We start from the raw sequence: 890,014 nt of genomic DNA on the forward strand, positions 1-890,014 counted from the left end.
AGGAACCGCTGCGCGGTGCCCGCGCCGCCGACCACCAGCACGGCCGCGCCGCCGGTGGTGGCGTGCGCGCGCAGGTCCACGAGCGCGCGGTCGGTGTCGCCGCGGTAGGACTCCACCTCGTGCACGGGCGGGGCGAGCACGCCCTCCGCGCCGGAGAGCAGCGGGTTGAGCGTGACGACCGGTCGGCCCGTCGCCGTCGCGTGCTCCAGCACCACGCCCAGGTCGCGGTACGCCGACGCGCCGACGTCGACGGGCGCGTCGCCGCCGGCGCCGGCCGCGAACCAGGACGCCTCCAGGAACTCCTGCCCGGTGCGGACCAGATCGGCGCTGCGCGTGCGGATCCGCTCGGGGTCGGCCAGCAGCACCAGCGAGCCCGCCGGCAGCAGGTCGGTGAGCAGCTCCAGCTCGCCGCCGACCAGCGCCGGCACCAGCGACTCCATGCCCTCGCTCGGGATGCCCTCGGCCAGGTGCTCCAGCAGCTCCCGCAGCGGCGCGTTGTTCTCGTGCTCGCGGGCGAGCTTGCAGGCCCGCTCGCGCACGGGCTCGGTGAGCAGCAGCTCCCGGCAGCCCGGCGCCACCAGCTCGTCGACGGGCGCGACCGAGCGCTGGTCCGCCACGCCGAACGTGCGCAGCTCGCTCACCTCGTCGCCCCAGAACTCGACGCGCACCGGGTGCTCGGCCGTCGGCGGGAACACGTCGACAAGGCCGCCGCGGACCGCGAACTCGCCGCGCGCGGTGACCATCTCCACCCGCGTGTACGCCAGCTCCACCAGGCGCACGAGCAGCGCGTCGAAGTCGTACTCGGTGCCGACCCGCAGCTCGATCGGGTCCAGGGCGCCCAGCCCGGGCGCGATCGGCTGGATCAGGCTGCGCGCGGCCGCGACGAGCACGCGCGGCGGCGCGTCACCGGACAGCCTGCGGAAGATCGCGAGCCGGCGTCCGACGGTGTCCGGCCGGGGCGAGAGCCGCTCGTGCGGCAACGTCTCCCAACTGGGCAGCAACGCCACCGCCGACGCGTCGCCGAGCAGGTCGGTGGTGGCCGCCGCGAGGTCCTCCGCCTCCCGGTCCGTTGCGGTGACCGTGAGCACCGTGCGGCCCACGGCCAGGCCTGCGGCCAGGAACGGGCGCAGCGCGGCAGGCCCCTCCACCTGCAGGGCGGGGGTCTCGACCGCGCGCAGGTCACGCGCCGCGTCGACGACGGTGGCGAGATCAGGATCGGCGAGGGCGGAACGGAGCAGACCGGAGAGCTTGGCCACGGGAGGAGACAACCCCTTGAACAGCGATGGGCGCACGCGGACAGACCCCTGCCCAGGTCGAATGGCCCGGAGGGGTCGCTCCCACCAGCCTACGCCGCGCCACCACGGCCTTCGGGCCCGGCCGGAGGGCGCCCCGTGCGGCGAGTTGCCCGGATCAGGACCGCGAGTTGTCCAGTTCGGGACGGCGAGTTGCCCGGATCAGGACCGCGAGTTGTCCGGTTCGGGACGGGCGACTCGCCGTACCGAGACAGGCGACTCACCGTACCGAGACAGGCGACTCACCGTACCGAGACAGGGGACTCGCCGTACCAGGACGGGCAACTCGCCGACGCCGCAGCCGCAGCCCGGCTCGCGTCAGGGCTTGGTCCTGCGCCGCGGACGGGGTGGGAGTTCCGGGCGGCGCAGGGACGGGCGGGTGGCCGGGTCCGGTGGCGTGACGGCGGGGGTGGCGGCGAGGCGTTCCAATGCGACGTCGACGGCCCGGTCGAGCTGCGGGTCGCGCCCGGCGACCCAGTCCTGCGGGGTGATGTGGACCTCGATGTCGGGGTCGACGCCGTGGTTCTCGACGGACCATCCGGTGTCGTCGAACCAGAACCCGTAGCGGGGCTGCATCACGGCGGTTCCGTCGACCAGCGCGTGCCGGCCGTCGATGCCGACGATGCCGCCCCACGTGCGGGTACCGACGACGGGTCCGATGCCGAGGCGCTTGATGGCCGCGGTGATGATGTCGCCGTCGGAGCCGGACATCTCGTCGGCGAGCGCGACGACGGGCCCGCGGGGGGCGTCGAGCGGGTAGGTGGCGGGCTGCTGGTTGCGGATCACCTCCCAGCCGATGACGCGGCGCGCGAGCTTCTCCAGCACGAGCTGCGACGTGAACCCGCCGGCGTTGCCGCGCACGTCGAGGATCAGGCCGTCGTGGGCGGTCTCGCGCGTGAGGTCGCGGTGCAGCTGCGCCCAGCCGTCGGCAGCCATGTCGGGGACGTGCAGGTAGCCGAGCCGGCCGCCGGAGCGTTCGGCGACGGCGGCGCGCCGCCCGGCCACCCAGTCCTGGTAGCGCAGCGCGGCCTCCGACCCGAGCGGCCGCACGACCACCCGCCGCACCTCGCCGGGTTCGGTGTGGGCGGGCCCGCTGCGCACGGTCAGCTCGACGAGCCGTCCCGCGAGCGCGACGAGCAGCGGGGCCGGTCCGAGGGCCGGGTCGACCGGGCACCCGTTGACCTCGAGCAGCACGTCCCCGTCCCGGACGTCGACGCCGGGCGCGGCGAGCGGGCTGCGCGCCGCGGGCACGGACGTGTCGGGCGGCAGCACCCGCTCCACCCGCCAGCCGTCGTCGGTGCGGGCGAGGTCGGCGCCGAGGAACCCGGGACGGCCGTCCCCGCGCCCGTATCCGCGAGAGTGGACGTAGGCGTGCGAGGTGCCGAGCTCGCCCTGCACCTCCCACAGCAGGTCGACGAGATCGTCGTGGCTGCCGACGGCGTCGACGAGCGGGCGGTAGCGGGCGAGCTCTCCCGTCCAGTCGACGTCGCCCATGTCGGCGACCCAGAAGTGGTCGCGCATGAGCCGGCCGGCCTCGTCGAACATCTGCCGCCACTCCGCCGACGGATCGATGGTGACGGCGATGCGCCGGGTGTCGATCTCGTACTCGTCGGCGCCCGCGTCGCCGTCGTCGCCGGGCTTGCCCGAGCCGGAGCGGTCGGTCCGCAGCACCCGCAGCGCCGACCCCTCGCCGACGACGAGCCGTTGCCCGTCGCCGGACACGGCGTACCGGTCGATCGGGTCGGCGATCACGTCGAGCTTGCGGCGCACCAGGTCGTAGCGCTCCAGGACGGGGTGTTCGCCGTCGTCGTTCGGGGCGCGGCCGTGGCCGAGCACGCCGGTGACGGGGCTGCGGCACCACAGGAGGCAGTCCTTCCCGGCGCGCAGTGCGCTGTAGCGGCCCTCCTCCACCGGAACCGGGACGACCCGGGCGGCGAGCCCCTCGACGTCGACGACGACCTCCGGCGGGCCGTCCTCCTTCGGCCGCGCCGGCGGCGCCGCTTCCTCGCCTTCCGCCGGCACGTGCTCGTCGGGGGCGGCCGGCGGGTCCTCCGGGCCTTCCTCGGCCGCTGACACCGGCCGCCCGTCCGGGCTCGCCCCGAACGGCGACGGCGTGCGCGCGGCGAGCGGCACCACGAACGGCCGCCACGACGCCGGGAACGACAGGTCGAGCGAGTGCTGGTCGTAGATCGGGTCGAAGCTGCGCCGGGACAGGAACGCCAGGTACTTGCCGTCACTGGTGAAGACGGGGTCGGCGTCGCGGAACCGCGGCTCGGTGACGGCGACGGTGCGGCCGTCGGCGGGGCAGGTGAGCACGATGCGGCACAGGTTCGCCGGGGCCGGTTCGACGTAGGCGAGCCACGCGCTGTCCGGCGACCACGACACGTCGGTGATCTCGCCGTCGGCCGCGGCGAGCTCGCGGACGGCCCCGGCGCCGGCGTCGACGAGCAGCAGCCGGCCGTCGTGCGTGGTGAGCGCGACGCCCTGGCCGTCCGGGGCGGCGACCAGCGAGTGCACCCGACCGAGCTCGCCTGCCCCGATGCGCTGCACCGCGCCGGCGCGCGGATCGAGCGGGGCGATGCAGACGGCGTCCTCGCCCTCGGCGTCGTCGATCCACACGGCGCGGTCGTCGTCGAGCGGCTGGGCGTAGCGGGCGCGGGTCCCGGGCGCGGCGAGGAGCACCCGCGCCGGCCCGTCGCGGTGGGTGAGCCGGTGCACGGTGCCGCGGACGGTGACGATGCTGGTGCGCCCGGTGCGGTCGGGCGCGGCGGACTCGAGCCAGTCCGTCGCCGTGAGGCGGCGCGGCGTGCGGTCACTGCGCGGCCCCGCCAGGCGCACGTCGATCGGCTGCGGGCGGGCGGCGACGGCGAGCGACTCGAGCAGCCACAGCTGCCCCGCCGACTCGTAGACGACGCGGGTGCCGTCGGTGGCGGCGTGGCGGGCGTAGAACTGCGGCTCGCCTGCTGCCCCGTGGTCGGTGTGTCGTCGCAGGTCACCGCCGTCGAGATCGACCGAGTAGAGGTTCCCCCAGCCCTCGTGGTCGGACAGGAACGCGATGCGCGTGCGCCGCCCGGCACCCACCAGCACGGGGGAGGCGAGGTTCCCGTCGAGCTCGGCGAGGATGCGCGTGAACTCGCCGGGGCTGCCGCGGTCCGACCAGAGCTGGCCGCCCGAGCCGCCGCGGTAGCGCTTCCACCAGGCCATCTCCCGTTGCAGCGCGGTGCGGCGCAGGACGGTCGGCAGGCGGCTGCCCGGCCGCGCGGCGAGGTCGGACACCGGACCGAACGGCAACCGGCGACCGGGTCCGCCGGTCACGGGAACGGCGAACGCCCAGCTGCGGTGCGTGGGGTCGCCGACGGAGGTGGCGGCGACGACCTCGTCCGGCCCCGCCCAGCCCAGCACGGTGGCGCCGGGCGGCCCCCAGTGGGTGAGGCGGGTGACGCCGCCGCCGTCGAGCGCGCTGACGTACACCTCGGGGCCGCCGTCGCGCTGCGACGCCCACGCGACGCGGGTGCCGTCGGGCGAGATGCGGGGGGTGGCGGCGGGAACGTCGTCGTTGGTGACGCGGTAGGCGCGGCCGCCGGTGACGGGAGCGGTCCAGACGTCGTCCTCGGCGACGAAGACGAGTGAGTCGCCGTGCAGATGGGGGAAACGGAGGTAGCTGCGCGTCACTGGGCGACCCTAGTGGCCCGATCACCGCCCCCTGACTGGGCCCATACCACGTCGCGTGCAGGATGGTGACCATGGGTGGCTACCTCGCACGGCGCGCGGCCGCGGTGGCCGCCGCCTGCGCAGTGATCGTTTCGGGGGCGGCGTGCGGGGCGAGCAACGGCCGGTCGACGGTGCCGTCGGTGGCTCCCTCTCCGGCGCCCGTGGCGCGCACCGGGATCCCGACGCTGCGCGTCGACACGGTCGCGCGCGGCCTGACGCGGGTGTCCGACCTCGGGTTCCTGCCCGACGGCAAGATCCTGGTCACGCAGCTCGAGGGGCGCATGTCCGTGCTGAGCGGGTCCAGCCCCGGCGCCACGATCGCCCCGGTCGCCGCCGACCTCGGCGACGTGTGGGTGCGCGGCGACGCCGGCCTGCTGGGGCTCGCCATCCACGACGACTTCTCCACCACCCGCCGCTTCACCACCTGCCAGTCGCACGCCGACCGCGGCCAGCCCACGGACGTGCGGCTGGTCACGTGGGAGCTGTCGTCCGACGCCCGTTCGGCCCGGCGGGTGGTGGATCCGCTGGTCGGCGGGCTGCCGATCAGCAGCTCGACGGGCCTCCACGCCGGGTGCCGCCCGATGATCGCGAAGGACGGCGCGCTGCTCGTCGGCACGGGCGACTCGATGCGGGCCGGCGTGCCGCAGGACCTCGCCTCGCTCGGCGGGAAGGTGCTGCGCATCGACCTGGCCACGGGCAGCGCGCCGCTGGGCAACCCGTTCGCGACGGAGACGAACCCGGCCCTGCGGCTCGTGCTGACCTTCGGGCAGTCGAACGTGACGGGCCTGGCCGTCGAGCCGGTGACCGGCGCCGTGTACTCCGTCGACGCCGGTACGGGCCGTGAGGACGAGCTCAACAAGCTGGCGGCCGGGCAGAACTACGGCTGGGACCCGTCGAAGGGCGGGCTGCGCACCAGCGGCTACGACGTGACCACCCCGCCGACCGACCTGACCCGCTACCCGAAGGCCGTGGCCGCGACGTGGTCGTCCGGTGCGCCTGCGCCGGGCGTGTCCGGGGCGGCGTTCATCGAGGGACGTCAGTGGGGTGACTTCAACGGGCGCATCGCGGTGAGCACCACGGTCGGCCGCAAGCTGCTCGTCCTGCAGATCGGTCCCGACGGCAAGGTCGGCGACGTGCTCACCCCCGCTCCGCTCGACTCGGCGTTCGGGCAGCTCAGCGGCGTGCACGCAGGCCCGAACGGCGACCTGTTCGCGTTCACGGGCAACGGCACGGACGACAAGGTTCTCCGAATCACGCCCTCCTGACGAACGAACCGGACATACTGCCGCCATGCCCCGCCCGTGGTTCCTGCTCGGCGCCCTGCTCCTGGTGGCATGCGCGGCACCGCAGTCGGCGCCGACCGTGCCGGCTGCCGCCGGCTCAGCGGAGCTCGCGGTCGAGGTCGTCGCGGAGGGCTTCGAGAACCCGTGGGACATCGGCTTCCTGCCTGACGGGCAGGCCCTGGTGACCGAGCGCGGCGCACGGTTGTCGCTGCTGTCAGGGGCGCGGGTCACGCCGGTGCAGGCCGACCTGGCCGACGTGCAGGTGCGCGGCGAGGGTGGGCTGATGGGGCTGGTGGTGCACCCCGACTTCGCGCAGTCCCGCCGGTTCACCACCTGCCAGACCCATAACGGCCCCGACGGCAACGACATCCGGCTCGTCACGTGGCAGCTGTCGCCGGACGGCTCCTCCGCGGTGCGCGTGGTGGACCCGCTGGTCGGCGGGCTGCCGCTGAACCCGTCCGGCCGCCACTCCGGCTGTCGGCCCACGCTGGCCACCGACGGCAGCCTCCTGGTGGGCACCGGCGACACCGCCCGCGGTGCGCTGCCCCAGGACCTGACCTCGCTGGGCGGGAAGATCCTGCGGGTCGACCTCGCGACGGGCGGACCGGCCCGCGGCAACCCGTTCCTGATGCGCGACGACCCGCGCACGCGGATCGTGCTGAGCTACGGGCACCGCAACGTGCAGGGCGTCGCCGTCCACCCCGACACCGGCCGCGCCTACTCGGCCGAGCACGGACCCGACGTCGACGACGAGGTGAACCGGGTCGTGCCCGGCGCCAACCACGGCTGGGACCCGGCGCAGGGCGGCACCGCCGCGGGCTACGACGAGTCGGTGCCCATGACCGACACCCGCCGGTTCCCGCAGGCGGAGCCCGCGGTGTGGGCGTCGGGCAGCCCGACGCTCGCCATCTCCGGGCTGTCGTTCCTCACCGGCCAGCAGTGGGGCGAGCTGGACGGCGCGCTCGCGGTGTGCGCGTTGAAGGGGCAGAGGTTGCTGATCATGACCTTGGCGGCGGACGGATCGGTCGCCACGGTCACCCAGCCGGCCGCCCTCGACGGCACGTACGGCCGGCTCCGCGCCGCGCGTCAGGGTCCCGACGGCGCGCTCTACGTCACCACGGACAACGGCGGCGGTGACAAGGTCCTGCGGATCACTCGCCGCGGGTGAGGGTGTCGCGCAGCGCGTCGAGTCGCCCGTCCCAGTCGCGGGTCAATGCGGCCAGGAACTGCTGCGCGACCAGCACGGGCGCCGACCGCAGGCGGTAGCGCACCCGGCGGCGCTCCCCCGGTTCCGCGGTGAGCATGCCGACCTCGGCGAGCAGCGCCAGGTGCTTGGCGATGGCCTGGCGGGTGATCGGCAGCCGGGCGGCCAGGTCGGTGGCGGTGGCCGGCCCGCTCGTGGCGAGCGAGGAGAGGATCGCGCGTCGCGTCGGGTCGGCGAGCGCGACGAACACCTGCTCGGCGACGGCCTCCGCCGACGCCTCCGACCACCCGCTGTCCGCCGCCATCACGCAGCCAGGTAAGCGACCAGCTCGCCCAGCTCGCGCGCCCAGCCCCGCGTGTTGCCGTCGAACGCGGCGTGGTGGGCCGCGTCGGGCATCTGGGCGAACCCGGTCTCGACGACCGTGAGCAGCGTGCCGGGTCCGTCCGCCTCGAGGGTGAACTCGACGTACGTGCGCCGCGGATCGTCGTCGTCGAGCCCGTAGAGGGGCCAGGTGAACCCGAACGCGACCGGCTCCTCGACGCGCTCCACGCGGAACGCCCGCGTGGCCCCGTCCGGCCAGCCCAGCTCACCCGCACCGCCGGGCCGCAGGTCGATCGTGGCCTTGTCACCGAACCACGCCGAGAGCCCTTCGGACGTGGTGAGCGCGGCCCACACGGCGGCGGGCGGCCGCGGGATCGTGACGGTGCGTTCGATGCGGTCGGGGAAGCCCATACCAGGATGGTATAGCAACTCGCAAGTTGCGCCTATCGCCCGTACCGCACGGCGGCGCGCTCCCGCGCCTTCGCCGCCTCCACCTCGCGGTCCTTCGGCGGGGCGGTGGTGACGAGCGAGTCGAGCAGTTCGCGCGTCGCGGCCTCGACGGCGTCGACGGCGCGTTCGAACGCGGCCTCGTTGGCCTGCGACGGGCGCGTGGAGCCGCTCACCTTGCGGACGTACTGGAGCGCGGCAGCGCGCACCTCGTCCTCGGTGGCGGGTGGTTCGAAGTTGTGGAGGGTGCGGATGTTGCGGCACATGCCCTCGATCGTGCCGCAAAGGCCCGGCCCGCGTCAGTCGCCGGGATCGACTCCGGTCAGCGGCGCGACCGACAGCATCAGCTTCGTGACGTGGAACGCCTCGGCGTAGCGCGCCCGGCACTGGACACCGCGGGCGCGGGCGATGCCGCCGAACGCCTCGGCGTCGAACCAGCTGCGGTCGCGCTGTGAGCCGTAGTGCTCGTGCAGCTTGGTGATCTTCTCCCGCAGCACCGGCTCGGCCAGCGGTAGGAACACGTTGGCCCGGCCGAGGTCGCCGTCCCAGGTGAGCAGCTCGTAGCCGAGGGTCAGGTGGTCGCGGAACACCGTGGGCACGAGCTCCGCGAGCACCTGGTGGTCGGGGTGGGTGTCGCCGGGCGCCGGCGCGAAGATCACGTCGGGGTCGACGTGCGCGCGCAGCTCCTCCAGCACCAGCTTCGCCCGCTCCCAGCGCACGGGCAGCCGCCCGTCCGGCAGGTCCAGCACGGACATCTCCAGGCGCGCCCCGGGGCAGAAGGCGGTGAGCGCCGAGCGCTCCTCCTCCTCGCGCAGCGACCCGCCACCGGTCAGCACGATCGCGGACACGGCGACGCCGGGGTGCGCCCGGCACAGCTCCAGCAGCGCACCGCCGGCACCGATGGCGATGTCGTCACAGTGGGCACCGAGCAGCAGGATCCGATCCACCCGCTCGGGAACGAGGGTCAGCACCTGCGTGGCCGATGCGCTGTGTACACAGCGTCATTCTTCCATGCAGATCGTCGACCACACCCACACGAGGGGTGGTGATGGTTGCGCCGGTCAGTCCGACGTGCGCAGGCGCGCCAGTCGGGTCGGCGTCGGCCAGCGGACGTCGTGCACCCAGCCGAACTTCTCGAAGATCCAGATCAGCCGCGCGGAGATGTCGATCTGGCCGCGCAGCACGCCGTGCCGGGCGCACGTCGGGTCGGCGTGGTGCAGGTTGTGCCAGGACTCGCCCATCGACAGGATCGCCAGCGGCCAGAAGTTGACCGACCGGTCCCGCGACTTGAACGGCCGCTCACCCCACATGTGGCAGACCGAGTTGATCGACCACGTGACGTGGTTGCACACGGCCAGGCGCACCAGCCCGCCCCAGAAGAACCCCGTCACGACGCCCTGCCACGACCACGTGATCAGGCCGCCGAGCACCGCGGGCGCCACCAGGCTCACCGTGACCCACAGCCCGAACGTGCGCGCCACCTTCACGATCGCCGAATCCGCGAGCAGGTCGGGGATGAAGCGCTTGTGGTTGGTCTCGTCCCGGTCGAAGAACCAGCCCATGTGGGCGTGCAGGAAACCCTTCGCGACGGCCAGCGGCGACGTGCCGTGCAGCCACGGCGAGTGCGGATCGCCCTCGCGGTCGGAGAACGCGTGATGGCGGCGGTGGTCGGCCACCCAGTTGAGGACGTTCCCCTGGATGGCGAGCGAGCCCGAGATCGCCATCGCCACCCGCAGCCACTTCTTCGCCTTGAACGACTTGTGCGTGAAGTGCCGGTGGAAGCCGACCGTGATGCCCAGGATCGCCGGCACGTAGAACACCACCATCAGGGCGAGGTCCTGCCAGCCCACGCCCCAGCCCCACACCAGCGGGATCGCTGCGACCAGCGCGACCATCGGGACCGCCACGAACAGGTAGATGATCACGTGCTGCGTGGTGGTGCGGCGGCCGGAGATCACCGGGCTCGGCCCTCCCAGGAGCGGGTCGGGATGCACCACGGCCTCGGACGGCGATGCGGACATCGAGCTCCTTCGACGGGGAGAGGGCCTCGGTCGCGCCGAGGTTAGGCGATCCTGGCCGACCCGCGCACCCCTGCCGGGCGAACATCGGGCAAATCACCCGCGCTGCGCGGGGATACGCGCGCGACCCCCGCGCAGGCCGCATGCCAGGATGGAGGCCAGTCCGCCGTGGTGTAATGGCAGCACCTCAGATTTTGGTTCTGATGGTCCAGGTTCGAATCCTGGCGGCGGAGCACTGGTTGGGCCGCGCGGCGGCAGGCCGTGGATCAACCCCCGTTGCAGCCCGGCGGTGGAGCGGTGTTCGGCGGTCCGCGGTGATCAAGGGCAAACTGTCGCTAGTGGATCTTGAACGGCGACACTTTGCCCTTGATCACCACACCCGAGCCCCAGCCGCGCCACCGGTCCGCACAAGGTGATCGAGGCTGCGACTTTCGTCGGCAGCGCCGGAAGCACCACTTCCGCGAGGGTTGGCGGCATGACCGACACGACGAGGAACGTCATCGCCGTCGCCGACTACATCGGCTGCACCGCGGCCGAGCTGGCCGCGAAGCGCCGCGGTGACCGCATCGCGGCCGGCGTGGACCAGAAGGTGCTCTTCCACCGCCGCGGGCGGATCACCCTCACATCCGGCCGGTTGCTGCTCGAAGGCTGGGGCGACGAGGACCTGGTTCTGCAGCCGGCCGACGTGACGGCCGTGGAGAACCGCTTCACCGATCTGTACGGGCGGTTCATCGGCGGTCTGCTGAACGCGGGGAAGCCGTTGATCCTCACCACGCCGGTCGGCGAGATCTACCTGATGATCGACCACCGGACGTTCATGGAGACCACCGACAACCGCCGCTGGACGATGTTGATCAACGCGTGGCGCCGCGGTTGACCCCGGACAGCCCGCGGGGCGGGCCCGCACTCGCGGACCCGCCCCGTCGGACGTGTGAAGCTGCCCGGCTCAGCGACCGTTGGGTCGCGGCTGCGGCGGCGCGGGCGGACGCCCGTTACCGGTGCACATCATCTACCTTCCTCGCTTCCCGTCCGACCGATCACTGTTCGAGACCGGCTTCAAGCGTGATGGTGGTGCCGGTGAGCGCCTTGCTCACCGGGCAGGCCGCCTTGGCGGCTTCCGCGGCCTGGCGGAACGCGGCCTCGTCGAGACCGTCGACCTCCCCGCGGACGGTCAGCGCGATCCCCGTGATGGCGAACCCGCCTGCGGGGTCGGGGCCGAGAGTGACCTCGGCCGTGACGTCGAGGGCTTGCGGCGTGCCGCCGGCTTCGGCGATGAGGGCCGAGAGCTGCATGGCGTAGCACGACGAGTGCGCGGCCGCGATCAGCTCCTCGGGGCTGGTGGTGCCGTCGGCGTCGTCGGCCGCCCGCTTGGGGAAGCTGACGTCGTAGGTGCCGACCCCGCTGCTGCTGAGCTCGACCTGCCCGGAGCCCTCCTGCAGGCTGCCGTTCCAGGCCGTGCGGGCCGTGCGTGTGGGCACGTGTCCTCCTCACCAACTCGTCTGTGTCGTACAACCCGTATGACGTACGGACCGTGCCACGGGATACGTGGTAAGAGCCGACTGAACAATGATCGACGGCAAACGGTCGCGAACTGCCGTTCGGCCGCAGCTGTCCACCCGTCCGGGTGAACCGCCCAGCGGTCCCCGGACGGCGGTTGACCCGACACGTTCCGTCGCCTGATCTTTACAACGAGTGATGATCAGTGGTGGTTACGCGCCGTCCGGCCGTCGGAGGCGAACGACGTAGGATCGCCGGGTCCACCGCAGCCAGCCCAGGGAGAGGCCGCCATGCCCCACCCGACCGCCGCTGATCCCGCAGCCCAGGAGCACGTCCGACCGGCTGCCGTGATCGTTCTCGCCGCGGGCGAGGGCACGCGGATGCGCTCGTCGACGCCGAAGGTGCTGCACCGGCTCGGTGGCCGGAGCCTGCTGGGGCACGCGGTGCACGCGGCCGCGGGCCTCCACCCTGAGCACCTCGTGGTCGTCGTCGGGCACGGCGCCGACCGCGTCCGGGCCGAGCTGGATCTGCTGTCCGCCGAGCTGGAGCGACCGGTCGTCGCAGCCGTGCAGGACAAGCAGCTGGGCACCGGGCACGCCGTCGGCTGCGGGCTGGAGGTGCTGCCGACCGACCTCACCGGCCCGGTCGTGGTGACCTACGGCGACACCCCGCTGCTCGGCACCGCGACGCTCGCCGGACTGATCGGCGACGACCCGGTGTCGGTGCTGACCACCGATCTCGCCGAACCCACCGGCTACGGCCGCATCGTGCGCGCCGCCGACGACGCCGTCACCGCGATCGTCGAGCAGGCCGACGCCACTGCCGAGCAGCGCGCCATCACCGAGATCAACGCCGGCGTCTACGCCTTCGACGCCGCGTTCCTGCGCTCCGGGCTGGGCCGGCTCGACACGGCGAACGCGCAGGGCGAGCTGTACCTGACCGACCTGGTGGCGATCGCCGCCGCCGACGGCCGCCCCGCCCGCGGGGTCCGCTGCGCCGACGCGTGGCAGGCGCAGGGCGTCAACGACCGCGTCCAGCTCGCCGCCATGCGGGCGGAGCTGAACCGGCGCCTGCTCGACGACTGGATGCGCGCCGGCGTCACCGTGATCGACCCGGCCACCACCTGGGTGGACGTGCAGGTCGTGCTCGGGCAGGACGTCGTGCTGCATCCGGGCACGCAGCTGCTCGGGGCCACCACGGTCGGGGCGGACGCCGAGATCGGCCCGGACACCACGCTCACCGCGTGCACCGTCGAGGAGGGCGCGACGGTCGTGCGCACCCACGGCAGCGAGTCGGTGATCGGGCCGGGTGCGTCCGTGGGCCCGTTCGCGTACCTGCGGCCCGGCACGCGGCTCGCCGCGAAGGGCAAGATCGGCACCTTCGTCGAGGTCAAGAACGCCGAGATCGGCACCGGCAGCAAGGTGCCGCACCTCACCTACGTCGGCGACGCGACGATCGGCGAGTACTCCAACATCGGCGCGTCGTCGGTGTTCGTGAACTACGACGGGGTCACCAAGCGCCGCAGCACGATCGGCTCGCACGTGCGCACCGGCTCGGACAACACGTTCGTCGCGCCGATCACGATCGGCGACGGCGCGTACACGGGTGCCGGCACGGTCGTCCGCGAGGACGTACCGCCCGGCGCACTCGCGGTGTCGTCCGGGCCACAACGCAACGTCGCAGGTTGGGTCGAACGCAAACGGCCTGGTACACCGGCTGCGGACGCAGCGAAGCGCGCCGCGTCGACCGAGGAGGCCTGAGCTCTTGAGTGCGATGTCGGCAACCGCGAAGAAGAACCTGATGCTCTTCGGGGGCCGAGCGCATCCCGAGCTGGCCGAGCAGGTCGCGAAGCACCTCGACGTCACGGTGACGCCGCAGTCGGCGTACTCCTTCGCCAACGGCGAGATCTTCGTGCGGTTCGAGGAGTCGGTGCGCGGCTGCGACGCCTTCGTCGTGCAGTCGCACTCGGCGCCGATCAACGACCAGATCATGGAGCACCTGATCATGGTCGACGCGCTGAAACGGGCGTCGGCCAAGCGGATCACCGTGGTCATGCCGTTCTGGGGCTACGCGCGCCAGGACAAGAAGCACCGCGGCCGCGAACCGATTTCCGCCCGCCTGGTCGCCGACATGTTCAAGGTGGCCGGCGCCGACCGGATCATGACCGTCGACCTGCACACCGCCCAGATCCAGGGCTTCTTCGACGGCCCCGTCGACCACCTCTTCGCGCTGCCCGTGCTCTCCGAGCACATCAAGCGCACCTACGCCGACGCGCAGCTCGCCGTCGTCTCCCCCGACTCGGGGCGGGTGCGCCTCGCCGAGCGCTGGGCCGAGACCCTCGGCGGCACGCCGCTGGCGTTCATCCACAAGACGCGCGACCCGATGAAGCCCAACGAGGCCGTCGCGAACCGCGTCGTCGGCGAGATCCAGGGCCGCACGTGCGTGGTCATCGACGACATGATCGACACCGGCGGCACGGTGGCGAAGGCCGTCGAGGCGCTGCTGGAGCAGGGCGCGGCCGACGTGATCGTCGCCGCCACCCACGGCGTCCTGTCCGGCCCGGCCACCGAGCGCCTGGCCAACTGCGGCGCCCGCGAGGTGGTCTTCACCGACACCCTGCCCATCCCCGACGAGAAGCGCTTCCCGACGATGACGGTGCTCTCGATCGCCCCGCTGCTGGCCCGCGCCATCCACGAGGTCTTCGACGACGGCTCGGTCACCAGCCTCTTCGACGGCAACGCCTGATCACACCGGAGCCGACCAGCCGTCCTCGCGGTAGGCGATGCAGTCCATCTCCACCGCGGCGCCGAGGGCGAGCGCGGTGGTGCCGGTCGTGATGCGGGCGGGCGGGTCGTCGCCGACGAACTCCAGGTAGGCCTCGTTCATCGCGGCGAAGTCGGCCATGTCGGTCAGGTGGACGTTCACCTTGACGACGTCGGCGAACGTCCCGCCGCAGCCCGCGATGATGCGGGCGAGGTTCTCCAGCGTCCGGGTGGTCTCGGCCCGGATGCCGCCCTCGACGAGCTGCAGCTCCGCGTCGGCGCCGAGCATCCCGGAGACGTGCAGGTGCTGCCCGGCGATCACCGCGTGGGAGAACGCGGGCAGCCGCCCGACACCGTCGATGTTGACCCGCTGGGCGCCCATGCGCGGATCGTAGGGCTCAGGTCGGGAGCGTGGCGGTGACCGCCACCGCGTCGTAGCGCATCGCGAACGCGCCGCCCGCGTCGTCGACGGCGGCGCCGAGCCCGTCCAGCAGCTCGGCGAGCCGGTCCGGCGCGAGCCGACCGTGGCCGCCGTGGGTGGGCACCACGTCGAGCCACTCGGCGCGCGTGTACGTGATCTCGTGGTGCGCCCGCCAGCGCTCGGGTGTGCCGAACCCGGCCCCGACCAGCGCGTCCTCCACCGGGCCGAACCCGGCCTCGTACACCGCCAGCATCGACCCGCCGTAGGCGGGCAGCTCCGGCAGCACCCGCTGGTAGACGGCGGCGAACGCCGCAGTCAGGTCCGGTGGCGGCTGGGCGACGTTCCAGAACAGGGCGATCCGCCCACCCGGCCGCAGCACCCGCGCGGCCTGCGCCGCGCCGCGCACCGGGTCGACCCAGTGCCACGCCTGCCCGGAGACGACGGCGTCGAACGTGCGGCCGGCCGGGTCCCACTCCTCGAACGCGCCGACCTCGACGGCCAGTCCGCTGCGCCGGGCCGGCCCGACCATCCGCTCGTCGACGTCGAGGCCGAGCACGCGCGCGCCGGCCGCGCGGAGCTGGCGTGCGGAGATGCCGGTGCCGCAGCCGACGTCGAGCACGTCGGGGCCGGGACTCGCGGCGACGATCCGCTCGATGAGCTGCTGCGGGTAGGCGGGGCGAGCGCGGTCGTAGCGCTCGGCGTCGGTGCCGAAGGATTCGGCGACGTCGCGGCGCTCATGCGCAGGAGTGGGCATGCGCCCACTCTAGTGGGCGCGCGCCCACTCGGGTGCGACGTAGGGTTCCCCCGTGCCGACCGGGGTGAGCCTGCGCGACGCCCGCGAGCAGTTGCTCGCCGCCGCCGAACGCGTGCTGCTGCACGGCGGGCCGGCCGCGCTCACCACGCGGGCGATCACCAGGGAGGCCGGCTGCGCGAAAGGGGTGCTGCACCGGCACTTCACCGATCTCGACGACCTGCTCGTGGCACTCGTCCAGGACCGCATCGCCCGCCTGGACCGGCAGGCCGCGATCCTCCGCGCGGGTCGCGATCCGGTGGTGCCGACCGTCGCCGCAGCGCTGACCGAACTCTTCGGCTCGGTAGCCCTCCACGTCGTCGGCCTGATCATCGCCAGGGACGGCCTGCGGGCCCGGCTGCGCGCGATCTCCCCGAAGGGGGTGCCGCTGCTGACGGAGGCCGCGGCGATGCTCAGCGGCTACCTGGCTGCCGAGCGCGACCTGGGCCGGATCGAGCGCAGCGCCGATCCCGACACGCTCGCGATGACGCTGATCGGCACCGTCCACCTGGCCTTCGCCGGCCGGGACGGCGAGCTGCCGCCGCCCGCGGACGTCGAACGGCTGGTGGCGGGCGTGCTGGCCGGGAGCCTTCCGTAGTTCCGCGCTGGGTCGGCCTGCCGCTGCCGGGCAGGGTGTCGATCATGCGCACCGACTCCCCGCAGCCCTACGACGACGGCCTGTACGGGCTGCTCACGCTCTTCGTCGGCGGCGTCGCGCTCAGCATCGTGGTGGCGCACGCCGGCGCGCCCGCCCTGCTGGTCGGCTTCCCTGCGGTGCTCGCGCTCGCGGTGGCGCTGGAGGCGCTCGGGCGCCGGCAGGACCCGGCCCGCAGGTAGCCCAGGCCGCCCGGTCCAGTCCGTGAGGCGTCACGTAAACTCGTCGACAGTTCCGCGGCGAGGGCGGGCGGCACTTCAGCCCGCCGTGATCGACGTGAGGCCAGCTCCACCGGTCCTCGTCGCGTGTGCAGACACCACCGAGAGTCGACCGAGGAGTTCCCCCGTGTCCGAGGCACGCATCGCAGCCGAGACCCGCACGGAGTTCGGCAAGGGCGCCGCCCGCCGCACCCGCCGTGCCGGCAAGATCCCCGCCGTCCTGTACGGGCACGGCACCGAGCCGCAGCACGTCGCGCTGCCGTCGATCGAGTTCGCGCGCGTCGTGCGCGAGCAGGGCCGCAACGCCGTGCTCACCCTCGACATCGACGGCAAGCCGCAGCTCGCGCTCACCAAGACCGTCGTGGTGCACCCGGTCCGCCCGTACATCGAGCACGTCGACCTGCTCGTCATCAAGCGCGGCGAGAAGGTCGAGGTCCAGGTCCAGGTCGTCGTCACGGGCGACGCCGCGCCGGGCACGCTCGTCACGCAGGAGCTCAACCTGCTCGACGTCGAGGCCGACGTCTCGTCGATCCCCGAGTCCGTCGAGGTCTCCGTCGAGGGCGCCACGGCCGGCACCCAGTTCCTCGCCGGCCAGCTGCCCCTGCCCGCGGGCGCCACGCTGAAGGGCGACCCCGAGCAGCTCGTCGTCAACGTCGTGGGCGCGCCGACCGAGGCCGACCTCGAGGCCGAGCTCGACACCGAGGGCGCCGGCGTGGTCGAGGACGCCCCGCAGGCCGACTCCGAGGAGGGCGCCGGGGCGTCCGACTCCGCCGAGTCCGGCTCCTCCGAGGAGTGAGCGCGCTGCCGGGCCCGGCACTCGTGGTCGGGCTCGGCAACCCCGGCCCGGAGTACGCGGGCACCCGTCACAACGTCGGCTTCCGGGTGGTCGAGCTCCTCGCCGCCCGCGCCGGCGGCGGCAAGTTCAGCCGGCACCGCAAGGCCAACGCCGACGTGCTCGAAGGCCGGCTCGGTGAGCGCCGCGTGGTGCTCGCCAAGCCGCGCACGTACATGAACGTCTCCGGCGGCCCGGTCGCCGGGCTCCTCCAGTACTACTCCGTCCCGCTCGCCGACCTCGTCGTCGTGCACGACGAGCTGGACATCGACTTCGGTGTCATCCGACTCAAGCGCGGCGGCGGCGAGGGCGGGCACAACGGGCTCCGCTCGATCAGCGCGTCCGTCGGGTCGAAGGACTACCTGCGCGTCCGATTCGGCATCGGACGCCCGCCCGGCCGGCAGGACCCCGCCGACTTCGTCCTCAAGCGCTTCTCCGCCGTCGAGGCCAAGGAGCTGGACTTCGCCGTCGACCTCGCCGCCGACGCCACCGAGTCGCTGCTGGCCGACGGGCTGGAGCCGGCGCAGAACAAGTTCCACGCGCTGTCGGGCTGAGGTCTCGGCTGGGGTTGCTCGTTGATCATGGGCAAAACGCTGCTTGCCGATCTTGAACAGCAACGTTTTGCCCATGATCAACCTCGCAGGCGGCGGGCGGCTCCGGCGAGCTCCGCCACGCTGCACGGCCACAGCGGCGCCGGACGGCCGTTGCCCCCGCACACCGCGCACCGCCCGTCCGGTCCGGCGACGTGCGCGGCCAGCAGCCGCTCCACCACCCCCGGCCACCCCGCCACGATCGCCACTGCCTCGTCGAGCGATCCGCCCACCTCTGCTGCCATGCAGCAGTACGGTCCACACGGGACGGCACGCACGGTCGCGCGTTTCCGGGATCCCGGAACCGCGCTCCCGGATGTGACCATGTGCCACCGGCCGGACACTGGGGGGTACGTGCGCAACGGGACGCTCGTCCGCAAGCGGATGCTCGGACGACGGCTGCGGCGACTGCGCGAAGAAGCCGGGCTCACCCTGGAGGCCGCCGCGCCGGCACTGGACTGGTCCACCAGCACCCTCTCCCGCATCGAGACCGGCCAACAGGCGCCCAGCGTGCACAGCATCCGCAGCATGCTCGACCTCTACGGCGCCGGCGGGCCCATCTGGGACGAGCTGGTCACCCTCACCCGGCAGGTGCGGCAACGGGGCTGGTGGCGGGCCTACGGGCTGGGCGACGACAGCTACGTCGGGTTCGAGACCGAGGCCACCAGCGTCCTGGACTACACGATCGACTACATCCCCGGATTGCTGCAGACCGCCGACTACAGCCGGGCATTGTTCGCGGCTTCGATCGCGAATCGCTCCGCCGCGGAGATCACGAACGCGGTTTCGGTCCGCATGATTCGGCAGGAACGGTTGTCCTCCCCCGATCATCCGCTTGAACTGACCGCGATCGTCGACGAGTCAGCCCTCTACCGGCGTGTGGGCGGGACCGCGGTCCTCGAAGACCAGTTGCGGCACCTGATCAATATGGCCGGCCTGCGTGCGGTGACCTTGCAGGTACTGCCGATGGCCACCGGAGCGCGGGCCGCGATGGGATCCGGCCTCATGGTGCTGAGCTTCGGCGAGTTGGGCGAGCCGGACATGGTGTACATCGAGCACGCACTGGGTGCCACGCACACGGGGAAAGGGAACGCTGCGGCTGCTAAACTGATGTTCGACCGGCTGCGGTCCGACGCACTGTCCCCGGCCGATTCGGTGGCTCTGATTCAGCGACTGGTCGAGCGGTAGCCGGGCCGTGCGAGACGAACGGGAGCCGCCGTGGACGACAGTGCGCTCGACTGGCGCAAGAGCACCTTCAGCGGCAACAACGGGGGCGGCTGCGTCGAGTTCGCCCGCCTCCCCGACGGCGGGGTCGCCATCCGCGACACCAAAGACCGCACCCAACCCGCCCTCCGCTACACCGCAGCCGAGTGGACCGCCTTCCTGGCCGGCGTGCGGGCCGGCGAGTTCGACCTCACTTGAGCCGAGGGGAGCTGCCGTGGACGACACTGCGCTCGACTGGCGCAAGAGTTCCTTCAGCGGCAACGGCGGCAACGGCTGCGTCGAGTTCGCCCGCCTCCCCGACGGCGGGGTGGCCATCCGCGACACGAAGGACCGCACCCAACCCGCCCTCCGCTACACCGCAGCCGAGTGGACCGCCTTCCTGGCCGGCGTCCGAGCGGGCGAGTTCGACCTGACCTGACCGCTCCCCGAACGTGTTCGGGGGGTCGCGCTGCCGGCGCCGCTGTGACCCCCGACAATGTGCGGATGGCCGGTTACGACGACCAGACCAAGCGCCTCGGCGACGGCGGGCGCCCCGCGGCAACGCCGCAGATCAACGTGGCGAAGCTGTGGTCGGGCGGTGTGGCCACGGCGGTGGTCGCGGCGCTGATCGGCCTGGTCGGGGTGCTGGTGGTGCGGGTGCTGCTGCAGACGGTGCCGGGTGCCCGCAACGCCCCGGACTTCGACAACTCCGGCGCCATCGTGATCTGCTCGATGGCCGCGATCGCCGCGCTGATCGCCACCGGGCTGGCGCACCTGCTGCTGCTCGGCACGCCGCGCCCGCTGGCCTACCTGGGCTGGATCGTCGGGCTGTTGACGGCGATCGCGGTGGTGTGGCCGTTCCTGTCGAGCCGGCAGATCCTCGCGTCGGTGGCGCTGGCGGTGATCCACCTGGTCATCGGGCTGGCGATCGGCAGCCTCGTGACGGGCGCCGCCGCGGCGGCGACCCGCCGCCCCCCGCCCCGCCCGGCCTACGACGACCGGTACTGACTCCGACGTCACACACCGAGTGCGGTCCTCACACATGCCGCAACATGTGTGACGTCCCTACTCGCTGTGTGACGTCGAGCGGGCTGCCACCAGGTCGGCCGTGGCGGCGCGGCGCAGCTTGCCCGACGGCGTCTTCGGCAGGCTGCCCGGCCCGAGCACCACGACCTCCGCGGGCCGCACGCCGACCGCGGAGAACACCCGGCCGGTGACGTCCTTGCGGATCGCCGCCTCGGCGTCGGCGTCGCCCGCCTTCCGCGACTCGACGACCACGGCGAACGTCTCGCGCCGGCGCCCGTCACCGGCGGAGAGCCGGACGGCGACGGCGTTGCCGGCGCGCACGTCCGCAGCCTCGGCGGCGGCCCGCTCGATGTCGGTGGGGTAGATGTTGCGCCCACCCATGATGATCACGTCCTTGCGCCGGCCGCACACCACGACCTGCCCGTCGACGAGGTAGCCCTCGTCGCCGGTGTCGAGCCAGCCCTCGGCGTCCTGCGTGGCGACGGGCCCGTTCACGGTGAGGTAGCCGGGCGTGACGGACGGGCCGCGCAGCTGCAGGATGCCGACCTCGCGCTCACCGCGCACTGTGCCGTCGTCGGCGACCACCCGCACCTCGATGCCCGGGAGCGGCGGCCCCAGCTTCGGGAAGGTGCGTCCGGTTCCCGGCACGGCGCGGCGGTGCGCCTCGAGCTGTTCGGCGTCGATCTCGTCGACGTCGAGACCGGTGAACACCGGCGCGAACGCCACCCCGAGCGCGGTCTCGGCCATGCCGTACGCGGCCAGCACGGCCTCGGGGTGCAGCCCGAACCGCGCCCCCGCCTCGACGAAAGCCGCCACCGCGGTCGCATCGATCGGCTCGGCACCGTTGAGCGCGATGCGCAGGGTGGACAGGTCCAGGGGGCCGTCGGCGCGGGCGAGCTGGCGGGCCAGCACGGCGTAGGCGAAGTTGGGCGCCGCGGTGACGGTGCCGCCGTACTTCGAGATCAGCTCGGCCCACAGCAGCGGCCGGCCGAGGAAGTCGACGGGCGTGACCGTGATCAGCTCCAGGCCGGTGACCATCGGGACGGTCAGGAACCCGACCATGCCCATGTCGTGGAAGAGCGGCAGCCACGACACCATGCGGTCGTTGTCGACGTCGAGCTCCGCGGCCTCCATCATCGCCGTGATGTTGGCGTGCAGGTTGCCGTGGGTGATGCGCACGGCCTTCGGCTCGGCCGTCGACCCGCTCGTGAGCTGCAGCAGCGCCGTGTCGTCCGCACCGGCGACGGACGCGTCGGGCGTGATGGTGCCGGCGCCGGTCAGCTCGTCGAGCGTGCGGAACGCGATGCCGTGCTCGGCGAGCACCGGCGCCACCGCGTCGAAGGGCGCGCCCAGCAGCACCAGCTGCGCGTCGATCATCTTGAGGACCGCCAGCGTGTCCTCCGCCCAGGCCGCCAGGTCGGTGCGCGGGGTGGGCTGGTGCAGCATCGTCACGCTGCCGCCGGTCAGCCACACGGCCTGCGCGGCGGGGGCGATGGTGGCCGGTTCCCCGGCGAGCACGCCGACGGCGGCCCCGTGCACCAGCCCGGGCCGGTCGGCCGATCCGGCCTGCAGCGCGGCGGCCATGCCGAGCGCCGTCTCGTGCACCTCGGCCCACGTGCGGCGCACCGGCGCTTTGGGCTCGCCCGTGGTCATCCCACGGTCGGTGCGGACGGCCGCGTCGAGCAGCATGTCGAGGAACCGGGACATGGTCAGGAGCCTACGGGTCGAGGTGCGTCGTAGGCTCGGACCATGGCCCTCCGCGACGCCGTTTCGTCCGTTCTCGACGACGCCCGCACCGACCTCGAACGCCTGGTGCGCATCCCCAGCATCTGGGCCGATCCGGCGCACGCAGACGACACCCGGCGCAGCGCAGAGGCAGTCGCCGAGCTGGCCCGCGCGGCCGGCGCCGCCGACGTCTCGGTGATCTCGGCCGGCGGCGGCGCGCCCGCGGTCGTCGCGCACTGGCCGGCGCCCGAGGGCCAGCCGACCGTGCTGCTGTACGCCCACCACGACGTCCAGCCCACGGGTGGCGACGAGCTGTGGACCACCCCGCCGTTCGAGCCCGCCGAGCGCGACGGCCGCCTCTACGGCCGCGGCGCCGCGGACGACAAGGCCGGCGTCATGACCCACATCGCCACGCTGCGCGCCTACGACGGCCGCCCGCCGGTGGGGGTCACGCTGTTCATCGAGGGCGAGGAGGAGTCCGGCTCCCCCACGCTCACCACGCTGCTCGTCGAGCACCGCGAGGCGCTGGCCTGCGACGTCATCGTGATCGCCGACTCGTCCAACCCGTCGGTGGACGTCCCCGCGCTGACGACGAGCCTGCGCGGGCTGGTCGACGTGGTCGTCGAGGTGTCGATGCTGGAGCGCCCCGCGCACTCCGGGGTGTTCGGCGGCCCGCTGGGCGACGCGCTGACCGCGCTGTGCCACACCCTCGCCTCCCTGCACGACGAGTCCGGCGAGGTCGCCGTCCCCGGTCTGGTGCACGGCGAGGCACCCGCCGACGGGCCGGACATCTCCGAGGCCCAGCTGCGCTCCGACGCCGCCGTGCTCGACGGCGTGAAGCTGCTGGGTGACGGCACCGTGCTAGGCCGGATGGCGCACAAGCCCGCTGTCGCCGTCCTCGGCATCGACGCCCCGCGCGTCGCCGACGCGTCGAACGTGCTGCTCCCGCGGGCGCGCGCGTTCGTCAGCATGCGGCTCGCCCCTGGCGACGACGCGGCCAAGGCGCAGCTCGCGCTCAGCCGGCACCTCGAGGAGAACGTGCCGTGGGGTGCGCAGGTCACCGTCACCCCGGGCAGCGGCACGGCGGAGCCGTTCACGATCTCGACGGTCGGCGGGCCGTTCGACGTCGCCCGCGCGGCGTTCGCCGACGCCTACGGCAACGATGTCGTCGAGTACGGCATCGGCGGCTCGATCCCGTTCATCGCGGAGTTCGCGCGCGCCTTCCCGGGCGCGGCCGTGCTGGTCACCGGCGTCGGGGACCCGGCCAGCCGCTGGCACGGCATCGACGAGAGCCTGCACCTGGGCATGTTCGGGCGTGCGGTGCTGGCGGAGGCGCTGCTGCTGGAGGGTCTCGTCCGGTAACCAGCGACGTCACACACGGCTGGGCCCGTTCACACATGTCCGAACGTGTGTGAACGGGCCCAGCGATGTGTGACCTGCTCAGGCCGGCGCGGCCGTCCGCACGTGTTCGGCGACGAGCTCGGCCACCCGCTCCGGCCGGTCGATCGGCACGAACGTGCGCGCGCCGGGCACCCACTCGAGCCGCGCGCCCGGGATGTCGGCGGCGAGCCGACGCGCGAACGGTGGCTTGAAGAACGGGTCCGCGTCGCCCCACACCAGCAACGTCGCGGGCGCGGACCTGCGCAGGGCGGCGATCGCGCGCTGCGTCTCCCGGACGGTGATGCCGCGCAGCACCTTGCCGACGTCGTGGCGCACCCCGGCATCGCTCGCGTGGGCCGTCCAACCCGCGTAGAGGTCGGCCGGGATCCGGCCGGTGACCAGCACGTCGAACGATGCCTTCGCCACCCGGGTGTGGATCAGCTTCGCGGTCAGCCACAACGCACCCGGGATCCGCGGCAGCAGCTGCACCGGCCGGAAGGCGGGCGGGAGGAAGTTGTCGTAGGCGTCGCAGTTGGTGAGCACGAGCCGGGCCAGCCGCTTCGAGTGGTCGGCGGCGGTGATCTGGCAGAGGGCGCCGCCGGTGTCGTTGCCGACGAGCGTGACGTCCTGCAGGTCGAGCGCATCGAGGAACTCGGCGATGTGCGCGGCGAGACCCGCGGGCGAGAGGTCGGCGTCGGGGCGCATCGCCTCGCGGTGCGACCCGAGCGGGAGGTCCGGCACCAGCACGCGGTGCTCGCGCGCCAGCAGGGGCGCGACGCCGTCCCACAGCGTGCCGTTCACGAGCAGGCCGTGGATCAGCACGACGACCGGCCCGGACCCGGCATCGGTGTAGTGGACAGGACCTCGGGAGAGCTGGACGACCGGCATCACGTCCTCCTTTCACATACAACCTGTATGTGACGGCCACGCTAACATACAGCCTGTATGTCGACCAGGGACGCCCGCGCCGAGGAGACCCGCCGCGCGCTGCTGCGCGTCGCGCGGGACCTGTTCACGACCCGCGGCTACGCGGCCGTCGGCACGGAGGAGATCGTCACGGCGGCCGGCGTCACCCGCGGCGCCCTCTACCACCACTTCCGCGACAAGCAGGAGCTCTTCCGCGCAGTCCACGAGGAGCTGGAGGCGGAGATCGTCGCGCGGACCGCGGCCGCCGTCGCCGGCATCACCGACTTCGCCGAGCTCATCCCCCGCGGTATCGGCGCCTTCCTCGACTGCTGCACCGATCCGCGCACCGCGCGCGTCACGCTCGTCGACGCGCCCACCGTGCTGGGCTGGGCGACCTGGCGAGAGATCGACCAGCGGCACGGCCTCGGCCTGCTCGAGGCCACCATGGCGGGCGCCATGGACGCCGGGCTGATCCCGCGCCAGGACGTGCGCACGCTCGCCCACCTGCTGCTCGGAGCGCTCGGCGAGGCCGCGCTGATGATCGCGAACGATCCCGACCCCGCAGCCGCTCGGCTACGTGTGGAGCCCGCGCTGGTGGCGCTGGTCGGCAACCTGCGCGCTTAGCGCTCCACGAGGAGGTGCAAGGCCTCCCGCAGACGCCGGGCGTCGTCGGCCGCCAGCGGTTCGAGGAACCGGTCCTCGACCTCCTCGGTGACCCGAGCGCCCTCCCGCAGCACCCGCTCGCCCTGCTCGGTGACGAGCCGCTTGCGCCGGTCGCCCGGGGCGACCTCGCGGCGCACCAGGCCCTGCTCCTCCAGCTCGTCGACCAGCGCGACCATCGTCGTCCGGTCGATCCCCAGCTGTGCCGCCCCGTCCTGCTGGGACAGCGGCGGGCCGTCGGCGAACAGCGTCAGCAGCGCGACCTGCCGGCCCGTGACGCCCAGTGCCGCGTAGTGCGGCTCGGCCAGCTCGGCGAGCCGCGACTGGGCGTGCTTGAGCAGGTAGCCGAGGCGGCGGGTGACCGCGGACTGCCATGGCCACCTTCGGGCTCAAGCCACCCCAGCAGTTCGTCGGCATCGCCGCGCTCCGCGAGGTCTGGACGATCGCGGACGACGCCGGCTTCGACGGCTGCTGGGTCTTCGACCACCTCGCACCGATGGGCCCGGTCCGCGCCGGCGACGTCTTCGACGGCTGGACGCTCCTGGCCGCAATGGCGCAGGCGACCAGGCGCGTGCGGATCGGCTGCCTGGTCTCCGGCAACACCAACCGCCACCCCGGCACGCTCGCCAAGATCGCGGCAACGATCGACCACCTCTCCGGCGGCCGGCTCGACCTCGGCCTCGGCGCCGGCGGCGACGCCTACACCGACGCGATGATGGGCACCCCCACCCCGCCGGCCGGCGAGCGCGTGGAACGGCTCGCCGAGGCCCTCACCGTCCTCGATCTCCTGTGGACGCAGCCGGTCGTGGACTTCCGCGGCCGCCACTACACGCTGACCGGCGCGACCAGCGACCCGAAGCCGGTGCAGGCGAAGCTGCCGCTGTGGCTCGGCAGCAGCGGCGAGCGCCGCGGGCTGCGCGTGGTCGCCGAGCACGCCGACGTCTGGCTCAACGCCGCGCTCCCCGGCACCCCGATCACCGAGCTGCGCCGGCTCTCGGAGGTGCTGGACAAGCACTGCGCAGCGATCGGGCGCGACCCCGCGGAAATCGGCCGGGCCGTCCAGTTCCGCGTGCCTCACGACCCGGACGAGGCGCTCCGGCTCGCCGCGGACTACCGCCGGGCAGGGTTCCGTGAGCTGGTGCTGATGCCCGCCGGTGGGGACGACGTGGTGCGCGCGACCCACGAGGTCGCGGAGCTGCTGCCGCGCCTGCGCGATCTGGAGTGAACGCCGCCCCGGGGCCAGGCAGACTGTTGTCGTGCGGATCGGGCTGCTGGGCGCCGTCGAGGCGACCACCGGGGATGGGCGGGCGGTGCCTCTCGGGGGGCTCCGGCTGCGCGGGCTGCTCGCGCGCCTCGCCCTCGACGCCGGACGACCCGTCCCGTCCAGCACGCTCGTCGACGACCTGTGGGGCGGCGCGCCACCGGAGGACGCGGCGAACGCGCTGCAGGCGCTGGTGTCGCGGCTGCGCCGGGCGGTCGGCGCCGAGCACGTGGTGACCGATGCGCGCGGCTACCGGCTGGCGCTGTCGCCGGACGCCGTCGACGTCGGGCGGTTCGTGCAGCTCACCGGCAACGGCTCGCTCGACCAGGTGCGGGAGGGGCTGGCGCTGTGGCGCGGTCCGGCGCTGGCCGACATCGCCGAGCTGCCCTTCGCCGAGGCGGCCGCGGCCCGGTTAACCGACCGGCGGGCCGGCGCCGTGGAGCACGCCGCGACGCTCGCCCTCGAACGCGGCGACGGAGCCGGCGAGATCGAACGCCTCACCGCCCAGCTCGACGCCGCGCCGCTGCGCGAGACCACGGCCGCGCTGCTCGCCCGCTGCCTGCACGCCGCCGGCCGGCAGGCCGACGCGCTCGCCGTGCTCGACCGGACCCGGCACCTCCTGGTCGAGCAGCTCGGCGTCGACCCGGGCCCGGAGTGGGCCGCGGCCCGCCTCGCCGTCCTGCGCGACGAGCGCCCGCCGGGGCCCGTCCGTCCGCCGCAGCTGCCGTTGACCAGCTTCGTCGGGCGCGAGCGCGACGTCGAACGGCTGCGCGCCCTGCTGCCCAGCACGCGGCTGGTGACCCTGATCGGACCCGGCGGCGCGGGGAAGACCCGGCTGGCGGTGCAGCTGGCCGCCGAGTCCGGTGGCCGGGTCGCCGAGCTGGCCGCCCTCGGTGCGCCGGAGCAGTTGCCCGCCGCGCTGCTGTCCGCCGTCGGCAACGCCGAGATCGCCCTGCGCGGCCAGGACGATCCGGGCACCGACCTGACGTCGCGGCTCGTCACCCTGCTCGCCGGCCGGGACCTGCTGCTCGTCGTGGACAACTGCGAGCACCTCGTCGACGGGGTGGCGCAGCTCGTCGCGATGCTGCTGGCCGCGGCGCCGCGGCTGCGGGTGCTGGCCACGAGCCGGGAACCGCTCGGCGTGCCCGGCGAGGTGCTCCATCCCGTCTCCGCGCTCGCCGACGACGACGCGGTGCGGCTCTTCGCCGACCGGGCCGCGGCGGCGTCGCCCGCGTTCGCGCTCACCCCGGACGTCGAGAAGGCGGTGCGGGAGATCTGCCGCCGCCTCGACGGGCAGCCGCTGCCGATCGAGCTGGCCGCCGCCCGCACCCGCAGCCTGAGCCCGGCCGAGATCGCGGCCCGCCTGGACGACCGGTTCCGGCTGCTCACCAGCGGTGCCCGCACCGCGCTGCCGCGCCACCAGACGCTGCGCGCGGTGGTGGACTGGAGCTGGGACCTGCTCGGCGAGCCGGAACGCGCGGTGGCTCGCCGGCTCGCCGCCTTCGCCGGCAGTGCCGGTGCCGCAGCCGTCGACCGGGTGTGCTCCGCGCCGGGCGGGGTCGCCGCCGAGGACGTGTTCGAGCTGCTCGCCTCGCTCGTGGACCGTTCGCTGGTGGTGGCCGTACCGCAACCCGACGGCACCACGCGCTACCGCATGCTGGAGACGATCCGCGTCTACGCGGCGGAGAAGCTCGCCGAGTCCGGCGAGGAGGCCGCGGCCCGCGCCGCGCACGCCGCGTACGTCGTGGAGCTGGTGGAGGCGGCCGAGCCGCACCTGCGCGGCCGCGACCAGCTCACCTGGATCGAACGGCTGCAGGCCGAGGCCGACGAGATCGTCGTCGCACTGGACCGGGCGATCGCCGCGGCGGACACCGCGACCGCGCACCGGATCGTCGCCGGCATGGGGACCTGGTGGATCGTGCGCGGCATGATCGACGACGCCGCGCGCTGGGTCGACGCGGCAGCGCAGCTCGACGGCCCGGCGCCGCCCGAGGCGCAGGCGTTGACCCTGACGCTCGCCGGTCTCTCCGACATGGGCCGCAGCGATCTGACGTCCGCCAAGAAGACGTTCCAACGCGCACTCGGGATCGTCGAGGAGCTGCCGCGACCGTGGCACCCGATGATCGCCCTCCTCGGGCCCGCGTACGCCTACTACGCCGACGAGGACCCCGAGCCGCTGAGGCGCCTGGTGGAGGAGACGGACGACACGTGGCTGCGCGGGATGGCGCTGCTCGCGATGGTGCAGACCGCCGAGAACGAGGGCCGGCTCGACGAGCAGGTCCAGCTGCTGCGGCGCGCCCACACCGCCTTCCGCGAGATCGGCGAGCGCTTCGGCCTGGGCATGACGCTGCACTCGCTGGCCGAGCTGGAGGACCTCGCCGGCAACCACGAGGCGGCCGCCCGCACCTACGAGGAGGCCATCGCGCTCGCCACCGAGCTGGGCAACATCGACGATCTGCCGCAGTTCACTGTGCGCCGGGCGATGCTGGAGGCCCGCCGCGGCAACCCCGTCGTCGCTCGCGACCAGATCCGCGCCGTCGTGGCCGAGTACGGCAGCTGCGGCGACATCACCGGCCGCAGCGCCCAGATCGCACTGCTCGCCGAGGCCGAGCGCAGGGCCGGCGACATCCCCGCCGCCCGCGCCGCGATCGAGAAGGTCCGCGCCCAGGTGCTCGACACGCCGGCGGTCGCACCGCAGGTGCAGGCACTGATGGGCGTCGCGGAGCTCGGCATCGCCCTCGCCGTCGCCGATCTCCCTGGCGCTGCGGACGCCCTGCGCGCCGCCCTCGTCGGCGTCGAGGCGGCGCCGGACGGGCCGATCGCCGCTCTGGTGGCGGGCGCGGCAGCCCGGCTCGCGCTGGCGACCGGCGACGCCCAGGCGGCCGCCACCGCGATCGGCGTGTCCGTCCGCCGCCGCGGCGCCCCCGACCTCGGCGACGTGGAGACCGTAGCGACGCACACGGCGGTCGTGGCCGCGCTCGGCGAGCAGACGGAGGCCGCGATCGACGCCGGCCGCGCGCTCGACATCCCCGACGGGCTGGCCGTGCTGCGCGCGATCGCCGACTCGGCCGGCCCGGCTACCTGATCCCGCGCCGGGCAAGCAGGCCGGCGAGCACCACCGCCAGGATCTCGGGCAGCGCCTGCTGCACGTCGATGCGCATCGCGGTGAGATCGGGTCGAGCGGCGTAGGCCGCCTCCACGGCCGGTGGGGGCGTGGAGTGCACCCACAGCGCGTTCGCGGTCAGCACGGCCGTCTGCACGAACAGGGCGACGTCGTCGGAGGTGAGCTCGGGCAGGTGGGCGTGGACGATCGCGGTCACGCGCGCGAGCTGGACCGCCATGGCGTCCTTGAACGCGACCGCTGCCGACACGGAGATGTTGTGCTCGAGCACCGCCGCGGAGGCGCTGGACAGCTCGCACATCCGCGGTCGCGCGAGCAGTGACGCCGCGAGCGCGGCGGCGAACTGCTCGGCCCGCTGCACGACGGGCGCAGCCGGGTCGACGGCCGCAGCGAGCTCGCCCTCGATGGCGTCCACCCAGCCGGCGAGCTCGTCGGCGAGCAGGACGAGCAGGACCTCCTCGCGGGACTCGACGTAACGCAGCACGTTCGACTTGGCGAGCCCTACGCGGCGCGAGAGCTCGTTCAGGCTGATCTCCGCGACCGGCATCTCGGCGAGCATCTCGGCGGCCGTCGCGACGATCGTCGCCCTTCGTTGGGCGCGCTGGTCGGCGCTGCGCGCCCGCTGGAACGTCACCCGCCCATGTTACAGACCACCGGTCCCTTGTTAAAAGACCGCCGGTCCGCTAGCGTCGAATCAGCAACAGACCGTCGGTCTCTTCCAGGAGCAGCCATGTACATCGTCCCCAACCAGCGCGGGAAGCTCGCCGTCGTCACCGGAGCCAACAGCGGCACCGGCAAGGAGGCCGCCCGTCGGCTCGCCGCGGCCGGCGCCGAGGTCGTCCTCGCCGTCCGTACACCGGAGAAGGGCGAGGCCGCGGCCGCCGAGATCCGCGCCGCCCACCCGGACGCCGCTCTGCAGGTGCGCCGGATCGACCTCGCCGACCTGGCGTCCGTCGCAGCGTTCGCCGACGGGCTGGTCGCCGAGGGCCGCCCGATCGACCTGCTGCTCGCCAACGCCGGCGTGATGACCCCGCCCGAGCGCCTGACCACCGCCGACGGGTTCGAGCTGCAGTTCGGCAGCAACCACCTCGGCCACTTCGCTCTCGTCCAGCGGCTGCTGCCACTGGTGCTGGCTGCGCCCGCGCCGCGCGTGGTCACGATGAGCAGCACCGCGGCGAACTTCGGCCGCATCGACTTCGCCGACCTGCAGTGGGAGCGCCGCCGGTACCGCCCGCTCGGCACGTACGCCCAGTCCAAGCTGGCGAACCTGCTCACCGCCCGCCACCTCGACCGGATCGCGCGCGAGCGGGGTTGGAACCTCGTGAGCAACGCGGCCCACCCCGGCTACACGAGGACCAACCTGCAGACCGCCGGCGCCGCACTCGGCAGCGGTCGTCCGACCTGGATGAGCCGGGTGACCAGCATTCCGTTCCTGCCGTCGCAGGAGGTGGAGACGGGCGCCGAGCCGCTGCTCCTCGCCGCCACCGATCCCGCGGCCCGCTCCGGCGCCTACTACGGCCCGACCGGGATGCTCGAGATGGTCGGGCCGGCGGGCGAGGCGTCCGTGCCGCGCCGGGCCCGCGACCTCGACGCCGCCCGCCGGCTGTGGGCGGTGTCGGAGGAGCTGACGGGTACCCGCCTGCCAGCGTCGGTCTGACGCATCAGGTCCGGCGGCGGTACAGCGTCACCGCGAGCGGGGCGAAGACCGCCGTGATGACGGCCGCCGCGCCGAGGGCCGTGGTGGCCGGCCCGAGCACCGGACCGCCGGTCAGCAGGCCGCGCACCGCGTTCGTCACGGCGCTGACCGGGTTGACGTCGACGAACCAGCGCAGCCAGCCCGGCATCGTCTCGGCGGGCACGAACACGTTGCTGCCGAAGGTCAGCGGCAGGATCACCAGCACCGACAGGCCCTGCACCGAGCGCGGCTGGCCGACGACCAGCGCGAGCGCGGTGAACACCCAGCACAGCGCGAACGAGAACGCCATCACCAGAGCGAGGGCGGCGACCACCGACAGCGGATCGGTGCCGAACCGGAAGCCCAGCAGCAGACCCAGTGCCAGCATGATCACGCCGGACGTGAGGTAGCGCACCAGGTCCGCGCCGATCGCGCCGACCAGCGGGGCGGAGCGGGAGATCGGCAGGCTGCGGAAGCGGTCGAAGATGCCGGTGTGCAGGTCCTCGGCCAGCGCGACACCCGTGCCGACCGAGGCGAACACGACGGTCTGCACGAGCACACCGGGCAGGGCGAACTGCAGGTAGGTGGTGGTGTCGCCGGAGATCGCGCCGCCGAACACGTAGACGAACAGCAGCAGGAAGATCACCGGCTGCAGGGTCACGTCCAGCAGCGCTTCCGGCGAGTTGATCGTCTTGATCACGCCGCGCCAGGCGAGCGTCAGCCCGTGGCGCAGGGTGGAGGGCCCGGAGCGGGCCCGCTCCGGAGCCGCGGGTGGCACGGTCATGGGAGCTGGGATGGTGGCGGTCACGCCGCGACCTCCTCGGTGTCGTTGGCCGTGTGGCCGGTCAGGGTGAGGAACACGTCGTCCAGGCTGGGCAGGCGCAGGCCCAGCTCGGCGACGGCGATGAGCGAGCTCTCCAGGCGGCCGGCGACGGCGCTGAGCAGCTCCGGCCCGGCGCCGGCCAGCACGACCTCGCCGGACGGGGAGATCGACGGGGCGCGGCCGGCCAGCTCACCGACGATCGTGACGACGGCCGGCACGTCCACGCGGTCCATGGGCCGCACCTGCAGCTGGCGCCCACCGACCTCGGCCTTGAGCGACGCCGGCGTGCCGCGGGCGATGACCCGGCCCCGGTCGAGCACGACGAGGTCGTCGGCCAGCTGGTCGGCTTCTTCGAGGTACTGCGTGGTGAGCAGCACCGTGGTGCCGTCGGCGGCGAGGTCGCGCACGCTGTCGAGCACCTCGTTGCGGTGCCGCGGGTCCAGCCCGGTCGTCGGCTCGTCGAGGAACAGCACGTCGGGGCGGCCGATGAGGCTCGCGGCCAGGTCGAGCCGGCGCCGCATGCCGCCGGAGTAGGTGCGCACGCGCCGGCCCGCGGCCTCGGTGAGGCCGAACCGCTCGATCAGCTCGTCGGCCCGCGCACGGGCCTCGGCCCGCGACAGGTCCAGCAGCCGCGCGATCAGGATCAGGTTGTGGGTGCCGGTGAGCGCCTCGTCGACGGCGGCGTACTGGCCGGTCAGGCCGATCCGACGGCGCACGGCGTCCGGGTCGGAGACGACGTCGTGGCCGAACACGCTCGCCCGTCCGGCGTCGGGACGCAGGAGGGTGGCGAGCACGCGCACGGTCGTCGTCTTGCCCGAGCCGTTGGGGCCGAGCAGGCCCAGCACCGTGCCGCGACGGGCGACGAGATCGACGCCCGCGAGCGCGCGGGTGTCGCCGAAGTTCTTGACCAGGCCCTCGACCTGGATGACGGAGTCCATGGGGTGAAGCCTGCGGCGGGGCGCTGACACCGACCTGCCAGCGCACTGACATCCCGTATCAGCACGTCACACACCGCTGGGCCCGTTCACACACGTTCGAACATGTGTGAACGGGCCCGTGGGTGTGTGACGTCGATTTGTCCCGGCACAGCTTCGGCCCGCCACCTCCGTCGCGGGGTGGCGGGCCGACAGCTCCCCAGATGCGGCTCCCCGTGGGTCCCCCGACCCCGACCGCACGTCCGAGGTTAGTGATCTCGGCGGCCGAGGGGATCGGTCGAAAGTCGGATCCTCCTCCGTCAGAGGTGCCGGTTGACCGTCCACAGGTGACTCCACGGCTCGGTGCGGCCCTCCAGCAGGAAGATCGGCGTGCCCTGGGTGAGGTTGTTGACGCGCAGGTCGTTGGAGAGCGTGCCGACGCGGGTGACCGTGCGGAACGCTGGGGCTAGCGCGGCCGGGTCCCCGACGAACACCACCGTGTCGCTGTCCTCGGGCGGCACGCCGAACCAGGCGGCGCCGCGCGAGTAGGAGTAGCTGGGCAGGTCAGGGGCGTAGTGCTGCAGGGCCGACACCATCCAGTAGCTGTCGGCGACGACGACGGCGCGGGCGTCGCCCGCCGGCACGGCGGCGCGCACGTCGGCGACGAAGTCGGGCCAGCCGACCTCGTCGCGCTGGAAGGCGCCGATCACCAGCGGCTGGTCGGAGTGGATCGTCGCCGGCTTGATCGGCACCACGTTCATGACGCCGAGCACGACCAGCCCGGTCAGCACGTACGTGGGCCAGGTGGGCACCCACCGCCACCAGATCGCCAGCCGCCGTTCCTGGATGCGGGCCGCCGACGCCGCCCAGAGCAGCGGGAACAGCCCGGCGATGTAGTAGGGGCGGCCGCCGGTGACCAGGAAGAGAGCGGTGACGCCGAGCACGGTGGCGCCGAGCCAGCGCAGTGCCGGATCGCGCAGCAGCACGACCGTCCCGTGCACCGCGAGGACGGAGCCGATCAGCAGCCCGCCCAGCAGCAGCGCGAACGGTAGGAAGCCGAGCATCCCGCCGGCGTACCCGCTCTCCGCCGCGACGGCCTTCGTGAACTCCAGCTGCGGCCAGCCGTTGCGGGCCTGCCAGACGAGCGTCGGGAGCGTCGTGAGCACGGCGAGCGCGCCGCCGCCCCACAGCGCCGGCCGGCGCAGCATCTCCCGCGGGCCGAAGACCAGGACCGCGACGACCGCGACCACCCAGAACGCGACCAGCAGGAACTTGACCTGCAGCCCGATCGCCGTCACCGCGCCGGCGGCGAGCAGCAGCCGGTCGTCGCGCGTCCGCGTCCAGCGGACCAGCAGGTACGTCACCGCGATCCACATCAGCGGGTCGAGCGTGGAGGTGGCGAGCAGGTGCCCGGTGGCGAGGAAGTTCGGGGAGAGGGCGAACGCGCCGGCGGCGACCAGCTGGGCCCGCCGGGTGCCGCCCAGCTCGCGGGCCAGCAGGGCGGTGAGGACGAGACCGAGCATCGTCGCGAGCGTCGCCGGGATCCGCAGCACCTCGACCGACCCCGGTGCCACGGTGTCGGCCAGCAGCGCGAGCAGCGGCACCAGGGGCGGCTGGTCGGCGTACCCCCAGTCGAGGTGGTGGCCGGCGGCGACGAAGTACAGCTCGTCGCCGAAGTATCCGTAGCGCCCGCTCACCGCGGTTAGCAGCACGCCGACGGCCGCGGCGAGGCCGAGCACCGGTCCACGGGCGAACGTGGGCACGTCCCGGACACCGGCCGGGGCGGGGGCGGTCGTCGTCATGGCCATGACGCTAGGAACCGGGGCCGGGGAAGCGGGTCAACCGATCAGTGGATGGGGGGTCCACAACTCGGTGCGGCCGCGATGTCGAACGGCGGACTGCCCGTTCGTGGAGTCGGTGAAGCACCCGAACCCAGGAGGTCATCATGTCGAAGTCCGTGCTCTCGATGTCCGTCTCGCTCGACGGCTACATCGCCACACCCGACGACTTCCTCGGCGGTGCCGACGACGAGCGCCTGCACCACTGGTTCGCCACCGCCGACTCGGGGCCGGCCAAGGAACTGGTCGACGCGGAGAACGCCTGCGGCGCCGTGCTGACGGGCCGGCGCACCGCCGAGCTGATGGACCACTGGGGCGGCGACCACGCCGGCAACCCGATCTTCGTGGTCAGCCACCGCCCGCCGGGCCCGGCGGCCCGCTACTTCTACCCGAAGGTCCACTACGTCACCGACGTCGTGACGGCGATGGAGCAGGCGAAGGCCGCCGCCGGAGACCGCACGGTGGAGGTGCGCGGCGCCTCCGTCGCGCAGAGCGCGCTCGCCGCCGGCGTGCTCGACGAGATCGTCGTGCACCAGATCCCGGTGCTGCTCGGCCGCGGGCGGCGGCTGTTCGAGGAGCTGCCGGCCGAGATCGAGCTGGAGATCCTGCAGGTGGTGGACACCCCGGAGGCCACCCACATCCGCTACGGGGTGAAGCGTTAGCTCTCGGCCAGCTCCGCGGCCTCCAGCCACTCCAGCTCGACGGCCTCCCGCTCCGCGACGACCTCCTTGAGCTGGGCGCCCAGCTCCAGGAGCTTGCCAGGGTCGGTGGCCGCGGCGGCGAGCTGCTCGTGCAGCCGCGCCTCTTTCGCCGTGAGCGTCTCCATGCGGCGTTCGAGGCGGGCGGCCTCCTTCCGGGCGGCTCGCTGCTCGGCGGCGTTGGTGGTGCGCTGCGGTGCGGCGGGCATGCTCGCCGCCGCCAGCCCGGCGGGCCCGGACTCCTGGCCCTCCCGGATCCGCAGGTACTCCTCGATGCCGCCGGGCAGGTGGGTGATCTTGCCGTCGCCCAGCAGCGCGACGACCGTGTCGCACACGCGCTCGGTGAGGTACCGGTCGTGGCTGACGACGACGAGCGTGCCCGGCCAGCCGTCGAGCAGGTCCTCCAGGCGGGAGAGCGTGTCGACGTCGAGGTCGTTGGTGGGCTCATCGAGGAGCAGCACGTTCGGCTCGGCCATCATCAGCCGCGTGAGCTGCAGGCGGCGGCGCTCGCCGCCGGACAGCTCGCCGACCGGCGTCCACTGCCGCGACGCCGGGAAGCCCAGCCGTTCCAGCACCGACGACGCCGTGAGCTCCAGCTTCCCGAAGCGCACGTACTTGGCGACCTGCTCGGTGGCCTCCAGCACGCGCAGGTCCCGCGGCAGGTCCACCAGCTCCTGCGACAGCTGCGCGAGCTGCACGGTGGTGCCCGTGATCAGGCGACCACCGTCGAGCTTCCGCTCCCCGGTCAGCGAGCGCAGCAGCGTCGTCTTGCCCGAGCCGTTGACGCCGACGACCCCGATCCGGTCGCCCGGCCCCAGCCGCCACGTGACGCGGTCGAGCAGCACCCGGTCACCGATCCGGACGGTGGCGTCCTCCAGCTCCAGCACGGTCTTCCCGAGCCGGTTGGTGGCGAAGCCGAGCAGCTCGACGGTGTTGCGCGGCGGTGGCACGTCCGCGATCAGGGCCTCGGCGGCCTCGATCCGGTACCGCGGCTTCGACGTGCGCGCGGGCGGGCCGCGGCGCAGCCAGGCCAGCTCCTTGCGGGCCAGGTTCTGCCGGCGCTGCTCGGCGGCGTCGGCCTGGCGGGCGCGCTCGGCACGGGCGAAGACCCAGTCGGCGTAACCGCCGAGGTAGCTCTCCACGCGGCCGCCGGCGACCTCCCAGGTGCGGGTGCAGACCGCGTCGAGGAACCACCGGTCGTGCGTCACCACGACGACGGCGCAGCGGCGGCCCAGCAGGTGCCGGGCCAGCCAGCCGATCCCCTCGACGTCGAGGTGGTTGGTGGGTTCGTCGAGCACCACCAGATCGGGGTCGCCGGCGAGCGCGGCGGCCAGCGACACCCGGCGCTTCTCGCCGCCGGAGAGGCCTTCCACGGGACGGGCCAGGTCGGCGATGCCGAGCCCGTCGAGCACGTCGCGGACCTTCGGGTCGGCCGCCCACTCGTGCGTCGCGGCACCTTGCCAGGCGGCCAGCACGACGTCGCCGACCGTGGCGCCGGCCGGCAGCGTGTCGCCCTGCGCGAGGTGGGTCATGTGCAGCCCGCCGAGCCGGCTCACCCGGCCACCGTCGGGCGCGCGGTCGCCGGTCAGCACGTCGAGGAGGGTGGTCTTGCCGCCGCCGTTCAGGCCGACGACGCCGATCCGGTCGCCGCGCTCCACACCCAGGGACACGGCGTCCAGCAGCACCCGCGAGGCGTCGCCGGGCACGTGCGCGGTGACGCTCTCGAGGTTGACCAGGTTCTGCCCGCGCGGCGGCATCAGGCACGCACCGGCGGCCAGCTCGTGGGCGGTGGCGACGGCGGTTCCTGCTGCTCGACGATCCGCGCGCCCGGCACCGGGCCGTGCGCCACGCGCACGGTGCGGCAGACGCCGGCGCCGGCCAGCTCGGCGGCGACGTCGACGGCCGCATCGGCGGAGGAGCAGAGGAACGCGCAGGTGGGGCCGGATCCGGACACCACGCCGGCCAGCGCTCCCGCGTCGACGCCGGCTCGCAGGGTGCGGCGCAGGTCGGGCATCATCGAGACGGCCGCAGCCTGCAGGTCGTTGCCCAGCGACAGCGCGAGCTGCCGAGGGTCGCCACCGGCGATGGCCTCCAGCACCGGCTCGACGGGCCGCTCGCTCGCCGCCGCGGAGCCGCGCAGCCGGTCCAGCTCCGCGTACACCGAGGGCGTGGACAGGCCGCCGCGGTGCAGCGCGACCACCCAGTGCTGGGTGTGCCGGGAGAGCACCGGGACGATCTGCTCGCCGCGGCCGGTGCCGAGTGCTGTGCCGCCGTACAGCGCGAACGTGACGTCGCTGCCCAGCTCGGCGGCCAGCTCGGCCAGCTCGTCGCGGGGAAGGTCCAGCTTCCACAGCGCGGACAGCGCCACCAGCGCACCCGCCGCGTCGGCGCTCCCGCCGGCCATCCCGCCCGCGACCGGGATGCCCTTGCGCAGGACCATCCGCACGTCCGGTTCGCGCCCGGCGCGCTCGGCGAGCACCTGCACCGCGCGCCACGCCAGGTTCGTCTCGTCGGCCGGCACCTCCGAGACGCCCTCGCCGTGCACCTCGATGCCGGGGGCGTCGCTCTCCGCGACGGTCACCTCGTCGAAGAGCGAGACGGCGTGGAACACCGTGACGAGGTCGTGGTAGCCGTCGTCGCGCACGGGGCCGACGGCGAGATGCAGGTTGATCTTCGCTGGGACCCGCACGGTGACCTGGAGAGGCACGGCGGAGAGCACCCACCAACCCTACGGCCTCACCCCGACGGCCCGTCGGTACGGCCCGGTGGCGACGGAGGTCAGGCGACCCCCGCGTCCACCTGCTGGGACGAGCGGCGGGCCAGCGCGGTGGGCAGCTGGAACGCCGCGGCCGCCGCGAAGCCGATCAGCAGCACAGCGGCCGGCAGCAGGACGGCGTGCGACATCGCCGTCGCGAACCCGGCGTGCAGCGCGACCGGCAGGTGCGCGACCCCGGTCTCGGCGCCCCCGCCCGAGACCCCGGGCAGGTTGGCCGCGAGCTGGGACGCGATCAGCACGGCGATGGCGGCGCTGCCCAGCACCGACCCGATCTGGCGCGTCGTGTTGTAGACGCCCGCGCCGGCCCCGGCGTACCGCGGCGGCAGGTTGCGGGTGGCGGTGGTGGCCAGCGGCGCCCACACGAACGCGCTGGCGACGCCGAGCAGGATCGTCGGCAGGACGACCTCCCAGATCGGCGTGTCCGGGCCCATGATCGCGGACAGCCAGAACAGCGACACGGGCATGGCGAGCATCCCCGAGCCCGCGATCCAGCGCGGGTGGACGCGGTCGATCAGCCGTCCGACCACCGGCGCGAGCAGCCCGGACACGATCGACATCGGCGCGGTGAGCAGCGCGGCTCCCGTCGGGGACAGGCCGAGCACGCCTTGCGCGAAGAACGTCAGGGGGAACGCCATCGCCGTGATCCCGAAGCCGACCGTGGTGATCGCGACGTTGGAGAGGCTGAAGTTGCGGTCGCGGAACAGGTCCAGCGAGATCAACGGCTCGGGGCTGCGGCGCTGCCAGAACAGGAACCCGCCCATCACGACCACGCCGGCGGCGATCATCGCCCAGATCGCGCCGTTCCACTGGAAGGCCTGGCCCTCCTGGATGCCGAAGACCAGCAGGAACATCCCGACGGCCGAGAGAGCGACACCGACCCAGTCGAAGCGGTGCACGTGGGTGGGCAGATCAGGCACCAGCCGCCACGCGGCCACCAGCCCGATCACGCCGACCGGCACGTTGACGAAGAAGATCCACTCCCAGCCGAACGCGTCGACGAGCAGGCCGCCGAGCAGGGGGCCGACCAGCGTGGCGACCCCGGCCGTCGCACCCCACAGGCTCATCGCGCCGCCCCGCGACTCGACCGGGAACGTCCGGTTGATCACGGCCATGGTCTGCGGCGTCATCAGCGACGCCCCGAGGCCCTGCACCACCCGCGCCGCGATCAGGCCGCCGATCGAGCCGGTGAGCCCGCACCACAGCGACGCGAGGGTGAAGATCGCCAGCCCGACCAGGTACACCCGGCGCGGGCCGTAGCGGTCACCCATCCGGCCGGTGATCAGCAGCGGGACGGCGTACGAGAGCAGGTACCCGCTCGTCACCCACACCACCGAGTCCACGTCGGCGTGCAGGTCGCCCATGATCGCCGGCGTCGCGATCGACACGATCGTCACGTCGACGAGGATCATGAAGAACCCGATGACCAGCGCCCACAGCGCGGGCCACGGGCTCCGCTCCGCGTCGCTCACCGATCCGTCGACCATGTCAACTCCTTGCTCTCCAACCGGTCCAGCAGGCGGTTCAGCCAGCCCAGCTCGGCCCGGGTCATGTCGATCTGGAAGTGCGCGTCCAGGATGTGCGCCTCGGCCACTCCGCACTCGTACGCCTCGGCGACGAGGACCTCGTCCGTGGCGAGCAGGGCCTCGAGCCGGGCGATCCGCTCGTGCAGCAGCCCGACGACCTCGTCGACGGGCAGGTTGTGCGCCTCCCCCAGCGCCACGGGTAGCCGCGGATACTCGTTGACGGGCTCGGCGAGCACACCCCGCACCCACCCCGTCATCGCCTCCCGGCCGGCCGGCGTGATCGCGTAGGTGGTGCGCTCGGGGCGCGCCCCCGCACGGTCCGTTCCGGTGGCGACCACCATTCCGGCGGCCGCCAGGCGGTCCATCGTGTGGTAGAGCGACCCCGGCTTGATCTTGACGATGCGGTCCTCGTGCCGCCGCAGCATCAGCCGGTACATCTCGTAGCAGTGCATCGGCTGCTCGCACAGCATCGCGAGCATGCTCGTCGCGAGGGGGGTCAGCACGGCTCGGGCTCCGATGTTCGGCGCGGGTTATTCCACGCGGAATATTACGCGTGGAAGTCGGCGTGAGCGCAAGGTGGCGCAGCCCACAGGTGGGCGGGGGCTTGTCGGTGATCAAGGGCAAACTGTCGTCAGTCGATCTTCGGGCGCGACCTTTTGCCCTTGATCACCGAACCGACCCAGCCGCCGGGGCCGGGCGAGGCGCGCTGATCATGGGTGAACCGTCGCCGTTCGATCGTCCGGAGCAACGGTTTGGCCATGATCAACGAGGCGCCCGAGCCGCCGCTATCCGCGCGAACGCCCCGATGTCCAGTTGCTCCGCGCGCTCGGTGGGGGGCACCCCGGCGGCGCGCAGGGCCTCCTCGGCGGCGGCCGGCGAGCCCGCCCACCCGGCCAGGGCGCCGCGCAGCGCCTTGCGTCGCTGCGCGAACGCGGCGTCGACGACGGCGAACACCTCGTCGCGGGACGGACCGGGCGGCGGCTCCCGCCGCTCGAACGCCAGCAGGCCCGAGTCGACGCCCGGCACCGGCCAGAACACCGCCCGCGGCACCGGCCCCGCCCGCCGCGCCGCCGCGAACCACGCCAGCTTCGCGCTCGGCGCCCCGTACGTGCGGCTGCCGGGCTCTGCGGCGAGCCGCTCCGCCACTTCCAGCTGCACCATCACGAGCCCGCGCCGCAGCCCCGGCAGCTCGGCCAGCAGGTGCAGCACGACCGGGACGGCCACGTTGTACGGCAGGTTCGCGACCAGCGCGGTCGGCGGCGGCCCGACGAGGTCGGCGGCGCGCACGCGCAGCGCGTCCGCGGGTGTGACGACGAGCCGGTCGGCCAGCTCCGGCGCCCGCTCGGCCACCGTGCGCGGCAGCCGCTCCGCGAGCACCGGGTCGATCTCGACGGCGTGCACCGCGGCCGCGGCGGGCAACAGCGCGAGCGTGAGCGACCCGAGCCCCGGCCCGACCTCCAGCACCACGTCGTCGTCGGCGAGCCCGGCCGCCCACACGATGCGCCGCACCGTGTTGGGGTCGTGCACGAAGTTCTGCCCGAGCTTCTTCGTCGGCCGCAGCCCCAGCTCGGCAGCCAGCCCGCGCACCTCGACGGGTCCCAGCAGCCGCGACGTCACGCGACAAGCCTGCCCGGCCGGGCGCAGCAACCCCGCACGGGGTCGTTCACGCACACCGTGGAGTGGCCACGCACACGTCCGAACGTATGCGCCGGCGCGCGAGCGTGTGCGTGAGCGACGGGCTACCGGGGCAGGCCCAGCTTCGCCGAGCAGGCCGGCCAGGCGCCGTAGCCGCCGCGGGCGTCGCGCACCTTCGTGGCGATGGCGATCTGCTCCTCGCGGGTGGCCTGGTGCGGCAGCGGCGCGTAGTCGGTGCCGCCGAAGGCCCGCCACGTGCCGGCGTCGAACTGGAGGCCGCCGTAGTAACCGTTGCCGGTGTTGATCGCCCAGTTGCCGGTGGCCTCACAGTGCGCGAGACGGTCCCACACGCTGCCGTCCTCGACGAACGGGGCCTTGAGCGAGTCGTTGGTGCCGAGCCGGACGACGCGCGGCGTGGGCAGGGTCAGTGCGCCGGCGCGGACCTGCTCGCGGCCGACCTCCTGCCCGTTCTGCACGTGGACGCGCATGATCGCCGTCCGTTCGCCGGGCTTGCCGGGGTCGACGACGACCTTCTTGCCGCGGGGCAGGGTGTCGTCCTCCCGCACCTCCTCCGGCGGCGCGATCTGCTGGATCTCCACGATCTCGCCGACGCCGTTGCGGACGACCTGGACGGACGTGCCCGGCGTGAGCGGGGTGTCGGGCCCCGGGATCGCGACGTCGTCGACGCCGAGGGTGATGCCGTGCTCGGCGAGGAGTCCCGCGACCGTGCCCGACTCGGTGGTGACCTGCACCGGCGCGCCGGTGCCGTCGGTGAGGGTGGCGGGCCGCGGCACGCGCAAGGTGATGGACAGCCCGTCCAGCGGGACGACGGTGTCGGGCGAGGTCGACATCTGGATCGGCTGCGCGTCGACGCCGAGGCCGGCGAGCGCCTCGCCGACGGTTCCGGCGGTGGTCCACACGTCCCGCGTGCCGCCGCCCTCCTGCAGCGTGAGGCGCCGGGCCTGGTGGACGATCACGTGGTCACCGGTGGCGATCTCGTTGGGCATGGCGGGCTCGACGCGGTCCTGCGGAGCCGGCCGCAGGCCCGCGGACGCCAGCGCGGCGGCCACGTCCTTCCCGTAGGTGTGCACGACGCGGTCGACGCCGTCGACGGTCACGGTGATCGTCTTGTCGGCCACCAGCGCGGCCGCGCTGCCGCCCGCGAGCGCCAGCACCACGGCGATCACGACGAGCTGCAGCCACCGTCGCGGCTTCTCGGCCTCGGCCTGCTCGGCGAGCCGCCGGGCGGCGCGACGACCGGTCGGGGCCGACTGCGGTACCGGGGCGGCCGGCTCCGGCGCCGGAACGATCGCCGGCGCGGGTTCCTCGACGACGGGCAGCGGCGCCGCGAACGGCGCGGTGGGCGGCGCGAGGTCGACGACGGCGATCGGGCCGGTCTCCGGCTCGTCGAGGATGGTCGGGATCTCGCCCGTCTCCGCCGAGGGGTCGACACCGGGCGGGTCGTGCACCGGCAGCCCGGTGGTGCGGTCCGCCGGGCCCACCGACGGCAGCGCGACGGTCCGCTCGGTGGGCGCGAAGAACTGCGCCCCGGGGACGTGCGCGTCGATCTCCGGCAGGCGCACGTCCCACGCCTGGTATACGCCGGTGCGGTCGGACGGGGCGAAGAGGTCACCGCCGGGCAGGACGGGCAGCGCGTTGGTCCGGTCGGGGTCGTCGGCGGGCACGACGGAGCCGGCCGGCACCGGTGCCGGCGCGAGCCTGATGCGCGCCTCATGTCGCCGGGCGCGCGCGGAGACGTCGACCACGCGTGTCCTGACCTCGTCGGATCCGGGGCGGGGAGGTGCGGTGGATCAGAGGGGGAGCGCTCCCCGCCCCGGCTGAGCGATCACGGAACCGTAACGGGTAGTGACGAGCGTGATCACGCAATGACACACCGCGGTCGCCGAACGGCCCACTGGCTGGGCCGAACGAGCACCGGATTCACTCCATGGTGACGGACAGCGCAGCCGAACCGAAGACGCGTTGGGCCGTTCGGCGGGTGGAGTCGGCCACCGCGTCGGCGGTCGTACCGCGCAGCGCGGCGAGCGCGCGCACCGTCCACGGCAGGCAGTACGGCTCGTTCGCCTTCCCGCGGTGCGGGTGCGGGGTGAGGAACGGGGCGTCGGTCTCGACGAGGAACTGCCCGTCCGGCACGAGCACCGCGGCCTCCTGCAGCGCATGGGAGTTCTTGAACGTGACGGGTCCGGCGAACGACAGCACGTACCCGGCGTCGACGCAGGTCCGCGCCATGGCGGCGTCGCCGGAGAAGCAGTGGAAGACCACCGTCTCCGGCGCGCCCTCCTCGTCGAGGATGCGCAGGACGTCGTCGTGGGCGTCCCGGTCGTGGATCATCAGCGGCTTGCCCAGCCGCTTCGCCAGCTCGATGTGCCGGCGGAACGACGCCTGCTGGTCGGCGGGCGGGGAGTAGTCCCAGTAGTAGTCGAGCCCGGTCTCGCCGACGGCGACGACGCGCGGATCCGCGGCCAGGGCGGCGATCTCGGCGTGCTCGGCGTCGCCGATGCCGGCGGTGCGCGTGGGGTGCAGGGCGACGGCGGCGACCACGCGCTCGTCCCAGTGCGCGGCCTGGACGACCCAGCGGGCGGACGCCAGGTCGTCGGCGACCGTGACCGCGCCGATGATCCCGACCTTCGCCGCGCGGTCCATCGCCGCCCGCACGCCCTCGGCGTCGGTGGCACCGGTGGCGTCCAGGTGGGTGTGCGCGTCGACGGTCGGGGTGTCGAGCGGCTCAGGAGGAGGTGGCGGTTCGCCCCGCCCGTACGCGGTCACGCGGGGGCTCGGCGATCAAGGGCAAAAGGTCGCTGAACAAGATCGATGAACGACATTTTGCCCTTGATCACCGACACAACCTGCCGCCTCACTTCTGGATCGGGGCCCACTCCGGGCCCGTCTCCCCCAGCTCCGGGGCCAGCTTCGCGATGATCGGCGTGGGCTTCTGCAGCGGCCGGCCCACCTCGATGGGCGTGGACTCCCAGCGCGCGGCCTCCGCGGCGTAGTCGCCGGTCAGCACCGGGTACGCGGGGCCGTCGCCCAGGTCGTCGACCTCGCGGATCTCCGGCTGCGCCGCCCACACCCCGCTGCCGCCCAGCGCCTCGTGCACCTGCTGCGCCGCGTGCGGCAGGAACGGGGTGAGCAGCGTGTTCGCGTCCTGCACGACCTGCAGCGCGGTGTGCAGGATCGAGTCACGGCGGTCGGGGTCGTCCTTCCGCTTCCACGGCTCCTGGTCGGACAGGTAGCGGTTCGCGGCGGTCACCACCCGCATGGCCTCGGTGGCGGCCTGCTTGAACTTGCTGTGCCCGAGCAGCTCGCCGACGGTCGCGAACGCGGCGCGCGAGGTCTCCAGCAGGACGGCGTCGGCGTCCGCCGGAGCGACGGGCTTCGGGATCGCGCCGACGTTCTTGTGGGCCATGGAGATCGAGCGGTTGACGAGGTTGCCCCACTCGTTGGCCAGCTCGAAGTTCGTGCGGCGCACGAACTCCTCCCACGTGAAGTCGGTGTCCTGGTTCTCCGGGCCGGCGACGGAGATGAAGTAGCGCAGCGCGTCGGGGCCGAACTCGCGCAGGAAGTCGCCCACGTAGATGACGGTGCCGCGGCTGGTGGAGAACTTGGACCCGCTCATCGTCAGGTACTCCGACGAGACGATCTCGTTCGGCAGGTTCAGGGTGCCGAAGGCGCCCGGTTCGCCGCCGCGGTCGCCCGCGCCGTTCTGCCCGAGCAGCAGCGCCGGCCAGATCACGGAGTGGAAGACGATGTTGTCCTTGCCCATGAAGTAGAAGCCCTGGGCGGCCGGGTCGCACCACCACTGCTTCCACGCGTCCGGGTCCGGCCCGCGGCGCGCCCACTCCACGGACGCCGACAGGTAGCCGATCACGGCGTCGAACCACACGTACAGGCGCTTCATCGGCTGGTCGCGCCAGCCGTCGAGCGGGATCGGCACGCCCCAGTCGAGGTCGCGGGTGATCGCGCGCGGCTTCAGGTCGTTCACCAGGTTGGTGGCGAACTTGAGCACGTTCGGCCGCCAGTCGGTGCGCGTCTGCAGCCACGAGCCCAGCGACTCGGCGAACGCCGGCAGGTCGAGGAAGAAGTGCTCGGTCTCGACGAACTGCGGCGTCTCGCCGTTGATCCGGGACTTCGGGTTGATCAGGTCGGCCGGGTCGAGCTGGTTGCCGCAGTTGTCGCACTGGTCGCCGCGCGCGTGCGCGTACCCGCAGATCGGACAGGTGCCCTCGATGTAGCGGTCGGGCAGCGTGCGGCCGGTGGACGGGCTGATCGCGCCCATCTGCGTGCGCGGCACGACGTACCCGTTCTTGTGCAGCGCGAGGAACATCTGCTGGGTGACCTCGTAGTGGTTCGAGGTCGTGGTGCGGGTGAACAGGTCGTAGTTCAGCCCGAGGCCCTGCAGGTCCTCGACGATCACGCGGTTGTACTTGTCGGCGAGCTGCCGCGCGGTGAGCCCCTCCGCCTCGGCCTGCACCTGGATCGGGGTGCCGTGCTCGTCGGTGCCGCTGACCATCAGGACCTGGTCGCCGATCATCCGCCGGTACCGGGAGAAGACGTCGGAGGGCACACCGAAACCGGAGACGTGGCCGATGTGCCGCGGTCCGTTGGCGTAGGGCCACGCCACGGCGGTCAGCACGCGGGAACTCATGGTGACCAGCCTAGAGACAGCCTGCAACGGAGTAGACGGGCAGGTCGATGGCCGTCGCGGCGTCGTGGATCGGCCCCGTCATCTTCTCGACGAGCCGCTCGCGCCCGGGCAGCTTCGGCAGCAGCCGCATGACGACCATGCCCAGCCGGACCTGCAGCTTCGACGTCGGCACCATGCGCTTGATGCCGTCGCTCCCCAGCTTCTGGTTGACCTCCACGAACGCGCGCATGCGCTGCTCGTAGGCCGCGAACGCGGCCGCGTGGTCCCCTCCGGCGGCGGCCAGCTCCCCGGCCAGCACGTACGCGCCGACGAGCGCGAGGCTCGTGCCCTGCCCGGAGGCGAGGCTCGGGCAGTACGCGGCGTCGCCGACCAGCGCCACCCGCCCGCGCGACCACGACTCCATGCGCACCTGGCTGACGGAGTCGGCGTAGAAGTCGGGTGCGGCGTCGGCGCCGGCGAGCAGCCGGTCGGTCTCCCAACCGGCGCCGGTGAACGTCTCGGTGAGGAACGCGCGGCGGTCCGCGGGCAGGCCGTCCGGAGCGGGGAACAGGAACATCGCGGCCGCGTCGGTGCTGCCGGCCTCGCTGTACGCGCTCACGGTGCGTCCGACCGTCGAGTACAGCAGTTCCTCCCGGTCGAGGCCGAGGTGGTTGGGCACGCGGTAGATCGCGACGCCGTGCCCGAGGTCGTGCAGGTACTGCTCCTCCGCCCCGAACGCGAGCGCGCGGACCCGGGAGTGCAGCCCGTCGGCGCCGACGGCGAGGTCGAACGTGCGCGCCGGGGCGTGCTCGAAGGTGACCTCGACGCCGGCGTCGGTCTCGACCAGCGCGGTGATCGCGTCGCCGAGCAGGTACTCGACGTCGCCGGTCGCGTCGACGAGGATCTGCGCCAGCTTGCCGCGCATGATCTCGACGTCCTCCGCGCCGCGCCCCATGAACAGGTCGGACGGGAGCTCGGCGACCCGACGACCGGTGGCGTCGACGAACGACATCGTCCGCATGCCGGCCTCGTTCTCGCGGACCGTCTCGAGGATGCCCATCCGCTCGGCGACCTCGACCGCGGCACCGCGCAGGTCGATCTTGTAGCCGCCGGTGCGCGGGGCTGCGGCCCGCTCGACGACGGTCGGGGTGAAGCCGTGGCGGCGCAGCCAGTAGGCGAGCGCGGGGCCCGCGATGCCGGCGCCGGAGATGAGGACGGTGGTGGTCATCGGAAGCTCCTCGGGTCAGTACTGCGTATGCCTTACGCTTTGTTGCGTAAGTTATACGCAGTACGTAGGGTCGGCGTCAACACCCACCGAGGAGGAAGCGATGGCAGTGCAGAACTCCGGGGTCCTGCCGCAGAGCGTCGAGATCGCGTGGGGGCTGCGCGACCGGCCCACGAAGGGTCCGAAACCCGGCCTCTCCGTCGACCGGATCGTCGAGGCGGCCGTCCGGATCGCCGCTGCGGAAGGCCTCGCCGCGGTGTCGATGGGCCGTGTCGCGAAGGAGCTCGGCGTCGGCACGATGTCGCTCTACCGCCACGTCGGCGCCAAGGACGAGCTGCTCGTCCTGATGATGGAGGCGGCCTACGACGCGCAGCCGCCCGCGCCAGTGCCCGAGGAGGACTGGCGGGCCGGGCTCACCCGGTGGGCCGAGCAGCTGTTCGAGGTCTCGACGGCGAACGCGTGGGCCCTGCGGATGCCGATCGCCGGACCACCGGCGACCCCGAACCAGCTCGCGTGGATGGAGGCCGCGCTCGCGGTGCTGGCGGGCACCGGGCTGTCACCCGGGCGGCAGGTCGAGGTGGTGATGCTGCTCGCGGGGTTCGTCCGCACCGAGGCGACGACGACGAGCGACATCGCGGCAGCGCAGGCCGCGGCCGGCAGCTCCGACGAGGAGGCGATGGCCGCCTACGGGCAGCTGATGGCGAAGCTGGTCACGCCCCAACGCTTCCCGCACGTCGCGGCCGTGTTCGCCGCCGGGGTGGCCGAGGAGGAGGACAGCCCGCAGCAGCGGTTCGACTTCGGGCTGACCGTCCTGCTCGACGGGATCGCAGCGTTGATCAGTCGCTGTCCAGGAACGTCGTGATCGCGTCGACCACGCGGTCCGTCCGCGCGTACCCGAAGAAGTGCGTGGTGCCGGGGAACACCGCCAGCTGCGACGCGGGCACCCCGACGAAGTCGCCGTTGACGTCGCCGCCACGCAGCTGCAGGAACCGGACGGCGTGCTCCAGCTTCACCGCGTCGCAGTCGCCGACGGTCATCAGGGTGGGCGCGGCGATCCCGCGGATGTCGTCATCCGTCCAGTCGGGGCCCTTGACGTAGCCGCTGAGCTTGTTCAGCAGGGTCTGCAGGTGCTCCTTGTCGGGGTGCGGCGACTTCGCCAGGTACGCCTGCTCCATCGGCGTGCCGGCGATCATGTCGACCGACATCTCGCCGGCCGCCTCGAACTCGCCCCGCTCCCCCTCCGAGCGGAAGGAGACCGACGAGATCACGGCCCGCCGGACCAGCTCCGGGTGCTTGATCGTCAGGTACAGCGCCACAGCACCCCCGACGCTGTACCCGCACACGTCGACCTGCGCCACGCCCAGGTGCGCCAGCAGGCCGACGACGTCGGACGCGAGCGCCTCCGTGCCGAGCGGCCGGTCGATGTCGTTCGTCCGGCCGTGGCCCTGGAAGTCCGCGGCGATCACCTGCCGACCTTTCGCCAGCTCGGGGATCAGCGCGCCGAACTGCTGGTCGATGTCGAACAGCCCGCCGTGCAGAAGCAGCAGCGGCGTGCCGCCCTCTCCGTGCACCTCGTAGTACATCCGCAGGCCGTTGACGTCGGCGTACCCGCTGGTGCCCATGACTGCTCTCCTCGATTCCCTCGTCAGTGGTTCGGTCAGCAGATAGACCGAGCCACACCGACGATCTCATCGGCGAAGTGCGAACTTCGTCCGTTCATCAGATCCGGGAGCTTCCACCGCCTCAGCAGGCTCCTGAACCCCCACCACGTTCATCTCACCCGTGTCGATCATGAAACAGGCGCCGATGCGCCGAACCGGAGCTCCTCACTACTCCAAAGCCGCTTGAAACGGGGCCACCCACTCAGCCGGAGCTCTAAGCTGACCTTCCGCCGCCGAGGAGGTCCTCCATGCCCGTGATGCTGCCGGCCGACTCGATGTTCCTCATCGGCGAGTCGCGGGAGCATCCGATGCACGTGGGCGGGCTGCAGCTGTTCAAGAAACCGGCGGACGCCGGCCCGGACTACGTGGGTGAGCTGTTCCGCGAACTGCTCACCCACACCGACGTGCGGAAGCTCCTGCGCCGCCGCCCCGCCGACCCCGTCAGCAGCCTCGGGCAGCTGTGGTGGACCGACGACCGCGACATCGACCTGGAGTACCACGTCCGGCTGTCGGCGCTGCCGCAGCCGGGCAAGGTCCGGCAGCTGCTGGAGCTGGTGTCGCGGCTGCACGGCACGCTGCTGGACCGGCACCGCGCATTGTGGGAGTTCACGCTCATCGACGGGCTGGAGGGCGACCGGTTCGCCACCTACACGAAGGTGCACCACTCCGTCGTCGACGGCGTGGCCGCGATGGCGCTGCTGGACGGCACGATGTCGACCGATCCCGACGTGCGCGGCATCCCGCCGGTGTGGGCGAAGCGGCCCGGCGGCCGCCCGTCCACCGGCGGGGTCTCGCAGGGCATCACCGAGCTGCTGACGACCGCGGCGAAGGCGGTCCCGGCGGCGGTGCGCGACGTCGCCGGCGTGGCCGGGGCGGCGACCCGCCTGGCCGGGAAGGCGGTGCGCCGCGACTCGGCAGGGCTGCCGTTCCAGGCGCCGGCCACGATGCTGAACGTGCCGATCACCGGCGGGCGCCGGTTCGCCGCCGACTCGTGGCCGATCGAGCGGCTGCGCGCGGTCGGCCAGGCCGTGGGGGCCACGCTCAACGACGTCGTGCTCGCGATGTGCTCCGGCGCCCTGCGCCGCTACCTGGCCGAGCACCAGCAGCTGCCGGACCGCTCGCTGGTGGCCGCGGTGCCGGTGTCCGTGCGCGCCGAGGGCGCGGGCGCGGCCGGCGGCAACTCCATCGGCATGGTGCTGTGCCCGCTGGCCTCCGACCTGGCCGATCCCGTCGCCCGGCTGGTGTCGATCAACCGGACGATGACGGAGACCAAGCAGGAGCTGTCCGGGCTCTCCCCCGTGCAGGTGCAGATGCTGGCCGCCACGCAGGCGCTGGTGCCGATGCTGATCAACGTGCTGCCGGGGTCCAGCCACGTCGTCGCGCCGACGTTCAACCTGTTCATCTCGAACGTCCCCGGCCCGCGCCGGACGCTCTACTGGAACGGTGCCGAGCTGGTCGGCAGCTACCCCGTCTCGATCCCGTTCGAGAACCAGGCGCTCAACATCACCGTCACCAGCTACGCGGGCTCCATGGACTTCGGCCTGACCGGGTGCCGGCGCAGCGTGCCGCACCTGCAGCGGCTGCTCGGCTACCTGGAGGAGAGCCTCGCCGAGCTGGAGAAGGAAGTGCTCGTCGACTAGACGCGTCTGGCCTTGCGCGCCCGTTCCCCCACGATCGTGAGCGCGCCGCCCACGACGGCGAGGACGATGCTCGCCGGGAGCTCGAGCCCGTGCAGGAACGGCAGGTGGTTCACCAGGAACCAGCTCGGCTTTCCCCCCACGATGTTGTTGATCGCGCCGCCCACACCCTGCACGACCATGACGATCCCCAGTATCTCCAGCATCCCCGCGTCCCTTCGTTCTGCGTGTCGGGACGAGCGTGCCGGGGGTCGGGTGGCCACCGCGTCGGGCGATGGACCGATCTCCACCACCCGTGCGTACGACCTTCGATCGACGCGGCAACGCCGCCGACGTGCTGAGATGGGCTCGTGAGCGGAGGGGTGACCGGGCGGCGGTGGCTCGACGACCTGCTGCGCGCCGCGGCCTTCCTGGTACTGGGCCTGGTGCTCTGGCTGGTGGTCCCGGAGATCTCGATCAGCTGGTGGCCGCACCCGGTCGACGTCGGGCCGACCGCCACGGCGCTGACCATCACCGTCGCGAGCCTCGCTCTCGTGCTGCGCTCGCGGCACCCGCTGGTGAGCCTGTCCGTCACGACCGGCGTGCTGCTCGTCGGGGTGGTCGGCACCGGCCACACCGCCCTCGGGGTGGTGCTGTGCTTCGCCGACGCCCTGTACTCAGCGGTGCTGCTGGGATCCCGCCGCGCCGCGTGGACGGTGTCCGGGCTGGCCGCCGCGGTCACGCTGCTCGTCGCGCTCGTCAGCCTCGCCGACGAGGGCGGACGTGCCGCGGTGGTCTCGCTGCTCAACCTGGGGATGTTGCTGGCGGTCCCGGTGTTCTGGGGGATGGAGGTGCGCTGGCACGCCGAGATCGCCGACGCCGAGCGTGCCCGCGCCGAGCAGGCGAACCGGCTCGCCGCCATGTCCCGCGCCGCCGCCGTCGCCGCTGAACGCGCGCGCATGGCGCGCGACCTGCATGACGTCATCGCCGGCCAGCTGTCGGCCATCGCGATCCAGTCCGAGGCGGTGCTGTCGATCCCGGACGCCGACCCGGCGACCCTGCGGACGGTGCTCGCGTCGGTGCGCCGCGACAGCGTCGCCTCGCTCGGGGAGATGCGCACGATGATCGGGCTCCTGCGGGCGGACGGCTCCGGCGACACCGATCCGCGCACCGCCCCGGCCGGGCTCGACCGCGTCGACGAGCTGCTGGCCACGGCCCGGGCCACCGGGCTGGACGTCACGGTCTCGGACCGCCGCGACCCTGCCGATCTCGTTCCCGCGGCGACCGACCTCGCCGCCTACCGCATCGTCCAGGAGGCGCTGACCAACGCGGCCAAGCACGCGCCCGGCAGCGCGGTGACGCTGACGCTCGCGCAGGACGACGGCCGGCTGACCGTCGAGGTCACGAACCCGCTGGTGGCGGGCGCCCCGCCGGGCGGCGGCACCGGCACGGGCCTGCTCGGTCTGCAGGAGCGGGCGGGCGCCGTCGGCGGCAGCATCACGGCAGGGGCGGACGGCGACCGCTGGCGGTTGCGAGCCGTGCTGCCCGTCCCGGCGCCGGTCGGGAGCACGTCGTGACGATCCGCGTGCTCGTCGCCGACGACCAGGCCGCGATCCGCGCCGGCCTGGCGATGATCCTCGACTCGGCGCCGGACGTCGAGGTCGTCGCCCAGGCCGGTGACGGCCTCGCGGCCGTCGCGCTGGCCGCACAGCACCGCCCCGACGTCGTCCTGATGGACATCCGCATGCCCGGCATCGACGGTATCGAGGCGACCCGGCGGGTGGTGGCCGCCGGCGACTGCGACGTCCTGGTGCTCACCACCTTCGACCTCGACGACTACGTCGACGCCGCGCTGGCGGCGGGCGCCGCGGGGTTCCTGCTGAAGTCGGTCGAGGCGCCGGCGCTGCTCGACGCCGTGCGGGCGGTGGCCCGTGGCGACGGCGTCCTGGCCCCGGAGATCACCCGGCGGGTGATCGCGCGGCTCGGCCGGCCCGCGCGCCGCGTCGAGCGGCCCACCGGCCTGGACGAGCTCACCCCCCGCGAGCTGGACGTGCTCGGCTGCCTCGGCCGCGGACTGTCCAACGCGGAGATCGCCGCCGAGCTGGTGATCACCGAGGCCACCACGAAGACGCACGTGTCGCGGGTGCTGACGAAGCTCGGCCTGCGCTCCCGGGTGCAGGCGGCGATCGCCGCGCAGGATGCGGGACTCGTCCCGGACCGATGAGTGCGGCCGGTCGACCGGGTCTCCACGGCATGACCCACGCAACCGTGAACGGCCTCGACGTCCACTACTCCGAGCATGGTGCCGGCGACCCGCTCGTGCTCCTGCACGGCGGGCTGCTCACCACCGACCTGACGTTCGGCCCGGTCGTCGGCGAGCTCGCGAAGGACCGCCGGGTGATCGGCGTCGAACTGCAGGGGCACGGGCACACGCCCGACGTCGACCGCGAGTTCACCCTTGCCGACCTCGCGTCCGACGTCGTCGGTGTGCTCGACCACCTCGGGCTCGACCGTGCCGACGTGTTCGGGTTCAGCCTCGGCGGGCTCGTCACGATGGAGCTGCTCACCGGGCACCCGGATCGGGTGCGGCGCGCGGTGGTGGCGTCCGCGCACTACCGCGAGGGCGGCTACCGCCCCGAGATCTTCGACCCCGCGCAGGACTCTCCGCTGCTGCCGACACCCGCGGACTTCGCGGCGATGGTGGCCGCCCACGCCGAGGTGTCGCCCACCCCAGACCGCTTCGCCGAGACCGCCCGCAAGACCCAGCAGGCACTCAACCCGCTGCCCGGCTGGACCGACGACCAGCTGCTCGCCATCACCTCGCCCACGCTGATCGTGCTCGGCGACAGCGACTTCGTCCGGCTGCAGCACGCCGTCGACATGCACGAGCTGATCCCCGGATCGCAGCTGGCCGTCCTCCCCGACCACATGCACCAGCAGGTGCCGAACTCGCCGCTGATCACCCTGATCGTCGCGCGGTTCATCGCCTAAGGAACGGCCGCGATCACGTCGTCCAGCAACGCGCGGGACGCCTCCAGGGCCGCGATCGAGGTGTCGATGCGGGCGCGTTCCCGGCGGAGCACGGCGACCATGTCCGGGCAGATCGGCACCACCGGGTCCGTGCCGGCCACGCACGGCAGCACCTGGGCGATCGTCGCGGTGGACAGGCCGGCCGCGAGGAGGACCCGTACGCGGGCGACGGTGTCGACGTCGCTCTCGGCGTAGACCCGGTAGCCGCTGGGCAGCCGCTCGGGCTGCAGCAGGCCCTGCTCCTCGTAGTAGCGCAGGAGCCGCACGCTGACCCCGGTGCGGGCCGCGAGTTCCCCGATGCGCAGGCTTGACCCTCTCATCGGTGTCACACTTTAGCGTCGACCGCATGGATGCAGCAGTGGTGATCGGGGCCGGCCCCGGGATCGGGCGGGCCGTGGCAGCGCGGTTCGCGAAGGAGGGCTACGCGGTCGCGCTGATCGCCCGCAGCGCCGCCACCGTCGAACCGCTGGCCGCGGACCTGCCCGGAGCGCTGGCACTCACCGCCGACGCCACCGACGAGCAGGCGCTTCGCGCAGCGCTCGACCGAGCCGCCGACGAGCTGGGGCCGCCGGCCGTGGTCGTGCACAACACGGCCGTGATCCGCGCCGACGCCGTCGGCGAGCTCTCCGCGGCTGAGCTGCTCGACACGCTCGCCGTCAACGTCGGGAGCGTGCTCACCGCCGCAGCTCACACCCTGCCGGGCATGGCCGCGCGCGGCCGCGGCACGTTCGTCGTGACGGGCGGGATGCCCGAACCGGTGCCGGCCTACGTGAGCCTGTCGCTCGGCAAGGCGGCCGTCCGCACGGCGGTCGACCTGCTCGACGCCACCTACGGTCCGGCCGGCGTGCACGTCGCGTCGGTGACGGTCGGCGGGCCCGTCGCGCCCGGCACCGCGTACGACCCGGACGACATCGCCGAGCACTACTGGACCCTGCACACCCAGCCGCGCGCGGAGTGGGCGCGCGAGGTGCGACACGGTTGATCACCGCTCGGGGGCGTGGTGCAGTGGGTGCACGACCCGAGGAGGGGCCCTGTCCGCACTGGAGCAGCTCGCCGTCGTGCTCGCCGGCTTCGGCGCGGGCATCCTCACCTCCAGCGTCGGGGTGGCCTCGCTGCTGAGCTTCCCGGTGCTGCTCGCCGTCGGGATCCCGCCCGTGGTGGCCAACGTGTCCAACACCATCGGGCTCATCCCTGCCGGCATCGGCGGCGCGGTCGGCTTCCGCGACGAACTGCGCGAGGAACCGGCCCTCACCCGCCGCGTGGTCGTGCTGACCGGGATCGCCGGCGCCGCCGGAGCGGTCCTCCTGCTCGCGCTGCCGGAGACCGTGTTCGAGGCGATCGTGCCGTGGCTGATCCTCGGCACCTGCCTGCTCGTCGGGGTCCAGCCGCGCCTGTCGAGCTGGCTCGCCGCGCGGCGCGGTGGCGGCCAGCGGTACGCCCTCTCGCCGACGACCACGGTGTTCGTGCTGCTCACCGGCCTCTACGGCGGCTACTTCGGCGCCGGCGCCGGCGTCCTCATGATCGCCGTGCTGGCGCTGGGGCTGGACGTCGCGTTCCGTGTGATCGCCGCGATCCGCACCACGTCCGTCATGGCCGCCAACGTCGTCGCCGGGCTGGTGTTCGCCGCCGTCGCGCACGTCGACTGGCTCGTCGTCGTCCTGCTGGCCGGCGGCTCGATGGTGGGCGGCTACGTTGGCGCCCGCGTGGCCCGCCGCCTCCCGGCAACCCTCCTACGGACCCTGATCGTGGTAGCCGGAGTCGTCGCGGCCGCCCTCCTCTGGACGGGCACGGTCTAACCCCCCGCCCCCGCGATCCGCGAGTTGGCCATCTCGACAGGGCGAGTTGGCGCGTTCGCAGGGTGCGACGGGCCAACTCGCCCTGCTGAACCGGCCAACTCGCCCTGTTGAACCGGGCAACTCGCGGGGCGAGGGTGGGTCAGCCTGCTGCTGTGGTCAGCGCGCGCTTCGTCAGCACCCTCGCCAGGTGGCGGCGGAACTCTGCCGTCGCTGGTACGTCGGAGACCGGGTCCGTTCCCCGGTCCGCGAGGGCCGCGGCGTCCGGGATCGACGCGCCGTCGGCCAGCGCCGCCTCCGCCGCCGTCGCCCGCAGTGGGGTGGGTCCCATGTTGGCCAGCCCGATCCGCCCGTCGACGACGGCCACGGCGACGATCGCCCAGTCGTTGGCGCGGCGCACGAACTTCTCGTACGCCCAGCCGGCGCCGCCGGTGCGCGGCACCCGGATCTCGACGATCAGCTCGTCGGGATCCCGGACGGTGGAGAACACGCCCGTGTAGAAGGTGGTGATCGGGACGGTGCGCTCGCCGCGGGGCGAGCGCAGCACGACGTTGCCGCCGAGCGCGAGCACGGCGGCCGGCAGGTCGGAGGCCGGGTCGCCGTGCGCGAGGGAGCCGCCGATCGTGCCGCGGTGGCGCACCTGCGGGTCCCCGACGGTGCGCGCGACGGCGGGCAGCAGCGGGCACTCGGCGGCCAGCAGCTCCGACGACTCCAGGGTGCGGTGCCGGGTGCCGGCCCCGATGGCGATCGCGTCGCCATCGGCGCGGACGTACGCGAGCTCGGGCAGCCGGCCGATGTCGATCAGCACCTCGGGCGCGGCCAGGCGCAGCTTCATCACCGGCAGCAGCGAGTGCCCGCCGGCGAGCAGGCTGGCCTCCTCGCCGTGCTCGACGAGCAGCTCGATCGCCTCGTCGACGCTGGTGGCGCGCACGTACTCGAAGCCGACGGGGATCATGCGGGGCCTCCGGTGGAGAAGCCGGGAGCCGCCTCGATGCCCTGCCCGCTCGCGCCGGAACGGGCGGCGATGCCGGTGACCTCGTCGGGGTCCTGGCCGCTCGCGACGAGCACGGCGCGGACGATGTTGTGGTAGCCGGTGCAGCGGCAGAGGTTGCCCTCCAGGCCTTCCCGCACCTCGCGTTCGGTGGGCCGTGGGTTCTCCGCGAGCAGCCCGACGGCCGCCATCACCATGCCCGGGGTGCAGAACCCGCACTGCAGGCCGTGCTCGCTGCGGAACGCCGCGGCCACCGGGTGCAGGTCGTCGGCGTTCGCCGAGAGCCCTTCCAGCGTGGTCACCGACAGCCCGTCCACCTGCGCGGCGAGCACCGTGCACGACTTCACCGACTCGCCGTCGACGAGCACCGTGCACGCACCGCACGACGTGGTGTCGCAACCGATGTTGGTGGCCTTGAGGCCGAGCACGTCGCGCAGGTGGTGCACGAGCAGCGTGCGCGGCTCGACGTCGGCGTCGGTGTGCTCGCCGTTGACCGTGATCGCGATCTTCACGCGCCCTCCCTGGCCGCCTCGATGGCTTCCCACACGCGCAGCGGCGCGAGCGGCATGTCGATGTGCCGGACCCCGAGGTGGGCGAGCGCGTCGACGACCGCGCTCTGCACCGCGGGCGTGGCCCCGATCGTGCCGGCCTCGCCGATCCCCTTGGCGCCCAACGGGTTGTACGGCGTCGGGGTGGCCATGTCGACGAGGGTGAAGCTGGGCAGCTCGGCCGCGGACGGGAACGCGTAGTCGGCGAGCGTCGACGTGATCGGGTTGCCGTCCTCGTCGAAGCGCACCTCCTCCAGCAGCGCCTGCGAGATGCCCTGGGCGATGCCGCCGTGGCGCTGCCCGTCGGCGAGCAGCGGGTTGAGCACCGGGCCGGCGTCGTCGACGGTGACGATGCGGTCCACCACGACCCGTCCGGTCTCCAGGTCGACCTCGACGACCGCCACGTGCGCCCCGAACGGGAACGACGGCGCGCCCCCGTCGAACACGGTCTGCACCTGCAGCGGCTCGCGCTCGGCGAGCGCCGCGAGCGTGATCGCGGTCGTGGTGCCGCGCACGCGGACGGCCCCGTCGACCACCTCGAGGTCGTCGACGTTCGCCTCCAGCACGTCGGCGGCCCGGGTGCGGGCCAGCTCGGCCAGCTCCCCGGCCGCCTTGTGGACGGCGATGCCACCGGTCTGCAGGCTGCGCGAGCCCATCGTGCCGGAGCCCTTCGGGATCAGGTCGGTGTCGCCGTGCAGCACCGTGATCTTCTCGACGGGGATGCCGAGGTGCTCGCTCGCGAGCATCGCCCAAGCCGTGGCATGCCCCTGGCCATGTGGTGAGGTGCCGGTCAGCACCGTCACGGTGCCGTCGGGGTGCACCTCCACCGATGCGTGCTCGCTGTAGTCGCCGCCGCCGGTGATCTCGACGTACGCGGAGACGCCGATGCCCAGCGCGACCGCGTCCCCGCGCTCGCGGCGAGCGGCCTGCTCGGCGCGCAGGCCGGTGTAGTCGGCGGCCTCCAGCACCCGGTCGATCGCGGCCGCGTACTCGCCGGAGTCGTAGGTGGCGCCGCCCTTGTTGGTGAACGGGAACTTGTCCGGCGCGACGACGTTGCGCCGCCGCACCTGCGCGGGATCCATGCCGATCTCGGCGGCGAACAGGTCCATCGCCCGCTCGATCGCGGCCGTCGCCTCCGGTCGCCCGGCACCGCGGTACGCACCGATCGACGTGGTCGTCGTGACGACCATGCGCGCCCGCGACTCGACGCGCGGGATGTCGTAGACACCAGGTGCCATCTGGCGCGTGAAGAACGGCAGGAAGGCGCCGATCCGCGGGTAGGCGCCCACGTCGGCGAGGATGTCGAGCCGGTAGGCGAGCACGTCGCCGTCGCGGTTGCCGCCGATGGTGATCGTCTGCAGCTGGGCGCGGCCCTGCAGCATCCCGGTCATGTTCTCCGACCGGGACTCGTGCCAGCGCACCGCCCGCTCCGTCCGCTGTGCCAGCTGCGCGACCAGCGCGAACTCGGGGTCGGCGCCGATCTTCGCGCCGAAGCCGCCGCCGACGTCCGGCGTGATCAGGTGGACCCGGTCGCCGTCCACGTTCAGCCACGCGGCCACCGCTGCCTTCGCCGACTGCGCGTTCTGCGTCGACGCCCAGATCGTGAGCCGACCGTCGGCACCCCAGACCGCCGACGCCGCCCGCGTCTCCAGCGGCGCGGCGGCGAGGCGCTGGTTCACGATCCGCTGCGTGACGACCACGTCGCAGTCGTCGAACAGGTGCTCGTCGAACTCCTCGTCGTGGCCGAACCCGCCGACCAGGTTGGTGCCCAGGTCCTCGAACAGCACCACCTCGTCCGACAGCGCCGCCTCGAGGTCGACCACCGCCGGCAGCGGGTCGTAGTCGATCTCCACCAGGTCGGCGGCGTCCTGGCCCTGGTACAGCTCCTCGGTCAGGACCGCGACGACCGGCTCACCCACGAACCGGACCTTGTCGGTGGCGAGGAACGCGCGCGAGGTCTCCTTCGGCGCTCCCGGCCACAGGTGGGCGGGGGGAAGCCCGAGATCGGCGCCCGTCACGACGTCGACGACTCCCGGCGCCTCCCGCGCGGCCGCGACGTCGATCGACGTGATGCGCGCGTGCGCGACCGGCGACCGCACCAGCGTCAGGTGCAGCGCCCCGGCCAGGCGTTCGTCGGTGAGGTCGTCGGTGTAGACCGCCCCGCGCGTCAGGAACAGCGGATCCTCGACCCGCTGCACGCGGGTGCCCAAGATGCTCATCAAGGCGGGACTGTAATCCCGCAGATCAGCCGACGCTCCCCCCGTCCCACCATTCGCGCACCGCCCAGAGGGGCGACACCGGCCCGTGGCCACGGCCGAGGTCGTACGAGCGACGCACCGACTCGGTGACGAACCGCTTCGCCCGCGCCACCGCGTCCGGCACGGAAAGCCCCCGGGCGAGGCCTGCGGAGATCGCCGACGCCATGGTGTCGCCACCCCCGTGCGTGTTGCCGGTGACGATGCGCGGACCCGGGTACTCGGTGAACGACGTGCCGTCGTAGAGGAGGTCGACGCACTCCGACTCGTCCTCGACGAGGTGGCCGCCCTTCACGAGCACCCACTGCGGGCCCATGCCGTGCAGCACCTTCGCCGCCGCGTACTGCGCGTCGCGGTCGTGCACGTCGATGCCGGTCAGGAGGCGCACCTCGTCGAGGTTCGGGGTCACCACCGTCGCCCGCGGGAACAGCTGCGCGCGGAACGCGTCGAGCGCCTCGTCGGCCAGCAGCTGGTCCCCACCCATCGACGCCGCCACGGGGTCCACGACGAACGGTGTGCCGCCGCCCCCGCCGATCCCCACCCGGTCGCACGTCTCCGCGATCGCGGCGATGATGCCGGCGGTGGCCAGCATGCCGGTCTTCACCGCGTCCAGCCCGATGTCGGTGGCGACCGCCTCGATCTGCGCCGCCACCGTCTCCGGCGGCAGCACGTGCACGCCCGTCACGGCCACGGAGTTCTGCACCGTCACCGCCGTCACGGCCACGCACCCGTGCACCCCGCAGGCCGCCAGCGCGCGCAGGTCGGACGCGACGCCGGCGCCGCCGCCGGAGTCCGTGCCGGCGATCGTCATCACCCGTGGCGGGGTCACGCCCACCGCCCGTTCAGCCATGCCGCGACGGTAGACCGGGAACATCCAAGGCGCCCGCACGGTTGCCCCGATCATGCCGCTGACCGGAGAACACGTCACCAGCAAGCACCCCGACTGGGCCCAGGACCAGATCGACAAGATCCTCGAGACCGGCACCACCGAGGGGCTGGGCATCAACGGGATGGAGATCGTCCTGATCACCTACCGCGGCCGCAAGAGCGGCAAGCTGCGGCACCTCCCCCTCATGCGCGTGGAGCACGACGGCAGCTACGCGGCCGTCGCGTCGAAGGGCGGCGCGCCCGAGCACCCCGGCTGGTACTCCAGCATCCGCGACTCCGAGATCGTCGAGCTGCAGGACGGCACGGTGACGAAGGACTACACGGTGCGGGAGCTCTCCGGCGAGAAGCGCGACATCTGGTGGAAGCGGTCCGTCGCCGCCTACCCGCCCTACGCCGAGTACCAGGAGAAGACCGACCGGCTCATCCCCGTGTTCCTCCTCGAACCGACGGGCTGAGCCGCCAGACTCCGTCGCTGGACTCGCGGTACGGCGAGTTCTCGACGCACTGCTCCGTCGGCGTAGGTGCCCGTTCGACGCGGCGCACGAGCCGGCCGTGATGCTGTTGATCATGGGCAAAACGTCGCTCCACGAGATCGAACCACGACGTTCTGCCCATGATCGACGCGCGAGCCCCGGCCCGCGGTCCCGCCGCGCCCCGCCCCGCCCCGCGGGACCCCACCTCAGTCCGCCACCCGCTCCTGCGTGACCGAGCGCAGCAGCGGCCGGCTCGCTGCCGACGCCGCGATCACGAGCAGGATCCCGACCACCACCACCGATCCCAGGACGACCAGTCCGGGCGTGGCGAGGGCGGACGCTGCGGAGGCGATCGGCGACGCGCACAGCAGCCCGGCGGCCAGTGCGATGCCCGAGCACACGAGCAGCGGCCGCAGGGTCTCCGCGCGCCGCGCCGCGCCGATGACGGCCAGCGGGGTGCCGGCGAGGTTCAGCAGCCGCAGCGTCCGGCGCTGGTCCAGCACCCGCGCGGCCGCCGTCGTCCCGGCCGAGGTCGCAGCCACGAGGAACGTCGCTACCAGGACGATCAGGATGCCGCGGAAGATGTCCGCACCCATCTCGACGTTCGGTGCGTCGCGTTCGGCGGCCGAGACGACCGGTTCCCCGGCGAGCGGGGTGAGCGCGGTGCGCACCTCGTCGCGGTTCGTGCCGGGCGCCGGCTGCACCCGCGGCCCGGTGACCGAGCCGGTGACGGTGGCGGCCAGACCGCGCCGTTGCAGCTGGTCCTGCGCCTGCGCGACCGACACGGTCTCCCCCAGCCGGAGGTCCGACGATCCGGCGTAACCCTCTCCGACGAGCCCGCTGAGCGGGGCGAGGAACCCGGCGACGAACACGGCGAGCGTCAGCCCGGCGAGCGGGCGGAACGCGCCGCGCGGGTCGTCGAGCAGGCGGCGACCGGCGAGCATCCGCGGCACCGACCGCGACGAGCGCGCCATCGTGCCGCCGAGCAGCCGCATCACCCACGGCCCGATCAGCCACACGGCGCCGAACATCGTGAGCACGGACGTCCCGATGATGACGCCCACGAAGGCGACGTCGCTGTTGCGCAGCACGACCTGGACGATGCCGAACGCGCCGAGCGCGGCGACGACGCCGAGCAGGTGCCACCACCGCAGCCCGCGCGGCTGCTGCCGGCGCACCACGCCGAGCGGGCCGACGACGACGGCGCGCATCCCGCGCATCGCCGCCAGCGCGGCCAGCACCGCGACCCCACCGACGACGGCGAGCGCCACCAGCGGGGAAACCTGCAGGTCGGTGACGTACCAGCCGCTGCCGCCCAGCGGGATCGTGGCGAGCGCGGGCGACAGCAGCCACTCGGCGACGATGCCGACGACCGCGGCGACGGTCGCCACCAGCGTCACCTCGGTGACGGCGACGACGGTCAGCTGGCGGGTGGAGGCGCCGAGCAGGCGCAGCGTGGCGAGCCGTTCCGCGCGGCGCGACGCGGTGAGGCGCGCGGCCGAGCCGAGCAGGCCGAGCACCGGGAACAGCAGCAGCGCCACCGCGACGTAGGTGAGCTGGCGGTAGGCGAGGAGCATGGTGGTGCCGGCGGGTCGGGAGAAGCCGGCGACCGGGACGGCGTCCGCGACGGGTACCTCGTGGCCGACGACCGCCACGAGCTCCCCGGCGTCACGCAGGCCGGCCGGGCCGATCACGCCGGTGACCGGCCCGGGGAAGCGGTCGGCGAGCTGCCCCGGCGGCAATGTGCGGAGCAACTCGGCGAGCGCGGGCGACACCCACAGCTGCCCCGGCGCCGTGAACTCCCGCAGCCCGGGCGGAGCCGGCACAGGACGCGTGGCGCTCACGTCCACCACGTCCATGGGCCGGCCGGCGACCGAGTCGACGCGCACCCGGATCGCGCCGGCCGGATCGGCGGGTCTCGCCACCTGCCCGATCACCTCGGGGTCCGCGCGCCACCCGACGCGGCTCTCGCGGGCGTCCCAGCCGTGCAGGGCACCGAGGGTGACGGCGAGCAGCAACGTCGCCACGGCCACCCCGGCACCGACGAGCCCGGCCGCCGTGGCGGCACGGCGCCCCCCGGCGAGGAGCAGCCGGATGCTGAGCCCGATCACGCGGGCCACCCCGCCCGGTACTCGTCGAGAACGAAGTTGTGGTTGTTTTGAAACGATTCAGTCGACCGTAACTTCGTTCTCGATGCGGGACCGGTCATGCCGCAACCCCGGGCACCACTGCACCGTCGCGTAGCGCCACCGTGCGGCTGCAGCGGGCGGCGATCTCCTGGTCGTGCGTCACCACGACGAGCGCGGCGCCGGTGCGGGTGGTCAGCGCGGCCAAAGCCGCGAACACCTTCGCGCCGGCCGCGGAGTCCAGCGCGCCCGTCGGCTCGTCGGCGAAGACGACGGCGGGCTCGGTGACCAGCGCGCGGGCGATCGCCACGCGCTGCTCCTGGCCGCCGGAGAGCTGGCCGGGCCGACGGTCCTCCAGCCCGGCCAGCCCGAGCGGCGGGAACCACGCGGCCGCCCGCGCGACGGCGTCGGCGCGGCGCATGCCCGCGAGCATCAGGGGTACCGCCACGTTCTCGACGGACGGGAGCTCCGGCAGGAGCGCGGCGAACTGGAAGACGAACCCGAACCGGGAACCGCGCAGCGCGGTCCGGCGGGCCTCCGACCAGCGGTCGATGCGGTCCTCCCCGAACCACACCTCGCCCTCGGCCGGCGCGAGGATGCCGGCCAGGCAGTGCAGCAACGTCGACTTGCCCGACCCCGAGGGGCCGGTCACCGCCACCGTCTCCCCGGGGTGCACGACCATGTCGACGTCGCGCAGCACCGTCGTGGCGCCGTACCGGTGGCCCAGATGCGCGGCCCGCAGCACGGGCGTCATCGCTGACGGCCGAACGACTCGAGCAGCGGAAGTGCTGCCATCACCACCAGCACCAGGAGACCGGTCAGCCAGCCCGCCGTGCCGAGCACCGTCGAGATCACGTCCTGCATGCCGACCACGATGCCGCGGGACCGCCCGTCCACACCTCGGTCGCCGGTGCGAACCGGGCCCGTCGCACTCGTACTTCCGGTCGATCGGTGCCCGACCGGGTGACCCGGCGCCGCGTCGTACTTCCGGCCGAGGACGGTCCCGACGGCGCCACCTAGGCTGCCGGAGTGGTCCGCCTCCTGCGCCTGGCGTGGCGACACATCGGTCTGGCCCTCGAGCTCGCCGGTTACGCGTTCTGGTTCCTCATCGACATCGCTGCGGCCCTCTCCGACGGCGGTTGGCTGAGTGTGATCGCCGGAGTCGTCGTCCCCGGCATCGTGCTGCTGCGCCGCCGTCCCGGCATGCCGCTGACGACGATCGCGAGCGCGGCGCTGGGTGCCTCGCTGGTGTTCTCCGCGGTATCGGCGACGATGCACGTCGTCCTGCCGCGGACCAGCACGTCCATCGTCGACCTCTCGTTCACCGAGGACCTGGCGCTGGCCCTGCTGGTGATCCAGATCCTGCGGTCGCTGGAGCTGCGGCGGGCGCTGTGGCTCACCGGGGTCGCCGCCGTGGCCATCGTGTCCACGGCGGCGGCGCGCATCGTCGGCGAGTCGGCCATCCCCGCCTTCGCGACGCTGTGCGCGCTGGGTTGGGGCGGGTCGGTGGCGATCGGGCTGGCGCTGCGCGAGATCGACACCCGCCGCCGAGCCGCGCTCGACGACGCCCGGTCGAGCGAGCGCATGGAGCTGGCCAGGGAGCTGCACGACGTCGTGGCGCACCAGGTCACCGGCATCGTCGTGGCAGCTCAGGCGGCCGCGGTCGTCGCCCGGACGTCCCCCGACGAGGTCGACCGGGCACTCGCCGCTATCGAGGCCGCCGGCACGGACGCGTTGAAGGCCATGCGGCGGATGGTCGGCGTGCTGCGCGGCCAGGAGACCGGCGACGATTCCGCGGGCGCCCGCACCCCCGGCGCCGAGCTGGCCGATCTGCCGGCGCTGATCGACCGGTTCGATCCGGACGAGCAGCTGGTCAAGCTCACCATGGACGCCGGGCTGGAGCACGCCGTGCTCCCGGCCGGGGTGGCCGTCACGGGGTACCGCATCGTGCAGGAGGCGTTGACCAACGTGCGCCGGCACGCTCCGGGCGTGACGGCCGTCGAGATCGATCTGCGGATCCGGGAAGGGGCCCTGCTGGTGACGGTGCGCAACGACGGGAGCGAGGGCCGGCAGGCCCCGCTGGGCGGGACGGGCGGGTTCGGTCTCGCCGGCATGGCGGAGCGGGCCGCCGCCCTCGACGGCGAGCTGACCGCCGGCCCGATGGGCGCGGGCGTGTGGCAGGTCGCGGCCCGGCTGCCGCTGCGCGGTGCCGCATGACGACGGTGCTGCTCGCCGACGACCAGGAGATGGTGCGCACCGGGTTCCGGCTGATCCTCTCGGCGGAGTCCGATCTCGAGGTCGTCGGGGAGGCCGGGACGGGCGTCGACGCCGTGTCGAAGGCTCGCGCACTGAAGCCCGACGTGGTGCTGATGGACATCCGCATGCCCGAGCTGGACGGGCTCGCGGCCACCCGCGCGTTGATGGGTGACCCGAGCCCGCCGCGGATCGTCGTCGTCACCACGTTCGACCTCGACGAGTACGTGTACGGCGCCCTGCGCGCCGGCGCCTGCGGCTTCCTGCTGAAGGATGCGGGCCCGCGGCTGCTGGTCGAGGCCGTGCGGGCCGCGGCGAACGGCGACGCGCTCGTCTCCCCGTCGATCACGGTGCGGCTGCTGGAGCACCTCGCCACCCCGCGGTCGGCGCCTGCCCTGCCCGAGCCGCTCTCCCCGCGCGAGCTGGAGGTGGTGCAGGCCGTGGCCCGCGGCCGCACCAACGCGGAGATCGCGGCCGAGCTGTTCGTTTCGCTGTCGACGGTGAAGACGCACCTCACGAACGTCCAGGCGAAGCTGTCGGCGCGGAACCGGGTCGAGATCGCCGCGTGGGCCTGGGAGCACGGGATCGTCCGCTGATGAGCGTCTGCGCGGTGACCAGCGCGCCGCACAGCAGCGTCACGATCCCGATCGTGGCGAGCCCCGTGCCGGCTGCGCCGACGAACGCCTGGAGGACGGTGTCGTGCGCTACACCGGCCGCGGCGAACGCGCCGGCCACGGTGTGCGGTGTCCCGGCCGGGAGCGCCGAGGTGAACGCGCCGGTCAGCACCGTTCCGATGACCGCGACGCCGAGGGCGGAACCCAGCTCGCGGGTCGTCGACTGCAGGCCGCCGGCGACGCCGGCCTGCTCCGCGGGGACGGCCGCCGCGATGTCGGACGACAGCACGGGCATGGCCAGCGCGCCACCGGCGCCGATGACGACCAGCCCGGCAGCCCACAGCACGTACGGGGTGCTCACGTCGACGCGGGAGAGGGCCAGCAGGCCGCCACCGACCAGGGCGAACGCGATCGCGACCGTCGCGGTCGACCCGATCCGCGCGACGGCCAGCGGGCCCACCCGGGCGCCGAGGATCATCGGCAGCGCGAGCGGCAGGATCGACAGTCCGGTCGCCAGCACGTCGAAACCGCGGCCGAACTGCAGGTAGGACGCGTTGACGTAGAAGAGCGCGAAGAGGCCGAAGAACAGCACGGCGAGGCCGAGCGCAGCGCTGCGCAGCCGCGGGATGGCGAAGAGCCGCGGGTCAAGCAGCGGCTGCGCGGCGCCGAGTTCGGCGCGGGCCCATGCCGTGCCGAGCAGCGCCGCCGCGACGAACGCGCCGATCACGACCGGGTTGCCCCAACCCAGCTCCGGTCCCTCGATGATGCCGAACAGCAGCCCCAGCGTGGCGAGGGTCAGCAGGGACGTCGCAACGGGACGCAGCGGGCGCGGGGCCCGCGCCGACACCGGGACGGCGACGGCCACGACGACCGCCAGCAGCAGCGCGAGCGGCGCGACCGCACCGAAGAGCCAGCGCCAGCCGCCCGCGGCGAGCAGCGCCCCACCGCCGAGGTTGCCGATGCTGCCGCCGGCGCCGATGGCGGCCGCCCACACCGCGATGGCGCCGGCCCGCCGCTCGACGGGCACGGCGTGCACGATGCAGGCGATGGTGTTGGGCAGCACGGCCGCCGCGCCGACGCCGGAGATCACTCGGCCGACGAGCAGCACGGCGATGTTGGGCGCACCAGCAGAGAGCAGCGCCCCAATGGAGAGCAGCAGCAGCCCGGAGAGCAGCGCGCCCTTCCGTCCGAAGCGGTCGCCGGCGGCCCCGCCGGGGATGACGAGGCAGGCGAAGACGAGCACGTAGGCGTCGACGATCCAGAGCAGCGCCGACGACGAGGGACCCAGATCGCTGCCGCCGAGCATCGGCAGCGCGAGGTTGACGGACGCGACGAACCCGACGACGAGCGCGGCGCACGCGGTGACCGCGGCGACGGCGACTCCGGTGCGCGCCCGCGGCACGGGAGGGGAGGTGATTGCCATGCGGCCGACGCTAGGAAGCACCCATTGATGCGTCCAGTGCACAATTGATCAGGCAGACTTGCATAGGATGCAACTGTGGTCGCCGAGCTGGATCTGAACCTCCTGCGGGTGTTCGACGCGCTCGTGACCGAGAGCAGCGTCACCGGCGCCGCAGCGCGGCTGCACCTGTCCGTGCCGGCCACCAGCCGGGCGCTGGGCCGGCTGCGCCGCGCCGTCGCCGACCCGGTCCTCGTGCGCGCGGGCCGCGGCCTCACGCCGACGCCGTTCGCGACACGCACCGCACCGCAGGTCAGGGCACTGATCGAGGCCGCCGAGACGGTGTTCACCGCGGACCGCGAGCTGGACGTCGCGACCATGGAGCGCACCTTCACGATCCGCATCAACGAAGGGCCTGCCGCCACCCTCGCCCCGCAGCTCGTCCGCATGATCGGCGAGCGGGCACCCCGGGTGGTCCTCCGGTTGCTCGGCGAAGGGCTGGAGGACGTCGAAGCGCTGCGCACCGGAGCCGTCGACCTCGACGTCGGGGCCCCGCGGCCCGCGGCCGACCTGCGTGAGGAGCCGCTCTACGTCGAGTCGCTCGTCGCCGTGGTCGCGGCCGCTTCACCCGCCGGTCGCGCCGGACCCCTCACCGATGCGCAGCTGTGCGCCTTGCCGCACGTGTCGGCGTCGCGGCGCGGGCGGACGCGCGGCCCGCTCGACGACGTCCTCGCCGAGCGCGGCCTGGAGCGCCGGGTCACGGCCGTCGCCGGCTCGTTCGCCGTCGCGGCGATGATGGCCGCGGAGAGCGACCTCGTCGCGCTGGTGCCGAGGCGGCTCGCCGCGCGCTACGGGCCGGCGCTCGGGCTGCGGACCGTGGAGCTGGACGTGGAGCTGCCCCCGGTCCCGATCACGCAGCAGTGGCACGCGCGGCTCGACGCCGACCCGGCGCAGGTGTGGCTGCGGGCGACGGTGCGCGAGGCCGCCCGGGTCGGCTAGCTCAGCTCGGTCGGCACGGCGACGACGTCGACCATCGCCCCGTTGCGCAGCACCGTGACGGGCAGCGGCACGCCGATCGCGTCGCCGAACAGCTGCGCCTGCACGCCCTGCGCGTCGCGGACCTGGCGCCGGCCGACGTCGAGCACGAGGTCGCCGGCGCGCAGCCCGGCCTGCGCGGCGGGGCTGCCGCTGATCACCTCGGCCAGCCGCAACCCTTCGGTGCGGCCGTACTTCTCCGCCACGCTCGCCGGTACGGGCGCCGGCGTGCCGATCACCCCGAGGTACGCCCGGCGCACCCGGCCGTCGGCGAGCAGGGCGGCGAGGATCCGGCGCGTCGTCGCGTTGACGGGCACGGCGAGCCCCAGCCCGACCCCCGCGACCGCCGTGTTGATGCCGACGACCCGCGCCCGGTGGTCGGCCAGCGCGCCACCTGAGTTGCCGGGGTTCAGCGCCGCGTCGGTCTGGATGACGTCCTCGACGACCCGACCCGCCCGCCCGCTGCGGGTGGGCAGCGAGCGGCCCAGCGCGCTCACGACGCCCGCGGTGACCGAGCCGGCGAGCCCCAGCGGGTTCCCCACCGCCACCACGAGCTGCCCGACGACGAGCTTGTCGGCGTCACCCAGCTCGACCGGCTGCGGCAGCTCGTCGGGCCGGCGCGCGCGCAGCACGGCCAGGTCCGACAGCGGATCGGTGCCGGCCACGACCACGCTCGCCTGGGTGCCGTCGCCGAAGTCGGCGCGCCCGTCGCGCGCGTCCCCGACGACGTGGGCGTTGGTGACGAGCACCCCGTCGCCCGTGACGACGGCGGAGCCGCTGCCCCGCCCGATCCGCACCGCCGCAACCTTGCCGGTGATCTCCGCGGCCACCGCAGTGACCGTGCGGGAGTAGGAGTCGAGCTCGTCCACGGCACACCTCCGCGCTTACACCGTTACAGCTCCACGCTACGCGCGGAGGCGAGGTGCGGTGTTCGCCGAGAGCGAGCCCGCGGGGCTCAGACGTCCTCCGCCTTCTGCGTCGCCGGGTCCCACGTCAGGCCGGGTACGCCCCAGCCGGCCCGCTTGACGGCCTTGCGCGCGGCCCGCTGGTTGCGGCCGATGAGCCGGTCGACGTAGATGATCCCGTCGAGGTGGTCGGTCTCGTGCTGGAGGCAGCGGGCGAAGAAGCCGCGGCCCTCCACCTCCACCGGCTGGCCCTTCTCGTCGGTGCCGGTGACCTTGGCCCACTCGGCGCGCCCGGTGGGGTACTGCTCGCCGGGGACGGAGAGGCAGCCCTCGTCGTCGTCCTCGGGGTCGGGCATGGTCTCCGGCCGCTCGGAGGTCTCCAGCACCGGGTTCACGACGACGCCGCGGCGGCGTTCGCGCAGTTCGAGGTCGGGGCAGTCGTACACGAAGACGCGCTGGTCGACGCCGATCTGGTTGGCCGCGAGCCCGACGCCGTCGGCGGCGGCCATGGTGTCGAACATGTCGGCGACGAGGTCGGCGAGCGCGTCGTCGAACTCGGTGACGGGGCGGGTCGGGGTGTGCAGGACGGGGTCCCCGATGATCACGATGGGTCGTACGGCCACGTCGGAAGCCTATGTCCGGCGTGTCGCACCGCCTGCCGGAGGCCGTCGGCCGGTCGCCGATCACCCCATGGCGTGGCGCGTCCTTGACCAGGTTCGGTCGGTTGTGCGTGATTGAATGGCCTCCGCGAATCACACACGTGTCATTCGCCGAGCTGCGGAAGTTTCGAGGGAGCGCGATGGAGTCCGCCACCGAGTCGGCCGGGGCGAGGACCGCCTCCGGCGGGATGCGCGAGCTGGACCGTCGCGAACGGGAGATCCTCGCGTTCGAGGGCCAGTGGTGGAAGTACGCCGGCGCCAAGGAGCAGGCGATCCGCGAGTTGTTCGACATGTCGGCCACCCGCTACTACCAGGTGCTCAACGCGTTGGTCGACAAGCCGGAGGCGCTGGCCGCCGATCCGCTCCTCGTGAAGCGCCTCCGCCGGCTGCGCGCCAGCCGGCAGCGCACCCGTGCGGCGCGTCGGCTGGGCATCGAGCCCTGGTGACGTCACCATGATCGGCGACCGACCCGTCCACTGACGGGTGACGCGCCCCGCTGCGAGGAGCCAGACCGTGACCTCACCCGCACCGTCCGGAGGATCATCCCCGCTTCGGGTGGGTGGTCTCGCGCTCCTGGGCGTCGGCGCGGTGGCCGCACTGATCGGCGTCGCCAGCCTCGTCGGCGGCGGTGGCGGCGGGTCACCCACGGCTGCCGGCCCGACCCCCACGGCCGAGGTGACGGCTCCGGCGACGCCCGCTCCCACCGATCCGAACGCCGCCACCACGCCGGCCCCGGCCCCCGCACCGGCCACGACGCCACCCCCGGCGGCCACCCCCGCTCCCGGCGGCGTGCCCGTGCCCTCGTTCGGCGCGACCCCGAACGCCGTCGCCGGCCCGACGAAGGCCGCGCCCGCGCCCGCCCCCCGGACGGTGGCCAAGCAGCCGGTGCGCGTCTACAACAACTCGACGATCCAGGGCCTCGCCGCACGCGCGGCTGCGGACCTCCGGGCGGCCGGCTGGCAGGTCACGGAGATCAAGGGCTACCCGGGCGGGATCATCCCGACCAGCACGGTGTACTTCCGGCCGGAGAGCCCGGCCGAGGAGGCCTCGGCCCGCGAGCTCGGCGCGCAGTTCGGGCTGCGGGTGGAGCAACGCTTCGCCGGCATCCAGGACGCGACGCCCGGGCTGATCGTGATCGTCACGAAGGACTACAAGGCGAAGTGAGCCGGGCTCAGCGCTCGGCGCGCCGCTGCGCGTAGGCCTCCAGCGCGGCGAGCTGCGCCGGGTCCAGCGACGGCGGCACCACCGTGCGCGCCGCGGCGATGTGCGCGTCGGTGACCTGGGCGGCGTCGAGCGACTCGCGCATCGCGGTCAACGCGGCCTCGCGCAGGACGGCCGCGCAGTCGGCCGCGGAGTAGCCGTCCAGCGCGGCGCCCAGCTCGGCCAGGTCCACCTCCGGCGCGAACGGGGTGTTGCGCCCGGCCGCCTTCAGGATCTCGGTGCGCGCCTCGGCGTCCGGCGGCGGCACGTAGACCAGCCGTTCCAGGCGGCCCGGCCGCAGCAGCGCCGGGTCGATCAGCTCGGGCCGGTTGGTGGCGCCGACGACGATGACGTCGCGCAGCGGCTGCGCCCCGTCCAGCTCGGTGAGCAGGGCGGCGACGACCCGGTCGGCCACCCCGGAGTCGCTGGACTGACCGCGGCGCGGCGCCAGCGCGTCCACCTCGTCGAGGAACACCAGCGCGGGCGCGGCGTCGCGGGCCCGGCGGAACAGCTCGCGCACGGCCCGCTCGGACTCGCCGACGTACTTGTCGAGCAGCTCGGCGCCCTTCACCGCGATCACGTTGAGCTGCCCGGTGCCGGCCAGCGCGCGCAGCAGGAACGTCTTGCCGCACCCGGGCGGGCCGTACACGAGCACGCCGCGGGGCGCGTCGACGCCGAGGCGGGCGAACGAGTCGGGGTACTGCAGCGGCCACAGCACCGCCTCGGTGAGCGCCTGCTTCGTCTCGGCCATGTCGCCGACCTGGTCGAGCGTCACGCCACCGGTCTGCAGCGTGTCCGACGACGACATCGAGATCGGGCGGACCGAGCCGACCGCGTCCAGCAGGTCCTGCTGGGCGATCATCGGGTCGTCGGCGTGCCGCAGCGCCGCGGTCACCGCGGCCTCCCGGCGCACCGCCACCAGGTCGGCGACGACGAACCCGGGCGCGCGCTCGGCGATCGCCTTCAGCTCCACGTCGGCGGCGAGCGGCACCTCGGCCAGCAGGCGGCGCAGCAGCTCGGTGCGCGTGCGCAGGTCGGGCAGGGCCAGCCCCAGCTCGCGGTCGACGAGGTCGGGGGCGCGCAGGCGCGGGTCGATGCGCTCCGGCGCCGACGTGGTGACGACGAGGGCGAGACCGCGCGTCGCCACCGCGGCGCGCAGGGCGTCGAGCACGATCGTCGAGAGCGGCACCGGCTCGACGGGCAGCAGCGCGTCCACGTCGCTCACGACGAGGACGGTGCGCCTGCCCGCCTGCGCCGCGGCCCTCGCCGACCCGACCGTCTCGTGCACCCGCTGCGAGGCCGTCCCGGCCTCCAGTGCGGCCACGCCCGGAGCGGCCAGGGTGACGACCCCCGCGTCCACGGCCGCGGCGGCGCTGCGCGCCAGTGCGAGCTTCCCCACGCCCTCCGGCCCGACGACGGCCACCCCGAGCCGGGCCGATCCCCCGAGCCGTTCCAGCAGCTCAGGGCGGTCGAACGTCAGCTCGAGCCATTCGACGAGCCGGCGCGCCGGCTCGGTGTTGCCGATCAGCGCCTCGACGGGCAGCACGGGCTCCTCGACGGCTGCGGCAGGGGCGGCGGTCGGGCGCGGCGCCGGCGCCTGCCCCGTCACCGGGCCTGTCTCCCAGCCGACGACCGTGCTCGGGCGCACCGCGACCGCGCCGGCCGGCTCGACGGTGGCCACCGTGAGCAGCTCGGTGGTCCACGACGGGCCGAGCGCGCCGGCCACCTGCTGGCGGGTGGCGGCGGCGTTCATGCCCGGCGCGATGTCCTGCGGCAGCAACGAGACGGCGTCGCCGCCCGTCACGACCTTGCCGACGAGCGCCTGCCGCACGATCTCCGGGGTCAGCGAGGCCCTGGCCAGCCGCGAACCGGTCAGCAGGATGCTGCGGGCAGGCGCGACCTCGGCCGGCGTGACCACCACGGGGGCGCCGTCGCTCAGGCCGGTGTTCGAGAGCGTGACGTCGTCGAGGGTGACCTGCCCGGGCGGTCCGTCCCCAGGAGCGACCAGCACCGTGGTCATCCGGGCGCCGGTGAGGGTGACGGCGTCCCACGACCGCAGGCCCAGCGCGTCGAGCACCTCGGGATGCAGCCGCACCACCCCTCGTCGGGCGTCGGCAGCGGAGGCGGCCAACCGGGCGACGAGCGTGATCGACACAGTCACCGGCACACGCTATCGGGCAGCGATCAACGTCGACGGGCGCGGCGCAGTCCCAGCCGCAGCCGGTTGCCGCGCTGCGGCGCCGGTCCGGGCCCAGTGCGGGGCGTGCCGTTGCGCCGGATGACCGGCAGGCCCGGTTCGGTGTCGCCGAGCCGGCGCACCGCACGGGCGACGGCGCTGGCCCCGCCCGCCACCCGCCGGCGCAGCGGCGGCCGGATGCCCAGCCGGCGCGCGGAACGGGCCGCACGGGCGGCCGCCCGCCGCTCCCGCACGGGAACGTCCCACGCCTCGGGGTGCCGGGCGAGCCAGCGGTAGCGGTAGCCGGCGTACGGGATGAGCAGCAGGTACCCGATGGCGACGAGCGCGAGCCCGAGGTACGGCACGGTGACCAGCACCGCTGCCGCGATGCCCACCACGACCAGCAGCGGGGCGATCGCCGTGGCCGGCACGCGCACGGTCTTGAGCGACAGCGTGGGCAGCCGCGACACCATCAGCCCGGCCACGACCAGCGTCCAGCCGCCGACGAGCACCTCACCCGACCACCAGCCCTCGCCGAACTGCAGGGTCACGTACAGCGGGATCCCGGCCGACAGCGCGGCCGCCGGCGCCGGGACGCCGACGAAGAACTCCTTGGCGAACGGGTAGCGCTGCTCGACGTCGAGGAGGGTGTTGAAGCGGGCCAGGCGCAGCGCCATGCATACGGCGAACACGAGCGTGACGATCCAGCCGAACCGGCTGCCCTCCAGCGCCCACAGGTACAGCACCAACGCCGGGGCCACACCGAACGACACCAGGTCGGACAGCGAGTCCAGCTCGGCGCCGATCTTGCTCGTGGCGTCGAGGAGACGGGCGAGGCGGCCGTCGAGCGCGTCGCAGATCGCCGCGAAGCCAGTGGCGACGATGCAGAGCGACCACTGGCCGGCGAGCGCGAAGTAGACCGACGACAGTCCCGCGCAGAGCGCGAGCACGGTGACTGCGTTGGGCAGGAGGCGCACGCCCGCGGCGTACGCGGGCGGGACGTCCATCAGGTGTCCTCGGGCAGCACGGCCAGCACGGTCTCGCCGCCGATCGTGCGCTGCCCCACCGACACCTGCACGACTGCGTCGGCGGGCAGGTAGACGTCGACGCGGGAGCCGAAGCGGATGAGCCCGTACGTCTCGCCTGCGGCGACCTCGTTGCCGACGACGACGTCGCAGACGATGCGCCGCGCGAGCAGCCCGGCGATCTGCACGACCCCGATCTGCGCGCCGCCCGCGGTGCGCAGCAGCACCGAGTTGCGCTCGTTGTCGTCGCTGGCCTTGTCGAGGTCGGCGGAGAGGAACGTGCCGGGGTGGTAGGCGACGGCCACCACCTGCCCGTCGACGGGGATGCGCTGGACGTGCACGTCGAGCACCGACAGGAAGACGCTGACCCGCGGCAGCGGCACCGCCGGCAGGCCGAGCTCTGGCGGGGGCAGGGCGTCGCCGATGGTGGCGACGGTGCCGTCGGCGGCCGCCAGCACGGCGTGCTCGATCGGCGGCGGCACCCGCTCGGGCGAGCGGAAGAACAGCGCGGTGGCCGCGGTGGCGAGCGCGCCGACCCCGGCGCCGCGTCCGGTGACGAGCTTGACGAGCCCCGCTGCGGCGGCGACGGCCGCGACGATCGGGCGGCCGCCGGGGTGCATCGGCGGGATCGCGTCCCTGACCAGCCCGACCACGTGCGTCAGTGAGAAGCCGGACGGGCCGCTCGCCGTGACGGCCGGTGCCGGCCCTGCTGGGGTGGGGTCGGTCATGGGCGCCGCTTCACTCCTGCTGACGGGGGTGGCCCGCGTTGGGCCGGGTCGCGGCGGCTACGGTACGCGAGCACTTCGGCACGGGAACCGGCGGACGGCGTTGTTGATCGTCGGCTCGACACCCGGGCGCGCCGAACCGACAACTCCAGATCGCACCGGCAACGTCCCGCTCCGGCCAACTCGCCGACCCAGGACGGGCAACTCGCCGACCCAGGACGGGCAACTCGCCGTCCCGATCCGGGCAACTCGCGTGGGCGGTGAGACCCGACGGCCGAGCCGAGCAACCACGCGAGCCGGAGCGCCGTGGGCGCGACAAATTCAACACAGCAAAGGGCCGGGGCCGTCATCCCCCGAGACGACGACCCCGGCCGTGGAACCGCTCGTCCGCTCCCCAGCGACGGGCGGTAGGTCTTTGCTGTGTGACATGGATACCCATGCCGCGTGCCAAGTATTCCCGCTGACGCGTTCGATCGTCCAGCACACTTCCTGAGGAACCACGGAGAGTGCACCGATCGGCCGAACTTTCACCTGTAGGACGTCGTCGGGGGCCCGATTGTTGCATCCAGTCGGTGTGACGTACACCACTTCCACCCGAAAGAGTCAGTGGTGGAGCGGCCACACCTCCACCGGATGGCCCTCGACAGCCTCCGTGACGTCCTCGGGCAGCACGATGAGGCACTCCGCGCGGGCGAGCGCGCCCAGCCGGTGGGAGGCGGAAGTGCCGATCTCGCGGACCTCGCCGGTCTCGGTGAAGACGCCCCGGCGGTACTGCCGCTTGCCGGCCGGGGAGGTCAGACGCTCGGCGAGCACGGCGGTACGCACGGGCCGGTGGGGCTGCGGGTGGCCGAGCGCGGTGCGCAGCGCGGGCCGCACGAACACCTCGAAGGAGACGAGCGAGCTGACGGGGTTGCCGGGCAGGGTCACGACGGCGACGTCGCCCAGTTCGGGCACCCGCCCGGCGCCCTGCGGTCCGCCCGGCTGCATGCCGACCTTGGTGAAGGTGACCCCGCGTCCGGTCAGCGCGTCCTTGACGACCTCGTAGGCGCCGGCGCTGACGCCGCCGGAGGTGAGGACGAGGTCGACGGCACCGTCCCGGACACGGCGGGCGAGGGTGGCGAGGAACTCGTCGACGTCGTCGGGCACGAAGCGCAGCAGCTCGGCCTCGCCGCCCGCGTCCTCGACGGCCGCGGCGAGCATGGGTCCGTTGGACTCGTAGATCTGGCCGTGCTGCAGCGGGGTGCCGGGGGCGACGAGCTCCGAGCCGGTGGACAGGACGAGCACGCGGGGTCGGCGGCGCACGTCGACGGTGCCGGCACCGACGGCGGCGGCGAGCCCGATGTGCGCGGCGCCGAGGACGGTGCCGGCGGTGAGCACGACGTCACCGGCGACGGTGTCCTCGCCGGCGCGGCGCACGTACGCGCCCTCGTCCGGCTGGGCGTGCAGCCGCACGCGCTCGGTGCCGGCGTCGGTCTGCTCGACGGGCAGGACGGCGTCGGCGCCGTCGGGCATGGGTGCCCCGGTCATGATGCGGGCGACGGTGCCGGGTGCGAGCGGGGGCACGTCGGTGCGGCCGGCCGGGATGTCGGCCGCCACCGGCAGCTCGACGGGCGCCTCAGCGGTGGCGCCGGCGAGCTCCGCGGCGCGCACGGCGTAGCCGTCCATGGCGGAGTTGTCGAACGAGGGGATCGACACGGCGGCCACCACGTCCGTGGCGAGCACGCGGCCGCGCGCCCGGCCCAGCGGCACGGTCACGACGGGGGTGGGCGGCAGCAGCTCGGCGACGACCTCGGCGTGCTCCTCGACGGTGCGGATCCGTGTGCTCGACACGGCTGCATCGTGCCTCATGGGCGCCGCCTGCGGCCGGCGCGGTCGCTTGCACTCGACCTACCCGAGTGCTAAAACCGGCTTTGGCACTCGACACGGTAGAGTGCCAGTTGTCGAGCGGGTGAGATCGGCGCAGGGTTGCCGGTCGTCCGTCGCGGGCGCCGCGTTCGACGCACCTGACCTCGTGTCATCCCAATCGGAGGACCACACCCACATGGCGAAGATGATCGCTTTCGACGAGGAGGCGCGCCGGGGGCTCGAGCGCGGCATGAACACCCTCGCCGACGCCGTCCGGGTGACGCTCGGCCCGCGTGGCCGCAACGTCGTGCTGGAGAAGAAGTGGGGCGCGCCCACCATCACCAACGATGGTGTGTCGATCGCCAAGGAGATCGAGCTCGAGGACCCGTGGGAGAAGATCGGGGCCGAGCTCGTCAAGGAAGTTGCCAAGAAGACCGACGACATCGCGGGTGACGGCACCACCACCGCCACCGTGCTGGCGCAGGCGCTGGTCCGCGAGGGCCTGCGCAACGTCGCCGCCGGCGCGAACCCGATGGCGCTCAAGCGCGGCATCGAGAAGGCCGTCGACGCCGTCGCCGAGGCGCTGCTGAAGAGCGCCAAGGAGGTCGAGACCAAGGAGCAGATCGCTGCCACGGCCTCCATCTCCGCCGCCGACACCTCGATCGGCGAGCTCATCGCCGAGGCGATGGACAAGGTCGGCAAGGAAGGCGTCATCACCGTCGAGGAGTCGCAGACCTTCGGGCTCGAGCTCGAGCTCACGGAGGGCATGCGCTTCGACAAGGGCTACATCTCGCCCTACTTCGTGACCGACGCCGAGCGCATGGAGGCCGAGCTGGAGGACCCGTACGTCCTCCTGGTCTCCTCGAAGATCTCGACCGTCAAGGACCTGCTCCCGCTGCTGGAGAAGGTCATGCAGTCGGGCAAGCCGCTCGCCATCATCGCCGAGGACGTCGAGGGCGAGGCCCTGGCCACGCTCGTCGTCAACAAGATCCGCGGCACCTTCAAGTCCGTCGCCGTCAAGGCCCCGGGCTTCGGTGACCGCCGCGAGGCGATGCTGGGCGACATGGCCTACCTGACCGGTGGCGAGGTCATCTCGGAGAAGGTCGGCCTCAAGCTGGAGAACGCCGACCTGTCGCTGCTGGGCCGCGCCCGCAAGGTCGTCGTCTCGAAGGACGAGACCACGATCGTCGACGGTGCCGGCGACGCCGACCAGATCCAGGGTCGCGTCAACCAGATCCGCCGCGAGATCGAGAACACCGACTCCGACTACGACCGCGAGAAGCTGCAGGAGCGCCTGGCCAAGCTGGCCGGCGGTGTTGCGGTGATCAAGGCCGGGGCGGCCACCGAGGTGGAGCTCAAGGAGCGCAAGCACCGCATCGAGGACGCCGTCCGCAACGCGAAGGCGGCCGTCGAGGAGGGCATCGTCGCCGGCGGTGGCGTCGCCCTCATCCAGGCGGGCGCTGGCCTCTTCGAGGGCCTCGGCCTCGACGGTGACGAGGCCACCGGCGCGAACATCGTCAAGGTCGCGCTGGAGGCTCCGCTCAAGCAGATCGCGGTCAACGCCGGCCTCGAGGGCGGCGTCGTGGCGGAGAAGGTGCGCAACCTGCCCGCCGGCCACGGCCTGAACGCGGCCACCGGCGAGTACGTCGACCTGGTCGGCGCGGGCATCATCGACCCGGCCAAGGTCACGCGCTCGGCGCTGCAGAACGCCGCCTCCATCGCGGCGCTCTTCCTCACCACCGAGGCCGTCATCGCCGACAAGCCGGAGAAGGAGAAGGCTCCGGCCGGCGACCCGACCGGTGGCATGGGCGGCATGGACTTCTGAGTCCCTCCGCACCACCTGCTCCACGGAACGGGGCGGCACCCTTGCGGGTGCCGCCCCGTTCCGCGTCTGCAGGGCGACGTCACACACCTGCGGGCCCGTTCACACATGTCCGAACGTGTGTGAACGGGCCCAACGGTGTGTGACGTGCCTGGACCGTCCGCGTCAGACCGCGTCGTCGCGCAGCACCGTCTCGCCCTTCACCAGCCACGAGACGCCGAACGCGATGATCGCGAGGCTCTCCAGCCAGAACACCGGGTGGACGGCGTCGACGACGGCGCGCGGCAGCAGGTTGTCGGTGACCACCTGCAGCACCAGGCACACCAGGATCACGACGCCGGCCACCCGGTAGACGACGTTGCGCTGCAGCTTGCGCCGGGTGGGGTGGCCATCGGAGAGCGTGAAGAGGAAGAGCGAGAAGTACGCCGTGGTCAGGAAGAACGTGCCGGCGCAGATGAGGTGGATCACGCCGATCGCCACGTCGGTGGGGGTGGGGTTCGCGGGTTGGGTCGGGAACAGCGCCACCCCGATGACGGCGACGCCTGCGATGACCGCGGCGATGGTGTCGCGGCGGTCGTAGCGGTAGGACAGGAGGAACGTGCCCTGCATGAACAGCAGCCCGACCAACACGTTCCGCATGCTCGTGTAGTAGAACGCGCTGACCGACCCGGGCACGCCGGGCCCGTCGATCAGGAGCTTCCCGCCGAGCAGCAGGAACGGCAGCAGCACGGCGACCACGCCGACGGCGCGCCGGAGCCCGAGGTAGCTCATGACGAGGCCCGCCGTGGGGTCCTGCTGCTGGGTCATCCGGCACCTCCGGCGAGATCGTGGCACCGGTGTGCGCCCGCCGCAGCCGCGGCGCGCCGCCCGAGGCTCGCCCGCAGCTCGCCCGGAGCCACCACCTCGACGTCGGGCAGCAGCGACCAGAGGATCGCCTCGGCGTGGGCGGTGTCGACGAAGTCCACCTCCACCAGGTCGCCCAGCACGCGCGCGGAGCCGGCAGCAGCGAGGAACTCCGCCCGCCGGTGCGCGCGCACCCGCACCTGCACGGCCAGCCCCGGCCCGATGCTGAACCGCTCCTTGCGGGCCTCCCACAGCTCGGCGAGGTCGACCTCGGCCGGCCGGTCGGCGGGCTCGTCGAGCACCTCGGCGGCGTCGACGCGGGAGAGCCGGTAGGTGCGCTCGGCGCCGTCGCGCGTGGCGAGCAGGTACCAGGTCCAGCGGGCCCTGACCAGGCCGATCGGGTCGACGGTGCGCCAGCTCACGGCCCCGCCACGGGGCGTGTAGCTGATCCGCAGCCGGCGGCCGGCGAACACCGCCCTGCGGACGGTGGCGAGCACGTCCTCGTCGACGGCGTCCTCGGCGGAGGGTCGCCGGAAACCCTCGCCGCGCACGAGCACGCGCCCGGCGTCACGGGTCGCGCTGTCGCGGTGGAGGGCGGGCAGCGCGGCGACGACCTTGCGCATCGCGGACGCCAGCTCCGCGCACATGCCGAGGCTCGCGGACCCGGAGCCGGCGACCAGCAGCGCGCGGGCCTCCTCGTGGGTCAGCCCGGTGAGGTCGGTGGTGTAGCCGGGCAGCAGGGCGAAGCCGCCGTACCGGCCGCGTTCCGCGTAGACCGGCACACCGGCCGCCGAGAGCGCCTCGATGTCGCGGTGCACGGTGCGCAGCGACACCTCGAGCTCGTCGGCCAGCGCGGCCGCGGACATCCGGCCGCGGTGCTGCAGGAGCATCATGATCGCGAGGAGCCGGTCGGCGCGCACCCGTCGATCCTGGCACGGATACATGCCAGTAGACGGCATGTATCAACGCGAGGGTGGGTCCATGACCGAGCAGATCCCCGATCCCCGTCCGCTCTACGCCGGCGCGCTCACCTGGGTGCGCGGCCTCCTCGACGCCGTCCGGCCCGATCAGCTGGACGGGCCCACCCCGTGCCCCGAGTTCGACGTGCGCACCCTCGCCGGCCACCTGGTCGGCACGGTCGGCCGGGCCCGCGTGATCGGCGAGGGCGGTGACCCGCGCGAAGCGCCGTTCGTGGTCGACGGCATCGCCGACGACGGCTTCGCCGCCGCGTACGGCGAGGAGATCGACAAGGTGTTGGCCGTGTGGCGCGACGATGCGATCCTCGATCGCATGGCGACGGTGCCGTGGGGCACGTTGCCCGGGCGCGCGGCGCTCGCCGGCTACGTCAACGAGACCCTCGTGCACGGCTGGGACCTGGCCGTCTCCACCGGCCAGCCGGCCGAGGCCCCGCGCGAGATCGCGGAGGCCGCACTGGCGGCGGCGCCGCGGGTGCTCCCCGCGGAGCCGCGGGGCGGGCACGTCCCGTTCGCGGCAGTGGTGGAACCCGCCCCGGACGCCGGCCCGACGGAGCGGCTGGCGAACTGGTGCGGCCGCCCGCGCCGCTGAGGTTCCCCCGCCCGGCTCGTCGAGAACGACGTTGTGGTGATCAACAGGGCGATTCGATCACCGTAACTTCGTTCTCGACGCACACCCGGGGTCACACCGTGGGGGTGTCGACCGGCACCTCGGCCGCGGGCGTGGCCGGGGCGGGGTCGACCGGGGCCAGCGCCCAGATCGCGACGTAGATGACGGCCGCGGCGCCTGCGCCGAGGACGGTGAGGGCGACGAAGGCCAGACGCAGCAGCGTCGCGTCGACCTCGAGGGACTCGGCGAGGCCGCCGCACACACCGCCCAGCATCTTGTCGGTGCTGCTGCGGTGGAGCCGGAACGAGTTGAGGTTCTGCATACCTCGATGGTGTCCGCCGGACGGGGCTGCGGCATCGGGGGCGATCCCTGGTCGCACCCCGATGCCACCCCGAGAGCCGCTACTTCTGGTACGGCGCCTTGTAGGCCTTCGCCTCCGGGGAGGTGAACAGCGGCGCGACCTCGGTGATCCCGCCCTCGGCGGCCGGGTCGACCTTGCCGATGTAGACGCCGCGGGTGGGGGGCGAGCCGGGCGAGCTGTAGTCGAGCTCGGCGACCAGGTCGTCGGTCTTCACCGACTTCAGCTGGGTCAGTGCCGTCTGGACGCCGGCGCGGCTCAGGTCCTTGTTCTGGCAGGCCTGCTTGAGCACGGCCTCCCACACCTTGCCCTCCACGAACCCGACCGGCACGCCGCCGTTGAGCGGGCCGTTGGGGTAGGCCTTCTTGTACTCGGCCGCGACCTGCTGCGCCTTCGGCGTCTTCGACGAGAACGGCGCGCTGGACGCCGAGACGAACAGGTTGCCCAACGCGTCCTTCGCCGGGCTCTGCAGCAGCGCCGGGTCGAACGTCGGGTTGTTGCCCAGCACCGGCACGTTCAGGGCGAGCGCCTTGTTCGCGGCCATCACCGACGCGGTCTGGCCAGGGGTCGTCGTCAGCACGATGGCCTTGACGCCGGCGCCCTTCATCCCCGTGACGATGTTGGTGAGGTCGTTGTCCGTCGAGGTGATCTTGGCTTCGTTGATCTTCAGGCCGTGCGCGGCCGCGTACGCCTTCGAGCCCTTCAGCCCGTTGCCGCCGTACTCCCCGTCGATGTAGATGTGGCCGATCTGGTCGCCGTCCTTGATCAGGCCCTGCTGCTGGAAGTAGGCCAGCCCGTTGACGATCTCCAGGTCGTACGTGGTGCCGATCATCATGATGTTCGGGTTGTTGAGGATCTCGCTCGACCACGACGCCGGCGCCGCGGTGAGGTTGTCGCTCTGCAGGTTCTGCTTGAGCGCCGCGAGCACCGGCGAGCCCAGCAGCTGCACCATCCCGAGCACCTTCGGTTCCAGCTGCGGGTAGAGCGTCTTCGCGGTGTCGGCCTTGTAGCCGTGGTCCACGATCTCGATCTTGATCTGCCGGTTGCAGATGCCGCCCGCCGCGTTGACCTCGTTGGCCCACAGCTGGTTGCCGGCGTTGATCGCACCGCCGAGGTTCTTGAACACGCCGCTGGTGTCGCCCATGATCCCGAGCGTGATCGTCGTGTCGGTCACGCCCTTGTCGGTCTTGATGCCGCCGGCACCGGTCGCGCCGGCCCCGGTGTCCGCGGTGCTGCCGCAGGCCGCGAGCACCAGTCCGGCCGTGAGCGCACCGGCAAGCGCGCCCGCCCGTCTACGCCTCAGGATCATCGTCGTTCCTTCCGGGGGTGGGGGATGGTGCAGGAGTCCGGGTGAACCGGGCGGTGAGCCGGCGGCCGATCGCCGCCGCTCCGCCCGGCTCGAAGAGCACGACGAGCACCACCGCGGCCCCGTAGATCAAGGTGGAGACCACGACGGCGGAGAACCCGCCGAACTCCGCGTCGGCGAACCAGCCGAACTGGTTCGCACCGAGCAGGAAGAGCTGCTGGAGCCCGAACACGACGGCCGCCCCCACGACCGCCCCGGGCACGGAACCGAGCCCGCCGATGATCACGATCGCCAGGAAGGCGATCGAGACCGTGAGCGAGTAGTTGCCGGTGAACTCGTTCTCGTCCGGTTTCACCAGGTCGAGCCACAGCGCGAGCATCACGCCCGCGAGCCCGGCGTAGGCCGAGGACACGACGAACGCGCCGGCCTTGATCCGCCGCACGTCGACGCCCATCGCGGTCGCCGCGGCCTCGTTGTCGCGGACGGCCCGCCAGGCCCGGCCGATCCGGCTGCGCGTGGCCCCCCTCGCCAGCAGGTACGCGATCAGCGCCAGGACCAGGAACAGGTACCAGAGCCGCTGCTGCTGCTGGATCGCGACGCCGGCGATCGTCGGCGCCGGCGTCGTGTTGGCGAACCGGAAGCCGAACAGCTCGAAGACCGGCGCCGAGCGGCCGGACGACGTGCCGCCTGTGAACAGCTCGAGCGACTGCCCGAGCCACAGCCCCAGGAACACCAACGACAGCGACGCGACGCCCAGGTAGATGCCCCGCAACCGGCCGGACACCGGGGCGAAGGCGAACCCGACCAGCCCGCACAGGGCGACCGCGCCGATCATCGCCACGACCGGTGGCAGGCCGAGCGCGACCAGGTCGGTGGACTCGTCGGGATCGCCGGCCAGCACCGCGTAGGTCACCGCGCCGACGAGCACGAAGAACGGGTGCGCCAGGGAGAGCTGACCGGCCTGCCCCACCAGCAGGGTGAGCCCGATGCCGCCGACCGCGCCGATCAGCACGTACTGCGCCACCTTGAGGTAGCCGACGCCCGAGTTGCCGGTGATGATCGGCAGCGCGAAGAGCAGCAGCAGGAACAGCGCCGTCGCGACCGGTTTGACCCAGCCCCGCCGCGCCGGCGCAGCGAAGGCAGGTGGTGGCTGCGCCGGTGGCGCCTTCGGCTCGGTCACCGTCGTCTCAGACACGGGAGAGCTCCTTGGTGCCGAACAACCCGGATGGTCGCGCCACGAGCACGACGAGCATCACCAGGAAGACGGCGCTCTTGGAGAAGTCGAACGAGATGTACTGCGCGGAGAGGGCCTCGGTGAGCCCCACGATCACGCCGCCGACGATCGCCCCGCCGGTGGAGTCGAGGCCGCCGAGGATCGCCGCCGGGAACGCGATCAGCGCGATCGCGTGCGTGCCGCGGCCCAGTCCGGCACCGGAGAAGTCCTGCGTCGCCATGAACAGCACCGCCACACCGGCCAGCGCGCCGGCGATCAGCCACGCCGTCGCCGTCACGCGCGAGCTGCGGATGCCCATCAGCGCCGCCGCCTCACGGTTCTCGGCCTGCGCGCGCATCGCCACGCCCCAGCTGGTGAACCGGAACGCCAGCAGGAACGCGGTGATCAGGATCGCGCCCACGACCAGCGCGATCAGCTGCGTGCGGAACAGCGTGATGCCGGCCAGCTGCAGGGGCTGCGCGTCGTAGGGGTCGCCGATGAACGGGATCGCCACCCCGACCCGGCGGACGATCTCCTCGCTGACGACGACGTCGACGCCGATTGTGAGCAGCGCCAGGCTGTTGTGGTCGGCGGTGCGGGCCGCGCGCAGCAGGCGCTCGATGACCAGTGCCACGAGCCCGGCCGCGGCGATGCCGACGACGGCCGCGGCCGGCCAGCCGATCGAGTCCTTCAGCACGTAGACGCCGAAGCCGGCGACGAGGACCAGCGAACCGAGCGCGAAGTTCACCACCTCCGTCGCCTTGTAGACGATCACGAACCCGAGCGCCAGCAGCGCGTACACGGCGCCTTTGCCGAGCCCGTTCACGACCAGCTGCACGAAGGTGCCCATCAGCTGTCGTCCTCCGCCTCGTCGCTCTCGGATGTGCCCAGGTAGGCGCGGACCACGGCGGGGTCCTGCTGGACGTCGGCAGGCGCCCCGTCGGCGATGCACCGGCCGAAGTCGAGCACCGTGACCCGGTCCGCGATGCCCATGACCAGCCCCATGTCGTGCTCCACGAGCAGCACCGAGATGCCCAGCGCGTCACGCAGCTCGCGGATCGTGACCGCCATCTCCGCGGTCTCGGAGGCGTTCAGGCCGGCGGCGGGCTCGTCCAGCAGCAGCACCGTCGGCTCGCACGCCATGGCCCGGGCGATGTCGACTCGCTTGGCCACCCCGTACGGCAGCGCCGCGATCGGGCTGTACAGCCGGTCGGCCACGCCCAGGAACGCGCAGATCTCCTCGACGCGCGAGACGTGCCGGCGCTCGGTGCGGCGGGTGGCGGGCAGGCGCAGCCCGCCCGAGACGAACCCGCCCTTCGTCAGCGAGTGCCGGCCGAGCAGCACGTTGTCGAGGACCGTCGAGGTCGGGGACAGCACGATGTTCTGGAACGACCGGCCGATGCCGAGCCCGGCCAGCCGGTGCGGGCGCAGGTCGGTGAGCACCTGGTCGCCCAGCCGGACGCGGCCCTCCGTCGGCCGGTACAGCCCGCTGATCACGTTGAAGCAGCTCGACTTGCCGGCACCGTTCGGGCCGATCAGCGCGTGCACGGTGCCCGGCGCGACGGTGAACGACACGTCGTCGAGCGCCGTGATGCCGCCGAACCGCAGCGTCACGCCTTCGACGGCGAGCTCGCCGACGTCGTCCCTGATCGCGGTGGTCATCCCGACCACCTCGACAGCACCCGCGGCGCGTGCCGGCGGGCCGCCACCTGCTCGGCCTGCGCCTGCTCCTCGGACTCGGCGTGCCCGCCGAGGTAGAGCCGTGCCACGTCGTCGCTGGCGGCCAGCTCGGCCGCCGAGCCGGTCAGCGCGACCCTGCCGACCTCGAGCACCACCGCGCGGTCGGCCACCGACAGCGCCATCGTCGCGTTCTGCTCGACCAGCACCACCGAGGTGCCCTGCTCGTGGATCTCGCGGACGATCGCGGCGATCCGGCCCACCATCTTCGGGGCCAGCCCCAGCGACGGCTCGTCGAGCAGCAGCAGCTTCGGGTCCGACATGAGCGCTCGGCCGATCGCGAGCATCTGCTGCTCGCCGCCGGACAGCAGCCCGGCCCGCTGCCCCGACCGCTCGGCCAGCACCGGGAACAGCTCCGCGACCCGGGCGCGCGCCTTCGTGCGGGCTGCGGCGTCGCGGGCACCGAGACCGCCGGCCCGCAGGTTGTCCTCGACGGTCATGCGGGCGAACACCTGCCGGCCCTCCGGCACCGCGACCACGCCGCGGCGCACGATCACCGCCGGGTCGGCCCGGTCGATCCGCTCACCGTCGAAGGTGATCGTGCCGGCCGTGACGGCGCCGCCGTGCAGCTTGAGCGTGCCGGAGACGGCGCGCAGCAACGTGGACTTGCCCGCGCCGTTGCCGCCGAGCACGGCCAGCACCTCGTCCCCCGGGACGTCGACGTCGACGTCCTGGAGCGCGTGCACCGAGCGGCCGTAGCGCACGGACAGCCCGTCGACCCTCAACCCGCCCAAACCGGCTCCTTCGCCTCGCACGGACGCGGCACATGGTGGTCACCATCACATCCCCGACACACCCCCAATCGGAGAGGGGAAGGACGCAAACCGGTCACGGAACGGCCGCTGCGCGGGTCGTTCGTCGCGGCCCGCCGATAGTCCGACTACGGACGGTCAGAACTCGCGGGTAACTGTCGGTGCACTGGGCGAGGATCGGCCGATGAGTCGTCACATCCAGATCACCTTCGATGCGCACGACCCCCGGGCATTGTCGATCTTCTGGGGCGCGGTGCTCGGGTACGTCCACCCGGGCCCGCCCGGCGTCGAGCTGCCGGAGGGGGCCGACCCGCTGGAAGCGTGGGACGAGTTCCTCACCCGCATCGGCGTGCCCACCTCGCAGCACAACAGGCGCTCGGCGCTGGAGGACCCGGCCGGCCACGGCCCGCGGCTGTTCTTCCAGCAGGTGCCCGAGGGCAAGGTCGCGAAGAACCGCGTCCACCTCGACGTCCGCGCCGCCCCCGGCCTGACCGGCGAGGAACGGATGTCCGCGCTGGAGTCGGAGTGCGCGCGGCTCGTCGCGCTCGGCGCCACCCGGATCCGGCGCGAGGACCCCGCACCCCCGATGGCCTTCGGCCACATCATCATGGCCGACCCGGAGGGCAACGAGTTCTGCCTGGACTGACCGTGCGTCCCCCGCGGCCGTGGCAGGTGCGTGCTCGGCGGGCCGCGCGGTCGGCGGGCCGCGCGGTCGGCGCCACGGCACGGTCGGCACCACGGCACGGTCGGGCCCGAGAGCACGGCCGGGCCCGAGGCACGGTCCGCGGGAGGGCACGGTCCGCGGGAGGGCACGGTCCGCGCGACGGCACGGTCCGCGCGAGGGCATGGTGATCAAGGGCAAAATGTCGCTAGTTGATCTCCGCGAACGACCTTTTGCCCTTGATCACCACAACCCGCCGGCGGCCGCCCCGGTCCTCGGCCCCTGCGCGGACCACGGCAGGCTGCGGACACTGCAGCGCCGTCGGGATTCGCCGATCATGGGCAAACCGTCGCTTGTCGATCTCCGCGAGCAACGTTCTGCCCATGATCACCGCAACCACCGACGGGCCGCCCCAGCCAGCCGAACACCGCCGCGCTCCGGGCGCGGAGCGACGCTCGCGGCGGGGAGCCGTGCGGCCCGCTCCCGCCCAGCCGAGCTCGCCGATCAAGGGCAAAGTGTCACCTGTCGATCTCCGCGAACGACCTTTTGCCCTTGATCACCGCAACCCGCCGGCCGCCGCCCCCCAGCCCGCCGAACACCGCCGCGCTCGCGCAGGGGGTCTACAGCACAGACCCCCGCCCGGCCAGGCCTTGCCGATCATGGGCAAACCGTTGTTAGTTGATCACTGCGAGCCACGTTCTGCCCATGATCACCGCAACCCCGCAGCACGCTCCTGGCGCGGGGCGACCGCTCGCAGGGGAGCCGAGCGGCCCGCCCGGTCCGGCCGAACCTCGCCGATCAAGGGCAGAGCGTCGCCAGTTGATCTCTGCGAACGACCTTTTGCCCTTGATCACCGCAAACTGCGACCACCCGCCGCCCGACCGCCCGCGGCCGCCAGGGAGCGCGTCACAGCAGCCCCGCCTCCCCCGCCTTCCCGATGGCCTCCACCCGGTTGCGGGCGCCGAGCTTGTGCAGCGCCCCCTGCAGGTAGGTCTTCACCGTGTTGCGGGCCAGTCCGGTCGTCTCGGCGATCTCCGGGTTGGTGCGGCCCTGCGCGGCCAGGCGCAGCACCTCGTACTCGCGCCGGGTGAGGCCGCTGCGGGCCAGTGCGGCGGGGTCGGCGGCGGCGCGCGGCACGATCCGCGGGTCGGTGACCCGTTCGCCGCGCAGCACCTGCCGCAGCGCCGCGACGAGGTCGGTCGCGGCCGCGTCCTTCAGGAGCGCGCCGTGCGCGCCGGCGTCGAGGGCGGCGGCGACCCCGGCGTGGTCGCCGTGCGCGGTGAACACCACGACCTTCGCCGCGGGCACGGCGCCGCGCAGCGCGGTCACGACCTCGGGGGCGAGCATGTCGGGCAGCCGCAGGTCGAGCAGGACGAGGTCGGGGGCGAGCTCCGGAGCCCGCTCGATGGCGGCCCGCCCGCTCTCCGCCGACCCGACGACGACGAGCGCCGGCTCGGAGCGCAGCAGCAGCGCCACCCCGTCGCGGACGACCGGGTGGTCGTCGACCACCATCACCCGCGCCACCGTCATCGCGTCCTCCGCTGTCTCGTCGGCGTCGGCAGCACCATGCGCAGCGTCGAGCCGCCGTCCTCGTCGTGCACCAGGCTGACGCGCCCGCCGAGGCGCGCCGCCTTCTCCGCCAGCAGCCGCACCCCGAGCCCGCTGCCGGCCGGTTCCACCACGGGTTCGCGCACCAGCCCGTCGTCGGCGACGGCGACCCCGACGCCGTCGTCGTGCTCGCCGAGGCTCACCACGACGGTGCTGGCCTCGGCGTGCTTCTCCGCGTTGAGCAGGCCTTCGCGGACGGCCGCGATGAGCAGCGAGGTGCGCTCCTGGTCGAGCGGGGCGACGTCGCCGAGCTGGATGAACCGGCAGTTCACGCCGGTGCGGGCCTCGAAGCTGCGGCAGTGCTCGGCCAGCTCGATGGGCAGCGCCCGCTCCGGTGTGGCGTCCGACAGCGACAGCAGCGCCTCGCGCAGCGCCCGCGACGCCGCCGACACGTCCATCTCCAGGCGGCCCAGCCGGCTGGCCAGCAGCGGGTTGTCCGGCAGCGTGATGCGCAGGTCGCGCACCTGGGCGCCGATCGAGAACAGCATCGCGCCCACCGAGTCGTGCAGCGAGGTCTGCATGCGGGCGCGCTCCGCGGCCACCGCGGTGTCGCGGCTCGCGGCGGCCCGGTCGGCCAGCCGCAGCGCCTGCGCGGCGTCGCGGGCCACCGCCTGCATCGCCACCACCGCGTCGTCACCGAACCGGCCGGGCCCGCGCAGCGCCGCGTAGGCGACGGCGACGGTGCGGCCGGAGTCCAGCACCGGGACGGCGAGCATCGCGCCCATCGCCTCGCGCTGGACCTGGCCGTCGAACTGGTGGGTGATCGACGACGAGCTCACGTAGTCGTTGACCCGGACGGGCCCGCCACTGGCCAGCACCCGACCCCCGACGCCCTGCCCGCGCGGCACCACGAGGTCCTGCAGCGAGTTGGTGCGGTTGCCGGCCAGCCAGCGGATCACCGCCTGGTCGGTGCCCTCGACGTCGGCGACGAACCCGGCGTCGGCGCCCGCGGCGTCCCGGATCAGGTGCGCGGTGCCGCCGAGGGCCAGCACGCGGTCGAGCACGGCGAGCAGCCCGTCACGCTCCGCGAGAAGTGACGAGAGCAGCTGCTCCTGCTCGACGGCCCGCTCCCGCGCGGACCGTTCGCTCGACCCCATCCGCGGACGATCGCACACCACGCGTGGTGCGGAACACACCCGGATGCAGGGTCAGCGGCGGCGCAGCAGGCGTGACGCCAGCGACGGGAGCTCCCGGCGCTGCTGCGCCGGCACGTCGACCGTCCGCTGACCGGGCCGCTGCCGGTCGCGCTGGCGAACCATGCGCCCGAGCACCACGGCCACGACCACGGCGGCGAGGCACCACACCACGCCGCCCAGGACCAGCCACGCCGTCAACGAGATGGTTCCGCTCCTTCGCCCGAGCCTGCGGCAAGCATCCCGCACATCGAATCGGGGCGCAGCACCGACCACCCCGTGTCGCACGGGCATCGACCGTTCAGGGGATCTCCGGCAGGGCCGGTCCGAGCAGGTCGTCCGCGTCCACGATGCGGTACGCATAACCCTGTTCGGCGAGGAACCGCTGGCGGTGCTGGGCATAGTCGGTGTCGAGCGTGTCACGCGATACGACCGAGTAGAAGTGCGCCTGCCGCCCGTCGCCCTTGGGCCGCAACAACCGGCCCAGGCGCTGCGCCTCCTCCTGGCGCGACCCGAACGTCCCCGACACCTGCACGGCGACGCTGGCCTCCGGCAGGTCGATCGAGAAGTTCGCCACCTTCGACACGACGAGCACCGGGATCTCCCCCGCCCGAAACCGGTCGAACAGCGCCTCGCGCTCCCGGTTCTTCGTCGAGCCCTGGATGACGGGCGCGTCCAGCGCCTCGCCGAGCTCCTCGAGCTGCTCCAGGTAGGCGCCGATGACCAGGGCGGGTTCGCCCTTGTGCCGCTCCAGGACCGCCTTGACGACCGCGATCTTCGTGTGCGCGCTGGCGGCGAGCCGGTAGCGCTCCTCGGCGTCGGCGATGGCGTAGCCCATCCGCTCGTTCTCGGTCATCGTGACCCGGACCTCGGTGCACTCGGCCGGCGCGATCCAGCCCTGGTCCTCGATGTCGCGCCACGGCGCGTCGTAGCGCTTCGGCCCGATCAGGGAGAACACGTCGCCCTCCCGCCCGTCCTCGCGCACGAGGGTGGCGGTGAGACCGAGCCGGCGGCGCGACTGCAGGTCGGCGGTCATGCGGAAAACCGGCGCGGGCAGCAGGTGCACCTCGTCGTAGATCACCAGACCCCAGTCGCGGGAGTCGAACAGCTCCAGGTGCTTGTACTCGCCGCGGGTCTTGCGGGTGATGACCTGGTACGTCGCGATCGTGACCGGCCGGATCTCCTTGCGCTCGCCGGAGTACTCGCCGATCTCGTCCTCCGTGAGCGACGTGCGCGCCACCAGCTCGCGCTTCCACTGCCGGCCGGCGACGGTGTTGGTGACCAGGATGAGCGTCGTGGCCTGCGCCTGCGCCATCGCGGCCGCCCCGACGAGCGTCTTGCCGGCACCGCAGGGCAGCACCACCACCCCGGAGCCGCCGGCCCAGAACCCCTCGACGGCCTGCCGCTGGTAGTCGCGCAGCGTCCAGCCGTCCTCGGCCAGCGCGATCGGGTGCGCCTCGCCGTCGACGTAACCGGCGACGTCCTCGGCCGGCCAGCCGATCTTCAGCAGCGCCTGCTTGAGGTGCCCGCGCTCCGAAGGGTGGACGACGACGGTGTCGTCGTCGATGCGGGCCCCGAGCAGCGGCGCGATCTTCTTCTGGCGCAGCACCTCCTCGAGCACCGCGCGGTCGTTCGACACCATGACCAGCCCGTGCACGGGCGAGTTGGTGAGCGAGAGCCGCCCGTAGCGGCCCATCGTGTCGACGACGTCGACCAGCAGCGGCTGCGGCACCGCGTACCGGGAGAACCGCATCAGCGCGTCGACGACCTGCTCGGCGTCGTGACCCGCGGCACGGGCGTTCCACAGCGCGAGCGGGGTGACCCGGTAGGTGTGCATGTGCTCGGGAGCGCGCTCCAGCTCCGCGAACGGGGCGATCGCCATCCGCGCCTCGGCCGCTGCCGGGTGGTCCACGTCGAGCAACAGGGTCTTGTCGCTCTGGACGATGAGGGGCCCGCCGGTCATGTCTCCATGATTGCAGTGTCGCGTCGAGGCCCCGTCGACGACGAGGTCGGCCCCGTCACCCGGACGGGCGAAGGCCCTGGTTGCGCCGACCACTGACCGCACGTGACGGGTGCGCTCGCCGCGCGGGGGTGCGACGGTCGATCACCGAGCTGGTATGGCGGGTTACCGCCCGGCTACGGCTCGTCGCTGTTCAGCGATCCCGCTGGGGGCGAGACGTTGTCACCCGGCGGAGCTGCATGACTAGACTCCAAGCCGCACGAGCCCCCGACCGACACGAAGAAATCCGATCGTATCGGCATGCGGCGCGGCGGCCCTGGTTCGGGGACCTCCGGCGTGTCGCAGGCCGGAAACCGCCTGGTGCACCGGCCCTTCCCCGGGCCACACCGAGCCCGACAGCACGGACCCCCCAAACGTGATGCTTCCCGATCTGCACCGGCCCCTGGTCGGGTGCTGCCGTGCCGAAGGCCGTGACTTGGAGATGTCGTTGTGACAATGCCCGACGGGTCCGACGCACCACCGCCGACTTCGTGGTGGCAGCCGCAGAACTGGAGTCTCCGGGTCAAGCTCGGCGTCGTGGTGCTGGTACCGGTGGTACTGGCGCTGGTGCTGGGCGTGCTGCGGATCGCCGACCAGGCCGCCGTGGCCAACGACCTCGCGAAGGTCGACCGGGTCGTCACCGCGCAGGGGCAGGTGTCGGAGCTGCTGCGCCAGCTCGAGGCCGAGCGCGAGATCGCCGCGGGCTACGTGGCCGCGAACCGGCAGGGTGACCTGTCGCGCTACGACCAGCAGGCCTCCGCCGTGGACGGCACCGCAGGGCCGCTCGAGCAGGTCGTGCTCGACGTCGGCAGCGACGCCACCACGCAGGCGGGCGCCGAGGCCAGCCTCGGGCTCGGCAAGCTCAACGACATCCGCGCGCAGGTCAAGACCAGCGCGCTCGGCGCGGGCGCGATCGTCGGCCGCTACAACGAGGTCGTGAACCCGCTGCTGCGGCTCACCGACTCGCTGAGCCGGCAGATCGTCTCGCCGGAGGTCACCGGACTGTCGTTCGCCGTGCGGTCGCTCGTCGTGGCGCGCAACGAGGCGTCGCTCCAGCACTCGCTCACCATCGCCGCGCTGAGCAACCCGGTGCCGGCCCGTCCCGACGTCGCGCTCGTCCAGGGCGCCGACGCGCGGTACCTGGAGGCGATCAGCCAGTACGCCAGCGCGCTGGACCGGCGGCAGCTCGACACGTTCGGCCAGTTCACCACCGGCCCGGTCGAGACCACGCGGGCGCAGCTCGTCAGCCAGCTGGCCAACCTGCCGGACGCGCCGCCGATCGACCGCGCCGTCCTCGACCGCACGTACACCGACCTGCGCACCGATCTGGACCGGGCAGAGCGCGGCGTGCGGGGCGAGCTCGCCAACACCGGCATCACCCTGCAGAACGACGCCAGCAACGCGGCCGGCATCTCGTCCGTGATCCTGCTGCTCGCGCTGCTGCTCGCCGCACTCGTCGTCGTCCTCGTGGCGCGCGTGCTGGTGCGCTCGCTGCGCACCCTGCGGGCCGCCGCGCTCGACGTCGCCAACCGGCGGCTGCCCGAGTCCGTGGCCGCGATCCGGTCCGGTTCCGGCGCCCGTCCGACGGTCGTGCCGGTCCCGCTGCACACCACCGACGAGGTCGGCCAGGTGGCCCGCGCGTTCGACGCGGTCCACGGCCAGGCCGTGTCGCTGGCCTCCGAGCAGGCCGCGCTGCAGTCGAACGTCAGCTCGATGTTCGTGAACCTCTCCCGCCGCAGCCAGGCGCTCGTCGAGCGCCAGCTGCAGCTCATCGAGCAGCTCGAGTCCAACGAGCAGGACGCCGACCAGCTGTCGAACCTGTTCCAGCTCGACCACCTCGCCACCCGCATGCGGCGCAACAGCGAGAACCTGCTGGTCCTCGCCGGCACCAACCTCACGCGCCGCAACAGCGCGCCCGTGCCGCTGGTCGACGTGCTGCGCGCCGCGGTGTCGGAGATCGAGCAGTACCAGCGGATCGTGGTGCAGACGCCGCCCACGGCCACGGTCCAGGGGCGCGTCGCCAGCGACGTCGTGCACCTGCTGGCCGAGCTGCTCGACAACGCGACGAACTTCTCGCCGCCGTCGTCGCAGGTGGTCATGACCACCACGCGCACGCCGGAGGGCTCCGTCGTGGTCGAGATCGTCGACCGCGGTGTCGGCATGGTCCCGAACGAGCTCGCCGAGGCCAACAGCCAGCTGGCCGGGCCCACCACCGTCGACCTCAACGTGTCGCGCCGGATGGGCCTGTTCGTGGTCGGCCGGCTGAGCAACCGCCACGGCATCACGGTGCGGCTGGCCACCGGGTCGCCGGGCGCGCCCGACGCCGGCGTCACGGCCACCATCACCGTGCCGGCCGAGCTGATCCCGACCAGCGAGCCGTCCGAGGCCGACGCCCGGCCCGTGCCGCGGCCCGTCCCGGCCGCGGCCGAGCTGCCGGCGCAGCAGCTGGCGAGCAACGGCAACGGCGTCGCCGCATCGCTGTCCGCGCTGGTCGCGGGCACCGACGGCACGTCGAGCGGCTCGCTGTTCGCCACGCCCGCCACCAACGGCGTGCCCGCCGCCTCGGCGCCGGCACTGCCCAGCCGCCGGCCCGGTTCCACGCTGAACCCCGGCGGCCCCCCGCGCCGTCCCGACGACCCGGCGGCGCAGGCCGCGGCCGACCAGGCCGCCGCCCGCGAGGCCGAGGAGCGGCTGCGCGCCCGGCGGGGCGACGGGCCCGGCGACGTCCCGCCCGTCGACGGACCGGACTCCGAAGAGCCCACCCCCGACGAGCCGGCCGCCGAGTCCTTCGAGCCGGCCGAGGAGCCGTTCGCCGAGCGCACGGAGCGCACCGAGCGGGGTGGCCCCATCGCCGGGGCCGCCGCGAGCGCGACCGCGTTCGGTGCCGCCGCCGCGTTCGGGCGCGGCACCCGGGCCGCCGAGGAGCAGCGCGCCGAGGCCCCGGCCGTCGAGCCGCGCCCCACCGAGAGCGCGCCCGTGGCCGGCCCGGCACCGGCGGCCGCCGAGGCACCGGCCGAGGAGCCGACGAGCGACGGTCCGGCACCGCTCCCGCGGCGCACCCCGGCCAGCGGGCCCACCCTCGCCGAGCAGTACGGCATGGGCCGCTACGCGCCTGGCCGGCCGGAACAGGCACCGGAGACACCCGGCTCGGGCCTTCCCCGCCGCCGTCCCCAGCCGGCGCAGCAGCCCCAGCCGCAGCAGCCCCAGTCGACCGGTTCCGACGCGTTCGCCGGCCCCTCCCAGAGCCGTACGGCGCCTCGCCAGTTCCTCGCGGGCCTGTTCGGCACCGGGCGTCCCACCGGCCCGAACGTCCCGGCGGAGCCCACGGACGCGCCGCAGGCGAGCCCGGCGCCCGCCGCTGCGCCGCAGCCGGTCGCCGAGTCCGAGCCGGGCCTGGCCACCACTCCGCTGCCGATGATCGCGCGGCAGCCACTGCCGACCCGCCAGCCGGACGCGCCGCAGCCGCCCGTCCAGCAGGACGGCGAGCAGCCGGAGGCGACGGCAGCACCTGCCGAGGCACCGCAGCTCGACGCCCCGCGCGCCGACGCCGGCCAGCCGGAGGTCGAGGCGCCGGAGCCCGAGGCCGCACAGGTCGAGGAGGCGGTCGAGGCCCCGGAGGCGGAGGTCGAGTCCTCGACGGCCGCCGAGGATGCCGCCGGTCCCGTCCCGGCCGCCGACGAGCCGGTCGCTGCGCCGCAGGCCGCCCTGCCGATGGGAGCGCTGCCGCAGCGCATCCCGGCCCAGCCGACGGCGCCGCAGCCCGTCGCCGAGGCAGCGGCCGCCGCGCCGGTCGAGCAGCCCGCACCGGCCCAGCCGGCCGCGTTCGACGGCGACGCCGGACGCACCGAGGCACTGCCGCTCGTCACCCCGAAGCCGACCCCGGTCGCCGCCGAACCGGTCGAGCAGCCGGCGCCTGCGCCGCAACCCGCCGTCCAGCAGCCCGCGGCTGCCGCCAACGGGAACGGGGCCGGTGCGCCGGCGGAGGGTGGCGCGCTGTTCGCCGCGTCCGTCCCGACGCCGCCGGTCACGCCCGTCCCGACGCCGCCCGTCACGCCCGTTCCGATCGGCAGCGACGGGCCGGGCATCGGCGAGACGACGCCGATCTTCGAGGAGATCGCGTCGGCCTGGTTCCGCTCGAACCGTTCGGTGCCGGTCACCTGGGACACCGACCCGCAGCCGGCGCCCAAGAACGGCAACGGCTCGTGGCAGGCCCCGCAGCCGAAGCCGACCCCGCGGCCGGCACCGGGCAACGGGTTCCCGCCCGCGGCGCAGCCGCAGGAGCGGCCGGCGGCGCCGGCGCCCCAGCCGTACCCCCAGCCGCAGGCACGGCCGGAGCCGCAGCTCGCCCCCGCGGCGGACCTCGGGTTCGCCAGCCCCGCCGACGAGGGTTGGCGGGTCGCCGAGGACGTGGCGAGCGGAACGACCGAGGAGACCACCTCCGCGGGCCTGCCGAAGCGCCGGCCACGGGCCCGGTTGGTGCCCGGCAGCGCCGGTTCGGCAGTGTTGGCGGCACCGGCATCCGCCGGGCGCAGTGCCGACAACATCCGTGGGCGGTTGTCGTCCTACCAGCGCGGTGTACAACAGGGCCGAACCGGTCAAGACCGGTCCGGTGCCAGCGATCGCTTCCCCGGCCGCCCCAACCCGGGTGATCACGATGAGGAGTCCTCATGACAGCCCCCCGCACGCAGCCGAGTGACCTCGGCTGGGCGATCACCAAGTTCACCAGGGACGCGCCAGGGGTTGCGCACGCGATCGTCGTGTCCGCGGACGGCCTGCTGCTCACCGCTTCCGAGCGGCTGCCCCGCGATCGCGCCGACCAGCTCGCCGCCGTCGCGTCCGGTCTGGTCAGCCTCACCGCAGGAGCAGCGCGCTGCTTCGAGGCGGGGCAGGTCCGCGAGACGATGGTCGTGATGGACGGCGGCACCGTCCTGCTCATGTCGATCAGCGACGGTTCCAGCCTCGCCGTGCTCGCCTCGCGGGACTGTGACCTGGGCCTCGTCGGGTTCGAGATGGTGAACCTGGTGGGACGGCTCGGCGCGATGCTCACCCCGGAGCTGCGCTCGGAACTCCAGGGCTCGATCGGCTTCTAGCGAAGACCCCTCCCATGGAGCCCCCGGTACTGGCACGATGCGCCACCGTGCCGGCTCCCGCGAGAACCCCGACCGCACGAGACCGGCAGAAGGAAGGTGACGTCCGATGACCTCCGGTAACGACGACGACCGGCCAGTCACGGAGCCGACTTTCGCCGACATCATGAACGGGTTCAGCTTCGACGCCGGTCGCTCCCCGCGCCGCCGACGTTGGGGCCGCCGCCGCGGCAGCGACGACCCCGGACAGGACCCCGGTGCGGGTCAGCCCCCGGCCCCCGAGCCCGTCCCGTCCTCCCCACCCGACCCTGTGGTGCACGTCGGACCGCCGACCACACCGCTGGTGATCCCGGTGGTGGAGGACCCGGAACCGGCGGAGCCGTCAGCCGTGCGTCCGTACACGTGGACGCGCGGGCGCACCAAGTCCGGCCTGGACCTGGCGATCGAGACCCTCGTCTCGACCAGCCAGCGCGGCCGGGACCAGATCGGTCTGTTGCAGGTCGAGCACCGTGCGGTGGCCGAGCTGTGCGCAGAGACACGGTCGGTGGCCGAGGTCGCCGCCCTGATGAAGTTGCCCCTCGGTGTCGCCCGCGTGTTGCTGGGCGACATGGCGGGCCTGGGCGTGGTGACCGTCCACCAGACCTCCGGCAGTACCGGCAGCACGCCGGACATGGCCCTGATGGAAAGGGTGTTGAGTGGACTCCGTCGACTCTAGCTATCCGATGCGCGTGGGTCCGCCGCGCGAGATCGCGACGCGGGCCACGATATCGGCGAAGATCGTCGTGGCCGGTGGGTTCGGCGTCGGCAAGACGACGTTCGTCGGCTCGGTCTCCGAGATCATGCCGCTGACGACCGAAGCGGTGATGACCGAGGCGAGCGCGGGTCACGACGACCTGTCGGCGACCCCCAACAAGCGCACCACCACGGTGGCGATGGACTTCGGTCGCGTCTCCCTCGACGCCGACCTGATCCTGTACCTGTTCGGCACGCCCGGCCAGCACCGGTTCTGGTTCATGTGGGACGACCTGGTGCGCGGCGCGATCGGCGCCGTCGTCCTCGTCGACACGCGCCGGCTCGCCGACTCGTTCGCCGCGATCGACTTCTTCGAGGACCGCGGGCTGCCCTACATCGTCGGCCTGAACTGCTTCGACGGCGTGCTCCAGCACCGCATCGAGGACGTCCGCGAGGCGATGTCGATCGACTCGTCCATCCCGATCGTCAGCTGCGACGCCCGGCATCGCGATTCCACGAAGCAGACCCTGATCACGCTCGTGGAGCACGCGATGCAGGCGCGGATGGCGGCCGGCGCGCGCTGAGGTCGGCCAGCAGCTCCGGCGGAAGCGCCGGCAGGGCCGTGTGCGGGTCGTGGCCGGCGAACACCATGCCGATCACGAACCCGCCGACCTCCTCGAGCTGCCGGGCCCGCCGCAACGGGCCCAGCACCACCGGGTCGCCGCCGGCGTCGCGCACCAGCTCGCCGACGACGTCGAGCGCAGCGGGATCGTCGCCGGCCATCGTGACGGCGACGGGGCCCGAGCCCGGCTGCCACTGCTCGGCCGGGAAGAGGTGGAAGGCCTTCACGACGTGCGCGCCGGGCGCCCAGTCCGCGACGTGCTCGGCGATGGCCCGGCCGTCGCTGGTCAGCAGCTCGCCGACGCCGTGCTCGACGGCGTTCGTCGGATCGATCAGCGGTACCCCGGCCAGCGTTCCCTCGTGGGCGCCGGCCAGCCGCAGCATCTCGGGCAGGCCCGTCCACGTCACCGCGACCAGCAGGGCGTCGCGATCGCGCACCGCATCCCGTGGCGCGACGGCCCGCCCGCCGATCTGCTCCGCCGCAGCTTCCGCCCGCTCGGCCGACCGGCCCGCCACCAGCACCTCGTGTCCAGCCCGCGTCCATGCCGCACCCAGCGCGACACCCAGGTTTCCCGTTCCCAGCACTCCGATCCGCATGCCGGCTACGGTAGGAAAGTCGATGCGCACCGATCGGTAGGAGACGATGGACGACTGCGTCGAGCTGATCGCGGACTGTCGCCTGCGGGCGACCACCGACCTGTTCCTGCACCGCTGGGACCCGGTGCTGCTGGCCGCACTGGCCGACGGCCCGCGGCGGCGCGCCGAGCTGCTCACCGCGATCGGGGGGATCAGCGACAAGGTGCTCACCGAGAGCCTGCGCCGGCTGCTCGCGAACGGCCTCGTGGCCCGTACCCGTCGCGGCGGCGCGCCACCGCGCGTCGACTACGCCCTGACGGCGTTGGGCACGAGCCTGGTCGACGGCCCGCTCCAGGCGATGGGCCGCTGGACGTTGGAGCACGGCGACGAGCTGCTGGCCGCCCAGGAACTCGGCTCACGCACAGCGTGAGGCGCTCGCGCACATGCTGGGCAGTGTGCGCGGGCACACGACGGTGTGCGTGAGCGGGCCCCTCAGCTCTCCACCAGCGAGATGCTCGTGATCCGGTGCAGCGGGACGCGGTGGACGCCGCCGTGCACGCTGTCGCGGCCCTCCACCACCCCGCCGCCGACGCTCGTGGGTTCCAGCACTCGCTCGCCGGCCACCCCGTGGCCGTCGACGAACCCGATCCAGACGCTGCGGTTCTGCGCCGCGGCGAGGCGCAGCAGGTCGAGGGTGGAGCCGTTGGCGTAGGCCTCGGCACCGCGGCGCATCCCGACGAGTGCCTCGCCTGCCCGCATCCGGGAGATGAGCGCGGCGATCTGCTCGGTGCCGGGTTCGCGCGGCGCGCCGCGGTCGGAGGCACGCCGGCGGGGGGCGGTGCGGCGGCCGCGGTCGGTCAGGTCGAGCACGACGCCGCCGGTGTCCTCGGCGGTGGGGGTGAACCCGGCCTCGCGCAGCCCCGCCATGAGCTCGATCAGCGGCAACGGGCTGACGGCGACGGTCGGCGCGATCCGGCGCAGCTCCAGGCTCGGCGCGACCGGGTTGGCCAGCACCTCAGCGATGAGGATCTCGTCCTCGGAGCGCAAGAAGGATGCCGCGTTGCCGGCGCGCAGGCGGCCGTGCCGGCGCGCCACGTCGTCGACGAGGTAGGTGAGTCCCTGCGGGACGGGCGTGGCCGAGCGCGTGGCGAGCAGCTCGTGCAGGTCCTCGCGAGTGCGGCCGGCGTCGAGGGCGCGGCGGATGGTGTCCTCGGTGAACCGGAACACGGTCGCACCGCCGGACGACTCGACCTGCGCGACCAGTTCCAGCTCGTGGGCGAGGTCGGTGGCGAGCGGGCCGGGGGCGACCGCGGTGAGGTCGGCCTGCAGCAGGACGTGGTCGACGGGCTCGGGCAGGGCCGCGCGGACGGCCGGCACGACGCCCTCGCCGTCGAGCAGTGCCCGCCCCGGTGACGTCAGCGCGTCGAGGGCGACGATGCCGAGCACCGTCGCCTCGGCGAGCGTCCAGGCGACGGCGTCGTCGCGCAGCCGGCCACCGCGGCGCGGCGCCCGCCACGCCAGCAGCCGGGCCAGTGCCTCCGGCGATCCGGGGGCGCTGCCGGGCGACAGCTCGGCGAGGCCGGCCAGCACGCGGCGTCGGTCGCGCGGCGCGGTCGGCCGCCGAACCCCGTCGGAGAGCACCCCGACGGGACGGCCCTGGTCGTCCTTCGTGCCGACCAGGCCCGGCTGGCGGGGCAGGTCCAGCCATGCCCGGGCGAGCACGGACCAGCGCATCTCCGGCCCGCCGAGCGCCCACTCGTCGACGACGGTGGTGGGCACCCACTCCGGCGCCACGGCGTCGGTCGCGGCGATCAGGTCGGCGCCGGTCGCCACCTCGATCAGCAGCGCGGCGACGGCCTCGTCGGCGTCCATCTCGCGGGCGGTGCGCCGAAGCTCCCGCACGCCCAGGCCGCCGGAGCGCAGCACGGGCGGGGGCGTGCGTCCCCAGAACTCCAGGAGCTTCTCGACGCGGCGGAGCACCTCGAGCACCGCGCCGCCGGCCGTGCGGTCGACGACGTCGACGCCCCGGTCGCGCGGCTCCAGCCCCGGCGGTGCGACGTCCAGCACGCCCATCGGACGGTCCCCGCGCAGCGCGAGCCCGACCTGGCGGGGCAGCTCCACCGTCTCCGGGTCGACGCGCAGCAGCAGGCCCTTGGCGACGAGCCGGGCGACGGGCCCGTCCCGGTCGGCCCGCGAACGCCCGATCGGCGGGCCGGCGGCGAGCGCGTCGAGCACCCGGCGCTCCTCCTCGTCGACGGCGGCCAGCAGCTCCGGCAGCGCGGACGAGCCGGCCGGGCCCTGCGCCACCCGGCCCAGACCGCCGGGATGGCGCGGCACCACGTCCCGCGCGGCCGGGACGAGCTGCAGCTCGGCGTCCGGGCCCCAGACCAGTACGCGCTCCCGCAGGGCCGCCAGCGCCCGCGTGAGGGCCGTTGCGGGCACGTCAGGCCCGAGCAGGCGCGCCACCTCGGCCCGGGGGACGGCGGCGCTGTCGGCGTCGGCGAGGACCAGCGCCTCCAGCACGGCCAGCGACACGCGGTCCAGGTCGTCGCACGCGCGGTGCACCGACGCGCGCACCGCAGCCCGCGTGGCCAGCACCGTGAGGTCGGCGGGCGGCGGCACGCTCAGGTCAGGACGCAGCCGCAGCACGGCTGCGAGCACGGTGTCGTCCTGCGCGCGCAGCCAGTCGACCAGGGAGGTGGGCATCACCCTCAACGGTAGCCGCTGCGGTACGCGATACTGCGGGTCAGGACCCCGCACCAGGAGGACGAGTGGCCAAGCAGTTGAAGCCCGGGCGCATCGACCCGACGTGGCCGGAGCTGCCCGACGGTGAGCACCCCGTCAGCGAGCTCGCGAGCGATGCCCAGGGCTCGCTCTCCCCATTCGGCGACGTCCAGTTCCCGCTCGACACGGTGCCGTATGAGCACCCCGTCACGGAGCTGAACAAGTAGTCGCAGGGCTGCTCCTCGCGGCCGGCGCCGGGCGCCGGATGGGCCGGCCGAAGGCGCTCGTCGAGCTCGACGGCGAGCCGCTGGTCCGGCGTGCGCTGCGGGCGCTCGCCGACGGCGGCGCGACGCCCCTGCTGGTGGTGCTGGGGGCGGCAGCGGACGAGGTCCGCCCCCTGCTCCCGGCCGACGCGCGGGCGGTCGAGGCGCCTGACTGGTCGGAAGGCATGGGCGCATCGGTCCGCGCCGGCCTCGCCGCCCTCGCCGCACTTCAGCCCGTCCCGGACGCGGCCGTGGTGCACCTGGTGGACCTGCCGGGCATCCCGGCGGCCGCCGTGGCACGGCTGGCGGCCGGCGCCACCGCGACGAGCCTGCGGCGCGCCGCGTTCACCGGACGGCCCGGCCACCCCGTGCTGCTCGGCCGCGACCACTGGGCCGGGGTGAGCGCCCAGGCCCACGGCGACGCGGGCGCGCGCGGATACCTGAGGGGCCACCCGCAGCTGGAGCTGGTGGAGTGCGGCGACATCGCGACACCCGACGACGTCGACACGCCGGAGCAGCTGGCGGCGGCCGTGTCCCGGAGGCCTACAGCGTGATGTGCTGGCCCGTGACGATCCGGTCGGGTGCCGCCGCGAGACCGGGGTTCTTCGCCACGATCTCCTGCCAGCCGCCCTTGATCCCCTTCGCCGCCGCGATCCGGCCGAGGGTGTCCCCGCGCTGGACGACGTAGTCGCCGATCGTCGGCGCTGCGGGGGCGGCCTTCGGGGCCACCGGGGTCGACTTCGCCAGCACCCGCTTGTTCGGCTCGGCCTTGCCGGTGGCACCGATCTTGCGCGAGCAGGACGGCCACGCGCCCCAGCCCTGACCGGCCAGCACCCGCTCGGCGACCGCGATCTGCTGCTCGCGGCTGGCGGTGTGCGCCGAGCCCGTACCGCCGTACGCCTTCCACGTGCTCGGGGTGAACTGCAGGCCGCCGAAGAAGCCGTTGCCGGTGTTGGTGGTCCACTTGCCACCGCTCTCGCACTGGGCCAGCCGGTCCCACGTCGCGTCCGAGGCTGCGAACGCCGGCGTGGCCGTGCCGATGAGCGGGGCTCCGGCGACGGCGCCGGCCAGTGCGGTGCGGGCGATGGTCCGCCCGGCGGTGCTGGGTGCGCGGTGGCGTCCGCGGTAACGCGCCATCGAGTACGTCTCCGGGCGCTGCGATCCGACCTCGCCCAGCCGGGCACCGGCGGCCTCGGGGATGGCCGCCTCGGTCGTTCCTGTCCCACGCGGGGTTCGTGAGGCAACGGGGTCCGCCGATCGCCGGACAGGGGAGCGCTGCGATCGCCGGGGCCGTCACCGGTTCGGGGAGGTACCGGATGGGCCGCCGAGCACGCTACGTCGACGACGGCCAGGAGGGCACTAGCCCGAATTCCATAACGGGAACGTCACGAGCTGGTCCGAACGGATCAACGATGCCGGTTTCCCCCTGGCCGTGGCGATGAACGCAGAGACGGCCACGATCATGATCGGTTGCCGGATTGTGCCTCATATCACAGCAAGAACATGACGGGCGCCACCTGTCACGCCACCTGCGCCCGGGATGCGCGTCATGAGCCGGCGACTAGTCTCGGCGCCGTGGAACTGACCCACGTCGACGCCGCCGGCGCCGCGCGGATGGTCGACGTGTCCGGCAAGGACGCGACCGTCCGCACGGCGACGGCGACCGCCACGCTGCGCACGACGGCCGAGGTGATCGGGCTGCTGCGCCGCGACGGACTGCCGAAGGGAGACGCGCTGGCCACCGCCCGCATCGCCGGGATCATGGGGGCCAAGCGCACCCCCGATCTCGTGCCGCTCTGCCACCCGATCGCGATCAACGGCGTGACGGTCGACCTGGAGCCGGGTGCGGCGGAGGTGCGGATCAGCGCCACCGTCCGCACGACCGGGCCCACCGGGGTGGAGATGGAGGCGCTCACCGCGGTGGCGGTCGCCGGCCTGACGCTGCACGACATGGTGAAGGCCGTCGACCCGGCCGCTGTCCTCGACGGCTTGCGCGTGGAGCGCAAGGAGGGCGGCAAGACCGGGGTGTGGACGCGGCCGGAGGATCGGTCGTGAGGTCCGCCCGCGTCGTCACCGCCTCGAACCGGGCTGCGGTCGGCGTCTACGCCGACCGCAGCGGCCCGGTCATCGTCGCGTGGCTGCGCGAGCGCGGCTTCGAGTGCCCGGACCCGGCCGTCGTGCCGGACGGCGAACCGGTCGGGAGCGCGATCCGGGCCGCGGTGGCCGACGCCGTCGACGTCGTCATCACGACGGGCGGCACCGGCATCTCCCCCACCGACGCGACGCCGGAGGTGACCCGGGCGCTGCTGGACTACGAGGTGCCGGGGCTGGCCGACGCGATCCGCGCAGCCGGCGCGCCGATGGTGCCGACGGCGGTGCTGTCGCGCGGCGTCACGGGGGTGGCGGGGCGGACGCTGGTGGTGAACCTGCCCGGCTCCACCGGCGGCGTGCGGGACGGGCTGACCGTGCTGGACGGGGTGCTCGACCACGCCGTTGACCAGCTCCGCGGAGGAGATCACGCATGACAGCCGAGGTACTGCGGGCCGCCATCGGGGAGGACCCGCTCGACGTCGAGGAGCACGCCCGGCTGGTGGAACGCGCAGCTGCCGGCGCCGTGGTGACGTTCGCCGGCGTGGTGCGCGACCACGACGGCGGCAAGTCGGTCGCCGGGCTGAACTACAGCGCGCACCCGAGCGCGGCCGCCGTCGTCGCCGAGATCGCCGCCGAGGTGGCCGCGGCAGCGACGGGCGTGCGGGCGATCGCCGTCAGCCACCGGGTGGGCGAACTGAAGATCGGCGACGTCGCGCTCGCCTGCGCCGTCGCCGCCGACCACCGCGCCGAGGCGTTCGGCACGTGCGCGCACCTCGTCGAGGAGGTCAAGAAGCGGCTGCCGGTGTGGAAGCACCAGGCGTTCGCCGACGGCTCCGACGAGTGGGTCAACTCGGCCTGACGGCGCGCGACGGCCGCCCGCACGAAAGCGCGAGCGGCCGTCGGGGCCAGGTGGTCAGCGCAGGTCGAGCTGCTGCCCGACCTTGAGCAGGTTCGGGTTGCTGATCACGTCGGCGTTGCGGTCGAAGATGGCCTTCCAGCCGCCGGGGACGTTCTGCGCGGTCGCGATCTTGCTGAGGGTGTCGCCCGCGGCCACCGTGTAGTCGGCGCCGTTCTTCGCGACCGGCACGGCGGGGGCAGCGGGAGCCGCGGCGGCCGGCGCGGCCGGCTTCGGGGCAGCCGGCTTCGGGGCGGCCTTGGCCAGCACGCGCTTGTTCGGCTCCGCCTTGCCGCTGGCGCCGATCTTCTTCGAGCAGGACGGCCACGCGCCCCAGCCCTGTCCGGCCAGCACGCGCTCGGCGACGGCGATCTGCTCCTCACGGCTCGCGGTGTGTGCGGAACCGGAGCCGCCGTAGGCCCGCCACGTGCTCGGGGTGAACTGCAGGCCACCCGAGAAACCGTTGCCGGTGTTGATGTTCCACTTACCACCGCTCTCGCACTGGGCCAGGCGGTCCCACGTGCTGTCGTCGGCGGCGTTGGCGGTACCTGCGAGAGCAACCGGAGTTCCGACCACCACGGCACCCGCGACAGCGATCTGCAGGAGCTTGCGGCCGGCGTTGTACCCAGGTCGACGCGTCATCGGTGTATCTCCACTCACGCCTGTCGAGGAGGACGCTGCACGCGGGCGGGGGGTCGTGGCCCGCGAGTGGTCCCGGTCGTCGCCGTCGTGGCCAGTGGTGCGGCCGCCGGCTGTCTACGCCTCGGTCCTGTCCCGTCATCTGGTTCGACGGACCGGAGCCGCGGGACAGGACCACGGCGCGACGGCTCCGGATGCATTTCCGACCGCTCGGGGGAACGGCCGGACGAGAACGCTACGAGCCGATACCCGCATTTCGTCAAACATGGCTCCGGTGAGCGCAGTCACTATTCGGATGAACTCACACGCATGTTGTTCGATTTTCCCCAGGTCATAGACAGGTGATCACGAGAAGATAACGTTTTGATAACTACAACCAAACCGGAAGTATTGCTGGTTGGATGCTTGTCACCGACCGTGGATCGTGACGGGGCCCACGTGCCCGGGTAGCCGCTGCCCCACCCGTCCGTCATGCTGGTCAGGTGCCCGATCCGACCTCGTCCCCCGCCGCGCTGGCGACTGCGCTGCGTGACACCGGTTACCTCGCCGACGACGGTCTCGCAACCGCTGCGTTCCTCGCCATGCGGATGCACCGTCCGCTCTTCTGCGAGGGCGAGCCGGGCACCGGCAAGACCGCGCTGGCGCAGGCGCTGGCCCAGGTGCTGGGGGCCGAGCTGATCCGGCTGCAGTGCCACGACGGCATCGACGCGTCGCAGGCCCTCTACGACTGGGACTTCCCGCGGCAGCTGCTGCACCTGCGGTCGCTGGAGGCGTCCGCCGCCGCATCCGGGGAGAAGCTGGACGCCGACGCCGTCGAGCACTCGCTCTACGACCAGCGGTTCCTGCTCGCCCGGCCGATCCTGCGGGCGCTGCGCACCGCACCGAGCGTGCTGCTCGTGGACGAGATCGACCGCGCCGACGACGAGTTCGAGGCCTTCCTGCTCGAGGTGCTCACCGAGCACGCCGTCACGATCCCGGAGATCGGCGAGGTCAAGGCGGAGGCGCCGCCCGTCGTCGTCCTCACCTCCAACCGCACGCGCGAGGTGCACGACGCGCTGAAGCGGCGCTGCCTCTACCTGTGGCTCGACCACCCCGACCTGGCCCGCGAGATCGAGATCCTGCACTCGCGCATCCCCGGCATCCCCGAGCGCCTGGCCAGCGACGTGGCCAACGCCGTACGGAAGATGCGCCAGACCGAGCTGCTCAAACCGCCCGGCGTCGCGGAGTCGCTGGACTGGGCGCGTGCGCTGCAGCTGGTCGGCGCGCGGCACCTCGACGTCGAGAGCGCCGCGGCCACGCTCGGCGCCGTCCTCAAGTACCGCGAGGACGCCGACCGGATCCGCGCCCAGCTCGACACGCTGATGGCGTCCTGACCGGTGTCGGCCCCGGTCGCAGAGGAGGACCCGATCCGTGCGCTGGTCGGGTTCACCGTCGTGCTCCGGCACGCCGGGGTGGCCGTCACGACCGACCGGGTCAGCGCGTTCCTCGAGGCCGTCGACCAGCTCGACGTCACCAGCCGCACCCAGACCTACTGGGCAGGTCGGCTCACGCTCTGCTCCGATCCCGACGACGTGCCGCGCTACGAGCGGGCGTTCGCCGACTGGTTCACGCCGCCGCGCGCCGGCAGCCGGACCGAGATCGTCGATCGGCGGCCGCCGCCTCCGGCCCGCCTGGCCGCTCTGACCTCGCCGAACGGCCAGGGCGATGTGGACTCGTCCGCTGAAGAGCCCCCGCTGCTGGCCCGCGCGTCCGGCAGCGAACTGCTGCGCCACCGCGACCTCGCCGAGCTCTCCGCCGCCGAGCGCGAGCACCTGCGTCGGCTGGTCGCCCTGCTGAAGCCCGAACCGCCGCAGCGCCCGTCGCGCCGGCTGCGCCCGGCCCGGCGCGGTGCCCCGGATCCGCACCGCACCCTGCGCGCCGCGCTGCGCGACGGCGGCGAGATCCGCGAGCTGCGCCGGCGCGCGAGCTCCACCCGTCCGCGGAAGGTCGTCCTGCTCGTCGACGTGTCGGGCTCGATGGAGCCCTACGCCGACGCCCTGCTGCGGTTCGCGCACGTCGTGGTGCGGCGCGCACCCGCGTCCACCGAGGTCTTCACGATCGGAACCCGGCTCACCCGGGTGACCCGCGAGCTGCGGATGCGCGATCCCGAGCGGGCGCTGGCCGCCACCGGGCGGGCCATCCCGGACTGGTCCGGCGGCACCCGGCTGGGGGAGGTGCTGCGCGCCTTCGTCGACCGGTGGGGACAGCGCGGCGCGGCCCGGCGCGCCGTCGTCGTCATGTTCTCCGACGGCTGGGAACGCGGCGACACCGAGCTGCTCGGCGCGCAGTGCGCTCGGCTGGCGCGGCTCGCGCACCAGGTCGTGTGGGTCAACCCGCACGCCGGCAAGGACGGGTACGCGCCGGTGCAAGGGGGAATCGTCGCTGCGCTGCCACACTTGAACGAACTGCTGGCCGGCCACAGCCTGGCCACCCTGGAGCGGTTGCTGGAGGTGATGCGGCATGCGTGACGTGCTGCCCAAGCTCTCGGAGTGGTGGGGGAAGGGCGAGCCGGTCGCGCTCGCGACCGTCGTCGGCACGTTCTCGTCGGCCCCGCGGCAGACCGGCGCGTCGATGCTGGTCGGGGCACACGGCGAGGCCGTCGGGTCGGTGTCGGGCGGCTGCGTCGAAGGCGCGGTCTACGAGCTCGGCCAGCAGGTCCTCGCCGACGGTCGACCGGTCTGGCAGCGCTACGGCGTCTCCGACGACGACGCGTTCGCCGTCGGGCTGACCTGCGGCGGCATCATCGACATCTTCGTCGAGAAGGTCACGCCGGAGACGTTCCCCGAGCTCGGCGCCGTCGCCGACGCCGTCCGCGACGAGGTGCCGATCGCCGTCGCCACCGTGACATCGGGTCCGGCCGAGCGGCTGGGCCGGCGGTTGATCGTCCAGGCTGACTCCCTCTCGGGCACCACCGGCTCCGCCCGCCTCGACGACGCCCTCCGCGACGACGTGCGCGGGCTGCTCGACGTCGGCCGCAACGCCACCCTCACCTACGGCGTCGACGGGCAGCGGCGCGGCGAGGGGCTGTCGGTGTTCGTCGAGGCGTTCGCGCCGCCGCCGCGCATGATCGTGTTCGGCGCCATCGACTTCGCCGCGGCCGTCGCGAAGATCGGCAACTTCCTCGGGTTCCGCGTCACCGTCTGCGACGCGCGCCCCGTCTTCGCCACGTCGTCGCGGTTCCCGGGGGCCAACGAGGTCGTCGTCGAGTGGCCGCACCGCTACCTCGCCGCGGAGGCCGAGGCCGGGCGCATCGACGGGCGGACGGCCCTGTGCGTGCTCACCCACGACCCGAAGTTCGACGTGCCGCTGCTGGAGGTGGCGCTGCGGCTGCCCGAGGTCGGCTACATCGGGGCCATGGGCTCCCGCCGCACGCACGACGACCGCATCGCGCGCCTGCGCGAGCGCGGCATCACCGACGCCGAGATCGCCCGCATGTCCAGCCCGATCGGCCTCGACCTCGGCGCCCGCACGCCGGAGGAGACGGCGGTCTCGATCGCGGCGGAGATGATCGCCAAGCACTGGGGCGGGGCGGGCGTCCGGTTGTCGGAACGGGAAGGCCCGATCCACGCGGGGTAGGTCGCGGCGGGGGCGCCCGGCCGAGGTGTTCCGGTGATCAAGGGCAAAATGTCGTAGTTCGATCTTCGGGAACGACCTTCTGCCCTTGATCGACGCACCTCGGCTGGCGCACCCGGGCAACGGTTTGCCCATGATCAGCGCAACATGCCGGTGCAGCTCTGGGCCCGCGGTGCGCCTGTCCGGTACATACCGCCCCATGCGCATCTACGCCGAGCGACCGTTCCGCATCCTCCGCCAGCTCGTCGCCGATGTGCTGGCGATCGGCTGGGTCGTGGTGGTCGTGCTCGCCGCGCTGGCCGTGCGCGAGGTGATCCTGCGGCTGCAGCGCCCGGCCGCCGCGCTCGCCGATGCCGGCACGTCGATCGCCGGAGTGTTCAGCGGCGCCGCGCAGCAGGCCGGCAAGGTGCCGTTCGTGGGCGGTGACCTGGCGTCGGCGCTGGGCCAGGGCACGGGTGCCGGCGAGCGCATCGCGGCGGCCGGACGCGAGCAGGTGGAGACGATCGCCAGCGTCGCGACGGGCACGGCGGCCGTCCTGATCCTCGTCGGCGTGCTGCCGGTGCTGCTGATCTGGCTGCCGCTGCGGATCCGCTACGCGCGGGCCGCGAGCGCCGCCGTCGCCGTCCGCGATCTCGACGACGACCTGCTGGCACTGCGGGCCATGACCCAGCTCCCCGTGCGGAAGCTGCTGCGCGTCTCGCCGGACCCCGCGGCGGCCTGGCGCGCGAGCGACGCCGAGGCCATCCGCGGCCTCGCCGCGCTGGAGCTCGCCCGGCTCGGGCTACGCCGGCCGCGCGGATAGCTCGGCCGCAACCCGGCGCTACCCGGCGTCCGGTCCCTCATCCTCGACCTCGACCCCGGCCGGCGGGTCGCGGCGCTGTGGCGGCTCGCGGCGGCCCGCAGGCCCGCCGTTGCCGAAGCCGTCCGGGCTGTGGCCGCTGCCCCCGGCGCGGATGAACGCGGCGATCAGCAGGCTGAAGACGAGTGAACCGACGAACACGGCCAGAACCCAGAACACGACCCACAACGCCGTGCTCACGGCTAGCCCCCACCCTCGCCCTGTCCGGTGGGGGAGCCTAACCCACGGGGCGTCCGGCGAGTGATCGACACGGGATGGCAGGTTGGCCGGCATGCCGCTCTACTCGTTCGAGGGTCGCGCACCGGACGTGCATCCCACGGCGTTCATCGCCCCGACCGCCACGCTCGTCGGTGACGTGCGGATCGAGGCGGACGCCTCGGTCTGGTACAACGCCGTGCTCCGCGCCGACTTCGGTCCGATCATCGTGCGGGCCGGCGCGAACGTGCAGGACGGCTGCGTGCTGCACGGCGGCGAGGATCCGATCACCGAGATCGGGCCGGGCGCCACCATCGGGCACCTGTGTGTCATCCACGGCTGCGTGATCGGGGCGGAGGCCGTGATCGGCAACGGCGTCACCGTGCAGGACGGGGCGCAGATCGGCGCCCGCTGCCTGGTCGGCGCCGGCGCGACGGTCCCGCCGAACACCGTCGTGCCGGACGGGCAGCTCGTGCTCGGCGGCGTCGGGCGCGAGAAGGGGCCGCTCACGCCGACCGCGCAGCTGTGGGTGGACACCAACCCGGCGCTCTACCAGGAGCTGGCGCGCCGGCACCGGAACGGCGTCGAACCCGCGGGGTAGCCGTGTTGAGAACCGCGGCACCGCTCCGACCGGAGGGCAGAACCACCCACCGAAGGAGCCCCCGATGAGCCTCGTGACCTGCGACCTCTCCATCTCGCTCGACGGCTTCGCCGCCGGCACGGACCAGCGCCTCGACGCCCCGTTCGGCGACGGCGTCGGCGACGACGGCCACGACCTGCACCGCTGGATGTTCGACACGCCCGAGGAGCACGCCGCCGAGCTGGGCGCCATCACGGAGGCCGGCGCGTTCATCATGGGCCGCAACATGTTCAGCCCCGGGCGCGGCGCCTGGGACCTCGACTGGACCGGCTGGTGGGGCCCCAACCCGCCCTACCACGCGCCGGTGTTCGTGCTCACCCACCACGAGCGGGCACCCGTCGAGATGGAGGGCGGCACGACGTTCCACTTCGTCACCGACGGCCCGGAGGCCGCTCTGGCACGAGCCCGCGCGGCGGCCGGGGAGAAGAACGTGGCGATCGCCGGCGGCGCGGCCACCGTGAACCAGTACCTGGCTGCGGGGGCGATCGACGAGCTGCGCCTGCACGTCGCGCCCGTCATCGTCGGGCGGGGCGAGCGGCTGTTCGCCGGCCTGGGCCACACGCCGCTGCGGCTGATCTCGGCCAGGTGCACTCCGATGGTGAACCACCTGACGTACGGGAGGGCGTGAGGACGTTACTCCTCCCGCTCCGGGGACGAGGCCTGCGCCCAGTACCGCTTCGGGATGCGTCCGGCGTGCCGCGCCGCGTACCCCGCCTCCACGGCGAGGCGCATCGCGTGCGCCATCCGCTCCGGGTCGGCGGCGCGGGTGACGGCGGTGGCCAGCAGCACGGCCGAGCAGCCCAGCTCCATGGCCTGCGCCGCTTCCGACGCCGTGCCGATGCCGGCGTCCAGGACGACCGGCACGCCGGCGGCCTCGACGATCATCTCGATGTTGTGCGGGTTGCGGATGCCGAGGCCGGTGCCGATGGGTGCGCCGAGCGGCATCACCGCGGCGCAGCCGGCGTGCTCCAGCTTGCGGGCCAGCACGGGGTCGTCGTTCGTGTAGGGCAGCACCGTGAAGCCGTCGTCGACGAGCTGCTCGGCGGCGTCGAGCAGCTCGATGGGGTCGGGCAGGAGGGTGCGCTCGTCGGCCACCACCTCGAGCTTCACCAGTTCGGTGCCGAGCGCTTCGCGGGCCAGCCGGGCGGTCAGCACGGCCTCGGCCGCGGTGCGGCAACCTGCCGTGTTGGGCAGCACCGCGATCCCCAGCTTGCGCAGCAGATCCAGGACCCCCGTGCCGGTGGCGGCGTCGATGCGGCGCATCGCCACCGTCGTGAGCGTGGTGCCGGACGCCACCAGGGCCCGTTCCAGGATCTCCAGGTTCGCCGCCCCGCCGGTGCCCATCACCAGCCGGGAACCGATCTTGTGGTCCCCGATGACCAGGTCATCCACCTTGCACCGCCGTGAGCACCTCGACCGCAGCGTCCTCGCTGAGCTTCATCAGCACCCAGTCCGCCCGCGGCACCACCTCCCCGTCGACCGCGACGGCCACGCCGGAGCGGGGCGCGCCGATCGCCGTCACGGCGTCGTCGACGGTCGCGCCGGGCGCCAGCTCGCGGCGCTCGCCGTTGATCGTCACGTGCATTCGGACCTCCTCAATCTGCGGGGATCGGTGGGGGCCGGGGCGGAGCCGCCGGCCAGCAGGTCGAGCACCGCGTCCGCGGTCACGGGGGCGAGCAGCATGCCGTTGCGGTGATGGCCCGTGGCCACCAGCAGGCCGTCGGGACCGACGGGCCCGATGAGCGGCAGGTTGTCGGGACTGCCCGGCCGCAGCCCGGCGGCCGTCTCCAGCAGCGCGTACTCGGCGACGCCCGGCAGCACCCGTTCGGCGTCGCGGAGCAGGTCACGCACCCCGCCGACGGTCACCTCGGTGTCGAAGCCCGTCTCGTACTGGGTGGCGCCGAGCACCAGTCCGCCGTCGCGGGGCACCGCGTAGACCGGACGGCCGTCGACCAGGGCGCGCACCGTGCGCGTCGGCGGCGGTAGCGCGCCGGCGCGGTGGCCGAGCCGCAGGACCTCGCCCTTCACGGGGCGGACGAGCCCGGCGAGCGCCGGGTGCAGCCCGGCCGAGTGCGCGCCGGCGCAGACCAGCACCCGTTCGGCACCCAGCTCGCCTTCGTCGGTCCGCAGACCCGTGACCTGCGAGCCGTCGTCCAGCACCGCCCGGACGGTGGCGCCGACGAACCGCGCGCCCGCCCGGGCGGCCGCGTGCTGGAGTGCGTCCAGCAGCTGCCGGTTGTCGACGGCGAGATCGCCCGGCACCGAGAGACCACCGCGGACGTCCGGCCCGAGGCCGGGTTCGAGGCGGCGCAGCTCGCGGCCCGAGAGCCGATCGACGGCCCGCCCCAGGCGGGCGAGGTGATCGGCCAGGCCGTCCAGCTCGGCGCGGTCCCCCGAACCCGTCGCGACGACCACCGTGCCCTCGGTGCGCAACCCCGCCGGACGGCCCGCCGCCGCGCCGAGCTCTTCCGCGAAGGCCGGCCAGGCCGCGACGGCGGCCAGACCCAGTTCCAGCAGCGTCTCCTCGCCGGGCCACGCCTCCGTGACCGGGGCGAGCATGCCGCCGGCCACCCACGACGCACCTGAACCGGGCGCCGGATCCAGCACGACGACGTCGTGCCCGGCGCTCGCGGCGCGCCACGCGCACGTCAGGCCGATCACGCCGGCCCCGACGACGATCAACTCGATGCTCATCCCCATCCGCTCCCTGCGCCGGCATGACCCGGATCAGGTTCGACGGTCGGGACCGATCGAGTCCCCTCTCAGCCCACGCGGCGGGCTCCCGTGCGTCACCTGCCGTCGAGCGTACGCTCCCCCGTCGTGCCCGGATTCGACGCCGCTGCCCGCCGCGAGCGCCTCGCCGCCGCCCGCCTCTACCTCTGCACCGACGCCCGCCGCGACCGCGGCGATCTCGCCGAGTTCGCCGACGCCGCCCTCGCCGGCGGCGTCGACATCGTGCAGCTGCGCGACAAGGGCGCCGACGGCCCGCTGGAGGCGCGCCACGAGCTGGCCGCGCTGGAGGTGCTCGCCGAGGCGTGCGCCCGGCACGGCGCGCTGCTCGCCGTCAACGACCGGGCCGACGTGGCGCTCGCCGCCCGCGCCGACGTGCTGCACCTCGGGCAGGACGACCTCCCCGTCGGGACAGCTCGGCGGATCGTCGGTGACGACGTCGTCGTCGGGCGCTCGGCGCACTCCGCGGACGAGACGGCCGCTGCCGCCGTCGAGGTGGGGGTGGACTACTTCTGCGTCGGCCCGTGCTGGCCGACTCCGACCAAGCCTGGCCGCCCCGCGCCCGGGCTCGACCTGGTGCGCACCGTGGCCGGACGCGCCCCCGCCCGCCCCTGGTTCGCCATCGGCGGCATCGACGAGCAGCGGCTGCCCGAGGTGCTGGCCGCCGGCGCCGACCGGATCGTCGTCGTCCGCGCGATCACGGAGGCCGAGGACCCGAAGGCCGCGGCGCAGTCCCTCCGCGCCGCCCTCCCGAGCTGACACCGAGCCCTCCGCGAGTCGTGGTTTCGGTGTCCGCGAGTCGCGGTTTCGGTGTCCGCGAGTCGCGGTTTCGGTGCCCGCGAGTCGCGGGAACGAGGCCGCCGAGTTGCGGATCTTGGTACCCCCGCGCCGTCACGAGAACCGCATCTCGGCGTCACGAGAACCACGACTCGCCGACGCCAGAACCACGACTCGCGGTCAGTTGGTGGCGTGGACCAGGGTGGGCCAGAGGGCCGTCCAGGAGGCGCGCGGGCCGCTGCACACCTGGACGGTGTTGCCGGCCTCCTCGTCCGCGATGCCGTACGGGTTGCTGAGGACGGCGACCGGCGTGCACTGCGCGAAGGTCCTGGCGAGCACCGGTTCCGGCAGCCCGACGGTGACGATCTCGGTGGTGTCGGCGGGCGGCGGCCCCCACGTGCCGTACGCGTTGTGGCCGCTGTAGGCGCGGACGCCGGCGAGTTCCATGGCCGCCGCCTCCCCGTAGTTGGCCGTGAGGACGGGCGCGCCGGGGCGGGCGGCCGCGATCTGCGCGACGTAGGACGGCCAGCCGGGCGGGTCGGACAGGATCGGGTTGATCTCGACGAAGGGCAGGTGTCGCTGGACGTCGAGGGGAAGGACGGGCAGCGCGCTGGGCACGACGACGGCGGCCGCGGCCGCGAGGGCTGCGACGGCCGCGACCGGGCGGTCGTGCCGGCGCTCGACCACGATCCCACCGGCGGCGAACAGCGGCAGGTAGGCAGGCAGCAGGTAGTAGGAGCGGCCGCCGGTCAGTGCGAGCACCACCAGCAGGACGAGCCAGATCACGGCCAGCGGCCGGTAGGTGCGGGAGCGCCACAGCCACCACAGTCCCGCGATCCAGAGGGGTGCCAGCAGCGGGTTCATGGTCAGCACCTGCATGGGCAGGAACATCGGCGCTGCCGCGAGGCCGCCCGTCTCGTCGCTGACGGAGGCGGCGATGTCGAGCATCGGCCAGCCGTGCACCGTCTGCCAGCCGAGGTACGGGCTCGCGACGGCGACGGCGAGCACGCCGGCCACCCACGGCAGCGGTGAGCGCAGCCACGGCCGCAGCCGCGGCGTCACCAGCACCGCGACGACGAGGGCGATCGCGAGCAGCACGAGCGTGTTCTTGGCGAGCAGCCCGACGCCGGCGATCGCGCCGAACGCCAGCCACCACCGCCGGTCGGCCCCGCCCAGCAGCTTGACGAGCACGAGCAGGCAACCGGCCCACGCGACCTGGTCGAACGCGGACGGCCCGAACAGGTGGAAGAGCGACAGCGCGATCGTCGTGGTGGAGGTCGTGATCGCGGCGACGAGCTGCGCGGTCCGGCGTCCGCCCAGTTCGCGCGCGACCAGCGACGCGAGCACCGCGACGGCCGCCCCGGCCAACGCCGGCCACAGCCGCAGACCCACGAGGGACGCGCCGAACAGCTGCTGCGACAGCCAGGCCAGCGCCGGCGTCAGCGGGGGTTCGCTGACGAAGCCCCAGTCGAGGCGCCACGACTCGACGAAGAAGTACATCTCGTCGCGGTGCCACCCGTACCCGGCGGCGGCGACGAGGTGCAGCAGCACCGTGGCCGCGGCGACCAGCAGGACCGGGCGGGCGTGCCAGGTGCGGACGGTGGCGACGGGGGCGGCGGTGAGCATGCCCGAATGGTCGATGCCGCGGAACGCGCGCACATCGCCCTACGGGCGGAGCCGGCGTTCAGCCCACGGGAGGGGCTCAGACGAGGCCGTGGTCGTACGCCATCACGATGGCGGCGGCGCGGTCGCGGGCGTCGAGCTTGGTGAAGATGCTGCGGACGTGCGACTTCACGGTCGCCTCGGAGAGCACGAGCGCCGCGGCGATCTCGCTGTTCGTGGCGCCGCGGGCCATGCGGACGAGCACGTCGCGCTCCCGTTCGGACAGCTCGGCGATCCGGCCGGCCGCCTGCTGCGCCGGGGCCCGGCGCCGGTAGGCGGCCAGCACCCGCGGCGCGACGGCCGGGTCGAACCAGGCCCCGCCGGCTGCGACGGCCCGCGTGGCGGCGATGAGGTCGGTCGCGCTGGCGTCCTTGAGGACGAAGCCGGCGACGCCGGCGTCGAGCGCCGCCCACAGCACGTCGTCCTCGTCGAACGTGGTGAGGACGAGCACGGGCGGAGGGGCCGGCCGCGCCTGCAGCGCGCGGGTGGCGTCGATGCCGTTGACCTGCGGCATCCGCACGTCCATGAGCACGACGTCGGCGTCGAACGCGGCAGCCACGACCTCGGCGCCGTCGCCGAACTCGGCCACGACCTCGAACCCGTCGGCCGGTCCGAGGATCCGCGCGATGCCGGTGCGGACGAGCCGCTGGTCGTCGACGAGCACGACCCGGATCACCGAGCACCCCCGCACGGCAGCTCGGCCAGCACCCGCCAGCCGCCGGACACCGGCCCGGCGGAGACGGTGCCCCCGACGTTCTCCGCCCGCTCCCGCATCCCGAGGAGACCGTAGCGGGGGCGCTCGTCGCGGGCGGGCTCGACGGCACCGGTGCTGGTCACGTCGACGACGAGGGTGTCGGCGGTGACGGCGAGGTGCACGTGGGTGGCGGCCTGGGGAGCGTGTCGGCGTGCGTTGGCGAGCGCCTCGGCCACGATCCGGTAGGCGGCCAACCCGACGGCGGGTTCGGGCGTGTCCAGGTCGCCGTCGACGGCGATGCCCACGCCGGCGTCGGCGGCGAGGCGGACGACGTCGGCGAGACCGGGCACCGGCGCGTCGGTGCCGGAGTCGTCGGCCGCGCGCAGGAGGGCCATCACCGAGCGCAGCTCGGCCATGCTGCGCCGGCCCGCGCTCTCGGCCTCGGCGAGGGCCTCGTCGGCGGCGTCCGGATCGCGGCGCAGCACGTGGCGGGCGCCGGTGAGGTGCAGCAGCACGGCGGCGAGCCCGTGCCCGACGAGGTCGTGGACGTCGCGCGCGATGCGTCGCCGCTCCTCGGCGACGGCGACGGCGGCGAGCTCGCGCTGGGCGGCCTGCAGGCGCTCGGTGAGCTCGGCCTGGCGGTGCACCAGCCGGCCGGTGACCAGCGCGAACCCGATGCCGAGCACCCAGCTGAACACGCCGAAGGACTCCCGGGGCGGCAGCAGCACGAACGCGACGGCGGGCGCGATCGCGCACACCGCTCCGGTGAGCACGACCCGGACCTGCGAGGTCTCGAACCACGCCGCGACCAGCCCGGTCAGCGCGCACAGGAACAGCACCTGCTCGAGCTGTCCCGCGCCGGCGGCGAGCACCGCGGGTGCGGCGACGGCGACGGCGAGCACCGGGCTGGGCAACCAGGGCGTCCACATGCCCGCGACGGCCGCGGCGACCGCCACCGCGAGCCAGGCCAGCTCGGCTGGCCGGCCGGGATCGACGAAGGCCGTCACCACCCCGACGAGCACCGCGGAGGCCCCGAGCCCCATCCGCAGCCCGACCGGCTCGACGCGCATCACGTCGTGCAGTGTGCCCCGCCGCCACTTCGGTGAGGACTTCGTAAGACCTCGCCGCTCCGCGGCTCACTAGGCTCGGTGCATGGCCCGCGTCCTGGTCGTCGACGACGACGCGACCGTCCGCGACGTCGTCGGGCGGTACCTCGTCGACGCCGGCCACACCGTCGACCTGGCCGCCGACGGGCCGTCCGGGATGCGCGCGGTGCGTGAGCGCCGTCCGGACGCGCTGGTGCTCGACCTGATGCTGCCCGGCACCGGCGGCCTCGACGTGTGCCGCGAGCTGCGCGCTTCCGGCGACGACGTGCCGATCGTCATCCTGTCGGCGCTCGGGGAGGAGTCCGACCGGGTGCTCGGGTTGGAGCTGGGCGCCGACGACTACGTGACCAAGCCGTTCAGCCCGCGGGAGCTCGTCCTGCGCGTCGGGCTGGTGCTGCGGCGCACCCAACCGGCACCCGACGCGGGCCTCCTTGTCGACGGCGGGTTGCGCGTGGATCCCGCGGCCCGGTCGGCCACGCTCGACGGCGTCCCGCTCGCGTTGACGACACGTGAGTTCGACCTGCTCGTGTACCTGATGCGGCATCCCGGCCACGCCTTCACCCGCGGCGAGCTGCTGAAACTGGTGTGGGGCTGGGACTTCGGCGACCAGTCGACGGTCACCGTGCACGTCCGGCGGCTGCGGGAGAAGATCGAGACGGATCCGACTCAGCCACGCCGGGTGGCCACGATCTGGGGCACCGGGTACCGCTACGACCCCGTCGGGGCGTGACCGTGGGCGACGTGCTGATGGGCGCACCGCTGGCGCTGCTGTTCGCGCTGCCGGCGGCGCTGGTCGGCGCGCTGGTGGTGTACCGGGCGCGGTCGGCGTCGATCACGACCGTGACGGCGGCGCTGGTGCTCGTGCCGCTGGTCGCCGCGCTGGTGGGCGTGGTCGGGGCGAGCGGGTTCATGTTCACCCCGCAGCTCGGCGCGACGCTGGTCGTGGTGGCCGCCGTCGCCGTCGTGTCGGTGCCGGCCGGACTGCTGCTGGGCCGACGGATCGCGCGGGAGATGCTGTGGCAGCGGGAGGCGGAGACCGCGCGCCGCGAGCTCGTCGCCGGGTTGAGCCACGACCTGCGCTCGCCGCTGTCAGCGGTGCGGGCGATGAGCGACGCGATCACCGACGGCGTCGTCCACGACCCGCAGGAGGTCAAGGACTACCTGCTGCGGATCAACGCCGAGACCGTGCGGCTGGGCGACATGGTGGACGAGCTGTTCCAGCTCTCCCGCGCCACCGCGCCCGGGCTGCAGCTGCGGGTCGACCGGCTGGCGCTGGGGGAGGTGGCCTCCGACGCCGTCGCGGCCGTGGCACCGGTGGCCGAGCAGGCCGGCGTCACGATCGCGGCGGAGTCGCCGCAGTCGTGGCCGACGGTGCTCGCCAGCGACGCCGAGTTGACGAGAGTGCTGCGGAACGTGCTGGTCAACGCCGTCACGTACTCGACGCGCGGGGCGACGGTCACGCTGTCGGCCAGGGTGGCCGGCGGGCTGGCCGTCCTCGCCGTGCAGGACGGGTGCGGGGGCATCCCCGAGGCGGAGCTGGAGCTGGTCTTCGTGCCGGGCTACCGCGGCGAGCGCGCCCGCACCCCGGGAGCGCGGGCCGGGGCCGGGTTGGGCCTGGCCATCGCCCGGGCGCTCACCGAGGCCCAGGGCGGCACGGTGACGCTGCGCAACGCGGGGGCCGGGTGCCGGGTGGAGATCAGCCTCCCCCTCGCCTGACGACCTCACACACCGCTGGGCCCGTTCACACACGTTCGAACGTGTGTGAACGGGCCCGCCGGTGTGTGACGTGGTTCGGCGTGCGGCCCTACCCGTTGCGGCCCGGGTTCGCGTCGCCGGACCCGTTCGAGCCCCCGTTGCTGCCGAGCAGCCCGCCCAGCCCGCCGCTCGGCTCGGCCGACGGGGTGCTGCTGGGTCGGGGCGTGCCCGTCGTGGGACGGACCGATCCGCTGGGTTCTGTGGTGGGCTCGCTCGACTCCTTGTCGTGGTCGTACTGCGACTTGCCGGAGCCGCCGCTGTCGTCGTCGGAGTCGGACGGGTCCGGGGTCGGCGTGACCGATGCGCGCGGGCCGCCCTGCAGCACCCGGCCGACCGACGTGCCCGACTCGCCCTTCAGCAACGTCGAGCCCTTGAGCGCCTCGATGCCCGTGACCAGGCCGAGCGCGAGGCCGAAGCCGATCACGGTGGCCAGCACGTAGCCGACGATGCGCCGCCGGGAACGGCCAGGGAGGTCGGCGGGGGCGATCAGCTCGGTGGGCTGCTCGCCGGGCCGGGCAGGTGGTGCCATGACGACGGTGTCGAGGTCGTCGGTGCTGGTGGGGCCCTGCGACCGCAGCCGGGCGGTGACGACGCTGCGGGCGCGGTCGAGGGAGCGCTGGTAGAGCGTGGTGGCGACGGTCGTCAGCACGGCCCCGACGGCCGCGCCCAGCACCGTGCCGGCGACGCCGAACAGCGACCCGAGCACGGCACTGGTGGCACCGGCGCCGGCGACCGCGAGGACCTTGCTGAGCGTCAGGTCCGGGGCCGGCGCGACCGGCGTGACCGGTTCGACGGGCGGCTGCGGCGGGGTCTGGGTGCGGTTGCGTGGCGGCATAACGGTGGTGGGGTGTCCCATGTCTCCAGGTGCTCGGTTCCGGCGATCGCGGGGTCGGTTCTCACCAGTTCAGCGAACCGCAACCCTTGATCGTTGCAGAACGATCACCGATGGTGAGCACTCTCACCCCTCGACCCTCGAACCTAGCCGGGCGGCACCGGATGCCGGATCCCGGGGTGACCCGGCGGCAGCGCCGAACGCAGCAGCGGCCACGAGACGGCGATGCAGACGGCGACGAGCGGCCAGGTCAGCGCGAGGCGGGCGATCCCCAGCGCGAGCTCGGCGCCGACCAGGTAGAGCGGGACGAAGACGGCCAGCCGGACCAGGTACTGCGCGACCCACGCCCAGCTCGCCCGCTGGTAACCGGCCAGCAGGTGCGGGTCATGGCGCCACCGCGTGCGCTGGCCCAGCAGCCCGCCGACGATCACGCCGAGCAGCGGCCACCGGATCACGATCGACACGGCCCAGGCCAACGCGCTGCCCGCGTTGCTGATGATCTGCGGCAGGAAGAAGTCGATCGCCCGTCCGGTGTAGAACGCGATGGCGCCGGCGACCACCACGCCGAGCAGCCCGATCAGCACCGACCGCGGCCGCCGGCCCTGCGCCAGGCGCACCCCGGCCACGACGGCGGCGACGGCCACGGCCAGTCCACCGGCCCAGTACACCGGCTGCGGCGCCGGCAGATCCACGGCCTGGGCGATCACCAGCCCGATCACGAACCCGACGACGGGGAGCGTGGCGTCGACGGCGCCGCCGCGGCCGCCCAGGATCGCGCGCAGCGAGTCGGGCTCGGCCGAACGGATCTCCGCCATGAGGCAAGGGTGCCCTATCCGCCGCCCGCCCCGCACAGCCACTGGCGCGAATCACCTGCCGTGAGTGATATTGGGGAGATCCCCAGGGGGACGGATGATGTGCCGCAGGTGAACGGAAGGTGCGCGCGATGGGTGGGTGGAACAGCTTCGTCGCGCTCGGCGACAGCTTCACCGAGGGCCTCGACGACTTCCGACCCGACGGCTCCCCGCGCGGCTGGGCCGACCGCGTCGCCGAGCAGCTGGCCGCGGGCGTGCCCGGCTTCCGCTACGCGAACCTCGCGGTGCGCGGCAAGCTGCTCGACCAGATCGTCGAGGACCAGCTGCCCATCGCGGAGCAGCTGCGCCCGGACCTGATCACGTTCTGCGCGGGCGGCAACGACGTCATCCGGTTCACCTGCGACCCCGACGACCTCGCACGACGCTTCGACGCGGCCCTCGAGCGCGTCGTCGCCACGGGTGCCACCGTGCTCACGTTCACCGGTTTCGACCTCGGCCGCATGCACCCGCTGATCCGCCGGCTGCGCGGCCGCATCGCCTGCTACAACGAGCTGATCAGGGCCAGCGCCGAGCGGCACGGTGCCACCGTCGTCGACCTGTGGGGCATGGCCCCGCTCGGCGACCCGCGCACCTGGGGCCCGGACCGCCTGCACCTGCGCGCCGACGGGCACCGCCGCGTCGCCCTGCGCACGCTGGAGGTGCTGGGTGAGCCGATCACCGACGACTGGCGCACTCCCCTGCCGGCCGCCGAGCCCGTCCCGTGGCTCACGCGGCAGCAGGAGGACCTGCGCTGGGTGCGCGAGTGGGTGCTGCCGTTCGTCGCGCGCCGGTTGCAGGGGCACAGCACGGGTGACGGGTTCGCACCGAAGCGCCCCGAGCTGCTGCCGTTCGACGCGCTCCCGCACTGACGCGACGCGTTACCGCTCAGCGCATCAAACCGCCCGTTCGTCGTCAACTTTCGACCGTTCACCGCCGCCGGCCCGGCGGGCGCTAGTCCGCAACTCGATCGCCGCGGAGCGCTGCGCCCAGTCGGGGTGAGTTCGTCGGCCGCGCGGGTGGGAACGCCGTTCACCAGGCAACGGAGGGTCGCGCCGCGTCGAGCCCCTCGCCACGGAAATCCGCTGTGACGAGGGGACGAGCACAATGCCGTACGACATCCCGGCCTTCAACGAGAGGACCCCGCTGGGTCCGCCCGACAGCGCATTGCGCAAGGAGCAGGTCCGCCGCTGGTTCCGGCCGAGCCCGGATCCGGCCGCTCTCGTCTGGGCGCGGCGGCTGCTGTACGTGGCCGCCGCAGCGTCCGTCGCCTCCGTGGCGACGTTCCTCGCTGGACAGCCGATCGCCGCTGCCGTGCTCTTCGTCGGTGCGGTCGTGACCCTGATCCAGGGCCTGGCGACGCGGCACGACTACTGGCGCCGGCACGCCTGGGCCGAGCCCACGCCGCTGTCCGACGTGATGCGCGACGGCCTGGACGACGACCGCAACCGGGCCGCCGATCACGCCATGACCCGGTTCGGCCTGACCCCGGACCAGCTCCGCCTGCACGGGGGCGACGTCGGCATCGAGACGTTCGCCAAGCTGGCCGATCGACCGCTGACCATCATCGGTCCGGCCAAGGGCGCACGGGCCCGGCGCGGGCTCGACAGGGTGTGGCGCTTCACCGCGTACGACGTGATGGTGATCTGCCCGACCGAGCGGCTGTTCTGCGTCTTCGAGGGCACCCTGGACACGGTCACCGGCCGGATCGGCAAGGAGCAGACCCACGAGTACTACTACGACGACGTCGTCGCCGTGCTCACGAACCCCCGCACCGCGGAGGCGATGGAGCTGGTCGAGGCGTACCTCGACATCCGCCCCGCGCCGCTGCGGGACCTGCCGATGCGCTCGTTCGAGATCGTCGCCTCCAGCGGCGACCGGTGCGAGGTCTCGGTGATCATCGGGCCGCTGTACTTCGCCGAGTCGCGCTTCGACACCGCGATGAACGTCGTGCGGACGGTGCTGCTCACCGCGAAGAGGTGAACGAGGAACGGCCCTCCGATCCGGAGGGCCGTTCCGGCGCGATCAGACGGGGTCGAACGTGCGCGCGGCGATGTACTCCGGCCGCCGCCCCGGTGCCGCGTACGGCTCCACCAGCGCGTTCTCCACGCTGTTGAACACCAGGAAGATGTTCGAGCGCGGGTAGGGCGAGATGTTGTTGGGCGAGCCGTGCATGCAGTTGGAGTCGAAGAACGTGGCCGAGCCCGCCTCGCCGGTGAGCACGGCGATGCCGTGGCGGTCGGCCAGCGTGGCCAGGCTCTCCGGGTCGGGCGTGCCGATCTCCTGCTCGCGCAGCGACTCGCGGTAGTGCTCGGCCGGCGTCTCGCCGACGCACGCGACGAACGTCCGGTGCGAGCCCGGCATGATCATCAACGGGCCGTTGTAGGCATGGTTGTCGGTGAGCGCGATCGAGCAGCTGACCGCCCGCGGCACCGGCATGCCGTCCTCGGCGTGCCAGGTCTCGAAGTCGGAGTGCCAGTAGAACCCGCCGCCGCCGAAGCCGGGCTTGTAGTTGATGCGGCTCTGGTGGACGTAGACGTCGGAGCCGAGGATCTGCCGCGCCCGGCCGCCCACGCGCTCGTCGGCGACGAGCCGGGCGATCAGCTCGCTGATCCGGTGCACCTCGAACACCGATCGCACCTGCTGCGACGTCTTCTCGACGATCGTGCGCTCGTCGGCCCTGATCGTCTCGTCGGTGGCGAGCCGGTCCAGCTCGGCGCGGTAGGTCGCGACCTCGTCCGGGGAGAGCAGGGCCGGGACGGTGTGGAACCCGTCGCGGTCGTGCGCGACCAGGTCGTCGTGGCTCGCGAGGCCGGGCGTGGACGAGCCCCAGACCGTGGGTTCGGACCGCTCGATGAGCGACGGGCGGTCGGCGACCCGGGTCGGGTACGCGTCTGCGGTCGGTGCGTCCAGCACGGTCACGATGCCTCCTCCGCTCCTGCGACGGCCTCGGTGATCAGCGGGTACACGCCGTTCTCGTCGTGCACCTCCCGTCCCGTGACCGGCGGGTTGAACACGCACACCGTCGTCATCTGCGTGCGCGGACGCAACTGGTGGCGCTCGTTGCCGTTCAGGACGTAGATCGAGCCGGGGCCGAGGCGGTAGGTCCGGTCGTTGTCCTTGTCGTACAGCTCGCCCTCCCCGTCGGTGACGAAGACGGCCTCGATGTGGTTGGCGTACCAGAAGTCGTTGACGGATCCGGCGGCCAGCACGGTCTCGTGCACGGAGAAGCCGACGCCGTCGCTGGCGAGCACGATGCGCTTGCTGCGCCAGTTGGGCGTCTTGACGTCGCGCTCGGTGTCGGTGATCTCCTCGAGCGTGCGGACGATCATCAGCTGACCCCTTCCGTGACCGACCGCAGCGCCTCCCCCACGACGGCGAGCCCCTCGTCGAGCTCGTCGTTCGTGATCGTGAGCGGCGGCATCAGCTTCATGACCTCGTCGGACGGGCCCGAGGTCTCCATCAGCAGACCACGCTCGAACGCTGCCGCGCACACCTTCGCGGCCAGCTCGGGCTGGCCGAACTGCAGGCCACGGGCGAGGCCACGGCCCTTCGGCGTCAGCTCGACCGCACCGGACGCGGCCGCGAACCCGCTCAGCGCCGCCTCGATCCGCTCCCCCTTGGCGATGGTGGCGCGCTCCAGCTCGTCGTCGCGCCAGAACTCGTTCAGCGCCGCGGTGGCCGTCACGAACGCGGGGTTGTTGCCGCGGAACGTGCCGTTGTGCTCGCCGGGGCCCCACTGGTCGAGCTCGGGCTTGATCAGCGTGAGGGCCATCGGCAGTCCGTAGCCGGAGATCGACTTCGACAGGCAGACGATGTCCGGCTGGATGCCGGCGATCTCGAAGGAGAAGAACGGGCCGGTGCGGCCGACGCCCATCTGCACGTCGTCGCAGATCAGCAGGAGGCCGTGGCGCTGGCACAGCTCGGCGAGCCCCTGCAGCCACTCGACGCGGGCCGGGTTGATGCCGCCCTCGCCCTGCACGGTCTCGACGATCACGCCGGCCGGCTCGTTCAGTCCGCTGCCGGCGTCCTGCAGGAGCTTCTCCAGCCACATGAAGTCGGGCACGGTGCCGTCGAAGTAGTTGTCGAACGGCATCGGCGTGGCGTGCACGAGGGGGATGCCGGCGCCGCCGCGCTTCATCGAGTTGCCGGTGACCGACAGCGCGCCGAGCGTCATGCCATGGAACGCGTTCGTGAAGTTGATCATCGCTTCGCGGCCGGTGATCTTGCGGACCAGCTTCAGCGCCGACTCCACGGTGTTGGCGCCCGTCGGACCGGGGAACTGCACCTTGTAGTCCAGGCCGCGAGGCTGCAGCACGACCTCGGAGAACGTGCGGAGGAACTCGGCCTTGGCAATCGTGTACATGTCCAGGCCGTGCGTGATGCCGTCGCGCGCCAGGTACTCCAGCAGCGGCCGCTTCAGCGCCGGCGGGTTGTGCCCGTAGTTGAGCGCACCGGCGCCGGCGAAGAAGTCCAGATAGGACTTTCCGTCCACGTCTGTGATCCGGGATCCGACCGCCGTGTCGAAGACCACCGGCCAGGACCTGCAGTAGCTCCGGACCTGCGATTCGACGTCGTCGAACACGGTCATTCCTTCACCATTCCTCGATCGATGGGGGAGATCCGGTGGAGGATCTCCGGCTCGTGCTGGGGGCCGAGCACGTCACCGAACAGCTCGGAGCGCTCGACCTGCGCGCCGTGCCGGGCGGCGAAAGCCGCGAACAGGGCCCGGGAGGCTGCGTTGTCGTCGGTGACGGTTGTTTCCAGAGTCGTGACGCCGGGTACCCGAGCGACCAATGCATCCAGCATCCGACCGGCCACCCCGCCGCCGCGAGCCGCGGCGTCCACCGCCACCTGCCACACGAACAGCACGTCAGGCCGGTCCGGACGGCGGTACCCCGTCACGAAGCCGACGACGTCGGCTCCGCGGCGGGCGACGACCGAGGTCGCGGCGAAGTCGCGGCACCACAACACGTACGCGTACCGGGAGTTGACGTCGAGCACCTGCGAATCGGTGGCGATCCGGTGCAGCGCGCTGCCGTCGGCGACGACGGGGCTCTCGATCTCGATGGTCGACTCGTCGGCTGCCGTCACGAGTCGTGAACGTAACAAGGATATGTTCTACGCGCCCGAGTGATCGTCACGGAAATCGTCGATATCGTGATCGCCGTCACGTACGCGTTTGGATTGGCAGAGAAATGGCTACCGCCGTTCCGGCGCTGGTCGGAATGGGTGCCCGCACCGCGTCGACGATCTTCGCGGACGCCGTCGATCAGGTGACGCGAGACCGATCACAGAACCGCCCGGAGGCAGGCTGGACAGGTGCCGGCGCCGCGGACGAGGCTGGTGATCATGACCGAGCCCACCGCGCGCGAGCTGCTCTCCGACCTGTCCGCCCGCCGGGTGTCGGCCCGTGAGCTGCTCGACGCCGCGGCCGCTCGGGCGGAGGCCACGTCGGCGCTGGGCGCGGTGGTCGCCACCGATCTCGAACGCGCCCGGGCCGCCGCCGGAGCGATCGACGAGGCGCGTGCCCAGGGCACCGAGCTCGGCCCGCTCGCCGGTCTCCCGATGACGATCAAGGACGCGTTCGACGTCACCGGCCTGCCCGCGGTCGCCGGCAACCCGGCGCTCGTGGGGCGCGACCCGGAGGTGCCCGATGCCGACCTCGTCGCGACCGTGCGCGCAGCCGGCGCCGTCCCCTGGGCCAAGACGAACACCCCGTTCATGTGCGCTGACGTCCAGACCTTCAACGACGTGTACGGCACCACCCGCAACCCGTTCGATCCCGAGCGCACCAGCGGCGGCTCGTCGGGCGGCGCTGCGGTCGCGCTCGCCACGGGCGTCACGAGCCTGGAGATCGGGTCCGACATCGGCGGTTCCCTGCGCGTGCCGGCGGGCTACTGCGGCGTGCACGCGCTGAAGCCGACCTGGGGACGGCTCTCGCTGCGCGGGCACATCCCGCCGCTGCCCGGCACGCCGTACACGGCGGACGAGGACCTCGGCGTCGGCGGCCCGATGGCGCGCAGCGCCGGCGACCTGCGGTTGCTGTGGGAGGTGCTCGCCGGGCGCAGCACCGCGCCGACGCCGGCGACCGGGCTGCGGGTGGCGCTGTGGCTCGACGACCCGGTGCTGCCGCTCGCCGCCGAGGTGCGCACCGTCCTGGAGCGCGCGGCCGAGGCGCTGCGCGGCCAAGGCGTCGTCGTCGAGATCGCGGCCCCGCCCGTCGACGTCGACGAACTGATCGAGACGTACTTCGGCCTGCTCTTCCCGATCACCGCGTCCGGTTTCCCGGAGTCGCTGCTCGACCGGATGCGGGCGCAGCGGCCGGGCGCGCTCGCCGCCGTGGCCGCGGGCGCCTCGCGCTACCGCGAGCAGGCGGCGGTCGTGCTGTTCACCTCCGACGAGGAGGCGGTGCTGGCCGCGCGCGGCCGGCGGGCCCGCATGCAACGGGCGGTCGGCGCCTGGTTCGAGCGCTACGACGCGATCCTCGCGCCGATCACTCCCGTGCCCGCGATCCCGCACACCCAGACGGGCAGCCTGGCGGCCCGCAACATCGACGTCGACGGCGCGTCCCTGCCGTACCTGCACCTGTTCGACCGCATCGCGCTGGCCACGGCCCTGCACCTGCCCGCCGTCGCCGCGCCGGCGGGGCGGACGGTCGCAGGCCTGCCCGTCGGGGCGCAGCTCATCGGCCCGCCGGACCGCGAGGACCGGTTGTTCGACCTGGCCGATGCTCTGGAGCAGGCGCTGGGCCCGGCGGAGGCGCCGCCTCGGTCCTGGTGAGGCCGGGGTGGCGGTGATCAAGGGCAAAATGTCGTCGGTTGATCTTCGAGGACAACCTTTTGCCCTTGATCAGGCGCCGTTGGCTACACGCGCACCGGTCTCGGCGCGCCGGAACTCGGCGCGTTGATCAAGGGCAAAATGTCGTAGTTCGATCTTGCGAAGCGACCTTTTGCCCTTGATCAACGACATCCAACGGGCGCCGCGTCACCACCGCCCGGCCGTCACGATCCAGGCGGCCGAGCGGTAGGTGACGCCGTCCGGGCCGTCGTGCGCCGCCAACGAAGCGCGCAGAGCCGCGACGGCCTCGGCCCGCCGATCGGCGTCCAGATCGGTGAGCATGGCCCCGACGATCGACAGCGCCATCTCCTCGGCCTCGGCGGGCGTCCCGAAGAGCATCGGCTCGACGTGCCCGTCGATCCGCGGCGGCGCGAACCCGGCCGCGGTGAGCAGCCGTTCGATCTTCGCCGGGTCGCTCAGCGAGACCGGTGTCGGGCCCTCGGTGGGCAGCGGCGGGACGGGGCCGGCGACCCCCCGGAACATCTGCAGCCACTCCTGCTCCGCGTAGGGCTGCCAGACCTGCATGACCAGCCGGCCGTCGGGGCGCAGCATGCGGGCGAGGTTGGTGAACGCGGCCGGCGGGTCGCCGAAGAACATCGTGCCGTTGCGGCTGATCACGCGGTCGAAGCTGCCCAGGTCGGCGACTTGGACGTCGGCCCGCACGAACTCGACGTTCGCCACGCCGGCCGCCGCGGCGCGCCGGCGGGCCACGTCGAGCATGCCGGTCGAGAGGTCGCATCCGACGACGGACCCTGCACGTCGAGCGGCCTCGATGCTGGTCAGGCCGTTGCCGCAGCCCACGTCGAGCACGCGGTGGTCGGGCTGGAGCGCGGCGGCGGCCAGGAAAGCGTCGAGGTAGCGGGAGACGGCGCGGTCGTGCGCCTCGGCGTGCGTCACCCAGGCATCACCGGACGGCCCGTCCCAGGCGGCGGCGGACTCGACGTTGGACGGGTCGATCTCGGTCGCGGCGCACATGCCGGGCAGGATAGCCATTGACATGCAGCCAATCAGCTGCCTATTGTCGTCATGCAGCCAGACAGCTGCATGTGGAGGGACGAGATGGACGACGTGTTCCGGGCGCTCGCCGATCCGGGCCGGCGCCGCCTGCTCGACAGCCTCAACGCCCGCAACGGCCAGACCCTCGGCGAGCTGTGCGGCCAGCTCGACATGGCCCGCCAGTCCGTCAGCAAGCACCTGGCCGTGCTCGAGGCGGCCCAACTGGTCGTCACGTCGCGGCGCGGCCGCGAGAAGTTGCACTTCCTCAACGCCGCGCCGATCAACGCCGTCGCCGACCGCTGGATCAGCCGCTACGACCGGGCGAGGGCGCAAGCCCTCGCCGACCTCACAACCGCATTGGAGATCCCCGTGACCAGCACCGACTTCGTGTACGTCAGCTACGTCGCCACCACGCCGGACAAGCTGTTCAAGGCGCTGGTGGAGCCAGAGTTCACCCGCCGCTACTGGGGCGTCGCGCTGGAGTCCGAGTGGACCGTCGGCGCTCCCCTCACCTGGATCGAGGGCGACACCCGCATCGACCATCCCGACCAGCGCGTGATCGCCTACGAGCCGCCGCGCCGGCTCGCGTACACCTGGCACACGTTCACCCCGGAGTGGGCCGCGTCGACGGGCATGGGCGAGGAGTTCCGCGCTCAGGCCGCCGACGAGCCCCGCTCCACCGTCACGTTCGACATCGAGGACGCCGACGGCATCGTCAAGCTGACCGTGACCCACTCCGGGTTCCCGGCCGACAGCATCGTCCGCGACACGTGCAGCCAGGGCTGGCCGCACCTGCTGTCGAGCCTCAAGACGTTGCTGGAGACCGGTCGAGTGCTGGCACCGGCCTGATCGGCTCCTCCGCGAACAGCGGGGGCAGGAACCGCATCATCAGCACGGACCACACGAGGTGCGTGATCGCCGGCGCCTGCACCCCGCCCGTCGCCCGCCGCTGGACGGCGAACAGGGCGCCCATCAGCACGGACGCGAACACCAGCGCCGGGTTGCGGGTCGCCGTGGTCGCAGCCACGTAGGCGACGGTGGACGTCGCCAGCGGTCGCCGCCCGCCCGCAGCGTCGTAGACGGCTCCGCGGAAGTACATCTCCTCGGCGACGCCGTTGGCGACGGCCACCCCCACCACCAGCGGATCGATGCCCTGGGCCGCGTAGCCGAGGATCCGCGAGATCGCCCGCCGCGCGAACGGGATCCGCCGGGCCACCAGGCCGCCGGCGTAGAACACGCCGAACGCGCCCGCGCCGACGACGGCGGGAGCCAGCACGCGGCGGCTCCCCCGCCGGATCGGGCCCGAGGCCAGCGAACCGGCCACGTACGTGGCGGCGGTTGCGGCAGTGAGACCGTAGAAGCGGCCGGACCCGGCCGGCGCGGTCAGCCCGGCGCCGAGCAGCGCGGCACCGACGACGCCCGTCGTCACGACGGCGCGCCGACGGCGGGCCAGGGCAGCAGCACCGGCCTCCGGTGCGCTCATCGGGCCGCCCGCGCCCGTTCGCCGAGCGCCGCGAGCACTGCCTCGTCGTAGTCCATGGGCTCGAACGGTACGAGGTCGCGGACGGCCGCGTCGCGGACCACCACCTCGTTGGTCATCGAGTCGACCAGTGCCCGACCGGCCACGGTGTCGACGTCGGTGACGAGCGCGAGCCACGCCGACGACAGGCGCGGCGAGAGGAGCGGCACCCGCACCACGCGCAGTCGGCGGCCCTGGATGGCGGCGACCCGACGCAGCATGTCGACGTAGCGCAGCACGTCCGGGCCGCCGATGTCGAAGGACCGACCGGCGGCCGCCGCCGGTTCGAGCACCCCGACGAGGTAGCGCACGGCGTCGGCGACCGCGATCGGTTGGGTCCGGGTGTCCACCCAGCGCGGCGTGACCATCACCGGCAGCCGTTCGACGAGCTGCCGGGTCATCTCCCACGAGAGGCCGCCGTGGCCCACGACGATCCCGGCCCGCAGCGTGGTCACGGGCACCCCGGAACCGCCGAGCAGCCGCTCCACCTCGCGGCGGCTGCGCAGGTGCTCGGAGAGGTCGTCGCGGTCGTCACCGAGCCCGCCCAGGTAGACGATGCGGCGGACTCCGGCGTCGGCGGCAGCACGCGCGAAGGTGCGGGCGGCTGCCGCGTCGCGCTCGGCGAAGCGCGGGTCGTCGAGCGAGTGGACGAGGTAGTACGCGGCCGCGCACCCGTCGAGCGCGGTGGTGAGCGACGCCGGATCGTGCACGTCGCCGGCCACCGGTTCGCCCGCCCCGCGGTAGTCCTGCGGCCGGCGCGTCATCGCACGCACCTCGTGGCCGGCTTCGACGAGCGCGGGGCACAACCGGCTGCCGACGAACCCGGACGCCCCGGTGACGAGCACGCGCATGCCGGTCGCGTTCCCCGGCCCCCGCTCCGGCACACCTGGGTACGGTGCCGGGGTGCCCCGGGTGATCGCCTGCGACGAGTCGGGCTACGAGGGCGAGCACCTGGTCGGCGGGGTCACGACGGTGTTCGCGCACGCCGGCACCGATCTCGATGTGGCGACGGCTGCGGAGGTCGTCGCCGAGCTGCGGGCGCGCATCCGCTCGCCCGCGCAGGAGTACAAGGCCAACCACCTGCTGCGCGCCAAGCACCGCGACGCGCTGGTGTGGACGTTGCAGCGGTTGGTCGGGCGCGCGAGCGTCCACCTAGTCGACAAGGCGTTCCTGCTGGCCAGGGCGCTGGACGGGATCGCGCCACCGCTCGTGGAGGTGGAGCAGGTGCTGCGGGCCCGCACCCCGGCCGAGCTGGGCGTCGCGGTCGAGGCGCTGCGGGCCACGGCCCCGGAGATCGCCGACGCCGTCGGCGCGAAGCGGGCGGCGGAACTGGCCGCCCCGCCCCCGTTCCCCGCGCTGGACCCGTTGCCGGCCGCGATCGGCGCCACCGTGGCCCGCTGGAGCGACCGCGGGCCCGTCGAGCTGGTGCACGACCGGCAGACCACGCTGTCGGCCGCGCGGATCGCCGCGCTGCGGGCCGCGTTCCCGGCGCTGGCCGGGCTCACGCTCGTCCCGTCGCGGTCGGACGCGCGGGTGCAGGTGGCGGACTTCGTCGCCGGCGTCGCGTACCGGATCGCCGCGGACGCGCTGGCCGGCCGCGGCGACGCGGAGCTGCTGGCCCTGCTGGAGCCGTACGTGGACGGGGCGTCGGTGTGGCGCGACGCGGCGAGCGGCGCGGCCCTGGGCCTGCGCTGACCTCACACACCGAGCGCGGTCGTCACACATGCTGCAGCGTGTGTGACGACCGCACCAGGTGTGTGACGTCGCTAGACCACGGTCAGCTGGAACAGGACCGCCTGGTCCGGGTGCACCAAGGGGGCGGCCACCCCGACGTGCTCCAGTGCCGCGCCGGTGAGCACCGCGCCCTCGTCGCCCCACCACCGCGGCGCCCGCAGGCCCGACGGCGGGGCACCGACGAGCACCGGGCGGATGCGGTAGCGCCGCTCGGGGTCGAGGCCGCGGAACCGCAGCGCCGGGACGGGATCCGGGTAGAGGCTGTCGGCCGGGGCGAAGGCGAAGACCGCGCGTGAACGGTCCGGCGCCACGACGCCGTGCAACGACACGCCGGGGTAACCGTCCATGCGCACGAGGGTGCCGCCGAGCAGCAGGTCGCGGTGCTCGCGGTACCAGCCGATCCACGCTCCCAGCTCGGCGATCTCGGCGTCGGTGGCTTTGGCCAGGTCCCATTCGATGCCGAGGTGGCCGAAGACGGCGGTGGCGGCGCGGAAGCCGAGGTCGTGCACCCGGCCGGTCGTGTGCGAGCGCCCGGACGCGATGTGCGAGCCCAGGTACTCCGGCGGCACCAGCTGCGCGGTCCAGCGCAGCAGCCGCTGCCGGTCGTGCGGGTCGATGTTGTCGCTGACCCAGATGCGGTCGGTGCGCGCGAGCACCTCCAGGTCGACGCGCAGCCCACCCGACGAGCACGACTCGATCTCCAGCGCCGGGTGCGCGGCGCGCAGCTCGTCGACCAGCCGGTAGTACGCCTCGGTCTGCGCGTGCACGCCGGGGCGGCCGCCGTCGGTGCGGTTGCCGGCCTCGATGAGGTCGCGGTTGTGGTCCCACTTGATGTAGCCGATGTCGTACTCGTCGAGGATCGCGAGCATCTGGTCGCGGACGTGCGCGTACGCCTCGGGGATGCCGATGTTGAGCACCTGCTGGTGCCGGGCCGGGACGGGCAGCTCGGGCCGGGCCGCCATGATCCACTCGGGGTGGGCGCGCGCGACGTCGGAGTCGACGTTGACCATCTCCGGCTCGAACCACAGCCCGAACTCCATGCCGTGGCTGCGGACCCGCTCGATGAGCGGGTGCAGCCCGTCCGGCCACACGTCCTTCGACACGACCCAGTCGCCGAGGCCGGACGTGTCGTCGCGCCGGCTGCCGAACCAGCCGTCGTCCAGCACGAACCGCTCCACGCCGAGCGCGGCGGCGCGGTCGGCGAGGTCGAGCAGCCGCGGCAGGTCGTGGTCGAAGTAGACGGCCTCCCACACGTTGAGGGTCACGGGCCGGTTCGTGTCGACGCGTCGCGGGCGCGCCCGCTGGAAGCGGTGGAAGCGGCCGGCGATCGCGTCGAGCCCGTCGCCGTAGGCGCCGAACAGCCACGGGCTGGTGTAGCTCTCGCCCGTGCCCAGCCGGATCTCGCCGGGAAGCAGCAGCTCGCCGCCGCCCAGGAGGCTCGGCCCGGCCGCGGCCCGTTCCGCGTAGTGCACGTGGTTGCCGCTCCACGCCGTGTGCACGGCATGCACCTCGCCGCGCGCGAACCCGAACCCGGCGGCGCCGGCGTGCAGCACGAACGCGGTGTCGGCGCCGGTGCGGCCGCGGCGGTTCTCCCGCAGGTGCAGGCCGGTGTGGAAGCTGCTGCGCTGCGGAACGCGCTCCTGGTTGTGCCGGCCGCCGAAGTCGAGCAGCTCGTCCGCCGACGCCGGGACGGGCAGCGCGAGGCTCAGCCCGTCGACGGTGTACGGCTCGGCACCCGTGTTGGTGAGCTCCGCGCGCGCCCGCACCAGCCCGGACGGCAGCAGCGCGATCACCAGCCGCAGCCGCAGCTCCGCGTCGGTGTCCACGGCGTCGTAGACCACCTCGGCCGCGCCCGCGGCGGCGAACCCGTCGACGGGCACGCCGTCGACCTGCACCGACTCGACGCGGAACGCCGTCGACCACGCCCGCCCGCCGCGCGACCCGGACAGGCCAGGGCGCCCGCTCCACCCGGCCGACAGCTCGGGCAGGACCGCCACCCGCACCGGTTCGTCGGGGGTGCTCGACCCCGGTAGCGGCACCCCCGCCCCGACCAGCGCGGCCGCCTCCGCAGCCGTCATCTCGGGCAGCGCCGCACCCCAGTGCCGCACCACCGGCAGGCCGCCGTCGGAGTGCAGGACGAGGCCCACCCCGTCTGCAGCCAGGACCACCACCGTGTCGCCGTGACCGTTCACGAGCGTCAGTCTGCCAGTGCGCCGGCGCATTCCAGAGCCAGCAGGACCACCGCGGCGTCGAGGGGCACGGTGATGTCGCGGCCGGTGAGCTCCGCGAAGCGCCGCAGCCGGTTCAACACCGTGTTGCGGTGGCAGAACATCCGCGTCGCCACGTCCGCGACGGACCCGGACGCGGCGTAGGCGCGCACCGTCTCCAGCAGCTGATCCGGCGCCCCCGTCAGTCCCTGCAGCACCGGCTCGACCAGGTCGCCGGAGTTCGGGAGCCGAGCCGCCGCGACGGGGAGCCAGGCACCGGCCAGCTCGGTCGGGCCGGTCGCTCCGGGCACGGCGGCGACGATCTCGCAGGCCAGCCGGGCACTGTGCGGCATGCGCGCGATCCCGTGCGCGATCGGACCCACCCCGCACGGAACGCTGGCGAGCGCGGCCCGCACCGGCGCGCCGGCTCCCCCGTCCCAGCGCGCGATGAGCACGGTGAACCGGCCCGCCGGCTGGACGTGCACCATCCGTCCACCGCCGGCCAGCCCGTCGGCGGCGGTGCGCAGCGACCGCCCGGCGGACCCCTCGGCAGCGGCGACGAGCAGGTCGGCATCCACGTCGACGTCGAGCGCGACGGCCACCCGCGCGGCGTCGTCGGGATCGGGGTCCGCGGTGCTCAGCAACGCCGCCACCAGGCTCGTCCGCTCGCCGAGGCGCTCGCGCGCCAGCAGTGCGGCCTCCTCCTGGTAGCTGACCTGGATCTGCGTCGTGTACTCCTCGACGACCTTCCAGACGGTCTCGACCCGGCTCACCAGCAACGCCTCGTCGGCCGGCCCGGCATGTGCCCGAAGCGCGCCCCAGAGCACGGTGAAGTCGATCCGCACCGCGGTGAGCAGGTCGTTCAGCGGAACACCCCGACGAGCCCGGTCCCGACCGATCGCGCGTCCGGTGCCGGCCAGCCGAGCCGGAACGGTGTGGCCGGCGATGCGTCGCAGCAGGTAGTCGAACGAGTCGACGGCGTCGGCCTCCAACCGGTCCGTCGGCACCAGCCCGCGGCCGTAGGGCGGGATGGCCCGCACCCGTTCGACGAACGCCCCGACGAGCGCGTCGGCGTCGCCACGCACCTCGCCGATGAGCGCCGCCCACCGAGAACTGTGCATGTGCACATCTTAGAGCTGCGAAGCGGTGACGAATCGCCCTTCCACTGCAGGTGGCAGAGGCCGACACTGTGCCGATGCATCTCACGCCCCGTGAGCAGGAGCGGTTGCTGCTGCACAGCGGCGCCCAGCTGGCGCGCCGGCGGCTCGAACGCGGGGCACTGCTGGGCGCGCCGGAAGCCGTGGCGCTCGTCTGCGACGAGATCTGCGAGTGGGCGTGGGACGGGCTGCCCTACGCCGAGGTCGTGGCCCGTGCCCGGGCCGTCGTGACCACCGACCAGCTCGTCGACGGGGTCGCGTCGGCGGTGCCGTCGTTGCAGGTGGAGGCGCTGTTCCCGCACGGGAGCGTGCTCGTGCACGTGGACGCGCCGTTCGGGCCGGTCACTGCCGACGGTCCCGGCGCCGTGCAAGCAGCCGCCGGCGAAGTGGCGCTCGCACCCGGCCGCGAGCGGGCCACCGCCACGCTGCACAACACCGGCGACCTCGCGATCTGGGTCTCCTCGCACGTCCCGCTCGACGCGTTGAACCCGGCGTTGCGGGTACACGCACCGGAGGGCCGGTTCCGGCTCGACGTGCCGGCCGGCACCGCGCTGAGGATCGACGCCGGCGCGGAGCGCGTGGTCGACGTGGTGCGGATCGGAGGCACGTCGTGAGCATCGACCGCAGCTCCTACGCCGCCCGCTACGGGCCCACCACCGGCGACCGGATCCGGCTCGCCGACACCGACCTGTGGATCGAGGTCGAGGCCGACGACACCGAGCCCGGCGAGGAGCTGCTGGGCGGCTGCGGCAAGACCGCGCGGCACGGCGCGCTGGTCTCGAACTCAGCGGACCGCGCGTCGGCGCTGGACATGATCGTGCTGGGGGTTGTGCTGGTCGACCCGGTGCTGGGGGTGCGCAAGACCAACATCGGCATCAAGGACGGCCGGGTCGTCGGCGTCGGACGAGCCGGCAACCCGGACGTGCTGGACGGCGTCGAGCTCGAGGTCGACGCGCACACCGCGATGATCACCGGCGAGGGCCTGATCGCGACGCCGGGCATCGTCGACTCGCACGTGCACCTGTCCAACGCCGACCTCGTGCCGGCGGCGCTCTCGGCGGGCGTCACGACGATCGTCGGGATGGGCATCGGCGGGGTGTGGGACGTCGGCGCCAACCCGCGCGCCAACCTGCACACGCTCATCGCCGGCTGGGAGAGCGTGCCGATCAACGCGGCGTTCCTGGCCCGTGGCTCGTCGACGTCGACGGACCTGCTGGAAGAGGCCGTGCTCTCCGGCTGCGGCGGCTTCAAGATCCACGAGGACTGGGGCGCGACCCCGCCCGTGATCGACACGTGCCTGGGCGTCGCGGAGGCCGCGGACCTGCCCGTCGCGCTGCACACCGACACGCTGAACGAGGCCGGCTACCTGGGCGACACGCTCGCCGCCGTCGGCGGTCGCACGGTGCACGCGTACCACGTGGAGGGCGGCGGCGGGCACCCCGACCTGCTCTCGATCGTCTCCCGGCCGAACGTGCTCACCAGCTCCACCACGCCGACGCTGCCGCTCACGCCGTCGACGATCGCCGAGCTCGGTCCGATGACGATGACCGTGCACCGCGGCCACCCGCACGTGCCCAGCGACGTCGCGATCGCGGCCAGCCGCATCCGCGAGCACGCCATCTCGGCCGAGAACTGGCTGCACGACCAGGGCGCGATCAGCATCGTCAACTCGGATGCGCTGGGCATGGGCCGGGTCGCGGAGACGGCGCGGCGCACCTGGCAGCTCGCGCACGTGCAGGCCACGCTGGCCGGGGAGACCGGCCCGGACGTCGCCAACAACGCCCGGGTGCTGCGCTACCTGGCCAAGCTGACGATCAACCCGGCCGTCGCGCACGGGTTGGCGGACCACGTCGGCTCGATCGCGCCGGGCCGGCTCGCCGACATCGTGCTGTGGCACCCGGCTTGGTTCGGCGCCGAGCCGGAGCTGGTGATCAAGTCCGGGTTCGTCGCCTGGGGCGCGGCCGGCTCCGGGTCGGGCTCGACGCGGCTCACCCAGCCGCGGCGCATGCGCGCGTTCTACGGCGGGCAGGGCGCGGCGCCGGCGCGCCTGGCGCACGTCTTCGTCTCGCAGCACTGCCTCGACGACCCGGGCGCGCTGCCGCGTGGGCGCACCTACTCCGCGATCTCCCACAGCCGCGGCCTGACCTGCGCGGACATGCTGCACAACACCGCCACCCCGACCGTCGAGGTGGAGCCGGGGCCGGTCCCGGTGCGCGCGGACGGCCAGGAGATCGCCCTGCACCACTCGCCCGTCCTACCGCTGACCCGACTCCACCACCTGGGGTGACATGAGCACCTCAGCCGGTGGCCCAGCTGCGTTGATCAAGGGGAGAAGGTCGTCCAACAAGCTCGAGGAGCGACCTTTTGCCCTTGATCGACAGACCGCCGCCCGTGCACCCGCCGACGACAGCCCGGGCGACCACCGTGTGACGGCGATCAAGGGCGAAAGGTCGTCAACCAAGATCCACGAGCGACCTTTTGCCCTTGATCAACGCACACCCCAGCGGCCACCACGGGAGGTGCCATGAAGGTCGACCTGATCGTCCGCAACGCCGCGGTGCGCACCCTGGACGACGCGCACCCGCTCGCGCGCAGCGTCGCCGTGCACCACGGCCGGATCGTCGCGCTCGACGCGGACGGGCTGCGCGGGGAGACGGAGGTCGACGCGCAGGGGGCCGCCCTCGTGCCCGGCTTCGGCGACGCGCACAACCACATGGCGTGGTTCGGGCAGTCGCTCGCCGAGGTCGACCTGCGCGGGCTGACCAGCCTCGACCAGCTCTACACCCGGGTCGCCGAGCGCGCCGCCACGCTGGCGCCGGACTCGTTCGTGATCGGCGCCGGCTACGACGACACCGCGATCGGCGGCCACCCGCACCGTCAGGCGCTGGACCGGGCCGCGGACGGCCGACCGGTCGTGCTTAAGCACCGGTCCGGGCACGTCACGACCGTCAACACGCCGGTGCTGGGCCGGATCGGCGTGCTCGACGGCTCCGTCGCCGTGCCCGAGGGCGGCGTCGTCGTCCGCGACGACGAGGGCGAGCCGACCGGCACCCTCGAGGAGCAGGCGCAGAACCTGGCGTCCGCGCTGCTCGTGCCCGTCGCGACCGACGAGCTGGCCACGGCGATCGGGGCGGCGTCGGCGGTGTACGCGGCCGAGGGCCTCACGCACGTCACCGAGTGCGGCATCGGCGGCGGCTGGATCGGCCGCTCACCCCGCGAGCTGGCGGCCTACCAGCTCGCGCGCGACCGCGGCGACCTGCGCACCAGGGTGCAGCTCATGCCGGTGGCCGACACCTTGCACGCGCTGGCCGGGGATGACGGCGTCGGGCTCGATCTGGGCCTGCGCACCGGCTTCGGCGACGCGGTGCTGCGCATCGGCGCGGTCAAGATCTTCCTCGACGGCTCGCTGGTCGCGCGCACCGCGGCGATGCACGACGAGTTCTGTGACCGGCACTCCCACGGCTACCTCCAGAGCGACCCGGACGCGATGCGCGAGCTGATCGTCTCGGCACACGCCGGCGGCTGGCAGGTGGCCGCCCACGCCATCGGCGACCGGGCGATCGACCTGGCGCTCGACACGTTCGCGCAGGCGCAGGGCCGCCATCCGCGACCGGCGCGGCACCGCATCGAGCACGCCGCCGTGACGTCGCCGGCGCAGGTCGCGCGGATGGCCGAGCTCGGCGTCACGCCCGTCCCGCAGGCGCGGTTCCTGGCCGAGTTCGGCGACACGATGGCCGCGGCCCTCGGGCCGGACCGCGCGGACGGGCTGTACCGGCACGCGAGCTTCCTGCGCGCCGGGCTGCGGGTGCCGGGCAGCTCCGACCGGCCCGTGGCGGCCGGCGCGCCGCTGCTCGGCATGCAGTCGATGGTGCAACGGCTCGCCGCGAGCGGGACCGTTCTCGGGCCCGACGAGCGGGTCGACGCGCTCGCCGCGCTGCGCGCCTACACCGTCGACACCGCATGGATCGCCGGCGAGGAGCACGAACGCGGCTCGCTCACGCCGGGCAAGCGCGCCGACCTCACGCTGCTCGGCGACGACGTCACCGCCGTTCCCGCCGACCGGATCGGCGGGATCGAGGTGCTCGCGACGCTCGTCGGCGGGCGCTGCGTCCACGGTGCCACCACGTTCGGACTGGAGGAGTCATGAGCACCGCAGTCACCGACAAGCAGGCACGGACAGTCGCGTTCGGCGCGTTCGTCGGCACGGCCCTGGAGTGGTACGACTTCTTCCTCTACGGCACCGCGGCCTCGCTGGTGTTCAACCGGCTGTTCTTCGTCACCGGCGATCCCGTCGTCGCGACGGTCGCCGCGTTCGCGTCGTTCGCTGCCGGCTTCGTGGCCCGCCCGGTCGGCGCGCTGATCTTCGGGCACCTCGGCGACCGGATCGGGCGGCGGACCTGCCTGCTGATCACCGTCACGTTGATCGGGATCGTCACCGGGATCATCGGGTTGCTGCCGGACTACTTCACGATCGGCGTCGCCGCGCCGATCCTCCTGACGCTGATGCGCATCCTGCAGGGCATCGCGGTCGGCGGAGAGTGGGGCGGGGCCGTCACACTCGCCGTCGAGCACGCGCCGATCGAGCACCGCGGGCGGTACGCGGCCATGCCGCAGATCGGGTCACCGATCGGCACGCTGCTCTCTTCCGGTGCGTTCGTGCTGGTCTCGCTGCTGCCGCCGGAGAGCTTCGACGCGTGGGGCTGGCGCCTGCCGTTCCTCGCGGCGTTCCCGCTGCTGCTCGTCGCGCTCTACCTGCGGCTCAAGATCGAGGAGTCGCCGCTGTTCGAGCAGCTGCTGCGCGAGGACGAGCGCGCCTCGGCACCCGTGCGCGACGTCGTGCTGCGCGCGTTCCCGCAGCTGCTGGTGGGCGCCGGTTCCACCCTGCTCGGCGTCGGCGGGTTCTACCTGATCACCACCTTCGTGATCAGCTACGGGACCGGCACGCTGCACATCGACCGCTCGGTCCTGCTCGTCGGCACGCTCGTCGCCGCCGTCGTCGAGATCGGCGTGCTGATCGCGGGCGGGCGGCTGGCGGAGCGCCACGGCGCGGGGCGCATCACGCTGCTCGGCGGCCTCGCGTCGGCCGTGATCGCGTTCCCCGCGTTCTGGCTGATCGACACGACCGTCCCGCTGCTGGTGATCCTCGGCATCACGGTGGCCGTGGCGCTGCTGTCGGTGCCCTACGCGGTGTCGGGGGTGCTGCTGACCGACCTCTTCCCGGCAGAGCTGCGTCACAGCGGCGTCGCGCTGTCGGCGAACATCGCGTCGCTGATCAGCGGGTTCGTCCCGCTGCTGGCCACCGCGTTCCTGGCGGCCAGCGGTGGCCGGTCGTGGACGGCTGCGGTGCTGCTGATCGTGATCGCGCTGATCACCGCAGCCTCCGGGGCGCTCGCGCCGCGGATCGGGCTGAGCCGCGACGTCGAGGTGCTCGAGCAGAAACGCTGAAGGGACGTGCGGTGCGCGTCGGCGGCTGCTTGGGTGGCCGGATGCGCTCCGCTCTCTGGCTGCCGCTCTTCGACGAGCTGGCCGACCCGATCGTCCTGACCAGGCTCGCCGTCGAGGCCGAAGAGGCGGGCTGGGACGGCGTGTTCGTGTGGGACCACGTCAACTGGCACGGGCTCGCGGTGGCCGACGCGTGGATCGCGCTGGCCGCCATCGCGGGCGCGACGAGCACGATCCGGCTCGGCCCGATGGTCACCCCGCTCCCGCGGCGCCGTCCGGCGAAGGTGGCTCGCGAGACCGCGACGCTCGATCGCCTCTCCGGCGGGCGGCTGGTGCTCGGGGTCGGGCTGGGCAGCGACCGGTTCGGCAGCGAGTTCTCCGCACTCGGCGAGGAGACCGACGACCGGCGCAGAGCCGGGATGCTCGACGAGTCGCTCGCGATCCTGGCCGCCGCGTGGTCGGGCGAGCCGGTCCACCACCACGGCGAGCACTTCACCGTCGACGGGATGCAGTTCCGGCCCACCCCGGCGGACCGGATCCCGGTGTGGGCGGCCGGGTTCCCCGGCAAGGTGAAGCCGATGCGCCGGGCCGCGGCGCTGGACGGGTTCTTCCCGGTCAACCTGGCCGAGACCGACCAGCTGGCGGCGGTCACCGCGACGCTCGCAGAGCTCCGGTCCGGGCGCCCGGACCCCTACGACATCGCCGTCGCCCTGCCGGCCGACGCGGACGTGCCGGCGTTCGCGAAGGCCGGCGCCACCTGGTGGCTGGCCGAGTTCGACCACGAGCACACGTCCGCCGCCGACGTCCGGGCGGTGCTGCGCAACGGCCCGGCCTGATGGGTCGTTCGTGGTGGGGCTGGGGCACCGTCGAGGACGCGGTGACCGGCGCCGAGGCCGAGGCGCTGGTCACGCGCGCGGCTGCCCTGCTGCCCGGGCACGACCTCACCGACCACGAACCGCCGGACCCGGCCGACCTCGGGCTCCCCGAACCCCGGGTGCGACCCCCGGCAGCGCTCGCGGCCTTGTGCGTCGACGACCCCGTTACCCGTGCCGGGCACGCGCACGGCAAGGCGTTCCGCGACGTCGTGCGCAACCTGGAGGGCCGGCTCGACCACGTGCCTGACCTCGTCGCGTTCCCGCGGAACGAGCAGGACGTCGTCGACGTGCTCGACTGGGCCAGCCGTGACGGCGTCGCCGTGATCCCGTACGGCGGCGGCAGCTCCGTCGTCGGCGGGATCGAGCCGCGGTTCGACGGCCCGGCTGTCACGCTCGACCTCACCCCGCTCGACCGGGTGCTGGAGATCGACCGGGAGAGCCGAGCCGCGCGGATCCAGGCCGGCGTGCTCGGACCCGACCTGGAGGCGCAGCTGCGCCCGCACGGGCTCACCCTGCGGCACTACCCACAGTCGTTCGCGTTCTCGACGCTCGGCGGCTGGCTCGCGACCCGTGCCGGCGGCCACTTCGCCACCCTCTACACGCACATCGACGACCTGACGGAGTCGCTCCGCGTCGTCACGCCGGCCGGCATCAGCGAGTCCCGCCGGCTGCCCGGTTCCGGCGCCGGACCGTCCCCCGACCGGCTCTTCCTCGGCTCGGAGGGCGCACTCGGCGTGATCACCGAGGCCTGGATGCGGCTGCAGGAGCGGCCGCGCTGGCAGGTCACCGCGTCGATCGCGTTCCCGACGTGGCCCGCGGCCGTCGCCGCGACCCGTGCGATCGCGCAGGCCGGGCTTTACCCGTCGAACTGCCGGTTGCTCGACGCCGCGGAGGCGTTCCTGTCGACGGGCACGTCCGTCGACGGCGGGTTGCTGGTGCTGGCGTTCGAGTCCGCCGACCACCCCGTCGACGCGTGGCTCGACCGAGCGGTCGAACTCGCGCAGGACGGCGGCGGGACCGTCATCGCCCGGCGCTCACGGGACGAGGACGGGAGCGACGCCGCCGGCTCCTGGCGCTCGGCGTTCCTGCGCATGCCGTACCAGCGGGACGCGCTCGCGCGGCGCAGCGTGATCGTCGAGACGTTCGAGACGGCGTGCACGTGGTCCGCGTTCGCCGCGCTGGACGCCGACGTGCGGGCGGCGGTGGGCGGGCTGGTCACCTGCCGGTTCACCCACGTCTACCCGGACGGGCCGGCGCCCTACTACGGCGTCTACGCGCCCGGCCGCTGGGGCGACACGGTGGCGCAGTGGGACGAGATCAAGGCCGCCGTGTCCGACGTGCTCGACCGGCACGGCGCCACGATCACCCACCACCACGCCGTCGGCCGCGACCACCGCCCCTGGTACGACCGCCAGCGCCCCGACCCGTTCGCGGCGGCCCTGGACGCGGCCAAGTCGGCACTGGACCCGGCCGGGGTCCTGAACCCCGGTGTGCTGGTGCGGTGAACCCGTCGGCCGGGGGCTACTGCAACCCCGACAGCAGCTCCGCCACCTTCGTCCGGAACTTCGCGACCGCGGCCAGCTTGATGTCCTCGTACCCGCGGACCAGGTCGGCCGTCTCGGCCACCTCCACCACCTGCTCGACGGTGCCGGTGGCCAGAGCCGTGCGGACCGCCGCCTGGTACTCGCCGATCAGTGCCCGCTCGACCTCGCGCACCTCGGCGCGGCCGAACAGGTCCAGCGGGGTGCCGCGCAGCTTCCGGGCCGCACGCAGCGCGCGGAACATCGGGCCGGCCGCCCGCCCGTCGATCTTGATCTTGCGGTCCATGCCCAGCGCGCGCAGCACGGGCGGGTGCAGCATGACCGACACGCGGGCGTCGGGGCCGTACTCGGCCTCGCGGCGGCCCACCTCGACCGGGTCGAGGTGCAGGCGGGCCACCTCGTACTCGTCCTTGTACGCCATCAGCTTGTGCAGCCCCCGCGCGTACGCGACGCCGATCCGCCGGCCCGCGGCGTGCCCCGCCCGGTCGGTGGCGATCGCCGCGACCCGGCGGACCTCCTCCGCATACCGCTCCGCGTAGGCCCGGTCCTGGTAGCCGGTGAGGTCGGCGATGCGGGTGGCGAGCACGTCAGCAAGTTCCCCGTCGGCGATGCCCGCCGCCAGCGACGCGGCGTCGGCGCCGACCGCCACGACCGGCGGCTGCGGAACGGCCAACGCCGCCTCCACGGCAGCCGCGTCCAGGGCGGCCGCGCGCCCCCAGCGGAACGCCGTCAGCGTGTTCTCGACGGCCGCCCCGTTGAGCCGGATCGCGTCCTCGATCGCCTCGGCCGAGACCGGCAGCCCACCGTGCTGGTACGCGGCACCGATCAGCACCATGTTGGCCGGCATGTGGTCGCCGAACAGGGTCTCGGCGATCCGCTGCGCGTCGACGTGCAGCGCGTCCCGCGTGGCGGCGCCGATCCGCTCCAGCGCGTCGTCGACGGACCCGGGGAGCACCACGCGGTTGGTGACCATGGCCGCGGTCGGCACGAGCGCCGTGTTGAGGACGGCGACGGTGTGCCCGGGCCGGGCGACGGCGAGCGAGTCCGGCCCGGCCGCGCCGACCAGGTCCATCCCGATCAGGACGTCGGCGGTGCCGCGGGAGGCACGCAGGATGCCGGAGACGGGCTTGGTGGAGATCCGGATGTCGGAGACGACCGGGCCGCCCTTCTGCGCCAGCCCGACCTGCTCCAGCCCGGCCGCGTAGTGCCCGTCGAGGTGCGCGGCCATCTGCAGGATCTGCGACACGGTGACGACGCCGGTGCCGCCGATGCCGGGCATCCGCAGCAGCGTGGACGAGCCGTCGAAGCGACGCGTCGGCTCGACCAGCGCGACGGGCAGCGCGGGCACGGCTCGCCGCGCGACCGTACCGGGCGAAACCAGCAGGAACGACGGGCAGTCGCCCTTGAGGCAGGAGAAGTCGGAGTTGCAGGACGGCTGGTGGATGCGGGTCTTGCGGCCGAACTCGGTGGCCACCGGCTGCACCGAGAGGCAGGTGGACTGGTCGCCGCAGTCGCCGCAGCCCTCGCACACCCGCTCGTTCACCACGACCCGCTCGGCCGGCGTGGGCAGCTTGCCGCGCTTGCGCAGGCGCCGCTCCTCGGCGGCGCAGCGGTCGTCGTGGATGAGCACGGTGACGCCGTCGAGGGCGGCCAGCTCCTTCTCGGACTCGGCGAGCCGGTCGCGGTGCCGCACGGTCGCGATCGGGTCGATCGCGATGCTGCGGTACTTCTCCGGCTCGTCGGTGGTGATCACGATCCGGCGCACGCCCTCGATCGCGAGCAGCCGCGTGATCGCCGGGACGTCGAGGCGGCCCTCGGCACGCTGCCCGCCCGTCATGGCGACGGCGTCGTTGTAGAGCAGCTTGTAGGTCATCGTGACGCCGGCGGCGACAGCCGCGCGGATGGCGAGCGAGCCGGAGTGGTGGAACGTGCCGTCGCCGAGGTTCTGCACGAGGTGGCGGTCGTCGGTGAACGGCGCCATGCCGAACCACTGCGCGCCCTCGCCGCCCATCTGGGTCAGCCCGACCTGGCGGCCGCGGCCGTGGCCGTCGAGCGCGACCATGGCGTGGCAGCCGATCCCGACGCCGACGAGCGTGTCGTCGCCGGTGCGGGTGGAGGTGTTGTGCGGGCAGCCGGAGCAGAAGTACGGCACCCGCGCACCGAGGTCGCCGGACTTGCTGATCTCCAGCCCGATCCGGGACGGGCGCGGCGGGGCGATCGCGGCCAGGTGCTGGCGGGCACGGGCGGGCACCGCCGAACCACCGATCACGGCGTCGATGCGGGCGACGATCGCGCGGGCGACGTCCTCGCCGCCGAGCTGGCCGCGGGTGGTGAGCAACGGGCGGCCGGCCGGGTCGCGGCGGCCGACGACCACGGGTGCGTCGCCGCGGCCGTAGAGCGCCTGCTTGAGGTGTCCCTCGAGGAACGGCACCTTGTCCTCGACGACGAGCACCTCCTCGAGCCCGGCGGCCATGCCGGCGAGCGCCTCGTCGTCGATCGGGAACGGCATGGCGAGCCGGATCAGCCGGATGCCGAGCGCGTCCAGTTCGGCCTCGCCGAGCCCGAGGTCGTCGAGCGCGCGCAGCACAGTGGCGTAACCGGTGCCGGACGCGAGGATGCCCAGCCGCGCAGCACGGGCGTCGAACGTGACGCGGTTGAGACCGGTCTCGCGGGCGTACTGCCGGGCGAGGTCGAGCCGCCGGGTGAGCATGTCGTGCTCGGCGTCGAGGGCGGTGGGCCCGACCAGTGCACCAGGGGTGGTCCGCGCGCGGCTGGGCGGGGCCGGCACGGCCAGGACGTCGTGGGCGAGCGCGCCCAGGTCCACCGTGGTCGACGCGTCGGCGACATCGGCGATGATCTTCAGGCCGGTCCACAGGCCGGTGGCCCGGGACAGCGCCACGGCGTGCAGCCCGAACTCGATCACCTCGGCCACCGAGCCCGGCGCCAGCAGCGGCATGACCAGGCTCTCCGCCATCGGCTCGCACGAGCTCGGCACGGTCGAGGACTTGCTGGCGGGGTCGTCGCCGATGATGGCGACGGCACCGCCGAGGTGCGTGGTGCCGGCGAGGTTGCCGTGCCGGATGGCGTCGGCGGCACGGTCGAGGCCGGGGTTCTTGCCGTACCAGAACCCGACGACGCCGTCGTGGCGACGCCCGGGCACCGCGTCGAGCATCTGCGTGCCGGCGACGGCGGTCGCGGCCAGCTCCTCGTTCACTCCGGCCTGGAACACCACGCCGGCCGCGTCGAGGTGCTTCTTCGCGCGGAGCATCTCGCTGTCGAGCCCGCCGAGCGGCGAGCCCTGGTAGCCGGACACGAACATGCGGGTGTCGAGGCCGCGGACGGAGTCGGCGCGGCGCTGGTCGAGCGCCAGCCGCACGATCGCCTGCACCCCGGTCATGAGCGCCCGCCCCTGGGTCGCGACGTACTTGTCGTCGAGCGTCACGGCGCGCGGTCCATTCATGGTGGGCTCCTTCGCGGGCGTCGAGGCGGTCCGGACATGAGAACGGCCACATCGCCGGCCTGCAACAAACCTCGACGTTCTCGCGGGAAACTTTCCAGAATCAGTACGGTGGGCGCCTCGGATCGAGAAAAGTTTGCGAGGCGACATGGCCGACATCGACCGCATCGACGAGCGCCTGCTGCGCATGCTCACCGAGGACGGGCGGCGCACCTTCTCCGACATGGCCGACGACGTCGGGCTGTCCGTCGGGGCGGTGAAGCGGCGCGTGGACCGGCTGCGCGCGGACGGCGTCATCACCGGGTTCACCGTCAAGATCGACCAGTCGAAGCTCGGCTGGGGTGTCGAGGCGTTCACCGAGGTGCGCTTCGCCGGCCGCACCCGCGTCGCCGACATCATCGACACCGCCCGCGGCCTGGCCGAGGTGCAGGCCGTCTACACGATCGCCGGCGACCCGGACGCACTCGTGCAGCTGCGGGTGCGCGACATGAACCACCTCCAGGACGTCATCGACGGCCTGCGCCGGACCGGGCAGGTCACCGGCACGAAGACGCTGATGGTGCTGGGGCACTGGATCAGGGACTGAACGGAGCTTGTCGGAGTGAACATCGGGACTGAGACGTCGTTCACATACCCTCTACCCGTATCCCCTTGCCGCGCATACCCCATAGGGGTATACATCCAGGTATGACCACGACTGCGTACACCGTCACCGGCATGACCTGCGAGCACTGCGTCCGCTCCGTCACCGAGGAGATCGAGGCCATCGGCGGCGTCACCGACGTTCGCGTCGACCTGCCGACCGGCGACGTCACCGTCACGAGCGCCCAGCCCCTCGACCCGGCGCAGGTGCGCGCCGCCGTCGCGGAGGCGGGGTACGAGCTGGTGAGCTAGCCGTGCGCACCTCGACGAAGCTGATCGGCTACGTGGCCGGGCTCGCGGTGCTGGCCGGCGGCGCGTTCGCCCTCGGTGCGGGTGTCGGGCAGGTCCCCGCCGCCGCTCCCGCGCCGGACCAGCACGCCGCGATGTCCGGCATGGCACCGGCCGTGCACGCCGGCATGCCGGCGGAGGGCGCGCTGCCCGGCTTGGCCACTACGTCCGGGGGGTATACGTTCAACCCGGCCAGCACCGTGGTCGAGACCGGCGCCGCACATCCGTTCTCGTTCACGATCACCGGGCCGGACGGGCGACCCGTCACCGCCTTCGACGTGGAGCACGAGAAGCGCATGCACCTGATCGTGGTCCGCCGCGACGGCGCCGGGTTCGAGCACATCCACCCGGAGATGGCAGCCGACGGCACGTGGACGGTGCCGTACGCGGCTCCGCTCGCGGGCTCCTACCGCGCGTTCGCCGACTTCAAGCCCACCGGCGGATCGGCCACGACCCTGGGCGTCGACCTGTCGGCGGCAGGCGCGTTGACGCCGGTGGTCCCGACCCCCAGCCGGGTGTCGCAGGTGGACGGCTACACCGTCGAACTGGCCGGCGACCTGGTTCCGGGCGCCGTCTCGCCCGTCACGCTGACGGTCAGCCGCGACGGCAAGCCGGTCACCGACCTGCAGCCCTACCTGGGCGCCTACGGCCACCTCGTGGCGCTGCGCACCGGCGACCTCGCCTACCTGCACGTGCACCCCGAAGCGGGAACACCCGGCCCGGCGGTCCGGTTCGGTACGGAGGTACCCAGTGCCGGTACCTACCGGCTGTACCTGGACTTCCGGCACGGCGACGTCGTCCGCACCGCGGAGTTCACGGTCGCCACCAGCGGTACCGCCCCCGCCGCGCCGCCCCCCGCGCACGACGCGGGACACTGACCCGAGAGGAGCGATCACATGACCAGCACGGTCTCCACCAGCAGCGTCACCCAGATCGAGCTCTCGATCGGCGGCATGACGTGCGCGTCGTGCGCCAACCGCGTCGAGCGCAAGCTGAACAAGCTCGACGGCGTCACGGCATCGGTCAACTACGCCACCGAGAAGGCCCACGTGGCTGCCCCGGCCGGCGTCGACCCGCAGGTGCTCGTCGCGCAGGTGGAGGCGGCCGGGTACACCGCCGAGCTCCCGCGACCGCCGACGGCGGAGGAGCCGCCGGACGAGCCGGCCGCCGACCCGTTGAAGCAGCGGCTCGTGGGCAGCATCGTGCTGGCCGTGCCGGTGGTCGTGCTCTCCATGGTGCCGGCGCTGCAGTTCACCAACTGGCAGTGGATCTCGCTCGCGCTCGCCGCGCCCGTCGTGGTGTGGGGCGCGTGGCCGATCCACCGCGCGGCCTGGGTGAACCTGCGCCACGGCGGCGCCACCATGGACACGCTGGTGTCGATGGGCGTGCTCGCCGCGTTCCTGTGGTCGCTGTGGGCGCTGCTGTTCGGCACCGCCGGCGTGCCCGGCATGACGCACCCGTTCACGCTGACCATCGCCCCGTCCGACGGCGCCAGGAACATCTACCTGGAGGTCGCCGCCGGGGTCACCGTCTTCATCCTGGCCGGCCGGTTCTTCGAGTCGCGCGCCAAGCGCCGCGCCGGCGCCGCGCTGCGGGCCCTGCTCGACATGGGCGCCAAGGACGTCGCCGTGCTGCGCGACGACCGCGAGGTGCGGGTGCCGATCGCGGAGCTGTCCGTCGGCGACCGGTTCGTCGTGCGGCCGGGTGAGAAGATCGCCACCGACGGCGTGGTGGTCGAGGGCTCCTCCGCCGTCGACGCGTCGATGCTGACCGGCGAGTCGGTCCCGGTGGAGGTGGGTCCGGGCGACGCCGTCACCGGGGCCACCGTCAACGCCGGCGGGCGGCTGGTCGTGCGCGCCACCGGCGTCGGCGCCGACACCCGGCTCGCGCAGATGGCGAAGCTCGTCGAGGACGCGCAGAGCGGCAAGGCCGCCGCCCAGCGGCTGGCCGACCGCATCTCCGGGGTGTTCGTGCCGATCGTGATCGCGCTGTCCGTCGCCACGCTCGGGTTCTGGCTGGGCAACGGCGTCGGCCCGGCGGCCGCGTTCACCGCCGCCGTGGCCGTCCTGATCATCGCCTGCCCGTGCGCGCTCGGCCTGGCGACGCCGACGGCGCTGCTGGTCGGCACCGGACGCGGCGCCCAGCTGGGCATCCTGATCAAGGGCCCGGAGGTGCTGGAGCAGACCCGCACGGTCGACACGGTCGTGCTGGACAAGACCGGCACCGTCACCACCGGGCAGATGGCGCTCGTCTCCGTCCACACCCTCCACGGCGACGACGCGGACACCGCGCTGCGGCTGGCCGGTGCCGTCGAGGACGCGTCGGAGCACCCGGTGGCCGCCGCCATCGCCCGCGCCGCCCGCGAGGGCGGTGCTGATGCCCGCTCCGCTGGCGCTCAGCGGGGCGACCTGCCCGCCGTCGAGGACTTCCGCAACCTCGCCGGGCTCGGCGTGCAAGGCGTCGTCGAGGGGCACGCCGTGCTCGTCGGGCGGCCGGCGCTGATGGCGCAGTGGAGCCTCGCGCTGCCCGACGAGCTGGCAGCGCGGAAGGCCGAGGCCGAGGAGCTGGGCCGCACGGCCGTCGTCGTCGCCTGGGACGGGGAGGTGCGGGCACTGCTCGTCGTCGCCGACCGGGTGAAGCCGTCGTCCGCTGCGGCGATCGCGCAGCTGCGCCGGCTCGGGCTGCGGCCGATCCTGCTGACCGGCGACAACGCCGCCACCGCGCACGCCGTCGCGGCGGAGGTCGGCATCGACGAGGTGATCGCCGAGGTGCTGCCGGCCGACAAGCTGGCGACCGTGACGCGGCTGCAGGAGGAGGGCCGGGTCGTCGCGATGGTCGGCGACGGCGTCAACGACGCCGCGGCGCTGGCCAAGGCCGATCTCGGCATCTCCATGGGCACCGGCACCGACGTCGCGATCGAGGCCGGCGACATCACGCTGGTGCGCGGCGACCTGCGTTCGGTGCCGGACGCGATCCGGCTCGCCCGCCGCACCCTGCGCACCATCAAGGGCAACCTGTTCTGGGCGTTCGCCTACAACGTGGCCGCGCTGCCGCTGGCCGCTGCCGGACTGCTCAACCCGATGCTCGCCGGGCTCGCCATGGCGCTCAGCTCGGCGTTCGTCGTCGGCAACAGCCTGCGGCTGCGCCGGTTCACCGTCACGGGGGAGAGATCATGAGCGAGCACCACCACGCACCGGCGACCGGCCGCGAGCTGACCCGGTCCGCGATCCAGGCCACCCTGCACTGCCTCACCGGCTGCGCCATCGGCGAGGTGCTCGGCATGGTGATCGGCACGTGGCTGGGCTGGTCCAACTTCGCGACGGTCGTGCTGTCGATCGCGCTGGCGTTCCTGTTCGGCTACAGCCTCACGATCACGCCGGTGCTGCGCTCCGGGCTCGCGTTCAAGGCGGCGCTCGGCGTGGCGCTGGCCGCCGACACCCTCTCCATCACGGTGATGGAGATCGTCGACAACGTGCTGATGCTCGTGATCCCGGGCGCGATGGACGCCGGGCTGACGTCCTGGCTGTTCTGGGGAGCCCTCGCGTTCTCGCTGGCCATCGCGTTCGTGCTTACCGTCCCGGTGAACCGGGTACTGATCAGCCGCGGACGCGGACATGCGGTGATGCACCAGTACCACTGAGGCGGTAGGAATTGTGGCTGTGACGACGGAGCAAGGACACCCGGCCTCGAACGGCAAGGCGGTCGCGCAACCGCCCGGTGGCGTGCAGGGATGGGCGCTGCGCAACGTGGTGGAACGCGCGCTGCACATCCAGCACCCGCTGGTCACCGGGCACATCGCGAACATCCGTCGCAAGCAGCCGAACGCCACCCCGGCCGAGGTGATCACCGCGCTGGGCAAGCAGTACCAGGTGGCGGTCACCGTCACCGGCGGCGCCGGGGGTGCGCTGGCGATCGTGCCGGCGCTGGGCACGATCGCGTCGCTGGCGACGGCGAGCGCGGAGGCGCTGGCCGCGCTGGACGCCGCCGTGCTGTACACGCTGGCCGTCGCCGAGGTGCACGCGCTGCCCACCGACGATCCCGAACGGCGGCGGGCGCTCGTGCTCGGCGTGGTGGTGGGCGAGACCGGGCAGGCGGTCGTGCGCAAGATGACCGGGAAGACCGGCGACTGGGCCCAGCTCGTGACCGACAGCCTGCCCCTGGCCAAGCTCGGCCCGCTCAACTCCGGCCTGACCCGGTGGTTCATCAAGCGGTTCCTCGTCCGGCAGGGGTCGCTGGCGCTGGGCCGCGCGCTGCCGCTGGGCATCGGCCTCGTCATCGGCGCGGTCGGCAACCTGGTCACGGCGAAGGCCGTGATCCGGTCGGCCGAGCACGCGTTCGGCGCCCCGCCGGCGCAGTGGCCGTCAGCCTGACCCGGCTCAGCTCCGCGAGGCGGCGGTTGAGGTAGCGCTGCTCGGGCAGGCTCGTCGTCAGCCGGCTCGCCGTGCGGTAGGCCTCCGCCGCGGCCACGGGGTCGCCGGCCAGCTCCAGCAGGTGGGCGCGGACGGCGTGCGTGCGGTGATGGCGACGCATCGCCGGCAGCTCCAGCAGCGGGTCGAGCAGCTCCAGCCCGGCCAGCGGCCCGGCGTCCATGGCGACGGCGACGGCCCGGTTGAGCGTGACGGCCGGGCCGGGTGCGACCTCGTCCAGCATCGCGTAGAGCGCGCAGATCTGGGCCCAGTCGGTCTCCTGCGCGCTCGGCGCCTCGGCGTGCACCGCGGCGATGGCAGCCTGCAGCTGGAACGGGCCGACCGGCCCGCGCGGCAGGACCTGCTCCAGCAGCCCGACGGCCTCCGCGATCATCGCCCGGTCCCACCGTGCGCGGTCCTGCTCGACGAGCGGCACGAGGTCGCCGCGCGCGTCCACCCGTGCGGCAGCCCGCGCACCGGTGCACAGCAGCAGCGCGAGCAGCCCGCTCACCTCGTCGTGCGCGGGCAGCGCGGCGTGCAGCATCCGCACGAGCCGCAGCGCCTCCGCGGCCAGGTCGGTGTCGAGCAGGTCCGGCCCACCCGTACGGACGTGCGCCTCCGTCGCCATGACGTGGAGCACGTCCAGCACGACCGCGACGCGACCCGGCAGCTCACCCACCGACGGCAGCTCGAACCTGGCCCCGGCGGCACGCAGGGTGGCCCGGGCCCGGCTCAGCCGTTGCGCCATCGTCGCCGTCGGCACGAGGTGGGCGGCCGCGATCCGCCCGGTGGACAGGCCGGCCACCGACCGCAGCGTCAGCGCCACCTGCGCAGGCCGCGACAGCGCCGGATGGCAGCACAGGACGAGCATCGCGAGGCTGTCGTCCGTGCCCGACGCCGGCGGCGCCGGCTCGAACCGCTCCTCCCGGGCGACGCGGGCGCGGTCGCTGCGCGCCCGGTCGATCAGCCGGCGCGACGCGACCCGCACCAGCCACGCGCGCGGATCGTCGGGCGGACGCAACGCCCAGGCGACCGTGGCCTCGGCCGCGGCCTCCTGGACGGCGTCCTCGCAGTCGGCCAGGTCCCCGTGCCGGCGCAGGAGTGCGGCGAGCACAAGCGGCGACTCCTGCCGCCACACCTGCTCGACCAGAGCGGTCAGGACCCCTCACCGCCCGGCCACATGACCGGGCGGATCTCGACCGTCTCCCCCGGCCCGCTGAACCGGCGCCCGATCTCGTCGATGCGCTCGGGAGCCACATCGATCAGGAAGAACCCGGCCAGGTGCTCCTTCGACTCGGAGTACGGCCCGTCCACGGCCACCGGTTCGCCGTGCGACCAGCGGTGGATCCGGGCCGTCGCGGGATCGGCGAGCGCCTCGCCGCCGACGAGCTCGCCGGCCGCCTGCAGCTGCCCGAGCAGCTCCTCGAAGTCGCTCTGCAGGCGGTCCCGCTGCTCCTGAGGCAGCGACTGGTGCTCCGCGACGAAGTCGCTGGTCGGATGGCCCCACGGCTGCGGGTTGGAGTGGATCAGCACGACGTACTTCATCGGATCTCCTCGGTCGACGGGAACACCCGGCGCGCTCCCCACACCGAACGTCGGACACGCCCTACCAGGATCGACGATCACGCCAGTGAGCTGCATCACAATGGATTTGCCGAACCGGCAACGGCATGTGCGTCGCAGATGTACTGCGGCGAGGCTTGGGTCATGCCACGACGCCGCGACGCGCCACCACCCCGCACCGGGAACACCGAGGCCGAGGTGCTCCGCGCGTTCCTCACCTACCTGCGCGAGAGCATCGTCGCGAAGATCGAGGACGCGCCGGAACCGCAGGTCCGCACGCCCGGCGTGCCCTCCGGCACCAACCTGCTCGGCCTGCTCAACCACCTCACGCACGTCGAGGCGGCCACCTTCCTCGGAGTGCAGGTGCGGAGCTGGCCGGCCACCTTCCGGGCCGCGCAGGAGGACAGCGTCGCCGACGTCGTGGCGCGCTACCGGGCCACCGTCGAACAGGTCGACCGCGCGCTCGACACCTGCACCGACCTCGGCGATCCCGTCCGCCCAGCCGGGCCGTCGGTGCGCTGGGCGCTCACCCACATGATCGAGGAGACCGGCCGGCACGCCGGGCACGCCGACATCCTCCGCGAGCAGATCGACGGTGCTACCGGGCGGTGAGCGCCGGTACGTCGACGAACTCGGCACCGACCCCGGCCAGCCGCGCAGCCGCGTGCGCCGGGTCGATCAGCGACTCTGGCATGTGGATGCCGGGTCCGACCGGGTCGCCCTGCAACCCGATCAGCCGCTCCACCCCGAGCGCGATCCCGAGCGCGGTCAGCGGGCGCTGCCCGGCACGGTGGACGAGGTAGCGGGAGATCCGCCGCGGCTGGCCGGCCGCGTCGACGCCGTCGATCTCGACGAGGACCTCGACGGACGGCGCGCCCCCCGCGCGCCGGCCCGCGGACTCGCCGATGGCGAGGTCGACCCGCACGTCCGGCGCACCCGTCGCAGCCGCGATGCTCGGCACGTCGAGGACGGCGACGCTCGCGCCGTCCACGAGGACGCCGTCACTGGCCGGCACCTGAACGGCGGTCTCGTCGACCCAGGTGAAGACGCCGTCGCGGCGCTGCAGGCCGGCCGAGGTGACGGTCGCCCACCGTTCCAGGTCGGCGAGCCCGGCAGGGCCGCCGCTGTCCTCCTCGTCCATGATCGCGCCGACGCGCACGGCGTCGACCCGGGCGAGCTCGCGAGCCAGGTGGGCGACGGCGAGCACGACGGTGCCGGTGCAGAAGTGACTGGCGAGCAGGACGGGCGCCGCGCCCGGCCGCTGTGCCGCCACGACGATCTCGGGGGCGACGTCGAGGTACCCGCTGGAGATGCTGACGTACGGGATCCCCTGGTCCTGCGCGTACCGGAGACCGGTGTGGCGGCTGTCCCACAAGGCGGCGACGACGGCGGAGTGCCCGCCGGCCGGCAGGCCGAGGTCGGCGCGCTGCAGGTCGACGGTGGTGGCGGTCGCGCCGCCGAGCCCGTCGGCGACGCGTCGGGCGCGATCGATGTCGCGGCCGGCGATGGCGAGCGGGAGTTCGGGGTGCCACGTGCGCAGCATCTCGGCGGTGTCGCGGCCGGCCTGGCCCGTGCCACCCAGGATCAGCACCGGCTTCATGCGGTCCATCGGATCTCCTCCGGGTCGTAGCTACATTTTGTAACTTACATTTTGTAGCTTAAACTGGGAGGTGAGCGCAAGGAGCGTGATGGGAACCGCACAGACCCGTCTGTCCAAGCAGGCGCGGCGCGAGCAGCTGCTCGACGCCGCGCTCGGGATCGTGCGCACCCACGGCGCCGACGGGCTCACACTGGTGACCCTCGCCGAGGCCGCGGGGGTGAGCCGACCGATCACCTACGACCACTTCGGCACCCGCGCCGGCCTGATGATCGCGCTCTACCGATGGCTCGACGAGCGCCATCGCGCGACGCTGACCAGCGCGCTGCACGCCGCGGCCCCCGACGCGGCCGCCGTCGCGCACGTCCTGAGCACCGCGTACTTCGCCTGCGCTACCGACATGCCGGAGTTCGGTGCGCTGTCCGCCGCGCTCAAGGGCGACCCGGAGATGGAGGCCGCGCAGCACGAGATCCTCGACAGCTACGCGACCGAGCTGGTCGCGGTGCTCGGCCCGCACTCCGATCTGCCGGCGGACGCGTTCCACCTGCGGTGCATCGGCGTGCTGGGCGCGGCCGACGCGCTCGCCGCCGAGCTGACCCACGGCCGCGCCACCCCCGACGCCGCGGTCGCGGCGCTGTCCGCCCTGATCCTGGGCGGGCTGACCGCACCGCGCTGAGCCGTGCGCGGCTCGGGAGGTGCCGGCGCCGGGACACCGGCTCGGCGTGGCGGCGGACCGCCGGAACCGCCACACTGGGCGTATCCGACCCGTCCGTGAGATGTTCCCCCTGATGAGTGAACCGCCCCGCTGGAGCCCGCCCCGGCCCACTGCTCGCTACCCCGTCCATCCGCCGGTGGACGAGGCGCCGACCGTCCGGCTACCGGCGCTGCGGCAGCCGACCGCCGAGTACCGCGACGACCGCTACTCCGACGATTACTCCGACGACGACTACGGCAGGTACGACGACTACGGCAGGTACGACGACTACGGGCCGCTCGACGACCGTCGCGAACCCGTCGCGGAGCGTCCGCCCGCCCGCCGGTCGCACCGGCGCGGGCAGGTGTTCGCGTTGCTGGTGCTGGTGCTCGCCGTGGTCGACGCCGGCTTCCTCGGCGTCCTCGTCTACCAGCTGCTCGCGTCCGTCAACCTCACCGCGGCCCAGCCCTTCGGCGCGCTCGGCGGTCAGCTGAGCGCGCTCGGGCTGGCCGCGCTCGGCGCGCTCGTCGTGTTCGTGCTCGCCCTGATCGCGCTCGTCGTCGCGCGGCCCCGGCTGCTCGCCGGCCTGGGGCTGCTGGCGTCGGTGGTGCTGCCGGTCGGCGCGGTCGTGCTCGGCATCTGGTACGGCGGCGAGGTGCTGGCCAAGCACGTCGAGAACACCGTCAGCTCGGCCGGCCCCCGCGCCGCCGACGCCATCGCCGACCAGTTCGAGCGCGAGCTGGAACGCCGCGGCATCAACATCGGACCCCTGCGCGACCTGCTCCCGCGTTAGGAGCGCCAGACCCGGCACCCGACACGTTCCTGGGCCCGATGCGTCCGGCGCGGCGGAGACAGGGCCGCCTGGCGACTAGGCAGAATTCTGGATAGAATTCTAGGCATCGTGACGGGGACGGAGCCGCGGGATGCACGTAGACACGAAGGACCTCATCAGCATCAGCGAGGCCAACAGTCGAGGAATCTCCAAGCTGGTCACCGACGCCGAGAACGGACGTCCCCAGGTGGTGATCCGCAACAGCAAGGCCGTCGCCGCCATCGTCGGGATCGACAGCGTCGAGCGCCTCCAGCGGCTCGACGAGCTCGAGGATGACCTTCGCCTGCTCAGCATCGCTCTGGTGCGAGCGGCGGCCGATAGCGGCCGCCGCCACGACCTCGACGACGTGCTCGCCGAGGCCGGGATCGACCCGGACAGCCTCGACGAGGACTGAGGGGAAGGAACCCCGGTGGTCACGGCGAAGGTGACGCTGACCGATGACGCCCGCGACGACTTCCATGATCTCGATCGGTCCGCTCAGCGAATCGTCGCCGCCGGGCTCAAGAAGCTCCAGGAAGACCCCCACCTGCGCGGCCAGCCACTCGGCAGCCGCGCCGGTGGGGATCTCACCACGTTCCGCAAGCTCGTCGTGGGCAACAAGACGTGCCGGATCATCTACCGCATCGACCCCGACGGGACCGTCGTCGTCGTCTGGGTGATCGGGAAGCGTGCCGACGACGAAGCTTACGAGCTGGCGATGGCCCGCTTGAAGATGCACGCCGACACGAACATCCGGGGCCTCGCCACCAGCCTCGAACACGTCTGGGAGCGGTAGCTCACCCGTTCCGCCGGTCTCGGACCGTGCGCGGCTGGTGGGTGGCGATCCCCGTCGTTGACCTGCCCCGCAGCGGCCACCTAACGTCGGACGACCGAGGAGGGGGCCCGCATGACGGCGGCAGCCGCGACGTACGCCCGCCCGGCCACCTGGCCGGACGTGCCGGTGGTCGACACCGACGTGCACATCACGCCGCGCTCGATCGCGGCGCTGCTGCCGTACCTGCCGGCGCGGTGGCGCGCCTACGTCCGTGAGAGCGGGATCCGCGGGCTGGAGTCGGACCTGTACCCACCGGGTTCGCCGCTCGCCGCGCTGCCCGGCTCGCGACCGGTCGACGGGCCGCCCGGATCCGACCTGGACCTGCTGCGCGCTCAGCTGCTCGATCCGTGGCGCACCCACATCGCGGTCACGCACTGCATCTACGGCGTCGACGGCATCCACAACCCGGACTGGGCGGTCGCGATGGCGCGGGCGGTCAACGACTGGCAGCTCGCGGAGTGGCTCGCACCGGAACCGCGGCTGCGCGGGTCGATCGTCGTCGCCGCGCAGGACCCGGCGCGGGCGGCGGCCGAGATCGACCGCGTCGGCGACCGGCCGGAGCTCGTCCAGGTGATCCTGCCCGTACGGGCGGCGGCGCCACTGGGCACGCGCGCGAACTGGCCGATCTACGAGGCCGCGGAGCGCCACGGTCTCGCGCTCGCCGTCTACGCGGGCGGCGCCGGCCGGCACCCGGTCACACCCGTCGGGCGACCGACCTACCACCTGGAGGAGTACGTCGGCATCGCGCACGCGTTCCAGGCGCAGCTGGTCAGCCTGGTCTGCGAGGGCGTGCCGGCGCGGTTCCCGCGACTGCCGATCGTGCTGGTGGAGGCCGGTTTCACGTGGCTGCCGCCGCTGATGTGGCGGCTGGACAAGAACTGGAAGGGGCTGCGCCGCGAGGTCCCGTGGGTGGACCGGCTGCCGTCGGAGATCATCCGCGAGACGGTCCGGCTCACCGCCCAACCGCTCGACGGCCCGCCCGAGCCGCAGCGGCTGCTCGAGGTGCTCGACCGGCTCGGCAGCGACCGGATGCTGATGTTCGCCACCGACTACCCGCACCACCAGTTCGACGACGCCGAGCACGCGGTCCCGACCGGCCTGCCGGTCGACGCGCTGACCCGGCTGCTCTCGACCAACGCCGTCGACACGTACCGCCTCGGGAGCTGACGTGCCCCGCACCCGTCCGCCGCTCGTCGACTGCGACATCCACAACGAGCTCGCGCCCGGCTCGCTCGACCCGTACCTCTCCCGGCGTTGGCGCGAGCACGCCGCGACCTTCGGCGGGCGCGGCGACGGCGGCGCGTCCTACCCGAAGGGCTCGCGCAACGCCGCCCGCGTCGACGCGTGGCCGCCGTCGGGTCTCCCGGCCGGCGGTGACCTGGGCTTCATGCAGGCCCAGCACCTCGACGCGCACGACATCCGCTTCGGCATCCTCAACTGCCTCACCCCGGCCAACCGCGAGCCCAACCCGGAGTTCGCCGCCGCCCTGTGCCGCGCGGTCAACGAGTGGCAGGTGGCCGAGTGGCTGGAGAAGGACCCGCGGCTGCGCGCCGGCATCGTCGTCCCGTACGAGGAGCCGGACCTGGCGGCGGTGGAGATCGACCGGGCCGCCGCGCATCCTGGTTTCGTGCAGGTCCTGCTGCTGGTGCGCACCGACGAGCCGCTGGGCAGGCGCCGCTACCGGCCCATCCTCGAGGCGGCCGTGCGCAATGGGCTGCCCGTCGGGATCCACTTCGGCGGCGGCCGCGGCCCGGTGACGGGCACGGGCTGGCCCTCGTTCTACATCGAGGACCACACCGCCATGGCGCAGGCGTTCCAGGCGCAGGTCACCAGCCTGGTGATCGAGGGCGTGTTCGAGCGGTTGCCGCAGCTGCGGGTGGTGCTGATCGAGGGCGGCTTCGGCTGGCTCCCGTCGCTGATGTGGCGCATGGACGCGCACTGGAAGCGGCTGCGCAGCGAGGTCCCGCACCTGACGAAGGCCCCGTCGGAGTACGTGCGGGAGCACTTCTGGGTCACGACGCAGCCGATCGAGGAGCCGCCCGACCCGCGCCAGCTCCTCGCCGTGTTCGACAACCTCGGCGGCACCGGGCGGATCATGTTCTCCACCGACTACCCGCACTGGGACTTCGACGACCCCGACCGTGCCCTGCAGGTCCGGCTGCCCGACGCGGACCGCGCGGCGATCCTCGGCGGCAACGCCACCGCGCTGTACGGCCTCGCATGAGCGCGCACGTCGTCGGGACGACCGCCGAGATCCCGCCCGGCGAGCGCAAGATCGTCGAGATCGACGGGCGCTCGATCGGCGTCTTCAACGTGGACGGGCGCTTCTACGCGCTGCGCAACACCTGCCCGCACGCCGGCGCGCGGCTCTGCGAGGGCACGCTCTCCGGGCTGGTCGTGTCGACGGCTCCTGGCGAGTACAACTACGTGCGGGAGGGCGAGATCCTGCGCTGCCCGTGGCACGGCTGGGAGTTCGACATCACCACCGGACAGTCCTGGTTCGACCCGGCGCGCGTGCGCGTACGGGCCTACGAGACGACCGTCGAACCGGGCCCCTACCAGGCAGAACGCTACGACGTGGAGGTCCGGCACGACCTCGTCGTCGTGCACACCTGACCGGTCACACGCGCGGGAGGCGCGTGCGCAGCGCGGGGTGCACGCCGGGCGGGAGTCCGGCGTGGTCGACCAGGCGGTGCAGCATCGCGATCAGCGACGCCTGCTCGGCGGCGTCGAGCGGCGTCAGCACCGACGCCTCCAGCTCGTCGGCCACGGCGCGGGCGGCGTCGAGCGCGGTGCGTCCGCTCTCGGTGAGGTGGACGGCGTGGGCGCGCCGGTCCAGCGGGTGCCGGGCGCGCCGGACGTAGCCGCGGCCCTCCAGCGCGTCGACGATCCCCACCATGGCGTTGCGGTGCACCCCGAGCTGGTCGGCGAGCTCCTGCTGGCTGCGGCCGTCGCTGCGGGCCAGATGCGTCAGCACGCCGAACTGCGCCGGTTGCAGGCCGAGGGGTGCCAGGTCGTGGGCGAACCGGTCGGCCACGTGGTAGCCCAGGTGGGACAGCAGGTAGACGCCCCGGTCGTCGAGTTCCACCGCGCGATGTTAGCACGCACCGATACTGTCATTGTTGATGACAATCACGCAAAGGGCGCATATGGTGGACCGCATGACACGACCCGAGCAGCACCCGGTGGCCGGCGTGGACACCCCGATCACCCTCATCAACGCGATCTCCGTGCCGATGGCGCAGGGCGACCGCTTCCTGCGGCGCTGGCGCGGGAACGCCCAGCACATGGCGGACGCGCCCGGCCTGATCAGGGCCCGCATGTTCCGCGCGTTCAGCGACGACGCGGAGATCACCTTCTGCAACGTCGCCGAGTGGACGAGCGGGCTCGCCTTCGACGCCGCGCACCGGAACCCGGAGTGGCGGGCGGCGGTCCGGCGCCTGCTCGACGACCCCGAGCTCGACGTCGTCGCCCGGCCGATGGTCTACGACGTCGCCGTCGAGGTGACCCCGGGCGTCCGGCTGATCTGACCGGCGCTCACCATCCGCGCGCCACCCACTCGTCGAGGTGCGGGCGCTCGGCGCCGATCGTGGTGTCGGCGCCGTGCCCCGGCCGCACCCGCACGACATCGGGCAGCTCGAAGAGCCGGCGCACCGAGCCGATGATCGTCGGGAAGTCGGAGAGGCGGGTGCCGGTCAGCCCGGGCCCGCCGGGGAACAGCGTGTCGCCGGTGAGCAGGTCGTCGCCGACGAGCAGGCTGATCCCGCCGGGCGAGTGACCCGGCGTGTGCAGCACCTCGACGCGCAGCGGCCCGACCTCCAGCACCTCGCCGTCGACCACGGGCGTGCTCCGCCCGTCCCACGGCGGACCCGGCGGCGGGACGAGCAGCGCGGGGTCGCGCGCCAGGAGGTCCGCGGTGGCGGTGCCGGCGTCCCAGAACCCGGTGCGTGCGGCGACGGCGAGCTCGTCGGGCCACACCGGCGCATCGGCGGGGTGGGCGAGCACCGGCACCTGCCACCGCGCGGCCAGCTCGGGCGCGGCCAGCACGTGGTCGAAGTGGGCATGGGTCAGCGCGATCGCGACGACGTCCAGGTCGGCGGTCGCCGACGCGATCGCGGCCGCGTCGGCTCCGGGATCGACGACGAGCGCGCGCCGGTCACCCTCGGCGTGCAGCACCCAGCAGTTCGTGTCGAGCACGCCGACCACGACCGGCACCAGGACCGGGTTCATGCCTTGCGCAGCAGGTCGTCGTAGACGCTCGGGTCGTGCGCGTCGACGACCGGGAACCCGGCTGCCCACGGGCCCTCCCAGTGCACCTCGATGCCCGGGTTGGTGACGGTGGTCCCGTCCGGCAGCCGGAAGGTGGGGCTGCCCGCGATCGCGTCGGTCTGCGACACCGCGAAATCGGCCATGACGTCGGCGCGGTGCCGACCCGTGTCGAGCGCGGCGGCCAGCGCCTCGACGTCGACGTCGGGCAGCTCGGCGGCGACATCCAGGATCACCTGGCGATGGCTGATCGAGCGCGACCGCGTCCAGAACGCCCGCCGGAGCGCAAGGTCCAGCTCCTCGCCGGCCCGCAGGCCCTGCGCGCTCGCGGCGTGCACGGCCTCGGCGGCGAGCAGGACGGTGTGCGGGTAGCGGTCGTCCGGCTCCGTCCAGACCCGGAACTGCGCCTCCGGCTCGATCTGCCCGAGCCCGACGGCCTCGGTGTCGGTGCCGCGGCGCGGGTGCGGCCCGTTGAAGAGCTCCAACGGGAACGTGTGGTGCTCCAGCTCGACGTCCAGCCCCAGCCGCTCGCGGGCGCGCCGCAGCCGGAGGATGCCCACGTAGGCGAACGGGCAGAGCAGGTCGGACCAGACCTGGATCGTCGTCATGCGGGCTCCTCGTGCTCGGTGCCGGGCGGGTTGGTGGCGAACGACTCGGGGGTCAGCAGGACGGCCGTGCGCCGGTCGGCGGCCATCGCGCGGTCGTACTCGTCGAGGTCGGGGTGGTGGCCGCCGGCGGCGTGGTAGACGTCGCGCAGCAGTGCCGGCAGGTCGGCGAGGCCGGGCAGCTCGTCGTCGGGGCCGGCCAGCTCGACGCTGCCCCGCACGGCCACCCACTCCCAGCCGGACCGGAAGACGAGCGTCGCCGTCGGCTCGCGGCGCAGGTTGGCGAGCTTGGCCGTGGCGCCGCGCGCGACGAACGCGACGGTCGGCGCGCCGCTGACGGGATGGGGCAGCACGCCCGCGTTCACGACGCTGGTCGACGGGCGGCCGTCGGGCCGCTGGGTCACGAGCACCGCGAGCCAGTGCTCGGGGGCTCCGTACCGGCGGACCAGGTCGAGGCCCTCGGTGGTCGTCAGCTTCACGTCGAGCACGATACGGACTGCGGTCCGTTTATGTCCAGAGATAGAGTCGCCGACCGTGAGCAGCCCCGTCGACCTGCCGCTCGTGCGCGGCGGCGCATCGAGGGAACGGGCCGACGCCGCGCGCAACCGGCGCAAGGTGCTCGCGGCCGCGGCCACCCTGTTCGCCGAACGCGGCGTCGGGGCGGTCAGCATGGACGACCTCGCGGCCGCGGCCGGCGTCGGGAAAGGCACCCTGTACCGGCGCTTCGGCGACAAGTCGGGGCTGGCCGCGGCCCTGCTCGACGAACGCGAGTCCGAGCTGCAGGCCGCGATGATGAGCGGCCCACCGCCGCTCGGCCCTGGCGCGCCGCCGACCGAGCGAGTGGCCGCCTTCGTCGAGGCCTACCTGGCCTTCCTCGACGCGCACCTCGACGTCGTCGAGATGTCGCAGACCGCCAGCCGCGGCGCCCGCCTCCGCACCGGCTCGCACCGGCTGTGGCGCCAGCACCTCAGCGTCCTCCTCGCGGCCGCCGGAGCCCCCGACCCCGACCTCCGCGCCGGCGCCCTCCTCGCCGCCCTCACCGCGGAGCAGGTCCGGCACTGGCGCCACGACGAGGGCCGCAGCCTGCCCGAGCTCACCGCGGCGCTGGTCGGCCTGGCGCGGGCGGCGGCCGCTGGCTAGGCGCCCGGGGCAGCCGTCAGCGGCAGGCCCGGAGGCTCCGTTCGCGGCTGCCGCGTGGGCTCCGGGCGCGGTTCCTTCGTCTGCGTCGGCTTCGGCGTCGACGACGGGGTGGGTGGAGGCGTCGGCATGGCCTTGCCCGTCTCCGTGCAGAGGTAGAGCTTGCTCGTGCCGAGTTGGGTGCACTGGAGGACCTTGCCGGCCGCCGGCGCCGGCGCCGCGCTGGCAGTGGTCACGATGAGACCGAGTCCGAGCACGGTGAGTGCTCCGGTCGCGCAGACGAGCGCGACGTTGCGAGTCATCACGAAGGGCCTTTCGGGGGAGCGATCGGGCAGGCCGGCCGACCCGCGCGACGGTCCTTCGCGGCGATGCCGACCTGCGTTACGCGCCGTTCGGGTAGATGCCCCGCCCGGGCGGCCCGGGACGAGGCGCCCGTGCTGGCTGCTCGGCACCGTCGGCGAACCAGGCGACGGCGTGCCGCGTCCCCAATTCCCCGAGCAGGTAGCCCGTCACCGACGCGGCAACGACACCGAAATCGGTGGACCGATCAGCCGCATAGGCGCAGGCAGCGCGCTCATCGCGGAAGACGATCTCGACCACACCGACGTCGTCGGGCCTGGTCGCATGCACAGCGAAGATCCACTCATCGGCGACACCCACAGGCGCAGTCTTTCGGATTTCCGAAAGGCATGCAACCTAGCTTGCGAGGATGCCCGGCCAGGATCACTCGACAGGCGATCCGACCAAGCTGTCCGATGACCAACTCCTGGCCGCGATCCTCGACTCGGAGGAAGCGCGCCGCGCCGGCCGCGAGCGCACCGGTCGACTCCTGGCCGAGCTGTACCGCAGAGGTGGGCACTCCTGGCCGGCCATCGCCCGCCTGACCGGCATCCGCCAGACGACGGCGTACGAGCTGGCGCAGCCCTACCTCGCCGCCGATCCCGGGACCGAGCAGCCGTAGCGAGTACGCGAGTTCATAAACCTTGCTCTATACAACCCACAAGCTATACTGGGCACGTGGCGTGGGAGGTGATCCTCCTCGAGGACGTCGAGGCATGGCTACTGGACGAGATCGACGACGAGACGTACGACCTGGTCGCGGCAGCCATCGACAAGCTCGAAGCGGATGGTCCAACGCTGGGTCGACCGCTGGTCGACAGGATCAAGGGCTCCTCGATGCACAACCTCAAGGAACTCCGCCCCGGATCGACCGGTGCGTCGGAAGTCAGGATCCTGTTCGTCTTCGATCCGGCTCGACGTGCAGTCCTACTGGTGGCGGGGGACAAGTCAGGGCGGTGGTCGGAGTGGTACCGCCACTCCATCCCATTGGCAGAGAAGCGGTACGAGCGCTGGACGGAGGATGAGCAGAATGGCTAGCAACTGGCGCGAGGTCCGAGCCAAGCGAGCCCCGCGAGAGGGTCGCGTCGCCGCCCATCGCGCGCACCTCGACGAGCTCGTTCGCGCGCATCAACTGCGGGAGATCCGCACCGAGCAAGGCGTCACCCAACGCGAACTCGCCGACCGGATGCACGTGAGCCAGCCCTCGGTCTCGGCACTCGAGCGCGGCGAGCTCTCCAAGGCCGGCCTCGGCACGATCCGTGCGTACGTGGAGGCACTCGGGGGCACCGTGGACATCATCGCCAACTTCGGGGACCAGCGCGTGAGGCTGGGATAGCACCTGCCGGCCACCGATGTCCATTCGCGGCAATCAACTGGTTCTGTCGACGTCGGGTCGCGCGACATGTGGCGCGTAGAGGCTGACCATCCGCACTCGGGGTGATACTGGACGTCACAGAGGCCATTGTGCGATCCAGAACAGCGGGGGCAGTTCATGGAGCGGATGTCGGGGCGGTTGCTGTGTTACGTCGCGCCAAATAGGAAGGCCGATCTCGCGGTCGCCGTGCTTGCCGCGGCGCTGACAGGCAGGAATCCGGCGTCCGGGCTGGTGGTTCGCGGCCCGCAGACCGGGGAATTGCTTCGCGATCTTCGCCGCGCCAGGTTCGTTGGAGCTGCACAGCAGCCAGTGATCGTGGACCCGGGGTGCTGGACGACGACGGTCGCCACCCCAGACGCGCCGCTGGTCGTTGCCGCAGACGACGATGCGCTCTACCCGCTACCGCTGGACGAGCAGATGGCCTCGTGGTTGGACTCGGGCGCGGCCGGAGCATTCACGCCGTCGGGGTTCGTTCGGGACGGAGACTGGCCGGCGTTGAAGGCCGTGCTCGCCGCGGGCGCGCAGATGTCGGATCCGCGGGTGGCGACCCTGGTCGCGACCGAGGCGGCGATGCTCGGCCCGGCCCGACTCGAGACGTTCATGGCCGTCCTGGACGAGCAGCGCGGCGATCGGGAACTGGCGTTCGTGTTCGCCGCACGGTCGACATGGCTAGCCGGGAAGGGCCGAATGGCCGGGCTGCGCGCCATGTTGAACGCTTTCCCGGGCAGTCTCGTGGTGGGCACCGAGGTGCTCGCCGCTACCGACGTCCTCGCGCACGGCGGCGGGGCCGCGATCGGACTATTGGCCTCGCAGCGCCAACCCCGACCACCAGAGACGCGCAGGGGCGGCCCGAGGTCCGCAGGGTTCATCCCCGGCCTGTTCCTGCGCGAACTGTGGGAAACCCGGAACCCCTCGATCTACCGGGCCTGGTACGCGAACCGCGCCGCACCTGTGTGCGCGCGATGCGGTGACCGTGCTGCTGACTCGTTCACCACCGATCCCGCCGACAAAGAAGCGGTCCTGCTCCACAACGTCCACGCCTGGCTCGCTGTGCTCGACGAACTGCTCGACGACGAGTTCGTCGCCGGCCAGGTTGATCAGCGGACTTGGCTGGCCACGCAGCGTTGGAACGCCCGGGAGGCACACCGAGACCTCGGCACCCCAGGCAAGGGCGCTCCGGTCGATCCGCTGCTGGATGCATTGTGTGATCTGGACGGACCCCCGCAGCACCGCCTCGTACCCACGACCTGAACCAGCTGAACGAGCTCACGGTCGAGCCGACACTCCCTGACCGACTGGGCGCCCGCGAGGGACCGTTTCGGTCGGGGCGGCGGTTTGGGTCGTCTGCGCGAGCCACGCGGCATAGGCATGTTCGGCGAACTGCCACTTCGCCGGCTTCAGGTAACGCGACACGTAAGGCGCCGGCGTTACCGCCTCGTCGATTTCGCCGCAGTGATCACGTCCTGGACAGACGATCCACAGTCCGGTGCCGTCGACATCGGCCTCCCACGCAATGTCGGTGACCCGGCGCGGGGGGCGGGTCAGAAGCACGGTCCGCGCCGCGAACGGCTCGAACGTGGCTGCGCGCCGTAGCGCGGGCCGCCAGGTGGCGCCCCGCACGACAACCAGAGAGACCGCAGCCGCAGGGGTGTACCGGCGTCGGACCCGACTGCCACCATCGAGCCAATCCACGCAGCCAGTCGGAGCTTTGCCCAGCAGCCGAAGATTCACTTCGCCCAGGTCCTCGGTCGAAACCTCGGCGTGCAGCGGCAGGTGCATCAGCGCCTGAAGCACGCTGACGTCGAGGACAGGACCTAGCCCGGCCGCGATCCGGCGGGCGTGCTCCGTGGCGTCCACGCTGACGACCGCATCAGCACTCACTCCGACGACACGGGCTGCGCCCGGTACCGCGGCCGCGGCCAGCTCGCCCGGAGTCAGCCCGGTGGACCGTGCCGCCGAGCCGTCACCGTCCACGCCGTCATCGTTGCACCCTGCGCGCAATTATGCGAAGACGGGTTCAGCCGCGCGCGCAGCCATGCGATCCTGAACCTGTGTCCCCCGATCGCGGTGACGACGAGTTGGTGTCGCTACGCGAGCTGGCTCGCAGGACCGGAGTGTCGGAGGGGACTCTGCGCAACTGGGAGAAGCAACACGAACCGCGTCTGCGCATCAACCGCCGTGCACCGAGGTCGGCGACTTCAACCATCGCAGATTTACGCGCATTCTGCGCAGCTCACCCCGACCTGCCCGGAGCCAGGAAAGCGCTGGTCCGCCTGGACAGCCCCGCCGCCTTGATGGACGTCGAGACGCTGCGCTGGACCCTGGAGGCCGTGATCGTCGCCGTCCGCGCCACCATGGCCGCACACATCGAGCTGGCCGACAACACGACCACCGCTCACCGAGCCCATGCCACTGCGTTGACGGGCGCACTTCGCGGGCTGGACGACGCCCTCGCCCGCATCGCGCCCGCGGACGGACGCACAGAGGCGTAGCCGCAACGCGCTCAGGTGCGTCTGCTCCGGCCTGCAGCCCGAGCGAAGATCGCCGCAGCCGTATCGGAGCAGCGGTGACTCCTCATGCTCGGGCGCCGACACAACCCGGCATACGAATCGACCAAGCATGGAGCCGGAGGTCGGGATCGAACCGACGACCTACCGCTTACAAGGCGGTTGCTCTACCACTGAGCTACACCGGCACGGGGCCATCGTAGAGCCCACCTACCCTGGCGGTCATGGCAGAGGGGAACGGGGAGTCGCGGGGTCGGCTGTCGCGTCGCGTCCGCTCCAAGCTCGGGCGGGAGGCTCGGGAGCTGCTGCAGGCGGGGCCGCCGACGCTGGATCTGATGGCGCCGGTGGGGCCGCAGGTGCCGGACGATGCGCGGGTGCAGCAAGCGCTGGACCTGTGCATGCGGGCCGGTGAGGTGATGCTGTCGAGCGGCGAGGACGCCGCCGAGACGACGAACGCCATGATTGGGTTGGCGAACGCCTGCGGGCTGCCGACGGTCGATGTCGACATCACGTTCACGTCGATCACGATGTGCTGCCACCGCGGGATGGCGGCGACGCCGGTGACGTCGATGCGGTTGGTGCGGCGGCGCGCGCTGGACCTGACACGGCTGGCGGCGGTGCGCGACATCATGGCGCGCGTCGACCGCGCCGAGCTGGACGTGCACGGCGCCGCGACGGAGCTGGACGTGGCGGTGTCGGCGCACCACCCGTACCCGCGGTGGGTGGCGACGGCGGGGTGGGCCGGGTTGGCGGCGGCGATCGCGCTGATGCTGGGTGCCGCGCCGATCACGGCGGTGGCCGCGTTCCTGGTGACGGGCGCGATCGACCGGGCCGGCCGGGTGCTCACGCGCTGGGGGTTGCCGTCGTTCTTCCAGCAGGTCGTGGGCGGCATGTTGGCGACGGGTTCGGCCATCGCACTGTTCGCGACCGGCTTCTTCCCGGCGGGGACGCGGCCGTCGCTGGTGGTCGCGGCCGGCATCACGGTGCTGCTGTCCGGGCTCTCGGTGGTCGGCACGGTGCAGGACGCGATCGCCGGCTACTACGTGACCGCGGCCGGCCGGGCGGCGGAGATCGCGCTGCTGTCGGCCGGCCTGCTCACGGGCGTGGTGCTGGCGTTGAAGATCGGGCTGGAGTTCGGGCTGGTCCTGGAGGTCGCCGGGGAGCTGCCGACGGACGGCGGCCAGTACTGGCGGGGCATCGGCGCGGCCGCGGTCGCCGCCGCCGCGTTCGCGCTGGCCGGGTACGCCCAGTGGCGACCGCTGCTCATCGCGGGCGCGGCGGGGGCTGCGGGTTGGGGCACGTACGGGGCGTTGACGCAGTTCGCGACGGTCGGCCCGGTCGCCGCGACCGGGGTCGCGGCGGTGGTGGTCGGATGCGCCGCCGGCCTGCTGCGCCGCGACGGGCGGGTGCCCCCGCTGGTGGTCGTGCTGGCCGGGATCACGCCGCTGCTGCCGGGCTTCACGGCCTACCGCGGCTTCTACCAGCTGGCCGTCGAGGGCGTGGCCGACGGGCTGGTCACCGTGACGGTCGCGCTGGGCATCGGTCTCGCGCTGGCGGCCGGGGTGAGCTTCGGCGACTTCCTCACATCCCCGCACAAGCGGGCCGCACGACCCGCGGTGGAGCCCGTACCGCAGTAGGGTCGGAAAAGTGAGCGAAGTCGGGAACGAGGCCGAGTTCGTCGTCGTCGCCAACCGCCTGCCCGTCGATCTGGAGAAGCTGCCCGACGGCACGGAGCGCTGGAAGCGCAGCCCGGGTGGCCTGGTCACGGCGTTGGAGCCGATGCTGCGCAGCCGGGAGGGGGCGTGGGTCGGCTGGCCGGGCGTACCCGACGCCGACGCCGGGCCGTTCGTGGAGGACGGCCTGTCGCTGCACCCGGTGAACCTCTCGGCGAAGGATGTCGAGGACTACTACGAGGGCTTCTCCAACGGCACGCTGTGGCCGCTGTACCACGACGTGGTGGCCCCGCCGGCGTTCCATCGGCACTGGTGGCAGGCCTACACGCGGGTCAACCAGCGCTTCGCCGAGGTCACCGCGGAGGTGGCCGCCGAGGGCGCGACGGTGTGGGTGCAGGACTACCAGCTGCAGCTGTTGCCGGCGGCGCTGCGGGCGCTGCGGCCGGACCTGCGCATCGGGTTCTTCCTGCACATCCCGTTCCCGCCCACCGAGCTGTTCATGCAGCTGCCGTGGCGGTCGCGGATCATCGAGGGTCTGCTCGGCGCCGACCTCGTCGGCTTCCACACCGAGGGCGGCGCCCGCAACTTCGGCTGGCTCGCCACCCAGCTGACGTCGGCGACGGAGAGCGGCCGCGACGACGAGCTCAACTACCACGGCCGGACGGTGCGGCTCGGCGCGTTCCCGATCTCGATCGACTCCCGCGCGCTGGACGAGCTGGCCCGCTCGCCGGAGGTGCAGGAGCAGGCCAAGCAGATCCGCGCCGATCTGGGTGATCCGCGCCGGGTCATCCTCGGCGTCGACCGCCTGGACTACACCAAGGGCATCGACGTGCGGCTGCGCGCGTTCGAGGAGCTGCTGGCCGAGGACAAGGCCGGCGACACCGTGATGATCCAGCTGGCCACGCCCAGCCGTGAACGCGTCGAGCACTACCAGCGGATGCGGCAGGACATCGAGCAGGCCGTCGGCCGCATCAACGGGGCGTACGCGCGGGTCGGGCACCCGGTGCTGCACTACCTGCACCAGTCCCTGCCGCGCAACGAGCTCGCCGCGTTCTTCGCCGCCGCCGACGTCATGCTGGTGACGCCGCTGCGGGACGGGATGAACCTGGTCGCGAAGGAGTACGTGGCCTGCCGCACCGACGACACAGGGGTCCTGGTGCTCTCGGAGTTCGCGGGCGCGGCGATCGAGCTGCGGGACGCGTTGCTGGTGAACCCGCACGACACCGACGGCGTGAAGCTGGCGCTGCGCACGGCGTTGGAGATGCCGGACGCCGAGGCGTCGAAGCGGATGCGGAACCTGCGCAAGCAGGTGCTCACCCACGACGTGGACCGCTGGGCCCGCACGTTCCTGGACGCGCTGGGCCTGCCGCCTGCCGACAGTGATGAGTGAGCTGAAAGCGGCCCTGGACCGGCTCGCGTCCACCCGGCGGTTGCTCGTCGCCCTCGACTTCGACGGCGTGCTCGCCCCCATCGTCGACGTGCCGTCGGCGGCGCGGCCGCTCCCGGAGGCTGCGGCTGCGTTGAGTGACCTGGCTGCCCTGCCGAAGACGACGGTCGCGCTGGTGTCCGGGCGCGGGCTGACCGATCTGGCCACCGTCTCCGGGTTCGGGACGCCGATCAGGCTCGTCGGCAGCCACGGTGCCGAGTTCGACGACGGCGCGACGGCGATGGACGACGAGGCACGTGTCCGGCTCGAGCGGCTCGTCGCCGAGGTCACCGCGCTCGTGGGGCACGAGGCGGGCGTGCGGCTGGAGCACAAGCCCACCGGCATCGCCGTGCACGTGCGCGGCGCGGACGACGCGGTGGCGCAGCGCGTCCTCGACGCGGTCGGCGCCGGACCCGCCGCTGCTGAGGGCGTGGTCGCGACGCCGGGCAAGGCCGTCCTCGACCTCGCGGTCGTCGAGGTGTCGAAGGGCGCGGCCATCGACCAGCTGCGCGACCAGCTGTCCGCCGACGCCGTGCTGTTCGCCGGCGACGACGTCACCGACGAGACCGGGTTCGCCCGGCTGCGCGACGGCGACGTGGGCGTCAAGGTCGGCGACGGCGACACCGCGGCTGCGTTCCGGGTACCCGATCCCGCTGCCGTCGCCGACCTGCTGAAGCACCTGGTGTCTGCGCGCGCCTCGGCCTGACGATCAGTCGCTGCTGACCCGGCCCTCGGCGTCCGCCCAGGTCGGCGGGGTGTCGGCGGGGGCGGACCAGGTGCGGAACACCGACTCCGCCATGACCTTGCGCTGCCGCACCATCACCGATGCGTGCGGCTCGGTGCGCACCATCGCGCTGAGCGCGGCCTGATCGGTCCACTGCGAGAGCGTCCAGAACTCCTTGCGCAGCGGGTGCGCCCGCAGGGTCACGCCGATGATGCCCGGGCTGCGCCGGGCGAGCGCGAAGACGCGCATGGCGTCGAGGAAGAACGGCAGCACGTCGCGGTGGCGCCGGACGCGGAAGCGGGACGCCATGACGACCGAGTCGGTGGTGGTGGCGGGGGTCTGCGGACCAGCGGTCCACGGGAGTGTCGGCATCGGACGCCCTCTCAATCTTGTCACCGCCAAGATGCCCGAACGGCCAAATCTTGTCAACGTAAAGATCTGGGGTATCGTGGTGACGTGCCTTACCACCACGGCGACCTGCGACGCGCCCTGCTCGACACAGCCCTGGAGGCCGTCGCCGAGCACGGGCCGGCCGCGGTGAGCCTGCGGGACGTGGCCCGTCGCGCCGGCGTCTCCCACGCCGCGCCGACCCACCACTTCGGGGACAAGACCGGCCTGCTCACCGCTCTCGCTGCCGAGGGGTGGTCGATGCTGGCGGACGCGCTGGCCGCGACGGCCGAGCGCGACCCGTCCTTCGCCGAGCTGGGGGTGACGTACGTGGTGTTCGCAGTGGGGCATCCGGCGCACTACGCGGTGATGCGCGCGCCCGGCCTGGTCAAGAAGGCCGACCCCGAGCTGGTGGCCGCCCAGGGTCGGGCGTCCGCCCAGCTGCGGGCCGGTGCCACCCGACACTCCGATTCCGCCGCGGCGACCGATCCGACGACCGCCATCGCCGGCTGGGCGATGGTGCACGGCCTCGCCGCGCTCGTGCTGGAAGGCGCGATCACGCCGGAGCCCGACGTCGAGACGCTGGCCAGGGCGGTGACGAGCCGGCTCGGGCCGAGACCGTTCACCAGCCGCTGAAGAAGCGCTCCTCGCGGCGCGGTTCCCCGCTGGTGGCCCGCACGGTCAGCTCGGTGGGCAGCAGTACCCGGCGCGGCCGGTTGCGCTCGCCGCGTTCCAGCAGCAGCTCGCCCGCCGTCCGACCCTTCTCGCGCAGCGGCTGGCTGACGGTCGTGAGCCCGACCCGCTCCGCCTCGGGGATGCCGTCGAACCCGGTGACGGTGAGGTCGCCGGGCACGGAGAGCCCGCGGTCGGCCGCGTGCTGCAGAGCACCCAGCGCCAGCACGTCGGACGTGCAGACGATGGCCGTGAGGTCGGGGTGGGCGGCCAGCAGCTCGGCCGCCGCGGCCTGGCCGGCGTCGGGGCTGTGGTCGAACCGCTCGATGACGGGCACCCCGGCCCAGTCGACGCCGGCCTCGACGAGCCCGTCGCGCAGGCCGGCGAGGCGGTCGCGCTGCACGGGGTAGGTCACGCCGGCGAGCCGTTCGGCGTCGGCCGGGCCGTCGTTGTGGCCGGCGGCGAGGCGCATGCAGAGCACGCCGATCCGGCGGTGACCCAGGCCCGTCAGGTGCCGGGCCATGGCGAGCATGCCGGCCCGGTCGTCGACGCCGACGCGGTCGACGCCCTCGACGCCGACCGGCTGGTCGCACACGACCGTGGGCACCGGCCGTTCGAGGACGGCCATGAAGTGCGGGTCGTCCTCGCGCACGGAGTAGACGACGAAGCCGTCGACGCCCGCCTGGTGCACAGCGGTGACGTCGACGTGGTCGGGGCTGACCGGGATCAGCAGCAGGCCCTGCCCGGCCTGCTCGCAGGCGAGCGCGAGGCCCTCCAGGAAGCCGGTGGCCGCGGGGTCGCGGAACGCGTAGGAGAGCGCCTCGGTGAGCAACAGCCCGACCGCGCCGGCCTTGCGGGTGCGCAGCGATCGGGCGACCGGGTCGGGCCCGGGGTAGCCCAGCCTGCGGGCCGCTTCCAGCACGCGCGCGCGCAGGGGAGCAGACAGCTGATCAGGACGGTTGTAGGCGTTGGACACGGTCGTCCTGGAGACGCCGAGTTCAGCGGCGAGCGACGCCAAGGTGGCTGGTCGTCGCGTTGGAGGCGGCCCGGACACCTGCTGACCGTAACGGTTCAGTAGCTCACGAGGAAAGTTGGCCGGATCACTGTGGCAACAGTTCGAATCGAAAACGGTTATCAATGTAAGGTACGGGTTGCACGCCCGTTCCGACGCACAGGAGCCACCATGCCGATCCGACCCCGATCCGCGGGCCTCGTCGCCGCCCTCGGTGCGGCCGCAGCGCTGCTGCTCACCGGATGCGGATCCGGTGCAGCGCCAGCCGCGCAGCAGCCCGCGGGCGCCGCCGCGAAGATCCCGGTCGTCACCACCACGAACGTCTACGGCTCCATCGCCTCCGCGGTCGGCGGCGATCGCGTGGCCGTCACCTCGCTGCTCAACGACCCCAGCGCCGACCCGCACAACTTCGAGGCCACCCCGGCCGACGCCACCAAGGTCGCCGACGCCCGCATCCTCGTGATGAACGGCGGCGGCTACGACGACTTCGCCACCAAGCTGGCCCAGGCCGGCGGGGGAGACCGCAAGGTCGTCGATGTGGTGGAGCTCTCCGGTCTGAAGACGGCCGGCGACGCGGAGTTCAACGAGCACGTCTGGTACTCCCTGCCGACCGTCACGAAGCTCGCCGAGACCCTGGCCACCGACTTCACGGCAGCCGACCCCGCCGGCGCCAGCACCTACCAGGCGGGCGCCACCGCGTTCGTCGAGAAGGTGAAGGGGCTGCAGCAGCGCGTCGACGCGATCAAGGCCAAGGACGCCGGCCAGCGCGTCGCCGTTACCGAGCCGGTCCCGTTGTACCTGGTGGAGGCGGCCGGACTGGTCAACGCGACGCCCCCGGAGTACTCGGAGGCCGTCGAGGAGGACACCGACCCGCCCGCAGCGGTGCTGCAGCAGACGCTCGACCTGTTCAAGGGCACCCCGGTGCGCGCGCTGCTCCTCAACACCCAGACCCAGACCCCCACCACCGACCAGGTCAAGCAGGCGGCGCAGACTGCAGGGGTGCCCGTCGTCGACGTGAGCGAGACGTTGCCGGACGGGCAGACCGACTACGTCTCCTGGATGAGCAGCCAGATCGACGCGCTCGCCGCCGCAGTGAACCGGTAGGAAACTGACATGACCGCCCACCCGTCCGCGCCCGCGCGCAGCACGGCCCCGGCCCCGCCGGCCGGCGCCCCCGCGATCGAGCTGCGCGGTGCGCAGGTGCGCTTCGGCGAGCGGACGCTGTGGGACGGCCTGGACCTCGACGTGGCGCCCGGCGAGTTCGTGGCCGTCCTCGGGCCGAACGGATCCGGCAAGACGACGCTCGTCCGGGTGCTGCTGGGTCTGCAGGAGCTGTCCGCGGGCGAGGTGCGGATCTCCGGGGCGCCACCGCGCCGGGGCAGCCCCACGATCGGTTACGTGCCGCAGCAGAAGGCGCTCGAACGCGACCTGCCGCTGCGCGGCCGCGACCTGGTCGGCCTCGGCCTGGACGGGCACCGGTTCGGGCTCGGGCTGCGCGATCGGGCAGCGCGGCGGGCGCGCGTCGACGCGGCGCTGGCCGCGGTCGGCGGCACGGCGTACGCGAACGCCCCGGTCGGGCAGCTCTCCGGCGGCGAGCAGCAGCGGCTGCGGGTGGCGCAGGCGCTGGTCGGCGACCCGGCGGTGCTGCTGTGCGACGAGCCGCTGCTCTCGCTCGACCTGGCCCACCAGCGCACCGTCACCGACCTGATCGATGCGCGCCGGCGAACGGCCGGCACGGCCGTGTTGTTCGTCACGCACGAGATCAACCCGGTGCTTCCGCTCGTCGACCGCGTGCTCTACCTCGTCGACGGCCGGTTCCGCATCGGCCCGACCGCCGAGGTCATGACGTCCGAGGTGCTCTCCGAGCTCTACCGCACCGATGTCGACGTGCTGCGGGTGCGCGACCGGATCGTGGTCGTCGGTGCCGAGCACGCCGGCGCGCACTGCCACCCCGACGGGGAGGCGCTGCCGTGATCGAGCTGCTCGAGCGGCTGTTCACGTTCGAGGGACTGGGCCGCCAACTCAGCCAGGGGTTCGTGCACAACGCGTTCCTCGCCTGTGCCGTGCTCGGGCTCGCCGCCGGCCTGCTGGCACCCCTGATCGTCGCGCGCGGCATGTCGTTCGCCGTCCACGGCACCGCCGAGCTGGCGTTCACCGGCGGGGCCGCGGCGCTCGTGGCCGGCGTCAGCGTCGGGCTGGGCGCCGTCGCCGGCGCGCTGACCGCCGGGCTGGTGTTCGGCCTGCTCGGGCTGCGCCAGCGCGAGCGCGACTCGGTGATCGGGGTCGTGCTCGCCTTCGGGCTCGGCCTCGGCGTGCTGCTGCTGAGCCTCTACAAGGGACGCAGCTCCAACAAGTTCGGGCTGCTCACCGGCTCTGTCGTGTCGGTCGACTCGACCGACCTGACGGTGCTCGGCGTCGTCGCCGTCGTCGTGATCGCGACGCTCGCGATGCTCTACCGGCCGATGCTGTTCGCCAGCACCGATCCCGATGTCGCCGTCGCCCGCGGGGTGCCGGTGCGCGCGCTGTCGGTCGTCTTCGCGATGCTCGTCGGCCTCACGACCGCGCTCGCCGTGCCGATCGTGGGCGCCATCCTCGTGCTGTCGGTGATGATCGTGCCCGGGGCAGCGGCTGCCCGCGTCACGGCCAGCCCGGTGCGCGCCACCCTGCTCGCGGTGCTGTTCGCCGAGATCGCGCTGCTGGGCGGGGTGTTCCTGTCACTGGCGCCCGGCCTGCCCGTCTCCGGCTACGTCGCCGCGCTGTCGTTCCTCTGCTACCTGGGCTGCCGGCTGGCGGCCCGGCTGCGCGGCCGCACAGCCTGAGTCAGAGATCCGCGGCCAGCCCGACCAGCCGCGCGTCCACCGACAGGTGCCGGTGCGCCACCCGCGTCTCCGGGTCGTAGGAGAGGCTCCACGGGCTCTGCGGCCGCGACTTCACCAGGAACGTCATCGCGTCGTCCCCGGCCCACGAGACCCGGTGGAAGTCGCTGGCCAGCAGGTACCCGGTCGTCCCGACGCCGGCGCGCGTGCTGCGCACCTCCGTGACCGACGAGATCAGCCCGGTGCTCGGATCCAGGACCGCCGTGTAGCGCTCGTGCTGGTACTCGCCGCGCAGCAACGTCGTGCAGAAGTGGTAGCGGTGGTTGTGCACGCTGTCGGCGTAGCCCACCCGCCAGTCGCGCTGCGGCTTGTACTGGTGCAGCCAGAACGTGAACTCCTCGCCGGGCACGTCGCGCAGGCACCACTTGTAGTGCGTCGTGGTCTCGCGGGAGCGGTTGGAGATCGCGGCCAGCGAGTCGGCGGAGAGATCACCGAGGTGGTCGCGCAGGTCGTGGCGCAGGTCCCAGCGCGTCGACCAGTCGCGGAACCACTCGTGGACGAGTGGCCATCGCGTCGGCAGCGCGAACCCGGCGGCGTTGAGCCGGTCGCCGAGCTCCTCGAGCGCCGCGGAGGAGGTCGCCATCGTCAGCTCCCCAGCTCGGCGAGCGCGGAGAACTCGCGGCGGAACGCGTGGAACCTCGCCTCCAGGTCGGCGAACTGCCGCTGGGTGAGCCGGGAGTGCGTGACGTGCTCGAACTGGTCGACGAAGTCGGCTCGGGTGGTGTCGGGTCTGATCAGCATGTGAGTCGCCTCCCGAGATGTGCTGATCCGGGCGAACTCGGCGCGCTCCATCGTCGCGACGAAGGAGCCCTCGGAGAACCGCAGCGTGCGGGGGTAGAGCGTGCCGGCCGCGCTGCGGTCGCTGTAGAGCGTGATCCAGACGCTGTCGTCGAACAGCTCCAACCGGTCGAGCGGCGGGTCGGCGATCAACGTGATGTCGATGCGGCTGCACGCCGCGCGGGCCAGGTAGAGCCCGACGAGGCCCGTCCGGATCTCGTCGTGCAGGCGCGCCAGGATCGACTCCACGTCCGCGTTCGCGCCCTCGCGCCGCACCAGGTAGCGCGCGCGGCCACCGATCGCCGAACGCTCCGTCGGGTCGGCGACGACGGCGCGCAGCTCCCGGTCGCCGTGGGCGAGCAGCAGCCGCGCACCCGCGTGCCGGCCGGAGAACCCGCGGAACAGGTACTGGCGCGTGTCCTGCAGGTCGCGCATCAGCAGCTGGTTGAACCTGGGGTCGGGACGGTCGGTCGCCTCGAAGACGTCGGTCGGGAAGAACTCGCGGTTCAGCGACCGGTACTCCGCGCTCAACGCCTGCAGCGCGCGCCGGTTCTCCTCGATGAGCGGGGTGACCATCGCCCGTTGCGCGGCGGTCGCGGTGACGAGCGTCTGGCCGAAACCGACGATCGCCGTGATCATCGTGCCGGTGCCGAGCGCGAGGACGAGGTTCTTCGGGATGCCGTCGGGCAGGCCCGTCGACACGACCAGTGACGTGCCGCCGACGACGACGAGGAGCAGCAGGAGCAGGCCGTTGCGGGTCCAGAAGAGCTCGCGGACGGGGTTGCGGCCAAGATCAGCCTCAGCGCCCAACGAAGGTCACCTCCCCCGGTTGGAGACCTGAGCGACGAATACTGTGCGCATCCGATCTTGTGGAGCAGCAACTCTACAGAGGTCGCTGACCTGGGGATATCGGGAGACCGGGTGATCGCTTTAAGCGGCCCGGCTACTGGCCGTCACAATCGGCGAAGGGGTCAGCGGCCGGCGATCCGGCGCTGACGGGCCACCTCGGCCAGCACCACACCGGCGGCGACGGACGCGTTCAACGACTCGACGGGACCCGCCATCGGGATCGACACGGTGACGTCGCAGGTCTGGCGGACGAGCCGGGACAGCCCCTTGCCCTCCGACCCGACGACCAGCACGAGCGGGCCCGAGGCGAGCTCGAACTCGTCGAGGGTGACGCTGCCCTCGCCGTCCAGCCCGGCGATCATGAAGCCGGCGGTGGCGTACTCACGCAGGGTGCGGGTGAGGTTGGTCGCCCGGGCGACGGGCAGCCGCGCCGCGACGCCGGCGGAGGTGCGCCAGGCGACCGCGGTCATCCCGGCCGCACGCCGCTGCGGCACGACGACCCCGTGCCCGCCGAACGCCCCCACGGAGCGGACGACCGCGCCGAGGTTGCGCGGGTCGGTCACGCCGTCCAACGCGACGATCAGGCCGGGCTCCCGTGCCTCCGCGGCGAGTTCGAGCAGCTCGTCGGGGTGCGCGTAGACGTACGGCGGCACCTGCAGCGCGACGCCCTGGTGCAGCGCGCCGCCCGCGATGCGGTCGAGGTCGTTGCGCGGCACCTCCAGGATCGAGATGCCGGCCTCCGCCGCCAGCGCGACCGCCTCGGTGACGCGCTCGTCGACCGTCGCGCCGATCGCGACGTGCAGTGCCGTCGCGGGCACGCCCGCGCGCAGGCACTCGACGACCGGGTTGCGCCCGAGCACGGTCTCCGGGCCCTCGCCGTCACCGGCACGGCGCCGCTGCCCCGCGATCTTGGCGTCGGCGGCCCTGGCCCGTGCGTTCGCCTTGCGCTGCGCCGGGTGACCCTTGCGCATCTCGGCGGGCGGGGTGGGGCCCTTGCCCTGCAGGGCCCGGCGGCGCTGCCCGCCGGAACCGACGACCATGCCCTTCTTCGTGCCCTCCTTGCGCATCGCACCGCGTCGCTTGGAGTTGCCTGCCATCAGTTATCTCTCTCAGACGTCCTTGAGGGACCAGGTGGGGCCGTCGGGGCTGTCCTCGACGAGCACACCGGCCGCGGTGAGGCGGTTGCGCAGCTCGTCGGCTGCGGCGAAGTCACGCCGGGACCTGGCCGCGGCCCGCTGCTCGAGCAGGTCGTCCACCAGCGCGGTGAGTGCTCCGGTGGCCGCGTCGGCACCGGCGTCGCCGGCCGACCAGTGCGGGTCGAGCGGGTCGAGGCCCAGCACCCCCGTCATGGCCCGGACGGCGCCGGCGGCGGCCAGGGCCGCCTCCTTGTCGGACGAGTCGAGCGCGGTGTTGCCGTCACGGACGGTGTTGTGCACCGCGGCGAGCGCACCGGGCGTGCCGAGGTCGTCGTCGAGGGCTGCGGCGAACTCGGGCGTGACCGCGCCGACGCCGGGGTCCCCGAGCCGCTCCCGCACGCGGTGCACGAACGACTCGATGCGCCGGTAGGCCGACACGGCCTCCTGCAGCGCGCCCTCCGAGTACTCGATCATCGACCGGTAGTGCGGCCCGACGAGGTAGTAGCGCAGCTCGGGACCGCGGACGCGGCCCAGCACGGCCTCCACCGACAGGGTGTTGCCGAGCGACTTCGACATCTTCTCGCCGCCGAGCGTGACCCAGCCGTTGTGCAGCCAGTACTGCGCGAACGGGTCCTTCGCGCTGTGCGACTGGGCCTGCTCGTTCTCGTGGTGCGGGAAGATCAGGTCGATGCCGCCGCCGTGGATGTCGAACTCGTCGCCGAGGTAGAACGTGGCCATCGCCGAGCACTCGAGGTGCCAGCCCGGCCGGCCGGCACCCCACGGCGTGGCCCACCGGGGCTCGCCCGGCTTCGCCGCCTTCCACAGCGCGAAGTCGCGCGGGTCGCGCTTGCCGGTGGCGTCGGGCTCGCCCTGCTCCACGGCCTCGAGCTTCTGGCCCGACAGCGACCCGTACTCCGGGTCCGACGCGACCGAGAAGTAGACGTTGCCCTCGGCCGCGTAGGCGTGCCCGCCGTCGATCAGCCGCTGCATCAGCTCGATCATCTGCGGCACGTGCCCGGTGGCCCGTGGCTCGATCGACGGGGGCAGGCAGCCCAGCGCGGCGTACGCGGCCTGGAACGACCGCTCGTGCGTGGCCGCCCACTCCCACCACGGCCGGCCGGCCTCCGCCGCCTTCGCGAGGATCTTGTCGTCGATGTCGGTGACGTTGCGCACGAGCGTGACGTCGAGCCCGCCGTGGGCGAGCCAGCGGCGCAGCACGTCGTAGTTCAGGCCCGAGCGGACGTGCCCGATGTGCGGGTGGCCCTGCACGGTGGCCCCACAGACGTAGATCGACGCAGCCCCGGCCCGCACCGGGACGAAGTCCCGCTGCTTCCTGGAAGCGGTGTCGAACAGTCTGAGGGTCACCTGTCAAGGGTAGGCGACTTCCCTTACGTCCAAGACACGTGGTTCCGCTCACGCCACGCTGGGTGCATGAGCCACATCCAGAGCCTCCAGCCGAAGCTCGTCGTCGACGGTGCCGACAAGGCCATCGCGTTCTACGCCGCGGCGTTCGACGCGGTGGCGAGCGACCGGTTCGCCCACGGCGACCGCGTCGTGCACGCCCAGCTCACCGCGGGCGGCGCCCGCTTCACCATCAAGGACGCCGGCGACGGCGACCTGGCACCCTCCGCGGGCGGCGTCCCCGTGATCATGTCGCTCGTCGTGGACGACGCCGACGCCGTGTGCGCGCAGGCGCTCGCGGCCGGCGCGCACGTCATCTACCCGGTCGAGGACCACGACTACGGCGGCGGTCACCGGGACCGCGGCGGCCGCCTCGGCGACCCGTTCGGCCACCAGTGGATGGTGGTGCAGCCCCGCCCGTGAACGCGTCGAGAACGAACTTGTGGTGATCAACAGGGCCTGTTGATCACCACAAGTTCGTTCTCGACGGGCGCAGCAGCAGAGCGGTGGCCACTGCGGCTATGCCTTCGCCGCGGCCGGTGAGGCCCAAGCCGTCCGTCGTGGTGCCCGAGACCGCGACCGGGCCGCCGACGGCCGCCGAGAGCGCCTGCTCCGCCTCCGCCCGCCGCGTCCCGATGCGCGGGGCGTTGCCGATGACCTGGACGGCGGCGTTGCCGACCGTCCACCCGGCCTCGTCGAGCAGCCGGCGCACCTCGGTGAGCAGCGCGACGCCGCTCGCCGCTGCCCACTCGGGACGGCCGGTGCCGAAGACGGCACCGAGGTCGCCGAGGCCCGCAGCGGAGAGCAGCGCGTCGCACAGCGCGTGCGCGGCGACGTCGCCGTCCGAGTGGCCGGCGCAGCCGTCGACGCCCTCCCACCACAGGCCGGCGATCCAGCACGGCCGCCCGGGCTCGACGGGGTGGACGTCGGTGCCGATGCCGACCCTCATGCCTGCTCCCCTCGCAGCACCGCGGTCGCGAGCTCGACGTCGGCGGCCGTGCGCAGCGGGAGCGCGGCCGGGTCGCCGGCCACGGTGTGCACCTCGACCCCGGACGCGACGAGCGCCGGCCAGCGCGGGCCGGCGAGCTCGTCGAGCACAGCGGACCTGTACGCCTGCGGAGTCTGCACGACCCGCAGGCCGGCGCGGTCCGGGGTGCCGGCGACGAGCCCGGACGCAGTGACGTCCTTCACGGTGTCGGTGAGCGGCACCACCGGCACGACGGCGTCGTGGCCGGCGGCGAGCCCGGCGAGTACCGCCGGCAGGACATAGGGGCCGACCAGCGCCCACGTCACGTCGTGGACGACGAGCGCGTCGACCGCTCCGATTGTTCGACGGAGCGTGCCCGAACCGTTACTCGCTGGGCGGTTCGGGCGTTGAGTGATGTGTGGGTGCACCACGATCGGCCGGCCGGCGCACGCGTCCGACAGACGCGCGTGCTCTTCGGGCGCGGCCAGAACGTGGACACGACTGAACTCGCCCGCGTCGCGGAACATGTCCACGGCGCGGACGAGCAGCGGGACCCCACCGACCGGCGTCAACACGTCCAGGTCGGGCGCATCGCAGACCACCACGGCGGCGACGTTCACAGGAACGGGTACCGGGCGGACGACCGATCGGGCAGGGCGATCCAGGTTCAGGCGTTGGCGGTGGCGAGGACCTCGTCGAGCAGGACCTCGGCCCGCTCCTCGTCGGTGCCCTCGGCGAGCGCCAGCTCGCTCACGAGGATCTGCCGGGCCTTGGCCAGCATGCGCTTCTCGCCGGCGGACAGACCACGGTCCTTCTCACGGCGCCAGAGATCGCGGACGACCTCGGCAACCTTGTTGACGTCGCCGGAGGCGAGCTTCTCGAGGTTCGCCTTGTATCGACGAGACCAGTTCGTGGGTTCCTCGGTGTGCGGCGCGCGCAACACCTCGAAGACCTTGTCCAGACCCTCCTGGCCCACCACGTCACGAACGCCCACTACCTCGGCGTTCTCGGCGGGAACACGCACCGTGAGATCACCCTGCGCAACCTTGAGGACGAGGTACTTGCGCTCCTCGCCCTTGATCGTGCGGGTTTCGATGGCCTCGATGAGAGCGGCACCGTGGTGCGGGTAGACAACGGTCTCTCCGACCTTGAAAACCATGTGTCCTTAGCCCCTTTCGGTAGCTCCAGATTATCACGTCGGACTGCGGTGCCGCAGCCCGCCCCGACCTGTCCTCGCAGGTCAGGGGGTTGACATCCGCGCCGAAACGTGCAGGCGGCAGGCTCGTCGGGGGCCGTGGAACAGCGGTGACTAGGCTGATCGGTGCGCGTGGGCCCGCAACCACGCGTGACCAGCTCGAGCCGCGCTGCCGCCCGCAGCGCGACCCGCCCGGAAGGACGCACAGCCCGTGAGGCGCACACCGCGTATTCGCTCGACCGCTGCCGTGGTCGGCGCCGTGCTCGGCGCCGTCGTGCTCGCCGGGTGCGGAGCCGGCCAGGTCACGCAGACCTCCCGCCAGGTCACGGCCGTCGACGGGGCCAACGCCAACGCCGGCCCCATCGCCGTCCGGAACGCGCTGTTCCCGCTCGGCAAGAGCGTCGAGTCCGCCGTCGCGTACCCGCGGGGCAGCAGCGCGCCGCTGCAGCTGGTGATCGTCAACAGCGGCAGCGCGAACGACGAGCTGCTCTCCGTCAGCAGCCCGATCGCCGGGACGGGCACGGTCACCGGCAAGCGCGACGTGCCCGCCGGGCGGGCCCTCGTCGTCGAGGGCGCGCCGGCAGCCACGGTCGCCGCGACCCCGAGCGCCACCTCCAGCGCCACCCCCGCGGCCGCCGCCGGCGCCACGCCGAGCGCTACGCCCGCCGTCACGCCGAGCGCCACCGCGGCCGCGTCGAGCAGCACGCCGAGCGCAGGCGCGCTGCCCACCGACGCCCCCGACACCGCCGGCACCGCGCAGATCGTGCTCACCGGGCTGACCGACGACATCCGTTCCGGGATCACCTACGAGGTGGTGCTGAACTTCCGCAACGCCGGTCCGCTGAGGCTGGCCGTCCCGGTCGCGAGCTCCGAGGCCGAGCGCAAGGACGAGCACTGACCCCTCGCACCCGCAGCGCCGGCTACCGCTGCACGGCGTGCGAGCACCGGGTCGCGCAGTGGGTGGGGCGCTGCCCGTCCTGCCAGGAGTGGGGCACCCTCGAGGACCTCGGGCCCGCCCCGGCGACGCAGGCGCGGACCCGCGTCGTCGCGGCCGGCGCTCCGGCCACCGCGGCGCGGCGCATCGGTGAGGTCGCCCTCGACTCCGCCCGCGCGCGCCCGACCGGCGTCTCCGAGCTCGACCGCGTGCTCGGCGGCGGCCTCGTCCCCGGTTCGGTGGTGCTGCTCGCCGGCGAGCCGGGCGTCGGCAAGTCGACGCTGCTGCTGGAGGTCGCGGCCCGGCACCCCGGGCGCGTCCTCTACGTGACGGGGGAGGAGTCGGCCGGGCAGGTGCGGCTGCGCGCCGAGCGCACCGGTGCCGTCCGCGACGAGCTCTACCTCGCCGCCGAGTCCGACCTGGGCGCGATCGTCTCCCACCTCGACGACCTGCGCCCCGACCTGGTCATCGTCGACTCAGTGCAGACGATGTCCACCGCGGCCGCCGACGGCTCGCCCGGCGGCGTCACCCAGACCCGCGCAGTCACCGTCGGGCTCACGGGAATCGCCAAGGAACGCAGCCTGCCCGTGGTGCTGGTCGGGCACGTCACGAAGGACGGCAACATCGCCGGCCCGCGGGTGCTGGAGCACCTCGTCGACGTCGTGCTCGCGTTCGAGGGCGACAAGCACTCGACGCTGCGGATGGTCCGCGGCGTGAAGAACCGCTTCGGGCCGGCCGACGAGGTCGGCTGCTTCGAGCTGCGCGACTCCGGCATCGTCGGCATGCCCGACCCGTCCGGGCTCTTCCTCGCCCGCTTCGACGGCCCGCCGGTCGCCGGCACGGCCGTCACAGTGGTCCTGGACGGGCGCAGGCCGCTGCCGGCCGAGGTGCAGGCGCTCGTGACGGGCAAGGACATCCCGAGCCCCAGACGGGCCGTGAGCGGCCTGGACAACGCCCGGGTGGCGATGCTGCTCGCCGTGCTGGAGAAGCGCGGCGGCATCCGGCTGCACGACGCCGAGGTCTACGCCGCGACCGTCGGCGGCATGCGGGTGGTGGAGCCGGCGGCCGACCTCGCGCTGGCGCTGGCCGTCGCGTCGTCCCGCAGCGACGTCGCGTTGCCCCGCGACCTCGTCGTGCTCGGCGAGATCGGGCTGGCCGGCGAGGTGCGCCGGGTGGCGGGCGTCGACCGCCGGCTCGCCGAGGCCGCCCGGCTCGGGTTCACCGACGCGCTGGTGCCGCCGGGCAGCGGCTCGGCGCCGGCCGGGATGCGGCTGACCGAGGTGGACAACGTGGGCGCCGTCCTGCGCGCGCTCAAGCCCGTCAGGGGTTAGGAGGGCCCGGCAGTCGAGGGTCCGGGCTTTCGCCGCCCAGGCGGCCCCTCGCGGCGTTGCCGCCCTTGCAGAGACGCCCAGTCTGAGCTGCGGGCGGCGCCTTGCCAGGAACCACCTGGACACCGAAAGCCGCACGAACCCTCAACTGCCGGACCCTCCAAGCAGAAAGGGCACCGGCGCGCTGATGTCGTCGTCGAGGCGCGTCATCACCCGGTAGGCCCCCGCCGGCACGACCGTGCGCGGACCCGTGCAGCCCGGCACCGACGTCTTGCCGGCCCAGGTCACCGCCGAGACGACGGGCTGGGCGGGCACCATCGTGCGCAGGTCCACCCCGGCGACCGGCGAGCAGTCGTTGCTGGACCACAGCCGGGTCTTCCCGTCGCCGCTCCAGACCACGATCTCCTGCCGGGCCGGGTCGAGGTCGCGCACGCACGGCTGGTCGGTGGCGTTCACCATCACCAGCCGCAGCACCGGGTGCTCCCCGACGCGGTAGGCCGGGCGATCGACCTCGGCCGTCACGTCGAGCATCGCGTTGGTGCACGGCACCGGCCCGGTCGCCGGCACCGGTACCGGCGTGGCGACCGGGATCGCCCGGCCCGGGGTGACGTCCGGGCGCAGCTGCTCCGACGCGGTCGCCGCCGGCGTCGATCCGATCGACGCAGGTTCCGTCGTCCCCGACGCGACGGCCGAGGACGACGGACCCTGCTGGGGAGCGGACGGATCAGGGGCCGACAGGGCGACGTTGGACGGGGCCAGGATCGTGGTGCCGTCGGCGGTGGAGCCGGCGCCGCGGGGGCCGAGCAGTACCGCGGCGCCCCAGACGGCAGCGCCGATCAGCAGGACGGCGACGGCCACGGCAGTGCACCGCCGCCGCCAGTAGACCGACGCGGGCAAGGGCCCGACCGGCTCCCACATGTCACTGAAGGTATCTGATCGACTACCGCACGTTGCGGCATTTGGGGGTGTCGGCGAGTCGCGTCTTGCTCTGTTCGGTACAACTCGAAACACTCATGGTGTGATGCGCATGTTGCTGGAGGCCTTCTGGCCCAGCCGGCGCATCGACGCGTTCGACGAGTTCTGTCTCCTGGCCGCGTAGTCGGCGTACCTCGGTCGATTCGCGGCCGCAGTCTGCCCTCAGCAGCCCACATCCAGGAGACAACCCCACATGTCGGTCACCGACGAACTGCTCGCCAACAACGCCGCCTACGCCGCGTCCTTCCAGGGCCCGCTGCCGCTGCCGCCCGCCAAGGGCGTCGCGGTCGTCGCCTGCATGGACGCCCGGCTTGACGTCTACCGCATCCTCGGCCTCAACGAGGGGGAGGCGCACGTCATCCGCAACGCCGGCGGCGTCGTCACCGAGGACGAGATCCGCTCGCTGGCCATCAGCCAGCGCCTGCTGGGCACCACCGAGATCATCCTGATCCACCACACCGACTGCGGCATGGTCACGTTCACCGACGACGGGTTCAAGGCCTCGATCCTCGACGACACCGGCCTGCGACCGGCATGGGCCGCGGAGGCGTTCCCCGACGCCGACGAGGACGTCCGCCAGTCGATCGCGCGGATCAAGGCCAACCCGTTCGTGCCCCACAAGGAGTCGATCCGCGGGTTCGTGTTCGACGTGGCCACCGGCAAGCTGAACGAGGTGGTGTAGCACCATCTACGGCGTGTCCCCGGCCGCACTCGTCCACGACTGGTACCTGGCGAACGCCCGTGACCTGCCGTGGCGGCGGCCGGGGACCACACCGTGGGGCGTCATGGTCAGCGAGTTCATGCTGCAGCAGACGCCGGTCGCGCGCGTCGAGCCCGTGTGGCTGCGGTGGATGGCCGAGTGGCCGACGCCGTCGGCGCTGGCGGCGGCCTCGCGGGCGGAGGTACTGCGGGCGTGGGGCAAGCTCGGCTACCCGCGCCGCGCGCTGCGCCTGCACGCTGCCGCGGAGGCCATCGCGACGCAGCACGGCGACGTTGTCCCGTCCGACATCGACGCCCTGGAGGCGCTGCCCGGCGTCGGCAGCTACACCGCGCGGGCCGTGGCGGCCTTCGGCTACGGCCGGCGCTGCCCGGTCGTGGACACGAACGTCCGGCGGGTCGTCGCCCGTGCCGTCCACGGGGCGGGCGACGCCGGACCGGCCCGGGTGAAGGCCGACCTGGCCGACGTCGACGCGCTGCTGCCGCCCGACGACGCCACCGCGGCCGTCGTCTCGATCGGGCTGATGGAGATCGGCGCCGTGGTGTGCACGGCGCGCGCCCCGCGGTGCGGGATCTGCCCGCTGCACGCCGAGTGCGCGTGGGTGGCGAACGGGTCGCCCGCCTACGCGGGCCCGCGCAAGCCGGTCCAGACCTACGCCGGCACCGACCGGCAGGTCCGCGGCCGGCTGCTGGACGTGCTGCGCGCGGCCGAGGCGCCCGTCGAGCGGGCCGCGCTCGACGCTGTGTGGGACGACGCAGGGCAGCGCGACCGCTGCCTGCTCACGCTCCTGGACGACGGCCTGGCGGAGCAGACGGACGACGGCCTGTTCACCCTCCCGGCGTGAGCGGGGTGGCGTTGATCATGGGCAAAACGTTGCTTCCCAAGATCGAACGACCACGTTTTGCCCATGATCGACGAGGCGCCGCGTGGACGTCGTGACCTTCCGGCTCGACCCTGCCGCTCTCGATGCATTGCGCGGGCTGCGCGCGCGGGTGGGCGGGCCGAGCTCCGAGCCGCAGGTGCGGGTGGCGGCCGCCGCCTCCATCCCGCCCGCCGCCCGGGCCGCGCTGGCCGACGAGGTGCGGGTGCTGGCGCTGCCGTCGCTGTGGCTGGCCACGCTCGGCACCGTCGCCGGCCGGCCCGACGAGCTGGTGCTCGCCGCGGTCGTCGACGCCGAGCTGCTCGCCGTCCACCAGGCCGTGCACGACGCGCTGGCCGGGCGCGTGAAGGGACCGGTCGCGGCCTACCTGCCGGGCACCTGGCTGCCGCACTGCGTGCTGGCCACCAGGGACCCGGCGTCGGCGTTCGCCGCGCTACACCCCGTCGCCCCGATCCGCGCCCGCGTAACCGGTGTGGACGTCTCCGGCTGACCGGCCGCGGGTCGTCAGCACGCCGGCGACCACCACGACGATCCCGATGACGGCCGTCGCGATGATGTTGATGCGCTGGTCGGCGTCGAACAGCATGTAGACGAGCATCACCGGGATCACGACGATGACCGCCCACGTCAGGTACGGGTAGGCCCACATCCGCACGGGCATGGCGGTGCGGGAGCTCTCGAACTTGGCCCGCATCTGCAGCTGCGACACCGCGATCACGAGGTAGACCAGCAGCGCCACCGCGCCCGACGTCGCGAGCAGGACGTTGAACACGTCCTCCGGGAAGAGGTAGTTCGCGATCACGGTCAGGAAGCCGACCGCGGTGGACGCGAGCACCGCGACGCGCGGCACGCCGTTCTCGGTGGTCCGCATGACCGCGGCCGGTGCCTGGCCCCGCTTGCCGAGCGAGTAGATCATCCGCGACGCCGTGTAGAGGGCGGAGTTGAGGCAGCTCGCGACGGCGACCAGCACCACGACGTCCACGATCGCCTTCGCGCCCGGCACGCCCAGCGCCTGCAGCGCGGTCTGGTACGAGCCGGTGCCGTCGCCGAGTGCCTTGGTGTTCCACGGCACGATCGCGACCACCAGGAAGATCGAGGCGAGGTAGAACAGGCCGATCCGCCAGATCACCGAGCGGGTGGCCTTGCCGATCTTCTCGTCGGGGTGGTCGGACTCCGCGGCCGCGATCGTGACGATCTCGGTGCCCATGAAGCTGAACATCGTCAGCAGCACCGCCGCGACGACGGCGCCGAAGCCGTTCGGCAGGAAGCCACCGGTGTCCCACAGGTGCGCGACGCCGGAGTGGTCGCTGCCGAACACGCCGAGCACGGCCAGGATCCCGATCCCGATGAACGCGATGATCGCGATGACCTTGAGCAGCGCGAACCAGAACTCGAACTCGCCGTAGTTGGCCACGCTGAACAGGTTGGTGACCGTCAGGACGAGGGTCACCGCGAGCGCCCAGATCCACTGCGGCACGTTCGTCCAGCTCTCCAGGATGGTGGCAGCCGCGGTCGCCTCGACCGGGATGACCAGCACCCAGAACCACCAGTACAGCCAGCCGACCGTGAACCCGGCCCACGGCCCGATCGCGCGGTCGGCGTAGGTGGAGAACGAACCCGTGTCGGGGTTGGCCGCGGCCATCTCGCCGAGCATCCGCATGACCAGCACGACGAGCAGTCCGGCGAACGCGTAGGCGAGCAGGACGCCCGGCCCCGCCTTGTTGATCGCCGACCCGGAGCCGACGAAGAGCCCCGCACCGATCACGCCGGCGATGCTGATCATGGTGACGTGCCGGTTCTTCAGACCCGCCGACAACGCGTTCTCGGTGACGGTCATGTGGCCCCCTCCCACGATGTGATGGGCCATCCAAACACCCGATCGGGAGCAATGCCAACGGTCAGTTGATCTCGGTGAGGAACTCCTCGACGTGGCGTCGGTAGGCATCGGGATCCGCCGCATGGACGAGATGTCCTGTGCCGGACAGCCGCACGTGCCGCGCGTCCGGCATGCGGCGGGCCATCTCCGCCATGTGCCCCGCCGGCGCGACGCTCTCCTCGGCCTCGATCAACAGCGCCGGGCAGCGGACCTCGGGCAGCACGTCCCAGCGCGCGACGTCCGCCCACTCGGCGGCGATCTCCACCGTGTGCTCGACGGCGGCCAGCAGGTGGTAGCCGTCGGCGCGCTCCTCGACGCACTCGGCCATGTAGTCGCCGAACTCCGGCCGCGGGAACCCGAACACCTGCCGCACGTGGGCGAGCGACGCGAACGGCTGCGGCAGTGCGCCGAACCACGCGCGGGCGTCGTCGGCGCTGCGGTCGGTGAAGTCGACGGCGATGTCCTCCACCACCAGCGCCCGCACCAGGTCCGGGCGGCGGGCGGCCAGCACCAGCGCGTGCAGCGCGCCCATCGAGTGCGCGACGACCGTCGCCGGCCCCAGCGGCTCCAGCACCGCCTCGACGTCGGCGACGAGCCGGCCGGTCGTCCACGGGCCGTGCGCCTGGGAGCGGCCGTGCCCGCGCGCATCCGGCGCCACGACCTGCCCGTGCGCGACCAACCACTGCGCGACCGGCCACCAGGTGGTCGCCCGGCCCATCAGCCCGTGCAGCAGCAGGATGGGCGGCCCGTCGCCGCCGAACTCGACGACCTGCAGCTCGACGCCGTCGTCGGTCCGCACGGTGCGTCGCATGACTGGTTAGCCTAGGTCGCATGGCCGTCGTGAAGATCAATGCCATCTCCGTGCCCGAAGGTGCCGGTCCGGAGCTGGAGAAGCGGTTCGCCGCCCGCCTGCACGCCGTCGACGGGCAGCCCGGGTTCCTGTCCTTCGAGCTGCTGCGCCCGGTGTCGGGCGACACCCGCTACTTCGTGATGACGCACTGGGCCGACGAGGAGTCGTTCCAGGCATGGCGCACCGGCCCGGCGATGGAGGCGCACGCGGGTGAGCGCGCCCGCCCCGCCGCGCCCGGCATGACCGCCGACCTGCTGGAGTTCGAGGTCGTCCAGCGCTCGGTGGCGAGCACGGACTAACGCGCCTCCAGGAGGGCCGCCGTCTCCGTCTGGCCGAAGTGCTCGGCCCAGCCCAGCGGGGTGGCGGCGAAGCGGTGGTCGCGCACCTCCGGGTCCGCGCCCAGCTCCAGCGGCAGCCGCACCATCGCGACGTCGCCGGCGCCGGCCGCGTGGTGCAGCGCGGTCTCCCACGCGTCGTCGCCGGGGGTGTCGCTGCGCGCCAGAGCCGAGACGTCCCACCCCAGCTCGACGGCCAGCCGCACGGCGTCCGTGCGGCCCTGCACGGCCGCCCAGACCACCAGCCCCGGACGCGCCTTCCGCGCGGCGGCGACCGCACCGGAGCCGAGCCGGTCGACGGTGGCCCGGTCTGCCGCCAGCACCGCGGCGAGCACCTCCTGCGCCTCGTCCAGCTGCGGCGCCGCCACCCCACGCTCGACGAGCCACTGCGCGATCGCGAACTGGCCGCTCGTCACGGCCGCCTCGTACGGCGTCCGCCCGACGGTCGCGCCCCACCCAGGCAGAGGCGCGACGAGGTCGACACCGTGGTCGGCGAGCAGCGCCACGCGACGGTCGAACCCGTGGGTGACGGCCCACCCGAGCTGCTTGCGCAGCATGGTCTCCGGGGAGTCGACAGCGGCACCGAGCCGGCGCCGCCACGGCCCGCCGTCGCCGGTGCCGAGGCCGAACTCGAACAGCAGCTCGAGGTGGTCGTCGGCGGGACGGAACATGCGGTTGTAGAGGGCCTGGCCGTCGTTCGGATCGGCCCCGGCCCGCAGCAGTTCCCGCGCCAGTGCCGGGCCATGCGGGGGCGCGGGCTGCCCCTGCTCGCCGCCGCCGAACGCCCCGGTGAGCAGGGTGAACGGCGAGGTCAGGCCGTGCCACAGGTACCCGGAGTCGGGATCGGCGCCGTGGCGCAGCAGCACCCGCACCGCCCCCACGACGGCATCGGCGGTGAGCGTCGAGTCGTGCCGCGCGTAGGCGAGGTAGGTGATCGGCGGCCAATAATGCGGGCCGCCGAGCCGGGTCGCGCTGCCGGGGTCGGCGGCGAGCAGGCGCTCCAGCGCCTCGACGTCGGCGCAGGCCGCCGCCACCCACACGTCCGTGCGCGCGAGATCGTTGGCCACTGCCACCCGCGGATCGCCGTCTGACGATCCGTAGGTGAGGCAGGCGCGGCGCAGGAACTCCGTCGCCGGATCGTCCGACGGCGCGACGCGGTCGGGGTAGCGCCGGTGCTCCGCGATCACCCCGACGTGCCGGACGAGCGCCGGCCAGCTCGGGAACCCGTACATGCGGGCGACGACGAGCTGCGCGGTCGAGAGCTTCGCGTCGGCCGGTGCGCCGAGACCGGCAGCGAGTTCGACGGGTTCGGGTCGACCGGCCCGCAACGCCCGTCGCAGGTCCTTGGCCTGCTTGCGCAGCTGACCCAGGTCGGGGTCGTCGGGCAGGCAGAGGGTCGGCACGGCGGCCTCCTTCGCGTGGCCTGCGGTCCGCGTCGCAAGGCCGGAAGGAGGTGGCTTGCCTGCTGCCGGGGTGGAGCTGCTGGTGGGCTCTGCCCTTCCCGCGGACCGGGGGCGCCCATGCAACGCCCGCCACGACGATAGGGCACACCGCCCGATCGCAGTAGTGGAATTGTGTGGAACCACTCTTGGGCGCGTCTCCGTATCGGCATAGCCTGCCATCGCGATCTTCGACTCTGGGGGGACGATGAACGGATTCGCATCGAAGGCTCGACGTGCCGCGATCACGGCGGCGATCGGGTTGACGCTGGTCACCGGCACCGCAGGCCCGGCCGCTGCTGCGACCGATGGCTTCATCACCGTGCCACAGGGTGCCTGGAAAACACTGACGGAGTGCAAGCAGAAGGGGGCCGAGAAGTTCCCGGGGTCCGGCGCGGACAGCTGGTTCTGCCAGGCGCAGGGCTCGGCCTACTACCTGTACTTCATCTACCACACCTGATCGGCGCGAAATGCGCAGCGGAGTTCGCTAGCGACCGCGCGCAGTGAGGGCAACCTTTCGCGGTTCCACCGAAAAGATGGACCGGCGTCGGCACCGTTCCTAGCGTGCCGTGCACGTCGTTCGTCTGGATCCTGAGGGGTGGTTCATGCGTAGACCGACACGGTTCGCAGCCAGGGCAGCCGTCGCGGCAGCCCTGGCCTTGGCGGTGGTGGGCGGCACCGCGACACCGGCGCTCGCCGGGCAGAGCGGGGTGATCACCGAGCCACGAGGGAGCTACCCGACGGAAGGCACCTGCAGCGAGGCGGGCAGCCAACTCCAGCGTCAGGAGCACGCGGACAGGTACTTCTGCTCGAAGGTGAGCTCGACGCGGTGGGACCTCTTCCTGCAGTGGTACACGTGATCCGGCAGCTCGCCGCCGGCGCGCTGATCGCGCTCGCCGTGGTGGCCGTTACCGCCACCCCGGCGTTCGCGGAGGGGTCCATCACCCAGCACGTCGGCACGTTCCACGACCGCACGAACTGCGAGCACGACGGCGAGTACTACTGGAAGCAGAACCGGGGCGCCGACGACTACGTCTGCATCGAGGAGACGCCGACGCGGTACGAGCTCTACGTCACCTGGTACACCTGAGGCAACGCGACGGCCCGGACCACGACGTGGTCCGGGCCGTCACCTTTTCCGAACCTGCGGTAACTGCCCTTCCGGTCAGCCGCTCCTGCGAATCCGGGTCAGGTTGCCTTGCCTCACTCCCAGGTGAGCGCGGATGCTGGCGTGATGGGCGTCCTCGACCGGCTCTGCGCCGGTCACCCACTCGCCCCGGTGCTGCCGCTGCTGCGCCGGACCCTGGTCGAGATCGCCGACGAGACGGCTCACGTCCTGATACTGACGGACGGGCGCGGGCTCGTCCTGTGCCGGCTGGGCGAGCGGGGCCCCTTCGGCCCCGCGGAGCACGGCGCGCGCACCCGCCACCCGTGGACACCTGCCGCGGCGCCGATCCACGACCCGGACACCGGAGACCTGATCGGCGCCCTCGACGTCGACGAACCCTCCCTCACCGTCCATCCGACGACGTCCGCGCTGGTGGCCGCCGCTGCGGGACTGGCCGAGCGCCACCTCGCCGCCCACTCCGCCGCGCGGGACGGGCGCCTGCTGGTTCGCGGGCTCGCCCACCTGCGCGACGAGCCCGCCGCGGTGCTCGCGGCCAACGGGCGCGTGCTGGCCGCCCGCCCGGCCGGCTGGCTGCCGGCCCGGATCGCGCTGCCGGCCGGTGGTGACCGGGTGCGGTTCGACGGTGGCGAAGGGGTGCTGGAACCGCTGTCGGGAGGCTGGTTGCTGCGGTCGGTTCGCGCCACGGCGACCGCACTGCCGGTGCTCACCGTGCCGGTGCTGGGTGCGGAACGCCCGGTCGTGCACGTCGACGGGCGACCGGTCCGGCTACCGCTGCGGCTCGCCGAGCTGCTGACCGTGCTGGTCCTGCACCCGGACGGGAGCACCGCGGCGGAGCTGGCCACGCTGCTGCACGGCGACCCCGACGCGGCCCGGACCGTCCGCGCCGACGTGCACCGCCTGCGCGCCCACCTGCCCATGATCGTGCCGAGGACGCCGCCGTACCGGCTGCGGGCGCGGGTCGACGCCGACTTCCGATCGGTCCGCGACGCCCTGCTGGTCGGACGGGTCCGAGAGGCCGCACTCGCTTACCGCGGCCCGTTGCTGCCTGCCTCGACGGCCCCCGCGGTGCGGGACGAGCGGGAGCAGCTCGCCTGCGCGGTCCGTGCGGCCGTGCTCGGCAGCGGCGACGTCGACGCCATGTGGGCGCTGGCACGCACCGCCGCCGATCCCGAACTGCTCCGACATCTGGAGCAGCGGTTGCCGCGACGCGACCCGCGCCGCGTGGCCCTCGCCGCGCAGCTGGTGCCTGACGCCTGAGAGCGCTACTGCTCCTCGTGCGACGCCGGAGCAGGCTCCTCGTCTGCGGGACGGACGAACACGGTGTTGCCACCGCCGTTGACCGGGCGCTCGCCCCCGGTGCGGAACCACGACACCCGCGCCTCCGGCCCCATTGCCGAATCGCCGGATGCTTCGTTCGCCATGTGTGTGCCCTTCACGGGAGAGGCGCCGATGTTGCGCGGCACACTATCGGCCGTCACCCGAATGCCCGCCACCGGCCCAGGAAGACACGTCGGTGCAGGTCAAAGCGTTGCGGCCGCGATATCGGGTTGTGTCCAGACGAGTTCCGGCGGATGACCCGCGCGGACCGTCAGGGTGCGCCGTCCGGAGCGGTGCACAGCCAGCACGGGTGCCGCGCTGGCGCGCCCGATCGCAGGCGCCGGCCGGGGTGCGCGCCCGAGCAACGTCGTCACGAACAGGTGCCCGTCGCGGCCCAGGTACCGGCCGCAGTGCAGGACCTGCTCGCCGAGCTCGGCCGCCCGCTCCCGGGCCCGGGGCAGCAGCGAACCGGGGGCCGGGTCGATGCCGGACTCGGCCAGCGCCGCCAGCGCCGTGTAGGCGTGCCAGGCCGCGAACGTCTGCTCCATCGGCCATGCAGGCGCGGTCGCGGCCGCCCACGACGGGCGGAACGCCGGCGCCGTCCAGTGGCCGTCGGCCAGCAGCTCCCGGGTGACCCCGAGATCGAAGAACACCAGGTGGGTGCCTTCGTGGACCAGCGCCTCGGCGACCTCCGCCGGGCTCTCCGGCTCCGGGAGCACGATCAGTCCCGGGTGGTCCCGTTCCGAGGCCGAGCCGAGTCGGCCGGACCGGCGGCGGTCGGTCAGCGCGACGAGTGCGAGGTGCTGCAGCAGGTCACCGGCGAGCTCGGGCACCGCGTCCACGGCGAGCCGGATCCCCGCCAGGACGATCGGCAGCACGGACCGCACGCGGTCTCCGGTGACGACGAGCGGACCGGCGTCGTGGTCGCCGTGGGCACGCAGCGCCTCGCGCACCCCCCGTAGCGCAGGCTCGAGCAACCGCGGGGCGCTCGGCGTCGAGGCGACGCGCACCGGCCACCCCGCGACGTCGACGGCGCAGCCGCTCGCCACCAGCTCCGCGAGGTCCGTACCGGTGCCCGCCGGTCCGCCGTCGACGAACGCCGCACCGAGCCGTCCCCGCACGACCGGGTTGTCGAGCACGCCGTCCGCCGCCGCGGCGAGCGGGGAGCCGACGACCGTCGCCAGTGCCCGGAAGAGCACCCGCCGGTCGCGGACGATGTCGGCGGGCGTGCCGAACAGGCGGTGCGCGGCGACGAGCGCCGCGGCTCGGGACGGCATCGGGGCTCCGATCAGGCGGGGTCGGGGGCGAGCCGCCACAAGAGTGTCACCCCGTGCCCGGGGAGCATCCAGGAGTCCACGTTCTGCAGCAGCGGCTCGTCGAGCACCATCCACGCGCTGGGCGCGGCCACCGTGTTGCGCAGGGCCGAGCGCACGATCATGAACTCGTAGCGGCCCGCGGGCGGGGCCAGGTCGACGACGTCGAAGCTGATGTCGCGCACGAAGCACGGGTGCGGGACGGACCAGACGTACCAGCCCATGTCCGCGCCCGGCGTACCCCGGACGCGGACGGTGAGCTCCTCGATCGTGCGCGGGACGTGGTCGTCGTGGACGAGGTCCCACAGGTCGAACTGCACGATGCACAGGTCCTTGCGGTCCACGTCGTCGGGCAGGCCCACGTACTGGTCGAACCGGCGCAGCGGCACGAGCTCGCCGTCCACCGCGCGCGGCGCGATCCGGTGGATCCGGCCCGAGGTGTCGCGGTAGGTGATGCCCAGCCGGACGTCGTCGCGGACGCGCCGGACGAAGTCGTCGAGCTCGTCCTCCTCCTGCACCTGGAACGACTCGAACAGCGGGAACCGGCGCTCGGTCGCGATCGCCGCCAGTATCCGCTCGTCGTGCGTGGCGAAGACGACGAACTTGTGGCTCTGCCGCACCCCGGTCAGTTCGTGGGTCCACTCGGCCTCGTTCGCGCAGATGCCGTCGTCCACGGTCCAGAGGCGGAAGTGCGCGGTGGTGTTGCGGCTCACCGCCGTGTCACCACCGTCCAGGTCGCGGCCCGCGCCGCCGAGCACGCCGGCGAGCACGTCCTCGTGGCCCCTGGTGTCGCCGTAGATCCACGGCAGCAGGGACTCGAGCACGGTCCGCGGCGGCATGGCGCGGATCAGGGACGGGCTGGCCAGGTCGACGAGCCGGTCGGCGAGCAGCTGCTCGATCCGACGACGCGCGGCCCAGGCGAGCGCGCCGATCAGCAGGAACACTCCCGCGCACACGGCGAGCAGGTAGGTGAGCCGCAGCCAGAACGACGGGTCGTCCGGTCCGACGGCCGCCGCGACGACGAAGCACACAGCGGCGGCCGCCGCGAGCCCGACAGCCATCCGCCCACCCCATCGCCGATAACTCTCGGCGACATCATCGCCACTCGACCGGGCGATGCGCTACTGCTGGGCGGACACCGGCGCGTTCGTCAGTCGATCGCCGCGCCGGACCACTGCGGCTCGGCGTCGGACCAGCTCTCCGTCGAGTCGAGCGGTTCCTCGACGAGGTCGGGCAGCTCGTCGTAGAGGCGCTGCAGGTGGCTGTTCATGGCGGCGCGCGCACCGCCCGGGTCGTCGTTGTTGAGGTACCGGATGATCTTGTCGTGCTCGCGCGCCGCGCGCAGCGGCACACCGCGGCCGGAGTAGCTGTCGTAGCGCCACTCCCGGATGCGCTCGACGATCGGGACGTACGTGTCGAGCAGCAGCCGGTTGCGGCTGAGCTTCACGATCTCCAGGTGGAAGCCCTCGTCGGCCTCCAGCAGGAGATCGCGGTCCTCGCCGGCGTGCCGGAAGTCGGTGTTCCACTTGCGGACCAGCTCGACCTCGGCCGCGGATGCCCGGACCGCAGCCAGGCTGGCCGCGAGCCCTTCCAGGCCGATGCGCAGCTCGAACAGGTCGGCCGCGCTGTAGCCGCCGACCTCGAACAGCCCCGGACGCGCCGTGGACGGCGGGGTGCGCCGGACGTACCAGCCCAGCCCGCGTTTCACCTCGAGCAGCTCGAGCGTCTCGAGCCGCTGCAGGGCGGTGCGCACGGAGCTGCGCGCGACCTTCATGTTGCGGGCCAGCTCGGTCTCGTTGTCGAGGCGCCCACCGGGTCGGTAGTGGCCGGAGTCGATGAGTCCGCGGATCTTGTCGGCGATCACGTCGGGCAACGGACGGCCGGCATCGAGCGTCAGCTCGAAGGTGCGGTCACGGTCGGTGCTCATGGCTCTCCCGCGCGCCCGATCGTCCTCACAGCCCTCCATCGGCCGGATTCCCCGTGGCGCGCCGTTCCGGGACAGGCCGGTCCAGCCCTCGGCAGGGAGTCGTACGAACGGTAGCCCAGGCGCGGACATCAGTCAACGCTGAACGAACATCTGTCGTCTGATGACTTGTATCAGTTGACTGACAACCGACGTCAGGCTTCAATGGTGTCTCGAACCCCACCGGAGGTGACGTCATGAATGGAGCGTTCCTGGCACTGACCCTTCTAGCTGCAGTTCTCCTGGTCAACTGGCGGATCGTCCTGGTTCTGCTGTTCGCCGGCCTCATCGCCCTCGTCATCCTGGGCATGGGCGCTGTCCACCCGGAGAACCTGAACGCTGTCGGACTACCCGCCTTCATCACGACCGTCTCCCCCGGGGACATCGGTCCACCTCCGACGTGATGCACGCCGGGACCCCAGACAGAAGACCGGACCACGTCGGAAGACGTGGTCCGGTCTTCGCCATTGCGGGCGAGGTTGTCGGACAACCGCGGGAACGCCGAACGGCCCGCCCTGCAGCGCAGGACGGGCCGTTCGGGACGTGCTCGGAGCTAGCTCACTCCTCGCCGGACTTCGCCAGGTCGACCGGCGGGGCGTCGGGGACGCTGATCGGCTTCGGCTCGCCGCGGAAGACGAACTTCTCCTTCTCGTCGCCCTTCGCCTCGGCGTCCTCCTCGACGTCGACGATGACGATCTGGCCGGGCTCGACCTCGCCGAAGAGGATCTTCTCCGACAGCTGGTCCTCGATCTCGCGCTGGATCGTGCGGCGCAGCGGTCGCGCACCCAGCACGGGGTCGAAGCCCCGCTTGGCCAGCAGCGACTTCGCCGCCGGGGTGAGCTCGATCGCCATGTCCTTGTTCGCCAGCGCGCCCTCGACCCGGGTGATCATCAGGTCGACCATCTCGATGATCTGGGACTCGGTGAGCTGGTGGAACACGACGATGTCGTCGATGCGGTTGAGGAACTCGGGGCGGAAGTGCTTCTTCAGCTCGTCGTTGACCTTCGACTTCATGCGCTCGTAGTTCGAGCCCTCGTCGTTGGTCGGGCTGAAGCCGAGGCCCACGGCCTTCGAGATGTCCTGGGTGCCCAGGTTCGAGGTGAAGATGATCACAGTGTTCTTGAAGTCCACCGTGCGGCCCTGACCGTCGGTCAGGCGGCCGTCCTCCAGCACCTGCAGGAGGGTGTTGTAGACCTCCTGGTGCGCCTTCTCGATCTCGTCGAACAGCACCACCGAGAACGGCTTGCGCCGCACCTTCTCGGTGAGCTGGCCGCCCTCCTCGTAGCCCACGTACCCGGGAGGGGCACCGAAGAGCCGCGAGGCGGTGTAGCGGTCGTGGAACTCGCCCATGTCGATCTGGATGAGCGCGTCGTCCTCGCCGAACAGGAAGTTCGCCAGCGCCTTGGAGAGCTCGGTCTTACCGACACCGGACGGGCCGGCGAAGATGAACGAGCCCGACGGGCGCTTGGGGTCCTTCAGGCCGGCGCGGGTGCGGCGGATGGCCTTGGAGACCGACTTGACGGCCTCCTCCTGCCCGATGATCCGCTTGTGCAGCTCGTCCTCCATGCGGAGCAGACGGGTGGTCTCCTCCTCGGTGAGCTTGAACACGGGGATACCGGTCCAGTTCGCCAGCACCTCGGCGATCTGCTCGTCGTCGACCTCGGCGATCTGGTCGAGGTCGCCCGACTTCCACTTCTTCTCGCGCTCGCCCTTCTGGCCGAGCAGCTGCTTCTCCTGGTCGCGCAGGTGCGCGGCCCGCTCGAAGTCCTGCGCGTCGATCGCGGACTCCTTGTCGCGACGGACGCCGGCGATCTTCTCGTCGAACTCGCGCAGGTCCGGCGGCGCGGTCATGCGGCGGATGCGCATGCGGGCGCCGGCCTCGTCGATCAGGTCGATCGCCTTGTCCGGCAGGAACCGGTCGGAGATGTAGCGGTCGGCCAGCGTGGCCGCCTGCACCAGCGCCGAGTCGGTGATCGTGACGCGGTGGTGCGCCTCGTACCGGTCGCGCAGGCCCTTCAGGATCTCGATGGTGTGGCCGACGCTCGGCTCGCCCACCTGGATCGGCTGGAAGCGGCGCTCCAGCGCAGGGTCCTTCTCGACGTACTTGCGGTACTCGTCGAGCGTGGTGGCGCCGATCGTCTGCAGCTCGCCGCGGGCAAGCTTCGGCTTCAGGATGCTGGCCGCGTCGATCGCGCCCTCGGCGGCACCTGCGCCGACGAGCGTGTGCAGCTCGTCGATGAACAGGATGATGTCGCCGCGCGTGGAGATCTCCTTGAGCACCTTCTTCAGGCGCTCCTCGAAGTCACCGCGGTAGCGCGAGCCGGCGACCAGAGAGCCCAGGTCGAGCGTGTAGAGCTGCTTGTCCTTGAGCGTCTCGGGCACCTCGCCCTTGACGATGGCCTGCGCCAGCCCCTCGACGACGGCCGTCTTGCCCACGCCGGGCTCGCCGATCAGCACGGGGTTGTTCTTGGTCCTCCGGGAGAGGACCTGCATGACCCGCTCGATCTCCTTCTCGCGACCGATGACCGGGTCGAGCTTGCCCTCGCGGGCCGCGCTCGTCAGGTTGCGCCCGAACTGGTCGAGCACCAGCGACGACGAGGGCGTGCCCTCGCCGCGGCCGCTCGAACCCGACTCCGAGGGCTCCTTGCCCTGGTAGCCCGAGAGCAGCTGCAGCACCTGCTGGCGCACCCGGTTCAGGTCGGCACCCAGCTTGACCAGCACCTGCGCCGCAACGCCCTCACCCTCGCGGATGAGGCCGAGCAGGATGTGCTCGGTGCCGATGTAGTTGTGCCCCAGCTGCAGCGCCTCGCGCAGCGACAGCTCCAGGACCTTCTTGGCCCGTGGCGTGAACGGGATGTGCCCGCTCGGCGCCTGCTGCCCCTGGCCGATGATCTCCTCGACCTGCTGCCGGACGCCCTCCAGGGCGATCCCCAGGGACTCGAGGGCCTTGGCGGCCACTCCCTCCCCCTCGTGGATGAGGCCGAGGAGGATGTGCTCGGTGCCGATGTAGTTGTGGTTGAGCATCCGGGCCTCTTCTTGCGCCAGGACGACAACCCGCCTTGCTCGGTCGGTGAACCTCTCGAACATCGTTACTCCTCGCCTACTGCGCCGTACCGCGCCGCATAGGAACGTCCGCGACCGTGCCGTCATGTCGAGCGGCGCCCGCAGCGCCGCGTACGCCCGATACCACTGTATCGGCACGGGTGGCTCGGCCGCCCCGGTGCGCGACCACCACTTGCCGCTTACATTGCAACAACGTGCAGTGGACCACTCCGGATTCCCACCCGTGTTCGCCGTCGGCTGAACGGTGAGGGCGCAGCTCAGGCCGTGCCCGCCGCTTCCTCCGCCGCCGCGGCGGCCTCGTCGGCCTCGCGCTCGGCGCGCTTGTCGGCCTGCCAGCCGTCCTCGTCGCGGCCGCGGCGCCAGTAGCCCGACACGGAGAGGTTCGCGCGGGGGATGCCGCGCTCGGCGAGCAGGTGGCGGCGCACGGCGCGCACGAAGCCGGCCTCGCCGTGCACGAACGCGTCCACCTGGCCGGGCGGGAACTCCGCCGCCGCGACGGCTTCGACGAGCTGGTCGGGACGGTCGGGGCTGCGGTGGAGCCAGCGCACGTCCAGGTCGGCGGCGGACTTCAGCGGCAGCTCGTCCTCGGGACCACCGACCTCCAGCACGGCAAGTGCCGGCACGCCGGCGGGGACCCGCTCGAGCGCCGCGGCGATGGCGGGCAGCGCGCTCTCGTCCCCGACGAACAGGTGCCAGTCGGCGCCCTGGTCGGGCTCGTAGGCGCCGCCGGGCCCCATCAGGCGGAGCACGTCACCCGGCCGTGCAGCGGCCGCCCACGGGCCGGCCAGGCCCTCGTCGCCGTGGTGGACGAAGTCGATGGTCAGCTCGCCTGCGGCCGGGTCGAGCGCGCGCACCGTGTACGTGCGCACGGCCGGCCACTGCTCACGGGGCAGCTCGCGGGCCGTCTCCATGTCGAACGGTTCCGGGTAGCTGACGCCCGGCCGCGGGAAGATGATCTTCACGTAGCGGTCGGTGTGCGGGGTGTCGGGGAACTCCGCGATGTTCCCGCCGCCCGCGACCACCCTGATCATGTGCGGGGTGAGCCGCTCCGTGCGCCGAACCTCGAGAGTGGTCGTCCTCCGGGCCACGCCGTACCTCCTCATCGACCGAGTAAGGTCAGGCTAACCCCATTGGGAACCTGTGAGCGCTCAAGTGTGACGCAGGCGCTCAGTTCTCGGCGTGGAAGGCCTCGACGAGCCGGGCCGGGATACGTCCACGGTCGGAGATCTGCTCGCCCCGTTTGCGCGCCCACTCCCGGATTGCCTGGTTCTGCTCGCGGTCGATGATGGGCTTGCGGGCCGCGGGTGCCGAACCCGTGCGGCGGCGCCCACCCGAACGGCGGGCCGAGGCGACGAATTCGGAGAGCGCGTCCCGCAGCTTGCCCGCGTTGCTCGCGGAAAGGTCGATCTCGTACGACCTCCCGTCGATACCGAACGTGACGGTCTCGTCGGCGGGTTCGCCGTCGATGTCGTCGATCAGCCGGACCTCGCGGATCTCCGCCACGTCAGCCTCCGTACTTCAGCTCGAATCGCGACCGCGGGATCGGGTCGCCCATACCCCACGATAGAGCTATTCAGTCGATTGTGTCGAGACGGCCCACCGGGTTCGGTGAACGGTTACTCGGAACGCACGAGCGGGTACAGAATGGTTTCCCGGATGCCGACGCCCGTGAGCGTCATGAGCAGCCGGTCCACGCCCATTCCCATCCCGCCGGTCGGCGGCATTCCGTACTCCAGCGCCCGCAGGAAGTCCTCGTCCAGCTGCATGGCCTCCGGATCACCCGCGGCGGCCCGCAACGACTGCGCATGGAGCCGTTCCCGCTGGTCGACGGGGTCGACGAGCTCGGAGTACGCGGTGGCGAGCTCACCGCCGAAGATGAACAGGTCCCATGCTTCCGCGAGCCTCGGATCGTCGCGGTGCCGCCGTGTCAATGGGCGCACACCGATCGGGTAGTCGCGCACGAACGTGGGCTCGACGAGGGTGTGCTCGACGAGCTTCTCGAACAGCTCGAGCGCGATGTCGTCGGCTCCCCACTCGGGCTTGAGGTCCACATCACGATCGGCGGCGAGTGCCCGCAGGTCGATGACGGACGTGTCCGGTCCCACATCCTTACCCACTACTTCGGACAGGGCCCCGAAGAACGTGACCGAACGCCACTCGCCGCCGAGGTCGTGAACGGATCCGTCGGCATGGGTGACCTGCGTGGAACCGAACACGGCGCGAGCGCTCTCTTGCACGAGCTCACGGGTCAGCTCCGCCATCGTGTCGTAGCTTCCGTAGGCCTGGTAGGCCTCCAGCATCGTGAACTCCGGCGAGTGGGAGGAGTCGATGCCCTCGTTGCGGAAGACGCGATTGATCTCGTAGACGCGCTCGATCCCGCCCACGACTGCGCGCTTGAGGAACAGTTCCAGCGCGATGCGCAGGTACAGATCCTGGCCGAGCGCGTTGGCGTGGGTGACGAACGGCCTGGCGCTGGCGCCACCGTGCAGGAGCTGCAGGATCGGGGTCTCGATCTCGACGTAGGCCTGCCGTTCGAGCACCGCGCGCAACGTGCGGACGACGGTGGCGCGCGTGCGCACCATCTCGCGCGCCTGCGGCCGGACGACGAGGTCGACGTAGCGCTGCCGGATGCGGGTCTCCTCCGACAGCTCGTTGTGCGCGGTGGGCAGCGGGCGCAGCGCCTTCGCCGCCATCGTCCACGAGTCCGCCATCACCGACAGCTCGCCGCGGCGGGAGGTGATCACCTCGCCGTGCACGGCCACGAAGTCGCCGATGTCGACGTTCGCCTTCCAGCGCGCCAGCTCCTCCTCGCCCACGACGGCGAGGCTGAGCATGGCCTGCAGCTCGGTGCCGTCGCCCTCGCGGAGCGTGGCGAAGCAGAGCTTGCCGGTGTTGCGCACGAAGATCACCCGACCGGCGACGTCGACGATGTCGCCGGTGGCGGTGTCGGGCGCGAGATCGGGGTGGGCGGCGCGGACCTCGCGCAGGCTGTGCGTGCGGGCGATCTGCACCGGATAAGGCTCGATACCCGATTCGAGCATCGCCGCGCGCTTCTCCCGCCGGATCCGCATCTGCTCGGGCAGTTCGGACTCGGTCGGTTCAGGCGCGTTGCTGTCCACGCTCGAAGGGTAGTAACGCCGTCCCGGCCCCCTCGCACGGGTATTACCTTCGAGGAATGGATGATCGACAGGTGCGCAGCAGGTCGTTCGGCGCCGCGGCGGCGGCGTACGCGACCTACCGGCCCGGCTACCCGGACTCCGCGGTCGACCGGGCGCTCGCCGGTGCCCCCGGGCCGCACGTGCTCGATCTTGCGGCCGGCACCGGCAAGCTCACCTCGTCGCTGGTGGCGCGCCCGGACCTGCGCGTCACTGCCGTGGAGCCGGACCCGGAGATGCTCGCCGAGCTGCGTCGCCTCCTGCCCGACGTCGACTCGCGCCAGGGAACGGCCGAGGAGATCCCGTTGCCCGACGGCTCGGTCGACGCGATCGTCATCGGGCAGGCGTGGCACTGGATGGACCCCGCACGCGCGCTGGACGAGTTCGCCAGGGTGCTCCGGCCGGGCGGGACGCTCGCCGCGCTCTGGAACCGGGACGACGAGAGCGTCGAGTGGGTGGCCGGCGGCAACGCGGTGCTCGGCCTCGGGCCGCGCGGCGACGGCAACCACGGGTTCCCCGCGCATCCCGCGTTCGGCCCCAGCGAGCTGCACACCTTCCGCCACGCGGTCCCGCAGACCATCGACACCATGATCGCGAACCTGTCCACCCACTCGTGGGCGCTCGCGGCCGAGCCCGCCGAGCGCGACGCCGCGCTCGGGCGGCTGCGCGACTACCTCGCGTCCCGGCCCGAGACGGCGAGCGGGACGTTCGAGCAGCCCCTGTGCACCGACGTCCTGCGGGCTCAGAGGTTGCGCAGGTAGGTCAGGCGCAGACCGGCGAGCGTGAGCTCCGGGACGTACTCCGTGATCGTCTCGGAGATGCCGGCCATCAGCGGGGCGAGCCCGCCGGTGCCGATCACGGTGACGGGGCCGGCCTTGCTGCCCAGCTCCGCGACGATCCGCCGCACCAGCCCGTCCACCTGTCCGGCGAAGCCGTAGAGCACCCCGGACTGCAGGCACTCCACGGTGTTCTTGCCGATCACCGACCGCGGCCTGACGAACTCCACGGTGCGCAGGGCTGCCGCGCGGGTCGCCAGCGCGTCCATCGAGATCTCGATGCCGGGAGCCAGCGCACCGCCGAGGAACTCGCCCTTCGCGGAGACGACGTCGATGTTGGTCGAGGTGCCGAAGTCGACGACGACGCACGCCGTGTCGAAGATCGCGTGCGCGGCGAGGGTGTTCATCACGCGGTCGGCGCCGACCTCGCGCGGGTTGTCCACCAGCAGCGGCACCCCGGTGCGCACGCCGGGCCCGACGACGACGTGCGGGTCGTCGCGCCGGTCCAGCATCATCCGCAGCTCGCGCAGCAGGCTCGGCACCGTCGACAGCGCGGCGACCCCGCGGACGTGCGGCGCGTACGTGCCCAGCAGGGCGTCGAACGCGACCTCCAGCTCGTCGGAGGTCATGCGCGGGTCGGTGCGCATCCGCCAGTCCCGCACGACGGGTGGGCGGGGGCCGTCCAGCGATGCGTCGTAGACGCCGAGCGCGATCTGGGTGTTGCCGATGTCGACGCAGAGCAGCACCGGCGGCTACACCAGCGCGCCGGAACGGAGGCCCGACCCGGCCGGGGCGTGCGCGGGGTCGCTGCCCTGCTCGACGATCCGGTTGGCCGCGTCGACGAACACCACCCGCGGCGCGTAGCTCTCCAGCTCCTTCTCGTCGAACTGACCGTAAGCGATGAGGATCACCAGGTCACCGGGGTGGACGAGGTGCGCGGCGGCACCGTTGATGCCGATCACGCCGCTGCCCCGCGGACCCTCGATCACGTACGTCTCCAGGCGCGCGCCGTTCGTGATGTCGACGATCGCCACCTGCTCGCCCTCCAGCAGGCCGGCCGCGTCCATCAGGTCGCGGTCGACGGTCACCGAGCCGACGTAGTGCAGGTCGGCCTGCGTCACCGTCGCGCGGTGGATCTTGGAGGTCATCATCGTGCGCAGCATCGCCGGTCCTCTCAGAGCGCGATCGCGATGTTGTCGATCAGGCGGGTGCCGCCCAGCCGGGCGGCCACGAGCAGCCGGCCCGGCGCGCCGACCCGCGGCGGGCCGAGCTCGGCGTCGGTGAGCTCGAGGTAGTCGACGTCGAGCGCGGGCTCCTGGTCCAGCACCGCGCGCGCGGCGGCGAGCACGGCGTCCGGTCCGTTCGCCGAGACGCCCGCACCGGCCTTCAGGGCGCGGTGCAGCGTCGGGGCCCGCTCACGATCCTGCGGGGACAGGTACGCGTTGCGCGAGGAGAGCGCCAGCCCGTCCGGCTCGCGGACCGTCGGCACGCCCACGACGTGCAGCGGGAAGTCCAGGTCGCGCGCCATCTTCGTCACGAGCACGAGCTGCTGGTAGTCCTTCTCGCCGAAGAACGCGACGTCCGGCCCGACGATGTGGAACAGCTTCGCCACGACCGTCAGCACGCCGGCGAAGTGGCCGGGCCGCACCGCCCCCTCCAGGCGCGCGCCCAGCGGGCCGGCGTGCACCTTCGTCTCGGCGCCCTCGGGGTACATGTCCGCGACCTCGGGCACGAACACCAGCTCGACACCCTCCTCCCGGCAGGCGGCCAGGTCGGCCTCCAGCGGGCGCGGGTAGCGGGCAAGGTCCTCGTTCGGGCCGAACTGCAGCGGGTTCACGAAGATCGACACGACCGGGACGACGGCGCCGGCGGCGCGGCGGGCGTGCCGGATCAGCTCGCGATGACCCTCGTGCAGCGCGCCCATCGTCGGCACGAAGACGACCTTGCGGCCGGCCCCGCGCAGCGTGCGGGTGATCTTGTTGAGCTCCGCGGGTGAGCGGTGGACGGTCAGCTCGCCCGTGGTGTAGCCGCGACGCGTTGTGGTCACTCGTCCTCCAGGATGCTGCGCACGTCCTTCGCGGTGTGGTCGGGCAGCAGGCCGGCCGCCTCCGCCCGGTGCACGGTGCGCTCCGCCAGCGCGCGGTAGGTCCGCGCCAGGTCGGGGTCGGTCTCGGCGAGCACCCGCAGGTGCGTGCGGACGGTGTCGACGTCGCCGCGGGCGACCGGGCCGGTCAGCGCGCGGTCGCCGTGGCGCAGCGCGTTGTCCAGCGCTGCCGACAGCAGCGGGGCCACCAGCCGCTCCGCCGGCGTCACCCCGGCCCGTTCCAGCAGCTCGACGCAGTCGCGCACCAGCGTGACCAGGTGGTTCGCGCCGTGCGCCAGCGCGGCGTGGTAGAGCGGGCGCACGTCCTCGGGGATGCGCACCGGCTCCGCCCCCAGCTCGACGGCGAGCGCCTCGCCGACGCTCCAGCCGACCTCGTCGCCCAGCGCGGCGGTGACGCCGACGCAGCAACCGGCCAGCCGGGCGACGTCCTCCGTGCGGCCGGTGAACGTCATCGCCGGGTGCAGGGCCAGCGGGAGCACCCCGCGCTCCGTCGCCGGGGCCAGCGGCGCCACCCCGGAGGCGCCCGAGGTGTGCACCACGATCTGCCCGGGGCGGAAGCAGTCGGCCGCCGCCAGGCCCGTCACCAGGCCGGGGAGCACGTCGTCCGGCACGGCGAGCAGCACCAGGTCGGCGGCGGACGCCACCTCGTCAGGTGGCAGCAGCGGTACGTCCGGCAGGAGCACCTCGGCGCGGCGCACGGACTCGCGGGAGACCCCGGACGCACCGGTCACGTGGTGGCCGGCGGCCGCCCAGGCCGCGCCCAGAACCGCCCCGACCCGGCCGGCGGACACGATGCCCACCCCGAGGCGGGCAGGTCGGCCTGCAGCCATGCGCGTACTCCTTCGTTCCAGTCCCGCAGCTCGGGTACCGGACGATGCCGCACCTCCGTCGGTACGGCGAGCACAGGCTAGACGCGCGTGTCGCGGCGTGGCGACAGTGCGTGACGTCCTTCACGACGTCACACACCGAGTGGGGACCTCACACAGGTTGCAGCATGTGCGAGGTCCGCACTGGATGTGTGAGGTCGCTCAGCGGGGGCCGTGCGGCCAGCTCTGGGGCGGCAGGTTGGGCGGAAGCGGGCCGTAGTGCTGACGCTGGCCGCGGGCCGGACCGGGCGGGGGCGGCGTCCACTGCTGCTGCGAACCTGGCCGGGCGCCGCTGCGCGGGCCCCCGTGCCGCAGCGCGACGGTGAGCGCCTGCGGGTGCCCGACGGCCGCCAGCCGCGCCGACAGCAGCTCGGCCAGCGCCTCCTCGTGCCACAGCGCGCCCAGCTTGCCCGCCGAGCCCCGGTTCATCCGGGCCCGCAGGAACGCCATCTCCGTGACGGCCGCCTGGTAGCGCGCCACCGCCTTCTCCACGTTGCGCCCGGACTGGCGGCGCACCGCGGTCCGCCAGTTGCGCCGCCCCGCCAGGCTCGACAGCAGCGTGATCTCGCTCGGCGAGATCCACCCCGCCTGGGCGAACCCGGGTAGCTGCTCGACGACGGTGCGCTGCTCCCGGCGACGCTGCCACACGGCCAGCACGATCAGGCCGATGAACACCGGCAGCATGACGAACCCGTACACGCCGATGAACCCGCCGCCGCCCCCGAGCGTGCCGGACGCGTTCCACAGCCCGTGCAGGAGCACCGCCGCGACGTACCCGACGGGCAGCGCCAACCAGGACGCCGATCCCCGGCGGCCGGCGGCGACGATGCCCGCGGCGATGCCCGTCATCGACGTGAACAGCGGGTGCGCGAACGGGGAGAACACGCAGCGCAGGATGACGACGGTGAGGGTGGCCGGCCCCTGCGCGTCCTCGCCGAAGGTGCGGCCGATGTAGAGGATGTTCTCGGTGAACGCGAACCCGGCCGCGGTGATGCCGGCGTAGACGATCCCGTCGGTGATGCCGTCGAACTCGCGCCGCTTGAACAGCAGCAGCCCGACGACGAACGCGCCCTTGACCGCCTCCTCGACGATCGGCGCGACCACCGAGACCGTGATCAACGAGCCGGACTCGGCGCCCAGCCGCGCGTCGAGCAGCACGCCGGCGACGGAGTTGAGCACGATCGCGATGCAGGCCGCGACGCCGGCGCCCCACACGAAGCCGGACAGCAGCAGGTGCGGCGGTTCCGGCTCCCACCGGTCGATCCACAGGAACGCCGCCACCACGGGCCCGACGGGCAGCAGCGCGAGCAGTGCCCCCAGCAGCACGCCGCCGGGGCCCACCTCGGCCTGCACGATGCCGATCGCGACGAGCACGAAGAACGCGAGCACGACCAGCACCACGACCGGCCCGAGCACGAACCGGCGCTGCCGGGTCTGCGTCGGCATCTGCTGCGTGTACCGGGTGAAGCCGGTCATGACCTGCGCCATGTCGCGAAAGCCTACGGGGCGGGGTCGGGGCCGTCGGCAGGATCGTCCGGGGCGCGCAGGCAGTGCTCCAGCCACAGCGCGGCACCGACGAGCGCCAGCGCGCAGACCAGGCCGACGGCCGCCGATGCGGTGTCGTCGGCGGCGGCGGTGATGTCCGCGGCCCGCGGCGCCGTGTACGACAGCAGGCCCAGCCAGCAGCCGGCCAGCACCGCACCCGCGACCGACGACGCCTTCGCCACCAGCACCGCCCTGGCCGCCACCAGTGGCTGGACGGGGCGGGTACCCGGCTCGTGGCGGATGCGCGCCCGGAACAGGTACCCGGCGACGGCCTCGGCGACCGCGAGCACCCCGAACGTCGCGCCGGCGAGCAGCGGGAACGCGGGCAGCGAGCCGTAGGTCAGGCGGACGAGCAGGTTCGCGAGCAGCCCGACGACGAGCCCGATCGCGAGCAGATCCCGGGGCTTGGTGGGGGTCACGGCCGCCCCCCGTTGCGTTGATCATGGGCAAAACGTCGCTCAGGAAGATCCACTGGCCACGTTTTGCCCATGATCAACGCCACCTTCCGCGTCACACCAGCACCACGGGCGTGCGGCGCATGCCGGCTTCCGCGTCCGGGCCGAGCGCGGCCAGCAGGTCGGCGACGCGGCCGTGGCCGGGCAGCGCCGCCTCCGGGTCGACGTCGAGCCAGGGCCGCAGCACCGTCGCCCGGTCGGGGGTGCCCGGGTGCGGGAGCAGCAGCTCGGGGTCGTCGCTGGTGACGCCCTCGACGTGCACGACGTCGACGTCCAACGTCCGCGGCCCCCAACGCACCTCGCGCACCCGCCCGGACGCGTTCTCCAGCGCCTGACCGCGGCGCAGCCAGCCCCACGCGTCCGTGCCCGGGTCCGCGACGACGAGGACGGCGTTGAGGAAGTCCGGCTGCTCCACGCCACCCCAGGCCGCGGTCTCGTACACCGGCGAGGCGGCCACGAGCACGTCGGCGAAGCCCGCGACGGCGGCCCGCAGGTGCGCCTCCCGGTCGCCCAGGTTCGAGCCGAGCGAGAGCACCGCGCGGGTCATGCCCGACTCCGGTGCACGACCACGGCGACGTCGGCGAACTGCAGCGGGATCGGCGCGCTCGGCTTGTGCAGGGTGACCTCGACCGCCGCGACCCGCTGATCGGTGAGCACCTCGTCGGCGATCGCGCCCGCGACCGTCTCGATGAGGTCTCGCGGCTCGCCGGCGACGACGGCCGCCACGCGTTCGGCGAGCTCGCCGTAGTGCAGCGTCTGCGCCAGGTCGTCCGACGCCGCGGCCGGGGCGAGGTCGAGCCACGCCGTCACGTCGACGACGAAGTCCTGCCCGTCGCGGCGTTCGAAGTCGAACACGCCGTGGTGGCCGCGGACGGTGAGACCGCGCAGCTCGATGCGGTCGCTCACCGTGCGCCGTCCCACGCGGCCGCGACGGCGACGGCGTCGAGGGACTCGGCGACGTCGTGCACCCGCACCCCCCACGCACCGGCGTGGGCGGCCAGGCCGCTGATCACCGCGGTGGCGAGGCCACGACCCTCCATCGGCCGCTGGGTGCCGTCGGGGGCGGCCAGCAGCTCCCCGAGGAACCGCTTGCGCGAGGCCCCCACCAGCACCGGCAGGCCCAGGTCGGTGAACCGGTGCAGCCCGCGCAGCAGCGCCCAGTTGTGCTCGCCGTGCTTGGCGAAGCCGAGCCCGGGGTCGATCACCAGCGCCGCCGGGTCGACGCCCGCGGCCACCGCGGCGTCGATGCGCTGCCGCAGCTCGGCCCGCACCTCCTCGACGACGTCGACGTACTCCGCCCGCTCGCCCATCGTGGCGCTCGGGCCGCGGCCGTGCATCAGCACCCACGGCACCCCGAGCGCCGCCACCGTCTTGGCCATCGCGGGATCGGCCAACCCGGCGGACACGTCGTTGACCAGCACCGCACCCGCCTCGACGGCCGCCTCGGCCACCGAAGCCCGGGTGGTGTCGATGCTGACCTGCACACCCTCCGCGGCGAGGTCCGCGACGACGGGCAGCACCCGCGCCGCCTCCACCTCGAGGTCGACCCGGCCAGCACCGGGCCGCGTCGACTCCCCGCCGACGTCGACCAGGTCGGCACCCGCCGCGTGCATGCGCACGCCGTGCGCGACCGCGGCGTCGTGGTCGAAGAAGAGACCACCGTCGGAGAAGGAGTCGGGGGTGACGTTGAGGATCCCCATCACGACGCACCGCCCGGGCCGGGGCAGTGGCATCAACTGCCCCTGATCAGCGCGAGCGCCTCGGCGCGCGACGACGGGGAGGTCTGGAAGAGCCCCCGCACCGCCGACGTGGTGGTGGTGGAGCCGGGCTTGCGGATGCCCCGCATGCCCATGCACAGGTGCTCCGCCTCCATCACGACGATGACGCCGCGCGGGTCGAGCTTGCGCACCAGCGCGTCGGCGACCTGGCCGGTGAGCCGCTCCTGCACCTGCGGCCGACGCGCGTACAGATCGACCACCCGCGCGATCTTCGACAGCCCGGTGACCCTGCCCTCGGTGTTGGGGATGTACCCGACGTGCGCGTGTCCGTGGAACGGCACCAGGTGGTGCTCGCACGTCGAGAACATGGGGATGTCGCGCACCATGATCAGTTCCTGGTGCTGCTCGTCGAACGTCTTCTCCAGCACGGTGTCGGGCTCGGTGTAGAGCCCGGCGAAGATCTCCTCGTACGCGCGCGCGACCCGCGCCGGGGTGTCGCGCAGCCCCTCGCGATCAGGGTCCTCCCCGATCGCGATCAGCAGCTCCCGGACGGCGGCCTCGGCGCGTGGCCGGTCGACCCCCTGTGTGGTCTCGCTCAGCGCCTGCCGCCCTCGTCGGGCCCCGTTCCGCTGCCGTTGGTGTCGCGGCGCTCGGACTCGGGACGACCCGGGGCCGCCCACGGCGAGCCCGGACCGGTGACGGGCTGCGGCTCGGCCGGCGCCGGTGGCGCGACCTGCCCGCCCGGCTGCTGCCACTGGCGCTCCGCCGGCGGCCAGGTCTGCCCCGACGGCGTCGTGGCGGGCCGCCAGTCCGGTGGGGCACCGTAGTTGTGCGGGACGGCGCTGGGCCGCGGATCGGGCGCGGGCGCGCGCCCGTTCGGGCCCGGGACCGGCACCGCGCCGTTGCCACCGGGGTACGACCCGACGGGCGTGGGCTCGGGCTTGGCCTCGAGCTGCGGCGGCCACGGCTCGCCGCGCTCCTTCGCCAGCTCGGCCGGCGACTGGATCGGCGGCTTGTCGGACGGGGTGCGACCACCGAAGTCGTTGAACGCGGTGATGCGCGGGCGCTTCTCCACCGAGCCGAAGATGCGCTCGAGGTCCTTGCGGGTGAGCGTCTCCTTCTCCAGGAGCTCGAACACCAGCTCGTCGAGCACGTCGCGGTAGGTCCTGAGGATCTCCCACGCCTCGGTGTGCGCGGCCTCGATCAGCGCGCGCACCTCCTCGTCGATCTCGTGGGCGACCTCGAGCGAGTAGTCGGCCTGCTTGCCCATCGAGCGACCGAGGAACGGGTCGCCCTGCTCGCTGCCGTACCGGACGGCGCCGAGCCGGGCGCTCATGCCGTACTCGGTGACCATGGCGCGGGCGATCTTGGTGGCCTGGTCGATGTCGGACGACGCGCCGGTGGTGGGCTCGTGGAAGACCAGCTCCTCCGCGGAACGACCGCCCATCGCGAACACCAGGCGACCGATCATCTCGGAGCGGGTCATGAGGCCCTTGTCGTCCTCGGGGACGACGAGCGCGTGGCCGCCGGTGCGGCCGCGGGGCAGGATCGTGAGCTTGTAGACCGGCTCCAGGTCGGGCATCGCCCACGCGGCGAGCGCGTGCCCGCCCTCGTGGTACGCGGTGATCTTCCGCTCCTGCTCGGAGATGATCTTGCCCTTGCGCCGCGGGCCGCCGACCACGCGGTCGACCGACTCCTCCAGCGCGGCGGCCGTGATCAGCGAGCCGTTCTCGCGCGCGGTGAGCAGGGCGGCCTCGTTGATGACGTTGGCCAGGTCGGCGCCGGACATCCCGACGGTGCGCTTGGCCAGCCCGTCGAAGTCGACGTCGCCGGCGAACGGCTTGCCCTTCGAGTGGACGGCGAGCACGGCCTTGCGACCGGCCAGGTCGGGCGCGCTGACCGGGATCTGCCGGTCGAACCGGCCGGGCCGCAGCAGCGCCGGGTCGAGGATGTCGGGCCGGTTCGTGGCCGCGATCAGGATGATGCCGCCGCGCGCGTCGAACCCGTCCATCTCGACGAGCAGCTGGTTCAGCGTCTGCTCGCGCTCGTCGTGGCCGCCGCCCAGGCCGGCACCGCGCTGGCGGCCGACCGCGTCGATCTCGTCGACGAAGATGATGCACGGGCTGTTCTGCTTGGCCTGCTCGAACAGGTCGCGGACACGGCTCGCACCGACACCGACGAACATCTCGACGAAGTCGGAGCCGGAGATCGTGTAGAACGGCACGCCCGCCTCGCCCGCGACCGCGCGGGCCAGCAGGGTCTTGCCGGTGCCGGGCGGGCCGTAGAGCAGCACGCCCTTCGGGATCTTCGCGCCGAGCGCCTGGTAGCGGCCCGGGTTCTGCAGGAAGTCCTTGATCTCGTACAGCTCTTCGACGGCCTCGTCGGCGCCCGCGACGTCGGCGAAGGTCGTCTTCGGCATGTCCTTGTTGAGCTGCTTCGCCTTGGACTTGCCGAACGACATGACCCGGTTGCCGCCCTGGGCGTTGTTCATCATCCAGAACAGGATGAGCAGCACCACGCCGAGCGGGATCAGGTAGATCAACATCGTGACCAGGAACGAGTCCTGGCGCACGGCAGTGTTGAACTCCGGCTTGTTCGGGGCGTTCTGCAGGCTCTGCACGATCTGGCCACCGGTCTGCGCCGGGTACTGGCTGATGATCTTGTCGGAGCCGTTGTACGGGGAGGTGAGGTCGAGCCGGAGCCGCTGCTCACGGTCCTCGACCAACGCCTTCGACACCTTGCCCTGGTCGATCTGCTGCAGGGCGACCGACGTGGGCACCGGGGTGTAGCCGCGGGTGTCGTCGAAGAGCACGCTGAACGTGAAGTAGACCAGGATCGCGGCGAGGATCCAGACCAGTGGGTTGCGGAGAATGCGCTTGCGGTCCATGCGGCAGCGGCCGAGTGGCCTTCACCCTCCCTGGCTGATCTCTCATACGGCGCGGAACGGCGCAAATGGACCGACCCTGAGTTCGCCAGGATAGCGGGCCGCTGGTAGTGCTGCGTCGCCGCTCCGTGCGGGCGTCGGTGGCCCACGGTGCGTGTGCTGTCAACGGCCGGGGCGCGGCCCGTGTTCCCCTTGCGGCATTAACCACAATGGAGGCATATCCGTAGGTCCGCACGGTCGTTGGTACCCCAGTCGGGCCAGCGGGGGCCTGGGCATGGCGGAGGGGTGCACTGATGGCGTTCGGCACGCGCGGATTGGCTGCAGCAGCGACAGCGATCGGGGTGATCACCCTCAGCGCGGTCGCGGCGCCGATGGCGGCGGCAGCTCCCGTCGCGCCCACGGCGCCGGCGGCGAACGCCCCGATCCGGCCTGGCGTGAACACCACCACCGCCGGTGGCGGCACCTGCACCAGCAACTTCATCTTCACCAGCGGTGACACCACCTACCTCGGGCAGGCTGCGCACTGCGCCGGCACCGGCGACGCCACCCAGACCAACGGCTGCTCCGCCGGCACCGGCGGGATCGGCACCCCCGTCACGATCGACGCCGCCGACGGCACCAAGCGCGCCGGCAAGCTCGCCTACAGCTCGTGGGTCACGATGCAGAGCCGCGGCGAGACCGACCCCGACACCTGCGCCTTCAACGACTTCGCGCTGGTGGAGATCGCCGCAGCGGACGCCGACGACGTCAGCTCGAGCGTGCCGTTCTTCGGTGGGCCCACGGGCCTGCGCGACGCCGGGCTGCCCCTCGGCGAGCAGGTCTACAGCTACGGCAACTCGCCGCTGCGCCTCGGCATCGAGCTGCTCAGCCCGAAGGTCGGGGTGTCCGCGGGCGACGAGGGCAAGGGCCGCGCCCACACCGTCTACACGCTGACCCCGGGCGTCCCCGGTGACTCCGGCAGCGCGTTCCTCGACAGCAAGGGCCGCGCGTTCGGCGTGCTGTCCACGCTGAACCTGGCGCCGCTGCCCGCGAGCAACGGGGTGGCCGACCTCGCCAAGGCCCTCGCGTACGCCAACGAGCACGGCGACATCGGTCACATCCAGCTGGTGCCCGGCTCGCAGCCGTTCACGGCCACCCCGGTCGGGGTGCCGGCGATGGCGCTGGCGGCGCCGGCGGGCCCTGCCCTCGGCAGCTGAGTACCTACCGGTACACGGACGGGTCGAGCGTGCCGATGAACGGCAGGTCGCGGTAGCGCTCGGCGTAGTCCAGCCCGTACCCGACGACGAACTCGTTGGGGATGTCGAAGCCCACGTACTTGACGGGCACGTCGACCTTCACCGCTTCCGGCTTGCGCAGCAGGGCGCACACGTCCAGCGAGGCCGGGCCGCGCGTCTCGAGGTTCTTGAGGAGCCACGACAGCGTCAGGCCCGAGTCGATGATGTCCTCGACGATGAGGACGTGCCGGTCGGCGATGTCGCGGTCGAGGTCCTTCAGGATCCGCACGACGCCCGACGACGACGTCGACGAGCCGTACGAGCTGACCGCCATGAACTCCAGCTGCACCGGCAGCGGCAGCGCCCGCGCGAAGTCGGTCATGAACATGACCGCGCCCTTGAGGACCCCGACGAGGAGCAGGTCGGAGCTGGTGCAGCGGTCGGCGTAGTCGGCCGCGACCTGCTGGGCGAGCTCGGCGGTCTTGGCGCGGATCGCCTCCTCGGTGACCAGTTCTGCGGCGATGTCACCGTCGTACACGGGGGCTGTCCCTCCGGGGTCGGGGTGCGGTGGGGCCACCGGCCGGCCAGCCGATGGGGAGCACGTGGAGCCTGCCATGTGCGCGGTGCAGCTCGCAGCCGCCAGGTAGGGCGACGCCGGACGCGTCCCGCTGCCGGGTGACGAGCCGGTCCGCGGCGAGCAGGTGTTCTGCCGTGAGCCGGGTGACGCCGCGTTCACCCAGCCAGGTGCGCAGCGCGCGGCGGCGCAGCGCGGGCGCGGCAGCGGCGAGGACGGCGCAGTCCAGCCCGTCGCCGGCGCGGGCGGTGGCGAGGAGGTCGGCGGCCAGGGCGTCGAGCAGGTCGGTGTCCTCGCGGAGCTGGTCGGCGGTGCGGGCCAGCGCCTCGGCGACCCCGCCGGCCAGCACGTCCTCGAGGAGGGGCAGCACCTCGTGGCGCAGCCGGACCCGGGTGAACCGGGGGTCGCTGTTGTGCGGATCACTCCACGGCTCGACGCCGAGCTCGGCGCACGCGGCGACGGTGTCCGCCCGGCGCAGCCGCAGCAACGGACGCAGCCACGGCTCCTGCCAGACGCGCATGCCGGCGAGCGAGCGGGCGCCCGAACCGCGGCCGAGGCCGAGCAGGACGGTCTCGGCCTGGTCGTCGAGGGTGTGCCCGAGCAGCACCGGCGAGTCGGGGTGCGGGCGCGCGGACTCCAGCGCGGCGTAGCGGGCCCGGCGCGCGGCCGCCTCCAGCCCGCCGCTCCCCTCGACGCGGACGGCGTGCACCTCCGCCGGCACGCCCAACCCGGCCAGTCGCTCGACGGTGGCGGCCGCCTGCGCGGCCGATCCGTCCTGCAGCCCGTGGTCGACGACCGCGGCACGCGCGTCGTTCCGGACGGCCCGGACGGCCGCGGCCAGCGCGACCGAGTCCGCACCGCCGGAGCAGGCGACGAGCGGCGGCGCGGCGCGAACGGTCGGCGGCAGGGTGCCCAGCGCGTCGCGGACGGCGCGGGTGACGGCCCGCAGGCTCATGCCATGCCGTGCACTCGGCGCAGCCACGTGCCCGGCTCGGCCAGCTCCGCGCGCGTGGGGAGCGTGTCGGGGGTCTCCCAGACGCGGTTGAAGCCCTCCATGCCGGCGGCCAGCACGACGTGGTCGGTGAACGCCTTCCCCACGGCGTACTGGCGCACCTTCGCCTCCACGCCGAGCAGCGCGCGCAGGAACCGGTCGATGATGCCGCCGCCGCGCCGGCGCTGCGTGAACCGCGCGCGGATCGTGGCGACCGCGGGCACGACGTCGGGGCCGACGGCGTCCATGACGTGGTCGGCGTGCCCCTCCAGCAACGTGGTGACGGCCAGCAGCCGGTCCAGGACCGCCCGCTGCTCAGGGCCCTGCAGCGCCTCGACGACGGCCAGCGAGTCGCCCTTCGCCGCGCGCAGCGCCCTGACCAGCTCGGGCAGCCGTTCCGCGGAGAACGTGCGCTGCGCGTCGGCCAGCGACAGCAGCTTCGCCACCTCGCCGGCGAAGTAGTCCCGCAGCCACGGCACGGCGGTGAACTGCAGGCGGTGCGTGGCCTCGTGCAGGCAGACCCACAGGCCGAAGTCGGCGGCGGGCACGTCGAGCGCCACCCGTGCGGCGTGCACGTTCGGGGCGACGAGCAGCAGCCGGCCGCCCCCGTCCGGCCCGCCGAACGGGTCGTACTGGCCGAGCACCCGGCCACCCAGGTACGCGACCAGGCCGCCGATCTGCAGGCCCGCCGTGCGGCTCGTCACCACGCGGGCGACGTTCGGCACCTCAGGGATGACGGCGGCCGCGGTCAGCGTGGCCATCCCGGCGATCGCAGCGGCCGACCAGTCCTTGCGGTCCACCACGTCCGCCGGCAGCAGCGGCAGCCCGTGACCGAGCCCCGTCACGTCGCGGACGTGGCCCTCGGCGACCGCCGCGTCCGCCCGCAGCCGCCGCACCAGCTCGACCGCCTCGTCCCGGGACGTGTCAGGACCCGGCCCGACGAGCCGACCGGCCGTCCGCCTGGCCAGCTCCCAGTCGACCGGGAGGCCACGGGTGGTGCCGGGGGGCTGCCCGTCGAGGGTGTTGTCGACCGTCACTCCTACACGCTACGTGGCCTGGCCGCGCCCCGCCCGACCCTCACGGTCAGGCAACGGCCCAGCCGGACCCCGCGAGACTCGCCCCGCCGAACGCGGGACTCGCCCGCGGGGGCTATCGGCAGCCGCAGGCCGAGAGGGCGGCGGCGAGGTCGTCCAGCCGTGGGCGGACGGCGGCGGGCGAGCCGCCGTTCGACATGAGCGCGAAGACGAGGAGCCGCCCGTCCTTGTCCGTGACGACGCCGGCGAGCGAGCTGACGTCGGTGAGCGTGCCGGTCTTGGCGCGGACGACACCACGACCGTCGGCGGAGGCGGCGTCGTCGCCGAAGCGGGTGGCGAGCGTGCCGTCGCCGCCGGCGACGGGCAGGCCGGACAGGATCGGCCGGAGGAACTGCACGTCCTGCGGCCCCTTGGCAGGCGTGGCCGCCGCGGTGAGGACGGCGCCGAGCACCCGGGAGGAGACCCGGTCCTTCGTGGAGAGGCCGCTGCCGTCGAACATCTCGGTGCCGGTGGTGTCGATGCCGGCCTGGGCGAGCGCGGCGAGGCTCTCCTTGGCGGCGCCGGCGAAGTCCGCGGTGCCGCCGCGGGCCTTCGCGACCTCGTGGGCGAGCACCTCGGCCAGCACGTTGTCGGACGCGCGCAGCGCGTTCTCCACCAGCTCGCTGACCGGCGCCGACGTCACGGCGCCGAGCACCTTGGCGTTGGGGTTGGCGGTGGTCTCGGCCACCTGCTTCGCGTCGACGCCGAGCAGCTCGGCGAACGCCTGGCCGGCCGCCTTCGCCGGCTCGGCGACGCGTTCGCCGTCCTGGGCGGTGGGGTCGACGCGGCCCCCGTCGAGCATCAGCGGCTCGATGGGAGTGATGTAGCCGCCCTTGATGTCGGCCGGGTCCCAGCCGGGGGCGACGCGGTCGCCGGAGTAGCGGCTGGTGTCGATGAGCACGCGGGTGATCGGCGTCTTGACGGCGGCCTTCACCTTGCGGGCGAGATCGACGAGCCGCGCGGGCTCCGGGTAGACGCCCTCCTTGCCCTCGGGCAGCGCGGTCAGGGTGGGGTCGCCGCCACCGACCAGCACGACGGTGCCCGCGTCCGGGCCGGCCACCACCTTCGTGATGAGCCCGGAGGTGGTGTCGAGGGAGAGCAGCGCGGCGGCCGCGGTGATCAGCTTGCCGGTGGAGCCGGGGACCAGCGACCGCTCGGAGCTGTGGTCCCACAGCACCTCGCCCGTGTTGGCGTCGCGGACGACGCCGGTGACCTTGCCCGGGATGGCGTCGAGCGGCTTCTCCAGCGCGGACGCCAGCGCCGCCGCCGTCGGGACGGGCGCGGTGGCGGCGAGCGGGGCGAGCGCCAGCTGCGGCACGGGCGGCAGCGGCTTGTCCGCGGAACCGTTCAGCTTGGCCAGCACGGCGGGCGCGGCGAGGGCGATCGTGCCGCCGATCGCACCGGCCGCGACCAGCACGACCAGCACGATGGCCAGCCTGCGAAGGCCCCGACCGGGCACCCGCGCCGTGTCGCCGATCTTCCGGCCCAACCCCACGTGTCGCCTCCGCCTCGCAGCCGGTGCCCGTCGCGTCGGCCCGGTAGCCCAGAATAGGGGTAGGCGCCGGAGCCGGTCGCTGCGACCGGTGCCCGGGCGCATGCATGCCGTCACCGACAAAGCAGGAGAGCCGTAGCCGTGGACTTCGACGTCTTGATCGAGATTCCCAAGGGGGGGCGCAACAAGTACGAGGTGGACCACAAGACGGGGCGCATCCGGCTCGACCGGACCCTCTTCACCGCCACCCAGTACCCCGCCGACTACGGGTTCATCGAGGACTCCCTCGGTGAGGACGGGGACCCGCTCGACGCGCTCGTGCTGGTCCAGGAGCCGACGTTCCCCGGCTGCCTGATCCGTTCGCGCGCCATCGGCATGTTCCGCATGAAGGACGAGAAGGGCGGCGACGACAAGGTCCTCTGCGTCCCCAGCGACGACCCGCGCCAGGAGCACCTGCGCGACATCCACCACCTGCCCGAGTTCGACCGCGCCGAGATCCAGCACTTCTTCGAGATCTACAAGACGCTGGAGCCGGGCAAGAGCGTGGAGGGCGCCACCTGGGTGGGCCGCGCCGACGCCGAGCGGGAGATCCGCGCGTCGTGGAAGCGGGCGAAGGACGCGGCCGCGGCGGAGGGCGAGGCGGAGGGCGAGGCGGGCCACTGACCGCCGCGGACCTCAGCGGTCGGCGGTGTCCAGGCCCAGGAGCTGCTGGACCTGGGCCTGGCTGAGGCCCTGGGCCATCAGCTCCTCCACGGCGGCGGCGAGCGCTGCCTCCTTCTCCGTGACGTCGCGGCGCGCGGCCCGCAGCGCGTCGCGGGCCCGTTCGGCGTCGCCGACCACGGCGAGCGCCCGCTCGGGGTCGGGCAGCAGCATGGCGAGCAGCCGGTCCCGGACGTCGGGGACGGGCTCGGCGCGGTCCAGGACAGCCACGCGCACCGGCTCGGCGGCCCCGCGCGGGCGCGCGGGCTGCGCGGCCTCCGCCGGCACCGCGATCGGGGTCGCGGTCGCGTCGACGGTCTCGACGGGGCTCGCTGGAGCCTCGGCGGCGCGCTCGTCGGCGGCGCGGGCGTCGACGCCCGACTGGCTGCGCAGCGGCACCTCCTTCATCGCGAGCACCGCGACCAGCGCGAGCACCAGCACCGCGGCCGCACTGAGGAACACCACGCCGAGCGAGCCGGCGAAGCCCTCGAGCACCGGTCGGGCCAGCACCGGATCGGCGTGGCTGAGGAACGACGAGTCGTCCAGTGCCGGCGCGCCGCCGCGGGCGTCGAGGATCGGGGCGTTGGCAGGGTTCGCGAGCACCGCCGGATCGGCCAGCCGGGCCCGGAACGCCGGGTCGCCTGCCGCCGCGCGGAAGGCGTCGGCGACGCGCTGGCCGACGGTGCTGAACAGCAGCGTCAGGAAGACCGCCGTGCCGACGGTGCCGCCCATCTGCCGGAAGAACGTGGCGGAGGCGGTGGCCACGCCCATGTCGCGCGGCGGCATCGCGTTCTGCAGGGCGAGCACGAGCGGCTGCATGATGCCGCCCAGGCCCCAGCCGACCAGCACCATGACGAGCGCGACCTGCCAGTACGGCGTGTCGACGCCGATCCGGGAGAGCAGCGCGATCCCGACGATCATCAGGGTGACGCCGAGGACCGGCCAGACCTTGTAGCGCCCGGTCCGCGAGATCATCCGGCCGGAGGTGATCGACATGCTCATGATGCCGAGCACCAGCGGCAGCGACTGCAGCCCGGCCTCGGTCGGCGTGGCCCCCTTGACGATCTGCAGGTAGAGCGGCAGCAGCGCGATGGCACCGAACATGCCCATACCGGTGATGAAGCCGGCGAACGTGCCCCACGCGAACACACCGGTGCGGAAGAACCGCAGCGGGAGCAGCGCGTCGTCGCCCATCAGGCGCTCCACCAGCAGGAACGCGAGGATGCCGAGCGCGCCGACGCCGTAGCAGGCCAGCGCGAGCTGCGACGTCCAGCCCCAGGTGCGGCCCTGCTCGGCGACGATCAGCAGCGGCACCAGCCCGACGACGAGCGCGAGCGCGCCGAACCAGTCGATGCGCCGCACGCGCTTGGTGTGCGGGACGTTGAGCACCTTGGTGACGACGACCAGTGCGATCAGCCCGAGCGGCACGTTCAGCAGGAAGACCCAGCGCCAGCCGGTGATGCCGAGGATCTCCGGGGTGCCGGCGAACAGCCCGCCGAGCAGCGGCCCGGCCACGCTCGACGTGCCGAACACGGCGACGAAGTAGCCCTGGTAGCGGGCGCGCTCGCGAGGCGCGACGATGTCGCCGACGATCGTCAGCGCGAGCGAGAACAGCCCGCCGGCGCCGAGGCCCTGCAGCCCGCGGAACACCGCCAGCTCGTACATCGACCCGGCGAACGAGCAGGCAACGGAGCCGAGCACGAAGATCGAGATGGCGGTGAGGAACAGCGGCTTGCGACCGAAGAGGTCGGAGAGCTTGCCGTACAGCGGCGTGGTGATCGTCGCCGTGATCAGGTAGGCGGTGGTGGCCCAGGCCTGCAGGGACAGGCCGTGCAGGTCGTCGGCGATGGTGCGGATCGCGGTGGAGACGATCGTCTGGTCCAGCGCGGCGAGGAACATGCCGATCATCAGGCCGGCGAAGATCGTGAGGATCTGCCGGTGGCTGAGCGACGGGGTCGGCGCCGGGGCGGTCATGCGTGTGCTCCTCGGGACTTGTACTCCTCGAAGTCGGTCACGAACCGCCCCAGCAGCTCGGCGAGTGCGGTGCGGTCCGCGGGGCTCCAGCTCGCGAGCAGCTGCGCGATCGACGCGGTGCGGCGGGCGCGGTTGGTCTCCAGCACGCGGCGGCCCTCCTCCGTGGCGGCCAGGCGGCTGGCGCGGCCGTCGTCGGGATCGGCGGTGCGCTCGACGTAGCCGAGCTTGACGAGGTGACCGACCTGGCGGCTGATCGTCGACGGGTCGGAGTGGACGGCGTCGGCGAGCGCGCCGGCGCGCTGCGGCCCGTCCTTCACGAGGTGGACGAGCAGCAGGTACGTGGCCCGCTCGATGGCATCGGGTCCGTGCGGCTGGGCCTGGACGCGCTCCACGAGGCGGACCAGGCGGATCAGGTGGGAACCGACCGCCTCTGCGACGGCGAGTTCGGCCGGATCAGGCACGGGCCCCTCTTATGTGCGGCATACAACAACTTGTACCCCGCAAGCATGCATCGACGAGCGCCGGTCGGCAACCAGGATCCCCCGGAGGAGGTGACGCCCTCAGGCGAGCAGTTCGCGCCCCGCCGGCGTCAGCACCGCCGGTACCAGCGGCAACGACGGATCCGGCGCGACCAGCAGACCGGCCCGCACCAGGCGGTGCGCGGCGGCCGTGTCGGCGCAGAGCAGGCCGTCGACGAGCAGGACCGGCTCGCAGCCGGTGCCGAGCTGGCAACGGCCGTCGGCGACCGCGCGCAGCAACGCGCGATCGCGGCCGGTCAGCGTGAAGGTGTCCATGGCTGCCATGGTTCGACCGAACTCCTCAGGTCACCGTTCGCGTCCCGATGGAGAAGTCGTACCGAAGTCGACAGATGTTTCGGCGCCCGACAGGCACACGTCGCCGAACGGACCCGATCAGGCGACCTTCTCGAAGAGCGCCGCCAGACCCTGACCGCCGCCGATGCACATGGTCTCCAGCCCGTAGCGGGCGTCGCGGCGCACCATCTCCCTGGCCATGGTGGCCAGGATGCGGGCGCCGGTGGCGCCCACGGGGTGGCCGAGCGAGATGCCCGAGCCGTTGACGTTGAGCCGCTCGAAGTCGGCGTCGACGAACTTCCACTCGCGCGTGCAGGCCAGCGCCTGCGCCGCGAACGCCTCGTTCAGCTCGATCAGGTCGACGTCGGCGAGCGTCACCGACGCCGCACCCAGCGCCTTCGCCACGGCCGGCACGGGACCGATGCCCATGGTGGCCGGCGGCACCCCGGCCACCGCCCACGACACCAGCCGCACCAGCGGCCGCAGGCCCAGCTCCTGCGCCTTCTCCGCGCTCGTCACGACGCAGACGGCGGCGCCGTCGTTCTGCCCGCTCGCGTTGCCCGCGGTGACCGTCGCCTCCGGGTCGTCGCGGCCGAGGATCGGGCGCAGCGCGGCGAGCTTCTCCACCGACGAGTCGGGGCGGATGTGCTCGTCGTGCTCGACGACGGTGTCGGCCTTACGACCCTTCACCGTGATCGGCACTATCTCGTCGGCGAACCGGCCGGAGGCCTGGGCTGCGGCTGCGCGCTGGTGCGAGCGCACCGCGAACTCGTCCTGCTCCTCCCGCGGGATGCGGTACTCGCGGCGCACGTTCTCCGCGGTCTCCAGCATCCCGCCGGGCACCGGGAAGTTCTTGCCGCCCGCGGTGCTGCGGCCGCGGGCGAGCGCGTCGTGGAGCATGACGCCGGGCCCGGCCTTGGCGCCCCAGCGCATCGACGTCGAGTAGAACGGCGCGTTCGACATCGACTCGGCGCCGCCGGCCAGCACGACCTCGGCCGCGCCGGTCTGCACGGCCATCGCCGCGTTCAGCACGGCCTGCAGCCCCGAGCCGCAGCGGCGGTCGAGCTGCGAGCCGGGCACGGTGACGGGCAGGCCCGCGTCCAGCGCCGCGACGCGGCCGATAGCCGGCGCCTCGGACGTCGGGTAGCAGTGCCCGAGCATGAGGTCGTCGATCACGTCGCCGGACAGGCCGGTGCGCGCGATCACCTCCCGCACGACGGCCGCGGCGAGCTCGTGCGCCGGCACGTCCCGCAGGGAACCCCCGAAGCCACCGACCGGGGTCCGTATCGGCTCACAGATCACCGCGTCACGCATGTCGCCTCCGTAACCCTCAGAAGTACTGGCGGCCGAGCCACTCCGCGACCAGTGCCGGTCGCTCGGAGCCCTCGATCTCGACCGTCACGTTGTTGACGACCTGCAGCCCGCCACCCGCTTCGGTCACGTCGCCCAGCGCCACGACGGCGCGGATCTTGCTGCCGACGGGAACCGGTGAGGTGAAGCGGACCTTGTTGAGGCCGTAGTTGACCCCCATCTTGACGCCCTCGACCCGGTAGACGCCCTTGATGAGGGCCGGCAGCAGCGACAGCGTCAGGAAGCCGTGCGCGATCGTCGTGCCGAAGGGGCCTGCGGCCGCCTTCTCCTTGTCGACGTGGATCCACTGGTGGTCGTCGGTGGCATCGGCGAACAGGTCGATCTGCCCCTGCTCGACGGTGATCCACTCGCTGGCCCCCACCTCGGTGCCGGCCGCTGCTCGTAGTTCGTCTGCTCCGTTGAAGACGCGCATGTCACTCCTGACGGTCGCTGGGTGCGCTTTCCACTGTCACACGCTTGCTCGGTTCAGCCCTCGGTGATCTGCAGCACCAGCTTGCCGGTGTTGGCGCCGCGGAACAGCATCCGGAACGTCTCCGGGAACGCGGTGAGGTCGCCCTCGACGACGTGCTCGCGGCTGACCAGCCGGCCGTCGGCGATCCATCCGGCCATCTCCGCCGCGGCTGCGGGGAACCGCGCCGCGTAGTCGAACACGAGGAAGCCCTCCATGCGCGCTCTCGCCGCGATCAGGTTGAGGTAGTTGGCCGGCCCGGTGGGGCGGCCCTCCGCGTTGTACTGGCTGATCCCGCCGCAGATCGGCACCCTCGCACCGCGGCGCAGGCGGGCCAGCGCAGCGTCGAGGATCTCGCCGCCGACGTTGTCGAAGTAGACGTCGATGCCGTCGGGGCAGGCCTCGCGCAGCGCCCGGCTCACCTTCTCGGCCTTGTAGTCGATCGCGACGTCGAACCCGAGCTCCTCGGTGAGCCACGCGCACTTCTCCGGGCCGCCCGCGATGCCGATCGCCCGGCCACCCTTGATCTTCGCCAGCTGCCCGACGACGCTGCCGACCGCGCCCGCGGCACCGGACACCACGACCGTCTCGCCGTCCGCCATCGCACCGACGTCGAACAGGCCGAAGTAGGCGGTCATGCCGGTCATGCCGAGCGCACCGAGGTGCGTGGTGAGCGGGGCGAGCCCGGTGTCGACGCGGGTGACGCCGCGCCCGTCGCTGACCGCGAACTCCTGCGCCCCGAACGTGCCCGTGACGTGCGTCCCCTCGGGGAAGTCCTGGTGCCTGGACGCGACGACCCGGCCCGCGCCCAGCGCCCGCATGACCTCGCCGATGCCGACGGGTGGCAGGTAGCTGGGCCGGTCGTCGAGCCAGCCGCGCATGGCCGGGTCCAGCGACAGGTGCGAGATCGCCACGACGAACTCGCCGTCGCCGGGCTCCGGCACGTCCTCGGTCGTGAACTGCCAGATCTCGTCGGCCGGCTCGCCGGTCGGACGCTGCGCGAGCCGCAGCTGGCGGTTGCTCTGCTCGGTCATCCGCTGATACCCCATGTTCCGGTCCAGGTCTCGCCGGGCGCGAGAGTGATCAGCCCGGCGCCGGAGTTGAGCGCGTCGGGCGGGCAGGTCATCGGCTCGATCGCGACCGCGCGACCGCGGCCGGGGAACTCCGGCGGCGTGAACACCTGCACGTAGCCGAACGCCAGGTCCGCCCACACCTCCACGTGCCCGTCCGGGCCGTCGAGGCGGTGCCGCACCTTGTCGTCGCCGGCGGCCGGCGCGCACCCGCCGTACGCGTGGTCGACGACGAGCCCTGCCATCGGCTTCCCGCGCAGGTCCACGTCGGGGTGCTCGTCCAGCGGCGTCGCGGGGCCGGTCGGGATGCCGCCGTCGAGCGGCAGCACCGAGGTGGCGGAGATCGTGATCGTGCAGTCGTCGGTGGCGCTGGACCCGGCCCGCACGTACGGGTGGGCGCCGACCCCGAACGGGACGGCGGCCGCGCCGACGTTGATCACGGTGTGGGTCACGGTCAGGCCCGCGTCGGACACGGCGTACCGGATGCTCGTCGCCAGCGGGACCGGCCAACCCGGCTGCGGCGCGACCGTCGCGTGCAGGGTGATCGCATCCGTCGAGCGCTCCCCGACGCGGTAGAGGGTGAAGCGCAGCAGCCCGTGGATGGCGTTGCCGGCGTCGGGCTCGGTGAGGGCCAGCTGCTGGCCGGCGCCGTTCCACGTCCAGCGACCGCGGGCGACGCGGTTGGGCCACGGCACGAGCACCGTGCCGGCGCCCTTCGGCGGCCGGTCCTGCTCGTCGAACGTCTCCACGAGCGGCCGCGATCCGACGACGAGCGAGCGCAGGCCCGCCCCCACCTCGGTGACGACGGCCCTCGTGGCCCCGGAGACGATCTCGAACTGCTCGCCCGTCGCGGGCATCGGGGTGCGCACGGCCGGAGCCTACGTCCCCGTCACGGGGGTAGGCCGGTGCGGCGGGCGAGCAACGGGAGGAACTCCGTCACGGCCTCGCCCGCCTGCGCCCACGTGTGGCCGCCCGGCCGTTCGGACAGGGTCACATCCATCCCGGCGGCGCGAGTGGCGGCGGCCACCTGCTCGGCCTGCGGGCGGTACACCGGGTCGTCGGCGCCGACGAGCAGCAGGCCGGCGCTGCCCGGGTACCGGCGCGCGGCCAGCTGCGGCAGCGGGTTCACGGCGCGGAACGCCGCCTCGTCACCGCCGAAGGTGGCCGCGACGGTGCGGGCGTGGTCGCCCAGCGTCGGCTCGGCCTGCCCGGAGACGTCGAGGAACGTCGGGTAGACGTCCGGGCGCCGGACCGCGAGCTGCAACGCGCAGGTGCCGCCGAAGGAGAACCCGCCCACCGCCCGGCCCGGCCCGACCTGCAGGTGGCTGCCGATCCACGCCGGCACGTCGACGGTCAGGTAGGTCTCGGCGCGCCCGAGCCGCGAGTCCATGCACAGCGGGTTGGCCAGCGACGCACCCGTCGCGTCCGGTACGACGACGACGGGGGCGAGACCGGCGTGCGCGGCCGCCCACTGGTCGAGCACCTGCGCGAGCCGCCCGGCGAGCAGCCAGTCGTCGGGGCCGCCGGGCTGGCCCGGCACCAGCACGAGCACGGGCAGGAGCGGCCGGCTGCTCGCCAGGTAGGCGGGCGGCAGGTAGACCCAGGCCGGGCGGGCGGCGAACCCGGACGCGACGCCCGGCACGTCGACCCGGGCGATGCGACCGGTGCGCGGCATGTCCGGCGGCGGCACCCAGCCCGCCACCGCGGCAGGGGGCTCGGTCCGCGGCACGCTGTCGAACGGCACCTCGTTCGCGGCGGGCAGGCCGAGCACCCCGGCCAGGGTGGTGCGGTAGCCGTAGAACGCGTTGACCTTCATCGCGCACATGCCCACCACGAGCAGCGCCCCGACCAGGGCGATCACGACGTGCCGGCGGTCGACGAGCCGGCCGACCGCGGCCGCCACCGCCGCGACCCCGATGGCGATCCAGACCAGCACCCGCGGCGGCAGCGCGTCGGGGAACAGCGGCACGACCGCGAGCGCCACCGCGGTCAGGACCGCACCCAGCACGCCGACGCCGACGCTGATCGGCACCGTGCGCGTCCACCAGCGGCGGTCCCGCCGGGCGAGCAGCACGAGCCCGCCGATCGCCCCGGCCACCGCGATGGCGGTGGGCAGCGGGCCGGCGATCAGCGGCGCGTCGAGCACCGGCGCGAGCAGCGCGACTCCCTCCGTGACGGTCGTCGCGACGCGGGCGCAGGACCGGTCGGCTCGCCTACCGTGTGATGGCGTGCCCACATCTCGCCGGCTGCGCGCCGTGATAACCAACGACGACGGTATCGAATCACCCGGGTTGTGGGCGCTCGCCACGGCCGCCCGCGAGGCCGGGTTCGAGGTGACGGTCGCGGCGCCGCACGTCGACACGAGCGGTGCCGGTGGCTCCGTCCTCGCCGTCCGCGACGACGACGGGCACGTGCGCGTGCACCGGCGCGACCGCGACGGCATCACCGGCTACGCCGTGGAGGGCCACCCGGCGTTCATCGCGCTCTCCGTGGCCCGCGGCTGGCTCGACGCGCCGGACGTGCTGCTGTCGGGCATCAACCTCGGCCAGAACACCGGCCGCGCCATCCTGCACTCGGGCACGGTCGGCGCCGCGCTCGCCGCGGGGCTGCAGGGCATCCGGGCGCTGGCCGTCTCGCAGGGCATCGGCTGGCCACCCAACCCGAACCCGCGGTGGGACAGCTCCACCAGCCTCCTGCCGGGCGTGCTGGACACCCTGCTGGCCGCGCCCGAGGGCACCGTCCTCTCGCTGAACGTGCCCGACCTCCCCGTCGACGAGCTGGGCCCGCTGCGCGAGGCGGAGCTCGCGCCTGCGGGCACGGTGCAGGTCCGGGTCACCGAGGGCGAGGGACGGCTGCGCACGGAGTACCTGGGCTCGGGTCAGGAACCCGGCCCGGAGTCCGACGTCGCCCTGCTGGCGGCCGGCCACCCCACCGTCACCAGCCTCACCTCGGTGGAGGCGATCACCGGCCTGCTGGCGGGCTCCACCTGACGATCAATGGGCGTCCTTGCCGGTGAGCTCCAGCTCCAGCCGGTCGGCGAACTCGACGACGAGCCGGAACGGCTTCTCGAACCCGTCCAGCTCGGTGTCGCCGAGCGGGATGGAGTGGCGGAAGAGCACCAGGTCACCCTCGGCGATCACGCCACCGACGATCGATTCGCCCGCCCGCTTCAGCAGGACGGCGAGATCCAGCTCGTCCAGCTGCCCGATCGGCGAGGTGATCTGGGCCCACGGATGACCGTCCTCGCCGGTGACCGACAGGACCTTGACGATCTGGGTGCGCTCACCGGTGGTGGGCAGGTTGAACCACAGCTCACCGTCCTGCTGGCGCATGATCTCGTAGCGGACCCGCACATAGGTCACCAGATCGTCCCAGCCGGCCACGCTGCCTCCAGAGTTCGCGGATCCCGGACCGGACCGTACCGCTTGTGCCCGATTCGTCGAGCCTGCGGTTCGATCTCCGACATGGCGCACTTGCGGGGGATGTACGAGGACTTCGCGGGCCATCGGGTGCCGGACGATCTCGAGGTGGCGAGCGCGCTGCGGTCGGCGATGGTCGTGGTCGACACCAACGTCCTGCTCGACCTCTACCGCTTCAGCGACGCCACCCGCGAGGCGATGCTGAAGGTGCTCTCCCGGCTGGGTGGTCGGCTGTTCGTGCCGCACCAGGTGATGCGGGAGTTCTGGCGCAACCGGCTCGACGTGGTGAGCGGTCGCGGCCGGGCCGCCGAGGAGACGTTGGAACGGATCGACCTGCACCTGGGCGCGACCGCGACGACCGTCCGGGCCTGGGCGACCCCGGCGGGGGTGGCCGGACCCGTCCGGGACGAGCTGCTGGGACGGATCGCCGCGGTGCAGCAGGACCTGCGCGACGCGGTGACGGAGCAGCGGCCGGTGCCGGTGGACCCGCGTGGCGTCGCGGACCCGGTGCTGGACCGTCTGGAACGGCTGCTGGCCGGCCGGGTGGGCCCGGCGCAGGACGCCGCCGAGTGGGCGGACGCGATCGCCACGGGCCAGGACCGGATCGAGCGGCGGGTCCCGCCCGGCTACCTGGACGCCGAGAAGAGCGGGACCCCGGAGGGCGGCACCGGCGACTACCTGATGTGGAGCCAGTCGATCGCCGAGGTGGCCCGCCGCGGCACCGATGGCCTCGTGCTCGTGACCGGTGACGGCAAGCCGGACTGGTGGGTGCGCCGCGGGCCGGTGTTCGTGGGACCGCGCCCGGAGCTGTCGGACGAGCTGTGGACGGAGTGCGGCGCCGGGCTCACGCTGCTGCGGCCCGTCGACCTGCTGCGGCACGCCGGCGAGCTGGGCGTGCCGGTCACGGACGCGTCGATCGCGGAGGCGGGTCGGGTCTGGGCCCGCTCGCCGTGGACGGCCGACGGGATCGCCCTGTTGCTCGCGCGCTGCGCCGCGGAGGGCCTTCCGCACGCTGACGTGATCCGAGCGGCGGTCGCCCAGGGCGGGTTCGTCGAGCACGCCGTGCCGGATCCGGCGGCGTACGTCCGGCCGGTGGACCGGATCACCACGGACCTGCAGGTGGCCGGCCTGGTCGCCGCGGACGTCGCGCCGGCGTTGACCCCGGCGCGCGCCGCCGCGCCGGGGTTCCGGGTGGCCTACGAGTTCACAGCCCCAGCTGGCGCGCGATGAGCATGCGCTGCACCTCGGACGTGCCCTCGCCGATCTCGAGGATCTTCGCGTCGCGGTAGAAGCGGGCGACGGGGTACTCGTTCATGAAGCCGTAGCCGCCGAAGATCTGGGTGGCGTCGCGGGCGTTGTCCATCGCCGCGTTGGACGCGACGAGCTTCGCGATCGCCGCCTCCTTCTTGAACGGCTCGCCGCGCAGCATCTTGGCCGCGGCCGCGTAGTAGGCCAGGCGCGCGGTGTGGGCGCGCACCTCCATGTCGGCGATCTTGAACTGGATCGCCTGGTAGCGGCCGATGGCCTGGCCGAACGCCTCGCGCTCGCGGGCGTAGCGCAGCGACTCGTCGACGCAGCCCTGCGCGAGCCCGACCGACAGCGCGGCGATGGCGACGCGACCCTCGTCGAGGATCGAGAGGAACTGGGCGTAGCCGCGGCCGCGCTCGCCGACGAGGTTCGCCTCCGGCACGCGGCAGTCGTCGAAGAACAGCTCGCGGGTGTCGGACGCCGACCAGCCGACCTTCGAGTACTTCTCCGAGAACGTGAACCCGGGCGTGCCGGCAGGGATCAGGATCGCCGAGATCTCCTTGCGGCCGTCGCTCAGCCCGGTGACGGCGGTGACCGTGACCAGCGACGTGATGTCGGTGCCGGAGTTCGTGATGAACGCCTTGCTGCCGTTGACGACCCACTCGCCGTCGTCGACGCGGGCGGTGGTGCGGGTGGCGCCGGCGTCGGAGCCGCCGCCGGCCTCGGTGAGCCCGAACGCGCCGAGCTTGCGGCCCGCGGCGAGGTCGGGCAGCCACTGCTGCTTCTGCTCCTCGGTGCCGAACCGGTAGATCGGCATCTCGCCCAGCGAGACCCCGGCCTCCAGGGTGATCGCCACGGACGAGTCGACGCGGGCCAGCTCCTCCAGCGCCAGGCAGAGGGCGAAGTAGTCGCCGCCCATGCCGCCGTACTCCTCGGCGACGGGCAGGCCGAACAGGCCCATCTCGCCCATCTTCGCGACGATCTCGTACGGGAACTCGCCGCGCTCGTACAGGTCGCCGATGACAGGGGCGACCTCCTTGCGCGCGAAGTCCTCGACGGTGGCGCGCAGCGCCGCGTGCTCCTCGCTCAGTTCGAGGTCCATCTCAGTTCTCCGCTTCGACGATCATCAGGGTGGCGCCGCGGGCCACGGTGGCCCCGGCGCGGGCGCGCAGCTCGCGGACGATGCCGTCCACGGGCGCGGTGAGGGCGTGCTCCATCTTCATGGCCTCGACAACGGCGACGCGTTGACCTGCGGTGACGCGCTCGCCGTCGGTCACGTCGACGATCGTGACGGTGCCGGGCATGGGTGAGGTGACGGGTCCCCCGTCGCTTGCGTGGGCAGCCGCGGCGACGTCGGCCGTCTCCTGCTCGCGCACGGCCCACGCCTGCCCGTCGCGGCCGATCCACAGCGTCGGACCGTCCTCGGCGACCATGTAGTGCCGTGTCGTATCCGCGACGGTGACGGCCATCCTGTCGCCGATGCGACGTGCGCGCATCGGCATCGCCGGGCTGTCGCCGACCGCGACCTCGGCATCCGCCGCCCGGCCGCGGACCTTGACCGTGACCGGCTCGTCGACGGTGAGCCGGAACGCGGTCCACGCCGGCCCACCCACCCGCCAGGCGCCCGGCACGTCGAACGGGTCGACGACCGGGCCCGTGGGCTCGAGGGCGAGCAGGCGGTGGGCAGCAGCCGCGGAGAGCACGTCCTCGGGCAGCTCCGCGGCCACCCAGTCGTCGACCCTGCGGCCGACGAGTCCTGTGTCGAGCCGACCGGCGACGACGTCGGGGGCGGCGAGCATCGTGCGCAGGAACCCGATGTTGGTGCCGAGGCCGAGCAGCACGGTGTCGCGCAGGGCGGCGTCGAGGCGACGCAGGGCCTCGGCGCGGTCGCGGCCGTGCGCGATGACCTTGGCGAGCATCGGGTCGTAGTCGCTGCCGACCGTGCCGCCCGCGACGATGCCGGCGTCGACGCGCACGGTGCGCGGGAGGTCGAGCGCGAGGATGCGTCCACCCGTCGGGAGAAAACCGGCGGCCGGGTCCTCGGCGTAGACGCGGACCTCGATCGCGTGGCCATGCGGCTCCAGCACCGCGGGCCACGGCGCTTCCTCCCCGGCCGCCACCCGCAGCTGCAGCTCGACGAGGTCGACCCCGTACACCTCCTCGGTGACCGGGTGCTCCACCTGCAGGCGGGTGTTCATCTCCATGAAGAAGAACTCGTCCGGCCGGTCGGCGCCCACGATGAACTCGACCGTGCCGGCGCCCGCGTAGCCCACCGACTTCGCCGCCTCGACGGCCGCAGCGCCCATCGCCTCCCGCTGCTCGGGCGTGAGCAGCGGCGACGGCGCCTCCTCGACGATCTTCTGGTGACGCCGCTGCAGCGAGCACTCGCGCTCGCCGAGGTGCACGGCGTTACCGTGCGTGTCGGCGAGCACCTGGATCTCGATGTGCCGCGGGGTGGTGACCAGCCGCTCGACGAGCAGCGTGTCGTCGCCGAACGAGCTCTTCGCCTCGCGGCGGGCGGTGGCGATGGCGGCGTCGAGGTCCTCGGCGCGGTGCACCTCGTGCATGCCCTTCCCGCCGCCGCCCGCGCTGGGCTTGAGAAGCACCGGGAAGCCGATGTCGGCGACGGCCGCGGCCAGCTCCGCGTCGGACAGGCCGGCGCCGTCGGAACCGGGGACGACCGGCACGCCGGCCTTCGCGACGGTCTGCTTGGCGCGGATCTTGTCGCCCATCGCCTCGATGGCCGAAGCGGGCGGGCCGACGAACACGACGCCCGCGTCGGCGCAGGCCGCGGCGAACGCCGTGTTCTCCGACAGGAAGCCATAACCCGGGTGGATCGCCTCGGCTCCGGTGGCGCGGGCGGCGTCCAGCACGTCGTCGATGGAGAGGTAGCTGCCGATCCGCACGGCGACGTCGGCGGCGGTGACGTGCGGCGCGGCCGCGTCGGGATCGGTGTAGACGGTGACGGAACGGATCCCGAGGTCCCGCAGCGTGCGGACGACCCGCACGGCGATCTCACCCCGGTTGGCGACGAGCACGGTGGTGAACATGTGCCTCACATCCGGAAGACGCCGAAGGCCGGGTCGGCCACGGGCGCGTTGGCTGCGGCGGACAGGGCCAGGCCGAGGACGGTGCGGGTGTCCTTGGGGTCGATGACGCCGTCGTCCCAGATCCGAGCGGTGGAGTAGTACGGGTGGCCCTGGCGCTCGTACTGGGCGCGGATCGCGTCCGGGTTCGCACCGCTGCCGACCGTGCCCAGGACCGTCGCGGCCTGCTCGCCGCCCATCACCGAGATGCGGGCGTTGGGCCACATGAACAGGAACCGCGGCGAGTACGCGCGGCCGCACATCGAGTAGTTCCCGGCGCCGAACGAGCCGCCGATGATCACCGTGAACTTGGGCACCCGCGTGGACGCGACCGCGGTGACCATCTTCGCGCCGTTCTTCGCGATGCCACCGGCCTCGTACTCGCGGCCGACCATGAAGCCGGAGATGTTCTGCAGGAACACCAGCGGGACGCCGCGCTGGTCGCACAGCTCGACGAAGTGGGCGCCCTTCTGCGCCGACTCGGAGAACAGGATCCCGTTGTTCGCCACGATCCCGACGGGGTGCCCGTGCAGCCGCGCGAAGCCAGTGACGAGCGTGGTGCCGTACTCCGCCTTGAACTCGTGGAACCGCGAGCCGTCGACGATGCGCGCGATCACCTCGCGCACGTCGTACGGGGTGCGCGAGTCGGTGGGCACCACGCCGTACAGCTCGTCGGGATCGACGACGGGCTCCTCCGTCGGCACCACGTCCCACGGCCGCGGCGCGCGCGGCCCGAGCGTCGCGACGATCGAGCGGACGATCGCGAGCGCGTGCGTGTCGTTCTCGGCGAGGTGGTCGGTGACGCCGGAGACCTTGGAGTGCAGGTCGCCCCCGCCCAGCTCCTCAGCGGTGACGACCTCGCCGGTGGCGGCCTTCACCAGCGGCGGGCCGCCCAGGAAGATCGTGCCCTGGTTGCGGACGATCACGGCCTCGTCGCTCATCGCCGGCACGTACGCGCCGCCGGCGGTGCACGAGCCGAGCACCGCGGCGATCTGCGGGATGCCGAGCCCGGACATCGTGGCCTGGTTGTAGAAGATCCGGCCGAAGTGCTCGCGGTCGGGGAAGACGTTGTCCTGCTCGGGCAGGTAGGCGCCGCCGGAGTCGACGAGGTAGATGCAGGGCAGCCGGTTCTGCAGCGCCACCTCCTGCGCGCGCAGGTGCTTCTTGACCGTCATCGGGTAGTAGGTGCCGCCCTTGACGGTGGCGTCGTTGGCGACGACAACGCACTCCCGGCCGCTGATCCGGCCGACGCCGGTGATCATCCCGGCACCCGGGGCATCGCCGTCGTACATGCCATGGGCGGCGAGCGGGGACAGCTCGAGGAACGGCGACGACGGGTCGAGCAGCGTGTCGACGCGCTCGCGCGGGAGCAGCTTGCCGCGCTCGACGTGCCGGGCGCGGGCGCGCTCGGAACCACCGCGGGCGGCGGTGGCGAGCTGCGCGCGCAGGTCGGCGACGAGCGCGCGGTGGGCCTCGTCGTGCTCCGGCGACGGCGCCGCGGAGACGGCGAGCGGCGGTGCGGCCGTGGTGGCAACCATGCCGACAGGTTAACGCCCATTAACGTGACGTTCCAACCCCCATCTGGTGTGATGCGGTGAATGTTCGTTAACATCGAGCGGTGACCGGCCGGCGTGAGCAGATCCTCGGCGGCGCCGCGCAGCTGTTCGCCAAGCACGGCTATCACGGCGTGAGCATCGCCGACCTCGGCGCCGCCGTCGGCATCAGCGGGCCCGCGCTCTACCGGCACTTCCCCGGCAAGGAGGCGCTGCTGGAGGAGATGCTCGTCGGCATCAGCGAGTACCTGCTGCAGGGCGGGCAGGCGCTCGCCGACACCGTCGACGACCCGGAGGAGCGCCTCCGCGCGCTCGTCGCCTTCCACGCCGACTTCGCCACCCGCGAGCCCGAGCTGATCGTCGTGCAGGACCGCGACCTCGCCAACCTCGCCGCCGGGCCGCGCGCCAAGGTCCGCAAGCTGCAGCGCACCTACGTCGAGATCTGGGTGGACGCGCTGCGCAGCACGCGCCCCGAGCTCGACGACGCGCAGCGCCGCGTCGTCGCGCACGGCACGTTCGGCCTGCTCAACTCCACCCCGCACGCCGGGCGCGGCCGCGACGCCGCGGAACTCCTGCAGCGCATGGCGCTCGCCGCGCTTCGCCCGTAGGGTCACGCGGTGATCGACATCGCGTCCTGCCCCCTCGTCGACGACGCGGTGGCGGTGGCCGCCGGCGCCGCCCGGTCCGGCGGGTCCGTGCTGCTCGGCATCGACCGCACCAGCATCGACGTCGCCTTCAAGGACGCGCAGGTCGACATGACGACGTCGGCGGACCGCGCCTCGCAGGCCGCGATCGTCGCGGACCTGCGCGCCACGTTCCCCGACCACGTGATCGTCGGAGAGGAGGGCGCCGAGCCCGGCGCCGACGACGCGCACGTCTGGTACGTCGACGGGCTGGACGGCACCAGCAACTACGCCCACGGCATCCCGTGGTACGCGGTGTCGGTGGCGCTGCGCTGCCGCGAGCACGGCGCCGACGAGGTCGTGGCGGGCGCGGTGTTCGACCCGGTGCACGACCAGCTGTTCTGCGCCGGCCGCGGGCTCGGCGCCACCGGCAACGGCGAGCCGCTGGCCGGCTCGGCGGTCGCACCGCTGCGCGCGGCCGTCGTCGTCACGCAGATCCAGTCGGCCGATCCGGCGCGGATCAGCCGGCACGCCGGCACCGTCGAGCGGCTGCTCACGACCGCGGGCAGCGTCCGCAGCCTGGGCGCCCCCGCACTGGTGATGGCGCACATCGCGGCCGGACATCTGGGCGCGTACGTCGAGCGCGAGCTGGCGGCGTGGGACGTCAGCGCCGGCCAGCTGCTGGTCGAGGAGGCGGGCGGCCGCGTGACCGACCTGACGGGGGCACGGGTCGCGACCGCCGCCGTCACCGACGTCGTGGCCAGCAACGGAGCGATCCACGACGAGCTGCTCGACGCGCTACGCGGGACGTAGGCGCTCGCCCGTCCGGTACAGCTCCACGAGCAGCGGGCGCAGGGCGCGTCCGGTGTCGGTGAGCTCGTAGACGACGCGGGTGGGGAAACCGGCGCGCTCGTGACGGGCGACCAGGCCGCGCTCACGCAGCGCGGTCAGCCGCTCCACCAGCACCTTGTCGGAGAGCTCCGGCAGGCCGCGGCGCAGCTCGCCGTAGCCGAGCGGGCCGGCCATGAGGTCGCGCAGCAGGAGCGTGGTCCAGCGGCCGGCGATCGCGGCCAGCGCGACCTCGACCGGGCAGTCCGGCTCGGGACGGCGGGTGGCGCCGGCCGGGGTGGGCACCAGCACCGGTTCGGCGCTCACCGTTCGGTGAGCCACGGACCGGTGCGCTTCGGTGGCGGCATGACCCATCCGCCCACCATGCCCGAACTCCTGCCGCACGCGTTCGCCGCCGCGTTCACGAGCGGTGACCCCGTCGAGGCGTTCTACGAGCCGGACGCGGTGTTCGTCGACCGCTCCGGCACCGCGCTCACCGGCGCCGCCCGGGTTACCGCCAACACCGCGTTCCAGGCACTCGGCCAGCCGCTCGACGTGACACCGCGGCACGTGTTCACCGCGGGCGACGTCGCGTTGCTGGTGGTCGACTGGACGATCGGGGAGATCACCGGCACCGCGACGGACGTGGCCCGCCGCGGTACCGACGGCAGGTGGCGCTACGTCGTCGACAACCCGTTCGGCACCGCTACCGGCGCCGGGTGATCGCCACGCCGACGAGGCAGACCGCGCCGCCGACGATCGCGAGCAACGGCGGGAACTCACCCAGCACGATCGCCGACATCACCACCGCGACGGGCGGCACCACGTAGGTGCTCACACCGAGCCGGCCGGCGTCCATGCGCGCCAGCGCGTACGCCCAGGTGCTGAACGCGAGCGCGGTGGGCACCAGCCCCAGGTAGACGACGCCGAGCGTGGCCGCCGCCGGAGCCGTCGCCACGGTGTCGACCAGCGACGGCGCGAATGGCAGGCAGGCGACGGCACCGATCGCGCACGCCGTGAACGTCACCTGCAGGCCGGGCAGGCGGCGCAGCAGCGGCTTCTGCGAGAGCACCCCGATCGCGTAGGTGACGGCGGCGGCGAGGCAGAGCAGGACGCCGAGCAGGTCGGCGGTGCCGTCCGCGGTGGCCGCCCCGACGAGCACGGCCCCGGAGAACGCCACCAGCGCGCCGACGATCAGCCAGCGCGGGAACCCCTCGCCCAGCAGCAGCCCGGCGAACAGGGCGATCAGCACCGGGCCGACGTTCACCAGCATCGCGGTCGTCCCGGCGTCGACGCGGGTCTCCGCGTCGTTGAGCGCGAGGTTGTACACGGCGAACCAGGAGAGGCCGCACAGCGCGAGGAACCCCCACTCGCGCGCGGTCGGCGCGACCCAGCGCCGCCGGCTGACCAGCATCAACCCGCCCAGCGCCACGACGCCGACCAGCAGCCGGCCCAGCGAGAGCGCCCCCGGCCCGTACGTCGCGCCGACCGCGCGGATGCCGACGAACGCCGACGCCCAGGCCAGCACGGTGAAGCCGACGGCGGCGAAGGTCAGCCAGCCGGAGCGGGTGGCGGGGGGAGCGATGGTCACCCACCGACGTTATGCGTCCGAGCCCTCCCGAGGAGAGCGGTTTCCGGCCATCGCTGCCCCAGAAACCGCCACCGTGAGGTGCTCCCGCCCGAGAGCGTGGAGGACGTCGGCCGCGTCGAGCAGCGCACCCGGGGCGAGCACCCCGACCGCGCTGGCGCGGCCGTCGAGGATGCGCGCGACCGCCTCCACCACGATCGGTGCGGTCACGGCGTAGATGTCCTGCCCCGACGCGGTGACGCGGCGCTCGCCATCCGCGGTGCGGGCCACGACGTCGACGACGAACCGCTGGGCCGACCGGCCGTCCGCGTCGACGGCCTCGGGGGTGGGGGTGTCGGGGTCGCGCAGGTCCCGCAGCGCCGTGGCGGCGAAGAGCGAGCGGATCGTCGTCGCCTGCAGGTGCGACGCCATGGTGATGATCTCGGAGAAGGGCAGGTCGACGACCTCCTGCTCGTCGAACGGCGTGGGGAACGACCACGTCGTGGGCGGCGCGGCGACCAGCGGGGCGAGGCGGCCGTCCGTGACGACCAGCCGGGTCGCGGTGTTGCGCCGGCCCGTCAGTCGGGTGCCCTCCGTCGGCCACCACCGGTCGAGCGCGATCGCGACGGTGATCTCCTCGGCCGTGGTGCGGCCGTCCAGCGCGGCCGTCGCGAGCAGATCGGCCAGCCCGCCGAAGAACGCCATCGCCGGCACGACGGCGACGCCGGCTGCGCGGGCGTCCGCGGCGAGCTCGCGGTGCAGCGCGGCGGCGGCACCCTGCTCGGCGGAGACGTCGAGGTAGTGGACGCCGGCCCGGACGGCGGCGGTGGCCACCGGGGCAGCCGTGTCGAGGAACGGTCCGGCGGTGTTGATCACCGCGGCGCCGTCGAGGGCGGCGGCCAGCGCCGCGGGATCGTCGATCGCGGCCGGGCGCTGGTCGAGGCCCGGGAACCGGCTGCCCAGCTCGGCCAGCCTGTCCGCGTCGCGGCCGGACAGGACCGGTTCCAGACCACGCCGCAGCAGCTCTGCGGTGACGAACTGCCCGGTGTGTCCGTATGCGCCGTAGACGACTACTCGTTGCATGTCTCCATGGTCATCGGCCCTCCGCGACACCACGAGCGTCCGATCCGACCTCCTGCGTACAGTTTCCGACATGCACAAGGTCGTGATCGCGGTGCACGAGCACACGATGCTGCTCGAGCTGGCCATCGCGGCGGAGGTGTTCGGCGTGGACCGCTCCGACCTCGCCGCGAACGCCGAGTGGTACGAGCTCACGGCCTGGACCCCCGACGGAGCGCCGGCGCGCTGGCTGCCCGACGTCGCCCCGTGCGCGCTCGCCGACCTGCCCGCCGCCGACACGGTCATCGTCCCGTCGACGGACGACCCCGACGCGTCGTCGGACCCGGCGCTGCTGGCCGCCCTGCGCGCCGCCCACGACCGGGGCGCCCGCATCGCCGGGCTCTGCACCGGCGCGTTCGTGCTCGCCGCCGCCGGCCTGCTGGACGGGCGCGCCGCGGCCACCCACTGGATGCACGCCGACGACCTGGCCCGGCGCTACCCGCGCGTCGAGGTGCGCCCGGACGTCCTGTACGTCGACGACGGGCAGGTGCTGACCTCGGCGGGCAAGACGGCGGCGCTGGACCTGTGCGTCCACCTCGTCCGCCGCGACCACGGCGCGGCGACGGCGAACGGGTTGATCCGGCGGCTCGTCGGGCCCGGGTTCCGGCCGGGCGGGCAGGCGCAGTTCATCGCACCGCCGAGCGCGCCGCGGGTGGCCGACGGGCTGGCGCTGGCGCTGGACTGGGCCCGCGGCCGCCTCGACCGCCCGCTGACCGTGGAGGACCTCGCGCGGCGGGCCGGGCTGAGCAGCCGCCAGCTCGCGCGGCGCATGCAGGCCGAGGTCGGGGCGCGTCCCTTCGACTGGCTGCACCGCGAGCGGGTCGCGCTGGCGCAGGAGCTGCTGGAGTGCAGCGACGCGAGCGTCGAGCAGGTCGCAGCGCGCAGCGGCCTCGGCACGGCGACCACCTTGCGCCGGCACTTCCAGCGCGCGGTCGGCGTCAGCCCGACGACCTACCGCGCCACCTTCGGCCGCTCTGGAGGGTCTCTTACGCCGATCGCTCGGTGACCGCCCGCCGGGGCGCCCGGGGTCGGCTCGCCGGGATCACCGGGGTGGCCATGCGCGTCGGCTGGGTGCGCCCGCGGAGGGTGACGGCGTCGCCCAGTTCCCAGCGCCGGGCCTCCGTCGCGGACGCGAGCTCGACGGCGGCGGCAGCGGCCACCACGCGACCGTCGGTGGTCTTGGCGACGTCGGTGAGCCGGGCGGCCTCGTTCACCGGGTCCCCGATCACGGTGTACTCGTAGCGGCGCACGTCGCCGACGTTGCCAGCCACGACCTCGCCTGCCGACACGCCGATGCCCAGCCCCACCTCGGGGACGCGCTCGGCCAGCCGGGCGGCCAGGTTGCGCGCGGCGGCCAGCGCGGAGCCGGCCGGGTCGGCCAGCGGTGCCGGCGCGCCGAACACGGCGAGCGCGGCGTCGCCCTCGAACTTGTTGATCCAGCCGCCGTGCTCCTCGACGGTGCCCACCACCACCGCGAAGAAGCGGTTCAGCACCTGGACGACCTCTTCGGGCTCGCGGGACGCGGCCAGACCGGTGGAGCCCACGATGTCGACGAACAGCACGGCGACCTGCCGGCGCTCGCCGCCGAGGCGCACCTCCCCGGCCGCGGCGGCCGCCGCGGCGACCTCGTGGCCGACGTGCCGGCCGAACAGGTCGCGGATGCGTTCGCGCTCGCGCAGCCCCGACATCATCGTGTTGAAGCCCGACTGCAGCTGCCCGACCTCCGTGCCGTCGTAGACGGGCACGGTGACGGTGAGATCCCCCTCCTCGACCTGCGCCATCGCGCGGATGACGCCGTTGACCGGGTCCGCGACCGCGCGCGTCGCGCCGACGGTCACCAGGAACCCGCCACCGATCGCCACCGCGCCCACGGCGATCAACACGATGGCCAGCTGCGTCGTCGTCATGTCGTCGAACAGGAAGACCGCGACCCCGGCGAGGATCAGCCCGAACACCGGCACGGCCGAGCCGAGCGCCCAGAACACGAGCGATCGGGCGACGATGCCGGGCAGCCGGCGCCGGCGCATGGGCACGTCCCGCAGCACCCGCTCCGCGGTGCGCCGCAGCACGCGCTCGGCGAGCAGGTACGTCAGCGCGCAGGTGACGACGCCACCGAGCAGGATCGTCTCGCCGATGCGCAGCGCCAGGCGCGGCGAGTAGGCCAGGTTGAACGACGTGAACAGCACCGCCGCCACGAACCACAGCACCGACTGCACGATCACCAGGCGTAGCGGCCCGTAGAGCACGAACCGGCGCTCGCGGCGGCGCTGCTCCTCGTCGGTGCCGTGCTGCCACAGCTGGAACCGGCGGGCGCCGACGAAGGTGCCCACCGGCAGCGCGACGATCAGGTAGACGGCGAAGAGCAGCATGTTCGTGCCGCGCACGAACTCCGGATCCTCCAGGGGACCTTCCGGGATCACCCACGTCGCGAAGACGAACACGCCGGCGGACCCGAGCAGGTTGGCACCCATGAGCACGACGACCAGCGCGAGGCGGACGCGCAGGTCGATGACCCACCGTCGCTGCTTGCGCTGGAACGCACCCACGCAAGCAGTGTAGGTGGCGCCGCCGGGTGGCCCAGCCCACGTACACCCGTCGGTGGCAGCCGACGTCACACACCGTAGAGCCACGTCACACAGGTTGGGCGGTGTGTGCGGTGGCCGTGCGGTGTGTGACGTCGCCTTACCGGACGGTCGACGCAAGGTGGGGGACCCCCGAGCGCACGTCCAGTGCCCAGCCGTCGCCGAGCCGCTTCGTGCGCAGCTCGACCGTCGACGGCAGGAGCAGCGGCTTGGCGAACTCGACGTCCCAGGTCAGCGCCTCGGGCAGGCGCCCGTCCAGGCTGGCCAGCGCGTGCGCCGCGGTCCACATGCCGTGCGCGATCGCCCGCGGGAACCCGAACGCCTTCGCCGCCAGCGGCGAGAGGTGGATCGGGTTCACGTCACCGCTGACGCCGGCGTAGCGGCGGCCCGTGCCGGCGTCGACGCGCCAGGTCGCGGCGGGCGGGCCGTCGTCGAACGGCTGCGGGCCCGGCTCGTCGGGCTCCTCGTCCGGCGCGCTCGCGCCGCGCGCGAAGTAGGTGCTGCGCCCGTCGAACACCCGCTCGCCGGCCGCGTCGACGGCCGTGACGAGATCCACCTGCGCACCCTTGGGGTGGCTGCGCAGCCGCTCGGCGTGCACGGAGATCGCGAGCGTCTCCGCCGCGTCGACGGGCCGGTGCGCGGTGATGCGGTTGCGCACGTGCACCAGCCCCGGCAGCGCGAACGGGAAGGATCGGCTCGCCATGAGCTCGACCTGCTGCGCGAAGCCCAGGACGTGCAGGTACGGGACGGGCAGGGTGTCGCCGAAGCGGAACCCGCACACCCTGTCGTAGGCGGCGAGGTGGGCCCGGTCGATCGCGACGCTGCGGCGCAGCACGGTGTCCGGCAGCGTCGACGAGCGCGGGCCGACCGCGGTGGCGACGGCCTTGGCGTAGAGCAGCCCCAGCGACATCAGGCCCCCAGCAGGCTCTGCCCGCACACGCGGACGGTCTGACCGGTGACCCCGCCGTTCTCCGCGCGGGCGAGCCAGCCGATCGTCTCGGCGACGTCGACGGGCAGCCCGCCCTGGCGCAGCGAGTTGATCCGGCGGCCGGCCTCACGGGTGCCGAGCGGCATCTTCGCGGTCATCTCGGTCTCGATGAACCCGGGCGCAACGGCGTTGATCGTCACCCCGCGCTCGGCCAGCTGCGGCGCGAGCGCCCGGACCATCCCGATCACGCCTGCCTTGCTGGCCGCGTAGTTGGTCTGGCCGCGGTTTCCGGCGATGCCGCTGGTGGAGGCCACGCAGACGATGCGACCGGTGCTCGACAACACGTCGCCGAGTGCGGCGTTGATCGCGAGCTGGGCGCGCAGGTTCACCGCGAGCACCGCGTTCCAGCGGTCGGCGTCCATGTTGGCGAGCAGCTTGTCGCGTGTGATGCCAGCGTTGTGCACGACGACGTCGACGCGGCCGTAGCGCTCCTTCAGGTGCGTGACCAGCCGCTGCGGTGCGTCGGGTGCGGTGATGTCGAGCTGCAGCGCGGTGCCGCCGATGCGGTTGGCGACCTTCGCGAGTGCCTCGCCGGCGGCCGGGACGTCGATGGCGACGACGGTGGCGCCGTCGCGCGCCAGCGTCTCCGCGACGGCCGCGCCGATGCCGCGGGCAGCCCCGGTGACGGCCGCGATCCGCCCGGCGAGCGGCTTGTCGACCAGCGCCGGATCGTCCACCGGTGCGGGATCGACCGGCTCACCCACGGGCTGCGTCACGTGCACGACCTGCCCGTCGACGTAGGCGGAGCGGCCGGACAGGAAGAACCGCACGGACGGATCGAGCGCGGCCGGGTCGGTGTGCGGCGCAGTGACCAGCAGGTTCGCCGTCGCACCCGCGCGCAGCTCCTTGCCGATCGAACGGATCAGCCCGTCGAAGGCATGCGCGACGGCAGCCGCCTCGGGATCGGTGTCGTCGGGCTCGGGCGCGATCAGCAGCACCCGTCCGCACGGCTGCAGCCGGCGCATCGTCGGGGTCAGGAACTGCTGCACCTCGGCCAGCTCGTCGATCGTGCGGACGGCGGACGCGTCGAGCACGACCGCCGCGAGCTTGCCCTCGTCCCCGGCGTCGGCGATGCCGGCGGCCTTGAGCAGCGCGCGGACCGGCTCCGCGAACCGGCCCGCGCCGACCGCGCCGACGAGCGCGGGCCCGTCGAGCAGCGGCGCACCGGGCTCGTGCCTGCGCAGCACCGGGATGCGCGGCACGCCGAGCTGCTGCACCAGCCCGAACTGGCTGATGTCACGCAGGAGGTCGTTCGACATCTCAGGCCCCTTCCAGCAGCGCGACGACGCCCTGACCGCCGGCCGCGCAGATCGAGACGAGCCCCTTCGAACCCTTCCCCTTCTCGTGCAGCAGCTTCGCCAGCGTCGCGACGATCCGCCCGCCGGTGGCCGCGAACGGGTGCCCCGTCGCCAGCGACGAGCCGGTCACGTTGAGCTTGGCCCGGTCGATCGGGCCGAGCGGGGTGTCGAGGCCGAGGCGCTCCTTGGCGAACGCCGGGTCCTCCCACGCCTTCAAGGTGACCAGCACCGTCGAGGCGAAAGCCTCGTGGATCTCGAAGAAGTCGATGTCGGCGAAGGTCAGGCCGTTGCGCTCCAGGAGCTTCGGCATCGCGAAGATCGGCGCGGTGAGCAGGCCGTCCTTCCCGTGGACGAAGTCGACCGCCGCCGTCTGGGCGTCGACGAAGTGCGCGAGCACCGGCAGGCGGTGCTCCTGCGCCCACTCGTCCGAGCCGAACAGCACCGTGGACGCGCCGTCGGTGAGCGGCGTCGAGTTGCCCGCCGTCATCGTGGCGCCGGGACCGGAACCGAAGACCGGCTTCAGCTTGGCCAGCCTCTCCACCGACGAGTCGGCGCGCAGGTTGCCGTCGCGCGAGACGCCGAGGAACGGGGTGACCAGGTCGTCGAAGAAGCCGCGGTCGTAGGCGGCGGCGAGGTTGCGGTGGCTGGCCACCGCGAGCTCGTCCTGCGCCTCGCGGGGGATCTCCCACTCCTGCGCGGTGATCGCCATGTGCTCGCCCATCGAGAGCCCGGTGCGCGGCTCGGCGTTGCGCGGGATCTCCGGCACGATCTGGCCGGGCCGCAGACCGGCCAGCGCGGCGAGCCGCTGCTGCAGCGTCTTCGCGCCGTTCAGCCGCATGAGCACGCGGCGCAGGTCGTCGTTGAGGGCGACGGGTGCGTCGCTCGCGGAGTCGACGCCGGCGGCGATGCCGCTCTCGATCTGGCCCAGCGCGATCTTGTTGGCGACGAGCACCGCGGTCTCCAGCCCGGTGCCGCAGGCCTGCGCGACGTCGTAGGCGGGCGTGGTCGGCGCCAGGGTGGAGCCCAGCACCGACTCACGGGTCAGGTCGCGGTCGCGGGAGTGCTTGAGCACCGCGCCGCCGGCGACCTCCCCGACCTGCTGACCGGCCAGCCCGAAGCGGGCGGCGAGCCCGTCCAGTGCCGCGGTGAGCATGTCCTGGTTGGACGCCTCGGCGTACGCGCCGTTCGAGCGGGCGAACGGAAGGCGGTTGCCGCCGATGACAGCGGCCTTGCGGACGGTAGCCATGTGAACCCCTTACCCACGAGTAGCCGGTACTCAAAGTACACGGTACTCTCAGTTCCGTGAACGTGACGCGGGACAAGCGGACGACCCGGTGGGACGACCACCGGCGCAGCCGCCGCGCCGAGCTCGTCGACGCGGCGATCCAGGCGATCCGCGCGCACGGCGCCGGCGTCGGCATGGACGAGGTCGCCGCCCGCGCACGCACGTCCAAGACCGTCGTCTACCGGCACTTCGCCGACCGCGCGGCGCTCTACGTCGCCGTCTGCGAGCGGGTCGCGCAGGTGCTGGCCGACGGCATCCAGGCCGCCATCGAGACCGCCACCGGGGCGAAGGCGCGCACCGCCGCCGGCATCGAGGCCTACCTGCAGCTGATCGAGCAGGACCGTGAGCTCTACCGGTTCGTCGTGCACCGCCCCCTCGTCGACTCCACGCCGGGCGATCCGCTCGCCGACGTCGTCACGATGCTGGGCGACCAGGCCGCCACCGCCATCGCGGGCGAGCTGAGCCGCGCCGGTCTCGATCCTGCACCCGCCCCGACCTGGGGTCATTCACTCGTCGGGCTGGTTCGCGGCGCTGCCGACCAATGGCTCGCCGCGCCGGCGGGTACCACCAGGGCAGAGCTCGCCGCCCGGATCACCGAGTTCGCGTGGGCCGGCCTGTCCGGCGTCACCAGGGAGAAGCCATGAACACCACCGAACTGCAGAAGGTGCTCGACGGCCGGTTCGCCGAGATCCGCGCCGACGTGCGCGACCGGCTGGCGAAGGAGGACATGACCGCCGAGCCGGGCCTGTCCGTCGAGGAGTACCGCGCGTTGACGCTGGCCAACCTGCGCAAGCTCGCCGACAGCGGCCACCCGCAGCGCGGGTTCGCCGGAGACGTCGGCGGCGTGGTCACCGCGTTCGCGATGCTGGCGTTCGCCGACCTGTCGCTGCTGGTCAAGGCGGGTGTCCAGTGGGGACTGTTCGGCGGCGCCGTGCAGGTGCTGGGCACGTCCGCGCACCACGACGCGTACCTGCAGCAGATCATGGACGGCGAGCTGCTCGGCTGCTTCGCCATGACCGAGACCGGCCACGGCTCCGACGTGCAGCACCTGCGCACCACCGCCACGTACGACCCGGCCACGCAGGAGTTCGTCGTCGACACGCCGGACCCGTCCGCGCGCAAGGACTACATCGGCAACGCCGCCCGCGACGGGCGCATGGCCGTCGTGTTCGCGCAGCTGATCACCGGGGGCGTCTCCCACGGGGTCCATGCGCTGCTCGTCCCCATCCGCGATGATGACGGCAACGCGATGCCCGGCGTCACGATCAGCGACTGCGGGCACAAGGCGGGGCTCAACGGCGTCGACAACGGCCGGCTCACGTTCGACCACGTGCGGGTGCCCCGGCAGGCGCTGCTCAACCGCTTCGCCGACGTCGCCCCCGACGGCACCTACACCAGCGCGATCGAGAACGAGACCCGCCGCTTCTTCACGATGCTGGGCACCCTGGTGCGCGGCCGGATCAGCGTCGCGGGCGGCGCCGGCACGGCCACGCAGAAGGCGCTCACGCTGGCGATCCGCTACGGCAACATCCGCCGCCAGTTCGCCGACCCCGCCACCGGCGAGGAGAGCGCCGTCCTCGACTACCTGGTGCACCAGCGCAAGCTGCTGCCCGCGCTCGCGACCACGTACGCGCTGCACTTCGCGCAGGACGAGCTCGTCCAGGCCATGCACGAGCTGCAGGGGGCGGGCGCCGTCCCTGACGAGGCGCGGCAGCGCGAGCTGGAGACCAAGGCCGCCGGCATCAAGGCCGTCGGCACGTGGCACGCCACCCGCACCATCCAGACCTGCCGCGAGGCGTGCGGCGGCGCCGGCTACCTGTCAGAGAACCTGCTGCCGCAGCTCAAGGCCGACACCGACGTGTTCACCACGTTCGAGGGTGACAACACGGTGCTGCTGCAGCTCGTCGCCAAGACGATCCTGTCGGACTACGGGAAGCGGGTCGCGCAGCTCGACCTGGCGGGCAAGGCGCGGTTCGGCGCCGGCCTCGTGGCCGGGTTCGCGCTGGAGCGCACCGGGGCCCGCGCGTTGATCTCCCGCGGAGCGCTGCGCGACCGCGCGTACCAGCGGTACCTCTTCGTCGAACGCGAGGAGCACCAGATCGCCACCGCCGCCCAGCGGATGCGCGCCGCGCTCAAGCCCGGGGCCGACCAGTTCGCCGTCTTCAACGCGGCGCAGGACCACCTGCTGGAGGCCTCGCGGGCGCACGTCGACCGGATCGTGTTCGACGCGTTCGCCCGCGCCGTCGACGCGTGCAGCGACGCGCAGACGAAGGCCCTGCTCGCGAAGGTGCTGGACCTGCACGCGCTCTCGGTGATCGAGGCCGAGGCCGGGTTCTTCACCGGGCACGCCTACCTCACGGCGGGCCGGGCGAAGGCCGTCACGCACGAGGTCAACGCCCTGTGCGGCGAGCTGCGGCCGCACGCGCGCACCCTCGTCGACGGCTTCGCCATCCCCGAGGGCTGGCTCGCCTGCCCGATGCTGGCCGGCGAGCACGACGCCACCGCCGCCGCGACCAACCCGGTGCCGACGACGGAGGAGCCGAGCGACCTTTCGGCCGTCGGCTGAGGGGGTGCTGGCATCCCCTCGGCCCGCCGGGCAGCACGGGTGTATCAGCGGCGCCGTCCCGTGATCCTTACCCCCATGGACGTGGCTGTGCGTGGGACCGCCGGGACGGCGACGAGCCGTGCCCTCAAGCGGGCCCTCGACGTCACCGGAGCATTCGCGGGGTTGCTCCTGGTGCTGCCCGTCCTCGTCGCGGTGGCGCTGGCCGTCCGCGTCGAGGGCGGGCCTGGCGTGATCTTCCGGCAGCAGCGCGTCGGGCAGCACGGCCGCGTGTTCACGCTCTACAAGCTGCGCTCGCTCACCCCCGTCGCCGACGAGGGGGACGTGCGCTGGAACATCGACCACGACGCCCGCCTCGGCCCCGTCGGGCGGTTCATCCGGCGGACCAGCCTCGACGAGCTGCCCCAGCTGGTGAACGTGCTGCTCGGCGACATGAGCCTGGTCGGGCCGCGACCGGAGCGGCCGCACTTCGTCGAGCAGTTCTCCGCCACCGTGCCCGGGTACGCGGCGCGCCATCGCGTGCCGGTCGGGCTCACCGGGCTGGCCGTCGTGCACGGGCTGCGCGGCGACACGTCGATCCCGGAGCGGGCCCGCGTCGACAACCTCTACGCCGACACGTGGTCCCTGCGCCTCGACCTCGCGATCATCGCCCACACGGCGGCCCACGTGATCCGCTGCCTGACGGTCCCGACTCGCGGGGCCGGGCAGGGGCTCGACGGGGGCGGCTGCCCGGATCGGGTCAGGTGAACAGGGCGCGGAACTGCTCCGCCGACCGCGCGTGGAACACCGGGTTGGTCTGCTTGACCTCCGACAGGGCGGCCCTGGGCTCCGGCGAGTACAGGTGGCCGGGGTGGACGATCGGGTCGCCGGTGAGGGCGGCGAGCTGCTGCAGGCTGCGGTAGAGCGCGTCGGGGTCGCCGCCGGGGAAGTCGGTGCGGCCGCAGCCCTGCAGGAAGAGCGTGTCGCCTGCGACCAGCTTCCCGTCGACGAGGAAGCACTGGCTGCCGGGCGTGTGGCCAGGGGTGTGCAGCAGCCGGATCGGCACATCGCCGACGGTGATCTCGTCGTCGTGCTCGTGCGCGGTCAGGTCGCCGGCGGAGAGGCCGGTGGTGCGGCGCACCCACTCGACCTCCTCCCGGTTGACGTGCACCGGCACCGGCGTGGTGCCCAGTAGCTCGGCGAGCCCGACGAGGTCGAAGCCGAGCATGGAGCCGCCGATGTGGTCGGGGTGGTGGTGCGTGACGAGCACACCGGTCAGGCGCATGCCGTCGGCGGCGAGCACGTCGAGGATGTCGCCCGGCGCGTAGGCGGGGTCGACGACCACGGCCTCGCCCTTGGCCCGGTCACCGATCAGGTAGCTGAAGTTGACCATCTGCGTGGCGATCGGGTCGCCCACCGCGAAGTCGCGGCCGGAGAGCAGCTGCCGGAAGTACACCCCGTCGTCCACGCCCGCGAGCGTAGGCGAGTCTGTCGTCGTGGACCCCAGCACGCTCGACGACCCGTTCCTCGCCGGCGCCGCCACCTGCCGCGACTTCCTGCACGGTGCCGGTCTGGCGGCCCGGTGGGCGACGCCGAGCGCGCTGCCCGCGATGTCGACGGGCGCGCTCGCCTGCCACCTCTCCCGGCAGGTCACGCGCGCGGCCGAGCTGCTGGTCACCCCGTCCGACCTGCCGGTGCTCGACGCCGTCGACGAGCACTACGCGCGGGCCGCGTGGGTCACGAGCACCTCGCCCGACGATCCCGAGAACGACCGCACGACCGACGACGCCGAGGCCGCGCTCGGGCACGCGGCCATGCTCACCCGGCTCGACGAGGACCTGGCGACCGTCACGCGGATCCTCACGGGCCGCGCGGCCCTCGACGTCGTCCCGATCCCGTGGCAGGGCTGGGCGCTGCACCGGCCCGACTTCCTGTGCACCCGGCTGCTGGAGATCGTCGTCCACTCCGCCGACCTCGCGGCGAGCCTCGGCACGGCGGCGCCGGAGTTCCCCGACGCAGCCTTCGGGCCGGTGCGCGACCTGCTCGCGCGCCTCGCCGTGCGCCGGCACGGTCAGGCGGCGGTCGTCTCCACCTTGACCCGGCGGGAGCGGGCGCAGCCCATCAGCGCGTTCTGAACTCCTGGATCTCCGGGATGCGCTCGGCGATCCAGTCGGCGAGCCCGACGACGCGTTCGGCGATGCCGTCGCCCAGCGGGGTGAGGCTGTAGGTGACCTGCGGCGGCGTGGTGGGCGCGACCTCACGGTGCAGGAAGCCGTCGCCCTCGAGCGTGCGCAGCGCCTGCGCCAGCATCTTCTCGCTCACGCCGCCGATCCGCCGGCGCAGCTCGCTGAACCGCATGGGTCCGTCCTGCAGGGCCGCCAGGACGAGCACCGCCCACTTGCTGGTGACGTGGTCGAGGACGGCGCGGCTGGGGCAGTTCGTGTCGAACACGTCACCCCGCAGCTGTGCGCCGAGGCCGCTCACCTGCACGCTCACGTCCACTCCCTGCCCTTACGAAAAGGTATGTACTTTCGAAAAGTTAGCATGAATCGTACCGTCTTGCACATGATCACCGTCACCGGAGCCACCGGGAACCTCGGCAGCGCCACGCTGGCCGTCCTCCTCGACACCGTCCCCGCCGCCGAGCTGACCGCCGTCGTGCGCGACCCGGCGAAGGCCGCGGACCTGGCCGCGCGCGGCGTCACCGTACGCCAGGGCGACTACGACGACCCGGCCTCGCTGCGCGCCGCGTTCGCCGGCACGGACACCCTGCTGCTCATCTCCTCGCCCGACGTCACGCCGGGCGTGCGCCCCCGTCAGCACGGCAACGCCATCGACGCCGCGAAGGCGGCCGGGGTGGGCCGGATCGTCTACACCAGCGCCATCGGCGCGGACGACGCACAGGGCTTCCTGGCCGACCACACCGCCACCGAGGCACTGCTGCGCGAGTCCGGCGTCGCCTGGACCGCCCTGCGCAACACCTTCTACCTGCACTTCCTCGTCAACCCCGGGCTCGCGGCGGCCGTGGAGGCCGGCGAGCTGACCGCCGCCGACGGCGGGCAGCCGGTGAACTTCGCGTCGGTGCCCGACCTCGCTGCCGCCGCGGCGGCCGCCGTGACCACCGAGGGCCTCGAGAACACCGTGCACGAGCTGCGCGGCCCCGTCTTCACCCTCCCGGAGCTCGCCGAGACCCTCACCGCGGTCAGCGGCCGCCCCGTTGCGTACCGGGCCGTGCCGGCCGCGGAGTTCGGGCAGGGCGCGTTCATGTGGGACCTGATCTCGTCGGGCCTGTTCGCCGAGCCGTCCACCGACCTGGACAAGCTGCTCGGCCGGCCGGCGACCTCGCTGCGCGAGGCCGTGACGGCCGCGCTGGCCTGATCAGCGCGGGCGGCCCGCCGTCAGGATCCGCGGGCCGTCCTCGGTGACGGCGATGGTGTGCTCGGCGTGGGCGGCGCGGCTGCCGTCCTTGGTGCGCAGGGTCCAGCCGTCGGCGTCGTGGCGGTAGGTGTCGCGGCCGCCGGCCTGCAGCATCGGCTCGATCGCGATGACGAGCCCGGGCTGCAGGAGCAGGCCTTTGCGGCGCTTGCCCTCGTTCGGCACCTGCGGGGCCTCGTGCATGGCACGTCCGACGCCGTGCCCGCCGTGGTCGCGCAGCATGCCGAACCGCGCGCGGCGGGCCACGGTCTCGATGGCGTGGCCGACGTCGCCCATGCGGGCGCCGGGCACCGCGGCGGCGATGCCGGCGGCCAGCGCGGCCTCGGTGGTGTCGATGAGCACCTGGTCGCGCGGGCTGCGCGGCGCGCCGACGATCATCGAGAACGCGGCGTCGGCGCACCAGCCGTCCAGGTGGACGGCGAGGTCGACGGAGAGCAGGTCGCCGTCGGCGAGCGGGACGCCGGTGGGGATGCCGTGCACGACGGCGTCGTTGACGCTGATGCAGGTCACGGCCGGGTACGGGGTGGGCGCGAACTGCGGGTGGTAGTGCAGGAACGTCGCCTTGGCACCGTGCGCGGCGATCTGCTCGGCGGCGTGCATGTCCAGCTCGTCGGGCGTCACACCCGGGGCGGCCAGCTCGGCGACGGCGGTCAGGACGGCGCCGACGACGTCACCGGCGGCGGCGATCGCGTCCACCTCGCCGGGGGTCTTCAGCTCGATCATGCAGATAACAATACCGGTATTAGTATGACGGGCATGGTGCGCGTCCCCCTGACCCCCGCCGACCGCGAGCGCGGGGAGAAGCTCGGCCGCCTCCTGCGTGACGCGCGCGGCGCGCGCAGCATCGGCGAGGTCGCCGTCGCGGCCGGCATCTCGCCCGAGACCTTGCGCAAGATCGAGACCGGGCGCATCCCCACGCCCGCCTTCTTCACGGTCGCGGCACTGGCCGTGGCGCTGGAGCTGCCGCTGGACCGCATCGTGCGCGCCACGGAGCCGACCAGCGGACGCGCCACGGCTTGACGCTTGACCTGAAGTCGGCTTCACCGTTCACGCTGGCGCGCATGTTGAGTGTGACAGTGCGCGAGTTCGGTGGGCCCGAGGTGCTCGAGTTCGGCGAGGTACCGGATCCGGTGCCCGGGCCGGGTCAGGTGTTGATCGACGTGGCGGTCGCCGACGTCCTCTTCCTCGACACGATGCTGCGCTCCGGCGCAGGCCGGGACTACTTCCCGATCCGCCCGCCGTACGTGCCCGGCGCCGGGGTGGCCGGCACGGTCAGGGCGGTCGGGTTCGGCGCCGATCCGGCGCTGGTCGGGCACCAGGTCGCGGCCTACACCAGGACGTCCGGCGGCTACGCCGAGCAGGTCGTCGTCGACGTCGGCGCGACCGTTCCCGTCCCGCACGGGCGCGACCTCGCCGCGGCCGCCGCGCTGCTGCACGACGGCACCACCGCGCTGGGCCTGGTCACCGCGACCGGCATCGGACCCGACACGTCGGTGCTGGTGGTGGGCGCGAGCGGCGGGCTCGGGGTGTCGACGGTGCAGCTCGCGGTCGCGCGCGGTGCCCGCGTGGTCGCCACTGGGCGGAGCGCGAAGCTCGACCGCATCCGTCAACTCGGCGTGGAGGCCGTGGACAGCGGCGAACCGGACTGGACGACGGGCATCGGTCCGTTCGACGTCGTGCTCGACAACGTCGGCGGCGAGCTCGGCCGCGCCGCGTTCGAGCTGGTCGCACCGGGCGGCCGGTTCTCTGCGCACGGCACCCCCGGCGGCGGGTTCGCCTTCGTGGACCCGGCCGAGGCCGAGCGCCGCGGGATCACGCTGCACGGCATCGCCGACGTCCAGTTCGACCCGTCCGAGCAGTGCCGGCTCCTGGCCGAGGCGCTGGCCGAGCCCGCGCTGCAGCCGGTGATCGGGCAGACGTTCCCGCTCGCGAAGGCCGCCGACGCGCACCGCGCCATCGCCGAGCGCACGGTCTTCGGCAAGACCCTGCTGACGGTCTAGTACGGACCCACCGCTCACGCACACCGTCGCGTGCTCGCGCACATGTTGGGATGTGTGCGCGAGCACGTCAGCGTGTGCGCGAGCAGCTGGGCCGTTCCCGGTCCGAGCACCGGGGCTGGCAGACTGCCCGTAAGTGGCCGTCCTCCTCGTGAAGCTCCTGCTCGCCCCGGCGCTGGTCGTCGCGTCCTCGCTCGCCGGCCGGCGCTGGGGGCCGGGCGTCAGCGGCGCGATCGTCGCCTTCCCGATCGTGGCCGGCCCGATCCTGCTGGTCATCCAGCTGGAGCACGGCCCGGACTTCACCCGTGACGCGTCCGTCGCGTCGCTGCTCGGGCTCGCGTCGCTGGCCGTGTTCTCCGTGGTGTTCGCGCGGCTGGGGCGCCGGCTCTCCTGGTTGCCGACGCTGCTCGCCGGCTGGGTCGCGGTGCTGGTGGTCGACGTGCTCGCGGCGCTGCGACCGACCACCGCCCTCGTCGCGCTGGCCGCGGCGGTGGTCGCGATCGCGCTGGCCCTGCGGCTCATGCCCCGCTCCACCGGTGCCGGCGCCGACGCGCCCGTCCGGCCGCCGACGTGGGACCTCCCGGCGCGCGCCCTCGCCACGGCCGCGCTCGTCGTCACGCTGACGACCGTGTCGGGCGTCCTCGGCCCGCAGTGGACGGGCGTTCTGGCGACCTTCCCGATCGCGACGAGCGTGGTCGCCGGGTTCGCGCTGGCGCAGAACGGGCCGGCCAACGCCGCGCGCATGCTCGGCAGCACCCTCGTCGGGCTCTTCGGGTTCGCCGGGTTCTGCTTCACCGTCGCCGCCCTCGTCCACCTGATCGGCCTGCTCGCGTTCGCGTACGGCGTCGTGGTGGCGGTCGCCGTCCAGGTCGCCGTGACGGCGGTCCGGCGCGTCGCGGTCAGCCGCTGATGCGGATCGCGACCTTGCCCGTCGCGTGCCCCGACTCCACCGCGGCCAGCGCGGCGCCCGCCTCGTCGAACGGGTAGACCTCGGTGACGTGCGGATCGAGCGTGCCCGCGGCCACCAGCCGGGCCAGCTCGGTGAGCACCGCCGTGGTGCGGTTGCGCTCCACCGCGCGGCCGCCCAGCTCGGTTACGAGCGCGTGATCGGCGACGGACCGCAGCCTGGCCGGATCGGCAACCAGCGACGCCACCGTGCGCAGCGCATCGCCACCGGCGAGGTCGAACACGGCGTCGATCCCGTCGGGTGCCGCCGCTCGGATCCGCTCGACCACGCCGTCCCCGTAGGCGACGGGCACGCCGCCGAACCGGGCGATCAGCTCGTGCTTGCCGGGGCTCGCCGTGCCGACGACGCGCAGCCCGCGCGCCGCCGCCAGCTGCACGGCCGCGACCCCGACCCCGCCGCCGGCCCCGTTGACCAGCAGGGTGGCGCCGGCCGGCAGGTCCAGCTCCGCGAGCGCGTCGAACGCGGTACCGGCCGCAACCGGCAGGACCGCCACCGTCTCCGGGGCAACGCCCTCCGGCCGCAACGCCGCGAACGACGCGGTGACCAGCGCGAACTCCGCCCAGCCGCCGACCATGCCCGGGTTGCCGCCGAACACCTCGTCGCCCTCGGCGAACCCGCGCACGTCGTCCCCGATGCCCACGACCGTGCCGGCGCACTCCCGCCCCAGCACAGCCGGCGGCGGGATGCCGTAGGCGCCGTCGCGCACCTTCCAGTCGCCGGGGTTCACCCCGGCCGCGTCGACCCGCACGAGCAGCTCGTCGGGGCCCGGCTCGGGCACCGGCAGCTCCATGAACCCCTCGCCGTCGGCGGTGAACCCGTACGCCCTCACAGCGCGGCCTTCAGGTCGGCGAGCCGCTCGACGGCGGCGGTGAGCACCTCGTCCTTCTTGCAGAACGCGAAGCGGACGAGCGTGCGGCCGAGCTCGGGGTCGGCGCAGAACACCGACACCGGCACGGCCGCAACCCCCACCAGCTCGGGCAGCTTCCAGCACAGCTCCGCGCCGTCGGTGATGCCCAGCGGCGCAGTGTCGGTGACGATGAAGTAGGTGCCGGCGCTCGGGTACACGGTCAGCCCGGCCGCGGTGAGCCCGCCGGCGAGCAGGTCGCGCTTGCGCTGGAGGCCGTCGGCGAGGTCGGTGTAGAACGCGTCGGGCAGGGCGAGCGCGTTCGCGATCGCCGGCTGGAACGGGGCACCGCTGACGTAGGTGAGGAACTGCTTGGCCGCCTTCACCGCGGCCACCAGCTCCGGTGGGCCGGAGATCCAGCCGACCTTCCAGCCCGTCACGGAGAATGTCTTGCCCGCCGACGAGATCGTCAGCGTGCGCTCGGCCATCCCCGGCAGGGTCGCCATCGGCACGTGCGGGCGCCCGTCGAAGACCATGTGCTCGTACACCTCGTCGGTGACGACCACGGCGTCGAACTCCGCGGCGAGCTCCCCGATGAGCGTGAGCTGCGCCCGGTCGAGCACGGCCCCGGTCGGGTTGTGCGGGGTGTTGACCAACACGACCCGGGTGCGCGCGGAGAACGCGGCGCGCAGCTCGTCGGGGTCGAAGCCGAAGTCCGGGGGCCGCAGCGGCACCGGCTTGTGCACCGCGCCGGCCAGCGCGATCGTCGCCGCGTACGAGTCGTAGTACGGCTCGAACGTCACCACCTCGTCGCCCGGTTCGCACAGCGCCAGCACGGCGGACGCGATCGCCTCGGTCGCCCCGGTCGTGACGAGCACGTGCGCCGGGTCGACCTCCTGCCCGTAGAAGCGCTGCTGGTGGGCGGCCACCGCCTCCCGCAGCTCCGGGACGCCGATGCCGGGCGGGTACTGGTTGATCCCGCCGGTGATGTTCGCGGCGGCGTCGGCGAGCAGCGACGGCGGGCCGTCGGTGTCGGGGAAGCCCTGCCCGAGGTTGATCGCGCCGGTCCGCAGGGCGAGCGCGGACATCTCGGCGAAGATGGTCGAGGTGAAGGGGCGCATTCGCTCCACGAGCATGCCGACCACCTTAAGGTCATGCGCCTCCGGCTGAACGGCGGTGGGAGTCGTCACACCGGGGCACCCAGGGGAACACCCGGACGTTCCGGGGGCTTGATCGTGCGGTGAGCTCGACGTCGTCTTCTGCTGCTCCACACCGCCTGACCCTCATCCTCGTGCTCGGCGCGTTGGTCGCGCTGGGCCCGTTCACGATCGACATGTACCTGCCGGCGCTGCCGACCATCGCCTCCGATCTCGGCGCCGCGGCGTCGATCGCCCAGCTGACGCTCACGGGCACGCTGATCGGCCTCGCCGCCGGGCAGCTGGTCATCGGCCCGCTCTCCGACGCCGTCGGGCGGCGGCTGCCACTGCTGGTCGGCGCCGCACTGCACGTCATCGCATCCGTGCTGTGCGCGGTCGCGCCCAGCATGGCCGTCCTCGGTGGTCTGCGCGTGCTGCAGGGCATCGGTGCCGCCGGCGGCGCCGTCGTCGCCATGGCGATCGTGCGTGACCTGCACACAGGCCGCGCCGCGGCCACCCTGCTGTCCCGGCTGATCCTGGTGCTCGGCGTGTCGCCGGTGCTCGCGCCGACGCTGGGCGGCGAGCTGCTGCGGCTCACGGCGTGGCGCGGGGTGTTCGTCGCGCTCGCCGTGTACGCGCTGGTGCTGATCCCGCTGACCGCCTTCCTGCTGCCGGAGTCGCTGCCCGTCGAGCACCGGCGGTCGATGAACGTCCGCTCCGTCCTGCGGACCTACCGCGGCCTGCTCCACGACCGCGTCTTCGTCGGCCTCGTGCTGGTCGCGGGCCTGACGATGTCGGCGACGTTCTCCTACATCGCCGGCTCCTCGTTCGTCTTCCAGCAGCAGTTCGGACTCGACGAGCAGCAGTACGGCCTGCTCTTCGGCGCGTGCGCCGTGTTCCTGATCGGCGCCACCCAGCTCAACGCGTGGCTGCTGCAGCGCATGGAGCCTCGTCGGCTGCTGACGATCTCGATCGCGGCCGGCGGCGGGTTCGCCGCGGTGCTGCTGGTGGCGGCGCTCGCCGGTGCCGGGTTCGCCGGGATCGTGCTGCCGCTCTGGGGCACGGTGTTCTTCATCGGGCTCGCGCTGCCGAACGCGCCGGCGCTGGCCATGAGCCGCCACGGCGAGGCCGCCGGCACCGCCGCCGCCCTCCTCGGCGCCGCCCAGTTCGGCGTCGGCGCGGCCGTTGCTCCGTTGATCGGCATCCTCGGCAACGACGCCGTCGCGATGGGCGGGGCGATGACCGTCGGCCTGCTGCTCGCGATGCTGCTGCTGGTCACGGTCGTGCGGCCGTGGGAGCTCGCCGACCTGGAGACCGAGGAGCCGGTGCTCGAACCGGCCTGATCGTCAGACCAGATGGACCCGCGGATCGCCGGGGCGCTGCAGCAACGTGCAGCCCCCGGCGATCCGCTGTTCCAAGCCCGGGGCGGCGGCGAACCCCTCGATCGCCGCCGTCCAGTCCGGCCAGTCGCGCTCGGCTTCCCGGCCGGGCATGGCGTCGTCGGTCAGGTGGAAGTGCACCTGCCCGACGTCCTGCCGCGGGCCGGCGTTCACCAGTGCCGTGCCGCCGCGGCGGGCCAACACGTCCGCCAGCTCGGCGCGCAGGGCCGCGTGCCGCGGATCGGCCAGCGCCAGCACGTCCGGCACGGCCACCGACGGGACGGCGATGTGGTGGTAGGTGCCGTAGACGGGCCGCGGGTGCTCGTAGACGGCGACGAGTGCGCCCTCCTCCACCACCCGCAGCGGCAGCAGCCGCCGGGCGTGCGCGAACGCGAACCGGACCACCGCCCCGGCGATCGGGCTGCGGGCGGCCGCGAACAGGACCTTCTTCACCCCGCGATCCTCTCGCGGACCACCACCCACGGCAGGAAGGCCTGCGTCAGCGGGCCGACCGCGAGGGCGTACAGCACCGTCCCGATGCCGACCGTGCCGCCCAGCAGCCAGCCCAGCGCCAGCACGCTCACCTCGATGCCGGTGCGCACCCACCGCAACGGCCATGCCGTGCGGTGCACCAGCCCGGTCATCAGCCCGTCGCGCGGGCCGGGGCCGAGCCGCGCGCCGACGTAGCAGGCCGTGGCCAGCCCGTTGGCCACCACGCCGCCGACCATCAGCGCCACCCGCGCCCACAGCGGCTCCGGGGTGCTGATCAGCCGGAGCGCCACGTCCACGACGACGGCGATGACCAGCACGTTCGCCACGGTGCCGAGGCCCGGTCGTTCACGCAGCGGGATCCAGAGCAGGAGCACGACGACCCCGACGATGCCCGTGATCGCGCCGAACGACAGCCCGGTGCGCAGGGTCAGCCCTTCGTGCAGCACGTCCCACGGCGAGAGGCCGAGCCCCGCCCGCACCTGCATCGCCATGCTCACCGCGTAGAGCACCAGACCGGCGAGCAGTTGCGGCACCCGCCGGACGGGACGGTCGCGCGTGGGGAGGGGACGCAGGTCGACGGCTGCCACCACCCCATCGTCACCCGCGGCCTTCCGCGTTCGGAGGGCCAATCGGACAGCAGTGGCCTCGGCGGCCTGTGTGAGCTTCGTTGATCATGGGCAGAACGTCGTTGGTTGATCTTCGCGAGCGACGTTTTGCCCATGATCAACGCAAACCGCGGGCCCGGCACTGCCATGATGTGCGCCGTGCGCGCACCGCTCCGATCGTTCGCGGCCCTCGTCGCCGCTGTCGTCGTGTTGTTGCTGGTCGGTGGCACTGCCGCGCTGGCGGATCCGCCGTTGCGGGCCAGCGACCGGGTCACCGACCGGGCGGGGGTGCTCGACGCGGCGGGTCGGCAGCGGGTCGCGGCGGCGATCGAGGGGCTGCGCACGGAGGCGCGGGTCGACCTGTTCGTGGTGTTCGTGAACTCGTTCGACGGGCGGTCGGCCGAGCAGTGGACGCGGGCGTCGGGGCAGCTGACCGGTCTCGGCACCGACGACGTGCTGATGGCGGTCGCGGTGCAGGACCGCGCGTACAACGTGGTGCTCGGTCCGCAGATGTCGAAGGTGACGTCGAGCCAACTGACGGACATCGTCTCGCGCGACGTCGAGCCGCGGTTGGGCGCGAACGACTGGGCGGGTGCGGCGGTGGCGCTGGCCGACGGGCTGCGCCGCGGGGGTCCCGAGTCGGGCGGTGGGTCCGGGATCGGCGCGCTGGCCGTCGTCGGCGGCCTCGCGGTCGTCGGCGGTGGTGCGTACCTGATCTCCCGCAGGCGCCGGCGCAAGGACGCCGATGCGCCGACGGTGCCGGAGCCGCCGCGGGACGAGTTCTCCGACGTCTCCACCCAGGACCTGGCGTACCGCGCCAGCCAGGCGCTGCTCGACGTCGACAACGCGGTGCAGCGCTCGGAGGCGGAGCTCTCGGCGGCCCGCGCGCACTTCGGTGACGAGGCGGTGGCGCCGTTCGCGACGGCACTGGAGCAGTCGAAGGCCGACATGCTGCGCGCGTTCGAGATCCGCCAGCAGCTCGACGACGACGTGCCCGAGTCCGAGCCGCAGCAGCGCGCCATGAACGCCGACATCATCCGGGCCTGCGCCGCCGCGGACGAGCGGTTGGACGCGCAGGTCGCGGCGTTCGACCGGCTGCGCAGCCTGGAGGCGAACGCGTCCGGGTTCGTCGACGGGCTGGCGCAGCGACTGGGCCGCGTGCAGCAGCGGGTGCCGGCCGTGACACGGGCGTGGTCGGAGCTGCGCAGCCGCTACGCGACGTCGGCGACCGCACCCGTCGCGGGCAACGTCGAACAGGCCGCCCAGTTGATCGCCGGTGCCGCGACCGAGATCGACCAGGCCCGCGCCGAGCTGGTGCAGCCCGGACCCGCCGCGGCCGTGGTCTCGGGGCGCGCGGCGGAGGACGCGCTCACCCAGGCCGAGACGCTCCTGGACGGGATCGGCCGCCGGGATGCCGAGTTGGCCGATGCGGTGAAGCAGTACCCGGCGGCAAAGACGGAGATCGCACAGGACCTGGCCGAGGCCAGGGCGCTGGCGGAGCAGCCGGGTTCGGTGGGCGCCAGGGTCGGTCCACTGGTGGCGCGGGCGGAGGCGGCGATCGCGGCGGCCGACGAGGCGAGCGCCGCCGCGCAGCCGGACCCGTTCGAGGCACTGCGCCTGCTGGACGAGGCCAACACCGCGCTCGACGCCGGCATCGCCGACGCGCGCGCCGAGCAGGACCGGACGCGGCGCGCCGCGGCCGCGCTGGAGCAGGCGCTGCTCACCGCCCGGTCGTCGGTGGCGGCCGCGCAGGACTTCGTGACGACCCGCCGCGGCGCGGTCGACGGGCCCGCCCGGACCCGGCTGGCCGAGGCGCAGCGGCACCTGCAGCTGGCCCAGCAGGGCGACGATCCGTCGGCAGCGCTGCGGGAGGCGCAGATCGCCGACCAGATGGCGCAGGAGGCGCTGCGGCTCGCGCGGTCCGACGTGTCGCAGTGGTCGGGACCCGGGACGGGCGGCGGCCTCGGCGTCGACCTCGGCAGCCTCGTGCTGGGCGGCATCCTGTCCGGCGGGTTCTCCGGGGGCGGCGGCTACCGCGGAGGAGGCGGGTTCGGCGGCTCCCGCAGCAGCGGCAGCGGCGGATTCAGCACCGGTGGGCGTTTCTGACGGCTACGCCAGCAACTGCTCGAACCCGCCGTCGGCGTGGGCGAGGATCTCCAGCTCGTCCAGCGCGGCGACGGCCTGTGCCGCGGCGGCCGGGTCGCTCTCGACGAGCCCGCTCGCGGCGAACTCGTCCTCGTCCAGGCGCAGCACCTGCAGCCCGTCGGCGGACCGCCAGAGATCCAGGTCGAGGTCGTCGACGACGAGGTCGCCGCGCTCGTCGAGCACCGGCGGCCGGGTGACGTCGCAGTACCAACCCTTGAGCACGCCGTCGGCGTCGCGCACCTCGGCGATGCTGAACCACCGGTCCCGCCAGTAGTGCTCGCGGAACACGTCGCCGGGCTCGAAGCGGACGAACCCGAAGTCGCGTGCGCGCTCGCCGGCGAAGGGCGCGTCGACGATGATGTGCACGCCGTCGTCGGAGACCAGCTCCGCCGGGTAGTCGATCTTCGCCTGCCCCGCTTTGCGCAACCACACCCGCATACGTCGAACCCTACGGATGCCTGCCGTTCTCGCAGTACCGGACACCGCCTTCGGCGAGCGCGCCGAGCGCCGCCGCGATCCGCCGGGCCAGCCGCGGCACTGTGCGCGCCGGCACCTCGTCCGGCGTCACCCACGCCCACGACCGCAGTTCCCCGTCCGTGAACGTGATCGCGGCCAGCTCGGCTGCGGTGGGCGTCCCGCCGTCGAAGACGAACCGGACGTGCGGCACGCCGTCCTTCGGCGCCCAGTCGACGACGAGCAACGGACCCGGCTCGATCGTCAGGCCGAGCTCCTCGCGCACCTCGCGCACGCAGGCCGCGCGGGGCGTCTCGACGCCGTCGACCATCCCGCCGGGGATCTCCCACCCCGGCTTGTAGGTGGGCTCGACGAGCAGCACCCGTCCGCCCGCGTCGTGGAACAGGACCCCCGCCGCGGTGACTGCTCCCGGCCCGTCGACCTCTCGCATGCCGTGGCCCCTCTCGCCTCCGCAGGTATATGATTGTAGTAAGACAACTATCGAGTGGGGGATGCGTGCCGGACCGGTTCGACGCCGACGACGTGGCCCGCCTCCGCGCCGCACTCGCCCGCATCGCGAGGCAGCTCGACCGCCAGACCCGCGGTGCCTCGCTGACCAGGACCAGCGCCTCCGTGCTGGCCACGCTCGCCCGGCGCGGGCCGCTGCGCCCCGGCGAGCTCGCCGACATCGAGGGCGTGCACCAGACGATGCTCTCCCGCATGGTCGGCCGGCTCACCGAGCTCGGCCTGGTCGAGCGCACCCCCGATCCGGCGGACGCGCGCGCCGTGCTCGTCGCCGTCACGGAGGCGGGCGGGGAGCTGGACCGACGGCTGCGGGCCGAGCGCACCCGACTCCTCGCGGAGCACCTCGCTGCGCTCTCCGACACCGACGCGACCCGGCTGATGTCGGCGCTCCCCGCACTGGAGGCACTCGCCGCCGCGCTCTCCCCCACCACCTCGACTCGTTCCGACCCGCCCCGGCCTCCTTCGTCGGCCTTCCATCCCCCAAAGCAGGAGCACCATCGATGACGGCCACCGCGGAGACCCCGCAGGCCACCCGCCCGTTCAGCAGCCTCGGCCGCGACATGTTCGCGTCGCTGGCCAACCCGAACTACCGCCGCTACATCTCCGGCCAGGCGATCTCGCTGGCCGGCACGTGGATGCAGACGATCGCCCAGTCGTGGCTGGTGCTGGAGCTGACCGGTTCCCCCACCGCCGTCGGTGCCGTCGTCGCGACGCAGACGCTGCCGATGCTGCTGGCCGGCCCGTACGCGGGGGTGGTCGCCGACCGCGTCGACAAGCGCCGGTTGATGATCGTCCTGCAGTCGATGATGGGCGTGCTGGCGCTGGTGCTGGGTCTGCTCGTCGTCACCGGGCTCGTCCAGGTGTGGCAGGTGTTCGTGCTCGCGCTGCTGCTCGGCGTGAACAACTGCTTCGAGAACCCGGTGCGGCAGACGTTCGTGCTGGAGATGGTGGGGCCGGGTCACCTGCGCAACGCGGTGAGCCTCAACTCGGTGCTGGCGAACGCGGCCCGGGCGGTCGGGCCGGCAGTCGCGGGCATCGTCATCGCCGCGGGCGGGATCGGGCTGTGCTTCCTGATCAACGCGGCCACGTTCGTCGCGGTCGTGGTCTCGCTCGCGCGCCTGGACACCTCCGCGCTCTCCCCGACCGTGCCGACCCCGCGCGCACCGGGCCAACTGCGGGAGGGCCTGCGGTACGTGGCCCGCGAACCGCTGATCGCGGTGCCCCTCGCGATGATGGCGCTGGTCGGCTGCCTCGCCTACGAGTTCCAGGTCGTGCTGCCGGTCGTCGCCCAGAGCACGTTCGGCGGCGACGCCCGCGCCTACGGGTTCCTCACCGCGGCCATGGGCGCCGGCGCGGTCGTCGGGGGACTGCTGGTGGCGGCCCGCGGTCGCACCGGCCTGAAGTCGCTGGTCGTCGCCTCCCTCTGCTTCGCGACGGCACTGACCGTCGTCGCGCTCGCCCCGACCCTCACCGTGGCACTGGCCGGCATGACGCTCGTCGGCGCCACCAGCGTGGCGTTCCTGTCGCTCGGCAACAGCACGCTGCAGCTCGCGGCCGAGCCGACGATGCGTGGACGCGTGATGGCGCTGTGGGGTGTGGCGCTCCTCGGCTCCACGCCGATCGGCGGCCCGCTGCTCGGCGCGATCAGCCAGGCGTGGGGCGGCCGGATCGGGCTGGGTGTCGGCGCGGCATCGTGCGTGCTCGCCGCCGCGATGGGGGTGCTCGCGATGCGCCGGCGAGGCGCTACGGCTGCTTGAAGTCGTCCGGCGAGACGTCGTCGAGGAACTCGCGGAACTCGTCGATCTGCTCCTCGGGAGGCGCGTCGGTGCCGTCGGGGAAGATCTCCGACACCGGCTGGCCCACCTCGTCGAGGATCTGCTCGGCCATCCGGATGGGCAGGCCCTCGCGCACGGCGACGGCGAGGGCGTCGCTCGCGAGCACCTCGATGCGCTTGTCGCCGTCGAACACGAGCACCGCGACGAACACGCCGTCGGTGAGCGCGGTGAACTCGGCCGCCTCCAGCGTGTGGCCGAGCCCGGTGACCACCGGCACCAGCACGTCCATGGGCAGCAACGGGTCCCCGTCGGTGCGCTGACCCTCCGCGATGACGGTGGCCTGCGGCCCGCGGAGGAACACCGGCACGCAGCGCTCCCCGTCCCGCTCGCCGAGCAGGAGCATCGGCTGGCGGGTTCGGGCGTGCATGACCAGCCGCAAGGTCCGCATGTCGCGCATCCGTCGATTCTTGCCGGGTGTGACGTGGCGCACCAGTCGTCCTGGCGGGTCTGCGGCGGGTGACCACTACGGTCGCACCGTGGAGCTCGCAGCGATCGCGGCAGTCCTGTTCGACATGGACGGCACCCTCGTCGACTCCGACGCCGCCGTCGAACGCGCCTGGACGACGTGGGCGAACGACCACGGCGTCGATGCGGCGGCGACGATCGCGGGCGCGCACGGCAGCCCCGCGGAGAACACCGTGCGCCGCATGCTCCCCGACCTGGACGCGACCGGCGTGCGCGCCGCGGCGGACCACCAGTTGGAGCTGCAGTACACCGACGTCGCCGACGTGGTGGCCCTGCCGGGCGCGACCGAGCTCATCGCCGACCTCGACGCGCGCAGCGTGCCGTGGACGATCGTGACCAGCGCCGACGTCCGGCTGGCGAAGGCCCGGCTGGACGCGGCGGGGATCGCGGTGCCGCCGCTCATGGTCACGGTGGAGGACATCAGCGCCGGCAAGCCCGATCCGGAGGGTTTCCTGCTCGGTGCCCAGCGGCTCGGCGCCCCGCCGGACCGGTGCCTGGTGGTGGAGGACTCGCAGCCGGGCATCGCCGCCGGCCAGGCTGCGGGGTGCCCGGTGGCGAGCCTGCGCGGCCTGCCCGCCGACCTGGTGCTCGGCTCGCTGCACGAGCTCGTCGGCCGGATCGGGCCGGGCTAGTGGACTCCGCGCTGGCCATCCGGCTCTACCACGAGCACGCCGACGACCTGCGACGTGTGATCGGCGAGCTGGCCGGGTTCACCGCTCCTCGGCAGCTCGACGACATCGAGGCCGAGCTGACGTACCTGCTGCTGCGCCACCACCGCCCGGCGAGCGTGCTGGAGCTCGGCACGTTCCACGGCTGGTCGACGAACTGGCTGCTGCGGGCGCTGCGCGACAACGAGCACGGGCAGCTGCACTCGTTCGACCGGGTCGACCACGTGCTCCGCGCCGTGCCGGCGGTGCTGGCCGACCGCTGGACGTTCATCCACGGGGACGTGCGGGAGACGCTGCCGAAGGTGCCCTTCGACGTCGGCTACCTCTTCGTCGACGCCGACCACGGCGCCCGGTTCGCCCGCTGGTACCTGGCCGAGCTGTTCCCGCTGATGCCGGCCGGCATCCCGGTGAGCGTGCACGACGTGCTGTCCGGGCGGCGGCCCCGGCCGTGGTCGGAGGGCTCGGTGGTGACGGCGTGGCTGCGCGACCAGGGCATCACGCCGTTCACGGCGTCGCGACAGGCGGCGCCGGAGGTGTTCGCGCTCCTGCAGGAGGTGCGCGCCGAGCTGGGCATCACCGGAGCGCGGGGCACGACCCGCAACCCGATGATCTTCTTCAGCTTGCCTTGAGCACCGGCGCCGGGACGGGATCGGGCGCGCCCTCCTCCAGCCGCAGCGGCAGCCCGAACATCGGGAACCACGACGCGACCTCGAGGAACGAGTTGAACCCGACCAGCCGGCCGTCGGCGAACTCCAGCACCTGCACCGCCCACGCGTCGTGGCCGCTGCCCGTGGTGGAGCGGCGGTACTGGCAGAAGCCGGGCATGCCGTTGACCCGCACCGGGACCAGCCGCGACCCGGCGCAGGCCGCCCCCGGGCCCTCCCACCAGGTGCGGATGTGCTCGATGCCGGTGAGCCACAGCGGGTACGGCGGCATGGACAGCACCGCGTCCTCGTGCAGCAGCGCCACCATCGCCTCGATGTCGTAGCGCTGGAACGCGTCGGCGTAGCGGTCGAGCAGCTCCTGGTCCTGCTCGCCGAGCACGTCGCCGCGGCCGGTGTCGAGCTCGGACATCGTGGCGCGTGCCCGCTGCAGCGCGCTGTTGACCCCGGCCACGGTGGTGCCGAGCAGCTCGGCCGCCTCCGCGGCGCTCCACTGCAGGACCTCGCGCAGGATCAGCACCGCCCGCTGCTTGGCCGGCAGGTGCTGCAGCGCGGCGACGAACGCGAGCCTGATCGACTCGCGCGCCACCGCCAGCTCGGCGGGATCGCCGTCCTCCGGCACGACGAGCGCGTCGGGCATCGGCTGCAGCCAGGTGGCCTCACCGCGCGGATCACCCAGCTGGGAGACCTCGGGCTGGCCGGGGCCGCCGAAGTCCATGGGCCGGGCGCGGCGGTTGCGGCCGTCGAGCGACGTGAGGCAGACGTTGGTGGCGATGCGGTAGAGCCACGACCGCACCGACGAGCGCCCCTCGAACTTGTCGAACGACTTCCACGCCCGCACCATCGTCTCCTGCACGGCGTCCTCGGCGTCGAACGACGAGCCGAGCATGCGGTAGCAGTAGCCGGTGAGCTCGGTGCGGTAGGTGGCCATCGCCTGCTCGACGGTGCCGAGGTCGCCGGTACCGGCGTCGGCGGCGAGTTCGGTCATGCGCGGCCCCCTCGAGACGTTTCCGGGGCCACCCTAAGGGTTGACACCGACATTTCCGACCGTGCCCGTTCGAGGAACCGGCGTCCGGGTTCCGAGCCGGCCAGCTCCGCCGCCTCCGCGTACGCGCCGGCGGCCTCGGCGGATCGCCCGAGCCGGCGCAGCAGGTCCGCGCGCACGGCGGGGAGCTGCGGGTAGCGGCCCAGCTCGGGCACGAGCCCGTCGACGACGGCGAGAGCGGCGGCCGGCCCGGCCACCTCGGCCAGCGCCACCGCCCGGTTGAGCGCCGCCACCGGGGACGGGGCGAGGGCGAGGAGCTGGTCGTACAGCGCGAGCACCTGCCGCCAGTCCGTCGCGGCCGCCGTCCGGGCGTCGGTGTGCACGGCCTGGATCGCCGCCTGCACCTGGTACGGGCCGGGGCGCGCGCGGCGCAGGCAGCTGCGCACCAGCCCGTGCCCCTCGGCGATCAGGTCGCGGTCCCAGCGGCTGCGGTCCTGGTCGGCGAGGCGGACGAGCACGCCGTCGGCGTCGACGCGGGTCGCGCGGCGGGCGTCGGTGAGCAGCATCAGCGCGAGCAGGCCGAGCACCTCGGGCTCGTCGGGCATCAGTGCGGCCAGCAGCCGCCCGAGCCGGATCGCCTCCGTGCACAGCTCGGCGCGCACAAGCTCGGGGCCGGCGGACGCGGTGTGCCCCTCGTTGAACACCAGGTAGACGACGGCCAGCACGGACCGCAACCGGTCGGGCAGCTCCGCCGCAGGCGGTACCCGGTACGGGATGCGCGCGGCACGGATCTTGCCCTTGGCCCGCACGAGGCGCTGGGCCATCGTCGGCTCCGGCACGAGGAACGCGCGCGCCACCTCCGCGGTCGACAGCCCGCCGAGCATCCGCAGCGTCAACGCCACCCGCGCCGGCATCGCCAGCGCCGGGTGGCAGCACGTGAAGATCAGCCGGAGGCGGTCGTCGGGCAGCTCATCGGCGGCGAGCACGGCGTCCTCCGGGTTCTCCGACGGGACGGGGGTCAGCCGGACGGCCTCGACGTGGCGCTCGGTGCCGGTGGTCTCGCGGCGGAGTCGGTCGACGGCCCGGTTGCGTGCGGTCGTGACGATCCAGCCGGCCGGGCTCGGCGGAACGCCCTCGACGGGCCAGCGGCGCACGGCTGCGGCGAACGCCTCGGCCACCACGTCCTCGGCGACGTCGAGGTCGCCGGTGATCCGGGCGAGCACGGCGACGGCCCGACCGTGCTCGGCCCGGAAGATCCGTGCGATCTCGTCGGTCACGTGCTCACCGCGTGATCTCGACCGGCCGCACCTCGATGGCCATCGGGGCGATCAGCTCCGCCATGCGGCGCGTCCAGGCCAGCGCTTCGTCGAGGTCCTCCGCGGAGATCACGATGATCCCGCCCACGTACTCCTTCGCCTCGGCGAACGGGCCGTCGGTCACCAGGGCCTCGCCGTCGGTGCTGCGCACCACCGTGGACGCCGACGGCTCGTGCAGGCCGGCGGAGAACACCCAGGCACCGGCCGCCTCGATCTCGGCGTTCAGCTTCTCCAGCGCGACCATGTCCTGGGCAGGGGCGCCCGCGGACCTGGCGCCCTCCGGCTCGTAGATGTTCAGCATGTACTGCACGTGCGGCCTCCTCGGGGTTGCGTCCTACCCCCTGTACGAACGGGCGACGCGCGGATCGACACCTGCGTGCGATCCTGCTCCCATGACCGTCGACGAGTTGGCCGAGGAGCTCGCGCTGCACCCTGGCGACGTCCGTGTGCTGCTGGAGCAACTGGAGTCGCCGGTGCTGGACGGGGAGATCCCCGACGAGCTCGGCGGCGAGGTGCGCGACCGCGTCGACGCCCTCTGCGAGCGCAGCGTCCCCGGCTACTGGTGGCCGGGCAGCAGCGACCCGGACGCCGGCCGGGGCGCCACCAAGATGCGCTGACCGCACCCGCATAGGGTCGATGGCATGGAGTACAGGCAGCTCGGCCGATCCGGCCTGCGCATCTCGACCCTCACCCTCGGCACCATGGGCTTCGGCGGCACCGGGTGGGCCAAGAACGTCGGCACCATCGACGTCGACGGCGCCCGCACCCAGATCGACATGGCCCGCGCGGCGGGCGTCAACCTGATCGACACCGCCGACGTCTACTCCGCGGGGCTGTCCGAGGAGATCGTCGGGCAGGCGCTGGGCAAGAACCGCGACGACGTGCTCGTCGCGACGAAGGTGCGGATGCCGATGGGTTCCGGTCCCAACGACGCCGGCCTCTCCCGCCACCACGTCATCAGCGGCTGCGAGGCGAGCCTGCGCCGGCTGAACACCGACCGCATCGACCTGTTCCAGGTGCACGAGTGGGACGGCCAGACCCCGCTCGAGGAGACCCTCTCCGCGCTGGACACCCTGGTCACCCAGGGCAAGGTGCGCTACATCGGCTGCTCGAACTACGCCGCGTGGCAGCTGATGAAGGCGCTGGGCACCAGCGACCGGTTCGGCTACGAGCGGTTCGTCGGCCAGCAGGTGTACTACTCGCTGCAGAGCCGCGACATCGAGACCGAGATCGTCCCGGCGTGCATCGACCAGGGCGTCGGCATCCTCGTGTGGAGCCCCATCGCCGGCGGCCTCCTGTCGGGCAAGTACCGCCGCGGTGCCGACGGCAACCCGGAAGGCCCGGAGGGCAGCCGGCACCTCTCCGCGTGGAGCGAGCCGCCCGTCAACGACGAGGACAAGCTCTACGCCACGATCGACAAGCTGGTCGAGATCGGTGACGGGCACGGTGTGTCCGCCGCGCGGGTGGCGCTGGCTTACCTGCTGCGCAAGCCGGGCGTGACGTCGCTGATCGTGGGCGCCCGCACCACCGAGCAGCTCGCCGACAACCTCGCGGCCGCGGAACTGCAGCTCTCCGACGCGGACATGGCGGCCCTGGACGAGGTCAGCGGCGAGCCGCTGCGCTACCCGTTCTGGCACCACCGCAACACGGCGAGCGACCGCCTCTCCCCGGCCGACCTGAGCCAGCTCGCACCCCATCTGTGAGCCGCGCCACAGCTCGCCAACCGACCCGACGCTGAGCGGCTCTCCCCGGTCGAGGACCGACCGAGGAGAGCCCATGCATCCCGCAGCTCCACCCGTCCTGCGCCCGCTCGGCGGCCTCGCCGCCGCCACCTCGGTGATGCTCGGCATCGCCGCGGTGGCGTGGGCGTGGGCGGTGCACGTCTGGGCGTGGACCAGCTACGGCACCTACGCCCGGCTCTTCACCTCGGACGGCTTCGCCGGCGCCCCGGGCGTCTCGGCCACCGGCATCGGACCGATGAAGAGCAGCTCCATCGGGCTCGGTGTCGCGGTGCTCGTCTCCGCCGTCGCAGCCGGCCTGTTCATCGGCTGGCTCGTGCGGGCACGGGCCAACGTCGAGCCGTTCGGGCAGCATCGGCACACCGCGGGGTGGGCCGTCGGCGGCTGGTTCGTGCCGTTCGCCAACCTGGCGGTCCCCGGTCGCGTCGTCGCCGACGTGTGGCGCGCGAGCGCGGCCCGCAGCGGGCAGCCCGCCGGTACCGCGCTCGTGACCGCGTGGTGGCTGACGGCCACCAGCACGTGGGTGCTGTACGTGCTGGTCATGACATCGCGGATCGAGCCGACCGTGCCCGCGCTGCACACCGCTGCGGTGCTTGTGCACGGTCCAGGGCCTGCTGACCGTCGTCGCGGCGGGGCTCGCGATCGCCGTCGTCCAGCGGGTCACGCGCTGGCAGTCACTCCAGCAGCGGTAGCAACCAGGCCTCCTCGTCGTCGAGGTGGCGCAGCAGCTCGGCGGTCAGCCGGTCGACCTCCGTGACGACGTCGGCCGGCTCGCCGTCCAGCGCCGCCCGCAGCGCGGCGACGAGCGCGGCGATGCGCTCGTGGTCCACTCGCAGCCGGGCGATCAGCGACTCCGCCTCCGGGTACTGCGCGGCGAGTCCGGGGAACAGCATCCGGTCCTCGCCCAGGTGGTGGTTGCCGAGGCCGGTGCAGAGGGTCAGGCAGTTCACGCGCAGCTGGGCACCGATGGGAGCCCCGCTGCGGGCGGCCTCGGCGCGGATCAGCTCCAGCTCGCGACGGAACACGTCGTGCACGCCGCGCAGGACGTCCGCGAACGATCCGCCTGCGGGCGGGCCCGGCACGGAGACCAGGGCGAACACCGGCAGCTGCCGGCCGGACCGCTGCTCGTAGGCCGCCCAGCCGGGATCGGCCTCCACGGCCCTGGCGAACGCCGCGTCCCGCTCGGCGCCGACGAGCTCGACAGCGTCGGCGAGGTAGGTGAAGGCGCCCGCCTCCACCGTGGCCTGCGGGAGGGCCCGCAGGTTGTGCGCCCATGCGGGGTCGCGGGTCGCACCCCCGGCCGAGCCGATGACCAGCACCCGGCCGTCCCCGTCGGGGAGGTAGCCGAGCGGGACGGTGTGCCGGGCGCCGGTGCGCGCCCCCGTGGTGGTGAGCAGCAGCAGCCGGGCGTCGCGGAACCATCCGCCGACGCGGCCACCGTTGGCCCGGAACTCCTCGATCACCGGGCCGTTGACGTCGATCATGTAAGCGTTCTTCTCCTCTTCTCGGGCATGGCGGAGCGCCTGCGCGGACACGTGTTCACGCAGGTAGGGGGTATCGCGAGAGAGGAGGAACGGGCGGGCCACGGGCCCGCCGGGAGGTCACGCCGCGGCCGGGTGACCCATCCGCTCGTGGCTCGAGGCCGACCCGGCAGTCACGGAACCGACGCTACACGGCGCGCGTGTCACGCCGCCAGGTCACGCCCGGTCGGGGCCAGCCCGCCGGTCGCGGACGAGCCCCCGCCCCGACCGGGTCGTGCGTCCGTGCCCCAGCCTGCGAGGCCTTCGGACGAGCGCAGCCCGCTGCCCCCGCCGCCGCGCGTCGCCCGCTGCAGCAGGACCAGCAGCACCAGCCCGAGGACGACCAGGCCGTGCGACATCAGCCGCGTCGGGTCGACGCCGCCGCGGATCGCGTCGAGCACGCTGAGCACGGTGAGCACCCCGACGAACCCGGACAGGATCGGCACCAGGCCGGACGGGCGCGTCGAACCGGTGGCGGCCCACAGGAACCCGATGGCCAACGCGAGGTTCCAGGCGGCGCTCTCGTGGGTGAGGTGCGCGATGCCGGCGCCGGCCAGCTGCGCGGCGTCCATGTCCGCGTGGTGCCCGGCCACCACGATCCCGCTGATGGCGAGCCCGAACTGGCCCACCCCGACCCCGCCCAGCGCCATCCGCACGGGGAACGCGCGCAGCCGCCGGCGCGGCGGCGGAGGCGCGGCCGCGAGGACCGCCGCGACCAGGTCCGGCCCCGGCTCGGCGACCCGGGTGCGGGTGAGCCGGGTGATCCGGGCGGCCCGGTCGGCGTACTCCGCGCAGTCGGCGCAGGTCGCCAGGTGCGCGTCCAGAGCGGCCGACTCGCTCGGCTGCTCCTCGCCGTCGAGCCGGGCCGAGATCGCGTTGCGGAACTCCAGGCACCCCATGACCGAGAAGTCGCTCTCGGCACCCGCCTGGTTCCCGGGTTACGCTCCGTACGTGCACGACCGGTCCGACGACGCCCGAACCACGGCCTGCGCCGTCGCTGCAGGTACCGGCGACCGGGCGGCGCTCGCGGAGTTCGTCCGCCGCACCCAGCGCGATGTGCACCGGTTCCTGACCCATCTCGCGAGCCCTGCCGAGGCCGACGACCTCGCCCAGGAGACCTACCTGCGCGCGCTGCGGGCGCTGCCCCGCTTCGAGGCACGGTCCCCGGCCCGCACCTGGCTGCTCGCCATCGCCCGGCACGTCGCGGTCGACGCGGTCCGCGCCGCCCAGCGCCGCCCCCGCACCGACGGCGTCGACGACTGGGAGGCCGTCGCGGCCACCGCCCGTCCCGGCGCCGTGCGGTCGGCCGCCGACGAGGCGATCGTGCTGCGGGCACTGGTCGACGCGCTCGACACCGACCGCCGCGAGGCGTTCGTCCTCACCCAGCTGCTCGACCTGAGCTACGCCGAAGCCGCCGAGGTGTGCGGCTGCCCGGTGGGCACCATCCGGTCTCGGGTCGCGCGGGCCAGGGAGGACCTCGTCGAGGCGATGGCCGGCACCCCCACCGACCGGCAGGCCGAGGCCTAACGCTCGGCGATGTACTGCCTGGCGAGGAGCGTCGCCATCCCCGCGACGTGCTCGACGACCGTCTCGGCGTCGGTCTCGATCCGCCCGTCCTTCCACGCGGTGACGAGCTCGACGAAGCCCCCGACGGCGAGCAGCGTCGTCATGCGCACGGCGAGGTCGTCCGGCACCGTCAGGTAGGGCCGGGCCAGGCCGAGCAGCAGGTTGGTGACGGTCTCCAGTGCGCGGGCCCTGGCGTCGGTCAGGGGTTCGCAGCCGGAACAGTCGGCGAGCACGATGCGCGCGCGTTCCGGCGAGTCGTCGATGTGGCCGACGACGGCCGCGACAGCCGCCCGCAGCGCGGCGAACGGGTCGTCCTCGTGGCCGGTCATGGCGTCGACGATCAGGTCGGCGATGTCGTCGCGGGCCTGCTCCCACACGGCGACGAGCAGCGCGTCCCGGTTGGCGAAGCTCTCGTAGAAGTAGCGGTCGACCAGCCCGGCGTGCGCGCAGACCCCGCGCATCGAGACCGCCGCCCACCCCTGCTCCGCCCAGATGGCCGACGCCGACTCGACCAGCCGGGTCCGCCGCTCGACGCGCCGCTCCTCGGCGGTGCGCCCTCCGTAGATCCCGGTCCCGGTCGGCATCGGTCCATCTTGACGCAGATCCCCCGACCGCGTTCACCCTTCGTCGCGGAACGCGTGCGCGCGCCCGGGTCGCGGAAGGCCGGCACGACGCTGCCGTAGCGGGAGTGCCCGAACTCGGGTTTCCGCGAGCACGGCCATCACGACTTGACGTGGTCGCGTGACGGCGTTCACTCTGATGTCGGGCGCCATCAGAAGGCGCCCGACCGCTGACCGGTGGAGGACGACGATGACCGACGCCCTGGCCCGCAACCCGAGGTTGAGGGGTGCCGACGTCGGTATCCCACCCCGCCAGCTCGACTTCCGGCTGCCTGCGGAGCTGCCCCGCTGGGCCTACGCCGACAACGCGACGGCGACGTGCTTCCTCGCGATGCTGTCGGCGATCTTCCCGCCCGGGGAGGACTTCTTCGTGCGGTCGGTGGTCGCCTTCCGCGACCGCGTCACCGATCCCCGGCTGCAGGCCGAGGTGCGCGGCTTCACCGGCCAGGAGGTGATCCACAGCCGCGAGCACGACCGGCTCAACGAGGCGTTCACCGCGCGCGGCTTCGACCTCACGGTCGCCGAGAAGGCGATCGAGATCGCGCTGGGCGTGCTCGACCAGTTGCCGGCCCGCCAGCGCATCACGTGCACCGCGATGATGGAGCACTTCACCGCGCTGATGGGTGAGGAGCTGCTCGCCGACGAGACGTTCCAGGAGCGCATCCACCCCGACATCGCCGAGCTGTGGCTCTGGCACGCGCTGGAGGAGCTGGAGCACAAGTCGGTCACCTACGACGTCTACGAGACGATCGGCAACGTCCGCGGCGAGCGGGTACTCGCGTTCGGCCTGGTCACCGCGCTCGTGGCACCGGCGGCGCTGATCGGCTGGGCGGGGCTGATGATCCAGCAGCGGGTGTGGGAGCGACCCGGCGACCTCGCCGCTGGCATGGAGATGGTGTTCGGCCGCGGCTCGTTCCTGCGGCGCATCGTGGCGCGGATGCCGCTGTTCAACCGGGTCGACTTCCACCCCGACCGGCGGGACACCACCGCCCTCGAGGAGGCGTGGCGCGAGCGGCTGTTCGGGTCGGCCGGCACGCTCGCGGCGCAGCTGCGCCGCTGAGCCGGATCGGAGCGGTACCGGAACGGTAAGAGCGGGCTTACCCCGACGCGCGCGGAGTGTGCCTGCCGCGGGGAGAGTGCGGACGGGGTGCTCGGCGCGATCCTTTCTGCATGAACGACACCGCCACCCTCCAGCTCCCGGCCCTCCCCGCGCTGGCACTGCCCCAGCAGTCGGGCGCGCGGCTCGTCAAGCGGGCCATGGACGTGGCCGGTGCCCTGATCGGACTGCTGCTGGTGCTGCCGATCCTGCTGATCGCCGCCATCGCCGTCCGCATCGAGGGCGGCCCCGGCGTCATCTTCCGCCAGACCCGCGTCGGCCAGTACGGCCGCCACTTCACCCTCTACAAGCTGCGCTCGCTCAAGCCCGAGACCGGCGAGGGCGACGTCAAGTGGAACATCGACAACGACGCCCGCCTCGGCCGCGTCGGCCGCTTCATCCGCGCCACCGCCATCGACGAGCTCCCCCAGCTGGTCAACGTCCTGCTCGGCGACATGAGCCTCGTCGGCCCCCGCCCCGAGCGCCCGCACTTCGTCGACCAGTTCTCCGCCACCATCCCCGGCTACGCCGCCCGCCACCGCGTCCCCGTCGGCCTCACCGGCCTCGCCGTCGTCAAGGGCCTGCGCGGCGACACCTCCATCGCCGACCGCGCCGCCGTCGACAACGACTACGCCGACACCTGGACGATCGGGCTCGACCTGCTGATCATCGTCCGCACCGCGCTCTACCTGATCAAGCACTGACCTCCGCTGGGAACAGCTCGGTCGCGACGCCGGCCTGGAGGACCGTCAACCGGTCCGCCAGGCCGGCTTCCGCGTACGCCCTCGCGACCGTGCCGACGCTCTCGGTGAAGTGCAGCCAGCCCTCCGCGTGCACGGGGACGACCCGCCGAGCGTCCAACGCCTTGGCCGCGAGCACGGCGTCGACAGCGGTGAGGGTGAGGGCCTCCGCCATGTCGAGCCGCCGGGCCGCGCCGCAGAACAGCACCGCGAGGTCCACGGCAGGGAAGCGTTCGGCGATCCGTTCGACGATCCCGATCGAGGCGTTGTCCCCGGACACGTAGACGGTGGGCCCGGCTGCGGGCTGCAGCACGAACCCGATCACGGGGCCGACCACCGCTTCGGATCCGGGCGGGCCGTGCCGTGCCGGGACGGCGGTCACGACCATCGGGCCTTCTGGCGTGTCGATCTCGACGGCCTCCCACGGCGCGAGCCCGCGCACCCCGGGGATCCGCTCGGCGGCCGCCTCGGTGGACAGCACCCGGCCTGCGGCGGGCAGCAGCGCGCGGCCGGCGTCGTCCAGGTTGTCCGGGTGGTGGTCGTGCGACAGCAGGACGAGGTCGACGGTGCCCAGATCACCGGCCGCGACCGCCGGCCCGGAGAGCTTGACCAGCACCCGCGCTCCGACCGGGTGCGGGCCGGGCGGGTCGAACGTCGGGTCGGTGACGATGCGGATGCCGGACAGGTCGAGGACGAGCGTGGGCCCGCCGACGTGCAGAGCGGTAACGGTCATGGGTCCATCCCAACCTGCGTGCTGTTCCGCGAAAAGTGGCCCGGAGGTCAACACCCGTGCAGATCGGGCCACTCTCCGCGTATCGTCACCTCCGTGCCCCACAAGATCGCGGTGCTCGCGTTCCCCGGGATCAGCCCGTTCCACCTGTCGGTGCCGAACCTCGTCTTCCGTGCCGTCGACGACGACGGGGACGTCGACGAGGAGCTCGACGAGCCGGCCTACCGGCTGACGGTCTGCGCAGTGCGGCCCGGCACCCTGCCCACCCTGGGCGACGGGTTTGACCTCGCGGTCCGGCACGGGCTGGAGGCGTTCAAAGACGCTGACACGATCATCGTTCCGAGCTGGGACCCGCAGCGCGGGGTGCCGCTCGACCTGATCGGTGCGCTCCGCACCGCGCACCGCCGCGGCGCGCGGATCGTGTCGCTGTGCCTCGGGGCCTACGTCGTGGCCGCGTCCGGCATCGTCGAGGGTCGGGAGCTGACCACGCACTGGAAGTGGGCCGAGGACCTCGCCGTCCGACACCGCGGGATCCGGGTCCGGTCCGACGTGCTGTGGACGGATCTCGGCGACGTCGTCAGCTCGGCGGGCACGGTCGCGTCACTGGACTGCTGCCTGCACCTGCTCCGTCGCGACCTCGGCGCGGCCGTCGCAGCGCGCGTCGCGAAACGCCTGGTCATGGCCCCGCATCGGGACGGGACGCAGGCCCAGTTCGTCACGACCCCGATCCGCGCAGCCCGCGCCCGCGACGACATCGGCGCCGCGATGGAGTGGGCCGGCGCGCGGCTGGGCGAGCCACTGGACCTGGACGAGTGGGCGGCGGGCGGGGCCGGGATGTCCCGGCGCACGTTCACCCGGCGGTTCCGGGACCGCACCGGCGAGAGCCCCGGCCAGTGGCTGCTGCGCAGGCGCCTGGAGCTCGCCCGCACGCTGCTCGAGACCACGGATCTGCCGATCGAGACCGTCGCGCACCGCAGCGGCCTGGGCTCGGCCGCGTCGCTGCGCCGGTACTTCCGCGAGGTGCTGGGCACCAGCCCGAGCCGCCACCGCGAGCAGTTCGCGACCACCCGGTAGCCGAACGTCGCCGCCGCGGCCCGCGGTCGCCCTATCCTGAGCTGGTGAAGGGCCTGCTGCTGCGGCTGTCGGCACTCGACGTGGGCGCGGAGACAGCGGTGCGCGTCATCGCGTACTTCGACAACCTCATCGAGTTCCGGGCCGGCCCGGCCGAGCTGGTACGGGCCACCGCAGCGCTCGCCGAATGCCCGGCCGGCATGGAGCGCCCCGGAACACCGCTGCTGCGCTTCGCCCCCGACGGGACGCCCGTGACCGGTCCGGCCGAGCCGGCGGGTGCGCTGGACCTGACCGGCGGAGGGCGGGTCTGGCTGGAGCGGCCGGGCGGGCCGGGTCCGTTCGACGACCTGGTGCTGGAGCGCTTCGCGATCGCCGCCCGGCTGCTCGGCGGACCCGCCGCGCACCTGGCCGATCCGGCCCTCGTCGAGCTGGTGCTCTCCGAGCGGGAGGCGTCCGAGGACCGCGTCCGCGCCCTGCGGCTGCTCGGCGTCGATCCCGCCGCGCCGCTGCGGGTGCTCGCCGTCGCCGCGCCCGAGCCACGTGCCGCTGCCGTCGAGCTGCTCGGTCGCGCGGCTCCACTCCGCGTCGCGGTGATCGACGGGCTCGCCGCCGCGCTGGTGAGCGCGAGCGGGCCCGGCGAGCTGCACCCGGCCGCCGGCGTGCGCGTCGGCATCGGCGGGGCCACCGCGGGCGGCACCGCGCACCGGTCCTGGACGCAGGCCAGGCACGCCGTCCGGTTCGCGGTGGCCGGCGGGCCCGACGCCGTCGCCGCCTACGACGCGCTCGGGGTGGTGGCGCTGCTCGCCGAGCTCCCGCGCGAGCGGCTCCTGGCACAGCCCGACGTCGTCGCCCTCTCCGCGCTCGCCGGCACCCCGTCCGGCGTGCTCGACGTCACGACGCTGGAGACGTTCTGCCGCACGGGGTCACTGCGCCAGGCGGCGGCGCAGCTGCACCTGCACCACAGCTCGGTCGCCGCCCGCCTCGCGCACGTGGAGCAGGCGCTGGGCGTGCGCCTCGACGAACCCGACGGCCGGTTCCGGGCCCGGCTCGCCGTGCTGGCGCTGCGCCTCGGCCAGGACTGATCGGCCGTCAGAGGCCGAGGCCGCGGCGCAGCACCACGATCGCCTCGGCCACCTCGCGCTGCGTCACCGCGGCCTGCTGCACGATCGCGGACCCGTGGAACGTCCCCGGGAACAGGTGCAGCTCCGTCGGGATCCCGGCGGCCAGCAGGCCCTGCGCGTACGCGATGCCTTCGTCGCGCAGCGGGTCGAACTGCATGACCGAGATGTAGGCGGGCGGCAGCCCGGACAGGTCGGTCGCGCGTGCGGGCGCCGCGTGGACCGGCACGTCGGCACCGCCGCGGCGACCCGGCCCGCCCAGGTAGGAGTCCCAGCTGAACTCGGCCTGCGGCCGGCTCCACACCGGCGTGTCGACGAACTGGCGCATGCTGGGGGTCTCCAGCCGGTCGTCGACCTCCGGCACACCGAGGTACTGGAACGCGAGCGCCGGGCCGCCGCGGTCCCGGGCCAGCAGCGCCGTCGCCGCAGCGAGCCCACCGCCCGCGCTCTGGCCGTGGATGGCGATGCGCTGGGGGTCGATGCCGAGCGCGTCCGCGTTCTTGGCGGTCCAGACCAGCCCCGCGTAGCAGTCCTCCAGCGGCGCCGGGAACGGGTGCTCGGGGGCGAGGCGGTACTCCACCGACACGACGACGACGCCGAGCTCGCGGGCGAACTGGAGGTTGGCGGCGTGGTCGATGTCGATGCTGCCGATGATGAAGCCGCCGCCGTGGATGTCGTAGACGGCGGCGGGTGCCGTGCGCCGATGCGGCGTGTAGATCCGCACCGGGACGTCCGGGGCACCCTCCGGGCCCGGCACGAGCTCGTCACGGACGTCCACCCCGCTGGGGTCCGCGGACCCCAGCTCGGTCAACATCGCGTTGATGGTCGCGCGGGCCTCGGCGATGTCGTCGATCTCGACGTGGGGCAGCATGGCGATCGCCGGGGCGAGTTCGGGATCGAACGCGTAGCTCACGGAGTCCTCCAGGCGGTTCGGGACTCCGATCATCCGTCGACGCGTGCGCCCTGGCATCCGCCACACGTCGGGGATCCGACCCGCACGACCCGACGACCGCGGCTCCGCTACGCCGGGGCGAGTCCCAGCTGGCGCAGCAGCCCCAGCTCGTCGAGTCGACCCCACCGCTCCACGATGCGGCCGTCGGCGATGCGGAAGATGTTGATGCCGCGGAGCGTGACGGTCTTACCAGTGCCGGCGACGCCCATGAGCTCGCCCTGGTGGGTGCCGTGCGCGGTGAACCGCTCCACCACGATGTCGCCCTCCTCGACGAGCTGCTCGAGGTCACTGCGCCAGTCCGGCATCGCGGTGCGCATCATGACGGCTGCCCCACGCATTGATTCCGGACCGTCCGGCAGCCCGGGGAACGGCAGGTCGTGGTTGACGAAGTCGGGAGACAGGTACCGGTCGACGGCCGAGAGGTCTCCCTTGGTGAAGAGCTCCTGGATGAAGGCGTCGACGAGGTCCTTGTTGGCGGTCTGTGTGGTCATGCCGCAAGCGTCGAGCGTCGCCGCGTGCGGGGACATCCCAGCGATCTGGGGTTTTCGGCGGCTCACGCAGGCGTGACACTGGCCACATGGACAGCCGGCGGGAACGCACCGAACGCGCGGTGCTCCGCGCGTGCCAGGACGGTCTCGAGCTCGCCGACCTGCGCCGTCGGGTCCTCGCGACCCTGCGCTCCGCGATGACCGTCGACGCGGCGTTCTTCGCGACCGCCGACCCTGAGACCCTGCTGTTCACCTCGGCCGACAGCGAGGAACCGCTCGCCGCCCTGGCCTCGTCGTTCCTCGACAACGAGCTCGGCGGCGCCGACGTCAACACCTTCACGTCGCTGGTGCGGGCCCGCGGCCACGTCTCCTCGCTGGACGCCGCGACGCGGCGCGAGCGGATGGCCAGCGAGCGCTACCGCGACCTCATGCGGCCGATCGGGCTCGGCGACGAGCTGCGTGCAGCACTGGTCGTGGGCGGTGCGTGCTGGGGTTACCTGTGCCTGCACCGCGAAGACGGCGAACGCGGGTTCACCGCCGCGGACGTGGATCTCGTGCGCCGCGTCGCGCCGCACATCGCACACGGTCTGCGCCAGGCGGCGCTCCTGCACCCGCCGGCGCCGCCGTCGTCCCGCCGGCCGGGCGTCGTCCTGCTCGACGACCGGATGGAGCTGGTGGCGACGACGCCGGAGGCGGACGAGCTGCTTCCGCTCATCGGCCACGACGCCACCGGGCTGCCGCTCCCGCTGAGCGTCTACTCCGTCGCCGCTGCCCTCACGAGCGCGGACCCGACGGACCGGCCGCCCAGCGTCCGCGTGCGCGCAGCCGACGGCGGCTGGCTGAACCTGCACGCGTCCCGGTTGCGCGCCTCGACCGAGCACTCCCGGATCGCCGTCGTCGTCGAGCCGGCCGAACCCCACTCCACGCTCGGGATCCTGCTGGCCGCCTACGGGCTGACCGCGCGCGAGCTCGACGTCGCCCGGCTCGTGCTGCGCGGTGCCGCGACCCGGTCGATCTCCGAGACCCTGCACATCTCGCAGAACACGGTCCAGGACCACCTCAAGTCGGTGTTCGACAAGGTCGGCGTCCGCACCCGCCGCGACCTCGTGGGACGCCTGCTGGCCGGTAGTTGACCGGCCGGCTCACCGGTCCGGGACACCGCGGGAATCCACACCGGCGGGGTCAAGGACCGGCCGGTCCGCGGGGCGGCGCACCCGATGGACTCGGCGCGCGACCGGTGGCCGGCCACGCCAGCGCGTCCACGGCGAGCCACACCTCGGACGCGACACCGCCCGGCGTCATGCCGGTGAGCTCCTGCACGTCACGATGCAGGTGGGACTGGTCGACGTAGCCGCCGGCCGCGGCGGTCCCGGCCGGGTCGCCCCCGGCCGCCAGCCGGTGCACCGCACGGTCGAAGCGGACCAGCTTCGCCGCCCGTTTGGGCGGCAGCCCGATCTGCGCGCGGAACCTCGACCAGAGCCGTCGACGACTCCAGCCGAGGTCTGCCGCCAGCCCGTCGACGCGGACGCGGCCGCCGCTGCCGGTGATCCGCGACCACGCCCACGCGACCTCGGGGTCCACCGTCGGGCCCGCCGCACATCGGCGGGCGAGAACCGACTCGACCAGGTCGAACCGCTCGCTCCACGACCGCGCATCGCCGAGCCGTTCCCGCAGCTGCGCGGCGTCGCGACCCCACAGGTCGTCGAGGGTGACGGCGAGGTGGTCCAGCTCGGCTGGCGAGACGCCCAGCACCGCGTACGCGACGGTCGGCGACAACCGCACCTGCACGCACTCGACGGCCCGACCCCGCACCCGGACGGCGCTGTGCAGGTAGCCGACGGCGAGGTTCCCCCGCTCCTCCCGGCCACTGCGCGCGTCGACCACGAGCGGCCCGGCACCGAACTCGAACACCATGGACACGGCCGGGTGCGGCACCACCCGCACATCGACCTGACCCGCGCCGCCGTCCCGGAACCCGGCCATGCGAACCCCGGCCAGCCGATCAGCCCGCGGCAGCACCACTCCCCACCCGGCCGCGGACTCCATCAGCCCATGCTAGTGGCTCGGTAACTAGATAGCTTTACCGGCAGGCTGCTTCGCGGGATCATGGTGTGTGGCGTTGACTGTGTCGGTGGAGGTGCCGGGGCGGGATCGTGAGGTTCTGCAGTCGTGGTTGCGTGCTACCTCGATTCCGGCCGGGCTCGCGCAGCGAGCGCGGATCGTGCTGCTGGCCGCGGACGGGGTCGCGGTCAAGGACATCGTGGAGCGGGTCGGGGTATCGAAGCCGACGGTGATCGGGTGGAAGAAGCGCTACGCCGCAGAAGGCATCGCGGGTCTGGAGGATCGCCCGAAGCCGGGCCGGCCGGCGGTGATCGACGAGGTCGCGGTGGTGCTCGCGACGCTGGAACCGCCACCGGAGCGGCTCGCGGTGACGCACTGGTCGTCGCGGTTGCTCGGTGTCGAGCTGGGGATCTCGCACGTGTGGATCGGCAAGATCTGGCGCCGGTGGGGGCTGCAGCCCTGGAAGGCCGAGACGTTCAAGTTCTCCACCGACCCCGAACTCGAAGCCAAGGTCCGCGACGTCGTGGGTCTGTATCTGAACCCGCCCGACAAGGCCGTCGTGCTCTGCGTGGACGAGAAGTCCCAGGTCCAAGCCCTGGATCGGACCGCGCCGATCCTGCCGATCCGGCCCGGGATCCCGGAGAAACAGACCCACGACTACGTCCGCCACGGCACCACCACCTTGTTCGCCGCGCTGGAGGTTGCCACCGGCAGAGTTGAGCAGGTGTGCCTGCCACGGCACCGCCACCAGGAGTTCCTGCGCTTCCTCAAACAGGTCGCCAAGGCCTACCCGCGGCGGAAACTGCACCTGGTCGTCGACAACTACGCCACCCACAAACACCCTGCCGTGCGCGCGTGGCTGGCCCGCAACCCGCGGATCACCCTGCACTTCACCCCGACCTCGGGCTCGTGGCTGAACCTGGTCGAGGTCTTCTTCTCGATCATCACCCGCCAGGCCATCCGCCGCGGCAGCTACAGCAGCGTCAAGGACCTGATCGCCGCGATCGGCCGGTTCATCGACGGCTGGAACGAACGCTGCCACCCGTTCGTCTGGACCAAGACCGCCGACGACCTACTCGACCACTGCAGACCAGGTCAACGAACATCGTTTACGCGACACTAGGAGCGCCCACGTCGACGCTCTCGGCGGTTCACTCGACATCGTGGCCACCGTCGAGGATTGGACCTGGACGGTCGCCTGACTCCCATCAGGCGTGAGACGGAGCGGAAGCCGCTCACCGCGACGGCAGTTCTTGGCAGACGAGGCGCCCCGACGTGCCGACGTCGGGATCGACCCGGCAACCACTGCTTCATCGATCTTGGAAGACGATCTGCGTGATCTGCAATCGATGCAGGTCACGAGTGGAGCCGCCTGTCAGAATTGAACTGACGACTACGCATTACGAGAATTCTCCTCGGCGGGTTCACGGTGCACCTGCAGTCCATCCGTGCACGTCATTGGTCCCACCATGCGCACCCGAGCGCACCGTGCGCCGTTGTTGGAGGCCACGAAGGAGGCCACGGCCGTGGGTCGGTCACAACACCCCGAGCCGACAACTGCTGGCACGGACGCGCTTCGAGCAAATGCGTTCACATGCCGGCTATCTTCGGAGCATGAGCGCCGAGCGCGACGAGTTGAAGCGTCTGGTCGAGGAGCTACCCGACGACCGCGTTCCCGCCGTGCTCGCCGAGGCCCGCCGCCAGCAGGAGCCGACGCCGACCGCCGCGTGGCCCCCAGCGTGGTTCGCGTCGTTCTCCAGCGGCCGCACCGACCTCGGACGCAACCACGAGGATCTGCTCGCCGACGGCTTCGGATGCTCCTGAGTGATCGTCTGTGACACCGGCCCGCTCGTCGCCGCTGCCGACCGTGACGACCAGGACAACCGGGCCTGCACCGATCTGCTTACGGGCCTGCACCGGCCCGCCGCGCCATCCTCGTTCCAGCGCCGGTCGTTGCCGAGGTCGGCTACCTCCTGGCTCGCGCCGGCGGAGCCAAGACCGAAGCAGCGCTTCTGCGCTCCGTCGTCGCGCAGACCGTCACGATCGTCGACCTCGAACTCACCGACTACGAACGCATGGCCGAGCTCGTCGAGACCTACGCCGACTTCCCCCTCGGCACCACCGACGCGGCCGTCATCGCCGTGGCAGAACGCCTTGGCATCACCGAGATCGCCACCCTCGACCGCCGCCACTTCCACACCGTGCGTCCCCGCCACACCGACGCCTTCACCCTGCTGCCCTGATCCCAGCGGACCACCGGCCGCGCACGCCTGGAACTCCACGAATGCGTCGCTCACCGGCAACACGATCCGCCTCCGTGCGCCGACCTCCCTATCATCCCCAACGGCGGGGAGGCCCACGCCTGCAAGGCTCTGACCAGCGCGAACACCTGAACAAGAGGCAACGGAACCAGCCACGGGCTCGGCATGCCGAGGCCAGCGACGCTGACCAGGGACGCTGACCAGGGACAATGGAGCCGCCTGTCAGAATTGAACTGACGACCTACGCATTACGAGTGCGTTGCTCTACCGACTGAGCTAAGGCGGCGTGTGCGGTCCAGTGTATCGACCGCTCGCCAGCCGGTTCCGCCCGGGTGGGGTGCTCAGCCTCGGTGCAGCGCGGTCATCATCGCCTCGACCGCGATCTCGGGTTTGACGTTGACGTCGAGGGCGGTGCGGCAGGCGAGCACCGCCTCGAGTCGGCGCAGCAGCGACTCCGGCGACCAGTGGGTGGCGGCGGCGCGCACGTCGGACTCGCGGTCGGGGTGGGTGAGGGCGACCGCCGCGCCGGAGCCGGCGACGAGGGCGTCGCGGTAGAAGCCGGCGAGGTCGGTGAGGGCGCGGTCGATGGCGTCGCGCTGGGTCCGGGTGTGGCGCGACTTCTGCTGGCGCTCCAGTTCCTTCTCGGCGGCCTTCGCGCCGCGGGCGGCGGCCGCGACGCCCTTGCCGGTGCCGCCGGCGCCCATGGCGACGGCGAGCTCTTCGCGTTCGGCGAGGTCGCGGGTCTCGGACAGCTCCGTGGCCTCGGCCTTCGCGTCGCGCACCACGTCGCCGGCGAAGGCGAACGCGTCGCCGAGGCCGCGGATGCGCATCGGCAGGCCGAGGACGGCGTCGCGGTGCTTGCGGGCGGCCTCGTCGCGGGCGAGCCGGCGCGCCCGTCCCACGTGCCCGCCCGACACCGACGCCGCCCAGCGGGCCTGTTCGGGATCGATGCCGTCGCGGCGGACGAGCACGTCGGCGATCGCGTCCGGGGACGGGATGCGGAGGGCGATCGCGCGGCAGCGGGAGCGGATGGTGATGCGCACGTCCTCCGGGTGGTCCGACGGCGCGCACAGCAGGAAGATCGTCTGGTCGGGGGGTTCCTCGACGAACTTCAGCAGCGCGTTGGCCGCGTTCTCGGTGAGCCGGTCGGCATCGGTGATCACCAGGATCTGGTAGCGACCCATGGCGGGCTTACGCGCTGCCTGCTGCACGAGCGTGCGCATCGCCTTGACCGAGATCGACAGCCCCTCGGGCACGATCTCCCGCACGTCGGAGTGCGTGCCGGCCATCACGGTGTGGCACGACGTGCACTGCCCGCACCCGTGCTGCGGGCACTGCAGCGCCGCCGCGAAAGCGCGGGCCGCCACCGAGCGCCCCGACCCGGGCGGCCCGGTGAACAGCCACGCGTGGGTCATCGCCGACGGGTTCTCCGCCGCGGCCCGCAGCTCGGCGACTGCCGACGGCTGCCCGACGACCTCGTCCCAGACCGTCATTCGACACCTACCTCCGCCCCGGACGCCGTGACGGGGGGCAGCAGCGGCCGCAGCCCGGCGAGCATGCGGTCGACCACGTCGTCGCCCGCCGCGTCGACGACGACGTAGCGGTGCGGCTCGGCGGCGGCGACGTGGGTGAGCAGCCGCTGGACCCGCACGTGCTCGATCGGCCCGCCGGCCGGGGTGGCGGGCGGCGAGTCCAGCAGCACGGACACGTCCGGCCGGAGCCGGCCGGTGGCCCACGCGGCGAGGCTCTCCACCTCGGTCGCGTCCAGGCGAGCGCCGGACTGCTCCTCGATCGCCTGCATGAGCGGCCCGGAGAGGAACCGGTCGACGACGACCACCGCGCCGGCGGCCAGCGCCGGGCGGATCACCCGTTCCACCTGGTCGGCGCGTACGGCCGCGGCGGCGAGTGCTTTCGCGCGGCGGCCGGACAGCGCTGCCTCGCGGGTGACGGCGGCCCAGCGGGCGCGGTCGGTCTCGCCGTCGTCGGGCTCGACGACGGAGTGACCCTCCGCGCGCAGCCGGGCGGCCAGCTCCGCCGCGTGCGACGCGGTGGCCGCACCCTCGACGGCAATGAGCACGCCGTGGCCGTCGCGGGGGTCGCCGCGGCGCAGCGCCGCGAGCAGACCGGAGAGCATCGGCTCGGTGCGCCGGTCGTCCATCTGCCGGTATGCGAGCACCCCGACGACGGCAGCGACCAGGCCGCCGGCCAGCAGCACCACGCGGGTGCCGTCCACCAGGAACGACGCGCCGAACAGCTGCACGCGCTGCTGGTTGACGAGCCCGACGCCGAGCGGCACCAGCGCCATCGAGCCGAGCAGTGTCAGCCGCACGATCGACTGGACGAACGCCACCACCCGGCCGCGCACCTCGTCGGCCACCTGCGCACCGATGATCGTCAGCCCGGTGAGGAACGCGATGCCGGCGCAGCCCCCGACCACCATGACCGCGACCAGCGCGACGTAGAGGTGCGGGGCGAGCGCGACGAGCACCAGCGCCGCGCCGGCGGCGACGATGGCGGCGCCGAACAGCCGGTTGCGGGGGATCTTGTGCGCCATCCGGGGCGCCACGCCCATGCCGATCGCCAACCCGACGAACACCGACGCGAACAGCAGCCCGTACGCGGCGTTGCCGCCGCCGAGGCTCTTCGCGTACAGCGTGGCGGTGCCGATGACCGCGCCACCGGCGGTGAACGCGCCGACGATGCCGATGACGAGCCCGCGGACGAGCGGCGTGCGCGTCACGAACGTGGCGCCGTCGCGGATCATCGCGAGCACGCCGGGCGCCATCTCGCGCCGCTCGCGAGCCCGCCCGGAGATCTCCGGGATGCGCAGCAGCACGGTCAACGCGATCACCAGGTAGGCGAGGCCCGAGCCGCCCAGCGCGATCTGCACGGTGTCGAAGCGCGACCAGCCGAAGATCCGCTCGGTGCTCGACAGCAGCGTGAACAGGCCGGACGCGGTGATTACCGAGACCCCGTACGTCATCACGAGGTTGAGCTGGTTGGCCGTCTCCACCTGGTCGGGCCGGCGCAGCAGGTTCGGCACCGACGCGTCCTTGGCCGGGATCCAGAACATCGCGCAGATCTCGATGAGGAACGTGGCGACGAACAGCCAGGTCAGGGACCCGATCACGGGGATGGAGAAGAACAGCGCGAACCGGCTGAGGTCGCAGATCACCATCAGGCGGCGCCGGTCGAAGCGGTCGGCCAGCGCGCCGGCGAGCGGGCCCAGCAGCAGCGACGGCAGCAGCTTCGTGGCCACGACGCCGCCGAGCGCGAAGCTCTGCGCCTGGTAGCCGGTGGTCAGCTGGGTGGCCAGCGCCGACAGGGCGAGCAGCGAGAGCCAGTCGCAGATCCCGGCCACCGACGTGACCGTCCACAGCCTGCGGAAGGCCGGGATGGCCAGCACGCTGCGCACGCGGTGGGCCGTGGAGGCCGACAGCGGCGGCATCGGATCCGGACGGGGGTCGATCGCCGCCACCTCCTCAGCGCGCGCGGCTCCCGACCAGCGTAGTCGGGCGCCTCACGGCGCGGGCAGGTCGAGGTCCAGCCGGCGCGCGGCACCGTCGAGCAGCATGGACAGGCCGTGCCGGAACCGGTCGCGTGCGGTCGTGTCGCCGATGAGCTGGGCGAACACCTCACGGGGGTCCCTGCCACCGAACAGCGCCTGGGTGTGCGGGAACCGACCCGTCGCGTACTGGGTCTCCGCGAAGCGGACGGCAGCGTCGACGGCCGCGTCGTCGATGTCGGACGCGGACGCGGCCTGGAACTCGGCGGATCGGAAGGCGTTGCCGTGCACGTAGTCGTCGACGGCGGCGAGCAGGGCGAACTTGTCCGCCACGGCGAGCTCCGTACCGGCCAGTGCGGCGAGCGACTGCTCGAAGTGCCGCATGGCGTTCGGGCCGGACGACGCGTTCGCGAGTGACTGCATCACCCACGGGTGCCGCACCAGAACGTCCCAGGTGCGTTGAGCGACGGCGGAGAGCGCGTCGTACCAGTGGCTCGGGAACTCGTCATCGGGGATCAGGACCTCGCTCATGATCGCGTCGTCCATCAGCGCGACCAGCTCGTCCTTGGTGCGGACGTAGTAGTAGAGCGTCATCGTGCCGGCGCCCAGCTCGGCGGCGATGCGGCGCATGGACACCGCTGCGAACCCCTCGGTGTCGGCGATGGCCAGCGCGGTCGCGGCGATCTGGTCGCGACTGAACTTCGGACGGCGCGTGCCCGGTGGCGGCCGGGTCCAGATCAACGACGACGCGTCGCTCGACATCCGCACAACGTACCGACAAGAGTTGCTGGTACGGTGTACCAATAGAACGTACGATGTACGAACAGGGGGCGACATGGATGTCGATGTTCTCGTCGTGGGCGCCGGGCCGACCGGACTGACGCTGGCCTGCGAACTCGCCGTGCGCGGCGTCCGCTGCCGCATCGTCGATCGGGCACCGGCCTTCTTCGGCGGCTCCCGCGCCGACGGCATCCAGCCGAGGACGCTCGAGATCTTCGCCGACATCGGGGTGCTCGACGCGGTGCTGGCCGCGGGCGATCTCGGCATCGAGATGCGGGCCTACCAGGGAGAGGAGGTCGTCTGGTCCGGCCGGATGACGGAGCCGACCGCGCCCACTCCGTCGGTGCCGTTCCCGAACATCTGGTTCGTGCCCCAGTTCCGCACCGAGGAGATCCTCCGCACCCGGCTCTCCGAGCTCGGCGTCCAGGTGGAGTTGGGCGTCGAGCTCACCGACTTCGTCCAGGACGCCGACGGGGTGACCGCGACGCTGTCCGGCGCGGAGCCCGTGCGGGCCCGGTACCTGGTGGGTGCCGACGGTGGTCGCAGCACGGTGCGCAGGACGCTCGGCATCGCGTTCCCCGGCGAGACCGACGAAGCCACCACCACGCTGTTCGCGGACGCCCGCGTGGACGGCGTGGGCCGCGACCACGGCCGGATCTGGCAGGTCGGGGACGGTGGGGTCGCGATCGTGCCGCTGGCCGGAACCGAGCTGTTCGTGGTGACGGCGCGGCCGCCGACCGATGCGGGCGAGCCGATCCGCGACTACCTGCAGTGTCAGGTCACGGAGGCGACCGGCCGGTCCGACATCGTGGTCCGCGAGGTCACCTGGCACACCACGTGGCGGGCGAACACCCGGCTAGCCGAGCGGTTCCGCGAGGGCAGGGTCCTGCTCGCCGGCGACGCCGGACACGTGCACCCGCCGACCGGCGGCCAGGGCATGAACACCGGCATCCAGGACGCCTACAACCGCGGCTGGAAGCTGGCCGCGACGCTCGACGGCGCCCCGCCCGCGGTCCTGGACAGCTACGAGCTGGAGCGGATGGCCGCGGCGCGCGCGGCACTGGACATCAGCACGGGACTGCTGGAGAAGCACCGCCGCGGCGACGCCGACGCCCACGTGCGCGGTCCCGAGGTGCACGGCCTGGCGTTCGGCTACCGCGGCGGCCCGCTCTCCCGCGACGACCGCGCCGCACCGGGCGCGCTGCGGGCGGGCGACCGTGCCCCGGACGCTCCGGTGGCCACGGCCGACGGCCGGTCGATCCGCCTGTTCGACCTGTTCCGCGGCCCGCACTGGACGCTGCTGGTGTTCGGGTCGGCGGACGTCGCGGCACTGCCCGCGCAGCTGCCCGCCTACGCCGTGGTCCGGCCGGGGCAGCCGGTCGACGAGCACACCGTGGTCGACGTCGAGGGGCACGCGCGAGCGGCGTACGACGCGCAGGACGGCATCGCCGTGCTGGTCCGTCCGGACGGTTACGTCGGCATGGTCACGACCCTCGACGGCGTCGATCGTCTGGGGAGCTACGAGGGTCTGGCGGTCACACCGCGTGCACCATCGCCCAGATCATCTGGACGATGATCAGCCCGTACAGCGCGAGGATCGCGCCGCGGTAGACGCGCCGCCCGACCTTGCTGTGGGTGAACCGGGAGAACCCGAGCAGCGACGTGTCGTCGACCACGGGCGGGCGCGGGGCGGTCAGGTCGATCGGCGGGGGCGGTGGCCGGCGGTAGGACCGGAGCACGAGCGGGCGCCCCGGGACGGTCGGGGGATTCTGGCGTCGGCGCCGACCGGACGGCCACGGCTCGACGCGCACCTCGAGCGCATCGTCCGCGGCCATGGGCACCGATGGTAGGCCGCTGACCGGCGCGGGGGGCGCGAACGCGATCACGCGTCCGGGTCAGTTGCCGTCGCCGCCGCCGCCGTTGTCGCCACCACCGCCGCCGTCGCCCTCCGGGGGCGCGGTGCCGCTGGAGATGCTCAGCACGATCTGCTGGCCGGGCAGCGCGTGGTCCCGCGGGGACTGCTGGACGACGGTGCCGCGCGGGGCGCCGCTGTCGACGGTGAGGGTGGCGACCTGCCAGCCGGCGCGCTCCAGGACGCTGCGCGCGTCGTTCTGCCCGCGCCCGACGACGTTGGGCACGTCCTTCTCGGCGCCGCCGCGCACGAACCTCGGTTCGACCGGCGGCAGCGGGATCACGGGCTGCCCTTCGAGCAGCGGTGTCATGGCGCCGAACCAGGTCTGCGCCGGGGTCTTGCCGCCGAAGATGTTGCCGCTGCCGCACGCGAACGGGGCGCCGGCGCCGTCGCAGAGGGGTCGGGGCCGGTTGGAGTTGTCGAAGGTGATCACGGCACCGGCCATCTGCGGCACCACGCCGACGAACGCGGCGGACTTGTGCTGCTGGGTGGTGCCGGTCTTTCCGGCCATCGGCCGGTTCCACTTGACCTGCCGGGCAGCGCCGGCGGCGGTGCCGCTGACGTCGTCCTGGCTGAGCGCGGTGAGCAGCGTGTTGGCCAAGCCGGGCTCGACGACCTGCTCGCAGGGTGCCTCGGTGATCGGGACGGGCTTGCCGTCGCGGTCGGTGATCGAGTCGATGGGGCTGGGCGGGCACCACACGCCGCTGCTGGCGAGGGTGGCGCCGACGTTGGACAGCTCGAGCACGCTGGTCGGGCTCACCCCGAGGGTGAACGACGCCTGCTTCTGCGCCTTGGTGACCTCGGCGATCGAGCGGTCGGTCGGCCGGCGGGTCAGCGGGTCGACGAACTTCGTGGTGGCCAGCGAGCGCATGCCCAGCCTCACCGCCATGTCGACGACGTCCGGGACCCCGGTGAACTCCTCCAGCTTGATGAACGCCGTGTTCGGCGAGGTGGCCAGCGCCTGGGTCAGCGTCATCTCGCCGCCGTACTCGCCGGCGTTCTTCACCGGGATCGGCTTGCCGTTGCCGTCGACGTAGATCGGGGAGGCGTACCCGCTGGGCGGTACCTCGAGCACGTGGTCGATGCCCATGCCCTTGTTCATGGCCGTTGCCGCGGTGAAGATCTTGTACACGGAGCCGGCACCCAGGTTGACCGGCTCGTACGGCAGCCCGTAGCTGGTCTCCTGCTTGTCGGCGTCGAGCCCGAAGGTGCGGCTGGACGCCATGCCCAGCACCCGGTGCTTGTCCTTGCCGGGCTGGGTCACGGCCATCACGTTGGCCACGTTCGGCTGGGTCGGTGGCACCTCGTGGTCGAGGCTCGCCTTGATCTTCGCCATCACGTTCGGGTCGAGCGTGGTCTTGATCGTGTAGCCGCCGCGGTTGATCTTCTCCATGGTGAAGCCCGCGTTGGTCAGGTACTCGACGACGTACTTGCAGAAGTAGCCGGACGCGGCCGCGCCGATACAGCCGATCGGCTGGGTGACCAGCGGGCTCGCGATGCCCAGCGGGGTCGCGAGCGCGTCCCGGGCCTGGTTCTTGTCGATCATCTGCTGCTCGAGCATCTGCTGGATGACGACGTTGCGCCGCTCGAGCGCGGCCTGCGGGTGCTGCACGGGGTCGAACTGGGTGGTGCTGCGCACCATGCCGGCGAGCATCGCGGCCTGAGGCACGGTGAGCTTGTCGGCGGTGGTGTTGAAGTAGGTGCGCGCCGCCGAGGCGACGCCGGCCGCCCCGTTGCCGAACGAGACGATGTTGAGGTACGCGGTGAGGATGTCCTCCTTGGACATCTCCCGCTCCATCCGCAGCGCGATCTGCGCTTCCTTCAGCTTGCGCGCCGCGGTCTGCTCGGTGGCCTTGAGGCGCTCGGTCTCGGTCTGCGCGTTGACGTACAGGAAGTAGTTCTTGACGTACTGCTGGGTCAGCGTCGAGGCGCCCTGGACGACGTCGCCCGAGGTGGAGTTGGCGATCAGGGCCCGCATCGTGCCCTGCCAGTCGACCCCTTCGTGCTGGTAGAAGCGCCGGTCCTCGATCGCCACGATCGCCGCCTTCATCGCGGGCGAGATCTTGTCGGCGGTGAGCTCCGTGCGGTTCTGGTTCGGCTCGGAGAAGCGGGCGATCGGGTTGCCGGCGCTGTCGGTGATCGTGCTGGTGAGCGGCAGCGGCCCATCGACGACGTCGGTGGTGACGCTGGTGACGCTGTCGCCGGCCCGGTTGGAGAGCAGGCCGAGACCGGCCGCCGCCGGGAAGGCCATCCCGGCGACGAGGGTGCCGGCACCGAGAACGCACGCGGCCAGCAGTCCGATCGAACGGGCGACCCTGCGCTCACCACTCACGGGACACGAGGGTACGCGGCGGGATGTTCCGCCCACGTCAGCGCATACGGAGCGAAGTTGAGTACTTCTACTCGGTAGTGAGGGGAACCGACAGCTCCCAGAATCCGTCAAAGGTGGCCGTGCGGGCTCGAGCCCGACGACGTGACCATGGGAGGGGAACACTGATGATGGGGGCGAACTGGCGGAACGCGGCTCTGTGCCGCAACAGCGATGCCGAGCAGCTGTTCGTCACGGGCGCGGCGCAGCGCGAGGCCAGGCAGTTCTGCCGGACCTGCCCCGTCCGCACCGAGTGCCTGGCCCACGCGCTGGACCAGCGCATCGAGTTCGGGGTCTGGGGCGGCATGACCGAGCGGGAGCGCCGCGCCCTGCTGCGCACCCGACCCGACGTCCGGTCGTGGGCCGCCCTGCTCAACCAGGCGCGCGACGAGCACTACGCCGGGTCGGGCGAGCAGCGCCCGGCCGTCAGCGCGGCAGCAGCGCCCCGCCCCGCTTGACGGTGCGCACCACCGGCGCGGTCTCCACGTCGCGCACGCCGGCGAGGTGCTCGGTGAGCAGGCGGTAGAGGGCGCGGTTGTCCCGGCAGGCGACGGTGGCCACGAGGTTGGTGGCGCCGGTGGTGGCACCCACGAACGTGACGTCGGGGTGGGCCGCGAGCCGGGTCGCGGTCTGCACCAGGTCCCTCGGCGCCACCGAGAGCCACAGCCGGGCCTGCGTCCGCAGGCCCAGCACCTCCGGCACCACGTCGAGCTGGAACGACAGCAGCCCGGTCGTGCGCAGGTGGGCGATCCGCCGGCGCACGCTCGAGACCGACCGGCCGGTGCGGGCGGCGAGCTCCGCCGACGAGGTGCGGCCGTCGCGCAGCAGCTCGGCGAGCAGCGGCTCGTCGGCGGGTTCGAGGGTCAACGGCGAGTCGTCGTCCTCCGCCGCCGGCGGGCGCAGGGCAGCGGCGCGGTCCGGGTCGAGGTGCGCCAGCCGGCCCCAGTCCGACGGCAGCGCGAAGCCCACCAGCAGCACCTGCGCGGAGATGTCCAGCACCTGCTCGGTACGGGGCAGCTCGCGCAGCAGCAGCGCGTTGCGGGAGCCCGCGCTGGGCGCCTGGACGGCGACCACGACCTCGGTGCCGCCGGACACCAGGTAGATCCACGCCGTGTCGTCGCGCCGGGCCAGCGCGAGCGCCAGGGGCAGGGCGGCGTCCGGGGTGGCGCGCAGCCGCACCACCCACGTCTCGTAGCCGAGGCGGGCACCGTCCAGCGCACCGATCACCCGCAGAGCGCCCGCGGAGCGCAGCCGGCGGTAGCGGCGGGCCGCTGTGTTCTCCGAGACGTCCAGCGCCGCGGCGATCACGCGCATCGACGCCCGGCCGTCGATCTGGAGGGCGTGCAGCAGGCCGCGGTCGACGTCGTCCAGCGTGACGGGATCCACCACAGGATCGTATGTCGCTGACAGGAACGCGCACAGATCGTCGATCTCGGGACGAATCGACGCGCTCCACCTCATCGTCACGGCATGCGTACCTGGTGGCCGCTGGTGGCGGTCTGTCTCGGCTCTGCGGTGTTCCTCCTCGACACGACGGTGGTGACGGTGGCGTTGCCCGCCATCGGCCGGGATCTCGGGGTCCCCGTCGCCACCCTCGAATGGGTGGCCGGCGGCTACCCGCTGGTCCTCGCCGTGCTGGTGCCCTCGGCCGGCGCGATCGCCGACCGGGTCGGGCAGCGCCGCGCCTACCTGGCCGGGTGCGCGGTGTTCGCGGCGGCGTCGCTCGGCTGCGCGCTGGCGCCAACTGCCGCGGCGCTGGTGGCGGCGCGGATCGCGCAGGGCGTGGGTGGCGCGGCGCTGGCCGTCGGCGGGTTCGCGCTGCTCGCCGCGTCCTACACCGAGCCGCGCCGGCGGACGGCGCTCGGCGTCTTCTTCGCCGTCAACGGCCTCGCGGCGGCGCTCGGGCCGGTCGTCGGCGGGCTGCTCACCGACGGCGCGGGCTGGCGGTGGGTGTTCGCGCTCAACCTGCCGCTGCTCGCCGCCACCGCGGTGGCCACTCGCGCGATCGCGGCCACGCCCGGCCGGCCGGGCGGCCGGTTCGACGTCGTGGGGACGGCCCTGTTCGCGCTGGCCGCCGGGGCCGCCACGGCCGGCCTGACGCGCGCGGCCGAGAGCGCTGACCTCGGGACCGTCGGGTTGCTGGTCGTCGCCGCGCTCGCCGGAGCCGCGTTCGTCGCCGTCGAGCGGCGCCGCGACGGGGTGCTGGACGTTGGCCTGCTGGCCACCGCGGGGTTCGGCGGCGCGATCGCGGCCGCGGCCGCCACCTCGATCGTCTTCGCCGCGCTGCTCTACACCTCGGTGGCGGTGCAGGAGGGGCTGGATCCGGCGGCCGCCGGGCTCGCGCTCGCCCCGTTCGCCGTCGCGAGCGCGGTGACCTCAACCGTGGTGCGTCGGGTGCCGCCGTGGGCTGCGGTCGGCGGCGGGTTGCTGGTGATCGCGGCGGGTTGCCTCGCGCTGGATGCGAACCTGACGGTCGGGCTGGTCGTGAGCGGGATCGGGTTCGGCGTGGCCGCGCCGGCGGTCGCCTCCGCCGTGCTGTCCGCGGCCCCGCCGGAGCGGGCCGGAGCGGCGAGCGCGGCCATGGCGACGGCCCGCCAGCTCGGCCAAGTGCTCGGGATCGGCGTGCTGGGCGTGGTCTACGCCGCCGGCGGGACGGCGCCGGTCGGCGTCGTCGCGGCTGCGCTCACCGCAACGGCCGGGGCCACTGCCCTGCGCGTGCTCCGCCCCCACCCGGCTGCGTCGAGAACGACGTTGCGGTGATCAACAGGGCTTTTTGATCACGACAACGTCGTTCTCGACGCGTCAGCGGGCTGCGGGCTGCGGGGCGGGGTGCCCGGCCAGGCGCTCGCCGATCTCGCGGAGGCCGGACAGGTCGGCGATGTCGCCCTCCACCACCGGCACCTTGGTGACCGCGACCTCCGGGTGGGCGCCGCTGAAGCGGGCGAGCAGGCGTTCCTCGCGCTGGGAGAGGTCGACGCGGTCGGCGTGCAGCTGCAGGACCGCGGCGGCCAGCGGCGAGCCGCGCAGCTCCTCGGCGACCGCCCGGGCCTTGGTGGCGGAGAGGTCGGCGAGCACCGGATGCGTCCGGTTCAGCACGAGCCCGGCGAGCGGCATCCCGTCCGACGAGAGCCGGTCGACGAAGTACGCGGCCTCGCGCAGCGCGTCCGGCTCAGGCGCAGCAACGACGACGAACGCGGTGCCCGGCGAGCGGAGCAGCTGGTAGGTGGCCTCGGCGCGCTCGCGGAACCCGCCGAACACGCTGTCGAACGCCTGCACGAACGCCGACGCGTCGGCGAGCATCTGCCCGCCGATGATCGACGAGACGGCCTTGGCGAACAGCGTGAACCCGACGCCGACGACCTTCATGATCCCGCGGCCGGGAGCGGAGAGCAGCCGGATCATCCGCCCGTCGAGGAAGGTGGACATGCGCTGCGGGGCGTCGAGGAAGTCCAGCGCCGATCGCGACGGCGGGGTGTCGACGACGATCAGGTCCCACTCGCCGCCGGCGACGAGCTGGCCGAGCTTCTCCATCGCCATGTACTCCTGCGTGCCGGAGAACGACGAGGAGATCGTCTGGTAGAAGGGGTTGTCCATGATCGCCCGGGCGCGCTCGGGGGTGGCGTGGGCCTGCACCATCTCGTCGAAGGTGCGGCGCATGTCGAGCATCATCGCGTGCAGCTCGCCCGGCTCCACGGCCGTGACGCGGCCGGGCTCGTTGGCCAGCCGTTCGAGCCCGAGCGCCTGCGCGAGCCGGCGGGCCGGGTCGATGGTGAGCACCACGGCGCGGCGCCCGCGCTCGGCCGCCCGCACGGCCAGCGCGGCCGACGTGGTCGTCTTGCCGACGCCGCCGGAGCCGCAGCACACCACGACCTTCGTGGCCGGGTCGTCGATCAGCGCGTCGATGTCGAGCCGCGCGGCCGCCGCTCGGGGGCTCATGCGGTCACCTTCCCCACCCCGACGCCCTGTTCGATCAGGGCCTCGGCCAGCTCGTACAGCGTGCCCAGGTCCACGCCGCCGATCAGCCTCGGCAGCTCCAGCCGGGCCACCCCGGCGGCGCTGTTCAACCGCTCCTGGGCGGCCGCCTCGGACTCGATCCGCCGGGCGTGCTCGACGGTCTCGGCGGCCAACCCGTCGATGACGTCGGGCGGCAGGTCCAGGCCGGCGCCGGCCAGCGCGGACCGGATCCGCGCGGCGTCGACCCGGCCACCGGCGGCCGCCGCGACGGACCGGTCGGGCAGCCACTGCGGCCGCACCTGGTTGGCGATCACCGCGCCGGCCCGCAGGCCGGCGGCGGCGAGCTCGTCGACGGTCTCCAGGGTCTCGGTGACCGGCAGCTCCTCGAGCAGCGTCACCAGGTGCACCGCGGTGCGCGGCGAGTGCATCAGCGCGACGACGCCCTCGGCCTGCTTGTGGATGGGTCCGCTGCGGGCGAGGTCGGCCATCGCCGTGGTGACGTCGAGGAACGTGACGACGCGGCCGGTCGGGGGCGCGTCGAGCACGACGGCGTCGTAGACGGGGTGACCGTCGGCGCCGGTACGGGTGACGCACTCCTTGACCTTGCCGGTGAGCAGCACGTCGCGCAGGCCGGGTGCCAGGGTGGTGGCGAACTCGATGGCGCCCATGCGGCGCAGCGTCCGCCCGGCCATGCCGAGCTTGTAGAACAGCTCGAAGTACTCCAGCAGCGCGGCCTCGGCGTCGACGGCGAGCGCGCGCACCTCGCCGCCGCCGGGCGCGACGGCGATCTTGCGCTCCTCGTACGGCAGTGGCGCGGTGTCGAACAGCTGCGCGATGCCCTGCCGGCCCTCCACCTCGACGAGCAGCGTCCGGCGCCCGCCCGAGGCGAGCGCGAGGGCCAGCGCCGCGGCGACCGTCGTCTTGCCCGTGCCGCCCTTGCCGGACACGACGTGCAGGCGAGCAGCGGACAGCTCGCTGCTCCAGCCGGCACCCGTCGCCCATTCGGTCACCCTCTCAGGTTAAGCGCCCTGAACCGCCCGCCCGACCGGTGGTGACGAGAGGCGCACTACAGTTCGGGTGCATGAGCGAGCTTGCGAGCGAATCATCGGCCCCGCGCGCTCCCGGAGCTGCCAGGACGAAGTGGGAGTACCTCACCGCCCCGGTGCTGATCCACAACACCCAGGCCATCCTCAACAACTTCGGCCGGGACGGTTGGGAGCTGGTCACCGTGACGACCGGGCCCCGCGACGAGCAGCTCGTGGCGTGGTTCAAGCGGCCGGTCCAGTCGTGACGACAGCCACCGAGCGCCTCGCCGAGCTGGGCATCACGCTGCCGTCCGTCGCGGCCCCCGCCGGCTCGTACGTTCCGGCGCGCCGTACCGGCAACCTCGTCTACACCGCAGGTCAGGTGCCCTTCGTCGACGGCAAGATCGCCGCCACCGGCAAGGTCGGCGACACCGTCACGGCCGAGGAAGCGGCCGGGCTCGCCCGCATCTGCGCCCTCAACGCGCTCGCGGCCGTCGACGCGCTCGTGGGCATCGACGCCGTCACCGGCGTCGTGAAGGTCGTCGGGTTCGTCGCCTCGGCCGAGGGCTTCACCGGGCAGCCCGGCGTGATCAACGGCGCGTCCGACGTGCTGGCCGAGATCTTCGGGGAGGCCGGCAAGCACGCCCGGTCCGCCGTCGGTGTCGCCGAGCTGCCGCTGGGCGTGCCCGTCGAGGTCGAGCTGATCGTGGAGGTGGAGCCGGGATGACGCGGACGCCCGAGGCGGCATGCCATGACCTCCTGCTGCGACTGGCCGACCGGCTCCCCGACGAGCTGCTGTGGCGCCTGCGTGACTGGCTCGCCGCCGGAGGACGGGCAGCACTCGCGGCCACGCTGCCGCGGGAGCTGCTGCGCAACCGCATCGGGCTCAGCGACGAGGAGATGGAGCTGCTCGGCGCGTGCGCCGGCGCGTGGGGGGCCTCCCCGCGGCTGCTCGACTCGATCCTGCCCGCCGTCGGCTCCCCCGACATCCCGACGTTCGATCCGGCCGCCGACACGGCACTGGACGCCGCCGCGCTGGCCGTGCTCGCCGTCGTCCGCGACCACCCTGGCGTCACCCGGTTGCAGCAGTCCTGGCGGGTCGGACCGCACGGGCGGCAACGCATCGTCACCATCGAGGGTGGCGATACCCCCTGGGGGCTCGCCGCAACGGTCCAACGCATCCTGCGGGCGCATGGCGACCGCACACCGTGCGTAGAGGTGCTTCCACCGCACGAGGAGCCCTCCGCCTACCACCGGGCAGCCATCATCGGGAGCACGACGCTCTGGGGCGCGGCAGCACCGGAGCAGGCGAGCGTGTGACGTGGTGAGATCGGAGGCGGCCGGCATGGAGGGTCCCACGTACGAGTCGACCCACCAGCTGCTGCTCGGCCTCGCCGGCCACGTCGACGACGACCTGCTCGGCTGGGTGCGGGAGCTGGCCGCCGTGGGCGAGGAGGCGCGGGCCGTCTCGCTCGTCACCGCCGACGTGGTGGCCGAGCGCATCGCGCTGCCCGCGCCCGTCCGCACCGCGCTGGCCGACGCCGCACGCGCCGCCCGGGCGGGGATCGACCCGATCGAGCTCGCACCGGCCGCCGAACCCACCGTCGAGCACCGCTTCGCCGCGGCTCCGGCGGGCGCTGGCGACGTCGCCGCGGCGGTCCGGGCGCTGCCCGCGCGGCAGCTCCAGGGCACGTCGGTGCACCTCACGTGGCGGCTCACCCCTGCGGGCACGGCCCCCGGGCCGCTGCCGCACCCCGTCGTGATCGTCGAGATCGACCCGGTCCGCCACTCCGGCGAGATGCTGTCCTACCTCGTCGCGTCCGGTCTGGCCCGTGGGGGCGTGCACGCCTCCGTCGAGGTGATCGCCGCAGGTCAGGCGCCACCGCCGTACCAGAGGGCCGCGCTGGCGGCTGCGGTCCCGGTCGCCGTCGGCGGCGCGCCCGTGCCGGAGCCGATCACCGAGAACGTGCCGACGGTGCCGGCCCCCGAGACCACCGCCGTCACCGAGCCGGTGCGCATCGTCCGCCCGGTCGACAACGAGCCCACGGTCACCGAACCGGTTCCCGAGGCGGAGCCGGTCGCCGAGGCCGTCGAGCAGCCCGCCGACGAGGAGCCGGTCGAGCCCGAGCCGGTGCTCGACCCGAGCGAGCCGCACCCGTTCGCCGACATCCCGCCCGCGCGCCCGCGGCGCCGTCCCGCAGCCGACGCACCGGCCCTGTCCGCATTGTCCGACCCGCTGTCCGGGCCGCTGTCGGAGCCGCTGATGGCGCCGCTGCTCGACCCCACGATCCACGAGCACGACCCGCTCGGCGTCGACCACCTCGTCGGACCGTCCCGGCACCCGCTCGCCCCCGTGCCGGACGAGCCGGACGAGCCGGCCGAGGAGCCCGCGGCGGAGGAACCCGCGCCGGAGCCCGAGCCGTCGCCTGAGGACAGCTGGGCGGCGGAGTGGGAGTCCGGCGCGTGGGCGATGCCGCTCGACGAGCTGGAGAGCTCACCGGCCGAGCCGGCGGCCACCACCGATGACGAGCCGGACGACGGTGACGTCGACGACGACGTCGAGCGGGAGCCCGCGCCCCGGCACGGGCTCGACCTGCACGAGGAGCCTCCGGCTCCGGAGCCGCCACGACAGCTGCGCGCCCCCCGGCCCACCCCGATGCAGCCGAACCGGCGCGGCGAGCGGCCGGATCCGCCCGCCCCGCGCGGCCCCGAGTCGCGACCGGCCACCCGCCCGGAGCCGGCCAGGTTGAGCGACGCCGACCGCGAGCTGCTCGCGCGGTTGCAGGCCGAGCTGGTGCAGGGTCGCAAGCCCCGCCGGCCCGGTGCCTCGGCGACCGGTCGCCCGGGGTCGAACGGACGCGGGCCCAACCGGCGCACCGAGAACCCGCCCGACGCGTCGTAGGCCGTCAGCGCGCGAGCGCGCGCACGCCGTCCACGATCTCCTGCAGTCTTAGCCCACGGGCCGCATCGGCGACGGGCATCGGCCCGGTGCCGTGGACGGCCGCGAGGAACTCGTCGAGGAGGGCCTTGTAGCACTCCTGCGCGTCGGCGACCCGGCCGCGGAACACGTGCGTCCCGGCACCGCCGTACGCCGCGATCTCGATCTCCGACGGGTCGACGGGCAGCCGCAGCGACAGCACCGTCGTCGAGCGCGCGCCGCCGGCGTGGCGCAGGCCGAACCGCCAGAGGTCCGGCTCGTCGTAGCGGGCCCACTCGATGTCGACGACGGGCCCCAACGCGCTCTCGAGCAGGTCGACGACGTGCGGGCCGAGGTCGAGCACCGCGCCGTTGCCGGGCTCGGCCCGCCATCCCGACGTGGCGTAGGGCCCGCCGAGCAGCGCACCGGAGAGCCAGCGGGCGAGGCCGACGGTGTCCGGCGACGCCGGCTGATGGCCGAACCCGGCGAGCCACTCCTGCACACCGGCGTCGTGCCGCAGCGTCAGCACGACGGACGACACGACCCCCGCCGCAGCGACCGCGTCGACCACCTTGCGCGCGCCGGCCACGTCGGCGGCGAGCGGCTTCTCGCAGATCAGGTGCCGTCCGGCGGAGGCGGCCTCGATCGCGAGCCCGGCCTGCACCTGCGGAGGGACGGCGAACGCGACGGCGTCGACCGCGTCGACGAGCTCGGCGAACGAACCGGCGAGGGGCGCACCGAGACCCGCCGCAGCCTCGGGCCGGCGGGTCCACACCGCGGCGAACTCGACGCCGGGGTGCGCGACGAGGGCGGGCGCGTGGACGGTGCGGGCCCAGTGCCCGCCGCCCACGAGCCCGATGCGCAGGGGAGCGGAACGCGTCACACCGCCATCCTGCCCGCTGACGCCTACGCTGACTCGGGTGCCCGTTGTCCCCAAGCCCGCGGCGACCGTGATCCTCGTGCGTGACGCGCCGCACCTCGAGGTCTTCCTTCAGCGGCGCGTCGCCGGCATGGCGTTCGCCGGCGGCATGACGGTCTTCCCCGGTGGCGGGGTGGCCGACGACGACCGCGTCGCGACGGGATGGTCGGGCCGCCGACCGTCATGGTTCGCGGAGCGGCTGCGCTGCGACGACGAGCTGGCAACGGCGTTCGTGCGGGCCGCGGTGCGCGAGACGTTCGAGGAGTGCGGCGTCCTCCTCGCCGGTCCCGGGCCGGCGCCGGCGAGCGAGCGCGAGGAGCTGGTGGCCCGGCGGCGCACCCTCGACGAGGTGCTGGCCGCGGAGGGTCGCACCCTGGACGCCGACGAGCTGCACCCGTGGGCCCGGTGGATCACCCCGGAAGTGTCGCCGCGGCGCTACGACACCGCGTTCTTCGTCGCCGCGGTGCCGCCGGGCCAGGAGGCCGACGCGCGCACCACGGAGGCCGTGGAGGCCACCTGGTGGCGGCCCGAGGACGCGCTGGCCGGTGCGGAGCGCGGCGAGCTGGCCCTCATGACCCCGACCGTGACGACGCTGGAGGAGCTGGCCGAGCACCCGGACACCGCGTCCGTGCTCGCCGCGGCCGATGCGCGCCCGATCGAACCCATCACCCCCGGCGTGCTGCAGTTCGGCATCCGGCCGTCCGAGATCGCGCGGCAGCAATGACCGAACTCGCCTACGGCCGGTTGCGCGCCGTCACCCCGTTCGCGTCCGTGGTGCTGGAGCAGAACCCCGGCCCGATGACGCTCGACGGCACCAACACCTGGCTGCTGCGCGCCCCGGGCTCGGCCGCGTGCGTGGTGGTCGATCCGGGCGACGAGGATGTCCCGCACCTGGAACGGGTGGCGGAAGCCGCCGGCACCGTCGCGCTCGTGCTGATCACGCACTGGCACCACGACCACGTCGGCGGGGCGCCGTGGTTCGCCGACCAGACCGGCGCGCCGGTGCGGGCGCTCGACCCGGCACTGACCGTCGGCGGTGCCCCGCTCGTCGACGGAGAGGTGATCGAGACCGCCGGCGTGCGGCTGCAGGTCGTCGCGACGCCGGGCCACACCGCCGACTCGGTGTCGTTCCTGCTCGACGGGCCCGATGCCGACCCGGCGGTGCTGACCGGCGACACGATCCTCGGCCGCGGCACCACCGTCATCGCGCACCCGGACGGCGCGCTGGGCCCGTACCTCACGTCGCTGCGGCGGCTGGCCGAGCTAAGTCCCGGCACGGTCGTGCTGCCGGGTCACGGCCCGGAACTGCCGGACGCCGCCGCGATCGCGTCCGGCTACCTGGCGCACCGCGAGCAGCGGCTCGACCAGGTCCGGGCCGCGCTGGCCACGCTGGGCGCGGACGCGTCGCCTGCGCAGGTCGTCGAGCACGTGTACGCGGACGTGGACCGCTCGCTGTGGCGGGCCGCGGAGCTGTCCGTCCGGGCCCAGCTGGACTACCTGCGCAGCGCCTGATCAGGCTGCTGCCGGCGCCGGCTCGGCGACCAGGCTGCCCCGGCGCACCCACAGCAGCGCCGCGAGCGCGACCCCCGCCACCCCGCCGGCGAGGAACGCCGCGGGCGGTCCGGCCTGCTCGACGGCGATCCCCGCGATGGACGAGCCGGCCGCGATGCCGAGGGTCGCCGCGGTGATCACCCAGCCGAAGCCCTCGGTGGCCGCGCCGGCCGGAGCCGCGACCTCCACGGCCAGCGAGTGGGCCGTGACCTGCGGCGTGATCAGCGCACCGGCCACCAGCATGGCGACGACCAGCGGCACCAGCGAGGAAGCGAGCGCCGTCGCGGCCATCACGGCGCCCATCGCGCCGAAACCGGCCAGGAGCACCGGCAGGCGCAGGTGCAGCGGCCTGGGCCACGGCCGCAGCGAGTACAGCACGCCCGCCAGCACGGACGCGATCGACCAGACCGACAGCAGCACGCCGCCGAGGGTGGCGCTGCCGGCCGCCGTGGTGACGGCCGGCACCCCGACCTCGACCGCGCCCACGACGAGCCCGAACCCGAGCGACGCCACCGCGACCGTCCGCATGCCGGGTCGGGCGATCGCGCCGAGCATCCCCGCGCCCTCCGCCACCGGGGCGACCTCCTGGCGCCGCGCGGTCGGGCTCAGCGCGAACCCGACGGTGCCCAGGACGAGCCCCAGCACCGCAACCACGAGCCCCGTGCCCGGCCACGGCGCGGCGACGAGGAACGCGGCCAGCGCCGGCCCGAGGATGAAGAACACCTCGAGGCTGATGGCCTCGTAGGCGTAGGCGGCGTCACGGCGCGGGCCGGGCGGGACGAGCACGCCCCACAGCGCGCGTGAGGCACCCGGCAGCGCGGGCTGCGTCAACCCGACGAGGACGGCGAGCGCGACGAGCACCGCGACGTGCTGGCGGGTCTCGATGGCCCACAGCAGCGCGCCGGCCGCGACGGCGAACGCGAGCGCGGCCACGAGCAGGGGCCGGGCCGGGCCCAGCCGGTCGACGATCCGGCCCTGCCCGACCGATCCGAGCGCCACCCCGACCAGCGTGCCGGCCGACACCAGCCCGGCCGCGGCGAACGAGCCGGTGGTGCGCTGCACGTAGAGCAGCGTGGCCATTGAGAACATCGCGATCGGCAGCCGGCCGATCGCGGACGCGAGGACGGGTAGCCGTGCTCCGCGCAGGGTGAGCACGGCCCGGTAGTCGGAGAACGTGGAGGAGGCAGCCACGATCACCAGCCTCGCACGGACCCGGCCCCGATCAGGGCCGGGTTTCCGGAGTCAGCGCGCCCGGCGGGCCAGCCGCTCCGGCTCGAGGATGAGCACGCTCTTGCCCTCCAGCCGCAGCCAGCCGCGGTGGGCGAAGTCGGCGAGCGCCTTGTTGACGGTCTCGCGGGAGGCGCCGACGAGCTGGGCGATCTCCTCCTGCGTGAGGTCGTGCGTGACGCGCAGGAGGCCGGACTCCTGGGAGCCGAACTGGCGCGCGAGCTGCAGCAGCGCCTTCGCGACGCGGCCGGGCACGTCGGTGAAGATCAGGTCGGCGAGCGCGTTGTTGGTGCGCCGCAGCCGCCGGGCCAGCACCCGCAGCAGCTGCTCGGCGATCTCCGGGCGCTTGCCGATCCACTCGCGCAGCGCGGCCCGGTCCATCGTGTACGTGCGGACCTCGGTGACCGCGGTGGCGGACGACGTGCGCGGCCCCGGGTCGAAGATCGACAGCTCGCCGAACATGTCGGACGGGCCGGCCACCATGAGCAGGTTCTCCCGGCCGTCCGGCGACTTGCGGCCGATCTTCACCTTGCCGGCAGCGACGATGTAGAGGCGGTCGCCCGGCTCACCCTCGGCGAAGATGACCTGGCCCCGCGCGAACTCCGCCGGGTCGAGAGCCTGGGCGAGCGCCTCGGCCGCGTGCGGCTCGACACCCTGGAAAATCCCTGCCCGGATCAGAACCTCGTCCACTGCTCGCTCCTCGTCCCCGCCGCTGCCCCGCGGCTGATCACCCGCGGCAGTCTAGGGGGTCCGCCCACCGATGTGACCTGGCACTCACCGATGGCACCCCCGGAAGGGTTACCGGCGGTAGTTGCGCACGAGACTAGTACGTCCGTACTGGCAAGGCTCAGGCAGCCTTGTTGCGGCGCGGTGCGCGCCGGCTGCGCGGTGTCCGGTTGCGCAGCCGGAACAGCTCGAGCGCGCGTCCGGTGCCCTGGCGGAAGAGGGCACGGACCTCGTCGGGTCGTGGCCGGTCGAGCAGCTCCTCGAGCTCCTCCGGGCGCACGGTGGACTCCCGCAGCCTGGACTCCACGCGCTCCATACCGAGCGCGAAGAACATCACCAGCAGCGGCACGAGGACGGACAACCAAGCAGTCATGTCGGGGGAGATGCTCTCGCACCCGTCTGCGTTGTGCTGAGGCGGGGGTCCGCGCGCCACCGACCCGTTGCCGATTCGTGACCCGTACCTGCGGAGAGCCACCGAACGTGACCGTTCGGTGGCATCCGTGCCGGCCGGCACGCCCGCTCGGCACTTCCGTACATTGGACGGGTGACCACCAGCGTGCGCGAGGGCCTGCCCCGCGCCACCGCGCGGCTGGCCAAGCGGGTCGCGGCCGGCGAGCCGCCGCTCGGCAAGGCGCGGCGGGTCGGGCGGATGCTGCGCACGCTCGCCGCCACGCACACCGACGCGCACTGCGAGCTGGACTTCACCACGCCGCTGGAGCTGGCGGTCGCCACGATCCTGTCGGCGCAGAGCACCGACAAGCTGGTCAACCAGGTCACCCCGGCCCTGTTCCGGCACTACCGCACCGCGCTGGACTACGCGCAGGCGAACCGGGCCGAGCTGGAGACCGAGATCCACTCGACCGGGTTCTTCCGCAACAAGGCGGCCGCGCTCATCGGGCTCGGCGCCGCGGTCGTCGAGAAGCACGGCGGCGAGCTGCCCGCCACCCTCGACGAGCTGGTCGCGCTGCCGGGCATCGGCCGCAAGACGGCCAACGTGATCCTCGGCAACGCGTTCGGCGTGCCCGGCATCACCGTCGACACCCACTTCGGCCGGCTCGTGCGCCGCTGGGGCTGGACCGACCTCGAGGACCCGGTCAAGGTCGAGCAAGCCGTCGGCGCGCTGGTGCCGAAGCGGGACTGGACGATCGTGTCCCATCAGGTGATCTTCCACGGGCGCCGGGTCTGCCACGCCAAGAAGCCGGCCTGCGGGGCGTGCACGCTGGCCGCCGACTGCCCGTCGTTCGGCCTGGGTCCGATCGAGCTGGAACCGGCGGCGGCGCTGGTCAAGGGCCCGTCGCGAGCGCACCTGCTCGAGATGGTCGGCATCACCGACGCCGTTCCCGAGGCGCAGTGAGCGAGACCGGCACCCGGACGGGGCCACGCCGGGCCGAGATCATCTCGACGGTCGTGGTGATCGTGCTCGTCGCGCTCGCGGTGGTGGCGCTGTGGCCGCGCGATCCCGCGCCGCGCACCGCGGCCCCTGCGCCCGCGACGGACATCGCTGCTCTGCGCTCCGCGGCCGCGCTGCCGCCCTGCCCGAGCCCTGGTGCGGCGCCCGCGGCCGGCCCGCTCGCCGGGATCACCGTCACCTGCCTCGGCGACGGCGGCCGGGTCGACCTCGGCGCCGCGCTGGCCGGCCGGACGACGCTGGTGAACGTGTGGGCGTCCTGGTGCGGGCCGTGCCGCGCGGAGCTGCCGGCGCTGGCCGAGTACGCGGCACGCCCGGGCGCCGTCGCGGTGCTCGGCGTCGACGTGCGCGACGCCGACGAGCCGGCCCTCCAGTTGCTGACCGATCTCGGTGTCCGGCTGCCGTCGGTGGCCGATCCGGGCTCGGCAGTGCCGACCGCCCTGCGCTCGCCGCCGGGGGTGCCGCTCAGCTACCTCGTGCGACCGGACGGCAGCGTCGCGCTCGTCGACCCGCCCGTCCCGTTCGCGAGCGCCGACGCCGTGGCCGCGGCGGTGGAGCGGCTGTCGTGAGCGCCGCGCACAACGGTGACGGCCCCGCGACCGCGGTGCGGCCGGACCTCGCCCCGGCGTGGCTGGCCCCGCTCGTCGAGCGCGCTGCGGAGGTCGTGCCGGGCTGGATCGGCCAGCGCAGGCTCGTGCCGCCGGCCGGTGGCGGTCGCCCGGCATCGGTCCTGATCGCCTTCGGGGACGGCCCGCAGGGCCCCGACCTGCTGCTGGTCGAACGCGCCGCCACCCTGCGCGACCACGCCGGGCAGGTCGCGTTCCCCGGCGGCGGCGCCGAGCCGGGCGACGCCGACCCGGTCGCCACCGCGCTGCGGGAGGCCGAGGAGGAGACCGGCCTCGACCCGTCCGGGGTGGTGCCGCTGGTGCAGCTGCCCGACCTGTACGTGCCGCCGTCCGGGTTCGTCGTCACGCCGGTGATCGCGCACTGGGCCCGTCCGGTGGCGGTGCGCGCCGTGGACCTCGGCGAGACGGCGTCCGTGGCGCGGGTGCCGTTGGCGCAGCTCGCCGACCCGGCGAACCGGTTCACCGTGATCCATCCGGCCGGCTTCCAGGGTCCGGCGTTCGCCGCCTCCGGACTGCTCGTGTGGGGCTTCACCGGGGGCTTGCTGGCCGCGTTGTTGGATCTGGGAGGGTGGGCGCGCCCGTGGGACACCACGGTCGTCCGCACGCTCGACGACGCGTGGTCCTGGGCGAGACAGGTTCAGCAGGAGGTCGGTCGGTGAGTTGGGTCGACCTGGTCGTGATCGGGCTCGCCGTGATCGCCGCGGTGTCCGGGTGGCGGCACGGCATGGCGGTGGCCGCCCTGTCGTTCGTCGGCGTGCTCGGCGGGGCGATCATCGGCGTGCGGATCGCGCCGGTGCTGGCGTCGGGCATCGAGAGCCAGTCGACCCGCATCATCGTGAGCATCGCCGTCGTCGTGCTGCTGGTGGCACTCGGCGAGACCACCGGGGTGTTCCTCGGGCGCCGGATCCGTGACCGCATCACGGGCGAGCGGGTCCTCGCCGTCGACTCCACCCTGGGCTCGATCCTGCAGGCGATCACCGTCGTGCTCGCCGCGTGGCTGGTGGCGCTGCCGCTGGCCTCGGCCAGCTTCCCGGCGCTCGCGGCCGGCGTGCGGGGCTCGGAGGTCCTGCGCGCCGTCGACGGCGTCATGCCGGAGGGCGCCAAGGAGCTGCCCGACGAGCTGCGCAAGCTGCTCGACAACTCCGGCTTCCCGGACGTGCTGAGCCCGTTCGCCGAGACCCCGATCACCGACATCGGGCCGCCGAACGTGGCGCTGGCGAAGAGCCCCGCGGTCAAGCTCGTGGGTCCGAGCGTCATGAAGGTGCGGGCGAAGGCGCCGTCGTGCCAGCGGCAGATGGAGGGCACCGGGTTCGTCATCGGGCCGCGCCTGATCATGACCAACGCGCACGTCGTCGCCGGGTCGTCGAGCGCACTCGTGGAGGCCACGGGCGGGCGTGACCTCCCCGCCGACGTCGTGTACTACGACCCGCGCATCGACCTCGCCGTCCTGCGCGTGGGACGGGCACTGGGCGCCGACGCGCTGCAGTTCGAGCCGACACCGGCCAAGGCGGGCGACGACGCGATCGTGCTCGGCTACCCGCTCGACGGCGACTTCACCGTCACGCCGGCCCGGGTGCGGCAGAACATCAAGCTCAAGGGCCCGGACATCTACGAGTCGGGCGAGGTCGTCCGCGACGTCCTGACCGTGCGCGCGAAGGTGCAGAGCGGCAACTCCGGCGGCCCCATGATCGACCCGGCAGGCAAGGTGACCGGGGTGGTCTTCGGCGCGGCTGTCGACGACTCGGAGACCGGGTTCGTGCTGAGCGTCGACCAGGTGACCCCCGCGGTGCAGAAGGCGCTGGCCCTCGGCGACTCCCCGCCCGAGGTGCAGACCGGCAGCTGCGCGGCCTGAGGCTCAGCCCGGGATCGAGACCTCGACGCGGAACGACGTGCCGGGTCGCGTGTCGTAACGCGCGGCGCTGCCGAGGTAGCGGCCCTCGACCTGGACCGTCTCGCCGCGGTGGGCGCGCAGGGCCTCGCACACCGCGAACTCGTCGGGCACCGGCTGGCCGGCGATCGCGGTGAGGTAGTCCCCGCGCTCCAGCTGGCCCGCAGCCGCGGAGCCGTCGTCGACGGCGGACACCCACAGCCCCGGGGTCTCCTGCACGGTGACTGCGTACGCCTTGCGGTCACGGGACGGCACGAGATCGGCGTACAGGGGATCGCGCGGCGGCACCAGCGACCAGCCGACGTCGAGCACGCCCCGGCCGGCGGCCAGCTCCGGCAGCAGCTCGGCGATTCGCGACACGGGCACCGAGAACCCGGTGCCGGCAAGCGACTGCGACCCGGCGAGCGTGTTGATGCCGACGAGCCAGCCGTCGGCGTCGAGGAGCGGGCCACCCGAGTTGCCGGGGATCAGCCCGGCCGAGTGCTCGACCATGCTGCCCAGTGGCGGCCCGCTCGTCGGGATGCGGGCAGCGCGGTCGGCAGCCAGCGGTGCCTGGACCTCACCTGCCGTCGGGGTGGCGTCCGGGGCCCGCGAGCCGTCGTCGCGGACCGGGTAGCCCAGCGCCGTGACCCGGTCGCCCGTGCGCACGCCGCGCGACCCGTCGACGACGAACGCCCGCAGGTCGTCGGGCACGCTCTCCAGCCGGAGCACGGCCAGGTCGTCGCACGGCGCCTCGGCGAGCACCGTGGCCGCGAGCTGGGCGCCGCCGGAGGTGCGCACGCGTGCCCGTTGCGCACCGACGACGACGTGCGCGTTGGTCAGTACGAGGCCGCGCTCGAGGTCGACGACGGCGCCGCTGCCGGCCATGCCGACCCGGTCGGTGCCCTCGATCGTGCTGGTGATCTCGACGGTGGCGGCGCGGGCGTCGGCCAGCGGCTCGACGGCCGCGGCCCGGACGGGAGCGGCGACGGGTGCGGCGGGCAGGAGCAGGAGCAGCGCCAGGGCGAGGCCGGTGAACGGGAGTGCAGCGATGGCCCGCGCCCGCGTGTTCGCGGTGCCGGACGGGGCCGGCTCCGACCGGCGCTCGGCCCGAGCCACGAGCTTGATCACCGCAACCCCGCCGTTCACAGCAGTGGACAGGTCGGGTTCGAGGATATCCGGGCCGGGGCGGGCACGGGTCCGATTCAGGAGAACGGGTCGTGCAGAACGAGCGAGCCGGGCCGGTCGTGGAGGACCGGCCCGGCTCGGCGGGGTTCGCGCGTGCTGTGGTGGCTCGGCGGTCAGCCGTCCCCGCCGTCGTTTCCGCCGCCGTTGTCGCCGCCGTTGTCGCCGCCGTTGTCGCCGCCGTTGTCGCCGCCGCTGTGGTCACCGTCGCTGTTGTTGTTGCCGCCGTCGTCGCCACCGCCGTGGTCTCCACCGCCGTGGTCACCGCCGTCATCGCGGTTCCCACCGTCGTCGCCGCCGTGATCGCGGTCGCCACCGTTGTCATCGCCGCGGTCGCTATCGCCACCGTGGTCGCTGCCGTGGTCGCCACCGTCGTTGTCGCCGCGGTAGGACCGGTCTTCCGAGCCGTGGTCGGAGTCGCCGTCGGAGCTGCGCTCGTACTGGCGGTCGCCGTCGGTGTTGCGGTTGCCGTCGTTGTCGCCGTGGTCGTTCCACCCGCGGTCGCCATCGGAGTTGCCGTCCGAGTGGCTGTTGTCGTAGCTGTCGGGGTGATCGCCGCCGTAGTTGCGGTCGGAGCGGTCGCCGTTGGAGTCGTGGCCGCCGCTCTCCTGGTACGAGCGGTCGTGCTGCCCGGAGTCGTTGTTGTAGCTGTAGCTCTCGCTGTAGTTGTTGCCGGAGCTGCGGCTGTGGTCGTCGCCGTCGGAGCTGCGGTTCGAGTGCTGGTCGGAGTACTCGGAGTTCTGCGAGCCGTCCCTGTTCGAGCCGTCCCTGTTCGAGCCGTCCCTGTTCGAGCTGTCGCTGTGCGAGCTGTCCCCGTTCGAGCTGCCGTCGTGCGAGCTTTCCCCGTGCGAGCCGTCCCCGTCGGAGTCGGACCCGTAGCCGGCGTACTTGGCAAGCGCGGTGCGGGCGGCGCGCTCCCACTCCTCGTCGTCCATGCCCTCGTGCAGACCCACGGCGCCGGCCTTCTCCGGGTTCTCCGCCGTGTACTCCTTCATGATCTGGACGGCGCGGCCGACGACGGCGTCGTCGGTGCTCGACGAGTGACTCGAGCGCTCCGGTTGCGCCGACTCCCGCGTCGACTCCGATGGTTCATGCTCCGACGAGCTCGACCGCGGGCTGGACGAGCGAGCGGAGGAGTCGTTGCTCGACCGGTACGAGCTGGGCCGGTAGACGGCGTTCTGCTCGTCGGAGCTGCCCGAGTCGGACGCCTTCTCGTCGTCGTGGGACGTGCGCAGCTCGCTCGGACTGACGACGGCGGGCGATCCGCCGCCACCGAGCGTCTGCATGACGGGACCGGAGTCGGCGCTGTCCGAGCTGTCGGCGCTGTCGCTGCCGCTGTCGTCCGCAGCACCCCCGCCGATGCGGGCGGACTTGCCACGCGGCCGGGACGGTTCGTCGTCGGTCGAGCTGCGCCCGAAGCCGCGGAACACGGAGTCGTCACGGGACTGCTCGGCCTCCGCCGCGGAGCCTGCCGGCTCCGGCCCGTCGAGGGCGTCCGTGACGCCGCCGATCAAGCCCCCGGACGTGCCCGGCTCGGGGGCCGCGGCCGGGCCTCCGGCCTGCCCGTGGCCGCGCCCGATCCCGCCGAGCAGCCCGCCACCGTTGTCCGCGGTCGCGCCGGGCGCCGCGGCGTCGGCACCGGTGGGGCCTGGTTCGGCGGGCGCCGCGGCGTCGCGACCCCGGCCACCGCCGAGCACCTTCCCGAGGCCGTCGGTGGTCTTGCCGAGCACCCCCGGCGACTCGGGCGCCTTCTCCGCCGCACTGCCGGGCCCAGCCGGCCCACCGGGACCCGCCGGCTCCGCCTCCGAACCCGCGAGCCCCTTGCCCTTGCCCAGCAACCCCGGCGACTCCGGCGCCTTCTCCGCGGCGGGGCCTCCAGGACCCGCCGGCTCCTGCTCGGCGCCGCCCAGCACCTTGCCCAGACCATCCGTGACCTTGCCCAGCACCCCCGGCGACTCCGGCGCCTTCTCCGCAGCACTGCCCGACGCAGCCGGCCCACCAGGACCCGCCGGCCCCTGCTCGGCGCCGCCGAGCACCTTGCCCAGACCGTCCTTGGCCTTGCCGAGGAGCCCGCCGGAGTCCTCCGACTCCTCCGGCTGCGCGCCTCGCCGGTGCTCGTCGCCCGCCCGTCCGCCCGGCGGCTCGACGGGCAGCAGGCCGATCTCGGGGTCGTCGCCCGGCTCGCCGGTGGTGTGGTCGGGGTGGCGCCGCTCGTTCGACTCGCGGCCGCCGGCGACGACGGTCGGCGGGTCGTACGGGTGCTCGTCGCCGGGTTCCTCGTCGTCGTCCTTGTGGGCTTCGGGGTTCTCGACCAGGTCGATGACGGCGGCGGCCAGGTCGTGCGAGTCGTCGTCGGCCGTCGGGAGGGGGCTGCTCTTCGCGGACCGGGCGCCTTGCTCGAGCCGGTCCAGGTCCTCCTTCTTGGAGTCGCGGCGCCGCTGCGCCAGGTCGCGTTGCTGGTTCAGTGCGGCGAGCGCGTCGGCCTGGTCCTGGTCGCGGGTGGGGGTCGCGGACTCCTCGATGACGTCCTCGAGCTCGGCCACCTGCTTCTCGGCGGCGTCGAGCTCCGACTTCGCCGAGTCGACCTGCTTGACGGTCTCGACCTGCGACTGCAGCGCGGCCTGCTGCTGGAGCAGGAGGGACTTGCGCTGCTTGAGCCGGGTCACCGACTTCGGCGGGGTCTTGCCGGCGAACTGGGGCGCCAGGCGGGTCTCGTAGGTGGCCTCGGCCTGGTTGATCTGGTCGAGCTCGCGGCCGATCGCGGCCAGCCGGACCCCGGCCTCGGAGATCCACTGCGTGTTCGACGCCAGTGGCTCACCCGGCTGCGACGGCTGGATCGTGCCGCTCGAGCTGAGCCACCCGGCGCCCGACGCGATCATGCCCGTGATGCCGACGAGCGCCACCAACCTGCGGCGACGCCGCGCGGAACCGTCGATCCGGTCGGTGAGGGCGGCCAGCGCGGCCGCCGACACCGGGCGGCGCGGGCCGGGTACTGCAGCCGGGCGCTCGGGTGCCGAGCCGGCGGGCAGCGCAAGGGGACCGGGGGTGGGATCGGCGGAGTGTGCAGCGGGACCGCCGTGGGCCGACCGGTTCGCGGTGAGCGGCGCGAGCACGGCCGAGTTCGCGGCGACCGGCTCGAGCGTCCGGGAGCCGGCGTGCGCGGCCTCGGCGGCGCGCCGGCGGTTGATGACGCGGGCCCGCGCGCGATGCTCCGGCGAGCAGTAGCGGCGCGGTGGCCGCCCCGGGCTCACCGGCGGCAGCTCCGCCGAGCACCCCGGCAGCGCGCAGTGCGACACCTCTTCCACCCGATTTCCCCCTCGACGTGGAGTACTGCTCATCGCTTCACCGTCATTGCGCCGGATGACGTCCGCGGAACGCGTCGCGCCACCCCCGACAGGCGCACGATCTTCATCCGAACGCTGGACCTTACCCAGATCACACACGATCTGTCAGCCATTCGAGCGGAGTTGCCCGACGACAAAACAGCACGTCGGAGGCATATCGACCCTCCGCAATCGGGGCTATCGCCCTCCGTAGACGAGATCGCCGAACCCTTTACACACAGTTGGCCCAATGCCGTCCGAACGGCGTAATCGCACGCGTGATGTCGCGAGCGGCCGGGGTGGCGCTCCATCCGGTGCGTGATGGATGACACGATGTGCACCGACCCGTACGCCGCCGTGGACACGGCGCTGCGACCGGTACGGATGGAGGTCGATGTCTCGTGGGCTCCCCGCGACCCCCCGACGCACCGGGTGCCGCCCGCAGCCCGCGCCGCCGGACGCTGCCCGAGAAGATCGAGTACCTGTTCACGACGGTGCGCCCGCCCGGCGGGATGGGCCGCACCTACACGGTCCGCGAGATCGCCCAGCGGGCCGAGGCGGCCGGGCACGCCATCTCCCACAGCCACATCCACCAGCTGCGCCGTGATCCCAGCCGCAGCCCCACCGTGCGGGCGCTGGAAGCGCTGGCCGCCGGTTTCGGGGTGTCGGTGGCCTACTTCTTCAACGACGAGACGGCCGCCCGCATCGAGGAGGACCTCGAGCTGATCGCCGCGCTGCGCGACGGCCTGGTGCGCGACGTCGCGCTGCACGCTGCCGGCCTGTCGGAGGCGAGCCTCTCCTCGATCATGCAGATGATCGACCGGGCGCGGGAGTGGGAGGGGCTCGGCGACGTGCCCGTGGCTCCGCCCGACCAGCCGTCCTGACCCTGCCGTCACGGTTCCCCCAGCAGGTCGGCCAGTCCCCCGCCGAGCTCGGCGAGCAGGTGCTCGGCGATCAGCCGGCCGGTCACCTCGGCCTCCTGCTCCTGCTCGCCTGACCCGCAGTCGGCGCGCCCGAGCCAGCTCCGCAGGTCGCTGCAGCGCCCCATGATGGCGGTGATGTGCGCGGCCGACAGGCCGAGCTGCTGGTCGGCGAAGGCCGGCAGCGGGCCGGTCAGCTCCTTGCCGTCGACGGGCTGCGGCTCGTGACCGCACACCATGTGACCGAACTCGTGGCCGATGATGACCACCTGGTGCATCGGGCTGGTGCGGCGGTCGACCCACACGATGTCGCGGTGCCGCAGCTGCAGCCACAGCCCGGTCGGCAGGGCCAGGTCACCGGGATCGCCCACGACGACCCGGATGGGCCGCCCCCGCAGTCGCTCCAGCGCCGAGCGGAACCCCGCGATCGTGCGCGGCAGCTCGGGCAGCACCTCGTGCAGCCGCGTCCGGCACTGCTCGACGAGCTGCGCGGTGGGTCCCTGGTCGCTCACGGCGTCCCCGTCCTCGTCGTGGTGGTCACCGCTCGACCGCCGGTTCTGCTGGGGTGCGTGCGGCGATGCGACGCGCGGCGCCCGACACGTCCCGGACGCGCCGCGCCCGCGTGATCGCGGCCAGCCATCGGGCCTCCTCGGCGGGGGTGCGACCGCCGCCGAGCCGGCTCAGGTCGGCCGGGTCGGTGGCCCGCCCGTCCGGGTCGGCCGCTTCCGCCGAGAGGCCGATCTGCAGGCACACGGCGGCGGTGAACGCGCGGGCCGACGTTCCCGACAGCCGCAGCCGGCGGGCGTGCACGGCCGCCGCGGCGACCTGCGCACGGTCGAGGTGCTGCTGCAGCTCCCACATCCGGTCCCGGATCTCCACGAGCACGGGGAACAGCCCTTCGGACGGCGCCTCGACGCGCGGGCAGCCGAGCCAGTCGGCGAGCGCCGCGACCTCGTCGACCACCCCGCCGGAGTGCGCCGGACGCAGCAGCGGCATCGTGACCCCGACCAGGAACAGCACCACGAACGCCGACTGCAGCAGCAGCGTCAGGTGCGGCAGGGGACCGGCGGGTTCGGTGCCGGTCAGCGCCGCCACCTGCGTCAGCACGCCCAGCGCCGACGCCAGCCCGAGGCAGGCCGCGGCGAACAGCAGCAGCACCGTGGCCGAGCGCACGCTGCTCAGCGGCAGCACGCGCACTTCGCGCAGCTTGGCGAGGCCGATCACCGAGACGGCCGCGAGCAGCGCGGTGTGCAGCAGCAGCCAGTGCAGCGCGACGGCCGGGTGGGTGGCCGACGTGGACGCGGAGTGGGGCGCCGACAGCCAGGTCGCGACCAGCCCGACCACCGCGACGGCCGTGCCGCCGACCACCGCGGCCGCCGGGACGGGCCGGTGGTCGGCGCGGACGGACGCGTGCGCGAGCCCGCGCACCAGCACGGCCGCCGCGAGCACCGCCGTCACGTCGGCGAGGAGGGTCGCCAGCGCGCCGATGCCGGTGAGGTCGGCCAGGAGCTGCGCGTTCGACGCGATCGTGACCGTCGTGGTGACGGCCAGCAGCAGGCACGCCCACCACGTCTCGTCGAGGCGGCGCGCGCGGACCCCGCGCAGGATCACCACACCCCAGCACAGGATGGCGATCGCGCGGACGACGTCGTCAGCGGTGATCATCGCGGGAGCATCAGCCGCGCCGCCTGCGGAACGGGGAGCGCCGACCGGCCCGCTCCTGCTCCTCCAGCCGCTCGACGAGGGTGCGGACCGAGTCGAGCGACTCCGGGTCCTGCAGGTTCCCCAGCCGCGCGACGAGCCCGATCAGCGGGTTGTCCCGCATGTCCACGGCCCGGGTGAGCTGGTCGTGGATCTGCTCGGCCTGCGCGACCTCGGCCGAGCTCGCACGCGTCGGGTCGGTGGCGAGGTAGGCGATGACGGCGCTGGCCTGGCCCGGCGCGGACTCGGTGCGCGAGAGGTGCTCGAAGGCCCTGGCGATGGCGTAGGCGGTGTCGAGCGACGGCTTGTCGCGCTCGCCCGTGCGCAGCATGCGCAGGTACTGGCGGGTCAGGCCGGGGCCGCCGCCCAGCTCGGACGCGACGCGCGCGATGTCGCCGTTCGACCACTCCTCGCGCCGGCCGGCGGCGTTCGGCGGCTTGAGGAAGGCCCGGAACAACAGGTTGAGCCGGTCGGCGAACTGCAGCACCCGCACTCCTCCGGTCGGCCCGATCCGTTCGGGCAACGCGGCGAAGCGTAGGCGCGCAGACCCCGCCGTGACAACCATGGTTTCCCACTGACCTGCAGCGATTTTCTCAAACGCCCACGGGCCTCCCCGACCGCGCGCTAGCGTCGAGGACGTACGCCCCGAAGATCCACTTCGTACGTCCCCGAGAACAGGATGATCGTGCGCAACCCGGACGCCCCACGGCCGCACCGCGCTCAGCGGTCGCGGCGTGCGCTGTCCGCGGTGGCGGTCACGGTCGCGGCCCTCGCCGGATCCACGATCGGCACCCCCGCCGTCGCCGCGCCCGTCGCGTGCCCGTGGCTGGCCCGCGCCCAGCAGGTCCTCGACGATCTCCAGGGCAGCCTCGACCCGCGCGCCACCCGGCTCGTACCGGCGCTGCAGCGGGCGATCGCGACCTGCCCGAGCGGCACCGCCGAACGACCGTACTTCGCGAAGGCCGACTGGCTGTGGTCACCCATCGTCGACGACCCCGTGCTCGACCCCGATTCCGCAGCGATGGTGAAGGACCTCGCGTCCGGTGGTGAATACATCGCCAACATCGGCGACTTCGGCGTCACCCTCGTCGAGGCGGACAAGATCACCGACAGCACCCCGCGCTTCTCCATCAAACCGAGCCAGTACGGACCCGCGCTCAGCGACGTCCCGATCCCGGCCGACACCGAGATCGCCCCCGGCTCCGACGGCCACCTCGCCGTCGCCGACCCGCTGTCCGGCAAGGTCTACAACTTCTGGATCGCCAGGAAGGAGGGCGACGGCTGGACGGCGGCGGGCGGCGCCGCCACCGACCTCGACGGCGACGGTCGCGAGACCAGCGGCGGCACGTCCACCGGCTCCAACATCGCCCGGTTCGCGGCCGTCGTGCGGATCAGCGAGATCGAGCAGGGCGTCATCCCGCACGCCCTGTTCTTCTCCACCGACATGGCCAAGGCCGGCGAGTGCCGCTACCCCGCAGCCAAGACCGACGGCAGCAACGACGCCGGCCTGGGCAACCCCATCCCCGAGGGAGCGCGCGTCCAGCTCGACCCCGCCGTCGACGTCGACGCCCTCGACGCCACCCCCGCCGTGAAGATGATCGCCAAGGCGCTGCAGACCTACGGCGCGTACGTGGGCGACAACGGCGGCGCGCGCGTCGCCTTCCTCTTCGAGTACGGCCCCGACAGCCCCGTCTACAAGCAGGCGGGCCTGAGCGGCGGCTTCGCCCCCATCCCCGGCATCCCGTGGGACAGGATGCGCGTCCTCGCCGCCTGGAACGGGACGAACGACGGCGGCCAGTGCTCGGGGGGCGAGTGATGCGCCGGCACCTCGCGCTCGGTGGAGCGACCGCAGCCCTGCTCGCCGCCACCACGCTCTCCGCGCCGGCCGCGGCGGCGGCACCCGTGGACTGCTCGTGGGCCGCCACGGCGTCGCGGCTGCTGCAGAAGCTGGAGCAGGCCGGCAACCCGCAGGCGGCGGCCGGTATCCGGGCCCGGCTGCTGGAGCTCGGCTTCGCTGCAGACGGCACCCCGCCCGCCGACTGCACGAACAGCGGTGGTGGCAGCACGGGCGGCGGGCAGAGCGGTGACGAGCCGCTGCAGGGCGTGGCGGAGCGGGGGATCTTCACCGACACCGGGAACGGGCAGGTCATCTCCGTCGGCTCCGGCCAGTCGATCGAGTCGGCGAACCCGCAGCCCGGCGACGTCGTCGAGATCGCCGGGGGCGACTACCCGAGCTTCACGCCGAAGAACGGCGCAGAGGGCGCCTACGTCACCTACCGCGCCGCGCCCGGCGCCAAGGTCGTCATCACCGGTGGCGGCGACGGCGTCCTCGACCTCCAGAACGCCTCGTGGGTGCACCTCGACGGCATCACCGTGAAGGACGGCAGCCGCTTCGCCATCCAGATCACCGGCTCCGACCACATCGCGCTCACCAACTGCGAGGTCGACGGCTCCCAGGACGGCGGCATGCGCATCTACGAGACCAAGTTCCTGCACGTCGAGGGCTGCGACGTGCACGGCACCAACGCCAAGGGCACCTCCGCCGACAGCGAGGCGCTGTCCCTGGAGAAGGTCACCGACTTCGAGGTCTTCAACAACCGCGTGCACGACAACGGCGAAGAGGGCATCGACATCAAGTACGGGAGCTCCGGCGGCTCCGTGCACCACAACGCCTCGTGGAGCAACCGCGGCCCCAACATCTACATCGACGGCGCCAGCGACGTCGACGTCCACCACAACTGGGCGTGGGACACCACCGAGGGCAGCAAACCCGGGATCATGCTCGCCGCCGAGGCCCAGTGGTCCTCCGGGAACATCTCCGACATCACCGTGCGCGACAACGTCGTGTGGGGCAACGGCGGCGACGGCATCACCCTCTGGGAAGGCAACTTCAGCGGGATCAAGATCGTCGACAACGTGTTCGGCGACGGCGACAGCCCGCCGGGCAACGCCCCCGGCGGCGTGGAGCTCGCCGGCAACGTCACGGGCGCGATCCCGTCCGCTCTCGAAGCGATCACCGGTGGCGGCTCGTCCGCCGCGAAGGACAGCGCCGCGAACGGCAGCAGAGGAAACGGCCGCGCGAGCGGCGATTCCGGCAACGAGGGGAACTGAGCGATGCCCGGCCCGAACGAACTGATCGGCACCATCCTGGCCGCCGTAATGGGCGTGACCCCGGCGGCGTTCGCAGCACCCGGCCCGGCCGCGCCCGCCTGCCCCGCGCCCAGCGGTGGCAGCTCGACGTGGGAGCAGGACGCCAGGGACCTGTCCAAGATGCTCGTCGGGGTCGACGGCACCGAGGTCGACGGGCTGCGGCAGGAGCTCGACGCCGCCGGGTTCGGCAGCGGCGGGTCCAGCAGCCAGAGCACCGCCGGCGGCGGCGCGACACCCGGGCCGAGCAGCTCGTCCCGGGCCAGCACCAGCGGCGGCGGCACCGCCAGTTCCAGCAGCTCCGACGACGCCGGGTCCGGGGAGGACGCGGACGGGACGGAACCGGCCGCGGGGGTGGTGCCGGCCGCCGCCGGCGACTCCAGCAGGTGGAAGTCGTTGCTCGGGCGTCTCGTCACGGCGTTGAACGGCGCGGCGGACCCCGAGGCGCGCAACCTCGCCCGCTCGATCGCCGCGCTGAACATCAGCCCGGTGGCCGTGGTCGTGCCGGTCGCGGCGGACTCCGACGACGGCGATGACTCAGATGACTCGGAGGACTCCGACGAGTCGGGCGACGACTCGAAGAAGGACTCCGAGAAGGAGTCCGGCGACGAGGCCGACAAGGACTCGGACAAGAAGAGCGCGGACAAGGACGCGGACAAGGACTCCGACGAGGACTCCGGCTCCGGTTCGGCGAAGTCCTCGGCCAAGCCCTCCGCCTCGGCGAAGCCGTCCGCTTCGGCGAAGCCGTCGACCGCGCCGAAGTCGAACAACAGCACCAACCGGAGCACGGGCTCGGGCACCACGTCGCGGGGCGGCACCGGCGCCGACTGCGCCCCGTCCGGCACCAGATCCGGCAACGGCGGCACCGCTGACAACAGCACCAGCAACCAGAACCGCAACAACAACAACACCGGCACCCAGAACCGCGGCAACAGCGGCACCGGTAACACCGCCAACAGCAACAACTCCGGCACCGGCAGCAGCGGCAACACCTCCAACAACACCACCGGCAACGGGACTGCCAACAACGGCAATACCTCGAACAACAACACCGGCAAGGGGACGACGAACAACAACGGCAACACGTCGAACGGCAACACCAGCAACGGGACGGCGAACAACAGCGGAACCGGCACGAGCAACCCCGGCGCCGGCCAGAACGGCAACGGCAGCGCCAACCAGGGCAACTCCGGCGCGGGCACCGTCCAGCCCGGGTGCGCGACGGGGGCGGGCGCGTCGCCTGCGGTGTCCGCTGCGGTGTGGCGGCCGATCGCCCAGGCCTTGGCCACCGCACTGGCCGGCAACAAGGACCCGCAGGCGGTGGCGCTGGCCACCAACCTCGCCGAGGCCGGGTTCGCGCCGCAACCGGCGTCGACCGCGGGCACCGAACCGGTGGCCGGTCAGGTGAACCCAGGAGGCACCACCGACCTGTGCGGGCTCGTCGTCGCGGTGGTGCCGCTGACCTCGGGAGGTGGACGGTGACCGCCCCGTACGCCGGCGGCGACTTCTTCGTCCCGGCCGACGACCCACCACCCGCGCCGCAGCGCACTGCCGTGCCGACGCCGCCGGAGCGGCCGGCGGAGCGGTCCGGCCCGCTGCCGGTCTTCCGGGCCGCCTCCCCGCAGCCGGCGATGGCCGCGGCCTCCGCACCGGGCCTGATCCTGCCGCCGGGCGTCCGTTCGGTGGCCTCGGACGAGACCCCACCGCCCGCCCAGCGCGGGTGGATGCTGGGGTGGTCGACCGGTCCGTCGACGGACGACCTCGACAGCGACTACTACGCCGACGACGGCACCGACGACGAACCGGTCGAGACCCCGACCGACACGTCGGCGATGTGGCGGGCGGTGGCGGCACGTCCGGTCGAGGAACCCCAGCCACCGGAACCGCCTCGCAGGAACCCGGCCCCACCCCCGGAGCTGCAGCAACCGCCGTCCTGGGTCGCCACCCCGCAACCCCAGCCCCAGACTCCGCGACGCCGGATGGTCCCCACCCGGCCCGAGCGCGAGCAGCGGCCGCCGCGGCCCGAGGTCGACTGGAAGGGCAACGCCGTCTCGTCCGACCTCACGTCCGATCTCGTGCTGCGCCCGCGGCCCACCCCGCCGGAGGGGGGCTGGCGGCGCGCGGTCTACGACCTGACGGGCGGTCGCTGGAACCCCGGACCCGGCGCGGAGGCCGCGGCACGGACCGAGCGGTTGCGGCGCATCCAACGCCCGCTGCGCGGCTGCCACCGGATCGCCGTGCTGTCGGTGAAGGGCGGGGTCGGGAAGACGACGGTCGCGGCGATGCTCGGGCTCACGTTCGCCGAGCTGCGCGGCGACCGGGTGCTGACGATCGACGCCAACCCCGACCTGGGCACGCTGGCCGATCGGCTCACCGGCGACACCGAGGTGGGCATGCAGCACCTGCTGGACTTCCTGTCCGACCGGCCGGCCTTCTCGATCGCCGACATCGAGCACTTCATGAGCTCCACCGAACGCCTGCACGTGCTGGCCGGCAGCCAGGAGCCGTGCCACGGCTCGGCGTTCACGCCGGACGAGTACGAGGAGGCCATCGAGGCCCTCTCCAGCTGCTACAACGTGATGGTCATCGACACCGGCACCGGCCTGTCGCACGCCGCGCTGGCCGGGGTGCTGGCCACCGCGCACGGGGTGGTGATCGTCGGCGAGCCGACGGTCGACGCCGCGAGCCGCGCGTCGATGACGCTCGACTGGCTCGCCGGCAGCGGGTACGAGCAGCTCGCGGCCGGCGCGATCCTCGTGATGAGCCAGGACCGCGGCAGCTCCGACATCGACGAGGGCGTGATCCGCGAGCACTTCGGTCCCCGCTGCGCCGCCGTGATCGACATCCCGGCGGACCCGCACCTGGGCAATGGCGGCCGGATCGACATGTCGGCATGCCGCCCCGCCACCACCGACGCGTTCGAGGAGCTGGCGGCCGCGGTCGCGGGGTCGTTCCCCGAGCCGGGGCCGCGGCGTCGCCTGCCGGAGGGGCGTTAGATGAACCTGCAGACCGACGACGACGTCTACCGCGTCGACGCCGTGTGGCTCGGCCCGCCGAAGCTGACGTTCCCGTGGCGCGCCCGCTACGTCTCGTACGCGCTGGGGCTCGCGGTGCTGGTCGTGGTGATGGCGGTGCAGCGCAGGCTGGGCATCCCGTTCGGGGTGCTGTCGACGGTGTGGGCGCTGCTGGTCACGGTGGTGGTCGTCCGGCTCGTGGGTCGGCGCATCGACGACGAGCGCCCGCTCGGGCACCTGATCGGGTCGTGGTGGGCGGACGTGCGCACGCCGCGTCCGCCACGGGTGCGGCGATGACCGCGCTGCCGGCGCAGCCGCGGCTGGCCCTGCGCGGCATCTCGGGCAACCTCACGCGCACCGAGCGGCAGACGACGGCCTGGTACCGGTTGGCGACGCACCCGTGGAGCTTCCGCGGCGACGCCGAGCGGGAGCAGCTGATCCAGCTGATCGCGTGCCAGCTCGGGGCGCTGGCCGGGCGGCACCTGCGACTGCGCGTCACGAGCCGGCCGTACGAGGTGCGTCGCTGGGCGGAGGTGACGCACGGCAACGCGATCGACCGGCCGCCGACGCCTGCGGGAGCGCTGTCGTGGCCGCGGTTCCTGCAGGGCGAGCAGCAGCACCTGGCGGCAAGCGACCCGGCGGAGAAGGAGGTCTTCCTGGGCGTCGACCTCGCGACGCCGAGCCGGCTGCGCCGCAAGAGGTCCGGCGTCGAGTGGTCGCTGGCGGAGCTGACCGACCTCCTCGGCGGCCCCGGTCTCGCGGCCACCCCGGCTCGTCCGGGCGAGCTGTTGTGGCTGGTCATGCGCTCGCTGGGGCTGGGCCTGCCGGGCATGACGGTGCCGGAGCTGCCGCCGGGCACGCAGATCGGCGAGCCCGAACTTCTCGCGTTGACCGGGCAGGTGGCGCTGTGCGCCGAGCCCGGCGACCCGACGGTGACGGTGCTCGGCCAGGGCTCGGACGGCTCGGTCCGCCGCCGGCACCTCGCAGTCCTCACCGTGGGGCAGATGCAGCCGCTGCGGATCCCCGAGGTCGACGACCCGTGGATGCAGCGCACCGACCGGCTGCCGTTCCCCGTGGAGTGGTCGGCGCGGTTCACCGTGCGCCGCCCGGAGGACGTGAGCGGGGAGCTGCGCCGCCAGATGGGCAAGGTGCGCTCGCAGATGCGGCACTACGTGCTCGACCACGGCGAGGAGCCACCGACGTCGCTGCAACGGGCCGCCGAGCAGGTGCTGGCGATCGAGGACCAGCTCTCGGCCGGCCTGACGCAGATGCACACCCGGGCGTCGGGATGGTGGCGGATCGCGGTCACCGGCGCCGACGAGGCGGAAACGACGTCACGGGTGCAGCAGGTGCTGGACCTGTACCGGCCGAAGATCGCGATCGAGCAACCGCGCGGGCAGTTCCGGCTGGCCAGGGAGTTCGTGCCGGGCGAGCCGGTGGCGACGAGCGGGCACCGCAGGCGTGGCTCGGTCACGTGGGTCGCAGCCGCCATGCCGGCGGCCGCCGCGAGCATCGGCGACGACGGCGGGGTGCTGCTCGGACAGACGTGCACGGCCACGCGGCGGCCCGTGGCCTGGGACCCGTGGCTCGCGCAGGAGCAGCACCAGCGCTCCGGGCTCACCGCGATCGTGGGCGGGCTGGGCAGCGGCAAGAGCAACCTGGTCGGCACGGTCGTGCACAAGACGCTGCTGGCCGGTGCCCGCTGGACGGTGCTCGACCCGTCCGGTCCCTTGGCCCGGCTCACCGAGCTGCCGGAGATCGCGCCGTTCGCGCGGCACGTCAACCTGATGCGGGCCGCGCCGGGCGTGCTCAACCCGTACCGGGTGGTGGCCGAGCCGCACCTCGCGCACTTCACCGACACGGCGTCCGCCACGGCCGAGCAGCAGTGGCGCGACGAGCGCCGTGCCGCCGCGGCCACCCGTCGGCAGTTGGTCGTGCAGGTGCTGACCGGCCTGCTGCCGCACGACGTCGCGCGGATGCCGGAGACGCGCATCCGGCTGCAGCGCGCGGTGAAGCAGGTCGGCGGGGCACCCGACCGGCATCCCGGCCTGGTGGTCGACACCCTCCGCCAGCACGCCGTGGACGGTGACGAGCACGCCGGCATCGTCGCCGACTTCCTGGACGAGCGTCGTGATCTGCCGCAGGCCGCGCTGCTGTTCCCGACCGGCGACGGCGCCACCGACCCGTGGACGGGCGACGCCGACATCCGGCTCACCGTGCTGACGATGCAGGGCCTGACCCTGCCGCGGCCGGGCAGCCCGCGCGAGGAGTGGAGCGACACCGAGGCACTCGGCGTCGAGCTGCTCAACCTCGCGTCGTGGCTGACCCAGCGCACGATCTACGACGCCGACCCGAACGCGCGCAAGGGCGTCGCGCTGGACGAGACGCACTTCCTCTCTCAGGTCCCCACCGGCAAGGTGCTGATCGACCGGCTCGCCCGCGACTCCCGCAAGTTCAACGTCCGCGCCCTCTTCGCGTCCCAGCTGGCCGGCGACCTCCTGCGGGTGTCCGGTTTCGCGTCGCTGGTCGACGCCGTGTTCGTCGGCCGCACGGACGACGCCGAGGCGCAGGCCGACGCGCTGCGGCTGCTGCGGGTGCCGACGGGCGTCGGGTACGAGCCGCTGCTCGCCACCCTCTCCGCCCAGCACGGGCCCGACCACCCGCGCCAGTTCGTCTTCGCCGACGGGCGCGGCGGCGTGGAGGCGATCCGGATCGACCTGTCGGCTCCGCACCTGGCGCACCTGCGGGCGGCGCTCGACACCAACCCGTCGGCGGCGGTCGCGGACTCCGGCCGCTTCCGCACCCCGAGCGAGCTGCGGCGCCGGCCCATGGGGGTGCTTCCGGCCGCGGAGCCGGAGGTCGTCCACGACCTCCCGACGTGGCCCGGGCAGCGCACGCCGCAGCTCTCCTGGGACGTCTCATGAGACGCGTGCTCGTCGTCCTCGCGCTGGTCGCGGGGGCGTTCCTGATCGGGTCGCCGGCGTTCGCGCAGCCGTCGGGGGGCTGCGCGATCGCGCCGGAGCCGGACCGCCCGGGCAGCGGGCTGGTGGGGCTGCTCGACCCCACGCCGCCCGGCACGGGCGATCCGGCGTCGGTGTACGGCGAGGTCGGCTACGCGGGCACGACGTGGCGCACCTACGACCTGTGCAACCGCCCGGACGCGACGTCGGCCAGCACCGACACGTGGGTGGGCAACACCCTGTTCAACGCGGCCAAGGTGATCGTCGCCGCGGCCAACGGGCTGCATTACCAGCTGGGCACCGCCGACCAGCTCGACGGGCTCGACGAGCTGCTGCACACCGGCGTCGGCGCGATGTACCGCACCGTCTTCACGACGTGGGTGGGCGTGGCCGTGCTCGGTCTGGCGATCGGGCTGCTGTGGCTGGCCGCGCGGGGCGACCTCGCCCAGCAGGCGCAGCGCGTGCTGGTCGCGGTCGGCGCGCTGGCGCTGGGTGGGCTGGTCTACGCGGCACCGGTGTCGTTGCTGAAGGCATCGGACGCGGTGCTGTTCGACGGCGTCACGCAGATGCAGCAGGGCTTCCTCGGCGAGCTCGGCGTCGGCGACCACGACACGCTGCCGGAGACGCTCACCCAGGAGATCGTGTACGCGAACTGGCTGCGCGGCGAGTTCGGCTCCTCGGACGTGCCGCAGGCCCGTGACCTGGGCCGTGACCTGCTCCGGGCGCAGGCGTTCACCCGTGCCGAGATCGCGGCCGGGCAGGACACGGCCGACACCGCGGGCAAGAAGAAGCAGCAGTTCACCGAGCTGACGAAGAAGATGGGCGACCGGCTCGGCCACTTCCAGGGCATCGCCGGCAGCCGCGTCGGCACGGGCGGAACGGCGCTGCTCCAGGCCGTCACGCTGGCCGCCTTCCCGGCAGCGGCGAAGCTCGTCGTGTTCGTCGCGATGATCGTCCTGCGACTGCTGGTGCTGTTCGCGCCGCTCGTCGCCGTCATCGCGATCATGCGTTCGGACGTGCTGGTGGGGCTGTTCCGCGTGGTCGCCGGGGTGCTGGTCAACGCGGTGCTCGCGGCCGCGCTGGCGGCGGCGCACGCGTGGCTGGTGGTGATGATGCTGCGGCCGGGCAGCGGGATCGCGCCCGTGCTGACGCTCGTCGTGGGCGCGGTGGTGTCGGGCCTGTTCTGGATGGTCGTGCGGCCGGTGCGCCGGCTCACGTCGCTCGGCTCGATGGTCCTGCCCCGGCCGCAGCCGCCCGTCCGCGCCGCGCCGGATCCGCCTCCCGCGCCCGCGCCGGCGCCGATCACGCCCGTCAGAACGTCGCTGGCCGGCCCGGCCCCGCCCATCCGAGCCCTCGCCGAGGTGCTCCCGCGCCCGATCCCGATCCGTCCGCCCCTGCTGAGCCTCGCCCCCGAGAGGAGGGAACGCGATGACCAGAAGCTCCCCGCTCTCACGGGGCCGCTGGGTGCCGCGATCCCCGCTCCGCGCGGCGGTCCTGATCGCAGCGGTGCTGACGGCGACGGTGGCTGGTACGTGGGCGGTCGGGGCATTCTCGGCTGATCGGACCGCTGCGCCGCCGGCGGCCGTGCCGAGCGCAGCGGCCCCGGCGCCGGTGTGGACCGATCCGCCGGCGGCACCCGTGCCGCCGGAAGCGGTGGCCGCCGCCGAGCAGTGGGTGCGGGCATTCCTCGTGCGGCCCGGTCAGAGCCGCGCGCAGTGGCTCGCCCGGCTCGGCCCGCTGACCAGCGACGAGTACCTCGGCGTGCTGAGGACGGAGGCCGACGACCAGGCGGCACCACGCGCGGTCACCGGCGCCGCGACGGCCGCCGACGGCGCGCCGGGCAGCGCGGACGTCGACGTGCCCACCGACCTGGGCGCGGTGCGCGTCCAGCTCGTGCAGCAGGAGGACGGGCGCTGGCTGGTCACGGGGGTCGACCGGTGACGCTCACAGCACCCCCGGGCACGTACCGGCTGGTGGCGCCGCCGCCCCCGCCGCCCCGCCGCGGGTTCCTCGTGGCGGGGCTGGCGATCTCCGCCGTCGCCGTTGCGTCGGTGTTCGGGATCGCGGCGATGATGCTGGTGGCCGTCGCGCCGGCGCGGCCGGCGGGCCCGTGCGACCCGGCGCTGGCGTCTGCGGCGAGCACCCCGGTCGGCGGGTTCTCCGCGGAGCAGACGGCGAACGCGCGGGCGATCGTCGAGGTCGGGCGCGCGATGGGCGTGCCGGCCCGCGGCTGGACGGTGGCGCTGGCGACCGCCATGCAGGAGTCGACGCTGCGCAACCTCGACCACGGCGACCGCGACTCGCTCGGCCTGTTCCAGCAGCGCCCTTCGATGGGGTGGGGGACGCCGGCGCAGGTGCGCGATCCCGCGTACGCGGCGCGCAAGTTCTACGAGGGCCTGCTGAAGGTCGACGGATGGGAGGCGTTGCCCGTGACGGTGGCGGCGCAGCGCGTGCAGCGCTCGGCGTTCCCCGCCGCGTACGCGAAGTGGGAAGGGCAGGCGGCGGCGCTGGTCGCGGCGGTCGGGCAGGTCGCCGACGTGTCCGGGTGCGCGAGCGCGCCCGCGGCGGTGGAGGGCGTGGCCGCGCGGGTGATCGGGTGGGCGCGCCAGCAGCTGGGGAAGCCGTACCAGTGGGGTGCCACAGGTCCGGGCGCGTTCGACTGCTCGGGTCTGATGCTGCGCGCGTTCGGCGCGGCCGGGGTGACGCTGCCACGCACGTCGCGGGCGCAGTTCACGGCCGGCCCGAAGATCCCGCGCGCCGACGCCCAGCCGGGTGACCTGGTGTTCTGGGGTGCGAACCCGGCCAACCCGGCCACGATCTCCCACGTCGCCGTCTACATCGGGGACGGGCAGATCCTGGAGGCTCCGCAGGCCGGCCAGCCGGTGCGGACGCGGGCGTTGAAACCGACCGAGCACGGGCTGTTCCCGGTGGTCGTGCGGCCCGGGGCGGCGGCGTGATGCGCGCGCGCAGCGTGGGGATGGCGGCGGCGCTGGCCGTCGCCGCGAGCCTGCTCGTGCCCGGCACCGCGGCGGCCGCACCGGACGACCGCTGCTCGTGGCTGCCGACGGCGATCCGGCTGGCCCGCTCGATCGACGGCGTGACCGACCAGCACGCGGCCGAGATCCAGGCTGCGCTGCAGCGGCTCGGCGTCACCGTCGACACCCCGCTGCCGACGGGCTGCGGGAGCACCGCCCCGGACCCGAACGCGCCCCTGCCCGCCGGTGGCACGAAGGAGTGCGAGAAGTTCGGCTCGGCACCGACGCCGAGCGGCGGCTACGAGGTGCAGAACAACGTCTGGGGCTCCGACAAGCCGCAGTGCGTGCGGATCTTCGACACCGGCTTCGAGGTGCTCGACGCCGACCACGACGACCACGGCGGGGTCGCGTCGTACCCGTCGATCTGGTCGGGCTGCTGGCACGGCACCTGCACGGCGGGCACGGCACTGCCGAAGCCGATCGACCAGCTCGGCACCATCACCACGTCCTGGGCCGTGCGGATCCCCGACGACCAGGAGAAGTGGAACGCCGCCTACGACGTCTGGTTCAGCCCGACCGGCAACGACGAGGGCGCCGACGGCACCGAGATGATGATCTGGCTGGACCACGGCGACGTCGCGCCGATCGGCGAGCAGACCGCGACCGTGACGCTCGGCGGCATCGAGTGGCAGGTGTGGACCGGCACGAACGGCCCCGTCAAGGTCATCTCGTACGTCGCTGTGCAGGGCCGGCGCGAGGTCACCGACCTACCGTTGAACGACTTCATGGACGACGCCATCCAGCGCGACATGCTGGGCGCGAACTGGTCGCTCGCGGCCGTCCAGGCGGGGTTCGAACCGTGGACCAAGGGCGCGGGGCTCGCCACCACATCGTTCGAGGTCACGGGCGTGACGAAATGAGTTGTCCACAGGTTTCGCCGATCGGCCACGCGACGCCCTGGTGCTGACCAGACTTCCCGGCATGACGATTCCGAGCACCACCCCGCCACGCCTGACCGAGCCCGCCGACCTCATCACCGCGGTCCCCGTCCTACTGGGGTTCCGCCCGCGGGAGTCGCTGGTCCTGGTCACGATGCACCGCCAGCCGAGCGGCCGGCACCGGTTCGGCCTCACGCTGCGGGTCGACCTGCCCGCGCCCCGCCACGTCACCGCGGTTGCCGCCCAGACCGCGGACGCGCTGCTGGTGGACGCAGCCGTCGAAGCCGCCGTGATCGTCTTCGGCAGCGGGCCGGACGGGCGGCCGCCCGGCAGACCCAAGGCCCGGTCGCGCAAGCGCCGCCAGTCCGGACCGCTGCGCCGCGACGTCGCCAACGCCGCCGTCGGCGCGCTGCGCGCTCGCGGGATCTCCGCGCACTCGGTGATGTGGGCGCAGCGGTGCGCCGCCGGCGCGCCGTGGGCCTGCTACGACGGCTGCTGCTCGGGCACGCTCGCGGATCCGGGCAGCACCCCGATGGCCGCCCACGCCGTCGCCGAGGGGGCGGTGGTGTACGGCGACCGCACGGAGCTGGAAGCACTGGTCGCACCCGTCGCACCTGCGGTGCTCCGACGGCGGGCGCGGCTTCTGGCCACGGCCGTCCTGGACGTCGGGACAGCACGGCAGCGGTTCGACGACGCACTGGCGGCGGCGGCCCGCTGCGAGCTGCGCATCGACGACGACACCGTCGTCGCGCTCGCCGCGGCGCTCGAGGTGCCCGAGGTGCGCGACCAGGCGATCCTGCTCAGCGCCGCCGAGGACCCGGCTGCTGAACAGCTCTGGGGCGCCCTCGCCAGGGAGACGCCCGATCCACAGGCCGCCGTGCCCGCGGCGCTGCTCGCGCTGGCGGCCCTCGCATCCGGTCGGGGCGCACTCGCCGACGTGGCACTCCGTCGAGCCGAACTGGCCTGGCCCGGGCACCACCTCACCGGACTCGTGCGCACCGCGAGCGCCAGCCTGGTGCGCCCCGAGCAGATTCGCGCGTGGTTCGCGAGCTGACCACGCAATTGGCAAGCCTGTATCGGTCCAGGTGACGAGTGCGATGCCGGGCGTCGTGGACGCACTTCCCGCGGCGTCCGGCAACCGGTCGATCGAGTGAGAGTCCGATCACCTTCCAGGATTCCGACAAGGCCGTGACCAGCGCCTCAGTGCGAACGTGCCACTCGGAGAAATTCCTCGTCGGAATGCGTGCACGGCGCTTCTGAATCGATTACCTGATCGGTCTTGTGAGTCAGCCGACACCGCCCAGCGGTTGGGCGAAATCAAGAGCCGCCGGTACCGTCTTCTCTCATCCTCCGAGATTCCCGACCCGGGGCTGTCTAGCTTCGGGTCTAGCGGGTATTTCCCAGGAGGGTGACCGGGGCCGACGAGGAGCGAGGGTGACATGACGGTGGCGACCGTGCCAGGGATCGACCAAGGGCCGACCGAGAACACGAGTCTGCTGTCGTGGGTGCGCGAGATCGCGGACCTGACCGAGCCCGACGCGGTGGTGTGGGCCGACGGCTCCGACGCCGAGTGGGACCGCATGACGACCGCACTGGTCGACGCGGGCACCTTCAAGCGCCTCAACCCGGAGAAGAAGCCCAACTCGTTCTGGGCCGCCTCCGACCCCGACGACGTGGCCCGCGTGGAGGAGCGCACGTACATCTGTTCGGCGGAGCCCGCCGGCGCCGGCCCGACGAACAACTGGGTCGACCCGGCCGAGATGAAGTCGACGATGACCGAGCTGTACCGCGGCTGCATGCGCGGGCGCACGATGTACGTCGTCCCGTTCTGCATGGGCCCGCTGGACGCAGAGCCGCCGATGCTCGGCGTCGAGATCACCGACTCCGAGTACGTCGTCGCCTCGATGCGGATCATGACCCGTATGGGTGCCGCCGTGCTGCCGCTCCTCGACGCGGTCGGCGAGAACTTCGTGAAGTGCCTGCACTCCGTCGGTGCCCCGCTGGCGGACGGCCAGGCCGACGTCCCGTGGCCCTGCAACGACACGAAGTACATCTCGCACTTCCCGGAGACCCGCGAGATCTGGAGCTTCGGATCCGGCTACGGCGGCAACGCGCTGCTGGGCAAGAAGTGCTACGCGCTGCGCATCGCGTCGGCCATCGCGCACGACGAGGGCTGGCTCGCCGAACACATGCTGATCCTCAAGTTGATCAGCCCCGAGAACAAGGCGTACTACGTCGCCGCCGCATTCCCGTCCGCATGCGGTAAGACGAACCTCGCGATGCTGCAGCCCACCATTCCGGGCTGGCGCGCTGAGACCGTCGGCGACGACATCGCCTGGATGCGCTTCGGCCCCGACGGCCGGCTCTACGCGGTCAACCCGGAGTTCGGCTTCTTCGGCGTCGCCCCGGGCACCAACTGGAAGACCAACCCCAACGCGATGCGCACGATCGAGAAGGGCAACTCGCTCTTCACCAACGTGGCGCTCACCGACGACGGCGACGTGTGGTGGGAGGGTCTCGAGGGCGATCCCCAGCACCTCACATCGTGGCTGGGCGAGGACTGGACCCCGGATTCGGACAAGCCGGCCGCACACGCCAACTCCCGCTACACCGTGCCGATCGCGCAGTGCCCGGTCGTGGCCCCGGAGTGGGAGGACCCGCAGGGCGTGCCGATCTCGGCGATCCTGTTCGGCGGGCGCCGCAAGACCACGGTTCCGCTGGTCACCGAGGCTCGCGACTGGCAGCACGGCACGTTCATGGGCGCCACGATGTCGAGCGAGATGACGGCGGCGGCCAAGGGCGGGCTCGGCCAGGTGCGCCGCGACCCGATGGCGATGCTGCCGTTCCTCGGCTACAACGTCGGTGACTACTTCGCGCACTGGGTGAACGTCGGCAAGAGCGCCGACGCCACGAAGCTGCCGAAGATCTTCTACGTGAACTGGTTCCGTCGCGGCTCGGAGGGCCAGTTCCTGTGGCCCGGCTTCGGTGAGAACAGCCGCGTGCTCAAGTGGGCGATCGAGCGCATGGAGGGCACCGCGGCCGCGCAGGAGACCCCGATCGGTTTCGTTCCGACCGCCGACCAGATCGACCTCGAGGGTCTCGACGTCGACCGCGCCGACGTCGAGGCCGCCCTCGCCGTCGACGTCGAGGAGTGGAAGGCCGAGATCCCGCTGATCGAGGAGTGGTTCGACAAGGTCGGCGACAACCTGCCCACCTCGATGCGCGACGAGCTCGCCGCGCTCAAGCAGCGCCTCGGACTCTGACCTGAACGACGCGAACGGCCCGCCGTGCCCGGCGGGCCGTTCGCGTGTCTAGTCCTCGGGCAGCACGTCGTCCTGGCCGATGACGGCCTCGCTCACCCAGCGGTCGTCGGCGAAGAAGCCCGACTCGTCCTGCAGGTAGGCGGGACGGCCCTTCGTGCGGTCGCCCCCGCCACCGGCACCGGCGCCGGCCATCGGCGGGTACATGGAGCCGGCGCGGCCCTCGGCGGCGCGGGCCGAGCCGCCGAGGATCGGCTCCCCGGCCGGCCGGCCGCGCACCGGCGGTTCCGCCACGGCCGGTGGTCGCGTCGTCCGCGACTCGCCCGCGACGAGCTCGCGCCAGTTGGTGGGGTTCCGCGACGGCGGTCCGGTGGGCCGCTGCGGCTCGGGGAACGGCGCGGGCTTCACCCCGCGGCCACCCTGCCCCGGCGGCAGGTCGATGCCGGTGCCCCGCGGTGGCGGCACGGACGACGGACGCGGAGCACTGCGCGCCGACGGCATCGGGGCAGGTACCGGGACCTGAACCGGCGTCTGGCTGCCCGCCCGCGGCGGCCCGGGCTGGGCCGGCGCGACCGGCGTTGCAGGCGTGGTCGGGTCGGGCGGCCGCGGGCCGGTGGCCGGTGGGGCTCCGGGAAGAACCGGACCCGGCGTGCCACCCGGTCCCGCTGCCTGCGACGGGGGCAACGCCGGAGCCGGCGACCCGGCCGGTCCGGCGGCGTGCGGCTGACCGCCCGGCGCGCCCCCCGACGGCGCGTCGGGCGGACCGTGCGTGACCACCATCGTCGGTGGCGTGCTCCAGAAACCGAGCCCGTTCGCGCGCTGGACGGAGTCGTCCGCGTAGGACGCCATCAGCCGGCGCGCGTCCTCGGCCTCCGCGGTCGAGTTCCGCATGTCGTCGGCGGCCTGGTGGATCGGGTTGACCTGCTCCGGCAGCGCGGAGAGGCCCGGCGACGACGCGGTCACCACCTTCTCGCCGACGTCGATCACCGTGCTCGTGAACGAGCTCGGCCCCGGCATCAGCTGCCGCAGCCGGGCCGCGTGCTCACCCTGCGCGGCCAGTGCCGCGGCGATCCCGCCGGCGTCGTCGACCGCGGTGGCGCACCAGGAGGCGAACGGCTGCGCCGCCCCCTGCATCGCCTTCGCAGCAGCCCCGATCCACTCGTCGGCCGCACGGCCCAGCGCTGCGCGGAGGTTGGTGTGGCCGTCGTCGATGGCCTGCTGGACCTGGGTCCACACCTCCTCGTGGGCGCGCGACGCCTCCCGGCCCGGACCTTGGTTGACCAGGTCGTACAGCTGTTGGTGGCTCAACGCCTGCCACCCGGTGGGAGGGGTGGTCATGTCAGCTTCAGGACGAGGTCGGACTCGGTGTGCTGGTACTGCTTCTCCGCATCGGTGAGCGCCTCGACGGCCGCGATGATCTGCTCGCGGTACTTCACGATCGCCGCTAACATCCCGTCGGGCTCGTCGAGAACGTACTTGTTGTATGCGTCCGCGACACTGACGCTCACCGGGTCGTGCAACCATGGCTCGAGGAGTCGACCGTCTCGGCGCAGCTTGCGGAGTGGGCCTTCGATGTCATCGAGCATCTTGTTGAGCACCTCCCGAACGGCCGGGATCGCCTCCGGCGGCACCCGCAACTCGGCCACACCGAAGAACTGGTCGCCCATAGTTCCTCCCCCACCTGGTCTCGTGGCGAAGCGTAGAAACCACAGCCATGATCACGTGGGTGTTCCGGAGAACTCCTCGCTGGATCTCAGGCCCGCTGCAGCAGCTGACCCATCAGGAGATCCGCTGCCTGTTCAGCCCGGGTGCAGAGATCGTCCTGTGCGAGCTGCGGCTGATTGCCACCGTCTGAATAGGTGACGTCAAGGAGCTGGGCAGGATGGACGTCCACGACCACCGCGCATTCGTCGGTGAACTTGTTCTGCTTGACCAGCAGCGCAGGGAAGCCGGCGACGCGCTTCGGCGTCACGACTCCGTTGACGCGATCGGGTCGGTAGACGTCGACACCGTCCTGCAGCGCGAAGGCCACGCCGACAGCGAATCTCGTTCCCTCATCGCCGCGCGACCCGCATGACGGCACCTGACCTTGATAGATGCTGTCGCTACCCTTTTCCGCCATCAGCGGCCGCGTGATCCCCAACTGCTCCCGCACCGCCGGTGTGAACAGCGAGCAGGGGTCGATCGAGTCGAGCCGGATGTCACGGGGCCGGCCGGAGGGGGCCGCGGTGGGCCCGGACACGGGTTGCCCCGCCACCGGTGCACAGCCGGCCGCGATGAGGCACGACATCAGGACCAGCAGGGCGATCCGGCGCACCCGACGACCGTAGCGGGGCGCGCGGCCCGGCGGGCCCGATCGGCGCAACGCGGCACCGACTGCGCTGCTCGCGGCCACGCCCCCACGCAATTCGTGATCTCACCGTGTCCTCCGAACGGGTTCTCCTGCTTACGATGCCGCGGACCCAGTGTCGGAGAAATCGCAGGAGCACGTCATGTCGGAGACAGCGTCGTCGTCGCCGCCGGAACGGGAGGGGCTGCGCTGGAACGCGTGGAACCTCCTGTTGCTGGTGCCGTTCCTCATGCTCGTCACGCCGTGGATCAACTCCCTGGAGCCGCGGCTGTTCGGCATGCCGTTCTTCTACTGGATCCAGTTCGCGTTCGTGCCGGTCGGCGTCGTGTGCGTGCTGGTCGTCTACCTGATGACCAAGGACGAGCCGACCACGGTCGCCCCTGGTCCCGAGCCTGACGTCGACTCGCTGGACGAGGGGACCGCGCGATGATCCAGTGGCCGGAGCTGATCGTCTTCACCGTCCTGTTCCTGGCGGTGACCGTGATGGGGTTCGTGGCTGCGCGCTGGCAGCGCGGCGACACACTCGAGCACCTCGACGAGTGGGGTCTCGGCGGGCGCAAGTTCGGCTCGTGGATCACCTGGTTCCTCGTCGGCGGTGACCTCTACACGGCGTACACGTTCGTCGCCGTGCCGGCGCTGCTGTTCGGCGCGGGCGCGACCGGGTTCTTCGCGCTGCCCTACACCGTGATCCTCTACCCGATCGTCTTCCTGCCGGTGCTGCGGCTGTGGTCGGTCTCGCGGGTGCACGGCTACGTGACGCCCGCCGACTTCGTGCGCGGCCGCTACGGCTCGCCGACGCTGGCGCTGCTCGTGGCGATCACCGGCCTGGTGGCGACCATGCCGTACATCGCGCTGCAGCTGGTCGGTCTGGAGGCCGTGCTGCGCACGATGGGCCTCAACGCCGGCGGCATCGGCGGGCACCTGCCGCTGCTGATCGCGTTCGTGATCCTCGCGCTGTACACCTACCAGTCGGGGCTGCGGGCGCCCGCGCTGATCGCGTTCGTCAAGGACATCCTGATCTACATCGTGATCCTGGTGGCCGTGATCTACCTGCCCGCGCAGTTCGGCGGCTGGGAGGCGATCTTCGGAGCAGCGGAAGCCAAGCTCAAGACACCCAACCCGGCCACGGGTGCGCCGACGGGTTCGCTCCTGCTCACCGCGAACAACCAGCTGCAGTACATCACCCTGGCACTGGGTTCGGCGCTGGCGCTGTTCCTCTACCCGCACTCGATCACCGGCGTCCTGGCCTCCCGCGGGCGCGACGTGATCAAGCGCAACATGGTGGCGCTGCCCGCGTACTCGCTGCTGCTGGGCCTGCTCGCCCTGCTCGGCTACGTCGCGATCGCCGCGGGGGCGAAGCCGATCACCAATCAGGCCACCGGCCGTCCCGACACCAACACGATCATCCCGGTGCTGTTCGACAGCCAGTTCGGCTCGATCTTCGCCGGCATCGCGTTCGCCGCGATCGGCATCGGCGCGCTGGTGCCGGCGGCGATCATGTCGATCGCCGCGGCGAACCTGTGGACGCGCAACATCTACAAGGAGTACCTCAAGCGCGACGCCAGCCCGGCGCAGGAGGCCAAGCAGGCCAAGCTCGCGTCACTGGTCGTGAAGTTCGGCGCCGTGCTGTTCATCCTGGCCATCGACCCGCAGTTCTCCATCGACCTGCAGCTCATCGGCGGCGTGATCATCCTGCAGACGCTGCCGGCGGTGGCGATCGCGCTCTACACCCGCTGGCTGCACCGCTGGGGGCTGATCGCGGGCTGGGTGGCCGGCATGGCGCTCGGCATGTACCTGCTCTACGTGATCCCGAACGCGGCCGCGGGGCGCGCCCACTTCGGTGGTTCCGCGCTGGCGCTGGACAAGCTGTCCATCGTCGGCTGGCACCCGTTCGCCGGCTCGACCGTGCAGATCTACGTCGGGTTCGTCGCGACCGTCGTGAACCTGCTGGTCGCGGTGGTCGTCACGGTCGCGCTGCGGGCCGCCAAGGTGGCCGAGGGAGACGACGCCACACATCCGGCCGACTACCACGCGGACGAGGGATCGGCCCGGCTACGTCCGGTTGCCGAGGGCCACGGTGCGGCGCCCGCCGCCACCACGTCCACCTGACACATAGAGTGACGACGAGGCCGGACGGCGGGCGGGTTAGCCCTGTTCGCCGTCCGGCCTCGACCGCACGCCGTACATGATGGCCCTGTCGGCGCGCCGCCGGACAACGCCGTCCGCTCTACCACTCGAACGTGGCGAAGGCCACACCTTCGAGTGACCAGGCGGCGCACGCAGTCACCATCTCGGCGCGCACCGATTGCCGGGCCCGAAACCCGGATGCAACATTACGTAGACGACTGCGATACGAAGGGTGACCGTCGCCGCTGAGGCGATGGGCTCGCGGAGGTGACGTGGTGCTGGATGTCGGACCCTCGGGGGCACGCGGCGACGCAGACGCAGACCTCGCGGTCTTCGTCGACCGGATCGCCGCAGCCGGCTCCGACCCGGCCACGGGAGCAGCCCGCACGGCCATCCGCGCCGCGATCGGCGCCGGAACGGCTCCGCCAGGGTTGCGCAAGCTGGCCGAAGGGTTGGCTGCTTCCCTCGCCGCCCAGCCGCCACTGCCCCGTCATCCCGGCGAGGACTCCGGCTCCATCGTCTCCGCCGTCCGCAACGACGCGCTCGTCGTCCTCGACGGGTTCAGCGGCGCCGAGCTCGCCGAGGCCGTGGCCGGGCTCGTGGCCGACGGCCGTCGCGTCGTCGTCACCGGGCCGAGCGCCGAGGAGATCGCCGCGGTCCGTGCGGGGCTGCCCGCCGAGGCCGCCCTGCGCGCGCTCGACGGGCTGCCGGCGCTGCCTCCGGCCCGCCTGCGCGAGCTGCGCAGGCTCGTCGCCACGTCCACGGCGCGCCGGCGCGCTCGCGGCGCTCAGCAGCTGCCGCCCGTGGCCGCGCTCCCGCCCGTCGCGGAGATCGACAGGCTGTGCACGGCCGCCCGCCGCAGCAACGGGCGCGGGTACGACAGCGTCATCGCTTCGGTGATGTCCGGGCTGGCGCCCGAGCGGCGGGACGCCGTCGTGTCCGTGGCGCGCTGCGTCCGGGCCCGCCTGGACGAGCTGGAGCCGCGGGACCGCTGGGCCTGGGCGTGGTCGCTGCTCACCGACCTGATCTACGGGCGGCACCAGCCGGCGTTCGAGCGGATGCTCGAGGACACGGCGCAGGCCGTCGCTGCGCTGGAGCGCACCAGGACGGCCGTGCCGGCCGAGATCGTCGGCCCGCTGCCGGGCGACGCGCTCGACCTGCTCTACCGCTACCGCGACTTCCTCACCTCGGGCGGCCGCTCCCGCGCCTACTTCCGCTCCGCCGCGCAGCGCGACGTGCAGCCGGTGCTGCGCCTGCTGCTCGTCGACGGGCACACGCCGGGCACGGTCGACGAGGTCTCCCGCGCGATCGAACACGTCGAGCTCGGCCAGCGGCTGGCCCGCGTCGACGCCGGGTGCGCCGAGCTGCAGCTGTCGCCGCCGATGGGCGAGGACGACCTGCACGAGCTCGCCGACGGCCTGGTCAAGGTGGCCGCCGCCGTGCGGTCCGTCACCGCTCTGCGCCACGACGTCCTGTTCCTGGGCGACAACTCGCCGCTCGCCGTGCCGGACGTCGAGGCCGCCGGAGCGACCGCGTCCGCGATCCTCGAGTACGCCGAGCACGGGTCAGGCACGGAAGCCGGCATCCGGCTCGACGAGCTGGCCGACGCGCTCGCCGCAACCGTGCCAGCCAAGATCCGCTCGAGCGAGCACGAACGCGCCGTCATCGCGCTGCGCCAGCGCGACGCCGCCCTGTACGCCGACGCCGTCGACGCGCTGGCCGGGGCACGACGCGACGCGGGCGACGCCCGCCGCGAGGACGCGCTCATGGGCGAGCTGGCCGCCGCGGCCCCCCGGTTGGCCGAGGTGTGGCAGCAGCACGGCCGCGCCGGGTCACTGGGCTTCGTCGCGTTCTCCACCGCCGAGGAGCTGCTCGCCGCGCTCCCGGCGCCCGACAGCGCCGACGTCGTCGTGGTCGTCGGAGCAGCCGGTATGGGGGTCGAGCGGCTGCTGCTGGCCGGCGTCGCCCCGCGGCTGATCGCGGTGCTGCAGCCCGGCGAGGAGGCCGCGCCCACCCCCAGCATGCTCAGCGTGCTGCACCGGGCCGCGGCGCTGGTGATCCGGGGGCGCACCCAATCGGCCGCCCGCTCCGGCCACGGGCGCGTCGTGCGGCTCGATCCCGGCGAGCGCCGCGGCGGCGTCTCCGGGGCCGCAGCCGTCGGGTAGCCCGCGCTACCGGTGCGCCGCCAGCGCGTCGCTCAGCAGCTCGACGACGTCGTCACCCGAACGGCCCGCCGGCACCCACGTGCCCTTGTCGTCGCCGGGTCGGTACGCGACCCAGCGCCCCGTGGTCGGATCCTCCAGCCGCAGCCGCAGCAAAGGCCGCGACGCCCAGGCCGTGCCGAGCTCGGGATAGCGCGGTGCCCTGCGCTCCGTGATGGTGACCGTGTCACCCTGCACCGTGTAGCCCACCTGGCGGCGGCGCCGCTCCTCGCCGGTCACCTGAGCGGCACACCACTGCGACAAACGACGACGCGCTTCCTCGGCCAGCCCCATGGACATCGATGGTGACGCGCGGAACGGCTAACGTCGACCGCCATGAGTGAGCATGCGGTGAGCCGTTTCGGTCATGTCGAGCTGGATGACATGCCCGACGACCTCCGGGAGCGCATCGGCGCGATCGCCGAGAAGTCCGGGTTCGTGCCCAACGTGTTCCGGGCGCTGGCGCGGCGGCCCGCCGAGCTGCGGGCGTTCCTCGACTACCACGACGCGCTCGTGGAGAAGGCTCCCGATGATCGTGGCGGGCTCTCCAAGGCCGAGCGCGAGCTCGTCGTCGTCGCGACGTCGGGGGCGAACCACTGCACGTACTGCGTGGTGGCGCACGGGGCGATCCTGCGGGTCCGGATGAAGGACCCCGAGATCGCCGACAAGGTCGCCAGCAACCCGTGGGGCGCGCAGCTCTCGCCGCGCGAGCGCGCGATCGTCGACCTGGCGTTGCTCATCGCGACCGACTCCGCCCAGCTCACCGACGCCGAACTGGACGACGCCCGCATGGCGGGGCTGTCGGAGGACGAGATCTGGGACGTCGGCGCCATCACCGCCCTCTTCGCGATGTCGAACCGCCTGGCCCACCTGACGGCGCTGCGCCCGAACCCGGAGTTCTTCCTCATGGGACGGCTGCCGCGCTGAGGCCCGGTACCCGCCCCGCTGCGTCGAGAACGAAGTTGTGGCGAACCGTATCGATTCACAATCACCACAACTTCGTTCTCGACGGGGCGGGCGGACTGAGCAGGGTGCGCGGGTGAGCCGCCGCAACCGCGTCGACCCGTTCGGCGACCTGCACGCCGTGCCCGACCGCGGCCTGTTCACGGGCAACCGCGGCTGCCTCGTCGACGACGCCGAGCAGGTCGTCCGGCACCACCGCGGCAACCTGTGGATCACGTGCGTCACCGAGTTCCGCGGGCGGCGGTTCGGGCTCGCCCGCCCGAACCGCTGGACGCCGATCTTCTTCCTCGACGACGCCGTCGCGCTCGCCGCCGGGCACCGCCCGTGCGGCGAGTGCCGGTGGCCGGCCTACCGCGCGTACCGGGACGCCATCGATCCCGCGCTACGGGCCGGGGAGCTGAACCGGCGGCTCCAGACCGAACGGCTGCACCGCGGCCGTGGCCTCGCCCGCGCGGGCGACCGGAAGCTGTGGACCGGCACCGACCTGCCCGACGGCACCGTCGTCGTCACGGACGGGCCGCGGCTGATCCTCGATGGTCAGCTGTGGGCGTTCTCGTTCGCCGGCTGGCACGCGCCGCAGCCGGCGCCGGACGGGCCGCTGCGCGTGCTCACCCCGCCCACCTCGGTGGCCGCGCTGCAGGGCGGGTTCGAGCCGGTTGTCAGACGCGCACGACGTTGATCGCCAGGTCGCGACGGCTCGGCCCGCGACGCGAAACCCACATCTCGCCGTCACAGGATCCGCGACTCGCGCGCACCAGAACCACGACTCGCGCACCGGGGGTGACACGGGATCCGCTCGCGCACACCTCGTCGTGTGCGCGAGCGGAGGTCAGAGCACCTTCGACAGGAAGGCCTTCGTCCGCTCGTGCTGCGGGTTCGTCAGCACCTCGCGCGGGTTGCCGGACTCGACGATCACGCCCTCGTCCATGAAGACGAGGGTGTCGCCGACCTCGCGGGCGAAGCCCATCTCGTGCGTCACCACGACCATGGTCATGCCGCTCGCGGCCAGCTCGCGCATCACGTCCAGCACCTCGCCGACGAGCTCGGGGTCCAGCGCCGAGGTGGGCTCGTCGAACAGCATGAGCCGCGGCTCCATCGCCAGTGCGCGTGCGATCGCGACCCGTTGCTGCTGCCCGCCCGACAGCTGGCCGGGGTAGTTGTCGCAGCGGTCGGCCAGGCCGACCCGGGTGAGCAGCGCCAGCGCCTGCTCGCGGGCCTGTGCGCGCGGCGTGCGCCGGACGGTGCGCGGCGCCTCCATGACGTTCTCGATGGCCGTCATGTGCGGGAACAGGTTGAAGCGCTGGAACACCATCCCGATGTCGCGGCGCTGCGCCGCGACCTCGTTCTCGCGCAGCTCGTGCAGCTTGCCGCCGGCCTCGCGGTAGCCGATGAGCTTGCCGTCGACGCGCATCGTGCCGGCGTCGATCGTCTCGAGGTGGTTGATGCAGCGCAGGAACGTCGACTTGCCAGAGCCCGACGGCCCGATCACGCACGCCACCTCGCCCGGCTGCACGGTGAGGTCGATGCCGCGCAGCACCTCGACGTGCCCGAAGCTCTTGTGGATCTGGGTGGCTTCCACCATGGGTGTGGTCATTGGATGTGCCTCACGCGGGAGAGCATCCGACCTGCTGCGCCGGGACGGTTGCTGCGCCCGTAGTGCCGCTCGATGTAGTACTGCCCGACCGACATCACCGACGTGACGGCCAGGTACCAGATGGCCACCACGATGAGCAGCGGGATCGTCTGGAAGTTGTTGGCGTAGATCCGCTGCGCGGACGTGAGCAGCTCGAAGTACCCGATCACCACGACGAGCGAGGTGTTCTTCAGCATCGAGATCGTCTCGTTGCCGGTCGGCGGGATGATCACGCGCATCGCCTGCGGGAGCACGATGCGGCGCAGCGTCTGGGCCCGGGACATGCCCAACGCACCGGCTGCCTCACTCTGCCCGGAGTCCACCGACTGCAGGCCGGCGCGCACGATCTCCGCCATGTAGGCCGCCTCGTTGAGCCCGAGTCCGAGCAGGCAGGCCAGGAACGGCGTGATCAGCGTATTGGTGTCGAACGCGACGAACGTCGGCCCGAACGGGATGCCGACGCCCAGCTGCGGGTACAGCGCCGCCAGGAAGTTCCAGAACAGCAGCTGCGCGATCAGCGGGGTGCCGCGGAACAGCCAGATGAACGTCCACGAGACGCTGGACAGCACCGGGTTCGGCGACAGCCGCATGATCGCCAGTGCGACCCCGCCGACGATGCCGATCACCATCGACAGCACCGTCAGGACCAACGTGTTCGCCAGCCCGTTGAGGATCTGCGGGGAGAACAGGTACTCCCCGACCGTCGCCCACCCGAATCCCGGGTTGGTGATCATCGAGTTGACGAGCATCGCCGCCAGCACGGCGAGGACCGCGACGGCGAGCCAGCGGCCGGGGTGCCGGACCGGAATCGCCTTGATCGGTTCCGGCCGGGCACCCTTGGTCAGGGCCGGTGCGTCGGCCACAGGTCAGCCCTTGATGTCCGACGTGGTCACAGCACCGTCGGCGACGCCCCACTTGTCGAGGATCTTCTTGTAGGTGCCGTCGGCGATCAGCGCCGTGATCGCGCCCTGCACGGCCTTCGCGTAGTCCGGCTGGCCCTTGCCGATGACGAACCCGTAGGGCGCGGTGTCGTAGGGCTGCCCGACGAGCTCGAGCTGGCCGTTCGTGGTCTTCACGGCGTACGCGGCGACGGGCGAGTCGGCGAGCATCGCCACGACGCGGCCGGACGCGAGCGCCAGCGTGACGTCGGTCTGGGCCTGCAGCTCGGTCGAGTTGATCGCGGGCTTGCCGGCGTCGGTGCACTTCTTGCTGCGCGCGGCGATGTCGTCGACCTGCACGGTGCCCTTCTGCACGCCGACGTTCTTGCCGCACAGGTCGTCGGCGGAGATCTTGTCCGGGTTGCCCTTCTTGACCGCCAGGCTGGTGCCCGCCGAGAAGTAGCTGATCATCGTGACGGTCTGGGTGCGCTCGTCGTTGACGGTGAACGACGAGACCGCGATCTCGTACTTCTTCGCCGCGATGCCGGGGATGATCCCGTCGAAGGCGGCGTTCTCGAAGGTCGACTCCAGGCCGAGCTTCTGGCCGATGGCGCGACCGAGGTCGACGTCCATCCCGATGATCGTGGTGCCGTCCTTGTCGGTGAACTCGTTCGGCGCGTACGACGCGTCGGTGCCGAACGCGAGCTTGCCGTCGGCGGCGATCGCCTGCGGCACCAGCGCGGCGAGGGCCGCGTCCTTCTGGGCCGTCGGGATCGCGGCGCCGCTCGTCGGCGCCGCCGCGCCACCACCGCCACCGGCCGGGGCGCCGGTGCCGCCGCTGCCGCACGCGGCGAGGACGATGGCCAGTGCGGCCGCGGAGAGCACGGCCGGAAGCGAGCGGTGGACGTACACGGGACAACCTCCAGGTCTGCGAACCAGCGCACTCTGTCAAAACTTGGCGCTCGACGACACTGGTAAGCCGGTCACCGTTGCGTGACGTCACTCAGGGTGATAAGGCCGTCACGAGGTTTCCGGATGCGGCAAGGTGGGGTAGGACGCTTCCAGACACCCGACGGGGAGGGCACAACCATGCCGAAGCTGAGGAACCTGGCCGTGCTGGCGACGGCGGCCGAGGCGGCGCGACGCTACGCGCGCAGCAATCCGGAGCAGGCCGGCAAGTACCTGGACCAGGCCGCCGCCTTCATCGACAAGCAGACCAAGGGCAAGTTCTCGGACAAGATCACCAGCGCGACGCGATCCGTGAAGGGGGTCGCGGGCATCCCGACGACCCCGTCGGTCGCGCCGGCCGACCCGGCCAAGAACGGGCAGCTGCCGCCGGTCTCGGCCGAGCAGCAGACGACGCCGAGCCCGGCACCGCGCCCGCAGCCCTGAGCCGGTAGCACGACGGCCGGTGGCGCGGCCTTCCCGCCGCCACCGGCCGTCCTCGCGTGCCAGGATGGGCGCAGCGCCGGCCGGGTACCCCCGGCTCGCGCCGCCCGTCCCCCGGCTGCCACGAACGGCCGGGTTCCGCGCACGAGGAGGATGAGTCGTGTCCGACCCCCAGGACTGGACCCCGGCCACCGCCGATCCCGGCAACCGCAGGCCGAGCCGCGACCGCGTCGTCGCCGGGCTGAAGGCCACCGACGAGGGCGGGCCGGACCTCGTCCAGATGCTGACGCCCGAGGGTGAGCGCGTCGGCGATCCGCGCTTCGACTCCTACGCCGCCGACGTCGACGTCGAGGGTCTGCAGAACCTCTACCGCGACATGGTGCTGGTGCGCCGGTTCGACCGCGAGGCCAACGCGCTGCAGCGGCAGGGCCAGCTCGGCATCTGGGTGCCGCTGCTCGGGCAGGAGGCCGCCCAGATCGGCGCCGGCCGCGCGATGCAGCCGCAGGACATGGCGTTCCCGTCGTACCGCGAGCACGGCGTGGCCTTCACCCGCGGCATCGACCCCACCGAGCTGCTCGGCATCTTCCGCGGCACCGACCACGGCTCGTGGGACCCGGCCGCCACCGGCTTCCACCTCTACACGATCGTCATCGGCAACCAGTGCCTCAACGCCACTGGCTACGCGATGGGCCAGAAGTTCGAGTCCAAGGTCGGCGATGGGCCGGACGCCGAGGCCACCATCTGCTTCTTCGGTGACGGCGCCACCAGCCAGGGCGACGTGCACGAGGGCTTCGTGTGGGCCGCGGTCTACGACGCGCCCGTCGTCTTCTACTGCCAGAACAACCAGTGGGCGATCTCCGAGCCCACCGAGCGGCAGACCCGCGTCCCGCTGTACCGCCGCGCGCAGGGGTACGGCTTCCCCGGCATCCGCGTCGACGGCAACGACGTGCTGGCCTGCCTCGCCGTCACCCGGTGGGCGCTGGAGGAGTGCCGCACCGGCAACGGCCCGGTGCTCGTCGAGGCGTTCACCTACCGCATGGACGCGCACACCACCTCCGACGACCCGACCCGCTACCGGCTCGCCGACGAGCTGGAGCTGTGGAAGCTGAAGGACCCGATCGAGCGGGTGCGCGTCAACCTCGTGCGCGAGCACGGCGTCGAGCCCGAGTTCTTCGACGGCGTCGCCGCGGAGGCGGACGAGCTGGCCGCGCGGTTCCGCCAGTACTGCGTCGACATGCCCACACCCGGCCCGGAGCGGCTGTTCTCCGAGGTCTACGCGGAGCACTCCCCGACGCTGGACGCACAGCGGGAGGCCTTCCTCGCCTACCAGGCCAGCTTCGACACGTGAGCTCTCCCTAGCCGGGAACGACGTCACACACCGCGCGGCCACCGCACACACGTCACAACCTGTGTGCCGTGGCCACCGGGTGTGTGACGTCGCGTGGGGGCGGCCGCGCGAGAGCGGAGCCGCGCCGCCCCGACCGTGCCAAGATGACGCGGAAGCGACGCCGCCCGGGCCACCCACCGGGCGCGACCCGGACCGCCGACCCGTCACGAGCGGGTCGTCGGGCACCTTCGACGAGAGGACTCGGGACATGGCCGGTGCCACACTCACCCTGGCCAAAGCGATCAACGAGGGACTGCGCGCCGCGATGGAGCGCGACCCCAAGGTGATCGTGATGGGCGAGGACGTCGGCAAGCTGGGCGGGGTCTTCCGCGTCACCGACGGCCTGCAGAAGGACTTCGGCGAGCAGCGCGTCCTCGACACCCCGCTCGCCGAGTCCGGCATCATCGGCACGGCCGTCGGCCTGGCGATCCGCGGGTTCCGGCCGGTCTGCGAGATCCAGTTCGACGGGTTCGTCTTCCCCGGGTACGACCAGATCGTGTCCCAGCTGGCCAAGCTGCGCTTCCGCTCGCAGGGCAAGGTGCCGATGCCGGTGGTGGTGCGCATCCCGTTCGGTGGCGGGATCGGCGCCGTCGAGCACCACAGCGAGTCGCCGGAGGCGCTGTTCGCGCACGTCGCCGGGCTGAAGGTCGTCTCGTGCTCGAACGCGCTCGACGCCTACTGGATGATCCAGCAGTCCATCGAGAGCGACGACCCGGTGATCTTCTTCGAGCCGAAGCGGCGGTACTGGGAGAAGGCCGAGGTCGACACCGAGGCCACGCCGATGCCGCTGCACGCCGCCCGCGTCGTCCGCCCGGGGTCGAGCCTGACGCTCGTCGGTTACGGGCCCGTGGTGAAGACCTGCCTGGAGGCCGCGACCGCCGCGGAGTCCGACGGCCACGACCTCGAGGTGATCGACCTGCGCACGCTCTCCCCGCTGGACCTCGAACCCGTCGCGGAGTCGGTGCGGCGCACCGGCCGGCTGGTCGTCGTCGCGGAGTCGCCGTCGGAGGTGTCGGTGGCCGCGGAGGTCGCGGCGCGCGTGCAGGAGGAGTGCTTCCACTCCCTCGAGGCGCCCGTGCTGCGGGTCACCGGGTTCGACACCCCCTATCCGCCGTCGCGGATAGAGGAGGAGTACCTCCCGGACCTCGATCGCGTGCTCGACGCCGTCGACCGCTCGATGGGCTGGTGAGCAGCATGCGTCGCGAGTTCGCCATGCCCGACGTCGGCGAGGGCCTCACCGAGGCCGAGATCATCGCCTGGCAGGTCGCCCCGGGCGACACCGTCACCGTCAACCAGATCCTGTGCGAGATCGAGACCGCCAAGGCCGCCGTCGAGCTGCCCAGCCCGTGGGCCGGCACGGTGGGCGAGCTGCTGGTGGAGCCCGGCCGCACCGTCGACGTCGGCTCGCCGATCATCGTGATCGAGACCGCGGAGGCCGCGCCCGAGCCGGCCGCGCCCGCCGCTCCGGCGAAGGAGGAGCAGGGCGCCAAGATCGGCGAGGCCGGCAAGGACGGGCGCATCGCCACGCTCGTCGGCTACGGGCCGCGGCCCGGCTCGGTGACGCGGCGGCCGCGCAAGAACGCGGCCCCGGCGCCCACCCCGGCGCCGGCCGCCGAACCCGAGCCGCAGCCCGTCGCCTCCAACGGTGCCGTGCCGCTGGCCAAGCCACCGGTGCGCAAGCTCGCCAAGGACCTCGGCATCGACCTGCGCACGGTCACCCCGTCCGGCGCGGACGGCATCATCACCCGCGCCGACGTGGAGGCGCACGCCACGGCGCCGGCCCGTCCGGCGGTGTCGTCCGGCGGCGAGCGGCGCGAGCCGATCCGCGGCGTCCGGAAGGCCACCGCCGCGGCCGTCACGGGCAGCGCGTTCACCGCGCCGCACGTCACCGAGTTCCTCACCATCGACATCACGGCCACGATGGAGCTGCGCGACCGCCTGCGCGCCGACCGCGGCTACCGCGACGTGAAGCTGACGCCGCTGGCGTTCGTCGCGAAGGCCGTGTGCCTGGCCGCCGCGCGCACCCCCGACCTCAACGCCCGCTGGGACGAGGCCGCCGGGGAGATCGTCTACTACGACCGCGTGCAGCTCGGCATCGCCGCGGCCACCCCGCGCGGGCTGATCGTGCCCAAGATCCGTGACGCGGACACGCTCTCGCTGCGCGAGCTCGCCGTCGCGCTGACCGAGCTCACCGACACCGCCCGCAGCGGCAAGACGCCGCCCGCGGACCTGGTCGGCGGCACCTTCACGATCACCAACGTCGGCGTGTTCGGCGTCGACACCGGCACCCCGATCCTCAACCCGGGCGAGGCCGGCATCCTCGCCGTCGGCGCGATCAAACCGATGCCCTGGGTGGTCGACGGCGAGCTGGCCGTGCGGACGGTGTGCCAGCTGGCGCTGTCGTTCGACCACCGGCTCGTCGACGGCGAGCAGGGCTCGCGCTTCCTCGCCGACGTGGGCGCGCTGCTGACGGACCCTGGCCTGGCGCTGACGTGGTGAGCGAGACCGATCCGTGACGCCCCGGCGGGAGCGATCGGCGCACCTCGTTCGTTGAGGGGGCATGCCGTTCGTCCTGCTCTACCTCGTCGTCGAGATCCTCGCGCTGGTCGCGCTGGGTTCGGTGATCGGCGTCGGCTGGACGCTGCTGGTGCTGCTGGCCGGCGCGGTGGTCGGCGCATGGCTGGCCCGCCGCGAAGGCGTCCGGGCGGCCCAGGCGCTCGCCGAGGCCGTCGCCAGCCGCCGCGTCGCGCACGCCGAGCTCACCGACGGCCTGCTCGTCGCGGCCGCCGGGCTGCTGTTCATCGTTCCCGGCCTGGTCACCGATCTGGCCGGCCTGCTGCTCTTGCTGCCGCCCACCCGCGCGCTCGTGCGGCGCCGTCTGGTGCGCGCCGCGGAGGAGCGGGCGCCCGTGCTGCGCACGGCGCGCATCCGCGAGGGCAGCACGGTCGTCGACGGCGAGGTGGTCGACGGGGCGCCCGTCGTCGAGGGCGAGATCGTCCCCCGCTCCTGAGCGCTCTATCGCGATCTCTAGAACGACACCGAGAGAGCCCGATATCCGGCGATGCCGGTCGATCGGGCTCTCTTGCCGTTTCTAGCACTGCTGCAAGATCACCGGATACTGCCCGATCCGCGACACGCCATCGCACTCGATAGCCGCTTCTACGGTTCGATCAAGAAACGCCGATACCGTCGGATCGTGGACCCCGTGCGCAACCCGTTCGCCCCGGGCGCCGGCCAGCGCCCGCCGGAGCTCGCCGGACGCGACAAGGAGCTCGACGCGTTCGAGATCGTCCTGGAACGGGTCGCCCGCGGCCGCCCCGAACGCAGCCTGGTGCTCACCGGCCTGCGCGGTGTCGGCAAGACGGTGCTCCTCGGCGAGCTGCGGTCCATGGCCCAGCACGCCGGCTGGGGCGCCGGCAAGGTCGAGGCCCGGCCCGACGCCGACCTGCGCCGGCCGCTCTCGGCCGCGCTGCACCGCGCGATCCGCGACCTCGCCGTGCGGCACCCGCACGCCGACCGCGTCGACGAGGTGCTGGGTGTGCTGAAGGCGTTCGCGCTGCGCTCCGCCCCGTCCGACGCGAAGCTGCGCGACCGCTGGCAGCCCGGCATCGACGTGCCCGTCCGCAACGGCCGCGCCGACTCCGGCGACATCGAGATCGACCTCGTCGAGCTGTTCACCGAGGTCGCCGCGCTCGCCGCCGACGTCGAGACCGGTGTCGCCGTGCTCATCGACGAGATGCAGGACCTGCGCCCGGGCGACGTCTCGGCGCTCTGCGCCGCCTGCCACGAGCTCTCCCAGTCGCGGGCGCCGCTCGTCGTCGTCGGCGCCGGGCTGCCGCACCTGCCGGCCGTGCTGTCCGCATCCAAGTCGTACTCGGAGCGGCTGTTCAAGTACGTGCGCATCGGCCAGCTCGACCGCGCCGATGCCGACTTCGCCCTCCTCGCCCCCGCCGAGCGGGAGGACGCCACGTTCTCCCCCGAGGCGCTCGACGCCCTCTTCGAGGCCTCCAGCGGCTACCCATACTTCGTGCAGGCGTACGGGAAGGCCGCGTGGGACGCCGCGCCCCGCAACCCCATCGACGCCCTCGACGTCAAGGTCGCCGCGCCCGAGGCCGAGACCGAGCTGGCCGTCGGCTTCTTCGGCTCCCGCTACGAGCGGGCCACCCCCGCGGAGCGGGAGTACCTGCGGGCCATGGCCGAGCTCGCCGACGGCCGCGACGAGCCGGTGGCCACCGCCGACATCGCCGACCACCTCGCCCGGCGCGCCTCCTCCCTTTCGCCCGCGCGCGACAGCCTCCTCAAGAAGGGGCTCGTCTTCTCCGCGCAGCGCGGCCAGATCGCGTTCACCGTCCCGCACTTCGGGCGGTACTTGCTCAACCAGGCCTGATGCTCCGAACGAGTGAATCTGGCGCAAACCGGGAACTGAGGTAACACGGACCGTCCGCGTTTCGAATTCCATGTCAGCCCCGCGGTGCTGTCGGACCCCCGACCTGGCAGCCCCGCGGGGCTGTTTCGTACCCGTGGCCGTAGCATCCTTCGGGTGCAGGACCCGAAACTCGAGATCCAGATGCTGCACGACCGGGTCATGGTGAAGGCCGACGGGAACGGTGAGCGGCGCAGCACCGCGGGCATCGTGATACCCGCGACCGCCGAGGTGGCCAAGCGTCTGGTCTGGGGCGAGGTGTTCGGCGTGGGCAACCACGTGCGCACGGTCAAGGTCGGTGATCGCGTGCTGTTCGCGCGCGACGACCAGTACGAGGTCGAGGTGCAGGGCGCGAGCTACCTGGTGCTGCGCGAGCGTGAGCTGCACGCCGTCGCCACCGAGCGCACAGAGCACGGCACCGGCCTCTACCTGTGACCACGCGACCGTCGGGCACGGCCTGAGAAGCTGAGGGGAACCAGACGTCATGCCCGAGCGGCAGGCAACGCCCGGCGACACGACCGCGGGAGAGCGGGAGGCGCCCGACCTCGACGGGCCCACCGTCGAAGCCCCGCAGGATGCGCCTGCCGCGCCGTCGCCGGGTCGGGCGGACGGCCCGCCGGCACCCCGCCCTCGTCCCGCACCGAGCGGCCCCACGGACAACGACGACTTCGAGGTGCCGCACCCGCTGGCGCCTCAGCCCCGTCCCGGCACCGGCCCCATCCCCGCGCCGGCGGCTCCGGCGAACGGCGCGTCGAAGACCCCGGACGCTGCTGACGGCCAGTCGGGGGAGCCCGCCGGTGACGCCGCCCCGGCCGAGGAACGGCGCGACGTCCAGAACGGCGCGCAGCAGCCCTCCGGCACCGAGCAGACGGTGGTGCTGCGGCCCGGCCCGGCAAGCGCGTGGTTCGAGCCGTGGGCCGACGACCCGACGCAGGCCTTGCCGTTGACGGCCGCCGCTCCGCCGGCCGACGAGGGTCCCACGCGGCCCAGCGCGCTGCCCGGCCCGCCGAACCAGGCCCCGATCTCGCAGGCCATGGCCTCCGTCGACCCGATCACCGAGCGACTCCCGGTGACCCAGGCCCAGGAACAGCCGCCCACGCAGCTGCCCCCGTCGGCCGGGACGGACGGCGACCGGCCCCGCCGGCGCGGCCGGAAGATCCTGCTGACCGTGGCCGCGCTCGTCGTGCTGGCCGGTCTCGCCTACGGCGGGGACGTGCTGCTCAGCCAGGGCACGATCCCCCGCGGCGTGACGGTCGCGGGCGTGTCCGTCGGCGGGCTCGAGCCGGCCGCGGCCGAGCAGAAGCTGCGCGCGGCGATCGAGCCGCGCGCGAGCAAGCCCGTGCAGGTGCGTCTCGACGAGGCGACGAGCACGCTCGACCCGAAGGCTGCCGGTCTCGCCGTCGACTGGCCGGCCACGATGGCCGCCGCCGGCGAGCAGCCGCTCAACCCGATCACGCGCCTGACCTCGCTGTTCCAGTCGCGCGACGTCGACGTCGTGTCGACCGTCGACGCACCCCGGCTCGACGCCGCGCTCACCGAGCTGGAGCCGATCGTGAACCGGCCCGCGAGCGAGGGCAACGTGCGGTTCGACGGGCTCACCCCGGTCGCGGTCGCCCCGGCGCCCGGCCAGGAGCTGGACATCGCGGCCGCGGCCGCCGTCGTCCGTCGCGACTGGGTGTCCGGCACCACGATCCAGCTGCCGCTCGCCACGATCCCGCCGGTGACGAGCCCGCAGAGCGTCGAGAAGGCGATCGCGAGCGTCGCCCGGCCGGCGGTCGCGGCACCGTTCACGGTGACGGGCGAGGGCGGCACCTCGATCACCCTCACCCCGCAGCAGATCGCCACCGTGCTGGTGTTCAAGCCGGGCCCGGCCGGCGACCTGATCGGCGAGGTCAACCCGGCGGCGCTGGAGCAGGTCGCGGCCCCGGCGTTCGCGCCGTCGGAGAGGCCCGGCCGGGACGCGACGATCGACTTCGCCACCGGCGCACCCGTCGTCGTGCCCTCCCAGGACGGGCGCGGCGTCGACTACGCGGCCACCGCGGCGGCCATGGGCCCACCGCTGATCGGCACGGCCGGACGGCAGGTCGCGGCCGTCTACGCGGAGAAGCCCGCCGCAATGACGACGGAGAAGCTGAAGGAGCTCGGCATCACCGGGCTGGTCAGCGAGTTCACCACCCGCGGGTTCGCCGCCGACTCCGGGCAGAACATCAAGCGGGCCGCCGAGCAGGTCAACGGCACCGTGGTGCAGCCGGGAGAGACGTTCAGCCTGAACGCCCGGACCAACCCGCGGGACGCGACCAACGGTTACGTCGAGGCCGGCATCATCGAGGACGGGCACCCGTCGCGGGGCATCGGCGGCGGCGTGTCGCAGGTCGCGACCACGCTGTACAACGCGGCGTACTTCGCCGGGCTCACGCTGGTGGAGCACAAGGAGCACAGCTTCTACATCAGCCGCTACCCCCCGGGCCGCGAGGCGACGGTGTTCGACAACATCATCGACCTCAAGTTCCGCAACGACACCCCGACCGCGATCATGATCCAGACGGTGTGGACGCCGTCGTCGATCACGGTGCGGATGCTCGGAACGAAGTACTACGAGGTCACCTCGGCCACCGGGCCGCGGACCCTGCCCACCGAGCCGAAGACGGTCACCATCCCGAGCGGGGAGCCGTGCTCGCCCAGCAAGGGCGCGCCCGGGTTCACCGTGACCGACACCCGCACGCTGCGGAACCTCAAGACAGGCGAGGTGCGCACCGACCCCACGCGCACCGTGCGGTACAACCCGTCCCCGATCGTGGAGTGCGGTAGCTGACCCCAGCACTTTCGCGACGGACGTCACGTTCGTACCCTCGGAACTCATCGACGTCGACGAGATCGGGGACGCGCATGCGGATCGCGGACGTGTTGAAGGGCAAGGGCAGCGACGTGGCGACCGTGTCGCCCAGCACGACGGTGGCCGAACTGCTGGCGCTGCTCGCCGAGCACAACATCGGCGCGGTCCCCGTCGTGGACGGGGACACCGTCGTCGGCATCGTGTCCGAGCGCGACATCGTCCGCCGGCTGCACACCGACAGCACCGGCCTGCTGGAGACCGTCACGTCGGAGATCATGAGCACGCACGTCACCACGTGTGCGCCGGAGGACCGCGTGGCCGACCTGGCCAAGGTCATGACCGAGCGCCGGTTCCGGCACCTGCCCGTGGTGGTCGACGGACGGCTCGTCGGGATCGTCAGCATCGGCGACCTGGTGAAGGCCCGCATCGACCTGCTCGAGAGCGAGACGGAGCAGCTGCAGAGCTACATCGCCGGGTAGGACGTCACACAGCGCGCGGCCCCCTCACACAAGTCAGAACGTGTGTGAGGGGGCCGCGCGCTGTGTGAGGTGGGTCAGAAACCGGCCTCGTCGAGCTCCATGAGGCTGTTGTCGGCGTTCTCGATGATCGTCCTCTGCGGGGTGAGCAGCGGCAGCTGCGTCTTGGCGAAGAAGCGGGCGACCGCGACCTTGCCCTCGTAGAAGGCCTTGTCCTTGGCCGTCACCTCGCCGCCCAACGCGGCGAGGGCGATCTCGGCCTGGCGCAGCAGCAGCCAGCCGATGAGCAGGTCGCCGACGGCCATCAGCAGGCGGACGGTGTGCTGGCCGACCTTGTAGATGCTCGCCGGCTCCTCGACGGACTTCATCAGGTAGCCGGTCAGCGCACCGAGCATGCCCTGAACGTCGGCCAGTGCGGTGCCGAGCAGTGCCCGCTCCTCCTTGAGCCGGCCGTTGCCCGACTCGGCCGCGAGGAACTGCTGGATCTCCCCGGCCACGTGCCCGAGCGCCTGGCCGTTGTCGCGGACGATCTTGCGGAACAGGAAGTCGAGCGACTGGATCGCGGTGGTGCCCTCGTACAGCGAGTCGATCTTGGCGTCGCGGATGTACTGCTCGATGGGGTAGTCCTGCAGGAAGCCCGAGCCGCCCAGCACCTGCAGCGACTGCACGAGCTGCTCGGTGGCGCGCTCCGACCCGACGCCCTTGACGATCGGCAGCAGCAGGTCGTTGACCTTCTCCGCGAGCGTGCCGTCGGCACCGGTCTCGGCGGCGACGCGGATCTCGTCCTGGAACGACGACGTGTAGATGTACAGCGCGCGCAGACCCTCGGCGTAGGCCTTGTTCTGCATCAGCAGCCGGCGCACGTCGGGGTGGTGGGTGATCGTCACGCGCGGGGCCGACTTGTCGAGCATCTGCGGCAGGTCGGCGCCCTGCACGCGCTCCTTGGCGTACTCCAGCGCGTTCAGGTAGCCGGTGGAGAGGGTTCCGATGGCCTTCGTGCCGACCAGCATGCGCGCGTGCTCGATCACCTGGAACATCTGCGCGATGCCGTCGTGCACCTCGCCGAGCAGCCAGCCGACCGCCGGGACGCCGTGCTGGCCGAACGTCAGCTCGCACGTGGTGGACGCCTTCAGACCCATCTTGTGCTCGACGTTGGTGACGAAGGCGCCGTTGCGCTCGCCGAGCTCGCCCGTCTCAGTGTCGAAGTGGAACTTGGGCACGAGGAACAGCGACAGGCCCTTGGTGCCTTCGCGCGCGCCCTCGGGGCGGGCCAGCACCAGGTGCATGATGTTCTCGGTCATGTCCTGCTCGGCCGAGGTGATGAAGCGCTTGACGCCGTCGATGTGCCAGGTGCCGTCGGCCTGCTGCACGGCCTTGGTGCGGCCGGCGCCGACGTCGGAGCCCGCGTCGGGCTCGGTGAGCACCATCGTGGCGCCCCAGCCGCGCTCGATCATGATCTCGGCCCAGCGCTTCTGCTCGTCCGTGCCGTTGCGGTGCACGACGGTCGCGAAGTTCGGGCCGGCCATGTACATGAACGCGGCGGGGTTGGAGCCGAGGATCAGCTCGGCGGCGGCCCACTGGATGGTGGGCGGGATGCCGTAGCCGCCCAGCTCCTCGGGCAGGCCGAGGCGCCACCACTCGCCGTCGATGAGCGCCTTGTACGCCTTCTTCATCGACTCCGGCATCGTCACGGAGAAGGTCTTCGGGTCGTAGACCGGCGGGTTGCGGTCGGCGTCGGCGAACGACTCGGCCAGCGGCCCGACCGCCAGGGCGTTCAGTTCGCGCAAGGTGTCGCGCGCGCCGTCGACGTCGAGGTTGTCGAACGGGGCCGAGCCCAGCCGCTCCTGCACGCGGAAGACCTCGAAGAGGTTGAACTCGATGTCGCGCAGGTTGCTCTTGAAGTGGCCCATGGCCCGTCGCTCCTCACCACATGTGGCTACTCGTCGGTAACCCCATCATATTACCGAGCGGTAACCGCGACAAGCAGCGACCGGTAGTCGCACGTCACCGGTCGGGGGATCACACGTTCGGGCCCTCCCGTTGTGCGGTATCGAGCCCGTGACGCATGGTGCCGATGAGCACAGTGGGACTGATGGGACGATGGAGGCGGCGGGATGGCGCGTGCCGGGATTCCGCGGCGCCACCTCCTCGCGGGCGGCCTCGTCCTCGCGGGCGGTGCCGCGCTGATCGGCCCGGGCACCGCCGAGGCCGCACCGCCGATCCTCGACTGCGCCGCCTGGGGCGCCCGGCCACCCAGCGAACCCGTGAAGATCTGGGACCAGCGACCCGTCAAGATCCTCGTCCACCACACCGCCACCCCGAACGTCGTGGACTTCAGCGCCGCCGCGGCCGTCGCGCTCGCCGTCGCCATCCAGAAGTTCCACATGGACGGGCGCGGTTGGCTCGACACTGGCCAGCACTTCACGATCAGCCGCGGCGGCGTCGTCCTGGAGGGCCGGCACCGCAGCCTGGAGATCCTGCGCGGCGGGCGGCAGCAGGTCGAGGGGGCGCACTGCACCGGCCAGAACGTCGTCGCCATCGGCATCGAGAACGAGGGGATCTACACGGACATCGCCCCGCCGAAAGCGCTGTGGGACCGGCTGCGCGAGACCTGCGCCTACATCTGCAGCCAGTACGGCATCCCGCCGACCGAGCTCTACGGTCACCGCGACTTCAAGGACACCGCGTGCCCGGGCGACAATCTCTACGGATCGCTCCCCCGGCTGCGCAGCGAGGTCGCCGGGCTGCTGGGCCGGCGCATCGACGCCGTCGAGAGCGCGCCACCGCGCTGGCCGCTGCTGCGCACCGGCGACGTCGGACCCGCCGTGCGCGCGGCGCAGCAGCTGCTCCACGTGCCCGTCGACGGCGCGTACTCCCCGCAGACCGCCGACGCCGTGCGGCTCTTCCAGATCGCGCACCGCACCGAGGAGGTCAACGGCATCCTCGGCGGGGAGACCTGGCCGCTGCTCGTGGCGGGGGCGTCCAACGGGCCTGCGGTGCTGGCGGCGGCCGGCATCACCCCGCCGGACCCGTCGGCGACGGACCCGGCCGCAACTGGGCGGCGGTGACCGGCCGGCGGGGGGCATGCTGGGCGCCATGACCGACGTCGCGGCCAAGGCCGCTGAGCTCCTCCGCCTGCACACCGATCCCGAGCTGCTGACCGTCGTGAACGTGTGGGACGCGATCACCGCGAAGGTGGTGGCCAGCACCCCGGGCACGAAGGCGCTGGCCACGGCCAGCCACAGCATCGCCGCGAGCCACGGCTACCCCGACGGCGAGGCGATCCCGCGCGACCTCATGATCGAGGCGGTGGGGCTGATCGCACGGTCCGTGGACCTGCCCGTCTCGGCCGATCTCGAGGGCGGCTACGGCGACGCGGGCGGCACGATCGCGCGGGCGATCGACGTCGGGATCGTCGGGGCGAACCTCGAGGACCAGATGAAGCCGCTCGCGGACTCGGTCCGGGCCGTCGAGGCGGCAGTGGCGGCTGGGGAGAAGGCCGGCATCCCGTTCGTGCTCAACGCCCGCACCGACGCCTTCCTGAGGGCGGGCGACCGCGACCGCGAGGAGGTGCTGGCGGACGCGATCGAGCGCGGCCGCGCCTACCTCGGCGCGGGCGCGGCGTGCTTCTTCGTGCCGGGCCGGCTCGACGAGACGACGGTCGGGCGGATCGTCGAGGCCCTCGGCGAGCAGCGGATCAGCATCATCGGGGCACCCGGGTCCATCCCGCTGTCGACGGCCCAGCGGCTCGGCGTGGCGCGCGTGTCGTACGGGCCGTTCAGCCAGAACGTGGCGCTCACCGCGCTGCAGAAGCTGGTCGAGGACGTGCACGGGGGCGGCGGACTCCCCGCCGACATGCGCTTCCTCAACTGAACGTGACGACCCCGACGGGCGGCGTTCTGCGACCTCGGTAGCCTGACGGGAGAGCCAGACTCCGCAGCCGGGGGGAAACACGCGTCGTGACGACACGGGCGTCGGCGGCAGGCGGGTTCCGGCAGGGGGCCGCCGACCCTGGACCACCGGGTGTCGACGGGTCGCCGCCGGCCCTGCGTGCCGTACGGGACATCGCCGCTGCGCCCGAGTCCGTGCGACGGTTGGACGTCGTCGGGCCGGGCGGACACGGCAAGACCGTGCTGCTCGACGCGCTGGCCACGGCGTTCCGCGCCGCCGGGATCACCGTGCGCGCCGACCTGCCGTCGGACGGGCTGGACGCCGCGGAGGCCCTGCTCGTCGACGACGCCCACCTGCTCGACCCCGCGGTCCTGGCGGATCTGCGGCGGCTGGCCGGCCTGCCCGGCGGGTGGCTCGTGGTGGCCCACCGGCCGTGGCCGCGCTCGCCGGAGCTGGCCGCGCTGGGTGCGGTGCTCGCCGCCCGGCGCGCACCGGTCGTGCTGGGGCCGCTCGACGCGACCGGGGTCGCCGTGCGCGCCGAGCGGCTGCTGGGCCGGCGGATCGAGGACCGGGCCGTCGCCGCCGTCCTCGACCGGACAGGCGGGGTACCGCTGCTGGTCGACCGGTTGCTGACCGCGACCGACGGTGAGGCAGGGCTGGTCGCGCAGCTGGGATACACGCTGGCTGCGCAGCCGCCGGCCGTGAACGAGCTGCTGCTGCACCTCGCCGCCGGAGCCCCGCTGGATGCGGACCTGCTCGGACTCGGATCCGCCACCGAGCTGGACGAGCGGGTGGAAGCAGCGGTCGCCGCCGGTCTGCTGGGCGCGGACGGGCGGGCCATCCCGATCGTGTCCGCCGCGGTGCTCGCCCGCACCCCGCCCGCCACCCGGACGGCGGTGCGCCGCGCACTGGCCGAGCGTGCACTGGACCGCGGCGGCGACGTCGTCGTCGCGGCTCGGGGGTTGCTCGGCAGCGGCGCGGCCGGCCCGCGGATGGCGGAGGTGTTCACCACGGCAGGCGACGCGCTGCTGCGCGTGGGCGCCCCGGACGCGGAGGCGATGTTCGCCGCTGCGACCGCGGCCGGGGTCCCGCCCCTGGTCGTCGCCGCGCGGCGGGCGCACGCCGCCCTCGTCCGCGGGGACGGCGACGCGGCCATCGCCGAGGCCGACCGGGTGCTGTCGGCGGCCGACCAGGTGCCGCGCGAGGACGTCGCGCTCGCGGGCACCGTGGCCGCCGCCGTACTGGCGCGGCGCGGGCTGTTGGCGCGCAGCGCCGAGCTGTACCGCTACGTCGACTCGGTGACGGGCCGCGCGTCCGCGCTGGCGGTGCCGGTGCTGGTCGGCACCGGCGGGCCGGTCGCGGCGCCGCCGTCGCCCACCGGTGCGCCGACCCTGCTCGCCGGAGCGGAGGACCTCGTCGCCGACGGCGTCCGGGAGTCGGTCACCGGCTCCCCGACGGCGGCGCTGTCGCTGCTCACCCGCGCCGCGGCGATGATGGAGTCGGACGCGCGCGCGGTGCTGCTGCCCGACCAGCCCGCCGCGCTGGCGGCGATCGTCGCGGTGCACTGCGGCGAGCTGGACGTGGCCCGGTCGGTGCTGGAGCGGGCGCTGCGGGCACGGATGGGTGGGCGCGGGGCCGCGCCACGGCACCGGCTGCTGCTCGGCTGGATCGCGCTCGCCCGCGGCGCCGTCCCGGCGGCCAAGGCGGCGGTGACGGGCGTCGGAGCCGGGTTGGAGCCGCGCGACGAGCTGCTGGCCGCAGCACTGGAGGTGGCCGTCGCACGGCGCACCGGCGACCTGGCCGCGCTGATGCCGGCGTGGGGTCGGGCGCGCGAGGCGGTCGTGCGCCACCCCGTCGACCTCTACATGCTGCACGAGCTGGGCGAGCTGGCCATCGCGGCGACCCGCCTGCGTGAACCGAGCTGGGTGGCCCCGCACCTCGACGAGGCCGACGCGCTGCTCGGCCGGCTCGGGGATCCGCCGCTGTGGGCGGCGCCGCTGCACTGGGCGCGGCTGCAGGCCGCGATCCTCGCCGAGTCGCGGGACGAGGCTGCCCGGCACGCTGCCGCCGTCGGCCGGGCGGCGGGCGGCAGCCGCTACGCCGCCGCCCTGGCCGCGGCGGCGCCGCACTGGGTGCGGATGCTCGACCACGACGTCGACGCCGAGGCCGTCGAGGTGGCGGCACGCGGGCTGCACGCCGTCGGGCTGGCGTGGGAGGGCGGGAAGCTGGCCGGGCAGGCCGCGATCCGCACCCGGGACCGCAAGGCCATGTCGGCGCTGCTGCAGACGGCGCGGGCGCTGCAGTCCAGCGTCCCCGCCCCGGACGTGGCCCCCGACGCGGAGACGCCGCCGTCCGGGCTCGCCGCCGTCACCGCACCGCCGCGCGAGCCCGCGGAGGAGCCGAGCGGGCCGCTGAGCGAGCGGGAGCGCGAGGTGGCAGCCCTGCTCGTGGACGGCAAGACGTACAAGGAGATCGGCGAGCAGCTGTTCATCTCGGCGAAGACCGTGGAGCACCACGTCGCGCGGATGCGCCAACGACTGGGCTCCACGAGCCGCGGGGAGCTGTTCGCGCAGCTGCGCCAGATCGTGCAGTAAGGCGCCGGAGCACACCGCGAGTTGGCCATCTCGGCAGCGCGAGTTGGCCCGTTCGACAGGGCGAGTTGGCCAACTCGCGCAGTCGGGACGGCCAACTCGCCCTGTCGGGACGGCCAACTCGCCCTGTCGGGACGGCCAACTCGCCCGGTCAGGACGGCCAACTCGCGCAGTCGGGACGGCCAACTCGCCCTGTCAGGACGGCCAACTCGCGCGGTCGGGTTGGACCCGACGTCAGCGCGAGATCTGCGCCAGGATCCCCTCGCAGCTGCGCACCACAAGGCGCGACAGGTCCGACACGGCGCGGCTCGACATCGGGCTCTCCGCGCGACGGGCCCACCGCGACGCCGCGTCGAGGGCGGCCATGCGCAGCTCCTGCGGGTGCGCCGTCGGTTCGAGGCCGAGGCGGGCGAACGGGGTGCCGCCCTCGCCCCCGACCAGCCGCTCGGCCTCGGCGAGCACCTCGGCCGGCAGCACGACCGCGCCGGACCGCAGTGTCGAGAGCAGCCGCAGCTCGGCGAACTCGTGCGCACCGGACAGGATCCGCTCCACCTCGGCCGCCAGCGGCGCCGACGCCGGCCGCGGCTCCCTGGCCAGCACCAGGTCGATCGCGAGCAGCGCGGATCGCGCCTTCAGCAGGTCGCGGCGCTCGGCGAACTGGGTGGCCAGCACGGTGCGCAGGTCGTCGAGCCCGCTGCGCTTGACGAGCTCGGCGGAGATCGCGGTGGGGTCGGTCATGCCCTGCCGGATGAGCGTGGTGGCCAGCCGCACCCCGAACAGCCCGAACCGCTCCATCAGCTTCCCGCGCGTCTCCGCGTCGGGCAGGCCGGACCCGGCATCGAGCTCCATCGTGGAGAACCGGTCGACCGACAGCAGCATGCTGTCGATCTCGCTGCGCGGCATGCCGGCGAGCGCGGTCAGCGCGGCGAACTCGTGCTGGCGCATGGTGCGACCGGTCTCGGCGAGCAGCCCCGCGACCGCGACAACGGTCTGGCAGAGCGAGCGGATCTTCTCGTCCTGCCGGTAGCGGCGGGCGATGCGCCGGGCCGAGCTGAGCGCGTCGAGCCGGCCGACGCCGATCTCGTCGGCTCGCGAGAGCACGGCGATCGTGTTGATCGGGGTGGCCCTCGCGACGCCCTGGTCGTAGAACGACTCGAGGAAGTCCAGGTCGGTCGCGTGCAGGTGGCGCATCAGGTAGATGACGGCGTCGGCCTGGCTCGGCGAGTCGTCGGGAGCGAGGAACGCACCGGCCCGTGCCGAGGTGTCCTTCGACAGCGACGCGATGCCGGGGGTGTCGATGAGGGTCTGCGCGCGCAGGCTCTGCGACGGCCACTGCACCTCGAGCTTGTCGATCTGCTCGACGGGGGTGTGCAGCAGGTCGAACGAGAGGCCGCCCCCGGCCCGGCTGATCGTGAGCTGCTTCGGGGCCGCGTTGCGGGGGAACATCGTGACCTTGGGGACCGACGCGTCGACGTACCAGGTGACGACGCGGGTGCACTCGCCGGCGTCGGTCGGTGCGATGGCCTCCCCGACGAGCGCGTTGAGCAGCGTCGACTTGCCGGCCTTCACCTTGCCGGCGATGGCGACGCGCAGCGGCTCGTCGAACCGGGCGAGGTGGTGCTGCAGCCAGCCGACGGCGGCCCCGCTGTCGCGGTAGGTGTCGATGGTGCGCCGGAGCAGGACGCGCACCTCGGCGCCCAGCGAGGGAGCGGGAGCGCTCATCGGGTGGTCACCGCGACGGGCTGCGGCGCGGGCAGGTTCGCGACGAGCGCCCTGGCCCGGTTCGCGAGCCCGTCGACGCGGTCGATCTCCGCACGGAGGTCGCGGATGCGCTGGTCGCGCTCCCCGGTGGTGGTCTTGAGCGCGCCCTGCGCCGCCATCACCGACGCGCTGATCGAGGTGGTCAGCTCCTCGGCGACCGCGGAGAAGTGGTCGCGCAGCTGGCGCTGGGTGCGGCGCAGCATGTCGCGCGAGTCCTTGCCCACCTGGAACGTCACCTCGTCGATGTGCTTGCGGACGGCGGTCTTCGTCTCGGCCTGGCGGCGCTCCAGGTTCCGCTTCTTCTCGTCGCGGACCGTCTTCACACCGAACAGCAGCCCGGCCGCGCCGGAGATCGGGTTGAGCATGGCGAAGCCGGCGACGGTGCTGGCCATGCCGATCATCAGCATGCCGCCGTAGCCGCCGCGCGCGCCGGTCATGAGCTTGCCGAACAGCTTGTCGTCACGGACCTCGGGCCGTTCGAGCGCGTCGACCTTGCCGGCCATGCCCTCGTCCTCGAACCGCAGTTCGGGCAGCACCACCTCGATGCTCTCCGCGAAGTGCTCCGCCACCTGGCCGGCCAGCCACCGGGCCCGCTCGTGCGCCCAGACGAAGTTCGCCGACGCGGCTGCGGCGACCTGCTGGTGGAACCACTGCGCGAACTGGTCCCAGACCTCGGCCGGGTCGGCGTCGTCGATCAGCTGCTCGGCCTCGCGGCCGATGCTGCGCAGCCGGTCGCGCAGGTCGTAGTCGATGTCGGACTGCAGGTCGGCGACCCCGTCGTTCAACGTGATCTGCCAGCGGGCCGTGTTGCGCTTCAGGTCCTCCGCGCGCTGCTTGGCCCTGTTGAGCTCGGCCATCATCGCCTCGACGCGCTCGGGGTTCTCCTGCACCGACAGCTCGGACTTCATCTGCGCCGTCAGCTGGTCGCACACCAGCAGCACGTCCTGGCTGGTGGAGCGGCGGGCGAGGTCGTCGGCAGCACCCACGACCTGGCGCAGCAGGTAGTCGATGAGCTCGCGGAACCCGGACTCGGCCATCAGCGCGTCGTCCTTCGTCTGCGCCGCGTGCAGCCGCAGCATCGACGAGACGGGGAAGATCGGCGCGTTGACGCCGGCCCGGTCGAGGTGCCCGCGGTCGAGGTCGGCGATGCGCCGCCAGTGCGGGTACAGGTCCGTCTTGGTCAGCACGCACGCCACGTTCGGGCAGAGCTTGCGCGCGGCGTCGAGGAACTCCAGCTCGGGCCGCGTGTACTCCTGCGCGGCGTCCGACACGAGCAGGACGGCGTCGGCGGTGGGGAGCGCGGACATGGTGGCCGCGCCGTGCGCCGAGCCGAGCCCGCCGACGCCCGGGGTGTCGACGAGCACCATGCCGCCCGAGAGCAGCTTGCGCGGGATCGCGATGTCCGCGTACGCCAGCTGCGCCCGGTTGCCCGGGTTGCCGGCCTCCGAGACGTACTCGGCGAGCTTGTTCAACGGGATGTCGGTGCGCTGCGGCGGCGAATCGGGCGAGGACCCCTCACGCACCAGCGCGACGGACGTCGTCTCGGCGTACCGCACGGCAGTCGGCACGGCGGTGGCGATGTCGTCGTCCACAGGGCAGACGGGCGCGTTGACCAGCGCGTTCACCAGCTGGCTCTTGCCCTGCTTGAACTCCCCGACCACCAGCACCCGGATCGCGGGATCGGCCAGCCGGCGGCGCGCCTGCTCGAGCCGGACGGCGAGGTCCGGCCGTTCATAAGCTGTGGTCGCCTTGAGCGCGAGATCGACCAGGTCGATCGCTGCCGGTACCGCCACGACGTTCCTCCCTCGTCCCGCACACGACACCGGCCCCGCCACCCCGCGGGCATAACCCGATGGGTGGCAGGGCCGGCGGTCGCATCACCCGGAGGTTACTCCGGGCCACGACGTGACCGATCAGTTGTCCACGTTGAACGAGTCGTTCACGTGCGTGTCGGTGTGCGTCGACGTGCTGTGGTCGTCGTCCACCGAGACCGCGGTCGAGTGGTCGTCGGAGTAGTGCAGGTCGCTCTCGTTGTTGAACGAGTCGTCCACGTGCGTGGTGGTCGTCGTGTTGCCCACGTCGTGCTGCGAGACGGAGTGGTCGTCGGTGCTCGCGTTGCCCGCGCCGGAGAACGCGCCACCCGCGCCGACCGAGACACCGCCACCGACCGAGCTCACGGCGCCGGAGCCGAAGCCCGTGGTGTTGTCGTCACCGGTCACGGCCTGGTTGTCGTTGCCGACGACGTTGCCGGAGCCCTGCACGTTGTGGTCGCCGACCTGGTTGTGGTCGCCCGTGGTGATCGTCGAGCCGTCGATGTCGTCGCCGGCCACCACCGCGCCGTCACCGGAGTTCGACACGTTGTGGATGTCCTGGTTGAACGTCCCACCCTCGTTGTCGATGTTCTGGTGCACCGAGTTGTCGATGCTGTGGTCGTCGATCGAGTAGTTGTTCGTGATGTAGGTGTTCAGGTAGCGGACGGCCGCCTCGTGGTCGGACTCGCCCGGGTGCGGGTGGGGGTGCGGCGGCGGCGGGACGTGGACGTGGCTGCCGCCGTGGCCGCTGTCGCGGTCGTCGGCGAGCTCGATCGCGTCCTTGACGTCCTCGGGGGAGATGTCGCCGCAGGAGGCCAGGAAGCCCTCGGGGTCCTCCTGGAACGCCGCGCGCTGGGCAGGGTCCCGCAGCAGGCTCATGATCAGGTCGATCAGCGAGGTCGAGGTGGTCATCTGGGTCAGCTCCCTGGTTGGCTTCTGTCGGCTGCCGGTCGGAGTGCTCCGGCGTTGAGTGAAAAGTAGGGCTCCCGCAGCGCCGGGCCATCGGGGATCGCCCACAGTCCTGATCCCCCGCATACGGGGATCGCCGGCGCCGAATGTAGGGGCGCCCGGGGTGCGCGCCCACCCCCCGATCGGGCAACGGGGCCGTCACCGGGCCGAACGGCGCCTGTTTCGCCCGGTCGAGCGACGCCCGACGGCCCCGACACGCACGTCAGCCCCGCCGTGGGGCGGGGCTGACGGGGTCGTGCTGGCAGTTGTGGGGCCGGCCGGCTCAGCCGGGATGACCCGGCTCGTCGACCGGATGGTCGAACCCGTGTGGGTGGTCGAACGCCGGATCGGTACCGAACTCGTCGTACGAGCCGGGCTCGTCGAACACCGCCTCGGTCGCGCCGTGCAGGTCGGGATGGGCGTCCGGTTCGGGGTGCGTGGGTCCGAGGTCCGGGCCGAGGTCCGCGCCGACCGTCGACGGCACGTGGACGCCGTACCCGAACTCCGGTGCGCCGTGCCCCGGGTCGTCGACGGGAGCCGCGTGCTGCGGAGCGGTCACCGCGTACCCGTCGAGGTCGTCGATGTCGCCCGAGCCGTCCACGTCGAAGCCGGCGTGCCCGACGTCGAGGCCGGCGTGGTCGGCGAGGTAGCGCACCAGCGCGTCCGGGCCGTCCGGGTCGAACAGCGGCCCGGGATCGTGGTCGGGCTGGTAGTCGAGCGTGCGGGTGTCCTCCACGAGGAGGAGCGCGTCGCGCACGTCCTCGGGCGGGAGACCGTCGAGCCCGTGGTCGGCGAGCACCCCGTGCGGGTCGGCGGCGAAGTCGCCCCGCAGGTCGCCGTCGCCCGCGAGTCGCTGCACGAACTCGAGGAGCGAGAGGGGCTCCGACATGGCTGTTCCCTAGGGATCGACGAGTGGATCGCAGGCACCCGTGCCCCGCCGCGGGTGCGGCGGGGCGCCGGGCTCGTGCGGTGGAGCTGGATCAGACGTCGGCGTTGTACGAGTGGCTGACGTCGACGTCGGTGTGCGACGTCTGGTCGTGGCTGTCGTGGGTCGTCGACGCGTAGGAGTGGTCGTCGCTGATGTGCGCCTCGGTGTCGGTGTTGAACGAGTCGTCGTACGACGTGGTCGTCGTGTGGTTGCCCACGTCGTGCTGCGAGACGGAGTGGTCGTCGGTGCTGGCGTTGCCCGTGCCGGAGAACGCGCCACCCGCGCCGACCGAGACACCGCCGCCGACCGAGCTGACGTCGCCCGAGCCGAAGCCCGTGGTGTTGTCGTTGCCGGTCACGGCCTGGTTGTGGTCGCCGACGACGTTGCCGGAGCCGGCGACGTTGCCGTCACCGATCTGGTTGTGGCTGCCGGTGGTGATGGTGGAGCCGTCGATGTCGTCGCCTGCCACGACCGCGTTGTCACCGGAGTTCGACACGTTGTGGATGTCCTGGTTGAACGTCCCACCCTCGTTGTCGATGTTCTGGTGGATCGAGTTGTCGATGCTGTGGTCGTCGATCGTGTAGTTGTTCGTGATGTAGGTGTGCAGGTACTCGATCGGCGACTGGTCGTGGTGCACCGGCTGCGGCGCCGCGACGTGGTGGCCGCCACCGTGCCCGTGGTCCGACTCGTGCTCCGACGCGTCGCACATCAGGGACAGGCCGTCGTGCAGGTCTGCGGCGGAGACGTTGCCGAGACCGTGGGAGTTCAGGGTGCCCTGCGGGTCGTTCTCGAACTGCGAGCGCAGGCCGGCGTCGGCGAGCAGCTCACGGAGGAACTCGAGGAGCGAGGTGGCCATTGGTGTCTCCGAATCGTGTGGTCGAGCGGTGCGGGCCCGGGGTGGGCCGCCGTCATGACAGGAACGTTATGGGCCAGCGGTGGCGCCGCCATCGGGGATCGCGCAGAGTCCCCGCGGGCCCCATTGGGGGATCCGGGGCCCCGCGATAGGGGATCCGTCCGTCACGGACACGGACCGCGATCGAACGGCCCGGACGCCGGACGCCATACTGCACCTCGGAGGGGTGGTCCGTGCGCGGGCGCCGCGGGGGAGCACGCGAAAGGGTTGCGACATGAGTTACCGGCTCGGGATCGACGTGGGTACCACGTACACCGCTGCTGCGGTGAGCCGGTCCGCCGGCCAGGGCTGGTCGGAGCCGGAGAGCGTCACGCTGGGCACGCGTGGTGCCACCGTCCCGTCCGTCCTCTACATCGCCGACGACGGCACGGTCGTGGTCGGCGAGGCCGCGGAGCGACGCGCGGTGACCGACCCCGACCGGGTGGTGCGCCAGTTCAAGCGGCGCATCGGCGACCGCACCCCCATCGTGGCCGGTGGCCGCGCGTGGGCGCCCGAGGACCTGTCCGCCAGGCTGGTGCGCTGGGTCGTCGACCGGGTGGCCGAACGCGAGGGCGGCCCGGCCGACGCGATCGCGATCACCCATCCGGCGTCGTGGGGTCCGCACAAGAAGGACCTCTTCGCAGGCGCGCTCGGCGCGCAGGGCCTCACCGTCACGTTCCTGGCCGAGCCGCAGGCCGCCGCGCTGTCCTACGCGGCCTCCGAGCGCGTGCCCAACGGATCCACCATCGCCGTCTACGACCTCGGCGGCGGCACGTTCGACGCCGCGGTCGTGCACAAGGCCGAGGGGGCAGGCCCGGCCGGGTTCGGGCTGGTCGGCCGCCCCGAGGGCCTCGAGCGGCTCGGCGGAATCGACTTCGACCAGGTCGTCTTCGACCACGTCCGCGACGGGCTGCCGGAAGCGTTCGCCGAGCTCGACGACACCGACCCGGCCGTGCTGTCCGCCGTCGCGCAGATCCGCCGGGAGTGCACGGAGGCCAAGGAGGCGCTCTCCAGCGACACCGAGGTCTCCATCCCGGTGATGCTGCCGGCGTCGCGTGGCTCCGTGCGGCTGCACCGCAGCGAGTTCGAGGGCCTGATCTACCCGCAGGTCGAGGACACGGTCACGGCGCTGCGCCGGGCCGTCCAGTCGGCCGGACTCGCGCCCGAGCAGCTCACCGCGGTGCTGCTGGTCGGCGGGTCGTCACGGATCCCGCTGGTCGGGCAGCTGGTGTCGGAGCAGCTCGGCCGGCCCGTCGCCGTCGACGCCGACCCGAAGAACGCCATCGCCAAGGGTGCCGCGCTGGCCATCGCGCCGCGCCCGGCCGCGTCGCCCGCGCAGGCGACCGGCGGCCACCGCCGGCCCGGCGGCGCTGCTGCGGCTGGCGCCGCCGGTGCGGCCGGTCTCGCGGCCGGCGCCGCCGCCGGTTCGGCCCTGCCGCCTCCGCCGCGACCGGGCCGCGCGAGCCTGCCGCAGCACACCCCGCCCCCGACTCCCGTCGGGCCGCCGCAGCAGTCGTGGCAGCCGCCGCCCGGTGGCTCCCGGCACGGCTCCGCCCCGCCGCCGCGTCCGGTGCACGAGCCGGCCAACGCCCTCTTCTCCGCTGGTGACGAGCCGGTCCGCCCGTCGCGGCGGCGCGCCGAGCCGGAGCCGGCCGAGCAGGACTGGGACTACGACGACTACGACGGCCGGCGGCGCAGCAGCGGCCGCCCGAGCGGGTTGCTGCTCGGCGTCGGCGGCGTGCTCGCCGTGGCCGCCGTGGTGGCGGGTGCGCTGATCTGGAACGCGAACCGCACGACCCCCACCGGCAGCAGCAGCGCCATCGAGACCGGGGCGAGCTCCCCGCCCGCCGGCCAGAGCACCAGTCAGCAGCACCAGGCGACGAAGGCTCCCGGCAAGGCGACGCAGCAGCAGCCGCAGCCTCCGACCGCGGCCGAGAAGACGACCACGGCTCCGCCGTCCGAGAAGACGACGACAGCGGCACCGCCGCAGCAGAAGACGACCACCGCCGCGCCGCCCGCCAACAACGGCGGCACCAACGGTGGCACGGGCGGCACGGGTGGCGACACCACGCAGGGCGCCGGCCGGCCGGGAACCAACACCGGCGTGGCCGCGGTGCCCACGGGCGGCCCGGCCGGTGCGAGCCCGGTGTCCGACGGCAACGGGCCGGTCGTCCGCACTGCGTGATCTTCACGTACCGTAGTGGTACGGACACGGGCGGCCACGTCGATGTGACGATCATGGGTCTTGCTGCGATGAGTTCGGGGGTCGGCGCGGAGGGCACCGCGTCGGGGAGGCGAGGCAGGGACATGATGCTGCGCATGGGGACGGTCGTCCTCGGCATGGAGATCGCCGCGGTCGCGTTCGCGGTGTACGGGTTCGGCTGGCTGGTGCTGCTCATCGGCGTGCCGCTGATCGTCGGAACCCTGCTGATCGTGCTGGTCGCGACGGTGTCGGAGCGCAATCGCCGGATCCGCCAGGAACGCGCCGAGCAGGCCGAGCAGGCTCGCAAGCTCGACCCGGAGGGCACCGTGTACCTCGGGCGTGGCCTGATGAGCGGGTTCTTCGAGCTCCCGGGCTTGCCGGCCCGCCCGGACGGGCAGCAGGCCGCCCCGCCGATCCCCACCCAGCCGGGGCCGCCGCCCGCGCCGGGACGGATCCACCACTGAGTTCGGCACCGATCGTTATCGCCGCACAGGTGGGTCGCCCCGGCGCCGTCGACGAACGGCAGGCATGCTGACGGGGTGCTGATCGGGATCCTCTTCGCCCTCATGGCGATGGTCCTGAACAGCGCCGGGGCGCTCGCCGCCGGCGAAGCGGCCCGCAAAGCCACCAAGTCGCGGCCGCTGGCCGTGCAGCCGTTCTACCTCGGCGGCCTGTTCATCGACCTCCTGTCGTGGCTGTGCTCGGCCGCGGCGCTGCGCGAGCTGCCGGTGTTCGCGGTGCAGGCCGTGATCGGCGGCTCGATCGCGATCACCGCCGTGCTGGGCGCGCGCCGGGTCGGCGCCCGGCTCGACACGACGACCCGGTTCGGCGTCGCGGCCTGCCTCGTCGGGCTGGTGATCGTGGCGTCGAGCGCAGGCGACAAGCGGACGGCGGTGTCGTCGAACCTCGTCGACCTGGTGCTGATCGGGCTGGTCCTCGTACTCGGGGTGGCAGTGCTGGTGCTGCGCCAGTTCCGGCACGCATGGCCGCTCGCGATCATCGCCGGCGTCGGGTTCGGCGGCTCCGCGCTCGCCGTCCGGGCCGCCCACGTCGAGATCACCGCCGACTTCTCCCCGGCGGCCCTGCTGGCCCAGCCGGCGCTGTACCTCGTGGCCGGGTTCTGGGTCGTCGGCATCATCGGGTACTCGGCGGCGATCGGCCGCGGCGACATCGGCTCCGTCACCGCGGTCTTCATCGTCACCAACGTCGTCGTGCCGGGGCTCGTCGGCATCGCGCTGCTCGGCGACCCGGTCCGCGAGGGGTTCGCGCTGGTGTTCGTGATCGGGCTGGCCATCGCCGTGACGGGCGTCGTCGTCGTGGCCCGACGCCCGCCGCCCCGGCCGACCCACTCACGCGTGCGCTGACGCCGCCCACTCCTCGCGGGTCAGCGCGTAGCGGACGTCGCCGTGCTCGGCACCGGCCAACCCGACGGACGCGGGGTCCCGCCACGTCTCGACGAGCCGCAGCCCCACCTTCTCCATCACACCGCGGGAGCCGCGGTTGACCGTCATCGTCTCGGCGAACACGACCTGCACGTCGTGGTCGGCGAACCCGCGCGCCACCAGCGCTCGGGAGCCCTCCGTCGCGTACCCCTTGCCCCACGCGGCGCGCGTGAGGCGGTAACCGAGCTCGATCTCCCCGGGCACCGGGTCCGTGCGGCGCGGGCGGAACAGGAACCAGCCCAGCCACCGGCCGCTCGAGCGCTCGACCGCCGCCCAGTAGCCGAACGGGGTGTCGTGGAACGACCGGTAGTACGGCAGCAGCTCGGTGAGCACCCGCTCCCGCGTCTCGGTGAGGTCCGCGCTGAGGTGCCGCATCACCTCCGGGTCGTTGTGCAGCGCCACGAGGTGATCGGCGTCGTCGTCGGTCATGCGGCGCAGGTGCAGCCGTTCGGTGTCGAGCGTGTCCACTCGATCATGGTGGCTGCACCGTCCAGCGGAATGCCAGGATCGGTGCGTGGGAGCTCTTCGCACGGTGGCCCGCGCCGCGGTGGCGCACTGGTTCTTCGGCAACCTGTACGAGGAGGTCGTCGGTGTGCCCGGGCTGGTCGCCGCCGCGCCGCCGGGCAGGGTGCTGGCCGCCGGCAGCCCGGCGCGCTACTTCCTGCCCGCGGCGCCCGTCACCGTCGGCTCGGTGATCGCGCTCGCCGCCACGGAACGCACCCGGCCGGCCGTCACCGCGGCCGTGCTCGCCTCGGCGGGTGCCGCCCTCACGGCGCCGCTCGTGCGCACCGTCGCGCTCGACCTGATCACCGGCCGCACCACCGACCCTGTCGAGCAGGCCCGGCTGGTGCGGACGTGGCACCGGGTCAACCGGGTGCGACTCGCGCTCGTCGCAGGTGCCGCGGTGGCGCTGGCCCGGTCATGACGTTGCTCGACCTGGACGCGGGCTGACGGGTCACGACAGGCGCCGGCGCAGCCACTCCAGCAGCGCATCCGCCTGCACCTGCTGGAACTCCCGCAACCGCGGCAGGCCCGGCGGTGCCGGCCGCCGCGCCTGGTCGAGGAAGAAGCCCAGGCAGCCGGCGAGCGCCCCGTCCAGGACGGCGGGATCGACGGCGCGCGTGGCCGGGTGCGCGGCCAGCAGCGCGTCCACGTCGTGGCCGCCGAACCGGTCGACCTCCATCAGGAGCAGGAGCGTGTCGAGCCACGCCGGGCCCCGGCAGGCGTGCGGCCAGTCGACGAGCACGGCCCCGTCCGCGGTGAGCAGGACGTTGTCGGCCCGCAGGTCGACGTGCACCAGCGCGTCGCCGTCGAGAGCCGCGATCGCCGGCTCGACCAGCGCCGGGAGGTCCAGCCCGGCGACGGCGGCCGCGTCGATCCGGTGCACCCCGGCGAACATGTCGGTGATCCCCTTCCGCGCCGGCGCCAGATCCGGCACCGGGCAGGGCGCGCCGGCGAGCACCGCCAGCGCCTCCAGCACCGTGTCGAGCTCGGCCCGCTGCCACGGCAGCTGCGGGGTGCGGCCGTCGACGTCGGCGAACGCGAGCGCCACCCACCCGTCCGCGTCGTAGGAGCCGAGCAGGGGCGGGGCGGGCAGCTCCGGCGGGAGCGCGGCCGCCACGCGGGCTTCGCTCCGGTGCATGCGGACGCTGTCCGGGTTGAGGTCCGCGCTCACCGCCTTGACGAACGCCCGTCCACCGGCTGCCGTGCGGACCCGGTCGGCCGAGCCCGGCGAGAACCCGCCGGCCTGGGACTCCGCCTGGGTGACGGGCGAGCCGAGCAGCTCGTCGACCCACGCCCGCACCGCGGCCGGCAGCTGCGCCCACTGCAGCCGTGCGCCCCCGGAAGCGATCATCGCGCCAGGATGGCGCACGTATCCGCCCGGGCGCAGCCTCGTTTCCGCTGCAGAGGCAGACGGGGGGCGCCGATGCGGGTACGGGTACTGGGAGCGGTGCTGGTGGCGGCCGCGGCCGCGCTGATCGGTCCGGCGGCCCACGCCGCAGAGCCGCTGCACTACGTCGCGCTGGGCGACTCGTCGGCGGCCGGCCCGCTGATCCCCAACCAGATCGACCTGCCGTGCACGCGGTCCGACCGCAACTGGCCACACGTCCTCGCCGGGCTGGTCGGAGCCGCGCTCACCGACGTCACCTGCTCCGGCGCGAAGACCACGGACCTCGGCGGACGGCAGTTCGGGGTCGTGCCCCCGCAGTACGACGCGCTGAGCAGCGACACCGACCTGGTGACGCTCGCGATCGGCGCCAACGACATCGACATGGGCACCGTCGTGCCGTCCTGCGCTAGCCCCCTCCCCGACCCCGGCCCGGCCTCCTGCGCGCAGCGGTACACCCGCGGCGGGGAGGACCAGCTCGCCGCGCGGATCGAGGCCACCGCGCCGAAGATCGCCGCCGCGCTCGACGAGATCCACCGCCGCTCGCCCGACGCCGAGGTGCTCGTCGTCGGCTACCTCACCTACTGGCGTCCCGGCGGCTGCCACCCCGTCGACCCGATCCCCTCGGCGGACGCCGACTACCTGCAGGCCACGTTCGACCGCCTGATGGCGATGCTCGCCGAACAGGCGGCCGCGCACGGCGCCCGGTACGTCGACATCCGCACCCCGAGCGCCGACAGCGGGCTCTGTGCCGCGCCCGGCGAGCGCTGGGTGGAGGGCCTGGTGCCGACCGCGCCCGCGTTCCCGTACCACCCCAACGCGCGAGGCATGGCCGGAGCGGCCGGGATCGTCGCCGGAGAGCTCTAGGAGGGATCCACCCGGCCCGGCCAGCGCCGCGACGGGGCCGCCTTCCAGAACACCAGGAAGTACGAGTGGTTCTTGCGGGCGTGTCGCTGCCGCACGAGGCGGCTCACGCCCGGTCGCGTCGGCCGGGTGACGACGAACAGGTCCTCGGTCTGCAGGCCGTAGCTGGTGTACTCGTTGATGATCTCGACGTGGGTGAGCCGCTGGCGGTTGGCGCACACCTCGTCCTGGCACTTCACGATCGCGATGCCGCCGTCCCGCAGCACCCGCACGGCCTCCTTGCCGGCGGCGAAGTACAGCTCCAGCACGGCCTCGTGGTACTTCGCCGCGCCCGAGCCCGCGGTGGCGTTGTTGCGGTAGTACGCCTCGAAGTTCTGATGTCCCTGGTGGGCGCCCTGGCCGGGGGTGTGCATGTACGGCGGGTCCAGCACGAGGGCGTCGATCGAGCCATCGGCGTAGGGGAGCGACCGGCAGTCGACACCGTCGGCGAGGTCGGTGGCGAGCAGCGTGATGTCGGGCCGGTCGACGCGCCGCCAGAACGCGCCCGACCCGTACGTCACGTCGGCAACGGTCGCCCCCGACGCGACGTACAGGTCGAGGATCTGCGGGAACACGTCGCCGTTGACCCCGACGTGCGACGACATCACCAGGTCGTTCGTGGCGCGGCCCTGCTGGCGGCGGCCGCTGCGCACGTGGGGATCGGGCACGGGCGAAAGGTAGCCGATGCGGATCCGCCGCCCTCACGCCCGCGGCGTCGCCGCGTCCAGCGTCGCCCAGCCCGGACCGACGTCGGGCCAGCCGCCGTCGCCGGACAGGACCGCGATCGACGACGTCTTCAGCACGCACACCGCACCGGCGAGCTCGCCGACCAGTTCCTCCAGCCCGGGGTTGTGCGCGATGAACAGGACGGTCCGGGCGGCGTCCGGCAGCTCGCGCGCCACCGCGACCAGATCGTCCGGGAAGCCGGGGTAGAGGCGGCCGTCGACGCGGACCTCGGCGCCGAGCTGTTCGTTCACCGCCGCGCACGTCTCGCGGGCACGCCGCGCCGGCGAGCACACCACCAGGTCGACGCTCCCGAGGTGCTCATGGAGCCACTTCCCGGCCAGCGGCGCCTCCCGCCGGCCGCGCGCCGCCAGCGGGCGATCGCGGTCCGCGATCCCTTCCGGCCATTCGGACTTCGCGTGGCGGAGGAGGACGAGGCGGCGCATCGGCCCATTCTGTCGGGCACGCTCGACGCGTGACGGACGATTCGGCGAAGGCCTACCTGCACTCCTACCTGCGCGACGCGCGGACGGCGCTGGTCGGGAAGCTGGACGGGCTCGACGAGTACGCCGTCCGCCGGCCAATGACCTCGACCGGCACCAACCTGCTCGGGCTCGTCAAGCACGTGACGATGAGCGAGGCGCGCTACCTCGGGGACGCGCTCGGGCGGCCGTTCCCGGAGCGGCTGCCGTGGTGGGACGACGACGCCGAGCCGGAGTCCGACATGTGGGCCACCGCCGCGGAGTCCCGCGCCGGGATCGTCGACCGCTACCGGCGGGCCTGCGAGCACGCCGACGCGACGATCGCCGCGCTCGACCTCGACGCACCCGGGCACGTGCCGTGGTGGCCGCAACCGGACACGACGCTGTTCAAGGTCATCGTGCACGTGCTGACCGAGACCAACCGGCACGCCGGTCACGCCGACATCCTGCGGGAACACCTGGACGGCGTCGTCGGGCAGTTCGCGCCGGACGGCCGCGGAGCGGCCTACTGGTCGACGCACCGCGCGCGGGTCGAGGAGGCGGCGCTCCGCGCCGGCGCGACACCGCAGCCAGGTCCGTCTCGCGATGCACGGTCATGACCTCGCCGGAGTCCCGCTCGCGCGCGACGGCAGTCGCCCGGTCCACGCGCACCCCCGGTACGACGAAGGCCCAGGTTCGCGGTGAAACCGCCTCTGACCTGGGCCTTTGCGTGTGGAGCGGATGACGGGAATCGAACCCGCGTATTCAGCTTGGGAAGCTGATGTTCTACCATTGAACTACATCCGCAGTGCGTACAGGAGCCTATCACTTCACGCTCCGTCACCATCAATACCGTCTGCGTACCTCCGTTCGGGTGGTTCTCACCCCTTCGATACCTCTCTGCGCCAGCAGGTCTCGACGCTTATGGGTGACCCGAAGCACACTTGAGGGGCCAGCTCCCCCGGCGCAAGAGGACACCCCGATGACCGATTTCGACGCGTCCCTGGGTTCCCTCCCGCTGCCCGAACACGATCATGACGTGCTCCTCATCGCCGGCAGCAGGTCGGAGGTGGCCCGGCTCGCACCGGTGGCCACGGCCTTCGCCGACATCGATCGGATCCGTGCGGTCACGGTCGCCACGGGCCCGGACGCGATGGGCGTGCACGAGGCGTTCGAGGCGATGGGCGTGCCGGCCGACGTCACGATGCTGATCCGCGAGCCGATGGCACCGCACCCGGCCGGCGTCGCGTCGGTGCTGATGGGGCGGCTCGACGAGCTGCTGGTCGACCTCGACCCGTCGGCCGTGCTGGTGCACGGCGGTGGGATGACGGCGGTCGTCACCGCCATGACGGCGTTCTGGCGCCAGATCCCGGTCGTCCACCTGCAGGCCGGGGTGGCGAGCGACGACCTGCTCTGCCCGTTCCCCCAGGAGGCGAACCGGCGGATGATCGGGCAGCTGGCGTCGCTGTTCCTCACCACGGGCGGCGCAGCGGTGGGCGGGCAGCTCGGCCCGAACGCGATCCCGGTGGGCGACACCCTCAACGCGAACCCGCCGGCCACCGACCTGCGGTTCGCGCGGCTCGTCCGGCGCGTCCGCGCGTACGGCACCCGCGTGGTGCTGGTGGGCCTCGACCGCGCCGACTCCCTCGGCGTGCTGGCCGGCCTGCCGGACCTGCTGGACCGTGAGCCCGACATCGAGGTCGTGCTGTTCGGCGAGCTCGCCGCCCACGGCGCCGGCAGCCCGCTGCTCGACCATCCGCGCGCCACGGTCGCCCGCGAGGTCGCACTGCCGGACCTGGTGGGGTTGGTCGCCGCGAGCGTCGTGCTGGTGTCCGACGACCCCGAGCTGGTCGCCGACGCGCCCGGCCTCGGCACGCCGGCCGTGCTCGTCGACGGGCCGCACGCGCACGAGCCGGGCGACTCGATCCGCAGCATCGGCAGCCCCGCCGTGATGGCGACGGTGCGCCAGGTGCTGGCGGCGCGGCCGCTGCAGCAGCTCGAGGAGACCGACGGGCTGGAGGCCGCTCGCGTGGAGCAGGCCGTGGCGTGGATGTTCGGCCTCTGCCCGTCGCCGCTGCTCAGCTCGCCCCACCCCACGCCGACGGAGTACTGACGCCGGTTACGGTGGCGGCGTGCTGCTGTCGGACGGTGACCTGCGCAAGGAGCTCGAGTCGGGGCGCCTCGGCCTGGATCCATGGGATCCGGCGATGCTGCAGCCCTCCAGCATCGACGTGCGGCTGGACCGGTTCTTCCGGGTGTTCCAGAACTCGCGCTACACGCACATCGACCCGGCGCTGCAGCAGGACGAGCTGACCACACCGGTCGAGGTGGACCACGACGAGCCGTTCGTGCTCCATCCCGGCGAGTTCGTGCTGGGGTCGACGTTCGAGCTCGTCGGGTTGCCCGACGACCTCGCCGGCCGGCTGGAGGGCAAGTCGAGCCTCGGGCGGCTCGGGTTGCTGACGCACTCGACCGCCGGGTTCATCGACCCCGGCTTCAGCGGGCACATCACGCTGGAGCTGTCGAACGTCGCGAACCTGCCGATCACGCTCTGGCCGGGGATGAAGATCGGGCAGCTGTGCCTGTTCCGGCTGTCCAGCCCGGCTGAGCGACCGTACGGCACCGACGGCGTCGGCTCCCGTTACCAGGGGCAGCGCGGCCCGACGCCGTCGCGCGCCCACCTGAACTTCCATCGGGTCGATACGCGCCGCTGAGGGTCGAGTGACACAGGTCACATCGAGCCCCGGCATGCCCCCGCGCTCCCTGCTCGTCCGGGGCACCGCCACCATCGACGGCGTTTCCACGCCCAGATGCCGTCATCACCGTCACCCCCGACTACGTCGTGCTGCACGACTTCGAGACGACCATCCCGAGGCCGTCGCCGACCTCATCGCCACCCACGGCGACTCCCGCTGACCCGACCACGTCAGCCACCGGCCGCGTACCCTGCCCGACGATGGACGAGCGCCGCGCCGATCCCCCGCCACAGCTCCCGGCGGGGAGCCCCGCGCCGCCGCCGGACGGCCCCGGCGAGCCGCCACCGCGCGCCGGCTGGGGGCCACCGGAGCCGCGGCGCACCATCGACTGGCGCCGGTTCGTCAAGACCCCGCGCGCCGCCGTCGGTGCCGGGCTCGTCGCCGCGTTCGTGCTGCTCTGGCCGTTCTCCGGCTTCTCGTGGATCCCGCTCCTCGTCGGGTTCGGCGCCCTGCTCGTCGTGCGCATCCTGCGCTTCGACGGCCTGCTGCGCGGCTGGGACATCCCGCTCGCCGGCCTCGTCGTCGTCATCGGGCTGATGTGGAGCACCAGCCCCTGGGCGTGGGCACTGGCCGCCGGCATCGGCGTCCTCATCGCCGGACTGCTGCAACTGCCGGAGTGGAAGGTCGCCGTCGTCGGGCTGGCCATCTGCGTCGCCGCCGCCACCGGGTACGGCATCTCCAGCTACCGCACCGACGCCCAGATCCGCAGCGACCTCTCGCAGAGCAACGACCGGGAACGGGCGATGATCGGCGAGAGCCGGCCCGATCTCGTGCTGCCGGCGATGCTCAAGGCGATCGCGCTCGACGACGCCGACCCGCTCTGCCGGATCCTCCGGGACGAGGCCGAGCGCACGGTGGTCGGCGCGGTACAGGCACCGAACTGCGACGCGGCCGTCACCGAGCTGCATCGACGGGTCCCCGACCCGACCTACAAGGCTGCTTCCCTGCCTCAGCCCGTGCAGATCGGTACCGAGTGGCAGGTCGACGCCTGCGCCACGGGGTGGGCGCAGGCCGTCGGCCGCCAGCTGGGTCGCATCACGATCTTCCAGACGGCGCCGGACGTGCGCCGCTTCGCGGTCTCGGGTTTCAGCCCCTGCCCGTGAGCGTCAGCTCCGCGCGTCCTGCTGCTCCTCGGCGTCGGGCTGCCCGGCGTCGGCCGCGGGCGCGGAGCCGTTGGTCCCGCGGTCCCCGCGCTTGACGGCCGCGAGGAGCAGCTGCGCCACGTCCTGCACCTGCACGTCCGCACCGGCGCCCTCGCCCTGCTTCTGGGTCAGCCCGTCGGTGATCATCGTGCGGCAGAACGGGCAGCCGACGGCGATGGTGCCGGACTCGCCACCACCGGCCTCGGCCAGCGTGTCGAGGGCCTCGGTCGTGCGAGTGACGTTGACCCGCTGACCGATCCGCTCCTCCATCCACATCCGCGCGCCACCGGCGCCGCAGCACATGGAGCGGTCGGCGTGGCGCGGCATCTCCGCGATCGACGCGGACGCGCCCAGCGTGGCCCCGACGAGCGCGCGCGGCTCCTCGTAGACCTCGTTGTGCCGGCCCAGGTAGCACGGGTCGTGGTAGGTGACCGGCGCCTGCTCGTCAGCGGACGGCGCGGCGACGGGCACGAGCTTCCCCTCCCGCACCAGCTTGTTCAGCAGCTGCGTGTGGTGGAACACCTCGTAGTGCCCGTCGAGCTGCGGGTACTCGCGGCCGAGCGTGTTGAGGCAGTGCGGGCAGGTCGTGACGATCTTGCGGGTACCCGGCTCGCGGCCGTCGAAGACCTCGTTCAGCATCTCGACGTTCTGCTGGGCGAGCATCTGGAAGAGGAACTCGTTGCCGGAGCGGCGCGCCGGGTCGCCGGTGCAGCCCTCCTCGTTGCCGAGCACGACGTAGTTGACGCCTGCGCGGTGCAGCAGCTCGGCCGTGGCCTGCACGGTCCGCTTCGCGCCGTCGTCGAACGCGCCGGCGCAGCCGATCCAGAACAGGTACTCGGTCTCCGGCTTGAGCTCGCCGTCGAAGACGGGCACCTCGAAGTCGAGCTTCTTGGTCCAGTCCATCCGCTCGCGGGCGTTCTGGCCCCACGGGTTGCCCTTGTTCTCCAGGTTCTTGAACAGCACACCGAGCTCGGACGGGAACTCCGACTCGATGAGCACCTGGTGGCGGCGCATGTCGACGATGTGGTCGACGTGCTCGATGTCGACGGGGCACTGCTCCACGCACGCGCCGCAGGTGGTGCACGACCACAGCACGTCCGGGTCGATGACGCCGCCCTGCTCGAGCGTGCCGACCAGGGGCCGGGCGGCCTGCTCGGGCCCGGACCCGCGGACGCGCTCGAAGCCCGACTCGGGCACGCCGTGGTGCGTGGTCGCGCCGTCCTTGAGACCCGCGCCGAGGTCGAGCGCGGAGAAGTCGATCGCGCCCTCCTCCGGCATGTCCTTCTGCTTGAGGATGTAGGGCGCCTTCGCCATCAGGTGATCGCGCAGGTCCATGATCACGAGCTTGGGCGAGAGCGGCTTGCCGGTGTTCCAGGCCGGGCACTGGCTCTGGCAACGCCCGCACTCGGTGCAGGTGGCCATGTCCAGCATGCCCTTCCAGGTGAAGTCCTCGATCTTGCCGCGACCGAAGACGTCGTCGTCGCCCGGATCCTCGAAGTCGATCGGCTTGCCGCCCGAGGTCATCACCGGCAGCGGGCCCAGCGCCTTGGGCAGCCGCTTGGCCGAGACGTTGATCGGCGCCGTGAAGATGTGCAGGTGCTTCGAGTAGGCGACGATCACCAGGAACACCAGCATCACGCCGATGTGCAGGATCAGCCCGATCGACTCGACCACCTCGAGCGCGCCGTGCGGGATGCCGGAGAACAGGTGCCCCAGCCCGATCGACGCCCACGCACCCGACTCGTAGGGGAAGGTGCCCAGCGCCGACGACGCAGCGCGGAAGAAGAACAGCGTCCACAGGACGTTGAAGATCATGAACAGGATCAGCCACGCCCCACCGGTGTGGCTGCCGTAGAACCGCGACGCGCGCTCCTTGCGCTCCGGCGCGTTGCGCACCCGGATGATCGCGAAGACCACCAGCGAGAGCAGGCAGAGCACGCCGATCGTGTCCTGCAGGAAGCCCAGCACCGACCAGTGCCCGATCAGCGGGATCGCGAAGTCCGGCGTGAACAGCGCGCCGTAGGCCTCGATGTAGACCGTCAGCAGGATGATGAACGCCCACATCGTGAAGAAGTGGGCGAGCCCCGGGACCGACCACTTCAACAGTTTGCGCTGGCCGAGCACCTCGACGAACTGGCGCTTGAGCCGCTCGCCGACCTGGTCCTTGCGCGCGTGGTCGGGCTGACCGGACGTGATCAGCGCGTAGAGCGTGTACGCGCGCCTGCTGACGAGCGCCAGCGTGAGCACCGTCAACCCCAGGCCGATGACCAGTCTGACAATCACGGAGCTTCCTCCCAGGACAGGTCGGCGTGTGGTGGTCCGCCGACCGGATTCGCAGCCTAGACCGCAGGCCACGGCAATTGCCTGATGAACGCGTCGGGCAGTTCCCGGTGAACCTACTCGCCGGTAACCCCGCGCACCACATGCAGCGCAGCCGCATCCCCGCGTGGCCGCGGACGTCGCCGGACGTACCGGCGCCCACCTGGGTATATCAGCCACCCCGACGCTCTCCGGACAGGCAGAGAGCTTGGCCACACCCACCGGGTAGCGCGGCCCGACGGGCGCAGCACCCGCCGACGATCACCTCATCGGGTGTCACCAGGGCCGATCAGCTCGCGACCGCGCCCGCATTGCACGTCCGGACCCCGGATCGTGGCCGAATTCCCCTTCGCTCGATACACCGAGCTATCGACCGGTGGGCCGATCGGGTGGTTGACCAGGCACTTCCGCCGATCCGCTCCGGATCGCGCCGTGGCGAGCTACCGTGCCTTTCGGATCGACCTCCACCACTGCGGCCACGATCGGACCGCGAGCGGTGGACGGCGGCGAATCAGCACGACCGGGCGCACCGCCGGCAACGAGCAGATCCGCCCACCCGATCGTGATCGGAGCACCGACCGTGGAGCGCAGTGCCGCGCAGCCGTCCTCTTCGGAACGAGCGTGCTGCCTGCGGATGCCCACTCGGCGAGGCGCGCAGGCTGCCGGTCCCGCCCGTCTGCTCCGATCTGCCCGGCGGCGCGCGGCGACGGCCACCGAATTCCCGGTCGGAGTTTACGACCGGCAATTGCGAAATGGATTTCGAAGATCACGATCAGGAATATCGAGGAGCACGAACGTGCAACGCGCCGATCCGATTTCCCCGTCGCGCTCGGGGATTGTCCGGTGCGCCGGGCCGCCGCTGTCTCCACCGCGGTCCCCGGGCTACAATTCGACGGCCACGACATGTCCGGGTCCGGTGTTGCGTGCGGGACGACCGCCGCAGCCACGGGCGGCGTGGTCGGCCACCGGGGGTGACCGGTGGCTGCAACGGAGTGAGGAGTCGTGATGGTCGGACCGCAGCAAGCACTCGTGCTGGCGGCGCAAGGGGTGAACTCCGGTCCTCTCCAGACCTGGATCCAGGACAACATCGTCCCGCTCGTCCTGCTCGCGATCGCGATCATCATCCTGTGGATCGGCGGTCGCGGCGACAACGCCGGCGTCGCCCGGCGCAGTGTCGGACTGGTGATCGGCCTGGTCGCGCTGGGCATCGCGGTGTCCGGCCGGGCCGCCGACGTCGGTTCGTTCCTCGCCGGTCTCATCACCGGGTGAGGTCGTGCTCGTCCGTACCGACGACGAGGTGTACCGCGTCGACTCCGTCTGGCTCGGCCCCCCGCGGGCCACGTTCCCCTGGCGCGCCCGCTACGTGAGCTACGGCGTCGGCCTGCTCGTCATGATCATGATCATGTTCCTGCAGCGCCGGCTCGGGATCGGGCTCGACTTCTTCTCGGTCGCGTGGGCGCTCGTGCTCACCATCGTGATCACCCGCTTCCTCGGCTCCCGCATCGACTACGAGCGCCCGCTCGGCCAGGTGCTCGCGCTGTTCCGGCACGAGGTCACCGGGCCGCGCGGCACCACCGCCGCCGCCGGCGGCCCGGTCCGGGCCGGTCACGTCCGCGTCACCGCACCGCGCGCCACCGCGCGCACCCGCGCCGCGGAGCGGCCGTCGGGTGGCCGCGTCGAATGGACCACTGCCGATCGCCCGGCGCGCAGCGCGCGGGCGAAGCGGCCGAAGGGACGTGCACGTGGCAAGAAGTAAGGCGGCACGCAGCAAGCCGGCCCGCGAAGCCCGCGGCCGGCGAGGGCGGGCACTGGCGGGCGAGAGCGGCCTGCCGACCTACACCCCCGACATCGCCCTGCGCGCGATCGACGGCCACATCACCCGCACGTCCACCCAGGTCATGGCGTGGTACCGGCTCGCGGCCCAGGCGTGGAGCTTCCGCAGCGACTCGCAGCGCGAGGTGCTGATCCGCCAGATCGCCGCCCAGCTGGGTGAGCTGCAGGGCCGCTGGCTGCACATCCGGGTCACCACCCGGCCCTACCCCGTGCACATGTGGGCGGAGTCGTTCGACAACAACGCGCTCGGTCGCATGCCCGACGTGGCCGGCGCGCTGGGCTGGGACGGGTTCCTCGAAGGCGAGCAGCGCCACCTCATGGGCCTGTCGATGTCGGACAAGGAGGTGTTCCTCGGCATCGAGGTGTCCGGGCGCAGCATGCTCGACCGCTGGGTCGACGCCGCCTCCCCGGTGCTGGGCAAGGTCGCCCCCAAGACGGTGAGCGCGGAGCTGTCGGCGCTGCGGTCCGAGGTCGCGCACGTCGACTCGCTCGTCGCGGGCAGCGGCCTCGACGCCGTGCCCGCCTCCGCCGACGACGTCGCGTGGCTGATGCACCGCTCCTGCGCGCTCGGCCTGCCGGCGCCGCGCACCATGTCGATCGTGCCCGGCGGAGGCGGCCGCTGGGAGTCGGAGGACCTCGCCGCGTTCACCGACGGCGTCGACCTCTCCCAGGAGCCGTACGCGTCCACCGTGCGGGTGGTGGGCCGGATCCGGTCGCAGACCATGTCCCGGCACGTCGCGGTGCTGTCCGTGGGCCTGATGGACGACCTGCGCATCCCCGAGGTCGACGACCCGTGGATGCAGCACTCCGACCGCCTGCCGTTCCCCGTGGAGTGGTCCGCGCGCATCTACGTGCGGCGCCCCGAGGAGGTGGCGGGCGAGCTGCAGCGCCAGATGGGCAAGGTGCGCAGCCAGATCCGGCACTACACCCACGACCACGACCTCGACCCGCCCGTCTCGCTGGCCCGGCAGGCCGACCGCGTGCTGGAGGTCGAGGACGAGCTCTCCAGCGGCCTCACCCAGCTCAACACCCGGCTCTACGGCTGGTGGCGCATCGCCGTGGCCGGCAAGGACGAGGCGGAGGCGGTGAGCCGCGCCCAGCAGGTGCTCGACCTGTACGCGCCGAAGGTGCGCATCGAGCACCCGGAGGCGCAGTACCGCTACGCGCGCGAGTTCATCCCCGGTGAGCCGCTGGCGTCCACCGCGTACCGGCGCCGCGGCTCGGTGACGTGGGCAGCCTCGGCCGTGCCGGCCGCCACCGCGTCGGTGGGCGACCGCCGCGGCATCATGATCGGCGAGACCTGCACGGCCACCCGCCGGCCCGTGGCCTGGGACCCGTGGCTGGCCCAGGAGGTGCGCCGGGCGTCCGGGCTCACCGCGATCGTCGGCGGCCTGGGTTCCGGCAAGTCGTTCCTCACCGGGCTGATCGTCTACAAGACCCTGCGTGCCGGTGCCCGCTGGACCCTGCTCGACCCGTCCGGCCCGCTGGCCGCGCTCACCCGGCTGCCCGAGCTGGCCCCGTTCTCCCGGCACATCAACCTGCTGCGCGCCGACCCCGGCATCCTCAACCCGTACCGGGTGGTCGCGGAGCCGCGACCGGAGCACTTCCTCGACGAGGAGGACCCCGAGCGGGCATGGCGGCGCGAGCGGTCGCTGGCCGGAGCCACCCGGCGCCGGCTCGTGCTCGACGTGCTCACCGGCCTGCTCCCGTTCGAGGTGGCGCGCCTGCCGCACAGCCGGATCGTGCTGCTCCGCGCCGTTCGCGAGGTGGGTGGTGGCGCCGACCGGCATCCCGGCCAGGTCATCGACGTGCTGCGCCGGCACGCCCGCGAGGGCGAGGAGCACGCCGGCATCGTCGCCGACTTCCTCGACGAGCGCCGCGAGCTGCCGCAGGCCGCGCTGCTGTTCCCCGAGACCGATCGCGAGGACCCCTGGGCGGGCGACCGCGACTTCCGGCTGACCGTACTCACCATGCAGGGCATGACGCTGCCGCGGCCGGGCAGCCCGCGCGAGGAGTGGACCGACAACGAGGCGCTCGCCGTCGAGCTGCTCAACCTCGCGTCCTGGCTGACCCAGCGCACGATCTACGAGTCCGACCGCAACCTGCGCAAGGGCGTGGCCCTGGACGAGACGCACTTCCTCTCGCAGGTGCCCACCGGCAAGGTGCTCATCGACCGGCTGGCCCGCGACTCGCGCAAGTTCAACGTCCGGGCGCTCTTCGCTTCCCAGCTCGCCGGCGACCTCCTGCGCGTCTCCGGGTTCGCGTCGCTGGTCAACGCCGTGTTCGTCGGCCGCACCGACGACACGGAGGCCCAGGAGGAGGCGCTGCGGCTGCTCAAGGTGCCCACCGGCGTGGGCTACGAGCAGATGCTCGGCACGCTCTCCCCGCGGCCGCGGCACGACGACCGGCCCGACGACACCCCGCGCCAGTTCGTCTTCGCCGACGGCCACGGCGGCGTGGAGAAGATCCGCATCGACCTGGAGGCGCCGCACCTCGAGCACGTCCGCGAGGCCCTCGACACCAACCCCGACGCCAGTCGCGTCTCCTCGCGCGGCACGCCGTCGGCCGCGGTCCGCGCGCCCGACGAGCCGGCTCCCCGCGCCGTCCGGCCCGTCGTCGCGCAGCAGGTGCCGGCACGGCTCGTCGAGCTGGCCGACGACGACCCGGACGGCATCGACGAGTTCGCCGACCTCGACGATCCCGACGGCCTGCTCAGCCGCGCGTCCGCGCCGAACGGCCGGCACCGCACGCTGCCCGACCTGCAGGTCGGCGAGGACCTCGCCCTCGACGACGACCTCGACGAGCTGGACATCGACGGCGAGTTCGATCCCACCGGACGGGCCGACGAGGCCGTGCGCTGATGCCCGGATCGGTCTGGCTGCTGGTGCTGGGGGTGCTCGCTGCCGCCGTCCTGGTCGACGCGCGCCGCCGGCGCCGCGAGCGCGGCGTCGACCGACCCCGCCGGCGGCACGCCCTCGTCCTGGTGATCGCCATCGTCTGCGGCTCGGCGCTCATCGGGAGCCCGGCCATGGCGCAGCCGCTGAACTGCAAGGAGTCGCCGGAGCCGGACCGGCCGGGCACCGGCCTCGTCGGCTCGCTGGACCCCACCCGGTCGTCGGGGGGCATCGAGGGCAGCGTCTACCGGGAGACCGGCTACGCGGGCCTGATCTGGCACAACTACGACCTCGGCTGTGCCGGTGCCGCCGTGTTCAACCCGGCGAGCACCACCGACACTTGGTTGGGCAACCAGGTCTTCAACGTCTCGAAGTTCACCGTCGGCGGCGTGAACTGGTCGCACTACCTGATCGCCGAGGGCGGCGAGATCCTCGCCCCGCTGGACAACCTGATCGTCTCCGGCGTCACGGCGATGTACGAGTCGGTGTTCACGCCGTGGATCGGCGCCGCGCTGGCCGTCCTCGCTGCATTCGTGCTCGTCCTGACGGTGCGCGGCGACCTCGCGCAGCAGACCCGCCGGATGCTGTTCGCGATCATCGCGCTGGCCGTGGGATCGGCGGCGTACCTGTCACCCGTCGGGCTCTCCAAGATCGCCGACCAGTTCCTGCTCGACGGCGTCACGAAGATGCAGGAGGGCTTCCTCGCGCAGACCGGGCTCGGCAACACCGACACGTTGCCCACCGTGCTGGTGGACCAGGTGCTCTACCAGAACTGGCTGCGCGGCGAGTTCGGCGCGCCGGACGTGCCGCAGGCCCAGCAGCTGGGCCGCGACCTGCTGCGCGCGCAGGCGTTCACGATCGACGAGATCGACCAGCACCAGGACACCCCCGAGCTCGTCGCGAAGAAGAAGGCCGACTTCGCGACCATCGCCGGGCAGATGGGCGACCGCTACCCCTACTTCCAGGGCAAGGCCGGCAGCCGCATCGGCGCCGGGGTCCTGTCGTTCATCCAGGCCGTCTGCATCGCGGTCTTCCAGCTCATGTCGAAGCTGCTTGTGCTGGTCGCGATGCTGCTGATCCGGTTGCTGGTGATCGCCGCCCCGGCCATCGCGGTCGTGGCGATCCTCAAGCCGGACATCATGCCGGCGCTCCTGCGCGTGGGCGGCGCGGCTGTCGTCAACACGCTCATCGTGGGCGCCATGGCCGGGTTGCACGCGCTCGTCGTCGTGTCACTCTTCCGGCCGGGCTCTGGCATCGACCTGTGGCTGGCCATGCTGGTCACGGGCGTGGTGACCGTGGTGCTGTGGGCGGTCGCGCGCCCGTTCCGCCGGTTGGTGTCGATGGTGTCGCTCACCCGTGACCAGTTCGGCGGGATCGTGCCGGCGGCCGGCGAGGGCCCGATGTCGCGGGTGTGGCAGCGGTTCCGCGGCGCTCCGGCCGACGACCGCCAATCCCGCTGGTGGGACGAGCGCCGCGCGGCCGGCGAGACCGCCGGCGGCTACGGCGGCCTGCGCCCGGAGACGGAGTCGCCGGCCCGCGTCCGGGCCACGGCCACGCGCGTCACGCCGCGGGCCGCGGAGGTGGCGCCGGCCGCTGTGCCGCCGCTCGTGCCGGCGGCCCGGCGACCCGCCCTGCCGTCCGGTGGCGGGTCGGGCGCGCGCAGCACCACCTCGCCCAGCTGGGACGAGCCCAGCGGCATCGACGACCACACCATCTACCGCCGGCCCGACGCCCTGCCCATGCGGCCCGGCGGCGTGCGCGCCGTCGACGCCGAGCTGGTCGACGGCGTGCCCGTCTACCGGATCTACCGCCCGCGCTCGTCGCAGGTCCTGCGCTGATGCCGATCAGGACCCCGCACGGGCGGGCGGCGGCGTACCGCGCGATCTGGCAGTGGCCCCTGCGTTCGCCGGGCCGGCTGGCGGTGACGGCGGTCGTCGCGGCCGCGATCGTGGCGGGGGTGTCGTTCGGGATCGGGGCGCTGCAGCCGGAGCGCTCGGGGCCCATGACCGGCCCCCGGGCAACTCCAACGGCGCGCGCCGTGCCACCCGGCCAGACCCCGCTCACTCCGGCGCCGACGGCGCTGCCTCCGGTGGCCCCGCTGACGCCCACCGAGCTGCCCGTCTCGGCCGCCCCACCGGCCGCCGTGGAGCTGGCGCAGCGCTGGACCCGTGCCTGGGTCCGGCCGCCGCAGGGCACCACGGCCCAGCAGTGGCTGGACGGCCTGCGCCCGATGACCACGCCCGAGTACCTGGGCGTGCTGTCGAGCGTCGACCCGTCCAACATCCCGGCGACGCGGGTCACCGGCTCGGCCCACGCCGTGTCGGTGTCCCCGCAGTCGGTGCGCGTCCAGGTGCCGACCGACGCGTTGACGCTGGTCGTGGTCGTCGTCGACGACGCGGGAACGTGGCGGGTCGCCGACTACGACGAGGCCTGACATGCGCAGCCTCCGGCCGTTGCGGCTGCTCGTTCCCCTCGTCGCGATCCTCGCGGCGCTGGCGCTGTTCCTCGGCATCGGGTACGCCGTGTTCACCGCGAGCCTGGGCGCCGGGGGCGGGGGCGGCGGGTTCGGCTACTGCGACGTCGGGTCGGCCGGCGGTGGTGGCGCGACCGTCACGGCGGCGCAGCTGAGCGACGAGCAGCGGCAGAACGCCACGACGATCCTCGGCGTCGTCAAGCAGAAGGGGCTGCCGCCGCGCGCCGGACTCGTCGCGCTGGCGACGGCGATGCAGGAGTCGACGCTCAAGAACCTGAACTACGGCGACCGCGACTCGCTCGGCCTGTTCCAGCAGCGCCCGTCACAGGGTTGGGGTTCGCCCGCGCAGGTCACGGACCCTGTCTACGCCACGACGATCTTCCTGGACCGGCTGCTGCAGGTGCCGGGCTGGGAGACGATGCCGGTCACGGTGGCCGCGCAGACCGTGCAGCGCTCCGCGTTCCCCAACGCGTACGCCAAGTGGGAGCCGCTGGCCGCCGAGCTGGTGGCGCAGATCGGCGCCGTGGCCGCGGTCGCGCCGAACGCGGGTTGCGCTCCCGCCGTGCTCGCCGAAGGCGTGGCTGGGGCGGCCATCCAGTTCGCGCTCGGCGAGGTCGGCAAGCCGTACGTGTGGGGCGCGACCGGGCCGAACACCTACGACTGCTCCGGCCTCATGATGGCCGCCTTCCGCGCCGCCGGGATCACGCTGCCGCGGGTGTCGCGCCAGCAGTTCCTCGCGGGCGGGCACGTGCCCGTCCGCCAGGCCCAGCCCGGTGACCTGCTGTTCTACGCGTACGACCCGACCGACCCGGACACCATCCACCACGTGATGCTGTACATGGGCAACGACCAGATGGTCGAGGCGCCGTACAGCGGCGAGAACGTGCGGGTGCAGCCGGTGAACTGGAACTACCGCCAGCTCGTCCCGCTGGCGACGCGGCCCGGCACGACGGCGAACACGGCCTGACCGATCGGATCGCTGATGAAGCGCTGGTTCGTGCTGCTCTCCTGCGCTGCCGTGGTGACGTGCAGCGGCTGCAGTGCACCGATCGCCGGCAGCCCGGTCGCCGAGCGCGGCACGACATCGACGAGCCAGACCGCCGCCCTGGCCGACCCCGAGGGCCGGTTCTACACCGCTCCGGTTCCGTCCGGCCTGGTCGACGCCACGAAGCTGGTGCGCTGGAGCGAAGGCAAGCACGCGGTGCTGACGCCGAGGGCCAGCCCCCAGGACGCGCAGAACTACATCACCATCAGGCTCGACCCGGTCCTCAAGGGCGATCTCGCGGCCATCGAGCGGCAGCTCGCGCACCCGCAGGTGATCATGAAGGACGCGCCGCCCATGCGGTACGCGCGGAAGGCCGTCGACGGCCGCGAGTCGATCGTCCAGGACATCGGCCCGGCGGCGGCTCCGAAGGACCCGCGGGTGATGGTGACGCAGCGCGTCTTCTACATCCCGAGCAAGACGGGTCAGGGACCGCCGGTCACCGTCGCGTGCCGCTGGACCGACGCCGACAAGGCCCTCGCCGAGGCCGTCGAGAGCGGCTGCGGAACGTTGATCGATCGGATCCGGCTGAAGTAGGGCGGCCCGTCCCGACGGCGTAGGGTCGCGGGGGTTCGATCCCGGCCCTCACTGGAGCCCGCAATGCCCCCCGAACCACCCACCCCGGCCTCCACGACCCCGCTGCAGGACTACCTCGACCGTCCGGCGCCCGGCGCCATCCCCGGGTACGTGGTGGTGCCGCGGTCGCTCGCCCAGTCGATGCCGCTGCGCTGGCAGCAGGTGTTCGTCGGGCTCCTCGCCGACCTGCACGACGCGTACGGCGACCTGCCGTGGCCGGAGTACAACGTGATCCCCAGCCGCTGGGAGCTGCTCACCGACCTCGACGAGGACCAGCTCGCCCAGGCCGGGTTCCACGCCGACCTCGGGCCGGACGGCGAGCTGGAGTTCCGCGACCGGGCCGAGAACCTCGTGCCCGACCCGGGCAGCCACCGCGTGCTCGCCGCCGTCACCGACCCGCTGCCGAGCGTCGACGCCGGACGGGTGCCACCGCGGCCCGCGCCTCCGCTATGAGGTGAGGAGATCGGTCAGCTCGCGGCGCAGGTCGGCGCGGGTGGCCGGACCGACCGTCACCGTCGGCACGCCCCGCTCGCTGCGCCGGACCTGGCGGAACCGGCCCTGCGGGGTGGCGTGGAACCCGATCACGTACGGCGCACGGCGGGTCCGCGTGCCGTCGCCCGTGCCCAGGGTGGCGCCGAACTGGCCGCGCATCCGCACGTCCCGGCACATCCCCCACAGCAGCGCGGCATCGGTCTCCGACACCCCGCCGTCGGTGAGCTCCTCGACGAACCGGTACGAGCCGGGGTCGGCCGCCCGCCGCGCAGCGTCCAGCACGGCGGCCGGCAGCCGCACGTCCCGACCGGGCCCCGGGACGCCGGTGCCGGGCAGGTCCAGCAGCACGTCGACGGCGTCGTCGGCCGGCACGTCGAGCAGCGCGATCTCGCGGCCGTGCCGCACCGCCACCGTGGCCCGCTCGCCGCGCACCGCCGCGACCGCGGAAACCAGCGACTCGGCCACGTAGCGCACGTCGGCCGACCACCGCGGCCACGCCAACCGCTCCAGGTGCTCCTCCAGCACCGGGCCGAGGCGCCGGCCGAACGCCAGCCCGCGGGCCGCCAACCCGTCGATCGCCTCCGTGATCACCGCGGTGCGCTCGGCGTCGGTGAGGCCGCTGCGCGGCGGATCCAGCTGCCACGGGGTCTCACCGAGCCGCAGCAGCTCCCAGCACACCTCGAACTCGCTCGTCGTGACGACCTTCGCCGCCGACCACTCGATCATCCGGCGTCCTCCGCCTCGGCCCCGATCACGCCGTCGACGTGCGGCGGGAGAGCGACGTCGAACGCCTCCGACGTCGGAGTCCAGAACTTGGTGCGGCGCGTCGACGAGCCACCACCACCGGCCCCCATGCCCATCATCGGCGGCGGCATGCCCGACCCGGCCGCTCGACCGGCCGCGGTCGTCGGCGCCACCGGCTGACCGGGTCTAGCCGGAGCCGGCGCCGGCTCGGCCACCACCGGCAGCTTCGACCCGAACTGCCGGCCGTCCGGGACCGGGCCCGCGGCCGGTGCCCGTCCGCCGATCACGCCGTTGGTCACGTTGCTGGTGGAACCGTTCGTGAGACCCGGGATCCCGGACGGCGGTGGCACGGTGAGCGGTGCCGAGCGCCGGCCGTTCGGCGTCGGCGACGGACCGAGCGGCCCGAGCGGGGCGATCGGGCTCGGCGTGACCCGAGCGGGTCCTGCCGGCGCGCCGGTCGACGTCGGCGGTGGGACCGCCGACCGGGCACCGTTGCCGGTGTTCGCCGGACCTGCGGTGACCGGGCCCGGACCGCCGGCGTCGATCGGCGCCGCGCCGGGTGGCCGCGAGCCGGTCGGCACCGGCCCGGCGGGCATCCCCGCGCCGGGCGCGACGGGTGCCGGTCCGGCGCCGGCGCCGGTCGGGGCGCCACCGGGTGACGGCACCGACTGCGGGGCCGTGCCCGCGGGCGGCGCACCGGGGGTCAGGGTGGGGAACCCGTCGACGAGCTCGCGCGTGCGCTGCTCGTGGGCGCGCAGCGCGGCGTTGGCGGCAGCGTCGGCCGTGCGGTTCTGCTGCGCGGGGCCGAACTGGTCGGTCTGCACCGAGAACGGGTCGCCGGGCACCGGGGCGCCGGCAGTCGGGGTCGGCTGCCACGCTGCGTTCGGGTCCTCGAAGTGGACCTTGCGGCGCATCTCCTCGAACGACACGCCGTAGTCGCTGACGGCCGCGTGCCCGTCGTCGTTCGCCTGCCGCGCCGCCGTCGTGCGCTGGGAGGCGTTCCGCAACGAGCCCTGCGCGGCATCGGCGGCCTGCCCCGTCCACGCCGCGCCCAAGGCCTCGATGTTCGCGGTGAGGCGGGCGTGCGAGCGCTGGAACGTGTTCGCGATCAGCTGCAGCTTGGCCGGCAGCGGATCCCCTTCGCCGCCCGGGGCGGCGGCCAGCCAGGCCGCCTTCTGCTTCAGGTCGACGTTCTCGTAGTTGTAGTGGCCGATGCCCTTCATCTCCGCCAACGTCGGCTCCCCCCTCGATCCAGACCCACTTCGCGCAGCGTAGGAGCCACGGCCGGCCCGTGTGGGCGGTTCGGGAGAACCCGCGGGAACAACCTCGGACGGCCGCTCGTTGGACGGTTCGAACAAGTTGAGCGATCCCGGCTCAAGCCCACTTGCGGCGATCACCGGGGCTCGTGGCAAACTTGAGCGCAGTCAACGCAAGCACGCTCCAGCGTCAACCATCACGGAGGCAACAACCATGGCTCGTGCGGTCGGTATCGACCTCGGAACCACCAACTCCGTCGTCGCCGTCCTCGAAGGTGGCGAGCCGACGGTCATCGCGAACTCCGAGGGTTCGCGCACCACCCCCTCTGTCGTGGCGTTCGCGCGCAACGGCGAGGTGCTCGTCGGGCAGTCGGCGAAGAACCAGGCCGTCACCAACGTCGACCGGACGATCCGGTCGGTGAAGCGGCACATCGGCACCAACTGGTCCACCGACGACATCGACGGCAAGAAGTACTCGCCGCAGGAGATCAGCGCGCGCGTGCTGCAGAAGCTGAAGCGCGACGCCGAGTCGTACCTGGGCGAGGAGGTCACCGACGCGGTGATCACCGTCCCCGCCTACTTCGAGGACGCGCAGCGCCAGGCCACCAAGGAGGCCGGCCAGATCGCGGGCCTCAACGTGCTCCGCATCGTCAACGAGCCGACCGCCGCAGCGCTGGCCTACGGCCTCGACAAGGGCGAGAAGGAGCAGACCATCCTGGTCTTCGACCTGGGTGGCGGCACGTTCGACGTCTCGCTGCTGGAGATCGGTGAGGGCGTCGTCGAGGTCAAGGCGACCAACGGCGACAACCACCTGGGCGGCGACGACTGGGACGAGCGGGTCATCACCTGGCTCGTCGACAAGTTCAAGAGCAGCCACGGCATCGACCTCACCAAGGACAAGATGGCGATGCAGCGGCTGCGCGAGGCCGCCGAGAAGGCGAAGATCGAGCTGTCCTCGCAGAACAGCGCCACGATCAACCTGCCGTACATCACGGTGGACGCCGACAAGAACCCGCTGTTCCTCGACGAGACGCTGTCGCGCGCCGAGTTCCAGCGCATCACCTCCGACCTGCTCGACCGCACCCGTGCGCCGTTCAACCAGGTCGTGAAGGACGCCGGCATCTCCGTCGGCAAGATCGACCACGTGGTGCTCGTGGGTGGTTCCACCCGCATGCCCGCCGTCACCGAGCTCGTCAAGGAGCTGACCGGCGGCAAGGAGCCCAACAAGGGCGTCAACCCGGACGAGGTCGTCGCTGTCGGCGCCGCACTGCAGGCCGGCGTGCTCCGCGGTGAGGTCAAGGACGTCCTGCTCCTCGACGTCACCCCGCTGTCCCTCGGCATCGAGACCAAGGGCGGCGTGATGACCAAGCTCATCGAGCGCAACACCACGATCCCCACCAAGCGGTCGGAGATCTTCACGACGGCCGACGACAACCAGCCGTCCGTGCAGATCCAGGTGTTCCAGGGCGAGCGCGAGATCGCGTCCTACAACAAGCGGCTGGGCATGTTCGAGCTGACCGGTCTGCCGCCGGCCCCGCGCGGGGTCCCGCAGATCGAAGTCTCCTTCGACATCGACGCCAACGGCATCGTGAACGTCTCGGCGAAGGACATGGGCACCGGCAAGAGCCAGGCCATGACCATCACCGGCGGCTCGGCCCTGTCCAAGGACGAGATCGACCGCATGATGCGCGAGGCCGAGCAGCACGCCGAGGAGGACAAGAAGCGCCGCGAGGAGGCCGAGGTCCGCAACCAGGCCGAGTCGCTCGTCTACCAGACGGAGAAGTTCGTCAAGGAGAACGACGAGAAGCTCCCGGCCGACGTCAAGGACGGCGTGAACGCCGCGCTCGGTGAGGCGCAGTCGGCACTGAAGGGCACCGACACCGAGGCGATCAAGGCCGCCATGGAGAAGCTCGCCACGGAGTCCCAGAAGATGGGCACCGCGCTCTACCAGCAGCCGGGCGCCGAGGGTGCCGCTCCTGGTGCGGACGCCGGCGCCGCCGGGTCCGCGCAGGACCAGGGCGACGACGTGGTCGACGCCGAGATCGTGGACGAGGAGAAGGACAAGAAGTGAGTGACCACGACCGCAACGAGCGCGCCGGCAACGGCGAGGCCGAGCGGGTCGTGGTTCGGGACCGGCGCCGGATCGACCCGGTGACCGGCCAGGTGCGGACCCCGCCCGCCGCCGACGAGGCGGCGGCGGGGGCTGACCCGACCCACCCCGCCGACTCCGCAAGCTCCGCCGGCTTCCATCCCCCGGGGCCAGGTGCAACGCCCGAACCCGCAGGCCCGTCGGTCGCCGAGGCCGAGCTGGCCGCGCAGGTGGCCGAGCGCACCGCCGACCTGCAGCGCATCACCGCCGAGTACGCCAACTACCGCCGCCGGGTCGACCGCGACCGGGAGGCCGTGCTCACCTCCGCGCGCGTCCAGTTCGTGGGCGACCTGCTCACCGTGCTGGACGACCTGGAGCGGGCCGAGGCCCACGGCGACCTGACGGGCGCGTTCAAGTCCGTCGGTGACAAGGTCGTGTCCGTGGTGCAGAAGCTCGGGCTGGAGGCGTTCGGGCACGAGGGCGAGCCGTTCGACCCGTCCGTGCACGAGGCCGTCCAGCACGAGCCGAGCGACGCGACCGGGCCCACTACCACGGTGGTGGTGTCGGTGCTGCGCCGCGGCTACCGGATCGCCGACCGGGTGCTGCGTCCCGCGATGGTCACGGTCACCGACCGGGCCGAGAACGGCACGTCCGAGCCTGCGCCCGAGCCGGAGCAGGGCTGACCACGACGAGCAGAGAGGAGGCGGCATGACCCAGCGCGACTGGATCGAGAAGGACTTCTACAAGGAGCTGGGTGTCTCCTCGAGCGCGTCCGCCGAGGAGATCAAGAAGGCGTACCGGAAGCTCGCCCGCGAGCTGCACCCGGACGCCAACCCCGGCGACGCCAAGGCCGAGGCCCGCTTCAAGGCGGTCTCCGAGGCGTACGGCGTGCTGTCGGACGACAAGAAGCGCAAGGAGTACGACGAGGCGCGTGCCCTGTTCGGCAGCGGGGGCTTCCGCGGCGGCTTCCCGGGAGGGGGCGCGCAGGGCGGGAGCTTCGACCTCAACGACCTGTTCGCCCGCGGGGCGGCCGGCGGAGGCGGCGGGCTCGGCGACCTGTTCGGCGGCCTCTTCGGGGGCGGCGCGACCAGGCCCGGCCCCACCGCGCCGCGCTCGCAGCGCGGGGCCGACGTCGAGAGCGAGCTGACCATCGACTTCGGCGACGCCGTGCGCGGCGCCGAGGTGCCCATCCGGCTCTCGTCGCCGGGCCGCTGCGAACGCTGCGGCGGCACGGGGTCGCGGCCGGGCAGCATGCCGCGCACGTGCCCCACCTGCAACGGGGTCGGGCTGGTCAGCCGCAGCCAGGGTGCGTTCGCGTTCTCCGAGCCGTGCACCGACTGCCGGGGCACCGGGCGGATCATCGACGACCCGTGCCCCGAGTGCGGCGGCGACGGCGTCAGCACCCGCATCCGGTCGCTGACCGTGCGGGTGCCCGCCGGCGTGGCCGACGGGCAGAAGGTGCGGCTGAAGGGCCAGGGCGAGCCTGGGCGGGGCGGGGCACCGGCCGGTGACCTGTACGTCACCGTGCACGTCACCCCGCACCGGCTGTTCGGCCGCTCGGCGAAGAACTCCGACGACCTGACGCTCACCGTGCCCGTGACGTTCCCGGAGCTCGCTCAGGGCGCCACGGTCACCGTGCCGACGCTGGACTCCACGGTCACCCTGCGGATCCCGCCGGGCACCGCCAGCGGGCGCACGTTCCGGGTGCGCGGCCGCGGCGTCACCAAGCGCAACGGCACCTCGGGCGACCTGCTGGTCACCGTCGAGGTGGCGGTGCCGCAGCGGCTCGACGCCCCGGCGACGGAGGCGCTGGCGGCCTTCGCCGAGGCCACGAAGGACTTCGACCCCCGCGCCGACCTGCTCGGAGGTGCGCGATGAGTGGCCGGAGAGGGGCACGACCCTGCCGTAAAGGAGCGGAGGCGAAGTCACCATGACGGACGATCCGTCGCTGCCGCCCGGCGCGGGCGTCGACAGTCCGATCTTCGTCATCTCGATCGCCGCGCAGCTGTCCGGCATGCACGCCCAGACGCTGCGCAGCTACGACCGGCTGGGGCTCGTGCGCCCCGGCCGGTCGGCCGGCGGCGGGCGCCGGTACTCCGCCCGCGACATCGCGCTGCTGCGCGAGGTGCAGCGCCTCTCCCAGGAGGAGGGCGTCAACCTCGCCGGCATCAAGCGCATCATCGAGCTGGAACAGCTGGTCGACGAGCTGAAGGCGAAGGTCGACGAGCTGGCCAAGGAGGTGCTGGCCGCCCGTGCGGCGGCCGACCAGGCCGCGGCATCGGTGCACGCCTCCTACCGGCGCGACCTCGTGCCGGTGGAGCGCAACCAGGCGCTGGTCGTCTGGCGCCCGCCGAAGCGGCCACCTCGCGGCTGAGCCGAGCCCCGCGCCACCTCACACAGCCCGCGGCCGCTTCACACAGCGTCCAACCTGTGTGCGGTGGCCTTTCGCTGTGTGACCTCAGTCCATCGTGAACGGGTCGTACCGGATGCGGTCGAGGGGCGTGCCCGCCACCAGCATCCGCGACACCGTGGCCCGGATCATCGCCGGGGAGCCGCACACGATCGCGTCGTGGTCGGCCCACGAGCCGTACCGGGTGACGACGTCGGCGAGGGTGCCCACCTCGGCGCCGGTCTCTGCGCCGTCGCGCTCCACGACCGGGATCACGTCGAGCCAGGTGTTGTCGTAGGAGAGCTTGCGCAGGGCGGGGAAGTCGTACAGGTCGTCCCACGTGCGGCCGCCCACGAAGACCTGGGTGCGCGGCGGATCGTCGCGGCGGGCGAGGCCCTCCAGCAGCGACTTGATCGGGGCCGCCCCCGTGCCGCCCGCGACCATCAGCACCTCCCGCTCGGACCCGGGGTCGACACCGAGCCGGCCCATCGCCGGGCCGATCCGCCACGTGTCGCCGACGCGGGAGTGCGCGACGATCGCGCGGCTGACCCAGCCGCCGTTGACCGCGCGGACGTGGAACGTGAGGCTGCCGTCCTCGCGGGGGGCGTTGGCGGGTGACAGGTAGCGCCACAGCCGGGGCCGCTGCGGGGTCTCGACCGAGACGTACTGGCCCGCGCGGAAGGGCAGGGGTTCGCTCGTCTGCAGCGTGATCCGGGCGAGGTCCCAGCCGAGCCGCTCGTGCTCGACGACCCGGCCGAGCCACGACGCCGGCCCGCGCTCGGCCGCGGCGGCCACACTCATCGCGCTCGCGACGGTGTCGTAGGCCTCCCGCCAGGACTTCTCGACCTCGACGGTCCACGCGTCACCGGCGAACGCGCCGATCGCGGACAGCAGGGCGAACCCGACGGCGTCGTAGTGCTCGGTGAGCACGCCGAACTTGCGGTGGTCGCGGCCCAGCTGTTCGAGGAAGGGCATCAGGTCGCCCGGGTTGTCGACCATGTGCACGACGTGCACCAGCGCCCGGAGCAGGCGGCTGCGCTGCACCTCCATGTTGACCGGGAACAGCTCCCTGGTCTGCGGGGCGTGCGCGAACAGCGTGGCGTAGAAGTGCCGGGCCACGTCCTCCGACTGCGGCTCGACGAGCGCCCAGCTGGTGCGGATGGCCGCGACCGTCGCGGATTCCTCCCGGTGCGGCTCACCCACCGACGCCAGGTCGGCGGTGAGCAACTGTTCCGCGGTCATGGCCGGCCGACTTCCTTCTCTCGGGGCCCGCTGGGTGTGCGGGAGCACCTTCGGGGACGGTGCTTCGACGTGCCAGAGTAGCGCGAGGTCAACTCCTGAGGGTGACCTCGACGTTGCCGGAACCGCACAGCGCCCGGTCGTCGACGGCCAGTAGATCCTCGATGCCCCACTCGTCGGCCGAACGGGCCAGTTCGTTACCGCTGATCGCAGTACGAGGAACCGAGTTCCGGCCCAACGCCCGCTCCGCGTCGAGAACGAACTTGTGGTGATCAACAGGGCCTGTTGATCACCACAAGGTCGTTCTCGACGGATTCAGGGTTGATGGGAACAGGCTCAACTTTTCTGACGTTGTTCGTAGCGACGGGCACGATGGTGCCCACGCAGACGCAACGCAGGAGGAAGTGAGGGATGGACTCCTTCAACCCCACCACGAAGACCCAGCAGGCCATCTCGGCTGCCGTCCAGGCCGCGTCGCTCGCCGGGAACCCCGACGTCGGGCCGACGCACCTGCTGGGCGCACTGCTGGCGCAGGGCGACGGCATCGCGGCTCCGCTGCTCGCGGCCGTCGGCGCCGACGCCGCCGCGGTGCGCGCCGAGCTGACCCAGCTGGGCAACCGCCTGCCGTCCGCGTCCGGATCCACGGTCAGCGCGCCCCAGCTCTCCCGGCCGGCGCTCGGCGCGATCAACGCCGCGCAGCAGCTCGCCACGGAGATGGGCGACGAGTACGTGTCCACCGAGCACCTGCTGGTCGGGCTGGCGCAGGCGGGCGGCCCGGTGGCGGACCTGCTGACCCGCCACGGGGCCACGCCCGACGCGCTGCGGGAGGCCTTCGCGAAGGTGCGCGGCAGCTCGCGCGTGACGAGCCCCGACCCGGAGGGCACCTACCAGGCACTGGAGAAGTACGGCGTCGACCTCACCGAGCGCGCCCGCAACGGCGAGCTGGACCCGGTGATCGGGCGCGACCAGGAGATCCGGCGCGTCGTGCAGGTGCTGTCGCGGCGCACCAAGAACAACCCGGTGCTGATCGGCGAGCCCGGCGTCGGCAAGACGGCGATCGTCGAGGGGCTCGCGCAGCGCGTCGTGGCCGGTGACGTGCCCGAGTCGCTGCGGAACAAGAAGGTGGTCTCGCTCGACCTCGGCTCCATGGTCGCCGGCGCGAAGTACCGCGGCGAGTTCGAGGAGCGGCTCAAGGCCGTCCTGAAGGAGATCACCGAGTCGGCCGGGCAGATCATCACGTTCATCGACGAGCTGCACACGATCGTCGGGGCCGGCGCGACCGGCGAGGGTGCCATGGACGCCGGCAACATGATCAAGCCGATGCTGGCCCGCGGCGAGCTGCGGCTGGTCGGTGCCACCACGCTCGACGAGTACCGGCAGCGCATCGAGAAGGACCCCGCGCTGGAGCGCCGCTTCCAGCAGGTCTACGTCGGCGAACCGTCCGTCGAGGACACGGTCGGCATCCTGCGCGGGCTCAAGGAGCGCTACGAGGTGCACCACGGCGTGCGGATCACCGACGCCGCCCTCGTCGCCGCCGCCACGCTCTCCGACCGGTACATCACCGCCCGCTTCCTGCCCGACAAGGCCATCGACCTCGTCGACGAGGCCGCGTCCCGGCTCCGCATGGAGATCGACTCCCGGCCCGTCGAGATCGACACCGTGGAGCGCGCGGTGCGTCGCCTCGAGATCGAGGAGATGGCACTGGCGAAGGAGTCCGACGCCGCTTCCGCCGACCGGCTCGCCGCCCTGCGCGAGGAGCTGGCCGAGAAGCGCGAGGAGCTGACCGCGCTCACCGCGCGCTGGCAGAACGAGAAGGGCGCCATCGAGGCCACCCGTGAGCTCGCGGCCCAGCTGGAGCAGCTGCGCGGCGAGTACGAGCGGGCCGACCGCGACGGCGACCTCGGCAAGGCGTCCGAGCTGCTCTACGGGCGCATCCCCGAGGTCGAGAAGAAGCTCGCCGAGGCCACGGCCGTCACCCCGTCCGAGGACGTGATGCTCAAGGAGGAGGTCGGCCCCGACGACGTCGCCGACGTCGTCTCCGCGTGGACCGGCGTGCCCGCCGGGCGCATGCTCGAAGGCGAGACCGCCAAGCTCCTGCGCATGGAGGACGAGCTGGGCAAGCGCGTCGTCGGGCAGGTCGAGGCCGTGCGCGCCGTCTCCGACGCGGTGCGCCGGGCCCGGTCCGGCATCGCCGACGAGAACCGGCCCACCGGCTCGTTCCTCTTCCTCGGCCCGACGGGCGTGGGCAAGACCGAGCTGGCCAAGGCGCTCGCCGAGTTCCTGTTCGACGACGAGCGCGCCATGGTGCGCATCGACATGAGCGAGTACTCCGAGAAGCACTCGGTGGCCCGCCTCGTCGGCGCCCCGCCCGGCTACGTCGGCTACGACCAGGGCGGGCAGCTCACCGAGGCCGTGCGGCGCCGCCCGTACACGGTGGTGCTGTTCGACGAGGTCGAGAAGGCGCACCCGGACGTGTTCGACACGCTGCTGCAGGTGCTCGACGACGGCCGGCTCACCGACGGTCAGGGCCGCACCGTGGACTTCCGCAACACCATCCTGGTGCTGACGTCCAACCTGGGCAGCCAGGCCATCGCCGATCCGGGGCTCGACGACAAGGGCCGCAAGGAGGCCGTCATGGCCATCGTGCAGCGGCACTTCAAGCCGGAGTTCCTCAACCGGCTCGACGACGTCGTGGTCTTCCACGCGCTGTCGACCGAGGAGCTCACCCACATCGTCGACATCCAGCTCGACTCGCTGCGCACGCGGCTCGCCAAGCGGCGGCTCACCCTCGAGGTCAGCGACCCGGCCCGCGAGTGGCTGGCGCTCAACGGGTTCGACCCCGTCTACGGGGCGCGGCCGCTGCGCCGGCTCGTCCAGTCCGCGATCGGCGACCAGCTGGCCAAGCAGCTGCTCGCCGGCGACGTCCGCGAGGGCGACACGGTGCGCGTCGACCTGGACCCGACGGCGGACGGCGGCCTGGGCGGTCTGGTGGTGGGCCGAGGCCTCCCCGTCACGGTCTGAGACCGCTGGAGTCGGGTCAACAGGGCCACCTTCAGGACCGATCCGGTCCTGAAGGTGGCCTCGCTGTCATTCCGGCCGGCCGCTGTGCGCGTGTGCTGCACGGGCAACGCGCTCACCGGGACTACCCTCCGTGCTCGTGGGGCTCACTCCGACCGTGTGGTTCGTCATCGCCGTGATCGCGATCGTGATCGGCGCCGCGCTGCTGTTCGCGGACCGGTCCCGGGGCGGTGGGGGCGCCGGCGCCAAGGACCGCCGCAAGTGGGCGGCGATGCGCGGCTGGGAGTACCTCGACACCGATCCGGTGCTGCCGAGCCGGTGGCGCTACGGCACCATCCACCAGGGCGGACCCGGCGTGGCCCGCAACCTGATCTCCGGTGACGTGCCCACCCCGGACGGCCCGCGGCAGGCGTACGTGTTCGACCACGAGCAGGCCGGCCGGCTCAACTCGATCCTCGCCGCCGTGCAGGTGCAGGCCCAGCTCCCGGCCGCGGTCGAGCTGCGGCTGCCGTCCGCTCCCCTGCCCGACGACGCCGGGCTCGACCTGCTCGAGCCGGTCGGTGAGCGCTACGCGTTCGTGTCCGACCCGGATGCGGTCCGCCCGCTGCTCACCCGCCGGCTGGCCGAGGCCAGCGACGCCATCGGCGAGGACGTCGAGCTGCTGTGGGCCGAGGAGGCCTGGGTGCTGGCCACCGCGCCGCTCGGGTCCAGCGCCGACCGGGTGCAGGACCTCCTCGCCGACCTCGCCGAGGTGGCGACGGCCCTGGAGCAGGGCCTCGGGGCGAAGCACGGCTAGTCATCCCCGCTGGACGCGTATCCGGGCGCGGCGAGGCGAGCTTGACGCCCGGCACGTAGGGTCGGCGCCGTGCCGACTGCGTTGATCACCGGGGCCACGGCCGGGATCGGGGCCGCGTTCGCGCGCCGCCTCGCCGCCGACGGCCGCGACCTCGTCCTCGTCGCCCGAGACAAGGAACGCCTCGAAGCCGCCGCGACGGCCGCCCGGCGGGCCGGGGTGTCGGCGGAGGTGCTCGTCGCGGACCTGACGCGCTCGGCCGACCTGGACCGGGTGGCCGCTCGCGTGGCCGACCCCGACGTCGCCCCGGTCGACCTGCTGATCAACAACGCCGGCATGACCGTCGGATCGTCGCTGCTCGAGTGCACGCCGGCGGATCTGGCCCGCCAGCTCGACCTCAACGTCGGCGCGGTGCTGCAGCTGACCCGCGCGGCACTGCCCGGCATGGTCGGCCGCGGCCGCGGTGGCGTGATCAACGTGTCGAGCGTGGCCGGCTTCCTCGCCGGCCGCGGCACCACGTACGGCGCCGACAAGGCGTGGGTCATCTCCTTCACCGAGGGCGTGGCCGGCGCCATGGAGGGGACGGGCGTGCGGGCGATGGCGCTCTGCCCCGGCTTCGTGCGCACCGAGTTCCACGAGCGTGCCGGCCTCGACATGGGCGCCCGCACCGGGCCCCTGTGGCTCGACGCCGACCGCGTGGTCGACGACGCGCTGGCCGACCTGGCCCGCGGCCGCGTCGTGTCGGTGCCGTCGGTGCAGTACAAGGCGATCGTCGCCGCCGTCGACGTGCTGCCGCGGATGGTGGTGCGCCGGCTGATGGCGCTGGGGGACCGGGGGAACCGCACGTGAACATCGACACCGAACGCGAACAGCTCGCCACGCTCGTCCGCGAGCTGGGCGTGGTGCACGGCAAGGTCACGCTCTCGTCCGGCGCGGAGGCCGACTACTACGTCGACCTGCGCCGGGTCACCCTGCACCACCAGGCGGCTCCGCTGGTGGGACGGCTCCTGCGCGAGCTGACCCGGGACTGGACGTACGCGGCCGTCGGCGGGCTGACCCTCGGCGCCGACCCGGTCGCCGACGCCGTCCTGCACGCGACGGTGGCCGAGCGGATCGTCGACCCGACGATCGCGCCGGTCGACGCGTTCGTGGTGCGGAAGTCGGCGAAGCAGCACGGTCTGCAGCGCCGCGTGGAAGGCCCGGACATCGCCGGTCGCTCCGTGCTCGTCGTCGAGGACACGTCCACCACGGGCAGTTCGGTGCTGGAGGCGCTGACGGCTGTGCGTGAGGCCGGCGCCACGGTCGTGGGCGTCGCCGTCGTCGTGGACCGGGAGACCGGGGCCAAGGAGACCATCGAGGCCGAGGGCGTGCCGTACCGAGCCCTGCTGGGTCTGGCAGATCTTGGCCTTGCGTGATCATCTATCCGTTTTGTCCGTTTCTCGGGTGAATACGGAAACAGTGCCGCAACCGTTCGGCCCATGCCACGGCATCGTTCGTGGCGCATACTCGACAGGTCACGATCAGGTCACGCGGGGAGGTCGGATGGCGGCCAGCACCGGGTCGGCCCGGCGGTGGATCGCAGTTGCTGCGCTCACCGTCACGGTCGCCCTCGGGCTCATCGGCTGCGGAGCCCCGTCCTGGAACTACGTGACGAGCAAGGAGGAGCACACCTACGCCAAGGTGCCCGTCGCGTGGCGCGACGTCTCCGCCGGGATCCCGCCGAGCTCGTCGGTCTTCGGGCTCGACCCCAGCACCGTGAGCTGGGTGCGGGCCTACGACGCCGACGCGGCACCGTCGATCGACCACGCAACGGGCACCGCGGCCACCGCCGCGCCCACGATGGTCGCGGTCGTGTTCACGTTGCCGGAGCAGGCCCGCGGCGGGGTCAGTCTGGACTCGCTGCGCGACGTGATCTTCCCGATCTCCGAGCGGTCGCGGCGGCTGCTGGAGATGCAGCCCGGCTCCGCGCTGAGCGGCTTCAAGCTCTTCGGAGAACAGACACTGACGCCGGGCAACGGCCTGCGCGGCGTCCGCTCGATCTTCAGCTACAGCATCAACGGTGGGCAGGCTCAGGTCTTCGACCAGACCGCCTACACCAACGACGACGCCAGCAAGATCTACCTGATCATGGTGCGCTGCGCACTCGACTGCTTCGCCAAGAACAGCGCAGAGATCGACAACGTGGCGTCGTCGTTCACGGTCAGGGAGAAGCCATGAGTGAGCCGACGACCGACGTGACCGAGCCGCCCGTGCCCGAGTCGCCCGCACCCGAGGTGCACACGCCGGCCAAGAAGGCGGAACGCCCGACGCGCAAGCGGATGTCGCTGTGGGACCGGTCGCGGTTGCTGCTGCTGTTCGCCGGACTGTGGTTCGTGCTCGTGTGGGCGGACGTGGCGGACAACCCGCTGATCACGTTCGAGGACTCGATGCGCCTGCGCCTCGAGGACGGGCAGTGGCTGATCTGGCTCGCCGGCATCGAGCTCGTCCGGCAGCTGCACTTCCTCGTCAGCGAGCACTGGAGCGGCTACCACCGGTTCTGGACGCAGCGCGTCTTCGGCGGCAGCGAGCGGCTGATGCAGCGACGGCTGTCGGACTGGACCCGGTTCCGGCTCGCGCGGCTGATCAAGGTGCTGCTGCTGATCGCGCTGCTCGCGGTCGTCGCCGGGCAGGTCCTCGAGACCTCGCCGATCCTCGCGCTCTTCGAGGCGCCGGCGCTCCTCTGGAGCGCGATGCCGCTGATCCTGCAGCTGCTCTTCGCGTTCTTCTTCGTCGCGTTCCAGTTCATCGGCCTGTTCTGGCTGCTCACCCGCGGTGGCGTCGACACCTACTACCCCGACGACATCACCACCCGCTTCTCCGACGTGTGGGGTCAGGACCAGGTCGTCGAGCGGGTCAAGGAGAACATCGTCTTCCTCGAGGACCCGGACACGATCGAGGCCCGCGGCGGCTACGTGCCCTCGGGCATGCTGCTGTGGGGCCCGCCCGGCACCGGCAAGACCCTCATGGCCGAGGCGGTGGCCGGCGAGACCGGGAAGCCGTACGTGTTCGTCGACCCCGGCGCGTTCACCAACATGTTCATGGGCGTCGGCATCCTCAAGGTCAAGTCGGTGTTCCGCAAGCTGCGCCGGCTCGCGCTGCGCTACGGCGGCGTCATCGTCTTCTTCGACGAGGCCGACTCGCTGGGCAGCCGCGGGGCGCTCGCGCAGGGCGGCCCGCCCGGTGGCGGCCGCTTCGCGCCGTTCGACCAGTTCGGCTGCCACGGCGGCCACTACCTGTCCGAGCCGTCCCGCTACCTCGTCTCGACCGCAGGTCGCGACGCCGCCGAGCCGGCACCCGACCCCGACGCACGGCGCAGCCGGTTCGTCATGGGCGGCATGAACGGCATGGGCGGCGGCGGCATGGGCACGCTGCAGGCCCTGCTCACCGAGCTCTCCGGCCTGAAGAAGCCGCGCGGGTTCCTCAACCGCTACGGCCGCCGCGTGCTCGGCATGCGCCCGAAGCCGCCGCCCAAGTACCGGATCCTCGTCATGATGGCCACCAACATGCCGGAGGCGCTCGACGAGGCGCTGCTGCGGCCGGGCCGCATCGACCGCATCTACAAGGTCGGCTACCCGACGAAGGCGGGCCGCGTCCGCACCTACGAGGGCTACTTCGACAAGGTCGCGCACGAGCTGACCCCCGAGCAGATCGACAAGCTCGCCACCATCACCCCGTACGCCACCGGTGCGACGATCAAGGACCTCGTCAACGAGTCGCTGATCATCGCCATCCGCGACGGCCGCGAGGTGATCACCTGGCAGGACGTCACGAAGGCCAAGCACCTCAAGGAGCTCGGGCCGTCGCAGAACGTCGACTACGTGCAGCGCGAGCGGCACTCCGTCGCCGTCCACGAGGGCTGCCACGCGGTGGTCGCCTACCGGATCCGCGAGCACCTGCAGATCAACATCGCGACCATCGAGATCGGTGACACCTACCTGGGCATGGTCGCGAGCATCAAGCCGGAGGACCAGTTCACCACCTGGCGCTCGGAGTACGAGGCCGACATCCTCACCTCGCTCGCCTCGCTGGCCGGGGAGCGCATGTTCTTCGACGGCGACAGCACGTCCGGGGTGAGCGGCGACCTCACCTCCGCCACCCTCGTCGCCACCCAGATGGAGGCGCTCTGGGGGATGGGCACGACGGTCAGCTCGTACCAGTCGGCGTCGGCCTTCCAGATCGGCACGCCCGGCGGCCGCGGGCACGACGACGACGCGACGGCGTCGGCCCGGCGGGCGCTCGCCGACCGCATCGAGGACCACCTGTCCACCTCGCTGCGCAACGCCGAGGAGATCCTGCGCGACAACCGCATGTACGTGCTCGCCATCGCGCACGCGCTGGAGACCCACAAGACGCTCTCCGGCGAGGACATCGAGGCGATCATGAGCGGCACCGAGGGTCCGCTGGTGGACGGCCGGATCTACGCCGACCCCGAGTACCAGCGACAGCTCGAGGCCTACCACGACGAGGTCGTGCAGCTGCGCCGTGGCCAGACCGCCAAAGTGATCACACTGCCGCCCGTCCCGGAGCACGAGGAGGAGCCGACCCAGGCTGCGGCCTCCCGCGCCGACTGACGACCGTCCGGCGGGTTACTGTCTGGTTGTACAGATAGTATTCTGCCCGGGTGGCGACGGACAGCACCACGGACGGGCGGCGCATGCGCGGCCGCAGCACCCGGCGCGCGCTCGTCGACGCCGCGGTCGACACCGTGCTGGACCGCGGGTTCGCCGCGCTGACCCTCCGCGAGGTCGCCGGTCGGGCCGGCGTCTCCGCGGCCGCGACGACCTACCACTTCGGCACCGTCGACGCCCTGCTGGACGCGGTCCTCGACGAGCTGGCCACGCGCGCCACGCGGCGGCTGGCCGACCTGACCCGGCGCTCTCGCGAGGGCGAGCTCAGCCTCCTCGACGCCTGCACGACCTACGTCGTCGACCTGCTCGGTCCCGACCGGCGCACGCTACTGGCCCAGCTGGAGATCCGGCTGTCGGCCGCCCGCTCGCCCGACACCGGCCGGCTGCCGGACGGGCACGAGGAGCGGGTCGTCGACCTCATCGCCGCCTACACCGGCGACCGGGAGCAGGCCCGCGATCTGTTCACCGCCGTGTTCGGGTTCGCGGCGCTCGGCGTGCTCTCCCACCCACCGGACGCCGCCGCCGTCCGGGAGCACCTGCAGCGGCTGCTCGCCCGGCACGGCCTGCTCGAGGACACCCGCGCGCCCGCGAGCACGTCGTGAGCGCCGCCTCGTGGCCGAGCGGCCGCCGCTCGCGCGCCGCGGTCGTCGCCCGGTTCGGCGAGAGCCGGACGGCGCTGGTCGAGCGGGCACTGCGCACCGCCGACCCGCTCGCGGACGCCGTCGTCGAGGAGATCCACGGCGGCGGTCCGGCCGTCCGCGTGCAGCTCGACCTGGGCATCCGGCACGGCCTCGCGTCGCTGACCGACCCGCCGCCCGCCGTCGCCGCGCTGCTCACCGCCACCGAGACGCTGCCGCCCGGAATCGACCCGGCGATCGTCGACGCCGGCCCTGCGCCGATCTTCACCGTGCCCACCGTCGTCCGCATCCTGTCGCTCTCGGCCGGCGCGCTGCTGCGGACGTACGAGTCCCCGTCCATCGCAGTGCTGCTCGACACGACCGGGCGGCTCGTCGACGGCGCGGAGCGCCGCCTCCAGGACACCGGACGCTGGCTCCTCACCGCGACCCTGCCCGGCACCCTGCACCCCGGTGCGCCCGGGTACGTCGCGACCCTGCAGGTGCGCATGCTGCACGCGCACATGCGGCGGCTCGCCCGGGTCCGCGGGTACGACGAGCTCACCCACGGCGCCCCGATCAACCAGGTCGACCTCGCCCGCACCTGGATGGACTTCACGCTCGTCAGCCTGCGCGCCCAGGAGACGCTCGGGTACGACCTGACCGAGCAGGAGACGGCCCAGGTCTACCGCTACTGGCAGGTGCTCGCGCACCTGCTCGGCGTCGATCCCGACCTGGTCGGCGGCATCACGGGGAACGCGGAGGCGGCGCGCGTGGACGCGCTCCTGCAGGCCGTGACCGGTCCGCTCGCCGGGCATGCGCGCGCGCTCGCCGGTGCGCTCGTCGACGCGCTCGCCGTCCGGCTCGGGGAGCTGCTCCGGCTGCCCCGGCCCATCGGCCGGCAGCTGATCCGGTCGCTCGGCCGCCGCTTCCACGGCGACGCCGTCGCCGACGCCCTCGACCTGCGCCGCTCCCTGCTGCTCGACCTGGTCGTCGACGTCGTCGCGGTCGGGCTGCGGGCAGACCGCCGTCTCCGCAGGCGCGACGCGGAGCGGTGGGAGCGCGCCCGCATCGCGAACGTCGAGGCGGCCAGGGAGCTGCTCGACGCGCCCGAGGAGGAGACGCTCTACGAGGTTCACCGCGCGGAGCACCCGGACCGCGTCGCCGGCTGAGCCATCGCGAGGGGCATCATCGGTGCGTGACCGACGAGCACGCCGGCCCCTCCGAGTGGACGGTGCCGGACCAGATCGGCGTCGGTCCGTGGCCGGGTCCGTGGCCGGACGATCCGCGGCTCGACCCCGAGCTGCTGGCCAACGGCGACGCCCGCAACGTCGTGGACGGCTACCGCTACTGGCGCCGCGAGGCCGTGGCTGCCGAGCTCGCCGCCCGCGCCCACCCGTTCCACGTCGCGATCGAGAACTTCGGGCACGACCACAACATCGGCACGGTGGTGCGCACCGCGAACGCGTTCGCCGCCGCCGGCGTGCACATCGTGGGCCGCCGCCGCTGGAACCGCCGGGGCGCGATGGTGACCGACCGGTACCTGGCCGTGCACCACCACGACGACGTGTCCACCCTCATGACCTGGGCAGAAGCACACGGACTCACGGTGGTGGCCGTCGACAACACCCCGGGCGCGCAGCGCATCGAGACGGCGGACCTGCCGCGAGACTGCCTGCTCCTGTTCGGGCAGGAAGGACCCGGCGTGACCCCGGAGGCGCATGCCGCCGCGGCGCTGACCGTGAGCATCGCCCAGTTCGGCTCGACCCGTTCGATCAACGCCGGCGTGGCCGCCGGCATCGCCATGCACGCGTGGGTGCGCCAGCACGCCGACCTGAACTCCGCCTGGTAGGACCTCCTTCCTGCCGCTCAGCGCGGGACTCGCTGCGTCGCTACCGACACGCACCCCCTTCGTCGTGGGCTCGATCAGGGCCTGCTGGTGCTCGTGCCCGAGCTGCCGCCGGTCGACGCCGAGCAGCCGGCCACCGGTCGGCACCACCGAGCCCGCGGTGGGCCGCCTGCCCGTTCATCGGGCACCCCGCAGACCCGGCGGGACCAGCTCCTCGTCGGGCACCACGAGCAGCGCCGGCACGGGCGGCTCCCCCGGCCGCCGGTAGAGGTCGTTGGCGCCGAAGAGCCAGCTGTCGGACCGCGGCAGATCGAGCAGGTGGACCCGCCCCGGCCCGAGCGTCACCTGCTCGCACGCCCCGAACCGGCGGCCCGCACGCACCATCTCGCCCAGCTCGTTGAGCACCGCGGCGGCGGTGGTGTGGGTGGTGGCGAACAGGATCAGCTCGGGATGGCCGAGCCCGGTGAGGCCCACCGTGTAGACGAAGGGCGGCGAGTCGTCGTCGGCCAGCACGGCCTGCAAGGCCCAGCCGTAGCGTCGGATGGTGCGCCGCAGCCAGGCCTCGTGCTCGTCGCGGATCGAGGGGAGGAGCGCCGGAGGCTCGGGTTCGTCCATGGGTCGAACACTAGTTCGGACCACCGACAGAAATGCGCCCTCGGCGCGGATCACGGCTCATAGACTCCAGGCGTGCCCGATCGACTCACCCTCGTGTTCGACGCCGACGACACCCTGTGGGAGAACAACGTCCTCTTCGAGCGCGCCTTCGCCGCGTTCTCGGCTTGGTTGGCCCATCCCACCCTGGACGAGGCCGCCATCCGGGCGGTCCTCAACGAGGTCGAACGAGCCACCGTGGTCACGCACGGGTACGGCACGCTCAGCTTCCTGCACGCCCTGCAGGTGGTGTTCGAGCGGTTGCGGGAGCGCACCGCGACGGTCGACGAGGTGGCCGAGATCCAGGCGTTCGGCGCCGCGATGCTGCGCGGCGACCTCGAGCTGGTGCCGGGTGTCGTCGAGACGCTCACCGAGCTGGGCACCCGGCACGACCTGCTGCTCCTCACCAAGGGCGACGTCGAGGAGCAGCAGCGCAAGATCGACGCGTCGACGCTGGCGCCGCACTTCCGCAGCACCCACATCGTCCCCGACAAGCACGTCGACACCTACCGGCGGCTCGTCGGGGAGCACGATCTCGACCCGGCCCGCACCTGGATGATCGGCAACTCACCGCGCTCGGACATCCTCCCCGCCCGCGCCGCCGGCATGAACGCGGTGTTCATCCCGAACCCGTACACGTGGGAGCTGGAGATCGCCGAGCTCCCTCACGACGAGGGCGTGCTGCACCTGACGGCGTTGACGGAGCTGACGAAGCACTTCTGAGAGCGTCAGTCGCGGACGGCGCTGTACTCCTCCACCCGCGCCATCACCTCGGGGCCGACCTTGCTGGGGTGCCCGGCGTCGAAGGGCGGCTGCGGGTCGTACTCGATGTACGTCTGCGCCGCCTGGGCCGCCACGGTGTCGACCAGCAGCTCGACGAGGCGGATGCCCATGTCGATGCCCGACGAGACGCCTGCGGCGGTGATGACCCGCTCCGGCAGGTGCTCCACGACCCGCTCGGAGACGGGTACGGCGCCGAGCTGGCGAAGGAAGTCGAGGCAGCTCCAGTGGCTGGTGGCGGTGAGGCCGTCGAGGAGGCCGACTGCGGCGAGGACGAGCGAACCGGAGCAGACCGAGGTGGTGTAGCGGGTGCCCGGGTGCACGGCGCGCAGCCAGTCGAGCAGCGGGCCGCCCTCCAGCACCGAGCGCGTCCCGATGCCGCCCGGCACGACGACGACGTCCGGGGCCGGGACCTCGTCGTACGTGGCGTCGACGGAGAGGCCGAGCATGCCGTTCTCGGTGCGCACCGTGCCCTTCTCCGCACCGACGAACACGACGTCAAGGGCCGGGACGCGCTGCAGCACCTCGTACGGGCCGACGGCGTCGAGCGCGGTCAGTCGGGGGAAGATCGGGATCGCGACCTGCATGTCGAACCTCTCAACGGGATGGGACGACGGCGAACCGCCGCCGGTAGTGGTCGGGCGCGACGCCGACGCGTCGCAGGAACGCCTTGCGCATGGTCTCGGCCGAACCGAAGCCGCAGCGGGTGGCGGCAGAGGAGACCAGCACCGGCTCGGTCTCGAGCAGCCGGCGGGCCTCGTCGACGCGCACCTGCTCGACGTAGCCGCCCGGCGAGCTGCCCAGCGCCCGCGTGAACTCGCGGCTGAAGTGCCGCTCGCTCATGCCGACGCGGGCGGCGAGCACGGGGACGCGCAGGTCGGCGGCCGGGTCGGCGTGGATGAGGTCCTGTGCCGCGCGGATGGCGGGCTGGCGGGCGGGCGCTGTCCACACCGGTCCGGCGAACTGGCTCTGCCCGCCGGGCCGGCGGAGGAAGACGACGAGCTCGCGGGCGACCTGCTGAGCGACCTCGGCGCCGTGGTCGGCCTCGACGACAGCGAGCGCGAGGTCGATGCCGGCGGTGACCCCGGCCGAGGTCCACACCCGGCCGCTGCGCAGCCAGATCGCGTCCGCATGCACGTCGACGGCGGGATGCGCGCCGGCGAGTGCGCGGGCGTAGCGCCAGTGCGTGGTGACGGGCAGCCCGTCCAGCAGGCCGGCCGCGGCCAGCACGAACGCGCCGGTGCAGACCGACAGGACACGCCCTGCGGTCGGTGCTGCCGTCCGCAACCAGGTCACGACGGGTTCGGCGGCGCTGCTGCGGCGGGTCCCGGATCCACCCGGCACGAGGACCGTGTCGAACCCGCCGTCGGGGAGCGGCCCGTCGGGCAGCAGCCGCAGCCCGCTGTCGGCGCGCACCGGCGCGGAACCTGCGGCGACCAGCGAGACCCGGTACCCGGCATCGCCGAGCAGCGCGGTCGCCCCCATGAACACCTCGTGCGGCCCGGTCACGTCCAGCGGTTGCACACCGTCGAAGACGGGGACGACGACGTGGTGGGCCATGCGTCCACCGTCCCCGGCCGGGGCGGATGGCGTCAACGACGGGTATCCCACAGATTCAGCCAACGCGGGTCGGTGATCAAGGGAAGGTTGTAGCGAGTTGATCTCTGCGGACGACCTCTTGCCCTTGATCACCGCGACTCCGGCCGACCGAGCGAAGCGGCAGGCGGCGCGCGCCGGACCGGAGCGCCGTGGGCGCGACGCGTCGAGCACAGGCAGACTGTTCGGGTGGCCGACACGGACGTGGACTGGGCGGAGCGCGCGGCGATCGCCGAGCGCGCTGTCGTCCGGCGCCATCTCCGGCCGGTGGCGGGCGTGGTGCCGGGCACGGCGGTGGCGCGGGAGCGCTGGCCGCGGCCGTTGCCGTCGCTGCCCCGTCCATGGCATCCGTGGTGGCAGGCGCAGCTGCTGGAGTGCCTGCTGGACGCCCAGCAACGGTCGCCGACTACGGGTCGCGCACAGACCATCACCGCACTGGTGCGCGGGATCCGGTTGCGGAACCGGGGTCGGTGGACGACGCGTCGGCTGAGCGATGCGGCGTTCCTGGGGTTGGCGGTGCAGCGGTCGGGTTGGCTCGGCGGTCGCGCGGCGGCCGGTGCCGAGCGCGCGATCACGGAGGCGTTCTACCGCGGCTGGAGCGAGGCCGGTGGCGGCGGGCTGTGGAGCCGGCGCAACGCGCGGAGCGGCGTGAAGCCGGTGCTCGCCAACGCCCCGGCCGCGATCATGATGGCGCGCGCCAACCAGGTCGACTTCGCCGGTTCGATCATGGACTGGGTGTTCGACACCCTCGTCGATCCGCGGACGGGGCTGGTCAGGGCCGGTGCCGTGATCGAAGCGGACGGCCGGCTCGGCCGCATCGACCCCACCCTGCACGCCGGTGGGCAGGGCAGCTTCCTCGCCGCGTGCGTGGAGCTGGCGCACCGCGACGACCACACCCGCTGGGGCGACCGGGCGGTCGCGCTGGTGGACGCGGTGCAGCTCCGGTTCGCGAACGGGCACGGGTCACTGCCCGGCGCCGGGGCGGGCGACGGCGGCCTGCAGGCCGGGGTGCTCGCCCGCTACCTCGCCGACGCGGCGGTGCGCCGGCCGGAGCTGGAGGCCGCGGCGAGCCGCCTGGTGCTGGGTTGCGCCGAGCAGGCGTGGCTGGGCCGGCACGAGACCGGCGGGGGGCCGGTCTTCTCCGTCGACTGGGCGGTGCCCGCGGCGGCGCCCGGCCCGCGGGTGCCGGAAGCCGACCTGTCGGTGCAGCTGGCCGGCTGGATGCTGATGGAGGCCGCGGCGCGGTTGCAGCGCAGCGCCTGAGCGCCTACTTGGCGTGCGCGCCGCGCTTGGGCCCGTTGGCCCGGCGGGCGCGGAGGAACTCGACGATCATCGGCAGGACCGAGAACAGCACGACGAGGACGAGGATGCCCTCGATGTGGTCGCGCACGAACGGGATCTGGCCGAGGAAGAACCCGAGCACCGTGACGCCCGCGGCCCACGCGATGCCACCGATGGCGGAGTAGAGCAGGTAGCGCTTCGGGTCCATCCGCGCGACGCCCGCCATCACCGTGATGAAGGTGCGCACGATCGGCACGAACCGGCCGAGCACGATCGCGCGGTTGCCGTACTTCTCGAAGAACTCGTGCGTCTTCGCGACGTGCTCGGGCTTGAACAGCCGCGACTTCGGCCGGTCGAAGATGGCCGGCCCGGCGGCGCGGCCGATGTAGAAGCCGCACACGTTCCCGATGAACGCGGCCACCACGAGGATGAGGCAGACCAGCCACAGCGGGTACACGATCGCGCCGGTGGCGACGAACACCCCCGCCGTGAAGAGCAGCGAGTCGCCGGGCAGGAAGAACCCGAGCAGCAGGCCGCACTCGGCGAAGATGATGAGTGCCAGACCGACCAGCACCCACGGCCCCAACCAAGTGATGATCACGTCGGGCTGGAGCCACTCCGGACCGAGTGCGAGCGTCTGCGTCACGACGACCACGGTACCGGGATGTCCGAATCGGCCCTCAGCCGATAGGGGGAAGCGCCCCAGGCAGCCAGAACGACATCAGCGCGAGCACCGCGCCGAGCAGCGCGCCGGCGAGCAGCGCCAGCACGAGCGCGGTGCGCAGCGTGATCCCCGGGTCCGGCGCGGCCGCCCGCCGGACCCGCGGCGGCGCGTACGCCTGGCTCACGGACGGCCCGGGACGCTGCACGCCGACGGCCTGCGCGCGCAGGGCCTCGGCGAGCCGGCGTTCCGCGTCGTCACCTGTGGACACGCCGGCCATCATGCCTGGTGGCGCACCCTCACAGAGCGCCAGGGTTCATGACCCGGCCGACGGCGTCGAGCGCGCGGCTCGCCGTGGACTTCACGGTGCCCCTGGTGATGCCGGTGGCCTCGGCGATCTCGGCCTCGGACAGGCCGCCGTAGTAGCGCAGCACCAGCACCTCGCGCTGGCGGGGTGGCAGCGTGGCCAGCGCGTCGACGACGGCCTGGTGTTCGGCCGACAGCATGGCGAGCGACTCGGCGGAGCGGGCGTTGACCTGGTGCGGGGGCACGTAGTCGCGGGCCGTGCGGCGGCGGCGCAGCACCGATCGCGACCCGTTGACGACGGCGGTGCGCAGGTAGCCGACCGCGGCCTCCTCGTCGCGCAGGCTCGCCCAGTGCCGGTGCAGGCCGGCGAACGCCTCCTGCACGACGTCCTCGGCGGTGGCCGGGTCGTCGACGAGCAGCACGGCGAGCCGCACCATCCGCTGGCGGTGGTCGCGGTAGAGGTCGGCCAGCGTGCGGGGCGCGGCGGCCGGGGCAGGGCGCACGTGCGGCCGGTCATCGAGCACCCTCAGTCGAGTCAGGGTCTGCTCGACGGCGTTGTCTCCCACGTCGCCGCGCACGGTCTCACAGTAGTGGAGCGAGGTGCCGGCCCGCCGATGCGGGATACTCCTTCCTGAGAACGTCAACAGGAGGGTATGCCGTGCCGATCGCCACGCCGGAGATCTACAACGAGATGCTCGATCGGGCCAAGAGCGGCCGCTTCGCCTACCCGGCGATCAACGTGACGAGCACCGAGACGCTCAACGCCGCGCTGCGCGGCTTCGCCGAGGCCCAGAGCGACGGCATCGTGCAGGTCTCGACCGGTGGTGCCGAGTTCCTGTCGGGCACCGCGGTGAAGGACATGGTCACCGGCTCGGTCGGTCTGGCCGAGTTCGCGCACGTCGCGGCCGCGAAGTACGACGTCAACATCGCACTGCACACCGACCACTGCCCCAAGGACAAGCTCGACAAGTTCGTCCGCCCGCTGATCGCGATCAGCCAGGAGCGGGTCGACCGCGGCGAGAACCCGCTCTTCCAGTCGCACATGTGGGACGGCTCGGCCGTCGAGCTGGAGGAGAACCTCGCCATCGCGGCGGAGCTGCTCGACCAGGCCGTCAAGGCGAAGATCATCCTCGAGGTCGAGATCGGCGTCGTCGGCGGCGAGGAGGACGGCGTCGCCAACGAGATCAACGACAAGCTCTACACCTCCGCGAGCGACTACGAGCGCACCGTCGAGGCGCTGGGCGGTGGCGAGAAGGGCCGCTACCTGCTGGCCGCCACCTTCGGCAACGTGCACGGCGTCTACAAGCCGGGCAACGTGAAGCTGCGCCCCGAGGTGCTCAAGCAGGGCCAGGAGGTCGCCGCGCAGAAGCTCGGGCTGGCCGCCGACGCCAAGCCGTTCGACCTCGTGTTCCACGGCGGCTCGGGCTCGCTCATCGAGGAGATCCACGAGGCGCTCGACTACGGCGTGGTGAAGATGAACGTCGACACCGACACCCAGTACGCGTTCACCCGGCCGATCGTCGCGCACATGTTCTCGAACTACGACGGCGTGCTGAAGATCGACGGCGAGGTCGGCAACAAGAAGGTCTACGACCCGCGCTCGTACCTCAAGGCGGCCGAGGCCGGCATGGCCGCGCGCGTCGTCGAGGCGTGCGAGAACCTGCGCTCGACGGGCACGTCGCTCGGGAAGTAGGTCAGGTGGTGCTGGCCGCGTAGATCTCCGCGATCGACGCGGCCAGCACCCGGTCGAACTCGGCGTCGTCCTGGTCCGCGTGCAGGCCCTCCAGCAGCGCGCGGGAGAAGCTCGCGATCAGGTCGGGCTGGCGGGCCAGCCGCTGGCACGCCTCGTCCCGGGAGTAACCGCCGGAGAGCGCGACCACCCGCAGCACGCGGGGATGGTCGATGAGCGGACGGTAGAAGTCGTCCGCGTCGGGCAGCGACAGCTTGAGCATGACCTGCACGTCGCCGGGGAGATCTTCCAGGCGGGCGAGCAGGGCGGCGCGCAGCAGCGCGTCCGCCTCGGCCTTCGTGGGGCTGTGGATGTCCACCTCGGGTTCGAGGATGGGCACCAGGCCCGCGTCGAGGATGCGGCGGCCCAGCTCGAACTGCTGGTCGGCGATGGCCGCGATGCCGGCGTCGTCGGCGTGCTTGACGACCGACCGCATCTTGGTGCCGAACATGCCCTTGGCGCGGGCGGCGGCGAGGGTGTCGTCGAGGCCCGGGATCGGCTTCATGAGCTGGACGCCGTCGGCCTCGTCGGCGAGGCCTTTGTCGATCTTGAGGATGGGCACGACGCCCTTCACCGACCAGAGGTAGTCGCCGGTGTCGCGGCCCTCGACCTGCCGCCGCATCGTGTCCTCGAACAGGATGGCCGCGAGGACGCGCTCGTCGGTGAACGCGGGAGCGGTGAAGACCCGGGTGCGCATCGCGTGCACCTGGTCGAACATCTCCTCGTCGCCCGAGTACGCCTCCTGCGGCACCCCGTACTCCGCGAGCGCCTTCGGCGTGGAGCCGCCGCTCTGGTCGAGCGCGGCGAAGAAGCCCCGCCCCGAGCCCACCTGCTTCCACTGCCGGGCGTCCATGCCGGTCGGGTTACCCATGCCGTGCAGGATGGAACCCATGACCACTTCCGGCAACCTGCTCGGGCCCGAGCCGACGCTGCTGCCCGCCGACCCGGCCGCCGCCGACCTCGCCGCCGGCAAGCCCGCCGAGGACGTCGCCGCCGCGCACCCGACGTCGAGCCTCGCGTGGGCGTCGCTGGCCGAGCGCGCGCTGACCGACGGCGCGACGATCACCGCCTACGCCTACGCCCGCACCGGCTACCACCGCGGGCTCGACCAGCTGCGCCGCAACGGGTGGAAGGGCTTCGGCCCGGTCCCGTGGATGCACGAGCCCAACCAGGGGTTCCTCCGCGCGCTGGCCGCGCTGCACCGCGCGGCCACCGCCATCGGTGAGACCGACGAGGCCGAGCGCACCCGCACGTTCCTCGACGACTCCGACCCGGCGGCCGCTGCGGCCCTCGGGCTGTAGGGCGTTGCGCCGCCGCTTCCGCCGGCACCTCGCCCGGCGCGTCGAGCGGTTGCGCGCGTCGCTGTTGCCGATCCTGCAGTGCGCGGTGGCCGCCGGCGGTGCCTGGTTCGTCGCGAACAACCTGATCGGGCACCAGCGGCCGTTCTTCGCGCCGATCGCGGCCGTCATCTGCCTCGGCGTCACGCTCGGGTCGCGGCTGCGACGAGCCGCCGAGCTGGTCGTCGGGGTCAGCCTCGGGGTGCTCGTCGGGGACCTGCTCATCTCGGTGATCGGCAGCGGGTACTGGCAGATCGCGCTGGTGGTGGCGCTGGCGATGGCCGCTGCCGTGCTCGCGGACGGCGCCGCCCTGCTCGTCGCGCAGGCCGGCGCGTCGGCGGTGCTCGTGGCGACGCTGCTGCCGCCGGGCGGCACCGGCGGCCTCGACCGCTGCGTCGACGCGCTGATCGGCGGTGTCCTCGGACTGGCGGCAGCAGCGCTGCTGCCGACCGACCCCGTCGCGCCCGTGCGGCGCGAGGCCCGCATGCTCCTCGACGAGCTCGCCGGCGTGCTCGACGAGGTGGCCGACGCGATCCGCTCGGGCGACGTCGAGACGGCGAAAGGCGCGCTGAACCGGGCCCGCGCCAGCCAGCCGCTCATCGACGACCTGCGCGGCGCGATCCGCGGCGGCTCCGAGGTCACCCGGGTGTCGCCGCTGGTGCGCAGACGCCGGGGCGCGCTCGCCAAGTTCGCCGAGCTCGCCGAACGAGCCGACTACGCCATGCGCAACACGCGCGTCCTCGCCCGGCGCACCCTCACCGCGGTGCACGACGGCGAGCCGGCGGCACCCGAGTTCGCCGACGTCGTCTCCGAGCTCGCGGGCGCCGTCGGCGTACTGACCGCCCAGCTGGGTCGCGACGGCGACCGCGAGGCCGCCCGCGAACCCGTCCTCGACGTCGTGCGGCACGTGCGGGCGATGGACTGGCAGCCCGGCACGTCCGAGACGGTGATGGTGGCGCAGGTGCGCTCCATCGCGCTGGACCTGCTGCAGGCGACCGGCCTCTCGCGCGGTGACGCGCTGGCGCAGATGCGCGGTTGAGGGCTACTGCGCCTCCGCCGCGACCGCCGTCCGCCGCGAGAGGGCCCAGTGCAGCCCGAACGCCACGCCGGCGCCGACGAACCAGCTGAACGAGGCCGCGTCGGACGAGCCGAGGAACACCAGCAGCATCGCCAGCACTGCGCCGACCGCGGTGGCGGCGACCGCGATCCGGTTGACGCCCTTCGTGTAGTGGTAGGTGCCGTCGTCGTCGAGCGCGTAGAGATCGTCGACGACGACCTGCTGCTTCTGGACGAGGTAGTAGTCGGCGATCAGCACGCCGTAGAGCGGGCCGATGAACGCGCCGAGGGTGTCGAGCGTGTAGTGGATGACGGCCGGGCTGGAGTACAGGTTCCACGGCGTGATCAGCACGGATCCGACCGCGGCGATCATGCCGCCGGTGCGCCAGCTGATCTTCTGCGGCGACACGTTGGAGAAGTCGAACGCCGGCGAGACGAAGTTCGCGACGATGTTGATGCCGACCGTCGCGATCATGAACGTGAGGGCGCCCAGCACGATCGCGAACGTGCTGCCGAGGCGGGCGACCGTCTCGACGGGATCGGTGATCAGCTCGCCGAACACCGGCTTCGTCGCCGCCGCGGTGATCACGACGAGCAGGGCGAAGACGATGAAGTTGACCGGGAGGCCCAGGAAGTTGCCGCGCTTCACCGCGGCGAAGGTGCGGCCGTAGCGGGCGAAGTCGCCGTAGTTGAGCATCGGGCCGGAGAAGTAGGAGACGACCAGGGCGATCGCGACGACCATCGTGCCGACCACCAACCAGCCCGACAGCGACACCTCGGAGAGGTTCAGGTCGATGTTCTCGATGCCGGCGGTGAACACGAGGTAGCCGGCCAGCAGGAACATCACGACGTAGACGGCGGGCCCGCAGAAGTCGATGAACCGCCGGATCGCCTCCATGCCCTTCCAGAACACCGCCGCCTGCGCGACCCACATGACCAGGTACGCCACCCATCCGACGAGGGAGAGCCCGAGGAACCCGTACTGCTGCACGTCGGCCGCGGGCGCGAGGCCCGGCCACAGCGTGACGGCGACGATCACCAGCGAGTGCGAGGCGAGGTAGGTCTGGATGCCGTACCAGGCGACGGCGATCAGCCCGCGGATGATCGCCGGCACGTTGGCGCCGAGCACCCCGAACGACACCCGGGAGATCACGGGGTACGGCGTGCCGGTGGCCTGGCTGGGCCGCGCGACCAGGTTGCACAGCAGGTAGACGATCGAGATGCCGACGAGCAGCGCCACCAGCACCTGCCACGCGGCCAGACCGAGCGCGAACAGGCTGCCCGCCGTCAGGTAGCCGCCGACGCTGTGCACGTCGGACATCCAGAAGGCGAAGAAGTTGTACGAGGTCCAGGTCTGCTCCTTGAGCGGTGCCAGGTCCTCGTTGGTGAGCCGTGGGTCGTACGCAGTGGTGCCGGACGTCGTGGCGACCGTGTCGGTCATGTCTCCTCCGGGCGGTCGGGGTCGGCCGACCCTAGATCGCCCGGAAGATCGAATCTGGCCAGGTCAGGAGGCTTAACGAGACCGTTTCCCACGTCCGGGAACGGCAACATATAACTGCTCAGCGGATCTGGAAATCACGCAGGGTTCCGGTGTAGGGCTTCGCCGGTGGGCGCGCGAACTCACCGCGGTCACCGGTGCGCAGGCCCATCGCCACGAGCGACTCGACGGTACGCACCGCGGCCGCGACCCCGTCGACGACCGGCACCCCGATCTCCGCCGACACCTGGGCCGCCAGGTCGGCCATACCCGCGCAGCCCAGGACGATCGCGTCGCACCCGTCCTCGGCGACGGCGGCGGCGCACTCCTTCATGACGGCCTCCGCGCCACCTGCGTCCAGGTCCAGGACCGGGATCTCCACCGCTCGCACCGCCAGGCACGCGCGGGCGCAGCCGTAGCGCTCGGCCAGGTCGAGGGCCCGACCGCGGGTGCGGCCGAGTGTCGTGACCACGCTGAACCCGCGACCGAGGTAGCTCGCGGTGCGCATGGCGGCCTCGGCGATCCCGACGACCGGGCCGGTCGCGAGCTCGCGGGCGGCGTCGAGGCCGGGGTCACCGAAGCACGCGACCACGTAGCCGTCGGCATCGGGATCGCGGGCGATCTCGGCCAGCAGGCCGGGCACGGCCAGCGCCTCGTCGTAGTGGCTCTCGATGGACGCCGGCCCCATCGCCGGGTGCACGGTCCTCACGCTGGTGCCGGGGCCGGCGGCGGCCTGTGCGGTGGCGTCGATGAGGGCGGTCATCGCGTCCGACGTGTTCGGGTTGATCACGACGATGCGCACTCGGGGTCCCCTTCGCGGAAGCTGCTGTCGACGGCTCGGACGAGGTGCTCGTGGTGGGCGGCGGCGGTGGCGAGCAGTTCGGCGGCCGCGCCCGCGGTGAAGGCCGCGAGCATGCGCTCGTGCTCGGCGTGCAGCGCGGCCCGCTCCGGCTCGGGCACCTGCGACATCGGTCGGTACGGCTCGGTGAGGTTCCACGCCGATTCCAGCATGGCCTGCAGCCGCCGCATCCCGGACGGGGCCACCAGTGCGAGGTGGAAGCGGCGGCTCTCGCGGTGGTGGGCGCGTTCGTCGCCGTCGCGCAGCGCCTGGTGCATCGCCTCGTGCGCGGCGGCGGCGCGGTCGTGGTCGACGGGCTGGGCAGCAGCCACGGCGGCGCCGAGCGCGGCCTGCTCCAGCACCCCGCGCACGACGTACAGCTCGTGCAGCTCGGCCGGGGTCAGGCGGGCCACCGTGTAGCCGCCGCGCGGCCGGTGCTCCACCAGACCCTCCCCGACCAGCGTCTTCAACGCCTCCCGCACGGGGATCACGCTCACCCCGAACAGCGCGGCGACCTCCTCCGCGGGCACGGCCACGCCGGGCGGCGCATCTCCGGCGAGCACGACGCGACGCAGCTCGTCGAGCAGGTCGGCGCGGTCGCGCGGGCGGAGGCGCTCGAGGAACCCGGCGGTGTCGGGCGGGAGCGTCCGCCGCGGCCGGTACGGGCTGGGCACCCGCAGACCGTACGCGCCACAGACCGTTGAGGAACCGGGCCGACCTGGCTAGCGTTGCGGAACTGTGCAGCTACTCGTCCGCTGGTTGCTCGCCCCACTGGTCCGCCTGATCTTCCGTCCCGTCGTGCACGGCGCCGAGCGCATCCCCGCGACGGGGCCGGTCATCCTGGCCGGCAACCACCTGGCCGCCATCGACACCGCAGCCGTGGCGCTCACCGCGCCGCGGCCCGTCGCGTTCCTCGGGAAGGCGGAGTACTTCACCGGCACCGGCCTGCGGGGACGCGCGCTCGCCTCGTTCCTCACCGCGCTCGGCTACGTGCCCGTCGACCGCGCGAACGCGAAGGCCGGGCTGGCCGCGATCGACGCGGCGCTGGAGGTGCTGCGCGGAGGCGGGGTGTTCGCGATCTACCCGGAGGGCACCCGGTCGCTGGACGGGCGGCTGCACCGCGGCCACACCGGCGTGGCGTCGCTCGCGCTCGCCACCGGCGCCCCGGTGGTGCCCGTGGCGCTGCGGGGCACGGACGAGGTGATGCCGAAGGGCGTGCGGATCCCGCGGCTGCGGCCCGTCACCGTCAGCTACGGGCATCCGCTCGACTTTTCCCGCTACGCCGGGCTGGAGGCGTCGAACGTGATCCGCCGGGCCGTCACCGACGAGGTGATGGACGCGATCGCGCGGCTCTCGCACCAGGAGTACGTGGACCGCTACCACGAGCGGCCGGCCGCTTAGCTCCAGTCGATCGCCGCGAACAGCTCGCGCAGCTTCGCCGCACGGGCCGGACGACCCGTCGACACCCAGGCGATGCGGCCCTGCAGGTGCTCCCGGAACGCCGGGTGGCCGGCGCGGTTCTGCGCGTCCGGGCCGGTGCGGGCGCAGTTGTGCAGCAGCGCGCGCAGGTCGTCGTAGTCGTGGCGGGCGGCGGCCGGTGAGCTGTTCACGACGACCCCGGTGACGCGCTGCCGGCGGTGCGCCGGCATCACCCGCGTCTTCTCGCCACGGAGCCGAAAACCCTCCTCGGCGGCGATGCCGGCCACCCGCGCGGTGAGGCCCGCCACCGGGAGGTCGCCGGAGAACACCAGGTCGTCGGCGTAACGGCCGTAGGTCGCGCCCACCGCAGCGGCGAGTCCGGCCAGCCGCCGGTCCAGCCGGTGCGCGAGGAGGTTCGCCACCGCCGGAGAGGACGGCGCGCCCTGCGGGAGGTGGGGACCGGCCAGCCGGGTGAGCAATCGGCGGCGCGCGGCGCCGTCGCCGGGAGCCGTCCGCAGCACGGTCTGCGGGGTCGCCGTGACGAGCAGGCCGGCCAGGGTGGTCGCGACCGCGTCCGGGTATCCGGCGGCGCGCAGGAGCCCGGCGACCCGCGCACCCGTGACGTGGGCGAAGAAGCCCTCCAGGTCCAGGCGCAGCACCATCGGACGACCCGTGTGCCGTGCCGCGAGCGTCCATGGGGACCGGCCGCGCACGAACCCGTGCGCCGCCGGGTGCACGGGCACGGCGGCGAGCACCTTCCGCGCGACCCGGCGCTGCAGCTCGGCCAGCCGCGGCGCCGGGGACTCCAGCAGGCGCGGCGAGCCGGACGGACTCGTCGTCCAGCGGCGGCGGTAGTGGTGCAGCGGGCCGTCCGGGGCGCGGCGCAGCCAGCCGCCGCGGTCCGCGAACCACTCCAGCTCGCCGACGTCCAGATCCAGACCGGCGGCCACGTGGCCCAACCCCGTCCATGGGGCGACGGGCCAGCGGAACTCCCCCGGCCCCGGTTCGTCAGGGCGCAGCGGCCGGATCCCGGGGCGGGCGGCGAGCAGTGCCTCGACCTCGTCGACGAGGCGCTCGGCCGGCCGCCGCGGACGCGCTCGCCAGCGGCCCAGCAGCAGCGCGACGACGTCGCCGACCTCCTCCGGCGAGCGCCAGCCACGCAGCGGGGTCAGCCGCTCGACCAGCCCGTCGAGGGACCAGTCGCCGGCCAACGCAACGGCGGCGAGGACGTCCGGTGGCGGGGTCACCGGCGCGGGGTGGCGCGGCGCCGGGAGGTGGGTTGATCATGGGCAAAACGTCGTTCGCGGAGATCAACGAGCAACGTTTTGCCCATGATCAACCCAACCCCGAGCCGCCGACCTGCGAGGCAGCGGCGCGCGACGACCTGGGATCCCGTCCGCCGCGCGCAGACCGCACGAACGTGCGCCGGGCGCGTGGGACGCCGTGCCGCAGAGAGGTGGTGCGCCCCGGGGTTGCCCCGGGGTGGAACGCTCGAGGCGTTCCTCGTCTCGTCGGCGCGCCGCTGCATCCCCACGGAACCTACCGGCTCTCCGGGCGCACCAGCAGCAGGTCGGTCGTGTGCCGGAACCACGTCCACCGCGGCACCGGCCGGGGGTGCGCGATCCCGTCGTTGACGACCGTCATGGGTTCCCCGCCGATCTGCACCGCCCGCCCCAGCGCCGATCCGCGCCCGGCCGGGATCTTCGGCGGCAGGGCGCGCAGCTGACCGTCGGGTGGCCGGCGGCCGTGCCCGGCCCGCACCGCGATACCGGCCGGCGTGGGCACGACGACCAGCCGCCGCGCCCGCCCGCGCAGGACGAGGTGTTCGTCGCACCAGCACTCGCCGATCACGTCGGCGATCTCGGCGCGCCCGACGAGGACGCCCCCGGAGTCGTCGCGGACGAGCGGCACGGGCACCGCCGGGCCGCTGACGGCCGGCCCGACCGCAGCCGCGCCGTGCGGCAGCCCCCACGCCTGCGTGGCGGGGGTCGGCCCGGCCGGCACGTACCCGACCTCGATGTCGAGCCGCTCGGTGCGCAGCAGCCGCCGGACGACGGCGGCGAGGTCGGCGTCGTCCCCCGCGACGACGACGCGGCGCGGCGAGCGCTCGCGCAGCACGGGGTCGAGGTCGGTGCGGTCGGGTCGGGTGGGCAGCTCCACGCGGGGCAGGTCTGGGAGCGTGGGGGCACGGCGACTACCGTGGAACGGGAGCCGCCGCGCCTGGGCCGTCCCGGCACAGATCAGCAGGACGACTTCCGAGTCGATCGAGGTCACGAGATCGGCTAACCTCCCCGCGGTTTGCAGTCGACTTGGAGTGTCACATGCCGGCGATCGTGCTGATCGGCGCCCAATGGGGCGACGAGGGCAAGGGCAAGGCCACCGACATCTTGGGTGGTCAGGTGCAGTGGGTGGTGCGCTACCAGGGCGGCAACAACGCCGGCCACACGGTGGTGACGCCCGACGGGCAGGACTTCGCCCTGCACCTCATCCCGTCCGGGATCCTCACGCCGGGTGTGAAGAACGTCATCGGCAACGGTGTGGTGGTGGATCCGGGTGTGCTGCTCGACGAGCTCTCCGGCCTGGAGGCCAAGGGCGTGGACACCAGCAGCCTGCTGATCTCGGCGGACGCGCATTTGATCATGCCGTACCACGTGGCCATCGACAAGGTGACCGAACGCTTCCTCGGCAAGGCCAAGATCGGCACCACCGGTCGCGGCATCGGACCCGCCTACCAGGACAAGGTGGCCCGGGTCGGGGTCCGCGTGGCCGACGTCCTCGACGAGAAGATCCTCCACCAGAAGGTCGAGGCGGCGCTGGCGTTCAAGAACCAGGTGCTGGTCAAGGTCTACAACCGCCGCGCCCTCGACGTGGACGAGGTCGTCGACACGGTGCTGGCCCACGGCCGCCGCTTCGCCGACCGCATCGCCGACACCCGCCTGCTGCTCAACAAGGCCCTCGAGGCGGACGAGACGATCCTGCTGGAGGGGTCGCAGGGCACCCTGCTGGACGTCGACCACGGCACCTACCCCTTCGTGACCAGCTCGAACCCCACCGCCGGCGGCGCCGCGGTCGGGTCCGGCATCGGGCCCAACAAGATCACGCGGGTGATCGGGATCCTCAAGGCCTACACCACCCGCGTCGGCTCCGGCCCGTTCCCGACCGAGCTGCTCGACGAGATGGGCGAGTACCTGCGCAAGCAGGGCGGGGAGGTCGGCGTCACCACGGGCCGGCCGCGCCGCTGCGGCTGGTTCGACGCCGTCATCGGCCGCTACGCCGTGCGCGTCAACGGCATCACCGACTTCTTCCTCACCAAGCTCGACGTGCTCTCCGGCCTGGAGACGGTGCCGGTGTGCGTCGGCTACGAGATCGACGGCCGCCGCGTCGACGACATGCCGATGACGCAGACCGACGTGCACCACGCCGTGCCCGTCTACGAGGAGATGCCGGGCTGGTTCGAGGACATCTCGGCGGTCCGCGACTTCGCGCAGCTGCCGGCGAACGCCCGCGCCTACGTCGAGCGGATCGAGGAGCTCACTGGCGCCCCGGTGAGCGCGATCGGGGTCGGGCCCGGCCGGGACGAGACGATCACCAGGGACGTGTGAGCACCGCCGCTGAGGTTCGCGGGAATCGGTGACCCCACGTAGTCTTCTGATCGCACTGGTCCGTCGGTCGGGAGGCACGATGAGCGACACCTCGCAGTACCTCACGTTGGTGTTCATCTCCGTCGTGCTGACGCTCGCCGTCGGCACCGTGCTGATGCGGGCCGGGGAGCCGTTCCTGCAGGAGGTGTTCCACGACCGGTCGGTCACGCGGTCGCTCAACCTGCTGCTGTTCGTCCTGTTCCTGCTGATCACGCTGGGTGTCCTGGCGATCATCTCGGCGATCCACGTCGACACCGGCAACGAGGTGCAGACGTTCGTCGTGAAGCTCGGCGTGGTGCTGCTGACGCTCGGCATCGCGTACGGCATCTCGATGCTGGTGCTGCTGCGCGTGCGCGCGGCGCGCAAGGCCGACGAGATCCACGAGCACGTCAGCGAGCGGCTGGCCGAGCGCGAGTACGACCGCACGCACCCCGACCAGGGCAGCGCGTCTAGCCGCTGAGATCGGCCACGGCCTTCGCGACGCGGCGCTCCCGCGTCGGCGCCGTCTTCGCGCCCTCGATCCCCTCGACGATCCGGCGCTGGTTGGAGTACGACAGCGCGCCGAACGCCGCCTGCGCGGCCGGTGCGGCGGCCAGCGCCGCGGCGAGGTCGGCGGGCACGGTGACCTCGCGCGGTGCGGTGTCCAGCTCCAGGTCGAGGTCCACCTCGTCGCCCGCGGCGAGCCCGCTCGCGGCGCGGTTGGCCGCGCTCACGCCCAGCCAGAAGCTGCCGCCCATGCGGGCGATCGAGCTGCGCCAGGTGTAGCCCCGCGCGGTGGCCGTGACGGGCGGCCGGCGGCCGCCACCGAGCTCGTCCACGACGGCGTCGGGGATCTGGAACCCGGTGGTGTTGGCTCCGGTGGCCTGCAGCTGGAGTCTGATCCGCATGCCACCGGATCCTGGCACGCTCAGCGCTCGCGCAGGCCGATCGCCACCAGCGTCGCGACGGCGAGCAGCACGACCGCACCCAGCGCCGACGCCGCCGTGGTGCCGCTGACGAACGCCGCGCGGGCGGAGTCGAGCAATGCCGCGCCCGCGCCGGCGGGCATGCCGGCGGCCACGGCGACGGCGCCGCCGAGCGTCTCGTGCGCGGGCCCGGCCGGCACCGCGACGGACGCTGAGTACACCGCCGAGAGCACGCTGCCCAGCACCGCGGTGCCGAGCACGGCGCCGACCTCGTACGCGGTCTCGGAGACCGCGGACGCCGAGCCGGCCCTGGCGGGCGGTGCGGCGGCCAGGATCGCGTCGTTGGTGAGCGTCTCCGAGAGGCCGATCCCGGCGCCGTACAGCACGGAGGCGAGCATCATCAGCCCGACGGAATGGCCGCCGAGCAGCGCCGCGACGGCCAATCCGGTGGCCGCCACGGTGAGCCCGACCGGGACGAGCACCCCGATGCGGAAGCGGCGGGCCAGCGCGCTGGCCGCGATGCCGGCGACAATGGTGATCACGAACCCGGGCAGGAGCACCATGCCGGTGGCCATCGGCGAGAGCCCGACGACGAGCGTCAGGTACTGCGCGGAGAAGAACAGCATGCCGGTGTAGCCGAACATGGTGGTGGCGTTGGCGATGGCCGACAGGCGCAGCACCGGCGAGCGGAAGAGCGTCACGTCGAGGATCGGCTCCTCGCCGGCGGCGAGTCGGGCCCGCGCCCGCGCGACGAAGGCGACCGCCGCGACCGAGCCGACGGCCAGCGCGAGCCCGGCGGTGACGCTCGGACCGTCGTGGGCGACCAGCTTGATCGCCAGCACGGTCGGGGTCATGGCCAGCAGCGACAGGACGACGCCGAGCGCGTCGATGCGGCCGGCCTTCGGGTTGCGCGACTCGCGCACCACCAGCGGCAACGCCACGAGCAGCACCGCGAGCACGGGCACGTTCACCAGGAACACCGAGCCCCACCAGAAGTGCTCCAACAGCACGCCACCGACCAACGGACCGGCCGCGGCACCCGCGGCGAAGCCCGACGCCCAGATGGCGACGGCGAGCCGGCGCTGCGTCGGGTCGACGAACAGGCCGTGCAGCAGGGCCAGCGTGGCCGGCATCAGCATGGCGCCGAAGAACCCGAGCAGGACGCGCGCGGCGAGCAGCTGCGGGCCGGAGATCGCGAACGCGGCCGTGAACGAGACGGCACCGAAACCGGCCGCACCGATCATGAGCAGCCGGCGGCGGCCGATGCGGTCACCGACCGTGCCCATCGTGACGAGCAGGCCGGCCAGCACCAGCGGATAGACGTCGACGATCCACAGCAGCTCGGTCGCGGACGGGCCGAGCGCCGCGCCGATGGCGGGCAGGGCCACCGACAAGACGGTGGTGTCGATGGCGACGAGCAGCGTGGGCAGGACGAGGGCGGCGAGCCCGATCCACGACCGCAGGCCGGCCGACGTGGCCGGCTGGCCGGTGACGGGGCGGAAGGCGGGCAGGGTGGCGGACATGGCGACGTTCCTCGATCGGTGGTGCACGAACTCCTCTACTGTACCGTCCAGACGGTATAGACCTCTGGGTTATTCCCGTCACCGCACTACGCTCGCGACGTGGCTGGTGCTCGGGACCGCGTGCTCGACTCGTACGAGACGCTGCTGATCGAGAAAGGGGTGGGCGCGGTCACCCTCGACGCGGTCGCCGCCGCCGCGCAGGTGTCGAAGGGCGGCCTGCTCTACCACTTCGCGTCCAAGGACGCGCTGGCCGAAGGCCTGCTGGCCCGGCTACGGGCGCGCAGCGACGCCGACGCCCAGGCCATCCGCTCGGCACCGGAAGGCTCCGTGGAGTACTACGTGCGCACGTCGGCGCCCGGCCACGCGTCCCGCGGGCTGGCGCGCACCTACCTGGCCGCCCTGCGCCTCGCCGACGACTCACCGTCGGGGCGCGCCGCCCGGGCGGCACTGGCCGCGGTGGACGCCGACGGCTACGCCGCCCTGTGCGACGACCTCGGCGACCCCGTGCTCGCCCTGCTCGCCCAGCTCATCGGTGACGGCCTCTACCTGCGCACGCTCGCCGGCACGCCCCTCCCGCCGGACCTGCCGGTGGAGCAGCTGCTGGAACGGATGCGCGAGATCGCAGGCCGTGGCCCCGGCTCACGCACACCCTGACGTGCTCACGCACAGGTTCTGCCATGTGCGTGGGCGCACGACGGTGTGCGTGAGCTGCGGGCCCGACCGACCTACGAGGCCTGCGGGTAGCGGATGCGGGCGATCTCCGGCACCGGGATGGGGAGCCGGTGCACCGTGACGTTCCAGTAGCGGGTCTCGGGGTCGACGTCGCGCCACGCGTTCGCCAGCCGGGTGACCGCGTCGGGGTCGGTGCGCCGCTTGGGCCGCGGGCGCATCCAGGAGCGGGCGCGGACCTCGCGGTCCAGCACCCGCCATGCCTCGTCCGCCGTCTGGTGGACGGTCACGACCGGCCCATCGGCGTCGCCGATGAGCAGGGTGTAGGCGCTGACCACCTCGTAGGACACGCGATGCCCCTCTCGTTCCGCCCGGGCAATCCGGGCGCCACCCCAGTCAACGGCATCGCGACGACCGTGGTGCGCATCGCCACGCCGGACTGCGCCGGGTGGCCGACCCGGCCACGCCGAGTGGCCATTTCCTTGCTGAATGCACGAATGTGCCACCTAACGGGTGCCGTTCACCGACGCCGTGTGCCGGATCACTCCCCGGTCACGCCGTCCACGGTCTCCCGGATGAGGTCCGCGTGCCCGTTGTGCCGCGCGTACTCCTCGATCATGTGGCAGAGGATCCAGCGCAGGCTGGGCGGCCGCCCGTCGTGCCACGGCCGCTGTGCGAGGTGGTCCAGGCCACCGGCGGCGAGCGCCTCGGCGGTGGCCGCACGGGACCGCTGCACCGCCTGCTCCCAGAGCGCCATCAGCTCCTCGGGGCTGTCGTCGGCCGCCGAGTGCCACTCCCAGTCCCGGTCGGCCGTCCAGTCGACGCTCGCCCACGGCTCCGGCATCGGCCGGTTCAGCAGGTCGCTCTGGAACCAGTCGTCCTCGACGAGCGCCAGGTGCTTGAGCAGCCCACCGAGCGTCATCGTCGAGGCCCCGACGGTCGCCCGCAGCCCGGCGGCGTCGACGCCGCCGCACTTCCAGGCCAGCGTCGCCCGCTGGTAGTCCAGGAACCCCAGCAACGTCGTGACCTCGTCCGCAGCGTTCTCGGGCAGGGGCCGTCCGTGCTCGTCGATCTCCACGACGCTCACCCTATGTCCCAGACGTAGCCGGTCTCGGGCAGCACGACACCGTCGTCGTGGTGGATGCGCCGGCCGAGGACGCGGCCGCCGCGGCGCTCGTAGAACGAACGGGCCGGAACCTCCGCGACGCACACGTACTCGTCCGGCTCCGGGCGATCGGCCAGCTCGTCGATCATCCGACGCCAGCCGGCGACGGACGACGCGTAGGTGCGGCTCAGCAGCAGCCGCTCGGGCACCTGGCCGGGGTGTCCGGCCCGGAACGAGTCGACGAAGACCCGCGCCATCGGCTCGACGTCACCGGCCTCGGCCGCCCGCACCCGCACGTCCACCCGGGCACGTCACCGCCCCAGCGACACCGACGACATGTTGAACTCCGGCACCCGCACGGGCGGCATGGCCGCGCGCGTGAACCAGTCCTTCCACTCCCGCGGCAGCGTGCGCTCCGTCGCGCCCACCTCGGTGGCGCGGCGCAGGACGTCGAGCGGGGAGTAGTTGAACCGGAAGTTGTGGTCGACCTCGGCGGTCACCTCGCCGTTCTCGACGAGGTAGACGCCGTCGCGGGTGAGCCCGGTGAGCAGCAGCGTGGTCGGGTCGACGAGCCGGATGTACCACAGGCAGGTGAGCAGCAGCCCGCGTTCGGTGCGGGCCACCAGCTCGTCGATCGACGCCCCCGAACCACCCGTGAGCAGCAGGTTGTCGCCTGCCGGTGTGAAGGTGGTGCCGAAGCGAGCCGCCTCGCCGCGGGAGTACATGAGCTCGCCGATCACGCCGCCGTCGACCCAGTCGACGCGGCGGACGGGGCTGCCGTTGTCGAACACCGACACGCCCTCGCCGGACCGCCCGGCCGTGAGGAACGGCTCGGTCTCCATGCCCGCTGCGGCCGGGTCGCTGAACAGCGTCAACGGCAGCTCGGTGAGCCGTTCCCCGACCCGCGGCCCGTTCGGCCCGGCCAGCGCGCTCTGCCCCTCCTGCGCCGACCGGCCACCCATCGACCACGCCAGGTAGATCATCAGGTCGGCCACGGCGGACGGCGGCAGCAGCGTCTCGTAGCGGCCGGGCGGCAGCTGCACGCGGCGCGCGCCCCACTCGAGCCGGCGCGCGGCCTCCGCGGCCAGCGCGGTGACGTCGACGTCGGTGAAGTCGGCCGTCGACGCTCCCGTCCACGCCGACGACGCCATGTCGGCGGTCTTCACGTTCAGCTCCACCGATCCGGTCGGCTGCACCCAGCGTCGGCGCACGCCGGTCGACGTGCCCAGCCACACCGTCATGAGCTCGTGCGACGCGAAGCCGTAGTGCCGGTGCTGCCCGGCGAACGCGTCCGGCAGCCCGGCCGCGAGCTTCTCGAACACACCGATCGTGGTGGCGGCGCCGGGCTGCTCCCACGTCGGGTCCTCCGCACCGGCCTCCACGAGCGGCATCGCGTCCTCGGCGGGACCGGCGCCGCGCGCGGCCAGCTCGGCGGCCGCGACCAGGTCGTGCAGCTGCACCACGTCGGTGACGGCCGCGCTCGAGCTGACCGTGCCGGCCGCCGTGCCGCCGTCCACGTCCACCATCGCCACGACCGTGACGCTCGCGGAGGTGGCCAGGCCGTTCGTCGTCATCGTGGAGTTGGCCCAGCGCAGGTTCACCTCGCTGGACTCGCGCACCAGCACCACGCACCCGGCCAGCCCGGTCGCGGCGGCCAGGGTGCGCTCGACGACCTCCTGCGGCCGCATAACACTCACTGGCCCTCCTCCTGCGTGTTCAGCACGTTGATCCCGCGGAACCGCGCGGACGGGCAGCCGTGGCCCACCGGGGCGACCTGCCCCGGCTGCGCCTTGCCGCAGTTCATCGCGCCCCCGAGCCGCCACGTCGACGGCCCGCCGACGGCGTCCATCGCGCCCCAGAAGTCGGTGGTGGTGGCCTGGTAGGCGACGTCGCGCAGCTGGCCGGCCAGCTTCCCGTTCTCGATCTTGTAGAAGCGCTGGCCGGTGAACTGGAAGTTGTAGCGCTGCATGTCGATCGACCACGACTTGTCGCCCACCACGTAGATGCCGTGCTCGACACCGGCGATCAGGTCGTCGGTGCTGGTGTCGCGCTCGGGGTCGGGCTGCAGCGACACGTTCGCCATGCGCTGGATCGGCACGTGGTGCGGTGAGTCGGCGAACGCGCAGCCGTTGGAGCGCTCCAGCCCCAGCCGCGGCGCGAAAGTGCGGTCGAGCTGGTAGCCGACGAGCACGCCGTCCTTGACGAGGTCCCACTGCGTGGTCGCGACGCCGTCGTCGTCGAAGCCGATGGTGGCGAGGCCGTGCTCGATGGTGCGATCCCCCGTGACGTGCATGAACGGCGCCCCGTACTGCAGGGTGCCGAGCTTGTCGGGGGTGGCGAAGCTGGTGCCGGCGTACGCGGCCTCGTAGCCGATCGCGCGGTCGTACTCGGTGGCGTGCCCGATCGACTCGTGGATGGTGAGCCACAGGTTGGACGGGTCGATGACCAGGTCCGTCGGGCCGGCGACGACGCTCGGCGCCTTCGTCTTCTCCCGCAGCAGCTCCGGCAGCTGGGCCAGCTCACCGGCCCAGTCCCAGCCCGAGCCGGTCAGGTACTCCCATCCGCGCCCGACGGGCGGTGCGAGTGTGCGCATCGTCTCGAAACCGCCAGCCGCCCGGTCCACGGCCGTCGCGTTCAGGACGGGGGCGATCCGCACCCGCTGCTGCGTGGTCGAGGTGCCGGCCAGGTCGGCGTAGAACTTGTTCTCCTTCACCTGGCCGAGGTCGGCGCTGACGTGGTCGACGCCGTCCGTGGCGAGCAGCTGCTGCGACCACTCGGCCAGCAGCGCGACCTTGTCCCGCGCCGGGATCGTGAACGGGTCGATGTCGTACGCCGACACCCACGTGGCGCCCGCGTGCACCGGCTCGCCGGCCCGCTCCACGCGCTCGACGGCCACCGGCGCGAGCGTGCGCGCCACCGCAACGGCCTGCTCCGCTACCGCCCTCGCCCGTTCGGGGGTCAGCTCGACGTGTGACGCGAACCCCCACACCCCGTCGACGATCACCCGCACCGCGAGGCCGATCGTCACCGAGTCGGAGACACCGGTGACGGCACCGTCGCGCAGGTTGATCGACTGCCCGACCAGGCGTTCCACGCGCAGGTCGGCGTGCTGGGCACCGAGCTGCCGGGCCCGTTCCAGGGCCGCATCGGCCAGCGCGGAGAGCGGGAGCGCCGAGAACTCGGCGTCGATGTCGTGCATGCCATCAACCTAGTGGGGGACAGCTGATCAGCCAGGCGTTTCCGGGGCGGTGTCGGCGATCGGTTCCACCCTGTGGACGGCACCGTCCCCGCCCAGACGGAGCACCTGGTCGGCGATCCCGTCGCCGTCGAGGTCGGTGGCGACGAGCAGGTCGGCGCCGTCGTCGACGACGGTGGTGTCGGGCACGCCGTCGTCGTCGGTGTCGATGCCGGCGGTCACGTCGAGCTCGTCGGGGACGTCCCATGGGCCGCGGGGATCGGGTCGCAGCTCAGGCACCGGCCACCGCCGGGGAGAGCTCGCGCAGCTCGGCCTCCACGACGACCCGGCGACGCTGCACGGCGTCGTCGAGCTCGGCGCCCGCCGCGCGCTCCAGCTCCAGCAGCCGGCGCGCGACGTCGGCGTCGAGCTGCGCCCGCGCAGCCGCGAGTGCCTCGTCTGCGGCCCGCTGCAGCACCGCCCGCTCGACGTGGGCCCGACGGTGCCGCACCGCGACGACGAGCCCGGCGACCGTGACCCCGATCGCCAGCGGCGCCAGCGCCGGACCGCCCAGGACGGGCAGGCCGAGGAGTGGCAGCGCCGCGACCGGCACCAGGGCCGTGCGCCAGAGCGTGATGCCCTCCAGCGCGCCGGCCAGCAGCGGCGTGCGCGGCCGCGCGAACACGTCCTCGACCGCTGGTGTCCGCGACGGCGGCAGCTCCGGCCAGCCGTCGGGGAGGACGAGCCGGCGGACGCCGGCGATGCGGCGCACAGCGGGGACGAGCGCGCCGCTCAGCTCGTCGTCGACGGCGTCGCTGATCGCGGCGACCGCGGTCGCGACATCGGCCGGCACCCGGGTCCGGTCGCCGCCGGCGACCCGCTCGCGGACCTCCCGCGCGAGCTGGCGCAGTGCCGTCGCGACGAGGTCCGCGACGGCCAGTCGGGCCAGCGCCAGCTCGCTGCGCAGCTCGACGCGGTGGGAGCCGCTGAGCGCGGCCCGTTCGGCGCGCAGCTCGGCGCGCCGGGCTCGCACGGCGTCGGCGTACCGATCGGTCACGCTCGGCAGCGTGGCACGCAGCCCACCCCGCGCGGGCCCGAACGGCGAAACCGACGTGCTGTGGGAGGCTCCGGACGTGTCCGGCCCCGCCACTCCGCACCGCGAGATCACCAGCTTCGTCCACCACCGGGCCCGGCTCACCGAGGGGCAGCAGCACGCGTGGGACCGCTGGTGGCCGCGGTACGGCCACGAGATCCCCGCGCTGCTCGACGGGTCGCAGCCCTACGACCCGCCGGCGTGGTTCGGCCGCACCGCGCCGCTCATCCTGGAGATCGGCTCCGGCATGGGTGAGGCGAGCGCGGCACTGGCCGCCGCCGAGCCGGACATCGACCACCTGGCCGCCGAGGTGTTCGAGCCGGGGCTCGGGCAGCTGCTCATGCGCATCGCGGCTGCCGACCTGACGAACATCGCCCTGCTGCGCGGCGACGCCGTCGCGCTGCTGCGTGCCCGCGTGCCGGAGGGTTCGCTGGCCGGGCTGCGGATCTGGTTCCCCGATCCGTGGCCGAAGCGGCGCCACCGCAAGCGGCGGCTCGTCCAGCCCGAGTTCGTCGCGCTCGCCACCTCGCGGCTCGCACCCGGCGCCACGCTGCACCTGGCAACGGACTGGCTCGACTACGCCGAACAGATGCGCGAGGTGTGCGAAGCGGCCGAAGGGCTGGTCAACACCGCAGGTCCGGGGCAGTGGACGCCGCGGCCGGGGTGGCGACCCGTCACCAAGTTCGAGGAGCGCGCCCGTCGGGAAGGGCGCGAGATCCACGACCTCGTCTACCGCCGCGAGGTCTGACGCTCGCCGCAGCCAGACGTCGCTCCGGCGCATCGCACATCCGGCCCGACGGCTCGTCCACGCGTCCGAACGGCCGTCGCGTTGCTCCACTCGGCTGGCGTCGAGAGCACGCACCGACAGGCGCGCTACCTGCGACGTCACGGTGAGTACCGCCCATGAGCGGGCGAACGGCATCCCGACGGGTGCGTCACGGTTGCGCAACGCAGCGGATGGCGTCGCTCCACAGTGGCCGTGTAGGAACGACGACGGCCCCTGATGGGTAACGAGCGGACCCCCGTGGAGGTGACGAGTGACCAGGACGACCCCAGCGTCCACCGATCAGGTCACTCGCGCAGCGCGGGGCCGCGTGGTGGAAGGAACTGCGTGACGTCGACCATCGCCCAGTCGACCGAGCTCCCCGTCCAGCGCTGCCCCGTCGACCACGCGACCACCGGCGCCGGCCCGGCGGCGGCTCGGCCCGTCGACCGCGAGGAGGCGCTGGACTTCCTCGAGCAGTTCTATTCGGAGTCCGGCGCCGAGACGCCGTTCGAGCAGCGGCTGCGCGAGGTCGACCTCGAGATCGACGAGACCGGCTGCTACACGCACACGCTCGACGAGCTGACGTTCGGCGCGCGCGTCGCGTGGCGCAACGCGGCCCGCTGCATCGGCCGGCTGTACTGGAAGAGCCTGCACGTCCGCGACCTGCGGCACGTCTCGGCGCCCGTCGACGTCGCCGAGGGCTGCATCGATCACCTGCGGGAAGCCACCCGTGGCGGGCGCATCCGCTCCACCATCACGGTGTTCGCGCCGGACCGTCCCGGGCGTCCCGGCCCGCGCATCCACAACGACCAGCTGATCCGGTACGCGGGCCACCGCACGGAGACCGGCGAGGTGCGCGGCGACGGCCGCTACGCCGACTTCACCGACCAGGTCGTCGCCCTCGGCTGGGAGCGCCCGTCCCCCGCAGGCCGGTTCGACGTGCTGCCGCTGCTGATCTCGTCCGGGCACGGCAAGCCGGAGATGTTCCGCATCCCGTCCGACGCGGTGCTGGAGGTGCCGCTCTCCCATCCCGACCACCCGTGGTTCGCCGAGCTGCGGCTGCGCTGGCACGCCGTGCCGGCGATCGCGAACATGCCACTCGTCGTCGGCGGGGTCACCTACCCGGCGGCCCCGTTCAACGGGTGGTACCTGGGCACCGAGATCGGCGCCCGCAACCTCACCGACGTCGACCGCTACGACCTCCTGCCCGTCGTCGCCCAGCGGCTCGGCCTCGACACCAGCTCCGAACGCACGCTCTGGCGCGACCGCGCGCTGGTGGAGATGGTGCGTGCCGTGCAGCACTCGTTCGACGAGGCCGGCGTCACGATGGCCGACCACCACTCCGAGTCGCGGCGGTTCCTTACGCACGTCGCCAAGGAGGAGAAGGCCGGCCGGCGCTGCCCCGCCGACTGGAGCTGGATCGTGCCCCCCGTATCGGGCGGGCTCACGCCGGTCTACCACCGGTACTACGACGAGCCGGACCCCACGCAGCGGCCCGCGTTCCTGCAGCCGGGCGAGGCCTAAGCGCCCGGGGCGGGCATGCCCGGCACCTGGCGGGCGCGGCCGCGGAACTCCGCGACGACCTCCCCGTCAGCGCGCACGGTGACGTCGTAGAGACCGCTGCGCCCGACGAGCGCCCGCTCCACCGCCTCCGCCACCAGCTCGACGCCTGCCGAGACGGGCCGCAGGAACGTGATGTCGCCGCCCGCGGCCACCGCCGGCACGCCGTGGCTGTTGCACGCGAACGCGAACGCCGTGTCGGCGAGCAGGAACAGGTAGCCGCCGTGGCAGATGCCGTGGCCGTTCAGGTGCCGCGGCTCGACGACCAGCGCCGCGCGGGCGGTGCCGGTCCCGACCTCCAGCACGCGCACCCCGGCGCCCCGCGACGCGGCGTCGGCGGTCTCCATGGCCGCGGTCGCGGGAGCGGGTTCGTCGATCATCGGTGAGACGGTAGTCCAGTAGGGTCGTTCCATGCTCCCGACCGGTCCTCAGCCGCGCGTCCTGCTGGTCTGGGACGCGCCCAACATGGACATGAGCCTCGGCTCGCTGCTGGGGGCGCGCCCGACGTCGGCGTACCGGCCGCGGTTCGACGCCGTGGGCCGCTGGCTGCTGGACCTCGCCGGGGAGGACGCCGTCGCCGAGGCGACCGTCTTCACCAACGTGGTGCCGGGCAGCACCGAGGTCGTGCGGCCGTGGGTCGAGGCCCTGCGCAACGTCGGGTTCGCGGTCTTCGCCAAGCCGAAGACCACCGAGGACTCCGACGTCGACGACGACATGCTGCGCCACATCGAGCTGCGCGCCGGCGAAGGCGCGCTGCGCCACGTCGTCGTGGCGTCCGGCGACGGCCGCGCGTTCCGCGAGCCCCTGGAAGCGCTGCACGGCAAGGGCATCGGGATCACCGTCATCGGGTTCCGCGAGTACGCCACGTTCGCGCTGAACTCGGAGCTCATCGACTTCGTCGACCTCGAGGACATCGACGGCGTCTTCCGCGAGCCGCTGCCGCGGATCACCCTCGACTCGCTGCCCGAGGGCGGCGCCTGGCTGCCGCCGTTCCGGTCGCTGCGCTCCCTGCTCGACCGGCGATGAGGCTCACCGCACCGATCGTCCTGCCCTGCTCGGACGCGGGCACGGTGCTGCGCGACGCCGCTGTCGACGTCGACGCGGAGGGCCGGATCACCCGCGTCGGGCCGCTGGCCGGCGCCCCACCCGTCGACGGGCCGACCGTCGCGCTGCCGGGCCTGCTCATGCCGGGCCTGGTCAACACGCACGCGCACACCCCGATGACGCTGCTGCGCGGGCTCGGCGGCGACCTGCCGCTCATGAGCTGGCTGCAGGACGTGATGTGGCCGGCCGAGGGCCGGCTCGACGCCGCCGCCGTCCACGCGGGGATGACCTCCGGCTGCGTCGAGATGCTGCGCGGCGGCATCACCACCAGCGTGGAGATGTACTTCTTCGTCGACGCCGTGCTCGACGCGGTGCTCCAGGTCGGCTCCCGGGTCGTGCTGACCCCCGGCATCATCGCCGCCCCCGGCTGGGACCGGCTCGGCACCTGGGAGCAGATGCGCGACGACGTGTCGGCGCGGATCGACGAGCACGGCCTGCGGTTCGGGCCGGGCGACCGCATCGAGCTCGGCTACGGCCCCCACGCGGCGTACACGCTGCCCGTCGAGGCGCTCCGGTCGGTGGCCGAGCACGCGCAGGCGCGCGACGCGCTGGTGCACATCCACGTCGCCGAGTCCGCGCAGGAGGACCTCGCGCAGCGGGCGGCGCACGGCTCGGTGCCGGCGCTCCTCGACGAGGTCGGACTGCTCGACGGGCGGCTGCTGGCCGCGCACGCCGTCCAGCTCTCCGATGACGACGTCGCGCTGCTGGGTGCGCGTGGCGCGGCCGTCGCGCACTGCCCCGGCTCCAACGCCAAGCTTGCCGCCGGCATCGCCCGCACCATCGCCCTGCGCCGCGCCGGCGTGCGGGTGGGGCTGGGCACCGACGGCCCGGCGTCCGGCGACGACCTCGACCTGTGGGCGGAGGCCCGCCTGGCCGGGCTGCTCGCGCGGGTGGGCGCGGGCGACGCCGCCGCGCTGACGGCCGCCGAGCTGCTGCTGATGGCGACCCGCGACGGCGCGGCGGCCGTCGGGCGCTCGGACATCGGGGTGCTGGAGGCGGGCCGCTGGGCCGACCTCGTGCACGTCGACCTCACCGACTCGGCGTTCGTCGACCCGGACGACGACGCGCAGCTGCTGTCCAACCTCGTGTGGGCCGGCGGGTCCCGGCTGGTGCGCGACGTGTGGGTGGCCGGCGAGCAGGTGATCGCCGACCGCGAACCGACCCGCGTGGACCGCGCGGAGACGACGGCGACGATGCGCGCGGCGGCGGCCCGGCTGCACGCCTGACGACGCCCGGCGTACATGCGGAAGGCCGGCGCCCGGGTGGTGAGGTGTCCACCACGGGCGCCGGCCCTCGTCCTACCCGTGCCGCAACCCGCTCCCCAGCGGTCGTGGCACGGGGTCCTGCACCCTCCTGACGAGGGTGGTCATAGCCAGCCGATCATCACCGACCCCAGCCGTCGTTGACCCGGCGGTGCCGCCCGGAGTCGGTCAGCGGGTCGACGGCCCGCAGGTGCCCCGACCGTCGCCACGACGGCTCCGGCAGCGACGACCCGGACAAGGCCTGCGTCGGGATCGGCGCGGTGAGCGGGTCGCGGTGGAACTCGGCCAGCGGATCCGTGCGCTGCGTGCCGAGGCGGTGCGCGGCGGACGGCTCGTGCTGGCGCTCCTGCCATCCACCCGTGCGCAGCGCGTGGAAGATCGGAGTCAGCAGGGCGTCCTCGTCGAGCGCATGCCGCCCGTCGTGGTTGCGCTCCCACTCGTAGCGCGAGCCCGTCCAGCGGTCCTGACCTATGGCGAGGTCGGTCATCTGTCACCTCCGTCGTCATCAAGTGCGCCCTGCCGGATGGACTGCTCGACCCCGTGGCCGCTGCTCCGTTCGTCGCACTCACCACCCACAACGGGGTCACACGAGGCGGGGAAACGGGCAGGACGCGGTCGTTACAGCAGAAACGCCCTGGTCCGCTCGTTCGAGTGGACGGGCGCCCCGGTCCCGCGACCCGGACGTATCCGCACCGCATCCGGATCTTGTGCGCGACCACTCGTCGGGGGCCGTATCCTCCGGGCCCTCGAAGCGTTGGGGCGCCGACCGTGACCGCGGACGGCTCGCAGATGCATCGAACGGCCGCGTATCGCGACACGCCCGGCGGTACGGGTCCGACCAGCGGCTCGACCCGTCTCCACTGCTCCATCCGGACGGTCCCGCGACCGTTCTGCACGCCCTGTGATCACACAACGTGGTGGGGACTCCTCGAACGGCCGCGCGAGACGCCGTTCGAAGGTCAACTACACGGGTGTGGTTCTGGTTTCCGTCACCGATCCTGCCGCGATGGGCGCCCGGATGGCCGTCCATAACCAACACGAATCCGACGGTGCTTGCCATGATCGGCAGCGGCACGGCGATCACTCCGGATACCGTGCGCGCGTGAGCGACGAACCCGCCGCACCGGCGCCCGTACCGGCCCCGCCCCTGGCGGCGAGCCCTCCACCGCCCGCGGCGGACCGCATCCCGACACCGCTGCGGGTCGTCTCCGACCTCGCCTGGCGGTTCCTCGTCATCGCCGCCGCGCTCGGCCTGCTGCTGTGGCTGGTCGTGCAGCTGCGGGTCGTCGTCATCCCCGTCGCGATCTCGGTGCTGCTGGCGGCGCTGCTCGGGCCGGTCGTCGTGTGGCTCGCCGACCAGCGCGTGCCCCGCGGCATCGCCACCGTACTGGTGCTGATCGGCGGCATCGCCCTGCTGGGCGGGTTGCTCACCTTCGTCGTCAACAACTTCATCGCCGGGCTCCCCGACCTGCAGACCCAGCTCACGGCGAGCTTCCGGTCGGTGCAGGACCTCCTGCAGGGCCCGCCGCTGAACCTGCCGGCCGACTGGCTGAGCAACGTCCCGGCCCAGCTCAACGAGGCGATCACGGCGAACCGGGAGGCGCTCACCTCCGGTGCGCTCAGCACCGCTGCGACCGTCGGCGAGGTCGTCGCCGGCATGGCGCTCGTCCTGTTCTCGGTGATCTTCTTCCTCTACGACGGGCCACAGATCTGGACGTTCCTGCTCCGCGCAGCGCCGCGACTGCGCCGTGAGCGGGTCGACGTGGCCGGCCGGCGGGCGTTCGCGTCACTCGTCGGCTACGTGCGGGCCACCGTGCTGGTCGCCATCGTCGACGCGGTGGGCATCGGCGTCGGTCTGGCGATCGTCGGGGTCCCGCTGGTGATCCCGCTGGCCGCGCTCGTGTTCCTCGGCGCGTTCATCCCCACGGTCGGCGCCGTGCTGACCGGGGCCATCGCCGTGCTCATCGCGCTGGTCGCGAACGGGCCGATCGCGGCCGTCATCATCCTCGCGGTCGTCGTCGGGGTGCAGCAGCTGGAAGGGCACGTGCTCCAGCCGCTGCTGCTCGGCCGGGCGGTCAGCCTGCACCCGCTGGCGGTCGTGCTGTCCGTCGCGGCCGGTGTGGTGGTCGCCGGCATCACCGGCGCCCTCCTGGCCGTGCCGCTCCTGGCCGTGATCAACACGGCGGTGCGCTCGCTCATCGCTCCCGTGGAGCAGACGCCGGTCGAGGTCGACGCCGTCAAGCCGCGGCACGCCCACCCCGTCTTCCCGGAGGCCGAGCCGGCACCACCGGGGTGGCTCGTGCGCCTGTGGCGGCGGCTCAACACCCGTCCCGCCGGCGAGGAACCCGCGGACGACTGAGCCGTCCAGCCGTTGCCGGCAGCCACCTCAGCGCATAGCGTGCCTGTGCGTGGCCACGATCATGTCCCTGCCGCAGGCGGTGGCCGAGCTCGTGCACAGCGGCGACACCGTCGCGCTGGAGGGGTTCACGCACCTCATCCCGTTCGCGGCAGGCCAGGAGATCATCCGCCAGGAGCGCCGTGACCTGACGCTGGTGCGGATGACCCCCGACGTCGTCTACGACCAGCTCATCGGCGCCGGCTGCGCCGCCAAGCTGGTGTTCTCGTGGGGCGGCAACCCCGGCGTCGGGTCGCTGCACCGCATGCGCGACGCCCTCGCCAACAACTGGCCCCGGCCGCTCGAGATCGAGGAGCACTCGCACGCCGGCATGGCCAACCGGTACGTCGCCGGCGCCTCCGGTCTCCCGTTCGCGATCCTGCGCGGCTACGCCGGCACCGACCTGCCGCTGCACACCCCCACGATCTCGACGGTCACCTGCCCGTTCACCGGCGAGGAGCTGGCTGCGGTCGCCGCGCTCAACCCGGACGTCGCGGTCATCCACGCGCAGCGGGCCGACCAGGCCGGCAACGTCCAGCTCTGGGGCATCACCGGCGTGCAGAAGGAGGCCGTGCTGGCGGCGAAGCGGTCGCTCGTCACCGTCGAGGAGATCGTCGACGAGCTCCCGCCGACGCCCGGCGCGGTCGTCCTGCCGACGTGGGTGGTCGACGCCGTCGCCGTCGCGCCCGGTGGCGCGGCCCCGTCCTACGCGCAGGGCTACTACCAGCGCGACAACGCCGCCTACCGCGCGTGGGACGCGATCAGCCGGGACCGCGCGCGGTTCACCGCATGGCTCGACGAGCTTCGGAGTGCCGCATGACCTGGTCCGGCGAGGAGATGATGACGGTCGCGGCGGCGCGCACCCTGCGCGACGGCCAGGCGTGCTTCGTCGGCATCGGGCTGCCGTCGCGGGCGGCGAACCTGGCGCGGCGGCTGCACGCGCCCGAGCTGGTGCTGATCTACGAGTCGGGCACCATCGGGTCACGGCCCGACGAGCTGCCGCTGTCCATCGGCGACGGGATCCTCGCCGACTCGGCGCTCTCCGTCGTCTCGGTGCCGGAGATCTTCAACTACTGGCTCCAGCCCGGCCGTATCGACGTCGGCTTCCTCTCCGGCGCGCAGCTCGACCGCTTCGGCAACATCAACACCACCGTCATCGGCGACTACGACGAGCCCACCGTCCGGCTCCCCGGCTCCGGCGGCGCCCCGGAGATCGCGGCGTCCTGCGGCGAGGTCGTCGTCGTGATGCGGCACGCCCGACGGGCGTTCGTCGAGGGCGTGGACTTCGTGACGTCCGTCGGGCACGGCAGCGGCCCGGGCGACCGCACCGCGCTCGGCCTGCGCGGCGCCGGCCCCACCCGCGTCATCACCGACCTCGGCCTGCTCGAACCCGACCCGGACACCGCCGAGCTCACCCTCGTCGCCCTCCACGAAGGCGTGTCGGTGGAGCAGGTGCGGGCCGAGACGGGCTGGGACCTCGCCGTCACCGACGACCTCGCCGTCACCGCCCCGCCGAGCGACCAGGAGCTCGCCACCCTGCGCAGCATGCGCACGGTGGGCGAGACGGGCTGAACACGTCCGATCCGTTCACGACGGCGGCCCGGCCGAGGTGCTGTCATCCAGGGATGTCCGACCTCACCTCGCTGGCCAACATCGGTCCCGCCATGGAGCGCGACCTGTCCCGCCTCGGGATCCGACGCGTCACGGATCTCGCCGGGCAGGACGCCGTCGAGCTGTACGAGCGCCTCTGCGAGCTCGACGGCCGGCGGCACGATCCGTGCGTGCTCGACACGTTCATGAGCGCCGTCGACCAGGCCGACGGCGCCCCGCCGCGCCCGTGGTGGACCTACACCCAGGAGCGCAAGCGGCTTCAGCGGTCCGGATGAGACATCATTTCCCCGACTCGCGGGGATGAGGCCGGTGCGGAGGGTGGGTATGGGCGGGGCTGTGGAGCTGCATCACGTCGTGGACGGTCCCGAGGGTGCACCGGTGCTGGTGCTGGCCGGGTCGCTCGGCTCGACGCTGGAGATGTGGCGGCCCCAGGTGGCGGCGCTCGCCGGGGCGTTCCGCATCGTCCGGCTCGACCACCGCGGGCACGGCGGCTCGCCGGCGCCGCCGGGGCCGTACCGGATGGCCGACCTCGCGGAGGACGTGCTGGCGTTGCTGGACCGGCTCGAGCTGCCCGCCGTGGCGTGGTGCGGGCTCTCCCTCGGCGGCATGGTCGGCATGTACCTGGGCTCGACGGCACCGGAACGCCTGACCAGCCTGACCCTCTGCTGCACCACCGCGCACTTCCCCGACCCGCAGCCGTGGGCGGACCGCATCGCCGCGGTGGCCGCCGGCGGCACGGAGCCGATCGCGGACGCCGTGGTGGCCCGCTGGTTCACGCCCGACTGGGCCGCGGCCCACCCCGACCAGGTGGCCGAGTGCCGGGCCATGATCGCGGACACCGACGATGCCGGCTACCTCGCCTGCTGCCAGGCGATCGAGGTCTGGGACCACCGTGACCAGCTGCGCTCGGTGGCCGTGCCGACGCTGGTCATCGGCGGGGCGGAGGACCTGGCGACGCCCGTCGAGCCGCACGCGCGCACCCTCGCCGATGGCATCCCGGGTGCCCGCCTCGAGGTCGTGCCCGGCGCGCACCTGGCGACGATCGAATCGGCCGAACGGACCTCCACACTCATCGCCGCGCACGCGTCGCCGTGATCTGACCGTGATCGTAATGTGATGTTTCCCTGACCCCCTGGCCAGGGACGGGGGTGGCCTGCTTTTCTCGGACCGTGATGAGCGAGCGCGAGCGCCACACCCTGGCCCACATCGAGCGCCACATCGCGGAGACCGATCCTCGGCTCGCGCGGATGCTGATCAGCCATCGCCTTCCCAGCCACGTCGCGCCGGTGCTGCTCCTCGCGATCGGGCTGGCCGTGATCCTGGTCGGCGGTGTGACAGCGTCGGTCCCGGTCGTGCTGAGCGGTGCTGCCACGGCGCTCGCCGCCCTCGTGCTGGCCGCGTTCCGCAGCGTGCGGATCGTCAGCATCACCTGACGCGAGCGCGACGGACCGGCACTTCGCGGAGGTCAGGTGTCGACGGCCGGTGCTCAGGTGTGCGCGAGGTCGGCGAACCGGCTGTAGTGCAGCTGGTGGGCCACCGTGATGGTGGCCTGCGGCCCGTTGCGGTGCTTGGCCAGGATCAGGTCGGCCTCGCCGGCGCGGGGGTCGTCGCGCTCGAACGCGTCGGGCCGGTGGAGCAGGATCACCATGTCGGCGTCCTGCTCGATCGAGCCGGACTCACGCAGGTCGGACAGCTGCGGGCGCTTGTCCGTGCGCTGCTCGGGACCACGGTTCAGCTGGCTCATCGCGACGATCGGCACCTCGAGCTCCTTGGCCAGCAGCTTGATCTGCCGGGAGAACTCCGACACCTCCTGCTGGCGGGACTCGACCTTGCGCCCTGACGTCATCAGCTGCAGGTAGTCGAGGATGATCAACCGCAGGTCGTGGCGCTGCTTGAGCCGCCGCGCCTTCGCCCGGATCTCCATGAGCGTGAGGTTGGGCGAGTCGTCGAGGTAGAGCGGCGCCTCGCTGATCTCGCTCATCCGGCGCGCCATGCGCGTCCAGTCGTCGTCGCTCATGCGGCCGGCGCGCATGTCGGCCAGCCGGATCCGCGCCTCGGCGGACAGCAGGCGCATGACGATCTCGGCCTTGCTCATCTCGAGCGAGAACACCGCGCTGGTCAACCCGTGCTTGATCGAGCACGACCGCGCGAAGTCCAGCCCCAGGGTCGACTTGCCCAACCCCGGACGGGCCGCGACCACGACCATCTGCCCCGCGTGGAGGCCGTTGGTGATGGCGTCGAGGTCGGTGAAGCCGGTGGGTACGCCCTGGGCGAGGCCGCCGCTGTTCTGGATGGAGTCGATCTCGTCCATCGTGGGCTGGAGGAGCTCCTCCAGCACCACGTAGTCCTCGCTCGCCGAGCGCTCCGTGACCTCGTAGATGGCCGCCTGCGCGCGGTCGACGACGTCGTTCACCTCGGCGCCCTCGGCACCGTGGTAGCCGAGCTGGACGATGCGGGTGCCGGCCTCGACGAGCCGGCGCAGGATCGCCTTCTCCGCGACGATCTCGGCGTAGTAGGCCGCGTTGGCCGCGGTGGGCACCGTGGCGATCAGGGTGTGCAGGTAGGGCAGCCCGCCCAGCCGGATCAGGTCGCCGCGGCGCTGCAGCTCGGCGCCGACGGTGACGGCGTCGGCGGGCTCGCCGCGGCTGTAGAGGTCGAGGATGCAGTCGTAGACCGTCTGGTGGTTGGGCTTGTAGAAGTCGTCGGGCCGCAGCACCTCGACGACGTCGGCGATCGCGTCCTTCGACAGCAGCATGCCGCCCAGGACGGACTGCTCGGCCGTGAGGTCCTGCGGGGGCTGCCGGTCGAACGTGCCGGACGGATCGGCCTCGCCGGAGGATCGAACCGGATACGGCCGCGCCGGCGCCGCGGGCCGATCGTCTGCCAGTGCCATACGCAGCGTCACCCCCTACCAACAGTCTATCGAACACATATTCGATCGTCACGTCCGACGTTCCGGCGACCGTGCGATGAACGGCAGACGTCGTGCGAATGGGCACGAGTCCCCGGGCGGCGAGGTTAGGGGCGGGCCGGTCCGGTGTCGAACCGCCCTGTGCACAACTGTGTGCACGGATTGGGGATCATGGTGCACAGGGGCGGGTCGACGCCGGGACCGACCTGGGGATGGCGTGTGAACAACTCAAAAGATCTCGCCGTTTCGGCTGGTCAGCGTGTTTCCACAGAATGTGGACAACTTTCTCCGGCGACACGCCGGGGGCGCTCCCTTCGGCGTGTCGCATGTCCACAGAGGTCTGTCACCCGCCGCATCTCGACGCTCGCTCACCGACACCGACGCAACCTTTCGGGCGTGTCGGAGGTGCGCCGAACGGTGCCTCCGGGACGGGCACGGGCGGCGGAGGCGGGCATACGACGAGGCGGGGTCCGACCATCTGGCCGGACCCCGCCTCGTGCACGCAGAGTGACGCCGAGCGTCAGCTCGCGACGACCTCCACGGCCGTCTCCACGGTGACCTCCGGGTGCAGCGCGATGCTGACCGGGTGGCTGCCGACCGTCTTGATCTGGCCGGGGATGGTGACCGCGTGCCGGTCGACCGTCGGACCGCCCGCGGCGCGGACGGCCTCGACGACGTCGGCCGGGGTGACCGAGCCGAAGAGCCGGCCCGAGTCGCCCGCGGCCTTCGCCTTCACGGTGAGGGTGAGGCCGCCGAGCTGCGTGGCGAGCTCCTTGGCCTGGCCGAGGTCACGGACCTGGCGGGCCCGCTGGGCCCGCTGCAGCGCGGCGACCTGCTTCTCCGCGCCTCGCGTGGCCGGGATGGCCAGCTTGCGCGGCAGCAGCAGGTTGCGGCCGTAGCCGTCCTTGACCTCCACGATGTCGCCGGGGGCGCCCAGGTTGGGCACGTCGGCGGTGAGGATGAGCTTCATCGTCGGTTCCTTGTCTGACCTTCTGCTAGCGCGCTGTCGACGTGTAGGGCAGGAGAGCGACCTCGCGGGAGTTCTTCACCGCGATCGCGACGTCGCGCTGGTGCTGCCGGCAGTTGCCGGTGACCCGGCTGGCGCGGATCTTGCCGCGATCGGAGATGAACTTCCGCAGCAGACCGGTGTCCTTGTAGTCGATGGACTGCGCCTTGTCCGTGCAGAACGCGCAGGCCCTCTTCTTGACCGGCTTGCGCAGGACGGGCTTGGGCATGGGGTGGTGCTCCTGGTGTGGCTCGATCCCGCCGTGCAGTGCACCGCGGGATGCGGATCAGAAGGGCGGCTCGTCGTCGACGGGACCGCTGCCGGCCGGCGGGGCCGAGCCCCACGGGTCGTCGGCCGGACCGCCGCCGTAGTTGCCGCCGCCACCGCCACCGCGGTTGCCGCCGCCACCACCGAAGCCACCGCCGTCGCCGCCGAAGCCACCGCTCCCGCTGCCGCGGCTGGTCTTGTTGACCTTCGCCGTGGCGTAGCGCAGGGACGGGCCGACCTCGTCGACCTCCAGCTCGACCACGGTGCGCTTCTCACCCTCGCGGGTCTCGAAGGACCGCTGCCGCAGCCGGCCGGTGACCATGACACGCATGCCGCGCGTGAGCGTCTCGGCGACGTTCTCGGCGGGCTGGCGCCAGATGTTGCAGCGCATGAACAGCGCCTCGCCGTCCTTCCACTCGCCGGACTGCCGGTCGAGCGTGCGCGGCGTGGAGGCCACCGTGAAGTTGGCGACCGCGGCACCGGACGGGGTGAACCGCAGCTCGGGGTCGGCGGTCAGGTTGCCGATCACCGTGATGACGGTTTCGCCGGCCATGGCTGCCTCAGCTCGCCGTCGCCGCGGGCGCAGCGGCCCGCTTCGGCTCGCGGCGCAGCACCTTCGTGCGCAGCACCGACTCGTTCAGGCCCAGCTGGCGATCCAGCTCGGCGACCGCAGCAGGCTCGGCCTCGACCTCGAGCAGCGCGTAGATGCCCTCCGCGTGCTTGTTGATCTCGAACGCGAGGCGGCGCTTCCCCCAGATGTCGACCTTCTCGACCTTGCCACCGGAGTTCTTGATGACGTTGAGGAATGCTTCAAGGGACGGCGTCACAGTGCGCTCGTCCAGGCTGGGGTCGAGGATAACCATCAGCTCGTAATGACGCATGAGAACCACTCACCTCCTATGGACTGGTCGGCCACGGTCGGGTACCGCAGCAGGAGGTTCTCACCGCACCCCGACAGGAATGGGCCGACGGCCCTGGCCGCCGGGTGCGACCTGCAACGTTAGCAGGGCGGCGGGTCGTCACCGGCCGCGGGTGGGGCCACCCGCTCGACGGCGGTCGCGAGCGTCCGCATCGAGCACGGCGCGTTGACCCCGCACGGCCGGCACCACCCCTCGCCCGGATGGTTCGCGGCGATGCGACCGGCGATGCCCGGGTCCAGCCGAGCGATCAGCTCGGGCACCTCCCAGCTCAACCACGACTCAGCCACGGCGCAGCTCGAACGCCACGCCCGGCGTGTGGCCGGATCGGTGCGCGCCGATGCGGCGCGCACGCGCCCACAGCGCAGTGATGGTTCCTACGATGGCCACGGCAATGCCCTTCCCTGCTACGGACGGGGGTTGCTCGGGCCCCGGCGGGTCGCACCCCGCCGGGGCCCTCTTCTCGCATGCTGCTCGGATAATATCCGAATCAGTTCACGTTCCACTAGGCCATTGTGGAATTCGACGTGCTCATGAGAGACTCATGCTCTCAGTGCCGATCGAGGGGGATCCCATGAAGCTCCACTGGCTCTGCAAGTCGGAGTTGTCTCGCAAGGAGGGTCAATGCCCGGCGATGTACCTGGGTGAGAACAAGAAGGTCATGGTCGGCCAGGGCAAGCTCCTCGATGCGGAGACGGCAGCGGAGTTGCGCCACGTGGCGAGCGACGAGGGTGGCCTGGCCTTCCCGACCGAGATGATGCTGCGCGCAGCGGCACTCGTGCTCGCCGAGCACGGGCGGCCGGCCATGCTCGCCGAGGTGGAAGCCTTCCTCGCAGAGCAGGCCGGAGGGAGCGCATGACCCGCTGGATCACCAGCTCCAGCGACCCCGCCTGGGCAGCCCTGTTCACCAGCTTCACCAAGTCGGCCTTCCGTTTGGAAGGCCAGCAGATCTACGACAGTGAGAGCGAGCGAGAGGACTTCGCCAAGTTCCTGGCCGGCGAACCGATCGATCCCAGCTTCTTCGAATGGGCTCGCCCGAAGATCACCGCGCAGATCGCGGCCGGCCGTCACCAGACCACGGTTCGTGTGGTGGTGGAACCGCAGACCGACTACACGCGGTTCGAGATGGCGACGTATCCGGAGTTCGTCGCGATGGGCGAGGACATCCGGGTCATCTCGGTGCAGGCCGGTGAGTGGCCGGAGGGCGTCCCGCGGCACGACTACTGGCTCTTCGACGACCGCGACGTCTGGCGCATGCACTACCGCGAGGACTGCACCTTCGCGGGCGCCGAACTGCTGGAAGGCGAGGACGTGATCGCCCAGCACCTACAGTGGCGCGACACCGCGATCGCCCTGTCGGTCCCACTGCACGACTACCTCGCCAGTCACCCGAACTGAGGAACGTACGACGGCTTGACCACACCCACTCCTCCCGCCGGCCGATTGGCCGGCGGGCTCGGCGCCCGGCTGCGTGCGCTTCGCGAGGCAGCCGGGTATTCCGGCGTGGAGTTCGCCGCTGCGCTCGGCGCCGGTTGGCGCCAGTCGAAGATCTCCAAGATCGAGACCGGCCGGCAGGTGCCGAGCGCCGCCGAGATCGCCGCGTGGGCGGCGCTGACCGGTGCCGATGCCGAGCCGCTCGTCGCACTGCGTGCCAAGGCATCGGCTGAGTTCCGGTCGTTCAGGGAGAGTGTCGCGGCTGCCGGCGGGTCGGTCGCCCGGCAGAACGAGATCGACGCGCTCGACCGCTCCAGCACCTCCATTCGCCAGTACCAGGCCGTGCTGATCCCCGGCCATCTGCAGACCCCCTCGTACATGCGCGAGATGTGGGCGGGCGACGAGGACCCGGCCGACGACAATTCACCGGAAGCGACCGACCGACTCATCGCCGCCAGGGTCCGCCGACAGGCCATCCTCTACGAGCCCGGCCGGGAGATCGTCCACGTGGTGAGCGAGGCCGTGCTCCGCACCCGTTACGGCAAGGTCACCCGGTCGACCTTGCGCGCCCAGCTCCTGCACCTCGCCGAGATGGCGGCTCTGCCGCGCAACACGTTCGGGGTGATCCCCTTCTCTGCGCAGTTCCCCGTCGCGGCCGGCGAGTTCGTCCTCTACGACCGCGACCTCGTGGTCGTGGAGTCCGCGGCCGGCGAGGTGCACGTCACGGAGCCCGACACCGTCGCCCGCTACGCCCGCTGGTTCGACCGACTCCTCGCCGCCGCCCTCACCGGGGACGAGGCGGCGGAGTTCTGCCGGGCCGTGGCGCGCGAGCTGGAGGCCTGACAGGACCGTCGGGGTCGGTCACTACGCTGGGCACATGCTCATCGGCGCCCATGTACGGGAGGACGATCCGGTTGCCTCCGCCACCGAGCGCGGCGCCGACATCGTGCAGATGTTCCTCGCCGATCCGCAGGGCTGGAAGAAGCCGCCCACCCATCCGCAGGCCGAGGAGCTGCGGACGGGCGACGTCGCGGTGGTGGTGCACTCCCCGTACGTGGTGAACCTGGCCAGCACGAACAACCGGATCCGCATCCCGTCGCGGAAGCTGGTGGTGCAGCACGCGGAGGGGGCGGCGGAGGTCGGCGCGATCGGGCTCGTGGTGCACGGCGGGCACGTCACCGCGAAGGACGACCCGGCGGTCGGCGTCGACAACTGGCGCAAGTTCATCACCCGCCAGGAGGACGAGGGCGGGTTCGCGGTGCCGATCTTCCTGGAGAACACCGCGGGCGGCGATTTCGCGATGGCGCGCCACCTCGACGCGCTGGACCGGCTGTGGGACGCCATCGGCGGCTTCGGGGTGGGGTTCTGCCTCGACACCTGCCACGCGTTCGCCGCAGGCCACGACCTGGTCGACGTCGTCGACAAGGTCAAGGCGATCACCGGCCGGATCGACCTGGTGCACCTCAACAACTCGCGCGACGAGTTCGGGTCCGGCCAGGACCGTCACGCCAACGTCACCGACGGCACCATCCCGCCGGAGCAGCTGGTGGCGGTGTGCGCCGCGGCGGGCGCACCCGTGGTGGTGGAGACGCCGGCGGAGGGCCAGGCCGACGACGTCGCGTACTTGCGCGAGCGGCTGGGGCAGTGACCCGGGTGGACGCCGGCCCGAGCCTGGCGGGCACCGGCGAACCGGGTGTCCGCACGCCCGCGATCGCGTCCACGGGCCCGTCGGTGGGCCGCGGACGGCTGCTGCTGGCCGTCGTCGTGCTGCTCACCGGGTTCACGCTGCTGCTCGGCTACGCCAACAAGGCGCGCTGCACCGGCCCCGAGTTCGACGCCGCCGGACGCAGCCAGCCCGACTACGACCTGCGCATCGACAAGGACGTCTGCTACTCCGACATCCAGCACCTGTGGTTGGGCCGGGACATCGACAAGCACGTCTTCCCGTACGTGCACGGCTCGATCACGCCGGACGGCCAGCTGCAGGGCGGCACCGTCGAGTACCCGGTGCTCACCGGGCTGCTGATCTGGGCCGGCGCGATCTTCGCCGGCAACGATGCCGAGTACTTGCTCGGCTCGGCGCTGCTGATGGCGCCGTTCGGCCTGTTCACGGGGTGGATGCTGGGTCGGCTGGCGCGGTGGCGGGCGCTGCTGTGGGCGCTGGGTCCACCGCTGGTGCTGTACGCGTTCCACAACTGGGACCTGCCGGTGGTGGCGTGCGCGGTCGCCGCGGTCTACGCGGTGCACGGCTGGCGCACGTCCCGGCCGCTGGCCGACCGGGCGACCGTCGCCGCCGTGCTGCTCGGGCTGGGGTTCGCGTTCAAGCTCTACCCGGGTGCGTTCCTGCTGCCGCTCGCGCTGTACGTGCTGGTCACGGCGACGCCGGGCCGGCTCGACTGGCTGGCGGCGCTGCGCGTGCCGGTGGCCGGTGCGGTCACGATCGTGCTGGCGAACCTTCCGTTCGTGCTCGCCGGATACGACGGCTGGCGGGCCTCGTTCACGTTCCAGCAGCTGCGCAAGGTGGACATCACCACCAACTCGATCTGGTACTGGGGGCTGCGGCCGAAGTCCGGCCCCGACAACGTCGAGTTCCAGCACTACATGGACGTCCTGTCGCCCACGCTCGTGCTCGCCTCGTTCGCGCTGGCCGCCGCGATCGGACTGTGGCGCTGGCGGCGCACGGGCGAGTACCCGTGGATCGGCGTCAGCGGTGCGATGCTGTGCGGCTTCCTGCTGCTGCACAAGGTGCACTCGCCGCAGTACACGCTGTGGCTCCTGCCGTTCCTCGTGCTGATGGCGGTGCCGTGGCGGTGGGTCGTCGCGTACCTCGCCGTCGACCTCGTGATGGGGATCGGGATCTTCCGCTGGTACTACACGCTGAAGGTCGGCGGCACCGGCATCGACGAGGGCCTCGCCGCGCAGGCCGTCGCCGTCGGGGTGTGGGGTCGCGCCGCGCTGCTCGTGGTGCTGTTCGTGGTGTTCCTGACGGTGCCCACGCGGCTCTCGACCGAGCGCGAACTGCAGGTCGGCGCGCGGTAGACCTCGACGCGTCGCCTCAGCCCGACCGGTTGCGGCTGCGGGTCCGCAGCGACCTCCCCGAGCAGCTGCTCGACGGGACGGTCCGCCGGCCGCTCGCCCACGGTCTGTGGGAGATCGTCGCCGTCGACAGCCCGGACCTGCGCCCCGTGGGTGCGACGGCCGGCGACGGCCGCGCTTCCGTGTACGGCGACGACGTCCGGATGCTGGGCGCCTGCGCTGACCTTCTGCCCCATGGGCCGTTCGGCCTACTCCGTGCTGAGGGTTTCCCGGGATTGCGTCGGTCGTCGCACGGCTGTCAGTGTCGGACGGGGAATCCCGGGTTTCGCGGAGGGGTACGGCATGGGCACCGTGGATCGGTAGAGGTGCATCTGCGCATCCACGCGGGGTCAGCACCGCGGGGGACGATCGCCCGGCCCTTCGCGGAGGGTCTGTGGGAGGTCGTCTCGGACCGTGACGCCGGCGGGCAGGCGGCCGACGTGGACGAGCTGTTCCGCCGCGCGGTCGCCGACGCCGTGGAGGCCCCGCACCGGCGGAGCGTGGTGCAGGCCCTGGGCGTGGAGATCGTGCAGGTCCACGGTCGGCACCCCGCGATGGCCGCCCACGTCCACGTCCTGCCCCGCCACCTCGACCTCCTGTTCGACGACGGGGCGCTGGTCGGCTTCCCGCTGCCCGACCTGCTCCTGGCGGTGCCGATCACCGGGTACAACCGGCATCCGCTCGTCGGCGCGCAGGTGCTGCAGGCGCTGCTCGACGAGGCCGCCGGGATCAGCACGCAGGTCTACTGGTGGAAGCCAACGGCGCAGGAGCTCGCACCACCTGTCGGCGCTCTTCGCCGCGGGCACCGGCCGGACCTGCGACCGGTGGCCGTGACACCTCGACGGAACGGCGGCACGGACGTGGTGGCGGACGCGGATTTCCTCGAGCTGTGCCAGCGGCTCTGACCGTCACCGCCAGGCGAACACCGGCTGCTCGAAGTGCGCCACCCTGGTGTCCCGACCGTGCAGCACGACCTCGCGGAACTGGTGCAGGATCGCGCCGGTCGGGGCGTGCACGAACCGGCCGAACAGCGGGACCTGGATCACCGGCCGATCGGACTCCGGGATCGTGACGAACCGCGGCTCCACGTCCACCACGTGCAGCGGAACGCGGTGCACCTCGCCCACCTCGTCGGGGTTCGGGGTGAGCGGGCCGGGCACGCCGGCCCAGAAGACCAACGGGGTGATCAGGTAGCCGGAGCGGCTCGCGTAGTCGTCGAGCGCGCCGAGCTCGGCACTGGCGGGCAGTTCCAGGCCCAGCTCCTCCGCGAGCTCCCGGCGAGCCGCGGCGGCCGCCGTTTCGCCGGGCTCCAGCCGTCCGCCCGGCAGCGCCCACTGGCCGGCGTGCCCGCGCAGGCCGGCGGCGCGCCGGGTCAGCAGGAACGCCGGCCCGTCGGGCTCCTCGACGACGGTGATCGCCACCGCGGCCGCCCGCAGATCGGGTCGGTCGAGGCCGCGTCGCTCGAAGCGCTGCATCGCGGCGGCGATCGACTGGTGGTCCACCGCTCGATCGTGCCTCACGAGGTGCCGCTGCCGACACCCTCGCGCACACGTCGATCCTGCGCGGTATCGATCCTGGAAGGAGACGTCGGCCACTCCGGATCGTCGGCGGAGACGCCGTCGGCCCGCACCGGGTCGGTCTCCGGTCGCAGCACCGAGCGCACCACCAGCACGCACAGGAACACGACCACGGCGTCCCGCACGAGCACGGCCCCGAAGAACCACTCCGGCGGCAGGCCCTTGTACTCCGGCGTCAGGTAGTAGTACATGCGTGGCGCCCACACCAGCGCGTCCACCGTCATCCAGGCCAGCAGCAACCGCCAGCGCGGCAGCGCGAGCACTGCGAGCGGGACGAGCCACAACGAGTACTGCGGGCTCCACACCTTGTTGACGAGCAGGAACGTCGCCACGACGAGGAACGCGAGCGACGCCACCCGGGGTGGGCGCGGGGCTCGCCACGCGAGAACGGCGATGCCGACGCAGCACGCCACGAACAGCGCAGCCGTCACGGCGTTGAGCACTGCCGGGGGCTGACCGGCGGCCAGCGGCCCGTCGAAGCCACGCCATCCGGTGAACCCGCTGACGATGAAGTAGAGCGAGTCCGGGTCGGCCGGGCGGGTCTGGTTGAGCCGGAAGAACTCCCACCACCCGGTCGGCCACGCCAGCGCCACGGGCAGGTTGATCAGCACGAACGTGCTCACCGCGGCGACGATCGTGCGCACCGCCGCCGCCAGGTCCCGCCGGCGCCAGCCGACCAGCAGGATCGGCAGCAACAGGAGCAGGGGGAACGCCTTGAACGCGCCGCCGATCCCGAGCAGCACACCGGCCAGCACCGTCCGGCGCCGCGACAGCGCCAGCAGCCCGGCCGCCGCGCACGCGACCGCCGGGGCGTCGAAGTTCGTGAAGACGTGCACCAGCACCAGCGGCGACACCGCCACCAGCACCGCGTCCCACGGCCGGCCGCGCCGCAGCGACTGCACCGCCCACACCACGACCAGCCAGGCCATGGCCAGCCAGAACGCCGTGATGTCGAAGTAGAGGACCACCGGCAACGCGGTCGGCAGCACCGGCACGAGCTCGACGAGCCCGAGCCAGACATCGGTCATGCGCGCGTTCGCGTACTGGAAGAAGCCGGTGAGGACCGGGTACTCCATGTACCGCGCGACGGACGTGCCGTCGGCGGCCGTCTCGAACCACGGATCGCGGTACGGCACCCCACCGTCGTCGACGCCCTCGAGGTGGTAGAGCGGGACGGTGTCGGAGTAGCACATCGCGACGTACTGGCGGTGGTCCCGCCAGTCGAGCGTCAGCTGCCCGTCGTCGGTGCGGTACTGCTGCAGGCACGGCGACTTGCCGAGCCACGCCAGCGCGAGCGCGACCACGCCGAACAGCAGCAGCACCCGCAGGGGCGTCCAGAACACGCTGCGGCCCACCAGCGCGTGCCGCCCCAGCGGGCCGCCGACCAGCCGGCTCGCGGCGGCCGCGAGCGGCTCCGTCCAGGACGGGACCACGCGGCCGGATGCGCGCTCCGGCCCCCCGACCGGACCGGTCACCGCGTGCGAGTCGGCGGAGGGCCGGTGGCCGCGGCGGTGCTCGGTGCGCGGCGGGACTGGGCGGTCCGAGCGGTCTGGGCGGTCGCGGGGGCCGGCTGGGCGGCGAGCGCCGACGGCGCTGCCGGGGCCGGGCTGCGCGGCGTGGTGGACCCGACCGGCACCTCGGTGGCGGTGCCGCTGCCGAAGTACGCGGCGTCGTTGTTGCCGTCGCCCCCGCGCTGGTTGCCGTTGTTGTCGCCGTTGTTGCCGTTGTCCCCGTCGCCGTTGCCGTTCTCGCCGTCACCGTCGCCGTCGTACTCCGGCGGATCCCCGATCGGGGTGAACTGCGGGAACTGCTCGACGGGCTTGCCCTTCAGCGCGGCGTTCATGAACTTCTGCCAGATCGACCCGGGCAGCATGCGCCCGTAGATCGGCCGACCGGCCGAGTTCTTGATGGGTTCGGACTTGTCGGTGCCCACCCACACCGAGGTGGCGATCTGCGGGGTGTACCCGACGTACCACGCGTCGCGGTTCTGCCCCTGGACCGACTCGAGCTGCGCCGTGCCGGACTTGGATGCGACCGGCCGGTCGCCCGCCAGCGCCACACCCGAGTGACTGGCCACGTCCATCATCGACGCCGTGACGTTGCGGGCCAGGTTCTCGTCGAAGGCCGGCACGCCCTGCGGCTTGTTCGCGTCGACGTCCCTGAGCACCTGTCCATCGGAAGTGGTGACCTTCTTGACGATGAAGGGCTGGTACCGCTTCCCGTCGGCCGCGAACGTGGCGTACGCGGCCGCCATGTCGATCGGGTGCACGTCCTGGTCACCGAGCGCGATACCCAGCCGGGGCTCGTTGGCCAGGTCCGCGGGGATGCCGGCGTCGTGCGCCGCCTTGATCACGTTCCGCACCCCGACCTTGTAGGCCATGTTGTAGAAGACGGTGTTCACCGAGTTCGTCATCGCCGTCTTGACGGTGCAGTTGTCGCAGTTGACGCCCTCGGAGTTGGCCACCTCGGTGCCCGCGATCGTCTGCGGGGACGACCCGTCGAACCGCGTGCCGAGCCCGATGTTGTCCTTGGTGTCCTGCAACCCGGCGGCGAACACGAACGGCTTGTACGACGAGCCCGGCTGGCGCATGCCGACACCGGCGTAGTCGAACGAGATGTTGTCGCCGCCGTAGTAGGCGAGGATCGCACCGGACGTCGGGTCGATCGAGGTCAGCGCATAGCGCAGGTTGGCGGGTTGGCCCTTCTTGACGGTGTTGACGGCGTCGACGGCCTCCTGCTGCGCGTCGGCGTTGATGGTGGTGACGACGGTGAGGCCCTGGGTCTCGATCTGGTCCTCGGTGATGCCCATGGCCTGCAGCTCGGCCTTGGCCCGGTTGTAGATGTGGAACTTGTCGTCGCCGGGGATGCCACCGCCGGCCTTCTTCGGCTCGATGGTCGCCGGGAACTGCATCGTGGCCCGCTCCGCCGCGGGCAGCCAGTTGTTCTGCACCATCTGGTCGAGCACGAAGTTCCAGCGCCGCTGGGCGTCGGGCAGGCTCTTCGCCGGGTCCCACTTCGACGGCGACTGGATCACGCCGGCGAGCAGCGCGGCCTCGCTCACCGAGAGCTGCTGGACGGGCTTGCCGAAGTACGCCTGGGACGCCGTCTGGATGCCGGACGCGCCGCGGCCCAGGTAGATGGTGTTGAGGTAGTTCTCGAGGATCTGGTCCTTCGTCTGCTCGCGGGAGATCTTCACCGCGAGCACGATCTCCTTGTACTTGCGCCACAGGCCGCTGAACCCGGTCGCCTCGTCCTGCCCGGTGCTGACCTTGATGTACTGCTGGGTGATCGTGGAGCCACCGCCGACGCCGCCGGTGACCTGGTTGTAGACCGCGCGCAGGATGCCGGTGAAGTCGAAGCCGGGGTTGGAGTAGAAGGTGGCGTCCTCTGCCGAGAGCACCGCGTGCTTGACCTGCTCCGGCACCTGGTCGATCGTGACCTTGATGCGGTTGCCGCCACCTTCCGGGCGCACCGTGGCCACCGGGGTCTTGCCGTCGTCGAACGTGAAGACCGCCTGCTGGGCGAGGGCGGCGTCGTCGGCCGTCGGCACCTTGAAGATCATCCAGCCGATGACGAACGCGAGGAACGGGACCAGGACCATCGCGCCGAGCACGCCGAGGGTCCAGCGCAGCCAGCGCCGGCGCGGCTTGCGCCCGCCGCCGTCGCCACCGGCAGCGGCGCGGTTGCGGCGGCCGGGCGGGCCGCCGGGGCCGCCCGAGCGGGCGACGACCGTCGCGTTGGGATCGTGCCGCACGGGCGGTCGCGCGGCCCTGGCCTGCCGGGCAACTGCGGCGGCGCCCGTCTCGTCGTGGGTGAGGAGCGGCATGTCGGCGGCGCGGTAGGGAGCGTCCGGCCCGGGCTGGGCAGCGGGAGGACGGTGCCGCTGCGGCGGCTGGCGCGGACCCGGCGGTGGCGGGCCGACCCGGGGCCGGCCCTGGGCCTGCGGGCCCTGCGGACGACCGGGTCGACGAGCGGGGCCGTTCCGTGGATCGCGTTGATCACTCACCGCATGTCCTCGTCACAATCTCGTCATTCGGCGACGGTCCGCCGCGAGGCGGAACGTCGGGGCTTGCCGGGGGGAGCTCCGGAGCCCGTCACGTACGACAGCACCAGATGGTTCCAGCTGCAGGTGCGGCACACCTCGACCAGGTACACGGAGAACTCGCCGTAGTGGTTCGCCAGCTCGTCGATCTCGGCGGGCTTGCGGGCCGATCCGGCCGCGTGCTTCAGCTCCTCGCCGAAGATCCACGAGACCAGTGCGAGCTTCTCCTTGCGGCAGACCGGGCAGGTCTGGTCGCTCTCCTCGCCGTGGAAGCGCGCCGCACGCAGCAGGTAGGGGCTGGCGTCGCAGACCTCCGCCGTACCTACCTTGCCGGAGTGGACGTCGGCGAGCAGCGCGCGGCGCTGCAACGCGTAGTCGACCACCTGTCGCTGGGTGCGCACCCGGCCAGGGTACGCGGCGGAGACGCCCGATCGGCCGCACCGTCCCACGCGCAGGTGATCTGCGGTGCCACGGGAAGCGACGAACGGTCGCGCCGGTCGAAGACGTGACGCCGATCTCGCAGCGCGGTGCGAACCCGCTGCGTCGCTACTGTTACGGACGGTTCTCGGCTGGACGACAGGAGTGCGACATGGGTCCCGAACCGGGCAGTTCGACGGTGCGTGTGGCGATCGTCGGAGTCGGCAACTGCGCCGCGTCGCTGGTCCAGGGCGTGCACTACTACGCGGACGCGGACCCCGCCACGCGCGTGCCCGGCCTGATGCACGTCGACTTCGGTGGCTACCACGTGCGCGACGTGCAGTTCGTCGCGGCGTTCGACGTCGACGCGAAGAAGGTCGGCACCGACCTGTCCGAGGCGATCGTCGCCAGCGAGAACAACACGATCCGCATCGCCGACGTGCCGCCGCTGGGCGTGCCGGTGCAGCGCGGCCACACGCTCGACGGGCTGGGCCGCTTCTACCGGGAGACGATCGAGGAGTCCGACGAGGACCCCGTCGACGTCGCGCAGGTGCTGCGCGACACCCGCGCCGACGTGCTCGTGTCCTACCTGCCGGTGGGCAGCGAGTCCGCCGACCGCTTCTACGCGCAGTGCGCGATCGACGCCGGCGTGGCGTTCGTCAACGCGCTGCCGGTGTTCATCGCCTCCGACCCCGTCTGGGCGGACAAGTTCCGGGCGGCCGGGGTGCCGATCGTCGGCGACGACATCAAGAGCCAGGTGGGCGCCACGATCACCCACCGCGTGCTGGCCAGGCTCTTCGAGGACCGCGGGGTGCAGCTGGACCGCACGATGCAGCTCAACGTGGGCGGGAACATGGACTTCCTGAACATGAAGGAGCTGGAGCGGCTGGAGTCGAAGAAGGTCTCCAAGACGCAGTCGGTGACCAGCCAGGTCGACCGCGACCTCGGCAAGGAGAACGTGCACATCGGCCCGTCGGACTACGTCGCGTGGCTCGACGACCGCAAGTGGGCCTACGTGCGGCTGGAGGGACGCGCGTTCGGCGACGTGCCGCTGAACCTCGAGTACAAGCTCGAGGTGTGGGACTCGCCCAACTCCGCGGGCATCATCATCGACGCCGTCCGCGCCGCGAAGATCGCGAAGGACCGGGGGATCGGCGGCCCGCTGCTGTCCGCGTCGAGCTACTTCATGAAGTCGCCGCCCGAGCAGTACAGCGACGACGTCGCGCGCGCAGCCGTCGAGGAGTTCATCCGCGGCGTACGTGAGCGCTGAAGTACTTCCACTTCGACAACCTTTTCAGGAACTCGCCCCGGGAACGGTCACGGCCGGATTTCACTCGTCAGGACCAATCACAAGCGGGTAACTGCGCGATTTGTCGGTGCAGGTCACAGCGTTGGCGCACGATCTTGGTCTGCGTCACACAATAGTTGGTACGTTCGGAGCAATTGACCATGTGATGACGGTCACATGCGAGTGGTTGCTTTTCTGAGAGTTCCGTCATACGAATCTCGTTTATCGGTTCGTAATGTTCCCGCTCGGCCTCGTGGAGCCGGCGCTCATCCGGAGCGACGGACACGAGGTCACCGCCCGGACAGGCGTGCCGGGGTGCGGACCGGCTCTCGCAGCGACCCCGCACGTCCTCCCCGCACGCCGTCGGCGTCCCTCCCCCGAGGACGCGAGCCGGCCGTCCGGCGGTGCGAACCCGAGGAACACCCCGTGCCCCAGCACAACCCCGGCCCGGCTCCCCGCCGGTCGCTCGGCCTCGCCGTCGCCACCACGACCGCGGCCGCTCTCACCGCTCTGCTGCCGGCGACCCCGGCCGCCGCCGCCCCCCAGCGGCCCGTGCCCGTCGTCCCCGTCAGCGAGCCCGTCGCCGTCGAGGTCGCGCCCATCGCGCTCCCCGACCCGGCCGCGCTGACCCGCTCGATCGCCGACATCAACAGCCGCGTCGAAGCCGCTCGCGTCGCCGCCCGCAACGCCGGCGCCATGTCCAGCGCCATGAGCAAGCTCGGCAAGCCCTACGTCTACGGCGCCACCGGACCCAACGCGTTCGACTGCTCCGGTCTGGTCGGCTGGGCCTACAAGCAGGTCGGCGTCTCCCTTCCGCGCACGAGCTCGGCCCAGTCGCGCGTCGGCACCCCCGTCGCCAAGTCCGACCTGCGGCCCGGTGACCTGGTGTTCTTCTACAGCCCGGTCAGCCACGTCGCGATCTACATCGGCGGCGGCAAGGTCGTGCACGCGAGCACCAGCGGCCAGCCCGTGAAGATCTCCGCCCTGAACACGATGCCGTTCAACTCGGCCCGTCGAGTCTGAGCGCCGACGGCGTTGCCCGAAGGGCCCCCGCCGGAGGAGCCCGGCCTGAACGGTCTGACGCTCCCGGCACGGACAGTCACGGAGGGCGCTTCGGTAGGGTCGCCGACCGTGACCGGACCTGCGCCTGACCTGCGCCCCCTCGCCCTCGTCACGGGCGCGTCGCGGGGGATCGGCGCCGCCGTGGCGCGCGTGCTGGCCCCCGGGTACGACGTGCTGCTCGGCGGCCGGGACACCGCGGCACTCGCCGGGCTCGCCGCCGAGCTTCCCGGCGCTCGGCCGTGGCCCGTCGACCTCACGAACCTCGACGAGGTCGCCGAGGCCGTCGGCGGTATCGACAGCCTCGACGTGCTCGTGCACTCGGCCGGCATCGGCGAACTGGGCACCGTCGCAGAGACACCGGCCCGCACCTGGCGGCGCCAGTTCGACATCAACGTCGTCGCCGTCGCCGAGCTGACCCGGCTGCTGCTGCCGGCGCTGCGCGCGGCCGGCGGGCGGGTCGTGCTGCTCAACTCCGGCGCAGGCCTCGTCGCCCGGCCCGGGTGGGCGTCGTACGCGGCCAGCAAGTTCGCCCTGAAGGCGTTCGCCGACGCGCTGCGCGCCGAGGAGATCGGCAACGGCGTGCGCGTCACGTCGCTGCACGTCGGGCGCACGGACACCGAGATGCAGCGGCACGTCGTCGCCCAGGAGGGCGGCACGTACGAGCCCGATCGCTACCTGCGGCCGGAGTCGGTGGCCGGCGCGGTCATGGTGGCCGTGACGGCGCCCGACGACGCCGCCCTCACCGATCTCAGCCTCCGCCCGTACTGACGACGGGTTGGAGGCTGCGCAGCGTCGCACCTCCTGACGCCTGCTTGAACAGGTACTCCGCCCGCGGGTAGGACAGCCGACCGCGGCCGGTCTCGGGGCACAGATCCGCAGCCGGACGGGGCCGCCCCGGCCCCGGTCGACGATCGGCGAGGAAGACCGGACCGCGCCGCCGGTCACCCACCAGCCGCGCCAGCAGCGCGGACGTCGCGGCGTCCCACCTGAGATCCCCTGCACGGTGCGCGACGAGGTCCAGCTGATCGACGTCGAGGGCCAGCACGGCCGTCGCCGGGGCACCGCTCACGTGCACCAGCCGCCACAGGACGCGCTCGCGCAGCGCTGCGCCGCCGACGAGCTCCCCCACCCGCGTGGACGGAAGCGCGCTGGTGCTGCGGCGCGGCACCGGCCGGCGTTCCAGCATGGTGTCGAGCGGGCCGGTGCCGGCCCAAGCGGCGAACGCCCGCACCGCGGCCCGGTGCCGGTTCCAGGTGGCCGCCGCAACCCCCGACCAGGCAGCGACGAGCACCCGCGCCACCGCCTCAGCGGTGAGGTCGGCGACAGGGAGGTCCGCACCGAGGTCGCGCCGGATGCGGTGCCAGGTCTGGGCGTACGACCGAGCCGTCGACGGCCGGCACCGTTCGAGGAACGCCGTCACGGCTGCGTCCAGCGATGGCCCGGAGCGCGGGTCAGGTCCCAGCGCGGTGGCCCGATCGAGCCACACCGCGCATTCCGGGCCACTTTCGGTGAGGTCGGCCGCTCGACGGAACTCGGCCCGGGCCTCGGCCGTCCGCCCGGCTCTGGCCAGCAGCTCACCGCGCGTCCCCGGCAGGAGCGCGTAGCGCGCCAGCGCCGGCTCGGCCCGGAGCGGTTCGATGAGCCGCAGGCCCGCCTCCGGGCCGTCGACCATGCTGACGGCCACGGCGCGGTTCAACGCGACGACGGGTGAGGGCACGATCCGCAGCAGCAGCTCGTACAACCCGACGATCTGCGGCCAGTCGGTGTCGGCGGCCGTCGGGGCGCCCGCGTGGCAGGCGGCGATCGCTGCCTGCAGCACGTACGGGCCCGGCGGGCCACCGGCTGCCCGGGCGCGCAGCAGCGCGGCGAACCCGGCGCGGATGCGGGATGCGTCCCAGCGGGTGCGGTCCTGGTCCTGGAGCAGCACCGGGACGCCCGCAGCGTCGACGCGGGCGGACTGCCGGCTGTGCTGCAGCTGCATCAGCGCGAGCAGGCCGTGCACCTCGGCCGCGTCGGGTGCGAGCTCGGCGAGCATGCCGGCCAGGCGGATCGCCTCGTCGCACAGCGCGGGCCGCAGCCAGTCGTCGCCACCCGTGGCCGCGTAGCCCTCGTTGAAGACGAGGTAGAGCACGTCCGTCACGGACGCGAGCCGCGCTGCCCGCTCCGCGCCGGACGGCACCTCGAACGGCACCTGCGCGGCCGCCAGCGCACGCTTCGCCCGGGCGATCCGCTGCGCCACGGTCTGCTCGCTCACGAGGAACGCGCGGGCGATCTCGTCGGTCCGCAGGCCGGCGACGACGCGCAGGGTGAGCGCGATCCGCGCCTCCCGGGTGAGGACGGGATGGCAGGAGACGACCATGAGGCGCAGCACGTCGTCGGCCACCTCGTCGGGGTCGGGTGGCTCCGGCTCCGGGTCGTCGGACGGCCGGTGGGCGAGCTCGGCGTAGCCGGCGTCGGCGCGGGACCGCCGGCGCAGCATGTCCACCGCACGCCGGCGCGCAACCGTGGTGAGCCAGGCCGCCGGGTTGTCCGGCACGCCGGCCGTCGGCCACTGCTCCAGCGCCGCGACCAGCGCGTCCTGGGCCAGCTCCTCGGCAAGGCCGACGTCGCCGGCCAGCAGGCGGGCGAGCCCGGCGACGATGCGCGCGGACTCCTCCCGCCAGATCCGGCCGACGACGTCGGTGGTCATGCGGGGCCGAAGACCTGGTACATCGTCGACTCACCGCCGCCGAGGATCGCGTGGAAGCGCCGGGTCAGCGCCACGGCCTCCTCCCGCGACGGCAGGTCGACCAGCGCGAAGCTGACGATCGTCTCCTTGGTCTCCGTGAACGGCCCGTCGGTGACGGTGAACTCGTCGCCCTTCGTGGTGAGGCGCGAGCCGGCGTCCAGCCCGCCGGTCGCGATCAGCACGCCGGCCTGGCTGAGCTCGGCGACGAACTCGCCCATCGCCGTGTACATGTCGGCGTCCATCTCCTGGCCGTCGTCCGTCATGGTCAACAGGAACTGCACTTCGTCCTCCTCGGTCGGGATGTCGGGACGCCAGTGCGTCGCGCCGATTATGTGACAGGGAACGTCGGGAGCGCAGACGACGTAGGGGCAGAACCGCAGATCAACCACGAGAGGAACCGGTCATGACCGTCACGGCCAGCCCCACCATCCCCACCACGCACGACGCCCGTACCCGCACGCTGCTCGGCGGCCTCGTCGCCGGCGTCGCGGTCTTCGCCGTGGTCTCCTTCGCCCAGGTGTTCACCCGCGCCGGCTTCGACCTCACCCGCTTCCCGCTCAGCTCGCTGTCCAACGGCGATCTCGGCTGGATCCAGATCACGAACTTCCTGGTCACCGGCACGTTGATCATCATCGGGGCGATCGGGCTGCGCCGTGCGTTCCGCGGCACCCCAGGAGGCACATGGGCACCCCGGCTGATGCTGGTCAACGGGATCGGGATGTTCCTCGCCGGCCCGTTCGTCCTGCAGGGCGGAGGCGGGTTCCCGGTCGGCGACCCCGGCGTGCCCGGCATGACCGTGGGCACCATCGGGCACATCTTCGCCGGCTCGTTCGCGTTCTTCGCACTCATCGCCGCCTGCTACGTGACGGGCCGCCACTACGCCCGCGCCGGCGAGCGCGGCATGGCGCTGGGCTCGCGGATCTGCGGCACCGTCTTCCTGGTCGGCGATCTCTACTCGCTGTCGGGCGGGTACGCCGGATCGCTCGTGCTCGCCGTCACCGCACTCACCGCCATGACGTGGATGGCGGTCGTGGCGGTGGTCGAGCGACGCCGCTGAGCGTGCTAGGGCCGCTCGTACGGCCGCGGGGCCTGGCCCGCCTGGAGCGGCCTGCGCATCCGCTCCAGGACGGCCCGCAGCGGCGGCCACACCGCGCGACCCCTGCGCGTGACGGCGTACGCCCGCAGCACGACGCCCGGGTCGACGATCGGCAGGAACGTCACGCCAGGGTGCGTCGAGCGGTTCGCCGGCAGCAGCCCGACGCCCCGGCCGGTCGCGATCAGGTCCTCCACCAGGTCGAGGCTGTCGATGGCGTGCCAGATCTGCGGGGTGAACCCGGCCAGCGACGCCAGCGTGCGGAGGGCGTCCTCGTCGGCAGTGTTGCGCGAGTTCACGATCCACCGCTGATCCGCCCAGTCGGCGAGGTTCGCCGGACCCGCCGGCGCGCCGGCCGGGACACCCAGCCCCCACGGCGTCGACCAGAGGGGCACGGTCTCCAGCACGCGGGCGGGGGAGGCTGGTGCCAGGTCGTAGTCGTAGGTGAGGGCGAGGTCGAGCTCGTCGTCGACGAGCAGCGCGAAGGCTTCCAGCGGCTCGTACTCGCTGATCACGACCTCGACGCCGGGGTGGGCGGCGGCGAGGTCTGCCAGCACCGGCAGCAGCGACGTGCGGATGCCGGTCGCGAAGCCGCCCACCCGGACCGTGCCGACGGGTTCGGCGTCGGGATCGAGGTCGAGCCGGGCGGCGTCGACGGCGGCGAGGATCGTGACGGCGTGCTCGGCGAGCCTGCGCCCGGCCGGGGTGAGGCGCACGCGGCGCCCGTCGGGCTCGATCAGCCGCGCGCCCGCTTCCCTGGCCAGCGCCGCGATCTGCTGCGAGACGGTGGACGTGGGCAGCCGGTGCGTGTCGGCGACGGCGCGCATCGAGCCGAGGCGGGACAGCTCCAGCAGCAGTTCCAGGCGGCGGATGTCCACAGCACATTGTCCGTGAATCGTGAACGGTATGTCCAGGAACGCGACGTGGACGTGGACGATCCGGCCACGTTGACTGGTGGCATGAAGAATGGGAGCGCCCGCGTCGGCGCCGGCATGGCGATGGTCTCGATGCTGTGCGTGCAGCTCGGCCTGGCTGTCGCGGTGACGCTGATCGACCGGATCGGCATCGAGGGCGCGGCCTGGCTGCGCCTGGCCTGGGCCGGCGTGCTCCTCCTCGTCCTGGTGCGGCCGCACCCTGCCGCGTTCTCCCGTGCGACGTTCACCGCGTGCGTGCTGCTCGGCGTCGTCACCGCCGCCGTCACGCTCCTGTTCATGGCTGCGGTCGCCCGCATCCCCCTCGGCACGGCGAGCGCTCTGGAGTTCCTGGGCCCGCTCGGCGTTGCCGTCGCTACCGGCCGCGGCCACCGGCGGTACGTCTGGCCCGCGCTGGCCGCCGCCGGCGTCGTCCTGCTCACCGAACCGTGGGTGGGCGCCGTCGACCCGGTCGGCGTGCTGTTCGCGCTGGCCGCCGCGGCGTGCTGGGCCGGATACATCCTGCTCACCCGCCGCGTGGGGGATGCGGTCGCCGGCATCAACGGGCTCGCCGTGTCGATGGCGGTCGCCGGCATCGTCGCGACGATCGTCGTCGGCCCGGCCGTGCTGTCCCGGGTCACCCCGGAGCTGCTCCTCATCGGGTTGGGGCTGGCCGTGCTGCTTCCCGTCGTCCCGTTCACGCTGGAACTGCTCGCGCTGCGCCGGCTCACGACGGCCGCGTTCGGCACGCTGATGAGTCTGGAACCGGCGTTCGCCCTGCTCGTCGGGCTCGCGGTGCTGCACCAGGTGCCCGGACCGGCGGCCGCGCTCGGCATCTGCCTGGTCGTCACCGCCGGCATCGGCGCCACCCGCGGCGGCGCCCGCACGCCGGAGCCCGTGCCCGTCGAGGTCGGCCGGTAGACCTGACCCCACCAGCACAATGGTCGCCGACGTCGATGTGCCGGCCGGCGCACGCCGGTTGGCTGGCCCGGTGTCGAACAACACCAAGGGGATACTGACGTTCCTCGCCATCGCGTTCGGGTTCGCCTGGGCCGGCATGCTCGGGGGGCACTTCTGGCTCGGCCTGTCGATGGTGAACCCGCTCGCGCAGCTGCCCTGGGCGTTCACGCCGGCGATTGCCGCGATCGTCGTCCGCAAGTGGGTGACCAAGGAGGGGTTCGCCGACGCCGGGATGCGGCTGCGGCTGCGCGGCAACCTGCGCTGGTACCTCCTGGCCTGGCTCGGCCCGCTCGGACTCGTGGCCGTCGCCCTCGGCATCGCGGTCGCCACCGGGCTGTGGGGCTTCGACGTCGCGCAGCTCGACCACGTCGTCGCCGGCATGCCCGGTTGGGCCTACCTCGTGGTCCTCATGCTGGTCGTGCCGCTGCTCGCGCCCGCGTTCTGGGGCGAGGACTTCGGCTGGAACAGCTACCTGCGACCGCGACTGTTCCCCGGCCGTCCGATGCTGTCGGTGATCGCGTCCGGGCTGATCTGGGCGGTGTGGCACTACCCGCTGGCCTTCGTCGGCTACATCGAGTTCGACGACGTCGCGCTCGGGCTGCTGCTGTGGACGGTGTCGTTCCAGTTCCAGGAGGTCCTGCTGGCGTGGCTGCGCACGCGCAGCGGCAGCATCTGGCCGACGTGCATCGCGCACTCCGGCAACAACATGGTGCTCTCGCTGATCACCGGGCTGCTGCTGCAGGACAGCGGCGGGCTCGACACCATGACCGTCATGGCCATCACCACCGTGGCGACCGCGCTCGCCGCGCTACCGGTGATCCTCGGCGGCGGGTTCCGGCGGAAGGCCATCGTCGAGCCCGCGGGTCAGAGCGCCCGTTCGTACTCCACCTGAACCAGCGGCCGCCCGTCGCCGAAGTCGTGGTCGCGGAACGCGCCGGTCTCGACGAACCCGGACTTCGCGTAGAACCTCCGCGACTGCGGGGTGTCGCGCATCGTCCACAGGTGCACCCGGTCGTACCCGCCCGCGCGGACGACCGCCAGCGTCTCCGCCATCAGCGCGGCCGCCACGCCGCTGCCCCACCCGTCGGGATGGCCGTAGAAGCCGTACAGCTCGGCGATCCCGGCCCGGGACGGCGACGGCCCGGCCCAGGAGAACGCCAGGGGCCGCCCGCCGACCGTGCCGAGCAGGACGCCGCCGGCGCGTAGCCGGTCGGTCCACCGGATGCGGCGGTCGGCGATCTGCCCGGCGGCGAAGTCCGGCTCGAAGAACGGCGCGTAGGCGACCGACCACGACTCGGCGTGGATCTCGCCGACGACCGCCGAGTCGGCGACGCCGGCCGGGCGGACCGCGATCGTCATCCGACGACGTTGACCAGCCGGCCCGGTACCACGATGACCTTCTTCGGCGTGCGTCCCGCCAGCAGCTCGACGACCTTCGCGTCGGCCAGCGCCGCCGCCTCCACCACGTCGGCGGGGGCGTCGGCCGGCACGGTGACGCGGGCGCGCACCTTGCCGTTGACCTGGATCGGGTACTCGACGCTGTCGACGGTCAGCCAGCGCTCGTCCGCCTCGGGGAACGGGCCGTGCGCCAGCGACTCCGTGTGCCCCAGCAGCGACCACAGCTCCTCGGCGATGTGCGGCGTCAGCGGCGCCATCATCAGCACCAGCGGCTCCGCCGCCGCCCGGGGCACCCCGACCCCGGCGTACGCCTTGGTCAGGTGGTTGTTGAACTCGATCAGCTTGGCCGCCGCGGTGTTGTAGCGCAGCGCCGCGAAGTCCTCGCGGACCCCGGCGATGGTGCGGTGCAGCGCGCGCAGCGTCTCGTCGTCCGGCACGGCGTCGGTGACCCGGGCGGCCCCCGTCCGCTCGTCGACGACGTTGCGCCATACCCGCTGCAGGAACCGCTGCGACCCGACGACGTCCTGGGTGGACCACGGCCGCGACGCATCCAGCGGACCGGTGGACATCTCGTACAGGCGGAACGTGTCGGCGCCGTAGCGCTCGCACATCTCGTCGGGCGTCACCACGTTGTTCAGCGACTTGCCCATCTTCCCGTACTCGCGGTTGACGGGCTGCCCGTTCCACGTGAAACCACCGCCGGGCGCCTCGACGACCTCCTCCGCCGGCACGTAGAAGCCGCGGGCGTCGGTGTAGGCGTACGCCTGGATGTAGCCCTGGTTGAACAGCCGCCGGAACGGCTCCTCGGCGCTGACCTCACCCAGGTCGAACAGCACCTTCTGCCACATCCGCGAGTACAGCAGGTGCAGCACGGCGTGCTCGACACCGCCGACGTACAGGTCGACGCCGCCGGGGTCGCCGGCCCGCGCCGGGTCGGGGCCCATCCAGTACTTCTCGACCTCGGGGTCGACGAACCGCTCCGAGTTCTGCGGGTCCAGGTAGCGCAGGTAGTACCAGCACGAGCCCGCCCACTGCGGCATCGTGTTCGTCTCGCGCCAGTGCGTGTCGTCGACGTGCATCCACTCGGTCGCCCGCGACAGCGGGGCCACCGGGTCGGAGTCGGCGTCCTCGGGGTCGAACGTCTTCGGCGAGTAGTCGGCGATCTCCGGCAGCTCGACGGGCAGCTGGCTCTCGGGCACGGCGGACGGCCCGTCCTCGTCCCAGACGATCGGGAACGGCTCGCCCCAGTACCGCTGCCGGGAGAACAGCCAGTCCCGCAGCTTGTACTGCACGACCGACTCGCCGGAGCCCTGCTCGGTCAGCCAGTCGATGATCGCGCGCTTCGCCTCGGCCACATCCAGCCCGTTCAGGCTCACGCCGTCGTTGGCCGAGTTGATCGCGGGCCCGTCGCCGGTGAACGCCTCGCCGTCCCAGCCGTCACCCGGGTCGACGGTGCGCACGATCGGCAGCCCGAACGCCTTCGCGAAGTCCCAGTCGCGCTGGTCCTGCGCCGGCACGGCCATGATCGCGCCGGTGCCGTAGCCCATCAGCACGTAGTCGGCGACGAAGACCGGGATCTGCTGCCCGTTGACCGGGTTGATCGCGTACGCGCCGGTGAAGACGCCGGTCTTGTCCTTGTTCTCCTGCCGGTCCAGGTCCGACTTGCGGGCCGCGGCGGCGCGGTAGTCCTCGACGGCCAGCGCGGGCGTCGCCGCCCCGCCCGTCCAGCGCTCGTCGGTGCCTTCCGGCCACTGCAGCGGGGTCAGCGACGCCACCAGCGGGTGCTCCGGCGCCAGCACCATGTACGTGGCGCCGAACAGCGTGTCGGGGCGGGTCGTGAAGACCTCGATCTCGGCCGGCGCACCAGTGCCCGTCGTGGTGGGGAAGCGCACCTGCGCACCCTCGGAGCGGCCGATCCAGTTGCGCTGCATCGCCTTGACCGACTCCGGCCAGTCCAGCCGGTCCAGGTCGTCGATCAGCCGGTCCGCGTAGGCGGTGATGCGGATCATCCACTGCTTCAGGTTGCGGCGGAACACGGGGAAGTTGCCGCGCTCGCTGCGCCCGTCGGCGGTGACCTCCTCGTTGGCCAGCACCGTGCCCAGCCCGGGGCACCAGTTCACCGGCGACTGGGAGATGTAGGCCAGCCGGTGGGAGTCGATCACCTCGCGCTGCTCGGCCGAGGTCAGCTCGCACCAGCCGCGCCCGTCCGGCGTGCGGCGCTTGTCCTGGGCGTACTCCGCCACCAGCTCCGCGATGGGCCGCGCCTTGTTCTGCTTCTCGTCGTACCAGGACTCGAAGATCTTCAGGAAGATCCACTGCGTCCAGCGGTAGAACTCGACGTCGGTGGTGGACACCGAGCGCCGCGGGTCGTGCGCCAGGCCCAGCTGGCGCAGCTGCGCCTTGTACCGCTGGATGTTGTCCTCGGTGGACTTGCGGGGGTGCTCCCCGGTCTGCACCGCGTACTGCTCCGCCGGCAGCCCGAACGCGTCGAAGCCCATCGCGTGCAGCACGTTGCGGCCGGTCATCCGCAGGTAGCGGCCCAGCACGTCGGTGCCGATGAAGCCCAGCGGATGCCCGACGTGCAGCCCCTTGCCCGACGGGTAGGGGAACATGTCCAGCAGGTAGACCTTGTCGCCCTGCGCGGCCTCCGGGTCGGCCCACGGCCCGGACGGGTTCGGTGCGAAGAAGGTGCCGCGCTCCTCCCAGCGGTCCTGCCAGCGGCGCTCGATCGCGGCGGCCAGCGCGGCGCTGTACCGGAAGGGCAGGGCGTCGGGATCCCCCGACGAGCCCGCCTGGGCGCCGGCAGTGGTCGTGTCCGTACTCATGTCCCGCTCCTGGGGAGATCGTCTGTCGGCCCGAAAACCAGAAGACCCCTCCTGCTCATGGGCATGAGGGGTCGGCCGCGCCGGCGCTGAAACGTGTCTGCGTTACCTCGGCGCGGCCTGCGTAAGAAGTCGCGAGGACTCACGGGCCACGCGACCAGGGTAACGCTGCTGGCCGCAGCCGCGCGATCGGGTTCGCCTACGCTGGACGGGTGCCCGCGTTCCTCGGCCCGATCCTCGGCGGCCTCCTGCTGCTGGCCGGCCTGCTGCTGCTGACCATCGCCGCGCTCGGCGCCCGGGGCTCGCTGCCGCGCAACCGCGTCGCCGGGATCAAGACCGCGGCGACGCTGGCGTCCGACGCGGCGTTCACCACGGCGCACAAGGCGGCCGCGGTGCCGCTGGCCGCGGCCGGTGCCGTCGCCGCCGTCCCCGGGATCGTGCTGCTCACCGGGCCGAGCGCCGGGCTGGCGTGGACGCTCGTCGCGGTCGGCGTGCTCGGGTTGCTGGTGTTCGCCGGCCTCGCCGGCACCGTGGGTGACCGGGCTGCGGCCGCCGTCGCGCCGGCACCGATGCCGTCCTGCGCGGGCGCGTGCGCAGGCTGCGACCTCGTCGCCGGCTGCCGCGACGCCGCGGTGGGCCAGAGCTAACCGGCGCGCAGCCACTTCCGGCGAGGAGCCGGCGGCAGCTCGACGAGGTCCACGCCCAGGTCGGTCCGGATCCGCGACCGCAGCCGGCGCTGCGCCGCTGCGAGCAGCGGTCGCTCGGCGTGCCCGTCGAGCAGGAGGCGGATGCCCGGCCGCGCGGTGTCGAGCTCGCGCAGCTGCGCGGCCAGCGCGTCGGCCGGATCGGGCGGGTCGCGCTCCAGCACGTCGTCGGCGCGGGCGAGCACCGCCGTGCTCCACAGCGCGTGCACGGCGAGCAGCAGCGTGTCCAGGTCACCGAGGGTCTCCGCGACCGGGTGGCGGTGCACGGCGTCCGCGTCACCGGTGGCGGCGACGTCGGCGAGCACGGCGGCGATGAGGCGTTGCCGCTGGTTGGCCGCAGCCCAACTGGCAGACGTCATGATTGTCTCCTTCATCGTGTAGCTGACATACGCAGTGTATGTGATCTCGAGTGTGCCGTACGCTGCGGCTCGTGTCGAGCCCCAAGAGCAGGCGGGAGCTGTACTCGGAGGCGACCCGTGCCGCGCTCCTGGAGACGGCCACGCGGATGTTCGCCGCCGACGGGTTCACGAAGACCTCGCTCGACGACATCGCCACCGCCACCCAGGTCACCCGCGGCGCCGTCTACCACCACTTCGCCAACAAGACCGCACTGTTCGTCGCGGTGATCGAGGCGCAGGAACAGGTCGTCGTCGACCGCGCCGTCGCCGACGCACTCGCCGCCGACGGCGAGTGGGCGGCCGCCATGGCCGCGCTCGACGCCTACCTCGACAGCTGCTGCGACCCCGTCTACGGGCGGCTGTGCTGGATCGAGGCGCCCATCGCGCTCGGCTACTCGGAGTGGCTGGAGTGGGAGGCCGACCACACGCTCGGCCTCGTCGAGAAGTTCGTGGTCAGCCTGATCGACGCCGGGGTGATCGGCCCGACCCCGGTCGGGATCGGATCGCGCATGGTGTTCCACCTCATGGGCGGGGCCGGCAGTGCCATCGCGGGCGCCCCGGAGGACAGCCGCACCCAGGTCCGCCAGGAGTGCGGGCTCGTGATCAAGGCGATGGTCAGCGGCCTGCGGATCGACCGCTCCTAGGAGCTGTCCACCGCGCCCGCGGCGTCCGCGCCGGCGCGGGCGATCCGCACCAGGAAGTCGTGCACGATCTCCAGCTCGGCCGGGGAGTAGTCCGCGCAGATCGCCGCGATGGACCGCGACATGGGCCCGTACCGCCGGGCGATCTCGGCGCTGCGCGCCTTCTCGGCGGCCACGCGGATCCGCCTGCGGTCCGCCGGGTCGGGTTCGCGGCGCACCCAGCCGCCCTGCTCCAGCCGGTCCAGGACGCCAGTGAGGGTGGCCGGGTGGATGTGCAGGCGTTCGGCCAGGTCCTTCGGCGAGTGCGGGCCTTCACGGCCGATGAGGTCGAGCACGGCGAGGTCGCCGGGGCGCAGGTCGAGCCGGCTCCCGACGGCCAGGGTGACCCTGGCCAGCTGGTTGTTCAGCTCGCGCAGGTCGTCGGTGATGCGCTGCACCGCACCGACATTTCTTACGGTGGCCATATTGTACGAACTCCATATAGTATGGCGGCTGAACTCAGCGAGTGTCCCACGCGAGGAGGATCCCGTGCTGAAGGTCGATGCGCCGCAACTCGCCCGCTTCGTCAACCCCGTCGTCAAACGGCTGTTGCGGATCGGCATGCCGCTCGGCGGCACCACCCTGCTCACCGTGCGCGGCCGGCGGTCCGGCGTGCCTCGGCAGACCGCCGTGACGCTGACGCCCGAGGACGACGGGTGGATCCTGATCTCGCCGTACGGAGAGGCGGACTGGGTGAAGAACCTCCGCGCGGCCGGCACCGCGACGGTGACCCGGCGCCGCCGGGACATCCCCGTCACGGCCACCGAGCTGCCCCCGGACGAAGCAGCGCCGCGCCTGCGGCAGATCTACGCGACGATGCCGGCGAGCGCCCGCAGGATGATGGTGGAGTACTTCCACCACCTCGAGCCCGACGCCCCGCTGGACCGGTGGCTCGACGAGGTCCGCTTCCACCCGGTCTTCCGCCTCCGGCCGGCCTGACCCGAGGTCAGTTCCGCCGCACGTCCACCGGGTAGGTGGCCAGCAGCGCGAGCGGCATCCCCTGCCGGCGCAGGACGTGCTCCCACAGCCCGGTCTCGTGCCCGGCCAGCACGTCGTCGGGCAGGGCCGGCACGACGATCCAGTCGCCGCGGGAGATCTCGCCGGCGAGCTGCCCCGCGTCCCAGCCTGCGTACCCGGCGAACACCCGCAGGCCGCGCAGCCGCTGCTCCAGCGCGCGCGGATCCGAGTCCAGGTCGACGAGCGCGACGGGGCCGCGCACCGGCATCAGCCCGCGCACCGCCGAGGGATCCTGCCCCGTGCGCAGCGCCGCGAGGCACAGCGCCGTCTCGCCCTCCACCGGCCCGCCGACGAACACGGCGTGCGGGCGCGAGGCGAGCGGCGCCCACGACGGCAGCACGTCGCGGACCTGCACCTCGCTGGGCCGGTTGAGCACCACGCCCAGGCTTCCGCGGGCGCGGTGCTCGATCATGTACACGACCGTCCGGCGGAAGTTCGGGTCGTTCAACCCGGGGGCGGCGACGAGGAGGCTCCCCGGTGCCACGTCGAGACCATCACCGGATCGGGCGTCCACCACGGTGCCATCGTCGCACTCGCCGGAGCGCGTAGCCTTGCCCACCGTGCCCACGTCGTCCGCCACGCCCCAGGAGCAGGGCGTGACCGGGGATCCGAGCACCTCACCCGAACGGTTGGGCGTGCTCCGCCTGCTGCGTACCCGCGGCTACCGGCGGCTGCTCGCCGTGCGCTTCGCGACCCAGTGGGGTGACGGCCTGTTCCAGGCCGCGCTGGCGTCGTCGGTGCTGTTCAACCCGCAGCGGCAGGCCGACCCGCTCGCGGTCGCGGCCGGCCTCGCGGTGCTGCTGCTGCCGTACTCGCTCGTGAGCCCGTTCGCCGGAGCGCTGCTGGACCGCTGGGACCGCCGGCTCGTGCTCACCGTGGCCAACCTCGCGAAGGCGGTGCTGATCCCGCTCGTGGCGCTGCTGGTGCTGGCGGGCAACCAGGGGCCGCCGTTCTACGTGGGCGCGCTGGTGGTGGCCGGGATCGGCCGGTTCGCGCTCGCCGGGTTGTCGGCGTCGCTGCCGCACGTGGTGTCCAAGCGGAACGTGGTGGAGGCGAACACGCTCGCCGTCACGGTCGGCACGGGCATGTCCGCGCTGGGGGCGGTGTCCGCGGTGGGACTGCGGCACGTCTTCGGCAGCGACGACGCCGGCTCGGCGGCCACGATGAGCGTGTCGATCGTCGGCGCGGTGGTCGCGGCCCTGATCGCGGTGCGGTTCACCCGCAAGCGGCTGGGACCCGACCAGACCGACGAGCACCCGCAGGCGCTGATCGCGGTCGCGCGCGGTCTGTTCGACGGCGCCCGCGCCTCGTTCGCCACACCGACGGTCTCGGCGTCGTTCCTCGCGCTCGGCACGCACCGGCTGGCGTTCGGCATCAGCACGCTGCTCACGCTGCTGCTCTACCGCTACGCGTTCATCGACGACGGGCTGCTCAAAGCCGGCCTCGAGGGCATCGGCGAGGCACTGGCACTGGCCGCGCTGGGCCTGGTGCTGGCGGCGGTGGTGACCCCGCTGCTGATCCGCCGGATCGGCCGCACCTGGACGGTCCGGGCCGCACTGGTGGCGGCCATGATCAGCCAGCTCGCGGTGGCCGCGCTGCTGTCGATGCCGGCCGTGCTCGTCGGGGCGTTCGTGATCGGGCTGACCGGGCAGGTCGTCAAGCTCTGCACGGACGCCGCCGTGCAGAGCGAGGTGCGCGACGCCGCGCTGGGCCGCGTGTTCGCGCTCTACGACGTGGTGTTCAACGTCGGCTACGTGATCGCGGTGACCGTGACGGCGCTGCTGTCGCCACCGGACGGGCGCACGCCGGTGCTGCTCGGCGCGGCCGCGGGGCTCTACGTCCTCGGCTACCTGGGACACGACCTGCTGCTCCGCCGGCGCGCTCGCGCGTAGCTGCCCCTTGACGTGACGCCGGCCACGCCCTTACCGTCCTCGCCGATTGTTAGTCAGTCTTCCTATCCATTGGAGGCGCGGCGATGGCCGGCTCGTCCAGCCTGCTCAGAGCGATGAACGTGCGCGCAGCGCTCGCGCACCTGCTCGAGCGCGGCCGGCTCACCCGGGGCGAGCTCCGCGAGCTCACCGGGCTCTCCAAGCCGACGTCGTCGGAGGTCGTCCGCCGCCTGCAGGACGTCGGGCTCGCCGTCGTCGCCGGGCACACCAGCGGCGGGCCGGGTCCGAACGCCGAGGTCTACGCGCCGAACGCGGAGGCGTCGTTCCACGCCGGCATCGCCGTCCGCGACGTCGGTGACCGCGAGCTGACCAACGTCGTGGCCGCGCTCGCCGACGTCACCGGCGAGGTGCGGGCGAGCCTGGAGACCCACGTCGACTTCCGCGCGACCACCCCGATCGCGGCCATTGACGCCACCCTCGCCGACCTCGTCGAGGAAGGGGGCGTGCCGACCGACCGGCTGCACCACGTGCAGCTCGGCGTCCCCGGCTCGCACGACCCGCGCACCGACACCATCCGCTACGTCGACGTGCCCGGTTGGTCGGCGCCAGGCCTGCTCGCGCGGATGCGCGCGGAGCTCGACACCACCGTCGAGATCGAGAACGACGTGAACCTCGCCGCCGTCGCCGAGCGGGCGCACGGCGTCGCCGCCGACGCGGACGCGTTCGCCCTGCTCTGGCTCGGCAGCCAGGGCCTCGGCCTCGCCACCGTCCTCGACGGGACGCTGCTGCGCGGTGGCCGCGGCGGCGCCGGCGAGATCGGCTACATGCCCGTCGGGCTCACGGACCTGCACAGCAGCGGGCGGCGCCGGGACTTCACCGACCTCGTCGGCGGCGACGCCGTGCTCCAGCTCGCCGGCGAGCACGGGCTGTCCGCGACGACAGCCCCCGAGGCCCTGCGCATCGCCGTCCGCGGCGGGCACGAGGCGTTCCTCGACGAGCTGGGCGAGCGCATCGCGTTCGGGCTCGCCGCGGTCGTCGCCGTGCTCGACCCGCCCCTCGTGGTGCTGGCCGGCGAGGTCGGCCAGGCGGGCGGCCCGGTGCTCGCCGCGGCCGTCGCCCGCAGCGCGAGCAGCACCAGCCCCCTGGACTGCGAGATCGAACCGAGCGGCGTCACCGGTGACGCCGTCCTGCTCGGCGCCCTGCGCGCAGGGCGCACCGCGACCCGCGAACGGCTGCTCGACGCCGTCGGTGGAAGCCCGTCGAACGACCCCGTGCAGGCCGCCCGCCTGCTCCGATCCACGTGAGGAGCCCTGCATGTCCCGACGCCGACGCCTCGTCGTCACGTTCGTCGCGGCGGCCACCGCCGTCGCGGTGGCCGGCTGCACCGCCGCCGGCTCCGGTCCGGCCGCGCCGGCCGCTCCCGGCACGAAGGCCGGCGGGCCCGTCGAGATCTGGAACTTCTACACCGACCGGGAGGCCCAGGTCTTCGAGTCGGTGGTGAAGGACTTCCAGGCCGCGCACCCCGAGATCCAGGTGACGGTCAAGGGCGGGCAGGACGACGAGCAGATGGGTCGGGCGGTGTCGGCGGGCGAGGGCCCCGATGTCGGCCTGTCGTACGACACGCTGGTCGTCGGCAACTCGTGCCGCACCGGCGCGTTCCGCGACCTCGCGCCGTACATCCAGCGCGACGGGGTCGACCTGAACAAGATCCCGGCGACCGTGCGGGCGTACACGGAGTTCGAGGGCAAGCGCTGCGCGATGCCGGCGCTCACCGACACGTACGGCCTCTACTACAACAAGGCGCTGCTGGGCGACCGGAAGCCGCCGAAGACGTGGAGCGAGCTCACCCAGCTCACGAAGGACCTGACGAAGTTCGCGCCGAACGGCGACATCGAGGTGGCCGGCTTCGTGCCGCTGCTGGGCTTCTACGAGAACCAGCCCTCCCGGTTCGGCCCCGGCGTCGAGGCGAAGTGGCTCGAGCCCGACGGCACGTCCGCGCTCGGCAGCGACCCGGGCTGGGCACAGTTCCTGACGTGGCAGAAGCAGCTCGTCGACTGGTACGGCTACGACAAGCTGCAGAAGTTCGTCGCCGGACTCGGCCAGGAGTACAGCGCCGACAACGCGTTCCAGACGGGCAAGGTCGCCATCAACATCGACGGCGAGTACCGCATCGCGTTCCTCAAGGACCAGGCCCCGAACCTGCAGTTCGGCACCGCGCCCGTCCCGGTGCCGGACGACAAGGCCGCCAACTACGGCGCCGGGTTCATCACCGGCAACATCATCGGCATCACGCGCAGCTCGAAGAACCCCGAGGCGGCGTGGGAGCTGGTCAAGTACCTGACCACGGACACCGGCGCGCTGGTCAAGCTCTCCAACGGCCTGCGCAACGTCCCGACCACGACCGACGCGCTCGCCTCGCCCGACCTGCAGGTCGGCCCCGAGTTCCAGACGTTCATCGACATCCTGCGGCACCCGAAGAGCTCGTCGACGCCGGCGACGGCCAACGGCAACGCGTACATCACGGCGTTCACCGACTGGGCGCAGACGTGGCAGAGCGGCAAGGTCGCCGACCTCGGTGCCGGACTGAAGGAGCTCGACGGCCAGATCGACGCGGCGCTGAAGCTCAACGGCTGATGCTGCGGAAGCTGCCGCCGGCCGGCGTGACCCGGGGGAGCCGGCTGCGCGAGTTCCGCACCGTCGCGAGCTTCATGGCGCCCGTGTGGCTGGGTCTGCTGATCTTCTTCGGCTACCCGCTCGTCGCGACGATCTGGTTCTCGCTCAACAAGTTCGACCTGTTCAGCGCGCCGCGCTGGTTCGGGCTGGGCAACTTCGCCTACATGCTCCAGGACGCGGACCTGCACCGGGCCGCCGCCAACACGCTGTGGTTGGTGGTGGTGCTGGTGCCGGTGAAGGTCGTCGCCGCGCTGGCGGTGGCGCTGCTGCTGGCGAAGCTGCGCCGATCGGCGTCGTTCTGGCGGACGGTGTTCTACCTGCCGGCGCTGATCCCGCCGGTGGCGGCGACCGTCGCGTTCGTCTTCCTGTTCAACCCCGGCACCGGCGCGGTCAACACCGTGCTGGGCTGGGTCGGGATCGAGGGCCCGCTGTGGTTCAACGACCCGTACCTCGCCAAGCCGTCGCTCGTGCTGCTGGCGGTGTGGGGCCTGGGCGACTGGATGATCATCCTGCTGGCGGCGGTGCTGGACGTGCCGCGGGAGCGCTACGAGGCCGCCGAGCTGGACGGCGCCGGGGCGTTCGCCCGGCTGCGGCACGTCACGCTGCCGGGGATCGCGCCGGTGCTGATGTTCTCCGCGCTCGTCGGGGTCATCCAGACGCTGCAGTTCTTCACCCAGGCCGCGGTGGCCGGGTCGGTGGCGTCCGGCAAGGCGACCGTCGGGCAGGGCCGGGGTGCTGCCTTCGGCTATCCCGACGGCTCGACGACGACGTTCCCGATGTGGCTCTACGAGGTCGGGTTCGGCCACTACACGCTGGGCTACGCGAGCGCGCTCGCGCTGGTGCTGTTCGCGTTCTCCCTGCTGTTCACGGTGCTGCTGCTGCGCCGCTTCAAGAGCTACGTCGCGGACGGGAGTGTGCAATGAGGGAGAAGGCGCTGGTGGCGATCGGGCGGCACGCGCTGCTCATCGCGCTGGGGATCATGGTCATGGCGCCGTTCGCGTTCGTGGCGCTCACCGCGTTCATGACCAACGAGCAGGCGTTGACCAGCAACCTGTGGCCGACGAGCTGGCACCCGGAGAACTTCGCGCAGGTCTTCGAGAAGGCCCCGCTGCTGCGCTTCATCGCCAACACGGTCATGTACGCGGGGTTGGGCACGCTGTTCATGCTGCTGTCGAGCGTTCCTGCGGCGTACGCGCTGGCGCGGATGCAGTGGAAGGGCCGGCAGCTCACGTTCGTCACGGTGCTGTGCGTGATGATGCTGCCGCCGCAGGTCACGATCGTGCCGATCTACCTGCTGTGGACGAACGCCGGGCTGGTCGGCACGATCTGGCCGCTCGTGCTGCCGATGCTGCTCGGCGACGCGTTCTCGATCTTCCTGCTGCGCCAGTTCCTGGTCACCATCCCCGTCGAGTACACCGACGCGGCGCGGGTGGACGGGTGCAGCGAGTGGCAGGTGCTGCGCAAGGTGGTCCTGCCGATGGCGCGGCCGGCGGTCGCGGCCGCCGCGATGTTCCAGTTCTTCTACTGCTGGAACGACTACTACGGCCCGCTCGTCTACACCAACCACGTGCAGGAGAACTGGACGCTCTCGCTCGGCCTGGCGACGTTCCGCAACCTCTACCAGGTGCAGTGGAACCTCGTCATGGCCGCGACGCTGGTCGTGCTCGTGCCCGTGCTGGTCGTGTTCTTCCTCGCCCAGAAGGCCTTCGTGCAGGGCGTGACGATGACAGGAGTGAAGGGTTGAAGATCGCGGTCGTCGGCGGCGGGTCGACGTACACACCGGAGCTGGTGGACGGGTTCGCCCGCCTCGGCCAGGTCGACGAGCTGGCGCTGGTCGACCCGGCAACCGACCGGCTGAGCCTGATCGGCCCGCTCGCCGAGCGGATCTTCGCCCGGCACGGCAGCCCCGTGAAGATCAGCTGGACGGCCGATCTCGACGAAGGCGCTTCCGACGCGTCGGTGGTGGTGATCCAGCTGCGGGTCGGCGGCCAGGAGGCCCGCATCTCCGACGAGACCATCCCGCTGGCCTGCGGCTGCATCGGGCAGGAGACGACCGGCGCAGGCGGGCTGGCCAAGGCGCTGCGCACGGTGCCGGTGGTCCGCGAGCTGGCGCAGCGGGCCGCGAAGGTGGCCGCGCCGGACGCGTGGATCGTCGACTTCACCAACCCCGTCGGCATCGTCACCCGCGCGCTGCTCGACGACGGGCACCGCGCCGTCGGGCTCTGCAACGTGGCGATCCACCTGGCCCGTCGGCTCGCCGTCATGCTCGACGTGGCGCCGGACCGGGTGGTGCTCGACCACATCGGGCTCAACCACCTGACGTGGGAGCGGGCCGTCGAGGTCGACGGCGTCGACCGGCTGCCGGAGCTGCTCGACCAGCGACTCGACGAGCTGGCGGCCGAGGTGGAGCTGCCGCCCGCGGTGCTCGCGCTGACCGGCACGGTGCCCTCCTACTACCTGCGCTACTTCTACGCGCACGACGCCGTGCTCGCCGAGCAGCGCGCCGGCGACGTGCGCGGTCGCACGGTCGCCGACATCGAAGCCGAGCTGCTGAAGCTCTACGCCGACCCGGCGCTCGACCGGAAGCCCGAGCTGCTCACCCAGCGCGGCGGGGCGTTCTACGCCGAGGCCGCGGTCGGGCTGATCGCGGCCCTGCACGGCCGGGAGGGGCTGCACTCCGCCAACGTCCGCAACGGCACGACGCTGCCGTTCCTGCCACCGGAGGCCGTCATCGAGACGACCAGCACCGTCGGACGCGACGGCGCGGTCCCGCGGCCCGCTGCGCCGCTACCGGCACTGCAGCGCGGCCTGGTCGCGCACGTCGCGGCGTACGAGGAGCTGGCGCTGGAGGCGGCCGTCCACGGCGGCCGCGAGCGGGTGCGGGCCGCGCTGCTCGCGCACCCCCTGATCGGGCAGTGGGACAAGGCCGAGCGGCTGACCGACGAGCTGCTCGCGGCGAATGCGCGGCACCTGCCGTGGGCTCGATGAGCTCGCTCTTCCTCGCGATCGACGGAGGCAACTCCAAGACCGACGTGGTGCTGGCCGACACCGGCGGCACCGTGCACGGGCACGCGCGTGGGCCGGGCAGCTCGCCGCACCACCTCGGCCTGGCCGGCTCGATCGAACTGCTCGACGAGCTGGTGGGGAAGGCGGTCGGTGGTCAGGCGCTGCCCGTCGAGCGGGTGGAGCTGTTCCTCGCCGGCGCCGACCTGCCCGCCGAGGTGGCGGCGTTGACGAAGGCGGTGACGGCCCGCGGTTGGGCGCGGCACTGCGCCGTCGACAACGACACGTTCGCGCTGCTGCGGGCCGGCGTCGAGAGCGCCGGCACCGGGGCGGTGGCGGTCGTCTGCGGCGCAGGCATCAACTGCGTCGGGCGCACCGGTGACGGGCGCTCGGTGCGGTTCCCGTCGCTCGGGGAGATCACGGGGGACTGGGGCGGGGGCCACCACCTCGCCCAGCTCGCGCTGTGGCACGCCGCCCGCGGTGAGGACGGGCGCGGCCCCGCCACCGCGCTGACCGCCGCCGTTGCGGCGCACTTCGGACGAGCGACGGTCGAGGACGTCGGCATCGGCATCCACCTCGGAGAGATCCCGCCGAGGCGCGTCGACGAGCTGACGCGCGTCCTGTTCGCCGTCGCAGCCGGCGACGCCGTCGCGCAGCGCGTCCTCGACGAGCAGGCCGACGAGATCGTGGCCTACGTTCGGGTCGCGGTGACCCGCCTCGACCTCGCCACCACAGCGCTGCCCGTGGTGCTCGGCGGCGGGGTCCTGCGCGGCGGCTGGGACCAGCTCGGCCCGCGCATCACCGCCGGCGTGACGGCGGTGGCCCCGCGCGCCCGCCTCACGTTCGTCGACGACCCACCGGTCGTGGGCGCGGCCCTCTCGGCACTGGACGCACTGGGCGCCCCGGAGTCGGCCTACCCGGTCCTCCGCGCAGCCGTCCGGGAGGCCGCAGCCTGACCCGGGCTACTGCTCCGCCGCCCACCTGTGCAGCTCGGCCACGGCCTCGTCGTGGCTCAGGGGGCCGCGCTCCATGCGCAGCGCCAGCAGGTGCTTGTACGCCTTGCCGACCAGCGGGCCCGGCGGGATGCCGAGCAGCTGCATGATCTCGTTGCCGTCGAGGTCGGGGCGGATGGAGTCGAGCTCCTCCTGCGCCCGCAGCGCCGCGATCCGCTCCTCCAGCGAGTCGTAGCTGCGCTGCAGGGCGGCCGCGCGGCGGCGGTTGCGGGTGGTGCAGTCGGAGCGGACGAGCTTGTGCAGCCGGTCCAGCAGCGGCCCGGCGTCGGTGACGTAGCGGCGCACCGCCGAGTCCGTCCACTCGCCGTTGCCGTAGCCGTGGAAGCGCAGGTGCAGGAACACCAGCTGCGACACGTCGTCGACGATCGCCTTCGGGTACCGCAGCTCGCGCAGCCGCTTGCGCACCATCTTCGCGCCGACCACCTCGTGGTGGTGGAAGCTCACCCGCCCGTCCGGCTCCTTGCGGCGGGTGTCGGGCTTGCCGATGTCGTGCAGCAGCGCGGCGAGGCGCAGCACCAGGTCCGGCCCGTCCGTCTCCCGGTCGATGGCCTGCTCCAGCACGACCAGCGAGTGCGTGTAGACGTCCTTGTGCTGCATGTGCTCGTCGATCGCCAGGCGCATCGCCGGCACCTCTGGCAGCACGTCGGCGGCCAGCCCGGTGTCGACCATCAGCTCGATCGCCCGGCGCGGGTGCGCCCCGAGGATGAGCTTCGACAGCTCGGCCTGGACGCGCTCGCGGGTGATCCGGGCGATCTGGTCGGCCATGTCGGTCATCGCGGCGACGACGCGGGCGGCCGGCGTGAAGCCCAGCTGGGAGACGAACCGCGCGGCCCGCAGCATGCGCAGCGGATCGTCGGCGAACGACTCCTGCGGCGTGGCCGGGGTGTCCAGGGTGCCGGCGGCCAGCGCGGCGAGCCCCCCGAACGGGTCGACGAACCGGTGCCGCCCGTCACCGGACAGCTCCACCGCCATCGCGTTGACGGTGAAGTCGCGGCGCAGCAGGTCGTCCTCGACGGTGTCGCCGAACGCGACGATCGGGTTGCGCGACACGCGGTCGTAGGCGTCGGAGCGGAACGTCGTGATCTCGACGGGGTGGCCGCCGCGCCGGGTGCCGACGGTGCCGAACGCGATCCCGGTGTCCCAGATCGGGCCGCCGCGCGCCTTCAGCAGCGCCACGATCTGCTCGGGACGGGCGTCGGTGGTGAAGTCCAGATCGCTCACCGGCCGCTGCAGCAATGCGTCGCGCACGCTGCCGCCCACGAGGTACAGCCGGTGCCCCGCCGCGGCGAACTCGGCCGCGAGCTCCTCGGCGACCGGCGGCACCGCGATCATCTGCACCACCGCATTCTGCTGGGCGAGGTGCAGATCGGGGTCGACGGGCGGGGCGGGAACTGCGGCAGACACGAGGATCCAGTCTAGTCGCAGGTACCGCCCCGCTTCGACGCGATACCCGCGACGCGCCGGCGCCTGCCCGGCCGTGCAGGCCGGACCGGCCGCGCCCGTCGGTCCCGGAGCTGGGACCCGTGCACGGCTACCATCGACACATGTCGACCTCGCGCAGCCGCTCGGGTGGGCGCCGCGCGGGCCGATCGCACGATCGTCGACGGCGGCTGCGCACCGTCGACGAGACGTCGGCAGGCGGGCTCGTCGTCGACCACTCCTCCGGTGCCGCCGCCGTCATCGGCCGCCTCGACCGGCGCGGACGGCTCCTGTGGTCGCTCCCGAAGGGGCACATCGAGGAGGGCGAGACCGCTGAGCAGGCGGCGGTGCGCGAGGTCGAGGAGGAGACCGGCATCATCGGCTCCGTGGTCGCGCCACTGGGCACCATCGACTTCTGGTTCGTCGCCGAGGACCGGCGCGTGCACAAGACCGTGCACCACTTCCTCCTGCGGGCGCTGGGCGGCGAGCTCTCCGACGACGACATCGAGGTGGCCGAGGTGGCGTGGGTGCCGCTCGACCAGCTCGAGTCGCGGCTGGCGTACGCCGACGAGCGTCGGCTGATCCGCCGCGCCACCGAGCTCCTGGAGGACTCCGCGTGAAACCGGTCGCGGCCATGGTCGCGACCGCGGTGCTGATGCTTGCGGGCCTCATGGGTCCGTTCGGGGGAACCGGTGCCGCGGCTGCCGCAGCCGCTCCGGCGGTCGATCGGGTGCCGGGCGTGTCGTTGCGCCTGGACCTCACCGACATGACGCCGCGGGTCGTCACCGCCACCGGGCCGGACACCCTCACGATCGTCGGGAACCTGGTCAACACCGGCGACGAGCCGGTCGAGCAGCTGCGCGCGCGGGTGCAGCGCAGCAACCCGCTCACCACCGAGGGCGGCATCCGCGACGCCCTGGACGGGAACGCCGCCACCGACGCCGTCACCCCACAGTTCCAGCCGATCGCGGACGCGCTGGCGCCGGGCGCGTCGATCCCGGTGCGGTTGTCGGTGCCGTTGCGCGGCGCCCCCACCGACGGTCTCGCGCTGAGCCAGACCGGGGTGCACGAGATCCTCGTGAACGTCAACGCGGCGCCGGTGGGAGGGCAGCGGGCCAGGGTGGCCGCGGTGCGGATGCTGCTGCCCGTGCAGTCACTACCGGCCGATGCCACCGGCGGGCGCGTCGGCAGCACGGTGCCCGCGGCCGCGATCCCGTTCTCGATGCTGTACCCGATCAGCGACCGCCCGCACCGCCTCTCCACCGTCCCGGGACAGCGCACCCTGCTCGCCGACGACTCGCTCGCCACGTCGTTCGCGGCAGGTGGTCGGCTGAACGGGCTGGTCTCGGCGATCGCCGAGCAGGCGCCGCCGAACTCGCCGCTGCGCGTCGCCACGTGCCTGGCGATCGATCCCGACCTCGTCGACACGGCGGCCGCCATGCGCGACGGATACGACGTGCGGCAGCCGGACGACACGGTCCGCCCGGGCACGGGCTCCGACGCCGCCCGGCGCTGGCTCGAGCAGCTCGGCGTGATCGCGCGCGGTGGCTGCGTCATCGCCCTCCCCTACGCCGACGCCGATCTCGTCGCGCTCACGAGGGGCGGGCTGGGCGCCGCGGCCAGTCAGGCCATCACCGACGGGCGCGAGGCCCTCACCGAGCCGGGCCTGCTCGACATCCCGTCGGCGTTGCCGCCGGTCACCTGGCCGGCCGACGGCGCGATCGACGAGCCCACCCTCGGTGCGATCACGAAGGCGGGGGATCGGGCGCTGGTCCTCTCGGCGGACGCGGTCGAGCAGGGCCGCACCCGGCAGAGCAACGGGCTGGTCGGCATCGCCGGCACCGACCGGTACGCGCTGCTGACCGACCCGCTGCTGACCGCTGCGGCGCGGGCGCCGCAGCCACCGGTGGCCGGGGTCGGCATCGGGGAGGCAGCGGCCACGACGTCACCGACCGGGACGAGCTCCCCGCTCGCCACGCAGGACACGATCGGCACGCTGGCGTTCCGCGTCCTCTCCGCAGGTCGGGGCCCCACCACCAGCAGCCCGATGGTGCTCGCGCCGCCGCGGCAGTGGTCGGCGGAGGGCAACGGCGCTCGTGCGCTGCTCACCACCGCCGAGCGGCTCATGGAGCAGGGCGGGCTCGTCCCGCGCGGCCTCGTGGACGTGCTGCGGACCGGCCCGGCCGCCGGAGCCGACGAGCGGGCGCTGGACTACCCGACCGCGGCCGCCGACCGCGAGATCCCGGGCTCGGCCGTCGACGCGATCCGCGAGGCCGGCGAGGGTCTCGCCGACCTCGTCTCGGCCGCTGACGAGCACGAACCCGGCACGGTCGGCGTCGGGCCGGAGGAGGCGTTCACGCCGGTGCGCCGCGAACTGGTGCGACCGGCGTCGGCTGCGCTGCGCGGCGCCCCGGTCGATGCGGACGCGGCCGCCCGGCAGGGCCGCGACCGCATCGACGAGCTGCGCGACCTCGTCTCCGTGGTGGAGCCGCCCATCCCGTTCTCGCTCGGCACCTCCGACGCACCGCTGCCGCTCACCGTGGTCAACGGCCTGCCGGTGCCGATCCGGGTGCGCGTCGAGCTCTCCCCGACGGCGGGTCTCCAGGTGGCCCCGATCGCGGAGCAGCGCATCCCGCCGCTGGGCCGCCGGCAGCTCTCCGTCAACGCGAAGGTGACCAGGTCCGGCCAGTTCACGGTGGACGCGTGGGTGATCACTCCCGGGGGACAGCAGCTCGGCACGCCGAGTCGGCTCAAGGTGGTGTCCACCGCCTACGGCACCATCACCCTATGGCTGACGGCGACAGCGGGCGCGCTCCTGGTGGCCCTGGTGGCCCGCCGCGTCATCCGCCGCCGCCGTGGCGACCCGGACCACCCGCACGGCCCGGACCTGCCCCCGGACCCCCCTTCGGACCCCCCGCCGGGCCCGTCGGACCGCCCCCCGGACCCCCGCCGGGGCCCCGTCCCGGACCGCCTGCCGGACCTCCCGCAGGACCCCCTCGCCGTCCCCCGGCCCCCGGCCGCGGCCCCGACGGACCCGTTCCCCCGCCCGGGCCCAGGCGCCCACCCCGGCCCGTCCCGGAGTCCGATCCCCGGGCGATGACGGCGCCGATCGGGCCACCGATCGGCGGTCCGGTCCGCCGGTTCTACACCGAGCCGGTCACGGAGATCTTCCCGACGCTGCAGATCGCGTCGTCCGTCCCGCGCAAGGAGGACGGCTCGATCGGTCGTTCCAGCGGGATGATGGCGATCGCGAACCTGGTGAGCCGCATCACCGGGTTCCTGCGGCAGATCGTGCTGTTCGCGGTGCTGGGTGCCACGGTGCTCAACGACTCGTACACGGTGTCGAACACGCTGCCCAACATCGTCTACGAGTTCCTGATCGGCGGCGTGCTGTCCAGCGTGATGATCCCGCTGCTGGTGCGCGCCCAGAACGAGGACGCCGACGGCGGGGAGCGCTACACGCGCCGCCTGTTCACCCTCGCCGGCGCCGCACTGCTCGTCGCGACGGCGTTGTCGATGCTGGCCGCACCGCTCCTGACCAGCCTGTACGTGTCGCCGAGCGGCAACCGTGAACTCGCCACGGCGTTCGCGTACCTGCTGTTGCCGCAGATCCTCTTCTACGGGCTCGGCGCGCTGATGGGAGCGCTGCTCAACACCAAGGGCTCGTTCGGCGCGTTCGCCTGGGCACCCGTGCTCAACAACATCGTCGTGCTCGGCGTGTTGGGCGTCTACCTGGCCGTGCCGGGGGAGATCAGCCTCGATCCGGTGCGCATGGGCGACGCGAAGCTGCTGGTCCTCGGCTTGGGCACGACCCTGGGCATCGTCGCGCAGACGGTGGTGCTGCTCCCGGCGATGCGGAGGTCCGGTTTCCGGTTCCGGCCCGTGTGGGGCTGGGACCCGCGGATGTCCGCGACCGGCGGGCTCGCGCTCTGGGCGATCGCGTACGTGCTGATCGGCGCGATCGGCCTGAACGTGACCACGCAGGTGGCGACGGCGGCCGACGGCGGCTCGTACGTCGTCTACGCGAACTCGTGGCTGCTGCTGCAGGTGCCCTACGGCGTGCTGGGCGTCTCGCTGCTCACGGCGCTGATGCCGCGGATGAGCCGGGCCGCCGCCGAGGGCCGCACGTCGGCGGTGCTGGACGACCTGAGCCTGGGCAGCCGGCTGTCCATCGTGTTCCTGCTGCCCCTCGCCGCGCTGTTCACCGCGTTCGGCCCCGCCATCGGGGTGGCCCTGTTCGGGCTGCGCTCGTCCGGCATCGAGGGCGCGCAGCAGATCGGGCTGGCGCTGGCCTGCTCGGCGTTCGGCCTGGTGCCGTACGCGATCACGCTGCTGCAGCTGCGCGTCTTCTACGCGCTGACCGACAGCCGCACCCCGGCCCTGATCCAGCTGTTCACCGTTCTGGTGAAGGTGCCGCTGCTCCTGCTCTGCCCGGCGCTGCTGCCGCCGGAGGAGGTCGTGCTGGGGCTGGTCGCCGCGAACGGGCTGTCGTTCGTAGCCGGTGCTGTGGTCGGGCAGGTGCTCCTGCGCAGGCGGCTGGGGAGCGTGCGCAGCGCCGAGGTGGCGAGCACCGGCTGGCGCACGCTGGTCGCGGCCGGGGTGGCTGCAGCGGTCGCCCGCGGCGCCGTCCTGCTCGCCGGGCCGATGAACGCCGTGTCGCCGCTGGCCGGGGCATGGATCCAGGTCGTGCTCGGCTGCATCGTCTGGCTCCCCCTCACCGTCGTCGGTCTGCGGCTGCTGCAGGTCGCCGAACTGGAGCCCGTGACGCGGCGACTCGCCGGGCTCGCCGGACGTTTCAAACCTCGACGCGGCGGGGACCGGTGACGGTAGGCTCGACCCGCGGTGGGGCCGAGGCGGGGAGGCGGAGCGGTGAGTGAGCTGGTGAGCCCGCCGTCCGACGCCGCGCTCCCCCAGGACCCCGGCCCCGACACCCAGCCCAGCACGTCGCCGGTCGTTCCGGCGCAGGCCGGAGCGGTCGAACCGCGAACCACCGGCACCACCGCCGGCACCGTGTTCGCCGGGCGCTACCGCCTCACCACGCGCGTCGGCACCGATCCCGCGGCCGGGGCGGAGTTCTGGCAGGCCGTCGACACCGTGCTGCGCCGCGACGTCGCCGTCACCGTGCTGCGCCGGCTCGGGCTCGACTCGGCAGGCGCCGACCCGGGCTGGAGCGACCGGGCCGAGGAGATGGTCAGCCGGGCGCTGCGCTCCGGCTCGTTCGAGCACCGCGGCTGCGCCCGCCTACTCGACGTGCTCACCCCGGACGCCGCGGCACTGCCGAACGACGTGCTGGGCGTCGCCGTCACCGAGTGGGTGCCGGGCCGCAGCCTCGCCGAGGCCGTCTCGGCCGGGCTGCTGCGCCCGCTCACCGCCGCCCGCGCCCTCGTGCCGCTGGCCGGTGCCGCCGAGGCCGCCCACGTGCACGGGCTGGTGCTGGGCTGCGACCACCCGCAACGCATCCGCATCACCCCGGACGGCCGGGCCCAGGTCGGGTTCGCCATGCCCCGGCCGGAGACCACCCCGGCCGACGACGTCCGCGGCCTCGGCGCCGTCCTCTACGCGCTGCTCACCGCGCAGTGGCCGCTGAGCCGCTCCGACGCCGCCCGCGCCGGGCTCGACTCCGCCCGCCGCGACGCCACCGACGTGCCCGTCCCGCCGTCCACGCAGCGGCCCGGCGTGCCAGTCGAGCTCGACACCATCGCCGCGGGCACGCTGGGCCCCGAGACCGCGACCGGCCACGTGCACACCGCTGCCTCGGTGCGGGCGCTGCTCGACCAGGTGGTCGAGGAGGACGACCGGATCGCGCTCTTCCCGCCCGTCCGCGACGGGGTGCCCGCCGAGCCGGGCGACGTCTGGCAGGAGGGCGGCAAGCGCCCCGCAGCGGATCCACGACGGCGGCGCAAGCTGGCGCTCGGGCTCGTCGCGCTCGGCGTAGCGGTCGTGGCGGTGCTCGGTTTCGTCGGCTCGCACGTCGTGTCGATGTTCACCACCGGCAACCCGGCGATCGTCGTGCCCGGCCCGGTGGCGAACGCCGATCCGCAGCCGTCCGGCCCCCAGCCCGCCGGTGTGCGCCCCCTCGACGCCGAGGTCTACGACAAGGCCGGCGACGGCGACAACCGTGACCAGGCCTCCCGTGTGGTCGACCGCGATCCGAACAGCGCCTGGCGAACCGCCGACTACAAGCAGCAGTTCCCCGCCTTCAAGCCCGGCATCGGGGTGGTGGTGTCGTTCGAGTCGGCCGTGCAGCTGGCCGACCTGACGATCGACTCGCCGAGCGCCGGCACCGTCGTGGAGATCCGTTCCATCCCCTCCGTCGACGCGCCGATCGAGCAGACGACAGTCATCGGTTCGGCCACCCTGCGGGCCGACGCGACCCAGATCGCGCTGCCCAACAGCCAGCCGGTCACGCACGTCCTGGTGTGGATCACGAAGCTGTCCGGCCCTGGCGGCGAGCTCAACGCCCAGATCAACGAGATCACGTTCCACCGGGCGGGCGGTTAGCCGGCCAGTTCTCCGGAACGCCCACGGCGGCGGTGACCGCCGTCCTACGCTCCGGCGGTGACCCAGCCGGTGCCCACCGACGCGGAGCTGATGGTCGCGCACCAGGCGGGTGACCGCGCCGCGTTCGGGCTGCTGGTGAACCGGCACGCGCGGAAGATGTGGAGCGTCGCCGTACGCACGCTGGGCAACGCGGAGGACGCCGACGACGCCGTGCAGGAGGCGCTCGAGGCGGCCTTCAAGCGGGCTGGGTCGTTCCGCGGCCGGTCAGCGGTGAGCACCTGGCTGCACCGGATCGTCGTCAACGCGTGCATCGACCGGATGCGTCACGACCGCGTCCGGCGCACGGTGCCTCTGCCCGACGCCGAACCGCAAGCGGCACGGCGCATCGATCCGGCGGCGGAGCTGGCCACCCGGCTGGCCGTGGACGCTGCGCTGGCCGAGCTGTCCGTGGACCACCGGATCGCGGTCGTGCTCGTCGACATGGAGGGCTGGTCGGTCGCCGACGCCGCGCAGATCCTGGACGTGCGACCGGGCACGGTGAAGAGTCGGTGCGCGCGCGGTCGGGCGAAGCTGGCCGTGCTGCTCGGACACCTGCGGGAGGAGGCCGGATGACCGCCGAACCCGACGACCTCCTCGCGAAACTGGCCGAGCTCGACGAAGGACTCGTCGACGGCGAGGAGGCCGGCCCCGCGGAATTGCTCGCCCGGCGGGCGGAGCTGGCCGCCGAGCCCGGCCACGCGGCGGCCGTCGACGCGCTCGCCGCAACCCGGGCGGACCTGGCCGCCGTACCTCCTGTCCCGCTGCCGGCCGCCACGGCGGATCGCTGGTCGGCGCTGGTCGAGGAGCTGCACGACCAGCCGGACACGCCGCGGTGGCGGCTGCCGGTGGTCCTCACCGCGGTGGCGGCCGCGCTCGTGGTCGTCGCGATCGTGGCGGGCGCGCTCGTCGCCCCCGCCCGTCCCACGGTCTCGGCCGTGCAACTCGCCGGCGCGGCGCTCGCGACGCAGGACGTGTTCGACGTCGGCGAGCTGGCCGACCCGGACCGTCGCGCGGAGTGCCTGGCGGCCGTCGCGCCAGAGGTACGGCCGACGGCGAAGCTCATCGGTGGCCGCCAGGTGGTCTACGAGGGTCGCCCCGCCACACTGTTGTTGCTGGGTACGGGACAGCTCGGCCGGTTCACGGCCGCGGTCGTCGAGGACGGCTGCCGCAGACTCCTCACTCAGCGCGACGTCCCCTGAGACACCCGTCACCCACACGGCACGCCCCCAGGGGCGACTGGAATGTCCGCGCCTGGAATCGTGTTGACGTGGGCGGATACGACGAGAGGACGGCAGACCAGTGACCACCGATCAGGTGCGCAAGGTCATCATCATCGGCTCGGGCCCCGCGGGTTACACGGCCGCCGTGTATGCGGCCCGCGCGCAGCTGCAGCCGCTCGTGTTCGAGGGCACCCAGTTCGGTGGCGCCCTGATGACCACCACCGAGGTGGAGAACTACCCCGGCTTCACCGACGGCATCATGGGCCCCGAGCTCATGGAGCAGATGCGCAACCAGGCCACCCGGTTCGGCGCCGAGCTGCGGGCCGAGGACGTCGAGGAGGTCTCCCTCGAAGGACCGGTCAAGACGGTCGTGGCCAACGGCGTCACGTACCGCGCGCACGCGGTCATCCTCGCCATGGGCGCGGCTGCCCGCTACCTGAACGTGCCCGGCGAGCAGACGCTCCTCGGCCGCGGCGTCAGTGCCTGTGCCACCTGCGACGGGTTCTTCTTCCGCGGCAAGGACATCGCCGTCATCGGCGGCGGCGACTCCGCCATGGAGGAGGCCACCTTCCTCACCCGCTTCGCCGACTCCGTGACGATCGTCCACCGGCGCGACGAGTTCCGCGCGTCGAAGATCATGCTGGAGCGCGCGCAGAACGACCCGAAGATCAAGTGGGTCACCAACGCCGAGGTCGTCGAGGTGCTCGGCGAGGGCTCGGTCAACGGCTTGCGGCTGCGCGACACGCAGACCGGCGATGAGCGCGTGCTCGACGTGAGCGGCATGTTCGTCGCGATCGGCCACGACCCGCGCAGCGGGCTGGTCAAGGGCCAGGTCACCACCGACTCCGACGGGTACGTGCAGGTCAGCGCGCCCAGCACGCACACCGGGGTCGACGGCGTGTTCGCCTGTGGTGACCTCGTCGACCACACCTACCGGCAGGCCATCACCGCGGCCGGCTCCGGCTGCGCTGCCGCGATCGACGCCGAGCGGTGGCTCGCCGAGGCGGAGATCCCCACCGAGCTCGTCGGCGGCGGCTACGCCACCGCCACCGCCTGAACCATCACCGAGGAACGGAGACCCTGACATGGGTGCCAACACCGTCGACGTCACCGACGCCACCTTCGCGTCGGACGTCATCAACAGCGAGAAGACCGTCGTGGTCGACTTCTGGGCCACCTGGTGCGGCCCGTGCAAGATGGTCGCCCCGGTGCTGGACGAGATCGCGGGGGAGCACAAGGACAAGATCACCGTCGCGAAGCTGGACATCGACGCGAACCAGCAGACGGCCCAGCAGTACCAGGTGATGTCCATCCCCACGATGATCGTCTTCCAGAACGGCCAGCCCGTGAAGCAGATCGTGGGCGCGCGCCCGAAGGCCGCGCTGCTCAACGACCTCGCCGACTACCTCGGCTGATCTGCGTCGACCTGAGCGTTGACCCGTTCGATGCCCCGGATCGTCCCCCGATCCGGGGCATCGACGTGTCCGGGTGGGTGAGCGGGCACGTGCTATCACGTGCCGAACACGCGCGAACACGGCCCGCTGCCCCTCGGTCGGGGTACGGCAGTGCACAATACGAGCTGCCCAGGCACCACCCGATGGTGCGCCGACGACGAGCGAGCGACGAGCGAGGGGTGCATGCAGCTGCGCCACGGTGACAGCGGTCCCGCAGTCCTCGACATCCGCTCGCGGCTGCGCGAGTTCGCCCTCCTCGCCGCCACTCCGGCCGGCGACGAGACGCTGTTCGACGCCGACGTCGAGCACGCGGTGCGCGCGTTCCAACAGGAGCGCGGGCTCATCACCGACGGCATCGTCGGCCCGTCCACCTACCGGGCGCTGCGCGACGCGGGCTGGAAGCTCGGCGACCGCATGCTCGCCCTGATGATCTCCGCGCCGATGAGCGGCGACGACGTCGTCGCGCTGCAGGAGCGGCTACTCGAGCTGGGCTTCGACCCCGGCCGCCCGGGCGGGGTGTTCGACGAGCAGACCGAGCGCGCCCTGCAGCGCTTCCAGCGCGAGTACGGCCTCACGCCCGACGGCCTGTGCGGGCCGGCGACGCTGCGCTCGCTGCGCCAGCTGGGCCGGAAGGTCACCGGCGGGCGCCCGCGACTGCTCCGCGAGGAGGAGGTCCTGCGCGAGGCCGGACCGCGGTTGCGCGGCAAGCGCATCGTCGTCGATCCCGGTCACGGCGGCCCGGACCGCGGCGTCGTCGCCGCCGGCGTGGCCGAGGCCGACCTCATGTGGGACCTGGCCCGCCGCATCGTCGGCCGGATGACGGCCACCGGCATGGACGCGATGCTGTCGCGGCAGGAGCACACCTGCCCGTCCGAGCCGGAGCGCGCGGCGTTCGCCAACAACGCCAACGCCGACCTCGTGCTCTCGCTGCACACCGATGCCAACCACTCGCTGCACGCACAAGGGCTGGCCACGTTCCACTTCGGGAACGGGTCCGGCGCCACGTCCACGGTCGGTGAGGCGCTCGCCGGGCTGATCCAGCGCGAGCTGCTCATCCGCACTGCGATGCTGGACTGCCGCACCCAGGGGCGCACCTGGGAACTCCTGCGGCTCACGCGCATGCCGACCGTGCGGGTCGAGGTCGGCTACCTGTCACACCTCGGCGACCGGCGCCGGCTCCTCGACCCCGCGTTCCGAGACGTCGTTGCCGAGGGCATCCTCGTCGGAGTCAAGCGGCTGTACCTGCTCGGCCAGAACGACCAGCCGACCGGCACCTTCACCTACGCCGACGTGCTCGCCTACGAGATGGAGCGCGGCGGCGCGCAGGCCATCTGAGCCCCGCCGCACGTCATCGTCCGGCCGCGGGCGGGCGCTCCGGCCCGGCTCGGTATACCCGGCACGGGCGAGGCCTGCATCGGGATCGTGATCGTGCCGAGCAGCTGCTCCAGCGCGGCCTCGACGTCCTCCTTCCACGTGAGGCCCGAGCGCAGCTCCATGCGCAGCCGGGGCCACCGCGGGTGCGGCCGGATCGTCTTGAAGCCGACACCGCGCAGGAAGTCGGCCGGCACCAGGCAGCTCGGCTCGGCCGGCCGCTGCTCGCCGAACACCTCGATCGCCTTCACCCCGCGCCGGGTGAGGTCCTTCACGACCGCCTGGGCGAGCATGCGCCCGAGGCCCTCCCGGGCGAACTCGGGCATCACCTGCATGGTGGTCAGCAGGACCGCGTCAGCGCTCACCGGACCGGTCGGCATCTCAGCAGCGCGCGGCACCGCGGACGGCGGGGCGTAGATGACGTAGCCCGCCGGCGCGCCGTCCATGTAGGCCACCCGGCCGCACGAACCCCACTCCAGCAGGACCTCGGAGACCCAGGCCTCCTTCTCCAGCTCGGTGGAGCCGAAGTCGGCGGCGTGTGCGCCGAGGTTCTCGGAGAGCTCCCAGAAGACGCAGCGCCGGCACCGTTTGGGCAGATCGTCCAAATTGTCCAGCGTGAGAGCAGCCATGTGCCAGGACAACATCAACCTCCGGCGGCTATCCCACGCAGACCCCGAACTCCACCCAGCATCGACGCCAGGACCTTCGACGATAGATCGAACCGGACGACATGGACAGCCCGCGTGCTGCGACCGGCGTCTCATTCACGACGAAGGGCTGGTCGTTCCCCCGTCCTGGTTACACTCGATCGAATTCATCGCCCCCAGACTCCCCGGGAGACAGCGTGTTCGAACCGCGCCCGCCCGCCGCCCAGAACGACCGCTCGCCCGCGGTCCCGGCAGCAGAGCGGTTCGCGGCACGCACGGCAGGCATGACGGCGTCGGAGATCCGGGCGCTGTTCGCGGTCGCCAGCCGACCCGAGGTGGTGTCACTCGCCGGCGGCATGCCCAACCTCGCCGCGCTCCCGCTCGACGCCCTCGCCCTCGAGGTCGCCGACCTCGTCGCGCGCGAGGGACAGGTGGCCCTCCAGTACGGGTCCGCCCAGGGCGTTCCGCACCTGCGCGAGCAGATCTGCGAGGTGATGGCCGCCGAGGGCATCCGCGCCGATCCCGACGACGTCGTCGTCACCGTCGGCTCGCAGATGGCGCTGGACCTCGTCACACGGATCTACTGCGACCCCGGCGACGTCGTGCTCGCCGAAGGACCGTCCTACGTCGGGGCGCTCGGCAGCTTCGCCGCGTACCAGGCGCGTGTGGTCCACGTGGCGATGGACGAGCACGGGCTGGTACCGGAGCTCCTGAGCGACACGCTGCGCGCTCTCGCGGCCCAGGGCGTGGTGCCCAAGTTCCTCTACACGATCCCGAACTTCCACAACCCCGCCGGCGTCACGATGGCCGTCGAGCGGCGGGTCGAGGTGCTGGAGATCTGCGCGCGCCACGGCGTCGCCGTCGTCGAGGACAACCCGTACGGGCTGCTCGGTTTCAGCGGCCGCACCTACCCGGCGCTGCGCTCGATGGACCGCGACGTCGTCTACCTCGGCTCGTTCTCCAAGACGTTCGCATCCGGGCTGCGGGTCGGGTGGGCGCTCGTCCCGCCGGCCGTGCGCGACCGGCTCGTGCTCGCCGCCGAGTCGGCGACGCTCTGCCCACCGTCGTTCAACCAGATGCTCGTGTCCCGCTACCTCGGCGGCCACGACTGGCGCAGCCAGGTCAAGACCTTCACCGAGGCCTACCGCGAGCGCCGCGACGCGATGCTCGCCGCCCTGGAGACCTACCTCCCCGACGGCTGCACGTGGAACGTCCCGGACGGCGGCTTCTACGTCTGGCTGACCGTGCCCGAGGGCGTCGACACGAAGGCGATGCTGCCCCGCGCGGTCACCGCCCGCGTCGCGTACGCGTCCGGCACCGGCTTCTACGCCGACGGGTTCGGCAGCCGGCAGCTCCGCCTGTCGTACTGCTACCCGACACCGGAGCGCATCACCGAGGGCGTCCGCCGGCTCGGACGAGTGCTGGAGGCAGAGCTCGACGTCGTCCGCACGTTCGGCGCGTCGGCCCGCCCCGCGCTACGGCCTGGGCCGCAGACGCCGTCGCCGCACACGCCGTAGGTGTTTCACGTGAAACGGGCTGCGGCGGCGCTGTGGGTCGCCGACGAGTGACCGGCCCGTCGACGGGTATGTGTGCCGGCGCGGCGTGTTTCACGTGAAACGGGCGGCGGATGGGTGTGGTTGTGGGCTGGCGGCGACTGCGCGGTCGGCAGCGTCGGCACATGCACGGACAACCTCAGCCTGCCCCGCGACGCCCGGGCACTCCGAGCTGGAGGTCGTCCCACGCGCGGTGCTTGTTCGTGCCCCCTGCACGCGACGGACGGGATCCGAGCCCAGGCCCGGTGGGGAGCGGGAACCGGACCGCACAGTCGCGTACAGGTCGAGGCACGCGGCACAGGGCGCCTCGCAAGCAGCGGACGCGTCGGACAACATCGGCCGCACACACCTCGCACGAGGTCGAACCTCTGCGACGTGCGGGTAGGCGGGCGCGGCTCTGTACCGAGGCGTTGAACGCACGACCCTCCCCGTCCGGGAACGCGCAGCGGCGCCCGGCGCGCACCACGACGCAGCCGTTCCCGCCGGCGGCCGCGTCCCTCCGTTGTCGCGGCTGCCGTCCCGCACAGCCCGGACACAGAGCTGCGAGCGCGATGTCGCCAGCCGCGACCTCCCTCTGCACGTCTCCGGCGGGGCCACGGGCGCCGACCCGTCTGGACCGTCTCCCGCTCGAACCGTGTTCCACGTGAAACATCCCGCGGACCCATCCGCCGGAACAGCCGACGCCGACGGCAGGATGGAGCGGTGAGCGACAGGACGGTGGCCGTGCTGGCCGGAGGGCTTTCCCACGAGCGCGAGGTGTCGCTGCATTCGGGGCGGCGCCTCGCGCAGGCGCTGCGCGGGGTCGGCGTGGACGTGGTCGAGTGGGACGTCGACGCCAGCCTCGTCTCGCGACTGCAGACCGAGCAACCGGACGCCGCGATCGTCGCCCTGCACGGCGGGGAGGGCGAGAACGGTTCCGTGCAGGCGGTGCTCGACCTGCTCAGGGTGCCGTTCGTCGGTACGCCGGCGCGTGCGTGCCGCCAGGTGTGGGACAAGCCGACGGCGAAGGCGGAGCTGGCGGCGGCCGGCATCGACACGCCGGAGTGGGTCGCCCTGCCGCACAGCACGTTCCGTGCGCTCGGGGCACCTGCGGTCCTGGACGCCATGGTGGCCCGGCTCGGGCTGCCGATGATGCTCAAGCCGGACCAGGGCGGATCGGCCCTCGGGGCCCAGCTCGTCACAGAGGTCGGCGATCTGCCGGCCGCGATGGTCAGCTGCCTCGCCTACGGCGACACCGTGCTGGCGGAACGGTTCGTGGACGGCACCGAGGTCGCCGTTTCGGTGATCGAGGACGGCGGCGTACCCCACGCGCTGCCGCCGGTCGAGATCCACCCCGCGTCCGGTGTCTACGACTACGTTGCCCGCTACACGCCGGGCGCGACCACCTTCCACTGCCCGGCGCGACTCGACCCATCCGTCATCACTCGCCTCACCGAGACCGCCGTGACGGCACACCGGTTGCTCGGTCTGCGCGACGTCTCGCGCATGGACGCGATCGTCGACGGCGCCGGACGTGTGCAGGTGCTGGAGTTGAACGTGTCGCCGGGCCTCACCGACACGTCGTTGCTGCCCCTCGCGGCTCGCACCGCGGGTCGGGACCTCGGTTCGATCTACGCGGGACTCGTCGAGTGGGCCATCGACCGCGTTTCACGTGAAACATCGTGAGCGGGCGAACCAACCCGGGTTCCGGCCATTCGGCCCTACCCCGCTGAGACCGGATCAGGAACCGGCTCGATAACTGTCGTGATCAGTCCGTGCCGCGGTTCATCAGCTCGACGATGCGCTCGAGATCGTCGACGGAACCGAACTCGATGACGATGCGCCCCTTGCGCTGGCCGAGCTCCACGCGCACGCGGGTGTCGTAGCGGTCCGACAGCGTCTCCGCGAGGTCCTGCAGACCGGGCGCGAGCATCGGCTTGCGACGCGGCGCCTTCTGCTGCTTGGGCGACTCGTTGCGGAGCAGGACGACCGCTTCCTCGGTGGCGCGGACCGACATGCCCTCCGCGACGATCCGGGCGGCGAGCTCCTCCTGATGCCCGGGGTCGTCGACGCCCAGCAGTGCGCGCGCGTGCCCGGCGGACAGCACACCGGCGGCGACCCGCCGCTGCACGGGCACCGGCAGCTTCAGCAGGCGGATGGTGTTGGTGACGACGGGTCGGCTGCGGCCGAGCCGGTCGGCGAGCTCGGTGTGCGTGACGCCGAACTCCTCCAGGAGCTGCTCGTACGCGGCGGCCTCGTCGAGCGGGTTGAGCTGGACGCGGTGGATGTTCTCCAGCAGTGCGTCCCGCAGCATCACGTCGTCGGCCGTGCGCCGGACGATCGCCGGGATCGCGGTGAGGCCCGCCCGGCGCGCGGCGCGGAACCGGCGCTCGCCCATCACGAGCTGGAACGAGCCGGGGGAGACCTCGCGGACGACGATCGGCTGCAGCAGCCCGAACTCGCGGATCGAGTGCTCCAGCTCCGCGAGCGCTTCCTCGTCGAACGTCGTGCGCGGCTGCTTCGGGTTCGGGACGACCGCGGACAGCGGGATCTCGCGGAACTCCGCCGCGAGGTCACCCGCTGCCGACGGAGCGGGTGCCGGAGGCTCGGTCGTGCCCGGGCGCGGGAGGTCGGACAGATGCCGCCGGTTGAGATCGGGCTCCGTGGTGATCCCGCCCTGCGTCACGGGAGCGGTCGGGATCAGTGCGGCGAGTCCACGGCCCAGGCCACCCTTGCGCTGGGGCGCGGGGCGATCGGTCACGAAGCACCCGCCTGTGCCGCGCCGCGGTCGGCGATCTCCCGAGCCGCGTCGATGTAGCTCATCGCGCCGCGCGATCCGGGGTCGTAGGCAAGCACTGTTTGGCTGAATCCGGGGGCTTCCGACACCTTCACGCTGCGCGGGATAACTGTCCGCAGCGCGGTGTCGCCGAAGTGCTCGCGGACCTCCGAGGTCACCTGGTCGGCGAGCTTGGTGCGCCCGTCGTACATCGTCAGCAGGATCGTCGACACGTGCAGCGCGGTGTTGAGGTGCGACCGCACGAGATCGATGTTGCTCAGCAACTGCCCGAGCCCCTCGAGCGCGTAGTACTCGCACTGGATCGGGATCAGCACCTCGGACGCCGCGACGAGCGCGTTGACCGTGAGCAGGCCGAGTGAGGGCGGGCAGTCGATGAAGACGTAGTCGACGTCCAGCTCGGCCAGCGCCTCGGGGGAGAGCGCCTGCTTCAACCGGTTCTCGCGCGCGACCATCGAGACGAGCTCGATCTCGGCGCCGGCGAGGTCGATGGTGGCGGGGACGCAGAGCAGCAGCGGTGACGCCGTGCTCTCCACGGCGGCTTCCCGCAGCTCGATCTCGCCGAGCAGCATCTCGTACACCGACGGCGTGCCGAGCCGGTGCTCGACGCCGAGCGCGGTGCTCGCGTTGCCCTGCGGGTCGAGGTCGATGACGAGCGTGCGCACGCCGTGCATCGCCAGTGCCGCGGCGAGGTTGACCGTGCTGGTGGTCTTGCCGACGCCGCCCTTCTGGTTCGCGACGGTGAGCACGCGGCGGTGGGTAGGTCGGGGCATGCGGTACCGATCCGGGTGCAACACCCTGGCTGCGCGTTCGGCTTCCTCGGCGATGGGCGTCCAGCCCGGTGCCTGTGAGGGTGTTTCACGTGGAACGTCGGACACGTTGAACGACACGCTCACCCTTTCCTCCGCCGAGGTACTCGCTCGACGACGATCACCGTGCTGGGGGGATCCACGATGGTGCCACCGCAGCGCTCCACCCGCGGTGTCCCGCCGCCCAACCGGGCGACGGCGGCGGCGTCGCGCTCCACCTCCTCGGGAGCCGATTCGCCCTTGACCGCGATCATCAGGCCTCCCGGACGCAGGAAGGGCAGGCACCACGCGGCGAGGCGGTGCAGGGGCGCGACGGCCCGGGCGGTCACCACGTCGGCTCCCTCCCAACGCCTGCGCACGGCCGGCTCTTCCGCCCGGCCCCGCTCCACCTCGACGGGCAGGCCCAGGTCGTCGATCACTTCGCGGAGCCAGTCCACACGCCGGGACAGCGGCTCCACGAGGACGATGCCGAGGTCCGGCCGCGCCAGGGCCAAGGGTATCCCCGGAAGGCCCGCGCCCGAACCCACATCCACCAGCCGGGCGGCGTCCGGGACGACCTCTGCGACGACCGCGCAGTTCAGGATGTGGCGTTCCCAGATGCGCGGGGCCTCGCGCGGACCGATGAGCCCCCGGTCCACACCGCTCGTGACCAGGTGCTCCGCGTACCGCTCGGCCAGCGGTAGCCGGTCACCGAAGACCTTCGCCGCGCCGCCGGGAACGTCCTCAGCCACTGCGGAAGACGACCACCTGGCGCCGCGGCTCCTCGCCCTCGCTCTCGCTGGCGACACCGCGCACCCGCGCCACCGCGTCGTGGACGACCTTGCGCTCGAACGGCGTCATCGGGCGCAGCCGCACCGACTCGCCGGAGTCGAGCACCTCCTTGGCGGTGCGGGTACCGAGCTCGGTGAGCTCGTCCCGACGCCCCTGTCGCCAGCCCGCGATGTCGAGCATGAGCCGGCTGCGGTTGCCCGACGCCTGCTGCACCGCGAGGCGCGTCAGCTCCTGCAGCGCCTCCAGCACCGCCCCACGGTCGCCGACCAGTTTCTCGAGGTCCTCGCCGCCGTCGATGCTGACGATCGCCCGTCCGGCCTCGACATCGAGATCGATGTCGCCGTCGTAGTCCAGGACGTCGAGCAGCCGCTCCAGGTAGTCACCCGCGATGTCGCCTTCGCGGACGAGCTGGTCCTCGCCGGATGCTGCGGCCTCTCCGCCCTGCTGTGCGGTCTTCGCCACGAGTACGTCTCCTCTCGGCTTGCTGCCGTGCCGCCGCCGGGGAGTCGGACGTCGACACGGCGACCGTCCGCGGACGGCCGTGGTGGTTCGTGGTCAGCGACGCTTCCGCTGCTTGCGGTTGCCGCCGGTGCCGGCCGGCGCCTTGCCCGTCCCGTTGGCGCTCGCGCTGCCGGAAGCGGCGGCCGGCTTGCCGTTCGGGGAGCCGCCGGCCGGACCCTTCGGGGTGGCCGGCTTGCGGGTGACGGGCTTCGCCCCGGGCGTCTTCGGCTTCTCCTCCGGGTCGGCCTTCTGCAGCTCCGGCCGGATCGGCTTCTGCCCGGGCCGCGGCGCAAGCGCCTTCTGCGTCGCCGTCGTGGTCTCGCGCTTCTCCGCCTCTTCGGCGTCGATCTTGCGGTAGACGATCCACTGCTGGCCGAGCGTCCACAGGTTGTTGGAGACCCAGTAGAGGAGCACCGCGAGCGGGAGGAACGGGGCACCGACGACGACACCGATCGGGAACACGTACAGCATCAGCTTGTTCATGATCGCCGTCTGCGGGTTCTCACCCTGCGCGGCGGTCTGGCGGGCGACCGAGTGCCGTGCCGTGATGTGGGTGAAGATGCCCGCCGCGATCATCAGCGGGATCATCACGATCAGCATCTGGGCGATCGAGGTGCCGGCGGCGTTGAGCTGCGCCTCGCCCTTGGTGACCCACTCGCCGAGCTTCGCGCCGAACAGGCTGGCGCGGTTGAAGGAGAGCACGCCCTCCTGGTCGAAGAAGTAGTTCTCGGTGCGGATCGAGCCGTCGTCGTTGACCGGGACGCCTTGGGCGTTGACCGGGCCGAACGTGCGCAGCACGTGGAACAGGCCGATGAAGACCGGAACCTGCACGAGAACGGGCAGGCAGCCCATGATCGGGTTGACGCCGTGCTCGGTCTGCAGGCGCTGCATCTCCTGCGCCTGCTTCTGCCGGTTGTTGGCGTACTTCTTCCGGATCTTCGCCATCTCCGGCTGGAACTCCTGCATCTTGCGCATCGAGCGCACCTGCAGGACGAACGGCTTGAACAGGACGGCGCGCAGCGTGAAGACGAGGAAGACGACGGAGAGCGACCAGGCGATGCCGCCGCCGAGCCCGTCGTCGCCGAAGACCTTGCTGAACACCCAGTGCCAACACCAGAGGATGAAGGACACCGGGTAGTAGATGAAGTTCAGCACGGTGCTTGCTCCTCGTGGTGGTGCTCGCCGGTACCGGCGACGACGGGAGAGGGCTGCTCACCGCGCCGCGGGGGCACGGGGTCAGCTCCTCCAGGGTGCCATGGGTGGCAGCGCAACAGGCGCCAGGTGGTGAGTCCGACGCCGCGCACGACGCCGTGGATCTGCAGGGCTTCGACCGCGTACTGGCTGCAGCTGGGGTAGAAGCGGCACGTGGGCGGGAACGCCGGCGAGACGTGCACCTGGTAGATCCGCAGCAGGAAGACGAGGCCGCGGACGACGGCGTTGCTGATCCGCGTCATCGGTCACCGCCGAGCTTGCGGAGCGCGCCGCGCAGTGCGGCGTCCAGGTCGGCACCGAGCTCGATGGATGCTGCGGCAGATGCAGCGGGAAGCGCACGCACGACCAGCATCGCGTCAGGCGGTAGTTCGGCCAGCCGGGGGGCGACCAGATGGCGCAGCCTCCGGGTGACGCGATGCCGGACGACCGCGTTGCCGACGGCCTTGCTCACGACGAAGCCGGCCCGGGGGCGTGCCCCCTGGCCGGCTCGGTGCAGATGGACCACGAGTCGTGGGCGGCCGCTGCTGCGGCCGCGACGCATGACCGTGGCGAAGTCGTCCCGGTGCGTGAGCCGGGATGCGGCCGGCAGCACCGGGGCCCGGATCAGGCGGAGAGCCGCTCGCGGCCCTTGCTGCGACGGGCGGCGATGATGGCGCGCCCCGCGCGGGTCCGCATGCGCAGCCGGAACCCGTGCGTGCGTGCGCGGCGGCGGTTGTTCGGCTGGAAGGTGCGCTTGCCCTTGCTCACTTCTCGGCTCTCCTGGTCGACGGCGGCGCAGCCGCCATCGTGTCAATCAGCGTGTCTGCGGTGAGGTACTGCTCGTGCGTGGTCCCGGCAGGCGTGCGTGCAGCCCGGACACGGCTTCGCACAAGGGTAACCCAGTGCCCGGACCGGGGACCAAACCGGGTCGCGGCCGATGCCCGGATCGGGGCGTATCGCGACCACGTCCACATCGTTACCTACGACGTACCCCGTCCGGGTTGTGACGTTGGCCCGGCGTTGTTAGCGTGCGCCACTCGATCGCGGTTCGGGGGGACCGACCAGCCTGGCTCGTTCTACGGGCCGCACGACGACTCGTCGAGCGGCCCGCGTACGGTCTTGCGCACAGCTGTGGACAAATCTGGGGATCGTTCGCCGGGGGTGGCGGCCGACCCCTGGGCGACGACCGGGAGGGGGTGCCGGCCGGTGGCGGATCGACCAGGAGATCTGGGTGAGGTCTGGAACCAGGTCATCGCCGACCTCTCGGGCGCGACCTCACTGTCCGGGCAGCAGCGCGCGTTCCTGCGCCTGACCCGGCCGCTCGGCCTCATCGACGGCACGGCGCTGCTCGCCGCGCCCAGCGACTTCGCCAAGGACGCCATCGAGCGCATCCTGCGGCGGCCGATCAGCGACGCGCTGGGCCGCCACCTCGGCGTCACGGTCAACCTCGCCGTCGTCGTCGACGCCTCGGCCGCGTCCGGTGGCACGGACGTGCCCGACCCGCCGGCGCCGGCCGGCGTCGATCGTCCCGGCATGGACCGCCCTGGGCCGGACCGTCCCGCGGCGGTCGCAGTCGATGCTCCGGGGCCCGCCCCGTCGCTCGACCTGCCCGTCGCCGACGCGGCGCTCACCAACGGCGGCCCGGCCGCCATGACCGAGCCCGTACCGGTCGACGACGGCGTCGCCGACGTGCCGCCCGGCCGCCCGAACCGCGAGGTGTGGCCGACGTACTCCGGCCCGCCGCCCGGCGAGCAGGCCGCTCCGCGGTCGCAGAGCCGGTTGAACGAGAAGTACATCTTCGACACGTTCGTCATCGGCGCGTCCAACCGGTTCAGCCACGCCGCGGCCGTGGCGGTCGCCGAGGCGCCGGCGCGCGCCTACAACCCGTTGTTCATCTGGGGCGACTCCGGCCTGGGCAAGACGCACCTGCTGCACGCGGTCGGCCACTACACGCAGCGGCTGTTCCCCGGCATGCGCGTGCGGTACGTGTCCACCGAGGAGTTCACGAACGACTTCATCAACTCCCTGCGCGACGACCGCAAGGTGGCGTTCCAGCGCCGCTACCGCGACGTCGACGTGCTGCTGGTCGACGACATCCAGTTCCTGGAGGGCAAGGAAGGGACGCAGGAGGAGTTCTTCCACACCTTCAACACCCTCCACAACGCGAACAAGCAGATCGTCGTCTCCTCCGACCGACCGCCGAAGCGTCTCGAGACCCTCGAGGACCGGATGCGCACGCGGTTCGAGTGGGGCCTCATCACCGACATCCAGCCGCCCGAGCTGGAGACGCGCATCGCGATCCTCCGCAAGAAGGCCGCGCAGGACCGCCTCGCCGTGTCCGGCGACGTCCTCGAGTTCATCGCGGCGCGCATCGAGCGCAACATCCGCGAGCTCGAGGGGGCGCTGATCCGGGTCACGGCGTTCGCGTCGCTGAACCGGCAGCCCGTCGACACCCAGCTCGCCGAGATCGTGCTGCGCGACCTCATCCCCGACTCCGCCAACTCGGAGATCACCGCGCCGACGATCATGGCGGTGACGGCCGACTTCTTCGGCATCACCATCGAGGAGATGTGCGGGCCGGGGAAGACGAAGGCGCTCGCCCAGGCCCGCCAGATCGCGATGTACCTCTGCCGGGAGCTGACCGACCTCTCCCTGCCCCGCATCGGGCAGACCTTCGGCGGCCGCGACCACACCACCGTCATGCACGCGGACAAGAAGATCCGCAACGAGATCGCGCAACGCCGCAAGACCTTCGAACAGGTCCAGGAGCTCACGACGCGCATCCGGCAGCGGTCACGGGGTTAGCTCCCCGGTCCCGTCCGTGGGTGGTCGCCTTACAAGCGGCTGCGGAGTAGGCGGGGGCCGAATCGGGCGTGTCGGCGCCGCTTTTCATGATCATCACGCGTGAGATGAACGTGACGGGGGGTTTCGGACGGCTCCTTGAATCCACCCGGCCAAAACCCCGCTCATGTCCATCTCGCGCGTGTCGATCATCAAAGCCGAGCCGACGGGACAGAGCCCGACCCCACCCACCCAGATGGCCGCACGGCAACGACGGGGTGGACGGCAGGTTACGACGGCTCAGCGCGTGTGGATGACTCTTCGCTGACCGCTCGCCGTCCGGAGCGACCCGTTCGCCGCATCAGCGTTTATCCAACGGCGTGCCTGCTTGCTCATCCGCTCACGCAGAGTCGCAGGTAGCGCGCCTGATGGTGCGGAAGTGGGTTGCGCGGCGGCCACTCTCCGACCACTTCTGTGCGATTTCGACGACACGCTGTGTCCTCGCGCGGCCACGCTTCACCCACATCTGGGGACAACTCTGTGGACAGTCGCCCGGCGCGCCGTGGACGGATCGCGGTCGATCCGTGGACAACTCGTGTTCAACCCGGGGACAGATCGGGCCGGACGGGCTCCATCCACGGGTCCGATGATCCACCCACGGGTCCGTCCGCGGACGGGTCCACACGACGCCACACCGTCCGACCTGCGGGGACGGCGTCCGTCCACACCATGCACAGGTGCTGGTACTGCTGCTGGATCTTTCTTCAACAGGAAATCAAAGAAGAACAAGCGCTGGGGAGGACGCGTCCGGGCCGTCACCCGTACCCGCTCGAAGACGCTCGGTGAACGCCTCCGGCCGAAGTGACACCCGAACCCGGCAGCCTCTACGGTGGTGCTCCGGTCCCGGGCCGGGTCGTCCACCGCGACGGCCGGCAGGGGCCTCGAACCGCCGGGGGCACGAGGCCGCCGGCCCATGAGCAGATACCGCCGGCGCGAGAGGGCTCCCCGCCATGAAGTTCCGGGTCGAACGCGACGTCCTGGCCGACGCCGCCGCGTGGGTGGCGCGCAGCCTGCCTGCGCGGCCACCGGTGCCGGTGCTGGGCGGGGTGCTGGTCGAGGCGACCACCGGTGCCACCGGCGACCGCCTCCTGGTCTCCGGCTTCGACTACGAGACGTCGGCGAGGGTGGAGCTCGACGGCACGGTCGGTGACCCCGGCCGGGTGCTCGTGTCGGGCCGGCTGCTCGCCGACATCACGCGGGCGCTGCCGTCGAAGCCCGTCGACCTCGTCGTCGACGGGGCGCGTGCCACGATCAACTGCGGGTCGAGCCGCTTCAGCCTGCCGACGATGCCGGTCGAGGACTACCCGCAGCTGCCGGCGATGCCGCAGCTCGCCGGCTCGGTCGCGGCCGACCTGCTCGCCCAGGCCGTCGGCCAGGTCGTCGTGGCGGCCGGCCGCGACGACACGCTCCCGATGCTCACCGGCATCCGGCTCGAGATCGAGGGGGAGAAGCTGACCCTCGCCGCCACCGACCGCTTCCGGCTCGCCGTGCGCGAGCTCGAATGGACACCGGAGGACGCCGGCCTGTCCAGCGCCGTGCTGATCCCGGCGCGCACACTGTCCGAGGTCGCCAAGACCCTCGCCGGTGCCGGCACCGTCGACATCGCGCTCTCCGCCGGCGACGGCATGCTGGGCATCACCGGCGGCGGCCGCCGCGCCACCACCCGGCTCCTCGACGCGGAGTTCCCCGCGTTCCGCAGGCTCATCCCGACCGAGCACACCACCGCCGCGATCGTCGAGTCGGCCGCGTTGGTGGAGGCGGTCAAGCGCGTCGCGCTCGTCACCGACCGGGTCGCGCAGGTGCGCATGGAGTTCAGCGAGGACGGGCTGCGCCTCGCGGCCGGCGGCGACGACGTCGGGAGCGCCGAGGAGGAGCTGCCCTGCGAGCTCGACGGCGCGCCGCTGACCATCGCGTTCAACCCGGGCTACCTGCTGGACTCGTTCGGCGCGCTGCACACCGACCGCGCCCAGCTCACGTTCACCACCCCGAACCGGCCGGCGCTGGTCCGCCCGGTGCCGGGTGACCAGTCGGGTGGTGGCGATGCGGACCAGCCCTCTCCCGGATACCTTCACCTCCTGATGCCCGTCCGGCTGCCCGGCTGACCGCCGGCACTCAGCCCCACGGACACGTCCCACACCAGTGACTCCAGGAGTGCAACCGTGCAACTCGGCCTGATCGGTCTGGGCAAGATGGGCGGCAACATGCGGGACCGGCTGCGTGCCGCCGGTCACGAGGTCGTCGGGTACGACCCCCGCCCCGAGGTCACCGACGTCGACTCGCTCGCCGCGCTCGCGGGCGCGCTCTCGGCGCCGCGGGTGGTCTGGGTGATGGTGCCCTCCGGCGAGATCACCCGGAACACCGTCAAGGCGCTCGCCGAGGTGCTCGACGAGGGCGACCTCGTCATCGACGGCGGCAACTCGCGCTACACCGACGACGGCCCGAACGCCGCCCTCCTCGCCGAGAAGGGGATCCGCTACCTCGACTGCGGGGTGTCCGGCGGCATCTGGGGCAAGGAGAACGGCTATGGCCTGATGGCCGGCGGCGCCGCCGAGGACGTCGAGCGGGCCATGCCGATCTTCGACGCGCTGCGCCCCGAGGGTCCGCGCGAGGAAGGCTTCGCGCACGCCGGCCCCGTCGGGGCAGGGCACTTCTCGAAGATGGTGCACAACGGCATCGAGTACGGGCTCATGCAGGCGTACGCCGAGGGCTTCGAGCTGCTCGAGGCCGCAGAGCTCGTCGAGAACGTGCCGGCGGTGCTGCAGGCGTGGTCGCGCGGCACGGTCGTGCGGTCGTGGCTGCTCGACCTGCTGGTCAGGGCGCTGTCCGACGATCCGCAGCTGGCGAAGCTCGACGACTACGTCGACGACTCCGGCGAAGGCCGCTGGACCATCGAGGAGGCGATCACGCACGCCGTGCCCCTGCCGGTGATCTCTGCCGCGCTGTTCGCCCGGTTCGCGTCGCGGCAGGAGTCGTCGCCGGCGATGCGTGCGGTGGCGGCGCTGCGCCAGCAGTTCGGCGGGCACGCGGTGAAGGCCGCGGCCGGCCCGGCCGGTGCACCCGGCGAGACCGCGGGCCCGGGCGCCGACGTGCCATCGACGCCTGCGCCCTAGTGCATCTACGCCGCCTCGCCGTCGCCGACTTCCGTTCGTGGGAGAAGGCGGAGCTCGACCTCGCGCCGGGGATCACCGTGCTGGTCGGCGCGAACGGGGTGGGCAAGACCAACCTCGTCGAGGCGGCCGGGTACCTCGCCACGCTGTCGTCGCACCGGGTCGCGACCGATGCGCCGCTGATCCGGCGCGGCGCCGAGCACGCCGTCGTCCGCGGCATCGTGGTGCACCACGGTCGCGAGCTGGCGCTGGAGCTGGAGATCACCGCCGGCCGGGCCAACCGGGCGCGGCTCAACCGGGCGCCCGCCAAGCCGCGCGACGTCGCCGGGATCCTCCGCACGGTGCTCTTCGCGCCGGAGGACCTGGCACTGGTGCGCGGCGACCCGGGGGAGCGCCGGCGGTTCCTCGACGACCTGCTGGTCGCGCGCGTGCCGCGGTTCGCCACCGTCCGCGCCGACTACGAGCGGGTGCTGCGCCAGCGCTCGGCCCTGCTCAAGACAGCGAAGGCCGGCCGGTCCGACCTCTCCACCCTCGACGTGTGGGACGGGCACCTCGCCGCGCAGGGTGCCGTCCTGCTCGCCGCGCGGATGGACCTCGTCGACGAGGTGGCGCCGCGCGCGGTCGCTGCGTTCGCCGAGGTCGCTCCGTCGTCGGAGCCGATCGGCGTCGCGTACCGGTGCGGCGTCGCGGACGATCCGCCGCGCACGGTCGCCGAGCTGGAGCAGGCGCTGCTGGAGGCGATGGCCCAGCGCCGGCGTCAGGAGATCGAACGCGGGGTGTGCCTCGTCGGCCCGCACCGCGACGAGCTGGAGCTGACCCTCGGTGACGGTCCGGCGAAGGGCTACGCGAGCCACGGCGAGTCGTGGGCGCTGGCGCTCGCGTTGCGGCTGGCGTCGTACCGGCTGCTGCAGGACGACGACGTCGAGCCGGTGCTCGTCCTCGACGACGTGTTCGCGGAGCTGGACTCCCGGCGCCGGCAGGCGCTGGCGGAGGTCGCGGCCGCCGCGGAGCAGGTGCTGATCACCGCCGCCGTCGACGAGGACGTGCCCGATGGGCTGAACGGGGTACGGTTTGCCGTTACCCGCGGTAGCGTCGAGCCCGTTTCAGCGCCGGGCCGTCCGGATTGACGGGATATCTGGGGACAAGGCTGTGGATACTGTGGATAACTCGTCGCCGACTGGTGATGACGGCGCCGTTCGACCGCCCGGCGCGGCGGACCGACCGTCCGCCAGTACCCGAACGGGTCCAGTTGTCCCCAGCCCTGGGGATGGGTCTGGTGGTGGTGATCCGGACGGGCGCCGCGGCGCCGACATCGCGCGGGAGGCCCTGCGCGCCGCCCGCGAGGCGTCCGCCGCGAAGGCCGCCGACCGGGAGAAGGAGCGGGCCGGCCGCAAACCGGCCGGTGTCCGCGGCAGGCGGCGGCGCTGGTCGGGCGCCGGACCCGACGACCGCGACCCCCAGCTGTTCGGCGCGCTCGTCTCCCGCGTCTCCCGGGACCGGGGCTGGTCGTCCCGCCTGACCGACGCCACGGTGCTGGGCCGCTGGCCGCAGCTCGTCGGGCCGGACATCGCCGACCACTGCACCCCGGTATCGCTGCGTGACGGGGAACTGGTGCTGCAGGCCGAGTCGACGGCCTGGGCGACGCAGCTGCGGCAGCTCCAGCGGCAGCTCCTGCGGCGCCTCGCCGACGCGGTCGGCGGCGACGTCGTGAAGCGGATCCGGGTCGTCGGGCCCGCCGGGCCGAGCTGGCGGCACGGCCCGCGATCGGTGCGCGGGCGGGGGCCTCGGGACACGTACGGATAGCACCGTGCACCGGGGCCGGGGGTGACCCGGATGGGTGTTTGGGGCGTTTCAGCGCTCGCTCAGCGGAAGCGAGCCCGTTCGCACCCCCGTCTCGGCCGCCGGGACCCGACCGGAACCGAGTTCGTCGATCTGTGAGCCTTACAGGGGTGTCCTAGCCGCCATTCTGCTCAGGCGCACCGGTATGATGGAGGGGTGTTCCCGGGTCCTCCCCGAAGGCCCGGCCCAGCGGACCCCGCCTCGGCGACCCTCGTCGCGCGCGCCCGGGGTCCTCACCGCGAGGAGACAGGCAGCACGTGGCGGAGAAGAAGAGCACCTACGGAGCATCGTCGATCACGGTTCTCGAAGGTCTCGAAGCGGTCCGCAAGCGTCCCGGCATGTACATCGGCTCCACCGGCGAGCGCGGCCTCCATCATCTCATCTGGGAGGTCGTGGACAACGCCGTCGACGAGGCGATGGCGGGCTACGCCAACCGGGTCGAGGTCGTCCTGCAGAACGACGGCGGCGTGCGGGTGATCGACAACGGCCGCGGCATCCCGGTCGGCATGCACCCCGTGGAGAAGAAGCCCGCCGTCGAGGTCGTGATGACGGTGCTGCACGCCGGCGGCAAGTTCGACTCCGACTCGTACGCGGTGTCCGGTGGTCTGCACGGCGTCGGCGTCTCGGTGGTCAACGCCCTGTCCTCCCGGCTCGACGTCGCGATCGACACCGACGGGTTCCACTGGGAGCAGCAGTACACGCGATCGGTGCCGGGCAAGCTGGTCAAGGGCGCGCCCACCCGCACCACCGGCACGTCGATCACGTTCTGGGCCGACCCGGAGATCTTCGAGACCACCGAGTACAACGTCGAGACGGTGCGGCGCCGGCTGCAGGAGATGGCGTTCCTGAACAAGGGCCTCACGATCGTCCTGCGCGACGAGCGCAACGGCGACAACGGTGACGCCGAGGAGCCCGACGCAGAGGGCTTCGTTGCGAAGATCCGCGAGCACACGTTCCACTACCCGAACGGGCTCGAGGACTTCGTCGCGCACCTGAACAAGTCGAAGGAGCCGATCCACAAGAAGCTCGTCGCCTACACCGCCGAGGAGGCGGGCCACAGCGTCGAGGTGGCGATGCAGTGGAACTCCAGCTACACGGAGTCGGTCTACACCTTCGCCAACACGATCAACACGCACGAGGGCGGCACCCACGAGGAGGGCTTCCGCGCGGCGCTGACCAGCACGGTCAACCGGTACGCGCGCGAGAAGAAGCTGCTCAAGGAGAAGGACGCCGCCCTCTCCGGTGACGACATCCGCGAGGGACTAGCCGCGATCGTCTCGGTCAAGCTGAAGGAGCCCCAGTTCGAGGGGCAGACCAAGACGAAGCTGGGCAACACCGAGGTCAAGTCGTTCGTCCAGCGCGTGTCGAACGAGTGGCTGGCCGACTGGTTCGAGCGCAACCCCACCGAGGCGAAGATCATCGTCAACAAGGCGGTGCAGTCGGCGCAGGCCCGGATCGCGGCGCGCAAGGCGCGCGAGCTGGTCCGCCGCAAGAGCCCCGGCGACATCGGCGGTTTGCCCGGCAAGCTTGCCGACTGCCGCTCCACCGACCCGTCCAAGTGCGAGGTCTACATCGTGGAGGGCGACTCGGCCGGTGGTTCGGCCAAGTCCGGCCGCGACTCGATGTTCCAGGCGATCCTGCCGATCCGCGGCAAGATCATCAACGTGGAGAAGGCGCGGATCGACCGCGTCCTCAAGAACGCCGAGGTCCAGTCGATCATCACGGCGCTGGGCACCGGCATCCACGACGAGTTCGACATCGCGAAGCTCAAGTACCACAAGATCGTGCTGATGGCCGACGCCGACGTCGACGGCCAGCACATCCGCACGCTGCTGCTCACGCTGCTGTTCCGGTTCATGCGCCCGCTCGTCGAGGCCGGGCACGTCTTCCTCGCGCAGCCGCCGCTCTACAAGATCAAGTGGGGTGGCCGGGGCGCCGAGCCGGAGTTCGCCTACTCCGACCGCGAGCGCGACGGCCTGATCGAGGCCGGCCGCGCTGCCGGCAAGAAGCTGCCCAAGGAAGAGGGCGTGCAGCGGTACAAGGGTCTCGGCGAGATGAACGCCAAGGAGCTGTGGGAGACCACGATGGACCCGGCCCACCGGGTGCTCCTGCAGGTCACCCTGGACGACGCCGCCACCGCCGACGAGCTGTTCTCGATCCTCATGGGCGAGGACGTGGAGTCGCGCCGCTCGTTCATCACCCGCAACGCCAAGGACGTCCGGTTCCTCGACGTCTGAGTTCCCTCAGACGTCTGGTGACCGGGTGGAAGGACTGACGTGACAGACATCCTCGATCCTGCTGCTCCGGCCGGGGGCGGCGGCGGTGGTGGCGACCGCATGGAGCCGGTCGACATCCAGCAGGAGATGCAGCGCTCCTACATCGACTACGCGATGAGCGTCATCGTCGGTCGGGCGCTGCCGCTGGTGGAGGACGGGCTCAAGCCCGTGCACCGCCGCGTCCTGTACTCGATGGGCGAGAACGGGTTCCGGCCCGACCGCAGCTACGTGAAGTGCGCGCGCGTCGTCGGCGAGGTGATGGGTAACTACCACCCGCACGGTGACACGTCGATCTACGACGCGCTCGTGCGGCTCGCGCAGCCGTGGTCGATGCGCTACCCGCTGATCGACGGGCAGGGCAACTTCGGCTCCCGGGGCAACGACCCGGCTGCGGCCATGCGCTACACCGAGTGCCGGCTCACCCCGCTGGCCATGGCGATGCTGCAGGACATCGACGAGGAGACCGTCGACTTCACGCCCAACTACGACGGCAAGACGCAGGAGCCCGACGTCCTGCCGGCGCGCATCCCGAACCTGCTGATCAACGGCAGCGCCGGCATCGCCGTCGGGATGGCGACGAACATCCCGCCGCACAACCTGCGCGAGGTCGGCGCCGGCGTGGTGTGGGCGCTGGAGAACCCCGACGCCACCGACGACGAGCTCCTCGAAGCCCTCATGGAGCGGATCAAGGGCCCGGACTTCCCCACCGCCGGGCTGATCGTGGGCCGCGACGGCATCGACCAGGCCTACCGCACGGGTCGCGGCTCGGTGCGCATGCGTGCTGTCGTGGAGGCCGAGGAGGACGCCAAGGGGCGCACCATCCTCGTCGTCACCGAGCTGCCCTACCAGGTCAACCCGGACAACCTGATCGAGTCGATCGCGTCGCAGCACCGCGACGGCAAGCTGACCGGCATCGCCGAGATCAACGACGAGTCGTCGGACCGCATCGGCATGCGCATCGTGATCACGCTCAAGCGCGACGCGGTGGCCAAGGTCGTGCTGAACAACCTCTACAAGCACACCCAGCTGCAGACCGCGTTCGGCGTGAACATGCTCTCGATCGTCGACGGCGTGCCGCGCACCCTGCGCCTCGACCAGATGGTGCGCAACTACATCCGCCACCAGATCGAGGTCATCGTCCGGCGCACCCGCTACCGGCTGCGCAAGGCCGAGGAGCGGGCCCACATCCTGCGCGGCTACGTCAAGGCGCTCGACGCGCTCGACGAGGTCATCGCCCTGATCCGGGCGTCGGCCACCGTCGAGGTCGCGAAGGCCGGCCTGATCGAGCTGCTCGACGTCGACGACATCCAGGCGCAGGCGATCCTCGACATGCAGCTGCGGCGCCTCGCCGCACTGGAGCGCCAGAAGATCATCGACGAGCTGGCCGAGATCGAGCGCGAGATCGCCGACCTCGAGGACATCCTCGCCCGCCCCGAGCGGCAGCGGCAGATCGTGCGCGACGAGCTGCAGGAGATCGTCGAGAAGCACGGCGACGACCGCCGCACGGTGATCGTCGCCGACGACGGCGACGTCACCAACGAGGACCTCATCGCCGTCGAGGACGTGGTCGTCACGATCACGCAGACCGGCTACGCGAAGCGCACCAAGACCGACCTGTACCGGGCGCAGAAGCGCGGCGGCAAGGGCGTGCAGGGCGCGCAGCTGAAGCAGGACGACATCGTCGCCCACTTCTTCGTGTGCTCCACGCACGACTGGATGCTGTTCTTCACCAACAAGGGCCGGGTGTACCGCCTCAAGGCGTACGAGCTGCCGGAGGCGAACCGGTCCGCGCGTGGCCAGCACGTCGCGAACCTGCTCGCGTTCCAGCCGGACGAGCAGATCGCCCAGGTCATGCAGATCAAGGACTACCAGGCCGCCCCGTACCTCGTCCTCGCGACGAAGAGCGGGCTGGTCAAGAAGTCGCGCCTGACCGACTTCGACTCGCCGCGCACCGGTGGCCTGATCGGCATCAACCTGCGCGAGGACGACGAGCTCGTCGGTGCGGTGCTCTGCTCGGCCGAGGACGACCTGCTGCTCGTCTCCGCGGAGGGGCAGTCGATCCGCTTCACGGCGAGCGACGAGGTGCTGCGGCCGATGGGTCGCGCGACCTCCGGCGTGCTCGGCATGCGCTTCAACGGCGGCGACCGGCTGCTGTCGCTCGGCGTGGTGCAGCCCGACACGTTCGTGCTGGTGGCCACGGACGGCGGCTACGCCAAGCGCACGCCTATCGAGGACTACCCGGTGCAGGGCCGCGGCGGCAAGGGGGTCTTGACGATCCAGTACGACCGCCGACGTGGCACGCTGGTCGGTGCGCTCATCGTCGGGATCGACGACGAGCTGTACGCGATCACCTCCACCGGTGGGGTGATCCGCACGACCGCGCGCGAGGTCCGCAAGGCCGGCCGGCAGACGAAGGGGGTCCGCCTGATGAACCTGGGCGAGTCCGCCACCCTGCTGGCCGTCGCCCGCAACGCGGAGGACGACGACGAGGGCGACGACACCGCCGTCTGAGACCGTCGGCACCGCAGGGCCGACCGCAGCACCGACACGGAGGGAACGCTCGGCACGTGAGTGAGAACTCGAGCACGCCGGAGGAGCCGGAGGCTTCGGGCAGCAGCGTGGCCACCGGCGGGGACACCTCGCCGCCGGCCGCGGCTCCCGAGGCCAACGGCGCTGCGGCGCGGGGTGCCGAGCCGAACGGCGCCGCTGAGGACGGCGCGGCGAAGGCCGCGTCCGCGCCGGGCGAGGACGCCCCGACCGAGGAGACCCGGGCCGACCCACCGGCTGCGCCCGACCTCGTGAAGGGCCCGGCCGCCGATCCGCCCACGGTCGCGGCGCCGGCGCCGGCCGGGCGCACCCCGACACCTGCCCGGGGGATCGGTGCCACGGGCCCGGCGCCGGCCAACGGTGCCGCTCAGCGCCCACCCGTGCCCGGTCCGCGGCCCGCGCCGGGGCCGGTCCCCGGGCCTGGGCCGGAAGCCGCCGCACCTCCGCCGTGGCACCGGGTGCCCGGACACGATGCCCGCGACGTCCGGGAGGCCCCCACCCGATCGGCCGGTGTCGGTGACCTGCTCGGCGACGGCCCCACCGTCGTCATGGGTGGCCCGGGTCCCACAACGGGCGGTGCCGAGCAGCCCCGACCGTCCGGGCCCGGTTCGGCGACGGGCGGCTGGCAGGCCGTCCGGGCCACCCGCAACCGCACCCCGCGCCAGGCCGCGCTGCAGCTCAAACGGCTCGACCCGTGGTCGGTGCTCAAGCTGTCGCTGGTGCTCGCCGTGGTGCTGTTCTTCGTGTGGCTCGTAGCGGTCGGCGTCCTCTACGGGGTGCTCGACGGCATGGGCGTGTGGGACCAGCTCAACGGCAACTACGCCAACCTCGTCAACGACAACGCACCGGCCGGTGGCCAGCTGATCAACGCAGGCCGGGTCTTCGGGTTCGCCGCGGTGGTCGGGGCCATCAACAGCCTGCTGTTCGCCGTCGCGATGACGATCAGCGCGTTCGTCTACAACGTGTCGGCCGACCTGGTCGGCGGCGTGGAGGTCACGCTCTCCGAGCGGGACTGACCGGCGGGGTATCCCGTTGCAGGGCGGCGGAGGGCCTGGGGTACCCTCGTCCACGTCGCAGGGGCCTATAGCTCAGTTGGTTAGAGCGCATCACTGATAATGATGAGGTCGCTGGTTCAAATCCAGCTAGGCCCACTCCCGAGTTCCCATGGACGACAGGACAGTGACGTCATGAAGAAGGTTCTCATCGCGCTCGTGGCGATCGCCGCCGGTGCGCTCGTGTTCAGCAAGGTCCGCTCCGGCCGCTCCGAGGCCGACCTCTGGCAGGAAGCCACCAACAGCTGACCGCCACCCCCGCCGAGCGGGTCCCTGACCCGCGGGCGGGTTCGGGGACGTAGCTCAATTGGCAGAGCACCGCCTTTGCAAGGCGGGGGTCAGGGGTTCGATTCCCCTCGTCTCCACCACGGCCCACCAGCGCGAACAGCGCCGGTGGGCCGTTGACGTTTGATCTTGCAGCCAACCTGGCTGCGGATTCCCGAGTACGGACCGGCCGCGTCTTGTGGCTGTCGCCGGACAAGTGCGGAGATCAGCCGATCGGCAACCGTCGCACACGGAGTGATTCGTCGCCGATCACGACAATGGCGCCCGCGTTCAGATCTTCCTGCACCTTCGGCAAGTTCATGATCAGGATTCCGGCCCACTCCTCGACGCCGCTAGGCGGCGCGCAGAACGACTGCGTCGGTCGCTGCTCGAAGACCAAGGTCACTGACGTGGATGACGTCCCATCCCTCGCGGGTCAGCACGTTGACCAGGCGCGATGAGAGGTTGTTGTCGAGCAGCAGCCTCAGTGGCGACGGGGATGCGTAGGCCGCGGATCGTCGGGACACCGGCCATGAGCTCGGGATCCGTGGTGATCCGGGTGAACGTCATGCGGTCATGGCATGGCGGCGGGACGCGACCGGCCCACGACTTCCGCACATCCCGCGCACTACGCCGCCGACCACCGTCCACAGCATCGATCGGTCGGTCCGACCCCTGCCTTTCAACCATTCGCGGCGTCGACGGCCTCGATCACGCGGAGGTCGTCGCGGACGGCCCAGTGCTCGGTCAGGCGGTCCCCCTCCACGGTGAACACGTGGAGCTGCTTCCAGGCGATCTGCGCGCCGCTCGGCGGCCGGTCGCCGAGCCAGGGCATCCCGCTGCCGACGTGCTTGCCGTGCAAGGTCACCCATACCGCGACCCGGCCGTCGTCGAGGGTGCCCCAGCCGTGCAGCTCCGCTCTGCGCTCGTCGAAGCTCCGCTCGATCCAGCTCCAGACCTCGTCCCAGGTGGCCGGCCCGCGCTGCCCGCTGACGTGGTCGTGCAGATCGGGACTCATCATCGCCTGGAAGTCGGGCTCGCCGTCTGCGATCCAGCGGGCGTAGGCCTGTGCGACTTGCTGTGGTTCGAGCACAGATCCACTGTGGCCCTACTCGGCGCAGAGGCACAACGGGTGCCCGGCCGGGTCGAGGACGACGCGGAACGTCGTGCCGGGCTGGTGCTCGGCCTTGGTCGCGCCGAGGTCGAGGACGGCCGCCTCGGCGGCGTCGAGGTCGTCGACCAGTACGTCGAGGTGCATCTGCTGCGGTGTGTCCTGGGACGGCCAGGTGGGTGGGACGTAGCCGTCCACCCGGTGGAACGAGATGCACCGGCCGTCGTCCGCGAGCACGGCGGCACGGTCCTCGGTGACGCCGTCGATCGCCCACCCCAGCAGCGCCGCGTAGAACGTCGCGAGCGCGGCCGGGTTCGGGCAGTCGACAGCGAGGACGGGGGAACGCGCGATGGCCACCTGCCGATCATGGCATCAGCGGGCGGGATCGATGATCGTCATCCCGGCGACGGTGGCCCGGTCGAACCCCGGCAAGGCGGCCGCGGCCTCCTCGAGCCCGATCGTGCGCTCGATGAGCCGCTGCGGCTGCAGCCGGCCCTGCTCGATGAGGGCCAGCATGCCCGGGTAGTCGACGGCTGCCATGCCGTGGCTGCCCAGGACGTCGAGTTCCCAGCCGATCACCCGATCCATCGGCACGCGGGGGTGTCCTGCGGTCGGGGGTAACAGCCCCACCTGGACGTGCCGGCCCCGCCGTCGCAGGCTGAGGATCGCGTCGGCGCAGGCCTGCTCGTTCCCCACGGCGTCGACGGCGACGTGCGTTCCGCCGTCGGTCAGGTCGGTCACGGCGGCCGGGACGTCGGTGCCGTCGGTGAGGAGCGTGTGCTCGGCACCCAGATCGGCGGCGACGGCGAGGGCTTCCGGGTTGCGGTCTACCGCGATCACCCGGGCGCCCAGTGCCCGGGCGATCATCACCGCGCTGAGCCCGACGCCGCCTGCGCCGACCACGGTGACCCACTCGCCGGCGACGACCCGCGCACGGCTCACGAGGGCGCGGTGCGCGGTGGCGAACCGGCAGCCGAGACCGGCTGCGGTCGGGAAGTCGATCGTGTCGGGCAGGGCGACGAGGTTCGCGTCGGCGGCGTGGAGGGCGACGAGCTCGGCGAACGAGCCCCAGTGGGTGAAGCCGGGCTGCTGCTGCCACGGGCACACCTGCGCGTCTCCGGCGCGGCAGAATTCGCAGCGCCCGCAGCCGCAGACGAACGGGCTGGTGACCCGGTCGCCCACGTTCCAGCGGCGTACGTCCGGCCCCACCTCGACGATCACGCCGGCCAGCTCGTGCCCCGGGACGTGCGGGAACGCCACGGCCTCGTGGCCGGCCCACGCGTGCCAGTCGCTGCGGCACATCCCGGTGGCGTGCACCCGCACGACCACCCCACCGGCGGGCACCGCTGGCTCGGGCACGTCCCGCACCTCTGGACGGGACCGGACGGAATCGACGACCACGGCGCGCACCGGTACCTCCTACCATGCCGGCACCGCGAGGTGCGCCGCGATGATCGAGGTGGACGAGGCCGAGCGGCTCGTCCGGACGAGCCTCACCTCGAGTCCAGTGTCCCCGTCGTTTCCGCCGGGCGACGGTTCAGCGAGGCCGCAGGTGCGTCACCCGCAGACCGCGCTCGGCGTGCAGCCGGTCGGCCACGAGCGAGCGATGGCACGCCTCCGGGTCACGCTCGACGCAGAAGAGGGCGGTCGTTCCCTCCGGTAGCTCTGCGACGAGCGCGCCCAGGTCGAACGGGTCGAGGATCTCCCGCGTGTAGCCCGTGGCGTACTCGGGCGCGAGCGCGACGCGGTTGCGCTTGCCCACGCCCGCGCGGTCGTCCGCGCGGTACTGGAGCCGGCGCAGCTCGGTCGTCGGCGCCAGCCCCGGGACGTGCCGGTACTCGACGGCCGCGGCGGCGAGCACGGCCTGGAGCCGGACCGCGTTCGCCCACGCGTACTCGGGGCCCCGCACGCCGCGGCGCTGGCGGAGGTCGAGCAGGAGTCGCACGTTCGCGCGCGTGAGCTCCTCGACGAACGTGTCGGCCGTGAACCCGTAGACGCCGATCGTCGCGATGTGCCGCACCGCTACGGCACGAGGGCGGGCTGGTCGACCACCCACAGCCACGACCCATCCGGCTGCCGCCGGGCGATCTCCACCGTGATCTCGCCCGTGGTCAGCGTGGACGCGGTGAGCGCCAGGTCGCCGCTGACCAGCGCCGGGTGCTGCCGGCCGGGTGCGAGCACCGGCGCCGCCGCCACGAACTGCTCGAAGACCTTGCGGATCTCCGCGTGCCCGGTGGCGAGGCTGCCGGGCGGGAACGCCATCACCGCGTCCGGCTCGTACAGCGCCACCAGCCCGTCGACGTCGCCGGCGTTGGCGCGCTCGATGAAGTACCTGCCCAGGTCGTTCGGCTCGGTGGCCGGTGTCGTGCTCGTCATGCGGTGAGCTTCGCACCGAATCACGACATCCTCTGTCGCGTATTACTGGGAAGATCTCGACATGCGCGCGGACCGGCTGGTGTCGCTGGTGCTGCTGCTGCGCCAGCACGGCCGGATGTCCGCGGCCGAGCTGGCCCGCGAGCTGGAGGTGTCCACGCGCACCGTGCTGCGCGACGTGGAGGCGCTCTCGGCCGCCGGTGTCCCCGTGTACGCCGAGCGTGGCCGCCGCGGCGGGTTCGCGTTGCTGCCCGGCTTCCGCACCGAGCTCACCGGACTGGGCCACGAGGAGGCGCTGGCGCTGCTGGTCGCCGGATCGCGGCGGGGTGCGCAGGCGTTCGGGCTCGGGCCGGCGCTCGCGTCGGCCATGCGCAAGGTCGTCGACGCGCTTCCCGAGGCGAACCGGGCCACGGCGGCGGGTGCGGTCCAGCGCCTGCTCGTCGACCCGGAGACCGACCTGCTCGCGCGCCGGTTCGCGACCGACGAGCTGCCCGACGCCGTCCTCACCGAGGTCCGCCGCGCGGTGCTCACCGGGCACAAGCTGCGCATCCACTACGCCGCCGTGGACCAGAAGCCGGCATGGCGGACGGTGGACCCGATCGGGCTGGTCACGGCCCGCGACCAGGGGTACCTGCTGGCCACCCGGTCCGGTGCGGACCGCACCTACCGGCTGTCGCGCGTGCTCGCCGCCGAGGTCCTCGACGAACGGGCGGAGCGTCCGGAACGGGTCGACCTCGACCGTGCATGGCAGGAGCGCAGCGCGCGGTTCCGCGCCGGCGACGACCAGGTCACCGTGCAGGTGCGGGTGCAGGTGGCCCGGCGGGAAGAGCTGGTGCGCACCGCGGTCGCCGTCCTCACCGAGGGACCGGAGGAGGACGGCTGGCAGTCGCTGGAGGTGACGTTCCAGGACGCCCGGCACGCGCTGTGGGCACTCTGGGAGCTGGCGACCGGCGCAGAGGTCCTCGGCCCGCAGTGGCTTCGGGCCGCCCTCCGCGAACGGGCGGCCGCGCTGGTCGCCCGCTACGAGCCGGACTGATCCCTACTGCAGCGCGAGCGTGCGGATCACCTGACGCGCGGCGGCCGCGCCCTCCGACTCGGCGATGGCCAGCGCCGTCGTGACGTCGAGGTCGTCCAGCAGGGCCGCCTGCACGGCGGTCGCGGCCACGCTCGAACCGGACGGGCCGCCGGCGGCCGTGTAGAGCCGGTCGAGTGTGCGGGCGGCGTCGTCGAGCAGGTCGGGCCGGTAGTCCCAGTCGCTCGCCCAGTGCCGCTGCAGCAGCATCAGCCGCAGCACCGGCCCGGGGACCTCGCGGAGGAGGTCGGCCACCAGCACCAGGTTGCCGGTGCTCTTGGCCATCTTCGTGCCGCCGAGCCCGACCGTGCCCACCCGGAACGCCGCCCGGGCGAACGGCGTCGCGCCGGTGGCCGCCTCGACCATCGCCGACTGGTAGGCGTGGTGCGGGAAGGCCAGGTCCGAGCCACCGGCCAGCACGTCCACGACGCCGCCGAGTGTCGCCAGCGCCATCGCCGCGCACTCGGCGTGCCAGCCCGGCCGGCCGGGTCCCCACGGGCTCGGCCACGCCGGCTCGCCTGGTCCCGAGGCCTGCCACACGACGACGTCGAACGGGTCGTCGCGGCGCTCGTCGGCGGGGTCGTCGCCGAACTCGGCGGCCAGCCGCAGCGCATCGGCCCGGTCCAGGCCGGCCCGGGCGGGCACGGCGGCGCCGCGGAAGTGCACCCGCCCGTCCCGCTCGTAGGCGGCGCCGGTGGCGAGCAGGGCCCCGGCCAGCCGGATCACGTGCCGGACGTGGTGGCGGGCGTGCGGCGCGTGCTCGGGCGGGCGGACGTGCAACGCCGCCATGTCCTGGTCGAACCAGTACTCCTGGGAGAGACCGAACTCGTCGTAGGCGCGGCCGCGCTGCGCCGCCGTGCGGGTCAGGACGTCGTCGACGTCGGTGACGTTGCGGGCCACGACCGTGTCGGTGCCGGCCATCCGCAGCACCCGCGCGACCGTGTCCGCCCAGACGAACGTCGCAGCGTGGCCGAGGTGCGTCACGTCGTAGGGCGTGATGCCGCACAGGTAGATCCGCGCCGGCACGGTCGGGGCGAGTCGCTGTCCACCGAGCCGCAGGGTCGCCGTCACGGCTCGTCCGGTCGCAGGTTCCGTCCTCACCACCGGATGGTGGCACGGATCTCCCTTGCCGGTTTTGCTTGGCCGAGCTAAATTTTGCTCATGCGAGCAAGAACGTTCACGGAATCGGGCCGCCGCGCCCAGATCGTGACCGCCGCCATCGAGGTGATCGCCGAGGTGGGGTACGCCAATGCGTCCTTCAGCCGGATCGCCAAGCACGCCGGGCTGTCCAGCACCGGCATGATCAGCTACCACTTCGCCGGCAAGGACGACCTCCTCAACGCGTGCATCGCGGAGATCGAGGAGGTCACGGGCGCGTACATGCAGCCGCGCGTCGACGCCGCCGAGGGGCACGTCGCGCAGCTGCGGGCCTACGTCGAGTCCAACGTCGCGCTCGTCGGCGAGCACCCCGCGCCCGTGCGGGCGCTCATCGACCTGGTGCGGAACGCCGGGTCGCAGAGCGCGTCGGTGAACGAGCGGCTGGCCCTCTTCGAGCGGCACTTCCGCGACGGCCAGGCCGCCGGCGCGTTCCGCAGCTTCGACGTGCGGACCACGGCACTCGCACTGATGGCCGGCCTCGACGCCGTCGTGGCCACCGCCGCGGCGCAGGGCGTCGAACCGGCAGAGCTCGACCGGCTGGGCCGCGAGCTCGCCGACCTGTACGTGCGGGCGACCGCATCCGAGACCGAGGGGGACACATGATCGAGGGCAAGACCGAGCCCGATGCCGGGTTGCGCCGGCTGGTGCAGGCCAACCTGCTGAGCATCCTGTTCGAGGTGGTCGTCCCGATGGCGCTGTTCTACGGGCTGCGCGCCGCCGGCGTGAGCCAGTGGTGGGCGCTGATGGCCGGCGTGCTGGTGGCGGGGCCGTACGTGCTGTGGAAGCTGGTGCGCAGCCGCCGGGTCGACATGGTCGCGCTGGTCACCCTGAGCGTCCTCGTGCTCTCGGTGGTGCTCGGCATGCTGTCCGACGACCCGCGCACGCTCGTGGTCCGGGAGGGCTGGACGGCCGTGCTGGGCGGCCTGTTCGGGGCGTGGATGCTGGTGTCGGTCTGGGTGGGCCGGCCGGCGCAGCTGACGTTGGGGCGCACGATCGCCGAGGTCAAGCGCGGTGCCGAGGGCGCGGCCGCATGGGCCGCCCGCTGGGACACCGACGCCCGGTTCCGGCACGCCCTGCGCGTCGACACGGCCGTGTGGGGTGCCGTGCTGCTGGTGCACGCGGTGGCGCACGTCGTGCTCGTGTACGTGCTGCCGATCGACCTGGTCTCGGCCGTCACGACGGTGGTGTGGCTGGCGACGCTGGCCGCGTTGATCACGTGGCACGTCTGGTACATCCGCCGGGAAGGCATCGATGCCTGACGTGCTGGTGGCGGGCGCCGGCCCGACCGGCCTGCTCGCCGCGTACGAGCTCGAACGCGCCGGCCTGGACGTGCTGGTGCTGGAGCGCGACCGGTGCCCGTCCCCGCAGTCGAAGGCGCTGGCGCTCCAGCCCCGGTCGATCGAGGTGCTCGCCGACCGCGGACTGCTGGACGCGATCGAGCCGCACGTCCACGCCCGCCTGCCGGCCGGGCACTTCTCCGGCATCCCGATCGACTACACCGATCTGCCGTCGCCATTCCCGTACCAGCTCGGTGTGGAGCAGGCGCACGTCGCGGCGGCGATCGAGGCGCAGCTGCGCACGCCCGTGCAGCGCGCGGCCGCCGTCGACGCCGTGGCGCAGAACGCCGACGGGGTCACCGTCACCGCTGCCGGGCGCGAGCACCGGGCCGGCTGGCTGGTGGCCGCCGACGGTGGGCACAGCGCCGTCCGATCCCTGCTGGGCGCCGCCTTCCCGGGCACGTCGGCCCGGATCTCGCTGGTCGTCGCGGACCTCACCCTCGCGGCGAAACCGCTGGGGCTCGCCGACGACTGGCAGCTGCCGTCGGCGGGATCGGGGTTCCTGCTGCCGCTGTCGGACGGGCGCTACCGCGCGGTCGTCGCCGGTGCCGAGCAGCAGGAGATCGATCGCGCCGCACCCGTCACGGCGGGCGAGGTGCAGCGCGCGCTGACCAGCGCGCACGGCCCGGGTATCGAGGTGGGGGAGCTGCTGTGGGCGTCGCGGTTCGGCGACGCGGCCCGGCAGCTGGTGCGCTACCGGCACGGCCGCGTGCTGTTCGCCGGCGACGCCGCGCACATCCATCTCCCGGTGGGCGGGCAGGGGCTGAACCTGGGCCTGCAGGACGCGGTGAACCTGGGCTGGAAGCTAGCCGCGCAGGTCCGCGGGCACGCGCCGGCCGGCCTGCTCGACAGCTACCACGCCGAGCGCCACCCGGTCGCCGCCCGAGTGCTGGTCAGCACGCGAGCGCAGGGCCTGCTCGGGATCCCTGACCCCGATGTCGCGACGGTCCGCGCGATCGTCGACGGGCTGCTCGCCGTCCCGGAGGCCCGCCGCGCGATGGCGGCGGAGCTGTCCGGCGTCGGGATCAGCTACCCGGGCACGTGCGGACGGGCCGTCGACGTGCCGGTCGCTCCCGACGGGCGCGGCGTGCTCGTCGGCGCACCGCTGCCGGAGCGCTGGTCGGACCGGGTGGAGCACCGCCCGGGCCCGGCGCCGCAGCTCGTCCGTCCCGACGGGTACGTGGTCTGGACGGGCGGACCGGGACTGGAGGCGGCGCTGCACCGGTGGTTCGGGAACGTGTGACGATCAGGGCGTGGACGACGCGATCGAGGCGGACGGGCAGCGGTTCACGGTGCGGGCGGCGCGCCGGGCCGACGTGCCCGAGCTGGTGGCGATGCTGGCCGACGACCCGCTCGGCAGCACGCGGGAGGGCGCGCCGCTCGCGGCGTACGAGGCTGCGTTCGAGGCGATCGACGCCGATCCTCGGCAGCTGCTGGCCGTGCTGGAGGCCGCGGACGGCGTCGTCGTCGGCACCCTGCAGCTCACCGTCATCCCCGGGCTGTCCCGCGGTGGTGCGCTGCGCGCGCAGATCGAGGCGGTGCGGGTGCACTCCGCGTACCGCGGCCGCCGGCTGGGCAGCCCGTTCATCAGGTGGGCGATCGACGAGGCGCGCCGGCGCGGATGCGTGCTGGTGCAGCTCACCACCGACAAGTCGCGCGTCGATGCGCACCGCTTCTACCGGCGGCTCGGTTTCGTCGACTCGCACGTCGGGATGAAGCTGTCCCTGCAGGGCTGAGCGCTACGCCGTCGTGCGGCGCAGGCCCATCCACTCCAGGTCGGCGAACGCCGCGACGGCGAGCGCCTGGGCGACCACCAGCACCGTGCCGAGCACGGTGAGGGGCACGAGCAGGGCGACGGCGAGGCTCGCGACGACCCACGCGAGGTTGCCCACCACCACCGTCCAGACGAGCGCGACGGGCATCTGCCGGCGCGCCGCCAGCGCGAGCAGCGCGATCCCGAACAGGACGAGGAACCCGCCGACGCCGCGCAGCACGGCCTCGGGGGCGGCGGTGAGCTCGTGCACCAGGGGTGCGGCGCCGAGGGCGACGAGGCCCAGCGCGCCGGACGCGGCGGCGTCGACGCGCAGGGCGAGCCGGAGCAGGCGGCCGTCGTCGACGGTGCGGGTGGGTGCGGTGCTGGTGGTCATGGGTGCCTCCGGGAGCTGGTGGTGCACCCACTCTCGGTCCCGGCTCGGTGGCCGGTCGATGACCTCGCACGTCATACGCCGGCGGCCCGGCACCGCGACCTCTCGGGGGTCGCAGCGCCGGGCCGCGGGTACTGCCGGGGAGCGTCAGATCACAGGCTCGGCATGCCGGCCTGGGGGAGCAGGCTGGTGAAGGCGTTCGCCGTGTCGAGGCTGGGCAGCGCGGGCGAGTCGTTGTTGACGTTGTGCCCGTTGAACGTCCCGTCGAGGTTGGCGATGCCGTCGGTCCCGGGCAGCGACGCCGCGTTCATCTCCGTCGGGACGGCGAGGGACTCGACCGAGGGCATGTGCGTCGACAGGTACGACGGGTCCACCTGCGGGTGCTGCGCCGGAGCGATCGAGGCCCCGTCGATCGTGGGCGCCTGGAACGAGAAGGCGTCCGGGAGAGCCGGCATGCCGGAGTGGGCGGTGTCGGCGGCCTGCGTGAACGCCTCGAGACCGGGGACCGCGCTGTCGCCAGCAGGAGCAGACGGTGCGTCGAGTGCGGGGGCCTCGGGGAGGTCGGAGGCGCTCGGGGCCGCGAGCGCGGGGCCCGCGAAACCGATGCCGAGTGCCGCGATTCCGGCGGCGGCAGCGGTGGTGCGGATGCTGCGGCGGGCGTTGCTGCTCATCTTGCGTTCCCTTCGGAAACTGTGACTGCGCGGTGACTCAGGGCAAGCAACGAAAGATGAAGGGGAAAGATGTGCTCGGCGGGCGGTCCGGAGCGTTCTTCACCCGATTCAGTGGCAACCGATCTGCAGGTCAGAGCGGGTTTCACCGACACGGGTGGCGTGGCGCTGCTTGACGCGCGCACCATTGCAATCGACAACTGTGCGCATGTGTCGGAGGTCACCTGAATGGTGAAGGGGATCCAGGCGGCCGCATTTGCGACGTCCGCAGTCGCGGCCGCAGCGGCCGGGATCAGCTGGCGCTACTCGGTGCTGCTGACCGATGCGCGCCGCCGCCCGATGCTGCTGGACGAGGTGCTGGCCGCCGACGAGCACGCGGTGACGCTCCGGGCGTCGCGGCTGTCGGTGCAGCCGGGCACGTGGGGTCTGCGCTTCCCGGACGGGCTGGCCATGGTGGGGCCCGTGCTGCGGGTGACCGACGGCACCGTGGTGCGGCCGCTGCTGCGCGGTCCGGTGCCGCCTCCGGGTCCCGCGGGGCTGGATCCGGGCCCGTTCGACCCTGATCCAGGAGCGCGCGGGCTCGCGTTCACCGACGTCGTCGTGGACGCACCCGCGGGGCCGTGCCCGGCATGGCTGGTGCCCGGGGAGGGTACGGCGGCCGCCGACTGGGTGCTGTTCGTGCACGGCCGCCACGGACAGCGCAGGGAGGCGCTGCGGGTGCTGCCGGCCGTGCACGCGCTGGGCTGCACGGCGCTGGCCGTCACCTATCGGAACGACGTCGAGGAGGGCGCTCCGGCCAGCACGGACGGGCTGGGCCACCTCGGCGACACCGAGTGGCTCGACGTCGAGGCGGCCATCCGGTTCGCGCTGGACCGGGGCGCGCGCCGGGTCGTCCTCTACGGCTGGTCCATGGGCGCGGCGATCACGGCCGCGCTGGTGGATCGCTCGGCGCTCGCACGGCACGTCGTCGCCATGGTGTGGGACGCGCCGGTGATCGACTGGCGGGCCACGCTGCGCCGCCAGGCCCGCAACCGGTGGCTCCCGGCGAGCCTGATCCGGCTGGTCACGGCGCTCACCCGGCGGCGGGTCGGCATCGACTTCGACCGCTTCGACCTGCTCGCCCGGCCCCCGGCGATGCGCCCTCCGACCCTGCTCGTGCACTCCGCCATGGACACCGCGGTGCCGCCCGGTCCGAGCCGGGCGCTGGCCGCCGCCGCACCCGCTCTGGGCTGGGATCTGCGGTACCTGGAGGTGGCCGACGTGGAGCACACGGCGTCCTGGAACGCCGACCCGCAGGCCTACGAACAGGCCGTGACGGCGTTCCTCGGGACGGTGCTGGACACGCAGCCGGCGCCCGGGCCTGGCACGATGGTCGCGTGACAGAACCAAGCAAGCACACGGCGACGCTGCGGACGAACAAGGGCGACATCCGCATCACGCTCTTCCCCGACCACGCGCCGAAGACGGTGGACAACTTCGTGGGCCTCGCGACCGGCAGCAAGGAGTACAGCCGGCCGAACGCGGGCGGCGGCACCTCCGGGCCGTTCTACGACGGTTCCGTCTTCCACCGCGTCATCGGCGGCTTCATGATCCAGGGCGGCGACCCGACCGGCACCGGCCGCGGTGGCCCCGGCTACCAGTTCGCGGACGAGTTCGCGCCGGACCTCAAGTTCGACCGGCCGTACCTGCTCGCCATGGCCAACGCCGGACCCGGCACCAACGGCTCGCAGTTCTTCATCACCGTGGGCCCGACCCCGCACCTGAACCGCCGCCACACGATCTTCGGCGAGGTCGCCGACGCCGAGTCCCGTGCCGTCGTCGACGCGATCGCCACCACCCCGACCGACCGCAACGACCGGCCGCTGTCCGAGGTGGTCATCGAGAGCATCCAGGTCTCGGACTGAGGTCAGCCGGATCCGGGGCAGGCTCGCGGACGTTGACGATGAGCGACAGCGAAGAGGTTGCGTGGTGAGTCATCCCGCGGGCCCCCCGGCCGCCCCGGCGGTCTGCGTCCGCCACCCCGACCGGCCCACCGGGCTGGCGTGCACCCGGTGCGGGCGCCCGGCGTGCACCGACTGCCTGCGCGAGGCGTCGGTGGGCTACCAGTGCGTCGACTGCGTCGCCGAGGGATCGCGCGGCGTCCGCCGCGGCACGACGGTGGCGGGCGCGCGTTCGGCCGGTCGTGGGCGGCCGGTCGTCACCTTCACGTTGATAGCGCTCAACCTGCTCGTCTTCGTCGTCACGATCGTGCAGGCGCGCAGCGTGCTCGAGGTGGACCGCGCAGACCTCTTCGACGAGTGGGTGCTGGTGCCCGGGTACGTCGCGCAGGGCGAGTGGTGGCGCCTGCTCACCAGCGGCTTCCTGCACTTCGGGCTGGTGCACATCGCGCTGAACATGGTCGCGCTGTGGATGCTCGGCCAGCAGATCGAACCCGTGCTGGGCCGCTGGCGCTTCCTCGCGACGTACCTGATCGCGCTGCTGGGCGGCTCGGCGGCGTGCATGCTCTTCTACCCGGTGAACGGGGGCGTCGCCGGCGCGTCCGGCGCGGTGTTCGGGCTGCTCGGGGCCTACCTCGTGGTGCTGATCCGGATGCGCCTCCCGGTGAGCATGATCATGCCCACGATCTTCATCAACGTCGTGATCAGCGTGGTCGTCCCGGGCATCGCGCTGCTCGCCCACCTCGGGGGTGCGCTGGCGGGCGCGGCGGCGACCGCCGCGATCGTCTACGTGCCGCGCACCAACCGCACAGCGCTGCAGACGGCACTGCTGGGCGGACTGACGGTGCTGGTGGTCGTGCTGTCGGTGCTGGGCGCGGCCCGCTTCTTCTAGCGACGGGCCGCCACCCAGCCCGGGCGCTACCGCGGCGCCTGGAAGCCGCCGATCCGCTCCTCGAGCAGTTCGGCCAGCCGCAACGGTGTGCGGTCCTCGTACATCGGGCCGACGAGCTGGACCCCGACCGGCAGGCCGTCAGGGGACGGGCCCGTCGGGATCGCGGTCGCCGGCAGTCCGGGCATGGTGGCCAGACCGGCCCAGACGAGCTGGTCGAAGTACGGGTGCTCGACGCCGTCGATGTCGAGTCGGCGCTCCAACGGGTCGGGGTGGTGGTCGTGCGGGAACGCCGGGGTCGGCGTGATCGGGCACACGACGGCGTCGAACTCGGTGAAGAGCTGCCGCCAGCTGTGGCGGTGCAGCTCGCGGTGGTGGTTGGCCTCGAGCCAGTCGCGGTGGCTGAGCAGCATCCCGCGCACGCGGGCCGCGTCGAGGCTCCGGTCGTCCGCGCTCAGCGCGGCGGCGCGGATCCGCAGTTCCTCGTCCGTGTCGACGGGGAAGCGCGCGACGGAACCCGAGAACTGGAACAGGGTGTAGAGGTACGCGGCCTCGGCCAGATCGGGCAGCAACGCGCTGTGCCGCTCGACGCGGGCGCCGCCCTCGACGAGCGCGCCCGCCACCCGATCCACGCCCGCGCGCACGGCGGACGCGGTCGGGACGAACGGATGCTCGTCGATCACGAGGACCCGGAAGTCGCCGAGCCGCTCGTGCCGCGCGGGCGGCAGGGCCAGCTCGTGCGCCGTGCCGAACGTCAGCGGGTCCGGCCCGGCCATGACGTCGAGCAGCAGCGTGAGGTCGCGAGCCGAGCGCGCCATCGGGCCGACGACGGCGAGGTCGAGATCGACGGGCAGGGCCGGTGCCTGCGGCGGGACCATGCCGCGCGCCGCCACGAGCCCGAGCGTCGGCTTGTGCGCGTGGACACCGCAGAAGTGCGCGGGGGTGCGCAAGGATCCGGCGAGGTCGGAGCCGATCGACAGCGCACCGAACCCGCAGGCCAGCGCCGCCGCCGAGCCGCCGGAGGATCCGCCGGACGTGCGGTCGGGGTCCCACGGGTTGTTGGTGGTGCCGTAGACCTCGTTGAAGCTCTGGATGTCCTGCAGCCCCACCGGCACGTTCGTCTTGCCCAGCACCACCGCGCCCGCGGCCTTCAGCCGCGACACCTGCACCGCGTCCTCCGCCGGCACGTGGTCCCGGTGCTCCGGCATGCCCCAGTTCGTGGGCAGCCCGGCCACGTTGAAGCACTCCTTGACCGTCACCGGGACGCCGAGCAGTGGCTTGTCCGCACCGCGGCGGCGCGCTTCGTCGGCGTCGCGCGCGGCAGCTCGCGCACGGTCGAAGTCCGGCACGCAGATCGCGTTGATCGCCTTGTCCTCCCGCTCGATGCGCGCGATCGCCGCGTCGGTCAGCTCCACCGACGTCACGTCACCGGCACGCAGAGCGGCCACGAGTTCTTCGGCCGTCGAGAAATCCACATCCATGAATTCGACGGTAACGGCCCATTCGTGGAGCCATAAAACATTGATTCGCACAACGGGGCGCAGATCTCGACGTGCAGATTTGCTCTCGGCCGCCCGTTGTGCCCTCTCGATCAGGGCCGGACGGCCAGCAGCACCGGCAGGACGTCCTCGGGATCGGCGGCGAGGTCGAGGCGGCCGAACAGGAGCAGCTGCTCGGTGCCGTCGGCGCGCACGGTGTCGATCTCGAGGAACGAGCTCTCGCGACCCAGCCGGCGGGTGCGCACGACGCGCACGTCCTGCACGAGCGGCCACGGGTGGTGGCGCGGCGCGCCGAACCCGCGCACCGTCACCCCGTCGGGATCGGCCTGCAACCGAGGGCGAGCGCGGGTGGCCCAGAAGGCCCACACCGCCAGCCCCGATGCGGTGACGGCGGCGAGGAGCCGGCCGGGAGCGTCGGCGTCGGTGGCCCAGAGGATCGCCGTCCACACGCCGAGCGCGGCGGCGGCGACCCACAGCGTCACGACCAGCGCCGGAGCCGGACTCCAGCGGCAAATGGAGTAGTGTTGATCACTCACAGTGAAGTTGTCCACAGGGTCTGTCCACACTGGGGACTACTTACAGGCATGTGTTTTCGCTGATCAACGCCACTTCATCGTCATCAGGAGCCCGATTACGATGAGTGAGAATCCGATGAGGAAGTTGAGCGGGCCGAGCTGGCTCATCCACGGGATGAGGTCGACCGCCAGGTACTGCACGACGAGCCACACCAGCCCGAGCAGCATCAGCCCCAGCATCACGGCGATGTACACCGGGTGCGTGGGGCCCTTCACCTTGACCGGAGTCTTCCGGTCGGCGCCCGGAGGCGTGTAGACCGTCTTCTTGCGGACCTTGGACTTCGGCATCGTCGGAAACCCTCGTCGTGGCTCGCCGCGCCGGCCGGCACGGACTCTGGTCCCACACGGTAGCGCGACCGGCAGCCGCCGGTCAGACGGCTGCGCGCAGCTGCGCCATCTCCGCGGTGAGCCGCTCGACGGTGCCGGCGTCCGGCGCGTGGCCGGACAGCCGCATCCAGTTCGCCAGCAGCCGGTGCCCGTCCTCGGTGAGCACCGACTCGGGGTGGAACTGCACCCCGTGCATCGGCAGCGACCGGTGCTGCACGGCCATGATCACGCCGCCCTCGGTGCGGCCGGTGACCTCCAGCTCGGCCGGCAGCGTGTCGGGCCGGATCGTCAGCGAGTGGTACCGGGTGGCGACGAACGGGTCGGCCATCCCCGCCAGGACGCCGGCACCGGTGTGGTGCACCAGCGACGTCTTGCCGTGCAGCAGTTCCGGCGCCCGCTCCACCACCCCGCCGAACGCGACACCGATGGCCTGGTGCCCGAGGCACACGCCCAGCAGCGGCAGCTCGGCCGCCGCGGCCCGGTGGATCACCTCGACGCTCGAACCCGCCCGCTCCGGGGTGCCCGGGCCGGGGCTCACCAGCACGCCGTCGACGTCGCCGAGCTCGTCGAGGTCGAGCTCGTCGTTGCGCCGCACCGTCGGCGTGGCACCGAGCTGGGCCAGGTACTGGACCAGGTTGAAGACGAAGCTGTCGTAGTTGTCGACGACGAGGACGCGCATGCGCCCAGTGTCCCCGGCCGACCCCGGTCGGGGCCAGCCGGTTAGTTGCCGAAGAAGCCGCCGCCACCGCCCTGGAAGCGGCCGATGACGAGGGTCACCTGGGATCCGGTGTCGGCGTTCTGGCCACCGTTGGGGCTCTGCCGCTGCACCTTGCCGTTCTGGCTGGCGTCGTTGACCTGCTGCGTCGTCGTGCGCACGTTGGTGAAGCCCGCACTGTTGAGCTGGGCGCGCGCCTGGTTCTCGTTGAGGCCCGTGACGTCGGGCACGGACTTCGTGCCCTGGCCGCCGTGGCCGTTGGTCAGGATCTGCACCGTGCCGCCGTCGGGCACCTGCGAGCCGGCCGGCGGGTTGGTGCCGGTGACCTGGTCGTCGTCGCTCGCGCCGTTCGGGCGCAGCGGCTTGTAGCCCTTGTTCTTCAGGTCGTTCGCGACGTCCTCGACGGACCGACCGCTGTAGTCCTCCAGCGGATCCCCGGTGGCCTGCGCGCCGATCTGGATGTCGACGGCACTGTCGCTGTCCACCTCGTCGCCACCGCTCGGGTCCGACTTGACGACCTTGTTGTACAGCGTGGAGTCGGTCGTGGAGGTCTGGGTCGACTTGCCGACCTTGAGCCCGTTCTGCTCCAGCAGCGCCTTGGCGTCGGCCTCCGACTTGCCGACGAGGTTCGGCACCCGGACCCGCGCCGGGCCCTTGCTGACGGTGAGGGTGACGACGGTGCGCTGCTCCACCTGGGTGCCCATCGGCGGGTTCGTGCTGATCACCTGGTCCCGCGGCACGGTGTCGGAGAAGGCGAGCTCCGGCTGGGGATTGGTGCGCAGCTGCAGGCCGATCAACGTGTTGTTGGCGACCGTGAACGTCTGGCCGGCCAGCGTCGTCGGGATCGTGACCTTCTGCGCCGCCGGTGGCCCGCTCAACAGCTGGTACGCGACGAACCCGATGACGCCCAGTGCCACCACGACCGCCGCGACGATGCCGATCAGGCGGCCGGTGTTGCGGCGCGGCTCGTCGTAGTCGTCGTAGTACTCCTGCGGCGGCGGGGGCGGGGCGCCGTGGCGGCCGCCGTTCATCCGGCGCGTGGCACCGGTGTGCGAGGCGGCGAGCATGGCGGTGCGCTCGTCCTCGCTCATCACGGCCGGCGCCATCGGTGCCTGGCCGCTGCGGACCCGCACCAGGTCGGTGCGCATCTCGGCGGCCGACTGGTACCGGTTGGCCGGGTTCTTCGACAGCGCCTTGAGGACGACCGCGTCGAGCTCCGGCGGGATGCTCGGGTTGAGCTCGGACGGGCGCCGCGGGTCCTCCCGCACGTGCTGGTAGGCCACCGCGACCGGGGAGTCGCCCGTGAACGGCGGCTCGCCCGTGAGCAGCTCGAACAGCACGCAGCCGGCCGCGTACACGTCACTGCGGGCGTCGACGGCCTCGCCGCGCGCCTGCTCCGGCGACAGGTACTGCGCGGTGCCGATCACCGCGGCGGTCTGGGTGACGTTCTGGCCCTCGCCGAGCGCGCGGGCGATGCCGAAGTCCATCACCTTCACCGCGCCCGCGCGGTTGATCATGATGTTGGCGGGCTTCACGTCGCGGTGGATGATCTGGTGGCGGTGCGAGAAGTCCAGCGCCGCGCACACGTCGGCCATCACCTCGATGACCCGCTGCTGGCTCATCGGGCCGGTGGTCTTGATGATCTCGCGCAGGGTCTGCCCGTCGACGTACTCCATGACGATGTAGGGCAGCGGGCCGAACTCGCTCTGCGTCTCACCCGTGTCGTAGACGGCGACGATCGCGGGGTGGTTGAGCGCGGCGGCGTTCTGGGCCTCGCGGCGGAACCGCATCTGGAACTGCGGGTCGCGCGCCAGATCGGCGCGCAGCACCTTGATGGCGACGTCGCGGGAGAGGCGCGTGTCGAGCCCGCGGTGCACCTCGGACATGCCCCCGTAGCCGAGTGTCTCGCCCAGCTCGTAGCGCTCGGACAACAGTCGAGGCGTGGTCATCGGTGCCGGTTCCTTGCCGATTCGTTGGATTCGGACATCATGCCCGGCCGTCGCGGTGTGTGCCGTGCCGCGTCGGCGCCCCCCGCGCCGGACCGTCGTTCGGTGTGGTTCACCGGCCACCGCCATGGTGCACCGGGTCGGCCGGCACGGCCAGTGCCGCCCGTCGGACGGTGGCGTCGTCCTGGCGTGCGAGGCCGCTGGCCCCGCCGATACTCGGGTTCTCGGTGCCCCCCTGCATCCGCCGGACGACGAACGCCCCGACGATGAGCGCCGCGAGCGTGAGCAGCACGAACAACATGACCACGAGCTTGCGGGCAATGCCCCGCTTCGGCCGCAGCGCCAGCGGCTCCTGCCCGCGGGCCGGGCTGATCGGCCGCCGGTCGGGAGTTCGAGGTGGCGGGGTGCGCGGAGCGACCGGCTCCTCCGCGTGCCGGGTCGCGCGGCGCCGCGGCGCCGGCGTACCGGGCGCGGGCGACGGGTTGCGGTCCGGCGCCGGGTACGGGCCGGACGCCGGCGGCGGGGTCCTGGGCGGTGGGGTCCGCGGCGGCGCCTTCGGCACGGGTCGCGACGCCGTCCGCGGCGGGGCGCCGGCCTGCGTGCCGGTCTGTGCGCCGCCGGGGATCCCCGTGTGCGCTCCGGTCTGCGGGAACGGGCCGCTGTCGAGGCTCACCACGCGCCCGCCGCGGACCGGGGTGTACACCGCGCCCGGCGTCGCACCAGGCAGCGGCATCGCCTCGCCCCGGCGCACCGCGGCCACGGCGGACGCGAACTCGCCGCCGCTGCTGTAGCGCTGCGTCGGGTCCTTGACCAGCACCGACTCGATGAGCTCGCGGGCGGCGCGAGGAACCGACGTCGGGAGCGGCGGCGGCTCGTTGCGCACCTGCATCATCGCGACGGCCACCGCGCTGTCGGCACGGAACGGGCGGTGGCCGGCCAGGCACTCGTAGCCGACGATGCCGAGCGAGTACACGTCGCCGGCCGGTCCGGCCTCGGCGCCGCTGGCCTGCTCGGGGGCGATGTAGTGGGCGGTGCCCATCACCATGCCGGAGCGCGTGACGGGCACGGCGTCGGCGGCCTTGGCGATGCCGAAGTCGGTGAGCTTGATGGTGCCGTCGGTGCGCACCAGGATGTTGCCCGGCTTCACGTCGCGGTGGACGAACCCGCGCTCGTGGGCGGCCTGCAGCGCCCAGGCGGCCTCCTCGACGATGCGCAGCGTCTCGTCGGCCGGGATCGGACCGCGCGCGATCAGCGTGGACAGCGGCTCACCGCGTACGAGCTCCATCACCAGGTACGCGGTCGGCTTGCCGTTGGGGCCCTCGTCCTCGCCGTAGTCGTGCACGGCCGCGATGCCGGGGTTGTCCAGCGACGCGACGGTGCGCGCCTCGATGCGGAACCGGTGCAGGAACTCCGGGTCGTCGGACAGCTCGGGGCGCAGCACCTTGACCGCGACGCTGCGGCCCAGGCGGGTGTCGGAGGCCTCCCACACCTCGCCCATGCCGCCGACGGCGATGCGCCGTTCCAGCAGGTAGCGTCCGGCGATCTTCTGGCCGGCTGCGAGGACTGTCATCCGCCGGCCGCCTTCTCCAGCGCCTTCTTGATCACCGCGCGACCGATCGGGGCGGCCACCTTGCCGCCGGTGGCCGCGAGGTCGCCACCGTCGCCCTCGCTCTCCACCAGGACCGCGACCGCCACCGTGGGATTCTCCGCCGGGGCGAACGCCACGTACCAGACGTGAGGGGCGATGTTCTTGGAGCCGAGCTCCGCCGTGCCCGTCTTGGCGGCGATGTCGACGCCCTGGATCTTCCCGGCGCCCGCGTACGACCTCTCGTTGTTGACCATCAGCTCGTTCAGGGTGGCGGCCACCGACGGGCTCATCGCCTGGCCGAGCTGGTCGGGGTCGGCGGTCTCGACCGGGGTGAGGTCCGGCGCCTGGATCTCCTTGATCAGGTACGGCTTCATCAACCGGCCGCCGTTGGCGATCGTGGCCGCGATCATCGCGTTCTGCATCGGGGTGAACGCCACGCTGCGCTGCCCGATCGACGACTGCTGCAGCTCGGTGGTGTCGCTGATCTGGCCGAGCGTGGAGTCGGCCACCGTCATCGGCAGCTGGATCTTCTGGGTGCCGACGCCGAGCGCTTCGGCCTGCTGCTTGATCGGATCGAGCCCGAGCTCGCCGGCCAGCTGCGCGAACGCGGTGTTGCACGAGCGCTGCAGCGCATCGCGCAGGGAGGCCGTGGCCCCGGTGCCGCAGGCGTTGCCGTTGTAGTTCTCGAGGTCGGTGCGCCCGTTGGCGAGGGTCAGGTGCGCCGCGGCCGTCAGCTGGCTGTCCGGGGTGTAGCGCCCGCTCGCCAGGGCAGCCGCGGTGTCGATCAGCTTGAACGTCGAGCCCGGGAAGTAGCGCTCGGAGATGGCCCGGTTGTTCAGGACCGGTGGCTTCGCCGAGGTGAGGCTCTGCCAGGCGGAGTTCTCCTTGGCCGGGTCGTGCGTCGCCAGATCGGTCGGGTCGTAGGCGGGGGTGGAGACCATTGCCAGCACCGCGCCCGTGCGCGGGTCGAGCGCCACCACGGAGCCCTTGTAGTCCTTCGCGGACAGCTGGTCGTACGCCGTCTGCTGCACGTCGGGGTCGACGGTGAGCACCACGTTCGCGCCGGCCGGGTCGCGCCCCGTGATGAGGTCGGAGAGGCGGCGTCCGAAGAGCCGGTCGTCGCTGCCGTTGAGGATGTCCTCCGCGGCCGCCTCCAACCCGCTCGACCCGTGGTTCGGCGAGTAGTAGCCGGTGATCGCCGCGAACACCGGGCCCTTCGGGTACTGCCGCTGGTAGCGCAGCCGGTCGTCGGTCTCCGTGCTGCTGGCCACGATCTGCGTGCCGGCGCTGATCTGGCCCCGCTTGCGCGCGTACTCGGCGAGCAGGACCCGCTTGTTGCGGTCGTCCGTGCGCAGGGACGAGGCCTGCACGACCTGGACGTAGGTGAGGTTGGCCAACAGCAGGACGATCATCGCCATCACCGCGATGGCGATGCGCCGGACCGGGGTGTTCACGTGGGCCGCTCCACCAGTTCGGTGCCGGCCTCGGCGATCGGCACCTGCGGTGTCGCGGGCTTGCGGGGCAGCGGTGCGCGGGCCGCGTTCGAGATCCGCAGCAGCAGCGCCACCAGCGCGTAGTTGGCGACCAGCGACGAGCCGCCGTACGACAGGAACGGCAGGGTCAGCCCGGTCAGCGGGATGAGCTTCGACACCCCGCCGGCGACGATGAACAGCTGCAGGGCGATCGTGAACCCCAGGCCCGTCGCGAGCAGCTTGCCGAAGCTGTCGCGCACGGCCAGCGCGCTGCGCAGCCCGCGCGTGATCAGCACCAGGTAGAGCACCAGGATCGCGGCCAGGCCGATCAGACCCAGCTCCTCGCCCAGCGAGGACAGCATGAAGTCGCTCTCCGCGAACGGCACCAGGTCCGGCCGGCCCGCGCCCAGCCCCGTGCCGCCGATGCCGCCCGTGCCCAGCCCGAACAGCGCCTGGCTGATCTGGTATCCGCCCTTGTCGTAGCAGGCCACGTACGACGGATCGCTCGCCGGGCACGACTGGAGCGGGTCGATCCAGGTCAGCACGCGCAGCCGGACGTGCGCGAACAGCTGGTAGGCGATCATGCAGCCGCCCACGAAGAACGCCAGGCCGATCAGCATCCACGACACGCGCTCGGTGGCCGCGTAGAGCAGCACCAGCATGATGCCGAAGAACAGCAGCGACGTGCCCAGGTCCCGCTCGAGCACGAGCACCCCGACCGAGAGCCCCCACGCCACCAGCAGCGGTGCCAGGTCGCGGGCACGCGGGAACTCCATCCCGAGGAACGTCCGCCCGGCCGTGGAGAACAGCTCCCGCTTCTGCACCAGGAAGGCGGCGAAGAACACGATCAGCAGGATCTTCGCGAACTCGCCGGGCTGGATGCCGACCGGACCGACGCGGATCCACAGCTTCGCGCCGTTGACCTCGGAGATCGACGACGGCAGCAGACCGGGCAGCGCCAGCAGTGCGATCCCCACGAACCCGGCCGTGTAGGCGTAGCGCGACAGCACGCGGTGGTCGCGGACCCGCCACAGCACCACGATGAACAGCACCAACCCGATCGCCGTCCAGACGACCTGCTTCGTGGCCAGGTCCTGCCCACCATCGGGGTCGGAGGCGAGCCGGGCCAGGTCCAGGCGGTGGATCATCACCAGGCCCAGCCCGTTCAGCAGGGCAACGGCCGGCAGGATCAACGGGTCGGCGTACGGCGCGAACCGGCGCACCGCCGCGTGCGCCACCGCGAACAGGCCCAGGTAGGCCAGCCCCAGGAAGATCAGCGAGCGGGTCAGCTCCTGCTCCTGGTTGGCCTCCACCAGCGCGAGCGCACCCGTCACCAGTGCAGCCGCGAACGCGAGCAGCACCAGCTCGATCCCGCGACCCGTCGGCAGCGGAGCCGGCGCCGGGCCGGCCGATGCGTCGGTCGGTGCCACCATCACGTCACCATCAACCGGCTCGCCGGCAGGTCAATCCCGGGACCGCCTGCGGAGTCGAGAGCGGGGTCGGCTGCTCCGGCTGCTGCACCGCCGGTGGCGGCGCCGCCGTCGTCGGCTGGACGGGAGCACCCGTCGCGCCCGGCTCGGCGACGGGCGTCGTGGTCGGCGGCGGTGGCGTCGTGCACTCCGGCATGCGGCGCTCGCGCAACCTGGCGATCAGCTCCCGCGCGCTCTCCAGGCCGTCCGAGGCGATGATGCCTTCCCGCACCTGGCTGCGCGTCGTCTCCGGCAGGTCCTCCAGCGGGAAGCCCGGACGCTCCGCCACCTCGTGCAGCGCGAGCCCCAGCACCGAGCCGCGGACCCCCTTGAAGATCACGACCTGGTCGCCGTCGGCGCCGACGTAGTACTGCTGCATCACCAGCGACCTCGCCAGCACCGCGCCCACGATCAGCACGACCAGCACCGCCAGCGCGATCAACGCCACCCGCAAGCGGCTGCGCCGCGGCGCAGCCGCCGTGGCGGGCGGGACGACCCGCTGCGGAGCCGTCCGCGTCAGCGTGGTGGCCGACGCCCGCGCGGCCGCCGAGTCCGGGGGAGGTGTGTCGTCCGAGCCGTCACCCACGGAACCGCCCACGATCGGCCGGTCCTCGCCGAAGTCGATGTCGACCACGTCGGCCACGATGCACGTGATGTTGTCGGGGCCGCCGCCGCGCAGTGCCAGCTCGATCATCCGGTCCGCGCACTCCCGCGGATCCCGGTAGGCCTGCAGCGTCTCCTGCAGCGTCGTGTCGCTCACCACGCCCGACAGCCCGTCCGAGCACAGCAGGAAGCGGTCGCCGGCGCGCGCCTCGCGGATCGTCAGCCACGGATCGATGTCCTGGCCGGTGATCGCGCGCAGCAGCAGCGAACGCTGCGGATGCGTGTGCGCCTCCTCCTCGGTGATGCGCCCCTCGTCGATCAGCGACTGGACGAACGTGTCGTCCTTCGTGATCTGGGTCAGCACCCCGTCGCGCAGCTGGTAGGCCCGTGAGTCACCGATGTGCACCATGCCCAGCCGCGAACCCGCGAACAGGATCGCCGTGAGCGTCGTGCCCATGCCCTCCAGATCGGGCTGCTCCGCGACGTGCCGGGTGATCAGCGAGTTGCCCTCGTACGCCGCGTCGCGCAGCTCGGCGAGCAGGTCGTCGCTCGGATCGTCGTCGTCCAGCGGAGCCAGTGCGGAGATCACCAGCCGCGACGCCACCTCGCCCGCCGCGTGCCCGCCCATGCCGTCGGCGAGCGCGAGCAACCGCGGACCGGCATACACGGCGTCCTGGTTGTTCTGCCGGACGAGCCCGCGGTCGCTGCGGGCCGAGTAGCGCAGGACCAGGGTCATCGTGCGACTCCGCGCGTTCGGTCGAGGGCTGGCGGAGGGCGGCTCACGATCGGAGCTCGATCACCGTCTTGCCGATGCGGACAGGGACTCCCAGAGGAACACGGGTGGGTCCGGTGACTTTAGCCCGGTCGAGGTACGTGCCGTTGGTCGACCCGAGATCCTCGACGTACCACTCCTCACCCTGCAGCGCGATCCGCGCGTGCCGGGTGGACGCGTAGTCGTCGTCCAGCACGAGCGTCGAGTCGTCGGCCCGGCCGATCAGGATCGGCCGCGAGTCCAACGAGATGCGGGTACCGGCCAGCGCGCCCTGCGTCACCAGCAGTTGCCGAGGCGTGCGACCCCGGCCCGCCCGGGACGGACGGCGCCCACCAGGGACCATCGCCCGCAGGCCGGACGCCGCGTACAGGTCGGAACGCACCACCCGCAGCGCACCGAGCACGAACAGCCAGAGCAGGGCGAGGAATCCCGCCCTGGTCAGCTGCAGCACCAACTCCGGCACGCGCGGCGCTCCCCTTCTCCCTGCCTCGCGCCCCGCCGCCGCAGTTCGCGTGGTCGTCGACACGACGCTCCGGCGTGCCCCGATCGGGGAACGCCGGTGCGGCGCACGACGTCAGCGCGTGCGGAAGACGAGGCTCGAGTGTCCGACCCTGATCACGTCACCGTCGTTGAGCTGCCACGTCTGCACCGGGTTGCCGTTCACCGTGGTGCCGTTCGTGGAGCCCAGGTCCGACAGTGTGGCGGACTGCCCGTCCCAGCTGATCTCCAGGTGCCGACGCGACACGCCCGTGTCGGGCAGACGGAACGACGACTCCTGGCCGCGGCCGATGACGTGCGTGCCCTGCGTGAGCTCGTACGTGCGCCCCGAACCGTCGTCCAGCGACAGCGACGCCGACACACCCTGCTGGTAGCCGCCGTAGCCCTGCTGCTGGCCGTAGCCGCCCTGGTCGTAGCCGGGCTGGCCGTAACCCTGCTGGCCGTAGCCACCCTGGTCGTAGCCGGGCTGGCCGTAGCCCTGCTGCTGGCCGTAGCCCTGGTCCGCGTAGCCCTGCTGGCCGTAGCCCGGCTGGCCGCCGTAGCCACCCTGCTCGTAACCCTGAGGGGCGTAGCCCTGCTGGCCGCCGTAGCCCGGCTGCTGGCCGTAGCCGCCCTGGTCGTAGCCGGGCTGGCCGTAGCCGGGCTGCTGGCCGCCGTACCCGCCCTGCTGGTCGTAGCCCTGCTGGCCGTAGCCGCCCTGGGGGCCGCCGTAGCCCTGCTGGCCGTAACCCTGCTGGTCGTAGCCCGGCTGCTGCTCGTACCCGCCCTGCTGGCCGTAGCCCTGCTGGGCGCCGTAGCCGCCCTGCTGGCCGTAGCCCTGCTGGTCGTAGCCGCCTTGCTGGCGCTGGTCGTACGCCGGCGGTGCGTAGGTCTGCTGGCCCTGTCCGCCGGGGGCGCCACGGTCGTAGCCGTACTGCCCGTTCTCCTCGGGGTGGCCCGGTTGCTGGCTCATCGGTGCTTCTCCTGCGTCGCGTGCTTGGACGGATTCCCGACGGGAGGCGTCGGGATCCACGACCGAGCGGGTGCGGAACTGTCCCGTGTGCAGCGCATCGGAGCGCTCCAGAAAGACTACGACCTCACCGTAGGTGTCCCATCCCTGGTCGGCGAGTTGTTCGGTGACGTACGACGAGAGCGAGTCGACGATCTGCGCCCGGTCACCAGCCATGCGATCGATGTCTGAGGGGCTGAGCAGCACCGTGTAGCGGTTGGGGGCGAGCAATCTGCCCCCGGCGAGCTCTTCGATGTTGTCCTCGGCCTCCCCGAGCAACGCCTGAGCGACCTCCTGCGGAACGACGCTCCCACCGAAGACCCGTGCGAAGGCATCGCCCACCATCCCCTGGAGACGGCGCTCGAACCTCCCGACGCGGCCCAAACCGATCTTCCTCCGATCCCATCGGCGTGTTGCTGACGACACCGATCGTATCTGTGCTAGCTCGACCCGTGGAGGCGCCATGGGGTGACCCGGTGGCCCCCCGGTAAACCCCTGGTCCCCCCGTGCTAGTTTTCTCCCGTCAGCGCGAGTGGCGGAATGGCAGACGCGCACGGTTCAGGTCCGTGTGTCCGAAAGGACGTGGGGGTTCAACTCCCCCCTCGCGCACGTTCGTTGGGGCCTCGTGCTTGCGGATAGCGCAAGCCCGGGGCCTCACGTGTGTGTCCTCTGGGGGTGCAACCCCCAGACCCCGCCCGGCGGGGCTTCGCCCCCCGGACCCCCCCTCCTGTGGTCGGCTTCCGTTCCTCTGTCTCGCCGTCCTGTGGTCGGCTTCCGTTCCTCTGTCTCGCCGTCCTGTGGTCGGCTTCCGTTCCTCTGTCTCGCCGTCCTGTGGTCGGCTTCCGTTCCTCTGTCTCGCCGTCCTGTGGTCGGCTTCCGTTCCTCTGTCTCGCCGTCCTGTGGTCGGCTTCCGTTCCTCTGTCTCGCCGTCCGGTGGTCGGCTTCCGCTTCTCTGTCTCGCCGTCCGGTGGTCGGCTTCCGCTTCTCTGTCTCGCCGTCCTGTGGTCGGCTTCTGCGCTTGCTCTCGCGGTCCTGTGGTCGGCCTCCCGTGTGATCGACTCCGCCTTGTTGTGGTCGACCTTGGCCTGCTGCGCTCGCGCAGTCCAGTGGTCCGTTCGGGGGTTCGTCGGCCGCCGGCCATGTTTGGGCGTTGATCATGGGCAGAACGTGGCTGTTCAAGATCGAGGAGCCGTGTTTTGCCCATGATCAACGGATGAGGTCCGCGGGCGTCCGTGTGCGGCGCACGTCACTTCGCCCGTCCCGTGCGGGCGCGGCTGCGTGGCCGGGCGGCGCCACGGTGATCAAGGGCAGAATGTCGCTACTCGATCTTGGTCGACGACCTTCTGCCCTTGATCACCGACAACCCGCGGCGGCCACCGCGCGCTCAGGTGCGCACCAGGGCCGGGCGGGTGGGGTGGTCGCTGAGCGCCACCAGGTCGGCGGCCGTGTCGGGGCTGCGTTCGTCCTCGTAGCGGGTGTGCGCCGGCAGCGTCCAGTGCTCTTCCGCCGGCAGCCGCCGCGCCAGGGCGGCCGCCCCCATGTGGAGGTGCACCGTCACGTCCGCCGGCAGCCCACGGCCCAGCAGGAGGGCACCGGCCAGCAGCACCACCCCGGAGGCCGGGAGCTGCTCGTAGCCGGCGCGGTAGGCGCGGTCCGTCGCCGGGTTCCACAGCCGCGGCAGCACCCGCCCCGAACCGTCCGGGGCAGCCGGGTCCAGCACCTCGCGGCGCAGCGCCCCCTCGTCGAGCCAGCCGTCCAGGTACTCGTCGGGGTCCTCGCGCCCGTACTCGAGCCGCACCGACGCCGGCCGCAGGAAGTCGCCCGCCCGCACCACCAGCGCCGCGCGCCCCGCCGTCCGAAGGCGCGACGCCACCTGCTCGGCCAGCTGCTCCGGCGCCGCGGGCGCCGGCCCGTCCAGCAGCACCCGGCTCCGGCCCGGCCGCGCCAGCACCAGCTCCGCGACGGCCTCGGCCACGCCGTCCGGGGTGGTGGGCTCGATGCCCGGCACTACTGGCGGTACCCCTCCACGACGTCGGCACCCCGCTCCTGCGCCCCGTCCGGGTCCTGGCCGGCGCGGCGGCGGGCGTCGCGCTGGCGCAGCAGGTCCCAGTAGCGGTCCAGCTGCACGTTCAGCGCGCCCAGCCGTTCCTGCTCCTCCGCCGAGAGCGCCTGGCCGATGTGCGCCCGCTCCAGCCGGTGCTCCTCGGCCACCAGCTCGTCGATCCGCTTGTGCAGCTCCTGGTCGTCCATCTTCCGCTCCTTGCTCGTCGCTTCGGTCCTAGCCAACACTGACGTCGTGGCGACGTCGATGCGGAGGGCACTGCGGGTGCTCGAGGTCGTCGGCGCCGCAGGTGACGGGGTCACCGCGAAGGCCATCGCGCGCCGGCTCGCCTGCCCCCTGCCCACCGTGTACCGCGCGCTCGCCGTCCTCGTCGAGGAGGGCTACCTCGTGCGGCTCGACGGGCTGCGCGGCTACGGCATCGGCTACCGCGTCGCCGAGCTGCAGCGCAGCCTCACCGACCAGCTGCGACCGCCGGCGCCCGTCGTCGCTGCGCTGCACGACCTGCACGTCGAGGCCGCCGCCGCCGCGTACCTGACGGTCTTCCGCGACCGCGAGGTCGTCGTCGCGCACGCCGACGCCTGCGCCGAGCACCCCCTCCCGCCGGACGTGCGGGTCGGCGAGCCGATCGCCGCGCACGCGGCCGCCGCCGGCAAGGTCCTGCTGGCGACGGTGCGGCCGGCGCAGGTGGAAGAGCTGCTGGCCCCGCACACCGTGCCCGACCGCCGTGCGCTCGACCGCGACCTCATGCGGGTGCGGCTCGACGGCGTCGCCGTGGAGGTGGAGGAGCTGGCGGCCGGAGTCGCCGGGGTCGCCGCACCGCTGCAGGGGCCGGACGGCGAGGTGACCGGCGCGCTCGGCGTGTCCGTGTCCCGCACCGAGTTCGGCGCCCGCCGCTGGGAGCTGGAACGGCTCGTGCGCGCGGCTGCCGAACGGGCCGGTGCCGGCCGAACGGCACTGACGAACCCGGAAAGAAGGGAAGCGTTCCCCGCCCGGGGATAGTAGGTTTCCTGACATGTCGCAGCGCAGCGAGGCCCCGTTCCGCGCCGACCACGTGGGCAGCCTGCTGCGCCCACCGGCACTCGTCGAGGCGCGCGCCCGCGCTGCCGCCGGCGAGCTCGACGAGGACGGTCTGCGGGCCGTGGAGGACGCGGCCATCATCGACGTGATCGCCCTGCAGGAGTCGGTCGGGCTGCAGTCGGCCACCGACGGCGAGTTCCGCCGGTCGTCCTGGCACATGGACTTCATCTACCGGCTCGGCGGCGTCGTCCGCACCGACGAGCTGATCACCGTCGCCATGCACAACAAGCAGGGCTCCGGCGCGTTCACCTCGGCCGGCATCGCGGTCACCGAGCCGGTGCGGCTCACCGAACCGATCTTCGCCGACCACTTCGACTTCCTCGCCGCGCACGTCACGTCCGCGACGCCGAAGCTCACCATCCCCTCGCCGAGCATGGTCCACTTCCGCGGCGGCACCAAGATCCTCGACCGTTCCGTGTACCCGGACGTCGACCAGTTCTTCGCCGACCTGTCGGCCGCCTACGCCGCCGAGATCGCCGCGCTCGCCGAGCACGGCTGCCGCTACCTGCAGCTCGACGACGTCTCACTCGCCTACCTCAACGACCCGGCGCACCGTGCGCAGGTCGCCGCCCGCGGCGACGACCCCGACCACCTGCACGAGCGCTACGTCGCCGGCATCAACGCCGCCATCGCCGACCGTCCGGACGGCCTGCGCATCACCACCCACATGTGCCGCGGCAACTTCCGCTCGTCGTGGGCCGCAGAGGGCAGCTACGACTTCGTCGCCGAGGCCGTCTTCGGGGGCCTGGACGTCGACGGGTTCTTCTGCGAGTTCGACGACGAGCGCTCCGGCGGGTTCGAACCGCTCCGGTTCGTGCCGCCCGACAAGTTCGTGGTGCTCGGGCTCGTCACCACGAAGTCGGGGGAGCTGGAGAGCGCCGACGAGCTCAAGCGCCGCATCGACGAGGCCGCGAAGCACCTGCCGCTCGACCAGCTGTGCCTCTCCCCGCAGTGCGGCTTCTCCTCCACCGCGGAGGGCAACGACCTCACGATCGACGAGCAGCGCGCCAAGCTCGAGCTGATCGTGCAGGTCGCAGCCGACGTCTGGGGATAGTTCTCCCAAACGCCCACGAACACGCGGGGTCGCGGTTTAGCGTGCCGGACCGGGGATCCGACCGGCTGCGGAGGCACGCATGGAGGGCACGGCGACTCGTCGCACGCACGGCCCCGACCTGACCACCTACCTGTCCGTGCACGGGCCCGTCGACGCCGACACGGCGGCGGAGATCCTGGAGCAGGCGGCCGAGAAGCTCGACGCCGCCCACGCGGCGGGTGTCGTCCACGGGCGGTTGGGGCCGGGCGCTGTGCTGCTGGACCTGGAGGCGGGCACGGTCGGCGTGCGGGAGCCGGCCGGGTCGCCCGATCCCGACCCCGGCTTCGTCGCGCCCGAGGTGCGCCGCGGTGAGGAACCGGACGCGGCTGCGGACGTCTACGCCATCGGCGCGCTGCTGCACCTGTGCCTCACCGGCGGCCCGCCCCGGCCGGGCGAGCTGCGCATGTCGCCGCTGCCCAGCGGCACCGGGGAAGTGGTGGCGCGGGCCATGCGGGCCGAGCCGAGCGCGCGGCACGCGTCCTGCGGGGCGGTTCTGGCCCATCTGCGCCGGTCGCTGGCCCCGTCCGTGGCGGAGCTCGAGGAACCGCGGATCGCCGAGCCGGACGTCCGGCCCACCCGCCGGTTGCCGCTCGCGCTGCCCCGGCGACCGGTGCTGATCGGGGCGGCCGCGCTGGTGGTGGTGGCCGCGCTCGTCGGTGCGGTGCTGGTCGCGCTGCCCGGGCAGCGGAACGGGTCGGTGGCCCGGGACGAGCTCGTCGCGACGATCGGGCTCAGCGGCTGCCGCGAGACGCCCGGCGTCACCGTCGGCGGCGCCGACGGGGTGCTGGCGGCCGTCGACTGCGACCCGGACGGCGCCGGCGCCACCACGATCAGCTACCGCCGCTACGCCGATGCCGCCACCCTCGAGGCCGCCTACCGGGCCGGCGTGGCCGCGATCGCCCCGGTCGACGAGACGTCGTGCAGCGCGGCGCCGGAACGCGCCCAGGCCCCGTACGAGGTGCACGGCACCTACCTCGGCAACGTGCTGTGCGACCGCACCTCCGGTACCCCCACCATGACCTGGACGGTCACCGGGCTGCGCCTGCTCGGCACCGCGACCGGCCCCGATCTGGCGGCGCTCGACCGGTGGCGCACGGCGCACCTCACCGAACGGCCGTGGATCTCCGACATCGTCCGCGCCGCCAACGCCACCGCCGACCCGCCGTTCCCGAACCGGGCAGAAGCTGCCCTGCTCGCCGACGTCCCGGCCGGGTCGCGGGTCGACTGCAGCCGGCTCGACCGCCAGTTCGTGGTCGGCAACGTCGGCGACGCCGAGGGCGTCACCGCGATCGCCTGCGGTCCGACACCGGGCGCGAGCACGATCTTCTACTTCCGGTTCGCCGACCGGGCCCGGTTCACCGCCTTCCGCGGGGCCGGGCCGGGCGACTCGGCCGACTGCCAGTCCAACCCGGCCGGGTTCTCCGGGTCCGCCCGCTACACGCGGTCCGACGGCTCGACCGGGGTGCTCGGATGCGTCCAGCAGAAGGGGAGGGCCGCCGTGGTGTGGACGGTGGAGGGTTCGCGCACCGTCGGGCTCGGGTTCGGCGACGATCCCGGCGCCCTGCTCGACTGGTGGCGCGCCGACGCGGGGCCGTCGTGAACCGTAGGCTCGGCGGGTGCCGTCCGACGGTCCCCGGGGCTGGGGTGCGCCGCTGCACGCGCGCGTCCTCGACGACACCCGCGTGGGTCCGGGTACGACACTGCTCGACCTCGGCTGCGGCACCGGGGAGTTCGCTGCCGCCGCCGTCGCCCGCGGGGCCGTCCTGACCGGGATCGACCACGATCCGGCCGCCGTCGCCGAAGCCGCCGCCACGGTGCCCGCGGCGACCTTCGCCGTCGGTGACGTCCACGTACCGCCACCCGGCCCGTTCGACGTCGTGGTCGCGGTGCAGGTGCTGATGCACGTCGCTGACCCGCCGGCCCTGCTGCGCGCGGCCGCCACGCGCGGGGTTCTCGTCAGCGTGACGACATGGGGGCGCGAGGAGGACTGCGACGTGCGCGCGTTCGGGGAGGCGCTGGCTCCGTGGCTGCCGCCGCGGCGCCCGGCCCCGCCCGACCGGCTCGTCGATCTCGCCGTGACGGCCGGGCTCGCCGGTCCGGTGCTGGCCGAGGTGGTGTGCCCGTTCCACTACCCCGACGAGGACGCCCTGCTCGCACCGCTCTTCGAGACGGGCATGGGCCGGCACGCGATCAACCGCGCCGGCCCCGTCGCCGTCCGGGAGGCGGTGCTGGCGAGGTGCGCGGAGTTCGCGCAGCCGGACGGCAGCTACGTGCTGGAGAACAGGTTCCGGGTGCTGACGGCACGGGGTTCGGTCTCGTCCGGATGACAGCAAAGGCCACCTCCAGGACCGATCTCGTCCTGGAGGTGGCCTCGCTGTCACGACCTCAGCCGGGATGGGCGCCGGCCGCCTGCCGGTACCGCGTCCTCAGCAGGTCCGTGCAGTTGGCGCCGTTCGTCTCGATCCCCACCCGCTGCAGCCGGGCGCGCCGCAGGTGCAGCGGGACCGCCGCGGGCGGGATCGCCCGGCCCTCGGCGTCGATGAGCAGCGGCGCGCGGTCGTCGTGCGGCAGGCCCAGCTCGGCCCGGCGCTTGCGCATCCGGTCCAGCTCGCCGGACGGTGCGAGATCGCCGAGCGTGGTCGCGGCCAGCTCGTCGGGACCCATCCCGGCGTCGACGAGCGGCCGGGCCACCCGGTCCTGGCCGGCGAGCGCCGCCTTGCGGAAGAACTGCCTGCGCAGCTCGTCCAGCTCGGCGACGGCCTCGCCCGCGAACGACCGGACGAACCCTGACTGCGCTGCGACCCCGCCGTTGATCTCGGCGGAGGCGTGGTGGTCGGCCAGCGTGACCTCCGCGCGCGTCACCCCCGGGACGGCGGACACCGCGTCGTAGGCGTCGGCCACCATGAGCCACGAGAAGTTCGGCGCGCAGAAGAAGGTGGGCAGCCGGAGCCGGACGGTGGCGACCCCGTCGGCGACGGTGCACGACTCCACGAAACCGAGGTCCGTGATCGGCTCGTCGATCTCGGGGTCGAGCACCGTCCCCAACGCCGCCCACACTGCGGACCGGATGGTCACGCCCGCGCCCCCGCGGTGTTGTCCACCAGCTCCTCGCCCGGCGCCATGGGCTCGCCGGCCGTGGTCGGCAGCTGCAGCTCGGCCGGCACCGGGATGTCGTAGAGCTTGGCGGCGTTGAGGCCCAGCATCTTCTTCTTGCTGGCCGTGGTGAGCTTGGCGTAGTCGGTGAACGCCTCGTCGTCGGGCATCTGCCAGTCGACGAAGCCCTCGACCTGCCACTTCGGCGTCCAGATGTTGTAGTCGCCGCCGAACGTCATCTTGTCCTCGCCGACCCAGAACATCAGCTCGCCCATGACCTTGGCGAAGAACTTCGGCCGCGCGTGCATGAGGGCGCCGATCACCACGGACAGCCCCGCGTACACGTTGGGCTCCTGCACCGCCATGTAGCAGAAGTCGTCGATCCGCGGGATGCCCGCGTGCTCGATGATGAAGTTCAGGTCCGGGTGGTCGGTGGCCACGTGGTCGACGTCGTCGAGGCTGAACGCGTCCTTGTCGAGCGGCCAGATCGTGGGGCCCTTGTGGGCGTGGATGTTCTTGATCCCGAGCTCCTCGCAGACCTCGAAGAACGCGTGCGCCTCGGGGTCGTCGAGGCGCCAGCCACGGGATCCCTTGTTCCACTCGGCCGTGTAGAGCTTGACGCCCTTGAGCTGGAACTGGGCGGCGTCCTCGCGCAGCTGCTTGAGCCCTGCCTCGCCGTCCCGCGGGTCGAAGCGCCCGTTGACGATGAGGCGGTCGCCCCACCTCTCCAGCAGCTTGGCGTTCTGCTTGATGTCGTTGAAGCCGTCCGTGTACCACTCGCGCAGGTACGTCGACTGGAAGACCGCGTAGTCGACGTGCCCCTCCTCGAACATGTCCCGCTCGAAGTCCTCGGGGGTGACCTTGAGGAAGTGCTCGTAGTCCCAGTGCGTCTCGGGCGGGGCCAACTGGTGGTAGCCGTAGAAGCAGTCGATCCAGCCCTTCGCGAACTGCTCCGCTCCCGGCTTCCAGTTCTCCCGGCTGGCGTCCCAGAAATGGCTGTGGGAATCGACTACGAAGTACTTCTCGCCGTCTTTCTCGTACATGTGGTGGGAACCTCTCGGGATCAGGGGACGAGGATGGCGCGGCCGCGGACCCGGCCGTTGTCCAGGTCGTTCAGTGCGTCGAGGGCGGCATCGAGGGGGTACTGGCGGGTGTGCAGGGTGACCTTTCCGGCCTGGGCGAGGACCATGAGCTCGGTCAGGTCGGCGTAGGTGCCGACGATGTTGCCGATGACGTTCTTCTCGCCGCCGACGAAATCGAGCGTCGGCGCCTTGAACTCGCCGCCGTAGCCGAGGACGTAGTGCGATCCGGCCGGGGCGGTCATCTGCCAGGCGTCGAGCTCGGCGCCCTGCTCGGCGACGAAGTCGAACACCACGTCACCGCCGCGCCCGGCGGTGAGGTCCTTGACGGCGTCGACGTGGGTGCCGTCGGCGAGCACGGTCTCGTCGGCGCCGATCTGCTTGGCCAGCGCCAGCGCGTCCGGGTTGCGGTCGACGACGACGATGCGGGTGCCCGTGATGGCGGCCAGCGCCTGGATCGCGATGTGGCCGAGGCCGCCCGCGCCCTGCACGACCGCGGTGGTGCCGGGGAAGAGGTCGGGCACCGCCTTGCGCACGGCGTGGTAGGCGGTGATGCCGGCGTCGGCGAGGGCGGCGACGTCGGCCGGGTTGGTGCTGGGGTCGAGCTTGATGCAGGCCCGCGCGGTGGTGCGCAGGTACTCGGCCATGCCGCCGTCGTTGTTGGACAGGCCGGGGAAGAACGCCGCCTCGCACTGCATGTCGCGCCCCCGCCGGCAGGCGAGGCACAGGCCGCACGACGGCTGCGGGTGCAGGATCACGGTGTCGCCGACGGCGACGTTGGTGACGCCGTCGCCGACCGCGTGCACCCAGCCGGCGTTCTCGTGGCCGATGACGTAGGGCAGGTCGGGGTTCATCGCCTCCGACCAGTCGCCGTTGATGATGTGCAGGTCGGTGCGGCAGACGCCGGCGCCACCGATCTTGACGATCACGTCGAGCGGGCCCTGCAGGGTGGGCTCCGGGATGTCGTCGATCTTCGGTTCGGCGTGGTAGGCGTGCACGCGGACGGCTCTCACCGGCTACCTCCAGGAAGACGTGGTACCGGTCTCGATTGCAGTGCGAGCTGCACCACGCAACAACGGCACCTTCTCCACCAGATGAGAAAACGGACCAATCGGACCCACTTGTTACCGACGAGTAGGATGCCCGTCATGACAGCGGACACGAGCTGGGTCGGCCCCGCCATGCAGCAGACGGTGCCCTGGGTGAAGACCGTCGGCATCACGTTCGGCGAGACCACGGCGCAGCGCTGCGTCGCCCACCTGCCCGACAACCCCGAGCTGCACAACCACGTCGGCGGCCCGCACGCGGCGATGATCTTCGGGCTCGGCGAGACGGCGTCCGGGGCGGTCGGGCTCGCCGCCTTCGGTGCCACGATGGAGCGGGCGACGCCGCTCGTCGTCTCCTCCGAGATCCGGTACACCCGCCTCGCGAAGGGCCCGCTGACGGCCGTCGCGGAGCTGACTCGCCCGGCCGCCGAGGTACTGGCTGAGCTCGACGCCGGTCAGCGGCCCGAGTTCGCCGTCGACGTGACCATCACCGACGCCGAGGACCGCGAGACCACCCGGATGACGGTGCTCTGGACATTGCGCCCCAACCGCTAGGTTCGCCGTGTGTACGTGGTGATCGCCGGAGGGCACGGGAAGATCGCGCTGCTGCTGACCAGGCAGCTCGCGACGCGGGGCGACCGGGTGGTCGGGTTGGTGCGCAACCCCGACCACGTCGCGGACGTGGAGGAACAGGGCGGCGTCGCGGTCGTGGCCGACCTCGAGTCCGTCTCGGCGACGGAGCTCGCCGAGCACCTGCGCCCGGCCGACGCGGTGGTGTTCGCCGCCGGCGCCGGACCGGGCAGCGGCGCGGCGCGCAAGGACACCGTCGACCGCGCCGCTGCCGAGCTGCTCGCCGAGGCCGCCCGGATCGCCGGCGTGCGCCGCTACCTGCTCGTCTCCTCGCCCGGCGTCGACTCGACGCCCACCGGCGGCGACGAGGTGTGGGCGGCCTACCTGCGCGCCAAGAAGGCGGCCGAGGTCGCGATCACCGCGACCGACCTCGACTGGACGATCCTGCGGCCCGGCCCGCTGACCGACGACCCACCGACCGGGCGGGTCACCCTCGTCCCGCCGCCGCTCGACCTCGGGCCCGTCACCCGCGCCGACACGGCGGCCACCCTCGTCGCGCTGCTCGACGACCCGAGCACCGTCGGCCGGACCCTGGAGCTGCGCGCGGGCGATACCCCCGTCGACGAGGCCACGAAGGCGATCGCATGAGCGAGTACGACGTCATCGTCATCGGTGCCGGCCCCGTCGGGGAGAACGCCGCCGACTACGCGCACCGCGGCGGGCTGTCCGTGGCGCTCGTCGAGGCCGAGCTGGTGGGCGGCGAGTGCTCCTACTGGGCGTGCATCCCGTCGAAGGCGCTGCTGCGCACCGGGCACGCGGCCGCGGCGCTGCGCCGGCTGCCGGGCACCACCGCCGAGTTCGACCCGGCCGCGGTGTTCGCCCGGCGCGACTGGTTCACCGGGCGCGGATCCGCGGACCAGGACGGCGGCCAGGTGAAGTGGGCCGAGGACGCCGGCATCACGGTCGTCCGCGGGCACGCCCGGCTCACCGGGGAGAAGTCCGTCGCCGTCGACGGCGGCCCGACGCTCACCGCCCGGCACGCCGTCGTCCTCGCGACGGGCAGCGTGCCGGTGCGCCCGCCGATCCCCGGCATCGACGGCGTCGAGGTCTGGGGTTCGCGCGAGGCCACCTCCGCGACGGCCGCCCCGGCGCGGCTGGGAGTGCTCGGCGGCGGTGTGGTCGGCTGCGAGATGGCGCAGGCGTTCCAGCGGCTCGGGTCGCAGGTCACGCTGGTCAACCGCGGGGAACGGCTGCTCGCCTCGACCGAGCCGTTCGCCGGGGATCGGGTGGCCGCGGCCCTGCGTTCCGAGGGCGTCGACGTGCGACTCGACCAGGGCATCGACGCCGTCGAGAAGCAGGGCGACGCGATCGCGTTGACGATCGGCGACGAGACCGTCGTCGTCGACCGGTTGCTGGTCTCGACCGGCCGGCGTCCGGCGAGCGACGACCTCGGCGTCGAGACCGTCGGTCTGGAGCCGGGGAAGGCCGTCGTCACCGACGACTCGGGGCTGGTCACGGGCGTCGCCGGGCAGTGGCTCTACGCCACCGGCGACGTCACCGGTCGCGCGCCGCTCACCCACCAGGGCAAGTACGCGGCGCGCATCGCCGCTGCGGCCATCGTCGCCAGGGCCGCCGGGCAGCCGGTCGACACCGCGCCCTACGGCGAACACGCCGCCACCGCCGACCACGGCGCCGTACCGCAGGTGGTGTTCACCGACCCCGAGGTGGCGGCCGTCGGGCGCACCGAGGCGCAGGCCCGCGCCGCCGGGCTGGACGTCCGGGTCGTCGATCTCCCGATCGCCGTCGCCGGCTCGTCGCTGCACGCCGACGGCTACGACGGGGCCGCGCGCCTGGTCGTCGACACGCAGCGGGACGTCCTCGTCGGCGTCACGTTCGTGGGGCCGGACGTGGCCGAGCTGCTGCACGCGGCGACGATCGCCGTCGTGGGCGAGGTGCCGCTGTCGCGGCTGTGGCACGCCGTACCGGCGTTCCCGACGATCAGCGAGGTGTGGTTGCGCCTGCTGGAGGCCTACCGGGGTTAGGTCCCGCTCTGGGTGAGGGCCGCGGCCAGCCCGATCGTGACGGCCATGAGCACCGTCTCGTAGGCGGCCCAGCGCAGGACGGGCGTGCGGCCCGCCCGCAGCCGGGCGCGGGCCAGGCCGCCGAGCGCGCCGATGCCGGCGATCGCGACCACCTTCGCCACCACCAGCCAGCCGTACCCGGTGGTGACGAGCGCCGTCCACGATTCGATGCGCACCAGCGCGTTGATCGCGCCCGACACCGCCACCGCCGCCAGACACACGCCGGCGAGCGTCGAGAAGGGCGGCAGCGCGGCGTCGAGCAGCTCCCGGTGCGGCGCCACGAACGCGAGCAGCGCGATGAGCCCGCCGACCCACAGCGCGGCGCCGCCCGCGTGCACGGCGACGGAGACGATCGCGACCTCGTGGTCGGGCGCGCTGCCGGCGTGGCCGGTGACGGTCGGCGTCAGCACCCCCAGCAGCGCTGCGACCAGCGGTACCCGCACCTGCACCAGCGCCGGGTCCCGCAGCCGCGCCACGGCACAGCCCAGCACGACGGCCGCGCAGCCCAGCGCCAGCAGCATCCCGCGGCCGGCGCCCAGCCGGGTCGACCACGCCACCAACTCGCCGGCGTCGAGCTGCGCGGGGGAACGGGCGAACGCGTCGGCCGTCCGGAACACGATGCCGAGCACCACCGTCACCAGCCAGAGGGCCGACGCCACCAGCAGCACACGGTCGAGCCGGCGGCGGACCGCGGCGGCGGCCAGCTCGGCGCGGTACGAGCGACCCGTGGCCGCCGTCGGCACCAGGGCGGCGACGAGCCCGGCGCCGACGCACGCGATCCCGGCGACGTCCATCGCGGCACGGGTCACCGTGGTGCCAGCGAGCACCGGCAACGTCGTCGTGGCGAGCGCGCCGGCGAGCACGCTCGCCGCGAACGCCACCACGACCGGGGCGGCGACCACGGACACCAGCCAGCCGGAGCCCACCCTGCGGCGGAACCCGTCGGTGGTGTCCGCGGTCGCCATCGTCAGCTCCGTCCGAGGCGCAGCGCGAGGACCACCCCGAGACCGACGGCCACCACGGCGCCCACGATCCACGGCCACACCGGCGCGCCGCCGTCGCCGGCAGGTGCAGCCGCGACCGGGGCGGCCGCGGTCGTCGCCGCCGGTGCAGCGGCGCTCGTCGGCGCCACCGTCGGCGCGGCGGACGCCGCTCCCGGGCCCGGCGACGTCAGCGTGAACGAGACGCTCCCGCTGACCGGGTGCCCGTCGTCGGAGATGACGCGGTAGCCGATCTGGTAGACGCCGGCCGGGCCGAGGGGCTTGACGGCGATGCTGACCGAGTCACCGGAGACCTGGGTCTCCCCGTCCTGCCAAGCGGTGCCGCCCGGGCCGATCACGGTGATCGTGGCGAAGCCCTGCTGCATCTGCTCGTTGAACGTCAACGTCACCTTCGACGGCGGCGTGGCGAGGCTCGCCCCGTCCGCCGGGTCGCTGCTCTCCAGGCGGGAGTGCGCCGCGGCCGGACCGGCCACCAGCAGCATCACCAGCCCGCACACGACGGCCAGCACGCCGCCCTGCAGCAACCGCCTCACGATCCGCCGCCCTGCTTGCGCGCCCGCAACAGGGCGCCGCCACCGACGCCGAGGCCGAGCGCCCCCACGACCAGCCCGGCTCCGCCGAGCCAGCGCGCCGCCGCGTCACTGCTGGCGGCCGCGGCCTGCGGGGTGTCGCCGCCGCCGTGCCCACCGTGCCCGTCCCCGGAGGCCGGCAGCAGCTTCACCGTCGGGGCCGGGTGCTCCGGCTCGGAGCCGTCGGCCGGGGTCGGCTGGTCCCAGGCGACGACCTCGCCGTTGTCGTAGGTCTGCTTCGCCGGGAACGTCACCGAGTCGCGGTCCTTCGGCATCGGTCCGAGCGAGATCGGGAAGTCGATGAACTGCCCCGGCCCGATCCGCGTGCCCGGGGCGGCGGCGAACGTCACCAGCGTGACGGCCTCGGTGACGGTGCGCCCGTTGACCTGCGCCGGCGGGTTCACCGGGGACTTGGTCAACGTCGCCGTCCAGCCGGCGATCGGCGTGGTGCGCACCGAGGTGAAGGGGGTGTCGGACGGCAGCGTGACCTCGAGCTTCACGGTGCCGGCGGTGTCGGACTCGTTGGGGACGCGCATGGTGACGACGGCGTACCCGCCCTGCTGTGCCGTACCCGGCTGGGCGGTGACGTGCGCGAACGCCGGGCCCGCGGTGACGAGGACGGCCGTGGCGGCCACGGCGAGGACGGCGCCCGCGCGCAGCGCGAGACGTCGGGGTTGCTCGGACATGGTGGATCTCCGGTGATGGGGAACGGGTGTCTGCTGGATCAGCAGGTCACCGGAGGTCCACGGCGCACGAGGGGGCCGGCGAGCACGGCCGCGCGGACCCCGCCCGGCACCGGTGCGGCCACGACGGCCAGCCGCAGCGGGCGCACCACGGGAAGCGGCGAGAACCGTCGCGGCAGCACCCGTCGGAGCACGGCGAGCAGCGCCGAGACCGCGCCGTCCGCGCAGCGCAGCGCCGACGCCATGACGACGGTCACGGCGGCGTGCATGCCGAGCATCGCGGCCGTCCCGAACGCGGCGCTCCCGGAAGCGTGCGGCGGGTGCATCAGCACCATCGCCTGGTGCAGCATCACCTGGCCGGCGCCGAGCACGAGCGCCGCAGCCACGAAGCTGCGGCAGGCGGCCGCCGCCGACGTGAAACCCACCGCCAGCAGCGGCAACAGGACGGCGAGCAGCGTCAGGTCGCCGAGGGTGCCGCCACCGGCCAGGTGTCCGGCGGCGGTGAGCACAGCACTGAGCGTGGCCAGCGCGCCACCGCGCACCACGCTCCCGCTCCGCATGGGGACCGACGGTAGCCCGTCCCCGTGAACGGGCTGTGACTAGTGGGTACCCACCCCCAACTGGCCGAGCAGGGCCGCCTCGATCGTGTCCAGCTCCTGGCCGATCGCCCGGTAGGCCGCACGGCGGCGCTGGGCGGGCATCTGCTCGGCCGCGCGGACCGCGACGGACAGGTCCGTGATCCGCGGCCGGGTGCGCGACACGAACGCCGACCCGCCGTTCCCGGCGTTCTCGAGGCTGGTGAGGGTGTCGGCCAGCCGCGAGATGCGGGCGTGCAGCGCGCCACCGGGACCGGCGAAGGCGCCCAACTGGTCGGGCGCCACGCCGAGCCGGGCCGCCTTGCGGTTGTCCCACGCGGTGCGGGCCGAGCTCGCGGCCGCCAGCGCGTAGGGCGCCACCACCGGCAGGACCACCTTGCCGACGCCCAGCAGCCGCTTCACCCGCTTCGCCGTGATCGGCTCGCGACCGGGGCGCTCCGGCGCCGCCGCCTCGACGGCCGCGGCGATCGCGGTCTCCTCCTCACGGGCGGCCTTGCGCGTCGACCGGGAACGGGCCGCCTTCGCGGCCGCCTTCTCGGCCTTCCGCAGCGCCTTGTCCTGGGCCGTCGCGGCGGCCTTCGCCGCCTTGCGCTCGGCCCGGGTGCTGGTCTCCGTCATCGCGTTCCGATCCGCTCGACTGTCGGTGGTGGCCGCAGCGGCCTCCTTCGCCTCCCTGGCGGCCGCCTTCGCCGCGGCGACCGCGGCCAGCCGCTCCGCGCGGGACCCGGCTTTCTTGGCCGCGGCCCGCTCGGCGCGCCGGTCGGCCCTGGCCTGCTCGACGGCCGCCCTCGCCGCCGCCTTGGCGTCGACCGCGGCCTGGCGCTTCGCCGCGCGGCGGGCCTTGCGGGAGTTGGCCTGCTTGGCGGCCCGCCGTTCGGCCTTCTCCTGCGCTGCGGCGGCCTTGGCGTCGATCACGGCCTCGCGCTTCGCTGCCCGGCGGGCCTTGCGGGACGTCGCCTTCTTCGCGGCGCGCCGTTCGGCCTTCTCCTGCGCTGCGGCGAGCTTGGCGTCGGTCGCAGCCTGGCGCTTCGCGGCCCGGCGGGCCTTGCGGGAGTTGGCCCGCTCGGCGGTGCGGCGTTCGGCCTTCTCCTGAGCGGCTGCAGCCTCCGCCTCCGCCTTCTGCCGCGCGGCCTCGGCCCGGGCCTCCGCCTTCTCCTGGGCCGCGGCAGCCTTCGCGGCGGCGCGGCGGGCCTTCCGGGAGTTGGCGCGCTTCTCGGCGCGCCGCTCGGCCCGTGCCTGGTCGAGGGCTGCCTTGTGCTCGCGGACGGCCTGGGCGGCCTCCTCGCGGACGCGCGCGCGTTCGGCGTGGTGCTCCGCCCGCGCCTGCTCCGCGGCGGCCTTCGCCTCGGCGCGGACCTGCTCGGCAGCGGCACGGCGCTCGCGCACGGCCGCGGCCTTCGCGGCGTCGCGGGCAGCCTTCGCTTCGCGGGCGGCGTCCGCGGCGCGGGCGCGTTCGGCGGCGCGTTCCGCGTGTCGCTCCTGCGCGGCCTGCCGGGCGTCGGCCTTGGCCTGCTCCTTCGCTGCGGCCCTCGCCTCGGCTGCCGCCTGCTTCGCCTCGGCCTTCGCGTCGCGGGCAGCTTGCGCAGCAGCTTCCTTGGCGCGGGCGCGTTCGGCGCGGCGGTCCTGCGCGGCCTGGCGCGCGTCGGCCTTGGCCTGCGCCTTGACCGCGGCCTTGGCGGCGGCGCGGGCAGCCGCGGCCTCCTGGGCCGCCGCACGCGCGAGTTCCTTCGCCTCCGCCTTGGCGGTGCGGGCGGCGGCCTTCGCCGCGGCCCGGGTGCGGTGCGCGACCGTGCGGACCGCGGTTTCTGCCTCGTGCTCCACGGCCATGATCTTGGCGGCGGCCCGTTGCAGCTTCGCGGCGGCCCTCGCCTCCTTCGCCGCGGCACGGCGTCCCGCCCGGGACGGCCTCTCTGCCGAGCGCCTGAACAGGCCCATCGCCTCGACTCCTCTTCCAGCGCGACCGTGATGCTGGGTGAGCATAGGGAAGGTCGGGACGGCGAGCAGGCGCAAAGCTGTCGGACCCCTTGATTACCCTCGGGCGCGTGACGACCACCGACGCGCACCACGCCGCCCCGGCGGCCCCGCGTGCCCGCGAGGTCGTGCTCGACGCCGCTGCGCTCACCCGGTGCCGTCGGCGCATCCACCTCGATCACGACCCGGCGGCCGAAGGCGCGCCGCAGGCGCCGCCCGACCCCGTCGGCGAGCAGCGCCGGGCCGATGCCGCGGCGCACCGCGCCCGCATCGGCGAGCAGCTGGCCGGGCTGCCCGGTCGGGTGGTCGTGCCGCCCGGCTCGCACGTCGAACGGGTCGCCGCCACGGCTGCGGCCGTCGCCGCCGGCGCCGGTTACGTGTGGGGCGCGACGCTGCCCACCGCGGGCGGCCGCAGTGGGGGCGCCGAGCTGCTGGTCCGGCTGCCCGAAGGCGGCTACGTGCCCGTCATCGTGGTGCGGCACCGGATCAGCGACCCCGGCGAGGGCGCGCTCACGTCCGCGGTGCCGGAGCCGAGCCCGCTGGCCGCCGCCCCGGATCCTGCGCGCCGGGTCCGTTCCCAGCCGCGCGACCTCCTGCGCCTCGCCCACCTGCACGAGCAGCTGGCCGAGCAGGGCTGGGGGCCGCCACCGCAGCCCGGAGCCACGTTCGGCGGCGTCATCGGCATGGACGCCGACGTCGTCGTGTGGCACGACCTCGACGCGGGGCTGTGGCCGGTGCCGGGCGACGGGGTCCGGTCCACGCTCGCGGAGTACCGCGTCCGCTTCGCCGACCGGATCGCCGTCGCCGAGGCCGCGCGGTCGGGCGGTCCGGCGCTCGCGGAGCCGTCGCGGGTCATGGAGTGCCGGCGCTGCCCGTGGTGGCTGCGGTGCGAGGCGGAGCTGCTGGCCGTCGACGACGTGAGCCTGGTGGTGCGCGGCGAGATGGCCACGATGCTGCGCGCCATCGACGTCACCACCGTCGCCGCCCTGGCGGCGCTCGACCCGGGCCCGCCGGCGCCGATCCCGCTGCCGGATCCGGTGTTCGCCGACATCGTGGCGCTCGCCAGGGCGCGCCGCAGCGGGCTGTCCGTGGTGCGCCGGGTGCCGCGGGTGGTGGTGCCGCGCGCCGACGTCGAGGTCGACGTCGACATGGAGAGCTTCGGCGAGTCCGGGGCCTACATGTGGGGCACGCTGGTGTCGTACCCGGGCGGCGCCGTGGAGGGCGACGAGCCGCCCGGCTACCGGGCGTTCGCCACCTGGGAGCCGCTGCCCACGCTCGACGAGGCACGCTCGTTCGCCGAGTTCTGGCAGTGGTTCACCGCGGTGCGGGCGCGGGCCGCCGCCACCGGCCGCACGTTCGCCGCGTACTGCTACAACGAGCAGGCGGAGAACCGCTGGCTGCTCGACTCGGCGCGGCGGTTCGCCGGTCACCCCGGCATCCCATCGCTCGGTGAGGTGGAGGAGTTCATCGCCGATGCGTGCTGGATCGACCTCTACGCCGTCGTCGACGAGTGGTTCCTGTGCGCGCAGGGCAAAGGGCTCAAGCGCATCGCGCCGGCGGCCGGGTTCGCCTGGCACGACCCCGAGGCGGGCGGCGAGAACTCGATGCGCTGGTACCGGGCCGCCGTCGGGATCGACGACGAACCGCCCGATCCGGTGCAGCGCGAGCGCCTGCTCACCTACAACTCCGACGACGTCGCCGCCACGCACGCGCTGCGCACCTGGATGACATCGCCGCGGGTGGAGGAGGTCCCGCTGGCCGCCGACCTGTGACCGGGTGATGATCGAGGCCATGGCCCCACCCGCTATCGAGCGCCGCGGCGCGCACGGCGCCGCGTCCAGCACCCATCACCTCGCCACGGCCACCGCGATGACCGTCCTCGCGCGCGGCGGCAACGCGTTCGACGCCGTCGTGGCGGCCGGGTTCGTGCTGCAGGTCGTGGAGCCGCACATGTGCGGTCCGGGCGGCGAGGTACCGGCGGTGTTCGTCACGGCCGACGACCCGACACCGCGGGTGCTGTGCGGCCAGGGCGTGGTGCCGGCGGGCACGTCGATCACGCACCTGCGCGACGAGCTGGGGCTGGACCTGGTGCCGGGCACGGGGCTGCTGCCGGCGACCGTCCCCGGCGCGTGGGACGGCTGGCTGACGCTGCTGCGCGACCACGGCACCTGGTCGCTCGCCGACGTCCTGGAGCCGGCGATCGGGTACGCCGACGGCGGGTTCCCGCTGCTGCCGCAGACCCGCGCGGTGATCGACGTCGTGGAGGCGCACTTCCGGCGGCACTGGCCGGCGTCCGCGCAGACCTGGCTGCCGGCCGGCGAGGTGCACCGGCTGCCCGTGCTGGCGCAGACGTGGCGTCGCCTGCTCGCGGAGGCCGCCGCGGCCGGATCGGATCGCGTGGCGCAGATCGACGCGGCTCGGGCCGCCTGGTACCGCGGGTTCGTCGCGGAGGAGATCGACGCGTTCTGCCGCACCCCGGTCGTCGACGAGACCGGTCGCGGGCACGCCGGCCCGCTGACCGGCGACGACATGGCCGGCTGGAGTGCGACCTACGAGCAGGCGTTGGTGGTGGACGCCGGCGCCGGCTGGGCGGTGGCGAAGCCGGCGGCGTGGTCGCAGGGTCCGGTGCTCGGCCAGCTGGTGCAGCTGCTGCCCGACGCCCGCTACGTCGACGGCGTGGCGACGGCGGCCACGGTGCACGCGACCGCCGAAGCGGCGAAGCTCGCCTTCGCGGATCGCGAGGCCTGGTACGGCGACAGCGGTGATCCGGGCGTGCTGGCGGATCTGCTGTCCGCCGACTACGCGGCGGTTCGGCGCGGCCTGATCGGGGCGGACGCGTCGTGGGAGCTGCGGCCCGGTGCGCCGGGCGGGCGGGTCCCGCGGTTGCCGCTGCGCGCTGCGCCCGGTGGCGTGCGGGGCGACGGGGTGAGCTCGCTCGGCCTGGGCGAACCGACGGTGGCCGATTCCGGCCTGACCCGCGGCGACACGGTCCACGTCGACGTGGTCGACGCGGCCGGCAACATGGTCTCCGCGACCCCGTCGGGTGCGTGGCTGCAGTCCTCGCCCACGATCCCGGCGCTCGGCTTCTGCCTCGGCACGCGCGCGCAGATGACGTGGCTGGAGGAGGGGCTGCCGTCGTCGCTCGTGCCCGGTCGTCGTCCGCGCACCACGCTGTCGCCGAGCATGGGGCTGCGTGACGGCGAGCCCGTGCTGGCGTTCGGCACGCCCGGCGGCGACCAGCAGGACCAGCACCAGCTGTGCTTCTGGCTGGCGCACACCGTCGGCGGGCTGGACCTGCAGGCCGCGATCGACAGCCCCGCATGGCACAGCACCGCGTTCCCGTCGTCGTTCGCGCCGCGGGGCTGCGAGCTCGGCGGGCTGGTGGCCGAGTCGCGGCTCGGCCCGGCCGTCCTGGACGAGCTGCGCGGCCGCGGGCACGCCGTCACCGTGGCGGACGGCTGGTCGCTGGGGCGGATGTGCGCGGTCGGGCGCGGCGGCCCGTTCCTGCGCGCCGGGGGCGACCGGCGCAGCGGGTACGGCGGGGCAGCGGCGTTCTGAGCGCAGTTCTTACGACCGTGTGACGGCGGCCGACCGACCGGATTCCCGGCGTAACCTGGGCGCATGGGTCTGTTCGGACGTTCCTCGAAGATGGTCGCAGCCGACCAGGCGTTGCCGGGTCGGTCGACCCCGGTCGCGGTGCCGGCGGCGCACTACGTCAACGGCCACCCGCTGCAGCCGCCGTTCCCCGAGGGCCTGCAGACCGCCGTCTTCGCCATGGGCTGCTTCTGGGGCGCGGAGGAGCTGTTCTGGAAGCTCCGCGGCGTGTACACGACGGCGGTCGGGTACGCGGGCGGGTTCACCGAGAACCCCACCTACGAGGAGACCTGCACCGGCCGCACCGGCCACGCGGAGGCCGTCCTCGTCGTGTTCGACCCCGAGCAGGTGAGCTACCAGCAGCTCCTCGCCGCGTTCTGGGAGACGCACGACCCCACCCAGGGCATGCGCCAGGGTAACGACATCGGCAGCCAGTACCGCTCGGCGATCTACTGGACGTCGGAGGAGCAGCGCGAGCAGGCCGAGGCCAGCGCGAAGGTCTACGGCGACGTGCTCGCCGCCCGCGGCTTCGACCCGATCACCACGGAGATCGCCCCCCTCGGCCCGTTCTACTACGCCGAGGACTACCACCAGCAGTACCTGGCGAAGGTGCCCAACGGCTACCGCTGCCACGCGACGACCGGGGTTCCGTACCCGACGCCTTGACCAAGTCGTGTGGTCGTGCTGACCATCATGTCGCTGGCCCCGTCACCGTCGGGTTCCAGAGCGCTTCTCGAAGTCGCGCTCGACGGGGAGCATGAGATGCCACCCTGGACTTCGTCGCCCACACTGGTGAGTCGGGATGAATGGCCATTGGGCGTCACGCCACGTCCCATTTGACAGACGGCGCGAGTCAGCGTGTCTGAGCGAGGCGATCCGCCTCGGCAAGAAGGAGACTGCCGAAAGGCTGGAAGCCGATCCTCACGCTGCTCAGCCCACTGATCACGCGATGGACGGTTCCCCACTCCCAGATCGCGGTGGCGTCGATCCCGGTTCGCGCTGCGAGACGTTCGGTTCTCGCCCGTAGGTCGTCGCCGGCGGCGGGGGTGCAACGGACGATGGTTCCGAGGTCACACGCAGGTTCCGCCCTGAGGCCGTCGGGATCTATCAGCTTGAAGGTGCCATCTGCTGCCTGGAGTGCGTTCGCTTCATGAACGTCGCCGTGCACGAGGACCGCCGTTCGACGGTGATGAGCGCGCTCGCGGCGATCGGCGCATTCGACGGCGTCGCCGATCACCGCTGCCGAACATGGTCGGTCCAGATCCTCCCAGAGCTGCGGTATGAGGCGCTGCATCCGACGTGCGAAGTCGGCGCCGCTCGGCAGGTCGATGTCGTCGTCGATCGGGCGCCAGAACCGCGCAACGATGTCGCACAACGCGTCGTGTTGCGCGCGATGGTCCGAATCACGTCGTGCATCGCCGGCCCGAGCCTCTCGAGCAGGAGTGCGTCTCGGGTGAGGTCGCGGCGGATCAGGCGTGCGCAGCTCTTCCCCGCAGCGAGATCGAGCGCGGTCGCTTCGAAGCCGAGTTGGCGTCGATGTCCGGGAACCCCGACCTTGAGAACTGACGGCGTCCCGTCGGCGAGCGTGGCTTCGACGACCAAGGCAGCCTGTCCGCCGCGCATCGTTGCGCCGATCGTCAGCGACCAGTCCTGGGCCAAGGAGTCCAGGACCGACGGTAGACCGTCGAGCCATGCCGCGTGCCCGTCAGCAAGTGCCCTGCTTCGGACATCATCGGGAACGTCGACGGTCATCCGAGTCGTTGTACCGCAAGACTCGGACGCGCGCTGCGATTTACACCATCACCGAGAAGTTCAGAACATGCCGGACAAACCGTCGTCGCGAATGTCAGAACGCCAACCTCAACAGTGCTGGATTTCCACCGGCAGTACCTGGCGCGCAATAGGAACGGGTACCGCTGTCACTCGACCACGGATGTGCTGTACCCGACGTCCTGATCGAACGGCCTCGGTGCCGTCGGCCTATGTTCCACGGGTGAACTGGTCGTTGGCTCATGTCGCGGTCGAGCAGGAAGACCTGGTGCGTCTGCGCGGTCTCCTGGATGCTGGCGAGGATGTCGAGGGTGACGGCGGGGATGGTTGGACTCTGCTGCGCCACGCCGTCGATGTCGAGGTCGACAGTCATCACCAGTCCGGTGATCCTCTCGGTGTGAGCACGACCGCGTTCCTCCTCGCTCGCGGGGCAGACCCACTTCGACGCCATGGCGGTGTCTCCGTGTTGGAGGAGGCCGAGAGCAGGGGTCACTGGTTGGCTGCTGAGGTCATGCGGGCGTGGGTCGGCCGAGGCCGCAGTCTCGACACTGATGGCTCGTCAGGGTCGGCTGCGGGGTAGCGACGAGCTGAGTCAGCGGGCCGTGCCGTTGTCCGCCGAACCCGGTAGTGCGTGACGCCGTGCCCGACGGATAGGCCATGGAACTGGTCGTGCTCTCCGCGCCGCCCGGCAGCCCCGCCGAGGACGGGCTGCGCCTGCTGGCCGGCCTCGGCGCGGACCGCGACCCGACGATCCCGGTAGAGGCTGAGGCGCAACGACCAACCCGCTGATCCTCGAGGAAGGGCTCGAGCCGGCGGGTCGCGCAGGTTCCGGGCTGCACGTGCGCGTGTGGCCGACGGATAGCCTCCGGCCATGAGCGGAGGAGCCGGGCGCACGGTGCCCACCCAGGACGACGTGCTGGCCTACTTCGACATCCTGTCGAACTGGGGCCGGTGGAGTGCCGACGACGAGCGCGGCACGCTGAACCACATCACCGACGACGTGCGGGTGGCGGCGGCGCGGGCGGTGCGCCACGGCCGGAGCGTGTCGTGCGCGTGGGAGATCTCCGTGCCCGGGGAGATGGAGCGCGCGACGACCTCGTGCCCGTGCGCAGCGGACATGCCGGATGCGGAGAACATGCCGCCCGTGTTCCACGCCGACCGCCGCTGGGGCTTCTCGAACGAGCGGCTCGGCATCATGTTCCACAACAACACGGTCACCCACGTCGACTCGCCGTGCCACGTCTTCTGGGACGGGCGGACGTACAACGGGCGTTCGCACGAGCTGGTCGACGCCGAGACGGGGTCGGGGTGGGCGGCGATCACCGCGGCGGCGGACGGGATCGTCACGCGGGGTGTCCTGCTCGACGTCGCGCAGGTCCGCGACGTGCCGTGGCTGGAGCCGGGTGATGGCGTGTTCCCGGAGGACCTGGAGGAGGCCGAGCGGCGCCAGGGCGTGCGCGTGCGCTCCGGCGACGCGGTGCTCCTGCGCACGGGCGGCGGCCGGGTCCGGCACGCGGGCGGAGCGGCCGGTGGCCTCACGCAGGCCGGCTGGCACGCGTCGTGCCTGCCGTGGCTGCACGAACGGGAGGTCGCGCTGATCGGCGCCGACACCCCGCAGGACGTCCAGCCGTCGGGGTTCGCCGACATCCTGATGCCGGTGCACGTGGTCAGCCTCGTCGCGATGGGCCTGTGGATGCTCGACAACTGCGACCTGGAGGCCTGCGCGGCGACGGCCGCCGAGCTCGGTCAGTGGGACTTCCAGCTCGCGGTGGCACCGGTCCGCTTCGCCGGCACGTCCGGCAGTCCGGTCAACCCGATCGCGACGTTCTGACCAACCGCGTGGTCCGCTCGGACGGTCACCGGTTGGTCATCGGCGCACCCGATCGGACGACACGCCCGCGGGTGTGAACACCGGGGGCGGTTGACCGGGAGTGACGCGACCAGGAGACGATGGGGCCTATGCGCCTTTCGAATGGACGCTCCCTGCGGATCGTCGCGTTGACAGCCGCAGCCGCTGCCGGGCTCGCCGCTTGTGGTGGAGGAGGAGCGCCGGGGACTCCGCTGCCGGCCGGCAACCAGCCCCCGGTCACGGCGGAGGCGTCAGCGTCCGACCTGGTGCAGGCGAAGCTGGCCGTCCCCGCCGGGATGACGGAGGGCGCGTTCGAGGCGGAGCGCACCGTCCTCATCCCGAAGGGCTGGTCGATGGCGGTGTTCGCGCGCACGCCGAGCGCCCGGCTGGCGGTGTGGACCCCCGACGGGAAGATGCTCGTCTCGCGCCCGAAGGAGGGGCACGTCGACGTGCTCACCCCGAACGGGTCGGGACCCGCGGACAGCGCGACCCTGCTCAAAGGCCTGAACCAACCGCACGGCCTCGCGTTCGACGGCGCCACCCTCTACGTCGCCGAGAGCTCGCGGATCAACGCCTACGACTACGCCGACGGCCGCGCGACCAACCGGCGCACCGTCGTCGACGGTCTGCCCGACGAGAAGAGCGCCGACCTGCACGGTCAGTACGCGCACGCGCTGAAGAGCGTCGCCGTCGGCCCGGACCACGCGATCTACTACTCGATCGGGTCGACGGGCAACATCTCCGAGGAGGACCGCTCGGCCAGCCCGGAGAGGGCGGCGATCTTCCGCGTCCCGCCCGGCGGCGGGGCGCCCGAGGTGTTCGCGCGCGGCGTGCGCAACGGCACCGGGCTGGCCGTGGCGCCGGACGGCACCGTGTGGACGGCGGTCAACCACCGCGACAACATCCAGTTCCCGTACGACACGCCGTTCGGTGAGGAGCAGGGGTCGCAGCGCGGCAAGGTCCTCGACGCCTACGTGGCCGACCACCCGGCCGAGCAGCTGGCGAAGCTCACCCCGGGCCGTGACCTGGGCTGGCCGTACTGCAACTCCGACCAGGACGTGCAGCCCGGCGTGGCCGGCACCGCGTACGACTACTCCGAGCCGAAGTACGTGAAGGACCAGGAGCTCAACCCCGACGGGAGCAAGCTGGACTGCAGCAAGCTGGCCCCGGTCGAGCAGAGCATGGGCGCGCACTCGGCGCCGCTCGGCCTGAACTTCGCCACGCTGCCCGCCCCGTACGGCGCCGGCGCGCTGGTCGGCGTCCACGGCTCGTGGAACCGGCAGCCGCCGCGGGCGCCCGAGGTGTCGTTCTTCAAGTACGAGAACGGGAAGATGTCGGGCCAGAAGACGCTGGTCGGGGGTTTCCAGGGGCCGGACGGCAAGCGCTGGGGCCGGCCCGTGTCGGCCACGGTGGGCCCGGACGGCGCCATCTACATCACCGACGACTCGGCGCCGGCCGTGTACCGGCTCGCCCCGCCCGGAAAGTGACCGCACACCTACTGGAACGGCTTGCTGTAATGCCGTTCCAGTACGGCGATCCAGTCTCGGAGGATCGATGACCGGCCGGACGGCCGTCCGCACCGCGCGCGCCGAGCGAGCCGCGGCCACGCGGGCCCGGATCGTGGCGGCCGCCGGCCCGCTCTTCGTCGAGCGCGGTTACCTCGACACCACGATGGCCGTGCTCGCCGGCGCGGCCGGGGTCGCCGTCCAGACGCTCTACCTGTCCTTCGGCAGCAAGGCCGCGGTTCTGGAGGCCGTGTGGGCCGCGACGGGTGACGACCAGCCGACCGGGTGGCGCGAGCTGCTCGTCGACGCCCCGGACGGGCCGACGGCGCTGGCCCGGCACGTGGCCGCCACCGCGGCCGTGCTGGAACGGCGGCACCCGATCGCGTCCGTGCTCGCCGGCGCGGCCGCCGATCCCGAACCGGCGGCGCTGCTGGACGCCGCCCGCGCGGCTGCCGGGGAGTGGCACGCCGCTGCCGTCGACGAGCTGGCCGAGCGGCCCGGGTTCACCTACGAGATCACCGTGCAGCGGGCCACCGAGATCGTCGGCGCGCTGCTGTCGCAGGAGGCGTACGGCCTGCTCGTCGGGCAGCACGGCTGGGCCACTGCGGACTGGACGGCGTGGACCACCCGGCACCTGACCGCCGACCTCTTTCCAGCGTAGGAACTGTCGGTGCCCCGTGGGACAGTTCCCACGTGGAACTGTCCGTGGCCGTACTGGACGCGCCGGCGCCGATCGGCGCGCTCACCGTCGGCGTCACCGACGAGGGGTTGGCGCTGGTCGCGTTCGGCGCCGAGCCGGAACGCGGGCGCCGCGCGGCCGAGCGGCTCGACCTCCGGCTCGTCGAGGACGAGCCAGGGCAGGGGCGCAGTGCGGCGGCCGTGGCCCAGCTCGCCGAGTACCTGGCCGGCGGGCGCCGCGCGTTCGACGTCCCGATCGACTGGCGGCTCACCCACGCCGGCGCGCAACGGCGCGTGCTGCAGGCGCTGCACGGCACCGTGCCGTTCGGGGCGGTCGTCACCTACGGCGAGCTGGCCGTGCGCGGCAGGCTCGACAGCCCGCGCGGCGTCGGCACGATCATGGGGTCCAACCCGATCCCGGTCGTGGTGCCGTGCCACCGCGTCCTCGCCGCCGACGGGCTGGGCGGGTTCGGCGGCGGGCTGGCCACCAAGGAGTGGCTGCTGGCGCTGGAGGGGGTGCTCACGCCGACGCTGGACTTCGGCTTGTGACACGCCGTGACGACAGCGCCGTCGAGCAGCGTGGCGACGGGGCCGGATTGTGGGAAACTGGGACCTACGACGGGTGTCGGCCCCGTCGGGACGGCGGGAGAGATGCGCGCGAAGACGGTCATCGGCGTCGACTCGCGGGAGTGGTCGGTGCGGCGCAACATCGAGTGGTCGCTGCCGGCCACGGGCGACGACTTCGAGCACGACGTCGACGGCGGCCGCGGCGCCGCGGTCATGGTCCTCTCGGCGCTGTTCGTGTTCTGGCTGATCGTGGTCATCTGGTATCCGCGCGAGGTCCACGTCCCGTGGTTCATCTGGATCGTCGCGGTCGCGGTGCTGCTGTTCTTCCCGATCCGCTGGTGGCTGCGGCGCCCGTGGACGATCGTCGCGGAGACCGAGGGCAGCTACGACCTGCCGGCCGAGCGGTGGACGGGGCTGGTGCGCGGCGGCAGCCGGGCGGCCGAGGAGCTGCGGATCGTCGTGCGCAGGTTGCGCACCCAGGGCACCCCGGGGCACGCCGACAGCCCCCTGCAGCCGATCAGCTGATGCCCGAGCTGCCCGAGGTCGCCGCGCTCGCGGAGTACCTGCGCGAGCACGCCCTGTACCGGCCGGTCGCGCGGGTCGACGTGGCGTCGATGAGCGCGGTGAAGACCTTCGATCCGCCGGTCCAGCAGCTGGTCGGCCGGGTGGTCACGGGGGCGGCGCGGTACGGGAAGTTCCTGTCCGTCGAGTTCCAGGACCGCCCGGACGACGGTCTGCACCTGATCACGCACCTCTCGCGGGCGGGCTGGTTGCGCTGGCACGACTCCGCGTCCACCACCCCGCCCAAGCCCGGCCGCGGCCCTCTCGAGCTGCGGGTGCACCTCGACGAGGTGGGTGGGCCGGGGTTCGACCTCACCGAGGCCGGCACGCAGAAGCGGCTGGCCGTCTACCTGGTGCGCGATCCGCAGGACGTGCCCGGAATCGCCCGGCTCGGCCCGGACGCGCTGGAGATCACCCGCGACGAGTTCGCCCAGCTCCTCGCCGGCCGGTCGGAGCGGTTGAAGACGCTGCTCACCGAGCAGTCGGTGCTGGCCGGCGTCGGCAACGCCTACAGCGACGAGATCCTGCACACCGCGAAGCTGTCGCCGTACGCCACGGCCGGCCGGCTCACCGAGGAGCAGACCGACGCGCTGTACGCGGCGCTGCGGTCGGTCCTCACCGACGCCGTCGAGCGGTCGGTGGGCACGAAGGCCGCCGAGCTGAAGGGCGAGAAGCGCTCCGGCCTGCGCGTGCACGCCCGCACCGGGCTGCCGTGCCCGGTGTGCGGCGAGACCGTGCGGGAGGTCTCCTTCGCCAACAAGTCGTTCCAGTACTGTCCCGGCTGCCAGACCGGGGGCAAGCCGCTTGCCGACCGGCGGCTGTCGCGGCTGGTCAGGTAGCGGGGGAGCAGGTGATGGATCCGACGATGTTCACCTCGCCGGAGACGGCCCTGCCGGTCGTCCTGCTGGGCCTGTTCGTGCTCGGCACCGCGGTGCTCGTGATCCGCAACCGCCGCAACAAGTTCGCGACGCCGCTGGAGAAGGCCACGTTCGGCACGCTGCACACGGTGGCGCTGGCCGCGCCGGCCCTGCGCGACGGGCTGTCGCCGCAGTCGGCGGCGTTCGCGCTGCCCTACCTGCGCACCCTGCTCGACACGTGCGCGTTGACGATGACCGACAAGAACGGCAACTCGCTGGCCTGGGACGGCGAGGCCGACCAGCACAAGCCGGACGTGCAGTCGCTGGCCGACATGGTCATCTCCACCGGCCGCCAGCAGGTGCTCTCGCACGGCAACCTGCGCTGCGACCACCCGAACTGCGAGGTCCGCGGCATCTTCGTGGTGCCGCTGGAGTCCGACGGCAAGATCGTCGGCACGCTGGGTGCGCTCACCACGTCGACGGCGGGACCGGTGCTGATGCGGGCCACCGCCGAGGTGGGCCGGTACGTGTCGAGCCAGCTGGAGCTGGCCGAGCTGGACGAGTCGCGGGCGCGGCTCAACCGGGCGGAGGTCCGCGCGCTGCGGGCGCAGATCTCTCCGCACTTCGTCTACAACGCGCTCACCACGATCGCCTCGTTCATCCGCACCGACCCGGGCCGGGCGCGCGAGCTGCTGATCGAGTTCGCCGACTTCACCCGCTACTCGTTCCGCAGCGCCGGGGAGTACACGACGCTGTCGGAGGAGCTCAACAACATCGACCGGTACATCCGGCTGGAGAAGGCCCGCTTCGGCGACCGGCTCAACATCAAGCTCCAGGTGGCGCCGGAGGTCCTGTCGGTGGTGCTGCCGTTCCTCGCGCTGCAGCCGCTGGTGGAGAACGCGGTGCGGCACGGCCTGGCCAACAAGCCCAACGGCGGCACGATCACGATCACCGCGGAGAACGCGGGCGCCGAGTGCGTGATCATCGTGGAGGACGACGGGATCGGCATGGATCCCGCGCGCCTGCACGACGACCTCGAGGACGCCCACCAGTCCGGCGCGCACGTCGGCCTCGGCAACGTCGACGACCGCATGCGTTCCACGTTCGGCGACGACTTCGGCCTGGTCGTGGACACGGCGGTGGGTGCCGGCATGAAGATCACGCTGCGGATCCCCAAGTACCGGGCCGGCGTCCGCGTGTAGCGGACGCACACGTTCGGTCACGTGCGTCGGCCCCCGAACCCGCGCGCGAGCGGTTAGTTTGGGGTCATGGACGCGTTGCGCCTGCCTGATGCGCTGACCCAGCGGCTGCCCGGACGGACCGGCAAGCCGGTCGTCTCGATGGTGCGGCTGCACGGGGTCATCGCGGCGATGTCGGGTCCGCTGCCGCGGTCGGTGATCAACGCGCAGGCCGTCGAGAAGACCCTCGAACGGGCGTTCGCGCCGGAGAAGCTGTCCGCTGTGGCGCTGCTGATCAACTCGCCGGGTGGGTCGCCGACGCAGTCCGCGCTCGTCGCCGACCGGATCCGGCAGCTCGCCGACGACAAGGGCGTGCCGGTGCTCGCCTTCTGCGAGGACGTCGCGGCGTCGGGCGGGTACTGGCTCGCGTGCGCCGCCGACGAGATCTACGCCCATCCGACGTCGATCGTCGGCTCGATCGGCGTGATCAGCTCGGGCTTCGGCCTGGACGGCCTGATCGAGCGCTTCGGCGTGTCGCGCCGGCTGTACACGGCCGGCGTGTCGAAGTCGCGGCTCGACCCGTTCCTGCCCGAGAAGCCGGAGGACGTCGACTGGCTGCGCGGGCTGCAGGACCAGCTGCACGAGATGTTCCGCGACTGGGTGATCACCCGACGGGGCGACCGGTTGACCACGGACACCGACCTGTTCACCGGCGAGGTGTGGACCGGGGCGAACGCTGTCCCGCTCGGACTCACCGACGGGGTGGGCACCGCGCGCGCGGTGCTCACGGAGCGCTACCCCGACGCCGACCTGGTCCCGGTCGATCACCGCAAGCCGTTGCTGGCCCGACTCGGCCTCGGCGCGTCCCCCGCGGCGATGCGCGACACGCGGGCGGACCTGCTGCTGGGCCTTGCGCAGGCGGTGGAGGTCCGGGCTGCATGGGCACGGTACGGTTTGTAGCGGACCGTGATCGAGTGAATCCGAATGGTGTGTGAGTCTGGCACTCACACGGATTGACCGTCACCATGGTCGCGGCGGCGGATCAGGTGGTGATCGTGCGGGACCGTTCCCGGGCGAGCATCGCGACGCAGGATGAGGAGATCGTGGACAGCAACGACAGTTCCGGCGGCCTGGTCGTCCTGGCAGTGGACGACGAGGAACCGGCTCTCGAAGAACTGGCCTACCTGCTCAGCGAAGACCCCAGGGTCGGGATCGTGCTCAAGGCGTCCAACGCCACGGACGCGCTGCGGGTGCTCAACGGGCGCCAGGGCGTCCGGGAGGCAGCCACCGCCGGGCAGGCGGCGAGCCGGGCCATGGCGAACCCGATGACCGGGGTCCGGGTGGCCGATCGATCCGACATCCAGGTCGTCTTCCTCGACATCCGCATGCCCGGCCTCGACGGCCTGGAGCTGGCCAGGGTGTTCTCCTCGATGGCCGTGCCGCCCGACGTCGTGTTCGTCACGGCGCACGACGACCGGGCCGTCGACGCGTACGAGGTCGGCGCGGCGGACTACCTGCTCAAGCCACTGCGCGCCGAGCGGCTCGGGGCGGCGATCACCCGCATCCTCGACCGGCAGAAGGCCGCGGCCGCTGAGCCCGCCCGCGAGGAGGGCAACGAGGACGAGGTCATCCCCGTCGAGCTCGCCGGCACGACGAAGCTCGTGCCGCGCTCTGCGGTGCGCTACGTGGAGGCGCAGGGCGACTACGCGCGCCTGCACACCCACGAGGGCAGCCACCTCGTCCGCATCCCGCTCTCGGTGCTCGAGGACCGCTGGCGCGACGCCGGCTTCGTCCGCATCCACCGCTCGTTCCTGGTCGCGCTGCCGCTGGTCACCGAGCTGCGGCTGTCCGGGTCCGGTTACGTCGTGCGCGTCGGCAACGGCCCGGACTGCGCCGAGCTGCCGGTGAGCCGCCGCCACACCCGCGAGCTGAAGGACCGGCTCGTCCGCGCGACGAAGCAGGCGTGGAGCCAGCGTTGAGACCCCTGGAGGGTGTCCAGAGCGCCCGCGAGGGCGAGCGGTGAGCACGTTCACCGACGGCGCTCCGCCGTCGGTGAGCCCGGACCCGGGGGACGACCCGGGTTCCGCGAACGGCCGGGAGTCGCCACCGATGAACGGTGAGCAGAGCGACTGGCTGCAGGAGGAGATCCGCCGTCGCATGGCGGCCAGAGCTGCGGACGGTGGCGGGGCACGGCACGCGCGCCGTGGTGCGCCCTCGCCGTTCCCCGGCACCGGCCAGAGCCCGGGGCACCGGCCACCGCGCCACGCGACCCCACCGGGCTCGCCGGCGTCCGATCCCGTGCCCGGACCGCCCGTGCCGCCGCGTCCGCTGCCGTCGCGCGCCCGGCGGTTCGACGCGAACCCCCCGGCCCCGCAACCGAACGATACGACCCCGCCGCCGCGGCCCGCCCCGGGGCCTCAGGTCGCGTTCGACGGACCCGCGCTCCTGCACCCCGCCTTCGGGGCGCAGGCTCCGCCGGAGTCGGTCTACGGCGGGCCGGTCCGCCGCGGCCCGGCGTTCGCCGACCCGGCGCTGCTGAGCGATCCGCCGCCCCGTGCGCCGGAGCCCCCGCGTGCCCCCGACGTCGCGCCCCCGCCCGCCACCGAGCCACCTCCGCGGCCCACCCCGCGGCGGCGGACCCCGCACTCGCCCCCCGGGTTCGCGCTGCCGCCGTCCGTCGCGTTCCGCGACGGTGCCGCGGCCGGCCGCGCGTTCGCCGGCATCCCCGGCGCCGCTGCGCCCACCCCGAGCCCCGTCCCGTCCCGCGCCGCCGAGACCGGGCCCGTGCCCACCGTCGAGCCGCCGACGGTGGACGACACCGGACCGCACGACGTGCGCAACCTGCAGCGCGTCGACCCGCCCGCTGCCCCCGGCACGCCGGTGGGCCCTGGCCTGTCCGCACTGGGGAGCCCCCCCGTCCGCACCGGCCGCCGGCCCGTGCCCCCGGCCGGCCCGGCCGCGGCCCGGTTGCTCTCGCCGCCGCCCAGCCCGCCGTCGACGCCGACGGGCATCCCGGTCGAGGGCCCCGGCACGTCCGCAGAGACCGGCCCGATGGTCCCACCGCCCGTCGAGCCGACGGCACCCGTCGACGGGCAGCGCCCGGTCGCCGTGCCCGAGCAGCGCGGCGGACCGAGCGAGCTCGCGACCGGTCCGGCCACCCGGCGCTACGTCGACTACGAGGACTACGACGACGACGACTACGACGACCCCGAGCTCGACGCCGAGATCGCCGAGGCCGCCCGCGTCGAGGCCGAGTCCGCGGAGCAGCCGGAGACCATCAAGCGCGTGCGGGTGGTGCTGGCCGAGCGGAAGTCGACGGCGCGCCCGGTCCGCACGGTCGACGACGTGCGGGAGGGCACCGGCGTCGGCGAGGTGCTGCGCCGCGGGCTGATCCGCTCGCAGCTGACGGTGGCCCTGTCGTTCGCGGCCACCGCGCTGCTCGTGCTCGGCTGCCTGCCGCTGGTCTTCGCCTACCTGCCCGAGGTCACGCGGATCACCGTGCTCGGCATCCGCCTGCCGTGGCTCCTGCTCGGCGGGCTGGTGTACCCGTTCCTCCTCGGCCTCGGCTGGTGGCACTCCCGGGCCGCGGAGCGCGTCGAGAAGGGCTTCGCCGATCACGTCCAGGGATGACGTGACGAGCGGCCCGGTCCTGGGGGAAACTGGGCCGTGACCACGTCGGAGATCGTGCCGCTCGTCGCGATCGCGCTCGTCGCGCTGATCTCGGCGATGATCGGTTTCCTCGGCGTCCGCGTCACGCGCAGCACGTCGGACTTCCTCGTGGCGTCCCGCACGGTCAAGCCGCTCACCAACGCGAGCGCGATCTCCGGCGAATACCTCTCCGCGGCCTCGTTCCTGGGCATCGGCGGCGTGATCATCGCGACCGGGGCCGACGGGCTGTGGTACCCGGTGTCGTTCGTCGTCGGCTACCTCGCGCTGCAGCTGTTCGTCGCTGCTCCGCTGCGGCGCTCCGGCGCGTACACGGTGCCCGACTTCGCCGAGGCCCGGCTGAGCTCACCCCGGTTGCGCCAGTTCTGCGCGCTGACGGTGCTGCTCATCGGCTGGCTCTACCTGCTCGCCCAGATGCAGGGGGCCGGGATGGCGCTGACCGCCCTGACCTCGCTGCCGACCTGGGTCGGGGTCGTGGCCACCGGTGTCGTCGTGCTGCTCACCGTGCTGGGCGGCGGCATGCGCTCGATCACGTTCGTGCAGGCGTTCCAGTTCTGGATCAAGGTGGCGGCGGTGGCGGTGCCGCTCGCCGCGCTGTTCAGCCTGTTCCTGTCGTCGGGTGCGCCGCGTCCGGCAGGGCCGGTGTTCGAGACCGAGACGACGGTCACCGTGCACGCGGGGGTCGGGCTGAACTTCGCCTCACCGGTCAACATCGACGCGTACGGCGTCGTCGACGGCGTGCGCGTCGACGGGCCGCACAACATGGTTCGCGGCGTGCACGACATCGACAACGGCACCCGGCTCGTCTTCCCGGCGGGTGCCGCGGTGCCGGAGCCGGTGGGCATGACCCCGGACGAGTCGTGGCTCGACCCGTCCGCCGGCCCGCTCCGGCTGCTGGAGATCTACTCGATCATGGTGGCCGGGTTCTTCGGCACCATGGGGCTGCCGCACGTGCTCGTGCGCTTCTACACGAACGAGGACGGTCGCGCCGCGCGCCGCACGACGGTCCTCGTGCTGCTCATGATCGGCACGTTCTACCTGCTCATCACGCTGCTCAGCTACATGTCGCGGCACCTCGTGCCGCAGGTGCTGCTGCAGAGCCGGGCCGACGCCGCGGTGCTGCTCGTGCCGACCGCGGCGTTCGGCGACAGCGCCGTGGGGTGGGGGCTGGCCGGGCTCGTGGCAGCGGGCACGGCCGCGGCGTTCCTGGCCACGTCGTCCGGCCTGGTGGTCAGCCTCGCCGGCGTGCTGTTCACCGACGTGCTGCCCGGACGGGTGCGCAACTTCCGGCTCGCGACCGCGCTGGCCACCGTGGTGCCGCTGTCGGTCGGCCTGACGACGACGCGGCTGGAGTTCAACCTGCTCGTCCCGCTGGCGTTCGCCGTCGCCGCGTCCACGTTCTGCCCGTTGCTGATCCTCGGCATCTGGTGGCGCGGGTTGACCGCGGCCGGCGCGACCACGGGCGTCGCCGTCGGCGGGCTGCTGTCGGGCGCGGCCTCGATCGCCAGCCTGTACGTGCCGGTGCCCGACAACTGGATCGGCGTGCTGGCCAACCGGCCGGCACTGGTGACGGCGCCGCTGGCGTTCGCGGTGACGGTCGTCGTGAGCAAGCTGACCAGGGCGAACCGGCCCAGCGACGTCGACGCGGTGCTGCTGCAGCTGCATGCGCCTGAGCGGCTGGGCCTGGGCGTCGACCGCCTGACGCACCAGCGGACCGATGGGCCGGAGCTCTCGTGACCGGTCTTGTGCCCGACCCCCGGCAAGAGGCAGCGTGGCGGGCGATGGGTGGCCGCGGATCGAGCGGGCGTCAGCGGGGGCTGCGATGAGTGGGGCAGCGGTCGCAGCCCTGGTCGCCATGTGCCTGGTTGCTCTGCTGTCTGCGGCGATCGGCGCGCTCGGCGTCCGCTTCGCGCGCAGCACGTCGGACTTCCTGGTCGCCTCCCGCACCGTCGGCCCGGCCGCGAACGCCGGCGCCATCTCGGGCGAGTACCTGTCGGCGGCGTCCTTCCTGGGCATCGCCGGGCTGATCCTCCGCGACGGCGTGGACGCGCTCTGGTACCCCGTCGGCTACACCGCGGGCTACCTGGCGCTCGTGCTGTTCGTCGCCGCGCCGCTGCGTCGCTCCGGCGCGTACACGATCCCGGACTTCGCCGAGGCCCGGCTGCACTCGCCTGCGCTGCGCCGCGTCGGCACGGCGTTCGTGGTGGTCATCGGGTGGCTGTACCTGCTGCCGCAGCTGGAGGGTGCGGGCCTCACCCTCACCGTCGTCACGAACCTGCCGGCGTGGACGGGCGCGGTCGCGGTCACCGTCGTCGTGGTGGCCAACGTGATGTTCGGCGGCATGCGGTCGATCACGTTCGTGCAGGCGTTCCAGTACTGGTTCAAGTTCAGCGCGCTGCTGATCCCCGCCGCGATCGCGCTGACGGCGTTCTTCGGCACCGGGCACACGTTCGGCCGGCCCGCGCCGCCGTCGTTCCCCGAGCGGACCGTCGTCGTGGTGCACACCGACGTGGTGCTGGAGGTGACCGCGCCGACGCCGCTGGTGGCGTCCGGTCGCGTCGACGGCATCGATCGGCCGGGCGCGCCGCTGGTGTGGGAACCCGGCCGGCACGTCGTCACCGCGCCGACCACGTTGACGTTCGACCGCGGCCTGCCGGTGCCCGTGGTGGCGGGTGCGCCGGTGACGGACGACGCGTGGCTGCAACCGTTCCACCAGGGCCGCGAGGACGGGTTGCTGGCCACGTACTCGCTGATCATCGCGACGTTCCTGGGCACGATGGGCCTGCCGCACGTGCTCGTGCGCTTCTACACGAACCCCGACGGGCGGGCGGCCCGGCGCACCGCGGTGATCGTGCTGGGGCTGCTGGGCGCGTTCTACGTGTCGGTCATCCTGCTCGGCGCGCTGAGCCGGCTCTACACCCCGCAGCTGCTGGTCAACGGCGACACCGACGCCGCCGTCCTGCTCCTGCCCACGGCGGTGCTGGGCAGCGGCCCGGCGGGTGCGGTGCTGGGTGCGGTGGTCGCGGCCGGTGCGTGGGCGGCGTTCCTGTCGACGTCGTCGGGGCTCATCGTGAGCATCGCCGGCGTGCTCTCCACCGACGTGTTCGGCTCCGGCCGGCCGCGGGACTTCCGGGTGGCGGCGTTCCTGGCCGGGATCGTGCCGCTCGCGCTGTCGCTCGCCGTCAACAGGCTCGACTTCTCCGAAGCGGTGGCACTGGTGTTCGCCGTGGCCGCGTCGACGTTCTGCCCGCTGCTCGTGCTGGGCATCTGGTGGCGCGGGCTGACCGCGCCGGGGGCGATCGCCGGCGTGCTCGTCGGCGGGCTGCTGTCGGCCGGTGCGGTCGCCGCGAGCCTCACCGGATGGGGAGGCGAGGGATGGCTCGGGGTGCTGCTGTACCGGCCCGCGATCGTCAGCGTCCCGGCCGCGTTCCTCACCATGATCGTGGGCAGCCTGCTCACCGCCGGTCACCGCCCCGAGGACGCCGAGCAGGTGATGTTGCAGATGCATGCGCCCGAGCGGTTGGGCCTCGGACACGACCGTGTGGACGCCATCGACTCGGAGTGATGCCCGAGGCTGTGCGCACCCGGGGGATCGGGTGTCCCTCGACCGGCGTACTCTGCGTAGCCGCACGGCTACAGAAGTTGATGTTGAACACGGTTCCTGCACCGAAGGGGACGGCATGACGACGACCGGCGAACGTGCGCGACGCACGGTGTACCAGGACGTCCAGGAGAGTCCGGACTTCCGGGAGCTGCGCAGCCGCCTGCGTCGGTTCGTCTTCCCGGCGAGCATCGGGTTCCTCGTCTGGTACCTGGCCTACGTGCTGCTCGCGTCCTACGAGCGCGAGTTCATGGCGACGAAGGTCCTGGGCAACATCACGGTGGGCCTGCTGGTCGGGCTGCTCCAGTTCGTGTCCACGTTCGCGATCACCACGCTCTACGTGCGCTACGCCGAGCGCAGGCTCGACCCGCTCGCCGAGCAGATCCGCGAGCGCATCGAGGGGACGCACCGGTGACGACGACCGTGCTGGCCCAGCAGCCGATCGGCAACGTCGGCCTCAACATCGGGATCTTCCTGGTGTTCGTCGCGATCACGCTGGTGTTCGTCTACCGCGCGAGCCGCACCAACCGCAGCGCCAACGACTACTACGCAGCGGGGCGGGCGTTCACCGGCACCCAGAACGGCGTCGCCATCGCGGGCGACTACCTGTCGGCGGCGTCGTTCCTCGGCATCGCCGGCGCCATCGCGCTGGCCGGCTACGACGGGTTCCTCTACTCGATCGGCTTCCTGGTCGCGTGGCTGGTCGCGCTGCTGCTGGTGGCCGAGCTGCTGCGCAACACCGGCCGCTTCACGATGGGCGACGTGCTCGCGTTCCGCATGCGCCAGCGCCCCGTGCGCGCGGCCGCGGCCACGTCCACGTTGTTCGTCTCGTTCTTCTACCTGCTCGCCCAGATGGCCGGGGCCGGCGGGCTGATCGCGCTGCTGCTGCAGATCCCCGCCTCCAACACGTTCGGGCAGAGCATCGTGATCGCCGTCGTGGGTGGCCTCATGGTCGTGTACGTGCTGGTGGGCGGCATGAAGGGCACCACGTACGTGCAGATCACGAAGGCGGTGCTGCTGCTGCTCGGTGCCGCCGTGATCACCGCGTGGGTGCTCGGCCGGTACGGGTTCAACCTGTCGCGCATCCTCGGCGACGCCGCGGCGAACAGCCCGGCCGGCGAGGGCGTGCTCGCGCCCGGGCTGCAGTACCGCAACCCGATCGACTTCATCTCCTTGGGCCTCGCACTGGTGCTCGGCACCGCCGGCCTGCCGCACATCCTGATGCGCTTCTACACGGTGCCCAACGCCCGTGAGGCGCGTCGCTCCGTGGTGTGGGCGATCTGGCTGATCGGGCTGTTCTACCTGTTCACGCTGGTGCTCGGGTACGGCGCCGCGGCGCTGCTGCCCAAGGGCACGATCACCGCGGCCAACCAGAACAACGCCGCCCCGCTGCTCGCCGAGCGCCTCGGCGGCGAGCTCCTGCTGGGCCTGGTGTCGGCCGTCGCGTTCGCGACGATCCTCGCCGTCGTCGCCGGATTGACGATCACCGCGTCGGCGTCGTTCGCCCACGACGTCTACGCCAACGTGATGAAGCGCGGCGCCGCCCGGCCCGACCAGGAGGTGCGGGTCGCCCGGCTCACCGCGCTGGTGATCGGCGTCGTCGCGATCGGCGGCGGGATCATCGCCAACGGGCAGAACGTCGCGTTCCTGGTGGCGCTCGCGTTCGCCGTGGCGGCGTCGGCGAACCTGCCGACGATCCTGTACTCGCTGTTCTGGAAGCGGTTCAACACCACCGGCGCGCTGTTCTCGATCTACGGCGGCTTGATCATCTCGATCGTCCTGATCGTGTTCTCGCCCGCCGTGTCGGGCAAGCCGGTCAACCCGGAGACGGGGCGCAGCGCGTCGATGATCCAGGGTGTGGACTTCCACTTCTTCCCGCTGGACAACCCGGGCATCGTCTCGATCCCCGCGTCGTTCCTGCTGGGCATCCTCGGCACGCTCGTCGGGGCTCGGCGGAAGGTGGACGCCGCGAAGTACGCGGAGATGGAGGTCCGCTCGCTCACGGGTGCCGGGGCGGAGAAGGGCGCGGTCAAGCCGCGCGCGGGCGAGGTCCGCGTCTGAGCCGACGTCACACACGGCTGGGCCCGTTCACACACGTCCGAACGTGTGTGAACGGGCCCAGCCCTGTGTGAGGTGCCTGTTCACCGGGCCGTGACGCGGTGCGTGGCAGGATCGGTGCCATGACCGGTGCCGTCCCCGCCGTCGGGGTTGCCGAGCTGCCCGACGACGCCGTGCTGCTCGATGTCCGTGAGAACGACGAATGGGCCGCCGGGCACGCCCCGGACGCGCAGCACCTCCCGATGAGCGAGCTGACCGCGCGGCTCGGCGAGCTGCCCGACGCCGACCCGCTGTACGTGATCTGCCGCTCGGGTGGCCGCTCGGCGCGCGTCGTGGCGTACCTGGGCCAGCAGGGCCACTCCGTGGTGAACGTGGACGGTGGCATGCAGGCGTGGCAGGCCGCGGGCCGGCCGATCGTGGGCGAGGTGCCCGGCGCCGACCCGACGGTCGTCTAGTGCCGTGACCCAGCCGCGGAGCGTGCGCTGCCGGCACTGCGGGCACTCCGGCCCGCCGGCCGGGCCGTACTGCCCGGGGTGCGGCCGGTACCTGGCCGCGGCGCCGCTGGAGTGGGTCGCCACGCCGCCGGCGTCGGTGTACCCGCCCGCGCCGCCGCACACCCCGCGCAGCCCCTACCGCGGCGCCCCGTTCTACCGGTGGATCCCGCGCTGGGGCTTCCCGGCCGGGCCGTGGCGCGACCCCGACGGGGAGCCCGCCGAGCCGCCGACGGCCCTGCACGCCGCGCGCGCGCTCGCCGGCACCGTCGTCCCGCTGCTGTGGGCCACCGCCGTCGTCGCGTTCATGGCGGCCGGTGCGGAGGTCTGGCGGTACGTGCTGCTGCTGCAGAGCCGCGACGAGGCGCTCGCGCCCGCCGCGGTGGCGGCGTCCGACGCGCTGGTGGCCGCAGCCGGCATCGTCGCGCCGATCCTGGCCGTCGTGGCGGGGCTCGCGACGGTGCTGTGGACGCTGCGGGCCCGCATCGCCGCCGCCGAGCTGGCCGGGGTGGCGCCGACGCGCAGCCCGCGCCAGGTCGTGCTCGGCTGGGTGGTGCCCGGGGTGAACCTCGTCGTGCCCGGCTCGGTCCTCGCCGAGATCGAGCACGCCGTGCTCGAACGGCCCGCCGACCATCGTCCGCGCCCGTCCCGGCTGCTGCTCGCTTGGTGGATCACCTGGGCCGTCGGCGGGGTGCTCGCCGTGCTGACGCTGGTGTGGCTGTTCCTGCCCGGCGTGCAGGCGCGCGCCGACGGGGTGGTGCTGCACGCGGTCCTCGACCTCGTCGCCACCGCGTCCGCGGCGCTGCTCGCCCGGCACATCACGCTCGTCACCCGGCTGCTCGGCCCGTTCCGCACCACCCGGCGCGAGCTGGTGGTCAGCCTCGGCCCACCCGCAGCTCCCGCAACCCCCGCATGACGAAGTCCGGCCGTCGCTGCGTCGGCCCGGCGAGCACCAGATCCGGCAGGTGCGTGCGCAGCGCGGCGAGCGTGGCGGCCACCTCCAGCCGCGCGAGCGGAGCGCCCAGGCAGTAGTGGACGCCGGCGCCGAAGCCCAGGTGCGCGTTCGGGTGCCGGCCCACGTCAAGCTCGTCGGGGCGGTCGACGGCCTCGGGGTCGCGCGCGGCCGCACCGAGCAGCGCCGCGATCTTCGTGCCCGCTGGCACCGGGTACCCGGCCACCTCGGTGTCGACGGTCGCCGTCCGCTCGAACAGCTGCAGCGGCGCGTCGAAGCGGATCAGCTCCTCGACGCACCGCGCGTCCAGCCCCGGGTCGGCGAGCAGCCGCTCCCACTGGTCGCGATGGGTGAGCAGCGCCAGCACCCCGTTGCCGACGACGTTCACGGTGGCCTCGTGCCCGGCCATCAGCAGCAGTGCGGCGGTGCCGACCAGCTCGTCGGGGTCCAGCTCGGCGGCCACCAGATCGGAGACGAGGTCGTCGCCCGGCTGCCGGGCGCGGTGGGCCGCGAACTCCCGCAGCTCCGCCACGAACTCCTGCGCCGCCTGCTCGGCCGCCGCACGCCGAGCCTCCCCGGGATCCGGCTCGTACATCGTCACGATCGCGTTCGACCAGCCCCGCAGCAGCGACCGCGCCGGCTCCTCCACACCGAGCAGCTCGCCGATCACCTCGACGGGCAGCGGCGCCGCGACCGTCGCCATCAGGTCGGCGGAACCGTCCCCGTCGATCGCTGCGGCCAGCTCCCGGACGAGCCGGTCGGCCAGCTCCGACACCCACGGTGCCAGCCGGGCCGTGTGCCCGCGGTTGAACGCGCCCGCCACCATGCCGCGCAGCCGCGCGTGCGACGGGCCCTCCTGCTCGAGCAGCGAGTTGCGGTGCAGCAGGTTGAACGCCGTGAACGCGTCGGCCGGCTCCGCGTCCGCCCAGATCCGACCCAGCTCGCGGCCGCGCAGCACCTGCGAGCACGCCGCGTGCGACACCGCCACCGGCATCCCCAGCAGCGGATGGTCGTGCACGGGGGCCTGCGCGCGCAGCCGCGCGAACGTCGGGTACGGGTCGGCGAGGAACGCCTCAGCACGTGGATCGAACGGGACCACGAAGAGACATCATGCGCCCCGCGGCTACTCTTCTCGCCACCATGGCGAAGAAGACACGCGACCGCGCAGCAGCCCCCGGCGACAACCCCCGCCGCCCGTGCCCGTGCGGCTCGGGCAAGCGCTACAAGGCCTGCCACGGCGCCGGCGACGACGTCATCGTGACCCGCCCGTTCGCCGGGCTGGCGATCGAACCCGACCTCATCGCGATGCGGGAGTTCCTGCCGTCCGGCACCGCGCCGCTGCCGCTGCGCGAACCCGCCGAGCGTCCCGTGCTGCTCGCCACCGTGCTGCCCGGTGCGTCCGCAGCACTGGTGCGCGACACCGGTGAGGTCCTGCTCGGCCTGCAGGTGCAGACCCGCTCCGGCGACCTCTCGGCCGACCTCGCGCGCGCCCTCCGCTGGGCGCTCGACGCCGAGGCCGGCACGTCACTCCCCGTCGTCGGGCCGGCCGTGGCCGGCGAGCTCGTGCGCCTGCAGGACGTCGTCGACGCCGACGCCGTCCTGGACGTCACGCTGCACCAGGACTTCGGCTGGTGGGTGCCCGAATCGGCGGAGGAACCGACCGCCGAGGTCACCGCCATGCTGGAACGCGCCAACTCGGTGATCATGCCGACCGAGGCCGTCGGCGGCGACGGCGTCCGCGGCGCCTACTGGGTCGACACCGGCAGCAAGGCGCACATCCGCTGGGTGCGCCCCGAGTCGGAGGACGAGCTCACCGCGGCGCTCGCCCGGCTGCAGTCCGCCGGCGAGCTCACCCTCGGCGAGGGCACCAAGTACGCCGGCTCGTTCCGCGCCCACGGCCTCCTCGTGCCCGTCTGGGACGTCGACCGCGAGCTGCACGCCAAGGAGTACAGCGAGCCCGTCGCCGCGTTCGCGCAGCGCCTCGACGCCGCACTGGCCGACGACACCCCGCTGACCGACGCCCAGCGCCGCGCCCGCGACGTCATCGCGGGGAAGCAGATCACGCTGCGCTAGACGGTCGCGACACCTCCCACGGCCGTGCTCCCTACGGCGCCGGCACCTTCAGGCTCGCGGCGACGCGCTGGTGGAGGGCGGCGACCTCGGCCGGGTCCTTGCCCACCCCGCGCGTGGTGAGGCGCACCGCGAAGTCCCTGGCCTCGACGAAGCGGGTGTGCACGACGGACGGCTGGCCGGAGGTCCGCGAGGTGTAGGTGATCGTGTAGTCGACGCCGGGGTGTCCGTCGACCGTCACCGGGCTGTTCGCGGTCACGGTGCCCTTCAGCCCGTCGGCCACGGAGCTGACCTCGCGCCGGCTGTCGAAGGTCATGTTCGGGCTGCGCAGCATGATGAACAGCTGCACGGTGCCGGAACGGGCGGTGACGGCCTCGTACTGCGTCGCGGTGACGGCCTGCTGCGCCGGGTCGGCGTTGGGCAGCTCCGTCTGCTGCGGGTTGGCCGGGCCGGGCAGCACCGCTGTGGTGCGGGTGGCGCCGTCGGTCACGGTCGTCCACGGGAGCGCGTCCAGCACGTCGGGCGGGCTGGTCGGGCCGGGCGGTGCCGCCGGTGTGCCGGTGACCGGTGAGGCGCAGCCGGTCGCGACTGCGGCGGCGAGCAGCAGCCCGATCATCACCCTCCTCACGGCAACCAGCTCACGTGCCCCGCCACCAGCGCGTACCCCACGAAGGCGACCACGTCGATCAGAGTGTGTCCGAGCACCAGCGCCCACAGCCGGTTGGTGCGCTGCCAGAACCGGCCGTAGACCAGGCCCATCACGAGGTTGCCGACGAACCCGCCGAGGCCCTGGTACAGGTGGTACGCGCCGCGCACGAGCGCCTGCAGCAGCAGTGCCCGGTTCTCGGACCAGCCGAGCTGGCGCAGCCGGGTGAGCAGGTAGCCGAGCAGCACCACCTCCTCGGCCCACGCGTTCGCCGCCGCCGACGCGACGAGCACGGGGGTGCGCCACCACGTGTCGTTCAGCAGCGACGGTGCGATCGTCAGTGAGAAGCCGAGCGCCTGGACGATCAGGTAGAGCCCCAGCCCGGGGATGCCGATGAGGGCCGCCAGGCCGGCCGCCGAGGCCGCGTCCCGGCCGGGGCGCGATGCGTCCAGGCCGACGGCGCGCAGCGCGAACCCGGCCCGCACCAGCAGGTACGCGCCCAGCGCGCCCCAGCCGACCAGCTGGAGCACGCCGGCCAGCTGGTAGGCCAGGTCCACCAGCTCGATCCGGGAAGCGGGCGCGTTCAACGCCACCTGCTGCTCGTTCAGCGCCACCGGTTGCAGCGCCGCGTTGAGCAGCGACAGCGCGCTGGTGAGGCCGCGCAGCCCCAGCGACACGGTCAGGACCACGAGGATCTCGGTGACGGCGAGGCGCCGTTCCCGCGGATCGGTGAGCACCGCCACCCGGTCGGGCCGGGCGGGCGTCGTCCACCGGCGGAGCACGCTGGACTCTGGGCTGCTCACGGCACGGGAACCTACCGCCCGCGTATCGTGGGACCGTGCGACGGCTGATCTTCACCCCACGGTGGATCCTGTGGCACCTGCTCACGCTGGGCGCCATGGTCACCTGTGGGTTCCTCGCGGCCTGGCAGTGGCACCGGGCCGGCGAGGCGATGGGCAGCGCGCTCAACGTCGGCTACGGCCTGCAGTGGCCGCTCTTCGCGGTGTTCTTCGGCGTCATGTGGTGGCGGATGCTGCGCATGGAGGCCGCGCGGCTCGCCGAGGAGGCGCCCGAGGCCGCCGAGGCCCCACCGACCGTCGCGCCGAGCACTCCCCGACCCGCCCCGGACGGCCCGTCGCCGTTCGGCCCGCGGCCCGCTTCGGCCGCCCAGGCGCTCGACGCCGACGATCTCGACGATCGGCAGCTCGCCGCCTACAACCAGAGACTGGCGGAGATCGCCGCGCGTGATGCCGCCCGCGAGGGAAGGTAGTCACCCGTGTCGCCACTGCTCTCCACCGACACCGCGCTGCGCGCCTACCGCGTGATGGCCTGGGTCACCGGTGTGGTGCTGCTCGTGCTCGTGCTGGTCGCGATGCCGTTGAAGTACTTCTTCGGCCAGCCGGGGCTCACCGCCGTGGTCGGGGTGAGCCACGGGTTCCTGTACATGATCTACATCGTGGTCACGCTGCTGCTCGCCGAGCGCTGCCGCTGGCGCCCGCTCGACGCGCTCGTGGTGCTGCTGGCGGGCACCATCCCGTTCGCGTCGTTCTTCGCGGAGCGTCGGGTCACGGCCCGGGTCCACGAAGGCCGCAGCCCGTTGGCCGCGTAGGGGCTCCGCGGCTGGCTGGCGCCGGACCTCGAGATCGATCTGCAGGTCGGCGGGGCCTACCGCATGGTCGGCGCCGGTGAGACCCCGATCAGCGGCACGGTGCTCGAACTCGTGCCGGAGGGTCGGCTGGTGCTGTCGTGGCTCGAGGAGGGCGCGGACTGGGTCCATCCTGCGCGCCTCGTCGTCACGCTGGAGCCGACCGCGTCCGGTACGCGGGTCGACCTCGTCCACGACGGCTTCGCCGGGATCGGCAAGGACGGGTGGCCCAATACGTACGAGGCGTACGAGCGGGGCGTCGACGAGCACCGGCTGCTGCAGCGGCTGGCGGAGCTGGCGGTGGCGACCCCCGTTGCCTGACCCGCAGCCGGTCGGTATCGACGAGGTGTTCCGGGTGCTGGCCGACCCGACCCGGCGCGGCATCCTGGACCTGCTCGCCGAGGAAGACGCGCTGACCGTCGGCGAGCTGGCCACCCGCTTTCCTCACCTCGTGGCCTCGGGCATCTCGAAGCACCTGATGGCGCTGCGCGCTGCCGGCCTGGTCACGGCGACGCGGCAGGGGCGCCACCAGCTCTACGCGATCGACGGGGACGCGCTCGCGCGGGTGCTCGCGCCGTGGTTGGCGCGGTACGAGGCGTACTGGGCCGGGGCAATCGGTCGCCTCCGTGAGCTGGCCGAGCGGGACGACGGGCCGGCCTGAGCGTCAGGCCGTGTGCTTCCGCCCGCCGCCGAACGGGCAGCCGACGAGCCGGCTCATCTGCTCGCGCAGGTCCTCCACGGTCAGCGCTTCCGCGGTGAACGCGAGCCGCACGTCGTGGTCGCGTTCGGCGGTCTCGACGCGCAGTCGCAGGCCGAACCGGTCGAGGCCGAGCGGGCGGATGCGCGCGCTGCGGTCGTCACGCAGCGGGGTCGGCAGGTGCCGGTGCAGCGCGCCGAAGACGTCGGAGTGCGCGCGTTCCAGGTGCGCGAGCCAGTGCGTCTCGTAGCGGCAGAACGGGTCCGGGGCCGCGGCGGCGAGGTCGACGGGGGCGAGCGCCGCGGTGCCTTCTGCGTCGGAGAGCACGGCCGAGCCGGGGTCGAGCCGGACGAGGGTGGCGCCGTGGCCGAGGTCGAGCAGGCGCGGGTGCGGCCGTGCCTCGGCCATGCCGACGGCGATCCGGCGCGCGCAGAACGGCGTGGGGACGCGCAGCATGCCGGTGATCCACAGCAGCGCGCGGACGGGTTCGCGCAGGTCGACGGGGGCGTGGTCGGTGAGTTCGAGCATGACCGCGAGACCGGAGCTGCCGGCGTCTCGGACGCGTCCGAGCAGCGGATCGTCGTCGGCGAGCAGCATCGCGGTGGACCCGTCGGCACGCACGTGGTGCACGAGCGGGACGGTCGGCGCGGACCCGGTGCCGACGATGCTCGCCTCGCCGCCCCGGGCTGCGATGCTGCGCGCCCGCTCGGCGCCGGTCGGCGCCGGCGGCCGGCGAGTTCGGGTCGCACCCAACGTAGCCTCCTCGTGATTAGGTGAGGCTAAGCTACGTCGCGAGTTGATCGGGTGTCCAGGGGTGTTGTGTCACGCCCAGGAGCGACCGGTTAGCGTCTTGGTCCGTGACGGCGGACGGTACGGGCGAAATCGGCATTCCGCCGCTGTTCGCCCATCTGGTCGACGACACCGCTCTGCTGCGCCCACGGGCCACCGTGGAGCCTGTCGAGGACGTGATCGAGCGGTACCTCGCGGCGCGGGACAGCCGCTACGGCGGCATGGTCGGACACCTGGTCTGCCCGGTGTCGCGGTTGTCGCAGCTCGTCGCCGACCTGAGCCGCCGCGGCCTCGACCGGCCCGTCGACGTGTCGCTCGTGGTCGACACGGGTCTCGGCGCCGTGCCCAAGGCCCTGTCCACCGTGCTCTCGCGGCCGAACCTGCTGACCCCGCGCAGCGTCGAGACCGCCGCGCCGCCCGACGTCGACGCCATCTGGCTCGAACGGGTCTCGGAGTTCGTGCCCGACGACGTCGTCCCCGTCGTGGAGCCGCGCCGCCCGCACCCCGGCGACGAGCTCGGCACGAAGGCGTGGCTCGACGCCGTGCGCCGCGTGGCCGAGCACGGCTGCACGCCGAAGCTGCGGGTCGGCGGCCCGCGGGTGTCCGACGTCCCCGACGACGCCGACGTCGAGCGGTTCGTGCAGGTGGCCGTCGAGTCCGGCAGGGGGTTCACCACGCTCGGCGTCACCGAGATGGTCCGCCCGGTCGGCCCGGATTCCACGCCGCACGGGCTGCTCAACCTCGTCCTCGCCGTGGCCAGGGCGCTCGCCGCCGGCGACGTGCGCGGCGCGCTCGCGTCCACCGACCCGGCCGCGCTGGCCGCCGAGCTGGGGCAGCTGTCGGAGCGCGCGGTCGCCGCGGTCCGCGAGCTGCTCGCGCACTGCGGGCTGGAGCGCGGCGCCGACATCACCCCCGGGTCCCGTCTCGCCGGGCTGGGCCTGCTGGCCGGCCGATGAGTAGCCGCATAGCCTTCCTGGGCCCGCGCGCCACGTTCACCGAGCAGGCACTGCGCTCGCTGCCGGAGGCGGACGGCGCCGAGCTGGTGCCGTGCAACGGAAGCCCGGCCGTGCTCGCCGCCGTGCGCGACGGCAGCGTCGACGCCGGCTGCGTGCCGATCGAGAACACCGTCGAGGGCGCCGTCCCCGCCGTGCTGGACGGGCTGGTGGCCGACCCGCCGCTGGTCATCGTGCGGGAGGCGCTGGTCGCTCCGCGGTTCGCCGTGCTCGTGCGCCCAGGTACGAAGCTCGACGACGTCCGCTCGATCGCGTCGCACCCGCACGGCATCGCCCAGACCCGCGGCTGGATCGCCGACCACCTGCCCGACGCGCAGGTGGTCATGTCGACCTCGACGGCGGAGGCGTCCGCGCAGGTCGCCCGCGGCGAGGTCGACGCCGCCGTCTCCGCGCCGCTCGCCGCCGAGCTGCACGGGCTCGACACGCTCGCCGACGACGTCGCCGACAACTCGGGCGCCGTCACCCGGTGCGCGCTGGTGCGCCGTCCCGGGCCGCTGCCGGCGCCCACCGGCCACGACCGCACCTCCATCGCCGCCACCACCGAGAACCGGCCCGGGGCCCTGCTCGGCGTGCTCACCGAGCTGGCCGTGCGCGGCATCGACCTCACGCGCATCGAGTCCCGCCCGATCAAGGACCGGCACGCCGAGTACTGGTTCCACCTCGACTGCACCGGGCACATCGCCGAACCGGCGATGGGGGAGGCGCTGGCCGCGCTGCACCGCCGGTGCGACCGCGTGCGGTTCCTGGGCTCCTACCCGCGCGCCGGCAACGGGGTCGGGCAGGCACCGGCCCGCACCGTCCTCCCGCTCGGCGACGGCGACGAGCAGGCGTTCGCCGAGTCCTGGGCATGGGTGGAGGCGCTGCGGGCGGGAGGCGGCGCGTGAGGCTCATCCTCGCCCGGCACGGTCAGACGGCGGCCAACGTCGCCAAGCGCCTGTCCACGCTGCCCCCCGGGGAGCCGCTCACCGACCTCGGCCGCGCCCAGGCGGACGCGCTCGGCGCCCGGCTCGCCGACGCCGACGTCACCGCCGTCTACGCGTCCACCGCGATCCGCGCCCAGCAGACCGCCGCTCCCGTCGCCGCCGCCCACGGGCTCGACGTCACCGTCGTCGACGGGGTGCACGAGCTGTTCGTCGGCGAGCTGGAGGATCGCGCCGACGAGCCGGCGCGTGAGCTGTTCTACGAGATCGAGCAGGCCTGGGAGGCCGGCGACGCGGAGGCGCGGCTGCCCGGCGGCGAGTCGGCTGCCGAGGTGTTCGACCGGTTCCGCCCCGTCGTCGAACGGATCACGAAGGGCGCGTCCGGCACCGTGGTGCTGGTCAGCCACGGCGGTGCCATCCGCATCGTCGGCGGTGCGCTGACCGGCGGGCCGACCCTGCCGGGGTACCTCCCGAACACCGGTCTCGTGGTGCTGCGGCCCGCGGGCGACGGCTGGGAGCTCGAGTCGGTCGACGAGACCGTCCCGCAGCCCGGCGACGTCGCTGCCGGCGGCCCCGCCGAGTAGCTCTTCACCTTGACGCAACCAAGGGATTGCCATAGCGTCGATGGCAACCGCAAGGTTGCCACACTGGAGGTGGGATGGCTATGCACACGCCACCGATCGTCGCGAAGGACGAGTGGGACGCAGCGCACCAGCGGCTGCTGGTGAAGGAGAAGGAGCTGACCCGCGCCCGCGACGCGCTGGCCGCGGAGCGCAGGCGGATGCCGTGGCTGCCCGTCGAGAAGCCGTACGAGTTCGAGGGCCCACACGGCCGGGCGAGCCTGCTGGACCTGTTCGAGGGTCGCCGGCAGCTGGTCGTCTACCGGGCCTTCTTCGAGCCCGGCGTGCACGGCTGGCCCGAGCACGCGTGCGTCGGCTGCTCGATGATGGCCGACCAGGTCGCCGACGTCAGGCACCTGAACGCCCGCGACACCACGCTCGCCTACGTGTCGCGCGCCCCGCAGCCCGACATCGAGCGGGTGAAGGCGCGGATGGGCTGGACGATGCCCTGGTACACGATGCTCGACCAGTTCGACATCGACTTCGGCGTCGATCAGTGGCACGGCACCAACGCGTTCATCCGCGACGGCGACCGCGTGTTCCGCACGTACTTCATCAACAACCGCGGTGACGAGGCGCTGGGCTCCGTATGGGCGTACCTCGACATGACCGCGCTCGGCCGCCAGGAGGAGTGGGAGGACTCGCCGGAGGGCTACCCCCAGACGACGCCGTACGAGTGGTGGAACTGGCACGACGCGTACGGCGACGGCGCACCCTCGGCCGGGGAGGAGCAGGTCCGGCGGGCCGTGGAGTCGGGGCTGCTCGAGGACTGAGCGGGTCAGCCCCAGCCGAGCTCGTGCAGCTCGTCCTCGCCGATGCCGAAGTGGTGGGCCACCTCGTGCACCACGGTGACCGCCACCTCGTGCACCACCTCGTCGAGGTCGGCGCAGATCTCGCAGATCGCGTCCTGGTAGACGGTGATGCGGTCGGGCAGCACGCCGCCGTAGTCGGACGTGCGCTCGGTGAGCGCAACCCCTTCGTACAGGCCGAGCAGGTCGGGTTCCTCGGGGTGCCGGTCCTCGACGAGCACGACGACGTTGTCCATCGCCGCCGTCAGCTCCGGCGGGATGGTGTCGAGCGCGTCGGAGACCAGCAGTTCGAACTGCCGCCTGGGCAGCCGCAGGCTCACAGACCCAGCGATGGCGCGGTGGTGGAGGGTGGCGGCTGCTGCCCGCCGGGCTGCGGCGTCTCGCCGCCGCTGGGCGGCGCCGTGGTGGGCTTGGCGTCCCCGTCCTGGTCGGCCGGCGGGTGGCTGTCGGACGGCGGGCCGTCGGTGGGCGGCGGCTGCACCGGGACGCCCGGCTTGTTCTGCGCGGGCGGCGCCGGCTGGTCGCCGACGTTGACCGAGCCACGCACCGAGCCGGTGACGGGCGCGAACCCGCTGCGGTCGGGCAGCAGCGCCGCCAGGTTGCAGTTCACCTTGCGGGAGCCGGCCTTCCAGGACTCCTCGGCGAGGTTGTCCCAGTAGACGGTGAGCTTCTTCTGGGTGATCACGTCGGCGCTGCCGGCGTACTCCGCGGCCCGCTTGGCGCACTCCGGCTGCAGGAACGAGTCCTGGTCGCCGACGGCGGGGAACTTGTCCTTGAACTTGTCGCCGAGGTCGACGATGCCGACCGTCTCCACGGCGTGCGGGCCGGCGCAGTCGGTCGGGTCGCCGACACTGCGCCCGTCGACCGCCAGGCAGGTGCCGGGCTGCTGCACGTTCGACTGGTCGCCGTCGGCGGCCTTGCCCGACATGGGGAACAGCGCGCCCGACTTGGACGCGCTCTGCAGGCCGCAGCGCAGCTCCCGGTCGCCGTCCTCCCACTTCGCCTTGGACGGCTTGAGCGCACCGATGCGGTACCGGCCGTTCGGGTCAAAGCCCTTGCCCAGGTACTGCTGGACGACCGGCGTGCACCGCTCGTTGACGAGCTGGCGCCACTTGCGGTCGTCGGGCAGGGCGGCCTGGTCGGTGAGCGTGACCGAGCCGGCCTGCTCGAACAGGTGCCCCTGTGCGCAGTCCACGACGGTGGCGTCGGCCGCGTCGGGCCGCGCCCAGCTCAGGCAGGTGCCCGGCGTGGCGGGCGGGGCCTCGGAGTCGATCGAGCCGCCGCGTTCGCTCTCCGGGATCGGCAGCGACGCGAGCGTGCCCAGCACCGGGACCTGCGCTCCGGCCAACGAGTCCAGCGCCGCCACCCCGAACATCGTCAGGGCGCCGACCAGCACACCAGCGACGATCCGGCGCACGATCCGCGGCTCGGGGAGCTTCGCAGGCTGGATCGGACGCGCAGCACTCACGGGGACGGGGACCCCGTGCCGGCCGGTCGTCTGGAGGGGAGCGTCCGCCCGGCCGGGAGCGGAGAGGGTGCGTGTCATGGCAAAAAACATCATGCCCGGTCGGGTCAGGAAGGTTCCGGCGGCACCCGCCGGCGGAGCGGCCATCGGTAGGCGGCGTGCTGCGAACGTCACGATCGGGCTTCGGTTGGTCGGCGATCCGGACGACGGGACCGGCGCCGCCGCTCAGCGGGTACCGTGCCCCCGGCGACGGAGATCGACGGCCTGATCGGAGGGATGCTGCGGTGACCGAGGGTCCCGAACCCGAGCAGCGGCCGGGCTCCATGCGCTTCCAGGACGAGAACACCACGCCGCGCGAGCCCACCCTCGCCGAGCGGAAGGCGCGCGAGCAGGCCGAGAAGCGGGCCGCCGAGGAGCAGGCCCGCGTCGACGAGGAGGCCGCGCGCAAGCGCAAGGTGCGCAAGCGGGTCATGATCGGCGCCGGGGTCACCGTGGGTCTGGCGGCCGTCGTCGGCGTCGGGTACCTGATCTCCTCGTCCGGCGACGAGACGGCGCGCTGCACGGACGAGGACGGCGTGATCGTCGACGACGCCAACTGCGTCACCCCCGCCGCCAACACCGGCTACTCGTCGGGCGGCTACTACGGCGGCGGCTACGCCTACCCGGTGTTCATCGGCACCGGCGGCCGGCAGTACCACTACACCTACGGCGGCTCGGGCAACCTCGGCCAGCGGGTCAGCGGCGGCACGACGGTCGTCCCGAAGGACACCACGAAGGTGAAGACCTACACGTCCGGCCGCACGATCTCCGGTGGCAGCAGCTCGGCGTCCTCCTCGTCGGGCTCGGGGCCGTCGCTCGGCAGCTCCAACAGCGGCACGTCGACGCGCGGCGGGCTGGGCTCGTCCAGCGGCGGATCGTCCAGCGGCGGCTGACGCGCGACATGGAACGGCACACCGGCACCCCGCGGCCGAACTGGGAGGACACGGTCCGCGAGCAGGGCATGGTCTACGGCACCCCCGGCCGCGGCATCGGCGGCGTCGACCGCAACTACTGGGACGAGTCGGTCCACTACACCTTCTCGATGGACGAGGTCCTCTCCCTCGAAGCCGACGTCGAGGTGCTGCACTCGATGTGCCTGGAGGCCGTCGACCACGTCGTCACGGCGGAGCGGTTCCGCGACTTCGCGATCCCCGAGTTCGCGTGGGAGGCCGTGGCGGCGTCGTGGAAGCGCTCCGACCCGCACGTCTACGGGCGGTTCGACCTGCGCTACGACGGCGGCGGCCCGGCGAAGCTGCTGGAGTACAACGCCGACACGCCGACGACCCTGCTCGAGGCGTCGATCCTGCAGTGGAACTGGCTGAAGGACACCCACCCCGACGACGACCAGTGGAACTCGCTGCACGAGCAGCTGGTCGAGCGGTGGCGCACGCTGAAGGGCCGGCTGCCCTCCGGCGAGGTCTACTTCACCTGGTCCGGCGCCGACACCTCCGGCGAGGACCACGTCACCGTCAGCTACCTGCAGGAGACGGCCGCCGAGGCCGGGTTCGACACGGTGGGGCTGGCCATCGAGGACATCGGCTGGGACGTGACCCTCGACCGGTTCACCGACCTCGAGGAGTCGACGATCTCCACGGTGTTCAAGCTCTACCCGTGGGAGTGGGTGCTCACCGACGACTTCGGCAAGCACGTGCTGCGCAACCTGCCGCAGACGCTCTGGGTGGAGCCGCTGTGGAAGTGCATCCTCTCCAACAAGGCCCTGCTGGCCGTGCTCTGGGAGATGCACCCCGGGCACCCCAACCTGCTGCCCGCCTTCCTCGACCAGCCCGGCCTGCTCACCGAGTACGTGCGCAAGCCGCGGCTCGGGCGGGAGGGCGCCAACATCTCGATCGTCGCGCCCGGCGTGGAACACCAGACGGGTGGTGTGTACGGCGAGGAGGGGTACGTCTACCAGCTCTTCGCCCCGCTGCCCGAGTTCGACGGCTACCGTCCGGCTCTCGGCGCCTGGGTCGTCGGCGACACCGCGGCCGGGCTCGGCATCCGCGAGACCACCGGACTCGTGACCGACGACGGCGCGGCGTTCGTCCCCCACCGCATTCCGTTGTCCTGAACCAGCTCCCCTGGAGGTATCCGTGGACCAGACCGTGATCGGTCCGGGCTTCTTCGGCCTGATCGGCACCGGGGTCGGTGCGATCCTGCTCTACGCGTTGCTCGGCCTGCTGCTGATCCTGATCGGGTTCTGGGCCGTCGACATCACCACGCCGGGCCCCCTCAACCGCATGGTCCGCGCCGGCAACCCCGGCTCGGTGGTCGTCACGGCCTCCGGGATGCTCGGGATGGCCCTGGTGATCGTCACCGCGATCTCGGTGTCGTCGGGCACCCTGCTCGAGGGCCTGCTGCAGACGCTGATCTTCGGGCTGGTCGGGATCGTCGCCCAGGTCGTCGCCGTGCGGATCCTGGAGTGGGTCACGGGCATCGACGTCGGCGCGGTGCTGAAGGCGGAGAACCTGCTGCCGCAGGCGTGGGTGGTCGCGGCCGCGCAGGTCGCGATCGGCACGGTCGTCGCCGTCGCCATCGTCTGACGGTCGTGGCGCAGCGGTACAACCCGCCGGGGATCTGGCCGCAGAACGGGCGCGCGTTCAACCACGCCGTCGCGCAGGGCGACGGCGTGGTCGTGCACGTCACCGGCCAGGTCGCGTGGGACGAGCACAGCGCGGTGATCGGCGTCGGCGACGCCGAGGCGCAGTTCGAGAAGGCGGTCGACAACGTCCGCCTGGTGCTGGCCGCGGCAGGCGGCCGGCTCGAGGACATCGTGTCGATGACGATCTACTTCCTCGATCGCGCCGATCTCCCGGCCATCCAACGCGCCCGGTCGCGGCACTTCCCGTCAGCGACGGCACCGGCGAGCATCCTGATCCAGGTCGTCGGGCTCGTGGCGCCCGAGCTGCTGGTCGAGCTCGTGCCGATCGCGGTCGTCCCGCACGAGCGGTTCACGCCGGCGGGTTGAGTCTCGACCTGGTGGAGGCCCCACGGTGACAGGCGTGGAGGGCATGCACGGGATCGGTGCGACGGCCAGGGCGTCCGGGCTTTCGGTCGGCACGCTGCGGTTCTACGACGGCGCCGGCGTGCTGCGTCCGGCCGGCGTGGACCCGCGCACGGGCTACCGCTCGTACACCGCTGACCAGGTGCGCGCTGCGCAGCTGGTGGCAGTGCTGCGGGCGGCCGGGATGTCGCTGGCGGGGATCCGGGCGGTGCTGCGGGTGCGGCACGACCGGGCCGCCGTCGCGCAGGCGTGCGCGGCGCACCTGCGCGCGCTGGAGCACGACCTCGCCGTCGCCCGGCGCGTGCTCTCCACGGTCGATGCGCTGATCGAGCCCGAGGAGAGCCCCGTGGAACCCACCCGCGCCACCGTCGCCGCCGCCGAGCTGGCGGCCGCCCTGCGCACCGTCCGGCACGCCGTGTCGGACGATCCCGAGCTGCCTGCCCTGCGCGGGGTGCTGCTCGACGTCGGACCGGCGATCACGGTGGTCGCGACCGACCGCTTCCGGCTGGCCGCTGTCGACGTCGCCGCCACCGTGACCGGGCCGGCCACCGCCGCTCTGGTGCCGGTCGCGCTGGTCGACGCCATGATCGGCCTGCTGACCGACGCGGAGGCCCACCTGGAGATCGACGGCGGCCGGCTCGCGCTCACCACCCCTTCCGGGACGGTCGGCGGGGAGGCGGCGACCGAGCCGTTCCCCGACTACCGCCGCCTGCTCCCGGCCGCGCCCGCCCAGCTCTCCGCGCCGGCGGCCGCTGCCCGGGCCGCCGTGCGCGCCCCCGCCGCCGAACGGCGGGAAGGCGCGCGCGGGCAGGTGCGCGAGTTCACGCTGCTCGACGCCGGCGCGGACGCGATGTGGATCGACCGCGAGTTCCTCCGCGAGGCGCTGGACGCCGCTGGTGAGGACGCGGTGCTGGAGTTCACCGGCCCCGTCGAGCCGTTGACGATCCGCGCGCCGCGCGCGCTGATGCTGCTGATGCCGGCCAAGCCGCCGGCGTAGTCGCGGGAGATGGCAGCAGGGCGTACGATAGTTGAGAGTTCACATATGGAGGCTCTCGTGTCCCGCATGCCCGCGCTCTACCTCAGCCACGGCGCGCCGCCGCTGGCCGACGACCCGATCTGGCCTGGTCAGCTCGCTGCCTGGTCGGCCGAGCTGCCGCGGCCGTCGGCGATCCTGGTCGTCTCGGCGCACTGGGAGGACGCGCCGCTGACGATCGGCGCCACCACGACCGTCCCGCTGACGTACGACTTCTGGGGCTTCCCCGAGCACTACTACCGCGTCACCTACCCGGCGCCCGGTGCGCCGGAGCTGGCGGAGTCGGTGCGCAAGCTGGTCGGCGGGTCCGTCCGCGACGAACCGACCCGCGGCCTCGACCACGGCGTGTACGTGCCGCTGGTGGAGATGTTCCCGGCCGCCGACGTGCCCGTGCTGCAGGTCTCGATGCCCACGCTCGACCCTCAGCGGTTGCACGAGCTCGGTCGGCGGCTCGCGCCGCTGCGCGACGAGGGCGTGCTGATCGTCGGCAGCGGCTTCTTCACCCACAACCTGCGGGCGCTGCAGGAGGTCGGGGGGACCGACGGCCGGCCGCCGACCTGGTCGGCCGAGTTCGACGCGTGGGGTGCCGAGGCGCTCGCGGCGAACGACGTCGACGCCGTCCTCGACTTCGCGCACACCGCCCCGGCCGCCCGGTTGGCGCACCCGCGCACCGAGCACTTCGCACCCCTCTTCGTCACGCTCGGTGCGAGCGTCGACGACGGCCCGGGTCACACGGTGGTCGACGGCTTCTGGTTCGGGATGGCGAAGCGGTCGGTCCAGTTCGGCTGATCCGTAGGCTGGACCCGTGCAGGCACCCGGGCTCGTGGCCACCGACGTCGACGGAACGCTGCTCGACCCGGCCGAGCACGTGAGTCCGCGCAACGCCGCGGCCGTCCGCCAGGTGGTGGCGAGCGGGGTGCCGTTCGTGCTGGTCACGGGCCGTCCGCAGCGGTGGATCCCGCCCGTGTCCGCGGAGTTGCCGCAGGTGCGGCTGGCGGTGTGCGCGAACGGCGGGCTGCTCTACGACGCCGTCGAGGACCGCGTCCTGTGGGACCAGGCGATGCCCGTGCCGCTGCTCGCCGAGCTCGCCGACGCCGCGCTGGCCACCATCCCCGGCTGCGGACTGGCCGTCGAGCGGGTCGGGGGCAGCGTGCGCGGGCCGTCACCGTTCCTGGCCGAACCCGGGTACCGGAACGCGTGGCCGGAGGCGGTGGGCGCGATCGTCGACCGGGCCGACCTGCTGGCCGAGCCGGCGGTCAAGCTGCTGGTCCGGGAACCCGGCCTGCTCAGCGACGCGATGGTGGCCGCGCTCGCCCCGGTCATCGGCGGGGCCGCCGACATCACGTTCTCCCACTCGCGCGGTCTCGTCGAGATCAGCGCGCCGGGCGTCACGAAGGCGAGCGGGCTGGCCGAGGTGGCCGCGAAGCTGGGCGTACCGGCCGCGGAGGTGCTGGCCTTCGGTGACATGCCGAACGACCTGGAGATGCTGCAGTGGGCCGGGCACGGCGTCGCGATGGCGAACGCGCACCCCGCGCTGCAGGCCGTCGCCGACGAAGTGACGGCGAGCAACGCCGAGGACGGCGTGGCACTGGTGCTGGAGCGCTGGTTCTGACCAGCGTTTGACCGCTTCTTGATCACCCTGGTAGCCAACCGGGCATGGGGGCTCGGGGGAGACGCAGGCGCCGGCCGTTCGTGATCGGGTTGCCGGTGGTGCTGGTGCTTGCCTATGTGGTGTGGGCGTATTGGCCTGTGCCCCGCGCCGCACCCGTTCCGGGCAACGGGCCGGTGACCAGCGCGGACGAGCCCTGGGTGGTCGCGATCGACGGTGGCGGCAGCCCACCGCCCGGCGGGCCGCCCGGCAAGACCTGCGTGGGCACGCTCGTGGCGCCGCGGGCCGTCGTCACCGCCGCGCACTGCGTCGGCCGTGCGCCGGCCGAGATGGCCGTCGTGGTCGGGCGCACCGACCTGCGCGGTCGGGAGGGCCGCCGGATCGCCGTCGTCGACAAGTGGACCGCGCCCGACTGGCCGGGTGCTCCGCAAGGGTTCCTGGACGGGTTCCGGGGGCCGGTCGACACCCCGTCGGACGTCGGCGTGCTGTTGCTCGCGGACGGGGTGTCCGGGCCGACGATGCCACTGGCCGGTGCCGACCGGGCGTGGCCGGCGCCCGGATCGGCGGGCCGGGTGACCGGCTGGCGGGTGTCGCCGCAGGACGAGCCGGTCCTCTGGCAGACCCCGACCGCCACGCTCGACGACCGGACGTGCACCGAAGCGGCCGCGAACGCCTTCAGCCGCATGCCGCCACTGGTGTGGCACGGCTACCGCTACGACCCTGCCGCCTACCTGTGCGCGGGCGCGTTCGTGATCCGCCCGACCGACAGCGGCGCACCCCTCGTGATCGACGGGCACCTCGTCGGCGTGGGGAACTGGCGGCCGGGTGCCGACCCGGCCGCGCCCCAGTTCTACGGCCGGGTCGGCACCTACGCCGCGCAGATCACCGAGCTGATCGCCGCGGCCGGGGCGACCGGGACCTTCCCGCACTGATCCCGGTGTCGGTCCACGTTGGTCGGGCCGCTCCGGCCGCTCGGAAGGCCCGCGCGTAACATCGGGAGACGTCCATCGACGATCGACCGGCCGTGCGAGCGCGAACGCCGTGCCGCCTTGGGAGGCCCCCCACCGTGGCCGAGCTCCTCGACCGCACCGGCCCGACGCCCGCAGCGCAGGCCACCGACCCCGAGGCCGAGCTGCCCGCGGGCGCCGAGATCCGGGTGCTGGAGGCCGTGCAGCAGACGATCGCGACCCCGCCGGTCGTCGGCACCGCCCGGGCCATGTCGCTGTTCGGCGAGCACGCCGCCGGCTGGCTCGCACTCGGCCTGCTCGGTGCCGCGGTCGACCGGCAGCGTCGTCGCGAGTGGCTCACCGCCACCGCCGGGGTCGCACTGGCGCACGGCGCGTCGATCGGGGTCAAGCGGGTGGTGCGCCGCCGCCGGCCCGACCACCCGTCGGTCCAGGTGCTGGTCGGCACGCCGAGCCGGCTCAGCTTCCCGTCCGCGCACGCCACGTCCACCGCAGCCGCCGCCGTCCTCTACGGCCGGCTGCTGGGCACCCCGCTGACCGGCGCGGTCGTGCCCCCGATGGCGCTCTCACGGCTCGTGCTCGGTGTGCACTACCCGAGCGACGTCGCCGTCGGCTCCGCGCTCGGCGTCGCGGTCGCCCTGCTCACCGGCCGGCTGACGCGCCGGGAGGTCGCGCGATGACCAGCACCGATGTCCCGCCCGTGACCGGCGAAGCACCGGTCGCCCGCACGCCCGCGTCCGTCACGCTGGGCCTGCTCCGCACGATGCGACCCAAGCAGTGGGTCAAGAACGTGCTGGTGCTGGCCGCGCCGTTCACGAGCGGCGACCTGTTCACCGGTCGCGCCGTCCTCCAGCTTGCCGTCGCGTTCGTCGCGTTCTCGCTGGCCGCCTCGGCGATCTACCTGGTCAACGACGCCAAGGACGTCGAGGCCGACCGGGTGCACCCGAAGAAGCGGCACCGCCCGATCGCCGCCGGGATCGTGCCGGCGCAGCTCGCGTTCGCGCTCGCCGTCGTACTGGCGCTGGCGGCTCTGGGCCTCAGCCTGCTCGCCACCTGGCAGCTGCTCGTGCTGATCGCGGTCTACCTGGCCGTCCAGCTCGGCTACTGCTTCGGGCTCAAGCACCAGCCGGTGCTCGACATCTGCATCGTGGCGTCCGGGTTCCTGCTGCGGGCCGTCGCCGGCGGTCTGGCCACCGGCATCCCGCTCTCGCAGGCGTTCCTGCTGTGCGCGGGCTTCGGGTCGCTGTTCATGGTGGCCGGCAAGCGCTACGCCGAGATGATGCTGGCCGAGCGCACCGGGGCGAAGATCCGCAAGTCGCTCGAGGCGTACTCGGCGTCCTACCTGCGGTTCGTGTGGGCCCTCTCGGCCACCGTGCTGATCATGAACTACTGCCTGTGGGCGTTCGAGATCCGCGAGGAGCACCACAACACGGCCTGGTCGACGATCTCGATCGTGCCGTTCGTGGTGGCGGTGCTGCGGTACTCCGTCGACGTCGACAGCGGCAACGGCGGCGCGCCCGACGAGATCGCCCTGCGCGACCGGGTGCTGCAGGTGCTCGCGCTGGTGTGGGTGGCCACACTCACGCTGGCCGTCTACACCGTCTGAGCGGGTCACTCCCCCCGCGCAGCAGGCGATTACCGCGTCGCTACCCTCGGGAGTCGTGGGTGACGCGCAGAAGTCGGCAGGGTACGACTCGTTCGACCTCGTCGTGGTCGGCTCCGGGTTCTTCGGGCTGACGATCGCGGAACGTGTGGCGGCCGAGCTCGGCAAGCGCGTTCTGGTGCTGGAACGGCGGTCGCACATCGGCGGCAACGCGTACTCGGAGCGCGAGCCGCAGACCGGCATCGAGGTGCACCGCTACGGCGCGCACCTGTTCCACACCTCCAACGAGAAGGTGTGGGAGTACGTCAACCGGTTCACGGAGTTCACCGACTACCGCCACCGCGTCTTCGCCCGCGTCGGCGACCAGGTCTACGCGTTCCCGATGAACCTGTCGCTGATCAACCAGTTCTTCGGCCGCTACTACACGCCGGACGAGGCGCGCGCCCTGATCGCCGAGCAGGCCGCCGAGGTCGACTCCAAGGACGTCACGAACCTCGAGGAGAAGGCGATCTCGCTCATCGGGCGCCCGCTCTACGAGGCGTTCATCAAGGGCTACAACGTCAAGCAGTGGCAGACCGACCCGCGCGAGCTCGACGCGTCGATCATCACGCGGCTGCCGGTGCGCTACACGTTCGACAACCGGTACTTCAACGACACCTACGAGGGCCTGCCCGTCGACGGGTACACGGCGTGGCTCGAGCGGATGGCCGACCACGAGAACATCGAGGTGCGGCTCGACGTCGACTACTTCGACGTGCGCGACGACATCCCCGCCGGCACCCCGACGGTCTACACCGGCCCGCTCGACACCTACTTCGGCAACTCCGAGGGCGCGTTCACGTGGCGCACGCTCGACTTCGAGCAGGAGGTGCTCGACACCACCGGCGACTTCCAGGGCACCACCGTCATCAACTACAACGATGCCGACGTGCCCTACACGCGCATCCTGGAGTTCCGGCACTTCCACCCGGAGCGCGACTACCCGACCGACAAGACGGTCATCGTCAAGGAGTACTCGCGCTTCGCCGGCCCCGGCGACGAGCCGTACTACCCGGTCAACACGCCCGAGAACCGCGCCAAGCTCCTGCGCTACCGCGAGCTCGTCCGCAAGGAGACCGCCAACGCGAACGTGCTGTTCGGCGGGCGCCTCGGCACCTACAAGTACCTCGACATGCACATGGCGATCGGCTCGGCGCTGACGATGTTCAGCAACCGGCTCGTCCCGTACTTCACCGAGGGCAAGCCGCTCTCGGGCACCGAGAGCGCCGAGGACTGACCTGACCGCGGGAGCGCCGGCTCGCGGTAACGAGGGGTCAGGCCGGGCGTGGGCGGTGCGACGCAGCCCGGGCCTGCAGCGCCAGGGTTGCGTCGATCATGGGCAAAACGTTGCCCGCGAAGATCGACTGACGACGTTTTGCCCATGATCAGCGAACTCCGGCGCGGAACCCCCGCCGCCGCCCGCCGCCCGATCGGCCCCAAGGGCGGGGCCGAGGTCGGCCGGTGCGGTGATCAAGGGCAGAAGGTCGCTCTGGAAGATCGACTGACGACCTTTTGCCCTTGATCACGAACAACCAGGGCTTCCTCGGCGCACGTCCGTCCCGGCGTGCCGCAGCGGCCCGTCCGCGGCACACCGTGCCACCTCGCTACCCTCGACCGAGACGTGACGCCGAGTACCCGGAGGCCAGCACTGTGTCCACCACCGCCGCAGACACCTCGCGGTCGGCGCCCGAGCCGCGTGAGCTGCCGACCGAGGGCCTGCTGCAGCGGGTGATCCTGCCGCGGGTGGGCGACCCGATGAGCGTGCGGGCGCTGTACCTGGACGAGCGCACCGGCCTCCGCCTCACCACCACGACCGCGCTGCCGACGGACCTGCCGGTGAAGGAGGTGCACCTGTCCGGCTCCACGGTCGGGGGTGCGCGGCGGCTGCACGCCACCTCCCGCACGTCGGCGGTGGTCGACGCCGACAGCGAGGTGTCGTTCGGGGCCTACTTCAACGCGTTCCCGGCCTCGTACTGGCGGCGCTGGACGGTGCTCGACAAGGTGCGGCTGCGCCTGGACCTGACGGGCGGCGGCCGCGTCGACGTCTACCGCACGAAGGCGGACGGCTCGCAGATCTTCGAGCGCGGCGAGCTGCTCAACGGGCCGGGTCGCCACCACGTCGACATCGAGCTGGACCTGCGCCCGTTCGAGGACGGCGGCTGGTACTGGTTCGACGTCACCACCGACTCCGGCGAGCTGACCCTGCACGGCGGCGGCTGGTACGCCGACTCCGAACCGGAGCCGGCCGGGCGCATCGCCGTCGGCATGCCCACCTTCAACCGGCCCGCCGACGCCGTCGCGACGATGACCGCGATCGCGTCCGAGCCGCTCGTGCTCGACGCCGTGGTCGCCGTGATCGTGGTGGACCAGGGCACCCAGAAGGTGCGCGAGCAGCCAGGCTTCGACCAGGCCGCGGCTCTGCTGGGCGACAAGCTGAAGCTGGTGGAGCAGCCCAACCTGGGCGGCTCCGGCGGCTACGCCCGCGCGATGCACGAGGCGCTCGACACCGACTGCACGCACATCCTCTACATGGACGACGACATCCTGCTGGAACCGGACTCGATCCTCCGGGCACTGGCGTTCTCCCGGCGCTCGCGCAAGCCCACGCTGGTGGGCGGGCAGATGCTGTCGCTGCAGTCGCGGGCCCAGCTGTCCACGATGGGCGAGGTCGTCGACCGCAACGCGTTCCTCTGGAAGAACGCTCCCGACACCGAGCCGCACCACGACTTCGCCGAGCGCACCCTGCGCCAGACGCCGTGGCTGCACCGGCGCGTCGACGTCGACCACAACGCCTGGTGGATGTGCCTGATCCCACGGTCGGTCGCCGAGGAGATCGGTATGCCGCTGCCGCTCTTCATCAAGTGGGACGACGTCGAGTACGGCCTGCGCGCGCGGTCCGCCGGCTACCGGACGGCGACCGTGCCGGGCGTCGGGATCTGGCACATGTCGTTCCTGGAGAAGGACGACACGAGCGACTGGCAGGCGTACTTCCACTACCGCAACCGGCTCGTCGCGGCGGCGCTGCACGGGCCGGACAGCCCGCGCGCGATCCTCGTCGACATCTTCAAGCGCACGCTGCGGCACCTGATGCTCATGGAGTACTCGGCCGTCGCGCTGCAGGAGATGGCGCTGGCCGACTTCCTCGCCGGGCCGGACGCGCTCTTCGGCAACATCGCCACGATCCTGCCGGCGATCCGCGCCAAGCGCGCCGAGTACGACGACGGCCGCCCGCTCGACTCGGCCACCCAGGTGCCGCTGTCCGAGCTGGACTCGCTGGCCGCGCAGTCGTTCCCGCCGCCGCCCACCTCGAAGCTGCCGATCGTCAAGGGCCTGGTGTCGAGCGTGCTGCACAACCTGCGCCCGGTGAACCCGGTCCACCGGGACGTGCCGCAGCGCAACGTGCCGAACCGGCAGGCGCAGTGGTTCGTGCTGTCGCACCTCGACTCGGCCACGGTCACCACCCCGGACGGGCGCAGCGTCACCTTCCGCCGCCGCGACCCGGAGCTGTTCCGCACGATGCTGCGCCGCTCGTTCGACCAGCTGCGGGTCATCGGGAAGCGCTGGCCGCAGCTGCGTGCGGACTACCGCGCCGCGCAGCCGCAGCTCACGAGCCGGGACGAGTGGGAGAAGCGGGTGTTCCGCTCGCGCTGACGGCCGCGTACTCGGCGACGTGCCGGCGCAGGGCCGGCACGCGCGAGCGGCTGTAGGCGATCCCGACGACCAGCGCCACGAGCCCCGGCACCTGGGAGACGAGCACGCCGGTGGCGACGTCGGTCTGCAGCACGATCCAGCCGCGCACCACCGACTCGACCAGCCAGATCGCCGCCCACACCGCGGTGAGGCGCAGGTGCTCGCGGTGGTATCCGGTGCCGGGCGCGGCCGCGGCGTCGACCGCGGCGGCCATCCGCGGGTCGCCGCCCACGGCCATCGGCCGGGTCACGTCAAGGGTGAACGGCTTGCCGGCCAGGCACGTGCCGATCAGGAACACCCCGGCCAGTGCCGTGTAGAACGACGGCTTGAGCAGCACGATCCGCGGGTCGCGGGTCACCCCGAGCAGCACCAGCGACAGCGCGATCTCCAGCACGACCAGCGCGCCGAACCCGTCGAGCCGCCGCCGGCGCACGGTCGTGACCAGCGCGTGCACGGCCGTGGCCAGCCCGGCGATCGTCAGCGCCCAGAAGTCGTCGAGACCGCAGGCGGAGAGCAGGTAATAACCCGCCACCGGCACGACGACGTCGACGAGCATCGGGAGGACGGCGCGGAGCTTCGCGTTCACGATCCTGACGCTAGGAGCCGCCCGCCGCGTGCCCCGCTGACATCTGTCATCGATGCGCCGTGCAGTTCCGCAGGGTCACCGGAACGCCGCAGCGGAACGGGCGGCCCACTCGGTGAAGTCCCGTGGAGCGCGTCCGGTGAGCTCGCCGACGTGCGGACTCACCTGCTGCTCCTCGGCCGTCGGCGCGCCGAGGATGTCGAGCGTCGACTCGACGACGGGTGCCGGCAGCATGGCCAGCATCGCGGCTCGAGCCTGCTCGCGGGTCTGCTCCACGAACCGGACGGGCTCGCCGATCGCCGCCCCGATCGCCGCGGCCTGCTCGCGCGGAGTGATCGCCCGCGGGCCCGTCAGGACGTAGGTCCGCCCACCGTGGCCCGATCCGCGCAGCACGGCCGCAGCTGACGCGGCGATGTCGTGCGGGTCCACCAGCGGGAGGGCGACATCGCCGAACGGGGCCGCCACCGTCCGATCGGCCCGCACCGATGCTGCCCAGGCCAACGCGTTGGTGGCGAAGCCCGATCCGCGCAGCACCGTCGCCTCCAGGCCCGAGTCGAGGACGGCCGCCTCCAGGTGTGCCGGATGCCGGCCGGTGCCCACGCCCTGCGACGACAGCAGCACCACCTGCCGTACACCGGCTGCACGGACGACGTCGAGCACCGGGACGAGGTCGCCGCCGGCCAGGAATCCAGCCGCGGTCAGGAGGAACACCGCGTCGGCGCCGTCGAGGGCCGGCTTCAGGCTCGGCGGGTCGGCCAGGTCGGCCGCGACGGTGTGGGCCCGAGGCGGGGTGCCGACGATCCTGCGCGCGACGGCCGTCACCTCCTCGCCCGCGTCCAGCAGGGCCTGCACCAGGTGGCTGCCCACGTTTCCCGTCGCTCCGGTCACCACGATCTTCTTGGTCATGCAGGCGACGTTAGTATCGTGGGGATAGTAGGTACCTACAGGAAAGTGAGGCGATGGTGGCGCGCATCACGAACCAGCCCGATCCGCAGCAGGCATGTCCGATCGAGCCGGTGGTCGACATCGTGTTCAGCCGCTGGACCACCCCCATCCTGTGGACATTGCACGTCGAGGGCCGGCAACGCTTCGGCGAGCTGGCCGAACGCATCGCGACGATCACGCCGAAGGTGCTCACCGAGCGGCTGCGCCGCCTGGAGCGCGACGGGCTCGTCCGGGGCACCCGGTACGCCGAGATCCCGCCGCGCGTCGAGTACGAGATCACCCCGCTCGGCCGCAGCCTGGCTCCGGTGTTCGCTGCACTGAACGAATGGTCGGAGCACCTTCCCGAGGTCGAGCAGGCCCGCCGCGACCACGACGCGAGGGTGGCAGCGCCGGCGCACCGGCGGTAGCGTCGGCCGATCCGAACCCCGGGGGGAAGCCATGGCCAGGATCCGTGCACTGTTCCGTTCGCGCTTCGTGCGGGTGTCGGCGGGGGCGTCCGCGCTGGCACTGGCCGTCCTCGCCTCCGACACGGCCGTCGCGGTCGCGGCGCCGTGCGGGATCAAGTGCCTCTCCGACCGCCGCCTCAAGCGTGACGTCCGGGCCATCTGACCCGATCGGCTCCTCCCCGGATCCCCGGTCGGTGCTCGACCGGGTCCGCACGCTGCGCGGGGTGACCTGGGAGTGGCGCGACCGTCGCCGCACCCGCCGTGACGGGCGCCCGCGCGCGATCGGCCTACTGGCCCAGGACGTGCAGCAGGCGTTCCCCGAGGCCGTCGTGCCTGATCGTCGCGGCAACCTGACCGTCGACTACCACGGGCTCGTCGGCGCGCTGGTGGAAGCGGTCAAGGAGCTGGCCGACCGGGTCGAGGAGCTGGAACGGCAGGTCGGCGACGGGGACCCAGGTCACCACGACAGGTAATCCGGCATTTTGTATGCTGTGAGCAGTCGACCGAGGGTTTCTCGGTTCAGTGCCGTCTCCTGGGGAGTGTCCGATGTCCGAGCCGTCAGCCGCCCGACGGATCGAGCGACCGCTCCCGCTGCGCGAGAGCGTCTACAACGCGATCCTCGACATGATCGTCGGCGGGGAGCTGCAGCCCGGTCAGCACCTGGTCGAGAACGAGCTGGCCGTCTCGCTGGGGGTGTCCCGGCAGCCGGTGCGCGAGGCGCTTCAGTGGCTCAGCAAGGACAGCTGGGTGGACCTGCGCCCGGGCCTGGGCGCCTTCGTGCACGCCCCGACCACCGAGGAGGCCGACCAGCTGCTGGTCGTGCGCGGGCTGCTGGAGACCGAGTCGGCCCGGCTGGCCGCGCAGCACGCCACCCCGGAGAGCGTCGAGGAGCTGCGGGAGATCTGCCGGCGCGGCGTGGCCGCCGTCGAGGCCGACGACGTGCCCGCGGTCGTCGCCGCCAACGCCGAGCTGCACGCGGCGATCACGCGGATCTCGGGCAACAAGGTGCTGGTCGAGCTCATCGCGCAGGTCGACCGCCGGGTGCGCTGGTACTACACGCCCGTGGCCCGCCACCGGGGCGCCCAGTCGTGGGAGGAGCACGCGGTGCTCATCCAGGCGATCGCCGACGGCGACAGCGAGCGCGCCGCCGATGCGATGCGCCACCACACCGAGCTCACCCGGCAGTCCTACCTCGAGCACTCGACCGCCGAGGCTCCGCGCATCGACGAGCGCCGTCGCGCTCTCTGAGCCCCGGCGGCCGCCCCGTTCAGCCCGTGACGGTGATGGCCGCCGCCGTCGGGAGCGTGCTGGGCAGGCCGGGCCGGCGCAGCGCGGTCGCCGCCACCGTGCACACCGCTCCGACGGCAGCGGCGAGGAGCAGCGCCGCCACCGGGCCCCAGGCGGCGACGGCGGACGCCGCGAGCCCGATGCCGAGGATGCCGCTGCCGGCCTTGGCGCAGTAGACGATGCCGTGCACCTCGAAGGCGCGTTCCTCGCCGAAGTACTCCCGGGCCAGGCTCGCGAACAGCGGGTAGAACGCGCCGCCGCCCAGCCCGGCCAGTGCGGCCGCCACGATCAGGAGGGCCGGCACAGCCGTGGTGACGGCGACGGCGAGCAGCACCTGCGCGACGGCCTGGATCGCGAGGACGGCGCCGAGGGTGCGGCGCCGGCCGAGCCGGTCGGACACGCTGATCGCGGCAGCGCGCGTCGCGCCGTTGCAGGCGAGGACGAGTCCCGCGGCGACGGCGGTGACGGACACACCGACCCCGAGGCCGCCCACGATGACGATGAGGAACGCCGCGTCGAACAGCGAGATCGCGCCGGCCCCCATGAGGATCAGCACCATCAGCGGGAGCACCCGGGTGCGCAGGGCCTGGATCGCGGAGAACTCCCGTGCTGCGGACGGGTTCTGCCGGCCCAGCGCCCACGCGCGGGGATCCGTCTCCGCGGGCCACCAGCGGGCGGGCGGGTCGACCATGAGCAGTCCGGCAGCCGCCACCAGCATGAAGATCACGACCGATGCGGTGAGCAGGGCCGGGCCGAGGACGTCGGCCCGCAGGCCCAGCACCATCGCGACGACCACGGGCACCGACCCGTACGCGAACGCACCGGTGACCTGGCCGACCCGCATGCCGCGGCGCTCCGGGTACCACCTGGTCACCACGGACGTGCACGCGGCGTAGACCAGGCCGGCGCCCGCCCCGCCGACGACGGAGTAGCCGACCAGCACGACGGCCAGGCTCGTGCTGTGGGCGAGCACGAAGACGCCGACCTCGCAGCAGACGGCACCGATGAGCGTCAGCACGCGCGAGCCGACGCGCCCGCGTTCGAGCAGGTAGGCGGCCGGCATCCCGACCCCGGCCTGGAACACGACCCAGGCCGCGAGCGGCCAGAACACCTCGACGGGCGACCACCCGTTGCGCATCGTCAGCGCGGGGACGGCGGCGCCGTACCCGTACTGGAGAACGCCGACGGTCGCCATCGCGAGCCACGCCAGTGCGAGCATCGACCAGCGCGGCCAGCCCATCAGGTCCTGCGGGGTCTCGCCGATCCGGTAGCTGCGCCCCCGCCAGTCGCGGACCTCGCGCGGTTCGACTGATCGCTCCTCGGCCACGGCGGCCTCCTTCCATACTGTATGCGATCGTCCGCCGAAGTGACGCGGAACACAAGCCCTCTGGACAAGCGATTCCATACTGCATACAGTCGACTGCATTCTCAACCTCGGAGGCTTCGTGGACCTGTACGAGTACGAGGCGAGGGACCTGCTCGCCGGCCATGGCGTGCCCGTCGCCCGCGGTGCGGTGGCCGCGACCCCGGCCGAGGCCGAGGCCGTCACGCGCGGCATCGGCGGTCCGGTCGTCGTCAAGGCGCAGGTGAAGACCGGTGGTCGCGGTAAGGCGGGCGGCGTCCGCATGGCAACCACGCCGGCGGAGGCCCGCGCCCACGCGACGGCGATCCTCGGCATGGACATCAAGGGCCATCACGTCCACCGCGTGCTGGTGGCCGCGGCGGCCGAGATCCAGCAGGAGTTCTACGTGTCCTTCCTGCTCGACCGCGCCGAGCGCCGGTTCCTCGCGCTGGCGAGTGCGGAGGGCGGGATGGAGATCGAGGAGCTGAGCCGCGAGCGGCCCGACGCGCTGGCCAAGGTCGCGATCGACCCGGCGACCGGCGTGGACGCCGACGTCGCCCGCGCGATCGTCGCCGCGGCTCGGCTCCCCGAGTCCGCCGCCGGCGTCCTGGTCAAACTGTGGGACGCGTTCGTCTCGGCCGACGCGACGCTCGTCGAGGTCAACCCGCTGGCGCAGCTCGCCGACGGGAGCATCGTCGCCCTGGACGGCAAGATCACTCTCGACGGCAACGCCGGCTTCCGCCATCCGGACCACGCGGCCTTCGCCGCGGACCCGGGCCGGGATCCGCGCGAGGTGGAGGCGGAGGCCAAGGGCCTCAACTACGTCAAGCTCGACGGCCAGGTCGGGGTGATCGGCAACGGCGCAGGCCTCGTCATGTCCACGCTGGACGTGGTGGCCGAGGCCGGCCGTCGACACGGCGGCGTCGCCCCGGCCAACTTCCTCGACATCGGCGGCGGCGCGAACGCGCAGGTCATGGCCGACGGGCTGGGCATCATCATCGACGACCCGGCCGTCCGCTCCGTCTTCGTCAACGTCTTCGGCGGTATCACCGCGTGCGACCAGGTCGCGAGCGGCATCGTCGACGCCCTGCGCATCCTCGGGCCGGACGCGTCGAAGCCGCTGGTCGTGCGGCTGGACGGCAACAACGTCGACGCCGGTCGCGCGATCCTCGCCGAGGCTGCCCACCCGCTCGTCACCATGATCGACACGATGGACGCGGCGGCCGACCGGGCCGCCGATCTGGCGAACGCGGGAGCGTGACATGGCCATCTTCCTGACCGAGAGCTCCCGCGTGCTGGTGCAGGGGATGACCGGCACCGAGGGGCGCAAGCACACCGCTCGGATGATCGCCGCCGGCACCGCCGTGGTCGGTGGTGTCACGCCGGGCCGCGACGGCGAGGCCGTCGAGATCGGCGGCACGACGATGCCGGTGTTCGGCAGCGTCAAGACCGCGATGGCCGAGACCGGCGCCGACGTGTCGGTGGTGTTCGTGCCGCCGCGCTTCGCCGGCGACGCCGTGGTCGAGGCGGTCGACGCCGGGATCGGGCTCGCCGTCGTCATCACCGAGGGCATCCCGGTGCACGACACGGCCCGGTTCTGGGCCCGCGCGCAGGGTGGCCCGACTCGGATCGTCGGGCCCAACTGCCCGGGCGTGATCAGCCCTGGCCGCAGCTTGGCCGGCATCATCCCCTCCGACATCACCGGACCGGGCCCGATCGGGCTGGTCTCGAAGTCGGGCACCCTCACCTACCAGCTCATGCACGAGCTGCGCGACATCGGTTTCTCCACCTGCGTCGGCATCGGCGGCGACCCGATCGTGGGCACCACCCACATCGACTGCCTCGAGGCGTTCGAGCAGGACCCGCAGACCCGGGCGATCGTGATGATCGGGGAGATCGGTGGCGACGCCGAGGAGCGCGCGGCGGAGTACATCGCCGCGCACGTCACCAAGCCGGTCGTCGGTTACGTCGCCGGTTTCACCGCCCCGGAGGGCCGCACGATGGGCCACGCGGGCGCGATCGTCTCGGGTTCCTCGGGCACCGCCGGGGCGAAGAAGGCGGCGCTGGAGTCCGCCGGTGTGCGGGTCGGGCTCACGCCGACCGACACCGCGGACCTGATGCGACAGGTGCTGGCCCAGCTCGGCGCCGTCGCCTGAAGAGACCGCTTGGGGGCGGTGATCAAGGGCAGAACGTCGCTCGTGGAGATCGACTGACGACAGTTTGCCCTTGATCACCGACACCCCGGGCAGCACCGAAGGGACCTCATGCCCGAGCTCCGCTACGACGTCAACCTGTCCATCCTGTTCACCGAGCTACCGTCGCTGCAGCGGCCCGCGGCGGCGGCTGCAGCCGGGTTCGACGCGGTCGAGCTCTGGTGGCCGTTCCCCGAGCCGTCGCCCCCCGACCGGCAGCTCGACGCGCTGCACCGGGCGCTCGACGACGCCGGCACGCAGCTCGTCGCGCTCAACTTCGACGCCGGCGACATGGCCGCGGGCGACCGCGGCCTGCTGTCGCGGCCGGGCACCAGCGCCCGGTTCCGGGAGAACATCGACGTGGTCGTCGGGTTCGCCGCGGCCACCGGCTGCACGACGCTGAACGCGCTCTACGGCAACCGCGAGGCGGCCGGCGGGGCGGCGCAGCGGGAGCTGGCCGTGGAGAACCTGGTGCTCGCGGCGCAGGCAGCAGCGCAGGTGGGGGCCACCGTGGTGATCGAGGCGCTGAACGCGATCGAGAACCCCGGCTACCCGATCACCTCGTCCGACGAGGCCATCCAGCTCGTCGATCACCTGCGGTTCAGCCACGGCATGGACAACGTGGCGTTCCTCGCCGACCTCTACCACCTCGCCCGCATGGGCGAGCCGGTCGAGAAGCTGGTGGAGACCCGGTCCGCGAGCTTCGGCCACGTGCAGCTCGCCGACACCCCCGGCCGCGGCCAGCCCGGCACGGGTGACCTCGACGTCCCCGACCTGCTGGAGCGCCTCGCCGCGAGCGGTTACGCCGGCTGGGTCGGGCTGGAGTACCGGCCGGTCGGGCCCAGCGCCGACAGCTTCGAGTGGCTGCCGCGGCATCTGCGGGCAGCGAGAGGGAGAGTGCGATGAGAGAGCTTGCGAACGTGACATCGGCACAGCCCGTTCCGACCGTGGGCTTCGTGGGCCTCGGCATCATGGGCGCGCCGATGGCCCGCAACCTGGTGCGGGCCGGCTACCGCGTCGTCGGCCACGATGTGAGCCCCGCGCGCGTCCGGCAGCTCGTCGCCGAGGGCGGGTGGGCGGCGGACTCCGTGGCCGCGGCGACCGACGCCGAGTTCGTGATCACGATGCTGCCGGACTCCCCGCAGGTCGAAGAGGTCGTGCTCGGGCCCGACGGCGTGCTCGAGCACGCCAAGCCCGGCCTGGTGCTCATCGACATGAGCACCATCCGCCCGCAGACGTCCGTGCGGGTGGCGCGCCAGGCGGCTGACCGGGGTGTCCGTGCGATCGACGCCCCGGTCAGCGGCGGGGAGAAGGGCGCGATCGACGGCACGCTCTCGATCATGGTCGGGGGCGCGACCGAGGACGTCGAGGCGGCGCGGCCGGTGCTCGACATGCTGGGCAGGACCGTGGTGCACGTCGGGCCGAGCGGGGCCGGGCAGACCGTCAAGGCCGCCAACCAGCTGGTCGTCGGTGGCACGTACGCGCTGGTCGCGGAGGCGATCGTGCTGCTGGAGGCGTCGGGTGTGGATGCCGGCCCGGCACTGGACGTGCTGGCCGGCGGCCTGGCCGGCAGCCGGATCCTCGAGCTGAAGCGGGCGTCGATGGTGGCGCGCGAGTTCGCGCCCGGCTTCCGCATCGACCTGCACCACAAGGACATGGGCATCGCCCAGGACGCGGCCAGGGCGGCCGACGTCGCGCTGCCCGTGACCGCGCTCGTCGCCCAGCTCGTCGCGGCGGCGCGGGCCCAGGGGCACGGCGCCCTCGACCACTCCGCGCTGCTGCTGGTGGCGGAGACCCTCTCGGGAAGGAACCACCGATGATCGAGATCCCGTGCATGGAGGCCGTCGTCGCGGTGCTGGAGTCGGAGGGCGTCGACACCGTGTTCGGCATCCCCGGCGCGGCGATCCTCCCGCTGTACGCCGCCATGCGGCGCAGCAGCATCCGGCACCTGACCGTGCGCCACGAGGAGGGCGGCACGCACGCCGCCGACGGCTGGGCGCGCGCCACCGGCAAGGTGGGCGTCTCCATCGGCACGTCCGGCCCTGCCGGCACGAACATGATCACCGGGCTGTACACGGCGCTCGCCGACTCCGTGCCGATCATCTGCATCACCGGGCAGGCGCCGCGCGACAAGCTGCACCAGGAGGCGTTCCAGGCGGTCGACATCGTCGAGATCGCCAAGCCCGTCACCAAGTGGGCGGTGCAGCTCAAGGAGCCGGGCCAGGCGCCGTGGGTGTTCCGGGAGGCGTTCCGGATCGCCCGCTCGGGCCGTCCGGGGCCGGTGCTGATCGACCTCCCGATCGACGTGCAGCGCGGCATGTGCCGCTTCGACCCCGCACTCGACGGGCCGCTGCCCGTCGAGGTCCCGGTGCCGCGGCCGGAACCCGTGGCCGCGGCGATCCGCATGCTGCTGGAGGCGGACCGGCCGCTGATCCTCGCCGGCGGCGGCGTCATCGGTGCCGACGCGTGCGCGGAGCTGCGCGAGCTGGCCGAGCACCTGCAGGTGCCGGTCCAGGTGACGCTCATGGGCAAGGGTGCGTTCCCCGAGGACCACCCGCTGTTCGCCGGCATGGCCGGCCTCCAGACGCAGACCCGTTGGGGCAACGCGGCCTACCTGGAGAGCGACCTCGTGCTCGCGGTCGGGGCCCGCTTCGGCGACCGGCACACCGGCGACCTCGACACCTACCGGCGTGGCCGCCGCTTCATCCACGTCGACATCGAGCCGACGCAGATCGGCAAGGTGTTCACGCCGGACCTCGGCATCGTCGGGCACGCGCGGCCGGCACTGGCCGCGCTCGGCGAAGCCGCACGGGCTCGGGTGCCCGCCAGGAGGCCGGACGCGTGGGTGGAGCGGGTCGCCGAGCTGCGCAGCACGCTGCTGCGCCGCGACGACTTCGACGACGTCCCGATCAAGCCGCCGCGCGTCTACCGGGAGCTGAACGAGTTCTTCGGCCCCGACACGACGTTCGTGACGGCCATCGGGCTCTACCAGATCTGGTCCGGGCAGTTCCAGCACACGTTCCGGCCGCGGCACTACCTGGTGTGCGGCCAGGCCGGCCCGCTGGGCTGGGAGATCCCGGCCGCGATCGGCGTGAAGTGCGCCCACCCGGAGCGGCCGGTCGTGGTGGTCGTCGGCGACTACTCCTTCCAGTTCCTCATGGAGGAGGTCGCGGTCGCCGCCCAGTACCGCATCCCGTTCGTGATCGTCATGGTCAACAACGAGTACCTGGGGCTGATCCGGCAGGCCGAGCTGGGCTACGACATGAACTACGCCGTCGACCTGCACTACGGCGAGGGCGGCATCGACCACGTGAAGGTCATGGAGGCCTTCGGGTGCCCGGCCCGACGGGTGGAGCAGCCCGGCGAGATCGCCGAGGCGCTGTCCTGGGCGGCGCTCGAGTCGGAAGCGATGCAGCTGCCCGTCCTCGTCGAGGTCATGGTGGAGCGCGAGGCGAACGCCGCCATGGGCCCGTCGCTCGACGCCATCACGGAGTTCGAGCCGGTGCCCGACCTCGTGGAGGCACGGCCGGCGCAGTAGCCCTCAGATCAGGTGCCCCGTGGTGACGTCGACGTGGGCCGGGACCTCGTCGTGCGCATCGCCGACGGTGAGCGTCCCGGCCGGCTCGACGAGCAGCACGCTCGCCCCCTCCTTCGACGACGGCTTGTGGAACGTCCTCTTCGGCACGACGAGCACCTGGCCACGGCTCAACGTGACCACCCGCTCCTGCGGGTCGCGCAGGCCGATCTCGATCTCGCCGTCGAGGACCAGGAAGAACTCGTCGGTGTCATCGTGGACGTGCCAGACGTGCTCACCGGCGAAGCGGGCGAGCCGGATGTCGTAGTCGTTGACGCGGGTGACGATCCGCGGGCTCCAGGCGTCACCGAAGGTCGCCAGCACGTCGTCGAGGTCGATCGGGTCCATGCGGACGATCCTGCGCCTGGATCGGCGTGCCCATCAGTGCTACGAATCGCACATGTCGCAAGGATCCTCGCATCGGGTCGTGGCGCTCGTGACCGCGGAGTCGAACCCGTTCGAGATGGGGGTCGCGACGGAGCTGTTCGGGCTCCGGCGGCCCGAGCTGGACCGGCCCTGGTACGACTTCACGCTCTGCGCCGCGTCGCCGGACGTGCGGATGAACCTCGGCATGTTCACCCTCACCGGCGTCGCCGGGCTCGAGGCTGCCGACGCGGCCGACACGCTGATCGCGCCGGCCCGCCCGAACACCGGCGTCCCCACGGATCCCGCGGTCATCGCGGCGATCCGGCGGGCCGCCGAGCGCGGCGCCCGGCTGGTCAGCTTCTGCACCGGCGCGTTCGCGCTCGCCGAGGCGGGCGTGCTCGACGGCCGGCGCGCGACCACGCACTGGCAGTGGGTCGCGGAGTTCGCCGAGCGCTTCCCCGCCGTGCGCTGGAGCCGGACGTCCTGTTCGTCGACGACGGTGACGTCCTCACCTCGGCGGGCAGCGCGGCCGCCCTCGACCTCGGCCTGCACATCATCCAGCGCGACCACGGCGCCGAGGTCGTCAACGCGGTCAGCCGCCGGCTGGTGTTCACCGGCCACCGCGACGGCGGCCAGCAGCAGTTCATCGCCCGACCGGTCCCCGAGGTGCCCGACACGTCGCTCGCACCCGTGCTGGCCTGGGCGCTGAGCCGCCTTGACCAGCCACTGACCGTCACCGACCTCGCCGCCCGGGCGGCGACCAGCCCGGCGACGCTGCACCGGAAGTTCCGTGCCGAGCTGGGCACGACGCCGCTCGCGTGGCTGACGACGGAACGCGTGACGCTGGCCTGCCGGCTGATCGAGCGCGGCGAGCTGCGCCTCGACCGGGTGGCCGAGGCGAGCGGTCTCGGGACGGCGGCGAACCTACGGCTGCAGCTGCGCCGCCACACCGGCCTCAGCCCGAGCGCCTACCGCCGTAGGTTCGGCCCGGCCGCCTGACGCCAGGCCGCGACGACGACCGTCGTCGCGGCCCGATGACCGTCAGGAGGCTGCTGCGACCTCCTGGTTGAGCAGGTCGGCCAGTGCGGTGATCGAGCGCAGGGTGGGCACGTCCGCGCCGGTCAGGTCGGCGATCTCCACGACCGCTGACAGCAGGACGTCCAGTTCCATGGGCCGGCCGCGTTCCAGGTCCTGCAGCGTCGACGTCTTGTGCTCGCCGGTGCGCTCGGCGCCGGCCAGCCGCCGCTCCACGGAGATCTCCGGTGTCGCGCCGACCCGGGTGGCGACGTCGAGGGTCTCCTCCATCATCGTGGCGACCAGCGCGCGGGTTCCGGGGTGGCGGCAGATGCCGGCCATGGTGGCCCGGGTGAGTGCGCTGAGCGGGTTGAAGGCGATGTTGCCCATCAGCTTGATCCAGATGTCGTTGCGGATGTCGGGCTCGACGGGGCACTTGAGCCCGCCCGCGACCATCGCCTCGGCGAACTCCGTGCACCGCTGCGACACCCCGCCGGCCGGCTCACCGATGGAGAACCGGGTGCCCTCCAGGTGCTGGACGACGCCCGGCGCGGAGAGCTCGGTGGCCGCGTAGACCACGCAGCCGATCGCGCGGTCCAGCGGCAGCGCAGCCGTCACGGCTCCGCCCGGGTCGACGCTCTCCAGCCGGGTGCCCTCGTACGGGCCGGCGAGGCGGTGGAAGTACCACCACGGGATGCCGTTCTGCGCGGCGATCAGCGTGGTGCCTTCGTGCAGCAGGGGAGCCACCAGCGGGCCCATCGACGCGTAGGAGTGCGCCTTCACGCCGAGGACGACGTGATCGACCGGCCCGATCTGCGACGGGTCGTCGGTGGCGTGCGGGTGGGCGACGAAGTCGCCGCGCGGGCTCACCACCTCGACCCCCTTCGCACGCAGGGCCGCGAGGTGCGGGCCGCGGGCGACCAGGTGCACCTCGACCCCGGCGCGGCAGAGGGCCGCTCCGACGTACGCGCCGATCGCGCCGGCGCCCAGCACAGCAACCTTCATAGAGGTCTCCTCGTCTGTATGCGGTAGACAGTATGCAATCTCGCTGTGGTCTGGACAACAGCGACATCGAGGAGTACCAATTTCCATACGGTATGCAGTATTCGACGACGAGGAGCCGACTCTCCCATGACGCAGACAGTCCCTGGCAGCACCGCCCGGAGCACGGCCGCTGCCGCGGATATCAGCTCCGGGACCACCATCTCCGGCGGGCACCTGGTCGCGAAGGCACTGAAGGCCGAGGGCGTCGACACGATCTTCACGCTGTGCGGCGGCCACATCATCGACATCTACGACGGGTGCGTGGACGAGGGCATCTCGGTCATCGACGTCCGCCACGAGCAGGTCGCCGCCCACGCCGCCGACGGCTACGCCCGCATCACCGGCACCCCGGGCTGCGCCGTGGTCACGGCCGGTCCCGGCACCAGCGACGCCGTCACCGGGGTCGCGAACGCGCTACGGGCGGAGAGCCCGATGCTGCTGATCGGCGGCCAGGGCGCGCTCACCCAGCACAAGATGGGCTCGCTGCAGGACCTGCCGCACGTCGACATGATCGCGCCGATCAGCAAGTTCGCAGCGACCGTGCCGCACACCGCGCGCGTCGCCGACCTGGTCTCGATGGCGTTCCGCGAGTGCTACAACGGCGCGCCCGGCCCGTCGTTCCTGGAGATCCCGCGCGACGTGCTCGACGCCAAGGTGCCGATCGAGCAGGCCCGCATCCCCGCGCCGGGCGGCTACCGCGCGTCCACGAAGTCGATCGGCGACCCGGCCTCGATCGAGAAGCTCGCCGAGCTGGTCTCCCGCGCCGAGAAGCCGTGCGTGCTGCTCGGCAGCCAGGTCTGGACCTGCCGCGCCACCGACTCCGCCATCGAGTTCGTCCGCGCCCTCAACGTGCCGGCGTTCATGAACGGGGCCGGCCGCGGCACGCTCCCGCCCGGCGACCCGATGCACTTCCAGCTCGCCCGCCGGCACGCGTTCACCGAGGCCGACCTGATCATCATCGTCGGCACGCCGTTCGACTTCCGCATGGGCTACGGGCGGCGCCTCTCGCCGACCGCGACGGTCGTGCAGATCGACCTCGACTACCGCACCGTCGGCAAGAACCGCGACATCGACCTCGGCATCGTCGGCGACGTCGGCGCCGTGCTCTCCGCGGTCACGGCCGCCGCCGGCGGGCGCGCGCACCCGTCGCGCGCGGCGTGGATCGCCGAGCTGCGGGCCGTCGAGGACGCCGCGTACACGAAGCGGCTGCCCCGCCAGCACTCCGACGCGTCGCCGATCGACCCGTACCGGCTCGTGCACGAGATCAACGAGTTCCTCACCGAGGACTCGATCTACATCGGCGACGGCGGCGACATCGTCACGTTCTCCGGCCAGGTCGTGCAGCCCAAGTCGCCCGGTCACTGGATGGACCCCGGCCCGCTGGGCACGCTCGGCGTCGGCGTCCCGTTCGTGCTCGCGGCCAAGCACGCGCGGCCGGACAAGGAGGTCGTCGCGCTGTTCGGCGACGGCGCGTTCAGCCTGACGGGCTGGGACTTCGAGACGCTGGTCCGCTACAACCTCCCGTTCGTCGGGATCGTCGGCAACAACTCGTCGATGAACCAGATCCGCTACGGGCAGGCGCAGAAGTACGGCGAGGACCGCGCCCGCGTCGGCAACACGCTCGGCGACGTCCGCTACGACCTGTTCGCCCAGATGCTCGGCGGGTACGGCGAGGAGGTCCGCGACCCCGCCGACATCGCGCCGGCGCTGCAGCGCGCCCGCGAGTCCGGGAAGCCCTCGCTGATCAACGTCTGGGTCGATCCCGACGTGTACGCGCCCGGAACCATGAACCAGACGATGTACAAGTGAGGACGGCCAGCTCATGAGCGCTCTCGCCGGAATTCGCATCCTCGACATGACGCACGTGCAGTCCGGGCCGTCGGCCACGCAGATCCTCGCGTGGCTCGGCGCCGACGTGGTGAAGCTCGAAGCCCCCACCGGCGACATCACGCGCAAGCAGCTGCGCGACCTGCCGGACGTCGACAGCCTCTACTTCACGATGCTCAACTGCAACAAGCGCAGCATCACCCTCAACATGAAGAGCGAGGAGGGCAAGGAGCTCTTCGTGAAGATGGTGCAGGAGTCCGACGTCCTCGTGGAGAACTTCGGGCCCGGCGCCGTCGACCGCATGGGCTTCACGTGGGACCGGTTGCAGGAGATCAACCCGCGGCTGATCTACGCGTCGATCAAGGGCTTCGGCGAAGGCCCGTACACGCACTTCAAGGCGTACGAGGTGGTCGCGCAGGCCATGGGCGGCTCGATGGCCACCACCGGGTTCGAGGAAGGTCCGCCGCTCGCGACGGGCGCCCAGATCGGCGACTCGGGCACCGGCATGCACGCCGTCGCGGGCATCCTCGCGGCGCTCGTGCAGCGCAACACGACCGGACGCGGCCAGCGCGTCACGGTCGCGATGCAGCACGCCGTGCTCAACCTGTGCCGGGTGAAGCTGCGCGACCAGCAGCGACTCGCGCACGGCCCGCTCGCCGAGTACCCGAACGAGCAGTTCGGCGACGAGGTGCCGCGCTCGGGCAACGCGTCCGGCGGCGGCCAGCCGGGCTGGGCGGTGAAGTGCGCCCCCGGCGGCCCGAACGACTACATCTACGTCATCGTGCAGCCGCCGGGCTGGGCCCCGATCAGCAAGCTGATCGGCCGCCCCGACCTCACCGACGACCCCGAGTGGAGCACGCCCGAGGCCCGGCTGCCGAAGCTCGGCAAGATGTTCCAGCTCATCGAGGAGTGGTCCAGCAACCTCGACAAGTGGGACGTGCTGGCGCAGCTCAACGCCCACAACATCCCGTGCGGCCCGATCCTGTCCACCAAGGAGCTGATCGAGGACGCGTCGCTCGTCGAGAACAACATGATCGTCACGGTGGACCACCCCGAGCGCGGCTCGTTCACCACCGTCGGCTGCCCGATCAAGCTCTCCGACTCGCCCGTCAAGGTCGAGACCTCGCCACTGCTGGGGCAGCACAACGAGGAGGTCTACCGGGAGCTGGGCGTCGACGCCGAGCGGTTCGCGCAGCTCCAGCAGGCAGGGGTGATCTGATGGCGCACGACAAGCAGACCGTCCAGGACGTGCTGGACAAGGCGCGCGCCGAGGGCCGCGAGTCGCTCACCGCGCCGGAGGGCCGGCGGATCTGCCAGGCCTACGGCATCCCGGTGCCCGGCGAGGGCCTGGCCACCACCGCCGACGAGGCCGTCATGCTCGCCGCGCAGCTCGGCGGTCCGGTCGCCATGAAGATCGTCTCGCCGGACATCCTGCACAAGACCGAGGCCGGCGGCGTCAAGATCGGCGTCAGCGGCGAGGACGCCGTGCGCGCGGCCTACGAGGAGATCCTCGGCAACGCGGCCCGCTACGACGCCGACGCGTCGATCGACGGCGTGCAGGTGCAGCAGATGCTGTCCGGCGGCCATGAGGTGATCATCGGCGCCACCACCGACCCGACGTTCGGCAAGGTCGTCGTGTTCGGGCTCGGCGGCGTGCTCGTCGAGGTGACGAAGGACGTCACGTTCCGGCTGGCCCCGATGGACCTGCCGACGGCGCACTCGATGCTCGACTCGATCGCGGCCGCCGAGGTGCTGAAGGGGGTGCGGGGGGCCAAGCCGGCCGACGCCGACGCGCTGGCCGACGTGATCGTGCGGCTCTCGGACCTGGTGGGCGACTTCCCCGAGATCCGCGAGGTCGACCTCAACCCGGTGTTCGCCCGACCCGACGGCGCGTCCGCCGCCGACGTGCGGATCCTGCTCGAGACCGGCGAGGTCACCGAGCCGGTGCGGCACTCACCCGAGGAGATCCTCGCGGTGATGAACAAGATGATGCATCCGCGCTCGGTCGCCGTGATCGGCGCGTCCAACGGGGCCGGCAAGATCGGCAACTCGGTGATGCGCAACCTCGTCGACGGCGGTTTCGCGGGCGAGATCTACCCGATCAACCCGAAGGCCACCGAGGTGCTCGGGCGCGCGGCCTACGCGTCGATCGGCGACGTCCCCGAGGACGTGGACGTCGCCGTATTCGCGATCCCGGCGAAGTTCGTGGTCGGGGCGGTGCGCGAGGTCGGCGCGAAGGGCGTGCCGGTCGCCGTGCTCATCCCGTCCGGGTTCGCCGAGACGGGCAACGTCGAGCTGCAGGAGGAGCTCGTGACGGCCGCCCGCGAGGCCGGCGTGCGGCTGCTCGGACCCAACATCTACGGCTACTACTCGACACACGACAACCTGTGCGCGACGTTCTGCACACCGTTCGACGTCAAGGGGGGCGTCGCACTGACCTCGCAGAGCGGCGGCATCGGCATGGCGATCCTGGGCTTCGCGCGCAGCACCAGCACCGGGGTGTCCGCGATCGTCGGGCTGGGCAACAAGTCCGACATCGACGAGGACGACCTCCTCACGTTCTTCGCGACCGACGACAACACCACGTGCGTCGCGATGCACCTGGAGGACCTCAAGGACGGCCGCGGGTTCGTCGAGGCCGCCCGGCGCACCACACCCCACAAGCCGGTGGTGGTGCTCAAGGCCGGCCGGACGGCGTCCGGGGCGCGGGCGGCCAGCTCGCACACCGGTGCACTCGCCGGCGACGACAAGGTCTACGACGACATCCTGCGTCAGGCCGGCGTCGTCCGCGCGTACGGGCTGAACGACATGCTCGAGTACGCGCGCGGCCTGCCGGTGCTGCCCACGCCGAAGGGCGAGAACGTCGTCATCATCACCGGTGCCGGCGGCTCGGGCGTGCTGCTCTCGGACGCGTGCGAGGCCAACGGGCTGTCGCTGATGGAGATCCCGCCGGACCTCGACGCGGCGTTCCGGGCGTTCATCCCGCCGTTCGGTGCGGCCGGCAACCCGGTCGACATCACCGGTGGCGAGCCGCCGAGCACGTACGAGGCGACGATCCGCCTCGGGCTGGAGGACCCGCGGATCCACGCGTTGATCCTCGGCTACTGGCACACGATCGTCACGCCGCCGATGGTGTTCGCCGAGCTCGTCGCGAAGGTCGTGGCAGAGGCTCGGGCGAAGGGCATCGACAAGCCCGTCGTGGCGTCGCTCGCCGGTGACACCGAGGTCGAGCAGGCCAGCCAGTACCTGTACGAGCACGGCGTGGTCGCGTACCCGTACACGACGGAGAAGCCGGTCGCCGTGCTCGGCGCCAAGTACCGCTGGGCCCGCGCCGCGGGTCTGCTGCACCCCTGACTGCAGTCGAAGGAAGTAGGCAAGGCAAGGACCGATCGCCCGTGCACTGAACCGTCAAAGGAGACGGCGTGACGACGACCGCACAGCCCTACCGGGAAGTGACCGACAGCAACGGCCGCATCTACCGCGTCGGTGAGTCCGACGTCGACATCATGGGCCGCAAGCGCCGGTGGATGGTCATCCTGCCCTGGATCGGCATGATGGCCATCAGCTCGGCCGAGTACGCGTTCGCCTCCGCGGAGGACACGCTGCACGAAGCCCACCACTGGGACAGCCTGCACATCTTCTGGCTGCTCGGCGTATGGGTGTTCTTCCAGGCCGCGGTGGCGTTCCCGGTCGGGAAGCTCCGCGAGAGCGGCAAGCTACCGGCCCGCTGGGCCATGATCCTGGGTGCGTTGGGCACCCTGCTCGGGTACCTGTCGCTCGCGTACGCGCCGCACGTGGTCGTCGCGTACATCGGGTTCGGCATGTTCTCCGGCATGGGCGCGGGCGCCGTGTACGCGACCTGCGTGAACATGGTCGGGAAGTGGTACCCGGAGCGGAAGGGCGGCAAGACCGGGTTCGTCAACGGCGGGTTCGCCTACGGGTCGGTGCCGTTCGTGTTCATCTTCACCGGCTACATGGACCTGACGAACTTCCGCTGGGTTCTGGTGTCGGTCGGCCTCTTCCTCGCACTGACGGTGGCGGTCGTCGGCTACTTCTTCCAGGACCCGCCGAAGAACTGGTGGCCGGAGGAGGTCGACCCGCTGCAGCCACCGGCCGACCGCCGCGCACGCCGCGCGCTCGCGATGAACCCGCCCGCCGTGCGGCAGTACACGCCCAAGGAGGCCTGGCAGACCGGCCGGGTCGCCCTGATGTGGTTCTGCCTGCTGTGCACGTCGGGCGTGAACATCTTCGGCATCGCGTTCCAGGTGGACATCGGGAAGGAGGCCGGGTTCGCCGGCGGCATCGTGGCCACGGCGATGTCGCTCAAGGCCATCGTCAACGGCACCGGACGCGGCGTGATCGGCTGGCTGTCGGACCTCTTCGGCCGCAAGCGCTGCCTGATCTTCGTCTGCATCGTGCTCGGCCTCTCGCAGTACGGCATCCTCTGGGCCGCCACCGAGAAGCACCTGGTGTTCTTCCTGATCTTCTCCAGCATCTCCGGGTTCGGCGGCGGCGCGATCTTCCCGATGTTCGCGGCGATGACCGCCGACTACTTCGGGGAGAACAACAACGCGTCCAACTACGGGCTCGTGTACAGCTCGAAGCTGGTGTCGGGCCTGCTCGGCTCCGGCATGGGCGCCGTCGTCGTGGCGAACTGGGGCCACGCCGGGGCGTTCACCCTGGCCGGCTCGATCTCGCTGTTCGCCGCGTTCGTCGCGCTGTTCCTGTCCCAACCGGGCCGGGGGAAGGGAGCGAGCCTCGATCCGCTCGATCAGAGCCTGACCCGGGCTTGATCGTCACGGCGTAGTGCCCCTCCACGGAGGGGCACTAGGCTCGTGACGTGGCCGAATCACGACCGCAGCTGTCCGACGTCGAGCAGCGGGTGCTCGGGGCGTTGCTGGAGAAGCAGCGCACGGTCCCGGCGAGCTACCCGCTCACCCTCAACGCACTGCGCTCCGCGTGCAACCAGACGAGCAGCCGGGATCCGATCACCGACTACGACGACGCCACGCTGCAGGCCACGCTCAAGGGCCTGCGCGACCGCGAGCTCGTCCGGCCCGTGTGGAGCGGCGCGGGCTCCCGCGTCATGAAGTTCCACCAGCGGCTGGAGGAGCACCTCGGCGTCGGCGAGGCCGAGCTGGCCGTGCTCACCGTGCTCCTGCTGCGCGGGCCGCAGGCCCCCGGCGAGCTGCGGACGCGCACCACCCGGCTGCACGCCTTCGAGGATCGCGCCGCCGTCGAAGCCACGCTGCACGAGCTCGCCGAGCTGGACGAACCGCTCGTCGTCGAGCTGGAGCGCAAGCCGGGCCAGCAGGACCCGCGGTGGGCGCACCTGCTGGGGCCGCTGCCGGAGACGGTGTCGGCCCCGGTCGTGCACGTCGACCGGGATGCCGTCATCGCCGAGGGCGCCGACGTCCGCGACGCCCGGGTGCGCGCCGGGTACGACGCGGCCGCGGCGGGCTACGCGGAGGCGCTGGCGGACGAGCTTGCGCACAAGCCGTTCGACCGGTGGCTGCTCGACCGCATCGCCGCCGAGGCGGACGGTCCGATCGCGGACGTCGGTACGGGTCCGGGCCACGTCGCGGCCCACCTGGCGGCAGCGGGCGCGGAGGTGGTGGGCGTCGACCTCGCGCCCGCCATGATCGACGAGGCGCGCGGCCGGTTCCCGGACGTCGAGTTCCAGGTGGGCGACCTGACGACCATGATGCGGCCCCGCGCCGCGGCCGGCTGGTCGGCCATCACCGCCTGGTACGCGTTCGTGCACATGGCCACGTCCGAGCTGCCGGCGGTGCTCGCCGGCCTCGCCCGGCTGCTGGTGCCCGGCGGCCGGCTGGCGTTCGCCCTGCACGTCGGCGAGGCGGTGTGGCACGTCGACGAGCTGCACGGCGCGCCCGTCGACCTCGACTTCGTGCTGCACGACGCGCCCGAGGTCGTCGCCGCCGTCACCGCGGCCGGGCTCGTGGACGTCGAGTGGTACATCCGTTCCCCGCTGGCGGACGTGGAGGCGCCCACGGAGCGCCTGTACGTGCTGGCCCGCCGCGCGTCCTGAGCGGCGCGCCCGCCGCGGTCGCGGCCGGCGGGCAGGATGGGGGAGTGCACGAACCGCCCGCCCGCCGTCCCACAAGCGCCGACGTGGCGCGGTTGAGCGGGGTCTCGCGCGCGACCGTGAGCTACGTGCTCAACGACGACCCGCGGCAGACGATCAGCGCAGCGACGCGCCGGCGCGTCCACGAGGCGGCCGCCACGCTCGGCTACGTGCCGAGCGCGGCGGCGAGCGCGCTGCGCCGGGGACGGTCGCGGCTGGTCCTGCTCGCGCTCGACCCGCTGTTCTCGGGGCACATCAGCGACCTCATCGTCGAGGGCACGACCGAACGGCTCCGCCGGGAGGGCTACGTGGTGGTGCGCCACTCGCACGGGCGGCCGGAGACGATCGTGGACATCGCGCGGGAGATCTCCGCGGTCGCGGTGGTGTCCCTGACGTTCCTCACCCCCGCGATCCGCCGCAGCCTGCAGGCCGCCGGGGTCCGCCGGATCCTGGCCGCCGCCGAGGTGTCGGAGGGGCTGCAGGGCCTACCGGATCGTCCGTGGGAGCTGCCGGTCGGCCAGCTCCAGGTCGACCACCTGGCGAGCCGCGGCTACGACCGGCTGGTGTACGCCCTGCCCGAGCGGTCGCAGCGCCTGCCGATCGCCCAGGCGCGGCTGCTCGGCGTGCGGATGGAGTGCGCCACCCTCGGTCTCGACCAGCCCGAGGTCGTCGCGCTGCCGCTGGACCGCGCGGTGATCGCGCGTCGGCTGCGCGAGCTCTCCCGGGTGCCGGGCCGCACCGCCGTGTGCGCCTACGAGGACCAGATCGGGATCGGCGTCCTCGGCGCCATGGCCGACCTCGGCTGGCGGGTGCGCGAGGACCTCGCCGTGATCGGCTGCGACGACCTGCCGGTCGCCTCGCTCGTGACGCCGAGCCTGACGACCGTGGTCGGCGACGCGGCGCAGGTCGGAGTCGCGGCCGCCGAGGCGTTCCTGCAGCTCGACGACGACGAGGTGCGGACCGGGTGGGCGGCCGACGCACTCCATTACACCGTCGTGGAACGCGACTCCACCTGAGCGCGCCTGTGCACCACGGTGCGCCGGTGGCTGCCCGACCCGACGTGCTCCACCGCGCCGCCGAGCGCGAGCTCGGCGACCGTCCCGTGCGGCACCGTGACCTCGACGGAGACGGTGTCGCCCGAGCGGCGCCAGTCGATCGACAGGCGCCCGTGCGGTGTGTCGTGCGCGGCGCTCACCACGTCGACGTCGGCGTCGAGGTCGGGCTCGATGCGGGAGCGGCGGTACCCCGGCTCGACCGGCTGCAGCCCGGCGATGCGGCGGAACATCCAGTCGTCGACGCAGCCGAAGGCGTAGTGGTTCATGGACATGGGGGAGACCGTGCCGTCCGGCGCGATCGCCGTCCACGCCTCCCAGATCGTCGTGGCGCCGCGGTCGACCGCGTACAGCCACGACGGCGCGGTGTCCTGCCGGAGGAGCCGGCGGGCCAGGTCGCGCTCGCCGCCCTCCCACAGCACGTCGAGCAGGTAGGGCACCGAGACGAACCCGGTGTCGAGGTGGTCGTCGTTCGCGTGGACGAGGGCGACGAGGTGCTTCAACGCGGCCGCGCGCCGGTCGTCGGGCACCAGCCCGAACGCCAGCGCCACGACGTAGAGCCCCTGCATCTCCACGGGCAGCCGCCCGTCGGGGGCGACGTACTCCGCGGCGAAGGCGGCCCGCACGCGCGCGAACCGGTCCCGGTAGCGGGCCGCGTCATCGGTGTGTCCGAGGATCGCGGCGACCTCGGCGACCAGCCGGAGCGAGTGCGCGTGGAACATCGCCGCGACCAGCTCGCCGGTGCGCTGCGGGGCGATCATCACCGAGTCGGGCATCGGTGACTCGAGCAGCGTGCTCGGGGCCAGCCAGTCGCCGAAGTGGAACCCCGTGTTCCACAGCAACCGCTGCCGCGCCTCCTGCTCGGGCGCCAGCTCCCGATCGGCCAGGCGCGGGGGCAGGCCGGCCTCTGCCTCGCGCATCTGGTGCTCCACCCAGCGCGTCATCGCCCCGTAGTTCGCCCGCAGCGGCCGCACGTCGCCGTAGCGCTCGTAGAGCACCCACGGCACGATCACCACCGCGTCGCTCCAGCCGGCGGAGGTGGTGCCGATGCCGGCGCCGTCGTCTTGCGCGATCGAGGGGATGACCGGGACGATGATCGGCACCTGCCCGTCGTCGAGCTGGTCGGCGCGCACGTTGTCCAGCCAGCGCTCCACGAACTGCCGCACGTCCATGTTCGTGGCGGCGGCCGGTGCGAAGACCTGCAGGTCGCCGGTCCAGCCGGCGCGCTCGCGCTGCGGGCAGTCCGTGGGGATCGAGAGGAAGTTGGCCCGCTGGCTCCACAGCACGTTCTGGTGCAGCCGGTCGATCCGCGGGTCGGACGTGGCGAACCGGCTGGTCTCGCGCAGGTCCGACCCGATGACCACGGCGGTGACGTCCTCGACGCGCACCTGCGGCAGTCCGGTCACCCGGACGTACCGGAAGCCGTGGAAGGTGAACGTCGGCTCGAACACCTCGCCCGGCCGGCCGGCTGCCACGTAGTGGTCGGTCTGGTCCTTGTTGGGGCCCAGGATGTTGGAGAAGTAGTCGCCATCGGCGGTGAGCACCTCCGAGTGCTCGAGCGTGACCACGGTGCCGCGGGGCGCCGACACGGCGATCCGCAGCCGGCCGGCGATCACCTGCCCGAGGTCGACGACGGTGTCACCGGCCGGGGTCGTGAGCACCCGCTCGGGCCGGAACTCCCGGGTGCGGCGCACCGGCTCGCCGGCGAACGGGGTCAGCACGTCGAGGCCCCCGTCCTCCACCGTGACCGGCCGCCACCCGCTGTCGTCGAAGGCGGGGGTGGACCAGCCGGGCAGCTCGCGGGTCGCGTCGTGGTGCTCGCCGATGAACAGGTCGGCGTAGCGTCGCGGGCCGACCGCCGCGCGCACGTCGTCACCCGAGACCACGGTGGTCACCGAGCCGTCCTCGTGCTCGATCTCCAGCTGCCAGATCGCGCCCAGCCGGTCGCCGTAGTTGGCGCTCGAGCCCGTCAGCCCGATGCGGCCCGCCCACCAGCCGTCGGCCACCGTCAGGCCGAGCACGTTGGCGCCCTCGGTGAGCAGCTCGGAGACCTCGTAGGTCTGGAACGACAGGCGGTGCGGGTAGCTGTCGTGGCCCGGCGCGAGCACCTCGTCACCCACCACCCGCCCGTTCAGCTCAGCCTCGTACACCCCGCGGGCCGTCGCGTAGAGGCGTGCGCGTCGCACGCCGCCGGCGACGGTGAAGCGCTGGCGCAGGTGCAGCGGCGGCCGCAGCCGTTCGGCCGGTGGCGTGGTGGGGCCCTCGGCGCCGGACAGCGCGCCGGTGAGGGAGTACTGCTCGTGCAGCGTCGGCTCCTGGTCCGGCACCACCCACCGGGCCTGCCAGTCCGCGGTGCGCAGCAGCGAGGTCTCGAACGTCGCCTCCGCCCACGCGCTCGGCTCCTCCCGTCCGCGCAGCCAGGTGCGTACCCGCCAGTCGTAGCGGGTGCGGGACGCCAGGTCGAGTCCGCCGTACTCGATCCCCACCCCGTCCGGCGCCGGCACGCGGCCCGACTCCCAGACCGGCCGGCCCCCCGTCGTGACGACGAGCTCGTAGGCGGACTGCAGCAGGTCCCGGGCGGCCGACTCGGTGCGCCAGCCGAAGCGCGGCCGGGCCGTGGCGACCCCGAGCGGAGAGTCCATGTGCTCGACGGACAGCTCGGTCAGGGTGTGGACGGGCGCGTCGGACATCGGTCTCCCCTTCGAGATCGTGCTGGTCAGGTCGAACATACACGTGTAAGTTCCGGATCCGAAACGTTTCAATCGCAGCTTTCGACGGGGAGGGCTGATGTCGAGGACGGTGCAGGCGCAGGGGGCGCGTCGCCCATGGCGGACGGCGATCGTGGCGGGGATGGCGTCCTACCTCGACGCGGGGGCCATCGTCACCACCGGGATCGCGCTGGTGCTCTACGCGCCGACGCTCGCCATCGGTGCGGGGACCCTCGGTGTGCTCTCCGGTCTGCTCACGCTCTGCTTCGCCGTCGGCGCGGTGACCGGCGGACGGCTGGGTGACCGGTACGGCCGCCGCCGCGTCTACACCGTCACGCTCCTGGTGTTCGCGGTCGGCACGGCCCTGCTCGTCACCGCGGGGGGCGTCGCCGTGCTGTTCGCAGGAGTCGTGCTCGTCGGCCTGGCGATCGGGGCGGACCTGCCCGTCTCGCTCGCGCTCATCGCCGAGCAGGCGCCTGCGGGCGAGAAGGGGAAGATGATCGTCTTCTCCGGGATGCTGTGGCTGCTCGGCATCCTCGCGCCGATCCTGCTCAGCATCGCCGTCGCCCCGCTCGGCGAGCTCGGCGGTCGGATCCTGTACGGGCAGCTGCTGCTGGTCTGCGTCGTCGTGATCGTCGCCCGCGCGGGGCTGCGCGAGTCGGCGGAATGGGCCGGCAAGAGCGACGCTGCGGCCGGCGCGGGCGACGAGATCCGCTTCTCCCAACTCGGGCAGCTGTTCCGGGCTCCGCTGGTGGCGGCGGTGCTGGCGACCGGGCTGTACTACGCGATCTGGAACCTCGGCGCCAACACCTTCGGGCAGTTCGGCACCTTCCTGCTGGTCCAGGTGGCGGGGGTCGACGTGCAGGCCGCGTCAGCGCTCAACCTGGCGGTCTTCCCGGTCGGCATCGTCGCCGCGCTGGTGTTCATGCGCGTGGTCGACCGCCCGTCGCGGCGGATCTTCTTCGTGGGCGGCACGATCCTCAACGTGCTGGCGTTCGTCGTGCCGCTGGTGCTCGGGTTCTCGGCCACGTCGTTCGCCGTCATGATGTTCTGCTTCGGGATCGGTGCCGCGTTCTGCGGCGAGTCGATCTACAAGGTCTGGACGCAGGAGCTGTTCCCGACCCTGCTGCGCAGCACCGCGCAGGGGGTCACGCTCGCGTTCGCCCGGATCGTGGCCGGGCTCGCGGCGTTCGGCACGCCCGTGATCGCCACCGGCAGTCCGACCGCCCTGTTCGCCGTGCTCGTCGGCTGCGCCGTGGTGTCGGGCGCCGTCGGTCTGTGGTGGGTGCCGCGGCTGCGCAGCGCGGCCGATCTGGAACGGGCCGCGCCGAAGACGGGATGACCTCAGTCGTCGAGGCCGTAGAGGCGGGCCCAGTTGGCCCGTGACATCAGCTTCCCCGACGCCTCGCGGTAGCGCTGCGCCACCGCAGGGCCCTCGCTGTGCAGCCGACGCAGTGCCCGGGCGCCGCGCGCGGCGAGGTCGCGCGCCTTCGCGTGGTCGCGTTCGCGCACGCGGAAGCCCTGCTCCGACATGTCGGTGACGATCGCGCGCTTGAACAGCGAGACGTGCCACCAGTGCGCGTCCCCGGCCGGGACGAAGCCGGTGGTGCGGCCGCGGTCGGTCAGCTGCCACACGACGCGCTTCGCCCAGGTCAGCCGCTGCCGGCCGGGGGTGCCGCGGTCACGGACGACCTCGGCGTCGCGGAAGTCGTTCGTGAACTCGCCCAGCTCCGACATCGGGTGCATCTTGGTCTCGGGGTACTCGGCGCGGATCCGGCGGATCTCCGCGGCGGCGGCGGCCGAGCCGTCGTCCAGGATCTCGGGGCCGTCCAGGAAGTCCTCGACGGACTGGATCAGCGTGGCCGCCAGGCCGTAGTGCATCGCGACGAGGTACTGGCCCAGCAGCATCCCGAGCCGGCCCACCGTGCGCTTCACCGTGAACGGGGTGTGCAGCGCGGCGGTGATCAGGCCGTTGCGGAAGTTGAAGTACCGGTGCCACTCGTCCCAGTCCTTCCACCCGAAGTCGGCGTGCCAGACGCCGGCGCCGGGCAGGGCGACGGTCGGGTAGCCGTGGGCGCGGGCCCGGTAGCCGAACTCGACGTCGTCCCACTGGAAGAACAGGGGGAGCGGGTAGCCGATGTCCCGCACGATCGAGGCCGGGATGAGGCAGGACCACCAGCCGTTGTACTCGGTGTCGACGCGGCGCTCCTGCACCGTCGGCAGGCCCTCCGCGTCCTTGGCCAGCAGGTTTGCCTCGCGCAGCGTGCCCGGCACCGGCAGCCCGACCAGCAGGAGCTCGATGTCGGCGTACTCGGCGGCGATGTGCAGCTGCTCGGGGTGGAGCAGGTTCAGCATCTGCCCGCCGACGATCGTCGGATGGGTGGTGCAGGTGGCGAACGCGGTGAGCCGGACCAGGATCTCCGGCTCCAGCAGCACGTCGTCGTCCATGAGGAGGATGTCGTGGTGCTGCTCGGCGGGCCCGCGGGTGGAGTCGAAGATGCTGCGGGTGAAGCCGGCCGCGCCGCCGAGGTTGGGCTGGCGCACGTAGCGCAGCTGCTCGCCGAGCGCCGCGGCGACGGACGCGAAGCGGACGCGCGACTCCAGCGGATCGGTGCCCTGGTCGACGACCTGCACGGTGTGGACGGTGCTGAGCGCCTCCGGGTCGTCGGCGAGCGCCTGCATGGTGTTGAGGCAGTCGTCGACGCGGTTGAAGGTGCAGATGCCGACCGTGGTGGGCGTGGGCGTGCGCGGCGCGGCGACGCTCCACCGCACCCCGGTGACGGTCAGCGTGCCGGTCTCGGTGGCGATCTCCAGCCACATCCCGCCGCCGTCGACGAACCGGTCGACGGGCCCGACCAGCCGCACCTCGAGATCGGTGACGTCCTCGACGTCCTGGGCGGCGACGATGCGCGAGATCCGGTTGGTGTCCGACGCGCGCAGCCGCAGCCGTCCGGTGCCGGTGACGCGGGCGCTGACCTCGACCTCGGTGATGTCGGTCCAGCGCTGCCAGTACGTGGCGTGGAAGCGGCCGAAGTAGGTGTTGGTGGCCACCAGCGTGGCCGGCCCGAGCTCGACGGAGTGGCGGGTGCGCCGCGCGGCACCGCGCTCGACGGTGCTGTAGAGGTCCTCCGGGACCAGTGCCGACGGGCCGAAGAACAGACCGCGCTGGGCGAGCAGGCGCGCAGGCCCGCGCTGGTGCCGCGGATCGGCCGCCCGGTCGGCGAGGGTGTCCGTGTCGTCGGGTGTGCGCAGCATCGCTGGAGATGTCCTCACGGCTGGGGGGTGGGCCCTGGACGGGGCCCATTGTGCTGGTGACCGGTGCGTGGCCCGCAGGCCGGGTGGTCAACTGCGGCATCGGCGTCGCTACCCTCAACCACCATGACGGTGACCACCGCGGACGGCTCGGCACGCTCCGTGACCCGGCCCTCCGTGGCGGGTCTCGGCCTCCCGGTGGCCGCAGCGGTGGCGGCGACCGCGGTGTTCCTGCTCGTCCACGACGCGCTCATCGACGACGCGTACATCACGATGAGCTACGCGCGGAACGTCGGACTGCACCTGCACTGGGGGCTGATTCCCGACGAGGTGGCCAACAGCGCGACGTCGCCGCTGAACGTGCTGCTGCTCGGCGCGGCCACGGCGATCGTGCGCGACGGCGTGATCGCGGTCGGCGTGCTGTTCGTCGCCTCCATCGTGCTGGCGACGCGCTGGCTGCAGACGCTCGCCGTCGAGCTCGGGCTCTCCCGGTGGCTGCCGGTGATGGGCGTCGGGTTGTTGTTGGTCAACCCGCTGGTGCTCTCGACCGTCGGGCTGGAGCCGTACATGTGTGCCGCTCTGCTGGTCGGGCTGCTGCGCTACGGCGCGGCCGGGCGGCCGGCGGTGTTCGGTGTGGTCGCCGGGTTGACCGTGCTCGCCCGGCCGGACCTGGGCGTCGTCGTCGCGGTGGTGTCGCTGGTGCTGCCGGCGGTGCGCCGGCGGTTGCACCTCGCCATCGCGACCGCGCTCGCCGTCGTGCTGCCCTGGTGCGTGTTCAGCTGGTTCGTCCTCGGCTCGGCGGTCCCCGACACGCTGGTGATCAAGTCCGGGTCGGCGACGTGGGCCGGCTTCGGGTTCAGCAACGGCCCGTTCCTGTACCTGAACGCGATGCCGACGGCGGCGTTCGTGTCGTTCCTGCCCGTCGTCGTGGGGCTGTTGGTGCTGGTCGGGCTGCTCGTGGCGCGGCTGGCGCGGCGGTGGGCGCCGTGGCAGCAGGTGGCCGCCGCGATCGGGCTGGGCGCGGTCGCCCACTACGCGGCGTACAGCGTGCTGCACACCGCGCCGTACCACTGGTACTACGCGCCCATGATCATCGGCGGCACGCTGGTCGTCTCGCTGGCCGCCGCCCGGCTCCGTGACGGGTTCGCGCTCGCCGCCGGCGGGCTCGCGGCCGGGCTCGCGATCGCCGCGATCGCCGTCGACCTGGGCAACGGGCTGCCGTGGCAGCGCGCCATCATCCAGACGAACTGGGCGTCGGCCACGCAGTACCAGCAGCTCGGCACGGAGCTGGCCGTCGCGGCGCCGGGCGCGACCATCGAGAGCCCCGGCGAGATCGGCACCATCGCCTACTACTGCCAGTGCGCGGTCGTCGACCAGTTCTCCGACCGCGGCCGGGTGATCGGCGCGATCAACGACCGCGAGGCGAAGAGCGGGCGCATCGGCGCGTTCCTGCTGCGGCTCGACCACCGCAACCTCGACTGGACCGAGGCGCCCCGCCCGGTCAGCGCCCGGCTGGTCTACCAGCCCCACCAGGCCCCGGCCGGGCCGCTGCAGTGGCCGGCCGACCACTGGGCCGACGGCCCCGGGCGGATCGTGCTCGAACCCGTGGCGCGGTGAAGGGCATCGTCCTCGCGGGCGGCTCGGGTTCGCGGCTGCACCCGATCACCCGTGCGGTGTCGAAGCAGCTCCTACCCGTCTACGACAAGCCGATGGTCTACTACCCGCTGTCGGTGCTGATGCTGGCCGGCATCCGGGAGATCCTCGTCATCTCCACGCCGCACGACCTGCCCGCGTTCCGCCGCCTCCTCGATGACGGCGCCGAGCTCGGCCTGGAGATCACCTACGCCGAGCAGGCCGCGCCGAACGGGCTGGCCGAGGCCTTCGTGATCGGTGCCGACCACGTCGGCGACGCACCCGCCGCGCTGGTGCTGGGCGACAACATCTTCCACGGGCCCGGCTTCACCGGGATGCTGCGCGACGCCCGCGCCCAGGTCGCGGCGGGCGAGGTCGGCTGCGTCCTGTTCGGGTACGCGGTGCGCGACCCGCAGCGCTACGGCGTCGCCGAGACCGACGCCGACGGGCGGCTCGTCTCCATCGAGGAGAAGCCGCAGGTGCCGCGCTCGGACCAGGCCGTCACCGGGCTCTACATGTACGACAACGAGGTCGTCGAGATCGCGCGCGGGTTGCGCCCGTCGGCGCGCGGCGAGCTGGAGATCACCGACGTCAACCGCGCGTACCTGGAACGCGGCGCGGCCACGCTGGTGCGGCTGGGCCGCGGGTTCGCCTGGCTCGACACGGGCACGCACGAGTCCCTCCTGGAGGCCGGGGAGTACGTGCGGGTGCTGGAGAACCGGCAGGGCATCCGCATCGCCTGCCTCGAGGAGATCGCGATGCGGATGGGCTTCATCGACGCCGCGGCCGCCCACGCGCTGGGCGAGCGGCAGGCGTCGTCCGGGTACGGGACGTACCTGATGGACGTGGCAGCGAGCTTCGCAGGGGGCTGACGTGCGGGTTCTGGTCACCGGTGGGGCCGGGTTCATCGGGTCGCACTTCGTGCGCACCCTGCTCGCGGGCGGGTACGCGGGGTTCGTCGGGGCCGAGGTGGTGGTGCTGGACCTGCTCACCTACGCCGGCACGATGACGAACCTGCCCGACTCGGGGTTCGAGTTCGTGCACGGCGACATCCGGGACCCCGCGGTGGTGGCCGCGACGATGGCCGGCGCCGACGTGGTGGTGCACTTCGCAGCCGAGTCGCACGTGGACCGCTCGATCAGCGGCGCCGCCGACTTCGTCTCGACCAACGTGGTGGGCACGCAGGTGCTGCTGCAGGCGGCGCTGGAGGCCCGGGTGGGCCGGTTCGTGCACGTCTCCACCGACGAGGTGTACGGCTCGATCGAGTCGGGGTCGTGGCCCGAGACCCACCCGCTGGAGCCGAACTCGCCGTACTCGGCGTCGAAGGCCGGCTCGGACCTGTTGGCGCGCTCGTACCACCGCACGTTCGGGCTGCCCGTGTGCATCACGCGCTGCTCCAACAACTACGGGCCGCACCAGTTCCCGGAGAAGGTCATCCCGCTGTTCGTCACCAACCTTCTCGACGGCAGGAAGGTGCCGCTCTACGGCGACGGGCTCAACGTGCGCGACTGGCTGCACGTCGACGACCACTGCCACGGCATCGCGCTCGTCGCGCAGAAGGGCCGTGACGGCGAGATCTACAACATCGGTGGCGGCACCGAGCTGACCAACGTCGACCTGACCCACCGCCTGCTCGCGGCGGTGGGTGCCGGCGAGGACATGATCGAGCGAGTGCCGGACCGACTGGGCCACGACCGCCGCTACAGCGTCGACTGGACGAAGATCGCCGACGAGCTGGGCTACGCCCCACGCACCTCGTTCGACGACGGCCTGGCCGCGACGGTCCGCTGGTACGCCGAGAACCGCGCGTGGTGGGAGCCGCTCAAGTCCCGCTGACCCGCGCGCTCCTGTCCTCTGCGGGAGCCAGCAGCGCCGGCGTCCGGCGGTCGACCAGGCACAGCAGGGCGGCCACGACCACGCCCAGGCCGAGGACGCCCAGCGAGTTGGTCAGCGCGCGGTCGAACCCGATGCGGTCGACGTCGAGGAACGGGTACGGGTACCAGTGCACGACCGCGCCGCGGACGAAGGTGTAGACCAGCCAGAGGATCGGCCAGACGAACGCCGCCACCGCGGTGCGCAGGGTGAACCTCCGGCGTGGGCCCAGTGCGACCCAGGCGAGCAGCGTCAGCCACGGGGAGACGTAGTGGAAGCCGATCGTCGCCACCAGGGCCCAGCCGGTCAGGTGCACCAGGGGAGCCAGCACGACCGCGAAGACGAGGCCCGTGATGACGATGGCCACCAGGGACGTCAGCCTGGCCGCGTGCCACCAGCGGCCGTCCCGGTCGGGGCGCAGCACCAGCAGGATCGCCACCACGCACACGACGATGTTGCTCTGGATCGTGAAGTAGCTGAACAGGCGCGCCAGCCGGGTGCCGATCGAGGCCACGGCGCCCGCTTCCCCGGAGTTCGCGTCGGCACCGCCGGTGAAGAGCAGCACCAGCTGGACGACCAGGCTGAACACGATGACGACGGCGATGACCGCCTGCACGGTGCGGATCGTCGGCCGCCGCAGCTCCCTCATGGACGGTGATTGTGCGGGCACACCCCGTGTCGACGCACCAGATGCACACGTCCGAGCGGGTCAGGCGGCGTGTGCGGTCAGGTAGCGGGCGAGCTGCTCGCGCCAGTCCGGGCAGCGGACGCCCGCCGCTTCCGCCTTCGTGAGGTCGAGGACGCTGTTGAGCGGCCGGCGCGCCGCGCCCGGCTTGTCGGCGAAGTACGCGGCCGTCGTCGTGTCCGTGACGGTCAGGTCGGGGCGCAGGTGCGCGTAGACCGCGCGGGCCACGTCCGCCCACGACGCGGGCTCGCCGCCGCCGGTGACGTGGAAGGTGCCGGTGGCGCCGGCCGCCAGGAGGTGCACGATCGCGGCGGCGACGTCGTCGGCGAACGTGGGGCGGCCGATCTGGTCGGCCACGACCGCGGGCGCGATGCCGCGCGCGGCGAGCCCGGCCATCGTGCGCACGAAGTTGTGCCCGTCGCCGATCACCCAGGTGGGGCGCACGATCAGGTGCCGGTCGTGCGTCGCCACCGCCAGGTCGCCGGCCGCCTTCGACGCGCCGTACGCCGACAGGGGCGCGACCGGTGCGTCCTCGCGGTACGGCGCGGTCGCGGCACCGTCGAACACGTACTCGGTGGACAGGTGCACCAGCAGGGCGCCGTGCCGGGCCGCGACGCGGGCGAGCGCGGCCGGGCCGGCCGCGTTGGCCCGCCAGGCGCCGGCCCGGCCGTCCGCGGTCTCGGCGGCGTCGACGGCGGTCCAGGCGGCGGCGTTGACGATCGTGTCGAACGCCGCCCAGTCGATGCGGGCCGCGTCGACGTCGGCGAGGTCGAGCTCGGCCCGCCCCGGGGTGACGGCGTCGGGGAGCCGCGCCGCGAGCGCCCGCCCCACCTGCCCGGTCGCGCCGAGCAGCAGCGTCGTCACAGGTCGGCCAGCCGCGGGTGTGCGATGTCCTTCGCCGAGCGGATCGCCGCGTCCGCCCCGATCGGCCAGTCGATCCCCAGATCCGGGTCGAAGGCCTGGATCAGGGTGTACTGCGCGTCCGGGGACCAGTAGCCGTTCACCGAGTAGCTGTAGACCACGTCCGGGGTGAGCGTCTGGTACGCGTTCCCGCACCCGCGCGGGACGAACAGCGCGGTGCCCGGACCCAGCTCGCGCGTCACGACCGTGCCGAACCCCGGACCCTCGCGCAGGTCGACGATCGCGCTGAACGCCCGCCCGTGCACCACCGTCACGTACTTGTCCCACGGCTCCGCGTGGATGCCGCGGGTGACGCCCACCTCGCGGTTGAACGACACGTTCTGCTGCACGACCTCGAAGGCGGGGAAGCCCACGTCGTCCAGCTTGGCCCGCTGGAAGGTCTCGGTGAACCAGCCGCGGTCGTCGCCGTGGACGGTCAGCTCGATCTCCAGCAGCCCGGCGATCGGCGTCTCCGCGACGTGGAAGCTGTCACCCATGTCGGAAAACCTCTCACAGTGAGCCACAAGGAGTGCGCACTGGCCAGGTGGGTACGCTCACGCCGTGACGGACCCGGAACCGGACGCGCAGCCGGCCACCGCGTCGGCGGCCTACACCGCGCGGCTCACCGGTCGCTCCCGCGCCGGCTGGAAGCAGCGGCTCGACGTGCAGGCCCCGTACCGGCGCAACCTGCAGCGGCTGCTCGGCGGGCGCCGCACCCTCGACGTCGGGTGCGGCATCGGGCGCAACCTGGTCAACCTCCCGGCGGGCAGCGTCGGCGTCGACCACAACCCGCACTCCGTCGCCGAGTGCCGCGCCGCCGGCCTGACCGCGTACACGGTCGACGAGTTCCTCGGCGAGCCGCCCGCCGCGCCGCTGTTCGACGGGATGCTCGCCGCGCACCTCGTGGAGCACCTGCCGGCCGGTGAGGCGGGCACCGTGCTCAAGCCGTACCTGCCGTACCTGGCGTCCGGGGCCGTCGTGGTGCTGATCTGCCCGCAGGAGCGCGGGTTCGCGTCCGACCCGACGCACACCGTCTTCACCGACCAGCCGATGCTGGCATCGCTCGCCGCCGAGCTGGGTCTGGTCGTCGAGCGCCAGTACTCGTTCCCGCTGCCCCGGTTCACCGGGCGCGTGTTCACCTACAACGAGTTCGTCACCGTCGCGAGGAATCCGTGACCACAGGGGAACTGCCGGCAGTGGCGCCGGCCCCGCAGCCCGCGCAGTCGCGCCGGGTCGCCCTGCCCGGCACCGGTGAGCTGCTCATCGTGATGCCGGCGCTGAACGAGCAGGACAGCGTCGCCCGCGTCGTCCGCGAGGTCCTCGCCGCGCAGCCCGCGGCCGACGTGCTCGTCGTCGACGACGGATCCACCGACGCCACCGCAGCCCGGGCCACGACCGCGGGTGCGCTCGTGATGCGCCTGCCGTTCAACCTCGGCGTCGGCGGCGCGATGCGCGCGGCCTACCGCTGGGCCCGCGACCGCGGCTACACGCAGGTCGTGCAGGTCGACGCCGACGGGCAGCACGACGCCGCCGAGATCGCCACCCTGCTCGAGGTGCAGGCCACCGACCCGACCGTCGACATCGTGATCGGCTCGCGGTTCGCCGGGAAGGGCGACTACGCCGTCCGCGGGCCGCGTCGGTGGGCGATGCGGATGCTGTCGGTGGGGATGTCGATGATCGTCGGCACCGCCGTCAAGGACCCCACGTCGGGCTTCCGGCTGGTCAACCGGCGCGCGCTCGGCCTGTTCGCCGAGCACTACCCCGAGGAGTACCTCGGCGACACCGTCGAGGCGCTCGTGATGGCCCACCGCGCCGGACTCACCATGCGGCAGGTGCCCGTCGTCATGCGCCTGCGCGAGACGGGCACGGCCAGCACCAACCCGTTCCGCTCCGCCGTGTACCTGCTGCGCGTCGTCGTCGCGATCGGGCTGGCGATGGTCCGCCGCCGCCCCCAGGACGGCCGGGACAGCTGATGCCCACCACCCGCCTCACGATCGTCTCCGTCGTCGTCGCCGTCGCCGCACTGGTGCTCGTGTTCGAGCTGCTGCGGCGACGCCGGCTGCGCGAGAAGTACGCCGTGATCTGGGTGCTCATCTCGATCGCCACGCTCGTGCTCGCGGTGTTCCCCACCCTGCTCAAGAGCTTCGCCGAGCTCGTCGGCATCCAGACCCCGTCGAACCTGCTGTTCTTCGGCTCGGTCGTGGTGCTGTTCGCGGTCTCGCTGCAGCTCTCCCGCGAGGTCGGGCTGCTGGAGGACCAGTCGCGGCGGCTCGCCGAGGAGGTCGGCGCCCTGCACCTGCGGCTCGACGAGCTGGAGAAGCGGCAGGACACCGAGCCGGACGAGCCCGGGTTGACCGTGCCGGGCGAATGACGGCTCAGCCGACCAGCACCACGTCCACGTCCAGCGCCCGATAGGTGCCCAGCGCGCGGCGGTCACGTGTGACGAGAGGCAGCGCGTGCTCCACGGCGGTTGCTCCGACCAGCGCGTCGTACACCGATCCGCCGGCGATGCCGGACTTCGCGAGCCGTGCGAGCACGTCGGCAGCGTGCTCGGGCGACAGGAACCGCGTGTACGGGAAGTTGGCCGCCATCAGCCGGGTGACCGCTGCCGGGGTCTGCCGCGCAGGTGGCGGCAGTCTGGTCAGCACCGAATAGGTCTCGAAGGCCGCGTGGCCGGCCAGCCCGATGCGGCGGCCCTCGGCAACAACTCGTGCGGCTCGCCGACCTTCGTGGTCCGCCACGGACAGGGCGACCGCGACGCTCGTGTCAACCAGAAGTTCGGGGCCGAGGTCAGCGCTGGTCGGCATCGCGCAACTCCCGGACGTCGTCGTCGGTGAGTGGCCGACCAGTCGCTGGGACGATCAGCCAACCGTCCTCCTCGACGAGCGCGTCCTGGGCGATCGGCCGCACCCGGAGGTCCGCGCCGTCCGCCTCGACCTCGACCTCGCCCTGCGTCAAACCGAGCCGGGTGCGCAACTGCTTCGGGATGACCAATCGTCCGGCACTGTCGATGGTTGCCCGCATGCCATCACGATACCCGAGGTGTGGGCGCCCAAGTGGCTAAAGCATCCGCCGCGCCACCGCCCAGTACCCGCGGAACACCACGTTCGCGACGCGGGTGAGGGGGGCGGGGCCGATGGCCTGCGGGTCGAGGTTCGGCGTGAGGCGGGTCATCCACTCGCGGTCGGGCACCGAGCGTTCGCCCTGAACGAGCCGCCGCCGCGCGGCGATGTGCGTGCGGTTCCGCCACAGCCACACCCAGCCGCGCACCTTGCCGCCGCCCCATCCGGCGGCGACCGCGTAGACCGTCAGCATCGCCTCGATCGCCAGCAGCAGCGGGGCGAGCAGGGCCAGCGCCCTCGCCGGCCACACCGTGGCCAGCAGCATCAGCCGGTTGCGCTCCAGCAGGTACATCTTGTTGGTGTTGCGCGAGAACTCGTAGTGGTGCCGGGCCACCGCCGTCGGCACGCAGCGCGCGGCCAGCCCGGTGCGCCAGCAGCGCAGGCTCAGCTCGGTGTCCTCGAGGTAGGCGAAGTACTCCTCGTCGAACCCGTCGAGCGCCTTCCACGTCGACGCGGCGAGCAGCACGCAGGCGCCGCTCGCGCCCGTCACGTCGAACGGTTCGGTGCGGGTCTCCGGCAGGTTCATCTCCCCGGCCCACGACAGGCCGACGAGGTGCACCGGGTTGCCAGCGCTGTTGATCAGCGCGGGCTGGTCGGCCAGGCGCACGCTCGCCATCACCGGGCCCACGCCCGGACGGGCGGCCTCGGCGGCGAGCAGGGCCAGCGCGTCCGGTTCGAGCACGCAGTCGGAGTTCACCAGCGCCACGAACTCGGTGTCGAGCTGCGCGACGCCGAGGTTGCAGCCACCCGCGAAGCCGGTGTTGCGACCGGGGCGCAGCACCGCCGTGCGCGGGTCGTCGCCGACCGCGTCGATCGCGCGCTGCAGGTCGGCCGGCGTGCACGCGTTGTCGACGAGCACCAGCCGGACGTCGACGTCGCGGGAGGCGAGCACCGACGTCACGCAGTCGGCGAGGTAGGGCTCGTCGGCGTAGGCGAGCACCACCACGCCGACGCTCGGGCCGGTCATGTCGTCTCCCGGGGTCGGCGTACGAGGGCAATGACTACCACCACCGCGACGGCACCGAGGAGCTGCCCCAGTGTGCCTGCGGTCAACACCGGGGGCACGGCCAGCGCCAGTGCGACGAGGACGGCCAGCCCGACCGTCCAGGCCACGGCGACCGCGGCCGGCCGGCGCTGCGCCACCAGCTGGGTCTGCCCGATCTGGGCGAACGCCCCGATGGCGGTCGACGCGGCGAGCAGCGCCATGATCCACGCCGGTGGCGTGACGGTCGCGGCGAACACCAGGTGCGCCACGAACGGCACCACGAAGATCGCGAGCAGGACCCAGAGCGCCCCGCCCGCGACGATGGCGACGCCCAGCAGGCGAACGGTGCGCCGCAGCGCCCGGTCGTCACCGGTGCTGGTCATCTCCGTGAACGCCGGCAGCAGGAACGCCTGCACCGACGGGAACAGCAGCACGGGGGCACGCAGGATGACGGCCGCGGTGACGAAGCCTGCGGCCGTCGCGGGATCGTCCACCAGCCGCGACGTGACGACGACCGGCGCGATGTTCCACACGCCCTGACCGGCCAGCAACAGCACGGCCGACCAGGCGACGGCCGGCAGCGTCGAACCCGCGTCGCCAGGGGGGCCCGGCGGGCCCGGCCGGGTCGCCGGACGCGCCAGCAGCACCGCGGCCAGGAGGGGGCTGAGCGCGAGCACCGCCACCCACGCGGTCGTCGACGTGACGCCGGCCAGTGCGAGCACCACCGCCCCCGCCACGCCTGCGGCGGCCTCCGCCCAGAACGTGCCCGCGTAGAGCCCGTAGCGGCGGTGCCCCGCGAGCGGGCCGCGCAGCAGGTACGACGCCGCCATCGCGACCGCGCCGAGCGCGAGCAGGCCGAGCGCGGCGGGCAGCGAGCCGAGCTCGGACCCGAACACCGGCCCCGTCAGCGGTGCCGCGAGCACGATCAGCACGGCGACCCCGACGAGCAGCAACCCGGTCTGGCGCAGCGCTGCGCGCCGCACGGCGACGTCGTCGACGCCGGTGGCGCGGGCGTGTGCCACCGAGCGGGTCGTCTCCAGCTCGACGGCCGCGAACACGCCTCGGCCCACGGTGTTGATCAACAGGTAGTACGAGGTGAGGACGGCGAACCCGGCTGCCCCGACGTGCCGGGCAGCGAGCGCGAGCAGCAGGTAGTTGGCGCCGGCGACGGCGAACTGGCTGCTCGCGACGGACGCGGCGGAGCCACCTTTACGCAGCAGACCCGCCCGGTTCGGCACGGACGAAGGGTAGGCCGTCGTCGGTCCCGTGGCCGCGCAGGCCCGGGCGCCCGCTGAGACGCGCAACTCGCCGTCACGATTTCCGCGGTCAGCGGTGTGTTCGGGCACCGGTTGGTGAGTGGCCGCGGTCATTCCGGCGGGCGAGGCTGCTCGAATCACTATCCGCGCCGGAACACCATTTCGCACACCGTTCACGGGGTTCGCCGTCCGATCGGACGGCCGGCGCGCGCTCCGCGACCGGCCCGGAGCGGCTTCACCAAGAAGACATCTGGATGGCGATCAACCGCCATCTCGCGGGCGCCCGGCGTACGCGGGACGCCGGCAGTCTTCCGGGTGCCCGCACCGGGCCCGTTGGTTGCTGACGACTCGCGACCCGACGGGGAAGGTGCGGCACCGGGCCACTGCCCGGCGGGTCGCTCGCCTCAGGCGCGACGTGCACCGGTGGTCCGTGCGTGGGCGTTTCGCGGACCGGTCCCTGGTCGCGCGCCCGTACGTCGTCCGTTCTCTCCTCCGCGTGTGCGCGGCGAATCTCCGGAGCTTCCGTCATGGGTCGGGTGTCATCACGTGTGGGTGGGGTCGTCGACCCTGCCGTGCGCGTGGGCGTCGACGCCGTGGTGCTGCGGCTCTCGGTGATGGACCACGTGCTGATGATCATGCGGTGGGTGCTCGGGTTGGCCGGTGCCGTGGTGGTGCTGTGGATCGGGGCGGCGTTCCTCGCGACGCCCGCGTCCGCGGCGACGGTCGCGCCGATGACCGTCCAGTCGAGCCCGCTGAAGGGAGGCGACAGCAGCAAGGGCGGTGGTGGCGGCGATGACTCCGGCGGTGACGGTGATTCCGGCGAGAAGTCCGACGATGACTCGGGGAAGCACGACGAGAAGTCGGACGGCTCCGACGGTGAGAAGCACGAGAAGGACTCCGACGGAGAGCACGACCGATCGGACGAGAAGTCCGACGACGGCGAGAACGATTCCGAGAAGCACTCCGACAGTGATCGGCAGAAGTCTTCCGACTCCACCGATTCGGGTGATCGCGAGGAATCGCGGACCCGGTCGGCGGACAGCGAGGAGCGCTCGCCGGAACGCGACGGCGGTGACCGCGGGTCGAAGAAGGACGACGAACCGCAGGAGAGCGGATCGGAACTCCACTCGGCCAAGGGCAAGGCAGCGTCGAAGGGGGATCGCGACGACGCCGATGCCTCCGACGAGCCGCGCGCGGACGACCGGAACGGCCCGGCCGAGCGAGCCGTCGACGAGGTTCGCGAGAAGGTCGAGGAGAAGACGCGGCCGGAGAAGCGCTCGGCGGATGACCGCACCGCGGACGGCGACGGTGCGGGCGACGACGCGGAGGCGGGGGAGCGCGATGCCCGTGGCGCGGCGCAGGATCGGGCGCCTAGCCGGGCGGAGGAGCAGAGTGCCCGCGCCGACCGTGACGACAGCGAGGGTGACGTCGACACCGAGGTGCGCCGGTGGGCGACGGACGTCGTCGATGCGGTTGCGCGGGGTCGCGACGGCGCGGCCGAGCACGCGGACCGGCACGAGGACGAGCACCGGCCGGCGGGGCGGAGCGGCGATGTCGTGCGGCAGACCGCTGGCGAGGACGGCCGGGGTGACGGCGGCGCTGAGGACATGGACCGGCGCAGCGATGTGCGCCGGCTGGTGGAGCGGGTCGGCGAGGTCGTGCAGCGGGTCGCGGACGGCGAGGACGAGCACCAGGCCGGCGAGGCGGTCGATGCGCTGGTGCGCGATGCCGGTCGGGTCGCGGGCGCGTCGGCGGACGATGTGCACCGGATCCAGGGTGCGGTCCGCGAAGCCGTGGCCGACCACCTGGCCGGCACCGCGGCCGAGCGTCAGCAGCACTGCGCCGAGGACGGCTGCTCGACGCCGAGCGCGGACGAGGTGTCGACCCTGTCGTCCCGGGAGTCCTCCACCACCAGGATGCGGGCACCTCCGCACGAGCACCGGGACGACGACGAGCACCGGGACGACGAGCACCGGGACGACGAGCACTGGGGCGACGACTCGGCGGAGCAGACCGAGAAGGTGCTCGACGGCCGGATCAAGGTCGACAGGAGCGCGCGGGACCTTGAGCAGGCCGGGAAGGACGTCGCCGCGGGAAGGAAGACGAAGGCCGACTACGCCGAGCAGGCCGCGGCGCACGAGGAGCTGGAGAAGCAGTACGAGGCGGATCGGGCAGAGCTGTCCGATGATCGCGCGGAGCTGGTCGACGAGGTCGTCGACGGGCACGAGGAGCTCGACGCGAGCGAGAAGCGGCTGGCCGCGGAGGAGCAGCAGGTCGCAGCAGGGAAGGTGTCCGCTGCTGCGCACGACGAGAACGTCCAGGCGCACGAGGAGCAGCGCGCGAAGGTCTTCGGCGCGACCGACGAGTTGATGGCCGCGACGGGTCGACACGTCTCGACGGTGTCGACGGACGATCTGGACGGCCCGGGTGCGGCCGCAGGGTGTGGCTCGGACGGGGCGTTCACCGCCTGCGGGTCGGCGACGCGTTCGGCTGACGGCGAGCAGGACACCGAGCGCAGGGTCTGCCTGGCGGGCATCTCGTCCGGGTGTGGTGCGTCCTCGACGTCCGGCGACTCCCGGGCCGCGGCGTCGTGCGATGCCACCGGCTGCGGGAGCAGTGCGTCCACGCGCGGGGCCGACGGCGCGGTGAGCAAGGCGTCCGCCCGGTGCGACGGTTCCGGCTGTGATCAGTCCAGCCGGGCGGATCGCCGCGGAGCGTCGGCGGAGTGTGCGTCCGGCGGTGGCGGATGTCGTACGGACTCGACCGTGCCCAGAGAGGACCGTGCCGGTAGCAGCCTGGCCAGTTGTGCTGGCCCGGACGGCTGCGGCGTCCGCAGCCGGGTCGACCTCGGCGACGACGACGTCGTCGCCACCGCCGCCGTGGACTGCACCGCGAACTGCACCGGTTCGGCGAACGGCAGCACGGACGCAGGTCAGAAGGCCACCGACGGCAAGGCGGACTGCACGGTCGCGGGCGGTCGCTGCGAGACGAGCAGCCGCTCCGACGCCAACGGCTGGGACCGCGGCAGCGCGGGCAGCAGCCACGCGGCGGTGGACGTGGACTGCGGCGCCGGTTGCACCGGCTCCGGCACCACGGCCACGGCGGGCAACGCACGCGGGGTCGCAGCGGGCGCGGAGCGCACGGGCTCCGGCACGGCGTCGTGCGCGGCGACGGGCAGCCACTGCCAGGCCCACGCCGGCACCGAGGTGCGCAGCGCGATCGACGTGCGGGGCACCGTTCTCACCGACGGCGACGCGCGAGTCTCCAGCGAAGCCGGCGCGGACGCCGACTGCGGCACCGCGGCCTGCAGCGGGAAGGCGTCCAGCGCCACCACCGGCGCCCGGGCCGCTGAGCTCGCGACCTCCCCGGCGCGCACGACCACCGCCTCCGCCACGTGCGAGGCGACTGCGGGTGGTTGCGGCGTGGGGTCGGACTCGCAGGTCACCGACGACGCCCGACGGGTGTCCGCGTCCAGCGACGCCGGCAGCTGGACCGGCTGCGCGGCCGCCACCTGCGCGGCGTCCGGTACGAGCGGCACCACCGGCGGCGCCTCGGGTGACGTGCCGGGGGTGCGCGACAGCAGCGGCTCCTCCACGTGCTCCGCGCGCGGCGCCGGGGGCAGCTGCCGCACGACCGCCGACACCGCCGTGGCCGATCGCGGCAGGACCGGCCCAGTGAGCGTCTCGCACGCCGGCGGCACCGTGGACTGCGCCGGTGCGGCCACCGAGTGCGGCGCCACGGCGACGTCGTCGACGAGCGCCCGGGACACCGCGGTGTCCGCCGAGGCGCGCGGCACCGCGGCCACGACGGAGTGCACGGTCACCGGCGGTGGCTGCGCAGGCGACACCGCGTCGGCCGCATCGAGCGCGCCGGACTTCGTCGACGCGGTCACCGGCCGGCCGGCGACCGGGCCGTCGTCGACCTCGACGTCGCACGCGGCACTGGCCTGCGAGCAGGGCAGCACGTGCTCGGGATCGGTGCGCACCACGACCAGCGCCTGGGACGGCGCGGTGGACGGTGGCCGGCCGCGCACCTCGGAGGGCACCGCGTCCTGCACGGGCGGCACCGGCGGCTGCCAGGTGCAGTCGGTGTCGACGGCCTCGACCGGGCCGGGTGCGGCGCAGGCGCTGTCCGGGCAGGAGGCGGTCAACGCGGCGCGGATGACCGGTGGCCCGTCGGCCGCGTCCGCGGCCGGCGCAGCGCTGCTGTGCGAGGGGCAGCAGCGGTGCACCGGCACGGTCACCAGCGCCGCCGGCGCGACCGACCCGGCGGTGTCGGCGGAGCTGCGGGGCTCGCGGTCCGAGGGCTCGTGCGAGGGCGTGGCGGGCGGGGTGTGCCAGGCGGTCACCAACTCCGGCGCGTCGAGCGAGCCGAACGCGAACATCATCCGTCCGCTCGTGCAGGCCCGCTCGACCGACAACGCGACCGTCAGCACCCGGACCACTGGCGACGCCCCGGCCGACAGCCAGCACGAGGACCTGCCGGCGGCACCGGGGTCGTCCGCGAACTCCGGCGGGCCGACGGTGCCGGGCGCGTCGAGCTGGTCGATGGCCTCGGCCACGATGGACTGCGCCGGCGACGCGGTGTGCACGGGCACTGCGCGCACCTCGGCCTCCGGCGATGCCGGGATCACGTCGCTGAACGGCGCCGGCGGGGTCCGCGGTCCCCCGGCGGCGGGCACCTCCACCACCTCCGGCAGCTGCCGCACGTCGCAGAGCGGCTGCCACGTCCAGACCGATTCCGCCGCCGGCTCAGGCCAGGTCGTCGCCGACATGGTGGCGGAACAGCAGAACGACCAGGCCGAGCAGGCCGAGCAGCAGGCGAAGAAGGCCGAGCAGCTCGCCGCGGAGGCCGCCAGGATCGCCGCCCGACCGGGCGCGACCGCAGCCCAGAAGCAGACCGCCGCCGACGCCGCCGCCGCGGCGAAGGACGCGCGCACGACGGCCACCGAGGCCGCTGCGCTGGCCGCGAAGCCGGTCACCGACGCGCCGGACAGCCTGACGCAGTCGTCCGCGACCGCGCGCTGCACCGGCACCAGGTGCACCGCAGCCACCACCGGTGGCACCGCCGGCGGGTCGACCGCGACCGCCACCTGCACCGCAGCGACGTCCGGCTGCGGCGTCGGGAGCGAGGCCACCACCACGACCGGCAGCGGTCGGGCCACCGCTGAGGTCGAGTGCCCCGAGATCGGGTGCACCGGCTCCGTCACAGGCAGCGCATCGGCGACGGCCGGCGGCGCGGTCAGCACCGCGACCGGGGACGCGCGCTGCGACGGCACCACGGTCTGCCAGGCGCAGATCAGCGTCGGGACCACTGTCGCCACATCGGCCCCGGGAGCCGCGCCCGACGAGCGGTTCGCGACGACGAGCGCGTCGGTGTCGGTCGCCTGCGACAACGGCACCGCGAGCGGCTGCGCCACCCACGCCGCGTCGACGTCGAACGCCGTGGGCGCGGACCAGGTCCGGGCAACGGGTACGGCGACCTGCGCCGCGACCGGCAGGTGCAGCGCCGCCACCGGTGCCTCGGCCGCGCAGGGCTTCGCCGAGGTCAGCGCGAGCTGCGCCGGCACCGCCTGCACGACGCACACCGAGGGCAACGCGACGGCCGCGTCGCCGCACGGGACGAACACCGCGACGGCCCGCTCCGACTGCACGGCCGGGACCGGAGGCGAGTGCGCCGGGTCGAGCCGGGTCGCCGCGAGCGCGGAGTACGCGCTCGCCGGCGCCGCCTGCGCGACCACCGGGGGCACCTGCGCGTTCGAGTTCCGGGCGGAGAGCCGGGCGAACGGTCCCGGCGTCCACGCCGAGGGCGTCGCCGGTGGCACCGGCACCACGGGCTCCGGCGAGGCGCTGACCAGCGCGCTGGTCGACCCGGCGAACGGGGTGGCGCAGGCGTCCGCGTCGTGCACGGGCACGGGTGTCGCCTGCGCGTTCTCCTACCGTGCGGAGAGCCACGCGAGGGCCCGGGGTGCGAAGGCCGACGCGGTCGGGTTCGGCCTGGGCGGCATCGGCGGCGGCTACGTCGCGACGAGCGCGTCGGCCGAGAGCAGGAACGGGTTCGCGCAGGCGTCGGCGTCCTGCCAGGGCAGCGCGGGCACCGACTGCAGCCACCACTGGAGCGTCAGCGTCTCGGCGTACGCGTCGTCGCCGACCGGGTCGTGGGCCTCCGCCCGGGCGAGCGACTCCGGCGGCGGCGCGATGGGCGCGAGCGGCGGCTGGGTGTTCGCGAGCGCGACCGTCGACCGGTACGGGAACCCGAGCACCAGCGTGGCCTGCTCGAACGAGGCGCACTGCAGCAAGCACTACGCGGCGCACATCGAGTTCGCCATCAGCTGGACCCAGCAGCAGACGTGGGACGACCCGGGCGGCATCTGGAACGCCCGCCGGTTCGGCGACTGCTCCGGCTCCAGCGGCAACGGCTGCGGCCTCTACCGCAACGGCAACGACGTCGGCTGCACGGGCGACTGCTCGAACTTCCGGCAGTCGATGTCGACGCCGGTGTTCACGCAGCTCGTCCCGTCCGGCAAGGAGGTGTGGGCGGCGCAGCAGCGGGCCAGGGCCCCGACCGCTGCCGACGTCGCGGCGATGGGTCCCGAGGAGACGGGGTCGTTCTCCGGCATCGACGAGCACGGCAACCGCGTCATGATCGTCAAGGATCGCGGGCAGGCGGCCCGGACCTGCGACGCGGCCTGCATCGATGCGCTGCCGGCCGGCTCCGACGGGCGCCGGACGTTCGGTGACCAGGGCGGCGCGCAGGCCACGTGGACGCCGAACGCGGGCGACCCGCGCAGCACCTACGGCGCGTCGGTCACGGTGGGTCCGTCGGACACGCGCCGCCACGAGGTCACCGGCGAGCGGTCGGCGCGGGTCAGCGAGGACGCCGCGGGCAACGTCCAGGTGTGGACGGGCGGCCGGGGACGGGTCACCGACGGGCGCACCGGCGCGAACGTCGAGGTCACCCCGACCAACCCGCAGGGCGTGACCACGCTGCGGATCGTCGACCGGCCGCGGGCGCCGTTCGACGGCGAGGTGTTCGGCGGCGTCGCCTACCACGGCCCGAAGGTCGATCTGCCGCCCGCCGTCACGAACGCCCCCGGGTTCGACCAGCTGACGTCGAACGCGGCGTGGGTCAAGCTCGGCGCCACGACCGCGGGCCAGGCCACGTTCCAGGTCGCCGGGACGGGCCGGAGCACGTTCACCTCCGCCGAGGGCGTCGTGGTCCACGCCAACGGCGACGGCGCCAACTTCGAGGACGGGCCGGGCAACAACGTCTCCCTGATCACCCCCGGCTACGGCCCGGACGGCCGGGTGCTCGCGCCCGGTGTCTACGCGGTGACGGGCCAGACCGGGGACATCACGTTCCCGAACGGCCGCGCGATCACCAACCACAACGACCGGCTCTTCACCCACGACGGCTCGCTGGAGTCCTTCCGGGTCTCCGCCGTCACGGAGCTGGAGCCGGGTCGGGGCGGCAGCTTCGGCTGCGTCGGGTTCTGCACAGAGACCGTGCCCGGCAACCGGGACGTCTCGCTGCAGAACTGCAAGGACATCTGCTCGGTGCAGCACCCGGGCGAGGTGGTGGACCCGACCCAGCGCGCGTGCACCGCGATGTGCGAGATGCGCGACGAGTTCGGCGGTGACTGGACCAGCAAGAACCCGGCCGGCTACTTCCAGGTCACCATGCTCGGCGACGGCAACGTCACCAGCTTCACGCCGCAGGGCGACGCGGCCTACTGCGGTGGCGTCGGCTGCCACTACACCCAGGGCTACCGCGACCAGAACGGCAACTACGGGTTCATGACCTGCCACCTCGGTGGCAGCGGCGGTGCGTGCCTCGGCGAGACCATGGGCTCGAACGGGCAGGTCACGAAGCTCGAGTGCCGCGGCATGGCCGACTGCAACCCGGTCGTGCTGCTGTACCCGAACCGGACCGACCCGGAGAAGTACGGCCTGAACGAGGGCTGGTCGTGCGGCTCGGGCGTCGGGGTCTCCGGGTGCGTGTCCAACCGCGACGACCTGCGCACGGAGGGGCGCGGCGAGGTCACCCCCGGCTGGATGTCGCTGATCGACCCGGACTACCGGCGCGAGTACCGCGGCACCGAGGCCGACCGCATGCTCGCCCGGATCCTCGCCCCGCTGGGCTACAAGGAGGGCGACCCGCTGCCGCCGCTGGACGCGGCCGCCTACGCGAACCTGACCCCGGACCAGCGGCGGCTCTACGACGCGGCGCTGCGGCCCCTGTCGGACACCGAGAAGGACTTCGCGTCCGCCCGCGCCGTCAACGCCGACGCGGACGACCGCTACGACACGCAGACCTACCTCCGCACGCTGCCGCAGGTCGAGGCCGCCACCGCCCGGGTCGACCAGGCGCTGCGGAACGGGACCTTCTCACCGAGCAGGTACGCCGACGACCTGGAGCTGATCCAGGACGCGAACGCCCGCGCCGAGCGGATGTCGCTCAACCGCGGGATCGCCGGCGCGTTGGCGACGATGCAGTACCAGCGCCCGTTCGTCGACGAGCGCGCCAGGAGCGCGGCGGAGTCGCCGACCCTGCCGGGCGACCTGCAGGTGCGCTCCCTCGTCGAGGGCAACGTCGAGCTGCAGCGGGCGCTCGGCGTCAACCGCAAGGGCCAGCCGCTCGACGCGCAGGGCAACGTGATCGTCTCCAGCCCGCAGGAGAAGGCGCAGGCCATCGCCGACCACGTGCCGTACGTCGAGCTCACCCCGACCCAGAAGGCGCAGAGCGACGCGAGCCGCGTCGCCGGCTACAGCCTGATCGGCCACCAGGAGGACGTGCGGCGGCGGTCGCTCGCCCTGGAGATGCAGGTCGACTGGCTGCTCGGCCACGGCGCGACGCAGTCCGACGTCGCCCGGGTGGAGGCGCTCGAGAACGGGATCAACGCGGACAGCGCGGCGATCGGGCGGGTCAAGCTCGATCTCGGCACGTTCGTGAAGAACGCGAACCTGCCTGGCGTGGCGCCGGACACGGCCCGGCTGCGCGCGTTCGACATCGCGATCGCGAAGAACGCGGGCGAGCCGGTCATGGCTGCGGACCTGGAGCGGCTGAACGGCTTCCAGACCACCCTCGACGGCATCGTCGGCCGCCTGTCGAACTCGAACGATCCGCAGGAGAAGGCGCTCGCGGAGGTGTTCGGGCGGCTCGCCGTGGTGAACGGCCTGTCGTACGACACGGTCGCCCAGGACTTCGGCTTCCGCAGTGCCGACGGCCTGCTGGTGTGGCGGGAGAACCCCGACAGGGACTCTCGGCACCTGCTCTCCATGCCGTCCAGCGGCCGGCCCGACATGGTGTACGTCTTCAACTCCGCGATCAACTCGCCCGGCTACTACTCCTACGCCGACGACAAGGTCCGCGACTTCTACCAGCACCGGGACCGGAACGAGATCGCGAACTGGGCGTCCGCGTTCACGGCGGCGGAGCAGGAGGCGCAGCTCTCCATGATCCGGGCGGTGGACCCGGAGACGATGGAGGAGATGCTCACCCAGCTCAACGGGGGTGACCGGGAGAAGGCCCAGAAGGCGCTCGACGCGATCCGCAGCATCGGCGGGGAGAACGCCGGCGCGGCCGACGCCGGCAAGGCCGGCGAGGTCGGGATCGTCCAGCTCTACATCAACGACCCGAACAAGCCCGGCGACGGCTACCCCGTGGAGACGGTCCTGTTCCGCGTACGGGGTGCGGACGGGCAGACCAAGCTCGTCGACGCCGAGGGCGGGATCTTCGACAACTGGCACGACTACCAGCAGTACAACTCGCTCGCCGAGGACCACAGGGTCCTGATCGCCGCCGACCTCGACGCCCCGATCGGGGAGTCCGGCCGGCTGCAGGACGTCGCCGGGCACGACGAACCGACGTGGAAGACCGTCGGCAAGTGGGTCGGCCGCGGGGCCATGGTCGTCGGCGGGGTCGCGCTGATCGTGTCCGGCGTCGGTGCGCCGCTCGGCGCTGCCTCCCTCGCGGCGGCGGCCTCGACGATCGCGACGGTCTCCTTCGTCACGAGCGCGGTCGCGATGGGCGCCACGGCCGGTGGTGAGCTGATCGCCCGCGGCCAGCACAACCAGTCCACGAGCTGGTCGGATCCGACCGCCAGGTCCCTGTGGATCACGGCCGGGGCGTCGCTGATCGTCGTCGGCGGCGGGCTCGTGGCCAAGATCGGCGCGCTCAAGGCCGTCGGCGCGCTGCAGGCGACCGGCAGGGCCGCCGGCGCGGTCGGCGGCGTGGTCATGGGCGGGCAGATGGCCTACTCCACCTACACCGCGATCCGCGACTGGGACACCCTCACTCCCGCCCAGCGCACGGAGTTCTGGATCGACACCGGCATCGGGGCGCTCGGGCTGCTCGGTGGCGGCGTCAAGCTCGCCGGCAGCAAGATCGCGACGTTCCGGCAGGGGGCGTTGCAAGGGGACGTCCCGGGCATCAACCAGCGGATCACCGACCTGACCGCCCTCCGCGGCGGGATCCGACCGTCGGTCGGTGAGCTGGCGACCGAGCTCGGCATCAGCAAGGGCACGGTCCGCTTCGCGCTGCAGGAAGCGCAGCTGGGGCCGTTGCTGAGCCGGATCGGTGACCTGACGGTGCGCGCGGGCGGGCGCCCCACGGTCACCGAGGTCGTGCGGGAGACCGGCGTCACCCGGGCCGAGGCCCGGGCCGCCCTGCGCGTGGTCGAGGCGGCCCGCACGCCCGAGGCCGTCATGGCCGAGAAGGCGATGGGCCGCCGGGGCGAGGTCACCGTCGAGGAGTTCCGGCGCGGGCTCGGGCTGTTCACCTCCACGAAGACGAAGGCGGAGATCGTCGACCTGATCAAGGACGGCGAGCTGCCCGGGTTCACGTTCCGCGACGGCACGATCGCCTACGCGCCGACGCGGGTGGCGCCCACGCCCGCCGCGCCGGTGCGGCCCGCGCCGACCCCGACGCCGGCCGCGCAACCCCAGGGATACGTCCTGCACGAGCCCGTCGCCGGTCCGGTGCCGAACGGGTCGCGGGTCGCCGCCGCGATGGGCGGCCGGAACGTGATCACGGTGGAGGAGTTCCTGGCCGGGCTCGGCGACGACCTGACCCCGTTGCAGAAGGCCGTGGTCCTCGAGCAGGTCAAGCAGGGCAACCTGGACGGCTTCGCCTACGACGAGGTCGGCGCACTCGTCGGACACGATCCGCACGCGTCGCCGACCGGGAAGGGCGCCGAGCCCGACGGGCCGACCCAGCCGGCCACCGGCGGCGATGCCCGGCCCGGCGGTCCGGCCCCCGGTGATCCGCCACCAGCCGACCCGGTCGTCCCGGGCGGCCCCGGTGACGAGGCGCTGCCGGTGACGCCGACCGGCGAGCTCGCGGGCGGCAAGCGGCAGAACGGGTCGCACGCTGGGCCCGAGGAGGACCAGGGCGACGGCGGACACGACCGCCCGGCCGGAACGATCGGTGAACCCGGCCCCGGCAACCCCGGCGTGCCCGGAACCATGGACGGCAACCACCTCGGCGGCGTGCCGCCCCCGGCGCCCCGGAACACGGTTCGTGAGCAGAGCGGTCTGCGCGACGCGATCGAGCAGCGCCGCCAGGCCCGTGCGCAGTACAAGGCCGCCTGGCAGCAGGTGAGGGAGTACGTCCGCGGCTTCCGCAAGCAGTCCTACGACGAACTGGTCGCACGATCCGAGGAGGTCGCCCAGCAGGTCGAGAACGGCGAGCGTGCGTTCGCCGACGGTGTCGTCGAGTGCGTGGCCATCGCGTGTGAGGTGGCGCGCCGCGTCGACCCGGACAAGGCGCCCCGCAAGGGCCAGGTCATGGGCGCCGTCGCGCTGGCGCGTGACGGCCACGTGATCGAGATGCTCACCGGGGAGGGCAAGACCCTCACGGGTGCGGTCGCGGTCGTCGCCCGCTCGCTGCTCGAAGGACGGGCCGGCGGGCAGGTGCAGTGGCTGAGCCCGAACGAGGCCTACGCCTGGGACGCCTTCAAGCAGGTCAGGCGCATCGCCAAGCCCTTGGGCCGCAGCGTCGAGCTGGACACCGCCCAGCGGTCGAGCGAGGGCAAGGCCGCGGTCGACGCTGCCCGCATCAAGGTGGGTGCGCTCAGCGAGGAGGCGTTCGACGTCCTGCGGGACGGCACCCGGCAGGCACCGGTGTGGCGGCTGCTCGACGAGGTCGACCAGCTGCTGCTCGACGACGTCGCGCCGTTCGTCCTCAGCGAGCAGATCGAGGGTGCACGGCCGGCACTCGCCGATCTGACGTGGGCGAAGCGGATCGCCGACGCGGACGTGCTCGCGCCCGCGACCAGGGACAACCCGGGTGGGCACTACGACCCGCGCACGTACCGGCTCACCGAGGCGGGCCGCGGGTGGCTCGACACGCAGCTCGACGCGCTGGGCCTCGGGGACGCCGCGAAGGCGGTGCTGCGGCAGCGGGTGGAGAACGCCCTCAGGGCACGGCACGGGCTGCAGCGCGACGTCGACTACCTCGTCGAGAACGGCGAGATCGTCCTGCTCGCCGAGGACAACCGGCCGCTGTACGGGCGCCGGTTGAGCGAAGGGCACGATGCCGTCGAGCTGAAGGAGTTCGGCAGGACCGGGGTCAAGCCCCCGTCACGCACGATCGCCGCCCTCACCGTCGCCGACCTGCTGGCGCAGGGGGAGTGGGCCGGCATGACCGGCACCGCCGGCGGGAAGGCCGGCCGGGGGCAGTTCTCCGCGAACTACGGCAAGCAGGTCGTGCACATCGAGCCGCACCGGCGATCGCGGCGCGTCGACCACGCCCCGGTCAACCACGCGACGGCGGCGGCTGCCCGGCGGGCCGCCCTCACCGACGCGCTCGACGCCCACGCGCACGGATTCCCCGTGCTGATCCGCGTCGGCAGCGTGGCCGAGGCGCTGGTCATGGAGGGCCTGCTCTGGGAGCGGGGCGTCGCCGCGCAGATGATCACGGCCAAGGCGATGCACGTGGCGCGGGAGAGCGAGGTGATCGCGCACGCCGGGCGGCGCGGCGCGGTCACGATCGCGACCGACATGGCGGGCCGCGCGCGCGACATCCAGCTCGGCGGTGCGGTCGACGCGCTCGTCACCGAGTACCTGCAGCGCCACCACCCGGACCTGGCCAGCGGCGTGGCCGGCTACGCGGAGGCCCGGGCGCGGGCCACCGAGTGGGCAGCGGCGCACATCGCGGCAGAGCTGAGGATCCTCGACGTCGAGGGCGGCGGCCTGCACGTGATCGGCGTCGGCACCGCGCGCAACGCGCGGATCGAGGACCAGCTGCGCGGCCGGTCCGGCCGCAACGGCCAGCACGGCGTGACGCGGGTCCACCGCTCGTGGGAGGACCGGGTCGTCACCGAGCACGCGCCCGTCGAGTTCGTCGCCGAGCGCGGCCCGGTCGAGGTCACGGGGCGGCTCGACAGCGCCGCGGCCGACACCGTGTTCGACCTGGTGCGCCACGACGCTGAGACGGCGGCGAACGCGCGGCTCGCCGCAGCGAGGCACGGCGCCGCCGACGGGACCGACTCCGTTGCTGCCGTGCTGAGCGGTGCGCAGCTCGCCGAGCTCCCCGCGTTGCCGGCCAACCCCGCCGGCGTCGACCTGCACCAGCTCGCCGCGCTGCGGGCCGCCGAGCCGGTGCCGGGGCTGACCGCGGAGCAGTACCTGCAGGCGCGCGCCGACGCGCAGCGCTTCGCCGTGGAGCACCACCCGACCTCGCAGGAGCAGGTGCTCGCCGCCGACCGGCTCGCGGCGCTGATCCCCGCGCGGGCGCTGCGCGCTCGGCCGATGACACCCGCCGACGTCGTGGCGTTCCGGCAGCTCGCGCAGCAGGCGACCACGGCGTTCGCGAACCAGACCGACCTCGCCGACCGGCTCGGGATGAGCGGGTCCGAACTGGTCGTCACCGTCGCGGAGGCGCAGCGCGACCTGGACGTCGACGAGCAGGCCGCGCTCGTGGGCCACCTCAACGGGCTGTCGGTCGAGGCACGCGCACTGGCCTCGGCGACGGGCAAGCTCGCCGCCGGGCCGCGCGAACTGCAGCCGGACGCGGACCTCGACGCCGTCCAGCGCCGGGCGGAGCTGGCCACCGCCCCGGAGTGGGGGGAGCGGGAGCTGGCCGACGCGCTGGCGCTCGCCGCAGGCCTGGCGCCGGGGCAGGTCAGCGGCGACCTGGTCGAGGAGCTGCGCGGGCTGCTGGGTCTCGACCGGCTCGCGATCCTGCGCGGTGACGCCGCGGGCGTGCCGCATCCGAGCGTGCGCCACCCCGGCGTGCTCGTCGCGCAGGCGGGCGTCGGGCTGGTCACCGCGCCCGCGGTGAACGCGTACAGCCGGATGCTCGCGCTGCTGGCCCTGGACGACCTCGTCCCGGCTCAGGTCCGGGATCGTGGCGATCCGGAGCGGACGCGCAACTGGGCTGCGCGGGCGCGCGACCTCGCCGGCTGGTGGCGGGCAGGCGTCCAGCGCAGGGCGGCGCTGCGCGAGCTGCGGTCGACGCTGGCCGGGCTGGACGAGTCGCTGGGCGACGGACTGGCGGAGCTGGCCGAGGCGCGGGCCGAGCTGGCCGCGCGAGACGCCGAGCTGGCCGACTGGCAGCGCGGGGCGGTCGGCCGGCTCTACGGCGCCCCGGACGCCTGGACGGCCGACCCTGCCGTCGACGCCGTCCGTGTGGCGCAGGTGGCCCGGCTGCTGGGCCTGGACCCGGCCGAGGTCCGCAGCTACACCAGCGACGCGGTCGAGTCGGCCGGATCGTTCGCCGAGGCGTTGGCGCAGGTGGTCGTCGCGCAGGACGTCCGGGAGAGCGCGGTTCGGGACGCCGCCGACCGCGTCGACGCGGCGAACCGCCGGCTGGCCGAGCTGCAGGCGCAGCGCCCCGGCGCGCTGGAGGACGCGGTGCGGGCGGCGGCCGCGGCCGGGGTCCCGGTGCCGCGCATCGCCGCACTGACCGGCCTGAGCGCGGAGGAGGTCCGTGCGATCGTGGATCCCGGGTCCGGCGCTGGGGGATCGAACCCGTCGGGCGTGGAGCCGGAGCGGTCGCCGTCGCCGCGGGCCGGATCCGGCGGCGCCACCGGTGGCCGCGCAGCACAGCCGCACGCGGGCGATCCCGAGACGCGCACGCGCGGCCCCCCGCAGCCGACGCGGACCATCTTCACGCGCACGGCCGGGGCGGTCGTGCTGTTCGTCGCCGGGCTGGTGGCTGCGCTGGCCGCCGCCCGGTACGGGGTTGCCGAGCCGGGCGCGCTCGCCGCCGGCGTCTTCTGGTGGCCTGGCCGGCGGGCGGCCGTCCGCACGCTGCGCACCGACGTCGCCGACGCACGGCGGCGGCTCGCGGACGCCGAGGACGCGCACCGGCGCGCCGGCGAGACAGCCCGCCGGGCCGAGCTGGAGCTGCAGGCCAGGCTGGGCTGGGTGCCGGCGCTCGCCGACCGGCTGCGGCAGGCCGGCCGCACCGACGACCGGATCGTCGACGACCTCGCCGCCGCGCTCGCGCTGCACCCGGCCCGGGTGCGCGCCCGGCTGAGCGACCCGGACCTCGCGGGCGCCGCGCCGCTGCCCGCACCGCTCGTGGCGCCCGGGTTGTCGGCGACCGCCCTGCTCGCGGTCGCGCGGGCCGAGCGGACGGTCCGCTCCGCCGACCTCGGCGACGCGCTCACCCGCCGGGCCAGGACGGCGGAGGCCCTCGACGAAGCCCGGATCCGGACCCAGCAGGACCTCGCGTGGGTGGCCCGCGAGGCCCGCGCCGCCGGCGTCCGCTCGGGCACGGTCCGGCGGGCGACCGGGCTGACCAGGACCGACGTCGCGACGCTGCCGGCGCCGACCGTCGGGGACGTGTCGCACGCGGTCGGGACGCGGATCGGCGTGACCTGGGAGACGGCCGTCGACAGGCTGCGGGCCGCCGGCCGGCGGGTCGCCCTGGTGTGGGAGACCGCCGTCGACACGGTTCGGGCTGCGGGCCTGCGTGCGGGCGAGCGGTGGCGCGCGGTCGAGGCCCGGGCGCTGCGGGGCGTCGCGGCGCTGGGTCGGGGGTGGCGCCGGACCGTCGAACGTGCGCGGGCCGGGCGGGAGCTGCGGGCCCAGGTCCGCGGCGTCGCGCGGTTGCGGGCGACGGTCGGGGCGACCGCGCGGATGCTGCGCGGTGAGCAGCGGGAGGCGGCCCGGTCGGTCACCGCGGAGCAGCTCGCCTGGATCGGGTGGCTGGCCGCGCTCGACGGGACGCGGCTCACGACCGACCTGATCGCGCGGGAGCTGGGGCTGTCCGTGCCGGTGGCGCGCGGGTTGCTCGCCCGGGCGTTCCGGCAGGGCGTCGCCACGCCGCTGGCCGACGGGGTCGGGTTCGACCTCGCGCTGGCGCTGGTGAAGGCCCGGTTCGCCGAGGCCCACCCGACCCTGGCCGACGCGGCTCGTGCGCACGCGGCGGCCGGGCGGGCGCTCGACGCCGGTCAGGCCGCGGCGATGCAGCGCGCGACCGCGGCCGGGGTTCCGAGCGTCCGGGCCGGGCGCCGCATCGACCGCGCCGGCCGGGGCCGGGGCTGGGCCGGGCTCCGCACCCGCCTCTGGACGCGGCTCGGGATGGACGTCCCGGTGGCGGAACGGCTGCGGACGCGGCACGCGCGCACCGCCGGGTACCTGACCGGCGCAGGTGTCGCCCTCGGCCTGCTGGGGATCGTCGGCGGGGGCGCGGTGACCGGCACGGTCGGAGCGGTTGTCGCAGCGACCGGCCTGGTGGCCGCGGTCCGGGCGGTGTGGACGCCGAAGCAGGCCCGCGGCCCGCCGTGGCGCAGCCAGGCCAGGCGGCTCGCCGGCTGGGCGCTGGGCGGGGTCGGCTCCGTGCTGGGTGCGGAACCGCTGGCCAGGGCGGTCGACGCGCTCTTCCCGGTGCTGACGGGCCAGCCGGGGTTGCTCGGGGTCAAGGCGCTGCTGGTGCCGCTGGTCACGGCCGGGCTGGTGTTCCGCTACGTGCTGCGACGCCAGTACGCCAACCAGGCGTCCGGCATGCAGACGCGGCCGTGGTTCGCGGCCTGGGCGTCGGCGGCCACGGCGTACCTGCTCACCGCAGCGTTCGGGCTGGTGAAGGCGTTCCACCTGGTCACGGGTCCGTGGTGGCTGGTGCCGGTCGCGATGGCGGTCGGCGTCGGGATCACGAACGCGATCCTGCAGAAGAAGGACACGGGCCGTACGCGGATCATCAAGTCGCTGGTGTCCGGGACGCTGTCCGCGGCCGTGACGTTCGTGGTGGGCCTGCTCGGCAGCGGGCTGGCCCCCGGCGCGTGGGGCGACCTGCTCAGCGCCGTCGCGACCGCGACGTTCGTCTACGCCTCGCCGACCGTGATCGCCGAGTACGTCAACGTGTGGGTCGGGCGGTTCATGGCCCCGTACGCCAAGCGGAAGGCGCTGCAGGCGCAGAAGAACGCCGCCGAGGGCTCCGGCGGCAGCGAACGGCAACGCCGCTGGTACATCGCGTGGCTGGACTACAAGAACTTCTCGCCCGTCGACACGCGGCTGTTGTGGCGCAAGGCCCTCGACCCGGTGCTGGCCGGGCTGTCCGCGATCGTGATCAACCTGGCCTGGGTCGACAAGGCGTGGGTGCTGGCGAACGACACCTCGCTGGTCTCCGTGCTCGCCCGGTTCGCGGTGGCGGCCGCGGCGGTGTCGCTGATCGGGAAGCTGTGGCGCGACCCGGACGAGATCCGCCACGGCTACTACGGCTTCCGCAGCAAGCGGAAACTGCGCTCGCCCGGCCGGGCCCCGCGGTGGACGTTCGTGACGGGTGGGCGGCTGCCCTACCGCGCCGCCGGGTACCGGCGGGACCTGGACCGGGTGCTCGACGCGTTCGCGCTGTCCGGACGGTCGCTGGACCGGGGTCTCGCCGAGGAACTGGCCGCACAGCTGTGGACCCGGATGGTGGCGGAGATCCACGAGCCGCTGCCCGAGTGGGAGCCGTTGCCGTCCGTCGCGGAGATCGCCGACGCGCTGGCTCGCGATCGGGCTGCGGCGAAGCAGCGACGCGACGGGCACCCCGACACGGTCGTGCTCGTCGTGCCGGTCCTCGCGGCCGACCCGGGTGGCCTGGAACGGGCTGCGGACCAGCTGCGCCGCGCCGGCCGTCCGACCGACGCCGCAGCCGTCGACTTCCAGCGGATGCTCGGCCAGGCGCTGTGGGCGCTGTTCGCCGAGCGGTGGCGCGAGCAGGCACAGCGAGCCGAGGACGCGCAGGCCGCGCGGGAGGGGCGCACCCCGCGGGCGATCGCTGCGCCGGCGCCGTCGAACCGGACGTGGGCGAAGCAGCTCGCGGCGGCCGTGAAGAAGCGCAACGAGCTGCGCGAGCAGTACCTGGAAGGCCCGCGCCGCGAGCTGCTCGAACTGATCAAGCAGCACTACCTGGACAACGGCCTCGACGACCCGAACCTGCGGCGCGCCCGGGCGGCGCTGCGGGCGCTGGAGTTCCAGCTGAAGGGCATGAGCAAGCCGCGCAGCGACCCCCTCGAAGCAGTCGCGCAGCTCGCCGACCAGCGGGTGCGCAGCGTCCGGGACACCGCGGAGACCGAGGAGCTGGCGATCGGCGCCCGCGACCCGGCGGCGAGCCCGGCACGCCTGGCGGAGATGCGCCGGCTCGAAGCGGGCATGCGGCTGGTGCGGTCGGCGGCACGGCTGGCCGTCGAGGCAGAGCACAGCCGGGCGCAGCGGTCCTGGAACCGCGGCCGGTGGCGCACGGCGATGGCCACGGCGACCGGCACCGCCCCCAACCCGGCGCCGGCCACCCTGTTGGAGCGGCTGCTGCTGATCGCGGGCCGGCGCGCACCGGTCACCGCAGCGGAGCTGGAGGCGCAGTACGGCGGCGGCAGCTGGGCGACCGCGCTCCCCGAGCTGGCCGCCATGCAGGCACTCGCGGGCGACGAGACGAACGGCTACCGCGCCGCCGACGAGCTGGTCCGGCTGTGGCGGGCGGCCGGGCCCCGGCTGCGCCACGCCGTGCGCTCCGCTGCAGCGGCGCTGCCCGGAGGCACGGACCTGGCCCCGCTCGCCGTCGTGGAGCTCGGCTCGGACGGCGTCACCGCCGCCGAGCGGGACGCGCTGGCGGCGCTGTACGACCTGCTGCGCGACGGTGACCTCGCCTTCCGCCACTGGCAGGACGGCTGGTTCGACGACGCCGGGGTCACCTGGCGCCGCGTGCTCTCACTCGGCTACCGGGCACGGCACTCGGCCGGCCGGTTCGACTGGCCACGGCCGGCGGACCACCCCGCGGCGCCCATCCGGTTCGCCCGCACCGTCCGGGCCGACGCCGTGACGTGGTGGCGGCGCGGCGCCGTGCCCGGCCAGCAGCGCCGGCTGCTGCGGAGGCAGCTGCGGCGGACCGACGCGGCCGACCGGCTGTACGTCCGCGCCCTCCGCGCCGAGGCCGTCCTCGCGGACCGGCGTCGGGCAGCCGCCGACCTGCTGCACGCCGCCCGCGCGGCCGAGGTCGAGGCGTACGCGCAGCTGGCCGAGGCGCGCGAGCGGGCTGCTGCCGCGCTGCGGGCGGCCGGGTCCTACCTGCACCAGGTCGACCGCACACTCCGGCTCGCGGACGATGCCCGGCCGCACGCCCCCGACTCCGACCCGCTGCCCCCGACCGCCGAGCACTGGCTGCACGAGATCACCAAGGAGCTCGACGCCGCCACGGCCCGGCTCGACCGCCTGCACGCGGGCCCCGAGCGCGACGCGGCGGTGGCCGAGGCCCGGCTCCTGCTGAAGCGCCACGACATCGACCGCGCCTACGCCTGGTCGACCGACCTCTACCGCACGATCGGCGGCTGGAAGGTCATGGAGAGGGCACGGTTCGCGGCCAAGCGGCTGCGCGCCGCGCACGAGGACGTGGTCCGCAAGCAGGCGGCGGCCCGGCCGGGCGAGCACGGACACGCGGTCGTCCCGCACCGGGACTGGGTCGCGCACCCCTACGGCGACGACGAGAACACGGGCCCCGGCATGGCCGCCGCGACCCGCCGCGGCCTCGGCAACCGCACCAACCAGGACGCCGCTGCGCTCGTCCCGCTCGCGAACGGCGACCGGGTGGCGCTGGTCGTGGACGGCGTGTTCAGCTACCCCGGCTCCGAGCTGGCGGCCATCGACTTCGCGACGGCGTTCCGCGCCGAGCTGAACCGCGTCGACCGGCCCGGCCGTTCCCCGCCGGACGCCCTCCGCGACGCGCACCAGGCCGGGCTGGACGCCCTCGCGATGCGCCGCACCCCCGAGACCGGACACGCCGGGGTGGCGTACCTCGCCGCCCACCACGGAGCGGACGGGCGCATCACGATCATCTGGGCCGGCAGTGCCCGCGCCTACGTCGTGCCCTCCGATCCGGCGGCGACGGGCGACCTGCTGACCGTCGACGACACCCGTGGCGGCGACATCACCGACGGCGGGATCATGACCCGGTGGGCGGCCAGCGACTACCGGCCCGAGCCCAGCGTGCTCCAGGTCCCTGCGGGGGTGCCAGGGCTGCTGGTGCTGGTCACCGACGGTCTCTGGCGGTACCTGCCGACTGCGGGAGCCATCGCCGGCGTCCTGGGCCCGGCCGGCCGCGCGATGGTCACCGATCCCGGCGAGGCGGCGGCCAGGCTCGCCGCCGCGGCACGGGCCGCGGGCGGCCGCGACGACCTCACGGTCGCGGTACTGCACCTGCCCGCCCGCGCGAGTCGTGGATCCGCGGACGGGGAGATGTGGATTCCGTGACCGGTGGTCCCACACTGGGTGGCATGGACTACGTCGGTCGGGTGCCTGCGCCGCCGCTCGACCGGTACGTCGACGACATCTACTGCCTGACGGGCGTGCCGGCGCAGCGCCGGATGAGCGTGCCGCCGATGCCGTCGGCGCACCTGTTCCTCAACCTGGACGGGCAGGTCGGCCTGGACGACTCCGACCCGGCGGTCCCGTCGGCGGTGCTCACCGACGGCTGGTTCATGGGCATGTGGACGAGGCGGTTCCTGGTCGAGTACCCGGCGCGCATCCGGCTCGTGGGTGTGCACTTCAAGCCGTGGGGGTTGGCCCCGTTCGTCGACGTGCCGGCGTCCGAGCTGCGCGACCGCTGGGTGCCGGTCGACGCCGTCTGGCGGCGGTCGCTGGACCGGATCCGCAACCAGATCGGTGCGCTCACCGCCGCCGCCGACGCCCTGCTCGCGGTGGAAGCGGAGCTGCGATCGCGGCTGGCCCTGCCGCGTGGCCTGGACCTGGTCCGCCACGTCGGGGAGCGACTGGCCGGCGCACACGGCGCGGTCCCGGTCGGGACGCTGACCGGGTCGGCCGGGGTGAGCCACACGCACTTGGCCAGGCAGTTCCGGTCACACGTCGGGATCACCCCGAAGCGGGTGGCGCGGATCTACCGGTTCTCGCGCCTGATCCTCTCCGTGGACGCGGTGGGGCCGGTCGACTGGTCGGCGCTCGCCCAGACCGCCGGCTACTTCGACCAGGCGCACCTGAGCAAGGAGTTCAAGGACTTCACCGGCCGCACCCCGGCGCAGTACCTGGCGCTGCGGCGGCGGTTCCCCGGGCAGGCCTTCCCGCCGATCCCCGCTGATTGATTTCCTACAAGCCGGGCCTCCCCGCAGGGCGCCATGATCGGGCGAGCAGAGGTGAGGAGGCGCTGTGGGCACGGTGATCATGCACGACGTGGTGTCGGTGGACGGGTTCATCGCGGACGCGGAGGACGACGTCGGCCCGTTGCACGAGTGGTACTTCAGCGGCGACACGCCGCTGCGCGAGGTCGACGACGACCAGTACGACCACTCCGGCACTGGGAGCGGCTTCCGGGTGTCGGCGGCGTCCGCGGAGGTCGTGCGGCCGATGTGGGACTCGATCGGCGTGATCGTCATGGGCCGGCACTTCTTCGACCTGATGAACGGGTGGGAGGGACGCCAGCCCGCAGGTGACCACGTGGTCGTGGTCTCGCACCGGCCGAAGCCCGAGGGCTGGCACCCCGAGGCGTCGTTCCACTTCGTCGACGACGTGCACGCGGCGATCGCGAAGGCGCAGGAGCTGGCCGGGGACCGGACGATCGCGGTGAACGCCGGCGAGGTCGGCGGCCAGGTACTCGCGGCCGGGCTCGTCGACGAGGTCGCGATGGACGTGGTGCCCGTGGTGTTCGGCTCCGGCAAGCGCTACTTCGGCAGCATCGACGGGCAGCACCTGCTGGAGGACCCGCACGTGGTCGTGCAGGGCGAGCGGGTGCTGCACCTGCGGTTCAAGGTGCGCCGCCCGTAGCGTCAGCTGCGGCCGGGGGCGGGGGCCGGGCCGACGCGGTAGATCGTCGCCTCGGCGCTGGTGTAGACGCGTTCCAGCGAGCGCACCCTGTCCAGGTTCAGCATCCCGTCCGGCGGGCCGTCCGCGGGCGGGATCAGGCCGGTGCCGACGAACACGTACTGGACGTCGAGCTTCTCCACCGCGCGCCGCACGTCCGGGTTGGTGTCGAGCTGGTTGAACGAGGTGAAGAGCAGCCGCCGATCGGGGTCCATCACCGGCAGCTCCAGGAGCTTGATCACCGGGGTGGCGAACACCGGGTGCACGCCGGCGACGGCCCACATCATCGACGAGCCGTCGTACGGGTCGTTCATGACGAGCGAGCCGGGTGGCGCGAGCCCGGCCAGCACCTTGACGGCCTGCTCCTCGTCACGGGACAGCGACGGCCCGTCGGTGAAGCCTTCCGCCATCCGCGACGCGTTGCGGACGTGGTAGAAGCCGCTGGTCAGAAACGTGACGGCGGCCAGCACGAGGGTGAGCGCGACGGCCGAGACGGCGAGCCGGGCCCGCTCCTCGCGCGGGGTGAAGCGCTGCAGCACGGCCATCAGGCCGTCCCGCAGCGTGACGACGCCGCCGGCGGCCAGCACGATCGCGCCGAGCGTCCAGATCGCGGCGAAGCGCCAGCGGTCGTTCCACCAGGGGCGCGTCAGGACGGCGACGATTGTGCCCTCGTAGCTCGCGGTGAGCACGAACAACGCGGCGAACACCGCGGCCACGCCGAGGAACCACAGCACCGGCCGCAGCCGGCGCACCCCGACGAGCCCCGCCAGCATCAGCGCGACGAGCCACCACTGCGGGAACTCCTGGGCGTGGGAGAGGAACAGCAGCTCGCCGAGCACCTGCGCCGGTCGGGCGTTGGCCGGCCAGTCGTAGGCCGGCCCGGCGGCGGCGGCGACCGACGCGGCCAGCAGCGGCGCACCCAGCACCGCCGCGGAGAGCACCGTGACGCCGGCGGCGCGCAGGTCGGTCATCCGGGGCCGGCGGCGCACCCAGCGGTCCAGCACCAGCGCCGCGGCGAGCAGCACCGCGGTGACGGCACCGCTGGGGTGCAGCGCGAGCAGGCCGATGCCGCCGATGCCGAGCAGCACGGGCACGGCGACCGGTGCGCCGGTGCCGTCCAGCGCGGTCGCGGCCGCGGCCAGGAACGCCGGCAGCAGCGCCACCGCGACGATGAACGGCAGCAGCGTGCCCCACGGCAGCAGGTCGTACGGGAACGCCGTGAACGCGGCGGACAGCATCGCCGCGGCCGCGGCCAGCGCCGGCCGTCCGCCGAGCCGCCGCACCATCCCCGCCATGCCCAGCGCGAGCAGGCCCGGCGCGAGCGCAGTGCTCGCGTCCAGCACCGTCGGCACGTCGGCGCCGGTCAGGAGCACGACGGTGGCGGCGAGCGCGTGGTAGGCGTTCGGGTAGTAGAAGCCGGCCTCGGGCCGGGAGCTGACCGTCGCCAGCGCGGAGGGGTCGGACCGGCCGGTCTCGGCGATGAACCGCGTGGCGTTGGCGTGGAACATCGCGTCCCAGATCTGGGGCACTGCGGTGAACCCGCGGGTCGCGCCCCACGCCACCGCGATCCCGACGACCGACGCCACCAGCACCCCGATCGCGACGCCGACGTGGTGCAGCGGCGTCCACGCGGGCAGCTCGGCCCGCTCGCCTGCCGGACGCCGGCGGCGCGCCACCACCCGCAGCAGGAGCGCGACCGCCGCCGCGAGCGCGGTCAGCACCCCGAACGACGTGGGCGACCAGCGGATCCCCAGCATCGGCAGCACCGGCGCGGCCGCCCCGACCAGCCCGTAGGTCAGCAGCGGCGCGAGCGCGGCGAGCAGCCAGCCGCGCAGCCCCGCGGCGGCGGCGAGTGCCAGGCCGGGGACCAGTGTGAGCGCCGCGTACACCAGCAGCACGGGATCACCGAGCGCCTCCGGCATCGGCGATCCCCCTCCTTGCAGCCGCCTGAGCGGCGCCAATGTATCGCCGCACCTCGGGTCGGCCGGCACGCGACCCGCAGATACGCTCACGCCTCGTGATTGGCCTGCAACCGACCCGTGTCCGCGCGTGACAGATACCGTGGCTTCTCCGCCAGACGTGGCCCCTGCCGAGCTGTCCGAAACGCCCCGAGCCGCTCGCCGGGCGCGTCCGGCCTGGCCGGATGTGCGTCGCTGGCGGCCCACCCGGGCATGGATCCTGCGCACCGCGCTCGCCCTCTTCGGCGTGCTCGTGCCGGCGGCCCTGTTCGTCTGGCACGCCGGCCAGTACGGCAGCTGGGAGATCGACGACGCCGGCATCACGTTCGCCTACGCGCGCTCGGTCGCCAACGGGCTCGGGCCGGTGCTGCAGCCGGGCCAGCCGCCCGTGGAGGGCTTCTCCGACCCGGCGTGGCTGGCGCTGCTCGTCGTCGGGCACTGGCTGGGCCTGTTCGATCACGGCACGTGGTTCGGCGTGCCCGACTACGTGGCCTATCCGAAGACGCTCGCGACGCTGCTCGTCACCGGGACCCTCGTCGCGTTCCACGCGGCCGCGTCGGCGGTGTCGCGCCGTCCCGCGCTGGTCACGCTGCTCGGCGGCTGCATCCTCGCGGCGATCCCCTCGTTCGTGATCTGGTGCGTCTCCGGGTTGGAGAACTCGCTGCTGGTGTTCGCCGTGGTCACGGCGGCGGCCGTGATGGTGCGGGCGCAGGCGCGCGGGGCGTTGAACACCTGGCTGCCCGCCGTGCTGTGCGGCCTGCTCGCCGCGCTGGCCGCGCTGACCCGGCCGGAGGGCCTGATCTACGCCGGCGCCTACCCCCTCGCGGTGCTGCTGGTCGGCCGCGGGCGGATCCTGCCGACGATCGGCGCGCTCGTCGCGTCGCTGGTGGCCTTCGCCGTGCCGTCGGGGGCCTACCTGCTCTGGCGCATCACCACGTTCGGCGAGCTGCTGCCCACCACCGCCGTCGCGAAGTCGCAGGGCCTCCCCACGGCGGAGAGTTTCGCCAAGGTCACCCAGCTCGTCGGGTACGCGGGCTGGCTGGGTGTGCTCGTCGGGGTGGTGCTGGTCGGAGTGGCGCTGGCCGGGCCCGCCCGGAACGGCCTGGTCGTGCTGCTCGTGCCGCTGGCGCTGGCGCTGGCCGCGTTCGGCATCCTCGTGCCGGACTGGATGGAGCAGTACCGCTTCGCCGCCCCGGTCTGGGCGCTCGGTGCGCTCGTCGTGGCGCTGTCCGCGGTCGAGGTGGTCGGCGGGCTGCGCTGGCGCGGCCGCATCGTCGTCGGGGTGATGGGCGCGGTCGCGATCGTGCTGTCCGCGACCGGCTGGGACGGCGCCATGCGCGAGTTCCGCGCCAAGCCGACGGCCCCGATGTGCCTGATCGTCGTCAACTCGGCGCACGAGTTCAACGCGTACCTGCAGGCGCTGGGGCGCACCTCGGGCACCCTGTTCGCGCCGGAACTGGGCGGCACCGCGCTCGTCGGCACCTCGATCGTCACCGACGGCGGCGGCCTCGCCGAGCCCGTCATGGCCCGGTTCTGGCGGGCGAAGGACACCGCCGGCATCCGCGACTACATCCTGGAACAGGTGCGGCCCACGTTCCTGAAGGCGCACGGCGAGTTCCGCCCGTTCATGGGCTTCGACGGCGATCCGCGCTTCCAGGCCGACTACGTCGAGATCGCCCCGACGCCGAACAACGGCGCCAACTGGGTGCGGCGCGACGCGCTGACCGACCCCGGGGCCCTCGACCGACTGCGTGCCGCGGCCGCCGTCGCGCTCGCGGCCGACGCCGCGCAGCGCGCCACCCCGCTGGCCTCGTGCGGGGACACGCTCACGCCCGGCGCCACCGGTTCCTGATCAGGTGGATACCCTGCAGGTCCAGGTGGGAGCCGGGCAGGGGGCCATGAGATGACGGGTGCGGTCCGCCCCGGGTGCCGTTGATGCGGCCCGGCGCGCCGGCCGGGCCCGGAGGTCCCGTCGACCCGCGGGCACGTCCTGGCCCACCCGGCCCGAACGGCCGGCCCCCGGCACCTCCGCGGCGGCCGCCCGCGGACGGTCCGCGGCCCGGCCCGCCGCGCCCGGACGGGCCAGGTCGGCGGCCGCCGGCCCCGCCCCCGCCCTCGCCCCGTCCGGCGCCTCCCCGGCCGGCCCCCGAGCCGAGCAAGCCCGAACCGGAGTCGCCCGAGCCGCCGCCCGCGCGGGAACGGCGCATCCAGTGGCTGGAGCTCCCGACCACCGACCAGCACACGATCCGCGGCCTGGTCTGCGGCGCGGTGGCGTTCGCGCTGGTGCTGGCGGTGCGGCTGGCCGGGCTCGCTGACGGGCCGGTCGGCCTCGCGCTGGCGGGGGTGCTGCTCCTGCTCGTCCCGAGCTCGCGGGAGCTCTCCCGCCGCGTCCTCCACACGGGCGCGATCGTCGCCGGCTGGTTGCCGGTGCTGTGGTGGATCGACCTGCCGGTTGGTGCGGTCGGGCGGGCCACGCTGCTGCTGGCCCTGCTCGCGGGCGGGTTGGCGGCCTGGGTCGCGTGCGGCCCGCAGCCGCTCGCCCGGGCCAGAGCCCTGGTGCCCCGGATCCGGGCGGCCGATGTCGCGCTGCCCGTCGTGGCAGCCGGCGCTGTGCTGCTCCACCAGCCGTTCCTCTCCACGAAGACGCCGGTGCAGTCCCTGGCTCTGCTGATGACGGGCTGGGACAACAGCGCGCACTACAGCATGTACTCGATGCTGCGCACCTACGGCGTCACCGTGGACGGGTTGACGGCGCCGCCGCCGTCGGGTGGCGTCTGGCAGTTCACCAGCTACCCCGAGGGGTTCCACGCGCTCGTCGCGACCGTGGCGGAGCTGCTGGTCGGCCCGACCCGGCGCGACGTCGGCACCGAGCTCCTGCTCTACGGCCGCGGCACCGCGCTGGTGGTGCTGGGTGCGGTGCTCGTCGTGGTGGCCGGGCTGTGCGCCCTGCCGGCCGCGCGCCGCCGGCCGGCGCTGGCCGTCCCCGGCGCGGTGCTGGTGGCGACGGCGTTCCTGGTGGGTCCGGGCGCCGAGGCGGTGAACGGGGGGTTCTCGAACTTCCTGCTGGCCTGCGCGCTGACGGTGGTCGTCGCGCTCGTGGTGCTGCCCATGCCGCGGGTGTTCCTCCCGGTGCCGCTGGGCGCCGCGGCCGGGGCCCTGCTCGGCGTGGCCTCCGGATGGGTGCTGCTGCTCGCCGTCGCGGCGCCCGCCGCGCTGGCGCTGCTGGTGCCGATGCGCCGGCCGCGTTGGCGGGGGGACCGGGTCCAGGTCATCGCCTCGCTGACGGTCGTCGTCGTCATGCTGGAGTGCATGGGCCGCACGGCGGCGGTGCTGATGCGGGTCACCGCCACCGACCCGCTCCTCATCGTCGGCGGCATCGTCGCGCCCAACCTGGGCCTCGTGGCGGCCGCGACGGTCGGCGCCCTGGGCGCGTGCGTCTGGGCCGCGCGCCGCGGTCCGCGCCTGCTCGCGCTGGCCGTCGCGCCGTTCGTCGGTGGTGGGGTCGCGGTGGCGCTGGCCGTCGCGCAGCTGAACGCCAGCGGCGTGGTGACCTACTACGGCTACAAGTTCATGACCGGCCTGCTGCTCGCCGCGCTCGGCATCGCGGCCGCCGCGCTGCTGCACGCGCTGTCGCCACCGCCGTGGGACGGGCTCGCGGCGCGGGTGCGCGCGGCCGCCGGCGGCCTCGCGCTGGCGGTCGCCGCGACGCAGGTCTTCGGCCTGACCTGGGTGTTGCCGACGCTGCCGGGCGAGCTGCGCATCGGCGCCCCGGGCGTGGTGGACCAGCGCGCCCAGCAGGCGATGATCGACGCCCCGCCGTCGATGACGGAGCTGGCCGTGCGCGCCGCCGACGTGCAGGCCGAGGCCGGGACCCGGCTGGTCTTCTACCTCGACGCGCCGGCCGACGGTCACATCGACCCGCTGCTGGCCGCGCAGTGGTACTTCGCCCTCACCGACACGTGGACGATGCAGGGCAACGCGCTCGCCACCCGCTACCGGCTTTCCGACGGGTCGCCCGACGATGTCGCCAAGACGGTGCGCGGCCTGTTCACCGGCCGTCCGGACGTGCTCGTCGCCACCCCGGCCGTGACCGCCGTGCAGCTGCGGTTCCTGCTCGAACCCGAGCTCGCGAACCGGGTGATCGAACTGGGGTGAGAGGGCATGATCGGGGGCATGACCCTCCCGCTGACCCCGGACGAGCTGCTCACCACCACGCGTTCGGTCCGCAAGCGCCTCGACCTCGATCGCCCCGTGCCACTGGAGCTGGTGGAGGAGTGCATCACCATCTCGCTGCAGGCTCCCACCGGCGGCAACTCGCAGGGCTGGCAGTGGGTCGTCGTCACCGACCCGGACCTGCGCGCCCGTGTCGGTGAATACTACGCGAAGTCGTACGCGGCCTACCGCGAGGCGCGCGCGTCGCGGCCGCACCTGCAGGGCGCCAGCGAGGAGCGGCTGGCCACCCAGGACCGGGTCTCCAGCTCGGCCGACTACCTGGCCGAGGTGATGGGCCGCGTGCCCGTGCTCGTCATCGCGTGCCTGACGGTGGGTCCCGAGCTTCCGCCCGGCAACCAGGCCGGCATGTGGGGTTCGCTGCTCCCGGCGGCGTGGAGCTACCAGCTCGCGGCGCGCGCCCGTGGCCTCGGCACCGCGTGGACGACCCTGCACCTGGCCTACGAGAAGGAGGTCGCGCAGCTGCTCGGCATCCCGCCGGAGGTGCGGCAGGGCGTGCTGCTGCCCACGGCCTACTACACGGGCGAGACGTTCCAGCCCGCGCCGCGCGAGCCGGTCTCCACGGTGCTGCACCACGACCGCTGGGGTAGCCGTCCCTGACCCCGGGCGTCTCCGCTACGGGTGACATCCGTGTAATTCGAGTGGTCTCCCGCGCGGGTCGGATCGCGTCCCGTGACCGGGCCACCCGATCCGGTGGCGCCCGATCCGGCGGTGCCGCCACCTGGACGGCCCAGCCCGTCGTCGACGGTCGGTGACCGACCTCGGCATCCCGGTACGAAGCCGGGCCGGCCCACAACGTGGCTCGGCGCAAGCTCGTTCGCCGCATGTGACGATCCGCAACCCCCGCAGCACGGCCGCAGGCGACGCCTCGGGCGCCGGCGAGCTGCGCGGACTCACGGGGCTGCGGATCGTCGCTGCGGCGTGGGTGGTGCTGTTCCACTTCCACTTCACGCCGTTGCCAGGGCTCGCCGAGGTGATCGGTGTGCTGGGGCCGCTGATCACCTCGGGCGCCTTGGGCGTCGACCTGTTCTTCGTGCTCTCCGGGTTCGTCATCGCGCACACGTACCTCGACCGGCTCGGCCCCAGCCTGCAGCTCGGTCCCACGGCCCGGTTCGTGTGGGCGCGCGCCTGCCGCATCTGGCCCGCGTACGTGCTGGTGTTCAACCTGTTCGGCATCTGGCTGGTCGCCCGGCTCGTGTTCGGCCACGACGGCGACATCGCCTTCCAGGCCGTCCAGCCCGAGGTGAACCTCGGCCAGTGGGTCGCGCAGATGTTCATGGTGCAGCTGTGGGACCAGCCGATGTTCGACGGCGCATCCTGGGTCGGGCCGACCTGGTCGATCAGCGCCGAGTGGCTCGCCTACCTGCTGTTCCCCGTCGCGGCGCTGGTGTTCTTCCGCCTCCGCAGGCTGCCGGCGCCCGTGCTGATGCTGGGCGCGCTCGCTCTGATGGCCCCGATGACGTGGGCCTACCTCAGGACGGGCAACCCGTACTTCGAGTGGAGCTGGCTCGTCCGGATCCTGTGCGGGTTCGGCGCCGGCGTGCTGACGAACCTCGCCGTGCGCAGGCTGCGCGGCGGCTCCGCGATCAACCGGCGCGCCTCCGTCGCCGCGGCACTGCTGCCGGTGCTGATCGTCGGCGGCCTCTTCGTCGGCGACGAGTACGGCGAGGGCCGCGGCGGTGCCGTCATGGCGCTGTTCCCGCTGCTCGTCGGGGCGCTGGCGCTGGCCGACCGGGGACCCGCCGTGCTGCTGTCGTCCCGCCCCGCGGTGTACGGCGGGTACCTGTCGTACGCGCTCTACCTCGTGCACATCCCGATGTTCGAGGTGTACTGGCTGGCGCAGCGATACGTGCCGTGGCTCGCCGGCGACTCGCTCGCCGCCGACCTCGTCGCGGCCGGCGTCGTGCTCGCCACGCTGCCCGTCGCCGCGGCGATCTACCGGCTGGTGGAGGAGCCGTCGCGGCGGCAGCTGCGCCGGCTGGCCCGGCCCGAACGGCCCGTCGTCGTCCTCCCCGAGGCGCGCCGGCCCGTCCCGTCCGTCGTGGTGCCCCCCGTCGTCGTCCCTGCTCAGGGGCACGATCCGGTCGCCGCTGTGACGGCCCGCCGCGCGGCCTCCCGCCACGCGGCGAGCCCGCACCGGCAGTCCACCCTCGCCGCAGCGCTGGTCAAGGCCCAGCGCCGGCGTCCCGCCCACCGCGCCCAGCTCGCTGAAGACCTGGACCGGGCCGCGTTCATCCGCGACCGGTACCTCGAAGCCGGCGAGTAGGCGCGCGCGAAGTCCTTCCCCGGGTGGTGCGTCCCCCCGCCCACCACCCGGGGAAGGCTGTACCGGTGGACATCCGCAGATTGCTGCGCGCCGTCGGGCTCGCCGGGACCGATCGGCCCTACTTCACGCAGGCCGACTGGCTGTGGGACCCCATCCCCGCGGACCCCGTGCTGGACCCGGACAGCGCCGCCGTCGGCGCAGCGCTCGGCACCGGCGTGCACGTCGCGAACCTCGACGAGTTCGCCACCACGCTGCGCACCGTCGCGACGGGCAGTGACGTCCCGCGGCACGACGTCGACTTCGAGTACGCGGGCGAGTGGGGCGACGACCCGTTCGGTGCCGAGCGGGCGCCGATCCCGGCGGGGACGCCGCTGCCGCCCGGCAGCGACAAGCACCTGGCCGTCCTCGACGAGCGCACGGGCATGACGTTCAACCTGTGGATGGCCGAGCCCACCAGGCACGGCTGGAAGGCCGGCTGGGGTGCGCTCGCACCGGTCGACGGCGACGGCCGGGAGACGATGGGCGGCTCGTCGACCGGATCGGGGCTGGCCCGCTTCGGCGCGGTCGTCCGGGCCACCGAGATCGCCGACGGGGAGATCCCGCACGCGCTGTTCTTCTCCACCGACATGGCGGCCCGGACCGAGCTGCGCTATCCCGCGGTGAAGACCGACGGCTGCAACATGAGCGGCTCCCCGGTGACGATCCCGGAGGGGGCGCGGGTGCAGCTCGACCCGTCGATCGACCTGGCCGCCATCCCCGGCGTCACCTCGTTCGAGCTGACGGTGGGGCGGGCGCTGCAGCGCTACGGGGCGTACTGCGGCGACAACGGCGGCGCCCGCATGGCGTTCATCTTCGAGTACGTGCCGGGGATGGAGCCGTACGAGCGGGCGGGCGCGGACGGCGACTACTACGCCATGCCGCACCTGCCGTGGGACAGGCTGCGGGTGCTGCGCCGATTCGACGGAAGCTGAGCGCCGACGTCACACACCGAGTGCGGACGTCGCACACGTTCCAGCATGTGTGAGGACCGCACTCCGTGTGTGACGTGGCCTAGATCGGGAGCCTGCGGAAGATCGGGCGGGGCACGTGGCGGAGCGCGCTCATGATCCACCGCGCCGGGCCGGGCGCCCAGACCAGCTCCTTGCGCGTGCGCACCGCGTCCACCACGACCGCGGCCACGGCCTCCGGCGTGGTGGCCATCGGGACCGGCTTGACGCCCTCGGTCATCTTCGACTTCACGAACCACGGCCGCACGACGGCGACGTGCACGCCGAACGGGCGCAGCGCCTCGGTCAGCCCCGAGTAGAACGCGTCGAAGCCGGCCTTGGTGGAGCCGTAGACGAAGTTGGAGCGGCGCGCCCGCTCACCGGCCACGGACGACAGCGCGACCAGCGAACCGTGGCCCTGCTGCTTGAACCGCTCGGCCAGCGCCACGCCGATCGACACGGGCGCGGTGTAGTTGACCTGCGCCAGCTCGACCGCCTTGGCGATCTGCGTCCACGCCTGCTCGTTGTCGCCGAGCAGCCCGAACGCGACGACGGCCACGTCGATGTCGCCGCCGGCGAACGCCTTCGCGACGACGTCGGCGTGCGTGTCGAGGGCGAGGGCGTCGAACGGCAGCGTCTCCACGGCGCAACCGCGCGCCTCCAGCTGCGCCTTGGCCGCATCGAGCCGCTCGGACGGGCGGGCGGCCAGCACCACGCGCAGCGGGCGGTCGGAGGCGAACGCCTCCACGACCGCCAGCCCGATCTCCGACGTGCCACCGAGCACCAGGATGCTCTGCGGGTTGCCAACGGCATCGATCACGAGTTCAGCTCCAGCCTGCGTGCCAAGTCGGACGTGAAGACCCCGTGCGGGTCGGCGGCGGCGCGGGTCTTGCGCCACTCCTCGAACCGCGGGTAGCCGGCGCGGATCGTCTCCGCGCTGGCCCGCGACTCCTTCGCCAGGTAGAGCCGGCCGCCGGCGGCGAGCACCAGCTCGTCCAGCTCGTTGCAGAACGCGTTCAGGCCGCGGGCGGCCGCCGGGAAGTCGACGGTGATCGTCCAACCCGGGATCGGGAAGGAGAGCGGCGCCGGCCCGGCCTCGCCGAACCGCTTGAACACGTTCAGCCCCGACGTGTACGGGGAGTGCGCGATCTTCTCGACGATCCGCCGGATCGTCGGCTCCTCGCCCATCGGCACGACGAACTGGTACTGCAGGAAGCCGTGCGAGCCGTAGACGCGGTTCCACTCGCCGACGGCGTCGAGCAGGTGGTAGAAGGCCGTGATGTTCTCGACGTGCCCGTGCCGGCGCTTCGGGGCCTTGCGGTACCAGAGCTCGCTGAACGCGCGCAGCGTGACGCGGTTGGCCAGCCCGTTCGGGAAGACGTCCGGCACGGTGAGCAGCTGCGGCGCGTCGAACTTCAGCGGGTCGCTGCGCAGGTTCGGCGGCAGCTGGTCGAGCGTGGCCAGCGAGCCGCGGGTGAGCACCGCGCGGCCCAGGTGCTTGCCCGTCGTCGTGGTGTCGAACCAGGCCGCCGAGTAGCCGTAGGAGTCGTCGGAGCCGTCGGTGAGCAGCTCCAGCAGCCCGTCGAGGTCGTCGGTGCGGTCGGTGTCGACCACGAAGTACGCCGACTCCGTGGAGTGCAGCTTCACGGCGGCGCGCGTGATCACACCGGTCAGGCCCATGCCGCCGACGGTCGCCCAGAACAGCGGCGCCTCCGGGCCCTCCGGGGTGAGGGTGCGCACCTGGCCGTCCGCCGTGACCAGCTCCAACGACTGCACGTGCCGGGAGAACGTGCCCTTGGTGTGGTGGTTCTTGCCGTGCACGTCGGCAGCGATCGCGCCGCCGATCGTGACCTGCCGGGTCCCCGGGAGCACCGGCACCCACAGCCCGTGCGGCAACGCCTCCCGCATCAGCGTGTCGAGGCTGACGCCGGCGTCGAGGTCGACGACGCCGGACGCCGGGTCGATCGAGTGGATCCGCGCCAGCTGCGTCATGTCCAGGACGGTGCCGCCGGCGTTCTGCGCCGGATCGCCGTACGAGCGGCCGAGGCCGCGGGCGATGATGCCGCGCGGGCCGGCCGCCGTCACCGTCGCGACGACGTCCTCGACGGACCTCGGCGTGGTGACCGTGGCGAGCGTGGGTGCGGTGCGGCCCCAGCCGCGCAGCGGGACTGGTTCTGAGGAAGCCATCGGCGGCCAATCTACCGGGGCGTCTGACGGCTATCCTCGGCGCGTGGGGACGCCGGAGTTCGAGAAGCCGCCGGGGATCCGCATCTCCGACGCGGATCGCGAACGTGCCGCGCAGCGCCTGCACCAGGCGCTCGGCGAGGGCCGGATCACCGTCAGCGAGCTGGAGGAACGGCTCGCGATCGTCTACGCGGCCCGGTACGAGCGCGACCTGCTCCCGCCGCTGGCCGACCTCCCGGCGGACGACATCGTGTCGCCGCACTCGGCGGTCGTCGCGACCCCCAGCGGGCCGCCCGTGGTGCTGCGGTCGGGCATGTCGAGCATCCGGCGCACCGGGCAGTGGCAGGTGCCGGCGCGGCTGCGCGTGCCAACGGCATGGGCTCGGTCGTCCTCGACTTCTGCGACGCGATCAACCCGCACCCCGTCGTCGAGGTCGAGCTGTCGGTCGGCGCCGGGTCGGTGCGGATGCTCGTGCCCGACGGCGCGACCGCCGACGTCTCCGCCGTCGTCGCGAGCATGGGCCACGTCGTCAGCCGGGTGCCGGAGATCCGCCGTCCCGATGCCCCGCACTTCGTCGTGCACGGCTCGCTGTCGATGGGGTCGCTACGGGTGCGGCGCCGCTTCCGCATCGCGGGCCGCAGCTTCTGACCCGCCGGCTCGCTCCGGCTTGACGGCCTGCAGCAGCGTGACGCCGTGCACCTCGACCCGGTCGGTGACGCCGGGCTTCGCGGTCGCCGCCGGGGTCGCCCGACAGACCGTCTACGCCCACTTCTCCTCGCGCGACGCGCGGATCGCGGCGCTCGTCGAAGCCGCGCGCACAGGGCCTCGCCGACCTCGCGGCTGCGCGGCTCGATCTGCCGGCGCCCGCCGACGCCGTCGTCCGGGTCCTCGACCTCGACTGGGAGATCCTGCGCCGCCATCCCCTGCTGCTCGAACCGGCGCTGAATCGGTCGTGCCGCGCGGCCACCTCACCATCGCCGAGGCTCGCGCCGCGCTGCGGGAGTGCGCGCTGCGGCTCTGCGGCGCGCAGACCTGACGGGGTCCACATCTGTCGAGCACGACCTCCGCCGTTCGGCCACGCCGGACCCGTCGGTGGCCGTAGCGTCCGGTCATGCGGCGGATGCTGGTGATCGTGATGGCGGCGGTCGTCGCAGGATGTGCCGGACCCGCACCCGAGGCTCCGCCGCCACCACTGCCCCCAGTGCGCTCCGTCGTGAGCGCCGATCCGTGCTTGCTCCTGACGACGGAGCAGCAGCGCATCGTCGGGTTGACCCGGAACGGACAGAGCGCCGCCGTGGCGGCCGGCGAACCCGGCCGGGTCTGCGCGTTCGAGCGCCCGGACGGAGCCGGCCGCGTGACGGTCGAGGTGGTGCGGGGGACGGTCGTCGTCATCCCGACCGGGACGGTCGTGGTCATGCAGGACGTCTCCGGGTTTCCGGGCCAGCACTACCGGAACCCGCGAGCTGACGTCTGCGTCGTCGAGGTCGAGCCGGTGGCCGGTCAGATCGTGCGGGTGCGCGTGCCGGGTGACGACGACGACTGCTCGGTCGGCACGCGCGTCGCGGGTCTTGCGATCGACACGCTCCGCGCCGCCCGGTAAGCCCTCCTCGCACACCGCCGGACGGGTGGTCGATACCCTGATCCGGTGACCGCCACCGCCGAGCCGAGCGCCGACCCCGCGCCCATGGGTCTCGCCGCGCAGCTGGTCAGGTTCGTCGCGATCGGCGCGTTCTGCGCGCTGGTCGACTTCGGCGTCTACGGCGGGCTGCTCGCTCTGCTGGGCCTGCACACCACCGGCGGGGTCGCCGGAGGCGGCTGGTTCGCCGTCGCCAAGGGCATCAGCTTCGTCTGCGGCACCACCACCGCGTACCTGCTGAACAAGCGCTTCACGTTCCAGGCCACGAAGGGCCGGTTCAGCGGTTTCGTGCTCCTCTACGCCACGACGTTCGCGCTGAACGTGGGCGTCAACGCGCTGATGCTGGCGGTGCTGCCGGAGATGCCGTTCCGCCTCACCGCGGCCTGGGTCGTCGCGCAGGGCACGGCGACGGCGGTCAACTTCGTCATGCTGCGCACGGTCGTCTTCCGCGCGTCCCGCTGACCGTTCACGAGAGCAGCAGCACGGCGTCCCACGCGTAGCGCCCCTCGGGTGGTGGCTGTGCGACGCCGGCCAGTGCCAGCGCGATGCCGGCTGCTCCGTACAGCAGGCCGGGCTCGTCGGTGACGGGGTCGCCGTGCCGGAAGCCGAACGGGACGGCCGGGTCGAACCGGGCGATGATCCGCTCGGTGAGCGCGTCGATCGCGGGTTCGAAGGCGGGGTCGCCTGCGGTCATGCGGTGCGCGATGTGCAGCAGGCCGGCTTCGCCGTGGCAGAGGGACAGGTCGGTGAGTCCGGCGCGTTCGGGTCCGCCGGCGAGCACCCCGCGGATGCCGTCGACGGCCAGCGCGGTCAGCTCCGGGTCGTCCAGTGCGGCGCCGGCCAGCTGCAGCGCGCGGGCCACCCCGGCGGTCCCGTAGCACCACGCGGCCCGCCCGGTGGGCGGCGGCGGAGGCTGCAGTCCGGCCTCGACGCGGAAGTCGACCCGGCCGGGCCAGGTGGGGCCGTTGTCGCCGGCTGCCCGGCACCCGACGAGCCAGCGGGCGAGCCGGTCGATCGCCGCGCGGCCGCCGGGGACGTCGAGACCCTGCAGACGGGCGATCGCGAGCAGCGCCAGCGGTCCGGCGGCACCGTGGGCGAGCCCGACGTTGAGGTCGCCGAGGGGATAGCGCTCGCGGTCGAGGTCCAGCGCGTAGCGGTCGGGACTGCACCACCAGCCCGGCACCTCCGCGCCGTGCACGACGACCGGCTGCGTGATCTGCACCAGGCGCTCCAGCACCTGCCCGAGCACCGCCGGGACATCGGGGTCGGCTGCGGGATCCGCACTCAGCTCGAGCAGCTGCCGGCCGAGCGCCGACAGCCCGGTCACGGCGTCGTACTCGGCCATCGCCAGCCCGGGCTCGGGCCGCGCGTCCTGCAGCGCCGCGCGGGCCGCGAGCAGCGTCGCCGTCTCGGCCTGCCGCACGAGCTGCGCGTAGCCGTCGCCGTGCGCGGCCCGGTGCAGGAAGGCGGCCGGCAGCAGTGCCTGCACCGTCGCCGGCGTGGGTGCGCTGCGCGCGGCTGCGGCCAGGTGCCCGCGGGCCCGTCTGGGGCGGCCGAGGGTCGCGTGCAGGGCGGCGATGCCCGGGTGCCCGGCGTGCAGCGAGCCCGGGGACCAGGTGCGCCGACCGGACCGGTCGGCTCGGCGGGCGCGCTCGGCGACGTCATCGGGGATGGCCAGCCGGTCGGCCACCTCCGCCGCGACGGCGCCCGCGCGGCTGCGCACGTCGGTCATCGCCTGCTCCGTTCGCGTCCGCGCCGCAGCACCAGCCCGCCGTGCAGCAGCGCGAGGACGCGGTGCTCCGCGGCCCGGTCGGTGCCGAACAGCCGCAGGCAGTGCAGGTGCGCCAACGTCAGCCCGATGCGTTCCCGCTGGTCGACGGGGCAGCCGGCCCGGTCGAGCGCCTCGCGGTAGGCGACGACGGCTGCGGTCCGCGCCGCGAGGGCCGCCGGTAGCGGGCGCCCGTCGGCCACGGCGGCCCGGCCGTCGCGCGGGCTCGCCCGCCGCGCCGTCACCGGGGTGACGGCCGCGAGCAGCTCGACGATCCGCGGCGTCGGCACGAGCGGGCGCAGCAGCTCCAGCACGCTGAGCGCCGCGGTCGGATCGGTGGGTCGGGCCGCGAGCAGCTGCAGCGCCAGCACGCTGTCGGCGTGGAAGACGCGCTCGGCCACCGGGAGCAGCTCCGGCCCGCCGAAGCGCTCGATCTCGGGGTCGTAGCTGTCGATCGTCCAGCGCCCGAGCAGGCCGGCGTCGTACAGCTCCGCTGTCCAGTCGTGCAGCCGCGGCAGCAGGGTCGGCCACATCCGTGCGGGATCGCCGACGAACCGGACGCGCAGGTGCGGGTCGGGGTCGCGGTAGGGCAGGAAGAACCAGCCGCGCACGCCGTGCACGGTGAGCTCCTCCGGGTCGGTGACCTCGGCGAGCCGGCCGGCCGCGAGCTCGCGCAGCGCGTCCGGGCCTGCGTAGAGCTTGAGGTGGAGCCACTCGCCGCCGGGCGTCCGCGGCGCGGTGCGGGCCGCGCGGCGCCGTGGCCGCGCCTGCGGGAGCGCGTCGGTCGGCGGTGCCGCCGGCGTGCCCAGCAACTGGACCACGACCTCGCCGGCGTGCCCGTGCAGCCATCCGCCGCTGCCCGGGAACACCTCGGTGAGCTGCAACCCGGGACGGCTACGCAGCTCCGTGCGCAGCACCTCGAGGTGCAGGTCGTCGTCGAGGTCGAGGCGCATCTTCTGGTCGGAGACGGCCGCGTGGACGGTGCGTGGCACCTGCCACTGCTCCCGCCAGCGCTGCACCTCGTCCAGCCACTGATCCCGGTCGTCGGCCGTGTCGAGCATCCGGGTGCTCGGCAGCCAGCGCTGCGGCATCAGCACCGTCCGTCCGTACCGGACGCGCGGCAGGTGCGGCAGGTGCCGGAACGGCCCCCACTCCCACGGGTCGCAGCGCGGCAGGTCCTGCCGCCCGACGTCGACGAGGAACCGGGCGCGGGCCGGCAGCTCGCCGCTGCCCGGGTTCAGCATCGAGCCGGTCACCGGCACGATCCGCTCCCCGCTGCGGGAGTCGACGACGTGCAACCGCTCGGCCGTCGCGACGACGGCGAGCACGTCCGGCGGGAGGTCGGTGGCGTCGTTCGGGGCGGGTCCGACGCCCACCGGGATGCGCCGCGGGAGGCGCTGCGGCACCGACGCGATGTTCGCCGCACGCGGGGAGCGGGTGCGAAACGCGACCTGCGCCGCGCCGGGCGGGGTGCCGTCGACGGCGAGCCGGGTGAGCTCGTCATCGAGCTCCGGCAGCAGGTGGGACAGCCGCGCGATCGTCGAACCGGCCTGTGCTGATCCGAGGTTCTCGCCGACGACCAGCTGGAACCGGCCGGCCACCAGGTCGTCCCAGCTCGTGGCCAGTATCTCGACGCACAGCTCCATCGACGGCGGCCCGCCGGCGGGGACGGGATCGGGGAGCCGCGCGAGCGCGGCGTCGTCGAGATCGATCTCGCCGCGCCCGTCGAGCAGCTCGCCGAGCCAGCGCCAGCGCGGGCCCGAGTCGTCGGGGGACGCGGCGTCGGGCTCGCCCGGTGGGCCGAGCCCGCGGGTCTCGTCGAGCAGCTCGGTGAGCCCGACGGCGCGGTCGGTGCCGTAGCGCTCCACGAACCGGCGGTGGTAGTCGGGCAGCCACGCCGGGCCGCTGGTCCGGCTCAGCCGCCACAGCAGGGCGGCGGCCCGTTCGGCTTCGCTGCCGACCGCGCGGGGCAGCGTGCCCTCGACGTCGATGCGCAGATCGGTCTGGACGGGGTTCGACGCGGCCTGCAGGGCGGCCATGTCGGTGACGACGGCGCGGCGCAGCCCTGGTCGCCGATCGGGCGGCGCGGCGTCGGAGTGCCGCAGGCCGTGCCGGATGCCGGCGAGCCGGTCGGCGATCGGGTGGCGCAGCACGCCGGGCCGGTCCAGGAGGTGGCCGAGCGGGTCGGGGCAGCCGGGCGGCGGCTCGAGGTCGGTGAGCAGCAGCCCGACCTCGACGAGCGTGCGGAGCAGGGCCTCGATCGGCGGGCGGGCCGCGTCGAACTGTTCGGGCGGCAGGTCGTCGCGGAGGACGTCGACGAGCGCCTTCCACGCGATCGGCTCGGCGGCCGCGGCCAGCGCTGCCGCGACGGCCCGCGTGTGCCGGATCGAACCGCGGATCCGCTGCTCGCCGTCGTCCTCGAACCGTTCGGGCAGGTGGATCCGCCCGTCACGCACGATGTACCCGGGCTCCGTCCGCACGGTGCACTCGGCCAGCACCTCGGGCGCGCTCTCCAACCGGCGGACGATCGGCCGGAGCCACTCCGCATGCGGCCGGGTGCCGGGACGCGCACGCAGATCGCCGCGCAGTATCGGCGTCTCCCCGAGCCGCAGCGGGGCGATCCCGGCGAACAGGCCGAAGGGCGTCGCGCGGCCGGTCATGCGCAGGTCGTACTTGGTGAGCGCGACGGCGGTGCGGCGCAGCCGGCTGGGCTTCTCCGGCTCGCCCCGCACCACCTTCGCGACGTCGTGGGCCAGCGTCGGCGACGCGGCCTCGACGGCTTCCATCAGCGCTCGGTCGGCGGCGAGAGCGACGATCCGGGCGCGCAGATCGGTGCCCGGCGGGGCGGGGGGAATCGCCCCACCGGGCGACGGCCGGGCGGGAAGGCGGAGCACCACGAGGTCCGCGGAGCGGAAGGGGTTCGCCCCGCGGGTCGTGTCGCGTCCGCCATTCTCATCCGGCCTGCTCATCGGTGATCAGCAGTTCTTGCAGACCCAGTCCGAGGTCGTGATGCTGCAAAGTTCGCTGAACTGTGCCGTGACCCGCGTCGTGTCGTCGGACAGGATCTCCAGGTCGATCTCCAGCTCGATGTCGAAGTCTTCCAGCGTCACCGTGTTGGACATGAGGGACTTCCTCTCGGTCGGTATTCCATGGCCGTGCCGGGCCGACGGTACCGATTGTTCAACAATCCGACAACCCCTTGGCAGGGACTGACCGGCGTGCTACAACTGCAGGTGGGGGGCTGTCCGATCGATGCGCCCCACCCGCCGACCATCGACGATCGAGGGGTGTGACGGCCGTGCGAGCGCCACCGCAGCCGGCGGAGCGGTTCAGGACATTCCGATCCATGCGATTGCGCGTGCACATTTCCGGGCGCTCGCATGCGGTCATTCCGGTGCTGGTCGCGGAGACGCTCGACCAGCATCGACTGGGCCTCTCCGAGGCATGCCCCGATGACCTCGGGATGCACGCCGGAATGCTCTTCACATTCCCCGCCGACACCCGTACCCCGGTATCGATGACCGGCATGCGGATGTCGCTCGACGTGGCATTCCTGCACGCGTCGGGGATCGTCGGCTCGCTCGTCGAGCTGCACCCCGTGCCCGACGAGGAGCGCCCCCGCTATCGCGGGCACCTTCCCCCGCACACCTTCCGGCACGCGCTGGAGCTGGTGCAGGGTGGCGCGGCCCGGTTCGGCATCGCACCAGGCGTGCGGATCGAGCTCAGGAGCTGCGGGTGAACCGCTCGCGCCGGCCCTGCCGCATGAGCCGCAGCCACTGCACGAACTCGCCCGGCCGGCGCTTCGTGACCAGGTAGTACCAGGCGAACCGGGGCAGATCCAGCAGGCCGACGGTCCGCATGCCCGGCTGCGCGACCAGGTAGCCGCGGTTGCGGAACTGGTAGTAGCGCTTCGTCGCGTCGTCGGGGTCGAAGGCGTGCAGGCGCCCGCCGAGCATCGGCTTGTGGTCGCTGTCGCCCTGGGGATGCAGGTACGCGGCCCCGAGCGCGGTGCCGAACGGCAGCCCGGACCGCACGAGCCTGCGGTGCATCTCCACCTCGTCGCCGCGCACGAACAGGCGCAGGTCAGGCACCCCGACCGCGTCCAGTGCGGCCGCGCTGAACAGCGCGCCGTTGAACAGGGCGGCGATGCCGGGCAGCAGCTCGGGGTCCGCGCCCGGGCTCGCCGCCAGCGCCCGCCGGGAGCGGTGCCACGTCAAGCCCTGCCGGACGGCGAACGCGAGCCGGTCGGGTTCGGCCAGGTCGGCGACGACGGGCGACACCGCGGCCAGCCCCCGCCGCTGCGCCAGCTCCACCAGCGTGCCCAGCACGGACTCGTTCTCGGCGCGGCCGTCGTCGTCGCCGAGCCACACCCAGTCGGCGCCCAGCGCGAGCGCGTGCAGGATGCCCAGCGCGAACCCGCCGGCGCCGCCCAGGTTGTGCCACGACGGCAGGTACGTGGCCGGGAGCCCGCACGACTCGACGACCTCGCGGGCCGGCCGGTCCGGCCCGTTGTCGACGACGACGAGGTGCGCGATCGGGTGGGTCTGCTTCGCCATGGCGGCGAGCGACTCGTGGAGCAGCTCCGGCCGGTGCCGGGTGACGACGACGGCCACCACGGACCCGGGCGGGAGGGGGCTCACCGCACTCCCTCGCCGGCGCTCGGTCGGCGCTGCGCGTGGCGCTGTGCCGATGATTCGCTCGCAAGCTCGCTCATCGGCCCATCTCGGCCAGCACGTCGCGGCCCTTGTAGTGGTGCAGCACCTCGCGCAGCGGGCCGTGCTCCTTGATGGTGCCGTGCTCCATCCAGATCGCGGTGTCGCACAGGTCGGCGAGGAACTCGTCGGAGTGCGAGGCGAACACGAGCATGCCGGAGCGCTCGACCAGCTCGAACAGGCGGTTGCGGGCCTTGTGCAGGAACTCCGAGTCGACGGCGCCGATGCCCTCGTCGAGCAGCAGGATCTCGGGATCGATGCTGGTGACGACGCCCAGCGCGAGCCGCACCCGCATGCCGGTGGAGTAGGTGCGCAGCGGCATCGACAGGTAGTCGCCGAGCTCGGTGAACTCCGCGATGTCGTCGACCCGCGACTCCATCTGCTTCCGCGTCATGCCGAGGAACAGGCCGCGGATCAGGATGTTCTCCAGCCCGGAGATCTCCGGGTCCATGCCGACCGCGAGGTCGAAGATCGGCGCCACCTTGCCGACGACCTGGGCGCGGCCGCGGGTGGGCTCGTAGATGCCCGACATGAGCCGCAGCAGCGTCGTCTTGCCGGCACCGTTGTGGCCGACGAGCGCCACCCGGTCGCCCTTGCGCAGCGACACCGTGATGTCGCGCAGGGCCTCGATGATCGGCACCTTCGAACCGGTGCCGATGTTCCCGCCCGCCCGGCCGAGTACGGCCTTCTTCAGCGAGCGGGTCTTGGCGTCGAAGATCGGGAAGTCGACCGCGGCGCCCTCGATGTCGATGCTGACCATATGTGCCTCAGACCCAGTACGCGACGCGGGAGCGGTAGTTGCGCAGCGCCACCAGTGCCGTCGCGCAGCCGACGACGGAGATGGCGCCGACGACGATCCAGTGGTGCCACACAATCGGCTGGCCGAGCATCGGCTGCCGCAGGATCTCCACGAAGTGCATCACCGGGTTGATCTCGGCGATGCGGGCGCGCTCGGCGACGTGCGGGTTCTTCAGCAGCGTGTCGTACTGCCACACGATCGGCGTCATGAAGAACACCAGCTGCGTCAGGCTCGCGATGATCGGCGGGATGTCCCGGAAGCGGGTGGCGAGGATGCCCGAGAGGATCGAGATCCACGCGCCGTTGAGCACCAGGAGCGCGAACGCGGGGATCGCCAGCAGCAGCGTCCACGACAGCGGATGCGGGAAGACGACCATCAGGATCACCCAGATGATCACGTTGTGCAGGAAGAACAGCGTCTGCCGCCACACCAGGCGGTAGACGTGCAGCGACAGCGGAGCCGGCAGGAACTTGATCAGGCCCTCGTTGGCGATGAAGACCTCGCTGCCCTCGAGGATGCAGCCCTGGACGAAGTTCCAGATCAGCAGGCCGGTGGCCACGTACGGCAGGAACGTGGCGATGTCCTCGCCGAACAGCGCGCCGTACAGGATGCCCATCGCCGTCGCGATGACGGCCATGCTGATCGAGATCCACAGCGGCCCGAGCACCGAACGGCGGTAGCGCTGCTTGATGTCCTGCCAGCCCAGGTAGCCCCACAGCGGGCGTTGCGTCCAGCCCGACCCGAGGTCGGCGAACGCCTTCCGCCACGACCGCGGGCCCGGGTCGTCGACGATCACGACCCGGTCGGGCGCCCGCTCGTCGTCCGTCACCGCGTGTGCCACCGTGCGAGGGTACGGGAGCCGCTACCTGCTAGAGGTACTGGCCCGTGCCGCGCCCGATGCCCCCTTCGGCGCCCTGCGGGATCGATCCCGGGGGCAGCCCGCGGCGCATCTGCTCCAGCTGTGCCCGCGCCGCCATCTGCTGCGCGAACAGGGCGGTCTGGATGCCGTGGAACAGGCCCTCCAGCCAGCCGACCAGCTGCGCCTGCGCGATCCGCAGCTCGGCGTCCGACGGGGTGCCGTTCTCGGTGAAGGGCAGGGCGAGCCGGTCCAGCTCCTCGCGCAGCTCCGGCGCCAGGCCGTCCTCGAGCTCCTTGATGGAGTTCTCGTGGATCTCCTTCAGGCGCGCGCGGGACGCCTCGTCCAGCGGTGCGGCGCGCACCTCCTCCAGGAGCTGCTTGATCATGGTGCCGATCCGCATGACCTTCGCGGGCTGCTCGACCATCGAACCCACCCCCTGCTCGCCGTCCTCCCCGTCCTTGGGGACCGACGCCATGCCGACCGGACGGCCATCGGGTCCGACGACCATGACCTGGTGTTCGCCGTCGTTGTCTGCAGGCACACTCATGCTTCCACCGTATCTCTCAGGGCGCAGTGAGGATCAGCTTGCCCACGACCCCGCCGGCCTCCAGCGTGGCGTGCGCCTTGGCCGCCTCGGGCAGCGGGAACGTACCCGCGACGACGGGCCGTACCCGTCCCTCCTCGACGAGCGGCCAGGTGAGCGTGCGCACCCCGGACACGACCCGGCGCTTGCCGTACGGGCCCTCGACCGGGCGGGCCCGCAACCCCAGCGCGGTGACGCTGGCCCGCTTCGCCATCAGGGCCGCGAGGTTGACCTCGGTCTTCGTGCCGCCCTGGAAGCCGATGATCATCAGTCGGCCGTCGGGCGCGAGCGCCGCGATGTTGCCGGCCAGCGCTTTCGCTCCCATGTTGTCGAGGATGACGTCGGCGCCGTGGCCGTCGGTGGCCTTCTTCAGCTCGGCCGCGATGTCGTCGTGGTAGTCGATGGCGATGTCGGCGCCCAGCTCGCGGCAGCGCTCCAGCCGCTCCGGCGCACCCGCGGTCGCAGCGACGCGCGCCCCGTACGCCTTGGCCAGCTGGATCGCGTGCGTGCCGATGCCGCTCGTGCCGCCCTGCACGAGGAACGTCTCGCCCGGCTGCAGCCGGCCCATGTCGATCACGTTGGACCACACGGTGGCGGCCACCTCGGGCAGCCCGGCCGCGGTCACCAGGTCCACCCCGGCCGGCACCGGAAGCAGCTGCGCGGCCGGCACGGCCACCTTCTCCGCGTAGCCGCCGCCCGCGAGCAGCGCGCACACCTCGTCGCCGACCTGCCAGTCCTCGACGCCGTCGCCGACGGCCGAGATCCGCCCGGCGCACTCCAGGCCGATCACGTCGGACGCGCCGGGCGGCGGCGGGTAGAACCCCTGCCGCTGCAGGATGTCGGCCCGGTTCACCCCGGCCGCCACCACGTCGACGACCACCTCGCCGGGCATCGCGACCGGGTCGGGCACCTCCGTCCACTGCAGCACCTCGGGCCCGCCGGGATCCGCCACCGTGATCGCATGCATGGGTACGGACGCTAATCGTTCGCGACGTCCCGCGCCCTGCGGCACCCTGCCGACATGACCGATCCGTGGCCGCTGCACGGGCTCGTCCTGCGCACCCCGCGGCTGGAGCTGCGACCCGACGACGACGAGGGCCTGTACGCGCTGGCCGCACTCGCCGATCTCGGCGTGCACGCCGAGGCGGAGATGCCGTTCGTCCAGCCGTGGACGCGCTCTGCGGACCGGGGTCGGGCGGTGCTGCAGTACCAGTGGCGCTGCCGTGCCGAGGTGACGCCGGAGAGCTGGACGGTGAACTTCCTCGTCCGCGTGAACGGCGAGGTCGTCGGCACGCAGGGCCTGTCGGCGCGGTCGTTCGCCGTGCTCAAGGAGGTCAGGACGGGTTCGTGGTTGGGGCTGGCGCACCAGGGCCGCGGATACGGCACCCAGATGCGGGCCGCGGTGCTGGCGTTCGCCTTCGATTACCTCGGTGCCCGCACCGCGCGTTCGACCGCGTTCGCCGACAACGCGCGCTCGCACGGGGTGTCGCGCCGGCTCGGCTACCGCGTCGACGGCACCGAGCTGGTGGTGCGGGAGGGCGCCGCGACGACCGACGTGCGGCTGCTCGTCGACCCGGACACGTTCGTCCGTCCGGACTGGAAGCTGCAGGTCGAGGGCCTGGAACCGGTCCGCGACCTGCTCGGTGCGACGTGAGCTGGCCGCTGCGCGGTCTGGTGCTGCGCACCCCGCGCCTGGAGCTGCGCCCCGACGACGACGAGGGCCTGCTCGAGCTCGCCGCCGTGGCCGACGCCGGCGTGCACCCCGAGGACGAGATGCCGTTCCTCGTGCCGTGGACACGCTTCCCGGACCGGGCCCGCGCCGTGCTGCAGTACCAGTGGCGCTGCCGCGCCGAGCTGACGGCCGAGAGCTGGACGGTCAACTTCCTCGTCCGCGCGGGCGGCGCCGTGATCGGCATGCAGGAACTGGCGGCGCAGTCGTTCCCCGTGCTCCGGGAGGTCTGCACGGGGTCGTGGCTCGGCATGGCGCACCAGGGCCGCGGCTACGGCACCGAGATGCGGGCGGCCGTCCTGGCGTTCGCGTTCGACCACCTCGGCGCCCGCTCGGCCCGGTCGGCGGCGTTCGTCGACAACGTCCGCTCCCAGGGCGTGTCGCGGCGGCTCGGCTACCGCTCCGACGGCAGCGGGCTGCAGGTCCGCGAGGGGGTGGCCGCCGCCCAGGTCCGGCTGCTGGTCGAGCCCGCCACGTTCGTCCGGCCGTCGTGGACGTTGCAGGTGGAGGGCGTGGAGCCGTGCCGGGAGCTGCTGGGCGCAACCTGATCGACGTCACACAGCGCGCGGCCACCTCACACAGGTTGCAACCTGTGTGAGGTGGCCACGCGCTGTGTGAGGTGCCCGCTCAGCCGAGGTTGACGCCTCGCGCGAACGTGTCGCAGCGGCCGGGCTGGCCGGAGTCGAACCCGGTGCGGAACCACTTCTCCCGCTGCGCCGACGACCCGTGCGTGAACTGGCTCTTGTCGACGCGGCGGCCGGCGAGCTGGCTCTGGATGTAGTCGTCGCCGATCTTCTCCGCGGTGTCGACGGCGGCCCGCACATCCTGGTCGTTGACCTCGGTGATCAGCGGTTTGCCGGTCTTCGTCGGCACGGTGGTGGCGTGGTTGCCCCACGCTCCCGCGTAGCAGTCGGCCTGCAGCTCCAGCCGCACCGACGCCGAGGTCGGACCGGTGTCGCCGGCCTGGACCCGGTCGGTGGTGCCGAGCAGCGCCTGGATGTGGTGCCCGTACTCGTGGGCCAGCACGTACGCGCGCGCGAACGGACCGCCCTGGGCGCCGAAGCGCTGCTCCAGCTCCTGGTAGAAGCTCAGGTCGATGTAGATGTAGTTGTCGGCCGGGCAGTAGAACGGGCCGGTGTCGGACGTGGCACCGCCGCACCCGGTGTTGACGCTGCCGCTGAAGAACCGGGTGCGCGCGGGCTGGTACTGCCGGTTCGAGCGCGCGAACACGTCGGTCCAGAAGGCGTCCAGCGAGTTGATCACGCCGACGGCCTCGCAGGCCACGTTGGAGTTCGCGTCCCGGCCGGTCCGGCAGCTCTGCGCCAGCTGCCCGGAGTCGGAGATGCTGTTGTCGGAGCCGAAGCTGCCGGCGTCGGGCAGCGCGAAGCTGCCGCCACCGCCACCGAGCTGCGACAGCAGGAAGTAGATGATCAACCCGACGATGCTGACGCCGCCGCCACCGATCGCGACCCGGCCGCCGATCCCGCCGCCGCCCCCGCCGCCACGCAGGTCCTCGACGTTCGACGTGTCCAGCTCCGCGTTCTCGTCGAACCGCATCACTGCCTCCGCTGTCGGTGCGCGAACGGGCCGCGCAGGTCGACGTGATCCCACCACGATCGACCCGCGCAGCGCGCGGTGGACCGGCTCGGCGCGCTGACCCGATACGGCATCGTTGCGCTGATCGACAGGACGCGTCCGACACCGACCCGACCTGGGTAGGCTGGCCCGCGGAAGCGTGGCAGAGCGGCCGAATGCACTCGCCTTGAAAGCGAGCAGTGGGAAACCACTCGGGGGTTCGAATCCCTCCGCTTCCGCAACGAACGTGGTCAGAGGCCTCTGGGGCGCTGGCCGGTGTGCGTGTTCACGCCCGGTTCCCGATCATGTCTCGGTACGCGTCGCGGAGCTGCGCGGCGACCCTGGCCCGTTTCGCTGCGGCCCGCTCGGTGACCTCGCGGGCGCGCCAGTGGTTCGAGGGGACGACCCGCCCTGAGGTCATGGCGACCAGCGCGGAGGCGGCCGCTTCGTCGATCTCGTCCTGCCGTACCAACGCCAGGGCCAGGTCGAGTCGAGCGGTGGCGAGTCGTCGGGGGCGTGCGCCTTCCTCGGACAGGCTTCGGATGGCTTCGCGTGCGTAGTCGACAGCGGCCGGGTCGCCGACCCACGACAGGGTTGTCGCGGTGTAGGAGACGGCTTTGGACGGGTCGTACCGGTAGTGGTGCTCCGGTCGGTCCGGAGTCGTCAGCGGGTCGGCCAGCGCGTTGACCCGCGCCACTGCCGCGGTGGTGGCCCGCTGATCGTGCAGCCGTGCGGCCGCGCGGCCTTCCTGGGCTGTTGCCTGGATCCGTGCCGACGATCCGGCGGGCGCGACCGACTGAGCGGTTCGGGACAGTCGGAGTGCTTCGGCGTATTCGCCGAGCGTCAGCGTCCGCCATGCTTCGGTCTCGAACGTCCACGCGATGATCTCGGAGTGCTCGGCCTCCGCCGCGATAGACCGGGCCGACCCCAGATACGCCCGTGCCGTCCGCTGGTGTTCGAGGTCGACGGCCAGCGTTCCGGCGAGCAGCGCGAGCCAGCCACCGGCGATCAGCAGGCGCCGATGCTCGGCAAGGGTCATCCGGGCACCCAGCAGCCGCCCGACGTACCGGAGGTGCTGGCGAGTCTGCTCCAGCAGGTCCGCCGGGAGCGACGTCGCGTAGCTCGACGCCAGGTCGTCCACCGCCGCTTCAAGGCCGTTCAGGGTGGCATCACCGACATCGGAGGCTGCAACGCGGCGCGACAGCTCCAACGCCTCCAGTTCGGCCGGGGTCTCGACGGCCATCTGGTCGGGTAGGTCGCCGAGAGCTCGGGAGTACGCCGCGAGGTGCTCGGGCAGGATGGTCCGCCGTCCTGTCTCCAGGTGGCCCAGCATCGCCTTCGAGTAGTGCGTCCGGCGAGCCAGCTCGGACAGGCTCAGACCCACGGCCTCCCGTGCGGCACGGAGCCGCGCACCATCGGACACCACTTCGGCCCCTCGGGGTCTGTAGACGGCGGGTAGACGCTCAACCTCGGTCGTGCGGGTGTGCCTGCCCCACGCTACCGGGGTGAACGTGACGAAAGGTCCGGTTCGGTGGCTCCTCGGTCGGCGCAGATCCAGGCGACCGGCGCGATGTCGGTCCACCCCGCAGCACTGGCCGTACCGGGGGCACGGGTGAACACGTTCGCAGCCGCGTTGTCGCGACACCCGGACATGGTGAAGCGCTTGTTGGAGGCGCACGTGGACGACGGACACAGGTGGTGCCGTGCCTGCACCAAGCCTGGTACCGGGCTTCCTGGTGAGAGGTGGCCGTGCGCGTTGCGGTTCCACGCCGCGGCCGCCGAGCAGCTCCTTCGGGACGTGGCGCCGCCCTCCCGTGGATGAGTTCCCGGTCGTGCTCGGTCCTCCGCGGCCGCCGCGGGACGACCGTTTCGTTCAAGAACGGCGACGCGCCCCGGCCTAGCGTCGCGACCATGATCCTCGTGACCGGCGGCCTCGGTTCCATCGGCTCGCACACTGCACGGGCCCTGCTCGACCTGGGCGAATCCGTGGTGCTGACCGCGCACTCGTCGAGCAGGCTGCCCGAGTTCCTCGCCGACGAGCCCGACGGCCGGGTGGTCGTCGAGCCGCTGGACACCGCGGATGGGGCGGCGTTCCTCGACATCGGCAAGCGGCACGAGATCACGGGCATCGTGCACCTCGCGGCCGCTCCCTACGACCTGCCCGATCCCGTCGAGTACCTGCGCGCCGACACCCGCGGCCTGCTCAACGCACTCGACGCGGCGCGGGCGTGGGGGGTGCGCCGGTTCTCGGTCGCCAGCACGATCGCCGCGTACCTCGGGGTGGCCGAGTGCCCGCTGCGCGAGGACCTGCCGCTGCCCGTGGTGGCGGCCCACCAGATCCCGGTGCTGAAGCGGACCGCCGAGCTGTTCGCAGCGCTGGTCGGAGAGAGCGCCGGGTTCGAGGCGGTGAGCCTCCGTATCGGCACGGTGTGGGGGCCGCTCGGCGTGACCGACAACCCGTTCACGCCGCTGCCGCGCCTGATCAGCGCGGCCGTCCGGGGTGTGGATCCCGATCTCACCCCACCCCGGCCGGCCGCGTTCGCCGAGGACGTCACGGACCTGTGCTACGTGAAGGACTGCGGCCGGGCAATCGCGCTGCTCATGACGGCGGAGCGGTTGAACCACGGCATCTACAACGTGTCCAGCGGCGAGCCGGTCAGCTACGGCGACGTCGTCGCAGCGATCAACGCCGCCGTCCCGGACTCGGATCTCGCGCTGCCGGCCGGCCGCAACCCCGATCGGCCGCCCGGCAACCACCTCGACATCACGCGCCTGCGTGAGGACACCGGCTTCCGGCCGGAGTTCGATGTCGAGCGCACCGTGGCGGACTACGCCGCCTGGCTGCGCACCCACGAGCGATAGGAGACGTGATGGCCAGGGTCATCATCCAGGCGGTCGTGTCGGTGGACGGCTTCATCGCCTACCCCGACGACTCGGTCGGACCGCTCTTCGACTGGTACTTCAACGGCGACACGGAGCTGATCGCCAGGCCGAGCGACTGGAAGTTCAGCGTCTCGCAGGCGTCGGCCGACTACGCGCAGCCGTTCTGGGACGCCATCGACGTCACCGTGATCGGCCGCGACCTGTTCGACACCACGAACGGCTGGGACGGCAAGCCGGCTGCGGGCAAGGAACTCGTCGTCGTCACGCACCGCCCGCTGCCGGACGAGTGGCTCGCCGAGCACCCGGACGCGCCGTTCCACACGGCCGACTCCGTCGAGGCCGGCATCGCGCGCGCGAAGGAGATCGCCGGCGAGGACGGGCTCGTCGCCGTCACCGCGGGTGACGTGGGCGGGCAGGCGTTCGCCGCCGGGATGGTGGACGAGGTGGCGATGGACATGGTGCCGGTGGTGTTCGGCGAGGGCGTGCGGTTCTTCGGCAGCCACGCCGGCACGGTGCTCCTGGACGATCCCGACCGGATCGTCCAGGGCGACCGCGTGCTGCACCTGCACTTCACGGTCAGGCGCTGACCGCCCGCACGGGCGGGCGCACCAGCGATGCGACAGCCGCCACCACGCCGATCACGATCGTGCCGAACTGGAGCCACTTCCCGATCGTGACCAGGACGTTCTCGGTGCCGGCCAGGTGGCTGACGTCGCCGGACGCGAAGAACCCGAAGAGGATGAACGCGCCGGCCAGCAGGCTGACCGCGGGCGCCCATCGGTAGGCGAGCACCGCGACGAGCCCGCCGACCAGCGTGATGATCATCCCCGGCGGGATCGGCGGGTAGTTCCATCCGCCCAGGATCTGGACGGGGATGCCGAGGGCCGACAGCACGAAGGCGACGACGGTGGTGCGGCGCAGCGGGTCGGTCAGGGACAGCTTCATGACAACTCCTTCATCGGGACGGGATTGCGGTGACGGGCACGTCGCCGCCGGATGAGGGCTTCGGCGACGGCGAGGTCGATCACCCAGCCGAGGACCTGCCCGGCCGGGATCGCGGACGGGATCGCGCCGGCGAGCGCCGCGAGGCTCCCGCCGGTGAACGGGAGGACGGCGAGGAGCATCAGCGGCACCAGCAGCCGTGCGGTGACCGCGAGGAAGGTGAGCGCGTAGTTGCGGGTCATCCACGACCGGTGCGCCTCGACGTCGCCGCGCCGGATCGCGCGCACCGCCAGCCCCGCCGTCACGAGCCAGCCGACGGCCGGGATCGTGAGCCCGACCTGCGTCAGCAGCCGATCGGAGAGCAGCGCGACCGGGATCGCCAGCACGCCCGCCAGGACGACCGCCGCCACGTAGACGCGGCCGATCCGGCGGTGCCAGCGGCGGTGCGCCCGGATCGCGGGCACGAACTGCAGCGGCCCGAGCACCAGCGCCACCATGGCGGTGAAGACGTGCCCGACGAGCAGCGCGTAGTGCAGCTCGTCGGACACCGCCAGCCGGCCGGCCGTGCTGTCCAGCCGCACGTACGGGTAGATCGCGGTCGATCCGACGACCAGCCCGAGCCCGAGCAGGGTCCACGCCGAGCGGGTGCCGGTTCGCGTCGCTGATCGCATGCGTCGATCCTGGGACGGTCGAGGCGCGCGGTCGTCCGCTCGGCGGAGGCGTTGGAGTACGCGGATCTGCGTAGGTCCCGGCGGGTGGTGCGGTGATCAAGGGCAAGAGGTCGTCAGTTGATCTTCAACCACGACCTTTTGCCCTTGATCACCGCAACCTCCCTGGCCCGGCCTACGCTCCGCCGGTATGAACCTCCGGTCCGGGCACGGCCGCCGGGTGCTGCTGCCGTCGCGCCGGGACGTGGTGCTGGCCGCGGCGCTCGCCGCCGCGGTGCTGGCCGGCAGCGCGCTCGTGGCCTACTTCCAGCCGGCCGGCGTGCTCGGGCCCGTGACCATGGCCGCGGTGCTGGTCGCGGCGGGTGCGTGGGCGTGGCACCGGGTCGCGCCGGTGGTCTCCGCGGCGGTGGTGGTCGCCGTCGTCGCCGGGCACGTGCTGGCCGGGCTGCCGTACGGGCCGATCATGTTGCTGGTCGTGGTGGCCTGCTTCGCCGTCGCGCGGCACTGCGGCAGCCGGGTGGCCGCGGCCACCTGCGCTGCGGCCGCGATCGTGCTGGCCGCCGCGCTGTGGACGCAGCTCGACGCGACGAACCCCACCGCGACCGCCGCCATCCTGGTGGCCTGGCCCGGGGTGTTCGTCGCCGTCCCGGCGCTGGCCGGAGCGCTGGTCAGGACGCGGGTCGAGGCGGCGGCGCGGGAACGGGCAGAGCTGCTCGCGCGCGGCGCCGACCAGGAACGGCTGCGGGTCGCGCGGGAGGTGCACGACGTCGCGGGGCACGGGTTCGCCGTCGTCGCCATGCAGGCCGGGGTGGCACTGACCGTGTTCGACGAAGACCCGGGACAGGCCAGGATCTCCCTCGAAGCGATCCGGTCGTCCAGCCAGCAGGCGCTGCGCGAGCTGCAGGCCGTGCTGGACACCCTGCACGCCGACGCCCCGGACGCGCGCGACCTGCCCGACCTGGTCGATCGCGTGCGGGCCAGCGGCGTGCCCGTCGAGCTGGCCGTCACCGGCGACCCGCGCGCCGTGGACCAGCAGGTCTCCGCCACGGTCTACCGGCTGGTGCAGGAGGCGCTCACCAACGTCGTTCGCCACGCCGGGCCGACGGCCGCCGAGGTCGTCGTCGAGTACGGGGAGCACGACGTCACGGTGGCGGTCCGCGACCGCGGGCACGGCGCCGCCGAGCAGCCCGGACGTGGGCTGCGCGGGCTGCGCGAGCGGGTCGAGCAGCTGCGAGGCACGTTCGCCGCGGGCGATCGGACCGGCGGCGGCTACCAGGTGACCGCCACGATCCCCGCGACAGGAGTCGATCGATGATCAGCGTCGCCCTCGCCGACGACGACGAGCTCGTCCGCATGGGCCTGCGCGTGCTCGTCACCCGCGAGGACGACCTCGACCTCGTCGGGGAGGCCGCGAACGGCGAGTCGGCGCTCGCGCTGGTGCGCAGCGCCCGGCCCGACGTGCTGCTCCTGGACCTGCAGATGCCCGGCCTCGACGGGCTCGGCGTGCTCCGCGCGATCGCCGCCGACCCGGCACTGGGCGGCACCAGGGTGATCGTCGTGACGACGTTCGAGATCGACCGCTACGTCGTGGCGGCGCTGCAGGCCGGCGCCAGCGGGTTCCTGCTCAAGAGCAACGTCCCGGCCGAGCTGGTCCACGCCGTGCGGGTCGTCGCGGCCGGCGAGGCGCTGCTCTCCCCGTCGGTGACACGACGGGTGGTCGGGATGTTCGGTCGGCACCTCGCCGTGGCGAGCCCGCCGCGGGCGGCGTGGGACTCCCTGACGGCCCGCGAGCGCGAGATGGTCGCCTGGGTGGCCACCGGCCGGTCGAACGACGAGATCGCCCGCGAGCTGGTGCTGAGCCCCGACACGGTGCGCACCCACGTCAGCCGGGCGATGGTCAAGCTCGCGGCCCGCGACCGCGCCCAGCTCGTCGTCTTCGCGGTGCAGGAGGGACTGACGTTCCCCGACGTGGCCGGGGAGGACTGAACCCGCCCTTCAGTCGGATCCCTCGACGAAGATCAGGTTGCGCCGCAGCGCCGTGCGCCGCACCTCCAGCGCCTGGGCGTACTCCGCCGAGGCGTACCACTCGCGGGCCCGCGCCATCGACGGGAACTCGACGATGACGATGTTCTGCGGGGTCCAGTCGCCCTCGACGTGGTCGATCGCGCTGCCGACGCGGGTGCGGTACTGCCCGCCGTACTGCGCGATGGAGGCGCTGGCGAGCGCGCGGTACTGCGCCACCAGCTCGGGATCCAGTCCCACGACATCGGAGATCACGTACGCCGTCATCCACCGATCGTGGCACCGCTCGATCGAGTAGTAGTGAAACGATCACGGTGAGCGACAGGTGTTGGCGATGAACCCCCACGTCAGCGACTATGTGCCGGCCCTCCGTGGCCGTACCGTCGGGGATGCGGCCCGATCGACATCGTGTCCGAGCACAGGAGCCGGGTGGGATGAGCAGTGACGTGACCTATGACGATCCCGACGCCCCCACGGGCCCGCAGGACACCGTCTCCGACGAGCCGACGGGTCCTCAGCCGGTCGTGCCGCCGGACCGGCCGCGCACGGCCGGAGGCCTGCTCGGCGCTGTGATCAGCGCGATCATCACGGGCGGGGTGGCGGAGCTGCTCTCGTACCCGGCGACCTGCGACGCGACGTTCGCGCCGTTCATGTCCGACTGCCGCAACCTCATGGGCTGGTCGTCCTTCGCCGACTACCCCGGCAGTGCGGCGATGATCGCCGCGGTCGCGGCCGTGTTCGCGGGGCTCCTGGTCTACCTCATGGTGCGGTTCAGCGATTCCTGAGCGGAACTGTCGGTGTCCCGCGGCACAATCGCGGGCGTGACCCGTTCTGCGTCGTCCGAGGTCTCTGCGGTGGAGCTGGCGCGCGCCCGCGAGGGTGACGACGACGCGTTCGCCCGCATCGTCGAGCCGTACCGGCGCGAGCTGCAGGTGCACTGCTACCGCATGCTGGGCTCGGTGCACGACGCCGAGGACGCGCTGCAGGACGCGCTGGTGCGTGCGTGGCGCAGCCTGGGCGGGTTCGAGGAGCGCAGCTCGGTCCGCGCGTGGCTCTACAAGATCAGCACGAACGTCTGCCTCACGGCGATCGAGCGGCGGGGCCGGCGCGCGCTGCCCGTCGACTTCGGGTCGGCGGGCGCGGGCAGCCCGCTCGACCCGCCGGCCACGGAGATCGACTGGCTGGAACCGTTCCCGGACGTCCTGGTCGAGGACGGGCGGGCCGCGCCGCACGCCCGCTACGAGCAGCGGGAGGGCGTGGAGCTGGCGTTCGTCGCCGCGCTGCAGCACCTGCCGGGCAACCAGCGCGCCGCGCTCGTGCTGTTCGAGGTGCTCGGCTTCTCGGCGCGGGAGATCGCCGACGTCATGGAGACGTCCACGGCCTCGGTCAACAGCGCGCTGCAGCGTGCGCGCAGGATCATCGACGAGAAGGTGCCGGAGCGCAGCCAGCAGCAGACGCTGCGGGCGTTGGGCGACGCGAAGCTCGGCGAGCTGGTCGGGAAGTACGCCGACGCGCTGGAGCGCCGCGACACCTCGGCGATCCTCGCGCTGCTCACCGAGGACGCCACGTGGAGCATGCCGCCGCTCACCTCGTGGTTCCGCGGCGCGGAGCAGATCAGCGGCTTCCTGGCCCGGGGCCCGCACCGCGTCACGTGGAAGCACGTGCCCACGCGGGCCAACGGCCAGCTCGCCGTCGGGTGCTACATCCGCTCGGAGGAGACCGGCCGGTACGAGGGGAAGGTGCTCGACGTGCTCACGCTCGACGGCGAGCGGATCGCCGCCGTCACCGCGTTCATCGACCCGTCGCTGTTCGCGGCGTTCGAGCTGCCGGAGTCGTTGCCGGCGGAATGACGCGAGCACCCTGGTAGTGCCGCGGGTCGTCGCGCTCGTCGAGGGGCGGCAGGTTGCGCGCCGGGGTGTGCACGAGCGGTGCGTCGGCCGCGTCGAGGCCCTGTGCGCGCCGCCACCCGGCGCGCGCTCGCGGGCGGTAGCGCAGTGCCGGCGGCACCAGGTGCCACGCGATGTGGACGACCCGGCCGAGGATCCGCAGCAGCCGCTCGTCGCGTGAGTTCCACGTGAAACCCAGCCGCTCGCGCACAGCCGGCGGGTAGAGGCCCACGGTGATCCAGCGGTACCCGCGGGCGACCGGGAACCGCGCCAGGCGCCAGACGGGGTCGGGGAGCCACGGCAGCACCGGCGGCTTGGCCAGCTCGTCCAGGTCGAGCACGTCGCGGGTGGCCTTGTTGTCCTCCAGCACCTCGGCGCACATGTGCTCCCAGTACGCGAGGAACTCGGCGTAGGTCGCCGGGACGGGGCGCATGCTCATGCCGTACTGGCGGTAGAGCTCGATGTACTCGTCGTACATGCGGGCCCGTTGACCCTCGTCGAGGCCGCCCATGAACACGTCGGCGGCGAGGACGAGGCCCATGTAGAAGGTGGAGTGCGCCCAGAAGAACGTGTCGGGATCCAGGGCGTGGTAGCGGTTGCCGTTGCGATCGACACCGCTGATGTCGGCGTGGTACCCGCGCACCTCGCGGGCGGTCTCGGTGGCCCGGTCGCCGTCGTAGACCATGCCGTCGATGGGGTAGAGCGAGCGGTTGAGCCGCTGCCAGCGCTCGGCGAAGAACTTCGAGTGCTGCTCGACCGCCGCGCCGAGCTGCGGATGCATGTTCTGCATCGACCCGGCCCACAGCGCGACGAAGTACGTGCGAAGGTCGCCGCCGTAGCGCCAGCTGAGAGAACTCGGTCCGAGAGGCATCGCCGACTCCGTTCCGCGAACTGACTACGGGCGTTGTCAGTATAGAGGGCCCGGCAGTTGAGGGTTCGTGCCCGGACCCTCAGCTGCCGGGCGCTCGTAAGCTACGGCGTGGCCGAACGACAGTGGTCGGGCAGCACGCTGGCCGATCGGCAGTCCGCGCGGCGCCGCGCGCTGCTCGACGCCGGGCTCGACCTGCTCGGCGCCGAGGGCGGCCCCGCGGTCGGCGTGCGGGCCGTGTGCCGGCGCGCCCGGCTCACCGAGCGGTACTTCTACGAGAACTTCCGCGACCGCGACGCGCTGGTCGCGGCGGTGTACGACGAGGTGACCGAGCGCGCGCACGCCGCGTTGGCCGGCGCCGTCGCATCGGCGACCGGGGACGTGTCGGCGCTGGTCGAGGCCGCCGTCGCGGCGTTCGTCGAGCTGGTCCTGGACGATCCGCGGGTGGGTCGGGCGCTGCTGCTCGCTCCGCTCACCGACCCCGCGCTGATGCACCGCGGCACCGCCGCACTCCCCGCGTTCCGCGCGCTCATCAGCGAGCAGCTGCCGCCCGACGCCGACGACGTCGAGCGCCGGATGACCGCGATCGGGCTGGTCGGCGCGCTGGCGCAGCTGTTCGGTGCCGCGCTGGACGGCAGCCTCGTCGTGCCGAGGGAACGGCTCGTCCGGCACTGCGTCCAGCTGGTGCTGCGCGCTTCTACGCCGGATCGCTGAGGAACGCCGCTGCGGCGGCGCGCAGGAACGCGGGGTCGGCCACGCCGCACAGCTCGCGGGCCGAGTGCATGGACAGCACCGGGATGCCGACGTCGACCGTGCGGATGCCGATCCGGGTCGACAGCAACGGCCCGACCGTCGACCCGCACGGCACGGTGTTCTTCGCGACGAACACCTGCGTGGGCACGTCCGCGGTCCGGCAGGCGCGCTGCCATGCCGCGGCACCGGGGGCGTCCGTGGCGTAGCGCTGGATCGCGTTCACCTTCAGGGCCGGGCCCTGGTTGGGCAGCGCGCGGTGGCCGGGGTCGTGGCGCTCCAGGTAGTTCGGGTGGGCGGCGTGGGTCACGTCGACGGACAGGCAGCGCGCGGCCGCGAACACCCGTGCCCGGGCGTCGAACCCGCCGGCCAGCGCCGTCAGCACGTTCTCCAGCAGCGGGCCCTCCGCGCCGGTGGCCGACGCGCTGCCGATCTCCTCGTGGTCGAAGCCGACGAAGACCGGGATCGTCTCGGCCTGCTGTGCGGCGTCGAGCAGGGCACCGATGCCTGCCTGCACGGAGGCGAGGTTGTCCAGCCGGGGCGCCGCGAGGAACTCCTCCTCCTCGCCCAGCAGCGCCGGCGGCTCGACGGGGTGGACGACGAGGTCGTGCGCCGCCACGTCGTCGGGGTCGAGGTCGGCGACCTCGCTGGCCAGGAACTCAAGCAGGTCGCCCGCGCCGGGCGCGCCGAGCCCCCAGATCGGCAGCAGGTGCTGCTGCGGGTCCAGCGTGAGGCCCTGGTTGACCTGCCGGTCCAGGTGGATGGCCAGCTGCGGGACGCGCAGGAGCGGCCGGTGCACGTCGACCAGCACGGTGCTGCCGTCGTAGCGCACCAGGCGGCCGGCGAGCCCCAGGTCACGGTCCAGCCAGGAGTTCCACAGCGCCCCGCCGTAGACCTCCATGGCGACCTGCCGCCAGCCACCCGCGCCCGTGTCGGGCTGCGGCTTGACCTTGAGCGTCGGTGAGTCGGTGTGCGCCGCGAACACCCGCAGCGGCCGCCCGGCCGCGCCTCCGTCAGGCGCGGACCAGGCGAGCAGCGTCCCGTCGCGCACCAGGTAGCGGCCGCCGGGCCCGTCGGGCCACGGATCGGTCTCGAGGTGCTCGGTGAAACCGGCCGCCTCGAGCCGGCGCACACCCTCGGCCACCGCGTGGTACGGCGACGGGGACGCGGTGACGAATGCGGCGAGGTCGGCGGCGGGATCGGCTGGTCCGGTCATCACCGCCATCCTCCCCGCGGCCGACGATCAGTCGGTGCCCGGGTCCGCCGCCGGGGCGCTCTGCTCGCCGACGGGAGCGCTCTGGTCGCCGACGGGGGCGCTCTGCTCCCCGACCGTCGGCGTCAGCGCGTTCGCGATCCCGCCCGTCAGGGCGAGCCCGACGGCCAGCAGGAGCACCAGCCCGGCCTCCACGATGACGAAACGTCGGTGCGTGGTCATGGAACGTCCTCTCTGTTCGACCGCAGCGCTCCATCGGAGTGCAACACCCTCTCGGAGCGCAGCGGTGCATGGGTGAGCAACACGGCTGTGGTGACGGCGAGCTGCAGGGGCAGCACCGGGATGTGCCACAGGAAGTCGAAGGCGCTGTGCGCCGCGAAACCGGCCACGGCCGCGGTGGCCGCGGCGCCGGCGACGCTCCGCGCGCGCAGCCCGGCAACGGCGAGCGCGACCATCGCGGTGCCCACGAACGCGAGCCCGACCAGGCCGTTCTCCGTGGCGGTCTGCAGGTACTCGTCGTGGGTGAAGAAGGCGCGGACGCGGGTGCCGGTGTGGTCGACGTAGCGCAGGTCGAGCTCGCCCGGCCCGATGCCGGTCCAGGGCGCGGTGCGGAACTGGGCCTCGGTGACGCGGGTCAGGTCGGCGCGCTCCGCCGATTCGAGGGTCAGCCGGGTCTCGACGATCCCGGCGGCGGCCGTGCGGGCGGCGGGGACGAACGCGACGATCGCGGCGGCCACCGCAACGCCGAGCAGGAGGCCGGCGAGCAGGTGCCGGGGCCGCATCCGGCGCCCGTACGCGAGCACCGCGGCCCCGGCCACCAGGCCGGCGCCGGCGAGCCAGGGATGCGGTGGGTCGTCGACCGGCAGCGACGGCAGCAGTCCGGCGCCGGCAACGGCCACGGCCGGGACCGCCGACACGAGCCCGCCCAGCCGCAGCGGGCGATGCGGTGCGCGCAGCACCAGCGCGCCTGCTGCGACGACCAACCCGATCGCGCCCGCCCGGCTCATCGTCGAGACGAGGCCCAGTGCCAGCACCGCGACCACGGCGACGCGGACCGTGCCGTCGGGCAGTGCGGCGACCGCGACCAGCAGCGCGACCACGAGGAAGGCCGCCGTGGCGTTCGCGTAGGTCAGGGTGGACGCGCCCCGCCACAGGCCGCTCGACGTGAGCGCCAGCGGTTCGACGTGGAACGCCACCCCGACCCAGCACGACGCTGCGACGATGACGGCGACCGCCAGCACCACGGCCAGCAGGGCCTGCCGGTGGGGGCTCGGCAGCCCGGCCGCGCAGACCAGCGCCAGCGCCGTCACCGCTGCCACGGTGACCGGCGCGGCCGCGACCTGCACCGATGCGGCGCGCACGGCCACCCACGCGGCGAACGCCAGCATGGCCGCCGCGGCCACGACGACCGCGGACGGCACCCGTCGGCGCAGGTGGCACGCGCGGCCGAGCGCGGCGAGCCCGACCAGCGCCGCGACCGTCGCGAGCTGCGGCGCGTAGAACCCGCCCTGCTGCAGGGCCGCGTACCCGATGGCGCCGCCGAGACCGGCCACGACGACGGCGTCGGGCAGCACGTCGCCGGGCACCCCGCGGTGGCGGGGCGCCCGGTGGGCAGGCACGCGCGGTCCCGGTCCGGTCACGGTCCTCCTCCCTGGGTTCGCAGGCCCTACCTTGGGAGCGGAACTTGATCACCGCGAACGCAGATCGGCTTCTCGACCCGATCAGGTGTCAACCGGTGGTGCGTCGGCCACGCTGCGACGTCAGCGCGTAGGTTCGCCGTCCGTGGCGGAGATCGTCGTGGTGGGCGCCGGGGCGGCCGGTTGCGCGCTCGCCGGCCGGCTGACCAGCCGCGGCGCCGACGTGCTCCTGCTGGAGGCCGGTGGTCGCGAACGCCCGCCGGAGGTGCTCGACGTCGCGTCGTTCGCCGCGACCGCGCCGGACCACCCGTGGAACTGGGCCTACCCGACCCTGCTGCGCGCCGGCACCCCCGCGATCGTGCCGCGCGGCCGCGGGCTCGGCGGCTCGACCGCGATCAACGGGGCGGTCTGGACCCGGGCCGTGCCGGCCGATGCGGACGGGTGGGGCGTGCCCGGCTGGACGTTCGCGGAGCTGCTCCCGTACTTCCGGCGCGCCGAGCACGACCTCGACGTGTCCAGTCCGGTGCACGGGGACGCCGGGCCGGTGCCCGTCCGCCGCCCGTCCGGCGCGCTGCGGCACCCGACGGTGGACCGGTTCCTGGCCGCGGCGGACCGGCTCGGTCACCCCGCCGAGCCGGACCGGAACGCCGGCGGCCCACCCGGTGCCGGCCCCGTGCCGAGCAACAGCGTCGACGGCGTGCGCGTCGACGCCGCCACCGCCTACCTGGGGCCGGACGTGCGGGTGCGCACCGGCGCGCTCGTCGAGCGGGTGCTGCTGCGCGGGGACCGTGCCGTCGGGGTGGAGCTGGCCGGCGGCGAGGTGGTGGAGGCAGGGGAGGTGGTGCTCGCGGCCGGCGCCGTCGCCACGCCGCAGCTGCTGCTGCGTTCGGGCATCGGACCGACCGGCGCGCACGAGCTGCCCGTCGGGCAGGGCTTCACCGACCACCCGGCCGTCTTCCTGCCGATGCGCGACACCGACCCGCCGGCGCACCCGCACGCGCCCGGCGCGCAGGTCGCGTTGGACCTCGACTCGGGCGCCGATCCCGCGGGCGACGTGTGGGTGCTGCAGTTCGTGCGCCCGTTCGAGCCCGGCGGGGACCTGCACCTGATGTGCGCGCTCGGCCGCCCCGACGGCCGCGGCGAGCTCACCCTCGACGTGTCGGGAGCGCCGCGGATCGAGTACCGCTACCTGGGCCTGGAGAGCGACCGGCGGCGGATGCGGCACGCCGTGCGCACGGCGGCCGAGCTGCTGCGCGCGGGCCTCGGCACCCGCACGGCCCCCGACGGCGACGTCCTCGGCGTGGACCGCCGCCTCGACGGCTGGATCGCCGCCCACCTCACCACGGCGGTGCACCTGTGCGGCACCGCGGCGATCGGCCAGGTCGTCGACGCGGAGCTGCGCGTGCTCGGCATCGCCGGCCTGCGCGTCGCCGACACGTCGGTGCTGCCCACGGTCCCGCGCCGCGGCACGGCGGCGACGGCGGTGGCGATCGGCGAGAAGGCGGCCGACCTGCTGGGGTGACCGAGCGACGTCACACAGGTTGCGGCCACCGCACACAGGTTGGGCAGTGTGTGCGGTGGCCGCGCGCTGTGTGAGGTCACTCCCAACCGCGGGGGAGGACGATGCCGAACCGTTCCGCCAGCACCGTGCGCTCCTCCGCCACCGAGAGCGTGCGGTCGGGGCGGCCGGTCTCCTTGAACACGCCGTTGTCCAGCGCGATCCGCCCGCCGTCGACGACCATCGCGGCGACCCGGTGCGCCCGGAAGTGCGACGCGGGATCGTGCTCCTGGAACCGGCAGCGCGGCACGTACTCGGCGAACGTCCGCGGGACGAGCGTGAACGTCCAGTCGCGCTGCCACCCCTCACCGGACCGGTTCGCGGTGAACCAGCGCTCGCCGTCGCGCCCGACCATCCGCGTGCCGTGCTCGCCCTCCCGCAGCGGCAGCGGGAGCTCCCAGCGCCCGCCCTGCCCGACGTCGGCGAGCACCGGCCCGTCCGATGTGGCGACGAGCAGGCGCATGTGGTCGAACTCGGCCGGCTCGGCGTCGGCGCCGTCGAACGCGGACAGCAGCGTCACGTCGTGTCCCAGCTCGCCCAGCAGCGCGGCGAACAGGCCGTTCAGCTCGTAGCAGAAGCCGCCGCGCCGCCGGCGCACGATCTTGTCGGTCAGGTCGTCGAGGTCGAACGAGATCGGGATGCCGAGGTGGATGTCGTAGTCCTCGAACGGGACGGTGCGCGCGTGCGCCGAGTGCAGCTCGGCGAGCGTGGCGCCGCGATGGGAGCCGATCCGGGCGAGGTAGGCGTCGACGTCCACGGCGCGAGTCTGCCGCCTCAACCCGCGTCGAGGTCCAGCCAGCGGCGCAGGGGCGCGAACAGCTCACGCCCACGCAGCTCGTCGGGCGTGCACCAGGCCAGTGACGTGGCCTTGTCCGGCTCGACGATCCGCGCCTCGCCAGCCACCACCTCGCACTCCACGAACAACGTGACGTAGTGGCGGCCGATCTCCGGCATCGGGTCGTCGGTGAACCCGCGCCGCGCGACCGGGACGACGTGCAGCCCGGTCTCCTCGGCCACCTCGCGCACCGCCGTCTGCTCCGGCGACTCGCCGAACTCCTGGTGCCCGCCCGGCAACCCCCACGTCCCGGCCCCGTGCGCGCCGGCGCGGCGCAGCACCAGCAGCCGTTCCCCGTCGGGCACGAGCGCGGCGACACCGACCCGGATGTGCGCATCCCCCACCAGCGCACCGTACGTGCCTACCCTGAGCCCGTGAGCAACCCGTTCCTCGTGCCCAGCCCGCTCCCGTACGGCTACCCCGACTTCTCCGCGATCCGCGAGGAGCACTACCTCCCCGCCTTCGCCGCCGGCATGGCCGAGCAACGGGCCGAGGTCGACGCCATCACGTCCGACCCGGCGCCGCCGACGTTCGCGAACACCGTCGAGGCGCTGGAGCGGTCCGGCGAGACGCTGCGCCGGGTGTCGTCGGTGTTCTTCACCCTCGTCTCGTCGACGAGCACGCCGGGGCTGCGGGAGATCGAGGCGGAGATCGCGCCGCAGCTGGCCGCGCACAGCGACGCGATCCGGCTCGACCCGGCGCTGTTCGCCCGCATCGCGGCGTTGCACGATGTTCGCGAGACCCTGGACCTGGACGCCGAGTCGTTGCGGCTCCTCGAGCGCTACCACCGCGACGGGGTGCGGGCCGGCGCGCAGCTGGCACCCGAGCAGCAGGACCGGCTGCGCGAGCTGAACGCGGAGCTCTCGGCGTTGACGACGGAGTTCGGCAACCGCCTGCTGGCCGAGGCGAACGACTCGGCGGTGCACGTCAGCGACGTCGCGCAGCTGGACGGGCTGTCGGCCGACGCGATCGCCGCCGCGGCGAAGTCGGCCGCCGACCGCGGCCTGGACGGCTACCTGATCACGCTGGTGCTGCCCACCGGCCAGCCGGTGCTGGCCTCGCTCACCGACCGCGAGCTGCGGGCCCGGGTGCACGAGGCGTCGGTGTCGCGCGGGCTGCGCGGCAACGCGCACGACACCCGCGAGCTCGTCCTGCGCACGGTGGCGCTGCGGGCAGAGCGGGCGGCGCTGCTCGGCTACCCGCACCACGCCGCCTGGGTGGTGGAGCCGTTCACCGCGGAGTCCGTCGAGAACATCGACGCGATGCTGGGCAAGCTCGCGCCGGTCGCTGCGGCGAACGCGCGCGCGGAGGCGTCGGACCTGTCGACGGAGGCGGGCTACGCGATCACGGCCGCGGACCGCGCGTTCCACGCCGAGCGGGTGCGCCGCGAGCGCTTCGCCGTCGACACCGAGGCGCTGCGCCCGTACTTCGAGCTGGAACGGGTGCTGCACGACGGCGTTTTCCGCGCAGCCGGGCTGCTCTACGGCGTCACGTTCGCCGAGCGGCACGACCTGCCGCTCTACCACCCCGACCAGCGCATCTTCGACGTCGCCGACGAGTCGGGCCCGCTCGGGCTCTACATCCTCGACCCCTACGCGCGCGACTCGAAGCGGGGCGGGGCGTGGATGAACTCGTTCGTCACGCAGTCGCACCTGCGCGGCACCCGACCCGTCGTGCTCAACACGCTCAACGTGCCGCAGCCGCCAGCCGGCGAGCCGACCCTGCTCACGCTGGAGAACGTGCGCACGCTGTTCCACGAGTTCGGGCACGCCCTGCACGGCTTGTTCTCCGACGTCCGGTACCCGACGTTCACCGGCACGTCGGTGCCCCGCGACTTCGTCGAGTTCCCGTCCCAGGTCAACGAGATGTGGCTGGACCACCCCGCGGTCCTGCCGCACTACGCCGTCCACCACGAGACGGGTGAGCCGCTGCCCACCGAGGTCGTCGAGAAGCTGGCGGCGGCCCGCCGGTTCGGGGAGGGCTTCGCGACCACCGAGTACCTGGCCGCCGCGCTGCTCGACCAGGCGTGGCACCGGTTGGGGACCGACGCGGCCGTCGACGACGTGGAGGCGTTCGAGGCCGCCGCGATCGCCGCGGCCGGCGTCGCCGAGCCGACCGCGCCGCCGCGCTACCGCAGCACCTACTTCCAGCACATCTTCGGCGGCGGTTACAGCGCCGCCTACTACTCCTACATCTGGAGCGAGGTGCTCGACGCCGACACCGTCGAATGGTTCGGCGAGCGCGGCGACGACCTGCGTGCGAGCGGCGACATCTTCCGGCGCGAGCTGCTCTCGCGCGGTGGCGCCGTCGACCCGATGGCGGCCTACCGGGCGTTCCGCGGCCGCGACCCGGAGATCGGTCCGCTGCTCACCCGGCGGGGGTTGGCCGGCTGAGCCCGGCGGCGGTGCAGGAGGGTCATCGCCACTCCGGCCACCAGGCCCCAGAAGGCCGCACCCAGCCCGAGGAAGCCCACACCCGCCGCCGTCACCACGAACGTGACGGCGGCCGCCTCGCGCCCGTCCGGTTCGGCGACGGCGGAGGCGATCGACGACGCCAGCGCGCCGAGCAGGGCCAGCCCGGCCACGGCCTCCAGCAGCACCGGCGGCGACGCGGCGAACACCGCTGTGGCGACGCCCGCGGTGAAGCCCAGCACGGCGAGCACCACACCGTTGGTGACCGAGGCGATCCAGCGCTGCTCGGCGGGCCCGGCGTCGGGGCCCGCGGCGAGGGCGGCGCTGATCGCGGCCAGGTTGACCGCGTGCCCGCCGACCGGCGCGCCGGCGATCGTGCCGGCGCCGGTGGCGAGCAGCACGGTCCGCCACGGCGGCCGGAACCCGTACTGGGCGAGCACGGCCATGCCGGTGACGTTCTGCGAGACCATCGTCACGACGAACAGCGGCAGCCCGAGGCCGACGAGGGTGGCCGGGTCGAACGACGGGGTGGTCCACACGAACGCCGGTGCCACTGCGGCGCCGGCGGGCAGACCACCCGTCCACAGGATCCCGGCGATCGCCACGACCAGCGCCGCCGGCACCGCCCACGGGCGGGCGAACCGCGCGACCAGCGCCCACACGACGATCACCGGCGCGGCCAGCAGCGGCACCTGCGCCAGTGCCTGGACCGGCGCGAGGCACAGCGGCAGCAGCACCCCGGCGAGCATCGCGGCGGCGAGGTGGCCGGGGATCGCGGCGACGAGCCGGCCCAGCGGGGCGATCAACCCGGTCACGACGATCAGCGCGCCGCACAGCAGGAACGCCCCGACGGCCGCGGCGAACCCGCCCGGCTGCGGACCGGCGGCCACCAGCAGCGCCGCACCCGGGGTGGACCACGCGATGACCACCGGGATCCGCCAGCGCAGTCCGAGCACGACCGCCACGACGCCACTCGCGATGCTGACCGCGAGCAGCCCGGACGCCGCCCGTCCCGGGTCGGCACCGACCGCCTGCAGCCCGGTGAGCACCACCGCGAAGGCCCCGGCGAATCCCACGACAGCGGAGACGACGCCGGCCAGCGCCGGCTGCAGCACGCGTTCCATCCGACCTCCCGTTCCGTTTACGGAACGGATGAGACCATAACCACGTGCCACAGCCGCCGTCCACCGCATTCGCGGCACTCGCCGATCCCGCAGGGGTCGGGCCGCGGGTCACGGCGCTGCGCAAGGAACGGGGGCTGTCGCTGTCGGAGGTGGCGCGCCGCGCTGGCATCGGCAAGGCCACGCTGTCCGGGTTGGAGGCCGGCACCCGCAACCCGACGCTCGAGACGCTCTACGCGGTCGCCTCGGCGCTGCAGGTGCCGCTGACCGCCGTCGTCGCGGAGCCCGGGACGCCCGGACCGCTCATCCGCGGTGCCGCCGCGCAGGCGGAGCACCTGCGCACCTGGACCGAGAGCGACGTGACCTACGAGCTGTTCCGGCTGACCGTGGCGGCGGGCGACAGCCAGGAGTCGCCGCCGCACCACGCCGGCGTCACGGAGTGCGTGGTCGTGTTCGCCGGCGAGCTCGTGGCAGGCCCGCTCGACCGGCCGGTGCGGGTGTCCGCCGGCGGGTTCGCGGAGTGGCCGGCCGACGTGCGCCACGGCTACCGCGCCGCCGGCACCGTCGACGTGCAGGCGACGTTGCTCATCCGCTCGCCGGTGCGGTAGTCCGTCCCTCGCGACCTCGGACGATAATCGGTCATCGCACGAACCCGGGCTCGGCTAACGTCGCCGAGGTCCCACTGTCCGCGGAGGTCCCCATGAACGACACACCAGAGCTCCCCGAGGACTCCGGCGAACTCGATCCCGCTGCCCCGGAGGCCGAGGAGGCTGTGGAGGCACCCCTCAACCGGGCCGCTCGGCGGGCCAAGGCGAAGCAGTCCCGGCCGTCGCACGTCGGGCCGCAGCCGGGGTGGGGACAGCCGGGGGTCCGCACCGGCCGACCGCGCACGAAGCGCCCGCACTGAACGGGCGCGTTGATCGAGGCTGAAACGAAGCCGTCCCGCCCGGTGGGGAGCGCCGGGCGGGACGGGGCGGGAGCTTCGTGGATCGCTCCGGTGTGATCACCGTGCCTTCATGAACTGCATCTTGCCCGGAAGTGAAGCGCCACCATCGATAGGGGGCACCCCACCCGGTCGGACGCACCGGCGCCGCGCCGTCGCAGCGGAGCGCATCCGTCGCACGGCCGCCGACCCTAGAAGGGGCGACGCCGACACGGCCAGCCTCTGAGACCTGTGTCGGCCGGCGCGCGCCGATCGGTCGTTCTGGAGCGCCGGATTGCGCGAAATCGGGGTTTGAACGCTGATGTGTCCTCCGTTCAGCCCAGCGATCTCGAGCGGACGGTAGCCGACGTCACCCTGCTGGGCTACATCGCCTCGTTAGCCGATTGTTACCCGCCGATGCGGTCTGGGAGGATGACGGCGATGCTCCCCGCTGCTCGTCACGGCGGTGCGATCCCGCCGGTGTCGGCCTTCCCGGCCGGCCCCCGGGCGCTCGCGCCCCCGCACGATTCCGTCAACGACCGTGTTCTGCTCGCCCTCCCGGCGACGGCCGCGTCGGCGTCCGTGGTGCGCAGCCTGCGCGCCGAAGGCGTCAACGTCAGCCCCGTCAGTGACGGCATCGCCGCGCTCGACGCCGTCCGCCACGGCGATCCGGCCCTCGTCGTGCTCGACGTCGAACTGCCCGGACCCGATCCCGTCGGCCTGCTGGCCACCGTGCACGTCGAGGCGCCCGAGGTGCCCGTCATGGTGGTCACGCCGCGGGAACGGCGCGCCGCGGTGCTCGCGCAGCTGCGCGGCGACCGCGACGACTACGTGCTGCGCCCGTTCGCCGTCGACGAGCTCGCGGCCCGCATCCGGTTCCGGCTGCGGCTCGGCCCCGAGCTCGACACGTCGGTGCTGCGCCAGGGAGAGCTCACCGTCGACACCGAGTTCGGGGAGGTCGCCGTCGACGGCCGCCCGGTGTCGCTGTCGCCCACCGAGTACGCCCTGCTCATGGCGCTGATGCACACCCCAGGGGAGGTCGTCGCGCCGGCGCGGCTGGCCCGCGAGGTGTGGTCCGAACCCGCGTCGGCCAACCTCGTCCAGGTCTACATCTCCTACCTGCGGCGCAAGATCGGATCGGAGCGCATCCGCACGGTGCGCGGCGAGGGCTACGTGCTCGAGGCCTGAGAGCGGATCACGCTAGGCTGAACGGGTGACGACAGCTCGATAACGCTTTCGCTATCTGCCCCGCTTGCAGCGTGTGAGCAGTCGGTTGCGGTGGTACTCAGAGGGCACCCGAGCCGCCGGCGTACGGCTCACCTCAGAACGGAGCGTCGCGTGACTGTCACCGGAATCATCTCCGCCATCATCGTGGGCATCGTCCTCGGCGTCCTCGGCCGACTTGTGGTGCCCGGCAAGCAGAACATCCCGATCTGGCTGACGATCGTCGTGGGCATCGTCGCAGCCTTCATCGGCACGTTCATCGCTGGCCTGTTCAACTACCAGAACGCCAGCGGCGGCATCCCCTGGATCCTGTTCATCATCCAGATCATCGTGGCGGCGATCCTCGTTGTCATCGCCGCCAACCTCTACGGACGACGCGGAGTCAATCGCTAGTCCGTGATCGACCGGCGGCCCGGTCCGACATCCGTCGGACCGGGCCGTTCCGCGTCGTAGGTCAGGAGATGATGCGCACCGTGAGCGGGTAGCGGAACTCGCCGCCCTGCGAGGCGCGCACGGTCGCGACGACCACGCAGATCAGCCAGAAGAACCCGTACACGACGATCAGCACGAAGCCGACCAGCACGAACATGAGCACGTAGCAGAGCACCGTCCAGACCAGGGCGTTGATCTGGAAGTTCAGCGACTCCACCGCGTGCCGCCGGATGTAGGGCGAGTCGTTGCCCTTCAGCAGCAGCACGATCAGCGGGGCGACGAGGCCCAGCGCGACCCAGGCGGTCACGATGCTGCCCACGTGCGCGGCCAGTGCCCAGTTGCGTTCCTCCGGCGTGGTGGCCGCGACGGGCTCACCGCCGTACTGCGGATAGGTCATGCGTCCATTCAACCGCAGGTCAGCCCGCGAATGCGCGTGCCGCAGCCAGGAACGCGTCGTTCTCCTCCGAATGGGAGACGGTGACGCGCACCCCGTCGCCAGCGAACGGGCGCACGACGACCTTGTGGTCCATGCAGTGCGCCGCGAACGGCGCGGCCGCGTCGCCAAGCGCCAGCCACACGAAGTTGGACTGGGTGACCGGCACCGTGAAGCCGGCCGCGAGCAGGCCCTCCCGTACCCGGGTCCGCTCCTCGACGATGGGCGCGAGGTCGGCCATGAGCTCGGCGGAGTGGTCGATCGACGCGATCGCCGCGGCCTGTGCAGGGACGCTCACGCTGAACGGTGCGCACACCTTCCGCAGCGCCTCGATCACCGGCGGCGCACCCAGCGCGTAGCCGACCCGGAACCCGGCCAGCCGGTACGCCTTGGAGAACGTCCGCAGCACCACCAGGTTCGGGTGCTCGTCGATCAGCGTGCGCCCGTTGACGGCGTCGGGGTCGGTGACGAACTCGAAGTACGCCTCGTCCAGCGCCACGACGACGTCAGGCCCGACGGCGGCGAGGAAGCGGCGGAACTCGGCGTCGGTCACCGCAGGCCCGGTCGGGTTGTTGGGGCTGCAGACGAACACCAGCCGGGTGTTCGGACCGACCGCCGCGGCCATCGCGTCCAGGTCATGGCGGAACTCGCCGTCCAGCGGCACCGTGCGCTGCACCGCGCCGCCGATCTGCGTGACGATCGGGTACGCCTCGAACGACCGCCACGCGAAGACGACTTCGTCGGTGGTCTCCCGGCACGTCGAGTTCACCAGCTGCTGGCACAGGCTGACCGATCCGCAGCCGACGGCGATCCGCTCGGCGTCGACCCCGCAGAAATGCGCCAACCGCTCGGTGAGGCTCACCGCGGCGAGGTCGGGGTAGCGGTTGCCGCCGTGCGCGGCCGCCGCGATCGCGTCCAGCACCGCCGCGGCCGGCGGGAGCGCCACCTCGTTGCTCGCCAGCTTGATCGCCCCCGGCACCGTCCGGCCGGGAACGTAGGCGGGCAGGGTGTCGAGATCGGCGCGGATGAGGCTCATGTGAATCACCTTAGAAGGGCGGCCCATCTCACACGTCCGCCCGCACGGTGGAGCCGCGCCGTCCGTGCCACGCTGGAGGCATGAGCGAGATCCGCACCCAGACGGTGCCCCTGGTGGACGGGAGCTCCCTCCGACTCACCGTCGGTGAACCGGACGGGGCGGTCCGTGGCGGCATCGTCGTGCTGCACGAGGCCCGCGGCGTGACCGACGCCGTCCGCGGCCTCGTGCACGGCCTCGCCGGCGAGGGCTGGCTCGCCGTTGCGCCGCACCTCTACCACCGCGACGGCGCCGACGAGCTCGACGGCGACGACGACGCCGTCCGCGAGCAGGTGGAACGGCTCGACAGCGACCAGGTGCTCGTCGACACCGACACCGCGTTCGGCTGGCTCGGCGAACACGACATCGACGCCGACCGCATGGGCGTGATCGGCTTCGACCTCGGCGGCTCCGTCGCGCTGCTCGTGGCCGCGAAGCGGACGCTCGGCGCGGCCGTCTCCGTCGGCGACACCGGTGCCGGCGTCCCGTCCGGCCGCGTCACCTCCCTGGTCGCCGCGGCGCAGGGCCTGACCTGCCCGTGGCTGGGCATCTACGGCGAGGACGAGGACGGCGGCGTCGATCCCGAGATCGACCGGCTGCGGGCAGCGGCGGCGACATCGGACATGGTCACCGACGTCGCGATCTACCCGCCGAGCGGGCACCGCTTCGACGTCGACTCCGAGTCGGCCGCCGACGCCTGGCAGCGCACCCTCAACTGGTTCGACTCCCACCTGCGATAACGGCCGACGCTCTGGCGCACCGCGCGCCGTCCTTGCATGCTGTCGCGCATGGCCTCCGACGGCGCAGAGCCCGAGATCCTCTGGACACCGGACCCCGCACACCGCGGACCGCTCGCCGCCTTCACCGAGTGGGTGGCGGAGCACCGCGGCGTCACCGCACGGGACTACGCCGATCTGCACGACTGGTCGGTCGCCGACCTGGACGGGTTCTGGTCGGCGGTCGTCGAGTTCTGCGGCGTCCGGTTCCGCACGCCCTACCGCGCGGTGCTCGCCGACGACCGGATGCCCGGCGCGGACTGGTTCCCCGGCGGCACCCTCAACTACGCCGAGCACGCCCTCACCGACGGTCCCGGCCGCGCCGCTGACGACGTCGCCGTCGAGTTCGAGCGCGAGGACGGGCTGACCCGCACCGTCACGCACGGCGAGCTGCGCGAACTCGTCGCCCGCGCCCGCGCCGGACTGGTCGCCCACGGCGTCGGGCTCGGCGACCGCGTCGTCGCGCTGGCCCCCAACTCCATCGAGACCCTCGTCGCCTTCCTCGCCGCCGCCAGCCTCGGCGCCATCTGGTCGTCCTGCTCGCCGGACTTCGGCGCGCGTGCCGTGCACGACCGGTTCGCGCAGATCGAACCGACCGTGCTCATCGCCGTCGACGGCTACGTCTACGGCGGCAAGAGCTACGACATTCGCCCGACCGTCGACACGCTGCGCGCCCAGCTGCCCGGCCTGCGCGCCACCGTCCTCGTCCCGTATCTGGACGCCGACGCCACGCTCGACGGCACCGTTCCGTGGGCGGAGTTCACCGCCGACACCGGCCCGCTCGAGTTCGCGGCCGTGCCCTTCGACCACCCGCTCTGGGTGCTCTACTCCTCGGGCACCACCGGGCTGCCCAAGGGCATCGTGCACAGCCACGGCGGAATCGTGCTGGAGCACGTCAAGGCGTTGGCGCTGCAGTTGGAGCTCGGCCCTGGCGAGCGGTTCTTCTGGTTCACCACCACCGGCTGGATGATGTGGAACTTCCTCATCGGCGGCCTCCTCGTCGGCGCCACCGTCGTGCTGTTCGACGGCAACCCCGGCCACCCCGACATGGGCGCGCTGTGGCGCCTCGCCGAACGGCACCGCGTCACCGTCTTCGGGGTGTCGGCCCCCTACATCCAGGCCAGCCTCAAAGCCGGCATGCGCCCCCGCGACCAGTTCGACCTCTCCGCGATGCGCGCCATCGGCTCCACCGGGGCGCCGCTGTCCGTCGAAGGCTTCCGCTGGGTCGCCGACGCCGTCGGCGAACACATCCAGATCTGCTCCACCTCCGGCGGCACCGACGTGTGCGCCGCATTCGTCGGCTCCGCCCCCACCGTGCCCGTCTGGCTCGGCGAGATCTCCTGCGCCTCCCTCGGCGCCGCGGTTGTCGCCTACGACGAGCACGGCAACGAGATCGTCGACGAGGTCGGCGAACTCGTCATCACCCGCCCCATGCCGTCGATGCCCGTGTCGTTCTGGAACGACCACGACGGCACCCGCCTCCACGAGGCCTACTTCGCCGACTACGAAGGCGTGTGGCGGCACGGCGACTGGGTCCGCGTCACTCCCCGCGGCTCGTTCGTGATCTACGGCCGCAGCGACTCGACCCTCAACCGCGGCGGCGTCCGCATGGGCACCGCCGACTTCTACGCGGTCGTCGAAGGATTCGACGAGGTCGCCGACTCCCTCGTGATCGACACCACCGAACTCGGCGCGGCAGACGAGGGCGCCCTCCTGTGCTTCGTCGTGCTCGCCCCCGGTGCCCAGCTCGCCGACATCGAGCCGCAGCTGCGCAAAGCACTGCGCAGCGAACTCTCCCCGCGGCACGTGCCCGACCGGTTCGAGATCATCGACAAGGTGCCGCGCACCCTCAACGGCAAGAAGTGCGAAGTCCCCGTCAAGAAGATCCTCGCAGGTACCGACCCCGACAAAGCCGTCAGCAAGGGCGCCCTCGCCGACCCCGACGCCCTCGCCCCCTTCCTCGCCATGGCACGCAGGGGGTCCTGACAACCCCGTCGACACCCTCGGCTATCCTGAACACCGCTGGCGGCCGTGAGGCCCCGGGGAGGCTTCGCCTAGTCTGGTCTATGGCGCCGCACTGCTAATGCGGTTTGGGGTAACCCCCCATCCCGGGTTCAAATCCCGGAGCCTCCGCGCAGGGCGTCGCGGTACGATGGCGGCGCCCAGCACGACAACTGAACAAACAAGCGCCCGTAGCTCAACGGATAGAGCATCTGACTACGGATCAGAAGGTTAGGGGTTCGAATCCCTTCGGGCGCGCTCGACCGATGGCCGATCCATGTCGACGGAGTTCGTCGACCATGTATCGGTCATCGCCATCTCTGTGGGGGCCAAGCCCCCACAGCCCCGGCCGGCGGGCTCCGCCCCCGGACCCCCATCCTCCGGTCGAGACCTCCGTCTTTCGCTTCCGGCTTCGCTTCGCTTGCCTTCGGCATCGCTTGCTGCCGTGTTGTCTCGCTGTGGTCGTCGGGTCGGCGGTGGGCGCCTCGTGGGGCTAGGTCGACCAGCGGCCCGCGAAGGGCTCCGCGCCCGGCGCCTGGCCGGGCAGTGGGGCGTGGCCCGGTCGCAGGCCGTCGAGGGCGATCGTGATGAGGCGGCGGCGGTCCTCGCCATCTCTGTGGGGGCCAAGCCCTCACACCCCCGGCCGGCGGGCTCCGCCCCCGGACCCCCATCCCGGGCGAGACTCTCGGCTTTCGCTCCCGGCATCACTTGCTGCCGTGTTGTCTCGCTGTGGTCGTCGGGTCGGCGGTGGGCGCCTCGTGGGGCTAGGTCGACCAGCGGCCCTCGAAGAGCTCCATCCCCGGCGCCTGGCCGGGCAGTGGGGCGTGGCCCGGCCGCAGGCCGTCGAGCGCGATCGCGATGAGGCGGCGGCGGGCCTCGGTCGCGGCGGGGAGCAGGTCGTCGCGTCCCTGCTTGCGGAGCTGGTCGATCACCGGTGAACGGCCCAGCTGCTCGATCAGCAGCGAGATGTCGACCGCGGTCGCCTCCGCGCGGAGGACGCCCGCCTCGTGCGCCCGGCGCACCAGCTCGTCCAGCAGGTCGTCGCCGCGGCGGGACACGGCGCTCATCTCCTCCGTCACCTCGATCGTCCCGGCGACGGGCGCCAGCGAGCCCTGCCCGAACTCGACACAGCTCCGGATGAACCCCGCCAGCCCCGCCCACGGATCGGGGTTCGCCAAGCCCTGCTCGGCCGCCTCGTTCCAGTGGTTCAGCGACATCATTGTCAGCCGCTGGAACAGTTCTTCCTTCGTCCGGTAGCGGCGGTAGAGGCTGCCGATGCCGACGCCGGCCCTCGCCGCGATTGCGGCGACGGACGCGTGCGCCCCGTCCTCTGCGAGCACATCGCGGGCGGCCTGCAGCAGTGTGCGGTCGTTCCGCTCGGCGACCTCTCTCCGTGTTGTCATCGCCACAGACCGTACCACTTCGCGGAGCGAATCGCTCCGGTATGGTCGTTCCTAGCGGAGCGATTCGCTCCGGAACGAGGAGGTGTGACATGAGCTCTGATGTCGAGGCGATCGAGCGGGTCGTCCGGGACGCGGAGGCGCTGCAGAACGACGTGGCCGGCTTCACCGGGCTGCTGACCGACGACGTGGCGTTGGTCAACTTCGCCGGGATCCGGCTGCGCGGCCGGCACCAGGTCGAGGAGGCCATGGCGAAGGCGCTGGGCACGCCGCTCAAGGACGTGCTCACCAAGAACGAGCTGCTCGACGTCACCTTCCTGCGCGAGGACGTCGCGTTGGCCCACCTGATCAAGCACGTCAACGACGGTCGCGCGGGCACGCTGACGTTCGTCCTCGTCAAAGACGACGGCGTGTGGCGGATCGCGCTGGCCCAGACCACGCCGCAGGTATCGCCTTGATCGTGGCGGCAGCACGCCGCACGATCGCCTGCAGCGGATCAGCTCGTGAGGGGGCGCCATGTTGCTGGCGGACGGCCGGCGTGCCGTGGCGGCGGCCCGGACCGTCGCCTCCGACGTCGGACTCCGGGTGGAGGACGTGGTCGTCGTCAGCGACTCCGACCGGATGGTGCTGCGCCTCCTCCCGGCGACGCGCTGGCGCGGGTCGCGCCCGTCGCGCACCGGGCCGGCGCGGAGTTCGAGGTGGAGGTTGCCCGCCGGGTCGCCGAGGTCGGCGGTCCGGTGGGCGCGCTGGATCCGCGCGTCGAGGCCCGCGTTCACGAGCGCGACGGGTTCGTGATCTCGTTCTGGACCTACTACCCACCCACCGGTACCGGGATCGCGCCGGACCGCTACGCGGACGCGCTCGTGCGTCACCACGCCGCACTGCGCCGGATCGAGCTGGACGCGCCGCACGTCACCGATCGGGTCGCCGGCGCGCTGCGTGAGGTGGCCGACCGGGAGCAGACCCCGGACCTGCCCGAGTCCGACCGCGAGCTCCTCCACAGCACCCTCAGCGAGATGATCCCCCTGCTCGGTGGCGGGCCTCGCGACCTGCTGCACGGCGAGCCGCACCCCGGCAACCTGATCGACACCACGCACGGACCGCTCTTCATCGACCTCGCGACGTGCTGCCGCGGGCCGGTCGAGTTCGACCTCGCCCACGCCCCCGAGGAGGTGGGCGCGCACTACCCGGGCGTCGACCCCGACCTGCTCGCCCAATGCCGGACGCTCGGCTGGGCGTTGTTCGCGACGTGGCGGTGGCGGCGGGACGACCAGCTGCCCGACCGCGACCGTTGGCGGGCGGAAGGGCTCAACCGGGTGCGCGCCGCCCACCCCTGAACGGATGGCGCTTGCCCCACTCCACCGCCTCGGCGACGAGCGCGGTGGCGGCCGCGCCCCGGGCCAGCGGGCCGTCCCGCTCGCCGGCGTAGCGGCGCCCGATCCGCGGATCGGCCGCCAGCTCCTCGCGACGGCGCAGCTTGTCGCGGTCGCGCGCCCGCAGCTCGCGCGCGGCGACGAGCTGGTGGGCGTGCGCGTCGCACGCGAAGCTCTGCCACACGGTGCCGGTGCTGGCCAGGAAGAGCCCGACCGCGGTCACCGGGGCATCGCATTCGACGTCGCCGCCACCGCAGCCCGCGTCCATCGCCCGGAAGGCCATCCCGCTCCCCGTCCTCGTGCAGCACTCGGAGGCCGCGGGGGAGCGCGGCGAAGGCAGCCTACGCCTCCGGACCGGCTAGGCGATGCGATCCGCGCCGATGGCGACGCCGACGATCGTGCACGGCTCGGTGCCGTGGTTGCGCCACCCGTGCCGGGTGCCGTTCTGGACGACGACGTCGCCGGCCCGCAGCACCGTGCTCTCGCCGTCGTCGAGCTCCAGCGTGATCTCGCCGCTCACTACCAGCACGTAGTCGAGGCTGTCGGTGGTGTGCATGCCGGGCTCGTCGGGGTCGTTGCACGCCATCGCGCCGGGCATGAGCTGGTCCAGCTCGGCCAGCGCCGCGGCGACGTCGACCCCTGGTGCCGGCACCAGCTCCCCCGGCGGAATCCGGTTGATCATGAACCGGGAGCCGTCCGGTGGCGGGTAGTACGACTCGGCGCTGCGCGGCGACCCGTCGTCCGGGAACGCGGGTCGCTCGTCCCGACCCCACAGCCGGTAGGCCGCGGCGCCCGGCAGCAGAGCGGACGTGATGGCCGGGACTCCGCCGTCGTCCACCACGCGTGCTCGACCTTCGGCGTCGTGCCCAGTGACGACCCGACGTACCGGAGCGTGCTCCATGCGCCCAACCTTTCATACGCCACCGTATTGATACGCCACCGTATCCGCGAAGGTTCAGGCCGGTCAATACGCCGGCGTATCCTCGGCCGGTGCCGACCGAGTCGACTCGGCTGTCCGCCCGCGACTGGGCCCGGGCCGCCATGCAGGCGATCGCGAGCGGAGGACTGGCCGCGGTCGCGGTCGAACCGCTGGCCAGGACGCTCGGCGTGACGAAGGGCAGCTTCTACGCGCACTACCGCAACCGCGACGAGCTGATCACGGCCGCGCTCGACGAGTGGGCGCGCAGCCACGGCGAGGCCGCGCTGACCGCGTACGCCGCGATCGACGATCCGGCGCGGCGGCTGCGCGAGCTGCTCGCGGTCGTCGTGCAGTCCGTCCAGCCGCTCGCGCCGTCGGTGCACCTGAGCCTGCTCGGCGACCGCAACGATCCCCGGGTGCGCGCGGCGGTCGAGCGGGTCAACCGGGCGCGGCTGGACCTGCTGGCGCGCACCTACCGCGAGCTCGGCCTGTCGCCGGAGCGTGCGGTGTCCCGGGCGCGGGTCGCCTATGCGGCCATCCTCGGGCTGCTGCACCTGGCCCAGACGGACCCGGACGCACCGAGCTCGGCCGCACTCGCCGACGAGGCGACCGCGGTCTTCCTGCCGTCATGACGGCGTAGCGGGGACCTCGCGGGAAGTCCTGCGCGCGACGAGGTGGGCGACGCCGATGCTGGCGACCAGCAGCACCGTGCTGCCCACGACGTCGAGCACGTAGTGGTTGCCGGTGCCCAGCACCACCGCGATCATGCCCAGTGGGAAGAGCCACGGCAGCAGCGCCAGCCGCGGACGCGTGGTCCGCAGCGCGCGCCACGCGGCGTACGCGCACCACAGTGACCAGGCCGTGTGCATGCTGGGCATCGCCGAGAACAGGTTGTGGCCGCTGTCGAGGTCCCGTGTGGCCGGGCCGTTCACGACGTCGTGCTCGGCGATGACGTCGACGATCCCGGGCAGGGCGAGCCGTGGCGGGGCCATCGGCAGCGTCCAGAAGACGGGCAGGGCGAGCAGGGCCATCGCTACGAGGGTGTTGCGGACGGCGGGGAAGACGTCCCGGTGCCGGACGAAGATCCACACGAGCACGCCGACGATGACGAGGTAGTAGAGGCGGTAGTAGTACACCGCCGGCTGGATGAGGGCCGGGTGCGCGGTCAGCCACTGGTTCGCGGCCGGCTCGACGTCCAGGCCGAGCGTTCGCTCGATCGACTGCAGCACCTGGGCGTTGGCGGTGGCTGCGGCGGCGACGCCACGGCCTGCGGCCGTGTGCAGCCAGCTGAACAGCAGGACGACGAGCAGTAGACCGGCGAACTCACCGACCGCTCGTGTCCACGTGGGGCGATCGGTGAGCACCTGCCAGAAGCTAGCCCCGACGGCGTGGAGCCAGCATGAAGTGGTTGTGGCATCAGAATGGCTTGATTTGGCATCATAATGATGCCAATATGGCTCGCGCACCTACGTGAGATGAGGAACTGCCATGAGCCAGACCGTCCACACGCTTCAGGCGATGCCGACCGCCCGTCGGTCCGGCTGCCCGTTCGACCCGCCGGCGGAGCTGGTCGAGGCACGAGAGCAGGGCCCGATCAGCCGGTTCACGTTCCCCGACGGGCACGCGGGCTGGCTGGTCACCGGGTTCGACCTGGCCCGCGCGGTGCTGGCCGACCAGCGGTTCAGCTCGCGCAGGGAGCTCATGCGGCACCACCCGTTCGTCGACTACGGCACCGAGCTCGAGGTCCCGCCGGCGCCGCCCGGCGAGTTCCTGCTGATGGACGAGCCGCGGCACAGCCGCTACCGCAAGCCACTGGTCGGCACCTTCACGGTGCGGCGGATGCGGATGCTGGCCGAGCGCGTCGCGCAGGTGACGGCGGAGCACCTCGACGCCATGGAGGCGGCCCGGACCGGACGTCGACCTGGTGTCCGCGTTCGCCAGGCCGATCCCGGCCGTCATGATCTGCGAGCTGCTGGGCGTGCCGTACGCGGACCGGGACGCGTTCGCGGAGAACGTCGACAAGTTCATGAACGGCGAGACGAGCGACGAGGAGCTGTACGCGGCGTACGGCGCGACCCAGGAGTACCTCGCGACGCTGGTGGCCGCCAAGCGCGCGAACCCGACCGACGACCTGCTCAGCGATCTCACCGCGAGCGATCTCGACGACGAGGAGCTGCGCGGGATCAGCCTGATCCTGCTCGCCGCCGGGCTCGACACCACCACCAACATGCTCGCGCTGGGCACGTTCGCGCTGCTGCGCCACCCCGAGCAGCTCGCCGCCCTGCGCGCCGACCCGGCGCTCGCCGACCGGGCCGTCGAGGAGCTGCTGCGGTACCTGACCGTCGCGAAGTCGTTCCTGCGGGTCGCGCTGGAGGACGTCGAGATCGGCGGGGTGACCGTCGAGGCCGGCAGCACGGTCGTCGTCTCGCTCAACACCGCCAACCGCGACCCGCACGCGCTGGACCTGCACCGCCAGGAGGGCGGTCACCTGGCGTTCGGGCACGGCATCCACCAGTGCCTCGGCCAGCAGCTGGCCCGCGTCGAGATGCGGGTCGCGTTCCCCGCGCTGCTGCAGCGCTTCCCGACGTTGCGTCTGGCCGTCCCGGCCGAGGAGGTGGCGCTGCGGCCGGAGGTCGCGGACATCTACGGGGTGAAGCAGCTCCCGGTCACCTGGGACGCATGACGGAGGCTCGACGCCGAGGGATCATGCGAGAGTTGGCGCCGTGGGAACACCGGTGCCCGTGCTCGTCGCCCTCGACTGGGGCACCACCAGCCAGCGCGCCTGGCTGCTCGACGGGTCCGGCGGCGTGCTCGACGCGCGGTCGGCGGACTGCGGGCTCCTGCGCGTCACCAGCGGGATCCACCCCGCCGACGCGGACGGTCGGATGCGCGCCTACGCCGCCGCCTACGACGCGCTGTGCGGCAGCTGGCTCGCCGCGCACCCGGGCCTGCCCGCGGTCGCGTGCGGCATGGTCGGCAGCGCCCAGGGCTGGGCCGACGCCGGCTACCGGACGGTGCCGGCCGCGCCCGCGCCCGACCGGCTCGTGCCCGTCGAGCACCCGGCCGGGCCGGTGCACCTCGTGCCGGGCCTGCGCGTGCCGTCGACGGCCGATGCGCCGGGGGACGTGCTGCGCGGCGAGGAGACGCAGGTCCTCGGCGTCCTGTCCGCCGCGCCCGCGGCGCGCACGGTGGTGCTGCCCGGCACGCACACCAAGTGGGTCCGCGTTGAGGACGGGCTGGTCACCGACTTCACCACGACCGTGACGGGTGAGCTGTACGCCCTCGAGCTGGAGCACGGCATCCTCGGCCGCACCGCCGCCGCCGGCGCTGCCGACCCGGCGGCGTTCGCCCGAGGGCTCGGCACCGGCGCGACGTCCCGCGGACTGCAGGTGGAGCTGTTCGGCACCCGCGCGCTCGTGCTCGACGGCCTGCTCGCCCCGGCCGCCGTGCCCGACTACCTGTCCGGTGTCCTGCTCGCCGACGAGCTGCGGCACGTCCTGCCGCGGTACGCAGCGGGCGACGAGGTCGTGGTGTGCGGCGGGTCCGACCTGGCCGAGCGGTACCGCACGGCACTGGCGGCGCACGGGGTCCGCGCTCGGGTGGTGGACGGGGAGGTCGTGGTGCACGGCCTCTGGACGATCGCATTGGCGTCCGGCCTGGTGCCCGACAACCGTGGACCACTGCACGAGGAGCACGCGTGAGCCCGACCGGACTGATCGCCATCCTCCGCGGCATCACGCCCGACGAGGTCGTTGCCGTGGGGCAGGTGCTGGTCGAGGAGGGTATCGACGCGATCGAGGTGCCGCTGAACTCGCCGGATCCGTTCACCTCGATCGAGCGGCTCGTCGCGGCGCTCGGCGACGCGGTGCCCGTCGGCGCCGGCACCGTGCTGACCCCGGCCGACGTCGAACGGACGCGCGCGGCCGGCGGCCGGATCGTCGTGTCGCCGAACACCGACGTCGCCGTGATCGCCGCGACGGTCGCGGCCGGGCTGCGCTCCTACCCGGGGGTGGCGACGCCGAGCGAGGCGTTCACCGCGATCGCAGCCGGCGCGCGCAGTCTGAAGCTGTTCCCCGCCGGCGCGGTCGGGATCGACGGGATGCGCGCGTGGCGAGCCGTCCTGCCGGCCGACGTCGAGCTGCTGCCGGTCGGCGGCGTCGACGCCACGAACCTCCGCGACTGGCTCGCGGCCGGGGCGGAGGGCGCCGGGCTGGGCACGGCCGTCTACCGCCCGGGCGACTCCGCGGAGACCGTCCGCGCCAAGGCCCGGGCCATCGTCGGGGCCCGCTGAACCGCCAGGGGGAGCGGGTGCACTAGTCGGGCAGGGTGCTGCCCAGCTTGCGCAGCAGGTCGACCAGGGTGTCGCGCTCGGCGGTGGTGAGGCCGGAGACCAGCTGGGTCTCGTTGCGCGTGTGCTCGGCGAGGGCCTCGTCGATGAGCGCGCGGCCGCGCTCGGTGAGGCTGATCAGCCGGCCGCGCCCGTCGGACTCCGCGGCGCGCCGGGTGACGAGCCCGGCGCGCTCCAGCCGGTCGACGCGCTTGCTCACCGCGCCCGACGTGACCATGGTCGACTCCCCGAGCTCGCCCGCGGACAGCTCGAAGGGCGCGCCGGCGCGGCGCAGGGTGGCGAGCACGTCGAACTCGCCGCGGCCCAGGTCGTAGCGGCCGAACACGCGCAGCAGCCGCTCCTCCAGCGCCCAGTGCAGCCGGCTGATCCGGCCGATCACGTGCATCGCGCTCGGATCGAGGTCGGGTCGCTCGCGGTGCCACTGGGCGACGATCCGATCGACGCCGTCGAGATCGGTGGGAGCAGCCATGCCTTGACTATAGCTTCCATGGAAAGTAATTATGTCTTCCATGGAAGACAATCATTCGTCGGTGCGCCCCTGGTTGGGCGTCGCCGCCATCACCGCCAGCCTCTTCGTGTTCCTCACCACCGAGCTGATGCCGGTCGGTCTGCTCACCCCGGTCAGCACGAGCCTCGACATCTCCGTGGGTGCGGCCGGCCTGATGGTCACCCTCTACGGCATCTCGGCCGGCCTCGGCGTCCCGTTCGTCGTCGCGTGGACGCGCCGCATCGACCGGCGCGTGATGCTCACGGCGATGCTGGCGGTGCTGACCCTCGGCAACCTGGTGACCGCGATCGCCCCGAGCTACCCGCTGGTACTGGTCACGCGGCTCGTCATGGGCTTCGCCAACGGCGCGTTCTGGGCCGTCGGCGTGAGCATGGCGATGCGCCTGGTGCCGGCCCACCTGGCCGGTCGGGCCGCCGCGGTGGTGATGTCGGGCATCTCGATCGCCACGGTCGCCGGCATCCCGCTCGGCACCTTCGTCGAGAGCGTCACCGGCTGGCGGACCACGTTCGGCGTCTGGAGCGGGCTCAGCGCGGTGGTGCTCCTGCTCGTCGCGGTCCTCGTCCCGAGCCTGCCGTCGGAGAACGCGGTGCCGGTGCGCGAGGTGTTCCGGCTGCCTGTCGACAACGCGGCCCTGCGGCGCGTGATGGCCGTCGTCGTGCTGTTCGTGCTGGGCCACTTCGGTGCGTACACGTTCGTCCGCCCGTTCCTGGAGGGCGGATCGGCCGCCGGGCCGACGTTCGTGATGGTCCTGCTGATGATCTACGGCATCGGCGGCGCGGTCGGGAACCTCCTGGCCGGCTTCACGGTGGCCCGGCACGCCCGCGCGACCTTCGTCGTCGCCGGCGCCGGACTCGTCGCCATGCTCGTGCTGCTGCTCGCGGCCGGCGGCAACCCCGTCGTCGTCATCGCCGCGATGGCGTTGTGGGGCGTGTCGTTCGGTGCCCTGCAGCTGAGCCAGCTGACCATGACGCAGACGGCCGCACCGGACACGTTCGAGGCCGCGATGTCGCTCAACACCCTCGCCTACAACACGTCCATCGCGCTCGGCGCGTTCATCGGTGGCCTGTTCGCCGACCAGCTCGGCGTGCCCAGCGTCTTCTGGTACGGGATGGCGCTGGTCGCGGCGTCGCTCATGGTGGTGGCGCGGGCGGGCACCCGAACGGTGACACCTCCCGCCACTATCAACGTATAGCCGACCCCCGGGCTTGCGGCAAGACCCCGGTGATCACGCACAATCGCCGGCCGGAGCCGTTCGGGCTCGTCAGGAGCACTGCGAAGCAAGGGGATGCATGTACGACGTGATCGTCGCCGGCGGGGGACCGACCGGGATGATGCTGGCTGCCGAGCTGCGCCTGCGCGGGGTGGACGTGGTCGTCCTGGAGAAGGAGCAGGAGCCGCTGCCGATCGTCCGGTCGCTGGGACTGCACGTGCGCAGCGTCGAGGTGATGGACCAGCGCGGCCTGCTGGACCGGTTCCTGGCGGAGGGCACGGCGTACCCGCTCGCCGGGGTGTTCGGCGGTGTCACCAAGCTGTGGCCGGAGCGGTTGACCACCCCGCACACCATCGTGCTCGGCATCCCGCAGCCGATCACCGACCGGCTGCTGACCGAGCACGCGGCCGAGCTCGGGGCCGAGATCCGCCGCGGCGCGACGCTGGTCGGCCTGAGCCAGGACGCGGACGGGGTGACCGTCGAGCTGGCCGACGGCACGCAGCTGCAGGCGCGCTTCCTCGTCGGCTGCGACGGCGGACGCAGCACGGTGCGCAAGCTGCTCGGCGTCGACTTCCCGGGCGAGGCGGCCACGACCGAGACGTTGCTGGGCGAGATGGAGGTGACCGCGCCGGCCGAGGAGATCACGGAGCTGGTCACCGAGATCCGCAAGACGCAGAAGTGGTTCGGGCTGGGCCCGTCCGGCCGGGACGGCGTCTACCGCGTGATGGCGCCGGCCGCGAAGGTGTCGGAGGACCGTTCGGTGCCGCCGACGCTGGAGGAGATCCGGCAGCAGCTGATCGCCTACGCCGGGACGGACTTCGGGGTGCACTCGCCGCGATGGCTGTCGCGCTTCACCGACGCCGCCCGGCTGGCCGAGCGCTACCGCGTCGACCGGGTGCTGCTGGCCGGCGACGCCGTCCACGTCCATTCCCCGGTGGGCGGGCAGGGGCTCAACCTGGGCATCCAGGACGCTTTCAACCTCGGCTGGAAGCTCGCCGCGGCCGTCGCCGGGTGGGCGCCGGAGGGCCTGCTCGACACGTACGAGGCCGAGCGGCGCCCGGTGGCGGCAGCTGCGCTGGACACCATCCGGGTGCAGGCGCTCGCGATGTCCACCGACCCGGCCGGGCAGGCGCTGCGCAGGCTCCTCTCGGAGCTGACGGAGTTCGAGGAGGTCAACCGCTTCCTGATCGAGAAGGCCGTCGGGCTCGGGATCCGCTACGACCTGGGCGGTGACCACGAGCTGGTCGGGCGACGGATGCCGGACGCGCAGCTGAAGGACGGTCGCCTCTTCGAACTGCTCCGCGCCGGCCGCGGGTTGCTGCTCGACGGGACCGGCCGGCTCTCCGTCGGCGGGTGGGCCGACCGCGTCGACGCCGTCGTCGACGTCAGCGACCAGCTGGAGGTGCCGGCCGCGCTGCTGCGTCCGGACGGGTACGTGGCCTGGGTCGGGGACGACCAGCAGGACCTCGACGAGCATCTCGTCACGTGGTTCGGGGTGTCGTAATCGACATGTCGAACATGTAGTATCGCGGAGGTGCTGATCACTGACGTGCTCGTGGCCGGTGCCGGTCCCACCGGGCTGGCGCTGGCCGTCGACCTCGCCCGCCGCGGGGTCGACGTGCGGATCATCGACCAGGCCCCGGCGCACTTCGCCGGCTCCCGCGGCAAGGGTTTGCAGCAGCGCAGCCTCGAGGTGCTGGCCGACCTCGGTGTCGGTGACGCCGTGGCAGCGGCCGGTTGGACGCCGCCGACCCGCGTGACCGTCCGCGGTGGTCCGGTCCGCGAGTCGCCGCCCGGGGACGCGCTGATCCTGCCGCAGTCGATCGTCGAGGCGATCCTGCGCGACCGGCTGGCCGAGCTGGGCGTGACCGTCGAGTTCGACACCGCCCTGATCGGCCTCGCGCAGGCCGCCGACCACGTCGTCGCCAGCACGTCGCGCGGTGACGTCGCCGCGCGCTACCTGGTCGGCTGCGACGGCGGGCGCAGCACGGTCCGCAAGACCCTCGGCGTCCCGTTCGAGGGGGAATCGAGTGACGCGACGTCGGTCGTGCTGGGCGACGTCGAGGTGCGCGGCCTGTCCCGCGAGTGCGGGCACCTGTTCATCGACCCGGCCCGCGGGATGCTCGCCCTCACGCCGTTCCGCGCGGTGCCCCAGTGGCAGCTCGTCGCCGCCGCGCCCGACGTGGGCGAGCCTTCGGCGGCCGAGTTCCGCCGGCAGATCGACCTGTTCACCGGCCTGTCCGACGTGACGATCGGCGAGCCGACCTGGATGTCGACCTACCGCGTGAACGTGCGGATGACCCGGCAGTTCCGGGTCGACCGGGTCTTCCTCGCCGGCGACGCCGCGCACGTCCACCCGCCGGCCGGCGGTCTCGGCATGAACACCGGCATCCAGGACGCGTACAACCTCGGCTGGAAGCTCGCCCGCACGCTGGCCGGCACCGCGTCCCCGACCCTGCTCGACACCTACCAGCAGGAACGGGTGCCGATCGCCGAGTGGACGCTGGAGACGAGCCGGAGCGGGCTCGGCAGCATGTGGTCGTCCGTCACGAACGGGGAAGGCTCGCTCGACGCCGTGCGCCGGCCGGAGCACCGCCAGCTCGAGCTCGGCTACCGCGGCGGCCCGCTGTCGCGCGACCTCGTGCCGTGGGACGGGCCGCGGGCCGGCGACCGCGCACCCTGGCTCGCCGAGATCGGCGGCGGCGGGTTCACGGTGCTGGGTTTCGGCGCGGCCGCCGAAGCGCTCGACGCGCTGCACGGCGCGACCGTCCGGCCGATGCCGGGTGACCAGGACGTGCTCGTCCTGGTCCGGCCGGACGGGTACGTCGGGATGGTCGCCGGGTCGGGCGACGTGCAGCAGGTGCAGGACTACCTGGACCGGCCCTGACGAGCGAGGGCCACGTTCAACTGGACTTGCCGGTCCAGAAATGCGCTCCTAGCGTGCCGGGCGTGAACACTCGACTGTCCGGCCGCACGGCCCTCGTCACCGGCTCCACCAGCAACATCGGGCGCGCCGTCGCACTCGCCCTCGCCGCGGAGGGCGCCCACGTGATCGTCTCCGGCCGCGACGCCGGCCGCGGGACGGCCGTCGTCGACGCGGTCCGCGAGCGCGGCGGGCGGGCGGACCTGGTCGTCGCCGATCTGGACGGCAGCCCGGCGGCGTCCCGGGCGCTCGCCGCCGAGGCGACCGAGCGGCTCGGCGGGCGCATCGACGTGCTCGTCAACAACGCCGGCATCTACCCGCCGGCCACGACCCTCACCACCGACGAGGAGACGTTCGACCGGATCGTCGGGGTCAACGTGAAGGCGTCGTTCTTCCTCACCCAGGCCGTCGTGCCGCAGATGGTGGCCGCCGGGCACGGCGTGATCATCAACCTGGGGTCCTGGATCGCCCGGCTCGCCGTCCCGGCCGGCTCGCTCTACAGCGCGACGAAGGGCGCGATGGAGACGCTCACCCGCGCCTGGGCCGCCGAGTTCGGGCCGCGCGGCGTGCGGGTCAACGCGATCTCCCCGGCGTCATCCGGTCCGCCGACCTCGCACCCGGCGCGCCCGCCCTCGGCGGGGAGCTCATGGCCGGCACGCCGGCAGGTGAGCCGGGCCGGCCGGAAGCCGTCGCGGCGGCCGCGGTCTACCTCGCCTCGGACGACGCCGAGTTCGTGCACGGCACCGTGCTCGACGTGGACGGCGGGCGGGCGGCAGTGGCTGTTGCCTGACCGCGTTGCAGGTGGGCCAGCGTGACGTCCAGCGCGGCCTCCAGGTGCGCGGTGCTGCCGGTGGCGAGGAGCAGCCCCACTCCGCCCTGGATGCCGGCCAGCAGCGCGGCCGCGGCCAGGCCGGCGTCCACCGCCGGATCGGCGTCGCCTGCGGCCTGCATCCGCTCGATGCCGGCCCGGAGCTCGCCCTCCCAGCGGTGCATCAGCCCGGAGACGACTGCCTGCGTGCCCGCCGTGTTGCGCCCGAGGTGGGAGTTGACCATCGCCAGCGGGCAGGACGAGCCCTGCGCGCGGTAGCGCTCGACCAGCGCGTCGCGCCAGCGGTGCCACCCGGCCCGCGTCGACAGGTCACCCAGCTGTGGCTGCTGGTCGGCCAGCACGCGGTCGGCCTCGAACTGCGCGACGGCGAGCAGCAGCTCGTCCTTGCCCTGCGGGAAGTAGTGGAAGACCTGGCTCTTGCTGGTGCGGGTGCGCGCCATGACGTCCTCGAGCGTGGTCGCGGCGACGCCGCGCTCGCGGATCTCGGCTGCCGCGCCCTCGACGATGCGCCGGCGGGTGGCGGCGCCCTTCGGGGTCAACGTCCGCGTCATCGTGGCGACCTCCGGGTGATCGTCTTGCTAGGCTCGGACGAAGGGACGACGTCTTCGAGGAGATCTCATGGTGGTGGACGACGACATCTCCGGGTGATCCGGAGCGGTCGACCGCACGCTGAGCGCGCGGTCCCGTCGTCGTGTCCGCCTCCAGTCCTCCAGGAGTTCCTCCGTCATGTCCATCGTCTGTTCCGACCTGTCCTTCGCGTGGCCCGACGGCAGCCCTGTCGTCGAGCACCTGTCGTTCACCATCGGTGCTGGTCGCACGGGTCTCGTCGCGCCCAACGGCGCCGGCAAGTCCACGCTGCTGCGGCTGGTGGCCGGCCTCCTCCCGCCCGCGGGCGGCTCCGTCACCGTCACGGGTGTGCTCGGCTACCTGCCGCAGGAGCTCCCGCTGGCCGGTGACCTCACCGTGGCGGACGTCCTCGGCGTGGCCCCCGTGCTGCGCGCGCTGGCCGCCGTCGAGGCCGGGGACGCGACGGAGCAGCACTTCACCACCATCGGCACCGACTGGGACGTCGAGGAGCGCACCCGCAACCAGCTCGAGCGGCTCGGACTCGGCGACGTCGCACTGGGTCGCAGGCTCGACACGCTGTCCGGTGGTCAGATCGTCACGCTCGGGCTGACCGCGCAGCTGCTGAAGCAACCCGACGTGCTGCTGCTCGACGAGCCCACCAACAACCTCGACGTCGACGCGCGCCACCGCCTGCACGACGTGCTCGACGGGTGGCGCGGCGTGGCGCTGGTCGTCAGCCACGACCGCGCGCTGCTGGACCGCATGGACCGCATCGCCGAGCTGGGCCGGGACCGGCTGACCCTCTACGGCGGCAACTTCACCGCCTACGAGGAGGCCGTCGCGGCCGAGCAGGCCGTCGCCGAACGCGCCGTCCGGCACGCTGAGCAGGAGCTGAAGCGGGAGAAGCGGGAGATGCAGCAGGCGCGCGAACGGGCCGCCCGCCGCGCGAGCACCGCCGCACGAGGTGTCGCCGACGCCGGTCTGCCGAAGATCTTCGCGGGCAACATGAAGCGCAGGGCGGAGAACTCCGCCGCCCGCGCCGACGGCATGCACGCCGACCGCGTCGGCGCCGCCCGCACCCGGCTGGACGAGGCCGAGCGCGCCCTGCGCGACGACGACGTCATCGCGATCCAGCTGCCCGGCACGGCCGTGCCCGCCGGCCGCACGCTGTTCGAGGGCGAGCACCTGCAGGTGCTGGTCGACGGCCGGCCGCTGTTCGCCGGAGACGGGATCGACCTCACCATCCGCGGCCCCGAGCGCATCGCGGTGACCGGCGCCAACGGCTCCGGGAAGTCGACCCTGCTGCGCGTCGTGCAGGGCGTCCGTGCTCCCGACAGCGGCCGGATCCGCAGCGCAGCCGGGCGCGTCGCGCACCTGTCGCAGCGGCTCGACCTGCTCGACGACGCCCGCACCGTCCTGGAGAACCTGACCGACCACGCGCCCGGGCTGCTCCCCGCCGAGCGCATGGGGTTGCTGGCCCGGTTCCTGTTCCGAGGTGCCCGGGCCCACCTGCCCGTTGCGGCGCTGTCGGGTGGCGAGCGCCTGCGCGCCACGCTCGCCTGCGTGCTGTTCGCCGAACCCGCCCCGCAGCTCCTGCTGCTCGACGAGCCCACGAACAACCTCGACATCGTGAGCACGGCCCAGCTCGTCCAGGCCTTGGCGGCGTTCCGCGGCGCGCTCGTGGTGGTGAGCCACGACGAGCGGTTCCTCGCCGACGTCGGGGTCGACCGGGAGCTGCACCTCTGACCTCACACAGGTTGTGGCCCCTTCACACAGGTTGCAACCTGTGTGCGGTGGCCACGCGGTGTGTGACGTCGCCACGGACAAGGGGGCTCACGTGACCATCCTCGATCTCTTCCGCCTCGATGGCCGGGTGGCCGTCGTGACCGGTGCGTCGAGCGGGCTGGGGGTGGCCTTCGCGCAGGCGCTCGCCGAAGCCGGTGCGGACGTCGCGCTGGGGGCACGTCGCGAGGACAAGCTCGCCGACACCCGCAAGCTCGTGGAGAGCACCGGGCGGCGCGCGATCGCCGTGCGCACCGACGTGACGCGGCCCGAGGAGTGCCAGGCGCTCGTCGCTGCGGCGGAGGCCGAGTTCGGCCGCGTCGACATCCTCGTCAACAACGCCGGGATCGGGACGGCGGTGCCCGCCAGCCGGGAGACGCCCGAGCAGTTCCGGCAGGTCATCGAGCTGAACCTGAACGCCTGCTACTGGATGGCGCAGGCCTGCGGGAAGGTGATGCGGCCGGGCAGCTCCATCGTCAACATCTCCAGCGTCCTCGGACTCACCACGCTCGGGTTGCCGCAGGCGGCCTACTCGTCGAGCAAGGCGGCGCTGATCGGGCTCACCCGCGACCTCGCCAACCAGTGGACGAGCCGCAAGGGCATCCGGGTCAACGCGCTGGCACCCGGCTTCTTCGCCTCGGAGATGTCCGACCAGTTCGACGACGACCACGTCGAGCGGATGGTGGCGAAGACGGAGGTGAAGCGGATCGGCCGGAGCGAGGAGCTCGCCGCGGCGCTGCTCTTCCTGGCGAGCGATGCCGGCGGGTACATGACCGGCCAGACCATCGCCGTCGACGGCGGCCTGCTCGTCGGCAGCTGACCTCGGCCTACTCCAGCAGCCGTCCGGGCAGGTCGGCGCGGAACCGTGCGTAGGACGCGCGCAGGCGTGCGGCCGGCCATTCCGCCGGCAGCAGAGCCGCGGGCAGCACCGGGTCGGCGACGAGGTGCCGCACGATCGCGGCGGCCACCGTGACCTGGTCGGCGAGGTCGGTGGTGGCGGCGAACCGGCCCTGCAACCGGCGCGCCCGGTCCGCCCATCCGGGCAGGTCCCACAGCGCCTCGACGAGCGCGGCGGGCGCCCCAGCCGGCTGCCCGACGAACCGGGTCGTCACCTCGGTGAGCGCGGCGGGCCACTCGCGGCGCAGGTTCGCCGGGCGCGTCCACACGCCGTCACGCAGCTCGGCGAGCCGGAGCCCGGTGAGCTCGGCGCGCAGCTCGGCGCGGTCGGGGGCGGGCCGGCCGACCGCGGTCACGACGACGATCTCCCACCGCCCGCGCCACGGCCGGGTCGCGGGCTCCAGTGCGGCGTCCTGGCGCTGCTGGCGGTGGACGAGCCGGTCGGCGAGGCGGTAGCCGGTGCCGGTGCGGACGAGGTCACCGGTGGCGACCATGCGGGTGAGCGCCACGCGCAGCGTCCGGTCGGCGATGCCCAGCCGCTCGGCGCCGCGCACCAGCGCACGGGCCGCGAGCTCCGGCGGATGGGTGCCCAACAGCAACGACAGGACGACGGACCGCGCGCTGAGCGGGCGCAGGCCGAGATCGTCCACGGGCATGGGCGCTATTACACATCTTGTACGGCTGATGGCGAAGTGTAATGCTCGACGGCATGACCATCGGCACCCCCGTCGCGCTGCCGTACGCCACCCACGACGTCACCAACCAGCCGCCGCCGCACGCCCCGTACGACGCGGCGGCCGATCCGGCGCTGCTGGAAGGGCTGCACCGCGAGGGCGCCGGCTGGCACGAGCCCGACCTGCGCCGGCTCGGCGCGCTGGCCGGTGGCGAGCAGGCCCAGCGGTGGGCCGAGGAGGCCGACACCCACCCGCCGGTGCTGCGGCCCGTCGACCGGTACGGCAACCGCATCGACGAGGTCGAGTTCCACGCGAGCTGGCACGAGCTCGTGCGCGTCGCCGTGGCCGAGGGCGGTGCCGGGTCGGCGTGGGCCGACGAGCGGCCAGGCGCCCACGTGGCCCGGTTCGCCGGCTCACTCGTCTGGGGGCACACCGAGGCCGGCCACGGCTGCCCGATGTCGATGACGTACGCGGCCGTGCCGGCGCTGCGTCACCAGCCGGAGCTCGCCGCGGTGTACGAGCCGCTGCTGACCAGCCGCGTCTACGACCCCGGCCTGCGCGTGCCCACCACGAAGCGCGGCATCCTCGCCGGGATGGGCATGACCGAGAAGCAGGGCGGCTCGGACGTGCGCACCAACACCACGACGGCCACCCCCACCGCCGAGCCCGGCACGTACGCGCTGCGCGGGCACAAGTGGTTCACCTCCGCCCCGATGTGCGACGTCTTCCTGGTGCTCGCACAGGCGCCGGGCGGGCTGTCGTGCTTCCTCGTCCCGCGCGTCCTGCCCGACGGCAGCCGCAACACGTTCCGCATCACGCGGCTGAAGGACAAGCTCGGCAACCGCTCCAACGCCTCGTCGGAGCCCGAGTTCGACGGCACGCTCGCGTGGCTGGTCGGCCCCGAGGGACGCGGCGTCAAGACGATCATCGACATGGTCAACTGCACCCGGCTCGACTGCGTCGGCGGCTCGGCCGCGCTGATGCGCAAGGCGCTCGTCGAGGCCGGCCACCACGCGCGGCACCGCAGCGCGTTCGGCTCCCGGCTGATCGACGCCCCGTTGATGCGCAACGTGCTCGCCGACCTCGCCGTCGAGTCCGAGGCCGCGACGACGCTCGGGCTGCGGCTGGCCGGCGCCGCCGACCGGGCCATCCGCGGCGACGCCGAGGAGCAGGCGTTCCGCCGGATCGCGACGGCCGTCGGCAAGTACTGGGTCACCAAGCGGGCGCCGGCTTTCACCGCCGAGGCGCTCGAATGCCTGGGCGGCAACGGGTACGTCGAGGAGTCGGGCATGCCGCGGCTCTACCGCGAGGCCCCGCTCAACTCCGTCTGGGAGGGCGCCGGCAACGTCAACGCGCTGGACGTGCTGCGCGCACTCGCCCGGGAGCCGGAGACGGGGCAGGCGCTGATGAGCGAGCTGGCCCGCGCGCACGGCGCGGACCGGCGCCTCGACGCGGCCGTCGACCGGTTGGCGGCCGACCTCGCCGGCCTGGCCGCGGATCCCGACAGCGCGCAGGGGCAGGCGCGGCGGCTGGTCGAGCGGATGGCGCTGGCGCTGCAGGGCGCGCTGCTGGTGCGGCACGCGCCTGCTGCCGTGGCCGACGCGTTCTGCGCCTCGCGGCTGGCCGGCGACGGCGGCCTGGCGTTCGGCACGCTCCCGGCCGGCACGGACGTCGCGGCGATCGTGGAGCGGTCCCTCCCGGCCGGCTCCTGACGACGTCACACACCCAGCGCGGTCGTCACACATGCTGCAACCTGTGTGACGACCGCACTCGGTGCGTGACGTCAGAGGGCGGCCAGGATCTGGGCCTCGGCCGAGTCCAGGTACCGCGCCAGCTCGTCGAGCGCCTCCGCGCGCTGCCCTGCGGCGAGCAGGTCGACGAGGCGCCGGTTGGCCGCGACGTAGGGCTCGTGCAGGCTGCGGTGGTCGGGCATCTGCAGGAACGCGAGCCGCAGCTCGGCCACCAGCTGCTCGAACATCGCGGTGACGTGCGCGCTGCCGCAGCCGGCCACCATCACCAGGTGGAACGCCATGTTGGCGGTGCCGACGGCGGTCCAGTCGTCGGCGGCCGCGGCCAGGGCCGCCGCGGCGACGCGCTCGTCGAGGGCGGCGCAGAGCGCGGGATCGCGCAGCGCCGCCTCGACGCCGAGCGGCTGGACGAGCCGGCGCGTCACGAACAGCTCGCGCACGTCGTCGCGGGAGACGGCGCGGACGTGCACCCCGCGATGCAGGGCGTGGTCGACGAGCCGCTGGTGCGCGAGCAGCCGGAACGCCTCGCGGACGGTGTTGCGCGAGACGCCCATCGCCGCGACGACAGCCTCCTCGCGCAGCCGCGTGCCGGGTGGGACGGCGCCGTCGGTGATCTGGCGGCGCAGCGTCTCGGCGACCTGTTCAGCGGTGGTCGAGCGGCGGATCGACTCCGCCGCATGGGCGAGGGTGTCGATCAGGTCGGCACCTGGCATCAGCGGTCCTCCGGCTTCCTCGCCAAGAAAGTTCAACCATCCTCTTGTCGGATTGTTCAACAATCCCTACTCTTCTCGCAATCCAACCGCACGGCGACGTCAAGGGCGAGGAGACACCGATGTCAGCATCAGTATCCGCGGTGCGAAGCCGTGGACCGGCAAACTCCGTACGACGGGTGATCATCGCGAGCCTGGTGGGCACCTCGCTGGAGTGGTACGACTTCTTCATCTACAGCACGGCCACCGCGCTCGTGTTCAACGTGCTGTTCTTCCCCAACTTCGACCCGCTGGTGGGCACCATCCTGGGCTTCGCCACCGCGGCCGTCGGCTTCGTCGCCCGCCCCCTGGGCGGCATCGTGTTCGGCCACTACGGCGACAAGTTCGGCCGCAAGAACGTCCTGGTGATCACCCTGGTGCTGATGGGGGCCGCGACGTTCCTCATCGGCGCCGTACCCACCTACGGCGCGATCGGGGTGTGGGCGCCGCTGCTGCTGGTCCTGCTCCGGTTCCTGCAGGGCATCGGGCTCGGCGGCGAGTGGGGCGGCGCCGTGCTCATGTCGCTGGAGTCCGGCGACCCCAGGAAGCGCGGGCTGAACGCGAGCTGGCCGCAGGTCGGCGTGCCCGTGGGCCTGCTGCTCGCCAACGGTGTCCTCGCGCTCATGCAGGTCGTCACGGACAAGGAGGCGTTCCTGTCCTGGGGCTGGCGGATCCCGTTCCTGCTCAGCGGCGTGCTGGTGATCGTCGGCCTGTGGATCCGCATGTCGATCGCGGAGAGCCCGCTCTACAAGGGCGTCGAGGCGAAGGACGAGAAGGCGAAGGCACCGATCGTCGACGTCGTGCGCCGCTTCCCGAAGCAGATCCTGCTCGCGCTCGGCGCCCGTGTCGGTGTGGACATCGCCTTCTACATCTTCGTCCTGTTCATCACCACCTACATCACCACCTTCCTCAAGCTGCCCGGCTCGGTGGCGCTCGGTGCGGTGCTGATCGCGGCGGCCGTGCAGACCGTGGCCATCCCGCTGTTCGGCGCGCTCTCCGACACCTACGGGCGGCGGCCGATCTACATCGCCGGTGCCGTGGGCGCGGCCGTGTGGGTCTTCGCGTTCTTCGCGCTGATCGACACCCGCAGCTTCCTCTTCATCACCATCGCCGCCGTCGTCGCGCTGATCTTCCACGCGGCGATGTACGGGGTGCAGGCGTCGTTCATCGCGGAGATGTTCCCGACGTCGGTGCGCTACACCGGGGCGTCCATCGGCTACCAGCTCGCCGGCATCGCCGGTGGTGCACTGGCGCCGATCATCGCGACCGCCCTGCTCGCCGCGTACAAGGGCTCGCTCGCGGTCTCGATCTACGTGGTCGTCGCACTGGCGGTCACCACGCTCTGCGTGGTGCTCTCCCGGGAGACCGCGAAGGTCGACCTCGCCGCAGAGGACGCGGCGGTGACTTCCGGGTCGGCGTCGTGAACGCCGAGGCCGACGCCGACCCGGAACCGGATCTGAGCCTCCGCGACCGCGCCATCCTGCGGGCGGTCGCGGAGGGGCGCGCCGAGCTGTCCGGCCCGGGCTGGGGAGACCTCGTCATCGACGGGCGGTGCTGCGCCGACCAGACAGCGGCGCGGCGGCTGATCCGGCGGGGCCTGATCGACCTGCCGGCCGACGGAACCGCTCGAGCCGCCCGGCCTCGTACGGCCGCCTGCCTCACCCGTCAAGGCCGGGGCCGGCTCGAGCCGGCGTAGTACCTGCGCTGCCGTGGGGGCGGCAGCGTACGGGGGGTGTGGAGGGGATGGCCGTTCCGGCCATCCCCTCCGCTGCTTCTCAGCCGGCGCTCGTCCCGCATCCCGCGGAGCGTTCCGCCGCCCGGGCGGCGACGTCGGCGGGGGAGCAGAAGCCCGTCCCGGAGCGCTTGAGGCACAGCAGGCCGAGCAGGTCGCCGGCCGCGTCCACGACGGCGACGCGGCGGTGCCGGCGGGCCACCATCGCCACCCGGGTCTCCTCGGCGTCGCCGTCCGGGCCGACGACCCGTCCGGCCAGCTTGCCGGCATCGCGGACGAGCGCGGCCGGGGCGGCGCCGTCGAGGTCGGCGCGCTCCACCACCGCCAGCAGCTTCGCGCCGTCCACGACGAGCACGGCGTGGATGTGGTCGTCGGCGAACACCGCACGGGCCTCCGCCACCGTCGTCGCCGGCCCGCACGTGTGCGGCGTGCGGATCATCGCGTCGGCAACGGTGCGGGTCACTCCACCATTCTCCCCTGACGAGCGACCCGCACCGAGCACTACGACGTTCGGCTGTTCGGCCAGCTCGAAAGCCCCACCATCGGTACGACCGGCGGTATGGTCGTCGGTATGGCGATGAGCAAGCTCACGGTCACGATGGACGCGGCCACCAAGCGGCTGGCCGAGGAGTCGGCCCGCCGTGCCGGGCTCTCGCTCTCCGCATGGCTGGCACGGGCCGCGCGCCGGGAAGCCGTGCGCCTCGGCGTCGGCCCTGCCGCCGCCGCGCCCGAGACCGACGTCCTCGCCGAGGCGCTCGCCGACGAGTCCGACTACGCACTGGCGGAGGAGCACCAGCGGCGTGCGGGGTGAGGTCTGGTCGTACTCCCCGCAAGGCACTCCCCGGCACCTGTTCGTCGTGCTCGTGTCCAGCGACGGGATCAACCTGTCGCCGCGGCGGTGGCTGCTCGCCGCGCCCGTCCTCCCGCGCAATCCCGACGACATCCTCGCCGTGCCCGTCCCGGGTCGCGGCTGGGTGCACGCCGGGATCCTGACCCGGTGCTACCGGCCGTGGCTGACCGAGCGGGTCGACACCCTCGACACCGACACCCGCGAGGCGCTGGACCGCGCGCTGCGGGCTGCCCTCGATCTCTGACTGCCGGTCTGATTGTCACCCGATCGAGTGACGTTCGGGATCGGGCAATCCGGCCATCGGAGTACAGAGATCGGGAGGTCGGCGGCATGGTGACGGACGGATAACACCGATTCGTCACCAACGGTCCCGAGTTGCGGCCGAACGGGTGGCACACCATGGTCCCGGGCACCGCAGTACGGGCTCGCCGTCGTCGCTCCCCGTGATGGCCGACGTGACCCGTCCGCGGCGCACTGACAGCTCCCCCGAAAGAGCAGAGGAATGCACATGCCCAAGAACCGTGCCCGCCACGCCGCCCAGACGACGGCGGGTCGCATCGCCGGCCGCGTCGCGGTCGGTGCGGTCGGCGCCCCGCTCGCCATGCTCGCCGCCACCGGCCCGGCCGGTGCCGCCGAGCTGCCGGCCGGCGACCTCGCGGACGGCGCGTCCAGCGTCGACCCGGCCGCCTTCGGCGCACCGTCGCTCGAGCTGCCGTCGTTCCAGGCTCCCGACGTCACCGGCCTGCTGTCGGCCGCTCCCACGCTGCCGGACATCCCGGGCGCCGCACAGGTCACCGACCTGCTCGGCCTGCCGGGCCTGCCCGGTGCCCCGGCGGCTGACGCCACCGAGGAGGCCGCGTCCACCGACGCCGTCGACGAGAGCGCCGCGGACGAGAGCGACACCGACGAGGCCGACGCCGACGAGGCCGACGACAGCGCGGCCGACGAGTCCGACGCGGACGAGGCGGACGACAGCGACGCCACCGACGACGCCACCGACGACAGCGGCTCCGACGACGCCGGATCGGGCGACGACACCGTCTGACACCCGGCGGTTCCCTGCGGCGGCCGTCCCCTCGACGTGGAGGGGGCGGCCGTTGCGCGTTCCGCGGTGATCGACCTACCGTGATCACGGCAAGCGGGATGGCAGCGCGTCCGGTGGCAGGGTTGGCGCGCTCCTGGGCTGTGCTCGGAGTGTCCCGTGCTCGCTGTTCTCCGTGTTCCTGGTGTCCTGCTGCCCGCGCTCGCCGCTGCGCTGGCGGCCTTGCCCATCGGGATGCTGACCCCGGCGATCCTGGTGCTGGTCAGCACCCGCAGCGGCGGGTTCACCGCCGCCGGCGTGGTGGTCGCGCTGCTGGGTGCCGGCACCGTCGTCGGCATGCTCGTGCAGGGCCGGCTGATCGACCGCTTCGGCGCCCGGCCCGTCGTGCTGGTGGCGGCGGCCGTCCGCCTGGCCGCCACCGCCGGGCTGGTCAGTGTCACCGAGACCGTGGCCGTCGCTCTGCTGGCGGTGGTCGTCGGTGCCGGGGAGCCGCAGGTGCCCACGGCGCTGCGCGCGCTGTGGCCACGGCTGGTCCGCCCGTGCCTGCTGCCGGCCGCCGTGGGCCTGTCGACGGTGCTGTTCGAGGTGCCGGTGCTGGCCGGGCCGTTGCTGCTGGTGGGCGTGCGGGCCGTGGGTGCGCCGGAATGCGCGGTGCTCGCGGCGGCGGTGTCCGCGACGGTCGGGGCCGTGCTCTTCGCGGTCAGCGCCGCGTCCCGGCACCGCGTGGTGGCCGACCGCTCGCGTGCCCTGGCCGTGCCGGGGGTGCGGTGGATCGTGCTGGGCATCGTCGTCCAGGGTCTCGCGATCGGCACGGCGCAGGTCGCGGGCGCGGCCGCCGGTGGCCCGCTGGTGTACGCGCTGCTGACGGCCGCGAGCCTCGCCGGCACGCTGATCGGCTCGCGGTGGCGCCCGGCGCTCCCGGTGCTGCTCCTCGGGCTCGCGGCGACGCTCGTGCTCGGTGCCGCGCCGTGGCCGTTCGCGATCAGTGTGGTGCTGATCGGGCTGGTCACGGGCGTGCTGGGGCTCGGCTTCTTCGTGGAGCTGGGCCGGGTGGCGCCGCCCGGGGCGCCGACGGCCGCGGTCTCGGTGGTGATCGCGGCCGGGCTGACCGCGACGTCCATCGGGGCAGCGCCGGCCGGCCGCGCGGTGGACGTGGCAGGCCCGGCGCCGCTGCTGCTGGTGCTGGCCGTCGTGGCGTCGGCAGCGGCGTTCGGGTGGCGGCGGTTCTATACAAGCGTGTAGAAAGGGTGCTCACCGAACCGTCGGGGAGGTCGGCGTGCCGCGAGGCCACAAGGAGGCGCTGCGCGCGGCCGCGCGCACGCTGTTGCGGCGCAAGGGCCTCCAGGCCACCACGGCGCGCGACCTCGTCGAGGAGAGCGGCACCAACCTCGCGTCCATCGGCTACCACTTCGGCAGCAAGGACGCGCTGATGGGTGCGGCGCTCACCGATCTCGTCCGGGACTGGACGGAGCGGCCGGTCACCGCGTCCCGCGCGGTGCACGGCGCCGGACAGGGCGCGCCGCTGGCCGCAGGCCTGCGCACGATGCTCGACGGGCTCGGCGAGCGGCGCGCTGAGGTGCTGGCCGCGCTGGAGGCCGTCGTGGCGTCCGGTCGCGGCGATCCCGTCGGAGCCGCGTTGCCGGGTGCCTTGCGCGCCGCCCTGGCCGCGGTCGCCGTCGAGGTCCGCGCGAGCGCGCCCGACCTCGACGAGCAGCAGGCCGCCGCGGCCGCCGCCGTCATCGTCGCCCTGCACGACGGGCTCGCGCTGCTGTCCACGGCCGTGCCGGACGCCGTGCCCGCCCCGGACGCGGTGCTCGCCGCGCTGGTCGGGCTCGGCGCCGACCTGCAGCCCGTGTTCGCGGAAAGGGGAGGAACCCGGAGATGACCGATCGAGAGCACGACGTCGTGGTGTTCGGCGCCACGGGGTTCGTCGGCGAGCTGCTCGCCGCGTACCTGGCCGAGCACGCGCCGTCCGGGACGCGGATCGCGCTGGCCGGCCGTTCGCACGAGAAGCTCGTCGCCGTCCGCGACCGGCTGCCTGCGGCGGCGCGGGAGTGGCCGCTGCTCGTCGCAGACTCCACGGACGCGGCCTCGCTGGCGGCGCTCGCTGCCGGGACGACGGTCGTCGCGACGACCGTCGGGCCGTACGCGAAGTACGGGATGCCCCTGGTCGAGGCCTGCGCCGCCGCCGGCACGCACTACGCCGACCTGACCGGCGAGGTGCTGTTCGTGCGCGAGGCGGCCGACAAGACCGACGCCGCCGCCCGGGCCACCGGCGCCCGCATCGTGCACTCGTGCGGCTACGACTCGATCCCGTCCGACATCGGCACGCTGCTGCTCCACGAGCAGGCCGTCGCCGACGGAGCCGGCGGACTCACCGACGTCCAGATGGTCGCGACGTTCCGCGGCGGGATCTCCGGCGGCACGCTCGACTCGGCGCGCACCCAGATCGACACCATCCGCTCCGACGAGGTCGCCCGGAAGCTCACGTTCGACGCCTACGGGCTCAGCCCCGACCGGGCCGCCGAGCCCGCCGTGCGCCAGCCCGCCGACGCCGGACCGCCGGCCCGCAGCGCCGACGGCACGTGGACCGCGCCGTTCATGATGGCCCCGTACAACACGCGGATCGTGCGGCGCAGCAACGCGCTGCTGGACTGGGCGTACGGCCGCAACCTGCGCTACGGCGAGGTCATGGGCACCGGCCGGGGCATCGGCGGGCTCGCGCTGGCCACCGGGGTGACCGGCGGGCTGGCCGCGTTCCTCGGTGCGATGACCCTCAAGCCGACGCGGGTGCTGCTCGACCGCGTGCTGCCCGCCCCCGGTGCCGGACCGGACGAGGCGGCGCGCCGCAAGGGCTGGTTCCGCAGCGAGTTCCACGCGAGCACGGAGAGCGGGCAGCGCTACCGCGGCGTCGTCGCAGGTCCGGGCGATCCCGGGTACGCGGCCACCGCCGTCATGCTCGGGGAGAGCGCGCTGGCGCTGGCGCTGGACACCGACCGGCTGCCCGACCGCGCCGGCTCACTGACCCCCGCCACGGCCATCGGCACCGTGCTGGCGGAGCGGCTGCGCGCCGCCGGACACACCTACACGGTCGCCAAGGTCTGAGCGGTAAGGCAACTGTCACCTCGCGGGGAGTCCGCCCGTGCACGGCGTCGAGAACGCTGGTGCGCGACACCGGAGGAGGAGCCGTGGACGAGCCGACCGAGGACACCCCCGAGGAGACGAAGCAGACGTTCTGGGGCCAGATCGCCGACTTCCTGACGATGCTGTTCCTGGGCATGCCCGCCTGAGGTCAAGGACGCGGCTGCGGGTCGTGCGCCGCGTCGGGATCGGCCGCGAAGATCCGTTCGTAGATGTCGTAGATCAACCACGCCTTGGCGTTGTTGTAGTGCATCACGTCGGTGAAGCCCCGCCGGGCGACCGAGCGCTTGAGCTCGCCGTAGGCCGTCCGGTCGTCGGCATGGGTGATCAGCCAGTCGCGGAAGCGGCGCTGCCGCTGCGACTCCCGCGCGCCGGGCGAGAACACGTGCACGTTCGCCGCCGGTTCGCTGCCGCGGAAGAAGCGGTGCTCCTCCCACTCCGGGTCGCGGCCGCGCAGCTCGAACCCGGCCGCCTCCAGCGCGGGCACGTACGCCTGCTCGTCGCTCGAGTCGGGCACGACCAGGTCCACGTCGATCACGGGTTTGGCCCACAGGCCCGGCACCGACGTCGAGCCGACGTGCTCGATCTCCAACGCGACCGCGCCCAACGCGGCGGCGATCCGGGCCCGCACCCGGTCGAACGCCGCCGGCCAGCCCGGATCGGGCGCGACCACCTCGATCGGCGCCGGCACGTGCGGACGGACGCGGGTGCGGGCGATCTCCTCGTCGTCGGGCAGTTCGTACGGGCGCCAGAGCGGGTGGACGGGCACGCGGCGACGCTATCCCGTCGGGTAGAACACGAAGAGCCGGCAGCCCGGACCGCTCGCCGGGATGTGCCACGAACCGGCCGGGGCGTGCAGGAAGGTGCCGGCCGGGTACTCGCGGGCACCGTCGTGGAACACCCCGTCGAGCACGAAGACCTCCTCGTCGCCGGGCTCGTGGACGTCACGGCGGGGCCAGGAGGTGCCCGGATCCATCTCCAGCACGTGCGCGGTGGCGCCGTCGGGGTGCTGCCACAGGGTGCGCAGGCGGATACCGGGGAACAGCTCCCGGGCGAGGGTGTCGTCGACGTGGACGGAGGTGTAGCCCGCCTGCTCGATGATCTCGGGGTGCATGGGTTCCACCCTGGTCGGCGCATCACGCGCAGGCAGGTGCCGTGATCGACGACGTCGGGTACTTTCCTGCCATGCACCGGGTGGTGGCGGTCGTGCGGCCGGTGCAGTCGATGCTCGAGCTCGGGTTCGCCGGCGAGGTCTTCGGGCTGGCGCGGCCGGGCGTGCCGCAGCGGTACGAGTTCGCGATCTGCACGGAGTCGCCCGGCGAGGTCGCGACCTCCTCCGGGTACTCGATCACGGTGCGCCAGGACCTGTCGGCGCTCGCCGACGCCGACACCGTCATCGTGCCCGGCTGGACGCCCGTCGAGGAACCGGTCTCCGCCGCCGTCCGCGAGGCGATCGTCGCCGCGCACGATCGCGGCGCCCGGCTGGCGACGATCTGCTCCGGGGCGTTCGCGCTGGCCCGCACCGGCCTGCTCGACGGGCGCCGGGCCACCACCCACCGGTCCCGCGTCGAGCAGTTCCAGCGGGAGTTCCCGCAGGTCCAGGTGCTGCGCGACGTGCTGTACGTCGACGACGGCGACATCGCCACCAGCGCAGGCGCGGGCGCCGGCATGGACCTGTGCCTGCACCTCGTGCGCCGCGACCACGGCGCCGCGCACGCCGCGCTCATCGCCCGGAACATGGTGCTGCCGCCGCACCGGGAAGGCGGCCAGGCGCAGCACGCCCCCGCCCCGCCGGACCCGCTCGACGGCCTCCTCGACTGGGCAGCCGCCCGGCTGGCCGAGCCGCTCGGCGTCGACGCACTCGCCGCGCAGGTCGGGGTCTCCCCGCGCACACTGGCCCGCCGCTTCGCCGAGCGGCTCGGCACCAGCCCCGGCGCGTGGCTGCTCGCCCGGCGGGTCGCCGAGGCCCGCACGCTGCTCGAGGAGACCGACCTGACCGTCGAGGTGATCGCGCGACGCGTCGGCCTCTCGTCCGCCGTCAACCTGCGGCGGCGGTTCCGCGCCCACGTCGGCACGACGCCCGGCGGCTACCGCCGGACCATCCGCGGTGGATGATCCCGAGCATGCAGGTGCTGGTCATCGCGTCCGGTTCGCGCGGCGACGTCGCGTCCGGTCCAGTAGCAGGCGTGTTGCGTCGAGTTCGGCTTGGCGCACCCCGGCAACACGGTTGACGCACCTCCGCTTTCCCGCTTCACTTTCACGGTCATACGCAGCGCCGGATGGTGGTGGAGCGCGCTGGTCAACCCGGACCTCCCGGGGCGATCAGCCGTGGCTCCCGTGGCCGCGCCCGTCGCCTCGATGGGTCCTGAACCAGAAGGACCACCATGGGCAACTCCACCACCCCTGCCGTCGACCCCACCGACTGGACCGCGCTCATCGAGCAGGCCTTCTTCGAACGCCTCGCCCGGATTCCAGCCCCCGCCGACGTGGAACAGCAGGTCCGGCTGCGCCTCGCTGTGCTCGACGAGCAGCTCAGGCACCTCGTGCGCACTCCGATGGACGCTGCGAACATCCGCTTCACGATGCTCGCGGTCGCGGCGTTCGACGTGCTGGAACCCCTCCACGGGGACGCCGCTGCCAAGCTCGTCGACGACTGCCTCAACAGCCCGTTCCGTGAGCACATCCTCGCCGGCACGGCGACCGTCCTCGACGAGGCCGCCGATCCCTTCGCTGCCATGGTCGCCGCCAGCAAGGAGCGGGAGGCCACCTACTTCGGGCCCTCCTTCACCTTCGAGCGACCGATCGACGACTGGAACACCTACGTCCTCGACGTCGTCCGATGCCTGTTCCACGAAGGGCTGCTGGCCGCCGGGCGCACGCAACTGCAGGCCGTGCTGTGCCGCTTCGACCTGAACTGGGCCGATGCGATCGACCCGGAACGCCACCACTTCAGGTTCGTGCGGCCCGTCACCTACGCCAGTGGGGACAACTGCCGCATGTGCTTCCTGCGGCAGGAGAACCTCGGGTAGGGGTCCACCGCCACGAAGCCGTGTCTGCAAGTGGGCAGCGCCGCTGCCGTGCTCACGTCGATGTGCTCGAGTCGGTGCCTCGTCGCGTGGAGAGTGTGCGAAGGATCGGTGGGGCGGCGGCGATCAGCGCCGCGCACGCGGTGAGGACGCCCACCACGGCGGGGTGGCCCCCTGTCGGTGTCGTCCAGGGCATGCCGATCATCGCGTCGAGCGCGAGGCCGCCCGGGCCGGTGAACGCGAGGGCGGCGGCGCAGCCCCCGAGCACCAGCGGGTACTCGCCTCCGCCGGCGGTGTTCCAGAACGCTCGTGCCGCAACGGTCGCCGAGAGGCCGGCGACCAGCATGGTGCCCATCGTGATCGCGGCTCCCAGCGGCATGGCCAGTCCGAGCAGCACCAGTGCGCCGCCGGTGAGTTCGCAGGTGATCGCCAGGCGCACCATGAGCCATGCCGGTCGCTGGTCGAGTTCCTCGAAGATCGTGGTCGCGCGGGCCAGCCCGGGGCCGTGGAACCAGCCGGCCAGCTTCTGGGTCGCGTGGGTGAACAGGATCGCTGCCAGGACCGTCCGCAGCACCAGCAGTCCGATGTCCATGGATGTGCTCCTCTGCCGCGTCAGGCTTGCGCGGGCTCGACCGCGGGGGCCGGGTCGGCGACGACGACGGAATCCTCGGGAAGCCAGGTCAGGCAGACGGGATGTCCGGGACGCAGCTCGGGGTCCGCGGTGGCGCCGGGCTGCTTGACCATGACCTCTCCGGCGTCGGGGACGTCCACCAGCACCCGCTGCTGCGCGCCGAGGTAGACGACGTCGCGCACCGTGCCGAGTACTCGGTTGGCCGTCGACGGTGATTCCTGCGACGCGATGCGCATCCGCTCGGGGCGCACCACGAGGGCGGCGGCGTCGCCCGTTGCGATGGCGGAGGTGGACGGCACGACGAACGGTCCGGCCGCGGTCTTGAGCACGGCCTCGGAGGTGCCTGCTTCGTACCGTCCGTGGAACACCGTGGAGTCGCCCATGAAGGTGGCGACGAAGAGGGTCCGGGGCCGTTCGTACAGGTCGCGTCCGGTGCCGAGCTGTTCGATCCTGCCCCCGTTGTAGATGGCGATCCGGTCGCTCATCGCGAGCGCCTCGTCCTGGTCGTGGGTCACGTAGACGACCGAGACCCCGAGTTCCTTCGTCAGGCGGCTGATCTCCGTCTGCAGGGTTTCGCGGAGCTTCTTGTCGAGGGCACCGAGGGGCTCGTCCATGAGCAGGAGTCCGGGCTCGAAGACGAAGGCGCGCGCCAGTGCCACCCGCTGCTGCTGCCCGCCGGACAGCTGGGCGGGCTTGCGATCGGCCAGCGCGGTCAGGTGCACCTGCTCCAGTGCCCGCTCGACCCGGCGCCGGGTCTCCTCGGCGGGGGTCTTGCGCATCTTGAGCGGGAAGGCGACGTTGTTGGCCACGGTCAGGTGCGGGAACAGTGCGTAGTGCTGGAACACCATGCCGATGTTGCGCCGGAACGGTGGGACCTTGGTCAGGTCCCGGCCGGCCAGTGTGACGGTACCGATATCGGGCCGGATGAAGCCGGCGATCATCTGGAGCGTCGTCGTCTTGCCGGATCCGGAGGGTCCCAGGAAGGAGACGAACTCACCCTGGGCGACGTCGAGGGAGACCGATTCGACCGCGACGGCCGAACCGTAGGTCTTGCGGACGCCGCCGAGGCTGAGCAGCCCCGTGTGGTGCGTGCTCATCCAGGGGCCTGCTTTCGTCGTGTGACGGCGCGACCGGTGAAGACGATCGCGAAGAGGGCGATGGTGCTGAGCGCGACGAGCATCGTGGACACTGCGACGGCAGTCGGGTCGCTGGAGTTGCGGACCTGGTTCCACATGGTCACCGGGAGCGTGGTGTAGGTCGGCCCGGTCAGGAACAGGGAGACGACCATCTCGTCCCACGAGGTGACGAACCCGTACACCGCCCCGATGGCGATGCCGGGGGCCAGCGCGGGGAGCACGGCGTGGCGGAAGGTCGCGATCCGCCCGGCGCCGAGGCCGGCAGCCGCGAGTTCGAGTGCGGGGTCGAGGGTCTGTGCGCTCGCGGTGACCGTGACGACGACCATCGGCAGCGCGAGCACGGTGTGCGCGATGACCAGGCCCAGCATCGTGCGGGTCAGGCCGAGGCCCGTCATGAAGGCGTAGGTGCCGATGGCGGTGATCACGACCGGCACGACGGCGGGGCCGAGCACGAGCGCGTGGAGCAGCCCGACACCGCGGAAACGACCCCGGACGAGGGCCAGCGCGAGCGGCACCCCGAGCGCCACGCTCACGATCATCGTGAGGACCCCGATCACCACGGAGTGCGCCGTCGCGTCGAGCCAGTTGCTCGATGTGAAGAACCTGCGGTACCACTGGGTGCTGAACCCGGTCGGCGGGAACTCCAACGTCGAGCTCCGGGTGAAGGACAACGGGATCAGGACCAGCGACGGCGCCGCGAGCACCAGCGCGACGACCGTGACGTAGACGCGGAGCGGCAAGGCCCGCAGGGACGCGATCATGGAGTGCCTCCGCCGACGACGTCGCGGATGCGGACGAACCGGCTGCCGATGGCGAGGATCAGGAAGGTCGCTGCGAGCAGCGTGACCGCGAGCGTGCTCGCGATGCCGAACTGGCTCTTGCCGACCAGGTCCACGATGGCCTTGGCGATCATGCTCCCTTCGGTGCCGCCCAGGATCGCCGGAACGATGAAGAAGCCGAGGGAGAGCACGAAGACGAGCAACCCGCCCGAGTACACCCCGGGCAGTGTCTGCGGGACGTAGGCCCGCAGGAAGGCCCGCTTCGGGGATGCGCCCAGGCTGGCTGCCGCCCGCACGAGTGCGGGATCGACCCGGCGCATGACGGAGTACAGCGGCAGGATCAGGTAGGGGAGCAGGATCTGCGTCATGCCGATCGTCACGCCGAAGGTGTTGCGGATCAACGGCACCGGGCCATCGGTGAGCCCGAGTGCCATCAGGACCTTGTTCAGCACTCCGGTGTCCTGCAGCCACACCTGCATCGCCACGCTCCGGACCAGGAAGCTGGTCCAGATCGGCAGGAGCACGATGGCGAAGAGCACGGACTGCCAGACGCCCCCGGCCTTCGCCATCAGGTAGGCGTACGGGTAGCCGAGCACCAGGCAGCCGATGGTCACCAGCGCCGAGATCTGGAAGGTCTGCAGGAGGATCTTCAGGTAGGCCGGGGAGTGCGCGAAGACCTCGTAGTTGGCAGGCGAAGGATCGGTGAGGCTGCGGAGCAGCACCGTGGCCAGCGGATAGCCGAAGAACACCGCCAGGAAGACGGCGCCCGGCAGCGCGACCCACAGCCAGCCGTCCACCCTCCGGCGCGGCTTGCGGGTGCCGACGAGGGCCGCGGCCGGGGCTCTGGCGGCCGTGATCACCGGAGTTTCCAGGCCTGGAACTTGGCGTCGGCGTCGGCGTACGCCGAGTCCCAGTAGGCGTCGTCGAGGTTCACCGCGGTGGACAGGTGCGCCGTCGGCAGCCAGTCGGCGATCGCGGCGGGCGGGTTCGCGGTCGCCCCGGCGGTGCCAGGACCCTGCGGGTAGACCGTGCCGAGTGCGCCGTTGCGGCTCTTGTCCGTCATGAAGGCGATGAGCTTGTTGGCCTCGGCTTCGTGCCTGGTGCCCTTGGGTATGACCAGGTAGTTGCCGAAGGTGATCTGCTGGTTCCACTGGGCGGCGACGGGCTTCTTCGTCACGACCGCGAGGTTGTAGAGCCGCGGCGAGAACGTCAGGCTGAAGACGGTCTCACCGGAGGCGAGGAGCTCCTCGGACTGGGTGCCGGTCTCCCACCAGACGATGTCGCTCTTGATGGTGTCGAGCTTCCGCAGCGCGCGCTCGATGTCGAGCGGGTAGAGCTGTGCCGCGGGCACCCCGTCGGCAAGGAGGGCCGCCTCGATCGCGCCTCCGCTGACCCACTGCGGGAAGGCGCGCTTGCCCGGGAACTTCCAGGTGTCGAAGAAGTCTGCCCAGCCGGTGGGTGCGCCCGTCGTCTTGGCCGTGTTGTAGCCGAAGACCATCGCGCTGGTGTTCTCGGCGACCCGCCACTTCGTGTTCGTCAGGCCCGGGGCGGGCGTCGCACAGGAGGTGACGACGGTGCAGTCGATCTCCTCGAGCATCGGTGACTGGGCCTCGAGGCCGTAGTCGCCCTGGACGTCGACGACGTCCCAGGAGACGTCACCGGATTGGACCATCGTCTTGAGCTTGCCGTAGTCGGCGGCGTCGGTGACGACCGTGATGCCGGTCTGTGCGGTGAACTCGTCGAGCCAGGCCTTCCGCTGCGCCTGCTCGTAGGCGCCGCCGAAGGTGGCGAACGTGAGCGTGACGCCGCTGCCCCCGGAGCTGCCGGCGGAGGTGCCGCATGCGGTCAGGATCGACGTTCCGGCGACGAGGGCAATGGCGAGCGCTGCACGTCTCGTGGTCTGCATTGCTGTCTCCTGGGGTGGGGATGGGGGTGGGTCAGTCCCAGATCGAGCGGAGGCTCTCGCGTTCGGCGTCGACGGTCTCCTTGTCGAAGCGGAAGTAGGAGCGGGGCGGGAGCATGCCCCAGACGTTGGAGCTGCGGCGGTCGTCGGGGAACGTGCGGGGCAGGTGGGTGCGGTCGATCTGCTCCATGTCGCAGTAGAGCTCCACGAAGCACTCGGCTTCGGGCAGCCGGACGTAACCGGCCAGGTTGCCGCCGATCCCGTGGCGGACCGGGCCCCACGGGAACCAGCGCCCGTGCTGGGCCAGGTGGTCGAACGACGACCTGATCTGCCCGAAGTCGATCAGGTCGAACGCGACGTGGTGGAAGTGCGGAGTGCCGGTGTTGACGAACGCGTTGACGTGATGGTCACCGCCGATGCGGAGGAACACGCCCGCGTCGTCGCCGAGGTAGTCGGTGACCTCCTGGCCGACGACGGTGGTGTAGAAGTCGACCATCGTCGGGAGGTCGGCCGTGAGGTAGTTGACGTGCCCGAGCCGGCGCGGACCTGCCTGGCGCAGCGAGTCGGTGCGCCGCGACGTCACGGGGAACGCGTTCGCGCCGTCGCGGGGGCGGTACGGCACCAGGTGCACGCCGTTGCCTTCGGGATCGAGGAACTCGACAGCGTTCTCGGACCGCGTGTACAGCACTCCGTGGTCCTTGAGGTGCTTCTCCGCGTCCGCCAGTGAGAACTCGGGGTCGAGGTTGTAGGCCGTGTGGATCGCGCCGGGGTTGTTGGTCCTGCGCAGCACGAGCGAGTACGGCTCGTAGTTGCATGCGAGGAAGGACTCGGTTGGCGTCCGCTCACGCTCGGCAAGCCCGAACTCGACCTGCCAGCTGTGTGCAGAGGCGTCCAGGTCCTCGACTCCGAGCGCGACGTGGTCGATGTCGTGGAGCTTGATCATCTGCACTCCTCGGGTGCCGCGGCACCGTTGCTGTTTCTTCTAATGAACATCTATAGTACTAAGAGAAACGACGCAGCGCCAGAGCCTGGCTCAGGCGACCGAGGGAAAGTCGAGGCGACGATGACGGTGCACGCCGACCGGGCTCCGGCCGTGATCGAAGAGGACCAGCCGGCGGTCGACCGGCTGCGCGCGCTCGCCACGAACGCGAAGGTCGTGCGCGTCATCCATGCCGACCTCTTCGGCCGGCAGCGGGCGAAGCAGTATCCGGCGGCTGTCTGGGAGGAGCTCCTCGACGGTGTCGCGCTGTCGAAGGTGAGCCTCGCCGAGGACCTCTTCGGGGTGCCCGTGTCGGCGGCGGAGTTCCCTGAGCTTGCCGGGCACCCGGACCTGTCGGTCCGCCCCGATCCCGAGACCGTCCTGGTGCCTCCGTGGGAACCGGACTCGGTGTGGGTGCTCGGCCGGCTGTTCGAGCACGGCCGCCCCTCGGCGTTGTGTGCGCGGGGTGCGTTGCGCGACGCCCAGGAGCGGCTCGTCGCCGGCTCCGGTCTGGCTGCGATCACCGCGTGCGAGCCGGAGTTCTACCTGTTCCAGCGGACCGCGGACGGTTCCCGCGGTGCTGCGTACGCCAGGGACGGGGTCTCGTACACGATCGATCGGCCCAACGACCCCACTGGCGCGGTCGGCCGACTCCATCGCCGGCTGATCGACTTCGGGATCGGCGTGACTGCGGTCAACCGCGAGTTCTCGCCGGGCCAGTTCGAGATCAACCTGCGGCACACCGACGCCGGCCGCGCCGCCGATCAGGTCTTCCTCCTGAAGTCGGCGGTCAAGGAGCTGGCCGTCGACGAAGGGCTCGTCGCGAACTTCATGGGCAAGCCGGTCACCGGCGAGGAAGGCAGCAGCCTGCACATCCACATGTCGCTGTGGGACGGCGACCAGAACGCCTTCGCGACGCCCGGCGGCGGGCTGAGCGACCGGGCCCTCGCGGCTGTCGCCGGGATCCAGCACCACGCGGCGGCGTTGCTGGCGTTCGCGTCGCCGACGGTCAACTCCTACCGTCGGTTGGTCGGGGAGGGCTTGTCCCCGCGCCGCAGCAACTGGGGAGAGGACAACCGGTTGAGCTTCGTGCGGGTGCCGGCGGAGCGGGGTTCCGCGACCCGCCTCGAATTGCGCGCCGGCGATGCCAGCGCCAGCCCGCACCTCCTCACCGCGGCGCTGCTGCACGCCGTCCGCGATGGCGTGGAGCGCGACCTGCGACCCAGCGACGACGGCGTGCTGCTGCCCCGGTCGCTCGACGAGTCCCTCGCGGCGCTCCAACGCGACGACGTCTTCACCGAGGCGTTCGGTGCGGAGTTCGTCAAGGTGTACGTCGCGCTCAAGACCGCCGAGATCGACCGGCTCGCTGCCACGGTGACCGATGCCGAGTGGCAGCTCTACTCCCACCACGCCTGAACGGGCTGGATCCTGCGGTGGGCCGGAGACCTCACCCGGCCCACCGCAGGTGGTTCAGGGTCGGAACTTGATGTAGGTCGTCTTGAGCTCGGTGTACTTGTCCACCGCATGCTGGGACTTGTCGCGGCCGTTGCCCGATTGCTTGAAGCCGCCGAACGGCACGGTGAGGTCGCCCTCCTCGTAGCAGTTGACCCAGACGGTGCCGGCGCGCAGGCGGCGGGACAGTCGGTGTGCCCGGCTGAGATCGGCTGTCCACAACCCGGCGGCGAGTCCGTAGATCGAGTCGTTCGCCAGCGCTATCGCCTGCTCCTCGTCGTCGGCGACGAGCACGGCGAGGACGGGTCCGAACACTTCGTCACGCGCCAACCGCGACGTCGGATCGACGTCGCCGAACACCGTTGGCGGGTGGAAGCACCCGCCCAGGTCCGGCCCGCCGACAAGGAGCGTCGCACCGTCCTCGTGGGCGTTCGCGACATGGCGTCGGACGTCGGAGAGCCGGGCGGCAGAGGCGAGGGGGCCCATCGTGGTCGCGGGGTCCAGCGGGTCGCCCGGCCGGTACCGGCCGGCTCGGTCGATGATTCCGGCGATCGCCTCGTCGGCGACGGCGCGGTGCACGATCAGGCGCGACGGTGCGGTGCACATCTGGCCCGCGTTGAAGAAGATCCCCCAGGCTGCGACGTCGAGGGCGGCATCGAGGTCCGGCGCGTCCGGCAGGACGATGTTGGGCGACTTCCCGCCCAGCTCGAGCCAGGTGCGCTTGAGGTTGGACTCCGCGGCGTACCGCTGGAACGCCCGCCCGACAAGGGTGGAGCCGGTGAAGGCGAGCGCGTCCACATCGGGGGAGAGCCCGAGGTGCCTGCCGACGATCTCGCCGCGCCCGGTCACCACGTTGAGCACGCCCGGCGGTACTCCGGCTTCGAGGGCGAGCTCGGCGATCCGCAGCGCCGAGAACGGCGTCAGGTCGGCCGGCTTGTGCACGACCGTGCAGCCGGCCGCGAGGGCGGGTGCGATCTTCCAGGCCGACAGGGTGAGCGGGAAGTTCCACGGGGTCACCACGCCGACGACGCCGATCGGCTCGCGCGTGATCAGTGCCAGGTCGTCCGGCCCGACCGGCGAGGTCTCGTCGAGCGCCTTGTCCGCGTACTCCGCGTACCACCGGTAGGTCGCCAGCACCGCGCGGAGTTCGACGGCGTAGGCGTCGGAGATGGGCTTGCCCATCTCCAGGCTGATCATCAAGGCGAGCTCGGCCCGGTTCTCCTCGATGAGGTCGACCAGACGCAGCAGGATGTCCTTGCGCTCCCGGGGCAGCATCCGCGGCCATGGGCCGTCGTCGAAAGCGCGCCGGGCCGCGTCGACCGCACGATCGACGTCCCCCTCCGTCGCGGCGGGCGTCGCTGCGAGGACCGAACCGTCCCTCGGGGTGACGTGTGCCCAGCTCGCGCCGTCCGCGGGCGGGACCCGCTCGCCGTCGACGACCAGCGCGTCGGGGAACCGGACCTGCTGCGCGAACGCCGTCCAGTCGGCGTGGCTGCGGCCGGCGGTGACGGCAGACATGGTGCGCTCCTCGGTCAAGGACGGGTCGCGGCCTCGACGAAGGCCCGCAGCAGCGACGTGCCTTGGGCGTCGAGCCGTTCTTCCGGGTGCCATTCGACGCCGACGACGAAGCGCGCGGAGTCGTGTTCGACTGCTTCGATCACGCCGTCGGGTGCGTGGGCCGACGCCGAGAGGCCGATGCCGAGCCGGTCGGCGGCCTGGTGGTGGTGGGACGCGATGGTGAACGGTTCGGTGCCCTCGATCTTCGCGAGCAGGGAGCCCGGCCGGACGTGGACCTCGTGGCTGGTGAACTCGCCGACGATGCCCCGGTGGGGGGTGAGGTCGACGTGGTCGCCCAGGTGCTGGACGAGGGTGCCGCCGAACGCGACGTTGAGGACCTGCATCCCGCGGCAGATGCCCAGGACCGGGATACCGCGCTCGTGGGCGCGGAGGGTGAGCGCGATCTCGAGCTCGTCGCGCTCGCGGACAGGCGGATCGTTCGACTCGTGCGGTACCGCCCCGTACAGCGCGGGATCGAGATCCCGGCCTCCGGCGAGCAGCACGCCGTCCACCACGTCCAGCAGGCGGTCGTGGTGATCACGGTGGGTGTCCAGCGGCGGTATCAGCACGGGCGCGCCACCAGCGGCCACGACGGCGGTGAGGTAGGTGTAGGACAACGCGGCCACGTCCACGTCGACCCAGGCGCCGGACGTGGCCAGGCGCCTGTCGCAGACCACCCCGATCAGCGGCGGCGGAGCGGTCACAACGGCGACCGCTCTTCCCAGTCGGTGACGCCCCAGGTGATCGCGAGCCAGACCGCGTCGGTGCCGGCGTCCGCGCCGTGCCAGTGCCGTTCACCCGGCGGGGTCTCGACGAGCACGCCGGGCGCGAGGCCTGGGTGCGCCCCAGATTCGGCACCGACCCGACCGGTCCCGCTGACGAGGAGGAGCAGCTGTCCGCCGGGATGCGAGTGCCAGTGGGTGACCGCGCCCTCGGCGAAGTGGACACGGGCGACGTCGGTCGCGCCGCGCCCGACGTCCTCGGCGAGCATCTCCAGGATCACCGGACCGGTGAATCGTCCGCTGTAGACGTACCCGGTGTTGCCCTGCTCGATGATCTTCACCTCAGAGTTCCTTCCGCACCGCGTTGCGGAGGGTGCCGACGCCCCCGACCGACACCTCGACGACGTCGCCGTCCCGCAGGTAGAGGGGAGGCGTGCGCTCGTCGCCCACTCCGCCCGGGGTACCGGTCGGGATCAGGTCGCCCGGCTCGAGGGTCACCCCGCGGCTGAGGTACTCCAGCAGTGCCGGCACATCGAAGATGAGGTCGCGGAAGTGGCCGTCCTGCACGAGCTCGCCGGCGAGCCTGGTCTGCACGGTCAGCTGGTCGAGATCCACCGCCTCGACGCTGACGATGGCCGGGCCGATCGGGGTGAAGGTGTCGAAGCTCTTGCCGAGCGTGAACTGCCGCATGGGCGTCTCGAGCTGGGCGCGCCGGCCGCTCACGTCATTGACAGCGGTGAAACCGCCGACGTAGTCCCAGGCCTTCTCGGCCGGGATCCGGTACCCGCGCTTGGCGATGACGATGCCGACCTCGCCCTCGTAGTCCGGCCGGGTCTCCTCGCGCGGCACCACGATCTCGTCGAAGGGGCCCGTCACCGAGGACGGGAACTTCGCGAAGACCACCGGCACATCAGGGTGCGCGAGATTGGTCTCCACCACGTGCGACCGGTAGTTCAGCCCGATCGCGAGGATCTTGCCCGGCCGCACCGGCGGGAGGAGGGTGACCTCGGTCAGTGCGTGCACCGGCCCCGAAGCGGCGGCGACGCGATCCCAACCCTCCTGATCGGGGATGAACCCCTGGGGAGTGGCCGGGCCGGCGTCGGTGATCGTGTCGCCGTCGAGGCGTCCGATCCGTGGCAGTCCGCCGGACGTCGTGAAGTGCACGGCTTGTGTCATGCTCCGACTCCTCGCTTGGTTACTTCGTGAATACGATCGTCATCGTAAAGGATGACAAGCGAGTCTGACCAGTGCCTGGCAGCAGCCGCTGTCAGACTGCGTGACATGAGCGCGATCGTTTCGGCCTTGGCGGCCAATGTCCGTCGACTCCGGGAGTCCCACGGGTTCTCGCTGTCCCAGCTGAGCGAACGCTCGGGCATCGCGAAGGCGACCTTGTTCAAGGTCGAGGCGCAGCGCACGAACCCGACGCTGGAGACGATCGAGGCGATCGCGGACACCTTCGGGGTCGCGGTCGCGCAGCTCATCGCGATCCCGGAGCGAGCCGTGGTCGAGGTGCTCAAGCATGGGGAGGGGCAGGACATCTCCGACGACTCCTCGATCGGCTACGTGCTGCGCAGCCAGGTGATCGGAGCGGGGCTGCTGGAGATCCACTCCCAGGAGTTCATCAATGCCGAGACCTCGGCGTCCCACGGGATCGGGGCCCGCGAGCACGTCCTCGTCCGGGAAGGCTCGATCCGCGTCGGGCCCGTCGGTGAGGAAGCCGTCATCACGGCCGGGGACTACGCCACCTATCCGGCGGACCGCCCGCACCGCTGGCAGCCGGTCGACGGGCGGGCACTGGTGTGGATCGTGCACACCTTCCCCCGCGCCGCGCCGTTCGTGGGGTGAAGCCCGAACGGTCCCCGGCAGCCGGGTCGACCTACGCCGACGGGTCGGTCAGTGCTGCCCGTCGGCGATCTCGAGCGCGATCCAGAGATCTGCGCGGCCGGCAGCGGTGTCGACGTCGCGTCCGAGCAGGACCCCGATCCGCTCCATCCGCTTGCGCAGGGTGTTGCGGTGGATGCCGAGCTCGTCCGCTGTCGGTTGCCAGCGGCCCAGGTGGGCGAGGTAGGCGCGCAAGGTCCGGCGCAGGTCTGGCTCGGTGGTGAGCTCCCCGAGGATGCGCGTCGCGAGCACCCGGGCGGCATCGGCGGAGAGCCCGGCCCGGATGTCGCCGCGGAAGTGCTCGTCCCAGCGGACGACCGGGGCACGATCGGTCGCGGCGGCGACGGCCGTGGCAGCGGCTGCAGCGCTGAGCCCCGCTTGCGCGAGCGGCACGGCCGTTCCCGTGCCGACCCGGCATCCGAGCTCGGCGAGCAGGCGCTCGACCTGCGGTACGTCCGCCGGGTCGAGCACGACGGTGATCCGGCCGTCGGTGACGGCCGTCATCAGCGCGGCGGGGTGCGCGCGGGCGACGTGTGCACGCGCGACTTTCGGTACCCGTTCGCCGTGCAGCACCTGCACGATGTCCGGCACTCCGGGAGCGCCCGTCACGAGCGCGGTGATGCTGCGCGCCGCGTCCGGCGCGCCGTCGAGCACCAGGCGCGCGGCGCAGTCCCTCAGCCGCAGCTCGGCGTCGGCGGCCGCCCGCGACCGCTCGATGTCGAGGGTGAGCAGTGCCACGGTGGCGGCGAGCGCGGCGCGCACCACACCGTCCGGTGGGGTGGGCGTGGCGAGCACGAGATGCGCGTCCGGCGCGGTGGTCCCGATGGGCTGCACGACCGTCGTTCCGGAGTCGTCCACCTCGGTCACGGCGCCGGGGCGGGCATCGTCGCGCAGCGTGCGCAGCGCGCGCCGCGCCGCGTCGTTGGGTCGGAACGCTGCCGGTGTGATCGTGGTTCCGTCGGCGTGGACCAGGCCGGCATCTCCGCCACTGGCGTCGGCGAGGAGCGCGAGCACGCGGCGGCGACCGTTGCGCTGCACGATCGCGCGCGTGAGCTTCTGCTGAAGGAGCAGTGCCGCGGCCGTGGACTCGCGTTCCTCCTCCGCGATGAGCCGGGCGACGGCCTTGCTGATCGCGATGAACGGAGTCGACTCCGGCACGAGGAGCAACGCGAGGTCGGCGCCGGCCGCCGCGGCGATCAGATCCGCAGGGACCGCTGAGTGGCTGAGGCCGACGCCGAACCCGAGAGCTGCAGCACCGGCGCCGGCGAGGCGTTCGACGTAGCCGGCCCAGCTGCCGGTCCAGCCGTCGGCGTGCGTGGCGAGCCCGGTGGTGAGCAGGAGCTCGCCCCCTTCCAGGTAGGGGGCCGGATCGGCGAGCTCGCTGACCGCGACCCACCGGACGGGCAGCTCGGGTCGCCCGCCGACCACCGCCCGGAGGGCCAGCGCGGGCATCCGGAGAAGGTCGGCGACGGTCGGCATCGTGTCAGATTTGCACACGATCGGGCGCGGATCGAGCAGATCTGCACACTGTTCGACGGCAGCGCCGCGTCCCTACCGTCGGCTCATGACCACATCTGCCGCCACCGCCGTCGTCGTCGGCGGGCCCGGGCTGCCCCAGCGTCGCGAGCTGCGCACGTCCATCCCCGGCCCGCGGTCCCTCGAACTGCAGCGGCGGCGCGTGGCTGTGGTCCCGGCAGGTGTCTCGTCGGTGATGCCGGTCTACGCGGCGGCGGCCGGCGGTGGGGTGCTCGTCGACGTCGACGGCAATTCCTTCATCGACCTCGGCTCCGGAATCGCGGTCACCTCCGTCGGCAACGCGGCGCCGCGCGTGGTGGCCGACGCCGCGGCGCAGCTGGCCCGGTTCACGCACACCTGCGCCATGATCACGCCGTACGAGGGGTACGTGGAGCTCGCCGAGGCGCTGACCGCGATCGCCCCCGGGGATCACGAGAAGCGGGCGGCGCTGTTCAACACCGGCTCCGAGGCCGTCGAGAACGCCGTGAAGATCGCCCGCTACGCCACCGGCCGGGCGGCGGTCGCGGTCGTCGACCACGCCTATCACGGCCGGACGAACCTGACGATGGCGTTGACCGCGAAGAACGTCCCGTACAAGGACGGCTTCGGCCCGTTCGCGCCCGAGGTGTACCGAGCGCCGACCTCGTACCCCTTCCGGGACGGGCTCGACCTCGACGGGGCCCCGATCGACGGACCTGCTGCCGCGGCGCGGACGATCGCCCAGCTCGACCGCGCCGTCGGTGCTTCCCGGCTCGCCGCACTCGTGATCGAACCCATCCAGGGCGAGGGCGGTTTCATCGTCCCAGCCCCGGGCTTTCTGCCCGCCCTCGCCGCGTGGTGCCGCGACCACGGCATCGTGTTCGTCGCCGACGAGGTGCAGACCGGCATCGCGCGCACCGGCGCATGGTTCGCCTGTGACCACGAAGGGGTCGTTCCCGACCTCGTGACGACGGCGAAGGGGCTCGGCGGAGGGCTCCCGATCGCGGCCGTCACCGGTCGCGCCGACCTGATGGACGCCGTGCACCCGGGTGGTCTCGGCGGCACCTACGGAGGGAACCCGGTCGCCTGCGCGGCCGCGCTCGCGGCGCTGCGCACGGTCCGCGAGGAGAACCTGATCGACCGGGCCGTGCAGATCGGGGCCATCGCGCTCGACAGGTTGCGCGAGCTGCAGCGTTCCGACCCACGGATCGGCGACGTCCGCGGCCGGGGCGCGATGATCGGCATCGAGTTCGTCCACCCTGGCACCCACGAGCCCGACCCCGGCCTCGCCAGACGGGTCGCGGCCTCGGCCCACCAAGCGGGCGTCATCGTCCTGACCTGCGGCACCTTCGGCAACGTCGTGCGGCTGCTCCCACCGCTCACCATCCCGACCGACCTGCTGCTCGAAGGCCTCGAGGTCCTCGCCGCTGCCCTCGAGGAGGGACGGCCGTGACGGTCATCGGGTGCGGGTTCACCGTCCACGACCCCGCCACCGGCGAGGTCGTCGCCACCGTGCCGGACGCCGGTGTCGACGAAGCCCGTCGCGCCGCGGACGCTGCAGCCAGCGCCCTACCGGGGTGGGCCGCCACCCCGCCGCGCAGGCGCTCGGAGGTCCTCGCGCGCGCCCACGGGCTCATGGTCGAGCAGACCGACGCGCTCGCCCTACTGATCAGCCGTGAGTCCGGCAAGGCGCAGGCCGACGCGCGCGCCGAGGTCGGGTACGCCGCGGAGTTCTTCCGCTGGTTCGCCGAGGAGGCCGTCCGGCCGGACGGGCACTTCGGCCTCGCGCCCGACGGCCGCAGCCGCTCGATCGTCGTCCCCCAACCGGTCGGGGTCGCCGCGCTCGTCACGCCGTGGAACTTCCCTGCAGCCATGGTCACCCGCAAGGTGGCACCGGCGTTGGCCGCCGGATGCACCGCCGTCCTCAAACCCGCGGCCGAGACGCCGCTCACCGCACTCGCGATCGCCGAGATCCTCACCGAGGCGGGCGCGCCGGCCGGCGCACTCGGCGTCCTGCCCACGACCCGGCCCGCGGAGGTCGTGACGGCGCTGCTCGAGCACGACGCCGTCCGGAAGCTGTCGTTCACCGGCTCCACCGCGGTCGGGAGGCAGCTCCTGCGCCAAGCCGCCGGTCGCGTCGTCAACTGCTCGATGGAACTCGGCGGGAACGCACCCTTCGTGGTGTGCGCCGACGCCGACCTCGACGCGGCCGTCGAGGGCGCGCTGATCGCGAAGCTGCGCAACGCCGGCCAGGCCTGCACCGCCGCGAACCGGTTCCTGGTGCACGACGCGGTCGCCGAGGAGTTCACCGCCGCGCTCGCCGAGGCATTCGCGGCCCGCACGGTCGGTCCGGCCGCCGACCCCGACACCGACATCGGACCGCTGATCGATGCCCGGGCCGTCCGCCGGATCCAGGGCCGGGTCGACGAGGCGCTCGCCCGCGGGGCGTCGCTCGCGCACCCGCCCGCGCCGGTCCCGGGAGTCGGGTCGTTCCTCGCGCCGCTGGTCGTCCGGGACGTGCCGAGGGATGCCGCGCTGGCGACGGAGGAGATCTTCGGCCCGGTCGCCCCGATCCTGACCTGGAGCGATCCGCGGGACATGATCGCGACCGCGAACGCCACCGAGTACGGACTGGCGGGTTACGTCTACTCCAGCGACATCGACCGAGCGCTCACCATCGGCCGCTCCCTGCAGTGCGGCATGGTCGGCGTCAACCGCGGCGTGGTGTCCGATCCCGCCGCCCCGTTCGGCGGCATGAAGCAGAGCGGGCTCGGCCGCGAGGGCGCCCGGGAGGGGATCCGCGCCTTCCAGGAGACCCAGTTCCTCTCGGTTGCATGACGCAGGCTCGGCGCGTCGCAGGGGTGACCTGGCAGCGCTGGAGGCGGAGGCGGCTACTGCCCACCTCACCTCCGGTCGACCACATGCACGGTGTAGCCGCGCGCGGCCCGGGGTGCATGCGCGATGTCGCGACGGTCCGGGACTCGCGTCCTGCCGCTCGTCCCCTGCTCCTGCCGCGCGGTGCGTCGTTGCGCGGTTGGCCGGCCGACAGCGCGGGCTCGCCGTACTCCTCGTCGAGCGCGAGCAGCTGCGGCTCGCGCTCGATCCGCAGCCCGTTGAACACCATCGCAAGAGCAACGCTGCTGGGAACGGAAGTCGTGACCGGGCTGCGCAGCGCGGCCGGCGCCCCACCTCCGCTCGTCGATCAAGGGCAAAAGGTCGCTGGTGGATCTTGGTCCGCGACATTCTGCCCTTGATCACCGCAACCTCCCCGCCGGCTGCCCGACGCGGCCTCAGCAGGGCACGGGCTCTGCCACCGGCTCCTCGGCGTGCTCCTCGGCGTGCTCCTCGGCGTGCTCCGTGCTGCGGAGGGCGACCAGGGCGATCGCGGCCAGCGCCAGCGCCAGGACGGCTGCTCCGGCGGCGGTGACCTGCATGCCGGCCACGAACGCGCCGCGGGCGGCGTCGAGCAGGGCGTCGGCGGCGGGGGCCGGCAGCTCGGTGGCGACGGTGACGGCGCCGCCGAGGGTGTCGCGGGCGGCGTCCGCGAGGTGGGTGGGCAGTCCGTGCGCGGCGTGTCCGACGCCGGAGCGGTACCAGGCTGCGGCGATGCTGCCGAGCGCCGCGATGCCCAGCGCCCCGCCCAGCTCGAACGCCGTCTCGGAGATCCCGGACGCGGCGCCCGCCTTCTCGGCGGGTGCCGAGCCGACGACCAGTTCGGTGGTCAGCCCGAACACCGGACCCATGCCCAGCGACACCAGCACGGCCGATGCGACGAGCGCGCCGAGGCCGGATGCGACCTGGACCTGGGTGAGCACCAGCAGTCCGACGGCGGTGACGGTGAGCCCGCCGGCCACGACCCGGGCCGGCGTGACCCCGGCCAGCACGCGCGGGGCGAGCTGCGAGCTCAGCACGAACCCGGCGGCCGCGGGCACCGACCACATTCCCGCCTCGAACGGCGTCTGGCCGAGCACCAGCATCTGGTACTGGGCGAGGAACAGCATCGACCCGACCATCACCAGCACGGCCAGGAAGTTCACCACCAGCGCGGTGGAGAAGGCGCGGTGGGCGAACAGCGACACGTCGATCATCGGATCGGCGCTGCGCCGCTGCCGGCGCACCCAGCCGACGGCGAGTGCCGCGCCGGCGGCGACGGCCAGCCCGCTCACCGCGTCGACGCCGTGCTGGGCCATCTGCTTGAGCCCGTAGACGATCGCGAGGAGTGCAGCGACGGACATCACGGCGCTGACCAGGTCGAGCCGGCCGGCACCCGGGTCGCGGTACTCGGGCAGCAGCCGCGGGCCCAGCACCAGCAGCGCACCCATGACGGGCAGGGCGAGCAGGAAGACCGAGCCCCACCAGAAGTGCTCCAGCAGCATGCCGCCGAGCACCGGCCCGACGGCGCTGCCGGCGGAGAACGCGCCGATCCAGATCCCGACGGCGACGGAGCGCTGCTTCGGGTCGGCGAACATGTGGAAGATCAGCGAGAGCGTCGACGGGGCGATGGTTGCACCGGCGATGCCGAGCAGCGCGCGGGTCGCGATCAGCATCTCCGCGGACGTGGAGAACGCGGCGAGCACCGACACGACGCCGAACGCGGCGGCGCCGATCAGCAGCAGCCGGCGACGGCCGATCCGGTCGCCGAGCGTGCCCATCGTGACCAGCGCACCGGCGACCATGAACCCGTACGAGTCGATGATCCAGAGCAGCTGGGTGCTGGTGGGGCGGAGGTCCTCGCTGATGGCGGGGACGGCGATGTTGAGGACGGTCAGGTCCATCACGTACAGCAGGTAGGCCAGTGCGAGCACGGCCAGCCCCGTCCATTCACGTGCGGTGGCGCGCTGCATGTCGGCTCCCGGTGCGGTCGAGGTCTTCGGAGAGGTGGACCAGCGCGCTCGCCCGAACTCATCGGTCGGCCGACAAACCCCGTCGAGAACGAAGTTGTGGTGATCAACAAGGCTTGTTGATCACCACAACTTCGTTCTCGACGGCGAGACCGGGTCACGCCGGCGGCCGCCACGCCATCGGGCTGAGCTGCAGCCCGGCGAGCTTCCACTGCCCGTCGCGGCGCACGGCGATGTGGGTGACGCGGAACGACCCGTCGACGGGCCTGCCCTCGTGGCTCGCCTTCTGGGTGTGCACGCCGATCGAGACGGCGGTGTCGCCGTAGTCGCGGACCTGCGCGTCGGTCCACTCGAGGGAGTGGGTGACGAGCCGGCCGCCGTCGTAGCGGTGCAGCCACTGCTCCTTGGTGAGGACGAAGCCGGCGGGGCCGACCATCGTGAAGTCGTCGACGGCGACGTCGGCCATGGCGGCGGAGTCGCCGGCGATCTCGGCGGCGGCCCAGCGGGCGATCAGTTCGCGGATCTCGGTGTCTGTGCTCATGTCATAAAGATAGATATCGAACGGTTCGATGTCAACGTGTAATAGGATTCGATCATGGACGGAATGGCGGACGACCGGTTCGGACGGATCGAGGACGTGCTCGCAGGGCACGTCGCGGAAGGCCGGTTGCCCGGCGCGGTGTACCTGGTGCGCCGGGGCGACGACGTGCACGTCGGCGCGGTGGGCACGCTCGCGGTGGGGGACCAGCGGCCGATGCAGCGCGACACGATCTTCCGGCTCGCCTCGCTCACCAAGGTGGCCACCGCGGTGGCCGGCCTGATCCTCGTCGAGGAGTGCCGCATCCGGCTGGACGAGCCGATCGACCGGCTCATCCCCGAGTTCGCGTCGCCGAAGGTGATCCGCACCCGCGAGTCCGAGCTGGACGACACCGTGCCCGCGGACCGCGCGATCACGGTGCGCGACCTGTTCACCTTCCGCCTGGGCACCGGCATGGACTTCGGCTTCTCCGGCACCCCGCTCGGCGATGCCACGGCCCACTTCCACCGCTACCCGGACCAGGGCGGCTACACGGCCGACTCCTTCGTCGCGGAGCTGGGCAAGCTGCCGCTGATGGCCCAGCCGGGCGAGCGGTGGATCTACAACTCCGGCTCCGACGTGCTCGGCGTGCTGATCGAGCGCGCCGCCGGGCAGCCGTTCGCCGAGTTCCTGCACGAGCGGGTGCTCGCTCCGCTCGGCATGCGCGACACCGGGTTCACCGTGCCGGAGGAGCACCTCGGCCGGGTCGCCCACGGGTACCTGGCCGACCCCGTGACGGGGGAGATCGGTGCCGGCACCGGGCCGGAAGGGCTGCGCACGCCGCCGGATCGCCCGTCCCCGTCCGGGGGGCTGGTCGGCACGGTCGACGACTGGCTCGCGATCACCGAGATGCTGCGGCACGCCGGTCGCTACCCCGGTGGACGGATGCTCGCGCCGATGACGGTCGCGGCGATGCTCACCGACCAGCTGCCCGATGCCGTAAAGGCGGTGTCGGGCTTCCTGCCGGGCTGGTTCGACAGCCGCGGCTGGGGCCTCGGCATCGGGGTCGGCACCCGGCGGGACGGGATGGAAGCACCCGGCCGCTACGGGTGGGACGGCGGCTCGGGCACCACCTGGTACACCGACCCGACGACCGACCTCACCGCGATCCTCCTGACCCAGCGCGGCGGCTTCCCGCTGATGTCCCCGGTCTACCTGGACTTCTGGGCGTCGGTGCACCAGGCGGTGGAGTAGCCCCCTGCGTCGAGAACGACGTTACGGTGATCAACAGGCCCTGTTGATCACCACAACGTCGTTCTCGACGGATCCGGCTGGGCCACCTGGGGGAGGCATACCCTTTCCGGAGTGGACGACTACGTGCTCCTGTCCGGTTCGGCCAACCCGCAGCTCGCCCGCGCCGTCGCCGAGTACCTCGGCCACCCCCTGCACCAGGGCGAGACGCTGAAGTTCAGCGACGGCAACCTGTTCGTCCGCGTGCCCACCAACGTGCGCGGCCGCGACGTCTTCCTCGTGCAGGGCACCGCGTTCCCCGTCAACGACAACGTCATGGAGCTGCTGTTCTGGATCGACGCGCTGAAGCGCGCCAGCGCCGCGTCGGTCACGGTCGTGATCCCGTACTTCTCCTACGCGAAGGGCGACAAGAAGGACGAGCCGCGGGTGTCGATCCGCGCACGCGTGGTCGCCGATGCGATCGAGGCGGCCGGCGCCGACCGCGTGATCACCATGGACCTGCACGCCCCGCAGGTCGCCGGGTTCTTCCGCATCCCCGTCGACGACCTGTACGCGCTGCCCGTGCTGTGCGACGCCGTGCAGGCCAAGCACCTGCCGGACCTCGTCGTCGTCTCCCCGGACGCCGGGTTCGCGAAGAAGGCCAAGCTGTACGCGCGCCGGCTGGGCACCCCGCTGGCGATCGCCGACAAGGAGCGGACCGACCACTCGGAGTCGGCCGCCGTGGTCGACCTCATCGGCGAGGTCGACGGGCGCACCGCGCTGATCGTCGACGACTTCACGGTCTCGGCCGGCACCCTCGCCGACGCCGCCCGCGTGCTCGTCGAACGCGGTGCGGCGAGCGTGTACGCGCTGGTCACGCACGCACCGCTGACCGGGCGGGCGATGGAGCGGCTGGCGGCGAGCCCGATCGAGCGGCTGTTCGTCACCGACACCGTCGAGTCCCGGCCGGTCGAGCTGACCGACCGGGTGGAGATCGTCTCGGTGGCGGGCCTGTTCGGTGAGGCGATCCGGCGCATCGCGCGCCGCGAGAGCGTGAGCGTCCTGTTCCGCTGAGGCTCAGGAGCCCTCGCGGGTCCAGAAGCTCCAGTAGATCGGCTGTCGGGTACCGGCCGGTGCCGCGACCTGGATGGTGGTCGAGCGACCCGCCGCCAAGTCCAGCGGCAGGGTGGCGACCTTGCTGGCGTTCGCCATGATGTCGATCGTGCCGAGCATCCGGCCCGTGCCCGCGTTGCTCAGGGTGATGGTGGCGCAGATGCCCTTGTCGCACGGCTGCTCGGAAACGACGGTGCCGTCGACGTCGGCGCGCTCGTTCATCTTCTGCGACGTGGTCTTGGGCGACTCGCTCTCCCGGACCTTGGCCGCAACCCCGCGGACCCGGCTCGCCGCGGCCTCGTCGGCCTCCTCCGCGCGCAACGGCTCGGGCTTCGGGGAGCCGTAGGTCGTGCTGTCGACGGCCACGAACCGGTGCGTCGACGCGTCGACGAACACCCTGCGGCCCATCTGGTCGGCCACCAGCACGTCCTTGCCGTCGAGCTGCTGCTTCTCCGCCTTGGTGTTGTCCCACAGGAACGGCATGTCGAACTTCATCGATCGCTTCAGCTCGGCCGGTTCGAGTGCCGCCAGCTGCTGGACCACGGAGAGCTCGGGCGGGTCGGAGATCCACACGTCCTCGAACCGGCCCGCGTAGTTCGCGTAGGACGAGCCGCCCGACCACCACTGGCGGTTGCCCTTGAGCACCATGCCGCGGCTGTCCCACGCGATCTCGGCGCGGCCGCCGCCGGGTCGGGAGAGGGTGCCCCCGAGCTCGCCCTTCACCACGGTGACGTCGACGTCGACGGCGTCGCGGCCGTAGTTGGTCATGAGGCCGTGGTAGCGCACGGCCGGCCACGACCCGGCTTCGGTGAGTGCGCCCTCGACGAGGCTCTTCGACGATCCCGAGCCGGTGACGGACAGCGCCGTGGCGACGGCGCCGGCGATCAGCGCCAGCACGACCCCGATGATCGTGATCGGCAGCCACACCCTCCGGCGGGGCGGCGGGTAACCGGGAGGCGGGTAACCGGGGTAGGGCGTGACGGGGAGCTGCCCGGAGGCGGACGTGGCCTCGATGGCCGGGAGCTGTCCCGTGTAGCCCAGGGTCGGGTGCGGTTCCACGGGTGGCCAACTCTGCGGCATGGTCATGACGGCTCTCCGGGGTCGCGTGGGGACGCTGTACCGGGGATGACCGGCTATCCGGCGGATCGGTTGGGCGACGTGTCCGGTATCACCCGTCCGGCCCAGTTATGGGCCGGACAGCAGATCGGCGATGCGCGCGATGCCGGAACGGATCGCGCGTTCCGGCAGCGTCCCGAGGCCGAGGACGAGCTGGGCCGGGTCGGGTGCACCGTCGGCCCGGTAGTCGGCCATCGCCGTCACCCCGACGGACCGGGCCGCGGCGCCTGCCACCACGTCGACTTCGGTGACGCCGGGCGGCAGGTGGGCGACAGCGTGCAGCCCCGCTGCCAGCCCGGTGATCCCGACGGCGGGCGCGTGCTCGCGCAGCGCCTCCACCAGCGACTCCCGCCGCGCCGCGTAGACCCTACGCATCCGGCGCAGCTGCCGGTCGTAGCGACCGGACGAGATCAGCGCCGCCAGCGCGACCTGGTCCAGCACCGGCGAGCCGCGGTCGGCGACCAGCTTCTCCGCCACCACCGCGTCGGTGAGCGCGGGTGGGCACACCAACCAGGCCATCCGCAGGCCCGGGGCGAGCGCCTTGCTGGTCGTCCCGATCATGAGCACCCGCTGCGGGGCCAGTCCCTGCACCACACCCACCGGTTCCTTGTCGTAGCGGAACTCGGCGTCGTAGTCGTCCTCGACGACGTACCCGTCGTGGTCGTGGACCCACGCCACCAGCTCCTGCCGGCGCTGGGGCGACAGCACCACGCCCGTCGGCCACTGGTGGGCCGGCGTCAGCAGCACCGCCTGGGCGCCGGTCGCGGCCAGCGCAGCCACGTCGATGCCGGCGGCGTCGACGGGCACCGCCACCGTCTCGATGCCGGCTTCGGTCATGGCCGTGAGCACGGTGCGGTCGGAGTAGCCGGGGTCCTCGAACGCGATGCGCCGCACCCCTACCCGCTGCAGCGCCCGCCGGGCCAGCTCGACGCCCTGCGCGAACCCCGAGCAGATCACCATGTGCGCGGGGTCCGCCGCCGCGGCGCGGACCCGGCGCACGTAGCCGGCGAGCACGCGGCGCAGCTCCGGGTGGCCGCGGGGGTCGAGGTAGCCCAGGTCGGCCGTCGGCACGGTGCGGATCGCCTCCCGCAACGCCCACGCCCAGTCGGCTCGCGGGAAGCTGGCCAGGTCGGGCACGCCCACCGTGAAGTCGATCTCCATGCGCGGCGCGGCGGGCGCGACCGCCGCCGCCGGGTGGTCCTCGACGTCGGTGTGGACGGCGGCCACCCGCGTGCCGGAGCCGGAGCGGCTGGTCAGGTACCCCTCGGCCAGCAGCTGCTCGTACGTCTCCTGGACGAGGCCCCGCGACACGTCCAGCTGGCGGGCCAGTTCCCGCGACGACGGCAGTCGCTCCCCGGCCCGCAACCGCCCGTCCCGGATCGCGTCGCGCACCCCGCACAGCAGCTGCACGCGGAGCGGTTCGGGCAGCGAGCGATCCAGCTGCAGCAGCAGCTCGGGCCCGATCCCGCTCCAGTCGACGCTCATGCTCGCACCGTAACCGTGGCGGGCGCGGCAGCTCAGCGGGCCGAAACCGTCGCGTGCCACTCCGCCGGTCGGCATGCTGCCTCTCATGCCGCCGAGGACCTGCGCGCGGCGGACGGGCGGCGTCGAGCACCGCACCGCCGAGCACGCCATGATGGCCGGCAAGGCCCCGCTGTTCGGCGACGACGAGGCGCTGGCCCGGGTCATGGCCGCCGGAGGCGCATCGCTACGCGATCGTCGTCGCGGCGACCGTGGCGAAGTTCGGCGCCCATCCCGATCTCGGTGCGTACCTGCGCGGCACCCGGGCGCGGGTGCTCGTCGAGGCGAGCCCGGTCGACGCGATCTGGGGCATCGGCTGCGCCGCCTCCGACGAGCGGGCAGCCCGCGCCGCGACGTGGCGCGGGCTCAACCTGCTCGGCTTCGCCCTCATGGACGTGCGGGACGCGCTGGAGCGGGTCAGCTGAGCACCCACACCGTCACGTCCGTGGGCACCTGCCCGTCCACCAGCTCGCCGCTGGCGATCAGCACCTTCCCCTCCGGGACGGGCACCGGGCTGGCGCCCAGGTTGGCCAGCACGGTGAGCGTGCCGCCGGGCGCGGTCGTGGTGAACGCGACCGTGTCGGCGCCGTCGATCCAGGTCAGGTCACCGCGACCGATCCGCAGCTCCTTCCGCAGCCGCAACGCGCTGCGGTACATCTCCAGCGTGGAGCCCGCGACGCCGCTCTGCTGGTCGACGGCGTACCGGCGGAACGACTCCGGCTGCGGCAGCCACGCCTGCCCCGTCGTGTTGAAGCCGAACGCGGGCGCGTCGGCGATCCACGGGATCGGCACCCGGCACCCGTCGCGACCGGCCACCTCGCCACCGTTGCGGAAGTAGGTCGGGTCCTGCCGGGCCCCGTCGGGCAGGGTGGTGTGCTCGGGCAGCCCGAGCTCCTCGCCCTGGTAGACGTACGCCGAGCCGGGCAGCGCCAGCATCATCAGCGTGGCGGCGCGGCCCCGGCGCAGGCCCAGCTCCTCGTCGGGCTGCGGGTCGACCGAACGGATGCCGTTGGGCCGCTTGCCGACCTGTGGGAGCGCGAGCCGGGTGGGGTGGCGCACCACGTCGTGGTTGGACAGCACCCACGTCGTCGGTGCGCCGACGGCGGCGGTGGCGGCGAGGGAGTCGGTGATCGAGGTCCGCAGCTCGGGGGCGAGCCAGTGGGTCTCGAGGAAGTCGAAGTTGAACGCGGTGTGCATCTCGTCCGGCCGGATGTAGTTGGCGAGACGGGCCAGGGTCGGCGCCCACGACTCCGCGACGAGCACGCGGTCGCCGGGGTACTCGTCGAGCACCGCGCGCCAGTCGCGGTAGACCGCGTGCACGCCGTCCTGGTCCCACATCGGCGCCTCGGTGCCGTCGAGCAGGCCGTGCTCGCCCTCCCAGTCCGGGAGGCCGTCGGCCTTGACCAGCCCGTGCGCGACGTCGACGCGGAATCCGGCGACGCCGCGGTCGAGCCAGAACCGCAGCACGTCGAGGAACTCGGCGCGCACCTCAGGGTTGCTCCAGTCGAGGTCGGGCTGCTTACGGTCGAACAGGTGCAGGTACCACTGCCCGGGCGTGCCGTCGGGCTCGGTGATCCGCGTCCAGCCGGGACCGCCGAAGACGCTCTTCCAGTTGTTCGGCGGCTCGGCGCCGTCGGGGCCGCGGCCGTCGCGGAACAGGAAGCGGGCGCGCTCCGGGCTGCCTGGGCCCGCGGTCAGCGCCGCCTGGAACCACGCGTGCTCGTCGGACGTGTGGTTCGGCACCAGATCGACGATGACCTTCAGGTCGAGCCGGTTCGCCTCCGCGATCAGCGCATCGGCGTCGGCCAGTGAGCCGAAGAGGGGGTCGATGTCGCGGTAGTCGGCGACGTCGTAGCCGGCATCGGCCATCGGCGAGGTGTAGAAGGGCGAGAGCCAGACGGCGTCCACGCCGAGATCCGCGACGTGGCGCAGGTGGGCGGTGATCCCGGGCAGGTCACCGATCCCGTCGCCGTTCGCGTCGGCGAACGAGCGCGGGTAGATCTGGTAGATCACCGCGTCGCGCCACCAGGCGTCGGTCGTGTCGGGTCGGACGGGAGCTGCGGACGGGGCAGGAGTATCGAGCTGCGTCACACCGACCATGCTGCGGCATCACCCCGTGTCGGGTCGACGCCGCCCACCCCTGCGGGTCAACTGGCGCGGCGCGGCTCGATCTCCTCGTCGGGCATGCCCGGCTCGCCGAACCACTCGACCGCGGCGCCGCCGACGGGCAGCTCGAGCACGGTGCCGGTGATCTCCTCGACCGGCTCGTACTCGTACTCCTCGGCCTCGAACTCGTCGAGCACGTGCGCGATCTCCGCGACGGCCGGCGCCGGCGCAACCCGCGGACGCGGCGACGGGCGGCGCGCAGGCTCCTCGGCCACGGGCCACTCGTACACCTGCTCCGGAGCGAGCACGGCCGGGATGATCTCGGTGACGGGCTCGACCACCTCCACGAGCTCGGTGATCTCGCCGACCTCGCCGACCTCGCCGACCTCGGCGGGTTCGACCTGCTCGACGCGCTCGGCGGACTCGACCTGTTCGACGTCCCCGGCTTCGACGCGCTGGAAGAACTCGGTGGCGAGCGCGTGCCCGATCGGTGTGTCGCCCGGGTCGAACTCCGGCACGGACGTCACGATCGCGGCGGTGAAGCGTCCGAGTGGATCATTGCCGAAGACCGCGTCGAACGTTGACGTATGGACGGACATGACCAACCCCCTTGGCCTAGTGCTCGACACGCTGCTGATAACCAACTGTGACGAGAGTGTTGCACACCGTACCGTGATTAGGCCATTTAGGCTAAACAGGGGCGTGTCGCAGGGTGGCGTGAGGGCTGACACGCGGCCCGCGACACGCCGTCCGGCGTAGCGTTGAGACGTGATCGCGATGGTTCGGCTGCGCCTGCTGCGCTGGTGCCTGCGGCTGCTCTTCGGACTCCCGCGCTGGACGAAACGCCTGCTCGCGGGCCCCGTGATCCGGCGCGAGGGGCAGGTGCTCGACCTCGACCTGCACCTGCTCGGCCGGCTCACCGCCCTCACGTCGGGTCGCGGACCGGACGGGATCAAGACGGCGGTCGCGAACGGATCGCTCAGCGGCGAGCGAGAGGCCGAGGGGCTGCGCCTGGCCGCCCTCGCCGAGCAGCGCCGGCAGGCCGACCTCGCCGCCGAGGTGGCCGCCGAGCCCGGCCTCGACGACGTCCGCACCCGCGACCTGCAGGTGCCCGGCGCCGACGGCCCCATCGCCGCCCGGCTCTACGTGCCGCCCGGCACCCGCGTCGGCTCCGCGCTCGTCGTGTTCTTCCACGGCGGCGGGTTCGTGCTCGGCAGCCTCGTCACGGCCGACCCGCTGTGCCGGTTGCTGGCCGCGCAGTCCGGGGTGCGCGTGCTGTCGGTCGACTACCGCCTCGCGCCCGAGTTCCCGTACCCCGCCGCGCTCGACGACGCCATCGCGAGCTTCCGGTGGGCCGTCCAGAACGCCACGACGCTGGGTGCCGACCCGGCGCTGGTCGCGGTCGGCGGCGACAGCGCGGGTGCCAACCTGGCGTTGGTCGTCGCGCACCAGGCGGTCGTGCACGGCGAGCCGGTCCCGACGTCGGTGATGGCGATGTACCCCGTCGTCCAGCCGGAGCGCGCCGGCGGATCTCGAGAGACCTACGGCACCGGGTTCGGGCTCACCGCCGAGATCATCGCCGACCTGGAACGGCTCTACCTGCCCGACGGCGTGCCCACCGACGACGTCCGAGGCGACCTGCTGCGCGCCGCCGACCTGGCCGGCATGCCACCGGTCTACCTCTCCACCGCCGGCTTCGACCCGCTGCGCGACGAGGGCGAGGAGCTGGCCGCGCGGCTGCGCGCCGACGGCGTGCCGGTGGTCGCGCGGCGGTTCGCCGGGCTCGTCCACGGCTACGGGAGCTTCACCGCGGTGAGCGCGACCGCCCGCGACGCCACCCTCGACGCGGCGAGCGCCCTGCGCGCCGCGCTGTCCCTCGTCGCCAGTACCCGCCGCACCTCGGCCGCCTGACCGGCCGACCAACTCGCCCGGCAGAACGCGCAACTCGTCCGGCAGAACGCGCAACTCGCCGGCGGACGGGCAACTCGCCGTGCCGATGGGGGCAACTCGCCGTGCCGATCCGGGCAACTCGCCGTCCTGATCGGGGCAACTCGCGGTGTCCGCGGTGGTGTCCGCGCGAGTTGGCCGTTCCGGTACGGCGAGTTGGCCGTTCCGGGCGGGCGAGTTGCCCGGTTCAGCAGGGCGAGTTGGCCGGTCTGGCCGGGCGAGTTGCCCGGATCGGTACGGCGAGTTGGCCGGTCTGGCTGGGCGGATCAGCCGAGGGTGCGGGCTGCCAGCCATGCGAGCCGGTCGCCGATCTGCTCCGGTGTGAGCCCGACGTCCCGGCGTTGCCGCATGTAGAGCTCGGACGTGAGCGGCGCCAGCAGCACGTCGGCGAGCTGTGCGGGCTCCGGGGCGCCCGCTGCGGTGGCTAGCGCGCGGACGTGCGCGTACCAGAACCCGTACGCGCCGGTGGCGAAGCGGGCGCTGCCCGTCTCGGCGCCGAGGACGAGGTGTCCGAAGCGTTCCAGCAGCTCCACCATGGCCCGGTAGAACGCGGCGAGCCGGTCCGCGGGCGGGGCGCCGGGTCCCAGTGGCGGTTCGCCGCGCAGGAGGCGTTCCTGCAGCTCCCGCTCGTGCTCGTCGAGCAGAGCGGCCGCGATGGACCGGACGTCGGGGTAGCGGCGGTAGAGCGTGGCGCGACCGACGCCTGCGGCGCGGGCGACGTCCTCCATCGTGACGGCGGTCGGGTCGCCGGAGCGGAACAGCTCGGCGGCCGCGGCGAGGACCTGCGCCCGGTTGCGGGCCGCGTCGGCGCGTTCGGCGGGCACATCGGCACGCTACCGGAATAGGTGGACGGGCCGTCCGGTTCAGCTAAGTGGACACAGTGTCCACATATCTGAGGAGCCCGATCCATGACTGCAACACTCCTACTGGCCGCCGTGTTGATCGGCGGCCTGCTCGCCGTGCAGGCGTCGGCGAACCTGCAGCTCACCGCCGCCGTCGGCACGCCGTACGGCGGGGCGACCGTCCAGCTGTGGTTCGCCGTCGTCCTGCTGGCAGTGCTCGCCGCCGCAACCGGCAGCCTCGGGGCGCTGGCGAGCATCACGACCGTTCCCGGCTGGTACCTGCTCGGCGGGCTCGCCAGCCCGCTCTACATCACGAGCGCCATCCTGTTGTTCCCTCGATTGGGCGCGCTCGCCGCCGGTGGCCTGTTCGTCACGGGCCAGGTGCTCGCCTCCATCCTGATCGACCTGTTCGGCCTGTTCGGGACCCCGGTGCGGCCGTTGGGTCTCGGCGTCGTGATCGGCGCGGTCGCGGTGCTCGCCGGCATCACCGCCGTCGTGCGCGGGCCCCGTCGGCAGGAGCGGTCCGCCCCCGGCTGGCTGGTGCTCGGGGTGCTGGCCGGCGCCGCCCTGCCCGTCCAGGGAGCCGTGAACGCGCGGCTGCGGGCGGCGATGGTCGAGCCGCTCGCTGTCGCGCTGGTGAGCTTCGTCGTGGCCGCAATGACGATCACGGTGGTGCTCGCCGTGCTCCTGCTGACCCGGCGGACCCCGCGGCCGCAGCTCACGGGCGTGCGCGCGATGCCGTGGTGGGGCTGGCTCGGCGGTGCCTGCGCCGCGGCGTACGTGACGGGCACGTTCCTGCTGATCCCGGCGATCGGCGCGGCCGTCACGGTGGCGCTGACCGTCACCGGGCAGCAGCTCGCGGCTGCCGCCGTCGACGCGAGGGGCTGGTTCCGGCTGCCCCGCCGCGCGATCACCACGCCGCGCCTGGCGGGTCTCGCGCTGCTCGTCACGGGGTCGGTGCTGGTGCAACTGTCCTGATCGACTGCGGCCAGGACAGAATGGCCGCATGGACCGGGGCGACATCGCCGTGACGCTGCCGTGGATGGGCGCCGGCACGGAGTTCGTGTGCCGCGTCGTCGACGCGTTGCCCGACGACGTCCTGCGCGGTCCGAGCGCCCTTCCGGGCTGGACGCGCGCGCACGTCGTCGGGCACCTGGCACGCAACGCCGAGGCGCTGGCCCGGCTCGCGCGCTGGGCGCGAACCGGCGAGGAGACGCCGATGTACGCCTCGCGGGAGGCGCGCAACGCCGACATCGAGGAGGCCGCGACCCGTCCGATCGATCAGCTCCGTGCGGAGCTGATCAGCACGGCCGACGAGCTGGACGCCACGTTCGCCGGCCTGGACCTGATGGCGTGGCGCGCAACCGTGCGCAACGCGCAGGGTCGGGAGATCGCGGCCACCGAGCTGCCGTGGATGCGCGTGCGCGAGGTGTGGCTGCACGCCGTGGACCTCGACGCGGGCGCACGCATGGAGGACATCCCCGGCGCCGTCGTCGACGCCCTGCTCGACGACGTGAGCCGGACGCTCTCGGCGACGGACGACTGCCCCGCCGCGGAGCTCGCGCCCACCGACCGCGACCGCACCTGGCCACTGGGGCTCGGTGGCGGCACCACGGTGCACGGCACCGCGTCCGGCCTGCTCGGCTGGCTCACCGGCCGCTCGTCGGGAGCGGGGTTGCTCCCGATGAGCGGGCAGCTGCCGGTGGTCCCGCGCTGGCTGTGACTACTGCCGGACGACCCGCCGCTCGGCGACCGAGCCGACCACCGCGGCGATCGCGGCGACGGCGACGCAGGCCAGCAGCGCGGCGCGGGCCCCGAGCGGTTCGAGCAGGCCGGCGAGCACGATCCCGGCCGCCCCGAAACCGACGCCGCCGGCGGCGTAGAGCCCGGAGAACCCGGCCGCCCACGACGGCTCGGGCAGCAGTTCCTGCACGCCGGCGGCCCGCGCGGTCAGCGCCGGCGTCCCGGCGAACCCCGCCAGCACGACGAGGGTGCCGATCACTCCGGCCGTCGGCATGACCACCGCGAGCGCCAGCACCGCCGCGACGGCGAGCACCAGCACGGTGCTCTGCGTGCGGTAGCTGCCCGGCCAGGTGCGGCTGCCGTACGCGAGACCGCCGACGAGGCCGGCCACCGCGAACACGGCCAGTACCGGCCCGGCGGTGGTGGCGTCGCTCCCGACGGCCTCCAGCAGGCTCGGCAGCCCGGTGTAGGCGGCGCCGACGCAGACCATCACCGCGCCCTCCTGGAGCAGCGCTGGCCAGGTCCGGCCCCAGATCCGCACCGTGACCGTCGGGTCGCGGTGGACCGGAGCGGCGTCGAGCAGCAGCCCCGCGGCGAGCACGCCGGCTGCGGCGATCGCGGCGATCAGCGCCACCGCCCACCCCGCGCCCGCGACGAGCGTGACGAGGCCGACGATCGCCGGCCCCACCGCCCACAGCAGCGTCGTCAGCGTCGACTCCAGGCTCAGCGCGGCGTGGTGCGCGGCCGGCTCCACCGTCCGCACCAGCACCGCCCGCAGACCGCCGTGCGCGCCGGACGCCACCGCGCCCGCCGCCGCCGACAGCAGGACGAGCAGCCAGACCGGCGTCGCCGCCAGGGTCGAACCGGCGAGTGCGAGCAGCAGCACCGCCTGCACGCACAGCACCAGCCGGATCTCCGAACGGGCCGGACGCCGGTCGAAGCGGCGGCCCATCGGTCCCGCCGCGACCGCTTCCGCGGCGGCGAACACGGCGGCCAGCAGCGCGCCGACCGCGTAGGAACCGGCGACGTGCCCCACGTAGACGAGGGCGAGCGGCGCCATCGCGATGGGCAGGCGCTGGCAGAGGACGCCGAGCGTCCACCCGCCCATCCCGGGGGTCCGTACGACCGTGCGGTAGGCAGGCGGGGCAGATGTGGTCGACATGGTGTCTCCTCTCGGCAGTTGCGCGTACCAGTGGCGGCCGAGGGGAGATGCGTTACAGATCCCGTGCAGGAACGCGGTCCAGGTAGCGCTCGAGCGCCGCGCGGACACGGGAACGCGCGCGGTGCAGCAGCACCCGCTGGTTGCCGGGGGTGATCTCGAGGAGGGCGCTGACCTCGTCGGCCGCCCACCCCTCGACGTCGCGCAGCGTGACGACCGTGCGCTGGGTCTCGGGCAGCGCCGCGATCGCGTCCGCGACGACGGTGCGTAGCTCGCCGGACAGCGCCTCCTGCTCCGGCAGCGCGACCGGCGGGACCGCCCAGTGCCCGGCGTTCGGCCCCGATCGGAAGAACCGGTCCGGGTCGACGGTGGGGCCCGCGTCGTCCGTGAAGCTGGAGAACGGCAGCTCGCGGCGTTCGTCGGCGGCCCGGCGCCGCACGATGTTGATCAGGATCCGGCAGATCCAGGTGCGCAGCGAGGAGCGGCCCTCGAAGCGGTCGATGCCGTGCAGGACCGCGATCCACGTCTCCTGGACGCACTCCTCGGCCACCTCCCGGCTGGACGCGTAGACCAGCGCGAGGCGCACGAGCGCCGAGTGGTGCGTGCTGACCAGGCGGAGGAACGCCGCCTCGTCGCCGCTGCGCAGGGTGGCCAGATCGACGTCCGTCACCGGTCGCGCTGCCCCGCCCACGTCCGAAAGATGTCCAGCAGTTGGGCCTCCGCCTGCGCGCTCGGCAGCTCCGGCGGCAGCGCCGCGCTCGCCCGGACGGCCGCCCGCGCCTGGTCGACGTAGGCGGTGCAGCCGTCGCAGGTCGAGAGGTGCCGCTGCACCCGTGCGGTCTCCGCCGGGCCCAGCGCGCCTTCGAGGTAGTCGGTGACGAGCTCGACGAGGTCCTGGCACACCAACTCGTCCACCTCGTCGAGTATTGCCCGAATCCGAGCACACGTGGAATGTTGCGTGTTCAACTACTGTTGGACCGGGCACCACCGAGCGAGAGGACCGATCCGATGCCGCAGCCAGAGGGAGCCGCGCTCGAGGCCGTCCGGGCCCGCCGCGAGCAGCTCAAGCAGAAGTACCTGCGCCCCAAGGCGGAGCGCCCGGCCACGACCGTCGGCGGCGTGCACCACCTCGCCCTCGTGGCGCGCGACGTCGAGGAGACGATCGCCTTCTACCAGGACCTCCTCGGGTTCCCGCTGGTCGAGCTCGTGGAGAACCGCGACTACCGCGGCTCCAGCCACTTCTTCTTCGACATCGGCAACCGCAACCTGCTCGGCTTCTTCGACTTCCCAGGCCACGACCACCCCCCGTACAGCGAGACGATCGGCGCCGTCCAGCACCTCGCGCTGTCCACCACTCAGGAGAACTTCGACGCCACCAAGAAGCGGCTCGACGAGGCCGGCGTCAGCTACGTCGGACCCGACCGCGGCATCGAGAACTCGATCTACATCCACGACCCGAACGGCGTCGGCCTGGAGTTCTACGTGCAGGAGCTGGGAGTGTTCGAGGGCACGGAATTGGTGTGATGGGAACCTGACGTCCGGTTCGCACGTCTTCTCCACCAGACACGCGAAGGGCGGGATGCGGCATGCAGGGCGGCGGAGGACAGGGTTGGGGCGGCCCACCGCCGCGTCCGCCGGTGCCCGGCGGCGGTCAGGGCTGGGGGCAGCAGCGCCCGCCTGGCCCGCCGCCGATGCAGCGCACCGAGGTCATGCCGCAGGGCAGGCCGCAGCAGTACCGGCCCACCGAGGCCCGCCCGCCGCAGCGTCGGCCGGGGCCACCGCCGCGCAGGCCGCGGCGGCCGCGTTGGGGCCGGCGGATCGCGATCGTGCTGGTCGCGCTGCTGGTGCTCGCGATCGCCGGCGGCGTCTGGGTGGAGGTCTCGCTCAGCCGCACCGCCGCTCTGCCCGCCGACGGCACGACGTCGTCCAGCGGCACGAACTGGTTGATCGTCGGCTCCGACTCGCGCCAGAAGCTCACGCCGGAGGAGAAGGAGCGCTACGCCACCGGCGACGAGGTCTCCCAGCTCACCGACACGATCATGATCCTGCACACCGGCAGCGGTCCCACCACGCTGGTGAGCATCCCGCGCGACTCGCTGCTCAACATCCCCGGCCACGGCGTCGCGAAGGTCAACTCGGCGTACGGCAAGGGCGGTGGCCCCGACGGCGGTGGGCCCGAGCTGCTCGTCCGCACCATCGAGGCCGCCACCGGCCTGCACATCGACCACTACGCCGAGATCGGCTTCCTGGGCATCGTGAAGGTCGTCGACGCGGTCGGCGGGGTCGAGCTGGACGTGCCCGAGTCGATCAAGGACCCGAAGGCTGCGCTCGACATCAAGAAGGGCGTGCAGACGCTCGACGGCCCCACCGCGCTCGGCTACGTCCGCACCCGCGCCACCGCGTCGTCCGACTTCGGACGCGTGGAGCGGCAGCGCGCGCTGCTCTCGGCCCTGCTCGACAAGGTGACGAGCCCGGCGACCCTGCTCAACCCGTTCCGCATCGTGCCGCTGGCGAGCCAGCTCACCTCGGCGATCACCGTCAACTCCGGCGACCACGTGTGGAACCTCGCCCAGCTCGGCCTCGCCATGCGCGGCATCAGCAGCGGGATCTCCACCACCGTCCCCGTCGCCGACGGCGAGGTGCACTGGGACAAGAAGCGCGCGAGCGCGCTCTTCGACGCGCTGGCCAAGGACCAGGAGCCGCCGAAGACCGCGCTGGGTCCGTAGAGGGTCACACGGGAACGCATTCGCCGAGCAGGGCGACGACGTCGCGCCATGCCCGCTCGGCGTGCAGCGGGTGGTAGCCGACACCGGGCAGCAGGTTCTGCCGGCCGGGCAGCGCCATCGGGTGGTGGAACGCGTGCAGTGCACCGCCGTAGACGACGAGCCGCCAGTCGACGCCGGCTGCCTGCATCTCGGCGACGAACGCGTCCCGTTGCGCAGGTGACTGGATCGGGTCCTCCGATCCCACCCCGGCCCACACGGGGCAGCGGATGCGTGACGCCTCGCCCGGTCTGCCCGTGAACAGCCCGTTGACCGTCGCGATGGCCCGCAGGTCCACACCGGCGCGCCCGAGTTCCACCGCGATCGCGCCCCCGGTGCCGTATCCGACGGCGGCGACCCGGTCGGGATCGGTACGTGGTTCGGCGTGCACCACGTCGAGCGCCGCGCGGCCGATCTCGCGCATGCGGTCGGGGTCGGCGAGCAGCGGCATGCAGCGCGCCAGCATCTCGTCGGGGTCGGTGAACCAGCGCCCGCCGTGGATGTCGAAGGCCAGCGCCACGTACCCCAGCTCGGCGAGGGCGTCCGCCCGGCGACGCTGGACGTCGTCGAGTCCGGTTCCCTCCGGTCCGAGCAGCACCGCAGGCCGGCGGTCCGTGCCAGCGGGGAGTGCCAGGTGCCCGATCATCGTCAGGCCGTCGGCCGGGTACTCGACCGTGCGCGTCGTGACCGTCGTCATGCGGCCGACGGTAGTGATCGCGACGCCCCGATCGGGCGCCGTTCGCCACCGGCACAACGGTCAGGACGTGCGCACCGCGCGCCACCTGCGCACGTGCGGCAGCGCCAGCAGGTACAGCCCGGTGATCATGAGCAGCGCCAGCGGGAACAGCGGCACGTACGACATCCACATGATCGGTTCGGGCTGCGCCAGCGCGATGCTCGTGGCGACGACGGAGAGCGTGAACAGGGTCGCCAGGACGCGGTGCGCCCGGCGGAACCAGGCGGGACGGGTGCTGGCCGAAGCGGTGTTCTGCATGCCAGGAACGGTAAGGAAGAGCAGGTCAGGAGTGCTTCTCGATTCCTGACCGGTCCGTCACGCGCCCTTGCGCCGCTCCTCCTCCGTGTCCTCGTCCTTCTTCGCCTTGGCCCGTGACTTCTTCGGCTTCTCCTCGACCGGTGCCGCGGGCTCGTCGGCCTTGCCCGCCTTTGCCCGCGCCGCCTCCACGCTGGCCTGCAGCGCCGAGAGCAGGTCGGTCATGCTGTCGCCCTCGTCCGCCGGCTTCTCGACGGCCGGCGCCGGGCGGGTCTCGCCCGTGGTGCGCTTGCGCTCGATCAGCGCCTCGACGGCGTCGCGGTACTCGTCGTGGAAGTCGGAGGAGTCGAAGTCGGCGCCCAGGCTCTCCACCAGTGACGCCGCCATCGTCAGCTCCTGCGGCCGCAGCTCCACCTCGGTCTGCAGGACGTCGAAGTCGGGCTCGCGCACCTCGTCGGGCCACAGCATGGTCTGCAGGACGATCGCCTTGTCGCGCACCCGCAGCACCGCGATGCTCTCCCGCTGCCGCAGCGCCACCTTCACCACGGCCATGCGCTCGGTCTGCACGAGCGCCTCGCGCAGCAGTGCGTACGGCTTGGCCGCCTTCGCCTCGGGCTCCAGGAAGTACGACTTGTCGAACAGCAAAGGATCGATCTGGTCGGCCGGAACGAACTCGATCACGTCGATCTCGTGGCCGGTGGCCGTGGGCAGGGTGTCCAGGTCCTCCTCGGTGAGGGTGATCAGCTCGCCGTCCTCGGTCTCGTAGCCCTTGACGATGTCGGCGTACTCGACCTCCTCCCCGTCGATCGCGCAGGTGCGCTTGTACTTGATCCGCCCCCCATCGGCGGAGTGGACCTGATGGAACCGGATGTCGTGGCTCTGCGTGGCCGAGTACGCCTTGACCGGCACACTGACCAGGCCGAACGACACCGCTCCACTCCACATCGCTCGCATGGGTGCCAGCATGGCCGGGTGCAGCCCATGCTCGCCACCCCTGGAGCGCTCCCGGACGGCCCGGAGTGGCTCTACGAGGTCATGTGGGACGGCATGCGCGTGCTCGCCGAGGTGCGCACCGACGACGGGGTCGCCGAGCTGCGGCTCACCACCCGCGACGGCCGTGACGTCACCACCTACTTCCCCGAGCTCGCCGAGCTCGTCGCCGTGGCCCCCGACGTGGTGCTCGACGGCGAGATCGTGCTTCTGGAGCGCGGGGTGCCCAGCTTCGCGGCGCTGACCGGCCGGCTGCAGGGCGCCGTGCCGGCCGCGGTGGCCGCCGCGCGGCCCGTCACGTTCATGGTGTTCGACGTGCTGCGGCTGTACGGGGTCGACCTCGCCGGTCGCGAGCTGGTGGAGCGGCGCGCCACCCTGGAGCGGCTGGACCTCTCGCCGGTGCCGGTGGCGGCGGTGTCGCCGGCGTACACCGACGGTCCCGCGCTGCTGGCCGCCACCGCGGCACAGGGCATGGCGGGCGTCGTGGCGAAGCGACGCGCCGACCCGTACGAGGCGGGCGTGCGCAGCGCCGGCTGGGTGGCGGTGGCGCACCGGCGCACCGCCAACTGCGTCGTCGGGGGGTGGGTGCCCGACCGCGGCCGCATCGGCGCGCTGCTGCTCGGCGAACCGGACGGACCCGGCCTGCGGTACCTCGGACGGGTGGAATCCGGGCTGTCCGTCGACGCCGTCCAGCGCGCTATCGAGCTGCGCCTGGTGCCCGCGGTGGCCCCGCCGTTCCGCGATCCGCTGCCGCGGTCAGCTGCCAACGGTGCCCGCTGGTGCGCTCCGGTGCTGGTCGTGGAGGTGGGGCACCAGGGAGAACGATCGGACGGGAGCCTGCAGGGACTGGTGCTGCGGCGGGTTCGGGACGATCTCCCGCCGAACGCGGTGGGGGGTGCATGATGCCCGCCATGGTGGATTTCAACAGCCTCGCCGGTAAGGCCGGGGAGCTGCTCAACGAGCACGGTGACAAGGTCGAGATGGCGGCCGAGAAGGTCGGCGACGTCGTCAAGGAGAAGTTCGGCCACGAGGAGCAGGTCGACATGGCCGTCGACAAGCTCAAGGAGATCATCCCCGACGGCCCGGCCGCTCAGTAGTCCGCGGTGCCCCCTTCGCAGGTGGAGGGGGCACCGTCGGGTACGGCGTGGTCTACGGTGAGTCGGGTGACGACCATGCTCACGTGGCAGGCCGAGGACGGCCACGGGCTCGAAGGCGCCCGTGTGCTGCTCGGCCCCGGCCACACGCTGCGAGCGCTGAGCCGGCTGGTCCGGGTCGGTGAGTACACCGCCTCCTACCGGCTCGTGGTCCGCGAGGACGGCACCCTCAACCGCGTCTCGATCACCAGCGCCACCGCCGACAAGGAACGCCACCTCACCCTCAACCGCCCCGAGGAAGGCTTCTGGCTCCTCGACACCGGATCGGGCGGGGCGCGCACCGACTTCGGCGGCGCCCTCGACGTCGACCTCGAGGGCAGCCCGATGTTCAACACGCTGCCCATCCGCCGACTCGGCCTGCACAAGGAGGCCGGCGAGCACACCATCCCGATGGTGTGGGTGTCGCTGCCCGACCTCGAGGTCAGCCGCGTCGAGCAGACCTACCGCACCGTCTCGATCGACGACGGCGGCGCCGTGATCGAGTTCTCCACCGAGGGGTTCACCGCGGAGATCGTCGTCGACACCGACGGGTTCGTCGTCTCGTACCCCGGCATCGCGAACAGGCTGTCGCCGACGCCCGCATGATCGAAATCCGGCACACCGGACCTCACCCGCGGACGTCACACAGCGCGCGGCCACCTCACACACCGCCGAACCTGTGTGCCGTGGCCACGAGGTGTGTGAGGTGGAGGCGCCCGTCCGAACGTGTGTGAACGGGCCCAGCCATGTGCGGTCGTCTACTGGCTCGGGAGTGCGGCGATCGAGCCCCGGAAGGCGCCGATGACGACCGCCACGACCGTGTCGACCGGCACCTGCGCGCGCTCGGCGGCGTCGAGCTCCAGCCAGGACGCGGTCACCGTGTCGACGTACCCGAGGTAGCTGCGCAGCGCGAGGTCGAGCGCCGGCGTGCGCGGCCGGCCGAGCCCCTCGGCGAGCCGGGCGACCAGCTGCTCGCGCACGTCCGCGAGCAACGCCGTGACCTCGGGAAAGGTGGTCTCGTGGCCGCCGCGGACGATGGCGAGGTACCCGGCCCGGCGCTGGGTGGCGAACTCGAGGTGCATGCGCAGCCCGGCGGCGAGCCGTTCGATCGAGGGTGGGCCGGGCAGCGCGGCGTGCCGGGCGAGCAGCTCGTCCACGACGGAGCGCAGGCAGGCGAGGTACAGCTCGCGCTTGCCGCCGAAGTGGAACGAGACGAGCGCGGTGGATGCTCCGGCCACCGCGGCCACCTCCTCCAGCCGCACCTGGTCGTACGGCTTCGCCGCGAAGACCTGCTGCGCCGCGTCGACCAGCTCTGCGCGCCGCTGCTGCGGGCTGAGCCGGCGCCGGGACACCGCGCCACCCTAGCGGCACTACTGATCGGCCGTTCAGTAGGCTTCTACTGAACGGCGAATCAGTAGGAGGAACGGTGCCCGGCTGGACCCAGCACGTCATCTGGTGGCACGTCTATCCGCTCGGGTTCACGGGCGCCGAGCCCGCCGCCGAACACGCGGGCCCCCGTCCCGTGCCGCGGCTGCGCGCGCTCGAACGCTGGCTCGACTACCTCCTCGACCTCGGCTGCAACGGTCTGGCGCTCGGCCCCGTGTTCGCGTCGGGGACGCACGGCTACGACACCATCGACCACCTGCGGGTCGACCCGCGGCTGGGCGACGAGGACGACCTGCTGTGGCTGTTCGACACCTGCCGGGCCAAGGGCGTGCACGTCCTGCTCGACGGCGTGTTCAACCACGTCGGCCGCGACTTCCCCCGGTTCCGCGACGTCCTCGAACACGGGCGGGGGTCCCGGTTCGCGCGCTGGTTCGACATCGACTTCGACGCGGACCGGGGTGCCGACGGGTTCGCGTACCGCGACTTCGAGGGCCACTGCGACCTGGTCGCCCTGAACCACGCCGAGCCGGAGGTGACCGACTACGTCGTCGAGGTCATGAACCACTGGCTCGACGCCGGTGCGAGCGGCTGGCGGCTCGACGCGGCGTACGCGGTCCCGCGCGAGGCGCTGCGCCGGATCAGCGATGCCGTGCACGCGAAGCACCCCGACGCGTGGCTCGTCGGCGAGGTGATCCACGGTGACTACGGGGCGTTCGTCCGGGAGGGCGGCCTCGACTCGGTCACCCAGTACGAGCTGTGGAAGGCGATCTGGAGCTCGCTCAACGACCGCAACCTGTTCGAGCTGGCGTGGGCGTTGGAGCGGCACGACGGGTTCGCCGCGACGTCCGTGCCGATGACCTTCGTCGGCAACCACGACGTCACGCGCATCGCCAGCCGGCTCGACGATCCGGGCCTGCTGGGGCATGCGCTCGCGGTGCTCTTCGGCGTCGCCGGCGTGCCCGCGATCTACTACGGCGACGAGCAGGCGTTCCGCGGGGTCAAGGAGGACCGGGCCGGCGGCGACGACGCGGTTCGCCCGGCGTTCCCCGCGACACCCGCCGAGCTCGCGCCGCAAGGCTGGCCGGTGTACCGGACGCACCAGGAGCTGATCGGGGCGCGGCGGCGCAACCCGTGGCTGACCGGGGCTCGCACGAGCGTCGACCACCTCGCGAACGAGCAGATCGCGGTCACCAGCGAGGCGGACGGGCGACGCGTCGTGGTGCTGCTCAACATCGCCGACCGGGAGCACCGCTTCCCCGCGGACGGGCCGGCCGAGGTGCTCGCCCCGGCCGGTACCGGCGGTGATCCCTGGCTGGTGCCGGCGCGGTCCTGGCGCCTGCTCGCACCGTCGTCGGGGTAACCCACCGGAAACGAACTCGGCCTACCCTGTCGGTTGAACCGATCGGTTCAACCGTGTCGAGGAGGTCGTCGTGACGGATCTGGGTCGTGCCTGTCTGGTCCCGCGGTACGTGTCGAGCCCCGAGGAGGCCCGGGCCGTCGTCGAGGCGGAGGGCGCCGCGATCGTCCGCGGCATCGAGAGCGAGGAGGCCGCGATCGCGTACGGGTGGGCCGTGCTCGGCGCGGCCGGCGTGCGGGTGAGCCGGCAGATCGAGGCGACCAAGAGCAACGGCGAGGCCGACGAGCTCCGCATCAAGGACGAGCCGGCGGACGCCCGCGGCCGCAAGCGGGACTTCTCCGCCGACACGGCCAAGGCGATGCCGCCGCACAACGACGGCTTCGCGTTCGGCGACTACGCGCCCGAGCGGCTGTTCCTCTTCAGCGCGCGGGCCGCCGTGACGGGCGGGGAGTCGTTCCTCATCGACGGCGGCGCCCTGCTGGACCTGATGGCCGAGGATCCCGCGAACGCGGAGTTCGTCGAGTTCGCCACGACCGTCGACATCGACCACACCGAGCCCAGCCACCCGCAGCTGCCGTTCGCGCCGATCGCGCGCAGTCTCGCCGACGGCCGCCGCCAGGTGCGCCACCACCCGTACCTCGCGCCGGTCGCAGGGCCGGCCGAGGCGGAGCAGTGGCCGATGGTGGAGCGCTGGCACGCCGCGGTGTGCGAGGCGCGCGACACCGGCCCGCGGTTCCTGCTGGAGACCGGCGACATGGCCGTCGTCGACAACTACCGGGTCCTGCACGGCCGGCACGGGCACTCCGACCCGGACCGGCGGCTCTACTCGATCTGGGGCTGGACGACGAGCGCCATCGCGGTGCCGGCCGGGACCCTCGACATCGTCGAGCCCGGCCAGACTCAGCTCGTCGGCTGATCGACCAGCCGGGCGGTCGCGCACCGCTCTGCGAACGCGGTGGCGGTGGCGGTGTAGCTGTCGGCGACGGCCGCCGCGTCACCGGTGGAGAGCAGGTCGAACTGCAGGCCGCGCCACAGCGCCACCAGCTCGCGGGCCAGCCGGTGCGCCTGCGGATCGGGGACGCCCTCGGCGCGCAGGGAGGTCGCGACCCGGTTGGTCCAGTCGTGCCCGACGCTCGCGAGGAACCGGTCGAACCGCCCCGGCCGGTGCGCCGCGACCCCGAAGACCTCGAAGAACAGCCGGTGGAACGGCAGGTTCTCCGCGGCCGCGATGCCCGACCAGCAGGCCAGCAACCGGTCGAGCAGCGGGCCGGGACCGTCGAGCGCCGCGATCGCCGACTCGAGCGCGGGGAAGCCCGCCGCGGCAGCGGTGAGCGCGTGCTCGATCAGCTGCTCCTTGGAGCCGAAGTAGTAGAGCAGCATCCGGTTGTTGGTGCCGATGGCCTGGCCGAGCTTGCGCAGCGTCAGGTCGGCGATGCCGTGCTCGAGCACGTAGCCGGCGGCCAGCGCGAGCAGCCGCTCCCGCTCGGACTCGGACATCAGGTCACGCTACTTCCAGCCGGTGATCACCGCGCCGCGCCGGCCGATGTCGCGCAGTGCCGCCATGCCCGTCCCGCGGCGGATGCGCAGCTGCTCCGGTTCCCGGGCCGCCGCCCACCGCTGCCGCGCCTCGTGCCCGGCCTCGACGGTCTTCGCGAGGCCGCCGGTGGAGGCGAGCGCGCCGCGCATGGCGCCGAGCCGGCCGAGCGCGGAGTCGACGGCACCGAGCAGCGCGTCGCGGTTGCCCTCGCACATCGCCAGCACCAGCTCGGGTCGGGTGCCGGCGACGCGGGTGCCGTCGGCGAACGAGCCGGCGGCCAGCGACAACGCCAGCTCGTCGCCCTCCGCGCCGACCGCGGCGAGCACGGCGGCGAGCAGGTGCGGCAGGTGCGAGATGCGCGCGACGGCGAGGTCGTGCTCGTCGCTCGCGGCCGGCACGACGCGCGCTCCGCAGTCCCATGCGAGCTCGGCGACGTCGGCCCACACCTGCGGGTCGGCGCCGTCGTCGGACGCGACCACCCACGCGGCATCGACGAACAGCTCCGCGGTGCCGGCGCCCCAGCCCGACTCCGACGTGCCCGCCATCGGGTGCCCGCCGACGAACCGGGCGTGCGGCGCGCGCTCCGCGACGAGGTCGGCGACGGCGACCTTGACGCTGACGGCGTCGGTGAGCCGGCAGGTCGGCGCGTGCGCCCCGACGAGGTCGAGCACCCCGGCCAGCGCGGGCAGCGGCACGGCGAGGACGACGAGCGCGTCGGTGTCGACGGCGCGGCGCAGCGCGGCTGCGGTGTCGACGGTGACGTCGAAGCCGTCGGCGGTGGCGTCGTCAGCGGTGGACGGGGAGGCGGTGGCGCCCCACACGGCCCGTCCGGCCTTCTCCGCGGCCCGCATCAGCGAGCCCCCGATCAGCCCGGTCCCGATCACGCACACCGCTCGTTCCGACACGGTCGGCAACGGTACGCGGGTCAACTCTGCGCGATCGTCGCGGCCACCCGCAGCAGCTGGTGCTCGGTCAGGCGCACGCCCACGAGCTGGACGCCGGCCGGCAGCCCGCCGTCGGACACCGCGCCCGGAACGGAGACCGCCGGCCAGCCGGCCAGGTTGAACGGCAGCGTCAGCGCCAGCAGCGCCGACCGCACGTCGTGCCCGTCCACCTCCGCGACGCCGATCGGGGTAGCCCGCAGCCGGGTGGTCGGCAGGACGAGCGCGTCCACGCCGGCGCAGGCCTGCGCCAGCTCCGCGACGAGCCGGCGGCGGGTCCGCTGCGCGGCGATGTACTCGCCCGCCGAGAGCGTCCACGGGGCGAGTCGGGCCATCGTGGCCGGCTGGTAGTCGCCGGGGCGCTCGGCCATCCACGCGGCGTGCGTCGCGTTGGCCTCCGAGCCGACGATCGGCGCATAGGTCGCGGCCAGCGGATCGATCATCGGCGTGCGCAGCTGGACGATCTCGGCGCCGGCCGCGCGCAGCCCGGCGATCGCTGCCGCGACGGCGTCGTCAAGCACGGGGTCGAACGGCCGCCAGTAGTCGTCGGCGAGCACGCCCACGCGCAGGCTGCCCGGATCGGCGGCGGGCTCGCCGCTCAGCACCTCCCACGCGAAGGCGGCCGAGTCGACGTCCGGGGTGAGGAGGCCGACGTGGTCGCAGGTCTCGGAGAGCGGGAACACGCCGTCGGTAGGCAGCGCGCCGAACCGCGGCTTGAGCCCCACCACCCCGCACAGCGCGGCCGGGGTGCGGACGCTCGCGCCGGTGTCCGTGCCCAGCGTGAACGGCAGGTAGCCGGCCGCCACCGCCGCGGCCGAGCCCGACGACGAGCCGCCGGTGATCCGCGTCGGGTCGTGCGGGTTGCGCGCCGGACCGGTGGCGGCGACGTCGCCCGTCGGCCCGAAGGCGAACTCGTGGGTGTGCAGCTTCGCCACCACGATCGCACCGGCCGCCCGCAGCCGCGCCACCACCGGGGCGTCGGCCGTCGCCGGCGGGGCGTCGGCGAGCACCGTCGAGCCGCAGCGGGTCGGCAGGCCGGCGACATCGATCAGGTCCTTGACCCCGACGGCCACCCCGGACAGCGGCCCCGGCCGCGGATCGGCGGCCTCGGCGAGCGCGCGTTCGGCGTCGAGGGCGACCACGCTGTTGAACGGGTCGGCGGCGAGCCGCTCCAGCACGTCCCGCACGTGCGCGACGGGATCGAGCTCGCCGGACGCGAGCCTCGCCGCGAGTGCGCGCAGCACCTACGGTGCCCCGTGCAGCGCCAGCGCGGCGTACAGCGCCACCCCGGACGGCAGCGCGGCCTCGTCGAACACGACGCGGTTGGAGTGGTTGGGCGCCACCGTCGCGAGGTCGGCGCCGGGATGGGCGCCCCCGAGGAACGTCATCGCGCCGGGGATCTCCGCCAGAACGTACGAGAAGTCCTCGGCACCCATGATCGGCGTCGGCATGTCGGTGACCCGGTCCGCGCCCAGCACGCCGGCCGCGATCTCGCTGACGCGGTCGGCCGCGCCCGAGTCGTTGACGGTGACCGGGTAGCCCGGGTCGATGGTGACCTCGGCGGTGCAGCCGTGCGCGAGCGCGACGTGCGTGCACACGCGCTCGATCTCCTCGTGCATGAGCGTGCGCGCCGTCGGGGTGAACGTGCGCAGCGTGCCCTCCATGTGCACGGTCTCCGGGATGATGTTGTTGGTGGTGCCCGCGGTGATGTGGGCGATGGTGAGCACCACCGCGTCGTGGGTGTCGATGCGGCGGGTCACCGCCGTCTGCAGGGCGCCGACCATGGCGGCCGCGGCCGGCAGCGGGTCCAGCGCGTCGTGCGGCGCGGACGCGTGCCCGCCACGGCCGGTGACCACGACCGACACCACGTCGGCCGCGGCCATGATCGGCCCCGGGCGGGTCTGGATCTCGCCCGACGGCAGCGTCGCGGAGATGTGCAGGGCGTAGGCTGCGTCCGGCCGACCGGCCGGCCCGTCCACGTCGAGCAGGCCCTCCTCCAGCATGTACCGGGCGCCGTGGAAGCCCTCCTCGCCCGGCTGGAACATGAACAGCACCCGCCCGGCCAGCTCGCTGCGCCGCTCGGCCAGCAGCCGCGCCGCCGACGTCAGCATCGCGGTGTGCGTGTCGTGGCCGCACGCGTGCATCGCCCCGTCGACGTGCGAGGCGAACGGCAGGCCGGTGTCCTCGGTGAGCGGCAGCGCGTCCATGTCGCCGCGCAGCAGCACCGTCGGACCCGGCCGCTCGCCGTCGAGGACGGCGACGACGGACGACACCGCGCTGCCCAGGTGCACCCGCAGCGGCAGGTCCGCCAGCTCGGCGACGACCGCGTCACGGGTGCCCGGAAGATCCAGCCCCAGTTCCGGGTGTCGGTGCAGTGCCCTGCGCAGCGCCACCGTTCGCGGCTGGACGGCACGGGCGGCGGCGAGGAGATCCGAACGGGGAACCACGGATTGATCCTGGCATCTCCACCAGGTGACGGGCAGGGCAACTTCCCCGGTGTGGTTTGGGGCACAGGGGCCTTCGGGATTACCGTAGGAGGCATGGCCGTGCAGAGCGTCTCGAAACCCGCCGACGTGCGGGAACAGGCCCTGCCCGGATTCGCCGTCGCCGCGGTCCGGGAGGACGGTCGATGGCGCTGCTCGCTGCTCGATCCCGAGGCGCTGGTCGACCTCGACGCCGCGATCACCGAGCTGCGCGCCCTGCGCTCGACGGGCGCCGTGCTCGGCCTGCTCGACGTCGACGACGAGTTCTTCGTGCTGCTGCGCCCCATCCCCGGCGGCGTCTCGCTGATGGTGAGCGACGCAGCGGCCGCGCTCGACTACGACGTGGCCGCCGACGTGCTCGACCTGCTGCGCATCGAGCTGCCACCGGACGACGACGCGCTCGACGACCCGTGGCCGGAGGGCGATCTCGCCATCCTCGCCGACCTGGGCCTGCCGGCCGACGAGCTGGAGGTGCTCGCCGCCGAGCTGGAGCTCTACCCCGACGAGCAGCTCACCGCGATCGCCCGCCGCTGCGGGTTCGCCGACGCGTTCGCCGAGGCCGTCGGAGCGCGTTGACCAGCGCCGACGAGGCACTGCTGCGGCGTGCTCTCGAGGTCGCGGCGCGGGCACCTCGCACGGGTGACGTCCCGATCGGCGCCGTCATCGTCGATGCCGAGGGTCGCGAGCTGGCCGTCGCGTGCAACGCCCGCGAAGCACTCGGCGACCCGACCGCGCACGCCGAGGTGCTGGCCCTGCGTGCCGCGGCGGCGGTCCGCGGCGAGTGGCGGCTGGAGGGCACCACGCTCGCCGTGACGGTCGAGCCGTGCACGATGTGCGCCGGCGCGATCGGGCTGGCTCGGGTGGCGCGGGTGGTGTTCGGCGCATGGGAACCCAAGACGGGCGCGGTCGGCTCGCTGTGGGACGTCCTGCGCGACCGCCGGCTCGCCCACCGGCCCGAGGTGGTGGGCGGGGTGCTGGCCGCCCAGGCGGCGGCGCTGATGGAGGGGTTCTTCGCGACCCACCGTTAGGGTGATCGGGTGGAGCCGGATCGCCGCACCCGGGTCGGGGCGTACGTCCTCTGTGAACGGTCCGGCGAGCTGCTGCTCGTCCGCTTCCGCAGCGTCGACCGGTGGACCCTGCCCGGCGGCGGCATCGACCACGGCGAACGGCCGGAGGACGCCGCGGTGCGCGAGGTCGCGGAGGAGACCGGGCTCGTCGTCGAGCTCGGCCCGCTGCTGACGATCGACTCCACGATGTGGCACCACGAACGGCACGGCCGCCCCCGCGAGACGCACGCGCTGCACGTCGTCTACGCCGGCGAGGTCATCGGCGGGCAGCTGCGCGACGAACCCGAGGGCAGCACGGACCGCGCCGCGTGGGTGCCCCTGGACGAGGCCCGGCAGCTCCCGGCCTCGACGATCCTGAAGACCGTGCTGGCGCTGCGCACGGTCTGAGTGCGCGCTCTTCAGCCCAACCGCCCGGCTGCGATCACCCGCGCCAGGAACTGCCGGGTCCGCTCCTCGACGGGGTCGCCGAGCACCTGCTCCGGCGGACCGGACTCCAGCAGCACCCCGCCGTCGAGGAAGCACACCCGGTCGGCGACCTGCTTGGCGAACCCCATCTCGTGGGTGGCCATGAGGATGGTGGCGCCACCGTGGGCCAGCTCGCGCACGATCGCGAGCACCTCCCCGACCAGCTCCGGGTCCAGCGCCGACGTGATCTCGTCGAGCAGCAGCAGCCGCGGTCGCACGGCCAGCGCGCGGGCGATCGCGACGCGCTGCTGCTGGCCACCGGAGAGCCGGTCGGGGTGGACCTCGGCGAGGTCGGCCAGGCCGACCCTGGCGAGCAGCTCGTGGGCCCGGTCGTCCGCCTCGCCCGCGGCCAGCCCGTGCACGACCCGCGGCGCCAGGGCGACGTTCTGCAGCGCCGTCATGTGCGGGAACAGGTTGAACGCCTGGAAGACGATCGCCATCGACTTCTGCGCGGCGACGCTGCCGCCGGGCTTGTGGCGGCGCCGGCGGGTGTCGGCGCGCGGGTCGGAGATGTCGACGCCGTCGAGGAGGATGCGGCCGTCGTCGATGTCGTCGAGGAGGTCGATGCAGCGCAGCAGCGTCGACTTGCCCGAGCCGGACGCGCCGATGAGCGCCACCACCTCGTGCTCGGCGACGGCGAGGTCGACGCCGCGCAGCACCTGCCGCCCGCCGTAGTGCTTGACGAGCCCCTCCACCTGCAGCACCGGGGTCATGCGCCGCGCCAGCCGGATCGGGCCGCGACGGCGTCGGCGATGCGGCCGGTGGGCACCGACAGCAGCACGAAGAGCAGCGCCGCCACCACGTACGGGGTGAAGTTGAAGCTGCGGGCCTGCTCGATCTGCGCGGCGCGGATCGCGTCCACGGCACCGAGCACCGAGATCAGGCCGACGTCCTTCTGCAGCGCCACGAAGTCGTTCAGCAGGGGAGGGAGCACGTTGCGCACCGCCTGCGGCAGCACCACCAGCCGCAGCGACTGGCGGTGCGAGAGCCCCAGCGACCGCGCCGCCGCCCGCTGCGACGGGTGCACCGACTCGATGCCCGCGCGGAACACCTCAGCCACGTACGCGGAGTACGTGAGGATCAGCGCGACCGTGCCGAGCACCACGACGTCGGTCGGCACGCCCTGCAGGCGCAGCGCCGGCACCCCGTACCCGATCAGGTAGAGCGCGATGAGTACGGGGATGCCGCGGAAGAGGTCGACGTAGCCGGTGGCGAGCGCGCGCACGGGGAAGAACACCGGCCCGCGCAGCGTGCGCAGCACCGCGATCACCAGGCCCACCAGCAGCACGCCGACCTCGGCGACCACCAGCACGCGCAGGTTGAGCCACAGCCCCTCCAGCACGGCGGGCAGCGCGTGCCACGCCATCGCCGGATCGAAGAACGTCGACTGCACCCGGGGCCAGCCGGGTGCGCTCGTCACGCCCCACCAGAGCGCGCCCGCGAACACGACCGTCGAGACGAGCGCGACGGCCGTCGAGCGGCGGGCCCGGGCACGCCGGTACGCCGCCCGCTCGACGGCCAACGGGCTGAGCACGACCACGTCGCTCACTTCAGCTCGGGCGCCGCCCCTGCGGAGGCCAGCCACTGCTTCTCCAGCGCGGCGAGCGTGCCGGCCGTGCGCAGGCGATCGACCGCCGCCGACACGCAGCCGGTCAGCGGGCTGCCCTTGTCCAGCACTGCGCCGAACTGCTCCGGCGTGCCGGCGGAGGGCGGCAGCTGGCCGATGATCTTGCCGTTGTCCAGCTCGGCGCCGGTGATGTAGAAGGCGGTCGGCAGATCGACGACGAGACCGTCGATCTGCCCGTTCTGCAGTGCGAGCTTGGCGTCGTCGTTGGTGGTGAAGACGGCGGCCTTCGTGGTGGGCGCGATCTGCTCGTTGAGCGCGTCGAGGCTGGTGGTGCCGACCTGCGCGCCCAGCTTCGCGCCCTTGAGCTGCGCGATCGACGTGGCGCCTGCGATCGGGCTGGAGGCCAGCGTGATCACCGTCTGCTTCACGTCGTAGTACGGGGAGGAGAAGTCGACGGCGTTGCGGCGCTCGTCGGTGATGGAGAACTGGTTGAGATCCAGGTCGTAGGTCTTCGGCCCGGGCTGGATGGCCGCGTTGAACGGCACGCGGACCCACGTGACCTTGTCCTTGGCGTACCCGAGCTCGCCGGCGATCGCGTACGCGAGCGCGCTCTCGAAGCCCTTGCCCGAGGCCGGGTCGTCGTCGGCGAACCACGGGGCGTAGGCGGGCTGGTCGGTGCCGAAGGTGAGCGTGCCCGCGGTGCGGGTCTGCAGTGCGCCCTTGGCGCAGCCGGCGGCATTGCCCGCGGGGGCGGCCGGTTCCGGGGCGGGAGCACAGCCGGCCACTGCTGAGCCGAGCACGACGGCGAGCAGGACGGCGGCGAGGCGAACGCGGTTCACCAGCGCATTCTGTCGTGCGCCACCTGAGGGAACTCCGTGAGGGGCCTGGAGTAAACTGGTCGGCGGTAGCGTGTCCGAGCGGCCGAAGGAGCGCGCCTCGAAAGCGCGTGATGTGCAAGCATCCGTGGGTTCAAATCCCACCGCTACCGCACCTGCGACGCCGGGTCTCCCTGGGGAGGCCCGGCGTTCGTGCTTCTCGTCGATGTTCAAGGGTCCCCTCCTCGTCCTGGAGCCCGCACGCTCCTGGACGGGGGTTTCACTCCGGCTTCGTGCTGCTCTCACCCGGCAGCGGCTTCACCCAGCGCGACCACTGCTCCTGCGGCGCGTAGCCGGCCGCCTTCCACGCCGGGTGGGCGAGGTGGTTGTCGTCGAGGACCATCGCGTCGGCGCGTCGCCCGCCGAGCGCGACGAACCGCTCCTCCGCGGCCGCCAGCAGCGCGGCGCCGATGCCCTCGCGGCGCCGGTCTGGGTGCACCGCCAACCGGTAGAGGTGGCAGCGCCACCCGTCCCACCCCGCCACGACGCACCCGACCAGCTGGTCGCCGTCCTCGGCGAGGACGACGGCGTCGGGATCGTGCGCGACGAGCCGGGCGACGGCCTCCCGGGTGTCGTTGCGGTCGGTCGGCTCCGCGGCGATCCGCCAGAACACCAGCAGCGCGTCGACGTCCGCGGGCCCGGCCGCGCGCAGCTCCCAGGTCACGCTCGCCACGGTAACCGGCCGCCGGATCACCCTCGTGCACACCAGTCGGCCGCTCGGGGTTGGATGCGGAGGATGAACGGTCTGGCCGGCGCGATCCTGCTCCCCGACGGCACGCCGATCCGTGGACGCGGCCGCCGCGAGCCGCTGCCCGGTGGTCCGCTGCCCGAGCTGGGGCTGTTCCTGGGCAGGCCCGGCCGGGACCCGCTGCCGGACTGGCCGGCGGAGCGGATCGACTGGCCCGACTTCCGCGTGCCCCGTGACACGCCCGCCGCGGTCACGGCCATCGAGACCGCCTACGCCGCCGCCCGCGACGGTCGCCGCGTCGAGGTCACCTGCGGGGGCGGCAACGGGCGCACCGGCACCGCGATCGCGTGCATGGCCGTGCTCGCCGGGCACCCGGCCGAGGACGCCGTCGCGTGGACGCGGGCCGTCTACCGGCCGCACGCCGTGGAGACGGTGTTCCAGCGGCGCTGGGTGCTGAAGTTCGCCGCGCACGTGGACGGGCGCTCGTGATGGACGTCGCCCGCTCGATCATCCTGTTCGTGCTCGCCGCTCTCGCCGAGATCGGTGGCGCCTGGCTCGTCTGGCAGGGCGTGCGCGAGCACCGCGGGCTGCTGTGGATCGGCGCGGGCGTGCTCGCGCTGGGCGTCTACGGCTTCGTCGCCACCCTCCAGCCGGACGCCCACTTCGGCCGGATCCTCGCCGCGTACGGGGGAGTGTTCGTCGCCGGCTCGCTGGCCTGGGGGATCGTCGTGGACGGGTTCCGCCCCGACCGGTTCGACTACCTCGGCGCCGCGCTCTGCCTCGCCGGCGTCGCGGTGATCATGTACGCCCCGCGGATGGGGGCAACGTGAACGACGAGTGCCTCATCTGCGCGAAGCACGCCAGCCGTGGGCCGCTGGCCGGCTGCCCGGTCATCGAGGAGGACGACCTCGTCGTGGTCACCCACCGGCCGGTCGACGCGGCCACCGGCCTCGGCATCGCCGGCCACGCGTTCGTCGAGACCCGGCGGCACGTCGCCCACTGGCCGGGGTTGACCGCGGCGGAGACCGACGCCGTGGCGCGGGCGGCCGGGCGAGTCGCGCGGGCGCTGGCCGCGGAGTTCGGCACCGACCTCGTCATGTCCCTGATCGCGGGCATGTCCGTGCCGCACTTCCACCAGCACGTCTTCGTCCGGCACCCCGGCACCCCGGAGGACCTGCCGTGGTTCCGCTCCAGCGAGTGGTCCGGCGCCCCGCAGCTGACGGCGTCCGAGCTGGCTGCGCTCGCCGAACGGCTCGCGCCGCGGTGACGGCACCTCACCCGCGGTGCGTCCGGGCGTAGCGCAGCACTGTCGCGGCGAGCCGCTCGTACTCCTGCGCCAGCTCGGCCGGCTCGACGATGGTCAGCTCGGCGTCGAGGAGCAGCAGCCAGCGGGCGACGGCCGAGAGGGTGTCGGCGCCGCACCGGACCACGCACGTGTCGTCGGTCAGCGGCTCGACGGTGCCGAACGCCGGGTCGATCCACGGCTCGACGGCGGCCGCGGGCGCCGCGACCTCGACCACGGCCTGGACCTGCTGGATCTCCGTGCCGAGCTGCGCGACGACGTAGGCGGTGAGGTCCTCGGCGGGCGGCTCGCGGACGCCGGCGGGCCGGTCGGTCGCCACGACGTCGCCGAGCTGGTCGAGGCGCAGCGCGGCCCACGCGCCGGCGGTGACGTCGTAGGCCACCAGGAACCAGCCCTGGCCGGCGTGGACGAGCCGCAGCGGGTCGAGCAGCAGCTCCTCCGTGCCGCGGCGAGCGGTGGTGCGCCGGCGTTCCCGGCAGGCGACGGCCGCGGTGGTGAGGGTCTCGACGGGCACGGTGGCGGGGGTGCTGCCGCGGATCGTGCCGGCGTCGGTCTGCTGCACCTGCTCGGCGAGCGCCTCCACCTGCGCGCGCAGCCGGCGCGGCATCACCCCGACGAGCTTCGTGAGCGCCTGCATGGTCGCCTCGGCCAGCGCCGGGTCGGCCGTGGTGCTGGCGCTGCGCAGGGCGAGGACGGTGGCCACGGCCTCGGCCGCGTCGAACATGAGCGGCGGCAGGCTGGTGCCGGGGGCGAGTCGGTAGCCGCCGTCGGCGCCGTAGCGGGCGTCGACGGGGTAGCCGATCGCGCGCAGCCGGTCGACGTCGCGCCGCACGGTGCGCGTGGACACCCCGAGCCGTTCCGCCAGCTCGGCGCCACCCCATTCGCGGCGTTGCTGCAGCAGTTCGAGGAGCCGAAGGAGCCGGCCCGGGGTGTCCCACATCACTTCAGCATAGAGGACAAGTTCCGTCCGCCATGCCTCATATCGTCCTTCTCATGACCACGAAGACGAACCGCGTGACCCTGACCCAGCACCGCAAGGGCACCGAGCCCACGACCACCCTCACCAGCGTCGACGAGGTCGAGCTGCCGGAACCGGGAGCCGGCGAGGTCCTCGTCCGCACGACCTGGCTGCAGCTCCCGGCCGTGCTGGCCGACCTGATGCGGCCCGACCCCGGCCTGCCGATGCCGGGCTTCGAGATCGGCGCGACGGTGGGCGGTCCGGCCATCGGCACGGTCGTCGCCTCGAACGCCGACGACCTCCCGGTCGGCACCGCCGTCGTGCACCGCCTCGGCTGGCAGGACCTCGTCGTCGCCTCGGCCGCCGAGGTCTTCCCGGTGCACCCCGGGCTGCCGGAGCCGCAGTACGCCCTCAACCAGGGCACGACGGCCTACCACGGGCTCGTCGACATCGCCGAGGTCGGCCCGGGCGACGTCGTGTTCGTCTCCGGTGCCGCCGGCGGCGTCGGCTCGATGGCCGGCCAGATCGCGAAGGCGCTGGGCGCTCGCGTGATCGGTTCGGCCGGTGGGCCGGCCAAGTGCGCGTACCTCGTCGACGAGCTCGGGTTCGACGTCGCGATCGACTACCGGGCCGGCGACCTCGCCGAGCAGCTGCGCGCGGCCGCGCCGGACGGCATCACCGTCTTCTTCGACACGGTGGGCGGCGACGCCTTCGAGGCGGCCGTCAAGGCGGCGGCGCACGGGGCGCGGTTCGCGCTGTGCGGCGCGCTGGCCGGCCAGCTCGACGACAGCGAGGGCGCGCACCCGCGGCTGGACATCATGACGGCGATCGTGAAGGAGCTGGTCATCAGGCCGTTCAGCACGCTGCACACGCCGGAGCAGATCATCGCCTGGAACACCCACTACGGGCAGTGGCTGGCGGAGGGTCGGATCGTCTACCCGGCGACGATCGTCGACGGCGGCATCGCGGACGCACCCGCCGTGCTGGACGGGATGCTGGCCGGCGCGTACCGCGGCAACGTGCTGATCCGCGTGCAGTAGCGGGACCTCGGGAGGGCCCGGACCGGTAACCGGTCCGGGCCTTCGCGTCGACGGAAACGGGTGGCGTGGCCCGCTACGGTGCGGGCGTGCCGTCCGCCGTCACCTTGATCCGCTCGTCCCGCCTGTCCGACGTCGCCGAGTACGCCTACGCGGCCACCGCGCCCGCCGCAGCCCGCCTGATCTTCCTCGCGGGTGCGTGCCCGCTGAACGCGGACGGCACGACCGCTGCGATCGGCGACTACGCGGGGCAGGCGCGCGTCGCCGTCGACAACCTGCGCACCGCGCTCGACGACGCCGGCGCCGCCCTGACCGACGTGATCAGCACGCGCGTGCTCGTCGCCTCGAACCACCAGTCCGACCTGGGCACGGCGTGGGCGGTCGTGCGGGACGCGTTCGGCGACCACGACGTGCCCAGCACGCTGCTAGGGGTGACCGTGCTCGGCTACGCCGATCAGCTGGTGGAGATCGAGGCGGTGGCGGCCGTCATCGACGCCGGATCGGGGCAGTAGGCGGCCATCCACGTCGGCTCGATGCGGTAGTAGACGACGGTGGTCCAGTCGAACGCGTCGTCGCCGTAGTGCTCCTTGAGGTAGGCGAGGGTCTCCGGCCACTGCGGGTCGTCGCCGAACGGCGGGTTGATCGGCCGGGCGTGGCCGTGCGTGAACACGCCCAGGTCCTCCCCGCGCAGGTGGGACGCGCTGATCCCGGGTCGGGCGGCGAGGTGACGGGCCTTCGCCGCCGACGGGTCGGTGCCCACCACCCAGCAGCCGTGCAGGAAGTGCCCGTCCGCACCGCTGATGCGCGGCTCACCGGCGCGGGTGACGGTCGCGATGGACAGGGTGCACATCCCGGTCACCACGCGGACGAGCTGTTCCGCCGTCAGCGACCGCTTGGCCGTGACGATGGACTGCAGATGGCCGGTCGCGCCCTTCAGGGACGCATCGAGCAGGTCCTGGAGTCGGCCGATCTCGGCCTCGGTCTCGTACACCGCCCGAGTACACCGCTCAAACCTGACAGGTGCTGGACAGTTCGCCCGGTCAGGTCGCCACCCACTGCCGGTACGCGGGCACGTCGACGTTGCTGCCGCAGACGACGGTGACCGATGGTCGCGCCCGGATGCGCTCGAGCTTCACCGCCGGCGCGGCGTGCGAGGCGACGACCGTGACGTCGAGCCCACGGTCGCGACCGACCAGGAGCTCCCAGAAAATGGCCGACGGGGTGTGCCTGCCCGGCGCACCCCGTCCGACCTGCGGAGGATAGGGGATTCGAACCCCTGAGGGATTGCTCCCAACACGCTTTCCAAGCGTGCGCCCTAGGCCACTAGGCGAATCCTCCGTCGACGAGCATAGCCGGGTGGCCCGGCCGCCTTGCGACCCCACTACACTGGTCCACGGACCCCGCGCGGCGTCCATCCTGTGAACTCCCCCAGGGCCGGAAGGCAGCAAGGGTCAACGGGCTCTGGCGGGTGCGCGGGGTCCCCTTGTGCCATCGGATGCGTGAGTGCTCGCGGGCCGTATGTCCGGAATGCGTATTCTCCGGTGGCGTGTCCACTATCGAGCAGAATGTCGGCATCCTGCGCGGGTTGACCGCGGCGGAGGTCGCCCGGCGGGTCGCCGACGGCAAGACGAACGACGTGCCGGCGCGGGCGAGCCGCAGCGTCGGGGAGATCGTCCGGGCCAACGTCCTCACCCGGTTCAACGCGATCGTCGGCGTCCTGTTCGCGATCATCCTGGTCATCGGGCCGATCCAGGACGGCCTGTTCGGCTTCGTGATCATCATCAACACGCTGATCGGCATCGTGCAGGAGCTGCGGGCCAAGCGGACGCTGGAGCGGCTCGCGATCGTCGGCGAAGCACGTCCACGGGTGCGCCGCGACGGGACGGTCGTCGAGCTGGCGCCGAGCGGCGTCGTGCTCGACGACGTGATCGACCTCGGGCCGGGCGACAAGATCGTCGTGGACGGGGTGGTGCTCGCGGCCGACGGGCTGGAGGTCGACGAGTCGCTGCTCACCGGCGAGTCCGACCCGGTGCACAAGCAGGTCGGGGACCGGTTGCTGTCGGGCAGCTTCGTCACCGTGGGCACCGGTGCGCAGCAGGCCACGCGCGTCGGCCGGGAGGCCTACGCGGCGCAGCTGGCCGAGGAGGCGAGCCGGTTCACGCTCGTCGACTCCGAGCTGCGCAACGGCATCAACACGATCCTGAAGGTCATCACGTACCTGCTGGTGCCGGCCGCGGTTCTGATCATCTGGAGCCAGTTCCGCACCCAGGGCACCGACATCGACGACGCGCTGCGCGGCATGGTGGCGGCGCTGGTGCCGATGGTCCCCGAGGGCCTGGTGCTGCTGACGAGCATCGCGTTCGCCGTCGGCGTGGTGCGGTTGGGCCGTCGCCAGTGCCTGGTGCAGGAGCTGCCCGCGATCGAGGGGCTGGCCCGCGTCGACGTCGTGTGCGCCGACAAGACCGGCACGCTCACCGAGAACGGCATGCGGCTGGCCGAGGTGCGGCCCTTCGCGGGGCACGACGAGGCCGGGCTGCGGCGCGCGCTCGGCGCGCTGGGCGCTGCCGATCCGCGGCCCAACGCGAGCCTCGCGGCCGTCGCGGAGCACTGCCCGGACCCGGGCTGGTCGGTCGCCGCGACCGTCCCGTTCTCCTCGGCGCGCAAGTGGAGCGGCGCCAGCTTCGCCGGGGATCAGCACTGGCTGCTCGGCGCTCCGGACGTGCTGCTGCCCGCCGGCAGCCCCGAGCGGGCCACGGCCGACGAGGTCGGCGCCGGCGGCCTCCGGGTGCTGCTGCTCGGGCGCGCGACGGCCACCGTGGACGCCGACATCGATCTCGCGACGGTCGTCCCGGCCGGACTGGTCGTGCTGGAGCAGCGGGTCCGCCCCGAGGCGGCCGGCACGCTCGCCTACTTCGCCGAGCAGGACGTCGAGGTCAAGGTGATCTCCGGCGACAACGCCCGCTCGGTCGGCGCCGTCGCGCACTCGCTGGACCTGCCGCGCGCCGACGCCCCCGTCGACGCGCGCGAGCTCCCGGCCGAGCGCGAGCCGCTGGCCGACGCGCTGGCCGCCGGCACCGTGTTCGGCCGCGTCACCCCCGCGCAGAAGCGCGACATGGTGGGCGCGCTGCAGTCGCGCGGGCACACCGTCGCGATGACCGGCGACGGCGTCAACGACGTGCTCGCGCTCAAGGACGCCGACATCGGTGTCGCCATGGGTTCGGGCAGCCCGGCCACCCGCGCGGTCGCGCAGATCGTGCTGCTGGACAACTCGTTCGCCACGCTGCCGCACGTCGTCGCCGAGGGCCGGCGGGTGATCGGCAACATCGAGCGGGTCGCGAACCTGTTCCTCACCAAGACCGTCTACTCGGTCTTCCTGGCCATCGCCATCGGCGTCATCGCGGTGCCGTTCCCGTTCCTGCCGCGGCACCTCACGCTGATCGGCTCGCTGACGATCGGCATCCCGGCGTTCTTCCTGGCGCTCGCGCCGAACACCGAACGGGCCCGCTCCGGGTTCGTGCGCCGGGTGCTGCGGCTCGCGCTGCCGTCCGGGCTGATCGCCGGGACGGCGACGGTCGCCACCTACCTCATCGCGCGGGCCGACACGACCGCGACGGAGATCCAGCAGAGCACCGCCGCCGTCGTGACGCTCTACCTGGTCGCGACCTGGGTGCTCGCGGTCGTCGCGCGGCCGTACGCGTGGTGGAAGCTGTTCATGATCGCGGCGTCGGTCGGCGCGTTCTCGTGGGCGCTGTTCCTGCCGGTCTTCTTCGGGCAGGGGTTCTGGGAGCTCGACCCCGGGCACGGCCCGACGATGGTGGTGGCGCTGCTGGTGTCCGCCAGCGCCGTCGTGCTGGTCGAGGTGGCCTACACCGTGGTGAACCGCGGCCTCGCCCGCCCGTGACGGAACTGTCGGACCCGCTCGGCACACTGTCCCCATGAGCCGCCGCAACCGCGAGAAGCGGGCCGCCAAGCAGAAGGCGCGTCAGCGCAGCGCCGCTGCGTCGGGCCGGTCCGCCGATCCCGGACCGGCAGGGTTCCGCACCGCGGACGACCGCGCCGTGCTGCGCGAGGCGATGATCGACGGCATCCGGCGCGGTGCGGTCTGCACCTGCGACGACATCGACGGCCACGCTGCCGAGCTGGTCGCCGACTTCGGCGCGGAGGCGGGCGAGCTCGACGCGGCGACCGACACTGCGGTCACGCGCATGGTCGGCGAGATGTGGCGGCGGGGATGGCAGCCGTTCGACCTCGTCGAGATCGTGCGCAGGCGCCTCGACCGGGAGATCGCCGAGTACGTGGCCGAGGCGGTGGTGCTGGAATCCCGGCGGTACGCGGCGGCGGCCGTGCATCCGCGCTGGCGCGCTCAGGTCGCCGGCATCGAGGCGGGTGCCGCGCTGCCGGAGCCAGGTCGGCCGCACGTGCGCACGTGGCGGGCCCGAGCGGGGCTCGCCCAACGGGCCGGGCTGGGTGCGGTGCTGCGGATGCTGAGCCTGATCTGCAGGCTGCCCGTCTTCGAGCGGTTGCTGCCGCTGCCCGGCGAGAGCCGCCACCACGTCGGTGAGCCGGCGCAGAGCGACCAGAAGGCGCTGGCCAAGGTGCGCGCCCTGCTGGCCAAGGCGGAGTCGACGCAGTTCCCTGAGGAGGCCGAGGCGCTGTCGGCGAAGGCCCAGGAGCTGATGAGCCGGTACTCGCTCCACCAGGCGGTGCACGACCATGATCGCGGCCGGGCACCCGTCGTCTCCGGGCGGCGGATCTGGCTCGAGGCGCCGTACCTCGACGCCAAGGCACTGCTCGTGCAGGAGGTGGCCGGCGCCAACCGGGCGCGCACGGTGTGGGCCAGCACGATGGGGTTCGCGACCGTCGTCGGCGCCGACGCCGATCTCGATGCGATCGAGCTGCTCACCACGTCGCTGCTGGTCCAGGCCGGCCGGGCGATGCTGGCCGAGGGCAGCCGGATCACCCGGGCGGGCACGTCGCGCACGCGGTCGTTCCGCCAGTCGTTCCTCATCGCCTACGCCCGCCGGATCGGGGAGCGGCTCGCCGCGGCCGACTCGGTGACCACGGAGGAGATCGACGCGGAGGTCCGGGCCGAGAGCAGCGCTGCCGACAGCACGCTGCTGCCCGTGCTGGCTGCTCGTGCCTCGGCCACCGATGCGCTGGTCGAGGAGCTGTTCCCGCACCTGGTGGCCCGCGGCTACTCGGTGTCCAACGCCGACGGGTGGGCGGCCGGGCGGGCCGCGGCCGACCAGGCCCACTTCGGGGTTCGCGGGTCGATCGCGGGGTAGGGCCGCGTCGTGGGCGCTCCGATCCCGGTGGGTAGCCTCCAGCGAGGACGGCAGCCGACACGGGAGGCGGGGCACGCATGGCACTGGCCCTGTACCGCAAGTACCGCCCGGCCAAGTTCGCGGAGGTCGTCGGCCAGGAGCACGTCACCGAGCCCCTGCGGGTCGCCCTCGAGGCCGGCCGGATCAACCACGCGTACCTGTTCAGCGGGCCGCGCGGCTGCGGGAAGACCTCGAGCGCGCGCATCCTCGCCCGCTCGCTGAACTGCGAGCTCGGGCCCACGCCGGACCCGTGCGGGGTGTGCCCGTCGTGCGTCTCGCTCGCGCCCGGCGGTCCCGGCAACATCGACGTCACCGAGCTCGACGCCGCCTCCCACGGAGGCGTCGACGACACCCGCGAGCTGCGCGATCGGGCGTTCTTCGCGCCCGCCGAGTCGCGCTACCGGGTGTTCATCGTCGACGAGGCGCACATGATCACCACGCAGGGCTTCAACGCCCTGCTGAAGATCGTGGAGGAGCCGCCGGAGCACCTGGTGTTCGTGTTCGCGACCACCGAGCCGGAGAAGGTGCTGCCGACGATCCGGTCGCGCACCCACCACTACCCGTTCCGGCTCATCCCGCCCGGCACCCTGCGCAAGCTCATGGAGGGCATCTGCGCGGAGGAGGGCGTCACGGTCGCGCCGGCGGTGTACCCGCTGGTCGTGCGCGCGGGCGGCGGTTCGGCCCGCGACTCGCTGTCGGTGCTCGACCAGCTCCTGGCCGGTGCCGGACCCGAGGGCGTCACCTACGAGCGGGCCGTGGCGCTGCTCGGCGTCACCGACGTCGCGCTCATCGACGACATGGTCGACGCGCTGGCGGCAGGCGACGGCGCCACCGTCTACGAGACCGTCGACCGGCTCGTCGAGGCCGGGCACGATCCGCGGCGCTTCGCCTCCGACCTGCTGCAACGCCTCCGCGACGTGCTGCTGCTGCAGGCCGTGCCGGAGGCGGCGAACCGCGGGCTGGTCGACATCGCCGAGGACGAGCTGGCGCGCATCGTCGAGCAGGCCGACCGGCTCGGCGCCGCCACCCTCACCCGCTACTGCGAGATCCTGCACAACGGCCTGGTCGAGATGCGTGGTGCCACCGCACCGCGGCTGCTGCTGGAGCTGCTCTGCGCCCGGATGCTGCTGCCGGCGGCGTCGCCCGCGGAGCCCGGCCTCCTGGAGCGCCTCGAACGCCTGGAACGCCGCAACGACATCGCCGCCGCCCCCGCCACCGCGGGTGACGGCGGGCCGGTGGACGCCGGAGAGCCGGGCAAGCGCACCTTCCGCAGGGCGAGCCAGGCAGCGCCGGAGCCCGCGCGTGCGGCCGAGCCGCCGCCCGCGCGTCCGGCAGCCGCCGAGCCGGCCCAGCCCGTCCCTGCGTCCGAGCGTCCGGTTGCCGCCGCCCCGACCCCTCCGGTGCCCGCGCGCCCGCCGGCGGCCGCGGACGACCGCGCGGCCCGTCCCGCCGCCGAGCGTCCCCAGCCTCCGCCCGAGCGTGCTCCCGCCCGTCCTGCTGCGGAGCGACCGGCGGCTCCGCAGCAGCCCGCCCCACCGGCCCCCGGCCGCGGCACCGACCTGGACGCCGCGGCGGTGCGCCGCGTGTGGTCCGAGGTGCTGTCCGCGGCGCGCGGCCGCAGCCGCAGCATCGAGGCGATGCTGGTCAACGCCACCGTCCGCAGCCTCGACGGCGACACCCTCGTGCTCGGCATCGGCGCTCCCTCGCTGGCGCGGCGGCTGTCGGAGAGCCGCAACGCCGACGTCGTCTCGGCCGCGCTGCACGACGTGCTGGGGGTGCGCTGGACCGTCCGCTGCGAGTCCGCCGACGCCCCGTCCGGCCCGCCGGCGCGCGCTGCCGGGCCCGCGCCGCAGCGGCAGGCGCCGCCGCAGCGCCGGCAGGTCCCGCCGCCTGCGCCGCAGCCGGCCGCGCCGCAGCGCCCCGCCCCGCCCGTCGACGAGGAGCCGCTGCCGCCAGAGCCGCCGGACGACGACGAACCCCCCGAGGACGACGAGTACGCCGCCGACCCGATGACCGACTCGGTGGCCCCGCCCGACATGCCGCCCCCGGAGCGCAACGGCCCGGAGGAGGCCGCCATGCGGCTGCTGTCCAGCACACTGGGCGCGCAGAAGCTGGATCGTGCTTGATCTGTCGCGCCTGCGGCGCTCCGGGCTCGCGCGCTCTTGTGACGACGACTTGCTCCCCCGGTGCTCGCGCCCCGCGTCGTTCCTCTGAGGGCGCTGCGCGCCTCCTCCGCAAGTCGTCGTCGCGCGCTCGCACCGAGGTTGCGGTTGAGCAGCAGTCAGTGGGCGAGGAACGCGAGGACGCCGGCGGCGATCGCCGCGGCGTAGCGGTCGCGCCCCTCCGGTGACGTGACGGTGGCCGCCTCGGCGGCGTTGCGCATGTTGGCGCACTCCACCAGCACGGACGGGCGGTGGGAGAGGTTGAGCCCGGCCAGGTCCGGGCGCCCGGACAGCCCGTCGGTGCCGGTGTAGCTCGACGTGGCGAAGCCCGCGCCGCGCAGCGCGTCGCGCAGGGAGGTGGCCAACGCCCTGGTCGGGCCGGCCTGGGCCGGGTCGGGCGGCGGCTCGGCGTAGGCGACGTGGAAGCCGTGGTCGGCGGGGCCCGACCCGTCCGCGTGCACCGAGACGAACGCGTCCGCGCCGGCCGCGTCGGCGGCAGCGGCCCGCGCGTCGACGCACGGCCCGACGCCGGCGTCGTCGGGACGGGTCAGCACGACCCGGACGCCGGCGGCCACGAGCCGGGTCTCCACCCGCTGGGCGACGTCGAAGGTGAAGGCGTGCTCCGGGTAGCCGGCGTCGGTCTCGGTGCCCACGGTGTTGCACGGCTTGGTGCCGCCACGCCCGTCGGGGACGGGCCGGCGGATGTCGGCGCGACCGGCGTAGTTGCCGCCGTTGTGCCCCGGGTCCAGGACGACCACTCGCTGCGCCGGCGGTGGGGCTGCGCCTGCTGCGACCGGCGCCGCCGGCGCGGCGCCGGAGCACGCCACCACGCTCGCCGCCGCAAGGGCCACGAGCAGGCGACGGGCAGTGGCGCGGCGCACGTCCCCACCCTCGCACGGCTACCCTGGCAGGCAGAGCCGGGTGCGCGCACGCGTCCCGGTGACGCGACGGGTGAGGGAGACCGCAGGTGGTGCAGCCGGGTGGGCCCGACATGCAGATGATCATGCAGCAGGCGCAGGCGATGCAGCAGCAGCTGCTGGCCGCGCAGGCCGAGCTGGCGGAGGCGGAGGTCACCGGGCAGGCGGGCAACGGCCTGGTCAAGGTGACGATGACGGCCGCGCAGGAGGTCCGGTCCGTGGCCATCGACCCGAAGGTCGTCGATCCCGAGGACGTCGAGACGCTGCAGGACCTCGTCGTCGGCGCGTTCCAGGACGCCGCGCAGAAGGCGGCCGACCTGCAGCAGCAGAAGATGGGCCCGCTCGCCAGCGCGCTGGGCGGCGGCTTCCCCGGCCTCGGCTAGGGCGCGGTGTTCGAAGGACCGGTTCAGGACCTCATCGACGAGCTCGGACGGCTGCCCGGTGTGGGCCCGAAGAGCGCCCAGCGGATCGCGTTCCACCTGCTCGCCGCCGACCCGGCGGACGTGACGCGGCTGCAGGACGTGCTGCAGAAGGTCAAGCAGGGCGTGGTGTTCTGCGAGGTCTGCGGCAACGTGTCGGAGCGGGAACGGTGCCGCTACTGCGCCGACGCCCGGCGCGACCCGACGATCGTCTGCGTCGTCGAGGAACCGAAGGACGTGCTCGCCGTCGAGCGCACGCGCGAGTTCAAGGGCCGCTACCACGTGCTGGGCGGGGCGCTGGATCCGCTGGCGGGGATCGGGCCGGACTCGCTGCGGATCCGTGAGCTCTTGGCCCGGCTCGGTGGCACGGGCCCGGCGGCGGACGAGACCGACGTCGCCGAGGTGATCATCGCGACCGACCCCAACACGGAGGGCGAGGCGACGGCCACGTACCTGGTGCGGTTGCTGCGGGACTTCCCCGGCCTGACCGTCACGCGGTTGGCCTCGGGGCTGCCGATGGGTGGGGATCTGGAGTTCGCTGACGAGCTGACCCTGGGTCGAGCCCTGTCCGGTCGCCGCGCCCTGTAGTTCAGGGGCGCGACGACCGGATCGGGGTGACGGGGCAGGACATCAGTCGTCGTCCTCCTCGTCGGACCGGCTGCCGTCGTACCCGTGGTACTGCCGCTGGCGGGACTCCCAACGCTCCCGCCGGTCCCGGGCGACCCGGCGCCACTCGGCCGCCTGCGCCGCGTCGACGATCCCGACGACGATGGCGACGACGACCAAGAACCCGATTCCGATCGCGATGTAGGTGATCATGCGATCACCCTCCCTTCCCCCTTCTTTCGCCGGCGGGTTCGCCGGACGTGTGTGGTGTCCCGGTAGACCCGGAACCGGTGGCGTCGGTTGGGGGTGGCCCGTCCGATGCCGAGGCGAAGGCAGCAGCGGCGTGGTGACTTCCGTTACACCGCTCCTGGTGATGAGATTGCCCGACGCAGGTGCACCATGCAATTGCAAGCCCATGGAGAACCCGGACGGAGCAATGGCCACACCGCGGTCGCCCCTCGGCTCCCGGCGCACGCTGGGCGCCGAGCTGCGCCGTCTGCGCACCCGGTCCGGCCTGACGCTCGACGACGTCGCCGCCCGCATGACCTGCTCCACCTCCAAGATCTCGCGGCTGGAGAACGGCAAGGGCATCCCGAAGATCCCGGACGTGCGCGAGCTGATACGCATCTACGGGGTCACGTCGGAGAGCGAGCGGGAGACGCTGCTGCGGCTCGTGCACGACGGGCGCGAGCGCGGCTGGTGGGAGCCGCTGCGCGACGCGCTCCCGCACGACCTGGTCGTCGACCTGACCGTGCGGCACGCCGCGCTGGAGTCCGAGGCCCTGCGTGTTTCGGCCTTCGAGATCGTGTTCGTGCACGGTCTGCTGCAGACCCCTGACTACACCCGTGCGGTCCTGTACGCCGGGGGCGGTGCGCGCACGGAGGAGGAGTTCGAGCGGTTGCTGGAGCTGCGCCGGCGACGGCAGGAGGCGTTGCTCCGCCCCGATTCGCCGATGCTGTTCGTGCTGGTGTTGGACGAGTCCGTGCTGCATCGCGAGGTCGGTTCGCCCTCGGTCATGGCCGACCAGCTCGATCACCTGTCCGACATGGCGCAACGGCCCAATGTGAGCATCCGCATCCTGCCCTTCTCCACGGGGGTTCGAGGCGGGCACGGCGGGCCGTTCGGCGTGATGGAGTTCCCGCCAGGATCCGGTAGCGACATCGTCTACCTGGAGGGACACAGCGGCCTGGCTCATCTGGACGCGCCGTCCGACGTCGAGCACTACCGCGCGATGTTCGGAGATCTGCTGGTCGCGTCTCGTCCGCAGGACGTATCCAAGGCGGAGATCGATCGTTTCCGGGACATCCACCGGGCGCGGGCGAAGGACAGATCGGCGTGATGACGACGTATCGGACCAGCAGCTTCTGCTGCAGCGGGGAATGTGTCGAAGTGGGCCTGCACGGTGACGGCTCGGCCACCATCCGCGACACGAAGGACCCGGCGCGCGCCGTCGTGCAGGAGTGCTCGCCGCAGGCGTGGTCGGCGTTCCTCGCCGCCGCTGCGGCGGGTGAGTTCGATCTGTCCACCTGAGACCATTCCGGTGTGGACGACGAGCGGATCGCGCGCACGCGCAAGGCACTGCACGCGGTTGCGGAGCTGGTGATCGCCGGCCCGCAGCATCGGGCCGTCGGCACGATCCGCCTGCAGGCGACGCCGGGCGGGTTCGGCGCGGTCGCGTCCGGCCTGCGGGTGGAGGGCACCGAGCTGGTGTGGGGCACGGGGCGGACCCGGCTGACCGGCACCTGCCGCTCGTTGGCGGAGGTCGCGGGCGTCGACGTCGGCGCTCCCGAGGGGCTCTACCACGACGGCGCCGAGCTGGGCCCCGACGACGAGCTGGTGATCGAGGACGCGGCCGCGGGTCTGATCGCGGAGTGGTTCGCGCGCGGTGACTCCGCGCTGCGCACGTTCGCGCCCGACATCGACCCGGTGCTCTGGCCGGAGCACTTCGATCTCGGGATCTCGGTCGACGAGATCAACTACGGGGTGTCGCCCGGCGATGCCGCGGTGTCCCGCCCGTACGCGTACGTGGGGCCGTGGACGCCGCGGGAGGGCGAGTTCTGGAACGTGCCGTTCGGGGCCGTGCGCACGATGGAGCAGGTGGCCGACCACCACGTGCTGGCTGCGTTCTTCAGCGAGGGTCGGGAACGGGCTGCGGCTGGCTGACGGGTCGCCGCGCGACGGCCAGCCCGGCGCCGAGCATGGCCGTGGCGAGGCCGGTGACGACGAGGAACACCCAGCCGTGGCGCAGCAGCGGCAGGTCGCCCACGGCGCCGGTCGAGGCCGTGCCGACGATGGTGACGACCGCGGCGATCCCGAGCACCGAGCCGATCTGCCGAGCCGTGTTGATCAGCGACGAGCCCGAACCCCACTGCGCCGGCGTCAGGTAGGTGCCCACGGCCGACGAGAGCGCGGGCAGGATCAGCCCGACGGCGAGACCCGTGCCGAGCTGGCCGGGCAGGAGCACGCCGAGGTAGTCGGGCTCGGCTCCGGCGCGCAGGGCCCACCATGCGGTGCCGGCGGCGAAGACCAGCCCGCCTGCTGCGGCGAGCGGGCCGATGCCGAAGCGGTCCTGCAGCCGGCCGGAGAACCGCGCGACGACGACCACCACGAGCGGTCCGGGCGCGAGCGCGAGACCCGCCAGCGGCGCCGGGTACCCCCAGGTGCCGGTCAGGAACAGCACGTTCACGACGAGCAGCGCGGCGAACCCGGCAGTGAACACGAGCATCGCCGTCGAGGCGAGCGCGGCCGGCCCGTGCCGCAGCACGGCGAGGTCGAGGGCGGGTTCGGGGTGGCGTCGCGAGCGGATCACGACGAACCCGATGCCGGCCACTGCCGCGACGAGACCGAGCGTGACCTGCGGATCCGCCCATCCGGTGTCGGGTGCGCGCACCAGCGCCCACGCGAGCGCGCCGACCCCCACCACCAGGCCGATGGCACCGACCAGGTCGGGCATGCCGGTGCGCAGGTGGGCGCTCTCGTCCAGCACCCGCACGCCCGCGACCAGCGCGGCACCCGCGACCGGCAGGTTCACCAGGAACACCCAGTGCCAGGACGCCTCGACCAGCAGCCCGCCCAGCGGCGGGCCGAGCGCCGCCGCGACCGCGCCGATCGATGCCCAGATGCCGACGGCGTGGGCCCGCCGCTCGGCGGGGTAGGCGGCGAGCAGCAACGACAGCGACGTCGGCGTGAGCATCGAGGCGCCGAGCGCCTGCACGGCCCGCGCGGCGACGAGCAGGGCGACCGACGGTGCGGCGGCACAGGCGGCCGAGGCGAGGGTGAACACCGCCAAGCCGACGAGGAACACGCGCTTGTGCCCGAAGCGGTCGGCGAGCCGGCCGGCCACCGCGAGGAACGCCGCGAACACGACGGTGTAGCCGTTGAGCACCCAGGACATCTGCGCGAGGTCGCTGCCGGGGAAGTCCGCCCGGATCGCGGGGAACGCGATGTTGACGATGAACAGGTCCAGGCTCGCGAGGAACGCCGCAGAGGAGACGACCAGCAGCGTCCGGCCGGGGTGCTGCGCGCTCACAGCAGGCCTTCGCGGACGGCGGCGAGCACGCGGTCGGAGATCTCGTCACCCGCGGTGGCGCGGGCGAGCACGACGGCCCCGACGAGCGCGGCGAGGTCGCGCAGTGCGGCGTCCTCACGTTCACGCTGGTCCGCGCCTTGTTCGGCGAGCTCGGCAATCCTCGCGACCGAGTCCCGCACCGCCGGACCGTACGCGGCGCGGACGGCGCTGCCGGGCTCGGATCGGGCGATCTCCACCGCGAGCGCGGCGTTGGGGCAGCCTCGCTCCGGCGCGTCGCGGTGGGTGCTGCTCAGGTACTGCTCGACGAACGCGGCGCGGGTCGCCGCCGGGTCGCCGCCGTGCTCCTCGTGCAGCTCGCGGAGCCGGTCGGCGCGCTGCGCGAACGCCGCGTGGACCGCGGCCGCGGCCAGCGCGTCCTTCGAGGGGAAGTGCCGGTAGAAGCCGCCGTGGGTCAGCCCGGCGGCGGCCATCACCTCCGGCACCCCGACGCCGTCGACGCCGCGTTCGCGGAACAGCCGGGACGCGGCGTCGACGATCTGGTCGTGGTGGCGCGCGGTTTCGGCGCGAGAGGACCGGGGCACACCGTGCAATTTAGATGATGTGCATCATCTAAGCCAGGGGTGTGCCCCGGGCCCCGTTCAGCGCATGGCGCGGTTGATCGCGGACACCACGGCCTTGAGGCTGGCGCTCACGATCGACGAGTCCACGCCGACACCCCAGAGGACCTTGTCCTCCACCGTGCACTCGACGTACGCCGCGGCGCGGGCGTCGTCACCGGCGGACATGGCGTGCTCCTGGTAGTCGAGCACCCGCACGTCGAAGCCGATGCCGGCCAACGCGTCGACGAACGCGGCGAGCGGGCCGTTGCCGCTGCCGGTGATCTCGTGCAGGTCGTTCTCGACGCGGACGGTGGCGACGATCTCGTCGGTGCCCTCCCCGTCGCTGGTCAGGCGGTGCCGGATCAGCTTGAGCGGGGTCTCGCGGGCCAGGTACTCGGTCTCGAAGACGTCGCGCATCTCCTTCGGGGAGACCTCGCCGCCCTCGGAGTCGGTGACCTCCTGGATGGCCCTCGAGAACTCGATCTGCAGTCGCCGCGGCAGGTCGAACTGGTGCTCGGCCTTCATGATGTACGCGACGCCGCCCTTGCCGGACTGCGAGTTCACGCGGATCACGGCTTCGTACGTGCGCCCGATGTCCTTCGGGTCGACGGGCAGGTACGGGACCTCCCACGCGAAGTCGTCGACCGCGACACCGGCCTCGTCCGCTGCGGCGCGCATGGCGTCGAAGCCCTTGTTGATGGCGTCCTGGTGGCTGCCGGAGAACGCCGTGTAGACCAGGTCGCCGCCCCACGGGTGGCGCTCGGCGACGGGCAGCTGGTTGCAGTACTCCACCGTCCGACGGATCTCGTCGATGTCGGAGAAGTCGATCTGCGGGTCGATGCCCTGGGTGAACAGGTTCATGCCCAGCGTCACCAGGTCGACGTTGCCGGTGCGCTCGCCGTTGCCGAACAGGCAGCCCTCGATGCGGTCGGCGCCGGCCTGGTAGCCCAGCTCGGCGGCGGCGACGCCGGTGCCGCGGTCGTTGTGCGGGTGCAGCGACAGCACGATCGCGTCGCGCCGGTCCAGGTGGCGGTGCATCCACTCGATCGAGTCGGCGTAGACGTTCGGGGTGGCCATCTCGACGGTCGCCGGCAGGTTGACGATCATCGGTGCCTCGCGGGACGGCTGCCAGATCGCGCTCACCGCGTTGCAGACGTCGACGGCGTACTCCAGCTCGGTGCCCGTGTAGGACTCGGGCGAGTACTCGAACCGCCACTCGGTGTCGGGGTACTTCTCGCTGAACCGCAGCACGTCCTCCGCGCCGTCGGTGGCGATCTTGGAGATGCCCGGCCGGTCGGACCGGAACACGACCCGCCGCTGCAGGATCGACGTCGAGTTGTACAGGTGCACGATCGCGCGGGGCGCACCCTCGCAGGCCTCGTACGTGCGCTCGATCAGCTCGGTGCGGGCCTGGGTCAGCACCTGGATCGTCACGTCGTCGGGGATGGCCTCGTCCTCGATGATCTCGCGGACGAAGTCGAAGTCGGTCTGGCTCGCGGCCGGGAAACCGACCTCGATCTCCTTGTAGCCCATGCGTACGAGCAGGTCGAACATGCGGCGCTTGCGGCCGGGGCTCATCGGGTCGATCAGGGCCTGGTTGCCGTCGCGCAGGTCGACCGCGCACCACAGCGGGGCCGAGGTGATGCGCTTGTCCGGCCAGGTGCGGTCGGGCAGCGACACCGGCTCCACCAGCTCGTGGAACGGGCGGTAGCGATGGACGGGCATGTGGGAGCCGCGTTGCGGGTTCCACGGCGGCTGCGTGTTCGGCACCGGCCGGGACGGGGTGCGCAGGCGGCTGGCGGCGTTGGACACGAACGCGTCGGGCGGGTTCACGGGGTCGCTCCTGGATGTGGGCCGATCAGGGATGGACCGGCGCACGCCAGAACCCGCGACGAGGGGCCGGTCGGTCAGACCCCGCCGCGGCGGCGAAGGAGCAGGGCTCCCCAGATGTCGCGCACGGCACCGAGGTTAGCCCGAACCCGGGCGGGTTCCGCAACCCACCCCCGACCGGACGTCACTCGATCGGCGGAAGCGCGTTGTGTCGGCATCGGGCCTGTGATCATGCCAGGATGGAGCACTGACCAGGCCGTAACGGCTTCGAGGAGGACGTCATGGCAGTCGGGACCACGGCGCGGCGCGGGATCGACCTGCTCGCCGGCCTGTTGCGCCTCATCGGCCTGCTCATCGTGGCCGTTCTGGTCGTGCACATCGTGCTCGTCGTGCTGGACGCGAACCCCGCCAACACGTTCGCGGCCACCATCGCGAGCCTGGCCGACACGTTCGACCTCGGCCTCTCCAACCTGTTCCAGTACAGCGAGCCGAAGCTGTCGGTGATCCTCAACTACGGCGTCGCGGCGATCATCTGGTTCGTCATCACCAGCGTCGTCGTGCGGCTGGTGCGCCGGATCGGCTGATCGCGGCACGTGGAACGACACCACCTGGTCCGGCTGGCCGGGATCGCCGGGGCGCTCGCCTCGGCCGTCTACGCCGTCGGCGACGTGCTCCTGCTCGGCCGCGAGGCAGAGCCGGAGCGGCATCCGGCCGTGGCAGACCTCCACCGGGCGCAGACGCCGGCGCTGCAGCTCGTCCCGTCCTCGACCGGGCGGCTCGCAGCAGGGGCCCTGCTGGGCGTCTACGCGTCGCCGCTGCACCTCGCGGCCGTGTGGCACGTGTACCAGGGACTGGCGCCGGCCGGCCCGCGCCGGGCCCTTCCGCCGGCCCTGATCCTGGCCGGTGCGTGGACGTGGGCGTCGTTCATCCACGGCACGTACCTGTACACCGGTCGGACGTACAAGGACATCGAGGCGCTGGCGGACGATCCCCGTGCCCGGGAGCAGCTGGTGGCCACCGCGCAGACCTACGAGCGGGTCACCGGGGCCGGCTACGCCCCGTTCGGTCTCGCCGTGGTCGCCGCCTCGGCCCTGATCGTCGACGCCGTGCGGCGCGGCGAGACCGCCTACCCGCGCTGGTCGGGGCCGCTGGTGGCACCGGCCGTCCCGATCGTGGCGGCCGTCGCGCTCACCGCGACCCGCGTCCTGCCTGGCCGGGCCCGGCACGCGCTGCAGGGAGCCGGGTTCAGCCTCGGCACCCTGGCGAGCATCGGCGCCAGCACCGTGCTGCTGTGGCGCAACCGCCGGGCCGGCACCGCGCGCTGAGGTGACCGATGCGCCGCAGTGTGGCGTCGGTCAAACCGGTCTGCGGCTTTTCAGCGCACGGGTAGGCTGACGTCCCGACCAGCGCCCTCGGGCGCTCCAACGACGGCGCAGCCGCGCCAGTGCAGGAGGTCGGCGGTGGCCCTCGTCGTGCAGAAGTACGGCGGATCCTCGGTGTCGGACGCGGATCGCATCAAGAAGGTCGCCGAGCGGATCGTCCGAACGCACAAAGAGGGCAACGACGTCGTCGTGGTCGCGTCCGCGATGGGCGACACGACGGACGACCTCCTCGATCTCGCCGAGCAGGTCTCGCCGGCCCCGCCGCCCCGCGAGCTGGACATGCTGCTGACCGCGGGCGAGCGGATCTCCAACGCCCTGCTGGCCATGGCGATCCACGCGCTCGGCGTCGAGGCCCGCTCGTTCACCGGGTCGCAGGCAGGCATGGTCACCACCGGCAAGCACGGCGACGCGCGCATCGTGCAGGTGAACCCGCACCGGCTGCGCGACGCCCTCGACGAGGGCTCGATCGTGCTGGTCGCCGGCTTCCAGGGCGTCGCGCAGGACTCGAAGGACGTCACCACGCTGGGCCGCGGCGGCTCCGACACCACCGCCGTCGCGCTCGCCGCGGCGCTGGAGGCCGACGTCTGCGAGATCTACTCCGACGTCGACGGCGTGTACTCCGCCGACCCGCGGATCGTGCCCGACGCGCAGCTCGTCGACACGATCACCTACGAGGAGATGCTCGAGATGGCCGCGTGCGGGGCGAAGATCCTGCACCTGCGCGCCGTCGAGTACGCCCGCCGCTACAACGTCCCGCTGCGCGTGCGCAGCTCGTACACCGAGAAGCCGGGTTCGCTCGTCACCGGCTCGATCGAGGAGATCCCCTTGGAGAACGCGATCATCACCGGGGTCGCGCACGACCGGTCCGAAGCGAAGATCACCGTCACCGACGTGCCGGACACGCCCGGGATGGCCGCGCGCATCTTCCGCACGGTGGCCGATGCCGACATCAACATCGACATGGTGCTGCAGAACATCAGCCGCTCGTCGGCGCAGCGCACGGACATCACGTTCACGCTGCCCAAGGTCGACGGCCCCCGCGCCGTCGCCGCGCTCACCGCGGTGCAGCCGGAGATCGGCTTCCAGTCGATCATCCACGACGACGAGGTCGGCAAGGTCTCGCTGGTCGGCGCCGGGATGCGCAACCACCCCGGCGTGACGGCCACGTTCTGCGAGGCGCTCTCCAACGCCGGGATCAACATCGAGACCATGAACACCTCCGAGATCCGGATCTCGGTGATCTGCCGGGTCGACCAGCTCGACACCGCGGTGAAGGCCCTGCACGACGCGTTCGAGCTCGGTGGCGCGGAGCAGGCCGTCGTGCACGCGGGGACCGGGCGATGAGCCCCGTCCTGGCCATCGTGGGTGCCACCGGTGCGGTGGGTTCCACGATGATCGAGATCATCGACGCGCGGCCGTCCGTGCCGTGGTCGGAGATCCGCCTGATCGCCTCGCCGCGGTCGGCGGGGAAGGTGCTGCAGGTCCGCGGGCAGGACATCACGGTGCAGGCACTGGCGCCGGAGGTCTTCGACGGCGTCGACGTGGCGCTCTTCGACGTGCCCGACGAGGTCAGCGCCGAGTGGGCCCCGATCGCGGCCGCCCGCGGCGCCGTGGCCGTCGACAACTCGGGCGCGTTCCGCATGGACCCCGAGGTGCCGCTGGTGGTGCCCGAGGTGAACGCCGACAAGGTCACCGAGCGGCCGAAGGGGATCATCGCGAACCCCAACTGCACCACGCTGTCGATGATGGCGGCGATGGGCGCGCTGCACCGCGAGTTCGGGCTGGAGGCGCTGGTCGTGGCGTCGTACCAGGCCGCGTCCGGTGCGGGTCAGGGCGGCATCGACCGGTTGTACGAGGAGCTGGGCGCCGTCGCCGGCAAGGAACTGGGCAGCCGCAGCGGCGACATCGCCGACGCGTTGGCTGCTGCGGGGCTCGACCCGGCCGCCTCGCCGTTCCCGGCGCCGCTGGCGCTCAACGTCGTGCCGTGGGCCGGCTCGCTCAAGGACGACGGCTGGTCGTCGGAGGAGCTGAAGGTCCGCAACGAGTCGCGCAAGATCCTCGGCATCCCCGACCTCAAGGTCTCGGCCACCTGCGTGCGCGTCCCCGTCGTCACCACGCACTCGCTCGCCGTGCACGCCACGTTCGCCCGCGAGGTGTCGGTCGACGCGGCCCGCAAGGTGCTCGCCGAGCAGCCGACGATCGTGCTCCGCGACGACCCGGCTGCCGGGGAATGGCCGACCCCGGCCGACGCCGTCGGCGGCGACCCGACGTGGGTCGGCCGGATCCGGCAGGCGCTCGACTTCCCCAACACGCTCGAGCTGTTCGTCTGCGGCGACAACCTGCGCAAGGGCGCCGCGCTGAACACGTACGAGATCGCGGAGGAAGTCGCCAAGGCGTGAGGTACGTGATCGTCGGAGCCGGCTCGGTCGGCGCCGTCATCGGCGGCCGGCTGGCCGAGGCCGGTTCCGACGTGCTGCTGGTCGCGCGGGGTGCGCACCTCGCGGCGCTCGCGTCGGCCGGGCTGCGGCTGGAGGAGCCCGACCGCGCCCGCACGATCGCGGTGCCGGCTGCTGCGCAGGCGGACTGGCGGCCCGGCGATGTTGCGCTGGTCTGCGTGAAGTCGCAGGACACCGCGGCGGCGCTGCGAGACGTACCACGGGACGTGCCGGTGGTGTGCGCGCAGAACGGTGTCGCCAACGAGCGGTGGGCGCACGCGGCCGGGTTCGCCGACGTCTACGCCATGTGCGTGGTGCTGCCCGCCGAACTCGTCGAACCCGGGGTCGTGGTGAACAGCTTCGGGCCGGCGCCGGGCCTGCTCGACGTCGGCCGCTGGCCGGACGGCGTCGACGAGCGCGCGGAGCGGATCGTGGCCGACCTCGGTGCCGCCGGGTTCCGCGGCCGGGCCGAGCCGGCGGTCATGCGCTGGAAGTACCGCAAGCTCGTCACGAACCTCGGCAACGCCGCCGACGCAGCCTGCGACCCGGACGATCCCGAGCTCGACGCGCTCGTCCGCACCGCGCGCGCCGAGGGCGAACGGGCCGTCGAGGCTGCCGGCATCCCGATCGCGAGCCGCGCCGAGGACCGCGAGCGGCGCGGCGACCTGCGGATCCTGCCCGTCGCCGGTCGGGACCGCGAAGGCAGCTCCACCCGCCAGAGCCTGCGCCGCGGTTCGACTTCGGTCGAGGTGGACTTCCTCAACGGTGAGATCGTCGCGCTCGGCGCCCGGCACGGCATCGCGACGCCGGTCAACGCGGTGCTGCAGGCGACGCTGGCGGAGATGGCGGCGGCCGGTGAGGCCCCGGGCAGCCGCCGAGCCGCGGACCTCCTCGCCGAAGCTGCCGTCAGAACGCCCTGATGCCTCAGCGGACCAGGAGCGTGCTCACCACGACGCGGTGGTCGCTGCCCGGGAGGTCGCGCACGTCGAACGTCGACGGGGTGATGCCCTCGGTGGCCAGAACGTGGTCGATCTGGGGCCCGAACACCCTGGAGGCGCTGGTCGGCCCCCACGTCGGGACGAGCCCGTCCCCGCGGGCGGCCCCCGCGTCGGTGCAGCCGGCCGATCCGGCGCGGAGGGCGGAGTGGTCGAGGGTGGCGTTGAGGTCGCCCGCGATCACCGCCCGCCCGTGTCCTGCGCACCAGCGGGAGAGCAGCGCGAGGTCGGCGCGCCACGCCGCCATCCGACCCTGGACGGGCGACGCCGCGTGGAACGCGACGACCGTGACGTCCCCGAGCCCGCCGCCGGTGATCTCCACGTACGGTTCGAGCCCGAAGTCGGTGCCCAGCCGGGTGCGGACGGCGCCCAGCCGCTGCGCCACGAGGACGCCGACGCCGTCGCCGGTGGGGAGCACCCGTAGCCGAGCGGGGCCACGAAGGGGGCGATGCGCGGGCCGAACCCTCCGGCGGCCTCCGGCAGTGAGACGACGTCCGGTCGGGTCTCGTCGATCAGGGCGGCGAGCGCCTGCGGATCGGCGTGGGCGCGCAGGACGTTGGCGGCCATGACGGTGAGCGGCCGGCCGTCCGTCGGCACGGGGCCGGCGAGCGTCCGCGGCAGCACTGCGAACCCCGCGGTCATGGCCACCACGAGGGTGCCGACGAGCACGGGCCACAGCGCGCGGCGGAACACCGTGAGCACGCCGAGCAGGACCGCGACGCCCCCGGCCCCGAGGGCCAGCCACGGTCGGAACGCGACGACCTGGGTGAACGGCGGGTAGCTGTCGAGGCCACCGAACAGGTCGGGGAGCACGACGACGGCCAGCGCAGCCGTCCACACCGCGGCGCGGACGAACCGTGCGCGCGGCCGGACGGGCCGGTCGGTCACCTCGGTCACTCCCGCGACGTTACGGGTGCTGGCAGCGCCTCGGGGTGGCCGTGCGAGAACCTCCACGAGACGTTCACACGTCCGGCACGAGTGCCCGGGCGAAGCGCCTCGGCCGTTCGGGTTACGGTGGCAGCCGTCCCGCTCCCCACGGTGAACAGGAAACGATGCACCGCCGCGCCCTGCTGTCCCTGCTGATCGCCCCTGCCGTCCTGCTCGCCGGGGCCTGCTCGACCACCGTCTCCGGGACGGCGCAGCCGAGCGCCGGTGTGCCGGCGTCGGCGCAGGACATCACCTACCAGAACGGGTTCCGCGAGTTCGTCGACACGATGGCGACGATGCGCACGTGGGACCCGTGCGCGATGCACGACGTCGCCGGTGCCGAGTCCGCGACCGGCGGCAAGCGCCAGTACATCGTGCCGACGAGCACGGTCAACAAGTGCCAGCTCGTCCTGACCCACGCCGGTGACGACCACACGTGGTCGATCGACGTCGCGACGACGTTCGAGGGCTACCTCACGCGGACCTACGACGCCGGTGACCTGAACGGCACCAAGGTCTACCGGCAGAAGGCGCCGGAGGACCCGAACACGCCGTCGTTCGGGGTGTCGTGCGCGTACTTCTTCCCGGTGCAGGAGCCGCTGGGGATCAAGGTCGACGTCCAGACGACGGCGAAGGAGACCCGCGACCGGATGTGCAGCGTCGCCGACGCCTACATGACCGCACTGCTGCCGAAGCTGAAGAACCCGCCGCTGGTGTCGGCCGGCCTCACCACGCCGACGATCAGCGAGTACGGCAAGGACCCGTGCCTGGCGCTGAAGCCGGCGCTGCAGGCGCGACCGAAGGACCGCGGCGGCAACCCGAACTACGTCAGCGGCATGAACCCGTACACGTGCGACATGACGTCCGACCCGGGCATCGACAAGATCACGTTCCAGTTCACGACGCTGTTCGACGAGGGCGGGAAGACCGTCACGCTGGGCGGCCACAAGGCGTTCGTGAAGGACCGCATGGGCGAGTGCGACTACCGCATCCCGGTGGACCCGCCGATCAAGTTCAAGGTCGACGACCCGAAGTGGCCCGGCTACGAGCCCGGCATGCAGCTCACGATGGACGGGAAGTGCGACGACGCGCTCGCCACCGCCGTCGTCGCGGCCGCCGACGCGCAGCCGAAGGCGACCGCCCGGCCCGATGCCGCCGCCGTCCCGCTGGGCAAGCTCGTTCCGTAGCCCCGGGCCCGTCACGGGGTGCGCGGCGGCTCCACGACCCGTGCCGGGATCCGCGTCGCCGCCAGCACCATGACGGCGGCGAGGATCACCAGGCCGATCGAGATCCGGGCGACGGCCACCGCCAGCAGCGCCGGGTCCACGGCGGCGCCGGGGGCGTCCGAGACGTGCGTGCCGACGGTCGCGTTGGCGATGGCGCCGAACACCGCGACGCCGAGCGCGCTGCCCATCGACCGCAGGAACAGGTTGTTGGCCGTGACGACCCCGCGCTCGGTCCAGCCGACGCTGGCCTGCGTGGCGACGACCGTCGGCGACACCGTGAGCCCCATGCCCAGCCCGATCACCAGGCAGAACGCGGCGACGGCGAGCACAGGGGTGGACCGGTCGAGGGTGAGCAGCAGCGCGGTGCCGGCGGTGGCGACGACCGTGCCGAGCAGCACGCACGTCCGGTAGCCGTAGCGGAGGTAGATGCGTCCGGCCTGCGACGCGGAGATCGGCCAGCCGAGCAGGAGCGTGGCCAGGGCGAACCCGGCGACGAGCGGACCGTGGCCGAGCACCACCTGCACGTAGGTGGGGATGTACGAGGTGAGGCCGAGCAGGATCGCCCCGGCGCACACGGCGATCACGCCGCTGGCCACCAGCAACCGGCGCCGGAACACCCACAGCGGCAGCACGGGCTCCACCGCGGTGCGCTCCACGAGCACGAACGCGACGAGCAGCACCAGGCCGGTGGCCGCGATCGCGACGCCGGGCACCGACAGCCACGCCCAGCTGTGCCCGCCCTCGAGGATCGCCAGCAGTGCGAGGGTCAGGCCGCTGGTGAGCAGGACGGCCCCGCGGACGTCGATCCGCGGCTCGCCGCGTTCGACGCGCTCGGCGAACCGCCGCACGATCGTCGCGCCGGCCAGCAGGCACAGCGGCACGTTGACGAAGAAGATCCACCGCCACGACGCGTACTCGGAGAGCACCCCGCCCAACGTCGGACCGAGCACCGACGAGACCGCCCACACACTCGCGATGTAGGCCTGCACCTTGGCCCGCTCCGCGGTCGTGTACAGGTCGCCGACGACGGTGACGGTCATCGGCGCGATCGCACCGGCACCCAGGCCCTGCACGACGCGGGCCGCGATCAGCACCGGCATGCTCCACGCCGCCCCGCACAGCACCGAGCCGAGCAGGAAGACCGCGATGCCCGTGAGCAGCACCGGCTTGCGGCCGAACAGGTCGGCGAGCTTCCCGCACACCGGCACGGTGACGGCCTGTGCGAGCAGGTAGATCGAGAACAGCCACGGGAACTGCGTGAACCCGCCGACGTCCGCCACGATCGACGGGACGGCGGTCGCGATGATCGTGGAGTCGATCGCGATGAGCGAGGTCGCGAGCATGATCGCCCCGAGCACGGGGCCTCGCTCCGAACGCAGTCCGACGGTGGTCCCCAGGCTCATTGGCACCATGTTCGTCCGCGCGTCCGCGCGATCAAAGCGGGTTCACCGTCGGGGTGGGCAACGGCACGTTCAGCCGCACGGTCCCTCGACGCGCACCCCGCCCGGCAGCGCCGCCCGTTCCGCCGGGCTGAACGGGGCACCGGCAGAGCGGCACAGCTGGTCCGTCCACTGCTGCGGATCCAGCGTGAAGCGCCACGGCAGGAAGCCTGCGCCGCCGCCCAGCAGCAGCTCGGTCCCGTCCTCACCGATGGTCGGGTCGCGGTACTGCGACCCGTACTGCAGCTCGCCGGCCGGACGGCCGCTGCCGATGTCCCACAGCACGAGCGTGTTGTCGCCGCCCGTCGCCGACCGGAAGGTGATGACCTCGCCGCGGGCGTCGTACCCGACGAGCTGGTCGCGGTCCCCGATCCGCACCGGGGGCGCCGCGACGGCCGGCGGGTCGACGGTCCACGTGTCCAGCGTCCCGTCGGCGGTGCGCGCCACCAGCCGTGATCCGTCGGGACTGAAGTCGATCTTCTGCGGTCGCCGGACGTCCTGGCGGGGCAGTTCGGCGATCCGCCGCCGGGCCGTGACGTCCCACAGGCTGACGACCGTTCCGGGGCCGATCACCGCCACCTGGTCCGGGTGCCCCGGCCGGACGACCATCTCCGCCGTCCCGCGGTACCACGCGCGCTCCTGCGGGGTGTCCGCGAGCGGCAACGGCTCGCCCTGGGGTCGCCCGTCGCTGCCGAGCACGTGCAGCCCGCCGTCCGCCATGAGCACCGTGTGGTCGACCGGGCCGCCGATCGCGGAGTCCCCGCTCTCGCCGGGCGCGCGCGGCACCACCAGCGACCCGGCGGGGGTGAGCTCCGGCAGCGTGAAGCGGTCCAGGCGCCACGCCTCCGGCACGGTGCTGTGCAGGTCCACGAACCGCTCGTCGGCGATGAAGCCACCGAGCCGGACCTCGGGGCCGAGGGTCGGCGTCCGCGCGGCCAGGCTGCCCGTCCGCTGGTCCACCACGTTGAGGCCGGCGTCGGACAGCGTGAAGAGGAGATCGGGACGGGGACCCGGGTAGCTGATCGCCCACGGGCCGAGCGTGGTCGGCGCGCCGTGCAGCCGCAGCAGGCTGGTCGCGCGGATGTTCACCGCCTCGACCGGACCCTCGGGCGTCGACGGCAGCACGGCGATCGTGTCGCCGAGCGTCTTCGCGTCCGGATCCGTGCTCCAGCTGGGCGCCGTGGTCGTGTCGGGCGGGAGCGCGAACTCGGCCATGCGCCCGTCGTCGAGCGACACGACCCGCACCATGACCGTGCCGCCGCTCTGCGTGTCGATGAAGGGCAGCACGAGGTGGCCCGAATCGGCGCTGATCATCGAGCTGAAGCCGGTGGACGTGCAGGACGAGGCGACCGCGATCCGCCGCTGCTCGGCTCCCGTCACGACATCCTGCACGACGGCGGCCGCGCTCCCCAGCGACGTGCCGGAGGCAGGCGGGGCACAGCTCAGCACGGACGTGCCGTTGCGGACCACCGAGGTGGTGCCTTCGTACGTCCGGACCAGCGCTCCGTCGGCGAGCGCGCGGAGCTCCAGCTTCCCGGGCAATGCCGTGTTCTGGCCCACGCGCAGCAGCACCAGACCCGGGTCGGTCGTGAGCTGGAACCCGCGGGCCTGCGGATCGACCGTCCAGCTCGGGGTGGCGAGCACGGCGCCGGTGCGGGTGTCGATGACGGTGATCCGGCGATCGGCGTCCAGCCAGGCGAAGCGGGTGTCGTCGGTCGTGCGGAAGATGTTGCGGGTCGCGGCCCCTGGCCCGGCGAGCGTGCGGAACCGGCTCGGGTCGTCCAGGTCCCATGCCAGGACGCTGCCGTCCGCGGCGACGGCGACGGTGGTGCGGTCCGCTGAGGTCGGCCCGCGGGCGGCCAGGAAGTCGCTCGGGAAGCCGGCGAGGTCGTGCCGCACGGGGTGGTCCGCGCCGGGATCGGTGAAGGCGACGCCGTGCTCGTCCGCGAACAGCATGGTGCGGGCGTCGGGCGAGACCGCGACGTCGCTCAGCGGGCGGGCCGACAGCCCGGTCGTCATGCCGACGACGGACCGCATGTGGGCCGCCTGGCGCATCAACGCCTGCCGCGCGGCGAGGTTGGTCGTATCGAGCCGGTGGGCGGTGAGCGCGAGGCGGGTGGCCAGCGCCGGATCGGTGCTCGCCCGTTCGGCCGCGGTCTGCGCCAGCAGCTGCGCGTTGGCCGCGGCGAGCTGGCGGTCGATCTCGTCCCGGCTGATCACGGTCGCGACGGTCAGCGCGCCCGCGGCCAGCGCCAACACGGCGAGCACCGCCGTGACGACCCGCCAGCGGCGCACCTCGCGGCGCTGGCGGGAGACGCTGCGGGTCACGTACTCCCGAGCCGGGACGGGGACGTCGTCGACCCGCCGCGGCAGCCACTCCTGCGCCGCGGCCAGTGCGGTGCCGCGCAGGAGCGCGCCGTCGTCGCGGTTCGTGGCCTCCCAGCGGTCGCGCTGCTGTTCGAGCTGGTCGCGCCAGGCGAGGAAGGCACGGTCGTCGGCCAACCAGCCGGCCAGCCGCGGCCAGTGCGCGATCAGCGCCTGGTGGGCCAGCTGCAGCCGCTCGACCTCGCCGACGCGCTCCACGACCAGCAGCCGGCCGCGCACGAGCGGCCCGACGAGCGGTTCGAGGTCGGTCGGCAGCTCGGCCAGCCGCACCGGCCGCCGCACGAACCGCCCGTCCCGGTCGGGCGCGGCGAGCGAGGTGAACAGGCGCCGCAGCCGCGGGAGGTCCGCCTCCGCGAACCCGCGCATGATCGACTCGGCGTGGGTCGCGACGACCCCTGCGACGCCGCCGGCCTGCTCGTAGGCGGCGACGGTGAGGGAACCGCCGGCCCGGCGCTCCCACAGCTCGGTGAGCAGCGACTCCACGAGCGGAAGGTGTCCCGGCTCCGCCGCCGCGTCGTCGAGGATGCGGTCGACCAGGCCCGACTCGAACGTCAGCCCGGGTGCGCGCTCGGCGGGCGCGACGATCGCGTCGCGCAGCTGGCCGCGGTCCATCGGCGGCAGCAGCACGGTGCCGGCGCCGAGCAGGGCGGCCACACCGGGAGCGGTGATGCGGTCGAGCGACGCCGACCGCAGCGTCAGCACGACGCGCACCCCGGTGCGCTGCTCCGGCGGCCCGACGAGCTCGCCGAACCCCTCCAGCAGCAGCTGCGCCGTCTCCGGCTCAGCGGTCGCGAGCTCCTCGAACTGGTCGACCACGAGCACGTCGGCGCGGCCCGGGATGGTGGCGAGCACCTGGTCGGCGGTCTGGCCGGGCAGCGGCTGCAGCTGGGTGACCACGGCGCCCTCGGCCCGCAGCCGCGGGATCACCCCGGCCTTGACCAGCGACGACTTGCCCGCGCCCGACGGACCGACGACCGTCACCAGCGGGTGGCGCCGCAGGGTTGCGGCGACCGTCTCGATGTCGCGGTCGCGGCCGAAGAACCAGTCGGCGTGCTCCTCGTCGAACGGCTCCAGGCCGCGGTACGGGCACGGCAGCAGCTCCGGGTCGGTGCCGAGCACCTGGTCGATGGGGATCAGGTACGCCGTCGTCGTCGCCCCGGACGCGTCCGTGGCCACCGTCATCCCGACGACCGCGCCGGTGCCCTCGTCCCACACCGGGGAGCCGCTGAACCCGCCGACGATAGGCTGGTCGCCCACCGCCGCCTGCAGCTGGAACCAGCGGGTGCCCTGCTCGCCACGGATGCGCCCGGTCGTCCACACCCCGTCGGCCAGCCCCTCGGGGAAGCCGAGGACGCGGAAGGGGTGGTCCCACAGGGCGTCGATCCGGCGCAGCGGCGGCATCCGTGCACCGGTCGGGGCGGGCGCGTCGAGCTGCAGGACGGCGATGTCGCCGGTGCCGTCGGCAGCGATCGGCACCCACCGCACCACCCGCGCAGACCGGCTCCCGCCGTCGGGGAGCAGCGGGAAGTCGACGCGCACCGCGCGCTCCGGCGGCACCGCCGAGTACGGGTCGCCGCGGGTCGCGTCGGCCAGGACGTGCGCGCACGTCGCCAGCACGTCCGGGCCGAGCAGGAACCCGGCGCCGACCGGCTCGCCGGCCTCGTCCAGCACCCGCAGGACGACACGGGTGGCGAGTGCGTGATCGACCGCGGTCATCCGCACGGCCGGTCGTCGCAGAGCCTCATCTGGCTGGTCCCCCCGCCCGGAGCATATCCCCGACGCGGGGTGCAGGATCGGCGGCGTGGACGAGGTGACGATCTGGCACAACCCGCGCTGCTCCAAGAGCAGGGGCGCGCTCGAGCTGCTCGCCGAGGCCGGCGTGGCGCCGACCGTGGTGCGCTACCTGGACACGCCGCCGACCCGCGCCGAGCTCGTGGACGTGCTGCGCAAGCTGGGCACCGACGACCCGCGCGCGATCATCCGCACCGGGGAGCAGGCCTACCGCGAGCGCGGCCTCGCCGGCGCGGACCGCGAGACCCTGCTCGACGCGCTCGCGGAGGAGCCGTCGCTCATCGAGCGGCCCATCGTGCAGATCGGGGACCGCGCCGTGGTGGCGCGGCCGCCGGAACTGGTGCGGGAGCTGCTCGGGTGAGCTTGGGCGGCGTTCGCGGCGGCGGCGCCGGCGCTGGCGGCGACCGCGTCGCGGCTGCTCGCCGAGGAGCACGGCTACGCGTTCCTCGCCACGATCACCGCCGACGGCGCGCCGCGCCTGCATCCCGTCGCGCTGCTGCGGACTCCCGCGGAGGTGCACCTGGCCGTCGTGGAGACGTCGCTCAAGCTGCGCGACCTGCGCCGGGACCCGCGGTTCGCCCTGCACAGCTCGGTTGTCCCGCCCCTGGACGAGGAGCTGTCGGTGCGCGGGTCCGTGCAGGAGATCACCGACGTGCGGGTCCGGGAGCGGATCGGGGCCACCCGGCTCGACGGCGCCGAGCTCGCCGACCGCATGGTGCTCTTCGCGCTCGTCCCGAAGCGCGTGGTGTGGACGGTGTGGGCGGACGGCCGGCCACGCCGCACGACGTGGCGCGCCTGAACGACCGCACACGACGCTGGGCCCGTTCACACACGTCCCGACGTGTGTGAACGGGCCCAGCCGTGTGTGACGTGGGGTCAGCTCTTCACGCCGCCGGCCGTCAGCCCGGCCACGATCCGTCGCTGGAAGATCAGCACCATGATCAGCAACGGGACGGTCAGGATCACACCCGCCGCCATGATCGTGCCGGTCGGGATGTCGCGCCCGGTGGTGCCGGTGAAGAACGTGACCGCCACCGTGGCCGTGCGGATCTCGGCCTTGTTGGTCATCGTCAGCGCGATGATGTACTCGTTCCAGGCCGCGACGAACACGATGATCGCCGTGGTGAACACGCCCGGCGCCGCCAGCGGGATGATCACCTTGCGGAACGCCTGGCCCTGCGTGCAGCCGTCGATCATGGCGGCCTCCTCGAGCTCCGCCGGCATCTGCCGGAAGAACGCGGTGAGGTTCCAGACCGCCAGCGGCAGCCCGAACGACAGGGCGGGGATGATCAGCGCCTGGTAGGTGTTGATCCACCCGATGTCGGTGAACAGCTTGAACAGCGGGATCACCATCGCGATGCCGGGGAACATCGAGCACGCGATGATCACCGACAGCGCCAGGTTCTTGCCCCGGAAGTCCAGCCGCGCCAGCGCGTACGCCGCGAACGTGCCGATCAGCAGCGTGATGACCGTGACCACGCCGGCCACGATGATGCTGTTGATCAGCGCGATGGTGAAGTTGTTCTTCGCCTGGAAGGTGTCGGCGAAGTTCTGCAGCGACGGCGGCGACGGCACCGGGGTGATGTCGAAGGTGTCCGTCGGACGCCGCAGCGCCGTGACGATCATCCAGTAGAACGGCAGCAGGCAGTAGATGATGATCAGGGCGATGCCGACGTAGCCGGCGTACATGCCCCACGGCGTCTTCTTCTTCAGCACCGGGATGTCGGGCGGCGCGGTGTCGCGCGTGCCGGCCGGCTGCGCCGTGCGGATCGTCTCGCTGGTCACGGCTGGTCTCCCCTCGCGACGAGGCGGCGTGTCCTGCGGTTCGTCTTCGGGGTCTTGGCCCGGGCATCGCCGATGACGTCCGCGCCCAGCAGCTTGACGAAGAGGTAGGCGACGATCACGACGTAGAGGAACAGCAGGAACGAATAGGCCGCGGCCGGCCCGAACCTGGTGTTCGAGTTCTCCAGGAAGGCGAGGATCGAGACCGTCTCCACGCTGGGCTTCTGCGCGCCGATCAACACGAACGGCAGGTCGAACATGCGCAGGTTGTCGAGGATGCGGAACAGCACGGCCACCAGCAGCGCCGGCTTCACCAGCGGCAGCGTCATGGTCCAGAACTGCTTCCACGCGTTGGCGCCGTCGATCTTGGCGGCCTCGTAGATGTCGGCCGGGATGACCTGCAGACCGGCGAGCACCAGCAGACCGATGAACGGCGCGGTCTTCCAGGTGTCGGCGATGATGACGGCGAGCTTCGCCTGCCACCCGTCGACCGACCAGAGGATCTGCGTGCCGAGCACGTCGTTGGCGATGCCGTTGGCGTCGAAGATCCACCGCCACAGCAGCGCGGACACCACCGTCGGGATCGCCCAGGGCACGAGGATGCTGGCCCTGATGAGTCCCTTGCCCTTGAACGCCTTGTTCATGATCAGCGCCATGGCGACGCCGATCACCACCTCGATCAGCACGCAGACGACGGTGAAGAACGTGGTGTTGTAGAACGCGTTCCAGAACCGGACGCCGGCGTCCCCCGAGAAGATCGCGGCGTAGTTGTCGACGCCGACGAACTGGGTGCCCTCCACGACGAAGCCGTCCGCGTCGACGGTCTGGCCCTGGGTGAAGAGCGACTGGTAGATCGCGGCGAGGATCGGGTACCCGATGACGATGAGCAGGACGGCCATCGTCGGGGTGAGCAGCGAGGCCGCGAGCCGGCCCTGATGGCGGGTGTCGGTGCTCTTGCCCGGCTCGTGCTTCCGCGCCGCCGTGGGTGGCGCGTCGACCACGGTCATGACTGATCCCTCCTCGGCGGGCGAGGCGCCAAGCCGGCCGGTGTCGGCCTGGCGCCCCGCGTCGCCGTCAAGTCGGTCGTCGGGTGCGGATCAGCCCGCGGTGAGCTGCTCGAGCTTGGACTGCAACTGCTGCAGTGCCTGGTCGGTGGTCAGGTTGCCCTGCAGTGCCCCGTACGCGGCGTCCTGGATGGCGAGGGTGGCATCGCCGTAGCGGACGACCTTCGGCCGCGGCTTCGCGGTGAGGATCGACTGCTTCAGGGTGGCCAGGTAGGGGTACTTCGACTGCAGCGTCGCGTCGTCGTAGATCGACGTGTAGACGGGCGCCTGCGAGGCCTGCTCGAAGTTCTTCTGGTTGTTCTCCTTGCTGGTGAAGAACTTGATGAAGTCGAGCGCCGTCTTCTTGTTCTTCGAGAACGCCGAGACGGCCTTGGCGTGCCCGCCGAGGCTGGAGACGCCCGGTCCGCTCATGCCCGGCAGCGGGGCGACCCCGAACTTGCCGTTGACCTGCGACGAACCGTCGGTCGCGACCAGCTTGGAGTACATGTAGGGCCACTGCCGCTCGAAGATGAGCTTGCCCTCCTGGAAGGCGCGCCGCGCCTCCTCCTCCTTGTAGGTCAGGGCCTCCTTGGCGATGTAGCCGTTCTTGAAGCCGTTGACGAGGAAGTCGAGGCCGGCCTTGGCCTGCGGGGTGTTGACGTTGGGCTTGCCCTGGTCGTCGGTGATCACACCGCCGGCCGAGTTGATCGCCTCGGCGGCGTTGACGGTGAGGCCCTCGTACTTCTGGAACTGACCCGCGTAGCAGTTCAGGCTGGCACCGGCCGGGGTCGCCTTGACCTTGGCGCAGGCGTCGATGAGCTCCTGCCACGTCTTGGGCGCCGCAGTGACGCCGGCGGCGTCGAGGAGGTCCTTGCGGTAGTAGAGCAGGCCGCCGTCGGAGGCGCTCGGGACGGCGAAGAGCTTGTTCTTGTACTTGGCCGCGTCGATGACGGGGGGCAGGAACTCGGAGAGCGGGAACTGGTCCTGGGGGAGTTCGACGATGTACCGGTTGGCCGCGAACTCGGCGGTCCACACGTTGTCGACCTCGAGCACGTCGTACGCGTCGGACTTCGCGGTCGCGTTCTGGATCATCTGCTGACGCTGGGCGTCGGCGTCCTCGGGCAGCTCGATCAGGGTGACCTTCTGGTCGGGGTGCTGGCTGTTCCAGCTGTCGAGCACGCCCTGCACGAAGTTCGACGTGTCCTTGCCCTGGACGAGGGTGATGGGGCCGACGCCCTCGAGTGCCGCACCACCGCCCCCGCCGCCTCCGGCGGGAGCGCTGCTCCCACCGCCGCAGGCCGCGAGCAGCAGCGCCGAGGTCGCGACCGTGGCCACCACCCCAAAGGTCCGTCGCCGCATGGGCGGCTCCTTCCGTCTTCCTGCACCTCCGCGCCGACGGCGCGTAAGAACGTTTGCGGCGAGCAGCGTGACACGCCTTACACTCAACCGATAGGGGTCATCCGTAGGTTATGCATTCGTAACCTTTCCCCAGCAAGAAGCGCTTCACAATCGTGACCGCGCCGGACAGCGGGCCCTGAAAGCGTGTTCATCGGACCGATTGGGGGGTCGCCGTGGACGAGTCGCAGGTGCGGCCCGGGCGGGCGCGCCAGGCCAGCATCGTCGACGTCGCGGCGCTCGCGGGCGTCTCCCCGGCCACGGTCTCGCGGTCGCTGCGGGGCCATCCCAATGTGTCCCCGCAGACCCGCCAGCGCGTGCTCGACGCTGCTCGCGAGCTGGCCTACACGATCTCGCCGAACGCGTCCGGACTCGCGTCGGGCCGCACCGGCGCCGTCGGCGTCGTCGTGCCGTTCGTGACGCGGTGGTTCTTCGCGAACGTCGTCGCCGGGCTGCACGACGCGCTGTCCGTCGCCGGGTACGACCTGCTGCTCTACCACCTCGGCGACGTCGCCGCCCGTGACCGGTTCTTCGAGCGGATGCCGCTGGCCCGCCGGGTCGACGCCGTGGTCAGCGTGGCGATGCCGCTGCCGGAGGAGCACACGCTTGCCCTGCGCGCCCTGGACATGCCCATGGTCACCGTCGGCGCGCACGTGCCCGGCGTGCCCGGCGTGGGGATCGACGACGAGCTCGCCTGCCGCACCGCCGTGCACCACCTCGTCCACCAGGGGCACGAGCGCATCACGATGCTCGCCGGCCCGGAGGACGACGGCGGCTTCGGCTTCGTGTCGTCGCACCGGCGGCACGCCGGCTACCTGGCGGCGATGGCCGCGGCCGGCCTGGAACCGTGCGTGCATCGCGTCACCGAGTACGGCATCGACGCCGGGATCGCGGGGGCGGAGGCGATCCTGGCCGGCCAGCGGCTGCCGACGGCGGTCGTCGCGGAGTACGACGAGCTGGCGATCGGCGGGATCCGGGCCATGCGCCGCGCGAGCGTCGCGGTGCCGGGGCAGGTCTCGGTGATCGGCGTGGACGACCACGAGATGGCCGCCGTCGTCGACCTCACGACGGTCGCCCAACCCGTCCGCGAGCAGGGTGCGGCGGCCGGCGCGATGCTCGCCGCCATGCTCGACGGCGGGGCCCGCGTCCAGGACCTCGTGCTGCCCACCCGGCTCGTCGTGCGGGGCAGCACCGGGGTGCCGCGCGACCACGTGCGGTGACGAATCGTCGCGGTGGGTAGCAGGGGTGGCGCTCTCGCACATGCACGTGCAAGAGTGCGACCGCCCTCACACTCGGATCGTCCGGCACGTTCCTGCCGGTGCGTTGGGAAGGACCCCTTCATGGCTGAAGTGACCTACGATCACGCCTACCGCATCTACCCGGGCTCCACGAAGCCCGCGGTCGAGGACCTGAGCCTCGAGATCAAGGACGGCGAGTTCCTCGTTCTGGTCGGCCCGTCCGGCTGCGGGAAGTCCACGTCGCTGCGGATGCTCGCCGGCCTCGAGGACATCGACAAGGGCTCGATCCACATCGGTGGTCGTGACGTCACCAACGTCCCGCCGAAGGACCGCGACATCGCGATGGTCTTCCAGAACTACGCGCTCTACCCGCACATGACCGTCGCCGACAACATGGGCTTCGCGCTCAAGATCGCCGGCGAGTCCAAGGAGAACATCCGCAAGCGGGTGCTCGAGGCGGCGAAGATCCTCGACCTCGAGCAGTACCTGGACCGCAAGCCCAAGGCCCTGTCCGGTGGCCAGCGCCAGCGCGTCGCCATGGGTCGCGCGATCGTCCGCCAGCCGCAGGTCTTCTGCATGGACGAGCCGCTGTCCAACCTCGACGCGAAGCTGCGCGTCTCCACCCGCACCCAGATCGCGTCGCTGCAGCGCCGCCTCGGCATCACCACCGTCTACGTCACCCACGACCAGGTCGAGGCCATGACGATGGGCGACCGCGTGGCCGTGCTGAAGGACGGCGTCCTGCAGCAGGTCGACACGCCTCGCCACATGTACGACAAGCCCGCCAACGTGTTCGTCGCCGGCTTCATCGGCTCGCCCGCCATGAACCTGCTGCCCGTCACCATCGACGGTGACGTGCTGCACTTCGGCGGTGCCGAGATCCAGGTGCCGCGGCAGGCGGCCGACGCCGTCGGCAGCACCCGCGACGTCACCGTCGGCGTGCGGCCCGAGGACATGAACCTCGTCAACGAGGGCGAGGGCATGCCGGTCGAGGTCGACGTCGTCGAGGAGCTCGGCGCCGACGCCTACGTCTACGGCGGCACGGAGATCGGCGGCGAGCGCCGCCCGATCATCGCGCGCGTCGACGGCCGCACCCCGCCCGCCAAGGGCTCGGTGCTGCACCTCGCCCCGCGCGCAGGCGGGCTGCACATGTTCGCCGGCGACACCGGTGAGCGCATCGAGCTGAACTGACCTCACACACCCCGCGGCCCCCGCACACAGGTCAGAACCTGTGTGCGGGGGCCGCGCGGTGTGTGACGTCGGATCAGCCGACGGGGACCGGGGCGAGCTGCGCGTGCAGGTGGACCTCCTCGCCCACCATCTCCGCCGACGGCCGCCGCATCCCCGCCCGCCGCAGCAGGCGCGTGACGCCGACGCCGTCCGGGCGCGTGATCCCGCTGAGCTCCGTGGCGCCGGCCGCCCCGGCCAGCTCGGCCGCCCGGCGGAGCAGCGCCGTGCCGAGCCCGCGGCCCTGCCACGCGTCCTCGACGAGCAGGCCGAACCGGCTCACCCCGGCGTCGGGGGCGGAGAGGGTGGCGATGCCGACGGCGCTGCCGCCGTCGACCGTGACGGCGAGGACGGCCTGACCGGTGGCGCCGCCGAGCAGCTCGGCCAGGTCGTCGGCGCCGAGCTTCGGGGCCGGGCTGAGGAAGCGGGCGCGGCGCACGGTCGGCGAGCACCGCGCGTGCAGCGCGGCGACGAGCGGGCCGTCGGCCGGCTCGGCCGACCGGAGCTGCACCTGGGAGCCGTCCGGGAGCGCGATGACGAGCTCGGCGTCCGAGAGCCGGGCAGGTGCACGCAACGAGAGCTGGGCGGACAGCTCCAGCAGCGCGGCCGCTCGCGACAGCTCGGTCGCGGTGAACGGCCAGGCCCGCGCGAGCCGCAGGTGCTGGGTGCCGACCCGCAGGGTGTGGACGTGCCCCGGCTGCTCGACCGTGGGATCGACGAGCTGGGCGCGCAGCATCGTGGCCACGGCGCGCGGCGCGCTCCCCGGATCGGCGGCCACCATCCGCGCCAGCGCGAGCGCGGTGGTCGCCGGGTCGGCCAGCTCCGCGGCGTCGGCCCGGACGAGCAGCGTGCACGGGATCCCGGCATGCTCCACCGCAGCGACGACGCGCGCCGGATCCACGCTCTCGGGCACCTTCACGAGCAGCTCGTCGGTGACCGCGCCGTCGTCGGCGGGCTCGCCGACGACGTGCAGGGACTGGATGTTGCAGCCGGCGCCGCCGACCGCGGTGGCCAGCTCACCCAGTCGCCCAGGCCGATCTTCGAGTTCGACGTGCAGTCGCCACAGTGCCACGTCGTCCATGTTGACCACCTCGTGTTGCCGGGGAGTGACTATCCCATGACGGCGCGTCGGGCAAAGGAGATCTCGGTGGCGACGTGGCGCAGGGTCTCCTCGATGACGAGGGAACCGTGTCCGGCGTCGAACCGGCTGACCTCGTAGACCTTGCCGCGCTCGGCGAGGGCGTCGAGGTAGTTGTCGATCTGCCGGATCGGGCAGCGCGGGTCGTTCTCGCCGGCGAGCACCAGCACGGGTGCGCGGACGGCGTCGACGTGCGTGAGCGGCGACGCCGTGCGGTAGCGCTCCGGCACCTCCTCCGGCGAGCCGCCGAACAGCGCCCGGTCGAACGCGCGCAGCTGCTCCATCTCGTCCTCGTACGCGGCGAGGTAGTCGGCCACCGGCACGCCGGCGATGCTCGCGGCCCAGCGCTCCGGCTGCGTGCCGGCGGCGAGGAGAGCCAGGTAGCCGCCCCACGACCAGCCCTCCACCACGCACCGCGCGGGATCGGCCACGCCGTCGGCGACCAGCCGATCGACGACCACGGCCACGTCGGCCAGCTCGGTGGTCCCCGGCCGGCCCTCGATGGCGTCGCGCCACACCGAGCCGTAGCCCGTCGAACCCCGGTAGTTGATCTCGACGTGGACGAACCCGGCGTCCACCCAAGCAGCACGGACGGCGGTGAACCGGTCCTCGTCGGCCGCGTGCGGCCCGCCGTGCAGGCTGACCACCGTCGGTGCCGGCCCGAACGTGCTCTCCGGCCGGGCGATGAGCGCGTGGATCGCACCACCCTCCCCGTCCACCCACAGGTCCGAGACCGGCACGGACGACGGCGCGCGCTCGCCGGGCGGGTCGAGCAGCACCCGGTCGGTGCCGTCGGGGTGCAGCGCGCGGATCGTCGCGGGCTCGGCAGCGGACGAGCACACGTACTCGACGGTGCCGTCCGGCCGGGTGTCCGCGCTGCTCACCGTGCCCGGCGCGGTCGGCAGCTCGGAGAGCTCCGCCGTGTCGAGCACGTACCGGTGAAGCCGGGTGCGGGCGGCGTGGGTGTGCCACACCAGCAGCGCGGACGCGTCCGGTGTGAAGTCGGCGGACAGCTCGCCCGGCAGGTCGATCGCCAGCTCGGTCGCCGTCCCGCTGTCGAGGTCCCAGATCAGCAGCTCCTCGCGGCCGCGGCGCTCGTGCACGACGAGCACCCGCTGGTCGCCCGCCACCGGTGAGAACGCGGTCGCGTCCAGCCCCTTGCCGGGACCGTCGGACAGTTCCGCGACCGTCGCGCCGTCGTCGACGCGGATGGCGCGCAGCGCGGGGTGGCGCGAGTCGCCGTGCTCGGAGTGGCTGATCACCAGCAGCGTCTCGTCCTCGGAGAGCGCGCCGACGCCGGCGTCCTCCTTGTTCTCGTAGACGACCTCGGCGGCGCCGTCGCCACGACGCACCCAGATGCGGGTGCCGTCATCGGTCGACGTGCCGGCGACCGCGACCTGCCGGCCGATCCCCAGGCCGGCCCCGTACCCGTCCTCGACGCCGGGCAGCGCCGCCGGCGCCGACTCGCCCGCGGGCAGCCCGCCGAACGGCTCGCTGACCCAGTGCCCGAACTCGTCGCCGTCGGTGTCGGCGAACCACCAGACGTGCTCGCCGTCCGGGGTGAGGGCCGCGGCGTACGTGCCGGCGCGCCGGTCCGTGACCTGCCGGTGCGTGTCGGTGGCGCGGTCCCACACGTACACCTCGATGGTGCCGCTGACGTTCGACGTGTAGACGCAGCGGTCCGGCGCGTCCCGGGCCCATCGCGGCCGCGACACCCGCGGCGCGGTGAACCGGGCCCGCCACCGCGCCTCCCGCTCGTCGTCGGGGAAGAGCCGGTCCGGAACAGGGGCGACGGGATGGGCGACCATGCCCGTGATCGTGCCAGGATCGGTGCTGTGCACGAGCCCGTCCGCCCCGAGGACCTCCGCGTGTCCGATGCCGAGCGCAACCACGTGCAGGACCACCTGCGCCGCGCCCACGAGGCCGGGCAGCTCGACATCGCCGAGTTCGACGAGCGCGTCCAGAGCGCGTGGGCGGCCCGCACCCGCGGCGACCTCGACCGCGTCACCGCGGACCTGCCGGCGCTGCCCCCGCCCGCTCCGCCGCAGAAGAAGGGTGCGGTGTTCGCGCCCACCGGCGGCGGCACGGCGATGCGGGTGCTCACGATCATCTGGACATGCCTGTTCGTGGTGAACGTGACCGCGTGGGGCGTGCTGGCGCTCACCGGGATCGTCGTCCACCCGTGGCCGCTGTGGCTGCTCGTACCCGGCGCGGCCCTCGCCGTGCTCTACTCGTTCGGGATCGGACGTCCCGAGAGGGGCTGAAGGAACTCCAGCCGACCGCCGAACGGGGTCATCCCTCGGCGACCGGCGCACAGGATGCAGGCGATCGGGCGCGGCCCTACTGTCGCAGGCATGCTTCCCCGCGACCGGCTGCACGCGACCGTCACGGGGGACGCCCCGATCGCCGCGGCGATCAACACGTTCGGCATCGAACTGCTCCAGGTCGAGCACGGACGGGTCACCGCAGGGCTGGCCGCGGTGCCCGCCGTCGGGGTCCACGGGCCGGGCGCCGTGCTCGTCCTCGCCGACTACGCGTTGACGACGTCGGTGTTCTCGACGATGACCGTCGACCGCCAGCTCAGCACCCTCACCCTGCAGTTCTCCGAGTTCGGGCCGCCGGCCGGGCCGGGCACCGAGGTGATCGCCGCCGCACAGGCGATGCCGGTCGGCACCGACGCGGCCGTCGGCACGATCGAGCTCGTCCGCTCCGACGGCGTTCCGCTCGCCAGGGCCACCGGCCGTTGCGCGCTGTTCTCCCCGACCCCGGGGTGGGGAGAACAGCGCAACGCGCGCGGCGACACCGTCACGGGGTTCGCGGACCTCCACGCCACCTCAGCGGCCGACGGTCTGGCCACGGCCGTCGTGGCCGCGCCGACGTTCGCCAACTCCGCGGGCGTGCTGCACGGCGGGGTCGCCGCGGCCGTGATCGCGGACGCGCTCGCCAGCGGGCTCGACGCCGTCGCGCCCCGGCTCGCCGGCGCGCCCACGGACTACGACGTGACGTTCCTGCGCGGCCTGCCCGCCGACGGGGCACGCGTCACCACCCGGACAGCGCCGGTCCGCGTCGGGGCCCGGTTCGCAGTGGTGCGCACCGAGCTGCACGACGCGGCCGGGCGGCTCGCCGTCATCGGAACGGCGTCGCGCTGGCGCGGGTGACACTCGCGGGTGACACTGAGGTCAGGAACTGACCGGAATGCCCGGAACGCTGGGGTCATGGACAACGACATCCTGCTCCCGCCGGACCAGGTCCCCGGCGCATCGCTCAACCCGTTCGTCATCGTCGACGACGCGGCCGGCCTGATCACGTTCGTCGCGGAGGTGTTCGCCGCCACGGAGACGGCCGCGGCGCGGACGCCGATGCCCGACGGCAAGCTGATCCACTCGGAGATCCGGCTCGGCACCGTCGACCTGATGGTCGCCGACCGGCTCGACGGCTGGCCGCGCAGGCCCGGGCTCCTCCAGGTGTGGGTGCGAGACGTCGCGACGGTGCTGGAGCGGGCCACCGCGCGCGGCGCCACCACCATCACCGAACCGACACCCTTCTACGGCGAGACGACGCTCGGCCGCCTGCTCGACCCCTGGGGGAACCTCTGGTGGCTCTACGCGCCCGCGCCGGGACAGCCCGACCCGCTCCCCTCGTGGGAGGGCGGGTCGGACGTCATCTTCGCGACGGTCGAGGCGGCGCTGCGCACGCTCGTGTGAACCGGCGCGCTACGGCGCGCCGACCTCGGCGAGCCGATCCACCTGCTCGGGATCGGGCGCCCAGCAGTAGAACATCACCTCGTCGACGCCCAGGTCGCGGTACGTCGCGATCGTCGCGCGTGCCGCGTCCGGGGTGGTGACGACGCTGTCGAGCATGTGGTCCAGGTACGGGTTGTCGCCGTAGTAGCGGCGCAGCTCGGCGCGGGCGACATCGGCCGTGCCGCCGAGCGCGGCGTTGACCTGCACGACCAGCCGCGGTGAGCCGGTGCGGCCGTGGCGCTCCCACGCCACGCGCGCGCCGTCGAAGAGGCGGGCCATCGCGGGCGGGGGCAGTGCGGCGCCGAGGAAGCCGTCGCCGAACCGGCCGACGCGGTCGAGCACCGCGTCGGCGAAGCCACCGAACAGCACCGGTGGCCGCGCAACCGGGCCGATCCCGGTGGAGCCGGACCAGGTCTGGTGCAGCCGTTGCAGCTGCTCGTCGAGGCGGCGGCCGCGGCGGCGGACGTCGAGCCCGACGGCGTCGTAGTCGTCCTCGCGGCCGCCGATGCCGAGACCGAGGGTGAACCGGCCGCCGGACAGGACGTGCAGCGTGGCGGCCTGCTTGGCCAGCACGGCGGTGCGGTGCAGCGGGGCGATCAGCACCTCGGTCTGCAGGCGCACGCGTTCGGTGGCGCCGGCCAGCATCGACAGAGCGACGAGCGGTTCCGGGTTGTCGTAGACGAGCCGGTCGAGCAGGGCGATCGTGGAGATGGGGCCGCGGTCGGCGCGGCGGGCCCACTCGACGAGCAGGGAAGGGTCGGCCACAGGCAGGCCGATACCGATCGACGGGGAAGTCGACACAGGAGTACTCCGTTTCAGGGCAGCAGTCATCGCGACGTGCCGCCCCTCCTGGCACGAGGATCGTGCCGGCGCTCCCGCCCTGCGGCGTACATCTGGGAAGCGCGATCGGAGTGGCTCGACCGTATCAGGGCACCGCGACGGCCCGCATCACCTTTCGCCGCTCTGCCGGCTCCAGCAGGTCGACGTAGAGCCGCCCGGCCAGGTGGTCCGTCTCGTGCTGCAGGCACCGCGCGAACTCGCCGGTGCCCTCCACGGTGATGGGCTTCCCGGTGCGGTCGCACCCGACGACGACGGCGTACGCAGCCCGTTCGACGTCGGCGTGCGCGCCGGGCAGCGACAGGCACGCCTCGCCGCCGCGGTAGGTGCCCTCGGTGTGCGTGATCTCCGGATTGACGACGTATCCGAGATGACCGTCGACGTCGTAGGAGAAGACGGCCAGGCCGACCCCGATCTGCGGTGCAGCGAGTCCCGCCCGGCCCGGGAGTCGCACCGAATCCATGAGGTCGTCGACCAGCCGGGCGAGGCGCCCGTCGAATTCGGTGACCGGATCGGTCGGAGTGCGCAGTACGGGATCGCCGAGATAGCGGAGCGGTCGGACGGTCACCGCCGCAATGGTAGATACGTGATCACGACGCGACCACCGTGGCCGCGAGCGCCATTCGATGATCCTTCGTCCACGGTGGCCCCCAGATCGCGCGCGGGCCGTGCAGCACCTCGTCGGCCCGTCGGCCCAACAAAGCAGCCGCCTGCCGTTCCACGTGCTTCGCGTCGTAGGTGTGCACGGCCCAACCGCGTGCCCGCGCACAATCGTCGAGCACCTGCAGGTACATCACGGAATCGGCGCGCGCGTCGAACGGTGGGCGACGCAGCACGGCGATGTCGTCCGGAAAATCGAACGGCCACACCCGCAGCGAGATCGACCGGATCGGTTCGCCGACCGCATCCGCGATGTCGTCCAGTGCTGCGCTTGTTGCGCGGACAGCCGATGCGCGGACCCGCGCGACGAGCTGCGCCATTCCGGCGTCGTCGAGGAGTTGCCCGTCGTGCTCGACCGGCGCGACGGGAACGCCAACCTCGATCAGCTCGATCCGGCGCCGATCCGCGACGCGGTGACCGTCGGCCGCCGTCACGGCCACGGCCCATCCGAGGTGATGGGCGATCCCGACGCGCACGGACGGATTGTGCCCCGGCTGAGTGCTTCCACTCAGTCTGATCCGTGTGGTGCCTCGGATGACACCGGCCGCGGCGGCTGGTTATCGTTCGCTGGTCCTTCCCGGACGGATCGATGCTGACGTAGCGCACCGGACCCCGACGGAAGGCGGAGCGGGTCGCAGCCTCAGGCGCGACGTGCGGATGTTCCGGGGTGCTCTGTTCCCCCGTGCCGGTTATCGGCTGCTCCTTCTCCCTTTCTCCGTTCCCCGTGAACGCTCTCCGAGGAGATCCGACGCCATGCGCGCCATCCCTGCACACGACGGCGAGGCCAGCGGCCTCGACGCGTGCGCCGAGGTGTGCGCGGTGCAGCTGCGGCCCGGCATCGCGGACGTGGCGATGGCGCTCCTGCGGTGGACGCTCACGGTCGCCGGAGTGGTCGTCGCGCTGTGGGCCGGCTCGGTCCTCATGGCGTCGCCCGCCTCGGCCGCCGCGGTCGTTCCGACGGCCGCTACGACGCATGCGGCCAAGGGCGGCAAGGAGAACTCCTCCGGCGGCGGTGAGAAGAAGTCGTCGGGCGAGAAGAAGTCGTCCGATGCGGGTGCGAAGAAGTCGGGTGGTGAGAAGAAGCCTTCTTCCGAGAAGAAGTCTTCTGAGAAGAAGTCGTCCAACAAGGAGTCCGGCGGCGACAAGCAGTCGGGTGCGAAGAAGCCGGCGGGCAACAAGTCCGCCGACAAGAAGCCCGCCGCGGCGAAGCCGGCGCAGAAGAAGCCTGTAGACAAGCCTGCTGCCAAGAAGCCGGCGGCCCACAAGCCGGTGGCGCAGAAGCCGGTCGCGCAGAAGCCGGTCGCGCAGAAGCCGGTCGCGCAGAAGCCGGCGGCGCAGAAGCCGGTCAAGGCTGAGAAGCCGCAGCCGGGTGGGACCGACGAAATGAAGCAGGCCGCCGGTTCGTCCGGCAAGAAGACACCCGCTGCGAAGCCGGCGAATCCGGTGAAGCCGCGCACGCTGCCCGCGATCAACCGGCCGTCGAGCCACGCGGTGCAGGACGCGACGAAGATCGTCGCGAACATCCGCGGCACGGTAGGCAAGAAGCGTGCGGATCTGCTGGAGCAGGCGGCCGGATGGGTCGAGCGGATCCGTGACGAGATCGCTCGCGATCCGAAGCTCGCGGAGAAGGTCGGGGCAGTTCTCGACCGGGCGGGCGTCGAGCACGGGCTCCTCGGGCAGCCGGCGAAGCCGCGCACGCTGCCCGCGATCAACCGGCCGTCGAGCCACGCGGTGCAGGACGCGAGGAAGATCGTCGCGAACATCCGCGGCACGGTCGGGAAGAAGCGTGCGGATCTGCTGGAGCAGGCGACCCGGTGGGCGGCGACGATCGAGTCCGAGCTCGCCCGTGACCCGAAGCTGGCCGCGCAGGTGACCGCCGTCCTCGACAAGGCGGGCGTGCAGCACCCGCTGCAGCGGACCGTGAGCGACGCCGTCGAGGATGCGACGCGGATCGCGGCCGGGCTCCGCGGGACGACCGGGAAGCAGCGCGCGGCCCTCGTGAAGCAGGCGACGCGGTGGGCGGCGCAGGTCCAGGCCGACCTGGCCCGCGACCCGAAGCTGGCTGCGCAGGTGGCCGCGGTGCTCGACAGGGCGGGCGTCCGGCTCGGCGGCGAGGGCAAGCCGCGCACGCTGCCGGCGATCGTCGGTGCGGGCGAGCACGCGGTCGAGGACGCGACGCGGATCGTGGCCGGGTTGCGCGGGACGACCGGTGAGCGGCGTGCGGAGCTGCTGAAGCAGGCGGCGCAGTGGGCCGCGACGGTCGACGTCGACGACCCGAGGCTCGCCGCGCAGGTGGCTGCGGTGCTGGACAAGGCCGGCGTCAAGCACCAGCTGGCCGTGGCCGAGAAGCCGCACAGCATGCTCGGCTACCGCTGCGGCGACGGCAGCTACGGCGGCCGCGAGTGCAGCGGTGCCGGTGAGCGCGGGTCCGCGGAGGACAAGGACCCTGTCGAGAAGATCCTCGAGGACCGCATCGCGGTGCAGCGCGGCAAGGACGCCCTCGTCGCCGAGAAGCGGAACGTCGCGGCCGGCAAGGGCGATGCCAAGACCTACGCGAAGCACGTGCAGGCGCAGCAGGCGCTCGAGAGGCGCGTCGCCGCCGAGAGCACGCAGCTGTCAGCCCACCAGAACAAGCTGATCAATGAGGTGGTGGCGGGTCACCGCGCCATCACCGTGTCCGAGACGACCCTCGCGGCCGAGCGGAAGCTCGTCGCCGCCGGGAAGATGAGCGCCGCGACGTACAAGGCGCACGTCGCCGCGGCCGCCGCGCGGAAGGCGACGGTCTACGCCGCCACCGACGAGCTGCGGCAGATGATCAGCCGCACGCCGATCGAGGCGCGCGCCGGACCGCTCGACGAGAACGGATCCGCCGCAGGCTGCGACCGCAGCGGCGCGATCGTCGAATGCTCCACCGCCAGCAAGTCGGGCACCAGCTCCGCCACCGACCGTTGCCTCGCCCTCGCCGGCATCTCCACGGGCTGCTCGTCCAGGTCCGGCTCCGGCACCACGAACGCCACCGCCTCGTGCACCTTCACGGGGACGAACCAGAACTGCCGCAGCACCGCCACGTACGGCGCGAACACCGCGTCCGGCTCCTGCACCGGAGCCGTCGACTGCGCCCAGCGCACCGCGGCCACCGCCACCGAGGCGTCGACGACCTGCCGCACCGAGGGCGGCGCGTGCCAGGGCACCACGTCCGGCCCACGGATGTCGGCCAAGGTCGCCTCCAACGTCACCACCGCGTCGTGCACCGGCGCCTGCGAGCTCGACGGTCGCGCGGACGCGCGCCACGCCGACACCACCTGCAAGGCCGAGAACGGCACCTGCAACGTCCGCGGCGTCGGTCGCGGCGTCAGCGGCGGCACCGCCACCTGCCGGATCGCCGGCGGCACCTGCGAGGCCACCGGCGCCGCCCGCTATGAGAACGGCGTCCTCGCGAGCACCGCCGAGGCCACCGTCGACTGCCGCGTCGCGACCTGCCGCGGCACGACGTACACCGCTTCCCGCGGCGCCGTCCGCGGCATCGCAGCAGCCGGCAGGCCCGTGCCCGTCCGCGCGACGACCACGACGGCGGCCTGCACGATCACCTCCGGCGACTGCACCTCGAAGGCCGGCTCGGACGTCACCACCGTCGCCGGCGCGGTCGCCGGCACCCGCGACGGCGTCGCGAACAGCACCGGCGGCTCGACCGCCGACTGCGACACGACCACCTGCGCCGCCGGCATGAACGGCGCCACCTCGGGCGCGGCCACCGGCGACGTGGCCCGCGCCAGCGGCGGCACCGTCAGCTGCACGGTCCACGGCGACGGCGGCACGTGCGCGACCGACGCGAACACGAAGGTCACCTCGGACAGCGTCTCCACGGTCGACGCGCACCTGCGCTGCACCGGCGGGGAGGGCACCTGCGGCGGCGCGGCGGCGAGCGAGGTCGTGGCCGTCGACGAGGCGGTCTCGACGGTCGCCCGGGGTGCCCGCGGCACCGTCTCCTGCACGGTCACCGGCGGCGCGTGCGACGCGACCACCGGCGGCACCTCGACCACGCGCCGCGGCGGCTCCGCGCAGGCCACGGCCGAGTCGAAGCTGGACTGCCCGGACGGCTGCACCGGCACCGCCACGGCTGGCACCACGGCCTACGTCGGCACGATCGTGTCGAAGAGCAGCACCAGCACGGTCACCTGCAAGCTCACCGACGGCTCCTGCGGCGGCACGGCCCGCTCGGCCGCCACAACGCGCGGCAACGCGGCCGTGCTCCTCGACTCCGCCGCCACCACGACCCCGCTGAAGGTGCGCGGCCCGGTCCCGTCGAGCCTCGCGGACGCCACCCTGACGATCGAGTGCGCCGGCGGCTGCACCGGCGGCGGCACGACGAGCGCGACGGGTTCCGACGGCCGGACGACGCGCACCACCTCCGGGGCCGCCGGTTGCACGAACGACGCCGGTGCCTGCCAGGGCAGCTCCCGCTCGGTCGCGAGCGGCTCGTCCGACGTGGCCGCGCTGCTGCCGAAGCTGCCCACCGGCCAGGACCCCGCCCGCCAGGCCCCGTCGCCGGCGAGCATCACGGGTGGCGCTGTTTCCGGCCCGTCCGGGTTCTCGGACTCGTTCGCCGTCACCGACTGCCCCGACGGCTGCACGGGTGGCGCGTACTCGCGCACCACCGGCGCCGACGCCCCTGGGCTCGCCGCCGGCAAGCAGGGCAAGGTCGGAGCGCGTGGCCCCCCGTCGGCCGGCACGAGCTCCAGCAGCGGTACCTGCACGGCCACCGATCCCTGCCGGGTCCAGACGCAGTCCAGCTCTGGCGTCGGCGCCGGTGTGAAGTACCTCGTCGAGCGCAACGCGGCCCACGCCGCGGAGGGTTCCGAGAAGAAGAAGCCCGCGAAGACGGCCCCGCCACCGCTCCCGGTGACGATGAGCCAGTCCGGCAGCTACGCCGAGTGCGGCGGCCCGGACTGCACGGCGACCACCGTCAGCGACGCCATCACGAGCGGCGCCCGTGACGCCGCGCGCAGCGTCTCCCACTCAACCGGCCGGTGCCGGTCGGAGAACGGGTGCGGCACCGGCTCCGACGCCGTCGCCGCCACCACCGCCGACACCGGACTGGCCACCCCGCCCGTCAAGGGCCGGAAGGCGACCTGGATCCCCGGTGTCGCCGGCACCACGCAGGCGGGCTCGTCGCTCGACTGCCCGCAGGGCTGCGACGGCGCCGTCACCGGCAACTCGACGTCCGCCGCCAGCCCCGACGGCGGCGCGTCCGCTGCCATGCAGGCGGTGCGCAACGGCGTGAAGCGGCCGGCGAAGGCGACGAAGGCCGACCCGGTCGGCACGAGCCGCGCCGACGCCTCCACCGCCTGCACGCAGTCGTTCGGCCCCTGCCAGGCCGGCGTCGTGACGGGTGCCTCGGCGGCCGCCACCTCGAACAAGGGTGACCGGTTCGGGACGACCGGCGCGTTCTCCTCGACGGGATGCGCGGGCGCCGACAAGGCCACCTGCCCCACCCGCGCGACCACCACGTCGACGGGCACCAACAACCCGACCACGCTCGGGCGTCCCGGCGTCGTCGGCCCGACGGGCACGGCGAAGATGACCGCCGGCGCCACCTGCACGGCGAGCACCTGCTCGACGAACTCGGGCTCCTTCGCCGCCGACGCCATGGGCGAGGCAACCGCCGGCTGCACGGGCGCCGGCTGCCGCGCCGGCGCCACGGGCCGCGCCACCGCCGTCCCGACGCGGGGTGTGCTGGCGCAGATGGCGAAGGAGGCGGCCGCGGCGGAGAAGCGCGCCGCCGCGAAGGCCTACGCGAAGATGACGCCGAAGCAGCGGGCGGCTGCCCGGAAGCAGGCGGCGGCCGAGCGGGCGGCGGAGCGCAAGGCGCCGAAGCCGCCGGTCCCGACGAAGGCGATCCGCGGCGCGCACATCGCCGGCGCCGGCGCGTCCTGCACCGGCACCGCGACGAAGGCCTGCTCGGTGAACGGGCGGGTCGGCGCCAGCCAGCAGGGCGCGCTGGCCGCGGCCGGCTGCACGGGCCTGGCGTGCCGGTTCGCGTACTCGGTCCGCAGCACCGCGTTCGACCGGTTCCGCGGCAACACCGCCGGTGCGCAGGCGAGGTGCGGTGATCACGGGGGCGTCGGGTCCGGGTGGTGCGGGACGACCGCCGTCGCGGAGACGAACTACTCGCAGGCCCTGGCGGGCGCGGCCTGCGCGGGCAGCAGGACCGCGAACTGCACCTTCGGATACCGGGCCCACAGCGCGGCCGGGCAGAAGGCGAAGAAGGCGCGTGCCACCGCGCTGGCCGATGGGGACCGGTTCGGCCGGTTCGGCGGCGGCAACGTCGTCACCTCGGCGTTCGCCGCGGCGGCCGGGAACCAGGCCATGGCCTCGGCCGGGTGCTACGGGTCCAAGGGCACCAACTGCCGCTACGCCTACCGCGCCCACGCCCGGGACAAGGCCCGCAAGGGCGGCAACAAGGCTGCTGCCGAGGCGCTCGGTTGGCAGAGCGGTCGTTTCGGCGGCGGCGGGGTGGGCGTAGCCGCACAGGCTCAGGCCGGTCGCGGCTTCGCGGCAGCGACGACGGCCTGCGAAGGCACCGGAAACTGCCGGCGCACGTTCTCCGCGAAGGCGTCCGCTGCCGCCACCTACGGCGCCAACAGGGCCCGGGCGAAGGCGTCCGGCAAGGGCACGGGCGGCAAGGGGCAGGGCGGCGTCGTCGTCACCGCGCAGGCCTCGGCGGGACCCGGCTATGCGCAGGCTTCCGCATCGTGCGGGGGAGCACGCAACTGCCGCCACAGCTACTCGGCCCGCGCCTCGGCGTCCGCCGCGAACGGGGCCAACTGGGCTCGGGCATGGGCCCGCGGTTCGGGCGGTGGCGGTATCGGTGGCGGCGGCGTCAGCGTCTCCGCGCAGGCAGCGGCCGGGCCCGGCTGGGCGAACGCGTCGGCGTCGTGCTCCGGCGCCCGAAATTGCTCGTCCGGGTACCGCGCCCACGCCGAGGCGAACGACCAGCTCGAGACGAAGCCCACGTGGACCGAACCCGGCCGCCGCTGGACCGCGCACGGCGAGGGGACCTGTTCGGGGGGCGGCAACGGCGGATGCGGGGTGTCCGCGTGGGCCAAGGCCGGTGTCGGTGGCGGCGCCGTCTGCTCGGGCAACTGCACGAACTTCACCCAGAGCGGGTCGACAGCGTCGACGGTGACCGCGCCCTCACTGAAGGCGCAGGCCGAGAACCGGCGCCGGGCAGCGGGTCTGGACAGGAACGGCCGGCCGGTGTCGGTCAAGGACATGGGGCCTGCGGACAGCGGCGCGCAGGCCGGCTGGATCGACGCCGACGGCAACTTCGTCCCGGCCGGCAAGGTGGCACCGGCCGGTAGCCGGGCAGGCCTTCAGGTCAAGGAGGCCGGCAAGCCGGCCGGGCCGATCGTGCAGTGCACCCGGAAGTGCTCGATCGGATCCGAGAAGGGCCCGCGAGCGAGCTTCGACCCGACGACGCCGCTCGCCAAGGACCGGTTCACGGTGTCGAACCCGGTGGACACCGGCGACAACCGCCGCGACCAGGTGACGAGCGAGTCCCACGCCGGTATCGGTCGTGACGTCGACGGCAACGGCGAGGTCACGGTCAAGGGCCGGGGCAGCGTCGTCAACGGCCGCACCGGCGCGCGGGCAGACCTGAACGACATCGCGCCCACCGTGACCAACACCATGCACCTGACCGACCGGCACGGTTCGCCGTTCTACGGCGTGATCCGCACCGGCAAGCCCAACGGGGCGTACACGTTCAACGGGCGGAAGGTCGCCGTTCCGAAGCTGCGGGTCGGTGCGCCAGGCCAGGACGTCGTCTCGGTCACGGGTGCGGGCGGCACGATCCTCGACCGCGACGGGATGGGCCACGCCGGGATCTACGACTTCCACGGGTTCGGGACGTTCATCTCGGCCGAGGGTGATGTTGTCCACGGCGCCGGTGATAGTGCTCAGCCCGGCCGGAACGGGGCGCAGATCCTGACGCGCAGTCTCATCGGCGGGCGCGGCCAGTACAACATCCGGGGCGGGCAGACGGGCTTCGTCGAGCTGATCGAGGGCTACCGGATCGACCAGCGCGGTCCGAGCAGGGTCGTCAGCGACGGCCGGTTGCCGGCGCTGGACCCGACGAACCCCAACCACCTCCAGCACCCCCTCTCCTACATGGGCGCGGAGGCTCAGGCGAAACCGCAGGACCCGACCGACCCGAACCAGCGGAACTCCGTCGGTGGCTTCGGGGAGAAGACCGTCTTCGGCGCCGACCACGGGATCAGCGTCACCACCCCGGACGCGAACGGGCGCGGTGGCACGATCGACTGCACGGGCCTCTGCGGGCTGACCCGCCCTTCGCCACAGAAGCAGACGCCCGCCTGCGAACAGGCCTGCAACCTCCACCAGGAGCTCGCCACAGGCAAGGGCCCGCACCCGTTCGGCACCGGCTCGCTCACGGCGATCGAGCAGGGCGAGCTCACCCTGGTCGATCCGCTCGGCAACGTCGGTCGCTGCGGGAGTGGCGGCACGAAGGGCTGCACGATCGTGCAGGACAACGGCGAGGGTGGCGGCACGGTCTGTCTGTGGGCCAGCAGCTGCACGATCACCAACGTCCAGGGGCACACCGAGAGCTGCGGCACGTTGGGGTCCGCGGTCCGGTGCAACGCGTTCGTCCTCAACCCGATCACCAAGGGCCGGCACGCGGGGGAGAACTCCGGTCGCGGTTGCCTCGCGCCCTCCGGGATCACCTGCTCCGGTCGCGGTGCGCGCGACCTCGGGATGTTCACGGACAACGCCAACGGCACCCTCAACGCCCTCACCGACAAGGACCGCCGTCGCCCGGCGATCGACGCGCCGCTGGACGAGCAGCTGAAGGTCCTCGACAAGGCCCGCTACGGCGCCCTCGGCACCCTCCCCCTGTTGACCGAGCGGTCCTACCAGTCGCTGACCCCCGCCCAGCAGGCGAAGTACGACCGGGCCGCCGGGCTGACCGCGCAGGACAAGGGCCTCTCGGTGCTGGAGATGGCCTCCGCCGCCAGCGACGCGCAGACCAGCGCCGACCGCATGAATGCCGGAGCCGGCAAGGTCGAGCAGGCGATCCTCCGCATGAAGAAGGCCGAGAAAGGTGGCCTCGACAAGGCGGAGCGGGCGAAGTACGCGAAGGACCTCGCGCTGGTCGACTCCTTCCTCACGCAGTACGCCCAGGTCACCGGGGCACGTCGGATGCTCGACGAGGCGCACGCCCAGTACCCCGGCGAGCTGGTCAACGGTGCCCGGCTGGTCGGTGCGAAGGACGCCGAGTTCGGCGGCAGCGAGGCCCTCGCTCGCGGAGTGGCTGCGGCGCTCGGATCGAAGACGAAGGACCCCCGTCCGCAGGACCTGCTGCCCGGCGTCCAGCGGGCGCTCGGAGTGCCGAAGCCGGCTGCGCCCGGCACCGAGGTCGGCACCGTTCCGTCGCCGAACGAGCTCGCGCGAGCCAACCTGGTGGCCACCTACATCCCGAACCTCAACGACGTCGAGCAGCGCCTCTTCGCGAACACCGAGCGGATGCGGGCCGTCAACGCCGGCGCGCCGGCGACCGATGCCGAGCGACTCGTGCTCAACGCCAGGAACGACCAGCTGCGGGCGGAGAAGGCGGCCCTGGACGCGACGCTGAAGAGTCTGCGTCCCCCGACGCAGGTCTCGAACGGGCGGAATCTGCGCGGTCTCGACAAGGCCACCATCGCCGCCGCGCACGACCCGGCGATGCTGCAGAAGCTGGCCCGCCTCGACGCGCTCCAGGCCAAGGCCACGGACCTCGGCAAGTCCCTGCTGGCTTCGGCGAAGCGGGTGAAGGACAAGGACGAGCGGGACGTCCAGATGGACGTCGCCTCACGGATCCTGATGCTCGGGGACCTGGCAGACATCGGCTACCGCACCACCGCGACCGACGTGGGATCCCGCGCATCGACCAACCAGTACCGGCTGCGGCTGCCCTCGACCGGAGCGCCGGATCTCTACTACGTGCTGCGGTCGGCGGCGAACAGCCCGGCGTACGGATCGATGGCGCACGACGACCTGCTGCTCGAACTCCTCACGTCGAGCAAGGCGCCCGCCGACATCATGCGCCGCGGTGCGGATCCGGCGGACCGGCTGGCACAGTTCGCGGCAGAAGGCACGCCCGAGGAGTGGCAGGCCGCGCTCAACCAGGTCGCGAACCTCGGTGTGAACTGGGCTGCCGAGGTCGGGGCGGACGCGGAGCACCTGCGGATCAGCCCGGAGAAGGCCGTCGCCGCGATCAACGAGGCCGGTGGCGGCACGGCAGCGGTCCAGCGGCGCAACGTCCTGATCAAGGACGGGAGGACCGGGGCGCTGGACTGGCACCCCGTGTACCTCGTCAACGGCAAGATCGTCGATCTTGCCGGCGGCATCCACTCCGACCTGCGCGACTTCCGCGAGCACAACGAGCTGTTCTCAGCGGACGACAAGGTCATCGCACCGGACGACCTCACCTCGGCCGGCGTGTCCACGTCCAGGGATGCGAAGTTCACCCCCGGGTGGAAGCGCGGCCTGCAGATCGGGGCGGGTGTCGTCGGGACCATCGCGGGTGGCGTGCTGATCGCCTCCGTCGGGGGAGCGCCGGGGGGCGCGGTGGTGACCGGCGCGTCGGTGGCGCTCATCGGATCCGCGGTGGTGGGCGCCGGGCTGACCGCCTACGACCTGTACCAGCGTCACCAGCACAACCAGACGATCGATCCGCGCAAGCCCCAGGCGATGGGCCTCTGGGTGTCCGGCGTGGCCAACCTGCTCGTGATCGGCGGGCCTGCAACTCGCCTGCTGAGCGGAGCCGGAGCCATCGCCGCCACGGGCGCCGTGGCGCGGGTCGGGGCAACGGCGGAGTCGCTCGGTGGCGCTGTCATGTCGATCCAGCTCGCCCACAGCACCGTCGGCACGCTCGCGAACCTCGGCCGGATGGGCCCCATCGAGAAGCGCGAGGCCTACATCGACCTGGGGCTGAACGCGCTGTCCTTCCTCGCCGTGTTCGCCGGGCGGGCCGGCGGGAAGGCGTTCGCCGGACGGCCTGCATCGACGGACCCGGTCGCCGGCACACCGGGGGCCGGGTCGGGGGTCGTCGCCGGCAAGGACCCGTACGCGCGACAGACGAACGCGCTGCTGAAGAACATGCGCGGCCGGCCGAGCATGGCCGTCAAGGACCTCAGCGGCAGCGCACGGAGCAACGCCAAGCTCGTCGATCTCGCGCGCGAGGGCAAGCTCGACGGGATCCAGTACCGCGAGATCAACGGCGAAGGCCATCTGACGGTGCGGGTGGAGCGGAAGGCCGGCGGGCCGCCGGACGGCAAGGGCGTCGTCACCTCCACCGGCCGGCAGCCGCGCAGTTCGACCAACCGCGCGGTCGGCCCGGGGATGACGCCACGCCCGGTGGACGGCCGCACCGCGAGCGGCATGTACCGCGACCTGGAGAACGCGTTCCACGAGCGCGGGCAGGTCGGTGTCGGCGAACTGCCGGGATCGACGGGTCGGCAGAACGCGATCGCCGAGCAGATCGCCGCCGGCCACCTCAAGGGCTACGAGCTACGCCAAGGGACGACCCCCGACGGCTGGGTCGGCACGGTGATCGTGAAGTCGGAGAAGGGGTCCGGCGAGCCGGTCACGGCCGACCAGGTCCGCGCCGCGATGGGCCGAGGGGTCCGTCCGATCCAGGAGGTCGCGGACGAGCTGTCGAGGACGACCGGCTCCCCGGTCACGGCAGAGCAGGTGTGGCAGGCCGTCCACGACGATCCCGCTGCCGGCATGGACGTCTATCAGGGCAACGTGATGCGCCGCATCGGCGGTGGAGCGGTCGACGAGATGCCCTCGGCGTGGCGGGACAGCCGCAGGATGGACGCGCTGCCGGCTCCGGTCACGGCGAAGGAACGCCTGGACGCCGGCGAGTGGGTCCCGACGACGCAGCTCGGTGACTGGTTCCACAAGAACTACATCAGTTACTGGAGGGACGGCCGTCCGGTCGTCCAGCGCCGGCCGGGACATGATCCGGCCCTGCCGCAGCTCGTCCAGGACGGCGACGGACTGGTGAGCAAGGTCGAGGGTGCGATGAAGGCTCGGTTCGACCCGACGAAGCCGACGATCACGGGGGACCGCGAGACGTTCGACGACGCGCAGCGCGCCGACGAGGTCGCGAAGGGCCGCGGATACCTCAGCCACAAGATCGCGGAGTGGAAGGCACGGGGCAACGCGGAAGCCAGGAAGCGCGGCTACCACACGCAGACCAACGTGGGTGAGGCCCTCGGCACGTTCGCAGGCGACCACGCCGTCCAGGACGTTGCGGGGTCGCTGGAGCGGCAGGGCTACAAGGTCGTGGAGATCGTCCGCGACTACTCCGTGGACGACACGCGCGGCGGGCCGGGCCGCTTCGACCGGATCCTGCGCGTCGTCGACCGGGATGGGACGACGGTCGAGTTCATCCTGCTCGAGGAGAAAGGACCGAATGCTGCACTCGGTTCCAGCCGGGGCCCGGACGGCGACATGACCTCCTACCAGCAGGGACGTCGCGAGTACCTGCTGCGCAAGCTGGAGGAGATGACGGCACGGGGCGGCGACGAAGCCGCCGTGGCGAAGGAACTGCGGGCGGCGCTGCGCGCGGGTCGGATCCGGTACGCCGAGGTGAAGGCGCGCGTGGACGGCGAGAAGTACGCCGGCTACCGGTTGCGTGAGTTCGACTTCCCCACCGGTCCGCGCGGCCCGATCGGCTCGGCGCCGCGGCCTGCCCGCCTCGACGACGTCCGGGAGGCGATGGGTCGGCCGTTCCGCCCGATCGAGGAGGTCGCGGACGAGATCTCGACGAGGACCGGCAAGCAGGTCACCGCGGAGCAGGTGTGGCAGGCGATCAACGACGACCCGAGTGCCAGCTACTCGGTCGTCGACGGGTCGGTCATGCGTCGGATGGGTGGTGGTGCGGTCGACGCGATGCCGTCGGCGTGGCGGGACAGCCGCAGGATGGACCCGCTGCCGAGGTCCGGGTCGGACGGTCCCACCGGTAACCGCTCCGGCGCCGGCGGTCCGGTGCTGCCTGCCCGTGGCACGGGTGCCGCCGGTGCACGTGCGGACTCGCGCGGATCGGGGGCAGATCCGAGCGGACTCGGCGCAGGTTCCCCTGGGCCCGACTCCGTTCCGGTCAGCCACAGGCTCGCGGACGACGGGATCTCGGACGGGTTCGCCGCTGTCACCGAGCCGATGACCGGTGCAGGTGGCATCCACGGTCCACCGTCGACGTCGACGACCTCCGACGCCGGTCCGCGCACGGGCCGGAACACGGTCGACGGTGCGCAGGCGCTCGCCGACGCGGATCCCGCACGGTTCCGGCAGGCCGATCTCGAGAAGGTGCTGCAGGACAACCTCGCGGAGCACGCGGCGCAGCCGGAGCGAACCGGCGACGCCGCTGTTCTCGCCGCGCGTGCGAAGACCGAAGCGACCTACGCGGCCGACCGAACCGTCATGCGACAGCGATTCGCGACCACCCGTGACGACATCGCTGATCTTGCTCAGCTCGTCGCTGACGTGCAGAACGGGCCCGCAGGCGCTGCGGACGCGGCCCTGCCGCACGCGATCGGGATCATGGCCCGCGGCTACGCCGAGCACACCAGGGATGAACCGAGGGGTTCGATCGAGGCGTGGAACGGGCAGCTGGTCGCCGGCCTGGCGATGGCCCGCCACGGCGCGATCTCCGAGCACCTGACCGGCCAGGGCAAGTCCTTCGCCGTCGCGCTGGGCGCGGCTGCGCGCGCCATCATTCGCGGCCAGCGCGTCTACGTGGGCGCGCTCGACGCGACCAACGCCCGCGACGTCGCCGGTCACCTCCAGCCGCTCATGGAGCGGTACGGGCGGACGGCCGGCCTGCGGGAGCCGGAGCTCACGCCAGACCGCGTTGCCCAGGTGTACAGCACGGACGTCGTCGTCGGTGAGCTGGAGGCGATGGGATTCGACCGTCTGTTCTCCGATCATGGGGTGGGGCCGGCGATCCGCAGGCCCGATGCGTGGTTGCTCGACGAGGCCGACTACGTGCTTCTCGACCGGCGGATCGCGTGGCGGATGGCGGTGCCGGACGCGGAATCGGCTGGGTTGCTGGACCACCTCGAGGCAGCCGCGGCCATCGCTGCGGACCTGCGCCCCGTGTCTCGGCAGGCGCCGGACGGGCACTTCGAGATGGACGGACGGCGCGCCGTCCTCACCGATGCAGGGCTCGACCGCATCACCGACCTGTACGGGCTCGATCTGCGAGCGCAGTCGATCCGCCGCGCGCTGGTGGAGAACGCGCTCAGCGCCGAGCACGGAGAACGGCTCGGCGAGCAGTACCTGCGACAGCTGGTGCCCGACCACGACGGGACCAGTCGTCTGGGCATCATGCTCCTCGACGAACCTCGCGGACGCTCATTGCCCGGGCAGCGGTACGGCAACCTCCTCATGGAGGCCCTGGAGTTCAAGGAGTTCGGCAGGGAGGGCGTCCGAACACCCACGCACACCGTGGGTCGGCTGACGCTCGAGGAGCTGCTGGCGGGGGCGGACGTCGCCGGCACGACCGGAACCGTCGGCGGGCCGGCCGACGTCGCTGCGCTCACAGCGCTGGGTCTCGACGTGGTCCGGATCGCCCCCGACACGCCCGTCAACCGCCTGGACACGACCCGTGAGTACACGACGACGGCCGCAGCGATGGACGACATGGTCCGGGACACGCGTGCCGCCCAGCGGGCCGGTCTGGCCAGCCTGATCACCGCGGACACGGTGGCTGAGCTGCACGTGCTGGCGGAGCGGATGGCTGCCGCCGGCGTGTCGTTCCAGATGCTCACCGCCGAACCGCACCTCATGCCGCAGGAGGCTGCCGTCGTCGCGACGGCCGGCATGCGCGGAAGGGTGACGCTGGCGACGAACATCCTGGGCCGCGCCACGGACATCAGGCTCGGCGGCGATCCGGTGTGGCTCGCCGAGAACGTCTCGATGCCACGCGCGAACCCCGGCCTGCGCCGTGGTGACCCAGGGTACGAAGCAGTGCGTGCCCAGCACGTCGCGTCGATGAAGGTCCACACCGATGCTGCCGCGGACGCCATGAACAGGGCTGGTGGCGGTCTGCAGAAGCTGCACCTGGGTGACCCGGCGAACGACCGGACCGACATGCAGGGACGGGGTCGGACGGGCCGCAAGGGCCAACACGGGGTGTCGCGGAACTACCGGTCGCTGGAGGACCGGACGGCTCGAACCGGCGGCATCGACTGGGTCGAGCGGACGGTCTCCAGCCGTGCGGACGGTGTCCGGATCACCGGTATCGACGAGCAGCGCATTCGGACGATCTTCACTGCGCAGCGTCGGCGCAACGACGAATCCGGCCGCGTGCACGACGGAGGCGGTCCCGGTCTGGCAGTGCAGGACCTACCGGGGCTGGACGGCCCGATGCCGACCATCGCGCAGAACCCGCGCGGCATCGACCTGTCCGGGCTCGCATCCGCGCGGCTCGGCGAGGATCTGCCGTGGCTGTCGGACGGCGACAACGCCGCGCTCCAGCATCTGTCGCGGCTGCCGGTCGAGCACGCCACGGGCGATCCCGTGGTCGCTGCGGCCGCCGATCGCGTCGCGGCGATGATCCCCCAGCGTCGGCTGCGGTTCGCCCACACCACGTTGGAGGAGTTCCACGAGGAGATCGATGCGGCGGTCGCTGCTGCGCGGTCGATCATCGGGTCAGCCGATCTGGCCGTCCAGGCAGGCATGGCGCCGGACGAGTTCGCCGACACCGTGGCGGTGGCCCGCGCGATGCTGACTGACGGCAAGCTCGTGTGGTTCAGCGCCGACTCGGTCTCGCTGGGTTCCTTGGACGGGACCGGCCTCGGTGTCCTGGTCGATGCGGCCGACGGCCTGGACGTCGCCGCCATCGCGGCCCGGCGAGGCCTCGATCAGCGCAGCGTCGAACGCCTGCTGGGCCACGACGGTGAGATCGGCGAGCTGGCCGTTGCCCTCGCGGACCCGGAGCTGGTCGTCCGCAGCGAACGCGACGCGCGTGTCGCTGCTGTCTCGGCCGTCGATCTCGGTGCTGCTGATGCCTGGTCCACCGTCCGGAAGTCGATCGACGCCACGCAGCGGGCGGTCAGCTCGGCGGAGCGGGCGGCGCTGTGGAACGTCGAGGAATGGGTCGAGGACCTCGTCGCCCGGTTGCCGAGCCACATGCGGGCAGCCGTCTACCGCAGGCTGATCGCAGCCGATCTCACGTCGACGACCGCGATCGACGCAGCTCACACCGATGACCTGCGTTCGGCAGGGTTGAGCACGAGGCAGATCAAGGCGCTGCGCAACGCCCTGCCGGATGTGGATCTGGAGCTACGACCCGACGTCGTCCGTCGACGAACCCCGATCACCCCGGGGCCTGCCGGTGTCGGCCCCGCGGAGCTGGCTGCAGCGTTGGCGCAGTCGATCGGGTTGCCGAGCCTTTCGGGTCACGCGAACTCGACGATGCTGGATGCCCTCCGTTCGATGTCCGGCCTCACCCGGCTCGCGGACCTCGTGGGCCCGGAGCTGCCGGTTGCCGCAGCGGGCATGGAGGAGGCCTTGCTGGCTGCCGCCGGATTCGGTCCGTACGCGGCGCCGGCCGTCGGCACGCAGGAACGAACGGTGGCCCTGCTGCTGCTCGATCGCGTGCTCGCCGCGCCTGCGGCCGCAGCGGAGCAGCGCGGTGTGGCGCAGGCTCGGCGAGGTGTGGCGGTGGTCGGCGCCGCTGCTGTCCCAGGCGGCGCGATCGGGACGGAAGGGTGGCCGGCTGCCCCGGTCCTGGCTCCGGGCACGATGGGCGCCGTCGTGCCGGACGCCGTGACGGACGCGCTGCGGTCCGCGAACCCGGCGCGGGCGCCTCCCGCGTCCGGCGTCAGGAGCGGTGGGACGTCCCGGACCCTCGACGACGGCGTTCTTCGTTCCGATCACGACGCGGACGAGCGTGGCCGGGCTGCACCGGAGCTGTTGGTCGGTGTCACGGTCGCGGCGGTCTTCGTGGCGGGTCTCGCCATCACTGTCGGGCTTCCGGTCGCCGCCGGTGCGCTCGCTGCAGGTGCCCTCCTCCGCGTTCTCGGTGTGCGGTCGTGGAAGGCGCTGGTGCGCCTCGTCGATGTGGTCGTCCGCCTGATCGTCGCTGCGACGGCCATCGGAGTCTTGTTCGGTGCGGTCCTGTCCGGGGCAGGTACGACCCCGCAATCGGTCGAGGCCGTCGCGATGCGGACGAGTGCCGCGCCGTCCGTTCGTGCGGAACAGCTGCCGGTCGCTCACCTGCGGGTCGAGCGGGGCGACTCGCTGTTCCGGCTCGCGCGGGCACTGGGCGTCACCCCGGCCCAGCTCGCGGAGGCCAACCGGCACATCTGGCCGACGCGCGCCACGTGGGACCAGCTCGGGATCGACGATCCGCTCCGCCTGCCGGCTGCGTGGGACGGGACGTGGCGGGTGCGGCCCGGTGAGTCGTTGTCGAGCATCGCAGCCAGGTTCGAGCTCGCCGGCGGTTGGAAGGTCCTCGCCGATCAGAACAAGGCGACCATCGCGGAGCCGGACTTCATCGAGATCGGTCAGCACATCGTCATCCGGACGGGGACACCCGAGAAGCCCGGGAAGCCGGAGAAGCCGGAGAAGCCCGGGAAGCCGGAGAAGCCCGGGAAGCCGGAGAAGCCCGGGAAGCCGGAGAAGCCCGGGAAGCCGGAGAAGCCGGGAGAGCCCGAGACCTCGGCTCCGTCGACCGACTCCGGGAACGGGGCGACCGGGTTCCGTATCGATTGGCCGGCCACGGGGAAGGCTCTCGCCTTGCCGACGGGCATCCTCGCGCTGCTCATGGCCGCGTGGTTGCGCCGAGACCTGACGCAGGCTCGCGTGTTCCGCCAGAACGAGGCGCGGTCGTCGCCCACAGCGGCCTCCGCCGACGAGGTGCTGCGCCGGTTGGCCGCCGCGCTGGGCACACCCGACGGCGGAGACGCGGTCGTCGCGTTCGTGGACGCCGAACGGCGGCTTGCCGCAGCCCGGAGGGCGACGGCCGCAGCGCCTGGTGATGCGGCGATGGTCGCGGAGCTGCGTGCGGCGGAGGAGGAGCGACGGCAGGCGGCGGCCGCGGTCGACCTGGTCGTGGGCTGGCTCCTCGTGGACGCGGTCCGGTTCGGGATCGACGACCGGCGAATCGCGGCGGCACTGGGTGTCGCGGAGGCGGTGGCGGTGGTGCTCACGGCCGACGTTCGGAAGGCTCTGCCGGCTGGCACGGCCGACCTCCGGTTCGGCCTGGTGTACGACCAGGGGCTGGCTGCGCTGCGGGATCGGATCGAGGCGTCAGCCGGGGACCTCGAGTCCGCGCGGGCGCTGCTGGGCGTGGACCAGGCAGCACTGGACGAGTACGCCGCGGAGTGGCAGAACGTGATCGAGTCCGGTGTGCGCTGGTTGATGTTCCCGAAGGGACGTCGGCTGGGAGACGAGGCGCAACTGCGGCAGGTCGCCGTCGCGCTCGGGATTCCGGTTGCGGTGGCGCGGGCATACGCGTCCGACCGGCGGATCAGGGCGGACGTGCCGTGGAAGGTCGGTGCGACTCCGGGAAGGCATCGTTCGTTCGATGCTGATCTGGCCCTCGTCACCGCTGCGGCGGAGCACTCGCGGAGAAGCCTGGAGCGGGCGCGGATCCGCTACGAGGGAACCGTTCAGGCCTGGAACGCTGCGGTCGAGGCGCACCGGGAGACGGTCGCCGGGGCGGTGGCGGAGGGACTGGCTGCCGGGCATCCGGTGCGGGCGGTTGCGCGTGCGTCCGGTGTTCCCGTGGCCGCGATCGTTGCCCCGGCCGCGGCGAATGCTCCAGGGGGCCTGGGTCCGGGCGATGCAGCTGCCGGACCGGCACCGCTCCCGCCGGGCGCTGCGCGACTGCGGCCGCGAGAGGTACCGGCCGACGACGAGGTGCCGGGCTCGGCCCGCGAGCGCGACGGTATCGGTGCCCGAGCGCCGCCGTGGCGGTCGCGGATGACGCTGTCCCGTCCGCAACGGGCGCTGCGATCGGCATTGCAGGAGCAGCAGGAGTTGTGGATCCGGTGGCAGCAGCGCGACATCGTTGCTCTCGAAGCAGAGGCGCACTACCGGGCGCTGCGTCAGGAGCTGGTCGCGGCAGCGGGCGGGCTGCTCGCGGTGACGGACCGACGCGGTCACGAGCTGGCGCCGCTCGACGGACCGTCGGAGTGGTGGGAGCGCCGCGCAGCGCACGAGGCCGCGACCACGCAGCTGGAGATCGCCGGTCGGGTGGCGAAGGCCGCGGCCGTCGAGGCCGCGCGGGCGCAGCAGGCGTTCCTGGACGGGATCGAGCCCGCGGTGGTCGCGGCCGCCGAGGCCGGTGTGCGGATGCCGGCGCTGACCCGCCGGACCGGGTTGAGCTGGCACGTGGTGTCGAAGATGACCGGGCTGGCCCGACCGGACCCGCGGACGCGGAACCGGTTCTGGGATCCGGTCTTCATCACGGTGATGCGGATGACCGGCTTGGTCCATCCACCGGGACTGATGCGGCTGCCGAACGGGCGACTGGTCCGGACCAGGTGGCTGCGCGAACAGCTGCGGATGGAGGGCGCGTCTCCGGAACAGCTGGCGCTGCTCGGTGTGGACCCGCGGGTGGCGGCCCTGATCGGCGTCTCGCGCCTGCCGGTTTACGACACGTCCGACGGGCACTTCCACCACATCGGCTACGACGACCCGCGCGGCACGTCGATCGCGGAGTTCCTGACGTGGCTGGCCGACGACGGGCACCAGGGCCTGATCACCTTCCACCCGATCCCGCAGCGTGGCAGGGGCATCTCCACGTCGGGTGGCCTGTTCTACTACGCGATCAACGCCGTCCGGTTGAGCCTGGTGTACGGCGTCCCGATGCTGCAGATGTGGGGCACGTTCCCCGACGTCCGCCTGGTCGACGCGGTGCGACGGCTGCCACCACACCTGGCGTGGCGTGCGGTGATGGGTGTGACCGGTGCCCGCTTGGACATCGCCGGTGCCGAGGGCTACCTGCAGGCGATGGCGATGATCAACCCTGACCAGGCCGTCATGGTCGGGGAGACGACGATCGCGAAGGAAGCGGTGCGTGCTCTCCTCGGCGACGAGGCGATCCACGTCCTCAACCCGGAGTGGCAGCGCCAGGTCGCCCGGCTGATGACCGCAGCCGGGATCCTGCGAGACCTGGCTGCCGACCCGAGGAGTGGTCTCAGCGCCCAGGACCTGCCCGTCGTGCTGCAGAACCCCGGCACGATCGAGCCGGCGAGCATCATCGGCGAGTTGGTCGCCGAGGTGGACACGGTCAAGCAGCTGCTGGTCGACAGCGGGCGCACCGTCGAGGCGGACCAGCTGATGTCACTGCGGCAGCTCGTCGCCATTCCCGAGCACAACCCGCACGTGGAGGAGCTCCTCAGGGCCAGCTCGTTGATCGGCTACCTCGTGGTGCTGCACAACGACTGGGGTCTTGCCCGGATCCTGGCGGACGGCCGGTTCGGCGAATCCAAACCCGACGAGCGGTACGGGGTGCCGCTGCTGGCGTTGCTGAAGAAGTTCCCCAGGTCGAAGGTGATCCTCGCGCATCTCGGCGTGGGCAAGTGGACGACCCTCTCGGTCGGGCACCTGAGGTTGATCGGCGAGATCCTCTCGGACAAGGACTACGACCACGTGTCGTTCGACGTCTCGTGGAACGAGGTCGCACGGCATCTGCAGGAGACCCCGGAGATCACGGACGCGTTCATCCAACTCGTCCGCGACCATCCGACGCGGTTCGTGTTCGGGTCGGACGCCGTCAAGCCGGAGTCGCTCCCGCAGTACTACCGCCACGCCTACGACATGGAGCCGATCTTCGAGCGGATCCGGGACGAGGTGGGGCTGGACGCGTTCCACAACACGCGCCACGACAACCTGGAACGACTGATCGTCGCGGCGCGCGCGGACGTGCAGAGGTGGGCGTACGTCCAATGGACGTCCGGGAAGTGGGACGGCTTCCTCTCGACGCTCGACGGCGATCGCCAGGCGGTGATCCGGCGGTGGCTGGCGGACTACGAGATCACGAACGACGCGCCGTCGCCGGAGCAGCTGGCTGCGATCGCGACCGTGGACCCCGAGGACGTCTTCGACCCTGGTCGGGAAGGGTCGGAGCAGGCGCGGTTGCTGGTGATGTGGACTGCTGCCGTCAACCACCGGATCGCCTCGGGTCGGTTGATCTCGCTGAAGCTGATCAAGGCGTCGATCGACGCCGGTCGGTTCGGCAAGGAGATGCGGCAGGCAGCGCGAGATCGCCGCAGGCTCGCCGAGCGGGCCGCGCGGGACGGTCTCGACCTGGCCACCGACGCAGCCGGCCTCGGTGTGCTCGACCGCCTCGGGGAGCCGATGACGATCGAGGCACTGATCGCCGGGCATCACGCCATCGAGGCCACCGAGAAGGACGACGTGGGCCGGTGGGTCACGGACGAGGTGCAGCGCACCGAGCTGGCCCAGCGCGCCGACGATGCCGAGATCGCCACGATGCGACGCAAGTTCCGCATCCTGTCCGTGCTTGCGAGCGTCGGTTCTCTCGCGGTGGTGGCGACCGGCGCGTTGACGTTGCTGCCCTTGCCGACGGTCGCGGCCCACTGGGCGTTCGGGGTGCGTGGCGCGCTGACCATCCACCGGACGATCTACGCCCAGGAGCTGCGGGTGATGACCGAGTCGATCCTCGAGCGCAGCCAGATCGATCACGACGTGGTCCGCAACCTGATCGAGATCATCGGGAAGTACGCGGCGCTGGACGGGATGCCGTCGTGGAGGTTGACCGAGTTCGACCGGCTCGCCCGGCAGACCTTGATCGATGCGTGGGCGCTGATCGAGACGCCGCTCGGTGCGGACGAGACCGCCGAGTCGCGGTTGCGGACCTCGGTCAAGGAATTCTCGATCTTCCTGGACAAGGCCGGCAGCACCTTCGGCATCCAGGCTCAGTCGCTGTACGGGTTCACCCCGCACGGCGGCCTGCTCGGCCGGTTGGTGGCCACGGCGCTGGCCGGGACGCTCATGGTCAACCTGGCCCAGCACGTCGCCGGCATCCTCGCGGCGACCGGACCGCTGGGGCTGATGGCGAACGCGAGCTACGCGCTCGCCGACGCGTTGTTCCTGACGCAGGCTCTGCCGGCGATGATCGTCGGCTGGCTGGGCTACGACTCGAACCTGTTGCCCCGCATCCGGGCAGTCACCCAAGCACTGGCCATGCCGGTGATCACGGTCGCGAACCTCCTGTACACGGTTCAGCTCGCCGTCGTCGACCACAGCCCGCTCACGATGGTCGGGTTCGCGTTGACCGGGGCGTCGGCCTACCTGTCCTGGCTCGGTATCGCCGCGGAGCTGAAGCTGGGGAGGATCGCGCCACGCAAGGGCGTGACCGCGAACCTGGTGCTGGGGTGGAGCCTGCTCGTCGTGGGCATCGCCGGCGTCGTGCCCGTCGCCGGCCTGCCTGTCGTCCTCCTCGTGACGGCGGCCGCCGTCGCGACGATGGTGGCGGTGTCCCGCATCGATACCTGGAGAGCCAACCGGAGACGGGGGCCGCCACCCACAGCGGAGACCCCGCACCCGACCGCCGCCTCGGGGGCGGACCACGCCCTGGCCCGCGGGAAGGCCTTCACCGCGCCGGTTGAAGATCAGATCCGCGCCGCTGTGCGCGCGTTGACGGCCGGCCGCGCGCCGGGCCCGTTCGGAGTGGTGGTCGTCGATCACGACCACGTGGTCATGCAACTCGTCGCCACAGGTGCTGCACGCCGCGCGGCCCGCCTCATCGTGCGCCGGCTCTACGCCTACGCCGTCGACGGTGTCGTCGTCATGACGGGAGCGCGGCTGACCGAGCTGCTCCGTCTCGGCCTCCTCGACGAGGTGCTGCGGCACGAACTCACCGAGTTCCCCGACGAGGAGGTGCACCGACGCGACGCCGAGCGCGTCTTGCGCCTGATCGATCAGCGGACCAGATCGGGAGAACAGCCCGTCTCGGTCGGCTCATCGACGGTCCGGAGCCTGCCGCGCCCGCAGGGGCACGCTCCCGATGTCACTGAGGACGACGTGCTGGAAGCCGCCGCCGTGCGACCGGACCCGGCGCCGGGTTCCGTCGTCGACGGCCTGACCGTCGCCGGTCACTACCGCCGCACGATGGAGTTGACCCAGGAGGAGCTGGAGGCTCTCCTCGACTACTCGCACTTCGGTCACCGGGACCTCAACCGATGGCTGCGCGCGCAGGACGGCGCGGTTCCACCCGACGATCGGATCAGCGAACGGATCGCCGTGCTGGACGCGCTGCTGGCGCGCTACCGGCTGCCCGCCACCGTCGTGCTCTTCCGGGGCGTCGGCGGCACCGGTATTCCGGCCGGGCCGATGGCGGCAGGCACCGTCTTCGTGGACCCTGGCTATCCCTCGACGTCGTTCGGGCCGGTGCAGTCGATGCTCGCCGAGCACGACACCGGGTTCGAGAACCGCCGGGTGCAGCTCACGATCACCGCGCCGGAGGGCCTGCCGGCAGTCTCCTTCGACGGGGCCGGAATCCATCGGGACGACGGCCAGGTCTCGGAGAAGGAGATCCTGCTCGCGCGGGGAACCCGGTTCGTGGTCGACGCCGACGTCGTGCAGGACGGGCAGCGACACATCCACGTGACGGCGTTGCCGCCGGCCGGGGCGTCCCGGAGCCTGTGGCGGCGAATCATCGGTGGGACTGCTTGGGTGCTCGGCCTTGCCGTCGTCGTCGCGTGGGGGGACGCCCGCCCGGCAGCGGCCGCCGGCACCGGCGGGTTCGATGTCGCGCACCAGTTCGGCGGCGCGTCGGCGTACGTGGCTGCGGCCGTGACGCTGGCAGGTCTGGTGCTGGTCGTCGTGCAGCGGAGCACGAGGTGGTCGGCGCGTGGACCCCCCGCGCCGGCGGTGCTGGCAGCCGGGCTGGCCGTACTGCCTCCAGTTCCGCTGTGGGCTCGCCTGGGGGTGGCTGCTGCCGTCCTGGCGTTCGGCGTCGGTCGTGCGCGAGCCGCCCGCAAGCGCGCAGCACTATGGGCCGAGGCGGTGGCGGGCTGGGCGGAGATCGGCTCCAGTCCACCGGACGCATCCGCGACGGCGGCGGGTGTTCTGGCCCAGGTGCTGCGCCGCCACCTCGCCGGCGAGGTGGCGCCGCAGCACGAGTTCGGCGGACCGGCAGAGGACCTCATAGCTGCCGGGCTGCTGCGCGTCGAGGAGTCGTCGCTGGTCCTGGATGCGCCGTTCTCGGCGCTGTGGGGCCGTGCGCCGCCGCAACTGCGTGCGGCGCTGGCAGCCGACCCGTCGGCCGTCCTGCCTGAGGCCGGCGCGGAGCGATCGGCAGCCGAACTGGCGACCGCCGTGCTGGAACGGCTGCGCACCGCTGTGTGGGAGCAGCAGGAGGTTCGGCCCGGCCTGAGGTCGTGGTTGCCGGTCGTCGGTGCGGCCCGATCACGGCTCCGGACGTTCATGGAGCCGGTGCGCGCGATCAGTCGCGAGATCGACGGCATCGTCACCGAACTGGTCACCAGGCGCCGTCGGCTCGCCGACGCGGAACAGGCGCTGGACGACATCGAAGCAGCGGCGCTGCACCGCCGAGCGGCGCTGCGGCGCCTCGAGGTCGCGCTGCGGGACGGACGGAGGCTCCTGCGTGCCGCGGCGTCGTACGCGTGGGCGGGCGCGGTGCACCGGCGGCTGCTGCGCCGGCTGCCTCCCGAGTTGCGGCACCTGCGCCCCGGCCAGGTCGCAGCGGTGCTGACGACGCAGGTGCGCGAGCTCCGGCAGCAGATCGACGAGACCCAGGACAGGGAACGAGCCGCCGCGGCCGACGCCAGCTCCGCGGCGGCAGCAGCCGGATTCACGCGTCGCGACGTGGTCGCAGCCCGGACGAAGGCGATGCTCGGCATGACCCGGTTCATGCCGAGGATCAACGGGCTCTTCGCGGCACTACCAGGGCAGACCGCCGGCGCACACACGGTCGCATCCGGACCCTACGGCGTCCACTACGACAAGGACGCCTCATGGGTGACCACCCAGGGTGCGGCCAGCTCGTCTGCCGCGACGGTCGCCGGGCTCGCCGCTGCGCTGCTGGGCGATCGGCTGATCAGATCGATGGCGCCGATCGTGACCCTCGGCGTCGCTGCGTCCGCCGCGCTCGTCGTGATCGGGCTGCTGCCTGTGCCCGCCCTGTTCGCGCCGGCCGTGATGGTGGTCGGAGTGATGGGCACCGCGGGCGCGATGGCGCGCGGTCGGATGGACCGCTACCACCCCGCTGCCGGCGAGGCGAAGGACGTCCGCGAAGGCCAGTACGAGTCGGCGTTCAAGTTCGCCGGCTTCGTGCTGCCGATCTTCGTCCCGCAGGCCGCGGAGAAGGTCGGCGTGACGTTCACGTCGGTCGCGCTGGGCGTGCTCACGGCAGCGTCGACCCTGGCCGTCTGGATGGTGCTGCGCGGCGAGGGCGTCACCGTGCAGCCGCGCGCGCCGCCCGCGATCGGCGCGACACTCCGCGGCGGATTCGCTCAGATCATCGCCACCCCGCGGGGCCTGCTCCGCGCACTGGCCTCGGTGCCGCTGTTCACCCTCGTGACCGGGCTGTACGCGACGAGTCTCGGTGGAGTCATGATCGACCAGCTCGTTGTGGTCAACGACCCGACCCACGCCGTGTTCACCACCGCGACCGCGGTCACGGTGCTGGTGACGGTCCGCGGGTTCGTGGCGCAGTTCGTCGGCCCGCTGTGGGCTCCGTTGAAGAGGTGGCTCGGCACCCCGGCCCGCCGGTCCGGGCGGAGCACTGTGATCGACGAGGCCCGGGTACTGACGGGCGTGGCCCTGCTGGCGTTCGTCGTGGCCGCACCGTTGGCGTGGTACGTGCTGGCACCCGGGCTCGTCCCGTTCGGAGCCGTCCTGACGGTCGGGGCCGTCGTCAGCTCGTTCGCCCGCCTGCCGACCGCACGATGGAAGGAGGGCGGCACCGGGGCCGCGCTGAACCTCACCGCGAAGGCGGGTTCGAACGCGCTCGCGGCGGTGCTCATGGCGTTCGCGCTCGGCGACGTCGCCGCGCGCGTCACCGGTCGGGCGGCTGCCGGGCTGCCGTACGCGGACCTGGTCGCCACCGCGACCCACAACCTCGTACTGCTCGCGGTGCCCATCCTGCTCCTGCCCGTGCTGCTGGCGCGCGCGATCGGCGCGCTTCGGGTCGGTCCGCTCGACTCGCTGCGCGAGCTGCTGGTGGGGGCCGGCGCCGACGCTCCGACGGCGTTCGACATCACGGCCAAGCTCTCCGCGCGCGGGATCGACGACATCGGGTCCACCCGAGCCTTGTTCGTCGACCGCATCTGGGCGCCGCGCTGGGCTCCTCGGTGGCGCACCCGGATGCGGCAGCAGCGGCAGCGATCGGTCGGTCTCACGCAGGCCGAGCTCGCCGTGCTGCTGGCGGTCCTGGACCCGGACTGAGACTCCGGCCTCAGACGGCCTTCGCCCACCCGTACGGATCGGCACCGGACGGGACGGCGTGGATGCCGTGCCACAACGTGAGCACCTCCAGCCATCGGCGTTCGACCGGGGTGAGCGGGCGCACGGACTCGCAGCCGTCCAGGAGGGCGTGGCGAACGGGCATGGGCGCCGGGCGCCAGTCCGTGAAGTGGGTGCCAAGGTGGACGAAGGCCAAGGCGAGTTCGTTGACGCAGTGGTCCAGCGCCACGCCGTCGACGTCGAGGACGGCCATGACCTGCGAGTCTGCCGTGATGATGTTGGCGGCGCGGTAGTCGCCGTGCACGGGCTGCAGGTCGTGGTCGACGGGCGGGAGCGACGCCATCAGCTCGCGCAGCCGGACCGATGCCGTCCCCGCGGTCCCGCGGTCCCACCATTCCCGGACGCCGTGACGCAGATCTGCGTCCCGGTCCGGCCGCCGGCGGTCGGTGACCCGCCAGCGCGGCCAGGCACGCGCCGGCGCGCCGGACCGCGGTCAGGTCGCCCGTGTCCAGCAGGTCGCCGTCCACGAGCGGTTGCACGGTCGCCGAGACCGTCAACGGCCCGGACCGGACGACCACCCGAGAGTGCCCGTCGACCGAGGCCAGCGGCAAGGCGACCGGCACCCCGCGCGCGTGGATCGCCGGCAGCAGGCCCGCGACCGCGTCCAGCCGGGCGAACTGGGCCTGCGCCCGGGACCACTTGACGAGCCAGCCTGCTGCGGCGTCGAAGCCGTCGAGGCCGAACCGTTCCTGCAGCGCGGCCTCGGGATCGACCGACTCCCACAACATCGACGGGCTGGCGGGGAACGTCCCGCACAGCCTGGTGGTCGGTATTTCTATACCGGCTCCGTGCTACTGTCCGGTATAGGAATACCGGTACGGGGAGGTCTTGGTGATCGAGCTGAAGACGCCTGCGGAGATCGACCGCATGCGCGTGACGGGGCGGTTCGTCGCCGAGGTGCTCTCCGAGGTCGGCCGGCTCGCCGACGTCGGCGTCAACCTCCTCGATCTCGAGCACCACGCGCGCCGGATGATCGAGCGACGCGGCGCCGAGTCCTGCTACTGGGACTACGCCCCGTCCTTCGGGCGCGGCCCGTTCCGCAACGTGCTCTGCCTGTCGGTCAACGACGCCGTCCTGCACGGCCTGCCGCACGACTACGTCCTGCGCGACGGCGACGTGCTCAGCGCTGACCTCGCCGTCCGCATCGACGGCTGGGCGGCCGACTCGGCACGCACGGTCGTCGTCGGCACGGCGGCCGAAGAGGATCTGCGGATCGTCCGCGCCACCGAGGAAGCCCTCGAAGCGGCGATCGCGGTGGCACATCCGGGCAATCGCCTCGGCGACGTCTCGGCAGCCGTCTCGGCGGTCGCGCGTGACTACGGGTACCCGGTCAACAACGAGTTCGGCGGGCACGGCATCGGCCGCACCATGCACGAGGACCCGCACGTGCCCAACATCGGCCGGGCCGGCCGAGGGCTGACACTCCGACCAGGCCTGACGCTCGCGGTCGAACCGTGGTTCGCCCGCACCACCGACCGGATCGTCTTCGACGCCGACGGCTGGACCATCCGCTCGGCCGACGGCTCCCGCACTGCGCACTCCGAGCACACCGTGGCCGTCACGGAGGACGGGCCGCTGGTCCTCACTCGCCCGTAGTCGGCGCCTCCGTGCCGTAGGCGCGGAGGAAGGTGTGCGCCGCGTTCCGGGCGACCTCCCGTCGTTCGCCGGCCGCGAGGCGCGTCGTGCCCAGGTGGGATCGGGTCTCGAGCGGACCGGTGAGCATGGCGGCGAACTGCTCGGCGGCGACGGCCGGCGAGACGTCGAGCGCCAGCCGGCCGGCCAGCGCCAGCCGCGCCAGCCGCGAGGCCAGCGCGTCGGTCACGTGGTCGGCCGCCCGGTCCTTCACGATGTCGAGCAGATCCGGCATCGTCGTCACCTCGGCGTGCAGCAGTCGCCGAAGCGCCCACGAGCGTTCGTCGCAGTAGCAGTCGGCCAGCCGCAGGCCGGTCTCCGTCAGCATCGCCACCAGATCACCCTGCTCGCGCAGCAGTTCGACCGCGGCGAGGTTCCGGGTCAGCGCGTCGTCGGCCAACGCGGCGATCGCCTGACGGAAGAGGCTCTCCTTGTCCCCGAAGTGGTTGTAGATCGTGTGCTTCGCGACGCCGGCCTCGGCCGCGATCGCGTCCATCCCGGCTGCGCGGTAGCCGTCCCGGGCGAAGGTGGTGAAGGCCGCGGCCAGGATCGCGCGCCGCTTGTCGATGCGCCCGGTGGCGTGCTCGGTCCTGACCACGGCACAACGATATCTATCGCACTCGTCGGTGCGTTAAAGTGCACTGATCAGTGCAATTCGGTGAGAGGAGCGGTCATGATCGTCAACGTGCTGCGGTTCAGCTTCAAGCCCGAGGTGCCCGACGAGGAACGGGCGGAGGTGCTGGCCGCGATGCGCCGCACGGCATCGACCGAACCGGTGGCGTTCGCGACGGTCGGCCAGGACCTCGGCGACCCGGCAGAGGGCTTCACCCACGCCTACCTGGTGGGTATCCCCGACCTGGACGCGCTGGAGCGCTACATGCACGACCCCGTGCACCTGGCCGGCGACGAGTACATCCTCGGACGGTTGGCCACGCTCTCCGCCGTGCGGCTCTCGGACGACCTGGCTCCCGACCTGGGCCAGAAGGTCTACGCGATGCACAACCGCAAGGTCGAGATGTACCCGCAGTGGGGAGACGAGGTGGCGAACCTCTTCGGCACTCCCAGCTGAAGCCGGCGCCGGATGCACGAAGGCCCTGGTCGGCACTCCTACTGGAGGCTCTGGCCAGGGCCTTTGCGTGGTCGGGGTGACAGGATTTGAACCTGCGACCTCTTCGTCCCGAACGAAGCGCGCTACCAAGCTGCGCCACACCCCGATCGGCCCCACATCCCGGCGGGCCGTGATGAAGTCTAGCCGACGTCCGCAGCGGTCCGCGCTGGGGTTACCCCTCGGCGGACGGGCTCGACCGGGCGAGGAACGAGCGTCAGCAGGGTGGCCTCCGGCGGGCAGGCGAAGCGCACCGGGGTGTACGGGGAGGTGCCCAGACCTGCCGACACGTGCAGCCAGGTGTGCGCGCCCCATCGGGACGCGCCGCGGGCCCGGGAGCGGTCCAGCCCGCAGTTGGTGACCAGCGCGCCGTAGCCGGGGACGCGGAGCTGGCCGCCGTGAGTGTGACCGGCCATGACCAGGTCGTAGCCATCGGCGGCGAACTGGTCGAGGACCCGCGGCTCCGGCGAGTGGACGAGACCCAGTCGCAGGTCGGCGCTCGGCTTGCCGGAGACACGGCCATAGCGGTCCAGGCCCAGGTGCGGGTCGTCGACGCCGGCGACGGCGATGCGGACACCGTCGATGTCGAGCATGAGCCGCTCGTGCGTGGCGTCGTGCCAGCCACGTTCCACGAACGCGGCGCGCAGGTCGTGCCACGGCAGCGGCTCACCGTGCAGCCGCTTCTCGTTGCGGCCCAGGTAGCGGGCCGGGTTCTTCGGCTTCGGGCCGAAGTAGTCGTTGCTGCCGAACACGAACAGTCCGGGCACGTCCAGCAGCGGGCCGAGCGCCTGCACGACCGCGGGCACCGCCTGCAGGTGGGCCATGTTGTCGCCGGTGTTGACGACGAGATCGGGCTGCAGCGCGGCGAGCTCGGACACCCACCGCTGCTTGCTGCGCTGCCGCGGGGTCATGTGCAGGTCGGACACGTGCAGGACGCGCAGCTGCCGGGTGCCCGGCGCGAGCACGGGCAGCGTGGCCTCGCGCAACGTCCAGTGACGCAGCTCGACGCCCGCCGAGTACGCCAGCGTCGCGACGCCCGTCGCGGTCGCTCCGAGCGCCGCTTTCACCCAGCCGTTCATGAATCCCAGCGTACGACGGCCGCCCCGTCCGATAACGTCCACGCCCGTGACCACGCTCAAGGAGCAGCTGCGCGCCGACCTCACCGCCGCCATGAAGGCACGCGACGAGCTGGTGAAAGGCACCCTGCGGATGACGCTGACCGCCGTCGGCAATGCCGAGGTGGCCGGCGACGCCGCCCGGGAGCTCTCCGACGACGAGGTGCTCGGCGTGATCGCCAAGGAGGCGAAGAAGCGCGCCGAGGCCGCGGAGGCGTTCGACGGAGCCGGCCGCACCGAGCTGGCCGAGAAGGAGCGCGCCGAGGGCGAGGTGCTGGCGCGCTACCTGCCGGCCCAGCTCACCGACGAGGAGCTGGTGGAGATCGCTCGCCAGGCCGTCGCCGACACCGCGGCCGAGCTGGGCGAGCAGCCCGGCCCGCGGCAGATGGGACAGGTCATGAAGAAGGCCACCGCGGCCGTCGCCAAGCGCGCCGACGGCGGCCGGGTGGCCGCCGCCGTCAAGGCCCAGCTGCTCGGCTGAGCCGTTACTTCGCGGGCGCCTTCTTGCGGGCGGGCGCCTTCTTCGCGGGCGCCCGCTTGGCCGGGGCCTTCTTGACCGGCGCCTTCGCCCGACGCTCGGCCAGCAGCTCCGACGCGCGCTCGTCCGTGATCTGCTCGACGGAGTCGCCCTTGCGCAGCGACGCGTTGGTCTCGCCGTCGGTGACGTACGGCCCGAACCGCCCGTCCTTGATCACCATCGGCTTCTTCGTGACCGAGTCGACGCCCAGCTCGCGCAGCGGCGGGGTGGCCGCCGCAGTGCGGCGGCCGCGCTGCTTCGGCTGCTTGTAGATCTCCAACGCCTCGTCGAGGGTGACCGTGAACAGCTGCTCCTCGCTGGTCAACGACCGCGAGTCGGTGCCCTTCTTGAGGTACGGCCCGTAGCGGCCGTTCTGCGCGGTGATCTCCTCGCCGCTCTCCGGGTCGGTGCCGACCAGCCGCGGCAGCGACATCAGCTTCAGCGCCTCTTCCAGGGTGACCGTGTCGGTGGTCATGCCCTTGAACAGAGACCCGCTGCGCGGCTTCGGCTTCGCGACCTTCTTCTTCGCCCCGCCCTCGGGCTCCGGCGGCTCCGGGAGGATCTCGGTGACGTACGGGCCGAACCGGCCCTCCTTCGCCACGATCTCGTGCCCGGTGACCGGGTCGGTGCCCAGCGAGCGGCCCTCCTGCGGAACCGAGAAGAGCTGCTCGGCGACTTCGGGGGTCAGCTCGTCAGGCGGCAGGTCGTCGGGCAGGTTCGCCCGCTGCGACTCGCCGTCGCGCACGCGCTCCAGGTACGGCCCGTAGCGACCGACGCGCACCACGACGTCGTCGAACACGGGGACGGAGTTGATCTCCCGGGCGTCGATCTCCTCGAGGTTGACCCCGACGAGCTTCTTCAGCCCGCCCGCCCGCGCCACCGAGCCCTCGGTGCCCTGCTGGCCGCCGAAGTAGAAGCCCGAGAGCCAGCGGACACGGTCGTCCTCGCCGGACGCGATGAGGTCGAGCTCGTCCTCCATCGCCGCGGTGAAGTCGTAGTCGACGAGCCGGCCGAAGTGGTGCTCCAGCAGACCGACGACGGCGAAGGCCACCCACGACGGGACGAGCGCCTGCCCCTTCTTCCAGACGTAGCCGCGGTCCTGGATCGTCTTCACGATCGAGGCGTACGTGGACGGGCGGCCGATGCCGAGCTCCTCCATCGCCTTGACCAGGCTCGGCTCGGTGTAGCGCGAGGGCGGGCTGGTGGTGTGGCCCTCCGGGTTCAGCTCGGCCGCCGTGAGCGCCTGGCCCTCGGTGAGCTCAGGCAGCCGCGACTCGGCGTCGTCGGCCTGGCCGCCGTCGCCCTCGTCGAGGGTCTCGACGTACGCCTTGAGGAAGCCGGGGAACGTGATCGTGCGTCCCGACGCGGCGAACGTCACCTCCTCGCCGGTGGCCGCGGTGCCCGCGATCCGCACGCTGACCGTGGTGCCGCGCGCGTCGGCCATCTGCGAGGCCACCGTGCGCTGCCAGATCAGCTCGTAGAGGCGGAAGTCGTCGCCGTCGACCTCACGCGCGATCTCGCCGGGGGTACGAAAGGTGTCGCCGGCCGGCCGGATGGCCTCGTGGGCCTCCTGCGCGTTCTTCACCTTGCGCGTGTACTGGCGGGGCTGGGCCGGCACGTACGCGTCGCCGTAGAGCTCCCTGGCCTGCGTGCGGGCCGCCTGGATCGCCGTGGGCGACAGCGTGGTGGAGTCGGTGCGGAGATAGGTGATGTAGCCGTTCTCGTACAGCCGCTGCGCGCTGCGCATCGTGCGGTCGGTCGAGAACCGCAGCTTGCGGCCCGCCTCCTGCTGCAGCGTCGAGGTCATGAACGGCGGGTACGGCCGGCGCGTGTACGGCTTCGACTCGACCGACTCGACGGCCATCGGCCGGTCCTGCAACGCCTCCGCCAGCCGGCGCGCCGACGCCTCGTCCAGCGCCTGGGCAGGGTTGGTGCGGCTCGCCTTCAGCTGGCCGTCGGCGCCGAAGTCGCGGCCCGTGGCCACGCGGGTGCCGTCGATCGCCACCAGACGGGCCGGGAACTGGCGTGGTGAGGCGTCCTCGCCGGCGTCCATCTGCGCCGCGATGTCCCAGTAGCTCGCCGAGACGAACGCCATGCGCTCGCGCTCGCGCTGCACGATGATCCGGGTGGCCACCGACTGCACACGGCCCGCCGACAGCTTCGGCATGACCTTCTTCCACAGCACGGGGGAGACCTCGTAGCCGTAGAGGCGGTCGAGGATCCGGCGCGTCTCCTGGGCGTCGACCAGATCGTGATCGAGATCACGCAGATTGGCGACGGCGGCCTGGATCGCGGGCTCGGAGATCTCGTGGAAGACCATCCGGCGCACCGGCACCTTGGGCTTCAACGTCTCCAGCAGGTGCCAGGCGATCGCCTCGCCCTCGCGGTCGGGGTCGGTGGCGAGCAGGACCTCGTCGACGTCCTTCATCGCGGTCTTGAGCTCGGAGACCTTGCTCTTCTTCTCCGGCTGCACGATGTAGAGCGGCGTGAACTGGTTGTCGACGTCCACGCCGAGCCGGGCCCACGACTCGCCCTTGTACTTCGCCGGCACGTCGGCGGCCCCGCGCGGCAGGTCCCGGATGTGCCCGACCGACGCCTCGACGACGTAGTCCTTGCCCAGGTACTGCTGGATCTTCTTGGCCTTCGTGCCGGACTCGACGATCACCAACCGGCGGGTCGGGCCACTCGTGGCCGAGCCGGTCGGCGGGGTGCGCCTGCGTCCTCCTGCCGCGCTCTTGCTCGGGCCGGTCGCGGGCGTCGAGCTCGTCGTTCCGATTGACACGTGGTCCTACTCCGTTGTCCTTCGCGCCGGCGATCGGGTCGCCGGTTGTCCCCCGAGTATGCGGTGCGCGCCTCCCGGCTCTCCGCCGGACCTCACGAACGCACCTGCCCCGAGCGTGTCGCCATCGTCACGCTCGGCAGGCAATCGCTGCCATGCGGCGAGAGCGTAACCAGATCTGTCAAGCAGTTGCGCGACCCCAGCAGCGCGGCCAGACCGCCGCCGGCAGCCGTACGGGCGGTGGCCCGACCAGCTCCACGAGCCGCTGCATCCGCCGCGTGCCGCTGATCCGAAGGGCGCCGATCCGGGACATGCGTGCTGGTGGCAGACCTGCGCGCGTCAACGCGCCGATCAGCGGGAGGTGCGTCTGCGGAGCGTGCGGATCCAGTGCCAGCAGGTAACCGCCGCGCTCGTCGGGCCATCCCGACGTCAACGCCCACATCCGTAACGCCGCGCCGTCGAGTTCCCATCCCGCCGGGACGTCCTTCACCGCGCCGCGCGTCCACTGCTTCGCCAGATCGACCAGATCACAGCGGAAGGCCGTGCGCACCGCCGTCGCCCCGTTCTCGGTCACGACCGCCTGTGCCGCCACCCCGAACCCGGCGATCGCGGCCGTGACCGCGCCCGCTCGGGACGCGTCGGTGAGCAGCACCGACAACCGGGCCTGATCGCCCGAACCGAAGCGCACGATCTGACCCGGTCCGCACAGCACCCCGGCGAGATCGGCCAAGCCGGCCGGTCGGGCCTCCGCGGAGAACAGCGACAGCTGCGACACAGGCCGTACAGTAGAACACCCGTTCGATCGACGGGAGTCGACGCGCCGGTTCGATGCACCGGCCGGCGTGGGAGTCAGCTGCCGGCCGGCTTACCGCTGGGCGGCGGGGCCTGCTTGCTGAGCTGCTGCAGCTGCTGGCAGTTCTTGGCCGCGCTCGTGGCGCTCGAGACCTCGGGCGTGGACGGCACGTTGAACGCCGGCGGCGACTTCAGCACCTGCAGGGCAGTGGTGGCGGCCGTGATCGAAGCCGGGTCGTTGGTGTTCGCCTTGTCCACGGCGCCCTTCGTCTGCTCCAGCTTGCCCCGGTAGTCCTTCAGCGGATCGAGGATGCCCTTCACCATCGCGTCGCCACCGGCGATCGGCGACGGACCCGCGCTCTCGGTCGTCTGCACCGCCTTGTCGATGCCGCTGATGTAGGAGCCGATGAACGCGCTGTAGCTCTTGAAGGTCGCCTGCGGGCTCGAGGTGTCGACCTGGGGGCTGCGCACGGTGTTGCTCAGCTCGAGCATCGAGCCGCAGACCTTGTCGATCCACGCCACCCCCGCCTCGTTGCCGGCCGCCGGTGCCGCTCCGGTGCCGTTGCCGGCCGGGGCCGGGGCGGAGCCGCCGCATCCTGCTGCCAGCAGCACGCAGCCGGCAGCGATCGCGGTGAGGACGGAACGATAGGTGCGGTGCATGGGACCTGCTCCCTGGTGTGGCTCTCGGTCGGTGGGGCTATCGGTAGTGGCGGACGCGGCGTGACAGTCTCCCCCGCGCCGAAACGGGCGAGGCCGCCCACCCCAGTACAGGGGTGGACGGCCTCGCCCGGATGTGAGCTGGCGCTCAGGCCACCTTGGACTCCGACGGGGTGTCGGAGATCGTGGTGGACCGGCGCTTCGAGACCACGACCGCGCCCACGATGATGACCACCGCCACCAGCGCGATCACGATGCGCAGCGGCGCCGACGCGCTCTCGCCGACCGAGAAGTACACGATCGCCGGAGCGATGAGCACCGACACGAGGTTCATGACCTTGATCAGCGGGTTGATGGCCGGACCGGCGGTGTCCTTGAACGGGTCGCCGACCGTGTCACCGATGACGGTGGCGGCGTGCGCCTCGGAGTTCTTGCCGCCGTGGTGGCCGTCCTCGACCAGCTTCTTCGCGTTGTCCCACGCGCCGCCCGAGTTGGCGAGGAAGATCGCCATCAGGGTGCCGCACGCGATCGCACCGGCCAGGTAGCCGGCCAGCGGGCCGACACCGAGACCGAAGCCGACCGCGATCGGGGCGAAGATCGCCAGCAGGCCGGGGGTGGCCAGCTCGCGCAGCGAGTCGCGGGTGCAGATGTCCACGACACGGCCGTACTCCGGCCGCACCGTGCCCTCCATGATCCCCGGGTTGTCGCGGAACTGGCGGCGCACCTCGAACACGATGGCGCCGGCAGCCCGCGTGACGGCGTTGATCGCCAGGCCCGAGAACATGAACACCACGGACGCCCCGATGATCACGCCGACCAGCGTGTTGGGGGCGAACACCTCGTAGGCGAACGCCGTGCCGGCGTCGGCAGCCGCGGTCTTCGCGGTGCTGAGCGCCGACGTGATGGCGTCGCGGTAGGAGCCGAACAGCGCGGTCGCCGCGAGCACGGCCGTGGCGATCGCGATGCCCTTGGTGATGGCCTTGGTCGTGTTGCCCACCGCGTCCAGCTCGGTGAGGATGTCGACCCCGGCGCCCTCGACGTCGCCCGACATCTCGGCGATGCCCTGCGCGTTGTCCGAGACCGGACCGAAGGTGTCCATCGCGACGATCACGCCGACGGTGGTGAGCAGGCCGGTACCGGCCAGCGCGACCGCGAACAGCGCCACCGTGATGGAACCGGTCGCGAGCGCGAACGCGCCGAACACCGCAGCGCTGATCACGATCGCGGTGTACACGGCAGACTCGAAACCGATCGAGATGCCGGCGAGGATCACGGTGGCCGGGCCGGTCAGCGACGACTCACCGACGGTCTTGACCGGCTTGTCCTCGGTGCCGGTGAAGTACCCGGTCAGCCACAGGATGATCCCGGCCAGCACGATGCCGATGAGCACCGCGACGGACGCGATGATCTGCGGGTTGGAGCCCGCCATGTCGGCGACGACCGTGCGGTCGGTCGGACCGCCCAGACCGTTGAACGAGCTGGGCAGGTAGGTGAACGCCGCCACGATGCACAGCACGCCGGAGATCACCGCGGAGATGTAGAAGCTGCGGTTGATCGTGGTGAGGCTGCTCTCGCCCTCGCGGGTCCGCGTGATGTACACGCCGACGATCGCGGTGAGCACGCCGATGGCCGGCACGATCAGCGGGAACAGCAGGCCCTGCTGGCCGAACGCGGCGGACCCGAGGATCAGCGCGGCGACCAGGGTCACCGCGTAGGACTCGAACAGGTCGGCGGCCATGCCGGCGCAGTCGCCCACGTTGTCGCCGACGTTGTCGGCGATCGTCGCGGCGTTGCGCGGGTCGTCCTCCGGGATGCCCTGCTCGACCTTGCCGACCAGGTCGGCACCCACGTCGGCGGCCTTGGTGAAGATGCCGCCACCGACTCGCATGAACATCGCGAGCAGCGCGGCTCCGAACCCGAAGCCCTCCAGGACCTTCGGCGCCTGACCGGCGTAGACCAGCACCACGACGGTGGCGCCGAGCAGCCCGAGGCCGACGGTGAACATGCCCACCACGCCGCCGGTGCGGAACGCGATCCGGGTGGCCTTCTCGCGGCCCCCGTCCTCGCGGGACGCAGCGGCAACGCGGATGTTGGCGAAGGTCGCCAGGCGCATCCCGAGGTAGCCGATGGTGGCGGAGAACGCGGCACCGACCAGGAAGAAGATCGACCGTCCGATCCGTTCCCCGATGTCGTCTGCCGGGAGAGCGAACAACAGCAAGAAGACGATCACGACGAATATCGCGAGGGTGCGGAACTGGCGGTTGAGGTACGCCGAGGCGCCTTCCTGGACCGCGCGGCCGATGTCCTGCATCTTCGAGGTGCCCTCGCCGGCGGCGAGGACCTCCCTGCGCAGGACGAAGCCGACGACCAGTGCGACAACGGCGACCACCGCAACCACACCGACGACGATGCGATCGCCCCCGCCGAGCGTCAGCTGCGTCGCTGCGCCTTCGGCGAGAGTGGTGGACAAGGACATCCGTCCTCCTGGTTCAGTGGATCACTGGACAGCCAGGGCACGGTGACTCGACCCCGGCGTCGGACAGCCCGTTGCCGCAGGTAGACCGCGGTCGGGCGAGTGCAGTCTAGGAGTGTGACCCACGCAACAGGTTCGGGGAGGTACCCCGCCGACCGCTCATAACGATCTCGTCACGAACTGGGCCGCATGCCTCCCGAGCTGCGCTGCTGTGCCGATTCGAGCGGTGAATCGATCATGAACCGGCGCGGGAGCGCCCGCCCCGACCGCCACGGCGGGCCGACTTGTCGGCCGTCTGTGTCACCCTCCGATGCAGCGGGGCGACGTGCGGATGCTGGGACGGGAGTGTGGTGAGCGGGGTGACTGTTGCAGGAGACGTGACTCCCGGCCGAGCAACCCACCTTCTACGGCGGGTGGCCGGAGGTGCCCTCCACGAGGCGGACGGCCCGTTGCGGCACGTGGTGCACCTCGCGCCGCGTCCGGCGGTCACCACGGACTGGCCGGCCTGGACCCCCGAGGTCGTGCGTGCCGCGTTGGCATCCCGGGGAGTGGCCGCGCCCTGGGTCCATCAGGTGGAGGCGGCCGAGCTCGCCCACGCCGGCACCGACGTGGTGGTGGCGACCGGTACGGCGTCGGGCAAGTCGCTGGCCTACCAGCTGCCCGTGCTCACCGCGCTCATGGAGGACCCGCGGGCCACGGCCCTGTACCTGGCGCCGACCAAGGCGCTGGCCGCCGACCAGCTGCGCGTGCTCGACGAGCTGGGCCTGGCGGACATTCGCCCGGCCGCGCTCGACGGTGATGCTTCGCCGGACGCGCGCGACTGGGCGTGCCGGCACGGCCGCTGGTTGCTGAGCAACCCCGACATGCTGCACCGGAGCCTGCTGCCGCGGCACGGCCGATGGGCGCACTGGTTCCGCAGGCTGCGCTACGTCGTGGTCGACGAGTGCCACACCTATCGCGGGGTGTTCGGTACGCACGTCGCGCTCGTGCTGCGGCGGCTGCTGCGGATCTGCGCGCGCTACGGCGCCCGGCCGACGCTGGTGCTCGCGTCTGCGACCGTGGCCGAGCCGGCCGAGTTCGCCTCGCGGCTCGTCGGACGAGAGGTGACCGCGGTGTCGCGGGACGCCTCTCCGCAGGCCGGTCGCACCGTCGCGCTGTGGGAACCTCCCCTCCTCGACGCAGGTGCCGGAGAGAACGGAGCACCAGCGCGCCGCGGAGCCGGAGCCGAGGCCGCCCGGATGCTCGCCGATCTCGTGATGGACGGTGCGCGAACCATCGCGTTCGTCCGCTCCCGACGTGGTGCCGAGCTCGTCGCGCTCGGCGCCCGCCGGCTGGTCAGCGACGTGGACCCGGAGCTCGCCGATCGGGTCGACGCGTACCGCGGCGGCTACCTCCCCGAGGACCGCCGGGCGCTCGAGGCCGCGCTCACCGACGGCAGCCTGCTCGGACTGGCCAGCACCAATGCCCTCGAGCTCGGCGTGGACATCGTGGGGCTCGACGCCGTGGTGATGGCCGGCTTCCCCGGCACCCGCGCCTCGTTCTGGCAGCAGGCGGGCCGCGCCGGCCGCGACGCGCGCAACGACGCCCTCGTGGTGCTCGTGGCGGCCGACGATCCGATGGACACCTACCTCGTGCACCATCCCGACGCGCTGCTCGGAGCCCCGGTGGAGGGCTGCGTGCTGGACCCGGGCAACCCGTACCTGCTCGGGCCGCACCTGGCCTGCGCGGCGGCCGAGCTCCCCGTCACCGAAGACGAGGTGCAGCCGGTCTTCGGCGAGACGGCAGCTGCCGTGCTCGACGAGCTCGTGGCCGACGGGGTGCTGCGTCGCCGCTCCGCGGGGTGGTACTGGCCGAGCACCCAGGATCGGCCGGCCGGATACGTGGACCTCCGCGGCTCCGGCACCGGGCAGGTTGCGCTCGTCGAGAAGTCGACCGGGCGGGTGCTCGGCACGGTCGACGGATCCTCGGCAGCGGCCACTGTGCACACCGGCGCGGTGCACCTGCACCGCGGCGAGACCTACCTCGTGGATCGGCTCGATCTCGCCTCCGGCGTGGCGTTGGTGCGTGCCGGTGACCCCGGATGGCGCACGGTCGCCAGGTCCGTCTCCGACGTCGCCGTACGCAGCGTGCTGCAGTGCCGGACCCACGGTCCGGTTCGGGTCTCGTTCGGAGAGGTCGACGTGACCGGGCGGGTGGTCGCCTACCAGCGCCGAGGAACCGACGGCACGGTGCTCGCGACGGTGCCCCTCGACCTGCCCGAACAGACCCTGACGACCCGGGCCGTCTGGTACGACCTCGATCCCGCCGCCCTGCGGGCCGTCGGTCTCGCGCAGGCGCGGGTGCCCGGCGCGCTGCATGCCGCGGAGCACGCCGCGATCGGACTGCTGCCCTTGTTCGCGCTCTGCGACCGCTGGGACGTCGGCGGACTCTCGACCGCCGCGCATCCGTTCACCGGGCGGCCGACGGTGTTCGTGCATGACGGGCACCCGGGTGGCGCCGGCTTCGCGGAGCGCGGGCACGCCGTGCTCGCCTCGTGGTTGGCGGCGACCCGCCAGGCGATCACCGACTGCACGTGCCGGACCGGCTGCCCATCGTGCGTGCAGTCGCCCAAGTGCGGAAACGGCAACGCACCACTGGACAAGGAGGGTGCGGTGCTCGTGCTGGACGCCGTGCTGCGGGCCGTCGGCTCCACACTCGAGAGGTAGGGCGCCGCCGGCCGGCCTTCTCGGGGGTGGGGCCGGCCGGCGGCGTCCTGATCGCGACGGAACCGGATCGGGGGTGAGCGTCGATGACGCCCCGGTTCCACCGCAGCTGGGGGAGCGAAGTCTCGAGTTGTGTGCGCGCTTGCTGAACGCTTGCCAGGTATCCAGTAGGCGACAGAGCACGCTGTGCCACCAGAGGTGGTCGCCGATCGGCGGCAATGCAACGACGAGCGTGGACCGTGACCGATCGACGCAGATCGGAGCGGTGGGACGACCGTTCATCGGGCGAGCAGTACCGTTGATCAGTAACAGTGTCTGAGATCGCAGGTGATCGCGGCGGCGTCGGCGCCGTCCGGACCACAGGGCCAGGACGGCTGGCGCCGTGGCAGCGGGATCGGGTCCGGCGAACGCCCGTCCCCGCGCCGTGGCCAGCCCCGGAAGGGCGACCGCGATCCCCGCCTCCACCTCGACCGCGGCGTTCCACCCGACCAACACGCACTCGACGAGTCGGGTGCCGTTGGCCTCCGCGAGCTCGCGAGCGCGGCCACAAGCGACGCTCGTGCCGTGCACGGCCAGCGTCGCGGCCCCCAGCGCGCCGAGGTCGGCTGCAGCCTCCGCCCGATGCCTGGCAAGGACCGCCGCGGCGAGGTGCAGCACGATCAACAGAGCCGCCATCACCACGGCGACACCCGCTGCTGCCCAGACGGTGGCGACACCTGCGTCTGGTTCGAGCTCGTTCGCCCTCATGGCGCGACCGTCGGTTCGATCGCGCCCACGGACCGTCCGCTCAACGTGATGGGGAACGGCGGCACGAGCCGTACGGAGACCGATCCGGTGAGCAGCTCGCCGGTCTGGTCGAGCTGCACCGCCGCACCGGCCGGAGCCAGTGCGGCGGCCACCGCCCGACCCCGCTCGGCCTCCCCACGCGCCGCGAGGCGGACCAGTTCGCGTGCCGCGTCGGTGCATCGCACGGCAGCACCGGCGGCTGCGACCGCGCCGACCGCCATGGTGAGGAACACCGTCAAGGCGCAGAGGGCCAGGGCGGCCTCGACCGTCACCGCTCCTCGATCCCGGGCCGGTGCTCGCGCCGCCGGCTCGTGCGTGGTCATCAGAACGTGGCCGTGAGCGCGCGTTGGATCAGAGTCGTCAGTGCGCCCACGATGGAATCGCCACTCACGACAGCGTAGAGGATGGCAGCGAATGCCGCTGCCGCGATCGTGCCGATGGCGTACTCGACGGTGCTCATCCCGCTGTCGTCGGTGGCCAGGCCGCGCAGCCGGTGGGACAGCGGATGCCGCCGGCGTCGACGTTCGAGGATGGGGGCAGGGATCGTGGTCATCGGATCTCTCCTTCTGTTGTGACGGGTTGTCGACGGATCACCACTGGTCGAGGACGGCGCCGGCGAGACCGATCACCACCGGGCCGATGCCGAGGACGAGGAACGCCGGCAGGAAACACAGCCCCAGCGGGCCGGTGATCATCACTGCAGCTCGTTGTGCGCGGGCCTGGGCCGAGTCGGCCACGGCGGACCGGATGCGGCCCGCTTCGGCAGCGGCGACATCGGCCAGTGCAGCTCCGGTGCCGGCCGACCGGGCCGCTGCTCTGGCGAAGGTGGCGAGTGTCGGGGACTCGACGGCGGACTGCCACGCGTCGGGTGGGTCGGCGCCCAGTGCGAGCAGGCCGGCGACACGGCGCAGCCGCGCGCCTGCCGGTCCGGTCACCGACTCGGCGCCAGCGGACACCGCGGCGGCGACGGGCAGACCGGCGCGCAGGCACACCGCCAGCAGCTCCCAGCACGACGCGAGCTCGATCTCGCTGTCGGGCGCCTCGCGGGTGGCACGGCGGACGACGGCGCCGGCGGCCACCACTGCTGCGCCGCCGAGGACGACCGCGGGTCCGGCACCTGCGACGGCCCAGCCCAACCCGGCGCCGGCAACTCCGGCAACCGCGATCCACGCCGGGCGGATCGGCGGACCCGGGTCGGCCGGTGCCTGGGCAGGCGACCGCAGTGACCGGAGCCGTTGAGCCGGATGACGGGAACCGGCGACGAGCACCGCCACCGCCAGCAGGGCGACGCCGCAGGCTCGGACGGTTTCGGGACTCATCGGGGCACCGCCCTGCTCATGATCCGTTCGCTCCACGTCGCGCCCGCTGCGGCGAGGCCGACGCCGACGACCACGAGCGCCTGCCCGATCAGCCCGCTCCGCAGCACCTGCAACGGGTTCGCGCCCAGCAGTTGCCCCAACCCCAACCCCAGCACGGGTAGGCAGGTGAGGACCGCGGCAGTAGCACGCGGCCCCGCCAGCTGCGCGCGCACCGAGGCACCGAACCGGACCCGCCAGCGCATGTCGGACCGGGCGCCGGCCAGCAGCTCGGCGAGCGGTACGCCGTGGCGCTCCGCGAGCGACCACGCGGCCGCGAGCCGGTGCAGATCCTCGGCCACCGTCGGATGGGCCGTCGCGGTGCGCCGCATCGCGCCGGCCACGTCTTCGCCGAGCGCCGCTGCGGTGGCCGCCGGGGTCAGTACCTCGCGAGCTAGGGATCCGTCGTCGCTGACACCGGCCAGCGCGGTCGCGGGGTGGCCACCCGCGCGCAGTTCGTCGCTGATGCGGCCGAGGGACTCGGCCAGCTGCTCCGTGACGGCGGTCGCGGCAGCCGTCCGACGGGCTTGTGCTCGCCGTCGGCGGACGACCGCCGCCACCAGGGCACCCGCGATCGCGCCGCCGGGACCGGCGGTGACGAACCCGGCGAGGAGGCCTCCGAGCACCGGTGTCAGGGAGACCCAGCGAAGCGGTGAACGGCGCGTTCCCGGCCAGGGCGGGAACACCGCCGGGAATCGGGTGCGGGCCGGCGCGGACGGCGTGAGCAGCACGGCGGCCGCGATGCACAGCGATGCGATGGCGATCAGCACGACGCCCTCCCGCACAGGACGAGGTGCCGGGGCGCGCGGCGCCGACCCCTCAACAGCTGCGAGCCGGGGTGGTGCGGAGCGGTTCCACAGCTGGACTCCTGCGGACCGTCCTCCTGTTGGACGCATTCGGGCTGCGGCGCGACTGATGTGGCAGCCGGGCCCCGAGGCTCGTCGGGGGTCGGCCGGCGTTCCTCCGTCGTCGCCGCGGAAGCAGCCGGTGTGCTGCTCATGGCGCGCTCACCCCACTTGCGCCCAGCCTTCTGGCTCCTCCGCCGGTCCAGCTCACACCGCGTGGCCCAGTCGATCGGACGCGGGCGAGGCCGGACCCGGTGGTGGTCCGCTCCGCGATCCCAATCGCGTGGAGCACTCGGCTCCTCGTGCCCGCTTGTGTGGCGATCCTGGTGCGGTCGGGAAGCGGGATGAGTGCGGCTTGTGAGTCGGTACAGCCGGGCCGCTCGGCCAGGTTGGGGCTGGCGGTGCCGGACTGGTGGAGGGCGTCGATGCCGTCGCGTGCTCGGCTGGTGGTGGCCGTCGGCGGGGTGCTCGTGTGCTCGGGTGGCGGGGCAGTGAGCGGGGTTCGTGGTTCGGTCCAGTCCGCCGTGCCGCTCCGGTCCGGGTGGTCGGCCAGGTTGGGGTCGGGCGAGCCGGACTGGTGGAGGGCGTCGATGCCGTCGCGTGCTCGGATGCTGGTGGCCGTCGGTGTGATGCTCGTGTGGTTGGGTGGCGGGGCAGCGAGCGGGGTTCGTGGCTTGGTCCAGTCCCCCGTGCCGCTCTGGTCCGGGTGGTCGGCCAGGTTGGGGCCGGGCGAGCCGAATTGGTGGAGGGCGTCGATGCCGTCGCGTGCTCGGCTGCTGGTGGCCGCTGGCGTGATGCTCGTGTTGTCGGGTAGCGGAGCAGCGAGCGGGGTTCGTGGCTCGGTCCAGTCCGCCGTACGGCTCTGGTCCGGGTGGTCGGTCAGGTTGGGGCCGGGCGAGCCGAATTGGTGGAAGGCCTCGATGCCGTCGCGTGCTCGGCTGCTGGTGGTCGTTGACGTTGCGCTCGTGTGGTCGGGTTGCGGGGCAGCGAGCGGGGTTCGTGGCTCGGTCCAGTCCACCGTGCCGCTCCGGCCCGGGCGGTCGGCCAGGTTGGGGCCGGAGGTACCGGATCGGTGGGAGCCTTCGATGGCGTCGCGTGCTCGGATCTTCGTGCCCGCGGGTGTGGCGCTCCTGGTGTGGTCGCGGCGCTCGGCCGTGCGTGCCGTGTGCTCTTCGGTCCGGCGCACGCCGTGGTTCCGGGTCTGTCGGCGTCGGGTGAGGCCGAAGCGGGTGGGCTGGTCGGAGGCTGTTGTGACATCGAGGGTTCGGCTGGTGACGGTCGCGGATGTGTCGTCGATCGGGTGTTCGCGCCGCACGGTGGCTGGTGTGATGCGCCCTTCGGCCCAGGTCGGACCGCCGGTCTCGGACGCCGCCGTGGGGTCGAGCGGTGTCGCGCTCCCGGTGTGTCCGCAGCGCAAGGCGGTGAGTGCAGCCGATCGCTCCAGGCGTTCCTCCTCACTGATCGGGGCTGATCGGACCGGACCGTGGCCGGCGCCGGTCGTGCTGGTCCGGCGGGAAGCTGCGGTGGGTTCGCCCAACGGAGTGGCGGGCGCGGTGTGTTCTTCGGTTCGGCTGATGCCGTGGTTTCGCGGTGCTCGGCTGGTGATGGCGGGTGTGGCGCTCATGGTGCGTTCACCCCGCGTTCGCGCAGGAGTGCCGCGAGAGCGGCGCGTCCTTCGGCCCAGCCGACGCCGCGGATCCAGGCCGGTCTGACCTCGGCCAGGCCGGAGCCGGCGGCACCGGCCCGGTCGAAGACGCCGACGACGTCGAGCACTCGGCCACCGCCGGCAAGCCGGCGCATGTGCAGCACCACCTGGATCGCCGCGGTGAGCTGGCTGTGCAGTGCGTCGCGGGCGAGGCCGCCGGCGGCGGCGAGCGCCTCCATCCGGGCCGGGATCTCACGGGCCGAGTTGGCGTGGACCGTGCCGGCTCCGCCGTCGTGTCCTGTGTTGAGCGCGGCCAGGAGGTCGCAGACCTCCGCGCCGCGCACCTCGCCGACCACCAGCCGATCGGGGCGCATCCGCAGGGCTTGGCGCACGAGGTCGCGCACGTTCACCCCGCCCGCGCCCTCGATGTTGGCCGGCCGCGCCACCAGCCGGACGACGTGGGGGTGCCGGGGGCGCAGCTCCTCGGCCTCCTCCACCACCACGAGGCGCTCCACCGGGTCCACTGCCGACAGCAGCGCGCCCAGGATCGTGGTCTTGCCCGAGCCGGTGCCGCCGGAGACCACGAAGGCGAGCCGGGCCGCCAGCACCGCGCGGACCACCGCCTCACCGGTGGCGTCGAGCGTGCCCAGCGACCGCAGCGTGGCCAGGTCGTGCGCGGCGGGGCGCAGCACCCGCAGCGAGAGGCAGGTGCCGTCGGCCGCGACCGGTGCGAGCACGGCGTGCAGGCGGACACCGACGTCGCCGAGCCAACCATCGACGAACGGGCTGGCGTCGTCGAGCCGGCGACCGGCGGCCAGCGCGAGCCGCTGGGCGAGCCGGCGCACGGCCGCGTCGTCGGGGAAGCGGACGGCGGTGCGCTCCAGGCCCGATCCGCGATCCACCCAGACCGCGGTGGGTCCGGTGACCAGGACGTCGGTGGTGCGCGGATCGCGCAAGAGCTCGTCGAGGGGGCCCGCGCCGACGAACTCCTGGCGCAGCACGCGCAGTGCCGCCAGCACATCGATGTCGGAGGCGACGCCGCCGGCTTCGGCACGGACCGCGGCTGCGACGGCGGCCGGGGTGACCCCCTCGCCGGTGGCGGCCAGCCGGGCCCGGACCCGATCGACGAGCTCAGGAGTTGCGGAGAGGGCGTGCTGCCGCGACGGCGCGACGGCAGTGCTGCCGTTCATGCTGCCGCTCCGCCCCGGACGGCCAGCATCGTGGCGATCTCGACGAGGACGGTGCGTGCTGCCCGTTGCAGCGGTCCGCTCGTGGTGCCCGGTACGCGGCCCAGCTCGAGTGCTCGCGCCAGGCGTGGCTCCGGTCGCATCGCGGTGAGGAGCGGCAGGCCGAGCGAGGCGGCCACCTGGGTGGCGTCGACCCCGCCGGGCGACGGTCCGCGCACGACGACTCCGGCCGGGATCCCACGTTCGGCGAGGATCTCGGCGATGCGCGCCGCAGCGGCACAGGACCGCAGGTCGGCCGGCACCACCACGAGCGTGACGTCGGCGGCGCTGAGGGCGGCGAGTGCGGCGTCGGTGGGGTAGCGGGGCAGGTCGCACACGACGGTCTCTCCGGCTCGTCGTCCCGCTTCGAGCACCGCGACCACCGCACCTGGCGTCGGCCCGTGCGCGGCCCGCTCGCAGGACAGGACGCTCAACCGGCCCTCGCCGCCCCGCCCGATGCGCGGCGCGGGGAGCGCGGCGTGCAGCGCCGCGGCCGGTACCCGGCCGCCGCTCACACCGATCTGGGACCAGCGCAGGCCTTCCGCCTCCTCGGCGCCGAGCAGGACGTCGAGTCCGCCCCCGAGCGGGTCGCAGTCGACGAGCAGGGCGTGCTCGCCGGTGCGGACAGCGGCTACGGCCAGAGCGGTGGCGAACACCGACGCGCCGGCGCCGCCGCGGCCGCCGATCACGCCGATGACCGCCCCGGATCGTCGGCTGCCCTCGGCCGCCTCGGTGAGTGCCGCGACGAGCCACGCCTCCGCCTGTGGGACGGACACGACGTGCTCGGCGCCGACGGCGACCGCGTGCCGCCACGTCTCGGGCGGCGGGTCGCCGCAGACCGCGACGACGACGCCCGACCGCCGCGGCAGCGCTGCCTCGGCACAGGTCCGGGCCGCCACGGAGTCGAGCACCACGAGCGGCGCGTCGAGCCATCGCCGGCGCGCGTCGGAGGGATCGACAGCCCTGCTGACCTCGCAGCCCGCGGCGGCCGCGAGCCGGAGCAGGGTGTCGAGCAGCTCGGGATCGGATGCCATGACGAGCCCGCGACGCGTGGCGTCACCGGTGGGATCGGCTGTCGGCGAGCCGTTCGTCGCGATCATCTCTGGTCTCCTCGTGCCGGGCTCCGCTGCGGAGCGGTGACGAGGACAAGCGTGCGGCGTGGGCGCCGCCGGCGGGAGTGAAGATCAAAAACTGTGGATGGATGAAGGCCGATGTGGACAACTCGGCGGTCTCGGCCCGATCGAGGAGCGAATCGTCGGTGTCGTCGGTCATGATGAGGCGGGCAGCTCGTGCCCGGCCGAGAATCCATCGGTCCGCGGACATGGGACGACCCCCGCCAGGGGGGATTGGCGGGGGTCGTCTGCGGGTTCAGCTCCGGGGGGTCGAGCTGAACCACGTGCCCGGTCGATACCGGACCCCACAACTGTAGCCGTTCCGGGGGCACAACGCCCACGTCCGGAAGGACCAGTTGCCGGCGACGTCAGAAGCGACGGATGGTTCTGGCAAGCTCAGGAACTGTGACCGGTCCGCACGACGCCGTGCCCGGCCGCGACGGAGCGGCCGCGTTCTTCGACCTCGACAAGACGATCATCGCTGGATCCAGCGCGCTCGCCTTCAGCCGCCCGTTCCTCCGGCAGGGTCTGATCTCCCGGCGCTCAGCCCTGCGCAGCGCCTACGCACAGCTGTTCCTGGTGCTCTCCGGCGCTGACCACGACACCATGGACCAGCTGCGCATGCGGCTCACCGCGCTCTGCAAGGGGTGGGACGTGGCGCAGGTGAACGCCATCGTCGCGGAGACGCTGCACGAGATCGTCGAGCCGATGGTCTACGCGGAGGCGACCGAGTTGATCGCGATGCACCGGGCCGTCGGCGACGAGGTCGTGGTGCTGTCGGCGTCCGGGTCGGAGGTCGTCGAGCCGATCTCTGCGATGGTGGGGGCCGATCGCTGCGTGGCGACCCGGATGGCTGCCGAGGACGGGCGCTACACGGGCGAGATCGCCTACTACTGCTACGGGCAGGAGAAGGCGTCCGCCGCCGCGGCCATCGCCGAGGAGCGCGGGTACCGGCTCGCCGACTGCTTCGCCTACACCGACTCCATCACGGACCTCCCGCTCCTGGAGTCGGTCGGGCATCCGGTCGTGGTGAACCCCGACCGCGCCTTGCGCCGGGTCGCGGTGCAGCGCGGCTGGCCGGTGCGGGAGTTCAGCGCGCCGGTCCCGCTGCGGTCGAGATTGCGCCCGCGCGGCACGTTGCTCGCCGTCGGGTTGGGCGCAGCGCTGGTGCTCGGCGGCGCCCTCGTGCTGGGCCGGCGGCGTCCCTCGTACGAGGGGTCCGCATGACTACGCTCCGTGCCTGAACCGGTGCACCTGTCCCAACCTCTTGCTGTGGCCGGAGTCACGGGCTACAAAGGCATCACGGACTTCAGACCGGCCAGGGGCGGTGCGGCAGAGAAGCACCCGTCTCCCCCGATCCGAACTCCGTACGCGAAGACCGGGCACTCCACGCACAGCACGCCGCGGGAGGCATGTCGTCGTGGGCCTGCGTAACCGGACCACCGGGCGCCGAGGCCAGACCACGACACGTAGTGCACGCCTGGACCCTGGTCGTTGCGTTGGCGGGCGGTACTCCTCACGGGGTGCCGCCCGCTTTGACGTGCGGAGACGAATCCGGACGTCAGGTGCGGGCCTCGGCGATCGACCGGCCTTCCCGGACCCCCGCCTCCCACTGCGCGCAGCAGTGGACGATCCATGCCGCAAGCCCTTCGGGGCTTCCGCCGGCGAAGCCGGCAGCCGTCTCGAGGTACGCGGACCGGGCGCGCAGGTGGCCGACCTCGGGCACGGCCAGGCCCTTCGGATCCAGTCCGGCGACGATTGCGGCGAGTCGGGCGGCGGCCCGTGCCACCACTCCGTTGGCTGACGGGAAAGGACGCAGTGCCAGTAACTCTCCGTGGACCACAGCGACCAGTACCGGCGCCGGTGCCCGGGTCCCGCCGGTGACGAGGTCGGCCAGCAGCGCCAGCCGGCTCGACACCTCCGCGGATCCGTGCGGGCGGCCGAGCTCGCCGCCGTGGCGATCGGCCGGAACGAGGTCCGCGGCGGCCACGAGGTGCAGCCGAGCGAGCGCCTGCAGCGGCGCGGTTCGCCAGGTGCCGAGCAGCTTCCCGATCTCCTCCGCGGCACGCACGGCACCGGCCAGCACCGGATCGGTCACCGCGCCGTCGACGGCGTCCAGCGTCGCGCCGTCGAGCGCGGCCGAGGCCCGAGCTGCGCGCAGCCCGGCCTCCGCGGCCGATGCCGGCCAGCCCCGCCGGTTGACGGGGTGGTTGTGCAGCCCGACGAGCGCGTTCCTGGCCCGTTCCACGGCGTTCTCGACACCAGGCAGCGCCAGCAGCGGGGCCAGCGGGTCGGACGTGCTCTGCAGGGCCATCCCGGCATCGTGTCAGGAGCAGCCGACCCCGGCCCGACCTGGCCCTCCTGGCGGGTGCGTGACGTCGGCAGGGCTACTAGCGTTGGACTGCAGGTATGCCGGACCGAGCCCTCCCGTTGGACGCCGTCCGGCCGTTGCCCCCGAAGAAGTGGTCCGTGAACAGGAGTGCACTGCAGATGGCCGACGAACCGACGCTGAGCAACCTCTCGAGCGAGTCGCGCACGTTCCCCCCGAGCGCGGAGTTCGCGGCACAGGCCAACGCGACGGAGGACTGGTACGCCCGCGCCGACGCGGACCGCGAGGCGTTCTGGGCGGAGCAGGCCGACCGGCTGCACTGGAACCAGAAGTGGGACCAGGTGCTCGACTGGCAGCCGCCGTTCGCGAAGTGGTTCGTGGGCGGCAAGCTCAACGTGGCCTACAACTGCGTCGACCGCCACGTCGAGGACGGGCACGGTGACCAGGTCGCGTTCCACTGGGAGGGCGAGCCGGGCGACACCCGCACCATCACGTACGCGCAGCTCAAGAGCGAGGTGTGCAAGGCGGCCAACGCGCTGGCCGAGCTGGGCGTCGGTGCCGGTGATCGGGTGGCGATCCAGCTCCCGATGATCCCCGAGGCCGTGTTCTCCATGCTCGCGTGCGCCCGCCTGGGCGCGATGCACAGCGTGGTGTTCGGCGGGTTCTCCCCGGGTGCGCTGAAGGCCCGCATCGAGGACGCAGAGGCGAAGTTGCTCATCACCTCCGACGGGCAGTTCCGGCGCGGCAAGCCCGCGCCGATGAAGGAGAACACCGACGAGGCGACGAAGGACACGCCGACCATCGAGCACGTGCTCGTCGTGAAGCGCACCGAGACCGAGGTGCCGTGGACCGAGGGTCGCGACGTGTGGTGGCACGACATCGTCGACAAGCAGAGCGACGAGCACACGGCGGAGGCGTTCGACGCCGAGAACCCGCTGTTCATCCTCTACACGTCGGGCACCACCGGAAAGCCCAAGGGCATCCTGCACACCTCGGGCGGCTACCTGACCCAGGCGGCGTACACGCACCACGTCGTGTTCGACCACAAGCCCGGCGAGAGCGTCTACTGGTGCACCGCCGACATCGGCTGGGTCACCGGCCACAGCTACATCGTCTACGGGCCGCTCGCGAACCGGGCGACCTCGGTCATGTACGAGGGCACGCCGAACACCCCGCACGAGGGCCGGCACTGGGAGATCATCCAGAAGTACGGCGTGACGATCTACTACACGGCGCCCACCCTGATCCGCACGTTCATGAAGTGGGGCTCGGACATCCCCGACAAGTACGACCTGTCGTCGCTGCGGGTGCTGGGCTCGGTCGGCGAGCCGATCAACCCGGAGGCCTGGATGTGGTACCGGGAACACATCGGCCACAACAACTGCCCGATCGAGGACACGTGGTGGCAGACGGAGACCGGCGCCATCATGATCGCTCCGCTGCCCGGCGTGACGGCGGCGAAGCCGGGTTCGGCGATGCGGCCGTTGCCGGGCATCTCGGCCACCGTGGTCGACGAGAACGGTGAGGCCGTCGGCAAGGGCGGCGGCGGCTACCTCGCGCTCGACAAGCCGTGGCCCTCGATGCTGCGCGGCATCTGGGGCGACGAGGAGCGCTACCGCGAGACGTACTGGTCGCGCTTCGCGGAGCAGGGCTTCTACTTCGCCGGCGACGGCGCCAAGTACGACGACGACGGCGCGATCTGGCTGCTCGGCCGCGTGGACGACATCATGCTCGTCTCCGGGCACAACATCTCCACCACCGAGGTGGAGTCGGCGCTGGTCAGCCACCCGACGGTGGCGGAGGCGGCGGTCGTCGGCGCGTCCGACCCGACCACAGGGCAGGGCATCGTCGCGTTCGTCATCCTGCGCGGCAACGTCGCTCAGGACGAGGCGAAGGGCGAGGAGGCGATCAAGGCCCTGCGCGACCACGTGGCCAAGAACATCGGTCCGATCGCGAAGCCGCGTCAGATCATGGTCGTCGACGAGCTGCCGAAGACCCGCTCCGGCAAGATCATGCGCCGGCTGCTGCGCGACGTCGCGGAGAACCGCGAGGTCGGCGACGTCACCACGCTGGCCGACTCGACGGTGATGGACCTCATCTCCGCAGGCATGAAGGACGGGAAGTCGGAGGACTGACCTTCCGCATCTACGGAAGGGCCCTCACCGCCGCGGTGGGGGCCCTTCCGCCGTTCTGGCGACGAGCAGGGCGAGCCCGCCCAGCGCCGCCGCGAGTGTGACCGCGGCGAACCCGCCTCCCGCCATGACCAGGCCGGAACCGGCGCCGCCCACGACTGCGCCGGCGCCGGTGGCCACCTCGCCGCGGCCCTCCACGCGCGGACGTTCCGTGGCCGGGACGCCCGCGGTGAGCAGTGCGCTCCCGCTGACCAGCGCCAGGTTCCAGCCGATACCCAGGATGATCATGCCCGCGAACGTGGCGGCCGTGGACGGCGTCACGGTCGCGACGACGCCGGCGGCGAGCAAGATCGCGCCGGCGACGCCGATGGCCCGTTGGGCACCGATCACCTCGACCAGCCGTGCGGAGACCGGTGCCGGGGCGAACATCGCCGCGACGTGCAGACCGACCACCAGACCGATGACCCCCAGGGGCGCCCCGTGGTGCCCGAGGTGCACGGGTGCCATCGTCGCCATGCCGACCATGACCAGGTTGGCCGTACCGAGCACCGCCAGCGCGAGCACCGGTGCGCGACGGGGAGCGGCGGTGTGGTCGGTGAGGGACCGGTGCGGCACCCCCGCCGGGCCTGCGCCGAACACGACCGCGGAGAGCCCGAACGCGACGGCGGCGACCAGGTACGAGCCGACGACTCCGGCCACCGGCAGCAGGTTCGGCCCCACCACGGCGCCTGCGGTGGTGACGGCGAGGAACGACGCCATGGCGCGGACCCGACCTGGTTCGGGGACGAGAGCGGCTGCGGCGTAGCGGCCCAGCATCATCGTGGCGTTGCCGGACCCGAGCAGGGCACTGCCGATCAGCAGCCAGCCGAGGTCGGAGCGCACGGCCCCGACGTACGCGACCAGGCTCGCGACCCCAGCCACGGCAGCACCGGCGGCGAGGGAGATCCCGCGACCGCGCACCGCGGACGACCGCGAGATCAGCAGGGCGGCCACGGCTGCCCCACTGACCCCCACGGCCTGCGGCAGGCCGGCCAGCGCCGGCGTGCCACCCGCGCTGTCGGCCAGCAACGTGCCGGCCGTCCCGGACAGCGAGTTGGCGCCACCGCCGAGGACGCCGGCG

At 73.0% G+C, this 890,014-nt stretch carries 864 protein-coding genes, 13 tRNA genes, 1 other RNA gene, 8 pseudogenes and 1 riboswitch (2 of these 887 only partly in view); of the genes and pseudogenes, 468 read left to right on the forward strand and 418 right to left on the reverse strand.

Annotation, left to right across the window (positions count from 1 at the left end):
- Both mfd and ACQEVB_RS04655 read right to left on the reverse strand, forming a co-directional pair.
- A protein-coding gene (mfd, locus tag ACQEVB_RS04650; RefSeq protein ID WP_432965466.1) for a transcription-repair coupling factor crosses the window boundary here: on the reverse strand, nt 1-1,256 show its 5' portion. 2,284 nt of this gene lie to the left of the window's left edge; the window shows 1,256 of its 3,540 coding nt (coding positions 1-1,256); the start codon lies at nt 1,254-1,256; its stop codon lies beyond the left edge, outside the window.
- Between the two features lie 354 nt (nt 1,257-1,610).
- Complete coding sequence (locus ACQEVB_RS04655) at nt 1,611-4,964, reverse strand: S41 family peptidase (RefSeq protein WP_432965469.1); 3,354 nt, start codon at nt 4,962-4,964, stop codon at nt 1,611-1,613.
- 71 nt (nt 4,965-5,035) lie between these two features.
- Here ACQEVB_RS04655 and ACQEVB_RS04660 point away from each other — a divergent pair, with 71 nt between their 5' ends.
- Together ACQEVB_RS04660 and ACQEVB_RS04665 are read left to right on the forward strand one after the other, a co-directional pair.
- Complete coding sequence (locus ACQEVB_RS04660) at nt 5,036-6,268, forward strand: PQQ-dependent sugar dehydrogenase (protein ID WP_432965472.1); 1,233 nt, start codon at nt 5,036-5,038, stop codon at nt 6,266-6,268.
- Between the two features lie 25 nt (nt 6,269-6,293).
- Entirely contained in the window at nt 6,294-7,454 is a 1,161-nt protein-coding gene (locus ACQEVB_RS04665; RefSeq protein WP_432965475.1) for a PQQ-dependent sugar dehydrogenase, read from the forward strand.
- Here the strand turns inward: ACQEVB_RS04665 and ACQEVB_RS04670 are convergent.
- From ACQEVB_RS04670 to ACQEVB_RS04690, 5 genes are all read right to left on the reverse strand, one after another.
- Nucleotides 7,438-7,794, reverse strand: coding sequence for an ArsR/SmtB family transcription factor (locus tag ACQEVB_RS04670; protein WP_432965478.1), 357 nt, complete (start codon nt 7,792-7,794; stop codon nt 7,438-7,440). The genes ACQEVB_RS04665 and ACQEVB_RS04670 overlap by 17 nt on opposite strands.
- Nucleotides 7,794-8,222: an SRPBCC domain-containing protein gene (locus ACQEVB_RS04675; protein WP_432965481.1), complete on the reverse strand. Its 429-nt coding sequence runs from the start codon at nt 8,220-8,222 to the stop codon at nt 7,794-7,796. The genes ACQEVB_RS04670 and ACQEVB_RS04675 overlap by 1 nt, the downstream gene beginning before the upstream one ends.
- Before the next feature lie 32 nt (nt 8,223-8,254).
- The gene (locus tag ACQEVB_RS04680; RefSeq protein WP_432965484.1) at nt 8,255-8,524 is read right to left on the reverse strand and encodes a DUF2277 domain-containing protein; all 270 of its coding nucleotides are present in this window, start codon (nt 8,522-8,524) and stop codon (nt 8,255-8,257) included.
- Between the two features lie 33 nt (nt 8,525-8,557).
- Nucleotides 8,558-9,229 (reverse strand): PIG-L deacetylase family protein, encoded by a 672-nt coding sequence (locus ACQEVB_RS04685; RefSeq protein WP_432965487.1) that lies wholly within the window; start codon nt 9,227-9,229, stop codon nt 8,558-8,560.
- Between the two features lie 90 nt (nt 9,230-9,319).
- Nucleotides 9,320-10,279, reverse strand: a complete 960-nt coding sequence (locus ACQEVB_RS04690; protein WP_432965490.1) for an acyl-CoA desaturase — start codon at nt 10,277-10,279, stop codon at nt 9,320-9,322.
- A 159-nt stretch (nt 10,280-10,438) separates the two neighbouring features.
- On the opposite strand from ACQEVB_RS04690, the gene ACQEVB_RS04695 reads away from it, so the two are divergent.
- Together ACQEVB_RS04695 and ACQEVB_RS04700 are read left to right on the forward strand one after the other, a co-directional pair.
- A tRNA-Gln gene (locus tag ACQEVB_RS04695) sits at nt 10,439-10,509 on the forward strand.
- 242 nt (nt 10,510-10,751) lie between these two features.
- Nucleotides 10,752-11,153: a hypothetical protein gene (locus tag ACQEVB_RS04700; protein ID WP_432965493.1), complete on the forward strand. Its 402-nt coding sequence runs from the start codon at nt 10,752-10,754 to the stop codon at nt 11,151-11,153.
- A gap of 160 nt (nt 11,154-11,313) precedes the next feature.
- On the opposite strand, the gene ACQEVB_RS04705 is transcribed toward ACQEVB_RS04700, so the two are convergent.
- Entirely contained in the window at nt 11,314-11,754 is a 441-nt protein-coding gene (locus ACQEVB_RS04705; RefSeq protein ID WP_432965496.1) for an OsmC family peroxiredoxin, read from the reverse strand.
- A gap of 309 nt (nt 11,755-12,063) precedes the next feature.
- On the opposite strand from ACQEVB_RS04705, the gene glmU reads away from it, so the two are divergent.
- Together glmU and ACQEVB_RS04715 are read left to right on the forward strand one after the other, a co-directional pair.
- Nucleotides 12,064-13,533: a bifunctional UDP-N-acetylglucosamine diphosphorylase/glucosamine-1-phosphate N-acetyltransferase GlmU gene (gene glmU, locus ACQEVB_RS04710; protein WP_432965499.1), complete on the forward strand. Its 1,470-nt coding sequence runs from the start codon at nt 12,064-12,066 to the stop codon at nt 13,531-13,533.
- Between the two features lie 13 nt (nt 13,534-13,546).
- Nucleotides 13,547-14,518 carry a ribose-phosphate diphosphokinase gene (locus ACQEVB_RS04715; protein WP_432965502.1) on the forward strand — a complete coding sequence of 324 codons (972 nt, stop codon included), beginning with the start codon at nt 13,547-13,549 and terminating at the stop codon, nt 14,516-14,518.
- Here ACQEVB_RS04715 and ACQEVB_RS04720 read toward each other — a convergent pair whose 3' ends face one another.
- Complete coding sequence (locus tag ACQEVB_RS04720) at nt 14,519-14,917, reverse strand: RidA family protein (RefSeq protein ID WP_432965505.1); 399 nt, start codon at nt 14,915-14,917, stop codon at nt 14,519-14,521.
- Nucleotides 14,918-14,933: 16 nt separating this feature from the next.
- The gene (locus ACQEVB_RS04725; protein WP_432965508.1) at nt 14,934-15,710 is read right to left on the reverse strand and encodes a class I SAM-dependent methyltransferase; all 777 of its coding nucleotides are present in this window, start codon (nt 15,708-15,710) and stop codon (nt 14,934-14,936) included.
- A gap of 52 nt (nt 15,711-15,762) precedes the next feature.
- Here ACQEVB_RS04725 and ACQEVB_RS04730 point away from each other — a divergent pair, with 52 nt between their 5' ends.
- The 4 genes from ACQEVB_RS04730 (at nt 15,763) to pth (ending at nt 18,005) form a co-directional block, all read left to right on the forward strand.
- Nucleotides 15,763-16,344, forward strand: a complete 582-nt coding sequence (locus ACQEVB_RS04730) for a TetR/AcrR family transcriptional regulator (RefSeq protein WP_432965511.1) — start codon at nt 15,763-15,765, stop codon at nt 16,342-16,344.
- Nucleotides 16,345-16,388: 44 nt separating this feature from the next.
- The gene (locus ACQEVB_RS04735; protein ID WP_432965514.1) at nt 16,389-16,583 is read left to right on the forward strand and encodes a hypothetical protein; all 195 of its coding nucleotides are present in this window, start codon (nt 16,389-16,391) and stop codon (nt 16,581-16,583) included.
- Nucleotides 16,584-16,746: 163 nt separating this feature from the next.
- Entirely contained in the window at nt 16,747-17,415 is a 669-nt protein-coding gene (locus ACQEVB_RS04740; protein WP_432965517.1) for a 50S ribosomal protein L25/general stress protein Ctc, read from the forward strand.
- Nucleotides 17,412-18,005, forward strand: a complete 594-nt coding sequence (gene pth / locus ACQEVB_RS04745) for an aminoacyl-tRNA hydrolase (protein ID WP_432965520.1) — start codon at nt 17,412-17,414, stop codon at nt 18,003-18,005. The genes ACQEVB_RS04740 and pth overlap by 4 nt, the downstream gene beginning before the upstream one ends.
- A gap of 77 nt (nt 18,006-18,082) precedes the next feature.
- Here pth and ACQEVB_RS04750 read toward each other — a convergent pair whose 3' ends face one another.
- On the reverse strand, nt 18,083-18,286 hold the full coding sequence (locus ACQEVB_RS04750) for a hypothetical protein (protein WP_432965523.1): 204 nt from the start codon (nt 18,284-18,286) through the stop codon (nt 18,083-18,085).
- A gap of 109 nt (nt 18,287-18,395) precedes the next feature.
- Between ACQEVB_RS04750 and ACQEVB_RS04755 the strand changes: the two genes are divergently transcribed.
- The 4 genes from ACQEVB_RS04755 to ACQEVB_RS04770 all read left to right on the forward strand — a co-directional run bounded on the left by ACQEVB_RS04755 (nt 18,396) and on the right by ACQEVB_RS04770 (nt 20,252).
- Nucleotides 18,396-19,229 (forward strand): helix-turn-helix domain-containing protein, encoded by an 834-nt coding sequence (locus tag ACQEVB_RS04755; RefSeq protein WP_432965526.1) that lies wholly within the window; start codon nt 18,396-18,398, stop codon nt 19,227-19,229.
- A 30-nt stretch (nt 19,230-19,259) separates the two neighbouring features.
- On the forward strand, nt 19,260-19,463 hold the full coding sequence (locus ACQEVB_RS04760) for a DUF397 domain-containing protein (protein ID WP_432965529.1): 204 nt from the start codon (nt 19,260-19,262) through the stop codon (nt 19,461-19,463).
- Nucleotides 19,464-19,479: 16 nt separating this feature from the next.
- Complete coding sequence (locus tag ACQEVB_RS04765) at nt 19,480-19,683, forward strand: DUF397 domain-containing protein (RefSeq protein ID WP_432965532.1); 204 nt, start codon at nt 19,480-19,482, stop codon at nt 19,681-19,683.
- Nucleotides 19,684-19,748: 65 nt separating this feature from the next.
- Nucleotides 19,749-20,252 (forward strand): DUF6069 family protein, encoded by a 504-nt coding sequence (locus tag ACQEVB_RS04770; protein WP_432965535.1) that lies wholly within the window; start codon nt 19,749-19,751, stop codon nt 20,250-20,252.
- A 57-nt stretch (nt 20,253-20,309) separates the two neighbouring features.
- On the opposite strand, the gene ACQEVB_RS04775 is transcribed toward ACQEVB_RS04770, so the two are convergent.
- Entirely contained in the window at nt 20,310-21,977 is a 1,668-nt protein-coding gene (locus tag ACQEVB_RS04775) for a fatty acyl-AMP ligase (protein WP_432965538.1), read from the reverse strand.
- Between the two features lie 42 nt (nt 21,978-22,019).
- Here ACQEVB_RS04775 and ACQEVB_RS04780 point away from each other — a divergent pair, with 42 nt between their 5' ends.
- A complete protein-coding gene (locus tag ACQEVB_RS04780; RefSeq protein ID WP_432965541.1) occupies nt 22,020-23,357 on the forward strand; it encodes a dipeptidase in 1,338 nt (445 codons plus the stop codon).
- A gap of 78 nt (nt 23,358-23,435) precedes the next feature.
- Here the strand turns inward: ACQEVB_RS04780 and ACQEVB_RS04785 are convergent, their stop codons facing one another.
- Nucleotides 23,436-24,263, reverse strand: coding sequence for an alpha/beta fold hydrolase (locus ACQEVB_RS04785; protein WP_432965544.1), 828 nt, complete (start codon nt 24,261-24,263; stop codon nt 23,436-23,438).
- 57 nt (nt 24,264-24,320) lie between these two features.
- Between ACQEVB_RS04785 and ACQEVB_RS04790 the strand changes: the two genes are divergently transcribed.
- Nucleotides 24,321-24,905, forward strand: a complete 585-nt coding sequence (locus ACQEVB_RS04790; RefSeq protein WP_432965547.1) for a TetR/AcrR family transcriptional regulator — start codon at nt 24,321-24,323, stop codon at nt 24,903-24,905.
- Here ACQEVB_RS04790 and ACQEVB_RS04795 read toward each other — a convergent pair.
- Entirely contained in the window at nt 24,902-25,282 is a 381-nt protein-coding gene (locus tag ACQEVB_RS04795) for a MarR family winged helix-turn-helix transcriptional regulator (RefSeq protein ID WP_432980143.1), read from the reverse strand. The genes ACQEVB_RS04790 and ACQEVB_RS04795 overlap by 4 nt on opposite strands.
- Before the next feature lie 32 nt (nt 25,283-25,314).
- Here ACQEVB_RS04795 and ACQEVB_RS04800 point away from each other — a divergent pair, with 32 nt between their 5' ends.
- Together ACQEVB_RS04800 and ACQEVB_RS04805 are read left to right on the forward strand one after the other, a co-directional pair.
- Nucleotides 25,315-26,166 (forward strand): LLM class flavin-dependent oxidoreductase, encoded by an 852-nt coding sequence (locus tag ACQEVB_RS04800; protein WP_432965550.1) that lies wholly within the window; start codon nt 25,315-25,317, stop codon nt 26,164-26,166.
- 31 nt (nt 26,167-26,197) lie between these two features.
- Nucleotides 26,198-29,287, forward strand: coding sequence for a BTAD domain-containing putative transcriptional regulator (locus ACQEVB_RS04805; RefSeq protein ID WP_432965553.1), 3,090 nt, complete (start codon nt 26,198-26,200; stop codon nt 29,285-29,287).
- Here the strand turns inward: ACQEVB_RS04805 and ACQEVB_RS04810 are convergent.
- Nucleotides 29,280-29,957: a TetR/AcrR family transcriptional regulator gene (locus ACQEVB_RS04810; protein WP_432965556.1), complete on the reverse strand. Its 678-nt coding sequence runs from the start codon at nt 29,955-29,957 to the stop codon at nt 29,280-29,282. The genes ACQEVB_RS04805 and ACQEVB_RS04810 overlap by 8 nt on opposite strands.
- Nucleotides 29,958-30,053: 96 nt before the next feature.
- Here ACQEVB_RS04810 and ACQEVB_RS04815 point away from each other — a divergent pair, with 96 nt between their 5' ends.
- On the forward strand, nt 30,054-30,980 hold the full coding sequence (locus ACQEVB_RS04815; protein WP_432965559.1) for an SDR family oxidoreductase: 927 nt from the start codon (nt 30,054-30,056) through the stop codon (nt 30,978-30,980).
- Nucleotides 30,981-30,984: 4 nt separating this feature from the next.
- Here ACQEVB_RS04815 and ACQEVB_RS04820 read toward each other — a convergent pair whose 3' ends face one another.
- The 3 genes from ACQEVB_RS04820 to ACQEVB_RS04830 form a co-directional block, all read right to left on the reverse strand.
- Complete coding sequence (locus tag ACQEVB_RS04820; RefSeq protein ID WP_432965562.1) at nt 30,985-31,782, reverse strand: ABC transporter permease; 798 nt, start codon at nt 31,780-31,782, stop codon at nt 30,985-30,987.
- A gap of 20 nt (nt 31,783-31,802) precedes the next feature.
- Entirely contained in the window at nt 31,803-32,759 is a 957-nt protein-coding gene (locus ACQEVB_RS04825; RefSeq protein ID WP_432965565.1) for an ATP-binding cassette domain-containing protein, read from the reverse strand.
- A 296-nt stretch (nt 32,760-33,055) separates the two neighbouring features.
- On the reverse strand, nt 33,056-34,537 hold the full coding sequence (locus ACQEVB_RS04830; RefSeq protein WP_432965568.1) for a glycosyltransferase family 39 protein: 1,482 nt from the start codon (nt 34,535-34,537) through the stop codon (nt 33,056-33,058).
- Nucleotides 34,538-34,680: 143 nt separating this feature from the next.
- Here ACQEVB_RS04830 and ACQEVB_RS04835 point away from each other — a divergent pair, with 143 nt between their 5' ends.
- Nucleotides 34,681-35,235: a dihydrofolate reductase family protein gene (locus tag ACQEVB_RS04835; protein WP_432965571.1), complete on the forward strand. Its 555-nt coding sequence runs from the start codon at nt 34,681-34,683 to the stop codon at nt 35,233-35,235.
- Here ACQEVB_RS04835 and ACQEVB_RS04840 read toward each other — a convergent pair.
- The 9 genes from ACQEVB_RS04840 to ACQEVB_RS04880 all read right to left on the reverse strand — a co-directional run bounded on the left by ACQEVB_RS04840 (nt 35,232) and on the right by ACQEVB_RS04880 (nt 47,078).
- A complete protein-coding gene (locus ACQEVB_RS04840) occupies nt 35,232-37,028 on the reverse strand; it encodes an ABC-F family ATP-binding cassette domain-containing protein (RefSeq protein ID WP_432965574.1) in 1,797 nt (598 codons plus the stop codon). The two genes, ACQEVB_RS04835 and ACQEVB_RS04840, sit on opposite strands and share 4 nt — an antisense overlap.
- Nucleotides 37,028-37,990: a 4-(cytidine 5'-diphospho)-2-C-methyl-D-erythritol kinase gene (locus ACQEVB_RS04845; protein WP_432965577.1), complete on the reverse strand. Its 963-nt coding sequence runs from the start codon at nt 37,988-37,990 to the stop codon at nt 37,028-37,030. Before ACQEVB_RS04845 ends, ACQEVB_RS04840 begins: the two co-directional genes overlap by 1 nt.
- A gap of 59 nt (nt 37,991-38,049) precedes the next feature.
- A complete protein-coding gene (locus tag ACQEVB_RS04850) occupies nt 38,050-39,531 on the reverse strand; it encodes a DHA2 family efflux MFS transporter permease subunit (RefSeq protein ID WP_432965580.1) in 1,482 nt (493 codons plus the stop codon).
- Nucleotides 39,513-40,073, reverse strand: coding sequence for a PadR family transcriptional regulator (locus ACQEVB_RS04855; RefSeq protein WP_432965583.1), 561 nt, complete (start codon nt 40,071-40,073; stop codon nt 39,513-39,515). The genes ACQEVB_RS04850 and ACQEVB_RS04855 overlap by 19 nt, the downstream gene beginning before the upstream one ends.
- Nucleotides 40,074-40,332: 259 nt before the next feature.
- Nucleotides 40,333-41,187, reverse strand: a complete 855-nt coding sequence (gene rsmA, locus ACQEVB_RS04860; protein WP_432965586.1) for a 16S rRNA (adenine(1518)-N(6)/adenine(1519)-N(6))-dimethyltransferase RsmA — start codon at nt 41,185-41,187, stop codon at nt 40,333-40,335.
- Nucleotides 41,188-41,309: 122 nt separating this feature from the next.
- Nucleotides 41,310-42,971 (reverse strand): transglycosylase family protein, encoded by a 1,662-nt coding sequence (locus tag ACQEVB_RS04865; protein WP_432965589.1) that lies wholly within the window; start codon nt 42,969-42,971, stop codon nt 41,310-41,312.
- A 175-nt stretch (nt 42,972-43,146) separates the two neighbouring features.
- Nucleotides 43,147-43,992, reverse strand: a complete 846-nt coding sequence (locus ACQEVB_RS04870; RefSeq protein WP_432965592.1) for a TatD family hydrolase — start codon at nt 43,990-43,992, stop codon at nt 43,147-43,149.
- Between the two features lie 88 nt (nt 43,993-44,080).
- Nucleotides 44,081-45,871, reverse strand: a complete 1,791-nt coding sequence (gene metG, locus ACQEVB_RS04875; RefSeq protein ID WP_432965595.1) for a methionine--tRNA ligase — start codon at nt 45,869-45,871, stop codon at nt 44,081-44,083.
- 10 nt (nt 45,872-45,881) lie between these two features.
- Nucleotides 45,882-47,078 (reverse strand): FAD-dependent monooxygenase, encoded by a 1,197-nt coding sequence (locus tag ACQEVB_RS04880; RefSeq protein WP_432965598.1) that lies wholly within the window; start codon nt 47,076-47,078, stop codon nt 45,882-45,884.
- A gap of 100 nt (nt 47,079-47,178) precedes the next feature.
- On the opposite strand from ACQEVB_RS04880, the gene ACQEVB_RS04885 reads away from it, so the two are divergent.
- Complete coding sequence (locus ACQEVB_RS04885) at nt 47,179-47,937, forward strand: TetR/AcrR family transcriptional regulator (protein WP_432965601.1); 759 nt, start codon at nt 47,179-47,181, stop codon at nt 47,935-47,937.
- On the opposite strand, the gene ACQEVB_RS04890 is transcribed toward ACQEVB_RS04885, so the two are convergent.
- Complete coding sequence (locus ACQEVB_RS04890) at nt 47,912-48,697, reverse strand: alpha/beta fold hydrolase (protein ID WP_432965604.1); 786 nt, start codon at nt 48,695-48,697, stop codon at nt 47,912-47,914. The genes ACQEVB_RS04885 and ACQEVB_RS04890 overlap by 26 nt on opposite strands.
- A gap of 287 nt (nt 48,698-48,984) precedes the next feature.
- Between ACQEVB_RS04890 and ACQEVB_RS04895 the strand changes: the two genes are divergently transcribed.
- The gene (locus ACQEVB_RS04895) at nt 48,985-50,376 is read left to right on the forward strand and encodes a WS/DGAT/MGAT family O-acyltransferase (protein ID WP_432965606.1); all 1,392 of its coding nucleotides are present in this window, start codon (nt 48,985-48,987) and stop codon (nt 50,374-50,376) included.
- Here the strand turns inward: ACQEVB_RS04895 and ACQEVB_RS04900 are convergent.
- Entirely contained in the window at nt 50,373-50,579 is a 207-nt protein-coding gene (locus ACQEVB_RS04900) for a hypothetical protein (RefSeq protein WP_432965609.1), read from the reverse strand. The genes ACQEVB_RS04895 and ACQEVB_RS04900 overlap by 4 nt on opposite strands.
- A gap of 144 nt (nt 50,580-50,723) precedes the next feature.
- Here ACQEVB_RS04900 and ACQEVB_RS04905 point away from each other — a divergent pair, with 144 nt between their 5' ends.
- The 3 genes from ACQEVB_RS04905 to ACQEVB_RS04915 are packed head-to-tail and all read left to right on the forward strand — an operon-like array spanning nt 50,724 to nt 53,343.
- Nucleotides 50,724-51,929 (forward strand): sensor histidine kinase, encoded by a 1,206-nt coding sequence (locus tag ACQEVB_RS04905; RefSeq protein WP_432965612.1) that lies wholly within the window; start codon nt 50,724-50,726, stop codon nt 51,927-51,929.
- Nucleotides 51,926-52,576: a response regulator gene (locus ACQEVB_RS04910; RefSeq protein WP_432965615.1), complete on the forward strand. Its 651-nt coding sequence runs from the start codon at nt 51,926-51,928 to the stop codon at nt 52,574-52,576. The genes ACQEVB_RS04905 and ACQEVB_RS04910 overlap by 4 nt, the downstream gene beginning before the upstream one ends.
- A gap of 29 nt (nt 52,577-52,605) precedes the next feature.
- Nucleotides 52,606-53,343 (forward strand): alpha/beta fold hydrolase, encoded by a 738-nt coding sequence (locus ACQEVB_RS04915; protein WP_432965618.1) that lies wholly within the window; start codon nt 52,606-52,608, stop codon nt 53,341-53,343.
- Here the strand turns inward: ACQEVB_RS04915 and ACQEVB_RS04920 are convergent.
- On the reverse strand, nt 53,340-53,687 hold the full coding sequence (locus tag ACQEVB_RS04920) for a MerR family transcriptional regulator (RefSeq protein WP_432980146.1): 348 nt from the start codon (nt 53,685-53,687) through the stop codon (nt 53,340-53,342). The two genes, ACQEVB_RS04915 and ACQEVB_RS04920, sit on opposite strands and share 4 nt — an antisense overlap.
- A gap of 41 nt (nt 53,688-53,728) precedes the next feature.
- On the opposite strand from ACQEVB_RS04920, the gene ACQEVB_RS04925 reads away from it, so the two are divergent.
- Entirely contained in the window at nt 53,729-54,364 is a 636-nt protein-coding gene (locus tag ACQEVB_RS04925; RefSeq protein WP_432965621.1) for an SDR family NAD(P)-dependent oxidoreductase, read from the forward strand.
- A 76-nt stretch (nt 54,365-54,440) separates the two neighbouring features.
- Nucleotides 54,441-55,178 (forward strand): sulfite exporter TauE/SafE family protein, encoded by a 738-nt coding sequence (locus ACQEVB_RS04930; protein WP_432965624.1) that lies wholly within the window; start codon nt 54,441-54,443, stop codon nt 55,176-55,178.
- A gap of 139 nt (nt 55,179-55,317) precedes the next feature.
- Here the strand turns inward: ACQEVB_RS04930 and ACQEVB_RS04935 are convergent, their stop codons facing one another.
- The 4 genes from ACQEVB_RS04935 to thiD are packed head-to-tail and all read right to left on the reverse strand — an operon-like array spanning nt 55,318 to nt 59,819.
- On the reverse strand, nt 55,318-56,130 hold the full coding sequence (locus ACQEVB_RS04935) for an FAD binding domain-containing protein (protein ID WP_432965627.1): 813 nt from the start codon (nt 56,128-56,130) through the stop codon (nt 55,318-55,320).
- Nucleotides 56,127-56,678: a (2Fe-2S)-binding protein gene (locus ACQEVB_RS04940; RefSeq protein ID WP_432965630.1), complete on the reverse strand. Its 552-nt coding sequence runs from the start codon at nt 56,676-56,678 to the stop codon at nt 56,127-56,129. Before ACQEVB_RS04940 ends, ACQEVB_RS04935 begins: the two co-directional genes overlap by 4 nt.
- Complete coding sequence (locus ACQEVB_RS04945) at nt 56,675-58,933, reverse strand: xanthine dehydrogenase family protein molybdopterin-binding subunit (protein WP_432965633.1); 2,259 nt, start codon at nt 58,931-58,933, stop codon at nt 56,675-56,677. Before ACQEVB_RS04945 ends, ACQEVB_RS04940 begins: the two co-directional genes overlap by 4 nt.
- Before the next feature lie 25 nt (nt 58,934-58,958).
- Nucleotides 58,959-59,819 carry a bifunctional hydroxymethylpyrimidine kinase/phosphomethylpyrimidine kinase gene (thiD, locus tag ACQEVB_RS04950; protein ID WP_432965636.1) on the reverse strand — a complete coding sequence of 287 codons (861 nt, stop codon included), beginning with the start codon at nt 59,817-59,819 and terminating at the stop codon, nt 58,959-58,961.
- 52 nt (nt 59,820-59,871) lie between these two features.
- On the opposite strand from thiD, the gene ACQEVB_RS04955 reads away from it, so the two are divergent.
- The gene (locus ACQEVB_RS04955; RefSeq protein WP_432965639.1) at nt 59,872-60,312 is read left to right on the forward strand and encodes a nitroreductase family deazaflavin-dependent oxidoreductase; all 441 of its coding nucleotides are present in this window, start codon (nt 59,872-59,874) and stop codon (nt 60,310-60,312) included.
- A 224-nt stretch (nt 60,313-60,536) separates the two neighbouring features.
- Here ACQEVB_RS04955 and ACQEVB_RS04960 read toward each other — a convergent pair whose 3' ends face one another.
- Nucleotides 60,537-62,441 (reverse strand): FtsX-like permease family protein, encoded by a 1,905-nt coding sequence (locus ACQEVB_RS04960; RefSeq protein ID WP_432965642.1) that lies wholly within the window; start codon nt 62,439-62,441, stop codon nt 60,537-60,539.
- 94 nt (nt 62,442-62,535) lie between these two features.
- Nucleotides 62,536-63,210, reverse strand: a complete 675-nt coding sequence (locus ACQEVB_RS04965; protein WP_432965645.1) for an ABC transporter ATP-binding protein — start codon at nt 63,208-63,210, stop codon at nt 62,536-62,538.
- A 275-nt stretch (nt 63,211-63,485) separates the two neighbouring features.
- Between ACQEVB_RS04965 and ACQEVB_RS04970 the strand changes: the two genes are divergently transcribed.
- Both ACQEVB_RS04970 and ACQEVB_RS04975 read left to right on the forward strand, forming a co-directional pair.
- On the forward strand, nt 63,486-64,673 hold the full coding sequence (locus tag ACQEVB_RS04970) for a sensor histidine kinase (protein WP_432965648.1): 1,188 nt from the start codon (nt 63,486-63,488) through the stop codon (nt 64,671-64,673).
- Nucleotides 64,670-65,305 (forward strand): response regulator, encoded by a 636-nt coding sequence (locus tag ACQEVB_RS04975; RefSeq protein ID WP_432965650.1) that lies wholly within the window; start codon nt 64,670-64,672, stop codon nt 65,303-65,305. Before ACQEVB_RS04970 ends, ACQEVB_RS04975 begins: the two co-directional genes overlap by 4 nt.
- Here ACQEVB_RS04975 and ACQEVB_RS04980 read toward each other — a convergent pair.
- Nucleotides 65,223-66,746: an MFS transporter gene (locus ACQEVB_RS04980; RefSeq protein WP_432965652.1), complete on the reverse strand. Its 1,524-nt coding sequence runs from the start codon at nt 66,744-66,746 to the stop codon at nt 65,223-65,225. The two genes, ACQEVB_RS04975 and ACQEVB_RS04980, sit on opposite strands and share 83 nt — an antisense overlap.
- 75 nt (nt 66,747-66,821) lie before the next feature.
- Here ACQEVB_RS04980 and ACQEVB_RS04985 point away from each other — a divergent pair, with 75 nt between their 5' ends.
- Nucleotides 66,822-67,721 (forward strand): LysR family transcriptional regulator, encoded by a 900-nt coding sequence (locus ACQEVB_RS04985; protein WP_432965655.1) that lies wholly within the window; start codon nt 66,822-66,824, stop codon nt 67,719-67,721.
- Here the strand turns inward: ACQEVB_RS04985 and ACQEVB_RS04990 are convergent.
- Together ACQEVB_RS04990 and ACQEVB_RS04995 are read right to left on the reverse strand one after the other, a co-directional pair.
- Nucleotides 67,718-68,626, reverse strand: a complete 909-nt coding sequence (locus ACQEVB_RS04990; protein WP_432965658.1) for a S1C family serine protease — start codon at nt 68,624-68,626, stop codon at nt 67,718-67,720. The two genes, ACQEVB_RS04985 and ACQEVB_RS04990, sit on opposite strands and share 4 nt — an antisense overlap.
- Before the next feature lie 86 nt (nt 68,627-68,712).
- A complete protein-coding gene (locus ACQEVB_RS04995; protein ID WP_432965661.1) occupies nt 68,713-69,285 on the reverse strand; it encodes a peptide deformylase in 573 nt (190 codons plus the stop codon).
- 176 nt (nt 69,286-69,461) lie between these two features.
- Between ACQEVB_RS04995 and ACQEVB_RS05000 the strand changes: the two genes are divergently transcribed.
- Both ACQEVB_RS05000 and ACQEVB_RS05005 read left to right on the forward strand, forming a co-directional pair.
- Nucleotides 69,462-69,767: a DUF3263 domain-containing protein gene (locus ACQEVB_RS05000; protein WP_432965664.1), complete on the forward strand. Its 306-nt coding sequence runs from the start codon at nt 69,462-69,464 to the stop codon at nt 69,765-69,767.
- Between the two features lie 109 nt (nt 69,768-69,876).
- A complete protein-coding gene (locus tag ACQEVB_RS05005; RefSeq protein WP_432965667.1) occupies nt 69,877-70,485 on the forward strand; it encodes a LytR C-terminal domain-containing protein in 609 nt (202 codons plus the stop codon).
- 7 nt (nt 70,486-70,492) lie between these two features.
- Here ACQEVB_RS05005 and ACQEVB_RS05010 read toward each other — a convergent pair whose 3' ends face one another.
- From ACQEVB_RS05010 to moeA, 4 genes are all read right to left on the reverse strand, one after another.
- Nucleotides 70,493-72,682 (reverse strand): AAA family ATPase, encoded by a 2,190-nt coding sequence (locus ACQEVB_RS05010; RefSeq protein ID WP_432965670.1) that lies wholly within the window; start codon nt 72,680-72,682, stop codon nt 70,493-70,495.
- Nucleotides 72,683-72,705: 23 nt separating this feature from the next.
- Nucleotides 72,706-73,704 (reverse strand): CDP-alcohol phosphatidyltransferase family protein, encoded by a 999-nt coding sequence (locus tag ACQEVB_RS05015; protein WP_432965673.1) that lies wholly within the window; start codon nt 73,702-73,704, stop codon nt 72,706-72,708.
- The gene (locus tag ACQEVB_RS05020; protein WP_432965676.1) at nt 73,704-74,450 is read right to left on the reverse strand and encodes a phosphatidylserine decarboxylase; all 747 of its coding nucleotides are present in this window, start codon (nt 74,448-74,450) and stop codon (nt 73,704-73,706) included. Before ACQEVB_RS05020 ends, ACQEVB_RS05015 begins: the two co-directional genes overlap by 1 nt.
- A gap of 600 nt (nt 74,451-75,050) precedes the next feature.
- Nucleotides 75,051-76,277 (reverse strand): molybdopterin molybdotransferase MoeA, encoded by a 1,227-nt coding sequence (gene moeA, locus ACQEVB_RS05025; protein WP_432965679.1) that lies wholly within the window; start codon nt 76,275-76,277, stop codon nt 75,051-75,053.
- A gap of 211 nt (nt 76,278-76,488) precedes the next feature.
- Between moeA and groL the strand changes: the two genes are divergently transcribed.
- Nucleotides 76,489-78,117, forward strand: coding sequence for a chaperonin GroEL (gene groL / locus ACQEVB_RS05030; protein ID WP_432980149.1), 1,629 nt, complete (start codon nt 76,489-76,491; stop codon nt 78,115-78,117).
- Between the two features lie 162 nt (nt 78,118-78,279).
- On the opposite strand, the gene ACQEVB_RS05035 is transcribed toward groL, so the two are convergent.
- Complete coding sequence (locus tag ACQEVB_RS05035; RefSeq protein ID WP_432965682.1) at nt 78,280-78,921, reverse strand: DUF7103 family protein; 642 nt, start codon at nt 78,919-78,921, stop codon at nt 78,280-78,282.
- Entirely contained in the window at nt 78,918-79,877 is a 960-nt protein-coding gene (locus ACQEVB_RS05040) for a helix-turn-helix transcriptional regulator (protein WP_432965685.1), read from the reverse strand. Before ACQEVB_RS05040 ends, ACQEVB_RS05035 begins: the two co-directional genes overlap by 4 nt.
- Nucleotides 79,878-79,938: 61 nt before the next feature.
- Between ACQEVB_RS05040 and ACQEVB_RS05045 the strand changes: the two genes are divergently transcribed.
- Nucleotides 79,939-80,523, forward strand: coding sequence for a TIGR03086 family metal-binding protein (locus ACQEVB_RS05045; RefSeq protein WP_432965687.1), 585 nt, complete (start codon nt 79,939-79,941; stop codon nt 80,521-80,523).
- Nucleotides 80,524-80,614: 91 nt separating this feature from the next.
- On the opposite strand, the gene ACQEVB_RS05050 is transcribed toward ACQEVB_RS05045, so the two are convergent.
- The 6 genes from ACQEVB_RS05050 to ACQEVB_RS05075 all read right to left on the reverse strand — a co-directional run bounded on the left by ACQEVB_RS05050 (nt 80,615) and on the right by ACQEVB_RS05075 (nt 85,889).
- Nucleotides 80,615-80,863, reverse strand: coding sequence for a PspC domain-containing protein (locus ACQEVB_RS05050; RefSeq protein WP_432965690.1), 249 nt, complete (start codon nt 80,861-80,863; stop codon nt 80,615-80,617).
- Nucleotides 80,864-80,942: 79 nt separating this feature from the next.
- Nucleotides 80,943-82,208, reverse strand: coding sequence for an ABC transporter substrate-binding protein (locus ACQEVB_RS05055; protein ID WP_432965693.1), 1,266 nt, complete (start codon nt 82,206-82,208; stop codon nt 80,943-80,945).
- Entirely contained in the window at nt 82,192-83,400 is a 1,209-nt protein-coding gene (locus tag ACQEVB_RS05060; protein ID WP_432965696.1) for a branched-chain amino acid ABC transporter permease, read from the reverse strand. The genes ACQEVB_RS05055 and ACQEVB_RS05060 overlap by 17 nt, the downstream gene beginning before the upstream one ends.
- Nucleotides 83,393-84,268, reverse strand: a complete 876-nt coding sequence (locus tag ACQEVB_RS05065; RefSeq protein ID WP_432965699.1) for a branched-chain amino acid ABC transporter permease — start codon at nt 84,266-84,268, stop codon at nt 83,393-83,395. Before ACQEVB_RS05065 ends, ACQEVB_RS05060 begins: the two co-directional genes overlap by 8 nt.
- Complete coding sequence (locus ACQEVB_RS05070; RefSeq protein WP_432965702.1) at nt 84,268-85,080, reverse strand: ABC transporter ATP-binding protein; 813 nt, start codon at nt 85,078-85,080, stop codon at nt 84,268-84,270. Before ACQEVB_RS05070 ends, ACQEVB_RS05065 begins: the two co-directional genes overlap by 1 nt.
- The gene (locus ACQEVB_RS05075; protein WP_432965705.1) at nt 85,077-85,889 is read right to left on the reverse strand and encodes an ABC transporter ATP-binding protein; all 813 of its coding nucleotides are present in this window, start codon (nt 85,887-85,889) and stop codon (nt 85,077-85,079) included. The genes ACQEVB_RS05070 and ACQEVB_RS05075 overlap by 4 nt, the downstream gene beginning before the upstream one ends.
- A gap of 202 nt (nt 85,890-86,091) precedes the next feature.
- Here ACQEVB_RS05075 and ACQEVB_RS05080 point away from each other — a divergent pair, with 202 nt between their 5' ends.
- The gene (locus ACQEVB_RS05080) at nt 86,092-86,553 is read left to right on the forward strand and encodes a VOC family protein (RefSeq protein WP_432965708.1); all 462 of its coding nucleotides are present in this window, start codon (nt 86,092-86,094) and stop codon (nt 86,551-86,553) included.
- Between the two features lie 223 nt (nt 86,554-86,776).
- Here ACQEVB_RS05080 and ACQEVB_RS05085 read toward each other — a convergent pair whose 3' ends face one another.
- The 5 genes from ACQEVB_RS05085 to ACQEVB_RS05105 form a co-directional block, all read right to left on the reverse strand.
- On the reverse strand, nt 86,777-87,076 hold the full coding sequence (locus ACQEVB_RS05085) for a hypothetical protein (protein ID WP_432965711.1): 300 nt from the start codon (nt 87,074-87,076) through the stop codon (nt 86,777-86,779).
- Between the two features lie 398 nt (nt 87,077-87,474).
- Nucleotides 87,475-88,098 (reverse strand): response regulator, encoded by a 624-nt coding sequence (locus ACQEVB_RS05090; RefSeq protein WP_432965714.1) that lies wholly within the window; start codon nt 88,096-88,098, stop codon nt 87,475-87,477.
- On the reverse strand, nt 88,095-89,273 hold the full coding sequence (locus ACQEVB_RS05095; RefSeq protein WP_432965717.1) for a GAF domain-containing sensor histidine kinase: 1,179 nt from the start codon (nt 89,271-89,273) through the stop codon (nt 88,095-88,097). Before ACQEVB_RS05095 ends, ACQEVB_RS05090 begins: the two co-directional genes overlap by 4 nt.
- A 51-nt stretch (nt 89,274-89,324) precedes the next feature.
- Nucleotides 89,325-89,510 carry a hypothetical protein gene (locus ACQEVB_RS05100; RefSeq protein ID WP_432965720.1) on the reverse strand — a complete coding sequence of 62 codons (186 nt, stop codon included), beginning with the start codon at nt 89,508-89,510 and terminating at the stop codon, nt 89,325-89,327.
- 100 nt (nt 89,511-89,610) lie between these two features.
- Nucleotides 89,611-91,272: a DNA repair helicase XPB gene (locus ACQEVB_RS05105; protein WP_432965723.1), complete on the reverse strand. Its 1,662-nt coding sequence runs from the start codon at nt 91,270-91,272 to the stop codon at nt 89,611-89,613.
- 492 nt (nt 91,273-91,764) lie between these two features.
- Between ACQEVB_RS05105 and ACQEVB_RS05110 the strand changes: the two genes are divergently transcribed.
- From ACQEVB_RS05110 to ACQEVB_RS05125, 4 genes are all read left to right on the forward strand, one after another.
- A complete protein-coding gene (locus ACQEVB_RS05110; protein WP_432965726.1) occupies nt 91,765-95,979 on the forward strand; it encodes a nitrate- and nitrite sensing domain-containing protein in 4,215 nt (1,404 codons plus the stop codon).
- Nucleotides 95,976-96,398 (forward strand): roadblock/LC7 domain-containing protein, encoded by a 423-nt coding sequence (locus tag ACQEVB_RS05115; protein ID WP_432965729.1) that lies wholly within the window; start codon nt 95,976-95,978, stop codon nt 96,396-96,398. The genes ACQEVB_RS05110 and ACQEVB_RS05115 overlap by 4 nt, the downstream gene beginning before the upstream one ends.
- 106 nt (nt 96,399-96,504) lie before the next feature.
- Nucleotides 96,505-97,110 carry a DUF742 domain-containing protein gene (locus ACQEVB_RS05120; RefSeq protein WP_432965732.1) on the forward strand — a complete coding sequence of 202 codons (606 nt, stop codon included), beginning with the start codon at nt 96,505-96,507 and terminating at the stop codon, nt 97,108-97,110.
- Nucleotides 97,111-97,117: 7 nt separating this feature from the next.
- A complete protein-coding gene (locus tag ACQEVB_RS05125; RefSeq protein ID WP_432965735.1) occupies nt 97,118-97,711 on the forward strand; it encodes a GTP-binding protein in 594 nt (197 codons plus the stop codon).
- On the opposite strand, the gene ACQEVB_RS05130 is transcribed toward ACQEVB_RS05125, so the two are convergent.
- Nucleotides 97,659-98,345 (reverse strand): NADPH-dependent F420 reductase, encoded by a 687-nt coding sequence (locus ACQEVB_RS05130; protein ID WP_432965738.1) that lies wholly within the window; start codon nt 98,343-98,345, stop codon nt 97,659-97,661. The genes ACQEVB_RS05125 and ACQEVB_RS05130 overlap by 53 nt on opposite strands.
- A gap of 46 nt (nt 98,346-98,391) precedes the next feature.
- On the opposite strand from ACQEVB_RS05130, the gene ACQEVB_RS05135 reads away from it, so the two are divergent.
- On the forward strand, nt 98,392-98,754 hold the full coding sequence (locus ACQEVB_RS05135; protein ID WP_432965741.1) for a winged helix-turn-helix transcriptional regulator: 363 nt from the start codon (nt 98,392-98,394) through the stop codon (nt 98,752-98,754).
- Nucleotides 98,755-98,816: 62 nt separating this feature from the next.
- Here ACQEVB_RS05135 and ACQEVB_RS05140 read toward each other — a convergent pair whose 3' ends face one another.
- Nucleotides 98,817-101,030 (reverse strand): helicase-associated domain-containing protein, encoded by a 2,214-nt coding sequence (locus tag ACQEVB_RS05140; protein WP_432965744.1) that lies wholly within the window; start codon nt 101,028-101,030, stop codon nt 98,817-98,819.
- A gap of 65 nt (nt 101,031-101,095) precedes the next feature.
- Between ACQEVB_RS05140 and ACQEVB_RS05145 the strand changes: the two genes are divergently transcribed.
- Together ACQEVB_RS05145 and ACQEVB_RS05150 are read left to right on the forward strand one after the other, a co-directional pair.
- Nucleotides 101,096-101,275: a hypothetical protein gene (locus ACQEVB_RS05145; RefSeq protein WP_432965747.1), complete on the forward strand. Its 180-nt coding sequence runs from the start codon at nt 101,096-101,098 to the stop codon at nt 101,273-101,275.
- Between the two features lie 8 nt (nt 101,276-101,283).
- The gene (locus tag ACQEVB_RS05150) at nt 101,284-101,865 is read left to right on the forward strand and encodes a nucleotidyltransferase family protein (protein ID WP_432980152.1); all 582 of its coding nucleotides are present in this window, start codon (nt 101,284-101,286) and stop codon (nt 101,863-101,865) included.
- Here the strand turns inward: ACQEVB_RS05150 and ACQEVB_RS05155 are convergent.
- Nucleotides 101,855-102,448, reverse strand: coding sequence for a transglycosylase family protein (locus ACQEVB_RS05155; RefSeq protein WP_432965750.1), 594 nt, complete (start codon nt 102,446-102,448; stop codon nt 101,855-101,857). The two genes, ACQEVB_RS05150 and ACQEVB_RS05155, sit on opposite strands and share 11 nt — an antisense overlap.
- 438 nt (nt 102,449-102,886) lie before the next feature.
- On the opposite strand from ACQEVB_RS05155, the gene moaC reads away from it, so the two are divergent.
- Genes moaC through ACQEVB_RS05170 form a run of 3 tightly spaced genes read left to right on the forward strand, consistent with a single transcriptional unit; the run spans nt 102,887 to nt 104,261 of the window.
- The gene (gene moaC / locus ACQEVB_RS05160) at nt 102,887-103,366 is read left to right on the forward strand and encodes a cyclic pyranopterin monophosphate synthase MoaC (RefSeq protein WP_432965753.1); all 480 of its coding nucleotides are present in this window, start codon (nt 102,887-102,889) and stop codon (nt 103,364-103,366) included.
- Nucleotides 103,363-103,836: a MogA/MoaB family molybdenum cofactor biosynthesis protein gene (locus tag ACQEVB_RS05165; protein ID WP_432965756.1), complete on the forward strand. Its 474-nt coding sequence runs from the start codon at nt 103,363-103,365 to the stop codon at nt 103,834-103,836. The genes moaC and ACQEVB_RS05165 overlap by 4 nt, the downstream gene beginning before the upstream one ends.
- The gene (locus tag ACQEVB_RS05170) at nt 103,833-104,261 is read left to right on the forward strand and encodes a molybdenum cofactor biosynthesis protein MoaE (protein ID WP_432965759.1); all 429 of its coding nucleotides are present in this window, start codon (nt 103,833-103,835) and stop codon (nt 104,259-104,261) included. Before ACQEVB_RS05165 ends, ACQEVB_RS05170 begins: the two co-directional genes overlap by 4 nt.
- Nucleotides 104,262-104,315: 54 nt before the next feature.
- Here ACQEVB_RS05170 and ACQEVB_RS05175 read toward each other — a convergent pair whose 3' ends face one another.
- Nucleotides 104,316-104,939 (reverse strand): transglycosylase family protein, encoded by a 624-nt coding sequence (locus tag ACQEVB_RS05175; RefSeq protein ID WP_432965762.1) that lies wholly within the window; start codon nt 104,937-104,939, stop codon nt 104,316-104,318.
- A 479-nt stretch (nt 104,940-105,418) separates the two neighbouring features.
- Here ACQEVB_RS05175 and ACQEVB_RS05180 point away from each other — a divergent pair, with 479 nt between their 5' ends.
- The 4 genes from ACQEVB_RS05180 (at nt 105,419) to ACQEVB_RS05195 (ending at nt 109,350) form a co-directional block, all read left to right on the forward strand.
- Complete coding sequence (locus tag ACQEVB_RS05180) at nt 105,419-106,309, forward strand: AAA family ATPase (RefSeq protein WP_432965765.1); 891 nt, start codon at nt 105,419-105,421, stop codon at nt 106,307-106,309.
- A gap of 3 nt (nt 106,310-106,312) precedes the next feature.
- Nucleotides 106,313-107,443, forward strand: coding sequence for a vWA domain-containing protein (locus ACQEVB_RS05185; protein WP_432965768.1), 1,131 nt, complete (start codon nt 106,313-106,315; stop codon nt 107,441-107,443).
- The gene (locus ACQEVB_RS05190; RefSeq protein ID WP_432965771.1) at nt 107,436-108,551 is read left to right on the forward strand and encodes an XdhC family protein; all 1,116 of its coding nucleotides are present in this window, start codon (nt 107,436-107,438) and stop codon (nt 108,549-108,551) included. Before ACQEVB_RS05185 ends, ACQEVB_RS05190 begins: the two co-directional genes overlap by 8 nt.
- Before the next feature lie 196 nt (nt 108,552-108,747).
- Nucleotides 108,748-109,350, forward strand: a complete 603-nt coding sequence (locus tag ACQEVB_RS05195; protein WP_432965774.1) for a hypothetical protein — start codon at nt 108,748-108,750, stop codon at nt 109,348-109,350.
- Between the two features lie 18 nt (nt 109,351-109,368).
- Here the strand turns inward: ACQEVB_RS05195 and ACQEVB_RS05200 are convergent, their stop codons facing one another.
- Nucleotides 109,369-109,587 carry a hypothetical protein gene (locus ACQEVB_RS05200; RefSeq protein ID WP_432965777.1) on the reverse strand — a complete coding sequence of 73 codons (219 nt, stop codon included), beginning with the start codon at nt 109,585-109,587 and terminating at the stop codon, nt 109,369-109,371.
- A gap of 91 nt (nt 109,588-109,678) precedes the next feature.
- Between ACQEVB_RS05200 and ACQEVB_RS05205 the strand changes: the two genes are divergently transcribed.
- Nucleotides 109,679-110,203 (forward strand): gamma carbonic anhydrase family protein, encoded by a 525-nt coding sequence (locus ACQEVB_RS05205; RefSeq protein ID WP_432965780.1) that lies wholly within the window; start codon nt 109,679-109,681, stop codon nt 110,201-110,203.
- A 64-nt stretch (nt 110,204-110,267) separates the two neighbouring features.
- Complete coding sequence (locus tag ACQEVB_RS05210; RefSeq protein ID WP_432965783.1) at nt 110,268-110,870, forward strand: dihydrofolate reductase family protein; 603 nt, start codon at nt 110,268-110,270, stop codon at nt 110,868-110,870.
- Between the two features lie 5 nt (nt 110,871-110,875).
- On the opposite strand, the gene ACQEVB_RS05215 is transcribed toward ACQEVB_RS05210, so the two are convergent.
- From ACQEVB_RS05215 to thiO, 3 genes are all read right to left on the reverse strand, one after another.
- Entirely contained in the window at nt 110,876-111,634 is a 759-nt protein-coding gene (locus tag ACQEVB_RS05215; protein ID WP_432965786.1) for a thiazole synthase, read from the reverse strand.
- Complete coding sequence (gene thiS / locus ACQEVB_RS05220) at nt 111,627-111,827, reverse strand: sulfur carrier protein ThiS (RefSeq protein WP_432965789.1); 201 nt, start codon at nt 111,825-111,827, stop codon at nt 111,627-111,629. The genes ACQEVB_RS05215 and thiS overlap by 8 nt, the downstream gene beginning before the upstream one ends.
- Complete coding sequence (gene thiO / locus ACQEVB_RS05225; RefSeq protein WP_432965792.1) at nt 111,818-112,936, reverse strand: glycine oxidase ThiO; 1,119 nt, start codon at nt 112,934-112,936, stop codon at nt 111,818-111,820. The genes thiS and thiO overlap by 10 nt, the downstream gene beginning before the upstream one ends.
- Nucleotides 112,930-113,038, reverse strand: a riboswitch (TPP riboswitch). (Overlaps the previous gene by 7 nt.)
- 24 nt (nt 113,039-113,062) lie before the next feature.
- On the opposite strand from thiO, the gene thiE reads away from it, so the two are divergent.
- Nucleotides 113,063-113,731 (forward strand): thiamine phosphate synthase, encoded by a 669-nt coding sequence (gene thiE / locus ACQEVB_RS05230; RefSeq protein ID WP_432965795.1) that lies wholly within the window; start codon nt 113,063-113,065, stop codon nt 113,729-113,731.
- Nucleotides 113,732-113,929: 198 nt separating this feature from the next.
- Here the strand turns inward: thiE and ACQEVB_RS05235 are convergent, their stop codons facing one another.
- The 3 genes from ACQEVB_RS05235 to ACQEVB_RS05245 all read right to left on the reverse strand — a co-directional run bounded on the left by ACQEVB_RS05235 (nt 113,930) and on the right by ACQEVB_RS05245 (nt 117,175).
- Nucleotides 113,930-115,375: a glycosyltransferase family 39 protein gene (locus ACQEVB_RS05235; protein WP_432965798.1), complete on the reverse strand. Its 1,446-nt coding sequence runs from the start codon at nt 115,373-115,375 to the stop codon at nt 113,930-113,932.
- A 76-nt stretch (nt 115,376-115,451) separates the two neighbouring features.
- Nucleotides 115,452-116,087 carry a response regulator gene (locus tag ACQEVB_RS05240; protein WP_432965801.1) on the reverse strand — a complete coding sequence of 212 codons (636 nt, stop codon included), beginning with the start codon at nt 116,085-116,087 and terminating at the stop codon, nt 115,452-115,454.
- Nucleotides 116,084-117,175, reverse strand: a complete 1,092-nt coding sequence (locus tag ACQEVB_RS05245) for a sensor histidine kinase (RefSeq protein ID WP_432980155.1) — start codon at nt 117,173-117,175, stop codon at nt 116,084-116,086. Before ACQEVB_RS05245 ends, ACQEVB_RS05240 begins: the two co-directional genes overlap by 4 nt.
- 82 nt (nt 117,176-117,257) lie before the next feature.
- Between ACQEVB_RS05245 and ACQEVB_RS05250 the strand changes: the two genes are divergently transcribed.
- The gene (locus tag ACQEVB_RS05250) at nt 117,258-117,941 is read left to right on the forward strand and encodes a response regulator transcription factor (protein ID WP_432965804.1); all 684 of its coding nucleotides are present in this window, start codon (nt 117,258-117,260) and stop codon (nt 117,939-117,941) included.
- A gap of 17 nt (nt 117,942-117,958) precedes the next feature.
- Nucleotides 117,959-118,927, forward strand: coding sequence for a sensor histidine kinase (locus ACQEVB_RS05255; RefSeq protein WP_432980158.1), 969 nt, complete (start codon nt 117,959-117,961; stop codon nt 118,925-118,927).
- An 88-nt stretch (nt 118,928-119,015) separates the two neighbouring features.
- Here ACQEVB_RS05255 and ACQEVB_RS05260 read toward each other — a convergent pair whose 3' ends face one another.
- Nucleotides 119,016-119,822, reverse strand: a complete 807-nt coding sequence (locus ACQEVB_RS05260) for a hypothetical protein (protein ID WP_432965807.1) — start codon at nt 119,820-119,822, stop codon at nt 119,016-119,018.
- 122 nt (nt 119,823-119,944) lie between these two features.
- Entirely contained in the window at nt 119,945-120,613 is a 669-nt protein-coding gene (locus tag ACQEVB_RS05265) for a DUF3159 domain-containing protein (protein ID WP_432965810.1), read from the reverse strand.
- A gap of 128 nt (nt 120,614-120,741) precedes the next feature.
- On the opposite strand from ACQEVB_RS05265, the gene ACQEVB_RS05270 reads away from it, so the two are divergent.
- Nucleotides 120,742-121,518, forward strand: coding sequence for an SGNH/GDSL hydrolase family protein (locus ACQEVB_RS05270; RefSeq protein ID WP_432965813.1), 777 nt, complete (start codon nt 120,742-120,744; stop codon nt 121,516-121,518).
- 235 nt (nt 121,519-121,753) lie between these two features.
- The gene (locus ACQEVB_RS05275) at nt 121,754-122,629 is read left to right on the forward strand and encodes a hypothetical protein (RefSeq protein WP_432965816.1); all 876 of its coding nucleotides are present in this window, start codon (nt 121,754-121,756) and stop codon (nt 122,627-122,629) included.
- A 42-nt stretch (nt 122,630-122,671) separates the two neighbouring features.
- Here the strand turns inward: ACQEVB_RS05275 and thpD are convergent, their stop codons facing one another.
- The 4 genes from thpD to ectA are packed head-to-tail and all read right to left on the reverse strand — an operon-like array spanning nt 122,672 to nt 125,740.
- Nucleotides 122,672-123,568 (reverse strand): ectoine hydroxylase, encoded by an 897-nt coding sequence (gene thpD, locus ACQEVB_RS05280; protein WP_432965819.1) that lies wholly within the window; start codon nt 123,566-123,568, stop codon nt 122,672-122,674.
- The gene (locus ACQEVB_RS05285; RefSeq protein WP_432965822.1) at nt 123,565-123,978 is read right to left on the reverse strand and encodes an ectoine synthase; all 414 of its coding nucleotides are present in this window, start codon (nt 123,976-123,978) and stop codon (nt 123,565-123,567) included. Before ACQEVB_RS05285 ends, thpD begins: the two co-directional genes overlap by 4 nt.
- Nucleotides 123,978-125,237 carry a diaminobutyrate--2-oxoglutarate transaminase gene (gene ectB / locus ACQEVB_RS05290; protein ID WP_432965825.1) on the reverse strand — a complete coding sequence of 420 codons (1,260 nt, stop codon included), beginning with the start codon at nt 125,235-125,237 and terminating at the stop codon, nt 123,978-123,980. The genes ACQEVB_RS05285 and ectB overlap by 1 nt, the downstream gene beginning before the upstream one ends.
- Nucleotides 125,234-125,740, reverse strand: a complete 507-nt coding sequence (ectA, locus tag ACQEVB_RS05295; RefSeq protein WP_432965828.1) for a diaminobutyrate acetyltransferase — start codon at nt 125,738-125,740, stop codon at nt 125,234-125,236. The genes ectB and ectA overlap by 4 nt, the downstream gene beginning before the upstream one ends.
- Before the next feature lie 258 nt (nt 125,741-125,998).
- Between ectA and ACQEVB_RS05300 the strand changes: the two genes are divergently transcribed.
- A complete protein-coding gene (locus ACQEVB_RS05300; RefSeq protein ID WP_432965831.1) occupies nt 125,999-127,429 on the forward strand; it encodes an amidase family protein in 1,431 nt (476 codons plus the stop codon).
- A gap of 204 nt (nt 127,430-127,633) precedes the next feature.
- On the opposite strand, the gene ACQEVB_RS05305 is transcribed toward ACQEVB_RS05300, so the two are convergent.
- A complete protein-coding gene (locus ACQEVB_RS05305) occupies nt 127,634-128,461 on the reverse strand; it encodes a class I SAM-dependent methyltransferase (protein ID WP_432965834.1) in 828 nt (275 codons plus the stop codon).
- An 84-nt stretch (nt 128,462-128,545) separates the two neighbouring features.
- Here ACQEVB_RS05305 and ACQEVB_RS05310 point away from each other — a divergent pair, with 84 nt between their 5' ends.
- Nucleotides 128,546-129,331 (forward strand): ArsR/SmtB family transcription factor, encoded by a 786-nt coding sequence (locus ACQEVB_RS05310; RefSeq protein ID WP_432965837.1) that lies wholly within the window; start codon nt 128,546-128,548, stop codon nt 129,329-129,331.
- Here ACQEVB_RS05310 and ACQEVB_RS05315 read toward each other — a convergent pair.
- Both ACQEVB_RS05315 and ACQEVB_RS05320 read right to left on the reverse strand, forming a co-directional pair.
- A complete protein-coding gene (locus ACQEVB_RS05315) occupies nt 129,288-129,965 on the reverse strand; it encodes a CPBP family glutamic-type intramembrane protease (protein ID WP_432965840.1) in 678 nt (225 codons plus the stop codon). The two genes, ACQEVB_RS05310 and ACQEVB_RS05315, sit on opposite strands and share 44 nt — an antisense overlap.
- The gene (locus ACQEVB_RS05320) at nt 129,962-130,885 is read right to left on the reverse strand and encodes an NAD(P)H-binding protein (RefSeq protein ID WP_432965843.1); all 924 of its coding nucleotides are present in this window, start codon (nt 130,883-130,885) and stop codon (nt 129,962-129,964) included. Before ACQEVB_RS05320 ends, ACQEVB_RS05315 begins: the two co-directional genes overlap by 4 nt.
- Nucleotides 130,886-130,904: 19 nt before the next feature.
- Here ACQEVB_RS05320 and ACQEVB_RS05325 point away from each other — a divergent pair, with 19 nt between their 5' ends.
- Nucleotides 130,905-131,696, forward strand: a complete 792-nt coding sequence (locus tag ACQEVB_RS05325; protein WP_432965846.1) for a DUF3800 domain-containing protein — start codon at nt 130,905-130,907, stop codon at nt 131,694-131,696.
- A gap of 71 nt (nt 131,697-131,767) precedes the next feature.
- Here the strand turns inward: ACQEVB_RS05325 and ACQEVB_RS05330 are convergent, their stop codons facing one another.
- The gene (locus ACQEVB_RS05330) at nt 131,768-133,927 is read right to left on the reverse strand and encodes an alpha-galactosidase (protein ID WP_432965849.1); all 2,160 of its coding nucleotides are present in this window, start codon (nt 133,925-133,927) and stop codon (nt 131,768-131,770) included.
- Between the two features lie 5 nt (nt 133,928-133,932).
- A complete protein-coding gene (locus ACQEVB_RS05335) occupies nt 133,933-135,063 on the reverse strand; it encodes a PucR family transcriptional regulator (protein WP_432965852.1) in 1,131 nt (376 codons plus the stop codon).
- A 74-nt stretch (nt 135,064-135,137) separates the two neighbouring features.
- Between ACQEVB_RS05335 and ureA the strand changes: the two genes are divergently transcribed.
- From ureA to ACQEVB_RS05365, 6 genes are all read left to right on the forward strand, one after another.
- Nucleotides 135,138-135,713: an urease subunit gamma gene (gene ureA / locus ACQEVB_RS05340; RefSeq protein ID WP_432965855.1), complete on the forward strand. Its 576-nt coding sequence runs from the start codon at nt 135,138-135,140 to the stop codon at nt 135,711-135,713.
- Nucleotides 135,710-137,386 (forward strand): urease subunit alpha, encoded by a 1,677-nt coding sequence (locus tag ACQEVB_RS05345; protein ID WP_432965858.1) that lies wholly within the window; start codon nt 135,710-135,712, stop codon nt 137,384-137,386. The genes ureA and ACQEVB_RS05345 overlap by 4 nt, the downstream gene beginning before the upstream one ends.
- A gap of 237 nt (nt 137,387-137,623) precedes the next feature.
- Complete coding sequence (locus ACQEVB_RS05350) at nt 137,624-139,246, forward strand: amidohydrolase (protein ID WP_432965861.1); 1,623 nt, start codon at nt 137,624-137,626, stop codon at nt 139,244-139,246.
- On the forward strand, nt 139,243-140,544 hold the full coding sequence (locus ACQEVB_RS05355) for an MFS transporter (RefSeq protein WP_432965864.1): 1,302 nt from the start codon (nt 139,243-139,245) through the stop codon (nt 140,542-140,544). Before ACQEVB_RS05350 ends, ACQEVB_RS05355 begins: the two co-directional genes overlap by 4 nt.
- Before the next feature lie 41 nt (nt 140,545-140,585).
- Nucleotides 140,586-141,377 (forward strand): LLM class flavin-dependent oxidoreductase, encoded by a 792-nt coding sequence (locus ACQEVB_RS05360; RefSeq protein ID WP_432965867.1) that lies wholly within the window; start codon nt 140,586-140,588, stop codon nt 141,375-141,377.
- Nucleotides 141,377-142,921, forward strand: coding sequence for an FAD-binding oxidoreductase (locus ACQEVB_RS05365; protein ID WP_432965870.1), 1,545 nt, complete (start codon nt 141,377-141,379; stop codon nt 142,919-142,921). Before ACQEVB_RS05360 ends, ACQEVB_RS05365 begins: the two co-directional genes overlap by 1 nt.
- A 16-nt stretch (nt 142,922-142,937) precedes the next feature.
- Here the strand turns inward: ACQEVB_RS05365 and ACQEVB_RS05370 are convergent.
- Nucleotides 142,938-146,450 (reverse strand): annotated as a pseudogene (locus tag ACQEVB_RS05370) (indolepyruvate ferredoxin oxidoreductase family protein); the annotation flags it as partial.
- A gap of 112 nt (nt 146,451-146,562) precedes the next feature.
- Between ACQEVB_RS05370 and ACQEVB_RS05375 the strand changes: the two are divergent.
- From ACQEVB_RS05375 to ACQEVB_RS05400, 6 genes are all read left to right on the forward strand, one after another.
- A complete protein-coding gene (locus tag ACQEVB_RS05375; RefSeq protein ID WP_432965873.1) occupies nt 146,563-147,000 on the forward strand; it encodes an Lrp/AsnC family transcriptional regulator in 438 nt (145 codons plus the stop codon).
- A gap of 101 nt (nt 147,001-147,101) precedes the next feature.
- Nucleotides 147,102-147,308, forward strand: a complete 207-nt coding sequence (locus tag ACQEVB_RS05380; protein WP_432965876.1) for a heavy-metal-associated domain-containing protein — start codon at nt 147,102-147,104, stop codon at nt 147,306-147,308.
- A gap of 2 nt (nt 147,309-147,310) precedes the next feature.
- Nucleotides 147,311-148,222, forward strand: coding sequence for a hypothetical protein (locus tag ACQEVB_RS05385; protein ID WP_432965879.1), 912 nt, complete (start codon nt 147,311-147,313; stop codon nt 148,220-148,222).
- A gap of 18 nt (nt 148,223-148,240) precedes the next feature.
- Nucleotides 148,241-150,520: a heavy metal translocating P-type ATPase gene (locus tag ACQEVB_RS05390; protein WP_432965882.1), complete on the forward strand. Its 2,280-nt coding sequence runs from the start codon at nt 148,241-148,243 to the stop codon at nt 150,518-150,520.
- On the forward strand, nt 150,517-150,984 hold the full coding sequence (locus ACQEVB_RS05395; protein ID WP_432965885.1) for a DUF4396 domain-containing protein: 468 nt from the start codon (nt 150,517-150,519) through the stop codon (nt 150,982-150,984). Before ACQEVB_RS05390 ends, ACQEVB_RS05395 begins: the two co-directional genes overlap by 4 nt.
- A gap of 13 nt (nt 150,985-150,997) precedes the next feature.
- Nucleotides 150,998-151,714: a hypothetical protein gene (locus ACQEVB_RS05400; protein WP_432965888.1), complete on the forward strand. Its 717-nt coding sequence runs from the start codon at nt 150,998-151,000 to the stop codon at nt 151,712-151,714.
- Here the strand turns inward: ACQEVB_RS05400 and ACQEVB_RS05405 are convergent.
- Both ACQEVB_RS05405 and ACQEVB_RS05410 read right to left on the reverse strand, forming a co-directional pair.
- Nucleotides 151,641-152,909 carry an RNA polymerase sigma factor gene (locus tag ACQEVB_RS05405; RefSeq protein ID WP_432980161.1) on the reverse strand — a complete coding sequence of 423 codons (1,269 nt, stop codon included), beginning with the start codon at nt 152,907-152,909 and terminating at the stop codon, nt 151,641-151,643. The genes ACQEVB_RS05400 and ACQEVB_RS05405 overlap by 74 nt on opposite strands.
- Entirely contained in the window at nt 152,906-153,295 is a 390-nt protein-coding gene (locus tag ACQEVB_RS05410) for a YciI family protein (RefSeq protein WP_432965891.1), read from the reverse strand. Before ACQEVB_RS05410 ends, ACQEVB_RS05405 begins: the two co-directional genes overlap by 4 nt.
- A gap of 162 nt (nt 153,296-153,457) precedes the next feature.
- On the opposite strand from ACQEVB_RS05410, the gene ACQEVB_RS05415 reads away from it, so the two are divergent.
- Nucleotides 153,458-153,925 (forward strand): DinB family protein, encoded by a 468-nt coding sequence (locus ACQEVB_RS05415; RefSeq protein WP_432965894.1) that lies wholly within the window; start codon nt 153,458-153,460, stop codon nt 153,923-153,925.
- Here the strand turns inward: ACQEVB_RS05415 and ACQEVB_RS05420 are convergent.
- On the reverse strand, nt 153,912-154,922 hold the full coding sequence (locus tag ACQEVB_RS05420; RefSeq protein ID WP_432965897.1) for a saccharopine dehydrogenase: 1,011 nt from the start codon (nt 154,920-154,922) through the stop codon (nt 153,912-153,914). The genes ACQEVB_RS05415 and ACQEVB_RS05420 overlap by 14 nt on opposite strands.
- Nucleotides 154,923-155,001: 79 nt before the next feature.
- Between ACQEVB_RS05420 and ACQEVB_RS05425 the strand changes: the two genes are divergently transcribed.
- The 7 genes from ACQEVB_RS05425 to ACQEVB_RS05455 all read left to right on the forward strand — a co-directional run bounded on the left by ACQEVB_RS05425 (nt 155,002) and on the right by ACQEVB_RS05455 (nt 159,866).
- Nucleotides 155,002-155,586, forward strand: a complete 585-nt coding sequence (locus ACQEVB_RS05425) for a TetR/AcrR family transcriptional regulator (RefSeq protein WP_432965900.1) — start codon at nt 155,002-155,004, stop codon at nt 155,584-155,586.
- Between the two features lie 112 nt (nt 155,587-155,698).
- Complete coding sequence (locus ACQEVB_RS05430; protein ID WP_432965903.1) at nt 155,699-156,397, forward strand: hypothetical protein; 699 nt, start codon at nt 155,699-155,701, stop codon at nt 156,395-156,397.
- A gap of 130 nt (nt 156,398-156,527) precedes the next feature.
- Nucleotides 156,528-156,830: a type II toxin-antitoxin system Phd/YefM family antitoxin gene (locus ACQEVB_RS05435; RefSeq protein ID WP_432965906.1), complete on the forward strand. Its 303-nt coding sequence runs from the start codon at nt 156,528-156,530 to the stop codon at nt 156,828-156,830.
- Nucleotides 156,831-156,845: 15 nt separating this feature from the next.
- Complete coding sequence (locus ACQEVB_RS05440) at nt 156,846-157,211, forward strand: type II toxin-antitoxin system RelE family toxin (protein WP_432965909.1); 366 nt, start codon at nt 156,846-156,848, stop codon at nt 157,209-157,211.
- A gap of 111 nt (nt 157,212-157,322) precedes the next feature.
- Entirely contained in the window at nt 157,323-158,417 is a 1,095-nt protein-coding gene (locus tag ACQEVB_RS05445; protein WP_432965911.1) for an amidohydrolase family protein, read from the forward strand.
- Between the two features lies 1 nt (nt 158,418).
- Complete coding sequence (locus ACQEVB_RS05450; RefSeq protein ID WP_432965914.1) at nt 158,419-159,474, forward strand: amidohydrolase family protein; 1,056 nt, start codon at nt 158,419-158,421, stop codon at nt 159,472-159,474.
- Nucleotides 159,471-159,866 (forward strand): Rieske (2Fe-2S) protein, encoded by a 396-nt coding sequence (locus ACQEVB_RS05455; protein ID WP_432965917.1) that lies wholly within the window; start codon nt 159,471-159,473, stop codon nt 159,864-159,866. The genes ACQEVB_RS05450 and ACQEVB_RS05455 overlap by 4 nt, the downstream gene beginning before the upstream one ends.
- A 4-nt stretch (nt 159,867-159,870) precedes the next feature.
- Here the strand turns inward: ACQEVB_RS05455 and ACQEVB_RS05460 are convergent, their stop codons facing one another.
- Nucleotides 159,871-160,338: a MarR family winged helix-turn-helix transcriptional regulator gene (locus ACQEVB_RS05460; protein ID WP_432965920.1), complete on the reverse strand. Its 468-nt coding sequence runs from the start codon at nt 160,336-160,338 to the stop codon at nt 159,871-159,873.
- A 73-nt stretch (nt 160,339-160,411) separates the two neighbouring features.
- On the opposite strand from ACQEVB_RS05460, the gene ACQEVB_RS05465 reads away from it, so the two are divergent.
- On the forward strand, nt 160,412-160,780 hold the full coding sequence (locus tag ACQEVB_RS05465; RefSeq protein WP_432965923.1) for an antibiotic biosynthesis monooxygenase family protein: 369 nt from the start codon (nt 160,412-160,414) through the stop codon (nt 160,778-160,780).
- Between the two features lie 7 nt (nt 160,781-160,787).
- Here the strand turns inward: ACQEVB_RS05465 and ACQEVB_RS05470 are convergent, their stop codons facing one another.
- Genes ACQEVB_RS05470 through ACQEVB_RS05480 form a run of 3 tightly spaced genes read right to left on the reverse strand, consistent with a single transcriptional unit; the run spans nt 160,788 to nt 162,600 of the window.
- The gene (locus ACQEVB_RS05470; protein WP_432965926.1) at nt 160,788-161,480 is read right to left on the reverse strand and encodes an MBL fold metallo-hydrolase; all 693 of its coding nucleotides are present in this window, start codon (nt 161,478-161,480) and stop codon (nt 160,788-160,790) included.
- Nucleotides 161,477-162,124, reverse strand: a complete 648-nt coding sequence (locus tag ACQEVB_RS05475; RefSeq protein ID WP_432965929.1) for a DsbA family oxidoreductase — start codon at nt 162,122-162,124, stop codon at nt 161,477-161,479. The genes ACQEVB_RS05470 and ACQEVB_RS05475 overlap by 4 nt, the downstream gene beginning before the upstream one ends.
- On the reverse strand, nt 162,121-162,600 hold the full coding sequence (locus ACQEVB_RS05480) for a TIGR03618 family F420-dependent PPOX class oxidoreductase (RefSeq protein ID WP_432965932.1): 480 nt from the start codon (nt 162,598-162,600) through the stop codon (nt 162,121-162,123). Before ACQEVB_RS05480 ends, ACQEVB_RS05475 begins: the two co-directional genes overlap by 4 nt.
- Nucleotides 162,601-162,655: 55 nt before the next feature.
- On the opposite strand from ACQEVB_RS05480, the gene ACQEVB_RS05485 reads away from it, so the two are divergent.
- The gene (locus ACQEVB_RS05485; RefSeq protein WP_432965935.1) at nt 162,656-163,261 is read left to right on the forward strand and encodes a TetR/AcrR family transcriptional regulator; all 606 of its coding nucleotides are present in this window, start codon (nt 162,656-162,658) and stop codon (nt 163,259-163,261) included.
- Here ACQEVB_RS05485 and ACQEVB_RS05490 read toward each other — a convergent pair.
- A complete protein-coding gene (locus ACQEVB_RS05490; protein WP_432965937.1) occupies nt 163,258-163,560 on the reverse strand; it encodes a hypothetical protein in 303 nt (100 codons plus the stop codon). The genes ACQEVB_RS05485 and ACQEVB_RS05490 overlap by 4 nt on opposite strands.
- Before the next feature lie 79 nt (nt 163,561-163,639).
- Nucleotides 163,640-163,918 (reverse strand): hypothetical protein, encoded by a 279-nt coding sequence (locus ACQEVB_RS05495; protein ID WP_432965940.1) that lies wholly within the window; start codon nt 163,916-163,918, stop codon nt 163,640-163,642.
- A 49-nt stretch (nt 163,919-163,967) separates the two neighbouring features.
- On the opposite strand from ACQEVB_RS05495, the gene ACQEVB_RS05500 reads away from it, so the two are divergent.
- The 4 genes from ACQEVB_RS05500 (at nt 163,968) to ACQEVB_RS05515 (ending at nt 166,223) form a co-directional block, all read left to right on the forward strand.
- Nucleotides 163,968-164,219: a hypothetical protein gene (locus ACQEVB_RS05500; RefSeq protein ID WP_432965943.1), complete on the forward strand. Its 252-nt coding sequence runs from the start codon at nt 163,968-163,970 to the stop codon at nt 164,217-164,219.
- A 56-nt stretch (nt 164,220-164,275) separates the two neighbouring features.
- Nucleotides 164,276-164,635, forward strand: a complete 360-nt coding sequence (locus ACQEVB_RS05505) for a type II toxin-antitoxin system RelE/ParE family toxin (protein ID WP_432965945.1) — start codon at nt 164,276-164,278, stop codon at nt 164,633-164,635.
- Nucleotides 164,628-164,933, forward strand: a complete 306-nt coding sequence (locus ACQEVB_RS05510) for a helix-turn-helix domain-containing protein (protein ID WP_432965948.1) — start codon at nt 164,628-164,630, stop codon at nt 164,931-164,933. Before ACQEVB_RS05505 ends, ACQEVB_RS05510 begins: the two co-directional genes overlap by 8 nt.
- 156 nt (nt 164,934-165,089) lie before the next feature.
- Nucleotides 165,090-166,223: a hypothetical protein gene (locus ACQEVB_RS05515; RefSeq protein ID WP_432965951.1), complete on the forward strand. Its 1,134-nt coding sequence runs from the start codon at nt 165,090-165,092 to the stop codon at nt 166,221-166,223.
- A gap of 15 nt (nt 166,224-166,238) precedes the next feature.
- On the opposite strand, the gene ACQEVB_RS05520 is transcribed toward ACQEVB_RS05515, so the two are convergent.
- Nucleotides 166,239-166,946 (reverse strand): hypothetical protein, encoded by a 708-nt coding sequence (locus ACQEVB_RS05520; RefSeq protein ID WP_432965953.1) that lies wholly within the window; start codon nt 166,944-166,946, stop codon nt 166,239-166,241.
- Nucleotides 166,947-167,023: 77 nt separating this feature from the next.
- Here ACQEVB_RS05520 and ACQEVB_RS05525 point away from each other — a divergent pair, with 77 nt between their 5' ends.
- Nucleotides 167,024-167,464, forward strand: coding sequence for a transposase (locus ACQEVB_RS05525; RefSeq protein ID WP_432965956.1), 441 nt, complete (start codon nt 167,024-167,026; stop codon nt 167,462-167,464).
- A 128-nt stretch (nt 167,465-167,592) separates the two neighbouring features.
- Here the strand turns inward: ACQEVB_RS05525 and ACQEVB_RS05530 are convergent.
- A tRNA-Thr gene (locus tag ACQEVB_RS05530) sits at nt 167,593-167,667 on the reverse strand.
- Between the two features lie 36 nt (nt 167,668-167,703).
- Between ACQEVB_RS05530 and ACQEVB_RS05535 the strand changes: the two genes are divergently transcribed.
- The 3 genes from ACQEVB_RS05535 to otsB are packed head-to-tail and all read left to right on the forward strand — an operon-like array spanning nt 167,704 to nt 171,284.
- Nucleotides 167,704-169,116, forward strand: coding sequence for a threonine/serine ThrE exporter family protein (locus tag ACQEVB_RS05535; RefSeq protein WP_432965959.1), 1,413 nt, complete (start codon nt 167,704-167,706; stop codon nt 169,114-169,116).
- Between the two features lie 10 nt (nt 169,117-169,126).
- Nucleotides 169,127-170,542: an alpha,alpha-trehalose-phosphate synthase (UDP-forming) gene (locus ACQEVB_RS05540; RefSeq protein WP_432965962.1), complete on the forward strand. Its 1,416-nt coding sequence runs from the start codon at nt 169,127-169,129 to the stop codon at nt 170,540-170,542.
- Nucleotides 170,535-171,284, forward strand: coding sequence for a trehalose-phosphatase (gene otsB / locus ACQEVB_RS05545; protein ID WP_432965965.1), 750 nt, complete (start codon nt 170,535-170,537; stop codon nt 171,282-171,284). The genes ACQEVB_RS05540 and otsB overlap by 8 nt, the downstream gene beginning before the upstream one ends.
- 3 nt (nt 171,285-171,287) lie before the next feature.
- On the opposite strand, the gene ACQEVB_RS05550 is transcribed toward otsB, so the two are convergent.
- Nucleotides 171,288-171,674 carry a DUF3291 domain-containing protein gene (locus ACQEVB_RS05550; RefSeq protein WP_432965968.1) on the reverse strand — a complete coding sequence of 129 codons (387 nt, stop codon included), beginning with the start codon at nt 171,672-171,674 and terminating at the stop codon, nt 171,288-171,290.
- A gap of 84 nt (nt 171,675-171,758) precedes the next feature.
- Between ACQEVB_RS05550 and ACQEVB_RS05555 the strand changes: the two genes are divergently transcribed.
- On the forward strand, nt 171,759-172,325 hold the full coding sequence (locus tag ACQEVB_RS05555; RefSeq protein WP_432965971.1) for a TetR/AcrR family transcriptional regulator: 567 nt from the start codon (nt 171,759-171,761) through the stop codon (nt 172,323-172,325).
- Here ACQEVB_RS05555 and ACQEVB_RS05560 read toward each other — a convergent pair.
- Nucleotides 172,312-173,415, reverse strand: a complete 1,104-nt coding sequence (locus ACQEVB_RS05560; RefSeq protein ID WP_432965974.1) for a LacI family DNA-binding transcriptional regulator — start codon at nt 173,413-173,415, stop codon at nt 172,312-172,314. The two genes, ACQEVB_RS05555 and ACQEVB_RS05560, sit on opposite strands and share 14 nt — an antisense overlap.
- Before the next feature lie 129 nt (nt 173,416-173,544).
- Between ACQEVB_RS05560 and ACQEVB_RS05565 the strand changes: the two genes are divergently transcribed.
- The 3 genes from ACQEVB_RS05565 to ACQEVB_RS05575 are packed head-to-tail and all read left to right on the forward strand — an operon-like array spanning nt 173,545 to nt 176,192.
- Nucleotides 173,545-174,477: a metal ABC transporter solute-binding protein, Zn/Mn family gene (locus tag ACQEVB_RS05565; RefSeq protein WP_432965977.1), complete on the forward strand. Its 933-nt coding sequence runs from the start codon at nt 173,545-173,547 to the stop codon at nt 174,475-174,477.
- 9 nt (nt 174,478-174,486) lie between these two features.
- Nucleotides 174,487-175,347 (forward strand): metal ABC transporter ATP-binding protein, encoded by an 861-nt coding sequence (locus tag ACQEVB_RS05570; protein WP_432965980.1) that lies wholly within the window; start codon nt 174,487-174,489, stop codon nt 175,345-175,347.
- Nucleotides 175,347-176,192, forward strand: coding sequence for a metal ABC transporter permease (locus ACQEVB_RS05575; RefSeq protein WP_432980164.1), 846 nt, complete (start codon nt 175,347-175,349; stop codon nt 176,190-176,192). Before ACQEVB_RS05570 ends, ACQEVB_RS05575 begins: the two co-directional genes overlap by 1 nt.
- Nucleotide 176,193: 1 nt before the next feature.
- Here the strand turns inward: ACQEVB_RS05575 and ACQEVB_RS05580 are convergent, their stop codons facing one another.
- From ACQEVB_RS05580 to cysS, 4 genes are all read right to left on the reverse strand, one after another.
- Entirely contained in the window at nt 176,194-176,832 is a 639-nt protein-coding gene (locus ACQEVB_RS05580) for a hypothetical protein (protein ID WP_432965983.1), read from the reverse strand.
- 2 nt (nt 176,833-176,834) lie between these two features.
- The gene (locus ACQEVB_RS05585) at nt 176,835-177,836 is read right to left on the reverse strand and encodes a hypothetical protein (RefSeq protein WP_432965986.1); all 1,002 of its coding nucleotides are present in this window, start codon (nt 177,834-177,836) and stop codon (nt 176,835-176,837) included.
- Nucleotides 177,837-177,997: 161 nt separating this feature from the next.
- Nucleotides 177,998-178,972, reverse strand: a complete 975-nt coding sequence (gene rlmB, locus ACQEVB_RS05590; protein WP_432965989.1) for a 23S rRNA (guanosine(2251)-2'-O)-methyltransferase RlmB — start codon at nt 178,970-178,972, stop codon at nt 177,998-178,000.
- Nucleotides 178,973-178,984: 12 nt separating this feature from the next.
- Nucleotides 178,985-180,376, reverse strand: a complete 1,392-nt coding sequence (gene cysS / locus ACQEVB_RS05595) for a cysteine--tRNA ligase (RefSeq protein ID WP_432965992.1) — start codon at nt 180,374-180,376, stop codon at nt 178,985-178,987.
- A gap of 66 nt (nt 180,377-180,442) precedes the next feature.
- Here cysS and ACQEVB_RS05600 point away from each other — a divergent pair, with 66 nt between their 5' ends.
- The gene (locus tag ACQEVB_RS05600; RefSeq protein WP_432965995.1) at nt 180,443-180,835 is read left to right on the forward strand and encodes a VOC family protein; all 393 of its coding nucleotides are present in this window, start codon (nt 180,443-180,445) and stop codon (nt 180,833-180,835) included.
- A gap of 43 nt (nt 180,836-180,878) precedes the next feature.
- Here the strand turns inward: ACQEVB_RS05600 and ispF are convergent, their stop codons facing one another.
- The 3 genes from ispF to ACQEVB_RS05615 are packed head-to-tail and all read right to left on the reverse strand — an operon-like array spanning nt 180,879 to nt 182,538.
- Complete coding sequence (gene ispF, locus ACQEVB_RS05605) at nt 180,879-181,361, reverse strand: 2-C-methyl-D-erythritol 2,4-cyclodiphosphate synthase (RefSeq protein ID WP_432965998.1); 483 nt, start codon at nt 181,359-181,361, stop codon at nt 180,879-180,881.
- Nucleotides 181,358-181,999 carry an IspD/TarI family cytidylyltransferase gene (locus ACQEVB_RS05610; RefSeq protein ID WP_432966001.1) on the reverse strand — a complete coding sequence of 214 codons (642 nt, stop codon included), beginning with the start codon at nt 181,997-181,999 and terminating at the stop codon, nt 181,358-181,360. The genes ispF and ACQEVB_RS05610 overlap by 4 nt, the downstream gene beginning before the upstream one ends.
- A gap of 47 nt (nt 182,000-182,046) precedes the next feature.
- On the reverse strand, nt 182,047-182,538 hold the full coding sequence (locus ACQEVB_RS05615; RefSeq protein WP_073457680.1) for a CarD family transcriptional regulator: 492 nt from the start codon (nt 182,536-182,538) through the stop codon (nt 182,047-182,049).
- Nucleotides 182,539-182,785: 247 nt separating this feature from the next.
- Between ACQEVB_RS05615 and ACQEVB_RS05620 the strand changes: the two genes are divergently transcribed.
- Together ACQEVB_RS05620 and radA are read left to right on the forward strand one after the other, a co-directional pair.
- On the forward strand, nt 182,786-183,472 hold the full coding sequence (locus ACQEVB_RS05620) for a hypothetical protein (RefSeq protein WP_432980722.1): 687 nt from the start codon (nt 182,786-182,788) through the stop codon (nt 183,470-183,472).
- Nucleotides 183,469-184,839 carry a DNA repair protein RadA gene (gene radA / locus ACQEVB_RS05625; protein WP_432980167.1) on the forward strand — a complete coding sequence of 457 codons (1,371 nt, stop codon included), beginning with the start codon at nt 183,469-183,471 and terminating at the stop codon, nt 184,837-184,839. Before ACQEVB_RS05620 ends, radA begins: the two co-directional genes overlap by 4 nt.
- A gap of 141 nt (nt 184,840-184,980) precedes the next feature.
- Here the strand turns inward: radA and ACQEVB_RS05630 are convergent, their stop codons facing one another.
- Nucleotides 184,981-185,754: a hypothetical protein gene (locus ACQEVB_RS05630; RefSeq protein ID WP_432966005.1), complete on the reverse strand. Its 774-nt coding sequence runs from the start codon at nt 185,752-185,754 to the stop codon at nt 184,981-184,983.
- A 250-nt stretch (nt 185,755-186,004) separates the two neighbouring features.
- Here ACQEVB_RS05630 and ACQEVB_RS05635 point away from each other — a divergent pair, with 250 nt between their 5' ends.
- The 3 genes from ACQEVB_RS05635 to ACQEVB_RS05645 all read left to right on the forward strand — a co-directional run bounded on the left by ACQEVB_RS05635 (nt 186,005) and on the right by ACQEVB_RS05645 (nt 187,899).
- Nucleotides 186,005-186,493, forward strand: a complete 489-nt coding sequence (locus ACQEVB_RS05635) for a beta-class carbonic anhydrase (protein ID WP_432966008.1) — start codon at nt 186,005-186,007, stop codon at nt 186,491-186,493.
- Nucleotides 186,494-186,506: 13 nt separating this feature from the next.
- Nucleotides 186,507-187,373: an A/G-specific adenine glycosylase gene (locus ACQEVB_RS05640; RefSeq protein WP_432966011.1), complete on the forward strand. Its 867-nt coding sequence runs from the start codon at nt 186,507-186,509 to the stop codon at nt 187,371-187,373.
- 82 nt (nt 187,374-187,455) lie between these two features.
- On the forward strand, nt 187,456-187,899 hold the full coding sequence (locus ACQEVB_RS05645) for a 2'-5' RNA ligase family protein (protein WP_432966014.1): 444 nt from the start codon (nt 187,456-187,458) through the stop codon (nt 187,897-187,899).
- On the opposite strand, the gene ACQEVB_RS05650 is transcribed toward ACQEVB_RS05645, so the two are convergent.
- Together ACQEVB_RS05650 and ACQEVB_RS05655 are read right to left on the reverse strand one after the other, a co-directional pair.
- The gene (locus ACQEVB_RS05650; protein ID WP_432966016.1) at nt 187,843-189,246 is read right to left on the reverse strand and encodes an amino acid permease; all 1,404 of its coding nucleotides are present in this window, start codon (nt 189,244-189,246) and stop codon (nt 187,843-187,845) included. The genes ACQEVB_RS05645 and ACQEVB_RS05650 overlap by 57 nt on opposite strands.
- Before the next feature lie 61 nt (nt 189,247-189,307).
- A complete protein-coding gene (locus ACQEVB_RS05655) occupies nt 189,308-190,096 on the reverse strand; it encodes an alpha/beta fold hydrolase (protein WP_432966019.1) in 789 nt (262 codons plus the stop codon).
- Between the two features lie 20 nt (nt 190,097-190,116).
- Between ACQEVB_RS05655 and ACQEVB_RS05660 the strand changes: the two genes are divergently transcribed.
- Nucleotides 190,117-190,434 carry an antibiotic biosynthesis monooxygenase family protein gene (locus ACQEVB_RS05660; protein WP_432966022.1) on the forward strand — a complete coding sequence of 106 codons (318 nt, stop codon included), beginning with the start codon at nt 190,117-190,119 and terminating at the stop codon, nt 190,432-190,434.
- On the opposite strand, the gene ACQEVB_RS05665 is transcribed toward ACQEVB_RS05660, so the two are convergent.
- Nucleotides 190,431-191,873, reverse strand: coding sequence for an ankyrin repeat domain-containing protein (locus ACQEVB_RS05665; protein ID WP_432966025.1), 1,443 nt, complete (start codon nt 191,871-191,873; stop codon nt 190,431-190,433). The genes ACQEVB_RS05660 and ACQEVB_RS05665 overlap by 4 nt on opposite strands.
- A 244-nt stretch (nt 191,874-192,117) precedes the next feature.
- Between ACQEVB_RS05665 and ACQEVB_RS05670 the strand changes: the two genes are divergently transcribed.
- From ACQEVB_RS05670 to ACQEVB_RS05685, 4 genes are all read left to right on the forward strand, one after another.
- Nucleotides 192,118-192,369, forward strand: coding sequence for a hypothetical protein (locus ACQEVB_RS05670; RefSeq protein WP_432966028.1), 252 nt, complete (start codon nt 192,118-192,120; stop codon nt 192,367-192,369).
- Nucleotides 192,370-192,514: 145 nt separating this feature from the next.
- The gene (locus ACQEVB_RS05675; protein ID WP_432966031.1) at nt 192,515-192,769 is read left to right on the forward strand and encodes a hypothetical protein; all 255 of its coding nucleotides are present in this window, start codon (nt 192,515-192,517) and stop codon (nt 192,767-192,769) included.
- The gene (locus ACQEVB_RS05680) at nt 192,766-192,999 is read left to right on the forward strand and encodes a hypothetical protein (protein WP_432966034.1); all 234 of its coding nucleotides are present in this window, start codon (nt 192,766-192,768) and stop codon (nt 192,997-192,999) included. Before ACQEVB_RS05675 ends, ACQEVB_RS05680 begins: the two co-directional genes overlap by 4 nt.
- A 144-nt stretch (nt 193,000-193,143) precedes the next feature.
- The gene (locus ACQEVB_RS05685; protein WP_432966036.1) at nt 193,144-194,295 is read left to right on the forward strand and encodes a transcriptional regulator; all 1,152 of its coding nucleotides are present in this window, start codon (nt 193,144-193,146) and stop codon (nt 194,293-194,295) included.
- A gap of 5 nt (nt 194,296-194,300) precedes the next feature.
- Here ACQEVB_RS05685 and ACQEVB_RS05690 read toward each other — a convergent pair whose 3' ends face one another.
- From ACQEVB_RS05690 to ACQEVB_RS05705, 4 genes are all read right to left on the reverse strand, one after another.
- Nucleotides 194,301-194,459, reverse strand: coding sequence for a hypothetical protein (locus tag ACQEVB_RS05690; RefSeq protein ID WP_432966039.1), 159 nt, complete (start codon nt 194,457-194,459; stop codon nt 194,301-194,303).
- Between the two features lie 99 nt (nt 194,460-194,558).
- Complete coding sequence (locus tag ACQEVB_RS05695; RefSeq protein ID WP_432966042.1) at nt 194,559-195,632, reverse strand: aKG-HExxH-type peptide beta-hydroxylase; 1,074 nt, start codon at nt 195,630-195,632, stop codon at nt 194,559-194,561.
- An 11-nt stretch (nt 195,633-195,643) separates the two neighbouring features.
- Complete coding sequence (locus tag ACQEVB_RS05700) at nt 195,644-196,729, reverse strand: hypothetical protein (protein WP_432966045.1); 1,086 nt, start codon at nt 196,727-196,729, stop codon at nt 195,644-195,646.
- 89 nt (nt 196,730-196,818) lie between these two features.
- Nucleotides 196,819-197,595, reverse strand: coding sequence for a FadR/GntR family transcriptional regulator (locus ACQEVB_RS05705; RefSeq protein ID WP_432966048.1), 777 nt, complete (start codon nt 197,593-197,595; stop codon nt 196,819-196,821).
- A 233-nt stretch (nt 197,596-197,828) separates the two neighbouring features.
- On the opposite strand from ACQEVB_RS05705, the gene ACQEVB_RS05710 reads away from it, so the two are divergent.
- Nucleotides 197,829-198,035, forward strand: coding sequence for a hypothetical protein (locus tag ACQEVB_RS05710; RefSeq protein ID WP_432966050.1), 207 nt, complete (start codon nt 197,829-197,831; stop codon nt 198,033-198,035).
- Nucleotides 198,036-198,189: 154 nt separating this feature from the next.
- Here the strand turns inward: ACQEVB_RS05710 and ACQEVB_RS05715 are convergent, their stop codons facing one another.
- From ACQEVB_RS05715 to lysS, 4 genes are all read right to left on the reverse strand, one after another.
- A complete protein-coding gene (locus ACQEVB_RS05715; protein ID WP_432966053.1) occupies nt 198,190-200,718 on the reverse strand; it encodes an ATP-dependent Clp protease ATP-binding subunit in 2,529 nt (842 codons plus the stop codon).
- 233 nt (nt 200,719-200,951) lie between these two features.
- Nucleotides 200,952-201,797 (reverse strand): siderophore-interacting protein, encoded by an 846-nt coding sequence (locus ACQEVB_RS05720; protein ID WP_432966056.1) that lies wholly within the window; start codon nt 201,795-201,797, stop codon nt 200,952-200,954.
- Between the two features lie 64 nt (nt 201,798-201,861).
- On the reverse strand, nt 201,862-202,197 hold the full coding sequence (locus ACQEVB_RS05725; protein WP_432966059.1) for a histone-like nucleoid-structuring protein Lsr2: 336 nt from the start codon (nt 202,195-202,197) through the stop codon (nt 201,862-201,864).
- A gap of 113 nt (nt 202,198-202,310) precedes the next feature.
- Nucleotides 202,311-203,765 (reverse strand): lysine--tRNA ligase, encoded by a 1,455-nt coding sequence (gene lysS, locus ACQEVB_RS05730; RefSeq protein WP_432980170.1) that lies wholly within the window; start codon nt 203,763-203,765, stop codon nt 202,311-202,313.
- A gap of 104 nt (nt 203,766-203,869) precedes the next feature.
- Here lysS and ACQEVB_RS05735 point away from each other — a divergent pair, with 104 nt between their 5' ends.
- A complete protein-coding gene (locus ACQEVB_RS05735; protein ID WP_432966062.1) occupies nt 203,870-204,610 on the forward strand; it encodes a class I SAM-dependent methyltransferase in 741 nt (246 codons plus the stop codon).
- On the opposite strand, the gene ACQEVB_RS05740 is transcribed toward ACQEVB_RS05735, so the two are convergent.
- From ACQEVB_RS05740 to ftsH, 11 genes are all read right to left on the reverse strand, one after another.
- Nucleotides 204,592-205,371: a type III pantothenate kinase gene (locus ACQEVB_RS05740; protein WP_432966065.1), complete on the reverse strand. Its 780-nt coding sequence runs from the start codon at nt 205,369-205,371 to the stop codon at nt 204,592-204,594. The genes ACQEVB_RS05735 and ACQEVB_RS05740 overlap by 19 nt on opposite strands.
- A gap of 6 nt (nt 205,372-205,377) precedes the next feature.
- Nucleotides 205,378-205,788, reverse strand: coding sequence for an aspartate 1-decarboxylase (gene panD / locus ACQEVB_RS05745; RefSeq protein ID WP_432966068.1), 411 nt, complete (start codon nt 205,786-205,788; stop codon nt 205,378-205,380).
- An 11-nt stretch (nt 205,789-205,799) separates the two neighbouring features.
- On the reverse strand, nt 205,800-206,672 hold the full coding sequence (gene panC / locus ACQEVB_RS05750) for a pantoate--beta-alanine ligase (RefSeq protein ID WP_432966071.1): 873 nt from the start codon (nt 206,670-206,672) through the stop codon (nt 205,800-205,802).
- The gene (locus ACQEVB_RS05755; protein ID WP_432966074.1) at nt 206,669-207,559 is read right to left on the reverse strand and encodes a Rossmann-like and DUF2520 domain-containing protein; all 891 of its coding nucleotides are present in this window, start codon (nt 207,557-207,559) and stop codon (nt 206,669-206,671) included. Before ACQEVB_RS05755 ends, panC begins: the two co-directional genes overlap by 4 nt.
- A gap of 198 nt (nt 207,560-207,757) precedes the next feature.
- On the reverse strand, nt 207,758-209,083 hold the full coding sequence (locus ACQEVB_RS05760) for a PrsW family intramembrane metalloprotease (RefSeq protein WP_432966077.1): 1,326 nt from the start codon (nt 209,081-209,083) through the stop codon (nt 207,758-207,760).
- A gap of 11 nt (nt 209,084-209,094) precedes the next feature.
- Complete coding sequence (locus ACQEVB_RS05765; protein ID WP_432966080.1) at nt 209,095-209,559, reverse strand: DUF3180 domain-containing protein; 465 nt, start codon at nt 209,557-209,559, stop codon at nt 209,095-209,097.
- Between the two features lie 91 nt (nt 209,560-209,650).
- Nucleotides 209,651-210,142 (reverse strand): 2-amino-4-hydroxy-6-hydroxymethyldihydropteridine diphosphokinase, encoded by a 492-nt coding sequence (gene folK, locus ACQEVB_RS05770; protein ID WP_432966082.1) that lies wholly within the window; start codon nt 210,140-210,142, stop codon nt 209,651-209,653.
- Nucleotides 210,139-210,501 carry a dihydroneopterin aldolase gene (gene folB / locus ACQEVB_RS05775; protein ID WP_432966085.1) on the reverse strand — a complete coding sequence of 121 codons (363 nt, stop codon included), beginning with the start codon at nt 210,499-210,501 and terminating at the stop codon, nt 210,139-210,141. The genes folK and folB overlap by 4 nt, the downstream gene beginning before the upstream one ends.
- A complete protein-coding gene (folP, locus tag ACQEVB_RS05780; protein ID WP_432966088.1) occupies nt 210,498-211,295 on the reverse strand; it encodes a dihydropteroate synthase in 798 nt (265 codons plus the stop codon). Before folP ends, folB begins: the two co-directional genes overlap by 4 nt.
- A 32-nt stretch (nt 211,296-211,327) precedes the next feature.
- The gene (gene folE, locus ACQEVB_RS05785) at nt 211,328-211,912 is read right to left on the reverse strand and encodes a GTP cyclohydrolase I FolE (RefSeq protein WP_432980173.1); all 585 of its coding nucleotides are present in this window, start codon (nt 211,910-211,912) and stop codon (nt 211,328-211,330) included.
- Complete coding sequence (gene ftsH / locus ACQEVB_RS05790; protein ID WP_432966091.1) at nt 211,909-214,200, reverse strand: ATP-dependent zinc metalloprotease FtsH; 2,292 nt, start codon at nt 214,198-214,200, stop codon at nt 211,909-211,911. The genes folE and ftsH overlap by 4 nt, the downstream gene beginning before the upstream one ends.
- A 290-nt stretch (nt 214,201-214,490) precedes the next feature.
- Here ftsH and ACQEVB_RS05795 point away from each other — a divergent pair, with 290 nt between their 5' ends.
- On the forward strand, nt 214,491-215,393 hold the full coding sequence (locus tag ACQEVB_RS05795) for a serine protease (protein WP_432966094.1): 903 nt from the start codon (nt 214,491-214,493) through the stop codon (nt 215,391-215,393).
- 4 nt (nt 215,394-215,397) lie between these two features.
- On the opposite strand, the gene hpt is transcribed toward ACQEVB_RS05795, so the two are convergent.
- From hpt to dacB, 4 genes are all read right to left on the reverse strand, one after another.
- Nucleotides 215,398-215,949, reverse strand: a complete 552-nt coding sequence (hpt, locus tag ACQEVB_RS05800) for a hypoxanthine phosphoribosyltransferase (protein ID WP_432966097.1) — start codon at nt 215,947-215,949, stop codon at nt 215,398-215,400.
- The gene (tilS, locus tag ACQEVB_RS05805; protein WP_432966100.1) at nt 215,936-216,940 is read right to left on the reverse strand and encodes a tRNA lysidine(34) synthetase TilS; all 1,005 of its coding nucleotides are present in this window, start codon (nt 216,938-216,940) and stop codon (nt 215,936-215,938) included. The genes hpt and tilS overlap by 14 nt, the downstream gene beginning before the upstream one ends.
- On the reverse strand, nt 216,937-218,013 hold the full coding sequence (locus ACQEVB_RS05810; RefSeq protein ID WP_432966103.1) for a zinc-dependent metalloprotease: 1,077 nt from the start codon (nt 218,011-218,013) through the stop codon (nt 216,937-216,939). Before ACQEVB_RS05810 ends, tilS begins: the two co-directional genes overlap by 4 nt.
- A 112-nt stretch (nt 218,014-218,125) precedes the next feature.
- The gene (gene dacB / locus ACQEVB_RS05815; RefSeq protein WP_432966106.1) at nt 218,126-219,544 is read right to left on the reverse strand and encodes a D-alanyl-D-alanine carboxypeptidase/D-alanyl-D-alanine endopeptidase; all 1,419 of its coding nucleotides are present in this window, start codon (nt 219,542-219,544) and stop codon (nt 218,126-218,128) included.
- Nucleotides 219,545-219,682: 138 nt separating this feature from the next.
- Between dacB and ACQEVB_RS05820 the strand changes: the two genes are divergently transcribed.
- A complete protein-coding gene (locus ACQEVB_RS05820; RefSeq protein WP_432966109.1) occupies nt 219,683-220,204 on the forward strand; it encodes an inorganic diphosphatase in 522 nt (173 codons plus the stop codon).
- A 12-nt stretch (nt 220,205-220,216) separates the two neighbouring features.
- Here the strand turns inward: ACQEVB_RS05820 and ACQEVB_RS05825 are convergent, their stop codons facing one another.
- The 8 genes from ACQEVB_RS05825 to ACQEVB_RS05860 all read right to left on the reverse strand — a co-directional run bounded on the left by ACQEVB_RS05825 (nt 220,217) and on the right by ACQEVB_RS05860 (nt 228,061).
- Entirely contained in the window at nt 220,217-222,214 is a 1,998-nt protein-coding gene (locus ACQEVB_RS05825; protein ID WP_432966112.1) for an MDR family MFS transporter, read from the reverse strand.
- On the reverse strand, nt 222,211-222,675 hold the full coding sequence (locus tag ACQEVB_RS05830; protein ID WP_432966115.1) for a MarR family winged helix-turn-helix transcriptional regulator: 465 nt from the start codon (nt 222,673-222,675) through the stop codon (nt 222,211-222,213). Before ACQEVB_RS05830 ends, ACQEVB_RS05825 begins: the two co-directional genes overlap by 4 nt.
- 99 nt (nt 222,676-222,774) lie before the next feature.
- Nucleotides 222,775-223,017 carry a hypothetical protein gene (locus tag ACQEVB_RS05835; protein WP_432966118.1) on the reverse strand — a complete coding sequence of 81 codons (243 nt, stop codon included), beginning with the start codon at nt 223,015-223,017 and terminating at the stop codon, nt 222,775-222,777.
- A 108-nt stretch (nt 223,018-223,125) separates the two neighbouring features.
- Complete coding sequence (locus ACQEVB_RS05840; RefSeq protein ID WP_432966121.1) at nt 223,126-224,340, reverse strand: acetyl-CoA C-acetyltransferase; 1,215 nt, start codon at nt 224,338-224,340, stop codon at nt 223,126-223,128.
- 16 nt (nt 224,341-224,356) lie between these two features.
- Nucleotides 224,357-224,809, reverse strand: coding sequence for a MaoC family dehydratase (locus ACQEVB_RS05845; protein ID WP_432966124.1), 453 nt, complete (start codon nt 224,807-224,809; stop codon nt 224,357-224,359).
- 53 nt (nt 224,810-224,862) lie between these two features.
- Nucleotides 224,863-225,879 (reverse strand): NADP-dependent oxidoreductase, encoded by a 1,017-nt coding sequence (locus tag ACQEVB_RS05850; protein ID WP_432966127.1) that lies wholly within the window; start codon nt 225,877-225,879, stop codon nt 224,863-224,865.
- Nucleotides 225,876-226,784, reverse strand: a complete 909-nt coding sequence (locus ACQEVB_RS05855; protein ID WP_432966130.1) for an aldose 1-epimerase family protein — start codon at nt 226,782-226,784, stop codon at nt 225,876-225,878. Before ACQEVB_RS05855 ends, ACQEVB_RS05850 begins: the two co-directional genes overlap by 4 nt.
- Before the next feature lie 20 nt (nt 226,785-226,804).
- Nucleotides 226,805-228,061, reverse strand: coding sequence for an alpha/beta hydrolase (locus ACQEVB_RS05860; RefSeq protein ID WP_432966133.1), 1,257 nt, complete (start codon nt 228,059-228,061; stop codon nt 226,805-226,807).
- A gap of 82 nt (nt 228,062-228,143) precedes the next feature.
- Here ACQEVB_RS05860 and surE point away from each other — a divergent pair, with 82 nt between their 5' ends.
- Nucleotides 228,144-228,905, forward strand: a complete 762-nt coding sequence (gene surE / locus ACQEVB_RS05865) for a 5'/3'-nucleotidase SurE (protein WP_432966136.1) — start codon at nt 228,144-228,146, stop codon at nt 228,903-228,905.
- Nucleotides 228,906-228,908: 3 nt separating this feature from the next.
- On the opposite strand, the gene ACQEVB_RS05870 is transcribed toward surE, so the two are convergent.
- Nucleotides 228,909-229,298 carry a hypothetical protein gene (locus tag ACQEVB_RS05870; RefSeq protein ID WP_432966139.1) on the reverse strand — a complete coding sequence of 130 codons (390 nt, stop codon included), beginning with the start codon at nt 229,296-229,298 and terminating at the stop codon, nt 228,909-228,911.
- A gap of 81 nt (nt 229,299-229,379) precedes the next feature.
- Between ACQEVB_RS05870 and ACQEVB_RS05875 the strand changes: the two genes are divergently transcribed.
- A complete protein-coding gene (locus tag ACQEVB_RS05875) occupies nt 229,380-230,564 on the forward strand; it encodes a PIN-like domain-containing protein (protein ID WP_432966142.1) in 1,185 nt (394 codons plus the stop codon).
- Here the strand turns inward: ACQEVB_RS05875 and ACQEVB_RS05880 are convergent.
- From ACQEVB_RS05880 to ACQEVB_RS05890, 3 genes are read right to left on the reverse strand one after another with little or no spacing between them, the layout of a single operon-like run.
- A complete protein-coding gene (locus ACQEVB_RS05880) occupies nt 230,539-231,684 on the reverse strand; it encodes an acyl-CoA dehydrogenase family protein (RefSeq protein ID WP_432966145.1) in 1,146 nt (381 codons plus the stop codon). The two genes, ACQEVB_RS05875 and ACQEVB_RS05880, sit on opposite strands and share 26 nt — an antisense overlap.
- A 1-nt stretch (nt 231,685) precedes the next feature.
- Nucleotides 231,686-233,632: an acetyl/propionyl/methylcrotonyl-CoA carboxylase subunit alpha gene (locus ACQEVB_RS05885; RefSeq protein WP_432966148.1), complete on the reverse strand. Its 1,947-nt coding sequence runs from the start codon at nt 233,630-233,632 to the stop codon at nt 231,686-231,688.
- Between the two features lie 5 nt (nt 233,633-233,637).
- Entirely contained in the window at nt 233,638-235,206 is a 1,569-nt protein-coding gene (locus ACQEVB_RS05890) for a carboxyl transferase domain-containing protein (protein ID WP_432966151.1), read from the reverse strand.
- Between the two features lie 80 nt (nt 235,207-235,286).
- Between ACQEVB_RS05890 and ACQEVB_RS05895 the strand changes: the two genes are divergently transcribed.
- Nucleotides 235,287-235,829, forward strand: coding sequence for an SACE_7040 family transcriptional regulator (locus ACQEVB_RS05895; RefSeq protein ID WP_432966154.1), 543 nt, complete (start codon nt 235,287-235,289; stop codon nt 235,827-235,829).
- Between the two features lie 9 nt (nt 235,830-235,838).
- Nucleotides 235,839-236,657: an inositol monophosphatase family protein gene (locus ACQEVB_RS05900; RefSeq protein ID WP_432966157.1), complete on the forward strand. Its 819-nt coding sequence runs from the start codon at nt 235,839-235,841 to the stop codon at nt 236,655-236,657.
- Here the strand turns inward: ACQEVB_RS05900 and ACQEVB_RS05905 are convergent.
- A complete protein-coding gene (locus ACQEVB_RS05905; RefSeq protein ID WP_432966160.1) occupies nt 236,643-236,999 on the reverse strand; it encodes a winged helix-turn-helix transcriptional regulator in 357 nt (118 codons plus the stop codon). The two genes, ACQEVB_RS05900 and ACQEVB_RS05905, sit on opposite strands and share 15 nt — an antisense overlap.
- Before the next feature lie 39 nt (nt 237,000-237,038).
- Between ACQEVB_RS05905 and ACQEVB_RS05910 the strand changes: the two genes are divergently transcribed.
- Nucleotides 237,039-237,395 (forward strand): YybH family protein, encoded by a 357-nt coding sequence (locus tag ACQEVB_RS05910; protein WP_432966163.1) that lies wholly within the window; start codon nt 237,039-237,041, stop codon nt 237,393-237,395.
- Here the strand turns inward: ACQEVB_RS05910 and ACQEVB_RS05915 are convergent.
- Nucleotides 237,379-238,263: a DMT family transporter gene (locus ACQEVB_RS05915; protein ID WP_432966165.1), complete on the reverse strand. Its 885-nt coding sequence runs from the start codon at nt 238,261-238,263 to the stop codon at nt 237,379-237,381. The two genes, ACQEVB_RS05910 and ACQEVB_RS05915, sit on opposite strands and share 17 nt — an antisense overlap.
- A gap of 9 nt (nt 238,264-238,272) precedes the next feature.
- A complete protein-coding gene (locus ACQEVB_RS05920) occupies nt 238,273-239,322 on the reverse strand; it encodes a saccharopine dehydrogenase NADP-binding domain-containing protein (protein ID WP_432966168.1) in 1,050 nt (349 codons plus the stop codon).
- A 70-nt stretch (nt 239,323-239,392) separates the two neighbouring features.
- Between ACQEVB_RS05920 and ACQEVB_RS05925 the strand changes: the two genes are divergently transcribed.
- On the forward strand, nt 239,393-240,364 hold the full coding sequence (locus ACQEVB_RS05925) for a GlxA family transcriptional regulator (protein ID WP_432966171.1): 972 nt from the start codon (nt 239,393-239,395) through the stop codon (nt 240,362-240,364).
- On the opposite strand, the gene ACQEVB_RS05930 is transcribed toward ACQEVB_RS05925, so the two are convergent.
- The 4 genes from ACQEVB_RS05930 to ACQEVB_RS05945 all read right to left on the reverse strand — a co-directional run bounded on the left by ACQEVB_RS05930 (nt 240,345) and on the right by ACQEVB_RS05945 (nt 245,472).
- On the reverse strand, nt 240,345-241,904 hold the full coding sequence (locus ACQEVB_RS05930) for an adenylate/guanylate cyclase domain-containing protein (RefSeq protein ID WP_432966174.1): 1,560 nt from the start codon (nt 241,902-241,904) through the stop codon (nt 240,345-240,347). The two genes, ACQEVB_RS05925 and ACQEVB_RS05930, sit on opposite strands and share 20 nt — an antisense overlap.
- Before the next feature lie 136 nt (nt 241,905-242,040).
- The gene (locus tag ACQEVB_RS05935; RefSeq protein WP_432966177.1) at nt 242,041-242,877 is read right to left on the reverse strand and encodes a MaoC family dehydratase; all 837 of its coding nucleotides are present in this window, start codon (nt 242,875-242,877) and stop codon (nt 242,041-242,043) included.
- Nucleotides 242,850-244,187, reverse strand: coding sequence for a 3-oxoacyl-ACP reductase (locus ACQEVB_RS05940; protein WP_432966180.1), 1,338 nt, complete (start codon nt 244,185-244,187; stop codon nt 242,850-242,852). The genes ACQEVB_RS05935 and ACQEVB_RS05940 overlap by 28 nt, the downstream gene beginning before the upstream one ends.
- A 1-nt stretch (nt 244,188) precedes the next feature.
- On the reverse strand, nt 244,189-245,472 hold the full coding sequence (locus ACQEVB_RS05945; protein ID WP_432966183.1) for an acetyl-CoA C-acetyltransferase: 1,284 nt from the start codon (nt 245,470-245,472) through the stop codon (nt 244,189-244,191).
- 56 nt (nt 245,473-245,528) lie between these two features.
- Here ACQEVB_RS05945 and ACQEVB_RS05950 point away from each other — a divergent pair, with 56 nt between their 5' ends.
- From ACQEVB_RS05950 to ACQEVB_RS05960, 3 genes are all read left to right on the forward strand, one after another.
- The gene (locus ACQEVB_RS05950) at nt 245,529-246,155 is read left to right on the forward strand and encodes a TetR/AcrR family transcriptional regulator (RefSeq protein ID WP_432966186.1); all 627 of its coding nucleotides are present in this window, start codon (nt 245,529-245,531) and stop codon (nt 246,153-246,155) included.
- Nucleotides 246,152-248,077 (forward strand): acyl-CoA dehydrogenase family protein, encoded by a 1,926-nt coding sequence (locus ACQEVB_RS05955; RefSeq protein WP_432966189.1) that lies wholly within the window; start codon nt 246,152-246,154, stop codon nt 248,075-248,077. Before ACQEVB_RS05950 ends, ACQEVB_RS05955 begins: the two co-directional genes overlap by 4 nt.
- A 75-nt stretch (nt 248,078-248,152) precedes the next feature.
- Nucleotides 248,153-248,821 (forward strand): sugar transferase, encoded by a 669-nt coding sequence (locus ACQEVB_RS05960; RefSeq protein ID WP_432966192.1) that lies wholly within the window; start codon nt 248,153-248,155, stop codon nt 248,819-248,821.
- Here ACQEVB_RS05960 and ACQEVB_RS05965 read toward each other — a convergent pair.
- Nucleotides 248,814-249,521: an MBL fold metallo-hydrolase gene (locus tag ACQEVB_RS05965; protein ID WP_432966195.1), complete on the reverse strand. Its 708-nt coding sequence runs from the start codon at nt 249,519-249,521 to the stop codon at nt 248,814-248,816. The two genes, ACQEVB_RS05960 and ACQEVB_RS05965, sit on opposite strands and share 8 nt — an antisense overlap.
- A 28-nt stretch (nt 249,522-249,549) precedes the next feature.
- Here ACQEVB_RS05965 and ACQEVB_RS05970 point away from each other — a divergent pair, with 28 nt between their 5' ends.
- Nucleotides 249,550-250,188 carry a hypothetical protein gene (locus tag ACQEVB_RS05970; protein ID WP_432966198.1) on the forward strand — a complete coding sequence of 213 codons (639 nt, stop codon included), beginning with the start codon at nt 249,550-249,552 and terminating at the stop codon, nt 250,186-250,188.
- Here the strand turns inward: ACQEVB_RS05970 and ACQEVB_RS05975 are convergent.
- Nucleotides 250,175-250,549, reverse strand: coding sequence for a winged helix-turn-helix transcriptional regulator (locus ACQEVB_RS05975; RefSeq protein WP_432966201.1), 375 nt, complete (start codon nt 250,547-250,549; stop codon nt 250,175-250,177). The two genes, ACQEVB_RS05970 and ACQEVB_RS05975, sit on opposite strands and share 14 nt — an antisense overlap.
- Before the next feature lie 69 nt (nt 250,550-250,618).
- Here ACQEVB_RS05975 and ACQEVB_RS05980 point away from each other — a divergent pair, with 69 nt between their 5' ends.
- Entirely contained in the window at nt 250,619-251,431 is an 813-nt protein-coding gene (locus ACQEVB_RS05980; RefSeq protein WP_432966204.1) for an NAD(P)H-binding protein, read from the forward strand.
- Here ACQEVB_RS05980 and map (ACQEVB_RS05985) read toward each other — a convergent pair whose 3' ends face one another.
- A complete protein-coding gene (map, locus tag ACQEVB_RS05985; RefSeq protein ID WP_432966207.1) occupies nt 251,432-252,211 on the reverse strand; it encodes a type I methionyl aminopeptidase in 780 nt (259 codons plus the stop codon).
- Between the two features lie 33 nt (nt 252,212-252,244).
- Between map (ACQEVB_RS05985) and ACQEVB_RS05990 the strand changes: the two genes are divergently transcribed.
- The 3 genes from ACQEVB_RS05990 to ACQEVB_RS06000 all read left to right on the forward strand — a co-directional run bounded on the left by ACQEVB_RS05990 (nt 252,245) and on the right by ACQEVB_RS06000 (nt 254,395).
- The gene (locus ACQEVB_RS05990) at nt 252,245-252,508 is read left to right on the forward strand and encodes a helix-turn-helix domain-containing protein (protein ID WP_432966210.1); all 264 of its coding nucleotides are present in this window, start codon (nt 252,245-252,247) and stop codon (nt 252,506-252,508) included.
- Nucleotides 252,509-252,549: 41 nt separating this feature from the next.
- A complete protein-coding gene (locus ACQEVB_RS05995; RefSeq protein WP_432966213.1) occupies nt 252,550-253,488 on the forward strand; it encodes a zinc-binding dehydrogenase in 939 nt (312 codons plus the stop codon).
- A 133-nt stretch (nt 253,489-253,621) separates the two neighbouring features.
- Nucleotides 253,622-254,395 carry a hypothetical protein gene (locus ACQEVB_RS06000; protein ID WP_432966216.1) on the forward strand — a complete coding sequence of 258 codons (774 nt, stop codon included), beginning with the start codon at nt 253,622-253,624 and terminating at the stop codon, nt 254,393-254,395.
- On the opposite strand, the gene ACQEVB_RS06005 is transcribed toward ACQEVB_RS06000, so the two are convergent.
- Nucleotides 254,385-255,281 carry an NADP-dependent oxidoreductase gene (locus ACQEVB_RS06005; RefSeq protein ID WP_432966219.1) on the reverse strand — a complete coding sequence of 299 codons (897 nt, stop codon included), beginning with the start codon at nt 255,279-255,281 and terminating at the stop codon, nt 254,385-254,387. The two genes, ACQEVB_RS06000 and ACQEVB_RS06005, sit on opposite strands and share 11 nt — an antisense overlap.
- Complete coding sequence (locus tag ACQEVB_RS06010; RefSeq protein WP_432966222.1) at nt 255,278-256,432, reverse strand: pyridoxal phosphate-dependent aminotransferase; 1,155 nt, start codon at nt 256,430-256,432, stop codon at nt 255,278-255,280. Before ACQEVB_RS06010 ends, ACQEVB_RS06005 begins: the two co-directional genes overlap by 4 nt.
- A gap of 104 nt (nt 256,433-256,536) precedes the next feature.
- Between ACQEVB_RS06010 and ACQEVB_RS06015 the strand changes: the two genes are divergently transcribed.
- Nucleotides 256,537-257,775, forward strand: coding sequence for a multidrug effflux MFS transporter (locus ACQEVB_RS06015; protein ID WP_432966224.1), 1,239 nt, complete (start codon nt 256,537-256,539; stop codon nt 257,773-257,775).
- 3 nt (nt 257,776-257,778) lie between these two features.
- On the opposite strand, the gene ACQEVB_RS06020 is transcribed toward ACQEVB_RS06015, so the two are convergent.
- Nucleotides 257,779-258,264: a hypothetical protein gene (locus ACQEVB_RS06020; RefSeq protein ID WP_432966227.1), complete on the reverse strand. Its 486-nt coding sequence runs from the start codon at nt 258,262-258,264 to the stop codon at nt 257,779-257,781.
- The gene (locus ACQEVB_RS06025) at nt 258,261-258,890 is read right to left on the reverse strand and encodes a YczE/YyaS/YitT family protein (RefSeq protein ID WP_432966230.1); all 630 of its coding nucleotides are present in this window, start codon (nt 258,888-258,890) and stop codon (nt 258,261-258,263) included. The genes ACQEVB_RS06020 and ACQEVB_RS06025 overlap by 4 nt, the downstream gene beginning before the upstream one ends.
- Before the next feature lie 177 nt (nt 258,891-259,067).
- Here ACQEVB_RS06025 and ACQEVB_RS06030 point away from each other — a divergent pair, with 177 nt between their 5' ends.
- The gene (locus tag ACQEVB_RS06030) at nt 259,068-261,014 is read left to right on the forward strand and encodes a TPM domain-containing protein (protein WP_432966233.1); all 1,947 of its coding nucleotides are present in this window, start codon (nt 259,068-259,070) and stop codon (nt 261,012-261,014) included.
- A gap of 3 nt (nt 261,015-261,017) precedes the next feature.
- On the opposite strand, the gene ACQEVB_RS06035 is transcribed toward ACQEVB_RS06030, so the two are convergent.
- The gene (locus ACQEVB_RS06035) at nt 261,018-261,491 is read right to left on the reverse strand and encodes a DUF402 domain-containing protein (RefSeq protein ID WP_432966236.1); all 474 of its coding nucleotides are present in this window, start codon (nt 261,489-261,491) and stop codon (nt 261,018-261,020) included.
- Nucleotides 261,492-261,501: 10 nt separating this feature from the next.
- Nucleotides 261,502-261,957, reverse strand: a complete 456-nt coding sequence (locus ACQEVB_RS06040; protein ID WP_432966238.1) for an NUDIX domain-containing protein — start codon at nt 261,955-261,957, stop codon at nt 261,502-261,504.
- Nucleotides 261,958-262,022: 65 nt separating this feature from the next.
- Between ACQEVB_RS06040 and ACQEVB_RS06045 the strand changes: the two genes are divergently transcribed.
- Together ACQEVB_RS06045 and ACQEVB_RS06050 are read left to right on the forward strand one after the other, a co-directional pair.
- Nucleotides 262,023-262,535: a MarR family winged helix-turn-helix transcriptional regulator gene (locus ACQEVB_RS06045; protein WP_432966241.1), complete on the forward strand. Its 513-nt coding sequence runs from the start codon at nt 262,023-262,025 to the stop codon at nt 262,533-262,535.
- Complete coding sequence (locus ACQEVB_RS06050) at nt 262,532-263,788, forward strand: MFS transporter (protein WP_432966244.1); 1,257 nt, start codon at nt 262,532-262,534, stop codon at nt 263,786-263,788. The genes ACQEVB_RS06045 and ACQEVB_RS06050 overlap by 4 nt, the downstream gene beginning before the upstream one ends.
- Here the strand turns inward: ACQEVB_RS06050 and ACQEVB_RS06055 are convergent.
- Nucleotides 263,775-264,263, reverse strand: coding sequence for a bifunctional nuclease family protein (locus tag ACQEVB_RS06055; RefSeq protein ID WP_432966247.1), 489 nt, complete (start codon nt 264,261-264,263; stop codon nt 263,775-263,777). The genes ACQEVB_RS06050 and ACQEVB_RS06055 overlap by 14 nt on opposite strands.
- Nucleotides 264,264-264,342: 79 nt before the next feature.
- On the opposite strand from ACQEVB_RS06055, the gene ACQEVB_RS06060 reads away from it, so the two are divergent.
- Together ACQEVB_RS06060 and ACQEVB_RS06065 are read left to right on the forward strand one after the other, a co-directional pair.
- On the forward strand, nt 264,343-264,963 hold the full coding sequence (locus ACQEVB_RS06060; protein WP_432966250.1) for an HAD-IA family hydrolase: 621 nt from the start codon (nt 264,343-264,345) through the stop codon (nt 264,961-264,963).
- Nucleotides 264,963-265,628 (forward strand): class I SAM-dependent methyltransferase, encoded by a 666-nt coding sequence (locus ACQEVB_RS06065; RefSeq protein ID WP_432966253.1) that lies wholly within the window; start codon nt 264,963-264,965, stop codon nt 265,626-265,628. Before ACQEVB_RS06060 ends, ACQEVB_RS06065 begins: the two co-directional genes overlap by 1 nt.
- Here the strand turns inward: ACQEVB_RS06065 and ACQEVB_RS06070 are convergent.
- The 3 genes from ACQEVB_RS06070 to ACQEVB_RS06080 are packed head-to-tail and all read right to left on the reverse strand — an operon-like array spanning nt 265,615 to nt 268,263.
- The gene (locus ACQEVB_RS06070) at nt 265,615-266,649 is read right to left on the reverse strand and encodes a sigma-70 family RNA polymerase sigma factor (RefSeq protein WP_432966256.1); all 1,035 of its coding nucleotides are present in this window, start codon (nt 266,647-266,649) and stop codon (nt 265,615-265,617) included. The genes ACQEVB_RS06065 and ACQEVB_RS06070 overlap by 14 nt on opposite strands.
- Nucleotides 266,646-267,923: an RNA polymerase sigma factor gene (locus ACQEVB_RS06075; RefSeq protein ID WP_432966259.1), complete on the reverse strand. Its 1,278-nt coding sequence runs from the start codon at nt 267,921-267,923 to the stop codon at nt 266,646-266,648. Before ACQEVB_RS06075 ends, ACQEVB_RS06070 begins: the two co-directional genes overlap by 4 nt.
- A 4-nt stretch (nt 267,924-267,927) precedes the next feature.
- Nucleotides 267,928-268,263: a YciI family protein gene (locus tag ACQEVB_RS06080; RefSeq protein WP_432980175.1), complete on the reverse strand. Its 336-nt coding sequence runs from the start codon at nt 268,261-268,263 to the stop codon at nt 267,928-267,930.
- A gap of 91 nt (nt 268,264-268,354) precedes the next feature.
- On the opposite strand from ACQEVB_RS06080, the gene ACQEVB_RS06085 reads away from it, so the two are divergent.
- From ACQEVB_RS06085 to ACQEVB_RS06095, 3 genes are all read left to right on the forward strand, one after another.
- Nucleotides 268,355-268,579, forward strand: coding sequence for a hypothetical protein (locus tag ACQEVB_RS06085; protein WP_432966262.1), 225 nt, complete (start codon nt 268,355-268,357; stop codon nt 268,577-268,579).
- A gap of 24 nt (nt 268,580-268,603) precedes the next feature.
- Nucleotides 268,604-269,665 (forward strand): aldo/keto reductase, encoded by a 1,062-nt coding sequence (locus ACQEVB_RS06090; RefSeq protein ID WP_432966265.1) that lies wholly within the window; start codon nt 268,604-268,606, stop codon nt 269,663-269,665.
- Between the two features lie 73 nt (nt 269,666-269,738).
- A complete protein-coding gene (locus ACQEVB_RS06095; protein WP_432966268.1) occupies nt 269,739-270,458 on the forward strand; it encodes a DUF4328 domain-containing protein in 720 nt (239 codons plus the stop codon).
- On the opposite strand, the gene ACQEVB_RS06100 is transcribed toward ACQEVB_RS06095, so the two are convergent.
- Together ACQEVB_RS06100 and ACQEVB_RS06105 are read right to left on the reverse strand one after the other, a co-directional pair.
- Nucleotides 270,376-271,185 carry a nitroreductase/quinone reductase family protein gene (locus tag ACQEVB_RS06100; protein ID WP_432966271.1) on the reverse strand — a complete coding sequence of 270 codons (810 nt, stop codon included), beginning with the start codon at nt 271,183-271,185 and terminating at the stop codon, nt 270,376-270,378. The genes ACQEVB_RS06095 and ACQEVB_RS06100 overlap by 83 nt on opposite strands.
- A gap of 200 nt (nt 271,186-271,385) precedes the next feature.
- On the reverse strand, nt 271,386-272,120 hold the full coding sequence (locus ACQEVB_RS06105) for a zf-HC2 domain-containing protein (protein WP_432966274.1): 735 nt from the start codon (nt 272,118-272,120) through the stop codon (nt 271,386-271,388).
- A gap of 52 nt (nt 272,121-272,172) precedes the next feature.
- Here ACQEVB_RS06105 and ACQEVB_RS06110 point away from each other — a divergent pair, with 52 nt between their 5' ends.
- Nucleotides 272,173-272,748, forward strand: coding sequence for a sigma-70 family RNA polymerase sigma factor (locus ACQEVB_RS06110; protein WP_432966276.1), 576 nt, complete (start codon nt 272,173-272,175; stop codon nt 272,746-272,748).
- Here the strand turns inward: ACQEVB_RS06110 and ACQEVB_RS06115 are convergent.
- Nucleotides 272,745-273,371 carry a TetR/AcrR family transcriptional regulator gene (locus tag ACQEVB_RS06115; protein WP_432966279.1) on the reverse strand — a complete coding sequence of 209 codons (627 nt, stop codon included), beginning with the start codon at nt 273,369-273,371 and terminating at the stop codon, nt 272,745-272,747. The genes ACQEVB_RS06110 and ACQEVB_RS06115 overlap by 4 nt on opposite strands.
- A gap of 226 nt (nt 273,372-273,597) precedes the next feature.
- On the opposite strand from ACQEVB_RS06115, the gene ACQEVB_RS06120 reads away from it, so the two are divergent.
- Both ACQEVB_RS06120 and ACQEVB_RS06125 read left to right on the forward strand, forming a co-directional pair.
- Nucleotides 273,598-274,467: a metal-dependent hydrolase gene (locus tag ACQEVB_RS06120; protein ID WP_432966282.1), complete on the forward strand. Its 870-nt coding sequence runs from the start codon at nt 273,598-273,600 to the stop codon at nt 274,465-274,467.
- Nucleotides 274,468-274,577: 110 nt separating this feature from the next.
- A complete protein-coding gene (locus ACQEVB_RS06125) occupies nt 274,578-275,207 on the forward strand; it encodes a sugar transferase (protein WP_432966284.1) in 630 nt (209 codons plus the stop codon).
- Here ACQEVB_RS06125 and ACQEVB_RS06130 read toward each other — a convergent pair.
- Entirely contained in the window at nt 275,197-275,976 is a 780-nt protein-coding gene (locus ACQEVB_RS06130) for an MBL fold metallo-hydrolase (RefSeq protein ID WP_432966287.1), read from the reverse strand. The two genes, ACQEVB_RS06125 and ACQEVB_RS06130, sit on opposite strands and share 11 nt — an antisense overlap.
- Nucleotides 275,977-276,069: 93 nt before the next feature.
- Here ACQEVB_RS06130 and ACQEVB_RS06135 point away from each other — a divergent pair, with 93 nt between their 5' ends.
- Together ACQEVB_RS06135 and ACQEVB_RS06140 are read left to right on the forward strand one after the other, a co-directional pair.
- Nucleotides 276,070-277,047: a helix-turn-helix domain-containing protein gene (locus tag ACQEVB_RS06135; RefSeq protein WP_432966290.1), complete on the forward strand. Its 978-nt coding sequence runs from the start codon at nt 276,070-276,072 to the stop codon at nt 277,045-277,047.
- A gap of 44 nt (nt 277,048-277,091) precedes the next feature.
- Nucleotides 277,092-278,126 (forward strand): PucR family transcriptional regulator, encoded by a 1,035-nt coding sequence (locus ACQEVB_RS06140; protein ID WP_432966293.1) that lies wholly within the window; start codon nt 277,092-277,094, stop codon nt 278,124-278,126.
- 7 nt (nt 278,127-278,133) lie between these two features.
- Here the strand turns inward: ACQEVB_RS06140 and ACQEVB_RS06145 are convergent, their stop codons facing one another.
- A complete protein-coding gene (locus tag ACQEVB_RS06145) occupies nt 278,134-279,108 on the reverse strand; it encodes an alpha/beta hydrolase (RefSeq protein WP_432966296.1) in 975 nt (324 codons plus the stop codon).
- A gap of 74 nt (nt 279,109-279,182) precedes the next feature.
- The gene (locus ACQEVB_RS06150) at nt 279,183-279,605 is read right to left on the reverse strand and encodes an ester cyclase (RefSeq protein ID WP_432966299.1); all 423 of its coding nucleotides are present in this window, start codon (nt 279,603-279,605) and stop codon (nt 279,183-279,185) included.
- Between the two features lie 86 nt (nt 279,606-279,691).
- On the opposite strand from ACQEVB_RS06150, the gene ACQEVB_RS06155 reads away from it, so the two are divergent.
- Nucleotides 279,692-280,735 carry a LuxR C-terminal-related transcriptional regulator gene (locus tag ACQEVB_RS06155; RefSeq protein WP_432966302.1) on the forward strand — a complete coding sequence of 348 codons (1,044 nt, stop codon included), beginning with the start codon at nt 279,692-279,694 and terminating at the stop codon, nt 280,733-280,735.
- A gap of 49 nt (nt 280,736-280,784) precedes the next feature.
- On the opposite strand, the gene ACQEVB_RS06160 is transcribed toward ACQEVB_RS06155, so the two are convergent.
- Nucleotides 280,785-281,648, reverse strand: a complete 864-nt coding sequence (locus ACQEVB_RS06160; RefSeq protein WP_432966305.1) for a helix-turn-helix domain-containing protein — start codon at nt 281,646-281,648, stop codon at nt 280,785-280,787.
- Between the two features lie 67 nt (nt 281,649-281,715).
- Between ACQEVB_RS06160 and ACQEVB_RS06165 the strand changes: the two genes are divergently transcribed.
- The 3 genes from ACQEVB_RS06165 (at nt 281,716) to ACQEVB_RS06175 (ending at nt 283,906) form a co-directional block, all read left to right on the forward strand.
- On the forward strand, nt 281,716-282,786 hold the full coding sequence (locus ACQEVB_RS06165) for an IS630 family transposase (RefSeq protein WP_432966308.1): 1,071 nt from the start codon (nt 281,716-281,718) through the stop codon (nt 282,784-282,786).
- 491 nt (nt 282,787-283,277) lie between these two features.
- Nucleotides 283,278-283,487: a hypothetical protein gene (locus tag ACQEVB_RS06170; RefSeq protein ID WP_432966311.1), complete on the forward strand. Its 210-nt coding sequence runs from the start codon at nt 283,278-283,280 to the stop codon at nt 283,485-283,487.
- A gap of 149 nt (nt 283,488-283,636) precedes the next feature.
- Complete coding sequence (locus ACQEVB_RS06175) at nt 283,637-283,906, forward strand: PIN domain-containing protein (RefSeq protein ID WP_432980178.1); 270 nt, start codon at nt 283,637-283,639, stop codon at nt 283,904-283,906.
- 228 nt (nt 283,907-284,134) lie between these two features.
- Here the strand turns inward: ACQEVB_RS06175 and ACQEVB_RS06180 are convergent.
- From ACQEVB_RS06180 to ACQEVB_RS06195, 4 genes are all read right to left on the reverse strand, one after another.
- A tRNA-Thr gene (locus tag ACQEVB_RS06180) sits at nt 284,135-284,210 on the reverse strand.
- Between the two features lie 55 nt (nt 284,211-284,265).
- Nucleotides 284,266-285,417, reverse strand: coding sequence for a DNA polymerase III subunit delta' (locus ACQEVB_RS06185; protein WP_432966314.1), 1,152 nt, complete (start codon nt 285,415-285,417; stop codon nt 284,266-284,268).
- Nucleotides 285,414-287,402, reverse strand: coding sequence for an MFS transporter (locus tag ACQEVB_RS06190; protein ID WP_432966317.1), 1,989 nt, complete (start codon nt 287,400-287,402; stop codon nt 285,414-285,416). The genes ACQEVB_RS06185 and ACQEVB_RS06190 overlap by 4 nt, the downstream gene beginning before the upstream one ends.
- Nucleotides 287,403-287,444: 42 nt before the next feature.
- Nucleotides 287,445-288,191, reverse strand: a complete 747-nt coding sequence (locus tag ACQEVB_RS06195; RefSeq protein WP_432966320.1) for a TetR/AcrR family transcriptional regulator — start codon at nt 288,189-288,191, stop codon at nt 287,445-287,447.
- Nucleotides 288,192-288,264: 73 nt separating this feature from the next.
- Between ACQEVB_RS06195 and ACQEVB_RS06200 the strand changes: the two genes are divergently transcribed.
- On the forward strand, nt 288,265-289,785 hold the full coding sequence (locus ACQEVB_RS06200; protein WP_432966323.1) for an FAD-dependent monooxygenase: 1,521 nt from the start codon (nt 288,265-288,267) through the stop codon (nt 289,783-289,785).
- On the opposite strand, the gene ACQEVB_RS06205 is transcribed toward ACQEVB_RS06200, so the two are convergent.
- Together ACQEVB_RS06205 and ACQEVB_RS06210 are read right to left on the reverse strand one after the other, a co-directional pair.
- The gene (locus ACQEVB_RS06205) at nt 289,745-290,044 is read right to left on the reverse strand and encodes a hypothetical protein (RefSeq protein WP_432966326.1); all 300 of its coding nucleotides are present in this window, start codon (nt 290,042-290,044) and stop codon (nt 289,745-289,747) included. The two genes, ACQEVB_RS06200 and ACQEVB_RS06205, sit on opposite strands and share 41 nt — an antisense overlap.
- Nucleotides 290,045-290,104: 60 nt before the next feature.
- Nucleotides 290,105-292,453, reverse strand: a complete 2,349-nt coding sequence (locus ACQEVB_RS06210) for a penicillin-binding protein (RefSeq protein ID WP_432966329.1) — start codon at nt 292,451-292,453, stop codon at nt 290,105-290,107.
- Between the two features lie 164 nt (nt 292,454-292,617).
- Between ACQEVB_RS06210 and ACQEVB_RS06215 the strand changes: the two genes are divergently transcribed.
- Nucleotides 292,618-292,947 (forward strand): WhiB family transcriptional regulator, encoded by a 330-nt coding sequence (locus tag ACQEVB_RS06215; protein WP_432966331.1) that lies wholly within the window; start codon nt 292,618-292,620, stop codon nt 292,945-292,947.
- On the opposite strand, the gene ACQEVB_RS06220 is transcribed toward ACQEVB_RS06215, so the two are convergent.
- Nucleotides 292,916-293,875, reverse strand: coding sequence for an Lrp/AsnC family transcriptional regulator (locus ACQEVB_RS06220; protein ID WP_432966333.1), 960 nt, complete (start codon nt 293,873-293,875; stop codon nt 292,916-292,918). The genes ACQEVB_RS06215 and ACQEVB_RS06220 overlap by 32 nt on opposite strands.
- 84 nt (nt 293,876-293,959) lie before the next feature.
- Between ACQEVB_RS06220 and ACQEVB_RS06225 the strand changes: the two genes are divergently transcribed.
- Entirely contained in the window at nt 293,960-295,249 is a 1,290-nt protein-coding gene (locus ACQEVB_RS06225) for an MFS transporter (RefSeq protein WP_432966335.1), read from the forward strand.
- Nucleotides 295,250-295,291: 42 nt separating this feature from the next.
- On the opposite strand, the gene ACQEVB_RS06230 is transcribed toward ACQEVB_RS06225, so the two are convergent.
- Both ACQEVB_RS06230 and ACQEVB_RS06235 read right to left on the reverse strand, forming a co-directional pair.
- Nucleotides 295,292-296,425, reverse strand: a complete 1,134-nt coding sequence (locus ACQEVB_RS06230; protein ID WP_432966337.1) for an ArsA family ATPase — start codon at nt 296,423-296,425, stop codon at nt 295,292-295,294.
- Complete coding sequence (locus ACQEVB_RS06235) at nt 296,422-297,453, reverse strand: ArsA-related P-loop ATPase (RefSeq protein ID WP_432966339.1); 1,032 nt, start codon at nt 297,451-297,453, stop codon at nt 296,422-296,424. The genes ACQEVB_RS06230 and ACQEVB_RS06235 overlap by 4 nt, the downstream gene beginning before the upstream one ends.
- A 71-nt stretch (nt 297,454-297,524) precedes the next feature.
- On the opposite strand from ACQEVB_RS06235, the gene ACQEVB_RS06240 reads away from it, so the two are divergent.
- Genes ACQEVB_RS06240 through ACQEVB_RS06255 form a run of 4 tightly spaced genes read left to right on the forward strand, consistent with a single transcriptional unit; the run spans nt 297,525 to nt 300,370 of the window.
- The gene (locus ACQEVB_RS06240; protein WP_432966341.1) at nt 297,525-297,734 is read left to right on the forward strand and encodes a hypothetical protein; all 210 of its coding nucleotides are present in this window, start codon (nt 297,525-297,527) and stop codon (nt 297,732-297,734) included.
- Nucleotides 297,731-298,195, forward strand: coding sequence for a RidA family protein (locus tag ACQEVB_RS06245; protein ID WP_432966343.1), 465 nt, complete (start codon nt 297,731-297,733; stop codon nt 298,193-298,195). The genes ACQEVB_RS06240 and ACQEVB_RS06245 overlap by 4 nt, the downstream gene beginning before the upstream one ends.
- On the forward strand, nt 298,192-298,788 hold the full coding sequence (locus ACQEVB_RS06250) for a hypothetical protein (RefSeq protein WP_432966345.1): 597 nt from the start codon (nt 298,192-298,194) through the stop codon (nt 298,786-298,788). The genes ACQEVB_RS06245 and ACQEVB_RS06250 overlap by 4 nt, the downstream gene beginning before the upstream one ends.
- 25 nt (nt 298,789-298,813) lie before the next feature.
- Nucleotides 298,814-300,370 carry a hypothetical protein gene (locus ACQEVB_RS06255; protein WP_432966347.1) on the forward strand — a complete coding sequence of 519 codons (1,557 nt, stop codon included), beginning with the start codon at nt 298,814-298,816 and terminating at the stop codon, nt 300,368-300,370.
- Nucleotides 300,371-300,374: 4 nt separating this feature from the next.
- Here the strand turns inward: ACQEVB_RS06255 and ACQEVB_RS06260 are convergent, their stop codons facing one another.
- Nucleotides 300,375-301,268 (reverse strand): Gfo/Idh/MocA family protein, encoded by an 894-nt coding sequence (locus tag ACQEVB_RS06260; RefSeq protein WP_432966349.1) that lies wholly within the window; start codon nt 301,266-301,268, stop codon nt 300,375-300,377.
- A 37-nt stretch (nt 301,269-301,305) separates the two neighbouring features.
- Between ACQEVB_RS06260 and ACQEVB_RS06265 the strand changes: the two genes are divergently transcribed.
- Together ACQEVB_RS06265 and ACQEVB_RS06270 are read left to right on the forward strand one after the other, a co-directional pair.
- Nucleotides 301,306-302,028, forward strand: coding sequence for an NUDIX hydrolase (locus tag ACQEVB_RS06265; protein ID WP_432966351.1), 723 nt, complete (start codon nt 301,306-301,308; stop codon nt 302,026-302,028).
- Nucleotides 302,025-302,816: an MBL fold metallo-hydrolase gene (locus ACQEVB_RS06270; RefSeq protein ID WP_432966353.1), complete on the forward strand. Its 792-nt coding sequence runs from the start codon at nt 302,025-302,027 to the stop codon at nt 302,814-302,816. Before ACQEVB_RS06265 ends, ACQEVB_RS06270 begins: the two co-directional genes overlap by 4 nt.
- On the opposite strand, the gene ACQEVB_RS06275 is transcribed toward ACQEVB_RS06270, so the two are convergent.
- The 3 genes from ACQEVB_RS06275 to ACQEVB_RS06285 form a co-directional block, all read right to left on the reverse strand.
- Entirely contained in the window at nt 302,817-304,046 is a 1,230-nt protein-coding gene (locus ACQEVB_RS06275) for an MFS transporter (protein ID WP_432966355.1), read from the reverse strand. It abuts the gene before it with no gap.
- Between the two features lie 51 nt (nt 304,047-304,097).
- Nucleotides 304,098-304,772: a Crp/Fnr family transcriptional regulator gene (locus ACQEVB_RS06280; RefSeq protein WP_432966357.1), complete on the reverse strand. Its 675-nt coding sequence runs from the start codon at nt 304,770-304,772 to the stop codon at nt 304,098-304,100.
- A gap of 157 nt (nt 304,773-304,929) precedes the next feature.
- Complete coding sequence (locus ACQEVB_RS06285) at nt 304,930-305,181, reverse strand: hypothetical protein (protein ID WP_432966358.1); 252 nt, start codon at nt 305,179-305,181, stop codon at nt 304,930-304,932.
- A gap of 171 nt (nt 305,182-305,352) precedes the next feature.
- Here ACQEVB_RS06285 and nth point away from each other — a divergent pair, with 171 nt between their 5' ends.
- From nth to ACQEVB_RS06305, 4 genes are read left to right on the forward strand one after another with little or no spacing between them, the layout of a single operon-like run.
- Nucleotides 305,353-306,162, forward strand: a complete 810-nt coding sequence (nth, locus tag ACQEVB_RS06290) for an endonuclease III (protein ID WP_432966359.1) — start codon at nt 305,353-305,355, stop codon at nt 306,160-306,162.
- Nucleotides 306,159-306,785: a TlpA family protein disulfide reductase gene (locus ACQEVB_RS06295; protein ID WP_432966361.1), complete on the forward strand. Its 627-nt coding sequence runs from the start codon at nt 306,159-306,161 to the stop codon at nt 306,783-306,785. Before nth ends, ACQEVB_RS06295 begins: the two co-directional genes overlap by 4 nt.
- On the forward strand, nt 306,782-307,501 hold the full coding sequence (locus ACQEVB_RS06300; RefSeq protein WP_432966363.1) for an NUDIX hydrolase: 720 nt from the start codon (nt 306,782-306,784) through the stop codon (nt 307,499-307,501). The genes ACQEVB_RS06295 and ACQEVB_RS06300 overlap by 4 nt, the downstream gene beginning before the upstream one ends.
- Nucleotides 307,498-308,694, forward strand: coding sequence for a MarP family serine protease (locus tag ACQEVB_RS06305; protein WP_432966365.1), 1,197 nt, complete (start codon nt 307,498-307,500; stop codon nt 308,692-308,694). Before ACQEVB_RS06300 ends, ACQEVB_RS06305 begins: the two co-directional genes overlap by 4 nt.
- 3 nt (nt 308,695-308,697) lie before the next feature.
- Here the strand turns inward: ACQEVB_RS06305 and ACQEVB_RS06310 are convergent, their stop codons facing one another.
- Both ACQEVB_RS06310 and ACQEVB_RS06315 read right to left on the reverse strand, forming a co-directional pair.
- Nucleotides 308,698-309,840 (reverse strand): S1C family serine protease, encoded by a 1,143-nt coding sequence (locus ACQEVB_RS06310; RefSeq protein ID WP_432966367.1) that lies wholly within the window; start codon nt 309,838-309,840, stop codon nt 308,698-308,700.
- 170 nt (nt 309,841-310,010) lie between these two features.
- A complete protein-coding gene (locus ACQEVB_RS06315; RefSeq protein ID WP_432966369.1) occupies nt 310,011-313,199 on the reverse strand; it encodes a hypothetical protein in 3,189 nt (1,062 codons plus the stop codon).
- 419 nt (nt 313,200-313,618) lie between these two features.
- On the opposite strand from ACQEVB_RS06315, the gene ACQEVB_RS06320 reads away from it, so the two are divergent.
- Nucleotides 313,619-314,101 (forward strand): helix-turn-helix domain-containing protein, encoded by a 483-nt coding sequence (locus ACQEVB_RS06320; protein ID WP_432966371.1) that lies wholly within the window; start codon nt 313,619-313,621, stop codon nt 314,099-314,101.
- Nucleotides 314,102-314,109: 8 nt separating this feature from the next.
- Here the strand turns inward: ACQEVB_RS06320 and ACQEVB_RS06325 are convergent, their stop codons facing one another.
- From ACQEVB_RS06325 to ACQEVB_RS06335, 3 genes are read right to left on the reverse strand one after another with little or no spacing between them, the layout of a single operon-like run.
- The gene (locus ACQEVB_RS06325) at nt 314,110-314,649 is read right to left on the reverse strand and encodes a hypothetical protein (protein WP_432966373.1); all 540 of its coding nucleotides are present in this window, start codon (nt 314,647-314,649) and stop codon (nt 314,110-314,112) included.
- Between the two features lie 25 nt (nt 314,650-314,674).
- Nucleotides 314,675-315,802 (reverse strand): DUF6545 domain-containing protein, encoded by a 1,128-nt coding sequence (locus tag ACQEVB_RS06330; protein WP_432966375.1) that lies wholly within the window; start codon nt 315,800-315,802, stop codon nt 314,675-314,677.
- A gap of 10 nt (nt 315,803-315,812) precedes the next feature.
- On the reverse strand, nt 315,813-316,361 hold the full coding sequence (locus ACQEVB_RS06335) for a hypothetical protein (protein ID WP_432966377.1): 549 nt from the start codon (nt 316,359-316,361) through the stop codon (nt 315,813-315,815).
- A 156-nt stretch (nt 316,362-316,517) separates the two neighbouring features.
- On the opposite strand from ACQEVB_RS06335, the gene ACQEVB_RS06340 reads away from it, so the two are divergent.
- From ACQEVB_RS06340 to ACQEVB_RS06395, 12 genes are all read left to right on the forward strand, one after another.
- Nucleotides 316,518-317,654, forward strand: a complete 1,137-nt coding sequence (locus tag ACQEVB_RS06340; RefSeq protein ID WP_432966379.1) for a hypothetical protein — start codon at nt 316,518-316,520, stop codon at nt 317,652-317,654.
- Nucleotides 317,654-318,949: a right-handed parallel beta-helix repeat-containing protein gene (locus ACQEVB_RS06345; RefSeq protein ID WP_432966380.1), complete on the forward strand. Its 1,296-nt coding sequence runs from the start codon at nt 317,654-317,656 to the stop codon at nt 318,947-318,949. The genes ACQEVB_RS06340 and ACQEVB_RS06345 overlap by 1 nt, the downstream gene beginning before the upstream one ends.
- A 3-nt stretch (nt 318,950-318,952) precedes the next feature.
- On the forward strand, nt 318,953-320,467 hold the full coding sequence (locus ACQEVB_RS06350) for a hypothetical protein (protein ID WP_432966382.1): 1,515 nt from the start codon (nt 318,953-318,955) through the stop codon (nt 320,465-320,467).
- Complete coding sequence (locus ACQEVB_RS06355) at nt 320,464-321,981, forward strand: AAA family ATPase (protein ID WP_432966384.1); 1,518 nt, start codon at nt 320,464-320,466, stop codon at nt 321,979-321,981. The genes ACQEVB_RS06350 and ACQEVB_RS06355 overlap by 4 nt, the downstream gene beginning before the upstream one ends.
- Entirely contained in the window at nt 321,982-322,296 is a 315-nt protein-coding gene (locus tag ACQEVB_RS06360; protein WP_432966386.1) for a hypothetical protein, read from the forward strand. It abuts the gene before it with no gap.
- The gene (locus tag ACQEVB_RS06365) at nt 322,293-324,923 is read left to right on the forward strand and encodes an ATP-binding protein (protein ID WP_432966388.1); all 2,631 of its coding nucleotides are present in this window, start codon (nt 322,293-322,295) and stop codon (nt 324,921-324,923) included. Before ACQEVB_RS06360 ends, ACQEVB_RS06365 begins: the two co-directional genes overlap by 4 nt.
- Complete coding sequence (locus tag ACQEVB_RS06370) at nt 324,920-326,518, forward strand: hypothetical protein (protein ID WP_432966390.1); 1,599 nt, start codon at nt 324,920-324,922, stop codon at nt 326,516-326,518. Before ACQEVB_RS06365 ends, ACQEVB_RS06370 begins: the two co-directional genes overlap by 4 nt.
- Nucleotides 326,519-326,543: 25 nt before the next feature.
- Nucleotides 326,544-326,900: a hypothetical protein gene (locus tag ACQEVB_RS06375; protein WP_432966392.1), complete on the forward strand. Its 357-nt coding sequence runs from the start codon at nt 326,544-326,546 to the stop codon at nt 326,898-326,900.
- Nucleotides 326,897-327,916, forward strand: a complete 1,020-nt coding sequence (locus tag ACQEVB_RS06380; protein WP_432966394.1) for a C40 family peptidase — start codon at nt 326,897-326,899, stop codon at nt 327,914-327,916. Before ACQEVB_RS06375 ends, ACQEVB_RS06380 begins: the two co-directional genes overlap by 4 nt.
- The gene (locus tag ACQEVB_RS06385) at nt 327,916-328,854 is read left to right on the forward strand and encodes a GH12 family glycosyl hydrolase domain-containing protein (RefSeq protein WP_432966396.1); all 939 of its coding nucleotides are present in this window, start codon (nt 327,916-327,918) and stop codon (nt 328,852-328,854) included. The genes ACQEVB_RS06380 and ACQEVB_RS06385 overlap by 1 nt, the downstream gene beginning before the upstream one ends.
- A 61-nt stretch (nt 328,855-328,915) precedes the next feature.
- The gene (locus ACQEVB_RS06390; protein WP_432966398.1) at nt 328,916-329,926 is read left to right on the forward strand and encodes a DUF4192 domain-containing protein; all 1,011 of its coding nucleotides are present in this window, start codon (nt 328,916-328,918) and stop codon (nt 329,924-329,926) included.
- Between the two features lie 385 nt (nt 329,927-330,311).
- On the forward strand, nt 330,312-332,135 hold the full coding sequence (locus ACQEVB_RS06395) for a phosphoenolpyruvate carboxykinase (GTP) (RefSeq protein WP_432966400.1): 1,824 nt from the start codon (nt 330,312-330,314) through the stop codon (nt 332,133-332,135).
- Nucleotides 332,136-332,183: 48 nt separating this feature from the next.
- On the opposite strand, the gene ACQEVB_RS06400 is transcribed toward ACQEVB_RS06395, so the two are convergent.
- The 3 genes from ACQEVB_RS06400 to ACQEVB_RS06410 form a co-directional block, all read right to left on the reverse strand.
- Nucleotides 332,184-333,470, reverse strand: a complete 1,287-nt coding sequence (locus ACQEVB_RS06400) for a hypothetical protein (RefSeq protein WP_432966402.1) — start codon at nt 333,468-333,470, stop codon at nt 332,184-332,186.
- Nucleotides 333,467-333,799 carry a hypothetical protein gene (locus tag ACQEVB_RS06405; protein WP_432966404.1) on the reverse strand — a complete coding sequence of 111 codons (333 nt, stop codon included), beginning with the start codon at nt 333,797-333,799 and terminating at the stop codon, nt 333,467-333,469. The genes ACQEVB_RS06400 and ACQEVB_RS06405 overlap by 4 nt, the downstream gene beginning before the upstream one ends.
- A gap of 86 nt (nt 333,800-333,885) precedes the next feature.
- Entirely contained in the window at nt 333,886-334,449 is a 564-nt protein-coding gene (locus ACQEVB_RS06410; protein WP_432966406.1) for a DUF3558 domain-containing protein, read from the reverse strand.
- Between the two features lie 175 nt (nt 334,450-334,624).
- Here ACQEVB_RS06410 and ACQEVB_RS06415 point away from each other — a divergent pair, with 175 nt between their 5' ends.
- From ACQEVB_RS06415 to ACQEVB_RS06425, 3 genes are all read left to right on the forward strand, one after another.
- The gene (locus ACQEVB_RS06415) at nt 334,625-334,912 is read left to right on the forward strand and encodes a DUF3311 domain-containing protein (RefSeq protein ID WP_432966408.1); all 288 of its coding nucleotides are present in this window, start codon (nt 334,625-334,627) and stop codon (nt 334,910-334,912) included.
- On the forward strand, nt 334,909-336,591 hold the full coding sequence (mctP, locus tag ACQEVB_RS06420) for a monocarboxylate uptake permease MctP (RefSeq protein ID WP_432966410.1): 1,683 nt from the start codon (nt 334,909-334,911) through the stop codon (nt 336,589-336,591). Before ACQEVB_RS06415 ends, mctP begins: the two co-directional genes overlap by 4 nt.
- Nucleotides 336,592-336,884: 293 nt before the next feature.
- Nucleotides 336,885-338,774, forward strand: a complete 1,890-nt coding sequence (locus tag ACQEVB_RS06425) for a hypothetical protein (RefSeq protein WP_432966412.1) — start codon at nt 336,885-336,887, stop codon at nt 338,772-338,774.
- Nucleotides 338,775-338,780: 6 nt separating this feature from the next.
- Here ACQEVB_RS06425 and ACQEVB_RS06430 read toward each other — a convergent pair whose 3' ends face one another.
- Complete coding sequence (locus tag ACQEVB_RS06430; protein ID WP_432966414.1) at nt 338,781-339,104, reverse strand: hypothetical protein; 324 nt, start codon at nt 339,102-339,104, stop codon at nt 338,781-338,783.
- A gap of 42 nt (nt 339,105-339,146) precedes the next feature.
- Between ACQEVB_RS06430 and ACQEVB_RS06435 the strand changes: the two genes are divergently transcribed.
- Both ACQEVB_RS06435 and ACQEVB_RS06440 read left to right on the forward strand, forming a co-directional pair.
- Nucleotides 339,147-339,737 (forward strand): peroxidase-related enzyme, encoded by a 591-nt coding sequence (locus ACQEVB_RS06435; protein ID WP_432966416.1) that lies wholly within the window; start codon nt 339,147-339,149, stop codon nt 339,735-339,737.
- A gap of 112 nt (nt 339,738-339,849) precedes the next feature.
- Nucleotides 339,850-340,452: a hypothetical protein gene (locus tag ACQEVB_RS06440; RefSeq protein ID WP_432966418.1), complete on the forward strand. Its 603-nt coding sequence runs from the start codon at nt 339,850-339,852 to the stop codon at nt 340,450-340,452.
- 150 nt (nt 340,453-340,602) lie between these two features.
- Here ACQEVB_RS06440 and ACQEVB_RS06445 read toward each other — a convergent pair whose 3' ends face one another.
- From ACQEVB_RS06445 to ACQEVB_RS06455, 3 genes are read right to left on the reverse strand one after another with little or no spacing between them, the layout of a single operon-like run.
- Entirely contained in the window at nt 340,603-341,367 is a 765-nt protein-coding gene (locus ACQEVB_RS06445) for an amino acid ABC transporter ATP-binding protein (RefSeq protein WP_432966420.1), read from the reverse strand.
- On the reverse strand, nt 341,364-342,269 hold the full coding sequence (locus tag ACQEVB_RS06450) for an amino acid ABC transporter permease (RefSeq protein ID WP_432966422.1): 906 nt from the start codon (nt 342,267-342,269) through the stop codon (nt 341,364-341,366). The genes ACQEVB_RS06445 and ACQEVB_RS06450 overlap by 4 nt, the downstream gene beginning before the upstream one ends.
- A 3-nt stretch (nt 342,270-342,272) precedes the next feature.
- Nucleotides 342,273-343,196, reverse strand: a complete 924-nt coding sequence (locus ACQEVB_RS06455; RefSeq protein WP_432966424.1) for an ABC transporter substrate-binding protein — start codon at nt 343,194-343,196, stop codon at nt 342,273-342,275.
- Nucleotides 343,197-343,373: 177 nt separating this feature from the next.
- Here ACQEVB_RS06455 and ACQEVB_RS06460 point away from each other — a divergent pair, with 177 nt between their 5' ends.
- The 9 genes from ACQEVB_RS06460 (at nt 343,374) to ACQEVB_RS06500 (ending at nt 352,795) form a co-directional block, all read left to right on the forward strand.
- A complete protein-coding gene (locus tag ACQEVB_RS06460) occupies nt 343,374-343,676 on the forward strand; it encodes an Rv0909 family putative TA system antitoxin (protein WP_432966426.1) in 303 nt (100 codons plus the stop codon).
- Between the two features lie 157 nt (nt 343,677-343,833).
- A complete protein-coding gene (pdhA, locus tag ACQEVB_RS06465) occupies nt 343,834-345,021 on the forward strand; it encodes a pyruvate dehydrogenase (acetyl-transferring) E1 component subunit alpha (protein WP_432966428.1) in 1,188 nt (395 codons plus the stop codon).
- 247 nt (nt 345,022-345,268) lie between these two features.
- On the forward strand, nt 345,269-346,249 hold the full coding sequence (locus tag ACQEVB_RS06470) for an alpha-ketoacid dehydrogenase subunit beta (protein WP_432966430.1): 981 nt from the start codon (nt 345,269-345,271) through the stop codon (nt 346,247-346,249).
- Between the two features lie 5 nt (nt 346,250-346,254).
- Complete coding sequence (locus tag ACQEVB_RS06475) at nt 346,255-347,559, forward strand: dihydrolipoamide acetyltransferase family protein (RefSeq protein ID WP_432980181.1); 1,305 nt, start codon at nt 346,255-346,257, stop codon at nt 347,557-347,559.
- Between the two features lie 61 nt (nt 347,560-347,620).
- A complete protein-coding gene (locus ACQEVB_RS06480; protein WP_432966432.1) occupies nt 347,621-348,070 on the forward strand; it encodes an FxsA family protein in 450 nt (149 codons plus the stop codon).
- A gap of 186 nt (nt 348,071-348,256) precedes the next feature.
- A complete protein-coding gene (locus ACQEVB_RS06485; RefSeq protein WP_432966434.1) occupies nt 348,257-349,447 on the forward strand; it encodes an AAA family ATPase in 1,191 nt (396 codons plus the stop codon).
- 153 nt (nt 349,448-349,600) lie between these two features.
- Entirely contained in the window at nt 349,601-349,918 is a 318-nt protein-coding gene (locus tag ACQEVB_RS06490; protein ID WP_432966436.1) for a GroES family chaperonin, read from the forward strand.
- A gap of 49 nt (nt 349,919-349,967) precedes the next feature.
- A complete protein-coding gene (locus tag ACQEVB_RS06495) occupies nt 349,968-352,295 on the forward strand; it encodes a VanW family protein (protein ID WP_432966438.1) in 2,328 nt (775 codons plus the stop codon).
- Nucleotides 352,296-352,369: 74 nt separating this feature from the next.
- Nucleotides 352,370-352,795: a CBS domain-containing protein gene (locus ACQEVB_RS06500; protein ID WP_432966440.1), complete on the forward strand. Its 426-nt coding sequence runs from the start codon at nt 352,370-352,372 to the stop codon at nt 352,793-352,795.
- A gap of 74 nt (nt 352,796-352,869) precedes the next feature.
- Here ACQEVB_RS06500 and ACQEVB_RS06505 read toward each other — a convergent pair whose 3' ends face one another.
- Nucleotides 352,870-354,702: an acyl-CoA dehydrogenase gene (locus ACQEVB_RS06505; protein WP_432966442.1), complete on the reverse strand. Its 1,833-nt coding sequence runs from the start codon at nt 354,700-354,702 to the stop codon at nt 352,870-352,872.
- A 204-nt stretch (nt 354,703-354,906) separates the two neighbouring features.
- On the opposite strand from ACQEVB_RS06505, the gene ACQEVB_RS06510 reads away from it, so the two are divergent.
- From ACQEVB_RS06510 to ACQEVB_RS06520, 3 genes are all read left to right on the forward strand, one after another.
- The gene (locus tag ACQEVB_RS06510; RefSeq protein WP_432966444.1) at nt 354,907-355,860 is read left to right on the forward strand and encodes a peptidoglycan recognition protein family protein; all 954 of its coding nucleotides are present in this window, start codon (nt 354,907-354,909) and stop codon (nt 355,858-355,860) included.
- A gap of 28 nt (nt 355,861-355,888) precedes the next feature.
- Entirely contained in the window at nt 355,889-356,665 is a 777-nt protein-coding gene (locus tag ACQEVB_RS06515) for an isocitrate lyase/PEP mutase family protein (RefSeq protein ID WP_432966446.1), read from the forward strand.
- Between the two features lie 86 nt (nt 356,666-356,751).
- The gene (locus tag ACQEVB_RS06520; RefSeq protein ID WP_432966448.1) at nt 356,752-359,277 is read left to right on the forward strand and encodes a LuxR C-terminal-related transcriptional regulator; all 2,526 of its coding nucleotides are present in this window, start codon (nt 356,752-356,754) and stop codon (nt 359,275-359,277) included.
- Between the two features lie 231 nt (nt 359,278-359,508).
- On the opposite strand, the gene ACQEVB_RS06525 is transcribed toward ACQEVB_RS06520, so the two are convergent.
- The 5 genes from ACQEVB_RS06525 to ACQEVB_RS06545 all read right to left on the reverse strand — a co-directional run bounded on the left by ACQEVB_RS06525 (nt 359,509) and on the right by ACQEVB_RS06545 (nt 365,578).
- Nucleotides 359,509-360,996, reverse strand: coding sequence for a dynamin family protein (locus tag ACQEVB_RS06525; RefSeq protein ID WP_432966450.1), 1,488 nt, complete (start codon nt 360,994-360,996; stop codon nt 359,509-359,511).
- Entirely contained in the window at nt 360,993-362,828 is a 1,836-nt protein-coding gene (locus ACQEVB_RS06530; protein ID WP_432966452.1) for a dynamin family protein, read from the reverse strand. The genes ACQEVB_RS06525 and ACQEVB_RS06530 overlap by 4 nt, the downstream gene beginning before the upstream one ends.
- 120 nt (nt 362,829-362,948) lie before the next feature.
- Nucleotides 362,949-363,758 (reverse strand): IniB N-terminal domain-containing protein, encoded by an 810-nt coding sequence (locus ACQEVB_RS06535; protein WP_432966454.1) that lies wholly within the window; start codon nt 363,756-363,758, stop codon nt 362,949-362,951.
- 319 nt (nt 363,759-364,077) lie between these two features.
- The gene (locus tag ACQEVB_RS06540; RefSeq protein WP_432966456.1) at nt 364,078-364,683 is read right to left on the reverse strand and encodes a hypothetical protein; all 606 of its coding nucleotides are present in this window, start codon (nt 364,681-364,683) and stop codon (nt 364,078-364,080) included.
- 91 nt (nt 364,684-364,774) lie between these two features.
- On the reverse strand, nt 364,775-365,578 hold the full coding sequence (locus ACQEVB_RS06545) for an IniB N-terminal domain-containing protein (protein ID WP_432966458.1): 804 nt from the start codon (nt 365,576-365,578) through the stop codon (nt 364,775-364,777).
- Nucleotides 365,579-365,849: 271 nt separating this feature from the next.
- Here ACQEVB_RS06545 and ACQEVB_RS06550 point away from each other — a divergent pair, with 271 nt between their 5' ends.
- The 3 genes from ACQEVB_RS06550 to ACQEVB_RS06560 all read left to right on the forward strand — a co-directional run bounded on the left by ACQEVB_RS06550 (nt 365,850) and on the right by ACQEVB_RS06560 (nt 369,181).
- A complete protein-coding gene (locus ACQEVB_RS06550) occupies nt 365,850-367,799 on the forward strand; it encodes an Hsp70 family protein (RefSeq protein WP_432966460.1) in 1,950 nt (649 codons plus the stop codon).
- Nucleotides 367,800-367,933: 134 nt separating this feature from the next.
- Entirely contained in the window at nt 367,934-368,281 is a 348-nt protein-coding gene (locus tag ACQEVB_RS06555) for a hypothetical protein (protein WP_432966461.1), read from the forward strand.
- A 75-nt stretch (nt 368,282-368,356) separates the two neighbouring features.
- On the forward strand, nt 368,357-369,181 hold the full coding sequence (locus tag ACQEVB_RS06560) for a hypothetical protein (RefSeq protein WP_432966462.1): 825 nt from the start codon (nt 368,357-368,359) through the stop codon (nt 369,179-369,181).
- Here ACQEVB_RS06560 and ACQEVB_RS06565 read toward each other — a convergent pair.
- Nucleotides 369,167-369,727 carry a GNAT family N-acetyltransferase gene (locus ACQEVB_RS06565; RefSeq protein WP_432966463.1) on the reverse strand — a complete coding sequence of 187 codons (561 nt, stop codon included), beginning with the start codon at nt 369,725-369,727 and terminating at the stop codon, nt 369,167-369,169. The two genes, ACQEVB_RS06560 and ACQEVB_RS06565, sit on opposite strands and share 15 nt — an antisense overlap.
- A gap of 46 nt (nt 369,728-369,773) precedes the next feature.
- Here ACQEVB_RS06565 and ACQEVB_RS06570 point away from each other — a divergent pair, with 46 nt between their 5' ends.
- Complete coding sequence (locus tag ACQEVB_RS06570) at nt 369,774-370,184, forward strand: DUF1772 domain-containing protein (protein ID WP_432966465.1); 411 nt, start codon at nt 369,774-369,776, stop codon at nt 370,182-370,184.
- A gap of 30 nt (nt 370,185-370,214) precedes the next feature.
- Here ACQEVB_RS06570 and ACQEVB_RS06575 read toward each other — a convergent pair whose 3' ends face one another.
- Nucleotides 370,215-371,114: a hypothetical protein gene (locus ACQEVB_RS06575; RefSeq protein ID WP_432966467.1), complete on the reverse strand. Its 900-nt coding sequence runs from the start codon at nt 371,112-371,114 to the stop codon at nt 370,215-370,217.
- A 72-nt stretch (nt 371,115-371,186) separates the two neighbouring features.
- On the opposite strand from ACQEVB_RS06575, the gene ACQEVB_RS06580 reads away from it, so the two are divergent.
- Nucleotides 371,187-372,014: an SGNH/GDSL hydrolase family protein gene (locus ACQEVB_RS06580; RefSeq protein ID WP_432966469.1), complete on the forward strand. Its 828-nt coding sequence runs from the start codon at nt 371,187-371,189 to the stop codon at nt 372,012-372,014.
- Here ACQEVB_RS06580 and ACQEVB_RS06585 read toward each other — a convergent pair.
- Both ACQEVB_RS06585 and ACQEVB_RS06590 read right to left on the reverse strand, forming a co-directional pair.
- Nucleotides 372,011-372,718: a DNA methyltransferase gene (locus ACQEVB_RS06585; RefSeq protein WP_432966471.1), complete on the reverse strand. Its 708-nt coding sequence runs from the start codon at nt 372,716-372,718 to the stop codon at nt 372,011-372,013. The two genes, ACQEVB_RS06580 and ACQEVB_RS06585, sit on opposite strands and share 4 nt — an antisense overlap.
- 33 nt (nt 372,719-372,751) lie before the next feature.
- Nucleotides 372,752-373,219, reverse strand: coding sequence for a SixA phosphatase family protein (locus ACQEVB_RS06590; RefSeq protein WP_432966473.1), 468 nt, complete (start codon nt 373,217-373,219; stop codon nt 372,752-372,754).
- Between the two features lie 29 nt (nt 373,220-373,248).
- Between ACQEVB_RS06590 and ACQEVB_RS06595 the strand changes: the two genes are divergently transcribed.
- A complete protein-coding gene (locus tag ACQEVB_RS06595) occupies nt 373,249-373,854 on the forward strand; it encodes a DinB family protein (RefSeq protein WP_432966475.1) in 606 nt (201 codons plus the stop codon).
- A gap of 113 nt (nt 373,855-373,967) precedes the next feature.
- Here the strand turns inward: ACQEVB_RS06595 and ACQEVB_RS06600 are convergent.
- Nucleotides 373,968-374,041: transfer RNA gene (locus ACQEVB_RS06600), tRNA-Gly, on the reverse strand.
- 175 nt (nt 374,042-374,216) lie between these two features.
- Here ACQEVB_RS06600 and ACQEVB_RS06605 point away from each other — a divergent pair.
- The 3 genes from ACQEVB_RS06605 to ACQEVB_RS06615 all read left to right on the forward strand — a co-directional run bounded on the left by ACQEVB_RS06605 (nt 374,217) and on the right by ACQEVB_RS06615 (nt 377,093).
- Nucleotides 374,217-375,347, forward strand: a complete 1,131-nt coding sequence (locus ACQEVB_RS06605; protein WP_432966477.1) for a UDP-N-acetylglucosamine 2-epimerase — start codon at nt 374,217-374,219, stop codon at nt 375,345-375,347.
- Nucleotides 375,348-375,366: 19 nt separating this feature from the next.
- On the forward strand, nt 375,367-375,948 hold the full coding sequence (gene dcd, locus ACQEVB_RS06610; RefSeq protein ID WP_432966479.1) for a dCTP deaminase: 582 nt from the start codon (nt 375,367-375,369) through the stop codon (nt 375,946-375,948).
- 242 nt (nt 375,949-376,190) lie between these two features.
- Nucleotides 376,191-377,093, forward strand: coding sequence for a hypothetical protein (locus ACQEVB_RS06615; protein WP_432966481.1), 903 nt, complete (start codon nt 376,191-376,193; stop codon nt 377,091-377,093).
- Nucleotides 377,094-377,096: 3 nt separating this feature from the next.
- Here ACQEVB_RS06615 and ACQEVB_RS06620 read toward each other — a convergent pair whose 3' ends face one another.
- Nucleotides 377,097-379,415 carry a heterodisulfide reductase-related iron-sulfur binding cluster gene (locus ACQEVB_RS06620; RefSeq protein WP_432966483.1) on the reverse strand — a complete coding sequence of 773 codons (2,319 nt, stop codon included), beginning with the start codon at nt 379,413-379,415 and terminating at the stop codon, nt 377,097-377,099.
- A gap of 1,041 nt (nt 379,416-380,456) precedes the next feature.
- On the opposite strand from ACQEVB_RS06620, the gene ACQEVB_RS06625 reads away from it, so the two are divergent.
- The 8 genes from ACQEVB_RS06625 (at nt 380,457) to ACQEVB_RS06660 (ending at nt 388,722) form a co-directional block, all read left to right on the forward strand.
- Complete coding sequence (locus tag ACQEVB_RS06625) at nt 380,457-380,720, forward strand: hypothetical protein (protein ID WP_432966485.1); 264 nt, start codon at nt 380,457-380,459, stop codon at nt 380,718-380,720.
- 4 nt (nt 380,721-380,724) lie between these two features.
- Nucleotides 380,725-381,207: a hypothetical protein gene (locus ACQEVB_RS06630; RefSeq protein ID WP_432966487.1), complete on the forward strand. Its 483-nt coding sequence runs from the start codon at nt 380,725-380,727 to the stop codon at nt 381,205-381,207.
- Complete coding sequence (locus ACQEVB_RS06635) at nt 381,194-384,145, forward strand: ATP-binding protein (RefSeq protein ID WP_432966489.1); 2,952 nt, start codon at nt 381,194-381,196, stop codon at nt 384,143-384,145. Before ACQEVB_RS06630 ends, ACQEVB_RS06635 begins: the two co-directional genes overlap by 14 nt.
- Nucleotides 384,145-386,016 (forward strand): hypothetical protein, encoded by a 1,872-nt coding sequence (locus ACQEVB_RS06640; protein WP_432966490.1) that lies wholly within the window; start codon nt 384,145-384,147, stop codon nt 386,014-386,016. The genes ACQEVB_RS06635 and ACQEVB_RS06640 overlap by 1 nt, the downstream gene beginning before the upstream one ends.
- Nucleotides 386,016-386,612, forward strand: a complete 597-nt coding sequence (locus tag ACQEVB_RS06645) for a hypothetical protein (protein ID WP_432966492.1) — start codon at nt 386,016-386,018, stop codon at nt 386,610-386,612. The genes ACQEVB_RS06640 and ACQEVB_RS06645 overlap by 1 nt, the downstream gene beginning before the upstream one ends.
- Before the next feature lies 1 nt (nt 386,613).
- The gene (locus ACQEVB_RS06650) at nt 386,614-387,618 is read left to right on the forward strand and encodes a C40 family peptidase (RefSeq protein ID WP_432966494.1); all 1,005 of its coding nucleotides are present in this window, start codon (nt 386,614-386,616) and stop codon (nt 387,616-387,618) included.
- Nucleotides 387,619-387,633: 15 nt separating this feature from the next.
- Complete coding sequence (locus ACQEVB_RS06655; protein ID WP_432966496.1) at nt 387,634-388,230, forward strand: hypothetical protein; 597 nt, start codon at nt 387,634-387,636, stop codon at nt 388,228-388,230.
- A gap of 63 nt (nt 388,231-388,293) precedes the next feature.
- Entirely contained in the window at nt 388,294-388,722 is a 429-nt protein-coding gene (locus ACQEVB_RS06660; RefSeq protein ID WP_432966498.1) for a hypothetical protein, read from the forward strand.
- On the opposite strand, the gene ACQEVB_RS06665 is transcribed toward ACQEVB_RS06660, so the two are convergent.
- Entirely contained in the window at nt 388,717-389,487 is a 771-nt protein-coding gene (locus tag ACQEVB_RS06665; RefSeq protein WP_432966500.1) for an ESX secretion-associated protein EspG, read from the reverse strand. The genes ACQEVB_RS06660 and ACQEVB_RS06665 overlap by 6 nt on opposite strands.
- Nucleotides 389,484-390,737, reverse strand: a complete 1,254-nt coding sequence (locus ACQEVB_RS06670; RefSeq protein WP_432966502.1) for a hypothetical protein — start codon at nt 390,735-390,737, stop codon at nt 389,484-389,486. The genes ACQEVB_RS06665 and ACQEVB_RS06670 overlap by 4 nt, the downstream gene beginning before the upstream one ends.
- Nucleotides 390,738-390,975: 238 nt before the next feature.
- Here ACQEVB_RS06670 and dnaK point away from each other — a divergent pair, with 238 nt between their 5' ends.
- The 4 genes from dnaK to ACQEVB_RS06690 are packed head-to-tail and all read left to right on the forward strand — an operon-like array spanning nt 390,976 to nt 395,224.
- On the forward strand, nt 390,976-392,832 hold the full coding sequence (gene dnaK / locus ACQEVB_RS06675) for a molecular chaperone DnaK (protein ID WP_432966504.1): 1,857 nt from the start codon (nt 390,976-390,978) through the stop codon (nt 392,830-392,832).
- The gene (gene grpE / locus ACQEVB_RS06680) at nt 392,829-393,533 is read left to right on the forward strand and encodes a nucleotide exchange factor GrpE (protein ID WP_432966506.1); all 705 of its coding nucleotides are present in this window, start codon (nt 392,829-392,831) and stop codon (nt 393,531-393,533) included. The genes dnaK and grpE overlap by 4 nt, the downstream gene beginning before the upstream one ends.
- 25 nt (nt 393,534-393,558) lie before the next feature.
- A complete protein-coding gene (dnaJ, locus tag ACQEVB_RS06685) occupies nt 393,559-394,728 on the forward strand; it encodes a molecular chaperone DnaJ (RefSeq protein WP_432966508.1) in 1,170 nt (389 codons plus the stop codon).
- 52 nt (nt 394,729-394,780) lie between these two features.
- Nucleotides 394,781-395,224 carry a heat shock protein transcriptional repressor HspR gene (locus ACQEVB_RS06690; protein WP_432966510.1) on the forward strand — a complete coding sequence of 148 codons (444 nt, stop codon included), beginning with the start codon at nt 394,781-394,783 and terminating at the stop codon, nt 395,222-395,224.
- Between the two features lie 84 nt (nt 395,225-395,308).
- Here the strand turns inward: ACQEVB_RS06690 and ACQEVB_RS06695 are convergent, their stop codons facing one another.
- Entirely contained in the window at nt 395,309-396,481 is a 1,173-nt protein-coding gene (locus tag ACQEVB_RS06695; protein ID WP_432966512.1) for a globin domain-containing protein, read from the reverse strand.
- Between the two features lie 408 nt (nt 396,482-396,889).
- On the opposite strand from ACQEVB_RS06695, the gene clpB reads away from it, so the two are divergent.
- The 9 genes from clpB (at nt 396,890) to ACQEVB_RS06740 (ending at nt 407,422) form a co-directional block, all read left to right on the forward strand.
- Nucleotides 396,890-399,499: an ATP-dependent chaperone ClpB gene (gene clpB, locus ACQEVB_RS06700; protein WP_432966514.1), complete on the forward strand. Its 2,610-nt coding sequence runs from the start codon at nt 396,890-396,892 to the stop codon at nt 399,497-399,499.
- A gap of 136 nt (nt 399,500-399,635) precedes the next feature.
- A complete protein-coding gene (locus ACQEVB_RS06705; protein WP_432966516.1) occupies nt 399,636-400,292 on the forward strand; it encodes a hypothetical protein in 657 nt (218 codons plus the stop codon).
- Nucleotides 400,293-400,361: 69 nt separating this feature from the next.
- The gene (locus tag ACQEVB_RS06710; RefSeq protein ID WP_432966517.1) at nt 400,362-401,138 is read left to right on the forward strand and encodes an SDR family NAD(P)-dependent oxidoreductase; all 777 of its coding nucleotides are present in this window, start codon (nt 400,362-400,364) and stop codon (nt 401,136-401,138) included.
- Nucleotides 401,135-401,704, forward strand: coding sequence for an orotate phosphoribosyltransferase (gene pyrE, locus ACQEVB_RS06715; RefSeq protein ID WP_432966519.1), 570 nt, complete (start codon nt 401,135-401,137; stop codon nt 401,702-401,704). The genes ACQEVB_RS06710 and pyrE overlap by 4 nt, the downstream gene beginning before the upstream one ends.
- Nucleotides 401,705-401,831: 127 nt before the next feature.
- Nucleotides 401,832-402,506, forward strand: a complete 675-nt coding sequence (locus ACQEVB_RS06720) for a hypothetical protein (RefSeq protein ID WP_432966521.1) — start codon at nt 401,832-401,834, stop codon at nt 402,504-402,506.
- Nucleotides 402,503-404,899, forward strand: a complete 2,397-nt coding sequence (locus ACQEVB_RS06725) for an AAA family ATPase (protein WP_432966523.1) — start codon at nt 402,503-402,505, stop codon at nt 404,897-404,899. The genes ACQEVB_RS06720 and ACQEVB_RS06725 overlap by 4 nt, the downstream gene beginning before the upstream one ends.
- 50 nt (nt 404,900-404,949) lie before the next feature.
- On the forward strand, nt 404,950-405,558 hold the full coding sequence (locus ACQEVB_RS06730) for a TetR/AcrR family transcriptional regulator (RefSeq protein ID WP_432966524.1): 609 nt from the start codon (nt 404,950-404,952) through the stop codon (nt 405,556-405,558).
- Nucleotides 405,555-406,742 (forward strand): oxygenase MpaB family protein, encoded by a 1,188-nt coding sequence (locus ACQEVB_RS06735; RefSeq protein WP_432966526.1) that lies wholly within the window; start codon nt 405,555-405,557, stop codon nt 406,740-406,742. The genes ACQEVB_RS06730 and ACQEVB_RS06735 overlap by 4 nt, the downstream gene beginning before the upstream one ends.
- Nucleotides 406,743-406,768: 26 nt before the next feature.
- Nucleotides 406,769-407,422 (forward strand): TrmH family RNA methyltransferase, encoded by a 654-nt coding sequence (locus ACQEVB_RS06740; protein ID WP_432966528.1) that lies wholly within the window; start codon nt 406,769-406,771, stop codon nt 407,420-407,422.
- Nucleotides 407,423-407,596: 174 nt separating this feature from the next.
- On the opposite strand, the gene ACQEVB_RS06745 is transcribed toward ACQEVB_RS06740, so the two are convergent.
- Entirely contained in the window at nt 407,597-408,034 is a 438-nt protein-coding gene (locus tag ACQEVB_RS06745) for a DUF4262 domain-containing protein (RefSeq protein ID WP_432966530.1), read from the reverse strand.
- Nucleotides 408,035-408,106: 72 nt separating this feature from the next.
- Here ACQEVB_RS06745 and ACQEVB_RS06750 point away from each other — a divergent pair, with 72 nt between their 5' ends.
- Nucleotides 408,107-408,793 carry an HAD family hydrolase gene (locus tag ACQEVB_RS06750; RefSeq protein ID WP_432966532.1) on the forward strand — a complete coding sequence of 229 codons (687 nt, stop codon included), beginning with the start codon at nt 408,107-408,109 and terminating at the stop codon, nt 408,791-408,793.
- A 5-nt stretch (nt 408,794-408,798) separates the two neighbouring features.
- Here ACQEVB_RS06750 and ACQEVB_RS06755 read toward each other — a convergent pair whose 3' ends face one another.
- Nucleotides 408,799-409,437, reverse strand: a complete 639-nt coding sequence (locus ACQEVB_RS06755; protein ID WP_432966534.1) for a DJ-1/PfpI family protein — start codon at nt 409,435-409,437, stop codon at nt 408,799-408,801.
- A 10-nt stretch (nt 409,438-409,447) separates the two neighbouring features.
- Nucleotides 409,448-410,410, reverse strand: coding sequence for a GlxA family transcriptional regulator (locus tag ACQEVB_RS06760; protein ID WP_432966536.1), 963 nt, complete (start codon nt 410,408-410,410; stop codon nt 409,448-409,450).
- Nucleotides 410,411-410,635: 225 nt separating this feature from the next.
- Between ACQEVB_RS06760 and ACQEVB_RS06765 the strand changes: the two genes are divergently transcribed.
- Nucleotides 410,636-411,709, forward strand: coding sequence for a glycoside hydrolase family 76 protein (locus ACQEVB_RS06765; protein WP_432966538.1), 1,074 nt, complete (start codon nt 410,636-410,638; stop codon nt 411,707-411,709).
- 4 nt (nt 411,710-411,713) lie between these two features.
- Here ACQEVB_RS06765 and ACQEVB_RS06770 read toward each other — a convergent pair whose 3' ends face one another.
- Genes ACQEVB_RS06770 through ACQEVB_RS06780 form a run of 3 tightly spaced genes read right to left on the reverse strand, consistent with a single transcriptional unit; the run spans nt 411,714 to nt 413,272 of the window.
- Nucleotides 411,714-412,373 (reverse strand): DedA family protein, encoded by a 660-nt coding sequence (locus ACQEVB_RS06770; RefSeq protein WP_432966540.1) that lies wholly within the window; start codon nt 412,371-412,373, stop codon nt 411,714-411,716.
- 34 nt (nt 412,374-412,407) lie between these two features.
- On the reverse strand, nt 412,408-412,659 hold the full coding sequence (locus ACQEVB_RS06775) for a hypothetical protein (protein ID WP_432966542.1): 252 nt from the start codon (nt 412,657-412,659) through the stop codon (nt 412,408-412,410).
- 28 nt (nt 412,660-412,687) lie between these two features.
- Entirely contained in the window at nt 412,688-413,272 is a 585-nt protein-coding gene (locus tag ACQEVB_RS06780) for an RNA polymerase sigma factor (protein ID WP_432966544.1), read from the reverse strand.
- A gap of 80 nt (nt 413,273-413,352) precedes the next feature.
- Here ACQEVB_RS06780 and fbaA point away from each other — a divergent pair, with 80 nt between their 5' ends.
- Nucleotides 413,353-414,387 (forward strand): class II fructose-bisphosphate aldolase, encoded by a 1,035-nt coding sequence (fbaA, locus tag ACQEVB_RS06785; RefSeq protein WP_432966545.1) that lies wholly within the window; start codon nt 413,353-413,355, stop codon nt 414,385-414,387.
- Between the two features lies 1 nt (nt 414,388).
- Here the strand turns inward: fbaA and ACQEVB_RS06790 are convergent, their stop codons facing one another.
- Nucleotides 414,389-415,294, reverse strand: a complete 906-nt coding sequence (locus ACQEVB_RS06790) for a fructose bisphosphate aldolase (RefSeq protein ID WP_432966547.1) — start codon at nt 415,292-415,294, stop codon at nt 414,389-414,391.
- Nucleotides 415,295-415,313: 19 nt separating this feature from the next.
- Here ACQEVB_RS06790 and ACQEVB_RS06795 point away from each other — a divergent pair, with 19 nt between their 5' ends.
- Nucleotides 415,314-415,724, forward strand: coding sequence for a DUF3151 domain-containing protein (locus ACQEVB_RS06795; RefSeq protein ID WP_432966549.1), 411 nt, complete (start codon nt 415,314-415,316; stop codon nt 415,722-415,724).
- Between the two features lie 4 nt (nt 415,725-415,728).
- The gene (locus ACQEVB_RS06800; RefSeq protein WP_432966551.1) at nt 415,729-416,799 is read left to right on the forward strand and encodes an FUSC family protein; all 1,071 of its coding nucleotides are present in this window, start codon (nt 415,729-415,731) and stop codon (nt 416,797-416,799) included.
- A gap of 3 nt (nt 416,800-416,802) precedes the next feature.
- On the opposite strand, the gene ACQEVB_RS06805 is transcribed toward ACQEVB_RS06800, so the two are convergent.
- The 3 genes from ACQEVB_RS06805 to ACQEVB_RS06815 form a co-directional block, all read right to left on the reverse strand.
- Nucleotides 416,803-418,257, reverse strand: a complete 1,455-nt coding sequence (locus ACQEVB_RS06805) for an NCS1 family nucleobase:cation symporter-1 (RefSeq protein ID WP_432966553.1) — start codon at nt 418,255-418,257, stop codon at nt 416,803-416,805.
- Nucleotides 418,258-418,375: 118 nt separating this feature from the next.
- On the reverse strand, nt 418,376-419,095 hold the full coding sequence (locus ACQEVB_RS06810) for an aspartate/glutamate racemase family protein (protein ID WP_432966554.1): 720 nt from the start codon (nt 419,093-419,095) through the stop codon (nt 418,376-418,378).
- Nucleotides 419,080-419,805, reverse strand: coding sequence for a GntR family transcriptional regulator (locus tag ACQEVB_RS06815; RefSeq protein ID WP_432966556.1), 726 nt, complete (start codon nt 419,803-419,805; stop codon nt 419,080-419,082). The genes ACQEVB_RS06810 and ACQEVB_RS06815 overlap by 16 nt, the downstream gene beginning before the upstream one ends.
- Before the next feature lie 64 nt (nt 419,806-419,869).
- On the opposite strand from ACQEVB_RS06815, the gene ACQEVB_RS06820 reads away from it, so the two are divergent.
- Nucleotides 419,870-420,532 carry a lysophospholipid acyltransferase family protein gene (locus tag ACQEVB_RS06820; RefSeq protein ID WP_432966558.1) on the forward strand — a complete coding sequence of 221 codons (663 nt, stop codon included), beginning with the start codon at nt 419,870-419,872 and terminating at the stop codon, nt 420,530-420,532.
- On the opposite strand, the gene ACQEVB_RS06825 is transcribed toward ACQEVB_RS06820, so the two are convergent.
- A complete protein-coding gene (locus ACQEVB_RS06825; RefSeq protein ID WP_432966560.1) occupies nt 420,529-421,797 on the reverse strand; it encodes a reverse transcriptase family protein in 1,269 nt (422 codons plus the stop codon). The two genes, ACQEVB_RS06820 and ACQEVB_RS06825, sit on opposite strands and share 4 nt — an antisense overlap.
- Nucleotides 421,798-422,089: 292 nt before the next feature.
- The gene (locus ACQEVB_RS06830; protein ID WP_432966562.1) at nt 422,090-422,710 is read right to left on the reverse strand and encodes a hypothetical protein; all 621 of its coding nucleotides are present in this window, start codon (nt 422,708-422,710) and stop codon (nt 422,090-422,092) included.
- Between the two features lie 161 nt (nt 422,711-422,871).
- Here ACQEVB_RS06830 and ACQEVB_RS06835 point away from each other — a divergent pair, with 161 nt between their 5' ends.
- Together ACQEVB_RS06835 and ACQEVB_RS06840 are read left to right on the forward strand one after the other, a co-directional pair.
- Entirely contained in the window at nt 422,872-424,152 is a 1,281-nt protein-coding gene (locus ACQEVB_RS06835) for an adenylosuccinate synthase (protein ID WP_432966564.1), read from the forward strand.
- Between the two features lie 79 nt (nt 424,153-424,231).
- On the forward strand, nt 424,232-424,651 hold the full coding sequence (locus ACQEVB_RS06840; protein WP_432966566.1) for a hypothetical protein: 420 nt from the start codon (nt 424,232-424,234) through the stop codon (nt 424,649-424,651).
- Here the strand turns inward: ACQEVB_RS06840 and ACQEVB_RS06845 are convergent.
- Nucleotides 424,641-425,078, reverse strand: a complete 438-nt coding sequence (locus ACQEVB_RS06845) for a YdeI/OmpD-associated family protein (protein ID WP_432966568.1) — start codon at nt 425,076-425,078, stop codon at nt 424,641-424,643. The two genes, ACQEVB_RS06840 and ACQEVB_RS06845, sit on opposite strands and share 11 nt — an antisense overlap.
- A gap of 20 nt (nt 425,079-425,098) precedes the next feature.
- The gene (locus tag ACQEVB_RS06850; protein ID WP_432966570.1) at nt 425,099-426,619 is read right to left on the reverse strand and encodes an MFS transporter; all 1,521 of its coding nucleotides are present in this window, start codon (nt 426,617-426,619) and stop codon (nt 425,099-425,101) included.
- Between the two features lie 99 nt (nt 426,620-426,718).
- Here ACQEVB_RS06850 and ACQEVB_RS06855 point away from each other — a divergent pair, with 99 nt between their 5' ends.
- Nucleotides 426,719-427,273, forward strand: coding sequence for a TetR/AcrR family transcriptional regulator (locus ACQEVB_RS06855; RefSeq protein ID WP_432966571.1), 555 nt, complete (start codon nt 426,719-426,721; stop codon nt 427,271-427,273).
- 71 nt (nt 427,274-427,344) lie between these two features.
- Here ACQEVB_RS06855 and ACQEVB_RS06860 read toward each other — a convergent pair whose 3' ends face one another.
- The 7 genes from ACQEVB_RS06860 to ACQEVB_RS06890 all read right to left on the reverse strand — a co-directional run bounded on the left by ACQEVB_RS06860 (nt 427,345) and on the right by ACQEVB_RS06890 (nt 432,625).
- Nucleotides 427,345-427,638 carry a hypothetical protein gene (locus ACQEVB_RS06860; RefSeq protein WP_432966573.1) on the reverse strand — a complete coding sequence of 98 codons (294 nt, stop codon included), beginning with the start codon at nt 427,636-427,638 and terminating at the stop codon, nt 427,345-427,347.
- Between the two features lie 191 nt (nt 427,639-427,829).
- Nucleotides 427,830-428,366 (reverse strand): DinB family protein, encoded by a 537-nt coding sequence (locus ACQEVB_RS06865; protein WP_432966575.1) that lies wholly within the window; start codon nt 428,364-428,366, stop codon nt 427,830-427,832.
- Nucleotides 428,367-428,371: 5 nt separating this feature from the next.
- Nucleotides 428,372-428,695: a hypothetical protein gene (locus tag ACQEVB_RS06870; protein ID WP_432966577.1), complete on the reverse strand. Its 324-nt coding sequence runs from the start codon at nt 428,693-428,695 to the stop codon at nt 428,372-428,374.
- A gap of 9 nt (nt 428,696-428,704) precedes the next feature.
- Nucleotides 428,705-430,081: a metallopeptidase TldD-related protein gene (locus tag ACQEVB_RS06875; RefSeq protein WP_432980184.1), complete on the reverse strand. Its 1,377-nt coding sequence runs from the start codon at nt 430,079-430,081 to the stop codon at nt 428,705-428,707.
- Nucleotides 430,082-430,086: 5 nt separating this feature from the next.
- A complete protein-coding gene (locus ACQEVB_RS06880; protein WP_432966579.1) occupies nt 430,087-431,592 on the reverse strand; it encodes a TldD/PmbA family protein in 1,506 nt (501 codons plus the stop codon).
- Nucleotides 431,593-431,619: 27 nt separating this feature from the next.
- Nucleotides 431,620-431,868 carry a DUF6802 family protein gene (locus tag ACQEVB_RS06885; protein ID WP_432966581.1) on the reverse strand — a complete coding sequence of 83 codons (249 nt, stop codon included), beginning with the start codon at nt 431,866-431,868 and terminating at the stop codon, nt 431,620-431,622.
- Nucleotides 431,861-432,625: a hypothetical protein gene (locus ACQEVB_RS06890; RefSeq protein WP_432966583.1), complete on the reverse strand. Its 765-nt coding sequence runs from the start codon at nt 432,623-432,625 to the stop codon at nt 431,861-431,863. Before ACQEVB_RS06890 ends, ACQEVB_RS06885 begins: the two co-directional genes overlap by 8 nt.
- A 76-nt stretch (nt 432,626-432,701) precedes the next feature.
- On the opposite strand from ACQEVB_RS06890, the gene trmB reads away from it, so the two are divergent.
- Nucleotides 432,702-433,409, forward strand: coding sequence for a tRNA (guanosine(46)-N7)-methyltransferase TrmB (trmB, locus tag ACQEVB_RS06895; RefSeq protein WP_432980187.1), 708 nt, complete (start codon nt 432,702-432,704; stop codon nt 433,407-433,409).
- 363 nt (nt 433,410-433,772) lie between these two features.
- Entirely contained in the window at nt 433,773-434,951 is a 1,179-nt protein-coding gene (locus ACQEVB_RS06900) for a nitric oxide synthase oxygenase (protein WP_432966585.1), read from the forward strand.
- Here the strand turns inward: ACQEVB_RS06900 and paaI are convergent.
- A complete protein-coding gene (gene paaI, locus ACQEVB_RS06905) occupies nt 434,948-435,367 on the reverse strand; it encodes a hydroxyphenylacetyl-CoA thioesterase PaaI (protein WP_432966587.1) in 420 nt (139 codons plus the stop codon). The two genes, ACQEVB_RS06900 and paaI, sit on opposite strands and share 4 nt — an antisense overlap.
- Before the next feature lie 31 nt (nt 435,368-435,398).
- Here paaI and ACQEVB_RS06910 point away from each other — a divergent pair, with 31 nt between their 5' ends.
- Nucleotides 435,399-436,013 (forward strand): NYN domain-containing protein, encoded by a 615-nt coding sequence (locus ACQEVB_RS06910; RefSeq protein ID WP_432966589.1) that lies wholly within the window; start codon nt 435,399-435,401, stop codon nt 436,011-436,013.
- Nucleotides 436,010-437,317, forward strand: coding sequence for an amidohydrolase family protein (locus ACQEVB_RS06915; protein WP_432966591.1), 1,308 nt, complete (start codon nt 436,010-436,012; stop codon nt 437,315-437,317). Before ACQEVB_RS06910 ends, ACQEVB_RS06915 begins: the two co-directional genes overlap by 4 nt.
- Before the next feature lie 157 nt (nt 437,318-437,474).
- Here the strand turns inward: ACQEVB_RS06915 and ACQEVB_RS06920 are convergent, their stop codons facing one another.
- Nucleotides 437,475-437,840 carry a hypothetical protein gene (locus ACQEVB_RS06920; RefSeq protein WP_432966592.1) on the reverse strand — a complete coding sequence of 122 codons (366 nt, stop codon included), beginning with the start codon at nt 437,838-437,840 and terminating at the stop codon, nt 437,475-437,477.
- Between the two features lie 615 nt (nt 437,841-438,455).
- Here ACQEVB_RS06920 and ACQEVB_RS06925 point away from each other — a divergent pair.
- The 6 genes from ACQEVB_RS06925 (at nt 438,456) to ACQEVB_RS06950 (ending at nt 442,792) form a co-directional block, all read left to right on the forward strand.
- On the forward strand, nt 438,456-439,712 hold the full coding sequence (locus ACQEVB_RS06925; RefSeq protein ID WP_432966594.1) for an AI-2E family transporter: 1,257 nt from the start codon (nt 438,456-438,458) through the stop codon (nt 439,710-439,712).
- A 61-nt stretch (nt 439,713-439,773) separates the two neighbouring features.
- Nucleotides 439,774-440,568: a CoA transferase subunit A gene (locus tag ACQEVB_RS06930; RefSeq protein ID WP_432980189.1), complete on the forward strand. Its 795-nt coding sequence runs from the start codon at nt 439,774-439,776 to the stop codon at nt 440,566-440,568.
- The gene (locus ACQEVB_RS06935; RefSeq protein ID WP_432966596.1) at nt 440,565-441,320 is read left to right on the forward strand and encodes a CoA-transferase subunit beta; all 756 of its coding nucleotides are present in this window, start codon (nt 440,565-440,567) and stop codon (nt 441,318-441,320) included. Before ACQEVB_RS06930 ends, ACQEVB_RS06935 begins: the two co-directional genes overlap by 4 nt.
- Nucleotides 441,321-441,373: 53 nt before the next feature.
- Nucleotides 441,374-441,634: a helix-hairpin-helix domain-containing protein gene (locus tag ACQEVB_RS06940; protein ID WP_432966598.1), complete on the forward strand. Its 261-nt coding sequence runs from the start codon at nt 441,374-441,376 to the stop codon at nt 441,632-441,634.
- Between the two features lie 49 nt (nt 441,635-441,683).
- Complete coding sequence (gene pcaD / locus ACQEVB_RS06945; RefSeq protein ID WP_432966600.1) at nt 441,684-442,454, forward strand: 3-oxoadipate enol-lactonase; 771 nt, start codon at nt 441,684-441,686, stop codon at nt 442,452-442,454.
- A gap of 77 nt (nt 442,455-442,531) precedes the next feature.
- Nucleotides 442,532-442,792 (forward strand): DUF3040 domain-containing protein, encoded by a 261-nt coding sequence (locus tag ACQEVB_RS06950; protein ID WP_432966602.1) that lies wholly within the window; start codon nt 442,532-442,534, stop codon nt 442,790-442,792.
- A 53-nt stretch (nt 442,793-442,845) separates the two neighbouring features.
- Here ACQEVB_RS06950 and dnaB read toward each other — a convergent pair whose 3' ends face one another.
- The 6 genes from dnaB to ACQEVB_RS06980 form a co-directional block, all read right to left on the reverse strand.
- Nucleotides 442,846-444,252: a replicative DNA helicase gene (gene dnaB, locus ACQEVB_RS06955; RefSeq protein WP_432966604.1), complete on the reverse strand. Its 1,407-nt coding sequence runs from the start codon at nt 444,250-444,252 to the stop codon at nt 442,846-442,848.
- 538 nt (nt 444,253-444,790) lie between these two features.
- Nucleotides 444,791-445,240 carry a 50S ribosomal protein L9 gene (gene rplI / locus ACQEVB_RS06960; protein ID WP_432966606.1) on the reverse strand — a complete coding sequence of 150 codons (450 nt, stop codon included), beginning with the start codon at nt 445,238-445,240 and terminating at the stop codon, nt 444,791-444,793.
- A 25-nt stretch (nt 445,241-445,265) separates the two neighbouring features.
- Nucleotides 445,266-445,505, reverse strand: a complete 240-nt coding sequence (gene rpsR, locus ACQEVB_RS06965) for a 30S ribosomal protein S18 (RefSeq protein ID WP_432966608.1) — start codon at nt 445,503-445,505, stop codon at nt 445,266-445,268.
- Between the two features lie 57 nt (nt 445,506-445,562).
- Nucleotides 445,563-446,096 (reverse strand): single-stranded DNA-binding protein, encoded by a 534-nt coding sequence (locus ACQEVB_RS06970; RefSeq protein ID WP_432966610.1) that lies wholly within the window; start codon nt 446,094-446,096, stop codon nt 445,563-445,565.
- A 7-nt stretch (nt 446,097-446,103) separates the two neighbouring features.
- Nucleotides 446,104-446,424 carry a 30S ribosomal protein S6 gene (rpsF, locus tag ACQEVB_RS06975; RefSeq protein WP_432966612.1) on the reverse strand — a complete coding sequence of 107 codons (321 nt, stop codon included), beginning with the start codon at nt 446,422-446,424 and terminating at the stop codon, nt 446,104-446,106.
- Between the two features lie 119 nt (nt 446,425-446,543).
- A complete protein-coding gene (locus ACQEVB_RS06980) occupies nt 446,544-446,750 on the reverse strand; it encodes a hypothetical protein (protein ID WP_432966614.1) in 207 nt (68 codons plus the stop codon).
- Nucleotides 446,751-447,034: 284 nt separating this feature from the next.
- On the opposite strand from ACQEVB_RS06980, the gene ACQEVB_RS06985 reads away from it, so the two are divergent.
- The 6 genes from ACQEVB_RS06985 to ACQEVB_RS07010 all read left to right on the forward strand — a co-directional run bounded on the left by ACQEVB_RS06985 (nt 447,035) and on the right by ACQEVB_RS07010 (nt 451,874).
- A complete protein-coding gene (locus ACQEVB_RS06985; RefSeq protein ID WP_432966616.1) occupies nt 447,035-447,319 on the forward strand; it encodes a hypothetical protein in 285 nt (94 codons plus the stop codon).
- Nucleotides 447,316-447,858, forward strand: a complete 543-nt coding sequence (locus ACQEVB_RS06990) for a DUF6879 family protein (protein WP_432966618.1) — start codon at nt 447,316-447,318, stop codon at nt 447,856-447,858. The genes ACQEVB_RS06985 and ACQEVB_RS06990 overlap by 4 nt, the downstream gene beginning before the upstream one ends.
- Before the next feature lie 15 nt (nt 447,859-447,873).
- Nucleotides 447,874-448,737, forward strand: a complete 864-nt coding sequence (locus ACQEVB_RS06995; protein WP_432966620.1) for a helix-turn-helix domain-containing protein — start codon at nt 447,874-447,876, stop codon at nt 448,735-448,737.
- Between the two features lie 34 nt (nt 448,738-448,771).
- Nucleotides 448,772-449,542, forward strand: coding sequence for a deoxyribonuclease IV (locus ACQEVB_RS07000; RefSeq protein WP_432966622.1), 771 nt, complete (start codon nt 448,772-448,774; stop codon nt 449,540-449,542).
- Nucleotides 449,539-450,933 carry a glycosyltransferase family 87 protein gene (locus ACQEVB_RS07005; protein ID WP_432966624.1) on the forward strand — a complete coding sequence of 465 codons (1,395 nt, stop codon included), beginning with the start codon at nt 449,539-449,541 and terminating at the stop codon, nt 450,931-450,933. Before ACQEVB_RS07000 ends, ACQEVB_RS07005 begins: the two co-directional genes overlap by 4 nt.
- 362 nt (nt 450,934-451,295) lie before the next feature.
- Nucleotides 451,296-451,874, forward strand: coding sequence for a hypothetical protein (locus tag ACQEVB_RS07010; protein WP_432966625.1), 579 nt, complete (start codon nt 451,296-451,298; stop codon nt 451,872-451,874).
- A 3-nt stretch (nt 451,875-451,877) separates the two neighbouring features.
- Here the strand turns inward: ACQEVB_RS07010 and ACQEVB_RS07015 are convergent, their stop codons facing one another.
- The 4 genes from ACQEVB_RS07015 to ACQEVB_RS07030 all read right to left on the reverse strand — a co-directional run bounded on the left by ACQEVB_RS07015 (nt 451,878) and on the right by ACQEVB_RS07030 (nt 456,989).
- Nucleotides 451,878-452,444: an NUDIX hydrolase gene (locus ACQEVB_RS07015; RefSeq protein WP_432980192.1), complete on the reverse strand. Its 567-nt coding sequence runs from the start codon at nt 452,442-452,444 to the stop codon at nt 451,878-451,880.
- 41 nt (nt 452,445-452,485) lie between these two features.
- The gene (locus ACQEVB_RS07020) at nt 452,486-454,021 is read right to left on the reverse strand and encodes a glycosyltransferase family 87 protein (protein WP_432966627.1); all 1,536 of its coding nucleotides are present in this window, start codon (nt 454,019-454,021) and stop codon (nt 452,486-452,488) included.
- Nucleotides 454,018-456,372: a transglycosylase domain-containing protein gene (locus tag ACQEVB_RS07025; RefSeq protein ID WP_432966629.1), complete on the reverse strand. Its 2,355-nt coding sequence runs from the start codon at nt 456,370-456,372 to the stop codon at nt 454,018-454,020. The genes ACQEVB_RS07020 and ACQEVB_RS07025 overlap by 4 nt, the downstream gene beginning before the upstream one ends.
- Nucleotides 456,373-456,575: 203 nt before the next feature.
- A complete protein-coding gene (locus ACQEVB_RS07030; protein ID WP_432966631.1) occupies nt 456,576-456,989 on the reverse strand; it encodes a DUF5318 domain-containing protein in 414 nt (137 codons plus the stop codon).
- A 188-nt stretch (nt 456,990-457,177) separates the two neighbouring features.
- Here ACQEVB_RS07030 and ACQEVB_RS07035 point away from each other — a divergent pair, with 188 nt between their 5' ends.
- The 3 genes from ACQEVB_RS07035 to ACQEVB_RS07045 all read left to right on the forward strand — a co-directional run bounded on the left by ACQEVB_RS07035 (nt 457,178) and on the right by ACQEVB_RS07045 (nt 460,123).
- Nucleotides 457,178-458,275 (forward strand): inositol-3-phosphate synthase, encoded by a 1,098-nt coding sequence (locus ACQEVB_RS07035; RefSeq protein WP_432966633.1) that lies wholly within the window; start codon nt 457,178-457,180, stop codon nt 458,273-458,275.
- A gap of 444 nt (nt 458,276-458,719) precedes the next feature.
- Complete coding sequence (locus tag ACQEVB_RS07040) at nt 458,720-459,316, forward strand: C40 family peptidase (RefSeq protein ID WP_432966635.1); 597 nt, start codon at nt 458,720-458,722, stop codon at nt 459,314-459,316.
- Between the two features lie 108 nt (nt 459,317-459,424).
- Nucleotides 459,425-460,123 (forward strand): SDR family oxidoreductase, encoded by a 699-nt coding sequence (locus ACQEVB_RS07045; protein ID WP_432966637.1) that lies wholly within the window; start codon nt 459,425-459,427, stop codon nt 460,121-460,123.
- On the opposite strand, the gene ACQEVB_RS07050 is transcribed toward ACQEVB_RS07045, so the two are convergent.
- A complete protein-coding gene (locus ACQEVB_RS07050) occupies nt 460,104-462,044 on the reverse strand; it encodes an RNA polymerase sigma factor (RefSeq protein WP_432966639.1) in 1,941 nt (646 codons plus the stop codon). The two genes, ACQEVB_RS07045 and ACQEVB_RS07050, sit on opposite strands and share 20 nt — an antisense overlap.
- A complete protein-coding gene (locus ACQEVB_RS07055; RefSeq protein ID WP_432966641.1) occupies nt 462,041-462,364 on the reverse strand; it encodes a YciI family protein in 324 nt (107 codons plus the stop codon). The genes ACQEVB_RS07050 and ACQEVB_RS07055 overlap by 4 nt, the downstream gene beginning before the upstream one ends.
- A 122-nt stretch (nt 462,365-462,486) precedes the next feature.
- On the opposite strand from ACQEVB_RS07055, the gene ACQEVB_RS07060 reads away from it, so the two are divergent.
- Nucleotides 462,487-463,140 (forward strand): DUF998 domain-containing protein, encoded by a 654-nt coding sequence (locus ACQEVB_RS07060; RefSeq protein ID WP_432966643.1) that lies wholly within the window; start codon nt 462,487-462,489, stop codon nt 463,138-463,140.
- A 5-nt stretch (nt 463,141-463,145) separates the two neighbouring features.
- Here the strand turns inward: ACQEVB_RS07060 and ACQEVB_RS07065 are convergent, their stop codons facing one another.
- The gene (locus ACQEVB_RS07065) at nt 463,146-464,054 is read right to left on the reverse strand and encodes a LysR family transcriptional regulator (protein ID WP_432966645.1); all 909 of its coding nucleotides are present in this window, start codon (nt 464,052-464,054) and stop codon (nt 463,146-463,148) included.
- Between the two features lie 81 nt (nt 464,055-464,135).
- Here ACQEVB_RS07065 and ACQEVB_RS07070 point away from each other — a divergent pair, with 81 nt between their 5' ends.
- The gene (locus ACQEVB_RS07070) at nt 464,136-465,008 is read left to right on the forward strand and encodes an EamA family transporter (protein ID WP_432966647.1); all 873 of its coding nucleotides are present in this window, start codon (nt 464,136-464,138) and stop codon (nt 465,006-465,008) included.
- A 70-nt stretch (nt 465,009-465,078) separates the two neighbouring features.
- The gene (locus tag ACQEVB_RS07075) at nt 465,079-465,939 is read left to right on the forward strand and encodes a CPBP family intramembrane glutamic endopeptidase (protein ID WP_432966649.1); all 861 of its coding nucleotides are present in this window, start codon (nt 465,079-465,081) and stop codon (nt 465,937-465,939) included.
- On the opposite strand, the gene ACQEVB_RS07080 is transcribed toward ACQEVB_RS07075, so the two are convergent.
- Together ACQEVB_RS07080 and leuS are read right to left on the reverse strand one after the other, a co-directional pair.
- Nucleotides 465,912-466,406, reverse strand: a complete 495-nt coding sequence (locus ACQEVB_RS07080) for an N-acetyltransferase family protein (RefSeq protein ID WP_432966651.1) — start codon at nt 466,404-466,406, stop codon at nt 465,912-465,914. The genes ACQEVB_RS07075 and ACQEVB_RS07080 overlap by 28 nt on opposite strands.
- The gene (leuS, locus tag ACQEVB_RS07085; RefSeq protein ID WP_432966653.1) at nt 466,403-469,270 is read right to left on the reverse strand and encodes a leucine--tRNA ligase; all 2,868 of its coding nucleotides are present in this window, start codon (nt 469,268-469,270) and stop codon (nt 466,403-466,405) included. Before leuS ends, ACQEVB_RS07080 begins: the two co-directional genes overlap by 4 nt.
- A 209-nt stretch (nt 469,271-469,479) precedes the next feature.
- On the opposite strand from leuS, the gene ACQEVB_RS07090 reads away from it, so the two are divergent.
- On the forward strand, nt 469,480-469,914 hold the full coding sequence (locus ACQEVB_RS07090; RefSeq protein ID WP_432966655.1) for an SdpI family protein: 435 nt from the start codon (nt 469,480-469,482) through the stop codon (nt 469,912-469,914).
- Here the strand turns inward: ACQEVB_RS07090 and ACQEVB_RS07095 are convergent.
- On the reverse strand, nt 469,911-470,330 hold the full coding sequence (locus tag ACQEVB_RS07095) for a hypothetical protein (protein ID WP_432966656.1): 420 nt from the start codon (nt 470,328-470,330) through the stop codon (nt 469,911-469,913). The two genes, ACQEVB_RS07090 and ACQEVB_RS07095, sit on opposite strands and share 4 nt — an antisense overlap.
- Nucleotides 470,331-470,401: 71 nt before the next feature.
- On the opposite strand from ACQEVB_RS07095, the gene ACQEVB_RS07100 reads away from it, so the two are divergent.
- Nucleotides 470,402-471,013 carry a TetR family transcriptional regulator gene (locus ACQEVB_RS07100; protein ID WP_432966658.1) on the forward strand — a complete coding sequence of 204 codons (612 nt, stop codon included), beginning with the start codon at nt 470,402-470,404 and terminating at the stop codon, nt 471,011-471,013.
- Here ACQEVB_RS07100 and ACQEVB_RS07105 read toward each other — a convergent pair.
- The gene (locus ACQEVB_RS07105) at nt 471,010-471,447 is read right to left on the reverse strand and encodes a MarR family transcriptional regulator (protein WP_432966660.1); all 438 of its coding nucleotides are present in this window, start codon (nt 471,445-471,447) and stop codon (nt 471,010-471,012) included. The genes ACQEVB_RS07100 and ACQEVB_RS07105 overlap by 4 nt on opposite strands.
- Before the next feature lie 91 nt (nt 471,448-471,538).
- Here ACQEVB_RS07105 and ACQEVB_RS07110 point away from each other — a divergent pair, with 91 nt between their 5' ends.
- Nucleotides 471,539-471,988, forward strand: coding sequence for a nitroreductase family deazaflavin-dependent oxidoreductase (locus tag ACQEVB_RS07110; RefSeq protein ID WP_432966662.1), 450 nt, complete (start codon nt 471,539-471,541; stop codon nt 471,986-471,988).
- A 7-nt stretch (nt 471,989-471,995) separates the two neighbouring features.
- Here the strand turns inward: ACQEVB_RS07110 and ACQEVB_RS07115 are convergent, their stop codons facing one another.
- Nucleotides 471,996-472,550: a YqgE/AlgH family protein gene (locus tag ACQEVB_RS07115; RefSeq protein ID WP_432966664.1), complete on the reverse strand. Its 555-nt coding sequence runs from the start codon at nt 472,548-472,550 to the stop codon at nt 471,996-471,998.
- A 76-nt stretch (nt 472,551-472,626) separates the two neighbouring features.
- Between ACQEVB_RS07115 and ACQEVB_RS07120 the strand changes: the two genes are divergently transcribed.
- The 7 genes from ACQEVB_RS07120 to ACQEVB_RS07150 all read left to right on the forward strand — a co-directional run bounded on the left by ACQEVB_RS07120 (nt 472,627) and on the right by ACQEVB_RS07150 (nt 480,587).
- On the forward strand, nt 472,627-473,958 hold the full coding sequence (locus ACQEVB_RS07120) for an MFS transporter (RefSeq protein WP_432966666.1): 1,332 nt from the start codon (nt 472,627-472,629) through the stop codon (nt 473,956-473,958).
- A gap of 113 nt (nt 473,959-474,071) precedes the next feature.
- Nucleotides 474,072-475,259, forward strand: coding sequence for an ROK family protein (locus tag ACQEVB_RS07125; RefSeq protein WP_432966668.1), 1,188 nt, complete (start codon nt 474,072-474,074; stop codon nt 475,257-475,259).
- Nucleotides 475,260-475,269: 10 nt separating this feature from the next.
- Nucleotides 475,270-476,589: an extracellular solute-binding protein gene (locus ACQEVB_RS07130; protein WP_432966670.1), complete on the forward strand. Its 1,320-nt coding sequence runs from the start codon at nt 475,270-475,272 to the stop codon at nt 476,587-476,589.
- On the forward strand, nt 476,589-477,551 hold the full coding sequence (locus ACQEVB_RS07135) for a carbohydrate ABC transporter permease (RefSeq protein ID WP_432966672.1): 963 nt from the start codon (nt 476,589-476,591) through the stop codon (nt 477,549-477,551). The genes ACQEVB_RS07130 and ACQEVB_RS07135 overlap by 1 nt, the downstream gene beginning before the upstream one ends.
- Nucleotides 477,548-478,372: a carbohydrate ABC transporter permease gene (locus ACQEVB_RS07140; protein WP_432966674.1), complete on the forward strand. Its 825-nt coding sequence runs from the start codon at nt 477,548-477,550 to the stop codon at nt 478,370-478,372. The genes ACQEVB_RS07135 and ACQEVB_RS07140 overlap by 4 nt, the downstream gene beginning before the upstream one ends.
- The gene (locus ACQEVB_RS07145; RefSeq protein WP_432966676.1) at nt 478,369-479,616 is read left to right on the forward strand and encodes a 6-phospho-beta-glucosidase; all 1,248 of its coding nucleotides are present in this window, start codon (nt 478,369-478,371) and stop codon (nt 479,614-479,616) included. Before ACQEVB_RS07140 ends, ACQEVB_RS07145 begins: the two co-directional genes overlap by 4 nt.
- Entirely contained in the window at nt 479,613-480,587 is a 975-nt protein-coding gene (locus ACQEVB_RS07150) for an N-acetylglucosamine kinase (protein ID WP_432966678.1), read from the forward strand. Before ACQEVB_RS07145 ends, ACQEVB_RS07150 begins: the two co-directional genes overlap by 4 nt.
- A gap of 6 nt (nt 480,588-480,593) precedes the next feature.
- Here ACQEVB_RS07150 and ACQEVB_RS07155 read toward each other — a convergent pair whose 3' ends face one another.
- Nucleotides 480,594-482,048 (reverse strand): CCA tRNA nucleotidyltransferase, encoded by a 1,455-nt coding sequence (locus ACQEVB_RS07155; protein WP_432966680.1) that lies wholly within the window; start codon nt 482,046-482,048, stop codon nt 480,594-480,596.
- Between the two features lie 140 nt (nt 482,049-482,188).
- On the opposite strand from ACQEVB_RS07155, the gene ACQEVB_RS07160 reads away from it, so the two are divergent.
- The 9 genes from ACQEVB_RS07160 (at nt 482,189) to ACQEVB_RS07200 (ending at nt 492,612) form a co-directional block, all read left to right on the forward strand.
- On the forward strand, nt 482,189-482,683 hold the full coding sequence (locus tag ACQEVB_RS07160) for an NUDIX hydrolase (protein WP_432966682.1): 495 nt from the start codon (nt 482,189-482,191) through the stop codon (nt 482,681-482,683).
- Nucleotides 482,680-485,163: a DUF6049 family protein gene (locus tag ACQEVB_RS07165; RefSeq protein ID WP_432966684.1), complete on the forward strand. Its 2,484-nt coding sequence runs from the start codon at nt 482,680-482,682 to the stop codon at nt 485,161-485,163. The genes ACQEVB_RS07160 and ACQEVB_RS07165 overlap by 4 nt, the downstream gene beginning before the upstream one ends.
- Entirely contained in the window at nt 485,160-486,887 is a 1,728-nt protein-coding gene (murJ, locus tag ACQEVB_RS07170) for a murein biosynthesis integral membrane protein MurJ (RefSeq protein WP_432966686.1), read from the forward strand. The genes ACQEVB_RS07165 and murJ overlap by 4 nt, the downstream gene beginning before the upstream one ends.
- Before the next feature lie 45 nt (nt 486,888-486,932).
- Nucleotides 486,933-488,564, forward strand: coding sequence for a protein kinase family protein (locus tag ACQEVB_RS07175; RefSeq protein WP_432966688.1), 1,632 nt, complete (start codon nt 486,933-486,935; stop codon nt 488,562-488,564).
- 57 nt (nt 488,565-488,621) lie between these two features.
- The gene (gene sigM / locus ACQEVB_RS07180; protein ID WP_432966690.1) at nt 488,622-489,176 is read left to right on the forward strand and encodes an RNA polymerase sigma factor SigM; all 555 of its coding nucleotides are present in this window, start codon (nt 488,622-488,624) and stop codon (nt 489,174-489,176) included.
- Nucleotides 489,173-489,802 (forward strand): hypothetical protein, encoded by a 630-nt coding sequence (locus ACQEVB_RS07185; protein ID WP_432966692.1) that lies wholly within the window; start codon nt 489,173-489,175, stop codon nt 489,800-489,802. Before sigM ends, ACQEVB_RS07185 begins: the two co-directional genes overlap by 4 nt.
- A gap of 100 nt (nt 489,803-489,902) precedes the next feature.
- Nucleotides 489,903-490,880, forward strand: a complete 978-nt coding sequence (gene trxB / locus ACQEVB_RS07190) for a thioredoxin-disulfide reductase (protein WP_432966694.1) — start codon at nt 489,903-489,905, stop codon at nt 490,878-490,880.
- 28 nt (nt 490,881-490,908) lie between these two features.
- Nucleotides 490,909-491,238 (forward strand): thioredoxin, encoded by a 330-nt coding sequence (gene trxA, locus ACQEVB_RS07195; RefSeq protein WP_432966696.1) that lies wholly within the window; start codon nt 490,909-490,911, stop codon nt 491,236-491,238.
- A 222-nt stretch (nt 491,239-491,460) separates the two neighbouring features.
- A complete protein-coding gene (locus ACQEVB_RS07200) occupies nt 491,461-492,612 on the forward strand; it encodes an N-acetylmuramoyl-L-alanine amidase (protein ID WP_432966698.1) in 1,152 nt (383 codons plus the stop codon).
- On the opposite strand, the gene ACQEVB_RS07205 is transcribed toward ACQEVB_RS07200, so the two are convergent.
- Nucleotides 492,576-493,289, reverse strand: coding sequence for a GNAT family N-acetyltransferase (locus ACQEVB_RS07205; RefSeq protein WP_432980194.1), 714 nt, complete (start codon nt 493,287-493,289; stop codon nt 492,576-492,578). The two genes, ACQEVB_RS07200 and ACQEVB_RS07205, sit on opposite strands and share 37 nt — an antisense overlap.
- A 203-nt stretch (nt 493,290-493,492) precedes the next feature.
- On the opposite strand from ACQEVB_RS07205, the gene ACQEVB_RS07210 reads away from it, so the two are divergent.
- Together ACQEVB_RS07210 and ACQEVB_RS07215 are read left to right on the forward strand one after the other, a co-directional pair.
- Entirely contained in the window at nt 493,493-494,812 is a 1,320-nt protein-coding gene (locus ACQEVB_RS07210; protein ID WP_432966700.1) for a PLP-dependent aminotransferase family protein, read from the forward strand.
- A 738-nt stretch (nt 494,813-495,550) separates the two neighbouring features.
- A complete protein-coding gene (locus ACQEVB_RS07215; protein ID WP_432966702.1) occupies nt 495,551-496,513 on the forward strand; it encodes a D-alanine--D-alanine ligase family protein in 963 nt (320 codons plus the stop codon).
- Nucleotides 496,514-496,595: 82 nt separating this feature from the next.
- Here ACQEVB_RS07215 and ACQEVB_RS07220 read toward each other — a convergent pair whose 3' ends face one another.
- The 8 genes from ACQEVB_RS07220 to rpmH form a co-directional block, all read right to left on the reverse strand.
- Nucleotides 496,596-497,588 carry a ParB/RepB/Spo0J family partition protein gene (locus ACQEVB_RS07220; protein WP_432966704.1) on the reverse strand — a complete coding sequence of 331 codons (993 nt, stop codon included), beginning with the start codon at nt 497,586-497,588 and terminating at the stop codon, nt 496,596-496,598.
- Nucleotides 497,585-498,499 carry a ParA family protein gene (locus tag ACQEVB_RS07225; protein ID WP_432980197.1) on the reverse strand — a complete coding sequence of 305 codons (915 nt, stop codon included), beginning with the start codon at nt 498,497-498,499 and terminating at the stop codon, nt 497,585-497,587. The genes ACQEVB_RS07220 and ACQEVB_RS07225 overlap by 4 nt, the downstream gene beginning before the upstream one ends.
- 14 nt (nt 498,500-498,513) lie before the next feature.
- The gene (rsmG, locus tag ACQEVB_RS07230) at nt 498,514-499,161 is read right to left on the reverse strand and encodes a 16S rRNA (guanine(527)-N(7))-methyltransferase RsmG (RefSeq protein WP_432966706.1); all 648 of its coding nucleotides are present in this window, start codon (nt 499,159-499,161) and stop codon (nt 498,514-498,516) included.
- A complete protein-coding gene (locus tag ACQEVB_RS07235; RefSeq protein WP_432966708.1) occupies nt 499,154-499,663 on the reverse strand; it encodes a protein jag in 510 nt (169 codons plus the stop codon). Before ACQEVB_RS07235 ends, rsmG begins: the two co-directional genes overlap by 8 nt.
- 93 nt (nt 499,664-499,756) lie before the next feature.
- Nucleotides 499,757-500,857 (reverse strand): membrane protein insertase YidC, encoded by a 1,101-nt coding sequence (gene yidC / locus ACQEVB_RS07240; protein ID WP_432966710.1) that lies wholly within the window; start codon nt 500,855-500,857, stop codon nt 499,757-499,759.
- Nucleotides 500,851-501,156 carry a membrane protein insertion efficiency factor YidD gene (gene yidD / locus ACQEVB_RS07245; protein ID WP_432966712.1) on the reverse strand — a complete coding sequence of 102 codons (306 nt, stop codon included), beginning with the start codon at nt 501,154-501,156 and terminating at the stop codon, nt 500,851-500,853. Before yidD ends, yidC begins: the two co-directional genes overlap by 7 nt.
- Nucleotides 501,153-501,506 carry a ribonuclease P protein component gene (gene rnpA, locus ACQEVB_RS07250; protein WP_432966714.1) on the reverse strand — a complete coding sequence of 118 codons (354 nt, stop codon included), beginning with the start codon at nt 501,504-501,506 and terminating at the stop codon, nt 501,153-501,155. Before rnpA ends, yidD begins: the two co-directional genes overlap by 4 nt.
- Before the next feature lie 11 nt (nt 501,507-501,517).
- Nucleotides 501,518-501,661, reverse strand: a complete 144-nt coding sequence (rpmH, locus tag ACQEVB_RS07255) for a 50S ribosomal protein L34 (protein WP_432966716.1) — start codon at nt 501,659-501,661, stop codon at nt 501,518-501,520.
- A 438-nt stretch (nt 501,662-502,099) separates the two neighbouring features.
- Here rpmH and dnaA point away from each other — a divergent pair, with 438 nt between their 5' ends.
- The 11 genes from dnaA to ACQEVB_RS07310 all read left to right on the forward strand — a co-directional run bounded on the left by dnaA (nt 502,100) and on the right by ACQEVB_RS07310 (nt 514,923).
- Entirely contained in the window at nt 502,100-503,698 is a 1,599-nt protein-coding gene (gene dnaA / locus ACQEVB_RS07260) for a chromosomal replication initiator protein DnaA (RefSeq protein ID WP_432966718.1), read from the forward strand.
- A 986-nt stretch (nt 503,699-504,684) separates the two neighbouring features.
- On the forward strand, nt 504,685-505,836 hold the full coding sequence (gene dnaN, locus ACQEVB_RS07265) for a DNA polymerase III subunit beta (protein WP_432966720.1): 1,152 nt from the start codon (nt 504,685-504,687) through the stop codon (nt 505,834-505,836).
- A gap of 57 nt (nt 505,837-505,893) precedes the next feature.
- Nucleotides 505,894-506,844 carry a phosphogluconate dehydrogenase (NAD(+)-dependent, decarboxylating) gene (gnd, locus tag ACQEVB_RS07270; protein ID WP_432966722.1) on the forward strand — a complete coding sequence of 317 codons (951 nt, stop codon included), beginning with the start codon at nt 505,894-505,896 and terminating at the stop codon, nt 506,842-506,844.
- Nucleotides 506,844-507,968: a DNA replication/repair protein RecF gene (recF, locus tag ACQEVB_RS07275; protein ID WP_432966724.1), complete on the forward strand. Its 1,125-nt coding sequence runs from the start codon at nt 506,844-506,846 to the stop codon at nt 507,966-507,968. The genes gnd and recF overlap by 1 nt, the downstream gene beginning before the upstream one ends.
- 22 nt (nt 507,969-507,990) lie before the next feature.
- A complete protein-coding gene (locus ACQEVB_RS07280; RefSeq protein WP_432966726.1) occupies nt 507,991-508,644 on the forward strand; it encodes a DciA family protein in 654 nt (217 codons plus the stop codon).
- 293 nt (nt 508,645-508,937) lie between these two features.
- Complete coding sequence (gene gyrB, locus ACQEVB_RS07285) at nt 508,938-510,917, forward strand: DNA topoisomerase (ATP-hydrolyzing) subunit B (RefSeq protein WP_432966728.1); 1,980 nt, start codon at nt 508,938-508,940, stop codon at nt 510,915-510,917.
- 99 nt (nt 510,918-511,016) lie between these two features.
- Nucleotides 511,017-513,467, forward strand: a complete 2,451-nt coding sequence (gene gyrA, locus ACQEVB_RS07290) for a DNA gyrase subunit A (RefSeq protein WP_432980200.1) — start codon at nt 511,017-511,019, stop codon at nt 513,465-513,467.
- A 56-nt stretch (nt 513,468-513,523) separates the two neighbouring features.
- Nucleotides 513,524-514,519, forward strand: coding sequence for a DUF3566 domain-containing protein (locus ACQEVB_RS07295; protein WP_432966730.1), 996 nt, complete (start codon nt 513,524-513,526; stop codon nt 514,517-514,519).
- Between the two features lie 61 nt (nt 514,520-514,580).
- Nucleotides 514,581-514,654, forward strand: a tRNA-Ile gene (locus tag ACQEVB_RS07300).
- Between the two features lie 36 nt (nt 514,655-514,690).
- The gene (locus tag ACQEVB_RS07305) at nt 514,691-514,804 is read left to right on the forward strand and encodes a DLW-39 family protein (RefSeq protein WP_432966732.1); all 114 of its coding nucleotides are present in this window, start codon (nt 514,691-514,693) and stop codon (nt 514,802-514,804) included.
- Between the two features lie 43 nt (nt 514,805-514,847).
- Nucleotides 514,848-514,923: transfer RNA gene (locus tag ACQEVB_RS07310), tRNA-Ala, on the forward strand.
- A 122-nt stretch (nt 514,924-515,045) separates the two neighbouring features.
- On the opposite strand, the gene ACQEVB_RS07315 is transcribed toward ACQEVB_RS07310, so the two are convergent.
- From ACQEVB_RS07315 to ACQEVB_RS07350, 8 genes and pseudogenes are all read right to left on the reverse strand, one after another.
- Nucleotides 515,046-515,225: a hypothetical protein gene (locus ACQEVB_RS07315; protein WP_432980725.1), complete on the reverse strand. Its 180-nt coding sequence runs from the start codon at nt 515,223-515,225 to the stop codon at nt 515,046-515,048.
- Nucleotides 515,173-515,346: a DUF5615 family PIN-like protein gene (locus ACQEVB_RS07320; RefSeq protein ID WP_432966734.1), complete on the reverse strand. Its 174-nt coding sequence runs from the start codon at nt 515,344-515,346 to the stop codon at nt 515,173-515,175. Before ACQEVB_RS07320 ends, ACQEVB_RS07315 begins: the two co-directional genes overlap by 53 nt.
- Nucleotides 515,312-515,509, reverse strand: a pseudogene (locus ACQEVB_RS07325) (DUF433 domain-containing protein); the annotation flags it as partial. The pseudogene ACQEVB_RS07325 and the gene ACQEVB_RS07320, both read right to left, overlap by 35 nt.
- The gene (locus ACQEVB_RS07330; protein ID WP_432966735.1) at nt 515,502-515,912 is read right to left on the reverse strand and encodes an ester cyclase; all 411 of its coding nucleotides are present in this window, start codon (nt 515,910-515,912) and stop codon (nt 515,502-515,504) included. The pseudogene ACQEVB_RS07325 and the gene ACQEVB_RS07330, both read right to left, overlap by 8 nt.
- Nucleotides 515,913-515,927: 15 nt before the next feature.
- Entirely contained in the window at nt 515,928-516,287 is a 360-nt protein-coding gene (locus tag ACQEVB_RS07335; RefSeq protein ID WP_432966737.1) for a VOC family protein, read from the reverse strand.
- Between the two features lie 15 nt (nt 516,288-516,302).
- Nucleotides 516,303-517,289, reverse strand: a complete 987-nt coding sequence (locus ACQEVB_RS07340) for an alcohol dehydrogenase catalytic domain-containing protein (protein ID WP_432966739.1) — start codon at nt 517,287-517,289, stop codon at nt 516,303-516,305.
- Nucleotides 517,290-517,467: 178 nt separating this feature from the next.
- Nucleotides 517,468-517,950: a DUF488 domain-containing protein gene (locus ACQEVB_RS07345; RefSeq protein ID WP_432966741.1), complete on the reverse strand. Its 483-nt coding sequence runs from the start codon at nt 517,948-517,950 to the stop codon at nt 517,468-517,470.
- Nucleotides 517,951-517,952: 2 nt separating this feature from the next.
- Nucleotides 517,953-518,306, reverse strand: coding sequence for a YybH family protein (locus tag ACQEVB_RS07350; protein ID WP_432966743.1), 354 nt, complete (start codon nt 518,304-518,306; stop codon nt 517,953-517,955).
- Between the two features lie 61 nt (nt 518,307-518,367).
- On the opposite strand from ACQEVB_RS07350, the gene ACQEVB_RS07355 reads away from it, so the two are divergent.
- On the forward strand, nt 518,368-519,339 hold the full coding sequence (locus tag ACQEVB_RS07355; RefSeq protein WP_432966745.1) for a helix-turn-helix transcriptional regulator: 972 nt from the start codon (nt 518,368-518,370) through the stop codon (nt 519,337-519,339).
- A 3-nt stretch (nt 519,340-519,342) separates the two neighbouring features.
- On the opposite strand, the gene ACQEVB_RS07360 is transcribed toward ACQEVB_RS07355, so the two are convergent.
- On the reverse strand, nt 519,343-520,476 hold the full coding sequence (locus ACQEVB_RS07360) for a cysteine--tRNA ligase (protein WP_432966747.1): 1,134 nt from the start codon (nt 520,474-520,476) through the stop codon (nt 519,343-519,345).
- 60 nt (nt 520,477-520,536) lie between these two features.
- Here ACQEVB_RS07360 and ACQEVB_RS07365 point away from each other — a divergent pair, with 60 nt between their 5' ends.
- The 4 genes from ACQEVB_RS07365 (at nt 520,537) to ACQEVB_RS07380 (ending at nt 523,606) form a co-directional block, all read left to right on the forward strand.
- Complete coding sequence (locus ACQEVB_RS07365; protein ID WP_432966749.1) at nt 520,537-521,136, forward strand: TetR/AcrR family transcriptional regulator; 600 nt, start codon at nt 520,537-520,539, stop codon at nt 521,134-521,136.
- Nucleotides 521,133-521,792 carry a VC0807 family protein gene (locus ACQEVB_RS07370; RefSeq protein ID WP_432966751.1) on the forward strand — a complete coding sequence of 220 codons (660 nt, stop codon included), beginning with the start codon at nt 521,133-521,135 and terminating at the stop codon, nt 521,790-521,792. The genes ACQEVB_RS07365 and ACQEVB_RS07370 overlap by 4 nt, the downstream gene beginning before the upstream one ends.
- Nucleotides 521,785-523,113 carry an FAD-dependent oxidoreductase gene (locus tag ACQEVB_RS07375; RefSeq protein WP_432966753.1) on the forward strand — a complete coding sequence of 443 codons (1,329 nt, stop codon included), beginning with the start codon at nt 521,785-521,787 and terminating at the stop codon, nt 523,111-523,113. The genes ACQEVB_RS07370 and ACQEVB_RS07375 overlap by 8 nt, the downstream gene beginning before the upstream one ends.
- A gap of 91 nt (nt 523,114-523,204) precedes the next feature.
- On the forward strand, nt 523,205-523,606 hold the full coding sequence (locus ACQEVB_RS07380) for a GNAT family N-acetyltransferase (RefSeq protein ID WP_432980203.1): 402 nt from the start codon (nt 523,205-523,207) through the stop codon (nt 523,604-523,606).
- 3 nt (nt 523,607-523,609) lie between these two features.
- On the opposite strand, the gene ACQEVB_RS07385 is transcribed toward ACQEVB_RS07380, so the two are convergent.
- Entirely contained in the window at nt 523,610-524,017 is a 408-nt protein-coding gene (locus ACQEVB_RS07385) for a hypothetical protein (RefSeq protein WP_432966755.1), read from the reverse strand.
- A gap of 149 nt (nt 524,018-524,166) precedes the next feature.
- A complete protein-coding gene (locus ACQEVB_RS07390; RefSeq protein ID WP_432966757.1) occupies nt 524,167-524,685 on the reverse strand; it encodes a hypothetical protein in 519 nt (172 codons plus the stop codon).
- 225 nt (nt 524,686-524,910) lie between these two features.
- Here ACQEVB_RS07390 and ACQEVB_RS07395 point away from each other — a divergent pair, with 225 nt between their 5' ends.
- The 3 genes from ACQEVB_RS07395 (at nt 524,911) to ACQEVB_RS07405 (ending at nt 527,511) form a co-directional block, all read left to right on the forward strand.
- On the forward strand, nt 524,911-526,062 hold the full coding sequence (locus ACQEVB_RS07395) for an alpha/beta hydrolase family protein (RefSeq protein ID WP_432966759.1): 1,152 nt from the start codon (nt 524,911-524,913) through the stop codon (nt 526,060-526,062).
- A complete protein-coding gene (locus tag ACQEVB_RS07400; RefSeq protein WP_432966761.1) occupies nt 526,059-526,586 on the forward strand; it encodes a peptidylprolyl isomerase in 528 nt (175 codons plus the stop codon). The genes ACQEVB_RS07395 and ACQEVB_RS07400 overlap by 4 nt, the downstream gene beginning before the upstream one ends.
- A gap of 64 nt (nt 526,587-526,650) precedes the next feature.
- The gene (locus ACQEVB_RS07405; protein WP_432966763.1) at nt 526,651-527,511 is read left to right on the forward strand and encodes a rhomboid family intramembrane serine protease; all 861 of its coding nucleotides are present in this window, start codon (nt 526,651-526,653) and stop codon (nt 527,509-527,511) included.
- 26 nt (nt 527,512-527,537) lie between these two features.
- Here the strand turns inward: ACQEVB_RS07405 and ACQEVB_RS07410 are convergent, their stop codons facing one another.
- The 11 genes from ACQEVB_RS07410 to ACQEVB_RS07460 form a co-directional block, all read right to left on the reverse strand.
- On the reverse strand, nt 527,538-528,989 hold the full coding sequence (locus tag ACQEVB_RS07410; RefSeq protein WP_432966765.1) for an amidase: 1,452 nt from the start codon (nt 528,987-528,989) through the stop codon (nt 527,538-527,540).
- A gap of 110 nt (nt 528,990-529,099) precedes the next feature.
- Nucleotides 529,100-529,489 (reverse strand): PH domain-containing protein, encoded by a 390-nt coding sequence (locus ACQEVB_RS07415; protein ID WP_432966767.1) that lies wholly within the window; start codon nt 529,487-529,489, stop codon nt 529,100-529,102.
- A gap of 117 nt (nt 529,490-529,606) precedes the next feature.
- The gene (gene crgA / locus ACQEVB_RS07420; RefSeq protein WP_432966770.1) at nt 529,607-529,870 is read right to left on the reverse strand and encodes a cell division protein CrgA; all 264 of its coding nucleotides are present in this window, start codon (nt 529,868-529,870) and stop codon (nt 529,607-529,609) included.
- Between the two features lie 82 nt (nt 529,871-529,952).
- Nucleotides 529,953-530,588, reverse strand: coding sequence for an aminodeoxychorismate/anthranilate synthase component II (locus tag ACQEVB_RS07425; RefSeq protein ID WP_432966772.1), 636 nt, complete (start codon nt 530,586-530,588; stop codon nt 529,953-529,955).
- A 41-nt stretch (nt 530,589-530,629) separates the two neighbouring features.
- The gene (gene pknB / locus ACQEVB_RS07430; protein ID WP_432966774.1) at nt 530,630-532,573 is read right to left on the reverse strand and encodes a Stk1 family PASTA domain-containing Ser/Thr kinase; all 1,944 of its coding nucleotides are present in this window, start codon (nt 532,571-532,573) and stop codon (nt 530,630-530,632) included.
- A gap of 109 nt (nt 532,574-532,682) precedes the next feature.
- Nucleotides 532,683-534,140 carry a protein kinase domain-containing protein gene (locus ACQEVB_RS07435; RefSeq protein WP_432966776.1) on the reverse strand — a complete coding sequence of 486 codons (1,458 nt, stop codon included), beginning with the start codon at nt 534,138-534,140 and terminating at the stop codon, nt 532,683-532,685.
- A complete protein-coding gene (locus ACQEVB_RS07440; protein WP_432966778.1) occupies nt 534,137-535,612 on the reverse strand; it encodes a peptidoglycan D,D-transpeptidase FtsI family protein in 1,476 nt (491 codons plus the stop codon). The genes ACQEVB_RS07435 and ACQEVB_RS07440 overlap by 4 nt, the downstream gene beginning before the upstream one ends.
- Nucleotides 535,609-537,063 carry an FtsW/RodA/SpoVE family cell cycle protein gene (locus tag ACQEVB_RS07445; RefSeq protein ID WP_432966780.1) on the reverse strand — a complete coding sequence of 485 codons (1,455 nt, stop codon included), beginning with the start codon at nt 537,061-537,063 and terminating at the stop codon, nt 535,609-535,611. Before ACQEVB_RS07445 ends, ACQEVB_RS07440 begins: the two co-directional genes overlap by 4 nt.
- A 10-nt stretch (nt 537,064-537,073) precedes the next feature.
- Nucleotides 537,074-538,438 carry a PP2C family protein-serine/threonine phosphatase gene (locus tag ACQEVB_RS07450; RefSeq protein ID WP_432966782.1) on the reverse strand — a complete coding sequence of 455 codons (1,365 nt, stop codon included), beginning with the start codon at nt 538,436-538,438 and terminating at the stop codon, nt 537,074-537,076.
- A 43-nt stretch (nt 538,439-538,481) separates the two neighbouring features.
- Nucleotides 538,482-538,937, reverse strand: coding sequence for an FHA domain-containing protein FhaB/FipA (locus ACQEVB_RS07455; protein WP_432966786.1), 456 nt, complete (start codon nt 538,935-538,937; stop codon nt 538,482-538,484).
- 111 nt (nt 538,938-539,048) lie between these two features.
- Nucleotides 539,049-540,344 carry a DUF3662 and FHA domain-containing protein gene (locus ACQEVB_RS07460; protein ID WP_432966788.1) on the reverse strand — a complete coding sequence of 432 codons (1,296 nt, stop codon included), beginning with the start codon at nt 540,342-540,344 and terminating at the stop codon, nt 539,049-539,051.
- A 142-nt stretch (nt 540,345-540,486) separates the two neighbouring features.
- Between ACQEVB_RS07460 and ACQEVB_RS07465 the strand changes: the two genes are divergently transcribed.
- Nucleotides 540,487-540,569: transfer RNA gene (locus tag ACQEVB_RS07465), tRNA-Leu, on the forward strand.
- Between the two features lie 775 nt (nt 540,570-541,344).
- Here ACQEVB_RS07465 and ACQEVB_RS07470 read toward each other — a convergent pair.
- Nucleotides 541,345-541,968 (reverse strand): uridine kinase, encoded by a 624-nt coding sequence (locus ACQEVB_RS07470; protein ID WP_432966790.1) that lies wholly within the window; start codon nt 541,966-541,968, stop codon nt 541,345-541,347.
- Nucleotides 541,968-542,210 carry a DUF2630 family protein gene (locus ACQEVB_RS07475; RefSeq protein ID WP_432966791.1) on the reverse strand — a complete coding sequence of 81 codons (243 nt, stop codon included), beginning with the start codon at nt 542,208-542,210 and terminating at the stop codon, nt 541,968-541,970. Before ACQEVB_RS07475 ends, ACQEVB_RS07470 begins: the two co-directional genes overlap by 1 nt.
- A gap of 46 nt (nt 542,211-542,256) precedes the next feature.
- On the opposite strand from ACQEVB_RS07475, the gene ACQEVB_RS07480 reads away from it, so the two are divergent.
- The 4 genes from ACQEVB_RS07480 to ACQEVB_RS07495 all read left to right on the forward strand — a co-directional run bounded on the left by ACQEVB_RS07480 (nt 542,257) and on the right by ACQEVB_RS07495 (nt 546,519).
- Nucleotides 542,257-543,021 (forward strand): IclR family transcriptional regulator, encoded by a 765-nt coding sequence (locus ACQEVB_RS07480; protein ID WP_432966793.1) that lies wholly within the window; start codon nt 542,257-542,259, stop codon nt 543,019-543,021.
- 13 nt (nt 543,022-543,034) lie between these two features.
- Nucleotides 543,035-544,153 (forward strand): 5-methyltetrahydropteroyltriglutamate--homocysteine S-methyltransferase, encoded by a 1,119-nt coding sequence (locus ACQEVB_RS07485; protein WP_432966795.1) that lies wholly within the window; start codon nt 543,035-543,037, stop codon nt 544,151-544,153.
- A gap of 79 nt (nt 544,154-544,232) precedes the next feature.
- Nucleotides 544,233-545,792: a serine/threonine protein kinase gene (locus tag ACQEVB_RS07490; protein WP_432966797.1), complete on the forward strand. Its 1,560-nt coding sequence runs from the start codon at nt 544,233-544,235 to the stop codon at nt 545,790-545,792.
- A gap of 16 nt (nt 545,793-545,808) precedes the next feature.
- On the forward strand, nt 545,809-546,519 hold the full coding sequence (locus ACQEVB_RS07495) for a class I SAM-dependent methyltransferase (RefSeq protein ID WP_432966799.1): 711 nt from the start codon (nt 545,809-545,811) through the stop codon (nt 546,517-546,519).
- A 58-nt stretch (nt 546,520-546,577) separates the two neighbouring features.
- Here ACQEVB_RS07495 and ACQEVB_RS07500 read toward each other — a convergent pair whose 3' ends face one another.
- The 3 genes from ACQEVB_RS07500 to ACQEVB_RS07510 are packed head-to-tail and all read right to left on the reverse strand — an operon-like array spanning nt 546,578 to nt 549,377.
- Nucleotides 546,578-547,267 carry a metal-sulfur cluster assembly factor gene (locus ACQEVB_RS07500; RefSeq protein WP_432966801.1) on the reverse strand — a complete coding sequence of 230 codons (690 nt, stop codon included), beginning with the start codon at nt 547,265-547,267 and terminating at the stop codon, nt 546,578-546,580.
- The gene (locus tag ACQEVB_RS07505; protein ID WP_432966803.1) at nt 547,264-548,328 is read right to left on the reverse strand and encodes an amidohydrolase family protein; all 1,065 of its coding nucleotides are present in this window, start codon (nt 548,326-548,328) and stop codon (nt 547,264-547,266) included. The genes ACQEVB_RS07500 and ACQEVB_RS07505 overlap by 4 nt, the downstream gene beginning before the upstream one ends.
- 20 nt (nt 548,329-548,348) lie before the next feature.
- The gene (locus ACQEVB_RS07510; protein ID WP_432966805.1) at nt 548,349-549,377 is read right to left on the reverse strand and encodes an NAD(P)-dependent alcohol dehydrogenase; all 1,029 of its coding nucleotides are present in this window, start codon (nt 549,375-549,377) and stop codon (nt 548,349-548,351) included.
- 135 nt (nt 549,378-549,512) lie between these two features.
- On the opposite strand from ACQEVB_RS07510, the gene ACQEVB_RS07515 reads away from it, so the two are divergent.
- Genes ACQEVB_RS07515 through ACQEVB_RS07525 form a run of 3 tightly spaced genes read left to right on the forward strand, consistent with a single transcriptional unit; the run spans nt 549,513 to nt 552,022 of the window.
- Nucleotides 549,513-549,965, forward strand: a complete 453-nt coding sequence (locus ACQEVB_RS07515; RefSeq protein ID WP_432966807.1) for a DUF4442 domain-containing protein — start codon at nt 549,513-549,515, stop codon at nt 549,963-549,965.
- 9 nt (nt 549,966-549,974) lie between these two features.
- A complete protein-coding gene (locus tag ACQEVB_RS07520; RefSeq protein ID WP_432966809.1) occupies nt 549,975-550,628 on the forward strand; it encodes an NAD(P)-binding oxidoreductase in 654 nt (217 codons plus the stop codon).
- Complete coding sequence (locus ACQEVB_RS07525; RefSeq protein WP_432966811.1) at nt 550,625-552,022, forward strand: dihydrolipoyl dehydrogenase family protein; 1,398 nt, start codon at nt 550,625-550,627, stop codon at nt 552,020-552,022. The genes ACQEVB_RS07520 and ACQEVB_RS07525 overlap by 4 nt, the downstream gene beginning before the upstream one ends.
- Here the strand turns inward: ACQEVB_RS07525 and ACQEVB_RS07530 are convergent.
- The 5 genes from ACQEVB_RS07530 to ACQEVB_RS07550 are packed head-to-tail and all read right to left on the reverse strand — an operon-like array spanning nt 552,019 to nt 556,845.
- Nucleotides 552,019-553,026, reverse strand: a complete 1,008-nt coding sequence (locus ACQEVB_RS07530) for a copper resistance D family protein (protein ID WP_432966813.1) — start codon at nt 553,024-553,026, stop codon at nt 552,019-552,021. The genes ACQEVB_RS07525 and ACQEVB_RS07530 overlap by 4 nt on opposite strands.
- Before the next feature lie 2 nt (nt 553,027-553,028).
- Nucleotides 553,029-553,595: a copper resistance CopC family protein gene (locus ACQEVB_RS07535; RefSeq protein ID WP_432966815.1), complete on the reverse strand. Its 567-nt coding sequence runs from the start codon at nt 553,593-553,595 to the stop codon at nt 553,029-553,031.
- Nucleotides 553,592-554,317, reverse strand: coding sequence for a YcnI family copper-binding membrane protein (locus ACQEVB_RS07540; protein ID WP_432966817.1), 726 nt, complete (start codon nt 554,315-554,317; stop codon nt 553,592-553,594). Before ACQEVB_RS07540 ends, ACQEVB_RS07535 begins: the two co-directional genes overlap by 4 nt.
- Before the next feature lie 38 nt (nt 554,318-554,355).
- Nucleotides 554,356-554,874 (reverse strand): hypothetical protein, encoded by a 519-nt coding sequence (locus ACQEVB_RS07545; RefSeq protein WP_432966818.1) that lies wholly within the window; start codon nt 554,872-554,874, stop codon nt 554,356-554,358.
- Nucleotides 554,875-554,913: 39 nt separating this feature from the next.
- A complete protein-coding gene (locus tag ACQEVB_RS07550) occupies nt 554,914-556,845 on the reverse strand; it encodes a DUF6474 family protein (RefSeq protein WP_432966820.1) in 1,932 nt (643 codons plus the stop codon).
- Nucleotides 556,846-556,952: 107 nt separating this feature from the next.
- On the opposite strand from ACQEVB_RS07550, the gene ACQEVB_RS07555 reads away from it, so the two are divergent.
- The 3 genes from ACQEVB_RS07555 (at nt 556,953) to msrA (ending at nt 561,141) form a co-directional block, all read left to right on the forward strand.
- Complete coding sequence (locus ACQEVB_RS07555) at nt 556,953-558,653, forward strand: TM0106 family RecB-like putative nuclease (protein WP_432966822.1); 1,701 nt, start codon at nt 556,953-556,955, stop codon at nt 558,651-558,653.
- A 19-nt stretch (nt 558,654-558,672) separates the two neighbouring features.
- Nucleotides 558,673-560,439: a gamma-glutamyltransferase family protein gene (locus ACQEVB_RS07560; RefSeq protein ID WP_432966824.1), complete on the forward strand. Its 1,767-nt coding sequence runs from the start codon at nt 558,673-558,675 to the stop codon at nt 560,437-560,439.
- A 63-nt stretch (nt 560,440-560,502) separates the two neighbouring features.
- A complete protein-coding gene (gene msrA, locus ACQEVB_RS07565; RefSeq protein ID WP_432966826.1) occupies nt 560,503-561,141 on the forward strand; it encodes a peptide-methionine (S)-S-oxide reductase MsrA in 639 nt (212 codons plus the stop codon).
- A gap of 187 nt (nt 561,142-561,328) precedes the next feature.
- On the opposite strand, the gene ACQEVB_RS07570 is transcribed toward msrA, so the two are convergent.
- Both ACQEVB_RS07570 and ACQEVB_RS07575 read right to left on the reverse strand, forming a co-directional pair.
- The gene (locus ACQEVB_RS07570) at nt 561,329-562,168 is read right to left on the reverse strand and encodes an aminoglycoside phosphotransferase family protein (RefSeq protein WP_432966828.1); all 840 of its coding nucleotides are present in this window, start codon (nt 562,166-562,168) and stop codon (nt 561,329-561,331) included.
- Nucleotides 562,169-562,321: 153 nt separating this feature from the next.
- Nucleotides 562,322-562,696, reverse strand: a complete 375-nt coding sequence (locus ACQEVB_RS07575; protein ID WP_432966830.1) for a hypothetical protein — start codon at nt 562,694-562,696, stop codon at nt 562,322-562,324.
- A gap of 206 nt (nt 562,697-562,902) precedes the next feature.
- Between ACQEVB_RS07575 and ACQEVB_RS07580 the strand changes: the two genes are divergently transcribed.
- The 17 genes from ACQEVB_RS07580 (at nt 562,903) to ACQEVB_RS07660 (ending at nt 580,172) form a co-directional block, all read left to right on the forward strand.
- Nucleotides 562,903-563,034, forward strand: coding sequence for a hypothetical protein (locus ACQEVB_RS07580; protein WP_432966832.1), 132 nt, complete (start codon nt 562,903-562,905; stop codon nt 563,032-563,034).
- Between the two features lie 82 nt (nt 563,035-563,116).
- Complete coding sequence (locus tag ACQEVB_RS07585) at nt 563,117-564,076, forward strand: cyclase family protein (RefSeq protein WP_432966834.1); 960 nt, start codon at nt 563,117-563,119, stop codon at nt 564,074-564,076.
- A gap of 128 nt (nt 564,077-564,204) precedes the next feature.
- Nucleotides 564,205-565,581, forward strand: coding sequence for a PQQ-dependent sugar dehydrogenase (locus ACQEVB_RS07590; RefSeq protein ID WP_432966836.1), 1,377 nt, complete (start codon nt 564,205-564,207; stop codon nt 565,579-565,581).
- Between the two features lie 67 nt (nt 565,582-565,648).
- Nucleotides 565,649-566,260 (forward strand): TetR family transcriptional regulator, encoded by a 612-nt coding sequence (locus ACQEVB_RS07595; RefSeq protein ID WP_432966838.1) that lies wholly within the window; start codon nt 565,649-565,651, stop codon nt 566,258-566,260.
- A 32-nt stretch (nt 566,261-566,292) separates the two neighbouring features.
- The gene (locus tag ACQEVB_RS07600) at nt 566,293-566,826 is read left to right on the forward strand and encodes a methylated-DNA--[protein]-cysteine S-methyltransferase (protein WP_432966840.1); all 534 of its coding nucleotides are present in this window, start codon (nt 566,293-566,295) and stop codon (nt 566,824-566,826) included.
- A 102-nt stretch (nt 566,827-566,928) separates the two neighbouring features.
- Nucleotides 566,929-567,369: a hypothetical protein gene (locus tag ACQEVB_RS07605; RefSeq protein ID WP_432966842.1), complete on the forward strand. Its 441-nt coding sequence runs from the start codon at nt 566,929-566,931 to the stop codon at nt 567,367-567,369.
- Entirely contained in the window at nt 567,369-568,244 is an 876-nt protein-coding gene (locus ACQEVB_RS07610; RefSeq protein WP_432966844.1) for an Fpg/Nei family DNA glycosylase, read from the forward strand. The genes ACQEVB_RS07605 and ACQEVB_RS07610 overlap by 1 nt, the downstream gene beginning before the upstream one ends.
- A gap of 14 nt (nt 568,245-568,258) precedes the next feature.
- Nucleotides 568,259-569,464 (forward strand): sensor histidine kinase, encoded by a 1,206-nt coding sequence (locus ACQEVB_RS07615; protein WP_432966845.1) that lies wholly within the window; start codon nt 568,259-568,261, stop codon nt 569,462-569,464.
- A gap of 75 nt (nt 569,465-569,539) precedes the next feature.
- Nucleotides 569,540-570,400 carry a S49 family peptidase gene (locus ACQEVB_RS07620; protein WP_432980206.1) on the forward strand — a complete coding sequence of 287 codons (861 nt, stop codon included), beginning with the start codon at nt 569,540-569,542 and terminating at the stop codon, nt 570,398-570,400.
- A gap of 143 nt (nt 570,401-570,543) precedes the next feature.
- The gene (locus ACQEVB_RS07625) at nt 570,544-571,419 is read left to right on the forward strand and encodes a LytR/AlgR family response regulator transcription factor (protein WP_432980209.1); all 876 of its coding nucleotides are present in this window, start codon (nt 570,544-570,546) and stop codon (nt 571,417-571,419) included.
- Between the two features lie 40 nt (nt 571,420-571,459).
- A complete protein-coding gene (locus ACQEVB_RS07630) occupies nt 571,460-573,070 on the forward strand; it encodes a hypothetical protein (RefSeq protein WP_432966847.1) in 1,611 nt (536 codons plus the stop codon).
- A gap of 36 nt (nt 573,071-573,106) precedes the next feature.
- Nucleotides 573,107-574,843 (forward strand): cation acetate symporter, encoded by a 1,737-nt coding sequence (locus ACQEVB_RS07635; RefSeq protein WP_432966849.1) that lies wholly within the window; start codon nt 573,107-573,109, stop codon nt 574,841-574,843.
- An 85-nt stretch (nt 574,844-574,928) separates the two neighbouring features.
- Nucleotides 574,929-576,671 carry a cation acetate symporter gene (locus ACQEVB_RS07640; protein WP_432966851.1) on the forward strand — a complete coding sequence of 581 codons (1,743 nt, stop codon included), beginning with the start codon at nt 574,929-574,931 and terminating at the stop codon, nt 576,669-576,671.
- Nucleotides 576,672-576,786: 115 nt separating this feature from the next.
- Nucleotides 576,787-577,122, forward strand: coding sequence for a DUF485 domain-containing protein (locus ACQEVB_RS07645; protein ID WP_432966853.1), 336 nt, complete (start codon nt 576,787-576,789; stop codon nt 577,120-577,122).
- Nucleotides 577,119-578,768 (forward strand): solute symporter family protein, encoded by a 1,650-nt coding sequence (locus tag ACQEVB_RS07650; RefSeq protein ID WP_432966855.1) that lies wholly within the window; start codon nt 577,119-577,121, stop codon nt 578,766-578,768. The genes ACQEVB_RS07645 and ACQEVB_RS07650 overlap by 4 nt, the downstream gene beginning before the upstream one ends.
- A gap of 119 nt (nt 578,769-578,887) precedes the next feature.
- Entirely contained in the window at nt 578,888-579,220 is a 333-nt protein-coding gene (locus ACQEVB_RS07655; protein WP_432966857.1) for a rhodanese-like domain-containing protein, read from the forward strand.
- Nucleotides 579,221-579,224: 4 nt separating this feature from the next.
- Nucleotides 579,225-580,172: a DUF4328 domain-containing protein gene (locus tag ACQEVB_RS07660; protein ID WP_432966859.1), complete on the forward strand. Its 948-nt coding sequence runs from the start codon at nt 579,225-579,227 to the stop codon at nt 580,170-580,172.
- Here ACQEVB_RS07660 and ACQEVB_RS07665 read toward each other — a convergent pair.
- The gene (locus ACQEVB_RS07665; protein WP_432966861.1) at nt 580,132-581,307 is read right to left on the reverse strand and encodes a cytochrome P450; all 1,176 of its coding nucleotides are present in this window, start codon (nt 581,305-581,307) and stop codon (nt 580,132-580,134) included. The two genes, ACQEVB_RS07660 and ACQEVB_RS07665, sit on opposite strands and share 41 nt — an antisense overlap.
- Before the next feature lie 41 nt (nt 581,308-581,348).
- On the opposite strand from ACQEVB_RS07665, the gene ACQEVB_RS07670 reads away from it, so the two are divergent.
- The gene (locus ACQEVB_RS07670; protein ID WP_432966863.1) at nt 581,349-582,281 is read left to right on the forward strand and encodes a DUF5926 family protein; all 933 of its coding nucleotides are present in this window, start codon (nt 581,349-581,351) and stop codon (nt 582,279-582,281) included.
- Between the two features lie 31 nt (nt 582,282-582,312).
- Here the strand turns inward: ACQEVB_RS07670 and ACQEVB_RS07675 are convergent, their stop codons facing one another.
- A complete protein-coding gene (locus tag ACQEVB_RS07675) occupies nt 582,313-582,906 on the reverse strand; it encodes a hypothetical protein (protein ID WP_432966865.1) in 594 nt (197 codons plus the stop codon).
- Nucleotides 582,903-583,727, reverse strand: a complete 825-nt coding sequence (locus tag ACQEVB_RS07680; protein WP_432966867.1) for a CPBP family intramembrane glutamic endopeptidase — start codon at nt 583,725-583,727, stop codon at nt 582,903-582,905. Before ACQEVB_RS07680 ends, ACQEVB_RS07675 begins: the two co-directional genes overlap by 4 nt.
- Before the next feature lie 35 nt (nt 583,728-583,762).
- Between ACQEVB_RS07680 and ACQEVB_RS07685 the strand changes: the two genes are divergently transcribed.
- Genes ACQEVB_RS07685 through ACQEVB_RS07700 form a run of 4 tightly spaced genes read left to right on the forward strand, consistent with a single transcriptional unit; the run spans nt 583,763 to nt 585,230 of the window.
- A complete protein-coding gene (locus ACQEVB_RS07685; protein WP_432966869.1) occupies nt 583,763-584,194 on the forward strand; it encodes a hypothetical protein in 432 nt (143 codons plus the stop codon).
- A 6-nt stretch (nt 584,195-584,200) separates the two neighbouring features.
- Nucleotides 584,201-584,533 carry a DUF3817 domain-containing protein gene (locus ACQEVB_RS07690; protein WP_432966871.1) on the forward strand — a complete coding sequence of 111 codons (333 nt, stop codon included), beginning with the start codon at nt 584,201-584,203 and terminating at the stop codon, nt 584,531-584,533.
- A 15-nt stretch (nt 584,534-584,548) separates the two neighbouring features.
- Nucleotides 584,549-584,890, forward strand: coding sequence for an SRPBCC family protein (locus ACQEVB_RS07695; RefSeq protein ID WP_432980212.1), 342 nt, complete (start codon nt 584,549-584,551; stop codon nt 584,888-584,890).
- Nucleotides 584,883-585,230, forward strand: a complete 348-nt coding sequence (locus ACQEVB_RS07700) for an ArsR/SmtB family transcription factor (protein ID WP_432966873.1) — start codon at nt 584,883-584,885, stop codon at nt 585,228-585,230. The genes ACQEVB_RS07695 and ACQEVB_RS07700 overlap by 8 nt, the downstream gene beginning before the upstream one ends.
- Nucleotides 585,231-585,233: 3 nt before the next feature.
- Here ACQEVB_RS07700 and ACQEVB_RS07705 read toward each other — a convergent pair whose 3' ends face one another.
- Nucleotides 585,234-586,019: a DUF2470 domain-containing protein gene (locus ACQEVB_RS07705; protein ID WP_432966875.1), complete on the reverse strand. Its 786-nt coding sequence runs from the start codon at nt 586,017-586,019 to the stop codon at nt 585,234-585,236.
- A 104-nt stretch (nt 586,020-586,123) separates the two neighbouring features.
- On the opposite strand from ACQEVB_RS07705, the gene ACQEVB_RS07710 reads away from it, so the two are divergent.
- The 4 genes from ACQEVB_RS07710 to ACQEVB_RS07725 all read left to right on the forward strand — a co-directional run bounded on the left by ACQEVB_RS07710 (nt 586,124) and on the right by ACQEVB_RS07725 (nt 589,381).
- Complete coding sequence (locus ACQEVB_RS07710) at nt 586,124-587,011, forward strand: hypothetical protein (protein ID WP_432966877.1); 888 nt, start codon at nt 586,124-586,126, stop codon at nt 587,009-587,011.
- The gene (gene pheA, locus ACQEVB_RS07715) at nt 587,008-587,952 is read left to right on the forward strand and encodes a prephenate dehydratase (RefSeq protein WP_432966879.1); all 945 of its coding nucleotides are present in this window, start codon (nt 587,008-587,010) and stop codon (nt 587,950-587,952) included. Before ACQEVB_RS07710 ends, pheA begins: the two co-directional genes overlap by 4 nt.
- Nucleotides 587,949-588,572, forward strand: a complete 624-nt coding sequence (locus ACQEVB_RS07720; RefSeq protein ID WP_432966881.1) for a histidine phosphatase family protein — start codon at nt 587,949-587,951, stop codon at nt 588,570-588,572. Before pheA ends, ACQEVB_RS07720 begins: the two co-directional genes overlap by 4 nt.
- Before the next feature lie 80 nt (nt 588,573-588,652).
- A complete protein-coding gene (locus tag ACQEVB_RS07725) occupies nt 588,653-589,381 on the forward strand; it encodes a DUF899 domain-containing protein (RefSeq protein ID WP_432966882.1) in 729 nt (242 codons plus the stop codon).
- A gap of 5 nt (nt 589,382-589,386) precedes the next feature.
- On the opposite strand, the gene ACQEVB_RS07730 is transcribed toward ACQEVB_RS07725, so the two are convergent.
- Both ACQEVB_RS07730 and ACQEVB_RS07735 read right to left on the reverse strand, forming a co-directional pair.
- Nucleotides 589,387-589,737 (reverse strand): metallopeptidase family protein, encoded by a 351-nt coding sequence (locus ACQEVB_RS07730; RefSeq protein WP_432966884.1) that lies wholly within the window; start codon nt 589,735-589,737, stop codon nt 589,387-589,389.
- A complete protein-coding gene (locus tag ACQEVB_RS07735) occupies nt 589,734-590,963 on the reverse strand; it encodes a septum formation family protein (RefSeq protein WP_432966885.1) in 1,230 nt (409 codons plus the stop codon). The genes ACQEVB_RS07730 and ACQEVB_RS07735 overlap by 4 nt, the downstream gene beginning before the upstream one ends.
- A 203-nt stretch (nt 590,964-591,166) precedes the next feature.
- On the opposite strand from ACQEVB_RS07735, the gene ACQEVB_RS07740 reads away from it, so the two are divergent.
- From ACQEVB_RS07740 to ACQEVB_RS07795, 12 genes are all read left to right on the forward strand, one after another.
- Complete coding sequence (locus ACQEVB_RS07740) at nt 591,167-591,814, forward strand: hypothetical protein (RefSeq protein ID WP_432966886.1); 648 nt, start codon at nt 591,167-591,169, stop codon at nt 591,812-591,814.
- 8 nt (nt 591,815-591,822) lie between these two features.
- Nucleotides 591,823-592,989 (forward strand): glutathionylspermidine synthase family protein, encoded by a 1,167-nt coding sequence (locus ACQEVB_RS07745; protein ID WP_432966888.1) that lies wholly within the window; start codon nt 591,823-591,825, stop codon nt 592,987-592,989.
- A gap of 22 nt (nt 592,990-593,011) precedes the next feature.
- A complete protein-coding gene (locus ACQEVB_RS07750; protein WP_432966890.1) occupies nt 593,012-593,461 on the forward strand; it encodes a DUF350 domain-containing protein in 450 nt (149 codons plus the stop codon).
- 5 nt (nt 593,462-593,466) lie between these two features.
- Nucleotides 593,467-593,886 carry a RidA family protein gene (locus ACQEVB_RS07755; protein ID WP_432966892.1) on the forward strand — a complete coding sequence of 140 codons (420 nt, stop codon included), beginning with the start codon at nt 593,467-593,469 and terminating at the stop codon, nt 593,884-593,886.
- Between the two features lie 43 nt (nt 593,887-593,929).
- Nucleotides 593,930-594,919 (forward strand): MerR family transcriptional regulator, encoded by a 990-nt coding sequence (locus ACQEVB_RS07760; RefSeq protein ID WP_432980215.1) that lies wholly within the window; start codon nt 593,930-593,932, stop codon nt 594,917-594,919.
- Between the two features lie 66 nt (nt 594,920-594,985).
- Nucleotides 594,986-595,744, forward strand: a complete 759-nt coding sequence (locus ACQEVB_RS07765) for a dioxygenase family protein (RefSeq protein ID WP_432980218.1) — start codon at nt 594,986-594,988, stop codon at nt 595,742-595,744.
- 16 nt (nt 595,745-595,760) lie between these two features.
- On the forward strand, nt 595,761-596,567 hold the full coding sequence (locus ACQEVB_RS07770; RefSeq protein WP_432966894.1) for an HAD family hydrolase: 807 nt from the start codon (nt 595,761-595,763) through the stop codon (nt 596,565-596,567).
- 173 nt (nt 596,568-596,740) lie between these two features.
- Nucleotides 596,741-597,496 carry a S1 family peptidase gene (locus ACQEVB_RS07775; protein ID WP_432966896.1) on the forward strand — a complete coding sequence of 252 codons (756 nt, stop codon included), beginning with the start codon at nt 596,741-596,743 and terminating at the stop codon, nt 597,494-597,496.
- Nucleotides 597,497-597,630: 134 nt separating this feature from the next.
- Complete coding sequence (locus tag ACQEVB_RS07780) at nt 597,631-598,209, forward strand: phosphatase PAP2 family protein (protein ID WP_432966898.1); 579 nt, start codon at nt 597,631-597,633, stop codon at nt 598,207-598,209.
- Nucleotides 598,206-599,135, forward strand: a complete 930-nt coding sequence (locus tag ACQEVB_RS07785; RefSeq protein ID WP_432966900.1) for a decaprenyl-phosphate phosphoribosyltransferase — start codon at nt 598,206-598,208, stop codon at nt 599,133-599,135. Before ACQEVB_RS07780 ends, ACQEVB_RS07785 begins: the two co-directional genes overlap by 4 nt.
- Before the next feature lie 55 nt (nt 599,136-599,190).
- Nucleotides 599,191-600,408: a UDP-galactopyranose mutase gene (gene glf / locus ACQEVB_RS07790; RefSeq protein ID WP_432966902.1), complete on the forward strand. Its 1,218-nt coding sequence runs from the start codon at nt 599,191-599,193 to the stop codon at nt 600,406-600,408.
- 413 nt (nt 600,409-600,821) lie between these two features.
- Nucleotides 600,822-602,822, forward strand: a complete 2,001-nt coding sequence (locus tag ACQEVB_RS07795; RefSeq protein WP_432966904.1) for a glycosyltransferase — start codon at nt 600,822-600,824, stop codon at nt 602,820-602,822.
- Here the strand turns inward: ACQEVB_RS07795 and ACQEVB_RS07800 are convergent.
- Complete coding sequence (locus ACQEVB_RS07800) at nt 602,776-603,447, reverse strand: VC0807 family protein (protein ID WP_432966906.1); 672 nt, start codon at nt 603,445-603,447, stop codon at nt 602,776-602,778. The genes ACQEVB_RS07795 and ACQEVB_RS07800 overlap by 47 nt on opposite strands.
- A 75-nt stretch (nt 603,448-603,522) precedes the next feature.
- Nucleotides 603,523-604,350 (reverse strand): SDR family oxidoreductase, encoded by an 828-nt coding sequence (locus ACQEVB_RS07805; protein WP_432966908.1) that lies wholly within the window; start codon nt 604,348-604,350, stop codon nt 603,523-603,525.
- A gap of 53 nt (nt 604,351-604,403) precedes the next feature.
- On the opposite strand from ACQEVB_RS07805, the gene ACQEVB_RS07810 reads away from it, so the two are divergent.
- The 4 genes from ACQEVB_RS07810 to ACQEVB_RS07825 all read left to right on the forward strand — a co-directional run bounded on the left by ACQEVB_RS07810 (nt 604,404) and on the right by ACQEVB_RS07825 (nt 606,083).
- Nucleotides 604,404-604,796, forward strand: coding sequence for a winged helix-turn-helix transcriptional regulator (locus ACQEVB_RS07810; protein WP_432966910.1), 393 nt, complete (start codon nt 604,404-604,406; stop codon nt 604,794-604,796).
- 31 nt (nt 604,797-604,827) lie between these two features.
- Nucleotides 604,828-604,998 carry a hypothetical protein gene (locus tag ACQEVB_RS07815; protein ID WP_432966912.1) on the forward strand — a complete coding sequence of 57 codons (171 nt, stop codon included), beginning with the start codon at nt 604,828-604,830 and terminating at the stop codon, nt 604,996-604,998.
- Nucleotides 604,999-605,029: 31 nt separating this feature from the next.
- Nucleotides 605,030-605,308, forward strand: a complete 279-nt coding sequence (locus ACQEVB_RS07820) for a tail fiber domain-containing protein (RefSeq protein WP_432966914.1) — start codon at nt 605,030-605,032, stop codon at nt 605,306-605,308.
- A 73-nt stretch (nt 605,309-605,381) separates the two neighbouring features.
- The gene (locus ACQEVB_RS07825; protein WP_432966916.1) at nt 605,382-606,083 is read left to right on the forward strand and encodes a GntR family transcriptional regulator; all 702 of its coding nucleotides are present in this window, start codon (nt 605,382-605,384) and stop codon (nt 606,081-606,083) included.
- Between the two features lie 19 nt (nt 606,084-606,102).
- Here the strand turns inward: ACQEVB_RS07825 and ACQEVB_RS07830 are convergent, their stop codons facing one another.
- Complete coding sequence (locus tag ACQEVB_RS07830) at nt 606,103-607,449, reverse strand: MFS transporter (RefSeq protein WP_432966918.1); 1,347 nt, start codon at nt 607,447-607,449, stop codon at nt 606,103-606,105.
- 118 nt (nt 607,450-607,567) lie between these two features.
- On the opposite strand from ACQEVB_RS07830, the gene sucC reads away from it, so the two are divergent.
- From sucC to gcl, 5 genes are all read left to right on the forward strand, one after another.
- Entirely contained in the window at nt 607,568-608,725 is a 1,158-nt protein-coding gene (gene sucC, locus ACQEVB_RS07835; RefSeq protein ID WP_432966920.1) for an ADP-forming succinate--CoA ligase subunit beta, read from the forward strand.
- 1 nt (nt 608,726) lies between these two features.
- Complete coding sequence (gene sucD / locus ACQEVB_RS07840) at nt 608,727-609,620, forward strand: succinate--CoA ligase subunit alpha (RefSeq protein WP_432966921.1); 894 nt, start codon at nt 608,727-608,729, stop codon at nt 609,618-609,620.
- 108 nt (nt 609,621-609,728) lie between these two features.
- Nucleotides 609,729-610,562, forward strand: a complete 834-nt coding sequence (locus ACQEVB_RS07845) for a hydroxypyruvate isomerase family protein (protein ID WP_432966923.1) — start codon at nt 609,729-609,731, stop codon at nt 610,560-610,562.
- Nucleotides 610,559-611,476: a 2-hydroxy-3-oxopropionate reductase gene (locus ACQEVB_RS07850; protein ID WP_432966924.1), complete on the forward strand. Its 918-nt coding sequence runs from the start codon at nt 610,559-610,561 to the stop codon at nt 611,474-611,476. The genes ACQEVB_RS07845 and ACQEVB_RS07850 overlap by 4 nt, the downstream gene beginning before the upstream one ends.
- Before the next feature lie 14 nt (nt 611,477-611,490).
- Nucleotides 611,491-613,194 carry a glyoxylate carboligase gene (gcl, locus tag ACQEVB_RS07855; RefSeq protein WP_432980221.1) on the forward strand — a complete coding sequence of 568 codons (1,704 nt, stop codon included), beginning with the start codon at nt 611,491-611,493 and terminating at the stop codon, nt 613,192-613,194.
- A 3-nt stretch (nt 613,195-613,197) separates the two neighbouring features.
- Here the strand turns inward: gcl and ACQEVB_RS07860 are convergent, their stop codons facing one another.
- Nucleotides 613,198-613,578 (reverse strand): cupin domain-containing protein, encoded by a 381-nt coding sequence (locus ACQEVB_RS07860; protein ID WP_432966926.1) that lies wholly within the window; start codon nt 613,576-613,578, stop codon nt 613,198-613,200.
- A 52-nt stretch (nt 613,579-613,630) separates the two neighbouring features.
- Between ACQEVB_RS07860 and ACQEVB_RS07865 the strand changes: the two are divergent.
- Nucleotides 613,631-614,595, forward strand: a pseudogene (locus ACQEVB_RS07865) (helix-turn-helix domain-containing protein).
- A gap of 42 nt (nt 614,596-614,637) precedes the next feature.
- Here ACQEVB_RS07865 and ACQEVB_RS07870 read toward each other — a convergent pair.
- Nucleotides 614,638-615,615 (reverse strand): 2-dehydropantoate 2-reductase, encoded by a 978-nt coding sequence (locus tag ACQEVB_RS07870; RefSeq protein ID WP_432966928.1) that lies wholly within the window; start codon nt 615,613-615,615, stop codon nt 614,638-614,640.
- A gap of 126 nt (nt 615,616-615,741) precedes the next feature.
- On the opposite strand from ACQEVB_RS07870, the gene ACQEVB_RS07875 reads away from it, so the two are divergent.
- From ACQEVB_RS07875 to ACQEVB_RS07900, 6 genes are all read left to right on the forward strand, one after another.
- The gene (locus ACQEVB_RS07875) at nt 615,742-617,463 is read left to right on the forward strand and encodes a thiamine pyrophosphate-binding protein (protein WP_432966930.1); all 1,722 of its coding nucleotides are present in this window, start codon (nt 615,742-615,744) and stop codon (nt 617,461-617,463) included.
- A gap of 13 nt (nt 617,464-617,476) precedes the next feature.
- Nucleotides 617,477-618,700 (forward strand): formyl-CoA transferase, encoded by a 1,224-nt coding sequence (gene frc, locus ACQEVB_RS07880; protein ID WP_432966932.1) that lies wholly within the window; start codon nt 617,477-617,479, stop codon nt 618,698-618,700.
- A complete protein-coding gene (locus ACQEVB_RS07885; RefSeq protein ID WP_432966934.1) occupies nt 618,700-620,835 on the forward strand; it encodes an acetate--CoA ligase family protein in 2,136 nt (711 codons plus the stop codon). Before frc ends, ACQEVB_RS07885 begins: the two co-directional genes overlap by 1 nt.
- 68 nt (nt 620,836-620,903) lie before the next feature.
- Nucleotides 620,904-622,274 carry an OFA family MFS transporter gene (locus tag ACQEVB_RS07890; protein ID WP_432966936.1) on the forward strand — a complete coding sequence of 457 codons (1,371 nt, stop codon included), beginning with the start codon at nt 620,904-620,906 and terminating at the stop codon, nt 622,272-622,274.
- 47 nt (nt 622,275-622,321) lie between these two features.
- Nucleotides 622,322-623,530, forward strand: a complete 1,209-nt coding sequence (locus ACQEVB_RS07895) for a DUF480 domain-containing protein (protein WP_432966938.1) — start codon at nt 622,322-622,324, stop codon at nt 623,528-623,530.
- Nucleotides 623,531-623,574: 44 nt separating this feature from the next.
- On the forward strand, nt 623,575-624,582 hold the full coding sequence (locus ACQEVB_RS07900; protein WP_432966940.1) for a LacI family DNA-binding transcriptional regulator: 1,008 nt from the start codon (nt 623,575-623,577) through the stop codon (nt 624,580-624,582).
- Here ACQEVB_RS07900 and ACQEVB_RS07905 read toward each other — a convergent pair.
- Nucleotides 624,552-627,308 (reverse strand): family 78 glycoside hydrolase catalytic domain, encoded by a 2,757-nt coding sequence (locus ACQEVB_RS07905; RefSeq protein WP_432966941.1) that lies wholly within the window; start codon nt 627,306-627,308, stop codon nt 624,552-624,554. The genes ACQEVB_RS07900 and ACQEVB_RS07905 overlap by 31 nt on opposite strands.
- A gap of 97 nt (nt 627,309-627,405) precedes the next feature.
- On the opposite strand from ACQEVB_RS07905, the gene ACQEVB_RS07910 reads away from it, so the two are divergent.
- Nucleotides 627,406-628,668: an MFS transporter gene (locus ACQEVB_RS07910; RefSeq protein ID WP_432966943.1), complete on the forward strand. Its 1,263-nt coding sequence runs from the start codon at nt 627,406-627,408 to the stop codon at nt 628,666-628,668.
- Between the two features lie 2 nt (nt 628,669-628,670).
- Here the strand turns inward: ACQEVB_RS07910 and ACQEVB_RS07915 are convergent, their stop codons facing one another.
- On the reverse strand, nt 628,671-630,581 hold the full coding sequence (locus ACQEVB_RS07915; RefSeq protein ID WP_432966945.1) for a glycosyltransferase: 1,911 nt from the start codon (nt 630,579-630,581) through the stop codon (nt 628,671-628,673).
- A gap of 123 nt (nt 630,582-630,704) precedes the next feature.
- Between ACQEVB_RS07915 and ACQEVB_RS07920 the strand changes: the two genes are divergently transcribed.
- The 3 genes from ACQEVB_RS07920 to rfbB are packed head-to-tail and all read left to right on the forward strand — an operon-like array spanning nt 630,705 to nt 634,046.
- On the forward strand, nt 630,705-632,195 hold the full coding sequence (locus ACQEVB_RS07920) for a hypothetical protein (RefSeq protein WP_432966947.1): 1,491 nt from the start codon (nt 630,705-630,707) through the stop codon (nt 632,193-632,195).
- Entirely contained in the window at nt 632,192-633,082 is an 891-nt protein-coding gene (gene rfbA / locus ACQEVB_RS07925) for a glucose-1-phosphate thymidylyltransferase RfbA (protein ID WP_432966949.1), read from the forward strand. The genes ACQEVB_RS07920 and rfbA overlap by 4 nt, the downstream gene beginning before the upstream one ends.
- 1 nt (nt 633,083) lies before the next feature.
- Nucleotides 633,084-634,046 carry a dTDP-glucose 4,6-dehydratase gene (gene rfbB, locus ACQEVB_RS07930; protein ID WP_432966951.1) on the forward strand — a complete coding sequence of 321 codons (963 nt, stop codon included), beginning with the start codon at nt 633,084-633,086 and terminating at the stop codon, nt 634,044-634,046.
- On the opposite strand, the gene ACQEVB_RS07935 is transcribed toward rfbB, so the two are convergent.
- The 3 genes from ACQEVB_RS07935 to ACQEVB_RS07945 are packed head-to-tail and all read right to left on the reverse strand — an operon-like array spanning nt 634,033 to nt 636,164.
- Complete coding sequence (locus ACQEVB_RS07935) at nt 634,033-634,731, reverse strand: Pr6Pr family membrane protein (protein WP_432966953.1); 699 nt, start codon at nt 634,729-634,731, stop codon at nt 634,033-634,035. The two genes, rfbB and ACQEVB_RS07935, sit on opposite strands and share 14 nt — an antisense overlap.
- 60 nt (nt 634,732-634,791) lie before the next feature.
- Nucleotides 634,792-635,631, reverse strand: a complete 840-nt coding sequence (gene rfbD, locus ACQEVB_RS07940) for a dTDP-4-dehydrorhamnose reductase (RefSeq protein WP_432966954.1) — start codon at nt 635,629-635,631, stop codon at nt 634,792-634,794.
- Nucleotides 635,628-636,164, reverse strand: a complete 537-nt coding sequence (locus ACQEVB_RS07945; protein WP_432966956.1) for a dTDP-4-dehydrorhamnose 3,5-epimerase family protein — start codon at nt 636,162-636,164, stop codon at nt 635,628-635,630. Before ACQEVB_RS07945 ends, rfbD begins: the two co-directional genes overlap by 4 nt.
- A gap of 64 nt (nt 636,165-636,228) precedes the next feature.
- On the opposite strand from ACQEVB_RS07945, the gene ACQEVB_RS07950 reads away from it, so the two are divergent.
- The 3 genes from ACQEVB_RS07950 (at nt 636,229) to ACQEVB_RS07960 (ending at nt 638,038) form a co-directional block, all read left to right on the forward strand.
- A complete protein-coding gene (locus ACQEVB_RS07950) occupies nt 636,229-636,843 on the forward strand; it encodes a class I SAM-dependent methyltransferase (protein ID WP_432966958.1) in 615 nt (204 codons plus the stop codon).
- Between the two features lie 92 nt (nt 636,844-636,935).
- Nucleotides 636,936-637,640: a glycosyltransferase family 2 protein gene (locus tag ACQEVB_RS07955; protein WP_432980224.1), complete on the forward strand. Its 705-nt coding sequence runs from the start codon at nt 636,936-636,938 to the stop codon at nt 637,638-637,640.
- On the forward strand, nt 637,640-638,038 hold the full coding sequence (locus ACQEVB_RS07960; protein ID WP_432966960.1) for a DUF2304 domain-containing protein: 399 nt from the start codon (nt 637,640-637,642) through the stop codon (nt 638,036-638,038). Before ACQEVB_RS07955 ends, ACQEVB_RS07960 begins: the two co-directional genes overlap by 1 nt.
- A 4-nt stretch (nt 638,039-638,042) precedes the next feature.
- Here the strand turns inward: ACQEVB_RS07960 and ACQEVB_RS07965 are convergent, their stop codons facing one another.
- From ACQEVB_RS07965 to ACQEVB_RS07980, 4 genes are read right to left on the reverse strand one after another with little or no spacing between them, the layout of a single operon-like run.
- On the reverse strand, nt 638,043-638,474 hold the full coding sequence (locus ACQEVB_RS07965) for a type II toxin-antitoxin system VapC family toxin (RefSeq protein WP_432966962.1): 432 nt from the start codon (nt 638,472-638,474) through the stop codon (nt 638,043-638,045).
- Complete coding sequence (locus tag ACQEVB_RS07970) at nt 638,458-638,691, reverse strand: AbrB/MazE/SpoVT family DNA-binding domain-containing protein (protein WP_432966964.1); 234 nt, start codon at nt 638,689-638,691, stop codon at nt 638,458-638,460. The genes ACQEVB_RS07965 and ACQEVB_RS07970 overlap by 17 nt, the downstream gene beginning before the upstream one ends.
- Before the next feature lie 36 nt (nt 638,692-638,727).
- Nucleotides 638,728-639,756, reverse strand: a complete 1,029-nt coding sequence (locus ACQEVB_RS07975) for a glycosyltransferase family 2 protein (RefSeq protein WP_432966966.1) — start codon at nt 639,754-639,756, stop codon at nt 638,728-638,730.
- On the reverse strand, nt 639,753-641,012 hold the full coding sequence (locus ACQEVB_RS07980; RefSeq protein WP_432966967.1) for a hypothetical protein: 1,260 nt from the start codon (nt 641,010-641,012) through the stop codon (nt 639,753-639,755). The genes ACQEVB_RS07975 and ACQEVB_RS07980 overlap by 4 nt, the downstream gene beginning before the upstream one ends.
- Before the next feature lie 554 nt (nt 641,013-641,566).
- On the opposite strand from ACQEVB_RS07980, the gene ACQEVB_RS07985 reads away from it, so the two are divergent.
- The 3 genes from ACQEVB_RS07985 to ACQEVB_RS07995 all read left to right on the forward strand — a co-directional run bounded on the left by ACQEVB_RS07985 (nt 641,567) and on the right by ACQEVB_RS07995 (nt 663,226).
- Nucleotides 641,567-661,702, forward strand: coding sequence for a DUF4781 domain-containing protein (locus ACQEVB_RS07985; protein WP_432966969.1), 20,136 nt, complete (start codon nt 641,567-641,569; stop codon nt 661,700-661,702).
- A 23-nt stretch (nt 661,703-661,725) separates the two neighbouring features.
- Entirely contained in the window at nt 661,726-662,547 is an 822-nt protein-coding gene (locus ACQEVB_RS07990; RefSeq protein WP_432966971.1) for a DUF6597 domain-containing transcriptional factor, read from the forward strand.
- Between the two features lie 64 nt (nt 662,548-662,611).
- Nucleotides 662,612-663,226: a dihydrofolate reductase family protein gene (locus tag ACQEVB_RS07995; RefSeq protein WP_432966973.1), complete on the forward strand. Its 615-nt coding sequence runs from the start codon at nt 662,612-662,614 to the stop codon at nt 663,224-663,226.
- A 2-nt stretch (nt 663,227-663,228) separates the two neighbouring features.
- On the opposite strand, the gene ACQEVB_RS08000 is transcribed toward ACQEVB_RS07995, so the two are convergent.
- On the reverse strand, nt 663,229-665,184 hold the full coding sequence (locus tag ACQEVB_RS08000; protein ID WP_432966975.1) for a DUF6541 family protein: 1,956 nt from the start codon (nt 665,182-665,184) through the stop codon (nt 663,229-663,231).
- A gap of 223 nt (nt 665,185-665,407) precedes the next feature.
- Here ACQEVB_RS08000 and ACQEVB_RS08005 point away from each other — a divergent pair, with 223 nt between their 5' ends.
- From ACQEVB_RS08005 to ACQEVB_RS08025, 5 genes are all read left to right on the forward strand, one after another.
- Entirely contained in the window at nt 665,408-667,072 is a 1,665-nt protein-coding gene (locus tag ACQEVB_RS08005) for a hypothetical protein (protein WP_432966977.1), read from the forward strand.
- Nucleotides 667,073-667,155: 83 nt separating this feature from the next.
- The gene (locus ACQEVB_RS08010) at nt 667,156-669,375 is read left to right on the forward strand and encodes a hypothetical protein (protein WP_432966979.1); all 2,220 of its coding nucleotides are present in this window, start codon (nt 667,156-667,158) and stop codon (nt 669,373-669,375) included.
- Between the two features lie 18 nt (nt 669,376-669,393).
- On the forward strand, nt 669,394-670,050 hold the full coding sequence (locus ACQEVB_RS08015; protein ID WP_432966981.1) for a nitroreductase family protein: 657 nt from the start codon (nt 669,394-669,396) through the stop codon (nt 670,048-670,050).
- A gap of 226 nt (nt 670,051-670,276) precedes the next feature.
- On the forward strand, nt 670,277-671,716 hold the full coding sequence (locus ACQEVB_RS08020) for an acyltransferase family protein (protein ID WP_432966983.1): 1,440 nt from the start codon (nt 670,277-670,279) through the stop codon (nt 671,714-671,716).
- A gap of 65 nt (nt 671,717-671,781) precedes the next feature.
- Entirely contained in the window at nt 671,782-672,687 is a 906-nt protein-coding gene (locus tag ACQEVB_RS08025) for a hypothetical protein (protein ID WP_432966985.1), read from the forward strand.
- Nucleotides 672,688-672,766: 79 nt separating this feature from the next.
- Here ACQEVB_RS08025 and ACQEVB_RS08030 read toward each other — a convergent pair whose 3' ends face one another.
- Complete coding sequence (locus tag ACQEVB_RS08030; RefSeq protein WP_432966987.1) at nt 672,767-673,522, reverse strand: decaprenylphospho-beta-D-erythro-pentofuranosid-2-ulose 2-reductase; 756 nt, start codon at nt 673,520-673,522, stop codon at nt 672,767-672,769.
- A complete protein-coding gene (locus ACQEVB_RS08035) occupies nt 673,519-674,889 on the reverse strand; it encodes an FAD-binding protein (protein WP_432966989.1) in 1,371 nt (456 codons plus the stop codon). The genes ACQEVB_RS08030 and ACQEVB_RS08035 overlap by 4 nt, the downstream gene beginning before the upstream one ends.
- Before the next feature lie 43 nt (nt 674,890-674,932).
- On the opposite strand from ACQEVB_RS08035, the pseudogene ACQEVB_RS08040 reads away from it, so the two are divergent.
- Nucleotides 674,933-675,064 (forward strand): annotated as a pseudogene (locus ACQEVB_RS08040) (DUF1707 SHOCT-like domain-containing protein); the annotation flags it as partial.
- A gap of 8 nt (nt 675,065-675,072) precedes the next feature.
- Here ACQEVB_RS08040 and ACQEVB_RS08045 read toward each other — a convergent pair.
- Nucleotides 675,073-675,210, reverse strand: a complete 138-nt coding sequence (locus ACQEVB_RS08045; protein WP_432980728.1) for a hypothetical protein — start codon at nt 675,208-675,210, stop codon at nt 675,073-675,075.
- 51 nt (nt 675,211-675,261) lie between these two features.
- Here ACQEVB_RS08045 and ACQEVB_RS08050 point away from each other — a divergent pair, with 51 nt between their 5' ends.
- The 3 genes from ACQEVB_RS08050 to ACQEVB_RS08060 all read left to right on the forward strand — a co-directional run bounded on the left by ACQEVB_RS08050 (nt 675,262) and on the right by ACQEVB_RS08060 (nt 676,984).
- Entirely contained in the window at nt 675,262-675,534 is a 273-nt protein-coding gene (locus tag ACQEVB_RS08050; protein WP_432980731.1) for a hypothetical protein, read from the forward strand.
- A 463-nt stretch (nt 675,535-675,997) separates the two neighbouring features.
- Nucleotides 675,998-676,486, forward strand: coding sequence for a DUF3558 family protein (locus ACQEVB_RS08055; RefSeq protein WP_432966991.1), 489 nt, complete (start codon nt 675,998-676,000; stop codon nt 676,484-676,486).
- A gap of 45 nt (nt 676,487-676,531) precedes the next feature.
- Nucleotides 676,532-676,984 carry a GtrA family protein gene (locus tag ACQEVB_RS08060; RefSeq protein ID WP_432966993.1) on the forward strand — a complete coding sequence of 151 codons (453 nt, stop codon included), beginning with the start codon at nt 676,532-676,534 and terminating at the stop codon, nt 676,982-676,984.
- A gap of 4 nt (nt 676,985-676,988) precedes the next feature.
- Here the strand turns inward: ACQEVB_RS08060 and ACQEVB_RS08065 are convergent, their stop codons facing one another.
- The 3 genes from ACQEVB_RS08065 to ACQEVB_RS08075 form a co-directional block, all read right to left on the reverse strand.
- On the reverse strand, nt 676,989-678,254 hold the full coding sequence (locus tag ACQEVB_RS08065) for a lanthionine synthetase C family protein (RefSeq protein WP_432966994.1): 1,266 nt from the start codon (nt 678,252-678,254) through the stop codon (nt 676,989-676,991).
- Complete coding sequence (locus ACQEVB_RS08070) at nt 678,251-681,184, reverse strand: lantibiotic dehydratase (RefSeq protein WP_432966996.1); 2,934 nt, start codon at nt 681,182-681,184, stop codon at nt 678,251-678,253. Before ACQEVB_RS08070 ends, ACQEVB_RS08065 begins: the two co-directional genes overlap by 4 nt.
- A gap of 81 nt (nt 681,185-681,265) precedes the next feature.
- Nucleotides 681,266-681,412: a hypothetical protein gene (locus ACQEVB_RS08075; protein ID WP_432966998.1), complete on the reverse strand. Its 147-nt coding sequence runs from the start codon at nt 681,410-681,412 to the stop codon at nt 681,266-681,268.
- Between the two features lie 167 nt (nt 681,413-681,579).
- Between ACQEVB_RS08075 and ACQEVB_RS08080 the strand changes: the two genes are divergently transcribed.
- Nucleotides 681,580-682,029, forward strand: coding sequence for a DUF192 domain-containing protein (locus tag ACQEVB_RS08080; protein ID WP_432967000.1), 450 nt, complete (start codon nt 681,580-681,582; stop codon nt 682,027-682,029).
- Here the strand turns inward: ACQEVB_RS08080 and glfT1 are convergent.
- From glfT1 to ACQEVB_RS08105, 5 genes are all read right to left on the reverse strand, one after another.
- Nucleotides 682,013-682,930, reverse strand: coding sequence for a galactofuranosyltransferase GlfT1 (gene glfT1, locus ACQEVB_RS08085; RefSeq protein WP_432967002.1), 918 nt, complete (start codon nt 682,928-682,930; stop codon nt 682,013-682,015). The genes ACQEVB_RS08080 and glfT1 overlap by 17 nt on opposite strands.
- Before the next feature lie 70 nt (nt 682,931-683,000).
- Nucleotides 683,001-683,762, reverse strand: a complete 762-nt coding sequence (wzt, locus tag ACQEVB_RS08090; RefSeq protein ID WP_432967004.1) for a galactan export ABC transporter ATP-binding subunit Wzt/RfbE — start codon at nt 683,760-683,762, stop codon at nt 683,001-683,003.
- A 7-nt stretch (nt 683,763-683,769) separates the two neighbouring features.
- Nucleotides 683,770-684,642: a galactan export ABC transporter permease subunit Wzm/RfbD gene (wzm, locus tag ACQEVB_RS08095; protein ID WP_432967006.1), complete on the reverse strand. Its 873-nt coding sequence runs from the start codon at nt 684,640-684,642 to the stop codon at nt 683,770-683,772.
- A gap of 28 nt (nt 684,643-684,670) precedes the next feature.
- The gene (locus ACQEVB_RS08100) at nt 684,671-685,207 is read right to left on the reverse strand and encodes a bacterial proteasome activator family protein (protein ID WP_432967008.1); all 537 of its coding nucleotides are present in this window, start codon (nt 685,205-685,207) and stop codon (nt 684,671-684,673) included.
- 16 nt (nt 685,208-685,223) lie between these two features.
- The gene (locus ACQEVB_RS08105) at nt 685,224-686,210 is read right to left on the reverse strand and encodes an NAD(P)H-quinone oxidoreductase (protein WP_432967010.1); all 987 of its coding nucleotides are present in this window, start codon (nt 686,208-686,210) and stop codon (nt 685,224-685,226) included.
- 54 nt (nt 686,211-686,264) lie between these two features.
- Between ACQEVB_RS08105 and ACQEVB_RS08110 the strand changes: the two genes are divergently transcribed.
- Together ACQEVB_RS08110 and ACQEVB_RS08115 are read left to right on the forward strand one after the other, a co-directional pair.
- Nucleotides 686,265-686,897 carry a GNAT family N-acetyltransferase gene (locus ACQEVB_RS08110; RefSeq protein WP_432967012.1) on the forward strand — a complete coding sequence of 211 codons (633 nt, stop codon included), beginning with the start codon at nt 686,265-686,267 and terminating at the stop codon, nt 686,895-686,897.
- A complete protein-coding gene (locus ACQEVB_RS08115) occupies nt 686,894-687,520 on the forward strand; it encodes a GNAT family N-acetyltransferase (protein ID WP_432967014.1) in 627 nt (208 codons plus the stop codon). Before ACQEVB_RS08110 ends, ACQEVB_RS08115 begins: the two co-directional genes overlap by 4 nt.
- 79 nt (nt 687,521-687,599) lie before the next feature.
- On the opposite strand, the gene ypfJ is transcribed toward ACQEVB_RS08115, so the two are convergent.
- Nucleotides 687,600-688,529, reverse strand: coding sequence for a KPN_02809 family neutral zinc metallopeptidase (gene ypfJ / locus ACQEVB_RS08120; RefSeq protein ID WP_432967016.1), 930 nt, complete (start codon nt 688,527-688,529; stop codon nt 687,600-687,602).
- A gap of 172 nt (nt 688,530-688,701) precedes the next feature.
- Between ypfJ and ACQEVB_RS08125 the strand changes: the two genes are divergently transcribed.
- Nucleotides 688,702-688,786, forward strand: a tRNA-Ser gene (locus ACQEVB_RS08125).
- A 47-nt stretch (nt 688,787-688,833) separates the two neighbouring features.
- Here ACQEVB_RS08125 and ACQEVB_RS08130 read toward each other — a convergent pair.
- A complete protein-coding gene (locus ACQEVB_RS08130; RefSeq protein ID WP_432980227.1) occupies nt 688,834-689,973 on the reverse strand; it encodes a helix-turn-helix domain-containing protein in 1,140 nt (379 codons plus the stop codon).
- Nucleotides 689,974-690,458: 485 nt separating this feature from the next.
- Here ACQEVB_RS08130 and ACQEVB_RS08135 point away from each other — a divergent pair, with 485 nt between their 5' ends.
- On the forward strand, nt 690,459-691,409 hold the full coding sequence (locus ACQEVB_RS08135; RefSeq protein WP_432967018.1) for an NAD-dependent epimerase/dehydratase family protein: 951 nt from the start codon (nt 690,459-690,461) through the stop codon (nt 691,407-691,409).
- A gap of 8 nt (nt 691,410-691,417) precedes the next feature.
- Nucleotides 691,418-692,017, forward strand: a complete 600-nt coding sequence (locus tag ACQEVB_RS08140) for a dihydrofolate reductase family protein (protein ID WP_432967020.1) — start codon at nt 691,418-691,420, stop codon at nt 692,015-692,017.
- On the opposite strand, the gene ACQEVB_RS08145 is transcribed toward ACQEVB_RS08140, so the two are convergent.
- A complete protein-coding gene (locus tag ACQEVB_RS08145; protein WP_432967022.1) occupies nt 692,007-692,375 on the reverse strand; it encodes a hypothetical protein in 369 nt (122 codons plus the stop codon). The two genes, ACQEVB_RS08140 and ACQEVB_RS08145, sit on opposite strands and share 11 nt — an antisense overlap.
- Nucleotides 692,372-693,043: a DUF2306 domain-containing protein gene (locus ACQEVB_RS08150; RefSeq protein ID WP_432967024.1), complete on the reverse strand. Its 672-nt coding sequence runs from the start codon at nt 693,041-693,043 to the stop codon at nt 692,372-692,374. Before ACQEVB_RS08150 ends, ACQEVB_RS08145 begins: the two co-directional genes overlap by 4 nt.
- A 187-nt stretch (nt 693,044-693,230) precedes the next feature.
- Here ACQEVB_RS08150 and ACQEVB_RS08155 point away from each other — a divergent pair, with 187 nt between their 5' ends.
- Together ACQEVB_RS08155 and ACQEVB_RS08160 are read left to right on the forward strand one after the other, a co-directional pair.
- On the forward strand, nt 693,231-694,355 hold the full coding sequence (locus tag ACQEVB_RS08155; protein ID WP_432967025.1) for a sensor histidine kinase: 1,125 nt from the start codon (nt 693,231-693,233) through the stop codon (nt 694,353-694,355).
- Nucleotides 694,352-695,026: a response regulator gene (locus tag ACQEVB_RS08160; protein ID WP_432967027.1), complete on the forward strand. Its 675-nt coding sequence runs from the start codon at nt 694,352-694,354 to the stop codon at nt 695,024-695,026. The genes ACQEVB_RS08155 and ACQEVB_RS08160 overlap by 4 nt, the downstream gene beginning before the upstream one ends.
- 9 nt (nt 695,027-695,035) lie before the next feature.
- Here ACQEVB_RS08160 and ACQEVB_RS08165 read toward each other — a convergent pair whose 3' ends face one another.
- On the reverse strand, nt 695,036-695,329 hold the full coding sequence (locus tag ACQEVB_RS08165; protein ID WP_432967029.1) for a DUF1330 domain-containing protein: 294 nt from the start codon (nt 695,327-695,329) through the stop codon (nt 695,036-695,038).
- Between the two features lie 167 nt (nt 695,330-695,496).
- Between ACQEVB_RS08165 and ACQEVB_RS08170 the strand changes: the two genes are divergently transcribed.
- A complete protein-coding gene (locus ACQEVB_RS08170; protein ID WP_432967031.1) occupies nt 695,497-695,847 on the forward strand; it encodes a hypothetical protein in 351 nt (116 codons plus the stop codon).
- Between the two features lie 36 nt (nt 695,848-695,883).
- Nucleotides 695,884-696,912, forward strand: coding sequence for a sigma-70 family RNA polymerase sigma factor (locus tag ACQEVB_RS08175; protein WP_432967032.1), 1,029 nt, complete (start codon nt 695,884-695,886; stop codon nt 696,910-696,912).
- Here the strand turns inward: ACQEVB_RS08175 and ACQEVB_RS08180 are convergent.
- Entirely contained in the window at nt 696,854-697,819 is a 966-nt protein-coding gene (locus tag ACQEVB_RS08180) for an oxygenase MpaB family protein (RefSeq protein WP_432967034.1), read from the reverse strand. The genes ACQEVB_RS08175 and ACQEVB_RS08180 overlap by 59 nt on opposite strands.
- A gap of 108 nt (nt 697,820-697,927) precedes the next feature.
- Here ACQEVB_RS08180 and ACQEVB_RS08185 point away from each other — a divergent pair, with 108 nt between their 5' ends.
- Complete coding sequence (locus ACQEVB_RS08185; RefSeq protein ID WP_432967036.1) at nt 697,928-698,530, forward strand: TetR/AcrR family transcriptional regulator; 603 nt, start codon at nt 697,928-697,930, stop codon at nt 698,528-698,530.
- Here the strand turns inward: ACQEVB_RS08185 and ACQEVB_RS08190 are convergent.
- The 3 genes from ACQEVB_RS08190 to ACQEVB_RS08200 are packed head-to-tail and all read right to left on the reverse strand — an operon-like array spanning nt 698,514 to nt 701,419.
- Entirely contained in the window at nt 698,514-699,782 is a 1,269-nt protein-coding gene (locus ACQEVB_RS08190; protein WP_432967038.1) for a M18 family aminopeptidase, read from the reverse strand. The two genes, ACQEVB_RS08185 and ACQEVB_RS08190, sit on opposite strands and share 17 nt — an antisense overlap.
- Before the next feature lie 27 nt (nt 699,783-699,809).
- Complete coding sequence (locus ACQEVB_RS08195; protein WP_432967040.1) at nt 699,810-700,001, reverse strand: hypothetical protein; 192 nt, start codon at nt 699,999-700,001, stop codon at nt 699,810-699,812.
- Nucleotides 699,998-701,419, reverse strand: a complete 1,422-nt coding sequence (locus ACQEVB_RS08200; protein WP_432967042.1) for an O-antigen ligase family protein — start codon at nt 701,417-701,419, stop codon at nt 699,998-700,000. The genes ACQEVB_RS08195 and ACQEVB_RS08200 overlap by 4 nt, the downstream gene beginning before the upstream one ends.
- A gap of 142 nt (nt 701,420-701,561) precedes the next feature.
- Here ACQEVB_RS08200 and ACQEVB_RS08205 point away from each other — a divergent pair, with 142 nt between their 5' ends.
- A complete protein-coding gene (locus ACQEVB_RS08205) occupies nt 701,562-702,938 on the forward strand; it encodes a GMC family oxidoreductase (RefSeq protein WP_432967044.1) in 1,377 nt (458 codons plus the stop codon).
- A 76-nt stretch (nt 702,939-703,014) separates the two neighbouring features.
- Here the strand turns inward: ACQEVB_RS08205 and ACQEVB_RS08210 are convergent, their stop codons facing one another.
- Nucleotides 703,015-703,731: an arylamine N-acetyltransferase family protein gene (locus ACQEVB_RS08210; RefSeq protein WP_432967046.1), complete on the reverse strand. Its 717-nt coding sequence runs from the start codon at nt 703,729-703,731 to the stop codon at nt 703,015-703,017.
- Between the two features lie 17 nt (nt 703,732-703,748).
- Entirely contained in the window at nt 703,749-704,153 is a 405-nt protein-coding gene (locus ACQEVB_RS08215; RefSeq protein WP_432967048.1) for a nucleotide triphosphate diphosphatase NUDT15, read from the reverse strand.
- A 30-nt stretch (nt 704,154-704,183) separates the two neighbouring features.
- Here ACQEVB_RS08215 and ACQEVB_RS08220 point away from each other — a divergent pair, with 30 nt between their 5' ends.
- On the forward strand, nt 704,184-706,202 hold the full coding sequence (locus ACQEVB_RS08220) for a M3 family metallopeptidase (protein ID WP_432967050.1): 2,019 nt from the start codon (nt 704,184-704,186) through the stop codon (nt 706,200-706,202).
- Here ACQEVB_RS08220 and ACQEVB_RS08225 read toward each other — a convergent pair.
- Nucleotides 706,133-707,344, reverse strand: coding sequence for a benzoate/H(+) symporter BenE family transporter (locus tag ACQEVB_RS08225; RefSeq protein WP_432967052.1), 1,212 nt, complete (start codon nt 707,342-707,344; stop codon nt 706,133-706,135). The genes ACQEVB_RS08220 and ACQEVB_RS08225 overlap by 70 nt on opposite strands.
- Nucleotides 707,345-707,388: 44 nt before the next feature.
- Between ACQEVB_RS08225 and ACQEVB_RS08230 the strand changes: the two genes are divergently transcribed.
- The 4 genes from ACQEVB_RS08230 (at nt 707,389) to ACQEVB_RS08245 (ending at nt 709,880) form a co-directional block, all read left to right on the forward strand.
- Entirely contained in the window at nt 707,389-707,949 is a 561-nt protein-coding gene (locus ACQEVB_RS08230; protein WP_432967054.1) for a helix-turn-helix domain-containing protein, read from the forward strand.
- Between the two features lie 92 nt (nt 707,950-708,041).
- Nucleotides 708,042-708,248 carry a hypothetical protein gene (locus ACQEVB_RS08235; RefSeq protein ID WP_432967056.1) on the forward strand — a complete coding sequence of 69 codons (207 nt, stop codon included), beginning with the start codon at nt 708,042-708,044 and terminating at the stop codon, nt 708,246-708,248.
- Between the two features lie 447 nt (nt 708,249-708,695).
- The gene (locus ACQEVB_RS08240) at nt 708,696-709,451 is read left to right on the forward strand and encodes a response regulator transcription factor (protein WP_432967058.1); all 756 of its coding nucleotides are present in this window, start codon (nt 708,696-708,698) and stop codon (nt 709,449-709,451) included.
- A gap of 150 nt (nt 709,452-709,601) precedes the next feature.
- A complete protein-coding gene (locus tag ACQEVB_RS08245) occupies nt 709,602-709,880 on the forward strand; it encodes a GlsB/YeaQ/YmgE family stress response membrane protein (protein ID WP_432967060.1) in 279 nt (92 codons plus the stop codon).
- A gap of 61 nt (nt 709,881-709,941) precedes the next feature.
- Here ACQEVB_RS08245 and ACQEVB_RS08250 read toward each other — a convergent pair whose 3' ends face one another.
- Both ACQEVB_RS08250 and hisC read right to left on the reverse strand, forming a co-directional pair.
- A complete protein-coding gene (locus tag ACQEVB_RS08250; protein ID WP_432967062.1) occupies nt 709,942-710,316 on the reverse strand; it encodes a DUF4870 domain-containing protein in 375 nt (124 codons plus the stop codon).
- A 19-nt stretch (nt 710,317-710,335) separates the two neighbouring features.
- The gene (hisC, locus tag ACQEVB_RS08255) at nt 710,336-711,388 is read right to left on the reverse strand and encodes a histidinol-phosphate transaminase (protein WP_432967064.1); all 1,053 of its coding nucleotides are present in this window, start codon (nt 711,386-711,388) and stop codon (nt 710,336-710,338) included.
- An 80-nt stretch (nt 711,389-711,468) separates the two neighbouring features.
- Here hisC and ACQEVB_RS08260 point away from each other — a divergent pair, with 80 nt between their 5' ends.
- The 4 genes from ACQEVB_RS08260 (at nt 711,469) to ACQEVB_RS08275 (ending at nt 714,459) form a co-directional block, all read left to right on the forward strand.
- Entirely contained in the window at nt 711,469-712,164 is a 696-nt protein-coding gene (locus ACQEVB_RS08260) for a dienelactone hydrolase family protein (protein ID WP_432967066.1), read from the forward strand.
- Between the two features lie 48 nt (nt 712,165-712,212).
- The gene (locus tag ACQEVB_RS08265; protein WP_432967068.1) at nt 712,213-714,186 is read left to right on the forward strand and encodes an acetoacetate--CoA ligase; all 1,974 of its coding nucleotides are present in this window, start codon (nt 712,213-712,215) and stop codon (nt 714,184-714,186) included.
- Between the two features lie 57 nt (nt 714,187-714,243).
- Nucleotides 714,244-714,333 (forward strand) — tRNA-Ser (locus tag ACQEVB_RS08270).
- A gap of 53 nt (nt 714,334-714,386) precedes the next feature.
- A tRNA-Arg gene (locus ACQEVB_RS08275) sits at nt 714,387-714,459 on the forward strand.
- A gap of 506 nt (nt 714,460-714,965) precedes the next feature.
- Here the strand turns inward: ACQEVB_RS08275 and ACQEVB_RS08280 are convergent.
- Nucleotides 714,966-715,604 carry a TetR/AcrR family transcriptional regulator gene (locus ACQEVB_RS08280; RefSeq protein ID WP_432967070.1) on the reverse strand — a complete coding sequence of 213 codons (639 nt, stop codon included), beginning with the start codon at nt 715,602-715,604 and terminating at the stop codon, nt 714,966-714,968.
- An 89-nt stretch (nt 715,605-715,693) separates the two neighbouring features.
- Between ACQEVB_RS08280 and ACQEVB_RS08285 the strand changes: the two genes are divergently transcribed.
- Together ACQEVB_RS08285 and ACQEVB_RS08290 are read left to right on the forward strand one after the other, a co-directional pair.
- Nucleotides 715,694-716,059, forward strand: a complete 366-nt coding sequence (locus tag ACQEVB_RS08285; RefSeq protein ID WP_432967072.1) for an SgcJ/EcaC family oxidoreductase — start codon at nt 715,694-715,696, stop codon at nt 716,057-716,059.
- A 240-nt stretch (nt 716,060-716,299) separates the two neighbouring features.
- Nucleotides 716,300-716,938: a phosphotransferase gene (locus tag ACQEVB_RS08290; RefSeq protein WP_432967074.1), complete on the forward strand. Its 639-nt coding sequence runs from the start codon at nt 716,300-716,302 to the stop codon at nt 716,936-716,938.
- Here the strand turns inward: ACQEVB_RS08290 and ACQEVB_RS08295 are convergent.
- Together ACQEVB_RS08295 and ACQEVB_RS08300 are read right to left on the reverse strand one after the other, a co-directional pair.
- A complete protein-coding gene (locus tag ACQEVB_RS08295) occupies nt 716,910-717,257 on the reverse strand; it encodes a hypothetical protein (protein WP_432967076.1) in 348 nt (115 codons plus the stop codon). The genes ACQEVB_RS08290 and ACQEVB_RS08295 overlap by 29 nt on opposite strands.
- Nucleotides 717,258-717,332: 75 nt before the next feature.
- Nucleotides 717,333-717,815 (reverse strand): cupin domain-containing protein, encoded by a 483-nt coding sequence (locus ACQEVB_RS08300; RefSeq protein WP_432967078.1) that lies wholly within the window; start codon nt 717,813-717,815, stop codon nt 717,333-717,335.
- Between the two features lie 149 nt (nt 717,816-717,964).
- Here ACQEVB_RS08300 and ACQEVB_RS08305 point away from each other — a divergent pair, with 149 nt between their 5' ends.
- Nucleotides 717,965-718,525, forward strand: coding sequence for a TetR/AcrR family transcriptional regulator (locus tag ACQEVB_RS08305; protein ID WP_432967080.1), 561 nt, complete (start codon nt 717,965-717,967; stop codon nt 718,523-718,525).
- Here the strand turns inward: ACQEVB_RS08305 and ACQEVB_RS08310 are convergent.
- Entirely contained in the window at nt 718,520-719,257 is a 738-nt protein-coding gene (locus tag ACQEVB_RS08310; RefSeq protein WP_432967082.1) for a phosphatase PAP2 family protein, read from the reverse strand. The genes ACQEVB_RS08305 and ACQEVB_RS08310 overlap by 6 nt on opposite strands.
- Nucleotides 719,258-719,381: 124 nt before the next feature.
- Here ACQEVB_RS08310 and ACQEVB_RS08315 point away from each other — a divergent pair.
- The 3 genes and pseudogenes from ACQEVB_RS08315 (at nt 719,382) to ACQEVB_RS08325 (ending at nt 722,184) form a co-directional block, all read left to right on the forward strand.
- Nucleotides 719,382-720,576, forward strand: a pseudogene (locus tag ACQEVB_RS08315) (cytochrome P450).
- Nucleotides 720,577-720,616: 40 nt separating this feature from the next.
- Entirely contained in the window at nt 720,617-721,594 is a 978-nt protein-coding gene (locus ACQEVB_RS08320) for a 2-dehydro-3-deoxygalactonokinase (RefSeq protein ID WP_432967084.1), read from the forward strand.
- A complete protein-coding gene (locus ACQEVB_RS08325) occupies nt 721,591-722,184 on the forward strand; it encodes a 2-dehydro-3-deoxy-6-phosphogalactonate aldolase (RefSeq protein WP_432967086.1) in 594 nt (197 codons plus the stop codon). The genes ACQEVB_RS08320 and ACQEVB_RS08325 overlap by 4 nt, the downstream gene beginning before the upstream one ends.
- A gap of 22 nt (nt 722,185-722,206) precedes the next feature.
- On the opposite strand, the gene ACQEVB_RS08330 is transcribed toward ACQEVB_RS08325, so the two are convergent.
- Nucleotides 722,207-722,710 carry a MarR family winged helix-turn-helix transcriptional regulator gene (locus ACQEVB_RS08330; protein ID WP_432967088.1) on the reverse strand — a complete coding sequence of 168 codons (504 nt, stop codon included), beginning with the start codon at nt 722,708-722,710 and terminating at the stop codon, nt 722,207-722,209.
- Between the two features lie 61 nt (nt 722,711-722,771).
- On the opposite strand from ACQEVB_RS08330, the gene ACQEVB_RS08335 reads away from it, so the two are divergent.
- From ACQEVB_RS08335 to ACQEVB_RS08350, 4 genes and pseudogenes are all read left to right on the forward strand, one after another.
- Nucleotides 722,772-723,941 carry an MFS transporter gene (locus tag ACQEVB_RS08335; protein ID WP_432967090.1) on the forward strand — a complete coding sequence of 390 codons (1,170 nt, stop codon included), beginning with the start codon at nt 722,772-722,774 and terminating at the stop codon, nt 723,939-723,941.
- Nucleotides 723,942-724,038: 97 nt separating this feature from the next.
- Nucleotides 724,039-725,463: a rifampin monooxygenase gene (gene rox, locus ACQEVB_RS08340; protein ID WP_432967092.1), complete on the forward strand. Its 1,425-nt coding sequence runs from the start codon at nt 724,039-724,041 to the stop codon at nt 725,461-725,463.
- Nucleotides 725,464-725,493: 30 nt separating this feature from the next.
- A complete protein-coding gene (locus ACQEVB_RS08345) occupies nt 725,494-726,846 on the forward strand; it encodes an FAD-dependent monooxygenase (protein WP_432967094.1) in 1,353 nt (450 codons plus the stop codon).
- 62 nt (nt 726,847-726,908) lie between these two features.
- Nucleotides 726,909-727,672: pseudogene (locus ACQEVB_RS08350) on the forward strand (SDR family NAD(P)-dependent oxidoreductase).
- Here ACQEVB_RS08350 and ACQEVB_RS08355 read toward each other — a convergent pair.
- The gene (locus ACQEVB_RS08355) at nt 727,588-728,262 is read right to left on the reverse strand and encodes a TetR/AcrR family transcriptional regulator (protein ID WP_432967096.1); all 675 of its coding nucleotides are present in this window, start codon (nt 728,260-728,262) and stop codon (nt 727,588-727,590) included. The pseudogene ACQEVB_RS08350 and the gene ACQEVB_RS08355 sit on opposite strands and share 85 nt — an antisense overlap.
- A 175-nt stretch (nt 728,263-728,437) precedes the next feature.
- Between ACQEVB_RS08355 and ACQEVB_RS08360 the strand changes: the two genes are divergently transcribed.
- Both ACQEVB_RS08360 and ACQEVB_RS08365 read left to right on the forward strand, forming a co-directional pair.
- The gene (locus ACQEVB_RS08360) at nt 728,438-730,024 is read left to right on the forward strand and encodes an ABC-F family ATP-binding cassette domain-containing protein (RefSeq protein WP_432967098.1); all 1,587 of its coding nucleotides are present in this window, start codon (nt 728,438-728,440) and stop codon (nt 730,022-730,024) included.
- Between the two features lie 91 nt (nt 730,025-730,115).
- On the forward strand, nt 730,116-730,880 hold the full coding sequence (locus ACQEVB_RS08365; protein WP_432967100.1) for an SDR family NAD(P)-dependent oxidoreductase: 765 nt from the start codon (nt 730,116-730,118) through the stop codon (nt 730,878-730,880).
- Nucleotides 730,881-730,887: 7 nt separating this feature from the next.
- Here the strand turns inward: ACQEVB_RS08365 and ACQEVB_RS08370 are convergent, their stop codons facing one another.
- Nucleotides 730,888-731,613: a hypothetical protein gene (locus ACQEVB_RS08370; RefSeq protein WP_432967101.1), complete on the reverse strand. Its 726-nt coding sequence runs from the start codon at nt 731,611-731,613 to the stop codon at nt 730,888-730,890.
- A gap of 53 nt (nt 731,614-731,666) precedes the next feature.
- Here ACQEVB_RS08370 and ACQEVB_RS08375 point away from each other — a divergent pair, with 53 nt between their 5' ends.
- Nucleotides 731,667-733,343 (forward strand): acyl-CoA dehydrogenase family protein, encoded by a 1,677-nt coding sequence (locus tag ACQEVB_RS08375; protein ID WP_432967103.1) that lies wholly within the window; start codon nt 731,667-731,669, stop codon nt 733,341-733,343.
- Between the two features lie 71 nt (nt 733,344-733,414).
- Here the strand turns inward: ACQEVB_RS08375 and ACQEVB_RS08380 are convergent, their stop codons facing one another.
- Nucleotides 733,415-734,092: a GntR family transcriptional regulator gene (locus ACQEVB_RS08380; RefSeq protein WP_432967105.1), complete on the reverse strand. Its 678-nt coding sequence runs from the start codon at nt 734,090-734,092 to the stop codon at nt 733,415-733,417.
- 119 nt (nt 734,093-734,211) lie between these two features.
- Here ACQEVB_RS08380 and ACQEVB_RS08385 point away from each other — a divergent pair, with 119 nt between their 5' ends.
- Together ACQEVB_RS08385 and ACQEVB_RS08390 are read left to right on the forward strand one after the other, a co-directional pair.
- Nucleotides 734,212-735,552, forward strand: a complete 1,341-nt coding sequence (locus ACQEVB_RS08385; RefSeq protein ID WP_432967107.1) for an MFS transporter — start codon at nt 734,212-734,214, stop codon at nt 735,550-735,552.
- The gene (locus ACQEVB_RS08390) at nt 735,549-735,824 is read left to right on the forward strand and encodes a hypothetical protein (RefSeq protein WP_432967109.1); all 276 of its coding nucleotides are present in this window, start codon (nt 735,549-735,551) and stop codon (nt 735,822-735,824) included. The genes ACQEVB_RS08385 and ACQEVB_RS08390 overlap by 4 nt, the downstream gene beginning before the upstream one ends.
- A 79-nt stretch (nt 735,825-735,903) precedes the next feature.
- On the opposite strand, the gene ACQEVB_RS08395 is transcribed toward ACQEVB_RS08390, so the two are convergent.
- Nucleotides 735,904-736,323, reverse strand: coding sequence for a CBS domain-containing protein (locus ACQEVB_RS08395; RefSeq protein WP_432967111.1), 420 nt, complete (start codon nt 736,321-736,323; stop codon nt 735,904-735,906).
- A gap of 108 nt (nt 736,324-736,431) precedes the next feature.
- Between ACQEVB_RS08395 and ACQEVB_RS08400 the strand changes: the two genes are divergently transcribed.
- The 6 genes from ACQEVB_RS08400 (at nt 736,432) to ACQEVB_RS08425 (ending at nt 740,857) form a co-directional block, all read left to right on the forward strand.
- Complete coding sequence (locus ACQEVB_RS08400) at nt 736,432-736,671, forward strand: hypothetical protein (protein WP_432967113.1); 240 nt, start codon at nt 736,432-736,434, stop codon at nt 736,669-736,671.
- Nucleotides 736,661-736,954, forward strand: coding sequence for a hypothetical protein (locus ACQEVB_RS08405; RefSeq protein WP_432967115.1), 294 nt, complete (start codon nt 736,661-736,663; stop codon nt 736,952-736,954). The genes ACQEVB_RS08400 and ACQEVB_RS08405 overlap by 11 nt, the downstream gene beginning before the upstream one ends.
- A 264-nt stretch (nt 736,955-737,218) precedes the next feature.
- Nucleotides 737,219-737,755, forward strand: a complete 537-nt coding sequence (locus ACQEVB_RS08410) for a hypothetical protein (protein ID WP_432967117.1) — start codon at nt 737,219-737,221, stop codon at nt 737,753-737,755.
- Between the two features lie 156 nt (nt 737,756-737,911).
- Nucleotides 737,912-738,994, forward strand: coding sequence for a hypothetical protein (locus tag ACQEVB_RS08415; RefSeq protein WP_432967119.1), 1,083 nt, complete (start codon nt 737,912-737,914; stop codon nt 738,992-738,994).
- Nucleotides 738,995-739,028: 34 nt separating this feature from the next.
- Nucleotides 739,029-739,637: a TetR/AcrR family transcriptional regulator gene (locus ACQEVB_RS08420; RefSeq protein ID WP_432967121.1), complete on the forward strand. Its 609-nt coding sequence runs from the start codon at nt 739,029-739,031 to the stop codon at nt 739,635-739,637.
- Nucleotides 739,634-740,857 (forward strand): saccharopine dehydrogenase family protein, encoded by a 1,224-nt coding sequence (locus ACQEVB_RS08425; protein ID WP_432967123.1) that lies wholly within the window; start codon nt 739,634-739,636, stop codon nt 740,855-740,857. The genes ACQEVB_RS08420 and ACQEVB_RS08425 overlap by 4 nt, the downstream gene beginning before the upstream one ends.
- 187 nt (nt 740,858-741,044) lie before the next feature.
- On the opposite strand, the gene ACQEVB_RS08430 is transcribed toward ACQEVB_RS08425, so the two are convergent.
- A complete protein-coding gene (locus tag ACQEVB_RS08430; RefSeq protein ID WP_432967125.1) occupies nt 741,045-741,662 on the reverse strand; it encodes a GrpB family protein in 618 nt (205 codons plus the stop codon).
- A 9-nt stretch (nt 741,663-741,671) separates the two neighbouring features.
- Nucleotides 741,672-742,007, reverse strand: a complete 336-nt coding sequence (locus tag ACQEVB_RS08435; protein WP_432967126.1) for a cupin domain-containing protein — start codon at nt 742,005-742,007, stop codon at nt 741,672-741,674.
- A gap of 71 nt (nt 742,008-742,078) precedes the next feature.
- Between ACQEVB_RS08435 and ACQEVB_RS08440 the strand changes: the two genes are divergently transcribed.
- Together ACQEVB_RS08440 and ACQEVB_RS08445 are read left to right on the forward strand one after the other, a co-directional pair.
- Complete coding sequence (locus ACQEVB_RS08440; RefSeq protein ID WP_432980230.1) at nt 742,079-743,008, forward strand: GlxA family transcriptional regulator; 930 nt, start codon at nt 742,079-742,081, stop codon at nt 743,006-743,008.
- 269 nt (nt 743,009-743,277) lie between these two features.
- A complete protein-coding gene (locus tag ACQEVB_RS08445) occupies nt 743,278-743,922 on the forward strand; it encodes an L-2-amino-thiazoline-4-carboxylic acid hydrolase (RefSeq protein ID WP_432967128.1) in 645 nt (214 codons plus the stop codon).
- 52 nt (nt 743,923-743,974) lie between these two features.
- Here ACQEVB_RS08445 and ACQEVB_RS08450 read toward each other — a convergent pair whose 3' ends face one another.
- The 6 genes from ACQEVB_RS08450 to ACQEVB_RS08475 are packed head-to-tail and all read right to left on the reverse strand — an operon-like array spanning nt 743,975 to nt 749,311.
- A complete protein-coding gene (locus tag ACQEVB_RS08450; RefSeq protein ID WP_432967130.1) occupies nt 743,975-744,511 on the reverse strand; it encodes a DoxX family protein in 537 nt (178 codons plus the stop codon).
- Between the two features lie 20 nt (nt 744,512-744,531).
- A complete protein-coding gene (locus ACQEVB_RS08455; protein WP_432967132.1) occupies nt 744,532-745,647 on the reverse strand; it encodes an ABC transporter ATP-binding protein in 1,116 nt (371 codons plus the stop codon).
- Nucleotides 745,644-746,447, reverse strand: coding sequence for an ABC transporter permease (locus tag ACQEVB_RS08460; protein WP_432967134.1), 804 nt, complete (start codon nt 746,445-746,447; stop codon nt 745,644-745,646). Before ACQEVB_RS08460 ends, ACQEVB_RS08455 begins: the two co-directional genes overlap by 4 nt.
- Nucleotides 746,444-747,325 (reverse strand): ABC transporter permease, encoded by an 882-nt coding sequence (locus tag ACQEVB_RS08465; RefSeq protein WP_432967135.1) that lies wholly within the window; start codon nt 747,323-747,325, stop codon nt 746,444-746,446. Before ACQEVB_RS08465 ends, ACQEVB_RS08460 begins: the two co-directional genes overlap by 4 nt.
- Nucleotides 747,322-748,371 (reverse strand): extracellular solute-binding protein, encoded by a 1,050-nt coding sequence (locus ACQEVB_RS08470; RefSeq protein ID WP_432967137.1) that lies wholly within the window; start codon nt 748,369-748,371, stop codon nt 747,322-747,324. The genes ACQEVB_RS08465 and ACQEVB_RS08470 overlap by 4 nt, the downstream gene beginning before the upstream one ends.
- Nucleotides 748,372-748,402: 31 nt before the next feature.
- Complete coding sequence (locus ACQEVB_RS08475; RefSeq protein WP_432967139.1) at nt 748,403-749,311, reverse strand: VOC family protein; 909 nt, start codon at nt 749,309-749,311, stop codon at nt 748,403-748,405.
- Between ACQEVB_RS08475 and ACQEVB_RS08480 the strand changes: the two genes are divergently transcribed.
- Complete coding sequence (locus ACQEVB_RS08480) at nt 749,285-750,763, forward strand: glutamine synthetase family protein (protein ID WP_432967141.1); 1,479 nt, start codon at nt 749,285-749,287, stop codon at nt 750,761-750,763. The genes ACQEVB_RS08475 and ACQEVB_RS08480 overlap by 27 nt on opposite strands.
- Nucleotides 750,764-750,817: 54 nt before the next feature.
- Here the strand turns inward: ACQEVB_RS08480 and ACQEVB_RS08485 are convergent, their stop codons facing one another.
- Genes ACQEVB_RS08485 through ACQEVB_RS08500 form a run of 4 tightly spaced genes read right to left on the reverse strand, consistent with a single transcriptional unit; the run spans nt 750,818 to nt 754,254 of the window.
- The gene (locus tag ACQEVB_RS08485) at nt 750,818-752,317 is read right to left on the reverse strand and encodes an aldehyde dehydrogenase (RefSeq protein ID WP_432967143.1); all 1,500 of its coding nucleotides are present in this window, start codon (nt 752,315-752,317) and stop codon (nt 750,818-750,820) included.
- 14 nt (nt 752,318-752,331) lie between these two features.
- Complete coding sequence (locus tag ACQEVB_RS08490) at nt 752,332-753,060, reverse strand: gamma-glutamyl-gamma-aminobutyrate hydrolase family protein (RefSeq protein ID WP_432967145.1); 729 nt, start codon at nt 753,058-753,060, stop codon at nt 752,332-752,334.
- Nucleotides 753,057-753,419, reverse strand: a complete 363-nt coding sequence (locus ACQEVB_RS08495) for a cupin domain-containing protein (protein ID WP_432967147.1) — start codon at nt 753,417-753,419, stop codon at nt 753,057-753,059. Before ACQEVB_RS08495 ends, ACQEVB_RS08490 begins: the two co-directional genes overlap by 4 nt.
- Nucleotide 753,420: 1 nt before the next feature.
- Entirely contained in the window at nt 753,421-754,254 is an 834-nt protein-coding gene (locus ACQEVB_RS08500) for a fumarylacetoacetate hydrolase family protein (protein ID WP_432967149.1), read from the reverse strand.
- Nucleotides 754,255-754,359: 105 nt separating this feature from the next.
- Between ACQEVB_RS08500 and ACQEVB_RS08505 the strand changes: the two genes are divergently transcribed.
- On the forward strand, nt 754,360-754,923 hold the full coding sequence (locus ACQEVB_RS08505) for a helix-turn-helix domain-containing protein (protein ID WP_432967151.1): 564 nt from the start codon (nt 754,360-754,362) through the stop codon (nt 754,921-754,923).
- Nucleotides 754,924-754,971: 48 nt separating this feature from the next.
- Here the strand turns inward: ACQEVB_RS08505 and ACQEVB_RS08510 are convergent, their stop codons facing one another.
- Complete coding sequence (locus tag ACQEVB_RS08510) at nt 754,972-756,411, reverse strand: PucR family transcriptional regulator ligand-binding domain-containing protein (protein ID WP_432967153.1); 1,440 nt, start codon at nt 756,409-756,411, stop codon at nt 754,972-754,974.
- Between the two features lie 112 nt (nt 756,412-756,523).
- Between ACQEVB_RS08510 and gabT the strand changes: the two genes are divergently transcribed.
- Both gabT and ACQEVB_RS08520 read left to right on the forward strand, forming a co-directional pair.
- A complete protein-coding gene (gene gabT / locus ACQEVB_RS08515; protein ID WP_432967155.1) occupies nt 756,524-757,906 on the forward strand; it encodes a 4-aminobutyrate--2-oxoglutarate transaminase in 1,383 nt (460 codons plus the stop codon).
- Nucleotides 757,903-759,291 (forward strand): NAD-dependent succinate-semialdehyde dehydrogenase, encoded by a 1,389-nt coding sequence (locus ACQEVB_RS08520; RefSeq protein ID WP_432967156.1) that lies wholly within the window; start codon nt 757,903-757,905, stop codon nt 759,289-759,291. The genes gabT and ACQEVB_RS08520 overlap by 4 nt, the downstream gene beginning before the upstream one ends.
- A gap of 452 nt (nt 759,292-759,743) precedes the next feature.
- On the opposite strand, the gene ACQEVB_RS08525 is transcribed toward ACQEVB_RS08520, so the two are convergent.
- Both ACQEVB_RS08525 and ACQEVB_RS08530 read right to left on the reverse strand, forming a co-directional pair.
- The gene (locus tag ACQEVB_RS08525) at nt 759,744-761,297 is read right to left on the reverse strand and encodes an MFS transporter (RefSeq protein WP_432967158.1); all 1,554 of its coding nucleotides are present in this window, start codon (nt 761,295-761,297) and stop codon (nt 759,744-759,746) included.
- 154 nt (nt 761,298-761,451) lie between these two features.
- Nucleotides 761,452-761,835, reverse strand: coding sequence for a nuclear transport factor 2 family protein (locus ACQEVB_RS08530; RefSeq protein WP_432967160.1), 384 nt, complete (start codon nt 761,833-761,835; stop codon nt 761,452-761,454).
- A gap of 54 nt (nt 761,836-761,889) precedes the next feature.
- On the opposite strand from ACQEVB_RS08530, the gene ACQEVB_RS08535 reads away from it, so the two are divergent.
- Together ACQEVB_RS08535 and ACQEVB_RS08540 are read left to right on the forward strand one after the other, a co-directional pair.
- On the forward strand, nt 761,890-763,065 hold the full coding sequence (locus ACQEVB_RS08535) for a serine hydrolase domain-containing protein (RefSeq protein ID WP_432967162.1): 1,176 nt from the start codon (nt 761,890-761,892) through the stop codon (nt 763,063-763,065).
- A gap of 111 nt (nt 763,066-763,176) precedes the next feature.
- Nucleotides 763,177-764,115 (forward strand): ribose-phosphate diphosphokinase, encoded by a 939-nt coding sequence (locus ACQEVB_RS08540; RefSeq protein ID WP_432967164.1) that lies wholly within the window; start codon nt 763,177-763,179, stop codon nt 764,113-764,115.
- A gap of 3 nt (nt 764,116-764,118) precedes the next feature.
- Here ACQEVB_RS08540 and ACQEVB_RS08545 read toward each other — a convergent pair whose 3' ends face one another.
- Complete coding sequence (locus ACQEVB_RS08545) at nt 764,119-765,240, reverse strand: hypothetical protein (protein ID WP_432967165.1); 1,122 nt, start codon at nt 765,238-765,240, stop codon at nt 764,119-764,121.
- Nucleotides 765,241-765,339: 99 nt separating this feature from the next.
- Nucleotides 765,340-766,755 carry a PLP-dependent aminotransferase family protein gene (locus ACQEVB_RS08550; RefSeq protein ID WP_432967167.1) on the reverse strand — a complete coding sequence of 472 codons (1,416 nt, stop codon included), beginning with the start codon at nt 766,753-766,755 and terminating at the stop codon, nt 765,340-765,342.
- Between the two features lie 248 nt (nt 766,756-767,003).
- Between ACQEVB_RS08550 and ACQEVB_RS08555 the strand changes: the two genes are divergently transcribed.
- Nucleotides 767,004-767,216 carry an NADAR domain-containing protein gene (locus ACQEVB_RS08555; RefSeq protein WP_432967169.1) on the forward strand — a complete coding sequence of 71 codons (213 nt, stop codon included), beginning with the start codon at nt 767,004-767,006 and terminating at the stop codon, nt 767,214-767,216.
- On the opposite strand, the gene ACQEVB_RS08560 is transcribed toward ACQEVB_RS08555, so the two are convergent.
- Both ACQEVB_RS08560 and ACQEVB_RS08565 read right to left on the reverse strand, forming a co-directional pair.
- Complete coding sequence (locus ACQEVB_RS08560) at nt 767,209-768,882, reverse strand: glycoside hydrolase family 13 protein (protein ID WP_432967171.1); 1,674 nt, start codon at nt 768,880-768,882, stop codon at nt 767,209-767,211. The two genes, ACQEVB_RS08555 and ACQEVB_RS08560, sit on opposite strands and share 8 nt — an antisense overlap.
- 56 nt (nt 768,883-768,938) lie before the next feature.
- Nucleotides 768,939-769,496, reverse strand: a complete 558-nt coding sequence (locus ACQEVB_RS08565; protein ID WP_432967173.1) for a hypothetical protein — start codon at nt 769,494-769,496, stop codon at nt 768,939-768,941.
- Nucleotides 769,497-769,674: 178 nt separating this feature from the next.
- Here ACQEVB_RS08565 and ACQEVB_RS08570 point away from each other — a divergent pair, with 178 nt between their 5' ends.
- Nucleotides 769,675-770,808, forward strand: a complete 1,134-nt coding sequence (locus ACQEVB_RS08570) for an alpha/beta hydrolase (RefSeq protein WP_432980233.1) — start codon at nt 769,675-769,677, stop codon at nt 770,806-770,808.
- A gap of 302 nt (nt 770,809-771,110) precedes the next feature.
- On the opposite strand, the gene ACQEVB_RS08575 is transcribed toward ACQEVB_RS08570, so the two are convergent.
- Complete coding sequence (locus ACQEVB_RS08575) at nt 771,111-771,668, reverse strand: TetR/AcrR family transcriptional regulator (protein ID WP_432967175.1); 558 nt, start codon at nt 771,666-771,668, stop codon at nt 771,111-771,113.
- A gap of 84 nt (nt 771,669-771,752) precedes the next feature.
- On the opposite strand from ACQEVB_RS08575, the gene ACQEVB_RS08580 reads away from it, so the two are divergent.
- Together ACQEVB_RS08580 and ACQEVB_RS08585 are read left to right on the forward strand one after the other, a co-directional pair.
- Nucleotides 771,753-772,664 (forward strand): DMT family transporter, encoded by a 912-nt coding sequence (locus tag ACQEVB_RS08580; protein ID WP_432967177.1) that lies wholly within the window; start codon nt 771,753-771,755, stop codon nt 772,662-772,664.
- 28 nt (nt 772,665-772,692) lie between these two features.
- Entirely contained in the window at nt 772,693-773,409 is a 717-nt protein-coding gene (locus tag ACQEVB_RS08585; protein WP_432967179.1) for a maleylpyruvate isomerase family mycothiol-dependent enzyme, read from the forward strand.
- Here the strand turns inward: ACQEVB_RS08585 and ACQEVB_RS08590 are convergent, their stop codons facing one another.
- The 3 genes from ACQEVB_RS08590 to ACQEVB_RS08600 are packed head-to-tail and all read right to left on the reverse strand — an operon-like array spanning nt 773,410 to nt 775,503.
- A complete protein-coding gene (locus tag ACQEVB_RS08590) occupies nt 773,410-774,591 on the reverse strand; it encodes an MFS transporter (protein WP_432967181.1) in 1,182 nt (393 codons plus the stop codon).
- Nucleotides 774,592-774,643: 52 nt separating this feature from the next.
- On the reverse strand, nt 774,644-775,258 hold the full coding sequence (locus ACQEVB_RS08595; protein WP_432967182.1) for an RNA polymerase sigma factor: 615 nt from the start codon (nt 775,256-775,258) through the stop codon (nt 774,644-774,646).
- On the reverse strand, nt 775,255-775,503 hold the full coding sequence (locus ACQEVB_RS08600) for a zf-HC2 domain-containing protein (RefSeq protein ID WP_432967184.1): 249 nt from the start codon (nt 775,501-775,503) through the stop codon (nt 775,255-775,257). Before ACQEVB_RS08600 ends, ACQEVB_RS08595 begins: the two co-directional genes overlap by 4 nt.
- 93 nt (nt 775,504-775,596) lie before the next feature.
- On the opposite strand from ACQEVB_RS08600, the gene ACQEVB_RS08605 reads away from it, so the two are divergent.
- Both ACQEVB_RS08605 and ACQEVB_RS08610 read left to right on the forward strand, forming a co-directional pair.
- On the forward strand, nt 775,597-776,112 hold the full coding sequence (locus ACQEVB_RS08605) for a VOC family protein (RefSeq protein WP_432967186.1): 516 nt from the start codon (nt 775,597-775,599) through the stop codon (nt 776,110-776,112).
- 62 nt (nt 776,113-776,174) lie between these two features.
- Entirely contained in the window at nt 776,175-777,314 is a 1,140-nt protein-coding gene (locus tag ACQEVB_RS08610) for an LCP family protein (protein ID WP_432967188.1), read from the forward strand.
- Between the two features lie 4 nt (nt 777,315-777,318).
- Here ACQEVB_RS08610 and ACQEVB_RS08615 read toward each other — a convergent pair whose 3' ends face one another.
- The 3 genes from ACQEVB_RS08615 to ACQEVB_RS08625 are packed head-to-tail and all read right to left on the reverse strand — an operon-like array spanning nt 777,319 to nt 779,295.
- Nucleotides 777,319-778,047, reverse strand: coding sequence for a dienelactone hydrolase family protein (locus ACQEVB_RS08615; RefSeq protein WP_432967190.1), 729 nt, complete (start codon nt 778,045-778,047; stop codon nt 777,319-777,321).
- Between the two features lie 60 nt (nt 778,048-778,107).
- On the reverse strand, nt 778,108-778,344 hold the full coding sequence (locus ACQEVB_RS08620) for a hypothetical protein (protein WP_432967192.1): 237 nt from the start codon (nt 778,342-778,344) through the stop codon (nt 778,108-778,110).
- A gap of 57 nt (nt 778,345-778,401) precedes the next feature.
- Nucleotides 778,402-779,295 (reverse strand): Ku protein, encoded by an 894-nt coding sequence (locus ACQEVB_RS08625; RefSeq protein WP_432967194.1) that lies wholly within the window; start codon nt 779,293-779,295, stop codon nt 778,402-778,404.
- A gap of 27 nt (nt 779,296-779,322) precedes the next feature.
- On the opposite strand from ACQEVB_RS08625, the gene ACQEVB_RS08630 reads away from it, so the two are divergent.
- The 3 genes from ACQEVB_RS08630 (at nt 779,323) to ACQEVB_RS08640 (ending at nt 781,070) form a co-directional block, all read left to right on the forward strand.
- Entirely contained in the window at nt 779,323-780,234 is a 912-nt protein-coding gene (locus ACQEVB_RS08630) for a DNA ligase (protein WP_432980236.1), read from the forward strand.
- An 8-nt stretch (nt 780,235-780,242) separates the two neighbouring features.
- Nucleotides 780,243-780,428: an Rv0909 family putative TA system antitoxin gene (locus ACQEVB_RS08635; RefSeq protein ID WP_432967196.1), complete on the forward strand. Its 186-nt coding sequence runs from the start codon at nt 780,243-780,245 to the stop codon at nt 780,426-780,428.
- A 75-nt stretch (nt 780,429-780,503) separates the two neighbouring features.
- Complete coding sequence (locus tag ACQEVB_RS08640) at nt 780,504-781,070, forward strand: putative glycolipid-binding domain-containing protein (protein WP_432980239.1); 567 nt, start codon at nt 780,504-780,506, stop codon at nt 781,068-781,070.
- Between the two features lie 152 nt (nt 781,071-781,222).
- Here the strand turns inward: ACQEVB_RS08640 and ACQEVB_RS08645 are convergent, their stop codons facing one another.
- Entirely contained in the window at nt 781,223-781,816 is a 594-nt protein-coding gene (locus ACQEVB_RS08645) for a TetR/AcrR family transcriptional regulator (RefSeq protein WP_432967198.1), read from the reverse strand.
- 74 nt (nt 781,817-781,890) lie between these two features.
- Here ACQEVB_RS08645 and ACQEVB_RS08650 point away from each other — a divergent pair, with 74 nt between their 5' ends.
- Both ACQEVB_RS08650 and ACQEVB_RS08655 read left to right on the forward strand, forming a co-directional pair.
- Nucleotides 781,891-783,210: an alpha-amylase family protein gene (locus ACQEVB_RS08650; protein ID WP_432967200.1), complete on the forward strand. Its 1,320-nt coding sequence runs from the start codon at nt 781,891-781,893 to the stop codon at nt 783,208-783,210.
- Nucleotides 783,211-783,280: 70 nt separating this feature from the next.
- Nucleotides 783,281-784,123, forward strand: coding sequence for a TauD/TfdA family dioxygenase (locus ACQEVB_RS08655; RefSeq protein WP_432967202.1), 843 nt, complete (start codon nt 783,281-783,283; stop codon nt 784,121-784,123).
- Here the strand turns inward: ACQEVB_RS08655 and ACQEVB_RS08660 are convergent.
- From ACQEVB_RS08660 to ACQEVB_RS08675, 4 genes are read right to left on the reverse strand one after another with little or no spacing between them, the layout of a single operon-like run.
- Complete coding sequence (locus ACQEVB_RS08660) at nt 784,108-784,704, reverse strand: TetR/AcrR family transcriptional regulator (RefSeq protein ID WP_432967204.1); 597 nt, start codon at nt 784,702-784,704, stop codon at nt 784,108-784,110. The genes ACQEVB_RS08655 and ACQEVB_RS08660 overlap by 16 nt on opposite strands.
- Before the next feature lie 9 nt (nt 784,705-784,713).
- Nucleotides 784,714-785,649 carry a prephenate dehydrogenase gene (locus ACQEVB_RS08665; RefSeq protein WP_432967206.1) on the reverse strand — a complete coding sequence of 312 codons (936 nt, stop codon included), beginning with the start codon at nt 785,647-785,649 and terminating at the stop codon, nt 784,714-784,716.
- A 20-nt stretch (nt 785,650-785,669) separates the two neighbouring features.
- On the reverse strand, nt 785,670-786,929 hold the full coding sequence (locus ACQEVB_RS08670) for an amidase (RefSeq protein ID WP_432967208.1): 1,260 nt from the start codon (nt 786,927-786,929) through the stop codon (nt 785,670-785,672).
- Nucleotides 786,930-788,132, reverse strand: a complete 1,203-nt coding sequence (locus ACQEVB_RS08675; RefSeq protein WP_432967210.1) for a M20 metallopeptidase family protein — start codon at nt 788,130-788,132, stop codon at nt 786,930-786,932.
- 93 nt (nt 788,133-788,225) lie between these two features.
- Between ACQEVB_RS08675 and ACQEVB_RS08680 the strand changes: the two genes are divergently transcribed.
- Genes ACQEVB_RS08680 through ACQEVB_RS08690 form a run of 3 tightly spaced genes read left to right on the forward strand, consistent with a single transcriptional unit; the run spans nt 788,226 to nt 789,622 of the window.
- Entirely contained in the window at nt 788,226-788,744 is a 519-nt protein-coding gene (locus ACQEVB_RS08680; protein WP_432967212.1) for a tRNA adenosine deaminase-associated protein, read from the forward strand.
- On the forward strand, nt 788,741-789,196 hold the full coding sequence (locus ACQEVB_RS08685) for a nucleoside deaminase (protein WP_432967214.1): 456 nt from the start codon (nt 788,741-788,743) through the stop codon (nt 789,194-789,196). The genes ACQEVB_RS08680 and ACQEVB_RS08685 overlap by 4 nt, the downstream gene beginning before the upstream one ends.
- A 9-nt stretch (nt 789,197-789,205) precedes the next feature.
- Nucleotides 789,206-789,622, forward strand: a complete 417-nt coding sequence (locus tag ACQEVB_RS08690) for an NUDIX hydrolase (protein ID WP_432967216.1) — start codon at nt 789,206-789,208, stop codon at nt 789,620-789,622.
- An 11-nt stretch (nt 789,623-789,633) separates the two neighbouring features.
- On the opposite strand, the gene ACQEVB_RS08695 is transcribed toward ACQEVB_RS08690, so the two are convergent.
- The 3 genes from ACQEVB_RS08695 to ACQEVB_RS08705 are packed head-to-tail and all read right to left on the reverse strand — an operon-like array spanning nt 789,634 to nt 792,106.
- Entirely contained in the window at nt 789,634-790,413 is a 780-nt protein-coding gene (locus ACQEVB_RS08695) for an amino acid ABC transporter ATP-binding protein (protein WP_432967218.1), read from the reverse strand.
- Nucleotides 790,410-791,249 (reverse strand): amino acid ABC transporter permease, encoded by an 840-nt coding sequence (locus ACQEVB_RS08700; RefSeq protein WP_432967220.1) that lies wholly within the window; start codon nt 791,247-791,249, stop codon nt 790,410-790,412. The genes ACQEVB_RS08695 and ACQEVB_RS08700 overlap by 4 nt, the downstream gene beginning before the upstream one ends.
- Nucleotides 791,246-792,106, reverse strand: a complete 861-nt coding sequence (locus tag ACQEVB_RS08705; protein WP_432967222.1) for an ABC transporter substrate-binding protein — start codon at nt 792,104-792,106, stop codon at nt 791,246-791,248. Before ACQEVB_RS08705 ends, ACQEVB_RS08700 begins: the two co-directional genes overlap by 4 nt.
- Nucleotides 792,107-792,170: 64 nt before the next feature.
- Between ACQEVB_RS08705 and ACQEVB_RS08710 the strand changes: the two genes are divergently transcribed.
- Nucleotides 792,171-792,255: transfer RNA gene (locus tag ACQEVB_RS08710), tRNA-Ser, on the forward strand.
- Nucleotides 792,256-792,362: 107 nt separating this feature from the next.
- On the opposite strand, the gene ACQEVB_RS08715 is transcribed toward ACQEVB_RS08710, so the two are convergent.
- On the reverse strand, nt 792,363-792,806 hold the full coding sequence (locus tag ACQEVB_RS08715; protein WP_432967224.1) for a GNAT family N-acetyltransferase: 444 nt from the start codon (nt 792,804-792,806) through the stop codon (nt 792,363-792,365).
- 72 nt (nt 792,807-792,878) lie between these two features.
- On the opposite strand from ACQEVB_RS08715, the gene ACQEVB_RS08720 reads away from it, so the two are divergent.
- Genes ACQEVB_RS08720 through ACQEVB_RS08730 form a run of 3 tightly spaced genes read left to right on the forward strand, consistent with a single transcriptional unit; the run spans nt 792,879 to nt 794,097 of the window.
- Nucleotides 792,879-793,319, forward strand: a complete 441-nt coding sequence (locus ACQEVB_RS08720; protein ID WP_432967226.1) for a protein-tyrosine phosphatase family protein — start codon at nt 792,879-792,881, stop codon at nt 793,317-793,319.
- Complete coding sequence (locus tag ACQEVB_RS08725) at nt 793,319-793,660, forward strand: YnfA family protein (protein ID WP_432967228.1); 342 nt, start codon at nt 793,319-793,321, stop codon at nt 793,658-793,660. Before ACQEVB_RS08720 ends, ACQEVB_RS08725 begins: the two co-directional genes overlap by 1 nt.
- Nucleotides 793,657-794,097, forward strand: coding sequence for an HIT domain-containing protein (locus ACQEVB_RS08730; protein WP_432967230.1), 441 nt, complete (start codon nt 793,657-793,659; stop codon nt 794,095-794,097). Before ACQEVB_RS08725 ends, ACQEVB_RS08730 begins: the two co-directional genes overlap by 4 nt.
- 7 nt (nt 794,098-794,104) lie before the next feature.
- Here ACQEVB_RS08730 and ACQEVB_RS08735 read toward each other — a convergent pair whose 3' ends face one another.
- On the reverse strand, nt 794,105-795,073 hold the full coding sequence (locus ACQEVB_RS08735; protein ID WP_432967232.1) for a helix-turn-helix transcriptional regulator: 969 nt from the start codon (nt 795,071-795,073) through the stop codon (nt 794,105-794,107).
- A gap of 53 nt (nt 795,074-795,126) precedes the next feature.
- Here ACQEVB_RS08735 and ACQEVB_RS08740 point away from each other — a divergent pair, with 53 nt between their 5' ends.
- Both ACQEVB_RS08740 and ACQEVB_RS08745 read left to right on the forward strand, forming a co-directional pair.
- Nucleotides 795,127-796,131 carry a zinc-binding dehydrogenase gene (locus ACQEVB_RS08740; RefSeq protein ID WP_432967234.1) on the forward strand — a complete coding sequence of 335 codons (1,005 nt, stop codon included), beginning with the start codon at nt 795,127-795,129 and terminating at the stop codon, nt 796,129-796,131.
- Nucleotides 796,132-796,217: 86 nt separating this feature from the next.
- The gene (locus ACQEVB_RS08745; RefSeq protein ID WP_432967236.1) at nt 796,218-796,640 is read left to right on the forward strand and encodes a RidA family protein; all 423 of its coding nucleotides are present in this window, start codon (nt 796,218-796,220) and stop codon (nt 796,638-796,640) included.
- Here ACQEVB_RS08745 and ACQEVB_RS08750 read toward each other — a convergent pair.
- The gene (locus tag ACQEVB_RS08750) at nt 796,583-797,119 is read right to left on the reverse strand and encodes a pyridoxamine 5'-phosphate oxidase family protein (protein WP_432967238.1); all 537 of its coding nucleotides are present in this window, start codon (nt 797,117-797,119) and stop codon (nt 796,583-796,585) included. The genes ACQEVB_RS08745 and ACQEVB_RS08750 overlap by 58 nt on opposite strands.
- 262 nt (nt 797,120-797,381) lie before the next feature.
- Nucleotides 797,382-797,466: transfer RNA gene (locus ACQEVB_RS08755), tRNA-Ser, on the reverse strand.
- Nucleotides 797,467-797,520: 54 nt separating this feature from the next.
- Between ACQEVB_RS08755 and ffs the strand changes: the two genes are divergently transcribed.
- The 4 genes from ffs (at nt 797,521) to ACQEVB_RS08775 (ending at nt 803,578) form a co-directional block, all read left to right on the forward strand.
- Nucleotides 797,521-797,615, forward strand: an RNA gene (gene ffs / locus ACQEVB_RS08760) — signal recognition particle sRNA small type.
- Between the two features lie 59 nt (nt 797,616-797,674).
- Nucleotides 797,675-800,029: an HAD-IC family P-type ATPase gene (locus ACQEVB_RS08765; protein ID WP_432967240.1), complete on the forward strand. Its 2,355-nt coding sequence runs from the start codon at nt 797,675-797,677 to the stop codon at nt 800,027-800,029.
- Nucleotides 800,030-800,063: 34 nt separating this feature from the next.
- Complete coding sequence (locus ACQEVB_RS08770) at nt 800,064-801,413, forward strand: DUF2786 domain-containing protein (RefSeq protein WP_432967242.1); 1,350 nt, start codon at nt 800,064-800,066, stop codon at nt 801,411-801,413.
- Between the two features lie 77 nt (nt 801,414-801,490).
- Nucleotides 801,491-803,578, forward strand: a complete 2,088-nt coding sequence (locus tag ACQEVB_RS08775; RefSeq protein ID WP_432967244.1) for a DNA polymerase III subunit gamma and tau — start codon at nt 801,491-801,493, stop codon at nt 803,576-803,578.
- Nucleotides 803,579-803,733: 155 nt separating this feature from the next.
- Here ACQEVB_RS08775 and ACQEVB_RS08780 read toward each other — a convergent pair whose 3' ends face one another.
- Nucleotides 803,734-804,495, reverse strand: coding sequence for an N-acetylmuramoyl-L-alanine amidase (locus tag ACQEVB_RS08780; RefSeq protein ID WP_432967246.1), 762 nt, complete (start codon nt 804,493-804,495; stop codon nt 803,734-803,736).
- A gap of 86 nt (nt 804,496-804,581) precedes the next feature.
- On the opposite strand from ACQEVB_RS08780, the gene ACQEVB_RS08785 reads away from it, so the two are divergent.
- Complete coding sequence (locus ACQEVB_RS08785) at nt 804,582-804,914, forward strand: YbaB/EbfC family nucleoid-associated protein (protein ID WP_432967248.1); 333 nt, start codon at nt 804,582-804,584, stop codon at nt 804,912-804,914.
- Nucleotides 804,915-804,920: 6 nt separating this feature from the next.
- Nucleotides 804,921-805,538: a recombination mediator RecR gene (gene recR, locus ACQEVB_RS08790; RefSeq protein WP_432967250.1), complete on the forward strand. Its 618-nt coding sequence runs from the start codon at nt 804,921-804,923 to the stop codon at nt 805,536-805,538.
- Nucleotides 805,539-805,580: 42 nt separating this feature from the next.
- Here recR and ACQEVB_RS08795 read toward each other — a convergent pair whose 3' ends face one another.
- Nucleotides 805,581-805,769 (reverse strand): hypothetical protein, encoded by a 189-nt coding sequence (locus tag ACQEVB_RS08795; protein ID WP_432967252.1) that lies wholly within the window; start codon nt 805,767-805,769, stop codon nt 805,581-805,583.
- A 202-nt stretch (nt 805,770-805,971) separates the two neighbouring features.
- On the opposite strand from ACQEVB_RS08795, the gene ACQEVB_RS08800 reads away from it, so the two are divergent.
- The 3 genes from ACQEVB_RS08800 to ACQEVB_RS08810 are packed head-to-tail and all read left to right on the forward strand — an operon-like array spanning nt 805,972 to nt 807,719.
- On the forward strand, nt 805,972-806,895 hold the full coding sequence (locus ACQEVB_RS08800) for a helix-turn-helix domain-containing protein (protein ID WP_432967254.1): 924 nt from the start codon (nt 805,972-805,974) through the stop codon (nt 806,893-806,895).
- Nucleotides 806,895-807,086, forward strand: a complete 192-nt coding sequence (locus tag ACQEVB_RS08805) for a DUF397 domain-containing protein (RefSeq protein ID WP_432967256.1) — start codon at nt 806,895-806,897, stop codon at nt 807,084-807,086. The genes ACQEVB_RS08800 and ACQEVB_RS08805 overlap by 1 nt, the downstream gene beginning before the upstream one ends.
- 12 nt (nt 807,087-807,098) lie before the next feature.
- Nucleotides 807,099-807,719: a hypothetical protein gene (locus ACQEVB_RS08810; protein ID WP_432967258.1), complete on the forward strand. Its 621-nt coding sequence runs from the start codon at nt 807,099-807,101 to the stop codon at nt 807,717-807,719.
- Here the strand turns inward: ACQEVB_RS08810 and ACQEVB_RS08815 are convergent.
- Genes ACQEVB_RS08815 through leuA form a run of 3 tightly spaced genes read right to left on the reverse strand, consistent with a single transcriptional unit; the run spans nt 807,685 to nt 811,517 of the window.
- Complete coding sequence (locus tag ACQEVB_RS08815; protein WP_432967261.1) at nt 807,685-809,085, reverse strand: DHA2 family efflux MFS transporter permease subunit; 1,401 nt, start codon at nt 809,083-809,085, stop codon at nt 807,685-807,687. The two genes, ACQEVB_RS08810 and ACQEVB_RS08815, sit on opposite strands and share 35 nt — an antisense overlap.
- Entirely contained in the window at nt 809,082-809,666 is a 585-nt protein-coding gene (locus ACQEVB_RS08820; RefSeq protein WP_432967264.1) for a TetR/AcrR family transcriptional regulator, read from the reverse strand. The genes ACQEVB_RS08815 and ACQEVB_RS08820 overlap by 4 nt, the downstream gene beginning before the upstream one ends.
- 57 nt (nt 809,667-809,723) lie before the next feature.
- Nucleotides 809,724-811,517, reverse strand: a complete 1,794-nt coding sequence (gene leuA / locus ACQEVB_RS08825) for a 2-isopropylmalate synthase (protein ID WP_432967266.1) — start codon at nt 811,515-811,517, stop codon at nt 809,724-809,726.
- A gap of 278 nt (nt 811,518-811,795) precedes the next feature.
- On the opposite strand from leuA, the gene ACQEVB_RS08830 reads away from it, so the two are divergent.
- The 5 genes from ACQEVB_RS08830 to ACQEVB_RS08850 all read left to right on the forward strand — a co-directional run bounded on the left by ACQEVB_RS08830 (nt 811,796) and on the right by ACQEVB_RS08850 (nt 816,251).
- A complete protein-coding gene (locus ACQEVB_RS08830) occupies nt 811,796-812,098 on the forward strand; it encodes a hypothetical protein (RefSeq protein ID WP_432967269.1) in 303 nt (100 codons plus the stop codon).
- Between the two features lie 9 nt (nt 812,099-812,107).
- Nucleotides 812,108-812,839 carry a DUF6796 family protein gene (locus ACQEVB_RS08835; RefSeq protein ID WP_432967271.1) on the forward strand — a complete coding sequence of 244 codons (732 nt, stop codon included), beginning with the start codon at nt 812,108-812,110 and terminating at the stop codon, nt 812,837-812,839.
- Nucleotides 812,840-812,974: 135 nt separating this feature from the next.
- Nucleotides 812,975-814,240: an aspartate kinase gene (locus tag ACQEVB_RS08840; protein ID WP_432967274.1), complete on the forward strand. Its 1,266-nt coding sequence runs from the start codon at nt 812,975-812,977 to the stop codon at nt 814,238-814,240.
- Nucleotides 814,237-815,295: an aspartate-semialdehyde dehydrogenase gene (locus tag ACQEVB_RS08845; RefSeq protein WP_432967277.1), complete on the forward strand. Its 1,059-nt coding sequence runs from the start codon at nt 814,237-814,239 to the stop codon at nt 815,293-815,295. The genes ACQEVB_RS08840 and ACQEVB_RS08845 overlap by 4 nt, the downstream gene beginning before the upstream one ends.
- The gene (locus tag ACQEVB_RS08850; protein WP_432967280.1) at nt 815,292-816,251 is read left to right on the forward strand and encodes a ketopantoate reductase family protein; all 960 of its coding nucleotides are present in this window, start codon (nt 815,292-815,294) and stop codon (nt 816,249-816,251) included. Before ACQEVB_RS08845 ends, ACQEVB_RS08850 begins: the two co-directional genes overlap by 4 nt.
- A gap of 4 nt (nt 816,252-816,255) precedes the next feature.
- Here the strand turns inward: ACQEVB_RS08850 and ACQEVB_RS08855 are convergent, their stop codons facing one another.
- Complete coding sequence (locus tag ACQEVB_RS08855) at nt 816,256-817,164, reverse strand: endonuclease/exonuclease/phosphatase family protein (RefSeq protein WP_432967283.1); 909 nt, start codon at nt 817,162-817,164, stop codon at nt 816,256-816,258.
- A 214-nt stretch (nt 817,165-817,378) separates the two neighbouring features.
- On the opposite strand from ACQEVB_RS08855, the gene ACQEVB_RS08860 reads away from it, so the two are divergent.
- A complete protein-coding gene (locus ACQEVB_RS08860) occupies nt 817,379-818,440 on the forward strand; it encodes a hypothetical protein (protein ID WP_432967286.1) in 1,062 nt (353 codons plus the stop codon).
- 11 nt (nt 818,441-818,451) lie between these two features.
- On the opposite strand, the gene ACQEVB_RS08865 is transcribed toward ACQEVB_RS08860, so the two are convergent.
- The gene (locus ACQEVB_RS08865) at nt 818,452-819,837 is read right to left on the reverse strand and encodes an MDR family MFS transporter (protein ID WP_432967289.1); all 1,386 of its coding nucleotides are present in this window, start codon (nt 819,835-819,837) and stop codon (nt 818,452-818,454) included.
- A 114-nt stretch (nt 819,838-819,951) separates the two neighbouring features.
- Complete coding sequence (locus tag ACQEVB_RS08870; protein WP_432967292.1) at nt 819,952-824,019, reverse strand: trypsin-like peptidase domain-containing protein; 4,068 nt, start codon at nt 824,017-824,019, stop codon at nt 819,952-819,954.
- 85 nt (nt 824,020-824,104) lie between these two features.
- On the opposite strand from ACQEVB_RS08870, the gene arsC reads away from it, so the two are divergent.
- The gene (gene arsC / locus ACQEVB_RS08875; protein ID WP_432967295.1) at nt 824,105-824,455 is read left to right on the forward strand and encodes an arsenate reductase (glutaredoxin); all 351 of its coding nucleotides are present in this window, start codon (nt 824,105-824,107) and stop codon (nt 824,453-824,455) included.
- Between the two features lie 54 nt (nt 824,456-824,509).
- Nucleotides 824,510-824,893, forward strand: coding sequence for a pyridoxamine 5'-phosphate oxidase family protein (locus ACQEVB_RS08880; protein WP_432980242.1), 384 nt, complete (start codon nt 824,510-824,512; stop codon nt 824,891-824,893).
- Between the two features lie 77 nt (nt 824,894-824,970).
- Here the strand turns inward: ACQEVB_RS08880 and ACQEVB_RS08885 are convergent, their stop codons facing one another.
- From ACQEVB_RS08885 to ACQEVB_RS08895, 3 genes are all read right to left on the reverse strand, one after another.
- The gene (locus tag ACQEVB_RS08885; RefSeq protein ID WP_432967298.1) at nt 824,971-825,879 is read right to left on the reverse strand and encodes a carbohydrate ABC transporter permease; all 909 of its coding nucleotides are present in this window, start codon (nt 825,877-825,879) and stop codon (nt 824,971-824,973) included.
- Nucleotides 825,876-826,883, reverse strand: coding sequence for a carbohydrate ABC transporter permease (locus tag ACQEVB_RS08890; RefSeq protein ID WP_432967301.1), 1,008 nt, complete (start codon nt 826,881-826,883; stop codon nt 825,876-825,878). The genes ACQEVB_RS08885 and ACQEVB_RS08890 overlap by 4 nt, the downstream gene beginning before the upstream one ends.
- A 90-nt stretch (nt 826,884-826,973) precedes the next feature.
- Entirely contained in the window at nt 826,974-828,254 is a 1,281-nt protein-coding gene (locus ACQEVB_RS08895) for an ABC transporter substrate-binding protein (RefSeq protein WP_432967304.1), read from the reverse strand.
- A gap of 236 nt (nt 828,255-828,490) precedes the next feature.
- On the opposite strand from ACQEVB_RS08895, the gene ACQEVB_RS08900 reads away from it, so the two are divergent.
- Together ACQEVB_RS08900 and ACQEVB_RS08905 are read left to right on the forward strand one after the other, a co-directional pair.
- Nucleotides 828,491-829,534 carry a LacI family DNA-binding transcriptional regulator gene (locus ACQEVB_RS08900; protein ID WP_432967307.1) on the forward strand — a complete coding sequence of 348 codons (1,044 nt, stop codon included), beginning with the start codon at nt 828,491-828,493 and terminating at the stop codon, nt 829,532-829,534.
- A gap of 120 nt (nt 829,535-829,654) precedes the next feature.
- The gene (locus tag ACQEVB_RS08905; RefSeq protein ID WP_432967310.1) at nt 829,655-830,743 is read left to right on the forward strand and encodes an ABC transporter ATP-binding protein; all 1,089 of its coding nucleotides are present in this window, start codon (nt 829,655-829,657) and stop codon (nt 830,741-830,743) included.
- Nucleotides 830,744-830,816: 73 nt separating this feature from the next.
- Here ACQEVB_RS08905 and ACQEVB_RS08910 read toward each other — a convergent pair whose 3' ends face one another.
- Both ACQEVB_RS08910 and ACQEVB_RS08915 read right to left on the reverse strand, forming a co-directional pair.
- Nucleotides 830,817-831,860 carry a GNAT family N-acetyltransferase gene (locus tag ACQEVB_RS08910; protein ID WP_432967313.1) on the reverse strand — a complete coding sequence of 348 codons (1,044 nt, stop codon included), beginning with the start codon at nt 831,858-831,860 and terminating at the stop codon, nt 830,817-830,819.
- 29 nt (nt 831,861-831,889) lie between these two features.
- Entirely contained in the window at nt 831,890-833,725 is a 1,836-nt protein-coding gene (locus ACQEVB_RS08915) for a prolyl oligopeptidase family serine peptidase (RefSeq protein WP_432967317.1), read from the reverse strand.
- A 27-nt stretch (nt 833,726-833,752) separates the two neighbouring features.
- On the opposite strand from ACQEVB_RS08915, the gene ACQEVB_RS08920 reads away from it, so the two are divergent.
- The 3 genes from ACQEVB_RS08920 to ACQEVB_RS08930 all read left to right on the forward strand — a co-directional run bounded on the left by ACQEVB_RS08920 (nt 833,753) and on the right by ACQEVB_RS08930 (nt 835,621).
- Nucleotides 833,753-834,181, forward strand: coding sequence for a DUF1707 SHOCT-like domain-containing protein (locus tag ACQEVB_RS08920; protein ID WP_432967320.1), 429 nt, complete (start codon nt 833,753-833,755; stop codon nt 834,179-834,181).
- A gap of 90 nt (nt 834,182-834,271) precedes the next feature.
- Nucleotides 834,272-835,075, forward strand: a complete 804-nt coding sequence (locus tag ACQEVB_RS08925; protein WP_432967323.1) for a hotdog domain-containing protein — start codon at nt 834,272-834,274, stop codon at nt 835,073-835,075.
- Nucleotides 835,076-835,132: 57 nt separating this feature from the next.
- Nucleotides 835,133-835,621, forward strand: coding sequence for a VOC family protein (locus ACQEVB_RS08930; protein WP_432967326.1), 489 nt, complete (start codon nt 835,133-835,135; stop codon nt 835,619-835,621).
- A gap of 9 nt (nt 835,622-835,630) precedes the next feature.
- Here the strand turns inward: ACQEVB_RS08930 and ACQEVB_RS08935 are convergent, their stop codons facing one another.
- The 3 genes from ACQEVB_RS08935 to ACQEVB_RS08945 all read right to left on the reverse strand — a co-directional run bounded on the left by ACQEVB_RS08935 (nt 835,631) and on the right by ACQEVB_RS08945 (nt 837,633).
- Entirely contained in the window at nt 835,631-836,425 is a 795-nt protein-coding gene (locus ACQEVB_RS08935; protein WP_432967329.1) for an LLM class flavin-dependent oxidoreductase, read from the reverse strand.
- A gap of 160 nt (nt 836,426-836,585) precedes the next feature.
- Entirely contained in the window at nt 836,586-837,065 is a 480-nt protein-coding gene (gene def / locus ACQEVB_RS08940) for a peptide deformylase (RefSeq protein ID WP_432967332.1), read from the reverse strand.
- 22 nt (nt 837,066-837,087) lie between these two features.
- Entirely contained in the window at nt 837,088-837,633 is a 546-nt protein-coding gene (locus ACQEVB_RS08945; protein WP_432967335.1) for a hypothetical protein, read from the reverse strand.
- A 277-nt stretch (nt 837,634-837,910) separates the two neighbouring features.
- Between ACQEVB_RS08945 and ACQEVB_RS08950 the strand changes: the two genes are divergently transcribed.
- On the forward strand, nt 837,911-863,614 hold the full coding sequence (locus tag ACQEVB_RS08950; protein WP_432967338.1) for a LysM peptidoglycan-binding domain-containing protein: 25,704 nt from the start codon (nt 837,911-837,913) through the stop codon (nt 863,612-863,614).
- 10 nt (nt 863,615-863,624) lie between these two features.
- Here ACQEVB_RS08950 and ACQEVB_RS08955 read toward each other — a convergent pair.
- A pseudogene (locus ACQEVB_RS08955) lies at nt 863,625-864,098 on the reverse strand (phosphotransferase); the annotation flags it as partial.
- Between the two features lie 425 nt (nt 864,099-864,523).
- On the opposite strand from ACQEVB_RS08955, the gene map (ACQEVB_RS08960) reads away from it, so the two are divergent.
- Nucleotides 864,524-865,288, forward strand: coding sequence for a type I methionyl aminopeptidase (map, locus tag ACQEVB_RS08960; protein WP_432967341.1), 765 nt, complete (start codon nt 864,524-864,526; stop codon nt 865,286-865,288).
- Here map (ACQEVB_RS08960) and ACQEVB_RS08965 read toward each other — a convergent pair.
- Entirely contained in the window at nt 865,275-865,922 is a 648-nt protein-coding gene (locus ACQEVB_RS08965; protein WP_432967344.1) for a TetR/AcrR family transcriptional regulator, read from the reverse strand. The genes map (ACQEVB_RS08960) and ACQEVB_RS08965 overlap by 14 nt on opposite strands.
- Before the next feature lie 75 nt (nt 865,923-865,997).
- Between ACQEVB_RS08965 and ACQEVB_RS08970 the strand changes: the two genes are divergently transcribed.
- Nucleotides 865,998-866,393: a Dabb family protein gene (locus tag ACQEVB_RS08970; RefSeq protein ID WP_432967347.1), complete on the forward strand. Its 396-nt coding sequence runs from the start codon at nt 865,998-866,000 to the stop codon at nt 866,391-866,393.
- A 68-nt stretch (nt 866,394-866,461) separates the two neighbouring features.
- Here ACQEVB_RS08970 and ACQEVB_RS08975 read toward each other — a convergent pair.
- Both ACQEVB_RS08975 and ACQEVB_RS08980 read right to left on the reverse strand, forming a co-directional pair.
- Nucleotides 866,462-866,538 (reverse strand) — tRNA-Pro (locus ACQEVB_RS08975).
- Nucleotides 866,539-866,572: 34 nt separating this feature from the next.
- The gene (locus tag ACQEVB_RS08980; RefSeq protein ID WP_432967350.1) at nt 866,573-867,508 is read right to left on the reverse strand and encodes a metallophosphoesterase; all 936 of its coding nucleotides are present in this window, start codon (nt 867,506-867,508) and stop codon (nt 866,573-866,575) included.
- A gap of 46 nt (nt 867,509-867,554) precedes the next feature.
- Here ACQEVB_RS08980 and ACQEVB_RS08985 point away from each other — a divergent pair, with 46 nt between their 5' ends.
- Complete coding sequence (locus ACQEVB_RS08985) at nt 867,555-868,025, forward strand: GatB/YqeY domain-containing protein (RefSeq protein WP_432967352.1); 471 nt, start codon at nt 867,555-867,557, stop codon at nt 868,023-868,025.
- A gap of 4 nt (nt 868,026-868,029) precedes the next feature.
- On the opposite strand, the gene topA is transcribed toward ACQEVB_RS08985, so the two are convergent.
- From topA to ACQEVB_RS09005, 4 genes are all read right to left on the reverse strand, one after another.
- On the reverse strand, nt 868,030-870,726 hold the full coding sequence (topA, locus tag ACQEVB_RS08990; protein ID WP_432980245.1) for a type I DNA topoisomerase: 2,697 nt from the start codon (nt 870,724-870,726) through the stop codon (nt 868,030-868,032).
- Nucleotides 870,727-871,021: 295 nt separating this feature from the next.
- A complete protein-coding gene (locus tag ACQEVB_RS08995; RefSeq protein WP_432967355.1) occupies nt 871,022-871,615 on the reverse strand; it encodes a hypothetical protein in 594 nt (197 codons plus the stop codon).
- Between the two features lie 74 nt (nt 871,616-871,689).
- A complete protein-coding gene (locus ACQEVB_RS09000; protein WP_432967358.1) occupies nt 871,690-872,292 on the reverse strand; it encodes a hypothetical protein in 603 nt (200 codons plus the stop codon).
- A gap of 145 nt (nt 872,293-872,437) precedes the next feature.
- The gene (locus ACQEVB_RS09005; protein ID WP_432967361.1) at nt 872,438-874,765 is read right to left on the reverse strand and encodes a sodium-translocating pyrophosphatase; all 2,328 of its coding nucleotides are present in this window, start codon (nt 874,763-874,765) and stop codon (nt 872,438-872,440) included.
- A gap of 410 nt (nt 874,766-875,175) precedes the next feature.
- On the opposite strand from ACQEVB_RS09005, the gene ACQEVB_RS09010 reads away from it, so the two are divergent.
- On the forward strand, nt 875,176-877,467 hold the full coding sequence (locus ACQEVB_RS09010) for a DEAD/DEAH box helicase (protein WP_432967364.1): 2,292 nt from the start codon (nt 875,176-875,178) through the stop codon (nt 877,465-877,467).
- A 405-nt stretch (nt 877,468-877,872) separates the two neighbouring features.
- On the opposite strand, the pseudogene ACQEVB_RS09015 reads toward ACQEVB_RS09010, so the two are convergent.
- From ACQEVB_RS09015 to ACQEVB_RS09055, 9 genes and pseudogenes are all read right to left on the reverse strand, one after another.
- Nucleotides 877,873-878,211, reverse strand: a pseudogene (locus ACQEVB_RS09015) (Rv3654c family TadE-like protein); the annotation flags it as partial.
- Nucleotides 878,208-878,522, reverse strand: a complete 315-nt coding sequence (locus tag ACQEVB_RS09020; RefSeq protein WP_432967367.1) for a TadE family type IV pilus minor pilin — start codon at nt 878,520-878,522, stop codon at nt 878,208-878,210. The pseudogene ACQEVB_RS09015 and the gene ACQEVB_RS09020, both read right to left, overlap by 4 nt.
- A 50-nt stretch (nt 878,523-878,572) precedes the next feature.
- Complete coding sequence (locus ACQEVB_RS09025; RefSeq protein ID WP_432967370.1) at nt 878,573-878,803, reverse strand: DUF4244 domain-containing protein; 231 nt, start codon at nt 878,801-878,803, stop codon at nt 878,573-878,575.
- Nucleotides 878,804-878,840: 37 nt separating this feature from the next.
- Nucleotides 878,841-879,569 carry a type II secretion system F family protein gene (locus ACQEVB_RS09030; protein ID WP_432967373.1) on the reverse strand — a complete coding sequence of 243 codons (729 nt, stop codon included), beginning with the start codon at nt 879,567-879,569 and terminating at the stop codon, nt 878,841-878,843.
- Nucleotides 879,566-880,375: a type II secretion system F family protein gene (locus ACQEVB_RS09035; RefSeq protein WP_432967376.1), complete on the reverse strand. Its 810-nt coding sequence runs from the start codon at nt 880,373-880,375 to the stop codon at nt 879,566-879,568. Before ACQEVB_RS09035 ends, ACQEVB_RS09030 begins: the two co-directional genes overlap by 4 nt.
- Nucleotides 880,376-880,601: 226 nt before the next feature.
- The gene (locus ACQEVB_RS09040; protein WP_432967379.1) at nt 880,602-882,074 is read right to left on the reverse strand and encodes a hypothetical protein; all 1,473 of its coding nucleotides are present in this window, start codon (nt 882,072-882,074) and stop codon (nt 880,602-880,604) included.
- Nucleotides 882,071-883,285, reverse strand: coding sequence for a TadA family conjugal transfer-associated ATPase (locus tag ACQEVB_RS09045; protein WP_432967382.1), 1,215 nt, complete (start codon nt 883,283-883,285; stop codon nt 882,071-882,073). Before ACQEVB_RS09045 ends, ACQEVB_RS09040 begins: the two co-directional genes overlap by 4 nt.
- A complete protein-coding gene (gene ssd / locus ACQEVB_RS09050) occupies nt 883,282-884,421 on the reverse strand; it encodes a septum site-determining protein Ssd (RefSeq protein ID WP_432967385.1) in 1,140 nt (379 codons plus the stop codon). The genes ACQEVB_RS09045 and ssd overlap by 4 nt, the downstream gene beginning before the upstream one ends.
- Nucleotides 884,378-884,593, reverse strand: a complete 216-nt coding sequence (locus ACQEVB_RS09055; RefSeq protein ID WP_432967388.1) for a hypothetical protein — start codon at nt 884,591-884,593, stop codon at nt 884,378-884,380. Before ACQEVB_RS09055 ends, ssd begins: the two co-directional genes overlap by 44 nt.
- Nucleotides 884,594-884,838: 245 nt before the next feature.
- Between ACQEVB_RS09055 and ACQEVB_RS09060 the strand changes: the two genes are divergently transcribed.
- The gene (locus ACQEVB_RS09060; RefSeq protein ID WP_432967390.1) at nt 884,839-885,660 is read left to right on the forward strand and encodes an HAD family hydrolase; all 822 of its coding nucleotides are present in this window, start codon (nt 884,839-884,841) and stop codon (nt 885,658-885,660) included.
- Between the two features lie 334 nt (nt 885,661-885,994).
- Here ACQEVB_RS09060 and ACQEVB_RS09065 read toward each other — a convergent pair whose 3' ends face one another.
- Nucleotides 885,995-886,747, reverse strand: coding sequence for an oxidoreductase (locus ACQEVB_RS09065; protein WP_432967393.1), 753 nt, complete (start codon nt 886,745-886,747; stop codon nt 885,995-885,997).
- Between the two features lie 176 nt (nt 886,748-886,923).
- Between ACQEVB_RS09065 and acs the strand changes: the two genes are divergently transcribed.
- A complete protein-coding gene (acs, locus tag ACQEVB_RS09070; protein WP_432980248.1) occupies nt 886,924-888,897 on the forward strand; it encodes an acetate--CoA ligase in 1,974 nt (657 codons plus the stop codon).
- A gap of 24 nt (nt 888,898-888,921) precedes the next feature.
- On the opposite strand, the gene ACQEVB_RS09075 is transcribed toward acs, so the two are convergent.
- On the reverse strand, nt 888,922-890,014 hold the 3' portion of the coding sequence (locus ACQEVB_RS09075; protein WP_432967396.1) for an MFS transporter. The gene runs 44 nt beyond the window's last position; the window shows 1,093 of its 1,137 coding nt (coding positions 45-1,137); its start codon lies off the right edge, out of view; it ends in the stop codon at nt 888,922-888,924.

This window comes from Pseudonocardia sp. CA-107938 (genome assembly GCF_050936315.1).
In the GTDB taxonomy this organism is placed as follows: domain Bacteria; phylum Actinomycetota; class Actinomycetes; order Mycobacteriales; family Pseudonocardiaceae; genus Pseudonocardia.

What these genes read in the sequence shown, in the direction of transcription:
- ACQEVB_RS05580 (WP_432965983.1), bottom strand. Translation starts at nt 176,832, where the DNA reads ATGGCGACCTCCTCCGCGGCGCTCGAGGAGCTCGGCGACCGGCTCAAC.
- ACQEVB_RS07670 (WP_432966863.1), top strand. Translation starts at nt 581,349, where the DNA reads ATGGCGAAGAAGACACGCGACCGCGCAGCAGCCCCCGGCGACAACCCC.
- thiD (WP_432965636.1), bottom strand. Translation starts at nt 59,819, where the DNA reads ATGGCTGAACGGGCGGTGGGCGTGACCCCGCCACGGGTGATGACGATC.
- ACQEVB_RS05850 (WP_432966127.1), bottom strand. Translation starts at nt 225,879, where the DNA reads ATGACCGAGCAGAGCAACCGCCAGCTGCGGCTCGCGCAGCGTCCGACC.
- ACQEVB_RS07965 (WP_432966962.1), bottom strand. Translation starts at nt 638,474, where the DNA reads ATGCCGACCAGCGCTGACCTCGGCCCCGAACTTCTGGTTGACACGAGC.
- ACQEVB_RS07810 (WP_432966910.1), top strand. Translation starts at nt 604,404, where the DNA reads ATGGTGGCGCGCATCACGAACCAGCCCGATCCGCAGCAGGCATGTCCG.
- ACQEVB_RS05890 (WP_432966151.1), bottom strand. Translation starts at nt 235,206, where the DNA reads ATGGTTGCCACCACGGCCGCACCGCCGCTCGCCGTCTCCGCGGCGCCG.
- dnaN (WP_432966720.1), top strand. Translation starts at nt 504,685, where the DNA reads ATGAAGTTCCGGGTCGAACGCGACGTCCTGGCCGACGCCGCCGCGTGG.
- ACQEVB_RS06205 (WP_432966326.1), bottom strand. Translation starts at nt 290,044, where the DNA reads ATGGCCGCGGACGATGCGCTCGAGGTGCGCGTCGAGCCGTGGCCGTCC.
- ACQEVB_RS06400 (WP_432966402.1), bottom strand. Translation starts at nt 333,470, where the DNA reads ATGACCACCCCTCCCACCGGGTGGCAGGCGTTGAGCCACCAACAGCTG.
- ACQEVB_RS06470 (WP_432966430.1), top strand. Translation starts at nt 345,269, where the DNA reads ATGGCCGGTGCCACACTCACCCTGGCCAAAGCGATCAACGAGGGACTG.
- ACQEVB_RS06535 (WP_432966454.1), bottom strand. Translation starts at nt 363,758, where the DNA reads ATGACCACCTCGACCTCGCTGATCGACCTGATCATGAGCCTGCTGCGG.
- ACQEVB_RS08450 (WP_432967130.1), bottom strand. Translation starts at nt 744,511, where the DNA reads ATGGACATCGGACTGCTGGTGCTGCGGACGGTCCTGGCAGCGATCCTG.
- dnaJ (WP_432966508.1), top strand. Translation starts at nt 393,559, where the DNA reads ATGACCCAGCGCGACTGGATCGAGAAGGACTTCTACAAGGAGCTGGGT.
- ACQEVB_RS06130 (WP_432966287.1), bottom strand. Translation starts at nt 275,976, where the DNA reads ATGACCGTTACCGCTCTGCACGTCGGCGGGCCCACGCTCGTCCTCGAC.
- ACQEVB_RS05350 (WP_432965861.1), top strand. Translation starts at nt 137,624, where the DNA reads ATGAAGGTCGACCTGATCGTCCGCAACGCCGCGGTGCGCACCCTGGAC.
- ACQEVB_RS07140 (WP_432966674.1), top strand. Translation starts at nt 477,548, where the DNA reads ATGAGGGAGAAGGCGCTGGTGGCGATCGGGCGGCACGCGCTGCTCATC.
- ACQEVB_RS06795 (WP_432966549.1), top strand. Translation starts at nt 415,314, where the DNA reads ATGACCACTTCCGGCAACCTGCTCGGGCCCGAGCCGACGCTGCTGCCC.
- ACQEVB_RS08950 (WP_432967338.1), top strand. Translation starts at nt 837,911, where the DNA reads ATGCGCGCCATCCCTGCACACGACGGCGAGGCCAGCGGCCTCGACGCG.
- ACQEVB_RS05600 (WP_432965995.1), top strand. Translation starts at nt 180,443, where the DNA reads ATGAGCCACATCCAGAGCCTCCAGCCGAAGCTCGTCGTCGACGGTGCC.
- ACQEVB_RS05155 (WP_432965750.1), bottom strand. Translation starts at nt 102,448, where the DNA reads ATGGCGCGTTACCGCGGACGCCACCGCGCACCCAGCACCGCCGGGCGG.
- ACQEVB_RS07975 (WP_432966966.1), bottom strand. Translation starts at nt 639,756, where the DNA reads ATGACCGGCCCGAGCGTCGGCGTGGTGGTGCTCGCCTACGCCGACGAG.
- ACQEVB_RS05500 (WP_432965943.1), top strand. Translation starts at nt 163,968, where the DNA reads ATGCCCGGCCAGGATCACTCGACAGGCGATCCGACCAAGCTGTCCGAT.
- ACQEVB_RS08980 (WP_432967350.1), bottom strand. Translation starts at nt 867,508, where the DNA reads ATGAACGGCTGGGTGAAAGCGGCGCTCGGAGCGACCGCGACGGGCGTC.
- ACQEVB_RS07585 (WP_432966834.1), top strand. Translation starts at nt 563,117, where the DNA reads ATGAGCGGAGGAGCCGGGCGCACGGTGCCCACCCAGGACGACGTGCTG.
- ACQEVB_RS08370 (WP_432967101.1), bottom strand. Translation starts at nt 731,613, where the DNA reads ATGCCCGTGGACGATCTCGGCCTGCGCCCGCTCAGCGCGCGGTCCGTC.
- ACQEVB_RS08475 (WP_432967139.1), bottom strand. Translation starts at nt 749,311, where the DNA reads ATGATCAAGCTCCACGACATCGACCACGTCGCGCTCGGAGTCGAGGAC.
- gyrA (WP_432980200.1), top strand. Translation starts at nt 511,017, where the DNA reads ATGGAGCCGGTCGACATCCAGCAGGAGATGCAGCGCTCCTACATCGAC.
- ACQEVB_RS05115 (WP_432965729.1), top strand. Translation starts at nt 95,976, where the DNA reads ATGACAGCCCCCCGCACGCAGCCGAGTGACCTCGGCTGGGCGATCACC.
- ACQEVB_RS08580 (WP_432967177.1), top strand. Translation starts at nt 771,753, where the DNA reads ATGACTGCAACACTCCTACTGGCCGCCGTGTTGATCGGCGGCCTGCTC.
- ACQEVB_RS06365 (WP_432966388.1), top strand. Translation starts at nt 322,293, where the DNA reads ATGACCGCGCTGCCGGCGCAGCCGCGGCTGGCCCTGCGCGGCATCTCG.
- ACQEVB_RS04955 (WP_432965639.1), top strand. Translation starts at nt 59,872, where the DNA reads ATGCCGCTGACCGGAGAACACGTCACCAGCAAGCACCCCGACTGGGCC.
- ACQEVB_RS05120 (WP_432965732.1), top strand. Translation starts at nt 96,505, where the DNA reads ATGACCTCCGGTAACGACGACGACCGGCCAGTCACGGAGCCGACTTTC.
- ACQEVB_RS07125 (WP_432966668.1), top strand. Translation starts at nt 474,072, where the DNA reads ATGAACGTGCGCGCAGCGCTCGCGCACCTGCTCGAGCGCGGCCGGCTC.
- ACQEVB_RS07645 (WP_432966853.1), top strand. Translation starts at nt 576,787, where the DNA reads ATGACGACGACCGGCGAACGTGCGCGACGCACGGTGTACCAGGACGTC.
- ACQEVB_RS04770 (WP_432965535.1), top strand. Translation starts at nt 19,749, where the DNA reads ATGGCCGGTTACGACGACCAGACCAAGCGCCTCGGCGACGGCGGGCGC.
- ACQEVB_RS08590 (WP_432967181.1), bottom strand. Translation starts at nt 774,591, where the DNA reads ATGTCGACCACATCTGCCCCGCCTGCCTACCGCACGGTCGTACGGACC.
- ACQEVB_RS07960 (WP_432966960.1), top strand. Translation starts at nt 637,640, where the DNA reads ATGCCCACCACCCGCCTCACGATCGTCTCCGTCGTCGTCGCCGTCGCC.
- ACQEVB_RS08845 (WP_432967277.1), top strand. Translation starts at nt 814,237, where the DNA reads ATGAGCCCCGTCCTGGCCATCGTGGGTGCCACCGGTGCGGTGGGTTCC.
- ACQEVB_RS06640 (WP_432966490.1), top strand. Translation starts at nt 384,145, where the DNA reads ATGCCCGGATCGGTCTGGCTGCTGGTGCTGGGGGTGCTCGCTGCCGCC.
- ACQEVB_RS08100 (WP_432967008.1), bottom strand. Translation starts at nt 685,207, where the DNA reads ATGAGTGTGCCTGCAGACAACGACGGCGAACACCAGGTCATGGTCGTC.
- ACQEVB_RS06880 (WP_432966579.1), bottom strand. Translation starts at nt 431,592, where the DNA reads ATGCACGACATCGACGCCGAGTTCTCGGCGCTCCCGCTCTCCGCGCTG.
- ACQEVB_RS04885 (WP_432965601.1), top strand. Translation starts at nt 47,179, where the DNA reads ATGGCAGTGCAGAACTCCGGGGTCCTGCCGCAGAGCGTCGAGATCGCG.
- ACQEVB_RS05335 (WP_432965852.1), bottom strand. Translation starts at nt 135,063, where the DNA reads ATGCACAGTTCTCGGTGGGCGGCGCTCATCGGCGAGGTGCGTGGCGAC.
- ACQEVB_RS07185 (WP_432966692.1), top strand. Translation starts at nt 489,173, where the DNA reads ATGACCGCCGAACCCGACGACCTCCTCGCGAAACTGGCCGAGCTCGAC.
- ACQEVB_RS08775 (WP_432967244.1), top strand. Translation starts at nt 801,491, where the DNA reads ATGGCACTGGCCCTGTACCGCAAGTACCGCCCGGCCAAGTTCGCGGAG.
- ACQEVB_RS06760 (WP_432966536.1), bottom strand. Translation starts at nt 410,410, where the DNA reads ATGGCCCACCACGTCGTCGTCCCCGTCTTCGACGGTGTGCAACCGCTG.
- ACQEVB_RS05130 (WP_432965738.1), bottom strand. Translation starts at nt 98,345, where the DNA reads ATGCGGATCGGAGTGCTGGGAACGGGAAACCTGGGTGTCGCGCTGGGT.
- ACQEVB_RS07915 (WP_432966945.1), bottom strand. Translation starts at nt 630,581, where the DNA reads ATGCTGCGCACACCCGACGACACGGACACCCTCGCCGACCGGGCGGCC.
- ACQEVB_RS05795 (WP_432966094.1), top strand. Translation starts at nt 214,491, where the DNA reads ATGGCGTTCGGCACGCGCGGATTGGCTGCAGCAGCGACAGCGATCGGG.
- ACQEVB_RS08375 (WP_432967103.1), top strand. Translation starts at nt 731,667, where the DNA reads ATGACCATCGGCACCCCCGTCGCGCTGCCGTACGCCACCCACGACGTC.
- ACQEVB_RS06350 (WP_432966382.1), top strand. Translation starts at nt 318,953, where the DNA reads ATGCCCGGCCCGAACGAACTGATCGGCACCATCCTGGCCGCCGTAATG.
- ACQEVB_RS07825 (WP_432966916.1), top strand. Translation starts at nt 605,382, where the DNA reads ATGTCCGAGCCGTCAGCCGCCCGACGGATCGAGCGACCGCTCCCGCTG.
- ACQEVB_RS05245 (WP_432980155.1), bottom strand. Translation starts at nt 117,175, where the DNA reads ATGCGCGTCGAGCCGGTCGGGCTGCGGATGGGGCTCGGGGCCTCCGCG.
- ACQEVB_RS09005 (WP_432967361.1), bottom strand. Translation starts at nt 874,765, where the DNA reads ATGTCCTTGTCCACCACTCTCGCCGAAGGCGCAGCGACGCAGCTGACG.
- ACQEVB_RS05840 (WP_432966121.1), bottom strand. Translation starts at nt 224,340, where the DNA reads ATGCGTGACGCGGTGATCTGTGAGCCGATACGGACCCCGGTCGGTGGC.
- ACQEVB_RS07605 (WP_432966842.1), top strand. Translation starts at nt 566,929, where the DNA reads ATGCGCGCGAAGACGGTCATCGGCGTCGACTCGCGGGAGTGGTCGGTG.
- ACQEVB_RS06340 (WP_432966379.1), top strand. Translation starts at nt 316,518, where the DNA reads ATGATCGTGCGCAACCCGGACGCCCCACGGCCGCACCGCGCTCAGCGG.
- ACQEVB_RS05980 (WP_432966204.1), top strand. Translation starts at nt 250,619, where the DNA reads ATGATCACCGTCACCGGAGCCACCGGGAACCTCGGCAGCGCCACGCTG.
- ACQEVB_RS08055 (WP_432966991.1), top strand. Translation starts at nt 675,998, where the DNA reads ATGCGGCGGATGCTGGTGATCGTGATGGCGGCGGTCGTCGCAGGATGT.
- ACQEVB_RS06150 (WP_432966299.1), bottom strand. Translation starts at nt 279,605, where the DNA reads ATGACCACACAGACCGCCAACAAGGACCTCGTCGACGCCTTCATCCAG.
- ACQEVB_RS06510 (WP_432966444.1), top strand. Translation starts at nt 354,907, where the DNA reads ATGGCGCGTGCCGGGATTCCGCGGCGCCACCTCCTCGCGGGCGGCCTC.
- ACQEVB_RS08280 (WP_432967070.1), bottom strand. Translation starts at nt 715,604, where the DNA reads ATGACAACACGGAGAGAGGTCGCCGAGCGGAACGACCGCACACTGCTG.
- ACQEVB_RS06840 (WP_432966566.1), top strand. Translation starts at nt 424,232, where the DNA reads ATGAGCGACACCTCGCAGTACCTCACGTTGGTGTTCATCTCCGTCGTG.
- ACQEVB_RS05105 (WP_432965723.1), bottom strand. Translation starts at nt 91,272, where the DNA reads ATGACCGGCGGGCCCCTCATCGTCCAGAGCGACAAGACCCTGTTGCTC.
- ACQEVB_RS08640 (WP_432980239.1), top strand. Translation starts at nt 780,504, where the DNA reads ATGCTCACGTGGCAGGCCGAGGACGGCCACGGGCTCGAAGGCGCCCGT.
- ACQEVB_RS07410 (WP_432966765.1), bottom strand. Translation starts at nt 528,989, where the DNA reads ATGGATGTGGATTTCTCGACGGCCGAAGAACTCGTGGCCGCTCTGCGT.
- ACQEVB_RS05700 (WP_432966045.1), bottom strand. Translation starts at nt 196,729, where the DNA reads ATGGCTGTCGGGCTCGCGGCGGCCGCCGCTGTGTGCTTCGTCGTCGCG.
- ACQEVB_RS08445 (WP_432967128.1), top strand. Translation starts at nt 743,278, where the DNA reads ATGGGCAACTCCACCACCCCTGCCGTCGACCCCACCGACTGGACCGCG.
- ACQEVB_RS07200 (WP_432966698.1), top strand. Translation starts at nt 491,461, where the DNA reads ATGCAGCTGCGCCACGGTGACAGCGGTCCCGCAGTCCTCGACATCCGC.
- ACQEVB_RS05675 (WP_432966031.1), top strand. Translation starts at nt 192,515, where the DNA reads ATGCGTAGACCGACACGGTTCGCAGCCAGGGCAGCCGTCGCGGCAGCC.
- ACQEVB_RS05190 (WP_432965771.1), top strand. Translation starts at nt 107,436, where the DNA reads ATGCGTGACGTGCTGCCCAAGCTCTCGGAGTGGTGGGGGAAGGGCGAG.
- ACQEVB_RS07305 (WP_432966732.1), top strand. Translation starts at nt 514,691, where the DNA reads ATGAAGAAGGTTCTCATCGCGCTCGTGGCGATCGCCGCCGGTGCGCTC.
- ACQEVB_RS08285 (WP_432967072.1), top strand. Translation starts at nt 715,694, where the DNA reads ATGAGCTCTGATGTCGAGGCGATCGAGCGGGTCGTCCGGGACGCGGAG.
- ACQEVB_RS05635 (WP_432966008.1), top strand. Translation starts at nt 186,005, where the DNA reads ATGTCGGTCACCGACGAACTGCTCGCCAACAACGCCGCCTACGCCGCG.
- ACQEVB_RS08135 (WP_432967018.1), top strand. Translation starts at nt 690,459, where the DNA reads ATGATCCTCGTGACCGGCGGCCTCGGTTCCATCGGCTCGCACACTGCA.
- ACQEVB_RS05035 (WP_432965682.1), bottom strand. Translation starts at nt 78,921, where the DNA reads ATGACCCAGCAGCAGGACCCCACGGCGGGCCTCGTCATGAGCTACCTC.
- ACQEVB_RS04715 (WP_432965502.1), top strand. Translation starts at nt 13,547, where the DNA reads ATGTCGGCAACCGCGAAGAAGAACCTGATGCTCTTCGGGGGCCGAGCG.
- ACQEVB_RS07910 (WP_432966943.1), top strand. Translation starts at nt 627,406, where the DNA reads ATGTCGAGGACGGTGCAGGCGCAGGGGGCGCGTCGCCCATGGCGGACG.
- lysS (WP_432980170.1), bottom strand. Translation starts at nt 203,765, where the DNA reads ATGCGGATCCGGCGGGAGAAGCGCGCGGCGATGCTCGAATCGGGTATC.
- ACQEVB_RS08425 (WP_432967123.1), top strand. Translation starts at nt 739,634, where the DNA reads ATGACCGATCGAGAGCACGACGTCGTGGTGTTCGGCGCCACGGGGTTC.
- ACQEVB_RS08105 (WP_432967010.1), bottom strand. Translation starts at nt 686,210, where the DNA reads ATGCATGCGATCACGGTGGCGGATCCCGGCGGGCCCGAGGTGCTGCAG.
- ACQEVB_RS06875 (WP_432980184.1), bottom strand. Translation starts at nt 430,081, where the DNA reads ATGCGGCCGCAGGAGGTCGTCGAGCGCACCCTGGCCGCCGCGACCGGG.
- ACQEVB_RS05690 (WP_432966039.1), bottom strand. Translation starts at nt 194,459, where the DNA reads ATGGCGAACGAAGCATCCGGCGATTCGGCAATGGGGCCGGAGGCGCGG.
- ACQEVB_RS06360 (WP_432966386.1), top strand. Translation starts at nt 321,982, where the DNA reads ATGAACCTGCAGACCGACGACGACGTCTACCGCGTCGACGCCGTGTGG.
- ACQEVB_RS09030 (WP_432967373.1), bottom strand. Translation starts at nt 879,569, where the DNA reads ATGAGTCCCGAAACCGTCCGAGCCTGCGGCGTCGCCCTGCTGGCGGTG.
- ACQEVB_RS04900 (WP_432965609.1), bottom strand. Translation starts at nt 50,579, where the DNA reads ATGCTGGAGATACTGGGGATCGTCATGGTCGTGCAGGGTGTGGGCGGC.
- ACQEVB_RS05910 (WP_432966163.1), top strand. Translation starts at nt 237,039, where the DNA reads ATGACCCATCCGCCCACCATGCCCGAACTCCTGCCGCACGCGTTCGCC.
- ACQEVB_RS08360 (WP_432967098.1), top strand. Translation starts at nt 728,438, where the DNA reads ATGTCCATCGTCTGTTCCGACCTGTCCTTCGCGTGGCCCGACGGCAGC.
- ACQEVB_RS06145 (WP_432966296.1), bottom strand. Translation starts at nt 279,108, where the DNA reads ATGATCGGAGTCCCGAACCGCCTGGAGGACTCCGTGAGCTACGCGTTC.
- acs (WP_432980248.1), top strand. Translation starts at nt 886,924, where the DNA reads ATGGCCGACGAACCGACGCTGAGCAACCTCTCGAGCGAGTCGCGCACG.
- ACQEVB_RS08870 (WP_432967292.1), bottom strand. Translation starts at nt 824,019, where the DNA reads ATGACCGCGGTCGATCACGCACTCGCCACCCGTGTCGTCCTGCGGGTG.
- ACQEVB_RS04945 (WP_432965633.1), bottom strand. Translation starts at nt 58,933, where the DNA reads ATGAGCATCTTGGGCACCCGCGTGCAGCGGGTCGAGGATCCGCTGTTC.
- rpsF (WP_432966612.1), bottom strand. Translation starts at nt 446,424, where the DNA reads ATGCGTCATTACGAGCTGATGGTTATCCTCGACCCCAGCCTGGACGAG.
- ACQEVB_RS06690 (WP_432966510.1), top strand. Translation starts at nt 394,781, where the DNA reads ATGACGGACGATCCGTCGCTGCCGCCCGGCGCGGGCGTCGACAGTCCG.
- ACQEVB_RS06125 (WP_432966284.1), top strand. Translation starts at nt 274,578, where the DNA reads ATGAACGACACCGCCACCCTCCAGCTCCCGGCCCTCCCCGCGCTGGCA.
- groL (WP_432980149.1), top strand. Translation starts at nt 76,489, where the DNA reads ATGGCGAAGATGATCGCTTTCGACGAGGAGGCGCGCCGGGGGCTCGAG.
- ACQEVB_RS09025 (WP_432967370.1), bottom strand. Translation starts at nt 878,803, where the DNA reads ATGACCACGATCCCTGCCCCCATCCTCGAACGTCGACGCCGGCGGCAT.
- ACQEVB_RS04675 (WP_432965481.1), bottom strand. Translation starts at nt 8,222, where the DNA reads ATGGGCTTCCCCGACCGCATCGAACGCACCGTCACGATCCCGCGGCCG.
- ACQEVB_RS05205 (WP_432965780.1), top strand. Translation starts at nt 109,679, where the DNA reads ATGCCGCTCTACTCGTTCGAGGGTCGCGCACCGGACGTGCATCCCACG.
- ACQEVB_RS06660 (WP_432966498.1), top strand. Translation starts at nt 388,294, where the DNA reads ATGCCCCCCGAACCACCCACCCCGGCCTCCACGACCCCGCTGCAGGAC.
- ACQEVB_RS05265 (WP_432965810.1), bottom strand. Translation starts at nt 120,613, where the DNA reads ATGGCGGAGATCCGTTCGGCCGAGCCCGACTCGCTGCGCGCGATCCTG.
- ACQEVB_RS08190 (WP_432967038.1), bottom strand. Translation starts at nt 699,782, where the DNA reads ATGACCGGACCAGCCGATCCCGCCGCCGACCTCGCCGCATTCGTCACC.
- ACQEVB_RS04965 (WP_432965645.1), bottom strand. Translation starts at nt 63,210, where the DNA reads ATGACGCCCGTGCTGCGGGCCGCGCATCTGGGCCACCGGTACGGCGCC.
- ACQEVB_RS06195 (WP_432966320.1), bottom strand. Translation starts at nt 288,191, where the DNA reads ATGTCGAGCGACGCGTCGTCGTTGATCTGGACCCGGCCGCCACCGGGC.
- ACQEVB_RS06240 (WP_432966341.1), top strand. Translation starts at nt 297,525, where the DNA reads ATGAGCGAGCTTGCGAGCGAATCATCGGCCCCGCGCGCTCCCGGAGCT.
- ACQEVB_RS05410 (WP_432965891.1), bottom strand. Translation starts at nt 153,295, where the DNA reads ATGAAGTACGTCGTGCTGATCCACTCCAACCCGCAGCCGTGGGGCCAT.
- ACQEVB_RS08930 (WP_432967326.1), top strand. Translation starts at nt 835,133, where the DNA reads ATGGACAACGACATCCTGCTCCCGCCGGACCAGGTCCCCGGCGCATCG.
- ACQEVB_RS06665 (WP_432966500.1), bottom strand. Translation starts at nt 389,487, where the DNA reads ATGATCGAGTGGTCGGCGGCGAAGGTCGTCACGACGAGCGAGTTCGAG.
- ACQEVB_RS06580 (WP_432966469.1), top strand. Translation starts at nt 371,187, where the DNA reads ATGCGGGTACGGGTACTGGGAGCGGTGCTGGTGGCGGCCGCGGCCGCG.
- ACQEVB_RS08905 (WP_432967310.1), top strand. Translation starts at nt 829,655, where the DNA reads ATGGCTGAAGTGACCTACGATCACGCCTACCGCATCTACCCGGGCTCC.
- ACQEVB_RS06845 (WP_432966568.1), bottom strand. Translation starts at nt 425,078, where the DNA reads ATGCGGATCAGACTCCAGCTGCAGGCCACCGGAGCCAACACCACCGGG.
- ACQEVB_RS07945 (WP_432966956.1), bottom strand. Translation starts at nt 636,164, where the DNA reads ATGGGTGACAGCTTCCACGTCGCGGAGACGCCGATCGCCGGGCTGCTG.
- ACQEVB_RS04895 (WP_432965606.1), top strand. Translation starts at nt 48,985, where the DNA reads ATGCCCGTGATGCTGCCGGCCGACTCGATGTTCCTCATCGGCGAGTCG.
- ACQEVB_RS07610 (WP_432966844.1), top strand. Translation starts at nt 567,369, where the DNA reads ATGCCCGAGCTGCCCGAGGTCGCCGCGCTCGCGGAGTACCTGCGCGAG.
- ACQEVB_RS06230 (WP_432966337.1), bottom strand. Translation starts at nt 296,425, where the DNA reads ATGAGCCCCCGAGCGGCGGCCGCGCGGCTCGACATCGACGCGCTGATC.
- ACQEVB_RS08385 (WP_432967107.1), top strand. Translation starts at nt 734,212, where the DNA reads ATGTCAGCATCAGTATCCGCGGTGCGAAGCCGTGGACCGGCAAACTCC.
- yidD (WP_432966712.1), bottom strand. Translation starts at nt 501,156, where the DNA reads ATGACGCGGATCAGCAACGCCGTCGTCCGCGGCCTCGTCTTCCTGCTG.
- ACQEVB_RS07015 (WP_432980192.1), bottom strand. Translation starts at nt 452,444, where the DNA reads ATGCAGCGCTTCGAGCGACGCGGCCTCGACCGACCCGATCTGCGGGCG.
- ACQEVB_RS04840 (WP_432965574.1), bottom strand. Translation starts at nt 37,028, where the DNA reads ATGCCGCCGCGCGGGCAGAACCTGGTCAACCTCGAGAGCGTCACCGCG.
- ACQEVB_RS08015 (WP_432966981.1), top strand. Translation starts at nt 669,394, where the DNA reads ATGACCCTCCCGCTGACCCCGGACGAGCTGCTCACCACCACGCGTTCG.
- ACQEVB_RS08295 (WP_432967076.1), bottom strand. Translation starts at nt 717,257, where the DNA reads ATGGCCTTCCGGGCGATGGACGCGGGCTGCGGTGGCGGCGACGTCGAA.
- ACQEVB_RS06545 (WP_432966458.1), bottom strand. Translation starts at nt 365,578, where the DNA reads ATGGCCACCTCGCTCCTCGAGTTCCTCCGTGAGCTGCTCGCCGACGCC.
- crgA (WP_432966770.1), bottom strand. Translation starts at nt 529,870, where the DNA reads ATGCCGAAGTCCAAGGTCCGCAAGAAGACGGTCTACACGCCTCCGGGC.
- ACQEVB_RS06415 (WP_432966408.1), top strand. Translation starts at nt 334,625, where the DNA reads ATGTCGGAGACAGCGTCGTCGTCGCCGCCGGAACGGGAGGGGCTGCGC.
- ACQEVB_RS05415 (WP_432965894.1), top strand. Translation starts at nt 153,458, where the DNA reads ATGCCACGACGCCGCGACGCGCCACCACCCCGCACCGGGAACACCGAG.
- ACQEVB_RS05720 (WP_432966056.1), bottom strand. Translation starts at nt 201,797, where the DNA reads ATGAGGAGGTACGGCGTGGCCCGGAGGACGACCACTCTCGAGGTTCGG.
- trxA (WP_432966696.1), top strand. Translation starts at nt 490,909, where the DNA reads ATGGGTGCCAACACCGTCGACGTCACCGACGCCACCTTCGCGTCGGAC.
- ACQEVB_RS07805 (WP_432966908.1), bottom strand. Translation starts at nt 604,350, where the DNA reads ATGACCAAGAAGATCGTGGTGACCGGAGCGACGGGAAACGTGGGCAGC.
- ACQEVB_RS06615 (WP_432966481.1), top strand. Translation starts at nt 376,191, where the DNA reads ATGGACGAGCGCCGCGCCGATCCCCCGCCACAGCTCCCGGCGGGGAGC.
- ACQEVB_RS05960 (WP_432966192.1), top strand. Translation starts at nt 248,153, where the DNA reads ATGGACGTGGCTGTGCGTGGGACCGCCGGGACGGCGACGAGCCGTGCC.
- ACQEVB_RS05650 (WP_432966016.1), bottom strand. Translation starts at nt 189,246, where the DNA reads ATGACCGTCACCGAGAACGCGTTGTCGGCGGGTCTGAAGAACCGGCAC.
- ACQEVB_RS05630 (WP_432966005.1), bottom strand. Translation starts at nt 185,754, where the DNA reads ATGTGGGAGCCGGTCGGGCCCTTGCCCGCGTCGGTCTACTGGCGGCGG.
- ACQEVB_RS07575 (WP_432966830.1), bottom strand. Translation starts at nt 562,696, where the DNA reads ATGGCGTCGAAGTGGGTCTGCCCCGCGAGCGAGGAGGAACGCGGTCGT.
- ACQEVB_RS06170 (WP_432966311.1), top strand. Translation starts at nt 283,278, where the DNA reads ATGAGCGCCGAGCGCGACGAGTTGAAGCGTCTGGTCGAGGAGCTACCC.
- dnaK (WP_432966504.1), top strand. Translation starts at nt 390,976, where the DNA reads ATGGCTCGTGCGGTCGGTATCGACCTCGGAACCACCAACTCCGTCGTC.
- ectB (WP_432965825.1), bottom strand. Translation starts at nt 125,237, where the DNA reads ATGACCGTGTTCGACGACGTCGAATCGCAGGTCCGGAGCTACTGCAGG.
- ACQEVB_RS08485 (WP_432967143.1), bottom strand. Translation starts at nt 752,317, where the DNA reads ATGTCTGCCGTCACCGCCGGCCGCAGCCACGCCGACTGGACGGCGTTC.
- dnaB (WP_432966604.1), bottom strand. Translation starts at nt 444,252, where the DNA reads ATGGCACTGGCAGACGATCGGCCCGCGGCGCCGGCGCGGCCGTATCCG.
- ACQEVB_RS05170 (WP_432965759.1), top strand. Translation starts at nt 103,833, where the DNA reads ATGACAGCCGAGGTACTGCGGGCCGCCATCGGGGAGGACCCGCTCGAC.
- ACQEVB_RS06990 (WP_432966618.1), top strand. Translation starts at nt 447,316, where the DNA reads ATGACCCGCTGGATCACCAGCTCCAGCGACCCCGCCTGGGCAGCCCTG.
- ACQEVB_RS08735 (WP_432967232.1), bottom strand. Translation starts at nt 795,073, where the DNA reads ATGTGGGACACCCCGGGCCGGCTCCTTCGGCTCCTCGAACTGCTGCAG.
- wzt (WP_432967004.1), bottom strand. Translation starts at nt 683,762, where the DNA reads ATGGTCAGCATCGACATCGAGGGCGCCGCGGTCGACTTCCCGATCTTC.
- ACQEVB_RS04700 (WP_432965493.1), top strand. Translation starts at nt 10,752, where the DNA reads ATGACCGACACGACGAGGAACGTCATCGCCGTCGCCGACTACATCGGC.
- ACQEVB_RS04850 (WP_432965580.1), bottom strand. Translation starts at nt 39,531, where the DNA reads ATGGTCGACGGATCGGTGAGCGACGCGGAGCGGAGCCCGTGGCCCGCG.
- ACQEVB_RS05715 (WP_432966053.1), bottom strand. Translation starts at nt 200,718, where the DNA reads ATGTTCGAGAGGTTCACCGACCGAGCAAGGCGGGTTGTCGTCCTGGCG.
- metG (WP_432965595.1), bottom strand. Translation starts at nt 45,871, where the DNA reads ATGAGTTCCCGCGTGCTGACCGCCGTGGCGTGGCCCTACGCCAACGGA.
- sucD (WP_432966921.1), top strand. Translation starts at nt 608,727, where the DNA reads ATGGCCATCTTCCTGACCGAGAGCTCCCGCGTGCTGGTGCAGGGGATG.
- ACQEVB_RS06550 (WP_432966460.1), top strand. Translation starts at nt 365,850, where the DNA reads ATGAGTTACCGGCTCGGGATCGACGTGGGTACCACGTACACCGCTGCT.
- ACQEVB_RS08235 (WP_432967056.1), top strand. Translation starts at nt 708,042, where the DNA reads ATGAACGACACACCAGAGCTCCCCGAGGACTCCGGCGAACTCGATCCC.
- ACQEVB_RS06985 (WP_432966616.1), top strand. Translation starts at nt 447,035, where the DNA reads ATGAAGCTCCACTGGCTCTGCAAGTCGGAGTTGTCTCGCAAGGAGGGT.
- pheA (WP_432966879.1), top strand. Translation starts at nt 587,008, where the DNA reads ATGAGTAGCCGCATAGCCTTCCTGGGCCCGCGCGCCACGTTCACCGAG.
- ACQEVB_RS07990 (WP_432966971.1), top strand. Translation starts at nt 661,726, where the DNA reads ATGGACTACGTCGGTCGGGTGCCTGCGCCGCCGCTCGACCGGTACGTC.
- ACQEVB_RS08045 (WP_432980728.1), bottom strand. Translation starts at nt 675,210, where the DNA reads ATGCTCGACATGCCCGACCGCAGCACCACGGGCGGCCCGCTGGGGGTC.
- ACQEVB_RS07540 (WP_432966817.1), bottom strand. Translation starts at nt 554,317, where the DNA reads ATGTCCGAGCAACCCCGACGTCTCGCGCTGCGCGCGGGCGCCGTCCTC.
- ACQEVB_RS06850 (WP_432966570.1), bottom strand. Translation starts at nt 426,619, where the DNA reads ATGTCCGCCACCCTGCCCGCCTTCCGCCCCGTCACCGGCCAGCCGGCC.
- ACQEVB_RS05365 (WP_432965870.1), top strand. Translation starts at nt 141,377, where the DNA reads ATGGGTCGTTCGTGGTGGGGCTGGGGCACCGTCGAGGACGCGGTGACC.
- ACQEVB_RS07000 (WP_432966622.1), top strand. Translation starts at nt 448,772, where the DNA reads ATGCTCATCGGCGCCCATGTACGGGAGGACGATCCGGTTGCCTCCGCC.
- ACQEVB_RS05880 (WP_432966145.1), bottom strand. Translation starts at nt 231,684, where the DNA reads ATGGACCTCGAACTGAGCGAGGAGCACGCGGCGCTGCGCGCCACCGTC.
- ACQEVB_RS05550 (WP_432965968.1), bottom strand. Translation starts at nt 171,674, where the DNA reads ATGCCGACACTCCCGTGGACCGCTGGTCCGCAGACCCCCGCCACCACC.
- ACQEVB_RS08610 (WP_432967188.1), top strand. Translation starts at nt 776,175, where the DNA reads ATGCAGGGCGGCGGAGGACAGGGTTGGGGCGGCCCACCGCCGCGTCCG.
- ACQEVB_RS04680 (WP_432965484.1), bottom strand. Translation starts at nt 8,524, where the DNA reads ATGTGCCGCAACATCCGCACCCTCCACAACTTCGAACCACCCGCCACC.
- ACQEVB_RS08805 (WP_432967256.1), top strand. Translation starts at nt 806,895, where the DNA reads ATGACGACGTATCGGACCAGCAGCTTCTGCTGCAGCGGGGAATGTGTC.
- ACQEVB_RS04735 (WP_432965514.1), top strand. Translation starts at nt 16,389, where the DNA reads ATGCGCACCGACTCCCCGCAGCCCTACGACGACGGCCTGTACGGGCTG.
- ACQEVB_RS06970 (WP_432966610.1), bottom strand. Translation starts at nt 446,096, where the DNA reads ATGGCCGGCGAAACCGTCATCACGGTGATCGGCAACCTGACCGCCGAC.
- ACQEVB_RS08380 (WP_432967105.1), bottom strand. Translation starts at nt 734,092, where the DNA reads ATGCCAGGTGCCGACCTGATCGACACCCTCGCCCATGCGGCGGAGTCG.
- ACQEVB_RS04880 (WP_432965598.1), bottom strand. Translation starts at nt 47,078, where the DNA reads ATGACCACCACCGTCCTCATCTCCGGCGCCGGCATCGCGGGCCCCGCG.
- pknB (WP_432966774.1), bottom strand. Translation starts at nt 532,573, where the DNA reads ATGACCACGCCTCGACTGTTGTCCGAGCGCTACGAGCTGGGCGAGACA.
- ACQEVB_RS06035 (WP_432966236.1), bottom strand. Translation starts at nt 261,491, where the DNA reads ATGCGGGTGTGGTTGCGCAAAGCGGGGCAGGCGAAGATCGACTACCCG.
- ACQEVB_RS06755 (WP_432966534.1), bottom strand. Translation starts at nt 409,437, where the DNA reads ATGCAGGTCGCGATCCCGATCTTCCCCCGACTGACCGCGCTCGACGCC.
- ACQEVB_RS08615 (WP_432967190.1), bottom strand. Translation starts at nt 778,047, where the DNA reads ATGACGACGGTCACGACGCGCACGGTCGAGTACCCGGCCGACGGCCTG.
- ACQEVB_RS08470 (WP_432967137.1), bottom strand. Translation starts at nt 748,371, where the DNA reads ATGCAGACCACGAGACGTGCAGCGCTCGCCATTGCCCTCGTCGCCGGA.
- ACQEVB_RS08630 (WP_432980236.1), top strand. Translation starts at nt 779,323, where the DNA reads ATGCTCGCCACCCCTGGAGCGCTCCCGGACGGCCCGGAGTGGCTCTAC.
- ACQEVB_RS07035 (WP_432966633.1), top strand. Translation starts at nt 457,178, where the DNA reads ATGGGTCCCGAACCGGGCAGTTCGACGGTGCGTGTGGCGATCGTCGGA.
- ACQEVB_RS05300 (WP_432965831.1), top strand. Translation starts at nt 125,999, where the DNA reads ATGACCGAGCCCACCGCGCGCGAGCTGCTCTCCGACCTGTCCGCCCGC.
- ACQEVB_RS07095 (WP_432966656.1), bottom strand. Translation starts at nt 470,330, where the DNA reads ATGACGTCTGCCAGTTGGGCTGCGGCCAACCAGCGGCAACGCCTCATC.
- ACQEVB_RS04725 (WP_432965508.1), bottom strand. Translation starts at nt 15,710, where the DNA reads ATGCCCACTCCTGCGCATGAGCGCCGCGACGTCGCCGAATCCTTCGGC.
- ACQEVB_RS07935 (WP_432966953.1), bottom strand. Translation starts at nt 634,731, where the DNA reads ATGAGGGAGCTGCGGCGGCCGACGATCCGCACCGTGCAGGCGGTCATC.
- mctP (WP_432966410.1), top strand. Translation starts at nt 334,909, where the DNA reads ATGATCCAGTGGCCGGAGCTGATCGTCTTCACCGTCCTGTTCCTGGCG.
- ureA (WP_432965855.1), top strand. Translation starts at nt 135,138, where the DNA reads ATGCATCTCACGCCCCGTGAGCAGGAGCGGTTGCTGCTGCACAGCGGC.
- ACQEVB_RS05535 (WP_432965959.1), top strand. Translation starts at nt 167,704, where the DNA reads ATGGCAGAGGGGAACGGGGAGTCGCGGGGTCGGCTGTCGCGTCGCGTC.
- ACQEVB_RS05760 (WP_432966077.1), bottom strand. Translation starts at nt 209,083, where the DNA reads ATGGCGCAGGTCATGACCGGCTTCACCCGGTACACGCAGCAGATGCCG.
- ACQEVB_RS07760 (WP_432980215.1), top strand. Translation starts at nt 593,930, where the DNA reads ATGCACGGGATCGGTGCGACGGCCAGGGCGTCCGGGCTTTCGGTCGGC.
- ACQEVB_RS07080 (WP_432966651.1), bottom strand. Translation starts at nt 466,406, where the DNA reads ATGACGATCGCGGTCCGCCCGGCCGGCGTCGCCGACTCGGCGGTCGTC.
- ACQEVB_RS07785 (WP_432966900.1), top strand. Translation starts at nt 598,206, where the DNA reads ATGACCAGCACCGATGTCCCGCCCGTGACCGGCGAAGCACCGGTCGCC.
- ACQEVB_RS04690 (WP_432965490.1), bottom strand. Translation starts at nt 10,279, where the DNA reads ATGTCCGCATCGCCGTCCGAGGCCGTGGTGCATCCCGACCCGCTCCTG.
- ACQEVB_RS05490 (WP_432965937.1), bottom strand. Translation starts at nt 163,560, where the DNA reads ATGACTCGCAACGTCGCGCTCGTCTGCGCGACCGGAGCACTCACCGTG.
- ACQEVB_RS07130 (WP_432966670.1), top strand. Translation starts at nt 475,270, where the DNA reads ATGTCCCGACGCCGACGCCTCGTCGTCACGTTCGTCGCGGCGGCCACC.
- ACQEVB_RS07725 (WP_432966882.1), top strand. Translation starts at nt 588,653, where the DNA reads ATGCACACGCCACCGATCGTCGCGAAGGACGAGTGGGACGCAGCGCAC.
- ACQEVB_RS06215 (WP_432966331.1), top strand. Translation starts at nt 292,618, where the DNA reads ATGATGGGGGCGAACTGGCGGAACGCGGCTCTGTGCCGCAACAGCGAT.
- ACQEVB_RS08925 (WP_432967323.1), top strand. Translation starts at nt 834,272, where the DNA reads ATGCTTCCCCGCGACCGGCTGCACGCGACCGTCACGGGGGACGCCCCG.
- ACQEVB_RS06645 (WP_432966492.1), top strand. Translation starts at nt 386,016, where the DNA reads ATGCCGATCAGGACCCCGCACGGGCGGGCGGCGGCGTACCGCGCGATC.
- ACQEVB_RS05455 (WP_432965917.1), top strand. Translation starts at nt 159,471, where the DNA reads ATGAGCGCGCACGTCGTCGGGACGACCGCCGAGATCCCGCCCGGCGAG.
- ACQEVB_RS08250 (WP_432967062.1), bottom strand. Translation starts at nt 710,316, where the DNA reads ATGACCTATCCGCAGTACGGCGGTGAGCCCGTCGCGGCCACCACGCCG.
- folP (WP_432966088.1), bottom strand. Translation starts at nt 211,295, where the DNA reads ATGGGGATCCTCAACGTCACCCCCGACTCCTTCTCCGACGGTGGTCTC.
- ACQEVB_RS04835 (WP_432965571.1), top strand. Translation starts at nt 34,681, where the DNA reads ATGTCGAAGTCCGTGCTCTCGATGTCCGTCTCGCTCGACGGCTACATC.
- ACQEVB_RS07025 (WP_432966629.1), bottom strand. Translation starts at nt 456,372, where the DNA reads ATGCCGCTCCTCACCCACGACGAGACGGGCGCCGCCGCAGTTGCCCGG.
- ACQEVB_RS08195 (WP_432967040.1), bottom strand. Translation starts at nt 700,001, where the DNA reads ATGACCACGCACCGACGTTTCGTCATCGTGGAGGCCGGGCTGGTGCTC.
- ACQEVB_RS05875 (WP_432966142.1), top strand. Translation starts at nt 229,380, where the DNA reads ATGGCGCACTTGCGGGGGATGTACGAGGACTTCGCGGGCCATCGGGTG.
- ACQEVB_RS06330 (WP_432966375.1), bottom strand. Translation starts at nt 315,802, where the DNA reads ATGATCACCGCTGACGACGTCGTCCGCGCGATCGCCATCCTGTGCTGG.
- ACQEVB_RS05670 (WP_432966028.1), top strand. Translation starts at nt 192,118, where the DNA reads ATGAACGGATTCGCATCGAAGGCTCGACGTGCCGCGATCACGGCGGCG.
- rpsR (WP_432966608.1), bottom strand. Translation starts at nt 445,505, where the DNA reads ATGCCCAAGCCCGTCCTGCGCAAGCCGGTCAAGAAGAGGGCCTGCGCG.
- ACQEVB_RS06500 (WP_432966440.1), top strand. Translation starts at nt 352,370, where the DNA reads ATGCGGATCGCGGACGTGTTGAAGGGCAAGGGCAGCGACGTGGCGACC.
- ACQEVB_RS05090 (WP_432965714.1), bottom strand. Translation starts at nt 88,098, where the DNA reads ATGACGGTGGCGCGGGTGATGGTGGTCGACGACCACCCGGTCGTCCGC.
- ACQEVB_RS06950 (WP_432966602.1), top strand. Translation starts at nt 442,532, where the DNA reads ATGAGCGAGCGCGAGCGCCACACCCTGGCCCACATCGAGCGCCACATC.
- ACQEVB_RS05475 (WP_432965929.1), bottom strand. Translation starts at nt 162,124, where the DNA reads ATGACGACGATCCAGGTCTGGTCCGACCTGCTCTGCCCGTTCGCCTAC.
- ACQEVB_RS07380 (WP_432980203.1), top strand. Translation starts at nt 523,205, where the DNA reads ATGCTGGCCGACGACCCGCTCGGCAGCACGCGGGAGGGCGCGCCGCTC.
- ACQEVB_RS09040 (WP_432967379.1), bottom strand. Translation starts at nt 882,074, where the DNA reads ATGAGCGCCACACCCGCCATCACCAGCCGAGCACCGCGAAACCACGGC.
- ACQEVB_RS07135 (WP_432966672.1), top strand. Translation starts at nt 476,589, where the DNA reads ATGCTGCGGAAGCTGCCGCCGGCCGGCGTGACCCGGGGGAGCCGGCTG.
- ACQEVB_RS05360 (WP_432965867.1), top strand. Translation starts at nt 140,586, where the DNA reads ATGCGCTCCGCTCTCTGGCTGCCGCTCTTCGACGAGCTGGCCGACCCG.
- rplI (WP_432966606.1), bottom strand. Translation starts at nt 445,240, where the DNA reads ATGAAGCTCATCCTCACCGCCGACGTGCCCAACCTGGGCGCCCCCGGC.
- ACQEVB_RS06915 (WP_432966591.1), top strand. Translation starts at nt 436,010, where the DNA reads ATGAGGCTCACCGCACCGATCGTCCTGCCCTGCTCGGACGCGGGCACG.
- ACQEVB_RS05070 (WP_432965702.1), bottom strand. Translation starts at nt 85,080, where the DNA reads ATGACCACCGCGATCAGGGACGACGTCGGCGAGCTCGCCGTCGAAGGC.
- ACQEVB_RS08725 (WP_432967228.1), top strand. Translation starts at nt 793,319, where the DNA reads ATGGACGTCGCCCGCTCGATCATCCTGTTCGTGCTCGCCGCTCTCGCC.
- ACQEVB_RS06160 (WP_432966305.1), bottom strand. Translation starts at nt 281,648, where the DNA reads ATGGAGTCCGCGGCCGGGTGGGGAGTGGTGCTGCCGCGGGCTGATCGG.
- ACQEVB_RS07615 (WP_432966845.1), top strand. Translation starts at nt 568,259, where the DNA reads ATGGATCCGACGATGTTCACCTCGCCGGAGACGGCCCTGCCGGTCGTC.
- folK (WP_432966082.1), bottom strand. Translation starts at nt 210,142, where the DNA reads ATGACCCGCGCGGTGCTCTCGCTCGGCTCGAACCTGGGCGACCGGGAG.
- ACQEVB_RS07845 (WP_432966923.1), top strand. Translation starts at nt 609,729, where the DNA reads ATGCCCGAGCTCCGCTACGACGTCAACCTGTCCATCCTGTTCACCGAG.
- ACQEVB_RS05355 (WP_432965864.1), top strand. Translation starts at nt 139,243, where the DNA reads ATGAGCACCGCAGTCACCGACAAGCAGGCACGGACAGTCGCGTTCGGC.
- ACQEVB_RS07560 (WP_432966824.1), top strand. Translation starts at nt 558,673, where the DNA reads ATGGCCCCACCCGCTATCGAGCGCCGCGGCGCGCACGGCGCCGCGTCC.
- ACQEVB_RS08535 (WP_432967162.1), top strand. Translation starts at nt 761,890, where the DNA reads ATGGACGGAATGGCGGACGACCGGTTCGGACGGATCGAGGACGTGCTC.
- ACQEVB_RS05465 (WP_432965923.1), top strand. Translation starts at nt 160,412, where the DNA reads ATGACACGACCCGAGCAGCACCCGGTGGCCGGCGTGGACACCCCGATC.
- ACQEVB_RS06540 (WP_432966456.1), bottom strand. Translation starts at nt 364,683, where the DNA reads ATGTCGGAGCCCCTCTCGCTCCTCGAGTTCGTGCAGCGACTCGCGGGC.
- ypfJ (WP_432967016.1), bottom strand. Translation starts at nt 688,529, where the DNA reads ATGCGGTTCGACGAGAACGCGGAGCTGGACACGTCGAACGTCGAGGAC.
- ACQEVB_RS07735 (WP_432966885.1), bottom strand. Translation starts at nt 590,963, where the DNA reads ATGACACGCACCCTCTCCGCTCCCGGCCGGGCGGACGCTCCCCTCCAG.
- ACQEVB_RS04830 (WP_432965568.1), bottom strand. Translation starts at nt 34,537, where the DNA reads ATGACGACGACCGCCCCCGCCCCGGCCGGTGTCCGGGACGTGCCCACG.
- ACQEVB_RS07860 (WP_432966926.1), bottom strand. Translation starts at nt 613,578, where the DNA reads ATGGACCCGATCGACCTCGACGACGTGCTGGCGACCTTCGGTGACGCC.
- ACQEVB_RS08860 (WP_432967286.1), top strand. Translation starts at nt 817,379, where the DNA reads ATGCACCGCCGCGCCCTGCTGTCCCTGCTGATCGCCCCTGCCGTCCTG.
- ACQEVB_RS08165 (WP_432967029.1), bottom strand. Translation starts at nt 695,329, where the DNA reads ATGACGGCGTACGTGATCTCCGATGTCGTGGGACTGGATCCCGAGCTG.
- ACQEVB_RS09000 (WP_432967358.1), bottom strand. Translation starts at nt 872,292, where the DNA reads ATGCACCGCACCTATCGTTCCGTCCTCACCGCGATCGCTGCCGGCTGC.
- ACQEVB_RS08505 (WP_432967151.1), top strand. Translation starts at nt 754,360, where the DNA reads ATGAGCGCGATCGTTTCGGCCTTGGCGGCCAATGTCCGTCGACTCCGG.
- ACQEVB_RS08260 (WP_432967066.1), top strand. Translation starts at nt 711,469, where the DNA reads ATGAGCGAGATCCGCACCCAGACGGTGCCCCTGGTGGACGGGAGCTCC.
- ACQEVB_RS04750 (WP_432965523.1), bottom strand. Translation starts at nt 18,286, where the DNA reads ATGGCAGCAGAGGTGGGCGGATCGCTCGACGAGGCAGTGGCGATCGTG.
- ACQEVB_RS07485 (WP_432966795.1), top strand. Translation starts at nt 543,035, where the DNA reads ATGTCGCAGCGCAGCGAGGCCCCGTTCCGCGCCGACCACGTGGGCAGC.
- ACQEVB_RS09065 (WP_432967393.1), bottom strand. Translation starts at nt 886,747, where the DNA reads ATGGCCCTGCAGAGCACGTCCGACCCGCTGGCCCCGCTGCTGGCGCTG.
- ACQEVB_RS06475 (WP_432980181.1), top strand. Translation starts at nt 346,255, where the DNA reads ATGCGTCGCGAGTTCGCCATGCCCGACGTCGGCGAGGGCCTCACCGAG.
- ACQEVB_RS06370 (WP_432966390.1), top strand. Translation starts at nt 324,920, where the DNA reads ATGAGACGCGTGCTCGTCGTCCTCGCGCTGGTCGCGGGGGCGTTCCTG.
- ACQEVB_RS06115 (WP_432966279.1), bottom strand. Translation starts at nt 273,371, where the DNA reads ATGCCGACCGGGACCGGGATCTACGGAGGGCGCACCGCCGAGGAGCGG.
- ACQEVB_RS08065 (WP_432966994.1), bottom strand. Translation starts at nt 678,254, where the DNA reads ATGACCGACGTGCGCAGCCGCGCGGGCGCCGTCGCGGCGGAGGTGGCC.
- ACQEVB_RS06085 (WP_432966262.1), top strand. Translation starts at nt 268,355, where the DNA reads ATGACCGTCGACGAGTTGGCCGAGGAGCTCGCGCTGCACCCTGGCGAC.
- ACQEVB_RS05210 (WP_432965783.1), top strand. Translation starts at nt 110,268, where the DNA reads ATGAGCCTCGTGACCTGCGACCTCTCCATCTCGCTCGACGGCTTCGCC.
- ACQEVB_RS06495 (WP_432966438.1), top strand. Translation starts at nt 349,968, where the DNA reads ATGCCCGAGCGGCAGGCAACGCCCGGCGACACGACCGCGGGAGAGCGG.
- ACQEVB_RS08160 (WP_432967027.1), top strand. Translation starts at nt 694,352, where the DNA reads ATGATCAGCGTCGCCCTCGCCGACGACGACGAGCTCGTCCGCATGGGC.
- ACQEVB_RS05175 (WP_432965762.1), bottom strand. Translation starts at nt 104,939, where the DNA reads ATGACGCGTCGACCTGGGTACAACGCCGGCCGCAAGCTCCTGCAGATC.
- ACQEVB_RS08410 (WP_432967117.1), top strand. Translation starts at nt 737,219, where the DNA reads ATGCCCAAGAACCGTGCCCGCCACGCCGCCCAGACGACGGCGGGTCGC.
- ACQEVB_RS06790 (WP_432966547.1), bottom strand. Translation starts at nt 415,294, where the DNA reads ATGGGTAACCCGACCGGCATGGACGCCCGGCAGTGGAAGCAGGTGGGC.
- ACQEVB_RS08605 (WP_432967186.1), top strand. Translation starts at nt 775,597, where the DNA reads ATGCCGCAGCCAGAGGGAGCCGCGCTCGAGGCCGTCCGGGCCCGCCGC.
- ACQEVB_RS06590 (WP_432966473.1), bottom strand. Translation starts at nt 373,219, where the DNA reads ATGCGCCGCCTCGTCCTCCTCCGCCACGCGAAGTCCGAATGGCCGGAA.
- ACQEVB_RS06080 (WP_432980175.1), bottom strand. Translation starts at nt 268,263, where the DNA reads ATGCTGAACATCTACGAGCCGGAGGGCGCCAGGTCCGCGGGCGCCCCT.
- ACQEVB_RS06285 (WP_432966358.1), bottom strand. Translation starts at nt 305,181, where the DNA reads ATGACTGCTTGGTTGTCCGTCCTCGTGCCGCTGCTGGTGATGTTCTTC.
- ACQEVB_RS04660 (WP_432965472.1), top strand. Translation starts at nt 5,036, where the DNA reads ATGGGTGGCTACCTCGCACGGCGCGCGGCCGCGGTGGCCGCCGCCTGC.
- ACQEVB_RS07850 (WP_432966924.1), top strand. Translation starts at nt 610,559, where the DNA reads ATGAGAGAGCTTGCGAACGTGACATCGGCACAGCCCGTTCCGACCGTG.
- ACQEVB_RS06390 (WP_432966398.1), top strand. Translation starts at nt 328,916, where the DNA reads ATGACGATTCCGAGCACCACCCCGCCACGCCTGACCGAGCCCGCCGAC.
- ACQEVB_RS07580 (WP_432966832.1), top strand. Translation starts at nt 562,903, where the DNA reads ATGGAACTGGTCGTGCTCTCCGCGCCGCCCGGCAGCCCCGCCGAGGAC.
- otsB (WP_432965965.1), top strand. Translation starts at nt 170,535, where the DNA reads ATGAGTGAGCTGAAAGCGGCCCTGGACCGGCTCGCGTCCACCCGGCGG.
- thiO (WP_432965792.1), bottom strand. Translation starts at nt 112,936, where the DNA reads ATGAGCATCGAGTTGATCGTCGTCGGGGCCGGCGTGATCGGCCTGACG.
- ACQEVB_RS05705 (WP_432966048.1), bottom strand. Translation starts at nt 197,595, where the DNA reads ATGAGCACCGACCGTGACCGCACCTTCGAGCTGACGCTCGATGCCGGC.
- ACQEVB_RS04720 (WP_432965505.1), bottom strand. Translation starts at nt 14,917, where the DNA reads ATGGGCGCCCAGCGGGTCAACATCGACGGTGTCGGGCGGCTGCCCGCG.
- ACQEVB_RS05445 (WP_432965911.1), top strand. Translation starts at nt 157,323, where the DNA reads ATGACGGCGGCAGCCGCGACGTACGCCCGCCCGGCCACCTGGCCGGAC.
- ACQEVB_RS04980 (WP_432965652.1), bottom strand. Translation starts at nt 66,746, where the DNA reads ATGGCAATCACCTCCCCTCCCGTGCCGCGGGCGCGCACCGGAGTCGCC.
- msrA (WP_432966826.1), top strand. Translation starts at nt 560,503, where the DNA reads ATGGGTCTGTTCGGACGTTCCTCGAAGATGGTCGCAGCCGACCAGGCG.
- ACQEVB_RS06940 (WP_432966598.1), top strand. Translation starts at nt 441,374, where the DNA reads ATGTCCGACCTCACCTCGCTGGCCAACATCGGTCCCGCCATGGAGCGC.
- ACQEVB_RS07885 (WP_432966934.1), top strand. Translation starts at nt 618,700, where the DNA reads ATGGCGCACGACAAGCAGACCGTCCAGGACGTGCTGGACAAGGCGCGC.
- ACQEVB_RS06095 (WP_432966268.1), top strand. Translation starts at nt 269,739, where the DNA reads ATGCATCCCGCAGCTCCACCCGTCCTGCGCCCGCTCGGCGGCCTCGCC.
- ACQEVB_RS06930 (WP_432980189.1), top strand. Translation starts at nt 439,774, where the DNA reads ATGTCCCTGCCGCAGGCGGTGGCCGAGCTCGTGCACAGCGGCGACACC.
- ACQEVB_RS07070 (WP_432966647.1), top strand. Translation starts at nt 464,136, where the DNA reads ATGAAGAATGGGAGCGCCCGCGTCGGCGCCGGCATGGCGATGGTCTCG.
- ACQEVB_RS04785 (WP_432965544.1), bottom strand. Translation starts at nt 24,263, where the DNA reads ATGCCGGTCGTCCAGCTCTCCCGAGGTCCTGTCCACTACACCGATGCC.
- ACQEVB_RS07590 (WP_432966836.1), top strand. Translation starts at nt 564,205, where the DNA reads ATGCGCCTTTCGAATGGACGCTCCCTGCGGATCGTCGCGTTGACAGCC.
- tilS (WP_432966100.1), bottom strand. Translation starts at nt 216,940, where the DNA reads ATGAGCCTGCGGGCCGTCACCCGCGCCGTCCGCGACGCGCTGGGCACC.
- ACQEVB_RS08620 (WP_432967192.1), bottom strand. Translation starts at nt 778,344, where the DNA reads ATGCAGAACACCGCTTCGGCCAGCACCCGTCCCGCCTGGTTCCGCCGG.
- ACQEVB_RS05885 (WP_432966148.1), bottom strand. Translation starts at nt 233,632, where the DNA reads ATGTTCACCACCGTGCTCGTCGCCAACCGGGGTGAGATCGCCGTGCGG.
- ACQEVB_RS05940 (WP_432966180.1), bottom strand. Translation starts at nt 244,187, where the DNA reads ATGTCGAACGACCTCCTGCGTGACATCAGCCAGTTCGGGCTGGTGCAG.
- ACQEVB_RS04775 (WP_432965538.1), bottom strand. Translation starts at nt 21,977, where the DNA reads ATGTCCCGGTTCCTCGACATGCTGCTCGACGCGGCCGTCCGCACCGAC.
- ACQEVB_RS05945 (WP_432966183.1), bottom strand. Translation starts at nt 245,472, where the DNA reads ATGGCTACCGTCCGCAAGGCCGCTGTCATCGGCGGCAACCGCCTTCCG.
- ACQEVB_RS08890 (WP_432967301.1), bottom strand. Translation starts at nt 826,883, where the DNA reads ATGACCGTGGTCGACGCGCCACCCACGGCGGCGCGGAAGCACGAGCCG.
- ACQEVB_RS07640 (WP_432966851.1), top strand. Translation starts at nt 574,929, where the DNA reads ATGAGTGGGGCAGCGGTCGCAGCCCTGGTCGCCATGTGCCTGGTTGCT.
- ACQEVB_RS07525 (WP_432966811.1), top strand. Translation starts at nt 550,625, where the DNA reads ATGAGCGAGTACGACGTCATCGTCATCGGTGCCGGCCCCGTCGGGGAG.
- ACQEVB_RS06835 (WP_432966564.1), top strand. Translation starts at nt 422,872, where the DNA reads ATGCCGGCGATCGTGCTGATCGGCGCCCAATGGGGCGACGAGGGCAAG.
- ACQEVB_RS05435 (WP_432965906.1), top strand. Translation starts at nt 156,528, where the DNA reads ATGCACGTAGACACGAAGGACCTCATCAGCATCAGCGAGGCCAACAGT.
- ACQEVB_RS05395 (WP_432965885.1), top strand. Translation starts at nt 150,517, where the DNA reads ATGAGCGAGCACCACCACGCACCGGCGACCGGCCGCGAGCTGACCCGG.
- ACQEVB_RS05055 (WP_432965693.1), bottom strand. Translation starts at nt 82,208, where the DNA reads ATGATCCTGAGGCGTAGACGGGCGGGCGCGCTTGCCGGTGCGCTCACG.
- ACQEVB_RS08550 (WP_432967167.1), bottom strand. Translation starts at nt 766,755, where the DNA reads ATGAGCGTCGACTGGAGCGGGATCGGGCCCGAGCTGCTGCTGCAGCTG.
- ACQEVB_RS05615 (WP_073457680.1), bottom strand. Translation starts at nt 182,538, where the DNA reads ATGGTTTTCAAGGTCGGAGAGACCGTTGTCTACCCGCACCACGGTGCC.
- ACQEVB_RS08035 (WP_432966989.1), bottom strand. Translation starts at nt 674,889, where the DNA reads ATGGCTTCCTCAGAACCAGTCCCGCTGCGCGGCTGGGGCCGCACCGCA.
- ACQEVB_RS08225 (WP_432967052.1), bottom strand. Translation starts at nt 707,344, where the DNA reads ATGGAACGCGTGCTGCAGCCGGCGCTGGCCGGCGTCGTCTCCGCTGTC.
- ACQEVB_RS06605 (WP_432966477.1), top strand. Translation starts at nt 374,217, where the DNA reads ATGACCGATTTCGACGCGTCCCTGGGTTCCCTCCCGCTGCCCGAACAC.
- ACQEVB_RS06155 (WP_432966302.1), top strand. Translation starts at nt 279,692, where the DNA reads ATGGACAGCCGGCGGGAACGCACCGAACGCGCGGTGCTCCGCGCGTGC.
- ACQEVB_RS04780 (WP_432965541.1), top strand. Translation starts at nt 22,020, where the DNA reads ATGGCCCTCCGCGACGCCGTTTCGTCCGTTCTCGACGACGCCCGCACC.
- ACQEVB_RS08240 (WP_432967058.1), top strand. Translation starts at nt 708,696, where the DNA reads ATGACGGCGATGCTCCCCGCTGCTCGTCACGGCGGTGCGATCCCGCCG.
- ACQEVB_RS06505 (WP_432966442.1), bottom strand. Translation starts at nt 354,702, where the DNA reads ATGGGCCACTTCAAGAGCAACCTGCGCGACATCGAGTTCAACCTCTTC.
- ACQEVB_RS07745 (WP_432966888.1), top strand. Translation starts at nt 591,823, where the DNA reads ATGGAACGGCACACCGGCACCCCGCGGCCGAACTGGGAGGACACGGTC.
- clpB (WP_432966514.1), top strand. Translation starts at nt 396,890, where the DNA reads ATGGACTCCTTCAACCCCACCACGAAGACCCAGCAGGCCATCTCGGCT.
- ACQEVB_RS07955 (WP_432980224.1), top strand. Translation starts at nt 636,936, where the DNA reads ATGCCGGCGCTGAACGAGCAGGACAGCGTCGCCCGCGTCGTCCGCGAG.
- ACQEVB_RS04915 (WP_432965618.1), top strand. Translation starts at nt 52,606, where the DNA reads ATGACCCACGCAACCGTGAACGGCCTCGACGTCCACTACTCCGAGCAT.
- ACQEVB_RS04890 (WP_432965604.1), bottom strand. Translation starts at nt 48,697, where the DNA reads ATGGGCACCAGCGGGTACGCCGACGTCAACGGCCTGCGGATGTACTAC.
- ACQEVB_RS07050 (WP_432966639.1), bottom strand. Translation starts at nt 462,044, where the DNA reads ATGACCACCGACGTCGTCGGCCGGATCTGGCGGGAGGAGTCCGCGCGC.
- ACQEVB_RS05420 (WP_432965897.1), bottom strand. Translation starts at nt 154,922, where the DNA reads ATGGACCGCATGAAGCCGGTGCTGATCCTGGGTGGCACGGGCCAGGCC.
- ACQEVB_RS05710 (WP_432966050.1), top strand. Translation starts at nt 197,829, where the DNA reads ATGAATGGAGCGTTCCTGGCACTGACCCTTCTAGCTGCAGTTCTCCTG.
- ACQEVB_RS06120 (WP_432966282.1), top strand. Translation starts at nt 273,598, where the DNA reads ATGACCGACGCCCTGGCCCGCAACCCGAGGTTGAGGGGTGCCGACGTC.
- ACQEVB_RS08400 (WP_432967113.1), top strand. Translation starts at nt 736,432, where the DNA reads ATGGCGATGAGCAAGCTCACGGTCACGATGGACGCGGCCACCAAGCGG.
- ACQEVB_RS05270 (WP_432965813.1), top strand. Translation starts at nt 120,742, where the DNA reads ATGGGTGGGTGGAACAGCTTCGTCGCGCTCGGCGACAGCTTCACCGAG.
- ACQEVB_RS07970 (WP_432966964.1), bottom strand. Translation starts at nt 638,691, where the DNA reads ATGCGGGCAACCATCGACAGTGCCGGACGATTGGTCATCCCGAAGCAG.
- ACQEVB_RS06090 (WP_432966265.1), top strand. Translation starts at nt 268,604, where the DNA reads ATGGAGTACAGGCAGCTCGGCCGATCCGGCCTGCGCATCTCGACCCTC.
- ACQEVB_RS05315 (WP_432965840.1), bottom strand. Translation starts at nt 129,965, where the DNA reads ATGAGCGCACCGGAGGCCGGTGCTGCTGCCCTGGCCCGCCGTCGGCGC.
- ACQEVB_RS05570 (WP_432965980.1), top strand. Translation starts at nt 174,487, where the DNA reads ATGACCGCCCACCCGTCCGCGCCCGCGCGCAGCACGGCCCCGGCCCCG.
- ACQEVB_RS08525 (WP_432967158.1), bottom strand. Translation starts at nt 761,297, where the DNA reads ATGCAGCGCGCCACCGCACGTGAATGGACGGGGCTGGCCGTGCTCGCA.
- ACQEVB_RS07060 (WP_432966643.1), top strand. Translation starts at nt 462,487, where the DNA reads ATGACCGTCACGGCCAGCCCCACCATCCCCACCACGCACGACGCCCGT.
- ACQEVB_RS08695 (WP_432967218.1), bottom strand. Translation starts at nt 790,413, where the DNA reads ATGACCCCGGTGCTGCAGGTGGAGGGGCTCGTCAAGCACTACGGCGGG.
- ACQEVB_RS07875 (WP_432966930.1), top strand. Translation starts at nt 615,742, where the DNA reads ATGACGCAGACAGTCCCTGGCAGCACCGCCCGGAGCACGGCCGCTGCC.
- ACQEVB_RS08770 (WP_432967242.1), top strand. Translation starts at nt 800,064, where the DNA reads ATGAGCCGCCGCAACCGCGAGAAGCGGGCCGCCAAGCAGAAGGCGCGT.
- ACQEVB_RS05990 (WP_432966210.1), top strand. Translation starts at nt 252,245, where the DNA reads ATGGTGCGCGTCCCCCTGACCCCCGCCGACCGCGAGCGCGGGGAGAAG.
- ACQEVB_RS06650 (WP_432966494.1), top strand. Translation starts at nt 386,614, where the DNA reads ATGCGCAGCCTCCGGCCGTTGCGGCTGCTCGTTCCCCTCGTCGCGATC.
- ACQEVB_RS07815 (WP_432966912.1), top strand. Translation starts at nt 604,828, where the DNA reads ATGGCCAGGATCCGTGCACTGTTCCGTTCGCGCTTCGTGCGGGTGTCG.
- ACQEVB_RS08455 (WP_432967132.1), bottom strand. Translation starts at nt 745,647, where the DNA reads ATGAGCACGCACCACACGGGGCTGCTCAGCCTCGGCGGCGTCCGCAAG.
- panD (WP_432966068.1), bottom strand. Translation starts at nt 205,788, where the DNA reads ATGCTGCGCACGATGATGACCTCCAAGATCCACCGCGCGACGGTGACG.
- leuS (WP_432966653.1), bottom strand. Translation starts at nt 469,270, where the DNA reads ATGAGTACGGACACGACCACTGCCGGCGCCCAGGCGGGCTCGTCGGGG.
- ACQEVB_RS07490 (WP_432966797.1), top strand. Translation starts at nt 544,233, where the DNA reads ATGGAGGGCACGGCGACTCGTCGCACGCACGGCCCCGACCTGACCACC.
- ACQEVB_RS05095 (WP_432965717.1), bottom strand. Translation starts at nt 89,273, where the DNA reads ATGGGGTCGAGCGAACGGTCCGCGCGGGAGCGGGCCGTCGAGCAGGAG.
- ACQEVB_RS05755 (WP_432966074.1), bottom strand. Translation starts at nt 207,559, where the DNA reads ATGGCTGCAGGCCGACCTGCCCGCCTCGGGGTGGGCATCGTGTCCGCC.
- ACQEVB_RS05065 (WP_432965699.1), bottom strand. Translation starts at nt 84,268, where the DNA reads ATGGGCACCTTCGTGCAGCTGGTCGTGAACGGGCTCGGCAAAGGCGCC.
- ACQEVB_RS05140 (WP_432965744.1), bottom strand. Translation starts at nt 101,030, where the DNA reads ATGCCCACCTCCCTGGTCGACTGGCTGCGCGCGCAGGACGACACCGTG.
- ACQEVB_RS06515 (WP_432966446.1), top strand. Translation starts at nt 355,889, where the DNA reads ATGACCGACGTCGCGGCCAAGGCCGCTGAGCTCCTCCGCCTGCACACC.
- ACQEVB_RS07435 (WP_432966776.1), bottom strand. Translation starts at nt 534,140, where the DNA reads ATGACAGTCCTCGCAGCCGGCCAGAAGATCGCCGGACGCTACCTGCTG.
- ACQEVB_RS05685 (WP_432966036.1), top strand. Translation starts at nt 193,144, where the DNA reads ATGGGCGTCCTCGACCGGCTCTGCGCCGGTCACCCACTCGCCCCGGTG.
- ACQEVB_RS09055 (WP_432967388.1), bottom strand. Translation starts at nt 884,593, where the DNA reads ATGACCGACGACACCGACGATTCGCTCCTCGATCGGGCCGAGACCGCC.
- ACQEVB_RS07385 (WP_432966755.1), bottom strand. Translation starts at nt 524,017, where the DNA reads ATGACCACCAGCACCGCACCCACCCGCACCGTCGACGACGGCCGCCTG.
- ACQEVB_RS08660 (WP_432967204.1), bottom strand. Translation starts at nt 784,704, where the DNA reads ATGTCCGAGTCCGAGCGGGAGCGGCTGCTCGCGCTGGCCGCCGGCTAC.
- ACQEVB_RS06725 (WP_432966523.1), top strand. Translation starts at nt 402,503, where the DNA reads ATGAGTGAGCCGACGACCGACGTGACCGAGCCGCCCGTGCCCGAGTCG.
- ACQEVB_RS05470 (WP_432965926.1), bottom strand. Translation starts at nt 161,480, where the DNA reads ATGAACCCGGTCCTGGTGCCGGTCGTGGTCGGCGTGCTCGACACGAAC.
- ACQEVB_RS07365 (WP_432966749.1), top strand. Translation starts at nt 520,537, where the DNA reads ATGCGAGCAAGAACGTTCACGGAATCGGGCCGCCGCGCCCAGATCGTG.
- ACQEVB_RS07870 (WP_432966928.1), bottom strand. Translation starts at nt 615,615, where the DNA reads ATGAAGGTTGCTGTGCTGGGCGCCGGCGCGATCGGCGCGTACGTCGGA.
- ACQEVB_RS06385 (WP_432966396.1), top strand. Translation starts at nt 327,916, where the DNA reads ATGCGCGCGCGCAGCGTGGGGATGGCGGCGGCGCTGGCCGTCGCCGCG.
- ACQEVB_RS06625 (WP_432966485.1), top strand. Translation starts at nt 380,457, where the DNA reads ATGGTCGGACCGCAGCAAGCACTCGTGCTGGCGGCGCAAGGGGTGAAC.
- ACQEVB_RS06430 (WP_432966414.1), bottom strand. Translation starts at nt 339,104, where the DNA reads ATGGGGCTGGCCGAGGAAGCGCGTCGTCGTTTGTCGCAGTGGTGTGCC.
- ACQEVB_RS06920 (WP_432966592.1), bottom strand. Translation starts at nt 437,840, where the DNA reads ATGACCGACCTCGCCATAGGTCAGGACCGCTGGACGGGCTCGCGCTAC.
- gcl (WP_432980221.1), top strand. Translation starts at nt 611,491, where the DNA reads ATGGAGGCCGTCGTCGCGGTGCTGGAGTCGGAGGGCGTCGACACCGTG.
- ACQEVB_RS05955 (WP_432966189.1), top strand. Translation starts at nt 246,152, where the DNA reads ATGAACACCACCGAACTGCAGAAGGTGCTCGACGGCCGGTTCGCCGAG.
- ACQEVB_RS07450 (WP_432966782.1), bottom strand. Translation starts at nt 538,438, where the DNA reads ATGACCCTGGTCCTGCGCTACTCGGCCCGCAGCGACCGCGGGCTCGTC.
- ACQEVB_RS08440 (WP_432980230.1), top strand. Translation starts at nt 742,079, where the DNA reads ATGCACCGGGTGGTGGCGGTCGTGCGGCCGGTGCAGTCGATGCTCGAG.
- ACQEVB_RS08435 (WP_432967126.1), bottom strand. Translation starts at nt 742,007, where the DNA reads ATGCACCCCGAGATCATCGAGCAGGCGGGCTACACCTCCGTCCACGTC.
- ACQEVB_RS07905 (WP_432966941.1), bottom strand. Translation starts at nt 627,308, where the DNA reads ATGTCCGACGCGCCCGTCCACACCCTGACCGAGCTGTCCGTCGAGCAC.
- ACQEVB_RS04790 (WP_432965547.1), top strand. Translation starts at nt 24,321, where the DNA reads ATGTCGACCAGGGACGCCCGCGCCGAGGAGACCCGCCGCGCGCTGCTG.
- ACQEVB_RS08170 (WP_432967031.1), top strand. Translation starts at nt 695,497, where the DNA reads ATGAGCAGTGACGTGACCTATGACGATCCCGACGCCCCCACGGGCCCG.
- ACQEVB_RS07445 (WP_432966780.1), bottom strand. Translation starts at nt 537,063, where the DNA reads ATGGTGGCACCGACCGACGCATCGGCCGGCCCGGCGCCGGCTCCGCTG.
- ACQEVB_RS08110 (WP_432967012.1), top strand. Translation starts at nt 686,265, where the DNA reads ATGACCGATCCGTGGCCGCTGCACGGGCTCGTCCTGCGCACCCCGCGG.
- ACQEVB_RS06435 (WP_432966416.1), top strand. Translation starts at nt 339,147, where the DNA reads ATGAGTGAGCATGCGGTGAGCCGTTTCGGTCATGTCGAGCTGGATGAC.
- ACQEVB_RS07655 (WP_432966857.1), top strand. Translation starts at nt 578,888, where the DNA reads ATGACCGGTGCCGTCCCCGCCGTCGGGGTTGCCGAGCTGCCCGACGAC.
- ACQEVB_RS08740 (WP_432967234.1), top strand. Translation starts at nt 795,127, where the DNA reads ATGACCACGAAGACGAACCGCGTGACCCTGACCCAGCACCGCAAGGGC.
- ACQEVB_RS07545 (WP_432966818.1), bottom strand. Translation starts at nt 554,874, where the DNA reads ATGCGGAGCGGGAGCGTGGTGCGCGGTGGCGCGCTGGCCACGCTCAGT.
- ACQEVB_RS05825 (WP_432966112.1), bottom strand. Translation starts at nt 222,214, where the DNA reads ATGACCGCCCCGGCGCCGACCCCGTCGCTCAGCCACCGGCAGATCCTC.
- ACQEVB_RS08795 (WP_432967252.1), bottom strand. Translation starts at nt 805,769, where the DNA reads ATGATCACCTACATCGCGATCGGAATCGGGTTCTTGGTCGTCGTCGCC.
- ACQEVB_RS05430 (WP_432965903.1), top strand. Translation starts at nt 155,699, where the DNA reads ATGAGTGAACCGCCCCGCTGGAGCCCGCCCCGGCCCACTGCTCGCTAC.
- ACQEVB_RS05310 (WP_432965837.1), top strand. Translation starts at nt 128,546, where the DNA reads ATGGACGACGTGTTCCGGGCGCTCGCCGATCCGGGCCGGCGCCGCCTG.
- ACQEVB_RS05135 (WP_432965741.1), top strand. Translation starts at nt 98,392, where the DNA reads ATGGACGACTGCGTCGAGCTGATCGCGGACTGTCGCCTGCGGGCGACC.
- ACQEVB_RS05045 (WP_432965687.1), top strand. Translation starts at nt 79,939, where the DNA reads ATGACCGAGCAGATCCCCGATCCCCGTCCGCTCTACGCCGGCGCGCTC.
- ACQEVB_RS04975 (WP_432965650.1), top strand. Translation starts at nt 64,670, where the DNA reads ATGACGACGGTGCTGCTCGCCGACGACCAGGAGATGGTGCGCACCGGG.
- ACQEVB_RS07395 (WP_432966759.1), top strand. Translation starts at nt 524,911, where the DNA reads ATGGTGAAGGGGATCCAGGCGGCCGCATTTGCGACGTCCGCAGTCGCG.
- murJ (WP_432966686.1), top strand. Translation starts at nt 485,160, where the DNA reads ATGACGGCGCCGATCGGGCCACCGATCGGCGGTCCGGTCCGCCGGTTC.
- ACQEVB_RS05250 (WP_432965804.1), top strand. Translation starts at nt 117,258, where the DNA reads ATGGCCCGCGTCCTGGTCGTCGACGACGACGCGACCGTCCGCGACGTC.
- ACQEVB_RS07150 (WP_432966678.1), top strand. Translation starts at nt 479,613, where the DNA reads ATGAGCTCGCTCTTCCTCGCGATCGACGGAGGCAACTCCAAGACCGAC.
- ACQEVB_RS08355 (WP_432967096.1), bottom strand. Translation starts at nt 728,262, where the DNA reads ATGACGCGGACGTTGACCCCGAAGGGCGCCGCCACCCGCCGGCGCATC.
- ACQEVB_RS08830 (WP_432967269.1), top strand. Translation starts at nt 811,796, where the DNA reads ATGGCAGTCGGGACCACGGCGCGGCGCGGGATCGACCTGCTCGCCGGC.
- ACQEVB_RS08510 (WP_432967153.1), bottom strand. Translation starts at nt 756,411, where the DNA reads ATGCCCGCGCTGGCCCTCCGGGCGGTGGTCGGCGGGCGACCCGAGCTG.
- ACQEVB_RS08050 (WP_432980731.1), top strand. Translation starts at nt 675,262, where the DNA reads ATGGGCTCGGTCGTCCTCGACTTCTGCGACGCGATCAACCCGCACCCC.
- ACQEVB_RS08145 (WP_432967022.1), bottom strand. Translation starts at nt 692,375, where the DNA reads ATGAAGCTGTCCCTGACCGACCCGCTGCGCCGCACCACCGTCGTCGCC.
- ACQEVB_RS04815 (WP_432965559.1), top strand. Translation starts at nt 30,054, where the DNA reads ATGTACATCGTCCCCAACCAGCGCGGGAAGCTCGCCGTCGTCACCGGA.
- ACQEVB_RS08500 (WP_432967149.1), bottom strand. Translation starts at nt 754,254, where the DNA reads ATGACACAAGCCGTGCACTTCACGACGTCCGGCGGACTGCCACGGATC.
- ACQEVB_RS05925 (WP_432966171.1), top strand. Translation starts at nt 239,393, where the DNA reads ATGCACAAGGTCGTGATCGCGGTGCACGAGCACACGATGCTGCTCGAG.
- ACQEVB_RS05735 (WP_432966062.1), top strand. Translation starts at nt 203,870, where the DNA reads ATGGATGATCGACAGGTGCGCAGCAGGTCGTTCGGCGCCGCGGCGGCG.
- ACQEVB_RS08460 (WP_432967134.1), bottom strand. Translation starts at nt 746,447, where the DNA reads ATGATCGCGTCCCTGCGGGCCTTGCCGCTCCGCGTCTACGTCACGGTC.
- ACQEVB_RS06345 (WP_432966380.1), top strand. Translation starts at nt 317,654, where the DNA reads ATGCGCCGGCACCTCGCGCTCGGTGGAGCGACCGCAGCCCTGCTCGCC.
- ACQEVB_RS05375 (WP_432965873.1), top strand. Translation starts at nt 146,563, where the DNA reads ATGGCCGACATCGACCGCATCGACGAGCGCCTGCTGCGCATGCTCACC.
- ACQEVB_RS08075 (WP_432966998.1), bottom strand. Translation starts at nt 681,412, where the DNA reads ATGTCCAACACGGTGACGCTGGAAGACTTCGACATCGAGCTGGAGATC.
- ACQEVB_RS08570 (WP_432980233.1), top strand. Translation starts at nt 769,675, where the DNA reads ATGGTTCGGCTGCGCCTGCTGCGCTGGTGCCTGCGGCTGCTCTTCGGA.
- ACQEVB_RS08330 (WP_432967088.1), bottom strand. Translation starts at nt 722,710, where the DNA reads ATGGCTGCTCCCACCGATCTCGACGGCGTCGATCGGATCGTCGCCCAG.
- ACQEVB_RS06745 (WP_432966530.1), bottom strand. Translation starts at nt 408,034, where the DNA reads ATGGACGAACCCGAGCCTCCGGCGCTCCTCCCCTCGATCCGCGACGAG.
- ACQEVB_RS05305 (WP_432965834.1), bottom strand. Translation starts at nt 128,461, where the DNA reads ATGTGCGCCGCGACCGAGATCGACCCGTCCAACGTCGAGTCCGCCGCC.
- ssd (WP_432967385.1), bottom strand. Translation starts at nt 884,421, where the DNA reads ATGATCGCGACGAACGGCTCGCCGACAGCCGATCCCACCGGTGACGCC.
- ACQEVB_RS05510 (WP_432965948.1), top strand. Translation starts at nt 164,628, where the DNA reads ATGGCTAGCAACTGGCGCGAGGTCCGAGCCAAGCGAGCCCCGCGAGAG.
- ACQEVB_RS04820 (WP_432965562.1), bottom strand. Translation starts at nt 31,782, where the DNA reads ATGACCGTGCCACCCGCGGCTCCGGAGCGGGCCCGCTCCGGGCCCTCC.
- ACQEVB_RS05260 (WP_432965807.1), bottom strand. Translation starts at nt 119,822, where the DNA reads ATGGGACACCCCACCACCGTTATGCCGCCACGCAACCGCACCCAGACC.
- ACQEVB_RS09045 (WP_432967382.1), bottom strand. Translation starts at nt 883,285, where the DNA reads ATGAACGGCAGCACTGCCGTCGCGCCGTCGCGGCAGCACGCCCTCTCC.
- ACQEVB_RS08625 (WP_432967194.1), bottom strand. Translation starts at nt 779,295, where the DNA reads ATGCGAGCGATGTGGAGTGGAGCGGTGTCGTTCGGCCTGGTCAGTGTG.
- ACQEVB_RS05995 (WP_432966213.1), top strand. Translation starts at nt 252,550, where the DNA reads ATGTTGAGTGTGACAGTGCGCGAGTTCGGTGGGCCCGAGGTGCTCGAG.
- ACQEVB_RS07350 (WP_432966743.1), bottom strand. Translation starts at nt 518,306, where the DNA reads ATGACGAGCACGACACCGGCCACCGAGCCGAACGACCTGGGCAGGTAC.
- ACQEVB_RS07515 (WP_432966807.1), top strand. Translation starts at nt 549,513, where the DNA reads ATGACAGCGGACACGAGCTGGGTCGGCCCCGCCATGCAGCAGACGGTG.
- ACQEVB_RS05425 (WP_432965900.1), top strand. Translation starts at nt 155,002, where the DNA reads ATGGGAACCGCACAGACCCGTCTGTCCAAGCAGGCGCGGCGCGAGCAG.
- ACQEVB_RS05390 (WP_432965882.1), top strand. Translation starts at nt 148,241, where the DNA reads ATGACCAGCACGGTCTCCACCAGCAGCGTCACCCAGATCGAGCTCTCG.
- ACQEVB_RS08010 (WP_432966979.1), top strand. Translation starts at nt 667,156, where the DNA reads ATGCGGCCCGGCGCGCCGGCCGGGCCCGGAGGTCCCGTCGACCCGCGG.
- ACQEVB_RS08915 (WP_432967317.1), bottom strand. Translation starts at nt 833,725, where the DNA reads ATGGTCGCCCATCCCGTCGCCCCTGTTCCGGACCGGCTCTTCCCCGAC.
- ACQEVB_RS05660 (WP_432966022.1), top strand. Translation starts at nt 190,117, where the DNA reads ATGGCCGTCGTGAAGATCAATGCCATCTCCGTGCCCGAAGGTGCCGGT.
- ACQEVB_RS08565 (WP_432967173.1), bottom strand. Translation starts at nt 769,496, where the DNA reads ATGTCCGTCCATACGTCAACGTTCGACGCGGTCTTCGGCAATGATCCA.
- ACQEVB_RS08545 (WP_432967165.1), bottom strand. Translation starts at nt 765,240, where the DNA reads ATGACCATGCCGCAGAGTTGGCCACCCGTGGAACCGCACCCGACCCTG.
- ACQEVB_RS06655 (WP_432966496.1), top strand. Translation starts at nt 387,634, where the DNA reads ATGAAGCGCTGGTTCGTGCTGCTCTCCTGCGCTGCCGTGGTGACGTGC.
- ACQEVB_RS04800 (WP_432965550.1), top strand. Translation starts at nt 25,315, where the DNA reads ATGGCCACCTTCGGGCTCAAGCCACCCCAGCAGTTCGTCGGCATCGCC.
- ACQEVB_RS08155 (WP_432967025.1), top strand. Translation starts at nt 693,231, where the DNA reads ATGAACCTCCGGTCCGGGCACGGCCGCCGGGTGCTGCTGCCGTCGCGC.
- ACQEVB_RS08150 (WP_432967024.1), bottom strand. Translation starts at nt 693,043, where the DNA reads ATGCGATCAGCGACGCGAACCGGCACCCGCTCGGCGTGGACCCTGCTC.
- ACQEVB_RS07375 (WP_432966753.1), top strand. Translation starts at nt 521,785, where the DNA reads ATGCCTGACGTGCTGGTGGCGGGCGCCGGCCCGACCGGCCTGCTCGCC.
- ACQEVB_RS05110 (WP_432965726.1), top strand. Translation starts at nt 91,765, where the DNA reads ATGCCCGACGGGTCCGACGCACCACCGCCGACTTCGTGGTGGCAGCCG.
- thiS (WP_432965789.1), bottom strand. Translation starts at nt 111,827, where the DNA reads ATGCACGTGACGATCAACGGCGAGCGCCGCGAGCTGGCGCCCGGCGCG.
- rlmB (WP_432965989.1), bottom strand. Translation starts at nt 178,972, where the DNA reads ATGGCAGGCAACTCCAAGCGACGCGGTGCGATGCGCAAGGAGGGCACG.
- ACQEVB_RS05655 (WP_432966019.1), bottom strand. Translation starts at nt 190,096, where the DNA reads ATGCGACGCACCGTGCGGACCGACGACGGCGTCGAGCTGCAGGTCGTC.
- ACQEVB_RS07370 (WP_432966751.1), top strand. Translation starts at nt 521,133, where the DNA reads ATGATCGAGGGCAAGACCGAGCCCGATGCCGGGTTGCGCCGGCTGGTG.
- ACQEVB_RS06575 (WP_432966467.1), bottom strand. Translation starts at nt 371,114, where the DNA reads ATGATCGCTTCCGGGGGCGCACGGCTGCAGTGGGCGCAGCTGCCGGCC.
- ACQEVB_RS07505 (WP_432966803.1), bottom strand. Translation starts at nt 548,328, where the DNA reads ATGTACGAGAAAGACGGCGAGAAGTACTTCGTAGTCGATTCCCACAGC.
- ACQEVB_RS07570 (WP_432966828.1), bottom strand. Translation starts at nt 562,168, where the DNA reads ATGGCTCGACGGTCTACCGTCGGTCCTGGACTCCTTGGCCCAGGACTG.
- ACQEVB_RS05255 (WP_432980158.1), top strand. Translation starts at nt 117,959, where the DNA reads ATGGGCGCACCGCTGGCGCTGCTGTTCGCGCTGCCGGCGGCGCTGGTC.
- ACQEVB_RS06935 (WP_432966596.1), top strand. Translation starts at nt 440,565, where the DNA reads ATGACCTGGTCCGGCGAGGAGATGATGACGGTCGCGGCGGCGCGCACC.
- map (WP_432966207.1), bottom strand. Translation starts at nt 252,211, where the DNA reads ATGATCGAGCTGAAGACCCCCGGCGAGGTGGACGCGATCGCCGCCGCC.
- ACQEVB_RS06040 (WP_432966238.1), bottom strand. Translation starts at nt 261,957, where the DNA reads ATGCGAGAGGTCGACGGGCCGGGAGCAGTCACCGCGGCGGGGGTCCTG.
- ACQEVB_RS06395 (WP_432966400.1), top strand. Translation starts at nt 330,312, where the DNA reads ATGACGGTGGCGACCGTGCCAGGGATCGACCAAGGGCCGACCGAGAAC.
- ACQEVB_RS06185 (WP_432966314.1), bottom strand. Translation starts at nt 285,417, where the DNA reads ATGACGGTCTGGGACGAGGTCGTCGGGCAGCCGTCGGCAGTCGCCGAG.
- ACQEVB_RS07355 (WP_432966745.1), top strand. Translation starts at nt 518,368, where the DNA reads ATGCGCGCGGACCGGCTGGTGTCGCTGGTGCTGCTGCTGCGCCAGCAC.
- ACQEVB_RS06695 (WP_432966512.1), bottom strand. Translation starts at nt 396,481, where the DNA reads ATGACCGCGGAACAGTTGCTCACCGCCGACCTGGCGTCGGTGGGTGAG.
- ACQEVB_RS04665 (WP_432965475.1), top strand. Translation starts at nt 6,294, where the DNA reads ATGCCCCGCCCGTGGTTCCTGCTCGGCGCCCTGCTCCTGGTGGCATGC.
- ACQEVB_RS07160 (WP_432966682.1), top strand. Translation starts at nt 482,189, where the DNA reads ATGTCGACCTCGCGCAGCCGCTCGGGTGGGCGCCGCGCGGGCCGATCG.
- ACQEVB_RS07550 (WP_432966820.1), bottom strand. Translation starts at nt 556,845, where the DNA reads ATGGGCCTGTTCAGGCGCTCGGCAGAGAGGCCGTCCCGGGCGGGACGC.
- ACQEVB_RS07920 (WP_432966947.1), top strand. Translation starts at nt 630,705, where the DNA reads ATGACGGTGACCACCGCGGACGGCTCGGCACGCTCCGTGACCCGGCCC.
- ACQEVB_RS08970 (WP_432967347.1), top strand. Translation starts at nt 865,998, where the DNA reads ATGATCGTCAACGTGCTGCGGTTCAGCTTCAAGCCCGAGGTGCCCGAC.
- ACQEVB_RS04935 (WP_432965627.1), bottom strand. Translation starts at nt 56,130, where the DNA reads ATGATCCCCGTCGGCTTCGAGTACGTGCGCGCCACCAGCGTCGACGAG.
- ACQEVB_RS07595 (WP_432966838.1), top strand. Translation starts at nt 565,649, where the DNA reads ATGACCGGCCGGACGGCCGTCCGCACCGCGCGCGCCGAGCGAGCCGCG.
- ACQEVB_RS05380 (WP_432965876.1), top strand. Translation starts at nt 147,102, where the DNA reads ATGACCACGACTGCGTACACCGTCACCGGCATGACCTGCGAGCACTGC.
- ACQEVB_RS08530 (WP_432967160.1), bottom strand. Translation starts at nt 761,835, where the DNA reads ATGAGCACAGACACCGAGATCCGCGAACTGATCGCCCGCTGGGCCGCC.
- ACQEVB_RS08140 (WP_432967020.1), top strand. Translation starts at nt 691,418, where the DNA reads ATGGCCAGGGTCATCATCCAGGCGGTCGTGTCGGTGGACGGCTTCATC.
- ACQEVB_RS05050 (WP_432965690.1), bottom strand. Translation starts at nt 80,863, where the DNA reads ATGCAGAACCTCAACTCGTTCCGGCTCCACCGCAGCAGCACCGACAAG.
- pcaD (WP_432966600.1), top strand. Translation starts at nt 441,684, where the DNA reads ATGGGCGGGGCTGTGGAGCTGCATCACGTCGTGGACGGTCCCGAGGGT.
- gabT (WP_432967155.1), top strand. Translation starts at nt 756,524, where the DNA reads ATGACCACATCTGCCGCCACCGCCGTCGTCGTCGGCGGGCCCGGGCTG.
- ACQEVB_RS05845 (WP_432966124.1), bottom strand. Translation starts at nt 224,809, where the DNA reads ATGCGCGTCTTCAACGGAGCAGACGAACTACGAGCAGCGGCCGGCACC.
- ACQEVB_RS06200 (WP_432966323.1), top strand. Translation starts at nt 288,265, where the DNA reads ATGGATGTCGATGTTCTCGTCGTGGGCGCCGGGCCGACCGGACTGACG.
- ACQEVB_RS05285 (WP_432965822.1), bottom strand. Translation starts at nt 123,978, where the DNA reads ATGATCGTCCGCACGCTCGAGGAGATCACCGACACCGAGCGCGACGTC.
- ACQEVB_RS05125 (WP_432965735.1), top strand. Translation starts at nt 97,118, where the DNA reads ATGCGCGTGGGTCCGCCGCGCGAGATCGCGACGCGGGCCACGATATCG.
- ACQEVB_RS06555 (WP_432966461.1), top strand. Translation starts at nt 367,934, where the DNA reads ATGGGGACGGTCGTCCTCGGCATGGAGATCGCCGCGGTCGCGTTCGCG.
- ACQEVB_RS05835 (WP_432966118.1), bottom strand. Translation starts at nt 223,017, where the DNA reads ATGGCAGCCATGGACACCTTCACGCTGACCGGCCGCGATCGCGCGTTG.
- ACQEVB_RS06525 (WP_432966450.1), bottom strand. Translation starts at nt 360,996, where the DNA reads ATGAGCGCTCCCGCTCCCTCGCTGGGCGCCGAGGTGCGCGTCCTGCTC.
- ispF (WP_432965998.1), bottom strand. Translation starts at nt 181,361, where the DNA reads ATGAGGGTCGGCATCGGCACCGACGTCCACCCCGTCGAGCCCGGGCGG.
- ACQEVB_RS05695 (WP_432966042.1), bottom strand. Translation starts at nt 195,632, where the DNA reads ATGCCGTCCCGAGCCGCGGCGCTCGTCGCCGCGCACCGCCTGTTCGGC.
- ACQEVB_RS06055 (WP_432966247.1), bottom strand. Translation starts at nt 264,263, where the DNA reads ATGCGCGACATGCGGACCTTGCGGCTGGTCATGCACGCCCGAACCCGC.
- ACQEVB_RS05515 (WP_432965951.1), top strand. Translation starts at nt 165,090, where the DNA reads ATGGAGCGGATGTCGGGGCGGTTGCTGTGTTACGTCGCGCCAAATAGG.
- ACQEVB_RS06105 (WP_432966274.1), bottom strand. Translation starts at nt 272,120, where the DNA reads ATGGGGTGCCTGGAGTTCCGCAACGCGATCTCGGCCCGGCTCGACGGC.
- ACQEVB_RS04925 (WP_432965621.1), top strand. Translation starts at nt 53,729, where the DNA reads ATGGATGCAGCAGTGGTGATCGGGGCCGGCCCCGGGATCGGGCGGGCC.
- ftsH (WP_432966091.1), bottom strand. Translation starts at nt 214,200, where the DNA reads ATGGACCGCAAGCGCATTCTCCGCAACCCACTGGTCTGGATCCTCGCC.
- ACQEVB_RS05020 (WP_432965676.1), bottom strand. Translation starts at nt 74,450, where the DNA reads ATGACCGACCCCACCCCAGCAGGGCCGGCACCGGCCGTCACGGCGAGC.
- ACQEVB_RS05275 (WP_432965816.1), top strand. Translation starts at nt 121,754, where the DNA reads ATGCCGTACGACATCCCGGCCTTCAACGAGAGGACCCCGCTGGGTCCG.
- frc (WP_432966932.1), top strand. Translation starts at nt 617,477, where the DNA reads ATGAGCGCTCTCGCCGGAATTCGCATCCTCGACATGACGCACGTGCAG.
- ACQEVB_RS08680 (WP_432967212.1), top strand. Translation starts at nt 788,226, where the DNA reads ATGGCCGTGCAGAGCGTCTCGAAACCCGCCGACGTGCGGGAACAGGCC.
- ACQEVB_RS08635 (WP_432967196.1), top strand. Translation starts at nt 780,243, where the DNA reads ATGGTGGATTTCAACAGCCTCGCCGGTAAGGCCGGGGAGCTGCTCAAC.
- ACQEVB_RS05195 (WP_432965774.1), top strand. Translation starts at nt 108,748, where the DNA reads ATGCGCATCTACGCCGAGCGACCGTTCCGCATCCTCCGCCAGCTCGTC.
- ACQEVB_RS07475 (WP_432966791.1), bottom strand. Translation starts at nt 542,210, where the DNA reads ATGGACGACCAGGAGCTGCACAAGCGGATCGACGAGCTGGTGGCCGAG.
- paaI (WP_432966587.1), bottom strand. Translation starts at nt 435,367, where the DNA reads ATGATCGACGAACCCGCTCCCGCGACCGCGGCCATGGAGACCGCCGAC.
- ACQEVB_RS06480 (WP_432966432.1), top strand. Translation starts at nt 347,621, where the DNA reads ATGCCGTTCGTCCTGCTCTACCTCGTCGTCGAGATCCTCGCGCTGGTC.
- ACQEVB_RS08910 (WP_432967313.1), bottom strand. Translation starts at nt 831,860, where the DNA reads ATGGACGACGTGGCACTGTGGCGACTGCACGTCGAACTCGAAGATCGG.
- ACQEVB_RS07425 (WP_432966772.1), bottom strand. Translation starts at nt 530,588, where the DNA reads ATGCGCGTCCTCGTCGTCGACAACTACGACAGCTTCGTCTTCAACCTG.
- ACQEVB_RS08800 (WP_432967254.1), top strand. Translation starts at nt 805,972, where the DNA reads ATGGAGAACCCGGACGGAGCAATGGCCACACCGCGGTCGCCCCTCGGC.
- ACQEVB_RS06270 (WP_432966353.1), top strand. Translation starts at nt 302,025, where the DNA reads ATGACCGAACTCGCCTACGGCCGGTTGCGCGCCGTCACCCCGTTCGCG.
- ACQEVB_RS06250 (WP_432966345.1), top strand. Translation starts at nt 298,192, where the DNA reads ATGACGCGGACGCCCGAGGCGGCATGCCATGACCTCCTGCTGCGACTG.
- ACQEVB_RS06805 (WP_432966553.1), bottom strand. Translation starts at nt 418,257, where the DNA reads ATGACCGACACGGTCGCCACGACGTCCGGCACCACTGCGTACGACCCA.
- ACQEVB_RS08180 (WP_432967034.1), bottom strand. Translation starts at nt 697,819, where the DNA reads ATGCCTCTCGGACCGAGTTCTCTCAGCTGGCGCTACGGCGGCGACCTT.
- ACQEVB_RS06010 (WP_432966222.1), bottom strand. Translation starts at nt 256,432, where the DNA reads ATGCTCGTGGAGCGAATGCGCCCCTTCACCTCGACCATCTTCGCCGAG.
- ACQEVB_RS07530 (WP_432966813.1), bottom strand. Translation starts at nt 553,026, where the DNA reads ATGGCGACCGCGGACACCACCGACGGGTTCCGCCGCAGGGTGGGCTCC.
- ACQEVB_RS06910 (WP_432966589.1), top strand. Translation starts at nt 435,399, where the DNA reads ATGCTCCCGACCGGTCCTCAGCCGCGCGTCCTGCTGGTCTGGGACGCG.
- ACQEVB_RS06445 (WP_432966420.1), bottom strand. Translation starts at nt 341,367, where the DNA reads ATGACCACACCCATGGTGGAAGCCACCCAGATCCACAAGAGCTTCGGG.
- ACQEVB_RS05235 (WP_432965798.1), bottom strand. Translation starts at nt 115,375, where the DNA reads ATGCTCACCGCCGCCCCCGTCGCCACCGTCCGCACCTGGCACGCCCGC.
- ACQEVB_RS05565 (WP_432965977.1), top strand. Translation starts at nt 173,545, where the DNA reads ATGCCGATCCGACCCCGATCCGCGGGCCTCGTCGCCGCCCTCGGTGCG.
- ACQEVB_RS05080 (WP_432965708.1), top strand. Translation starts at nt 86,092, where the DNA reads ATGAGTCGTCACATCCAGATCACCTTCGATGCGCACGACCCCCGGGCA.
- ACQEVB_RS04670 (WP_432965478.1), bottom strand. Translation starts at nt 7,794, where the DNA reads ATGGCGGCGGACAGCGGGTGGTCGGAGGCGTCGGCGGAGGCCGTCGCC.
- ACQEVB_RS08265 (WP_432967068.1), top strand. Translation starts at nt 712,213, where the DNA reads ATGGCCTCCGACGGCGCAGAGCCCGAGATCCTCTGGACACCGGACCCC.
- rox (WP_432967092.1), top strand. Translation starts at nt 724,039, where the DNA reads ATGTACGACGTGATCGTCGCCGGCGGGGGACCGACCGGGATGATGCTG.
- ACQEVB_RS05000 (WP_432965664.1), top strand. Translation starts at nt 69,462, where the DNA reads ATGGAGTCCGCCACCGAGTCGGCCGGGGCGAGGACCGCCTCCGGCGGG.
- ACQEVB_RS08000 (WP_432966975.1), bottom strand. Translation starts at nt 665,184, where the DNA reads ATGCCGGAGGCGCTCGGTGATCCCGTGCTGCTGGTGTACGCGGCGCTC.
- ACQEVB_RS05015 (WP_432965673.1), bottom strand. Translation starts at nt 73,704, where the DNA reads ATGGACGTCCCGCCCGCGTACGCCGCGGGCGTGCGCCTCCTGCCCAAC.
- glmU (WP_432965499.1), top strand. Translation starts at nt 12,064, where the DNA reads ATGCCCCACCCGACCGCCGCTGATCCCGCAGCCCAGGAGCACGTCCGA.
- ACQEVB_RS08720 (WP_432967226.1), top strand. Translation starts at nt 792,879, where the DNA reads ATGAACGGTCTGGCCGGCGCGATCCTGCTCCCCGACGGCACGCCGATC.
- ACQEVB_RS07765 (WP_432980218.1), top strand. Translation starts at nt 594,986, where the DNA reads ATGCCCGCGCTCTACCTCAGCCACGGCGCGCCGCCGCTGGCCGACGAC.
- ACQEVB_RS06460 (WP_432966426.1), top strand. Translation starts at nt 343,374, where the DNA reads ATGCCGAAGCTGAGGAACCTGGCCGTGCTGGCGACGGCGGCCGAGGCG.
- hisC (WP_432967064.1), bottom strand. Translation starts at nt 711,388, where the DNA reads ATGAGCCTCATCCGCGCCGATCTCGACACCCTGCCCGCCTACGTTCCC.
- ACQEVB_RS04825 (WP_432965565.1), bottom strand. Translation starts at nt 32,759, where the DNA reads ATGGACTCCGTCATCCAGGTCGAGGGCCTGGTCAAGAACTTCGGCGAC.
- ACQEVB_RS06720 (WP_432966521.1), top strand. Translation starts at nt 401,832, where the DNA reads ATGGCGGCCAGCACCGGGTCGGCCCGGCGGTGGATCGCAGTTGCTGCG.
- ACQEVB_RS06100 (WP_432966271.1), bottom strand. Translation starts at nt 271,185, where the DNA reads ATGATCGACGTCAACGGCCCGGTGATCGAGGAGTTCCGGGCCAACGGT.
- ACQEVB_RS08585 (WP_432967179.1), top strand. Translation starts at nt 772,693, where the DNA reads ATGGACCGGGGCGACATCGCCGTGACGCTGCCGTGGATGGGCGCCGGC.
- ACQEVB_RS06225 (WP_432966335.1), top strand. Translation starts at nt 293,960, where the DNA reads ATGCGTACCTGGTGGCCGCTGGTGGCGGTCTGTCTCGGCTCTGCGGTG.
- ACQEVB_RS05920 (WP_432966168.1), bottom strand. Translation starts at nt 239,322, where the DNA reads ATGCAACGAGTAGTCGTCTACGGCGCATACGGACACACCGGGCAGTTC.
- ACQEVB_RS06070 (WP_432966256.1), bottom strand. Translation starts at nt 266,649, where the DNA reads ATGACCGAACTCGCCGCCGACGCCGGTACCGGCGACCTCGGCACCGTC.
- ACQEVB_RS07390 (WP_432966757.1), bottom strand. Translation starts at nt 524,685, where the DNA reads ATGAGCAGCAACGCCCGCCGCAGCATCCGCACCACCGCTGCCGCCGCC.
- ACQEVB_RS06255 (WP_432966347.1), top strand. Translation starts at nt 298,814, where the DNA reads ATGGAGGGTCCCACGTACGAGTCGACCCACCAGCTGCTGCTCGGCCTC.
- ACQEVB_RS06050 (WP_432966244.1), top strand. Translation starts at nt 262,532, where the DNA reads ATGACGGCCACCGCGGAGACCCCGCAGGCCACCCGCCCGTTCAGCAGC.
- ACQEVB_RS06405 (WP_432966404.1), bottom strand. Translation starts at nt 333,799, where the DNA reads ATGGGCGACCAGTTCTTCGGTGTGGCCGAGTTGCGGGTGCCGCCGGAG.